This window comes from Parabacteroides sp. APC149_11_2_Y6, assembly GCF_054506995.1.
In genome coordinates, this window is sequence record NZ_CP173709.1 from 4,323,081 (window position 1) to 5,140,000 (window position 816,920).

592 protein-coding genes, 6 tRNA genes, 2 rRNA genes and 1 pseudogene (2 of these 601 cut by a window edge) are annotated in these 816,920 nt (G+C 41.9%); 289 read left to right on the plus strand and 312 right to left on the minus strand.

Annotation, left to right across the window (positions count from 1 at the left end; translation table 11 throughout):
- The 6 genes from ACGE0T_RS17905 to ACGE0T_RS17930 all read left to right on the plus strand — a co-directional run.
- Window positions 1-723 carry the end of a TonB-dependent receptor gene (locus tag ACGE0T_RS17905; RefSeq protein ID WP_459187940.1) on the plus strand. The gene continues 2,565 nt to the left of window position 1, outside the view, so the window shows 723 of its 3,288 coding nt (coding positions 2,566-3,288); its start codon lies off the left edge, out of view; it ends in the stop codon at window positions 721-723.
- 15 nt (window positions 724-738) lie between these two features.
- A complete protein-coding gene (locus ACGE0T_RS17910; protein ID WP_459187941.1) occupies window positions 739-2,247 on the plus strand; it encodes a RagB/SusD family nutrient uptake outer membrane protein in 1,509 nt (502 codons plus the stop codon).
- 74 nt (window positions 2,248-2,321) lie between these two features.
- Window positions 2,322-4,139 (plus strand): DUF4091 domain-containing protein, encoded by a 1,818-nt coding sequence (locus ACGE0T_RS17915; RefSeq protein ID WP_459187942.1) that lies wholly within the window; start codon window positions 2,322-2,324, stop codon window positions 4,137-4,139.
- A gap of 125 nt (window positions 4,140-4,264) precedes the next feature.
- Window positions 4,265-6,316, plus strand: coding sequence for a glycoside hydrolase family 20 zincin-like fold domain-containing protein (locus ACGE0T_RS17920; protein WP_459187943.1), 2,052 nt, complete (start codon window positions 4,265-4,267; stop codon window positions 6,314-6,316).
- Between the two features lie 42 nt (window positions 6,317-6,358).
- Entirely contained in the window at window positions 6,359-9,013 is a 2,655-nt protein-coding gene (locus ACGE0T_RS17925) for a glycoside hydrolase family 2 TIM barrel-domain containing protein (protein ID WP_459187944.1), read from the plus strand.
- A 180-nt stretch (window positions 9,014-9,193) separates the two neighbouring features.
- The gene (locus ACGE0T_RS17930; RefSeq protein ID WP_459187945.1) at window positions 9,194-9,748 is read left to right on the plus strand and encodes an RNA polymerase sigma-70 factor; all 555 of its coding nucleotides are present in this window, start codon (window positions 9,194-9,196) and stop codon (window positions 9,746-9,748) included.
- Window positions 9,749-9,767: 19 nt separating this feature from the next.
- On the opposite strand, the gene ACGE0T_RS17935 is transcribed toward ACGE0T_RS17930, so the two are convergent.
- A complete protein-coding gene (locus tag ACGE0T_RS17935) occupies window positions 9,768-10,100 on the minus strand; it encodes a DMT family transporter (protein WP_459187946.1) in 333 nt (110 codons plus the stop codon).
- Between the two features lie 242 nt (window positions 10,101-10,342).
- Here ACGE0T_RS17935 and ACGE0T_RS17940 point away from each other — a divergent pair, with 242 nt between their 5' ends.
- The 5 genes from ACGE0T_RS17940 to ACGE0T_RS17960 all read left to right on the plus strand — a co-directional run bounded on the left by ACGE0T_RS17940 (window position 10,343) and on the right by ACGE0T_RS17960 (window position 21,478).
- Window positions 10,343-12,343: a glucosidase family protein gene (locus tag ACGE0T_RS17940; RefSeq protein ID WP_459187947.1), complete on the plus strand. Its 2,001-nt coding sequence runs from the start codon at window positions 10,343-10,345 to the stop codon at window positions 12,341-12,343.
- A gap of 31 nt (window positions 12,344-12,374) precedes the next feature.
- Window positions 12,375-13,313 (plus strand): FecR family protein, encoded by a 939-nt coding sequence (locus tag ACGE0T_RS17945; RefSeq protein WP_459187948.1) that lies wholly within the window; start codon window positions 12,375-12,377, stop codon window positions 13,311-13,313.
- Between the two features lie 340 nt (window positions 13,314-13,653).
- Window positions 13,654-16,821, plus strand: coding sequence for a TonB-dependent receptor (locus tag ACGE0T_RS17950; protein ID WP_459187949.1), 3,168 nt, complete (start codon window positions 13,654-13,656; stop codon window positions 16,819-16,821).
- A 22-nt stretch (window positions 16,822-16,843) separates the two neighbouring features.
- The gene (locus tag ACGE0T_RS17955; RefSeq protein WP_459187950.1) at window positions 16,844-18,511 is read left to right on the plus strand and encodes a RagB/SusD family nutrient uptake outer membrane protein; all 1,668 of its coding nucleotides are present in this window, start codon (window positions 16,844-16,846) and stop codon (window positions 18,509-18,511) included.
- A 105-nt stretch (window positions 18,512-18,616) separates the two neighbouring features.
- Window positions 18,617-21,478 carry a sugar-binding domain-containing protein gene (locus tag ACGE0T_RS17960; RefSeq protein ID WP_459187951.1) on the plus strand — a complete coding sequence of 954 codons (2,862 nt, stop codon included), beginning with the start codon at window positions 18,617-18,619 and terminating at the stop codon, window positions 21,476-21,478.
- A gap of 86 nt (window positions 21,479-21,564) precedes the next feature.
- Here ACGE0T_RS17960 and ACGE0T_RS17965 read toward each other — a convergent pair whose 3' ends face one another.
- From ACGE0T_RS17965 to ACGE0T_RS17975, 3 genes are read right to left on the minus strand one after another with little or no spacing between them, the layout of a single operon-like run.
- Window positions 21,565-22,689 carry a metallophosphoesterase gene (locus tag ACGE0T_RS17965; protein WP_459187952.1) on the minus strand — a complete coding sequence of 375 codons (1,125 nt, stop codon included), beginning with the start codon at window positions 22,687-22,689 and terminating at the stop codon, window positions 21,565-21,567.
- 7 nt (window positions 22,690-22,696) lie between these two features.
- Window positions 22,697-23,788 (minus strand): metallophosphoesterase, encoded by a 1,092-nt coding sequence (locus tag ACGE0T_RS17970; RefSeq protein ID WP_459187953.1) that lies wholly within the window; start codon window positions 23,786-23,788, stop codon window positions 22,697-22,699.
- 37 nt (window positions 23,789-23,825) lie between these two features.
- Window positions 23,826-24,461, minus strand: coding sequence for a SagB/ThcOx family dehydrogenase (locus ACGE0T_RS17975; RefSeq protein ID WP_459187954.1), 636 nt, complete (start codon window positions 24,459-24,461; stop codon window positions 23,826-23,828).
- 175 nt (window positions 24,462-24,636) lie between these two features.
- On the opposite strand from ACGE0T_RS17975, the gene ACGE0T_RS17980 reads away from it, so the two are divergent.
- Complete coding sequence (locus ACGE0T_RS17980) at window positions 24,637-27,183, plus strand: TonB-dependent receptor (protein WP_459187955.1); 2,547 nt, start codon at window positions 24,637-24,639, stop codon at window positions 27,181-27,183.
- A 133-nt stretch (window positions 27,184-27,316) separates the two neighbouring features.
- Window positions 27,317-29,362 carry a beta-glucuronidase LacZ4 gene (gene lacZ4, locus ACGE0T_RS17985; protein ID WP_459187956.1) on the plus strand — a complete coding sequence of 682 codons (2,046 nt, stop codon included), beginning with the start codon at window positions 27,317-27,319 and terminating at the stop codon, window positions 29,360-29,362.
- Between the two features lie 97 nt (window positions 29,363-29,459).
- On the opposite strand, the gene ACGE0T_RS17990 is transcribed toward lacZ4, so the two are convergent.
- The 13 genes from ACGE0T_RS17990 to ACGE0T_RS18050 all read right to left on the minus strand — a co-directional run bounded on the left by ACGE0T_RS17990 (window position 29,460) and on the right by ACGE0T_RS18050 (window position 54,003).
- Entirely contained in the window at window positions 29,460-32,021 is a 2,562-nt protein-coding gene (locus tag ACGE0T_RS17990; protein ID WP_459187957.1) for a glycoside hydrolase family 2 protein, read from the minus strand.
- Window positions 32,022-32,036: 15 nt separating this feature from the next.
- Window positions 32,037-34,331 (minus strand): GH92 family glycosyl hydrolase, encoded by a 2,295-nt coding sequence (locus ACGE0T_RS17995; RefSeq protein WP_459187958.1) that lies wholly within the window; start codon window positions 34,329-34,331, stop codon window positions 32,037-32,039.
- A gap of 42 nt (window positions 34,332-34,373) precedes the next feature.
- Window positions 34,374-36,314 (minus strand): sialate O-acetylesterase, encoded by a 1,941-nt coding sequence (locus tag ACGE0T_RS18000; RefSeq protein ID WP_459187959.1) that lies wholly within the window; start codon window positions 36,312-36,314, stop codon window positions 34,374-34,376.
- A 38-nt stretch (window positions 36,315-36,352) separates the two neighbouring features.
- Entirely contained in the window at window positions 36,353-38,677 is a 2,325-nt protein-coding gene (locus ACGE0T_RS18005) for a GH92 family glycosyl hydrolase (RefSeq protein WP_459187960.1), read from the minus strand.
- A gap of 14 nt (window positions 38,678-38,691) precedes the next feature.
- Window positions 38,692-41,193: a glycoside hydrolase family 38 N-terminal domain-containing protein gene (locus ACGE0T_RS18010; protein ID WP_459187961.1), complete on the minus strand. Its 2,502-nt coding sequence runs from the start codon at window positions 41,191-41,193 to the stop codon at window positions 38,692-38,694.
- Between the two features lie 29 nt (window positions 41,194-41,222).
- The gene (locus tag ACGE0T_RS18015; RefSeq protein WP_459187962.1) at window positions 41,223-42,608 is read right to left on the minus strand and encodes an SGNH/GDSL hydrolase family protein; all 1,386 of its coding nucleotides are present in this window, start codon (window positions 42,606-42,608) and stop codon (window positions 41,223-41,225) included.
- Window positions 42,609-42,613: 5 nt separating this feature from the next.
- Window positions 42,614-43,699, minus strand: a complete 1,086-nt coding sequence (locus tag ACGE0T_RS18020) for a glycoside hydrolase family 130 protein (protein ID WP_459190508.1) — start codon at window positions 43,697-43,699, stop codon at window positions 42,614-42,616.
- A gap of 206 nt (window positions 43,700-43,905) precedes the next feature.
- Entirely contained in the window at window positions 43,906-46,065 is a 2,160-nt protein-coding gene (locus tag ACGE0T_RS18025) for a GH92 family glycosyl hydrolase (protein WP_459187963.1), read from the minus strand.
- Window positions 46,066-46,192: 127 nt separating this feature from the next.
- Window positions 46,193-46,966, minus strand: coding sequence for a DUF3823 domain-containing protein (locus ACGE0T_RS18030; RefSeq protein ID WP_459187964.1), 774 nt, complete (start codon window positions 46,964-46,966; stop codon window positions 46,193-46,195).
- Between the two features lie 18 nt (window positions 46,967-46,984).
- A complete protein-coding gene (locus tag ACGE0T_RS18035) occupies window positions 46,985-48,796 on the minus strand; it encodes a RagB/SusD family nutrient uptake outer membrane protein (RefSeq protein ID WP_459187965.1) in 1,812 nt (603 codons plus the stop codon).
- An 11-nt stretch (window positions 48,797-48,807) separates the two neighbouring features.
- Window positions 48,808-52,209, minus strand: coding sequence for a TonB-dependent receptor (locus ACGE0T_RS18040; protein WP_459187966.1), 3,402 nt, complete (start codon window positions 52,207-52,209; stop codon window positions 48,808-48,810).
- Between the two features lie 157 nt (window positions 52,210-52,366).
- Complete coding sequence (locus ACGE0T_RS18045; RefSeq protein WP_459187967.1) at window positions 52,367-53,347, minus strand: FecR family protein; 981 nt, start codon at window positions 53,345-53,347, stop codon at window positions 52,367-52,369.
- Between the two features lie 113 nt (window positions 53,348-53,460).
- The gene (locus ACGE0T_RS18050; protein WP_459187968.1) at window positions 53,461-54,003 is read right to left on the minus strand and encodes an RNA polymerase sigma-70 factor; all 543 of its coding nucleotides are present in this window, start codon (window positions 54,001-54,003) and stop codon (window positions 53,461-53,463) included.
- A 91-nt stretch (window positions 54,004-54,094) separates the two neighbouring features.
- On the opposite strand from ACGE0T_RS18050, the gene ribF reads away from it, so the two are divergent.
- Both ribF and ACGE0T_RS18060 read left to right on the plus strand, forming a co-directional pair.
- Complete coding sequence (gene ribF / locus ACGE0T_RS18055; protein ID WP_459187969.1) at window positions 54,095-55,021, plus strand: riboflavin biosynthesis protein RibF; 927 nt, start codon at window positions 54,095-54,097, stop codon at window positions 55,019-55,021.
- Window positions 55,022-55,042: 21 nt separating this feature from the next.
- Window positions 55,043-56,095, plus strand: a complete 1,053-nt coding sequence (locus ACGE0T_RS18060) for a M20 family metallo-hydrolase (RefSeq protein ID WP_459187970.1) — start codon at window positions 55,043-55,045, stop codon at window positions 56,093-56,095.
- On the opposite strand, the gene ACGE0T_RS18065 is transcribed toward ACGE0T_RS18060, so the two are convergent.
- The 9 genes from ACGE0T_RS18065 to rpoN form a co-directional block, all read right to left on the minus strand.
- Window positions 56,087-57,406, minus strand: coding sequence for a murein hydrolase activator EnvC family protein (locus tag ACGE0T_RS18065; protein WP_459187971.1), 1,320 nt, complete (start codon window positions 57,404-57,406; stop codon window positions 56,087-56,089). The genes ACGE0T_RS18060 and ACGE0T_RS18065 overlap by 9 nt on opposite strands.
- Window positions 57,407-57,409: 3 nt before the next feature.
- Window positions 57,410-58,237 (minus strand): DUF4292 domain-containing protein, encoded by an 828-nt coding sequence (locus ACGE0T_RS18070; RefSeq protein ID WP_459187972.1) that lies wholly within the window; start codon window positions 58,235-58,237, stop codon window positions 57,410-57,412.
- On the minus strand, window positions 58,234-59,991 hold the full coding sequence (locus ACGE0T_RS18075; protein WP_459187973.1) for a tetratricopeptide repeat protein: 1,758 nt from the start codon (window positions 59,989-59,991) through the stop codon (window positions 58,234-58,236). Before ACGE0T_RS18075 ends, ACGE0T_RS18070 begins: the two co-directional genes overlap by 4 nt.
- Before the next feature lie 37 nt (window positions 59,992-60,028).
- The gene (gene dut, locus ACGE0T_RS18080) at window positions 60,029-60,463 is read right to left on the minus strand and encodes a dUTP diphosphatase (protein WP_459187974.1); all 435 of its coding nucleotides are present in this window, start codon (window positions 60,461-60,463) and stop codon (window positions 60,029-60,031) included.
- 119 nt (window positions 60,464-60,582) lie between these two features.
- Entirely contained in the window at window positions 60,583-62,418 is a 1,836-nt protein-coding gene (locus tag ACGE0T_RS18085) for a 4-hydroxy-3-methylbut-2-en-1-yl diphosphate synthase (protein ID WP_459187975.1), read from the minus strand.
- 99 nt (window positions 62,419-62,517) lie between these two features.
- Window positions 62,518-63,024, minus strand: a complete 507-nt coding sequence (gene purE, locus ACGE0T_RS18090) for a 5-(carboxyamino)imidazole ribonucleotide mutase (protein WP_293733066.1) — start codon at window positions 63,022-63,024, stop codon at window positions 62,518-62,520.
- A 29-nt stretch (window positions 63,025-63,053) separates the two neighbouring features.
- Window positions 63,054-63,434 (minus strand): glycine cleavage system protein GcvH, encoded by a 381-nt coding sequence (gene gcvH, locus ACGE0T_RS18095; RefSeq protein WP_459187976.1) that lies wholly within the window; start codon window positions 63,432-63,434, stop codon window positions 63,054-63,056.
- A gap of 16 nt (window positions 63,435-63,450) precedes the next feature.
- Complete coding sequence (locus ACGE0T_RS18100; RefSeq protein ID WP_459187977.1) at window positions 63,451-64,071, minus strand: hypothetical protein; 621 nt, start codon at window positions 64,069-64,071, stop codon at window positions 63,451-63,453.
- A gap of 12 nt (window positions 64,072-64,083) precedes the next feature.
- Window positions 64,084-65,541 (minus strand): RNA polymerase factor sigma-54, encoded by a 1,458-nt coding sequence (rpoN, locus tag ACGE0T_RS18105; RefSeq protein WP_459187978.1) that lies wholly within the window; start codon window positions 65,539-65,541, stop codon window positions 64,084-64,086.
- Window positions 65,542-66,066: 525 nt separating this feature from the next.
- On the opposite strand from rpoN, the gene ACGE0T_RS18110 reads away from it, so the two are divergent.
- Window positions 66,067-68,166 carry a sensor histidine kinase gene (locus ACGE0T_RS18110; protein WP_459187979.1) on the plus strand — a complete coding sequence of 700 codons (2,100 nt, stop codon included), beginning with the start codon at window positions 66,067-66,069 and terminating at the stop codon, window positions 68,164-68,166.
- A gap of 4 nt (window positions 68,167-68,170) precedes the next feature.
- Here the strand turns inward: ACGE0T_RS18110 and ACGE0T_RS18115 are convergent, their stop codons facing one another.
- The 11 genes from ACGE0T_RS18115 to ACGE0T_RS18165 form a co-directional block, all read right to left on the minus strand.
- Complete coding sequence (locus ACGE0T_RS18115; RefSeq protein WP_459187980.1) at window positions 68,171-68,947, minus strand: UDP-2,3-diacylglucosamine diphosphatase; 777 nt, start codon at window positions 68,945-68,947, stop codon at window positions 68,171-68,173.
- A complete protein-coding gene (locus tag ACGE0T_RS18120) occupies window positions 68,944-69,261 on the minus strand; it encodes a metal-sulfur cluster assembly factor (protein ID WP_459187981.1) in 318 nt (105 codons plus the stop codon). Before ACGE0T_RS18120 ends, ACGE0T_RS18115 begins: the two co-directional genes overlap by 4 nt.
- A gap of 57 nt (window positions 69,262-69,318) precedes the next feature.
- A complete protein-coding gene (radC, locus tag ACGE0T_RS18125; protein WP_459187982.1) occupies window positions 69,319-70,002 on the minus strand; it encodes a RadC family protein in 684 nt (227 codons plus the stop codon).
- Window positions 70,003-70,085: 83 nt separating this feature from the next.
- Window positions 70,086-70,649 carry an elongation factor P gene (gene efp, locus ACGE0T_RS18130; RefSeq protein ID WP_459187983.1) on the minus strand — a complete coding sequence of 188 codons (564 nt, stop codon included), beginning with the start codon at window positions 70,647-70,649 and terminating at the stop codon, window positions 70,086-70,088.
- Window positions 70,650-70,818: 169 nt separating this feature from the next.
- Complete coding sequence (locus ACGE0T_RS18135) at window positions 70,819-71,517, minus strand: LrgB family protein (RefSeq protein WP_459187984.1); 699 nt, start codon at window positions 71,515-71,517, stop codon at window positions 70,819-70,821.
- Complete coding sequence (locus tag ACGE0T_RS18140; protein ID WP_459187985.1) at window positions 71,510-71,860, minus strand: CidA/LrgA family protein; 351 nt, start codon at window positions 71,858-71,860, stop codon at window positions 71,510-71,512. Before ACGE0T_RS18140 ends, ACGE0T_RS18135 begins: the two co-directional genes overlap by 8 nt.
- Before the next feature lie 85 nt (window positions 71,861-71,945).
- Complete coding sequence (locus ACGE0T_RS18145; protein WP_459187986.1) at window positions 71,946-72,626, minus strand: DUF2461 domain-containing protein; 681 nt, start codon at window positions 72,624-72,626, stop codon at window positions 71,946-71,948.
- Window positions 72,627-72,660: 34 nt separating this feature from the next.
- Window positions 72,661-74,877, minus strand: coding sequence for a patatin-like phospholipase family protein (locus tag ACGE0T_RS18150; RefSeq protein WP_459187987.1), 2,217 nt, complete (start codon window positions 74,875-74,877; stop codon window positions 72,661-72,663).
- Between the two features lie 86 nt (window positions 74,878-74,963).
- Entirely contained in the window at window positions 74,964-76,439 is a 1,476-nt protein-coding gene (locus ACGE0T_RS18155; protein WP_459187988.1) for a tetratricopeptide repeat protein, read from the minus strand.
- 59 nt (window positions 76,440-76,498) lie between these two features.
- Complete coding sequence (locus tag ACGE0T_RS18160; RefSeq protein WP_459187989.1) at window positions 76,499-78,373, minus strand: TonB family protein; 1,875 nt, start codon at window positions 78,371-78,373, stop codon at window positions 76,499-76,501.
- Window positions 78,374-78,389: 16 nt separating this feature from the next.
- Window positions 78,390-78,752, minus strand: a complete 363-nt coding sequence (locus ACGE0T_RS18165; protein WP_459187990.1) for a BlaI/MecI/CopY family transcriptional regulator — start codon at window positions 78,750-78,752, stop codon at window positions 78,390-78,392.
- 261 nt (window positions 78,753-79,013) lie between these two features.
- On the opposite strand from ACGE0T_RS18165, the gene ACGE0T_RS18170 reads away from it, so the two are divergent.
- From ACGE0T_RS18170 to uxaC, 3 genes are read left to right on the plus strand one after another with little or no spacing between them, the layout of a single operon-like run.
- Window positions 79,014-80,057, plus strand: a complete 1,044-nt coding sequence (locus ACGE0T_RS18170) for a PfkB family carbohydrate kinase (RefSeq protein ID WP_459187991.1) — start codon at window positions 79,014-79,016, stop codon at window positions 80,055-80,057.
- A gap of 14 nt (window positions 80,058-80,071) precedes the next feature.
- Window positions 80,072-80,743, plus strand: a complete 672-nt coding sequence (locus ACGE0T_RS18175; RefSeq protein ID WP_459187992.1) for a bifunctional 4-hydroxy-2-oxoglutarate aldolase/2-dehydro-3-deoxy-phosphogluconate aldolase — start codon at window positions 80,072-80,074, stop codon at window positions 80,741-80,743.
- Between the two features lie 2 nt (window positions 80,744-80,745).
- The gene (gene uxaC, locus ACGE0T_RS18180) at window positions 80,746-82,149 is read left to right on the plus strand and encodes a glucuronate isomerase (RefSeq protein WP_459187993.1); all 1,404 of its coding nucleotides are present in this window, start codon (window positions 80,746-80,748) and stop codon (window positions 82,147-82,149) included.
- A gap of 150 nt (window positions 82,150-82,299) precedes the next feature.
- On the opposite strand, the gene ACGE0T_RS18185 is transcribed toward uxaC, so the two are convergent.
- The 12 genes from ACGE0T_RS18185 to ACGE0T_RS18240 all read right to left on the minus strand — a co-directional run bounded on the left by ACGE0T_RS18185 (window position 82,300) and on the right by ACGE0T_RS18240 (window position 95,121).
- Complete coding sequence (locus tag ACGE0T_RS18185; protein ID WP_459187994.1) at window positions 82,300-83,280, minus strand: tetratricopeptide repeat protein; 981 nt, start codon at window positions 83,278-83,280, stop codon at window positions 82,300-82,302.
- Between the two features lie 29 nt (window positions 83,281-83,309).
- Window positions 83,310-84,113 carry a metal ABC transporter permease gene (locus ACGE0T_RS18190; protein ID WP_459187995.1) on the minus strand — a complete coding sequence of 268 codons (804 nt, stop codon included), beginning with the start codon at window positions 84,111-84,113 and terminating at the stop codon, window positions 83,310-83,312.
- A gap of 10 nt (window positions 84,114-84,123) precedes the next feature.
- Complete coding sequence (locus ACGE0T_RS18195; protein ID WP_459187996.1) at window positions 84,124-84,543, minus strand: phospholipase; 420 nt, start codon at window positions 84,541-84,543, stop codon at window positions 84,124-84,126.
- Window positions 84,544-84,548: 5 nt separating this feature from the next.
- Window positions 84,549-85,769 carry a 3-phosphoshikimate 1-carboxyvinyltransferase gene (locus ACGE0T_RS18200; RefSeq protein ID WP_459187997.1) on the minus strand — a complete coding sequence of 407 codons (1,221 nt, stop codon included), beginning with the start codon at window positions 85,767-85,769 and terminating at the stop codon, window positions 84,549-84,551.
- Window positions 85,770-85,845: 76 nt separating this feature from the next.
- A complete protein-coding gene (locus tag ACGE0T_RS18205; protein WP_459187998.1) occupies window positions 85,846-86,733 on the minus strand; it encodes a hydroxypyruvate isomerase family protein in 888 nt (295 codons plus the stop codon).
- A 53-nt stretch (window positions 86,734-86,786) separates the two neighbouring features.
- Window positions 86,787-87,236 (minus strand): YqaA family protein, encoded by a 450-nt coding sequence (locus ACGE0T_RS18210; RefSeq protein ID WP_459187999.1) that lies wholly within the window; start codon window positions 87,234-87,236, stop codon window positions 86,787-86,789.
- On the minus strand, window positions 87,221-88,231 hold the full coding sequence (locus ACGE0T_RS18215) for a hypothetical protein (protein ID WP_459188000.1): 1,011 nt from the start codon (window positions 88,229-88,231) through the stop codon (window positions 87,221-87,223). Before ACGE0T_RS18215 ends, ACGE0T_RS18210 begins: the two co-directional genes overlap by 16 nt.
- A gap of 146 nt (window positions 88,232-88,377) precedes the next feature.
- Complete coding sequence (gene purD / locus ACGE0T_RS18220) at window positions 88,378-89,649, minus strand: phosphoribosylamine--glycine ligase (protein WP_459188001.1); 1,272 nt, start codon at window positions 89,647-89,649, stop codon at window positions 88,378-88,380.
- A 180-nt stretch (window positions 89,650-89,829) separates the two neighbouring features.
- On the minus strand, window positions 89,830-92,022 hold the full coding sequence (locus ACGE0T_RS18225; RefSeq protein ID WP_459190509.1) for a S9 family peptidase: 2,193 nt from the start codon (window positions 92,020-92,022) through the stop codon (window positions 89,830-89,832).
- Window positions 92,012-93,508 (minus strand): THUMP domain-containing class I SAM-dependent RNA methyltransferase, encoded by a 1,497-nt coding sequence (locus ACGE0T_RS18230; protein ID WP_459188002.1) that lies wholly within the window; start codon window positions 93,506-93,508, stop codon window positions 92,012-92,014. The genes ACGE0T_RS18225 and ACGE0T_RS18230 overlap by 11 nt, the downstream gene beginning before the upstream one ends.
- Before the next feature lie 93 nt (window positions 93,509-93,601).
- Complete coding sequence (locus ACGE0T_RS18235) at window positions 93,602-94,501, minus strand: serine O-acetyltransferase (protein ID WP_459188003.1); 900 nt, start codon at window positions 94,499-94,501, stop codon at window positions 93,602-93,604.
- A 143-nt stretch (window positions 94,502-94,644) separates the two neighbouring features.
- On the minus strand, window positions 94,645-95,121 hold the full coding sequence (locus ACGE0T_RS18240) for a pyridoxamine 5'-phosphate oxidase family protein (RefSeq protein WP_459188004.1): 477 nt from the start codon (window positions 95,119-95,121) through the stop codon (window positions 94,645-94,647).
- 128 nt (window positions 95,122-95,249) lie between these two features.
- Between ACGE0T_RS18240 and ACGE0T_RS18245 the strand changes: the two genes are divergently transcribed.
- The gene (locus tag ACGE0T_RS18245; protein ID WP_459188005.1) at window positions 95,250-95,861 is read left to right on the plus strand and encodes an RNA polymerase sigma factor; all 612 of its coding nucleotides are present in this window, start codon (window positions 95,250-95,252) and stop codon (window positions 95,859-95,861) included.
- Here the strand turns inward: ACGE0T_RS18245 and ACGE0T_RS18250 are convergent.
- The 8 genes from ACGE0T_RS18250 to ACGE0T_RS18285 all read right to left on the minus strand — a co-directional run bounded on the left by ACGE0T_RS18250 (window position 95,833) and on the right by ACGE0T_RS18285 (window position 107,857).
- A complete protein-coding gene (locus tag ACGE0T_RS18250) occupies window positions 95,833-97,428 on the minus strand; it encodes an alpha-L-rhamnosidase-related protein (RefSeq protein ID WP_459190510.1) in 1,596 nt (531 codons plus the stop codon). The genes ACGE0T_RS18245 and ACGE0T_RS18250 overlap by 29 nt on opposite strands.
- A gap of 93 nt (window positions 97,429-97,521) precedes the next feature.
- Entirely contained in the window at window positions 97,522-98,505 is a 984-nt protein-coding gene (locus ACGE0T_RS18255; protein WP_459188006.1) for a nucleoside hydrolase, read from the minus strand.
- 27 nt (window positions 98,506-98,532) lie between these two features.
- Window positions 98,533-99,471: a sugar phosphate isomerase/epimerase family protein gene (locus tag ACGE0T_RS18260; RefSeq protein WP_459188007.1), complete on the minus strand. Its 939-nt coding sequence runs from the start codon at window positions 99,469-99,471 to the stop codon at window positions 98,533-98,535.
- A gap of 19 nt (window positions 99,472-99,490) precedes the next feature.
- Window positions 99,491-100,264: a 3-keto-disaccharide hydrolase gene (locus ACGE0T_RS18265; protein ID WP_459188008.1), complete on the minus strand. Its 774-nt coding sequence runs from the start codon at window positions 100,262-100,264 to the stop codon at window positions 99,491-99,493.
- 23 nt (window positions 100,265-100,287) lie between these two features.
- Window positions 100,288-101,598, minus strand: coding sequence for a Gfo/Idh/MocA family protein (locus ACGE0T_RS18270; protein WP_459188009.1), 1,311 nt, complete (start codon window positions 101,596-101,598; stop codon window positions 100,288-100,290).
- Between the two features lie 66 nt (window positions 101,599-101,664).
- Window positions 101,665-103,395, minus strand: a complete 1,731-nt coding sequence (locus ACGE0T_RS18275; RefSeq protein ID WP_459188010.1) for a RagB/SusD family nutrient uptake outer membrane protein — start codon at window positions 103,393-103,395, stop codon at window positions 101,665-101,667.
- 26 nt (window positions 103,396-103,421) lie between these two features.
- Entirely contained in the window at window positions 103,422-106,655 is a 3,234-nt protein-coding gene (locus ACGE0T_RS18280; protein WP_459188011.1) for a SusC/RagA family TonB-linked outer membrane protein, read from the minus strand.
- 227 nt (window positions 106,656-106,882) lie between these two features.
- Window positions 106,883-107,857: a FecR family protein gene (locus ACGE0T_RS18285; protein WP_459188012.1), complete on the minus strand. Its 975-nt coding sequence runs from the start codon at window positions 107,855-107,857 to the stop codon at window positions 106,883-106,885.
- A 594-nt stretch (window positions 107,858-108,451) separates the two neighbouring features.
- On the opposite strand from ACGE0T_RS18285, the gene ACGE0T_RS18290 reads away from it, so the two are divergent.
- The 8 genes from ACGE0T_RS18290 (at window position 108,452) to ACGE0T_RS18325 (ending at window position 115,540) form a co-directional block, all read left to right on the plus strand.
- Window positions 108,452-109,954, plus strand: coding sequence for an AMP-binding protein (locus ACGE0T_RS18290; RefSeq protein WP_459188013.1), 1,503 nt, complete (start codon window positions 108,452-108,454; stop codon window positions 109,952-109,954).
- Between the two features lie 2 nt (window positions 109,955-109,956).
- Complete coding sequence (locus ACGE0T_RS18295) at window positions 109,957-110,199, plus strand: acyl carrier protein (RefSeq protein WP_459188014.1); 243 nt, start codon at window positions 109,957-109,959, stop codon at window positions 110,197-110,199.
- Between the two features lie 4 nt (window positions 110,200-110,203).
- Window positions 110,204-111,571, plus strand: coding sequence for an MBOAT family O-acyltransferase (locus tag ACGE0T_RS18300; protein WP_459188015.1), 1,368 nt, complete (start codon window positions 110,204-110,206; stop codon window positions 111,569-111,571).
- Window positions 111,572-111,586: 15 nt separating this feature from the next.
- Window positions 111,587-112,594 carry a hypothetical protein gene (locus ACGE0T_RS18305; RefSeq protein WP_459188016.1) on the plus strand — a complete coding sequence of 336 codons (1,008 nt, stop codon included), beginning with the start codon at window positions 111,587-111,589 and terminating at the stop codon, window positions 112,592-112,594.
- An 80-nt stretch (window positions 112,595-112,674) separates the two neighbouring features.
- Window positions 112,675-113,565, plus strand: a complete 891-nt coding sequence (locus tag ACGE0T_RS18310; protein WP_459188017.1) for a metal ABC transporter solute-binding protein, Zn/Mn family — start codon at window positions 112,675-112,677, stop codon at window positions 113,563-113,565.
- The gene (locus tag ACGE0T_RS18315; protein ID WP_459188018.1) at window positions 113,549-114,307 is read left to right on the plus strand and encodes a metal ABC transporter ATP-binding protein; all 759 of its coding nucleotides are present in this window, start codon (window positions 113,549-113,551) and stop codon (window positions 114,305-114,307) included. The genes ACGE0T_RS18310 and ACGE0T_RS18315 overlap by 17 nt, the downstream gene beginning before the upstream one ends.
- A gap of 12 nt (window positions 114,308-114,319) precedes the next feature.
- Window positions 114,320-114,529 carry a hypothetical protein gene (locus tag ACGE0T_RS18320; RefSeq protein WP_459188019.1) on the plus strand — a complete coding sequence of 70 codons (210 nt, stop codon included), beginning with the start codon at window positions 114,320-114,322 and terminating at the stop codon, window positions 114,527-114,529.
- A 3-nt stretch (window positions 114,530-114,532) separates the two neighbouring features.
- Window positions 114,533-115,540, plus strand: coding sequence for an NAD-dependent epimerase/dehydratase family protein (locus ACGE0T_RS18325; RefSeq protein ID WP_459188020.1), 1,008 nt, complete (start codon window positions 114,533-114,535; stop codon window positions 115,538-115,540).
- Between the two features lie 22 nt (window positions 115,541-115,562).
- Here the strand turns inward: ACGE0T_RS18325 and ACGE0T_RS18330 are convergent, their stop codons facing one another.
- From ACGE0T_RS18330 to ACGE0T_RS18345, 4 genes are all read right to left on the minus strand, one after another.
- On the minus strand, window positions 115,563-116,348 hold the full coding sequence (locus tag ACGE0T_RS18330) for a head GIN domain-containing protein (protein WP_459188021.1): 786 nt from the start codon (window positions 116,346-116,348) through the stop codon (window positions 115,563-115,565).
- A gap of 73 nt (window positions 116,349-116,421) precedes the next feature.
- Window positions 116,422-117,240, minus strand: coding sequence for a head GIN domain-containing protein (locus ACGE0T_RS18335; protein WP_459188022.1), 819 nt, complete (start codon window positions 117,238-117,240; stop codon window positions 116,422-116,424).
- 19 nt (window positions 117,241-117,259) lie between these two features.
- Complete coding sequence (locus ACGE0T_RS18340; RefSeq protein ID WP_459188023.1) at window positions 117,260-118,090, minus strand: head GIN domain-containing protein; 831 nt, start codon at window positions 118,088-118,090, stop codon at window positions 117,260-117,262.
- A gap of 162 nt (window positions 118,091-118,252) precedes the next feature.
- On the minus strand, window positions 118,253-119,695 hold the full coding sequence (locus ACGE0T_RS18345; RefSeq protein WP_459188024.1) for an MFS transporter: 1,443 nt from the start codon (window positions 119,693-119,695) through the stop codon (window positions 118,253-118,255).
- Between the two features lie 246 nt (window positions 119,696-119,941).
- Here ACGE0T_RS18345 and ACGE0T_RS18350 point away from each other — a divergent pair, with 246 nt between their 5' ends.
- The 3 genes from ACGE0T_RS18350 to ACGE0T_RS18360 are packed head-to-tail and all read left to right on the plus strand — an operon-like array spanning window position 119,942 to window position 122,716.
- Complete coding sequence (locus ACGE0T_RS18350; RefSeq protein WP_459188025.1) at window positions 119,942-120,307, plus strand: BlaI/MecI/CopY family transcriptional regulator; 366 nt, start codon at window positions 119,942-119,944, stop codon at window positions 120,305-120,307.
- 4 nt (window positions 120,308-120,311) lie between these two features.
- Window positions 120,312-121,481 (plus strand): M56 family metallopeptidase, encoded by a 1,170-nt coding sequence (locus ACGE0T_RS18355; RefSeq protein WP_459188026.1) that lies wholly within the window; start codon window positions 120,312-120,314, stop codon window positions 121,479-121,481.
- On the plus strand, window positions 121,478-122,716 hold the full coding sequence (locus ACGE0T_RS18360) for a DUF4934 domain-containing protein (protein WP_459188027.1): 1,239 nt from the start codon (window positions 121,478-121,480) through the stop codon (window positions 122,714-122,716). Before ACGE0T_RS18355 ends, ACGE0T_RS18360 begins: the two co-directional genes overlap by 4 nt.
- An 18-nt stretch (window positions 122,717-122,734) precedes the next feature.
- Here ACGE0T_RS18360 and ACGE0T_RS18365 read toward each other — a convergent pair whose 3' ends face one another.
- The 8 genes from ACGE0T_RS18365 to ACGE0T_RS18400 all read right to left on the minus strand — a co-directional run bounded on the left by ACGE0T_RS18365 (window position 122,735) and on the right by ACGE0T_RS18400 (window position 135,625).
- A complete protein-coding gene (locus tag ACGE0T_RS18365; protein ID WP_459188028.1) occupies window positions 122,735-124,030 on the minus strand; it encodes a hypothetical protein in 1,296 nt (431 codons plus the stop codon).
- A gap of 101 nt (window positions 124,031-124,131) precedes the next feature.
- Window positions 124,132-126,033 (minus strand): beta-N-acetylhexosaminidase, encoded by a 1,902-nt coding sequence (locus ACGE0T_RS18370; protein WP_459188029.1) that lies wholly within the window; start codon window positions 126,031-126,033, stop codon window positions 124,132-124,134.
- Between the two features lie 233 nt (window positions 126,034-126,266).
- A complete protein-coding gene (gene purL / locus ACGE0T_RS18375; RefSeq protein WP_459188030.1) occupies window positions 126,267-129,959 on the minus strand; it encodes a phosphoribosylformylglycinamidine synthase in 3,693 nt (1,230 codons plus the stop codon).
- Between the two features lie 352 nt (window positions 129,960-130,311).
- A complete protein-coding gene (dprA, locus tag ACGE0T_RS18380) occupies window positions 130,312-131,424 on the minus strand; it encodes a DNA-processing protein DprA (RefSeq protein ID WP_459188031.1) in 1,113 nt (370 codons plus the stop codon).
- On the minus strand, window positions 131,424-131,828 hold the full coding sequence (locus ACGE0T_RS18385) for an acyl-CoA thioesterase (RefSeq protein ID WP_459190511.1): 405 nt from the start codon (window positions 131,826-131,828) through the stop codon (window positions 131,424-131,426). Before ACGE0T_RS18385 ends, dprA begins: the two co-directional genes overlap by 1 nt.
- On the minus strand, window positions 131,828-133,087 hold the full coding sequence (locus ACGE0T_RS18390) for a peptidase U32 family protein (RefSeq protein ID WP_459188032.1): 1,260 nt from the start codon (window positions 133,085-133,087) through the stop codon (window positions 131,828-131,830). The genes ACGE0T_RS18385 and ACGE0T_RS18390 overlap by 1 nt, the downstream gene beginning before the upstream one ends.
- A 333-nt stretch (window positions 133,088-133,420) precedes the next feature.
- Entirely contained in the window at window positions 133,421-134,842 is a 1,422-nt protein-coding gene (locus ACGE0T_RS18395; protein WP_459188033.1) for a M56 family metallopeptidase, read from the minus strand.
- A gap of 426 nt (window positions 134,843-135,268) precedes the next feature.
- Entirely contained in the window at window positions 135,269-135,625 is a 357-nt protein-coding gene (locus ACGE0T_RS18400) for a BlaI/MecI/CopY family transcriptional regulator (RefSeq protein WP_459188034.1), read from the minus strand.
- A 159-nt stretch (window positions 135,626-135,784) separates the two neighbouring features.
- On the opposite strand from ACGE0T_RS18400, the gene dusB reads away from it, so the two are divergent.
- Window positions 135,785-136,777 (plus strand): tRNA dihydrouridine synthase DusB, encoded by a 993-nt coding sequence (gene dusB / locus ACGE0T_RS18405; RefSeq protein ID WP_459188035.1) that lies wholly within the window; start codon window positions 135,785-135,787, stop codon window positions 136,775-136,777.
- A gap of 410 nt (window positions 136,778-137,187) precedes the next feature.
- Here dusB and ACGE0T_RS18410 read toward each other — a convergent pair whose 3' ends face one another.
- From ACGE0T_RS18410 to ACGE0T_RS18420, 3 genes are read right to left on the minus strand one after another with little or no spacing between them, the layout of a single operon-like run.
- A complete protein-coding gene (locus ACGE0T_RS18410) occupies window positions 137,188-137,943 on the minus strand; it encodes a succinate dehydrogenase/fumarate reductase iron-sulfur subunit (protein ID WP_459188036.1) in 756 nt (251 codons plus the stop codon).
- 27 nt (window positions 137,944-137,970) lie between these two features.
- Entirely contained in the window at window positions 137,971-139,914 is a 1,944-nt protein-coding gene (locus tag ACGE0T_RS18415) for a fumarate reductase/succinate dehydrogenase flavoprotein subunit (RefSeq protein ID WP_459188037.1), read from the minus strand.
- A gap of 54 nt (window positions 139,915-139,968) precedes the next feature.
- Entirely contained in the window at window positions 139,969-140,676 is a 708-nt protein-coding gene (locus tag ACGE0T_RS18420; RefSeq protein ID WP_459188038.1) for a succinate dehydrogenase cytochrome b subunit, read from the minus strand.
- A gap of 265 nt (window positions 140,677-140,941) precedes the next feature.
- Between ACGE0T_RS18420 and ACGE0T_RS18425 the strand changes: the two genes are divergently transcribed.
- From ACGE0T_RS18425 to ACGE0T_RS18465, 9 genes are all read left to right on the plus strand, one after another.
- Entirely contained in the window at window positions 140,942-143,455 is a 2,514-nt protein-coding gene (locus tag ACGE0T_RS18425; RefSeq protein ID WP_459188039.1) for a GDSL-type esterase/lipase family protein, read from the plus strand.
- A gap of 23 nt (window positions 143,456-143,478) precedes the next feature.
- A complete protein-coding gene (locus tag ACGE0T_RS18430) occupies window positions 143,479-145,113 on the plus strand; it encodes a tetratricopeptide repeat protein (RefSeq protein ID WP_459188040.1) in 1,635 nt (544 codons plus the stop codon).
- 182 nt (window positions 145,114-145,295) lie between these two features.
- Entirely contained in the window at window positions 145,296-148,454 is a 3,159-nt protein-coding gene (locus tag ACGE0T_RS18435; protein ID WP_459188041.1) for a SusC/RagA family TonB-linked outer membrane protein, read from the plus strand.
- 27 nt (window positions 148,455-148,481) lie between these two features.
- Window positions 148,482-150,026, plus strand: coding sequence for a RagB/SusD family nutrient uptake outer membrane protein (locus ACGE0T_RS18440; protein ID WP_459188042.1), 1,545 nt, complete (start codon window positions 148,482-148,484; stop codon window positions 150,024-150,026).
- A 122-nt stretch (window positions 150,027-150,148) separates the two neighbouring features.
- Window positions 150,149-153,280, plus strand: coding sequence for a beta-galactosidase, LacZ type (gene lacZ / locus ACGE0T_RS18445; protein WP_459188043.1), 3,132 nt, complete (start codon window positions 150,149-150,151; stop codon window positions 153,278-153,280).
- Window position 153,281: 1 nt separating this feature from the next.
- On the plus strand, window positions 153,282-155,201 hold the full coding sequence (locus tag ACGE0T_RS18450) for an MGH1-like glycoside hydrolase domain-containing protein (protein ID WP_459188044.1): 1,920 nt from the start codon (window positions 153,282-153,284) through the stop codon (window positions 155,199-155,201).
- 513 nt (window positions 155,202-155,714) lie between these two features.
- Window positions 155,715-158,660, plus strand: coding sequence for a fimbrial protein (locus ACGE0T_RS18455; protein ID WP_459188045.1), 2,946 nt, complete (start codon window positions 155,715-155,717; stop codon window positions 158,658-158,660).
- Window positions 158,661-158,771: 111 nt separating this feature from the next.
- The gene (locus tag ACGE0T_RS18460) at window positions 158,772-159,515 is read left to right on the plus strand and encodes a DNA-binding domain-containing protein (protein WP_459188046.1); all 744 of its coding nucleotides are present in this window, start codon (window positions 158,772-158,774) and stop codon (window positions 159,513-159,515) included.
- A 228-nt stretch (window positions 159,516-159,743) separates the two neighbouring features.
- Window positions 159,744-162,134, plus strand: a complete 2,391-nt coding sequence (locus tag ACGE0T_RS18465; protein WP_459188047.1) for a TonB-dependent receptor — start codon at window positions 159,744-159,746, stop codon at window positions 162,132-162,134.
- 7 nt (window positions 162,135-162,141) lie between these two features.
- Here the strand turns inward: ACGE0T_RS18465 and ACGE0T_RS18470 are convergent, their stop codons facing one another.
- The 4 genes from ACGE0T_RS18470 to ACGE0T_RS18485 form a co-directional block, all read right to left on the minus strand.
- Entirely contained in the window at window positions 162,142-162,699 is a 558-nt protein-coding gene (locus tag ACGE0T_RS18470; protein WP_459188048.1) for an ORF6N domain-containing protein, read from the minus strand.
- A 31-nt stretch (window positions 162,700-162,730) separates the two neighbouring features.
- On the minus strand, window positions 162,731-163,291 hold the full coding sequence (locus ACGE0T_RS18475) for an ORF6N domain-containing protein (RefSeq protein WP_459188049.1): 561 nt from the start codon (window positions 163,289-163,291) through the stop codon (window positions 162,731-162,733).
- Between the two features lie 119 nt (window positions 163,292-163,410).
- Window positions 163,411-163,983 carry an ORF6N domain-containing protein gene (locus tag ACGE0T_RS18480; RefSeq protein ID WP_459188050.1) on the minus strand — a complete coding sequence of 191 codons (573 nt, stop codon included), beginning with the start codon at window positions 163,981-163,983 and terminating at the stop codon, window positions 163,411-163,413.
- Between the two features lie 165 nt (window positions 163,984-164,148).
- Window positions 164,149-164,222 (minus strand) — tRNA-Pro (locus ACGE0T_RS18485).
- A 270-nt stretch (window positions 164,223-164,492) separates the two neighbouring features.
- On the opposite strand from ACGE0T_RS18485, the gene ACGE0T_RS18490 reads away from it, so the two are divergent.
- From ACGE0T_RS18490 to ACGE0T_RS18500, 3 genes are read left to right on the plus strand one after another with little or no spacing between them, the layout of a single operon-like run.
- Window positions 164,493-164,762 carry an OadG family protein gene (locus tag ACGE0T_RS18490; RefSeq protein WP_459188051.1) on the plus strand — a complete coding sequence of 90 codons (270 nt, stop codon included), beginning with the start codon at window positions 164,493-164,495 and terminating at the stop codon, window positions 164,760-164,762.
- A gap of 22 nt (window positions 164,763-164,784) precedes the next feature.
- Complete coding sequence (locus tag ACGE0T_RS18495; protein ID WP_459188052.1) at window positions 164,785-166,674, plus strand: biotin/lipoyl-containing protein; 1,890 nt, start codon at window positions 164,785-164,787, stop codon at window positions 166,672-166,674.
- Complete coding sequence (locus ACGE0T_RS18500) at window positions 166,674-167,909, plus strand: sodium ion-translocating decarboxylase subunit beta (protein ID WP_459188053.1); 1,236 nt, start codon at window positions 166,674-166,676, stop codon at window positions 167,907-167,909. Before ACGE0T_RS18495 ends, ACGE0T_RS18500 begins: the two co-directional genes overlap by 1 nt.
- A gap of 137 nt (window positions 167,910-168,046) precedes the next feature.
- On the opposite strand, the gene aroB is transcribed toward ACGE0T_RS18500, so the two are convergent.
- The 3 genes from aroB to alaS all read right to left on the minus strand — a co-directional run bounded on the left by aroB (window position 168,047) and on the right by alaS (window position 175,671).
- Window positions 168,047-169,111, minus strand: coding sequence for a 3-dehydroquinate synthase (gene aroB, locus ACGE0T_RS18505; protein WP_459188054.1), 1,065 nt, complete (start codon window positions 169,109-169,111; stop codon window positions 168,047-168,049).
- Between the two features lie 159 nt (window positions 169,112-169,270).
- Complete coding sequence (locus tag ACGE0T_RS18510; protein WP_459188055.1) at window positions 169,271-172,912, minus strand: glycosyl hydrolase 2 galactose-binding domain-containing protein; 3,642 nt, start codon at window positions 172,910-172,912, stop codon at window positions 169,271-169,273.
- 131 nt (window positions 172,913-173,043) lie between these two features.
- Window positions 173,044-175,671 (minus strand): alanine--tRNA ligase, encoded by a 2,628-nt coding sequence (gene alaS / locus ACGE0T_RS18515; protein ID WP_459188056.1) that lies wholly within the window; start codon window positions 175,669-175,671, stop codon window positions 173,044-173,046.
- A 95-nt stretch (window positions 175,672-175,766) separates the two neighbouring features.
- Here alaS and ACGE0T_RS18520 point away from each other — a divergent pair, with 95 nt between their 5' ends.
- The 3 genes from ACGE0T_RS18520 to ACGE0T_RS18530 all read left to right on the plus strand — a co-directional run bounded on the left by ACGE0T_RS18520 (window position 175,767) and on the right by ACGE0T_RS18530 (window position 177,602).
- Complete coding sequence (locus ACGE0T_RS18520) at window positions 175,767-176,750, plus strand: M23 family metallopeptidase (protein ID WP_459188057.1); 984 nt, start codon at window positions 175,767-175,769, stop codon at window positions 176,748-176,750.
- 11 nt (window positions 176,751-176,761) lie between these two features.
- Complete coding sequence (locus ACGE0T_RS18525) at window positions 176,762-177,118, plus strand: MerR family transcriptional regulator (protein WP_459188058.1); 357 nt, start codon at window positions 176,762-176,764, stop codon at window positions 177,116-177,118.
- An 88-nt stretch (window positions 177,119-177,206) separates the two neighbouring features.
- On the plus strand, window positions 177,207-177,602 hold the full coding sequence (locus ACGE0T_RS18530; RefSeq protein WP_459188059.1) for a DUF3127 domain-containing protein: 396 nt from the start codon (window positions 177,207-177,209) through the stop codon (window positions 177,600-177,602).
- Between the two features lie 78 nt (window positions 177,603-177,680).
- Here the strand turns inward: ACGE0T_RS18530 and ACGE0T_RS18535 are convergent, their stop codons facing one another.
- The 5 genes from ACGE0T_RS18535 to ACGE0T_RS18555 form a co-directional block, all read right to left on the minus strand.
- On the minus strand, window positions 177,681-179,978 hold the full coding sequence (locus tag ACGE0T_RS18535) for a RelA/SpoT family protein (protein WP_459188060.1): 2,298 nt from the start codon (window positions 179,976-179,978) through the stop codon (window positions 177,681-177,683).
- Between the two features lie 84 nt (window positions 179,979-180,062).
- Window positions 180,063-181,598 (minus strand): lytic transglycosylase domain-containing protein, encoded by a 1,536-nt coding sequence (locus ACGE0T_RS18540; RefSeq protein WP_459188061.1) that lies wholly within the window; start codon window positions 181,596-181,598, stop codon window positions 180,063-180,065.
- A gap of 6 nt (window positions 181,599-181,604) precedes the next feature.
- On the minus strand, window positions 181,605-182,360 hold the full coding sequence (locus ACGE0T_RS18545) for a DUF5683 domain-containing protein (RefSeq protein WP_459188062.1): 756 nt from the start codon (window positions 182,358-182,360) through the stop codon (window positions 181,605-181,607).
- On the minus strand, window positions 182,357-183,247 hold the full coding sequence (locus tag ACGE0T_RS18550; RefSeq protein ID WP_459188063.1) for a ParB/RepB/Spo0J family partition protein: 891 nt from the start codon (window positions 183,245-183,247) through the stop codon (window positions 182,357-182,359). The genes ACGE0T_RS18545 and ACGE0T_RS18550 overlap by 4 nt, the downstream gene beginning before the upstream one ends.
- Window positions 183,248-183,273: 26 nt before the next feature.
- On the minus strand, window positions 183,274-184,038 hold the full coding sequence (locus ACGE0T_RS18555) for a ParA family protein (RefSeq protein WP_459188064.1): 765 nt from the start codon (window positions 184,036-184,038) through the stop codon (window positions 183,274-183,276).
- Between the two features lie 595 nt (window positions 184,039-184,633).
- Between ACGE0T_RS18555 and surE the strand changes: the two genes are divergently transcribed.
- The 6 genes from surE to ACGE0T_RS18585 all read left to right on the plus strand — a co-directional run bounded on the left by surE (window position 184,634) and on the right by ACGE0T_RS18585 (window position 189,660).
- On the plus strand, window positions 184,634-185,404 hold the full coding sequence (surE, locus tag ACGE0T_RS18560; protein WP_459188065.1) for a 5'/3'-nucleotidase SurE: 771 nt from the start codon (window positions 184,634-184,636) through the stop codon (window positions 185,402-185,404).
- A gap of 10 nt (window positions 185,405-185,414) precedes the next feature.
- On the plus strand, window positions 185,415-186,548 hold the full coding sequence (lpxB, locus tag ACGE0T_RS18565) for a lipid-A-disaccharide synthase (protein WP_459188066.1): 1,134 nt from the start codon (window positions 185,415-185,417) through the stop codon (window positions 186,546-186,548).
- Between the two features lie 97 nt (window positions 186,549-186,645).
- Complete coding sequence (locus ACGE0T_RS18570; protein WP_459188067.1) at window positions 186,646-187,338, plus strand: NigD-like protein; 693 nt, start codon at window positions 186,646-186,648, stop codon at window positions 187,336-187,338.
- A gap of 133 nt (window positions 187,339-187,471) precedes the next feature.
- Window positions 187,472-188,002 (plus strand): RNA polymerase sigma factor, encoded by a 531-nt coding sequence (locus tag ACGE0T_RS18575; RefSeq protein WP_459188068.1) that lies wholly within the window; start codon window positions 187,472-187,474, stop codon window positions 188,000-188,002.
- Window position 188,003: 1 nt separating this feature from the next.
- The gene (locus ACGE0T_RS18580; RefSeq protein ID WP_459188069.1) at window positions 188,004-188,552 is read left to right on the plus strand and encodes a hypothetical protein; all 549 of its coding nucleotides are present in this window, start codon (window positions 188,004-188,006) and stop codon (window positions 188,550-188,552) included.
- 7 nt (window positions 188,553-188,559) lie between these two features.
- Window positions 188,560-189,660: a hypothetical protein gene (locus ACGE0T_RS18585; RefSeq protein ID WP_459188070.1), complete on the plus strand. Its 1,101-nt coding sequence runs from the start codon at window positions 188,560-188,562 to the stop codon at window positions 189,658-189,660.
- A gap of 79 nt (window positions 189,661-189,739) precedes the next feature.
- On the opposite strand, the gene ACGE0T_RS18590 is transcribed toward ACGE0T_RS18585, so the two are convergent.
- Window positions 189,740-190,594, minus strand: a complete 855-nt coding sequence (locus ACGE0T_RS18590; RefSeq protein WP_459188071.1) for a 3-keto-disaccharide hydrolase — start codon at window positions 190,592-190,594, stop codon at window positions 189,740-189,742.
- A gap of 23 nt (window positions 190,595-190,617) precedes the next feature.
- Window positions 190,618-192,093 (minus strand): Gfo/Idh/MocA family oxidoreductase, encoded by a 1,476-nt coding sequence (locus tag ACGE0T_RS18595; protein ID WP_459188072.1) that lies wholly within the window; start codon window positions 192,091-192,093, stop codon window positions 190,618-190,620.
- Between the two features lie 290 nt (window positions 192,094-192,383).
- On the opposite strand from ACGE0T_RS18595, the gene ACGE0T_RS18600 reads away from it, so the two are divergent.
- The 5 genes from ACGE0T_RS18600 to ACGE0T_RS18620 all read left to right on the plus strand — a co-directional run bounded on the left by ACGE0T_RS18600 (window position 192,384) and on the right by ACGE0T_RS18620 (window position 197,704).
- On the plus strand, window positions 192,384-192,611 hold the full coding sequence (locus tag ACGE0T_RS18600; RefSeq protein WP_459188073.1) for a DUF4492 domain-containing protein: 228 nt from the start codon (window positions 192,384-192,386) through the stop codon (window positions 192,609-192,611).
- A 12-nt stretch (window positions 192,612-192,623) separates the two neighbouring features.
- Window positions 192,624-194,171, plus strand: a complete 1,548-nt coding sequence (locus ACGE0T_RS18605; RefSeq protein WP_459188074.1) for a cytochrome ubiquinol oxidase subunit I — start codon at window positions 192,624-192,626, stop codon at window positions 194,169-194,171.
- A gap of 39 nt (window positions 194,172-194,210) precedes the next feature.
- Window positions 194,211-195,365, plus strand: a complete 1,155-nt coding sequence (locus ACGE0T_RS18610) for a cytochrome d ubiquinol oxidase subunit II (protein ID WP_459188075.1) — start codon at window positions 194,211-194,213, stop codon at window positions 195,363-195,365.
- A 351-nt stretch (window positions 195,366-195,716) separates the two neighbouring features.
- Entirely contained in the window at window positions 195,717-196,631 is a 915-nt protein-coding gene (locus ACGE0T_RS18615) for a ribonuclease Z (protein ID WP_459188076.1), read from the plus strand.
- A 293-nt stretch (window positions 196,632-196,924) separates the two neighbouring features.
- Window positions 196,925-197,704: a class I SAM-dependent methyltransferase gene (locus ACGE0T_RS18620; protein ID WP_459188077.1), complete on the plus strand. Its 780-nt coding sequence runs from the start codon at window positions 196,925-196,927 to the stop codon at window positions 197,702-197,704.
- 294 nt (window positions 197,705-197,998) lie between these two features.
- Here the strand turns inward: ACGE0T_RS18620 and ACGE0T_RS18625 are convergent, their stop codons facing one another.
- Window positions 197,999-199,066, minus strand: coding sequence for an NAD(P)H-dependent flavin oxidoreductase (locus ACGE0T_RS18625; RefSeq protein WP_459188078.1), 1,068 nt, complete (start codon window positions 199,064-199,066; stop codon window positions 197,999-198,001).
- A gap of 204 nt (window positions 199,067-199,270) precedes the next feature.
- Window positions 199,271-200,089 carry a phosphate ABC transporter substrate-binding protein gene (locus ACGE0T_RS18630; protein WP_459188079.1) on the minus strand — a complete coding sequence of 273 codons (819 nt, stop codon included), beginning with the start codon at window positions 200,087-200,089 and terminating at the stop codon, window positions 199,271-199,273.
- 262 nt (window positions 200,090-200,351) lie between these two features.
- Here ACGE0T_RS18630 and ACGE0T_RS18635 point away from each other — a divergent pair, with 262 nt between their 5' ends.
- From ACGE0T_RS18635 to rnr, 16 genes are all read left to right on the plus strand, one after another.
- Window positions 200,352-202,322, plus strand: coding sequence for a tetratricopeptide repeat-containing sensor histidine kinase (locus ACGE0T_RS18635; protein WP_459188080.1), 1,971 nt, complete (start codon window positions 200,352-200,354; stop codon window positions 202,320-202,322).
- 14 nt (window positions 202,323-202,336) lie between these two features.
- Window positions 202,337-204,295: a sensor histidine kinase gene (locus ACGE0T_RS18640; RefSeq protein ID WP_459188081.1), complete on the plus strand. Its 1,959-nt coding sequence runs from the start codon at window positions 202,337-202,339 to the stop codon at window positions 204,293-204,295.
- Between the two features lie 212 nt (window positions 204,296-204,507).
- Window positions 204,508-205,650 (plus strand): protein-tyrosine phosphatase family protein, encoded by a 1,143-nt coding sequence (locus ACGE0T_RS18645; protein ID WP_459188082.1) that lies wholly within the window; start codon window positions 204,508-204,510, stop codon window positions 205,648-205,650.
- Between the two features lie 22 nt (window positions 205,651-205,672).
- A complete protein-coding gene (locus tag ACGE0T_RS18650) occupies window positions 205,673-207,538 on the plus strand; it encodes a DNA topoisomerase IV subunit B (RefSeq protein ID WP_459188083.1) in 1,866 nt (621 codons plus the stop codon).
- Window positions 207,525-207,998: a pantetheine-phosphate adenylyltransferase gene (coaD, locus tag ACGE0T_RS18655; RefSeq protein WP_459188084.1), complete on the plus strand. Its 474-nt coding sequence runs from the start codon at window positions 207,525-207,527 to the stop codon at window positions 207,996-207,998. The genes ACGE0T_RS18650 and coaD overlap by 14 nt, the downstream gene beginning before the upstream one ends.
- A 25-nt stretch (window positions 207,999-208,023) precedes the next feature.
- Window positions 208,024-209,616, plus strand: coding sequence for a S41 family peptidase (locus ACGE0T_RS18660; protein ID WP_459188085.1), 1,593 nt, complete (start codon window positions 208,024-208,026; stop codon window positions 209,614-209,616).
- Between the two features lie 13 nt (window positions 209,617-209,629).
- Window positions 209,630-210,160: a chromate transporter gene (locus ACGE0T_RS18665; RefSeq protein WP_459188086.1), complete on the plus strand. Its 531-nt coding sequence runs from the start codon at window positions 209,630-209,632 to the stop codon at window positions 210,158-210,160.
- 2 nt (window positions 210,161-210,162) lie between these two features.
- Entirely contained in the window at window positions 210,163-210,714 is a 552-nt protein-coding gene (locus tag ACGE0T_RS18670; RefSeq protein WP_459188087.1) for a chromate transporter, read from the plus strand.
- A 124-nt stretch (window positions 210,715-210,838) separates the two neighbouring features.
- Window positions 210,839-212,155 (plus strand): TolC family protein, encoded by a 1,317-nt coding sequence (locus ACGE0T_RS18675; protein WP_459188088.1) that lies wholly within the window; start codon window positions 210,839-210,841, stop codon window positions 212,153-212,155.
- 102 nt (window positions 212,156-212,257) lie between these two features.
- A complete protein-coding gene (locus ACGE0T_RS18680; RefSeq protein ID WP_459188089.1) occupies window positions 212,258-213,487 on the plus strand; it encodes an efflux RND transporter periplasmic adaptor subunit in 1,230 nt (409 codons plus the stop codon).
- A 23-nt stretch (window positions 213,488-213,510) separates the two neighbouring features.
- Window positions 213,511-214,251, plus strand: a complete 741-nt coding sequence (locus ACGE0T_RS18685; RefSeq protein WP_459188090.1) for an ABC transporter ATP-binding protein — start codon at window positions 213,511-213,513, stop codon at window positions 214,249-214,251.
- 15 nt (window positions 214,252-214,266) lie between these two features.
- On the plus strand, window positions 214,267-215,487 hold the full coding sequence (locus ACGE0T_RS18690; RefSeq protein ID WP_459188091.1) for an ABC transporter permease: 1,221 nt from the start codon (window positions 214,267-214,269) through the stop codon (window positions 215,485-215,487).
- Between the two features lie 28 nt (window positions 215,488-215,515).
- Window positions 215,516-216,580, plus strand: a complete 1,065-nt coding sequence (locus ACGE0T_RS18695; RefSeq protein ID WP_459190512.1) for a sensor histidine kinase — start codon at window positions 215,516-215,518, stop codon at window positions 216,578-216,580.
- A gap of 216 nt (window positions 216,581-216,796) precedes the next feature.
- Window positions 216,797-217,549, plus strand: a complete 753-nt coding sequence (locus ACGE0T_RS18700) for a LytR/AlgR family response regulator transcription factor (RefSeq protein WP_459188092.1) — start codon at window positions 216,797-216,799, stop codon at window positions 217,547-217,549.
- A 178-nt stretch (window positions 217,550-217,727) separates the two neighbouring features.
- Window positions 217,728-218,636, plus strand: a complete 909-nt coding sequence (locus tag ACGE0T_RS18705) for an SMP-30/gluconolactonase/LRE family protein (RefSeq protein WP_459190513.1) — start codon at window positions 217,728-217,730, stop codon at window positions 218,634-218,636.
- A gap of 161 nt (window positions 218,637-218,797) precedes the next feature.
- On the plus strand, window positions 218,798-220,981 hold the full coding sequence (gene rnr / locus ACGE0T_RS18710; protein ID WP_459188093.1) for a ribonuclease R: 2,184 nt from the start codon (window positions 218,798-218,800) through the stop codon (window positions 220,979-220,981).
- An 83-nt stretch (window positions 220,982-221,064) separates the two neighbouring features.
- Here the strand turns inward: rnr and ACGE0T_RS18715 are convergent, their stop codons facing one another.
- The 6 genes from ACGE0T_RS18715 to ACGE0T_RS18740 all read right to left on the minus strand — a co-directional run bounded on the left by ACGE0T_RS18715 (window position 221,065) and on the right by ACGE0T_RS18740 (window position 227,970).
- Entirely contained in the window at window positions 221,065-221,277 is a 213-nt protein-coding gene (locus ACGE0T_RS18715; RefSeq protein WP_459188094.1) for an immunity 17 family protein, read from the minus strand.
- Window position 221,278: 1 nt separating this feature from the next.
- The gene (gene tsaE, locus ACGE0T_RS18720) at window positions 221,279-221,698 is read right to left on the minus strand and encodes a tRNA (adenosine(37)-N6)-threonylcarbamoyltransferase complex ATPase subunit type 1 TsaE (protein WP_459188095.1); all 420 of its coding nucleotides are present in this window, start codon (window positions 221,696-221,698) and stop codon (window positions 221,279-221,281) included.
- Between the two features lie 44 nt (window positions 221,699-221,742).
- The gene (gene porX, locus ACGE0T_RS18725; RefSeq protein WP_459188096.1) at window positions 221,743-223,281 is read right to left on the minus strand and encodes a T9SS response regulator signal transducer PorX; all 1,539 of its coding nucleotides are present in this window, start codon (window positions 223,279-223,281) and stop codon (window positions 221,743-221,745) included.
- A gap of 82 nt (window positions 223,282-223,363) precedes the next feature.
- Entirely contained in the window at window positions 223,364-224,377 is a 1,014-nt protein-coding gene (locus ACGE0T_RS18730) for a S41 family peptidase (protein ID WP_459188097.1), read from the minus strand.
- 11 nt (window positions 224,378-224,388) lie between these two features.
- Window positions 224,389-225,252 carry a DUF3316 domain-containing protein gene (locus tag ACGE0T_RS18735; protein ID WP_459188098.1) on the minus strand — a complete coding sequence of 288 codons (864 nt, stop codon included), beginning with the start codon at window positions 225,250-225,252 and terminating at the stop codon, window positions 224,389-224,391.
- Between the two features lie 3 nt (window positions 225,253-225,255).
- Window positions 225,256-227,970 (minus strand): DNA gyrase/topoisomerase IV subunit A, encoded by a 2,715-nt coding sequence (locus ACGE0T_RS18740; RefSeq protein WP_459188099.1) that lies wholly within the window; start codon window positions 227,968-227,970, stop codon window positions 225,256-225,258.
- A gap of 165 nt (window positions 227,971-228,135) precedes the next feature.
- Here ACGE0T_RS18740 and ilvA point away from each other — a divergent pair, with 165 nt between their 5' ends.
- Window positions 228,136-229,335, plus strand: a complete 1,200-nt coding sequence (gene ilvA / locus ACGE0T_RS18745; RefSeq protein WP_459188100.1) for a threonine ammonia-lyase — start codon at window positions 228,136-228,138, stop codon at window positions 229,333-229,335.
- Between the two features lie 99 nt (window positions 229,336-229,434).
- On the plus strand, window positions 229,435-229,908 hold the full coding sequence (locus tag ACGE0T_RS18750) for an arsenate reductase ArsC (RefSeq protein WP_459188101.1): 474 nt from the start codon (window positions 229,435-229,437) through the stop codon (window positions 229,906-229,908).
- 92 nt (window positions 229,909-230,000) lie between these two features.
- On the opposite strand, the gene ACGE0T_RS18755 is transcribed toward ACGE0T_RS18750, so the two are convergent.
- On the minus strand, window positions 230,001-231,437 hold the full coding sequence (locus ACGE0T_RS18755) for a Gfo/Idh/MocA family oxidoreductase (protein WP_459188102.1): 1,437 nt from the start codon (window positions 231,435-231,437) through the stop codon (window positions 230,001-230,003).
- A gap of 356 nt (window positions 231,438-231,793) precedes the next feature.
- Between ACGE0T_RS18755 and ACGE0T_RS18760 the strand changes: the two genes are divergently transcribed.
- From ACGE0T_RS18760 to ACGE0T_RS18780, 5 genes are all read left to right on the plus strand, one after another.
- Window positions 231,794-233,338, plus strand: coding sequence for a glycine--tRNA ligase (locus tag ACGE0T_RS18760; protein ID WP_459188103.1), 1,545 nt, complete (start codon window positions 231,794-231,796; stop codon window positions 233,336-233,338).
- A gap of 4 nt (window positions 233,339-233,342) precedes the next feature.
- Window positions 233,343-233,915: an FKBP-type peptidyl-prolyl cis-trans isomerase gene (locus ACGE0T_RS18765; RefSeq protein ID WP_459188104.1), complete on the plus strand. Its 573-nt coding sequence runs from the start codon at window positions 233,343-233,345 to the stop codon at window positions 233,913-233,915.
- 308 nt (window positions 233,916-234,223) lie between these two features.
- Window positions 234,224-234,997: a hypothetical protein gene (locus ACGE0T_RS18770; protein WP_459188105.1), complete on the plus strand. Its 774-nt coding sequence runs from the start codon at window positions 234,224-234,226 to the stop codon at window positions 234,995-234,997.
- 877 nt (window positions 234,998-235,874) lie between these two features.
- Window positions 235,875-236,189, plus strand: coding sequence for an L-rhamnose mutarotase (gene rhaM, locus ACGE0T_RS18775; protein WP_459188106.1), 315 nt, complete (start codon window positions 235,875-235,877; stop codon window positions 236,187-236,189).
- A gap of 261 nt (window positions 236,190-236,450) precedes the next feature.
- Window positions 236,451-237,455 (plus strand): glycoside hydrolase family 43 protein, encoded by a 1,005-nt coding sequence (locus ACGE0T_RS18780; protein WP_459188107.1) that lies wholly within the window; start codon window positions 236,451-236,453, stop codon window positions 237,453-237,455.
- Between the two features lie 149 nt (window positions 237,456-237,604).
- Here ACGE0T_RS18780 and ACGE0T_RS18785 read toward each other — a convergent pair whose 3' ends face one another.
- Window positions 237,605-237,919: a hypothetical protein gene (locus ACGE0T_RS18785; protein WP_459188108.1), complete on the minus strand. Its 315-nt coding sequence runs from the start codon at window positions 237,917-237,919 to the stop codon at window positions 237,605-237,607.
- Window positions 237,920-238,353: 434 nt separating this feature from the next.
- Here ACGE0T_RS18785 and ACGE0T_RS18790 point away from each other — a divergent pair, with 434 nt between their 5' ends.
- Window positions 238,354-241,119, plus strand: a complete 2,766-nt coding sequence (locus ACGE0T_RS18790; protein ID WP_459188109.1) for a family 78 glycoside hydrolase catalytic domain — start codon at window positions 238,354-238,356, stop codon at window positions 241,117-241,119.
- Window positions 241,120-241,245: 126 nt separating this feature from the next.
- Window positions 241,246-244,392 (plus strand): DUF5107 domain-containing protein, encoded by a 3,147-nt coding sequence (locus ACGE0T_RS18795; protein ID WP_459188110.1) that lies wholly within the window; start codon window positions 241,246-241,248, stop codon window positions 244,390-244,392.
- Window positions 244,393-244,810: 418 nt separating this feature from the next.
- On the opposite strand, the gene ACGE0T_RS18800 is transcribed toward ACGE0T_RS18795, so the two are convergent.
- A complete protein-coding gene (locus ACGE0T_RS18800) occupies window positions 244,811-245,818 on the minus strand; it encodes a helix-turn-helix transcriptional regulator (RefSeq protein WP_269115576.1) in 1,008 nt (335 codons plus the stop codon).
- 121 nt (window positions 245,819-245,939) lie between these two features.
- Here ACGE0T_RS18800 and ACGE0T_RS18805 point away from each other — a divergent pair, with 121 nt between their 5' ends.
- The 5 genes from ACGE0T_RS18805 to ACGE0T_RS18825 all read left to right on the plus strand — a co-directional run bounded on the left by ACGE0T_RS18805 (window position 245,940) and on the right by ACGE0T_RS18825 (window position 248,143).
- Window positions 245,940-246,626, plus strand: coding sequence for an MBL fold metallo-hydrolase (locus ACGE0T_RS18805; RefSeq protein WP_459188111.1), 687 nt, complete (start codon window positions 245,940-245,942; stop codon window positions 246,624-246,626).
- Window positions 246,627-246,675: 49 nt separating this feature from the next.
- Entirely contained in the window at window positions 246,676-247,038 is a 363-nt protein-coding gene (locus ACGE0T_RS18810; RefSeq protein WP_459188112.1) for a DUF4377 domain-containing protein, read from the plus strand.
- A 39-nt stretch (window positions 247,039-247,077) separates the two neighbouring features.
- A complete protein-coding gene (locus ACGE0T_RS18815) occupies window positions 247,078-247,320 on the plus strand; it encodes a hypothetical protein (protein ID WP_459188113.1) in 243 nt (80 codons plus the stop codon).
- Window positions 247,304-247,690 carry an RteC domain-containing protein gene (locus ACGE0T_RS18820; RefSeq protein WP_459190514.1) on the plus strand — a complete coding sequence of 129 codons (387 nt, stop codon included), beginning with the start codon at window positions 247,304-247,306 and terminating at the stop codon, window positions 247,688-247,690. Before ACGE0T_RS18815 ends, ACGE0T_RS18820 begins: the two co-directional genes overlap by 17 nt.
- A gap of 129 nt (window positions 247,691-247,819) precedes the next feature.
- Window positions 247,820-248,143 carry a helix-turn-helix domain-containing protein gene (locus tag ACGE0T_RS18825; protein WP_032575403.1) on the plus strand — a complete coding sequence of 108 codons (324 nt, stop codon included), beginning with the start codon at window positions 247,820-247,822 and terminating at the stop codon, window positions 248,141-248,143.
- Window positions 248,144-248,212: 69 nt separating this feature from the next.
- On the opposite strand, the gene mobA is transcribed toward ACGE0T_RS18825, so the two are convergent.
- Window positions 248,213-248,662, minus strand: coding sequence for a conjugal transfer protein MobA (gene mobA / locus ACGE0T_RS18830; protein WP_459188114.1), 450 nt, complete (start codon window positions 248,660-248,662; stop codon window positions 248,213-248,215).
- Between the two features lie 490 nt (window positions 248,663-249,152).
- Here mobA and ACGE0T_RS18835 point away from each other — a divergent pair, with 490 nt between their 5' ends.
- The 5 genes from ACGE0T_RS18835 to ACGE0T_RS18855 all read left to right on the plus strand — a co-directional run bounded on the left by ACGE0T_RS18835 (window position 249,153) and on the right by ACGE0T_RS18855 (window position 251,007).
- Entirely contained in the window at window positions 249,153-249,452 is a 300-nt protein-coding gene (locus ACGE0T_RS18835) for a DUF3408 domain-containing protein (RefSeq protein ID WP_459188115.1), read from the plus strand.
- Complete coding sequence (locus ACGE0T_RS18840; protein ID WP_459188116.1) at window positions 249,449-249,754, plus strand: helix-turn-helix domain-containing protein; 306 nt, start codon at window positions 249,449-249,451, stop codon at window positions 249,752-249,754. Before ACGE0T_RS18835 ends, ACGE0T_RS18840 begins: the two co-directional genes overlap by 4 nt.
- Window positions 249,755-249,764: 10 nt before the next feature.
- Entirely contained in the window at window positions 249,765-250,067 is a 303-nt protein-coding gene (locus ACGE0T_RS18845) for a DUF3876 domain-containing protein (RefSeq protein WP_320889275.1), read from the plus strand.
- Window positions 250,068-250,126: 59 nt separating this feature from the next.
- A complete protein-coding gene (locus ACGE0T_RS18850; RefSeq protein WP_459188117.1) occupies window positions 250,127-250,420 on the plus strand; it encodes a helix-turn-helix domain-containing protein in 294 nt (97 codons plus the stop codon).
- Between the two features lie 287 nt (window positions 250,421-250,707).
- Window positions 250,708-251,007, plus strand: coding sequence for a hypothetical protein (locus tag ACGE0T_RS18855; protein ID WP_044301351.1), 300 nt, complete (start codon window positions 250,708-250,710; stop codon window positions 251,005-251,007).
- A 39-nt stretch (window positions 251,008-251,046) separates the two neighbouring features.
- Here ACGE0T_RS18855 and ACGE0T_RS18860 read toward each other — a convergent pair whose 3' ends face one another.
- The 4 genes from ACGE0T_RS18860 to ACGE0T_RS18875 form a co-directional block, all read right to left on the minus strand.
- The gene (locus ACGE0T_RS18860; RefSeq protein ID WP_459188118.1) at window positions 251,047-252,369 is read right to left on the minus strand and encodes a site-specific integrase; all 1,323 of its coding nucleotides are present in this window, start codon (window positions 252,367-252,369) and stop codon (window positions 251,047-251,049) included.
- A gap of 26 nt (window positions 252,370-252,395) precedes the next feature.
- Window positions 252,396-253,628 carry a site-specific integrase gene (locus ACGE0T_RS18865; RefSeq protein ID WP_459188119.1) on the minus strand — a complete coding sequence of 411 codons (1,233 nt, stop codon included), beginning with the start codon at window positions 253,626-253,628 and terminating at the stop codon, window positions 252,396-252,398.
- 636 nt (window positions 253,629-254,264) lie between these two features.
- Window positions 254,265-254,346 (minus strand) — tRNA-Leu (locus tag ACGE0T_RS18870).
- A gap of 56 nt (window positions 254,347-254,402) precedes the next feature.
- Window positions 254,403-255,902 carry a potassium/proton antiporter gene (locus ACGE0T_RS18875; protein ID WP_459188120.1) on the minus strand — a complete coding sequence of 500 codons (1,500 nt, stop codon included), beginning with the start codon at window positions 255,900-255,902 and terminating at the stop codon, window positions 254,403-254,405.
- 222 nt (window positions 255,903-256,124) lie between these two features.
- Between ACGE0T_RS18875 and ACGE0T_RS18880 the strand changes: the two genes are divergently transcribed.
- Window positions 256,125-258,782, plus strand: coding sequence for a transglutaminase domain-containing protein (locus ACGE0T_RS18880; protein ID WP_459188121.1), 2,658 nt, complete (start codon window positions 256,125-256,127; stop codon window positions 258,780-258,782).
- A gap of 88 nt (window positions 258,783-258,870) precedes the next feature.
- Here ACGE0T_RS18880 and ACGE0T_RS18885 read toward each other — a convergent pair whose 3' ends face one another.
- From ACGE0T_RS18885 to dacB, 12 genes are all read right to left on the minus strand, one after another.
- Entirely contained in the window at window positions 258,871-260,868 is a 1,998-nt protein-coding gene (locus tag ACGE0T_RS18885; protein WP_459188122.1) for a fimbrillin family protein, read from the minus strand.
- Window positions 260,869-260,998: 130 nt separating this feature from the next.
- On the minus strand, window positions 260,999-261,886 hold the full coding sequence (porN, locus tag ACGE0T_RS18890; protein ID WP_459188123.1) for a type IX secretion system ring subunit PorN/GldN: 888 nt from the start codon (window positions 261,884-261,886) through the stop codon (window positions 260,999-261,001).
- Between the two features lie 52 nt (window positions 261,887-261,938).
- Window positions 261,939-262,829, minus strand: a complete 891-nt coding sequence (gene porM, locus ACGE0T_RS18895) for a type IX secretion system motor protein PorM/GldM (protein WP_459188124.1) — start codon at window positions 262,827-262,829, stop codon at window positions 261,939-261,941.
- The gene (gene porL, locus ACGE0T_RS18900) at window positions 262,804-263,268 is read right to left on the minus strand and encodes a type IX secretion system motor protein PorL/GldL (RefSeq protein WP_459188125.1); all 465 of its coding nucleotides are present in this window, start codon (window positions 263,266-263,268) and stop codon (window positions 262,804-262,806) included. The genes porM and porL overlap by 26 nt, the downstream gene beginning before the upstream one ends.
- Before the next feature lie 17 nt (window positions 263,269-263,285).
- Window positions 263,286-264,677 carry a T9SS ring complex lipoprotein PorK/GldK gene (gene porK / locus ACGE0T_RS18905; RefSeq protein ID WP_459188126.1) on the minus strand — a complete coding sequence of 464 codons (1,392 nt, stop codon included), beginning with the start codon at window positions 264,675-264,677 and terminating at the stop codon, window positions 263,286-263,288.
- A gap of 365 nt (window positions 264,678-265,042) precedes the next feature.
- On the minus strand, window positions 265,043-265,264 hold the full coding sequence (locus ACGE0T_RS18910; protein WP_005633363.1) for a DUF2795 domain-containing protein: 222 nt from the start codon (window positions 265,262-265,264) through the stop codon (window positions 265,043-265,045).
- 73 nt (window positions 265,265-265,337) lie between these two features.
- Complete coding sequence (locus ACGE0T_RS18915; protein ID WP_459188127.1) at window positions 265,338-265,901, minus strand: cob(I)yrinic acid a,c-diamide adenosyltransferase; 564 nt, start codon at window positions 265,899-265,901, stop codon at window positions 265,338-265,340.
- A gap of 102 nt (window positions 265,902-266,003) precedes the next feature.
- A complete protein-coding gene (locus tag ACGE0T_RS18920) occupies window positions 266,004-266,801 on the minus strand; it encodes an O-methyltransferase (RefSeq protein WP_459188128.1) in 798 nt (265 codons plus the stop codon).
- A 53-nt stretch (window positions 266,802-266,854) separates the two neighbouring features.
- Window positions 266,855-268,198 (minus strand): TolC family protein, encoded by a 1,344-nt coding sequence (locus ACGE0T_RS18925; RefSeq protein WP_459188129.1) that lies wholly within the window; start codon window positions 268,196-268,198, stop codon window positions 266,855-266,857.
- The gene (locus tag ACGE0T_RS18930; protein WP_459188130.1) at window positions 268,195-271,233 is read right to left on the minus strand and encodes an efflux RND transporter permease subunit; all 3,039 of its coding nucleotides are present in this window, start codon (window positions 271,231-271,233) and stop codon (window positions 268,195-268,197) included. The genes ACGE0T_RS18925 and ACGE0T_RS18930 overlap by 4 nt, the downstream gene beginning before the upstream one ends.
- Window positions 271,234-271,240: 7 nt before the next feature.
- A complete protein-coding gene (locus tag ACGE0T_RS18935) occupies window positions 271,241-272,338 on the minus strand; it encodes an efflux RND transporter periplasmic adaptor subunit (RefSeq protein ID WP_459188131.1) in 1,098 nt (365 codons plus the stop codon).
- 215 nt (window positions 272,339-272,553) lie between these two features.
- Entirely contained in the window at window positions 272,554-274,008 is a 1,455-nt protein-coding gene (dacB, locus tag ACGE0T_RS18940; RefSeq protein ID WP_459188132.1) for a D-alanyl-D-alanine carboxypeptidase/D-alanyl-D-alanine endopeptidase, read from the minus strand.
- A 68-nt stretch (window positions 274,009-274,076) separates the two neighbouring features.
- Between dacB and ACGE0T_RS18945 the strand changes: the two genes are divergently transcribed.
- The 5 genes from ACGE0T_RS18945 (at window position 274,077) to ACGE0T_RS18965 (ending at window position 276,891) form a co-directional block, all read left to right on the plus strand.
- On the plus strand, window positions 274,077-275,213 hold the full coding sequence (locus tag ACGE0T_RS18945) for an AI-2E family transporter (RefSeq protein WP_459188133.1): 1,137 nt from the start codon (window positions 274,077-274,079) through the stop codon (window positions 275,211-275,213).
- 69 nt (window positions 275,214-275,282) lie between these two features.
- Window positions 275,283-275,355: transfer RNA gene (locus ACGE0T_RS18950), tRNA-Lys, on the plus strand.
- A 213-nt stretch (window positions 275,356-275,568) separates the two neighbouring features.
- Window positions 275,569-275,934: an ISAon1 family transposase N-terminal region protein gene (locus ACGE0T_RS18955; protein ID WP_459187769.1), complete on the plus strand. Its 366-nt coding sequence runs from the start codon at window positions 275,569-275,571 to the stop codon at window positions 275,932-275,934.
- A 22-nt stretch (window positions 275,935-275,956) separates the two neighbouring features.
- Window positions 275,957-276,604 carry an ISL3 family transposase gene (locus tag ACGE0T_RS18960; protein ID WP_459187770.1) on the plus strand — a complete coding sequence of 216 codons (648 nt, stop codon included), beginning with the start codon at window positions 275,957-275,959 and terminating at the stop codon, window positions 276,602-276,604.
- The gene (locus tag ACGE0T_RS18965) at window positions 276,487-276,891 is read left to right on the plus strand and encodes an ISL3 family transposase (RefSeq protein WP_459187771.1); all 405 of its coding nucleotides are present in this window, start codon (window positions 276,487-276,489) and stop codon (window positions 276,889-276,891) included. The genes ACGE0T_RS18960 and ACGE0T_RS18965 overlap by 118 nt, the downstream gene beginning before the upstream one ends.
- Here ACGE0T_RS18965 and ACGE0T_RS18970 read toward each other — a convergent pair.
- On the minus strand, window positions 276,875-277,666 hold the full coding sequence (locus ACGE0T_RS18970; protein WP_459190515.1) for a DUF5131 family protein: 792 nt from the start codon (window positions 277,664-277,666) through the stop codon (window positions 276,875-276,877). The two genes, ACGE0T_RS18965 and ACGE0T_RS18970, sit on opposite strands and share 17 nt — an antisense overlap.
- Before the next feature lie 266 nt (window positions 277,667-277,932).
- Here ACGE0T_RS18970 and ACGE0T_RS18975 point away from each other — a divergent pair, with 266 nt between their 5' ends.
- Window positions 277,933-278,880 carry a DMT family transporter gene (locus ACGE0T_RS18975; protein WP_459188134.1) on the plus strand — a complete coding sequence of 316 codons (948 nt, stop codon included), beginning with the start codon at window positions 277,933-277,935 and terminating at the stop codon, window positions 278,878-278,880.
- Window positions 278,881-278,885: 5 nt separating this feature from the next.
- Here ACGE0T_RS18975 and ACGE0T_RS18980 read toward each other — a convergent pair whose 3' ends face one another.
- The 7 genes from ACGE0T_RS18980 to ACGE0T_RS19010 form a co-directional block, all read right to left on the minus strand.
- Complete coding sequence (locus ACGE0T_RS18980; protein ID WP_459188135.1) at window positions 278,886-279,341, minus strand: GNAT family N-acetyltransferase; 456 nt, start codon at window positions 279,339-279,341, stop codon at window positions 278,886-278,888.
- Window positions 279,342-279,440: 99 nt separating this feature from the next.
- Window positions 279,441-280,349, minus strand: coding sequence for a hypothetical protein (locus ACGE0T_RS18985; RefSeq protein ID WP_459188136.1), 909 nt, complete (start codon window positions 280,347-280,349; stop codon window positions 279,441-279,443).
- 15 nt (window positions 280,350-280,364) lie between these two features.
- Complete coding sequence (locus tag ACGE0T_RS18990; protein WP_459188137.1) at window positions 280,365-280,508, minus strand: hypothetical protein; 144 nt, start codon at window positions 280,506-280,508, stop codon at window positions 280,365-280,367.
- A gap of 183 nt (window positions 280,509-280,691) precedes the next feature.
- On the minus strand, window positions 280,692-282,329 hold the full coding sequence (locus ACGE0T_RS18995; RefSeq protein ID WP_459188138.1) for a RagB/SusD family nutrient uptake outer membrane protein: 1,638 nt from the start codon (window positions 282,327-282,329) through the stop codon (window positions 280,692-280,694).
- Between the two features lie 11 nt (window positions 282,330-282,340).
- Window positions 282,341-285,349: a SusC/RagA family TonB-linked outer membrane protein gene (locus ACGE0T_RS19000; RefSeq protein WP_459188139.1), complete on the minus strand. Its 3,009-nt coding sequence runs from the start codon at window positions 285,347-285,349 to the stop codon at window positions 282,341-282,343.
- Window positions 285,350-285,387: 38 nt separating this feature from the next.
- Window positions 285,388-287,598 carry a glycoside hydrolase family 97 protein gene (locus ACGE0T_RS19005; protein ID WP_459188140.1) on the minus strand — a complete coding sequence of 737 codons (2,211 nt, stop codon included), beginning with the start codon at window positions 287,596-287,598 and terminating at the stop codon, window positions 285,388-285,390.
- A gap of 26 nt (window positions 287,599-287,624) precedes the next feature.
- Window positions 287,625-289,469, minus strand: coding sequence for a glycoside hydrolase family 13 protein (locus ACGE0T_RS19010; RefSeq protein WP_459188141.1), 1,845 nt, complete (start codon window positions 289,467-289,469; stop codon window positions 287,625-287,627).
- 253 nt (window positions 289,470-289,722) lie between these two features.
- Between ACGE0T_RS19010 and ACGE0T_RS19015 the strand changes: the two genes are divergently transcribed.
- The gene (locus ACGE0T_RS19015; protein ID WP_459188142.1) at window positions 289,723-291,315 is read left to right on the plus strand and encodes a DUF6377 domain-containing protein; all 1,593 of its coding nucleotides are present in this window, start codon (window positions 289,723-289,725) and stop codon (window positions 291,313-291,315) included.
- 3 nt (window positions 291,316-291,318) lie between these two features.
- On the opposite strand, the gene ACGE0T_RS19020 is transcribed toward ACGE0T_RS19015, so the two are convergent.
- The 10 genes from ACGE0T_RS19020 to ACGE0T_RS19065 form a co-directional block, all read right to left on the minus strand.
- On the minus strand, window positions 291,319-292,953 hold the full coding sequence (locus ACGE0T_RS19020) for a hypothetical protein (RefSeq protein WP_459188143.1): 1,635 nt from the start codon (window positions 292,951-292,953) through the stop codon (window positions 291,319-291,321).
- A 290-nt stretch (window positions 292,954-293,243) separates the two neighbouring features.
- The gene (locus ACGE0T_RS19025) at window positions 293,244-294,611 is read right to left on the minus strand and encodes a TolC family protein (RefSeq protein ID WP_459188144.1); all 1,368 of its coding nucleotides are present in this window, start codon (window positions 294,609-294,611) and stop codon (window positions 293,244-293,246) included.
- A gap of 21 nt (window positions 294,612-294,632) precedes the next feature.
- On the minus strand, window positions 294,633-297,815 hold the full coding sequence (locus ACGE0T_RS19030) for an efflux RND transporter permease subunit (protein ID WP_459188145.1): 3,183 nt from the start codon (window positions 297,813-297,815) through the stop codon (window positions 294,633-294,635).
- Between the two features lie 13 nt (window positions 297,816-297,828).
- Entirely contained in the window at window positions 297,829-298,917 is a 1,089-nt protein-coding gene (locus ACGE0T_RS19035; RefSeq protein WP_459188146.1) for an efflux RND transporter periplasmic adaptor subunit, read from the minus strand.
- 187 nt (window positions 298,918-299,104) lie between these two features.
- A complete protein-coding gene (locus ACGE0T_RS19040) occupies window positions 299,105-299,863 on the minus strand; it encodes a LytR/AlgR family response regulator transcription factor (protein ID WP_459188147.1) in 759 nt (252 codons plus the stop codon).
- Window positions 299,864-299,883: 20 nt separating this feature from the next.
- Window positions 299,884-300,951 carry a sensor histidine kinase gene (locus tag ACGE0T_RS19045; protein ID WP_459188148.1) on the minus strand — a complete coding sequence of 356 codons (1,068 nt, stop codon included), beginning with the start codon at window positions 300,949-300,951 and terminating at the stop codon, window positions 299,884-299,886.
- Between the two features lie 121 nt (window positions 300,952-301,072).
- Window positions 301,073-302,038, minus strand: a complete 966-nt coding sequence (locus tag ACGE0T_RS19050; RefSeq protein ID WP_459188149.1) for a hypothetical protein — start codon at window positions 302,036-302,038, stop codon at window positions 301,073-301,075.
- Between the two features lie 181 nt (window positions 302,039-302,219).
- Window positions 302,220-303,548: a hypothetical protein gene (locus ACGE0T_RS19055; protein WP_459188150.1), complete on the minus strand. Its 1,329-nt coding sequence runs from the start codon at window positions 303,546-303,548 to the stop codon at window positions 302,220-302,222.
- Between the two features lie 156 nt (window positions 303,549-303,704).
- Window positions 303,705-304,262: a hypothetical protein gene (locus ACGE0T_RS19060; protein WP_459188151.1), complete on the minus strand. Its 558-nt coding sequence runs from the start codon at window positions 304,260-304,262 to the stop codon at window positions 303,705-303,707.
- A 10-nt stretch (window positions 304,263-304,272) separates the two neighbouring features.
- The gene (locus tag ACGE0T_RS19065; protein ID WP_459188152.1) at window positions 304,273-306,204 is read right to left on the minus strand and encodes a RagB/SusD family nutrient uptake outer membrane protein; all 1,932 of its coding nucleotides are present in this window, start codon (window positions 306,202-306,204) and stop codon (window positions 304,273-304,275) included.
- A 620-nt stretch (window positions 306,205-306,824) separates the two neighbouring features.
- Here ACGE0T_RS19065 and ACGE0T_RS19070 point away from each other — a divergent pair.
- Genes ACGE0T_RS19070 through ACGE0T_RS19080 form a run of 3 tightly spaced genes read left to right on the plus strand, consistent with a single transcriptional unit; the run spans window position 306,825 to window position 311,230 of the window.
- Window positions 306,825-308,405, plus strand: a complete 1,581-nt coding sequence (locus ACGE0T_RS19070; protein ID WP_459188153.1) for a bifunctional metallophosphatase/5'-nucleotidase — start codon at window positions 306,825-306,827, stop codon at window positions 308,403-308,405.
- 9 nt (window positions 308,406-308,414) lie between these two features.
- Window positions 308,415-310,022 carry a dipeptidase gene (locus ACGE0T_RS19075; RefSeq protein ID WP_459188154.1) on the plus strand — a complete coding sequence of 536 codons (1,608 nt, stop codon included), beginning with the start codon at window positions 308,415-308,417 and terminating at the stop codon, window positions 310,020-310,022.
- 23 nt (window positions 310,023-310,045) lie between these two features.
- Window positions 310,046-311,230: a C1 family peptidase gene (locus ACGE0T_RS19080; RefSeq protein ID WP_459188155.1), complete on the plus strand. Its 1,185-nt coding sequence runs from the start codon at window positions 310,046-310,048 to the stop codon at window positions 311,228-311,230.
- A 212-nt stretch (window positions 311,231-311,442) separates the two neighbouring features.
- On the opposite strand, the gene ACGE0T_RS19085 is transcribed toward ACGE0T_RS19080, so the two are convergent.
- The 9 genes from ACGE0T_RS19085 to ACGE0T_RS19125 form a co-directional block, all read right to left on the minus strand.
- Window positions 311,443-312,255: a KilA-N domain-containing protein gene (locus ACGE0T_RS19085; protein WP_459188156.1), complete on the minus strand. Its 813-nt coding sequence runs from the start codon at window positions 312,253-312,255 to the stop codon at window positions 311,443-311,445.
- A gap of 301 nt (window positions 312,256-312,556) precedes the next feature.
- Window positions 312,557-315,370: a sugar-binding domain-containing protein gene (locus ACGE0T_RS19090; protein WP_459188157.1), complete on the minus strand. Its 2,814-nt coding sequence runs from the start codon at window positions 315,368-315,370 to the stop codon at window positions 312,557-312,559.
- Between the two features lie 61 nt (window positions 315,371-315,431).
- On the minus strand, window positions 315,432-318,239 hold the full coding sequence (locus ACGE0T_RS19095) for a sugar-binding domain-containing protein (protein ID WP_459188158.1): 2,808 nt from the start codon (window positions 318,237-318,239) through the stop codon (window positions 315,432-315,434).
- Window positions 318,240-318,284: 45 nt separating this feature from the next.
- On the minus strand, window positions 318,285-320,297 hold the full coding sequence (locus ACGE0T_RS19100) for a RagB/SusD family nutrient uptake outer membrane protein (protein ID WP_459188159.1): 2,013 nt from the start codon (window positions 320,295-320,297) through the stop codon (window positions 318,285-318,287).
- A gap of 10 nt (window positions 320,298-320,307) precedes the next feature.
- The gene (locus ACGE0T_RS19105; protein WP_459188160.1) at window positions 320,308-323,601 is read right to left on the minus strand and encodes a SusC/RagA family TonB-linked outer membrane protein; all 3,294 of its coding nucleotides are present in this window, start codon (window positions 323,599-323,601) and stop codon (window positions 320,308-320,310) included.
- Window positions 323,602-323,649: 48 nt separating this feature from the next.
- Entirely contained in the window at window positions 323,650-326,451 is a 2,802-nt protein-coding gene (locus tag ACGE0T_RS19110) for a sugar-binding domain-containing protein (RefSeq protein ID WP_459188161.1), read from the minus strand.
- Between the two features lie 4 nt (window positions 326,452-326,455).
- The gene (locus ACGE0T_RS19115) at window positions 326,456-327,577 is read right to left on the minus strand and encodes an aldose epimerase family protein (RefSeq protein WP_459188162.1); all 1,122 of its coding nucleotides are present in this window, start codon (window positions 327,575-327,577) and stop codon (window positions 326,456-326,458) included.
- Window positions 327,578-327,995: 418 nt separating this feature from the next.
- Entirely contained in the window at window positions 327,996-331,283 is a 3,288-nt protein-coding gene (locus ACGE0T_RS19120) for a tetratricopeptide repeat protein (protein ID WP_459188163.1), read from the minus strand.
- A gap of 11 nt (window positions 331,284-331,294) precedes the next feature.
- Complete coding sequence (locus tag ACGE0T_RS19125; protein ID WP_459188164.1) at window positions 331,295-332,668, minus strand: sugar porter family MFS transporter; 1,374 nt, start codon at window positions 332,666-332,668, stop codon at window positions 331,295-331,297.
- A 132-nt stretch (window positions 332,669-332,800) separates the two neighbouring features.
- On the opposite strand from ACGE0T_RS19125, the gene ACGE0T_RS19130 reads away from it, so the two are divergent.
- The 3 genes from ACGE0T_RS19130 to ACGE0T_RS19140 all read left to right on the plus strand — a co-directional run bounded on the left by ACGE0T_RS19130 (window position 332,801) and on the right by ACGE0T_RS19140 (window position 335,689).
- Window positions 332,801-333,688, plus strand: coding sequence for an AraC family transcriptional regulator (locus ACGE0T_RS19130; protein WP_459188165.1), 888 nt, complete (start codon window positions 332,801-332,803; stop codon window positions 333,686-333,688).
- Between the two features lie 82 nt (window positions 333,689-333,770).
- Window positions 333,771-334,925, plus strand: coding sequence for a DUF362 domain-containing protein (locus ACGE0T_RS19135; RefSeq protein ID WP_459188166.1), 1,155 nt, complete (start codon window positions 333,771-333,773; stop codon window positions 334,923-334,925).
- Window positions 334,922-335,689 carry a DUF6599 family protein gene (locus tag ACGE0T_RS19140; protein WP_459188167.1) on the plus strand — a complete coding sequence of 256 codons (768 nt, stop codon included), beginning with the start codon at window positions 334,922-334,924 and terminating at the stop codon, window positions 335,687-335,689. Before ACGE0T_RS19135 ends, ACGE0T_RS19140 begins: the two co-directional genes overlap by 4 nt.
- A 91-nt stretch (window positions 335,690-335,780) precedes the next feature.
- Here ACGE0T_RS19140 and ACGE0T_RS19145 read toward each other — a convergent pair whose 3' ends face one another.
- The 6 genes from ACGE0T_RS19145 to ACGE0T_RS19170 all read right to left on the minus strand — a co-directional run bounded on the left by ACGE0T_RS19145 (window position 335,781) and on the right by ACGE0T_RS19170 (window position 347,478).
- The gene (locus ACGE0T_RS19145; RefSeq protein ID WP_459188168.1) at window positions 335,781-336,536 is read right to left on the minus strand and encodes a LytR/AlgR family response regulator transcription factor; all 756 of its coding nucleotides are present in this window, start codon (window positions 336,534-336,536) and stop codon (window positions 335,781-335,783) included.
- A 9-nt stretch (window positions 336,537-336,545) separates the two neighbouring features.
- Window positions 336,546-339,143, minus strand: a complete 2,598-nt coding sequence (locus ACGE0T_RS19150; RefSeq protein ID WP_459188169.1) for a histidine kinase — start codon at window positions 339,141-339,143, stop codon at window positions 336,546-336,548.
- A gap of 394 nt (window positions 339,144-339,537) precedes the next feature.
- The gene (locus ACGE0T_RS19155; RefSeq protein ID WP_459188170.1) at window positions 339,538-340,305 is read right to left on the minus strand and encodes a DNA-binding domain-containing protein; all 768 of its coding nucleotides are present in this window, start codon (window positions 340,303-340,305) and stop codon (window positions 339,538-339,540) included.
- Between the two features lie 111 nt (window positions 340,306-340,416).
- Window positions 340,417-343,359 (minus strand): fibrobacter succinogenes major paralogous domain-containing protein, encoded by a 2,943-nt coding sequence (locus ACGE0T_RS19160; protein ID WP_459188171.1) that lies wholly within the window; start codon window positions 343,357-343,359, stop codon window positions 340,417-340,419.
- Window positions 343,360-343,969: 610 nt separating this feature from the next.
- On the minus strand, window positions 343,970-346,111 hold the full coding sequence (locus ACGE0T_RS19165; RefSeq protein WP_459188172.1) for a S46 family peptidase: 2,142 nt from the start codon (window positions 346,109-346,111) through the stop codon (window positions 343,970-343,972).
- An 11-nt stretch (window positions 346,112-346,122) separates the two neighbouring features.
- Window positions 346,123-347,478: a TIGR00341 family protein gene (locus tag ACGE0T_RS19170; RefSeq protein ID WP_459188173.1), complete on the minus strand. Its 1,356-nt coding sequence runs from the start codon at window positions 347,476-347,478 to the stop codon at window positions 346,123-346,125.
- A 190-nt stretch (window positions 347,479-347,668) separates the two neighbouring features.
- Between ACGE0T_RS19170 and ACGE0T_RS19175 the strand changes: the two genes are divergently transcribed.
- Entirely contained in the window at window positions 347,669-349,750 is a 2,082-nt protein-coding gene (locus ACGE0T_RS19175; protein ID WP_459188174.1) for a sensor histidine kinase, read from the plus strand.
- Between the two features lie 2 nt (window positions 349,751-349,752).
- Here the strand turns inward: ACGE0T_RS19175 and ACGE0T_RS19180 are convergent, their stop codons facing one another.
- Both ACGE0T_RS19180 and ruvB read right to left on the minus strand, forming a co-directional pair.
- Window positions 349,753-351,255: an oligosaccharide flippase family protein gene (locus tag ACGE0T_RS19180; protein ID WP_459188175.1), complete on the minus strand. Its 1,503-nt coding sequence runs from the start codon at window positions 351,253-351,255 to the stop codon at window positions 349,753-349,755.
- Between the two features lie 5 nt (window positions 351,256-351,260).
- Window positions 351,261-352,286: a Holliday junction branch migration DNA helicase RuvB gene (ruvB, locus tag ACGE0T_RS19185; protein WP_459190516.1), complete on the minus strand. Its 1,026-nt coding sequence runs from the start codon at window positions 352,284-352,286 to the stop codon at window positions 351,261-351,263.
- Between the two features lie 382 nt (window positions 352,287-352,668).
- On the opposite strand from ruvB, the gene ACGE0T_RS19190 reads away from it, so the two are divergent.
- From ACGE0T_RS19190 to ACGE0T_RS19230, 9 genes are all read left to right on the plus strand, one after another.
- Entirely contained in the window at window positions 352,669-353,769 is a 1,101-nt protein-coding gene (locus ACGE0T_RS19190) for a DUF4434 domain-containing protein (RefSeq protein ID WP_459188176.1), read from the plus strand.
- A gap of 6 nt (window positions 353,770-353,775) precedes the next feature.
- Window positions 353,776-355,176, plus strand: a complete 1,401-nt coding sequence (locus ACGE0T_RS19195) for a sugar porter family MFS transporter (RefSeq protein WP_459188177.1) — start codon at window positions 353,776-353,778, stop codon at window positions 355,174-355,176.
- A 432-nt stretch (window positions 355,177-355,608) separates the two neighbouring features.
- On the plus strand, window positions 355,609-357,984 hold the full coding sequence (locus ACGE0T_RS19200; protein ID WP_459188178.1) for a SusC/RagA family TonB-linked outer membrane protein: 2,376 nt from the start codon (window positions 355,609-355,611) through the stop codon (window positions 357,982-357,984).
- Complete coding sequence (locus tag ACGE0T_RS19205; RefSeq protein ID WP_459188179.1) at window positions 357,926-358,798, plus strand: hypothetical protein; 873 nt, start codon at window positions 357,926-357,928, stop codon at window positions 358,796-358,798. The genes ACGE0T_RS19200 and ACGE0T_RS19205 overlap by 59 nt, the downstream gene beginning before the upstream one ends.
- 92 nt (window positions 358,799-358,890) lie before the next feature.
- Window positions 358,891-360,744 carry a RagB/SusD family nutrient uptake outer membrane protein gene (locus ACGE0T_RS19210; protein WP_459190517.1) on the plus strand — a complete coding sequence of 618 codons (1,854 nt, stop codon included), beginning with the start codon at window positions 358,891-358,893 and terminating at the stop codon, window positions 360,742-360,744.
- Window positions 360,745-360,769: 25 nt separating this feature from the next.
- Window positions 360,770-362,026, plus strand: coding sequence for a DUF4959 domain-containing protein (locus tag ACGE0T_RS19215; RefSeq protein ID WP_459188180.1), 1,257 nt, complete (start codon window positions 360,770-360,772; stop codon window positions 362,024-362,026).
- 18 nt (window positions 362,027-362,044) lie between these two features.
- Complete coding sequence (locus ACGE0T_RS19220; RefSeq protein ID WP_459188181.1) at window positions 362,045-363,280, plus strand: DUF4998 domain-containing protein; 1,236 nt, start codon at window positions 362,045-362,047, stop codon at window positions 363,278-363,280.
- Window positions 363,281-363,358: 78 nt separating this feature from the next.
- A complete protein-coding gene (locus ACGE0T_RS19225; protein WP_459188182.1) occupies window positions 363,359-364,834 on the plus strand; it encodes a family 16 glycoside hydrolase in 1,476 nt (491 codons plus the stop codon).
- 2 nt (window positions 364,835-364,836) lie between these two features.
- Window positions 364,837-365,910, plus strand: a complete 1,074-nt coding sequence (locus ACGE0T_RS19230; protein ID WP_459188183.1) for a DUF4855 domain-containing protein — start codon at window positions 364,837-364,839, stop codon at window positions 365,908-365,910.
- 83 nt (window positions 365,911-365,993) lie between these two features.
- Here the strand turns inward: ACGE0T_RS19230 and ACGE0T_RS19235 are convergent, their stop codons facing one another.
- On the minus strand, window positions 365,994-367,205 hold the full coding sequence (locus tag ACGE0T_RS19235) for an ROK family transcriptional regulator (protein ID WP_459188184.1): 1,212 nt from the start codon (window positions 367,203-367,205) through the stop codon (window positions 365,994-365,996).
- A gap of 252 nt (window positions 367,206-367,457) precedes the next feature.
- Between ACGE0T_RS19235 and ACGE0T_RS19240 the strand changes: the two genes are divergently transcribed.
- The 4 genes from ACGE0T_RS19240 to ACGE0T_RS19255 all read left to right on the plus strand — a co-directional run bounded on the left by ACGE0T_RS19240 (window position 367,458) and on the right by ACGE0T_RS19255 (window position 374,717).
- Entirely contained in the window at window positions 367,458-368,738 is a 1,281-nt protein-coding gene (locus tag ACGE0T_RS19240) for an AGE family epimerase/isomerase (protein WP_459188185.1), read from the plus strand.
- Window positions 368,739-368,984: 246 nt separating this feature from the next.
- On the plus strand, window positions 368,985-370,604 hold the full coding sequence (locus tag ACGE0T_RS19245; protein WP_459188186.1) for a BNR-repeat neuraminidase N-terminal domain-containing protein: 1,620 nt from the start codon (window positions 368,985-368,987) through the stop codon (window positions 370,602-370,604).
- A 128-nt stretch (window positions 370,605-370,732) separates the two neighbouring features.
- Entirely contained in the window at window positions 370,733-372,799 is a 2,067-nt protein-coding gene (locus tag ACGE0T_RS19250) for a GDSL-type esterase/lipase family protein (protein WP_459188187.1), read from the plus strand.
- Between the two features lie 175 nt (window positions 372,800-372,974).
- Complete coding sequence (locus tag ACGE0T_RS19255; RefSeq protein ID WP_459188188.1) at window positions 372,975-374,717, plus strand: ArnT family glycosyltransferase; 1,743 nt, start codon at window positions 372,975-372,977, stop codon at window positions 374,715-374,717.
- Window positions 374,718-374,860: 143 nt separating this feature from the next.
- On the opposite strand, the gene ACGE0T_RS19260 is transcribed toward ACGE0T_RS19255, so the two are convergent.
- Genes ACGE0T_RS19260 through ACGE0T_RS19275 form a run of 4 tightly spaced genes read right to left on the minus strand, consistent with a single transcriptional unit; the run spans window position 374,861 to window position 377,880 of the window.
- A complete protein-coding gene (locus tag ACGE0T_RS19260) occupies window positions 374,861-375,463 on the minus strand; it encodes an LOG family protein (protein ID WP_459188189.1) in 603 nt (200 codons plus the stop codon).
- Window positions 375,460-376,206, minus strand: coding sequence for a TIGR02757 family protein (locus tag ACGE0T_RS19265; RefSeq protein WP_459188190.1), 747 nt, complete (start codon window positions 376,204-376,206; stop codon window positions 375,460-375,462). Before ACGE0T_RS19265 ends, ACGE0T_RS19260 begins: the two co-directional genes overlap by 4 nt.
- A gap of 7 nt (window positions 376,207-376,213) precedes the next feature.
- Window positions 376,214-376,921: a DNA alkylation repair protein gene (locus tag ACGE0T_RS19270; RefSeq protein ID WP_459188191.1), complete on the minus strand. Its 708-nt coding sequence runs from the start codon at window positions 376,919-376,921 to the stop codon at window positions 376,214-376,216.
- Window positions 376,918-377,880, minus strand: a complete 963-nt coding sequence (locus tag ACGE0T_RS19275; protein ID WP_459188192.1) for a 2-hydroxyacid dehydrogenase family protein — start codon at window positions 377,878-377,880, stop codon at window positions 376,918-376,920. Before ACGE0T_RS19275 ends, ACGE0T_RS19270 begins: the two co-directional genes overlap by 4 nt.
- Window positions 377,881-377,967: 87 nt before the next feature.
- Between ACGE0T_RS19275 and ACGE0T_RS19280 the strand changes: the two genes are divergently transcribed.
- From ACGE0T_RS19280 to deoC, 8 genes are all read left to right on the plus strand, one after another.
- Entirely contained in the window at window positions 377,968-379,200 is a 1,233-nt protein-coding gene (locus ACGE0T_RS19280) for a nucleoside recognition domain-containing protein (RefSeq protein WP_459188193.1), read from the plus strand.
- A 158-nt stretch (window positions 379,201-379,358) separates the two neighbouring features.
- Entirely contained in the window at window positions 379,359-379,799 is a 441-nt protein-coding gene (gene ybeY / locus ACGE0T_RS19285; protein WP_459188194.1) for an rRNA maturation RNase YbeY, read from the plus strand.
- Window positions 379,800-379,863: 64 nt separating this feature from the next.
- Complete coding sequence (locus ACGE0T_RS19290) at window positions 379,864-381,195, plus strand: zinc-dependent metalloproteinase lipoprotein (protein ID WP_459188195.1); 1,332 nt, start codon at window positions 379,864-379,866, stop codon at window positions 381,193-381,195.
- 91 nt (window positions 381,196-381,286) lie between these two features.
- Window positions 381,287-383,164 carry a tRNA uridine-5-carboxymethylaminomethyl(34) synthesis enzyme MnmG gene (mnmG, locus tag ACGE0T_RS19295; RefSeq protein WP_459188196.1) on the plus strand — a complete coding sequence of 626 codons (1,878 nt, stop codon included), beginning with the start codon at window positions 381,287-381,289 and terminating at the stop codon, window positions 383,162-383,164.
- Between the two features lie 81 nt (window positions 383,165-383,245).
- The gene (gene uvrC, locus ACGE0T_RS19300) at window positions 383,246-385,054 is read left to right on the plus strand and encodes an excinuclease ABC subunit UvrC (protein WP_459188197.1); all 1,809 of its coding nucleotides are present in this window, start codon (window positions 383,246-383,248) and stop codon (window positions 385,052-385,054) included.
- A gap of 4 nt (window positions 385,055-385,058) precedes the next feature.
- Entirely contained in the window at window positions 385,059-385,511 is a 453-nt protein-coding gene (gene dtd / locus ACGE0T_RS19305; RefSeq protein ID WP_459188198.1) for a D-aminoacyl-tRNA deacylase, read from the plus strand.
- 2 nt (window positions 385,512-385,513) lie between these two features.
- A complete protein-coding gene (locus ACGE0T_RS19310) occupies window positions 385,514-385,846 on the plus strand; it encodes a nucleotide pyrophosphohydrolase (RefSeq protein WP_459188199.1) in 333 nt (110 codons plus the stop codon).
- 4 nt (window positions 385,847-385,850) lie between these two features.
- The gene (gene deoC, locus ACGE0T_RS19315) at window positions 385,851-386,780 is read left to right on the plus strand and encodes a deoxyribose-phosphate aldolase (protein WP_459188200.1); all 930 of its coding nucleotides are present in this window, start codon (window positions 385,851-385,853) and stop codon (window positions 386,778-386,780) included.
- A 363-nt stretch (window positions 386,781-387,143) separates the two neighbouring features.
- Here deoC and ACGE0T_RS19320 read toward each other — a convergent pair whose 3' ends face one another.
- The gene (locus ACGE0T_RS19320) at window positions 387,144-388,118 is read right to left on the minus strand and encodes a polyprenyl synthetase family protein (RefSeq protein ID WP_459188201.1); all 975 of its coding nucleotides are present in this window, start codon (window positions 388,116-388,118) and stop codon (window positions 387,144-387,146) included.
- A 100-nt stretch (window positions 388,119-388,218) separates the two neighbouring features.
- On the opposite strand from ACGE0T_RS19320, the gene polA reads away from it, so the two are divergent.
- The 7 genes from polA to ychF all read left to right on the plus strand — a co-directional run bounded on the left by polA (window position 388,219) and on the right by ychF (window position 396,069).
- Complete coding sequence (polA, locus tag ACGE0T_RS19325; protein ID WP_459188202.1) at window positions 388,219-391,008, plus strand: DNA polymerase I; 2,790 nt, start codon at window positions 388,219-388,221, stop codon at window positions 391,006-391,008.
- Window positions 391,009-391,026: 18 nt separating this feature from the next.
- Window positions 391,027-392,202, plus strand: coding sequence for a 6-bladed beta-propeller (locus ACGE0T_RS19330; protein ID WP_459188203.1), 1,176 nt, complete (start codon window positions 391,027-391,029; stop codon window positions 392,200-392,202).
- Window positions 392,203-392,568: 366 nt separating this feature from the next.
- Entirely contained in the window at window positions 392,569-393,240 is a 672-nt protein-coding gene (locus ACGE0T_RS19335; RefSeq protein WP_459188204.1) for a hypothetical protein, read from the plus strand.
- Between the two features lie 237 nt (window positions 393,241-393,477).
- Window positions 393,478-393,771 (plus strand): hypothetical protein, encoded by a 294-nt coding sequence (locus ACGE0T_RS19340; protein ID WP_459188205.1) that lies wholly within the window; start codon window positions 393,478-393,480, stop codon window positions 393,769-393,771.
- Window positions 393,772-393,902: 131 nt separating this feature from the next.
- On the plus strand, window positions 393,903-394,319 hold the full coding sequence (locus tag ACGE0T_RS19345) for a hypothetical protein (protein WP_459188206.1): 417 nt from the start codon (window positions 393,903-393,905) through the stop codon (window positions 394,317-394,319).
- Between the two features lie 118 nt (window positions 394,320-394,437).
- Window positions 394,438-394,761 carry a hypothetical protein gene (locus tag ACGE0T_RS19350; protein ID WP_459188207.1) on the plus strand — a complete coding sequence of 108 codons (324 nt, stop codon included), beginning with the start codon at window positions 394,438-394,440 and terminating at the stop codon, window positions 394,759-394,761.
- A gap of 204 nt (window positions 394,762-394,965) precedes the next feature.
- Window positions 394,966-396,069, plus strand: coding sequence for a redox-regulated ATPase YchF (gene ychF, locus ACGE0T_RS19355; RefSeq protein WP_459188208.1), 1,104 nt, complete (start codon window positions 394,966-394,968; stop codon window positions 396,067-396,069).
- Window positions 396,070-396,213: 144 nt separating this feature from the next.
- On the opposite strand, the gene ACGE0T_RS19360 is transcribed toward ychF, so the two are convergent.
- Window positions 396,214-397,347: an AraC family transcriptional regulator gene (locus ACGE0T_RS19360; protein WP_459188209.1), complete on the minus strand. Its 1,134-nt coding sequence runs from the start codon at window positions 397,345-397,347 to the stop codon at window positions 396,214-396,216.
- Between the two features lie 204 nt (window positions 397,348-397,551).
- On the opposite strand from ACGE0T_RS19360, the gene ACGE0T_RS19365 reads away from it, so the two are divergent.
- Window positions 397,552-398,493, plus strand: coding sequence for a fimbrillin family protein (locus ACGE0T_RS19365; RefSeq protein ID WP_459188210.1), 942 nt, complete (start codon window positions 397,552-397,554; stop codon window positions 398,491-398,493).
- A 268-nt stretch (window positions 398,494-398,761) separates the two neighbouring features.
- Window positions 398,762-399,022, plus strand: a pseudogene (locus ACGE0T_RS19370) (RagB/SusD family nutrient uptake outer membrane protein); the annotation flags it as partial.
- Window positions 399,023-399,131: 109 nt separating this feature from the next.
- On the opposite strand, the gene gadC reads toward ACGE0T_RS19370, so the two are convergent.
- The gene (gene gadC, locus ACGE0T_RS19375) at window positions 399,132-400,622 is read right to left on the minus strand and encodes a putative glutamine/gamma-aminobutyrate antiporter GadC (RefSeq protein WP_459188211.1); all 1,491 of its coding nucleotides are present in this window, start codon (window positions 400,620-400,622) and stop codon (window positions 399,132-399,134) included.
- Window positions 400,623-400,818: 196 nt separating this feature from the next.
- Between gadC and ACGE0T_RS19380 the strand changes: the two genes are divergently transcribed.
- The 3 genes from ACGE0T_RS19380 (at window position 400,819) to ACGE0T_RS19390 (ending at window position 405,931) form a co-directional block, all read left to right on the plus strand.
- Window positions 400,819-401,583 (plus strand): potassium channel family protein, encoded by a 765-nt coding sequence (locus tag ACGE0T_RS19380; RefSeq protein WP_459188212.1) that lies wholly within the window; start codon window positions 400,819-400,821, stop codon window positions 401,581-401,583.
- 143 nt (window positions 401,584-401,726) lie between these two features.
- A complete protein-coding gene (locus ACGE0T_RS19385) occupies window positions 401,727-403,124 on the plus strand; it encodes an alanine/glycine:cation symporter family protein (RefSeq protein WP_459188213.1) in 1,398 nt (465 codons plus the stop codon).
- 32 nt (window positions 403,125-403,156) lie between these two features.
- Window positions 403,157-405,931 carry an FAD-binding and (Fe-S)-binding domain-containing protein gene (locus ACGE0T_RS19390; RefSeq protein ID WP_459188214.1) on the plus strand — a complete coding sequence of 925 codons (2,775 nt, stop codon included), beginning with the start codon at window positions 403,157-403,159 and terminating at the stop codon, window positions 405,929-405,931.
- Between the two features lie 5 nt (window positions 405,932-405,936).
- On the opposite strand, the gene ACGE0T_RS19395 is transcribed toward ACGE0T_RS19390, so the two are convergent.
- The 7 genes from ACGE0T_RS19395 to ACGE0T_RS19425 all read right to left on the minus strand — a co-directional run bounded on the left by ACGE0T_RS19395 (window position 405,937) and on the right by ACGE0T_RS19425 (window position 417,997).
- Window positions 405,937-407,157, minus strand: coding sequence for a M16 family metallopeptidase (locus tag ACGE0T_RS19395; RefSeq protein ID WP_459188215.1), 1,221 nt, complete (start codon window positions 407,155-407,157; stop codon window positions 405,937-405,939).
- A 180-nt stretch (window positions 407,158-407,337) separates the two neighbouring features.
- Window positions 407,338-407,484 carry a hypothetical protein gene (locus ACGE0T_RS19400; RefSeq protein WP_459188216.1) on the minus strand — a complete coding sequence of 49 codons (147 nt, stop codon included), beginning with the start codon at window positions 407,482-407,484 and terminating at the stop codon, window positions 407,338-407,340.
- A gap of 104 nt (window positions 407,485-407,588) precedes the next feature.
- Entirely contained in the window at window positions 407,589-410,534 is a 2,946-nt protein-coding gene (locus ACGE0T_RS19405) for a fimbrial protein (protein WP_459188217.1), read from the minus strand.
- A gap of 593 nt (window positions 410,535-411,127) precedes the next feature.
- The gene (locus ACGE0T_RS19410) at window positions 411,128-412,690 is read right to left on the minus strand and encodes a RagB/SusD family nutrient uptake outer membrane protein (RefSeq protein ID WP_459188218.1); all 1,563 of its coding nucleotides are present in this window, start codon (window positions 412,688-412,690) and stop codon (window positions 411,128-411,130) included.
- A 17-nt stretch (window positions 412,691-412,707) separates the two neighbouring features.
- Window positions 412,708-416,133 carry a TonB-dependent receptor gene (locus tag ACGE0T_RS19415; RefSeq protein ID WP_459188219.1) on the minus strand — a complete coding sequence of 1,142 codons (3,426 nt, stop codon included), beginning with the start codon at window positions 416,131-416,133 and terminating at the stop codon, window positions 412,708-412,710.
- Between the two features lie 242 nt (window positions 416,134-416,375).
- Complete coding sequence (locus ACGE0T_RS19420) at window positions 416,376-417,344, minus strand: FecR family protein (RefSeq protein ID WP_459188220.1); 969 nt, start codon at window positions 417,342-417,344, stop codon at window positions 416,376-416,378.
- A gap of 62 nt (window positions 417,345-417,406) precedes the next feature.
- The gene (locus ACGE0T_RS19425; RefSeq protein ID WP_459188221.1) at window positions 417,407-417,997 is read right to left on the minus strand and encodes an RNA polymerase sigma-70 factor; all 591 of its coding nucleotides are present in this window, start codon (window positions 417,995-417,997) and stop codon (window positions 417,407-417,409) included.
- A gap of 141 nt (window positions 417,998-418,138) precedes the next feature.
- On the opposite strand from ACGE0T_RS19425, the gene ACGE0T_RS19430 reads away from it, so the two are divergent.
- The 4 genes from ACGE0T_RS19430 (at window position 418,139) to ACGE0T_RS19445 (ending at window position 422,640) form a co-directional block, all read left to right on the plus strand.
- A complete protein-coding gene (locus tag ACGE0T_RS19430) occupies window positions 418,139-418,756 on the plus strand; it encodes an SIS domain-containing protein (protein WP_459188222.1) in 618 nt (205 codons plus the stop codon).
- A 9-nt stretch (window positions 418,757-418,765) separates the two neighbouring features.
- On the plus strand, window positions 418,766-419,695 hold the full coding sequence (locus tag ACGE0T_RS19435) for a carbohydrate kinase family protein (protein WP_459188223.1): 930 nt from the start codon (window positions 418,766-418,768) through the stop codon (window positions 419,693-419,695).
- 71 nt (window positions 419,696-419,766) lie between these two features.
- Window positions 419,767-420,825: a tyrosine-protein phosphatase gene (locus ACGE0T_RS19440; protein ID WP_459190518.1), complete on the plus strand. Its 1,059-nt coding sequence runs from the start codon at window positions 419,767-419,769 to the stop codon at window positions 420,823-420,825.
- A gap of 123 nt (window positions 420,826-420,948) precedes the next feature.
- The gene (locus tag ACGE0T_RS19445) at window positions 420,949-422,640 is read left to right on the plus strand and encodes a DEAD/DEAH box helicase (RefSeq protein ID WP_459190519.1); all 1,692 of its coding nucleotides are present in this window, start codon (window positions 420,949-420,951) and stop codon (window positions 422,638-422,640) included.
- Window positions 422,641-423,098: 458 nt separating this feature from the next.
- On the opposite strand, the gene nadB is transcribed toward ACGE0T_RS19445, so the two are convergent.
- Entirely contained in the window at window positions 423,099-424,691 is a 1,593-nt protein-coding gene (gene nadB / locus ACGE0T_RS19450; protein ID WP_459188224.1) for an L-aspartate oxidase, read from the minus strand.
- A 222-nt stretch (window positions 424,692-424,913) separates the two neighbouring features.
- Here nadB and ACGE0T_RS19455 point away from each other — a divergent pair, with 222 nt between their 5' ends.
- From ACGE0T_RS19455 to ACGE0T_RS19520, 14 genes are all read left to right on the plus strand, one after another.
- Complete coding sequence (locus ACGE0T_RS19455) at window positions 424,914-425,615, plus strand: TapB family protein (protein ID WP_459188225.1); 702 nt, start codon at window positions 424,914-424,916, stop codon at window positions 425,613-425,615.
- 161 nt (window positions 425,616-425,776) lie between these two features.
- Window positions 425,777-426,193: a PH domain-containing protein gene (locus ACGE0T_RS19460; protein WP_459188226.1), complete on the plus strand. Its 417-nt coding sequence runs from the start codon at window positions 425,777-425,779 to the stop codon at window positions 426,191-426,193.
- Window positions 426,194-426,232: 39 nt separating this feature from the next.
- Window positions 426,233-427,582, plus strand: coding sequence for a dihydrolipoyl dehydrogenase (gene lpdA, locus ACGE0T_RS19465; RefSeq protein WP_459188227.1), 1,350 nt, complete (start codon window positions 426,233-426,235; stop codon window positions 427,580-427,582).
- A gap of 41 nt (window positions 427,583-427,623) precedes the next feature.
- Complete coding sequence (locus ACGE0T_RS19470; RefSeq protein WP_459188228.1) at window positions 427,624-428,352, plus strand: DUF4271 domain-containing protein; 729 nt, start codon at window positions 427,624-427,626, stop codon at window positions 428,350-428,352.
- Window positions 428,349-429,116: a uroporphyrinogen-III synthase gene (locus ACGE0T_RS19475; protein WP_459190520.1), complete on the plus strand. Its 768-nt coding sequence runs from the start codon at window positions 428,349-428,351 to the stop codon at window positions 429,114-429,116. The genes ACGE0T_RS19470 and ACGE0T_RS19475 overlap by 4 nt, the downstream gene beginning before the upstream one ends.
- Window positions 429,106-429,492, plus strand: a complete 387-nt coding sequence (gene rnpA / locus ACGE0T_RS19480) for a ribonuclease P protein component (protein ID WP_459188229.1) — start codon at window positions 429,106-429,108, stop codon at window positions 429,490-429,492. The genes ACGE0T_RS19475 and rnpA overlap by 11 nt, the downstream gene beginning before the upstream one ends.
- Window positions 429,492-429,713: a membrane protein insertion efficiency factor YidD gene (gene yidD / locus ACGE0T_RS19485; RefSeq protein WP_459190521.1), complete on the plus strand. Its 222-nt coding sequence runs from the start codon at window positions 429,492-429,494 to the stop codon at window positions 429,711-429,713. The genes rnpA and yidD overlap by 1 nt, the downstream gene beginning before the upstream one ends.
- 1 nt (window position 429,714) lies before the next feature.
- Window positions 429,715-430,356 (plus strand): TatD family hydrolase, encoded by a 642-nt coding sequence (locus ACGE0T_RS19490; RefSeq protein WP_459188230.1) that lies wholly within the window; start codon window positions 429,715-429,717, stop codon window positions 430,354-430,356.
- Between the two features lie 124 nt (window positions 430,357-430,480).
- Window positions 430,481-431,773 (plus strand): tyrosine--tRNA ligase, encoded by a 1,293-nt coding sequence (gene tyrS / locus ACGE0T_RS19495; RefSeq protein ID WP_459188231.1) that lies wholly within the window; start codon window positions 430,481-430,483, stop codon window positions 431,771-431,773.
- A gap of 336 nt (window positions 431,774-432,109) precedes the next feature.
- The gene (locus tag ACGE0T_RS19500) at window positions 432,110-432,685 is read left to right on the plus strand and encodes an RNA polymerase sigma-70 factor (protein ID WP_459188232.1); all 576 of its coding nucleotides are present in this window, start codon (window positions 432,110-432,112) and stop codon (window positions 432,683-432,685) included.
- Window positions 432,682-433,659 (plus strand): FecR family protein, encoded by a 978-nt coding sequence (locus tag ACGE0T_RS19505; RefSeq protein ID WP_459188233.1) that lies wholly within the window; start codon window positions 432,682-432,684, stop codon window positions 433,657-433,659. The genes ACGE0T_RS19500 and ACGE0T_RS19505 overlap by 4 nt, the downstream gene beginning before the upstream one ends.
- Before the next feature lie 14 nt (window positions 433,660-433,673).
- Complete coding sequence (locus ACGE0T_RS19510) at window positions 433,674-435,539, plus strand: GH116 family glycosyl hydrolase (protein WP_459188234.1); 1,866 nt, start codon at window positions 433,674-433,676, stop codon at window positions 435,537-435,539.
- A gap of 168 nt (window positions 435,540-435,707) precedes the next feature.
- A complete protein-coding gene (locus ACGE0T_RS19515; protein WP_459188235.1) occupies window positions 435,708-438,896 on the plus strand; it encodes a TonB-dependent receptor in 3,189 nt (1,062 codons plus the stop codon).
- 27 nt (window positions 438,897-438,923) lie between these two features.
- Window positions 438,924-440,444 (plus strand): RagB/SusD family nutrient uptake outer membrane protein, encoded by a 1,521-nt coding sequence (locus tag ACGE0T_RS19520; protein WP_459188236.1) that lies wholly within the window; start codon window positions 438,924-438,926, stop codon window positions 440,442-440,444.
- Between the two features lie 226 nt (window positions 440,445-440,670).
- On the opposite strand, the gene rbr is transcribed toward ACGE0T_RS19520, so the two are convergent.
- Window positions 440,671-441,249, minus strand: coding sequence for a rubrerythrin (gene rbr, locus ACGE0T_RS19525; RefSeq protein WP_459188237.1), 579 nt, complete (start codon window positions 441,247-441,249; stop codon window positions 440,671-440,673).
- Between the two features lie 291 nt (window positions 441,250-441,540).
- On the opposite strand from rbr, the gene ACGE0T_RS19530 reads away from it, so the two are divergent.
- From ACGE0T_RS19530 to ACGE0T_RS19540, 3 genes are all read left to right on the plus strand, one after another.
- On the plus strand, window positions 441,541-443,223 hold the full coding sequence (locus tag ACGE0T_RS19530; protein ID WP_459188238.1) for a SulP family inorganic anion transporter: 1,683 nt from the start codon (window positions 441,541-441,543) through the stop codon (window positions 443,221-443,223).
- 231 nt (window positions 443,224-443,454) lie between these two features.
- The gene (locus ACGE0T_RS19535) at window positions 443,455-444,054 is read left to right on the plus strand and encodes a DUF4136 domain-containing protein (protein WP_459188239.1); all 600 of its coding nucleotides are present in this window, start codon (window positions 443,455-443,457) and stop codon (window positions 444,052-444,054) included.
- Window positions 444,055-444,069: 15 nt separating this feature from the next.
- Window positions 444,070-444,711 carry an outer membrane beta-barrel protein gene (locus ACGE0T_RS19540; RefSeq protein WP_459188240.1) on the plus strand — a complete coding sequence of 214 codons (642 nt, stop codon included), beginning with the start codon at window positions 444,070-444,072 and terminating at the stop codon, window positions 444,709-444,711.
- A gap of 127 nt (window positions 444,712-444,838) precedes the next feature.
- Here the strand turns inward: ACGE0T_RS19540 and ACGE0T_RS19545 are convergent, their stop codons facing one another.
- From ACGE0T_RS19545 to ACGE0T_RS19575, 7 genes are all read right to left on the minus strand, one after another.
- Window positions 444,839-445,618, minus strand: coding sequence for a radical SAM protein (locus tag ACGE0T_RS19545; RefSeq protein WP_459188241.1), 780 nt, complete (start codon window positions 445,616-445,618; stop codon window positions 444,839-444,841).
- Window positions 445,619-445,763: 145 nt separating this feature from the next.
- Entirely contained in the window at window positions 445,764-447,824 is a 2,061-nt protein-coding gene (locus tag ACGE0T_RS19550) for a ComEA family DNA-binding protein (protein ID WP_459188242.1), read from the minus strand.
- 12 nt (window positions 447,825-447,836) lie between these two features.
- On the minus strand, window positions 447,837-448,673 hold the full coding sequence (locus tag ACGE0T_RS19555; protein WP_459188243.1) for a PorV/PorQ family protein: 837 nt from the start codon (window positions 448,671-448,673) through the stop codon (window positions 447,837-447,839).
- A 195-nt stretch (window positions 448,674-448,868) separates the two neighbouring features.
- Window positions 448,869-449,597: a porin family protein gene (locus ACGE0T_RS19560; protein WP_459188244.1), complete on the minus strand. Its 729-nt coding sequence runs from the start codon at window positions 449,595-449,597 to the stop codon at window positions 448,869-448,871.
- Window positions 449,598-449,803: 206 nt separating this feature from the next.
- Window positions 449,804-450,760, minus strand: a complete 957-nt coding sequence (locus ACGE0T_RS19565) for a hypothetical protein (protein WP_459188245.1) — start codon at window positions 450,758-450,760, stop codon at window positions 449,804-449,806.
- Between the two features lie 25 nt (window positions 450,761-450,785).
- The gene (locus ACGE0T_RS19570) at window positions 450,786-451,154 is read right to left on the minus strand and encodes a DUF3244 domain-containing protein (protein WP_459188246.1); all 369 of its coding nucleotides are present in this window, start codon (window positions 451,152-451,154) and stop codon (window positions 450,786-450,788) included.
- A gap of 372 nt (window positions 451,155-451,526) precedes the next feature.
- Window positions 451,527-453,284, minus strand: a complete 1,758-nt coding sequence (locus tag ACGE0T_RS19575; RefSeq protein ID WP_459188247.1) for a tetratricopeptide repeat protein — start codon at window positions 453,282-453,284, stop codon at window positions 451,527-451,529.
- 207 nt (window positions 453,285-453,491) lie between these two features.
- On the opposite strand from ACGE0T_RS19575, the gene ACGE0T_RS19580 reads away from it, so the two are divergent.
- Window positions 453,492-454,097 carry a DUF4294 domain-containing protein gene (locus ACGE0T_RS19580; RefSeq protein ID WP_459188248.1) on the plus strand — a complete coding sequence of 202 codons (606 nt, stop codon included), beginning with the start codon at window positions 453,492-453,494 and terminating at the stop codon, window positions 454,095-454,097.
- Here the strand turns inward: ACGE0T_RS19580 and ACGE0T_RS19585 are convergent.
- On the minus strand, window positions 454,089-454,619 hold the full coding sequence (locus ACGE0T_RS19585) for an RNA methyltransferase (protein WP_459188249.1): 531 nt from the start codon (window positions 454,617-454,619) through the stop codon (window positions 454,089-454,091). The two genes, ACGE0T_RS19580 and ACGE0T_RS19585, sit on opposite strands and share 9 nt — an antisense overlap.
- Window positions 454,620-455,367: 748 nt before the next feature.
- On the opposite strand from ACGE0T_RS19585, the gene nadA reads away from it, so the two are divergent.
- A complete protein-coding gene (gene nadA, locus ACGE0T_RS19590; protein WP_459188250.1) occupies window positions 455,368-456,354 on the plus strand; it encodes a quinolinate synthase NadA in 987 nt (328 codons plus the stop codon).
- Between the two features lie 90 nt (window positions 456,355-456,444).
- On the opposite strand, the gene ACGE0T_RS19595 is transcribed toward nadA, so the two are convergent.
- The 4 genes from ACGE0T_RS19595 to ACGE0T_RS19610 all read right to left on the minus strand — a co-directional run bounded on the left by ACGE0T_RS19595 (window position 456,445) and on the right by ACGE0T_RS19610 (window position 462,136).
- Window positions 456,445-457,023 (minus strand): non-canonical purine NTP diphosphatase, encoded by a 579-nt coding sequence (locus tag ACGE0T_RS19595; RefSeq protein ID WP_459188251.1) that lies wholly within the window; start codon window positions 457,021-457,023, stop codon window positions 456,445-456,447.
- A gap of 140 nt (window positions 457,024-457,163) precedes the next feature.
- A complete protein-coding gene (locus ACGE0T_RS19600; protein WP_459188252.1) occupies window positions 457,164-458,042 on the minus strand; it encodes a YitT family protein in 879 nt (292 codons plus the stop codon).
- 7 nt (window positions 458,043-458,049) lie between these two features.
- Complete coding sequence (gene leuS / locus ACGE0T_RS19605; protein ID WP_459188253.1) at window positions 458,050-460,887, minus strand: leucine--tRNA ligase; 2,838 nt, start codon at window positions 460,885-460,887, stop codon at window positions 458,050-458,052.
- Window positions 460,888-461,584: 697 nt separating this feature from the next.
- Window positions 461,585-462,136: an ORF6N domain-containing protein gene (locus ACGE0T_RS19610; RefSeq protein ID WP_459188254.1), complete on the minus strand. Its 552-nt coding sequence runs from the start codon at window positions 462,134-462,136 to the stop codon at window positions 461,585-461,587.
- 140 nt (window positions 462,137-462,276) lie between these two features.
- Between ACGE0T_RS19610 and ACGE0T_RS19615 the strand changes: the two genes are divergently transcribed.
- A complete protein-coding gene (locus ACGE0T_RS19615; protein WP_459188255.1) occupies window positions 462,277-462,696 on the plus strand; it encodes a hypothetical protein in 420 nt (139 codons plus the stop codon).
- A 31-nt stretch (window positions 462,697-462,727) separates the two neighbouring features.
- Entirely contained in the window at window positions 462,728-467,767 is a 5,040-nt protein-coding gene (locus ACGE0T_RS19620) for a DUF5724 domain-containing protein (protein ID WP_459188256.1), read from the plus strand.
- A gap of 189 nt (window positions 467,768-467,956) precedes the next feature.
- Here the strand turns inward: ACGE0T_RS19620 and ACGE0T_RS19625 are convergent, their stop codons facing one another.
- Complete coding sequence (locus ACGE0T_RS19625; protein WP_459188257.1) at window positions 467,957-469,402, minus strand: arylsulfatase; 1,446 nt, start codon at window positions 469,400-469,402, stop codon at window positions 467,957-467,959.
- 113 nt (window positions 469,403-469,515) lie between these two features.
- On the opposite strand from ACGE0T_RS19625, the gene mutS reads away from it, so the two are divergent.
- Window positions 469,516-472,152 (plus strand): DNA mismatch repair protein MutS, encoded by a 2,637-nt coding sequence (mutS, locus tag ACGE0T_RS19630; protein WP_459188258.1) that lies wholly within the window; start codon window positions 469,516-469,518, stop codon window positions 472,150-472,152.
- A gap of 118 nt (window positions 472,153-472,270) precedes the next feature.
- On the opposite strand, the gene ACGE0T_RS19635 is transcribed toward mutS, so the two are convergent.
- From ACGE0T_RS19635 to ACGE0T_RS19675, 9 genes are all read right to left on the minus strand, one after another.
- Window positions 472,271-475,063 (minus strand): family 78 glycoside hydrolase catalytic domain, encoded by a 2,793-nt coding sequence (locus ACGE0T_RS19635; protein ID WP_459188259.1) that lies wholly within the window; start codon window positions 475,061-475,063, stop codon window positions 472,271-472,273.
- A gap of 178 nt (window positions 475,064-475,241) precedes the next feature.
- Entirely contained in the window at window positions 475,242-476,768 is a 1,527-nt protein-coding gene (locus ACGE0T_RS19640; RefSeq protein ID WP_459188260.1) for a RagB/SusD family nutrient uptake outer membrane protein, read from the minus strand.
- 35 nt (window positions 476,769-476,803) lie between these two features.
- A complete protein-coding gene (locus ACGE0T_RS19645) occupies window positions 476,804-479,917 on the minus strand; it encodes a SusC/RagA family TonB-linked outer membrane protein (protein ID WP_459188261.1) in 3,114 nt (1,037 codons plus the stop codon).
- A gap of 442 nt (window positions 479,918-480,359) precedes the next feature.
- On the minus strand, window positions 480,360-480,821 hold the full coding sequence (locus tag ACGE0T_RS19650; protein ID WP_459188262.1) for a DUF4252 domain-containing protein: 462 nt from the start codon (window positions 480,819-480,821) through the stop codon (window positions 480,360-480,362).
- Between the two features lie 4 nt (window positions 480,822-480,825).
- Window positions 480,826-481,233 carry a hypothetical protein gene (locus ACGE0T_RS19655; protein WP_459188263.1) on the minus strand — a complete coding sequence of 136 codons (408 nt, stop codon included), beginning with the start codon at window positions 481,231-481,233 and terminating at the stop codon, window positions 480,826-480,828.
- A complete protein-coding gene (locus tag ACGE0T_RS19660; protein ID WP_459188264.1) occupies window positions 481,230-481,745 on the minus strand; it encodes an RNA polymerase sigma factor in 516 nt (171 codons plus the stop codon). Before ACGE0T_RS19660 ends, ACGE0T_RS19655 begins: the two co-directional genes overlap by 4 nt.
- On the minus strand, window positions 481,735-482,184 hold the full coding sequence (locus ACGE0T_RS19665) for a DUF4252 domain-containing protein (protein ID WP_459188265.1): 450 nt from the start codon (window positions 482,182-482,184) through the stop codon (window positions 481,735-481,737). The genes ACGE0T_RS19660 and ACGE0T_RS19665 overlap by 11 nt, the downstream gene beginning before the upstream one ends.
- Window positions 482,185-482,306: 122 nt before the next feature.
- Window positions 482,307-483,209, minus strand: a complete 903-nt coding sequence (locus ACGE0T_RS19670; protein WP_459188266.1) for a DMT family transporter — start codon at window positions 483,207-483,209, stop codon at window positions 482,307-482,309.
- A 19-nt stretch (window positions 483,210-483,228) separates the two neighbouring features.
- Complete coding sequence (locus ACGE0T_RS19675; RefSeq protein WP_459188267.1) at window positions 483,229-484,464, minus strand: MFS transporter; 1,236 nt, start codon at window positions 484,462-484,464, stop codon at window positions 483,229-483,231.
- Window positions 484,465-484,725: 261 nt separating this feature from the next.
- On the opposite strand from ACGE0T_RS19675, the gene ACGE0T_RS19680 reads away from it, so the two are divergent.
- From ACGE0T_RS19680 to ACGE0T_RS19705, 6 genes are all read left to right on the plus strand, one after another.
- Window positions 484,726-487,089: an ABC transporter permease gene (locus tag ACGE0T_RS19680; RefSeq protein WP_459188268.1), complete on the plus strand. Its 2,364-nt coding sequence runs from the start codon at window positions 484,726-484,728 to the stop codon at window positions 487,087-487,089.
- A gap of 216 nt (window positions 487,090-487,305) precedes the next feature.
- Window positions 487,306-488,745, plus strand: coding sequence for a glutamate decarboxylase (locus ACGE0T_RS19685; RefSeq protein WP_459188269.1), 1,440 nt, complete (start codon window positions 487,306-487,308; stop codon window positions 488,743-488,745).
- A 4-nt stretch (window positions 488,746-488,749) separates the two neighbouring features.
- Window positions 488,750-489,715, plus strand: coding sequence for a glutaminase A (gene glsA, locus ACGE0T_RS19690; protein WP_459188270.1), 966 nt, complete (start codon window positions 488,750-488,752; stop codon window positions 489,713-489,715).
- Window positions 489,716-489,906: 191 nt separating this feature from the next.
- Window positions 489,907-493,188: a SusC/RagA family TonB-linked outer membrane protein gene (locus ACGE0T_RS19695; protein WP_459188271.1), complete on the plus strand. Its 3,282-nt coding sequence runs from the start codon at window positions 489,907-489,909 to the stop codon at window positions 493,186-493,188.
- 15 nt (window positions 493,189-493,203) lie between these two features.
- A complete protein-coding gene (locus ACGE0T_RS19700; protein WP_459188272.1) occupies window positions 493,204-494,961 on the plus strand; it encodes a RagB/SusD family nutrient uptake outer membrane protein in 1,758 nt (585 codons plus the stop codon).
- A gap of 34 nt (window positions 494,962-494,995) precedes the next feature.
- Window positions 494,996-495,877 (plus strand): endonuclease/exonuclease/phosphatase family protein, encoded by an 882-nt coding sequence (locus tag ACGE0T_RS19705; RefSeq protein ID WP_459188273.1) that lies wholly within the window; start codon window positions 494,996-494,998, stop codon window positions 495,875-495,877.
- A 105-nt stretch (window positions 495,878-495,982) separates the two neighbouring features.
- Here the strand turns inward: ACGE0T_RS19705 and ACGE0T_RS19710 are convergent, their stop codons facing one another.
- The 10 genes from ACGE0T_RS19710 to ACGE0T_RS19755 form a co-directional block, all read right to left on the minus strand.
- Window positions 495,983-498,931: a fimbrial protein gene (locus ACGE0T_RS19710; protein WP_459188274.1), complete on the minus strand. Its 2,949-nt coding sequence runs from the start codon at window positions 498,929-498,931 to the stop codon at window positions 495,983-495,985.
- A 469-nt stretch (window positions 498,932-499,400) separates the two neighbouring features.
- Complete coding sequence (locus ACGE0T_RS19715) at window positions 499,401-500,138, minus strand: ComEA family DNA-binding protein (protein ID WP_459188275.1); 738 nt, start codon at window positions 500,136-500,138, stop codon at window positions 499,401-499,403.
- A 159-nt stretch (window positions 500,139-500,297) separates the two neighbouring features.
- A complete protein-coding gene (locus tag ACGE0T_RS19720; protein ID WP_459188276.1) occupies window positions 500,298-502,535 on the minus strand; it encodes a GH92 family glycosyl hydrolase in 2,238 nt (745 codons plus the stop codon).
- 12 nt (window positions 502,536-502,547) lie between these two features.
- Window positions 502,548-503,750 carry a carbohydrate kinase family protein gene (locus ACGE0T_RS19725; protein ID WP_459188277.1) on the minus strand — a complete coding sequence of 401 codons (1,203 nt, stop codon included), beginning with the start codon at window positions 503,748-503,750 and terminating at the stop codon, window positions 502,548-502,550.
- Complete coding sequence (locus ACGE0T_RS19730; RefSeq protein WP_459188278.1) at window positions 503,750-504,427, minus strand: D-lyxose/D-mannose family sugar isomerase; 678 nt, start codon at window positions 504,425-504,427, stop codon at window positions 503,750-503,752. The genes ACGE0T_RS19725 and ACGE0T_RS19730 overlap by 1 nt, the downstream gene beginning before the upstream one ends.
- Before the next feature lie 26 nt (window positions 504,428-504,453).
- Entirely contained in the window at window positions 504,454-505,314 is an 861-nt protein-coding gene (locus tag ACGE0T_RS19735) for a class II fructose-bisphosphate aldolase (protein ID WP_459188279.1), read from the minus strand.
- Between the two features lie 208 nt (window positions 505,315-505,522).
- A complete protein-coding gene (locus tag ACGE0T_RS19740) occupies window positions 505,523-506,533 on the minus strand; it encodes a LacI family DNA-binding transcriptional regulator (RefSeq protein ID WP_459188280.1) in 1,011 nt (336 codons plus the stop codon).
- Window positions 506,534-506,746: 213 nt separating this feature from the next.
- Window positions 506,747-508,114, minus strand: a complete 1,368-nt coding sequence (locus tag ACGE0T_RS19745) for a sodium-dependent transporter (RefSeq protein ID WP_459188281.1) — start codon at window positions 508,112-508,114, stop codon at window positions 506,747-506,749.
- 30 nt (window positions 508,115-508,144) lie between these two features.
- Complete coding sequence (locus ACGE0T_RS19750) at window positions 508,145-508,804, minus strand: ABC transporter ATP-binding protein (protein WP_459188282.1); 660 nt, start codon at window positions 508,802-508,804, stop codon at window positions 508,145-508,147.
- Window positions 508,801-509,517 carry a tRNA threonylcarbamoyladenosine dehydratase gene (locus tag ACGE0T_RS19755; RefSeq protein WP_459188283.1) on the minus strand — a complete coding sequence of 239 codons (717 nt, stop codon included), beginning with the start codon at window positions 509,515-509,517 and terminating at the stop codon, window positions 508,801-508,803. The genes ACGE0T_RS19750 and ACGE0T_RS19755 overlap by 4 nt, the downstream gene beginning before the upstream one ends.
- Window positions 509,518-509,691: 174 nt before the next feature.
- Here ACGE0T_RS19755 and ACGE0T_RS19760 point away from each other — a divergent pair, with 174 nt between their 5' ends.
- Entirely contained in the window at window positions 509,692-511,662 is a 1,971-nt protein-coding gene (locus ACGE0T_RS19760; RefSeq protein ID WP_459188284.1) for a family 20 glycosylhydrolase, read from the plus strand.
- A 108-nt stretch (window positions 511,663-511,770) separates the two neighbouring features.
- Here the strand turns inward: ACGE0T_RS19760 and ACGE0T_RS19765 are convergent, their stop codons facing one another.
- The 7 genes from ACGE0T_RS19765 to ACGE0T_RS19795 form a co-directional block, all read right to left on the minus strand.
- Window positions 511,771-514,044, minus strand: a complete 2,274-nt coding sequence (locus tag ACGE0T_RS19765) for a glycoside hydrolase family 3 N-terminal domain-containing protein (protein WP_459188285.1) — start codon at window positions 514,042-514,044, stop codon at window positions 511,771-511,773.
- Between the two features lie 236 nt (window positions 514,045-514,280).
- The gene (locus ACGE0T_RS19770; protein WP_459188286.1) at window positions 514,281-515,633 is read right to left on the minus strand and encodes a glucoamylase family protein; all 1,353 of its coding nucleotides are present in this window, start codon (window positions 515,631-515,633) and stop codon (window positions 514,281-514,283) included.
- Between the two features lie 24 nt (window positions 515,634-515,657).
- Window positions 515,658-517,181, minus strand: a complete 1,524-nt coding sequence (locus ACGE0T_RS19775) for a RagB/SusD family nutrient uptake outer membrane protein (RefSeq protein ID WP_459188287.1) — start codon at window positions 517,179-517,181, stop codon at window positions 515,658-515,660.
- 21 nt (window positions 517,182-517,202) lie between these two features.
- A complete protein-coding gene (locus ACGE0T_RS19780; protein WP_459188288.1) occupies window positions 517,203-520,214 on the minus strand; it encodes a SusC/RagA family TonB-linked outer membrane protein in 3,012 nt (1,003 codons plus the stop codon).
- Window positions 520,215-520,452: 238 nt separating this feature from the next.
- Window positions 520,453-523,311 (minus strand): helix-turn-helix and ligand-binding sensor domain-containing protein, encoded by a 2,859-nt coding sequence (locus ACGE0T_RS19785; protein ID WP_459188289.1) that lies wholly within the window; start codon window positions 523,309-523,311, stop codon window positions 520,453-520,455.
- Between the two features lie 118 nt (window positions 523,312-523,429).
- On the minus strand, window positions 523,430-525,475 hold the full coding sequence (locus ACGE0T_RS19790) for a beta-L-arabinofuranosidase domain-containing protein (protein ID WP_459188290.1): 2,046 nt from the start codon (window positions 525,473-525,475) through the stop codon (window positions 523,430-523,432).
- A gap of 24 nt (window positions 525,476-525,499) precedes the next feature.
- Window positions 525,500-527,344 (minus strand): glycoside hydrolase family 127 protein, encoded by a 1,845-nt coding sequence (locus ACGE0T_RS19795; RefSeq protein WP_459188291.1) that lies wholly within the window; start codon window positions 527,342-527,344, stop codon window positions 525,500-525,502.
- A 689-nt stretch (window positions 527,345-528,033) separates the two neighbouring features.
- On the opposite strand from ACGE0T_RS19795, the gene ACGE0T_RS19800 reads away from it, so the two are divergent.
- The 9 genes from ACGE0T_RS19800 (at window position 528,034) to ACGE0T_RS19840 (ending at window position 543,109) form a co-directional block, all read left to right on the plus strand.
- Window positions 528,034-528,168 carry a hypothetical protein gene (locus ACGE0T_RS19800; protein WP_459190522.1) on the plus strand — a complete coding sequence of 45 codons (135 nt, stop codon included), beginning with the start codon at window positions 528,034-528,036 and terminating at the stop codon, window positions 528,166-528,168.
- A gap of 50 nt (window positions 528,169-528,218) precedes the next feature.
- Window positions 528,219-528,788: an RNA polymerase sigma-70 factor gene (locus tag ACGE0T_RS19805; protein WP_459188292.1), complete on the plus strand. Its 570-nt coding sequence runs from the start codon at window positions 528,219-528,221 to the stop codon at window positions 528,786-528,788.
- 149 nt (window positions 528,789-528,937) lie between these two features.
- Window positions 528,938-529,879, plus strand: coding sequence for a FecR family protein (locus tag ACGE0T_RS19810; RefSeq protein ID WP_459188293.1), 942 nt, complete (start codon window positions 528,938-528,940; stop codon window positions 529,877-529,879).
- A gap of 211 nt (window positions 529,880-530,090) precedes the next feature.
- A complete protein-coding gene (locus tag ACGE0T_RS19815; RefSeq protein ID WP_459188294.1) occupies window positions 530,091-533,549 on the plus strand; it encodes a TonB-dependent receptor in 3,459 nt (1,152 codons plus the stop codon).
- Between the two features lie 19 nt (window positions 533,550-533,568).
- On the plus strand, window positions 533,569-535,362 hold the full coding sequence (locus tag ACGE0T_RS19820; RefSeq protein ID WP_459188295.1) for a RagB/SusD family nutrient uptake outer membrane protein: 1,794 nt from the start codon (window positions 533,569-533,571) through the stop codon (window positions 535,360-535,362).
- Between the two features lie 127 nt (window positions 535,363-535,489).
- Window positions 535,490-537,544: a glycoside hydrolase family 20 protein gene (locus ACGE0T_RS19825; protein ID WP_459188296.1), complete on the plus strand. Its 2,055-nt coding sequence runs from the start codon at window positions 535,490-535,492 to the stop codon at window positions 537,542-537,544.
- 19 nt (window positions 537,545-537,563) lie between these two features.
- The gene (locus ACGE0T_RS19830) at window positions 537,564-538,949 is read left to right on the plus strand and encodes a hypothetical protein (protein WP_459188297.1); all 1,386 of its coding nucleotides are present in this window, start codon (window positions 537,564-537,566) and stop codon (window positions 538,947-538,949) included.
- A 16-nt stretch (window positions 538,950-538,965) separates the two neighbouring features.
- Window positions 538,966-540,651, plus strand: coding sequence for a DUF4091 domain-containing protein (locus ACGE0T_RS19835; RefSeq protein ID WP_459188298.1), 1,686 nt, complete (start codon window positions 538,966-538,968; stop codon window positions 540,649-540,651).
- Window positions 540,652-540,796: 145 nt separating this feature from the next.
- Window positions 540,797-543,109 (plus strand): hypothetical protein, encoded by a 2,313-nt coding sequence (locus ACGE0T_RS19840; RefSeq protein ID WP_459188299.1) that lies wholly within the window; start codon window positions 540,797-540,799, stop codon window positions 543,107-543,109.
- A gap of 110 nt (window positions 543,110-543,219) precedes the next feature.
- Here ACGE0T_RS19840 and ACGE0T_RS19845 read toward each other — a convergent pair whose 3' ends face one another.
- The 3 genes from ACGE0T_RS19845 to ACGE0T_RS19855 form a co-directional block, all read right to left on the minus strand.
- Window positions 543,220-544,734 carry a glycoside hydrolase family 76 protein gene (locus ACGE0T_RS19845; protein WP_459188300.1) on the minus strand — a complete coding sequence of 505 codons (1,515 nt, stop codon included), beginning with the start codon at window positions 544,732-544,734 and terminating at the stop codon, window positions 543,220-543,222.
- A 15-nt stretch (window positions 544,735-544,749) separates the two neighbouring features.
- Entirely contained in the window at window positions 544,750-546,063 is a 1,314-nt protein-coding gene (locus ACGE0T_RS19850; RefSeq protein ID WP_459188301.1) for a LamG-like jellyroll fold domain-containing protein, read from the minus strand.
- Between the two features lie 341 nt (window positions 546,064-546,404).
- Window positions 546,405-548,660 carry an inorganic phosphate transporter gene (locus ACGE0T_RS19855; RefSeq protein ID WP_459188302.1) on the minus strand — a complete coding sequence of 752 codons (2,256 nt, stop codon included), beginning with the start codon at window positions 548,658-548,660 and terminating at the stop codon, window positions 546,405-546,407.
- 194 nt (window positions 548,661-548,854) lie between these two features.
- On the opposite strand from ACGE0T_RS19855, the gene ACGE0T_RS19860 reads away from it, so the two are divergent.
- The 5 genes from ACGE0T_RS19860 to ACGE0T_RS19880 all read left to right on the plus strand — a co-directional run bounded on the left by ACGE0T_RS19860 (window position 548,855) and on the right by ACGE0T_RS19880 (window position 556,517).
- Complete coding sequence (locus ACGE0T_RS19860) at window positions 548,855-549,409, plus strand: RNA polymerase sigma factor (RefSeq protein ID WP_459188303.1); 555 nt, start codon at window positions 548,855-548,857, stop codon at window positions 549,407-549,409.
- A gap of 73 nt (window positions 549,410-549,482) precedes the next feature.
- The gene (locus ACGE0T_RS19865) at window positions 549,483-550,454 is read left to right on the plus strand and encodes a FecR family protein (protein WP_459188304.1); all 972 of its coding nucleotides are present in this window, start codon (window positions 549,483-549,485) and stop codon (window positions 550,452-550,454) included.
- A 242-nt stretch (window positions 550,455-550,696) separates the two neighbouring features.
- The gene (locus ACGE0T_RS19870) at window positions 550,697-553,978 is read left to right on the plus strand and encodes a TonB-dependent receptor (protein ID WP_459188305.1); all 3,282 of its coding nucleotides are present in this window, start codon (window positions 550,697-550,699) and stop codon (window positions 553,976-553,978) included.
- A 22-nt stretch (window positions 553,979-554,000) separates the two neighbouring features.
- Window positions 554,001-555,626 (plus strand): RagB/SusD family nutrient uptake outer membrane protein, encoded by a 1,626-nt coding sequence (locus tag ACGE0T_RS19875; RefSeq protein WP_459188306.1) that lies wholly within the window; start codon window positions 554,001-554,003, stop codon window positions 555,624-555,626.
- Window positions 555,627-555,653: 27 nt separating this feature from the next.
- Window positions 555,654-556,517 (plus strand): alpha/beta hydrolase, encoded by an 864-nt coding sequence (locus ACGE0T_RS19880; protein ID WP_459188307.1) that lies wholly within the window; start codon window positions 555,654-555,656, stop codon window positions 556,515-556,517.
- Between the two features lie 223 nt (window positions 556,518-556,740).
- Here the strand turns inward: ACGE0T_RS19880 and ACGE0T_RS19885 are convergent, their stop codons facing one another.
- The 6 genes from ACGE0T_RS19885 to ACGE0T_RS19910 all read right to left on the minus strand — a co-directional run bounded on the left by ACGE0T_RS19885 (window position 556,741) and on the right by ACGE0T_RS19910 (window position 565,959).
- Complete coding sequence (locus tag ACGE0T_RS19885; RefSeq protein WP_459188308.1) at window positions 556,741-557,553, minus strand: PI-PLC domain-containing protein; 813 nt, start codon at window positions 557,551-557,553, stop codon at window positions 556,741-556,743.
- A 28-nt stretch (window positions 557,554-557,581) separates the two neighbouring features.
- A complete protein-coding gene (locus ACGE0T_RS19890; RefSeq protein WP_459188309.1) occupies window positions 557,582-559,207 on the minus strand; it encodes an MGH1-like glycoside hydrolase domain-containing protein in 1,626 nt (541 codons plus the stop codon).
- 25 nt (window positions 559,208-559,232) lie between these two features.
- Complete coding sequence (locus tag ACGE0T_RS19895) at window positions 559,233-560,357, minus strand: alkaline phosphatase (RefSeq protein ID WP_459190523.1); 1,125 nt, start codon at window positions 560,355-560,357, stop codon at window positions 559,233-559,235.
- 58 nt (window positions 560,358-560,415) lie between these two features.
- A complete protein-coding gene (locus ACGE0T_RS19900) occupies window positions 560,416-563,226 on the minus strand; it encodes a GH92 family glycosyl hydrolase (RefSeq protein ID WP_459188310.1) in 2,811 nt (936 codons plus the stop codon).
- A 114-nt stretch (window positions 563,227-563,340) separates the two neighbouring features.
- A complete protein-coding gene (locus ACGE0T_RS19905) occupies window positions 563,341-564,936 on the minus strand; it encodes an alkaline phosphatase family protein (RefSeq protein ID WP_459188311.1) in 1,596 nt (531 codons plus the stop codon).
- 138 nt (window positions 564,937-565,074) lie between these two features.
- Window positions 565,075-565,959, minus strand: coding sequence for a hypothetical protein (locus ACGE0T_RS19910; protein WP_459188312.1), 885 nt, complete (start codon window positions 565,957-565,959; stop codon window positions 565,075-565,077).
- Window positions 565,960-566,154: 195 nt separating this feature from the next.
- Between ACGE0T_RS19910 and ACGE0T_RS19915 the strand changes: the two genes are divergently transcribed.
- The 3 genes from ACGE0T_RS19915 (at window position 566,155) to phnW (ending at window position 569,520) form a co-directional block, all read left to right on the plus strand.
- The gene (locus ACGE0T_RS19915) at window positions 566,155-567,495 is read left to right on the plus strand and encodes a DUF5690 family protein (protein ID WP_459188313.1); all 1,341 of its coding nucleotides are present in this window, start codon (window positions 566,155-566,157) and stop codon (window positions 567,493-567,495) included.
- Between the two features lie 40 nt (window positions 567,496-567,535).
- Window positions 567,536-568,318 carry a phosphonoacetaldehyde hydrolase gene (gene phnX / locus ACGE0T_RS19920; protein WP_459188314.1) on the plus strand — a complete coding sequence of 261 codons (783 nt, stop codon included), beginning with the start codon at window positions 567,536-567,538 and terminating at the stop codon, window positions 568,316-568,318.
- 113 nt (window positions 568,319-568,431) lie between these two features.
- Window positions 568,432-569,520 carry a 2-aminoethylphosphonate--pyruvate transaminase gene (phnW, locus tag ACGE0T_RS19925; RefSeq protein WP_459188315.1) on the plus strand — a complete coding sequence of 363 codons (1,089 nt, stop codon included), beginning with the start codon at window positions 568,432-568,434 and terminating at the stop codon, window positions 569,518-569,520.
- Window positions 569,521-569,524: 4 nt separating this feature from the next.
- Here the strand turns inward: phnW and ACGE0T_RS19930 are convergent, their stop codons facing one another.
- Genes ACGE0T_RS19930 through dapB form a run of 4 tightly spaced genes read right to left on the minus strand, consistent with a single transcriptional unit; the run spans window position 569,525 to window position 573,153 of the window.
- A complete protein-coding gene (locus ACGE0T_RS19930) occupies window positions 569,525-570,151 on the minus strand; it encodes a WbqC family protein (RefSeq protein WP_459188316.1) in 627 nt (208 codons plus the stop codon).
- Between the two features lies 1 nt (window position 570,152).
- Window positions 570,153-571,007 carry a signal peptidase I gene (gene lepB / locus ACGE0T_RS19935; RefSeq protein WP_459188317.1) on the minus strand — a complete coding sequence of 285 codons (855 nt, stop codon included), beginning with the start codon at window positions 571,005-571,007 and terminating at the stop codon, window positions 570,153-570,155.
- Between the two features lie 16 nt (window positions 571,008-571,023).
- A complete protein-coding gene (gene lepB / locus ACGE0T_RS19940) occupies window positions 571,024-572,421 on the minus strand; it encodes a signal peptidase I (RefSeq protein ID WP_459188318.1) in 1,398 nt (465 codons plus the stop codon).
- A 15-nt stretch (window positions 572,422-572,436) separates the two neighbouring features.
- Entirely contained in the window at window positions 572,437-573,153 is a 717-nt protein-coding gene (gene dapB, locus ACGE0T_RS19945) for a 4-hydroxy-tetrahydrodipicolinate reductase (protein ID WP_459188319.1), read from the minus strand.
- 91 nt (window positions 573,154-573,244) lie between these two features.
- Between dapB and ACGE0T_RS19950 the strand changes: the two genes are divergently transcribed.
- The 5 genes from ACGE0T_RS19950 to ACGE0T_RS19970 all read left to right on the plus strand — a co-directional run bounded on the left by ACGE0T_RS19950 (window position 573,245) and on the right by ACGE0T_RS19970 (window position 579,155).
- Window positions 573,245-574,528 carry a DUF2851 family protein gene (locus tag ACGE0T_RS19950; RefSeq protein WP_459188320.1) on the plus strand — a complete coding sequence of 428 codons (1,284 nt, stop codon included), beginning with the start codon at window positions 573,245-573,247 and terminating at the stop codon, window positions 574,526-574,528.
- Between the two features lie 83 nt (window positions 574,529-574,611).
- The gene (locus ACGE0T_RS19955) at window positions 574,612-576,528 is read left to right on the plus strand and encodes an Ig-like domain-containing domain (RefSeq protein WP_459188321.1); all 1,917 of its coding nucleotides are present in this window, start codon (window positions 574,612-574,614) and stop codon (window positions 576,526-576,528) included.
- The gene (locus ACGE0T_RS19960; RefSeq protein ID WP_459188322.1) at window positions 576,467-577,357 is read left to right on the plus strand and encodes a DUF3108 domain-containing protein; all 891 of its coding nucleotides are present in this window, start codon (window positions 576,467-576,469) and stop codon (window positions 577,355-577,357) included. The genes ACGE0T_RS19955 and ACGE0T_RS19960 overlap by 62 nt, the downstream gene beginning before the upstream one ends.
- Before the next feature lie 3 nt (window positions 577,358-577,360).
- Window positions 577,361-578,251: a LytR/AlgR family response regulator transcription factor gene (locus tag ACGE0T_RS19965; protein ID WP_459188323.1), complete on the plus strand. Its 891-nt coding sequence runs from the start codon at window positions 577,361-577,363 to the stop codon at window positions 578,249-578,251.
- A 139-nt stretch (window positions 578,252-578,390) separates the two neighbouring features.
- Complete coding sequence (locus ACGE0T_RS19970; RefSeq protein ID WP_459188324.1) at window positions 578,391-579,155, plus strand: CPBP family intramembrane glutamic endopeptidase; 765 nt, start codon at window positions 578,391-578,393, stop codon at window positions 579,153-579,155.
- Here ACGE0T_RS19970 and ACGE0T_RS19975 read toward each other — a convergent pair.
- Entirely contained in the window at window positions 579,121-580,182 is a 1,062-nt protein-coding gene (locus ACGE0T_RS19975; protein ID WP_459188325.1) for a sensor histidine kinase, read from the minus strand. The genes ACGE0T_RS19970 and ACGE0T_RS19975 overlap by 35 nt on opposite strands.
- 6 nt (window positions 580,183-580,188) lie before the next feature.
- On the minus strand, window positions 580,189-581,532 hold the full coding sequence (locus ACGE0T_RS19980; protein WP_459188326.1) for a sigma-54-dependent transcriptional regulator: 1,344 nt from the start codon (window positions 581,530-581,532) through the stop codon (window positions 580,189-580,191).
- A 339-nt stretch (window positions 581,533-581,871) separates the two neighbouring features.
- Between ACGE0T_RS19980 and ACGE0T_RS19985 the strand changes: the two genes are divergently transcribed.
- The 4 genes from ACGE0T_RS19985 to ACGE0T_RS20000 all read left to right on the plus strand — a co-directional run bounded on the left by ACGE0T_RS19985 (window position 581,872) and on the right by ACGE0T_RS20000 (window position 587,720).
- On the plus strand, window positions 581,872-583,224 hold the full coding sequence (locus ACGE0T_RS19985) for a TolC family protein (RefSeq protein WP_459188327.1): 1,353 nt from the start codon (window positions 581,872-581,874) through the stop codon (window positions 583,222-583,224).
- A 44-nt stretch (window positions 583,225-583,268) separates the two neighbouring features.
- Window positions 583,269-584,516, plus strand: coding sequence for an efflux RND transporter periplasmic adaptor subunit (locus ACGE0T_RS19990; RefSeq protein WP_459190524.1), 1,248 nt, complete (start codon window positions 583,269-583,271; stop codon window positions 584,514-584,516).
- Window positions 584,517-584,646: 130 nt separating this feature from the next.
- Window positions 584,647-585,282 (plus strand): ABC transporter ATP-binding protein, encoded by a 636-nt coding sequence (locus tag ACGE0T_RS19995; RefSeq protein WP_459188328.1) that lies wholly within the window; start codon window positions 584,647-584,649, stop codon window positions 585,280-585,282.
- Between the two features lie 14 nt (window positions 585,283-585,296).
- Complete coding sequence (locus ACGE0T_RS20000; protein ID WP_459188329.1) at window positions 585,297-587,720, plus strand: ABC transporter permease; 2,424 nt, start codon at window positions 585,297-585,299, stop codon at window positions 587,718-587,720.
- A gap of 154 nt (window positions 587,721-587,874) precedes the next feature.
- Here ACGE0T_RS20000 and ACGE0T_RS20005 read toward each other — a convergent pair whose 3' ends face one another.
- Together ACGE0T_RS20005 and cysS are read right to left on the minus strand one after the other, a co-directional pair.
- Window positions 587,875-588,282: a PaaI family thioesterase gene (locus ACGE0T_RS20005; RefSeq protein ID WP_459188330.1), complete on the minus strand. Its 408-nt coding sequence runs from the start codon at window positions 588,280-588,282 to the stop codon at window positions 587,875-587,877.
- 101 nt (window positions 588,283-588,383) lie between these two features.
- Window positions 588,384-589,862 carry a cysteine--tRNA ligase gene (gene cysS / locus ACGE0T_RS20010; protein ID WP_459188331.1) on the minus strand — a complete coding sequence of 493 codons (1,479 nt, stop codon included), beginning with the start codon at window positions 589,860-589,862 and terminating at the stop codon, window positions 588,384-588,386.
- A gap of 422 nt (window positions 589,863-590,284) precedes the next feature.
- On the opposite strand from cysS, the gene ACGE0T_RS20015 reads away from it, so the two are divergent.
- Complete coding sequence (locus ACGE0T_RS20015) at window positions 590,285-592,093, plus strand: right-handed parallel beta-helix repeat-containing protein (RefSeq protein ID WP_459188332.1); 1,809 nt, start codon at window positions 590,285-590,287, stop codon at window positions 592,091-592,093.
- Between the two features lie 13 nt (window positions 592,094-592,106).
- Here ACGE0T_RS20015 and ACGE0T_RS20020 read toward each other — a convergent pair whose 3' ends face one another.
- Complete coding sequence (locus ACGE0T_RS20020; protein ID WP_459190525.1) at window positions 592,107-593,618, minus strand: GH3 auxin-responsive promoter family protein; 1,512 nt, start codon at window positions 593,616-593,618, stop codon at window positions 592,107-592,109.
- 81 nt (window positions 593,619-593,699) lie between these two features.
- On the opposite strand from ACGE0T_RS20020, the gene ACGE0T_RS20025 reads away from it, so the two are divergent.
- Window positions 593,700-594,713, plus strand: a complete 1,014-nt coding sequence (locus tag ACGE0T_RS20025; RefSeq protein WP_459188333.1) for an ATP-dependent 6-phosphofructokinase — start codon at window positions 593,700-593,702, stop codon at window positions 594,711-594,713.
- Between the two features lie 3 nt (window positions 594,714-594,716).
- Here the strand turns inward: ACGE0T_RS20025 and rnc are convergent, their stop codons facing one another.
- From rnc to ACGE0T_RS20040, 3 genes are read right to left on the minus strand one after another with little or no spacing between them, the layout of a single operon-like run.
- Window positions 594,717-595,577: a ribonuclease III gene (rnc, locus tag ACGE0T_RS20030; RefSeq protein WP_459188334.1), complete on the minus strand. Its 861-nt coding sequence runs from the start codon at window positions 595,575-595,577 to the stop codon at window positions 594,717-594,719.
- A 1-nt stretch (window position 595,578) separates the two neighbouring features.
- A complete protein-coding gene (gene fabF / locus ACGE0T_RS20035; protein WP_459188335.1) occupies window positions 595,579-596,835 on the minus strand; it encodes a beta-ketoacyl-ACP synthase II in 1,257 nt (418 codons plus the stop codon).
- Window positions 596,836-596,856: 21 nt separating this feature from the next.
- On the minus strand, window positions 596,857-597,093 hold the full coding sequence (locus tag ACGE0T_RS20040; protein ID WP_122274597.1) for an acyl carrier protein: 237 nt from the start codon (window positions 597,091-597,093) through the stop codon (window positions 596,857-596,859).
- Window positions 597,094-597,247: 154 nt separating this feature from the next.
- Here ACGE0T_RS20040 and purN point away from each other — a divergent pair, with 154 nt between their 5' ends.
- Window positions 597,248-597,811 (plus strand): phosphoribosylglycinamide formyltransferase, encoded by a 564-nt coding sequence (gene purN, locus ACGE0T_RS20045; protein ID WP_459188336.1) that lies wholly within the window; start codon window positions 597,248-597,250, stop codon window positions 597,809-597,811.
- Here purN and ACGE0T_RS20050 read toward each other — a convergent pair.
- From ACGE0T_RS20050 to ACGE0T_RS20120, 15 genes are all read right to left on the minus strand, one after another.
- Complete coding sequence (locus tag ACGE0T_RS20050; protein ID WP_459188337.1) at window positions 597,803-599,002, minus strand: MFS transporter; 1,200 nt, start codon at window positions 599,000-599,002, stop codon at window positions 597,803-597,805. The two genes, purN and ACGE0T_RS20050, sit on opposite strands and share 9 nt — an antisense overlap.
- Window positions 599,003-599,037: 35 nt before the next feature.
- Window positions 599,038-600,144 (minus strand): 4-phosphoerythronate dehydrogenase PdxB, encoded by a 1,107-nt coding sequence (pdxB, locus tag ACGE0T_RS20055; RefSeq protein ID WP_459188338.1) that lies wholly within the window; start codon window positions 600,142-600,144, stop codon window positions 599,038-599,040.
- A gap of 43 nt (window positions 600,145-600,187) precedes the next feature.
- Complete coding sequence (locus ACGE0T_RS20060; RefSeq protein WP_459188339.1) at window positions 600,188-601,072, minus strand: exodeoxyribonuclease X C-terminal domain-containing protein; 885 nt, start codon at window positions 601,070-601,072, stop codon at window positions 600,188-600,190.
- A 288-nt stretch (window positions 601,073-601,360) separates the two neighbouring features.
- Window positions 601,361-601,600 carry a hypothetical protein gene (locus ACGE0T_RS20065; protein ID WP_459188340.1) on the minus strand — a complete coding sequence of 80 codons (240 nt, stop codon included), beginning with the start codon at window positions 601,598-601,600 and terminating at the stop codon, window positions 601,361-601,363.
- A 152-nt stretch (window positions 601,601-601,752) separates the two neighbouring features.
- Window positions 601,753-601,992 carry an ATP-binding cassette domain-containing protein gene (locus ACGE0T_RS20070; RefSeq protein ID WP_459188341.1) on the minus strand — a complete coding sequence of 80 codons (240 nt, stop codon included), beginning with the start codon at window positions 601,990-601,992 and terminating at the stop codon, window positions 601,753-601,755.
- On the minus strand, window positions 601,971-602,312 hold the full coding sequence (locus ACGE0T_RS20075) for a hypothetical protein (RefSeq protein WP_459188342.1): 342 nt from the start codon (window positions 602,310-602,312) through the stop codon (window positions 601,971-601,973). The genes ACGE0T_RS20070 and ACGE0T_RS20075 overlap by 22 nt, the downstream gene beginning before the upstream one ends.
- Before the next feature lie 54 nt (window positions 602,313-602,366).
- On the minus strand, window positions 602,367-603,170 hold the full coding sequence (locus ACGE0T_RS20080; protein ID WP_459188343.1) for a peptidase associated/transthyretin-like domain-containing protein: 804 nt from the start codon (window positions 603,168-603,170) through the stop codon (window positions 602,367-602,369).
- Window positions 603,171-603,970: 800 nt separating this feature from the next.
- Window positions 603,971-604,675: an ATP-binding cassette domain-containing protein gene (locus tag ACGE0T_RS20085; RefSeq protein ID WP_459188344.1), complete on the minus strand. Its 705-nt coding sequence runs from the start codon at window positions 604,673-604,675 to the stop codon at window positions 603,971-603,973.
- Window positions 604,676-605,953: 1,278 nt separating this feature from the next.
- Window positions 605,954-606,247: a helix-turn-helix domain-containing protein gene (locus ACGE0T_RS20090; protein ID WP_459188345.1), complete on the minus strand. Its 294-nt coding sequence runs from the start codon at window positions 606,245-606,247 to the stop codon at window positions 605,954-605,956.
- Between the two features lie 22 nt (window positions 606,248-606,269).
- The gene (locus tag ACGE0T_RS20095) at window positions 606,270-608,435 is read right to left on the minus strand and encodes a peptidase domain-containing ABC transporter (RefSeq protein ID WP_459188346.1); all 2,166 of its coding nucleotides are present in this window, start codon (window positions 608,433-608,435) and stop codon (window positions 606,270-606,272) included.
- Window positions 608,436-608,445: 10 nt separating this feature from the next.
- Complete coding sequence (locus ACGE0T_RS20100; RefSeq protein ID WP_459188347.1) at window positions 608,446-609,615, minus strand: HlyD family efflux transporter periplasmic adaptor subunit; 1,170 nt, start codon at window positions 609,613-609,615, stop codon at window positions 608,446-608,448.
- 290 nt (window positions 609,616-609,905) lie between these two features.
- Window positions 609,906-611,138, minus strand: a complete 1,233-nt coding sequence (locus ACGE0T_RS20105; RefSeq protein ID WP_459188348.1) for a hypothetical protein — start codon at window positions 611,136-611,138, stop codon at window positions 609,906-609,908.
- Between the two features lie 234 nt (window positions 611,139-611,372).
- Window positions 611,373-611,561: a hypothetical protein gene (locus tag ACGE0T_RS20110; protein ID WP_459188349.1), complete on the minus strand. Its 189-nt coding sequence runs from the start codon at window positions 611,559-611,561 to the stop codon at window positions 611,373-611,375.
- A gap of 3 nt (window positions 611,562-611,564) precedes the next feature.
- Complete coding sequence (locus ACGE0T_RS20115; RefSeq protein WP_459188350.1) at window positions 611,565-611,717, minus strand: lactobin A/cerein 7B family class IIb bacteriocin; 153 nt, start codon at window positions 611,715-611,717, stop codon at window positions 611,565-611,567.
- Window positions 611,718-611,830: 113 nt separating this feature from the next.
- On the minus strand, window positions 611,831-611,962 hold the full coding sequence (locus ACGE0T_RS20120) for a bacteriocin (RefSeq protein WP_459188351.1): 132 nt from the start codon (window positions 611,960-611,962) through the stop codon (window positions 611,831-611,833).
- 35 nt (window positions 611,963-611,997) lie between these two features.
- Between ACGE0T_RS20120 and ACGE0T_RS20125 the strand changes: the two genes are divergently transcribed.
- Both ACGE0T_RS20125 and ACGE0T_RS20130 read left to right on the plus strand, forming a co-directional pair.
- Complete coding sequence (locus ACGE0T_RS20125) at window positions 611,998-613,416, plus strand: sensor histidine kinase (protein ID WP_459188352.1); 1,419 nt, start codon at window positions 611,998-612,000, stop codon at window positions 613,414-613,416.
- Window positions 613,413-614,108, plus strand: coding sequence for a response regulator transcription factor (locus ACGE0T_RS20130; protein WP_459188353.1), 696 nt, complete (start codon window positions 613,413-613,415; stop codon window positions 614,106-614,108). Before ACGE0T_RS20125 ends, ACGE0T_RS20130 begins: the two co-directional genes overlap by 4 nt.
- A 174-nt stretch (window positions 614,109-614,282) precedes the next feature.
- Here ACGE0T_RS20130 and ACGE0T_RS20135 read toward each other — a convergent pair whose 3' ends face one another.
- Window positions 614,283-616,478 carry a RagB/SusD family nutrient uptake outer membrane protein gene (locus ACGE0T_RS20135; RefSeq protein WP_459188354.1) on the minus strand — a complete coding sequence of 732 codons (2,196 nt, stop codon included), beginning with the start codon at window positions 616,476-616,478 and terminating at the stop codon, window positions 614,283-614,285.
- A gap of 142 nt (window positions 616,479-616,620) precedes the next feature.
- Window positions 616,621-616,980, minus strand: a complete 360-nt coding sequence (locus tag ACGE0T_RS20140; RefSeq protein WP_459188355.1) for a DUF488 domain-containing protein — start codon at window positions 616,978-616,980, stop codon at window positions 616,621-616,623.
- A gap of 168 nt (window positions 616,981-617,148) precedes the next feature.
- Here ACGE0T_RS20140 and ACGE0T_RS20145 point away from each other — a divergent pair, with 168 nt between their 5' ends.
- Window positions 617,149-618,546 (plus strand): alanine/glycine:cation symporter family protein, encoded by a 1,398-nt coding sequence (locus ACGE0T_RS20145; RefSeq protein ID WP_459188356.1) that lies wholly within the window; start codon window positions 617,149-617,151, stop codon window positions 618,544-618,546.
- A gap of 3 nt (window positions 618,547-618,549) precedes the next feature.
- Here the strand turns inward: ACGE0T_RS20145 and ACGE0T_RS20150 are convergent, their stop codons facing one another.
- Window positions 618,550-619,248 (minus strand): EamA family transporter, encoded by a 699-nt coding sequence (locus tag ACGE0T_RS20150; RefSeq protein WP_459190526.1) that lies wholly within the window; start codon window positions 619,246-619,248, stop codon window positions 618,550-618,552.
- A 642-nt stretch (window positions 619,249-619,890) separates the two neighbouring features.
- Between ACGE0T_RS20150 and ACGE0T_RS20155 the strand changes: the two genes are divergently transcribed.
- From ACGE0T_RS20155 to ACGE0T_RS20185, 7 genes are all read left to right on the plus strand, one after another.
- A complete protein-coding gene (locus ACGE0T_RS20155; protein ID WP_459188357.1) occupies window positions 619,891-620,424 on the plus strand; it encodes a UpxY family transcription antiterminator in 534 nt (177 codons plus the stop codon).
- A gap of 201 nt (window positions 620,425-620,625) precedes the next feature.
- Window positions 620,626-621,657, plus strand: a complete 1,032-nt coding sequence (locus ACGE0T_RS20160; protein WP_459188358.1) for a glycosyltransferase family 4 protein — start codon at window positions 620,626-620,628, stop codon at window positions 621,655-621,657.
- A 61-nt stretch (window positions 621,658-621,718) separates the two neighbouring features.
- A complete protein-coding gene (locus tag ACGE0T_RS20165; RefSeq protein ID WP_459188359.1) occupies window positions 621,719-623,032 on the plus strand; it encodes a hypothetical protein in 1,314 nt (437 codons plus the stop codon).
- A gap of 16 nt (window positions 623,033-623,048) precedes the next feature.
- Window positions 623,049-624,248 carry a glycosyltransferase gene (locus ACGE0T_RS20170; protein ID WP_459188360.1) on the plus strand — a complete coding sequence of 400 codons (1,200 nt, stop codon included), beginning with the start codon at window positions 623,049-623,051 and terminating at the stop codon, window positions 624,246-624,248.
- A gap of 57 nt (window positions 624,249-624,305) precedes the next feature.
- Window positions 624,306-625,112 (plus strand): glycosyltransferase family 2 protein, encoded by an 807-nt coding sequence (locus ACGE0T_RS20175; RefSeq protein ID WP_459188361.1) that lies wholly within the window; start codon window positions 624,306-624,308, stop codon window positions 625,110-625,112.
- A gap of 167 nt (window positions 625,113-625,279) precedes the next feature.
- On the plus strand, window positions 625,280-626,059 hold the full coding sequence (locus ACGE0T_RS20180) for a hypothetical protein (RefSeq protein WP_459188362.1): 780 nt from the start codon (window positions 625,280-625,282) through the stop codon (window positions 626,057-626,059).
- Between the two features lie 286 nt (window positions 626,060-626,345).
- Window positions 626,346-627,005 carry a hypothetical protein gene (locus tag ACGE0T_RS20185; protein ID WP_459188363.1) on the plus strand — a complete coding sequence of 220 codons (660 nt, stop codon included), beginning with the start codon at window positions 626,346-626,348 and terminating at the stop codon, window positions 627,003-627,005.
- Window positions 627,006-627,026: 21 nt separating this feature from the next.
- On the opposite strand, the gene ACGE0T_RS20190 is transcribed toward ACGE0T_RS20185, so the two are convergent.
- Together ACGE0T_RS20190 and ACGE0T_RS20195 are read right to left on the minus strand one after the other, a co-directional pair.
- On the minus strand, window positions 627,027-629,519 hold the full coding sequence (locus tag ACGE0T_RS20190) for a carboxypeptidase-like regulatory domain-containing protein (RefSeq protein WP_459188364.1): 2,493 nt from the start codon (window positions 629,517-629,519) through the stop codon (window positions 627,027-627,029).
- Between the two features lie 158 nt (window positions 629,520-629,677).
- Window positions 629,678-630,535, minus strand: coding sequence for a GLPGLI family protein (locus ACGE0T_RS20195; protein WP_459188365.1), 858 nt, complete (start codon window positions 630,533-630,535; stop codon window positions 629,678-629,680).
- Between the two features lie 184 nt (window positions 630,536-630,719).
- Between ACGE0T_RS20195 and ACGE0T_RS20200 the strand changes: the two genes are divergently transcribed.
- Genes ACGE0T_RS20200 through ACGE0T_RS20220 form a run of 5 tightly spaced genes read left to right on the plus strand, consistent with a single transcriptional unit; the run spans window position 630,720 to window position 635,510 of the window.
- Window positions 630,720-632,126 carry a sensor histidine kinase gene (locus ACGE0T_RS20200; RefSeq protein WP_459188366.1) on the plus strand — a complete coding sequence of 469 codons (1,407 nt, stop codon included), beginning with the start codon at window positions 630,720-630,722 and terminating at the stop codon, window positions 632,124-632,126.
- A gap of 51 nt (window positions 632,127-632,177) precedes the next feature.
- Window positions 632,178-632,861 (plus strand): response regulator transcription factor, encoded by a 684-nt coding sequence (locus tag ACGE0T_RS20205; RefSeq protein ID WP_459188367.1) that lies wholly within the window; start codon window positions 632,178-632,180, stop codon window positions 632,859-632,861.
- Between the two features lie 50 nt (window positions 632,862-632,911).
- Entirely contained in the window at window positions 632,912-633,517 is a 606-nt protein-coding gene (locus ACGE0T_RS20210; RefSeq protein WP_459188368.1) for a DUF4254 domain-containing protein, read from the plus strand.
- Window positions 633,517-634,563, plus strand: coding sequence for a glycosyltransferase family 9 protein (locus tag ACGE0T_RS20215; protein ID WP_459188369.1), 1,047 nt, complete (start codon window positions 633,517-633,519; stop codon window positions 634,561-634,563). The genes ACGE0T_RS20210 and ACGE0T_RS20215 overlap by 1 nt, the downstream gene beginning before the upstream one ends.
- A gap of 14 nt (window positions 634,564-634,577) precedes the next feature.
- The gene (locus ACGE0T_RS20220) at window positions 634,578-635,510 is read left to right on the plus strand and encodes a lipopolysaccharide kinase InaA family protein (RefSeq protein WP_459188370.1); all 933 of its coding nucleotides are present in this window, start codon (window positions 634,578-634,580) and stop codon (window positions 635,508-635,510) included.
- On the opposite strand, the gene ACGE0T_RS20225 is transcribed toward ACGE0T_RS20220, so the two are convergent.
- From ACGE0T_RS20225 to ACGE0T_RS20240, 4 genes are all read right to left on the minus strand, one after another.
- Complete coding sequence (locus tag ACGE0T_RS20225; protein ID WP_459188371.1) at window positions 635,495-636,616, minus strand: glycosyltransferase family 4 protein; 1,122 nt, start codon at window positions 636,614-636,616, stop codon at window positions 635,495-635,497. The two genes, ACGE0T_RS20220 and ACGE0T_RS20225, sit on opposite strands and share 16 nt — an antisense overlap.
- The gene (locus ACGE0T_RS20230) at window positions 636,613-637,410 is read right to left on the minus strand and encodes a DUF5672 family protein (protein WP_459188372.1); all 798 of its coding nucleotides are present in this window, start codon (window positions 637,408-637,410) and stop codon (window positions 636,613-636,615) included. Before ACGE0T_RS20230 ends, ACGE0T_RS20225 begins: the two co-directional genes overlap by 4 nt.
- A 10-nt stretch (window positions 637,411-637,420) precedes the next feature.
- The gene (locus ACGE0T_RS20235; RefSeq protein WP_459188373.1) at window positions 637,421-638,359 is read right to left on the minus strand and encodes a class I SAM-dependent methyltransferase; all 939 of its coding nucleotides are present in this window, start codon (window positions 638,357-638,359) and stop codon (window positions 637,421-637,423) included.
- A gap of 128 nt (window positions 638,360-638,487) precedes the next feature.
- A complete protein-coding gene (locus ACGE0T_RS20240; protein ID WP_459188374.1) occupies window positions 638,488-639,126 on the minus strand; it encodes a ribonuclease H1 domain-containing protein in 639 nt (212 codons plus the stop codon).
- Between the two features lie 239 nt (window positions 639,127-639,365).
- Here ACGE0T_RS20240 and ACGE0T_RS20245 point away from each other — a divergent pair, with 239 nt between their 5' ends.
- Both ACGE0T_RS20245 and ACGE0T_RS20250 read left to right on the plus strand, forming a co-directional pair.
- Window positions 639,366-640,979, plus strand: a complete 1,614-nt coding sequence (locus ACGE0T_RS20245; protein ID WP_459188375.1) for a glycosyltransferase family 39 protein — start codon at window positions 639,366-639,368, stop codon at window positions 640,977-640,979.
- The gene (locus tag ACGE0T_RS20250; protein WP_459188376.1) at window positions 640,980-641,369 is read left to right on the plus strand and encodes a GtrA family protein; all 390 of its coding nucleotides are present in this window, start codon (window positions 640,980-640,982) and stop codon (window positions 641,367-641,369) included.
- On the opposite strand, the gene ACGE0T_RS20255 is transcribed toward ACGE0T_RS20250, so the two are convergent.
- Window positions 641,356-642,399: a hypothetical protein gene (locus ACGE0T_RS20255; RefSeq protein ID WP_459188377.1), complete on the minus strand. Its 1,044-nt coding sequence runs from the start codon at window positions 642,397-642,399 to the stop codon at window positions 641,356-641,358. The genes ACGE0T_RS20250 and ACGE0T_RS20255 overlap by 14 nt on opposite strands.
- Window positions 642,400-642,471: 72 nt before the next feature.
- Between ACGE0T_RS20255 and ACGE0T_RS20260 the strand changes: the two genes are divergently transcribed.
- The 7 genes from ACGE0T_RS20260 (at window position 642,472) to ACGE0T_RS20290 (ending at window position 651,980) form a co-directional block, all read left to right on the plus strand.
- Complete coding sequence (locus ACGE0T_RS20260; protein ID WP_459188378.1) at window positions 642,472-642,996, plus strand: shikimate kinase; 525 nt, start codon at window positions 642,472-642,474, stop codon at window positions 642,994-642,996.
- A 5-nt stretch (window positions 642,997-643,001) separates the two neighbouring features.
- On the plus strand, window positions 643,002-644,216 hold the full coding sequence (locus ACGE0T_RS20265; RefSeq protein ID WP_459188379.1) for an alanine dehydrogenase: 1,215 nt from the start codon (window positions 643,002-643,004) through the stop codon (window positions 644,214-644,216).
- Between the two features lie 89 nt (window positions 644,217-644,305).
- Window positions 644,306-646,159: a 2-oxoacid:acceptor oxidoreductase subunit alpha gene (locus tag ACGE0T_RS20270; protein WP_459188380.1), complete on the plus strand. Its 1,854-nt coding sequence runs from the start codon at window positions 644,306-644,308 to the stop codon at window positions 646,157-646,159.
- Window positions 646,160-646,162: 3 nt separating this feature from the next.
- Window positions 646,163-647,179, plus strand: a complete 1,017-nt coding sequence (locus ACGE0T_RS20275) for a 2-oxoacid:ferredoxin oxidoreductase subunit beta (RefSeq protein WP_459188381.1) — start codon at window positions 646,163-646,165, stop codon at window positions 647,177-647,179.
- 357 nt (window positions 647,180-647,536) lie between these two features.
- Window positions 647,537-649,144 carry a phosphoenolpyruvate carboxykinase (ATP) gene (gene pckA / locus ACGE0T_RS20280; protein ID WP_459188382.1) on the plus strand — a complete coding sequence of 536 codons (1,608 nt, stop codon included), beginning with the start codon at window positions 647,537-647,539 and terminating at the stop codon, window positions 649,142-649,144.
- 152 nt (window positions 649,145-649,296) lie between these two features.
- On the plus strand, window positions 649,297-650,403 hold the full coding sequence (locus ACGE0T_RS20285; protein ID WP_459188383.1) for a redoxin domain-containing protein: 1,107 nt from the start codon (window positions 649,297-649,299) through the stop codon (window positions 650,401-650,403).
- A gap of 38 nt (window positions 650,404-650,441) precedes the next feature.
- The gene (locus ACGE0T_RS20290) at window positions 650,442-651,980 is read left to right on the plus strand and encodes a YifB family Mg chelatase-like AAA ATPase (RefSeq protein WP_459188384.1); all 1,539 of its coding nucleotides are present in this window, start codon (window positions 650,442-650,444) and stop codon (window positions 651,978-651,980) included.
- Between the two features lie 5 nt (window positions 651,981-651,985).
- On the opposite strand, the gene ACGE0T_RS20295 is transcribed toward ACGE0T_RS20290, so the two are convergent.
- On the minus strand, window positions 651,986-652,828 hold the full coding sequence (locus ACGE0T_RS20295; RefSeq protein WP_459188385.1) for a helix-turn-helix domain-containing protein: 843 nt from the start codon (window positions 652,826-652,828) through the stop codon (window positions 651,986-651,988).
- 288 nt (window positions 652,829-653,116) lie between these two features.
- Between ACGE0T_RS20295 and ACGE0T_RS20300 the strand changes: the two genes are divergently transcribed.
- The 15 genes from ACGE0T_RS20300 to ACGE0T_RS20370 all read left to right on the plus strand — a co-directional run bounded on the left by ACGE0T_RS20300 (window position 653,117) and on the right by ACGE0T_RS20370 (window position 673,230).
- The gene (locus tag ACGE0T_RS20300; protein ID WP_459188386.1) at window positions 653,117-655,768 is read left to right on the plus strand and encodes a DUF4493 domain-containing protein; all 2,652 of its coding nucleotides are present in this window, start codon (window positions 653,117-653,119) and stop codon (window positions 655,766-655,768) included.
- Window positions 655,761-656,492, plus strand: coding sequence for a DUF4493 domain-containing protein (locus ACGE0T_RS20305; protein WP_459188387.1), 732 nt, complete (start codon window positions 655,761-655,763; stop codon window positions 656,490-656,492). Before ACGE0T_RS20300 ends, ACGE0T_RS20305 begins: the two co-directional genes overlap by 8 nt.
- On the plus strand, window positions 656,489-657,739 hold the full coding sequence (locus ACGE0T_RS20310; protein WP_459188388.1) for a DUF4493 domain-containing protein: 1,251 nt from the start codon (window positions 656,489-656,491) through the stop codon (window positions 657,737-657,739). The genes ACGE0T_RS20305 and ACGE0T_RS20310 overlap by 4 nt, the downstream gene beginning before the upstream one ends.
- A gap of 5 nt (window positions 657,740-657,744) precedes the next feature.
- A complete protein-coding gene (locus ACGE0T_RS20315; RefSeq protein WP_459188389.1) occupies window positions 657,745-659,841 on the plus strand; it encodes a PCMD domain-containing protein in 2,097 nt (698 codons plus the stop codon).
- A gap of 1 nt (window position 659,842) precedes the next feature.
- Entirely contained in the window at window positions 659,843-660,589 is a 747-nt protein-coding gene (locus ACGE0T_RS20320) for a hypothetical protein (protein WP_459188390.1), read from the plus strand.
- A 6-nt stretch (window positions 660,590-660,595) separates the two neighbouring features.
- On the plus strand, window positions 660,596-662,227 hold the full coding sequence (locus tag ACGE0T_RS20325; RefSeq protein ID WP_459188391.1) for a PCMD domain-containing protein: 1,632 nt from the start codon (window positions 660,596-660,598) through the stop codon (window positions 662,225-662,227).
- A gap of 51 nt (window positions 662,228-662,278) precedes the next feature.
- Window positions 662,279-664,318 (plus strand): methionine--tRNA ligase, encoded by a 2,040-nt coding sequence (metG, locus tag ACGE0T_RS20330; RefSeq protein ID WP_459188392.1) that lies wholly within the window; start codon window positions 662,279-662,281, stop codon window positions 664,316-664,318.
- A gap of 583 nt (window positions 664,319-664,901) precedes the next feature.
- Complete coding sequence (locus ACGE0T_RS20335) at window positions 664,902-666,215, plus strand: UDP-glucose dehydrogenase family protein (protein WP_459188393.1); 1,314 nt, start codon at window positions 664,902-664,904, stop codon at window positions 666,213-666,215.
- A gap of 11 nt (window positions 666,216-666,226) precedes the next feature.
- Window positions 666,227-667,111: an FkbM family methyltransferase gene (locus ACGE0T_RS20340; RefSeq protein WP_459188394.1), complete on the plus strand. Its 885-nt coding sequence runs from the start codon at window positions 666,227-666,229 to the stop codon at window positions 667,109-667,111.
- A gap of 6 nt (window positions 667,112-667,117) precedes the next feature.
- Entirely contained in the window at window positions 667,118-668,557 is a 1,440-nt protein-coding gene (locus ACGE0T_RS20345; RefSeq protein WP_459188395.1) for a lipopolysaccharide biosynthesis protein, read from the plus strand.
- 14 nt (window positions 668,558-668,571) lie between these two features.
- The gene (locus ACGE0T_RS20350) at window positions 668,572-669,465 is read left to right on the plus strand and encodes a glycosyltransferase family 2 protein (protein WP_459188396.1); all 894 of its coding nucleotides are present in this window, start codon (window positions 668,572-668,574) and stop codon (window positions 669,463-669,465) included.
- A 4-nt stretch (window positions 669,466-669,469) separates the two neighbouring features.
- Window positions 669,470-670,369, plus strand: a complete 900-nt coding sequence (locus tag ACGE0T_RS20355) for an alpha-1,2-fucosyltransferase (RefSeq protein WP_459188397.1) — start codon at window positions 669,470-669,472, stop codon at window positions 670,367-670,369.
- Window positions 670,366-671,340, plus strand: coding sequence for a glycosyltransferase family 2 protein (locus tag ACGE0T_RS20360; protein WP_459188398.1), 975 nt, complete (start codon window positions 670,366-670,368; stop codon window positions 671,338-671,340). The genes ACGE0T_RS20355 and ACGE0T_RS20360 overlap by 4 nt, the downstream gene beginning before the upstream one ends.
- A gap of 8 nt (window positions 671,341-671,348) precedes the next feature.
- Entirely contained in the window at window positions 671,349-672,281 is a 933-nt protein-coding gene (locus ACGE0T_RS20365; RefSeq protein WP_459188399.1) for a glycosyltransferase family 10 domain-containing protein, read from the plus strand.
- Window position 672,282: 1 nt separating this feature from the next.
- Window positions 672,283-673,230: an O-fucosyltransferase family protein gene (locus ACGE0T_RS20370; protein WP_459188400.1), complete on the plus strand. Its 948-nt coding sequence runs from the start codon at window positions 672,283-672,285 to the stop codon at window positions 673,228-673,230.
- Between the two features lie 9 nt (window positions 673,231-673,239).
- Here ACGE0T_RS20370 and ACGE0T_RS20375 read toward each other — a convergent pair whose 3' ends face one another.
- The 4 genes from ACGE0T_RS20375 to ACGE0T_RS20390 all read right to left on the minus strand — a co-directional run bounded on the left by ACGE0T_RS20375 (window position 673,240) and on the right by ACGE0T_RS20390 (window position 681,951).
- The gene (locus ACGE0T_RS20375) at window positions 673,240-674,718 is read right to left on the minus strand and encodes a TolB family protein (protein ID WP_459188401.1); all 1,479 of its coding nucleotides are present in this window, start codon (window positions 674,716-674,718) and stop codon (window positions 673,240-673,242) included.
- 6 nt (window positions 674,719-674,724) lie between these two features.
- Window positions 674,725-676,578: a DUF6057 family protein gene (locus ACGE0T_RS20380; RefSeq protein WP_459188402.1), complete on the minus strand. Its 1,854-nt coding sequence runs from the start codon at window positions 676,576-676,578 to the stop codon at window positions 674,725-674,727.
- A 65-nt stretch (window positions 676,579-676,643) separates the two neighbouring features.
- Complete coding sequence (locus ACGE0T_RS20385) at window positions 676,644-678,506, minus strand: RagB/SusD family nutrient uptake outer membrane protein (protein ID WP_459188403.1); 1,863 nt, start codon at window positions 678,504-678,506, stop codon at window positions 676,644-676,646.
- A 64-nt stretch (window positions 678,507-678,570) separates the two neighbouring features.
- On the minus strand, window positions 678,571-681,951 hold the full coding sequence (locus tag ACGE0T_RS20390) for a SusC/RagA family TonB-linked outer membrane protein (RefSeq protein WP_459188404.1): 3,381 nt from the start codon (window positions 681,949-681,951) through the stop codon (window positions 678,571-678,573).
- A 721-nt stretch (window positions 681,952-682,672) separates the two neighbouring features.
- Here ACGE0T_RS20390 and ACGE0T_RS20395 point away from each other — a divergent pair.
- Window positions 682,673-684,037 carry an MFS transporter gene (locus ACGE0T_RS20395; RefSeq protein ID WP_459188405.1) on the plus strand — a complete coding sequence of 455 codons (1,365 nt, stop codon included), beginning with the start codon at window positions 682,673-682,675 and terminating at the stop codon, window positions 684,035-684,037.
- Here the strand turns inward: ACGE0T_RS20395 and ACGE0T_RS20400 are convergent.
- A complete protein-coding gene (locus ACGE0T_RS20400; protein WP_459188406.1) occupies window positions 684,032-685,129 on the minus strand; it encodes a glycosyltransferase in 1,098 nt (365 codons plus the stop codon). The genes ACGE0T_RS20395 and ACGE0T_RS20400 overlap by 6 nt on opposite strands.
- A gap of 104 nt (window positions 685,130-685,233) precedes the next feature.
- Here ACGE0T_RS20400 and ACGE0T_RS20405 point away from each other — a divergent pair, with 104 nt between their 5' ends.
- Entirely contained in the window at window positions 685,234-687,738 is a 2,505-nt protein-coding gene (locus tag ACGE0T_RS20405) for a YfhO family protein (protein WP_459188407.1), read from the plus strand.
- Between the two features lie 488 nt (window positions 687,739-688,226).
- Here ACGE0T_RS20405 and ACGE0T_RS20410 read toward each other — a convergent pair whose 3' ends face one another.
- From ACGE0T_RS20410 to rpsO, 15 genes are all read right to left on the minus strand, one after another.
- Window positions 688,227-688,817, minus strand: coding sequence for a hypothetical protein (locus tag ACGE0T_RS20410; protein ID WP_459188408.1), 591 nt, complete (start codon window positions 688,815-688,817; stop codon window positions 688,227-688,229).
- A 159-nt stretch (window positions 688,818-688,976) separates the two neighbouring features.
- The gene (locus tag ACGE0T_RS20415; protein WP_459188409.1) at window positions 688,977-689,207 is read right to left on the minus strand and encodes a hypothetical protein; all 231 of its coding nucleotides are present in this window, start codon (window positions 689,205-689,207) and stop codon (window positions 688,977-688,979) included.
- Window positions 689,208-689,246: 39 nt separating this feature from the next.
- Entirely contained in the window at window positions 689,247-689,813 is a 567-nt protein-coding gene (locus ACGE0T_RS20420; protein ID WP_459188410.1) for a hypothetical protein, read from the minus strand.
- A 212-nt stretch (window positions 689,814-690,025) separates the two neighbouring features.
- On the minus strand, window positions 690,026-691,489 hold the full coding sequence (locus ACGE0T_RS20425) for a SusD/RagB family nutrient-binding outer membrane lipoprotein (protein WP_459188411.1): 1,464 nt from the start codon (window positions 691,487-691,489) through the stop codon (window positions 690,026-690,028).
- 38 nt (window positions 691,490-691,527) lie between these two features.
- A complete protein-coding gene (locus ACGE0T_RS20430; RefSeq protein WP_459188412.1) occupies window positions 691,528-694,749 on the minus strand; it encodes a SusC/RagA family TonB-linked outer membrane protein in 3,222 nt (1,073 codons plus the stop codon).
- A 767-nt stretch (window positions 694,750-695,516) separates the two neighbouring features.
- Window positions 695,517-696,635: a glycosyltransferase gene (locus ACGE0T_RS20435; RefSeq protein WP_459188413.1), complete on the minus strand. Its 1,119-nt coding sequence runs from the start codon at window positions 696,633-696,635 to the stop codon at window positions 695,517-695,519.
- Complete coding sequence (locus ACGE0T_RS20440) at window positions 696,632-697,189, minus strand: D-glycero-alpha-D-manno-heptose-1,7-bisphosphate 7-phosphatase (RefSeq protein ID WP_459188414.1); 558 nt, start codon at window positions 697,187-697,189, stop codon at window positions 696,632-696,634. Before ACGE0T_RS20440 ends, ACGE0T_RS20435 begins: the two co-directional genes overlap by 4 nt.
- On the minus strand, window positions 697,167-697,871 hold the full coding sequence (locus tag ACGE0T_RS20445) for a nucleotidyltransferase family protein (RefSeq protein ID WP_459188415.1): 705 nt from the start codon (window positions 697,869-697,871) through the stop codon (window positions 697,167-697,169). The genes ACGE0T_RS20440 and ACGE0T_RS20445 overlap by 23 nt, the downstream gene beginning before the upstream one ends.
- 4 nt (window positions 697,872-697,875) lie before the next feature.
- Window positions 697,876-698,460: a D-sedoheptulose-7-phosphate isomerase gene (locus ACGE0T_RS20450; RefSeq protein WP_459188416.1), complete on the minus strand. Its 585-nt coding sequence runs from the start codon at window positions 698,458-698,460 to the stop codon at window positions 697,876-697,878.
- Complete coding sequence (locus ACGE0T_RS20455) at window positions 698,439-699,476, minus strand: GHMP family kinase ATP-binding protein (protein ID WP_459188417.1); 1,038 nt, start codon at window positions 699,474-699,476, stop codon at window positions 698,439-698,441. Before ACGE0T_RS20455 ends, ACGE0T_RS20450 begins: the two co-directional genes overlap by 22 nt.
- Window positions 699,466-700,257: a class I SAM-dependent methyltransferase gene (locus ACGE0T_RS20460; RefSeq protein WP_459188418.1), complete on the minus strand. Its 792-nt coding sequence runs from the start codon at window positions 700,255-700,257 to the stop codon at window positions 699,466-699,468. The genes ACGE0T_RS20455 and ACGE0T_RS20460 overlap by 11 nt, the downstream gene beginning before the upstream one ends.
- 124 nt (window positions 700,258-700,381) lie before the next feature.
- A complete protein-coding gene (gene ahcY / locus ACGE0T_RS20465) occupies window positions 700,382-701,800 on the minus strand; it encodes an adenosylhomocysteinase (protein WP_459188419.1) in 1,419 nt (472 codons plus the stop codon).
- A 208-nt stretch (window positions 701,801-702,008) separates the two neighbouring features.
- The gene (locus tag ACGE0T_RS20470) at window positions 702,009-703,664 is read right to left on the minus strand and encodes an AMP-binding protein (protein WP_459188420.1); all 1,656 of its coding nucleotides are present in this window, start codon (window positions 703,662-703,664) and stop codon (window positions 702,009-702,011) included.
- A 13-nt stretch (window positions 703,665-703,677) separates the two neighbouring features.
- A complete protein-coding gene (locus ACGE0T_RS20475; RefSeq protein ID WP_459188421.1) occupies window positions 703,678-704,262 on the minus strand; it encodes a helix-turn-helix domain-containing protein in 585 nt (194 codons plus the stop codon).
- Window positions 704,263-704,412: 150 nt separating this feature from the next.
- Window positions 704,413-704,682, minus strand: coding sequence for a 30S ribosomal protein S15 (rpsO, locus tag ACGE0T_RS20480; protein ID WP_459188422.1), 270 nt, complete (start codon window positions 704,680-704,682; stop codon window positions 704,413-704,415).
- A 171-nt stretch (window positions 704,683-704,853) separates the two neighbouring features.
- Between rpsO and typA the strand changes: the two genes are divergently transcribed.
- Window positions 704,854-706,650 carry a translational GTPase TypA gene (gene typA / locus ACGE0T_RS20485; protein ID WP_459188423.1) on the plus strand — a complete coding sequence of 599 codons (1,797 nt, stop codon included), beginning with the start codon at window positions 704,854-704,856 and terminating at the stop codon, window positions 706,648-706,650.
- A gap of 120 nt (window positions 706,651-706,770) precedes the next feature.
- Here typA and ACGE0T_RS20490 read toward each other — a convergent pair whose 3' ends face one another.
- The 21 genes from ACGE0T_RS20490 to ACGE0T_RS20590 all read right to left on the minus strand — a co-directional run bounded on the left by ACGE0T_RS20490 (window position 706,771) and on the right by ACGE0T_RS20590 (window position 737,878).
- A complete protein-coding gene (locus tag ACGE0T_RS20490) occupies window positions 706,771-707,433 on the minus strand; it encodes a hypothetical protein (RefSeq protein ID WP_459188424.1) in 663 nt (220 codons plus the stop codon).
- A gap of 288 nt (window positions 707,434-707,721) precedes the next feature.
- Window positions 707,722-709,137 carry an NADH-quinone oxidoreductase subunit N gene (locus ACGE0T_RS20495; RefSeq protein ID WP_459188425.1) on the minus strand — a complete coding sequence of 472 codons (1,416 nt, stop codon included), beginning with the start codon at window positions 709,135-709,137 and terminating at the stop codon, window positions 707,722-707,724.
- A 19-nt stretch (window positions 709,138-709,156) separates the two neighbouring features.
- Window positions 709,157-710,671 carry a complex I subunit 4 family protein gene (locus ACGE0T_RS20500; RefSeq protein WP_459188426.1) on the minus strand — a complete coding sequence of 505 codons (1,515 nt, stop codon included), beginning with the start codon at window positions 710,669-710,671 and terminating at the stop codon, window positions 709,157-709,159.
- Between the two features lie 13 nt (window positions 710,672-710,684).
- On the minus strand, window positions 710,685-712,613 hold the full coding sequence (gene nuoL, locus ACGE0T_RS20505) for an NADH-quinone oxidoreductase subunit L (RefSeq protein ID WP_459188427.1): 1,929 nt from the start codon (window positions 712,611-712,613) through the stop codon (window positions 710,685-710,687).
- A gap of 6 nt (window positions 712,614-712,619) precedes the next feature.
- On the minus strand, window positions 712,620-712,934 hold the full coding sequence (nuoK, locus tag ACGE0T_RS20510; protein ID WP_459188428.1) for an NADH-quinone oxidoreductase subunit NuoK: 315 nt from the start codon (window positions 712,932-712,934) through the stop codon (window positions 712,620-712,622).
- A 6-nt stretch (window positions 712,935-712,940) separates the two neighbouring features.
- Window positions 712,941-713,474 carry an NADH-quinone oxidoreductase subunit J family protein gene (locus ACGE0T_RS20515; RefSeq protein ID WP_459188429.1) on the minus strand — a complete coding sequence of 178 codons (534 nt, stop codon included), beginning with the start codon at window positions 713,472-713,474 and terminating at the stop codon, window positions 712,941-712,943.
- Window positions 713,471-713,950: a 4Fe-4S dicluster domain-containing protein gene (locus ACGE0T_RS20520; RefSeq protein ID WP_459188430.1), complete on the minus strand. Its 480-nt coding sequence runs from the start codon at window positions 713,948-713,950 to the stop codon at window positions 713,471-713,473. Before ACGE0T_RS20520 ends, ACGE0T_RS20515 begins: the two co-directional genes overlap by 4 nt.
- Before the next feature lie 24 nt (window positions 713,951-713,974).
- The gene (gene nuoH, locus ACGE0T_RS20525; RefSeq protein WP_459188431.1) at window positions 713,975-715,060 is read right to left on the minus strand and encodes an NADH-quinone oxidoreductase subunit NuoH; all 1,086 of its coding nucleotides are present in this window, start codon (window positions 715,058-715,060) and stop codon (window positions 713,975-713,977) included.
- A 14-nt stretch (window positions 715,061-715,074) separates the two neighbouring features.
- Window positions 715,075-716,196 (minus strand): NADH-quinone oxidoreductase subunit D, encoded by a 1,122-nt coding sequence (locus ACGE0T_RS20530; protein ID WP_459188432.1) that lies wholly within the window; start codon window positions 716,194-716,196, stop codon window positions 715,075-715,077.
- A 22-nt stretch (window positions 716,197-716,218) separates the two neighbouring features.
- Window positions 716,219-716,668, minus strand: coding sequence for an NADH-quinone oxidoreductase subunit C (locus ACGE0T_RS20535; RefSeq protein WP_459188433.1), 450 nt, complete (start codon window positions 716,666-716,668; stop codon window positions 716,219-716,221).
- On the minus strand, window positions 716,665-717,207 hold the full coding sequence (locus ACGE0T_RS20540) for an NADH-quinone oxidoreductase subunit B (protein WP_459188434.1): 543 nt from the start codon (window positions 717,205-717,207) through the stop codon (window positions 716,665-716,667). Before ACGE0T_RS20540 ends, ACGE0T_RS20535 begins: the two co-directional genes overlap by 4 nt.
- Window positions 717,198-717,548, minus strand: a complete 351-nt coding sequence (locus tag ACGE0T_RS20545) for an NADH-quinone oxidoreductase subunit A (RefSeq protein ID WP_459188435.1) — start codon at window positions 717,546-717,548, stop codon at window positions 717,198-717,200. Before ACGE0T_RS20545 ends, ACGE0T_RS20540 begins: the two co-directional genes overlap by 10 nt.
- Before the next feature lie 201 nt (window positions 717,549-717,749).
- Window positions 717,750-718,178 carry a hypothetical protein gene (locus ACGE0T_RS20550; RefSeq protein ID WP_459188436.1) on the minus strand — a complete coding sequence of 143 codons (429 nt, stop codon included), beginning with the start codon at window positions 718,176-718,178 and terminating at the stop codon, window positions 717,750-717,752.
- 140 nt (window positions 718,179-718,318) lie between these two features.
- Window positions 718,319-720,010, minus strand: coding sequence for a hypothetical protein (locus tag ACGE0T_RS20555; protein WP_459188437.1), 1,692 nt, complete (start codon window positions 720,008-720,010; stop codon window positions 718,319-718,321).
- Window positions 720,011-720,409: 399 nt separating this feature from the next.
- Window positions 720,410-722,128, minus strand: coding sequence for a RagB/SusD family nutrient uptake outer membrane protein (locus tag ACGE0T_RS20560; RefSeq protein ID WP_459188438.1), 1,719 nt, complete (start codon window positions 722,126-722,128; stop codon window positions 720,410-720,412).
- 12 nt (window positions 722,129-722,140) lie between these two features.
- Window positions 722,141-725,137, minus strand: coding sequence for a SusC/RagA family TonB-linked outer membrane protein (locus ACGE0T_RS20565; RefSeq protein WP_459188439.1), 2,997 nt, complete (start codon window positions 725,135-725,137; stop codon window positions 722,141-722,143).
- A 507-nt stretch (window positions 725,138-725,644) separates the two neighbouring features.
- Entirely contained in the window at window positions 725,645-727,363 is a 1,719-nt protein-coding gene (locus tag ACGE0T_RS20570) for a RagB/SusD family nutrient uptake outer membrane protein (RefSeq protein ID WP_459188440.1), read from the minus strand.
- Between the two features lie 19 nt (window positions 727,364-727,382).
- The gene (locus ACGE0T_RS20575; RefSeq protein WP_459188441.1) at window positions 727,383-730,379 is read right to left on the minus strand and encodes a SusC/RagA family TonB-linked outer membrane protein; all 2,997 of its coding nucleotides are present in this window, start codon (window positions 730,377-730,379) and stop codon (window positions 727,383-727,385) included.
- 543 nt (window positions 730,380-730,922) lie between these two features.
- A complete protein-coding gene (locus ACGE0T_RS20580) occupies window positions 730,923-733,322 on the minus strand; it encodes a TonB-dependent receptor plug domain-containing protein (protein ID WP_459188442.1) in 2,400 nt (799 codons plus the stop codon).
- Window positions 733,315-736,323 (minus strand): ATP-binding protein, encoded by a 3,009-nt coding sequence (locus tag ACGE0T_RS20585; RefSeq protein ID WP_459188443.1) that lies wholly within the window; start codon window positions 736,321-736,323, stop codon window positions 733,315-733,317. The genes ACGE0T_RS20580 and ACGE0T_RS20585 overlap by 8 nt, the downstream gene beginning before the upstream one ends.
- A complete protein-coding gene (locus ACGE0T_RS20590; protein WP_459188444.1) occupies window positions 736,307-737,878 on the minus strand; it encodes a WD40 repeat domain-containing protein in 1,572 nt (523 codons plus the stop codon). Before ACGE0T_RS20590 ends, ACGE0T_RS20585 begins: the two co-directional genes overlap by 17 nt.
- A gap of 400 nt (window positions 737,879-738,278) precedes the next feature.
- Here ACGE0T_RS20590 and ACGE0T_RS20595 point away from each other — a divergent pair, with 400 nt between their 5' ends.
- Entirely contained in the window at window positions 738,279-739,919 is a 1,641-nt protein-coding gene (locus ACGE0T_RS20595) for a fumarate hydratase (protein WP_459188445.1), read from the plus strand.
- A gap of 227 nt (window positions 739,920-740,146) precedes the next feature.
- Here the strand turns inward: ACGE0T_RS20595 and pnp are convergent, their stop codons facing one another.
- On the minus strand, window positions 740,147-742,381 hold the full coding sequence (pnp, locus tag ACGE0T_RS20600; protein ID WP_459188446.1) for a polyribonucleotide nucleotidyltransferase: 2,235 nt from the start codon (window positions 742,379-742,381) through the stop codon (window positions 740,147-740,149).
- A 201-nt stretch (window positions 742,382-742,582) separates the two neighbouring features.
- On the opposite strand from pnp, the gene ACGE0T_RS20605 reads away from it, so the two are divergent.
- From ACGE0T_RS20605 to ACGE0T_RS20615, 3 genes are all read left to right on the plus strand, one after another.
- Window positions 742,583-743,740, plus strand: coding sequence for a DUF4369 domain-containing protein (locus ACGE0T_RS20605; RefSeq protein WP_459190527.1), 1,158 nt, complete (start codon window positions 742,583-742,585; stop codon window positions 743,738-743,740).
- A gap of 193 nt (window positions 743,741-743,933) precedes the next feature.
- A complete protein-coding gene (greA, locus tag ACGE0T_RS20610; protein ID WP_459188447.1) occupies window positions 743,934-744,407 on the plus strand; it encodes a transcription elongation factor GreA in 474 nt (157 codons plus the stop codon).
- Between the two features lie 12 nt (window positions 744,408-744,419).
- Window positions 744,420-744,815 (plus strand): HIT family protein, encoded by a 396-nt coding sequence (locus ACGE0T_RS20615; RefSeq protein WP_459188448.1) that lies wholly within the window; start codon window positions 744,420-744,422, stop codon window positions 744,813-744,815.
- A 215-nt stretch (window positions 744,816-745,030) separates the two neighbouring features.
- On the opposite strand, the gene ACGE0T_RS20620 is transcribed toward ACGE0T_RS20615, so the two are convergent.
- The 3 genes from ACGE0T_RS20620 to ACGE0T_RS20630 are packed head-to-tail and all read right to left on the minus strand — an operon-like array spanning window position 745,031 to window position 747,219.
- On the minus strand, window positions 745,031-745,765 hold the full coding sequence (locus ACGE0T_RS20620) for a head GIN domain-containing protein (protein WP_459188449.1): 735 nt from the start codon (window positions 745,763-745,765) through the stop codon (window positions 745,031-745,033).
- A gap of 24 nt (window positions 745,766-745,789) precedes the next feature.
- Complete coding sequence (locus ACGE0T_RS20625) at window positions 745,790-746,881, minus strand: PspC domain-containing protein (protein ID WP_459188450.1); 1,092 nt, start codon at window positions 746,879-746,881, stop codon at window positions 745,790-745,792.
- Window positions 746,882-746,892: 11 nt separating this feature from the next.
- The gene (locus ACGE0T_RS20630) at window positions 746,893-747,219 is read right to left on the minus strand and encodes a PadR family transcriptional regulator (protein WP_459188451.1); all 327 of its coding nucleotides are present in this window, start codon (window positions 747,217-747,219) and stop codon (window positions 746,893-746,895) included.
- Window positions 747,220-747,414: 195 nt separating this feature from the next.
- Between ACGE0T_RS20630 and ACGE0T_RS20635 the strand changes: the two genes are divergently transcribed.
- From ACGE0T_RS20635 to rpsA, 5 genes are all read left to right on the plus strand, one after another.
- Window positions 747,415-749,223, plus strand: coding sequence for an AMP-dependent synthetase/ligase (locus ACGE0T_RS20635; protein ID WP_459188452.1), 1,809 nt, complete (start codon window positions 747,415-747,417; stop codon window positions 749,221-749,223).
- Window positions 749,224-749,292: 69 nt separating this feature from the next.
- A protein-coding gene (gene prfB, locus ACGE0T_RS20640; protein ID WP_459188453.1) for a peptide chain release factor 2 occupies window positions 749,293-750,418 on the plus strand; the annotation gives its coding sequence in 2 pieces (ribosomal slippage) (window positions 749,293-749,355 and window positions 749,357-750,418; 1,125 coding nt in all).
- 78 nt (window positions 750,419-750,496) lie between these two features.
- A tRNA-Ile gene (locus tag ACGE0T_RS20645) sits at window positions 750,497-750,570 on the plus strand.
- A 267-nt stretch (window positions 750,571-750,837) separates the two neighbouring features.
- Window positions 750,838-753,156, plus strand: a complete 2,319-nt coding sequence (locus ACGE0T_RS20650) for a GH92 family glycosyl hydrolase (RefSeq protein ID WP_459188454.1) — start codon at window positions 750,838-750,840, stop codon at window positions 753,154-753,156.
- A 220-nt stretch (window positions 753,157-753,376) separates the two neighbouring features.
- A complete protein-coding gene (rpsA, locus tag ACGE0T_RS20655; RefSeq protein WP_459188455.1) occupies window positions 753,377-755,170 on the plus strand; it encodes a 30S ribosomal protein S1 in 1,794 nt (597 codons plus the stop codon).
- A gap of 782 nt (window positions 755,171-755,952) precedes the next feature.
- On the opposite strand, the gene ACGE0T_RS20660 is transcribed toward rpsA, so the two are convergent.
- A complete protein-coding gene (locus tag ACGE0T_RS20660; RefSeq protein WP_459188456.1) occupies window positions 755,953-756,204 on the minus strand; it encodes a hypothetical protein in 252 nt (83 codons plus the stop codon).
- A 293-nt stretch (window positions 756,205-756,497) separates the two neighbouring features.
- Between ACGE0T_RS20660 and ACGE0T_RS20665 the strand changes: the two genes are divergently transcribed.
- Window positions 756,498-756,887: a response regulator gene (locus ACGE0T_RS20665; RefSeq protein ID WP_459188457.1), complete on the plus strand. Its 390-nt coding sequence runs from the start codon at window positions 756,498-756,500 to the stop codon at window positions 756,885-756,887.
- Window positions 756,888-756,911: 24 nt separating this feature from the next.
- Here the strand turns inward: ACGE0T_RS20665 and ACGE0T_RS20670 are convergent, their stop codons facing one another.
- On the minus strand, window positions 756,912-757,256 hold the full coding sequence (locus ACGE0T_RS20670; protein ID WP_459188458.1) for a hypothetical protein: 345 nt from the start codon (window positions 757,254-757,256) through the stop codon (window positions 756,912-756,914).
- A 3-nt stretch (window positions 757,257-757,259) separates the two neighbouring features.
- Complete coding sequence (locus ACGE0T_RS20675) at window positions 757,260-757,814, minus strand: RNA polymerase sigma factor (protein WP_459188459.1); 555 nt, start codon at window positions 757,812-757,814, stop codon at window positions 757,260-757,262.
- A gap of 150 nt (window positions 757,815-757,964) precedes the next feature.
- Here ACGE0T_RS20675 and ACGE0T_RS20680 point away from each other — a divergent pair, with 150 nt between their 5' ends.
- The gene (locus ACGE0T_RS20680) at window positions 757,965-758,411 is read left to right on the plus strand and encodes a DUF6249 domain-containing protein (protein WP_459188460.1); all 447 of its coding nucleotides are present in this window, start codon (window positions 757,965-757,967) and stop codon (window positions 758,409-758,411) included.
- A gap of 305 nt (window positions 758,412-758,716) precedes the next feature.
- Here ACGE0T_RS20680 and ACGE0T_RS20685 read toward each other — a convergent pair whose 3' ends face one another.
- Window positions 758,717-759,760, minus strand: a complete 1,044-nt coding sequence (locus ACGE0T_RS20685) for a helix-turn-helix transcriptional regulator (RefSeq protein WP_459188461.1) — start codon at window positions 759,758-759,760, stop codon at window positions 758,717-758,719.
- Between the two features lie 155 nt (window positions 759,761-759,915).
- Here ACGE0T_RS20685 and ACGE0T_RS20690 point away from each other — a divergent pair, with 155 nt between their 5' ends.
- The 5 genes from ACGE0T_RS20690 (at window position 759,916) to ACGE0T_RS20710 (ending at window position 766,200) form a co-directional block, all read left to right on the plus strand.
- Window positions 759,916-761,433 carry a TROVE domain-containing protein gene (locus tag ACGE0T_RS20690; RefSeq protein ID WP_459188462.1) on the plus strand — a complete coding sequence of 506 codons (1,518 nt, stop codon included), beginning with the start codon at window positions 759,916-759,918 and terminating at the stop codon, window positions 761,431-761,433.
- 784 nt (window positions 761,434-762,217) lie between these two features.
- Window positions 762,218-763,000 (plus strand): hypothetical protein, encoded by a 783-nt coding sequence (locus tag ACGE0T_RS20695; RefSeq protein ID WP_459188463.1) that lies wholly within the window; start codon window positions 762,218-762,220, stop codon window positions 762,998-763,000.
- Entirely contained in the window at window positions 762,976-764,376 is a 1,401-nt protein-coding gene (locus ACGE0T_RS20700) for an RtcB family protein (protein ID WP_459188464.1), read from the plus strand. The genes ACGE0T_RS20695 and ACGE0T_RS20700 overlap by 25 nt, the downstream gene beginning before the upstream one ends.
- Window positions 764,377-764,380: 4 nt before the next feature.
- Window positions 764,381-765,082, plus strand: a complete 702-nt coding sequence (locus ACGE0T_RS20705; RefSeq protein ID WP_459188465.1) for an RNA ligase family protein — start codon at window positions 764,381-764,383, stop codon at window positions 765,080-765,082.
- A gap of 5 nt (window positions 765,083-765,087) precedes the next feature.
- On the plus strand, window positions 765,088-766,200 hold the full coding sequence (locus ACGE0T_RS20710; RefSeq protein WP_459188466.1) for an AAA family ATPase: 1,113 nt from the start codon (window positions 765,088-765,090) through the stop codon (window positions 766,198-766,200).
- Here the strand turns inward: ACGE0T_RS20710 and ACGE0T_RS20715 are convergent.
- Together ACGE0T_RS20715 and ACGE0T_RS20720 are read right to left on the minus strand one after the other, a co-directional pair.
- On the minus strand, window positions 766,197-766,580 hold the full coding sequence (locus ACGE0T_RS20715; protein WP_459188467.1) for a DUF3037 domain-containing protein: 384 nt from the start codon (window positions 766,578-766,580) through the stop codon (window positions 766,197-766,199). The two genes, ACGE0T_RS20710 and ACGE0T_RS20715, sit on opposite strands and share 4 nt — an antisense overlap.
- Window positions 766,558-767,340: a HipA family kinase gene (locus tag ACGE0T_RS20720; protein ID WP_459190528.1), complete on the minus strand. Its 783-nt coding sequence runs from the start codon at window positions 767,338-767,340 to the stop codon at window positions 766,558-766,560. Before ACGE0T_RS20720 ends, ACGE0T_RS20715 begins: the two co-directional genes overlap by 23 nt.
- Window positions 767,341-767,606: 266 nt before the next feature.
- On the opposite strand from ACGE0T_RS20720, the gene ACGE0T_RS20725 reads away from it, so the two are divergent.
- On the plus strand, window positions 767,607-769,319 hold the full coding sequence (locus ACGE0T_RS20725) for an amidohydrolase (RefSeq protein ID WP_459188468.1): 1,713 nt from the start codon (window positions 767,607-767,609) through the stop codon (window positions 769,317-769,319).
- 235 nt (window positions 769,320-769,554) lie between these two features.
- On the opposite strand, the gene ACGE0T_RS20730 is transcribed toward ACGE0T_RS20725, so the two are convergent.
- From ACGE0T_RS20730 to ACGE0T_RS20755, 6 genes are all read right to left on the minus strand, one after another.
- The gene (locus ACGE0T_RS20730) at window positions 769,555-770,358 is read right to left on the minus strand and encodes a LytTR family DNA-binding domain-containing protein (protein ID WP_459188469.1); all 804 of its coding nucleotides are present in this window, start codon (window positions 770,356-770,358) and stop codon (window positions 769,555-769,557) included.
- Window positions 770,359-770,361: 3 nt separating this feature from the next.
- The gene (locus ACGE0T_RS20735) at window positions 770,362-771,105 is read right to left on the minus strand and encodes a LiaF transmembrane domain-containing protein (protein WP_459188470.1); all 744 of its coding nucleotides are present in this window, start codon (window positions 771,103-771,105) and stop codon (window positions 770,362-770,364) included.
- 122 nt (window positions 771,106-771,227) lie between these two features.
- On the minus strand, window positions 771,228-774,353 hold the full coding sequence (locus ACGE0T_RS20740) for an efflux RND transporter permease subunit (protein WP_459188471.1): 3,126 nt from the start codon (window positions 774,351-774,353) through the stop codon (window positions 771,228-771,230).
- A gap of 14 nt (window positions 774,354-774,367) precedes the next feature.
- Window positions 774,368-775,444 carry an efflux RND transporter periplasmic adaptor subunit gene (locus ACGE0T_RS20745; RefSeq protein ID WP_459188472.1) on the minus strand — a complete coding sequence of 359 codons (1,077 nt, stop codon included), beginning with the start codon at window positions 775,442-775,444 and terminating at the stop codon, window positions 774,368-774,370.
- A 32-nt stretch (window positions 775,445-775,476) separates the two neighbouring features.
- Window positions 775,477-776,739 (minus strand): TolC family protein, encoded by a 1,263-nt coding sequence (locus ACGE0T_RS20750; RefSeq protein ID WP_459188473.1) that lies wholly within the window; start codon window positions 776,737-776,739, stop codon window positions 775,477-775,479.
- Window positions 776,740-776,858: 119 nt separating this feature from the next.
- A complete protein-coding gene (locus ACGE0T_RS20755) occupies window positions 776,859-778,004 on the minus strand; it encodes a DUF6051 family protein (RefSeq protein ID WP_459188474.1) in 1,146 nt (381 codons plus the stop codon).
- Window positions 778,005-778,196: 192 nt separating this feature from the next.
- Here ACGE0T_RS20755 and ACGE0T_RS20760 point away from each other — a divergent pair, with 192 nt between their 5' ends.
- Entirely contained in the window at window positions 778,197-779,039 is an 843-nt protein-coding gene (locus tag ACGE0T_RS20760; RefSeq protein ID WP_459188475.1) for a LytR/AlgR family response regulator transcription factor, read from the plus strand.
- A 6-nt stretch (window positions 779,040-779,045) separates the two neighbouring features.
- Here ACGE0T_RS20760 and ACGE0T_RS20765 read toward each other — a convergent pair whose 3' ends face one another.
- The 3 genes from ACGE0T_RS20765 to ACGE0T_RS20775 form a co-directional block, all read right to left on the minus strand.
- Window positions 779,046-781,100 (minus strand): alpha-L-fucosidase, encoded by a 2,055-nt coding sequence (locus ACGE0T_RS20765; protein ID WP_459188476.1) that lies wholly within the window; start codon window positions 781,098-781,100, stop codon window positions 779,046-779,048.
- 199 nt (window positions 781,101-781,299) lie between these two features.
- Window positions 781,300-782,595 carry a sulfatase-like hydrolase/transferase gene (locus ACGE0T_RS20770; protein ID WP_459188477.1) on the minus strand — a complete coding sequence of 432 codons (1,296 nt, stop codon included), beginning with the start codon at window positions 782,593-782,595 and terminating at the stop codon, window positions 781,300-781,302.
- Window positions 782,596-782,933: 338 nt separating this feature from the next.
- A complete protein-coding gene (locus ACGE0T_RS20775; RefSeq protein WP_459188478.1) occupies window positions 782,934-783,305 on the minus strand; it encodes a hypothetical protein in 372 nt (123 codons plus the stop codon).
- A gap of 1,125 nt (window positions 783,306-784,430) precedes the next feature.
- On the opposite strand from ACGE0T_RS20775, the gene ACGE0T_RS20780 reads away from it, so the two are divergent.
- The 26 genes from ACGE0T_RS20780 to ACGE0T_RS20905 all read left to right on the plus strand — a co-directional run.
- A complete protein-coding gene (locus tag ACGE0T_RS20780) occupies window positions 784,431-785,561 on the plus strand; it encodes a Gfo/Idh/MocA family protein (RefSeq protein ID WP_459188479.1) in 1,131 nt (376 codons plus the stop codon).
- A 146-nt stretch (window positions 785,562-785,707) separates the two neighbouring features.
- The gene (locus tag ACGE0T_RS20785) at window positions 785,708-788,872 is read left to right on the plus strand and encodes a SusC/RagA family TonB-linked outer membrane protein (RefSeq protein WP_459188480.1); all 3,165 of its coding nucleotides are present in this window, start codon (window positions 785,708-785,710) and stop codon (window positions 788,870-788,872) included.
- A gap of 12 nt (window positions 788,873-788,884) precedes the next feature.
- Window positions 788,885-790,762, plus strand: coding sequence for a RagB/SusD family nutrient uptake outer membrane protein (locus ACGE0T_RS20790; RefSeq protein WP_459188481.1), 1,878 nt, complete (start codon window positions 788,885-788,887; stop codon window positions 790,760-790,762).
- 54 nt (window positions 790,763-790,816) lie between these two features.
- A complete protein-coding gene (locus ACGE0T_RS20795; RefSeq protein WP_459188482.1) occupies window positions 790,817-792,211 on the plus strand; it encodes a glycoside-pentoside-hexuronide (GPH):cation symporter in 1,395 nt (464 codons plus the stop codon).
- A 10-nt stretch (window positions 792,212-792,221) separates the two neighbouring features.
- Complete coding sequence (locus ACGE0T_RS20800; protein WP_459188483.1) at window positions 792,222-793,556, plus strand: hypothetical protein; 1,335 nt, start codon at window positions 792,222-792,224, stop codon at window positions 793,554-793,556.
- 21 nt (window positions 793,557-793,577) lie between these two features.
- Entirely contained in the window at window positions 793,578-794,249 is a 672-nt protein-coding gene (locus tag ACGE0T_RS20805) for a DUF4867 family protein (protein WP_459188484.1), read from the plus strand.
- An 18-nt stretch (window positions 794,250-794,267) separates the two neighbouring features.
- The gene (locus tag ACGE0T_RS20810) at window positions 794,268-795,095 is read left to right on the plus strand and encodes a transketolase (RefSeq protein WP_459188485.1); all 828 of its coding nucleotides are present in this window, start codon (window positions 794,268-794,270) and stop codon (window positions 795,093-795,095) included.
- 18 nt (window positions 795,096-795,113) lie between these two features.
- Entirely contained in the window at window positions 795,114-796,064 is a 951-nt protein-coding gene (locus tag ACGE0T_RS20815) for a transketolase family protein (protein WP_459188486.1), read from the plus strand.
- 4 nt (window positions 796,065-796,068) lie between these two features.
- Complete coding sequence (locus ACGE0T_RS20820; protein WP_459188487.1) at window positions 796,069-796,545, plus strand: RpiB/LacA/LacB family sugar-phosphate isomerase; 477 nt, start codon at window positions 796,069-796,071, stop codon at window positions 796,543-796,545.
- A gap of 7 nt (window positions 796,546-796,552) precedes the next feature.
- Entirely contained in the window at window positions 796,553-797,719 is a 1,167-nt protein-coding gene (locus ACGE0T_RS20825; RefSeq protein WP_459188488.1) for an iron-containing alcohol dehydrogenase, read from the plus strand.
- Window positions 797,720-797,736: 17 nt separating this feature from the next.
- Window positions 797,737-798,468 (plus strand): TSUP family transporter, encoded by a 732-nt coding sequence (locus ACGE0T_RS20830; RefSeq protein ID WP_459188489.1) that lies wholly within the window; start codon window positions 797,737-797,739, stop codon window positions 798,466-798,468.
- 32 nt (window positions 798,469-798,500) lie between these two features.
- Window positions 798,501-799,430 carry a hydroxypyruvate isomerase family protein gene (locus tag ACGE0T_RS20835; protein ID WP_459188490.1) on the plus strand — a complete coding sequence of 310 codons (930 nt, stop codon included), beginning with the start codon at window positions 798,501-798,503 and terminating at the stop codon, window positions 799,428-799,430.
- Window positions 799,431-799,456: 26 nt separating this feature from the next.
- Complete coding sequence (locus ACGE0T_RS20840; RefSeq protein WP_459188491.1) at window positions 799,457-800,374, plus strand: sugar phosphate isomerase/epimerase family protein; 918 nt, start codon at window positions 799,457-799,459, stop codon at window positions 800,372-800,374.
- 18 nt (window positions 800,375-800,392) lie between these two features.
- Entirely contained in the window at window positions 800,393-801,769 is a 1,377-nt protein-coding gene (locus ACGE0T_RS20845; RefSeq protein WP_459188492.1) for a Gfo/Idh/MocA family protein, read from the plus strand.
- Between the two features lie 65 nt (window positions 801,770-801,834).
- Entirely contained in the window at window positions 801,835-802,620 is a 786-nt protein-coding gene (locus tag ACGE0T_RS20850; RefSeq protein WP_459190529.1) for a 3-keto-disaccharide hydrolase, read from the plus strand.
- A gap of 117 nt (window positions 802,621-802,737) precedes the next feature.
- Window positions 802,738-805,929 carry a SusC/RagA family TonB-linked outer membrane protein gene (locus ACGE0T_RS20855; RefSeq protein ID WP_459188493.1) on the plus strand — a complete coding sequence of 1,064 codons (3,192 nt, stop codon included), beginning with the start codon at window positions 802,738-802,740 and terminating at the stop codon, window positions 805,927-805,929.
- 11 nt (window positions 805,930-805,940) lie between these two features.
- Window positions 805,941-807,710, plus strand: coding sequence for a RagB/SusD family nutrient uptake outer membrane protein (locus ACGE0T_RS20860; protein WP_459188494.1), 1,770 nt, complete (start codon window positions 805,941-805,943; stop codon window positions 807,708-807,710).
- A 21-nt stretch (window positions 807,711-807,731) separates the two neighbouring features.
- Window positions 807,732-808,400, plus strand: a complete 669-nt coding sequence (locus tag ACGE0T_RS20865) for a DUF3823 domain-containing protein (protein ID WP_459188495.1) — start codon at window positions 807,732-807,734, stop codon at window positions 808,398-808,400.
- A gap of 268 nt (window positions 808,401-808,668) precedes the next feature.
- Window positions 808,669-809,682: a LacI family DNA-binding transcriptional regulator gene (locus ACGE0T_RS20870; protein ID WP_459188496.1), complete on the plus strand. Its 1,014-nt coding sequence runs from the start codon at window positions 808,669-808,671 to the stop codon at window positions 809,680-809,682.
- 69 nt (window positions 809,683-809,751) lie between these two features.
- Window positions 809,752-810,183: a ribose 5-phosphate isomerase B gene (rpiB, locus tag ACGE0T_RS20875; RefSeq protein ID WP_459188497.1), complete on the plus strand. Its 432-nt coding sequence runs from the start codon at window positions 809,752-809,754 to the stop codon at window positions 810,181-810,183.
- Window positions 810,184-810,312: 129 nt separating this feature from the next.
- Complete coding sequence (locus ACGE0T_RS20880) at window positions 810,313-811,197, plus strand: sugar phosphate isomerase/epimerase family protein (RefSeq protein ID WP_459188498.1); 885 nt, start codon at window positions 810,313-810,315, stop codon at window positions 811,195-811,197.
- A 35-nt stretch (window positions 811,198-811,232) separates the two neighbouring features.
- Window positions 811,233-812,213 carry a 6-phosphofructokinase gene (gene pfkA / locus ACGE0T_RS20885; RefSeq protein ID WP_459188499.1) on the plus strand — a complete coding sequence of 327 codons (981 nt, stop codon included), beginning with the start codon at window positions 811,233-811,235 and terminating at the stop codon, window positions 812,211-812,213.
- Between the two features lie 728 nt (window positions 812,214-812,941).
- A 16S ribosomal RNA gene (locus tag ACGE0T_RS20890) occupies window positions 812,942-814,464 on the plus strand.
- 151 nt (window positions 814,465-814,615) lie between these two features.
- A tRNA-Ile gene (locus tag ACGE0T_RS20895) sits at window positions 814,616-814,689 on the plus strand.
- 131 nt (window positions 814,690-814,820) lie between these two features.
- A tRNA-Ala gene (locus tag ACGE0T_RS20900) sits at window positions 814,821-814,894 on the plus strand.
- A gap of 163 nt (window positions 814,895-815,057) precedes the next feature.
- Window positions 815,058-816,920: ribosomal RNA gene (locus ACGE0T_RS20905) — 23S ribosomal RNA — on the plus strand (it continues 1,015 nt past the right edge of the window).
- The 16S and 23S rRNA genes sit together here with 2 tRNA genes alongside, the layout of an rRNA operon.

Sequence of the window (816,920 nt, forward strand, 5' to 3'; positions counted from 1 at the left end):
AACCGGACAAATGTGCCGACCACCAGAACTTTGGCAGGTTATCCGATCGGAGGTTTCTGGCTAATTCCTACGGATGGTCTATTCCAGAATCAGGCAGAGGTCGATGCATATGTAAAAGATGGCGTTCTTATTCAACCAAATGCAAAACCGGGTGATATTCGTTTCAAAGACTCCAATAATGACGGTAAGATTACGGATGATGACCGTGTATATAGCGGTAGCCCATTCCCTAAAGTTACCATGGGGCTGAATTTCAATGCCAGTTATAAAGGTTTTGACCTTTTGTTGGGTATGCAGGGCGTTTTCGGAAATAAAATATACAACGGAACACGTCTTGAATTGGAAGGTGTGAATAAAGGTACGAATTTTTTGGCTACCACTCTTGACTATTGGACGGAAGAGAATCCCGGAGCATCGCATCCTCGTTTAGTTTGGGATGACCCGAATCAAAATTCACGTCCGTCAAGCGATCGTTTCCTTGAGAACGGTTCATTCTTCCGTTTACGCAATGTTCAGTTGGGCTACACATTCCCCAATCGCTGGTTTCAGGATAAAATACAAAAGTTACGCGTATATGTGAATGCGGAAAACTTGTTTACTATTACCCAATATACAGGTTATACTCCTGACATAAATAGTGGTGGTGCAACATCCCGTGGTTTCGATAATTTTGTTTATCCGGAAAACAAAGTATTTATGCTAGGACTTAATCTTACATTCTAAAAATACCGTATAGTTATGAGAACAATAAAATTAATCATATTCGTATTTATAGCCGTTACATTTAACAGTTGTGAAGGCAGACTGGATTTGACGAATCCAAATAAATTGACTGGAGATACTTTCTGGAAAACAGAAGCTGATTTTAAACAGGCGATGACTTCTTGTTATACACCTCTCAAAAACTGGAATGGTGGATATTATGGTACCCGCGGATTGATGACTCGTATTTCGCGTGCTGACGATATAGAATTCCGTAATGATATTGCAGATATTTATTCGATGTATCGGTTTACAAATGACCCGAACAATTCTGTTGCACAGAATATGTTTTATCAATTTTATAATGCGATTTATCGGGCTAATTCGATTTTACAGGAAATAGACGGTAAAGAATTCTCTCAGGATTTTAAAGATCAGATTCGTGGGGAAGCTCTTTTTATTCGTGGAATGTATTATTTTCAGTTGGCAAAAGAGTTCGGAGATGTTCCTATAAGACTAACTGCTTCTCAGGATCCCGAAACTTTCCAGCTGGCAAAATCCAGTCAGGCAGATGTATATGGACAGGCAGAAAAAGATTTTATTGAATCTGCGTCTTTGTTGCCCCTGGTAAATGATAAGGGAAAACCTACACGTGGAACTTCGTATGCGTATTTGGGTAAGTTGTATGTGTATATGGAAAAATGGCAAGAGGCTAAAAAGACATTGGAACCGTTAACAAAAGCACCTTACACTTATAAACTGGTAGATGATTATTCCTGGAACTTTGATGAGGCACATGAAAATAATGCAGAAAGTATCTTTGAGATACTGTATGAACCGGTAGGAGGATCGGATCAATGGGATAATGGTGAAACCGCCAATTCCGCACAATCTACGACTATTGCCGTGGAATATGCATCAGGTAGTGTTGGAGGTTGGTTTGAAGCAAAACCGACTCAGAAAATGATGGATATTTTCATGAAAGAAAAAGCTGCCAATGGGAAATATGATTATCGTTTACTCTCTTCTGTGGCATGGGATTATCCCGGATGTATGTATTATATGAAGCCAATCCAGGAAGTTCTTACTAAAGATGAAATATCATCTTATTGGATTATTAAATCTTCAAATTCCAAGACTCGTACAGAAGAGAAGGAAACAACACCTTCTTATATCAACGAACGTGCCATGCGTTTTGCTGATGTAATTTTACTGTTGGCAGAATGTGAGTTGAATCTGAATAATACATCCGGTGCAATCAGTTATATCGACCAGATTCGTACACGTGGAGGTAACCTGCTTCCTTATTCCGGAAACACAGACCCGGCATCTGTAAAAGAAGAGTTGATACATCAACGTGCAATCGAGTTCTTTAAGGAAGGAGAACGTTTCTATGACCTTCGCCGTTGGGGGTTACTTGAGCAAGAATTGAAAAGTCAGGATCCGATACGCTTTGCAAGTTTCAAGAAACGTCATTATTATTTACCCATTCCAGCTAAAGAAATACAGACAAATTTGTTGTGTACTCAAAATAGCGACTGGTAAGTAATATATAATAGCATAATGAAGTCGTTACCGTTTGGCGACGGCTTTGTTTGTTTTTAAGCATTAAGTAAAATATGAAAAATAACAAGATTATATGGGCAATAGTGAGCTGCTTTTGCGTAACATTTATAGGATATGCCCAATCATCGGAAGGAGTCACTCATTCCGGACAATCGACAGGACAGAAATCTTTTCCTCTGGAAACTTATGCCGAATTACCTAACCCTACAGCAGTTAATCCGGCTTTGTGGGAAAAGGTGAAAGACGTTTGTATAAGTTGGGGGTCTACAGATATTCGTTATAAAAAAGAAGAGCCGGCTCCTATCAGCAAACTAAAAAAAGAAATAGAACTAACAGCTTGGAAAGGAGAACGCATTGCTTCGCAGTTTGTTATCTGGAGTAATCAGGAGATGCCGCATCTTTCTTATTCGGTGAGTAAACTCATCAATAAAACGAAAAAGACCGAAATAGGTAATGAGCAGTTACTTTGCGGCTTTGTTCGTTATGTAATGACCGACGAACTGAATAAAGACAGACAAGGAGGATGCGGTCCCCGCCCTGATGCCGCAGCATTTGATTCTTCTCTGGTGGCTGATCCGATAGACCATTTGACTAAAGAGCTATCTCTTCCGGCCCGGACCACCCAAGGTGTATGGATTCGTGTATGGGTTCCTCAGGATTGCCAGTCCGGCATTTATGAAGGAAGTGTAATTGTGAAGAGCGGTGATAAGACATTGGGTACGCTTGATTTGAAGATTAATGTCAAAAATAGGGTATTACCATCGCCTTCTGATTGGGCTTTCCATTTGGATTTGTGGCAAAACCCATATGCAATAGCCCGTTATTATAACGTAGAACCCTGGAGTGACGCTCATTTCAATTATATGCGTCCTTATATGGAATTGTATCGCCAAGCCGGCGGAAAAGTAATTACCGCTTCTATCATGCATAAGCCATGGAACGGGCAGACTTATAATTATTTTGAATCGATGGTAACATGGATGAAGAAAATCGATGGAACCTGGACCTTCGATTATTCAATTTTCGATCGTTGGGTTGAGTTTATGATGAGTATAGGTATTACACAGGAAATCAATTGTTACTCGATGGTTCCATGGAAACTTTCTTTTCAATACTTTGACCAGGCGACTAACCATATGAAATTCATAAATATGAAACCGGGAGATAAAGAGTATGAAGCCATATGGGTCGCCATGTTGAAATCATTTGCAATACATTTAAAAGAAAAAGGCTGGTTTGATATTACACATATTTCAATGGACGAACGTCCTATGTCTGTTATGCAGGAAACACTGAAGGTCATACATAAAGCAGATCCTGATTTTAAAGTTTCGCTGGCTGGTGCTTTACATGAAGAATTATCGGATGAATTAAACGACTATTGTGTTGCTTTACGCATGAAATACTCAGAGGAGATGAAGCGGAAGCGTCGTGAAGAGGGGAAAGTGACCACTTTTTATACAAGCTGTGAAGAACCTCATCCGAACACGTTTACTTTTAATCCTCCTGCTGAATGTGAGTGGTTTGGTTGGTATGCCGCCAAAGAAAATCTGGACGGTTACTCCCGCTGGGCTTTGAATAGTTGGGTTGTTGAGCCGTTATTAGATAGTCGTTTTTATACTTGGGCAGCCGGTGATACATATCTCATTTATCCGGGAGCACGAACTTCCATGCGCTTTGAACGTTTGATAGCAGGCATTCAGGCTTTTGAAAAAATAAGAATCCTGAAAAAAGAATTTGAATTAAAAGGAAATCGGCGGGCTATATCTAAGATAGAAAATGCCTTGAAGATGTTTGATGAAACAAAATTGGATATAATCCCGGCATCAACCACAGTCGTGAAAGCGAATGAGGTGGTAAATCGTTTTTGATATTTTTATCTCTCTGTCCAAGAGAGATAAAAATATTTTGTTACTTTGTCGATAAACAAAAAACATTATCAATGCTTATCGATGAAAACTTAAATGCAGCGTTCGTCGTTTAATACCTGAAAACAATGAAAATTTCTTTAATTACGTGTCTATTATTGGTTACGGGCAGTTTATTTGCCCGTAGCCTGGATAAAACATTTCAACTGTTGCCCCAGCCTCAGTCGATAGAGGTACTGAATGGCAAAGGGTTAAATTACGGCGATCTGTCGTATGTAGTATCTGCCGGAGAAGCTCCGATTCCTGTTCTGGGGGCTATTACGGACGGTTTGCCTCAGAGTGAGCAGGCTGGTAGAGGTGTTCATTTCCAGTTGTCACAGACAAATGTGCCGGACTCCCCGGAAGGATATGTCCTTGAAATAACAAACAAAGGTGTTACCATTACTTCCCGTAGCGAAGCAGGTCTTTTTTACGGTTGCCAGACTTTGGAGCAGCTACTCGAAGACAGCCGCGACTTTAAGAAGGAAATTCCACCGATGAAGATTACGGATTATCCGGCAATAGCTTACCGTGCCGTCCATCTGGATACCAAACATCATCTGGACCGGATGGATTATTATTATCGTATGGTGGATAAGCTGGCCCGTTATAAAGTAAATGCCATCATTTGGGAACTGGAAGATAAATTGCGTTTTACCCGTCGTCCGGAAATCGGTGCGCCGAACGCAATCAGCAAACAGGAAATGCAGGCTTTATGCCGGTATGCAAAAGAACGGAATGTGGAGATCAGCCCGCTGGTACAAGGCTTGGGACATGCCGGATTTATCCTGAAACACCATTGGGAACTAAGGGAAAATCCTGCCAGCGACTGGGAGTTCTGTCCATCCGACCCTCGTACTTACGAAATGCAGTTTGATTTGTATCTGGATGCTCTCGAAGCGATGCCTTATGGAAAATATCTGCATGTAGGAGGAGATGAGATTACTGCAATCGGTATCGACGACCGTTGCAAGGCGACCGGCAAGTCTGCTTTTGAACTTCAGATGATTTGGTTGAAGAAAGTCTGTCAGTTTGCTGTCGACCACGGCCGCACTCCTATCTTCTGGGATGATATGCCGCTTAAATATGCCGGAATCTGGGAACTTGTACTGAGCGATAAGACGGATGCAGAAGTGGCAAAGGAATGGAATACGGAGAAACTGGATAAGGCAATCGATCTTTTTCCGAAGGAATGTGTGTATATGCGCTGGAAATATGAGGATGCAACATCTCCCGCCCATCAGCGCCTTTTGAAATGGTACAGTGATAAGGGCCTTAAAGTGATGGGGGCAACAGCAGCATCGGCGGGTGATTCTCCTTTCCTTCCACGTAAAAATACCCGGTCGGAATATATAAGAGGCTTCAGCCGATTGGTGGCGGAAAATCATCTGGAAGGTATTTTGGCAACAGCCTGGGATGACGGTTCACCTCATTTGGAAACAGTTTGGCGTGGGTATATCGCACAAGGTGAATTCGGCTGGAATCCTGTGGCACGCGATATCGATGCTTGCAAAAAGGCACATGCCCAGCGTGAATACGGTTTCCGCCCGGAGGATAACCGGATGGCTTTTCTGGATGAACTGGAGAAAGCTGTCTTTTTCTTTGATGGGGCATTGGTTTCATCCGGTCGGCGTAATCCCGCCTGGGGAACATCTTCTTTCACTTTGATCGGTTTGCCGGATAAAAAACACCCGGGCGTTTGGAGTAAAACGTACAAAGAAAAAGTAGATAGAGCCAGGGAAGAGGCCAAACGATATGAAATGATTCACGAGGGTGTCTGTGCGGCAGAAAAGAATGCATTGCGTAACCGCTATACACTGAAAGTCTATGAACAGACGAATAATCTGCAAAACTATCCAGTGCGTCTTATCTTGGCTTTGGACGAGTACGATACGGCAAAGGATGAAGCCGCCCGTAAAACGGCACAGGATAAGATACGCGAGGTATGCGATTATTTTAAAGTGATGCGCCAACATCTGGAAGCTGTTTATTCGGAAACCCGTTTCATGCAACAACCCGAAGGGTTTGTCGCTGATATGAACCACCATAATCATCTGGCTTCGCAGACAGAGAGCAGCGACTGGCTTTATTTGTATGAGATACCGATGGTTAAAGCGGTAAGAGCTTGGTTGGGGGATTAAATAAAAATAAAACAGGAATGAATTATGATAACATATAATATAATGAAGAAAATAATCGTAATTTTTTGGGCTTGCCTGCTCTGTGTTCCTTTATGGGCTGCCCACCAGCCGGAATTCTCTACAGCCGGCTTTTTCCAACTGGAAAATACCGGACGGGAAGTGTATTCGATGAATCCTGCCTGGCGTTTTTACAAAGGAGCTATGAATGGTGCCGAAGCTAAAGATTTCAATGATAAAAGTTGGACGGTCGTTTCTTTGCCGAACGGCATCGAATATTTGCCGACCGAGGCAAGCGGATGTATCAATTATCAGGGTGAAGTCTGGTATCGTAAGCATTTCACTCCCGATGCTGCTTTAAAGGGGAAGAAACTTTTCCTGCATTTCGAAGCGATTATGGGAAAAAGCAAAATATTTGTTAATGGGAAACTGCTGACAGAACATTTCGGTGGATATCTCCCTGTTGTGGTAGACGTGACGGATGCATTGGATTGGAACGGGGAAAATGTTATTGCCGTATGGGCAGACAACAGCGACGACCCTTCCTATCCTCCCGGAAAGGCACAAGATGTGTTGGACTACACCTATTTCGGGGGCATTTACCGCGATTGCTGGTTGATAGCCCATAACAATATATTTATCACCGATCCCAATTATGAAAATGAAGTGGCCGGAGGCGGGCTGTTTGTCGCTTTCGATAAAGTTTCAGACGCTTCAGCCGAAGTACTGTTGAAAATACAGGTACGCAATGCAACAAAGAATTCTTTTTCCGGAGTTGTCGAATATACCTTGTTGCAACCGGATGGAACGCAAGTCGCTTATCTGAATGACAAGATTCAGGTAAAAGCAGGTAAAGCGCTTACCTCATCCGATAAACTGCTGGTGAAAGAACCGAAGTTATGGACTCCGTCTGCTCCCACCTTATATAACCTGTTGGTTCGTATCCTCGATAAAGAGGGGAACGTTGTAGACGGTTACCGCCGCCGTGTAGGTATCCGTAGTATCGAGTTTAAAGGAAAAGACGGTTTCTGGTTAAACGGAAAGCCCTATGGGAAGCCTTTAATTGGGGCGAACCGTCATCAGGATTTTGCCGTAGTAGGCAATGCCGTAGCGAACAGTATCCATTGGAGGGATGCCAAAAAGCTAAAAGAGGCAGGCATGGAAATCATTCGTAATGCCCACTGTCCCCAAGACCCTGCATTTATGGATGCATGTGACGAATTGGGTTTGTTCGTGATTGTCAATACTCCCGGCTGGCAGTTCTGGAACGATGCACCCGAATTTGCACAACGTGTTTACAGCGATATCCGCAACGTAGTGCGTCGTGACCGCAATCACCCCTGTGTATGGTTATGGGAACCGATATTGAATGAAACCTGGTATCCGGCGGATTTTGCCAAAAATGCCTGTGATATTGTGGATGAAGAATATCCCTATCCTTCCTGTTATTGCGGAAGCGACAGTGAAGCGCGCGGACATGAGAATTTTCCGGTTTATTTTGCCCACCCGATGAATATGCAGGATGCATCCAAAGAAATAGACCCGACAAAGACCTATTTTACCCGTGAATGGGGAGATAATGTGGACGATTGGAGTTCGCATAATTCACCCAGCCGCGCGGCACGTAACTGGGGCGAACAGCCAATGCGGGTACAGGCCGAGCATTATGCACATCCTTCTTATCCGGTCACCAGCTATGATGAACTGTACCGCCAGTCGCCACAACATGTAGGCGGTTGCCTTTGGCATTCGTTCGATCATCAGCGGGGCTATCATCCCGATCCTTTCTATGGAGGTTTGATGGACGTTTTCCGGCAGCCTAAATACGCTTACTATCTATTTATGGCACAACGTCCGGCTGTAAAAAACAATCAGCTTGCAGGAAGTGGGCCGATGGTTTACATTGCACATGAAATGACACCGTTTTCAGGAAAAGACGTAACAGTTTACTCTAATTGTGATGAAGTACGCCTCACCTTTACGAAAGGAGGTAAGACGTATACGTATAAAAAGGATAAGAACCGTAGGGGGATGCCTTCTCCGATTATCACATTCCCGGATGTATACGATTTTATGGTGGATAAGGCTTTGTCGAGAGCAAACAAGCAGGATGAGGTCTATTTGCTTGCCGAAGGATTAATAGACGGAAAAGTGGTAGCCACGCATAAGGTCGTACCTGCCCGCCGTCCCGAAAAAATCCTGCTTTGGGTCGATAACGAAGGAACCGACTTAAAAGCCGATGGTTCCGATTTCGTAACGGTCGTAGCTGCTGTAGCGGATAAACAAGGCAATATAAAACGCTTGAACAATTATTATATCCGCTTCTCCATCGAAGGGGAAGGGCGTATATTGGGCGGTCCGGAAATTTTGGCAAATCCGGCTCCTGTAAAATGGGGAACAGCACCGGTTCTGGTTCAGTCTACCTTGAAGCCCGGAAAAATACGGATTACAGCCAGTGTCTTATTCGAAGGTTCGCAGATGCCTATGAGTGCGGAGTTGGAACTTGAATCCAAACCCGCTTCTTTCCCGCTGGTTTATAACCAGGAAGAAGCAGCCCGGATTCCGTTGGGCAATGTCTCTGCCGGGCAGTCGTCCGCTTCAAAGACGGATACCGAACGTGAAGTGGAACGCTTACGTAAAGAATTAAACAGCTTGAAGCTGAAAGAAGTGGAACGCCAGCAATCAGAGTTCGGCGAATAAGGTTAATCCCTGAAAAAAGATTCCTGCCCTTCCCGGAGGTAGCAAAAACCTTTTTTGAAGTTTTTGCTACCTCCGGGAAGGGCGGGAAAGCTTTAAAATTGATTTTTGAACTTTTCGGACAGCCGCGCAAGCATCAAAATCTCTTTTTTTTGTTTTATCTTAGCGCGCAAAAGGAATACCATGGAGAGTATATCGGAGGTCAAGGCATTCAATAAACTTTATTCTGACTATCACGGGTTGTTCGTCCGTTTTGCCGGCACGTACGTTCAAGACGTGATGGCGGCAGAGGATATTGTTGTCGAAGCGATTATGTATTACTGGGAAAGACGCGCCTCCCTTGCTCATGACTCCTGTGCCCAGGCATATATTCTGGAAGTCGTCAAACATAAATGCCTGAACTATCTGCGTCATCTTCGTATCCGTGAAGATGCGGAATTGCAGATGCAAGAACATTTCAACCGCGTAAACAATCTTCGTATAGCGACTTTGGAAGCCTGCGACCCGCAGGAAATATTTAGTTCCGAGGCACAGACCCTGATAGATGAAGCCTTAGAAATGATGCCGGAGAAAACCCGCCAAATATTCCTGATGAGCCGGTATGAGAATAAAACTTACGGCGAAATAGCCGACCATTTCTCCCTTTCCGTTAAAAGTGTTGAATTCCACATCTCCAAAGCATTGAAAATATTGAAGGAAAAACTAAGAGATTATATTGGTGTCGTGCTTTTCTTCTGAAAAACAACCTGTATCAGACTTAATGAGATACTGTTTTAGAGAACACATTAATCACCACTACTCCGATAATAATAAAAGCCAATCCGATAATGGCTGGTAAATCGAGATGCTGCTTAAAGAAAAACAATCCGATAAGAGAAATAAGAATAATTCCGACCCCCGACCAAATCGCATAAGCAATACCTACAGGGATTGTTTTCATTACAAGACTCAGACAAAAGAATGCTGCAATATATCCTAATACCGTAATAATGGAAGGTGTAAGCCGTGTAAATTGTTGGCTCTCTTTTAAAAACGAGGTAGCTACCGTTTCCGCCACGATAGCCAGCAGTAGAAATAAATATTGCTTCATGTCATTTGTTTTTTAGTGGTACAAAGCTATAGCAAGTTTACAACTTAAAACTTCACATATGGTAATTTTCATTTATGGGTAAAAGTAGAATAAGTTGAATAGTATGTTGGTTAGAAACAAAATTACTGAAATATTCGGCTCTTAGAAAAAATAGTACATTTTTCATTAGGGTATTTTTTATCCCAAGTGCTCTTATAATAGATACTTGAAAAACACTGTATAATTTTCAATATAAGAATCAAATGAAGAAACGACAATTTTACCTATTGTTTTTACTTGTAATCGGCTGTTTATCTGTGTCGGCCGCTAATCGTTGGGTGATAAATTCCTCCGGGGGGATAACCTGGCACGTGGATGGAAAAATACCACATGAAGACCACATTGAGATGAGTGGGTTGAAAGTCTCCACTGTTTTGCGTTATGGTGTGGATGCCAATGGCGCATTTACCCTGAACAGAAGCATGGTTTGGCCGATGCTTCGTACAATTCCTAATAATACCCATGCCAGCTTGATGCGCCGTTTTGCCTGGAACATTACAGATATGATAGAAGCAAATGGGCAATCTTTACTGAATGAACAGGTAAAAGACATCACTTTAAATGGAACGATGGTAGTACAAAGTGAATTTATCCTGCCGAGAAAAGGAAAACTGGAGTTGACACGTATTCTATTTCCTTCCGTTTCCCATCCTGCCTTTTGCGAGAAATATGTTCTGAAGAATACGGGAGAAACATCGCTTGCAGTAGAAATCCCTTCTTCCCGTTCCGTAATTGAAACGGATGCAAGTAAAGGTGTGGATGGCAGCTATAAACTGGTATCGTCTATACAGGGGCAAGCTGCGGTACAACTAAGGCCCGGTGAAGAACATGTGTTTTATGCCTCTTTTGCCGGTTATAAACCGGACGAAAAGGAACTGGTACTGGATATAGATAAAGAATTACAGGCACGTCAAAACCTGATAGCCGGTTTCTGGGATAATCTGGTACTGGATACTCCTGACCCGGTTATTAATACCATGTTTGCTTTCGCTAAAATCCGTGGGGCGGAAAGTATTTACGATACCAAAGGCGGTCTGATGCACGGGCCGGGCGGCGAATCCTATTATGCTGCTATCTGGGCAAACGACCAGGCTGAATATATCAATCCGTTCTTTCCTTATTTGGGATATGAAACAGGAAACCGCTCCGCACTCTGCTCTTATGAACATTTTGCCCGTTTTATGAATCCGGAATATAAACCGATACCCAGTTCCATTATCGCGGAAGGTACGGATATCTGGGCGGGAGCTGGCGACCGCGGGGATGCGGCAATGGTTGCCTATGGAGCTTCACGCTACGCCTTATCACGTGGGGATAAAGCCGAAGCCGAAAAGCTATGGCCGTTAATCGAATGGACTTTGGAATATTGCAAACGCAATTTGAATGAAGGTGGCGTAGTAGCTTCCGATGCAGACGAACTGGAAGGACGTTTCCCTGCCGGAAAAGCTAACCTGTGCACTTCTTCTCTTTATTATGATGCTTTGCGCTCTGCTGTTTATCTGGGGAAAAGCCTCGGAAAGCCTTCTTCCCGATTGGCGACCTATACGAAACAGGCGGATGCTTTGAAAAAGAATATCGACCGTTATTTCGGAGGAACCGTGGAAGGTTTCAATACCTATAAATATTATGAAGGAAACGATGTGTTGCGTTCCTGGATTTGCATACCGCTGACAGTTGGTATTTATGACCGGAAAGATGCCACTATCCAGGCATTATTTTCTCCGCGCTTGTGGACAGAAAACGGATTGCTGACCCAGGCGGGTAGCGAAACTTTCTGGGACCGTTCTACACTTTATGCTCTGCGTGGCGTTTATGCCTGCGGCGAAACGGAGAAAGCAACCGATTATCTGAAATTCTATTCCAACCAACGTTTGTTGGGCGAACATGTGCCCTATGCTATCGAAGCATGGCCGGAAGGTAGCCAACGCCATCTTTCAGCCGAAAGCGGATTGTATTGCCGCATCATTACGGAAGGCATGTTCGGAATCCGTCCGACCGGGTTGAATTCATTTACCCTGACACCCCGTTTGCCAAAGGATTGGAATTACATGAATCTGCTAAATGTCCGTGCTTTCGGAAAAACGTTCGATATAGAGGTGAAACGCTTGGACAATAATAAACTGAATGTTGTTGTCAGTGCTGCAGGAAAGACCATACGGAAGCAAACAATAAAAAAAGACGAAAAAATCAGCATAAAACTTTAGGGGGATTTATTCTTCAAGTGCTTTACTATATATGGAGAAAGAAATACTACATCGTTTTTTTGCAGGAACAGCTTCTTTTGAAGAGGAAGAAGCTGTATGCAATTGGGCAGATGCCTCTGAGGAAAACAGGGAAGAGCTAATTAAGGAGCGTAAATATTTTGATGTCCTACTGTTGCACAATAGTGTGGATAAGAAAAAGAAGGCAACTCCGGTGCGCAAGCTTTATCCTACAATCAGAGAGGCATTGAAAATTGCAGCATCGATTGCCGTCCTTGTAGTATCTGCTTTATACATTTATGGTTGGGTTCAGCCGGAAGAAGTTACCGCTTATAATAAGATAGTGGTACCTCCGGGACAACGGGTAAACCTGACTCTTTCGGATGGTACGTCCGTATGGCTGAATGCTCGTACGGAATTACTTTATCCGGCGGCCTTTACGGACAAGCAAAGAAAAGTCACACTGAAAGGAGAAGGTTATTTCGAAGTAGCCAAAGATCATGAAAAGCCTTTTATCGTGCAAACCTCGAAGTGTGATGTAAAAGTATTGGGAACCAAGTTCAATGTAGAGGCTTACGACGATACGGAAACTTTTTCCACCGCCTTAATGGAAGGTTCTGTAAAACTTATGGATAAGAAGAAGCCCGGCGTAGAAGTTTTACTGGCTCCCAAGCAGAAAGCCGAGTTGAAAAACGGAAAGTTTATGGTCGGTACCATTACGGATTACGACACGTACCGTTGGAAAGAAGGGCTGATTTGTTTTGAAAACATATTGTTTGCCGACTTGATGAAGAAGTTTGAAAAGACCTATGATATTCATATTGTTAATACGAACAAAAAGCTGGATAACTATCGGTGCAGCGGTAAGTTCCGCATGGCAGACGGAGTAGACTTCGTACTGCATGTACTGCAACGCAATGCGCACTTTAAATTCAGCCGGAGTGAGGACAATACTATTATTTACATCAAGTAAATGTTTAACCTTAAATTAAAAAATTAAATGCCTATGAGATAACATACACAAACCGGAGAATAAGAAACTAAAAAAGTAAAGGCGATAAATGTCCTACGATTCATCGCCTTTTAATTAACACGAGTCGAACAACTGTATTAATTTCTAATATCACAAAGTTATGAATAAAATATCTTTGTCGGGACTTTGTATAGCCTCAAAATCACGACATAAACATTTATTTAGGATTATGAGAGTAACCTATGTCTTACTATTCGCCTTTCTCTTTTGTATACACGCCGAAAATGCGATATCGCAAAAAATTACCCTGCAGGGTAATAATCTCTCACTGAGAGATTATTTGAATACTATTGAAAGACAAACTGATTACCTGTTTGTATATGATGCCGGTGTAAATGTAAGCCGGAAAGTATCACTGAACTTGACAAACCGGTCCATTAAAGAAGTGCTGGATAACCTGGTATCCCAATTGGGTTTGTCTTATGCGCAGGAAGGTTCTTATATTATCCTGTCATCCGCATTCAAAAAGGAAATAGCCGGGAGACTTGTTGCTCAGCAAAAAAAATCCGTTACCGGTGTGGTGACAGATATGAGCGGTGAACCGATTATTGGAGCCAATGTGGTTGAGAAAGGAACAACCAACGGTATTATTACCGATATGGACGGTAAGTTCTCCCTGGATGTAGCTCCGGGTGCTATCGTACAAATATCTTATATCGGGTATAATACGCAAGAAATAAAAGTCACCAACCAGTCCACACTATCTGTTAAACTGATGGAAGATACGCAAGCCTTGAATGAGGTGGTGGTTGTGGGTTACGGCGTTCAACGCAAGGTAACAACAACGGGAGCTGTAACAAAGTTGGAAGGGGATGAACTGAACAAAATGACCGTAGTTAATGCAACTAAAGCATTACAGGGCTTGAGCCCGGGTATTACTATTGTAGACCGTGGCGGTGCTCCAGGTAGCGACGACCCGGAAATTTATCTACGTGGCGTAGGAACAACCGGGAATGCCAAACCACTTGTGTTGGTGGATGGTATCGAGATGTCATTGAGCCAGGTTCCGGCTTCTGAAATTGAAAATATATCTGTATTGAAAGATGCCGCATCCGCTTCAATTTATGGCTCACGTGCAGCTCATGGCGTTATCCTTGTTACCACCAAACGAGGTAAAGAAGGTAAGGTGAAACTTTCATACAACGGTTCAATCGGGTTCCAGGACAGAGCCGTAAAAGCCGAACAAGTTTCCGCTCGCGAATATATGGGCATGGTAAATGAAGCTTTGATACATGCAGGTGGTTCTGCCAAATATACGGAAGACGACATCCTTGCTACGGAAAATGGTTCCGACCCTTATCATCATTCTTTCACCAACTGGCCGAGTGAAGTATTCAACAGCAACTATATTACCCAGCATACCCTAAACCTGACTGGCGGTAGTGAAGTAGGACGTTATCTGGTTTCTTTTGATTATCTGGACCAGCCAGGTTTGACGGCCAATACGGATTACCAGCGCTACAATTACCGTGTCAATACAGATATGAACATAGGCAAGATGCTGAAAGTAAGCAGCGATATCACATACCGTCATATCAACCGCCTGTGGCCGGAAGGATTGGGAGATGCCCAATACCGCGCTTGGAGTATGCAACCCACTACTCCTATCCGTTATGAAAACGGCGATTATGCACTGGATAAACAGAATGATAATCCGCTGTCGTATGTGGATATGGACGTAGTTGGAGAAGACCGTTATAATTTGGACGCCGTTTATGGGCAGGTAAAAGCGGATTTCGAACCTATTAAGGATTTGATATTTACCGGCATGGTCGCATTGAACGGTTCATGGGACAGAAGAAAAATCCATAAAAAGAACCATAAATACTACAACGAAGCCGGTGAATTATTGACACAGCGCAATAATCCGAACAGCGTAGAAGACCAACGTAACAACGCATACCAGATGACTTTACGCTTACTTGCCAACTACAAAAAACGTTTCGGCGACAAACATGATTTGGCCTTACTCTATGGTATGGAACAAATTTCTTACCGCAACTACTATTCTTTCGCACAACGTAAAGATTTGATTTCCGACGCTCTGCCCGATGTAGGTTTAGGTTCTGCCGGTAGCCAGTTTGCCGACGGATATCCGGACAGATGGGGTATCAACTCCTATTTCGGACGTGTGAACTATGGCTTTATGGACAAATACCTGTTTGAAGCCAATATCCGTGCCGACGGTTCTTCTCGGTTTGCCAAAGGACATAAATGGGGGGTATTTCCATCATTCTCTGCAGCATGGCGTATCTCCGAAGAAGGATTTATGAAAAATCTCGGATTTGTAGATAACCTGAAACTGAGAGCGTCCTGGGGACAAACCGGTAACGAACGTATCGATGCATTCATGTATATGCCGCAGAATAAAGTATCCAATGTCGTAATGAATGGTAGCTTGGTATCTGCAGTTTACCAACAGCAGATGGCGAATCCGGATGTTACCTGGGAAACTGTGGAGCAAACCAACATCGGTTTGGATTTCGGATTCCTGAATAATATGATTTACGGAGAACTGGATTGGTACACAAAAGATACGAAAGATATTTTGCTGGCTCTCGGTATTCCTAAGTTTATCGGTTTGGACGCTCCCGAACAAAATGCAGGAGTCGTACGCAACTCCGGTATAGAAGCCATGATCGGTTTCCGTAAAGAATTCGGGGAAGTGTCCTTCAATACCTCTTTCAACCTTGCTTACAATAAAAATGAATGGATTAACCGCGGAGGGGATGACGATAACATTGACGGTTGGAAAATCCAGCGCGTAGGTTCGCCTTTGAACTCTTTCTATATTTATGAAGCCGATGGTCTGATAGCTAATGACCAGGAACTTGCCGAATACAAAGCAAAATATAAATCCGACCCGCGTGGTATGTCCGACCTGCATGCCGGCGACGTCAAGCTGGTGGATGTAGATGGCAACGGAACAATCGATCCGGACGACCGGCAGGTGTTTACTTCCAATATTCCTAAGTTTACCTATGGGTGGAATGTCAGTGCCGAATATAAAGGCTTCGATTTAAGCCTGTTGTTCCAGGGTTCAAGCGGTGCAAACCGTTTCATGTATGGCGAATGGATTGAAGGACCGAGCTATGAAGCCTTTACCGGTGTTCATTTCCGCGACAGATGGACGGATGAAAACCAGGATGGCAACGCGAAGATGCCTCGTCTGGAAGCTGCCAATAACCGTAATGCTTCGACTTACAACTCATTCTTCCTGCAGAAAGTAAACTATCTCCGTCTGAAGAATGCGCAGTTAGGCTATACGTTCCCATCACATCTGATGGATAAGATACACATCAGCAAACTTCGTCTGTATGTATCCGGTTCGAACCTGTTTACAATCAGCAGTATGGACCAAGGACTGGATCCTGAAGCCGATAGCGGTAGAATCACAGCATTCCCTCCGTTGAGGATTGTTAATTTCGGTGTAAACATTATCTTTTAATCTAAACTAATAAATGAACGTTATGAAAATATATAAGAAATCGTTGTTATACGGAGCATTATCTATGGCTCTTTGTATGGCAGGCGGTTGCAGCAGTAATATAGACCTTGCTCCGGAAGGTATAATCACGGCAGAAGGTTATTTCAAATCAGCGGAAGATTATGAGAAATCCCTGAATGATTTGTATTCAAGACTTAACCAGGACAACCTCGATTTATGGATGGATGCGGTAACAGACAACGGCCTGGTAACCCATAGCTGGAACAGGGGATATGATTTGGGACGCGGCATCGGAAACACGGCCTCTTCTTTCCCGAACGATAAATGGACGAAAGGTTATGTCTCTGTACAACGAGCTAACAATATTATCAACAATATTGATAAGTATGAATGGGCAGGAGGCGAGAACGATACACAGCGTAACCAGATATTGGGAGAAGCCCGTACATTGCGTGCTTACTATTATCTGGAACTGGTTTCTATTTTCGGACATATCATGTTCTATACGGAAAATCCGGCAACAGTAGCCGAAAGCGAAAAAGTAGAGCAGATAACAGACCCGAAAGTCGTATTCGACTTTATTCTGGATGATCTGGATAAGGCAATCAAAGGATTACCGGACAAGGCGGCAAATAAATCTAAAATAGGCAAACCTGCCGCACGCCTGCTTCGTGCACGTGCTGCTGCTTATGCCGCAGGTTATCTGAATGATAAATCTTATTTCAACATTACATTGTCGGAAACGGAACCGCTGGTAGCCTCTGCTCCTGCATTGGCTGATTTTGATAAACTGTTTGTGTCGGGATGTGAAGATTTGGACGAAGTTATTCTGGTTAAACGTTACTCTCTGGATTCTAAGAACGGTTGGGGCGACTGGTACAACCAATCTATTGGCGGATATTGCGTAACCACTCCGGTAAAAGCGCTTGTTGATGCGTTTGAATACATAGGGACTAAGGATGAAAACAGACCGTATCTGAATAAAGACCTGCGTTTCTATCAGACGATCTATGCTCCGGGTATGGAACTGCGTGGAAAATATTACAATACAATTCCTAACAACGTAGTGGAAAAAGACGGAAAGAGCTATTTCGACCCGGCTAAAGATTATGGCTCATTGCAGGATAAAGAGGTCAGCGTAGGCGACGTGCTTGCCGAAGGCGGTGGTGGCGAATGGAATAAGACTCCGACAGGTTTTACCTGGAAGAAATATTATCAGGAAGCCGAAACCTGGACTACTTACAACTCTTTTATTGTATTCCGTTACGCTGAAGCCTATCTGTTAAGAGCCGAAGCATTGGTTGAAACCGGAGGAAGTGCAAACGAAGCCAAGAGCCTGGTAAAAGTTGTTCGCGACAGAGCCAAGAATACAAACGATATCGACAAAGTGATAGCCGAACAGTATAATGGCAGCCTGTTGAACTTAATCCGCAACGAACGCCGGATCGAGTTTGCGCAGGAAGGCATGCGTTTCTACGACATCCGTCGCTGGAATATCCTGCTGGATGTAATGAACAAGCCGATTGAAGGCATCGAGTACCGCGATTTCTCAGGAGCCACACCGAAACGTGTCGTATATACGCCTGCCGAAAGAGACGCATATACAAAGAAAGATTTCTGGTGGCCTATTCCACAAGCTGAAATCGATTTGAATATGGGACGTATCAAACAGAATGACGGTTGGAAATAAACTGTTGTTTCTGAAATAAGAAAAGGAATGTCCTGATAATTTTGATTTATTCGGGCATTCCTTTTATGTTGAAAAAACGTTTGTAGAATTAATATCCATTCACTTATGAAACTTACTTTCTATGTCGTTATACTAACGATATGCTGTGCCTGCACCAAACAACTGCCTGTGGACACGCGGGACCAAATTTCCCTGGCTGGAAAATGGGGAGTGTTGCTGGATACGGCAAGTACCGGATTTTCCAATACTTCGTATCAGTTGGCTGCAACGGATTCCATCCTGCTCCCCGGAACGACCGATATCGGGGAAAAAGGACAGTATAATGCGGACATGAATCAGACAAATGCCCTGTCACGGGAATATATATTCGAAGGAAAGGCATTGTATGTTAAAACAGTCGAGATACCGGAAAACTGGGAAGGTACTTCTATCCGGCTTTTCATGGAACGGACCAAACCGACAACTGTTTGGATTGATGGGAAAAAAGCCGGTTCCTGCGATGATATATCCACAGCTCAACAGTATGACGTAACCAAGATATTGCCTCCAGGTAGACATACTATCGCTATCGAAGTAGATAATAGAAAAGAGGCTGTTCCTGTTCAGGTTTACAGTTCTTCACATGCCTATTCAGCTTCCACACAGACAAACTGGAACGGCATAATCGGTAAATTCTATCTGGAAAGTGCTCCGCTTTGCGGTATAGAAGATGTACAGGTCTATCCCGATATCGTCGGAAAAAAGGCAACAGTAAAGCTTGTCCTGCGTGGACTGCATCCGGCGAAGGGGAAACTTTCTTTTTACGCCGAGGCATGGAATACGGATAAACAACATAAAACGGCTGTCGTTTCAAAAGAATTGGATTTGCAACAGGAAGAACATACGGTTGAAGTGGAACTGGGAAACGATGCCTTGTTGTGGAGCGAGTTTTCTCCTGCTTTATACCGGTTAACAGTCTCTCTGGAAACCGCACAGGGTACAGATACCCGCCAACTCTCTTTCGGACTGCGCTCTTTCCGGACGAAAGGTACGCAGTTCGTAATAAACGATAAGATTACGTTCCTGCGTGGAAAACATGATGCCTGTGTATTTCCGTTAATTGCCCATACGGCAATGGATGTAGATACTTGGCGGCATTATTTTCAGGTAGCCAAGACATATGGCATCAACCACTATCGTTTTCATTCCTGGTGTCCGCCGGAAGCCTGTTTCGAAGCGGCGGATATAGAAGGTATCTATTTGCAACCGGAGTTGCCCATCTGGGGACATGTGAACAGCAAAAATGAACAACTATGTAATTACCTGCTGAAAGAGGGGCACAACTTGCATAAAGCATACAGCAATCATGCTTCTTTCGTCATGTTTGCCCTTGGTAATGAAATGGGAGGAGAAGAAGGGCTTGCCCTGCTGATTCAGTCATTTAAACAGGCGGACAATCGGCACCTGTATGCTTCAGGTTCGAATAATTACTTAGGAATGAAAGGAAAGCAGGCGGACGAACAATATTTTACGACCTGCCGTGTAGGCCGTGAAACGGAAGGAACCTTCGATACCCATGCCCGTGCTTCTTTCTCGTTTGCCGATGCAGAAGATGGAGGCTACCTAAATCATACTTATCCAAATAGCCGGATGGATTTCTCTAGGGCACAGGCACTGTGTGACATTCCTGTAATCGGGCATGAGACAGGGCAGTATCAAGTCTATCCCAACTATGAAGAAATAAAAAAGTACACCGGTGTATTGAAGCCGCGCAATATGGAAGTGTTCCGGAAGCGGTTGGAAGAAGCCGGAATGGGCAACCAGGCGGACGACTTTATGAAAGCTTCCGGTAAATGGTCGGCATTACTCTACCGTGCGGATATTGAAATGAATCTGCGTACGCCGCAGTGGGGCGGTTTCCAATTGTTGGATTTGCAGGATTATCCGGGGCAAGGCTCTGCCTATGTCGGAATATTGGATGCCTTTATGGACAGTAAAGGTTTGATAATGCCGGAAGAATGGCGAAGTTTCTGCAGTGAAGTAGTACCCCTGTTCTGTACGGAGAAGTTCTGTTGGTCGAATGATGAGAAGCTGACCGGAGCAATCCGGGTGGCAAATTATTCTGCTTCGGATTTGAAAGGAATGGAACTCTCGTGGACATTGGCAGACGGTAATCAGTATGTGATAGATAAAGGAGCAATACCTTTGCAAGTGAATCAGGGAGAACTGGGTACTGTCGGGGTAATTTCTCCGGTTATCTCATCCGTATCGAAAGCAGAAAAACTGCTATTGACGCTCGCTATTGCCGGAACTCCGTATAAAAACACGTATCCTTTATGGATTTATCCGGCAGAAAACGAACCCAAAGCAACAGAGGATATCCATATAGCTTACGATATGGATGCCGCAATGTTGGGGCAGTTGAAAAATGGGGGTAAAGTGCTTTGGTTTCCGGCAAAAGAGAAACTGAAAGAACAGACTGTCGGCGGGCTTTTCCAGACGGATTACTGGAACTACCGCATGTTTAAGACAATTTGCGAGAATATCCACCGTCCCGTATCTCCCGGAACATTAGGAATCCTGGTTAATCCGGAGCATCCGGTGTTTGCCGGTTTTCCTACCGAGTTTCATACCAACTGGCAATGGTTCCCTATCGTCAAACAAAGTTATCCGATGATTCTGGATCGCTTGCCTGACTCATACCGCCCGATTGTACAGGTGATAGACAATGTGGAACGTAACCATAAATTAGGATTGCTTTTCGAATTTAAAATAGGCAAAGGAAAGCTATTGGTCTGTATGTCGGATTTGGAAGCTGTAAAGGATAAGCCCGAGGCCCGCCAATTCTACAGCAGCTTGCTTCGATATATGGAAAGTGCAGATTTCAATCCGTCCACTCCGCTTACCCCAAATGAATTAAAAGAGTTGTTTACCTCAAAAGTGCAAACCGGAAAAATTGCCAAGTTAGGCAACATCTCTTACGATTAATTCCGTTTACAGGCGGACGTAAATCCGACATAAAAATCCAAAGCGGATAAGCCGTTTTTCTTCTCTATGAAGAGACTGTTTATCCGCTATTCAAATTTAATATGCAGCACCACCAGTTCGGAAACCGTTCCTACCCTGTACGGCGGTCCGGCAATCCCGATACCCGAGGATACATAGAATTGGCTCGGTCCTTTCCGGTAGTATCCGTAGGCACATTCATAGATATGTGCCATTATCAGCGAATAGGGCCATATCTGACCATTGTGTGTATGTCCGAACAAAGCAAGGTCCACCCCGTTCATATTCATTTCAGCAAACGACCAAGGCTGGTGGTCTAATACGATAATCGGTTTTGTCGTATCTATTCCTGCTATGAGGGCATGCAGGGCTTTCCGTTTATTGTTTACCATATCATCGCGTCCTATGAGATAGAATGTGGAATCCGGCATGACAACCGAGTCGACCAGATGGGTGGCCCCTGTCTTTTTAAACCAACGGAATTTCGCATGGAAATTGGCACGGTATTCGTGATTACCGTTGACAATATATACGCCCAATGGCGCTTTCAATTCCTGGAGGTCTTTTTCTATATGGGTGTTCTCGGCAAAACGTACTTCATAGTCGATAATATCTCCAACCAGAACAACCATATCGGGATGTTGCTCGTTGCTTAACTTCACATATCTCTGTACCAATTCCTTCCCGATAACCTCCCCGATGTGCAGGTCGCTCATCATTACCACAGTCAGACTGTCGCGCGTACTACTCCCTTTCGGTAGCGTGATATTTACATGTGTTACGGTAGGATAAGCTACCACGCGATAAGCATGGAACATCAACCCTGTAACACCGAACGCGATTACAAAAAACAATGTGAGTTTGACCCCTTTCCAATGCGTGGTTACCCATTTTGGAAACCAAGGGAAGAAGCGGTTACTCAGCCGAATCAATTCCAGAAGCAGTAAAGAAAGTGTGATATAAATGGAAGCGATATACCAGGTATTGCAGATGTACTGGATAGGTATCATGATTGCATCCGGCAGGTCTTTTCTGAAAACAAACCCGAAAAAATAAAGTCCCAGTTCGAGGATGAAAAGCAAGATGTAAGGAATACGCCAGCTCTTCTTTTCTGGGATAGCCTGGTATCCCCGCCAGAAAATATAAGGGTTCAGTAAAAGTTGCGCTACAATAGACTGGATAAATACTTTCATGCTGTTTTTATTTATACATGATATTGAACACTACAAGTTCGCTATTGGTTCCGATTCTGAACGGAGGTCCCCAGAGTGATAAGCCGGAAGATACGTAGATATGGCTGTCTCCCCATAATTTATACCCGTAGCTTTGCTGGAAGATGCGGTCGGTAATCAGGCTGAGCGGCCATATTTGTCCCCGGTGCGTATGCCCGCTGAATTGCAAGTCTACTTTTTCCGCTTCCGTTTCATGCAAGTCGTAAGGTTGATGGTCCAAGAGGATGACCGGTTTATTAGAGTCCGTTTCCGCCATCAGTTCATGTAGGGATTTGCGTGTCCTGTTACTTTTATCATCACGTCCTACCAATTGCATACCATTGGGCAAAGTCACTATAGAATCCTGCAAAAGCCGGATAGGCGTTTCTTTAATGAAACGTGCACTTTTCCGGATATCGCTGATGTATTCGTGATTCCCCGGAACCATGTAGATACCGAGAGGCGCTTTCAATTGCGCCAACTCCTCCTGCATCTGTTCTGCATAAAGCGGGACAACGCTGTTGTCTATCAGGTCGCCGCCAATCAGAATCAGATCCGGTTTCTCTGCGTTTATTTTAGCAACATAGGCTTGCAGGTCTTTTTTGTCTGTGCCGTACCCTAAATGGATATCGCTAACGGCAACTACTTTCACTGGCTGTTGATTCTCTGTTGACCGCTTGTTGAAAACTATGTTGATAACTTCAGTTTTCGGGTGTTGATAATTATAATACCCATATCCTAAAACACTGAGTGTAAAAAACAAAGACAGATAGAACCCGTATTTAAACGGAAAGTTGAAAATCTTGAATATATCGAACACAACCAGGCAAAGAGTCATGTACAATGTAAAGACAAGCCATCCCGTTCCCACCTCGTGCATCGTATGGGCCAGGAAACCGGGCATCTTTACGTTTCGCATAAGCATGCTGCTGAAAAAGGATAATGCGCCACTCCAAAAGATAATACTCAATAAAATCTTTACACCGAAGGGCTGTGAACTGAGTGCTTGGGCACCACGAATAAACACATAAATATTCCCGCCTAAATAAAGGCCGATAAGAATTATAAAGATAGTGGGCATACTGTTCAATTTTGCCGCAAAAGTAATGAAACTTTGCTTACTTTTTAGGATAACCTACCGGATTGTTCATAATTGGCAGTTGGCTGTCCGACAAATGAAGGATGGACTTCAATGCCACATGGTCCATTGTGGCACGCGGAACCGTTGATAATCCGACGGCTGCGCAAAACAGATTGATATTTTGGCAAACAATCCCTGCATCTACAGCTCCCATCAGTTTGGTCTGGTCGCTGATATTCCCGAAACGGGATAAATCGGTTACTAAAACAAGGCTGACCGGTGCTGTTTTAACGAAATCCTGTCCGCCTGCCACAGCCCCCCGATAATCTCCTTTAGCTACCGGTTTTAATACATTTATCTTGGGAATATATAAATACGCGCCGTCTTTTGTGAAGACATAGATATCTACATCTTGTTTATTAAGTGCAGATGGAGCCGTACGTTTCCCATCAGGGCGGTTAATGCCGTTGGCTGCCCACAGCAAGTCGGACAAATCCTGTAAACTTAAATCTTTATCGGAATAAACCCGGTCGGAATGACGGTCGGAAAGAGCTTTCATTACACTCGAGCCACGGGTTTTGTCCGGGGTGTTCAACTTTATTTCTTTTAATTCCTGTGCTTGCAGGGTGGTAACAAACAAAACAGATACCAGAAGGGATACTAACTTTTTCATAATGTTTGCCGTGTTTGATGTTTTTGTACAAAAATAGGAGAAAGCTGGCATAATCAAACAGCAAAATACATCTTTTACAATTCTTTAAAGCAGAAAAGTACGAATCATTCGTAGATAAAGCTACATTTGCAACATTTTAATTTGTTTTATCGATAATATCTAAATTCTCAAATTTATGAAAGAAAAACTACTCTACCTGATGCTACTATTGTGCGTATCAGCCCCATTGTTTGCACAAAGTAAGAGCGTAGCACCGGTTACTTTCACCATCAAAGGCCAAGTAGTAGACTCTTTGTCAAATGAATCAGTCCCCTATGCAACCCTTCGTATCGCATTGGCTTCTGCTCCTCAAAAGCCTGTAAAATTATTGGCTTGCGACGACAACGGTAAGTTTACATCAACCATCAACAAACCCGGAAAATATATCATGTCGATAGAATCTCTGGGAAAAACCCCGGCACAAAGAGCTTTTACTTTGTCGGAAAAGAAGACCACTGTCGATTTGGGTAAATTACTCATGCAGGATGATACTCAAAACATAAGTGAAGTTACCGTTACGGCACAAAAGCCTCTGGTAAAGGTTGAAGTCGATAAGCTGACCTACAGTTTGGAAGATGATCCGGAAGCTCAGACCAGCAATGCTCTGGAAATGTTCCGTAAGGTTCCGATGGTTACGGTAGACGGAGAAGACAAGATTCAGTTAAAAGGTTCTTCCAATTATAAAATTTATATGAATGGGAAACCTTCCAATTTGTTAAGCGGCGATAATGCTTCCGATGTATTGAAAAGTATGCCGGCAAGCTCCATTAAGAATATTGAAGTAATTACCGACCCGGGTTCCAAGTATGATGCGGAAGGCGTAGGCGGCATTATCAATATCATCACTACTAAAAATGCCATTCAGGGATTTACGGGAACAGTCCGTGCAAATGCAAGTACATTGGGACGCTTTGGAGCCGGTGGCTATGTTTCCGTGAAAGCCGGAAAGTTCGGTATTACGGCAAACTATGGATACAACTACAATAATTCTCCCTGGAATGATTCCTATTCTTCCCGTGAGACATATAATCCTACAACGCAGGAACATACCTTGTTGAACGAAGAAGGACGCAGCAAAAACAAAGGCCCGTTCCAATATGGTTATCTGGAAGGTAGTTATGAGATAGACTCATTGAATTTAATTAGTGTCGGTGCCAACTTGTTCCGTGGAAATATGACCAGTTTATCTGAACTGTCTGCAACAATGGGAAATGTACCGGGAACAAAAGCTTCTGTAGATGACCTTTACCGCTATAGAAGAAACAGTGAATCCAAAGGGACATTCGGTTCTACGGATGTCAATGTGGACTATCAGCACTCTACTCATAAGAAAGATGAGTTGCTGACGGTATCTTATCGCTACAGCCATTCTCCGAATGATAACGAAAACCATACGGAACTGTTTGACGTCTACCAGTATCCGCTTGCCAACGATTATCCGCAATGGAATATAAATGACGCTTCAACAACCGAACATACCGGTCAGGTGGACTATACGACTCCTACATGGAAAGACCAGACTTTTGAAGCCGGCGTGAAGTACATCAACCGCCAGAGCAAGAGTAATACGTTGGAACAGGTCGACCGTAACGGAGAATGGGTGGATGTTTCGTCGGAAAACAGTGATTTCCGTCATTTGCAACATATTTATTCCGCCTATCTGGGTTATCTGGTTAAGTTCAATAAGTTCGGTGCAAAAGCCGGTGTACGTGCGGAAGGTACAAGCCTGGATGCCAAATTTGCGAGAGCACCGGAAATGGACTTCTGTACAAATTATTTTGATGTGGTTCCGAATGCTACGCTTACTTATCAGATAAGTATGGCTTCCCAGTTGCGTTTAGGTTATAATATGCGTATCCAGCGTCCGGGTATCTGGTTCCTGAATCCGTATATCAACGATACCAACCCGCAGGATATTTCCCAGGGTAATCCGAACCTGGATTCTGAAAAGAGTAATAATGTAAACCTGAACTACAGTATGTTCTCACAGAAGTTCAGTATCAATGCAAGTTTAAGCTATACGTTTGTAAACAACTCCATCGAACGTTATTCTGAGATTGCGGACTTCCCGCTCGACGATCCCCGTGCCCAATACAATGGCGCCCTTTGGTCTACTTATGGCAACATCGGTAAAAAGCAACAGGTGGGTCTCTTCCTGTATGGAAACTGGAATCCTACAGCTTGGTTCCGTATTTATATGAACGGTGGTCTGGACTATACCGACCTGAAGAGTTCAGCAATGAATATGAAGAACGACGGATTCAGCGGACGTGTGTTTGCAGGAACACAGTTCACTTTACCGTTGGATTTCCGTATCAATGTAAACGGCGGTTATTTCAGCCCGTGGATTATGTTGCAGGGAAAACAATCTCCGTTCTACTTTGCCGGATTAAATATCAGCAAGGATTTCCTGAAAAAGAAACTGTCTGTTTCCGTGGGTTGCCAGAACCCGTTCTGGAAGACAATGAAATGGGAAAGCACAACAGAAGGCAATACGAACGGATATGCATTTAAGAACGTAAGCACGAACTACCGTAGTGCCCGTGAATTTCGTTTCAGTATTTCATACCGCTTCGGAAGCATGAAAGGCAGTATCAAGAAAGTTCGCCGTGGCATCACCAACGATGATATGAAAGGCGGTGAAAGCGGTGGCAACAGTAACGAAGGTGTACAAACTATGTAATGGCAATTCGTTAATTCCCGATATAATTTAGAGAACCGGGTTTACGGATAACGCAGGTTGAAATTTGCGTATCTGTAAACCCGGTTCTTTTTTTATTGCTATTTTTGACCTGAAATTTATAACGCATCAATATATGAAAAACACAATCCTCTGGTTGATTGGCTTATTGATAAGTACATCAGCCTTTGCTTCCCGTAAAGAGATTTTGATTAATGAGAACTGGAAATTCCGTTTCTGGCATCAGGTGCAGTTTAACAGTGAGCGCCGGGTGGACTTGCCACATACCTGGAATGCACAGGATGCCCTCTCCGGTAAACAAGACTATTTTCGTGGGGTCGGCAATTATACCAAAGAACTTTTCATTAATCCCGAATGGCAGGGGAAACGCCTTTTTCTTCGTTTTGAAGGTGTGAATACAGTTGCAAATGTCTTTATCAACGAAGTACACATCGGCGAACATCGCGGAGGATACGGGGCTTTTGTCTTTGAGATCACCGATAAGGTGAAATATGGCGAAACTAATAAGCTATTGGTAAAAGTAAATAATGCCCTTCAATTGGATATTATGCCTTTGGTGGGTGATTTCAATTTCTATGGAGGAATTTACCGGGATGTCAAATTGATCGTTACGGAATCCGTTAATATTTCATTGACGGACTATGCCTCTCCCGGTGTATATCTGATCCAGCAAAAGGTGACAAAGGAACAAGCGGATGTAAAAGCGAAAGTCCTTGTGTCCAACGGAAGTGACATTGCGCAATCGGCCCGTGTCCGTGTCCGGATTTGGGAGGAGCAAAAGCTCGCCGGGGAACAAGATTTGCCTATCACGATAGACGCTAAAGATTATGCAACTGCCGGTCTGGAATTTCACATAAAGAATCCTCATCTTTGGAACGGCAGAAAAGACCCGTTTATGTACCGGGCGGAAGTAACTTTGCTTTCCGATGGTAAAGAAACAGACCGTGTGGAACAACCGTTAGGACTGAGATTCTATCATGTGGATGCGGAGAATGGCTTCTTTTTAAATGGGGAACATCTGAAATTAAAAGGCGTATGCCGCCATCAGGAACGTGCCGAAGTCGGCAATGCGCTACGGAAAGAGCACCATGAAGAAGATGCAGCGATTATGGTAGAGATGGGAGCGAATGCCGTACGGTTGGCCCATTATCCACAAGCCTCCTGTTTCTATGACTTGATGGATAAATACGGGCTCGTCACCTGGGCGGAGATTCCATTTATCGGCCCGGGTGGGTATCAGGACAGAGGATATATCAACCAGCCCTCTTTCCGCGCAAATGGAAAAGAGCAACTCAAAGAACTTATCCGACAGCATTACAACCATCCGTCTATCTGCTTCTGGGGACTATTCAACGAACTGAAAACCATCGGAGACAGTCCGGTGGAATATATCAGGGAACTAAACGAACTCGCTCATAAGGAAGACCTTACACGACCGACTACCTCTGCCAGTTTCCTGCCGTATGATAACGAAATAAACGGAATTACCGACGTGATAGCCTGGAACCAATATTTTGGTTGGTACGGAGGTTCGCCTTCCGATATGGGTACATGGCTGGATGCCGCCCATAAAAGCCATCCGGAATATAAAATCGGTATCAGTGAATATGGGGCAGGCGCCAGCATTTACCATCAACAGGATTCGATGAAACGGGGAGAAGCATCCGGCTGGTGGCACCCTGAGAATTACCAGACTTATTACCATATGGGAAACTGGAAAGCCTTGTCGGAACGACCGTTTGTCTGGGGCTCTTTTATCTGGAACCTGTTTGATTTCGGTGCGGCCCACCGTACGGAAGGCGACCGTCCCGGTATTAACGACAAGGGGCTGATAACCCACGACCGGAAGGTGAAAAAGGATGCCTTCTATTTCTATAAAGCCAACTGGAATCAAGAAGATAAGTTTGTGTATATCTCCAACCGGAGAAACAGGGACCGCATAAATCCGGTTACGGACATCATGGTCTTTTCTAATCTGCCGGAAGTGGAATTGTTTGTTAACGGTAAAAGTTTGGGCAAACAAAGACCGGACGGACTGGCGACCTTTATCTGGAAAGGTGCCTGCTTGCAAAAAGGCGTAAATAAGATAGAAGCCTGTTCCGTACAAAAGAAAGAAAAAATTCAGGATAAAGTAGAGTTCTTTCTGAATGCGGCAGAATAATCATAGTTATGTTTTTCCCAAATCATAGTTATGATTTTCCAAAACCATAGTTATGAAATGGGAAAAACGTATTTTTAATGAAGATTCATTTTATCCTTTAATTGGCGGATGGACTGTTATAAGCCTCCACGCGTAAATGATAATTCCCCTTATTCAAAAGGTCCGTATCAAATTCAATTTCGATATCCCTCGTTTCGCCTTTCAGCAGGGTGAAATAATTATCATTCATCATCACAGGAAGAATCCGTTCCTTATCTCCGGAGCGAACAGGGGTAACCCTGACACCGAAAGCTACGGAAGAACCTGTATTTTTTATGGAAGCCCGGATGATGCTCTTTCCGTCTTTTGTCCGAAGGTTCGATTTTACCGCCAGTTTTGCTTTAGGCAGCTTGTTCAGGGCCTGGTAGTTTCCTTTCTCTGTTCCTTTCCAGTAAAAGTTTTCCGACAAAACGGTCCCCTTATTATCCGTCAGTTTCAATCGGATGAAATAGACAGGCGATAAGTCGGACTTTTGCTTTTCGGCAGGTAATAACAGATTGAAAGCGAGCGATGCCGTATTGGAAGGAGAATTGACCTCCGCTGTCCGGTTGTAGGCTTTCATCCTGGAACCATCCAGATTATAAATCTCGGCAATCGCTTTCAATCCTGCATAATTGAAAGAACTGCTATTGATTACTTTTACGGAATTATCCGCCGGGCTCCATTGGATATGCAGAGGTTCGCAGGCCTTCTTCACGCCCCAGTAAGCACCATTCAGATCATAGTAGTAGTCGTAGGTCTGCCAAACGAATGAGGGGTAAGCCGATTGGCTCATCCAGGTTAATATACCGGAGGCATCTTCCCACATATGATGTTGCCAGCCTTCATACATCGCTTTGTTTACTTCCAGGTTAAGAAGCTGTGCTTTCCGGCAGAAATCTTCTATGCCGGTGGCTTCCCCGTAATTTTCGTTTATGGTAGAAAAGTACTTATCGGGACTGGCATTTCCTGCCGAAGGTCCGAAGAAATGTTTGTTCCACATTTCGTTTCTGGGCCACCAATGTTCTTCCGGTATGAATTTCTTGAAACTCTCGAATGTGGTGAATACGGCGGTTCCTATCTCTGTACGGAATCCCCATCCTTTTTGTGCATGGTCGCCGAAGCCTCCGGGATATTTGGTGAAATACCATTCAGGCGACCCATTGGTCCACGGACCGCTTCCGGACAGGTCAAACTCGCGGGAGTTGGCGTGATAATACCGGTCGTTGCCATCATAAACCGCTACGTTTTCCTTTAACCAGCCATTCAGCGGAGGCAAGGGGATGCCTTCGTTATCGCCACACCAAACGGCAATACAAGGATGGTTCCTCAAACGTTTTATTTTTTCTACGGCATTTTTATTGAAAGCGAATACATCATCCGGTAGATTCGGGTGCGAGTTCAACCAGAAATCGTCCCATACCATAATACCGTATTTATCGCATGCTTCATAAAATTCCTCATCGGTAGTAGAGCCGATCCAGTTGCGTATCATGTTATAGTGCATGTCTTTATGAAGTTTGACTTTCAAGTCATATTCTTCCCCACGGCAACGAAGCATATACTCGCTCATTCCCCAGTTACCTCCTTTTACATAGATACGTTTTCCGTTTACGGAAAGATGGAACACACCGCCTTCGCTGTCATAGGAATATTCCCGGATACCGAAATGCAATTCCTGTTTGTCAGACACTTTCCCGTCTACGATATATTGAAGGTTACAGGTATATAAGTTCGGTTCCCCGTATCCGTTCGGCCACCAGAGTTCCGGATTGTTTATATGCAACTGTTTACACCATCTGCTGTCTATATGGAATGTCCGTTGTTTACCGGCATCAATACTGAATTCCTGTGAGAATTCGATATTGCCGGGATGAATAACGCCTTTCAATACACCTTTTTGCTTTTCTCCCGTATGGTTTTTCAGTTCGAATTGCAATGACAGGTCGGCTTCGTCCGGATTAGGTACTTTGGTCCGTATCCACGGGTCGACCAAAGATACGGGACCGGATGTCGATACATACACATCATCCGTAATGCCGCTTAATAATCCCGGTACATAGGGCATCCAGTCCCAACTGGCACTGGATATATAAGTCGGGCTGGCATGATTGGGAATAGGCAAAGCCGGCCAGTAGACCAGGACAGCCAAAACATTATTCCCTTCTTTCTTCAGTAGGTTGGTAATATCGAATTTACCCCTTTCCATGAAACCGTCGAGTTCACCGATACGGGTTCCGTTGAAGAATACTTCGGCTTTTCTGTTTATACCTTCAAAGTTGAGCCAGACTTTTTCGCCGGCAGGCAATGATGAAGTGGCAAATTCGGTCCGGTACCAGAAATTCCGGTCGTATTCGGACTTATCCACAGTATAGGCATTGTCCGCATAATTCGGGTCTTTTTCCAGTCCGGCTTCCACATATGAGCCGAACACCGTACCTGGGACAATGGCTTTTACCCAGGAGGAACAATCATACCCTTCCTGATAGATGGAAAGACTGTCTTTCCCTATTTCTACCTGCGCTTTAATACGCCAATCCGCTATTTTTGCGGCAGTGTTGAGTGAGGCCTTATCGGCTGTTGCCCCGGCTGAAAGCAGCGGGAGCAACATACCAATAAAACAAAAAAGATGTTTTATCATGTAGATGGATTGATTTTATTTTTGTGAAAGAGAGAAAGGACGGTCGCTCTGAGCAGTACCTCTGCTTTTTTCAGGTTGGCCGCTCATTTCCAGTTTGAGGATACCTCCATTGATTATGTCGCTGTACTTGATAAAGTTGCGTGTATGATTTTTGCCGTTCAGGCTGGCATTTCGGATATAGACGTTGTCTTTGCTATTGTTATTGGCTTCTATCACGAACTTTTTACCGTTTTCCAGCGTAATCGTTGCTTTGGGGAATTTAGGGCTGCCTAATACATACTCGTCCGTACCCGGGCAAACGCTGTAAATACCTAATGCACTTAATACATACCAGGAAGACATACCGCCCTGGTCCTCATCTCCGGGATAACCGTTTTCCGTTCCGTTGTACAAACGGTCCATCACCTGGCGAATCCAATACTGCGTTTTCCAGGGTTGTCCGGCATAGCTGTAGAGGTAAATCATATGCTGGATAGGCTGGTTCCCTTGTGCGTACTGCCCCATCTTGGCAAGTTCCATTTCCAGCATTTCATGTATTTTCGTTCCGTAAGTTCCGTATTTTATCGTATTGGGCACAGAGAATACAGAGTCGATCTTGGCAACAAACTTTTCATCGCCTCCCATCAGGTCTATCAATCCTTTTACATCGTGGAAGACAGACCAGGTATAATGCCAGGCATTTCCCTCGCAATACGGACCGCCCCATTCGTACGGGTCGAAGTCCGCCCAGGAACCGTCAATCTTTCGTCCGCGCATAAATCCGACGGAAGGGTCGTACACGTTCTTATAGTTATACATCTGTTTGCCGAATACCTCCTGATAAAATTTGTTTCCGGTCATTTTTGCCAATTGATAACCGCAGAAATCATCATAAGCATATTCCAGTGTTTGTGCCGTAGAGCCCATGGATTCGGGATAAGGGATATAACCGATCTGGTAATATTCTTTCCAGAGAAAACGTCCGTTGGCGCCGCCCCAGGGACCTTTGTTCATCGCTTCATGTGCATAGGCCTTCAATGCGCGTTCAGGGTCGAATGTCCGGATGCCTTTCGCCCAGGCATCGGCAAGTAAAGAAATCGCATGGTTGCCAATCATCCCGCCGGTTTCTCCCGGTGCCGACCAGGAAGGTAGCCAGCCGCATTGTTCCTGTGCATCGAGCAATGCTTGCATATAATGTCCCTGCATGGTAGGATGGAGAATGTTTGTCAGAGGAAATTGCGAACGGAAGGTATCCCAGAAACCATTGTCTGTAAACATATATCCATCATGTACTTTGGAATCGTAAGGACTGAAATAGTAAGGTTCCCCGTTCTCTTTTTCTTCATAGAATTTATGGGAGAACAAGTTGGCACGGAACATGCAGGAATAGAATGTAGTCATATCTTCTTCCGTTCCGCCTTCCACCAATACACGATTCAAGAGCGTATTCCATTCGTTTCCGGCGGCTTTTTTCGTGTCTTCCACCGATTTGTGGTTGCCCAACTCGCGTTGCAACGTAACCAAAGCCTGTTCGGGGCTGATATAGGAGGAGGTTACTTTGGCCTGTACTTTTACGCCTTTTTTGAACTGGACATAAGCGCCTATACCGGCACCGGAAGCTGCTAACTGACCGTTTACCGTTTGGTTGTCTTTATTATTCCAGGTGCCGTATGCCGTAAAAGGCTTATCGAACTGGATGACAAAATAATTCATGAACTCTTTAGGTACGAAAGCCCCGTTGTTCACATAACCGGTAATCCGCCTGTTTTTCGGGTCTATCTTTACTTCGCTCATTTTGGTATACCCGTCCAGCACAAGATAGGCATCGCCTGTGGAAGGATAGGAAAAACGGAAATGGGCGGAACGGGTGGTCGGAGACATTTCCGTGGTTACGCCATTGTCGAATTTAACTTTATAGTAATGCGGACCGGCTATTTCATTGGCATGCGTGAAAGATAAAGCGCGTTCCTCTTCACCGACAACGAGCTTGCCTAAAACCGGCATTAAAGAAAATACACCGTAGTCTCCCATCCACGGGCTGCACTGGTGGGTTTCCTGAAACCCGCGTATGGTAGTGGCAGTGTACTTATATTTCCATCCGTCCCCGTTTTTGCCGGTCTGTGGCGACCAGGCATGCATTGGGTAAGGTACGGCTGTTGTGGGATACGTATTCCCCCAGCTAAGTTCATAAGTAGAGTTTGTCCCTTGCAGTGTATTCACATATTTGACCAGGTCTTTTTGTGCTGCGGCCTGCGAGGCTACGCCCATTCCGGCAATCAGTACGAGTACCGTGAATAGACGTTTGATATTGAATCGGTTCTTTTTATCCATTCGTATGGTTTGAATTTGTTGATTGTTACAAATATGATTTGTTTATTTCTCGGTGAGGCCTTTCCATGTATCCGTACGGAACGGGGAAGCAAGCAAGCCGTCACTGTTTACCAGGTTATTGTCTGCCGGATTGTTAGACCATCCGTAACGGACTGCAACCGGTTCTTTGATTCCGTCGTTGAAGACAATCACTTTTCCATCCTGTATATAAGCCTGTGCCCAGACGAATTTCCGGTCTGCTCCGGCAATGGTAAAGCCATTGACATAGTTGTATCTGTTCTTATCGCTGGTAGATAATCCGTTGCCTGTATTGGAGAAGGACAATATGATTTTATTTCCTTCCTTTTTCATCGACTCGAATGCCGGCCCGGCTCCCAGTATATTCTTTCCGTAAGCAATTTTCAAGGCATTTTGTGCCAGTCGTTTACCCACATCCTGTTTGTTTCTCGGGTGAATATCAAAGGCTTCCCCTATATCCGTAATGACGGCTTGTCCGGTTTTCGGCAAACGTAAAGTCATATTCTGCGCTTCACGTAGTTCCGCCCATTCGCTTTCCTGGGGTTGTGCCTCTATAGCCATAAAGTTTGCCAACTGCACCCAGATAAATGGAAATTCATATCCCCATTGTTTACGCCAGTCGTTAATCATTAACGGGAACAAGGAACGATATTGCCAGGCATGAGCCGTATTGTTTTCACCCTGATACCAGATTGCTCCTTTGATGCCATAACCGACCAGAGGACGTATCATACCATTGTAAAGCAGGGATGAAAAACTGTTAGGACCGGAACCTGTACTCGAAAAGCCATAGGATGAACTCAGTACAGACGGTTTATAACTCCATTCTCCAGCCAAAGGATATTTGCGTCCGGCAACTTCCAGATATACTTCTTCATCTTTTGCGGACATGCCGCCGATGGCTCCTGTATCGGTCATACGCAAGGCTATCGTATTTTTGCCGCTTTTCAGTATGCCGTCTTTAATGCGGTAGTTCCTGTTGGCAAACCAGAAATCGGTTCTTCCCACTTCTACACCGTTCACATAGGTAATATCTCCGTCGTCGATTCCGCCCAACTGGATGCGGCCTTCCAGCCCGGCTGCATCTTCCGGCAATTCAATTTCTGTCCTGAACCAAACGACTCCGTCTTCATTTTTCAAATCGCCGGACCAGATAGACGGGATATGGGTCTTTTTCCATCCCGTAGTTTTCACGGCAGGGGCATACCACTTTTCAATCAGCCCTTTATCTTTTTCCATAGCTTTCTTGAAGCGTTCGATATCCTGCATGGAATAGCCCAGCGCTTTTTCCAGTGTCTTGCCTTTATAAGGTGCGTATACAGGGTTTTCCATGGCAGCTTCCCAGCTTGTCCAGGTTTCTATATCCGTACCTCCCCAGGAAGAATGGATGAGTCCGACAGGAACATCCAACTCACTTTCCAGGGCTTGTCCGAAGAAATAGGCTACAGCCGAAAAAGTAGGGCTTGTCAGCGGGTTGCATTCTTCCCATGAAGCCGCCTGTATGTCGTCGCACTCGTTTGTCTGTATCGTTTTTGGAACGGTAAGCAAGCGGATTTGTTTGTTTTCAGACTGGCGGATGGCTTCTTCCGCATTATGTGCCCCACTCAGGTTAAATTCCATATTGGATTGCCCGCTGCATAACCAGACATCCCCGATCAGGATATTATCTAACGTGATGGTATTGTCGTTTCCTTTGACTGTCATCTCAAAAGGACCTCCGTATTTCATGGAGGGCAGTTCTACCTGCCAGCGACCGTTCTTGTCTGCCTTTACCATTACGTTCGTCCCGTTAAATGAAACGGCAACGGTTTCTTTCTTATCCGCTTTTCCCCAGATACGGATAGGCATATCCCGTTGAAGTACCATATTATCGGAGAAGAAATGCGGCAGGCTGACAGTCGCCTGCATAAAGCTACTGAGCAATAGCCCGGCAACTAATAATGATGGTTTGAAAATCTTTCTCATATTTACTTTATATATATATTATACTCACTTGTCAACTGTCAATTTTCACTTGTCTTTCCCCACTCTTTATTCGGAGTAGCTCCCAGTTCTATTTCCAAAGTGCCGCCAGCCATGATATCCTGGTAATCGATGTAGCACTTTGTATATGTTTTACCATTTAACCGTGCAGACTGGATGTATGTGTTTTCAGGCGAATTATTCTGTGCCAGAATCGTAAAGGTTTTTCCTTTTCCGACCTGTATGCCTATATGCTCGAATAGGGGTGCCGTTATTTCAAAGCGGGTTTCTCCCGGACAGACCGGATGAATGCCGCAAGCTGCCAGTACATACCATGCCGACATCTGTCCTACGTCTTCGTTTCCAACCAATCCTTCAACGGCATTTTTATACGCTCTTTCGCAGATAAAGCGGCTCCATTTCTGGGTTTTCCAAGGTTCCCCCAAACGGTTGTACAGGAACGGGACATGGTGCACCGGTTCGTTTGCATGGTTGTAATAGTTGTTCCACAGGAAATTGGAAGGTGTTTTTTCAAACATATTGTCGAGGTCGGCAACCACTGCTTCTCTTCCTCCTTTTAAAGCCACCATCCCTTCTATATCATGCGGGACGAACCAGCCTTGCTGTAATTCGTTACATTCCATACAGCCGTACCATTCCTGCAAACGTCCTTCTTTCGGCCAGGCAACAAAAGAACCGTCTTCCTGCCGGGGGCGGAAACTTTTCTTTTCAGGGTCGTAAATCTTGCGGTATGCCTGCGAGCGTTTTTGGTATTTCTCCTGGTCTTCCTTCTTTCCGAGTTGGCGTGCCAGTTCCGACATGCACCATTCCGTATAACCGTATTCCAATGTTTTAGATATGCCTGTAGGATCCGGCGTATATCCCAGTTCCCCATTTCCGAATTTTTCTGAAGAATTGATGGCATACCGGTACCCTTTTTCCATATCGTATCCACGAATGCCTTTTGCATAAGCATCAGCCAATACGGAAATCGCCGGATTGCCTAACATACATCCGCTGTAGGCATTCAGAAACTCCCAGCGCTCGTAATATTCGTTTCCACTCTGCTCAGCCAATGTTATTAATGAATTTAACAAATCGTTGATTAATTGCGGATTGATGATTGTTTGCAAAGGCATCTGGCTGCGGAACACATCCCATCCGCTGAAAATAGTCCGTTTGGTGAATGTATCGGAAGCATGTACCTTTCCATCCGCTCCCGGATATTCTCCGTTTACGTCGGAAAAAATACGGGGGTCGATCATCGTATGGTAAAGCGATGTATAGAAAATGGCCTTTTGTTCTTCATTCTTACCTTCCACGGCAATTTTTCCCAATGCCTTATCCCATAGGAGGCGGCTGTTTTCATATACGGAATCAAAGTCCCAATTCGGTATTTCCGCTTTCAGGTTCTTTTCCGCCCCTTCAGGGCTGGTAAAAGAAATCCCGGTTTTCAGTAATACCTGTTCCTCTTTCCCGGTTTCAAACTCAGAATAGAAACCCAGATGTTTCCCTTTAAATTCTTTTATATCCGGTATTACCTGTGCATTCGCTATTAGTTGCTGATACGCGTCGCTTTCTATATTTTCCCTTTTGCGGGGTTGTCCGTCCGGTATATCGGCGCTCCATACTCCGTATTTCTTTAACGGCTTGGAGAATTGGGCATAAAAGAACACGGTATAATCGGCATTCCCGTCTCCATTGCCCCAACCTCCGCCATCCGGCGTGCATATAATCTTTCCTGCGATAGTATGGTCGTCCACTACTTTTACTTCCTGCCAAGTGGAAGTTCCGCCCACACGGCGTGCCAGGTCTATTTGAATGCGCGACTGTTTATTCTCCGGGAAAGTGAAACGAAGCATCCCACTATGTGGGGCGGCTGTTGCTTCCGTACGAATCATGTAATCACTTAGCAGAACCGAATAGTAACCGGCTTTTGCCTGCTCCGATTTTTTATCATAACGGGAACGGTAGCCTGCATCCGGATTATCCGGCTTGCCGGAATTGGTTTTCATTTCCCCGGTAGTCGGCATTACCAGAAAATTCCCTAAATCGCCGTACCAGCCAATTCCGCTCATTTGGGTGAAAGCAAAACCTTCGATACTTTCATGCTCATAACTGTACCCGGGACCGTTATCTCCTCCGGTAATTGTGTTCGGGCTTACCTGAACCATGCCATAGGGAGTTGTTGCTCCCGGAAATGTTTTTCCTAACCCATGATAAGCTCCTGCGGCATCGACATTTGTACTGGCTCCGATAAACGGATTGACGTAATCCGATACATGCAGGGGAGTCTCCGCCCGGTCTGTAACGGAACTGCAACCGGTCAATGCAATGCTGATTAGAATGCCTAATAGTTTATTCATCTGACTGTATGTTTTTAGTATTGTTTAATCCTGAATGTTTTCATTCCGAATTGAGGGATATGGAAAGATAGAACCTGCCTGTCCTTCTCTTTTTTACAAGCGTACTCTTTTATTTTCTCATTCTCCAGATTGATTTCTTCCACGGAAGCCGGAGTAAACGGCAATGCAAAGGTCTTCGTTCCGCTTGTACCTTCGTTATAAAGGCGAACAATTAAATCATTGCCGTCATAATAAGCCGTACTTAAGAGCAAATCCTTATCCGGTGTACTCAATAAAGAGGCGGATGGGTGGTCCGAGGCCTCATACAAAGCGACCAGCGGCTCATCTCTTTTCGCGTTTTCAAAAGATATATGGGCTTTATCCCACATACCGCTGTGAGGCAGAAAGCTGTAATTGATTTCCGTTTGTTCCTTTATGGCATAATCCCGTCCCCACAGTCCGCCGCCTGAATACTGGACGGTCAGTCCCAGCGGATAGTCTTCGCCATGCAGGTAGCTGGTGGTATGGTCTGTAAACAGGCAGAAAGCCCGGTCGTTTTGTTTGTCGTACAAGTCTACCCAATTCAGGATGACATTATTTTTTATGCTGTCCCAACGGTTGAAAAAGGTATTTTGTAACTTACTTTCACAAACATCGAAAGGGGCGTTTTTATAAATCTGCCTGTAGCCCGGAAGGACAGGGAAAAGCAGATGCAGTTTATAACGGTCGTCATAGTAGGTTTTGCGGACTTCCTGCATCTTGCCGGTTTCTTTTCGTTCCCCGATTCTGGAATTACCTTGCCAATCGATAACCAGCCGGCAGTCAATCCGGGGTTCTCCTTTCTTTAGTGTCAGGTATTGTGTAAACGGATGCCGTCCTATCTTTCCTCTGACGGAGACGGTTGTCATTAAAGCGCCGTCCGTTTCTACAGATACATTTGCCGGGGTTGAGGCAGAAGATAAGAAACCGCCTTCCTCATAAAAGTTGCCGCGTAGTTCGTTGAAGGCATAACCTGCCCCGCTATCTATCCATTCTTTCTTCTCTTTTTTATTATAGAGGGATACGATTGTCCCTCCTTTTTCCGGTGCAATCTCTATCCGGTATAAGTCGTTTTCAACAAGCAAATGGTTGTTTGCCAGTCGTTGGGTTTGTGTTTCTTTACTTTTGGATGCTTTCCCTTCTTTCAGGGAGAAGGAGGTATAGCCCATTGCCGGGACATCTGCCGGGAATACAATTTCATCGGCTGATATTCTCTGATAGGGAACGGTTTTGCCTGAACGGTTTTTCACAACGAACGGAGTGGTATTCCACGGAGCATTTATTTTACAATGAACTAATTCCTTGCGGTCTGTTCCGGTTGTATTATATACCCGTATATTGGAGTTATCCGTTTGTTGGGGAACAATCAGGCGGTCGCATATGCTGTTGCTTTCGGTTGTGTACAAGCGTACGTTTTCCGCCCAGGTCTTTCCGGTACTTCCCATATTGTTGTAAGGGACAATCCAACAGTCGTGGTGTTGCGACATCAATAAGTTGCGCCATGCCCTGTCGAACGCTTTATCATCCCAGGCTTTCCGGTCGTAATACTTTTGCAAGGTTGCTATTTTTTCGGTCTGTACCAGTTTTTGTTCGGTAACCCGTATCTCCTGCGATAGTTTTTGCAGCACCTGGCTTCCCCACATTAAAGATACTAATACGTCTTCCTGGCTGACTCTCCAGTCTTTAGCCGCCTGTTTGCCTGCTATCCGGTTTAAATAATCAGTCCATAAAGTATAAGTACCCGAGGCTTTTTCCGGTGCGCCGAGCCACGGTCCGTTTTTCCATCCGGCATCCTGGTAACACATACCTACCGGATTTTTTATGCCGCCTTCTTTGCAGGCATTGAGGTATTTGGAAGAATTGTTCCATGCGGTTGTCTGCCAGGTGGAATTGTCTTCCAGTTTTTCCACACTGTAACGGGGTACAGTCAGCATTTGGGTGCTGTCCGGCCCTATCCAGTTTACCAAATCGTCCCCGTAAGCCACCATATATCCTCCATAGCAGGTGTCCGGGTTTTTCAGTACGGCATACCGGAAACCGAATAAGCGGAGTATTTGTGGCAAAGCACTGGTGAAACAAGGTTCTTCCACGGCATAGGTGTGGAAGGAAAGAGCAGGGAAATGGGCTCTCAATAAGTTCATACCATAAGAAAACTGCCGTATCAGGCTCTCTCCCGAGATATTGTAACAATAAGGTTGCGAATAAGTAGGGTTGGTAAATTCGATAAGCCGTCCGTCTTCTTTTGCCAGAAATTGCTGAAACTCCCTATATGTATCCGGAACCCAGACTTTTACCGAGTCGAATGTCTCCGGTTCCAATTCCAGATTAATCCGCCAGCCTGGATTTTCTTTCAGCTTATCCATCATAAATGCGGTCTGCCATTTCGGGTAATGCCCGAACACGCCTCCGTGGTATCCGTCGGCAAAATAGACAGACTGCGCATGCAACCCTCCCAGTCCTATCAGGGCGATAAGTGATGATACGATTTGTTTTCTCATGATACTAACTATTGGTCTGTTTTTTATTTTTATATCTGCACTAATTCGATTCTCCTTATTTTAGGTTGTGCAATCGAATAAATCATATTGACAAGCAGTTCCATTTCCTTATTCCATGCTTCGCGTATTTCCGGATGCATCGCCTTGGTAAAATTGTCGATATGTCCCTGCAAGAAAATGTTTGCATGCAGGTTGGCACGGATAGAGTCCATTGCCACATGATTATCGGCGAATAAAAGTCCCTTATTTTTTAAAATGGCAAATTCCGTCCAGGCATATTCGCGGAAACGTTTCTCTATTTCCCAACGTTCTTCGTTCAGGTGCATGATTTTTACAGCCTGCTGATATTGGGGGGTGTTTGTCAGTTCTGCCATATTGATGCCTTTTGCCAAGTTTTCTGCCGGGAAAGTAGCGATTTCTTCTCCGTCTATTTTCAGGGTATAATTACCTTTCAGGCCTTTAACCTGCAATACTTCCCGGTTAATATCCCGTATAAGCGGAGCATATTGGGTTGCCATCGCCTGGCTTCTCTTTTTACCCCAGCCACGCGGCACTGTATCCAAAGGATAAGGCAATGCTTTTGCGAGGTAGTTGAATGAAAGGTTCCCGTTCTGTTTTTCCACATTGCTGATGTAACAGTTGTTTTGTGTCTCCACCTTCTTGTCTGTAGCATTTACACAAATTTCGGCAACCGGCTTTCCGGCAAGTCCCTGTGATTTAAGGAAGAAATAAGCCATCAGCATATTTCCATCATTGTCCGGATGGATACGGTCGCCCTGCATTAAGGTGAACTCCGGATTTTTGGCTTGCTGCTCTGCATTAATCTGTAAGATGGGATTGTGGAAATCTACGAAGGCCCAGTCATTTTTCTTTGCCGCATCCACCTGCATGGCAATGATTTTCTGAATTGTCGCATTTTTGTTCGGGAACGGTTTATTGTCCGCATTCTTCCAAGTTTCGTCGTAAGGCGAACCGCCAATCATAACTACTTTTGCTTCCGGATGTCCTTTCATTATTTTCTGCATAGCCTGGAACGTCGTATCCACTCTTTGCAATTGTTTTTCTACGAATTGGGCGGCGTCATCCCGGAAATATTCGTAATAGCCGCTGTCGTTCATGCCGAAAGTCAAAGTCAGTACTGTCGGCTTTTTGGCATATGCATCTTCTTCGAGGCGGTTCAGCATATCCCAGGAAGCATCGCCTCCGATACCGGCGCTATACATTTGCATACGCTGGTCCGGGAAACGGGTCATATAATATAACCAGATATACGAATGATAATGTCCCCCTTCGGTAATACTGTTTCCTACGAAGACTACCCGGTCGCCGGCTTTAAATGGTTCCGGCGCTTTTTGGGCGGACAAAGATTGTACAGCCAGCAAAGCGGAGGCTATGAATGTTGTTATGTGTTTCATCTTTATTAAAATTCTAATTGTTTATCGGAAATTGCTACGGCTACGAACGAGTCTGCACAGCCATAATACAAATACCATTTGTTTTTGTAATACACCAGCCCTTCGATAAAGACCGTTCCAGCCGGATACTGGCCGCTCTTTTCAAAATCGTCCGTAGGTTGCAGGAACGGTTTGTCCAGGCGTGCAATTACTTTCGTCGGGTCTTTCAGGTCGAATAAAGCCTGACCTGCGCAATAGGAGTTGGCAGGATAAGCCGTATCCCCTTCGGAGCCGTCTCTGTTTTTTCCGTTGTATAGTAATAGGATACCTTTCTGGGTAAGAATGGCAGGAGGACCGCATTCCGTCAGGTGGCTGTCAAATTTCCCGGGACGGGGAGAGAACAACTTCAACAGGTTACCGTCTTTATCGACAAGCGGTTCCCAATCTGTCAGATTCTCGGATGTGGCGGCATATACGTTCTGTTCGCCCCAATACATGAAATATTTACCGTTGATTTTTGTGATAACCTGTTTTCCGTCTTTCATTGTTGTCACGATAGAAGCGGATTTGGACGGTTCATCATAGAATTTACCTCCGTATGCCTTGGCAAATGCCGGTCCGTATTTTGTCCAGTTCACTAAATCTTTGGAAGTAGCTACGGCAAGGCGGGGCACTTTCCGGTTCCATTGTGTATAAAGCAATACATAAGTTCCGTCTTCGGTCATCGCAACGCGCGGGTCTTCGGTACCGCCGGGGCATTCGTTTGCTTCCTGTGAGTCTTTTGCCGGATAGAAAGCAGGGGTGGTTTTCCGGATGAAATTAACGCCATCGGTAGAGGTCGCATAGCCTAACCGGGAAGTTCTGGAGCCTATGCCCTGTGCCGAGTTGTCTTCAGCACGGTAAAGAACGACAATTTCGCCGTTGTAAATGGTTGCCGCCGGATTGAATGTGTCACTTTCTTCCCAAGCTACGGAATCCTCCCGCATCGGGCAGTAAAATTTAGTACTCACCAATGGTGAGATAACCGGATTTTTACCGGCAGGACGTCCGAAACCGTCCAGACACCAGTCAGTAGTATCTGCCGCGGCAGTTTCCGGACTTTTCTTTTTCATTTCGCATGATGTGGATGCTATCGCCAGTAACAAACCGGCTGAGAGAATCATAATACCTTTATTCATGGATATCTTTTATTAAATTAGTAGATTTAACGGATACAATTTATTACACAACTGTTTTAGGCTTACAATATTATAAAATATATCTGTTATTGAGCCTTTGTATTTAACATTCTTCGTGCAATCATATCATTTAAGCCGTTTTAATTGCCAAAGGAAGGTGGAGCAACTGAAGTTCCCCATGCCTTGTCCGGTTTGGTAGACAACGAATAGTCCAGTGTCCCGCCGTTCTTGATGTCGTTCCAGTCAATCCAGGTTGAATCCGATTTTTTACCGTTTATTTTCAATCCCTGTATATATTCCTTCTTTTCATCCCCTCCTTTTATTACAAGGTCGCCATTTGCCAGATGCAATACAATTTCCGGGAATACCGGGCTATTGATGGAAAAGCCTCCGACTCCGGGTATTTCCGGGAAAAGACCGATACTGGCAAATACATACCAAGCGCCCATCGAACCTAAATCATCATTTCCGGGCAGTCCGTCCGGGCGGCTGTTATATTGTTCGTTCAGCACTTTGCGGATGATATGCTGTGCTTTGTAAGGAGCACCCACCCAGTTATAAATCCAGGGAATCTGGAAACTGGGTTCGTTTCCCGAAGCAAACCATTCATCTCCATAGCTGGCATCCAGGCGGCGGAATAATTCGTCCAGGCGTTTTTCCCCTTCTTGTTTGCCCCCGATTATTTGAAGCAATCCATCCAGATCGTAGGGAACCATCCAGAAGTAATTTTTGTAGGTGGATTCGCGCCAATCGTCTCCCGGATTCTTCCATGAACCGTCTTCGTTACGGGAACGGAGCCAGTTGGTTTCCTTATCATACAAGTTCTTCCACTTCATGGCACGGTTGGTATAATAGTTGCATACCGGTTCGTCGTTGCAAGCCTGGAGTGCATATCTTCCGATAGCGAAATCGGAGGATGTATATTCCAGCATGGCGGAAGCATCATAATGCCCTTTTTCAAGATATTGTTCCAGACCGGGACGGGTCAGTACCCCTTGCGAGTTAGTTCCCGGCACTTCTGCCCCGTAACGCATCGTCTTCAGGATACTGCGTGTATCATAATTACGGGCGCCGAACGCATATGCATTCGCAATCAGAACAGGGGTAGGGTCTCCCTGCATGATACCTGTTTCTATATTCGCCAGTACCCAACGGGGGAATCCGCCTCCCGAACGAATGGCAAACAACTGGTGCGACATAACAATGTCGGAAGTGACATCCGGAGCCAGCATTGCCATCAACTGAGTTTGTGTACGGTATGTATCCCAGTTACTGAAAGAGGTGTAATAATTGCGTTCGGATTTATACACTTTATTATCGGAACCCATATATTCGCCGTTCACATCGCTACATACATTGGGGTGGATAAGCGAATGGTACAGATGTGTATAGAATTGGGATATACGGTCTTCATTTTTTCCTTTGACTTCAATTTTACCCAGATATCGGTTCCATTTGTCGGCAGCAGATTGCTTTATGGCGGCAAAGTTCCATGCCGGATTCTCCGTTCTCAGGTTTTCCCTTGCATTTTCGACCGAGACATAAGATACTCCGATTTTATATAGTACTTCTTTTTTATTCTTGAGGTCGAAAGTAAAATACACACCGGAGTGTTTGCCTTCCGCAAATTTCTCTTCCGGAAGTAAGCGTTCTTCTTTCCATACGCCTGATGATGCGGAAGGAACATCAAACTCTGCAACGAAATAGACTTTATAGGGAGTAGGGAACCCGCAGAAAGCGCCGCCTTCGGCATACCCTTCGCAGGTATTAGGAGAAGTGATTGATATGGCAGCAACCTCTATCGGCGTTGCTGCTACACCGCCACCAATGATAACCGTTCCTCTGTTTTCGTTCGCCGAAAAAGAATATTTAGCCATCCCGGTTCTTTCCGTAACCGTTAATTCGGCTTGTATGCTGTCGTTGACAAGGGTTGTATAATATCCAGCTGTCCCTTTCTCTTTACTAAGGGATGCCCTCAGGTTTATAATGCTGTCCGGTGATACTTTCAATTCGCCGGATAGCGGAAGAGTCGGGAAGTTACCCATATGGTCGCAGCCTGCCCCGCTCAACTGGTTGATAACAAATCCCAATTGTTTCGTGAAATAGGTCGGCGTAAACTGAACCATCCCGAAAGGGTATGTAGCGCCCGGATATAAATAGCCCGAAGACCAGCCATTTCCCTGGGTACCGATTAATGTGTTTACTTTCCTGCTATAGTCCTGCGCATGCGAAGCGGTTGGCTGGAGCGACACAACCAATGTTGCAACAGACAGGAAAGTGATGTATAACTGTTTTCTCATGTTGTTTTTATAAGAGTAAAATCGTTTTGCTTAGGGATATACCTTCCCCGGTATCCTATGGGAACATAGGATACGGAGAGGGATATATACCTGTAAGTGAATAGACTAAACCTATAAACCTTTTTGTTTATTTTTCTATGGTAACTTTAACGGGAACAACCGTACTGTAGTTTACTTTTCCGTTTGTCGTTACACCGATACGGATGAATATCTGGCTTCCGTTACCGAGAATAATCGCCTTGTTGTCTTCTTTGTTGAAGTTTGCGTTGTCGGTAAGGTCGATGGACTGTGTCAGTTCCGTATCCAGTAACTGGCTGTCTTCGGTATTTTTACGGTCGATGGTATTCATATCCATAAAGTTGCCGGTTACCTTATCTACATACGGGCTGATGTGCCAGGCAAGGAATGTGTTTTCAATTTTGTAATCCGCTTTACTTCTTGAAATTTTATAAGTCACATTCAGTTGCTTGTTCTCGAAAGCCGCCTTCACAACACTGACACGGGCATAAGGTGTGACAAGGATGTCTTTCTCCGTAATGCTTCCCCCTTGAAGAGACACTTCTATCGTGTCGACCGGATAAAAGTTGGTCTGTTCGAATGTGAGCAGGTAATCCGTGCTGAACGCCCAACTGTTTTCGTAGGTTCCGTCTATTTTGGCATAGAAAGAAACCGGAAGTTCCGAGTGGTCGCGGCCTGTAGAATAGAAACGGTCTTTTTCATACAGTCTTAAGCGTACGCCATTGTCTCCCTGTACCGGCATAGGAACGATTTCTGATGTTTCAGCATCAATGAAACGGCCTTTGATTCCGGAGTTGGGCTCATCGTAGTTGTCATCCTGGCAAGAAACCAGGGAAAGGGAGCCAAGCAAAATGGATACGATACTATAGATAATTCTTTTCATTTTCAGAATATTTTAAGATTAGAAACCAGGATTATTAGGACCTAACATCGGATTGCTACTCATGTCGTCGTCCTTGATTTTTACATAATAATTCCTTGTCTGGAACACTTTATTAGGCTTCGGAGCCTTACCGGTGGTGAAGATATATTTGTTTTCACCCCATACGAACCAGGGATACAAGGCATTGGTCGGGAAATCTGCCAATACGGTATGGGCTATTCTCCATCTCTTCAAATCCCAGTGACGGTGATTTTCGTAAGCCAGTTCGACACGGCGTTCGTTGCGAATGCGTTCCAGAGTAACTTCACCACTCAGTTCACGGATGCCGGCACGCCTTCTTACTTCATTCAAAGCTGTTTCGGCTTCGTCTCTTTTGCCTAATTCCATCGCAGCTTCCGCTTTGTTCAGATACATTTCCGCCAGACGGAAGACAGGCCAGGGAGCTTCGGAATAGTTTCCGACAATATTAGTAAGCGATTCGTCCGAGAATTTCTTTGTATAGAAACCGGTTTTGCCAACATCGCCAGTATCCCATACGCCGTCTTTGCCTAAAATTTTTGTCTGGCTGTTTTTGTAATATTCGTCTTTGTTGCCGGAAGTAACGAATTTGTCGCTTCCTGCGATAGACGGGTCGTAAATGCCTCTTCTGATTTCAACGATATCGCCACGGCAGTTATCATACGGCAGATAGAACGTTGCTCTCAGGCGCGGGTCTTTATCCTTAAACAAATCCAGCGGCGAATCATATTTAATGAAGTTGCCGGAACCGTCTTTCAGTTTCAATTGACCGGGAGTACCATCTTTGTATTCATAGGCTTCGATTAAATCCAAAGTAGGATTCTGCCCGCAGCCATATCCGTTTTGTACAAAACTGAACGGCACATTCAGCAAGTCCCAGGAGTGTCCTTTATCCACAGCGAGAAATTCTCTGTAGAATATAAATTCTGAGCATCCTCTCTTTTCAAGGAACATTTTCTGGTAATTTTCAACTTTATCGGAATACTTATTATATAAACTATATTGATTGGAATTAATAACACTATCTGATGCGGCTATGGCTTTTTTCCAGTATGTATCGGCGTCTCCGTTGCTTACGCCGACGATACCATTTAATTGAACTTCTCCGTATTTGGCGATGGAGGCTGCATATAAGGCAGCTCTGGATTGTAAGGCAAAGGCTCCGTAACGGGTAATACGGGTACGGTAATTAGCGTCCCTTGAAACCGGCAGTTCCGGTGTGATTTCATCCACTTCGTTGATAATGAAATCCCAAACAGCCTGTTCTTTGTCGCGGGGAACCTGCAATGCCGGCAGATCTTCCGGACCGGTATAACTTTGTACATCCGTTACGATGGGTACACCGCCGTAGCGTTTTACCAGGTTGAAATAATGGAATGCGCGTAAGAAACGAGCTTCTGCATTATAGGTCTTCTTTAATTTTTCTTCCATTGCAGACTCTTCCAGTTTCTCAAGGAATACATTGCAACCACGGATACTTTTATAAGTATCCGCCCAAAGACCGAACCATTCATCGTTGAAGGTAGCTCTTGCTACGTCGCCGGTTCCCAAGTCTCCAGCCTGATAAGCTCCGGTGCCTTCGTCGGATGCGGTTGTCAGGCTGACATTCCATACATCCCATCCTTCAAAATAGGCAGAGTTTTGTTCCACCTGCAGTTTATCATATAAGTTGGCAAGTGCGCCTGTGACCAATGTTTCATCTTTCCATACATCTTCTTCAGTCAACCTGTCGGTAACAGGAACATCGAAATCGTTGCATGAAGACATGCCGGCAAGGGATGCGATAATAAAACTATATACTAATCTTTTCATATATCTTCTTTTTAAAAACCAATATTAATACCGAATGAATACACTTTTAACTGCGGATAATAGAAACTCATCCATCCTTCCACTGCTTCCGGGTCTGTATATTTTACGTTAGTAAAGGTCAGCGGGTTGTAAGCATTGAAGTATACACGCAGATTATCTATGCCGACTTTGCTCAGCAATGATTTAGGAATAGAGTATCCCAGTTCGATACTTTTCATACGGACATAATAAGCATTGGTAGCCCAGTACGTTGAACTTCTTGAATTGTTATCGTTATTGTCGATACGAAGAGACGGGAATTTGCCCGGGACCCATTCGCTGTACGGGTCGTTGTAGTCTGCCTTATGCCATCTGTCTGTCCAGATTTCAAAACCGTTTCCTTCGCCCGGACCTCTGAACGGACTCTTACAAGCGTTCAGCATCTGGGTATAGTTGGAAGCACCCTGGAACAGAATGTCGAGGTCGAAGTTATTCCATGCAAACGTCAGGTTCAAACCGAAGTTCAGATCGGGGAATGCACCTTTACCGATAATCTTCTGGTCGTTGTCGTCGATGATGCCGTCGCCGTTCAAATCCTCGTATTTGATATCGCCCGGACGTAAAGAGGAATTTGCCTTACCATCCTGGATGGGAGAGCTATAGATTTCATCATAAGACTGGAACTGGCCGATTGCTTCATAGCCCCATGTTTTGTTGGTGTAGCGGTAACTTCCGTTATCGCGCCAGTTCTTATACTGGTTCAACGGAGCAGCCTGTTCCTTATATAAATCTTTTGCTCTGGAATAAGCGACGTTACCTTTAATACGGAAATCAACGTTGCCAATGCGTTGTGTTGTTCCTACGGTTAGTTCGAAACCGCGGTTATCGCTGCTGTTCAGGTTTTCCTGCGGAAGAGGGATACCGGCGGTTGTAGGCAATGATGTTTCGCGGGTTGCATACAAACCTGTCGTTTTACGGTAGAAATAGTCAAATTCAAAACTCAGTTTCCCGTTCCAGAAAGAACCGTCGAAACCGATGTTGGCTGTTTGTACCTTATACCAGAAGATATTCATATTTGCCAGGTTGGCTTCTGAAAGTCCTTGGGTAATGGATGCGCCATTGTTTCCTCCGAAAATATAATTGCCTGACGGATATAACCAACCGCTAACGAAGTTGTTTGCATTCAACGAATTGTTGTTTCCGATTTTACCCCATGAACCACGGATTTTGAAATTGTCCATAGCCGGAATCGCTTCTTTGATAAACGGTTCTTCGGAAAGTCTCCAACCGGCAGATACGGCAGGGAAGAATCCCCAACGGTGATTCGGCGAGTTCTTGAAAGAGCCGTCATAACGGAAACTAAATTCCGCCATATACTTACCGGCAAAGTCATAGTTGAAACGGCCTACATATCCACCGTATTTATCTACGGATGAGTTTCCGGAATTTTGCATATTGTCCTTATCCCCTTTATCCAATTCTGGAATCGCGGAAGTCATGCTGAAATAACGGCGTGCGTCGAACCAGTTTGTTTTAACTTCTTTCCATTCGAAAAGCAGCAAACCTTCTACGTTATGTTTCTTTCCGAACGTATTCTTATAATTCAATGAATACTGTTGAGTGGTTTTGTAGTAAGGCTGGGTTCTCTGGTACAGTTCGCCCTGTGCTACTTTAGTAACCGGATTATATATATCCAGTGTCTGGTCGTATGTATAAGATTTGAAGTCTTTCTTCAATTCTTTTTTCATTTCGCTGGTATAGTCGTAAGCCAGGAATGCTCTTGCGGTGAAACCTTTGATGATTTCGTAGCTTAAAGACATCTGGCCATTAAATTCGAGGTAACGTTTGTCCTTATAACCGGTCGCTTCACGGTCGAGCATGGCTATCGGATTCAATTCGTTGTTGTCGGAATTGTAGTAATAGTCAGGATTGTTGTTGGCATAAACCGGAACGTTCGGGGCATTTGATTTAATAGCGGTAAAGACCTTGATTCCTTCGTCACCCAGATAGTAAGGATATTTGTAATCTTCCAAACGACCGCCCAGGCCCACTTCAGCTTTCAGCTTCGGAGTGATATCCGCTACAATATTCGACCTGAAATTATAACGGTCGAATTCCTGCGAAGATTTCAGGATACCTTCCTGGTTCAGGTAACCGAGAGAGAAGAAATATCTTATTTTTTCGGAACCGCCGTTGATATTCAGATTGTGCTGCTGTTTCGGGGCAACGTTTCTGACCGCTTCTTTATACCAGTCTGTAGTCGGATAGTTTACCGGATCGGAACCTGTACGGTATTTTTCAAGTTCTTCTGCGCTATATTTGGGAGCTTGTCCGGCATTCATCAAGGCTTCATTACGGTAGTAAGCGTATTGGTAAGCATCCATCATCTCCAGGTTCTTAACCGGATTCTGCAAACCGATTGTGTAGCTATAGTTGATTTTAGGTTTGCTGATATTCCCTTTTTTCGTTTCAATGATGATGACACCGTTTGCTCCTTTAAAACCGTAAACGGAAGCAGAGGCATCTTTCAATATATTGATCGATTCGATTTCATTCGGGTCTATTTGCGAGAATGGCCTTTCTACGCCATCCACAATGGTCAAAGCATCACCGAAGCCACGGATATCGAATGTACCTCCGTCGTTACCCGGTTCGCCGTTCGTTTGTTGGAAACGGATACCCGGAACTTTACCTAACATACTGGCACGTATTGAGGGCTGGCTTACTTTGGCAATTTCTTCTCCTTTAATGGAAGCAACGGCTCCTGTCAAAGTAGCTTTCTTTTGTGTACCGTAACCTACCACTACCACTTCGTCGAGTGCCTGGGTATCTTCTTTCAGTTGAATGGTATAGGAAGTATTCCTTCCGACTTTAACCGTCTGAGGCAGATAGCCGATGTAACTTATCAACATTTCCGCACTTTGCGGAGCACTGATTTCAAAGTTTCCGTCTATATCGGTTACAGTTCCGTTGGTCGTACCTTTTATAACGACATTTGCACCGATAACAGGCTCATTGTTCATATCGACAATTTTACCTTTAATTCTGCGGTCTTGCTGTACATTGCTGACCACCGGAGTTGCGTTGGATGTGAGTACGATATGCCGGTCTTTAATTGCATATTTTAGACCTGTTTTAGTGGCAATTGCATCCAATATATCCTGAATATCGGCATTCTTCTTGTTAATAGAAATCTTTTCGTTTTTATTTACTTCTTCGAGGTTATAGAAAAACAGAAACTCCGACTGCTTTTCTATCTGTTTCAATACACTTTCCAGTGTTTCATTTTTAGCAGAGACGTTTAGCCTTGCCGTTTGAGCATAAGTTGCCGCAGCTACTTGTGACAAGCATACTGCGAGCATAAGCACGGTAAGTTTCATAATTTTTATAGTCCTTTTCAGATTTAAAGAAACAACTATACGTTGATCATTCATACATTTGATTGTTTTAAGATTAAACACTATCCCACGGCAATGGGAGTTTAATTGATTCACTTGTTTCAGAAGAGGAAATCCGGCAAGATTTTCTCTTCTTTTTCTCCTTGTTAACTTGTATTCATGTGCTTTTCCGATTTTATAATTAGAACGTTTGTTAGGTTTCCGATATGGTCACGTACTGACTGTTTATCCTGTATCGGATTGGAATAGATAAACGAATAATCTCCATGATATCTTTGATGCTTTGTCCGCGATAGAATGTTCCGGTGAAAGTCTTTTTCTTTAACCTCTCCGAATTGATGGTGAATTGTATGCCGTATACATGGCTCATCCTTTCAAGTATGGCTTCCAGGCTTTGCTCGGGGAAATAATAATAACCGGTAGTCCAGGATGTAAACAGGGAGGCATCTACCTGATGTACATGGGAAGAACGGGTGTTGCGGTTATATACCATTTGTTCGTTCGGCTTCAAAATCGTTTGTTCGCCGGTTCCCGCTGTTGTCAGCAATACGGAACCTTGCTGTAGTGTGGTAACTAATAAGGAGTCTTTCGGATATGCCGATACATTGAACTTTGTGCCGAGTGCTTCTATATCCTGTTCTTTTGTGCGGACAATAAACGGTTTGTTTTTTTCTTTGGCTACATCGAAGTAGGCTTCTCCCTCCAGATATACGATACGGTCTTTCTTCCCATAGTCCGTATTATAGTGAAAAGTCGTTTTTGAGCTCAAACTGATACGTGTTCCGTCCGGAAGTTCTACCACATCGGCCTCCAATCCGTCGCCTCCAATATAACGAGCAGATACCTCACTTCCCTCTTTGGAAAAGAGAAAGAAGCATGCCGAGGTCAGCACGGCAGTGATCAAAATGGCAGCAGCGTAGCTACCGATATGGTACCAGGTGGATAATAGCCGTGTTTTTTTCTTATTGATTTTTTCCTCCAACCGCTTCCAGCTCGCCAGCATATCTTCCTCTTTGGCTGAAGACATCCCTGCGTCGTAAATCGCCTTGACTTCGAAGAAAAGGCGCTTATTCTCTGCACTTTCGTTTACGAAAGCGTAGAAGCGGTCGGTTTCCTCCCGGTCCAGACGGCCTTGCAAGTAGCCGATTATCAAGTTCGATTGTTCTGTTTCCATATACTGTCTGTTATCATTCTTCGGTACGGTTGACTGAGTACCATACGAACTAATAACGAACGAAAAAGAAAAAGTACTCACAGGAAAAGTGACTTTTTTTAAAAAAAAGAAGTTTATAACATAAAAATAATCCAAAAGAGATGGGAGCAGCTTTTGCGGAGGGAAACCAGCGAGCGGTATAGCAAATTTTCTACCGTACGGACGGAAATACCTAAGCGGTCGGCTATCTCTGCCGCCTTCAGTCCTTCCAGATAAGACAGGCGGAAAACCTCCTGGCTGCGCTCCGGCAATTCTTTTACTTTGGACATTAAGATATTCAAGAGGTCTTTGCGCATAAAAAGTTCATCGGAAGATTCAAAAAAATCCAGCTCATCCAGTTTGAGTTGCACAGCCCTATGGTCTATTATCTCCTGCTCCATATTCAAACGGCGCAAATGGTCCAAGCAGGCATTACGAACAGCAACATAAAGAATGCGGCGTATATCCTCCTCAGGAAGAAGAAACACTTGTTTATCCCATAACTTCAGAAAAACATCATGCACAATGTCCTCGGCAAAGAAATCCGAAACGAATTTCCTGGCGAACCTCAACAACATAGGGGCATATTCCAAATAAAGATGTTGATAGTGTTTTGCCGTTTGAACTTGTCCTTCCATAGGTCTCCAAAAGTACGATTTATTTTTGTATTATTATAATACATGGTTTTTATGTACTTTTGCCATTCAATAGCAAATACAGGAAATAACGATGATTATAGTCAGAGACACAAACATGCTGAAAGAGGTAAAGCTGGTTGCTACCATCGGTTTCTTTGATGGAGTGCATTTAGGGCACCGGTACCTGATAGGCGAGTTAAAGCAATTGGCGCAATCGCTGGGACTTCCTTCGGCAGTCATTACTTTCCCCGAACATCCGCGCGCCGTATTGCATTCTGATTATCAGCCGAAACTTCTCAATTCTTTCGAAGAGAAGCTGGAACATCTGGCTTCTACCGGAGTCGATTATTGCATCGTTCTGGATTTCACTTACGAATTGTCCCTCCTGACGGCCAATGAATTTATCACACAAATGCTGGCTGAGAAACTGCATGTGGACACCTTGCTTATCGGATACGACCACCGTTTCGGTCACAACCGGGAAGATGGCTTCGAGCAATACGTCACTTATGGCGAAGCCTGCGGAATGAAGGTGGTAAAGGCATCACGCTATACAGAAGGTGAAGCGGCCGTCAGCTCTTCCGAAATACGAAAAATGCTCTCAGTCTGCCAAGTGGAAGATGCCGCACATTTGCTGACTTATCCTTACCAGATAAAAGGGAGCATCGTAAGCGGTTATAAAGTAGGGCGTAAACTGGGTTTTCCTACGGCAAATATACAAGTGGACGAACCCTTCAAAATTATTCCAGGTATCGGAGTATATGCCGTATGGGTTTATCTGGATGACAAACGTTACAAAGGGATGCTCTATATCGGCGACCGCCCGACCCTGAACAACGGTTCCAATATCACACTCGAAGTTAACATTCTGGATTTTTCCGGAAATATTTACAATAAAGAACTCACCGTCGCTTTTATTCATCATGTACGGGGAGATATCAAATTCAATTCCCTGGACGAACTGATAGTGCAGTTAAAGCATGATAGGGAAACAGTGGATAAATTACTGACATTCTGATATACTAAAAATCCTATTCCTATGTATTACGATGCAATAGACATACTTAAGGGCATGATAGCCTGTCCGTCATTCAGCAGAGAAGAAAACAATGTAGCCGACTTCCTTCAACAGACCTGGCAAGCAGCCGGTCATACGGTACACCGGAAAGGGAATAACTTATGGATTGCATCTCCGCAATTCGATTTAAACAAACCTACTCTTTTACTGAACTCCCATATAGATACTGTAAAGCCAGCCTCCGGTTGGACAAAGGACCCGTTTAATCCGGAAGAGACTGAAGATGACAAACTATACGGATTAGGAAGTAATGACGCCGGAGCAAGTGTAGTTTCGCTTTACGAAGCATTCACGGTACTTTCCGAAAAGGAACAGCCTTATAACCTGATATTCCTCGCTTCCTGCGAAGAAGAAGTATCCGGAAAGAACGGACTGGAAAGTGTATTGCCGGAACTCCCTCCCATTTCTTTTGCTATCGTAGGCGAACCCACAGGAATGCAACCTGCCGTAGCGGAAAAAGGATTGATGGTTTTGGATTGTGTCAGTATAGGTAAAGCCGGTCATGCCGCCCGCAACGAGGGTATCAATGCAATTACCCTTGCAATGAAGGATATAGAATGGTTCAATACATACCAGTTCCTGGAAAAGAGTGACTTTCTCGGACCGGTTAAGATGAGTGTGACCATTATCCATGCAGGCACACAACATAATGTCGTTCCGGACCGCTGCGAATTTACAGTAGATATCCGTACAAACGAATTCTATCCCAATGAAACGCTATTCCAATTAATCAAAGAGAAAGTAAGTTGTGAGGTGAAAGCCCGTAGTTTCCGGCTAAATTCCACACGCACAGACCTGCAACATCCATTCGTGCAACGTGCTATCACTTTAGGTAAAGAACCGTTCGGCTCCCCCACGCTGAGCGACCAGGCATTGATGCCTTTCCCCTCCGTAAAAATTGGACCGGGAAATTCTGCCCGTTCGCATGCTGCCAACGAATATATCGGTATGATGGAAATACGGGAAGCGATTGAGACGTATATACGTTTATTAGATCAGTTACGGTTAGTCTAACCACGGAGCCGGATTCAGCTTCGTCTTCTCTTTCCATAACTGGAAGTGCAGTATAGTCGAATTACCGTCTTCCGTATCGGTAAATACACGACCGATAGCCTGGCGGGTAGATACCTTATCCCCGGCTTTTACATAGACGTCACTCAGATTACTGTATACCGTCAGATAATTACCATGACGGATGATGACGGAATTATTATACCCGGGAACAACAAACACACGGGTGACTTCTCCATTAAATACAGCACGGGCTTCTGTTCCGGGAGAGGTCATAATATCGATGCCGCTATTATTCGTCCGGACATACTTCAATTCCTGATGCTGCTGTTCTCCAAAACCGGATACAATTGTATGCCGACCGGCTACAGGATAAGGCAAACGTCCCCGGTTACCTGCAAAGTCATCGGATAGTTTCTTTTCTTCCCGGGTCATGGCATATCCGCCTTTCGTATCGGCCACACGTTCATCGCGCACCGGTTCTGCTTCTTTCTTTGTCGGCGTCTTTCCAGATGCTTTTTCACGGGCAAGACGTTCCTTTTCCGCACGGGCGGCACGTTCGCGTGCAGCTTTTGCTTCAGCCTCCGCACGAGCTATTTCTGCGGCAATCTGCTTTTCAATCTGGCGGTTCAAATTTTCAGCCTGACGTTTTTTCTTTTTCAGGTCTGCCTGTAAGTCTTTCTGCTTCTTGTTTAATTCCTGGACTTCCTGCTTCTGGTCAGATTCTTCAGCCTGTAATTTACGGCTTTCCGTTTCACGGGTACCTAACAAGGCATTTTTTTCGCTACGGGTTTTCTCCAACTCTTGTTGCTTAACGGTAATCTCCCTTTGCTTATCTATAATCTCTGCAGCCTGCCGTTTCTGCCAATCTGCATATTCGCGTAAATAGCGCATACGGCGGAGAGACTGTGCAAAATTATCGGCGGAAAGTATAAATAATAAACGATCCTGTGAAGAACGCCGTTTATATAAACTCTGCACGGACTTTCCATAATTGGTACGTTTGTTTCCCAACTCTTTTTCCAGCTTGGTTATCTCATTACGGGTAGAGCTGATTTGCTTATCTATCTCCGCAATTTCCTGATTTAAAAGACTGATTACTTTTTTACGGGAAAGAATCTGCTGTGAAATCAGGTTGAGCCGGTTCAATGAGTTACGGGCCGACTGCCGGGTTTCATTCAACATCTGGTTAGTCATTTCGATATCGGCAAGGGCTGCTTTACGCTGCTTTTCAAGCTCACGCACACGCGCTGAATTTTGTCCGGCAGCAGACAAAACAAACAAGGAAAATATAACTAACCAAACACTTTTCATTCTTTACATCTTTATATTACCCAATGATTTGAGTATCTGATCCAATGTGATACGCTGATATTTAGCCGGAACAGAAAATTCCATATTCACCGGCACATTGGTTTGCAAACGGGAAAAATATAAAGAAATTCCTCCTTTCGATTCCCCTTTATCAAGCACCTTTACATCCATCCGCATCGGAAATGGTTGCCCTTCAGTTAAACGAAAATCCGAATAATCCCAGTTTAACGCATATTTATCGGATGGGTCGGTTATATGGGTAGACAATATTTTCTCCTCTCCATCAGCAACAAAAGCATACAGTAAGCCCAAAGCATCTTTTACAAAGATTTCGGCATAAGAACCTTCTTGTTTCAATTCAAAAAGACGGTATTGCTTTGGTTGTATCTTCTGATGTCCGGGCAAAAACAACTGGTTGGTGAACAGCGACTGCAAATTATAGAAATTGAACTCGATAGGAGTCTGTTCTTTCAGATTCGAGTAGTTGTCCGCCATATAACGCTTATTCATACGGTCGAGTATCTTCACGCTATCTACAGTCAGTTCCACACGGAATATCTCGATGCCCAGAAAGGGCTGTACGGACAACTGGAACGCACTATCTTTTATCATCTTTAAATCCACCCGGGAACTCAGGTTACTACCCGGCAGGTTTAAATCCACGCTCAAACGTGCAGTCAAGGTTTCATACTGAAACGCCTGTTCCTGCATCAATGTAAAAAATTCATTATGCGCTTTGGCACTTCCCGACTCTACCGTTGCCACTTTCTTTGACTTACAACCGGAAAGGAGCAGGATAAGTACTAAAAATATAAGTTGTTTGTTATTCATTGTGCAATATTCGTATCTTCTATATACTTTTCTTCCGCTATCTTACGGTTCAGAACTTCACTTTCTTTGCCCGCTTCTTTAGCTTTCTTCCATTGTTCAACAGCTTTTTCCTTCTCACCGCTCATGAAGAGAATATCCCCATAATGGTCGATAAGCTCTGCACTGTTTGTCTTGTCGTTAGCTAATGCATTTTCTATATAAATCTTTGCCAGAGAATAATTTCCCTGTACAAAAAATATCCAGGCATAAGTATCCAGATAAGTAGAGTTATTCGGTTCCAGCTTAACAGCCATCGCACTCATACGCTCTGCTTTTTTCAAATCTTTCTTATCCAAAGAAAGGAAATAAGCATAGTTGTTCAGGACTACAATATTCTTATCATTGTATTTCAATGCTTCATCATAAGACTTGTATGCCTGGTCCATCTTCTTCATCTGATAGTATATGTCTCCTATTTGACCATAGAAATCGGATTTTAAACCTACATTCTCTGCAGGAATGATATTCAGGCCGGCATAATAGGTATTCAGCGCTTCCTGAAATTTCTCCTGCTGATAGTAAGCAATACCTAAGTAAAAGTAATATTCCGGAGCCTCCGGGAAGAGTTCCTGACAACGGGTACAAATACGGATTACTTCAGGTATATCTTCCGATTTCAAAGCAAAACTCAATAACTGTTGCCATGCTGCCGCATTATCAGGTTCCATTTCGGTTATCAACTGGAACTGGAAGCGGGCTTCATCGTTTTTCCCCTGTGCCATCAAAAGGGCACCATACATCTGTTTCAACTCCGTATCTTCCGGATGCTGTTCCAGCAAAGTCCGAAAAAGGTCGTTAGCACTTTCCGTTCCTTTCTGCGTTTGCTGCAATTTCAGGATATAGCGGGATAAGATAGCCACTTTCGTGTCCACATCCAATTGTTCGTTTATCAAAGCATTGCGAATCTGTGTTTCTGCAGCATCCTTATCGCCTACAGCTTCATAATAATTAGCCATGGAAACGATATAGTAAGGATTTGCCGGATCAATGGCATATGCCTGCTTATAATAATCCAAAGCTTTTACCGTGTCGTTCTTTTCCAGATGAAGGTCACCTAACATAATACGGTAGCGGGCCTCCATCGGATATTTATCTGCCAGCTTTTCTATTTCCTTAAATGCTTTATCCGACTGTTCCAACGAATTATAAAGCTTATATTTCTGCATGGAAAGAGCCTCGTTCATTCCGATAGTCTGTTCCAGCGAATCATAGGCATCGATAGCTTTTGCAATTTCACCTTCCTGCGTCAACGCATCCGCCAAATAATAGTTCAATTCGGGCTTGGAAGGATAATCTTTGACAAGTTTCTCATACTCATCAGCAGCCTCGCCATACATTCCCTGGCTACGGCTCATACTGGCCAACGCCATGCGATAGGTGAAATTATCGGAACTGTTGGCTACCGCCCGTTTCAACATTTCAACGGATTTATCCGGACGGTTCAACTGAACATAGAAAGAAGAAAGTTCGTACAATACAGCCGATGCCGTAGAGTCTATACCCAAGCAATAGTTAAACGCATCATAAGCTGCATCAAACTTACCTGATGCTTTCAAGTTCAGTCCTTCATAAAAGAAGTAGTCGAACTTTCTGCGGTCAGCTTCGCTTAACCGGGTTGATGCCGGCGATGCCGTACTTTTGGTATCCGAAGCTATTGCGGGCACAACCTGTACCAGCAACAGTAAAAACAAAATATATTTCAATATTTTAGGCATTGTCTTTTTGATTTGCATTTGAGAGAATAGAGAACGGTTATCCCTTTCCGGTATGCCCGAAACCTCCGGCACCCCGTTCCGTATCATCCAGCACTTCAACCGCTTTCCAAGCCACCTGGCTATGAGTCGTTATTACCATCTGGCAAATACGTTCCCCGTCATTCACAGTAAAAGGTTCGGATGAAAGGTTCACCAGGATAATCCCAATCTCACCCCGATAATCCGCATCGATAGTGCCTGGCGTATTCAATAAGGAAATACCATGTTTCAAGGCCAAACCGCTACGCGGACGCATCTGTGCTTCATACCCTTCCGGTAAAGCGATATATAGCCCGGTCGGTATCAACTTACGTTCCAACGGTTTTAAAACAACAGGTTCCGATAAATTTGCGCGAATATCCATTCCTGCGGAAAGAGGTGTAGCATAAGCTGGTAATGGATGATGAGATTTATTGATGATTTTTACTTCCATATACATATATTATTAACGGACAAAGATATTTAAAAGTTGACAGTTGGCAAGTAACAGTTGACAGTTGTTTAATACCTGTATAAAATATTAACTGTCAATTGTCAACTATCAATTGTCAATTAATCCGTCCAGTCCCCGTTTTCTTTTATCAGCCAGACCAAACGTTCCACGGCTTCATCTTCGGGAATATTTTTCAGTTTACATTCTTTTCCTTTATACAGGCTGATTTGACCGCGTCCGGCTCCGACATATCCATAGTCGGCATCCGCCATCTCGCCCGGTCCGTTTACGATACAGCCCATGATTCCTATCTTCAGCCCTTTCAAATGCGATGTCGCCTCTTTGATACGCGCAATCGTTGTTTGCAAATCGTATAAAGTGCGCCCACAACTCGGGCATGAAATATATTCGGTCTTACTGATTCGGGAACGTGTAGCCTGAAGAATGCCGAACATATAGCTATCCCCCAGCATAGCTTCGCATCCTTCATTATGCAACATAATGCCATCGCTGAAACCGTCCAATAAAAGAGTTCCGAAGTCTGCTCCCGATTTCAATTGCAAGGCTTCAATATCCGTTTCCCGGTAGTCATGATGCAATACGACTGGCACATCACATCCGGCAGTCATCAACCGATGCAAAGCAGCCCGTTGCGATGCCACTCCATTCCGATGATGTGTACTCAGAATAACAACCACCGTTTTATCTTTACTCAAAATATCTATCACCCGTTCCGTCAGGTCCGGATAAGCCAACCGGATAAACTTCAACCGGTTCGGATATTTCGCCATCTCTTCCACTTCAGAAGCGATAAAATACGGATACGCATTCGGCAAATCTTTCCAGAAATGAGCATCCACCAACAAACGGAAATTATCCGGTAGATTTTCCGGATCTTCTTTACCTATATATATATAATCCGGCAAGGACGAATAATCAAATTCAAAATCACCGTTACTACGGTCTGATATAACAACAGGCGGAAAATTACCACCAATGCCTTCTATCACACGGCTCACACGGCGGGTTACGGATATAGGGTCGTATCCGGGAGCAAGCACAGCTTCTATCGGCCGGTGCTGTTCACGTTCCGAAATATAGTCCACTAATTTACGGGCAACAGGTATCTCTGCCTCCGGGTCTTCACTCAGCGAGACACGTATCGTATCCCCTATCCCATCGGAAAGCAGCGCCCCGATACCTACGGCGCTTTTTATACGACCGTCTTCTCCATCACCAGCTTCGGTCACGCCCAAATGCAACGGATAATGCATATCTTCCCTGTCCATAGTCTGTACAAGCAAACGAACAGTTTTTACCATAACAACGGTATTGGAAGCTTTAATTGAAATTACCACATCCGGGAAATTCTCATCCCGGCATATACGCAGAAACTCCATACAAGAGGCAACCATGCCTTCCGGAGTATCTCCGTAACGGCTCATAATACGGTCGGACAATGAGCCATGGTTTACGCCAATACGGATGGCGGTTCCGTGTTCTTTGCAAATGTTAAGGAATGGAACAAAACGGTCGCGTATCTTCTGCAACTCTGCCGCATATTCTTCATCCGTATATTCCAGAAGGCTGAATGTTTTAACCTTATCCACATAATTACCCGGATTGATACGAACTTTTTCCACTTCTTCGGCAGCAGCATCCGCAGCTCTCGGATTAAAATGAATATCTGCGACTAAAGGCGTGGTATATCCGGCGGCATCCAGTTCTTTGCGGATAACACCCAGATTACGGGCCTCACGTTCGCCTTGAGCGGTAAAACGCACATACTCAGATCCGGCTTCAATCATCCGGATTGCCTGGCGTACGGCAGCTTCCGTATCCATAGTGGATACATTTGCCATGGATTGTATACGAATTGGATTGTCTCCCCCTAAAGGAGTGTTGCCGATATTTACAACAGAAGATTTACGGCGGCTGTAATTAAAATAATCCATCTTTAACAGTTGACAAGCAACAGTTGACAGTTGACAAGTGACAGTTGACAGTTATCTAAACTGTATTTCAACTGTCACTTGTCACTTGTCAACTGTCAATTAATTTGTTTTGTATTTAAAAGATACTTTAGCCAGTTCTTCGTTGGCTTTTACGATCTTTTTCTTCAAATCTTCCTTATAAGCAGCCAGTTTGTCCTGAAGTTGTTCGTCGCCTACTGCAAGCATCTGAACAGCCAGGATACCGGCATTCAGGGCACCGTTTATACCGACTGTAGCCACAGGTATTCCCGGAGGCATCTGCACGATTGCCAATAAAGCATCCATACCATCCAAAGTTGAATTAATAGGAACGCCGATTACAGGAACAGTAGTCATGGAAGCAATTACACCACATAAATGAGCAGCCATGCCGGCAGCAGCAATAATTACTTTAATTCCACGTCCTTTCGCCCCCTTGGCAAAAGCTTCCACCTCTGCAGGTGTACGGTGTGCGGACAAAGCATGCATTTCGAACGGGATTTCCATCTCGTCGAGCAATTTAGCTGCTTTTTCCATTACAGGCAGGTCGGAAGTACTGCCCATGATAATACTTACTACAGGTGTCATATTTTCTTTATAATTAATGAACCCGGTATTTATTTTGCAATCAGTTGTTCGTATTCAGCAGCAGACAGCAGTTCATCCAATTCTGCAGGGTCTGAAATTGAAATTTTGATTAACCAGCCGTTTCCGTAAACATCTTCGTTTACCAATTCCGGTTTGTCGTCCAGTTCTGCATTTGCTTCGATAACTTCGCCACTAATCGGCATAAACAAATCAGAAACAGTTTTCACGGCTTCGATAGTTCCGAATACTTCTTCTTTCTCAACAGTTTCACCTTCGGCTGTGATATCTACATATACAATTTCACCCAATTCGCTCTGAGCGTAATCTGTAATACCAACATAACCAACATTACCTTCTACACGGATCCATTCGTGATCTTTTGTGTACTTTAAATCTGCAGGAAAATTCATAATTCTAGTGTTTTTATTAGATGAATAAATAGATATAACTTAATATTGATGCTACAAAGGTACATATAAATCCGAGACAAAAACCAGCATAAACCTGCATTGGCGTATGTCTACCTAAAAAGATACGCGAAGTACCCAACAAACCGGCAGCTATCAGTACAAGAATAAAAACCCAATACGGATTTACCAGATGGATACGCGCTATCCCCATCAAACCACCGAAAAAGCCGCCGATACCTATCATATGGGCACTTATTTTCCAGTAAAAATTAATAACCAATGCAATGATTAATGCGACACTTGCTCCAATCAGCAAAGATAAAAACCAGAACGGCAACATCATCTTATACATATAAAATGCACAGACTATCAACGAGGTTATCAATATCAGGTAAGGAACTATCCGTTCCCGACGGTCGGATAACTCCAAATCAACAGCCGCCCCATTTCGCACCATCATATAGATGAATGCACCCGGAATTACAGCCGTAGACAGAAACGTCCCTCCTACCAGCAGCCATTTCACACTGGGTGGATAAATAGCCAGATAGGTGAATGTAAGGAGCATGGCAACCCCATACGTCACCATCAATAATGGGTGGAATATTCCTGATATAAAATTAAAAAAAAGTTTCATATCTTCTTGTTTTTATATTTCTTTCCGGAGCCTTGCCACCGGAATATCCAACTGCTCACGGTATTTAGCGACCGTACGGCGGGCGATAATATATCCTTTTTCTTTCAGGATAGATGCCAGTTCCTCGTCCGTAAGGGGCTTCCGTTTATCCTCACTATCGATATGCTCTTTCATTATCTTCTTCACCTCGCGTGTAGAAATTTCTTCCCCACTATCGGTTTGCATAGATTCCGAAAAGAAATATTTCAACGGATAAATACCGAAATTAGTTTGTACATATTTACTGTTGCTCACCCGCGAGATGGTAGATATATCATACCCGGTCCGCTCCGCAACATCTTTCAAAATCATCGGACGCAGTGAGGCTTCATCTCCAGTCAGGAAAAAATCATGCTGCAACAGGATAATCGCTTCCATTGTACGTTGTAATGTTTCCTGACGTTGTTTGATCGCATCAATAAACCATTGTGCCGAATCCAGCTTTTGCTTTACAAATTGTACAGCCTCCCGCATTTTAGCAGTCTGATTCGCCTTATTGCCGGCATAATCCTGGAACATCTCCGCATATTCCCTGTTGATACGCATATCCGGAACGCCCCGGCTATTCATACTGAGAATCAGTTCACCGTTAACAGCTTCCACTATAAAGTCCGGAATAACCTGACTCATGGCTGTTTCCATAGAACCACCCCAGCTACTGCAAGGTTTAGGATCGAGTGCCGTTATTTCGCGGATTGCTTTTTTCAGTGTTGCTTCATCTATATTCAGTCCGCGCAATATCTTTTCGTAATGTTTCCGGGTAAATTCCTCAAAATAGTCTGTCAATATACGAACAGACAAATCCGTATCGGGTGTTTTTCCCTTACGGGCAAGTTGCAATAACAAACATTCCTGTAAGTTTCTTGCCCCCACTCCAGCCGGGTCAAAATCCTGAATGATAACAAGAACTTCTTCTATTTCCTTTTCCGACACATCCTGCCCTGCCTGAAAAACGAGGTCATCGGCTATAGCACATAAATCACGGCGCAAATAACCGTCATCATCTATATTTCCAATAATATATTCAGCAATCTGATATTGTTTTTCGGGTAAATCCCGAAGTCCCAGCTGCTGCAACAGAAATTCATTCAATGATTGACCTACGGAAAACGGAATATCTTCTTTTTTTTCGACCCTTTCGCTTATTTCGCGGAGTTTATAATCAGGAATATCGTCTTCACTCATATAATCACCAAGAGAAATATCCATATCAGAGGTTGTTTCTCCCGGCATTTGTTCTTCAACACCATCATCAGTACGCTCAAAGTCATCTGCAAATTCTTTTCCCTCTTCCAATGCAGGATTATCCTCCAACTCGTGCTTTACACGTTCTTCCAACTCAATAGCCGGAAGTTCCAGCAGGCGTATCAGCTGGATTTGCTGAGGAGAGAGTTTTTGCTGTAACTTTTGTTGTAACTGTTGCTTCAACATATACTTAAAATGTAATAATAACCAATCTATAGCCCTCGCAGTAGTGTTCGGACATGCAAATATAACTTTTTACTACGAACAGCCTTAACTTTAGAAACATAATTGTTCTAAAACAACTCCGCTTCTACCGATAAGAAGATGGAATACTATTTATTTTTTGTACGGCAAGAAAGAAAAGTTTCTTCACAAAGAAATCTGTTTTCGAGGTGGTCAAAAATATACTTGAGGACGTCATTCATATTCTCGAGGGCGTCATTCATATTTTTGACCACCTCGAAAACAAAATAGATCGGGATAAACTGCCAGGAAGTATGGCTTCTAATTTATATCTTATTACCATAAAAAGCAACCATCTTATCGACAAACTTCAAAAATGAAACAAACGCCCGGAACAGTCCGGCAAGAACGAATCATTCCCAGGAAGCAAAAAACGGCGAAAAAAGTTGTTTTTTAAGTTCTTCCGCCGTATTTTTACCCTGTTCCAGAGGGGGATAAAAACTAAGTATACAAAACACAATTCTACTTATGAAATTGAAGAAATTATCATACAAACCCGGCAACGCACATACATCGATAGAAAGTCATACAATAAGACATGTCCTGTCAGAAGTACTTGTTTTATTATTTAACGAAGATAAAAATCCAATAGAAAAAGCAATGCGGTTGCTTCTGAATTTTTTCAATGCCGATTGGGGATATGTCGCCATTTTCGAAGAAGATTATTTAACAGCGAATTTCCCATGTGAAGTAATGAGTGAATACATGGAGGTTCCCAAAAACAACGAGACCCAATTAACTTATGAGACTATTCCATGGATCATAGATACAATCCGGACCGGAAAAGACATTGTCCTTTGTAATATTAAAGATTTGCCGGAAGAAGCCCACATAGATAAAGCGCTTCTATTGGAACAGCAACTTAAGTCCATGCTTATCATTCCACTTACATTCCACCACGAGGTTCGCGGTTTTATAGGGTTCGATTCAATCCGGATACAACGTAACTGGACACGAACCGAGGTTTCCGATATGCATCTTGTTGCCAACATTTTCTCCATTCTGATAGAAAGATGGCTCAATGAAAACAAAATGGAAAAATCCAGAAAGCTATTTTCCGAGCTAAGCACGAAATTCCAGCTTTTTTTCAATAACCTGCCTGTTGGCGTTGAATTATATGATTCAGATGGTATCCTCATTGATATAAACGAAGAAGATGAAAAAATATTCGGGACTACACATGAACAACTTATAGGAATAAATTTATTCGACAACCCCTTGATTCCCGACTCCCTTATGCGGGTAATAAATGAAAAAGAGTCGTTTAGCTTTCCTTTAATCTATGATTTTAAAGACATTCACAATTCCGGCTATTACCCTTCCACTCTCATTAATTGCAAAAAGTACCTTCAAATAAAAGGATTCAAGCTAAACGATGAACAATACGGTCCTATGGGATATTTATTCCTTATCGTCGATAATACGGAAAAACAAATCCAAGACGAACAAACCAAAAACAACCTGACTATTTTAAAAGCAGCACTACTGGCTGGAGATTCTATTGTAGGCGAATATGATTTTAAGAAAAAATTATTCTATATAGACTCCACCCTCAACGATCATCCATGCAACAATAATCTCTTCAGATTTCTTAAAGAAAATAGTCCGCTTCCTATCGAACAACTGAAGTCCATTCAAACACTACAAAGTAACGGTTTGGGATTATCAGAGGTAATTACGGGCAAATCAGAAAACTGTACCTTTATAAATAAAACGGCAATCAACGGAGAAATCTTTTGGATACGGGTAAATGCCCAGGCATACAAAGCAAAAGGCTGCATGGTTCCCGATAAAATCATATGCCATCTTACCAATATCACAGAAGAGAAACTATTGGAGGAAAAACTAATCAAAGCTGAATACGAAAGTAAAAAGTCAGAAATAGAAATACAGAAAATCCGTGAAGCGGATAAACTGAAATCCGCGTTCTTAGCTAATATGAGCCATGAAATCCGTACGCCGCTCAATGCAATTATCGGATTTTCCAATATTATTGTAGAAGAATCATCTAATAAAGAGGCGGAAGAATATGCCGATATTATTAATAAAAACAGCGACCTGCTTCTTCGCCTTATTACGGATATTCTGGATTTCTCAAAAATAGAAGCCGGCGTATTGGATTACTCGTTCGGAAAACTATACCTCAGGAAGACTTGCCACGAACAGTATAAAATACATTCTCTCAAAACCCAGAAAAATGTAACTCTTATTTATGATATGGATAATCTACCGGATATCATACTGCAGACAGACCCCAAAAGAGTGACACAGGTAATATCCAATCTTATTTCCAACGCAATAAAATTCACAAACGAAGGCACTATTACTCTCTCTTACGAGGTGCAGGAAAATGCAGTGATAATTAAAATTGCAGATACGGGAATTGGCATCGCTCCGGAGAATATCGATACGATCTTCGACCGCTTTGTTAAATTGAATCACTTCAAACAGGGCACAGGATTAGGCCTTAGTATCTGTAAAACGATTATAGAAACGCTTGGCGGAAGAATAGGAGTCACTTCCCAATTAGGAAAAGGCTCGACCTTCTGGTTCAGCCTTCCCTTATAAATTCTTATTCCATTTCAAACTGTTCCATAACCAGAGTGTCGCCATCCCATACAATATAAGAAAAATGCTGCATCCAGTCGCCTGCAATAATAAGGCGGGAGGTTCGCGACAACATCAAATCCAGCATGATGTGACGATGGCCGAAAATAAAAAAATTTATATCCGGGTGTGTCTTCAAATAGTCTTTGGCAAACCAGACCATATATTCATTCTTTTCCCCCTGGTATTCCGGTGATTCGCATTCCTTATGCTTCTCCAATCCTTTCTTCCTGCTGCTTAAAGACCAACCCAAAGCAAAACCGAAGGTCCAACGGGGATGGATTCCGGCATATAACCATTGGCAAAATTTATTCCGGAAAACAGCCCGGATTAAACGAAAGCTTTTACTGCGGAAATCCACTTCATCGCCATGTCCAAGGAAAAAACGCTTGCCTAATAAATCGACAGTCAGTGTATCCCGATGGATAATGGCTCCGATTTCTTTAGGAAGGTAATCGAACATCCAAATATCGTGGTTGCCGATAAAGATATGTATTTCAATCCCCAGGTCGGAAAGCTCCGCCAATTTCCCCAGAAACCGGACAAATCCTTTAGGTACTACATATTTATATTCATACCAATAATCGAACATATCCCCCAGAAAGTAGATAGCGGCAGCTTCCTCCTTTATACTGTCCAGCCAGCGCACCAATTTCTTTTCAATCGCCAACGGGTCTTTATGAAACCGGGCTCCCAGATGGGCATCCGAGGCAAAAAATATCTTCTTCCGGGGAAAAATCATAAGAATCCTAATTCTAATTTAGCTTCTTCCGACATCATATCCTTATCCCACTCCGGCTCGAACACCAGATTCACTTCTACATTGTTTACGTCCTGTACCGATTCGACCTTCATTCGGACATCTTCCAGAATAAAGTCGGCTGCCGGACAGTTGGGAGCTGTCAGGGTCATTTCTATAGTAACATTCTTTTCGTCGTCTACTTCTATATTATATATCAGCCCAAGGTCGTATATGTTAACCGGTATTTCCGGATCATAAACGGTTTTAAGCATCGCAACAATTGCTTCTTCTGTCTGGAGAAATTCGTTGTTCATATTCTTCTGTATTTATGTGCAAACTTACTAAATAATTGAGAACTGAGAAAATTCAATTCATTCAATTCGCCCTTCATCTGCATAGCTATAGTAAAGTCCGTCGGAAAGAATGATATGGTCTATCAGTTTTACTTCCAATAGTTTTGCCGCACTGGTCAAACGGGAAGTCAGTATATCATCCTGGCGGCTGGGACGAATGTTTCCCGAGGGATGGTTGTGGCAGAGAATGATACCGGCAGCAAGTTCATTAATTGCAGCTTTCAATATCAGACGCAAATCCGCAGATGTTTCAGCCGTACCTCCCTGGCTGATTTTTATCTTCCCAATCACTTTTGAAGAACGGCTTGTCAGTGCCAACCACAATTCCTCATAAGGCAAATCACAGAGTATTGGATGAAACAAACGGTAAGCATCGCGGCTCGTCCGGATTTCCGTACGACGAAGCGGTTCTGATATACTACGTCGTTTCCCCAATTCCAAAGCGGCTGATATGGCCAAGGCTTTCGCCTGTCCTATCCCCTTAAAACCAACTGTCAGATCTTTGACGGACAATTTACCAAGAGCATTCAGATTGTTATCTACAGAACAAAGTATTCGTTGGGAAAGTTGAACTGCCGTTTCCGTACTATTACCGGAATTTATCAATATGGCTATCAATTCGGCATCACTCAGGGAAGAAACTCCCTTTAGAAGCATTTTTTCACGCGGACGGTCTTCTTCCGCCCATTCTTTTATTTTCATAGTTTTTGGTTTTCAGTAAATGATAAAGGGCAGCCTGAACTGCCCTTTATATAGGATATAATATAAATCTCAAATCAGATAAATTAGCGAACACGTCCTACATAAGAACCGTCCTGTGTATTTACTTCAATGATTTCGCCTTCATTGATAAATAAAGGAACACGCACTTCCGCACCTGTTTCCACTGTAGCCGGTTTCAATGTGTTGGTTGCTGTATCACCTTTAACACCCGGTTCCGTATAAGTAACCTTCAACTGTACTTTAACAGGAACATCTGCAAAAAGAACCGTATCTGTAGAAGCATCGGATACAACATCCACAATCTCTTCTTCTTTCAGGAAATCTACTCCATTAATAAGTTCCTTGTCGATGATAACATCTTCCCATGTTTCCTGGTTCAAGAAATGATAATGTTCGCCTTCGCGGTATGAATATTGATAAGGACGGCGTTCAACACGTACGTCTTCCAGCTTTTCATCGATATTAAAACGACGGTCAAGTATACCACCTTTAACTACGTCTTTCAATTTCGTACGCATGAAAGTATTACCCTTACCCGGTTTTACGTGAAGAAATTCGACGCAGAAATAAAGTTTTCCATCCAGACGGATACAAGTTCCGTTTTTAATGTCTTGTGAATTAATCATATTTTATCTATTTATATTTGATTATTAGTAAGCAGTCTACTGCGATTTCCGGCGGCAAAGGTAATGCATTCTTATTAAAGTAACAAACCACATTCCCGTTTTTTCGATTGAAAGAAGTTGCAAATCAGATTAATATGAGAAAGGAAAGTTGCGGTTATAGAAATACGACTTAAAATAAAGACAATATCAAACTGATAATAGGGACAAGAATTGCTGTCATAATTCCCATAAGACCAATAGCAAGCCCGCTCAAAGCACCTTCCACTGCCCCAATCTGTATGGCCACGGATGTACCGACCCCATGTGAAGACGCTCCTAAAGCCAGTCCTTTTGCAATACGGCTTTCTATTCCTAACACTTTCATGACAAGGGGACCTACAATACTACCGAAAATACCGACAACTACAACTACCACAGCAGTAAGAGAAGGTATTCCGCCCGCTTTTTCAGAAATTCCCATTGCTATCGGGGTAGTTACGGATTTAGGCTGTAAAGTGGCAATCAGAGTTTGATCCGCCCCCATCCATTTCCCGATTAGAATAACGCTGACGATTCCGACTATAGCTCCAACAAATACGGCGGTAAGGATAGACACTACATTTCCTTTCAGATATTGTATCTGTTCAAACAATACATATCCCAAAGCAACGACCGACGGCCCCAACAAAAAGTTAATCAGATGGCTACCCTTCTGGAACGATTCATATTGAACACCCAGCAAGTTTAAAATCAGGATAATAACAAGAATGGAAGTAATCAGGGGATGTAGCAAGCTAATGTGCGTTTTCTTATATAAAGCCAATGCCGCCAGATACACACCGATAACCAATGTCAGGGAGAATACTTCAGTCTGAACTAATTCATGCATGCCGATGTCCCTCCTTTCCCATTTTCTGCTGGACAAGAGCTACGCTGGCTATCACCAGAATCGTACTGATAACCGATACCGTCACAATAATTACCCAATAAGTGGATATAAATCCGAGAGAGTTCATCAATCCCACACCGGCCGGCAAAAAGAATAATCCCATATTATCCGTAAGAAGTGTCGATAATTTTTTCACATTTTCAGGTTTTACTAATTTGAAAGCCAGTGACAAAAATAAAAGGACCATTCCTATCACACTACCCGGAATAAATCCATTGATAAAATAACTGATAAACTCTCCCGTAAAATAAAAGAAGAGAATATAAAATACTTGCTTCAACATGTTTCTTTCTGCGTTTAAAGACGCACAAAGATAGTGTATACGCAGAAAACATGCTCTACAACATATTTAAATAATCGAAAAATATCTAGATGCGCCCTAAATACTCATCCACCGTATAATTTAAGAAACGGTTGAACGGCTGCAATTTCTCAAAACAAGCAACCGACTGGTCCAGCCAATCCGGAGCAGAGAAAAATTCGTCCGGTTTATAAGATGCCACGCTAAAGTCTTTATGACGAAGAATTTCCCCATATTTAAAATCAGAAGGATATCCTACCGGCATTCGCTTTAGCACCTCTCCTTCCATCACCGGATACATGGCTTTAAAAGAAGGTTCTTCCAATATACCGACAAACTCTTCTATATGGTCATAAATATCCTGACGGAGTTTTTTCAACAATGCAGGCGGAGGGCACCATACACCACCCGAAAGCAGGCAATTGCCCGGCTCCAAATGGATATAATATCCACCCCGTTCGCTACCCCGTCCTCCGCAAGAAGCGATATAAGCGGCAAAATGCGTTTTATAGGGTGTCTTATTCGGTGAAAAACGGATGTCACGATAAATCCGGAACAAGCAGTCTTTCGCTTCCAGCCCGGCAATCTCCGGGTCAAACAATGCAATACGGTTAATCAACTGCTGAACTTCATCAATAAAAGCATTGCGAAGTACATCGTAACGAGCTTTATTTTCCTGAAACCATTCCCGGTTATTGTGCTGACTCAATTCTTTTAGGAATTGTATGATTTGTGCATTTGTATTCATATCTGTTACTATTTTGTTATCCTGTAAATATTTATCAAAAAACATATCCAAGGTTCATATAGAACTGGAAATTCTTATTCTGATTAGACATGCTGAAAGTAGCGCTCAACGGACCAAGCAAACTATTATAAGCATACCCAAGGCTTCCACCCCAAACACTTTTTCCTCTGAGCAGATTGAAGAAGTCATTATCGTGTACCCCATAATTACCCACCAAAGAGATGTAGTTACGCCCGGCTATGCGCTGACGCAGTTCCAGGCGGGCTATCACCAACGAGTTATCAAATATTTCCACATGGCTTATACCCGCAAAAGGGAGTTGTTGGGAAAGATAACGCCCGAAGTTTTCTCCTCCCACCGCATTCAGGTAAGGATAGGCAAGATTATTTCCTATCAAAACCCTGCCGTATATCGACGGCAATAAACTCAGATGGGAAGTAAGCGGAACAACCGTCATAAAACTGGCCTTGACTGCCGAGAACGGGGAACCGCCATTATAACCCACAAAATTATCCGTGTACATGGAATATTCAGCCCGTACGGAAACTCCTTTAGTCGGGAAATAACGCCTATCCAGTGTTTCAAAATGCACTAATCCGAAATAACTGAAAAAACCTTCAGGCTTTACCTGATATTTCTGGTTATCCCCTCCTACATATAGGAATGTGTTGTAATCAAAATATTCATACCGTAACCCCACTTTAAACCGGAAACTCAACCAGTTCATATCCGAATAGCCAAACTCGGCAAGATGATGCTTATACGCCGTATTGAAAATCTTACTGCCCTTGTTATAAATATTCAAATCCTGATAAGTGAACTGGTAGGCAAGATTAAAATTGCGGAGAGGCGAACGGTCTATCGCATAATCCAGACGGGCAAAAGAAGTCTTTGCTCCGAGCCTTCCCGTAAAACCCAGTTTATAGTGATTCTGTTTATTAAAGTCAAATGTGGCATTCAGTAAAATACCGATAATTTCTTCCGTGTCAAAACGCAATCCAACGTTCACCGAACTTAAAGTCTTGGGTTCCATTGTTAATACCAAATCCTGCTGATTTTCTCCCGTCAACTTGTAATTGACTGTCGAATACGCATTCGTTCCAATCAATATGGACATGGCACTCTCCAACTTTTTAAGTGTAATGGAGCTATTCGGTTTTAATCCGCAAACCCGCAATAACCATTTTTCATCTTTAGGATCGACTCCGACAAAAGAGATATCACGGATATAAAAGCTATCCGACGGTTGTACCGGGCGATTCATTTTCCGTTTTTGCACCATCTCCGGTTGATAATCATCCGGGATTCCTATCTTTTTCTTTAGAGCTATGATTTCGTCCCATTTCCCCCGTGCTTCCCGTTCACCCCTTACCATCAGAGAATCGAGGGCGGAATTATTGAAGTTGGTAAAACTGTACGCTTCCACATCCGGACGGAAAAGTAAATCGGTCCGCTCCTTATTGCGGGCATATTTATCATAGCCATACAATGCTACGATCTGGGTAACGACATCTATAGGAGAATTTAGCTTATCTGCTCCATGTAAATCATTCGAAGTCAAATCTACGCCAATAATGATGTCCGCGCCCATTTCCAGCGCCACATCCACCGGATAGTTATTATTCAGCCCTCCGTCTACCAGCACCATACTATCCAGCCGGACAGGATTCAAGGCTGCGGGAATCGCCATACTGGCACGCATTGCCACAGGAAGGCTTCCTTTATGGAATACATACTCTTTTCCGGTTACCAAATCAACGGAAACACAGGCGTAAGGAATATTAAACGAATTAAAATCGACGGAATCGTGATAACCGATGGTCAGATTAGAAAATAGGTTTTGCAAATTCTGCCCCTTTATCACTCCCTTTATAATGCGGTCTTTTTTGGATATTCCAAACGGTAAGGAAAGAATGTACCGTTCCGAATTTTCTTTTTCCGGGAAAAACTGGGTATTCCGTTTCACACGATCGCTTAATAGAAGTTCCCAGTCCTGCTCATCCACCATCTTTTCGATTTCTGCCGGACTATACCCTATAGCATATAATCCGCCGACAATAGACCCAATACTGGTACCAGTTACAATATCAATCGGAATGCCAGCTTCCTCCAATACTTTCAACACCCCGATATGCGCCATACCTCTTGCACCTCCGCCGCCCAATACAACAGCAACCTTTTTACGTTGTCCGGTCATCACCGACGGATACAACATAATCAACATAAACAAAAAGCACAGAACCCTTTTCATCTTTCATGTATTTGCAGCAAAAATACACGGTTTCAATGAAACTAACAATTAATTACAGCGAAATGAAAAAGGTAAGTATCACCTGTTTATTGCACTTTATCTCCTCCATCGGGCTCCCCTACCTGCTTTTCAATCGTATCCAGTAATTTGTGCTGCATCTCCTCCTCTTTCTCCGGTTCCATAGGTAACTGGTCGACTAAAGTGCGCAAATCGATTACGGAAATTTTACTTTTCTTGCCATCCGGGGCCGTCATTGTCAAATCGTCCTCTCCCCGGAAAAAGGCGTCTTCGCACATATATTCAAGAAATGTGCGGTAAGCGTAGAATTGTTTCGGAAGACGTCTGGTCGTCAGGCATTCTTTCAGAAAAAGGTTCTTAATAAACAAAGCACGCTCCCTCTCCGCATCGTCCGGATAAGCCCGTCCCGAATTAGGATAACGCATATCTATTTTGAACAGCAAATCCAAGCGTTCCTTGTTCTTCTGCCATGCTCTATAAAATAGCAGGTCCGCTTCATGTGTCCTGCCATCCCGGTACAACGTCTCCCCACGTGCGGTTAATAAAAGATTTGCCAATGCTTCATTTGGTTGCATCAGTATTTCTGCACGGTCCAGCAGTTCATATGCCCGTTTCCGGTCGTACGTTTTCCCCAAGGCTGCACCTAACAGCAGATTTGTTTCCACATCTGTCGTATCCTTGCCATAGGCTTCTTCAAGCAAAGGGATGGAGTTCATAGCCAGACCGGACAAATATTTGGAAGCGCCTCCGTACTTTAGAGTCAGGAAGGAAGAATCGCCGGCAGCCAACAAACAGGAATAGACTGAATCTGCTTGCTTATACGAACGGTTCATATAAAAAGCAATTGCTTTGCTTCGCTGGAGTGAGCGGTTATCCGGACTATAATACAATGCCGTATCGCAGATAGCCAGCGCATCCGATATATTAGGTCCTCCCAAACGAAGCAGCGTATTAACCAATGTATTTGCCAGTCCGGCATTCTCCCGGTTTACATCATATGCTTTGAAATAGCAGATTGTTGCAGACGGAAATGCATTCATCTTCATATAGCAATCACCCAGATTGGCATATATCGTGGGATTTACAGTCAGAGTATCCTGATCTCTCAGCACAACATATTGGTCTATTGCTTTTTCATAATCGCCCAATTGATAATACAGGCGTGCCAATTGATAATTTGCATAAAAATTCGTACTGTCCTGACTCAATACTTTCCGAAAACTGTTTTCAGCCACAGAAGCTTTCCCCAGACTCATTGCCGTACGGGCTACAGCATTCAATGCTTCGATATTCAGAGTATCCAAAGATAAACATTGCCGATAACAGTTATAAGCCTCCTTATACTTTAGCAGCCCTTCGTAAGCCTGGCCTATTGCCGACATCTTCGAATAATCGGCAGAATCCGCTGCCGTAAGATTTCTTGCGTTTTCAATAACCGCCGCAAACTGCTTCTTATTGACCAACTCCTGAAAAGACACATTTTGCGCCTGCCCCAAAACGGACAGTACGCAAAATATGAATAATATCGAAAACTTACATTTCATAACAGCAGACGTATTTATATTGTAGTAACCTACAAATTTAAAAGAATCCTGCAATAAGATTACTGTCCGGCCTTTTTTTCTGCAGCTTTATATTTCTTCAAATCAAAAGTTATAGGAACCGTATACTTTACAGCCACATCATGTCCACGCTGCTGTCCGGGTTTCCAATTGGGCATTGCATTCAATATCCGGATCGCTTCCCGGTCTAACGATGGGTCTATACCACGGATCACTTCAATATCAGCAATAGAACCATCTTTCTTTATCACGAAAGAACAAGTTACACGTCCTTGAATACCGTTTTCCTGTGCAATAACCGGATATTTCATGGATTTGGCAAGGTATTGCAACAAAGCCTCCTGACCGCCTGGAAATTCCGGCATTTTTTCCACTACGGTAAATGTCCGGTCATAATTTACAGGCTCTGATTTTGAATTGTTACTTTTTGCTGCCGTTTTTTTATCCCCACCAAAAGTAATCGGGACCGTGTATTTTACAGCCACATCATGCCCGCTTTGCTTTCCCGGTGTCCATTTAGGCATCAGGCCCAACACCCGTATGGCTTCTGCGTCCAGTTCCGGATCAACGCCACGCATTATCTCTATATTGCCAATCGAGCCATCTTTCCCTACCACAAAAGAACAGATTACCCTTCCTTTTATTCCTTTTGCCTTTGCTGCTTCCGGATATTTTACATTATCCTGCAAAAAATTAATTAAGGCATCTTGTCCACCCGGGAATTGCGGCATTACTTCCACCACTCCAAATACCCGTTCTTCCACAGGAAGCTGCACTAACTGGATTTTCATGTTCTCTTTCACATCCCTTACTGCAATTTCCCGCTTCTGCAAACCCATTTCCGAGATTTCAAGGGTCGCATCTACCGGAGCAGTCAACATAAAAATTCCGTCATTATCTGTAATCGTCCCTGTTGTAGTTCCTTTAATTACGACATTCGCGCCCGCTACCGGATGACCCATGTAATCGATTACCAATGCCGAAACCTTCAGATTATCTTTTTGCTGGGGAAGTATATTTTCCGTAATACGTGCCACTGCATCTATATTGCTTAGCAACATCAGGAAAGCAAAAAATGGTACCACTGCGAGATATTTAGCACGTCCTATACCCCGTGAGCGTTTTTTATTCATCATACTAATTCTGTTTTTAATGTGTAATACATTGAAACTGTTATACAAAACGGCATCAGACCTGTCCGTATGCGCCAGTCCCAATAAATGATACTGATAGCTTCTGCTATCGTATCCGGATTCCAAAACCGTGTCGTCCGCAAGATATTCGAGATTGTGCCGGACTTCTCTCTTCAGAAGCCATACAAAAGGATTCACCCAGCAAACAATACAAATCAGCTCACAGATAACCACATCGATAGAATGCCACTGGAGGGCATGAGTTCGTTCATGTGTCAGAATTTCATCAATTTCTTTTTCCGAATGGCTTTCCGGATGAAGAAATATCAGCTTAAAAAAAGAAAAGGGACCCGTCGGTCTATTTAGTATGTGTACCGGTACTCCATGAATATGGATAAGATGCGTGTTGCGGGCAAGCAAAAGGATGCTGCCCAACTGAGTGAGAAAACGAATCAACAATAAAACCACCCCGCTGCAATAAAGCCAGAACAAACCGGAAAGAACCGTACTTTGCCAATCCGTCTCGACTGCCGCTTCGGGGGCGACACTGACCTCCGGCAAAATGGCTGAATATACCTGGATAACTCCAACCATCGGTTCTTGTTCCTTCACCCAATCCTGTATGTTCATCAGGGGATAAAGCAACGACAGACCGAAAAATACCAGCAGGATGGTACGGCGCAATTTAAAGAAGGTATCCTTATAAAAGAATAACCGATAGAAGGCATATAAGAGCACAAAGGCTACATTGACCTTCATAAAATAGGCTAATTCCGGCGTCATGGTATGATACGTTTAATTATTCCCGACCTTTTTCAATCATATGGATAATTTCTTTCAAATCATCCGTTGAGATTTTCTGCTCCTTCGCGAAGAAGGAAACCATTTCCTTGTAGGAGTTTTCAAAATAATTATGAACCACTCCACTCATAAAAGTACGCTTATACTCCGGTTCGTCTATAATCGGGGTATATTCGTATGTATTTCCATAGCGTTTTGCCTTCACGTACTTTTTACGTTCCAGATTCTTCACTACCGAAGCGATGGTTGTATAAGGGGGTTTAGGCTCATCATACAAGGCAAGAATGTCTTTTATAAAACAGGGGGCTGCCTGCCATATGCACCGCATTACTTCTTCTTCTTGAATTGTTAATCTTTCCATATCCTATTATTAAATTACGACTCTATCGCAAAATTACGAAACATTCGTAAATAAGCAAGGAGCAATGAGTTAATTTACATTAACAATATATTTCCTGCTGATACTGCCGGACTAAGGTTCTTAACGCAAGCTAATGCTTTCCTCTTCTCTTACCATTTATAAACCATTCACGACACAATAAGCATGTTTTCGTACACACATAAGAAGTATTTAGAAATAAACTTCTATTTTTGTAGACAGAATACTTTATAAACCATATACATGGAAAAGAAAATTGTAACCTTCGGAGAAATCATGCTCAGACTCGCCACACCTGATTACCTTCGTTTCTGCCAATGCGACAAATTCAGTGCCACATTTGGAGGCGGAGAAGCTAATGTTGCCGTATCCCTGGCTAACTTTGGTATCCGGACGGAGTTCGTAACCAGATTACCCCAAAACGATATTGCCCGTGCTTGTGTGATGGACTTACATAAATATGGTGTTGGGACTTCCCACATTATCTATGGAGGCGAACGCATGGGTATTTATTTTTTGGAAACCGGAGCAGTGGCTCGTCCCGGCAAAGTGGTATACGACCGTGCCCATTCAGCCATTTCCGAAATACAGCCTGGAATGATAAACTGGGAAGAAGTGCTTGAAGATGCTTCTTTTTTCCACTGGACAGGTATCACTCCTGCCATTTCACAAGGCGCAGCAGACGCTTGCATGGAAGCCATCCGGACTGCCAACCGTATAGGAGTTCCCGTTTCCTGCGATTTGAACTTCCGCAAGAACCTGTGGAAATATGGTAAAAAAGCAGCAGAAATCATGCCGGAACTAGTTGCAGGATGCGATATTATCCTCGGGAACGAAGAAGATGCGGAGAAAGTATTCGGTATCAAACCGGAAGGTTTTGATGTGGCACATACAGAAGGGCAAGTAAACGCCGCGGAATTTGAATCCGTATGCAAACAACTGATGGCAAAATTTCCCCGTGCGAAAAAAGTGATTATCACTCTGCGCGGCTCCGTCAATGCCAATCATAATACTTGGGGAGGCGTATTATATGCCGGAGGTAAATTATACCAATCCCGCCGTTACGACATCACCCATATTGTAGACCGCGTAGGTGGTGGCGACTCATTTATGGGGGGACTGCTTTACGGGCTGCTGGCATATCCTGACAATGACCCAAAAGCGCTTGATTTTGCCGTAGCCGCTTCCTGCCTGAAACACACTATTTATGGTGACTTCAACCAGGTGACTGTAGAAGAAGTAGAAAAATTAATGGGAGGCGATGCTTCCGGTCGTGTGTCTCGATAAACAGAAAAAGAAATATGGCAAGATTCAACAAAATACAAACATTATCCGCCATCGCCCGTACCGGCATGGTCCCTGTATATTACCATAAAGAGATTGAAGTGGCAAAACAGGTTGTCAAAGCCTGTTATGAAGGAGGTGTCCGTGCTTTTGAATTTACCAATCGCGGAGACTTCGCCCATGAAGTGTTTGCTGAACTCAGCAAGTTTGCCGCTAAAGAATGCCCCGAACTGATATTGGGCGCAGGTTCTATTATCGATGCCCCCACAGCTGCCTTGTATTTGCAACTGGGAGCCAATTTTATTGTAGGACCGCTATTCAACCCTGATATTGCCAAAGTATGCAACCGCCGGCTGGTTCCTTACACTCCTGGCTGCGGCTCTGTTTCTGAAATAGGTTTTGCACAGGAAGCCGGTTGCGATTTATGTAAAATATTCCCTGCCGGAAACGTCGGGGGACCCTCTTTTGTAAAAAATATCAAAGCCCCAATGCCCTGGGCTATGATTATGGCAACCGGAGCAGTGGAACCCACCGAAGAGAACCTGTCCGCCTGGTTCAAAGCCGGCGTAACCTGTGTAGGTATGGGGTCCAAACTTTTCCCTAAAGAAGCTATTGAGACTAAAAACTGGAAAGTCATTACCCAGCTTTGCAGTGATACACTATCTATTATTAATAAATATAACGGATGACCATGAAAAAATTTCTTGATTCTAATTTTCTGTTGCAGTCGGATACGGCACAGCAGTTGTATCACGACCATGCGGCGAAAATGCCGATTATCGACTACCATTGCCATCTGGATCCACGCCAGATAGCAGAGAACCACCAGTTTGCCGACCTTACGGAAATCTGGTTGGGTGGCGACCATTACAAATGGCGCGCCATGCGTGCCAACGGTGTTTCGGAAGCTTACATCACCGGAAACAAATCTTCTTATGAGAAATTCGAAAAATGGGTGGATACCATCCAACATGCGATGCGGAATCCACTATACCACTGGACCCACCTCGAATTAAGCCGTATTTTCGGTATCGACAAAGTATTAAATCCTTCCACGGCACGCGAAATCTATGAAGAATGTTCTGCCAAACTGCAAACGCCCGAATTTCGTGCACAGGCCATCATGGAACGGATGAAGGTGGAAGTGGTTTGTACAACTGACGATCCTATCGACAGCCTTGAATATCACACTGCTATACGGAACAGCGGATTAAAAATCAAAGTATATCCTACCTGGAGACCGGATAAGGCAATGGCGATCGAGAATCTGCGTCCCTATAATGAGTACCTGATGAAACTCTCTGCCGCTTCGGGTATCACCATCCTGACTTTTGCCGATCTGGTAGAAGCCCTGCAACGCCGCCACGACTTCTTTGCTTCACAAGGATGTACCCTTGCCGACCACGGATTGAGTACCTTCTACGCCGAGCCGTATACCGACGAAGAGATAGAATCCATCTTCCTCAGAATCCGCATGAAAAAGGAACTGACTAAAAAGGAAGTAAATAAATTCCGTTCTGCCATATTATATGAACTGGCAGCCATGAATGCCCGCAGCAATTGGGTACAGCAATTCCATATCGGCGCTACCCGCAATAACAATGCGCGTATGTTCCGGGAACTTGGTCCGGATTCCGGTTTTGATGCCATAGGCGATGCTCCGATGGCAGTCCCAATGAGCCGTTTCCTGAGCCGTCTGGATGAAAACAATCTGCTGGCAAAATCAATCTTTTACAATCTGAATCCTCGTGACAACGACATGATGATGAGCACCATATACAGTTTCAACGACGGTTCCGTGCCGGGCAAGATACAATACGGTGCGGCATGGTGGTTCCTCGACCAGATCAACGGAATGGAAAATCAACTCAATTCCCTATCGAATCTGGGCCTACTGAGCCGTTTCGTAGGAATGCTTACGGATTCCCGCAGTTTCCTGTCGTATCCACGTCATGAATATTTCCGCCGTATTTTATGTAATATACTTGGAAGAGAAGTGGAGAATGGTGAATTACCTGCATCCGAACTGCCTTTTATCGGAAAAATGGTAGAAGACATAAGCTATAATAACGCAAAAGAATATTTCAGGTTCTAATTACTGCAAAAGAGATAAAACTAAGTAGTTTTAAAGCTTCCCCTTTCAAGAGGGGCAGGGGGTGTGTGATATTCCCGACCATCCTTGTACCATCCTTTTCCCTGTTTCACACACCCCCTAATTCCAGTTCCCCTTTAGTGCACGAATCGATTAATCGTAATTTTTCCCAAAGAATACGATATATTTTTCTAATAAATATCTACCGGATTTTAAGAGATGATAATTGTATTCTGATGCCGGAAGCCGACAAACATCCGGCCCTACCATGTTGAACAAATCACCTCCGAAAAAAAGCTCTTTACAATAGTTTTTTGCTTCATTATAATCGGAAAAACCACGTACAACCAATATTTCTTTTGAATCCACCATCTCAAAACCGGCATCCAACTCTTTATCCTCAAAATGTGTAAAGTTATAGGTAGCCAGCGTAAACAACAATCGGTTCTTGTCCATTTTTTCCGGTAAATAAACCAACAGCAAACAAAAAGGGACATCCGTAGTTGCCTTAAACAGCGTATCATTACTGTTTACAGTTACAGAGCAATCAGGAGACATGCGAATATGGGTATCCCAAATTCCTTGTGTAACTCCTCCTGCAAATCCGGCAAGACATGTATCTATCTCCGGAACGGACTGCTTTTCTGCATAGCATCGGGTACGCCACAGGCGGGCTTCTTTTGCAATCCTTGTTTTTTTCGGATAATAGCGAATAATATAAGCAAATGTACGGATAGCTTGCCGGATATCACCCTTATAATACTGAGCCTGCCCCATAAGCATCCAACAGTTCTTCAAGAAAGGATTATACTCCTGTTGCTCGTACCATGCACATTGTTTGGGATTCTTACGCCATCCTGCTTTCCGAGCAGGCTTTACTGTAATAGAATGACTAAGGATGGCATTCCTGCACTTCCCGATTACCGTATCAAATAAAGCACTTGTATTACCGTGCAGACTGTCCTGACGGATACGCACTGCCTCATCAAAAAGCTCCCGGGCATGGTAATACGTATTATAACGGGTATTCAGGGCATGGTAGAAACGGCTTGTAGCAGTATTATCACGCACACTACATGCTCCCAAAAGGGAAATGACAGATAATAACAGAGCAATATAAAAGTTCTTCTTCATTTCAACGCCAGACGGATGATTCTATCCTACTAACGTTTACAGAGTGCTTTTATTGCCTTTACTGCTAAAAAGAAAACAACTAAAACCAGGATAATGAAGGCACCGGACGGTACATTCAGGAAATAAGAGAGGACCAGGCCTGCAACACATCCCAGGAAACCGATGGCTATACTCCCCCAGATAATCTTCTTAAAGTCTGAGGTGAAAAGGTTTACCGTAATCTGAGGCAATGTAAGCAAACTCATCAGTAGCATAATTCCAACCAGGCGGATGGAAAGGACAATCGTTACAGCGATAAAAAACATCATCATATATTCAATAGCCTTTACCGGAAGATGCTGGGTAACAGCAAAATCCCGATCGAAAGCCACATAGACAATACTACGCAAAAATAAGGAAAATATGATGACCAGAACAAGGGCAAGCCCAGCTATCCAAAGAATATCGCCTGTAGAAATAGTCAGGATATTCCCGAACAGGTAAGCAGATAAATTAGGAGCATATCCGGGAGTCAGAAAAATAAAAATGACCCCCAATGCCATACCCAGCGACCAGATACCGGCTATAGCCGAATCTTCACGGATATTCTGCGTTTTGCTTACCCACTCAACCCCAAATGCAGAGAGTACAGAAAACGCCATCGCCATCAATATAGGATTTAATCCGAGAAAGAAACCAAGTCCCAACCCACCGAAAGAAGCATGCGTAATCCCCCCGCTGATAAAAACCAGCCGACGCGACACGATATATGTACCTACAATACCACAAGCAATTGCCGTAAGCAAGCTTCCCAACAGGGCATGTTGGAAAAAACTATATTGTAATAAATCCATCTTCTTATTTTTAATGTATACGGCGTTCGCCAACAATCAGGAACGCTTCATCTTTAAGGGCATCCGGCAGATTTATACCACGAAGCTGTAAACTTCTGAGCCAACCGGCAACCTCCACCTCTTTCAATGTATAAAGGACCTCACTAAACTCGCTTATGGCATCTTCGTCATAAGCATCAGCTTCGACACCTTGAAAACGGTCTAATTCTTCATCTTCGTAATAATCTATTTTCTTACTTACGGCAGCAAGCAAGCTATCCCGCTCGCAGGTTTCATGCTGGCCGCAGCAAACTTCGGGTATTTCCTGGGCTTCGGGTATCTCACTGATCTCTCCCCGTTCCAGCATTTTCTGGAGCTTCCGGTTACGGATATAACCGGCTATAGCTGCAACAATACCCAACAGTACAATTCCTAAAACAATATACCACATAATCCTTAACCTATTATAAAACCTGCCGCCTTCAGATCATCCCAATAACGGGGGTAACTTTTTGTAACAACTTCCGGGTGGGCTATCTCTATTCCTTCCGGGCGAACCAATGCAGCCGGAGCAAAAGCCATTGCCATCCGATGGTCTTCGTATGTTGCTATGACCGGATTGTCCTCCGGTTCACAACGTTCTCCGTTCCATTCAAGAATGCTGTCATTACTGTCTGTTAATATATAGCCCAACTTACTAAGTTCTGTCTTCAAGGCTACTATCCGGTCGGTTTCCTTTATCTTCAAACTTTGCAATCCAGTAAACCTGAAGGGAATATTTAAGAACACGCAAGTCACTACAAAAGTTTGAGCCAAATCCGGTTCGTTTACAAAATTATAAACCAGTTTCTTTGCCAGATTCCCCGTCCGCTTCAATACGACGCCACGATCCGTAAAAGTAGTACCGACACCCAGTTGGGCAAATAATTTTGCTCCGGCAGCATCGCCCTGCAAACTATTTTTAAATAAACCGGATAATTCGATTTCCGCATTTTTGGAAAGCGCCATCATGGAATACCAGTAGGAAGCTGCACTCCAGTCCGATTCCACTGTAAAACGAATCGGATTATATTCTTGAGGCTGAACTTTAATAACTTGTCCGTTCCATTCCGCTTTCACCCCGAACAATTCCATCAATTGCAGGGTAAGATGGATATAAGGTTTGGAAATAATATTTCCTTCCAGAGACAATGTCAAACCGTTTTCCATTAACGGGGCTATCATCAGGAGAGCTGATATATACTGGGAACTTACCCCTCCGGACAAAGAGATTTCACCTCCCTGCAAAGCACTTCCGAAAATACGGAGAGGGGGATATCCTTCCCTATCCATATATTCCACTTTGCCTCCGAGTGCATTCAATGCATCCACCAAGATTTTGATAGGGCGGTTCTTCATCCGTTCGGTCCCGGTTATTGTCCATTCGCCTACGACTTTCGAAAGAAAAGCCGTCAAGAAACGCATCGCCGTACCTGCCGCTTTAATATCAAAATCACGGGCATTCGAATTGAGGGCTTTTACCATCACCTCCGTATCGTCGCAGTCCGATAAATTCTGTATCTCATAAGGACTGTAACTAAGGGCATTCAATATCAATGCCCGGTTAGATATACTTTTGGAAGCCGGAAGCTGGACTGATGCTTTCAGCAAAGCCGGGCCTTTTATCAGGTAGTTCATCTTATTCACATTAAATGGAGTACAAAAATACGGATTTTATTCCGAATTATACTAATCAGCCCGGCTACCTACGGGCTTATACGTCACAAATGCGGATGCATTTTTCAAGTGAAGCGATTTTATCTTCCTGTCTCGGAACAAACTCCTGTCCGACAAAACCTTTATAGCCGGTTTCCACAATAGCTTTCATGATGGCAGGATAATACAGTTCCTGCGTTTCATCGATTTCCGCCCTGCCCGGGTTACCTCCCGTATGGATATGCGAAAAGAAAGGATGATATTTACGAATCGTATCGATAATATTGCCTTCCATAATCTGCATATGGTAAATATCGTAAAGCAGCTTGAAATTAGGAGAACCTATACGGCGGCATAATTCAGCGCCCCAAACAGTATGGTCGCAAAGGTAATCTTTATGCCCGACGCTGTTCAGAAGCTCCATTGTCAGTACGACATTATACTTCTCGGCAATCGGAGTGATACGTTTAAGCCCTTTCTCGCAGTTCTCCCAGCCTTGCAGGTCGGTTACACCGTTGCGGCGACCGGAAAAGCAAATCAGATTGGTCAGACCGGCTTCAGCTACCATCGGTATCACTTTTTCGTAACTTGCCACCAACTCATCATGCAGGCTTACATCATTGAAACCGCGGTCGATGCCTAATCCGGCTCCCTGTGCCATTGCCACTGTCAATCCATGACTTTGGACAACCGGCCAGTCCTGAGGATCGAGTAATTCAACAGACTGAATACCTATGCGTTTGCAAATCTCACAAAATTCGCCTAATTCATAATCTCCAAAGCACCATTTACTAACAGAATGGCGTATATTCCCTTTCAAAGGTTCCGGGGAGGCGGCCACTTTTTTCTTTTTAGCCGGAGCTGCGGCTTCCAAGCCGGATACTGCCATAGCTGCACTTCCAGCCAATACGGTCTTAAGAGCGGTTCTTCTCGAAATGTTTTTCATGTTGTATAGTTTTATAATGATAAATGATTTTTCAATAACAGCGAGGATTGCTTTTAAAGCATCTGTTGCACTTTATATACAAACTCCATCCAAATCCAATACCTCAACGCTTTACCCAGGAACATAGAGATAGCCACAATCCAGACATTCCCCCGAAGAAAACCTAAAGCAACAGCAATAAAATCACCGATACCGGGAAGGAATACAAAAAATGCCATCCACGAGCCTTTATCTTTAATCCAATCCTGCACTTTCTGTAACTTTGCAGCATCCAGTTTCAGATATTTCTCTATCCATTCCACCTTTCCGAGCATTCCCAGCCAGTAACAACTCATCCCACCCAGGAAATTACCAATAGAAGCGGCAATCATACAAGGCCAATAGGATGCCCCAGCCAATAATACACCGGTCAGCACAACTTCGCTGCTAAAAGGCAAAATAGTTGCTGCAAGAAAAGATGCTATAAAAACACCTATATATCCATATTCTATAAGAAATTCCATAAACGTATAAATAATAAAGCAATAAACAGGACTAATGTTGCATAAAACGACCAGAAAACCACTTTTCCCCGTGCTACCGTAAAAAAGTGGGCTACCAATATCGAGACTGGAATACAAGCGGTTTCCAGAAGCTCTTCCGAAACCTGCTCATACAAGAAATAAAGCCCGAACGCCCAGATTGCCATTAATATCAAAAAGAAAAGGTATTGGCGGGAACGCAAAGAATCCTCATATTCATGTGTTAATATATTAATTGAGGCAACTACCGTAAGCAGGAGCATAATTGCAATGCTTATCCAGTTTACCGTAGCAATACCGCCGATAGAAAGTAGACGAACTTTAAACAGCAAAGGAAATACTTGCGTAAAAGGGGTATAATCCTGTTGCCAGACACACCACCCCAACTGAAACCAGTAGACCGTACCCACTCCTAACAAAGAAGCAATAAAAGTACGGGGTGTCAACGAACGAAAATTATACATTCCGACCCACAACAGAGGCAAAAACCAAAGCAGGTGTATCCAGAGAAGGCTTCCTACCCCTACCAGCAACGCCGCATTATAGGCTTCAGCCCTCGTTTCCGGGTCATGATAGGTAAGAAACAACTGGTAAAGTGCCAATATCAGGCAAAAAACGCCTAATGAGGTTGATTTCAGAGGAAAAAAGTCCGGGTTCGTGCTTATAAATAATACATAAAAGAGGAAAGGCAACATCGTTTTCTCCCGGATCAATGCCAGCGCATAATTGGCACGATGCAAGAGGAACGCCCCTCCGAACATCAGTACCATACCGATCATATAAGTAAATGCCTTCCCCGGCAAAATCCGGCAAATGGCATTCCACAAGGGGGTAGACGAAACCTCACCATAAACCGGATACCCTACGGAATAAATATAACTCACCACCCAACACACCATACATGCCAACAATGCGGGCAGGAATGTTGAAAGATTAGAAAACCTGGACTTCCGGCTATAATTACTGTATGAAGCCATAGCAGTTGACAGTTGACAGTTGACAAGTGACAGTTAAAATACAAACTGCCTTTGTCAACGGACAACTGCCCTATTTATTTTATTTCTAATTATTAAATCTATTTCTCTTCAAACTGTCAACTGTCACTTGTCAACTGTTACCTTGTTCAGAGGTCAAATCCGATATCCCGACGGAAATATTTCTTTTCAAAATCAATCGTTTTTGCTCCGGCGAAAGATTGAGCCAATGCTTCTTCTTTAGTTGCACCATAAGAACTGACAGCAATTACACGTCCGCCATTCGTAAGAATTTGTCCGTTAGCGGATTTTGTCCCGGCATGAAACAGGATATTATCGGATGAAACATGCTCCAAACCGGTGATAATTTTTCCTTTTTCATACGCCTCGGGATATCCGCCGCTAACCAACATAACCGTAACAGCAGCACGCGGATCTTCCTTCAATACACGGCTACCGAGGTTTCCTTCGGCAACACCTTCCAATAAATCAACCAGGTCGCTCTGGATACGAAGCATGACCACTTCGGTTTCCGGGTCTCCCATACGGCAGTTATATTCGATAACCATCGGCTCATTCTTCACGTTAATCAATCCGAGGAAGATAAAACCTTTGTAATCTATATTTTCTGCTTTCAGGCCCTCCACAGTCGGGCGAATAATACGTTCGTCCACTTTGGCCATAAACACATCGTCTGCAAACGGAACCGGTGAAACGGCTCCCATACCTCCGGTATTCAAACCTGTATTTCCTTCGCCGATACGTTTGTAGTCTTTAGCAACGGGAAGCACCTTATAATCAGCGCCGTCCGTCATTACGAATACAGAACATTCGATACCATCCAGAAATTCTTCAATAACGACAGTCTTGCTGGCATCACCGAACATTCCTCCTAACATATCGCCTAATTCTTTTTTTGCTTCCTCCAACATATCAAGGATTAAAACGCCTTTACCGGCAGCCAGACCATCCGCCTTCAATACATACGGAGCCTGTAACTCTTCCAGAAAAGCATATCCTTCCTGCAAATTTTCTGCCGAGATGCTTTTATACCGTGCAGTCGGAATAGCATGCCGCATCATAAATGCTTTTGCAAAATCCTTGCTTCCTTCCAACTGGGCGCCTTCTTTAGACGGGCCTATAACAGGTATTCCTGCCAGTGCCACATCATTCTTAAAGAAATCATACACGCCCTTCACCAATGGGTCTTCCGGGCCTACCACAACCATATTAACCTGGTTTGCCAATACAAAATCCTTAATTGCAGCAAAATCATCCGCTTTTATATCGACATTGGTTCCGGCAAAAGCAGTTCCTGCATTTCCGGGCGCAATAAATAACTTGTCCACTTTCGGACTCTGTGCTATTTTCCAGGCTATCGCATGTTCACGGCCGCCTGAGCCTAATAGTAGTATGTTCATCTTTTTTAGGTGACAGTTGACAAGTGACAGTTGACAGTTAAAATACAAACTGTCCCTATCAATCGGCAACTGCCTTTTTTATGGTTATTACTTTTTATCTTTCTTGTCTCCTTATTTCTCTCTCTTGTATTTCACTCTTTCCCCCTGACTGTCAACTATCACTTGTCAACTGCCAACTGCTTAAAGATTATCGTCAAAGTAACGTGTAATCTTTTCAAACAAATGCGGGCGGTCTTTACCGGTTACATTGTGTACATGACGGGGATATACAAAATAATCCGGATAAGTATCGGCATCTACACAAGCTTTCAGGAAGCCCAGACTATGCTGCCATACGACAACCGGGTCTATATCACCATGTATCAGCATCAGACGGCCTTTCAAGTTTCCGGCTTTCAGCTTCAGGTTGGCATTCTTATACCCTTCGGGATTATCCTGCGGACGGTCCATATAGCGTTCGCCATACATAATCTCGTAGTTACTCCAGTCGATAACCGGACCACCGGCTACACCTACCTTGAAGATTTCAGGATATGAGCACATCAGGTTAGTTGTCATAAAACCGCCATAGCTCCAACCATCCACCCCAATACGGTCAGCATCTACATAAGGCAGAGACTTTAAGAACTCGACACCTTTCACCTGGTCTGCCATTTCATTAACCCCCAGGTTACGGTGGATTACACTTTCAAAAGCATGTCCACGGTTTGCAGAACCACGGCTATCCACAGTAAACATTACATAGCCGCGCTGAGCCATATAGATATCCCAACCTCCGGCACCGTTCAGCCAGCCTCCCGTTACCAATTGGGCATGAGGCCCTCCATATACATAAACGACTACCGGATATTTTTTACTTTCATCCAATCCCACCGGTTTAATCAGACGGTAGTTCAGGTCTGTTACACCATCTGCCGCCTTAATAGTTCCGGTTACAATCTCCGGAACAGCATAGCCTTCATACGGATTTTTCGCAGTCAGCAGGGTATTTAATTTCTTTCCTTTATTGGTTTCCAACAAACTGATTTCACGGGGAACAGATGGAGAAGCATACGTATCCAACAAATACTTACCGGAAGTGCTCAGCTTTGCATTATGTATGCCTGCCAGTTCCGGATTTGCTCCTAAACATAAGCTATTTCCTTTTTTCAGATTTATTTTCCAAACATTGATAGCCAAAGGAGTTCCGACAGTAGACGAACTCAGCGGATGTGGCTGGGTAGAAGTTATAAAGAGATTTTCACCTTTGGCATCAAAACCCAAAACATCCATCACCACCCATTCTCCTTTGGTTAGCTGTTTCAACAGCTTTCCTTCGGTATTATAGAGGTATAAATGCTGATAGCCGTCCCGCTCACTCTGCCAGATAAATTTTTCAGGGTCATTCGGAAGGAATACAACCGGATGTTGCGGTTCAACATAATGCTCATCCGTTTCCGTAAACAACTCCGCTTCTTTTTCACCTGTGAGAGCTGAATAACGCACCAGATGCATTTCATTCTGGTCGCGATTCAACTCGGCAATATAGATACTTTTCTCATCCGGGCTCCAAGCGATATTCGTCAGATACTTTTCTTTTGGAAGGCCTGTATTCAACCAAACGGTCTGGCCGGACGACAAATTATAAACTCCTACTGTAACTTCATGGCTCTTCATTCCTGCCATCGGATACTTATGAGGCTCGGCCTTGGCACAACGTACATCGATATTTACAAAAGGATAGTCTGTCACCATGCTTTCATCCATACGGTAAAAAGCCAGAGCCGAACCCTTCGGCGACCAGAATGTACCTTTATGGATACCGAACTCGTTCTGGTGGACGGATTTACCGCAAACAACTCCGCTTGCCGTTTCACGAGTAACCACACCTACGGTATTATCCGGAGAAAGTACCTGCAAGTTATTTCCTTCTGTGAACGCAAGATAACCGTTTGCCGGGCAAAAATCATAATTACCCCATCCGTTTGTCAAATGATAATCGGCTACCACTTTATTTTCCTTATAATTATAATGGATACGGTGCCGTTTCGAATAAAAAGCCAAAACAGGCTGGTCCTTATACGGTACCGAGAAATAAGGCATACTGCCTACTGTTTCCAATCCGGCTGCCTTCAATGCCCCGTTTAATTGTTCACGGGTAAATGCCACAGTTTCTTTTCGGGCAGCTTCGCCACTCATCATACTATCGCCCTTAGCATACAGGTAGGTATCACCACACCACGACAATTGCTTTAAATTACGGGGAACAAAACGGCTGTTATTCTTGCCTCCCGGTATCAAATCATGCAGCGTGAATTGTTTGTCCTGTGCCATGCCCGACAATATATTAGAAAGGGAAAATACACCCAGCAACAATAAAAACTTAATCTTCATAGCCGCCTCTCTCCCTTTTCTTAAACGGCTTTTTAAACGGGTGATCGCTTTTTTTGTCAAACTTCTCAAACTTTTTCTTTTTGTTAAAAGAATCATCATCATCTTCATAACGCATCTTTCCCGCATGTTTACGCAGTTTTCCCGGAGCAAAAGCTGCACGTTCCTCTTCATCGTTGCTATGAGCGGCAGCAAAACGGCGTTCAGGACGGTCGGACTTAAAGCCGGGACGATCCGAGTTGAAGCTCTGACGGTCTGTTTTAAATCCAGGACGTTCTCTCCGGTCATTATCTCTGCGTTCAAAGGATGCAGGTCTTTCCACTTCACCCTCATTCAAAGCCTTCTTATAATCTTTATTCTTTCCTTCGAAGATTTCATAACAACGGTATTCGCATTCCAATGAGCCGTTCATCAGTTTTACCCGGTCGCTGGGCCGCAAACCGATTTTATCGAAACATTCATCCTTATAACTCAAAATCCACACGGTATAACCTACGAATACATGTTTCATCCGTTCGCCAATCATACCATACAGGCCTAACAGGTCGCGCGAAGAAAGACGTTCGCCATAAGGTGGATTCGTTACCATAATACCCGGCTGGGGAGCTTCGGCAAACTGCTGGAACGGCATAGCCTTCAATTCGATATATTTCATCAAACCGGCACCCCGGACATTCTTTTCTGCAATTTCGATTGCTGCCGGATTAATATCGGAACCATAACATTTAAACTTGAATTCCCTCTCCTGGCTCTCATCATTATAGATACGGTCGAACAGTTCCTGGTCGAAATCTATCCATTTTTCAAAAGCGAACTCTTTACGATAAACACCCGGAGCGATATTCAGGGCGATCATTGCCGCTTCAATCAGCAACGTACCGGAACCACACATCGGGTCTACGAAATTAGATTCACCTTTCCAGCCGGTCTTCAATATCATACCGGCAGCCAGCACTTCATTTAGGGGAGCTTCGGTCTGTTCCGCCCGGTAACCGCGTTTATGAAGGCTCTCACCGGAACTGTCGATAGAAAGTGTACAATCATTATGCGAGATATGGATATTGATATACAGGTCCGGATTATTTACACGGACGGAAGGGCGTTTGCCGAATTTTTCCATGAAATAGTCTACAATCGCATCTTTCGTACGGTATGCCACAAATTTGGAGTGGTTGAAATCATCGGAATAGATTACAGAGTCTATTGCGAAAGTTTTATCCTGGGCGATATAGTCTTCCCATGCTACTTTCTTCACCTCCTTATAGACAGTGTCGGCATCCTTTGCTTTGAAGTGATAGATAGGTTTAAGGATACGCAATGCCGTACGGCAATAGAAGTTGGCTTTGTAAAGCACTTCCTTATCTCCTGTAAAAGACACCATTCGGCGACCAATCTGAATATCGTTGGCACCTAAAGGTAATAATTCGCCGGCCAGTATTTCTTCCAACCCGTAAAGGGTTTTGGCCACCATTTCAAATGTCTCGCTCATTTTAATTGACAATAGACAATAGGCAACCGGCAATTCGTGCCTGTAGGTAAAATAGCAGTTGTCCCATTGTTGATTATTAATTGAATGTTAATATTAATATTTCTGATCTTGTTGTGTTCGTATCTCCCCGGCGGGAACATCCTCGGTAATCCAGACGTTACCACAAATCGTGGCGCCTTTACCTACATGAATCCTGCCCAGCAGAGTGGCGTTAGAATAAACCGTAACATAATCGTCCAGTATCGGATGGCGTGCCACCCCCCGTATCGCATTCCCGTTTTCATCCGGCGGAAGTTTCTCTCCGGCAAGGCTGACTCCTTGGAAAATACGGACATGATTGCCTATCACACTTGTTTCCCCAATCACAGTACCCGTACCATGGTCGATAGAGAAATAATATCCGATTTGTGCCCCGGGATGAATGTCGATACCCGTTTCCGAATGTGCCATTTCAGTAATCATACGTGGGATGAAAGGGACACCCAGCAAGTATAGCTGATGTGCAATACGGTAGTTGCAAATAGCCCGGAAACCGGGATAACAGAATATGACTTCATTGATATTACAAGCAGCAGGGTCTCCGTTAAATGCAGCCTCGGCATCTGTTGCCAACAGGCTGCGCATCTCCGGCAGGGTCGCTATAAAGGCTTCCGAAAGAGCTTCCGCCTCTGTATAGATTTTTTCCTCGGGACAGGAAGTACAGGATGTATCGGCAAAACACAAACCTGCATAAATCTGCCGGGAAAGTAAAGTATGGAGTGTTTCTATATTCACTCCTGTATGAAAACGGATTGTTTGCTGGCTGATACGTGCATTCCCATAATAGCCCGGAAACAGGATGGCCCGGCATAAGTCTATGATTTCTTTCAGAACTTCACCGGAAGGCAGTGCTTCTTCGTCCCGATAGGCATGAAACAACTGCTTATACGAACATTCGTCCGATAGCTTTTCAACTGTTTCATTCAGCACCCTGCTATGCTTTTGCAATCCCATTATTTTAAGAATATCATATTTGGCAACAAAAATACAAAATAGTTGATAGTTAACAAGTGACACTTGGCAGTTATATTTTGATTCTAAGCGAATTTTAATTTCACCAAGGTGTTTTCCCACTGTCAACTGTCACTTGTCAACTGTCAGTTTTTTTTATGCGGTGCCCCGAATTCCTTGCAAGTTACCTCATCCAATTCGACCACCCATATCTTTACGTTCTTCACTGCCGGGTCCGAATAACGGAATTCTTTATCGGAATACTGTTTCATGATGATATCCAGCGCTTCCGTTTTTTTGTCGAAATCTTCTTCAAACCGGACTGTTCCCCAACCAATCACGCTCTTCGAACGCATCCGGTAACTGCATGCCACTTCCGGATGCTGGAACACCAGGTCATGGTCTGTACTGAAGGTTATACATACCCGTGGATTCCGTTCCAAAATAGAGATACTTCTCCCTTCCTGAGCGGAATGTAGATATATAACACCCTCCCGGTAGCCAAAGTTCATCGGCAAAACATAAGGAGTTCCGTCGGTATCAGCCAATCCGACATAACAGATTTCACATTTCCGGATGATCTCTTCTATCAGCTCTTTATCTGTATGTACTAAAGTTTTCATTTTTGTATGTTACATTTTATGTGTACAAACTTACATTTTTTTTACATGAACGAAAACAGAAAAGAAAACGGACTTGTAATTTGAGATTATATTTATATATTTGTACATAATTTATTTTTCTTTTAAAAGTGGTAAAATTTACATTTGAAGATCTTGCCCTCGCTACTTCAGAAGATAATAGAAGTGCCTTTAATATGCTCTATCAGGTATATTATAATAAGATATTTCGTTTTGCCTATTATTTTTTGCGAGATAAAGAAGCATGCCATGATGTTGTATTAGACGTGTTTCTATCAATTTGGCAATCTCGTAAGAAACTAAAAGATATCACAAATTTGGAAGCCTATTTTTATATTATAACTAAAAATGAAGCGGCACGTTATCTCAATAAACAACAAGAATACAATCAAATAGTATTAAATGATCTTTCAATTCAATTGAAAGATCAGGTGGAGTCTCCACCTGATCAAAAACTCATCGAAAAAGAAATAGAACAACTACTCACTGAAATTATTAACGAATTACCAGAAAAGTGTCGGATTATTTTCCTTATGGCACGCCAGGAAGGACTAAAACCTAAGGAAATAGGGGAAATTCTTTCATTAAGTGAAAGTACTATCCGCGTCCAAATGAAAATTGCTATAGAAAAAATTGTTGCTAAGATACGTCCGCATTTCCCTGATTTGACACTGACAGCCCTTTTGACACTTCTTATTGAAATATATCAGGATATTTATTAATGAAATAAACAGGAGTACAGCTCCATGCATGGCAATAACTATTCATTGGAAAAAAACCATAAGGAGATAATTCGTCATTGTTCGGATCATAAACTTCCCAAAACGTATCAGCTCCTTTTTCTACCATTCCTCCCCAATAATCTATAAGTAAGGTCTTAGCTTCACTATTCATGCCACATTCCAACAAAGCCTCCATCACATAATGATAAGCGTATGGACAACCTGGATAGCAGGCATCAGGCATAGCCATCACGGTCTGCATAGCCAATCGTCCTTCTTTCTGATTCAACGTTCCCGATAAAATCATCCATACCTGCGAGAGATAAGAGACCTGCTTCTCGACTCCACTAACAATCACACCCTGCTTTTTATCATAAAACTGTTTACGAGCAGCCTTTTTCATCTGGGCTGCCAAAACCGGCCATTCTCTCACCTCTTTTTCCCTCCCCAGCAATCGAGCCAGTTCATAACTACGCGTTAAAGCCCAAATTGTTAATCCCTGCATAGACGCCTGACGGTCATAATGATCTTTCCAATCAAAAACTAACCAATAAAGAGGAGGCTTTTGCATATCATAAATCATTTCAGGTGAAAATTGACGAAGAACCATTTCTATTTGACGAACTACCACAGGCCATAAATCGTCTGCAGTCTCTTTATCACCAGTCACCTTCAGATATTCCAACAATGCTACGTTATAGATCAATGCATAATCGATACAGTGTTGCCCTTCTTGCGGATGAGGATAAGGTTCCTCAAATACTGTTGCATGCAAAAGCCCTTCGTCATTGGCAAGAGCAGCCAGCAAATACAAACAACGCTTGGTCAGAGCATGTTCTTTGTATGAATAAGCATTTGCTAATGCTTCCAAATAGAGGTCACCTATCCATAAACGCCGGTCGCGCTTAGGTCCGTCTTCATAAACCGTTTGCATACATTCCTTAAGTGTGGAGAGCCCTACTTCATTAATCTTTTTAACCAACAAATCTGTTGTTGGAGACAAATCCATCTGAATAGGTTTCACTGTACTCTGCGCTTTAAAAGAAATTTTATCAAAGGCAAAATCAAAAGAAGAAGCTCCCAGTACATCAATCCTTAAATACCGGAATGACACTCTTCGAGGTATTGTTGCTTCAACAGGGACAGTCATCAAGGTCATCACCTCATCTTGTAGCCAAGCACGTGACAGACCTCCGGGATAAGGGTCAAACGGAGTATTCAACTCTCCGGGTACTTCCGCAAAAGTAAACTTCAAACGAACAGGAGCATCTGCTACAGCCTTCCCTAAAAGTTTCAATGAAAAAGTAAAATCGCCAGTCATATGTTCCCCAAAATCAAGAATAATTCCCGATTGATTTTTCAAAGATTCATTGAACAACGGATAGACAGGCCCGCACTCTTCCATCCTCCAACCCTGGTAAGCCTTCTCATCTTTCACTGCATTAACAACTCGCAAAGGATAACATTCCTTGTAAACAAGAGCCGGTTTACACGCTTCGCTTTTTCGTAACCATTCTTCACTTGCTTTATAATATTTACTTTGAGAAAAGCTGTTCAGAGAACACATACTCAAAACAAATACTAAAACGAACAAATATTTTTTCATGAATATTATTTTAAATCAAAACACAAACTAAAATCACTCAAACAAAATCCATTTCTATTTTTCCGGCATATGCATCATTAAATGTTCTATTTCCTTAGTCAGTTGTTCCTTAGGCATCTTAAAAAGAAGGCAGGCATGGCGACCATTCGGGTCTGTTTTCCAGGTATTACTACCGTCATCATTCACCGTTATCGAACCATATTCCACATCAAAATAATCAGAGGCTCCACGAACAGCGACCAATGTAGCTGTTTGATCCCAGCTATCCCGTCCTTCCGGATTATCCTGAGGCAAGCACATTGTATAAGTATCTACAATCGGATTGTTTTGAATGCCACTTTCCACTAACCGCTTTCCCGTGTATATCTGAGAACCTATTTCAAAACCACTAAACAAGATAGGTGTTGGCCATTCCTTTATTATAAACTGAGAGGCTTTCACATCGACATAAACATTGAATTCACGTCCTTCCGGAAAAGCGCCAGCCATAGAAACCAATTGTTTTACTTTTCTTCTAACCAATTCCTTGCCTGATAACGGAGAAATAGAATCCGGTCCGGACAAAAGTAAATTTTGCAAGTTAGAGAAAAAGCCAACAGTCACAATTGTCACGCTCTGATCCGGCTGTCGACTAAGTATACGACGGTAAAGTACCAATGCATCTTCGCTGTCTGCTGTCGATTTCGTATGATGAGGATACCGCTTGGGTAATTCTTCAGTCCATCGTAATCCGCTATGCCATGTCGTACGGTCAGCCGCTTCCCCGCGCACAGCTCCCGTAGGTATATCCGGACGGCCAAAATAGGTGTTAATAACTTCTATACAAGGTACTGCCGTAACACATTTATTAGAAGATACCGTAGCTAAAATATGAACTTCTCCCGAATCAGCCAAAGCGTGCAACAAGGCCAATGCTCCTACATCATCATAATCCGGAGCCATATCCGTATCAAATATCAAATTGACAGGCTCATTTATCTTATTATTACTGCATGCCATGCAGAATAACGAAAGAAATATCAATATATATTTTCCCATATTTTTCTATCATTTCTGTTTATAAACTCATTGCATCGACTGTAAAATTACAGTTCTAACTTTTTCATATCCAATCTGTAATGATTTCCGAACATCTGCATCCGACCAATAAGCAGGATTAAACAGTTCGAGAGACAAAGCCCCTCTAAATCCGGTCTCATATAAAAGAGGCAATAACTTATCGAACGGACAAACACCATCATTTGGATAAACCCGGTCAGCATCCGACAACTTATCCCGGGCAGGTACAGAAGGATAATCATTTATATGGAAGACAGGAAGTTCACTTCCATTAATCAAACGTAAACTGTCAAAAGCATTCCCTCCTCGATACAAATGATAAAAATCCAGCAACATCGAAGCCTTAGGATGCCCGGTTCCTAAAGCGATACAAGCAGCATCTGATATTTGATTCAAAGCTCCTGCCCCCCAAACTTCCAACAACGGACGTACATGGACCGAATCCCCATATTCCAGTAACCTGCGATAATTACAAGAATACATCTCAAAATCATTCCGGTCGATTTTATCTATACCCAGTGCCGTTGCAGCAATACATCGGCTACCTAAAGCGGATGCCATATCCATTTCTCTCATCATCTCATCCAAACCTTTTCCCCCGGCAATCCAGGGGGAAAAGCCAATAATATTCTCAAGTATAAGATGCGAGCTCCTTAACCTGTCAGACAAGGATTGTAAAGTTCCACCCTTCCGTACATAGGTTGCTATATCTTTCGTCCACAATTCAATACCATCAAAGCCAGCTTCCGCACAATACTCTATCTGTTGTTCCACAGGCAGATTATACCCTGATATTGTAGACGTATTCAAACTGATACGAAATGGCTTTTCCCTTTTAGTGATATTGGAATGAGATAAAGAAATTGCTTTTACAGGTTTAGCTCCCAATAGAGCTAAACCTGAAGCAACTAACATTGTCCTTCTTGATATCTTGACATTTTGCATAGAGACCTGTCTTTAAAGATTACAACTCTCTTATCCAGATATTCCTAAAACTAATCGGCGCACTGTCATCTCCATGATCTTGTAAACCTATAGGGCCACTCTCGTGTTTTATTACCTCCGGGAATCCCACATAAGGAGTTGTTCCCTGGATAATTGTATTATTCTGTAACAATACTCCATTCTGCAAAAGAGTTACGCGGGGAGGCGTACGATAAGTACCGTCTTTCTTAAAAGTAGGAGCCGTGTAAATAATATCATAAGTGTTCCACTCTCCCGGTTTACTCATCGCATTCGCTAATGGCGGAGTTTGTTTATAGATACTACCTGTCTGACCATTCACATAAGTTTCATTCTGATAACAGTCTAAAATCTGAATCTCATACATACCCTGCAAGAATACGCCGCTATTCCCCCTAAATTGGCTTTCTCCCTTTATTCCAACCGGAACACGCCACTCCAAATGTAACTGAAAGTCATTAAATTTTTGTTTGGTATAAATATCTCCGGTTCCTTTTTTCACCGTGAATACCCCATCATGGACAGTCCACCCGGCAGTTTCGCCTTTCGAATTTTCCCATTTCGACAAATCTTTTCCATCAAACAGGATAATTGCATCAGAAGGTGCTTTCACAGGCTTTTCCGGAGTCTTTCCCGGTGTCACAACAGGAGGTTGAGGCGACCAGTATTCCGTCATTTCATGCGTCATAGGTGCACGTCCGGGATATTTTTCCTGAGCCAAAACAGATAAAGAAACAAATACAAACAATATTAGAAAATATATTTTAGTCTTCATACAAATTGTTTTACAGGTAAATATTATAATTCTGGGAACTTCCAAGGTTTGCGGTAAGCCGGTTTAACTAACTTATCAGCCTCCGCATTATTAAATGTTCTCTTCACATCATCATAAATAAGAGCAGACTTAACACGTGCTGAAATATTTCCCAGATGAGCATATTTGGCACACAGGCTACCATTGTCTATGGTACAAGCCGTATTCATTTCCCGGCTTTTCATGCAATTAAGAAAATTAGTAACATGATCTTTATGATCCTGGTAGTTGGGCATGCTTTTGATTGCCTCTATCTTATTCTGTTCCGGATAGACTTCCCAACTCTCTCGATTCGCCACTAATGTTCCATTCGTACCTTTAAATTCAACGCCATAGTTTCTTCCATAAGGACCTGTCTCCGTACCGGCAATATTACTCCATTGAATCAAAAAATCGTCAAATTCATAAATAACAGACAATGTATCGAATGTTTCGGCATAATTATCCGGATAGGCAAAATTGCCGCCAGAGCTAATCACACGGTTCGGCATACCTTTCACATTCATGCCCCACAGGGCCATATCCATCAGATGAACACCCCAGTCTGTCATAAGCCCGCCACCATAATCCCAGAACATCCTCCAAAGTCCGTGAAACCGCTTTTCATTGAATGTTCTTTTGGGGGCAGGCCCTAACCATGTTTCAAAATCAACGCCGACAGGTACAGCTCCATCCGGAACCGGGTTGAGTATTGTTGCATAATTAAAATTAGCCCAAACATTTACCCGGGCTATTTTCCCCAGTTTTCCACTATCAATATAACGCTTCATTTCATGCCAATGATTCCCGCTACGTTGCTGTTGGCCTACTTGAACTACACGGTTATATTTCTTAGCAGCTGCGACCATTGCATCACACTCTGCGATTGAATTAGCAATCGGTTTCTCCACATATACATCTTTTCCTGCGGCACATGCATCAACCATTTGCAAACAATGCCAATGGTCCGGAGTCCCAATAATTACAGCATCTATGTCTTTTCTATCCAACAACTTCCGGTAATCACTGTAAAGAGAGGCTTTTTTATCCCTCAACTTTTCCAATTCCAAAGCTTTTTCTCCCAAGATATTCCTATCAATATCACACAAAGCTACACAATCGACCTCGGGATGTAATAAAAAATCCGACAAATCTGCCCATCCCATATTTTTACATCCGATGAGAGCCACATTTATTTTGTCATTTGCTCCAACAGTACGAGCAAATACATTATTCTCATTTAACAGAGATGGCATAACCAACCCGGCAGCAATAGCAGATGCCGAATGACGTATAAAATTTCTTCTTGACAACATGGTATTAAATTTTAATTTTAGAAGAGGAAAGAAATCAAAGGAGTCCTTCCCTCTTCACTTAGAATATTAACGAGTTATATCATCATATCCAGGATTTTGTACTAAGAAAGGATTTGAGCCCAACGTATTTCGCTTGATAGGGAAAATATCCGTATGATTATTTGCATCCGGTTGTTTATCCCACCAGATTCCGGTAGAAAATTTGTTCCATCGGCATAAATCCGTACGGCGACGTCCTTCAGCTAAAAATTCACGTCCCCACTCATCAAGCAATTCATTTTCCGTCAACCGAACATCTCCTTCCGGAACATATAAATATTCCTGGTATTTTTCAACCGGATAATAACGTTTACGAACGTCATTCAGTAATTTACCGGCTCCCTCCGTATCTCCAGAACGGAATTTACATTCCGCCAGCGAATAATAAATTTCAGCCAATCTTATTTCCGAATAATCAGCCTCCAGTTTTCCGGCATCTTCATCACTATAAAATGGATATTTTGCAAAATGCCAACCTGAATTATGATCACCATTCTTCATATCCGAAATCTTATTTTCAGGAACCGAACCTGGTGCCGTATCATGGAAAACACCCACCTGGTCACGAATATACAATGGCATATTATTGGAGGGAGATGTCACTTTTTCCATAACACCATTTTGTTCATATTCCAAATAGCCAAACAAGAACATGCCTTCACGTGTATTATTTCCAAGATTCTTGTACTTCTTCAAACGGAAATCTTCCGGATACTTTTGGAATTTATGTACAGGCATACCTAATGTGAAATTATAAAGATTTCCTTCGATATCACGACTCGGCTGCAAAGCATATTTAGGATTAAATCCTCCTTGTTTCACCGTTCCAAGATAAAAGTGGGCATTTGCCGGTAAACACCACTTATAAACATCCGACTCATAATGCCAATGACTCCGGCCGTAGCTACCCGGAAAACCGAATATAATCTCATCGCACGTCTCATTATTCCAATCAAACGGGGCATCCCATCTGGTATCTATTTCATAAAAGCCATAAGTCCCATCAATAATTTTCTGAGCATATTTAGCACATTTATCATACATATCCTTTCCAATCCATTTTTCTGCATTCAGATACAAACGGACCAACAAAGCTGCTGCTCCAGCCTGGTTCCATTGTCCCTGCTTATCTCCGTTTCCGTTTGCTCCTTCTTTTTTAGGCAATTGTTCAAGACTTTCAATCAGTTCTGTTTCAATAAAATTGAAGATATCTTCCGGTGGTACCTGCCCTTGTGAATTTAAACTGGCATCTTTACTTATCGCCAAAGGGATATTACGATATGCATCCAATAAACGGATATAAAACCAGGCTCTTAATGTCCGGATTTGTGCGGATAAAGCATTAAATTCTTCCTGGCTCATTTTAAATGTTTCAGGATCAAGTTCCTTAAAATCATCTAATACCGAACAAGATTGCATAATACCAGTAAAACAGGCATCCCATTCACTTATATCATCATCAATAGTCCATGTATGATAATGATAACGTTGCCATATCTGGCCATCGACCCACCAGCCGTCACGATTCCATGTTCCCAACTGATCCGTCGTTTCTTCATTAATAGTAAAACGCGGCCCTATACTCCAAAAGGCATGTTCGAAAGGACGGAACACTGCACGGACAACATCATCTTTTGTATTATAATAATTTTCTGTAACTATCTGGTCATACACATTTTCCGTCAAATCCGTACAAGAAAATGAGAGCGTGGACAAAAGGGCACATCCCAAATAGCTTATAATATTTCTGTATTTCATAAGAATCTGATTTTTAAGGTTAAATATTAAAACTCTAATTGTAAACCGAACAGCATTTGAATGGTTGTCGGATAATAATTTCGGGTACCATTATTGGTTCCGGGTGTCAAGCCGTTCAATTGATAACTTGAAGGATCTACCCCGCTAAAACCGGTGATAGTAGCCAGATTTTTTCCCGTTGCATACAATCGTATACTTTCAAGCCATTTATTGTTTATATTAAAACGGTATCCTAATGTTACAACATCCAGTTTTACATAATCACCCTTTTCTATAAAGTAATCAGTCAATACATTTTGTCCAGTTGTGATAGCTGCATTTTTATCATAGGCTTTTTTCAATACATTTCCCGGAGCGTTTTGCAATCCATAATAAAGATCATGTACATTAAACAAATCATAACCAAAGGCTCCACGCAAATAAACAGTCAAATCCCAGTTTTTATAAGTAAAAGTATTACTTAACGAAGCTGTAAATTTTGGCAAACCATTGCCGGTAACCCGTTTATCTTCCTCCTTTGCATCATTAATAGATATTTTCTCTGTATTATCTTTATTCCAGACCAACCAATTTCCATTATCATCAACCCCTGCATATACCCAAGTATAATAATTACCTAAACGCTCACCTTCCCGAATCTGTTGCAATCTTCCCGGATTCCCAGGAGACTCCATATCACAGACATTATAAAAATCCTGTCCGGTAAACTCATTGTTCGAAAAATTCAAGAACTTATTATTGTTTGTAGAGCCGACAAAACCAATATTATAACTAAAATCTTTTGTTCTGACAGCCTGTACATTCAAATCGATCTCGAGACCTTTGTTTACCATGTTCCCCACATTCACAAATGTCTCAGCAAATAAATAAGGAGGAACTGCTACATTATAATTACCCAACAAATCCTGTTGTTTACGGCTATAATAATTCAATGAGCCATACACCCTGTTACTAAACAATGTAAAATCTACTCCGACATTCCAATTCAGCCCTTTCTCCCATTTCAAGTCATAGTTCGGATTCTTTGCAGGCCCCCAGACCGTAAAATATTGGCCATTGTAATAATAGCTGCCGAATCCCTGCATTGTAGCCAACGACTTGTAACTATCAAAATCCTGATTACCTGTCACACCAAAGTCTCCACGTATTTTCAGATCGTTAATCCAAGATACATTTTTCATAAAAGACTCATCGCTTATACGCCAACCGGCAGAAACAGCGGGGAAATGTCCCCATTTATTATTTTTACCAAACTTGGAAGAGCCTTCATAACGATAAGAAACAGCCAACAAATAACGTCCCTTGTAATCATAATTGACACGGCCAAAGAATGCAATTAATTTGGAATCATTCTTATAACTTCCCATTTCATTACGCCCTTCTTCTTTTGCCCATTCACCTTGTGAAAGGTTATTATAGCTAAGGATATCTGAAGGGAAATCTTTATTTGCTGCAGACATTCCTGAATTTTGGAAATACTGGTAAGAATAACCGCCCATGACTTTCAAGCGATGTTCTTTCTTTTCCATTGCATAATTAATAAGCCATTCCAAACTTTCCTGACGAGATTTTCCATAATCCCGGCTGGCTTCTCCCGAACGTCCGCTATTTTGGGCTAATGTACTGGTTGCTGGACGGAACCAGAAATTAAAATTATCATTTTGCTGTTGTGCCAAAGTGACCTGAGTGTTCAAAGAATGAATTGATTCGCCATCTTTTGCCAATAAAGGCAATAAATTCAATTTTACAGTTGCATCCCAATCCAACAATTTAGTCTCACCTCCGCTTTGGTCTAACTTTAACAGTTCGACAGGATTTATATTCGCTGCTTGCCCATTGAAATTACTATATTGTCCCGGAATTTTCGGATCAAAAACAGGTGTTGTAGGATTCGCTTCCAATGCCAACCGAAATACACTCCAATCTGAATTATTCCGATAAACAAAACGGGGACTGACATTTGCCGAAAAGTTTAACAATCCACTTTTCGTTGCATGATTTATTGAAAACCTTGCCCCATATTCTTTACGATTTGAGCGAATATCGATACCATTGGCATCTTTATAGTCGATACTTGCACGATAGTTACTTTTAGTATTACCTCCGGATATGGTCAATGTATGCTGGTGGGCAAAGCCGGTACGGCTAATTTCATCCATCCAATTGGTATTTCCTCCCTGGTCTACTCCCTGATTATTCGGAACGCGATATTTACGGAACTCATCGGCACCTAACGGGTCCAAATCATGTACCATAAAATTTGCACTGACTGTCCCACTGTAAGAGGCATGTAGCTGTCCATCACGAGCCCCTTTTTTGGTAGTAACCAAAACGACACCATTGCTACCTCTTGTTCCATAAATTGCAGAAGCTGCACCGTCTTTCAATATATCCATCGACTCGATATCATTCGGATTAATATTGGTCAAATTTCCGCCGGGAACACCATCTATTACAATGAGCGGCCCTAAACCGGCAGAACGGGACGATATACCACGAATCTGAATACTTGCCTGGTTATTAGGATCTCCCATACCCGTATTAGTAACAGAAACACCGGATACCTTTCCCTGAATCATCATCGAAGGATCCACGCTACTTATATTTAGAAAATCCTTACTTGAAACATGAGAAATAGCCGATGTCAACTCCTTTTTAGCCACGCTCCCATACCCGACAACAACGACTTCTTCCAGATTTTGGGTATCTTGTGATAGTTGAATAACAAAGTTAACATTATTTCCTATCGTTATTTCCCGCGTATTGTAACCTATATATGAAACGACTAAAGGTTCGTTTGTCTTTTCAACTTCCAGATTGAATTTTCCATCTATGTCCGTCGTTGTTCCGATTGTCGTTCCCTTCACAAAAATATTAGCTCCTACCACCGGTTCACCAAACTCATCTTTAATAATTCCGGATATACGGCGTCCTCGTTGGTTCACCTCATTCGTTCCATTTCTTTTATAAATGATAATATGATTATCATCAATTGTATAAGACAAGTTTTGTCCGGCTAATAATTGAGACATTACATTGTCTATGTGCATCCTGTCTGCTTTCACAGATAGCCTTTTCGATAAGTTTACCTCATCATCTCTATACCAGAAAGAAAAATCACTCTGTTTTTTAATTGCATTCATTGCTTCTCTCAAAGTAACGCTTTCCAAATCGAGCGATATTTCGGCTGTTTGCGAATAACTAACTGATGAAAATGCACAAAAAGTGGTTAACAAGCATAGTACTATGGTTATTCTCATAATGTTAATAACTTTTTTGAACTGACAAATGGGTATAGTCAGCCCTCTGTTTGAAAATAAATTCATACCTTTGTAATGATTTTAGGTTTGTAATTGTGTTGCTAAGAATTTCAGACCAAAGTCTCATAAACCGGGAAACGCTGCCAACATTTTCCGGTTTTTCTTTTTTTGTGTTACGTTGTGTTTATCATAAGACTAAAAATTTAAATGATTAACTAAGTTTACTTTTATTTGATATATATCAGATCTCCATCTATCCTATACTTAATTCTTGTATCTATTGCCATCACTCTCAATATTTGCTCTAAATTTTCTCCCCGTACAAACTCTCCGGAAAATACCGTATTCTGTAATTGTTCCGAAGCAATATAAATATGCACATTAAATTTCCTTTCCAATTGCCGTGCTATATTTTGGAATGTCACACTATTAAAATAAAACTTTCCATCCTTCCAACCTGTATAATTATTCAAATCTACATTTCGCTTAGAAAAGAGCCTTTTAACCTTGTCAAAACGAACTTGCTGGCAGGGCTCCAATATAATATACGGATTTCCTTCCGCCAAGCCGATACATACACTACCTTCACTAAGCGTTACTTCTATATCTGTTTCATCGTTATATGCTTTTACATTAAATTTCGTTCCTAAAACTTTCACCTGAATATCATTTGTAGAGACAATAAACGGATGTTTGTCATCATGCATTACTTCAAAAAAACCTTCTCCCCTGATAATTACTTTTCTCTCCTTTCCTACAAAATTCGTGGGATAAGTCAGCGTAGAACCTGCATTTAATATCACCTTACTGCCATCCGGTAAAACAATAGAGCTTTTAATTCCCAATGGATTTTCATAAGTCACAAGCTGACTACTTTGTTTTTTATAGCCTTCATTATAACTGAAATAGCCAACACCACCTAACAGAACTAAGGCAAGAACAATAGCCACTGAAACCTTCAGCCAATGCAGCCGGAAAGAACGTCTATCTATTTCAGAGTTTAGCTGCCTGAATATATTTCCACGTACGCTTTCTGCATATTCGGATACCTCTGAAGATATTTCAATTCGAGCCAAAACCTCATACATTTTTTGATTATCCGGATGTTCAGCCTTCCAGTCTTCAAAAACGGCCTGTTCTTCCTGTCCATTATCATGGAGAAGATTTTCACACAATGAGTCTATTTTATCTTTTTCATTCATAAATTATTCCGTTGTTATAAATAGAAGAGTCCGCCTTTCCATTTTTCGTTTAAAATAAAACTCATTTTTTTGAATGAAAATTCAAAAAGTATACTTTTCCCTGTATAAGCAGGCTATATATAAAAGAGAAAATTAGCGGATTAAGGGTATATTTATTTTTATTTCTCCTTTTGTAGGTTTTTTGCGACAAAACAGGGGGTTATCCCCCATTATGTCAACATCCCCCCTATTATGTAACATTAATTGGTCTTTCTTTTCAGTATGAATTCCCGAAAACTATCAGTCCTATCGTTCGATGTTAAATTTACACCTGCTACTTCCTGGTATAGCCATAGTCAAATGTTAATAAATATTACTATCGCTACTAATTGAATTTACATGCGGTACTAATTTGAATTAGTAGCAATACTAAATTGAATTACCTGCCCTGTATTGTACAGTCTGGTTTCCAGCAAAGTCCAAACCTGTTTCCCCATTGTTTTTCTTATTATTACATGAAAAATATATAACTTTGCGCGCGATTTGAATGACAAATCGAGATTCTTGCTTTTTGATGGTAGAAAATCAAGCAAAACGACATATTTTATATCATATATGGAAATAACAAACAATTCTAACCTGTTAGCGGATATCCTTGCGACAATCAGGCAGGTTCCTCAAAACAATGCATTCGTTATTGAAGATAAAGCTTATACATATAAAGAGTTAGGTTCCTATACCGCTACTGTTTACCAATGTATATCAAATCTCGAAGAGGAAACGATCGGTATAGTTGCCGGAAACAATATAGAAACATATGCTTCCATACTTGCCGTATTGTTCAGTGGCAAGACATATGTTATCCTTCATCCCTCTTACCCGGAAAGTCGTAACCTGAAAATTGCCGGGCTTGCCGGACTGCATACGGTTATTTGTTCCGACAGGGACGGATATGAGTATCTGAGCCAACACGATATACGGCTTATTTCTCCTGACATGGAGTCCGCCCATTCTATTGAAGCTATTACCTATACTGCTTCAGGCGACAAAAATGCTTACATTATCTTTACCTCAGGCAGTACGGGCGAACCGAAAGGAGTGCCTATTTCCCGCAACAATCTGAATGCGTTCTATAAAGCTTATCATAATATAGGCTGGAAACTCGATGCAAGCGACCGGATGCTACAGATGTTCGAACTGACTTTCGACGTTTCTGTCGTTTCCACTTTATATCCGCTGGCAATCGGGGCCTGTATCTATACAGTCGGATATAAAGACGTAAAATACCTGAAAGTATTCGAACTGCTGGAACAGTATGAACTGACCTTCGCCGCTGTTGCCCCTTCGGTATTACAACTGATTTCCCCATACTTCGACGAAATCGATTTACCGTCCCTGAAATATCTTGTGGTAACGGCAGAAGCCTCCCAGACTGAATTGCTGGAAAGATTCAGGAAATCGATACCTAATGCGGAAATATACAATTTATACGGCCCTACGGAAGCTACCATCTATTGCACGTACTACCATGTGCCACGCCGGGAAGCATGCAAGCAGCATAATGGCATGGTTGCCATCGGCAAACCTTTCGAAGGCATCGATGTAATAATTACAGATGAAGACGGCAATAAAATGCCTCACGGCACACTGGGCGAAATGTGGGTATCCGGTCCGCAAGTCATGAACGGTTACTTTAACGATCCTCAGAAATCGGCACAGGCTCTGGTAAAGACTGCCGACGGAACACTGTATTATAAAACAGGCGACCTGTGTATCATGGATGATGATGAAGACATTATCTATTGCGGAAGAAAAGATTACCAGGTCAAGATACAAGGATTCCGTATCGAACTGAGCGAAATCGAGTATACGGCAAAACAATATTTCGAACAGACTCCCAATATTGTAGTTATCCCTGTTCTAAGTGCAGGCATATGCAGTGAATTGCATATGGCGGTGGAAACCCCTTCGTGCGACAAAGAGGCTCTATACAACTATTTAGGACAAAAATTGCCCCATTATATGTTGCCGAAACATATCCACTGCATAGAACAGTTTCCGACAACGGCAAGTAATAAAATAGACAGAAAACAAATTTCCCAATTAATAAATCACTAATTATGACAAAGCAAGAAGTATTACAACAGATTGAAGCTATTTTTCACGAAGTACTGAACAGAACAAATATCACTCTTACAGAAACTACAACTGCCGATGATGTGGAAGGTTGGGATTCTTTGACCAACATGACTATTATTGTCAAAGTGGAAGATAAATTCAACTGCAAATTCAAATTCCGTGAAATAGTAAAATTCAAGAACATCGGCGATTTGTGTGACGCGGTATTAACAAAAATGAAGTAACAACATGCTTTTCTTATCGGTAGGCTTTGTAGCACTATTTGTAATCTGTTTCATCCTATATTATCTGGTTGCGGACAAGTACCGCAACCTGTTGCTGCTGGCAGCAAGCGCTATCTTTGCAGGATATGCCAGTTGGATGTTTTTACTTGTCGCGGCAGTTATTTCCCTGTTCACCTATGCAGCCGGGAGGCTGATTGAACGCACGGACGAGAACCGGGCAGGTTATTTGCTTTTTGCCAGTATCGGAATCCTGGTCATTACCTGGATTTCATTCAGATATGCGACTTCACTGATTTTTCCCCTTGGCATGTCTTTCTATACCTTCCAGGCTATCGGCTATCTGGTCGATGTATATTGGGGAGAAACAAAGGCGGAACGCAATATCGTAGACTTCTCTTTGTTCATGCTGTTCTTCATGAAATTCCTGTCGGGCCCGATTGAACGGGGAGCTGATATGTTTGCTGAACTGAAAAGGCCGAAATACTTCAATTACGACAATGCGGTTTCAGGAATGAAACTGATAATTCTGGGTATGTTCAAAAAACTGCTGATTGCAAACCATATAGCGCCCTATACGGAAGGGATGTTCAGCACGATACACGACCTTTCCGGTCTACAGCTACTCATGACCTGCCTGATTTATCCGATCGAACTCTATGCCGATTTCTCGGGATATACCGATATAGCCATCGGAGGGGCAAGGATGTTCGGCATACGGCTATCTCCTAACTTCAACCGTCCGTTCATAGCTACAAGCACCGCCGACTTTTGGAGGCGTTGGCATATGTCGCTTTCTTTCTGGGTAAGGGATTATGTATACGTGCCTCTGACGGCTGAACTCCGGAGTTTCGGACAATGGGGCGTATTGTTCAGCCTTGTCGTTACATTCGTGGCTCTCGGCATATGGCATGGGGCAGGATGGACGTTTGCAATCTACGGATTAATCCAGGGATTGATTATCTGCTACGAGATGAAGGTCAAATTCTTCCGTAACAACCTGCCTAAATTAGTAGGACGCCCGGTTTCCAATGCCTTGTTTATACTCAGGACCTATCTGTTGTTTGCCCTTTCCCTCATCTTTTTCAGGGTGGAGTCAATCAATGATGCTTTCTATTTCATAAGCCACATTTCATTCCATGCACAAAACTGGAAAGAAATGAATATCGGAATGCCCGACCATAACTGCGTGGTTGCAGGTGTTTCCATTTTGCTTATATGGATTTTCGAATACCTGAATGCACATTACGACCTGGACAAGCTGTTTAAGAAACAGCCCGCCGTTTTAAGATGGGCATGTTATTTTATTCTGATATTTATGATATTCCTGCTGGGTAAATTCGATACCGAGAACTTTATATACATACAATTTTAAACCGCTACGATAGTTATGCTAAGACGTTTTTATTTGAAAATAATGCTCTTATGCCTCCCTTTCCTGTTGATGAGTGCAACCTATTTTGTGTTCGACCCGTTTATGGTCTTGCATAAATACAAAAGATTCGATGTAGTAGGCGCCTATCTGAACGAGTCCCATGTAGGATGGGAAAACTACATGATGTACCGTGATTCCCTGGGATTCGATTCATATGTTATGGGCAACTCGTGCACCGTAGCATTTCCAACTCAGGAATGGGAAAAATACCTGAACGGAGGCAAAGCGGTACGTTTGTATGACAATTCCGAAACAATCGGCGGCGTATTAGGTAAAATGGAAGCGCTGGAAAAAAATAACGCTTCCATTAAGAATGTTTTAATCGTACTTGACCCGAGGTCATTCAGAGAATATATACCCAGTACGGTATTCAAACATATATTACCGCCAAGTGCTACCGGAATGAGTAATATGCAATTCCAGCTTAAGAACTTGCAGGGATATTTATATCCGGATATCATGATTCCGTACCTGCACTACAAAATAACCGGGGAAGTAACTCCGTACATGTTGCGTAAATACATCGTATGCCCTTATATCATACGGGAACCTTTCACCAACAATGGTATTAACCCGCATGAAAAAGAAATAGAGGAACTCGGAGAGAAATATTGGGAACAGGCAGAATGGACAAACCTGAATGAAACATCGGACACAAATGCCTATCCTCCTGAAATTTTCCACGACCAGATACGCTGCCTTGAAAAAATAAAGGAGATTTGCGACAAGAACGGTGCAGACATGAAACTCATCATAAGCCCGCATTACGGGGTACATATACGTATGAACCCAGAAGATGTACAACGAATGGAAAACGCATTGGGTGAAGGAGTCGTTTATGATTTAACCGGCAAAGACGAGTTTATTTCGGACTGGCACGACTATTATGAACCGGACCATTACCGCCCGGTACTCGGTGCACGCATCCTGAAATATATCTATTCTCCAAAACAGGAAAACTAATGTATTAAACATACTAATCGGGCACAACTGACAGGGTTTATTTTTGTTTTACTATCTTTGTATCCCTCAAACGAATAGAAATGAAGTACAACGTTTTATTTACCCTGTTAGTTTCCATTGTTCTGCTGACTGCATGCAGACAAAATCAGGCCGATGGAAATATTGTAACCGTAACCATCGAGCCTCAACGCTTTTTTGCAGAAAAGATAGCCGGAGACAAATTCAAAATCAATTGTGTAGTTCCCTCCGGGCAAAGTCCCGAAACATACGATCCTACCCCCAAACAGATGGTGGAAATTGGCAAAAGCAATGCCTACCTGCGCATCGGATATATAGGATTCGAGCATGTATGGATGCAAAAAATCCAGGAAAATAATCCGGAACTCAAAATATTTGATGTCTCAAAAGGCATGAAGTTCCTGACCGCAGAAGAAGAGGAAGACCATTCCCACGGAGAAGGTGAACACCATTTTCATCCCGAAGGCATCGACCCGCATATCTGGAGTAGCATAGAAGGAGCTAAAGTGATTGCCTGGAACACCCTGAATGCTTTTATCCAACTGGATAAGGAGAATACCGAATTCTACTGGAAGAACTATAACGCACTGGTTGCTGAAATCGAACAAACGGAAGTTACCATTAAACAACTGCTGGACCCGCTGACGGCACGCACTTTCATCATTTACCATCCGGCACTTACCTATTTTGCCGAAGAATTTAACCTCACCCAGTTATGTATCGAGATGGATGGGAAAGAACCATCGCCGGCACAACTTAAACAACTGGTGGAAACAGCTAAAGCAAACCAGACGAAGGTCGTATTTATCCAGCAAGAGTTCGACAAAAAGAATGCAGAACTTATTGCCAAAGAAACCGGTTGCCGGCTTGCAGTTATCAATCCGTTGGATTTCCATTGGAATAAAGAGTTAATCCATATTGCTAAAGAACTTTCAGATGGACAAGCTCATTGAGATACAAAACGTAACAGCCGCATACGGAAACAAGACCGTATTGCATGATATATCACTGAATGTCTATAAAGATGACTTTCTGGGTATTATCGGGCCGAATGGAGGCGGCAAGACAACACTATTAAAAGTAATCCTCGGTTTATTGGCTCCCACATCCGGTTCCATCCGCTTTTATTGGAATGGAGAAAACGTTCCATCCCTTAAAATCGGGTATCTGCCTCAGTTGAACAATATCGACAAGAAATTCCCGATTTCCGTACGCGATGTGATTACCTCCGGATTGGCATCGGAAAAACCCCGTTTCCGTTCTTTCACCTCTCAGCAAAAAGCGCGTGTGGAAGAAGTTATCGGACAGATGGGCTTGGAAGATTTATCCACTCGTGCTATCGGCGAACTTTCCGGCGGACAGCTACAACGGGTATTGCTGGGACGTTCCATTGTTTCCCAGCCCCAAGTGTTGATTCTGGATGAACCGAACTCATACGTAGACAAGCGTTTCGAGTCCCGTTTCTACCAGTTACTGGAAGAAATCAACAAAGAAAGTGCCATTATCCTCGTATCACATGATATAGGAACCGTACTGGCAATGGTTAAAAATATTGCCTGCGTAAACGAAACCCTCCATTACCATCCCGGAGCCAATGTTTCGGAAGAATGGCTGGGAGAAAAATATGCATGCCCGATAGAATTGGTAGGACATGGCGACCTGCCCCACCGGGTGTTGAAAAAACATGAACATTAAATTACTGCTTATATGTTGCCACACATACTCAACTGGATTTCCCTGCCGGAACTGGGATATATCATCGGTATTACCGTCATTATGTTCGGTTGTACCGCTGTTATGCAGAATCCCTTTATCAGTACCGGAAAAAAAGTTCTTTGGGTGATGACGATTCTCCTGCTGAACTGGATAGGATTATTATGGTATTACTACACCTATTATATAAAGGATAAACACTGATATATGAAGATATTGATTACCGGAGCCAGCGGCTTTATCGGAGGCTTCCTCGTAAAGGAAGCATTGGACAGAGGATATGAAGTCTGGGCGGGCATACGCGCATCCAGTAGCCGGGCAAACCTGCAAGACGAACGGATACATTTTATCGACCTGAAATATAATAAACCGGAAGCACTGACCGCCCAACTGGCGGATTTTTCCAAGGAAAACGGTGCATGGGATTATGTGATCCATAATGCAGGACTGACCAAGACACTCGATAAAAAGAATTTCTTCCGTATCAACGCGGAGAACACGCATAACCTGATAGAGGCTCTTGCCGCTTCCGGTTGTAAGCCTAAAAAATTTCTTTTGATGAGTAGCCTGAGCAGTTACGGGCAAGGCGACGAACAAACCTTCCGCCCTATCCGCCTCGATGACCCTCAGACTCCTGATACTGCTTACGGGAAAAGTAAACTGGAAGCGGAAAACCATATCCGTACCCAAACTTATTTCCCCTATGTTATCTTGCGCCCTACCGGTGTATACGGACCGGGAGAAAAAGATTATTTTATGGAGATACAAAGTGTAAAATCCGGTCTCGACTTTGCCGTCGGTTTTACGCCCCAACGGATTACTTTCATTTATGTAAAAGACCTTGCTACCGTTGCTTTTCTTGCGCTTGAAAACGAGCAGATTCGCAACCGCCACTATTTTGTTGCCGATGGCGATGTTTATACGGATGAAGAGTTTGCCCGTCTTATCCAGGAGATTCTAAAAAAGAAACATGTGCTCCATGCACGTATCCCGATGGGGCTGGTACATGTGGCATGTATCTGTTCCGAATGGATCGGCAGGTTACTAAAGAAAAGCATGACACTAAATACGGATAAATACATCATCCTGAAACAACGTAACTGGATCTGCGATGTTACGCCGCTTCAGGATGACTTAAATTTTACTCCTGCCTATCCCCTGCGCAGAGGACTGGAGGAAAGCATAGAATGGTATAAGAAGGAAGGCTGGCTGTAAATCAGTCCGCCTTCCTTCTCTTTTATTTCACCTCTTCAACTGTTCCGCCTAACATTACTTTCTGCTGTACGGCAGTCGGTCCTTTATAACGGATACTACCTTTACCGATTACGGTCGCCTTCAGATTTTCGGTAGCATGTACTTGTGCAGAACCTTTCCCTTTGATATTACAGCTCAGTTCGGGAACTGCTACACCAAACGCCATGATTTCACCATCTGTAGTGATGCCATATTTACCTTCACCGGCTTTTCCTGCTGTCAGCTTGATTGTTCCGGAGCCATTGATACTGCATTCCAACATATCGACATCGATATTATCCACCACCATATTGGCACTGCCGGATACATTCAAATCCAGTTTTCCCAGTTTCACCAGTTGCTTTAGCTGGACAAGACAATTGGAGTTTGCTTTCACAATCAGTTCGTCGCCTGTCAGCTTACTGTTGACCACGAAATTCGCATTACCGGCAGCCTTTACTTCACGCAACCATTTGGAATTGGTCTTCACGATAAACTTCGTGAAATGGTCAACTTTTGCTCCTTTAAAATTTACGGTCAGTTCGCGGTCCTTGATTTCGATATTGACATACGGATGCAGGTTCTCATCGATAGTTACCTCCAGATACGGTTCTGCATCAGACTGTTCATAATAAAAATCCACCACCCCGTTTATCTTGATGGCATTATAATCGCCAATCGTTATTTTCTTGGAACTAAGTTTTCCGTTACCTTTCACATGGTCTGCAGCCTGAACCGAGAAAAACATCCCCATCAGGAAAGCTACTAATAATAATCCTTTCGTCTTCATATCTACTCTATTTTTGTTTTAAAAAGCCATCTTTGTAATTGCGTGAACTACAACAGTCTTACAAAAATAGATATTATTTTACATTATCAACATCTGCAGAGCCGGAAACACTTCTTTTTACTGACGGATTCCCTTTATATTTAATATCAGAGCTACCGGAGGCACTTGCTTCCAACGACTCGGTAACGTACACTTTAATATCGCTACTGCCGCTTGAACCGCAACTCAACTTGCCGACTTTAAAATCATACGCCTTGATATCGCTACTGCCGGATGTAGAAAAACGTCCTTTATCCGCACTGCCTTTCAACTCCACATCGCTGGAACCGGAAGAGCTCACTTTGATATCGCTACATTTTAAATCCTTCAATTCAAGGTCGCTTGCCCCACTCGATGACAAAGAACAATTATCCACACGAACGGCATGTTTTATCTTAACATCAGAAGCACCGGATGCTCCGATATTCAAGGTTGTCCCGGACAAGGATGTCTCCGATTTAAAATCGAAACAACCGGACACCTGCAAATTTTCCAATTTTGAAGAACTGCATTTTACGACCAACTTGGTCGGTGCTATCGTTGTATTGTTCCGCACACGTACCGACAATTTATTACCTCCCGATTTAATGTCCAGATAAGAAAATAAATTTTCATCCAATGTAATTGAAAGTGTAGCACTTCCTGTTGTCTGACTATAAAAACATACCGGACTTTCATTATCATTGCTACCGAACCAACTTCCGTTTTTTATACTGCCGCCTAACGACAGACTTTTATAATCCGTGACATCGATGTTTTTAGTTATCACTTTTCCATTTCCTTTTATCGCGGCAAAACAGGTAACTGTTCCTAAAACAAACAGGGCAACCAGTGTAAATAATCTTGTTTTCATATTGCAGTTTTTTTACTAATTAATATTCCTTCTTTATCGAACCTCCCGCTACTGTATTTTTACTGACTTCCGGGTCTCCTTTATAACGAATTTTTCCTCCGGCAGCCACATTGGCATCCAGAAATTCCGAAGCATACACGCGGATTGTCCCACCACCGGCTACATTACAATCCGCCTTCTTCAGTTTGTAATCGAAACCTTCGATAGTCCCACCGCCGGCTACATTGAAATCGCCGCGTTCGGCTTCTCCTTTCAAGTTGATGCTTCCTCCTCCTGCCACACTACATTCGATATTTGTCATATCCAACCGGTCGAATGTCACATTACCGCCACCTGCTATGGTGAACTTGCCTTTATGCATCTTAACGGCTTTCTCAAAATCAATGCTTCCACCGCCTACCAGGTCGGCATTGATCTTATAACCGTCCAAGACACTTTTCACTGTCATATTACATCCGCCTACCAGATTCAGTTCATTCAAATCTTTAGAACGGGATTTTACTTTGAATTTGGTAGGTGATATACTGGAAGTATATGTATGGACATCTCCATCCCTGACCTCTGTTTCTCTCGGCAAATCTTTAAAACCGAATGTCAAGGTATGTCCTTTTACACGGATATCCAGATAAGGCAATATATTTTCGTCCACCGTTATTTCCAGAAACGGACCGGATGATGATTTCTCATATTCAAATTCCATCGCACCGATGGTAGAGATTGCATCGTAATCACTAATCTCAATCTTCTTCGTTACAAGTTTTCCATTTCCCTCGATTGTTCGTGATTTGGCAAAACCTGGTGCTGCCAGCAGTAGCAAACAGGCAAAAAATAAGGTAAATTTCATTTTCATTTCTGTTTCTTTTTAGTCGTTTGTTTATATAGACGCAAAAAAAACAGGGAGGTTGCAGGAAAATACAATAAAAACAAATAGTAAATTACAGATACTGCTCCAGATTCTTCTTAATTAAGTTTATCATACAGGGTTCCAAAGCCTTGTTCCACTTGCGGAAAATCAATCTACCACTATCACCTTATATTTCGGGACAAGCAGTTTCATTATGCACCATCCTACCAAATAGGCAAGAGAACAGAAAATAAAAACAATGGCATAACCTGCCGATTTGCCCTCAAAATTCATAAAGACCATATTCGTATCGCCGCTATAAGTAAACAACATACCGGCTCCTTTCTGAATAAAAAAAGAACCAACGCCACCAGCCATCCCGCCTATTCCGGTAACAGTCGCAATAGCGCCTTTCGGAAACATATCTCCCACCGTAGAAAATATATTCGCACTCCATGCCTGGTGTGCCGAAGCTCCTATGGAAATCAACAGGATAGGCACCCAACAACTGATATAACCGAAAGGTTGGGCAAACAAGACCACCAAAGGGAAGAAAGCGATAATCAGCATGGCACGCATCCGCCCGGCATACGGATTCATTCCTTTATTGATAAAATAGGTAGGAAACTTACCTCCAAAAACAGAACCTACCACTGTTATTGTATATAATATCGCTATCGGCAAAGCAATTTGTGTCCCTTCCATTTCATATTCAGCCTTTAAATAGGCAGGCGTCCAGAACAGAAAGAACCACCATACCCCGTCCGTCATAAACTTACCTACAGCAAACGCCCAGGTCTGTCGAAAACTCATGCATTGCCAGAAAGACAACTTTGCCCGCTTTTTACCTTCCACTTCTTCTACCGGGGCTTCCGCCTTATCATCCTGACGAATGTAAGCAAATTCAGCTTCATTTACTTTTTTATTTTCTTCTATGGGTTGATAAACAAATAACCAGACCCCCATCCAAACAAAGCCAATCAGACCTACGATAACAAAAGCCATCTCCCACCCCCATAAGTCTGCCATGACAGGTACGGTAAGCGGTGCTACTATTGCTCCTACATTGGCTCCGGAATTGAATATGCCAGTAGCAAAAGCACGGTCTTTTTTCGGGAAATATTCGGCAGTAGCCTTAATTGCTGCCGGAAAATTTCCGGCTTCTCCCAAAGCAAGCACGCAACGGGCGATAATAAAACAGGTAACGCTCACTACGCCGATAGTTGCTGCCAAATCCGTACCGGCCACAACAGCCCGCAAAGCATCTGCATCAGGAAGCCCCACCCATTGCTCCGTCACAAGCCCGCAAACGGCATGGATAGCTGCACCTGCCGACCAAACGCCAATAGACCACGCATACCCCTTTTTCGTTCCCATCCAATCAATAAAACGTCCGGCAAACAACATGGAAATCGCATAGAACAATGAAAAAATTGCGGTTATCGTACCATAGTCATTATCTGTCCAATGAAATTCATCCTGCAACATCGGTTGCAACAAAGATAAAACCTGGCGATCCAGATAATTGATTGTCGTTGCAAAAAAGAGCATGGAACAGATCACCCACCTGAAACGGGTCATCTTCTGATTAGAATTGTGTGGAGTGTTCATGGTATTACCTGTTATTTCATAATAGAAAGCAAATATAAGGTATTTTTCATACAAAAATAAGAATGTGTGCGCTTACACTATACTTTTTTAAATAAAGAAGCAATTCTAACAACCATATCTTGACCGGTTCATTTAATCGGCAAAGGAAGTAGAAACTAAATAAAACGAATCCTTTTAGTTTATTAACTATATTATTTAGTTTCGAAACTAATATTTTTAGTTCTTTTGTGTCAAACAAGAAGAGATATGAAAAGACTAACAGCTAAAGAAGAAGAGATCATGAGCCACTTTTGGAAGAAAGGGCCTTTGTTTGTGAAACAGTTACTTGAATATTATGAAGAACCCAAACCGCATTTCAATACCTTATCTACCATTGTCCGCGGATTGGAAGATAAAGGGTTCCTGTCTCATAACACATACGGTAATACTTATCAATATTATGCAGCTATTACCGAAGAAACTTATAGCAATGGTACACTGAAAAATGTCATTGCCAAATATTTCAATAATTCTTATCTTGGGGTCGTATCTTCCCTGATCAAGGAAGAAGAAATTTCCGTAGACGAGTTGCGGCAACTGCTGGATGAAGTAGAACAAGCAAATAAAAAATAAAGCCATGGGAGCCTTCTTCGTTTATATCCTTAAATCATCTGTATGCCTGGTTCTTTTTTACCTGTTTTACAGATTATTGCTAAGCCGTGAAACCTTCCACCGCTTTAATCGAATTGCTCTGTTGGGAGTTATAGCACTATCTATCCTGGTTCCCTTTATCCGGATAATAACAGAGACTCCGGTTGCCATACAACGTCCCGTACAGGATTTGGATTTTTTTTTACAGATGGCAGGAACCCAATCGGAAACATCTGCTGAAATAAACAAGTCCACAGGACTGTTTTTATTATTCACTATTTATCTGGGAGGCTGTATCTTTTTCCTGGGACGCTTTCTTTATTCTACAATCCAGCTCTACATGCTAATCCGGAAAGGAGAAAGACAAAACCTCCCCAATGGAAGTAAATTAATAACGATGGCAGAAACAATCAGCCCGTTCAGTTGGATGGGATATGTGGTTATTTCCAATAAAGATATGGAAGAAAACGGAAAAGAAATACTGGCGCACGAATTGGCACATATCCGTGCTTGCCACTCCTTCGATATGCTAATTTGCTGTATTTGTACCATTTTCCAATGGTTCAACCCGGCTATCTGGCTACTTAAGCAGGAATTGCAAAATATCCATGAATACGAGGCAGACGAAAATGTCATCGGCCAAGGCATCGACGCAAAAACATACCAACTATTATTAATAAAAAAAGCTGTCGGTTCACAGCGCTTCACTTCTATGGCCAACAGCTTTAATCACAGTAAACTAAAAAAGCGAATTACTATGATGTTAAAACAAAAATCAAATCCATGGGCAAAGTTAAAGTACCTGTATGTACTCCCTCTTACAGCCATAGCTGTTGTAGCATTTGCCCGCCCGGAAATCTCCTACAAACTGGAAGAGGTTTCAAGTGCCAAAATTAATGAAACTGCTCCAGTCAAAGAAGTTGTCGTTCCTAAAAAAATTAAACGGGAAAAGCCCTCACATTCGGACGAGCCACTTATTATTGTCGATGGGAAAGAAATTCCTAATGGTATCATTGCAGACTTGGACCCGAATAAGATCGAGTCCATATCAGTACTGAAAGATGAAAAGGCAATAGAAAAATATGGAGAAAAAGGTAAAAACGGAGTCATTGTGGTAATAACCAAAGATGCATCAAAAAAGAATCTGAAAAAATGAAAACCTACTTATTAATCGCAACAGCCTGCCTCAGCCTCATTGCCTGCAATGAGAATAAAACAGCAAGCAAAGAACTGGATACAATCCCATTGGGAGTGGCTTTTGAAACTCCTACAGACCTGAAAGCATCCGAGTGTTTCAAACAGATACGTTATATTCCACTGGAAACAAATGACAGTTGCCTGATCGGAGCAGCACCTTCCATAAAGATATTACATGACAAACTGGTTGTAACCACCGCCCAAAAACAATGCTTGCTTTTTGACAAGGCAACCGGACATTTCCTCTCTTCCGTAGGGCACATCGGTAATGATCCGGAAGGATACAGCAGTATAAACGGCTACTGGTTGGATTATCCAAACGACCGGATAGTTTTTGCAGGTTGGAACAATGAGCAGGTTGTTTACAACTCCAATAGTTCTTACGCCACAAAATTCAAAGTTCCCATAGAAAATGACGAATTTCCGGCCACCACAGTAAGCAATTATATAGACGGCCAAACGCTTGTCGCACATACCAGCGCAGCAAAAGGGAAACCGGACCAGATAACCGTTTTCCGCGACAGCGCTATTATAAATCAGTTTTTCCCCCCTGGAACAGACTCACTGTCTTATAAAGTGAACCCGGAAGATATCGAGTCTATAAGTATAATATCCAACCATGGATTCGGTCCAGGTATGATGTTTATTTCTTATAAAAATAACGCGGAAGGTGCTTATCCGCTCGGAGACCATTTCTTTTGGCATCAAGGAAAAGATGCCTTCTTTAAAGAACAATTCAATGATACCATTTATCAAGTAACGGAAAAAGCGTTATTGCCGGTCCGTTATTTGGACCTTGCCGCTTACCACTGGGAAGTCGAAAAACGTTTCGATAAAGAAAAGAGCCATGCAATATACCCTACAGAAATATTAGAAGGAGAAAATGGAATTCTTATCCGCTTCATTACGGATTTATATAACAAACGAATGGTTTATAACGCCTTTTTCGACAAAAAAAGCGGCATTGTAAAAGTTTCCGATTATACGAAAGCCATAGAGAATGACCTGAACGGATTCCTCCCGCTACAGCCGGTATCCGTATCCCCCAAAGGAGAATTTGCCCAAATCATTTCGGCTGAAGAGGTTGTCTCCTGGTTTGAAGAACATACAAACTCGGGTGATATTCCGGCAGAAGTCGCAACTTTGAAGAAAGTGGGAGAAGAAGATAATCCGGTAGTGGTTATCATGGAATAAATATAAGCCGTCTGCCTTTCAGAACTTATACTGAAGGCGGACGGTCAATACATTGTCTTTTCTATCTTTTTCATATCCTTTGACGTAAGGAGACTTCTCATTGAAGTTGAATTCATAATATACTTGCGCACGGATATGTTTATTGAAATTATATATAGCACCTATCCCTAAAGTACTTTGAGCCAAGTCGGTCTTGGATGTAAAAGAGTTATCCACACCGATTTCACCGCCTTTCAACTTCGTATTGGGATCGTACGCATCATATTTCAGGACAGCAGAAAAAGGGGAAGTACCTATATCCTGTATCAAATAGAAGAAATAACCGATAAATGGCCGTTTAAACAGAGCGTTCTCCGGCAGGTTTTCGGGGCGGGAACTATAATTCGGACTCTTGCTGCTTCCGGCGATACCGGGTTGTGTACCCAATAAACCTTCGGCACGTAAAGTTGTTTTACCCCAGGAACTTTTAAATGAGAACTGGGCATCCATCCCTATATATTCACGTTTCATATAGGTTCCGGCTTCTCCTTTGTCGATAGCCACAAATTGTTTGCCCTGCAATTCATATGCCGTAGTAGTCGGGTTATAAACGCTTCCATTATAATAAGAGACTCCCAATCCCCATTTACCCCAATTACCAATCGGCTTTTCCGCACCCAGACGACCGATAAAGTCTTTGCGGCTGTCCGTTTCACGATTGATGCTATTTCCGGCAAACAACCCGGCATCCAAACGGAAAAAGTTCAACGGGCTGGTTTCTTTTGTACGAAGTGTCAGCATCGCACCCAAATCACGTTCATCCGGGAAGAAATACTGGATAATGGTAGCACGTTCCGGCGACTCCAAGCTACTGGTTGAATAACCGACTTCATACCCGAAAGGACGATTGAAAATACCTGCCATCAACTGGCTACGCTTGGTCCAGGGATCTTTCAGGCCAATATAAAGGTCACGGAAACTAACCCCTTTATCATTTACTTCTATCTGTACAGCTCCGGTTCCGATGCCATCGTTATATTCAAATTTCACCCGGCCACGACGGATACCAATCCGGTTGAACCCTTTATCCACATGTTCGTTCTTGTCCCCCACTTTGAGGGTGGCATCTTGTTCTCCATACTGGAATTGTCCCTGAATATAACCGGAGACTTTAAATTTACTAAGCTTCTGAACAACTTTATCAAGTGTCGTAACTTCCTTTGCAAGCGAATCTACGCGGGCATTTACATTTTCTTTTTCCGAGGCTTCCTGCGCTTTCAATGAAAAAGAAAGCTGAGCTAATAAAGCAAACGCTACTAATGTCTTAATTCTCATTCCTAACTTTTTGGCTTCAGTGATTATTATTTGCCACTATTTCCGCTTGCAAAGGAACCGGATTTTTATTTCAGGCTTACGACATACATATTACAATCCTGTTACAAATTGCCCACCACGCGGCGCGTATCCTCCGCCCGTTTTTCAAGCTCTTTGATTGTCAATGTAATAACTTTCCCCATCTGCAAGTTTCCCCGGTAAGTTGAGACACGAAGCCAGGTCGCATTACGCGGTACACGCAGCGGAGACTCATATTTTGAAGTAAAACGATCCGGGTCAGTATTATCGAATGTATAATAGATATCCATATCACCGGGTTCCGTTTCCAACTGAATTTCCAAGGAACCATCTTCCACAAAGACAGGAGTGATAATGGCATTATACATACTGCGGGCATAATTAATTCCGGCATTTTCCGCCCTTTGGAAATGTTTTTCCACACGCGGATAAAACTTTTTCCAATCGGCCTTGTCCGGTCCGGTCCACAACACTTCGGCTATCGCCCATCCACGGGGCCACGCCATATATTCGGCATGATGGAATGTTGGGACCGATTCAGCCCATAAGTTTCCTTGTCCGCCTAAAATCATTTCTGCAGGAACACTATCGGGCACCGGATTAAAACTATAGGAATCTTTCAGACGGCACATAGAGTAAGTATCCGGTTCCACCGAAGGCTCTCCCTGCCACAAATCCAGATAGCAATGCTCGCTCGGAGTCATAACGACATGATGTCCTGCCTTAGCCGATTTAATGCCGCCTTCCATGCCCCGCCAACTCATAACCGTAGCATCCGGAGCCAACCCGCCTTCCAGAATTTCATCCCACCCGATCAGTTTTTTCCCTTTTTCTTTCAGGATTGCTTCCAGCCGGTGGATAAAATAGCTTTGCAGTTCATCCTCGTTCTTCAGATTTTCTGCCTTCATACGAGCCTGGCATCTTGGGCATTTATGCCAAAATCCCTTATAGCACTCATCTCCTCCGATATGTACGTATTCATCCGGGAATAAAGCAGCAACTTCTGTCAGCACTTTATCCATAAAGACAAATGTCTCCTCCTTGCCTACGCATAAAGTATTCTCATCTTCCCCATAGAATTTATTCCCTACATTTACAGCATCCGGAGCTTTCATACAAGCCAGTTCCGGATAAGCCACCAATGTGGCAAGGCTATGACCGGGAACGTCTATTTCCGGTATGACCCGTACATAACGTTCGGCAGCATAAGCCAATACTTCCTTTATATCTTCCTGTGTATAAAAACCGCCATAAGTAGCTTCTTCTCCCGGTTGCTGGCGTTCACGTTGCCACCACTGTCCTACCCGGGGAGCTCGCCATGCTCCGACTTCCGTCAGGCGGGGTAGTGATTTTATATCAATACGCCATCCCTGGTCGTCTGTCAGATGCCAATGGAACACATTCATCTTATATTCCGCCAATTCATCTATGAACTTTTTCACCTCATCTTTGGTGAACCAATGCCGGCTGACATCCAGCATCATACCCCGCCAAGGGAATTGAGGGGTGTCTGTAATATCGACGCAAGGTATCGTCCATTTCATTTCTTTCAATTCCTTATCTCCTTTAACCTGAGAAGGTAACAATTGAAGCAGAGTCTGTACCCCATAAAAAATACCTGCCGGCTGATGCGCTGTAAGAAGAATATCCCCATGTTTTACCAACAAATGATAACCTTCAGCCCCCAATGCCTCGTCGTCTATCAGTTTAAATTCAATATTGCCATGCTTCTCTACAGGAATTTCAAAACCCGTAGCCGGTGCTATTTTGTCACTGAAATAGCGGGCAATAGATACTAAACCGGGATTAGAAGTGTCGAGTTCAATAGCGGCACGACGTGTTAACTTAAAATAATCGGTCCCCACCGTAATCTTTTGTGGAGCCGGAATCAATGCCAATTCGTTGTTTATCTTGACTTTTTCGGCGCAGGATGTAAATCCTAATAAAATACTTACCAGAGTAAGTACAAATGGCAACTTTCTCATAAAGCTGTATACTTTTATTTTGAACGCGAAGATAGAGATTCTATTTCACACAGCCAATCCTTCATTAGTCACAAATTACAACCGTTCATTTTTCGATTCTATTTTAAAATCCTTCGAAACAAAAATCTTTCAATATGAAATACAAAAAAACAGGCAAGCATCCATTGTTTATAGGATACTTGCCTGTTTATAATCAGATACCTGCCGGAACAGAATCCGGTTTTTCAAGTATATTATTTTTTAGTCGCTTCAATCCACTTGCGTGCATTTACGAAACCTTCGATCCACGGAGTTACTTCGTCGCTGTTGCGGCGATCTTCGGGATAGTAACCGCATTGCCACGGGAACATCGCACGTTCCAAATGAGGCATCATAGCCAAATGGCGTCCGTCGTGCGAGCAGACACCGGCAACCGACCAAGGCGAACCGTTCGGATTGGCAGGATAGCCTTCGTAGTTGTATTTAAGTGCAATATGGTATTCTTTTTCTTCATACGGGAAAGAGAACTTGCCTTCACCATGCGTAATCCAGATACCCAGCTTCAAGCCGCCCATCGAACCGAACATAACAGAATGGTTCTTCGGTATTTCAACTGTGATGAAATTCGATTCGAGCTTGTGCGAATCGTTGTGCAACATCTTATGTTTCTTTTCATGTTCTGGATAAACCACACCCAGTTCTGCCATCAACTGGCAACCGTTGCAGATACCCAAGCTCAATGTGTCGGGACGTGCATAGAAGTTGTCCAGTGCCTTCTTGGCTTTCTCGTTATACAAGAAACCGCCGGCCCATCCTTTAGCAGAGCCCAAGACGTCGGAGTTGGAGAAACCACCGCAGAACACGATCATGTTTACGTCTTCCAAAGTTTCGCGTCCGGAAGCCAAGTCGGTCATGTGAACATCTTTCACATCGAAACCTGCCAGATACAGTGCATATGACGTTTCACGTTCACACTGGCAACCCTTTTCACGGATTACGGCAGCACGGATTCCGCTCTTTCCTTTACGATCGGCAGTCAGGCCGTAAGAAGACAGCTTACCGGTGAAGTTCTTCGGATATTTGAATTCCAACGGCTGCATCTTGTAATTCTCGAAACGGTTGCCTGCGCATACGCTACCGCTCTGCTTGATATCCAGTTTATAAGAAGATTCGTACCATACGTCACGCATATAATCGATACCGAAATGGTACTGAATACCGTCTTTGGATACTAACAAATGGCGTTCGCCGGTCGGCTTGGCAATAACGGCACAACCCACACCTGCATCTTCCATCAGTTTCTCAAATGCTTTCTTGTCCTTTACCTGTACGATGATACCCGGATTTTCGGAGAACAAAATCTTGATAATGTCCTGTTCAGCCAGCTTATCGAGGTTCACATCCAGACCACCATCCACGTTGGCAAAACACATTTCCAACAGGGTCGTAATCATACCGCCGGCAGAGATATCGTGTCCGGCCAGAATCAGGCCCTTTTCAATCGCATCTTGTACGGCGTTGAACGCATCCTGGAAATATTCCGGGTCCTTTACGGTCGGCACTTCGTTGCCAAGCTTGTTCAATACCTGTGCAAAAGCAGAACCGCCCAGTTTCATCGTGTCAAACGAGAAGTCTATATAATAAAGGTAAGAATTCTTTTCATGAGCCAATACCGGAGAAACAATCTTGCGGATGTCGCTTACTTCAGCACCGGCAGAGATAATAACCGTACCCGGAGCAATCACCTTGTCGTCGCCATACTTCTGCGTCATAGAGAGAGAGTCCTTACCTGTCGGAATATTGATACCCAGCGAGCAAGCAAAATCTGAAGCAGCCTGAACAGCCGTGTAAAGACGAGCGTCTTCACCTTCGTTGCGACATGGCCACATCCAGTTGGCACTCAGTGATACGCCAGACAACTTGTCTGCCAACGGCGCAAAGACGATATTCGTCAGTGATTCGGCAATCGCCATAACAGAACCGGCAGCCGGATCAATCAGCGCCACCTGCGGAGCATGACCGATAGATGTAGCGATACCCGCTTTTCCACGGTAATCCAAAGCTACTGCACCCAAGTCACTCAACGGCAACTGCAATTCGCCCTGACACTGCTGGCGTGCAATCTTACCAGTCACCGAACGGTCCACCTTGTTGGTCAACCAGTCCTTACATGCAACGGCTTCCAACTGAAGCACGTTTTCAAGATAATGATGCAATTCGGATTCTTTATAAACGACCGGAGCATATGTCTCTTCAATCGTATGATCCTTCATGATCGTTCTTGGCGGTTTACCGAACATATATTCCAACTTGATGTCGATCGGTTTCACACCGTCGGCCTGTTCGAAGACGAATTTCATATCATCGGTCGTTTCACCCACCACATACATTGGGGAGCGTTCGCGGTCGGCAATGCGCCGTACACGGGCTACATCTTCTTCTTTCATCAGCAAGCCCATACGTTCCTGGCTTTCGTTACCCACGATTTCCTTCGCGGAAAGCGTCGGGTCGCCGACAGGCAACTGGCTCATGTCAATATGTCCACCGGTCGCTTCCACCAATTCGGAGAGACAGTTCAAGTGACCGCCTGCGCCGTGGTCATGGATGGAGATAACCGGATTGTTATCCGATTCGGCAATCGCACGGATCACGTTGGATACGCGTTTCTGCATTTCCGGATTGGCACGCTGTACGGCGTTCAACTCGATACCGCTGGTGTACTGTCCCGTGTTTACAGAAGAGACAGCACCACCGCCCATACCGATACGGTAGTTGTCACCACCCAGCAGGACTACTTTTTCGCCCGGTGCGGGATCGCCCTTCAACGCATCGCGCATATTAGCATAACCGACACCGCCTGCCAACATGATTACTTTGTCGTAAGCATATTTCTTATTGTTCTCTTCGTGTTCGAAAGTCAAGACCGAACCACAGATCAGCGGTTGTCCGAACTTGTTACCGAAATCAGATGCACCGTTGGAAGCCTTGATCAGGATTTGTTCCGGAGTCTGATACAACCAAGGGCGCGGATCAAGAATCTTTTCCCATTCGCGTGCACCTTCCGTACGTGGATAAGCTGTCATGTAAACGGCTGTACCGGCAATCGGCAGAGAAGCCTTACCACCGCCCAGACGGTCGCGGATTTCACCACCCGATCCGGTAGCCGCACCGTTGAACGGTTCGACCGTTGTCGGGAAGTTGTGGGTTTCAGCTTTCAATGAGATAACCGATTTGATCTCCTTTACTTCGTAGAAGTCCGGTTTGTCGCCACTTGCCGGAGCAAACTGTTCGATTACCGGCCCTTCGTTGAAAGCCACATTATCTTTATAGGCGGAAACCAGCTTGTTCGGGTTTTCCGCCGATGTTTTCTTAATCAGATTAAAGAGAGAACTTTCTTTCTCTTCTCCGTCGATAATAAATGTACCACCGAAGATTTTGTGACGGCAGTGTTCCGAGTTTACCTGTGCAAAGCCGTACACTTCGCTATCGGTCAGCTTACGTCCCAGTTTCTGGCTTACTTCGTTCAGATAAGCGATTTCTTCTTTGCTCAGAGCCAGACCTTCCTGCAGGTTATAAGCCTCCAAGTCTTCGATATAGACAATCGGATCCGGTTGTTTGCTGATTGTAAATATCTCCTGGTTCAACCCGTTGTAGATACGCTGCAACATAGGGTCATGATCGGCATCTTTACCGGAAACCGGGAAGTATTCCTCTATACGGGAAATACCGGTAAGCCCCATATTCTGGGTAATTTCCACGGCATTAGTACTCCACGGGGTAATCATTTCCCGGCGCGGACCAACAAACCAGCCATCCAATGTTTCCTCTTTCAAAGGAGTAGCTTCACTAAATAACCATACAAGCTTTTGAACATCTTCAGGAGAGAAAGCGTGTGCAGCTTCAACAGCCAGCACAGACTTCGTTGGAGATTGAAAGAATAGAATCATATCGTCGATTTATTAATTGTATTCTGTTTGTCAGGGCAGACTGAATAGCCCCTCGCTTACAGAGTGCAAAGATAACAAATTCGTGGCAGATAATCAGTCATTCGACTGTAACTTTTAATATACGAATGCCTTCGTTAACTCCACAGGCTGTAAAGGATTACTTTTAGGGTAAATAATACGCTAATTAAATTCTTTTAGATATTCCATAGGCTTTGATTAACATATATTACCCGTTCATATTTGCATAAATACTGCATCAGCCGTACTTTTGCATCGTGGTTTTTTCATAATAGTATTAGATTTAAGGTTAACAAAGTTGGTTAGGGGTTGTCGTGAGACAGCCTTTAATTTTTTATACCGGTCTATATCGGTTTCCGGGCAACGATTTCACAAGCCCGTTCATCTCCAATTCAAATAAAACAGTAGTCAGTTGCTGGACTGGAATACCGGTTTCCACAGATAACTCATTAATATGTATTTCCGCCCGCCCGCTTATTATTGCAATCAGTTGTGCATGCCGGTCATCCTCAGGAAAAAGCAACTCGGTTTGTACCACCTTTTGACACACAGGTTTTGTTACCGCATCCCAACCCAAAGCAGCCACAAGGTCTGTTGCCGAAGTAATCATTCCAGCCTTGTTTTGGCGGATCAGGTTATTGCATCCCCGGGAATGGGTATCACTGGCTCTACCGGGAAAGCAATAGATATCCCGGTCATACGAAAATGCAATGTCCGCAGTAATCAACGAACCGCCTTTTTCTGCCGATTCTATCACCACAACAGCCTCCGGCAATCCGGCTACAATCCGGTTTCGTTTGATAAAATTAGGTTTATCCGGTTCCGTGCCGCTCGGAAAATCAGTCAACAGCCCTCCCTGTTCAAGCATTTCGACAGCTGTACCACGATGTGCCGGTGGATAAATACGATCTAATCCATGGGCTAATACGGCAACTGTAGGTAACTTATTTTTCAGCGCATTGCGGTGGGCACAAATATCTATCCCATAAGCCAATCCGCTCACAATCAACAAGTCAGGAAAAGAATCGGCAAGTTCTTTTATCAGGATATCCACCTGCTCCCGTCCATATTCCGTAGCATGCCTCGTCCCCACAATACTAAGCATATGCATGGCATTCAGGTCGGCATTCCCTTTAAAATAAAAAAGCACCGGAGCATCGGGGCATTCCCTGAGCCGGGAAGGATAGGTTTCATCTGTCAGGAAATGACAGGTAATCTGATTTTTCTCTATAAACGCAACTTCTTTTTCAGCCCTGAGAAGCACGTCCGGGCTTTTGATTTCGGTAGCCAATACACTGCCGATACCCGGAATACGTTCCAATAAATGCTTCTTCTCTGCAAATACGGCTTCTGCATCTCCCAAAGTCTGCAAAAGTTGACGGGCGAGAATATCTCCCACCCCGTTTATCATAGTAAGGCCGATTTGGTAAATCTGTTTGTCTGTCATTATTTCTCTATCTTTTTAAGCAGCTCATCGAAATATTCCCCCCTTGTTAGTTTTCCATTTTCTACTACTACCGATTCCACTGTCCCTTTGGTTGCCAACACTCCGTCCGACTCGCGGTAAATATCCTGTTCAAACACGAGTTTTACACCTTTTTTATATACGTTCAAACACGAGATGTAGCGGTCGCCGCTTCGAAGGGATTGCTTGAATTGTATGTCTACACGAGCCACAAAGGCATCAATCCCCTGCTCGTGCATCTTTCCGAAGTTTTCACCTAAATATTCCAGGAACTCATGGCGCGTATGCTCCATATAATGCTGATAGTTGGAATTGTTTACCACACCCTGCAAATCGCATTCGTAATCGCGTACTTTATCTGCCAGTTTAAAAATATATTCTTTCATCATTCGAATTGTTTAGTGATTTTATTCGGCTCCATTTTATATAAACGGTCCGACGGACGGACTTTGTCTGTTACCTTAATGGAAAAACGTTCTCCTTTCACGGTCTGTTCTACGGATTCGAGTTCTACCCGTATTTCATCCACCTTTTGCATAACCGCTCCGGTAGTAGGCCCGGTGATCAAGATTTCATCGCCCACTTTCAATGTACCGGATTCCATTTCAAACTCAGCAACGCCTATTTTATCAAAATACTTGATTCCTTTAGCCACATAGACTTTTTTCTTGGTAGCACCGGAACCGTATTTACTGCTCCACTCTCCCAAACGCTGTCCCAAATAATATCCGTTCCAAAAACCACGGTTGAAAACACTACGGAGACGTTCATCCCAAGCGGCAACTTTTTCCTCATCAAATGTGCCACTACAATAAGCGCGTACCGCCTCTTTATAGCATTCCGTCACAATACGTACATATTCAGGTCCGCGTGCACGTCCTTCTATTTTAAATACCCGTACACCCGCATCCATCATTTTATTCATAAAGTGGATCGTCTTCAAATCCTTCGGGGACATGATATACTGGTTTTCCACATCCAGTTCTATCTCACTGTCCTTATCCTTCACCGTATAAGCGCGGCGGCATATCTGCATACAGGCTCCACGGTTTGCCGAAGCATTCATTTCATGCAAGCTAAGATAACATTTACCGGACACAGCCATACACAGGGCTCCGTGGGCAAACATCTCGATACGTATTAATTCACCTTTCGGCCCTTTAATTTGCTGTTCTACAATCTGCCGGTAGATTTCATGCACCTGCTTCAGGTTCAATTCGCGTGCCAGCACAACCACATCGGCAAAACGTGCGTAAAACTTCAACGCTTCCGCATTCGATATATTGAGCTGGGTGGAAAGATGGACTTCCTGCCCGATACTGTCGGCATAATTCATGGCTGCCACATCTGCAGCAATAATAGCGGAAATACCTGCTTCTTTCGCAGCATCGATTATCTCACGCATCAAGAGTAAATCTTCCCCGTAAATTACCGTATTTACAGTCAGATAGCTCTTAATGCCATGTTCCTGGCAAATCGCTACAATTTTACGTAAATCGTCTGTTGTGAAATTATTGGAAGAGCGGGAACGCATATTCAGGCCTTCAATACCGAAATAAATGGAATCGGCACCTCCCTGGATAGCAGCCATCAAGGATTCATAAGAACCCACCGGCGCCATTATTTCAAAATCTTTCTCGTTCAATGTAGTTTGGTTTTAAATTAGAAATCACAAAGATAGCTGATTCTTCTCAAATAGATAAACAGAATATGCGGGAACTTTCGCTTTGTAGCAATGCCTGCATCGATTTAAAAGCTGGTTTACAAAATTTGGTCACGTACTATTTTGGATTTTATCCCGAACTATTTTGTTTTCGAGGTGGTCAAAAATATACATGAGGACGTCATTAATATTTTTGGCGCCCTCGAAAATATTAATGACGCCCTCGTGAACAAAATTGATCAGGATGTTTTTTAAAATAGCCCGGGTCCTATTTTCTTAGGATTGGTATGCTTTTCTAAAATCAAAAAGTATCTATTAATCTACGAATTGTAAGATATTATATTGAACAGGATAAGTAATTTTCTTTTTCAATTCCTGTTTAACCCGCTCCAACAAGTCCCCTGATGCATTCTTATTAATTTTAATACTCACTTTTAGGATATCATCGCTATATATCTTATCAATACGCTGTCCGAGATTCTGCTCCTGTTCGGAATACCGATCATACAAAACAAACTGCCGGTCTGCTTTCCCGTTTTTATAACTGAAAATAATCTGTCCTGCTGGAGGAGGTGGTGGTGGAGGCGGAGGCATAAAACCCCCTTTTTTAAACTTATATGCAACTTCAACGACACTATCTGCAGAAGAAGACGTTGCGTTTCTTTTTTGGATTCCACCCGCATCAATCTGACAAGTATAACCCCTCTCTTCCAGCATTTTTTTAAATTTTTCAACTTTTTCCACTGAAGGTTTATGCCCTTCCCTTAGCAGAAGTACCGGTGTGGATTTGGAAAGTCTGTCAAAACGGGGATCACTTGGGTTCTCTGTAAATTTACTAATGCTGACTCCCAATATAACTTCCTTATTTTGGATAAGATAAACAATATCCTCACTTTTCCGGGCGGGTTTATGTACTTCATCCATGGTTGTATTCGGTACCGACGGATCAATCTTACATTTGATACCCTTTTCTTCCAGAACATTTTTCACTTTCTTCAAATAGGGAACCGGAACATCCTTGAATGCGGGATTAACAGTAACTTCTTCGGTATTTTTAAATTGCCCGTTTTCAATTCGTCTCGTTACATCTTCCAGTGTTTCACATAACATGCAGTCCCAATTATCGCCCCCTACCACTTTGTAAGTAAGGAAAACGACAGTACTCTGTTGCATAGTTTCTTGATTTAGCATACTTTTGCTTACAAGAGGCCGAAAACTCCTGCTTGACATTGTTTCTAACGACAAAGGCATTCTTGGACGGGCAAACGCACTTAAGGCTGCAAGACCTACAGGAAGCAATAATGCGAGTTTTAATCGCGCCCAATTGTTCGATTTCTTTTTTAACATCATAGTAATACGTTTTTTAATTTTACTGTGATTGAAGCTGTTGGCAAGAGTGTAGAGGCTGGAGCCGACAGCTTTTTTCACAAGTAACAGTTGATATTTAGTTGCATCGATGCCATGATTTAGTACGCCATTATCTGCCTGGTATTCGTGTATATCCCGCAATTCCCTTTTTAGCAACCAAACTGCGGGATTGAACCACTGCGTCAAAAGAACGATCTCCAGAAAAACCAAATCCAACGAATGGTGATAGCGGAGGTGCATCCTTTCATGGGTTAGAATTTCATCCGGATAATTCCGATAATCATCTTCCGAAAGAAAGATATAGCGCCCCCAACTAAAAGGGGAAAGAGAAGCCGGGATAAGTACTAATATATATTTTCCATCTTTCATTTTTTCCCCTTTTTGTAATAGGCGGTGTATACGAAAAAAGGACAAAGATGTTATAAACAGACAGAGACAACAACCCACTACGTAACTTATTCCTATAAGCCCTATCCATGAAATCGAAGAAGCGTCCGTATCTTCCGAAAGTATTTTTATGTCATCTACAGACTCCGATATTCCAGGAAATTCCTCTTTTGGATGAAAAACGGTTTCCAATCGGCTAACCGGTTGACTCAGAAAGACTGGTCTCTCCATTTCAATCCGGCAAAACGGCAATAATAAACAAATGCCAGTCCCCAACAACAATACCCAACGGTTGAACTGGAAAAATGTATCGTTGCTAAACAAAGCCTTAAAGCTGATATAGAATACCGCCAGGCAAATACCCGATTTAAGTATATATAGGAAAAAGGGTTCCATTGCTATTCTTTTCTATTTGTTCTTAATTTGACGAATCAACTCCTGCAATTCGTCAATAGTAAGTACCTCTTCTTCTATCAAAGAAGAAACCACACGCGTATATGAATTATCATAATATTTACCGATGACTTGTTTCAATGTGTTTTTCCGATATTCATCTTCCGACACTAAGGCATAATATTGATGTGTGTTTCCATATGCCTTATAACCGATGTAACCTTTTTCTTCAAGCGAGCGGACAATTGTCGACAATGTATTGTAATGCGGCTTGGGTTCTTCCTGCAAATCGAGTAATTCACGGACAAACAAAGGACCCTTTGTCCAAAAATAGCCTAATATCTCTTCTTCTTTTGATGTTAATCTAACCATAATACTCTTTTTATTAGATGAATACACAAATATAACTATATAAGTCAGTAATACAACTATAGTTTATAGTTATTTTACTATATTTTTTAGTAGACTTTCCTCTTTTCCTATTATTGGCAGAAAAGCAGTACCTTTGTATCCATATATTTAATGTATAGTATGAAAATAGGTACAATCGATTTAGGCGAACACCCTGTCTTCCTGGCCCCGATGGAAGATGTTACAGATATTTCCTTCCGTTTGATGTGTAAACGTTTCGGTGCGGATATGGTATATACCGAGTTCGTATCGAGTGATGCCCTGATACGGAGCGTAAACAAAACGCAGCAAAAATTAGTCGTCGCAGAAGAAGAACGCCCTGTTGCCATCCAGATATATGGCAAAGATGTGGCATCGATGGTCGAAGCGGCACGTATCTGCGAAGCGGCGCATCCGGATATTCTGGATATCAATTTCGGCTGCCCGGTAAAAAAGGTAGCAGGAAAAGGAGCCGGGGCAGGAATGCTCCGTAATATTCCATTAATGCTGGATATTACCCGCGAAGTGGTTAAAGCGGTTAATATTCCTGTAACTGTCAAAACCCGCCTCGGCTGGGATGCAGACAATAAAATCATCGTAGACTTGGCAGAGCAATTGCAGGATTGCGGCATTGCCGCCCTGTCCATCCACGGACGTACCCGTGCCCAGATGTACACAGGAGAAGCAGACTGGACACTGATAGGCGAAGTAAAGAATAATCCACGGATGCATATTCCCATTATTGGTAATGGAGATGTCACTTCTGCAGAAATCTGCAAGCAACGTTTCGAACAATACGGAGTAGACGCAGTAATGATCGGACGGGGAAGCATTGGACGTCCCTGGATTTTCCGTGAAGTGAAACATTATCTAAACACTGGCGAGTTCTTACCCAATGAACCCTTTATCTGGTATCTGGATATCTTAAAAAGGCAGGTGATGCAAAGTGTGGAACGGCTGGATGAACGCCGGGGTATCCTTCATATCCGTCGCCACCTGGCTGCCACGCCTTTATTTAAAGGTATTGCAGACTTTAAGCAAACCCGCATAGCGATGTTACGGGCAGAAACCGTAAAAGAGCTATTTGAAATACTGGATGAAATCCCTTCAAAGTTTGATATTGAATTGATATGAAAAATATAAATCTTCTGATATACTATCACTAAGAAAAAGCTCTTGTGTCAAATTTAAAAGGAAAAATGGCAATTTTACATTAAAATGTTACGAAACATATTGCAATACTGTAAAAATGCATTATATTTGCATCGAGTTTTTTTCATAGTATTTTAGATCTAAGGTTAACAAAGTCTTTACAGTAAAGGGGTCGGGAGATTGCTCTACTGTAAAGCACAAAAAAGCCGTATCCTTATAATTATAGGATACGGCTTTTTTGACTTTGGCTTCAAACGACATTCCCGATATACTCTCTCCGGATTATATCAAAAAATAAACTTTTAAGATATACTCTCTGATATATAATCCACAGGAACAAAAAAGGCGTCGCATCATGCAACGCCTTTTTCAATCTATACATATATAATGTATTAGTCTTTCAACTTCGCGCAAATAAATTCGCGGTTCAAACGAGCGATGTTGCTAACAGAAATGTTCTTCGGACATTCCATTTCGCAAGCACGGGTGTTGGTACAGTTACCGAAGCCCAGTTCGTCCATTTTAGCAACCATAGCTTTTGCACGGCGTGCTGCTTCCACTTTACCTTGAGGCAACAATGCCAACTGACTGACTTTTGCAGAAACGAACAGCATAGCCGAACCGTTTTTACAAGCAGCAGCACAAGCACCACAACCGATACAAGCAGCAGCATCCATAGCCAAATCAGCATCAGCCTTAGGAATAGGAATTGCATTTGCATCAGGCACACCACCTGTATTTACAGATGTAAAACCACCTGCCTGGATAATTTTATCATAAGCATAACGGTCTACCATCAAGTCGCGGATTACCGGGAAACCGGCAGAACGCCACGGTTCGATTGTAATGGTTTCGCCATCATTGAAACGACGCATGTAAAGCTGGCAAGTTGTAGCTCCTGTAGCCGGTCCGTGCGGATGTCCGTTTACATAAAGAGAACACATACCGCAGATACCTTCGCGGCAGTCGTGGTCGAATACAACAGGATCTTTACCTTCATTGATAAGCTGTTCATTCAGGATGTCCAACATTTCCAGGAAAGAAGTACCCTGGTTGATGTTTTTCAGCTGGTAAGTTTCGAACTGTCCTTTTTCTTTCGGACCTTTCTGACGCCAAACTTTAAGTGTGATATTTATATCTTTATCCATGATTCTAATTTTTGTAATTGATGATTATTACTTCTTGTAGTTACGAGTCTGAGGTACTACGAATTCATAATTCAACGGTTCCTTCAGCATAACAGGGTCTTTGTCTTCACCCTGATATTCCCAGCAAGATACATACATGAACTTGTCATCGTGACGAAGCGCTTCGCCTTCTTCAGTCTGATGTTCCGTACGGAAGTGACCACCACAAGATTCTGCACGGTCTAATGCGTCATGAGCCATCAATGTACCGATTTCGATAAAGTCAGCCAGACGAAGTGCTTTTTCAAGCTCAACGTTCAAATCTTCTGCATCACCCGGAATACGTACATTTGTCCAGAATTCTTTCTTCAGGTCTTTCAGCATAGCGATAGCTTCTTTCAAACCTTCCGCATCACGAGCCATACCGATATGTTCCCACATAATATGACCCAGTTTCTTATGGATAGAATCTACAGATTCTTTACCCTTGATATTCATCAATTTCTGGATACGAGTCTTGATATTCTTTTCCGCTTCTGCAAATTCCGGCAGTTCAGTGCTGAAACGCGGAACCTGGATCTGGTCAGACAGATAATTCTGGATTGTATAGGGCAATACGAAGTAACCGTCAGCCAATCCCTGCATCAAAGCAGATGCACCCAAACGGTTTGCACCGTGATCGGAGAAGTTGGCTTCACCAATAGCGAACAGACCCGGGATAGAAGTCATCAATTCATAATCTACCCACAGACCACCCATTGAGTAGTGCAGAGCCGGATAGATCATCATTGGAGTTTCATATGGATCGTCGTCAGTAATTTCTTCATACATGTCGAACAAGTTACCATATTTCTGTTTTACGACTTCTTTACCCAAACGGTTGATAGCGTCGGAGAAGTCCAGGAATACAGCCAAACCGGTGTTGTTAACACCGAAACCAGCGTCGCAACGTTCTTTAGCAGCACGTGAAGCCACATCACGCGGCACCAGGTTACCGAATGCCGGATAACGGCGTTCCAAATAGTAGTCGCGATCTGCTTCAGGAATATCTTTACCTTTCTTAGTTCCTGCCTGCAATGCTTTTGCATCTTCCAGTTTTTTCGGTACCCAGATACGGCCATCATTACGCAAGGATTCGGACATCAATGTCAGCTTAGACTGATAGTCGCCGTGTACAGGAACACAAGTCGGGTGAATCTGAACCATACAAGGGTTAGCAAAATAAGCACCTTTCTTGTAGCACTGCCATGCAGCAGAACCGTTAGAAGCCATCGCGTTGGTTGACAGGAAGAATGTGTTTACATAACCACCGGTAGCAACAACAACAGCATGAGCAGAGAAACGTTCGATCTTACCTGTAACCAGATTACGAGCGATAATACCACGAGCACGGCCGTCTACTTTTACAACATCGAGCATTTCGTGGCGGGTATACATCTTTACTTTGTTCAAACCGATCTGACGGCTCAAAGCAGAGTAAGCGCCCAATAGCAACTGCTGTCCGGTCTGGCCGCGGGCGTAGAACGTACGCGATACCTGAGCACCACCGAATGAACGGTTATCCAGCAGACCACCATATTCGCGAGCGAAAGGTACGCCTTGTGCTACGCACTGGTCGATAATATTGTTGGAAACTTCGGCCAGACGATAAACGTTTGCTTCGCGGGCACGATAGTCACCACCTTTAATAGTATCATAGAACAGACGGTAAATAGAGTCACCATCATTCTGATAATTCTTTGCAGCGTTGATACCACCCTGTGCAGCGATAGAGTGTGCACGACGGGGAGAGTCCTGGATACAGAAATTCAATACATTGAATCCCATTTCAGCAAGTGATGCAGCAGCAGAAGCACCAGCCAGACCTGTACCAACAACAATAACGTCCAAACGACGTTTATTAGCAGGGTTCACCAATTTCTGGTGATCTTTATAATTTTTCCACTTCTCAGCCAAAGGGCCCTGAGGAATTTTTGAATTTATTTCGGTCATAATAATTAATTTTCTAAAGTTCTTTCAATTATTGCACTTAATTAACGAGCGCTTTTAAGCAACTGTACAGCTACCACCTACTCCGTTCAGGTAGAAGATTATTGTGATTATAGCGAATACAGCACAGATAACTGTTGCTACGATCTTTGAAATGCATTCCCAACGGTTCAACCAGATCGTGTTATTCCAACCGATCGTCTGGATAGCACTCCAGAAACCGTGAGTCAGGTGGAACCACAAAGCAGCATACCAAATCAGGTAAAGAACAGTAATAACAATGTTACCCTGGAAGTAATAATTGATAAATGCCGCACCGTCCTGAGGAGATACCATAGCAGCGCCTAAAGCAACTTCATGATGACCCAACAATTCTGCAAACATCATCTTATACCAGAACTGGCTAAAATGCAGAATCATGAATAAAATCACGATAAGACCCAATACAAACATGTTTTGTGATGCCCATTCTACACCTTTCGGACGAGCATTAATTGCATAACGGTCGTTACCACGAGCTTTACGGTTTTGCAATGTCAACATGATTGCATACACGAAGTGAACTACTACGCCTGCAGCCAATACCAAAGTAGCGGCAACGGCATACCAATTTGCACCCAACAGCGAACAAACCGTGTTATAAGCCTCTCCGGAGAAAACAGCCGCCACGTTCATCGACAGGTGGAACAATAAAAACAGAACAAGAAAGAGTCCTGATATACTCATTATCAGTTTCTTTCCGATAGAAGAATTAAGTAACCACATAAGATAATAATTTAAGTTATTTAATTGTATTTAGAAATTTCTTCCCATCTGTGCATTAATCACGCAAAGGTATGCTAAATACGTATATCACGCAAACGATTAAAGAAATATTTCAGCAATTATACCCCTTCTGAAAATTCAATATCCGGGGAATAAAAACGATATATTCGGATTTATCCGGCAGAAAGACTTCAGATATCGTTACGAATCCGATACATTCCAATATATTTGCAATTTTAAAGACAGCAAGATTATACTATTTATCATGAAAAAGTACATTTTACTATTATTTACCCTACTTATTATCAGCCTGGACGGTAGGGCACAAAATACAAATCAACCTATACGAATCGCATGTGTGGGTAATAGTATTACTTATGGCGCCGGTATAGAAAACCGGGACCGCGACAGTTACCCTTCGGTACTCGGACAGATGCTCGGTCCGGAATATGACGTTCGCAATTTCGGCTTCAGTGCCCGTACCCTGTTGATGAAAGGGGATTTTCCTTATATGAAAGAGACAATGTTCAAGGATGTACAGGCATATAATCCGAATATTATCATTATAAAATTAGGGACAAACGATACCAAACCACACAACTGGAAATATAAGAACGGACTGACCAAAGATATGCAGACGATGATAAGTACGTTTAAAAGATTACCCGCCCAACCCCAAATTTATCTTTGTTATCCAGCCAAAGCCTATGCCGTGCAATACGGTATAAACGACAGTATTATTATCAATGGGGTAATACCTGTCATCAATAAATTGGCAAAGAAAAACAAATTGAAAATTATCGATATCCATACTGCAACCGATGGTATGAAAGAACATTTTCCCGATTATATTCATCCGGACCCCGTAGGAGCCCACCGGATTGCAGAAACGGTATATAAAGCGATTACAGGAAAGACAAGCGCCCACCAAGCACAAGCATTCCCCGGTTTAAAAAGCCTGTGGAACGGCTGTGCCCGTTATGATTTCACATTTAAAGGCAGACAGGCGATTGTTGTAGCTCCCAAACAAGCAGCTAAAGGAAATCCATGGATATGGCGCCCTGCATTCTTCGATGCATTTCCAAGTGTGGACAAAGCGTTATTGGAAAAAGGATTTCATGTCGTTTATTATGACCTGACCCATTTATATGGAAGTCCCCGCGCCATACAAGCAGGGACAGAATTTTATTTCTACATGAAAGAGCTTTACAAATTGTCCCCGAAAGTTACACTTGAAGGTTTCAGCCGGGGAGGCCTATTCGCATTCAATTGGGCGGCACAGAATATAGACAAAATAGCCTGCATCTATGTCGATGCCCCAGTTTGCAACGTATTCAGTTGGCCGGGAAGAAAAGACGTACAACTTTGGAATGATTTATTAAAAGAATGGAACCTCACAGATAAAGAAATGGAGCATTTCCAGGGAAATCCGATTGATAATTTAGCCCCATTGGCAGCAGCCGGCATTCCCATTATAAGTGTCTGTGGCGATAACGACCAAACGGTTCCCCTCAAAGAAAATATGGAAGTGATACGTTCCCGCTACATCCAGATGGGAGGCCAGATGGAACTGATTATAAAAGCAGGATGCGACCACCACCCACACAGCCTCGATCAGCCGGAACCGGTTGTAAACTTTATTATTCGCCAGCAACCGGAATACAGGAAATACCAATATTATAATGTACGGGGAAATTTACAAAACTCTTATCTCAAATTTGAGAAAGAACGTAAAGGACGAGTGGCTTTTTTAGGTGGCTCTATTACCGAAATGAACGGCTGGCGAAATCTGGTGGAACAGCAATTAAAACAACGTTTTCCTTACACGGACTTCGAATGGGTTGAAGCAGGTATAGGCTCTACCGGAAGTACTCCCGGTGCTTTCCGGTTACAACATGATATTCTGTCGAAAGGTAAAATAGATCTCTTATTCGTTGAAGCTGCCGTTAATGATGATACAAACGGTTTCAGCGCAGAGGAACAGGTGCGTGGTATGGAAGGGGAAGTACGTCATGCGCTTCTATCTAACCCGGAAATGGATATTGTTATGCTTCACTTTATCTATGACCCGTTTATTCCGATGCAGAAAAAACGTCAAATGCCGGATGTTGTCCTCAACCATGAGCGGGTAGCCAACCATTATCTCATTCCTTCGGTTAACCTGATACAGGAAATCGCAGAAAGAATGCAAGAGGGTGAATTTTCCTGGGAACAATTCGGAGGGACCCATCCTCTTCCCTTCGGACACCGATATTACGCTGCTACAATCGACCAACTGTTCGATATTATGTGGAAAGGTATTTCGCCGGATGCAACAATAAAACCTCACGAAATACCTGTACCTCTGGATACCTATAGTTACTATAACGGGGATTTTATGGATATACGGACTGCAAAACTAAATAAAGGATGGAAACTGATTCCTTCCTGGCATCCAAATAACCCAGCCGAAAAACGGAAAGGATTCGTTGATGTTCCAATGCTCGAGGCTTCCCGTCCGGGTGATTTCTTAACACTCAAATTCAAAGGGACAGCCATCGGTATCTTCTGCGTCAGCGGACCTGCAGCCGGCATACTGGAATATAGCGTAGACGGTTCTCCTTTTAAAACAATCGACACATTTACCGCCTGGAGCGAAAATCTTTATATTCCCTGGGTATATATGCTGGAAACAGAACTTAAAGACACCTACCATATGCTCACGCTCCGTATCTCAGAAAAGAAAAACGGGCATTCGAAAGGAACCGAATGCCAGATACGTAATTTTGTCGTTAACTAAACAGGAACCAAACACTGGGACACATGAAAAAGCACTTCAATTTAAACATCAGTCTTACTGCTTTATTCTTTCTGATAATAGCAGCACCCGCCTTTTCCGAAAAGCCGGATACGGTAGAAAAGATACAGGCACTGATACAAAAATCGGAAGAAATGCTAAAAGCAAATCCATCCAAAGCTATTTATTATGCAAATTCTGCAATCTCGGAAGCCCAGGAGTTAAAAGACAAAACGTATTTATCCATGGCGCAAGCCACTTTGGGCGAGGCCTATATGAACCAAGGAGACTTCGATATGGGTTTTGAAGCGATTACCAATGCCATGGAAAATTGCCCGGCAAAAAATGATACCCTTAACGCTTACATCTATGTCCGCCTGTCCAGTTCCTATATTAAACTGAGGGACTTTCAAAAAGCATTCGAATACGTGGATAAAGCGGCAGGGATCTATAAAGCGATGAATGACTCTGCCAATCTTGCCGGATGCTATAATACCCGGGGACTTATCTACATCCTCGTACCAGATAATGTCAAAGCGGAAGAAAACTTTAAAACCTCACTTGCCATCAACCGCAAGTTAGGTAATAACAAACTGGTAGCCACAAATCTGAACAATCTTTGCCTGTATGAAGGCGACTGCCAGGAAAAGATTGATATGCTCCATGAAGCGATAGCAATCAATGACTCACTGAAAGCCATATGGTCTTTAGGTGAAAACTATAATAATTTGGGGACCCAATATTTCTATGCGAAAGAATATGACAAAGCATTGGCGGCCCTTGATTCGGCACGGGGATATGCCCTGAAGATTAATGCCAAAGAACTCATTTCCGATAATCATCGCTATGCCTCATGGGTCTATGCCGCTCAACAAAACTACCCGGAGGCTTACACAAACCTGCTGGAACTGTACAATACAGAGCAAGAGTTACTGGCTAAAGACGAAATGCGCCAGATTGAACTGAATATCATTCAAAAACGTTTACGAGCAAAAGAACAGGCTATGCTGATGCAGGAGCAGGCATTTCAAATCAAGAATTTAAGAATGCAGACACTGATTGCCGTTTTAGCGGCAATTGCCATCCTGCTAATTCTACTTTACGTATTACGCCATTCCCGCCAGCAAAAGAAGATACAAATATTAGAAGCGGCAAAAAAACTGGACAGCCAGGAAAAAGAACTGATTGCTTTAAAATTACAGAAAGCTGAAAGTGATGCACAAGTAACGCAAGCTGAGCTGGATTACAGCCGGCAAGAACTGACCAACTTTGCCTTTTTTGTACGGAGCAGAAACGATTTGCTTGCCAATATCCAGTCGATGATTAAAGACGGATATAAACTATCCGGAAAAGAAATGGACACACACCTCCGGAGCATCAATGCTTACATCTCCCAGTTTAACGCTAAAAACTCGGAAACAGAAATACTGATAGATAAAGTTAATGCCCGTTTTATAGATAAACTATCCCAAATCCACCCGGATCTTTCCAAAAACGAACAACGCCTTGCCTCCCTCTTAAGAATCGGTTTGAGTACAAAAGAAATTGCCTCGATAATCGATTCAAACCCAAAAACTGTTAATATGGCAAGATACCGGCTTCGCAAACATTTAAATTTAGAAACAGATGAAAGTTTGACTGAATATATGAAAAGTATATAAATGTAGAGCCACTCGTTTGATTAAATAACAAAAAAACAACTACTTAATAATTATAATGTAGATAAAATACTAATCATTATTCCCGATTTGTAGAGATTAGATAGGTCGCAAAACCATTGACAAGACTCAAAACAAAGGTTATTCTTGCGAAAAAATTTATTAATCTTTTCAAATCAAAAACCATGGGAATATCATTAAGTAACCACCGGAAAACATCCGGTTCGCTTCTAAAAGTTACCACATTGTTGGTACTTCTTTCCCTTTTCCCTTTCTTCGGCTTTGCCCAGGAAGTAAATGTAAAAGGTGTTGTTTATGATGAAACAGGCTTGCCTGCTATCGGTGTGAATATCCTTAAAAAAGGTACAACGATAGGTACGATTACAGATGTAGACGGTAAATATGAAATCGCTGCACAAAAAGGAGACATCCTCGTATTCTCTTATATCGGATATGCTCCGCAGGAAATCACCTATGCCGGACAACCCAAACTGGATATCAAACTTCAGGAAGACACGGAGAAACTGGACGAAGTTGTCGTTATCGGTTACGGTACAATGAAAAAGAGCGACTTAACCGGAGCCATTTCTTCCGTAGACGTGGAAGAACTGACCAGTCGCGCCACAACCAACCCTGCCGAAGCCCTGCAAGGACGCGTTGCCGGTGTAAACATCCAGAAACAGGGAGGTAATGCCGGAGCAGGCATCACTGTAAAAATCCGTGGTGTAAAATCATTTAGTGATGACCAGCAACCGCTATATATCATCGATGGTTTCCCCGGAGATATCAGCAATGTTAACCCACAGGATATCTCTTCCATGGAAGTATTGAAAGACGGTGCCGCCGCTGCTATTTATGGTTCGAGAGCTGCCAACGGCGTTATCATGATTACCACCAAAAACGGAAAGAAAGGTGATTTGAAAGTCGACCTGAATGCTTACCTGAATTTCTCTTCGGTTGCTAAAAAGCTGGAACTGCTGGATTCGGAAGGTTACGTACAAGTTCATAAACAGATGTATGATAATTACTATGCACAATACAACAAAACTCCGAATTATCCGGGATATATCACTGGTTACCTGGCAAACCCGTCCAAATATGCCAATACAAACTGGCAGGACGAAATCTTCCGCCACGGTCTGACACAAAACTACCAGGTCAGCGTACGCGGAGGTTCGGAAAAAGCCCGCTATTCTGTTTCTTACAACCACTCTGATGATAAAGGAATCTTACTGGGCAACAATTTCCGCCAAGACAATGCCCGTATGAAACTCGCTGTTACCAAAAACATTTTCGACCTGGATGCAAACATGGCATTCATGGCTAAAAATGAGAAACAGCCTCAATATAAACTGAAAGAAGCCTACGGCATCTCTCCCCTTGTTCCGGTGTACGATGAAAATGCCCCTTCCGGTTACGGACTAACCGACCACGACGGTCTGCCAAGCAACCGTAACGTTTTAGCAGATAATGAATTTCGCAAAGCTGAAGGTAAAACATACAACATCGACGCGAATGTTTCTATCACCGCCCATTTAGCTGAATGGCTGACTTTCAAAACCGCTTATTCTTACCGTGGCGAAAACTACCGTTATGCTCAACATATGCCGTCTTATGTAGCAGACATCAAACAAAAACAGGACTATCCTACCCAATACGAAAAGAGTTACTATTGGGAAGAACAAACTATTGACAACGTATTGAACTTCGACAAAACGTTCGGTTCCCACTCGCTGAATGTAATGGCCGGTAGTTCCATCCAGTTGTACGATTATACATGGAACGAAGTACAGGTAGAAGGAAAAAATACCGTGTATGAAGTAAAAGACGGCAAACTGGTAACAAACGAAGTCTCCGCCGGTTTCCTTGACCAGAACTTCGCAACAATCGGTGCAGGCAAAGGCGGCACTTATTCCGGCGACGGTTCCATCTCCAAATACAGACGTGCCTCTTTCTTCGGACGTGTCAATTACTCCTATGCAGGCCGTTATATGATTCAGGCTACCGTACGTGCCGACGGCTCTTCCAAATTCAGCAAAGATAACCGTTGGGGTACATTCCCTTCCGTAGCTGTAGGATGGAGAATTTCCGAAGAAGAATTTTTCCCGAAAGAAAGTGTAATCAGCAACCTGAAACTTCGTGCCAGCTGGGGACGCCTGGGTAATGAAATGGCTCTGAAATACTATGATTTCCTGACACTGATTACTACAGACAACACAATGAACCAGGGTTCCGTACAGGGAAGCGGTTCTTCTCCATGGCCGGGAAGCATTGCAAACGGCTTATCGGAACGTAACCTGAAATGGGAAACAACAGATACCAAGAATATCGGATTGGACTACGGATTATTCAACGGACGTTTATCCGGTGCTATCAACTACTATTATAACAAGACAGAGGATATGCTTATCACAAAGAAACTCCCTCTCTCTGTTGGTCTGCAAAACCCGACTCTGAATGTTGGTAAGATACGTAACGCCGGTTTCGAACTGGAAGTAAACTGGGCTGATAAAAAAGGCGGCTGGGACTACAATGTCGGTTTGAACCTGACAACCACCGACAACAAAGTGCTGGAACTGTCCGACAAAGGACAAGCCCTGTACGGAAGCGGCTTGAAATGGGGAACAGAACACTTCCCGACCCAGACACGCGAAGGATCGCCTATCTCTTCATTCTTCCTGTACCGCACCGATGGCATCTTCCAGAGCGACCAGGAAGCCGCAGCCTACGTTAACAGCAAAGGACAACGTTTGCAACCGAACGCTAAGGCAGGAGATCTCCGTTTTCGGGACGTAAACGGAGATGGTGTCATCGACGATGACGACAAAGAATTTTGCGGTTCCGGTATGCCGAAAGTGGAAGTCAACTTATCAGCCGGAGCCTCTTTCAAAGGTTTCGATGCTTCCGTATTGTTGGGAAGCGGCTGGGGACATAAATTATATAACGGTAACCGCTACTTCTTCGAAGGCATGAGTTCCGGAACAAATATGTTAACTTCTACATTAAACGCATGGACACCGCAAAATACAAACACAGATGTGCCTCGTGCCGTATTGCAGGACCCGAACAACAACTCACGTGAGAGTGACCGCTTCCTCGAAAACGGCAACTTCATCCGTCTTCGCCAGTTGCAAATCGGTTATACGCTGCCTTCTTCCATTATGAAGAAAGCGATGATAGACCGTCTGAGAATCTATGTAAGCGGTGAAAACCTGTTCACCATCACAAAATACAGCGGTATCGACCCGGAATTTTCTACATCAAGCATCCTGAATACAGGTGTCGACAAAGAAATCTATCCGTTCACCCGCTCTTATATCGTAGGTTTACAACTTACATTCTAATTCATTCACCATAAAAAGAAGATAACGATGAAAAAAATCAATTATATAGTTGCCGCCCTCCTGTTTATGGGAGCAACGACCGGTTGCGATGATTTCCTGACAGTGGAATCGCCGGACCAACTGACCACCGATACATTCTGGAGAGATGTTAACGATGCCGAATCCGCCATGGCAGCAGCCTATGCCCCGATGGAAGGTTCGATAGATACCTATAGCTTTGCTGAAATCCACTGGCCGGTGGAAGCATACCGCGAAGACATCGTAGAGTTAGGTTCGGACGCTTTGAACTACCCGAACTGGGTGGAACTCGCCAATTTTACCTATACTAACGGTAACACACAGTTCACTTACTACTGGCAGGAAAACTACCGGGGTATCAACTACTGCAACCAGATTCTGGAAAACGTGCCGAACATTCCTGCCGACAAAATCACAGACGAAGAACGGACATCCCTTTTGGCTGAAGCCCATTTCCTTCGTGGCTATTATCATCTGAAACTCCAGTTAAACTGGGAACAGATCATCATCCGGGATAAATATATCAAAGATACGGAAGGGCTGAACAAAGCACTGTCCACACGTTCGGACTCATGGGATTTTATCGTTGATGAATTTACCCAAGCGACTAAACTGCCGTCGGAACGCGGTTCGGATAAACTGGGACGTGCCACAAGCGGAGCCGCTTATGCTTACCTGGGCTGGGCTCACCTGACGCGGGCTTATGAAGAACCGGCAAAGAAAGACGCTGAACTGGGTGCAGCACTTACGGCTTTCAATGAAGTAAAAGGATACGGACTGGTTGACGATCCCAGCACTTTATTCGACGGGACCAATAAAAACTCGAAAGAAAGCGTATTCGAACTGCAACTGAGTATGTCGGATGCCAGCGGTGCCTGGTATAAAACACAATTACACCGTTGGATCGGCTGTTCAGAACTCTGGGGATGGGATGAAATCCTGCCAAGCGACATGCTGATGGAAGAATACATGAAAGAAGGTAAAATCGCCACAACCGGACGTTACGACAGCCGTTTGTACCAGACCATCTTCTACCAGTGCGACTATTTCAATGACCCGGATGCCGGACGTGTATATGGCGACATCTACGACCATTGGTTCTGCGAGTTTGATGAAGATGATAATCCTATTGAAGGCACAGCCTACAACAAACCTGCTTTCCGCAAACTGATGCCGGGCAATTACGACGGACTGGCGGCCAACTACTTTGCACCGAATATTCCTCTGATGCGTTATTCCAACGTATTGCTTATGAAAGCAGAAGTCCTGAACGAACTGAACCGTACCCCGGAAGCTATCTTGCTGATCGACGAAGTACGCGAACGCGCCGATATGCCTAAAATGACAGGCACATCCAAACAAGCGGTCCAGGCCCAAATCGAACACGAACGTATCCTGGAATTTCCGTTGGAAAACATGCGTTTCTATGATTTACGCCGCTGGGGTAAGACCAAAGAAGCATTACAGGCTGTAGGACGTAATTTCAATCCGGAGAAAAACAACTTCTATCCGGTTCCCCTGCAAGAAATAAATTCTAACGGAGCATTGAATTGATATGAAGGTAAAACCTATCAATCATACCTAATAAATAGACACATTCTTAGTATTTAACGGAGGTGGTTGCAAAAATCTTTTTGTAACCCCTCCTTTTCCTTCTAAAGACTAAAAAAACAGTTATGAGACAATTCTATATTACAGCATATGCCTTATTAACTTGCTTACTCGTCCAGGCACAGCCCAAAGAATGGGAAAACCAACGAGTGAATCAAATCAACCGGGAACCTATCCATGCCCATTTTGTTCCGTATGCTTCGGAAAAAGCAGCATTGGCAAAAGACGCCTCAGCCGAACGGCGCCATTCATTGAACGGGACATGGAAATTCCATTTCGCTAAAAACCCGGATTCTCGTCCGGTAACCTTCTACGAGGAAGGATTCGATGTTTCCGGCTGGAAAAATATTGACGTTCCCGGCAGTTGGGAATTACAAGGGTTCGATGCTCCGATTTATACGGATACACGTTACCCGTTCCCTGCCAATCCGCCTCATGTACCCACCGACTATAATCCGGTAGGCTCGTACGTAACCACCTTCACGGTTCCCGAGAACTTTAAAGGAGAAGATATTTTATTGCATTTCGGAGGCGTGGAATCCGCCTATTACTGCTGGATTAACGGGCAGTTCGTTGGATACAGCGAAGACAGCCGCCTGCCTTCCGAATACCTGATTAACAAATACCTGAAACCGGGAGAAAACAAACTGGCTGTAGAAGTATACCGCTATAGCGACGGCTCTTACCTGGAAGGACAGGACTATTGGAAATACAGCGGCATCGAACGCAATGTCATGCTGATAGCCCGCCCCAAGGTCCGGATAAAAGACTTCGAACTCCTTGCCGACCTCCAGAATGAATATAAGGACGGCGCTTTCCAAGTCAAATTCACCTTGGACAACCGCCAGAACGTAAAAGGTTCCACCATACAATTAAAGGTACTGGACGGCAACAAAGAAATCGCCTCAGCCCGGCTGACCGCACGAAGCAATGCAGACACCCTGCTCACCTTTGCCAAAGACTTCCCGGATGTAAAACGCTGGACAGCGGAAACACCCAACCTCTATACCTTGGTTGTAAATACCTTGAACAAGAAAGGAGCAGTTACCGAATCTTTCGTTCAACGCTTCGGCTTCCGTAAGGTAGAAATGAAACACGGCATGCTGCATGTAAACGGAACCCCCATCCTGATAAAAGGAGTAAACCGCCACGAACACGACATGCACAAAGGACGCTCCATCTCCGTTGAAAGCATGATACAGGATATCCGCCTGATGAAACAATTCAACATCAACGCCGTTCGCTGCTGCCACTACCCGAATTATGAGGAATGGTACGAACTGTGCAACGAATACGGTATCTATCTGGTAGACGAAGCCAATCTGGAATCCCACGGGATGATGGATACGGAAGAAGGGACGCTTGCCAATATGGACGGATGGGACATTCCTTTCATGGAACGCATGGAGCGTATGGTGGAACGCGATAAAAACGTAACAGCCATCATCACCTGGAGCCTGGGTAACGAATCGGGCTACGGCAAACATTTTGAAACCATCTACCACTGGACAAAGAAACGCGATGCAAGCCGCCCGGTACAGTACGAAGGGGGAGGCGTGAAAGGCCTGTCCGATATCTATTGCCCGATGTACGGACGTATCTGGCTGCTCCGCCAATGGGCGAACCAACGGCAACAGCGCCCGCTTATCCTCTGCGAATACGCACATGCCATGGGTAACAGCGTGGGCAACCTGAACGACTACTGGGAACTTATCTACAAATACGATAACCTGCAAGGCGGCTTTATCTGGGACTGGGTAGACCAGACCTTTGCCATTAAAGACAAAAAAGGACACGATATACAGGCGTATGGTGGCGATATGGGATTTGTCGGCATCGTAAACGACTCCAATTTCTGTGCAAACGGACTTGTAGCAGCCGACCGCTCCCTGCATCCGCATATCTGGGAAGTCAAAAAAGTGTACCAGTATATCCATTTCAAGGGAGTTCCCTTCACGGCAAACCGCATCCGGGTAACCAACTATCACGATTTCGTATCCTCCGATTGCTACGATTATGTCTGGGCGGTAAAAGCAGACGGAAAGACTTTGTTCGAAGGGAAACTGGATGTTCCGGTTATCGCCCCCCATCAATCGGCGGAAGTAGTTGTTCCCATGCCTGAAATCCAACCGGAAGCAGGTACGGAATACTTCCTTCATCTTTCGGCACGGACCAAACAAGACACACCTCTGGTTCCCAAAGGGCATCTTGCCGCCTCCGAACAATGGCAATTGCCAATTCAGGCACACGCCGTATCACCGGAAAAGGCTACAGGCACATTGACGATTGAAGAAACGCCCGAAAGCATTCACATAACAGGCCACTCCGTATCCCTGTCTTTCTCTAAAGCCAGTGGCGAAATGGACAGTTACCGCATAGGAGGAAAAGAATACTTGCAGGAAGGACTTCGCCCGAATTTCTGGCGCGGACTGACCGACAACGACGTGGCAAACGGCATGGACGAACGTTGCAACACATGGAAATCGGCAGGGGATAAGTTACAGTTGGCTGGTATTACCATCCAACCATCCGCCGGAAAAGAACAAGTGACCATCCGCTCCGCTTATAAAATGCCGGAACAGGATGCTCAAACCCTGATTACCTACACGGTGTATGCAGACGGTGTAGTCAAGACAGACTTTGCCTTCACTCCGGGCGAAAAGGTACTGCCGGAAATCCCCCGTGTCGGCATGCGTATGATACTGAAAGGGGAATACGACCAAATGACCTGGTTCGGCCGTGGACCGCAGGAAAACTATTGGGACCGCAAATCCGGCGCCGATATAGACCTGTATAAAGCATCTGTCTGGGAACAATATCATCCGTATGTCCGTGCACAGGAAACAGCCAACAAAACCGATGTGCGTTGGGCTGCCTTGCAGAACAAGGACGGCGAAGGGCTTCTAGTTAAAACCGCCAGCCACCCGCTGAACGTAAGTGCCTGGAATTTCCCGATGAAGGACATCGAATATATCCCGTCCATGATTCGGCATATCCACGGCGGAAGCATTGAAAAGAAAGATATGGTCTGGCTAAACATAGACAGCAAACAGATGGGTGTGGGAGGCGACAATACCTGGGGAGCACAGACGCACCCGGAATATACCATCACTCCGGAAGCCCAGAGCTACAGCTTCTACCTGATTCCGGTCGACCGGCAAACAGACCTTGTGAAACAAGCTAAACTAAGCAGATAAAATGAACAAGAAATTTTCTGTTATAACATTCACTCTACTTGCGTTGTTCGGATGGGCAGGATGTACTGTACAGCAGTCCCTGCCCGTCTACACAGCGGAAAAGTACGGGAATATTGTAGACATCCGCTACACCCCCGACACAACATCCCGTTGCCGGGGATGGTTTACCGATGCGGGTTCATGGTTCGGATTCACCCTGCCGCAGGAAAACAAATGGGTGAACGGCTTTTGCGGTCCCTTCCATCTGGATATGAACCGGAGGGAATGGCTGTCGGATGCCTTGGTTAAAGTAGGCTTTGCCGACGAAGATACGACCGTAGCTTACACGCCGGACTCCGTTTCCTACTTCCCCGGACGGTTGTATATGGCATCGTCCTCCGGCAAAGGACGCATCGAACAGGAACTGGTATTTATCGACAAAGGAACCGCCCTGCTCTCCTGCCGTTCAGACCGGGATGCCTTATTCCGGTTCTCCGGGAAAACGCTGCCCGGGGGTACCACCAGCTCGGTTGATAAAAACACGCTGATACTGACTCTTCCCGACGGCGAAGGCGTTGCGCTGACATTCAGCCCGGAAATGGGTATACTTGCTACGGATAACGGATACGAAACCTTATCCCTCAAACCGGGAAAGGCAGCAGTCGTTATATCTTTCTTTGAAAAAGACTCCCTATCCCTTCCCGTACTACAGAAAGCTGCCTCCATCCAGACAAACCCGGAGAAATACAAAGCAGAGACAGCCACACGCTGGGAAGGCTACCTCACCAAAGTGCTCCGCCCGGATATGCCGGAAGCCTACAACCGGATAGCGGTAAAGGCGGTAGTTACTTTGATGGCGAACTGGAAGAGCGCACGCAGAGATTTATTCCACGACGGTGTAGTACCCAGTCATGCTGTAGGCTACTTTATGGGATTCTGGGGCTGGGATTCATGGAAACATGCCGCGGGTATCGCCCGTTTTGCCCCGGAACTTGCCAAAGACCAGGTGCGCACAATGTTCGACTACCAGACACCGGAAGGGATGATTATCGACTGTATCTACAGTGATGCCACCGAAAACAACGCACGCGACAGCAAACCGCCGTTGGCTGCATGGGCCGTGGACGAAATCTATAAAGCGACCGGCGACAGCAGTTTCGTAAAAGAGATGTTCCCCAAGCTGCTCGCTTATTATAAATGGTGGTTCAAGTACCGTGACCATAATCAAAACGGTATCTGCGAATTCGGCTCCTGCGACGGCACGCTGGAAGCTGCCGCCTGGGAGAGCGGAATGGATAATGCCATCCGTTTCGACGACGCAGTGATGGTAAAGAACGGAGAGAATGCCTGGAGCATGAATCAGGAATCGGTAGACCTGAATACTTTCCTTGCCTTGGAACACCGGTTGCTGACAAAACTGGCTCCGGTGGCTGGTGCTACCTTCGACGAACCGAACCGTTCGGCGGATGTTCAAAACTATTTCTTTGTGCCGGAACGCGGATTCTTCTTCGACAAGCGGCTGGACGGTACATTTGTTTTAGAAGAGGGGACAGAAGCGTGTATCCCCCTGTGGGCAGGAATAGCGACCAAGGAGCAGGCAGCCGATTGTATGAAGCTGTTTACCGATACGGCCAAATTCGCCACTTATATCCCCTTCCCCACCATTGCCGCAGACAATCCCAAATTCATGCCGGCCGGTTACTGGCGGGGACCTATCTGGCTGGACCAGGTTTACTTCGGTATCTCCGGTATCCGCAACTATGGATACAAGAAAGAAGCGGACGCTTTCACCGAACAGGTATTCAACCGCCTGCAAGGCCTGAAAGAGGATGCACCTATCCACGAAAATTACGACACGCACAACGGCGGACGCCTGAAAGCTCCCCACTTTAGCTGGAGCTCGGCACATCTGCTGATGCTGTACGAGGAATACGGGAAATAAAACAACTTTCCTGAAATACGAATGGGGCTGGATTCTAAGAATATTCTATAGAATCCAGCCCCATTCGTATTTTTAATGATTAAGTTCTGTGCAGACTGCGTTAAATATTGGGATAAATTAAAAAAATATCGTGCCGTGAAAGTTGTTACGAATCATATACTCTCACGTTTTTGAGGGTTGCTGTGCAAACAATATAGCTTAAATATCAAAGGATTACATCATTAATATGTGATAATATGTTTATATATTTGTTCAGTTTTTAACGCAGTCTGCACAGAACTCATTTAGCTTCTTTTTTAATAAAACATGCAATTAATAGCTATCAGGAATGAATCAGACAAATCGAAGAACCAGGTGCGCGGATGACCCGGATTAGGCGGATTGGGACGGATAAGAGTTTAGTAAAAATCCGCGTTTATCCGCGTCATCCGCGTCATCCGCGTCAGAAAATGAAATCTGCGTCAATCTGCATACATGAATAGGGTAATAGCAAACAATTAATTATATATGAATATGAACACAAAACTACAAGGTCTATGTCCCTCTATCAGACCGGTACAGGCACTCGCGGCAAGCGTATATCTGCTTGCTGCCGTGCTGCTTGCCTCCTGTACATCGGAATCGGACAAGACAAACCGGACATCTACGGATGAAGCGGACAGTACAAACAAACGTGAGGTGCTTATCTCTTTTAAGAACAAGCTCACAGTGAAAACTACTAAAGCGGAGACGAAGGCGGAAACGAAAGCCGATGCTCCCATTGCCACCGAAGCGGAAAACGAAATCGCAACGCTCGATGTCTATGTATTCGGAGCGAAAGTCGAAGGCGATGCTTATACTTTCCGCGAACGGTTCTCCTACCGTCAGGACGGTTCGGCACTACCTACCGGGGCAAAAGAATTAGACCTTACACCGAGTGTTGACAATGCCACGACTACCGCCTTGCTGGAACTGCAAAAAGGCCTGTTTGTCCGTCTCTACTGCATAGCCAACCAAACGGAACTGATGAATCCTACAGACGGCACTCCGGTAGCCGATACCTATTTCACCCCGCTTACTTATGATATGGAAACAGGTGTCCTGACAGATGGAACCCCTTCGGAGAAAGACTTCTGCAAGTTCCATTCCCCATTATTAACCGCTACCTCCGAGGCATTAGGCTTGCCCCTTCCGATGACAGGGGCACAAACAACCCCTATCGACCTGACAGACTTTAGTTCTTCTGCTCGTGTACAGGTAGGCTTTAAGCTGACCCGCACAATGGCCCGTTTCGATGTAAGCAATATAGAGAAGGATTCCAAATTCCATTTGGAGTCTATATCGATGGGGAATGGACGGAAAGGAACTACCTTCTTCCCGGTTAAGGTATATGGCGCTGCTCCGGCAGCTGAGGGGGAGTTAATTACTTACCCGGCATGCGCATTTGAAGGTGAGAAAGCCAACGAAGGCTTGCAGGTATCTGCATTCTACAGTTACCCCAGCCTGTTGGAAGATAAAGGTTACCTGATTCTGAACGGTACCTATCAGGTAAATAAAACAGAGGTAAAAGATGTCTCTTATCAGATACCGTTTATCCAGCAAACGACTGACGGCGGGGAGGTTGCACTGGAAATAAACAATAACCACCGGTACACTATCGGTATCACAAAAGCGGACGAATACCACCTGGACTTTACACTGGATGTAGCAGAATGGGACGAAGGCGGCAGTCTGGACGACTACGACCCGAATGCAGGCACAGACAGTGGCGAAGCCACCATTACCATTGCTGAGGCTTTGAAAGATAAAATAAGTTATAATGCTGATACCCGCACCGTAACCATGAATACGCTGAATGATGGTGATAATTTCACAGTAGAAGTTGAAACCACCCATGAGCCCGAAATAAAGAAAACCTACTCCGGCAGTGCAACCGCCCAGCAATACGACTGGCTGGAAGTAAGTGCCGCCACTCCCGTTACCAAAGCTCCCGTATCCGGTTATCAATATACCATATCTATAAATCCTGATTATAATGGGGATGAATATCCCAAAGCCGTTATCCGTTTTGTAGACAAGGTAAGCGGAAGCGAAACAGTAGTAGCCGTTTCAACACCTTTAGGAAAGCCTGTCCTCTCTTCTTCTGCAACTGTCGTACTTAATGCTGCTGCCAACAACGAGGTTCCGGAACTTATTATAGAAGGACAATGCGCAGGCGGCTCCACCCTCGACGGCCCGGCATGGCTGACCTATGAAACCGCCGACACGGATGAGGAAAACTTCTCTTATAAAGTAAAACTGGTTCCTTCCAAAGAGGGTTTTCCGGAGAGCCTTCCTACAGCCCAGACGCTAACCATCACAAACAAGAGTGCAACCAATATGAAAACAACCGTAACGGTAAGTTTCAGCGAGGCGGACGCTTGGATAGCGGAAGATATAAATGGCTATGAAACAACTCATCATGATGCAGCCATAGGCTACCGGGTAAATAATACAGCCAACAAAACATTGACCGTATCCTTTTATAGCATGTTTGCACCTGTGACATCAGAGATTCTCTATGACACGGATTATTGTAATTCAACCAATGGCGATAATACCTGGTTAAACAATAGCAAACTTGCAAAAACAGAGATTGCCGGCAACCGCCGTAAATACACATACAACATCGTTGTCAATAAATCAACAGGAACGGATGCCGCCTACCAGCTTCATAAAGCAACGATAAAGATTAAACAGAACGGGAATGAACTCAAATCCTATACCATCTGGCGTGGCGCCTCTTATGTCGGTTATCCGATAGAAGACGGTTCAGCCCTTTATTACTCGGCAGTAGAATATGGGGGGCTATATTGGGCGCCTGTCAATTGCGGTGCCAAACAAATATCAAAAGTTCCCACATCAGATGGCGTAGCCGGTAACGGTTACCTGTATCAGTGGGGACGCAATCAGCCTTTTACATATGGTAATTCATCGGATATTTATTCCGGCTCCGACTGGCCTTCAACGCTTGAAGAAAGTAGAGAGCCTCCTTATGCCGGCAAGTTTATAAAACAGAATAACAGTAATGGCCTCGACTGGTTGAAATCCGGCCATCTGGATGGCCTTTGGACATTTACAAAAGGAAGTACCAATACCAATAATCCCTGTCCGAAGGGATGGCGTATCCCGGCTCAGACAGGTGATAATTCCGGAGAATTGGATAAGCTGGTGGGTAAGGGAACTAACAATGGCTCTTCGAATAATCGTATCCTCACAATCCCCGGAAGTAATGGTCTTAATTTAGTTTTGCCTGCTGCGGGCTGTCGTTTCTACAGTAATGGTTCATCCAGCGATCAGGGTTCCTACGGCTACTACTGGTCGTCGTCAGTGCCGTCCGGTAATTCGAGCGCCCGTCTCGTGAACTTCAGCAATGCTACGTTCAACCAGAATACATTCAGCAGGGCGTACGGGTTCTCGGTTAGGTGTCTCCAAGAATAAAGGCAGGCGTATTACCTGCCGCATTCGATTCTTTGATTGATTCTATTTATTTCCAACCTTCATATTCATCCGGCGGCAGGGAACTCCCCTGCTGCCTTAAAACAAATTAATATGGCAAATGCCTTAAAAGGCTGGCTTACCGACAATACGGTAACAGCAGACCCCAATGACAAAATCCTCGTACTCGAAAGTACAGGCAAAGCGGACATGAAGAAAATCCACGAAGAAATGCTTGCCAAAAATACCGGGTTGTCACCGGAAACGCTGTCTCATGCAACCACCCTTTTCTTCCGCACCTGTGCACAGTTGCTGATGAACGGATACACATTAAACACCGATTTGTTCCAGGCATCCCCCCGTTTTACCGGCGTGGTGGAAAGCGGCAGGTGGAACCCCGCAAAGAACAACATTTATGTATCCTTTACCCAAGACAAGGTAATACGCGAGGAAATCGCCAAAACTTCCGTGCATATCCTTGGCGAAAAGAACGACATCATGTATATTCTCGAAGTGGAAGACCGCAAAACCGGATTGAAAGACTGCACCGCCACTGCCGGACGCAACCTCATCGTACGGGGCGCCTCCCTCAAGATAGCCGGGACGGATGCAGCCGTAGGCATCACCCTCCGTAACCTGAAAGATAACACGGTGGTGAAACTGGACGAAGATATGATTGCACACAACAACCCGTCTGAACTGACCCTGTTGATGCCCGCCGATACGGCAGACGGCAACTACGAACTGACCGTCAGCACCCAATACAGCAAAAACTACCTGCTGAAAGCGCCTCGCTCCGCATCCGTAAACATCACCTTCGGGCAGGTGAGCGACGGCGACAAACCCGAAGAATTATAAAATCCCGGGAAGAGCATTCCCTAACGGCAGGGAAGAGGTATCCCAAACGGTGGGGAATGCTCTTCCCCTGCCCTTGGGAATCCCTTTCCCTAATGCTTGTGACACCTCTTCCCGAACATCCGGGCTTTTCTTCATCCGTATTTAACGTTTTTGTTCCCCGTTTTTAATACCGATACCTGAAATTTGTTTTCTACCTTTGCTCCCATTGATAAATAAACTTTACCGGTAATGTATAGAATACTCTTTCTTTTATCCATCCTGTCGCTCTGCTGCCTGTCGGAAACATCCGCCCAACGCCAATATGCCATCAAAGGAACCGTAACAGACGCCACAAGCGGCGAACCGGTCAGCTTTGCCAATGTAGTGATATGGAATACCACCCAAGGGGCGGTTACAGACTCCGTCGGAAACTTTACCATCGAAGGGGTGTCGCCCGGAAGTTACCGCCTCCATGCCTCTTTTATCGGCTACAAGCCAGTGGTGACTGCCGAATTTCAACTTGCCAACAAAGATTTGTTTATGCCTATCGAAATGGAAGCGGCAAGCGAAAGCCTGCAAGAGGTGAATATCGTAGCTACCCCTTTCCGCAAAACAGCGGAAAGCCCCCTCGGCCTGCGTGTGATAGGATTCAAGGAGATTGAAAAGAGTGCCGGAGGAAACCGGGATATATCCAGAGTCCTACAGACATTTCCCGGAGTGGCTTCCACCGCCGCATTCCGCAACGACCTGATGGTAAGAGGAGGCGGCCCTTCCGAAAACCGCTTCTTTCTGGATGGGGTGGAGATTCCGAATATCAACCACTTTTCCACACAGGGGGCTTCGGGCGGACCGGTGGGCATCATCAACCCCGACTTTATCCGGGAGGTGAATTTCTATTCAGCCGCCTATCCTGCCGCAAGGGGGAATGCGCTGAGTTCCGTACTCGATTTCAAACTGAAAGACGGGAATAAGGAGAAATTCTCGGTACGGGGCGTTGTAGGCGCTTCCGATGTGGGAGTTTCCGCCAATGGCCCGATTGGCAAGAAAACGACTTACCAGGTATCTGTCCGCCACTCGTACCTGCAACTTTTATTCAATATGATTGGGTTGCCGTTCCTGCCGACATTTACGGATGCACAGTTCAAGATAAAACATAGCTTCGACCGCAAAAACGAACTGACCGTCCTCGGATTGGGCGCCATCGATAACATGAAACTCAATACGGGCATGGAGGATATGAGCGAGAAGAACCAATATATCCTTGCCTATCTCCCGGTTGTAAAACAGAAGACCTATACGCTGGGTGCGGTCTACAAGCACTATTCGGGCAAGAATATCTATTCGCTTATCGCAAGCCGCAGCCAGTTGAACAACCGGAACATCAAATACCGCGACAACGACGAAAGCAGCGAAGAGAACCTGACGCTGAACTACCGCTCGGACGAGATAGAAAACAAGCTACGCAGCGAGAATACCTTCCGTTTTCCATTCATCCAGTTGAATGTGGGAGGGAACATCGAATATGCGGAATACAAGAACCGGACGTTTCAAAAGGAATTTACCACTGTCCCGAAAGAAATCACCTACCAGACAGACCTCGAGCTTTGGAAATGGGGGCTGTATGCCACTGCTATTTACGAGAGCTATAACGAACGTTTTACCGCCTCGCTCGGTGTGCGGACGGATGCAAACAACTATTCGTCGGATATGAATAATTTGCTGGACCAGCTTTCGCCGCGCCTGTCCCTCTCCTACCGTATCTGGGATAATATCTATGTGAACGGGAATGTCGGCAGGTTTTACGAACTGCCTCCTTACACGACGCTGGGGTTCAAAGACGGGCAGGGCAATTACGTGAACAAGGCGAACGGACTGAGCTATATCCGCAGCGACCAGGCGGGACTGGGCTTGGAATACCGCCCTTCTTCGTATCTGAAATTCACTGCCGAGGGATTCTATAAACATTACGACAATTATCCGATGTCGCTTATCGACAGTATTCCCCTGGCTTCGAAGGGTACGGATTACGGGGTGCTGGGCAACGAGGCGGTAACCTCTACGGCTACGGGAAGAGCCTACGGGGTGGAACTGATGGGACGCTGGTATAATTACAAAGGGCTGACTTTTATCGCTTCCTATACCTATGTCCGGAGTGAATTTAAAGATGGCCGGAACAGCGGGAAGTATATTCCCTCGGCATGGGACAACCGCCACCTGTTTACTTTCAGCGGTACGTATGCACTGCCGAAGCATTGGGATGTCGGTGCTAAGTTCCGCATAGTAGGCGGTGCTCCCTATACGCCTTATGATGTGGAGAAAAGCAGCTATGTGGAAGCCTGGGATGCCAGCGGCAGTCTGTATTATGACTACAGCCGCTTCAACAGCGAACGCTTGAAACCGTTCAGCCAACTGGATATCCGTGTCGACAAAACATTCTACTTCAAAAAGGTCATGCTGGGACTTTATATCGATATCCAAAATATCCTGAACACCAAATACAAGGAACAGGATGTCTATATAAAAACCGGCAGAATCCTCAACCCCGACGCCCCCAAAAAACAACAACGCTACGAACTAAAGCCGGTAGAACGGGAAACCGGGGTTTTACTGCCGAGCATTGGGATTATAATTGAGATTTAAAGGAGAACTATTTCACAAAACCTACCTTTGCCCGTGGCTTATCTTGTATTCTCTTTTGCGTTTGCAATTCCGCCAATGTCTGGTTAATCAACTCAAGTTGCATACGGGTATCGTCGTTGATGTCATTGTAATCGGCAAAGACTTCTTCGATGTATTCTTTGAGTTCTTTCATTTCCTGTCGAAGTTCCGCAGTCTTATCAACCAAAGGAGCCGCTATCAATTGACGGACAGCAACAAAAGCCCGCATGATATTAATATTCACTTGTATTGCTATCTCACTATTCAATACACCAGACAACATTGCCAGTCCTTGTTCTGTGAACGCATAAGGAAGTTTACGAGTTCCGCCCCAACTTGATGTCGCAAATTGCGATTTCAAGATTTTCCACTCATCAACAGTAAGCTGAAACATAAAATCATCAGGAAATCGTTTTATATTCCTTTTTACAGCCTCATTAAGCCTACGTGTTTCAACCTGATACAATTCTGCCAAATCAAAATCTAACATAACTCTTTGTCCTCGTATCTCGTATATCTTACTTTGTATCAATTGCAGTTGTTCCATGCTCTCTTTCTTTTGATTTTATACTAAGGTTTTATTTCACAAAGCCTACCTTTGGTCGTGGCTTATTCTGTATCTTCTTGTGCATTTGTAATTCCGCCAATGTCTGGTTAATCAACTCAAGTTGCATACGGGTATCATCGTTGATATCGTTGTAATCGGCAAAGACTTCTTCGATATACTCCTTGAGTTCTTTTATCTGGCCTTCCAATTGTCCCACCCTGTCCACCGGAGGATTCAATATTAATTGTCTGGCAGCAATAAATGCACGGATGATTTGTATATTTATTTCTATAGCTATGTCACTATTTAAAACAGAGGAAAGCTGAGCAACTCCATGTTCTGTAAAGGCAAAGGGCATGTAACGGGTACCACCCCGTTTGTTTGAGGTCGCAAATTGCGACCTCAAACAATCATACTCTTCTTTTGAAAGTTCAAACATGAAATCGGGTGGAAAACGCCTTATATTACGCTTTACAGCCTCCTTGAGACGTTTTGTTTCCGTTCCGTACATCTCTGCCAAATCAAAGTCAAGCATGACCTTCTGGCCTCGTAGCTCGTAAATCTTACTTTGTATCAATTGTAGCTGCTCCATACTCATTCTATTTTATGCTAAAGCCTTTACTACTTCACTACAATATGTGTACAAGTAATGCAGGTTTTGGTTATATCTAAATTACATCAATATTCTTAACACTATCAAACAGATTTAGCTTACTTCACAAAGCTAATCCTTGGTCGTGACGTATTCAGTTTCTTATTCTTGTTCTGCAACTCTGCCAACGTTTCATTGATTAGCTCCAACTGCATACGGGTATCATCATTAATGTTGTTGTAATCGGCGAATACATCCTCTATGTATTCTTTCAGCTCTTTTATTTGACCTTCCAATTCTCCAACCCTGTCAACCGGAGGATTCAATACGAGATTCCGCATGGCTACAAATGCCCGCATGATCCCCCTATTTATTTCTATTGCTGTCTTTGAATTGAGGACGCTACTAAGCATGGCAACCCCAAGTTCGGTAAACGCGAAAGGAGCGTATTTGATATTATAACCCCGACTTTTGTTCAAGGTCGCAAATTGCGTCCTTGATAGCTCGGATACCTCGTCTTTCGTTAGTTGAAACATAAAATCGTCTCCGTCAAACCTTTCTATATTACGCCTTACAGCCTCCTTGAGACGTTTTGTTTCCGTTCCGTACATCTCTGCCAAATCAAAGTCAAGCATGACCTTCTGGCCTCGTAGCTCGTAAATCTTACTTTGTATCAATTGTAGCTGCTCCATACTCATTCTATTTTATGATAAAGCCTTTACTACTTCACTACAATATGTGTACAAGTAATGCAGGTCTTGGTTATATCTAATTACATTAAGAATCTTAGCACTATCAAGAATCGGACTAAGAATAAAAAAAGAGGTTAGATTTAACTTCTAACCTCTTCAAGATAGTCGGGATGACAGGATTTGAACCTGCGACCACACGCCCCCCAGACGCGTACTCTACCGGGCTGAGCTACATCCCGAAATGCGGTTGCAAAAGTATAGATTAATTTTAAAATAACAAACAAATCTATCGATTTTATTAAAATATGGAAAGTTCTTATTACAAAAAACAAGCAAAAAGGCTGAAGAAATGAACATTTCATCGAAAAAAGCCTTTGTTTTCAATAATCTATAGAATATTTTACCAGTTTTTAAAAGATTGTGTCTTTTATCCCAAATGTTAATTAATTAACTTTGTCACTTCTTAAATCAATTTAGTACCAATAAACTCTCCAAGTATTTTTTAAATTATGGAAAACATAGAAACAGGTTTATTATTGATGGCAGTCGGGATGACTACGGTCTTCGCTATCCTGCTTATCGTTATTTATTTAGGAAAAGGGTTGATCGCCTTAGTTAACAAATATGCTCCGGAAGAAGTAACAAACAAAATAATGACATCCGGTTCACAGGCCACTAAAAGTAATACACTGTCCGGTCAGGAAACTGCGGCTATTGTCTCTGCTGTCAGTTTAGCCACCCGGGGATTGGGAAAAGTGATTAAAATAGAAAAGATATAATACTACTTTATTACCTATTATCATGAAAAGAGAAATCAAATTCAGTTTGGTCTTTCGCGACATGTGGCAATCTGCCGGAAAATATGTACCGAGAGTTGACCAACTTACTAGCGTTGCCCCTGCCATTATAGAAATGGGATGTTTCGCTCGCGTAGAAACCAATGGCGGAGGCTTTGAACAAGTCAATTTATTATTTGGAGAAAATCCTAATAAATCCGTCCGCGAATGGACAAAACCGTTTCACGAAGCCGGCATACAAACACATATGCTGGACCGCGCCTTAAACGGATTACGCATGAGCCCGGTTCCGGCTGACGTGCGTCAATTGTTTTACAAAGTAAAGAAAGCACAAGGGACAGATATCGCCCGTACTTTCTGCGGATTGAATGATATCCGTAACATTGCCCCATCTATCGAATACGCCAAAGCGGCAGGTATGATTTCACAATGCAGTTTGTGTATCACACATTCTCCGGTACATACGGTAGAATATTATACCAAGATGGCTTACGAGTTGATTAAACTGGGAGCAGATGAAATCTGTATCAAGGATATGGCAGGCATCGGACGCCCACATACACTGGGGCAAATCGTAGCCAACATCAAAAAAGAATATCCGGAAATTCCTATCCAGTATCACAGCCATGCCGGTCCTGGCTTTAATGTAGCCTCTATACTGGAAGTTTGCAAAGCGGGCTGCGATTACATCGATGTAGGTATGGAACCGCTGTCGTGGGGTACAGGGCATGCCGATTTATTGACAGTACAAGCCATGCTGAAAGACGCCGGATTCCAAGTTCCGGAAATCAACATGAACGCTTATATGAAAGTCCGTTCTATGATACAGGAGTTTATGGATGACTTCTTGGGATTGTATATCAGCCCGAAGAACCGCTTGATGAACTCTCTGTTAATCGGCCCGGGACTGCCGGGTGGCATGATGGGTAGCTTGATGGCAGACTTGGATAAGAATCTGGAGTCTATCAACAAGAACCATATCAAAAATAAACGTCCGGTAATCTCGCAGGATGAATTATTAATCAAACTGTTTGATGAAGTTGCTTATGTTTGGCCACGCGTAGGTTATCCCCCATTAGTAACACCTTTCAGCCAGTATGTTAAGAACCTGGCATTGATGAATGTCATGCAAATGGAGAAAGGGAAAGAACGCTGGAGCATGATTGCCGATGACATTTGGGATATGCTATTGGGCAAAGCCGGCCGCCTGCCTGGACCATTGGCTCCCGAATTGATAGAGAAAGCAAAAGCCGAAGGACACAAGTTCTTCGAAGGCAATCCGCAAGACAACTATCCGAATGCGTTAGACAAATACCGCAAACTGATGAACGAAAAGCAATGGGAAGTGGGCGAAGATGAAGAAGAATTATTTGAATACGCCATGCACCCAGCTCAATACGAAGCTTATCGTTCCGGCAAAGCAAAAGTGGAATTTAAAGCGGATGTCGCCAAACGCAAAGCAGAGAAAGAAAAGGCAGCCAACCCAGCTCCTGTAGCAACGGCTTCCGTATCACCATTGCCTACTACTCCACAAGTAATGACCGTGGATGTAAACGGACAAGCATACCGGGTAACTGTTGCTTTCGGCGAAAACAATACAACTGCCCCGAACACCCCTGCTGCTTCAACTCCCGTAGCTCCGGCTGCTCCGGCACAAGGCGAAGGGAAAGAAGTATTGTCACCCTTGGAAGGTAAATTCTTCCTGGTAAAGAATGCTTCCGAAACACCAGTCCAAGTGGGAGACACAGTAAAAGAAGGAGACGTATTATGCTATGTGGAAGCCATGAAAACCTACAATGCTGTACGTGCCGAATTCGGCGGAACAATTACAGCAATCGGTTTTGGTTCCGGTGATGCTGTTTCTGAAGATGATGTATTAATGACAATCCGATAATGAACGAGATATTCCATAATTTATACCAGATGACTGCGTTCAGCAATATCATTGCTGAACCGCAGTTCCTGATCATGTATGCCATCGCCTTCATATTACTCTACTTAGGAATCAAGAAACAATATGAACCTTTGCTGTTAGTACCTATCGCATTCGGTGTATTATTGGCAAACTTCCCGGGTGGCGATATGGGCGTTATACAGGCAGACGAGAACGGAATGATCAACGTACACGGAGTAATGAAAAACATCTGGGAAATGCCTTTACATGACATTGCACATGAATTGGGATTGATGAACTTCATCTACTATATGTTGATTAAAACGGGTTTCCTGCCTCCTATTATCTTTATGGGTGTAGGAGCGTTAACAGACTTCGGCCCGATGCTGCGTAACCTGCGTCTTTCTATCTTCGGGGCTGCTGCACAACTTGGTATTTTCACCGTATTATTAGTAGCTATCCTGATGGGATTTACACCTAAAGAAGCAGCTTCTTTAGGGATTATCGGAGGGGCAGACGGACCGACGGCGATTTTCACAACTATTAAACTGGCTCCTCATTTGCTGGGTCCTATCGCAATCGCCGCCTATTCGTACATGGCATTGGTTCCGGTCATCATTCCTTTGGTGGTTAAACTATTGTGCAGCCGGAAAGAGCTATCGATAAATATGAAGGAACAGGAAAAGAAATATCCTTCAACCACAGAAATAAAGAATCTGCGTGTCTTGAAAATTATTTTCCCTATCGTGGTTACAACAGTTGTTGCTTTATTTGTCCCCAGTGCAGTACCTCTGATCGGCATGTTGATGTTCGGTAACCTGGTAAAAGAAATCGGGACCAATACATTCCGTCTGTTTGACGCTGCTTCGAACAGCATTATGAATGCTGCGACTATTTTCTTAGGGTTATCCGTTGGAGCCACTATGACATCCGAGGCTTTCTTGAACCTGACAACCATAGGAATCGTAATCGGTGGCTTTCTGGCATTTGCATTATCTATTGCCGGAGGTATTTTCTTCGTTAAGTTTGCAAATTTATTTACCAAGAAGAAAATAAACCCGCTGATTGGTGCTACCGGATTAAGCGCTGTCCCAATGGCATCCCGTGTAGCTAATGAGATTGCCTTGCAATATGACCCGAAGAACCATGTATTACAATATTGCATGGCCAGCAATATATCCGGAGTTATCGGTTCTGCGGTGGCAGCAGGTGTCTTAATTTCTTTCTTAGGATAAAGAAATACATCCCAATATCGTTTGATTACAGGGACAAATCATCAGAAAAGCCTTTTATGTCGACTTATGCAGTTCACATAAAAGGCTTTATTTTGTAGAATAAACATTCGCAAGAATAAGATAGAAACATAAGCTTCTTATCCTCCGAAGCTCTCCCGGTAAAAATCTAATGCTTCGAGGATTGTTTCTTTGCTCACCTGTTGGTTAATACGAACTTCTCCCACTGAAGCAAGCAGGGTAAAATTGATGATACTGGCTTCATTCTTCTTATCATGTGTCATCAGCTCATAAAGCGTATCGTAATCCTTACAATCGAATGTAAAGGCCGGATAGTATTCCTTAATATAATAAACCACCTGGCTCAGTTTGTCCATTGGGAAACTGCACAATTTATGCGACAGATATAATTCGCTGATAATACCGGCAGCTACCGCATGGCCATGTAGCAACGGGCAGTTCTTCTTAAATGAAAGGCTTTCATAAGCATGACCGATTGTATGACCAAAGTTCAGTGCTTTACGGATACCATGTTCCTTCGGATCTTCTTCCACAATCCGTTCCTTTACGGCAACAGACTGTGCCACCATCTTATTCAGAAATTCATAATCGAACTGAGCATCCAAATCAAACAACAGCACAGAGGCATAAATGTCCATCGAGCTAATCAACGCATGTTTAATCATTTCGGCATAACCGGACAACAGATTGTCACGGTCTAATGTGCGCAGGAACTCACAATCGATAAATACACATTCGGGAGGATAGAAAGAGCCGATTTCATTCTTCAAGCCGTTAAAATTGATTCCGGTCTTCCCTCCTACGGCAGCATCAACCGAGGCCATTAGCGTGGTCGGAATATTAACTGTTTTCAAGCCACGTTTGAACGTAGCGCCGGCAAAGCCGCCCATATCCGTTATCATTCCTCCACCCAGATTTACCAGGAGGGAGTTACGGGAAGCTCCTTCGTTAGAAAGACGGGACCAGATGTGCACCACCTGTTCCAAGCCCTTATGGGTATCTCCGGCTTCAACTGTGATAACCGGTGCATTTTGGAATGCCGGAATGTCTTTAACCAGAGGATAACACTTTTCCCGGGTATTTGTATCGGTAAGAATAAACAGTTTATCGTAATTCAATGCAGAAAGGAATTTCTGTAAATCAGCTTTCAACTCCTTACTAATCACAACTTTTTGAGCAGCCATATACTTTATTATTTTACTTCTTGAATGACAAAGGTATTATTTGTAATCCGATTATCAAAGGACTTTCCCATTACAAAAGGATAGCGGCTGATGGTATTACTCTTCATAAAGGAAGCAAATACCACCAGCCGCTATAGATAAATCTTTTTATTTCCTGGTTTATTTAGACTTGTTCAATACATTGTATCCGGAAACAGTTACATTCGGCTTATTACCTCTCGTATCTTCGTCTTTCCAATGGATATCAACTTCTTTCTTTTCACCCGGAAGCAATGAGAAATAGTTATCGGTATAGAACACCGGCAGGAACTGCAAACCATCTTTCTCGCCTACTACATTTATGCGAACCATTAAAGCCGGAGTAGATGTCGGATTTTCCAGAGTTGCCTTCGCACGCCAGGTACCGTCAGCTTCTTTATTGACAACAATATCAGTGCTTAAATCTACCTTCGGAAGTTCACGTAATGCCTGGTAATTATTTTCTTCCAAACTTCTGTGATAGAAGTTATCGGAAACCACCTTGCCATTTTCCGTCAATACCATTTTGATGAAATGGACTTTCGACAGGTTTTCCGGAAATTCCAGCTTGATACATTTATTGGTTGTATCCTCATTGCTATCAATCTTCACCTCTTTTTCCCAGGCAACAGAAGCATCCATATTCAATATCTGGACTTTAGCGGTCAGGTCTTTACGAGAACCGGCACTGTAGTTCACGACTTCTACCTCATCGGTTGCCGGATTCCATTGGATATGCAATGGCTCGGATGCTTTCTTGATTGCAAAGTAAGCGGCTGTAGGTTCAAAGTAGTAGTCGTAGGTCTGCCATACCATAGAAGGCCAGCAAGGATGGCTCATCCACATCAGCAATCCTTTACGGTTCTTACTTCTGGACTCGAACAAACTACGGTGACCGTCATAATTTACCCACTGTGCCAGTTCAGCAAATTCTTTGGCACTCTGCGGTTCTCCGTATCCTTTTGCTATAATCTCATTAAAAGAAGTACATCCCTGTGCACCTTCACGTGTATAATCGTGCATTCCCCATTCGTTATCCTGCGGCCAGATTCCTTCCGGCGAGAAAGTACGAAGCATACTTTCATAAGTCATTACGTTTGGCATACCTCGTTCACTGTGGAACTTGTCATTACCGGTTTCCAATGTGAAATATTCTTTTGCAGGAAGCATACGGTAAGGGCCGTGTCCGCTTACTACATCATCTGCCGAACTGGAAATATAATGGATACCCGGATGGTCTTCTTTTACAATCCGGCGCAGAGCCTTGTCAATCTGTTCAGGAGGGAAGCCTTCGTTACGTCCGCAATACAGGCCGATAGAAGCATGGCTACGGATTCGTTTCACATAATCTTCCGCATTATCAATAAACATTTCCGGATAATAAGGATCGGGTCCGTCGGCAGGATTTGCCAACCAGAAGTCTTGCCAAACCATAATACCATGACGGTCGCAAGCATCATATAATTCCTCATCACCTATCATACCTACCCAGTTACGCAACATGGTAAAATTCATATCTGCATGGTAAGCTACGGCAATATCATATTCACGTCCGCGATAATTCAGGTTCGATTCGCTAAATCCCCAGTTACCACCGCGGCCGATAAAACGGCGCCCATTGATAAAGAGACTCAGGATATGGTTATCTTCGTTGAAAGTCATCTGACGGATACCGACTTTAAAGTCTTTAGCGTCTGAAACCTCATCATCAATCTTGAAAGTGAAGTTCGCATCGTATAAGTTCGGTTCTCCATAGCCTTTAGGCCACCACAGACGCGGATTCTGTACATTCAACTGGGCAAAATCCTTTGCATCGAAAACAACGGTTTTCTCTTCTCCCGCAGCCAGTTCAACCGGTTGCTGGAAAGTAATATCACCAATCTTGCCTTCCAAAATACCTTTTACTGCATCTGCATCGTGGTTCTTCACTATCACCTCTGCAGTTAGCTTGGCGGAAGTCGTATCCGGCAATGGCAGTACGGATTGGACAAGCGGGTCTGCAACCGTTACTTTGCCCGTTGTCGTTAAAGAAACATCATTCCATATACCGATATTGCGTCCGCGTACAGTCGGAATCCAGTCCCAGCCGATTGTAGCATGGAATGTAGGATTATCAGCTCCCAGGATACCTCCGTTGAAGTCCGTGCTCTGTCTGTTCTTTTCCTTGATAGCACCGATATGGGAGTTTTTAATAATTTCTACGGCAACCACATTCTTACCCGGAACAACCACATCCGTGACATCGAATTTACCACGTTTAAACGCACCTTCAATACGACCGACCTGTTTTCCGTTTACATAAACGTTCGCTTTCCAGTTGATACCGTCGAAGTTCAGGAACAAACGATCCTGCTTAAATCCTTCCGGTACTTCAAATTCGTCACGATACCAGAAATTGGAGTTGAAGAAAGATTCGGATACATGCAACTGATTATCGGCATAATCGGGATTAGCAATAGCCCCTATATTCTTATAACTGCTTAATACAGTACCCGGAACGGTTGCTACAATCCAGTTTTCAGGCTTGAAGCCTGCGGTCGATATTTCCGTACCTGTAGCAGCAACCTCAGAAGCACGCTGAAGTTTCCAGTTACCTCCGGACAAATAGATTTTATCTTTTGATGCAGCAGGCATCGCAACAGGCTGAGGAAGCAAGCCTCCTTTACCCATGACTTCTATTTCGCTCAGGATATAGTTCTTGTCATTACCCGGTTCTTGCATCAGAAGACGCACATAACGTGCCTGTTTTTTTCCATTCAGAGAAATTTCATCTTTCAGTTCATCTCCGCCAGGTAATTCAGCCACGTCGGTCCACTGCAGGGCATCATCTGACACCTGTACCTTACCTTTTACGGCTTTATTTACCCAGTGTAAGATCACTTTATCAAATTCTGAGCGACTGCCTAAATCCACATACAACCATTCTTCGCCGGGTGTAGCACTCATCCATGCACTGTTGAAGAACTGGGAGGGTTTCATTTCCACCAGTCCGCCTTTATTATAGAAGTTTGCCTCTGTAAACACCCAATCGTGCGCACCTGCCATTTTCAACAGGACGCGATAATCGGAATAAGCGGTCCCTTTTTTGAACGGTATTGTTTCATCCAGTTTACGAACCGGCATGGATACTTGTTCTGTTTGTTTATTCGGGTCGGTCACCGGGATACGATAAGACAAAGCTTTGCCCGGCAGTCCGCTACCACTCAGTTTTCCTATTTCCTCCCAGTTCTTTCCATCATTGGAACCCTGACAAATAATTTCGTAGCCTCCTTTTGCCACCTTATCATCATAGATAAGCGTTCCGACCAACGACAGTTTATCGACAGATTCGCTATAATTATTCAGTGTAAACTGAAAATAAGTATCGGCACCTGAAAATGTATTTCTTGAATAAGGACCTTCATCTATCATCCACTCACGTTCGCGTCTGGGAGCGGCGCCTTCCGGAGTTAAAAGATCCAAATACTGCGGTTGCTTATCTGTTACGATACCGTCCGTCACCAACTGGGCAGTCAGATTATAATCATGACTGGACGAACCGAATGCAGAACGCAAAAGGGCGATATTCCGGTAATTTTCTTTGTCCGGAGCCAGGGATGGCGAAAAATCCTCTTTAGGATTTCCGGGATATTGACCAATACCGCGCGTATAATAATCCGAACGTTCAAACGATTCGGCTGTTGTACCCGCACCACTACATCCTCCTAAAAGAGATATGGCAGCTATCGCTCCACAAAAGGTGAACATACGAGTAACTCTTTGCTGTTTTTTGCCTAATTTCATATTATATGAGCTATATAAGTTTCGACAAATGTACATTAAAAACTCTGTTTTTTAGGAATGTATAAATAAAAAAAAGGCTAAGCTGAACGTTCAACTTAGCCTTTCATATAAAATTCTGTCTACTTTTTATCTTATTTCAAGCCGGCATTTTCCAATATCAGCTCGATTGCCTGTAACAAACCACCAGGATTCTTGCCTCCTGCCGTGGCAAAATGAGGCTGTCCGCCGCCGCCGCCCTGAATTAACTTGGAAGCGTCTTTTACCAGTTTACCGGCATTCATACCTTCTGCGACCAACGGTTCGCTTAGCATAACCATCAATGCACATTTCTCACCGTCACGGATACCGGCAACAAAGAAGACCTTTTCGTCGGTAGCACTCTCACCTTTAATCTGGAAAGCAAGGTCTTTAATAGCATCCGTATTCGCTTCACCACGGAATACTATCAGTTTTACGCCATTACGTTCTTCAGCCTTAGCAATCAGTTCTTTCTTCAACAACTGGACTTTTTCCTTTACATAATCGCCAACCTGTTTCTTCAATTCGGCATTTTCTTCAATCGCTTTCTTGATGGTCTGCGACAGGTTCGGCACATTATTGAACATCGCACGCAATTCACGAAGAGCATCCTGCAATTTGTAGGTATAGTCTTCTGCACCTTCGGCCGTAACGGCTTCAATACGACGAACACCGGCAGCAATAGAGCTTTCGCCGATTACACGCAATGAACCGATCATTCCTGTTGCCGGAATATGCGTACCACCACACAATTCAATAGAACTACCGTATTTTACCACACGAACCTCATCGCCATACTTTTCGCCGAACAAAGCCATCGCGCCTAATTCTTTCGCCTTAGCTATCGGCATATTACGATGTTCTTCCAACGGATAGTCGGCACGGATTTTTTCGCTGACCAGCATTTCCACTTTACGGATTTCTTCATCCGTCACTTTCTGGAAATGAGAGAAGTCGAAACGCAAAGTATCCGGAGAGACATAAGAACCTTTCTGTTCGACGTGTGTACCCAAGACCTCGCGCAAAGCTTCGTGCAACAAGTGGGTTGCAGAGTGATTACATTCGCACTGGATACGTTTTTTCTCATTTATCTTTGCTGTAAATGTAGCAGTTACATCTTTAGGCAATTTAGCCACCAAATGAACCGGCAGGTTATTTTCGCGTTTCGTATCGATTACATCGATTTTTTCATCGTCAGCTATCAACCAACCGGTATCGCCTACCTGACCACCCATTTCCGCATAAAAAGGAGTCTGGTCCAAAACGACCTGATACAGTTCCTTATTCTTTTGCTTAATCTGGCGGTAACGAAGAATTTCCGCATCACATTCAAACAAATCGTAACCTACGAATTTGCATTCGCCTTCTTTCAGGATGACCCAGTCGCCTGTTTCGATGGCAGCAGCATTACGCGCACGCTCTTTCTGTTTCTGCATTTCCACATTGAACTCTTCGATATTGACTTCCATGCCATTTTCACGAAGGATCAATTCGGTAAGGTCTAACGGGAATCCGTATGTATCATATAATGTAAAGGCATCCACACCGCTGATAACGGTTTTTCCGGCAGCCTTTGTCTCTTCCATTTTCTTATCCAGCAAACGGATACCTGTTTCCAGTGTACGCAGGAACGATTCTTCTTCTTCCTTAATAACCTTTTCAATCAAAGTCTTTTGAGCAATCAACTCAGGATAAGCATCCCCCATTGTCTCAATCAGGACAGGAAGCAGTTTGTACATAAAAGCTTCTCTGCGATCCAGGAATGTATAACCGTAACGAACGGCACGACGCAAAATACGACGGATTACATAACCGGCTTTTGCGTTGGAAGGTAACTGGCCGTCGGTAATAGCAAAAGCAATCGTACGGATATGGTCGGCTATTACACGCATAGCCACATCCTGCTGCTTTTCTTTTCCGTATTCGGTTCCTGCCATTCCGGCAATGACCTTGATAATCGGCTGGAATACATCCGTATCATAATTGGATATCTTACCCTGCAATGCCATACACAGACGTTCGAAACCCATACCGGTATCGATAACCTTTGCAGGAAGCGGTTCCAGAGAACCGTCAGCCTTACGGTTATATTGCATGAATACCAGATTCCAGATTTCAATTACCTGAGGATGGTCCTTATTCACCATGTCCTGTCCGGGAACAGCAGCCCGTTCTTTTTCAGAACGAAGGTCTATATGGATTTCGGAACAAGGGCCACAAGGACCTGTATCCCCCATTTCCCAGAAGTTATCGTGTTTGTTTCCGTTAATTATATGATCCTTCGGCAAAAATTGTTCCCAATAACCGGCAGCCTCGTCATCACGGGAAAGGCCTTCGGCAGGACTTCCCTCAAAAACAGTAGCATACAGACGGTCCGGATTCAACTTCAATACCTCCACCAGATATTCCCATGCCCATTCGATAGCTTCTTTCTTGAAATAATCACCGAAAGACCAGTTTCCGAGCATTTCAAACATGGTATGATGATACGTATCATGTCCTACTTCCTCCAAGTCATTATGCTTACCGCTCACACGAAGACATTTCTGTGAATCCGCGACGCGGGGATATTTACGGGGTACGTTCCCCAGGATTATATCTTTAAACTGGTTCATACCTGCATTGGTAAACATCAATGTAGGGTCACCCTTCACAACCATCGGAGCAGAAGGCACAATCTGATGCTGCCTGGATGCGAAAAAGTCTTTAAATGATTCGCGGATTTCTTTTGCTGTCAACATAATCTATTTCTATATAGTCTTAATATTCTGAAAAACAATTTGCAAAAGTACAGCAAATTATTATTTTTGCACATATCCAAGCAAGAAAATATTCAATGAAACTATTCAAAAGCCGTAAAACATACTACTTATATAATCCGAACACACTTAGCTATGAGCGCGTTTATCCCTCTGCCAAAGATCGCTTCTTCGGGGTGCTCCGCCATCTGAGTATAGGTATTATTATTGGAGTCGGGGCTTTCTTCCTTTTATCCAAGACCTTTGACTCGCCGGTAGAATCTTTATTGAAAAAAGAAAATAAATTACTGCAAACCCAATATGAGGTGCTTTCTCTTCGTCTGACCAATGCCATGGAAGTTCTGGACGACATCCAACAGCGCGATGAGAATTTGTACCGTGCTATTTTCCAGGCGGAATCTATTCCCGAATCGGTTAGAAAATCCGGTTTCGGAGGCTCCAACCGGTATGAGCACCTGATGAGCCTCTCCAACGCAGACCTGGTAGTTGCCACCACAAAGAAAATGGATATGCTGAGTAAACAGCTCTATATAGAATCCAACTCACTGGATGAACTTATCTCCTTGGGAAAAAGCCAGGAAGAACGCAGCAAATGTATTCCTGCCATCCAGCCTATTTCCAACAAAGACCTAAAACGAACGGCATCCGGTTATGGCGTACGTATCGACCCGATTTACCGTACCCCGCGCTTTCACTCGGGTATGGACTTCTCGGCTAAAGTCGGTACGGAAATCTATGCAACAGGCGACGGCGTAGTTACCTTTGCCGCATGGAAACAAGGTTATGGAAACTGTCTGGTAATCAATCATGGTTACGGCTACGAAACCCTATACGGACATATGAGTAAATTCAAAGCACGTGTCGGACAAAAAGTGAAACGTGGTGAAGTAATCGGTGAAGTAGGAAATACAGGAAAATCCACCGGTCCCCATTTACATTATGAAGTAATCGTACGCGGAAAACATGACAATCCGTCCAAATATTATTATATGGACCTTACTCCGGAAGAATACGACCGTATGATTCAGATTGCGGATAACCATGGTCAGGTTATGGATTAAACAACTCAGCAATGGCATTGAATAAAGATAAAAACCTAAAGCTCTATTTTTCCATCAGCGAAGTAGCGCAGATGTTCGACATCAACGAATCGACCCTGCGTTTTTGGGAGAAGGAATTCGACATTATATGCCCGCGTAAAACGGCAAAGGGAACCCGTTTCTATAAACAGGAAGATATCGACGCCGTCCGTTTGATATTCCATCTGGTAAAGGAACGCGGTATGACATTGGCCGGTGCCCGCCAGAAACTGAAGGATAACAAGGAAACCACCATTCGCCAGGAAGAAATTGTCAACAAATTAAAGCAAATCAAAGAAGAGCTGATATCCCTGAAAGATGCCTTCGATATGCTCGACCCGGCAAAGTAAAAAATCTCATAATTAAAAACGACAGTAAACAATTGGCAAGTTACGGCAGAAAACCGTACCTTCGCACCTAATTAATAAAACGATAAACATGGAAATTACGGGAAGAATTATTGCTGTATTACCTGTCCAGGGAGGTACGAGCAAAAACGGAAACGAGTGGAAAAAACAAGAGTACGTACTCGAAACACATGACCAATACCCTAAGAAAGTATGCTTCCAGATATTCGGTGCCGACCGGATAGACCAGGCAGCCATACAACCCGGAGAGGAACTTACTGTATATTTTGATATAGACAGCCGCGAATACCAGGGACGTTGGTTTACTAACATCAGCGCATGGAAAGTAGAACGCCCGATGGCAGATGCCCCCCAATCAGCACCGGGTGCTGTAACCCCGGAAAACTTTGCTCCGGCATCAGCACCGACAGCACAGGCTGCTCCTGATTTCGGACCTGCCAATCCGATTGACGACCTGCCATTCTAATGGCTTTTAAATAGAATAGGCTGCTAAGGGTTTATGTTTATCTCCTTAGTAGCCTATTTTATGTTTGCAGTTGCTTACTTAGTCAGCCACACGCCCTACCGATTTGATATTTTTTATCTTGGACAGAGCTACACACATCTGCTGGATATCTTCCACATCGTGTACCTTCATCTTAATCTTTCCTTCGAAGAAACTATCTTTTGCATCGATTTGCAGGCGTTGTATGTTCACATTAAAGTCTGTGATAGTCTTTGTTATTGCATTCAATACACCGATAGAATCAAGACCTTTCACTTCAAGCGTCGCTTCAAAAGAAGCATTCTTATGACTACTCCACTCGGTATTCAAGATACGTTCGCCAAAACTGCTTTTCAGACGCATAGCGATAGGGCAGGAACGTTTATGGACTACCACATTACCGTCATCATTGATAAACCCGAGTGCATCATCCCCGGGTATCGGTTTACAACAATCCGCAATTACATAATTACGTTCAAAAACTTCTTCACGCAAGATATAAGGCTTAGACTTGTCATATTTAATTTTTTCCTTCTTTTCCGGTTCTTCTGCTTCTTCTGGTTTCTTGGTGCTCTTCGTTCCTACTCCCAACGCCTGTTTTACATACTTGAACAGTACATTATCAGTTTTCTCTTTCAGCAGTTTCTTTATATTTTCGGGCAGAACAACATCACCCTTCTCTACTGCATAGAAAAACTCTTCGCGTTTGGAGAAACCAAAATAAACGGACAGTTTATCCAAATTAGCCATGGAAGGTTCCATCTCCGAACGCTTGAAAGCAGCTATAACTTTAACCTCCCCTTCCTTAGCGGCTTCTTTCCTGTTTCTTTTCAGGACAGAATCAATTTTTGCACGCGCTTTGGCTGTCGTAACAAAGTTGAGCCATTCCGGCTGAGGCTCCTGCGAGCGGGAAGTTAATATTTCCACCTGATCTCCACTTGCTAACGGGTGACTCAACGGAACGAGCCGGTGATTTACCTTCGCACCTATACACCTGTCGCCTATATTTGTATGCAAGGCATAAGCAAAATCAAGTGCAGTAGCTCCCTGCGGCAATGTTTTTATATCACCTTTCGGAGTAAAAACAAATATCTCGGATGTAAATAAATTCAGTTTAATCGTATCCAAAAAATCCAATGCATTCGGGTCCGGACTTTCCAGGATTTCGGTAATCGTTTGTAACCATTTATCCAGTTCAGTATCCTCTTCGACATTGTTTTCCTTATATTTCCAATGGGCAGCAAAACCTTTTTCCGCAATATCATCCATACGGCGACTACGAATTTGTATTTCCACCCATTGCCCATCCGGTCCCATCACTGTAAGATGCAACGCCTGATACCCATTTGCTTTCGGGCGGCTTACCCAGTCGCGGATACGGTCCGGACGAATACGGTAAACATCCGTAATTGCAGAATAAATATCCCAACATTGATTTTTCTCATCCACACCCGGCAGCGGATCAAAGATAATACGGACAGCATACAAATCATAAATATCTTCAAACGGTACATGCTTTGCTTCCATCTTATTCCAGATTGAATAGACAGATTTCACACGGGCACGCATTTCATAGTTCAACCCCATTGCTTTCAACTTCCCATCGACAGGCTTCGCAAAATGCTTGAATAATTCATTCCGGTCTTTCTCCGTAGCTTGGAGCTTTTCCCGGATCATTTCATATTCCTGGGGATGCTCATATTTAAAGCTCAGGTCTTCCAACTCTGTTTTAATGGAAAAAAGCCCCAAACGATGAGCCATGGGAGCATACAGGTACAAAGTTTCACCTGCAATCTTAAATTGTTTAGCAGGCAACATGGAACCTAATGTACGCATATTATGGAGACGGTCGGCTATCTTGATCAAAATTACCCGGATATCATCGCTCATGGTAAGCAATAATTTGCGGAAGTTCTCCGCCTGTGCAGAAGCCTGTTCTCCAAAGATACCACCGGAAATTTTAGTCAGTCCATCCACAATCTGGGCAATCTTATCGCCAAACATATCGCGCATGTCTTCCACCGTATATTCCGTATCTTCCACTACATCATGCAATAATGCGGAACAAATAGAAGTGGAGCCTAACCCCATCTCCCGGCATACGATACGTGCCACAGCCAATGGGTGCATAATATAAGGCTCACCAGAACGGCGTTTCACCCCGGCATGTGCCTGATTCGCAAAATTGAATGCTTTCGTAATACGCTCTACCTTACGGCGGTGATTAGATTTAAGGTAATCATTCAATAGCTCGTTGAAACTATCCTGAATCATCTGTTCATCCTCGGAAAGAACAGGTTTGGTGGTTTGACCGGAAACTATATTCGTTGTATCTTTCGTTCTATTTATATCGCTCATATCGGAATCCCTTTTGTTTTTAGTAACCGTTTAGGCAAATATAAATAAATATTTGCTTTGATAACTCCGAAAGCGCGATAAAAGTTATACAACAGGAATTTTCAAAACTTGTCCCGGACGGATGTCCGCACTGCTCAGTCCGTTAGCCTTTTGTAAATCATCCGTAGAAACTCCGGGATACTTTCGGGCGATAGAGTAAAGCGAATCACCGGACCGAACTTTATATTCAACATTCCGTGTCGAAGCCTTTGCTATTGTATTGCTTTTAGTCGTAACCGGAGTCGCTTTTTTAGCCGACGCAGTTGTTCCTTTTTTTACAGCTTCTTCCTTTTTTACGTTAGAAGCAAAGGCTACACCACCGTTATCCACATGCAATTTCAGGCGACGTCCTTTTGCCAGACGGTTTGAACCAAGACCATTCCACTTGCGTATGTCTTTCGGAGTCACTCCGTAACGATTGGCAATTGTATAAATATTCTCACCCGCTCCCACAATATGGGTTATCCGTTCCTGTGTTGCTTTATTTTCCGGCAAACAGTTGGCAAGCAAATCTTCCACACGATGTTTGTTTATCGAATCTTCCTTATCTACATATGCATACGTAGTGGCTGCCGGAAGACGTAAAACCGAGGGTTCGGTATTTCCCGGTATAATATCGCGTTTGTATTGCGGATTAAGCGCACGCAACTGTTCTATATCTACATTCAGTACTTCCGAGACCTGTTGCAGGTGCAACATCTCATTCACCATAATCGTATCAGTAGCAAGCGGCAGGCTGGTTTGAAGCGGACATATATTATGGTCGCAATAGTAATTCATTATATAGTTTGCTGCAATAAAGAGAGGAACGTACGAGCGGGTTTCCTTAGGCAAATAAGGGAATATATCCCAAAAATCGGTCTTTCCACCGGCACGGCGTATGGCCTTATTCACATTTCCCGGTCCGCAATTATAAGAAGCCAAAACTAAATTCCAGTCTCCATAAATGGCATACATATCTTCAAAATACTTACAGGCAGCTTCCGTGGCTTTTTTCGGGTCGCGGCGTTCATCCAACAAGCTGTTTATTTCCAGTCCATAAATCTTTCCGGTCGGCAACATAAATTGCCAAAGTCCACAGGCACCTACGCGCGAAAGCGCAGTCGGATTCAATGCACTTTCCACAACTGCCAGGTATTTCAGCTCAAGAGGGAGATTATGTTTATCCAAGACCTCTTCAATAATAGGGAAATAAAAATCTGCCATTCCCAACATATAACGAACCAAGTTACGCTTGCGTGCTGCATACAAATCGATACAATCCCGCACTACCTTATTATAAGGCAGCCCGATAACACGAGGCAAACGTTGTAGGCGTTCGATATAAACAGAATCGGGAAAATAAACATTTTCATCATCATCATGGCAATACTCATCCCGCTTGGAGAAATATTGGACATGCCAGCTATGTAACAGACTATCTACGTTTGCATCCAGACTTTCAGGTATAAGTCCCACTACGTCAGACAGCGAGTCTGTCGATAATGTCGAATACTGTTGTCCGTCGGTTGAGCAGTCTTGCGAATAAGCGGCAGTAAGAAAGCCGAACAAACAGGATAAGATAAGTAGATATTTATTCATGTTTTTCTAAAATTTTAAGCTGCAATTAAATCCGTATGACGCTGAACTGAATTTTGTTTCCGGCGTCACCTCAGGCGACCAATGTAAGCTCAGATCCGACGAAATATCAAAGTCGAAGAGCTGGGCATCCACATAAGCGTCGATAATCGAAAGGGCATAAACTCCGACCGTGATGATAATACTTAAATCACGATAACGGCGATAATAATCCTTCCGGCGTTTCAAATTGTCCTGGAACTGGGTATTCGAGACATATTCCTTTTCACTCCCTACCGGGACGAAAATTTCCCAACTACCCCACGGACCATTATACTCCTTCCCCGCTTTCTTAGCATCCTGTACCTTCTGGTAGTCTGTCATAATATCCAGATAAGCATTGGAATAGTCCGTATAATTCCTGTTATTCCACGTAATTGCATATACGCATCCTACAAAAGCGCCATACACAATCGGCAATTTCCAGTACTTCCGGTTATAAATCTGTCCCAAGCCGGGAACAAGTGCATAAAGCAGCGCTTTATTCGGATTGGGTTTAAAAGGTTTGACCTCCAACTTCGGATTCGGTTGCGGAAGCGAATCAGCGGCCGACATGACTGCTGTAACCGAAGAATCCTGAACAGCAACCTGTCCCTGGACAACGGCTGGAATAATGGAATCCGGCGACATCACCGTATCGCGGTCCAAAGCCTGTTCCACCTGTGCCCGTCCGATCCACGAACAACATAATCCTAATAACAAAAGAAGTACTAATCTGTTTTTCATTTCAGTTTATCCAACATGCCAATCAACCTTTCCAATTCATCTTCCGAAGTAAAAGGAATGGTTATTTTCCCTTTTCCTTTATCATTACAAACAAGTTGCACTTTAGTATTGAAAAAACTGGACAAATGATCTTTCAGCAAATTAAACTCTTCAGGAAGTCTCGGTTTATGTCCCGCCGGCTGTTCTTTCTTTGCCTGGGCAAGAGCAACAGCATTCACTCCGTTGCGGACAATTTCTTCCACATTACGGACGGATAACCCTTCTGCCAGAATTTGCTCATACAAAGCCAACTGGACTTCCGGGTCTTCCACGGGTATCAGGGCACGTGCATGCCCCATGTCTATTTTCTTATCTTTCAGCCCTACTTGTATTTCTGCCGGCAGTTTCAACAAACGGAGATAATTTGCTATCGTAGTCCGTTTCTTTCCTACCCGTTCACTCAATTTTTCCTGTGTAAGGCCATAATTATCTATTAATTTCTGATAAGCAAGGGCTATTTCTATTGCATTCAGGTCTTCACGCTGGATATTTTCTATCAGCGCCATTTCGACCACATTATCGTCGGCGGCGGTCTTGATATAAGCCGGTATGCGATCCAACCCTGCCATCAAAGATGCACGGTAACGCCGTTCACCGGATATAATCATATATTTTTCCGTACCGGTCTCTTTCAGGGTAATCGGCTGGATTACACCCAAAGAACGGATGGAAGTTGCCAGTTCTTCGAGGGCTTCTTCTTCAAATATGGAACGGGGCTGATCCGGGTTCGGCTGAATTCTGCTCAATTCTATCTCACTGATAGATGACGAACCACCTGTTTTCAGGTCATCCATCGTAATCAAAGCATCCAAACCGCGACCAAGAGCCGATCTTTTCATTACTGCCATAATTCAAATTTAGTTGACTGTCAACATTATTTATTCTTATCAATCAATTCCTGCGCAAGCTGCATATGGTTAAGAGCCCCTTTCGACTCCGCATCATACAAAATAACCGGTTTACCATAACTGGAAGCTTCGCTCAGTTTCACATTCCGCTGGATAACGGTCGTGAAGACCAAATCACGGAACGGACGCTTCACTTCTTCGTATATCTGGTTTGCCAGACGCAAGCGCGAATCGTACATTGTAAGTAAAAATCCTTCTATTTCAAGAGCCGGATTCAATTTTGATTTAATAATCTTAATCGTATTCAACAGTTTACTGATACCTTCCAAAGCAAAATATTCGCATTGTACCGGAATAATCACCGAATCGGCAGCAGTTAATGCATTTACAGTAATCAAACCTAAAGACGGAGAGCAATCTATCAGGATATAATCGTACATATCCTTCAGGGGAACCAGAATCTGTTTCAATATTTGTTCCCGGCTATCCATATTCAGCATTTCAATTTCCGCACCGACCAAATCTATATGAGAAGGGATAATTTCCAGTCCTTCCACCTCGGTTGCAGTGATTGCCCGCTTGGCATCATCACCGTTCACAAGGCATTCGTAAATGGAAAGTTCCACGTTCCGTATATCCACTCCTAAGCCGGATGAAGCATTAGCCTGTGGATCCGCATCAACAACCAGCACTTTCTTTTCGAGTGCAGCCAGCGACGCAGCCAGATTTATCGTAGTGGTTGTCTTACCGACACCACCTTTTTGATTTGCTAAAGCGATAATCTTTCCCATACTATGTTTATTTATTCAGGGCAAAACTAAACATTAAAAAACTAACAGAAATGGGTTTAGTCAAAACAATGCTCGTTTTGTTGAAAAGTCACCTTAACTGTTGATAACTCGCAAATATAAACAGAATATCCGATAACTCATTCCTAACAAGGAAGATAGAAACAATTTTTAAAACAAATCATAAAGAATTGACGCTACCGCCATCAAGATTCACATTCTATTATCCCCCTATGGAATCAACATACGCAGAAAAAAAAGAAAGGTCAGAGTTTCAAAATATTTTCAGAAGCTGAAACTAAAAGTTTCATAGTATTGAAACTAAAAGTTCCACCCAATGAAACAAAAAGTTTCAAGCCTTGAAACTTTTTCTACCTTATGTACTATATCTATATTTCCCTGGGGTTAATATTTACAAATGTAACTTCTATCCCTTTTCCGGCTTCACCATCCCTTAAAAAAATCATTATATTTGTATCAGCAATGCAAAATTCACCCGCGACCTCTGGAAGGAGCTTTTTTATAAACAAAATATTTTCTATATCCCAGACAGGAAAACGGATAAATCGCTGCTACAGTAACCAAAAAAAGAAGAAAGATGAAAGACAGACCGCTTATTCTGCTCACTAATGACGATGGCGTAGAGGCTAAAGGTATTAAAGAGCTGACAGAATGCTTAAAGGATTTAGGTGATATCATTGTCTTTGCACCGGACGGACCACGTTCGGGCATGGCAAGTGCTATCACCTCGTTGGTCCCTATCAAATATACATTAGTAAAGAAAGAAAAAGGAGTGACTATATATAAATGTACGGGAACTCCTGTGGATTGTGTAAAACTCGCCATCAATGAAGCGCTGGACCGCAAACCCGACTTGCTGGTTTCAGGAATCAACCATGGGGGCAATATGGCCATCAGCGTCCAATATTCAGGGACAATGGGTGCTGCCGCCGAGGGATGTGTTTTTGGAATTCCTTCTATCGGCGTTTCTTTACTCGATCATCGGGATGATGCTGATTTTACGGAAAGCAGCAGACTGGCACGTATGCTGGCACGAAAAGTATTAAAAGAAGGATTGCCGGACGGGACATACCTCAACCTGAATGTTCCGAATATGCCATCGGTTAAAGGAGTAAAAATGTGCCGTCAGGCAGACGGGCGCTGGATAAATGAGTTCAAACGGTCGGAAAATGCAACAGGTGAACCTGTATTCTGGCTGTCCGGCTCTTTTGAAAATAAGAAACCGATACATGTGGACAACGATACACTGGCGCTGGATAGTGGATACGCATCACTTGTTCCATGCAAGATAGACGTCACGGATTATGACTATCTGGAGAGACTAAAACGATTGGAAGACCTCTGGTAATATAATAAATATGAAATATTTTCTGATAGCAGGAGAAGCCTCCGGTGATTTGCATGCATCTAACCTGATGGCAGCCCTGAAAGAACAGGATGCGGAAGCCGACTTCCATTTTTTCGGGGGAGATTTAATGCAGGCGGTAGGCGGTACATTAATTAAGCATTACAGGGAAATGGCTTATATGGGCTTTATCTCCGTACTGCTTCATCTTCGTACCATACTAAACAATATGAGAATCTGCGAAAAGGAAATAAAAGCTTACCATCCCGATGTTGTTATCCTGATTGATTATCCGGGATTTAACCTGAAGATTGCCAAGTTTGTAAAAACACAACTCGGATTGCCTGTCTACTATTATATTTCGCCGAAAATATGGGCATGGAAACAATACCGTATCAAAGATTTCCGCCGCTATGTGGACCGGATGTTCTGCATCCTGCCTTTTGAAACCGATTTTTTCAAGAAATTAAATTATGCAGTCGACTATGTGGGAAATCCTTCCGTCGACTCCGTTGCACAATTCAAAGAGCAACAAGCTGTACTGCCGGACGTTTTTATAAAAGATGAAAACTTATCAGGAAAGCCTATCCTGGCATTACTGGCCGGAAGCCGCAAACAGGAAATCAAAGACAACCTGCCTGTTATGCTCGAAGTTGCGGCTTCATTTCCGGAATATGAGCCTGTGATAGCAGGTGCTCCCGGACTGGAACCAGAATATTACCGACAATATATCGGAGACAGCCAGGCTAAAATCGTATTCGGCAAAACCTATCTTTTATTGCAGCATAGCAAAGTAGCACTGGTTACTTCAGGAACAGCTACGCTTGAAACATCTTTATTCCGCGTTCCGCAAGCCGTTTGTTATTATGTACCGGCAGGAACGCTTGCCAGCTTTATTTTCAAACACTTCTTCCATACTCCTTATATTTCACTGGTGAACCTGATTGCCGGACGGGAGGTTGTACAGGAACTTTTCGGCGCTCGTTTCTCCCAGCAACAAATACACGACGAATTACACCGGATTGTACATAACGACAAGTATCGTAACAGCATGCTCGAAGGGTATGATGAAGTAATCCGGCTGTTAGGAAAACCCGGTGCCTCCAAACGAACGGCAGAACTTATTTACCACTCCTTAAAACATTAACATATTTTATCAATCGTCTTTGCAGCATTTCATTAAAGTTTATCATCTACTCTTATATAAAGGAAAAAATAGAAACAATAAGTTGATAGATGAAGCTATGAAGACATTGAGAACATTTATAGTAATGTTGGGAGTCATATTAAGCTCCACCGCATTTTATTCTTGCTTGAAAGATGATGGCAATTCTTTGAATGATGCCAATTTAGGAATTGTTACTATCAAACCGTTAAGTTCTGATTCTTACTATTTGCAATTAGATGATACAACAACGCTTTGGCCAATGAACAACTATGTACCGTCTAACTTAAAAGAACGCCGGGCAATTGTATACTTCCAGTTCTTACCCGAAAAAATGGCTGGATATACGCACTCGGTAAATATAATACGTATGGATTCGGTTCTAACCAAACCTATTGCTGAAAATTTAGGCGCTAAGAATGATGAAGTGTATGGAAAAGATCCTGTTACTATGTATCAAAACAGCCTTTGGGTAAAAGGTGGCGTATGGATTGAAGATGGTTACCTGAACATCAACTTCATTTCCGAGTTCGGAGGTTATAAGAAACACTTCCTGAATCTCATCCCGGCAAGTGAAAATAACCAAGACCCTTATTCACTTGAATTCCGCCACAATGCGTATGATGATCCAAAAACAACCCGTCAAGAAGGCCTTGTTGCATTTGACCTGAAAACCCTGCCTGATACAAAAGGCGAAACCGTAAAATTGAAAATTAAATATAAATCGTACGACGGAGACAAGACGATCGAATTAGATTATAAATCGAAATAAAACCTTCCCACATAACTTTTATTTTTATCATTTAGTTCAGGGAGAAAGGCATCGCGATGATGCCTTTCTTTTTTTGTGTATTTTCGTAACCGGGATGCAACGGTTTGCAAGTTATACTCGTTTATATAAACAAATGGATGAAAGAATCGCACATATTGTCGAGGACTGCCGGAAGGGTAACCGTTCTGCACAGCTTGCACTCTATAAACAATTCGCACAATGGATGTATGTCGCCTGCCTGCGTATTGTAGGAAATGCATCCGAAGCAGAGGAAGCCATGCAAGATGCGTTCCTGAAAATATTCACCCGCCTGGACCAATATCACGACGGGCAGAGCTTTGAGGCATGGATGCACCGGATTGCCATTCATACGGCTATCGATTATGTACGCAGGCAAACTCCCGATTGGGAAGAACTGCGGGACAACTATGCTGAACCGGATTCCGACGAACCTGACGAGGATGAAATCAATTATTCGGTTGCACAAATAAAAAAGGCATGCAACCTTTTACCTCCCGGTTACCGGATCATTCTCTCTCTTTACCTTTTCGAAGGATATGACATGGAGGAAATTGCCTCTATTTTAAAAATACAACCACCAAGCGTACGCAGCCAGTACCTACGGGCGAAACGTAAGCTTCTGGAAATTATAGCTGCTAATTAAAATGGACAAACTTAAGAATTTCATAGATTCAAACAGAGAGGCCTTCGACAATGAACTGTTGCCGGAAGGACATCTCGAACGCTTTACACAAAAGCTGCCTGCCCCCCGCAAGAATCATGCAAAACTATACAGTCTGCTTGCTTTTGCAACGGCAGCTTGTATTACTTTGTTCCTGCTACTACGTTTGCCGGGCGGGACACCGGCTCCTGTACCATTAAACACTTCCGTCCAAAATCATAGCTGCAAAATGAAGACAGAGATCGAAGAACTTCGTCTTTATTATAATATGCAAATGAACGAAGTTGTCGCCCAGATGGATACATTGTACAAGCAACAACAAACACCCGGAGCGAAGGGGCTATTGAAAGAGATGAAGCAGGTTTTGAAAGACAACTATATGTTTGAAGAAACCGTATTGCCCGTACTCCCCTGTTCCGACGATGCCTTGTTTGCGATGAACCAACATTACAGTTCCAGTCTGGAAAGTCTGAATATCATGTTGGAACAACTGGAGAGACTGAAAAAAAACAATAAAAAAAATACTAAATAAAAGAAATATGGAAACATTACATCATCAAACAACAAACGGAAATATCCGGACTTTTCTAAAATCCGGTCTGTTTTTAGTGCTCATGCTACTATGTAGCTTCCCCGCCCTGGCAGATAAGCAGGAAAGTATCAAAAAGAAAGAAATCAGTAAGTCTTTCAATGCCGGCAGCAGCGATGTGCTTGAGGTGGATAATCGTTTCGGGAACATCACTGTAACCCATTGGAATAAAAATGAAGTCTCAATACAGGTTCTCATTGAAGTAAAAGCCCGCAATGAAGAGAGGGCACAGGCGAATCTGGACCGTATCCAGATTAATATGGAAAAAAGCGGGAGGACTATCTCTGCCATCACCACACTAAGAAACCAAAATGGTAACGGAGGTAACAACGAATCCTTCTCTATCAATTATTATATCAAAATGCCGGCAAACCTTACAGCAGACCTCACCCAGAAATACGGTAACATAAATATGCCGGAGAATAATAAAGGGAAATGCGACCTGCATGTTAAATACGGTAATATAAATGCAGGCAGTTTCACAGAGAGTCTGAATATCGATGCACAATATGGAAATGTAGATTTAGGTACCGTCAAAACGGCAAATCTTGATGTGGCTTATTGTGGTAATGTTACGCTATCCAATGCAAACACTTTAAATATAGACAGTAAATATTCCAACCTGAACCTGCAGGATGTAGATAAAATCAATATGGAAATCAAGTACGGAAACTTTGGAATTGAGAATCTGGCTAACGGCTCTATTGAAATAAAATACAGCCAGGGCAGTATTCAAACTCTGAAAAAAGAACTCTACATTGATGCACTCAGCTACAGCACACTCAATATTAGAGAAGTAAATTCTGACTTCAGTTCCATCTATGCAGAAGCGCATTACGGAAACCTGAATATCAACATACCATCCCGTGCTTCATTCAAAGTAAAAGCCGACAATATGAAATACGGAAACTACAGCATTAAGGGCTTTAACGTGACAAATTCTTCTGTTGAAGATAAAGTAAACTTCCGCTCCGAAATCAATGGAGGCAAGAAAGGCAGAATTGAATTTGAAGGAAATAACTATAGCAATCTTAAAGTCAGGACTAAATAACAGCTTTTGTTTTTCAATAAAAAACCCCGGTGTCAATCACGACCCCGGGGTTTCTTTTTTTACTTATGCGACTTAATGATCAATCAAGTTCTTTAATTTTGATGTTGCGATACCAAACATCATCACCATGGTCTTGCAGGCCGATGAAACCTTCTTTGTTTTCACCACCGCAATTCAGCAACAGTTCGTAAGCCAACGGCCATTTGTCTTTGCTAAATTTGCTGTTATCCAACATTTCTTTCCACTGCGGAGTCCACATGTGATATTCTACAACAGGTTCGCCATTCTGATAATGAACGACAGTACCTTTGTAACACATGATTTTAGAAGTATTCCATTCTCCGAACGGTTTAGAGTTCTGCGGTTTAGCAGGAATCATGTCATACAGAGATGCAGACATACGGTTACCGTCTTTACCTAACTTAGCATCCGGATGGTTTTCGTTGTCCAGAATCTGGAATTCAGGAGCAGAGATGTAAGAAGGCTGTCCTTCTACTTCCTGGATCATGATAAATACACCAGAGTTAGAACCTTTGGCAACTTTCCATTCCCATTCCAATTCAAAGTTTTTAAACTTATGAGCGAAGATCAGGTCACCACCATCCTTAGCACCAGCTTCACCAGCACCAGAACCTTTGATATGGATTGTACCATCTGCTACTTCCCAAGCTGCAGGAACATCTGCGCGGTCATAACCTCTCCAACCATTGAATGTTTTTCCGTCGAACATAGTAATTTTACCTTCTTTATCTTTCGGAAATGTAGACAAATCAACAGTAGGCAGATCGTTCATCAATTTGTATTCAGGAACGGCAGCTTCTGTTTTTGTGTCATCAGTTGAAGCTTCAGCTTCTTGGGTTTTCTTTCCTCCGCCACAAGACGTCATATAACACATCATAACTGCGGCACTTGCTAATAATACTGACTTTTTCATTTTAATTATTTAGTTTAAAACTGTTATCTCGGCATATCGGGCAAACTCCAGCCTGCACGATAATTATGTTTGATTAATTCTGCAGCATACTGTTTTGCATTAACAGGATCTGTCCAAGTCTTATCAAATGAAGGATGTCCGTCATGAATTTTGAAACCGTCTTTAATAACAGTTGCAACTTTTTCATTGTCATCGATATTTGTAAATTGCATATTAGGACCATCCCAGAACAACGTTTTGTTCAGACCTTGTAAACGAACTGCCAATACACCCATTACAACCATTTCGTTGAACGGACCTGCTTCTGAGAAATCAGATTTTGTTTGTACACGGCTGCTCTTGTTTTCTTTACAAGCACGTACCCAATCCATTTCATGAGAAACAGTAACACGACGTTCTGTCTTCGGAGTATTAGGAACACGACCAGAAAGCAACCATGGGTTCAAACCATAGCAACCACAAATCAATGTATCTTTTGTACCATGGAAGATACACAATCCACCACCTTCACCCATCAATTGTTTACCTTGAGGGAATCCTTCCGGACGGTTAGGCATCATGCCACCATCATACCAGTGAACTTCCACTTCCGGCATAGCAACTTTCGGCATGTTATCACGAGCAGGGAATATAAGTTTTACATGCTGTGCCTGAGGAGCGCAGTCGTTCAGCAACAATGTAGAAGAAGCTTCAACTTTTGTAGGATAACCTAATTTCAAGGCTTTAAATGCAGGATGCATGATGTGGCAAGCCATATCACCCAAAGCGCCTGTACCATAATCCCACCATCCGCGCCAGTTCCAAGGATGATAAACATTACTGAACGGTTTCATACGTGCAGGGCCTGTAAACAAATCCCAGTTCAATGTAGAAGGAACTTTATCTGCTTTTTCCGGAGTATTCAAACCTTGCGGCCAGATAGGACGGTCTGTTGCACATTCTACCTTTGTTACTTCCCCGATTTCACCATTAGCAATCCATTCGCAAACCAAGTTCACACCTTCACCGGAAGAACCCTGGTTACCCATCTGAGTAGCAACACCTGTTGAAGCAGCCAGTTTTGTAAGCAGACGAGATTCGTAAACCGAGTGAGTCAACGGTTTCTGGCAATATACGTGTTTGCCCATCGTCATTGCATCAGCAGTAATCATTGCGTGAGTATGGTCAGCTGTTGCGATGATAACGGCATCAATAGATTTGCCCATTTCATCGTACATTTTACGATAATCCCAATATTTTTTCGCATCAGGAAATTCTTTGAATACGCCTTTTGCATATTTCCAGTCCACATCACAAAGAGCAACAAGGTTTTCTGTCTTTTTCACATTGTTGATATTTGCATGTCCCATACCACCGATACCTACAGCTGCAATATTCAACTTATCAGTTGGAGCTACATATCCATGGCTTTTACCTAAAACTGAACCCGGAACAATAGAAAATGCAGCTGCGGCAGCTGCTCCTCTTTGAAGAAATGATCTTCTTGAAATGTTTGACATAGTAATAATTTTTTATAGATTAGCACTTAATAATGATTTTTCTGTGATTTTTCGTACTTTAAAAACACAAACTGTTGCAAATATAGGCAATGCGAAATGAACAGCAAATCCTCCCCGCTCCTTTCTTTTTTAAAATAGTTTTTTTTAACAGTGATTATAAATAAGTTCTATTTTTATATAAATAATATCTATATCTTTAGGGATGCCTTAAATTGCATATCCAGTTATATTTGTCTGAATATAAAAACTTACTTAATATTTGCTTTGTTATAGAGAACAAAGACGCCTGTATGAAAAACGAGCCTGTATATAAACGGATATTCCATTTTTACCTGGAAGGGTTTCGCGAAATGAAACTTGGTAAAACATTATGGTTAATAATCCTCGTTAAGCTCTTTATCATGTTTTTTATATTAAAAATCTTTTTCTTTCCCAATTTTCTGGGAAAATATGAAAATAACTCCGCCAAAGAAGAACATGTTTCAAACGAATTAATCCAAAGGGCTATAACTCCTTAAATTATATAAGTTATGATTGCGAACATAGACACATCATTGATTGACTGGTCAAGAGCTCAATTTGCTCTTACAGCCATGTATCACTGGATCTTCGTGCCCCTGACACTCGGACTCGGAGTGATACAGGCTATCATGGAAAGCATTTACTACAAAACAGGTGACGAATTCTGGAAAAAGACAGCACAATTCTGGATGAAGTTGTTCGGTATTAACTTTGCTATCGGCGTTGCTACCGGATTAATTCTGGAATTTGAATTTGGCACCAACTGGTCTAATTATAGCTGGTTTGTCGGCGATATTTTCGGTGCTCCACTTGCCATTGAAGGAATTTTGGCATTTTTTATGGAAGCGACATTCATCGCTGTTATGTTTTTTGGATGGGAAAAGGTGAGTAAACGTTTTCACCTTACTTCTACATGGCTGACAATCGTCGGTGCCACATTATCCGCACTTTGGATTCTGATAGCCAATGCCTGGATGCAGCACCCAGTCGGCATGGAATTCAACCCGGATACCGTACGCAATGAGATGTCTGATTTCTGGGCTGTTGCATTATCCCCTGTTGCAATCAATAAATTTTTCCACACAGTACTTTCCGGATGGATTGTGGGAGCCGTGTTTGTGATCGGTATCAGTAGCTGGTATCTATTAAAGAAACGAGATAAAAAATTCGCACTGGAAAGTATCAAAGTAGGAGCCATTTTCGGATTAGTAGCTTCTATCCTCATTGTATGGACCGGTGATGGTTCCGCTTATCAGGTTGCCCAAAAACAACCGATGAAACTGGCAGCAATGGAGGGCCTTTATGAAGGAGGCAATGGTGTAGGGTTAGTAGCAATCGGCATACTGGACCCAAACAGACCGGAAGATCCGGGTCAACAATCGCCCTTCCTTTTCGATGTCAAAATACCGAAATTGCTCTCACTTCTTGCAGAACGCAAAGCTGATGCATATGTCCCGGGTATTATGAATCTGATAAAGGGAGGCTATACTACTCATGATGGTACGCCGGCTCTCTCCGCTGAAGAAAAAATTCAGAAAGGACAAATCGCTATAAAAGCCCTTGCCGACTACCGTAAAGCTTTAAAGGATAAAGACGAAACGATGGCAAAGCAAGCACAAGCCTCATTGAACGAGAACTTTCCTTACTTTGGTTATGGTTATATTAAAGACCCGGCCGATTTAATACCGCATGTGGGACTCACATTCTATTCTTTCCGCATCATGGTAATTTTAGGAGGTTATTTCATTCTGCTTTTTATCATTGCTTACATCTGGAGCAAAAAAGGTAAATTTGAAAATGCACGCTGGTTGCAATGGGTATCATTGTGGACAATTCCTTTAGCCTATATTGCCGGACAGGCAGGATGGATTGTTGCGGAAGTCGGACGCCAGCCTTGGGCTATCCAGGACATATTGCCTACCAGCGCTTCGGTATCAAAACTGGCAACCTCTTCGGTACAAACAACCTTCTTCCTTTTCCTTCTGCTCTTTACAGTTTTGCTGATAGCAGAGATTGGGATTATGGTGAAAGCCATTAAAAAAGGTCCGAACTTTTAATGTTTCCAAGTTTCAATTATCAATCTTCAATTAAGCATTATGGACAGTACATATATATTATTGCAGCATTACTGGTGGTTTCTGGTTTCTTTACTGGGAGCACTATTGGTATTCCTTCTATTTGTACAAGGAGGACAGTCCTTACTTTTTACTATCGGTAAGACAGAGCTTCAGCAAAAGATGCTTTTAAACTCTACCGGAAGAAAATGGGAGTTTACATTCACAACACTGGTCACCTTCGGAGGTGCTTTCTTTGCCTCTTTTCCTCTGTTTTATTCTACCAGTTTCGGAGGTGCCTATTGGGTATGGATGCTTATCCTGGCATGTTTTGTAATACAAGCCGTTTCCTATGAATACCAGGCTAAGAAAGGGAATTTATTAGGAAAGAAAACCTACCAGGTTTTTCTATTATTAAATGGTATATTGGGGCCGATCTTACTGGGTACAGCAGTAGGCACATTTTTCAACGGGGCTGAATTTGTCGTAAACAAAGCTCAACTAACAGATGTGGCAATGCCTGTTATTTCCACTTGGGCTAATCCTTGGCATGGCTTGGAAGCTGCTTTTGTTTTCTGGAATATTTGCCTGGGGCTTGCCGTCTTTTTCCTTGCACGTATTCAGGCACTCCTCTATTTCATTAATAATATAGATGATAATGAAATCCAAAAAAGAAGCCGGAAGCATTTAATTATCGAAACTGTACTATTCCTCATATTCTTCCTTACATTTTTGGTTCATTTACTGGTAGCTAATGGGTTCGCTGTAAATCCAGATACGGGAGAAATATATATGCAAGCGTTCAAGTATTTCATAAACTTAATTGAAATGCCGCTTGTACTTGTTGTATTGCTTCTTGGTGTCATCGGAGTTCTTTATGGTATTATACGCACAGTCCTCTCACAGACATGGAAAAAAGGAATTTGGTTCTGTGGAACAGGCACGGTACTTACAGTTTTGGCACTCTTACTTTGTGCAGGTTGGAATAATACAGCTTATTACCCGTCTATTGCCGATTTACAGAGCTCACTTACCATTCAGAATAGCTGCTCCAGCCCATTCACGCTAAAAGTGATGAGTTATGTATCTATTTTAATTCCTTTTGTCCTTGCCTATATTTTCTATGCTTGGCGCTCACTGGATTTAAGGAAAATAACATCAAAAGAAATGGAAGAGGGCAAAGGGCATGCGTATTAAAAATAAGCTTTGTCATCAACAGACTATTTACGGGGTGGTTCAAACCGCCCCGTTCCATTAAATAGGGCTTGAATTTGTCCCTACAATACGGGAAATAAAAAAAACGGCGAAGCTCGCGCTTGGCCGTTTCTACATTTAACCGTTTTAAACAAAAAGAAAAAGTTAGTTAAGGCTTAGATGAAAATATCTCAAGTCTTTTCTACTGACTATAAGTTTGCTACCACAAGGACAGCAAACAAATATATGGAATACCTATCACCTAAAGTACACGCTCTTCTGTTTTTTTGTTTTTTTTCACAGAACGCCAGAGCTTTTGTATTATCTTTGCATTGATTTACTCCAATAACACTCATGGCAGATTTTAACATAAATATATTAGGATGCGGCTCTGCATTACCTACAACCCGGCACTTGGCGACTTCACAAGTTATAGATCTACGGGACAAACTATATATGATTGATTGTGGTGAGGGTACACAAGTTCAAATGCGTAAAATGCGTATTCGTTTCAGCCGTCTGAATCACATATTTATCTCTCATCTCCATGGGGACCACTGCTTCGGCTTACCCGGGCTTATCTCTACTTTAGGCATGTTGGGACGAACTGGAGAATTAGTTATACATGGACCGAAAGACGTGGAAACCTATCTGCGTCCAGTGATGGACTTATTTTGTCGCGGACTGGAATTCGATGTTCGCTTCAATTCCATAGACCCTTATAAACATGCTTTGGTGATGGAAGACCGGTCACTTTCCGTCTATTCCATACCATTGAAACACCGTATCCCTACTTGCGGATATTTATTTGCAGAAAAACCCAAAGAAGCACATATCATCCGGGAAATGACAGACTTCTACCAGGTGCCTGTCCGTTGTATGAAAGATATCAAACAAGGACAAGACTTTGTCACTCCGGAGGGAAAAATAATCCCCAATGCCCGGCTTACACGTCCTGCCGCTCCCCCAAAACGCTATGCTTACTGTTCCGATACGGCTTACAGTCCTTCCATAATACCTATTATAGAAGGTGTTGACTTACTTTACCATGAAGCAACCTTTGCCGAATGTGATGCTGCACGTGCAAAAGAAACATTCCATTCCACAGCATGGCAAGCTGCACAAATAGCCAAGCAAGCAAAAGTCAAACAGTTTATGATCGGACACTACTCCGCTCGTTATGAAGATTTAACAGAACTAAAACAAGAAGCAGAAGCTATTTTCCCCGGGACCATCCTTGCCAATGAAGGATTAGTTCTCTCTTTATAAAAAATAAAGTAAGTTTCCGAAACTCAGAAACACTCAAAATACATTTTTATCCGCAATAATTTGTAGCCCAACAAAAGACTACTTATCTTTGCTACATGTTAAACAATCTATTTAAATCGGATTTGGTGTTGTAAACAATCTGTACATCCTGTATAGATTGTCCTTTCGTTTGCTCTCGGATAACTCCTTTCGAGAGTAGTTTTCATGTATTATAATTTTAGTTTTTAATTTGTGTACAATGACAAAAGCATTGTTATGCTTTCGCGTGTATGCTATATACATAAAATAAGAGAATGAATAACGAAAATAAAACAATCCACGGATTCGACGTTAATTTAATCTGCGATTTTTTTACCAATACAGAACGGCAAGGACCCGGAAGTCCCGAAGTAACTATCCAAGCTCTCAGCTTCATCGACAATCTGACAAAGCAATCCCGAATCGCTGACATCGGCTGTGGTACAGGCGGACAAACAATGACACTTGCCAAACATATACAAGGTAAAATTACAGGACTTGACTTTTTCCCCGATTTTATCCATATTTTCAACCAGAATGCAGAAAAGTCTGGCTTACAAAATAAAGTAAAAGGTATAGTCGGCTCAATGGATAACCTTCCTTTTGAAGAAGAAGAGTTAGACCTGATTTGGTCGGAAGGAGCTATTTACAATATCGGCTTCGAACGGGGACTGAATGAGTGGCGTAAATTTTTGAAAACAGGAGGATATATTGCTGTTTCCGAAAGTGTTTGGTTCACTGACGAGCGTCCGGCAGAGATTCATGATTTCTGGATGGGTTTGTATCCTGAAATAGATACGATTCCTCACAAAATAGCCCAGATACAGAAAGCGGGGTATATACCTGTTGCCTCCTTTATTTTACCTACGACTTGTTGGACAGAGCATTATTTTGCCCCACTCGGTAAAGCCCGCAAAATATTTCTTAGTAAGTATGCGGGAAATAAAATAGCCGAAGAACTTATGGCGTTTCAACTCCATGAAGAAAGACTATACCGTAAGTATAAAGATTTTTACGGCTATGTATTTTTCATTGCAAAAAAGATAAAGCTATGATTAATTTAAACAAGTATGGTTGGATGATAAGTTAAACCAACTAAAGGAAAAATCAATATCGAAGCTCATAGAGGAAGTGAAGATGCGTAAAGCAAATCGCTAATCACAATTTAGACAGTGCAGTATTCTTTAGGTAGAATATCTGCACTGTTTTACATTATATTCATACCATAATTATAGTATAAACGATACAATATAAGATATGTAATCAAAAAGCGTATAAAAAAAGTGTTGCAAAAGCTTGTATTACAAAGCTCTTACAACACCTTTCTTCTATTAATTACCAAATAAGCCTTACTCTTTCGCCTTCCATTCGGCGATCAGCTCATTAATTGTTTCTTTTACTGACATAATACGCTGCGTACGCCATGCATTACTTCCGGCAAAAGCATAACCGTTTTCAAAGTTACCCTTAAAAGCATTATACAGAGCCGTAACAATACAATAAGGACTGCGAGAAATATCGCAGGTCTTAATACAGTTAAACGGACAAAGCTTCGGTTGTTTCAATCCATCTTTCACTTTTTGAAGAAAATTGCAATGGATAGCACGTCCCGGCATACCTACAGGACTCTTAATAATTTCAATGTCCTTTTCTTCCGCCTCTATATAAGTTTGCTTAAAGGCTTCGGATGCATCGCATTCCGTTGTTGCTACAAAGCGGGTTCCTAGCTGTACGCCTGATGCTCCAAGGTCTATCATGCGCTTAATATCTTCACCCGTATAAATGCCTCCTGCCGCAATTACCGGGATACTCTTATTGTATTTCTTCTCAAAGATAGAAACTTCCTGTACTACCTGAGGAAGCAGTTCTTCCAAAGAATAGTTGGCATCTTCCAACTGGTTTTCCTTATATCCTAAGTGTCCACCAGCTTTCGGACCTTCCAAAACTACCGCATCCGGAAGATAATCATAATTATTCTTCCATTTTTCACAAATAATACGAACTGCACGTGCACTGGATACGATAGGCACCAGCTTTGTTACGCTATCTTTCTTCAGGAAAGACGGCAAATCAAGAGGCAGTCCGGCACCACTGAAAATAATATCTACCTTTTCTGCAATACTGGTCTTCACCAATTCTGCAAAATCGGATAAGGCAACCATAACGTTTACGCCAATGATTCCTTTTGCTTTTTCACGTGCTCTACGGATTTCCTCTGCCAGTCCTAAATTACCGGCTTCAGTGTAGTTGGAAGATAATTTTTTATATATAAGCCCGAGACCGGCCGCGGAGATAACGCCAATCCCACCTTCATTTGCAACGGCCGAGGCTAAGCCGGAAAGAGAGATACCTACGCCCATCCCACCTTGGATAATAGGGATACGGGCTTTCAGGTCCCCAATTGTTAATGTCTTCATTTAAGTATATGTTTGAAAAATAATCGGGACAAAGGTAGTATAATAAACCAATGTATGTGTAAAACGGACCAATATAATTGCACAAATATTTCAACTCTGTGCATATTAGAGCCAAATACCTTTGTTATAGTAAGTAAATACCCTCATAAACAAAACAGGGCGAAGAAAACTTCGTCCTGCTGATACCTAATTATTAGGTCTGATTTATTTAACCGGAATATAACCAACCTTCTTTACAATTCCTTGCCCCTCAGTAGACAAAACATAATCAATAAAAGGTTTTGCCTTTGCCTCATTCTTTGTTTCATAATAATAGAAAAGAGGGCGGACAATCGGATAAGTCTTGTTTTTAGCATTGGCAAACGAAGGTTCTACATAGCTTTTTCCTGCATCGTAGGAAACATGGATAGGCTTGACATCCTTATTCAAGTAAGCCAATCCGACATAACCGATAGCCCCCTTCGTCTGACTGACAGATTGGATAATAGCTCCGGTTGCCGGCATGCTAAGAATGCCATTCATATAATTTTTATTCTTCAATACACTTTCTTTAAAAAATTCATATGTTCCTGAAGAGGTTTCACGCGAATAAGCCACAATCTTCATATCTGCGCCACCTACTTCTTTCCAGTTCTTAATTTTGCCGGTAAAGATTCCTTCCAATTGCTCACGGGTCAAATTTCCAATTTTATTGGAGGGATGGACAACTACTGCCAGTGCATCGTAAGCTACTACCACTTCTTTTGTATTCTTTTTTGCTTCCTGAAGCTTTACTCTTTCATCAAATTTCATCTTTCTTGAAGACATAGCTATATCGGTAGTTCCATCCATCAATGCAGAGATGCCAACCCCTGAACCACCACCAGTCACCGTTACTTTAGCAGATTGGTTTTTATTCATAAAACTCTCCGCCTCCGACTGTGTAAGAGGTAGGCAGGTATCGCTTCCTTTAATTTTCTGTGCAAACAAATTTGTTGTGAACAAGCTGGCAACCAATACTGCCGCAAAAATTGTCTTTTTCATTTTACTTACTGAATTAATTTTCTTAGTGCAAAGAAAATACACCCATATTTCAACTTCATGAAACAAATATTACAATCCTATGAAATAAGATTTACCTTATATTTCAAGCATTATAATAAAAATAGATAAATAAACCATAACATACTTCATATCTTTTATTACATTTGCGCTTTGAATAGAATAAACAACTATTTTGTCAGGTTTTACAACTTGGTCGATTTTTATAGGGTAAAAAAATAAGGTTGGAATTCAAGGGAAAAACATGAATTTACGCGAAAAATTATTTATTTTCGGGTGGTTGTTTTTCGTTCTTAATACGAACATGGCCCGAAGTCAGGTTGATAGTCTGTCTCATATAAGAGACTATCAGCCCGGTGATTCCATTTGCAATTTGTTATCCCTAAAAAACCAATGCGAAAATCTTAAAGACACTCCTAAAGAACTTCAACTTCTCAATTCCTTGCTGGAAAAATCGATACTTCAAAATGATATTGAACTTCAGGCCTATGCACATCGCAATATCATCCGCTATTATTTTAATGCCCAAGATCTGGAAAACATAGAAAAAGCATTCCATCCAGCACGCATATTCTTTAAAGAGCACAAGTTGTACAACTATTTATTTGATACGGAAGCTATGCTTATAGCGACCTATACCAAATGCAATGAATTTGAAATAGCGCGGGTGAAAGGACAAAAGATGCTCTATAATGCAGAAAAGCTAAGAAATAATGATGGCAAGATTTCCGCATGCTATACTTTAGCATATGCAGACTATGCATCCGGCAGATACAAAAAAGCCATATTCCGAAGCCGACAAGGATTAGAGCTTCTTCAAGGACAGAAAGACAGGCATATGGACCACATGGAATTCTATTTCATACTCGCCGAAACCTATTTTTCTTTGAAAGAAAAAGACTCTGTCCAAATATATGTTGATTCTGTCCAGCATCAATTAATCGATTATCAGAAAGTACATCCGGAAAAACCGGAACACTATTTTTATTTTTACTGGCAATGGGTATACACACGCTATGCCACATTAAGTTTACAACAGGATAATCTGCAAAATGCAAAATCATATCTGGAAAAAGCGGAGAAGTACACAAAATATAATATATACAACATTTACATGGATTTGTTATATTTCACCTGGTCTGATTATTACCTTGCTTGCAAAAATTATAATAAAGCAATTGAATATCTGGATAAAGGCATACAATGTCTCTCGGAGGAAGAAAAAGGAGCGGATATTCTTACAAAACGGGCAATAATATACCACGAAAAAGGTGACAGCCTATTAGCCACAGACATTATTGAGAAAAGTATTCTGGTTGCAGACTCTATCAATAAAATCCGTTTTATGAACCAATCTAAACAAATGCATGCTATTTACAACATTTCCCTCCTTGAAGAGGAAGGAAAAGAACAAGCTATTATGGTTCGTACACAAGTGGCATTGATACTTTTACTGTGCATATCTGTTTTGATACTCGGTTTTTGCCTGTACCGTTTCATACGGATGAAACGTCAAATTGCAATTGCGGCCAAGAATGCTCAGAAGGCCAATGATAATACATCTATCTTTCTTACCAATTTAAGCAATGAAATCCGGCTCTTTTTTACTGAAATCGGAAATTTGTCAGAAGCACTCATCACAGAACATGAAACTGGAAAAAGAACGCAATACGCCATGGAACTGGACCGTCGCAATGAAAAAGCCCAGCAAGTAATATTTGATATTCTTGATGTTTCAAAAATCGAATCCGACAGAATGCAGTTTCATTACGAACCGGTAGATATAGGCGGTCTGATAAGTGAAGTATATAGTTCACTTATCCATCTCATTCCCGAAAATGTCAAGGTCCAGGTAAAACCAGGGCCGGAAATTACAATCACTACAGACTCGCTACGATTAAGCCAAGCGATAAAAAACCTGACAAGTCATATTATTACTCACACAAAAGGGGGAAAGGTTGATTTAGGATACGAAGTTGTAAAAGAAGGTATACTATTTTTCATTTCTGCAGAAAAATGGATCATATCCAAACAAGAATATGCACTTCTTTTCGACCGTTTGGAACAGACTTCCGGCAAACTGGAAGAAATGAAACTTGAAATGATAATAAGCAAGGGGCTTATTACTAAAATGGGTGGAAAATTATTTTTCCATACAACTCCAACTCAAGGAGGACGGATTGAGTTTATTTTACCAATATCTTCCCAGATATAAAACGATAGCAACAAATGAAATTATTTCTATACATAATATTGCTTTCATCCACATTTTTCCAGATAAGCCTGTTATCTGCTAAATCTAATCGTACCCCTGAAATCCTCAAAACGTCAAATAAAAAACTGCTGCAACTACATACAAATATCTTAAATGCAAATACCATGTCCAAAGAATATAAAGCGATAGAGGTATTGCATAAAGAAGCGGTAAAAGAAAATGAACCGTTTTTTGAAACACTGTCATATTACTATTTCGTTCGTTACTACCGTCTAAACTATAACATTGAAAAGACAATCTTTTGGTTGAACAAATTGGATTCAATCTCAAGTCTACAAAATTGCAACATCTATGCATACGAAGGCCATAAGTCATTAACTGAACTGTATTGTGTGCATGGGGATTTAGGATTGGCTATGCTCGAAGCCCAGAAAATGAATGATGCGAAAGTATTACTCGATTGCCCGCTTTCCTCTATCATTACGCAAAACACATTAGCTATTGTTTATATATCTACCGGACAATACTCAGAAGCCAAACAAACGCTACAAAATATTTTATCACAATATTCCTCGAAAGAAAAAAATATTTTCCTTCAAACGACTTTACTGTTATCGATTAAAACAGATTTACTCCTTAAAGATTCGAATTCCGTAGAATACGATCTGCAGCTATTACAAGCATCATTGGAAAGTGAGCTTCCAGACCCATTTCTTATTAATTCCATCAGAAAACGCGATATACAGGTCCGGCTCCATACATATATTATAGAAAACAGTATACAAAAGGGCGACTATTCTTCGGCTCTAAAATACCTGAAAGAAATAGAGCACTGGAGTGATTCCACAAATTACATAGAATACCAAATCATGTATCATGACGAACATGCCAAATATAATATAGCAACAAAACAGTTAGGTAAGGCATTGGAAGAATTGGATAAAGAAATTGCTCTTTTAAATTGCGTTTCTGATTTTTCTTTATTCATCCTGGGACAAAAAGCACAAATCCTGAAACAAATAGGACTTTACAATGAAGCCTTCAATTCTTATTTGCAACTGACACAACTACAGGACTCTATTGCAGGAGAACGATATATTCACCAAATCAACCGTTTCAAAGCAGAACAGGAAGCAAAGCAAAAACAGAGTCGGAATAATCAATTAAAAGAAAAGTCACTTTCTTTATATAAATTGGCATTCTGCTTATTTGCATTCTGTATTTTCCTTGTCATCTTAATCTTGATAAACAAAAACTTAAAAAGGAAGCTGCAATCCGCCAAAGACCATTCTGAACATCTGGATCAGCTTAAATCCGCATTTCTGGCAAACATGAATCATGAAATCAGAAATCCTCTCAATGCAATTGCCGGATTTTCTAAATTACTGGCAGAAGAGGAAGACCCTGAAACTTGTGAACAATACATCAATATCATAAAAAACAATAATGGGTTACTGGTTAATCTGCTTAATGATGTATTGGATATTTCACAAATTGAATCCGACACGATTACATTCTCCTATTCGGATGTTCATATTCCAACATTAATGGATGAATTATACCAGTCTACCAAACTTCAAATAGAAGCAGGCGTCGAACTCATTAAAGAAGAAGGAGTCGATCTATATCTATATACAGACAAGAACCGCTTGATTCAAATTCTGTCAAATTTGCTTTCTAATGCAATTAAACATACCAAAGAAGGCCAAATCACATTTGGGTATGACCTACATAAACCGGATAAAATCCGCTTCTATGTAAAAGACACTGGAGAAGGAATTCCTGAAAATCTTCAAAAAGAAATTTTTAAACGTTTCATACAAGCCGTAGAAACCCATACCAAAGGTGTGGGCTTGGGACTTGCTTTATGCAAAGGCTTCATAGAACATTTAGGAGGGGAAATAGGAGTGGATTCTGCTGTAGGGAAAGGTTCAACCTTCTGGTTCACACTACCATACAGCAAACCAGAATAATCGAAACCGGACTTTTGAGCCCGGCGTTACAATACTGAAGTAAAAAAATAAAATCGAGATTAATCTTTAAAGCAAGGTTCTCTCCTGTCCTTCAAAGGGATAGACTCTTTTCTTTTTTTCGTACAAGTCATTACTTCAAAAAGGATAGCTCCTGATTTCCTTTTCATTATAATGAAATATTATGTAACTTTGCAATTCAAACGAAACATCCAATGAGCGTAATAATAAAAGAAGTTACTAGTAGGAAGGAACTCAAACAGTTCGTAAAGTTCAACATTGAATTATATAAAAACAATCCATACCATGTACCAGGTCTGATAGAAGAAGAGATGGTTACATTGGATAAGAAAAAGAATCCGGCATTCGAAGTTTGTGAAGCCATCTATTTTCTTGCCTATAAAGACGGAAAAGTAGTTGGACGTATTGCCGGTATGATTAATCGTCCGAGTAATGAAGTCTGGAAACAGAAACGTGCACGTTTCGGATTTGTTGATTTTATAGATGACAATGAAGTGGTAGATGGTTTATTCGGAGCTGTTGAAAAGTGGGCACGTGAAAAAGGGATGGATGAAATCCACGGACCGATGGGATTCACCGATATGGACCATGAAGGTATGTTAGTTGAAGGTTTCGACCAGTTAGGTACGATGGCTACTATTTACAACTTCCCCTACTATCCACAACAGGTAGAACGTATTGGATATGCCAAAGACCTGGATTGGCATGAATTTAAAATATATGTGCCGGATGGTATTCCTGAAAAACACCAACGCATCGGCGACATCGTAAAAAAGAAATACGGCCTGAAGGTAATGAAATTCAAAAACGCTAAAGAAATCATGCCGTATGCCAGACCTGTATTTCATACATTAAATGCAGGATTTGCTCCATTATACGGATTTGCTCCGCTTACGGAAAAACAGATTGACTATTATATCAATATGTACATTCCGATGCTGAACTTTGATTTGGTTACTCTCATTGTTCGTGAGGAAGATGACGCAGTGGTAGGCTTCGGTATCACTCTACCCAGTTTGTCAAAAGCGTTGCAAAAGGCGAAAGGGCACCTTTTCCCATTTGGATGGATTTATTTGCTAAAGGCATTGAAAAGCAAACCTAAAATTGCAGATTTCTATCTAATGGCCGTTTTACCCGAATATCAAAGCAAAGGGGTCAATGCTCTACTTTTCAACGATTTAATTCCAATATACAAAAAACTCGGCATCCTCTATGCTGAAAGTAATCCGGAGTTGGAAACCAACAATGCCGTACAGGCACAATGGGATTATTTCAAACGGGAACATCACAAAACAAGAAGAGCTTTTGTTAAGAGCTTAACTACAGATAATAAATAATCAATAATAGACCAATATTTTTATGGATGAATTGAATTCAACAATGCAACAACCGACAGCGTATAACGACGATGATATCAAAACGCTGGATTGGATGGAACATATCCGTCGGCGTCCCGGTATGTACATCGGGAAATTGGGAGACGGTAGTTATCCGGACGATGGTATATACGTATTGCTGAAAGAAGTTCTGGATAACTCCATTGATGAATACATGATGGGGTATGGCAAAACCATAGAAGTAGTGGTTGAAGAAGGAACGGTTTCCGTACGCGACTACGGACGAGGAGTCCCACTGGGGAAAGTTGTGGACGTTTCCAGCAAAATGAATACAGGTGCCAAGTATGACAGCAAAGCCTTTAAAAAATCGGTCGGACTGAATGGAGTAGGTATCAAAGCTGTAAACGCACTAAGTAGTTATTTCCTGATCACCAGCCATCGCGATGGCGAATGTAAACGCGTGGAATACAGCAAAGCCATTATCACGGAAGAATCCCCAATAGTTCCTACCGATGAACCCAATGGTACACTTACTTATTTTATTCCCGATAAAGAGATATTCAAAGATTATCTATACAAAGATGAATACATTGAAAGTCTCCTGAAAAATTATGTTTTCCTGAACTCGGGACTTACCATCCTGTATAATGGAAAGAAATTTCATTCCCGGAATGGCCTGGTCGATCTGTTGAATGAAAATATGACGACCGAACCTTTATATCCGATTATCCATCTTAAGGGAGAAGATATTGAAGTTGTTATCACACATAGTAACCAGTATGGCGAAGAATACTATTCATTCGTCAACGGTCAACATACAACACAGGGAGGAACTCACCTTTCCGCATTTCGTGAAGCTCTGGGGCGGGTTATCAAGGAATATTACAATAAAAACTTCGAATATTCCGATATACGTGCCGGAATTGTAGCCGCAATTAGCATAAAGGTTGAAGAACCGGTATTTGAGAGCCAGACAAAAACGAAATTAGGATCAAAAGATATGGGGCCGGATGGTCCTTCCGTTGGTAAATTTATCGGAGACTTTATCAAGAAAGAACTCGATAACTACTTACATAAAAATGCAGATACCTCCGAAGCCCTTTTACGTAAAATTTTGGAGGCAGAAAAAGAACGTAAAGCAATTGCCGGTGTGACCAAGCTTGCGCGCGAACGTGCTAAAAAAGCAAACCTGCATAACAGGAAATTACGCGACTGCCGTATCCACCTGAATGACCCGAAAGGCGAAAGACTGGAAGATAGTTGTATTTTCATTACCGAAGGAGACTCTGCAAGTGGTTCCATCACTAAAAGCCGGGACCCGAATTTTCAGGCGGTATTCAGCCTTCGTGGTAAACCGTTGAACAGTTACGGGCTGACTAAAAAAATTGTTTATGAAAACGAAGAATTCAATCTGCTGCAAGCAGCATTAAATATAGAAGACGGTCTGGAAGGATTACGTTACAATAAAGTAATTATCGCTACCGATGCCGATGTGGATGGTATGCATATCCGTTTGCTTTTGATTACCTTCTTCCTGCAGTTTTTCCCTGACCTGATCAAACGGAATCATGTATATATCCTGCAAACCCCACTTTTCCGTGTACGTAACAAACAAAAAACCTTTTATTGTTACACCGAAGAAGAAAGGCTTGCTGCTATCGAAGCTGTAGGGAAAAATGCTGAAATCACCCGATTCAAAGGGTTAGGAGAAATATCACCGGACGAATTCAAACATTTTATCGGCAAGGACATACGTTTAGACCCGGTAACAATGAAAAAAGAAGACCTGGTAAAAGATATGTTAGAGTTCTACATGGGCAAAAATACCATGGAACGTCAAAACTTTATTATTGATAATCTAGTTGTAGAAGAAGATGTCGTTGACTGAAAATAAGCGGATAGCACTTTTTCCGGGGACATTCGATCCCTTTACCATCGGACACCAGTCGCTGGTTAGCCGTGGATTAAACCTTGTAGATGAAATTATTATCTCGATAGGTATAAATGACAAAAAGCAAACTTATTTCACTTTAGAAAAACGTTTGGATGCTATCCGCCAACTGTATAAAGACGAACCGCGAGTAAAAGTTATGTCGTACGATTCACTCACTGTCGATTTTGCAGAACTGGTTAATGCCAAATTTATTTTACGTGGTATACGCACGGTGAATGACTTCGAATATGAAAAGAGTATAGCTGATGTAAACCGTAAACTGAGTAATATTGAAACTTTCATTCTTTTCACAGAACCCGAACATACCCATATCAGTTCAAGTATTGTACGCGAACTGCTGAGGTATGGGAAAGACATCTCCCTGTTTGTCCCCAAAGGAACAAACTTGTATTGATACACCAATAAATTATTGAGTAAAAATGAAACGAATTATTTTGCCTCTTTTTATGCTGAGCGTTTTCATCTTTTCAGCGATGGGACAAAGAGGAAACAGTCTGGATGCTCGTAAGCTCCAGTTGGCATTGTATGCTATCTCCAACCTATATGTAGACTCTACCAGTGAACCTAAATTAGTAGAAGATGCCATTGTAGGCATGCTTGAAAAGCTGGATCCTCACTCTACCTATACAGATCCGGAAGAAACGAAAGAAATGACAGAGCCGCTACAAGGGAACTTCGATGGAATAGGTATCCAGTTCAATATGCTGACCGATACATTATACGTCATTCAAGTAATACCGGGCGGACCTTCCGAAAAAGTAGGTTTGATAGCAGGCGACCGTATCATTATGGTTGACGATACCCTGATTGCCGGTGTAAAAATGAAAAATACCGATATCATCAAGCGCTTGCGAGGTCCTAAAGGTACGGAAGTCCGCGTAAAAGTATTACGTAATAATACTCCGGAACTGATTGATTTTAAAATTATCCGTGGGAAAATACCGGTATATAGCCTTGATGCCGCTTATATGGCAGATAAGAAAACCGGTTATATAAAATTAAATAGGTTTGCAGCTTCTTCTGCCGATGAATTTCGTGAAGCTTTGGAGAAACTGAAAAAGCAGGGTATGGAAAACCTCATCCTCGACCTACAGGGCAACGGAGGAGGCTATCTGAATATCGCAATAGAAATTGCCGACGAATTTTTAGCTAAAGATAAACTGATTGTATACACCGAAGGAAACAAGCAGCCACGCGAAGAAGCCAAATCTACTGCAAAAGGGAACTTTGAAGAAGGACGTTTAATCGTATTAGTAGACGAAACGTCTGCTTCTGCAAGCGAAATCCTGTCCGGAGCCGTACAGGATTGGGATCGTGGTGTTATTATCGGACGCCGTACCTTTGGTAAAGGACTGGTACAAAAGCCTATTCCTCTACCCGATGGTTCAATGATTCGCCTGACTGTTTCCCGCTATTACACACCGACAGGACGTTCTATCCAAAAACCCTATACAAACGGAGGACAGGAACAATATAATCACGACCTGATAGACCGTTACAACCGTGGCGAACTTATGAGTGCGGACAGCATTCATTTCCCCGACTCTATGAAATACAATACGCTTGTAACAAAACGCGTCGTTTATGGTGGAGGAGGCATCATGCCTGATGTATTTATTCCGGTGGATACTACCCGCTATACGGATTATCACCGTAGAATTGTAGCAACCGGACTGGTAAACAGGGTTGCCATGAACTATCTGGATAAACATCGTAACGAACTAAACAAAAAATATCCGAAATTCATCCAATACAAGCAGAATTTCCAAGTGAACGATGACATAATGAAAGAGCTGCTTGCTTTGGCGGACGAAGAAAAAATCCCGTTCAAAGAGGATGAATATAACCGCTCTAAACCGCTTATCATGCTTCAGATTAAAGCTCTTATCGCCCGCGATCTGTATGAGATGAGCGAATATTTCCAAATAATCAACGACGAGAACGAAAGTTTAAAAGAAGCGCTTCGTATTATTAACAACGAAAAACTTTATCAGAAAGACTTAGGCAAATAAAAACAAAAAGCTTATGTACTGGACACTTTTCCTTACATTCGTTAAGATAGGAACCTTCACTATCGGAGGTGGATATGCGATGCTTCCGCTTATACAGCGGGAGGTCGTGGACAAAGGCTGGCTATCGAAAGAAGATTTCATCGACTTATTTTCCGTAGCACAGTCATTGCCGGGTATTTTTGCTGTTAATATTTCAATTTTCGTAGGCTATAAGCTTAAAAAAGTACCCGGAGGTATTGTTTGTGCCTTGGGAAGCATTCTTCCCTCCTTCTTTATTATGCTGGCAATTGCCTTGTTTTTCACCCATGTAAAAGATAATATTTGGGTAGAAAAAGCGTTTAAAGGGCTTCGCCCGGCAGTAGTGGCTTTAATTGTCGTTCCCTGTATCACTACGGCACGTTCCATAAAAATGAGTTATAAGGAGCTGATTATACCGATTGCCGCAGCCTTACTTATCTGGCAAGGAGGAATATCTCCGGTATGGATTATTCTGGCTGCTATTATCGGAGGACTTATTTATGGACTTAAAATAAAGAAATTCTAATCATGATTTGGCTTCAATTATTATATGTATACCTGAAAATCGGAGTTTTTGGCTTTGGAGGAGGATATGCCATGCTCTCCCTGATACAATCAGACGTGGTAGACCGTTATCAATGGATATCTCTCCAGGAATTTACAGACATTGTTGCAATTTCGCAGATGACACCGGGACCTATCGGTATCAATAGTGCAACTTATATCGGATACACGGCTATCCATAATGCCGGATACTCTCCGGCTATCTCCATATTGGGCTCTGTTCTTACTACAACCGCAGTCTGCCTGCCCTCTTTCCTCCTGGTATTGGCTATTTCTTATGCTTTTGCAAAATTCAGGAATAATAAATATGTAGCTGCCGCTTTTTACGGGCTACGCCCGGCGACAGTCGGTTTGATTGCCGCCGCTGCTCTGTTATTGATGAATAGTGAAAACTTCATCGATTACAAAAGCTTTCTCATTTTCGGAGCGGCATTTATCCTTACATGGAAATTCAAACTACATCCTATCCTGATGATTTTCCTCGCAGGATTCGCCGGAATACTCCTTTACTGGTAAATCCTTCTGTCGGTTAAAATACACCATTCGTCGAGGAAAACCGGCTCTGTTTCTAATCCGGTTGGATACGCTTTAAATGAGTAGTAGTTTTGCTTCTGTAAAAAGATTGCAAAACGAAATTATTATGAAACGTATCTATACAATTATCATTCTGTCGATGCTGCTGCTTCCTCTAACAATGAAGGCACAAGACACCACCGTATGGACACTTCGCTCCTGCCTGGATTATGCACTGGAACATAATATCCAACTCAAAAAAAGCAAAATTACGCGTTTATCCGGTCTGGAAGATACAGAACTGGCAAAAGCCCAGTTATTCCCGTCTCTTTCAGCTTCGGTAACACAAGGGTTTGTGAATTATCCCTCCAAAGAAGCTGTCAGTAACAACAGTTATTCCGGCAATTACAGTGTAAATGCCAACTGGAAATTATTTGATGGAAATAAACGTGTCAATGCTATCAAGCAACAAAAAATCCAGAACGAAGTTGATGAACTGAATGTAGAACAGAATGAAGACGATATCCAGATTGCCATCGTACAAAATTATATGCAGGTGCTATACGCAACCGAGGCTGTCCGCATCAATAAAAACACGGTAGAAGTATCCGAAGCTCAATGTAACCGGGCTGCCGAATTACTAAAAGTCGGTTCCATATCAAAAGTAGACCTCGCACAACTACAGAGCCAGCTCAGCACAGATAAATACCAGTTAGTTGTAGCACAAACCAATCTGGACAACTATAAACTGCAACTTAAACAATTACTCGAACTCGATATTACCGAAGATATAAAAGTTGCCATACCGGAACTGACAGAGAAAGACGTGATGGTTCCCTTACCCGACAAACAGACGATTTACAATACATCTCTGGCTGTTATGCCTCAGATAAGAAGTAGTCAGTTAAACATTGATATCGCCAACCTCGAAACTAAAAAGGCACGTGCGGGTTATTTGCCATCCTTGTCCTTAAATGCCGGCATAGGAACCGGACACCTGTCAGGCACAGACTATGCATTCGGTAGCCAGATTTGGAATAAGTTCAACGAAAGTATCGGCCTTACATTAAGTATTCCAATCTTCAGTAACCGGGAAAATAAAACAGCATTGAACAAAGCCCGTTTGGCCGTAACGACGAGCCAACTCGAATTAATAAACAGCCAGAAAGAACTACTAAAAATAGTAGAGGGAATTTATCTGGATGCTACTTCTTCCCAGACGCAATACACATCTGCGACAGAACGTCTCGATTATGTGAACCAGAGTTATAGCCTTGTACAAGAGCAATTTTTCCTCGGATTAAAAAACACAGTGGAATTACTGACCGAAAAAAACAACTTGCTGACAGCCCAACAGGAAGAGTTACAGTCCAAGTATATGGCGATAATGAGTATACAACTATTAAATATATACCAAAAGAAACCTTTAGAAGGAAACTACTAATGAATTTATATTCACTCTCTTTTTGTTTAGCTCTCTCCGGTTTATTCCGGAGGAGCTTCCAAAAGGTAAAAGTTCTCAACTGGAATAAAAAAGCATAACAATATGAAGAAAAAGCATCTAATCATCGGAATTGTAGCCGTTGTAGTAATTGCAGGAGGTTTCTTCCTCTTATCCGGCAAGTCCTCCAAAGGAAGCATACGGCTTGAGACAGAAAAAGTAAGCCGGCATTCGATTTCCAATACAGTAACGGCAACAGGAACAGTGGAACCTGTTACCGAAGTGGAAGTAGGTACCCAGGTATCCGGTATCATCGACAAATTATATGCAGATTACAATGATGTGGTGAAAGCGGGCCAGCTTATTGCAGAAATGGATAAAGTAAATCTGAAAGCCGAATTAGCTTCCGCACAGGCACAGCTGGCAAGCAGCAAGACCGAATTTGAATATCAGCAAAAGAATTATGCCAGAAACAAAGTGCTTCACGAAAAACAACTGATAAGCGATTACGATTACGAAACGGCTACCTACACTTACGAGAAAGCCAAAGCTGCTTACGACCAGGCACAAGCATCTATGGTAAAAGTAAACCGTAATCTGGAATATGCAACTATTACCAGCCCGATAGACGGAGTTGTCATCAACCGTGCCGTAGAAGAAGGACAGACAGTTGCAGCCGGTTTCGAAACCCCGACACTGTTTACGATTGCCGCCGATCTTACGCAAATGCAGGTGATTGCCGATGTGGATGAAGCAGATATAGGCAATGTTGAGGATGGACAACGTGTCAGCTTCACAGTAGATGCTTATCCCAATGATGTATTTGAAGGAAAAGTAAAACAAATTCGTTTGGGAGACAGCTCTTCTTCCAGTTCAAGTAGTTCAAGCACTTCTTCCAGCTCAACGGTTGTTACCTACGAGGTTGTCATTAGTGCCAACAATCCGGATTTAAAATTGAAACCCCGTTTAACAGCAAACGTTACCATCTATACGCTGGAACGTGAAAACGTACTTGTCGTTCCAACCAAAGCACTGCGTTTCATTGCTGATGAAAGCATGTTGGCGCCAATCGGCTATACGGTAAAAAATGCATCGGAAGAGGCTCCATCCGGAAAACGCCTGATATGGCAACGTATAGGGCAAACACTGGAACCAAAACTCATCACTGTTGGTACAGCCAGCGGAAGTATGACAGAAGTAACGGATGGATTAAATGAAGGAGATGAAATTGTTGTGGACCTTGCATCCGCCCCCACAGAACAAGTAAAAAATAATGCGGAACAAAGTCCTTTCATGCCGACACCTCCGGGTGGAAATAAGAAGAAAAGTAAATAGTAATCCGACTATTACCACTGAATATGAAAGAGATCATTAAATTAGATAATATCAAGCGTGATTTCCAGGTAGGAGAAGAAACGGTACATGCACTACGTGGCGTATCATTCACCATCTATGAGGGGGAATTCGTCACCATCATGGGAACCTCCGGTTCCGGAAAAAGTACGTTGCTGAATACGCTGGGCTGCCTTGATACTCCAACATCCGGAGAATATTACCTGGATGGAGTATCAGTCCGCACCATGGGAAAGAATGCCCGTGCTACTTTGCGCAACCGGAAGATCGGTTTCGTCTTCCAGAGTTACAACCTGCTACCGAAAACAACAGCAGTGGAGAATGTTGAATTACCATTGATGTATAATCCGTCATTTAGCGCTGCAGCCCGCAGGGAAAAAGCGACAAATGCATTGATTGCCGTAGGTCTTGGCGACCGATTGATGCATAAAAGTAACCAAATGTCAGGAGGACAAATGCAACGAGTTGCAATTGCCCGCGCTCTGGTAAACGACCCGGCTGTTATCCTTGCCGATGAGGCAACCGGTAACCTTGATACCCGTACATCTTTTGAGATTCTGGTACTTTTCCAGAGACTCCATGCAGAAGGACGTACCATCATCTTCGTTACCCATAACCCGGAGATTGCCCAATACAGCAGTCGTAATATTACTCTACGCGACGGCCACGTAATAACAGATATGGTAAACAACCAGATACTTAATGCAGCGGAGGCCTTGGCAAAGCTGCCCAAAAATGACGACTAAAGTAAGGAGTATATTATGAATGGAACGAACTTAATCAAAATAGCCCTTCGCGCACTTGCCAATAATAAGCTGCGCGGTTTCCTTACCATGCTTGGTATTATTATCGGAGTTGCCTCTGTAATCACGATGCTTGCCATCGGCCAGGGCTCTAAGAAAAGCATACAGGCACAAATCAGTGAAATGGGCTCGAATATGATTATGATACATCCGGGAGGAGACATGCGGGGTGGTGTACGCCAGGATGCCTCATCCATGGAAACACTGAAATTAGAAGATTATCAAAACATTATGGATGAGACACGCTATATATCAGCAGTTTCTCCATCGGTAAACAGTAGTGGTCAGGCCATCTATGCCAACAACAATACCCCGACAACGGTATACGGAGTAAGTCCTGATTATCTGGATATACGCCGTTACAAAGTTCAGGATGGCGAAATGTTCGACGAACAGGAGATACAAACAGCCGCCAAGGTATGCGTAGTGGGAAAAACTGTTGTCGATAATCTTTTTACAAACGGAGAGAACCCGGTAGGCAAAGTAATACGTTTCCAGAAACTGCCGTTCCGCATCATTGGAGTACTGGAAAGCAAAGGATATAACAGTATGGGAATGGACCAGGACGACCTAATATTAGCTCCATACACAACTATTCAAAAAAAGGTCCTGGCCATTACCCATCTGCAAAGCATTACCTGTTCGGCTCTCAAGGAAGAGTATACAGACCAGGCCATTGACGAGATTACTGAAATACTTCGCCGCAACCACAAGTTGAAAGATAGCGATGATGACGACTTTACCATTCGTAGCCAGCAAGAGCTGAGTACGATGTTAACAAGTACGACAGACATGATGACTGTGTTGTTGGCGGCTGTGGCGGGTATTTCACTCCTCGTTGGAGGTATCGGGATTATGAATATCATGTACGTCAGTGTAACGGAACGTACCCGTGAAATCGGACTACGCATGAGTATCGGAGCAAAAGGAATCGACATCCTTGCCCAGTTCCTGATCGAATCTATTCTTATTAGTGTGACCGGAGGGTTGATTGGTGTTATATTGGGAGTGGGAGCGGCATTAGTTGTCAACATTGTTGCGCATTTCCCCATATTTATCCAACCATGGAGCGTGTTCCTGTCATTCGCAGTATGTACCGTAACCGGAGTATTCTTTGGATGGTACCCCGCCAAAAAAGCTGCGCAACTTGATCCTATAGAAGCCATACGGTATGAATAACCGGTAATTTATTATCTTTGTAAATATGATGAAAAAAGAAACAATACAAACACGGATAGCCCCTCCCTTCAAAGGGATGGGCAGCCTTATTCACATAGTGGCCTGGTGTATCCTGATCGGATTGCCGTTCTTTTTCACAGGACGGGAGTCGCAGGAACTTACTCTGGAGAGCTATTTGCGCTCAGTCATTGTTCCGCTTTCATTCATGCTTGTATTTTATGTAAATTACTTTTTGCTGGTGGAACGTTTCTTGTTTAGCCGCCATGGCTGGAAGTTCTTTCTCAGCAATGTCCTGTTAATTATAGCCGCCATGTTCTTTGTGCATTTCCTAATGCATCTGCTTCCCCCTCCGGTAGGGCATCATCCCAAAGCGGAACGTGAATGGCAGGATATTGCAGGCTTCTTTATTATCAATGCTTTTCTATACATATTGGTAGCAGGACTTAGTGTGGCTATCCGCATGACAGGCAACTGGTATCAGACTGAATCAGTTCGCCAGGAATTAGAAAAGAGCCGCGCAGAAGCAGAACTACAGAATCTGAAAAGCCAACTGAATCCGCATTTCCTGTTCAATACACTCAATAATATTTACAGTCTGATAGCATTCAGTCCGGAACAGGCACAGAGAGCAGTACATGATTTAAGCCGGCTCCTTCGATATGTGCTGTACGACAGCAGCCAACCTTTTGTTCCACTGGAAAAAGAGCTGGACTTTATCCGCAACTATGTAGAATTGATGCGTATCCGCCTGCCTCAACATGTCAAACTGGAAACTAACATCTCAGAGGCAGCTCCGGGAACAGTCGTTGCCCCCCTCCTCTTCATCTCACTCATTGAAAATGCTTTCAAGCACGGAGTAAGCAACTGCAAACCGTCATTTATCACACTGGAAGTACACCAGGCAAACGGACGTATCATCTGCTCTATCGGCAACAGCTATTTTCCCAAAGACAATGAGCAAGACAAAAGTGGTTCCGGCATCGGATTACAGAATCTTGTCCGCCGTCTGGAATTACTGTATCCGTCGCGCCATATCTTCACTTACGGAGAAAAAGATGATGCCTATTCCTGTACATTGGAGATTTTACTTTAAATCTTTTCAAAATTGTACGTAGTTTCAAAAAAATTTCATGCTTTGAAACAAAAAGTTTCATTACGTTGAAACTAAAAGTTCCACCCGATGAAACAAAAAGTTTCAAGGCATGAAACTTCAGCTACTCTTTTACAAACAAATTTCCCTACCTATCAAATGATAAAAAAAGCAGAGATTTTTATGTATCTTTGTTTCTACCCATTAATATTTCGGCATATGGAACTGACATGCTCAATTATAGACGATGAACCTCTGGCTATCAATTTGTTGGAAAGCTATGTAAATAGAACCCCCTTCCTGAAATTGAAAGGCACATACAATAGTGCAGTTAATGCTCTCACCGCTCTTAATAGCGAACCGGTCGATTTACTTTTTCTGGACATACAAATGCCTGAACTAAGTGGAATGGAATTTTCCAAGATGCTGGAAGCTGATACACGGATTATCTTCACTACTGCTTTCAGCCAATATGCCGTTGATAGTTATAAAGTAAACGCTCTGGATTATCTCTTAAAACCCATCAGTTTCTCTGAGTTTCTAAAAGCGGCAAACAAAGCGGTACAGTGGTATGAATTAGCCCGGAATAACAAAGAGCTGCCGGTAAACAATAAAATAATTCCTCCTCATCCATCTAAAGAGATAGAGTCCATATTTATTAAAACCGAATATAAACTCATGCAGGTGGAATTGAAGAAAATCCTTTATATTGAAGGGTTAAAAGACTATGTGAAAATATATGTGGAGGACGAACCCCGCCCTATACTGTCTCTGATGAGTATGAAAACAATGGAAGAAATGCTACCATCCGACCATTTCATCCGTGTGCATCGCTCTTTTATTGTACAACCGGAGAAAATCAAGATAATCGAGCGCAACCGGATTGTATTCGGAAAAGAATATATCCCCATATCTGACAACTACAAACAAAAATTCATGGAGTTTTTAGGCAAACGTTCTCTTTTACCTTAATATTCATTAGCTCCAGTTAACGGAAGCATAAACACGGCTATCTATCAATAAATAATTTTTCATGCATCAATAGATAGTGAATTATTGTTACTATATTTGTATTCACACCGAACATACAAATATGAAAATACACAGCATGAAAAAAACATTTAGCAACTTAGTATTATCAACATTTATTATGGCCTTTATTTCCTGCACTCCCGACGTAAAACATATACCGTCTGAATTATTATACAAAGCCGAGGCCACCACTGGCGAAGGTTCGATCTGGCATCCGGGAAGAAAAACGTTATTCTGGGTAGATATCGAAGGAAAAACTCTCTATGAATACTCTCCGGATAGCCAGAATTGCACTTCCTGGAAATTTGACAAGATGGTCTCTACCGTTGTCCCTGAAACCGATACCACTATGGTTGTTGCCCTTCAAAATGAAATCGTACGGATTAATCTCAATAACGGACAAACTTCGCATATTACACCGATCCCAGACCTTCAAGGTAAAATTCGCTGCAATGATGGAAAATGTGATCCGAGAGGTAACTTATGGATTGGAACTATGGGATTTGGAGCTCCACAAGGAGCCGGAACATTATACTGTGTGGAACCGAACGGAAATGTCACGGCCAAATTAAAGGATGTGACTATTTCAAACGGCATCGTATGGTCTTCCCGAAAAAATTTCATGTATTATGTAGATACCCCCACTAATCGTATTGTCCGTTTCCGTTATGACATAAACAATGGGGATATATTATATGACGGTGTGGCTGTAACCATACCAAAAGGAACCGGTTCGCCCGATGGCATGGCAATAGACGGCAATGATAATCTTTGGGTAGCCCATTGGGGTGGATATGGAGTATATTGTTATAGCCCTTATACCGGTGAACTATTGGCTAAAGTTGAAGTTCCGGCGCCTAATGTAGCCTCTTGTGCCTTCGGAGGAAAAAAACTGGATACACTTTACATTACAACGGCACGTGCCGGATTATCAGATAAACAACTGAAAGAATACCCGTTAAGCGGAAGCCTATTCCACTGTAAACCGAACGTTATCGGAGTTAAAGCCCAACACTTCGGAGAGTAAGATACTCTTTCCAATATTTAATACAAATATAAACAGCATCTCAAATTTTATTGTTTACTTTGTAAAGAGGATATTTAATAGTCTCTCTACCTACTTATTTCCAATACTGAAAGGAAAATGGAACAATCTTGTTTCAATTCAGAATTAATGCATTTAAACATATGACGAAAAATAAAACAGAAAAGAAAAAAAACAAAGAAGGAAAGCCTAAAAAAAGAGCAAAGAGCTCCGGCAAACGCCTGAAAAAAGAGTTCATTGTAAACTCCATTATGGCTGCTTTCAAATCCGCACCCAAACAGTCATTCAATTATAAACAGATAAGCAACCTGATTGGCGCAGAAAATCAGGTACAAAAAGTCCAGGTTTCCCAAATTTTGCAAGAACTTGCCAGTGAAAATTTCATATCCGAAATAGACCGTGGACGTTTTCGCTATAATGACCTGGGAACTATTGCAATCGGAACATTTACCCGCCGTAGTAATGGGAAAAACTCTTTCATCCCGGAAGATGGAGGAGCACCGGTCTTTGTTGCCGAACGCAACTCCGGACACGCGATGGATGGCGATAAAGTGAAAGTCCAGCTTTTTGCCAAACGAAAAGGAGCCGAACCGGAAGCTGAGGTTATAGAAGTACTCGACTCCAAAAGAAGTACAATCATCGGCAAACTGCAAGTTACCAAAGGTTTTGCTTTCCTTATCACTGAAAGTAAAACGCTTGCCAACGATATTTTCATTCCGAAAGAAAAACTGAAAGGCGGCAAGAATGGGGACAAAGCCATTGTACGCATTGTGGAATGGCCGGACGAGGCCAAAAACCCATTAGGAGAAGTCATCGACATCTTAGGGGTTGCCGGCGAAAACAATGCGGAAATGCATGCTATCCTGGCAGAATTTGATTTGCCTTACAAATATCCGGAGAATGTAGAGAAAGCTGCAAATAAAATATCTGATAAGATTGCAGAATCCGAAATCTCCATCCGTGAAGATTTCCGGGATGTTCTCACTTTTACCATCGACCCGAAAGATGCCAAAGACTTTGATGATGCTTTGTCTGCACGTCTACTGGATAATGGAAACTGGGAGGTCGGAGTACATATTGCCGATGTTACTTATTATGTTAGGCCGGAAAGTCTGATCGACCGCGAGGCATACAGCCGTGCAACGTCTGTTTACCTGGTAGACCGTACCATCCCGATGCTGCCGGAACGCTTATGTAATCAGATATGTTCGCTTCGTCCGGATGAAGAGAAGCTTTGTTTTGCCGCTATCTTCGAATTAAACAATGAAGCGACAGTTCTTAAATCACGTATCTGCCGTACCGTTATCAAGAGTAACAGGCGGTTCACCTATGAAGAAGCACAGCAAGTAATAGAAACCGGAGAAGGCGACCACAAGGAAGCCATTCTGGCGCTGAACGAACTGGCCAAAAAATTGCGAGACAAACGTTTCAAACATGGAGCCGTAAGTTTCGAACGCTCAGAAGTAAAATTCGATATTGATGAAAACGGTAAACCAATAGGGACCTACATTAAGGTAGCCAAAGAGGCAAATAAGTTGATTGAAGAATTTATGTTACTGGCAAATCTTACCGTTGCTGAATTTGTTGGTAAAGTTCCCAAGAATAAAACAAAGAAGACTTTCGTATACCGTGTTCACGAGCAACCGGATCCGGAAAAGCTGGAAAACTTCGCTTCTTTCATCAATCGTTTCGGCTATAAACTCAAAACAACGGGTACTAAAACAGAAATGTCCAAAAACATCAACAACCTGTTGGATAATGTAGCAGGAAAACCGGAAGAAAACCTAATCGAAACCCTGGCTATCCGTTCCATGCAAAAAGCTAAATATACAACCGAAAATATCGGGCATTACGGGCTGGCAATGGATTATTATACACATTTCACATCTCCTATCCGCCGCTATCCCGATATGATGGTACATCGCTTGTTGGAACGTTACCTTGCCGGAGGACGGAGCGTGATAAAGAACAAATATGAAGAATATTGCGAACACTGTTCTGAAATGGAACTGGTAGCGGCCAATGCCGAACGCGCTTCCATCAAATATAAACAGGTGGAATACATGAGCGATAAACTGGGCAAAGTATTCGATGGTGTTATCTCCGGTGTTACAGAATGGGGATTATATGTTGAGCTCATTGAAAACAAATGCGAAGGGCTCGTTCCTATCCGGGATTTAGTAGGCGACTACTACGAATATGATGAGAAAAACTATTGCCTGGTAGGACGCAGAAGCAAACAGACATATCGTCTGGGAGATACTTTATCAGTAAAAGTTGCCCAAGCGAATCTGGAAAGAAAGCAATTAGACTTTACGCTTGCTTGAGAAACTGATATATGTTAATGTAAAAGGCGCGGACAATACGAGTTAATATCGTATTATTCGCGCCTTTTTATATGCGGAAAAAATTACCAATATAATAATCCGGCCGTACCACAAGCTATCAGTCCGGCACCTAAAAGGGCATAAAAGACACGGGCTCCTTTACGTCCCAACCATCTTACAAAAGTAGTTGCCCCACTGGTTTCAAAATACCAGTCGAAATCGAACAAGGCTGCCACTATGGAAAAGACCCCCAGAGCAATAAACAATATCAGGATAAAGTACTCGGACGGTCCCATATTAATCGACTTCTACAGTTCGGGAACCATCAGGATTTTCTGTGATTGTTACGTCTACGACATCACCCGGCAACAAATCCTCTATCTTTTCAGGCCATTCGATAAAACAAAGCGCACCGCTATAAAAATAATCCTCTGTTCCTATATCTTCAGCCTCACTCAACTTATTAATACGATAAAAGTCAAAATGATAAATCAATTCACCAGTTTCGTCACTGCGGTATTCATTGATAATGGCAAATGTCGGACTGTTGATTACGTCCTCCACACCCAGTTCTTCACAAATTGCTTTGATAAAAGTAGTCTTTCCAGCCCCCATATTACCATGAAAAGCAAAAACCGTACGGTCGTCCATACCTGCGATAAACTCTTTTGCAGCTTCATGGATCGTATCTAAGCTATTAATTTTGATTGTACCCATATTATATTGATTATAATCTTTTTTGTATGCCCGCAAAGTTAATATTATTTTGGTTTCAGCGTGATAAAAGGAATCAGCATTTCCTCCATAGAAATGCCGCCATGCTGAAAGGTATCCCTATAATAAGACACATAGTGGCGATAATTATTAGGATAAGCAAAAAAGTCGCTGTTCATTGTAAATATATATTTACTACTCAGGTTGGGAGAAGGTAGCCCCACTTTATCAGGATGAGAAATTTCAAATACGTCTTTCGGGTTGTAATCCATGTTCTTGCCAACTTTATAACGTAGATTGGCGTTTGTGTTTTTATCCCCCATTACTTTTAAGGGACTGTCTACACGTATCATTCCATGGTCTGTTGTTATAATTACTTTATATCCGTTAAGTGCAATATACCTGAACAACTCCATTGTTCCCGAATACTGGAACCAAGTACGTGTAAGGCTCCGGAAAGCAGCTTCTGTATTTGACAGTTCACGTACTATCTTATTCTCAACACAGGAATGTGAAAGTTCATCCATAAAATTAAGCACCACAACATTCAGTTGACTCTGAAAAAAAGGAGAAAGCGTATTCAATAATTTATCTCCACAAAATGTATCACATACTTTATTATAAGAGAAGCTATATTGTTTACTAAATCGTTTTATCTGTGTACGAATCAAACATTCTTCATCCGAATTTTTACTTTTATCAAAAGTTTCATCTTTCCAAAATGCCGGAAATACCTTTTCTATTTGCAGAGGCAATAGCCCGGAAAATATTGAATTTCTGGCATATTGGGTTACTGTAGGAAGAATACTATAATAGATATTTTCATCAAAAAAGAAATATTCTTTCAACAAATCTTTTATAATTGTCCACTGGTCCAAACGGAAATTATCGATCAAGATAAAAAACAATTTTTCTTCTTTATCAAGTAGTGGAAAGACTTTCTTTTTAAATAAATCCGGACTCATCAACGGACGGCATTCCGGATTTTGTATCCAGTCGATATAATTTTTCTTTATGAATTTACTGAATGCATAATTGGCCTCCCGCTTTTGCTCATGAAGCAGATCAGTCATTGTCACACTACTATTTTCCAGTCTTAATTCCCAATATACCAACTTTCTATAAATTTGAATCCAATTATCAGGAGTGACCGAATCACCGATCAGCATACTGATACGGCCAAACTCCCTTTGATAATTTATTTCAACTTTCTCTGAAACAATCTCATGGCAATGTACATTCTTCTTGATAGATAATAATATTTGATAAGGATTTACCGGCCTAATCAGAAAATCAGCGACCTCGTTTCCGATAGCTTCTTCCATTATACTTTCTTCTTCGCTTCCGGTAATCATAACAACCGGAATTCTTAAATCCATTTCTTTTATCTGGATTAAGGTATGTCCTGACATATTTTCATCCAGAAAAACAATATCAAACGTATGATTTTTAAAACGATTAACCGCATCACACCCACTGGAAACAGAAGTCACCTCATAACCTTTCTTTTGCAGAAAAAGAATATGAGATTTTAATAAATCAATCTTATCATCAGCCCAAAGTATTTTATTGTTTTTTATAGCCATAAGCGTTTAATCCCGATAAATATAATCGGAATAATTCGTATTATGCTAAAATATGCAATAAAATTATAACATGACGATTTATTTATGGATTATCAGAGGCTAAAATACGTTCTATTGCGGTGTCAATTAAAGGGTCTTTACCATCAATAATATCCTGCTGGGTCATCTCTACTTTAATCTTTGGCTCTATGCCAAATTCCGTATGTTTCTTATTTACATCCAACACCGGACAAGCAGAAAAACGGATACTCCATCCATTTGGAAGTTCCGAACTGAAAGGCAAACCGCTTCCTCCTCCTGTGCGGTCTCCTAAAAGAGTTACCTGAGGTAATAGCCGCATTACATTTGCGAAGTCGTTTGTTGCACTATATGAATGACGGTTTGTTATGACAATAACCGGAAGATACCAGCATAAACGTTCCGAAGGAGAAAGATACACAGGATAAGGCTCTGTAAAATCATTATGCCCGTTACCATTTTTATATTGTGTATATCCTGTCAATATTTTCTCTTTCAGGAACCGCGATGCAATACGATCGGCATAACTCATCGAGCCACCGCCATTCTCACGTACGTCAAATATAAGCCCTTTGCAGTCTTTAAAATATAAAAACATATAATCCAGGTTGCTCTCTCCTACTCCACTGGAGAAGCTACTGTAATAGACATATCCGACCTGGTCGTTTGCCATACGCTTATACTTCAGGCCTCCGGCTATTTTATAATCGGTACCCATATATTTATCGTGAACTTCCTTATTATAATTCCTGGGGAAATTTTCATACCATCCCCAATAACGGGACATATCAAAAGAAGAAATCAAATTGGTATGACCATCCTTCAACTCCGCCAGCATTTCCCCCAAAACATTAAATAAATCATATTGATTCATCGTATCCTTTATCTGGATACTATAACGGTCATAAACATCATTCCAATCGACATCCTTATACTCAAAAAAGCAATAATTTTCATCCATTATCCGCCAAAGAGCCTCGAAATTATCACGAGGTGACGAATTATAATACGTTGCTTTTTCGCAACCGGAAAGCAACAATCCCAGGAATATTAAACAATATGTAAAACGTAACTTCATATGTACAGGTATCAATAAAATGCACTACTATATTTATCCGTATTCTTCAGACGTTTACCGCCGAAAGCAACAAATTCTTTTACAAGACCTATCATAAAGGCATTGGATATCACATGGGTTTTGATGCCATTCACATGTGCACGGTACATACTGTTCATATAACCGGCACGTACGGTAAAATTGGCTACAGGTATATCAAGGGTAAAATAGTTTTTCATAACAAATTTGTTATGGAAAGAGCTGAACCGTATAATGCCATCCGTATCCCCCTGGCTCAGGAAATAATAAGGTTGCCCCTTATTAACCGAGAACAACATTCCGGCAAAAGGCATGTCCATCTGGTAACGCAACGTAAGCGGGAAATTCTTTATCTTAAAATTATAGATCGCCATAGCAGACAAACTCAGGTCCAAGTCTCCTTTTCCGGATACCGGATTATTGCTGTTACGGGTATTATATATAAAGCCTCCGGAAATACCTGCAGAGGCTCCAGCCAACACTTTCAAGCCTTTTACAGGTAATTTGTCAAAGCGATAATGGTAACCGAGGGAATAATTCACAAAACCGGCATATTCATTGGCAGTCTTCGCTCCGTTATGCGTAGAACCGAACTCCACATTCACGATTTGCTGCCGGGAGATTTTATAATCAGCCAGGCGGGTCACTTTCATACGTTCATTCATCACACGCACCATCCAACCGGTATAGTTTATATCTGTACTGGGCGACAGGTATGTATCTCTCAGGTTGTAACCGCCAACCCCAATCATTGTACTTTCATTGGTAGACCATGGTATCTCTTTTTCGTCCGACTGTGCATAAACAGGCAGAGCCAAACTCCAGAAGAGTATCATCAGGCAAAGGGGATTTTTCATAAGCTATTCATCAAAAAGTTTCATTTGTCCAGTTATTTCATCCAGTATATCCGAATCGCTTTTATCTGCCTCCTCGTCCTCATCTTCATCTTCTTTATTTCCTTCCACCGCAGGCTGTGCCGCCGGGGCAAAACGGACCGGCTCAAGTTCATTGATCGTTTCTATATCAAAAGTGGAGAGACGTTTTCCTCTCGCTTTAAATCCTTTCACTCCGATAAACTCTTCCGCATCTATCACCAGCGGTTCACGGAAAGTATCATGGCCGCCGAACACAACTTCCATTCGCGGGAATCTCTCATCCGTCAGAATCATCAAGCGACTTTTAGGATTTTCACCAAGGAAATTCTGCTTCTTATTACCGGCATCCAACTGGAAACGTTTCAGATAGAAATATTTCTGGTCTGCATCATAAAGAACGGCAGTCCAGATCTTATTTGCATTATATTTTTCTATTATCAGGATATTAGCTTCGTAATGATTACTCAAATCGAAATTCGTCGTATAAAAATCACCATTTTGGAGAATTACAAGAATCTGGTCATCACTTTGAAATTCCCCGAGTTCTTCCCCACGTCCGTCATAATTCAGGCGTAATATATCCCGGTCGAACCAAACCATACGTCCTCCCAAAGTAGAACTACCCTTCTGTTTCAGACTGATTTTATGTACCTCCGCCTTCGTAAGGATATTTCCCATAGAGCCACGGCCTTTGATGACAATATCGCTGAAATCCTTTTCAAATACCAGCAATTTCTGACGCGGGCGGGGTTTAAGGATTACTTTCACCGTTTCAGCTTCACCATTCTCATTTGCACTGAAGTATAGAATACGCGATCCTTCCGTCCCTTTCGTTACGGTATATTCCTTGTCACGTGTCACTCCTGTTATGGCAAAACGCTTAATATAATTGAAACCGGCTTTACCATCCCGGTATATCACATTATAAATAGTGCGGTTATCATTTCGTTTAAAGACATTCAGATACAGTATCTCTTTGCCGACAAACATCTTTTCGCAGACCTTCACCACCTTGTAAGTGCCATTACGATAAAAAAGAATCACTTCGTCTATATCGGAACAGTTACATACATATTCGTCTTTCTTCAGTCCGGTTCCGATAAAACCTTCGGCACGGTTGATATAAAGCTTTTCATTAGCCTCTACCACCTTGGTTGCTTCAATGGTATCAAAACTACGTATTTCGGTCACACGCGGATAATTCTTTCCATATTTTTCTTTCAACATCCGGAACCAGTTAATGGTATATTCCACAATATTTGCCAGATGGTTGTTTATGACCTCTATTTCTTCTTTATAATGGGCGATTTGTTCATTGCTCTTATCCGAATTAAATTTAAGGATACGCCCCATCTTGATTTCCATCAATTTAAGGATATCTTCGCGGGTGACCTCACGGATAAACTGCGGTTTGAAAGGTGTTAAACGCAAATCGATGTGGGCAATTGCTTCATCCATATTTTTCGCGTTTTCAAATTCTTTATCTTTATAAATCCGCTCTTCAATAAATATCTTTTCCAGGGAAGCAAAGAACAGCGCTTCTTCAATCTCGCTTTTCTGTATTTCTAATTCGGTACGAAGCAAATGCAATGTATCATCCACAGAATGTTTCAGCACATCACTTACCGTAAGGAAGTGGGGCTTGTTATCCATGATAACACAACAGTTAGGCGATATGCTTATTTCACAATCCGTAAAAGCATATAAAGCATCTATCGTTTTATCGGATGAAACACCCGGAGCCAGGTGTACCAATATCTCTACGTTACGTGCCGTATTATCGTCTACCTTCTTTATCTTGATCTTACCTTTGTCGTTTGCTTTCAGTATCGACTCAATCAATGTAGAAGTAGTCTTTCCATAAGGAATTTCATTTATAACCAGCGTCTTGTTATCCAGCTTGGTTATCTTAGCACGCACTTTTACGGAGCCTCCTCGTTCACCGTCGTTATATTTGCCGACATCTATAAAACCTCCCGTCTGGAAATCCGGATACAAAGTAAATTCTTCACCTTTCAGATAAGAAACGGAAGCGTCCAGCAACTCATTAAAATTATGCGGAAGTATTTTGGAAGCAAGACCAACGGCTATACCTTCAACCCCTTGAGCAAGCAAAAGAGGAAATTTAACCGGCAAGGTAACCGGCTCTCTATTACGTCCGTCATAAGATTGCTGCCAAGTTGTAGTCTTTGGATTGAATACTGTTTCCAATGCAAATTTAGAGAGACGGGCTTCAATATAACGGGGAGCTGCAGCACCGTCTCCGGTAAGGATATTCCCCCAGTTACCCTGGCAATCTATCAATAGGTCCTTTTGACCGAGCTGCACTAACGCATCTCCGATAGAAGCATCCCCATGAGGGTGGAATTGCATGGTATGTCCTACAATATTGGCCACTTTATTGTAACGGCCATCGTCCAGCCGCTTCATCGAGTGGAGGATACGGCGCTGAACGGGCTTCAGTCCGTCATTGATATGCGGTACCGCACGTTCCAGTATTACATAAGAAGCATAATCCAGAAACCAATTCTGGTACATGCCGGAAAGATGGTAAGATACACGGCTTTCTGACTTTCCGGGCACTTTATAATCGGAATGCGTTCCCGCATCTGTTATTTCACTTTCATTATCAGGGGTTGGTTGCTCATCAGCCCCGTTCAATTCGTTCTCATCCTGTTCAGTAATATCTTCCGGTCTCATATGTTGCTTTATCCTGTTCTATTCCATTTATTACCATGCTTCCCGCATATGCTAATAGGGTGTAAATATACAAAAAATGCTGAAATAATAAAAAGCCTGTCTTTTACTATCCTATTTTATAGCAGGTTTTATACCTTTGCACAATTGTTTTAACAAAAAGAAAAAATGCTTACTCTCGATAAGATTTATCAAGCGTCGTTCGCTTTAAAAAAAGTAATCCGTAACACGGACCTGGTTAGTGCTCCTCATATCAATCCTGCATGTGAAATTTACCTGAAACCTGAGAACCTGCAAGAAACAGGCTCTTTCAAAGTCCGTGGTGCCTATTTTAAGATTTCCCAGCTCACAGAAGAAGAAAAATCGCATGGTGTTGTGGCTTGTTCTGCCGGGAACCATGCCCAGGGTGTTGCCCTGGCTGCCACAGCGGCAGGTATCAAATCATTGATTTGCTTGCCGGATAATGCCCCTATCTCAAAAATAGAATCTACCAAATGGTATGGTGCGGATGTTTGTCTTGTCGAAGGAGTATACGACGACGCTTATCAGAAAGCTCTTCAGTTACGGGATGAAAAAGGATATACATTTGTCCATCCGTTCGATGATGAAGATGTCATAGCAGGTCAAGGAACAATCGGGCTCGAATTACTGGAGCAGTTACCGGATGTGGATGCCGTAATTGTACCTATCGGAGGAGGCGGACTTATTTCCGGAGTTGCTTTTACCATAAAAAGCCTGAATCCTAAAGTCAAAGTATATGGAGTACAGGCAAGCGGTGCTCCCAGTATGTTGACTTCCATCGAAAATAACAAAATTGAACGTATGGGATTTGTACGTACAATAGCCGACGGTATCGCTGTAAAAGAACCCGGAATCCATACCTTTGAATATTGCCAAAAATATGTAGACGAAATTGTTACCGTATCGGATGATGAAATATCCACAGCAATTCTTGCCCTGATCGAACGGCATAAAATGATTGCCGAAGGAGCCGGCGCCGTAGCTGTTGCTGCTGCGATGTTCAATAAGGTTCCTATCAAGGGCAAAAAAGTGATCTGTCTGGTTTCCGGCGGAAACATCGATGTGACGATCCTTTCCCGCGTTATCGGCAGAGGCTTGCAAAAGTCCGGACGTTCTTATTCAATGACTATCGAATTAGTCGATAAACCCGGACAGTTACAGCATGTATCCGAAATCATCGCCAGTACCGGGGCAAACGTGGTGTCTGTCTTCCACGAACGGGTAAGCCACACTACGGACATCAATGGCTGTTACCTGCGCCTTGAGATGGAAACCCGCAACCAGAAGCATATCGAAGAAATACAATATGTATTGACTGCCGCAGGATACAAAATTATTCCGGGATAAAAATTCCGGAATTCCCAACCCTGATAGATAAGACCTTTTGCCTCATAAATACTATCAATACGGAATTGCTTATTTTTGACTTCATTAAAAAGCAATTCAATGAAAATATTAATACTTTGTACAGATAATAGTTGCCTCAGCCAAATGGCAGAAGGCTGGCTGCAATCTTTCGATAAAAGCTTGACTGTTTGTTCTGCCGGAACAAAACCGGCCGCTCAAACGAATTTGCTTGCTATCGAAACCATGGCTAAATCAGGAATAGACATCAGCATGAAACGCCCTAAACCTGTAGAACAGTACTTGGACGAACCTTGGGATTATGTTATAACCCTATGTAATACGGCTGATGAAAACTATCCGGAGTTTACAGGAAAAGTACGTCATCGCCTCCACGTGGGAACTTATGATCCTTCACGAGCCAAAGGAACTCCCGAGTTTATTGCCAGTGAATTCAGACGAATCAGCATTCAACTCAAAAAGAAAATGTATGAATTTTATACAGATGAAATATTAAACGGCGACGGAGGTCCAACCTGTACTTGTGGAGCCAACCGGTTTTGCCGGTGTAACTGATACTTACCCCATATAAATACGGATGACGCAAAACATAGTAACATTTTGCGTCATCACCGGTTCAGTAATAAACTGAAATCGCTATACCATCACTATACATTGTAATATTCTTCCCAACCTTTGCGTGGCATCTCGCCAACCAACATCTGATTTGCAAACGAATCATTTGTAATTTGTTTCAAATCACGATCGAAAACCAATTTACGGTTCAGGCGCTGAGCCAATACACCCAAACAGAATACCTGACTTAACGGACCGGCAATAGAGAACGGAGAACGTGTCTTTTCTTTACCCTGGCAAGCCAAAAGGAAGTTTGCATAGTGGTTAGACGGGCTTTTCTCATACTCCGGTAATGTCGGATTCATATCTTTAGCTATCTTATCCGGAATAACAGACAGCGTACTTCCATGGGAACCTCCTTTGAATGTCAGAGTCTTTGTATAGATTTCCTTTCCCGGATTCAGTTTCATCAATTGCAGTTTTCCTCCGGCTACTGTCGGAATATTCGGGTCTACATCCGAAGAACCATAATCTTCAGGCACAGGAGGTATATTATCCAGCCCATCATACCAGGTAACATCTATGCCCGGCATATTCCCTCTTTTGGGAAAACGGAACAGGATTGTCGACGACATCGGATAAAAAAACGGATTATGGTCTTTTAAATACAATGGATTAATTTCCGTAGGCAATCCCATATCCAGGAACTGGTGGGCTGCATCCAGAATATGCGCACCCCAGTCGCCCAAAGCACCCATACCATATTCATACCAGCAACGCCATTGTCCCATATGATAATCATGGTTATATTCGCGGAACGGACGAACGCCCAACCAAGTATCCCAATCCAATGTTTCAGGAACCGGTTCGCCCATCGGCATATGTTTCATGTTCGGATTCCACCCGTGCCAGCGGCGCGGGGAGTTCATATGTGCTGTAATAGCGGTGACATCTTTTATCAGGCCGGCTTCTTTCCATGCCTTAAACTGGAAATAGTTTGCTTCCGAATGCCCCTGATTTCCCATTTGTGTAACGACTCCGAATTTCTTTTCCGCCTTCATCATCAATTCCACTTCCTGGAAAGTACGTGCCATCGGCTTTTCCACATAAACATGCTTGCCATGAGCCATCGCTTCAATCGTTATCGGGAAATGGGCATGGTCGGGAACTCCTACGGTTACGGCATCTATCTTATCTGCCATTTTATCAAACATCTGGCGGAAATCGTTGAATCTGGGAACTTTCGGATACATGGAAATCAATTTCTGTGTATGGGGAGCTCCCATGTCCACATCACAAAGCGCAACAATTTCACATAAGCCTGTATTGATAAGTTCAAGAGCTATCTCGCCTCCACGGTTACCGATACCAATAAGCGCCAATCTCACTTTATCATTGGCACTAACGAAAGGGACACCCGGCATACCGGAAGCCTTCGATGGAATCCAGAAGGAAGGAACAGCTGTAGCTGCCGAAAGAACAAGTGCCCGCTTCAGGAACGAGCGACGCGAAATGTCATCTGATTTCATGGTAGTATATATTAGATTAATTATTTCTGTGTACGCAAACACAACGATTTGACAAAAGTAAATATTATTCTGAAAAATCATCTAATTTACCCAAAAAGAGTTTCTAAAAAATTAGAATACCACTTCAAAAGCAATCCTGAAAGAACATATCCTTATACCCGCATATCTTTTTGTGCAAGGCATTATTATCATATCCTTTTTAAAACAAACATCCGGTATATCACCTTAAATATCTTTATAAGATGCTGTAAATGGTGGACATTACCAAAAAAATCATTTACTTTGCAGGCTTGATAATATGTAAGACCAATTAGGCGGCATATTAGCGTATTTTCTAATTGGAAAAATAATATACTATGGCACAAGAAGATGTATTTAAGAAGTTAGTTTCGCACTGCAAAGAATATGGATTTGTATTTCCTTCATCCGAAATCTATGACGGACTGGGTGCAGTGTACGATTACGGGCAGTATGGTGTAGAGTTGAAGAACAATATAAAGAAATATTGGTGGGACAGCATGACGTTGCTTCACGAAAATGTAGTAGGTATCGACTCCGCAATTTTCATGCACCCGACTATCTGGAAAGCATCCGGTCATGTAGACGCATTCAATGACCCTTTAATCGACAACAAAGATTCCAAGAAACGCTATCGTGCAGACGTGTTGATTGAAGACCATTTAGGTAAAATCGAAGAAAAGATGAATAAAGAAGTGGCTAAAGCTGCTAAAAGATTCGGTGAAGCATTCGATGAAGCCCAATTCCGCGCAACCAACGGACGCGTACTGGAATATCAGGCAAAATGGAACGAGATACACGAACGCTATTCCAAAGACATGAACGATTCCAATTTCGAGGATTTGCGCCAGCTCATCCTGGATTGCGAAATTGTTTGCCCGATTTCAGGGACACGCAACTGGACTGAAGTCCGCCAGTTCAACCTGATGTTCTCTACCGATATGGGTTCTACTGCCGATGGTGCCATGAAAGTATATCTGCGTCCGGAAACAGCACAAGGTATTTTCGTTAACTTCCTGAATGTCCAGAAAACGGGACGTATGAAAATTCCTTTCGGTATCGCACAAATCGGTAAAGCATTCCGTAACGAGATTGTAGCCCGTCAGTTTATTTTCCGTATGCGTGAATTCGAACAGATGGAAATGCAATTTTTCGTTCGTCCGGGTGAAGAAATGGAATGGTTCAAAAAATGGAAATCTACCCGCCTGAACTGGCATAAAGCGATGGGATTGGGAGATGCGAAATACCGTTACCACGACCACGAAAAGTTGGCTCACTATGCAAATGCCGCTACCGATATCGAGTTTGAAATGCCGTTCGGTTTCAAGGAAGTGGAAGGTATCCACAGCCGTACAGATTTCGACCTGAGCCAGCACGAAAAATTCTCAGGTAAGAGAATCCAGTATTTCGACCCCGAACTGAATAAAAGTTATACTCCATATGTTATCGAAACATCTATTGGTGTAGACCGTGTGTTCCTGAGTGTTATGGCAGGTTCTTACTGCGAAGAAACACTTGAAAACGGTGAAACACGTGTAGTATTAAGACTGCCGGCAGCTTTGGCTCCTATCAAACTTGCCGTATTACCTTTGGTTAAGAAAGACGGTCTGCCTGAGAAAGCGGAAGAAATCGTGAATATGCTTCGTTTTGACTTCCGTTGCCAGTATGATGAAAAAGATTCTATCGGCAAACGTTATCGCCGTCAGGATGCAATCGGTACGCCTTACTGTATTACAGTAGACCACGATACATTAAAAGATAATTGTGTAACTATCCGTTTCCGCGACACAATGGAACAGGAGCGTGTCAGCATCGACAAACTACACGAAATTATCTCCGAAAAGGTTAGCATGAAAAATTTATTAAAAAAGATAATTGAATAAGCGCATGAAAAAGTATCTGCATATCGCGTTGATGTTATTATGTGTGGCCGTTGTCTCTTCCTCTTGTAAGAAAGACAAAGATGATTCTGTTGACGCAGAGAAAGCTGCATATAAATTAGAAAATGAAAAAGCTTTTTTAGCAAAAGGAGGTGATCCGGAGTATATTAAATGGAATTCGGAAGCTGGAGATGGATTTGTTTATGCAAAACAAATCAAAAAAGGGGAAGGGGAAAAAATATTTTTCAACAGCCGCATCTCTGTTTATTATAAAGGCCATTTGATTAATAATAAGAAATTCGATCAGAAATTACAAGAAGATGGAATTCCTTTTAAATGTGCTGTAAATCATAATTATGCAAATTATAATAGTAGTACTGGAACAGGCTATTCTTCTGTTATAAATGGCTGGGGGATTGCATTACAACATATGGTTGAAGGAGATAAATATGAAATCTGGATTCCTCAAGAACTTGGTTATGCAGCTAACGATACGGAAAATATACCGGCTTATTCTACCTTGGTTTTTGAAATTGAGGTTGTTTCTGTCGACGAACAAGCAGCTCGCCCTAATTCATAGACTATGCTAAAAGCTTAAAAAGAATATCAGTAGGAGAAAATTATTTAGATTTTCTCCTATTTTTTTACTTATCAATCACATGTACATGTTTACAGGCTTTTAATTTACCGTATTATACTATCTATCATCCATCTGTATCTCTGAATATTAACACATAACTAATAGCATATATCATAATCCAATTATATTAAATAGAATTCTTCTCATAATAGCACACAATTAATTTTAGTTAAATAACAATAACAGACAAACGGGTATCTATAAATAATAATATTTTTGCATTATACTAACTTTTAATTAAAAATATCATGAAAAATTTATTATTATCAATCTGTATCTGTAGTCTTTTCTTTTCCTGTCAAAAAGAGATTATTGAATCAAATAAAAATGAACTAAAGGAAAACTTTAATTTAGAGAAAGAGAATAATCAAGCTTTCACAGATACATCTTTTGTCTCTTTTATTTATAAAGGGGTAAAATATGACTCTAATATTCAATGGGAAGATAATAAAGAAGGAGTCTTTCTAAACGCAGAAACACAAAGCATCGTAAATAAAATAAAAAGCAACCCGAATCTTGTAACATTTGTTCATTTAGACAAATCAATTGAATACTTTGATAATACGAAAGAGTTAGAAGATTATTTACACTCACAGCAGCCTAAAACAAAATCACAACGTCTTTGTACATATGAAGGTGTATTGACATTATATCAGGACCCTAAATGCAGAGGAGCAGAATTATCACTTAAGCTAAATTCCAATTGTGGTAGAATAGATTATCCTCAAATGCCAATAGATCCAATGGTATTAACAAACCCTCAGAATTGGAACAGATCTATATCCTCTTTTGATCTAAATAGTACAATTATAGAAAGTCCTACAGGTTTGGGGCATGGAGATCGATGTGTTGTGGAGTTTTTTTCAGAATATAACTTTGCAGGATATGCAATATGGTTTGCTATAGACCCATATAATCCTCACGGATATATACATTACCTTTCTAGTTACAAAAAGTATCCAGGTTCTAAAGACAATTGGGATGACTTAATATGTTCTTGTCGTTTTTTCTTTGCATATTGAACAAAGATATTAAGTAAATATCAACAACTCAAAAATAAAGGAAAGGGGTTTCTAACAAGTTTAGACAACCTCTTTTGATTTTACAAAATATCATTCTTTTACCCAATCGAATGACACTTTAACAGAATAACACCCTTTCTGCTAACTCAACATACATAAATAAAAGCCATTTCAGGGAGAAACCGACTCTTTTTCGGGCTAAAACGGAGGCTTTTCTACACTATCCGGAACCTATTTCCATGTATACGGAGGGTAATTCCAACTATCTCCGCGGATAATTCCAACTGTTTGCGCACTAAAATATAACGATCCGCGCAGGTAAAACATATATGTTTCGACTTCAAAGCATATATGTTTCGGTTTCAAACCATGGATGCTCTGTTTTTAGACAGTATAAAGCAAAGACACGACTCTGGAATGATTGGGAAACCAAACCCTACACGGATATTAAAGAGTTTATCATATTCAGAAAAACGTAACCATATGATTTAACGCGAATGCCGCGAACAAACGCAGATTAATAAACATAACACCTGTATTAATCCGCGTTTTCCGCGCAATTCGCGTCTAAAAAAAACAATTCCGCGCAGTATCATTTAGTAACAATAAATCCATCTACTCCATCAAACAGATAAAACCCAACTCCGCGAGAGCGGTGTATTTGAAACGCGTCCCGTACTTGCCATCCGTATATGCCACATATAAAGGGGGTAATTTATCATTCTGTCATTTTGATATTTTGGTAAATACACACAAGCAGAAGTATCATTTTTCATACTATTAAAATCATTCTACATACATAGCATACTCTCAGAACCCGCTACTTTTATCACTTGATTTAGGGGAGTAAAACTTTTTTAATTTATTATACAATATCATGGAAAGACTTGCATTCAAAATGTCTCTTAAATCTGGTGCCGAAGCAGAATACGAAAGGCGCCATAAAGAAATATGGCCTGAATTGGCGGCGCTGCTAAGAAAAAACGGTGTCAGCGATTATTCCATTTTCTTAGATAAAACAACATCCACATTATTTGCCGTACAGCAGATAAATGGTTCCGGTTCCTCACAGGATTTGGGAGATAATGAAATTGTACAAAAGTGGTGGGCATACATGGCGGAGCTGATGGAAACAAATGAAGACCAATCACCTGTCTCCGTACCTTTAAAAGAAGTCTTTCATATGGACTAAAGCCATACAAACCCCTATAAACAATTAAAGGCTGTCTCACGACAACCCCTAACCAAACTTTGTTAACCTTAAATCTAATACTATTATGAAAAAACCACGGTACAAAGGTAAGGTTTCTCCTTTAATTGTCAAGGCCTGGAATGTTAATTTGATTTATAGGAAATGCAATAAAAGCTAATAGGCAGAAGACATTGCCATGGAATTATTCTTTATATTTGCATTGTTTCATTTTTTAAACCTCTAATAACTACTATTTTTATCATGAAAATTTTACTCAATTCGTTTACCTGTCTTTTATTTCTTCTATGCTGTGTTTTTCCGATAAAAGCCCAAACTCAACACATCTCGGATATTCACATACGCGACCCTTATATATTGGCGGATACAAAAAATAAAATGTATTATATGTACCGTTCCTCCAGTATACGCAACGACCAGGGAAAAAACCTCGGCGGTGTAGAAGTATTTAAAAGTAAAGACCTCAAAAACTGGGAAGGTCCCGTCCGTACATTTACCGTACCGGAGAATAATTGGATTACCGGAGCCGTATGGGCGCCCGAAGTACATGCCTATAAAGGGAAATATTATCTGTTTGCTACTTTAAACAGCGACATTAAATGGAAAAAAAGCCGGAAAGGATGGCCGGACTATCTATTCAGGGGGACTCAGATATTTTATTCCAATTCCCCGGAAGGCCCGTTCCTGCCATTTGATTTGGTTCCCCAAACACCGATGGACCGGATGGCACTCGACGGTACGCTTTGGGTGGAAGATGGCGTTCCTTACATGATTTACTGCCATGAATGGGTACAGGTAGCCGACGGCACGATGGAACTGGTACAGCTTGCTAAAGACTTATCTGCACCTGTAGGGGAATCGCAAACTTTATTCTGCGCATCTGCAGCAGACTGGTCGACAGGAAGCGTATCTATGGCATCGCTACCGACTTCATATGTTACCGACGGTTGTTTTCTTTACCGTACAAAGACAGGCAAACTTTTGATGATATGGTCCAGCTTTATGAATGGGGAATATGCCATCGGTATCGCAGAATCTACAACAGGAAAAGTTGCCGGTCCGTGGAAACAGCAAACCACTCCCTTATTCAACAAGAACGGCGGACATGGGATGATATTTAAATCATTCGATAATAAACTATACATTACTTTCCATGGTCCAAACAATCCGGGAGGTGCCGAAAGAGCACATATTTATGAACTGGATGACACAGGCGATACACTGGTATTAAAAAAGGAGCTTTTATAATGCAAAGACCATAAATACTAAATAAGGATAACCGTTAGACATTAGATAAACGGCATATAAAAAGGGGAAGTTAAGAAACCTCCCCTTTTAACTACAACAGAGTTTATAACCTCATTGATATGCTTTAATCTATAAAAAATTTAAGCTCATCATTTTACTTCTTCACCTTTATCGTTGAAGATTACTGTGCTTTCAGTGCCCTCTGTTGATACAATAACAAGTTTATATGTTTTAACGCCTTCTTTTTCTGCAACAGCAGCTTCTTTAATGGTCTGACCGGCATATGCCTTCTCAACACCAGCCTTTACTGCATCAGGAACACTTGCTACCTCAATTTTTGTATACTCATCCTGAGTTGACTGAACACAGCATACTTCCATAGAATTAAGACCCTTTTCTGCTGCAAATGCACTGAAACTACCCACACTCATCATTACTGCCATTGCTACTAATACCTTCTTCATGACTTTTTAAGTTTTTAATTAAACAATACTTGAAAACCCTAGGTTGCTAAGTATAATGCAAGTGGCGTGCCAAAAAATAAAAGGTCGATGTAATTCCCTATACCTATAAAAGAAAACCCTATTTTGCTTATATACAATACAGTGGAATATTGTAGAAAAGTTGTGGAGAGATAATGGAAAAGTTCCACATAATAAATCTAAAAAAATCTCTCAGATAAAAAATACAACCCTTATATTTCAGAACATGCCTTATATCTTCAGGAATTAAAACATATATGCTTTAGGTCAGAAATGATAATACTTCTATCATTTTTGAAGATAGAATCCCCCGCAAAGTCCTTACTTTTGTAAAAATTGGAGTTACCGGCTGTTGAAATGTAACAAGAAAGAAACCATCAGCCACCACGAATCAACTACCTGTTAAAAGAATTATTATGAAAAAGTCCTGTTTCCTTATTTTGCTATTTATCGGAATCTCCTTATCCGTTCACGCACAATCCATACATGTAACGGATTTAACCTGCGAATATCTGGAGAACCCTCTCGGTATCGATGCCAATGTCCCTACTCTCGGATGGAAAATGCAATCACAGGAAAGAGGACAATTACAATCTGCTTATGAAATACTGGTTGCAGCAAATGAGAACGACCTGCAAAATGAAAAGAAACTGCTTTGGAAAAGTGGCAAGGTAAACAGCAGAAAAAATGTAAATATCCGGTATGCCGGGAAAAAACTTAAGCCATTCACACGCTACTACTGGAAAGTACGCGTATACAACCAGAAGAACGAAGTATCGGCATGGAGCCTTCCCGCGTTTTGGGAAACGGCCATGCTGCAATCTACCGATTGGAAAGCCCAATGGATAGGCGATGGCTCCGTCCCTCCTGCTAAAGAAGAAGATTTTTATAAAGATGACCCTGCACCATTGTTCCGCAAAACATTTACACCGCAAAAACCAGTAAAGACAGCCCGCCTGTATATTTCCGGTCTGGGATATTACGAAGCCTATATAAATGGGAACCGTGTAGGCGACCGGGTATTGGAACCGGGATGGACGAATTATGGCAAAGAAATCCTGTATAGCACTTATGACGTCACTTCTTTACTTAGTGAAGGAGAGAATGCTATCGGGGTCATGTTGGGAAACGGCTTTTTCAATCCTCTTCCCATGAGAATATTCAGACCGCTCAGAGAATACCTCTATATCGGACGGCCCTGCCTGAAAGCACAACTAAGGATTGTTTATGCCGATGGTTCTGCTGAAACGATTCCCACCGGTCCGGATTGGAAAACAACACAAGGTCCGGTACTCCGAAATAATGTATACTTAGGGGAACACTATGATGCACGTAAAGAAATAAAAGGCTGGGATACCCCTTCTTTTGACGATGCACTTTGGAAAAACGCAGAGGCGCTTACACAAGCACCTACCGGTCCATTAACCGCACAAATGCAACCTCCCATACGGATAACTAAAGTCTTTCACCCGACAAGAATGGCGGAAGTACGTCCGGGAGTATTCGTCTTCGACATGGGGCAAAACTTTGCCGGGGTTGTCCGCCTCAAAGTGAAAGGGCCGAAAGGAAGCACTATCAAGATACGATATGGCGAAGATATTTATTCGGATGGGAGCCTGAATGTGATGACTTCCGTAGCCGGGCAACAAAAAAAGATATGGAATGCAGATTGGGAACAACCCGGTCAGCCACAAACAGCCTGGCAGGAAGACCGCTATACATTGAAAGGAGAAGGTACTGAAATATGGGCTCCCCGCTTTACCTTCCACGGTTTCCGTTATGTGGAAATAACCGGATGGCACGGACGTCCTTCACTTGAGAACATAGAAGGACTTCGCCTGAATGCAGACCTGCAAAAGAACGGTTCTTTCGAATGTTCCAATCCGATGCTGAACAAGCTGAACGAGGTTTTGGACTATACTTTCTTAAGTAATGTTTTCAGTGTACAGTCGGATTGTCCGGCACGGGAGAAATTCGGATATGGCGGCGATATTGTAGGTGTAGCACGTACCTTCTGCTGGTTTTATGATATGGAAAACTTCTACCGGAAAGCTATCCGCGATTTTGCAAACGACCAACGCCCTTCAGGAGGTATGACAGAAACAGCACCGTTCAATGGTATAGCCGACAAAGGTTTAGGGGAAGACTCCGGCCCTATCGGATGGCAATTGGCTTTTGCCTTCATGCAGAAACAATTATATGATTATTATGGCGACCTGGAAACGATCAAAACCTACTATCCGACCTTCGTGAAGCAGGTTGAATTTATCCGTTCGCAAGCAAAAGATAACAGGATAGAAGATTGCATAAACGACCATGAAAGCCTCGAACAACGTATCCCGGCTTTATTCGCAACCGCCCACTATTATCATCACACATTATTAGTGTCAGAATTTGCTTCGTTACTTAATAAACAGGAAGATGCAAAGAAATACAAAGACCTTTCCGAAGAAATAAAAAAGGCATTCATCAACCGGTTCCTGATTTCAGGAGACGGGACTGTGGGAAACGGTACACAGGCAGCCCAAGCATTCGCACTCTATTACGGGCTTCTACCGGATACGGAAAAAGAAGCTGCACTCGATGGTCTCTTAAAAGCCATCGAAAAGCGGGACGGACATATTGCCGCCGGTATATTTGGCGTCCCTGCCATCCTGAACGTGCTACGTGAAAATGGCCGGAATGATATTGCGTACAAAATGGTTACGCAAACTTCTTTCCCCGGATGGGGGCATATGCTCCGGTCCGGAGCTACCACCTTATGGGAAACCTGGCAATACTCTGACAATGTATATTCGCACAATCATCCGATGTTCGGCAGCGTAGGCGAATGGATGTACCAATCTCTGGGAGGAATAAACACCATAGCTCCGGGATTTAGCGAAATAGCAATCAAACCTCAACCGACAGAAGGTTTGGATTGGGTAAACTGCTGTTACCAATCAGTAAATGGAGAAATTACAAGCAACTGGAAAGCAGAGAACGGAACCTTTACGCTGCATGTCCGCATTCCTGTAAACTCAAAGGCTATCGTATATATACCTGCTCCCCGGACTGCATTTGTCAAAGAAGGAGGAAAAGCAATAAATGAGGCTGAAGGCATTAAACCGTTAGGATATGAAAACGGATACCATCGTTTTACCGTGGGTTCTGGTAATTATTCATTCACAACCGGTAAATAACAAATTATAATGCATCAGGCTTAAAAATTTCATGTTCCGGCATAACGGGGAATAATATCTATTGGTAACTTTGAGGCTGAGAGATTATTATTTCCCGTTATGCCGGATATATAAATTATGTAAGCCATGAAACAATGTATTTTTACTCTTTGCGCCATTATTTCCAGCCTTTCTCTTTCCGCACAGCACGCTACCGTTAAGGAAACGGAACAAGTGATGGGTACCTATGCTTTCGATGACCCGGATCCGGTAGCAAAGCCCGAAAACCTGTATTATCCTTATTTTCGCTTCGACGGTTTTACCAATGAGAAAACAGATAAAAAATGGAAAACGGTCGAACTGGAAAATGATTATATACGTGTCACTCTGTTTCCGGAAATTGGCGGGAAAATATGGGGAGCCGTAGACAAAACTTCCGGCAAAGAATTTATTTATACGAATCATGTAGTTAAATTCCGCGATATAGCGATGCGTGGTCCGTGGGTTTCCGGAGGGATAGAATTTAACTTCGGTATTATCGGACATGCACCGACATCTGCAACCCCGGTGGACTATATAACCCGGGAAAAGGAAGACGGTAGTGTAAGTTGTTATATTTCTGCTATCGATTTTATCACTCGTACGACCTGGACAGTTGAAGTAAATGTTCCGAAAGACAAGGCTTACTTCACTACCCATACGACCTGGTATAACAGTTCCTCTCTCGACCAGCCGTATTACCAATGGATGAATGCCGGATATAAAGCCGCCGGAAATACCCGTTTTTGTTATCCGGGGACTAATTATATTGGTCATGGAGGAGATTTACATACATTCCCTGTGGATGATAACGGCAGAGACCTCTCCTGGTATAAGAATAATGCTTTCGAGAGTTCCAAATCATATCATGTATTAGGTTATTATAATGATTTCTATGGGGCCTACTGGCATGATGATGATTTCGGTTCCGTACATCATTCAGCCTATGATGAGAAACTTGGTATGAAGATTTTCCTTTGGAGCCAGGCACGCGACGGAGCTATATGGGAAGATTTGCTTACCGACACAGACGCCCAATATGTGGAATTGCAGTCCGGCAGAATGTATAACCAACCTGCCACCAACAGCGCACGTACTCCCTTCAAACACACAGCTTTCCAACCGGGAGCAACAGACGAATGGACGGAATACTGGTTTCCGGTAAAAGAGACCAAAGGCATTGTACAAGCCTCCCATATCGGCGCCCTGAATGTATTAAAGGATAACAACCGGCTAACAATTTATTTCTCTCCGACACAGGAGCTATCTGCCACGCTTAAAGTCTATTCGGACGAAAAAGAAATTATCTCCGAACTTTTACAGGCAAAAACACTACAAACCTGGTGCAAGTCTTATCCGTTAGAGACGAAGTTGGCCGCCGGAAAGATAAAGGTTGTCATCGGAAATAATGATTTGGTATATTCCGAACAAAATAGCGATAAAGTAATTAACCGTCCCAAAGAGATTCCTGATGACTTCGATTGGAATTCCGTTTACGGACTTTATACCAGCGGAAAACAATGGATGAACCAAAAGATGTATGATAAGGCTGAAACCGATTTACTGGCCGCTCTTTCCAAAGATAAATATTTTGCCCCGGCCCTTATCCGTTTGTCATCTCTCTATTACCGGGAAGGACGTTATGACGAGGCACTGCAACTCTGCCGTTCTGCTTTAAGCTTGAATGCGTATGATGGAGAAGCAAACTATCTATATGGATTATGCAACATGAAAGCAGGGCATTATACGGATGCAAAAGACGGTTTCTCGGTTGCAGCATACAGCCCTGCATTCCGAACGGCTGCATATGCTAAACTTGCAGCGGTTTTCATCCGCGAACAGGATTGGAATAAAGCGGTTTCTTATGCCCAAAAGAGTCTTCAATATAACACGGAAAATCTGGATGCTCTACAGGAACTATTGGTCTGCTACCGGAAAACAGGACAAAAAGATAAAGCGACTCAACTGGTAGAAGAACTATCGGCCAAATATCCTCTAAACCATATTGTCAGCTACGAAAAGCATATGCTGCAACCATCTTCGGAAAGTCTCGACAATTTCAATTCATCCATACGAAACGAACTACCGGAAGAAACTTATATGGAAATAGCAGGATGGTATGAATCCATCGGTTGTGAAAAAGATGCGATCCATATACTGTCCTATATTCCGGTATATCCGATGGCTTGCTACAAACAAAGCTGGTTACTCCATAAAGCCGGAGAAGAAGCAGAAGCCATTCAACTGATAAAAAATGCAGACATACTCCCGGTAAACCAAGTATTCCCTTTCCGACCGGAAAACCGGGAAGCTCTTGCTTGGGTCGCCTCACACAGTAATTCTTGGAAACCGGCATATTATTATGCTCTTATTTGCCATGCGAACCATGATAAAGCAAAAGCCTTGGAAATCGTGGAGAATTGTGGAGAAGCAGACTACATACCATTTTACCTTTATCGCGCATCGCTAAAAAAGGGAGCCGAACAACTGGACGATTTACAAAAAGCCGCACGCTTAGGTAACAACTGGCGAACCGGATTTAGCCTGATTAAATATTATACGGGAATAGAAAACTGGAAAGAAGCGAATATAATAGCTGCACATTATTATAAATTATTTCCTGAAAACTATATGATAGGTCTGCAATATGCAAAGACATTATGCGAAACAGAACAATATGCCCGCGCTATCTCGCTGTTGAAAAAAATACAAGTGCTTCCCAATGAAGGGGCTTATGCAGGCAGGGGTATTTACAGAGATGCAAATCTGTATGAAGCAATGGCGTATATCAAAAAACATAAATACGAAAAAGCACTTACATCCATCGAAGAATCAAAACAATGGATAGAGAATTTGGGAGTGGGCAAGCCTTATGAAGACCAGATAGACTATCGGGTAGAAAACTTCCTGTCCGCGAAAGCTCTTGCCAACCAACCGGTAAAAGCTGCCTTATTCATGGAGCGTGTGGCAAAAATTCCGGTAAAAAACTATTATTTTGAGTCTACTAACTTACTGGTAGCCCTCGCTCTTTCGGAAACCGGACAAAAGGAGGTAGCCGACAAATGGGTATCCCTTTGGAAAACACAATATCCGTCCAGCCCTATCATTGAATGGTGTACGGCTATTTACCAGGGAGATACAGCCCTGGCTGCTAAAATCCTGGATACCCGTACCGAACAAAGCGAAAGTACACCATGGGAAAATATAAACATAGACCGTAACTTCGGTTTATTGACAAAATATTTCAGCGAATAGGATAACAAACAATAGCTAAGTCCGAAAGAGTAAAACCAGTGAACTCTCTCTTTTCTCTTTCGGAAATATAATAAATATTGCAATATAGGCGTTATAATATAAACAATGACCAAAAACACTATATTTGCAATGGGGAAATTTAAGGAACAACAACAGACTAAGAAAGAAGGTAGGGAACGAGACAAATCCCGCCGGGAAAACTTAGGTAAATATTTTTTTGATTTATCAAAACTTACTTTCGCCACAACTATTATCTTTTGATTTATTCTATTGTAATACAGTTTGTTACAAAAACTTTTTTTGAAAAGGGTAACGATTTAGCAACGTATAATCTACCTTTATACTCTTTAATTTGCATCGTTTCAAATAACTCATTACAAAGGTAATACTTAATTTTTAAATATAAATACTTCTCTGTTTAATAATTCATTTTATGCCTTTTGAATATAGACGGTTGCTCTTTAAAATGTTTTTGGAAGAACTTGTTAAAAGCACTTTGAGAATCAAATCCTAACAAAAACGCTATTTCAACAAATGAAACATTTTCCTTTATATATCTTTCTGATAACTCAATACGAACATTATTTAGTATTTCTCGAAATGAAGTGTTTTCGTTTCGTAGTCTTCGCTGTAACGTTCTCTCACCTAAGTTTAATTTTCGAGCAACAGTCTTTATATCAACATCAATTACTGGAAGGCATTGCAAAAGATATTTGTGAATTGTGACAGATAAGTTTGAACCTTGTTTACTCTCCTTTATTTCATTTATTAATTTCTCAACAATACCCAACAGTTGATTATTTGCTGTCAAAATTGGCAAGTCAAGAATAGAGCTATCAAATAATAGTGCAAATTCATTTGTTGCATATTTTATAGGGCATTTAAGATACTCACTCAACCTATCATCATCATCTTGCTCATAAATAGTATGAATTTTAATCGGCTTTATGCGTTTTCCTGTAAGAGAATATAGAATTTGTAACGAAATTCCTAATTGACTTTCATACAATTGCCTTGTAGCTACAGGATATTTCTTTGCAAATCCTTCATCAACACAAATTCTATGAACAAAAATATTTTCATCAATTCTATTTATGTATCTATATAACGGATTTATTGTAGGCGTATGTACATCTGATTTTTCAAAAACCTCTTTTAAAGTAGCACAATTTTCATATAGCTTATACAACATACCTGCAATTGTCACTGGAACTTCAAATCCTTTTTCAAGTCCTAATCTATGATTGCAGCTTTTATTGATAATCAATTCTATATAACAACCTAAAATGTCACTAGAAATTGTAGCAGTAGGTTGATTTAAAATTTCTAAATCAATATTCAACGTTGAAGATATATCAAAATTGGCTAATCCCATATCTTCAAACTGCTTTTTAATAATATTAAAAACGCTACTTGTAATATACATAATGTTCAACTGTCGTATTTGGACAAAAGTATGACTTCTTTTTCAATTGCACAAGTTTTACATTCGCTAATTTTGCACTTGATTTTAGTAAACTTAAATATTCACATAAAGCAACTGTAAGATGAAAATTACCTATAACTCTACGAATTATTATTTAGAGCCATGTAATAATGGTTTTCTTCTCATTGATGCGGGTTGGTATGGTAAAGGCAAAATATTCAAGAAAAAATTAAATTTGCTTGGTATTAAGCCTGAACAAATTAAATATATACTTTTAACACACCATCATCATGACCATGTAGCTATTATTCAAGAATTAAAGATATTAACAAATGCAAAACTAATAGTACATGAAAAACAAATATCATACTTAGAAACGGGCGTAACTAATGATAGACATATCAGACAATATAATTCAATATTATGGCTAATAGACAAACTAATAAAGCCATTTGTAAAATATAAATACCCTCCTATATCCATTGATAATTCTGATATTATTATAGATACTGAGATTAATGACAGTATGTTACGAAGCATTGGAGTTTCTGGTAAAATAATTCTAACTCCCGGACATAGTAGCGACTCTATCTCTGTTTTACTGGATAACGGAACTGTGTATGTTGGCGATTTGGCTATGAACATGAGTAGTATGAAACTAATAGGGAAAATTCCTTTTCCTATTGAAGCAGAGGATTTTGAACAAGTAAAATTAAGTCTAAAAAGACTAATCAACTTTGGTGGTATTAGATTTTATCCATCACATGGAGAGATTATTTCTAAAGAAATAATTGAACGTATAATGTAATAGTCTCTAAATGATAAATGAAATATTTAATTTAAAAGATAATAGTATTATGAAAACAAAAAATGTATTTATACTTGTATTCTTATTTCTATTTGTTTTGGGTTTGTCATCATGTATTAAAGACAACAATGACGAAAAAGAAAAAATAGAAATTGTAACAATGCATATTTCGCCTGAAACAAAACTTATGAAATTTTTAGATGAAGCACTTATAGAATGTATGATTGTAACAGTGCTAAAAGAAGAATTTTATCTTCCTTTAGGATGTATTAGTGGTTTTGAATATGAAAAGGGATATGAATATCGCCTAAAAGTAAAAAAAACAACTCCAGCACATCCCCTTCAAGATGATTTAAGCGATTTTTATTCTTTAATTGAAATTCTTTCCAAAGAAAAAAAAGAAAATTATTAGATGTACTTTTTGCTTATCTACCTTTTAAATGTAAAATAAATGAAAAAATTATTGGAACAGAGATTTTTCCGGCTATTATCGGAATGCTCACAGAAAGAGTTTGCCATAGATGATTTTACGGCTGCATTGCAAGAACTTGCCAAGCATTTGGCAAGCATTGCAATAGATGAACAGGACTACGCTGTATTATTACGCTATTTCTCCTTTGGACTAAACAGGCTCAAATCGTATCGAGTGCTATTTGAGCAGGGGGAAAAATGCCTTGTTGTTGCTTATAGATGAAGCAATAGAACTAATCAAAACAGAAATACGCATAGTGAATTTGCGTATTAAATACCCCGAACAATTCCAGCAACACGCAAATAAGCTATTTCTTTCCCCTCTCCATTTAGCAGACAAGACAAGCCTTATTAACGTCATGGAAATTGTCAGTGGCTTGTTTCTTTCCAAACGTGTAATATATCAGAATGGGAAACCTATTCACCTGACGGACTTAGGCAAAGCCTTTGAATGGCTCTTTAATATCAAATTGGGTGATTATCACCAAAAATACATGGATGTAGTCAAGCGAAAGCCAGCCAAACTAACGGAGTTCCTTAACGAATTGGCAAACCTTATCCGAAAAGAACACGAAAATAAAGGGTATAGATAATCAGGTATTTAGCATCAATATATACGGGGTAGCGTATGCTACCCTGTAATTTGTTTGCTTTCCTTTTCTGAACTTTGCTCCATCAATCGATTGGTAATCATTTATGTATAACCTGAAAAATGAAGCAATATGTATGTAGATAATTACGAGTTCAAAGACTGGATGCAAAAGCTACTTGATAAATTGGATGAAGTAGGCAAAGACGTAAAGAGTTTGCAAACCAATCCCGAAGTAATGCCGGGTGATAAGTTACTGGATAATCAGGATTTATGCCTGCTATTCAAAGTCAGTACCCGAACATTACAGAGATTGAGAAGCAAGAAACTGCTTCCCTTTATGATGATTAGCGGAAAAGCCTATTATCGGGCTTCCGATGTGCGTGAGTTCATAAAGGAACGGTTCGATGTGGGTACGCTCCGAAAGTTCGAGAAAGAACACGGAGCGAATAAGTAAGAGTGAAATTCATCCCGAAGTTGTACACGTGGCAGCTTCGGGATGTTTTTCTTTTGGCAAGTTAGGTATTTACTTCTCCGCTGATATTATTCCCTCCTCCTGATAAGATGCTTCAAACTGCTTGGTGAGTGCAATAATCTGCTGGTTCGTTTTCACCAATTCAATAGTACATTGTTCCAGTTTGTAAAGCAAAGCAAGTGCTTTCTTTTCCGCAAAATTAGAATGAAGTTCTTTCACTACCTGATTATAGTTATTGCCTATATTCCTGAATTGGGCGAATAACTGCGAGAGTTGAATGTAATAATCCACCTTGCTTTTATCAATCTTAAGCACCTTAAACGACTTCCCAAATATACAGTTCTTGATGAAATGTGCTTTCATCCTATAGCCTGACTGGTCGTAAAAAGCTAAGAACTTAGCGTTCTCCACATCATCCAGATTGAGAGAATAACGGTGTGTGCGTGGGTCAAGTTTAGGCTTGCGCCCACCTTTGGCAAATGACTTCTTTTTCTGTTCCATAATTATAATTATTTACTGGTTTTACGACTTCGGAGTAAAACTAACCACCTGCTAAGGTGGCAAGGTTTTGAGGCACAAAAAACGAAGTGCGTGCCTCAAAACACAACTTGCTATGTTCTAATGAACATAAAAATCCTCCTTCCGTCGGATTGCCAAAGCAAGCGGTTCGGCTTCTTCCTATATCTGTTTATCAGTTACAAAATTACAGACAGCAGTTAATCCCTGAAATATAACCTATTACGCCAAATTACGACACAAACAGACAAAGTACCCCCATTTTTAAAAGCATCTGTTTTTACCCTTTTCTTTGCTGAAAATTGATTGAATGGCAGCAATATATAAGACAGTCAAACAAGGTTTGAACATGGCTTTAAACCATATTTGAAAACCGTTTAGAAATATGGCAATACTGCTATAAAATTAGCTTGTTCCCTTTCAATCAGTATCAGAAATCAATCAACCTATTTATAAACCATTAAAAATTAAATGCATGGAAGAAGTAAAACAATCATTACAGGAAACAGCAAGCAAGGAACGGGAAAGCTATAAATCGGTGTTCCTCAAAAAACGGTCGGTTTGCAACCGTCAAAGCGTGTACATAAGCGGAGAGATACAGAAACGTATCATGCAAATTGTAGGGGTGATTACAGGCAAACAGGTAAGTATCGGAAATTTCATTGATAACGTACTGGAAGAACATTTGAATACACACAATGATGTTCTTTCGGCTCTCTACCGGGAAGAAATGCAAAAAGGAATATTCAACCAGCCAAAAGAGAAAAACGTATGAATATCATAACTATTGAGGAACAGACTTTTAAACAGGTGTGCGGTCGGTTTTCCGGCTTCGCCAGTCAGGTGGAACGGATTTGCAAAGAGAATACCCGCCAGCCGGATGAATGGCTGTCAGGTCGTGAAGTGTGTGCCCTGCTGGGTATCAGCATCCGAAGTTTGCAGAACTACCGGGATAGCGGTAAACTGGGCTACTCCCAAATAGGTAACAAGCTGTACTATAAATCTGCCGCTATTGAAAGACTGATTGCAGAATGTACGGAAAACAAGATAACGAATTATCAATCAAACAATAAATAAATATTGTCCTATGGAAAAGAAAGAAGAAAATAATATGGAAGTAAACCAGTCATTCAAATTGTCTGCCATTGTCGGAATATGGGAAAGTTTAAACCTTCATCCTACGGTAATGATATACCAAAGCAAGAAAAAGTATTTCCTTTCGATGCTCCATGTATCGGATAACGGACAGGCGAAACCAGCCGTTTACGAGATACAGAAAGAAGATAACCGTTACTTCATCGTTGAAGCCTTTAAACGGCTTTATATCGGCTATGATGTGGTAAAAGATAGTATTTCCATATTTTACTATGGCGAGTATCTGCGTAACTGACGGGTGTATGTCTGTTAATCATTCAAACGAATTATAAATCAATAGAACAATATAAAAATATGGAACTGATAAACGGCAATAGTGAAATAATTAGGGACTTCTTTCAGTCTATGGATAGAATGTTAGACGGTATCAGCCGGCTGGCAAAGGAAAACAGACCGCATTTGAACGGTGAAAAGTTTCTAAGCAACCGGGATGTAGCCAAATGTCTGAAAGTAAGCATCCGCACGCTGCAAGAATGGAGAGATACAGGCGTTATTCCTTACATTCAGATAAAAGGCAAAATAATCTACCGTCAAAGCGATATAGAAAGGCTTTTGCAGACCTATTACAACAAAGAACGGCAAGAATAACCTACCGTCCTCAAAACAACACATTTTTTCCGAAACTGACTAAGAACATTAACTTTATTAGTGTAGTATTTCGTCTGTGCAAGTCTTTAACTAAAAATACAACCCGGAGCGCAGCGCAGGTGTGGAGATTTTTAGTTAAACCCGTAGGGCTTGGACTTGAACGGACGGAATACGGAGCTTATCTTTGTTAATGTTTTATTCAGCTTTGGAAAAAGTACGAAAGCCGGATAGTAATCGTTTGTATTTTATTATCTTCGTAGAAATTTAACTTTTAAAGTGATACCAATATGGAAGATTTAAGCGAAAATGAAAATACGGTTGCCGTACTGACTATTTATTACAAGGAAAAACAACTGACAAACCTTGTTTTTAAAAGGCGTGAAATGGCTGATAAATTTGTTGATACTTTGCAACAACTATTGAATGAAGAAGGGAAAAAGGATTTTTCTTTCAGTGGTTCGATTACTACGGTTTATGACAGTCAGACACTTAGTGAGGAATTGGGCGGTTTCCTGAACGGTACAATCAAGCCTAAAGGCACATTGTCGGAGATAATGCAACTAATCAAGGTTGCAGGGATGAATTAAAAAGAAGATAGGTTTTGCCTATCTTCTTTAACCTGTATATTATTTCTTTTCGGGAAATATCTGCTTTACTTTCAGCCATTGAGAAAATTTCTTGTGTGCTATGTCCGAAGTAATATCACTTTCAATCACTTGGTATTTACCGTTCACTTCGGTAAACAGTCTTTTCATGTCCTCGTTTACTTTCTGATTGGTGATTTTGGCGTATATCTGCGTTGTTTGGATAGAACGGTGTCCCATGAGTTTACTTAGCGTTTCTATCGGAACTCCCTGAGAGATACACGTTTGGGTCGCATAAGTATGACGTGCCATGTGATAGGTCAAATTCCGGTCTATACCGCATAATCGGGCGATTACTTTCAGGTTTGCTTCTATGCCTGCAAGGTTTGTCATATTGAAAACTTTATCGGTTTTCCTTTCATCTTTATATTTCTCTATAATCATCAAAGGAATACTTAACAATTTGATGCTGCATACCGTCCCCGTCTTTTGGCGTGGTATCTTTATCCATGTGCTGCCGTCCTGTTCCGTTATCAGGTTCTCCACCGCCAAAGCGCACATATCCACATAAGACAGCCCCGTAAAAGACGAAAAGACAAACCAGTCCCTTGTGCGGTAATATCTTTTAGTCGCTATCGGAGTGGTGAGTAACTTTTGAAATTCATCTTCCGTCAAATGCCTGTACTTTTTCAAAGGCTGTTCCGCCACATAGTTTATAAACGGGTTACGTTTTAGTGTTCCCTGATTGATGGCACGTGTAATTATCTTTTTCAATGCAATCATGCGGCTTAAAACGGTGCTTGCCTGCATCCGCTTTTCTACCCTCAAATAGAAATCAAAATCATTTATAAACTTATGTGTAAGGCTGACTAACGGCACATCTTCCGAATTGTATTTCACGCGGATAAAGTTTGAAAGATGTTTGTATGTCAATAGATAAGAATAATAAGTATCATAAACACGGTTCACGCCTACACGTTTTTCAAATTCGGTGTTATGTTCCTGAAATAGCTGTAACAGGTGGGATGCTTTTTCACCTATACCGTTCAGGGCGTTCTTTATCCTTTCGGCTGTTACATACCCCTCTGTTTCCACTATCCGGGAATAGTGGGCTTTTACTTGCTTTTCCAAACGGTCAAGCGTCCGGTTTATATCGGAAAGTTCCTTTCTTTCTTTTTTCGCCCGTCCTTTCTTTGCGTCCCAATCAGGGGAAGAAAGATTAATTTTCGTGCTGAACTGCACGGAATTTGCATCTACCGTTATACGTCCGACTATCGGGCAAGTACCGTCTTTTCTACGTTTGGACGTATTGAGATAAAACAAGATAGCAAAGGTGCTTCTTTTGGCTTTTGTATTCTTTTCCATATTGATAGTTATTTAGAATGATTTGTTTATTGCTCTACGCCAACCAACCGGAATTTATCCTTTATCCGTTCTTCCAGTTTGTCGGTGTCCTCTGATATTTTATTATTGCTGATTTTTGCGTATATCTGCGTGGAACGTAAATCCCTATGTCCTAACATACGGCTTACTGTTTCTATCGGTACGCCTTGAGATAAGCAAATTTCGGATGCGTATGTGTGCCTTCCGGCATGAAAAATTAGTTTACGTTTTATTCCGCATATTTCAGCGATAACTTTCAGGTTCTTGTTCGACCTGCCGCAACTTTGCATTGGTAACAGTTTACCGTCAAGGGCTAAACCTTTGTATTTGTCAAGGATTTGCATGGGTATTTCCATCAGGGGAATTTCACAAGGCGTTCCGGTTTTCTGCCGGGTGGTTTTTATCCATAGCACGCCATCGGAAGCCCTGACAATATTCTTTTCTGTAAGGTTGCAAATATCCCTGTACGCCAATCCGGTGAAAACAGAAAATAGAAACATATCACGGGTTAAGTACCTGCATGGATGGTCTAAGGGCGTGGTTATTATCTTCTGCAATTCGTCACGTGTCAGATATTTCTGCTCGGCTTTGGGTCTTTCAGGTGAATAACCGTCAAACGGGTCACGGGTTATAATCCCCTCACCAGTGGCAAGTTTTATCATTTTACGCAAATGGCGCATGATGCCTAATATCGTGTTGGGTTTTAATTTCAATTCCACACGCAGATAAAAATCGTATTTCTCGATGAAAGAGAAATCAAGCTGTGTAAATGGAATATCCGATAACTTGTATTTTAACGACATAAACCGTTTAAGATGGTTCAGGGAATTTTCATACTGTACCTGTGTGGATAGCTCACGGTTCACGCCTACACGTTTCTTAAAATCTTCATTGTGGCGTGCAAAGTAGCTGATTAGTGTTTTCTGCCCGGATGCGATGCCTTGAAATGCGTTCTTTACCTCACTTGCGGTGATAGTATTTTTTATTTCTTGTAATTTGCGGTAACTGGTGTTTACCGCTACATTGATTTTATCCAGTGTGGCGTTTATTTCGGTAGCGTGTTTACTCTTGCCTGTTACCCTGCCTGAAACAATATCCCAAAGGGATGCTTTGGCGGTAAGTTTTGCGCTGAACTGTGCCACGTCTTTTCCGATGGTAATTTTTCCTATAACGGGACACTCGCCGTTTTTCTTTTCATCGGTCTTTCTTAGGTAGAAATGTACTTTCAATTCTGTTTTCATATCTCTGTTTTTTAAGTTGATAAAATTACTTCCAACAGAGTTATTTGAAATGATGCAAGACACTGACAAACAGACCTCTCAAAGGTCTAATAAGGACAGCGAAAAGAGAGAAACGAGCCGATTTACAGAAGTCCGTCCTAATTCCTTGTTTTTCTGCCTGTTGCCGACCTCTAAAAAGGGTAATGGATAAGCAACGGAACTACTTCCTGAATACGCTCTTTTTTTCTTTTTCAAGGGTGGACAGCTAACGACTACAAGCGACAAACATACATGATTATCTGCGCTTTACGTTTTATTGCTAATGATTACCTTTTCAGTATATACTTTTGCAGCTACTGTTTTAACTGAAATAATAGTTTTAAAAACAGACATGTTTAATCTAAATGACTGGATTGTACTTGTATTTGGTTGTTTCTCTACGGCTTTATTAGTTTATATTGGTAATAATTTTTTTAAGTAATAACATTATGAGTGGAATAGCATTATTTTTTATCGTTGAAACCATCATATTCGGTGCTTTAGCTATTTATCTAAACACCCCAGCGGGAAAGAAATGGTTGAAGAATCTATAAAGTCTGATTTCCGGATACAAAAAAAGCAACTCTTTCTTTACAGAAGAAGTTGCTTTTCTTTTTGTGCGTCTGAAGGGACTCGAACCCCCACGCCTCTCGGCACCAGATCCTAAGTCTGGCGTGGCTACCAATTACACCACAGACGCTTCAATAATGGGTGCAAAGGTAATGCTTTTTTATAAAAAACCAAATATTTGAGAAATTAATTCTTCTTTAGTGTATAATCCTTTACGCCTAATACCTCATAAGCCTGCAATAGGGCGCTATCGTCGTCCGAAATCATCAACAACTTATCATTCTCTTTTAATTCGGTATTCCCCTTAGGAATAAAATAATGACCATCCCGTTTTACCATTACCGCCAGGGTATGGTCAGGCAAAGTCAATTGCATTAATTTATTGCCATGCTCCAATACGGCGGGAGTAATATCTATTTCGCTCATGGCACTCTTTATTTCTTCCGGAAGTTCTATACCAAATTCATCTTTACGCTGCGGTTCGTCAACCAGCCCGAGCCATTTAGCCGCAATAGTAACAGTTGTCCCCTGGAGAACCAAAGAAAGGATTGTTATAAAAAATACGACATTGAAAATCATTCCGGAATGGTCTATACCGGCAATCATCGGATAGGTAGCAAAAATAATCGGTACCGCACCACGCAATCCGACCCACGATATATACAATTTCCCCTTAAACGTAAAGTTTTTATAAGGTATCAAACAAAGGAAGACACTTAACGGACGAGCAACTAAAATCATAAAAATACCGACAGTCAGACCGATAGGTGCTACAGGAAGCAATTCATGAGGATTAACCAACAGCCCCAATGTGAGGAACATCACAATCTGCCATAACCAGGCAAAACCATCAAAGAAAGTTCCCATGCTCTTTTTATGGACAATTCGGGAATTACCGACCACCAGCCCGGCAATATATACTGCCAAATACCCGTTTCCTTTACAAAGGGTTGTGGCAGAAAAAGTAAAGAATGCAGTTGTCAACAAAAGGATCGGATATAATGATTCGTTCGCTATATTAATATGATTAATAACGTAAACCGCCAGTTTACCCAGCAAATAACCCGCCAATGTACCCACTACTAACTGGATAGTCAAAGACAACGCTGCCTCCTGGAAATTCATTCCTCCCATCTGGATATAAGCAATCAATAGTAAGGTAAGCATATATGCCATCGGGTCGTTGCTACCACTTTCCAACTCAAGAGTCGGACGCAAACGCTGTTTTAAATAAACTCCTTTACTTCTTAAGATTGAAAAAACGGATGCAGAATCGGTAGATGACATTACAGCAGCCAATAGCATAGACTCAGCCAAAGTCAGTGTCTCATATCCGGTAGCAAGAAGCGATAAATAATAAATAAAACCACCCGTCACCAACGTCATAATAAGGACCCCGAGCGTCGCCAGTACCACCCCTTGTGAGGCTATCGGCTTTACCTCTGCCAATTTGGTATCCATACCACCTGAAAACAGAATGATACTAAGAGCCAGCATACCGATAAACTGTGCAATATGCGGGTCGCTGAATTGTATGCCTAACCCATCACTACCAAAGAGCATTCCCACTCCAAGGAATAACAGCAAAGCTGGGAGTCCGAAACGGTAACCGGCCTTACCTGCGAAAATACTTAAAAATAAGATAACGGAAGCTATTAGTAATACTTCTTCTGCATTGTGGAACATAGTATATTATTTCTTTTTGGGGTTATTTTACTACAAAATAAACAATTTTCAAGGATTTACAATTCATTAATACCTGACAAAAAGCACTAATAAATAAAATAAAATATTAACTCTGCCATTTTCATCCTCTTCCATACCTTATCCAAACGTATCTATTACCAGTTATATACTTGTCTCATATCATATTATTCACTAATTTTGGCGCATATACATTATCGCTTTATGAACAAAAAACATCTATTTACGCTATTGTGTGCCTTGTTTATCTGGACAGGCTGCAACAATCAAAAACATTTTATCTCTGACGATGCATTCAGAGCAGAAGTTGAAAAGGATTTCCAGGCAAAACAAGCCGCTTTACCAAACGGGAATCTGTTTTCCGTATTCGACCAATCCATGACCTCCGATGAAAAGGAAGCCCTCACATTCCTGTACGCTTACATGCCTATAGGAGATATTACCGATTACAACGGACAATTCTATCTGGACAATATCCGCAGTTCATTCCTTGCACGGGTTGAAATGCCTTGGGGCGACAGTATCCCTGAAGATATTTTCCGCCATTTCGTATTGCCAGTCCGCATAAACAACGAAAACCTGGACGAAAGCCGTATGGTATTCTATAATGAACTGAGAGACCGCGTAAAAGGTTTGTCGTTATATGATGCCGTACTGGAAGTAAATCACTGGTGTCACGAAAAAGTAATCTATACTCCATCCGATGCACGTACAAGTTCGCCTCTGGCTTCCGTCAAGACGGCTTACGGACGTTGTGGCGAAGAGTCAACATTCACAGTAGCGGCACTCCGCTCAGTCGGTATCCCGGCACGCCAGGTATATACGCCGCGTTGGGCACACACGGACGACAACCATGCCTGGGTGGAAGCTTGGGTGAATGGCAAATGGTATTTCTTCGGAGCTTGCGAACCTGAACCTGTTCTTAACCTTGGCTGGTTCAATGGTCCTGCCTACAGAGGCATGCTGATGCACACAAAAGTATTCGGGAAATACAACGGCCCGGAAGAAGTCATGGAAGTAACTGACGGATACACCGAAATCAACGTAATAGACAACTACGCTCCCACGGCAAAAGCAACCATCACGGTTGTTGACGAAAACGGTGCACCGAGCGTAGGAGCAAACGTAGAATTTAAAATATACAATTACGCAGAATTTTACTCTGTAGCGAATAAGAAAACCGATGCAAACGGTAAAACATTCCTTTCCGCCGGAAAAGGAGATATGCTGGTTTGGGCTACCAAAGACGGTAAATTCGGTTACAGTAAAGTGTCTTTCGGCAAAGACGACAATGTAACAATTACCCTCAACAAAAAACCAGGCGACATCGAAACCGTAGCACTCGATATTGTACCTCCGGTAGAAGGCTCTATCCAGGTAGAAGTAACTCCCGAACAGAAGGAAGCCAATGCTAAGCGCTTACTTGAAGAAGATGCTATCCGTAATAAATATGTAGCTACATTCTATACGGAAGATAAGGCGAAAGAGCTTGCCAAAGAACTGGGTATAGACCCTCAGCAAACCGTCAAATTTATGATTGGCAGCCGTGGAAACTATATGGAACTGGAAAAATTCCTACGTGATGCACCAGCAGACAAGCGTGCTACCGCTATGGATTTGCTGAAAGTCATTTCGGCAAAAGACCTACGTGATACACCCGCATCCGTACTGGCAGACCACTTGAACAACACACCCGAAGTTAAAAGCGAGTTCTATACGGAATATATATTAAACCCACGTGTTTCCAACGAATTCCTGACTCCATACAAAAGTTATTTCAAAGCAAATGTAGACACTGAATTGGCTAAACAAGCACAGGAAAACCCGCAGGTATTAGTTGACTGGGTAAAGAAAAACATCACTATCAATAATGAATTAAATCCGCAGCGTATTCCTATCATGCCGATGGGAGTATGGAAATCCCGTGTAGCAGATACCCGTTCACGTAATATTTTCTTTGTAGCCGTTGCACGCAGCCTGGGTATTCCGGCACGTATCGAACCGGTTGCCGGTAAAATTCAATATATAAAAGACGGGAAATGGATAGATGTGGATTTTGAAGCTGTAGAACAGGTTGTTGCCAAACAGGGTAAAGTAGTTGCTTCTTATCAGCCGATAAAAGCATTACAAGACCCGAAATATTATAGCCATTTCACTATTGCCAAAGTATTGCCGACAGGCAAGTTGCAAACACTAAACTTCGAATCCGGTGACGTCGATATGGGCGGTGGAGATACCTGGAGCGCTTTACTGAAAAAACCGCTTACCATGGACGAAGGCAACTATATGCTGGTTACCGGAACCCGCATGGCAAACGGTAGTGTATTGTCTGAAATTACCTTCTTCAATATTGAACCGGGCAAAACAACCGATATCAAACTGGAAATGCGCGAAAGCCAGGACGAAATCCAGGTAATCGGTAATTTCAACTCGGAAAATAAATACAAACGTGCCGACAATGGTGAAGAAACAAGCTTGTTGGCAACTACCGGACGGGGTTACTATATCGTAGCCATTCTGGGTGCCCGTCAGGAACCGACGAACCATGCTATGCGCGACATCGCCGCTGTAAAAAAAGACCTGGAAGAATGGGGACGCGGCATCGTTCTGCTATTCCCGGACCAGAAAGGATTAGACAGCTTTGATGCAAAAGAATTCGGTGAACTCCCGAACACTATCACTTACGGCCTTGATATTGACGGAGCTATCCAGAAAGAAATAGTATCAGCTATGAAATTGCAGAACGCACATTCGTTACCCATCTTTATCATTGCCGATACCTTCAACCGGGTTGTATTTGTATCCCAGGGATACACAATCGGATTGGGAGACCAGTTGATGAAAGTGATACATAAACTGTAAGAGCCGTTCATACTGAACAATAAAAAAAATCCCCGGCAGGGCAAAGCCTGTCGGGGATAATAAAAATATATGAATGTATCAAAGGAAATCATTCATTTACAGGTACTAATTTAGGTATTGCATTATCCTCTCCGGCTGCGAACTTACTTGGACTTGCCTTCGTTGGATTATTGTTATTCCATTCGGCTATTGCATCATTCAAAGAAGATATAATAGCTGTACTATTTAATTCGGCAACAGTACTCGGTCCTTTTTGAAGCCAATTATTACCACCTCCTCCTGAGACCTTCAACGATGGATTATTTACAAAATATAATTCTTTAGTACCGGCCTCGTCATAATCATTCATATGGCCTACTACTCCACCTATTCTATCTATCCCATCTACAATACCTTCATTTATACAAGAAACCATACGCCCGTTACTATCTATCAGTCCAACAACCCCACCACAATCATAAGGATTCCCGGCAAACATATCCGCATCAATATGTCCATGATTGATAGAAGCGATTACTGCAGAGTTGGTCACTCTCCCGGCAATACCACCCAAATTACTGAGATTATTATTTGTACTTGCATTTATAAGCCCATAATTCACTGAAGCGATTATTGCAGATATGTTCACAGCTTCCCCAACAAGACCACCGCAATCCTGACTACCGGCATTTACATTCGCCTCATTTATACAATTAATAATCAATCCATTATCTATATGCCCGGCAATACCTCCAACTTTTGTATTACCATGAACTGAGCCAGAAGACAAAATCAGGTTCTCAATCGTTCCAGATGAAATATATCCGAATAATCCGATACCAGTGCCGGTAGCATCTGTCCCTATTAATGCATTTTCTATTTCATACCCAGCCCCATTATATGTTCCTTTAAATGCATTATTATCAGATACCCCTATAGGAGTCCAATCCGTATAATCAAGATCTATCTTTTTTCCCTGAGTCAGAGTCCAACCAGTAAAACCATTATAATTTGTACCATCGGAATAAGTGCTGTTTCCCACATTAGTAACATCAGCAACCCAAGCCAATTCTGCCAGGTTTGTAATTAGCGCCGTTTTTTTCACCGGATCAATTATGACAGGCTTTATTATCGACTTTTTTAAAGCATCCAGATTCATTGTCTTATTATATCTTTTTCCGGCTTCAAAAGCCTGAGTTACGGTAGTCAGAAAATCCTGGTACATTTCAACTCCATCGTTTTCGACTATCACTCTAACCTGCAAATCCCCTCCCGAAGCAGGAAAAGCCGTCATGGCAACAGTTGTTTCTTTCGAACTCAAATCCGGTCTGTTTTTATTTGGAAATCCAAGGGTTATTTGGTTTCCCGCACCTGCAACATCCCGAAGTTCTCCCGTATATACATTAAAACCTTTTTTATCGGCAAGATTATTACCTGATACGGAAATACTTTTCAGAAAGACATGAGTCAGCGTACTTGGAACTGTTATATTAAATTGCAACAGTGCACAAAGATGTTTCATCGTAAATTCAATCTTATTATCATTATCCGGAACACCCGGTTCTTTGCTTACCATATACATATATGGACTAAGATAAGTATAGTTTTCTCCTATTGTCCCTTCCTGGATGGCTAAATCCAAAGCCAATGAAGTGCCATCCGGCTTGTCTGTCACAAATGAAGAATTAGCCGGATAAAACACATAATAACTCTCATCAACAGCAGGTACAATATTTCCTTCAAAACTTGCTTTTTTAGCTCTTTCGCTAATAGGGGTGGTCAGATTTCCCAAATAGGAATAAATGTTGTCTTCAACTTTTCCAAATGCACCAATCATATCTCCCGAAGTCCAAAATACCTCTGCCCCTTTATCCCCCGGTTCAATATCCGCTTTAGTCACTTCACCTTGTGAAAGATTTGCCGTCACATGTATGCTACTTTGATCATTTCTCTTATTCCCCTTATCATCTTTCTGACAAGATGCTGCCAGTATTATAAGTAATACAGACATTGATAAAAGATACTTTTTTACTCCGGTACCATCTCTTTCCGGCTTTTCATGAATTTCTTCCATAGACATCAGCCTCGCAACTTCTTTTTGTTTCATCCCTATCGTAATTAATTGTTTAAAGAAAAGTTAGTTATAATGGTGCAAAAGTATGCAATAATCTTTACCTTTTTACTCTTTCAGATAAATTGGGATTTCCTGCCAAAATATTGTACAAAAGAGAACCAGCCTATTTACCTTTTTTATAAAAATAAAATAATGTATCAGATTGTACCCATAAAGATTTCTCAAAATCCGTCAAGCGGCATTGAATAGCTTCCTGTTCCCTCCTAAGGGAATCCGGTGTCCGGCAATACGCCTTCAATGGCAGACTTTTTCCTCCCTCCGTTCTTATAATCTCACCTTTGTACATGCGACAACGAAAATAATCATCAATCGTATAAGTAACGGACCGATTAGCTGCCGATGTCTGTACGTAAACGGTATTTATATAAGGGAATAAATCCTTGTAAATTATCCAACACACCGGCATGGAGGATTTCCCTCTTTCATCATAGGATGTAAGGATAGGACAAATGGCAAGAATCTCTACATTAAACATGGAATTATCCGGGTCAAAATACCAGGCTTCTTTCACATAATAAGATTTAATATCGGTAGCGGGAATATCATCGCCGGATAAATGAAAACGTTTGGATATGTTCTGGAAAGAGATTGGAAAATCAGTGCTAAAATCTTCGTACCCTCCCAGATACTCGAAAGCGGAAAGTTTATCCTCCCTGAGAAGCCGGAAAAGGATAGAGAACAAGTTCTCTTTACCATATGCCGTCCTGACAAAGTTATATAAGGGAATATTTTCCTCCTGTGCCAAATCGACCTGTCGGTAAAGTATATATTCCCAGCATGCATGACTGGGGTGCAGAGCCTGTCCATCATAAAAACGCTGCATTCGGACAGAAGCTACCAAATTTGTATCCGTTCTTTCTACATTCGGCCTTTCTCCACGGCTAAACCGGGGACTCTTCCGGATGGCAGGTTGCATAACAACAGCCTCCTGCCCCTCTGTCAAAACGGGAAAGAGAAGAGATATAAGCAAGTATAAAATAAATTGTTTCATCGTTCGTTATCATTAAATAAGACAGACCAATACCTTTTAAGAGCTATTTGTTCTACTTCAGATAAACTTCCATAGGAGCCAAAGTCCGGAGAAGGCTATCCGGCCCCAAAGCTCTGATACGGGTAATAAAAAAACGGGAACCCTTTTCCTGGCGACGGATTTGTTCCTTTTGCCTATGGGTAAAACCGGCATTTTCCGAAACTTCAGGTATTACATTTCCCATCGAATCAAAAAATGCCAGCTCAAACCCAAGGACTTTAAAAGAAATATTTAACACTCCATCATCAACTGCGGCAAACAAACTATCGACTTCAAGCAAACTATGTTTAGTTATCCATCCATTCTTAAATAAACGGGCATTCCCTTCCACATCTTTATAGCTTATATAAGGCTGTGGTTCCGGTAAAGAACGGACATGGAATATCTTTTTTTCTATCATTTTACGACTTCCATCCGGCATCTCGGCAGTTACAGTAACAATTGCATTCACTCCCGCTTTCGGCGGATATGCTTCCCAGATATTTCCTTTACGGGACAGTTTTCCTCCTGTTATTCCTGCATTCACCCGCTTGCCGGAAACCCCAGACACCACAATATGCAAAGGATTGGCAATGCCGGCATACAAGATATTTGTCAGCAAGGGAACCACTGCCGCTTCGGAATGGAGTGGTTCGGATTGTTTTTCCATACTGCGGAATATACTGTCTTTCTTTTCCCGTTTCTGCTCCACGGCTACCGGGCACTCCGGTATCATCAACAATGGAAATCTATTTGTCCCATGATTTCCGGTATCAACCGGAAATAAAGCGTATATCCCCGCATTTCCTGCAGGTTTATCTGAAGTTATATTTAATGCCGTCATCGCAATGAATACAAGATACATCAGATTAATCATCTTCTGGCGGGACGTCATGCAGTCATTCATGTTTTTTCTCCATTTCATATAACAGGCGGATATAGACACGATTCAATTCCACCAGTTCACGGTTTATCCGCTCAATTGTTTCCATCTGCGAACTGATATATTCCAATTGCCCTTTATACTGGGTATTTAGAAGGGACACGTCCCGGTTTACTCTGTCTATCTGCCCTAAACAATCATGAAGCAGATAAGGCAACCTTTCAGGTTCCCCGGTTGCCTGCTTCGAAATTTTTTCTTCCATTACTGGAACCTCAAATGCAGAAACCCAAAATACAAGTGCTTCTATACTCATTGCAACCACCAATATCAGGTTTGCATAGGGCCAATGGAGAATTTTAAACATAGCCCCTATAATAACGACAGAAGCGCCCCAACTGTAACAAAAATTCAATATCCGTTTTCCCTGCTTCCCGGCAAGAAACATTTCCAATCTGTTCTTATAAATCCTGTATTTCCCCATAGTCACTCCGGTTATTATTATTTTCTGTATCTCTTTGTTCCGGCAAATCCAACCTGCGTACGCACACATCGAAAACCGATGTAGGCATGTGCTTCATCCTGATACCCGAAGGTCCGCATATCCGAGCGGACAAAACGGGCTATATCTTTCCATGAACCTCCACGAACCACTTTTCTTTTCAACACGGCAGGGTCTTCTTTTGCTGCACGATATTGTAAATCCGGATTTATGTCATTCATCCGGACAGGCCCGGTCTCCTGATAGGCAGTAGAAGTCCACTCTGCCACATTACCAGCCATATCATATACACCATATTTATTAGGAAGAAAAGAACCCGTACGTGCTGTTATCAAATGTCCGTCTTCCACATAGTTCCCTTTTCCGGGTTTAAAGTTTGCCCGGAAACATCCTTTTTTGCACAGCATATCCTCTCCATCCCACGGATATTTATTCTCATTCCTACCTGCACGTGCCGCATACTCCCACTCCGCTTCGGTCGGTAAACGAAAAGGTTCAGACAACTGGCCGCCCCTCCCATTCCGGGATTGACGAAATTGATGGGTCCGCCATGCACAATAGGCAGTTGCCTGCTCCCAAGAGACGCCGACTACCGGATAATCATCATATCCGGGGTGAGTAAAATACAAACGCATATAAGGTTCATTGCAGGCATTCCTGAAATCATTTATCCAACAGGTTTCATCCGGATAAATATTTACAATATATGTATTCAGAAAATCCCAGGGACCGCTTAACGGACGTGTTATCGTTTCATTCACAATTCTACCATCTTCGGAGATGTATGCCGTATCCTTGGATATCATAACGGCCGTGCCTGAATACGGATTATTCCTGCTTAAAGCCGCCGAAGTATAATCGTACCATTCATATTTAAAATTCATTTGGCGGGCATCCAGTCTCTTCTCCCCTGTAACCGGGTTTCTGGAATAGATACTTTCTATAGCTGCCTGTTCATCTTCGTCCGGATGCCGCCAGGGTATAGCGCGGCTCCAATCTAAAAAGGGAGTTACCGGTTCCCCGTATTTATCTTCTGTAATTTTATACAGCTCATTCCCTCCATAGGCAGGATCGGCAAGCCGCTCACGAATAATGGAATCGCGCACCCAATAAACAAACTTGCGGTATTCGGCATTTGTCACTTCCGTTTCATCCATCCAGAACGACTCGACAGAAACGTTTTTAGCCATCGGGCGATACCCCCATAAAGAATCTTCTTCTGCAGGCCCCATATTAAAAGAACCTCTGCCTATCAGAACCATACCTTCGGGAGCCGCTTCCCGAAGTGCAAGCGGATTATTCCAAACCGCCTCTCCCCCGCCACTCAGCAAAGGATTGCCACAGGATACACACAACAGGATTGCTATCAACGCCATCAATAACTTTTTCATCCGGATTCAATTATTCCTTATTTACTTATCAGAGATAAATCAATTTCTCTTCACGTTAAATATAAACGGGACTTTTCCGGATAAATTGTATAATTAGGGGAAGAAAATAAAAACTACAGTTTCCGCAACAGACACCGGGCGGTAATCATTGCAGTTAGCGAACGGTAACGATCGCAATTACCGAGCGGTAACGTCGGTAGTTATGGGACGGTAACGACTGTCGTTACAAAACGGCAAACGGTGAATCCTCTCGTCCAGCTCATCAGATTTTCGTACGATACGATATAAATGAAATGAGCCCGGTTAAATACCGAGCTCATTACTTAAAGAAATATACGTTTAATTCAAAATGCGTTTACCGCACATTAATATTCTTCCTCGTTAAAGAAAAAGTCTTCCTTACTTGGATAATCCGGCCAGATATCTTCCATACATTCGTAAATCTCGCCTTCGTCTTCCATTTCCTGCAAATTTTCTATTACTTCTAAAGGCGCACCTGAACGTTGTGCATAATCAATCAATTCATCCTTGGTTGCAGGCCAGGGAGCGTCTTCCAGTTTTGAAGCTAACTCTAATGTCCAATACATAGCTGTCTAGTATTAATAACTACCTTGCAGTAGTCAGGTTTCCAATTTTTCCGCAAAAATAAAACAATATTCTTTAGATGCAAGTATAATCCCATATTATTTCTTTACCATTATTGCGGATGCACTCTTTACGTGCCAGAACAAACAGATAATCAGAGAGTCTGTTCATAAAAACAAGTACAGGTTCTTCAACCTCTACAGTCTCAGCCAAACGGTAAATCTGGCGTTCTGCGCGGCGGCATACGGTACGACATACATGTGCCAGTGATGCGGAACGGCTTCCTCCGGGCAAAACAAAATTACGCATCTTAGGTAATTCACCGTCTATACGGTCTATTTCATGTTCGATACGGGTAATCGTTTCGGGCATCACCTTGCTTTCTATCTTCAGTTCGGTACTCTCCTGGTCGGTTGCCAGATAAGAACCGATAGTAAATAATTTATGCTGTATAAAAAGCAGGAAATCCTGGTCGGCTTTATCCTCGAGCGAAGTAATCAGCAAACCGATAAAAGAATTTAATTCATCCACCGTACCATAGCTTTCGATACGTTGATGCGCTTTGGACACACGTTGTCCTCCCACTAGGGAAGTGGTGCCTTTATCACCTGTCCCGGTATATATTATACTCTTTTTCATATCTATAAATCTTTAATTCTACATACATATAATCATCTATGCAATCAAGATGTTGCAAAACAAGGCATAAAATTCATTTCTTTTAGCGAGCCCTGCAAATTATCAGGAAGAAAAATAAACAATATAATCCCGTTTATGCAGCCGCTTATTAAAAAACACGATTCCCATAGAATATAAATCGACAGTCACGGTTACTTCCGGATGATTACATACATTTTCCCAGAACTCACGCATCTTACGGCTGGATTTGATACCTTCGAAGACAAAGACTGTATCTTCATGTATATGTTTCAGGCATTCTTCAAACAGCCAAAGGTTATTTTGTTGTTCATACAGGGTATTGAAGAATACGAAATCAATCCGCTCCATATCCACCAAGGCTTGAGGCAGGAGTTCTTTATACCCCCCTACACGCAAATCGACCGGATTCCGCGCAGCTTTATCAAAGACAAGGCGGGCGATAGACGCAAACTCAGGAACATTCTCCAAGGCTATACATTTTAACCCTGTGGCATAAGAAGTAAGATACAGAGTAGATAACCCCATTGAGGGACCCAATTGAAGAATATTTTTAGATTTGAAATAATTCGATAAACGGAACAGTAAAGCGCCATGTTTCGGTTTGATTGCCTCCCGTTTCACGATTTCCCCGATAGTACGTTTCTTTAATTTACCCCTCTTTTGCCTGTCGGGATAAGTAATTATATCTTCACGGAAAAGTAACTTTCTCCGCATCAACTCGATTTCATTAAAACTATAATAAGAACATCGCTCTTCTATTACTTTGGTTATCAGGTTAAATACAAAAGGAGAATGAACCCCGTACCCTTTCCTGTACCGGATTCCCCTATATAACAATATGCTTTTCCGCAATGTATTAGCCTTTGGTATAATGCGCATATTTATCTGTTTTAGCCAGCAAAAATAATACATATGCACGAAAAAGCGAATTCTCAGAAGCTTGCTTTATCGTCTTCCGGAGCCGTATAGGTTAATATCTGTCCGCTTAATTGGAGCAAAGAAACTTCACACAGCTTGGTTGAATATTCGGCAATAGACTGTCGTTCTTCTGCTTCCAACAAACTATTCTGGGCTTCACGCAGCTCGATACCGGACAATTCTCCCAACTTATACCGGTCGATTGCAATGCGGTAATTTTCCTGAGCAGCAACCAGATTCTCTTTTTCAAGGCTCCACAAATTCAGGTTATTCCGGTAAGCCATCCAAAAGTTACTCAGGTCGGCGCGGAGAGACAATTCCAATTCTTGTGTCTTCAACGTTTGGTTTTCAATCTGAATACGTGAATTTCGCTGTTCACGGCGGCGGTTAAAACCATCGAAAATACTTATTCCGACAGTCAAGCCATAATTCAACCCAAGCCGTCGTTGCAGGTCTGTAGTTCCCACTTCATTCCAGTTTGCCGTATAGCCATAACCGGCATTCAGTTTTACATACGGATAGTTCCGGCTCTTTATTTTCTTCAAATCCAGTTCGGAGATTGTACGGTTCTTTTGGGCTATCAGCAAGGAAGCATTGGATGCCAGCGTATTCTGCCATAGTTCTACCTCATCCAGAAAAGGATTGGGAGTGATGGAAGAATCCTTTATCATGATCTCTTCCTCCACATTATCGAGTGCCATCAGTTCATTCAGGCGGATACGGGAAGTATGGAGTACCTCCTGCTGGTTCAGCACATTGGAACTGTCTGCATTAAAGTCGACCTGAGCCTGCTGCAAATCCAAACGGGACATCGAACCGATAAAATACCGTTCTTCTACGATACGCAAGCGTTCTCTCGACAGATCGAGTGTCGACTTCAGGTTGCGCAAACGGATTTTCTGGCGAATCAGGTTATAATATTCACCGGACAGGGTGGCAACAAAGTCCTCGATAGTCATACGGGTATTCAATTCTCCCATGCGTTTCAACTCCTTCAAACGGGAATATTCCGCCTGGATACCGAATCCATCGAAAACAGTCCAGTTAACGTTCAGTCCGACATTGGCTGTTTCGCTCGTTATCCCGTTCGACTTTTCGGTCGTTCCATCAGTCATCCGGTTATTGTTATTATTGACTGTACCGCTAAAGCCGCCGCTCATATCCACCGTAGGCAGATAACCGGCATTTCCTATCGTTGCATTATTATCGCTTATCTGCTGTTCGTTGCGAATGATACGGATTGAATAATTACGTTCCAACCCCGTTTCTATGCACCGTTTGAGGTTGTACACTTCTTGAGCCTTTGCTGAAAAAACAGCCAAGACTGCGAATACTCCTATAATTAACTCTCGTCTCATGCTTTGCCTTTTTTTACATGTCTGTCTGTTGAAATAAAACTATACATGGCCGGTACGATAAATAAGGTAAGGAATGTAGATACAAGCATACCTCCCACTACCGCAATACCCATTGCAATACGTCCCTGTGCACCTTCACCCGAGGCATATACCAACGGGACCAAACCTAAAATAGTAGAAATACTCGTCATCAGAATCGGGCGCAAACGTTGTATCGATGCAGAGCGGATAGCCTCGGCCATACTTAATCCGGATTCCTGTCGCTGATTGGCAAACTCGACAATCAGGATACCATTTTTCGCCACCAGACCTATCAACATGATTATACCGATCTGGCTGAATATATTCATAGTCACACCCGAATAACTCATAAAGATTAATGCACCTGCAATAGCCAATGGTACGGTAAACATCACCACCAACGGGTCTTTAAAACTCTCGAACTGTGCGGCCAATACCAGATAAATCATAAACAAGGCAAGAATCATGGCAAACATCAAACTATCCGAACTTTCCCGAAATTCCTTTGATTCGCCGGATAGAGCAGTACGGAAGCTGCTATCCAATGTCTCGCTGGCAATACGGTCCATCTCATCCAAACCATCCCCAATCGTATAGCCTTTATTTAAGCCGCTGGACACGGTTGCCGACACAAAACGGTTATACCGGTATAACTGAGGTGGTGCCACATCTTCTTTCAAGGATACAAGATTATCCAACTGAATCATCTCACCGCCATCACTGCGTACATAGATAGATTTCAAATCCAACGGCGTATTACGCTGTTGCCGGTTGATTTCGCCTAATATCTGATACTGCTTTCCATTCATATAGAAATAGCCCATACGCTGACCACTCAGCGCATACTGCAATGTCTGTGCAATCGTGCGAGTACTAACCCCCAGCGAAGAGGCCTTATCACGGTTAATCTCGATACGGGCTTCAGGCTTCGTAAACTTCAGGTTTACATCCGCCATCTGGAACACGGGGCTTTCATTTACTTTCTGCATGAAAGCAGGCAAATGTTCCTGTAGCTTCTCCAGACTGGTTGCCTGCAATACATATTGCACCGGCATACCTCCACGTCGTCCGCCAAAAGTGGATTGTTGCTGTACGAATGCACGGGCTTCCGTCTTTCCACGCACATGCTTCGATAACACATCGGCAATTTCCATCTGCGAACGTTTGCGGTCCTTGATATCCGGAAGCAAAACCGTAATATATCCGTTACTATTATTGGCACGCACTGTTAATGCCTGACGTTCCGGAGCCAATGTATCAGCCATAGTAGCAATCTGGTCTGTAAAGTCGCGGATAAACTCGAAAGTAGCCCCTTCCTGTGCCCGAATATTAATCGAGATAGAGGAACGGTCTTCCAACGGAGATAACTCAGAACGAATCGTATTCCAGAAATAACCGATAGAGCCGAAAAGAATCACAACGATAGGTATGGACCACCACTTATGGTTCAGGAAGGCATTCAATGTCTTCGCATATATATTATTTAATCCCTCGAAGAACGGCTCGGTCTTCGTATATAACCAACCTTTATTTTCCCGTTTTTTCAACAGTTTAGTTGCCAACATCGGTGTGAAAGTCAGAGCGACAAAAGAAGATATCGTCACCGAACCGGCAATCACAATACTAAACTCCTTGAATAAACGCCCCGTCATACCTTCCATAAAAACAATCGGAAGGAATACAGATACCAGTGTTACCGTCGTAGACACTACAGCAAAAAAGATTTCCTTCGAACCTTCGATACCCGCTTCTTTCGGTTCCATCCCCTGCTCGATACGCACATAGATATTCTCTGCCATCACAATCGCATCGTCTACCACAAGACCGACCGAAAGCACTACCGCCAACATCGTCAGCACATTGATTGAGAAACCCGAGACATACATCACAAAGAACGCTCCGACCAGTGAAACGGGGATTACCACCACAGGCACCATCGTCACACGCCAGTCGCGCAAGAACAGGAAGATAATCAATACCACTAAAAGGAAAGCCACATAGATTGTTTCTTCCACCTCCTTGATGGAGGCACGGATAAAACGGGTATTATCATACACCATTTCGACCGTAACATCTTCCGGCAAGTCTTTTTCCAACTGCTCGATACGTTTATAGGCTTCATTGGCAATCTCAATCTGGTTGGCACCCGGCTGCGGGATAATCACATCGATAACCATCGGCTCTCCGTTTTTACGCATCACGCTTCGCAAATCTTCCGGACTTACCTCGGCACGCCCTACATCCTGAAAACGGATAATATTCTCGCCATCCCGTTTAATAATCAAATCATTAAATTCTGTTGCAGTATGCATCAAACCGAGCGTACGGATAGACAGGTCTATGGTATTCCCTTCGATACTGCCGGAAGGTAATTCGACATTTTCTGCATCGACCGCATTTTTCACGTCCAACGGAGTGACTCCGTAACCAGCCATCTTGATGGGGTCCAACCACAAACGCATGGAATAACGTTTCTGCCCCCAGATATCCACACCACTTACATTCGGGATTGTCTGAAGCCGTTCCTTTACCGTCAATTCGGCAATTTCACTCAGTTCCATCAACGAACGCTTACTACTCCGGATACCGATCTGCATAATCGGAGTTGCATCCGCATCCGCTTTCGATACAGTTGGAGGGTCGCAATCACGGGGCAAATAACGTTGGGCACGTGATACTTTGTCACGTACGTCATTTGCTGCCGTTTCCAGATCTACAGACAATTCAAATTCTACCGTAATACGGCAACTTCCCTGGCTACTGACACTACTCAACGAACGGATACCCGGAATACCGTTGATGTTCTGTTCCAACGGCTCCGTAATCTGGTTCATGATAACCTCGGCATTAGCACCCGGATAGGATACATTCACCGATATAATAGGATTGTCCACACTCGGGAACTCACGCACTCCCAGAAATTTATAACCAATCATCCCGAACAACAGGAGGATAAGCATCATAACGGTCGAGAGTACCGGCCTCTTTATACTTATTTCAGAAATATTCGCCATGTTGTCGTTACTTCAGATTATCAATCGCCACTTTCATTCCCGTACGAAGTTGCATCACACCGGAAGTAATCACCGTATCACCGACACTCAGTCCCTTCAAAACCTGAACCTGACTCTCGGTGCGAAGTCCCAGAATAATTTCCGCAGGTTCCGCCACACCACTTTTATACAAATAAACGATGTTCTTTCCCATTTCAGGAATCAGAGCTTCACTGGGGATAGCCAATGCTTCTTTTATCTCACGGCGGGTAATTTCAACAGAGGTATAACGTCCCGGTGCAATCGATTCGTCCCTGTTCGGATAAGTCGCACGCACTTTCAACGAGCGGGTAGCCTCATCTATTTTACTTTCCACTGCATATACAGTTGCCTTATAATCCTGCATCATACCAACGGACGAGTTCATACGGAATACGATCGGCGTACCGTCTGTTATATCTTCCGCATATCGCTCCGGAACGGAAAACTCAATTTTTAAAGGAGATATCTTGGTTAATTTGGAGATTATGGTCGAAGGAGAAGCATATGCTCCCTCGCTGACATTACGAAGACCGATGATACCATCGAAAGGAGCACGAAGTTCCGTCTGGGCAATATTGGCTTTGACCAATTCGATATCCGCCATCAGTTTTTCAAATTCGGTTGCAACCTGTTCGTATGCCTCCTGGCTGACTGCATCTTTTTCCAACAAGGTATGTTGCCTGTATACACGGTCTTTTGCCAAAGGTATCTGGGCTTCCAGTTTTTTCAATTCGGCTTGTAGTGGTTTATCATTAATTTTAGCCAATAAGTCGCCAGCCTTCACGTGCGTTCCTTCCGTAAAATAAATAGCAACAATCTTTCCGGATGCTTCAAAAGAAAGGTCTACTTCTTCATCAGGCATCGTACTTCCGGTTACAATCGCTTTATCTGTAAGTGACTGGTACTTCAGAACCTCCGCATTGATACGAAGTACTTGTTTCTGAATTTGACTTCCCGCTGTCGGAACTACTTCTTCCGCATCTTTAGACGCTTTTAACTTGCTTTTAATCTGTGGATAAACAATCATCCCTGCAATCAGTAATAAAATTGCAGCCGTAACGCCCCACTTCATTCTCTTAGTCATATTATCTCTTCAGGTATTCAACAAAAAACATTATCGACATGTAAATATACATAAGTATGCTGAATTATGACAAAGCTAAATAAAAAAGGTTTAACGGGACTCCTGAAAATACTCATAGTTATGATTTTTCCAATTCATAGTTATGATTTCGGAAAACCATAACTATAATCCTTATAAAAGGGTATTTCCAGCCATATCAAAATAAAGTGGTTTCCTCAGAATAAATTCACCAATAGTTTTTCAAGCATCCGCGTCATGGTTGCCATGTTACAGGAATAATTATTTGAAAAAACAGCAACCGCATATGTCTTCCCATCTATCTCCACATATCCGGCATAAGAACGAACTCGGCTGATACCACCACTTTTCAGACGGGCTTTTCCCTGTAGCTTTGTATCCTTCAAAAAGTTTCGTACAGAACCTTCTATTCCTGCCTGCGGCAAAGATGCGGTAAACGCATCAGAATATTTAGAATGAAGAGCCATATAAGTAAGCAGATCATTTATAAACCGGGCGGAAACCTTATCAAAAGGAGCTAACCCCGAACCGTCATTCATCCATAAAGGGAACACATCCAAGCCCTTACTTTTCCAATATCCTGTAACTGCTTTAATACCTCTGCCAAACGATGAGATTACCTCATTTTTACCTGGCTTATACTGTAATCCTACAGTTTTTACCAATGCGTCTGCAAATAGATTATGGCTGACATGATTCGTTACTTTCGCTATCTCTTTCAATTCAGGAGAATAAGTAGTTACCAACGTATGTCTTTTATTTGTATTCCATCTGCCTGCTTCTTTCTCTATCCGGTAGCAGGTCGGCGCCTTATGAACAGTAATGCCTGCGGCCTTCATCTTTTTGGTAAGATATTGAGCCAAAAACAATGCAGGTTCCGGAATATCCCCCTTTAATACATGATTTTCCCTATTTGCCGGAATAGCTCCATATAAATAACGTTCATTCGCATAAGGAGCACCCACAATATAGGCACTGTCCAAAGCCGCAGGAGCCGATTTCAAATAATTGGAAAAGTGGATAAATGAAACATCCGGTTCCGTCCGCTTAATAGTTACACGAGAACCGGGAACTCCACTTTGCAAATACAATTTATACATATTATCAAAGATGGAAAGTCCATAACTGCCTGGAGCATAATAGTTCCCCATATCTTCCCGCAACCAACGGATAGAAACCCCTTCCGTATCAAATATACTTTCATCGGCAATAACGGCACCCTTTACTTCTTTTATTCCGGCTTTTTGTATTGCTTCTATCCATTTTCTCATAAAAGTATTTTGCTCGGAAGCAAAATAAGAAGAACCCAAACTTGGGTCTCCACTTCCTTTTATATAAAGATTCCCCTTTAATATGCCATTTTCAAGAGTGCCTTCATACTCTATTGAAGTAGGATAACGGTAATCCTCCCCTAATATTTCCAGCGCCGTAGCAGTTGCTACGGTTTTAAGAACAGAGGCTGGCGCTACTTGCAGATCCGGCTCATGGCTATAAATAATTTTCCCACTATTCAATTCTTTGATAACAAGTGAAAAAGAAGCCCCTCTCATAAAAGGAGAACTTAACAACTGCCTGATTGCCTGTGATGTTTGGGCACTTCCAGTTAAGACACAACATATCGAGATGAAAAGAATAAATATTTTTTTACGCATATCTTTAATCTATTCTACTTTATTTTATCTTTGTTCCGAGCAAAGATAAAAAATTAAACAGGAACAATATGTTCGACAGACCTTTTACATTTGATCGAGTTGTACGCATCGTATTTAGTATTGCAATTGTCGGTGGCATCATCTTCTTAATTGCATTGCTGCGAAATGCCTTACTTCCTTTTCTTATCGCCTGGTTATTGGCATATATGATGCAGCCTTTCGTGAAATTCTTCCAGTACAAGCTTAAATTCAGAAGCCGTATACTTTCGATTGTTGCAGTTATTATATCTACAATTTTAGTATGCACCATGCTCTATTTTCTTGTAGTACCTTCTGTCACACAGGAAGTAAACAGGACCATGGAGTTGATACAGGAACCTAATCAAAACTATGAACGCATCCCTATGATTCCCCAGTCCTGGATTCACTTCATTGAAAAAAATATAGATCCGGATGAGTTATATAAATTACTTAGTAAAGAAAATATAGAAAATGCGATAAAACAATTAGCTCCTAAAATGTGGATATTGCTGACAAACACTTTTTCAGTGCTTTTCAGTATTACCATTATTTTCATCATCTTACTCTATTTTATCTTTATCTTATTAGATTATGAACGGATTGCCGACGGATGGATTAAACTGATTCCGGGGCGCTACCGCCCCTTTGTCCAGGGATTGGCCGAAGATGTGGAATACAGTATGAACCGCTATTTCCGCGGGCAGTCTCTGATTGCTCTTTGCGTAGGCGTACTTTTAGCTATCGGCTTCAAAATTATTGATTTCCCTCTGGCTGTTATATTGGGATTATTTATTGGCGTTTTAAACCTGATTCCTTACATGCAGGCTATCGGTATCATTCCTATGATTCTACTTGCTTTATTAAAAGCGGCAGAAACCGGTGAAAATTTCTGGATTATATTCGGACTGGCGGTTTTAGTCCTTTGTATCGTACAAGTCATCCAGGATTTATACCTGACTCCACGTATCATGGGAAAAGCGATGGGACTAAATCCTGCGATTATTTTACTATCCCTGTCTATTTGGGGAACTTTATTAGGTTTTATCGGATTAATTATTGCCTTGCCTTTAACAACACTATTCCTCTCTTATTACAAGCGGTTTATCTTACACGAAGAAGAGGAATATGATATAAAATCAATCCCTTCAACAGAAAAAAACATAGAGAAAAGTAAAAAAAAGTAGCTTCAACTCTTGCATATATAAAAAAAAGCCCTACCTTTGCACCCGCATTACAGAAGTAACGCACCGGATGATTCGCTAGCTCAGCAGGTAGAGCACATCCCTTTTAAGGATGGGGTCCTGGGTTCGAACCCCAGGCGGATCACTGAAACAACAAGAAAAATCAAGCAAATCCCTGATAATCAGACATTATCAGGGATTTCTTTTTTCTGGCAAGTAGCAGAAAATAGCCGTTTCAAGCATATTATCGGTGGATAAATCGTGGGACTAGGGCAGAGCCAGATTAATGGCTCATACCGAAAATCTGAGGGATTAAAATAATAAATCGTATCTTAGCCTGAGTAAAAAAAGAAAAGCAATGAGTTACGATGAATTTCTTCGTTTTATCTTTCCAGATGGAATGTTCGATTATTTTGAGTTGTCAGATTTCCAAGAAAAGCCAGATCAGGTAGAAATATACTTTGAAGAGAAGAATATACATCCCACGGAATATACAACAGACAAATTAGAGAGCAAGGGTTTTTATGAACAAGTCAGGATGCACGATTATCCGATGCGTAGTCGTACTTGTTTATTGTTTATCAAGAAACGTCGCTGGTTCAATCACCGTACAGGTAAATATGTAAGCCGCAATTGGAAATTAGTGGCAGAAGGAACGCAAATAACGACAGAGTTTGCGTCTTTTTTAAAAGCATTGGATCGACTCTCGAGCTCTAAGCATTAGTCTTTTGGCGGATCATTACGGGATGGATGCTAAACAGTTGGAGTCGCAATACAAAAATCATCTGAGTCATTTTAAGAATTGGGAACAGCGTTCCCATGCCCAAGAGTGGATTCTCTTCGAGAAAAACATAGGGCCCTATGTCGGGCTGGACGAAACAGCTCTTTCTTCAGGAGAGTTGTATACAATCCTGATAAACAAAGATGCGAAAGGTAAAAAAGGTACCATCATCGCCATGGTTAAAGGTACATCCGCAGAAAAGGTTTCTCAAGTATTGCTCAAACTTTCCCGTCGCAGGCGTTTTCAGGTTCGTGAAATCACCTTGGACATGGCTCCCAATATGGCTCAGATAACCCGTGTTTGTTTTCCTGCCGCCAAACAGGTTATCGACCGTTTTCATGTTCAGAAGCTCGCTTTTGAAGCTGTACAGGAAATGCGTATAAAGGCACGATGGGAGGCATTGGATAAAGAAATGGTCGAGCTTACCTATGCAAAACATCCGGTCAGCCCTTTGTCCCTGAAACATTTGAGAATGGGGACAGCCGCAAACAACTGTTGGCAAGAAGCCGGTACCTTTTATTCAAGAAAGATGAACTTTGGTCTGAGAGCCAAAGAAAAAGGGCCAGGATTCTTTTCCGGGAATATCCCGATATTAAGAAAGCCTATTACTTAAGCATGAGGCTGGGCTTGATATATCACCAGGTAAAATCGGCAGATATTGCCTTGACACGCCTGGCACATTGGTATGACGAGGTAGACAGATCCGGTTTTCTTTCTTTTGGAACTGTAGCCAGGACTATACAAGCACATTACTTAAATATTGTTGCCTTTTTTAGAAGACGACCAACCAATGCTGCAAGTGAATCCTTCAATGCTAAAATAAAAGCTTTCAGGGCACAACTCAGAGGGGTGAGGGATGTCACTTTTTTCTTATTCAGGCTTGCTAATATTTATGCTTAAAATTTAATCCCCTCAGGATTTCAGTATGAGCCAGATTAATCCCGGCCTTCCGTGCCTGCGAATGCTGGAATTGACGTTTGATATGATAAAGTTTGCCATCTTTGATGAACTTCGCTCCGGTTTGCTTAAACCAGAATGAGATACCTGCCTCTGCACATACATCGTGAAGTTCCATCACCCAGTCGAAGTCACAGGAACGAACATCATACCCGGATTCTCCACCCACGACCACCTGTTCCACCCAATCACCGATACTAAAAGGACTAAGATCAATCCGTTCCAACAACGGTTCACAAATAATGATCTTGTGTTTGATGGGAGAACTGCGATAAATAGGTAGGCGATAATCAGCACGGGACTGGTTTTCGACGGTACAACAGATAGTAACATTGTCATATCCATCACCCCAATCTTCGGGTAAGCATTGGGAGAAACGGTCAATTCGTTTGGTAATCATCATGAAATGGAGGTCGCTGCGTTGCCGTATCATCTCCCAGGCGTCTGAACGCCATTCATCGGCATCTTCAACAAAGAAGTCGGAAGTGAAACAAGTATATACCAGTGTTCCGGATGGAATCTTGTATTCTCCGTTACGTTTCCGGCGAACGGGTACGTCAAAATTCCTTGTTTGCGTCACTATTGAACTATCCACATCCCGTTTGGCATCCCCTCGGTAGACATAACAATATTTGCAACCCTCACTCAACTTATGGCAACCGTGCCACGGGTTCCATAAAACAGACTTCTTGACAATAGCATTAAGTATAGCTCCCATCATACATTATTCGGTTATTTACACTTCGGATTCTACTCTTCACTTGAATAAAATCCAAACCACATTTACAAATGTAATAAATAATCCGGAGGTTCGCTACAACTAAAAATTTGTCTTTTTTACTGTTTATCCGAAATTTGCTTTACAAATATTTTACCAACCAGCCAGCTTTTTAAAACTTTAAATATCTGGCAGAAAGATTATATTGCAAATACAGAAAGAACGTTCTACATTTGCCCGCTAAAATAAAATGAATACAGATATTTATGAATGCAAAAGTAAAAGGATATATATTAGGGGCCATAGCCGCTGCTACTTATGGGATGAACCCCCTTTTTGCCCTTCCTTTATATAAGACCGGAATGGATCCGGACTCTGTTCTCTTTTTCAGATACCTATTTGCTATCCCGATACTGGGAATAATGATAAAGGCAAGAGGGAGAAATTTTAAATTAAAACGAAAAGAAATATTTCCACTAATTATCCTGGGGTTTTTGGTTGCCTTTTCCTCTCTTGCGTTATTTCAAAGTTATAACTATATGGAAGCGGGTATTGCTTCTACGTTATTGTTTGTTTACCCGATTTTGGTAGCTTTGATTATGGCAGTGTTCTTCAAGGAAAAACTAACCTTACAAACCATCTTATGTATTCTTCTGGCATTGGGCGGCATTGCTCTTCTTTACAAAAGCAGTGACGGTGCAACACTTAACCCAACCGGAGTCCTACTGGTTATGGGCTCAGCTCTTTCTTATGCCATTTACATCGTTGGAGTGAACCTGCCTAAACTAAAAGATATTGCTACACTTAAACTGACTTTCTATATACTGATTTTCGGCATGTCGCTCTTTTTAATCCGTGTGGATTTTGGAAGAAGCCTGCATATTGTAGATAACTGGTATTTATGGGGCAACTTAATTGCACTGGCGGTTTTTCCTACTGCCATATCATTCCTCTGTACAACTTTGGCAGTTCAATATGTAGGATCCACGCCAACAGCAATCCTTGGGGCATTGGAACCTTTAACCGCCGTATTCTTCGGTGTAACTATTTTCGGAGAGGCTTTAACTCCAAGATTAAGTTGCGGAATATTTATGATTATTCTGGCTGTGACTCTTATTATTGCAGGCAGTAATGTGACCTCCTACCTGATTCGTTTCAGAAAGCTTTTTCCCAGACTGCCAATCAAAAGAAAGAAGGCAAACAACCAGATATAACCGAATCATTGGTATCGGGCTGATATCTTGGTGTTTTTCATCGGTACGCTTGTCAGCCCATGATAACATTGCGGGCCGCATAGTGGTTCAAATCCTAAGCTCAGATAAAAAGGGACAGCATAGGTTGAAGAATTGACTGTAACTTCCGATACTGTATTATTTGCCACGAAATAATTAAAAAGAGCTTTCCCTACACCTTTTCTGTGATGTTCGGCTTTAATAAAGAATAAAGAAATATGTCTCCCTTCACTCTTTGTTCCGATAATGCCTATAAGCTCTTGATTTTCCTCAAAAGCGCCATAGATGGTAAGTTCTTCCATCAACTGCTCATTATAAATAAAGCTTTTGAATGTTTCAAGACCATCCCCATTGAAATCAGCTTTCCCACATTCCGTAAAAACAGCCATAGAAAGAGCTACAGCATTGCTATATTCCGATTTATTCAGTCTTCTTATTTCCATAAACAGCATATTCAAGTATCCTTTACTGCAAAAGTAAAATAAAAATAACAATATAAAATCAGACTTATAAGACTTCCATTCATTCTAAAAATACAGAATTCAGGGCTTCTTATCCAATTTCCGTTCGAAAAGCCTGTACACACCCAAAATGGCAACCCCAAATGCTATAGCCCCGAATGTAAGAAGCATATTCATCAGGCCGTCTGTTTGGAAAGAGAGTTTCAACAGGATTGTTGAGATAATAAAACCTGAGTTCCGGATAATCTTATGGAATTCTTCAGTCTGGTTAAACGACAATAACAGTAGCATCACTTCAGTCAAAATCAACACCGTAAAGAAAGTATTGAAAAAGGTATCATTCATCGACTTTATAAGATAGACAATATCGTGTATGGAAAAAGTGGCATCTTGCAAAAAGAATAAACTTTTTGCAAAAAGTATAACGAAAAAGACCATCAGGAGTAATGCCAATATCTTTTTTGCAACCACATATTTTTTCCGGGAGTCGTCTATGCACAACTCCTCATCCCCTCTAAAACTTCTATTGCCGGTCAATTTATAAAAACAGAAGATAAGCAGGCAGAAAATAATCAAACAAGCAAATGTAATGAGCAGATTTCCAATTTGAGCAGTAGTAAACACTTCATTACCCGTTGACAGATCTGCCAGATCATGAAATATTTTACGTATCAGAATAAGTATTATTATTTCATATTGCTTCCCTAAATAGAATGTAATCGACTTGGGAAGATAATAAATCAAAGAATATATTTCATACAGCAATATAACAGAGAAAGGGGTGTATATAGCAGTCAGCGGATTCAATAGCGCAATGTCATTGTCTCCATGATTTGGAATAATTCCGTATTTCACTAAACCTATTAATACAAGATGAAAAAGAAATGCGATAATCGCTATGATAAAAACAAGTTCTTCTACTCTTTTCCTTTTCTTTTCAGAAAAAAGGAATGGATATATACGGGTTATTTTCCTGATTGTCATTATCATATATACTTTATTATATTAACTGAAAAATAAATAAAATTGTTCCGGACGGAAAACGGAATATTCAATAACCTCCAATTGAAGTCCCCCCCCCAATGTAAGCCAATATATAATACCTACCATTAATATTTTAGTTGACTCTGTCTGTAGCTTTGTTTTCATATCCGCTCATTTTATTTATATATTTGTCACGTTTTATACCATAGTCTTATGGTGAACTAAGGCAATACTCCTATATTTATTCGATTATTTTTTTCAGAATAAAACAAAGAAAAAGGGAACTGCCTCACTACAGAAACAGTTCCCTCACGAAAATCAAAAACACACAGAAAATCTATGTATCATTTACTTGTTAAGCGTTTCATAACCCGGATTTTGCTTCAAGTTCGGGTTTGCGGTTAAATCACGGTCACTAAACGGATAAATGTTGAAACGTTTGTCCAGATGAGCTTTCCCTTCCAATGTACCACCTTTATATGCCCAAGCATAATCTTCCGTGAATTTGCCAAAACGAACCAGGTCAGAGCGACGTTGTCCTTCCCAATATAATTCACGCCCGCGTTCTGCAAGAATAAAATCAAGTGTCAAGTTTGCGGCTGATATATTTCCACTTTGATCGCCATAGGCACGTTCACGCAACTGGTTTACATAACCGACTGCTGTATTTATATCAGCTCCGGAAGCACCACGTACGGCACATTCTGCATATATCAGATATAAATCCGGTAAACGGAACAATGGGAAATCAGTATCAGGGTCCGGAGTAGGCGTAACGCCTGCTCCACCCCAACCGAGGTTGGTAAATTTATGGCAGAGGTAACCACTGTCCCAATCTTGCATTTTAGAAACAGGAGAACGTTTTCCTTTATTATCAAAAAAGATATAACGTTTGTCTTTTTTACGCTTACTGCCATGTTCATCCGCACCATCATCCGGGCTATCTTTAAATAAGTCAATCATCTGCTGAGTAGGTTTCAAACAAGTCCAGGATGATGTCAGTCCGAACCACGTAGGATTTAAGTCACCACCAAAAGCAGCAGCAGTTACCATAATTGAACTACCAAAACTTTTTGCATTGACATGGTCGAAAGGTATTGCATAAATAATTTCGTTTTTATGAATACCAGTTAAATGGTTCTCACCACAGAACAAATCGGCATAGTGGCTTTCCAGTCCAAATCCGGCATCAATTACCTTCTTGGCATATTTGGCTGCCTCATCATACATGGCACGGCCGATATAAGTTTCGGCATTCAGATACATCTTGGCAAGCAATGTATTAATAACCGGCTTGGTCATACGTCCATAGGTTGCCATTGTTGGAGTTTCCGGCAAATTTCCGTTTTCAGACAAGTCTACCAGCTCTTTTACTATTTTATCAAATAACGCTTCTGTTCCTATTTGTGAAGGCTTCCATGATTTATCATCCGTAGGACTATCATCCCAAACTACCCCCGGATTACGGTATAAGTCTATCAGATAATAATAGTTCATGGCGCGTATACCACGCACTTCATCCCTGAATTGTTTCAGGTTCGGAATGATTTCGTCATCCTTGGCATACACACTCAGAAACTCCTTACAATAGCGAATATTCAACATGGCACGCTGATAAAAGGTGTAGGAATAGGGCAATGTATAATCCCACCCAACTGTACATAATTCTACAATTCCCTCATCCCTCCAGTTCCAGATAGCTTCATCTGTAGGAAGTACCTGTAAGGAAATCAAACCTCGGAGGAAAACAAGTGCTCCCTGGTCCGATCCTTGTAAGTCAGGTTCCACACTTGCATCGGAAGAATTTCCTGATAAACCGAAACCTGAATAAATTTTCGCCAAGAAAGACTGGCAATCGGCTTCATTGTGGATAGAATTACTGGATTTATCCAGTTTTGGTTCCTGGTCTAAATCACCCAGGCAGGAGGTCATTCCCAAGCCACACAACAAAACGGCCCCCGATACTATGTATTTTTTAAAATTCATGGTCTTACTAATTAAAAGTTGATATTAACACCGAACAATACGGAGATAGGACGAGGATATACATTATTATCCACACCACCGTCTACTTCAGGGTCCAGCCCTTTATATTTCGTTATCACAATCGGATTTTGCACGGTAGCATAAAAACGTGCATTCCATTTCATTCCGAAGAATTTATCGAGCTGGTAGCCCAATGTGATATTATCTATCTTCAGGAAAGAAGCATTTTGTATAAAATAATCAGATAAACGTTGGCGGGATTGGAAACCGGTCTGCAGTGCGGAAACAGGCTTATTGCTCAAAGCTGAGTTACCAAACACCTCATTTACGCCTAAAGCAGCATTGGCTGCAATTGCATTATAATTATAATTACCTAAGCTGACACGTCCATTAAAACCTAAATCCCACTGTTTATAAGTAAATTTGGAATTAAAGCCCATCAAGACATCGGCTGTCGGTTTTTTATAATGATACAAATCTTTATCCGTAACTACATCACTTCCGCTATTGCTTTCGTATTTTCCTTCAATCGGAGCCCCGTTTTCATCATATACCTGTTTGTATACATAGAAAGTACCCGGAGCATAACCTACACTATGAATTTTCAGTCGTAAACCTCCATCTCCGCCTGTGGAATCGAAACGTTTACCCGGAGAGTCCGAATTATCATTATAGGTAAGCTCTTTAATCTTCGTATTATTATAGGCAAGGTTAAAACCTAAATCCCATCTAAAATCCCGGGTAACTACCGGACGGGTATTAATGGAAACTTCAAATCCTTTATTTTCCAAAGAACCTATATTGGATACTACATATTCAGCAAAGTCCGTTCCGGCGGGCACATTCACTTCCGCATTAATCAAATCATTGGTCTTGCGGTAATATACATCCACAGCACCACTGATACGGTTGTTGAAAAAGCTGTAATCCACACCGGCATTATAGGTTGTAGTAGTCTCCCATTTCAGATTCGGATTGGATGCTGTCGGTGCCAATACATTCACCCATCTTACATTTCCGGAAGCATCATATATCGGGTACATCGCTCCTCCTTTGCCATTACGGTAGAATGATAAATACGGATAATCCCCTTGGTTAATATCCTGCTGACCGGTCTGTCCCCAACCTAAACGGAGTTTCAGTTCATCCAAACTCTTAAAATCTTTCAGGAAGGATTCTTCATTCATTTTCCATGCAAGAGCTACCGAAGGGAAAAGTCCCCAACGTTTATCTTTGGCAAAACGTGAAGACGCATCATCACGCAAAGTAAATGTAAGCAGATATTTATTCATCAACGAATAATTCAAACGACCATAGAAGGAAATCAGCAAATACTGGGTATCGGTCTGCTTAAACTCATTCATTTCTTTTGTATTCTGCCCGTAAGTTTCCGGACGACGTGACAAATAATAAGTCACATTATCTGATTTGGAACGGTAACTTTGATATGAATAACCTGCCATAATATCAAAATGGCTGGCGATAGATTCAAAATCCTTCGCATACTGCCCATAGAACTCCAATAACTTATTGTTGCGTGTGCTGTTATAGATACGGTTACTACCTGTAGCATCATCATCCGGCAAATAATTGGAAGGAGCATTCGGGTCGATATAAGCAGTTCCCGAACTGGAAGAATAGTCTATTCCTAAGTTCAAATGCAGACGAAGATCCGGCAAACCATGTACCTGATAGTCGAACTGGGCATTTCCTATAAACGATTTCACGGTTGAGCGGTCATCCTTCATTTGCAGCATGGAAACAGGATTGATTCCGGCAGAAGAAGCCTTTGTCCCGTCAGGAGTATAATCGTTGGTCCAGGTATAATAACCTCCGAATTTGCTGTCGTTCATTACCGGTTTTGTCGGATCGAAAGAGACAGCACTGCCGATAGCGCCTGTATCTGCAAAACGGTTTTTAATATACACACCTTTTGCATTCAGGTTTACTTTCAGATGGTCTTCAAAAAAGGTTGGAGTCAATGAAAGGCTTCCGGTATAACGCTGGAAATTAGATGTCTTCAAGATACCGTTCTGGCTGGTATAGCCTACAGATACGCGGTAAGGCATAAAATCCTTCACAGAACCGAATGCACTGAGGGCATGGTCTGTAGAAACAGCCGTACGGAATATCTCATCCTGCCAGTCTGTGCTTACACCCGGATACAAATTCAATGCTTTCCGCATTGCATCTGTTGTGGTCGATGCATTATTAATATAATCTCGATACTCATCTCCACTCATCACGTCCAGTTTATTACGCTTCGTACTTACCGAGACATTACCGGAATAACTAATCTTTACTTTCCCTGATTTCCCCTTTTTCGTAGTAACAAGGATTACACCATTAGAAGCACGCGAACCGTAAATGGCTGTAGCCGAAGCATCTTTCAATACGGTAAACGATTCGATATCGGCCGGATTTATCGTACTTAACGGATTGCTCAACCCATCGACAGCCTGATTGCTCATAGCCACTCCATCGATAACAACCAGCGGGTCATTGCTTGCCGACAACGACGAACCACCACGGATGCGGATGGAAGAGCTTGCGCCCGGTTGACCGGTTGAAGAAGCAACCGATACACCTGCAATCTTACCCATCAACATGTCCTGAGGACTCACTTGTATACCCCGGTTTTTTTCATCCGGTTTAATGGCTGCTACAGAACCTGTCGCATCATTTTTTTTCACTGTACCATAACCAATAACAACCACGTTGTCCAACACTTGGTAATCATCTTTTAATGTGATATTCATGGAAGCTGCTGCAGGCACTTCCTCCACTTTATATCCGATAAACGAAATAGTCAGTATTTCACCTTTAGAGGCTGTCAACACAAACTTGCCATCCAGGTCAGTAACCGTACCATTCGTGGTTCCTTTCACTATGACATTCGCGCCGGTAACCGGCTCTCCTGTCGCATCTTTCACAATACCATTCACCGTGATGCTTTTTTGGGCAAACACGAGAAGTGGCATACATAAAACAGCTAACAATAGCAGCAATCTACTTTTCATGTGTTTAAATTTAAGTATATATATAATAAGGGTTTAATCTACAAGCGAGACAATCCTTTCGTTTCGGCTTTACTTTTTACTTCTTTGATGCTGATTGCAAAACCGCCCCCGCTGGCAGCTTTAACGTTTAGTTTACTTTTATTTGTCAGGAGACCTTTACGGATCGTATAGGCTTGCGGATTATCTTTCCAGTCGGCGTCCTTGGCATCGGCGTATACTGTGGCTATATATTGTTTTCCCGGGTCAAGGAAATCAAAAACTAATCGTGCCGTATGCCCGTTTTCATCGGCAGTACAACCTACAAACCAATCATTACTTCCTTTTGCCTTACGGGCGATTGTGATATAATCACCTGGCTCTGCTTCAAGATAACGGGTTTCATCCCAGTCAATAGCCACATCTTTGATGAACTGGAAGGCATCCATATGCTCTTCATAATGTTCCGGGACATCGGCGGCCATCTGAAGCGGGCTATACATCGTTACATATAAAGCTAACTGACGTGCCAGAGTGGAGCGTACCTGCGAAGTATTTTCCGGGTTCATTTTACTGCAATGTGTTTCAAAAATCCCGGGAGTATAATCCATCGGGCCACCAACCAGGCGGGTAAACGGCAGAATCGTAGTATGGTCTACATTATTACCACCAAAAGATTCATATTCGGTTCCGCGAGCCGATTCATTACCAATCAGATTCGGATATGTGCGGCATAAACCGGTAGGGCGAACAGCTTCGTGGGCATTCACCATAATTTTATATTCGGCAGCTTTCTTTACGGCAAACAAGTAATGATTTACCAGCCACTGGCTATAGTGATATTCTCCGCGGGGAATTATGTTTCCTACATATCCGCTTTTTACAGAATTGTATCCATTATCTACCATAAACTGGTATGCTTTATCCATATGGCGTTCATAATTACGGACAGAAGCTGAAGTTTCATGATGCATCATCATCTTGATTCCTTTGCTGGCAGCATAACGGTGTATTTCTTCCACATCAAAATCAGGATAAGGAGTAACGAAATCGAACACATAATCCTTACTTTTGCCGAACCAATCTTCCCAACCTTCATTCCAACCTTCCACCAGTACGGCATCAAATCCATGTTTCGCTGCAAAATCAATATAGCGTTTTACATTGGCAGTATTAGCAGAATGACGTCCGTTCGGTTTGGTTTTAGAATAGTCGGTTTCACCCAGTTTTACACTGTTTAAATCGTCAGTATATGCCCAACTTCCTTTATTGGTAATCATATCCCACCAGATACCGATATACTTAACAGGTTTAATCCAGGAAACATCTTCCAGTTTACAAGGCTCATTCAGGTTCAAGGTAATACGGGACGCCAGGATATCACGTGCATCGTCGCTTACTATAACCGTTCTCCATGGAGACTGGCAAGGGGTTTGTAAATACCCCTTATCGCCTTTGGCATCAGGGGTCAACCAAGATTCAAAAACCATGTTTTTATCATCCAGATTCAAATGCATACAGGAATAATCGACCAGAGCTGCCTCATGCAAATGGATATAAAGTCCATCTTCCGATTTCATCATTAAAGGAGTCTGTACGCCTGTCATGGAAAATGGTGTTTGAGAAGAGTTGGGGGTAACCGCTTCTTTCATCAATCCCCGGATTTCGCTCAGCCGGGATGTTGTAGTACTATACTCCTGTGTATCATAGTCTCCGGGAAGCCAAAATGCTTTATGGTCGCCCGCCATTGCAAACTGTGTCTTTTCTTCTTTTACTACGAAATAGTTCAAGTTAGGTTGCTGTGGAAATTCATACCTGAAACCCAATCCATCGTTAAACAAGCGGAAACGGACCCGGATCGTACGGTCATTCAATGGCTGATCCAATGTCACAGCCAATTCATTATAATGATTGCGTATCTCTTTTTCTTCTCCCCAAACCGGTTTCCAGGTTTCATCAAAAGTCGATGTTTTCGTATCCTTTATCCGGAAGCCATTATACAAGTTTGTTTTTTTATCCAGTGATGCCACATCTTTCCGTTGTTTAAATTCAAAATCAACTGCGGCATTCGCATCTTCTTTTTTCAATTCAAGTCCCAACCGGCTGGGTTTGATAACCGCTTTTCCTTTATAGGTCAATTCATAAACCGGTGCTCCTTGTTCATTCAAATGAAAGTTCATTTCCAGATTTCCATCCGGTGATAATAACTGCTGTGCATAACTGAAAGCACAACTGCCTAATACGGCCATTAACATGACTAATTTTCTTTTCATGGTGATTTATCGATTGTTATTTGTGATTAAAATTCCAAAATCAATACTTGACGTGGTTGCAAGGACAGTGTATTTTTCAATGGAATAACTTTTCCACTCAATACATCTGTCGATTGTTCTTTAGGGAGCACTTCTTTATAAGAAGCCAGATTCATTTCTTTTGCCTGGTCGGTTCCGTTCAGAATTACAGTTACGGATTTACCTCCATAATGTCTTTCGTAAACATAAATGCCATCCTGCGGTATGAAATGTTTAAAAGAACCTTTACTAATCACCTTGTTGCCGGCACGCCAATGAAGTAATTTCTTCATATAGTCATATGCTTCGTTTTCCAAGGTATTACGACCGGTTACAGTAAAAACATTCCGTTTGTCTCCTGCCCATCCACCCGGGAAATCCTCACGCAATGCACCATCCCCGTTTGCCTTATCACCTGCCATTAAGACTTCGGTTCCCGTATATATCTGAGGAATACCACGAACTGTCAGTAAAAATGCAATGGCTTGCTTATAACGGTCCAAGTTATTTTTAGGAGGTACTTTATAAAATCTGGAAGTGTCATGATTATCCAGAAATACCAGCAAATTCATCGGATTGGTATACACAATATCCTGTGATAAATAACCATATAAGCGAGCCAGCCCTTTATCCCATTGATTTGTTTCCTCGTCAAACGCCCATGACATGGCATCCCAAAGCGGGAAGTCCATAACCGTAGGCAAATAAGAATTACGGGGAGCAGCAATCTTACTGTCTTTCTGCCAGAAAGAGACTCCTACATTATTGCCAAGCCAAGTTTCACCCACAATATTGAAATCCGGATACTCGGCAGCTATCGCTTTACACCAGCGAGCCATCATATCAAAGTCAGCATAAGGATGCGTATCCTGACGGATTCCGTTAATTCCGGCATATTCAATCCACCAAATACTATTTTGAATCAAATAAGTAGCCAAATGCGGATTCCGTTGGTTTAAATCGGGCATAGACTCGGTAAACCAACCATCTATATTTTTTTTCTGATCATAGTCCGAATGATGAATATCGACCTGAGGCATTGTCTGGTAAGATGTCTGTACAAAATGTTCCTGATAATTAAACCAGTCATGAGAAGGCTTATCCTTGAAAAAGAAATGCTCGCTTCCACAGTGATTGAAAATCATATCCATCACTATTTTCAACCCTTTCTGATGAGCTTTATCTACTAACCGGCGAAAATCTTCATTTTCTCCCAGACGGGCATCCATCTGATAATAATCAGTAATAGCATATCCATGATAAGAGCCGTGAGCCATATCATTTTTCTGGATAGGATTCAACCAGATTGCCGTTACTCCCAAATCACAGAAATAATCAAGATGGTTCTCTATTCCTGCCAAGTCTCCTCCATGACGAGCCGACGGATTGTTCCGGTCCACACGATTTTCAAGCATACCGGATACGATATCATTGGCCGGATTACCATTTGAAAAACGATCCGGCATAATCAGGTACAGCACATCCTCCGGTCCAAAACCTTTTACCAGGGAGGCCTGTTCCTTACGTTGTTTTATTTCATAGGGAATTTTTGTTTGTTTGCCTGCTTTTGTCAGGAGGATATCAAACTGTTGAGACTTCACCCCTGCCAGATCCAAATATAATAAGAGGTAATTCGGATTATCCAACCGGACTATTTGTTTAATGCGGATATCGGGAGAAGACAATTGCACATCTTCGGTTGCAATATCATCGCCATATAATAATATTTGCAATTCCGGATTCTTCATGCCAGCCCACCAAAAAGCGGGTTCTACTTTCTTTATTTTCGCCTCAACAATAAATGGAAGACAAAGAACAAGGCAGATTAAAACTACTCTAAAAAGACATTTCATGGTAAATTCAGATTTTAAAATTCTTAACATCGCAAAAATAAAGAACCGGGATACCTCAAATTTGGATAAGAATAAAAATCAAAATATATTAAAGCGCATTAAATCTAATATACAATACTTTACCTGTCTATATAAAGAGAAAAAATCAAAGTCTGTTACAAAGCAATTTTAGTTTATATGTTTATGATAAAAACTCTATAAGCGTAAAATAATATTATTATATTTGTCAAAATATCAATTAAGAAAAAGTACGATGAAAACGCTATGCTATATTTTGCTATCCCTGCTTTTCCCGGTAAACATTCTTTTTGCTATGCCATCTGTCAATCCGGAAAATGCGGCTTTACTACGCGAATTGGACAAAGTTATCAGCCGGAAATCTGTTTATCATGCCCGGAAACAAAAAGAAATCGACAGCCTGGAAAAACGGTTCGTCACTTCACTTTCTTTTGAACAACGGGATGAACTGTATAAATCACTCTATAAAACCTATCTGCATTTCCAGGCTGATTCTGCCTTACAGTATCTTTTCCAAAGAGAAAAATTACTTGAAAGATATCCCTCCACCGAATCTGCAAATGACTTACAAATTTCCAAAGCTGAAGTATTCGGAATTATGGGGCTTTATATTGAAGCATTCAAACAACTGGAAAATATAAATCCCCACGAACTTGATTCCGCCTCTTTACTGTACTATTATTATACAGGACGTACATACTATGGCTGGCTTGCCGATTATACAAACACAAAAGAAAAAAAACAATACGAAGCCATCACCAATACGTATCGGGATTCCATTTTAGGATTGGCAAAAGGTCCCGACTATAACATTGTTCTGGCCGACAAATTAATTGTGAACGGACAACCGGACAGCGCCATCGTCATTTCAGAAAAGGAACTCAAAAACCCTACAAGCTGTGTCAACCGTTCATACCTGTATTATAATATGTCGCTTGCCTATGAACAGAAAGGAGATACCGACAATGAAATCAAATATTTGGCGCTAACAGCCATGAATGATTTAAAAATGCCGGTTCGCGAATATATCTCCCTACAAAAACTGGCACTTCTGATGTATAAATTGGGGGATATAGACCGTGCTTACAAATATTTGAGCTGTGCCCTGGAAGATGCGGTAGCCTGTAATGCAAGGCTCCGTTCTATTGAAGTAACCGAATTTTTCCCTATTATTGATAAGGCATACAAATTAAAACAACAGAAAGAACGCAATATAATTCGTATTTCCCTGTTAATAGTCAGCATACTTACTTTGCTTTTACTCATTTCAATATTTTATCTGCAACGGCAAATGAAAAAGCTTTCTGCCGTACGGAAAAAGTTAAGTTTAACAAATTCCCAATTGCAATACACCAATCAGGAACTAAACCAAACAAGTAAGATAAAAGAAGAATATATTGCTCTCTATCTCAGCCAATGTATTGTTTATCTTGATAAGCTGGAAGCCTACAGGCGTTCACTTGCCAGATTAGCAATGGCTTCCAAAACAGAAGAATTGTTTAAAACAATCAAGTCCGGTCAGTTTATAAGCGAAGAACGGAAAAACTTCTATAATGAATTTGATAAATCATTCATACGCCTTTTTCCCCATTTCATCGAATCTTTTAATAAGCTGATGACCCCGGAAGGACAAATATTGCCCAAATCCGGAGAGATACTGACCACCGAACTGCGTATATTCGCCCTAATCCGTCTGGGTATTAATAATGCAGCCAGCATTGCACATTTTTTGGGGTGCTCACTGGCTACTGTATATTCCTATCGCAGTAAAGTAAAAAGTAAAGCAATCGATAAAGATAACTTTGAAGAATTAGTCGCTTCAATCTAATGTTCAGATTTCAACCGGACGGACAGAAAAACTTTGTTTTTTCAATTCCTGCCGTTGTTGTGGAAATTTTGCAGGACGCAAAATCAATGCATCAGCATAAATAGGAGAATATTCCGTACAACTCCAATAACGCCCTTCGAATTTCCTCTCCATCAAACAGCCATTGATATGGGAACAATAACCGGCAAGAGGGAAAAATACCGGAACTCCATCATCCGAAAACAAAGTATGCCAACGGTCGGAGGCATAACGAAAAGCGTAATTCTGGTAGCAAAACAAACCGGATAATTCCAAAGCAGAAGGAACACGCCATCCTTTTGGACAGGGATCGGAATCGTCATTGCGTACAGGGTGCTCATTGGTATTCCTGTTCCATTCCGAAGCCGGAAGAGCCGGCACATCTTCCCAATTGGTATCCGTATGCCCAAAACGAAAAAGTCCCCCGTCTATTCCTTGCTCTTTTGCGGACAATCCCAAAGGAATGGCATTACAAGTAAGCACATTTTTCCTTTTCAAATTACGGTCTAACCATCGACGTCCGTTTATTACCACATAGCCCCCCTGATAAACAAAAATATCATGCACCTGCCCCATTTCTGTAACCAGACTAATAATCATATGCCTGGCTGCATAAAGACCATTCCACAGTGTCCCCTGGTCATTCGGATGAACGATTACTGTAAACCAAGCATTATAAGGCTCTCCTTCCGGTTCGGTTTTTCCTATCTCAACCCAATCAGCCGGGGTATACATGATTTTCCAGTTAATATTACAACGAACATGAATCGTATATGTTTTCACCGGGTCTTCCCGGGTATAGGAAAGGGGAGTTTCTATAGCTTCCCTGCCACGGCTACACGGATCAAATGCCGGATATTCTATATAATAAGTAAAGACGATTCCCTGATTTATAACGATAGAACGTTCTGTATTAAAAGGATAAGTTCCGCATTCAAGTGTTACAACAGCCGTTCTTACAGATACATTGGCTGGCTTTGGCAAGGTTCTGATACATAAATCATAAGATCCGCGCATACGTACTCCTGCAGCGGGAACAACCTCACACCAGGTTCCTTCATCACTTGTACACAGCGTTTTTATTTTCCATTCATCGCATTTATTGTCCGGCGTAACATGCGGATAAGCAGTAGCACTATTTTCCCCGGATTGTATATACAAATCCTTAGACAAATTCAATTCCGGATAATACCCCAATTCACTTTGAACAATTACAAGTGTTGATTCCAATATATTTTCACTACTTAAAAGACGGATATGGATTTCTGTTCTTCGTACTGCATCAGTAAAATTCGTAGACATACGGACTAATAACTCTCCTGAATTTACTTTTTCAACATTCAGCCAGGAAGAATCGGATACATTAAGTATTTCCCAAGATGAAGAAGAGCAATGTACCTGTATAGACCGCTCTTTAGCCATACAATCAGTCCGTATATGGCTTTCGGGCACATGTAAAAAAGGCTGGACAAATGCAACAGGAACGGATTCAGGAACAGAAAAAGATGTTTTTCCTGCATCAGATGGCTTCGAACGGTAACAACCGACCAATTTCCACACCAAAACAAGGAAAACAATCCCTGCTGATAACAACAAAATAGATAAAGTCAGCTCGTCCATATATCAATATATAAGTTACAAGCCTTCAATAATAAAATAGAAAAAACAAATTCATATAAGTAAATTACCCCTTTTTCCATCTCCCCTACATTTTATTCCAACTATCAATTTTTGTAAAGGACCGGTATTTCAAAGTCCCGTGCTGACAAATATAACATAATTATTGTATTATTTGACAAGCGCAGGACCTTTTATTAACTGTATATCAAATAGATATAAGCTGAAAATATATGAAAATTATATTATTTCCCGGAATAAAAAATTTATTGTTTTATCTAAAAATATTGTTCTCACCTATATTCCGAACCTCCTCCCAGAGCACGGAAAAGAGTTATGACACTTTGTATCTCCTCAAAACAAGACGAGTAATAATTCATTTGGGCACTCAATAACATTTGCCGTGCAGACAAGACCTCCAGATAATTTAAATTCCCGTATTTCATCCGCAAACGGATATTTTCCAATGCAATATCCAGAGCTTCGACCTGCTTACCGCTCAAATCTATCTGAATACGGGAACTTTGCCATTGCGTAACCGCATTATTCACTTCCGCACCAGCATCATATAAGGTCTGCTGGAATGTCAGCAATGCCTCTTCGTGCTGTGCTTTGGCTATTTTCAGATTTGCAATATTGGCACCTCTATTAAACAAAGGCTGTACAATTCCTCCCACAGCCTGGAAAAGCCAGGCTCCCGGATTTGAAATCACGCCGCCATTCGTATTGGTCCATCCGGCAGTACCTCCAAGCGTAATCGTTGGATAAAAAGCGGAATAAGCCTGATTTGTCGTATAAAGAGCCCCTTTCAACGAAGCCTCAGCCATTCGGACATCCGGACGGTATTTCAATAAATCCAGCGGAATCCCTACCAACAATGTATCCGGGAAAGACTGTGTATCCAAGTTGCCCCGCTCTATCATTGAAGGGGCATGTCCTAATAGAGCAGAAAGATTATTCTCCACTTCTTTCACTTGCTGTCCGAGTCTAACTACCTCCGACTGTACCGATAAATAATTCGCTTCCGATTGCCGGATAGCAGTCTCATCCGCCCTTCCGGTCTTTTTCAGGACTTCCAGAACATGAATATAATCTTTCCAGTTCGTTTCGGTTTCGCGAGCCACATCAAGCTGTTTATCAAGAGTCAGCAACAAATAATAACTGTCGGCTATATTCGCTATCAGGCCACACCGTACAGCCTGTCTATAGGCCTCACTCTGCTCCAGGTTTGCACTTGCTTTTCGCTTGGCATTTGTCAGTTTACCGAAAATATCGATTTCCCAACTTGCCGTAGCTGCAAGCTGATAACCCTTCTGCAACGGTTCCCCCTTGTAGCTGTACAATCCTCCTTCCGGTGCCAGATTCACCGAAGGCAGATAAGCCAGACGCGCCGATGTCAGCAAAGCTTTCGATTCATCTATCTTCAGCCGGGCAATCCGCAAGTCTGTATTATTAATAAGCCCGCTATCGATCAGAGCCTGCAGTTTAGGGTCTGTAAACAGATCCTTCCAATCCATTCTGCCGATAGAAAGGGTATCGGTTACTTGCAATTCTTTTCCATACAAATCATCCGTTTTCACATCCGGACGTTTGTAGGTTTTATAAATATTACAACTGCTTAAAGTTGCAATCATTATGAATATCGGAATATATAATTTCATCTAATTATACAGGTTAAACATTTACACATTCTCTGTCATATCTATATCACGAAGCTCTTCCTTTATATTTTGTCCCTTTTTACGCCCCTTGAGACGTTCATTTATATTCATGAATACGACAAACAAGAGCGGAGCGAGCAATACCCCCAATACAATTCCGGAGAAAAGTCCGGCAACCATTGTCAAACCAATCACAAAGTTTCCGACTGCCGACATTCCCGTCACAAACATCATAGGGAGCGCCCCTAAAAAAGCCGTAAGCGAAGTCATCAAAATAGGACGCAACCTGGATTTTGCAGCCAGCACAGCAGCCTGGGCAATGGAATGCCCTTCTTCCCTCAGCTGCATACCAAACTCTACAATCAAAATAGAGTTCTTCGCTATCAGGCCGATAAGAATCAGCATGGCAACCTGTACAAATATATTATTATCTATCCCGGTTATATGTATTCCGGCCAATACCCCCACTAATGTTGTAGGTACGGACAATAATACTGGCAAAGGCATAATGAAACTTTCATACAATCCGGACAAAATCAAATAAATAAGGACTATACTTAATATAAATACCAATGCGGTACTTCCTCCTGTTTTTATCTGTTCGCGAACCATACCCTGCCATTCAAAAGAATAATTGTTGGGTATCTCCTGATCATATACTTCTTCCACAATCGGAATCATATCTCCCGTGCTGACCCCGGTTTTAGGAATGATATTGATATTTATACTATTGAACATATTAAAGCGGGTGATACTAACCGCTCCCTGGCGTTCGTCAAGATGCACAAAATTGGAAATCGGAATGGACTCTCCCTTATTACTGATTACATGGATAAAATTCAACGCTTCAAGATTCCGGCGGCTTTCGATATCTCCTTGTAATACCACTTTCAGATTCTTTCCGAACAAAGAAAAGTCCGAAGTCTGTAAACTGCCCCAATATACCTGCAAAGCAGAAGAAATCGCATCGATACTGACACCGGCTAATTTCGCCTTCTCAAAATCAATCTGCAATTCATATTGAGGATAATCCACATGGAAGGTATGATAAATCTCATCCACCTCCGGACGTTCAGCCAATTTATTAATAAAATCATCTGCGACTTCACTGAACTTTTGCAAATCCCCTTCTGCCGTACGGTCCTGCAAAACCAATTCCACTCCGCCTTTTTCTCCAAAGCCCGGAAGAGCCGGTTTTTTAACCGTAATGAAAGTGGCATCCGTTATCTCTTCTGTCAACCGTTCGTTTATCATATATCCGATTTCCCATATCGAGCCTGCCCCATTCCTTTCTTTATAAGGTTTTAAAGACACAACCACAATTCCGGCAGAGGAACTTGTACTTCCATTCAGCAAATCATACCCGCAAACCGTAGCACTCTCGCTAATAAAATCATACGTTCTTAAAAGACTGTCCGCTTTAGCAACCACTTCTTCCGTTTTAGCCAGGGATGTGGCAGATGGCATTACGATATTAACCATCAGGAAGCTGTCGTCTTCATCAGGAATAAAGCCGGTTGACGTTTTTGAGAAAACCAGTACGATCCCGACAATCATTGCAAAAAAGACAAGCAATGATTTCTTGAAATTCCTGAGAATATAAATAACTACCTTCAGGTATTTATCCCTCACAAATCCGAAATGAATATCAAAAGCAATTCTAAACCGGCGTTCCAAGCGGTCATACCATTTTCCGCTCACATCATCCGGGTTTCTCAGTAATAAAGCCGAAAGAGCCGGACATAAAATCAAGGCACAAATTCCGGAAATTACGATTGCCGTAATAATGGTGAATGCAAACTGTTGGTAAAAGCCTCCGACACTACCCTCGATAAAGGCTACCGGGGCAAATACGGCTACCATGACCAATGTGGTGGAAATAACCGCTCCGGTAATCTCCGTCATCGCTTTCTGTGTAGCCTGTAAAGGGGTATTCGTTCCTTTTTTGGTTAATGCTTGGTTGACCGCCTCGACGACAACGACCGCATCATCCACCACCAGCCCGACACAGAGCACCAAGCCGAACAAGGTCAGCAGGTTTATCGAGAAGCCAGCAAAGTGCATCCCGAGAAAGGCTCCGATAATAGAAACCGGAATAGATACCCCGATAATCAGTGTCGAACGCCAGTCTTGCAAGAAAAAGAATACAATAAAGAATACCAGGATAAGTGCTTCAATTAATGTCGACTTTACCTGATGGATAGAGGCATCCAATGAAGCCTTACTACTAAAAAGAGTGACAAACCGCATGGACGGCGGTAATTTGCTCTGCTCCTCTTTAAACAGTTCCTGAATTTTTATCTGGATATCATTCGCATTCGAACCCGAAGTCTGGTATACCATAAAACAAACCCCGCTATGGTTGTTTACCTTTGCAGAAGAGGTATACAGCAAGGCACCCAATTCTATTTTTGCGATGTCCCTGAGATAGACCAAACCTCCTTTGCCGTCTTCACGGATAATGATGCCTCCGTATTCCTCCGGAGTAGTGTACTTTCCTTTATAAATAACGTTATACTGGAAATTCTCATCACTGTTTTCTCCCAATATACCCGGAGCTATTTCAATATTCTGTTCCCTGATTGCGTTGTCTACTTCTTCCACCGTGATTCCATAGGCGGTCAACCGCTCAGGTTGCAGCCAGACACGCATAGAGTAATCCTTAATACCAAAGAGTTCTACCTTACTTACCCCCTGGATACGCTTCAGTGCAGGGACAACATTGATTGTCAGATAATTTTGCAGGTAAATTTCATCATACTTCTCATCCGTCGATTCCAGGCCAGCCGTCATAATCTGGCTTTTCTGTTCCTTATTCGTAGTAATACCAGCCCTTATCACAGCCTCCGGCAGACGGGAGGTGACGGTTGCCACCCTGTTCTGTACATTCACAGCCGCAATATCAGGATTCGTTCCTACTTCGAAAAATACATTTATATTCAACGACCCGTCATTACCGACAGATGAAGTCATATAGGTCATATTCTCGGCACCGTTGATTGCCTCTTCTAAAATCGGAGCAATGGAACGGGATACAATTTCGGCATTCGCCCCCGGATACATCGTATACACGGAGATACAAGGCTGTGCAATATCTGGATACAACGTTATGGGTAAACGCTGAAGGCTGACAGAACCTAAAATCAGAAATACCAATGCTATCACAATCGCCAGAACCGGGCGGGTAATAAATTTTTTAAACATGTCCGTTCCTTTATTATTTTTCCATAATCGGTTTAATCACCTCGTCCTCAGTAACCCGGTCCAGACCGGACACCAAAACCCTGTCGCCTATATTCAGTCCGTCAGTGACAATATAGTTATCCGCATCATAATCCATTACATCTATTACGGTTGCTTTCAATACATCCGAGGAATCCACTTTATAAACTACATATTTATTTTGTCGTTTGAAGATTGCTTTCTTAGGGACAGTCAGGCGTGTTCCTTTAAGAACCGGGATTTCCACCATACCGGTAGTCCCAGAACGAAGTATCTGGTCTTCATTGGGAAAAACTGCACGTATCCTGAGGTTACCCTGCCTCTTCTCGAACAGGCCATTTACAGCATTGATTTTACCTTTATGAGGGTACGGACGGTTATTGGATGTTTTCAACGCAACAGGAGTTCCTATTTCCAGCAAGCCATTCTCCATAAAATCCATATATTCTCTTTCCGATAAGAAAAAGAATGTATAGACGTTCCGGATATCCGACAACTGTGTGAGAGGCACTGCGCTTTCCGGAGTGATACGTCCGCCAATCCTGTATTCAATTTTTCCGACCACACCGTCTGACACCGCTGTGATAACAGTATATTCCAATTCGGTTTTTGCTTCATCCAAAGCAGAAACCGCCTGTTCATATTCCGCTTTTGAAAGTGCATAATCCGCTTCAATCGTTGTTTTCTGCGTTTCTGAAATCACATTGTTCCGAAAGAGTTCCTGCGCATTCGTAAACTCGATTTCAGCTTTCTGCAATTTTGCAGCGGCAACCTTACTTAAGGCTTCAGCCTGATTATAACGTTGTTTGTAAATACGGTCGTCTATCTTGAAAAGAGGCGTATTTTTAGAGACTTGTTCTCCTTCATCCACATAAATCTTATCCAGATAACCTGTTACCATCGAACGCACTTCGATATCATTTTGTCCCTCAATCGTAACTGGAAAATTTTTATACACTACTACTTCTCTTTCCTGAATGCCATGTACCGGTAGTTCTTGCCTTGCTTCTTCCGTTTGATTTTTATTACTGCTACAACTTATCATACAAAATAGAGCAATGCCCGGTAATACTTTTTGCAACATATTCTTACTGTTTTCGTTTGATACGGGTTATTACTAAAATTTCTTCATATTTCAATCGGGTCAATTATCGTGGTAAAAGTATAACAGATATTACGGGTTAATAGTTGTATTCTATCCGAAGCGTAAAAAAAAGACTCTGAAAGGTATAAGGTGTCTTCCAAAGTCTTTTCCGGATTTCAAGGATACGTCATTTATCCATCCATGCCTTGAATAACGGAGCCTTTTCACGACTCACCAGGACTTCAAGATCCGGATGCTGCTTTATATGCAATTTTAACTTTGAATTAAAATAATTACCAACTCTATCCACACTGTCGATATGAATTATGAACTGGCGGTTTGCCCTGAAAAATAATTCCGGATCGAGTTGTTTTTCCAATTCCTCCAAGGTATAAGGCACAGCCTCGGTAGTTCCATCTTTTAATACCAGCTTCGTAATTTTCAGTTCGGAATAAATATAAAAGATTTCATCCACCTTGATAATTTTATAACCATCCCTATAAGGCAACAGAAAACGGCAACGGTATTTGAACTGCGTACGTTCCATATACTGTATCAAACGGGATAAATCATTATCAGAAGTATTATTCCCTGCAAATTCTTTTACCCGTTTAAGTGCATTTTCCAATTCTTCCTTTACTACCGGCTTTAACAAATAATCAAAACTATTGTATTTAAAAGCCTGAATGGCATATTCATCGTAAGCTGTGGTAAATATAACCGGAACAGAAACATTAACCTCCTTAAATACTTCAAAGCTAAGTCCGTCCGACAATCTTACATCTGCCAATATCAAATTGACATCCGTATTTTCCCTGAAATATTCTATACTGTCCACTACACTTGTCGTATGTCCGACTATTTTATATTCCGGGCTCAATTCTCCAAGTATCCGCATGAGGCGGTTTGCATTACGTTGTTCGTCTTCAATAATCAGTATATTCATAATTAGTCCAAGTTAAAAGTTCAGTGTAAAATGGGCAAACTCACCCTGTAATATTTTTCTGTTTCCTCTATAACCGGTTCCATATCGGATAAAATAGAATAACGTTCCATAATATTCTTATGTCCGAGATGAGTGGAGTGCATTTTCGTGCTCATCTTATTCAACCTGTTTTCCACTACAATCAAATGATGTTCTTTCCTGATAGAAATGACAAGCGGATTTGCCGGAGAAGCCACATTATGTTTGATGGCATTCTCTACCAGCAACTGTAAAACGGCAGGAGGCAGATTCCCATTACAGATCCTTAACTCATCGTCTATCGTCACCCTTACCATATTTTCATACCTTATTTTTAAAAGATATATGTAAGCATCCAAAAAATGCAACTCCTCAACTACACTTATCAAAGTTCGGTCCAGATTCTGGATAATATAGCGATACACTTTAGACAAATTTTCCAGAAAGGACACCGCTATTTTTTTATCTTCTTCAATCAATTCCGAAAGAATGCTGAAATTATTAAACATAAAATGTGGGTCTATCTGTAATTTCAAGGAAACAAGTTGGGCATGCGCTGCGCGTTCTTTCTCTTTCAGTACTTTCCACTCCAACTCTTCCCGCTTCTTTTCCAGATAAACAAGATGCTCTATATAAAAGACACTCGCATAAACGCTTGTCACAAAAGTAGAAATGATGCCAAACAGATATAACCGTTGAAACTTAAACACAAGATTGGGTTCCGCATCCAATAATATACTTATCAGATAGGCGAACAAAAATACGGTTATATTATTCAGGATAAACAACAAAACATTATGTATCAGCAAGCTACGATAAGGCTTATTGATATTGGTAAAGTTCCTGAATATAAACCGGCTGTAACCCAGAGAGAGTTCGGAAAACAAAAAAGAAAACAGTAACGATGATAAAACCTCAAACAAAAAAGATACGGAATGTAGATATTCCGGTGTATAAGCATCAAGTTCCGACCTGTTTGTAAGGAATGTCAGGACATACAAGATAAAACATATTACCGGAGGCAATATTAACCTATATCTTATTTTATCCAGTTTATTTTTTATCTCCATATCGACACATTACTACGCTATACTCTTCTGCCTCTGGTAAAATTAGGATTAATACCCGATACGTTTATTTGTAAATATACCGAAATGGGAGAATCTACTGCTCAAACAACAAAAACAACGACTAATCCGCACTCGTACCCGCTTGCCAGGGTTGGAGAACAAATCCTAATTCAACAGCATTGCTTTCTTTCACAATCGTTGCAAACTGGGAAATCATTGTTCCTATCCGGGCATATTTCTCAGGTAAGAGCACTACTACTTTTGATAGAAGTTCCGTATACGGAAGCATCATCTCCTTATTTACATATACTTTAGGCAGTCCGCTTTGTAAGTCGATAATCAAAGGAAATGCACTCATAAGCATCGCTAATATATCATCCACAGAACCGCCGGTACTCTTTGTTTGCAAAAGGGAATTAATGATAAGGGTTCCGATAGCCTCGACATTCGGAGCTATATAGATTTTATTCCCGGACATATTGTATACAGCCATTACTTTCGAAGAAGTAACAAAAGGAGCCCCGGACATTGTGGGGCTATAAGATACAAGCACATTCCCGTCTTCCTCCAAAGTCATATTCTGCACAATCAACGGAAGCATTCCTCCTACTGTAGTTTTAACCAATCCGGCAAACAAGGCCGGAGGTATCTGTTTTGCTTCCGGATAACCGAATACCACATATTCTTTATCCGTATCCAAAGTGAACAGCATCGAATTTATACCCCATTTACCGACCAAAGGAACGGTTATCTGCATAGCCACATCCAAGGTCAGCTTATCTCCCGATATTGTTCCATCCAAGGTTAGTTTACGGTATGTGTTCACATCGGTTCCCATCAATTTATCTCCGTTGCGGGAGACTGTAACAACAGCTTCCGGTTCCCCGGGAATTACATTTTTCAACGTCAGGGTATTTTCAGTAAGAACCGCTTCATTGCCGATAAGGGGTACACCGCTTACGGTAACAGCAAAATTATTGGCTTTGTAGGTAATTGGATAAGTATATGCCTCATCCTTATTGCATGCGGTCAATACGGACAATCCCATTACAAATATACAGACGTAATAAATCAGTCCTTTTTTCATCTTATACTTATTTTTGTTTTCGTATCACACCAGAGGTTTAATTTCCTCTTTCCTTTATTCTCAGGATTACAAATATATTTTAAAAACAAATAGAACGGATATATGTTTTTAGGTTTTAGTTTGATCTTCTTCCCTAAATATGCGAACTCTTTCTATGGTTATTTAAATTACACCTCTCTTCTTAATCATTAATATCGGGAAGACTGTTCTCTGGAGACCAATTCCACGGCTCCAAAATACCTGTTTGTTTATTAACAAGACGTTCATCCTGTTTCATTTTCCGGATCAGTACTGTTAGATTCGGTAAGTTATAACAATCATTTGCTTCAATGTCTTTCAGCAATTCATGATCGTTAAAGAAAGCACTCCAAAAACAATCTACAATCCCAATGCCATATTTATCCAAATGACCATAACCATCCTGTCCATTATATTTTTCATACAGAGGTTGAAGCGTATTGATTACATAAGCAACCATTTTATGGCGTTCTTCAAGTGTCATACTTTCCATCTGAGGATACATTTCTTGCTTTTCTTCTTCACGTTCAAGAACATATGCAATTTGTTCCACAAATGTACTTGCTTTTACAAAATAGTCACTACGGTTTTCTTTTGAGAACCGCTCTACAAAACGTAATATTCCTTCATAAATTTTCAGTTCCCCATAAACATCACGCCCCATAAATTTATCAAGAACAGGCAGATTGTCATCATTTAGTACCAGTTCATTTATTTTATCATCCTTATCATATCCAAAATAAACCAATAAATCTTTCAATTCCTTTTCTTTTCCATTACTTAATAGCCAAGCCAAACTAGACTTATCGTCATTTAACACATAATTATTCCAATGATAATCAAAAAAACTTTCATAAACACTTACGTTATCTTTATTCGTATTTTTATCCATTTCTATGGATAGAACAGATGGCATTTGTACGGTACAGATATTGAACTTTTTTAAAAGATACTGATGATCTCTATATGGATAGAACTCTTTGCTCAGTATATCCTCTTCACTTTCTATATTCAGCATCGGATTTAAGGCAACGACATAGTCTTTATAACTTTTTAATTTATTCTTATTCAAAGCATTAAGATGATTAAAATCGACTCCAAAAACATATTTAATACGTTCTGCATATTCATCGTCCGGTAAAAACCGATAGTCTTGCTGTTTCAGTTTATAATAGAGTATCATGCCTCCCAAAGAAACATCATTAGAGGTTGCTACTCCAGATAAGTTTACATAGAGGCTACCTTCGTAATCATCACCATCCATTATTTCATCCTGTGCATTTGCCAATTTATCATAACTAGACTTTACCTCCTCCCATTCTTTATCTGTCAACTTCATTCTCGTAAGTTTTAGCGTACCACCACCTGCTACTCCAACTTGTTGTATTTCTTCATTTGAAGAGTTAACATCTGTTTTTGTGTTTGTTGTATTTCCACAGCCCGTAGTAATAAATACTACGAATAATAGTTTAATAAGAGTTTGTCTTTTCATTATCATTATTTTTTAATTCTTATATACCTCAAAAGATTTATCCCCAATGGAATAATTCTTCCGGTCAGATACTGGCTTCACATTAACTACTGTAATAGTAGAATCCACCTATTGAAACACAAAAAATGGAGTCAAACTCTACAATCGCCCAATATATTATTTATCATTTCTTTGAGATAGTCCGGATATTGATATTGCATCAGTATCAATATCAGTAAGAGGGACCTTATAATGTTTATCAAAAATATCAACACAAACCGTATCATTTACTATTTGCCATTCAAATAACAGAATGCGCCTATCAAAATGATCGTATATAATATCCGAGCCATCAGTTTCTTCCTGATAGTCTTTAGTAAGAACCATGCTTCTTCTAAAAAAACTCCGACAATAACCATCAGGATATTTTTTTATTGAATCTAATCGGATGGTCCGATCGTTGAAAGCGATGATACTATCTATAAGTGTCTTCTCACTTTTGTATAAATAATTATAGACTACATAATTTTCCTCTTTTTGCGTAGAACTGGGCCCCATCCATATTTTACGCTTCCAAGCATCTATTGGCATCAAGTAAAATTTCACAGGTACAAAATAGCACCACCCATAAATAATCATACACACAATCGGAATACAAACCAATATAATCTTTATTTTCTTCATCTTTCTATAATGGTTAATGTCTTCCTGTAAAGGTTCATTTTCATTAGCCACAAATATATACCTATTTTTTATATCCCGGGTTCTGCACTAATTTAGGATTCAAGTCTATTTCTCTTTGCGGAATCGGATAAAGTTGTTCATATTCCTGAATCTTCAACTCAGAGACTGCTAAACCCAACCGTTTCAGCAATGTAAAATAGCCATAATCCATTCCTATGATATCTTTCCATAATGAAGCAATTTCCCCCGGAATATTATCTGCTGTTTCCGGAAATGCCTGCATATCAATAGATTGTTTAACCTTATTGATGACCTCTATGGCTTCCGCTTTCTGACCTATACGATATAATGCTTCTGCATAATTTAGCAGGAGACCTGTATATCTATAGATTGGGTGCAATATCCCATCCGGATTTATTTGATTAAAGAAAGGAGCATCTGTCCTTTCCTCTCTTTGAAAACAGAAAATGATTTCAGGATTTGTCCCATCCCGGTAGATGGAAGCATCCTTTCCGCAAAGTACATATTTATTGCCTGTGTCCATTATTTCTTGGAAGCTGGCAACCGCTTTACTATATTCCTTTTTTTCAAGAGCGATAGTCCCTATAAGTGCATTGGCAAAATCTTTAACTGGAAACAACTGGCTTAAATCAACATCCTCTTTTAAATCGCTGATTGAAGAATCCAGGCCCGACAGCAGTTGTCCAAAAATAGTTTCTTCAGGAGTTCTTGGCACCAATAGATTATTATTGTCAAGCATTGTTTTTGTTACAAACGGAACACCTCCCCAATGTTGAACCATATCCAGATAAACAAAAGCACGAAGTGTTTTGGCTGCTGCTACATATGGTTTCACATCAAAAGAGAAGTTTGTTTTTGTCTCTTGTTCTATAATCACATTAAACATGCGGATTGCTTTGTAAGAGGCAAACCAAGCCTCACTAAATTGATAATCATCCGGTTTGAAATTCAATCCGGTATTATTAATTTCCCCACAACGGACAGCATCCATGACTATCATACGTTGAGAATAATCAAAAGCAGAGAAGTAACCGCCAGCTAACATATTTGCAAAATCTGTTTCATGCTGAAAAACTTCTTCCGAAGTTACCTGATCACTCGGCTTCTCTTCCAGTCCGCCATTTTCTATCGTTTCATCTTTTTCGTCCAGCACTCCGTCTCCATTGCCATCGATAAATTTACGAATATTGCTAACTGTAATTTCCGAACCCTGCTCTTTATAATATTTCTGCACGTTTTCCATTACATCCACTGCATCCACATTCTTTCCCGCTTCACGGATATTATCCAGCAAAGCGACATCGGTTATAGTGCCTCCGGCAGCAAAATCATTACTCAGTTTAGAGGCAAATTCTGAAAATTCGGCTTCTTTCTTATCATACAACACGATAGAAGATATCGCAAGAAGAACTGCTGCATTCTCATTACCATCCGTCAAACTGATATTCTCAGGACTTTCTATTTCCTTAGCAATATAAAATACTTTCAACAGTTCCTTCTCAGCCTGTTTCTTTGCTTCAGAAAAACTTTTTCCTTCAGCTACCAAAGCCTTCACCCGTTTATACTCCAGATGAGTCAGGATATTTACATTAACTTTTTCCTTACTTGATAAATCCGTAATTGCATTCAATGTAATCTGTGAGTCGGATTTATCGCCCTCTATCTCATTATAAAAATAGCCGCTGATTTCCAGTTCGACATACTGGCTGGATAAACTCATTTTAGGAAATGAGAAATTACCTTTATCATTGATAGTCTCTGTTTTAAAATTCTTTCCTGTTTGTTCCAGATTTTCATCCAGTTCATAAAGCGTTACTTTAGAATCGGTAAGAAACGGACCCTTCTCAATAGAGCCGTTCACATGGCTCTTTTCTAATTTGGTTCCACCCCCTTTTTCTTCTTCTTTCGAGCACCCCCATAGTAAAGAGATTGTTAGCAACACAATGAATGTGTTCCAAATTGTTTTTTTCATTCTCTCGATTATTTAAGTCGTATTATTTGTTCTCTTTAACCAGATATATTCTGTTTCATCCTCAGAAACACAAAAGTAGTTTAAAATTCTTTACTGCTTGATGAAACAAAAACAAAATTCATGCTTATCTTTGAAACATCATGACTGCCTATTTTCTCAAATAGATACCCAATCTCTTTTTTTTGTATTCCTTACAAAATCTGTTTTCGAGGTGGCCAAAAATATTAATGACGCCCTCGAGAATATTAATGACGTCCTCAAAAATATTCTCGACCACCTCAAAAACAAATTTCCAAAGCTTCTATTCGAAAAAAGTACGGGACCTAATTTTCTTTTCTTCATAGCGAAAAAATATTTTCCTTTCCTGAAAATTTGAACCATTTGTATCCATTGATTTTATTTACGTAAAGCAAATTCACTAATACCCGGAAAACCACAAGAAGAATAACAGGTGGGAATAAAACCAGAAAACTGTCATTCTGAAAGTTTATCTGCAGGTTTTATTGTTAGTAAAGGTAGCTAAGCCTTTATTTTTAACAGACTTCGGATAAATATATGATAAAATATCAAAAACAGTTTGTATATTTAGCCACTAAATAAACAAGCAAAACAATATCCTGGTGTCTAACTGTTCGATTACTCCCAAATCTATCAAGAATTTGAGTAGCGTATATATACTCATTTTCCTGGGACTTCTTTTCTTCTTTACTGGATGCAAATCTGATAAAGGGCTGACTGATAACGGCAATACGATTATCCACATACTCTATACAAACGATTCCCATGGAAGAGTTTTTACAGATGATAAAAACACAGCTATTGCCGGAATGGATTATATCGCAGCAATAAAGAAAAACATGCCCGGAGCTTTGCTTGTCGATATCGGAGATACTTTTCACGGGCTGCCTGTTGCCAACCACTTCAAAGGGGAAAGCATTGTCGAGTTAATGAATAAAGCGAATTACGATATTATGGTCCCCGGAAACCATGATTTCAATTATGGCTTGCCCCAACTGGCAAAACTGGCATCCAAAGCCAAATTCAATATCCTTGCAGCAAATATCTCATGGCAGGCAAATGATAGCTTGCTATTTCCAGCCACAGTTATAAAGCAGATAAACGGAATCCCCGTCGGTTTCTTCGGGCTTACCACGACTGCTACTCCCAGCAGTACCGGAGAGAAAAATGTTGACGGATTAGATTTTAAATCCTATACGGAACCTGCTGGAAAAGCAATTAAAGATTTACGCCGGCAAGGAGCACGCATCATTATCTGCCTGGCTCATGTAGGAAGAAAAGAGACACAACAGTTAGCTAAAGAATTAGGCAATGATATTCAAATCATCATCGATGGACACGACCATATCTCGGCAACGGAACAGGTCGGAAACGTATTGATTACAAGTTCCGGCTGCTACGAAGCAAATATCGGCCTGATAACAATCGAATATGACAGACAAGCCCATAAAATGAACCGTGCGACAAGCTCGCTGATTACAGCAGAACAGGCACACCGGAGTGGAAAACGTGATAAAAAGACAAGCCGTCTGTTAGAAAATTATATGGCAACAGTCAACCGGATATTCGGGGAGGTCATAGGTTATTCACAGGTTTTATTACAAGCAACCAGAGGAACTGAAGAAACTCCGGGTATACGTAACTCCGAACAGCCTATCGGTAACTTACTGGCAGATGCATTACGCAAACAGGCAAAAACGGATTTGGCCATTTTCAACAGTGGAAACATCAAAAGTAGCCTTTCCATCGGAAATATTACCCGGGCAAATATCAATGCAATGTGCCCGCATGAAAATTATCTGGTGATAAAAGAGATAAACGGAAAATTACTTAAAAAGATTCTGGAACAAAGCGTCCGTACAGCACCGGAACCTTCCGGAGGATTCGAACAAATATCCGGGTTCTCTTTCACATACAATCCCTCTAATCCTGAAGACAGTAAAGTTACCCAAATCCGTATAGGAAACCGATCAATTGATATGGATGACGAAACAATACGCTATACACTCGCCGTCAATAACTTCACAGCAGATGGCGGTGATGGTTTTACAATGCTTAAAGAGGCACAAACACTGAAAGAAGGAGAAGCTCTGGAAGCGGTAGTTGCTGACTATATAAAAAGTATCAGCCCGCTTACGACTTCCAATACCGGAACAGATAACAGAATACAAACCATCAAATAGAAGAGAAACATGAACAAACTTTTTATCCTTACAATCATCTTTGCCGCTTACTGCTGTAATCTTGCGGCACAAGAAATCGAATACTCCGAACCAGTCAACAATCCGGAAAGCTGTACCAGTATCATCGTTGGTAAGAAAGCTTCGGCAGACGGTTCCGTTATGACCAGCCACACCTGTGACGGTAACTACCGTACCTGGATGGAAATTGTCCCCGCCGCCCAATACGAGCGGGACACGACAGTTGCTATTTTTAAAGGCCGTATGCATACCGAATACCCTTCCGACCGTACCCGGATGGAACAGACTGGTACTATTCCTGAAGCCCGTTCTACTTACCAGTTCCTTAATACCGCTTATCCCTGCCTGAATGAAAAACAGTTGGGTATTGGCGAAACAACGATTTCCGGACGTCGTGAAATGGTAAACAAGAAAGGTATGTTCATGATTGAAGAACTTGAAAAGATAGCCCTACAACGTTGTTCTACCGCTCGCGAAGCAATTCAACTCATCGGAAGCCTGGTAGCAAAATACGGTTATGGCGACTCCGGCGAATGTCTTACGATTGCCGACCCGAATGAAGTATGGCATTTCGAAGTATTCGGTGAAGGACCGGATAAAATCGGTGGTGTATGGGCTGCTGTTCGTATTCCGGACGACCATGTAGGAGTTTCGGCCAATATTTCACGTATCTCTACGCTGGATCTAAAAGATAAAGATAATTATATGGCTTCCGAAAATGTGTTTTCCGTAGCTAAGAAAATGGGATTCTGGGACGGTAAAGAACCGTTTAAATTCTGGAAAGCATATAGTGGCGGCAATTATTTCGGTGAAAATAAGGCATTCAGCCTACGTGAATATTTTATCCTGAACAGCCTTGCTCCTTCCCTGAAACTGTCTTATGATGCAGAAGAATTGCCTATCAGTGTAAAACCGGACAAACCGGTTGCTGCTGCCGATGTAATGGCTTTGTTGCGCCAGACGTACGACGGAACAGAATGGAGTACGATTAAGAACCTGAAAGTTACTATCAAGAATAAAAATAAAGAAGAAGAAACAATTACCAGCCCGGCCGCCAATCCCTGGATGGGTTCGGATATGATGAATATGCTGAACAGTGTAAAAGAAGGAACCGTAGCACGTAATCGGCTGGTTGCCGTTCCGCAATGCGCTTATTCGCATGTTATCCAGTTAAGAAGCTGGTTGCCGGATGCCGTAGGCGGTATTGCTTGGATTTCATTCGATAATCCGGGAGAAAGCCCGCGTATTCCCATCTTCTCTGGTACAACATCCCTACCCACAAGTTTCGGTATCTGCGGTCAACTCCGCCACCGGGAGGATGCAGCTGTCTGGGCTTTCCGCCGCGCTAATAAACTGGCCACCGTACGCTGGGGACTTACCAAAGACAAAATAAACAACTCTATCCTTCATTTCGAAGACAAAGGGTTCTCTGAACTTCCGTTTATCGAAAGCCGCTACAAAGACTTACAAAGCCAGAAAGGGGAAGAAGCTGCACGCGCTTACCTGACCGGTTATACGACTGACTTTGCCGCTGCCGCCATGTATCGCTGGCAGGATATGGCTGACGAATTCTGGAAAATGTTTGCAAGAGGATTTTAAACCAATCATTAAAGCCAATACAAATGAAATCACTTATCTCTAAATCATTCATTCTTTCTTGTGCACTGGCTTGCTCCGTATCCGGCGCATTCGCACAAGGGTATCAGTTCACAGAAGTTGTAAGCGTTCCTGCAACTCCGGTAAAAAACCAGGCTTCGACCGGCACATGCTGGTGTTTCGCCACCACCTCTTTCATGGAATCCGAACTGCTGCGTATGGGAAAAGGGACTTACGACCTTTCCGAAATGTTTATCGTACGTCAGAAATACATGAACCAGTTGCAGGATAACTACCTCCGTGGAGGAGATGGTAATATCGGGCAGGGCAGTCTTTCCCATACCTTCATGAACGCATACCGCCAGGTGGGTATCGTTCCTGAAGAAGTATATACCGGCATTAATTATAATTCCGACAAGCACAACCACAGCGAATTGGTTAGATACATACATGCTATTGCCGATGTCGCAGTTAAAGCAAGACATCGCAGCCCGGAATATTATAAATTAATCGATAACTTATTCGATACGTATTTGGGTAAATTACCGGAAAAGTTCACTTATAAAGGGAAAGAATATACACCGAAAAGTTTTGCGGCTTCCTTGGGATTGAATATGGATGATTATATCGAATTAACCAGCTTCACCCACCACCCGTATTATCAGAAATTCGATGTGGAAGTGCCTGACAACTGGGAACACTCCCTAATGTATAACCTTCCGTTGGATGAAATGATGGAAACGGTGGATTACGCCCTGAATAACGGCTATTCCGTATGCTGGGACGGTGATGTAAGCGAAAAAGGTTTTTCTTTCAAGAACGGCGTTGCCATCAATCCGGAGGTAAAGAAAGTAGAAGATTTATCAAATACCGACCGTGCCCGTTTTGAAAAACTGGATGAAAAAAGCCGTTTGGAAGAAGTCTTCAAATTCGAACAACCGTATCCTGAAATTAATGTAACCCCGGAAGTTCGCCAGACTGGTTTCGAAGCCTTCGTTACTACCGACGATCACCTGATGCATCTCACCGGCATCACGAAAGACCAAAACGGTACAAAATATTATATCACCAAAAACTCATGGGGTACAGACCGCAATAAATTCGGCGGCTACCTGAACATGTCCGAAAGTTATGTCCGCGCCAAAACTATTTTTATAATGGTTCATAAAGATGCGATACCGAAAGCTATCAAGGCTAAATTAGGTCTATAAAAAATAAGAGGTAGCATGTCTAAAGTCAATAAATCAACTTGATTTTAAACATGCTCCCTCTCTTTTACTGCCGGGACTCAATCTCTATTATTATCTTGTACATATATAACTCGATATAATCAGATAACATCCCTGTCAAACAATACGGTATATTTATCATAGCAAAGCCCTTTTTCTAAATTTTAATTTCCTCATACAAAATGAGATATCATTTACTTCAACATTTTCCGGCTCTCCACATCAGCCAAAACATGCATCTGTTGTATAGCGATTTGGTTCAGCTTTATCAACCTTTCCCGTTGCGGAAGCCCCTCATTAATAAAAACTGCATTAATATTCTCCATATTTGACAGGCTGATTAATTCGTTTATCGTTGCGTAATCGCGGATATTACCTTTGAGATTAGGATTAGCTTCTCGCCATTCCTTTGCTGTCATTCCGAATAATGCCATATTCAACACATCCGCCTCGTTGGCATAAATAATTGAAGTTTGTCTTGCAGTAAGTTCGGCAGGAATTAAATTGTGCTTAATGGCATCTGTATGAATATGGTAATTAATCTTCGCCAGTTCTCGCTTTGCCGACCAACCGAGCGATTTTTGTTCCTCATTTTTCAGTCGCTTGAACTCTGTAACAAGATACAGTTCAAACTCTGCTGAAATCCATGCTGCAAATTTGAAAGCAATATCTGAATGGGCATATGTCCCGCCGCCATAACGTCCGGATTTCGAAGTCATCCCGACAGCATTTGTTTCGCTAATCCATTTTTGGGGAGACATCCAGAAATGAGGCTTTGCCGACTCGTTTTTAAACCCCTCATAAATGTGGGGTTTAAAATTCGGGTTATTCAACATTTCCCACAAACCAATATACTCAATCGTGCTGTAAGTCCTTAGCCACAAACTGATTATTTGTGAAGGATTCTCTATATCCCGAATTTTTGCAATATCGGTCAGCGAGATATAATCCTCCTGATCTTTCTTATAAAAAACTATTTCTGTATTCTTTACCGTTATTTTTTCCATACTCCAGTTTTGATTTTCAACAAAGATATAAATTTCTACTATTCTGACAATAAGGGATTCAGATTACATATTAAGAAGAGACAGACTCCATGTCTTTAACTTATCTTCTATGCTTTTGCGAAACTCCATATATTATTCTATTATCCAAGGATTCATATAAGAAAATAAATTCCTGCAGGAACAGAATTAGGGTAAATAACGAATAAAAACGGAACAAAATTAGGGTAAATCCGATTCTGTTCCGTTTCTTTCAGCGCTAACTAACTCCATGGGAGCGTAATTATGCTCATTGTTACTACTTCTATTTAAACAAGCTCTTTATTGCTTCTGCACTTACCTCCTGAGTAGGATTAAAGGCATCACTTTTCATATAATGCAATAAACTATTGACAAGCTGACGGGCTTCAGGACGTTTATCTGCATCTGTGAGCAAATCTGCACCACACATTAAGAGTTTGCCGTTGCCTACTTTCATCTCTACTATCATACCGAAAGAGCGGGCTGTAAACCAGTCATCAATAATACGTACAACAGGTTGTACATTCATTCCCAATTTTTTCAATGGAATAGCATTACAATGCGACATGGCATCCTGCCACTGGTAATCGCTATGGTAAGCCGTAGGGAACAAAGACAAAGCCGGATGATTCGGATTACACAATATACCAAGGGTATGAGGGGGCTGATTGCTTGTCCACAATGTATTCCAGAAAATAGAAGAGAAACCAACTACAACAGAATCCTTCCCTTCATTCCGTAACGTCCCTAATTCCGGTGTTAAAAGAACCTTTCCTCCCTTGTCGAGCAAATCAAGCACATCTTTATCCAAGCGGGAAACCACTTTTACGTCTGCCGGCTCTTCTTTTTTATCCGGATATACCCAAATATGCCATTTATTGGTATAATTATCAAGCGATACTTCAAGTGTAAAACAGGTGGGTATTTCTACCTCCATTTTCTGGCGGATATCACCGACCTTTGTCAAAGTACCGGTTGGAATTACAGGGGATTCGAAAGAGCCGGAACGATACAATGTACCATCCTGAGCCGTAAGTTTCCAGGAAGTACGGGCATTGGAAAGATTGAACGCTGAATATTGAGCTATTTCAATAGCAGCTTCCAATGTTTCACCACTATTCAATATAAAACGTTCCATCCGTGCCAAAGGTACAATATCATTGCAAAATTCACTAAACTCCCGGGACGTTACATAGCCCTTGGAACGCCAGAAAGGATTAAGGACACCAACAAGAGCTGTTCCCTGTCCGGGGAAATCATGCAAATCGAGCAACTGGAATCCTCCGAAACCTTTCGTCCGCAAGGCGGCTTCTATATCAGCCTTATAACAGAGGGTCTGTAACTTACCGGAAGCCAACAAGAAACTGTCTGCCAGGGATAATAAACCGCTTTCACGCAAACGGTCTTCAAAGATGTCGAAGTTCTTTGCCTTCAGAACACCGGTATACTGACTCCGTTCTTTAAGGTCAGGATAAACGCACCATTGGCCGATTTCATGGCTGATAACCGGATGCGTCTTAGAGATTCTGGAAGTCCAATCATACCCACTGCCCGGTTTTGTGCTATTTATAATACTGTTGATACCTTCTCCCCAACCCTGAAGACGCGGAGCTGGATTAGCATAATAACAATGCCAGTCATTTTCCGGAATAGCAGGCCAGCCGGCTGCTGTTGTACAGAGGAAACGTCTGTCTTTCGCTTTCCAATGATTGACAAAGTCCGTCAGGTATTTCTGATGGCCTTCTCCTCCCGGTTCATTCCCATAAGAGAAGAGGCAGAAAGAAGGATGATTTGCATATTCCTGTACGATACGTTCGCTTTCATCCATGATAAACCGGTCGATCGGCTTACCACTGCCTATTTGCGCCCAAGCACCACATTCCACATACAGATAAAAGCCAAGCCTGTCTGCGACATTAAAAGCAGCTTCAGGCGGACACCAGGAGTGGAAACGCAAATGGTTCAACCCATGTGCCCGGCAAGTTTCCATGATACGCTCCCATTCGGCTTCGTCTGTCGGAGGAAATCCGGTTTCAGGAAAAATACAACATTCCAATGTTCCACGGAAAAATACAGGACGCCCATTTATGGTAATTTGGGTTCCTTTCGTAGACAGCTCACGCATTCCGAACTGTTCAACTTTTTCATCTTTGCCCGATTTTGTATCCAACTGGACATTGAGCGTATACAAGTAAGGAGCAAACTCATCCCACAAACGTGGGTTATCTCCCATTTCATACGAAACTTGAATCGTATTCTTTCCTTTCTTCAGTTCACAGTTCTGCGTAACTGCCGGAAGAGTTTGGGAAATGTCCGACCTAAGATTAGCTTGCAGGTTTACTGTTCCTTTAAGCGTTTTTTTATCCGCATTTTCAATCTGTATTTCTGCCAGGATTTTCTTTTCCTTTACAGCAGGCACGATACGCACGGAAGAAATATACGCTTTCGGCCTGGCTTCCAAGGCTATTCGTCCAACCACTCCATTCCAGTTACTCTGGGTATTATCGGATACACTATGCGCATCCGGTCCGGGATTAATCTCTTTCACCCGGTTATCAACCCGAAGAGTAAAAGTATGTTCGCCGGGGGCTAAAGATGAAAGAATATACCGGTGCGGGGTAGATAATGAATTTTCGGAGCCGATTAGCTTGCCATCTACCCATAAAGTAGTCTCCCAATGACAACGTTCCATAGAAAGCAGGATTTCTTTAGATTTCCAATCTGCCGGGATAACGACTTTCTTTTGATACCAGGCTGCCCCGGTATAATATTTATCAGGAGATAACCAAAACACAACTTTCGTATCTTTAGGATCACGGTATTTTGCATATTCCGGACTCTCATACCACGCACGGTTTCCCATCGAACCGGTCCAGGGAGTATTAACCGTAACAAGATCCCCCTTCCCATTCGTATTCATTGACCCGGGAAGCGTTACTTCATCTTTCAGATCACTGTTGTACCATTTCCCGGAGACACCTTTATCATCGGGATCTTCTTTAAACTGCCAGGTTCCACTTAACGACAGACTTTCATTCTGCGCGAAAAGGCCGGACAGGTTGAACAACAAAAATGCAAGTAATATAACTCTATTCATTACTGTATATTTTAAATTATAGATCACAACGCTTTCCTATGAAAACAGAATCTTCATACGTTTACTTTACGAGCAAGTTCTTTATCAATTCAGGAGTTACCTCCTTCTGCGGATTGAATTGAGAAGATGCCATATATTCCAAGAGACTTTGTTTAAATTGAGCAGCAGATAATCTGTTATCCAGGTCCGTATCCAAGTCGATACTGCAAACCATCAAATTACCTTTACCCATTTTACCTTCAAAGAGTACGCCCAGTTTCCTGTTTTTAAACCAGTCATCAATTACATAAACCAAAGGTCTGAAATCATGAGGGAAATCATCCATTACCATAGCATTACAACTTACGGCAAGTTCCTTCCATTGGAAATCCGAATAGCCGTCATTCGGGAACGAAGCAAAAGCGGCATGAGCAGGGTCACACAAAAATCCCAAAGTATGCGGAGGCACATTGTAAGTCCATGCCGTATTCCAGAAAATAGGGGTAAATGCGACTCTTATATCTCCACCCTTTTTCGGAGCAATCTTTCCATAAGAAAGGAGCAACACATTTTCGCCCTGATTCAGCTTATCCATTGCGGTTTTATCCAATTCATGTGTAATATAAGGCATCTTTTGTATTTCTTTCTTTTCGGAAGGATATACCCAGACATGCCAGCTATTTGCCACCTTTGTATTTTCCACATTCACCTTCAAGGTCAATTGGGTAGGTTCGGAGAAAGTATTCAACGGATATTCGATACTGCCAACCTCTATTACATTACCGATAGGAAGATCCCGTTTGAAAGAACCGGATTTTACGACTTTACCGTCTTTTGTTTCAATATTCCACAAAACATTCGCTCCCTTCAGCGGCTTTTCTCCGAAATGGGCAAACTCGATATCCGCCTTAAACTGCTCGTTATTTTTCCATATAAGTTTGGACATTCTTGCTAAAGGAACCGTTTGATTACAGAACCGGCTGTATTCTTTATCGTCTACATATCCTTTACTTTCCCAGAAAGGATTCAATACACCAACCAGAGCAGTTCCCTGACCCGGGAAATCATGCAAGTCCAAAAGCTGGAATCCGGCAAACCCCGGAGTACGCAAAGCTGCTTCTATATCCATTTTATAGCATAATGTCTGCAAACGGCCGGAAGCATACAAGAATTTATCCGCCATATCTCCCAAACCTTTTTCATTCAAGGTTTCTTTGAAAATCTCAAAATTCTTGGCTTTCAGAACACCTGTATATTTATCTATCTCTTTAAAATCAGGATATACGCACCACTGACCAACTTCATGGCTCACTACCGGCAGGTTCTCCAAAATGCGGTCTCGGAAATCATAGTTTGTACGGGGAACATAAACATTCAGAATATTCTCTATACGGCCGATTCCTCCTATACGGGGTTTATCCGTATTATAGTAATCACCATCCGGTATCAGAGGCCATCCGCCAGAACTTGTATACAGGCGTCTGCCAGCATCATGTTTTTTCCAATAAACGACCAGATCATTTAAATAATTTACCTGATTATTGCCTGACGGTTCATTACCGTATGCCAACATACAGAAAGAAGGATGATTGCCATACTCTTTCAGGATACGAATACTTTCTTCTTTAATCCATTTGTCCTGCTTGTTCCCGTCACCTACGGAAGTCCATCCGCCACACTCTACCTGAAGATATACACCCATACTGTCTGCTACATGGAATGCGGCAGCCGGAGGACACCAGGAATGGAAGCGGACATGATTCAAACCGTAACTTTTACATGTAGCATATATTTTAGCCCAATAGGCATTATCCATTGCCGGATAACCGGTTTTCGGAAAAATACAACATTCCAATGTTCCGCGAAGGAATATAGGACGACCGTTTATATCAAAGCGGGTACCGTTTACTTTAAGTTCGCGGAATCCGAAATTTATATCTTTCTCGCAAACCCCATCCTGAGAAGACAAAGCAGCATGCAAACGGTAAACATTCGGAGTAAATTCAGACCACAACTTAACATCGTCATTCCATTCAATCGTTGTTTCTATAAGATCCCCGGCATCCGGCTCAACATCTATTTCTTTCTTTAGTATCGGACGCCCTTCAAAAAGGACATTCAAAGCCAAACGGGAACCTTCAGGTTTTCCATCCAGATAAACCTTTACGTTAGCCTTCCTTGCCTTTGCATCAGGATATACCTGTATATGATCAATAGCTAAAGTAGGGAGCGCTTTCATATTAATCTCACCTATAACTCCATTCCAATTTGTCTGAGTATGGTCGGAAACACTATGGGCATTCGAACCGACATCTATATGCACACGATTATCGACTCTTAAAGACAATACATGCTTGCCGGGAGTTAAAGTACTTACCACATATCTGTGAGGAACCTGAAGCGCATCCTGATGACCTGTCTCTTTGCCGTCAATATATAAAGACGTTTCCCAATGAGTACGTTCAAATTCAAATAAAATACGCTTGCCACCCCATGATTCCGGTATCTCAATTTCCCTTTGATACCAGGCAACGCCCGTATAATATTTATCAGGGTTCAACCAAAACGGGACTTTCACATTACCCGGTTCACGATATTTAGCATACTCATCTGCAGTATACCACGATTTATCCACCACAGCACCGGTCCATTGGGTATGGATACTGACATCCTCCCCCTTTCCCTGTTCCTGCAAAGACCCCGGCAACCGGACTTTATCTGAAAGTTCTTTCTGCTGCCATTGCTCCTTAACCCCGATATTATCGGGGTCAAGTGCAAAATTCCACTCTCCAGCCAAAGAAAGCTCGGATGGAGAATCAGTACAAGAAACTAATGCCAATAGCGTAGATACTATCAGATAAGATACAGCTTTTATATTCTTCTTTTTCATATAAATTATTTAAGATTCGAATCAATGTACACCATGACCATTTCCTTACATTGTCGGACCCTGGTTCGGTACTAACGGCCAACCCGGATTCTGATAAATAGGTGAATTTGAAACATCTTCACCCGTAGAAGTAATCATAAAATGTTGTATGGCAATCGGTGCAAGATAATGAGCCATGCTCCACTTATATCCATTTAAAACTAATGATTTCGAATTAATTTCATAAGGACGAAGATAAGGACTTATTGACGGTGCCGAAACATTTGCTGCCGGATCATTCAGTCCGTAAACCAATAATGTTCCGCCTCCCGGTTTATCATACCAAGTCTGCATCGGTCCCCATAATTTAAAGCCTTCAATATGATAAGGGGTTGTTATCAGTTGGTCCATAGATCTCCAACGTTTCAAATCCATATAGCGGAAGCCTTCAGCCATCAATTCACTGGAACGCTCCCTACGAATATTATATAAAACCGGATCAATCAACTGGCCTGCAGAATAAGCACTCCAATCAAACTTTGCCTCTTCACTCATATCGGTAGCAGCTATGGTCTTATTATAATCATCATCTACAAACGCACGGTTTCTAAGTTGCTTCCAATAGCCACTTGCCACATTATCAATTGTTCCTGTTTTCTCATAACAAGCTTCCATATAGTTCAAATAGGCTTCCGATGCCCGGAAAGTAATACTGCCGGTATATCCTAAAAAGTTCCCGCAATGTTTTCCATCATAATTCAACCCTTTTCTTAACGCATATCCTGTCCCATACTGCCAGCCTGCACTTCCGTTTGTAATATCCGGAACAGGCTCTACTTTTGTACCATGTGTATTTTCAGGAGAATCATACAGTATATTTGTCTGTCCGGGTTCTTTCAAAAATAACCACAGTCTGCCATCTCTATTTTCCCTGACTTTCGATATTTCGTCATCACCGGCATAAGTAGAAGCTGTATTATAGATAGGTAAGCCGTTTTTCATCAAAAACGTATTTACCATACCCCGTGTAGGACCAACACCATCATTTCCTAACTGAGCCTGCTGTACCACCCCATGTGTTAGAGCTAAGCCTTTACTATATTGTCTCCATAATAGCACTTCACTAAAACCAGACATATCTTCCGCACTAAACATATCGAAATAAGGATTCGTTGGATCGGCCAAAGTTTGCTGCAAGATACCATTATTATCAACCAATGGAATATTATCGGCTACCTGTTTTGCAGATTCCATCGCTAAAGAAAGAAAATAATCTATTTCTTTATCTATATCTCCCAACGGATACTGGTATCCGGCATTATAATCTTTATTTTTTCCAGGCCATCCTTCTCCATTAGGAACAAAAGCCGTGTTTTTAAAATATTTCAACCATGTACCTTCAAATAAAGCAACTCTGGATTTTACCAATAATGCACAGTTCTTAGAAATACGATTTTTCTTATCATCCGGTTTATCTTTTAATAAAAGAGCCGCAGAATCCAAATCTGAAATAATAAACCGTGCCACTTCATTTCTGGGAGAACGCTTGCTTGCCTCTACCAATGGCTCCATTTCATCGGGAAGCGTGGTCTTAACAATGGGGAAGTCTCCAAATTCCTGAAGTTTCTTAAAATACTCATAGGCTCTCAGGAAATAGATTTCTCCTATATATTGTTTGATATTCGTTTCATCACCTTCCATTTCTCCCGCTTGCCATTTCGGCACCACATTTTGGATAAAATAGTTACAGCTATAAATCATATCAAAACTCCAGCTTCCTCCGGTTTGTTCCACTTTCCATTGTCCCGGAACATACCGGTTATCATAGTTCTTATGCGCCTGCTTGTCCGTATGCATATCCATGCCATACGTCCCATACCCTGTTCCGGAATTGGAATGGGAGGGCAAGATGGTAGAATACAAATTATTAGCGTATGAAGCTAATTGAGACTCTTCCGTTAAATAATTTTCAGGCGTAACCATAGTCAGCGGTTCTCTGTCGAGATAATCATTACAGGCAAAGAATGAACCAACCATTAATATACCCAGTATCTTTTCCAATATTCTTGTCGTTTTCATGCTATTCTAATTAAAAAGTAAGACTTAACCCAAATGATATTGTTTTAGAAAGAGGATAAACACTTCCATTCCATCCTCCATCAATAGTTTCAGGATCAAATGTTCCAAACATTTTAGTACCAGTCCATAAATTTTCGCCGGAAACATATACTCTTAATTTGGACACGAGGAATTTCTTCGTAATCAATTCCGGTAATGTGTATCCTAATTGTATATTTTTCAAACGGATATAAGCTGCATTCTGCAAATAACGGGATTGCGTTTGCCGGTTCTTTGAAGAGCTGAAATCCGGCCGTGGGAAATAAGAATCCAGGTTTTGTCCCAGTACATGGTCGGGATCATCTCTAAAATAATCCAGATGAGGAAGCATACAGGTCGATTCCCAAACAGAGGAAGAAGCCCCCCAGAAATAATAACTATTCTGGAAATAATCTCTTTTCATCACACCCTGGAAAAATGCACGGAAATCAAATCCTTTATAATCCAGATTCAAATCCAGACCGAATAAATACCGAGGAGTAGTATTACCTATGACAACCAAATCTCCATGATCGCTTTCAGTATTAGCCCCATTATCAATCTTTCCGTCTCCATTCAAATCTGCATACATGATATCACCGGCTCCCCAACGGCTCCCGACAGCATCCTGTCCTCCATTAGGCAATGAGGCCAGATGGGCATCCATCTCTTCCTGAGTTTTTGCAATTCCAATGGTTTCGTACCCCCATATTTCACCAAGTTTCATACCAGTTCTATATACTGCCTTATCTTTATCTGCATTCACATCTGTATTTAATGAGCCCGTTTCATTCGGATAGCGGGTAATTTCCGTTTGGGAATCGGATAACAGGAATTTAACGCCATAGCCCAAACCACACTTAAGTTGGTCATTCCAGCCGATAGACAATTCCCATCCATAGGTTCTCAAGTCCGTATTATTCGTCTGAGGTACTGCTGTTCCTAAAATAACAGGTAATTCAGGAGCCGGGCCAACCATATCCAGAGTCTTTCTGGAGTAGACATCTACCGAACCATTCAAACGATTATTCAGCGCACCAAAATCCAAACCTACGTTCCATGTTTTTACTCTTTCCCATGTCATTGTAGAACTGACCAAACCCGGGGCTGCCGATGTATTAGGCTTCAATCCATTCATCAACCAATCTCCATTGGAGGCCTTAACCGTCATCGCCTGGTATGTCGGATACCAACTATCCGTATTCTGGTTACCTAATTCACCGTATGAACCTCTAAACTTAAAGGTACTTACATACTCTTCCAGATTAGACCAAAATCCTTCCCGGGCAACATTCCATCCAAGTGAGAATGAAGGGAACCAACTCCAACGATTATCTGCTCTGAAACGGGAAGTTCCATCATAACGCAAATTAACCTCAGCCAAGTATTTTCCTTGATAGTCGTAATTGATACGTCCAAAGAAACCAGCCGTAGCCCAATGGTCAGAAGCACCGTTTACAGTAGGAGACACCTCTTTTCCATAAACATCCAAACCGGTTGTTAAATCGACTTCCGGTAAAGACGGGATGATAATACCTTCACGCTGAAGTGCAAATGTCTTCCTTTTCATCAATTCCGACTGAAATCCGACCATCCCTTTAAAGTTATGTCCGGAATCCAATGATTTCGTGTACTCCGTATATGCACTAAAATTGGTATAATTCTCTTTTGCATGTTCTTCATGTACATGCGAATTATTATTATACGGATAAGGCTTGCCTTCTACATCATGATTATAGGTCTTTTGTATTTCCCAGTGGGTATTGGCACTCTTTATTCTATAATTGAAATCCACAAAAGTTTTCCAACCTTTAATAGGTTCCAATACCAATTGTGCCTGTTGATACAAATAATCCGTTTGATATTTGCCACGACCACCATCCCGTAAATTCAACGCGGGAGACGGAGCAGCATACAAATATCCATTCGGATCGTATAACGGAAGCGTCGGCCATCCCTGGCGACCTAAAGACTGGAAGAAATCATCCCGGAGAAAAGAAGGACGCATCAAATCTTCCCGGATAAAACGATTACTATAATTTAATTGAGCCCAATCGGTAATCTTCACATTGATCTTCGCTGTTGCCGTATATCTGTCATATGTGTCCTGGTCCAGCTTCATCATCCCGTTCTGGTCCAGATAGTTCATAGACAAATAATAATTAACGGCTTCATTTCCTCCGTTCAGACTAAAATTGTGTTCCTGGGAAAAGACCCAATTCCGATACACGGCATCATACCAATCCACGTTATCATTTCCATAAAGATAACCGTCCCCCCACATATTAGGATTACTCGGGTTAACGGGCACAGATGTCGTAAGTTTACCGCTCTGGTAGTCTTTAATTCTCTGCATTTGGTCTTCTCCAAACTGAGGTGCATATCCGCCATTGATGCAACCATCATTAAAATAGGTAGCGAAAGTGTAGGAATCAGCCATTTGAGGTAATAAGACTGGGTCACTCCAGCGGAAACTATTATTATAATTTACCGTCGGTTTTCCAACTCTTCCCTTTTTAGTTGTTACCAAAATTACCCCAAAAGGAGCACGGGAACCATAAATAGAAGATGCAGCCGCATCCTTCAATACCGAGATATTTTCTATATCCTGAGGATTTATAGCATCAATATCTCCCTCCATTCCATCAATCAAAATAAGCGGACTACCACTCGAACCTTTACCGATTGTCGCAGTACCACGGATGTTCATGCTTGCACGTTTTTCCAATCCTCCCATGTTCTGGGAAATTTGCAATCCCGGCACCATACCTTGCAAAGCCTGAGCAGCGGTCATTACAGGACGTGATTCCAATGCTTTTGCATCCGCAACACCTACAGAACCCGTTAAATTGACTTTTTTCTGAGTACCAAAACCTACAACTACAACCTCATCCAGGTTTTGTGTATCCGCGACCAACTCAATGTTCAACTCTCTTTGTCCTGTAATTTTTATCTCTTTTGTAATCATTCCGATAAAAGAAACCACCAATGTCTCACCCTGACTTACATTCAAGGTAAACTTACCATTTACATCGGTAATCGTACCTCGTGTTTTTCCTTTAATCGCAATATTTACACCAGCTAAAGCTTCTCCCGCATCATCGACAACAACACCCGACAGTTCGTAAGATGCTTGTTGATATACTATTGGAGAAGTAACATTATTTCCGTCCAACGCATAAGATGTGGATGGAAATACGATCGCTCCCGTAATACATGAGAGCAGAATAACAGACTCTTTCCAATTTCTAAGGTACAATAATCCCCTTTTCTTTTTCTCTGTCATAATAATAAAGATTTAAATAAATAAAAGATATATCCCTATAGTGTCCAACTAATAAATAGACTCAGGACTCGCCCTATTTCCTCTTTTTAAACTCGGGCTTACCAGAGACTGGATATTTTCAAATGCAACCGACTCCGTTGGAACAAAAGCATCGGATTGCATATAATGTATCAAACTATATAGTAACTGCTTTTTCACCGGGTCTACAGCTTGGCTATCCAATATATCCATACTGCATACCACAAGTTTTCCATTCAGGCAGTTCGTTTCGAAAAGATTAGATAAACGACGGTTGTTAGCGAAGTTATCCACACACTCCACAAGCGGTGTAATATGCCGGTAAAAACTATCGACAACAAGCGTCGTGGATTGTGTAGTCAAGCTCCACCATTGCCAGTCGGTATGCCCTTCCGTCGGGAAATTCTCAAAAGCTTTGTGTTCCGGATTAAGTAACAAGCCCATCGTTCCTGCCTGCTTCGGAAAATGAACCGGGCTCCAGAATACTGGAACGAACTTGCCCGGTAATCCCACACCGGATTCATAAGGAAGATTATACAGTACTTTCTTTCCTGCTTCAAGTGCACTTCGAGCTTCCGCCAATTTATCTGTAACAATGATATTGCCTTTATCAATAATCAATGAAGCCGGGTATACCCATATCTTCCAACTATTTGCATACTCAGTACCTTCAATCCGTGCGACCAAACTTAATTGCTCCGCCTCTTTAACCTCATCCAACGGGCAAACAATATCCCCGACAACATTTCCTCCACCTATCCGTACTCCGTTCAGTGCAAAAGAGCCTTTTTTCAAAATACGGCCGGAATTATCAGCCAAAGACCAGTTCAATGTTTTATCATTCAATACATCTGCACCGTAATTAGCTATTTCGACAGCAGCATTAAACGATTCGCTATTGGTATACACCGCTTTCTCAAAACGGGCTAACGGAACAACCGGGGCTGAAAACTGGCGGAAATCTTTCGCATCCGCTACTCCTTTACTGTCCCAAAAAGCATTCAGCAAGCCTACCAATGCAGTACTTTGCCCCGGGAAATCATGCAAGTCCAATAATTGAAAGCCACTGATTCCCGGAGTTTTCATAGCCCGTTCTATTTCCTCTTTGTACAGGATAGCAGCCAACTTTCCTGATGCCATCAAATAATCTTCCGCTCTATCCAACAGTCCTTTCTTCTCCAACTCCCGCTTTACCCCTTTAAAATTCAGAGGTTCCAGAACTCCCGTATATTTATCTATTTCTTTCAGGTCAGGATAAACGGCATATTGTCCCACTTCGTGGGTAACTACCGGCACGGGCATACCTTCCACTGAAGCAGAATAATCTTTATTGAAGTTAGGACTTTCCACATCGAAAACGCCCTGACCACGCACCCAGCCCTTCCGGGTCCATTGGGTAATAAAAAAATCATCGTTTGGCTCCGGCCAGTCACCATGTCCCCGTTCGAAAGTAAAAGAAGTTGTAGTATATAAATGCCGGGGGTCTGCAGATTTAACCTGGTCCAGTAATCCACCTAAAAATTTAAAATCCGGCTGTAATTCATTACCCAAACTAAGGAAACAGAAAGACGGATGATTACCATATTCCGACAGTATACGACTGGCTTCTTCCCGTACAAAAGCATTTGTTCCGGCATCCTGCCCTACCGTCAACGACCAAAAAGGTAATTCTATCTGTAAATAGAAACCAAGGGAATCGGCAACTTTAAAGGCAGCTTCCGGAGGACACCAGGAATGGAAACGAAGATGGTTCAATCCCCATTCACGAGCAGTTCCAAACACTTTCACCCATCCATCCGCAGTTGTCGGAGGATAACCTGTCAGCGGGAAAATACAGCATTCCAAAGTTCCACGCAGAAAGGTCTTCTTTCCATTTACCAATAATTCTGACTGGTTACGGCTTATCTGCCGCATTCCGAAATCCACGCAGGCATTTGATTTATTCTTATCCGCTTCAATCTGTACATTCATTTCATACAGAAACGGATTAAACTCGCTCCAATACTGAACATCGTTTCCCATCCCGCAGAATAAATCCAATGCCGTTTCGCCTACCGGGATCTCCACATCCTTCTTAACTTCAGAAACAGTTTTGCCGGAAACCTTTTGTTTTATAGCAACATATAATGTTCCTTTTGTGGATATCCCTGTATTAACAAGTTTTCCTTTTACACCTACCTGATTGTTCTTTATGTCCGGATACACCTGCAAATTTTCGATGGAAACGGCATTTTTAGCCCGCAACGAGATTTCTCCCAAAATACCATTCCACATAATTTGCGTCTCATTCGTATAAGCATGAGCTTTATCGTCTATCGTAATATCATACTGCTTCCGGTTATCCACCCGGATAGTCAAACGATGTTTACCCGGAGTCAGGTAGTTTGTCAAATCAAACAAATGAGGACTTATCAAACTTTCCTGCCTACCGGGAACGGCTGCTCCATCCACCCAAACAGAGGTTTGCCAGATAACCCGTTCTAATTTCAATTCAACATTCTTTCCATCCCAATCTGAAGGAATTATAACTTCACGTGTATACCATGCCGGACCCACATAACTATTTTTACGGGTTAAATGGAGCACCTGAGGTTTGCCGATTGAAGGAGGCAACCGGTTCGGGATTCCGTAACCGGCATCATCTGTAGTTCCCGGTAATTGAATCTTATCTTCAAAAGAGTTTGCATACCACCCCTGAGAAATTCCTACATCAGTACTATCCAGTGAGAAGTCCCATTCTCCAGCCAATGATATTGTAGAAGGGGTATCTTTACAAGCTGATAGACTAATTAGGGAAAAAAGTAGAATCATGTAGTAGTTGATGTTTTTCATAATCTTATTGTATGCTAAATTTATATTCTGTGTGATGATAATAGGTCTGTCCCGGTAAAAGGATTACGGACGGAAAACCGGAATGATTGACTGCATCCGGAAATCCCTGCGTTTCTAATGCAATTCCTGCATTTTTAAAATAAGGTTTACCATGCTTTCCTGTATCGCTTCCATCCATAAAATAGCCGGTATAAACCTGCAACGAAGGTTGATTCGTATAAATAGATAATTTCCTTCCACTCAATTCATCGAAGAGCTCTGCAGCCAGAGATAACCCATCTTCACTTTTCCTGTCTAAAGCAAAGGCAAGAGAAAAGCCTTTATTTTCTTTTATTTGAAACAAGTCCGATTGCATTGAAGCGGATAACGGGCGGAATATCTTAAAATCCAATTCTGTTCCTTCAGTAGATATATAGTTACCTGTAGGTATTAATTCTTCATCACATTCGATAATCCGGGGAGCTTCAAGCCTTAATTTATGAGAAAGAATATCTGCCGGCTTACCTGATAAATTGAAAAATGCGTGGTTTGTAAGATTTACAGGTGTCTTTTTATCACAAACCGCCTTGCATTCCATACATAATGCATTATCATTCCGGAGTGTATAACTGACTTCCACATCTACATTTCCCGGATAACCCTCCTCCCCGTCAAGAGCGCGACATGTAAAAACCACCATTTCCTCTCCCGCTTCATTCGATGTAAGCCTTCCGTTCCAATAACGGTTATGGAAGGCAAGATTTCCTCCATGTAAATGATTGGGAGCCGGTTTTCCATATACGTCATTCGCAGCTAATACATACTCCTTTCCATCCAAAGAAAACCGGGCATTGTTTATACGTCCGCAAACCCGTCCGACGATAGCGCCATGATATTGTTCTTTCGCAGAGCTATATTCCTGCAGAGAATTAAATCCTAACAAAACATCATCAAAAATGCCCTGTCTATCGGAAGTGCACATGCTAATCCATCGAGCCCCATAACTGGTAAACCGGGCAATCGTTCCCTGCTGATTATGCAAGGTATATAAATACCCCTGAAATCCTTTTTCTAATATAGTATTCGATAAGACATTCATATAATCCAACTTTTGCGCCTTCCGGTATTCAGATTCGATCTTCTCCAAACAGAAACCTTTATATTCGACTCAATAAAAGTTTTTCATCATCTCCATAGCACAAAGTAATAGTATATCATAGAGCCAACAAATAGATAAAAATATTATATAAATGGATTATTCTTCGATTTCACACTTACACATTTTATTTTATGAGGCACATAGAAAACTATCGACTATAAAGTTTGTATTTTCACAAATATGTGCAATATACTTTAATTACAGTCGAAAGTTTTCCACTTTAACTATCAAAGATTATGTTAAAGCCATTAATTTTATATATTAAACAAATGGATTATTTAGTTAATAACTCCTTCTTTTATATTTATACCGCCATAGCTACTGTACAGCAACCTTTGATATTAAACGCCTGACGATATACAGAGAGAAAATCCATACCTGTATTTGTTCATCAGCACCCAACTCTTTATATCATTGCAGCATGAATCTGCACGCCTTGATGATTATTATCCATTGCGGCAGCTTCTTCGAAATAAAACTTTGCCTTATCCACATGACCCAGTCCCAAATGACCCAGTCCCATCAGATAGTTACAATGGATACGGTTCTTTTTATTCATATCATCTTCCCAAATCTGCAGATCCGGAAGAGAGACGGCAAAATAATCCATCTTGAATACATCGAACAAATGTTTTTCCCCATATGCAATCAAATTATTGAACCGGCTACGCGCCTCCGCTTCACGTCCTAATTTACGAAGTGCCAATCCCTGATAAAATATCTTATCCGGTTTCTGGTCGTTATAATACATAGCGGCTGCGGGTTGGCTGTTGCCTACGCTGGCTGCGACAAACAAAGCTTCCGCTTCTTCTTTGCGCCCTAAGCCATATAAAGCACAGGCCTTATAATAATTGAAATCATTTTCCTGGGCACCGTACAATTTCCCTTCACCCAGATTGTGAGGATACACAAAACATTCGTCAATCCACTGCAATGCTTTTTCAAATTCATTGTCATGCAATAGTTTTTTCACTATTTCCACACGTGCCAGTTGATATTGGGCAGGAACTTTGCCTTCGCCTCCTTCCCACGGATGGAATTTGCGGGCTGTAATCATTTGGACTGCTTCTTCATAACGTCCCAATTGGTTTAACAAAGTCACATATTCCAGATACAAATCATCGCGGGTAAATACCACTTCCCTATTCCTTTCCAAGAAAGCCAAACGGTCGGCATGCGGACGATTCAGGCGTTTATACAACTGGTCTAACTCCATCAGGATACGGGCATCCGTGGTATCCAAGGCAAATGCTTTCTCTAATAACAGAACTGCCTCCTGTTGTTTATCCAGTTTATTGAAATAAGCAAGAGAGAGATTGCGAAGAACGGTAGGGAATGCCCCATCCAGCTTAGCAGATTGCTCCCAACAAGCGATTGCTTCCGCATACTGACGCTTATCATACCAAAGATTTCCCAAATAATAGCAAGCCTTCGGAGCTCTCCCGGCAAAATCAATAACAGACCGAAGAGCCAAAATCGCATCCAAAGCATTCGGGAAACAGCAATCCGGTGATTGTTTTTCGGCAATCCGGATAGCCTCTTGCCCTTCATCGATACGTTCCAGTTTCAATAAGAACCAAGCCTTATAATAGTGTAATAAGGTCTGATTGGAGACAGAAGCATGTATAGCTATATCTGCAACTGCCAGCGCTTCCTCCCAACATCCGGCAGAAGCATAGTCCAATGCCAGTTCTTCGTAATTATGGGCTTCCTGGCGCATTAAAGCTATCAACGCATCCTTATCGGCTTCATTTCCGGAGATAAAATACTTCTCTAATCCGCAACCAAAATTAAAACGGTCGATGGAAAGGGAGTTTTCTATAAAAGCAAGCGCCTCATCCGTACGTTCCAGACGACGCAATATGATTGCCTTTAAATGACGTCCGCGAAGATTGTGCCAATTACGCAACAAGGATTTATCTATTTCATAAAGTGCATCCTCCCAATTTCCTTTGGCAGCAGACAACTGAGCCAGCGAATAATAACCGGCATCCTGCCAGGCCGCATTCCAGCAAGCCTTATAAAAGAAATCGTACGCTTCTTCCGTTTTGTCCTGATACTTTAAGGAAAGTCCCAGATTATACAAGGGTTCGCCATCGTACGGGTTTGGATTCCGTTCTGTCAATGTTTTAACAGCCCGGCGAAGATAAATTTCCGCCTTTCCGAACTGCCCTTTGCGGATAAGCCACAAGCCCATAGCATTATTGTTGCGTACATCATCGGGATCACGCAACAGGGCTTCTTCATAATAATCGGTCGGAGCATAAGTCGCATGGCGATATTGTTCCAGATGAAGACCTGTCAGATAAAGTTGTTCGGTAGTACAAATCGCTTTAGGGTCAAGAGCCGCTTTAGCCGGGTCCGGCACTTCCTTTATTTCATCCGGCTCAGGTTCCCAGGAGAGCATTAATTTTCCGGAGGCTCCGTAGACCGATACACTAACATCTTTCAAATCAGGAACAGGGACGCTTGTTTCAAAAAGATGCTCAGGTGAAATATTTTCTACCGTATCCAACACCGGAATCCCGGCTTTCGTAACTAAAACATGCAATCCATTCTGAACAGATGTAGCAAATAGTTTCAGGCAGGCAGCATCCCCATCCGGCTCGATATTCATTAACAAATCGGAAGAAGCATTCTTTACCACACCCAGTTCCCGGTACGGCATAAAGTATTGGGTAAACGTTTTCTCCTCATACGGTTGCAACCAGGTAAAATCCGGTTGATTGTCCGTATAGACACCTGTCATCAATTCGATATACGGTCCGTCCGCATCCGTCAGGTTACGGTCCCAAGCCTGTCCGAAATCACTGTTACCCCACGTCCATTGTTTTTTACCCGGAGAGATATGATGGTTTGCCACATGTAAAACGCCGGCACGGGTATCGTTTTCATATCCGCCCACAAAATTATACTTGGAACGGATCGCCATATAAGAAGTCGGTACCGGAATATTCTTATAGCGGGAAATATCCACACCTGCCGAGTAATCCATTTTATAATAAGTTCCGGTTGCTATCGGATAGCGGGATACATCCCGTTTGCCATGATCGAACACCGCATTCACATCACCGGGAAATACGGACTGGTAATATTCATTTACAGCAACCGCCGGATTTGCCCACCAAAGAAAAGTCTGCGGTATCGGAGTGGGATTATACACCTTCCCCTGGATTTCCAGCACGGCACGTCCCGGACGCAAAGTAAAGCCCGCCATCCCTTTCTGATGGAACATACGTTCCCTTTCGCTCACCCAAACAACCGCACTGCCGTCGGCGCGTTTCTCTATCGAATAATCCACCGGGAGAAAGGTACTCGGACGATGGTGCTGAGGCCAGTTAAATTCGATTCCTCCCGAAATCCAGGGCCCCGTCAACCCGACCAATGCCGGTTTGATAACATGATTGTAATAGATAAAATGCCGCTTCTTCAGCTTGTCGTATGCCATTTGCACACGCCCGCCCAATTCCGGTAATATCATTACCTTGATGTACTCATTCTCCAGATAAATAGCATGGTAACTTTTATCCTCACATGTATCTTCAATTTTTTCTACTACAGGATATGGATAAACAACTCCACTACTTCCTTGATAAACTCGCTTTTCGAGGAACATAGGATTTTTCTCAGGTTTTCCTATGCCATACGTCGGTAAGAGAATATCTTCTTCCCAAACATTCACCATCTCTGCCATATTCATTCGTGTTATTTCGTTAATTCTTTTTCCAGCTCTTCCAATGTTTTACCTTTTGTTTCAGGTAGTTTGGCACGAATAAACAGAAAGCCTGCCAAACAAATGATTCCATACAACCAGAAAGTGCCCGAAGCTCCAACCGTTTCATTCAGTATAGGGAATGTATAAGTGAGCAGGAAGCAGGCTACCCAAAGGAAAAAGGTAGAAAGTGCCATCGCCATCCCACGTATTCGTACCGGAAATATTTCAGAAAGTACCACCCAAACGACCGGTGCCAGCGACATTGCGTAACATGCTATTGCTAAAACGACCAGCAATAACATCGGCCACCCGCTCATTCCCAGAAAATAACAGGTTCCGAGAGTCGCATAAATCAGAGCTAATCCAGCCGAACCGACAAACATAAGTGTCCGTCTGCCCCATTTATCTACCGTATAGATGGCAACAAATGTGAAAATCACATTGGTAATCCCTGTTACCACAATATTCATCAATACATCGGATACGGCATAACCGGCTTCCGAAAAGATCTCGTGTGCATAATTAAATATGACATTAATGCCGCACCACTGTTGGAAAACAGCCAGGACAATCCCTATAACCAAGACTCCCCGCACATTGGGTTGCAAAAGCGAACGCCAATTCGCACTTTCCTCTTTCCTATCGGTCAACTGACCTAATTCCGCCAAAGTCTGTCGTGCATATTCGTTGCCACCTACACGGGCCAGAATTTTCCCGGCTTCCACCGGTTGTCCCATTGTTGCCAGCCAGCGGGGGCTTTCCGGGATAACAAAAGACAAAATAAAAAACAAACCGGCCGGAACCAGCTCCGCCCAAAACATCCAGCGCCAAGCCCATTCAATACTTTCTGCACTCAGGCTTTCCGTTCCCGAAGAAAAATACCTGCCTATCTGCCAGTTTGCCAACTGCGCCATCAAAATACCCAATACGATGGTCAACTGGTTCAGGGAAACAAATTTCCCTCTGACAGCAGCAGGAGAAACCTCCGCTATATATACCGGTGAAACATTCGAAGCGATTCCAATCCCAAAACCTCCTATAATCCGATAAATCACAAACCAGGTGAAACTATCCACCGCACCGGTACCTATAGCCGATGCCACAAATAGGAAAGAAGCTATAATCAACATTTTCTTACGCCCATAGCGGTCGCTCCAGGAACCGGAGAGCAAAGCCCCGGCCAGACAACCGATCAATGCACTGCTCATCGCCCAGCCACGCAATGCGGCTGAACCTTCCAAACTAAAAAACGGCTCATAGAATATTTTAGCTCCTCCAATCACCACCCAGTCGTAACCGAACAATAATCCTCCCATGGCTGAAACCAGGCAGATTAATAATAAATAGGTCGTTGTTTGTTTCATAACAATCATATGTTTAAGATATGCTGCAAAGTAAATAGCTTCCGGAATAAAAATAAATAGATAAAAGATTTATGAAGATGGACTATATTTCGATTTTAATTGTAAGTTTGTCCTGTTCTTAAATCTACAGATATGATAAAACGAAAAGACGGTTTCAGCGGCGAACGAGCGCTCGTGCTTCCCCAATCAATCGTACAAGAGATGGAAAATGACCCATTCTCATCCATTCTCCACATTACGGACATCGGTTATTATCCGAAAGCATGGCACCATTTCAGGGAGCGGAAAGAACCTATCAGCCAGTTTGTATTCATCTATTGTATGGAGGGCGCCGGCTGGTATAAAGTGGACGGACACGAATATACCGTAACAGCGAACCAGTATTTCATCCTGCCAGCAGGAATCGGACATGCATACGGGGCGGACGAAAATGATCCATGGACTATTTACTGGATTCACTTCAAAGGGAAACTGGCGGCCCACTTCGGAAAGCTCTCCACCCGCCCTATAGAAATCAAGCCCGGCATCAATTCACGCATCAGCAACCGCATCGACTTATTCGAAGAAATATTCCGGACACTGGAGATGGGATACAGCCACGAGAACTTGCTATATGCCTGTTCCATCTTCTACCATTATCTGGGTACACTCCGTTACCTGCAACAATACCGGGATGTGGCACGCAACGAAGAACAAAAGAACGATATTGTAACGGCCGCCATCCATTTCATGCGGGAGAATATCGAGAAAAAGCTGACCTTACAGGAAATAGCGGAACACACCGGATACTCATCCTCCCATTTCTCCGTCCTGTTCAGCAAACGGACCGGATATGCCCCTCTGGCCTATTTCAACCAGCTAAAGATTCAGAAAGCTTGCCAACTGCTGGACTTCACCGATATGAAAATAAACCAGATATGCTATAAGATAGGAATAGAAGACACCTACTATTTCTCACGCCTGTTCAGCAAAATAATGGAAATGTCGCCCCGGGAATACAAAAAGATGAAAAAAGGATGATGGTTCATTCGTCAAATAAGCTATTTTTCATACATTTACGAACTTCTTTCATTCCTTAAAATGATCATAAATACAGAAAACCATGCAAAGACGAAACTTCTTCAAATCCATCGCATTGGGCGGCGTAACGGCTGCATTCTCTCCTATCGTTAAAGCTGCCGCACCGGAGATACCGGCACCTGAAAAGCCTGAAACCAACATCAAGGATGCCCTCGCCATTCCCCGTACAAAAAACTCCATGCCGGGAAAATATCCGGGTAAAGTCATTAAAACCTTCCACCCGGAAAGCATCGTCGACGGCAAGCCTTCCGATGCGGTTGCCTACGAAATGCTGAAAACATCCATGCTCCGGCTTACCGGAAAGAGCAACCTGAAAGACGCCTGGCTGGAATTTGTAACGCCTGAAGATATCATCGGATTGAAAGTAAACCCGATAGCCGGAAAACTGCTTTCTACCTCGCATGCCGTCACGCAAGCCATTATCCGGCAGTTGGAGGAGGCGGGAATCTCCCGTGACCGGCTTGTTATCTGGGACCGCCGTGAAGCCGACCTGAAAGAATCCGGCTTTACTTCCGACCGATACCCCGGCATCCGGATTACCGGTACCGAATACCAGGACGAAAACGGCAGCTACATCAATGCCGAAGGCAAATTCTACAGTGAAGACCGGATAGACAAAAGGCAATCTTATTACGTAGATCTGGAAGGCGAATATGATGCCTATACCATGCCCTATATGATAAACGGCGGCAAACACTCTTATTTCACCAAAATATGCACGGAGGAGGTTACTAAAATCATCAACGTGCCTGTCGTTAAAAATGCAGGTACCACGATTACTGTCTGCATGAAGAACCTCGCTTTCGGCTCTATCTCCAATACGGCACGCCTGCATGGTGCCATGTGGCATAATACATGTGCCGAGGCTTGCGCCTTTCCCCCGCTCCGTGATAAAGTCGTGCTGAATATTGCCGATGGGCTGACAGGTTGTTTTGATGGCGGCCCTTCTGCCAATCCGCAGTTTATCTGCCATTACAACACTCTTATCGTAGGTTCCGACCCGGTTGCGGTAGACCGTATCTGCTACGACCTTGTCATTGCCAAACGTATGGAAGAAGGGATACAGCAGGAAGAAAAAGCCGGTGCACGCGCCTTTATGGAACTTGCCCAGAAACTGGATTTAGGCATTGCGGATAAAGATAAAATCGAACTGACGGAAATAAACTTACAGGCATGAAACATTTCTTATTAGGATTGGCACTCTTAGTATGCGCTCCCGCATTCCTGCTTGCACAGGAGCCGGAAGTAAAACGTGAACGGACATTCACCGGGGCAGGATTATACGGTTTTATGAATGGCGGAGCCGACCAGTTCCTCGAATACGGAGTCAGTAAATTAGTGACCCGCGACATCGTATATCAGGGGGAAGAATATACCATCGATATTTACGACATGCCAACCCCCGAGGATGCGTTCGGTATCTATTCCCTGCATATCTTCAAATGCTCGCGGGCGGATATGCAGGGATGCATCGATTGCCTTTCCCCTTACCAATTGCAGGCTGTGGCCGGCAACCGGTATATCTCCATAGTATTCCCCTCCGGTTCGGATGCCGCCAAAAGTAAAGTGGATGAGCTTATCCGTATCTACGCACCAATGGACGGGAAAGACAATCCCCGAATACCGGAAGCATTAGGATTGACTCCCCCCTATTCCGGCAAACTGAAACTGCTACGTGGACCGATTTCCGTTTCAGGAGTCAGCACCTCCCTTTCCCAACTACTGAAAGATATTGCTTATACAGAGGTATGGTTTATAGCGGAAAAACCTGCCAACAGCTATAAAGCATTGATTTGCGTGAAAGAAGAAAAAGAGGTCGAAAAGCTAAAAGCGAAAATACCGGTATCCGATATTCTCTCATCCGGCGATACATTCCTGTACCTGCAAGGAAAAGAGACGGAGGAAGAAGAAGCGGATGACCACGGGGGATTCGGGTTTTGACAATTTTATCATTTGGAGCTTTCACCTATGCGCCCCTTCTCTGTATCGGCACGTTCCACAATAAACCCGGCAGCCGTATTTCCATGAATGGTCAAAGGCGTGATAAAACCTCCATCACATAATTGCGCCGTTGGCGGGAGATGCTGACAGAAGAGCCGTCTTTCATCCGGATATACCCGCCGTCCGATTTGATGAAGCTTTTTATCTCGTCGAGGTTTATCAGATGGGATTGGTGTACACGCAGGAAGTTATAGGGGGTCAGCAGTTCGTCAAATTCCTTGAGCGTTTTAGATACAATCAGCTTTTCCCCGGATTTCAGGTAGAAGGTCGTGTAGTTGCTTTCCGACTCGCAACGGACAATGGAGCCAATCTCCACAAACTCTATCTTATCGGCAACCGAGAGGGCTATTTTCTTTTGCTTGTCCAGGGTACGGGTATTCTGCAACAAGTTTTGCATCCGTTTATTTTCCTGTTTGCGGAGGATAATCTGCACGGCTTTCTCCACCGCATGAATCAGTTCAGTCGAATCGACCGGTTTCAGCAGGTAATCGAGCGCACTGAAACGGATGGCCTGAATGGCATAGCTGTCGTAGGCCGTCACGAAAATAACTTCAAAGGAGATGTCCCGGAGACTTTCCAGCAGGGAGAATCCGGTATCGCCCCCCAGCCGGATATCCAGGAAAAGGATATCCGGTTTTGTTTCTGGCAGAAGGATACGGGCTTCCGCAACCGAGCTGCAAATAGCTACTACTTTAATCTGCGGACAACAGGTTCCGAGCATGCGGAGCAAGTTCTCGCGGTTTGCCTGTTCGTCTTCTACAATTGCTGCGGTCAGTTTCGTATCCATAGTTTCATCTTATAAAGGGATGGATAAGCGGACGTGGCAACCGGACACAGACTCTTTCTCCTGCCTGTTCTCGATTGTAATGCCGATTTCCGTATTATACAATGTTTTCAATATCTCGAATTGGCTGGTAATCGCACGGATGCCGAAACCTTCGTCTGCCTTGGCATCGAACCCGGGGCCGTCGTCCGTTATATCAATCACCAGCAACTGGTTTTGCAAAGATAAGCGAATTGTGATTTCCCCCTTGCCCTGCGGTGCAATTCCGTGCTTTACGGCATTCTCTACAAACGGTTGTATCAGCATTCCCGGAATCTCCACCACATCCGGTTCGATATTGCTGCCGACCGTCAGCGAGTAAGAGAAGGGGACGCGGAGTTGTTCCAGCTTCAAATACAACTGCAATTGTTCGATTTCATCAGACAGGGTAACCAGTTTCTTTTCCGAGGTGGCCAGCACTTTCCTGAGCAGGCGCGAGAAGTCTATCAGGTATTCGTTAGCTTCCTCGTTTGCCGAGCGGTTAATCAGGTTCTGTATGGAGCTCAGCGCATTGAAGATGAAATGCGGGTTCATCTGCGAACGGATGGCACGGAGTTCGAGTTCGCTGATATGGCGGCGGCGTTGCTCCCGCTTCTGCTTGTTTTTCGTCCGCATGTAGTAGACAATGCCGATAAGGACGCAGACCAGCAGCGACCCCAGCACGCCTTCCTTGAACCCTTTCATAAAATCTCCGGACGAATCGCCTTTCAAATCCTTTTGTACCAGCCCGAGGATTGGTTTTATGTTCAAATCGCCGAACCTCCGGTAAAGGATTGTGCCGTCTTCGCGCATCAGGACGGTAAGGGGACCGGTACCCAGTTTATAATTCAAGTACCGTTTCTGTTCTTCGGGAATCGCTTTATAGGGCTTCACCCGTTCGGTGTTCTGAGGGGAGAAACGCGCATACATTTCGAGCTTCACGGTAGATGCCAGCCCTTCTTTTTTAAGCAGTTGCTGCAAGTCGAGGGCATTCTGGAGGTTCGGAATACTAAGCCCATTGCCGGTCGATAAAAACAGCAGGATGTATTTCCGGTCGCTCCCCTTCACCAGAGGCAGGCTGTCGGCTATCATAAGACCGGATTCGCGGATATTCTTTCCGGACTCGAAAGGAGCCAGCTTGTCGTACAGGTTCCTCAACCTGTTTGTCAGGGATGTATCCGGGCAGGAGGCGATGAAATCGTTATAATCGTCTTCCAGCTCATAGAACATCTTTTCGCCCGTCAGTTCCATCAGGTTTACTGCACTGACCAGATATTTGGGATAACCGGAGAAGATTTGCTTGTTTAGCCCGTAATCTTCCTGCGGGGTCAGCTTTTTCTGCTTGTTCAGGCTCAGGTTATCCGCTTTGAGTTCCTGTTTTTTATAGGCTGCATAGGTATAGAGGAAATAGCCGTAATGCGCAGCACCCATATTTTTCAACTCGTATGCATAGTCGATAAGCGGATTGAGCGATGCAAAGCAAGGAGCTTGCCAGTCAGGCAAACCGCTTTTCAGCCAGATATCCTTGTTGGCGGCTTGCATGTATTGGCGCAGGACGAATGCGGCTTGCAGATACTTTTCATTGATTTCGAACGTCCTTCGCCAATACGGGTCCATCTTCCCGGAATCTTCCTTCAGGGCGGTCCGGAAAAGGGTTTCGCGCTGCTGGAAGGCTTCTTTGAACTGTTCGGGGGAAGAGAGGTCGAACTCGAAGAGGTTGCCGAATTGCGGCAAACCGTAGCGCAAGTTGTTTTGCTCGCTGCCCCGTCCAAGGAAACGGGTAACGTGCGCTTCTTCAAAGGCTTTCTGGTCTTGTGTAATGCAATCGCCCGGGGTAAGCAGCATGGTCGTATATTTGCCCACTTCGTATTCGGTCGGGTAAGGGATAAACAGTTTCTTATGGACGGTTGCGTTCTTGCCGGTTTCGAGGTTGAAGAAGCTACAGGTAAATTCCGTATTCGGAGGCAGTGCGAACGAGGCCTCGATAACCCGTGCTTCCGACGTGAGTTGGATGGTTCCGTCGTTCTTCCATCCGGTCAGCAGGCCTTTTGCTGCCGGGATAAGTAGTTCGGAGAGGTTTACCGAGTCGCGGACGGTTGTTTCGGGATAGGCGGACAGTCCTTCCTGCCTCACTCCGAAGGGGACATAGACTTTCGAATAGGAAAAAGAGGTGTTCGCATTGTCGACGGTAAGCGCGTTCCGGCTTTTCCGGTCGTAGGTGACGCTCAAGACTGGTTTGTCCGGCACACTGCCCTCGATAGCGAAGTCTTGTTGGTAGCGGCTGTCGAAATAGTAAAAGCCCGGCTTTGCGTTATCGTTCCGGCAGTCGTACAGGTTCTTGAGGGTGTAGTCGATGGTCAGGGCATCGTCATTTACATCCGCCACGGTAGCCTGAAAGATAACTCTCCGGATGTTCTCAACTCGCCAGGGCAGTTCCTCCCGCAGCCCCGGAGCGATGTAGGGATAGTAGTGGACGGACTCGATGGCTACCCTGTCGCCCTTTTTCAGGGAGTCTGGCGTATACGGAGCGGATGTTTCCGCGAAACCGCTTTGCACCAGAAAAAGAAGAAATAGTAAGCATACTGTTTTCATACCTGTAAAAATAAGATGAATAATTTAATTACCTTCCGAAAGTATCTTATAAAGGTTGAATGGCTGTATGTAAATGAGCGGATAGCGGTTTTGGATGAGTATTCCTTCTTCCGTCGACGGCAGACGCCGAGGCGCGGCGATGATAAACGCAGGGCGCCGGCGACAGCAGACGCCGAACGCCGTCTACGGTAGACGTGGGGTGGCGGCGATGGTAGACGCAGATATTAGAGGGATGTACCAAATACATATATTAGGGAACGCAGACTACGCAGACAGAGCGCAGATTTACGCAGACCATATTTTTTCAATAAAGAATCTGCGTAAATCTGCGTGTTCTGCGTCATCTGCGTTCAGTAATAGCTTTTTGACAAAATTATTTATATAGCGGGTTGCCTTATAACTCTTCCGGCTTCTCGCCATCGCCTACCATCAATGTGAATGGGTAGACAAGGGTGCGGGGTTCTTTCAGCAGGGTGGTGGAGTTGCTATACCAGGTTTCGAGTTCCAAACTGTAGCGTCCGTTCCCCAGTGAGGCAGGGAGGGTAAACATCAGGCGGCTCGGGTCGTTGATACCGAAGGTGGTAATGGTGGCGACTACTGCCTGTGTGCTTTCCTTTATCAGTTTAAGCGTACCGGTTCCCGTGCCGTCGGCATTGACACATTTGATTTTAGAACCTGTAACGTCCAGCATACCGCCCGGGGTGATGGTGCCGTCGGTCAAGCCCGTGGTCACATCTTTTACAAGGCTGATACGTGCACCTCCCAGGTTCTTCACGTTCCCCGAAAACTCAGGGGTTACCTTTGCCACCTCGGCACGCATGGCTGCCGAAGGAGCCACATTTACTATACATTTGTTGATATCCGGGTTTATCGCTCCCGTAGTGCCGATAAGCAGTCCGGTGATGGATGGCGAATACAATGCCGAGCCGGTTACCACCGTATTGCCCTGACAGACCAGTTGGCGGATTTTCTCGTCTACCAGGTTGCAGATATTCACAATCGTTTCCGGGCGGTATTCCGTACGTTCAGCAGCGATGGCATTAGCCACGCCTTCGATAGTTAACGACTTGAGTGTTTTCACTTTTGCTATGTAATCTTCTTTCACGTCCTTTGTCATTGTGTACTCTTCAAGGTCAAAGAACCATTTGTAGTTTGCTGCCATACGGTAGATTTGTTTAAATGATGAATAAATAAATATGTTATGGGAAAATGGTATTCCCAGATTATATATACTAATGAATTAAAGAAGCGAATAGGCAGGCAGTTCGCCTGCCTATTCCTGCAAGCACCGAACGGAGAAGCCGCACGCCCTGGAGTCCGTGCCCTGGTCCAACGTACCATAATAGTAGAAGTACGCGCTACGGGGCAACATACTACCGGACGGAACCGACGACGACCAGTAATTGCCGCTGGAACCCTGACTGAGGGACGAACCGCCAATGAAGTCCCGAAGACCCGTAGCAGGCAAAACCAAATTAATACCATTACTTCCGGGAATTGTGAGGATACAGTTGTCGGTAGAACCATTGTTACTTCCCTTGCCCACCAATTTACCCCATTCGCCGGAAGTACCGTTACCGCCGGTTGGGATACGCCACCCCTTAGGGCAAGGGTTATTGGGATTGTCACTGCCTTTGGCAAACGTCCAAAGGTCATCCAGATGACCGGAATTTAACCAGTCATCGTCGTTGCTACTGTTTCTTTTGATGAACTTCCCTGCATAAGGAGGCAGCAAACTCTCTTCAGGGCTGGAAGGCCAGCCGGAACCGGTATAAATATCCGTAGCATCATTATTATATGTCAAAGGCATATTACGTCCCCATTGATACAGGTAACCATTACCGGCTACGCCATCTGTCTGAACTGTTTTGGAGATTTGCTTGGCACCGCAATTAACAGGAGCCCAATACAACCCTTCGATTTCCACTGCCGAGTAATAAGGGGCGGAACCGTTTTCTATAGGATAACCCACATAAGAAGCACCACGCCAGATGGTATAGGATTTAACTTCCGTACCCTCTTGCTTGAGCTGTAGCGTTGCTTTATGAAGCTGGTATCCTGCATCGATTCCCTTGGAAGATGTTACCTGGACAGTGTAGGTCTCTTTACGGCGGTTTTCCCCAATTGATTTGCCCGTATAGGTTGTATTGCCCAGCCAGCTATCTCCCCCGTTTAAGCCGGTACAATAAGTCGGGTCATAACTGACTTCCGAAGAGATGCTTTTGGGTTGGGCAAACATACTATAATAAGAGATGGTCAGGGTTTTGCCCGCTGGGGTTACACGGTAGCCCTTTTCGGGGTCGTGCCCGCTATCGTCGGTATATCCTGAAAGGCTTGTCCAGGGTTCCGCTTCAGTAAAACGAACTTTTACTGTTGTTGTCAGACTCTTGGCTCCTTTATTGGTAATTGTCAGCGTCTGTTCCGCAGGCACTGATTCAGGAAAACCGGTCAGGGACGGGATAAGCTGTACTTTATAAGAAAAGGTTTCTTCATCTGTTTCCGTGGTTTCATAGGTCAGCCAGTCGGGACCACTTATCTCGGAACCGCCAAAACATTGCCCGGTAATAGTTATTTCTGGGATTTCGTTGTTTGCCTCTGCATGAAGCGTAACGGCTTCCGGTGATGACAAGGCGGGCTTTTCCAAAGGGATGGAAACCGAAACGGCAGATTCGGTAGCACTTGCACTATCCATAAAGCGCAGAACAGCTTTGGGGTATTCACCCTTATCATAACCCGGCTTCAGGGATACTGTATATTGATAGCCGGATACCGTGGATTTGGTAACAGGGGTTGCGGCGCTTACTTCCAGCCAGTCGCATTGCTGGGCGGCTTGGCTGCCTACATAGCTTTTCTTCAGCTCTGGCTCTTTCGATGCATTTACTTCTACTGTAAAGCTATCGCCATCTGTCAGGGTTTTCATGGTTACCATACGGGCGGCGTCATCATAAGTTATCTTATCTTTTAAGGGGTCGGCTACGGTAACGGTCAGGCTGTAGTCACCTCCGCTTATCTCGGGGTTATAGTCGTCCAAGCTACCGCCTTCGTCCCATTCGGCTACATCCAAAGTGAAGTCCAGGTTGTATTCGTCTGCTTTGGTGATACCGACAGTATACCGGTGGTTGGGGTTGATTTCCAGCTCAACTAAGCCTCCGTCAGCGGTTTGCTGCTTGAAAGGGATTTGATAAGATACCTCTTTTGTCTCTGTTTGGTTTACCCGGTAGCTACCGTTCAGAATCAGGTAGCCCTCATCTTCCAACAGGCTTGGATAACTATAGAAAGCGGATACCTGTAAGCCTGTATTGGCTTTATCGCCCTCAAAAGCACGTGTCGGATAGGTAATAAGTTCGCCGTCTGCTGCCACAGCATTGCCATATACTTTAACCGGGAAGAAAGTAGCCCCTCTCCGTCCGTTCCCCATCGAAATGGATTCCAGATGGAACTTAGAGTCAGCCTCTATATTGCTTATATCGAAGCGAGCCATTGTACGGGTCAGCTTAAAGCCTACCTGCACACGGGCTGAGGAACCGAAGTCTGTCAAATCTATAGGTGTAGTTTGTGCGCCAGTCATTGGGAGGGATACCCCTAATGCCTCTCCGGCATTGGTTAGTAATGGGGAATGGTATTTCTGAAACTGTAGCTCGGTGGGGATACCGTCTGTCAGGAGTCCGGTTTCTATATCGTAAGTAAGTGGAGTGAAATAGGTATCTGCTACCGGGTTGCCATCGACCGGATTCACCAAGTCTGTTTGGTTGGCTATGCAGTAAAGACGGACAAACAAGCCTTTTGGGAGTTCCAACAATGCTGTAGTAGTAGCATTGTCCGCACTTGGTGTAAGGTTGAGTTCTTTCGCTCCTGCCGGAAGTGCCGAGCCGTCCTGCCGGTAGGCAAACCGTTCGCGGAAGGTATACGCATCGCCTTCCGCTTTAGCCCCGAATACATAGACATCGAGTGTTGCGATTTCATTCTCTGCTTCGGTGGCAATGGGAGCATCTGCTTTTGTCTTTGCCTTGGTTGTTTTCACTGTGAGCTTGTTCTTAAAAGAAAGAAGTACCTCACGTTTGTTTGCACTGCCCGTATCTTCTGCGGATGTGCGGTCTGTCTTGTCAGCTTCTGCCGTACAGGAAACAAGCAGCACGGCAGCAAGCAGGTATACGCTTGCCGCAAGTGCCCGTACCGGTCTGATAGAGGGACATAGACCTTGTAGTTTCGTTTTCATCTTCATATATATTGTCGTTTGTGTTTGTTATTACCCTATTTCTTAAACGTATTGAAGAACCAGGTTTACGGATAACGCGGATTAGGCGGATATAAACGGATTTAAAAATTATTCTTATCCGTCCCAATCTGCTCAATCCACGTTATCCGTAAACCTGGTTCTTTGAGGTGTCCGATTCATCCTTGATGACCATTTAATTGAGTGATTTATTATATAAGTACTCTAAAGACTACGTTAAACGGAACAAATATATAAAGATATCACAACATATTAATCGTATAATCCTTTGATTTTTAATGATTAATGCGTATGACAATATGATCAAAAGCCGAGAATATATGATTCTTAACAGCTTTCACGGCACGATATTTTTTATTTTACCCTGATTTAACTTAGTCTTTAGAGAACTTAGTACATCCTTTCAGGAATTCTCCGATGGGAAGGCATTGTATTTTATCTCTTTTGCTTGCAGAAGGGAAGATATGGTCTAAATAGTACAACTAACAAAAAAAGCCGGCACATCCTCCCCTATTATTTAGGAGATGTGCCGGCTTTTAGAAGGGAAATCAATAAGGGGACGTTACCAATGAAGTGAAGTGCCCCTCTATATTTACTTAACCAATTTCAATTCATTAATCAAACGAGGACATTTACCCCATTTATCAATCATATAAAGTACATAACGGATATCTACGCTGATGGTACGCTGCAAATCCGGTTCGAAGGCTATATCACCACTCATCGCTTCCCAGTTTCCGTCGAAAGCAAGACCGATAAGGCGGGCATTCTTATCGAATACCGGACTACCGGAGTTACCGCCGGTAATATCATTGTTGGATAAGAAACAAAGCTGCAAGTCGCCTTTTTCGTTGGCATACTGTCCGAAATCTTTACTACGAAGCAATTCAAGGATTTCGGGTTGTACCCAGAACTCGTCGCTTTCGGGATTTTCTTTCTCGAAGACACCCTTTTGCGTCGTATAATAATCGTACCATGCTGCATCATAAGGACGGTAGCCGCCTACGGAACCATAGCTCAGACGCATGGTGAAGTTTGCATCGGAAGGCAGTGCCTTTTCCGGATACATTTCTTTCAAACCGGCAAAATAGAGACGTTCGCCTTTTTCAATATCATAGTAAGCATCTCCCGTCATTTGTTGCAGTTCGAAGATGGAAATCAGGGCGGACAGGCTTAATTCGGCTGCCGGGTCTTTTTTCAGCTTCGCATACAATTTCGGTTCTTTCAGCATCTTGGCTACGTTGTCGTAGGAAAGGATGCCTGTTTTCTTAAATACGTCGGCAGCATATTTCTCGTAATTACCTTTGTATTTCTTGTCTACTTTTGCGTAGATATCCGGCAAATGTTCGGCAGGAACACGTTCTTTTACGATTTTCATCATGGCTGCCAGCACTTTCTGGTCGAGAGTAGGCTCATAGTCTTTGTAGAAGTCTTTCAGCGGACCTTCCAGAAATTCATCGATTTCTTCAGGTTTGGAGCCTTTCACATCTACGCTCTGTATCATACGTGCCAAGCGAACGATTTCCGCTCCGCTCATAAAGGCTTCGCCCAGATAAGTAGCTATTTTTCTGTATTCGTTGGTCGAGGTATAGCCTTTTTCAAGCAGGCCTAACACTTCACCGTATTTTTCCTGACGCGCCGGGCTTTGTGCCACCCAGGCAGCGAAGTCGGCTTCTTCCTTGCGTTTGCGGTCTACCACATCCAGGTTGGCAAGCCCTTTGTTCATACCGATGGAGTTCTTCCAGTAGTTGGAGCTGCCTGCATATTTAGAGGCATATTTAATACGAACCGCATCGCTGGCAAGCATGGCGTCTTTCCAGATAGCCTGTTTGATACCGCGCACTTCGATACGAGGCTTGTTGCTATCCTCGATACGTTGCTGCACACCCCATGAAGACAAATAGCGGTCTGTGCTTCCCGGGAAACCGATTGTCATAGCGTAATCTTTATCCTTATAGCCCTGCAAAGATACTTCCGCTACATATTTAGGAGTATAGGGCTTGTTATCCTTGCTGTATTCGGCAGGCTGATTGTTTGCATCGGCATACACACGGAATACGGAAAAGTCTCCCGTATGACGCGGCCACATCCAGTTGTCGGTATCACCACCGAACTTACCAACCGAGCTGGGCGGAGCAAATACCATACGGACATCTCTGAATACATCATAAACGATTAGGAAGTATTTGTTATTGTTGTAGAACGGGATGACATCGGCTGCACGGAATTCGTTGTTTCCGATGGAATCGGCAATAACGCGTCCGATAGAGTCGGCTGCCGCCAAACGCTTATGCTCTTCTTTAATGGAACCTATTTCCGAGTTGATACGGTCGCTCACATCTACCGTTTCGCGAAGATAGCGGACTTTCAATCCCGGAACGGGAAGTTCCTCTTCTTTTGTCTGGGAAACGAAACCATTCTTCAAATAGTCGTGTTCCACACTACTCAATTGCTGGATAGAACCGAAGCCACAGTGGTGGTTGGTAAAAATTAAACCTTCATTAGAGACGGTAATACCTGTACATCCGCCGCCGAATATAACCACGGCATTCGCCACACAAGGGTCTGTTTCACTGTAGAGTTGCTCGTAGGAAGGGGTAAATCCCAGTTCTTTCATCCTTTCGAGATTCTGTTTGTTTAATTCCTTCAACACCCACATACCCTCATCGGCATGTACTTGTCCGACAGCTATCAAGCATAGCGCAACTGCCCACAACCTTTTCTTTAAATTCATTCTTTCTCTGATTATTCTATTATTAACTTGATATTCTTCGTTTCTATACGGGCAGCCAACCATTCTTTGATTTTCTTCTGCTCCGCTTCATGCACTCTCGTTTTGCTCTTTAAGTAGACTAACATCACCATGTCCGGTTTAATGCTGTCGGTACTCATTAAATAAGTCCGGGATAAAGAGGCCTCCTGCACGAAGGGGAAAAGGACTTTTATTTCCGGTATCAGTTCTGTGGTCAGGCGGTCATAGCCCTGATAAACATCCAGGTTCCTTTTCAGGGAATCTATCTGGATGGCCTGGTTACGCAAAACTTCCTCGCTGTTTTTATACAGGTCTTTCATCAACAGGCTTTTCAGCTCATTAATATCGGTTTCCTGGCCGAATCCTTGCTGTACGACCAAGGATACATCTTTCAGTCCGTATTTAGGCAACTTGACACGGGCGTTATCAATCATTGTTTCCGGTACATTCTCCCCTATCAGTACAACACGTATTTCCCTTTTATCGCTGGTATCGGTTATCACCTTATTCAATATCTGTGTATTCGGGAAGTTAAGTTCTTCCACCACAAAATGGGAGGCACGCGTATTAAAATAGCTGCTTCGTATCAAGTTATAACTTAAAAAGATACTGGGTACTATCGTGAAGAATACAATTATACCGACATACCGGCTTACAATCTTTTCCCTTTGTTTATCCAGGAATACCTTCTTCGGATATTTCAGCACACGAACCACCAGATAGGTAGCCAGACTGATAAATACGGAATTGATAAAGAACAGGTAAAGCGCTCCGAAGAAATAATACATATTCCCGCTTGCCAAACCGAAACCTGCCGTACAAAGAGGAGGCATCAATGCGGTTGCGATTGCCACACCCGGAATAACGTTTCCCTTGCTCTTTGTCGAACTGGCTACAATTCCCGCCAATCCGCCGAAGAAAGCAATCAGGACATCATATACCGTAGGCTGTGTACGGGCAAGAAGTTCGCTCTGTGCCTCACTAATGGGAGAAATCAAAAAGAAAAGAGTGGAAGTAATAATACTGAAAACCGTTGCAGTTGCGAAATTACGGAAGGAGCGCTTAATCAAATCAAAATCAAATATTCCCAGCCCCAGGCCGAAACCCATAATCGGCCCCATCAAAGGAGAAATAAGCATGGCACCGATAATCACCGCAGTCGAATTGGTATTCAATCCCAGAGAGGCAACAAACGTTGCAAAAATGAGAACCCAAAGGTTCGTACCTTTAAATTCAATCCCTTTCTTTATGGATTCGATCGTTTCAAGTTCATCTTCTTTCTCTTGGCGAACATCAAAATTACGAACGAAGAAATCTTTGATTTGCTTGTGCAGCAACCCGTTTTCCATCTTAACTTCTCTATTTAATAATACCTGTTTCTAAGGCTTTACGCATCCATTGTCTAAACTGCACAAAGATAGAAATAGTATTGCGAAATAAAAAATTAGAATCGCCAATGAAATATTCTCCCGACAACTCCCATGATGATTGAAATTCGCTATCTTTGCTCAAATTCAAACTCAACTGCTGTAAAAAATTATGAATAACAAAAATAGCTGCTTTATCATATTTGCAATTTTCTTACTGCCTTCTTTTGCCGTTATTGCTAATGCAACTACAAAAGATTCGCTCCAAATTGCATTAAAAGCAGCGACCTCCATCTCTGCCAAACTGGAGACATTAACAAACCTGATGGACCTGTCCCGGCAGGAAGAACAAATAGATTACGCCAAACAATTATACCACGAAGCATTAAAGCAAAACAACGATTATTATAAAGAAGCGGCTTTAACCGAAATCCTGCGATATTATGTAAACAAAGATATTAAAGATAGCGCCAACGTTTACCTCAGCAAAGCAGAACAGGACTTAAAAGGCAAAAACAGGGATTTCCTTATCACTTACATGAAAACAATCATGGATACCCGTGTGATGTATTATACACAGGGAGAAGACAGGAAACGTATTATTGAAAACTATCAGATTAAGCTGGAAACCGGAAAGGATTTATCCGCTCTCGAAAAAATGTCTATCAATTACCTGCTCGGTATGGTTTATACCAATTATGTCGAGCCGGGAAAAGAGAAAGAATACTATGAAAAAGCCTGCCGGTTCTTTAATAATCTGATTGACTTATCAGACAATATCCCATTGGAACATTCTTACCTGTTCCGTTTAAACCCGTTCAATATCCTTTCTCTAATGAGTCCCGATGCAAAAACACAGGCTGAATATGCACTCCGGTATTTAAATATGCAAAAAGAATATGCAGCCACAAAAGAAATGAAAAAGCGCCCCTATGTTTCCAAAAGGCATTTGCTGAATGCATATTCCGTATTAGCGCTTTCAGCTCCGGTACTGGGTTCGGACATCGCAACCACCTACTATCGCACATTTATGGACCTGAATAAAAATTATCCGGAAGATGCGGCTTTCTCCAAAGAATACGACCGCTATTTCACTTCACTCAACTATTATAAGTCCATACGTAAATTCAAGGAAGCGGCAGATTATTGCGATTCAGTAATTTATTACTTCCGCAATAATGACCTGAATCATGACCTTACGGATAATATAGTCCTCACCCTGAAAGAGAAAACAGACTTTCTGGATAGTGTCCAAATGTATAAAGAAGCGCTTTATACCCATAAAGAATATGCGGCTTTATTGGATTCTGTCCGTCTCAAAAACATGGACAACCGGGTGGAAGACCTTGAAATAAAAAAGAATGTAGACCAGTTGGTTATCGAGAAAAAGGCTTTGGAACTGGATTTGCATAAAAGCCGTGCACAGCTATACTTTTTCCTGGCGTTGTTTATTCTTGCCGTTTGTGCAGCTATCTATGTATTCTTCCGTCTCGACAAAATCAAGACGCTCTATAAAAAGCTACAGGAGTCGAACCGGCAGGTTTTAATCGCCAGCGAAAAAGCGCAGGAAAGCGAACGGATGAAGAATGCTTTTATCAAAAATATATGCCATGAAGTCCGTACCCCGTTAAATGCAATCAATGGATTTGCCGAATTAATCACGGATGAAGACCTCGATAGCGAAGAAAAGCAGGAATTCAGTAAGATTATAAATACAAACTGTACGCTTATCACTTCCATGATGAATGATATCCTGATAATAGCCCGGCTGGATAGCAGTAGCGAAGAGCTTCCTCTCGAACCGGCTCATATCAGACAACTCTGCCGCCACGAACTGGACCAGTTGATGCTTATACAGAAAAAAGAAGGTATCACCTACAAGCTGGAAGGAGACGAGAACCGGGATTTGATTTACACAAACCCGACTTATTTCAACCAGATTATCTCGCATCTACTGGACAATGCCAATAAATTCACCGAACAAGGAGAGATAACTTTAGCTTATTATCCAGATGAGAATAAAAATTTTATGCATATAACCGTAACAGATACAGGCTGCGGTATCCCGGCAGAAAAAGCGGAATGGGTATTCGACCGTTTTACCAAGAATGATGATTTCAGCCAGGGAACCGGATTGGGGCTTTACCTCTGCCGCATTATTGCAGGACGGTTAAACGGAAACATCTTTGTGGATACAACATACACAACCGGAGCTCGTTTCATACTGATGCTTCCTATTCAGCCACCAGCATAAGTTCAGGATTTCCTGAACTTCTTTCCGATATAAGGCAGTTCGCTCAGCGGCAAATCTTTCCAAATAACAATGCCTACAAATACGACTAAAAGGGCTGTACGGTAAGATAATCTCAGGACTTCGGATTCTATATCCGGCAGTATACCTGCAAAATAGAACAATACGGCCAAAACGCCATAGAACAAGGCAGACTTCATATCATATTGTATCGGGAACTTCTTTTGCCCGATAACATAAGACAATATCATCATTAACAGATTACTTGCAAAAGAAGCCCAAGCACATGCCATATAACCGTAAACCGGAGCCAATAAGACGATAATCAGAATGGTTACCACGCATCCTATTGTGGAGAAATAAGCCCCCCACTGTGTCTGGTCTATCAACTTATACCAGAAAGACAGGTTAAAATAAATCCCGAAAAAGAATTCACCCATCATCACAATCGGCACCACACGGAGTCCCGGATAATATTCTGCTGCCACGAAATATTTAATAATATCGAGATAGAACATGACTCCCAAGAATATCAACAGCGAAAAGATAATAAAGTATTTCATCGCTTCCGAATACGCTCTTGTATTATCCTCACTCTTGTTTTTGGCAAAAATAAACGGTTCGTAAGCGTAACGGAAAGCTTGTATAAACATCACCATCACAACTGCGACCTTGAAACAGGCACCATAAATACCTAACTGGGTGGTTGCATACTCTTTATCATCAAACAAAAACGGGAATACGATTTTATCTGCCGTCTGGTTAAAAATACCGGCAAGTCCCAATATCAAGATGGGAAAAGAGTATTTCAACATTTGCTTGAGAAGTACTAAGCTGACTTTCTCACGAAGTCCCGGAATCATATCAGGAATTAACAGCAGGAAGGTTACCGCCGTTGTAATCACATTGGCAATAAAAATATAACCGACCTGATACCCCGGCACATAAAACCAGCTAACCAAGCCAGGCACGTGTTCGTACAACCAAGGAGATACGACCAAGAAGAATATGACAAGTATAATATTAAGGAATATATTCAGCAGCTTAATCGAAGCAAAGCGAACAGCCCTTCCCTGGTATCTCAGGAAAGCAAAAGGGATACAACAAAATGCGTCCACAGCCACAATCCCTGCCATCATTCCGATATATTCAGGATGAGAGCCATAATCTATCAAAGAACTGATAGGTTTCAAGGCACTAAACACCAGAACCATAAACATGACGGATGTGAAAGCAAGGCTGAACAACGTTGTAGCATATACCCGCATAGGAACAGTTATCTCCTTTTTATTCATAAAACGGAAGAATCCTGTTTCCATTCCGTAAGTCAGAATCACCATCAATAAAGCGGTCCAGGCATATAAATTCGTTACAACACCAAAGTCACTTTCTGTTGCCAGCACACGTGTATACAGCGGTACCAACATCCAGTTCAGGAATTTTCCGATAATGCTGCTGAGACCGTAAATTGCGGTCTCACCTGCGAGCCGCTTCATTCCTCCTGCCATAATTTTCAATCAAATAAAAAACCTTGTTCACTTCCTTTTTGACGCCCGAGGTGTGTATAAGCCAATTCTGTCACTTCGCGTCCGCGGGGGGTACGTTTGATAAAGCCTTCTTTTATAAGGAAAGGCTCATAAACTTCTTCCAGTGTTCCGGGGTCTTCACCCAAAGCCGTAGCAATGGTAGTAAGCCCGACAGGACCACCGTTAAACTTATCTATAATCGTTGTTAGTAATTTATTATCGATCTGATCCAGACCATACCGGTCAATATTCAAAGCCTCCAGTGCATAACAAGCAATTGCTTTATCTATATCGCCGGAACCTTTTACCTGGGCAAAGTCGCGGACACGTCGTAACAAGGCATTGGCAATACGCGGAGTCCCACGGCTACGTGAAGCGATTTCACGAGCGGCGCTCAATTCACATTTCACATTTAAAATATCAGCACTGCGGAGAACGATTTTAGTTAACGTTTCCATCTCATAATATTCCAGATGCAGATTAATGCCGAAACGTGCACGAAGAGGGCTTGTCAATAACCCACTACGGGTTGTTGCTCCCACCAAAGTAAAAGGAGCCAGATCTATCTGGATGGAACGGGCACTCGGCCCTTTATCAATCATGATATCAATCCGGTAATCTTCCATGGCGGAATAGAGATATTCTTCGACAATCGGGCTTAGACGGTGGATTTCATCGATAAACAACACATCATTCTTTTCCAGCGAGGTCAATACACCTGCCAAATCTCCGGGTTTATCGAGGACAGGTCCCGAAGTCACCTTAAATCCCACGCTCAACTCATTTGCTATAATATTCGACAAGGTCGTTTTACCTAACCCGGGAGGCCCGTGCAACAAAACATGGTCCAATGCCTCTTTACGCATTCGGGCTGCCATAACGAACACTTTCAGGTTCTCTACCACCTTTGCCTGTCCGCTAAAATCCCGGAAAGAAAGAGGGCGTAAAGCATTTTCATACTCCCGTTCGCTTTCAGGCATTTTTGCATCTCTTATATCGAAATCGTCTTCCATCATATTTTTTTGCATTGACTTGCAAACTTACATAAAATACCCTGTACTTTATATCTGCTAAATAAAAAAGAAGCCCTTTTCCCTTTCATCTCCTCTCTCCCATCCTAAAAAAGCAGATTTTATCATATGTATATTTCTCTAAACCATAAAAATACAATTTTCTTGCCAGTATTTGTATTTTTTTTGTATATACAACTTAGTTTATAAAATAATTAATTATATTTGCGACATATAATATACAAGAATAATAATTAACTCCTGTAAATATTATAGTATTTAAAAATATTGTTAGCTTTAAAATAAAAATCCAATATCCATAACTATACAGAATACCAATTATTTAGGGTTACCTGTAAGTGCAATGGATACAAAAAAAGAGAATATGACAAAGATCAATCGTCGATTTTTTTTAAAGAAAGCTGCTTTAACAAGCTCCACCGTATTAGCAGCACCATCAATTATCAGTGCATCAAATTCCGGAATACCTGATGATGCATCCGAGACAATGGACAAAAATACAGGAAACTTAATTATACCAAAGAATAACGGATTAAAAATTACCGGAACATTTCTGGATGAAATATCACACGACATACCTCACCAGAATTGGGGAGTAAAGGAATGGGACCAGGATTTCCGCCACATGAAAAATATCGGTATCGACACTGTTATCATGATACGGTCGGGATACCGGAAATTTATCACCTACCCTTCCGAATACTTATTAAAGAAAGGATGCTACATGCCATCCGTTGATTTACTGGACATGTATCTCCGCCTGGCTGATAAATATAATATGAAATTCTACTTCGGCCTGTATGATTCCGGCTATTATTGGGATACAGGAGATATGCGCCATGAAGTGGAAGATAATAAATACGTAATAGATGAAGTCTGGGAAAAATATGGACAGCATCATAAAAGCTTCGGCGGATGGTATATCAGTGGAGAAATCAGCCGGGCAACGAAAGGGGCAATCAGTGCATTCCACTCCATCGGCAAACAATGCAAAGATGTATCCGGAGGATTGCCTACATTTATTTCTCCATGGATTGACGGAAAAAAAGCGGTTGCCGCCAGTGGCTCTACACTGACAAAAGCAGATGCGGTTTCTATCCAGCAACATGAAAAAGAATGGGACGAGATTTTTGACGGTATCCATGATGTAGTAGATGCCTGTGCTTTTCAGGACGGACATATCGATTATGATGAGTTAGATGCTTTTTTCACGGTTAATAAAAAACTGGCTGATAAATACGGAATGAAATGCTGGACAAATGCAGAAACATTCGACCGTGACATGCCCATCAAATTCCTGCCTATTAAATTCGATAAACTCAGAATGAAACTTGAAGCTGCCAAACGGGCCGGCTATGATAAAGCCATCACATTCGAATTTTCTCATTTCATGAGTCCACAATCTGCTTATCTACAGGCAGGAAACTTATATAACAGATATAAAGAATATTTTGATATTAAATAAAGTCCAATGGAATCAAAAACAAATATCAACTATATCGTATTCCTATCTTTTGTCGCGGCATTGGGTGGATTCCTCTTTGGCTACGACACGTCTGTAATTTCCGGAACGATTGCAATGGTATCCGGTCTTTTCTCTTTGGATGTCATGCAAACGGGATGGTATGTAGGATGTGCACTGATCGGTTCCATTATTGGTGTAGCTTTTGCCGGTATCCTCAGCGACAAGTTCGGAAGGAAGAAGACAATGCTAATCTCGGCAGTTCTGTTCACAGCATCAGCTATCGGTTGTGCATTTTCTACCGATTTCAATCAATTGGTAATCTATCGTATTATCGGTGGGATTGGAATAGGCGTCGTATCCATTATTTCACCACTGTATATCTCGGAGGTTTCCATAGCTGAATATCGCGGACGCCTGGTTTCATTATATCAATTGGCAGTAACCGCCGGTTTTCTCGGAGCCTATCTGGTCAACTATCTATTATTAATAAATAAGGAACAGGGAGGCGAATTTGCAAGTTTGCTGATGAACAAAGTATTTATATCGGAAGTATGGCGCGGAATGCTTGGAGTAGAAGCTATACCAGCCCTATTATTTTTTATCATTATCTTTTTTATCCCAGAGAGTCCACGCTGGTTGATTTTAAAAAAGAAAAAGTTGGAAGCCACTAAGATTCTGAACCGGATTTATGAATCACCACAAGAAACAATCAACCAATTAAACAGTACGGAAGCTGTTATTCTATCCGAAACAAAGTCGAATTGGAAGATGTTGTCAAGCCCGAAAGTTCTGAGAATTGTAATAATCGGAGCAGCTATTGCCATCCTCGGACAGTTTATGGGCGTCAATGCCGTACTCTATTATGGACCTTCCATATTCGAAAAAAGCGGATTGTCAGGAGGCGATTCCCTCTTCTATCAGATTTTAATCGGAGTCGTTAATATTCTGACCACCGTATTAGCGCTGTTGATTATAGACAAGGTAGGACGTAAAACTTTGGTTTACTTTGGCGTATCGGGAATGATGCTTTCGCTCGTACTAATCGGTTTCTACTTCATGTACGGTGAAGCACTCGGACTTCCTAATGTAATACTATTAATATTCTTCCTGTTCTATATTTTCTGTTGTGCGGGTTCCATATCAGCAGTGATTTTTGTTTTCCTTTCAGAAATGTATCCGATGAAAATCAGAGGAATGGCGATGTCGATTGCAGGATTCTCACTATGGGTCGGGACTTACCTGATTGGGCAACTTACCCCCTGGATGTTGCAAACACTTACTCCATCAGGCACATTCTTCCTGTTTGCTGTAATGTGTATTCCTTATATGTTAATTGTTTGGAAGTTAATGCCGGAGACTGCCGGAAAATCATTAGAGGAGATCGAACGATACTGGATGGAGAAATAGTCTGACAGATAATAGATTCTCAATTATTATATATATCAATCTAATCAGGTTTTGTATTTCCGGTCTTCGGAAATACAAAGTCCAGAAACTCTACATTCTACTTTACAAGGATATACAGACAAATTTGTTAAACATAAATATTAATGCCTATGAGAAATCCATTCTTTTCAATACAAGTTATTACTTAAAATAACGGAAATACCACATTTACAGTCGAAGGCCTCTGTTGCCCTAGTAGTTTCATACCTTGGAACTTTTTGTTTCACCCTTTGAAACTCCGAGTTTCATCCCATAGAAACTTTTTGAAACACACTGTATCCGTTTGACAGATACGGGAGTCTCCGGATAAAGACCGGTTTATTAGAATGACAAACTAGCATTGAATTATAAAATTACCGTGTAGGATTTATTAAACTTTACTATTATAAGAATATGAAAACACCTAACAAGCTACTTAAAAGGATACGAAACATCTGCTTATTGATACTCATTCCTTGTAGCCTAATTGCTCAAAACATTAAAGAAATAACGGGAGCCGTTTTTGACGAAGATGGAGCCACACCCGTTATTGGGGCCAATATCATGATTAAGGGGACTACGGTAGGTACCGTCACCGATCTCGATGGAGTATTCAAACTGAATGCCAAATCCACGGATATATTAGTAGTCTCTTACATTGGTTATGAAGCACAGGAAGTCCCGGTTAAAAACAGTACCCAATTGAAAATCGTATTAAAGGCTGATGCCGAATTACTGGAAGAAGTCGTTATTACCGCCTGGGGTAAGGAAAAGAAGAAAACGGTTGTAGGTTCGGTTTCAACAATCAGGCCTGAAGAGTTAAAAGGTCCGAGTAGCAACCTGACAACCATGCTCTCCGGCCGTGTTGCGGGCCTTATCAGTTATCAAACTACCGGAGAACCGGGACGAGACAACGCGCAATTTTTTATCCGTGGTGTCGGTTCATTCGGTACAGGAAAAGTAGATCCTTTGATTTTAATTAACGGGATCGAATCGACCACTACAGAATTGGCAAGAATACAGCCCGATGATATCGAAGGATTCTCTATCCTGAAAGATGCAACCGCAACCTCTATGTATGGTAGCCGCGGAGCAAACGGCGTTATTTTGATTTCTACCAAAAGCGGTATCGTTGGGAAAACAAAATTCAATGTACGTTATGAAACATCATTGTCTACAAATGCCAAAGACTTCAATCTTGCGGACAATATCAGTTATATGGAATTAGCCAATGAGGCTTCTTTAACCAGAGGCGGACAGCGCATCTATGACTACGATAAAATAGAGAAAACCAAACAAGGCGCAAATCCTTTATTATACCCCAATAATAACTGGCGTGAAATTATGATACGCGACCATAGTATCAATCACCGGGTCAATATGAATGTGTCTGGTGGTGGAGATATTGCCAAGTATTATTTATCGGCATCTTACCGCCATGATAACGGTATGTTGAAAACCCATGATACGAACGACTTCAACTCAAACGTAACAAGTTCGAGCCTGGAAATAAGGTCTAACATCGATATTTCATTAACCAAGAGTACAAAAGCGTCTGTCAGGATTAATGGACTTTTTGATTCATTGAACGGCCCGTCCGTAGGTTCAGGAAGTGATGTTTTCAAAAGTATGCTGAAAGCCAACCCGGTGATGTTTCCGGCTATTTATCCGCAATCCTACCGCTCCTGGATTAGCCATCCCCTGTTCGGTAATGCTCATATGAGTGGAAATTCCCAGTCAGAAAGTGATCTTTACTATAATCCTTATGCCTCTTCACTCTCCGGATATAGTGAAGAGAATACAGCCAACTTCACTGCTCAATTTGAGTTAAGTCAAGATTTTGATTTCATCCTTCCAGGGTTGAAGGCACGTCTGATGGCATACACCAAACGAAGCACTAAAAGTTCTCTATCCAGGTCTATCGCTCCTTTTTATTATATGGGAGTAGAAGACAGTGAAAATAAAGGGCAAATAAAAGAGGTTGTTCCTTTAAATGAAACAACAGGACGTGATTACCTGAATTACAGTGAAGGAGGAAAAGAAGTCTGGAACGAGGACTGGATCGAAGGCTCACTAGTATATGACCATACATTCAACGATCTCCATAGCGTAGGCGGTACATTAATCTATTACATTCGTGAAAAGAAACTTTCCAATGCAGGCGGTCTGGAACGTTCTCTTCCTCAACGAAATGTCAGTTTATCCGGCCGTCTAACTTATGGGTATGACAACCGTTATTTGGCGGAATTCAACTTTGGTTACAACGCCTCCGAAAGATTTGATAAAAATCACAGATGGGGTTTCTTTCCGTCTGCAGGTATCGCTTGGAATATAGGAAATGAAGCATTTTTAAAAGAAGTCTCCTTCCTTGATAAATTAAAAGTCCGTTATTCTTATGGTCTTGTTGGTAATGATGAACTTACGAACTGGTTTGATTATGGAGAAGAGCGTTTCTTTTACTTAAACATGATGAATATGAATTCTGGCACAATACAATTTGGAACAGACTATGGCAAAACATTCCAGACTGTTGCAATATCTCGCTATGCTAATCCTGATATCACGTGGGAAAAAGCTTATAAATCCAATCTGGCATGGGAAATCGGATTATTCAATGCATTGAATATTGAATTTGATATCTTCAACGATCGTCGTACAAATATTTTATTGAATAGAAATGATATCCCATCATCGATGGGATTACGTACTGCAGTACGTAATCCCATCATCGATGGGATTACGTACTGCAGTACGTGCCAATATCGGAGAGTTGAAGTCCCACGGATATGAACTTTCCGTTGACTTCAATAAATCTTTCACAAAAGATCTCTGGGCAAGTATCAGAGGGACATTTACTTTCGCCCGAAATAAAACTTCAGTATATGAAGAACCTAACTATCCTTCAGAAACAAGCTATAGATCCAAAATCGGATACCCATGGAATACAATATGGGGATTAGTAGCCGAACGACTCTTCATAGATGAGGAAGACGTTCACAATTCCCCAACACAGTTCGGCGACTATATGGCAGGTGATATCAAATACCGAGACATTAATGATGATGGAATTATAAATGACAATGATTTGGTACCTATGGGATATCCTACAGAACCTGAAATCAATTATGGTTTCGGATTCTCCATGGGATATAAAGATTTTGATTTAAGCGCTTTCTTTTCCGGTATCGCACGAACCTCTTTTATGATTGAGTCAGCTAACATCACTCCTTTTATAAAAGCAAATGGTAAGGAAAACGGTTTGTTAGATGTTGTAGCAAAGGACCATTGGTCTGAAGAAAATCGCAATCCTTATGCGTTTTTCCCTCGCCTTTCAACAGAACAAATAACAAACAACAACAGAAATTCAACCTGGTGGCTTCGTGACGGCTCGTTCTTGAAACTCAGCACACTTGAATTCGGATATCAACCTAAGGGCAGGTGGGTCAAACAAAAACTTAAAATAGAAGGTTTCAGACTTTATGCCAGTGGCTCCAACCTATTCAAAATAAGCAAGTTTAAAATGTGGGATCCGGAAATGAAAGGAAATGGAATGGGATACCCCCTTCAAAGGACATTCAACCTCGGACTTCAGCTAAGCTTCTAATTTAAAAATATACTGAAATGAATATCACTAAATTAAATATCACAAAGAACTTAAAAAATTGTTTTAAGATCACATTCATATGCCTATTGACAATGCAATTATCCGGATGTAGTAACTATCTGGATGTCGCACCCGATAATATTGCAAATATTGACAATATATTTGCAAATAAGAAGGAGGCAGAAAGATATCTGGCAACTTTGTATTCTTATGCTCCAATCGTGCACAGAGATAATATGAGATCACTAACATTTTTCGGAGGTGATGATGTATGGACCTATGCATACAACAATCATTATAACAATTGCCCGGGAATCAGGATAGCCAGAGGTGAACAAAATATAAATGCACCTTATGAAAACTATTGGGATGGAGAAACGTTTAAAGCTCTCAGAGATTGTAATACATTTCTCGAAGAAATAAATAAACCGGAAAGAGTTCCGGAGCTGGATGCTATCACCAGAGCGCGTTGGATTGCAGAAGCCAATTTCCTTAAGGCTTACTACCATTTCATCCTATTTAGAATGTATGGACCGATTCCTATTACCGATACAAATCTATCTGTAAGTACAGACATTGAAGGAGTCGCTGTAAAGCGAGATCCGGTGGATGATGTTGTAAATTACATTTCCGGTCTGTTAGACAAAGCGGCAGAAGACTTACCATTAATCATTGAAAATACAGCAGAAGAAGCAGGCCGGGTTACCAAAGGTGCAGCCTATATGTTAAAAGCAAAACTATGGGTAACAGCCGCAAGCCCTTTATTCAATGGGAACAGTGATTACAAAGGATTTGCCGACAAAGATGGAGTCCTGTTATTTCCTCAGGACTATGATGCAACCAAATGGGACAAAGCAGTTGCTGCATGTAAAGATGCTATGGATAATATTCCGGGGATAGAATTATATACTTTTAAAGAAGTTAATGATTTACACGATCCGACACAATACCAGATGAATTTCCGTGGAGCAATAACAGACCGCTTTAATAAAGAATTAATTTGGGGTAGATATACGGATAGCTACCAGAATATAGTTCTGCAAGCGGAGGCTTCCGTCCCTCAAATGATAGAAGGAACTAAAAACAGTTTTCAAAGTTCATGCTTTTCGGTGACACTCAATATGGTAGAACGCTTCTATACTAAAAACGGAGTACCTATTGAAGAAGATAAAACATGGCCGTATAATCAAAGATATACTGTAGCAACAACAGACAATAACCAGGCATATAATCTGATAGAAGGATATCCCACAGCATTATTAAATCAAAATAGGGAAAATCGTTTTTATGCAAGCCTTATGTTTGATGGTTGTGTTGTTTATATGAAAAATACGCCTGTAGAAGAAAATGCACATAAAATCAGGACATTATTTAACGACCAGAATGGGCTTGCCACCTCTATGAACTGGAGAACAGAAACCGGTTACTGGATACGGAAAATTATAAACTGGGAATACAGTCACAGCCAAAATGGCGCAACTACCCGTTTCTATTCTTGGCCGGAAATGCGATTAGCCGACCTGAAACTTCTTTATGCAGAAGCCTTAAATGAAGTAGGACGCGGAGATGAAGCCATAAGTCAACTGGATGATATCAGAGCAAGAGTCGGTTTGAAAGGTATAAAAGAGTCATGGAACAAGTATTCAACAAATCCGAATAAACCGAATACCATAGATGGCTTACGAGAAATTATTCATCAGGAAAGAGAAATAGAACTTGCTTTTGAAGGACATCGTCTTTGGGACTTGAAAAGATGGAAAAAAGCAGCAACATTCCTCAATAAAGATGTAAAAGGATGGAATATATTTGGGAAAACTACGGCTGAATACTATCAAATTAATAAAATATATGAACAAACATTCGTTTCTCCCCGAGACTATTTATGGCCTCTTTCATTAAATGCCACATTGAGAAACTCGAATTTAGTTCAAAATCCAGGATGGTAATTAAACAATTTATGCAATAACAATTATGAAGAAAATAAGCATTCATTTATATACAAATAAAACGCTTAGTTATCTATATATATTAAGTGTTCTCCTTGCTACAACTTTTATAAGTTGTGATGATAAACAGCACGGACCGATCAATGAAGGAGGTGATGTTCCCAGTCAAGTAACAGATGTACAGATCATTCCCACTCCTGGTGGTGCAGATTTGGTTTATTCGCTTCCGGAAGACAGGGAACTCTCTTATATAGAAGCCATTGTCAACACTCCAGAAGGTAATATATTCAATTTCAAATCGTCAGTATATAGAGATACTATTTCTATAACAGGGTTAGCAACAGAAAAGAAACAGGAAGTTTTACTCTATAGTGTAAACAAAAGCGGAATAAAATCCGAACCGCTATCAGTAAACATAGAACCACTGACTCCTCCATATATGAAGGTACTTGAAACATTAACTCTCCAAGATGGATTAGGAGGCGTTGATGTAAGATACGACAATGAAACCGGTGCTGAGTTAGCATTCTTTATCGGGCGTGTAATAGATGGTCAGTTTATCGAAGAAGATTCCTATTATTCTAATAAAAAAGAAGGTCGTGTCCTATTTTGGGGATATGAAGCAGAACCACAAAAATTCGGTATTTTCATTCGAGACCGTTGGGATCATTACTCAGACACGGTCTATGCAGATATTACTCCTATCCTGGAAATCATGTTTGATAAAAGTAAATTCAAAGCTGTGCGTTTACAGCATGATTCGGAACATAAAACTTCGGCGTATGAAAAACCTGAGAATTTATGGGATGGACACTGGTCGGAAGATTTCCAGAACCCATATACTGATGGTGGCACCAACTGGAGTCATGGAGCATTTTATGAAAATACAACTTTAAATGAATCGGGAGCTGTCACAATAGATCTTGGCCAATTGGTTAATATCAGCAGAGTTCGCTTTAACCACTATTGGACGTTTGATAATCATGCTCCGAAAAAATATGAATTATACGGATTATTAGATTATGATGAGAATAATATCCAATATAATATGGGAGCTTGGCATAATTGGACCCTGCTGGCTGAAATTGAAAATGTAAAACCCTCAACTATTGGAGGAACACCAGAAGATGATGCTACAAGTTGGGAAGCTGGAGATATTGCTCTGTTAACTCCACCCTCAGAAGCTGTACGCTATATCCGTATCAAATCAGTAGAAAGTTGGAACGGTAAAATGACTCTCGACTTAGCAGAAATAACTGTATATGGTCAACCTATTCAATAATCCAAACATCTATATTTTATGAAAAATATTATTAAACTATTTTACCTCATTTCTTTACTTCTGAATTGCGCATGTGAAAGAGAAATCGACCCGTTGCAGTTTGCACCGGAAGGGGAATTACGATATCCGGGAAAAGCGAATAACGTAACCTATTTTGCAGGAAAAGAACGCTTGCAAATTCAATTCACATTAGGTCCGGATCCAAATGTAAACAAAGCAATCGTTTACTGGAATCTTCTGAAAGATTCTGTAATAGTAGATATTGACAGAAATTCATTAACAGATAATATCGTCAATACGCAGATTGAAAATTTACCGGAGAATATATACAACTTTGAAATATATACTTATGATAAATTCGATAATAAATCCGTACCTTCTCATTTGGTAGGACGCACATATGGGTCCCGCTATTCAAGTGCGCTGAGTAATCGAACCATAACAGATTATGAAGCTGCAAGTGATCATGGTGATGTAAAAATTATGTGGGGTGATTCTATTTTATATTCAGCCGGTATACGGCTTACATACACTGATTTAGAGAAAAATAGAAAAATCGTCGAGGTTTCTAATGTGGATTCTGAAACAGTTCTGACACAAGTCAATATTGATAACGATATAGAAATTGCGACGTTGTTTGTACCTGAGCCCTATGCAATAGACACATTTGAATCGAAAACCACAATAAAGTTAGATCCGACAAAGCTCATATTGGAAATGCAGAAACCATATGCTTCCGGTTATGTTGATGGTTTTGATAGCACCAATAACAATCAATGGGATAAACTATGGGACGGCAAATGGGGAAAAACATTTAACCAGAATGATCAGGGAACACCTTGGGGTGACGAAGCCGGTTGGGGATCTTTCGAGCCCCAGGGACCATTACCGGCACAACCGGCATGGCTGACAGTCGATTTATCCCGCCCCGTAAAAGTAGCAAGATACCGTTCCGGACTATACTGGCCATATATGCGGGCATGCCCCAAAAAGACAGAACTGTGGGCATATACCGGAACCGGAATACCTACTGCAGCAGAAGGATGGAACAACTGGGTAAAAATCGGTTCAACAGATAACTCAGCCTATACCACGGCCGATATGGCTCGTGAATATCCTTTAGGAGATAATATCTATACCGAATACACATCCGTACCTTCAGCTCGCTTTTACAGGATTAAGGTATCAGAAGTATGGGGAAGTAACGGCAGTTTCAGCATTTCTGAAGTAACCTTCTGGAAATATCCGAATTAATTGTTAAATTCGTAACCTTTCTGATATGGATTATTTAAATAAATCCATACCAGAAAGGCCCTTAATAACATTTATATCATGAAAAGAAAAGTATTTATCAGTGTTTTATGTTCAATTCTTGTTTTAGCAACAACTGCGCAAACAAAGGTCATAGCGCATCGAGGTTTTTGGGAAACGGAAAATTCTGCTCAAAATTCCCTAAGTTCACTTTACAAGGCTCACGAGATTGGATGCTACGGTTCTGAATTCGATGTTTGGAGAACTCAGGATGGCGTATTAGTTGTTCACCACGATGGAGAAATAAATTCAATTCCTATCGAAACTTCCCCATATGAGAAAATAAAAAACTGTAAACTTTCTAACGGAGAAATATTACCTACACTCGACCAGTATTTAGTGCATGCAAAAAACTGTCCAGGGCTCCGGCTAATTCTGGAAATAAAAACCGGGAATTCCAATCCTGAGTCAGTTAAAATATTAGTGGATGATATTATCAATGCCGTTGAAAAACAGGAACTAGCTATCCGGACAGACTATATCGCTTTTAGTAAAGATGTATGTAAAGAATTAGTCAGAAGACGCCCTGCTGCAAATGTATATTATTTGAATGGGGATGCTTCTCCTGCTCAGCTAAAAGAATGGGGGATGACAGGGCCAGACTACTACTTTTCTGCATTCACTAAAAACTTGAACTTAGTGAATGAGGCACATGATAATGGGCTCCAGGTCAACGTGTGGACGGTTGACGATCCTGTTATGATGAAACGTATGATCGGTATGGGAGTAGATTATATCACAACAGATAAACCTTTATTATTGAAACAAATGATTAAGGAATATACGGAAAAATATACCCCTATAAATTATCCCCAAATAGATTTATCTACTTATAAGAAAGACAAAAAAGGATATATAACATTATTTGACGGAACCTCTCTGAATGGATGGAGAAGTTATGCCTCCGAAAACTTATCTGAAAAATGGAAGATAGAAGATGGCACATTGAAGTTCGATAGTAAAAAACAGGGAAAAGGAGGTGATATAATTTTTGCCCATAAATTCAAAAACTATGAACTGGAGCTGGAATGGAAAATAGCAGAAAAAGGGAACTCCGGAATCCTCTATATAGTCCAGGAGATTCCCGGGCAATATGCGGTAGCATCCACTCCGGAATATCAATTGTTGGACAATGAAAATCATCCGGATGCCAAGTTAGGGAAAGACGGCAACAGAAAGGCTGCGTCTTTATATGACCTGATTCCTGCCAATCCCCAGAACGCAAAACCGTTTGGCGAATGGAATAAAGCCAGAATAGTAGTAAACAACGGACAAATAACCCACTATCAAAACGGGAAAAAAGTAGTTGAATATACAATAGGAACTCCTGAATGGGTAAAAATGCTGGAAAACAGTAAATTCAATGTAAAAGAATGGGCCGATGCATACTACCTAATGAGCAACTGCGGAGGAATAGAACGGGAAGGATATATCGGATTTCAGGATCATGGTGATGATGTATGGTTCCGCAACATTAAAATAAAAATACTAAATTAAAAATGAATCGCATATTTATATTCGTATCTATTTTATTGTGCCTGTTTTCTTGCTCTTCAAGTAAGGATACGGCTACATCTCTGGCTCAACCGGAAAGCTATGCCCCTAAAGGTACTATCCGAGACATGGTATTAATCTATGACGGGGGTTCTCACCGGAAAGAGGTCTGGAATGAAAAGCAATTTCAACCCTATGTGTATGCTCCCCGTCAAGACGGCAAAGGAGGCGATTGGTTGTTTGACGGCTTTCTTTTTCTAGAAATTTTTGATGGAAATCGTTGTGGATTTGCCTCAGGCTATCGTTCAACCCCAGCGACAAAAGAGGATTGGATCATGCTAATCGACAAATACCTAACTCCCGGGAAAAGTATTTGTACATTAAATGACTGTATTGAAAATGCAAAATCAATATGCGGAAAACTTCCTAAAAAGAGAAAAATTGTTCTGTCATTACCGGAACCTATTCCAAATCAAAAAAACTGGGGGGAACTGAACGGGAAGAATCTTGATTTTTCAAATGACAAAGACCGTATCGCAGCCTGCAAATGGTATATAGAATTCATTTCTGACCGTTTCGAGAAAGCCCGTCTTAAAAATATCGAACTGGAAGGATTCTATTGGTTAGCAGAAGAAGCAACCCATACCCGGACATTTGTAAAACAGATAGCTGATTATATTCATGAAGCCGATCAATCTTTTTATTGGATTCCATACTTTAAATCCGACGGATATAGTACGTGGAAAGAATTAGGCTTCGACAAAGCCTATTTACAACCTAACCACTTCTTCAATTCAAATATACCTGATTCCCGGATTGATGAAGCTTGTGCACTGGCTCGTCAATATGGTATGTCTATGGAGTTTGAATTCGACGAATCGGCATTGAAAGAAAAAGCATCCCGTATGCAAGCATATATCGATGGTTTTGAACGTAATCAGGTTTTTGAGAAGACCGATATAGCCTATTATCAGGGAGGAAGCGGTCTTTATGCATTAAGAAACGGTTCGGAAAAAGATATTACCCTCTACTACCAATTAGCAAATATCATTATTAAAAGACAGAAAGCTAAGAAATAGTATTTCTTATTGGGGCTTATTAAAATACAGAAGGTCGAAATAAAACTATCTCCATTTCGACCTTCTATAATATATAGACCTATTTAATAATGTATCATTCCCAGTATTTTACTTCTCGATAACAAACATGCACCTAACACGCCAGCCCGTTCTCCCAATTTAGAAACTTTCATTTCAGTATCCTGATTCACCAGATTAAGAGAATATTTACGGATTGCACTTTTAACCGGAAGGCTTAAATACTCTCCCGTTTGTGAGAATGCACCTCCTAATACGACCAGTTCCGGATTAAAAATATTCATAAGACCTGCTATTCCACGTCCCAGATTCAAGCCCATTTGTTCCAATATCTCTATGCAAAGAACATCTTCTTTCTGGATAGCTTCTATCAGATCATCCATGCTTATCTTTTCCTGATTTTCTATTTTTTTTGAGAGAATCGTACTACTTCCTTCCCTGTATTTCTCCATTAGCTTACGATACAAGGCAGAACCGGATGCTTCCGTTTCAAGACATCCTTTCTTTCCGCAATGGCATAATATCTCGTTATCGAAGAAACAGAAATGACCAAGCTCACCGGAGAAGCCGGACTTTCCATAATAGAGTTCGCCATTAATCAAAATAGCCAATCCCAGTCCCCAACTCATATTGACGAACAGAATATTTTTTTCCCCCTTTACAATCCCCTGCATATATTCTCCATATAACATGGCACGGGTATCATTTTCTATATAAATCTTAATCTTTATCCGATCTTCAAGAATCTGGGAAAGAGGTTTCTCTTCAAAATAAAAAATACTGTAACTATATCCCGACATCGGTCTAACACGCCCGGAAATGTTTATTCCGACAGCCAGAACCTTTTCACGGGGAACAGATAAAGTATCTATAAAATTATTAATTAACTGGCATAATGTATCTAAAGCTGCCGGAGTGTTCTCCAATGTATAAGGTATATTTTCCTCTATACTCAACTTTTCTCCTTTAAAATCAACCGCTGCAAAGTTTAATTTATTGGCATAAATGTCTACACCGACAAAATAACCGGAAACAGGATTAAGTCCGTAGATATTAGGCTTACGCCCTCCGCTGGTTTCCTGCTTTCCGAAATCCAGTATGTAGCCATCATCTTGTAACTCACCAACCAACTTTGTTACAGTCGGAATACTCAAATCCATTTCTTTACAAAGCTCAGCTATTGTGGCATCTCCATTGGCTATATAAAAATGTATAATCTTCTTTTTAAGTAATTCACTACGGGAACAATCCGTTTCTGTAAGAAATTTTGTATTCATGGCCCTATTTTTATATTCAAGACATTATTCGCACAAAATAACTAAATTAATTTCAATATACATCTATATAGAGAAAGATTTCCAATAATGCTTCTTTTTATCTAACCAAGCCCTGTAAACAAAGAAAAAAACACAAAATTGCACAATTACAAAACTATTTAATAAAACACAGAGTATATTAATAAAATATTTTATTTATATTTGCATTATATTTAAATCATACAATTCAAAAGTCATTAAATACTACATAAGATGAAAAAAATCGAAGAATTACCCGAAGCATCTTTTGGTCCGTTTCAGAACACGGCAGAAACCACAACAAAAGCAAAAGCAAAAATAAATATATCCCAACCCTCCGAATATCTTAGCTACTGGGAAGAGACCTACAAAAACGACTTTCTAAATGATATTATGCCTTTCTGGCTAAAATATGGCATTGATGAGAAAAATGGAGGTTATTTTACTTGTCTCGACCGGGATGGCTCACTATTAGATACAAATAAATCCGTATGGTTTCAAGGACGATTCGCCTTTATCCTTGCTTATGCCTACAATAACATCGAAAAAAATGAAACATGGCTCAAAGCCTGTAAAAACGGAATCGATTTTATTGAAAAATATTGTTTTGATACAGACGGACGCATGTTTTACGAAGTAACAGCAACAGGAATCCCTGTACGCAAACGCAGATATGTATTCTCCGAAACATTTGCAGCTATTGCTATGGCACAGTATGCTATTGCCTCCGGAGATACCGGTTATGCAGAAAAAGCCATAAAACTCTTCAAGCAAATTTTGCATTATAAAAATACTCCGGGATTATTAGAACCCAAATTCCGTGAAGGCTTTGTAGCCAAAGGGCATTCGTTTTGTATGATTCTAATCGATACAGCAGCCCGTATAAGAGAAGCCATAAAGGACGAGGTCCTGACACGGCAAATAGATGAATCTATAGCCGAACTCCGCCATGATTTTATGAAACCGGAATTCAAAGCCATCCTTGAAACAGTTGGACCAAACGGAGAATTCATCGATTCCATACCCGGACGAACCATTAACCCGGGACATTCCATCGAAACAGCCTGGTTTATCCTGGAAGAAGCACAATACAGAAACTGGGATCCGGAACTTACACAAATGGGACTTACTATTTTAGACTGGGCCTGGGAATGGGGCTGGGATAAAACTTACGGAGGTATTTCTTATTTCCGGGACTGCAAGAATCGCCCGCAACAAGAATATTGGCATGATATGAAGTTCTGGTGGCCACAGTGTGAAGCCATTATCGGAACTTTATATGCCTACAAAGCGACAGGAGATAAAAAGTATCTGGAAATGCATAAACTGATTAATGAATATACTTATAGCCGTTTTCCGGATAAAGAATACGGCGAATGGTACGGATATTTCCATTACGACGGGACCCTTTCACAACCAGCTAAAGGAAATATGTATAAAGGCCCTTTCCATATTCCCCGGATGCTGATGAAATCCCATTTGCTTTGTAAAGAAATTTTAGAACACAAGAAATAAAATCCGATTTCAGACAAAAAATACGAATTCCGGTACTTAGCATGAGTTTAAATCGATAGTATTAACTCATCAGTACCGGAATTCTTTTATTTGTAAAAGGTTATTATTCCATCACCTTTGCTACCCATCATCTTCCATACAAATCAAGCAGCCAATTGAATACCATAGCACACCTGTCTATTGTTCAATTCATGATTATTACTATCTTTGGAGTTCAAATACTACTAACTTAACAAGTTAAACGTCATGAAGAAGATTTTTATCTATTTCTGTCTCCTTTTTTTCGTACAAACCGCCTTTGCTACAGACAGCTTGTATGTAAAGGAACCGGAAATCCCCATCCTCATTGACCGTACGGACAATGTATTGTTCCTAATGCGTATCCCTGCAGAAAAAGGAGATGTATTGAACAAACTGGTTCTCCATTTCGAAAATGATACCAAAACAGAAGATATACAAGCCATTCGCTTATTCTACGGAGGGACGGAGGCTAAATCCAGAACAGGAGAGTATTTTAGCCCGGTAACTTATATTTCCAGCCATAAACCGGGACAAACACGTGCAGCCAATCCTGCCTATTCTGTTAAACAGGATGAAATAGTCGGTCCGGCACGTACAATTATCCTGACATCCAAACAACCAATGGTAAAAGGTACGAACTATTTCTGGGTAAGTATTCAGATGAAGCCGGAAGCATCTTTATTAAATAAGATTTCTGCGACCCTATCCGAAGCCCATATAAACGACCGTACCGCAACTATCGAATGGAAAGGAAAAGCAGATATACGTCGTGTAGGAATTGGTGTACGCCAGGCAGGGGATGACGGTTCGGCAGCTTTCCGTATTCCGGGATTAGTAACATCCAACAAAGGTACTTTACTGGGTGTATATGATGTCCGTTATGAAAACAGTGCCGATTTGCAGGAAAAGGTGGATATAGGTGTCAGCCGTAGTACTGATAAAGGTCAAACCTGGGAACCGATGCGTATCGCCATGACATTCGGACAGACAGACGGATTACCTCATGGTCAAAACGGAGTAGGAGATCCTTCTATCCTTGTAGATAGAAAGACAAATACAATATGGATTGTTGCGGCATGGACTCACGGAATGGGCAATCAGCGTGCATGGTGGAATTCTATGCCGGGGATGGAACCAGATGAGACGGCCCAACTGATGTTGGTCAAAAGTGAAGACGACGGAAAAACATGGAGTAAGCCTGTCAACATCACTTCACAAGTAAAAGATCCGTCCTGGTATTTCTTATTGCAAGGTCCGGGAAAAGGTATTACAATGAACGATGGTACATTAGTATTCCCTATCCAATTTATCGACTCGACCCGAGTTCCCAATGCCGGTATCATGTACAGCAAAGATCGTGGAACTACATGGCATTTACATAATCTGGCACGAACAAATACAACAGAGGCACAAGTTGTAGAAGTAGAGCCCGGCGTCCTGATGCTAAATATGCGCGATAACCGTGGAGGAAGCCGTGCAGTCGCCACAACCAAAGACTTAGGAAAAACATGGACAGAACATCCATCCAGCCGCAGCGCATTGCAAGAACCTGTTTGCATGGCAAGTTTGATAAAAGTAAATGGTAAAGACAATATCACAGGCAAAAAGCTATTACTCTTCTCCAATCCGAATACGACTAAAGGACGTAATCATATTACAATTAAAGCCAGTCTGGATGGAGGTTTGACATGGCCTGCCGAATACCAGGTTATGCTGGACGAAGATGAAGGTTGGGGGTATACTTGTCTTTCTATGATTGACAAAGAAACAGTCGGTATCTTCTATGAATCGAGTGTTGCACACATGACATTCCAGGCTATCAAGCTTACTGATATTATCAAATAAATGATATGAAAAAGATTTTGTTCATATTAACTATACTATGTCTATGGAAGCCGACAGAATAGGCTGCCGGCTTTCCTTCTTTATTACCTTTACTTCAGAAAATAGAATGGAAAAACGAACACTAAATAATGAAACGCTTTATATTTATCATCATTTTTCTTCTTCTTATCCTTAATAATGCTGCCGCAAAAATAAAAGTAGCCTGTATTGGGAATAGCGTAACTTATGGATATGGTCTGGAAAACCGTGAAACAGACAATTATCCGGCGCAACTTCAACAAATGTTGGGAGATCAATATGAAGTAGAAAACTTCGGAAAAAGTGGAGCTACATTGCTAAAAAAAGGACATCGTCCATACTCTGAACAGGAAGAATATAAAGCGGCTCTTCATTTTGCAGGCGATCTTATCGTCATCCACCTCGGATTAAACGATACAGATCCTCGTAACTGGCCCAATTACCGGGACGACTTTGTAAACAACTATCTTGAACTTATAGATTCTTTCCGTCAGACAAATCCAGCATGTAAAATCTGGATTTGCAAAATGACACCCATATTCAACAGCCACCCACGTTTCAAATCCGGGACACGGGACTGGTATTGGCAAATCCAGCAATCCATCGAAGAAATAGCCGCTATAGGACACACGGGACTTATCGATCTGCATGAACCGTTATACAATCGCCCCGATTTATTTCCGGATGCCATACATCCGGTTCGTGAAGGAGCCAATATACTTGCCCGCACAGTCAGTCAGGCCCTAACTGGAAACTACGGTGGCCTCCAAATGCCTGTTATCTACTCGGATAATATGATATTGCAAAGAGATAAACCTATAACCATAAGTGGAACCGCTAATTCCGGAGAAGTAGTGGAAGTCCGGATTGCCAAACAAAGGATACAGGCAAAAACTAATCAATACGGGAAATGGAATGTCACACTTAAACCGCTAACTACGGGAGGTCCTTATACACTAACTGTTTCCACTCAAAAAAAGACTTTACAATATACGAACCTGTTAGCAGGAGAAGTATGGCTTTGCTCCGGACAATCCAACATGGCATTCCGGGTAGACGAAGCAATAGACTGCCAACGGCAAGCATTCTTGGAATTTGCCCAAAAGAAACCACAAATCCGTCTTTTCGATATGAAACCCCGATGGGAGACCTATGCAAAAGAATGGGAAACATCAGTTCTCGACTCCTTGAATCGCCTGGAATATTACAAAGAAACTCGATGGCAGGAATGCAACGAGCAAACAGCCAACCGTTTTTCTGCAGTTGCTTTCGCATTCGGACAAATGTTATCAGACAGTTTACAGGTTCCGATTGGATTAATACTAAATGCAGTGGGAGGTTCACCGGCAGAAGCCTGGATTGACCGTAAAACATTGGAATTTGATTTTCCGGATATACTCACTAATTGGCTTCAAAACGATTTCATTCAAGACTGGGTGAGGGGACGTGCCTCTTTAAATATCAAAAAATCTTCAAATAAATTACAGCGCCACCCTTATGAACCTTGCTATTTGTATGAGGCAGGTATCCGTCCATTAAAGCAATTTCCGATAAAAGGTATTATCTGGTACCAAGGAGAGTCGAATGCACACAATATGGAAGCACACGAAAAGTTATTCCGTCTCTTAACAGATAGCTGGCGAAATAACTGGCAGGAGGAATTACCATTTTATTATGTCCAACTTTCAAGTATCGATCGCCCGAGTTGGACCTGGTTCCGCAACAGCCAACGCAAATTGATGGATATTATCCCAAACAGTGGTATGGCAGTAAGCAGCGACAAAGGAGATTCTTTAGATGTTCATCCCCGATACAAACGGGAAATAGGGGAGCGTCTGGCCCGTTGGGCACTAAACAAAACTTATCGACAGAATATAATTCCATCCGGTCCTTTATTCCGGACAGTAACCTTTAAAAATGGGGCTGCATATGTTACATTCGACTATGGAGCAGGCATGCATACTTCCGACAATAATCCGATCCGTACTTTTGAAATAGCCGAACATGACGGTCAATTCATACCGGCACAAGCTGAAATTATAGATAATCAAACCATAAAGGTATGGAATAAACAGATCAAAAGTCCCAAATTCGTCCGTTACGGCTGGCAACCTTTCACACGCGCCAATTTGGTAAATGCATCAGAATTGCCAACCTCTACCTTCCGAAGTGAATAAAAATAATCAGATACATTCCCTGATATACCCTCGAACCTGCAACAATACGAAGCCAAAAGCTTGCAGCTTTGAGGGTAAGTTTATATAATACAATAAAATGTGTATCTTTACACGCGCTAAACAGGCTATCGAATAGTTGCACATTAACAATGGAAAGAAATTAAAACCAGGCAAAATGAAAACATTAAAAACCGACAAAACCTTTTGGTTGCTTTTAGTCATCTGTATTGTGACTATTATTCCTTTTTTAGGATTAACCAGCTACCATACCAAAGGTGAGCCGCGTGAGTCTATCGTTTCCTATACCATGTTGGAAACAGACAATTGGATTTTACCCAGAAACAATGGTGGAGAAATGGCTTATAAACCCCCTTTCTTTCACTGGAGTATAGCTGCTATCTCTGCATTAAACGGAGATAAAGTAACAGAAATGACATCCCGCCTTCCATCCGCCATCGCTTTGATTCTAATGACATTGGGCGGTTTTCTATTTTTTGCAAAAAGAAAAGGAGCTGAAATTGCCTTACTTACCGCATTCATCACGTTGACAAATTTTGAATTACATCGTGCCGGAGCAAACTGCAGGGTAGACATGGTATTAACAGCCTGTACGGTTGGAGCCTTATACTTTTTTTACAAATGGTATGAGAAAGGCCTGAAAGGGCTTCCCTGGTTGGCCATTCTTTGTATGAGCCTGGGGACTTTTACCAAAGGTCCGGTAGGTTCCGTCATTCCTTGTCTGGTAACAGGCGTATTTCTACTATTACGGGGAACCAATTTCTTTAAAGCATTTTTCCTTTTAGCTTTAACAGGTATCCTTTCGTTTGTGTTACCGGCTTGTTGGTATATGGCTGCTTATCGTCAGGGGGGAGAAGAGTTTCTTGCCTTGATGCTGGAAGAAAATGTCGGGCGTATGACAAACACAATGAGCTATGATTCCTGTGTAAATCCGTGGCCTTATAATTTTGTCACGCTAATAGGGGGATATGTACCTTGGACATTAATGGCAGTCTTTTCTCTTTTCAGTTTAACCTATCGTAAGGTAAAAGTTCAACCGGCAGCCTGGTGGAGCCGCTTTAAAACATGGATTACAGAAATGGATACCGTTAATTTATTTGCATTGACAAGTATTGTGGTCATTTTCGTATTCTATTGTTTTCCACAAAGCAAACGTAGCGTATACCTGATGCCGATTTATCCGTTTATCGCTTATTTCTTTGCACAATATTTATTCTATCTGGTAAAAAAACAAGCGAAATCCATCAAAGTATATGGTGGGGTTCTTGCTGTGCTCAGTTTGCTATTATTCGCATGTTTTATTGCTGTGAAATGTGGACTTATCCCTGAATCAATCTTCCAGGGTAAACGGGCAGATGAAAATATCCGGTTTATGCAAGCGATACAGAACATTAGCGGATTCGGAGCTTTACTCTTGATTGCGATTCCGACAGTATTAGGTGCTTACTGGTGGCAATACAGCCGTAAAAATGCAATAAGCAAACAGATGCTTTATTTCATCGTAGCGCTTACAATGGGTATATATCTGGCACTGGACGGAGCTTATCAACCGGCCGTATTAAATGCTAAATCAGACAAAGACGTGGCAGCTGAAATAGCAGAACTTATACCGGAAAATAAAGGACATATCTACGAATTCATGTCACATAACCTGCATGTGGCAGGCGACTTCCTGCATTATTATTCCATCAACTTCTATTTAGGAAACCGGATTGACGACTTCTATGATAAACGTCCGGCCGAAGGTTATCTGTTGCTGGGTAAACGTGATGCGGAACAATATCTTCCGGAATTTGAAAAAGAAGGATATAGCTTTAAGCTTTTCTACACTTCTCCTAAACGGGTTTCCGGTGATATTGCAGAAATTTATGAATTCACGAAAAAAACACCTATCCGATAAGGATGTAAACTATATGCTGAATAAGCATTCCCTTATGACCTGCCTGGTTTTGTCCCTTCTGCTTATGGAGGATGTAAACCACCTGTAAAAACAAAACCGGTGCAGTTGTCATGGGAGAATGCATGCAAACCTATCTGTCCATCCTAAATCGCCGCAAATTTACGGACGTTCTTATCCCATTTCGGCTCCGAATAAATCAAATCAACAGCTTCCTGTGGAGTTTTGGCAACCGCCCACAGTTTCAAATGCTGGGACCGCATAAAATTTTTATCGACCGCTTTTTGGAACATTGCCAGCAAGGGATCAAAATAACCGTTCGTGTTTAATATAACAATCGGATTCAGGTATAAACCTAATTGTTTCCAGGTGATTGCTTCCAAAAGTTCCTCCAACGTACCACATCCTCCGGGAAGAGCGATTATTGCATCAGATAAATCAGCCATCAACTGTTTCCGTTCATGCATGGTCTCCACCTCGATAAGTTCGGTAAGTCCCGAATGATGCCAATTCTGCTCTACCATAAAACGGGGAATTACTCCAACTGCACTTCCTCCGGCAGCAAGCGTTGCATCCGAAACGGTGCGCATTAATCCGATACTTCCGGCTCCATTGATTACGCGAAGCTTCCGCTCACCAAGCAGACGCCCGAGTTCAGACGCAGCTTCAAAGTAAACCGAATCAATTTTAGTGCTGGAGGCACAATACACACACACGGATTTCAATGTTTTTTTATCATCCCGTATCATCTTCTATCTTTATTTATATCATAGCCAAATAAGGCAAAATCACCTAAACACGGGTCACCGGGAAAAACATGGGAGAGGGCTTCGGTTATCTCAAGTGCCGTAACCAATGTTGCCGTACTCCGGTTGGTCAGTCCAAGTTTCAGGGAAATCTGGTGTACATGCGTATCCAGCGGGATAATCAACTGGTAAGGTTTAACAGCAGTTTTCCATATTCCAAAATCAACAATACCATCAGAACGGACCATCCAACGAAGGAACATTGACAACCTTTTACAAGCGGATTTACTGGACATTAATGGTATGCCATTTATATCTTTAAACAAATTCCGCAACTTTATCACCGGATTTATATAAAGAGACTCGTCTATGGCATCTTCCATCGAATCATATTGTGTATAGATCTCCCGTAATCTTTCACAAAGTGCATACAAATCGGAATAGGTATAAAAACGATAGAAAGTATCTCTTTTACCAATAGGAACATCCTGTTCTAACTCCTTATAACCCTCTGATAAAATCCATTCATATGGACTTTTGCCCATCTGACTGTGCAGCCAATCTGCTTTACGCAATATCAGAGGCCTACTTCCATAAGAAATCCACGAAGTAATAAACGCGGATATTTCAATATCTTGTTTCCGACTATACCGATGAGGAAATTGTATCGGATCATCTTTTATAAAAGATTTGACATTATAGATTTCCGCCCATTCTTTCAGGTTCTTTTTTATTTCATGCTTCATTCGTTATTTATTTCATTTTTAGAAAATATTGCCGTTGATCTTCCGGATAATGCTCGATAGCATAGCGAAGGGATGTACGGGGTAGGCGAGTCGCAAAACGTTCCAGAAAATCAGTTAGAGTATCCCTGTCTCTTTTCCCTACTTCACGCAACATCCACCCGACAGCCTTATGCATCAGATCGTGTTTATGCGTTATAAAATACTCGGCAAGAGTCAGGATATCCGTAAAATCGGAACGCCTGATAAATGCCCAGGTAGAAACCACTGCAATCCGTTGTTCCCAAAGATTATCACTTTCAGCCAGCCGGTAAAGAGGGGAACGGTCTTTGTCCACCAGGTATTCTCCTACAATATCCCGGCATGACAAATCCACCAAATCCCAATTATTGCATCTGTGGGTATTTTTCAAATAAAAACGATAAATATGATCCCGGTCTTCCTGAGTTGTTTTCCGGTCTTTATAGCGAAGTACCAAAATAAGCAAAGCACATAACCTTGCTTCATGCCATGGACTGTTCAGAAGTTTTTGAAGCTCCTCCAAGGGGGCTGTCTTATTTTCTTTGGCAATACTACGCGTTTGCGGAACGACTACCCCTAAGAAAAGGTCTCCTTCTCCATACTGCCCGGGAGCCGTTTTAAAAAAGCGACTCAAATGGACAGCCTTTTCAGCAGAACCAACCGAACGGAGTTCGCTTAGTATAAAATCTGCTGTCATGGGCGTAAAACTCGTGACACAGGACGGTCGCCTTCTAAAAATCCGATTACATTATCACATACCGTACGCGCCATCACGACCCGTACTTCTGTTGTTTGTGTCCCGATATGCGGAGTAAGCACCACATTATCCATAGCCAACAATTCGGGCAGAGGATAATCTCCAAATTCAAACACATCGAGGCCAGCTCCCCATATAGTACCGTCCTGCAGTGCTTTAATCAAGGCCTGTTCGTCAACCAAAGGACCGCGTGCCGTATTAATCAGAATGGCAGTAGGCTTCATCTGTCTCAATTCTTTCTCGCCTATAATATGGTGTGTCTCAGAAGTATATGGAGCATTTAATGAAACAAAGTCCGAATTTGCAAGTAGTTCTTCTTTAGAAACATATGTCACATTTAACTTTGTCTCTTCCTCAATATACAATTGTCTGCGGTTATGGTAAACCACCTCCATGCCACACGCATTTGCCCGTTTAGCCAAAGCTTTTCCGATACGTCCCATCCCCAGGATACCCAACGTTTTTCCAGTAACATTCATACCCAGATTTTCCAAAACTCCGACCTTCATAGCCTTACCTAAAGTACGCAGTTTACGGTCACATTCCGTAATCCGGCGTGCCACATCCAGCATAAGCCCTAAAGCAAGATTGGCAGTAGGGGCAGTAACCGGATCAGGAGTATTCGCTACAGTCAATCCTTTTTCCAGAGCATATGCCACGTCTATATTATTATAGCCAACGGCATAATTTGCTATCAGTTGCAACTTCGGAGCATGATCTATTAATTTCTTATCAACCGGAAAATCAAACATGGAACAAAGCACATCATATTCCGGTATCATTTCAAAAACTTCTTCGTAAGTAAAATCCCTTCCTTCGGGAAAAGTAACGTCATATTTGTCCACCAGTTCGGTAAAACCCTCGCGGAACATGTCGTAAGTCACAAGTATCTTTGCCATAACTATTCTGATTTATAGGTAGCAAAAATACAAATCTCTTATCAATTATTCCTATTTTTGCAATCATATATTAAGAATACACACAGCATGGTTTTAAATTATATCTGGATTGCTTTCTTTCTGATTGCATTTGTCGTAGCATTGGGAAAACTGGTTATCGGAGGAGATACCCAGGTTTTTACAAATATTATCAATGCCTCTTTTGATTCGGCAAAGACCGGTTTCGAAATTTCCCTCGGTCTTACAGGTATCCTTTCCCTCTGGCTGGGAATTATGAAAATCGGGGAGAAGGGAGGAGTCATACAGTCATTTGCCCGCCTGGCCGCTCCTGTATTCAGCAAACTTTTCCCTAGTATACCGGCAAACCATCCGGTAACAGGTTCCATCTTTATGAACTTTTCGGCGAACCTGCTGGGGCTGGACAATGCCGCGACTCCCATGGGATTAAAAGCCATGCAGCAGCTACAGGAACTGAACACTCAGAAAGATTCTGCCAGTAATCCGATGATTATGTTTCTTTGTATTAATGCCTCGGGACTTACATTGATCCCGATTACAATTATGATGTATCGTGCACAGATGGGAGCAGCCAACCCTTCGGATGTATTCCTGCCGATTATGCTGGCGACCTTCACATCCACTTTAGTCGCTATTCTGGCAGTCTGTATCAAACAAAAAATTAATATTCTACAGAAAAATCTGGTTTTATTTTTCGGAGGAATGTTCCTTTTTATCGGCAGTCTGGTATACCTTTTCAAAACGATGGATCAGGAGCAGGTTTCACTTTACTCCACCTTGTTTTCGAATACGTTGTTGTTTACGATTATCTGTGGATTTATAATCAGTGGACTACGCAAGAAAATCAATGTATATGATACATTTATCGAAGGAGCCAAAGAAGGTTTTCATACGGCAGTTACAATCATTCCTTATTTGATCGCCATACTCGTTGCTATCGGAGTTTTCCGTGCTTCCGGTACAATGGATTTTATCATTGGGGGAGTTCGTACAGGGGTGGGAGCAATCGGACTGGATACACAGTTTGTAGAAGGCCTGCCCACAATCCTGATGAAGCCACTCAGTGGAAGCGGTGCCCGGGGGATGATGCTGGATGCAATGAAAACATACGGTGCGGACTCTTTTGTAGGACGTCTTTCTTCCATTGTACAGGGTTCATGTGATACTACTTTTTATGTGGTAGCCCTTTATTACGGAAGCGTGGGAATCCGTAATACCCGTTATACGATTCAATGTTCACTGCTGGCAGATTTAGTTGGAGCTATCGCCGCAATCGGTCTGGCATATGTATTTTTTACATGAAACAAACAGGCATAAAAATACATGCCTTATAAAATAAAATTAGTACCGCAGCTAATTTGAATTAGTACCGCAGGCAATTTCAATTAGTACGGTAGGTAATTTCAATTAGTACGGTAGGTAATATTTTTTAACAATACACCTGTAATAAATATAGAATTATGGCAATAAAATTTTATGCAGAAGATATAGAACTTCCCCCCATAAAAGACGAAGAAGTCAGCAATTGGATTAAAGCAGTAGCTGAAACTTATGGAAAAAAAGCAGGGGATATCAGTTATATCTTTTGCTCTGATAAAAAGATCCTGGAAGTAAACCGCCAGTACCTGCAACATGATTATTATACGGATATCATTACTTTCGACTATACCAGCGGGAATAAAATATCCGGAGATTTGTTCATAAGCCTGGATACGGTGAAAACCAACTCAGAGGCATTCAATACGCCCTATAATGAGGAACTCCACCGTACCATTATCCATGGGATTCTCCATCTTTGCGGCATAAATGATAAAGGGCCGGGAGAGCGGGAAATAATGGAAGCCAATGAAAACAAGGCATTGGAAATACTTCCGGAAAAATGCAGGCAAATTGATTTATAAACAGCCCCTTTCACTAAATTCAAATTGTTTATCTATCTTTGGATTTTCAAAAAAAGCCTCTAATATGAATGGAAAACTATTAATTTTACTGACAACAATCTTATTCTTTGTCTCCGGATGCGGCAAGGATGAGGTTGATCCGGTAAACACAGCCATATTAGAGGTTTCAGATTCTTCATTTGACAGTATAAGCGAAAAAGGCTCCAAGCAAATTGTACATATCACATGCGATACAACATGGACAGCTACCAGTAATACAACTTGGTGTACGCCTAATCCGGCAACCGGCACAAACAATCAGACCATATCTATTACCATCGATGAAAACAAGACATACACGGCGAGAACGGCAACTGTAACCATCACTTCAGAAAAAGCTCAGAAAAAAAGGATAAGAATAGACCAGAATGCCGCGAAAGAGCCGGCTCCGGAACCGGATATGGTGACAGTTTACAAGTTACCCGTAATCTTCCATATTCTCTATAAAGACAAAACAGACAGGGAACAATATATCGACAAAGGACGATTCAAAGAGATACTGGATAAAGTAAACCAAAAATACCGGAACTCGACCCACAGTGCAGATATAAAAATCGAATTTGTATTAGCTACAGAAACTCCGGATGGCAAGTTACTGGAAGAACCGGGAGTAGAACGCATTCAATGGACGAGAACTTATCCCATAGATTGTGACCTTTTTATGAATGACACAAGAGGAACTTACAACGATTTGCTATGGGACCCGAACTTATTCATCAATATCATGGTTTATAAATTCCTTCCGAGCAGTACGCAACAAACAAAAAGTGATGTGACAGGCATCTCTCATTTGCCTTATACCACATCCCGATTCCCGCTGGACGGACTTATGGTCTCTTCTTATTCATATATGACGCTGAGCAACTTGAAATACCCTCACTGTGTATCTATCAACAGCTCTTACATATACAACCAAAGTACAGAGAGTAAACATGATCAGGCAGACATAAATGTAACATTGGCTCATGAACTGGGACATTATCTCGGACTCTTCCATGTTTTTACAGAAGAGGAAGGAGCAATGAAGGACTACTGTAAAGACACGGATTACTGTAAAGATACACCTACCTATAACCGGCCCAAATATATAGAATGGTACATAAACACTGCCAAGCAATCCTCTTACGATTGGACATACTACACACAGCGGACCGACTGTAACAACAAAACCTATACATCCCACAACATCATGGATTATTCATTCGGATACACCGACCAGTTTACAGAAGAGCAGTGCAAACGCATCCGTTACGTATTAAACTTCAGCCCGCTAATGCCAGGAGCCCAGAAGGGGATAACCAAATCAACAACCACATCGGATGAACCATTGGACCTTCCGGTACGTACTATCAAATAACCGGCTCCCATTTGTTTAAAAGTCATAACCAATGATGACTGAATGCAAGAGTGTGATTATCTTTGCAAAAGAAACAAAGAGATAATAGACAATGACTTTCAATTACGATGTAATCGTGGTAGGTGCCGGACATGCCGGCTGTGAAGCAGCAGCCGCTTCTGCCAATCTGGGTTCGAAGACACTCCTCATAACAATGGATATGAACAAGATTGCACAAATGAGTTGCAATCCGGCTGTCGGAGGCATAGCTAAAGGGCAAATTGTTCGCGAAATCGACGCATTAGGGGGTTATATGGGAATTGTGACAGACCATACAGCCATCCAGTTCCGTATGTTAAACCGCAGCAAAGGCCCTGCCATGTGGAGCCCGCGTGCACAAAGCGACCGTGCCCGTTTTATAGATTGCTGGCGAGGAATACTCGAGCATATGCCCAACCTGTATATCTGGCAGGACACAGTGCATGAGTTACTTCTCGATGGAAACGTAGTTTGCGGGGTTAAAACCGGTATGAATGTAGAGTTTCGTGCCAAATGTGTCGTATTGACAAACGGTACATTCCTAAATGGCTTGCTTCACATCGGACGAACGCAAATACGCGGAGGACGTATTTCAGAACCGGCAGCAACAGGATTAACGGAACAATTGGTTTCATTAGGCATACGTTCCGAACGAATGAAAACCGGAACCCCCGTACGCATAGACGGACGTAGCGTTCATTTTGATGAAATGGCAGAACAACCGGGCGAGAACGATTTCCATAAGTTCTCTTATATGGACACCTCGCATCGCGTATTAAAACAATTGAGTTGTTGGTCTGCTTTTACAAACGAAGCCTGCCATGAAATATTGCGTCAGGGTCTCCCCGACTCTCCGCTTTATAACGGACAAATTAAAAGTATCGGGCCACGCTATTGCCCGAGTATAGAAACTAAAATCGTAACGTTCGCCGATAAGCCGCAGCACCAGCTATTCCTCGAACCGGAAGGTGAAACTACAGAAGAATATTATCTGAACGGCTTCTCCTCTTCCCTACCTCTGGATATACAGATTCGTGCTTTACAAGCTATACCGGCATTCCGCGACGTTCAAATATATCGTCCCGGTTATGCCATCGAATATGACTTCTTTGATCCGACCCAGCTAAACCATAACCTGGAGACTAAGCAAATCCATAATCTATTCTTTGCCGGACAGATTAATGGAACAACAGGATATGAAGAAGCAGGCGGACAAGGCATCATTGCCGGAATAAATGCACATATAAACTGTCACGGCGGAGATGCATTCATATTGGGACGCGATGAAGCCTATATCGGAGTTTTAATCGATGATTTGGTAACAAAAGGTGTAGACGAACCTTACCGTATGTTCACATCCCGTGCCGAGTACCGTATTCTACTCCGGCAAGATGATGCGGATATGCGTCTTACTGAAAAGTCTTACCGGTTAGGTTTGGCTAAACAAGATCGCTACGATTTATTGAATGAAAAGAAAGAAAGCCGTGATGCCATTATTTCTTTTGCAGAAAACTATTCCGTAAAGCCGCAATATATAAATAGCGGATTGGAAGCATTAGGGACTACCCCACTCGCTCACGGATGCAAACTGCTCGATTTGATATTCCGTCCTCAAGTCACACTTGAAAATATGTCGGAATTAGTTCCTGCACTTCGGACTGAATTAGATAAAGTACCGGCTTCGCGCAAGGAAGAAATTATCGAAGCAGCAGAAATCCTAATGAAGTATAGCGGATATATCAAACGTGAACAAATCATTGCCGACAAAATAAACCGCTTGGAAAATATCCATATCAAAGGTAAATTCGATTACAACTCAATTCAGTCTTTATCAACCGAAGCACGCCAGAAATTAACCCGGATCGATCCGGAAACGATTGCACAGGCAAGCCGTATTCCGGGTATTTCACCCAGCGATATAAACATCCTGCTGGTGCTTCTTGGGAGATAAAATCCAAAATGTTCCACGTGAAACATTTACTTTAATAGGAATAAGCTAAAATACTGGGAATAGGGAGGAAACATACAAAAGATGGCTACAGAAAAAGACGAATATATAAAAACAATCCTTTCCGTCATACCGAAGAAGCCAGGCTGTTACCAATACTTTGATGAACGGGGGACCATCATCTATGTAGGTAAGGCAAAGAATCTGAAACGGCGTGTTTCCTCCTACTTCAATAAAGAACACGACAACAAAAAAACACGTGTACTGGTAAAACAAATACGCGACATTAAATATATTGTTGTCGATACCGAAGAAGATGCTCTTTTATTAGAGAACAATCTGATTAAACAATACCGCCCACGCTACAACGTATTGTTGAAGGACGACAAGACCTATCCTTCCATCATTGTAAAAAACGAATATTTTCCACGTGTTTTTCAAACGCGCAATATTGTTCGTGACGGTTCGCAATACTATGGGCCCTACCCTTCCCTATATACAGCAAAAGTAATGCTTCAAATGTTGAAAGATTTATATCCGATACGCACCTGCAAATTACCACTTACACCGGAAGCAATTACAGAAGGAAGATACAAAGTTTGCCTGGAATATCACATCAAACGCTGCAAAGGACCTTGCGAAGGATTGCAAACACTGGAAGAATACCAACAAAACATCTCTGAAATAAAGGAAATACTTCGCGGAAATATTTCGCAAATTAGTAAACACCTGTATAAACAGATGCAAACGCTTGCAGGCGAATTACGTTTTGAGGAAGCGCAGAAGATAAAAGAAAAATATGAAGTAATCGAAAACTACCGTTCCAAGTCGACGGTGGTTACGCCCATGCTGCACAATATAGATGTCTTTTCGATTGCAGAGAATGAACATTCGGCCTATATCAATTATATGCATATCGGCAATGGAGCGATTGTACAGGCATATACTTTCGAGTACAAAAAACGCCTGGACGAAACAAAAGAAGAATTATTGAGCCTTGGCATTATAGAAATGAGAAACCGGTTCAAAAGCACAGCGCGGGAAATCATCATTCCTTTTGCTCTGGATATGGAACTGGAAAATGTATCCTTTACAATTCCCCAACGGGGAGACAAACGGAAATTAATCGAATTATCCGAAATGAATGTAAAGCAGTACAAGGTCGATAAATTAAAACAGGCGGAAAAGCTCAATCCGGAACAACGGAGCACGCGCCTTTTAAAAGAAATCCAGGATACGCTGCATCTGCCTAAACTCCCTGTCCATATCGAATGTTTCGACAACTCCAATATACAGGGAAGTGATGCGGTGGCCGCGTGTGTTGTTTTTAAAATGGCGAAACCATCGAAAAAGGATTACCGGAAATACAATATAAAAACAGTAGTAGGACCCGATGACTACGCCTCCATGAAAGAAGTGGTACGTCGGCGATACCAGCGTGCCATCGAAGAAGGCTCTCCCCTGCCCGAACTGTTGATTACAGATGGAGGAAAAGGGCAAATGGAGGTTGTACGCGAAGTCATTCAGGACGAGCTTCACCTGGATATCCCGATTGCCGGTCTGGCGAAAGACGGAAAGCACCGGACTTCGGAACTGCTGTTCGGGTTTCCTCCTGAAACTATCGGAATGCCGATACAAAGTTTCATGTTCAAATTCTTTACGCAGATACAGGATGAAGTTCATCGTTTCGCCATCGCTTTCCACAAAGACAAACGGAGCAAGAACCAAACCAAATCGGAATTAGACGAAATAAAAGGTATCGGAGAAAAGACTAAAACAGTACTTTTACGTCATTTTAAAAGCGTAAAACGGATACGTGAAGCGAACTTCGACGAACTGAAAGAAATTATCGGAGAAGCCAAAACAAAGGCTTTATTAAATGGTTTAAAATAAAAATATGAGAACAGTTACACAACGGGTACAGTATGCCTCCGTGACCATCGACGGGGAAGTGAAATCGAAAATTGGGAACGGACTGCTTGTGTTGGTGGGTATCGAAGACCGGGATACACAAGAAGATATTGAATGGCTATGCAAAAAGATTGCTAATCTACGTATTTTTGACGATGAAAACGGAGTTATGAATCGGTCTGTAATTGATGCGGGCGGCGAGGTTATGGTTGTTAGCCAGTTCACTCTTCACGCTTCCACAAAGAAAGGGAACCGTCCCTCCTACATTCATGCTTCCAAACCGGATTTTGCCATTCCTATGTATGAAGCATTCTGTGCAGAAATGGGTTTACAGATAGGAAAAGAGGTAGCAACCGGAACTTTCGGGGCTGATATGAAAATAGAATTATTGAATGACGGGCCGGTTACCATCCTAATCGACTCGCAAAATAAAGAATAACGATGGCTGATATTACCTTACAACAAGCGCAGGAAAAAGTGGACAATTGGATTAAAACCTATGGTGTCCGCTACTTTAACGAGCTTACCAATATGACTATCCTGACTGAAGAAGTGGGTGAACTGGCACGTATCATGGCACGTACCTACGGTGAACAATCTTTTAAAGAAAGCGATAAAAACCGCGATTTAGGCGATGAAATGGCAGATGTTCTTTGGGTACTGCTCTGTCTGGCAAACCAGACAGGCGTAGACCTTACAACGGCTTTTGAAAAGAACCTGCAAAAGAAAACCGACCGGGATAAAGAACGACATATAAACAATCAAAAATTATAAAACAATGGTACACGAACATGAACATGACTGTAATTGCGGGCATGACCATCATCACGAAGAAGAACATCATACAGATAAATATCATGATGCATTCGGCAAATTTGAACATCCAGGAAGTGCTGAACAAGTAGCAGGAAAAGTACAAGCTCTCCTTGAAAAACATGAGAAGGAAAACTTCACCCCTGAAGTTTTAAAGCAGATTCACGGCTATATCGACCTCACCTCCCTCACCAGCATCGATACGAAAGAGAGTATATGGAAACTGGTGGATAAAGTGAACGATTTTGAAGGTACACGCCCTGATATCCCAAATGTAGCTGCTATCTGCACCTACCCTTTGTTTGTTGAAACAGTGAAGCAGGCACTTACCGCACAGGATGTAAAGATAGCCTCTGTTGCCGCAGGCTTCCCCTCCTCCCAGACCTTTATGGAAGTAAAAATAGCAGAAACAGCAATGGCAGTTATGCAGGGAGCCGATGAAATCGATGTTGTAATGAACCTGGGCTATTTCATGGAGGATAATTTCGAAGAGATAGCCGAAGAACTTCAAGAAATAAAAGAAAGCTGCCGTGAAGCGAAATTGAAAGTAATTCTGGAAACCGGCGCATTGGTAGTACCGGAAAACATCCAGCGTGCCGCTATTCTTGCCCTTTATTCCGGTGCAGATTTCATCAAAACATCTACAGGGAAAGGATACCCGGGAGCAACACCGGAAGCAGTTTACACCCTGTGCCAGGTTATAAAAACATACCATTCCATCGCCGGGCGCAAAGTAGGTATCAAGATTTCAGGAGGAGTACGGACAGCCGAACAAGCTGTTGCCTATTACACAATCGTAAAAAAAGTTTTGGGCAAAGACTGGCTGAATAAAGATTTGTTCCGTATCGGAGCGAGCAGCCTGGTTGAAGACATCGAAAAACGATTGGGCGAGTAACCGGAGACCTAAGTATTTATTCGCACAAACTTATAGATTAATTGCGAAAAAGAAAGAGATAATATACAAGACAATCCCATTTCCACGCAGTTCAGGCCCCCGTCCGGATGGTATCGGGACCCGGGCCTCGATACCATCCAGACGGGGATATCAAACAAAAAAGCATATCATCCTTTTGAAAATAAGCAATATACCTTATAAAAAAGGCTTACTTTATTTTGATAAAATAAATGATAGTATGATAGTTGTAAAAAGGAACTGTCATACTATCATTCGTTTGAAAACTAATCGTTTATCTCTTTAAATGATGGTATGACAGTATAATTGGAAAACTATTTTCAGGAATTAAGTGAGGAAATGCTATTACTTGTTCCGTTTTACTATATAATCGGCAAGCAGCAACAAGGCTTCCTGTGCATCTGAAGGTGGCAATGTCCGAAGCACTTCCATCGCCTTATCATGATACGCTTCCATCCGCATCTCTGCATATTCGATGCCGCCATTTGCTTTGGCAAAGTCTATCAGCAAATCGATGTTCTCAACTGAAAAATCTTTTTCTTTAATAATCCGCAAGCAACGGTCTGCCTCTTCTCTCCTACCCTCACGAAGGGCAAACAACAGTGGCAGCGTTATCTTTCCTTCCCGGATATCATTCCCGGTCGGCTTGCCGATATTTGCTTCTTTAAAATAGTCGAATATATCGTCTTTAATCTGGAAAGCAAAACCTAAATATTCTCCAAATTCACGGCACTTATCAATAAGTTCATCGGAAGCGCCGGATGAAATGGCACCGATTTCCGTACAAGCAGATAGCAACATTGCAGTCTTCTTACGAATTACCTGCATATAACATGCTTCATCCAAAATACTTTCTTCTGCTGTTTCCAGCTGTTTGATTTCACCTTCGGACAAATCCCGTCCGAGATTCGAAACGATGCCGATAATTCGCAAATTACCAGTACGGATAGAGCGGATTAATGCAGTAGACAGTACATAGTCGCCTACCAACACAGATATACGGTTATCGAATATGGCATTTAGAGAGGGAAGACCACGACGTTGTTTCGTCTCATCTATCACATCATCATGGATAAGCGTCGCCGTATGGAGCAGCTCCAACAGAACAGCCGAATTGATCGTATCATTTGTAACCTGGCCACACATTTTAGCCGTAAGAAGAACCAACAAGGGGCGAACATGCTTCCCTGTTGCATTCAGTATTTGATCTATGGCTGCCTGTAACCGGCGAGTCTCACTCCTAAGTGAAGCATCAAACTCATCATTGAAACGTCGAAATTCCTCAGAAACCGCTTCCTCTATTTTTCTTCTATTATCCATAATAAATCCAAAGATGCGCAAAAGTAACAAAAACTATCGAGTAAGCGAGTTTTTTCGTACATTTACCGACAAATGTCACACTAAAAACGTGTTAAAAGCAATGAAGTTATTCCTCATAGATGCGTATGCTTTGATCTACCGGTCTTACTACGCTTTCATCAAAAATCCGCGTATAAATTCAAAAGGAATGAATACATCGGCCATCTTCGGATTCATCAACAGCCTTGAAGATGTATTGAAGCGGGAAGCTCCCACCCACATAGCTGTAGCATTCGACCCGTCGGGCCCTACTTTCCGCCATGAGGCATACGAACAATATAAAGCACAACGTGAAGAGACGCCGGAAGTAATCCGCCAGTCTGTTCCTATTATAAAGGAAATCATTCAGGCTTATAATATCCCGATACTGGAAGTTGCCGGCTTCGAAGCCGACGATGTAATCGGCACCATATCCAAACAGGCCGAAAAGGAAGGATTCGATGTTTATATGATGACTCCCGACAAAGACTACGGCCAGTTGGTATCCGAACACATATTTATGTATCGACCAAAGTTCGGAGGCGATTACGAAGTCATGGGGATTCCGGAGGTATTGAACAAATACGGATTGACCTCGGTCGAGCAGGTTATCGACCTGCTTGGACTTATGGGTGACAGTTCAGACAATATTCCGGGTTGTCCTGGTGTGGGAGAAAAAACCGCTCAGAAATTATTGGATGAATTCGGTTCCATTGAAAATCTTTTAGAAAATACGGACAAGTTAAAAGGCGCGGTCCAAAAGAGGGTAAGCGAAAATGTAGAACAAATCCGTTTCTCTAAATTCCTGGCAACAATCCGCACGGACGTACCGATCCAGTTTGATGCGGCATCATGTATCCGCGAAAAGGTAAATGAAGAGCAACTGGTAAAGATTTACACAGAATTAGAATTTAGAACATTTATTAACAAACTAACTGAAGTAGCGGAAAAATCCAAACAGATTGCATCTCCGGTTGCTACCCCAAAGGGTCCGACTCAAGGCTTTCTCTTTGAAGAATTTGCGCCCGAGAATACGGAAGCTCCCAAATATTCGACTCTCGCGGACTTAAAATCGACGCCACACACCTATCATCTTGTTGATACAGAGGAAAAAAGGGAGGATTTAGCCCGATTTTTAAGTAGTCAGGATTTTTTTGCTTTTGACACGGAAACAGACGCCATCGACCCATTAAGCGCCGGATTGGTCGGAATGTCATTTGCTGTAAAAGAAAATGAGGCATGGTATGTACCAGTGCCAGCAAAACGGGAAGAAGCAGACAAAGTAATCGCCCCCTTCACTCCTGCCCTGCAAAATCCGAAAATTCAAAAAATCGGACAAAATATAAAATTCGACATATTGGTACTCCGCAAATATAACATAAAGGTTGCCGGTCCATTATTCGATACCATGATTGCCCACTACCTGATGAATCCTGAATTACGTCATGGGATGGATTACCTGGCAGAAACCTATCTTAAATATAAAACGGTACATATAGAAGAATTAATCGGGCCGAGAGGGAAAAAGCAACTCACCATGCGCGACGTTCCCGTCCAGCAGATAACGGAATATGCTGCTGAAGATGCCGACGTGACATTGAAACTGAAAAACTATTTCGCTCCTTTATTAAAAGAGGAAGATATAGAATCCCTTTTCTACGATATCGAAATGCCGTTAATCTATGTGCTGGCAGAAATGGAGCTGACCGGAGTCACTCTCGATACAGAAGCGCTCAAACAATCGTCAGAGCAATTAACAGCCGAATTGAAAAAACTGGAAAAAGAAATTTACGAACTTGCCGGCGTTAAGTTCAATATAAATTCGGCCCGCCAGGTCGGTGAAATCCTGTTCGAACGGTTGAAAATAGAAGAAAAAGCAAAAAAGACTAAAACAGGTAGCTACAGTACCAGCGAAGATATATTGGAAAAGATGCGCTCGAAACATCCTGTGGTCGGGAAACTATTGGAATACCGCGGGCTGAAAAAGCTGCTCAGTACTTATATCGATGCTTTGCCGGAACTGATTAGCCCGAGAACAGGCAAGATACATACATCATTCAATCAGACGGTAACCGCTACCGGACGCCTCAGCTCGACCAATCCGAACTTACAGAACATTCCAATCCGGGATGAACTGGGACGAGAAATCCGAAAAGCATTTACAGCCGATAATAGCGCCTGCATATTCTTCTCCGCCGACTATTCGCAGATAGAACTTCGTATCATGGCACATCTGAGCAACGACCAGCATATGATAGAAGCCTTCCGGAGCGGAGCGGATATCCATGCCACTACTGCGGCCAAAATATACGGCATACCAGTAGAAGAAGTAACCTCGGATATGCGACGTAAAGCAAAAACCGCCAACTTCGGTATTATATATGGTATCTCTATATTCGGGCTTGCAGAACGGTTAAATATTCCCCGTGCAGAATCCAAAGAACTTATTGAAGGATACTTCAGAACTTATCCGGATGTGCGTGCCTACATGGACGAAAGCATTCATATTGCAAAAGAAAAAGGATATGTGGAAACAATCTACAAACGTAAACGTTTCCTTCCGGATATCAACTCGCACAATGCCGTTGTACGCGGATATGCCGAACGAAATGCAATCAACGCCCCTATCCAGGGAAGTGCCGCCGATATTATTAAGGTAGCCATGGTACGTATCTTCAACCGCTTCGAATCGGAGGGACTAAGAAGCAAAATGATTCTGCAAGTACATGACGAACTCAACTTCAATGTTTGGAAAGACGAATTTGATAAAGTAAAACAAATCGTACTGGAAGAAATGGAAGGCGCCATCAAGTTGCAAGTACCTCTTATTGCCGACTGCGGAGAAGGTGTAAACTGGCTGGAAGCACATTAAACCAAAGACATAATAAGTATGAGATACGCAGCTTTTCCCCTTCTCCTGCTTGCTATCTTCTCCTGTGGAAGAACAAACGAAACAACGACAAAAACGATAATTGTCGATGTTGAAAAAGATTTTCCACAAAAAGAAATCTATCTACAGGATATAGCAGACATAGAATATATACCTATAGCAACATCGGACTCTGCTCTTGTTAACTCCACTCCATCCACTGTTTCTAATGAAGGGATTGTGACGAGAGGAGGAAAAGTTGGCGAAATTCTCATCTTTGATGCAAAAGGACAGCATTTACAAGGTCGTATTTGTAGAAGAGGACAAGGACCGGAAGAATATAATGCGATTATATTCAAGATCATAGACTGGAAACGAAAAGAAGTATTCATAGCGGATTATACCAGTTTAAAAGTATACGATTTCTCTGGAAATTATCTTCGTACGCTACTTAAAGAAAATATTATGGATATGGACATCCATAACCTGGATGACAACCATCTTTTATGCAGTAAAGACAGACAAGGGGCAAAAGAACCTTACCGTCCTTATTTTACCTTATCTAAAAATGAAGGAAAGGCAGATACACTATCTATAGAAGTCCCTTTTTTTATAGCCAGTAACCGGAAAATACTTTGGGATGACGGGCATACGAGTGACGCTTACGGCCTTTTACCTTTATTATACAGTTGTAAGGATAAAATATGGTTGACAAGTTTTGCTTTGGACACGGTCTTTCAACTCCATCCCAATTTAAAAAAAGAACCGGTAATGATACCGCTTCATGCTCCTACAAAAGATAAAGAAGCCCCGCTTTTACATTTTTTAGGGATGAATGATCTATATGCCTGGATCAGCAGAATCCCCCGAAATGTAAAGGTCAGGATGAGCGATATGAGTGCAGGTATACAAGAAAACAGTAAAGTATATATGTACGACAAAAGCTACCGGGAATGGTTTGAGCCCGTTTACCATAATCGTGCTATCACCAACCGGGATATGGACCCGAAATACATCAACTTATCACCCGTATCTTACGGTTACGGCTTGATTACATTAAATGCAATGGATTTAGTAGAAGCCTATCAGAATGATGAAATAATGGATGACAAGCTCAAAAAGATAGCATCTACCCTAAAAGAAGAAGATAATCCGGTACTAATGCTCCTCAAGTTTAAAAAACGAGATAAAAAATAATTGCCGGAAAGGTATAAACTGGCTGGAAGCACATTAAGAAATTCAAAGCAGAGTTCTTATAATTCATATCTTTATACTATCTTTGTTTTATTCTTTTGCAAAGCGTTGCATACATATAACTGAAAACAGAAGCGTTATCATATTGTCCTTAAGCAAGAAAATCGCCAATTTTTTATCACGCAAGGACAGTAGACAACAAATGCCTCACGTTTTTTGTATATATATATAGTATATATAACATTAAGCGTGGGCTGTTGTCTATCTGCGGGATAGGTGTTTGGCGATACCTCTTGCTTGGGTAGATGACAGTTCCCACGCTTTTATTATATTCTCCATCCACGGGAACAGATGGGCAACAGAGTGGTTATGTATTTCATATTCCCAGAGAATCTTCCTGCATCGGTATTGAAAGCAGCATTCGAGTTTATTTCCGAGGATGCTCCTTCCCTGCGCATTACCACGCCGGATATCGACCTGTCTGACCAAGGTATCTCAATCAGCATACCGGATGAGATAAGTCATATCCGTTCCATCCGTTTTACTACTTCTTTAAATCATTTTATATATTATTATCCGGGGAAAGGATATGAAATAACCAAAGGTATCCATCTCCCTCTTCTGGAAGCACCTTCGGTGGGAGACATTTATGCCGGAGGCATTGTAATTCAATCCGGAACAGAATCTCCTAACATGAATGCGGAACCGGATATTATAAAATACAAAGGCTCGGTTATGTCGCTTCATGAACAAACGTTCAATTATTATGACGGATTAATTCATTGCGAAACGATATCGGATGATATTTTGGGCGTCTGGCATCTACCTGATATGCTAAACCTAACAACTTTATATAACAAACATCAGGATTTGAACCTCTGCCTTGCCAAACAACAAGGGACTATGATATACGATGAAGATTACTGGTGTAAAGACAATGCAATGATAGATTTGGGAGTAACCTTCAATATGGCAACAGGAACTCAGGATATATGTCCCAAAAAAGAAAAACGACAAGTACGTGCCATATTGGATTATTAATACGAACATCCTCCCTTACCTCCGCCAGGACAAGGGCCAATGATTTTTTATTTTTCTGAATGTAGACAGGAGGGCATCAAAAGTAAGGCCTACACTTTTGATTTGCCCTCCGACTCTATAAATATCGGTAAAAAGGTTAAACTTCATCATAATAATTCTACTTTTACAATATTATTCATGATCTTATCCATTCAAAGAAGATGAAAAACATATACTACCTCATTTCAAATAAATAATATGCGGGCAATAGTTTATGGAGGAGGTCTTGACATGCCCAGAATTGCCCGGAAATATAATCTACTGGTATACCAGAACGACTCCATCCGTCTGAATCCCCAACGATATTTCCAAATCATCAAGCGCATGGCGGATATGGCTTATAAATATGGAGATTACCGGGAAAGCATAAAATATGCAACAGAAGGGATTGCAGAAGAGTCAGGAATCACAAACATACGCACCATCCAACGGCTATTTCAGTTAAAAACAGGCATGACTCCAACAGAATATCGTAACGCCATACATCCCTAAACAAGCAGGTTCTGGACGAAATAACACCTCGCAAAGGACTATTTGACATACGTATTGTTTAACTCCTTGAAGTTTTTCGGGAATTAAATAATACTTTTGCACACAAAATAATCACTCTATTTTATAACAGTATGAAAAAGAAGAAAAATTTACATTTAATGTGTCTTGCCATAGCAATGGCCTGTTCATTTATTTTAATAAGTTGTGGAAAAGATGATCCTGTTTCAGAAGGTCCGACTCCCCCTACTGAACCGACTACTCCGACAGAACCAACAGCCACCTATAAAGGAAGAACGTATTCATTCCAGTTTCTCAAAGCAAGTGGTGATTCTGTTAACTTCAGGAAATATTTTGTAGATGCTGTTGAGAAGATTTATCCAGACTTACGTCAAGTAGATGAGTTTACCTATACTATAGGAGCTAAATATCTTGAAACAGATGGAAACTCAAGCAAAGTTTTCGATAATCAAATCGCAGAAATTAGGGAACTTATAATAGCATTTGGTCCTAAAAATACAAATGAGATAGATGTTCCCATATATAAGTAAAATAGCTACTTACAGAACAACTTTTGATTCTGTTTCTGAAGACTGGGATTGGAGCTCATTAAACAAATCTGATTATTTAAAAGGTGGTAGCTCAGATGGTTGGTTAAAAACCCCTAATATGACAAACACCAATTGGACAAGTAATGAGCAGCAGACTGTCAAATCAATTCTATTCGGAGAAGAACGCATAAAAGGTGAGACTTCCAGTGGTGTTTCCGAGCCCTATCAGGCTTCAGCATTAGTAAAGATCAATGAAAACGACTTTACTTCTATTCGTGAAGGAGATGAAATCAAAGTTTCAGCTAAAGATTCCGAAGATATTAAATATATCTTCAAACTGTCTGAATTCGGAAAAAAGCTTAGCCTGATCCAAGAAGACGGACAGGAAGTCAATCCGGCTATAGAATACACCCGTGAGGAAGCACAAGCCCCACAGAATTAAAAGCAAATAATAAACTCTACTTATACCCTACTTACATACCATGCAAGAGCAGTAAGCCCTTTCCGGCTTTACTGCTCTTGTTGTTTAAATGGAGAGCAATCCCCTCCTATTCCATTTTTTGGGCTTACTATCCAAGAATACAGCCAAATTAGTTATCTTTGCAAGCTGAAATAGGTATAAAACAAATCATAACAACAATTTATAATGGCTTTACAATGTGGCATCGTAGGTCTTCCTAATGTCGGAAAATCTACTCTTTTCAATTGCTTATCCAATGCAAAAGCACAATCGGCAAACTTCCCGTTCTGTACAATCGAACCGAACGTAGGTGTAATTACCGTACCGGATGAACGCCTGAACAAATTAGCGGAAATAGAACATCCCCAACGTGTAATTCCCACCACAGTAGAAATTGTGGACATCGCCGGTCTGGTAAAAGGCGCCAGCAAAGGGGAAGGTTTAGGAAATAAATTCCTTGCCAACATCCGCGAAACAGATGCAATCCTCCATGTACTGCGTTGTTTCGATGATGATAATATCGTTCATGTAGACGGCAGCGTAGACCCGGTTCGCGACAAAGAAATCATCGATGCCGAATTACAGATTAAAGACTTGGAAACCATCGACAGCCGTATTGCCAAAGTACAGAAACAAGCCCAGACCGGAGGCGATAAACAAGCAAAAATAGCTTACGAAGTTCTTTGCAAATATAAAGAAGCCATCGAACAGGGGAAGAGCGCCCGTACCGTCACATTCGACACGAAAGACGAAGAAAGGATAGCACACGACCTGTTCCTGTTAACAAATAAACCAGTTATGTACGTCTGCAACGTAGACGAAGCCAGTGCGGTAAACGGCAATAAATACGTAGATGCCGTACGTGAAGCTGTAAAAGACGAAAATGCCGAAATCTTGGTGGTTGCCGCTAAGATTGAAAGTGAAATTGCCGAATTCGAAACATACGAAGAACGCCAGATGTTCCTGGAGGAAATCGGCCTGGAAGAATCCGGCGTAAACCGCTTGATCAAATCGGCTTATAAACTGTTGAACCTACAAACCTTCCTGACAGCCGGTCCCGATGAAGTTCGTGCCTGGACCTTCCTCAGAGGTTGGAAAGCTCCGCAATGTGCCGGCGTTATCCATACAGACTTTGAAAAAGGCTTTATCCGTGCCGAAGTCATCAAATACAACGACTATATCTCTTACGGTTCGGAAGCAGCCGTTAAGGAAGCCGGCAAAATGAGTGTGGAAGGAAAAGAATACGTAGTACAAGACGGCGACATCATGCATTTCCGCTTCAACGTATAAAATATTTCTATAAAGATAATGTAAGGGCAGAATTGAATTCTGTCCTTTTTTATTTCCTACAATTACGGATATTTACTAATAAGATGCCGCTTCTGAATTTGACTGTTCCATTTTACAAAATAACAATTACCATAGCCGGCAACATCAATTCCTTTTATACTCGGAAGGAATGATTCCCGTATATTTCTGGAAAGCACGACGGAAAGTGCTGATAGAATGGAATCCGGATCGCTCCGCTATCTCCTGTAGGCTGGTTTGCGGTTCGGCATCCATCAGCCGTTTGCACTCTTCCACACGGAACTGGTTGACATAATCAGAGAAAGACTGTCCCAAATCCCTGTTAAAAAGCTGGGAAAGATAGGAACGGCTCATAGGAAATACCCGTTGCAGGTCGGTCAGGCGTAAATCATCCCGTAAATAAGGCTTTTCTTTTTCAAACCAAATCCGTACCTCTTCGGCATAACGTTGGGAAAGCAGATGCCGCTGCTCTTCATCATCATCATTATTTTCATCTTCATCATCCTGATGATACGGCATATTCCAACCTTTATGGAAGGACCTGTCTGAAACGACTATTTTAAGGAATAACGCTTTATAGAAGAAGTAATACCAGACAAGTAACAATAAGACTTTATTAACCACATACAATAAAGGAATATCCGTAAACAATAATGCCAGATATAAAACATACATGGAAACCATAATAATCATCACTTTTTTAAGCCAGTCCAAGTCGTATTCATCCGGATCGGAAACAATTTCTTCCAGATACCTCCTGTATTCAGCATTATACTTAATCACCAAAAAGACAGGCAAAGACATATAGCCAAGCATCAAAAGAAATATTACCATACGCAAAAAGACATCCAAGTCAAACGATTCAAAAACAGATTTGACCGAATAAAATGTATGAATTTCACCTCCGGACAACCGATATCCCAAATACATGAATCCAACTGTTAATATAGGCGAGACAAGCAACAAAAAACGTTTGACAGTAAGATAACCCGGTCTCAGCACCTCTATCACATAAGAAGCCAGCATCGAAGTAACCACACATCCCATAATAAGCACATCCGGATGGAAGGCTTCTTTATCGTCCGCCAAAAGCCAGTTTACCGACACTCTCATGAGTGCGAGAAAGGCCCACAGGTACATTCCCCATCCTAATATTCGTTTTGCACGGCGCTTATTTGCCCGCAACAGCAAGGTGGTTCCTCCAAAAATGCATAACGCTATAATCTGGAAACTTAATATTAATTGTATTTTATCCAACATAGATATATTCCCTATTGCTAATTAAACAATTTGGAGCGCAATATAGTTGATTTGCACCATTATTATACAATTTGAAGCATCCAGATAATTTGAACGATTCTTTTTGTACGATTTCACCGCGCTTTTTATACCGAATGCCGCCTCGGAAACGTCCAAACGCCCGACATTTGCAAATGTAAATAGTAATAAAAAGTGACATAATATATGAATAAGTTAGTGCCTTTAATCTTATTAATAATGAGTATTACCAGTTGTTCGGACCTGAATGATGAGCGGGTTATGCAGAGTTTCCATCTAAACAAAGAACCTCTTCAAATCGTAACTAAAACCCTCACTTCTCAATCGCCCAATCTTATCCAGGAATTTTCTGCCGGCTCGGTCATCGGTCTATATGTCGTCTCTGAAAGCACCGGCGACATATACAACGGTGATACTCATTATAAAAATATACGGGCGGAAGCCTGGCAAGAGAACAAAAAACTGAACTGGGAACAGGAAAGGCCTGTATTCCTCGACAGCGAACCTGCCATTGTTTACGCCTACTCCCCTTATCAGAACACGGCGAGCTTTGACCCGGAGAACATCCCTGTAAAAGTATCCTCGGATGCCTCACATAGCATAGATTATATGTATGGTTCGCAAACCAAGGGACAAAAGGCGATCAACAAAATATCCCCGGTAGCACTATTGGACATGAACCATGCCTTGTCTCTATTAAGTTTCCAGATACATTTAGCCCCGGAAACAAAAGGCTGTTATCTCCTCAGTTCCATACAGGTAGGCAATAAAGCAGGCGGAACAGCCCTGTTCTACAGAGGTAGCCTGAACATTAAAACAGGAAAAATAAAAAGAAATGCGGGAAACAACGCTTCCACCCGCTTAGAACTCAGCGAGTTGAAAATGTTGACTCCTGCCCTATCCGACCCTCTGCAAATAAAGGTAATCCCTACCCTTCAGGAAATTTCCAAAGGAGACGTCGAAGTGCTTTTCAGAATAAACAACGAGACTTTCACTTTCAAGATTCCATCACATACCCTATGGAAGAAAGGAGAGAAATACCAGTACTCCCTATCCTTCAACGGTAAGAAATTAAAACTGGAAAACACCAGTATCTCGGAGTGGGCTCCCGTGAAAAAGAAAATCTAAAGGGTATATTCCCTGTCATATAAGGATTCATCCTCTAACTAAATATAATCATGCCGTCTCATCTTTCCGGGTTTTGACTCTTCCCCGGAAAGAGAGACGGTTTACTTGTTTGGTCCGTGACAATCACCTTACCCGGTTCCTAAGTTGTAATAAAAAAGAATTTTAACCTGCTTATTTATATCTTTTTATCTATATTTTCCGCCATGTCTTAAGACGGCAGCCGCTTTACCGACAAAATAGACTACGACAAGCTGTTCTACTACGACGAAATGCAAAACCCGACCCTTTTATGGCGGCACAATATCCGCTGGTGACAGGAGGCAACCAGGGAGTCATCCTCGAAATCCGCCGCGAACGCCGGATAGAGCTTGTTATGGAGAACCTGCGTTATTACGATGTTATGCGCTGGAAAGCCGGCAAACAGTTCGAACGTCCGTTCAAAGGCATCTATTTCCCGGACCCCGGTTTCTATGATTTCGACGGAGACGGGAAACCGGATGTATGCGTATACGAAAAAGGGAAAAAGCCTACAGACCTGAAGCAAAACCCTGGTTGGGAAGACTAAAAAACAAAGGGCGCACATCCATATAACGTGCGCCCCCTGTAAGTAAGGACATTTATGTATACAAAGCATACGCTTATGCTTGCGTATTCTTAACTGTATTTGTTGTATTACCCTGTTCTTCCCAATGGAACGGTTCGAACTGTGTAGTAGGATCCACCCAGGATTTTTTCTTGGAAGCATAGATAATAAACGGTGCGGCAACAACAACGATAGCACCGATAATCAGTACGGCAAACCATACCGTATTGTTACCCGTAGAAATCTGTGCAGGCGGGATAAAGCTTAACGTGAATGCCAGTAAAGCACCACAGAAACCAAGACCACCGATAAACCACATCAACCCGTTGCCATGTTTTCCGATACGGAACGGACGTCCGGCTTTCTTCATTCTGTAACGCAATACGATTGCTCCGGAGAACATCAGCATATACATAATCAGATAGAGAATAACCGTCAACTGCGACAGAATCTGGTAGAAGCTCTGTACGGAAGGCATTACCACGAACAACAAGCTCAGGAAAGTAACGGCACAACCCTGTATAAGCAAGATATTTTTCTGTACACCCAGTTTATTTGTTTTCTGGAAGAAAGGAGGAAGATAACCGGCTCTACCTACGGCAAAGATACCTTTTGACGGACCGGCAACCCACGTCAGCACACCTGCCAACACACCGAATGCCAACGCGATTGCGATAATCGGAGACAGCCAGGAAGCATGGATAAATTTGAAGTAATTGTCAAATCCGACCAGCAAACTCTGTGTCAGGTTAATGTCCTTTTCCGGAATAATAACACCCAGGGAGAATGTACCCAATACGAAAATAATAACTGTTATCAAAGCGCCGATAAATACGGCTTTCGGATAGTTAACCGAAGGATTGTTCACGTCTTTTACGTGGATACCGCCCATTTCCATACCTGCATAGAACAGGAAAATACTGGAAGCAAGCACCAGGTTATCGAACTTCGTGAAGTCGGGGAAGAAGTTACTGTGGAAGTCCATATTGGAATGTCCACCCATCGCCAGATATACAATACCTAAAATAATCAGCAAGGCAGCCGGAATAATCGTACCCACCAAACCACCAATTTTTGCCACTTTACCAACCCAGCTCAAACCTTTCAACGAGATGAAAGTAGCCAGCCAGTAAATAATCAACACGATTGCCAGAGTATAGAACTTGTTTGAAGCGAGAACCATATCTTCCGGATGGTCCATACCGATAAAAGCGATAGACACCGCACCGAATGTTAATACCGTAGGATACCAGATTGTACTTTCAATCCATTGTAGCCAGATTGCCAGGAACCCCCATTTCTTACCGTATGCTTCGCCTACCCAGCGGAACACACCACCTTGTTTGTCCTGGAACATTGCAGCCAGTTCCGCCGCAACCAGTGAGGTCGGGATCAGGAATACGATTGCTGCAAACAAATAGTAAAAGGCTGAACTCAGTCCGTAGACAGCCTCTGCCGGCAGTCCCCTCAGGGATACTACTGCCGTGACGTTCATAATTGCAAGAGTAAAAACTCCAAGTTTTACTGCTTTTCCAACATTTGCCATGCGTTTTACGTTTAAATTTAAATTTGGTTCGTTTAGTTTTGCTTTGATATGTCAGTATAACAACTACTTATTGTCTTAGTTTGTCAACAGGGTGTCAAACAAGGTTAATTAACAAAGTAGTGTTAAAAACAAAAACCCGCTTTCCCTTGTTTCTTCCCGTAAAACGCATTTTATCTAAATTCTTAAACATAAAATAATGAAAACAGCATTCTCCGACTTTTATTATAAGAGGAAAGGGATTTACGGTGTGTTACACGTGATGATCCTGTTGCTTTCCATCTTCCTGATTGTCGATATATCCATCGATACATTCAAGAATATCCCGTTTATCACCCAGACTACCTATCTGAAGACCCAGTTCTGGATATGCATGTTCTTTATTGCCGTTTTCGTATTAGAGTTTTTCTTATCAAAACATAAAATATATTTCCTGCAGACACATTTCATCTTCCTGCTGGTATCCATTCCTTATCTTAACATTATAAATCATTATCACTTCAACTTCTCGCCGGAGGTATATTATTTCCTTCGTTTCATCCCGCTTATACGGAGCGGATACGCCCTTGCCATCGTGGTCGGGTGGCTCACTACGAATAAGGCATCCGGGCTGTTCGTTTCGTACCTTACGATGCTGTTGGCGACGGTCTATTTTTCCAGCCTCATATTCTTTGTGCTCGAACATAAGGTAAACCCCGAAGTTTCCAATTATACGGACGCCCTCTGGTGGGCATTTATGGATGTAACGACCGTTGGTTCGAATGTGTATGCCGTAACCCCTACCGGACGGATACTGTCCGTACTCCTGGCGGCGTTGGGAATGATGATGTTCCCTATCTTTACGGTCTACGTCACCAGCCTTGTCGAAACAGCCAACAAGAAAAAGGTAGCCTTCTTCAACCAGAAGAATACGCCGGCTACACATCCGGAAGACGGTACAAATCCCCCTCAAGATAATCCATAGGGGGATTCGGCAGATAAATCCAAAAATATCTTAATCGTAATACTTTCTTTGATTATTTAAACAGATTATACATTCAACTGCTTCATTATTTGATACTTTTGCCAGTAACTCATTTTTATAACCTTTAATTATCTAAAATACCAATGGAAACTTTGAATCAATGGATTACGATGGCCAATGATATCATTTGGACATACGTGTTAATTATTATCCTCTTAGGATGTGCAGTCTGGTTTACAATCAAAACAAAATTCGTACAATTCCGGATGGTCGGAGAAATGGTTCGCCTGCTTGGCGACTCGGCGGGTAAGAAAAAGGGGGAGAAACACATCTCATCCTTCCAGGCCTTTGCCGTATCACTGGCAAGCCGTATCGGGACCGGAAACCTGGCAGGTGTGGCTACGGCAATCGCTATCGGCGGTCCGGGAGCCATTTTCTGGATGTGGGTAATCGCCCTGCTCGGCGCTTCAAGTGCTTTTGTCGAATCCACCTTGGCACAGTTGTATAAGAAGAAAGGCCATGAAGCCTTCTACGGGGGCCCCGCTTATTATATGAAGAAGGGCTTACGTTCCAGAAAGATGGGAGTCCTGTTTGCCATCCTGATTACATTTACCTACGGGTTTGCATTTAATTCCGTACAAAGCAATACGATTTGTGCAGCTTTAAACAACTCATTCGGACAAGATCACCAACTTATGGGGATTATTCTGGCTGCTTTAGTGGTGCTCGTCATCTTCGGGGGTATCCAGCGTATTGCCAAGGTAACCAGTGTAGTGGTTCCGATTATGGCAACTATTTATATCGTGCTGGCTTTCGGTATCGTACTATTCAATATAACCGAACTACCTGCCGTTATCAAGCTGATTGTAGGCAGCGCTTTCGGCCTGGAGCAGGCTTTTGCCGGTTCGGTAGGTGCCGCATTGGCATTAGGTATCAGACGCGGGCTGTTCAGCAACGAGGCAGGTATGGGTTCGGCACCGAATGCAGCGGCAACCGCCACGGTATCCCATCCCGTGAAACAAGGCTTAATCCAGTCGTTGGGCGTATTTACAGATACCCTCGTTATCTGTAGTTGTACGGCTTTCATGATTCTGTTCAGCGGCGCCCCGATAGACGGCTCTATCAGTGGAATCGAGCTGACCCAAACTGCACTGACAAACGAAATAGGCAGCTTCGGCGGGGGCTTTGTCGCCATAGCCATCCTGCTCTTTGCCTTCGCCTGCATGCTGGGTAATTCATATTACGGTGAAACAAATATAAAATATATCACAAGCAACAAATATGTTTTATACATTTACCGCTTCATGGTAGGTTATATGGTTTTCTTCGGCGCCATAGCCAGCCTCGAACTGGTATGGAACCTGGCGGATATATCCATGGCACTGATGACCGCCTGCAACCTGACTGCCATTACACTGCTCAGCCGGCAGGCATTCCTGCTGCTGAAAGACTACCGGCAACAGAAAAAAGCAGGTATCAAAAGCCCGGTATACACGAAAGACCGCATACCTGAACTAAAAGAGTATGCCGAATGTTGGTAAATAAGAGATAACGACAAATACACAAGCTATTTATGAAAAGGAAAACTTACACAGATGCGTTGACGCGACTGACCAAAGGAACGGATGCCAGCCTCTACAGGCTGGTTCCGGAACGGGTAGAAGTGGTAAATGACGAAGAAAGTATCCGCGAAATCCTATCCGAGTGCAGAGCGGCACACAAACCGCTGACATTTAAGGGCGGAGGGACTTCCCTATCCGGACAGACCATCACCGACTCCGTTCTGGTAGAGATAGGACCCGATTTCGGCAAATCGTCCATTTCCCCCGACGGCAAATTGGCCACATTCCCCTGTAGCATCACAGGAGAACACGCCAACCTCCTGCTGAAACGTTACGGCAGAAAAATAGGCCCGAGCCCCGCCTCCATCAAATCGGCACGCATCGGTGGCATAGTTTCCAACAACGCAAGCGGTTCCAGCTACGGCATCACGTATAATTCCTATCATACCATCCGGAGCATGCGCATCATACTGGCCGACGGATTCTTGCTGAACACCGCCTCTCCCGAAAGCAGAAAAATCTTTACCGAGACCCATTGGACACTGGTGGAAGGTATCAAAGCGCTCCGGAAAAAAGTACTGGACAATCCGGCCATCGCCACCCGCATCCGTCATAAATACGAATTAAAGAACACCTGCGGATACGGTGTGAACTCGCTTATCGATTTCGAAGACCCGGTAGATATAATCATGCATCTGATGATTGGTTCGGAAGGTACCCTCGGGTTTATTTCCGAAGTCACCTTCGAAACCGTACCGGATTTGAAGTACAAGGCTACCGCCATGATTTACTACCCGTCCGTACGGGAAGCCAGCCGGGCCATCCTACCCCTCCGCAAATGCAGTGTTTCCGCTGCCGAGCTAATGGACCGGAACGCCCTTCGCGCCGTAGAAAACGAACCGGGTATGCCGGAAGTCCTGAAAACACTGCCGGACGAAGCCGTAGCTCTCCTGATAGACACCTCGGCCGACGATAAGGAACTCCTCCGGAAACAATGCGATGAAATAGAAACGCACCTTTCAGCCATCCCGACCCTCTATCCGGTATCGTTCACCACAGACCCCAAACTGTATGCCACCTACTGGCGGGTACGCAGCGGGCTGTTCACCTCTGCCGCCGCCGGACGTCCGAAAGGCACGGTTTCCATTATCGAGGACATCGCTTTCCGAGGCGAGATATTAGGGGAGGCACTGACCGATATACGGGACGTGCTGGTACGCTATCAGTATCCGGATGCCGTTATGTGGGGACACCTGCTCGATGGGAATGTCCATTTCACGGTCTTCCCGGATATCAACCATCCGGAAGGGGTCGACAACTATGCCGCATTCATGGAAGAACTGGTAGACACCGTACTGCGCCACGACGGAAGCCTGAAAGCGGAACACGGAACCGGGCGCAACATGGCCCCCTTTGTCTGTCAGGAATGGGGAGAGGAGATTTATGGGCTGATGAAAGACATCAAACAACTGTTCGACCCGTGGCATATCCTGAACCCGGGGGTTATCATCAACAACAACCCGCTAATCTTTATCCGCAACCTGAAAGAAATCCCGATAGCCAACGAGCTTATCGACAAATGTATCGAATGCGGTTTCTGTGAAATACAATGCCCCTCGCGCAACCTCACCCTCACACCCCGCCAGCGTATCGTGGCTTATCGGGCACTCTCCATTATGGCGGCATGGAAAGAAACGGATACGGAGCGTTACGCCGAGATAAAGGAAGGTTTCCAATACAGCGCCAACGAAACCTGTGCAACAGACGGCCTGTGTGGCACCACATGCCCCGTAGGCATCAATACAGGCTTGCTGATAAAAGAACTCCGCTGGCACGAGAACAGTGAACGTGCCGACAAGATAGCGTCTTATATCGTCCGTAACTTCTCCAAAACAACCCACACGGTCCGCCGATTGCTCGGTCTGCCCCACGGCATAGCCAAACTGACGGGATACCCGTTTATGGAGTTTGTCACCCGGAGCCTGTTCAAACTGAGCGGGCACAAATTCCCATTATGGACACGCTACACGCCTTCGGGCAACAGGCAGAAGGAATACCGCTCCGACCGCCCGGAAGCCGGTCAGCCAACCGTGGTTTACTTCCCCTCCTGCATCACCCGTACCATGGGACCTTCGGCAGACTATCGGGAAAAAGCAAGCGTAACGGAAAAGACGATCGAACTGCTCCACCGTGCCGGATATGCCATCCTGTATCCGGACGACCTCTCGCGCCTCTGTTGCGGCATGGCATTCAGCAGCAAAGGTTTCCGCAGTCAGGCGGCAGAGAAGGAAAAGGAACTGGAAGCGGCGCTGCTTGCCGTTTCCGACAACGGGCGAATCCCCGTACTTTGCGACATGAGCCCTTGCCTGCTCCATATGCGCGAGACTTTAAACAAATCCCTGCACCTGTACGAGCCGGTAGAGTTTATCCACGACTTCCTGCTCGACAAGCTGGTATTTACCAAACTGCCGCTTACGGTAGCCGTGCACAGCACATGCAGCACGACCAAGATGGGTATCTCCGAAAAACTCTCTGAAGTGGCATCCCGCTGTGCCGAAAAGGTAGTAACGCCTATGGAAGTGACCTGTTGCGGATGGGCGGGCGACCGGGGTTTCTTCTACCCCGAACTCAACGCCTCGGCGCTTCGCAGGCTCCCTTCCGGGCTCGAAGGCGCCACCGAAGGCTACAGCAACAGCCGTACCTGCGAAATAGGGCTTACCATGAACAGCGGCATCTCGTATAAATCGATTGTATATCTGGTAGATAAAGCTACCCGGCGCGAATAGGGCGATTATTCGTAAATCAAGGTAAACAGGCGTTCCGGTGCAAATACCTCGTTGGCAACCTCGAGGATTTCGCCGGCCGTCAGTTTCTCCACTTTCTTGAATACCTCCGGGAGTGTATCGTAGCGGTTGTAGTGCAGGAAGCTTTTTCCCAATCCGAGGAACAGCCCCTCGTTGTTGTCGCCCGATACGCCCAGTTGACCGATTACCTGCTTTTTAGCCACCGCCAGTTGGCTGGTGGACAGTTTCACGTCGCGAAACCGTGCCAGTTCCTTATGAACCAGCCGTGCCGCCTTTTCGCGGTTCTTCGGGTCGGTCCCGAAGTAGATGCTTGCCAGCCCGGTGTCGGTATAAGAAGTCACATTGGATTCCACGTTGTATACCAGCCCGTTTTTCTCGCGTAGCGACACATTCAGACGATTGTTCATACCCGGTCCGCCCAGGATATTGTTCAGCAGGAAGAGCGGCAGGCGCTTTTCGTCGTGCATGCTGTAGGCCCTCCCCCCTATCAGCACGTGTGCCTGATGGGTATCTTTATGCTCTTTATGGACTTTGGAGGGAATCACCGGCGGGGCAACCCGGTTGCGGGCGGCAAGCGGCAAGGTGATGTCGCCGAGATACTTCTCCGCCATCTTCACCACTTTTTTGAAGCCGATGCGTCCCATCGAGAAGAACACCATGTTTTCGGGTACGTAGAAACGGTTCATAAACGACAGTCCGGTAGCGGAAGTAAAGCTCAGCAGGGATTTTTCGTCGCCCAGGATATTATGTCCCAGTGCATGCCCGTCGAACAGCAGGTTTTCGAACTCGTCGAATATCAGTTCGGAAGGGCTGTCGTCGTACGAATTGATTTCATCCAGTATCACATCCACCTCTTTTTCTATCTCCTGTTCGGGAAAGCGGGAATGGAACATCAGGTCTGCCATCAGTTCGAAGGCACGGTTGTAGTGTTCCTCCATAAAGATGGAATAGACGAAGGTTTCTTCCTTGGTCGTGTAGGCGTTCAGCTCCCCTCCTACATTTTCCATGCGGTTCAGGATATGCCACGACTTCCGTTTTTCGGTTCCTTTGAATAGCATATGCTCCACGAAATGCGCCAGCCCGAACTCGTGGGCTTCCTCATCCCGTGTACCGGCATTTACGGCAAAACCACAATAAGAAACGGGAGAATCGGAAGGCAGGTGCACCAGGCGCAAACCATTCGGCAAGGTATATGAGCAATAATCCATTATCAGCTTTAATTAATTGAGGCACAAAAGTACAACAATATTCGTTCCGTACGGGTTAATTCCCTCAAGATTTAGTTTTGGCTCTGGGCAGAAAATCAGTCTCCCGCTTGAGACACTGTCAACCGGGCGGTTGAGGCATCGTCAAGCGGGAGGTTGACACGGCTCCCGCAATGAGGGACTTTAGAATTCCTCCGGTTTCTCCACGATGCGGCGTGCAATATCGGCGTTGCGGACTGTCCCGGTAGATTTGGGCTTGGCAATAAAATCGCCTTCTTTCTCGGTCAGCGGATTGTCGTACAAGTCCGCGTATAAAAGTAAATCTGCCATAATGTATGGTGTTTATTTGTGCCTGCTGCCGTTTTATGAGGCAGCAGGCGGTTGTTTGTTATATTTGAATAAATTCGAATGTGGTTAGTAACTTACTGACCTTACTATTCTTGAATACATCTAATTGGAAACGCGTATGCCCTTGGTTCTGGCGCCTTGTTGAGCGTTGATGCACTGAAGTACACGCGATTGGCGCGTATATTACCGGAAGGCACCGATGACGACCAGTAATCGTTACCGTTAGTTTTACCTCGAGCGGAGGATGATCCATTAACATTACTACGGTAACCAGCGCTTGGCAGAACTAAATTAATACCATTATTTCCGGGGATTGTGAGGATACAATTATCCGAAGAACCATTGTTAGTACCCTTACCTATTAGTTTATTCCACTCTCCAGAAGTATCATCTGTACAGGTTGGAATACGCCATCCTTTCGGGCAAGGATTATTGGTATTGGTACTGCCTTTTGTAAATGTCCAGAGGTCATTCTGCTGGCCGGATTTCAACCAGTCGTAGCCATTACTGCTATTCTGTTTTATAAACTTGCCTGCATAAGGAGGCTGCATACTCTCTTCAAGCGTTGAAGGCCAGTCGGAACCGGTATAGATATCAGAAGCATCATTACCATATGTAAAAGGCACATTACGTCCCCACTGATACATATAACCGTTACCAGCTACGCCATCCGTAGTAACAGTTTGTGATATTTGTTTGGCACCGCAATTGACAGGCGCCCAATACAACCCCTCAACTTCCACTGCCGAGTAATAAAGGGCTGAACCGTCCACTATCGGATAACCGACATAAGAAGCGCCACGCCAGATGGTATAGGATTTAAATTCATTGTTGTTCTGTTTGAAACTAATTACTGCTTTATGGAGCTGGTAGGCGGCATCTGTACCTGTTGATTTATTGACAACGATGTTGTATGTGTATTTACGGCGGTTGCCAGCAATCTCTGTTTTTGCAAGTTTGCTATTGTCTAACCAGGTATTACCGCCATTGGTTGAATTACAATAATCCAGATCATAAAGAATTTCTGATGTTAGAGGAGCAAACATACCATAAAAAGATACGGTCATAGTTGTCTGTAAAGTGTTATTTACGCGGTAGCCTTTTATTGCATCATAGGCTACATAACCTTTGATATCTTCTGCAAGTGAGGCTTCTTCTCTGAAATTTACCGTAACACTCGTTTTCATATTAGTTGCACTCTTGTTTACGATAGTTAGCGTCTGGTCTGTAGGAAGGCTCTCCGGAAAACCCTCTTTGGAAGGAACCAGTTTTACTTTATAAGAGAAGTTTTCCTCATCCGTGTCGGCGGTTTCATAGGTCAGCCATGCCGGGCCGTCGAGGGTGGAGCCGCCTGCACATTGTCCTTCTATAATAAGTTCCGGAACCTCGTTGTCGGCAGCAGCATTAAGTACGACAGATGTGGGAGAAGAAAGGACAGGTTTTCCTAAAGGCGTTGAAACGGCTACTACTGTTTCGCTTCCGCTTACCTTGTCTACAAAACGGATAACGGCTTTGGGATATTCATCCCCATTATAATCAGGATTTATAGATATGGTATATTGGTAACCGGAAACGGAAGCTTTTGTAACAGGGGCAGCCTCGCTTACTTCCAGCCAGTCGCATTGCTGGGCGGCAACACTGCCGGAATAGGTTTTCCGTACTTCCGGCTCGTGGGTGGTAGCGATTTCTGTGGTGAAGTTATCGCCGTCATTCAGGGTATTCATAGTTACGGTGCGGGTATCAACATTATAACTTATCTTATCTTTCAATGCATCAGCAATGGTAATGGTGGCTTCGCCTCCGTCTGTGCCGGCATTCGGGTCGTAGTCGTCCAGACTGCCGCCTTCGTCCCATTCGGCTACATCCAGCGTAAAGTCCAGATGGTATTCGTCCGCTTTTGTGATACCGATGGTGTACCGGTGGTTATTGTTTATTTCCAGTGCAACCTCCCCTCCATCAGCCGTTTGCTGGATAAACGGTATCTGATAAGAGACATCTTTTACCTCTGTTTTATTTACCTGATAGCTACCGCTTAGAATCAGGTAACCTTTATCTTCCAACGGGCTGGGGTAACTGTAGAATGCAGATACCTGCAAGCCTTCATTGGCTTTCTCCCCTTCAAATGCGCATGCCGGGTAAGTAATTAACTCCCCCTCAGCTGCCGGAGCAGCGCCATATACCTTAACCGGGAAGAAGGTGGTCCCTCTCCGTCCGTTCCCCATCGATATAGACTCCAGATGGAATTTGGAATCCTTCTCTATATTGCTTACATCGAAACGGGCCATTGTGCGGGTCAGCTTAAAACCGACCTGTACACGGGCAGAAGAACTAAAGTCTGTCAGGTCGATAGGGGTTGTTTGTGCACCTGTCATCGGAAGAGGCAAGCCTAATGCCTCAGAGGTTGCGGTTAATAATGGGGAATGGAACTTGCAAAAGTCTTTTTCCGAAGGGGTTCCGTCTGTCAGGACACCTGTTTCCATATCATAAGTAAGCGGGGTGAAATAGGTATCGGCTACCGGAGTGCCGTCTGTAGGATTCATCAGTTCCGTTTGGTTGGCTATACAGTAGAGACGGACAAACAGGCCTTTTTGCAGTTCCAGCAAGGCGGTAGTCGTGGCATTGTCAACACTCGGTGTAAGGTCTAATTCTTTTGCCCCGGTAGGTAGTGCCGAACCGTCCTGACGGTAGGAGAACCGTTCGCGGAAAGTATAAGCATCGCCTTCGGCTTTCGCTCCGAATACATAGACATCGAGCGTTGCGATTTCGTTTTCCGCTTCGGTGGCAATGGGAGCATCGGCTTTCGTTTCCGCCTTCGTCTCTGCTTTAGTTGTTTTCACTGTGAGCTTGTTCTTAAAGGAAATAAGCACCTCACGTTTGTTTGCACTGTCCGCTTCATCCGTAGATGTCCGGTTTGTCTTGTCCGATTCCGATGTACAGGAGGCAAGCAGCACGGCAGCAAGCAGATATACGCTTGCCGCGAGTGCCTGTACCGGTCTGATAGAGGGACATAGACCTTGTAGTTTTGTGTTCATATTCATATATAATTAATTGTTTGTTATTACCCTATTCATGTATGCAGATTGACGCAGATTTCATTTTCTGACGCAGATGACGCAGATAAACGCGGATTTTTACTTAACTCTTATCCGTCCCAATCCGCCTAATCCGGGTCATCCGCGCACCTGGTTCTTCGATTTGTCTGATTCATTCCTGACAACTGTTTATATTGTATGTTTTGAAAGAGATATAGAAGAGTACTATGTAGACTCTGTTAAACTTGACAAATATATAAACATATTATTACATATTAACCACATAATCCTTTGATTTTAAACGCTTAATGTGTATAGAAAAACGACCAAAAGCCGAGAATATATGATTCTTAACAGCTTTCACGGCACGAGTTTTTTTAATTTACCCCGGTTTTTAACGTAGTCTACATAGTACTCTTTTTATCGAAAACACAAATAGCCCGGATATACATTCATTTTGTCGTATACCCGGGCCATATCATAAGTACGGTAAAGCTGTTGCAGATAATTTTACAAAAACAAAAAAGGGCAAACTATCCTGAATATCCCATCCAGATAGTTTGCCACTATATAATCCCCCCTATCAAAATTCTTTAGAAACCGTTGTTCTGAACGAGATTTTTACTCTTTGATATCTCATCAATTGGAATAGGCATTACATGGTTAACCGAGGGATTAAAACTACGGGATTCCCACACTTCTATTTCTTCAACTTTCTCAATTTCTACTTCGCCCTTATCATTCACCTTCAATGTGGTTTTATAGCCATGCAACGGCTTGGCATAAACGGCTTTGGCATCGCCCCAACGTACAAGGTCCAGATGGCGTCCGGTAAACTCCCCGGCAAGTTCGCAGCGACGTTCATGTTTTAAATCTTCTTTGGTTGCATTCTGTTTCGGACTCAGCCCGGCACGCTGGCGGACCCGGTTCAGAGGCTCATCGCCATTCTTTCCCTGCCAGATAAGCGCTTCCGCCTTCCACAAAAGGACTTCGGAGAAACGGACCAACGGGATGCTGAGGCGGGTGGTCATATTGTCGCCGCTCGGGTTGACGGTCTTCCCGATCGCATCGGCAGGCTCAAAAGGTTCCATATATTTCTTGAACTGCATGCCGGAAGCACTTTCCGTGGAATAATACAAACGGTTCTTTCCAAGGAAGGTGAAATAATCGCCCGGCTTCAGGATAGTGGCGGCACGGCGGGTATCGCCGTCTTCAAACTCTTTCAGCAGTTCGAGCGTAGGCATAAAGTAGCCCCAACCGTTATAGAGCCCCCAGCCTTTGTTTTCGAGCATGACGCCCGGCAGCTTGGAACCGTCTTCCTGTGTACTGGTCCACGACCATACATATTCCGGACTGAAGTTATTGGCTATCTTAAACACATCGGCAAAATTGGCCAGAAGGTCGTGATGGGGAATTACCTTGTCGCAATAGTCCACCACTTTCTGGTAATAAGAAGCATCGTATTGTGCGTTGTGCAGGCTGGCTTTGGCAGCATAAGCCCATGCAGCCGTTTTGTGCGGACGCCCGTACTCGGCTTCTCCCCAATCCTTAAAGTAAGGCAGCAGTTCGGCTGCTTTCTCAAAATCAGAGATGCAGAACTTATAGTTATCGCATACCGACTGGGCGCGGGGCTGGTCAATTTCTTCCCAGGGAATCTTTTCGGTAACAATCGGTATCCCCCCGTTCTTTCCGTTGTCGCCATAGTATGGCGACAGCCAGAGGTATGCCCAACCTCTGAGGAAATAGGCCTGTCCCAAGGTTTCGTTCTTCACCTTCTCGGAAATAGTCATTCCCGGAACGTATTTGATAATGTCGTTGCAGCGTTTGATAAGTTGGTACATAATCGGCCAGTTCTCTTTCGCATCGCAGGTATTGTCGAGTATGAAGTTCTTAATATTGGCGCCTCCCGATTGCGGACGCCCGGTTACCATATCGTCGCTGCAATTCTCGTACCACATAAAGCCTCTTCCGGTCATGCTTTCGCCTGCTGTCCAGAAATAAAGCCCGTTGGCGGCAGAGATGGCATCGGCTTCCACCTTCCAGAAGTTTTCCTGCGTGGGTTCCCCGTGCTGGGTATGGCTCAAAAAATTATCGCAGCCCGAAAGGGTTAGTGTAAGAGCTGCCATCGTTATTCCTTTAAACACTCTATTTTTCATGTCTGATGCGTATAAAATTAGAAGTTAACGTTCAAACCTAAGCTGAATACTCTTGCCACCGGATATTTGCCTCCGTCCAGCCCGTTGCCACCCACTTCAGGGTCTATTCCGCTGTATTTGGTTATCGTAAACAGGTTTTCGCCCGTTGCGTAAAAGCGCACATTGGTTCCGCTGCAACCGATGGAGGCCATCAGCGATTTAGGCAATGAGTAGCCGATGGTCAGGTTCTTCATACGGAGGTAACTGCCGTTTTCCAGAAAGAAATCGGACACAGTGGAATAGTTCTTATTCTCATCCTTCATGGCGAGGCGGGGTATGTTGGAGGATGGGTTATAGGAATAGGAGTCCAGCACGTCGGCAGACATATTGAAGCCCTGGTCCGAAGGATAGGTCATTACTTTCATCCCGTTGAATATCTTATTCCCGGCTACGCCCTGGAACTGGAATGCCACGTCGAAATTGTTCCACGATACCGAACCGTTCAGTGCAAATGTGTATTTAGGCATATAGCTGCCCATATAGACGCGGTCTTTGTCGTTGATGATACCATCGTTGTTTGTATCCTTGAACTTGATGTCGCCGGCTTTGGCGTTCGGCTGGATGCGCTGGCCGTCTTTTACATAGGCTTCCGCTTCTTCATTGGAACGGAACAAGCCGTCGGTAGGTATCAGGTAGTAAGAATACCAGGACTGCCCTACTGCCGAACGCAGCGGCATCATCGACCTGATTTCGTTTGTATGCGGGATATAATCGCGGTCGCCGAGGCTCTTCACTTCGTTTTTAAGGGTGCTGAAATTCGCTCCGATGCTATACGACACGGCTCCTGCCCGGTCGTTCCAGTTCACCCCGATTTCCCAACCCGAATTGCGGACTTTGCCTACATTGCCCAACGGGGCCGTTTCGATGCCGCCAACAGATGGCACAGTCATTTCCTCTATCAAGTCTTTGGTATCCTTGATAAAGTAATCGACTGTCAGTGCCAACTTGTCGTCCAGCAGGTTCAAATCGAAACCAAGGTCAGTTTGCTGGGATGTTTCCCATACCAGGTTAAGGTTCTGGAAAGTACGGAGACTCACCCCTTTTATCGCATTCTGACCTATATTGCCGAAATAAGTAAACCAGGGAGATGCACTCAGTTTCACATTATAGGCATACGGGCCTACAGAGGCGATGTTGCCAATCTGCCCCCAGCTTGCCCGCAGTTTGAACAGGCTGACTACAGGGAGTGCATCTTTAAAGAAGGGTTCCGACGAGATTTTCCACGCACCGGATACGGCGGGGAATACGTCCGAACGTTTAAACAGTTTGGAGGTTGCATCGTAACGCAAGCTTCCGGTCAGGAAATAACGGTCGGCAAACGAATAGGATGCACGCCCGAAAGCCGATATCTGCGACTCTTCCGTAAATAGCTCGGATGGCTTTTCCTTCGACCAGTTGGTACCGTTCACGAAGTCCTGCGCCCAATCTTCTTCGTAAAGGAAATTGTACACGGTGGTTTTGTTATCACGGTAGTTATTATATCCCATTGTATACCCTCCCATCACAGACAGCAGGTGTTTGTCTTTAAATTCGCATGAATAGGTGGCGACGGTTTCCCAGAGCCAGTTCTTTTCTATCGTATTCGCAATCGACTTGCTGTTCTGGTCGTTCGGCTTGCCTATTTCGGGCACTTTCATCGAAAACTCCTGAAACTGGTAGTGGCGCGAACCGACAGAGAAATCGGACTTGATAGTCAGCCCCGTAATCGGTTTGATTGTAAAGGTGGAGGTCGAGAAGATACGCTGGTCGGGACGGTACTGGCGAAGGCGTTCCAGTTTTGCCACCGGGTTTTGTACTTCACCGAATGTTCCGGCTACGCCAAGGTCTTTCGCCCACAGAGGAACAGTACCGCCATAGGCGTGCTTACCGCTTGAATTCATTACCGGATTTCCCTCCTTGTCGTATTCATAGACGGTTGCGGAACGGGGCATAAACATTGCCTGGGCGATTACGCCGGTATGGGAAGAGGTATTCACATCCCCCTGCCCGTTGGTATGCACGTAATTGGCACGCTGGGTAAAGGTCAGCCAGTCGTTTATCTTGAACTCGATATTCATACGGGCGCCCAACGTCTCTTTGTAGGTGTTGATAAGGATACCTTCCTGTTTGTCGTATGATACGGAAGCAAAGGCTTTCAGGTTGTCGCTACCCCCGGTAATGGATGCAGCGTAATGCTGGACACTGGAAGTGCGGAATATTTCATCCAGCCAGTCGGTACGGGTTACCTGTCCATAGGGGTATAACTTCGGGTCCAGACCGGAAGGGACAGCCATGCCACTTGCATTGGCGGCATCGGTACGGACTTTTACATAATCTTCGGCGGTAAGCATTTTCGGCAGGTTGGTGGCATTCTGGAAGCCATAATATACATTGGCATCCACTTTGGGCTTGCCGGACTGTGCCTGTTTAGTCGTAACGACGATTACGCCGCCCGAACCTACATGCGCCCCGTAGATAGCGGCAGAAGCCGCATCTTTCAGCACGGAGATAGACTCTACGTCTTCGGTATTAAAAGGTGCTCCGGGCACTCCGTCAACAATGTAAAGGACTTTATCCGACGAGCGGGAACCCTGCCCGCGGATGGTAACGGTAGGATTAGCCAGCGGGTCTCCCCCATTGTTCGAGATGGTAACACCCGGCAGTTTACCCTGAAGCAGTCCTTCCAGTCCTCCCGGACGGCTCTTTATCTCCGAATCCATTTTGATGGAAGAGACAGCCATGGAAAGGTCTTTCTTGCGGGAATCGCCATACCCGAGGACTACTACCTCATCCAGTTTCTGGGTATCTTCCCGAAGTATGATGTTGAATGTGGTTTTGTTTTTCACATGCACCGTATGGCTCAGGTAGCCGATATAGCTAATTTCCAGCACGGCATTGTCAGGAACTTCGAGGGTAAATTCCCCGTCCACACCGGTAATGACCCCGTTTGTAGTGCCTTTCTCTATTACATTAGCACCGATAACCGGTTCGCCGGCTGCATCTTTTACAATACCGGATATAGTTTTGGCATGCTGCTGTTGTCCTGTTTCTGTATTTGTTGATTTCTTCTCGGACTTGGAATAAAATACGACGATGTGGTCTTCTATCTTATATCCTATTTCCGTACCACGGAATACTTTTTCGAGGATAGTTTCAAGAGGGGCGTCTTTTACCTTAATAGATACGTTATTCACCCGCAAGGTTTCCAGCGCTATATCATATGAGAACAGAATATCGGTTTGCTTCTTTAATGAGTTTACCACATTTTTCAATGTCGCATTATTCATCGATAATTCTATATCAAACCGCTGATTTGATAAATGGGGAACAGAAGCGGCTTTACCTTCTGTGATTAGCATGCAACTCAACAAGCTTCCTACGAAAAGCCGCTTGAAAGAGAAAAAAAAGCCTATACTCTTTTCCATATTCCTTATTAATTTCTTAAGATTAACACATATACTAAACTCTCTCTTTGTTTATTGCTTAGTTATGATTGTACCGCCTATATGTGCAACACAAAAAAAGAATCAAACGATCCGTTATAATTCTCCTTATATCCATACGGACCGGGAATCGTTTTTCTTCTAATACTATTCTAATACAATCAGCAAAAAGAAACTACTTAGGAAAAGCTACATTTTTTTTATTTATATAATTTTAGGCTGTCTCACAGTTCGATTACCTCAGCAGGCAATCCGGTTATTTCAGATAATTGTTCCACGGCTTTCCGGGAACCGAGAGCCGACTTAAAAGAGAAGTTATAGCGGTTTGTTTTTAAAGAGAAGGTATCTATTTGAACCTGGATATGATATATTTCTTCGAGCTTCTTTACAATCTCGGACATGGATACATTGGAAAGGGAGACTATTCCATAACGCCAGGAAGTCAAGCTGTTTACATCGACATCTTTGATTTCCAACTGACCCGACTGTACGGAATACAGAGCCTGCTGGCCGGGAGAAAGAGTTACGGTTTCTCCTTCGTTCCCGCATTTCAGTTTAACAGAACCTGTCATTAACAGGGTTTCGCATGCTTCTCCCGGCATACGGGTATTTACACTGAAAGAGGTGCCGGTTACTATTACATCCGCCATATCCGTACGGACAATAAAAGGGTGCTCCTTATTCTCCGAAACATCAAAAAAGGCAACTCCATTCAAACGGACAATCCGTTCCCCGTTGCAAAAATATTCAGGATACTCCAGGGTACTGCTATCTGCCAGCCACACTAAGGTACCATCGGGCAATGTTACATTTAATATGGAATCCGAAGTTGTATAATTGGTATATGTATAGTATTGTTTATTCTCCGACGGGGCAGGGCTATGCAGATACCAATAAGAAGATACCGCAACCAATAAGAAGATGGCGGCGGCACATGCCCATTTCGTATATAAATGTTTTGTTTTCTTAGTCCCTTCTATTGCATTGATACGGGTATTTAGTTTTGCAAGTAAATCGGCTTTCTTCTTTTCATCATCATCCGGTACAAGGAATTTCCCTGTATGCCAGATTGCTTTCAATTTAAAAAAAGTATCCTTGTTGGCATCAGATTCGTTCAGCCAGGCTAATAGTGCCTGTTGTTCCTCTTCTGTTGCCCTATCGGATAAATATCTATAAATAATTTGCTCATTCATGCCTTCCCGCAATTATCTTTTTTATATACACTATACAATCAAATTACAGAATATACTTAACTCTACAATAAAAAAAGCAAAGACAGAACCGGTTTATAGTGTTCCAGCTTTTCCCTCAACAGCTTTAAAGCCGAATAAATATGGCTTTCAACCGTGCGCAACGATATACCGAGTTTACGGCTGATTTCCTTGCTGGGCATATCATGCAGATAACTTAGGGAAAAAACTTCCCGGCAACGGTCCGGAAGAGATTTGATAGCCATATTGATATCCGAACGTATGTCGTTGTCATACAATTTGCGAATGACGTCACAGGCATCCGGATCATAATATTTAAAGCCTATTTCCTCTATCTCCTTCTCGTAGACGGAACGGTATGTTTCCGAATATCCCCGGCGCTTGATAATATTTAATGCAGTATTATAAACAGACCTCAAGAGATACCCCCGGAGCGAAAGTGTATCATCCAGAATCTCCTTGCGTAGCCATACATTCAAAAAAACGTCCTGCACAACATCTTCCGCCTCTTCTTCTTCTTTCAATAATAGCCCCGCATACGAACGCAATACCGGATAATACAGATTGTAAAGTTCATTGAAAGCCTCTCGATCTCCGGTCCTTACTCTTTCAACTAACGACACCATGTCTTCCATTTTTCAGTGGTTTATCGGGTTACGGATTAATGCTCTGTAAAGTTATATAAAAAAAGAGCATAGTGCTGTGAAGGTATAATTAAAATCGGTATTTTTGTATTTTATTAGATTGTCATAATACATAAAACTATTAAAACGACTATGATTAACGAAGCAATCTCGTCTATTTTGCAGCAAGAAGCAGCTGCCGTACTGAATATCCCTATAACCAGTGGTTATGAAGAAGCCGTAAACCTCATCGTAAAACATGTTCATGAACTTGGCGGCAGCCTGATTACCAGCGGGATGGGCAAGGCCGGGCAGATAGCTATGAATATTGCCACGACATTCAGTTCGACAGGTACTCCGGCACATTTCCTGCATCCCAGCGAAGCACAGCATGGCGACTTGGGTATTGTACGCAAAAACGATATTATGCTTCTGATATCCAATTCCGGAAAGACGCGCGAATTAGTAGAGCTGGTAGAGCTTACACGCGGCCTGGCTCCCAATATGCCGTTTATCGTAATTACCAGCAATCCGGAAAGTCCGTTGGCTGCCGAAGCTACCATCTGCTTGCCTACCGGAGCACCAAAAGAGGTTTGCCCATTGGGATTAACACCTACCACCTCGACCACAATTATGACAGTAATCGGCGATATCCTGGTAGTAGGAACAATGAAAAAAATTAATTTCAGCAATACAGATTATGCCAAAAGGCATCACGGCGGGTATCTTGGCTCCAAAAGCCGGGAACAGAGTAAAACGGAGAACAAATAACATATACATATGAGAAAAGTAATTGGTATCGGAGAAACTATCCTTGATATCATTTTCAAAAACGGACAACCCCATACGGCTGTTCCTGGAGGTTCCGTATTCAATGGATTAATCTCTTTAGGGCGGTTAAATGTCCCTGTTTCCTTCATCAGTGAAGTAGGTAATGACCAGGTTGGCGACATCATCCTCCGGTTTATGAAAGAAAATGCCGTTTCCACAGAATATGTAGACCGTTTTCCCAACGGGAAAAGTCCGATCTCCCTTGCTTTTCTGGATGAACAGAGCAATGCCAATTACACTTTTTATAAAGACTATCCCAAACAACGGCTGGAAGTGCCTCTTCCCTCGATTAACGAAGACGATATCTTCATTTTCGGTTCCTATTATTCTCTGAACCCGGCATTACGCGAACGGATGGTTGAGTTTCTTGACTATGCACGCGACCGGAAAGCGATTATCTATTACGACCCGAATTTCCGCAAAGCACATGCACATGAAGCGATTCGCCTGATGCCTACGGTTCTCGAAAATCTGGAATATGCGGATATTGTACGCGGTTCGGAAGAGGATTTTCTAAACCTGTTCGGTAAAACGGATATGAAAGAGGTGTACACGAACCATATCAAGTTTTACTGCGACCGTTTTATAACGACACACGGCAACGACGGGGTGAACCTCTATACGCATGCTTGCCATGAACACTACGACTCCTCTCCCATTACCCCGGTCAGCACCATCGGCGCAGGTGATAATTTCAATGCAGGCGTCATCTACGGATTGTTAAAATATGATGTACGGCATAAAGACCTTTCTTCTATTGAAAATGATACGTGGGCTAATATCATCCGAAGCGGGATAGATCTCGCATCCGAGGTATGCCAAAGCTATAACAATTACATTTCTAAAGAATTTGCCTCGGGTTACAACCAACAATATTAAATATCATTAACCCGCAATAAAGTACAATATGTTTTTCATTACCTTTGTGAAGAATGAATGATGGAGCAATGATGTTAAAACAAATTCTATTTCTGTTGACAGGCTTGGTGACATTAAACGGATGCAGTTCTGGCATAACACCGAATATTTATTCACTTTGCCTCAGAGATGATATTGGAAATTATGTAATTAAATGGGAAATCGATCCGGGAATGGAAGGAACGATGATGCTGTTCGTTTCCGACAATCCGGATAATTTCAATATGTCTTCCCCTTGTGCTTACGCAGATATTGACGAGGGAGTCGTAACCTATATTACTAATGACAATATTTCCCGAAAATATTTCCTATTGTCTTTTAATGAGAAATTCAAACAAATAGTAGGAGCACGTTCTGTGTCCATGGACAGCATACAAAACTTCCGTGATATAGGAGGGTACCAATCTTCGGATAATAAGAGCGTTCGTTGGGGCAAAGTGTTCCGTTCCGGTGAATTATGTGCATTAAGCGACTTGGACACCATACGTCTTAATAATCTGGATATTAAAACGATAATCGATTTAAGAGGAGAAGATGAAATAACCTGTGCTCCCGATAAATATAAAAAAGCAAATATCATATCCATACCTATTTCAAGGCATGGGATGGATGATGTTGTCGAACGGCTTGAAGAAGATCAGATGCGGAAAGGAGATGCTCTTCTCTATATGCAGGATACGTACCTGCATTTTATAAATGAGGACCGCGAACAGTTCTCCAAAGCATTAAAAATATTTCTTGATAAAGATAACTACCCGATTGTTATCAACTGCTCCGTAGGAAAAGACCGGACAGGCTTCCTTACAGCCATGCTGCTTGCGGCACTCGATGTACCGGAAGAAACGATCCGGAAAGATTATATGGCATCCAACGATTATACCAATATTTCCCAGTTAGCTTTTATGATCCGGGATATGAGTACCAACTCGCAGGAAGCAATCACGGCTTTGGTTACAGCCAACGAAAGTTTTCTGGACATTGTATACCGGACAATCGGAAAAGAATATGGTTCAATGGATAAATTCCTGTCAAAAGGGCTGCATCTTTCGGAGAAAGAGAGAGATACATTAAAAGATATCTTATTGAATTAATACGCATCCGGATAAAATACGTATCTTTGTGCACTCTGAATATATACATATATACAATATCACATTTTGAAAACATTTGAAGAATTAGGAGTTGCCGCACCTATATTGAAGGCAATTCAAGAAATGGGCTATGAGTCGCCCATGCCTGTACAGGAGGAAGTGATTCCTTTTTTACTGGGAGAAGACAACGACGTTATTGCATTGGCTCAGACCGGTACCGGCAAAACTGCGGCATTCGGCCTCCCTATCCTGCAAAAGATTGATATAGCGACCTATCAGCCTCAAGCACTTATACTTTGTCCTACACGCGAACTTTGTTTGCAGATAGCCGACGACCTGAATGACTATTCAAAATATATCGATAACCTGAAAGTTCTTCCGGTATACGGTGGTTCCAGCATAGAAAGCCAGATTAAGACGCTTAAACGGGGAGTACACGTAGTTGTTGCCACTCCGGGACGTCTGCTCGACCTGATGAACCGCAAAACGGTAAATCTCGGCCTGATAAAGAACGTTATCATGGATGAGGCGGACGAAATGCTGAACATGGGATTCACTGATAGTATCAATGCTATTCTGGCAGAAGTTCCCGCAAACCGCAATATGTTGCTTTTCTCTGCTACAATGCCCCAGGGTATTGCCAGCATTACCAAGCAGTATATGAAAAATCCGAAAGAAATCGTTATCGGAAACAAGAACGAAGGCAACAAAAATATCCGCGATATTTATTACATGGTACGTGCACAAGACAAATACCTGGCACTTAAACGTATTGCCGACTTCTATCCGAATATTTACGGTATCATTTTCTGCCGTACCCGCAAGGAAACCCAGGAAATTGCAGACAAACTGATTCAGGACGGTTATAATGCAGACTCACTTCATGGCGAACTGAGCCAGGCACAACGTGACTACGTAATGCAAAAATTCCGTATCAAGAACCTGCAATTATTGGTTGCTACGGATGTAGCGGCACGCGGGCTGGATGTTGACGACCTGACACATGTTATCAATTATGGATTGCCGGATGAAGTCGAATCATATACACATCGCCGCGGACGTACGGGACGTGCCGGAAAGACAGGTATCTCCATTGCCATCTGCCATGTTAAGGAAAAAGGTAAAATACGTGAAATAGAACGTATTATCAATAAGAAATTTGAGAAAGGCGAAATGCCGAGCGGACAGGATATTTGCGCAAAACAGCTTTTCAACCTGGTTGACCAAATAGAGAAAGTAAAAGTCAACGAAGAAGAAATCGAGACTTTAATGCCTCAGATTTTCCGCAAACTGGAATGGTTGGACAAGGAAGATATTATCAAACGTGTTGTTTCTCTCGAGTTCAACCGTATGATTGACTATTATAAAGATGCGGACGAAATACAGTCGGTCGACGAACACAGCTCACGCAACAAAGAAATGGGAAAAGAGGGTGGACGCAGAGTCCATACGGCTGAAGAAGGATATGCCCGTTTCTTTATTAATTTCGGTAAAACAGATGGTCTTAAACCGAGCCAATTGATAGAACTGATAAACCGCTGTGTACCGGGAAAAGTCCGGATCGGAAGAATCGACCTGCGGGACAACTTCTCATTCTTTGAAGTGGAAGAAGGAGAATCTCAAAGGGTAATGAAACTTATGAACGGCTTCGAACTGGAAGGACGCCGTATCTCTGTAGAAGTGGCCCAGGGGAAAAAAGGCGATAGTAATGGCAAAAGACGCGGAGGAAACCGTAGAGAATATTCTAACGACCGCTCTTTCAATAAAAAACGTTCCGCTGCACCACGCGATTCCAGAAAGAAAAGACGTTTCTAAAAAACAAAGAATCAAATTCATAAAATTAAAGCGTACTTTTAAAATTTCGTCGGCTTCTTTTCCCCATTTGAAACCGACGAAATTTTCTTTTGAAAACCATCAAAATAAAATACCATATCCATCAAAAATAAAAACGACAGTTATAGGAAATACGTTCGATAACTATCAAAAGATTTTTTGTAAGTGTACTTTTTCGGAAATCGTGCCGTGCATTTTAAAATTCGACGGCATGAAAAAGCCAAAGATAAGTAAACAAATTATTCATTCCTCACTTCTGCATTTTATATCTCGTCAGGCCAACAAACAATCATCGGTTCACGGATCCCTCCTTCAGGTAGTCCATCAAATCCACCACGCATAAAAAGGATTAAGATAAAAATCCTCTTACCTTGACCAGCCTTATTTATTAAAGCACCAATCAAAATAAGAGGATTTCCCTGTTAGCTATTTATACCGGTTTATTCCGGGGCAAATTCATTCTCTTTCTTTGCCGGCGGATAATCCAGCGTATAATGCAAGCCGCGGCTCTCTTTACGTTCGATAGCCTGACGCATAATCAGGTAACCAACATTAATCATATTACGCAATTCACAAATTTCCTTGGAGGCAACCGAGCGCTTAAACAGGCTTTCTGTTTCTTCATAAAGAATATCCAGACGGTCCCAGGCACGTTTCAAACGCAAATCGGAGCGGACAATACCTACATATGTACTCATAATCTCGCCCACTTCCTTTACACTCTGGGTAATCAATACCATTTCTTCCAAAGAACGGGTTCCCGCATCATTCCATTCCGGTACGTTTTCCTGATAACTAAGCGAGTCGATAATGCTCAAACTATGCTTAGCCGCAGCATCCGCATAAACGACAGCTTCTATCAATGAATTGGAAGCCAAGCGGTTTCCACCATGAAGACCCGTACAAGAACATTCACCTACGGCGTATAAACGGTCTATGGAAGAACGGGCATCCAAATCCACCTTGATACCTCCGCAAAGGTAATGGGCGGCAGGAGCAACCGGTATATACTCTTTTGTTATATCTATACCCAGGCTCAGGCATTTCTCATAGATATTGGGGAAATGTTTCTTTGTTTCTTCGGGATTCTTATGTGTCACATCCAGAAATACATGGTCTTCACCGCGGTTATCCATTTCATTCTTAATAGCGCGCGCAACGATATCTCGCGGAGCCAATGAAAGACGCTTATCATATTTCTGCATAAACTCTTTGCCATCCAATGTGCGTAAAATACCTCCGTAACCACGCATCGCTTCCGTTATCAGGAAAGAAGGGCGGTCGCCCGGATGATACAATGCGGTGGGATGGAACTGCACGAACTCCATATCCTTGACTGTTCCCTTGGCACGATATACCATGGCAATACCGTCGCCCGTAGCAACCATCGGATTCGTGGTGGTCTGATAAACAGCCCCGATGCCACCGGTTGCCATCAAGGTTACTTTTGAAAGGAATGTATCTATCTTACCCGTTTTCATATCCATAATATAAGCGCCATAGCACTCTATATTCGGAGTCTGACGGGTAACTTCCATCCCCAAATGATGTTGGGTAAGGATTTCTATCGTAAAGTGATTTTCAAAGACGGTGATATTCGGATGTTGCTGGATAGCATGTATCAAACTGTCTTGTATCTCGGCACCTGTATTATCCTTATGGTGAAGAATACGGAATTCGGAATGGCCTCCTTCACGGTGCAAGTCGAAATTTCCTTTGTCATCTTTATCAAAATCGACTCCCCAGCTTATCAACTCTTTAATTTGTTGAGGGGCATCACGAACCACTTTTTCCACAGCACCACGGTCGCTCAACCGGTCGCCGGCTATCATTGTATCCTCTATATGCTTGTCAAAATTATCGGTAAGCAAATTGGTAACCGAGGCTATCCCTCCCTGAGCAAAGTAAGTATTTGCTTCTTCCAGATTGGTCTTACAAACCAATGCTACTTTTCCTTTATTGGCAACTTTAAGTGCGAAACTCATTCCTGCAATACCGGAACCTATCACTAAGAAATCGAATCTTTGTACCATCTTTCATATTGTTTATGCCGTCAAAGTTAAAAATTAACTGATATAATTGTACTCCAATAAGGCTTGTTTCCACAAAAAACCATAAAATCGGCTGTTTTCAACTGTTATATATCAATATCTTTTTCATATTTTAAACCTATTCCTATAAACATACCCGAAGGTTGTTTGTTTTATTGGGGCATTGGATATCCAGCTAATATTCACACTTAAACGTTTTAAAATATGAAATCTAAAGTATTATTTGCATTCCTGGCACTATTTCTGGCTGCCGGAGCCATGGCGCAAGATTGCACATTCTTCTTCCCGCAAACAAAAGGTTCACAACTTATAAAAAAGGGATACGATGGCAAAGGTAACCTTGTAAGCGTCATGACTTATACAGTAGACGAAGTAAACAATACCGCAAGAGGGATAGAAGTAGAAGCCGACTACATTTTCAAAAACCAGGCAGGAACTGTAATCGACAAAGGGGATCTTGACGCTTATTGCCGAAATGGAGAATTTTTTATCGACATGAAAGAAATCCAGACCAATCCGACCATGGTTTCCGATATGGAATCCAATCTTGCCGTTACAGACGATGTGATCAATTATCCAAGTGTTTCCAACAATCCTGCCGGAAATGACGATGACATGTATTTTGATGATGCACTTATTAAAATTTATTCGAAGAAAGACCGTAAAAACAGGAAAAATATTTCTATTTACGATCGTGAATATGTAAAAAGCGAACAAATCAAAACACCAGCCGGAACATTTGACTGCACAAAAGTGAAATACAAAATCAAATCCCGCTCACCGAAAGAAACAATCGAAGGGTACGGCTATGAATGGTATGCACCCAATGTGGGAGTTGTACGGAACGAACAATATAACAATAACAATGTATTGCAGTATTATAATGTACTCGAAGAGATTAAGTAAGCATTGAATATATTCCCAGAAATCGGAGAGCCGTTTTTTACCGATTTCCCAATAAATACGTTGCAGCAAATCTGTTGCAACGTATTTTCTTTTTAAGTGTTTTGACCGGCATTTATCACAAATAAAACAGGAAATGACTATCTTGCGCAAAAATTCAAAAAATGGATAGAGTTTTCAAATCGAAGGTGGGATGGTGGTACCATTTTGCGATCATTTTAGTTATCGCCGGAACAGTCAAAGTATTTTTAGGTACTAATATAGCAGGTATGATAATCATGTTACTCGTATCCATGCTGACTTTACATGTACTACTGAATACCTGGTATAAGATAACTGCAGATGGCATGTTTATCGCACATTGCAGCATTTTTCCGGAAAAACGTATTCCCATATCCGAAATCACAGAATTAGAGGCTACCGTTCTTCCGGTTTCAAGTTATGCTTTGTCACTCGACCGGATTATTATTTACAAAGGAACACTGCAATGGATGCTGGTTTCACCAGTCAATAAAAAAGAATTTGTCAAATTATTACGTAAACATAATCCGGAAATAAAAATAAAAGACCCGATGATATAATAATTAATCCCAATATAAAACTTATTTAAATCTGAGAACATGAAATACGATGTTGCCATAATCGGTGGAGGACCTGCCGGTTATACCGCTGCCGAACGAGCAGCAGCAGGAGGTTTGTCAACCCTGCTTTTTGAAAAAAACGCATTAGGTGGTGTCTGCCTGAATGAAGGTTGTGTGCCGACAAAAACATTGCTTTACTCTGCAAAAGTGTACGATACGATTAAACATGCACCCAAATATGCAGTGAAAGCAGAGAACCCCACATTCGACTTTCCTAAAATCATCGCCCGTAAAAATAAAGTGGTTAAAAAACTTACGGCAGGCATCCGCATGAAAATGACGGAACATGGTGTAGTTGTTGTCAACGGGGAGGCAGAGATAAAAGGACGTGCAGCCGATGGTACTCTTTCCATTTCTTGCGGAGAAGAAACTTATGAAGCGGCAAACCTGCTGATTTGTACAGGTTCGGAAAGTGTAATTCCTCCTATTCCCGGATTAGCGGAAACAGCCTACTGGACCAGCCGGGAAGCTTTGCTATCCAAAGAACTCCCTGCTTCACTCGTCATTATCGGCGGAGGTGTTATCGGTATGGAATTCGCTTCCTTCTTTAACAGCATGGGTACGGAAGTACATGTTGTAGAAATGCTGGATAAGATACTCGGACCGATGGACCGTGAATTGTCCGAAATGCTCCAGGCGGAATATGCCAAACGAGGGGTTAAATTCTATCTTGGCCACAAAGTAACCGGTGTACATGGCACAGAAGTATCCGTAGAAAAAGACGGGGAAACTTTCATCCTGCATGGTGAAAAGGTATTACTCAGCGTAGGACGGCGCCCTGTTACTAAAGGATTCGGTTTGGAAACCATCGCTCCGGAACCATTCCGCAATGGCATTAAAGTAAACGAATTTATGCAGACCTCCATTCCTAACGTATATGCTTGCGGAGACATTACCGCATTCTCCCTGTTGGCACATACAGCTGTGAGCGAAGCAGAAATAGCAATTAACCATATCCTGGGAAAAACAAGTGCAGGTATGAGTTATAAAGCGATCCCGGGAGTTGTATATACCAATCCTGAAATTGCCGGAGTAGGGAAGACTGAAGAAGAATTGCAAGCAGAAGGTATTCCTTATACTATTAAGAAAATACCAATGGCATTTTCCGGCAGGTTTGTAGCTGAAAATGAAATGGGTAACGGCGTATGCAAATTAATTTTAGCAGAAGATGAAACAATTATCGGAGCCCACTTATTAGGTAACCCGGCATCCGAATTAATTGTTATTGCCGGTCTTGCCATCGAAAAGGGCATGAAAGCCGACGAACTGAAAGCTATTGTATTCCCACATCCTACTGTCGGAGAAATCATAAAAGAAGCGTTGTACTAATTTAAATATGTATCTTTGCACCTGTCTAAATAAACAGGTGCATGGATTTATTCGAAGGATATGTGGGCATTCGTTTGTGGGACGGGCAATTGGTGGATGATGTAATTTTTTCCCTTTTGCTTGTCTTATTAATCGCATTCGCCATCGTCTTCCGTACCCATGTCCAACTATTCATAAAAATGTTGAAAGATGCTGTTTTTGTTAAAGAACGGCAGAATTTATTTGATAAATCATCCGGAAGCGAAAGGTTTATATTTCGCAACTTTATGACGTTCCAGTCTTTATTTTTATGCTCTATAGCCTTATTTACCATTGCGAGATTAGAGGGATTTATCGGATATACCAATGAAAAAGATTTGTTTCTCTCGATAAGTATCATCTTCATTATTCTATTCCTTTTTTACCAATTTAAACAACTTTCCTATTTTCTTCTGGGAACGGTTTTCGCTGAGCCTGAAAAATATAAGCTCTGGAAAACCAGCTACAATGCCATCATAGGAATATGGGGTATCATTTTGTATATTCCTGTTTTATGGCTGGTTTTTGCCGGAACACAGACCTATCTCCCTATACTATTGTTTGGAATCTTCTATATTTTATGTCGTTTTGTAATAATTTATAAGACAATACGTATATTTCACAAGAAAATCACTGGTTTATTATATATAAGTTTGTACCTTTGCACCCAAGAAATTTTACCTCTGGTATTTTTGTACGAAGGTATGGTTTATTTGTATAACTTTATCGAGAGAAGTACTCTATGGCATTGAACATTAAAAAGGTGCTGGTATCACAACCGAAGCCTGCATCCGAAAAATCTCCGTATTTCGATATTGCAGAAAAATATGGAGTGGAGATTGATTTCCGACCGTTTATCAAAGTAGAACCCCTTTCCTCTAAGGAATTCAGACAACAAAGAATTTCAATTTTGGATCATACGGCTGTTATTTTTACGGCACGTACGGCGATTGATCACTTTTTCCATTTGTGCGAAGAACTTCGCATTACTATTCCGGAAACCATGAAATATTTCTGTATGACAGAAGCTATTGCTGTATATTTGCAGAAATATATTGTGTATAGAAAACGTAAAATCTTTTACAGCCAGACCGGAAAAGCAGATGATTTAGTGACAGTCATTGCCAAACATCCGAAAGAGAAATACCTTGTACCTGTATCCGATGTACATAAGGACGATTTGCTTTCCATGCTGGAAGCAAAAAAAATCAATTATGTAAAAGCAATCATGTATCGCACGGTAAGTAACGATTTCGCTAAAGATGAGAAATTCGATTACGATATGCTGGTATTTTTCAGCCCGTCCGGCATTTCATCATTGCTGAAGAATTTCCCTAACTTCAAACAGGAAGAAATCAGAATCGGTTGTTTTGGTCCTACAACAGCGAAAGCTGTTAAAGAAGCCGGGTTGCGCCTGGATATAGAAGCTCCCACACCGGAAGCTCCATCTATGACCGCAGCTCTGGAATTATACCTGAAAAAAGAGATGGGTAGCAATAAAAAGAATGGTAAATAAAAGGTATACCTTTTCAAAACAAGAACGCCTGTCGTGGAAACGTTACATTGACCTGCTATTTGCTAAAGGCCAATCATTTGTAGCGTTTCCACTACGGGTTGTTTATTTTCCGGTAGAAGAAGACTCACTTGCTCCCGTATCCCTGTTAATAAGCGTTCCCAAGAAAAAATTTAAACGTGCCGTAAAACGCAACCTGATAAAGCGACAGGTACGTGAAGCTTACCGGGTACATAAATACGATTTAATAGATCCGTTGACAGAAAAAAAGAAGCAAATGCTGGTTGCATTCCTCTATCTGGATAAGGAAATCCACTCTTTCGCCAGCATAGAGAAAGCAATGGTAAAAGCACTAAATGTTTTACGCGATAAAGAATGATAAAGCGTTTTTTTACTTTTCTTCTATTATTGCCGGTTTATTTCTATAGATATTGTATTTCTCCTATGACTCCGGCTTCATGCAGATATACTCCTACCTGTTCCGAATATGCAGTGCAAGCCTTAAAAAAATATGGTCCGATAAAAGGACTTTATCTGAGTACCAAACGCATTCTTCGTTGCCACCCGTGGGGAGGAAGCGGATACGACCCGGTCCCATAAAATGGCATACTACAATATACATACTCATTATCCAACGACTCACCCTGAAGATATTTCAATCATAAATATACTTATAAGAGAAGGAGAGAGCTACCATCTTGAAGATGGGCAGAACTATTCCGCCGGTATTCATCCCTGGTATATAGATAATATCGGGCAACAGTTGGATGAACTGGAACACCTCTGCACATATCCTAACATAGTAGCCATAGGAGAGGCTGGCTTCGATAAAGTACGGGGAGGAACACCGGATATACAACAGGAAGCATTCCAGATACAAGCCCTTTTAGCAGAAAAAGTAAACAAACCGCTCATTATCCATTGCGTAAAAGCATATGACGAGATTATAAAAAACAAAAAAGCAATCAAGCCACAAGTTCCCTGGATTATTCACGGATTCAGAGGCAATGGAAAACAAGCCGGACAATTGCTACGTCAAGGCTTTTACCTTTCTTTCGGCCAATATTTTAATTCAGAAGCTTTGAAAGTTGCTTATCCGGATTATCTTTTTGCCGAAACAGATGACGCCGATATCGATATCCGTTCCGTTTATCAACAAATAACAAAAAATCTACTATCTCCGATTGAGGAAACCCTATCTTCACTCACTCTAAATATAAAAAGGGTATTTCCCGGTTTATAACTATGATTTTGGAAAATCATAGTTATCATTTACTCAAATCATTACTATGAATACCCAATCTTTCTATTTTCAATTATAAAGTCGTACCTTTGCCCGTATTCAATTAATACTATAAATTAAAACGATGAATTTTGTTGAAGAACTAAGATGGAGGGGCATGATTCATGATATGATGCCCGGGACAGAAGAACAATTGCAAAAAGAAATGACTTCTGCTTACGTAGGTATCGACCCGACAGCCGATTCACTACACATTGGTCACCTTGTATCGGTTATGATGCTGAAGCATTTCCAACGCGCCGGACACCGTCCTATATCCTTGGTCGGCGGGGCCACTGGTATGATCGGAGACCCTTCAATGAAGTCCGCAGAACGTAACTTGCTGGACGAAGCAACGCTTCGCCATAACCAGGAAAGTATTAAAAAGCAGCTTTCCAAATTTCTGGATTTTGATTCGGATGCTCCCAATGCCGCCAAGTTGGTAAACAACTATGACTGGATGAAGGAATATTCTTTCCTGAATTTTATCCGTGATATCGGTAAACACCTCACAGTAAACTATATGATGGCTAAGGATTCCGTAAAAAAACGCCTTAGTTCCGAATCAAGCGTAGGTATGTCCTTCACCGAATTTTCTTATCAATTATTACAAGGATACGATTACCTGTATCTGTATGAACATGAAGGATGCCGTTTGCAAATGGGTGGTTCAGACCAATGGGGTAACATTACAACAGGTACAGAACTAATCCGCCGCAAACTGGGTGGTGAAGCCTATGCACTGACTTGCCCTCTAATTACTAAGGCTGATGGCGGTAAATTCGGTAAAACCGAATCCGGCAACGTATGGTTAGACCGCAGGTATACTTCCCCTTACAAATTCTATCAGTTCTGGTTGAATGTAAGCGATGCTGATGCGGCAAGATACATCAAAATATTTACAGACCTTTGTAAAGAAGAAATCGAAGCATTGATTCAGGAACAGGAAGCTGCGCCTCATCTCCGCCCGTTACAAAAACGTCTGGCTAAAGAAATAACAGTGATGGTTCACTCTATTGAAGATTATGAAGCAGCTGTTGAGGCTTCCAATATTCTTTTCGGCAACTCAACTTCCGATGCATTGAAACATTTGGATGAAGAAACCTTATTGGATGTATTTAAAGGTGTACCCCAATTTGAAATCAGCCGTGACGAACTGGGGGCGGGAGTTAAAGCCATTGACCTGTTCACTGAAAAAGCTGCTATTTTCTCATCCAAAGGAGAAATGCGTAAGTTGGTTCAAAGCGGTGGCATTAGTTTGAATAAAGAGAAACTTACGGACCAGGATATGATAATCGACAGCAAATCACTGTTGGATAACAAATATTTACTGGTACAAAGAGGTAAGAAAAATTACTATCTGTTGATAGCTAAGTAATAAAAGCATTCAAAAAATTTGCAAGGTAAGATTTTATTCTTACCTTTGCATCGCTTTAAATAAAGCGCCGGATTGTCTCATGGTGTAATGGTAGCACTACAGTTTTTGGTTCTGTCTGTCGAGGTTCGAATCCTCGTGAGACAACTCACAATCCAAAGAGATGTCAAAATTGACATCTCTTTTTTTTATTATATAATCACACATTGGTGGATATAAGCAATTAGAGGGTACTATTTCTTAATAAACCATAAATACGAATTTATTCAATCTACTTCTTTAGGCATACTTCACCCTTTTTTTCTCTTCATCATAAAATAGATATTTACACCGCATCCATTGGAAGAAACAATTAATATACAATCTCTATTTAAACAGATTGCGAATGATGACCCAAGGGCATTCCAACTGTTTTTTGATTATACCTATATGAAATTGTATCGATACACAAGCTATTTTCTGGTGGAGAAAGGAGTGTGTAAAGATGTAATTTCTGATGTTTACTTGTATTTGTGGCAAAATCGAAAACAATTACCAGAAATACAAAATTATGAGAACTATCTGTTTATCTGTGCCCGCAATCATGCTCTTAAATATAAGAGTGAGAGTGATAAGTACCAGAAAATACGGTTGGAAGATGCCGATTTAGGAGGGCTGTCCGAGAAATCAACACCGGAACAAGAGATCTTGAACAATGAATTAAAGAAAATCATTGAATTAGCGATAAACTCTTTGCCTGAAAAGTGCCGTTTAATCTTCTTTATGGTGAGAGAAGAAAATATGACCTACAAAGAAGCGGCTCAGATCCTTTCAATATCGGCTCGAACAGTACATGCGCAGATGTGCATAGCGATAAAAAAAATAGGAATAGTTATACAGGAGTATCGCACAGGAAAAAAATTAAATGAAATATGAAGGTTAAGGTTGAAAAAGAATGGCAAAAACTGGCAAGTCTATTAAACCGGGAAAACGATGATCTTCCATCTGATGTGTTAGATGAGCTGGATGAGAAGAAAAAAGTGATTTTCGGGATAATAGATCATATCTCGCTTGACTGTGATTATCGACATGCCTCGGAAATAAAAGAAGGTGTGCGGGAGGAGCTATATCATAAGATGTTTGAGGATAAGGGAAATAAACAGAGCTCCAGAAAAAATATATATCTGTTTTTGTCTATAGCGGCCAGTATCACTTTATTGATAGGCTTCTTTCTCTTTGAATCGGTAAAACCTCGGCCTGAGGTAAAAGAGGAATGGATTGTTTTTAATTCTCAAAATGGCATATCTGAAGTGGTATTGCCGGATAGTTCTGTAGTTACCCTTAATCATGGGAGCAAGCTTTCTTATTCTACGAATTATGATAAAAGTTCCCGTGATGTGAAACTGGAAGGAGAGGCTTGTTTTCAGGTCGCACATAATGAGCACGTCCCATTTATTGTCAAAATAAGGCAAATAGATATCAAGGTATTGGGGACCGTTTTTAATGTATCGGCTTATGGAGAGGAAGAAGAGGTAGTGACAAGCTTGATATCCGGCTCTGTCGAGATAAAGAATAATATGGATAATAAACATTATCACCTTATGCCTAATACCTCTGCTGTATATGATAAGAATACGAAGGATATCCAGTTAGAGCCATTCGAAAAGGAATATGCCATAGGATGGACCGAGGGAAAATTGTTTTTTAAGAAGAAATCGTTCGGTAATATTTGTAAGAGCTTGGAAAGAAAGTTCAATTGTAAAATCACTATTGAGAAGGCTGGTTTGGAACGTAAGATATTTACCGGTAAATTTATTAATAATGAGACGCTTCCGCAAATCTTCAATATAATACGGATTAATGTGCCTTTCCAATATACGATAGTTGATAATCAAGTAACGATTTATTAAAAGAATACGATTCAATGAATAGCATGAAAACACATTCTCTATTTTTTCTTTTATTCTGTTGGGGGATTTGTCATTCCATGGTTGCTCAAAAAAGGCAAGTTGCCGATGGGTATCCGATCGCTAACTTTGCGTTAACCGTTAATGCATCGGTATCCGGAGATTTTTTCGGACAGATTATGCAGAATCCCGGGACGTTAGGAGATTGGTTAACTAACAGAGGTGCCGTAATATTCTCGATCGAGAAGGATGGTAAACGACAATTATTTTCAGAATTTTCTAAAAAGAATATCATAAGGGAATTTCCGTTTGTAAAGAACGACTATAAAGGATCGTCCCTCACAAAAGTGACTTTTACTACAGAGGCTTTTTGCCCATTGGGAGTTAATGATGCCGAAACTTCCGCTCTTCCTGTTTTGATGTTAGAGATTTGCTGTTCTAACCCGACTTCTAAAGAAGAGCATTTTACACTGGTCGCTCAACCGGACGAGAATTTAGCGAAAGATATGAGCGCCTGTGAGCATGATGGATATACGGGCATTAGCAACAAGGATAATTGCCAAATTACGACTGATCAAACCGAAACTCTGTGGGCTGGGCAAACACTTTCTATCCCGGTTTCATTGCAGGCTGGCGAGAAAAAGAAAATCAAAGTCTTATTTACTTTCCGGGATGAGAACTGGATCAGTAGTATTAATTTCCGGACACTTGATGATCTTTCGACCTATGCATACAAGATGTGGCCGGCTTTTAAAGATAAAACAACAGCTTTTGGTTTAGCGATCCCCAAAACAGGTGATAAAGAATTGGATACTTACGTGCGATGGTATATGATTCCTGGTATATCACTTACCAAATGGACAAAAAAAGGGGAACTTGTTACGATGGGGTATTGTGAGTTAAATCAACGCGATAGCTATTGGACCAGTTGGCTGCATTTGGTGTTTTATAAAGATTTGGAGAGAAAGATGATCGAGGAAAGTATCGAGTGGCAACAACCGTCCGGGAAAATTCCGACTACGATCCTTCCTCTAATTGAACGGGAGGATGATTTGGATATCAATGCTTTCTTTATTTTGCGTATTGCCAGATTTTACCGGTATTATCATAATAAACAAGACTTGACCAAATACTGGCCGGCTATGAAAAATGCTATGAATTGGTTGATTTATAGAGATACGGATAAGATCGGACTTCCGGCTCAGGTTTCTTTTTGGGGAGATTGGAAAGATGTGAAAGGGGTCGAGGGAAGAAAATATTCTCCTTTTACCTGTTTGATTTATTTGTCTGCCTTAAAGGAAATGGTTTATTTGGCGGAAGAGTGTGGTGATCAAACGGGAGGTAACTATTACCGAGCTGCCTATCAAAAGGGATATGAGACAGTGAATAAAGATGTAAAAGAAGGCGGCTTGTGGAATGGAAGCTATTATTGCCAGATATGGAAAGATGGCAGTGTAAATGATAAGATCTTACAAGATCAAACGATCGGTATCTTATTTGATGTTGTTCCCCGGGAACGGGCTTTGAAAATCATAGAGACATTAAATACGAAAAGTATGACACCTTATGGAGTTGCCGAGACTTTTCCTTATTATGATGACAGTTTTGGCTATCCTTCGGCTACCTATCACAATGGAGGCGTATGGCCGTGGGTCAGTTTTATGGATTGTTGGGCACGTATTAATATGGGGCGGCAAGAGGAAGCTATAAATATTATCAAGAAGGTAGGACGTGCAGATTTAGTAAATTCTGGGGATTGGTCACCTAATGAACATATAAACAGCCTGACTGGAGAGAATTTAGGTTATCATATCCAAGGCTGGAATACGGGGTTGTTTGGCTTAGTCTATTTCGGTTTGGTTAATATAGGGATTATGCATTAATTTTTTTATTTTCTTTTAGGCGTATCAAATTCTTTTTGTCTCTTTACTATGAAGGAGATAACAATATTCTGAGTGACCTTAAATAGAAAGATCCGGATCTAATATTAAATAAGTCAATGAGAGGAATGGAATTATCGAAAACTTAATTAATAAATTAAATCACTACAAATGAAAAAACATTTCTTCAAAGTATTCATGCTAAGTTTAGGGTTAACTGTGGCAACGTCGATGTTTGCTGCCAGTTATATGGACACGGCTGCAATCAACCTCAATTTGCGAAACGTAACGATTGAACAGGCATTTAGGGCGATTGAGGAGCAAAGTGAATTTTCTTTCTTTTATAATGAAGAGGAAGTAAACTCGGATCAAAGGATTAGCATTCATGTTAAGGATAAGGGAATTACGGAGGTGTTAAACCAATTATTAAATCGTAATGATATCGCTTATAAGATAACGGACCGGCATATTGTCCTCTACCGAAAAACGAATAAGGAAGAAACAAATCAGTCTTCCCAGACTTCACAAAAACGTATTACGGTCAAAGGTGTCGTGACAGATGAAAATGGCTTGCCGATTATCGGGGTAACTATCATTACCGCTTCTAAAAATGGTACGACTACCGATATGGATGGTAATTATACTTTAGAGGCAACGGAAGGTGAATTAATAACATTCTCCTATATCGGATACTCGAAGCAATCGGTGGAGGCTAAATCACTATTGAATATCCAATTGAAGCCAACTTCCATCGGTTTGGATGAGGTAACGGTTGTCGCTATCGGTTATGGTGTTTCCCGTAAGGCGGATTTAACAGGCGCTATCACTTCTGTTTCAGCCAAGGATTTTAAACAAGGCGTGATTTCTTCTGCGGAACAGTTGCTACAAGGTAAAGTCGCAGGTTTAATCGTCTCACAAGGTGGCGGTGACCCGACAAAAAGTTCTTCCATGCGTTTACGCGGAGGTACCTCTTTGTCTGCCAGTAATGCGCCGTTGGTTGTGGTTGATGGTATTCCCGGAGTTGACCTTAGTACGGTTCAACCCAATGAAATCCTGTCTATGGATGTACTGAAAGATGCATCAGCCACAGCTATTTATGGTTCGCGTGGAGCAAATGGTGTGATTATCGTCACGACCAATCGAGAGAAGAAAGGACGCAGTATCGAATACAATGGATATGTAGCGATAGGAAAGAGCGCTAATAACTTGGATGTATTGACAGCTGGAGAATGGCGTCAATACGTAAGTGACCATAATTTGACCGATGCCGTGGATTATGGTGCCGATACTGATTGGCAAAAAGCGATCCAACAAACGGCTATCTCTCATTCTCATACACTTTCGTTCTCCTCCGGTGGAGAAAATAATGGACTACGTGCGTCCGTGAATTATTTAAGGAACGAGGGTATCATTAAGTTTAGCGATTTGGATCGTATGAGCGCAAGTTTGACCGCTTATCAATATGGACTTAATAACCGGTTGAAAGTTGAGTTGAGCTTACAGGCAAATGCAGATAAGCGGCACAATGTGGATAAGGGCATTTATAGTACGATTTATAATATGAACCCGACAGCCCCCATTTATGATGAAAATGGAAATTATTTGGAGCAGATCGGTGGACGATTGACTGAAAATAATCCGGTAGAGACCCATACGGAACGAAATGATGAGACAGCCCGTAAACATTTACTCGGTTACGGTAAGGTGGAACTATCCATTATTGACGGACTGAAAGCGACCACCAATTTGTCTTATGAGTATAACTCAAATCAAGATTATTACTACCGTCCATCTTACGTTTATAAAGTTACGGATGGTGGATACGCTAAGAGATATAACGAGGAATATACGAATAAGCAATTAGAGGTTTTCTTAAACTACGACAAGACATTCAATAAAAAACATCGTGTAGGAGCTATGGCCGGTTATTCTTATCTGGATTATTCGTTCGAGACCCTGAAAGCCGAAAGACGGAAATTCGATACGGATGATTTTTTATGGAACAATATGGGAGCAGGCCAAGATAACCGATTGGAAGACGTGGCATCTTCCAAAAGCCAAGCGAAATTAATCTCATTCTTTGCTCGTGCTAATTATACGTTGAAAGACCGGTATATGCTTACGGCTACGATTCGTCGTGACGGTTCCTCACGCTTCGGTACAAATCATAAATGGGGGACATTCCCATCCGTATCGGCAGCTTGGCGTGTTTCGGAGGAAGCTTTTATGGAGGATTTACAGAGTTGGGTCGCTAATTTGAAGTTACGTGCCGGTTACGGTGTGACTGGTAATCAATCCGGGATCGGAGAATATAAATCAGCTATGCTGATGGGTACGGGAGGCGGTGCCTATTTCGATAGTGAAAGTAATTCTTGGAAACAATCGTATGGGGTTACTCAGAACCCGAATCCGGACCTGAAATGGGAGTCTACCGCCCAAACGAATGTGGGTATCGATATGTTCTTGTTCAATCGCTTAAACTTGACATTCGATTGGTATTTGAAAAAGACGAGTGATTTATTATATACGTATCAAGTTCCCAATCCTCCTTATTTGTATTCTAACATTTTGGCGAATGTCGGTGATTTGACCAATAAGGGTATAGAGTTGACTTTGGGGGCAAACCTTATCAATCACAAGGATTTCACCTGGGATGCCAATTTGACGTTGGCGCATAACAAACAGACAATTGATAAACTGTCCAACCAAGTTTATCAAACCGATCGTATATTAAGTGGCTCGCTGCAAGGTATTTTAGGTATGTCTAATCGTTATTCGCAGGTTATAGAGGAAGGTTATCCGGTAGGAACATTTTATGGTCCTCATTGCGAAGGCATTGTAGATGGTAAATTCGTATTGGCAAATGACGGAGAAGACGAGATCCTGGGTAACGCCCAACCTAAACTAACAATGGGCTTATCATTTAATTTTACGTATAGGGATTTTGATCTGGGTATCTCCGGTTATGGTATGTATGGTCAAAAGGTACTGAACGTAGCGGGAATGGAAAGAGGCTATACGGCCCATATGCCAAATTATAATATCACTTCCTCTTTCGCTAAAAGCGGTATCTCTAATGAGAATATGCCGGTTTACTCTGATTACTGGTTGGAAAATGGTTCGTTCTTCCGTTTGCAAAGCGTAACCTTGGGGTATACGCTTCCTGCTCGTCTCTTGAAGAATTTTGGGGTTAACCGTTTACGTTTCTATGCAACCGGTGAGAATTTGTTTGTATTAACAGGTTACACAGGGATAGATCCGGAAGTTAGTACTGCGGATTTAAAAGAAGTCGGGCTGGATAAAGGTAATATTTATCCGATGCCAAGGACATTTTCTATCGGCCTTAATCTATCATTCTAATCATTTATAAAAAACAACAGGAGAATTATGAAAATACAATCAATATTAGCGGCAGGGTTACTTATGATGTTTGGCTCGTGTACCGATTTGTCCGAGAATCTGTATGATAAGATAAATGCGAATGAATATGGGCAAACCGATTCGGAAATAGCTTCCATCATGGGGCGTGCATATGCTTCCCTTCGAGGAGGCAGTTTTGATGGTGCAAATGGATATGCCTTTTCAGAGTATATCTATTTTATTTCGGCGATTAGCTCGGATGAGGCGGTACTTCCGGCTCGAAATGGGGGAGCAGATTGGTATGATGGCGGAAGATATGTCCAGTTAAAACGCCACGAGTGGGATAACCAGAACGTGACTATCACGGGAGCGTGGAGATATTGTTATAATGGAATCTCAACGGTTAATGCTATTATCTCACAGGTAGAAGGATCTTCTTTAAAGGATGAACAGAAAAATAAGATGTTTGCTGAATTACGGGCTATACGTGCTTATTACTATTACCGTTTGATCGATTGGTTCGGAAATGTACCGTTGATTACGGACTATAAGGATCTGACATTACCGACGAACTCAACGAGAGCCGAGATTTTTGATTTCACGGAGAAAGAATTGTTAGCTATTATTGACCAATTGCCTGAATCCGGCTATGGTAAAATGACTAAGAATGCCGGGTATTGTTTATTGGCTCGTCTGTATTTGAATGCCGAGGTATTTTCTGGAAAATCCCGTTGGGAGGATTGCCTTAAAGCTTGTCAGCAGATATCCGGTTCATTGGAAACGAATTATTTTACTAATTTCCTGACAGAAAATGAAGTTTCTAAGGAAATTTTATTGGCTATACCTTATGATCATAAGATGGGTACGAGTGGCAATTTCCTGAATTGGGCTTTAACGCATAATGAGCAAAGATGGGCAATCTCACCAACCGGAGCTTTTGAGGGAGGTGGTAATAGTATTGTAGCTCAACCCGGATTATACCATAGTTTCGATGAGAAAGACATACGCCGTAATACCATGTTGATTGGTGATCAGATCGATCTGCGTACCGGGGAAGTCATTGATAAGGATCCGAATCAGGAGGGACTTCAACCATTGAGTTTTACGGATGAGATTGGTGATATCATGGACGCAAAAGATTATGAGGGAGTACATTGGTGTAAATATGAGCAAAAAGACGGCGAGGAGTGGGAACGTGATCATGATTTGGTTGTGATGCGTTATGCAGAGGTATTATTGATGCAAGCGGAATGTTATGTGCGCTTGAATCAGCCGGAAAAGGCACGTCCTTTCTTAGAACAAATACGTTCCCGTGCCGGTCTTACCGGAACTCCGGAAACAATAACTTTGCAAACAATTGAGGATGAGTTGAAAAAAGAGTTTGTTTTTGAGGATCACCGTCGTACGGATATGATACGCTTCGGGACTTTCTTCTCCGGAACTTGGTGGGAGAAAAATAAAATAACTCCTGCCTATAAAGGTATATTTCCTATTCCAGCATTAGAAATGCAGAAAAATAATAAATTGCAACAAAATCCGGGATATTGATTCATTTATAGCCTTAAATAAGACTATCTGTAAAAGGCCGTAAGGATAAAGTACTGTACTTTCAGAACTATTCACTAATTAAGAAACAGGTCAAAAAAATTAGGAAGTTCTCATGAGGCAACTCAACAATCCGGAGAGAACCGTTTATTATCAACAAAATAGTAAACGGTTTTTTTGTAATTAATAAAAAAGCCCTCTCCGGGCTTTTTTATTTCAACAGTACTGATTAGTAATTCTGCTTCATAGGTTCGAAGAAAGCCTGTGGATGTTCGCATGCCGGACATTTCTGAGGAGCTTTTTTGCCTTCAAATACATAACCGCAGTTACGACATTGCCAAAGAATCGCTTCATCTTTCTCAAATACCTTTCCAGCTTCCATGTTAGCCAGTAATTTACGGTAACGTCTTTCATGTTCAGCTTCTACAGTAGCGATCATTTTGAAAGCAACGGCAATCTGCTTGAAACCTTCTTCTTCAGCAACCTTAGCAAACTCAGGGTAAAGGTCTGCCCATTCTTCATTTTCGCCATCAGCAGCAGCAGCAAGATTCTGCATTGTATTTCCAATTACACCTGCAGGATAAGAAGCTGTAATTTCAACCATTCCACCTTCCAGGAATTTAAAGAAACGCTTAGCATGTTCTTTTTCCTGTTCGGCTGTTTCCATAAACACACCGGCAATTTGTTCATAACCTTCTTTTTTAGCCTGGCTTGCAAAGAATGTGTAACGGCTTCTTGCCTGGGATTCACCGGCAAATGATTTCAGCAGATTCTGCTCGGTACGTGTACCTTTAATACTTTTTTCCATAATGCTAATTATTGTAGTATATAAAATGTGTTCCTGTTATTACCCTAGTAAGCGAGTCAAAGGTATAAAATTGTTTTTGAGAATGATAATCAGGTATTATAAAATATTTCAATGTTCACATAAAAATGATTTATAAATATTTACCGTTTGGATTGCATCCAAAATCATATAAATCATGTATTATCCAGCCATGCCATAGTCTTAAAAAGAAGAATACAAACATAAGAATAGCAGCTTATTTATATTTGTTGTATCTTTGTGACGTTTTTTTAAATAAATTCCAAACATATAATGAATAACAAGATTGATTTTCAACCCAAATTGTTACAGGCGTTGAAAAACTATTCCAAAGAACGGTTCATGACCGATCTTATGGCAGGTATCATCGTTGGTATTGTTGCCCTTCCACTTGCGATCGCATTTGGTATTGCTTCCGGGGTAAGTCCGGAAAAAGGATTAATTACAGCTATTCTCGGAGGTTTTATTGTTTCGCTGCTGGGTGGCAGCAGTGTACAGATAGGAGGTCCCACAGGAGCCTTCATCGTTATTGTATACGGCATTATCCAAACTTTCGGGATCGAAGGATTAGCCATAGCCACTGTAGTTGCAGGTATTATACTTGTTATTATGGGGATATTAAAACTAGGAACGGTTATCAAATTCATACCTTATCCGATTGTCGTCGGTTTTACCAGTGGTATAGCCCTCACCATTTTTACCACACAAATGAAAGATTTATTCGGACTGACAATGGATAAAGTTCCGGCAGACTTTATATCCAAATGGATTGCTTATTTCCAACATGGCCACACAATTAATATAGGGTCGTTAGCAATAGGTTTGGCAAGCATTGTAATAATTGCAATAGCTCCCAAATTTTCCAAAAAGATACCAGGTTCCTTAATTGCCATTATCCTAATGACAGTTATTGTCTATGTGCTACGCAACTATGCAGGAATAACCGGGATCGAAACAATTGGAGATCGGTTTACAATCAATGCCTCCCTTCCAAATCCGGCTCCTATCACTTTTAATATGGAGACAATCAATTTGCTTCTGCCTTCGGCATTTACCATTGCCATGTTGGGAGCTATCGAATCATTGTTATCCGCTACGGTTGCAGACGGTGTAACAGGAGATAAGCATAATTCAAATACGGAATTAATTGCTCAAGGTGCCGCAAATATTGTCGTTCCTATCTTTGGAGGGATTCCGGTAACCGGGGCCATAGCCCGTACAATGACAAATATAAATAATGGAGGCCAAACACCTGTAGCCGGCATTATCCATGCAATTGTATTACTTTTAATCCTGCTGTTCCTCGGTCCGCTTACTAAACACATTCCTATGGCTTGCCTGGCAGGTGTTTTGATTATCGTATCTTATAATATGAGTGAATGGAGAACTTTCCGCTCATTGATGAAAAATCCGAAAAGCGATGTATCTGTATTATTGGTAACATTTTTCCTGACCGTTATCTTCGACTTAACCATAGCAATAGAAGTAGGATTACTCATAGCCATGTTCCTGTTCATGAAACGTGTGGCAGAAACGACTCATGTTTCCGTTGTAAAAAATAAAATAGACCTTTCCGATGAAGGCGAGATACACCATGACGAAGAAGTCCTTACTCTTCCTAAAGATGTGGAAGTATATGAGATAGACGGTCCTTTCTTCTTCGGTATAGCCAATAAATTCGACGGAGTGATGAAAAGTCTTTCCGATAAACCGAAAGTACGTATCATCCGCATGCGTAAAGTCCCTTTTATGGATTCTACCGGACTTCATAACCTGGAGAGTCTCTATCGTCTTTCAGAAGCAGAAAAAATCCATTTGGTTTTGTCAGGTGTAAATGAGACTGTGAGAAACATATTAGTGAAATCCGGCTTTGAAAAAAAGATTGGAGCTGATAATATTTGCAGTAACATCCATGAAGCAATCGAAATTGCCCGGAAGGTAGTTTCCAAACAATAAAAATTTTACATAAAATATTTTCAGGCACGGATTAGACGAATCTCAGATTATGTCTAATCCGTGCCTGAATCTTTTTTTATTTTGTTTTACTAAAAAGATATTTAACTAACTCAAAAAAACTATCCAAACAAGTAACTGATTAGTATTTTAAAAATTTAAATTGTATGTTTGCGGGTATATCTAACTTGCAGTATATCTATATATTATAATAACTTAAACTGATGTAAACAAATGAAAAAAGTAGCAATGTTTTCACTTATGGCTATTTTGGCTATATCCTGCCAAAAAGAGCCGGACATGTCTAAGCTGGACAACGATTTCATGGTTTATACGAACTATGACAAAGATGTAAACTTTAACAAGTTTAGTACCTATTATCTTCCGGATAGTATTGCCATACCGGGAAGTGACATGAAAGCAAAATACTGGACTGATGAAAATGCAAAAAAAATTATCAGTAATGTAGAAGAAGAAATGAGTAGCCGCGGATACCAAAGAATCAAAGAAAAGGACAAGGCAAATCTCGGTTTACAGCTTTCTTATGCAGAAAAAACAGTACGTGTACAAGGTTATCCTTACTTCGGTTGGGGATATAACTATTGGGGAGCTTTCTGGAACGGCTGGTATTATCCATTCCCTGTTGCTTACAGTTATAATACCGGAACTATGATTATCGACTTGGTTAATCTGACCAGTACAGAAAAAGAACTTCCGGTTATATGGCACGCTAATATGTCCGGATTATTGTACAGTAATTCAAAAATGAACATGCAATTAACTCTGCGTGCCATCGAACAAGCATTTACCCAATCACCAATTATCAAAAAGTAACCAGGAGGAACGATTATGAAAAAGATAAAGACTAAATCATTAAAAAAAATAATATTGTTTGCTGTTCTATTATGTGCTTTTCCTTTATTGGGACATGCACAAGATTTTATAGATAGATGGCATTTTAATATAGACTGGCAGGTAAATATTCCTGTAAACACCAGTTTTGCTGATAAGGCAAGTGGCTGGGGAGCCAATTTTGAAGGTGGGTATGAAGTTCTTCCGAACTGGTCGGTAGGTGCTTTTATTAATTACCACTCAAACCACCGGTATATTCCACGGACGACTTTACATATTTCCGAGACGCAAACATTGAATACCGATTTACAACAATCTACTTTCCAATTACCGTTCGGTCTTTCTACCCGCTATTGGACACCGCTTAAGAGTAATCATTTCAAACCTTATATAGGATTGAAGCTGGGTACCATGTACAGTGAAAGCTCTGCATATACAAGCTTAGTACGTGTATATGACAATCCCTGGGGGTTTTATATATCTCCGGAAATAGGTATCAATATCCGGCCTGTCGCTTTTAAACGGTTAGGATTCCATGCTGCATTCTATTATAACTATGCAACGAATAAAAGCAAGGTACTTTCTTACTCGGTAGACGGATTGAATAACTTAGGATTCCGTTTCGGAGTATGTTTCTAGAAAAATGTAGAACATTTTTCAGGTGACAATTGATAGGTGACAGTTGACAGTTAAGTTTCGCGTCCGGTATGCCAACCGAATGAAAACCGGAATAACTGCCAACTGTCACCTATTTCCAATTTATTCATCAAGCTGATACTGTGACGTCGAACCCTTCTTTTCTGGCTTTATCGGCTATTGCTTCGAGTTCTTCTTTTGTTACTTTACGGAGATTCTTTACAGGAGTTTCCCTGTCTATCGTATAAATCATTACTTGCTTGGGATTTATTTTCTTCAGGGTATCCAACCATCCGGATATTTCTTGTTCAGTGGTATTATCAATGCTTTTACCATCCATTTCACCTTTTAAAAACATTGTCTGTATAATCAGATTACCGTTAAAACGACATAACTGTTCCAACAGTTTGTCATATGTGAAAGAAGGGGAATTAGGTACATTCAATTGCTGTATCCGGCTATCCAGGACAGAATCCAGTTTCAATATATTATCTTCCACTTTATTTAAGGCCTGAAACACATCTTCCCTATGAAGCATTGTTGAATTGGATAATACGGCAATCTTTGCAGAAGGGAAGAAATGGTTACGGGTCGTAATGGTATCTTCTATAATTCCTCCGAATTCCGGATGCATGGTTGGTTCGCCATTACCGGCAAATGTAATTACATCCGGTGTAATACCTTCTGCTTGCATAGTCGATAATTTTCGAATCAAAGCCTCCTTCACCTCTTCACGGGTAGGTAACTTGCTATGGGTACGACGTTCTTCATTCAGACCGCATTCGCAATATATACAGTTAAACGAACATAATTTACCATCTGTAGGCAATAAATTCATACCCAAAGAAACTCCCAGTCTCCGGCTATGTATAGGGCCGAACACTATTTTATCAAAAAGGATTGTAGACATATTATAATTACTTTTTTGTTTTAACAAATTCTGCATATTCTGATGAATGCGAATACAAAACTACAAAAGCTATAAGAATGACAAAGTTTATACAGCAATGCTTTATAACTATTTAGCACATATCATGAATAAATAAACCATACCATCAAAATTTACAACGCAGCAATGCATACAAATCTGTTTTAACAGGTCCGTTTATTTCTTCCTGGTTTGTTCCAATTTTATCCCGGTCCAAATAGTAACTACATGCCCATTTAGTTGAAAAAGTAAACCGTTTCAAAAAATCCCAGCGTAAAGAAATTGCACCACGAAAACCTTTCCCGTAAAAAGAGGAAGAATTGAAAGCATAAAGTATATTCTTTTCATAAGAACTTATGCGACTGTAGTAATCGTCCGTATGAAAAAAAGCCACATATAAATCTGCCTGAAAAGGAATCTTTACCGGCTTCCATCCCATACTTTGTGCCAACATCCAACCGGAACTTCTTTTTTCTGTTTCTTTGTTGAAAACTCCGTCTACAGATGTCCGTAAAGAGACAGAAGGGGATATCGCATATAAAAATTGTAATCTCAACCGCTGTTGAATAGAAGGAAGCAAAAGGAGGGAAGTCGTTTCTTCTTTGAGTCCGTTTTTATCTTTTAGCTTATATCGATATCGAAAATACACCAATACATCCTTAGCCGGATGATAATCTATCTGACACATATATTCTTTTCCACCCGAAGGAGCATCTACTCCATACTTAAACCAGGGAAAACGAAATAGATCTGCATAAGCCGATAATTTCCAGCGAGCAAAAGGTGTCCATTGCATTCCTACATACATACCCTGTTCATTTTGTATCATTGAACTTTGTGAAAAAGCATTGCCAAAGAATGCCTGGTAACGCAAATCATAATACCGGTATAGCATAAGGAAAGAAAAATAAGAAACCGGTGTTAACTGAAATGCATTCAAAGTGGCACAAGCACCATTCGCCGAAACAGCAGTTTCACCATATAATTTCATATTTTTTATTTTCAACAGGTAATCAACACCTATGTTAAAGTTATTTCCACCTCTAAAATAATATAGGTTATAAGGTTTTAAATCCGGTTGAACTTCCATACTTCCGAAAGAATAGGAAAGAGCTGTTATTCCCAAACACAATGAAGGAGTAGCATAACGGATATTTCCTCCATAAGTACACATAGGAGCTTTACGTATTTTTTCCCTATCGCCCGGCAGACGATGCAAACCATTCGTTTTAAAAGAACGTATTTGATTACTATCTACTTTTGCATCCAGTTTCCTGAATGAGCAGAACATACTTATATCGAATTTACCGAATGAAACAGTAGATGCAATTCCCCGGAAAAAATCATTTTCATTTGTTGAAAAGTGCTTTCTAAAACCATTTGAACGCCTTTCTGCTTGTACAACCTGTGCACTGCGTCCGGGTGTAAAGTCATTACTTACTATCAATCCTTGTCCAAAAGAAATCTTATAATCACCCAAGGCAAGACTTTTCAACCATTTAGCGATATCCTTTAATAAGAGGTGAATTGAATAATAATCATATCCCTTATGAGAACCATTCCAAAAAGGTTCGCCTGCATCTTTTTCCGCTACAAACCCAAATTGAAGACGCTCGTCAAAAATATAGGAATAGCGAAGTGAATGGTAAAACGGTTCTCCCAGATAGCTCCGGTTCGGATATTCCGATAAAACACTATCCGGATATGAACAATATCCCTTTTTCTGTTGAAAACATCTATCATATCTGATTTGTAGGTCATTAGAACCATATTTAAACAGGTTTTTCACAGTAAACGGACGTTTTTCAACAGTAAATTCACTGATATAAACAAAGGGTAAGAAAAGGGATATTGTTTCAAAATCGAATGAAACAATATTCTTCAATTCATAAACAGTAACCAGTTTACCATAGCGTAAACGATATTCCAACAACTCCTTAATTTGCAAATCAGATAAGAAAGGAAGCCGTTTTAATTGTTCTTCCGTAACTGTATTCAGTTCAAAAGGATGTTCGGACAAATAAGATAAATCCGCATACAGTGTCTTTATATGTTCTGTATCTTCTGTCTCCTGAGCCATTTCATCCACACATTCCATCCATTTATCAACAGATGGATTTACTTGGCTTTTAAGTTGATAACTATTTATCAACAAAAATACCAACAAGGTTATAAACAACCGTTTCATAACCTTACACCCTTAAAAAGCATACTTTATTCCAACACCGGTACTTATTCCCAACACAGTATGATAAGTCCCGGCAACATCCAGACTAAACCTGGAAAAACAGTATCCTATCCCTAATGAAGGCTGAAGAGGAGATAAGTTCATACCCGCCCGAATCGAAAACCGGTTGAAAGGAATATACTCTGCTCCGATACTACCTGTTAAATAAACCGTTTTATTACTCTCTACAGTACCTGCTATCAACAGGCTGTTAATTACCGACCATTGAAAACCTATCTGGATAGAATAGTCATTAAGAATTTTAATATCAGTATCTTCTGAATGAATAGTAACTGAAGGTAAATTCATTATTAACAATCCAATCAACAGTTTGTCAACAGGAGAATAAAGAATACCAACATCTGTTGAAAGCCCTTGCAGTACCTTTTCTGATAATTCCGTTTGTAACAACGCATATTGGATACTGATTCCTATTTTCCACTTTCTGTTCAATTGCTTTCCCATAGAAAGACGGAACATACTTTCCCGATAGCCATCAAAACCAAAAGAAAAGATATCAACAGCGGCAGGTAATAGTGTGTTAGGATAAATAAATCCGGCATGAATAGTTCCCAATTCTTTCACTGAATAACGGTTAAAATAGTCTATCTGAACCAGTTTACTATCATAAAAACAGACCAACGAAGGATTGGATAATACGGATTGAGTAACTCCGTTTCCTCCCATACCAAGACAACGGATATCTGTTATCCGGAAGTTATCAACAGCATAAACAGGCAGGATACACATACAAAGAATAAGGACGCAAAGAGGGTAACCTCTCAGGCTTCTAATTTTTTCTTTTTTCATAATAAAGGAGTTTGGTATATAATGAATTATCTATTATTTATTGAAAAGTTTGCTCATAGTTTGTTATTTTAGTTAATAAAATTGCAGTAAATCTACGTAATAAATTCGAGTGGCAAAGAATTATACAAAAGAAAAGCCCTCTTTTTCCATTGTCTGAATGGAAAAAGAGGGCTTTTTATGTATGTATCTATATACTTAGAAAGTGTAACCTACCCCTATAGACACAAGGTTTTCTTTTGTGCCTTGATTTCTATGAAGCAAATTCATGTTGTAATTAAGCAGGATAGCAACGCGTTTTATTTCTACACCTGTCTGGAAAGACAAACCAAAATCAAAACGTTTATAGTTATTATATTTGAAAGGATCCCAAGATGTTTCATCAGCCTGAACATTCTCACTTTTATCCCAGGAAATAGCCGATACTTTGTTTTTGCCACCGAGACCTACAGCAAAATAAGGACCTGCAGCTACATGAAAACGAATATCGGGAGTTATATATTTTGCCCACTCCGCCATAACCGGCAACTGAAGATAGTTTCTATGAGTAGTTATGCTGTAAGTAGATCCTCCTGTTGTTCCAATTAAAGGTGATGATAAAATATCTCCTGTTTCTGGAATTAATAACTGAGAAGAACCGTCACTCATATGCAAAGTAGTTCCTGAAGAAGAGCTATTCCGTTGCATAAAATATAACCCGGATTGAATACCGAAACCATCATCCTTTTTATTAAAAGAATATCTTACCCCTATTCCGGCCTGAACACCAAAATTAGCTTTAAATGCGCTCTCTTTTAAAATAGTAGTTCCTACGGTAGGAGTAAATTTAAACTGTGCATTAGCAGCCATCACACAAAATAAAGACACAAATAAAAATAAAACTTTTTTCATACTTCCAATCGTTAAAATAAATGTTTTCTTAATCATAGAATTAATATTAAAATAAATAAGCAGGTTATTTATTATTTGATAATTGTTTTCAGCGTTTATAGTTTTATACAGATTAGTTATTCAACAGGTCGCAAAAGTAAATAAATATTTGGGCAAGCCTTGAAAATAAAAGATAAAAATCCTAACTGCATATAAAAAGGTCTCCTTTCTTATCTAAATGATAGAAAGAAGACCTTTTTTATTTATCTTAAGAAATATTCGTAAGGATAAGATTCGTCGCCTGCAACGGGAGCTTTACAAAAATTGAACGTTACATGAACTCTTAAGTTCCTAACCACATTAGAAGCTGTTAAAGGAATAGGGTTAATCCATGCTTCTGTTTCACCAAAAGTTTTGGTTCCAACTATTCGTGATCCAAAAGGTTGATCATTTATGAGTATACCATCACAAACAATCTGTCCCCAAGTCATTTCATCATCAAAAGGACGTCCCCACCAAAGACCCTTTTTCTGAGCTTGTCCTACCATTCTTATATTTACAAATAAAATACCATTTACATTAGTACTTGTAGATACATAGAATCTAACAAATTCCCGTCTCTTACTACTTACATCAATTATCAGACTTCTTTCTCCTTTAGAAACTTCAGCCTTTGTTGCAGATGAAGAAAATAAATATTCTGTATGCTTAAATCTTGGATATTGAGACCTATCTGAAGAATTTACAATTTCTGCTATTTTATCAGGATTAGCGTCATTTATAATATATACATAATCATCTATTACTTTATAGATAGTATCACCAACATACAGTATACCTTCATCATTAAATAATGTAGCATCTATACGGTTAGACATTTCAAGCAATTCTTCGTCTTCATTATATTCAATATTTTCATTAATTAAAGAAGTATTCATCTTTTTATAAGAATCAAGTAAAGATGTGTAACCATTTGTTTTACTCCATGCTAAAAGTTCTTCTTCATTTTTGCCATTCAAACTCTCAGATAAATCATTATACATTTCCATATTATCAAAATGTAAACAACCATCTACAACATTAAAGTCTTGTCCAATAGTATTAGCTGCAACTGATTTATTATCTTTACCAGCATCAAGATTTAAGTTATCAATATCTTTAGAACAAGACATTAATATGAAAATAGAAACTAACGAAAAAATAAATGTTTTTTTAATCATAAAACTAATTATTAAAATTTATAAATCAATGAATATAGAAATTTCCTTCTAATAGATTTCCAGAATACAAAATAGATAATCTATATTTACCACTTTTCAAATTATCTAATTGGATAATTAATTGATAATCATTATTTATTTCTTTTATATCATCATATATAACATATCCATTCTCATCATACACTGTTATATATATATTTTCATCAAAACGATTATCAAAATAAAAAAATATTTCATTCGTACTTTCCTCAATAAAACATTCTATTGAATAAGGAATATCTATACTTCTTTTTGGATATTCTATTTTTTTTTTAAAACGTATTTTACTTTTAGATGATACTGGATAAGAAATAAATAAAATAACAATAACAAATAATACTTTATATATATTCATAACTTTGTTTACTTATGCGACAAAAGTAGTAGTCCTTTTAAACAAAATAACAAATAGGTCATTTTATGGGATTGACAAATATCACCTGATAATCAGTCAATTAATAATTATATAATTGACAAAGCATATGACACATAAACATATAACATATTGAATATAAATAAATTACAAAGCAAACAGAGAATTTATCTAAAATAGGTATTTGAGACACATGAAAACATTGTTTATCAACTGATGCAGGAATAAATATTCAATAAATATCGTTACTATCTTTCTTACATCCCACGTTTGCGGAAAGCAAAACATATCTATTTTTTTAATATCATACTATAAGTAAGCATTAAGCAAATACCTCTAACGAGTTCATCTTAATCAAAGGCTAACAAGATAAACATATAAATCTTCACTTGTACCTACCAAATCAAACTTTTGACGTGAACGGAAACGCTGTTTATTAACAGATTCGGGATTAATGTTCAATAATATAGATATTTGATGTGTATCTAATTTGAATAAGCATAAATAACAAAAACGCTTCTCCACTTGTGTAAAATCTCTTTCTATCAACTCCTTATATACAATAGGGTATACATCCTTTATCAAGTTTTCTATATTTTTCCATTGGATAGAACTTATTAATGGACCAGAAATATTCGATTGCACTTTTTCTGACCATCTATAGAGTTTAGTACCTATCGGCGATAATAATATTCGTTCTTCTCTACAAGCTATCAATTTATTATTAACAACTTCTACATCCTTCTTCAATTTCATATACCTTTTTTCTTCTTCAGAAATATCAGATTTCAATTGATTAAATTCACTATTTTCTTCCAACTGATTTTTCTGGTGATACAATATATCCTTTTTTTGATTCAACTCTACAGATAAAGCATATATTTTTCTGTTTTGCTCATTTATAGCTACTTGCTGATTCAATATATGCATATTTTTTTTTCTTATTCTAAGAAGATGTATAATAGCTATAGCAAAAACACATAGTAATAATATAGAAGCAATAATATAATATATTTGTCTATTTATCTTTAACTGCATATTTTCATTATGCAACTTCATATAATTATATTTCTTTTCTGTTGCTAATACATTTGTATTATTTTCTATTTTAGAAATAGAGTCTGCTGAATATGAATATTTTTCTAAATATTCTAATGCTTTAGAATAATTTCCTTTTTCCTTTTCTAATAAATAGTAATTTTCTGTTATACCTATAGCTATATATTTATTTTTTGTTTTCATATTTGATTTATCTAAAAACATTTTAGCTTTATCAAAATCTTTTAAGTCTAAATATATTTCAGCTAATCCCATATAGTTAGAAGCAGAGTCTGTTGAATTATTTTCTATTGCTTTTAAATAATAATATTCCGCCTTTTTATATTTATCAATAGTACAATAAGTGGCTCCTAAACCATTATAAGTATAAGAGATTATTTCCTTATCACCTAATAATAAAGCTGCATTTTCTGCTTTGTAAAAAAAAGATAAAGATTTATCTATAGAATCGCATAATACACATTCTCTTGCTGTATTTACTAAACCAAAAATATAACTCCTATCATTATTCGCAAATTTAAAATATTTACTACTATCCTCATATTTATTTACTGCAGACAAAAAATTTCCATTTATTTCATACAAATCTCCCATATAGCTCGATATGTATCCTGCTACATTATAATCCTTTACCTTTATTGCAACATCCAGAGCATTACTATATACCTCCATTGCTTTCTCATATTCTTTATCATTTACATATGCACGACCAAGGTAAAGGCCTATCTTTGCTGACTTACTTAAGTTATTGTATTTTTTATAATATTCCAATGCTCTACTAAGTTGATGAACAAAAGGAACATCACCATCTGTTTTATCCACAGCCGTCCCATAAAGCAAACACCATTTTGCCAGTAAGTCGTCAGCCAATCCTTCCGGATATTTTATAGAATCTAATAAAAGAATCGTACTATCCGGATGTAGCTTTATTAGTTCTTCCGCCTTATCAAGAAGGATACTTTCTTTAGATTCATATTTTCTACAACCGGGTAGTAAAAATAGAAGTATCAGAAAAATAAAAATAGGAGTATCTTTGAATGTTAGAATTGGCATAAGTATAATTTGTCTTGTTTAGAATATTCAGTCTGTAAAAATAAGCTTTATACAAAGTAACACAAAGTATATGAATACTTATTTTTACATTTAACAACCAAAACATAAGTAGCAATGAGATATAATATGTATTGAATTGAATGTTTACTCAGTCAAATTCTGTAAAACTTGATATTGCTATCTCTAAATCAATTATTTTTGTAGGCTATGATTGGAGTGAGATGGTATGTTATATTGATTATGTTCATGGTATGTGCAATGGGAATAAAGGCACAGACACTGAAAGTCAATACCGTTCCGGAAGGTGTACAAAGAGCCTTCTTCGACGGGAAAGATACGATTGCCGTCGTTAATCTGCAGGAAATTTATATTTATCCACAACCTAAGTTCAAAAATAAAAGAGAACAACAAAAATACAATAAGTTAGTCCGTGATGTGAAACGTACACTCCCATATGCCAAGATGGTTTATGAAACGTTGATTGAAACTTACGAATACATGGAAACCTTACCTAACGACAAGGCACGGCAAGCACACCTTAAACTGATGGAAAAAGAACTTTTTAAACAATATAAACCGGAGTTGAAAAAACTTACCTTTTCCCAGGGAAAATTACTTATCAAATTGATAGACAGGGAATGTAACCAATCCAGTTATAACCTGTTGAAAGCTTATTTAGGAAGTTTCAGAGCCGGCTTCTGGAATATATTTGCCGGTATGTTCGGCGCCAGCCTTAAATCGGAATATGATCCGAAAGGCAAAGACGCCCAAACGGAACGGATCGTGGTTCTCGTTGAAAACGGATTAATCTGACAACTGCTTAAAGAAATCCCATATAACGATACCTGTCGTAACAGATACATTCAACGAATGCTTGGTTCCGTATTGTGGGATTTCAATACACATATCACAATTATCAACAACAGATTGTTGAACACCTTTCACTTCATTCCCCATCACAATAGCATATTTTTTACTCTTGTCCAACAGCAACTTATCAAGCATCACACTGCCTTCCGCCTGTTCGATTGCACATACCGTATATCCCGCTTTCTTTAAGTTATCAACAGCTTCCAAAGTATCTTTAAAATAAGCCCAGTCTACAGTATCTTCAGCTCCCAAAGCTGTTTTGTGAATCTCCGTATGAGGCGGACAGGCTGTTATGCCACACAAATAAATAGCTTCCACACGGAACGCATCCGAAGTACGGAACACAGAACCCACATTATTAAGGCTCCTTATATGGTCGAGTACAACGATTAACGGTATTTTTTCACTATCTTTGAATTCTTCAGGAGTCAGGCGGTTCAACTCCGTAATCTTTAACTTACGCATAACTGTCTTTTTTCTTGTGCTGCAAAAGTAGTGAATTAATGTGTATACCCCGTTGAAAAACTATTGATAAGTAGTGAACACTAAATGAAAAATAATTCTTGCTTTATCCAAATACTTGTTTATACATGCCCCTCTTCCAATCCCACAATAAAAGCAACCCGTTATTTATTACGACATATCAACAAGGGTTATACACGTATCAACACCCCTCAAGAGATATAAACTTTTACACATACCAAGTTATCAACTAAAAACTAATAAAGTCTGTAATCTGTAGATTTCTAATAAATAAGCTTGTTATGTATATGTTAGTATCCTTTTGATAAACGGTTCATAGAGCTTAATAACCTTTCAGGCAAATGTTGAAACAGAAATGTATTAACTGTTTCAACAGGATATCATATTCATCATATTTAAATTTAAAATTAAAGATATAAGAATAATATAATATAGGATTGTGAATAACTAAAGAGACCGGAAGAAGCAAGGGGGAGTTCCGGGGATAAAAACGAAGGATCTTTTTTGAGGGACATAGTTAGGTTGCGGAAAATAAGGATTTATGTAAAGCTTATTTCTTAAGCATGTTTTAAACTACTTTCATATATATGATTGAATAAAGTTTTTTACCTTTGCAGATATCAACAGTTTGTTGATAATATAACTAAGTTAAAGATTATCAGTAATAAAAATTGGTAATAACTCTGTTGATACAGTGTAGAAACTAAGAATGAACATATACAAATAAGCTATGCAGACAAACCAATCAATCGGATATATGGATGCGCCGATACCTAAAGACCTCGATTTGAAGAAGGCTATCGATCAGCTACGTAAGGAAAAGAATGCTATTATATTAGCTCATTATTACCAGACAGGAGATATTCAGGATATCGCAGACTTTGTTGGCGATAGCCTGGCTTTGGCTCAGTGGGCTGCTAAAACAACTGCGGACATTATCGTTCTCTGCGGAGTTCATTTCATGGGAGAAACAGCCAAGATACTTTGTCCTGATAAAAAGGTACTGGTTCCCGACCTGAATGCCGGTTGTTCATTGGCCGACAGTTGCCCGGCTCCTGACTTTGCCGAGTTTGTGAAACAGCATCCCGGCCATGTCGTTATCTCATATGTGAATACGACAGCTGCGGTAAAAGCGGTAACCGATGTGGTGGTTACTTCAACCAACGCCCGTCAGATTGTTGAAAGTTTCCCGGAAGATACAAAGATTATATTTGGTCCGGACCGTAACCTCGGTAATTACATTAATAGCATAACCGGACGTAAAATGTTACTTTGGGATGGTGCCTGCCATGTTCATGAGCAGTTCTCTCTGGAAAAGGTTCTGGATTTAAAGAAACAGTATCCGGATGCGGAAATCATTACTCACCCGGAATGTAAACAACCCATTATACAGGTCTCAGACTTCGTAGGTTCGACTGCCGCTCTTTTAAAGCATACCATCAAGTCGGATAAGAAACAGTTTATTGTAGCGACGGAAAGCGGCGTTATTCACGAAATGCGTAAAAAGAGTCCGGACAAGGAATTTATTCCGGCTCCTCCCAACGATAGTACATGTGCCTGCAACGAATGTAATTTTATGCGTTTGAATACAATGGAAAAGTTGTATAACTGCCTGAAATACGAATTGCCTGAAATATTTGTGGATGAAGAAGTACAGAAAAAGGCTATCAAACCTATTCAAAGGATGCTTGATATATCTGAAAAATTAGGTTTATAACCTGTTTATAATTTGATAAAGTGACATGCCAGCCGGATGCTTCAAATATATCCGGACCGGCATGTTTTTTTATAGGTTCATATAGATTGTTCAGAGTGTTGATAAGAAGTTTGTCAGCTTTTTTGTCGCTTCTGCCCGGTGGCTGATTTTATTTTTCAAATCATTACCCATTTCGGCAAATGTCTCCGTATAGTTTTCGGGAACGAATATAGGATCGTATCCGAAACCTTCGGAACCCGTCTTTTCTGCGATAATCGTACCGTTAACGATTCCTTCGAACAAATACTCCGTATTGTCCAGAATAAGTGCGATAACGGTCCGGAAACGGGCTTTCCGGTTTTCTTTACCTTCCATTTCCTTCAGGAGTTTGTTCATATTGGCTTCCGCATCATGTCCGGAACCGGCATAACGGGCGGAATAAACTCCGGGGGCGCCGTTTAATGCTTCCACTTCCAGTCCCGTATCGTCGGCAAAGCAGTCATAACCGAACTTCTCTTTGATATAGCGGGCTTTTTGCAAAGCGTTTCCTTCCAAGGTATCTGCCGTTTCCGGGATATCTTCGTGGCAATTTATATCCGAAAGGCTTACGATATTCACCAGATTGCCGGTGATGTTTCTTACCTCATCCAGCTTATGTGTATTGTTGGTAGCAAATACTAACTTTCTCATTTGAATGGTTTATAGAATGTTTATATCTCTGTGCAAAAGTACGAATAAAAAAATTCAGAACGGGTTTCCTGTATATTACATCCGGTGTAAAAAAGGAATCCGTTCTGAACTTTCATTTATGCAAAGGGGAGGGGGGGCGACTATGTTTTTATCTGGTCGAATCCTTCCCCATAGACTCCTCGTACGATACTTTGTGAAATAAATGCTTGATGGTCTATTTGCTTTACCAGGCGGAAAATAGAAACCGATTCGGACTTCTTAGCCAAAAGTACGACTACTTTGACAGGTTTGCGGGAGTATCCGCCTACACCGTCGAGAATGGTACATCCGCGTCCTAAATCGTGTATGATATGTTCTGCTATTTCATCATATTTCTGGGAGAATATGAAGAATTGGACAGACTGGCGGTTTCCATTCAGCACCATATCCAAAATATAGTTACTTACAAACATTTCAACAAAACCGAATACGATCTTTTCCACATCATGGAACAAAAAGAAAGATGAACCGATGATAAAGAAATCACAGAACAATAAAGCCCTGCCGATAGATATATTCTTGTATTTGTTTACAATCGCTCCGATGACATCCGTACCTCCCGTACTTCCGTTTGCCGAGAATACCAGTCCCAGACCGGCACCGCAAAGGAATGCACCGATAATGATAGACATGAACGGCTGGTCGTGTAAAAGCGGTTTTCCTTCCAGCAGCCACTCAAAAAACGATAAGGAAGCGGAGAGCGAGAACACTCCGAATATCGTTTTTACCAGGAATTTAAATCCCAATACTTTGAGAGCAGCAAGCAATAAAACAACGTTGATCACAAAGTAAGATACCGAAACCGGTATCACTTCATTGCTTGCAAAGAAGATTAAGGCACAGATACCACTGACTCCTCCGGTAATGATTTCATTCGAAAGAATGAATGCGTTGAAGCCAAAACCATACAGGATCGTACCTAAAACGATAACCAGGTAGTCTTGTATGGAAAAGTAGAGTTTGTTGTTTGTAAGTTTCATTTAGATTTTAGATTACTATATTAACTATCTTTCCGGGGACGACAATAATCTTTTTAGGAGTCTTGCCATCCATCCATTTGGCTGAGTTTTCGTGTGAAAGAGCTGCTTTCTCTACTTCTTCACGAGGCATATCAGCCGGAAGTTCCAGGTTGAAACGGGCTTTGCCATTGAAAGAAATAGCATAAACAACAGAGTTTTCTTTCAGATATTCTTCATTATGCTTGGGCCATGCTGCATCGCAAACGGTTGTGGTATGACCGCAGGTATGCCATAACTCTTCGGCAATATGCGGAGCAAACGGAGCCAGCAGGATAATCAGTTGTTCCAGAATGGCACGTTTGTTACATTTCAGGCTACCCAGTTCATTGATACAAATCATGAAAGCACTGATGGAAGTGTTATAAGAGAAATGTTCGATATCGAAAGTAACTTTCTTAATCAGTTTGTGCAGCGCTTTCAGTTCTTCGGCAGTCGGTTCTGCATCGGTAATCTGCAGGCTGTCCGTATTACCGAAGAATAAGCCCCAAAGTTTTTTCAGGAAGCGGTGTACACCGTCGATACCGTTTGTATCCCAAGGTTTGGATTGTTCCAACGGGCCTAAGAACATTTCGTATAGACGAAGCGTGTCGGCACCGTACTTTTCGACAATCATATCCGGGTTCACTACATTGAACATAGATTTGGACATCTTTTCAACAGCCCATCCACAGATATACTTACCATCTTCCAGTTCAAATTCGGCATCTTTGTATTCCGGTCGCCAGTTTTTAAAGGCTTCGGTGTCCAATATATCGTTAGATACGATGTTTACATCTACGTGTATGGGAGTTACTTCATAGTTATCTTTCAGGTTGAGGGATACAAACTTATTGGTACCATTGATACGATATACGAAGTTCGAGCGTCCCTGTATCATACCCTGGTTTATCAGCTTCTTAAACGGTTCGTTCTCGCAGACAACACCCAGGTCAAACAGGAATTTATTCCAGAAACGGCTGTAAATCAAGTGACCGGTAGCATGTTCTGTACCACCTATATACAAGTCTACGTTGCGCCAATATTCATCCACATCCTTAGCAACCAGCGCTTTGTCGTTGTGCGGGTCCATATAACGCAGGTAATAAGCGGATGAACCGGCAAATCCCGGCATTGTACAAAGTTCCAGCGGGAAGATCGTTTTATTATCTATTTTAGATACTTCCACTACTTCCTGGTTTACGGTATCCCAAGCCCATTTTACGGCATGTCCCAGAGGCGGTTCGCCGGTTTCTGTAGGAAGGAATTTATCTACTTCCGGTAATTCCAGAGGCAGTTTATCAACAGGAAGCATTTGAGGCATGCCATCTGCATCATAATATACAGGGAACGGTTCGCCCCAGTAACGCTGGCGGCTGAATATAGCGTCACGCAAACGGTAATTTACTTTAACACGTCCTAATTTGTTTTCTTCTACGAATTTCTTGGTAGCGGCGATTGCTTCTTTTACAGTCAGTCCGTTCAGGGACAGGCTGCAATAAGGAGTAACATCCGGTCTCGGGGAGTTGCAGACGATACCTTCTTTCGCATCGAAACTTTCTTCGCTTACATCGCAACCTTCAATCAACGGGATAATCGGCAGGTTGAAGTGTTTGGCAAAAGCATAGTCGCGGCTATCGTGTGCAGGTACAGCCATGATTGCACCGGTACCATAACCAGCCAATACATAATCGCTGATCCAGATAGGCACTGCATCTCCGGTAAACGGATTAACAGCATATGAACCGCTGAATACACCGGTTACCTGACGGTCTGCTATACGTTCGCGTTCCGTACGTTTCTTTGTACGTTCCAGATAAGCATCCACTTCCTGTTTTTGTTCCGGGGTAGTTACTTTTCCCACCAGTTCGCTTTCCGGTGCCAATACCATAAAGGTAACGCCGAACATTGTATCTGCACGGGTAGTAAAGATGGTAAACTCCAAATCACTGTCTTTTACCTTGAAGTTTACTTCCGTACCTTCGCTGCGTCCAATCCAGTTACGTTGCGTTTCTTTCAGCGAATCGGTCCAGTCGATGGTATCCAGCCCTTCCAGTAAACGTTGTGCATAAGCGGATACACGCAGGCACCACTGACGCATTATTTTTTGTTCCACCGGGTAACCGCCACGTTCTGAAACGCCGTTCACCACTTCATCATTTGCAAGGACAGTACCTAATGCAGCACACCAGTTTACCATTGTTTCGCCACGGTAAGCAATACGGTAGTTCAACAGGATTTCCTGTTTTTCTTTTTTACTTTTTGCTTTCCATTCGTCGGCTGTGAAGCTCAGTTCTTCACTGCATGCAACGTTCAATCCTTCCGTACCGGATGTCTCAAAAGCCTTTACCAGTTCGCTGATAGGACGTGCTTGCTTTTCGTCGTTGCAATAGTAACTGTTGAACATCTGGACAAAGGCCCATTGTGTCCACTTATAATAACCCGGGTCGCAGGTACGGACTTCGCGGCTCCAGTCATAACTGAAACCTATTTTATCCATCTGCTCGCGATAACGGGCAATGTTGTTTTTGGTTGTTATTTCAGGATGCTGTCCGGTTTGGATAGCATATTGTTCCGCAGGAAGCCCGTAAGCATCATATCCCATCGGATGCAATACGTTGAATCCCTGTAAACGTTTGAATCGGGAATAAATATCAGAAGCAATGTATCCGAGCGGATGTCCTACATGTAGTCCTGCTCCCGACGGATAAGGGAACATGTCCAATACGTAATACTTAGGTTTGTTGGAATCCTTTTCCACTTTGTAAACATTGTTGGCAATCCAGTACTCGTGCCATCTTTTTTCAATTTCTCCGAAATTGTACTCCATGATTATTTATCGTTTATTTTTAATGTTATCTATTTAAAGCCACAAAGTTAGTGATTTCTTTCATAACAATAGATTGAAAGCGGTATTTTGCATGAAAGTGTAAGATAAAGGAACCAAATATAAAGGAGTGGCTATCCGATTGAGCAAAATGATAAAATAATATTCTGGATAAATAGTTGAATTAACAATTTGACAATTTGTCAAATGAACTTCCTATGGTTGTTCTATAGCCGGGGATATATCCGGTTCTTTGTTTTTATTGGCTTCTCCGGGAGATAAGGATTATCAATAGGATGGTATCTTTTGCATAAATGGGTTAAACTGTTTGCTTATTTGTATAAGCGTGGCAATACGTTTATTGAAAAACAAAACAAGTATGAAAATGATAAATGAATCTGGTCTGTGTTTTTAATGCAAATAGGAAAGAAACAGGGCGAATAAATCTATTTTCAGGGGAAAAATAGCCTTTGAAAACAAAACATACATGCTTTGACTTCAAAATATATATGTTTTGAAATCAAAATATACTTGTTTTGCATTCCAAAATTACTACCTGTAGTAAAAAAAACTACTACCGGTACTAATTTAAACTGCTATATATAGTAAATAAAAGACTGTTATATGCAATATCAGAGACTGATAGATACTGTTTTTTCCTCTGTAAGTGTTGTTTTGTATAGTAGTACTGTTACGATTTTTATATATAACCAATCTTTTTTCTCGGTTTATCATCTTTTTTGTTTCTATTTGCTAATTCGACCAAAGCAAGGTAAATGTCATCAAAATGTTGTTCATATCCTTCATGGTCTTTGAAAAGGCTTTCGATGTCTTCTTGAAGGAAGCAAATTTGCAGTTTGAGTTCTGCCAGCTCTTTGGCGGTTTGGTTGCTTTCTGATACATACTGGCGTAAAGCTGTAAAAGCACGTACAATTTGAATATTAATATCTATGGCTTTGTCACTGCGTAATACGCTGGCAAGCATTGTGACACCGTGTTCGGTGAATGCATAAGGTAGATATTTAGCATATTTTCCTTTCCCTTCTAAGGTGCAATTTTGGCACCTTAGAAAATAATACTCTTCCTTATTTAATTCAAACATAAAATCTATAGGGAAACGTTGAATATTTCTATTAACAGTTCGCTTTAAATATTTTGTTTCTACCTGGTATAATTCAGCTAAATCAGAATCCAGCATGACCTGTTGTCCTCTAATCTCATAGATTTTGTTTTGTATGATTTGAAGTTCCATAGTTAAGTGCTTTTACGGTTTGAATAATCAAAGGAAGAAATAATAATCCTGTTTAACAAAAAGCCCGCATATTTTTTTAGTAAAACATATTATTTTGTTCCTTTGTAAATCATCATCTTAAATAGAAAATACTGATTTATATGCAGGTATATATTCATGTAAAACAATTGGGAAAACGCAGGAATGTAATAGACAAGAAAGCCACACAACTGGATAAAGTTCCTGATACTACTGCCGCTTTGATAGCTGCTATTGTAACCATGCAGGTAGAAGAATACAACCAACGGTTGGAACAAAGCGAATTATTGAAATACCTCACCAACGAAGAGATACAGGATAAGGCAACTACCGGAAAAATAAGTTTCGGTGTCAATTATAACGGGATGTCTGCTGATACGGAAAAAGCCATTCGCAACGCTCTCCAATCTTTTGAAGACGGTATCTTCCGCATCTTTGTGGATGGGGAAGAACTGGAGTCATTGGAACAGCCCGTTTCATTGCATGAAGGTTCGGAATTAATATTTGTACGTCTTACGATGCTTGCCGGACGTATGTGGTAATCGGATTTTAAAAAAACAGGAGAATATCGATATGGGATTATATTGGAGAAATTCGTCGGAAGCATTTGTTTCCGGTTATGTGGACAAGCTGTTGAAAAATAAAAACAAGTTGAGCGAAAAAGGACAGAGACTGTTCGATGCCCTTATCAGCTCGTTTACGATGAATACCTATGAAGCGGAAAATTACCTGCATGCTTTGATGGATGGCAAACATATCTGCTATATCTGGGATTTGTTTAGCGACGACCGGTTGGAGGTATTGCAGTATATGTTGGGGAATGAATATGCAGAGAAATATATCGCCTGGTTGCATAAACTGCCCGGAATACCTTATACGTATGGTTATTACCGGCGTCCGCTCCGTTCCGCCAATGCCGGATTACATTATATAAAAGCATTGGACAACCTGAAAGATTTTCTTGCCATAGTGGCTTCCGGACTTCCCCTTGAAGTATTGATGCAGGGAGGACGGACAGAAGAAGAAAGTTCCTTCATAACAGATATAAACTATCATCATCTGATGAGTGTGGAGATAGATGCCGGGAATATTGCTATTATAGAGAAGACTAAAGACATTATTTGCAGTGAGAATAATGTAGGACGTATTTCGTATAATCTGTTGCAAGGTATTGTGATGAGCAATAACCGGGAGTTGTACGAACTGGAAGGCAATCTCCTGCTGGCAGCACGTTTGCAGGAAGGTCTTCGTCAATCTATTGCTGAAACAATGGATGGGGGTACGATGGAAGCCTTTACTTATCTGTTCAATATCCTGCGTACAAACGATATGCAACGTTTCTCTTCCATCAAACGTGCCGTAGGAACCTGGACCGGATTGTTGGATGAAAACCATGTAGACCGTATCAACCAGAAGGTAATGGACTTGATCTATATGCTGCTGACAGATCCTTCCTATGTAGATATTTGCCTGAATAGCGACGATAGCATCGAAGTGTATATGGCTCTCTGGGCGAAAGGATACAGGAAGATGGAAGACCTGACAGCTTGTGCGGAACAAATCATGCAAGCAGGTACCAGGCATAAAGTACAAGTCCTGTTCTATTATCTTCTAACTACCCAATGTGAATGGATGCAGGAAGATCTTGCCAGACAGGCATTGGATAAGTTTTCCGACGATCTTTCCATAGTCGCTGCGTTTTTACCCTCTTATCTGCATAGTGTTTCCATTGGCGGTTATTATAGCCGGAAGAAAGAAGACCATTCCTATTTCGAGTCTTTGGCACAAGCCAGGAACCAGTATTATATATTGAAAAACATTAAGGAAAGGCTGACGAAGAAACTGACTATTTCTCCTTTTATATTCCCTTGGCACAGCACAGAACTGGGGCATGAGGATATTTTGAGAAAGATGGCATCTATCGTTTATGTTATCGGAAGCAATGAATTACTGGATGACCTTTGTACTTATTATGAACAGGCAGATAGCGGTATCCGTTCGTTTATTGTAAGCGAATTGCTCAAACAACCTGCTTCGCAGATACAGATAGATACGCTTGTCAAAGCCTTGGGCGACCGTGCCGAGACTCCCCGCAAAGCTGCATTCAACATCTTGAAAGATTTAGAGATAGACGATGACCGATACCTGAGGATAGAGGAACTTCTGAAATATAAATCCGGCATTCTCCGTCAGCAGGTTATTGCTTTGTTGATGAAGCGTGATTCCGAAGCCTTGTCCGGTTCGATAGAACGTTTGTTATCTTCGCCTTTGGCGGATAAACGGCTGGCAGCTCTCGATATGTTGCTCACATTCCGTAAGAAAAAAGAACATGCAGATATATATGACCGTTGTATTCCATGGGTTGCTGCCATTGAAAAACCGACTTCCAAAGAACTGCTGCTGATTGAACAGTTTACGGAAACGGCTGGGCAGGGTACTTCCCATACTTATACAAAAGAAAACGGTTTCGGTCTTTATAATCCGGAAGAAGAGTTCTCATTGCCGGCCTTATCTGTCGATGCTGATTTCGATATGAAAGAAGCATTTTCCCTCTTTCAGGAAGGTTCCATATTAAAGAAACTGTTAGGTAGAAAGCATGAGGGAGCTTATGAGATTATTAAGAAGTTGAGCGATTTGATAGCCTCGAATGCTAACTATGAATATAAAAGCCGTTATGGGGGTGTCTATTTGCTGAACGACCATTTTACCGAATTGGAAAATGCGGAGCAGATAGAAAATGAACTTGATAAATATCCGCTTGCCGGCTTGTGGAGGGATTTCTATACGAAAGAGATAGATAGCTTTGGAATGCTTCTCCAGCTTTCTTTCTTGCTGAATACTAATTGGAATAACATAGGTAATTACCGGTTGCTGAACCATATGATTGACAGTTTCAGTCCTGTAATCAACTCTTTCTATGGTTTCAACCTTTCCGGATTGAAGAACCGGATAGAAAAATTGCCTTATATCGGTACAGTTAACCGGATTATCAATCTCCTTATCTCAGATAACTGGGACGGGGTATATGCCCGGAAAATGGCAAATAACGTATTGGTTGGTTTCAGCCGGGTATTGACGGATAAGAATATGAGCCAACAATATAAGTATAAGGATTATCGGGATAACTTATATACCTATACGGGATTTGCCTTTCAGGATGAGCGTATATCTGCCTGGATGTACGAAACATTCAAATGGACAACGGATGAAGAGTTTGTCCGCTACTTTACCATCCGGTACCATTATTACAAACTTGCCCGGTATTTTCAGGAAAATGAACCTTGTGCGGACACTAACAGCAATCTCATTATTTATGATTTTGCCAAAATGTATGCGATGGGGTTATTGTCCGAATCCGAAGTTATAAAAGAATTGACGGTACGGGTGCATGCGGAAGACAGTCTGCGTCTGGCTTCCTCTTTATTATCCGGCAACCTGACTGTCTGGCAACGGAAACAGTTAAAACCTTATGAAGACTCCGGTATGGAACGGTTTAAGGAGGTCGTGTGGAAAGTTATCGACCGTATTTTGGATATCGAACTAAAGCGGGGCGATACACCTACCGAAGTGTCCCACCTTGCCATGAAGTTGGAATATGTGGAAGGTGCTTCCTGGCTGGTCCGTATCCTGCAAGCCTTTGGAAAAGATACGTTCGGGCGTTCCGACTTTTATTATAATTCCAGTTATACAAAGAAGGAGGTATTAAGTAAGCTCCTTCGTTGCTGTTACCCGGCAAAAACAGATGATGTAACCGTACTTGCCGGGTTGTTGAAGGATTCCGGCATTACGGAAACACGGTTGGTCGAGGCTGCCATGTATGCTCCCCAATGGCTGGAAATGATAGAACAATGTATCCGGTGGAAAGGGCTGACCAGTGCTGCTTTCTATTTTCATGCCCATATAAACGAATGGTGCGACGATAAGAAGAAAGCAATCATAGCCCGGTATACTCCCATTGAACCGGAAGATTTGCGGTTGGGTGCTTTCGATATCGACTGGTTCCGTGAGGCCTACAAAGAGATAGGCGAGAAACGTTTTGAAATTGTTTACAACGCGGCCAAATATATTTCGTCCGGCAACGGACATACCCGTGCCCGCAAATATGCCGATGCTGTAAATGGCAAGATGGTTGCCTCGGAAGTTAAGAAGCAAATAGCGGAAAAACGGAATAAAGATTTGTTGATGGCGTATTGCCTGATTCCTCTTGCTAAAAAGGCGACTCCCGATTTGTTGGAACGGTATCAATATCTGCAACAATTCCTGAAAGAGAGCAAGACATTCGGTTCGCAACGGCAGGAAAGCGAGAAGAAAGCCGTGGAAATCGGTATGCAGAACCTTGCACGGAATGCGGGCTATAGTGATGTGACCCGTCTGGTATGGAGTATGGAAACGGAACTTATCAAAGAGATGGAACCTTATTTTACCCCGGTGGAAATAGAAGGTGTACAGGTTTATGTAAGTATCGATGAGGAAGGTAAATCCGAACTTAAACTTATAAAAGGAACCAAGGAACTGAACAGTGTGCCTACCAAGTTGAAAAAGAATCCGTATATAGAGGAACTGAAAGATGTCCATAAGAAACTCAAGAACCAGTATTCCCGTTCCCGTATCATGCTGGAACAGGTAATGGAAGATGAAACGCCGTTTTATATCAGCGAACTGGAGGTGTTGACACGTAATCCGGTTATCTGGCCTTTATTGCGTAACCTGGTGTTTGTTAGCAAAGATGATATCGGTTTTTATCTGGATAATAATCTGGTATCTCCCGATGGGGAATGTATTCCGCAGAAACCATCTACGCCGGTTCGTATTGCCCATCCGATCGATTTGTATAACCGGGGAGTATGGCATCGTTACCAGCAATGTCTTTTCGAGAAAGAAATCCGCCAGCCTTTTAAACAGGTCTTCCGTGAACTGTATATAAAGACGGATGAGGAACGTCCGATGCTTCATTCCCTTCGTTATGCCGGCAACCAGATACAGCCGCAGAAAACGGTTGCTCTTTTGAAGAGCCGCCGGTGGGTAGCGAACTATGAGGATGGTTTGCAGAAAGTATATTATAAGGAAAATATAGTGGCAACTATCTATGCTATGGCGGATTGGTTCAGCCCGGCGGATATCGAAGCGCCTTCATTGGAATGGGTGGCTTTCCATGACCGGAAAACTTATGAATCCATTGCTATAGAAAAGATACCTGAAGTGATTTTCTCTGAGGTTATGCGTGATGTGGATTTGGTGGTCAGTGTGGCGCATGCGGGTGGAGTAGACCCGGAAGCCAGCCATTCGACGGTAGAAATGCGACGGGCGATTATCGAATTTACTTTGCCGCTTTTCAAACTTACGAATGTCACGTTGGAAGGAAGCCATGCCTTAATAAAAGGTACATTGGGTAATTATACGATTCATCTGGGCAGTGGAGTCATCCATCAACAGGCAGGAGCGGCAATCCATGTATTGCCTGTCCATTCGCAGCATCGCGGACGCCTTTTCCTTCCTTTTGTGGATGAAGACCCGAAGACGGCTGAAATTATTTCTAAAATACTGTTCTTTGCTGAGGATAAGAAGATAAAGGACCCGTTTATTCTGAAACAGATAAAGATAAATTTACTTTGAGATGCAATTTTGACACCTCATATTGGTTATTTAAGTTATTCATTATTTTGTTGTTAAATGTGTCAAAAGTTTATATTAGGGAACGCAGATAACGCAGAACACGCAGACAATATTTTTTCAATAAATAATCTGCGTGTTCTGCGTTATCTGCGTTCAGTAATAGCTTTTTGATACAGCCTCATCTGTTATTTACTTTTCGTTTTTAAGTAATGGCCAGTTGGGGTCCGGTCTGTGTTCACGAACCATAATGTTTTTTAGTTCCGCTACCTTTTCAGGATATTGGTTTAATACATTGTGGCGTTCGGAAGGATCGGAAGCCAGATTATATAATTCATAATAAGGCTTATCGCCACGGATATTCATATGAACCAGTTTCCACGGACCTTGGCGTACAGCCTGGCGGCCATTCAGTTCCTGAAACTCGAAATACAGGAATTCATGTTCTTTTTGTCCTTTGCGGTTTTGTAATAAGGGAAGCATGCTTACGCCATCCATTTCTTTTTGCTTGGCTTTCGGGTGGATAATTTCTTCGAAAGTAGGCAATACATCCCAGAAAGAACACATAAAATCGGTTTCCGTGCTGGGCGCTATATGTCCCGGCCAGGAGATAATCATCGGTACACGGATACCGCCTTCATATAAATCGCGTTTGTAACCACGGTAGATACCATTGCTATTGAAGAAATCAGGGTCGGCACCACCTTCCATATGAGGGCCGTTATCGCTTGCGAAAATAATAATGGTATTGTCGTACAATCCTTTATCTTTCAGTTTCTGCACAATCTGTCCCACATATACATCCAAGCGATATACCATAGCTGCAAAAGTAGCGTGAGGATAGAACTGCGAACAATAACCGCCTTTACGGAAAGCGGGGCTGCCCGGTTCGGTTCCTTTATATGGCTTTTCAGGATACATACCCCGGAATTTCTTGATGATACTGTCTTCCGGAACGATTAGCTCAGCATGCGGGATAATGGTAGGATACCACATAAAGAAAGGTTCGTCCGCATTCATCTTGTCCAGATAATCCAGTGCTTTACCGTGTATGAGGTCTTGGGAATAGGTACCCTGGCCATATTGCACATTCAGGTTATTGTCTTTTAATTCAATCCGTTTGTCATTATCCCATAGATGGTCGGGATAATAACTGTGTGCCAGAAGTTGGCAGTTATATCCGTAAAACGTATCGCATCCCTGATTCTTCGGGTCGCCGGTGGAACCGATAAATCCCAGTCCCCATTTACCGAAAGCGGAGGTTTTATATCCAGCGTCTTTCATTACCTCGAAAATAGTACGTGCATCGGCAGGCAGGGGGAATTGTCCTTCGGGGTCGAGTTCAAGATTTCCGCGGACCGGCGTATGTCCGCTATGGGTACCTGTCAACAGACAGGAGCGGGAAGGGGCGCTGACTGTCGTTCCCGAATAGCACTGGGTAAAACGCATGCCGTTTTGAGCCAGCTTGTCGATGTTGGGGGTTTCAAACTTTTCCTGTCCGTAGCAACTTAAGTCGCCGTATCCCAGGTCATCAGCAAGAATAAATACGATATTCGGTTTCTTCTCCTTATTCTTTTCGGCATGGATAAAAGGGGAAGCCAACAAAATACCTGTGGTGATGAGGATTGTTTGTTTCATGATAGATGTTTTTTGTTAGAATGTTGACAAAGTTATATTTTTTGTGTTGAATTTCTGCTAAACCTTCTCTTTTTGTACCTTTGTACGGTTACAAATAAAAAAAACAGATTACCGTGGCGAAAGTAGTGGAAACCCCTTTGATGAAGCAGTATTTCGATATTAAAGCGAAACATCCTGATGCTATTCTCTTATTCCGTGTTGGCGACTTTTACGAAATGTATGGCGAAGATGCCGTTACCGGAGCGGAAATTTTAGGTATTGTCCAGACCAAAAAGGCAAATGGCAGCGGTTCGTTTATCGAAATGGCAGGATTTCCCCATCATGCCTTGGACAGCTATTTGCCCAAACTGGTACGTGCCGGAAAACGTGTGGCCATCTGCGACCAGTTGGAAGATCCGAAACTGACCAAGAAACTGGTGAAACGTGGTATTACCGAATTGGTTACCCCCGGTGTTTCCATCAACGATAATATACTGAACCACAAAGAAAATAACTTCCTTTCCGCCATCCATTTCAATAAAGATACTTGTGGTATTTCCTTTCTGGATATTTCGACCGGCGAATTTCTTACGGCGGAAGGGACAATCGATTATATAGACAAGCTGTTGAACAACTTCTCCCCGAAAGAAGTACTGGTGGAGCGGAACAACCGTAAGCGTTTTGAAGAGGCTTTCGGTCCGCGTTTCTTCGTCTTCGAGCTGGAGGACTGGATATTTACTCCCGAATCGGCAAACGACCGCTTGCTGAAACATTTTGAAACGAAGAACCTGAAAGGTTTCGGTGTGCAGCATTTGAAACTGGGTATCATTGCTTCCGGTGCCATCCTGTATTATCTGGATCAGACCCAGCATACACATATTTCCCATATCACTTCGCTTTCCCGTATCGAAGAAGACCGTTATGTGCGTCTGGATAAGTTTACCGTGCGCAGTCTCGAACTGGTGGGGACGATGAATGAAGAAGGTTGCAGTTTGCTGGATGTATTGGATAAGACCGTATCTCCGATGGGTTCGCGTATGCTTCGCCGCTGGGTACTGTTTCCCCTGAAGGATGTAAAGCCTATACAGGAAAGGCAGGATGTGGTGGAACATTTCTTCCGTCATCCCGAATTGAAGGATTTGCTGGACATGCAACTGGAACAGATAGGGGATTTGGAACGTATCATATCCAAGGTTGCCGTTGGGCGTGTATCTCCCCGTGAAGTCGTACAACTTAAAGTAGCCCTCCGTGCCATCGAACCGATAAAGGAAGCCTGTATGGCAAGCGACGAACCGAGCCTTTGCCGTATCGGTGAGCAGTTGAATGCCTGTGCATTGATTCGCGACCGGATAGAAAAAGAGATCAACAATGATCCTCCTTCTCTATTGAATAAAGGCGGCGTAATAGCTCCCGGGGTGAATGAAGAATTGGATGATTTGCGTGCCATTGCCTATTCCGGTAAGGATTATTTATTAAAAGTACAGCAGCGCGAAATAGAACTGTCAGGTATTTCCAGCTTGAAAATAGGTTTCAATAATGTGTTCGGTTATTATATCGAAGTACGGAACACGTATAAAGATAAAGTACCTGCCGAATGGATCCGGAAACAAACACTGGTAAATGCCGAACGCTATATCACCGAAGAACTGAAAGAGTATGAGGAAAAAATATTAGGGGCGGAAGAGAAAATCCTTTCCCTGGAAACCCGTTTGTTTAATGAACTGGTTCTTTGCCTCTCCGAATACATACCGCCGATTCAGGTAAATGCAAACTTGATAGGGCGTCTGGACTGCCTGCTTTCTTTTGCGAAAGTGGCCGAATGTAACCGTTATATACGTCCGGAAGTAAATGATTCAGAGGTAATCGATATTAAATCAGGACGGCATCCGGTAATTGAAAAGCAGTTGCCGCTGGGAGAACCCTATATTGCCAACGATGTATATCTGGATGATGAAAAGCAGCAGATTATTATCATTACCGGTCCGAATATGGCGGGTAAGTCTGCTTTGCTCCGGCAAACGGCGCTTATTACATTGATGTCGCAGATTGGCTGTTTCGTACCTGCCGAAAGTGCGCGTATCGGAATCGTGGACAAGATATTCACCCGTGTGGGAGCTTCCGATAATATCTCGGTGGGCGAATCTACGTTTATGGTGGAAATGAACGAGGCTTCCGATATCCTGAATAATATGTCTTCCCGTAGTCTGGTTCTTTTTGATGAGTTGGGACGGGGTACCAGTACGTACGACGGTATTTCGATTGCCTGGGCAATTGTGGAGTATATCCATGAACATCCGAATGCACGGGCTAAAACGCTTTTTGCCACCCATTACCATGAACTGAATGAGATGGAACGTTCTTTCAAGCGGATTAAGAATTATAACGTATCGGTAAAAGAAGTAAACAATAAGGTAATCTTCCTGCGTAAACTGGTCCCGGGCGGCAGCGAGCATAGCTTCGGTATCCATGTGGCTAAGATGGCGGGTATGCCGAAAAGCATTGTAAAACGTTCCAACGAAATCCTGAAACAGCTGGAAACGGAGAACCGTCAGGAGGGAATCTCTTCCAAAGAAACCAAGGGTATCAAGAGCAAACCGGTCAAAGGCATTGCCTCGGCAGCCGAAGGATACCAGCTTAGCTTCTTCCAGTTGGACGACCCTATCCTAAGCCAGGTACGTGATGAGATTAAAAATACGGATGTGAATAACCTGACTCCGTTGGAAGCGCTGAATAAGCTGAGCGAGATAAAGAAGATTATCACTGGAAAATAGTAAAGATATGTTGTAAATGGCAGGGGTCACGATTACCATCAATTAAAACCGACGGTAATCGTGACTCCTTCTATTTTAGCAAACTTGAATAAATGGTATATCCAGTAAAAAGCTATTTTTAGATTTTCTTTACTTTGAAATGGTATGTTCCGGATCCGATTGTGACTATGGTACATTTATCTCCTTCCGTCCGGGAGTTAATACCAGCAACATCTTTCAGCTTTATACCGCTTTCAGTTATATACTCTGTATTTGCGGATGGGAGGTATACGGAAGCCCGGCTGTTTGCCGGAACTTCCACCCGGATTGTAAACTCGTTGTTATTATCTTTCCAATCCGAGACGATTAGTCCGTAAGGTGATTGGTAGGTCGTTCGTGCTTCCCGGATATCTCCTACCGGCTCAGGATGTATCACAATATGTTTGAACCCGAAAGAATCTTCCCGTTGACGGATGCCACCCAGACCACTGAATAGCCATTCCATCAGATGACCCAGCATAAAATGATTGTTTGATACGAAGCCGTATGCCTGCCAGGACTCGGTGAGGGCGGTAGCCCCGTGAGCCAGTTGCCAACCGTATCCCGGCGAGTCGTATTTACAGTTCATGTCGTAAATTACATCCGATGCACCGCCTGCTTCAAGAGCGCGCAAGACATACCGGTAACCTACGTCACCTGCCGTAAGGGCATTGTTCCGTCCGTGAATATCGGCGATCAGGTTGTCGAATACCTGCTGCCTGTTTTCCGGTGTTGTCAGTCCCATGTAGAGGGCGATGGCGTTTGCTGCCTGACTATTACGGTCATACTTACGGGTGACCGAGTTCCAGTAGGTCTGGTTGAAAGCTTGTTTGATCCGTACCGCCAGTTCCCGGTATTTGCGTGCATCGTCCGGTTTGCCTAAAAGACCGGCCATTTTCTCCATCAGGGTAACATCATAATAGTAAATAGCGGTGGCCGTTACGCCATTGGAGGTCAGTTGGGCTTCTCCCGGGGGCTTGGGACCAATATCGAACCAGTCTCCCAAACCGTAGGCGATGATATGGTTATTCGCTTTTGAGGACAGGTAGCTGATGTAACGTTGCATATCCGGATAATAGGTTTCGATCAGGCGTGTGTCGCCATACCACTGATAGATGTACCAGGGGCTGATGATAAATGTGCTTCCCCATTCAGGCGTATCTTTGAATCCTCCTTCAAACTCGACCAGTTCAGGGGCAATGGTCGGAATCATGCCGTTGTCAGCCTGTGTGGAACGCATGTCGTTAAATGTCTTTTCATACAATTGCGCCAAGTTGTAGCGGTATTGTACGGAGTATTGCATCAGGTGTGCTTCTTCCAACCAGCCCAACTTCTCCCGGTGCGGACAGTCGGTCAGTACGCTTGCCATATTGCTGCGGATAGCCCAGTCGATTAGTTCGTATATCTGGTTGAATAACGGTTTCGAACAATGGAAACTGCCGACATTTTCGGCCGAGTTACAAGTATGTAGACCTGTTATTTCTATTATTTCAGGTAATCCGTCCGGATTCGGCTGCCCGGTTGGAATAGCACCTTCTACTTGCACATAACGGAACCCGTAATAGGTAAATTGCGGTTGCCAGTTTTCCATTCCTTTGCCCTTTGGGATGTAACCGAACCAGAAAGGAGTACCGGATGCACTTTGGTTTACGGTACTGTCCGGATTCAGCAGTTCGGCCGGATAAAGTTTAACCGGATGCGTGTTCTTTGCATGTAGGGAAAGCCGTATGATGCCGGAAAAGTTTTGTCCCAAATCGTAGACCCATTGTCCTTGCTTGGTCTTGAAAAGACGAACGGTGGGGATTCGGTCGCGTACGGTCAGCGGTGCGGAGCGTTGGGAGAGGAGCCGGGTTTTCCAGCCTGTGTCCAGCGCCTTATTCCAGGTGTAGTCGTCGAAACCAGGTTGCATCCATCCATCTTGTTCTTTATTGGCATCGTAATCTTCACCTCCGTAAATACTGCTGTAGGTAACAGGGCTTTCGGTTACTTTCCAATCTGTATCGGTTACAACAGTCTGCGTATTGCCGTCCGTATAGTCTATTTGTATTTTCATCAACAGGCGGGGAGCACCGTAAGAAGCAAGCAGTTTGAAATACCGTTCGCGCGGGATATTGAAGAAACCGTTTCCTACCATTACGCCGACAGCATTCTGTCCCTGTTTTAACTGTGCAGTGATATCGAAGGAAACATATAAGGCGCATTTATCATATTTCGTCCATCCCGGGTCAAGGAAATGGTTGTCGACTTTACTTCCATTTAGGAACATATCGAAATGACCGAGGCCGGAAACATAGGCAACTGCTCGTTTTACGGTTTTTTGAACTGCAAACTCTTTCCTGAATTGGGGCAGGTAGTACATACCGGTCTTTTTGCCTTTCAATATTCGATCTACATTTGCCAGGCCGTGTAATCCGGTCGTGACAATCTCGTCTTTCTTATCTTTTTCCAATGCGATCCATTTGGCATTGCTCCAGTCCTTTTCTGAAAGCAGTCCCATCGAGAACTGGTGAATAAGGCTCCATGGCGAGGCATTTCCATCTTTATCCCAGGTTTTTACTTTCCAATAATATACCTGTCCTGCTTCTAATCCTTTTCCCTTGAAAGGAACCAGTACGGAGGCGGAGGATTTGTTTTTTCCGCTATTCCAAATATTTCCGTTGTCTATCTGCAATTTTTCCGGGGAATCGGCTACGAGTATCTGCCAGGCGGATTGCTCGAAGTTCCGTTGCTGAGCTTGAATCTGCCAACTGAAACGAGGTTGTAAAGTCTCTATTCCCAGTGGATTTTCTTCTTGTTCGCACCGCAGGTTGTAGACAGAATGTGTGTCTGCTGCCTGTAAGATAAGTGGAAAAAGCATGCATATGATGCAAATATTGAATAGATTATTTTTCATATTGCAGTCTTTTCTGTGTGTTTAGTGAATTAATTTAAAGTCTTCCATTTGTTCAGCCTGGAGGCATACTTGTTAATTAGTCGTGTTTTTATGGCGGTAATAGTAAAAGGGGGCGGCCCCCCGTAAATTGGGCCGTCCCTTTTGTTAAAAAATAAAAGATGTGAAAACCTTATGAATATTAATAACCAGAATTTTGCTTGAGTTGATCATTTAATTGTAATTCGTTGTAAGGAATCGGATAAAGTAAGTATTCCGGTTTTATCTGATATGTACGGTCCGGAAGTTCCGGATCGATTGTTTTGATGTATTTTCCGTAGGAGGTCATGACTTCAATTGCTTTTCCTGTCCTCAACAAATCGTACCATCGGTGATTTTCAAATGCAAGTTCGTGGCGTCGTTCGTTGGCAACGACTTCGGCGTCGACCGTTGTAACAGTTGGCAAGCCGGCACGGATACGAACTTGATTTACATATGAGACAGCATCGCCGGCGCGACCTTGTTCAACCAGACATTCAGCTAACAGTAACAGGCAGTCCGCATAGCGGTAAACAGGCCAGTTGTCATCCGTATTCTCTATTTTGGAGTGTGCATGGCGGTATTTGTTGATGAACGGATAATTTACCGGGTAATCGTTGATTTTCGGGTCGCCGACTTTCAGTACTTCGGCAACGACTAATGCATTTGCGGCATCCAGCGTACCTACTGCGACTGCGATAGACGGATCTACACGAAGATCACCCGGTTCGTAGGAGGCAATCATTTCAGGTGTAGGGACGTTCCAACCTCCTGTCAGTAAGGTACTGCAATCAGGTACGCCGGTGATGATTTCCGCATTCGTAGTCTTTGGAATGAAATAGTAGAGCCAGTCACTTTGTTGCCCTTGGTCACCCATCTGATACTGAATTTCGAAAATAGATTCTTTTCCGTTCTTTTTGGAAGTATCATATATGTCTGCATAATCCGGAAGTAACTCGTATCCCATATTCATGATATCTTTTAGTTGGGTTTCGGCTGTCGTGTAATCCCTGTCGGGTTTTGTCATCAGGATATATGCATAAAGCATTTTAGCAGCGCCTTTAGTCGCTGCTCCGTTTTGTGGGAATTTGACAGCCGGTAGTTTTTCGATTGCATCTTTCACATCGTCGATCATAGCTGTATATACGTCATTGGCAGGGGAACGGGGTAAGAATGCATTATCAGTTCCTGTTACTTCTTCTAGATGCAAAGGTACGTCTCCGTAGCATTGCACTAATTGAAAATACAGGAATGAGCGGATGAATTTGGCTTCTCCTATCGTTTTATTCTTGAAGTCTTCCGGAAAAGTAGTTTCTTTGATACGGTTTAGAATAGTATTCGCTCTCGAAATACCCGTATAGCAGGCATAATACATTTCGTTTGTCCATTGATTCTGATCATCTACGACAAAATCTGCAATGTTTTCCCGATAGAGAATATGAAGTCCTCGGTCTGCTTTGTAACGGGTATAATGCGTATTATCAGAACGCATTTCTCCCATGAGATATCCTTGTCTTGCCGAAACCCCGCGCAGGGCAGCGTAAGCTCCGTTTACTGCTTGGGTGAACTGCTCCTGGGTTTTAAAGAAAGTTGCATCATTCGGATAATACTGAGGGGTCAGGTTCAGAAAATCTTCCGAACAAGAAGCCAAAGTAAATAATGCAACAACTAAACTAAATATCTTTTTCATGATTTTTCGTTTTAAGTTTATAATTTGTTTTCCTGTCAGAATGAGATATTGCATCCGATGCTGAATGTTCTAGGAACCGGGTAAGTCGTACGGTCGACGCCTAAACCGTTCCATCCCATATCTTCATTCATGGCGATTTCCGGGTTCATACCGGGATATTTCGTGAATGTAGCCAATTGCTGGGCTGTAATATACACCCGGAGCTTGGACAGGTACTGACTCGGTTTGATAGGAATCGTATAGCCCAGTGTGATATTTTTGATCGTTAGATAGGAAGCATCGTATACCCAACTGCTGTTGTTGAAGCGGAATAGTTCTGTTGTACCGGCTTTTGTTCTGGGAACAAACCCATTACCTGGATTTTCCGGTGAACGCCAACGGTTGGCTACTTCTTTCAAGACATTGAAACAGCCATCAATATTTAACGTATGCTCGTAGTTGGAGTTTATGATATCACCTCCTACTTGTCCGCTGATCAGGATGCTCAGATCGAAGTTCTTCCATGAGAATTCATTTGTCATACCATAGATGAAGTCCGGATTCGGATCACCGATTTTCACACGGTCGTTGTTATCGATTATGCCGTCGGGAACACCGTTAGGACCGCTGACATCTTTCATCCGGACTGTACCGATTTCGGACGATGCATGTTTCGGCTGCGAATTAAACTCTTCTTCGGTCATATACACGCCGTCGAACACATACCCCATGAATATACCGATAGGTTCGCCTACGGCCAGACGATTGAAATCTTCCTGGTTGGAATATCCGCCTTTCGGTGTGTCATTCGTTCCCATTTTGGTTATTTCATTTCGGTTGAAAGCTATGTTCAGATTGGTTGTCCATTTGAATTCACCGATAAGATTACGGGATTGAAGTGTTATTTCATGTCCCCATGCCCTGTAATCGCCAATGTTGGAATAGATATTGGAAAAACCGGAAGCTCTTGGAATATCTACCTGATACAAAAGTCCGTTGACTTTCTTTTTGTAGTAATCATACATGAGGTAAATACGGTCGTTCAGGAATCCGAGATCGACGCCTAAGTCCAATTGTTTCGTTTCTTCCCAGGTCAGGGCATTATTACCTAAGTTACCTAATCCTTTTCCAGGAGCCAATGCGCCTCCTAATACATAGTTATAAGTATTGACCCCCGCAATGTAGCGGTAATTACCGATATTGTAGTTTCCTGTCAGACCGTAGCTGGCCCTGATCTTTAAATAGTTCATCACGTTGCTAACAGGTTCCATAAAGGCTTCGTCTGAAACAATCCATCCGGCAGATACGGAAGGGAAGTTCGCATATTTGTTACCGGTTCCGAAACGGGAACATCCGTCACGGCGGAATGTGGCTTGCAACAGATAGCGGTCTTTATAGCTGTAGTTGGCACGCGCAATTACAGAAGCTAATGTCCATTGTTCGATATTGTTGTCGCCATTTTTAGTGGCTCCGGCTCCCATCCAAGCGATATCGTCACTCGGAAAATCCGTTGCCGTCAGTTGGTTATATTCGTTTGAATATTTCTGGGCGCTGTATCCCACTAATGCGTCAATACTGTGATCACCGAATTTCTGGTTATACATCAACATGTTTTCGATGGTCCAGCTATAGTGGAAATTCGTGTTATATTGTCCACTCGCTTTCTGTGGGGGAGCTGTGAACATAGCGCCTCCCGCCGTTGAAGGCGTAAAGTCTCTGTAATTCTTAGCACCTAAATCAAATCCTGCCTGGAATTTATATTTGATGCCGTTCCAGATATCCAATTCGGCAAAAACATTACTTAACAAAGTCAGATCCTGGGTTTTGCTTGTTTTTTCGTTTAAGACCCGTATCCAGTTCGGTTGCGGGAACATCCCTGGAGAATTAAGGGAAAGGATAGGTTCTCCGTTTTTATCATACGGGTTAACAGTCGGGTCTGCCAGAAAAGCCGCGCTTAATATCTGCCAGCCACCGTCCGTATTTTGATTATTTTTGATTTGCAAGGTAGGAGCAATGTTCAATCCTAATTTTAATTTGTCATTAACCTGATAGTCGTTGTTTGCACGTAAAGAGTAACGTTCGAAATTAGAATTGTACATCACACCGTCCTGGCGGAAGTAACCTAATACAATAGCTGTCTTGAATTTATCTTTATTGGCTGTGACACTGACGCTGTAATTTTGTGTGGTGGCATTGTGGGTCAGTAAGTCGTACCAGTTCGTTCCCGCTCCGTATTGTGCCGGATTCTGATATTGCTCCGGGACACCGCCGGTATAGCCTTCATATCTGGCAGCATCTTCGTAATATTCTTTTTTGTATTGAGCGAATTCTTCTCCGTTCATAACGTTTGGAGTTTTCAATCCTTTCAGGGTTTGGATGCCGAATGAAGCATTTACATCGACTTGTGTTTTCCCCTGTTTTCCCCGTTTCGTGGTGATCAGAACGACACCATTAGCTGCTCGTGAACCATACAAAGAAGTAGCAGCAGCATCTTTCAGGATGGAAAATGTTTCGATTTCATCCGGGTTAATACTGCTTAAATCCATATTGATTGGCATTCCATCCACAACAAATAGGGGAGAGCTGCCACCGTTTATCGAAGCGGCGCCACGGATACGGAACCCCATGCCTTTACCGGGTTGTCCTGTTGACTGGTTGATTTGTACACCGGCTATTTGTCCTTGCAGTTTCTGAGCAAACTGTCCGACCGGAATACTTTCCAATTCTTCTGCATCGACTTTTGACACCGACCCTGTTAAATCTCTTTTTTTCTGTGTACCGTAACTGACGACCACAAGCTCGTCCAGTTCGTTTACATTTTCTTTTAGAACGACATTCAAGGTCTTCTGATTGGAAACAGGTATTGTTTTTGTTTCATATCCGATGAAACTGATCGTGAGTATTTGATTTGGGTTGACATCTATGGAAAAATTACCATCCATGTCTGTGATAGTTCCGATAGTCGTTCCTTTCACAGCTATATTAGCTCCAGGTATGGGGTCACCTTTTGCATCAACTACCCGTCCGGTCAGCTTACCGGTTACCTGCTCTATACCGCTGATGGAATACGCCGTGTCTGCATGAATATTTGATATTACATATCCGGGGCTTAAAAAAACTGATAATAATACAGCTTTCGATAATAGGTTGCTGCATCTCGATTTGATCATAATATTAAAATTTAATTTAACAATTGAAATACTTTAATTTTCTCTACAATAAAATTTTTAGGCGCGTTGTTTTACATCTCTCCATAGGCAAATGATTTAAAAATGATAATTGAATTTGTTCTGATAGGACTATTAACTATGGAATGGTAAATGGTACGAAAAGGTGGGTTTAATTGGGTATATAAGTTTGTTTTTAGGTATTATAGTCGGTTTTTGGTCGGGAAAAGTGATATATGTATTTTATGGAAATATCAGTTTAGTTAATTTTAATATCATTTTTGAAAGTATAGGGTTATTTTATATCTCTAATTTTGTTACGGTAACTAAAGGATAAAGAAAAAACCTTAGTCCTATCAGAACTAAGGTTTTCTGTTTTCTAAGCATTTCTCGGAGTGCCAAAAAAGTTTTATCATTTGGAGCAGGTCGTTGCCTGCTTTTTGTCCTATTTTGAAAAACTGCTTGCCACATCCTGTATATCCTGTAAAGTGAATTTACCTGCAAGGCGAATGACCACATAACTGGAATCACTGTCGGCAAGCATAATCATCTCGTTGATTAAATCCCCTTTCTGTTCCACATAAAAGACCGCATTGGTATTGTTGTCTTTCACGCGCATCAGCATTTCATGCGATTTACCGATAATATTAGAAAAATCTTTTTTCATGTTCTCTTTTATTTCCTGCTTATCGGAAGTAAGGATCTGCATGTTCTCTATTTTCCCTTTCAGGTTCGCCAGGTTAAGCCCGCCGCTCTCTATAGAGGGTATCATCTGGAACATTTTCTTGGATATATAGACGGAAGTCACATTGTTCATATCGGCATATTTGTCGAATAATTTATCCTGTGCAAAACATAGGGTAGAGCAAAACAGGCATAGAAGAAGAAAGATATATTTTGTTTTCATTTTATCAATCGTTTAAATGTTTGTTTAAAATATGGTTTACTTTGATTATTTCCTGATTGGCATTGTCAACCTGGCTGATACCCTTGTTGAGGTTTTGTGACATCAGTAGTAACGCCTTTTCGGCAACGAGGGCAGCTTCTTGCGGGTTCGAGTACGTATCGGCAAGCTGTTTACCTGCGGAAGACGAAGTATTGTAGCCGAATATTCCGATGCAAAGCAATAGGGTTGCAGCTATTCCGCTGAACCAGTAGAGAGAACGTTTACGAAGTGATAAACGGCTTCTTTTCCCTTCATTGGCAGCCAATAGGTCGATTTGCTTTTCCAAACGGCTGGAAAGGCCTTCCGGCAAAGCCATCTCTTCCTGAAGCGCTTTATCAATCAATTCATCTATTTGTTTATCGTTTCTATTCATACTACATTCGTTTCATATAATTTCTCAAACTGTTCCCGGATTATTTTGCGTGCCCGGGAGAGAAGCACTCGTATATTAACGGCACTGAGTCCGGTAATTTGTTCTATTTCATCCAGAGAGCAATCGTTTATTCCTCTTAGTTTTAAAACCTGCCGTTGATTTTGTGGCAGTTTGTTTATTAACCGTCGGACTTGCCGTATCTTGTCTTGTGTCTCCAGTTCCTTTTCCGGGGAGGAATCCGTGGAAAGCGTAATGGCTTCCGTTATCTCCTCATCATGCCTGTTGGCATGGGCGGAACGGAGAAAATCGAGGCAGAGATTTTTTACTAATGTAACGCAGAATGCTTCCGGGGATTGGATTCCGGCTAATTCGTCTCTCCGGTTCCATAATTTGCAGTAGGCATCTTGCAGGATGTCTTCCGCATCCGCTTTACTTTCAACCAAAGCGTAGGCTATGCGGAATAGTTTGGGGTGGAGAGGAAGGAACAGCCTTTTAAAGCTATCAGCATCCATTACTATGTTGTTTTACTACTTTCTTTATATCGGATGGTTTGATTTTGCCTTTGATACGGATTAAGGTATTGTCCGAGCCTGTACAGAGAATGACCAGTTCGCGAATCATATCTTTATCGATATGTACCAGGATACGTGTGCGGGTATCATCGTCGTTGGTAGTAATCATTGTCTCGAAACGGGAATCGTTCAGATTATGGACCGCTTCATTCAGCTTGTCTTTTATATCCTTGCTACAGTCGTCGAAGTCCAGCACTTCGATATTATTTACTCCCATAGTGTTTGTGAACAAACTGCCCAGCTTTATGATAAAGGGACCGACGGTTACTTTGGTTACATGTTCCTGTTTGGAAAAGGTCTTGAACAGGCTGTCCATGCTTTGGCTGTATCCGGTCTGGCAGATAAAGAATAGTACCAGGATTGCAATGTATTTTTTCATCTTTCTATTGTATTATTATTTTATGTTCCGTTTTGTCAAATGCTTTCCGGAGCGCGCTTCCGGAAGGTATTTATAAAGTAGACGGAACAAAAAACAAGTTGTTACAAAGAAAAAGAAAAAAATCAGGCTTTCTCTTTCTTTTCGGCTATCTCTACAAAATAAACGCTCGAACAGATGAGCAGGATGGCAATTAACTGGGGCCAGCTAAACCGGTCTTGTCCGATAATAAGGGAGGTAATGGTTGCTACGATCAAAATCAGATACCCGTATAAGGCAACCAGTGTTGTTTTCAGATATTTCAGTCCTACCGGGATAAGCAGATAACTGATAACTGTCGGGAATATAAGTACGAACATCAATACGGCAAACGGTTTCCAGTGAAAAGACATTTCAAACATAGGTGCGTCGAATCCGGTAAAGAAGTTTACAATAATACTGGAGAAAGCGGCACCAGTAAATGTGTAGCGGAGCATCGTCATCTCGCCTACATTTTTCAATACACGGTTGCTGGCTATCAGGTAGACAGCATAGGCAATCGAGCTGAGGAGGCAGAACATATTTCCTGTAAACGCATCGGAAGCCAGGTCATCGCTCTTTTGGGTGAGGATACACAGCAAAGCGCCTCCGAAACCGACTCCTATACCGATAACCTTCATCCAGCTTAATTTTTCCTTAAAGAATAATACGGAAAGGATGAATACCCAAATGGGTTGCAGGCTGGAAAATATGGAACTGGAAATAGGAGTTGTTTTACTCAATCCGATCAGATAAAAGAACATAAATCCGTAAATACAGAGCGCACCTAACATGAAAAGAGTTAGTTTTTCTTTTCTTGTGGATGTCTCCGGTTTCATAAACATCCCTATAATCCAGAAAGCAACAGCACCGAATACGCATCGGAAGGTAACTCCCGTCAACGGGCTTATCCATAAGGGCAGGAGGTACTTCAAACCATTCATGTTCAAACCACTGAATGTTTTGGAAATAATCATGTAAATATTTGCTTCTGCTACTTTATTCTTCATAGGTTGTATTTATTGGGATTTATACTTTTTTGTAACTGTCGTTGAACAGGAAAGAATCCTGTTTCATATAGGCCCATACCGCGGCAATCAAGGCGATAACCATATTCAGTATGAAAGGAAATTGTTGTGATTTCGTATGGAATATGGAACTGAGTGCATCGATAATAAACGGGCACAGCAGGATGGCAAGGTAATTCATTGCCATAACGAATGCCAGTGCCAGTGTAACCTTTGCCGGAAGAGCCGTACGGGTTGTTTTATCGTAAGCGATAGGCTGTATGATACCATATGCAAACCCGGTAAATATACATCCTAAACCAATCAGCCATTCGGAACGGAAAAACACAATAAGTGCCATCCCTGCCGCCATCAGGAGCATACAATAGAACTTTGTTTTTTTCTTCCATACCGCTACTATCCGGTTCAGGAAAAATCCGGGTGTCATGATAGCCAGGAAAAACAGGGAAATCATAATCCCGGAATTTCCACTTGTAAAATGATATTCTTTCATCAGGAAAGGCAGATTAAAGCTGATAATGACAGACAGATAAGTGGCCAGACCGTAAAACAACATGATTTGTATCAGGTGTCTTACCTGTATACCGCTACGTCCGTATGCAGTATCCGAAGGGTCTTGTTCCGGAACGGCTATATCCGCCGGTACGATTTTTGATTTATTTTGTGCGATACTGTTTTTCAGATAAACCGAAAGGACAATGGAAATAAGAGGAAACAGATAGACAACAAACGGCAGGTGCCAGTTGATTTCGGCAAGGAATCCGGTCAGGGTGGTAGCCAATACCAAGGTTACATTTGTAATGGCCGAACTTAAACCGAACTGTTTGGTCCGGTATCCGCCGATAAAGAAACGGGAAATAAGTCCTGTAGATAACGGCACAATCAGTCCGGAACCGACCCCCAACAAAGCACTGACGGCAATCAGTTGCCACATTTTATTGGAAAGCAGGTACAAAATGCCGCTTAAGGAAAAGATAATAAGCCCGGTTTGCAATAGTCGTATATAGTTGACCTTTTCTGTCAGTTTACCTGATAATATAATAAAAGGTATAACCAGCAACGATGGGAGCGAGGAAAGCATCTGTATATCCAGTTCCGTGGAGTGGGGAAAGATTGTGGATAACTTTCCGAGAATGGGGGAAACGGCAAGTCCCGGGAGGGCGTTTAATGCCGAAATCGACCATATGCCTATTAATGTGATAAGGGGAATGGTCCCCTGTCCGGTCTGTATGCGCATAGTAATTCTTTCGTTGGGCGTTATAGTTATGATACTGAAACAAAGCAATATTCCAATTGTTCACTTTAACTGTCAGAAATAAACAGGACGTTTTACTGTCAAATATATTTACACCTTTGTCTAATTTTTTTACAGGAGGAATTGGTTTGTGTTGTTTTATATTGTTGATATACTGATAGATATAAATTTTGGCATATTCTTTGTATATTATTATGCTCAATCAGCAAGCATTTTGTGCTGCTTCTAAACAATATTACAAATATGGGAACATTGGTTCGGAATTTTCTAAATACTTTGCGTCGTTTTAAACTGGCTACATCCTTAAATATAGCCAGCCTGGCTGTTGCTTTTGCTGCATTTCTGGTGATTATGATGCAGATTGATTACGAACGGACATTCGATCGTTGCTATTCTACATCGGATCGGATATACCGTGTGGATCGGATGCGGGAGGCAAACGATTATTTCGGTCCGGTAGTTCCACGGGCTTTCTTCAATGCTGTAGCTGCCTCATCACCCCATGTGGAGGCTTCGTCGTTGTTGAGTTTGTTCAGTTCTCCCGTTTATTTTATGACGGTCGGGGAGGGTGCGGAGCAGAGAGGTTTCCGGGAAGTTATGATGTTTTGTTATCCGGATTTCGTACGTGTTTTTGATTTTCAGAAGGTGGATGGAGACTTGTCTTGTTTGTCCGATCCGGAAAAAGTGATTATCCCGGAAAGTATGGCACGCCGGATGTTCGGTAATGAACAGGCCGTAGGACAGCAGATAAATGTAGAAGACAACCTGCCTTACAAAGGCAATTTATCCAGCTTTACCGTTGGGGCCGTATATAAGGATTTACCGGCAAATACCCAGTTGGAGAATGTAATATATACAGCAATGGATAAGGTAGGTGAAAATGACTGGTATGGCCAGAGTTCATTAGGTTATATTTTGCTGAATAGCCCCGAATCAAAAGAGATAGTAGAAGATAGTTTTAATAAGACATTCGATTTTGGCCAGCATGGTTGTCCGGAAAAAGGTGCACATCTGAAACTTACTCCTCTGGCGGATATTTATTATCTGCCGAACCAGATAACGGATTTTTGCAAGGTCGGTAATCCGGATATTATTAAGATATTGTTATTGATAGCTTTGCTCGTTATGATAGTAGCAGGCATCAATTTTACCAATTTCAGTACCTCTCTGGCTCCGATGCGTATCAAAAGCATCAATACGCAAAAGATATTAGGAAGTTCTACGGCCGGGTTACGTCTGGCATTGGTAGGGGAAGCCATAGGCATTAGTTTACTGGCTTGCCTGTTTTCACTGGCTATTGTAGGTGTATTGAACCATTTGCAGATACTTTCGTTTGTGGAGGCGGATACATCGTTGCTACATCATACAGGATTGATTTTGCTGATGGTTGGAATTTCTGTAGTTGTTGGGTTGATAGCCGGTCTTTATCCTTCCTGGTATATGACCTCTTTCCCTCCTGCACTTGTACTGAAAGGCAGTTTCGGTTTATCGGCTACGGGAAGAAAGTTGCGGACTGTTCTGATAGGGTTTCAATACATCGTATCTATCGGATTGATTATAGGAGCTTCTTTTATCCAGTTGCAAAACAATTATATGCGTTCGCTGAACCTGGGATTCGATAAAGACCAGATAGCCATCGTGGAACTTTCCCGCCAGACATACAAGCAGTCGAAAGATGTGTATGCAAGTAAACTGAAAGCCTATCCGGGTATTGAAGATGTGGCTTTTTCTGCAAATATTGTCGGTGGTTCGGATACGTATTCGATGAATTCACAGCAGTATAAAGGAAAAGAGTTTTATACCTACTATATTCCAGTATCCCGTAATTTCTTGAAAGTAATGGGCTTCCCGATAACCGGAGGGCGCGACTTTAATGAAACGGACGAATTGCGTTCCGACTCTGTCACTACTTATATTTATTCCCGTTCTGTTCAGGAGAAAATGGATATGGCGCCGGGCGAGTATCTGGATGGGGGTAGTTATATTGCCGGTTTTATGGGAGATGTGAAACTGGTATCTCTCCGCCAGAATAATTTTGACATGGCATTCATAATGAATGGCCAGACACTTCCCATTTCTTATATCCGCCTGAAAGCCGGAACGAATGTGGAAGAAGCAGTCGAACATATCCGGCAGACAGTAGCGGATATCGATCCTGCATATCCGTTTGATATTCGTTTTTATGATAAGGTATACGACCAATTGTATCAAAAGGAACAATACCTGAAACGGATGATTACATTATTCAGCCTTTTAGCTATCATTATTTCTATTGTCGGCGTATTTGGTCTGGTGATTTTTGAAACCCAATACCGCCGGAAGGAAATCGGTATCCGGAAAGTACATGGGGCGACAGTAGGGGAAATCCTGGTTATGTTCAATAAGGTGTATCTGAGAATCGTGTTGATATGTTTTGTGATAGCAGCTCCCATAGCTTGGTATGGTGTCTATCTGTGGTTGGAGAACTTTGCTTATCGTACGCCTATCTATTGGTGGACTTTCCTGATAGCCTTGTTTGTCGTGATGGCTATTACCTTCCTGACCGTTACCTTCCAAAACTGGAGGGCGGCCAATGAAAATCCGGTGAACAGTATAAAAAGTGAATAACCGGATTCTGCATATCCTCGGGTATTTTGGCTGCTTTTCTCCTTTTAGGTTAAAATACCCGTAGTTTTTTACACTCTTATATAACATTATTTTAATAAACGCCAAATATTGCAGGTTTAACCAAAATCCGAGAACAATTGTGTCTGGTGGCTGTTTTTGGCATACATCGACGGAAAAATGTCGGTGACGCCATTAATAATTAAAAACAAAAAAGACATGGAAGATTCTAATTTCAGAAAAGGAGATGCCAAGACTGCGATTTTTGGCTCAGAAGAAATGTTACAAACTTCCCCGGTAGACAGAATCCCGGAAGGACCTACAACCCCGGAGATTGCTTATCAGATGGTAAAAGACGAAACCTACGCACAGACACAACCTCGTCTGAACCTGGCAACATTCGTTACTACCTACATGGATGACTATGCAACTAAATTGATGAACGAAGCAATCAACATCAATTACATAGACGAAACAGAGTATCCGCGTATTGCTGTGATGAACGCAAAATGTATCAATATCATGGCTAATTTGTGGAACAGCCCTGAAAAGGCCGACTGGAAAGCCGGTGCATTGGCTATCGGTTCCTCCGAAGCTTGTATGTTGGGCGGGGTAGCTGCCTGGTTGCGTTGGCGCAAGAAAAGACTGGCAGCCGGTAAACCTGTGGATAAACCTAATTTTGTAATATCTACCGGTTTCCAGGTCGTATGGGAAAAGTTTGCACAGTTGTGGCAGATTGAAATGCGCCAGGTTCCTTTGACACTCGAAAAAACAACCTTGGACCCCGAAGCTGCATTGAAGATGTGTGATGAAAATACCATCTGTATCGTACCTATCCAGGGTGTGACATGGACTGGTTTGAATGATGATGTAGAGGCTTTGGATAAAGCATTGGACGCTTACAACGCAAAGACAGGCTATGATATTCCTATCCATGTGGATGCTGCTTCCGGTGGTTTTATCCTTCCTTTCCTTAAACCGGAACTGAAATGGGACTTCCGTTTGAAATGGGTATTGTCTATCAGTACATCCGGTCATAAGTTCGGACTTGTTTATCCGGGTCTGGGATGGGTTGTATGGAAAGATAAATCCTATCTGCCCGATTCAATGTCATTCAGTGTAAATTATCTGGGTGCGAATATTACACAGGTTGGTTTGAACTTTTCACGTCCTGCTGCACAAATCCTCGGACAATATTACCAGTTTATCCGTCTCGGATTCCAGGGATACAAAGCTATCCAGTACAACAGCATGGAAGTAACCAAATACCTGCATACCGAAATCGGCAAGATGGCTCCGTTCGTAAATTACAGCAACGAAGTGGTCAACCCATTGTTTATCTGGTACCTGAAACCGGATTATGCTAAAAAGGCAAAATGGACTCTGTATGACTTGCAGGATAAACTAAAACAAAACGGATGGATGGTTCCTGCTTATACACTTCCTAATGACCTTGAGAATTATGTAGTCATGCGTATTGTAGCACGTCAGGGCTTCAGCCGTGATATGGCAGACATGTTGCTGAACGATATCCGTGGTGCAATTACAGAACTGGAAAAACTGGAATATCCGACTCCTACCCGTATCGCACAAGACAAGAATCTGGAAGTAAAGGGTTCTGTATTCACTCACACAGGTATGCCTCATAAAACGAAATAAGCATATGGAGAAGCATGTTTCCATTTCACAGATAAAAGAGATTGCCCAGGAAGCCTATGAACAGGTGAAAGGGAATACGGGAGGCAAAAACGCCGACTACATTCCTTACCTGGCAAATATAGACAAGAACCTGTTCGGTATCAGTATCTGCCTGATGAATGGCGAAACCATCACCTTAGGCGATTACGACTACCGTTTCGGTATCGAATCCGTATCCAAAGTACATACGGCAGTGCTTGCCCTCCGCCAATACGGAGCCGAAAAACTGCTGGAAATGATTGGAGCCGATGCTACCGGTCTGCCGTTCAACTCAATCATGGCGATTCTGCTTGAAAAAGACCATCCGTCCACTCCGTTGGTAAATGCCGGTGCAATTACGGCTTGCAGCATGGTTCAACCGCTTGGCGACTCCGCTAAAAAATGGGAGGCTATCGTTTCGAATATCACAGACCTGTGCGGAAGCGCTCCTCAGTTGATAGACGAACTGTATAAATCCGAATCGGCTACCAACTTCAACAACCGTTCCATTGCCTGGTTATTGAAAAACTATAACCGTATCTACGATGGCCCGGATATGTCGCTCGATTTGTATACCCGCCAGTGTTCATTGGGCGTGACTGCCCGTCAGCTTTCTATCGCTGCGGCAACCATCGGCAATAAAGGGTTGAATCCGGTAACGAAAAAGCAGGTATTCGACGGAAGCCTGTCGCCGAAAATCGTGTCACTGATTGCAACCGTCGGTTTTTATGAACATACGGGGGATTGGTTGTACACATCCGGCATCCCTGCAAAGACCGGTGTCGGCGGTGGCGTAATGGGAGTTATGCCGGGAGTATTCGGTATAGCCGCCTTTGCTCCTCCTATCGATGAAGCTGGTAATTCGGTTAAGGCCCAGTTAGCGATAAAGTATATAATGAACAAGCTGGATGTGTCCATTTTTGGCAGCAACCGGCTTACAATCACCGCCTAAAACGGTTTATTCTTTTAGTTGGCGTGCCTTCCGCCCCTGTGTATGCAGGGTGCTGGAAGGCACGTTTGCGTTTATACGGTTTCGTAATGTAATTGTCATTTCATGTAAATAGCTTTTTAATCTCACGGTTGTTTCTTTGCGGCAGTTTTAATAGGTGAAAAAATATTTGTTTTAACACAAAAAGATTTAACATGAGAGTAAGGAGAGATGTAGCCCGTTTGGCGGGTCTACTTTGTTTAGCCGGTACGTTGCAGGGAGTCCCTGCCGTTTATTCCGTCGGGATTAGCGGAATAAAGATGAATGTTACCCAACAGGGAACTTTTTATCTGACCGGCACGGTTATCGATGGAAATGGAGAGCCTGTTATTGGAGCTAATGTAGTGGAGAAGGGGACTACAAACGGAACAGTAACCGATATTGACGGTAAATTCTCGCTGGAAGTACATCAAGGGGCAGTCCTGACCGTTTCTTTTATCGGATATATCCAGAAAGAAATTCAATTGAAAGGAGAAAAAAGCCTGCAAATAACATTATTGGAAGACACACAAAAACTGGATGAGGTAGTAGTTGTAGGATACGGTACACAGAAAAAGCTGAATCTGACCGGTGCGGTAGAGCAGGTGACCAGTGAAGTGTTCGATAACCGTTCCGTCCCGAACGTAACCCAGGCATTACAGGGTTCGATTCCTAACCTGAATATCCAGTTGACAGACGGCAAGCCTACCCGTACCGCTACTTACAATGTGCGTGGTACTACCTCTATCGGTCAGGGCGGTAGTGCATTGGTTCTGATTGACGGTGTGGAAGGCGACCCGTCCATGTTGAATCCGAATGATATAGCCAGCGTATCCGTTTTGAAAGATGCTGCTTCTGCTGCTATTTACGGTGCACGCGGTACTTTCGGTGTTGTTTTGATTACTACGAAAGAACCTTCGAAAGATAAAACATCCATTACTTATACCGGTAATTTCTCGATGCAAAAACCGGTAACTGTCCCTGACTTTGTAACGGACGGGTATGAATATGCCAGCCATTTTTATGAAGCCTACCATGCTTGGAATAACTATTCTGCCGACCCGAAAAATATCAATAAGACACAAGAGTTCTCTTTAGGATGGCTTGAGGAATTTAAACGGCGTAAAGAGCAGGGTATCACAGAAGAAGTGACGGTAGATGCAAACGGTAAATATGTTTACTACGGGAATGAAGATTACTACGATGCCCTCTACAAGAAAACTACATTTGCCCAGGACCATAATTTGTCCGTAACCGGTAATAACGGTAAATTAAATTACTATGTCTCCGGTCGTTTCTACGGTTACGACGGTCTGTTCCGCTACAATACCGACGATTATAAAATGATGAACCTCCGCGCGAAAGGTTCCGTGCAGGTATTCGACTGGCTGAAAATCGAGAACAATATGGACTTCTCCAATATGGATTACCACAACCCGATAAATGTGGGTGAAGGAGGTTCCATCTGGCGTAATATTTCCGATGAGGGGCATCCGACCTCACCGATATTCAATCCTGACGGCAGTCTTTCTTTCTCTGCCGCTTATTCCGTAGGAGATTTTATCTATGGAAAGAATGGTATCGATACGAATAACAAAGTATTGAAGAATACTACCGGATTTACAGCTTCTTTCCTCGAAAATAAACTGCATGTGAGAGGCGATTTTACTTTCCGTAATACAGACAATGCACAGACCCAGCGCCGTGTTCCGGTTCCTTACAGCACAAGTGAGGGCGTTACAAGCGAACTGAGTACCAAGTACAACGACTTGAAGGAAAGTAGCATGCGGACAGAATATATGGCTACCAATATTTATGCCGACTATGAAGACACATTTGCCGATGCCCACTACTTCAAAGGTATGTTGGGATACAACTATGAGCAATCCAAATACAAAAGCGTTTATGTGCAACGGAACGGTTTATTGCTCGAAGATTCAGAAAATATAAACCTGGCATTGGGGGATGCTATCACGACTTCCGGAGGATATAATAAATGGCGGGTAGCCGGTGGATTCTTCCGTCTGAATTATGCTTTCAAAGACCGTTATTTATTGGAAGTAAATGGCCGTTACGACGGTTCGTCCAAATTCCCTACCGAACAGCAGTGGGCTTTCTTCCCGTCTGTTTCCGGAGGATGGCGTGTTTCCGAGGAACCGTTCTGGAAAGTAAACCCGGATATTTTCTCTGATGTGAAAGTACGTGCTTCTTACGGTTCTTTGGGGAATGGTAATGTAGACCCGTATAGCTTCATGGAGCTATTGAAGATAGAAACATCCGGCCGCGTGATCAATGGGTTGAAAAACAAATATACCAGTGCACCGGGTGCCATGCCCGAGGGATTGACCTGGGAAACGGCAACGACTACGGATATAGGGCTGGATTTTGGCATGCTGAACAGCCGTTTGCGCTTTTCCGGAGACTACTATATCCGGAAAACAACAGATATGTATACTGTCGGCCGTACGTTGCCGGATGTATTCGGAGCATCTTCACCGAAAGGGAATTATGCGGATATGACTACTAAAGGATGGGAAATCACATTGACATGGCGCGACCAGTTCAATCTGGCAGAGAAACTGTTCAACTATGAAGTCCGTGCCACTTTATCCGATTATATCTCTACGATAGACCGCTATAATAACGAAACCAACGACCTGAATGATTACTATGCAGGTAAGCGGGTGGGGGAAATCTGGGGATATGTAACCGAAGGTCTTTTCAAAGACCAGGCAGATATCGACAGCCATGCCGACCAGACATTGATCCAATCCTCCTCCAAACGTATTACTTATCCGGGTGATGTGAAAATTAAGGACCTGAATGGCGACAAAGTAATTGATTATGGCAACAATACTTTGGACGACCACGGTGATAAGACGGTTATCGGTAATAGCCTTCCCCGTTATTCCTATAGTATTAACCTGAGTGGCGACTGGAACAACTTCTTTGTTTCCGCTTTCTTTCAGGGAGTAGGAAAACAAGATTGGTATCCGAGTTCGGAATGTATCTTCTGGGGACAATATAACCGTCCGTACAACAATCTGCCGTCCTGGCATATGAATAACTATTGGACAGAAGAAAATCCGGATGCCTATTTGCCCCGTTATGCCGGATATAACTCTTCTTTGAAATCCACTCCCCAGACCCGCTATTTGCAGAATGTGGCGTATATCCGTCTGAAGAACCTGCAAGTCGGTTATACATTGCCGCGCCAATTGACGGCAAAAGCCGGAATGCAGAATGTCCGCGTTTATATCTCCGCTGAAAACTTGTGGTGCTGGTCTCCGCTTTATAAGCATACACGCGATTTGGATGTGACGAATATCTATGGTTCCGACGCCGATTTGACCGATGCTGATATGTCTTCCGGTCTGGATGGCAATCGGGGTAGTGGCGACGGAAACAGCTATCCGCAAATGAAGAGTGTTAGTTTAGGTTTATCTGTAACATTTTAATGAACAACAAAGAACATGAAACGATTTATATATTCTTTTTTATCTGCCTGCCTGCTCCTGTCGGCCTGTTCCATGGATGAGATGCCTCAGGCTTCCGTAGACAAAGAAACGATTTTCGGTAATGAGAAAGGGCTGGAAACCTATGCCTATTCTTTCTATAATATGCTTCCCTCCGTAAGCAACGGATTCCGTCAGGATGCCATGTGCGACTACGGGGCGGTAACCAGCTTCGATAATTTTATCCGCGAAAATGCATACTCGGCCGAGTTGAGCAGCGGATGGGACTGGAGCGACCTGCGCAATATCAATTACTTTATTGAGAATTGTACCAGTGAGGCGATAGAGCCGGAAGTACGGAACCATTATATCGGGCTGGCACGCTTTTTCCGGGCTTATTTCTACTATAACAAGGTGGTTCGGTTTGGTGATGTGCCCTGGATTGACCGTACGTTGACAATCGATGACGAGTTGTTGATGGCTCCCAGAGATTCGAGGGAAACGGTCATGAAGCATGTTTTGGAAGACTTGGATTTTGCCTGTCAGCATATTACCCTGACTAAGGATGAAAGCGGTTCGCGGGTTACGAAATGGGTCGCTTATGCTTTGAAATCCCGTATTTGCCTGTTTGAAGCCTCTTTCCGTAAATACCATACAGAGCTTGGTTTGACTGACTCGGCGGACGAATGGTATAAAGAAGCTGCCAATGCTGCCGGAACAATTATGAAGGAGAGCGGTTATACTATATACAAGGGGGCTGGTACGGATATTTCGTTCCGTGAACTGTTTATCAGCGACAATCCTGTTACAAGCGAAGTGATGCTGGCAAGCTGCTGTAATGCAGGTTTGGCTGTGTTGGGTGAAGCAAACTGGTGGTGGACCTCCGGTACGTATGGCGCCCGTTTCAGCATGATTCGCACTTTCGTCAATACATTCCTGAATATAGACGGGACTCCGTTTACCGGTCGTGCCGGATATGAAACAATGGAGTTTTACGAAGAATGCCAGAACCGTGACAAACGTCTGGCACAGACGATACGTACCCCGGGATATATGCGCGACGGTGCTCCTGCTGCTCCGAATTTCAATGGTTATTCCTATACAGGCTACCAACCAATCAAATATACGTTGGATGATTCCAAATACGATGCGGGCGCATTAAATACGAATGCGATTCCTTTGTTCCGCTATGCCGAAGTGTTGCTGAATTATGCCGAGGCGAAAGCCGAGTTGGGGACATTGACGGATACGGATTGGGAACAGACTATCGGCGCTTTGCGTGCACGTGCCGGAATTACCGGGGGATTGACCTCGAAGCCGGGAACTGTGGATACTTATTTCCAACAGAATTATTTCCCGAATATTTCCGACCCGGTTATTCTGGAAGTACGCAGGGAACGTTCTATCGAACTTGCCCTGGAAGGTTTCCGTTTCACCGATTTGAAACGTTGGAAACGGGGCGAACTGATGACAATGCGCTGGACCGGCATTTATGTCCCTGCCCTGAATGTGCAGATGGACCTCGACCACGACGGTACTCCCGACGTTATTTTCTATAAAGGCGAAAAACCTGTGAACCTGCCTGCTTCCTGTACTCCGGTTTCAGTAGGCGATGATTCGCAGCAGGGGCTTACAGGAGCAACCTCCGGTAACCTGACATGGTCTGACAATGACCCGCGTAAATGGTATTCCGATGGACGCCAGTATTATTATCCGATTCCCCAATCGGCAAGGATAAAGAATCCGAATTTGAAACAGAACCCGAATTGGGACTGATTTGTATAACATAAAATTAAAATAAAGTATATAGATGAAGAAATTAATCACATTATGTGTATCCGTATTGCTGCTGGCTGCCGTGTTGCAGTCGTGGGCAATGAAAGAAAGCAGTAATGCGGAGAAGGATTGCTGTACGACGATGAATGTCGCCTCTTTTAATCTCCGTATGGATACGCCGAATGATGGAGTGAATGCCTGGCCCAACAGGAAAGAGATGGTGAAAGGCCTGATCCGTTTCCATGATTTTGATATATTCGGAACACAGGAAGGATTTAAACATATGCTCGATGGGATATGCGAGTTGGACGGATATGCGTATATCGGTGTAGGGCGTGACGATGGGGAAGAGGCTGGCGAACATTCCGCCATCTTTTATAAGACAAACCGTTTTGAGGTACTGGATAAAGGGAATTTCTGGTTTTCGGAAACTCCCGGAGTTCCGGGGAAAGGATGGGATGTAACCTGTTGTAATCGTATCTGTTCGTGGGGTAAATTCCGCGACAAAGAGAGTGGAAAGGTGTTCTACTTCTTCAACTCCCATTATGACCATCAGGGGAAGGTGGCACGTCGTGAATCCTCCAAACTGTTACTGGATAAAATTCGTAAAATAGCAGGAGACAAAGCAACTGTATTCGCTACCGGTGACTTTAATGCCGTTCCTGCCGACGAACCTATCCGCATTCTGGCATCCGATGGTCTTCTATTGGATTCATATGAAATCAGCAAACAGCCGCCTTATGGTACGGAAGGTACGCACAATAGCTTCAAGACCGATGCCGAAATGAAAGGGCGCATCGATTATATCTGGGTAACGAAAGATGTATCGGTAAATAAATACGGGGTATTGAATGATATGCAATACGGACGTTTTCCTTCCGACCATTTCCCGGTAATGGTGCAGGTGAGCTTTTAGTGGTTTGTGAGTATAAAATAGTCTGTTTATAAAATATCCCTTCTCCTGTTTTTATAAGGGGAAGGGATATTTTAATTGTTCTCTGTGCTAAGACTTTAAAGTAGATTATTTGTTCTGAATACAGCGTACCAGGTTCGCATCAGATCCACCTATGGAGTTCAATCTATAAACGGTTGGCCTGAAAGTTGCATACCAATAAGCATCTGCCGACCAGAAAAAAGAATTGGAAGGATTATCGTTGTTGATGAAGAGAGCCCCATTATTCTTTGCTGTTTCATTTGCATAGCCAATATCGCTAGCACTTTCAGCCGAGGAATGAAGTATATCGATGTAATCGTTTTTTGATGCAATTTTCCATCCAGACGGACATACGTTTTTATCATTAAAAGTACAAGGATCTTTTGCTACTATCGGTGCTACCCAATATTGTTTGCTTTTTCCTTTTGCTACTTTCGGAACAGCTGTACTGCCCGGATATATAGGTGTTGTCTGTTGCACATAGAATTGCTTGTCTCCGCCAGGAGTATAGTCATTCGTTATTGTATTTATTGTAGCTGGGGTCGGTGTGTAAAAATAGGAATCATTACTCTTTCTGTAGAATTGAAGGGTAGAAGTAGCTACGCCTGTATTTGGGTCTATATTTTCTGTGATACAGGATTGTTGCATCCAACTTGCCATGGCTATTTTATTTTTTATAGATTTCGGGGATTTTACCGTAATCTTAAAATAAGCGCTTGATATAGGGAAGAAGGTTACGTAAGGTTTTGTGCTGTTGATATTATCTACTGTTGCGTGTGATACATTTGATGCGGTAAAGTTGGACAATATAATACTCTTGTTAATAGAATAGACTGTAAATGTTTTGGATAAGGTATTGTCAAATTTCTCTTTAATCGTAATAGTGGCACTACCTCCTGTAGCTGCTGCGTCTTTAACATAGAAAGTGAATGTTTCAGAATCATTGGAAGTAGTCGTTTTGTCCAGAGTTAACCAGACGGGAACACCTTCTATATCGCAACCCTTGAGAGCGAAAACCGATAGTGTGACCTGGTCGGAGGCACTGTTATAAAGGCGCATACGGTTGTTCGCGGCATCATAGTTTCCCCCGTTTGGAACGGTGGAGGCAGATTGGTGCAAACTCATGGCTGTTTCTACTTTTACGGTAATCGATAGCTTTTTGTCTTTGTTTTTAGCGTTCTTGATATCGAAGGTATATCCGTCAGTCAGTTGTTTCGTGGCCGGGAAAGAAGCATCGTCTGAGTTCAACGTGAATTTGATAGTACCGGTTGTTACGGCCAATTCATCTTTATCTCTTTCCAACCAGCCGGGTATATCGCCTCCTGCAGCATCAGCCAGAGTGCAGCCTCCGGTAGAAATGATGTTTAATGTAACGGACGTTTTACCCGATGTTTCGTCTTTATATAGAGTGATTGTTCCGGTATTCTCATCGAAACTACATTTGGGAGAAGCTGTTGCCAGTTTAGCTACCGGTGTGGCTACAGGACGTATAATCAGCAGGTTTTCGTCTCCTGTCGCTTTGTCGATAAAGCGAAGGTATGCAATCGGGAAGTCATTCCCTTTATATTCTGCATTGCGAGATATCGTGTAGGTAAAATCCTTCGATGCTGCACGGGTGATGGGTGTAGGGGTTACAACCAGCCAGGGCGCAGTTGTTATTTTCTTTTCATAAGTGAGCGAATAGTCTATGCCGGAGTTGGAAGAGGCTTTGACAGAGAATGCCGCCCCGTCTGTTATTGCCATATTGACAATGCGTGTATCCGGGTCATAATCGCCATTGGCTGCATCAATAGTCACCTCAAAGGGAATGGAGCTGATTCCCGGATTGTATTCATCGATGTCCCCACTGTCTGTCCAATCGGCTACATCCAGTGTAAAGTCCAGGTGGTATTCGTCCGCTTTTGTGATACCGATGGTGTACCGGTGGTTATTGTTTATTTCCAGCGCAACCTCTCCACCGTCAGCCGTTTGCTGGATAAACGGTATCTGATAAGAGACATCTTTTGCCTCTGTTTTATTTACCTGATAGCTACCGCTTAGAATCAGGTAGCCTTTATCTTCCAACGGGCTGGGATAACTGTAGAATGCAGACACCTGCAAACCTTCATTGGCTTTCTCCCCTTCAAATGCGCATGCCGGGTAAGTAATTAACTCCCCGTCTGCTGCTGAGGCAGCGCCATACACCTTTGCCGGGAAGAAGGTAGTCCCTCTCCGTCCATTCCCCATCGATATAGACTCCAGATGGAATTTGGAATCCTTCTCTTTATTGCTTACATCAAAACGGGCCATTGTGCGGGTCAGCTTAAAGCCCACCTGTACACGAGCCGAAGAACTAAAGTCTGTCAGGTCGATAGGGGTTGTTTGTGCACCTGTCATCGGAAGGGGTAAACCTAATGCCTCAGAGGTTGCGGTTAATAATGGGGAATGGAACTTGCAGAAGTCTTTTTCCGAAGGGGTTCCGTCTGTCAGGACACCTGTTTCCATATCATAAGTAAGCGGGGTGAAATAGGTATCGGCTACCGGAGTGCCGTCTGTAGGATTCATCAGTTCCGTTTGGTTGGCGATGCAGTAGAGACGGACAAACAGGCCTTTTTGCAGTTCCAGCAAGGCGGTAGTCGTGGCATTGTCAACGCACGGTGTAAGGTCTAATTCTTTTGCCCCGGTAGGTAGTGCCGAACCGTCCTGCCGGTAGGAGAACCGTTCGCGGAAAGTATAAGCATCGCCTTCGGCTTTCGCTCCGAATACATAGACATCGAGCGTTGCGATTTCGTTTTCCGCTTCGGTGGCAATGGGAGCATCGGCTTTCGTTTCCGCCTTTGTTTTTGCTTTAGTAGTTTTCACTGTGAGCTTGTTCTTAAAGGAAATAAGCACCTCACGTTTGTTTGTACTGTCCACTTCATCCGTAGATGTCCGGTCTGTCTTGTCCGATTCCGATGTACAGGAGGCAAGCAGCACGGCAGCAAGCAGATATACGCTTGCTGCGAGTGCCTGTACCGGTCTGATAGAGGGACATAGACCATGTAGTTTTGTTTTCATATCTGAGTGTATTTAATAATTAGTCAATTCTTATACGATGGTCATATACGTTCGCATACGGATGTCGTATGTACTCGCATATGGATATTGTATATGCTCGCATACGGTAACCGTATATGGACGCATACGACCGTCGTATAAACGATATAGAGTTTTTTCAGTTTGCGGTGATAGTTTCTGTTTGATGCCAATTTATCCGCTATGCTTTTTACCCTGATTTCTGTTGTTATCATAGTAATAAGTTTATTGAGTTCTAATGAAACTACGTTAATCAAGTAGACAAATGTAGGAATAAACAATGAATGTATTAATATCGTAAATGCTTAAAATTCAAAGAATAAGACATCAGATGGCATATAAATACCCTGAATGTTCTAGAGAAACAACAGCTTTCGCAAATCTGTAATTTTCATGAAAAAAGTGGCTTTTTCACCTAAGTTTCATTAGAACTATGTTTTTATAGCCTTATCTACTCAAAAGAAAGGTAGAATTTCAGCCTTTTCCGGTCCGTATCCGTAAACTCATCCAGTAGTTGCAGGCTCTCCCATCCGGTAAGTTGGCGTTTTTGTTTTTTCAATTGCTCTATTTTATATGCCTGCTTATAATTGATATAAGGATGGCGGCGAAGGGAGTCTGCCGGTAAGAAGTTGACCGGGAGTTTCCGTATATAGGTTGTGTCTGTGAAAAACCAGGGTTCGAGTGCCGGATAGCGTTCTTCATCAATTCCGTATACTTCTTTCAATTGGCTTACCGTATAGAAGCCTCCCAGTAAATCCCTGTATTTGATTATCCGGCGGGCAAAGGTACTGCCTATGCCCGGAACCTTTTTAAGTGTAGTGGTATCGGCTGTATTCAGCTCGACTATTGTACCCGGAGGGAATTTTTCAGAACGGGTGAATTTACGGTTAGAAATAGCAGGTAGCTTGGGGAAATTACGACTGTCGGATGGAGAGGCTTGTTTGCCTTTTGGCTTATGGGCAGTAGTTGTATGATTCTTTGTTCGGATCGTATCGGCAACCAGAGCTATTGTCTCTTTATTGGTTATTGTCGTATTTGCTGTTTGGACAATCTGTTTTTCTTGTCCGGCAGTCTCTTTTTTGAGAGCGGAAACTAACAGGAGTATCCAGGAAATAGCAATTAATCCGAGTAATACGGATAAGGCACGCCGTTCGCCTTTGGAGAAGTAAAGTAAATCACGCCAGTTCATAGTAAGCAGGTTTTGTTGTTTGTTCCACAAAGGTAATGATTTTGAAGAAACATAGCCTTGTAATATGCCATTGAATGAAGGTGGGGGAGTTCCGACAGTATAAAATACATCGAAACTCCCCCGATTGATTCTTTCAGATTGATTTATTCCCGGTTGTGATTAACGGACAGACTGCATATCTGCGGCTGAGGAGGGAGGCGTCTCCAATCCCCAGCTTTTATTCGGTCGGTCGCCCATAATTAATTCCAGCGTACCTCCGTTTATCAGGTCTTCATGGGTGAACCAGGTGCGGTTCAATGGCTGGCCGTTCAAGCGTGCCGATTGGATATATTTATTACTCCAGGAGGCATTTTCCGCTTTCACGGTAAAGGTCTTCCCGTTATCCAGTTGAATCGTCGATTTGGTGAAGATGGGGCTACCAATGGTATAGATGGGAATACCCGGTGTCACCGGATAGAATCCCAACTGTGAGAAAACGACAAAAGCAGTCATGCCGCCGCCGTCTTCATCCCCCGGAATACCCATCAGGTCGTTGCGGTACCAACTTTCCAGCAGCATACGGATACGTTTCTGGGTTTTCCAGGGCTGGCCCGCATAATTGTATAAATAGGGGATATGGAAACTCGGTTCGTTACCCATGACGAACTGCCCGACGTTGCCTGTACCATCCGGCTGGACTGCGTAATATTGCCATTTGGATAGTTTCAGGTCTTCCACAAACAGTTGGTCCAGTTTATCGATAAAAGGTTGGTTACCACCGAACAGGTTAATCAGGTCTGCAATGTTATGATGCACATCCCAGATATAGGTCCAGGCATTGTTTTCATCATAATAAGCCCTTGAACCGATACCTCCGGAGAAAATATAATCGAACGGTTCGATAAACTTGCCGTCTTTGTCTTTCGGATGGAAGAATCCGGTTTCCTTGTTAAACAGGTTCCGGTAGTTGAAAGCACGTTTCAGGAAGAACCGGTAGTCCTTTTCTTTTCCGAGATGTTTTGCCATTTGTGCAATGCACCAGTCATCATACGAGGCTGCCAATGTAACAGCCGCCGCATTCCTTTTTTCGAAGCTGTTGACTAACGGATTCGTCTCTTTTTCATCCGGATGAAGAGCAGGGAACCATCCATGTTCGTGATAAAAATCATCCAGTTCGGTTTTGGGGGCACGGCACCAGGGTATCATGGTTTCGGTCAGAACCGTACTTTTCATCCCTTCGAATGCCTTTTTCACATCGAAACGGATGCCTTTGCATAAGGCGTCTGCAAACATTACGGCAGCATGGTTCCCGTTCATACAGTGTGCATCCCCGAATACGCACGGGAAAGTCGGCATCCACTTTTGTTCGGTATGTTCGCACATGCGTATATACGAGTTTAGTTTTTCCTCTTCGGCTTTCGGGTTCAGGATAATCTGTAGCGGGTGCAGAGCCAGATACGTATCCCAAATCCAGTCGTCCGTCCAGAAAGGTATGCCTTCGTCGCTATGGACTTTGCCGTCGAATCCGTTATAATACTTTCCGTCTTCCGATAGTTTAATCATGCGTTCGTGTGCCCGGTAGAGTGAGGTATAAAAGACCGTTTTCTGGTCTTCCGTGGCCCCTTCCACTTGTATCTTGCCTAAAGTTTTGTTCCATTCGGCACGTGCCGCTTTGGCTAACGCTTCGCAATCGAACCCGGAGATTTCTTTTTCCATATTTTTCCGTGCCTGGGCTTCGCTGATGTAAGAGATTCCGTAGCGGAGGCGTACTTCATCTACTTTGTTGTCGAACCGGGCGTAACAGGCTGTTTTGTTTTCCATGTTACGGTTGCCTGTTTCTATCGGCGTCTGCTCAAATTCGAGGTAGAAGTAGTGCTTTATCCCATGATAAATTTCATAGCCCGACAGGATGTTTCCTTTGGTTTGCAATACGCCTTCACCGGCTGTTCGCAGCATAACATACCTGCCGCCTTCTTTTTCGAAGGTAAAGGTAAACAGGGCGGATTGTGTAGCCGGAGCGAAACGTGCCAGGATAGCCTGGTCGTCCAGAAATACCGAATATTGGTAAGGGGTGGAGACTTCCTGGTCGTACCGGTAGTTTATTGTCGGTACCAGGCCTTCTTTATCGCCGCAATAAGGCATCAGGTATAACACATCTCCCTGACGGTGGGAAGGAACGTTCAGCGGTAATCCCGGCATGCGGTCGGTAACAAATTCGTTATGGGCCGGAATCATACGCAGCATACTGTTCGGTAAGTGGGTGACCGGGAAAGTCGGGACCAGCAGGATACTGATATTCCCAATCCGGTTGTTAACGTAATCGACCGGCTCCTTATCGGATACGTTCGTGGCGGAAGCCTGTTGCCAATTGCCACAGAGTAAGCCTATCAACAGAAAGGATAAAATGGTGTTCTTCATATGCTAAATGTATTAATTGTCTGTTTTAATCTGAATTAAATATTCCTTGTAGAAAGGCTCTATGAGTTCCCTTTTTTGTCCGGGGCAGGTTTCATGGAAGGTTCCGCCATGATAGAAGCAGGCATATCCACCGGATACGGTACCCCAGGCAATGGCATCCTCTATATCTAAGGAATTGTTGGGGGTATTTGCCATTTGGCTGGCAACCGATGCAATCACTCCTCCTGCAAAATTATCTCCGCAGCCTGTTGTGTCGCCAGCCTGTTCGGGATGTTGCAGAATGGTAGTCCTTATCTTTTCCGAAACCGGACGGGAACCTTCCGAACTGCCAAATAGCCCGCTGTTGCAAAAGAAGCTGGTCGGTTTGGCTCCGTGTGTAACAATAACTGCCCCGGTACCCATTGCCTTGAAAAACGACATCGCTTCCTGAACGGTTGTTTTTCCACTTAGCCGGAGCGCTTCTTCCCTGTCGGTGATTAATATATCTATATACCGGTAGGTTTCCGAAGAACTCCCCAAAGGCCAGGGAGCTTCCGGTTTGCTTTTCTCATTCAGGAAGTCGTAAACCGTATTGACTATGGTCACGGCTCCTTTCTCTTTCGATTTTCGGAGCAGTTCCGATAAGGCTTCATGGATATGGGGAACCAATGCGGTTGCACCGAAGACTACGATATCACTTTTAAAGAAGTTTTCATCCAGTTCATCCGGATAGAAATCCCATGCTGCACCTATGTTGTTGATAAAGATACGTTCGCCATGTCCCTGGTCATATTCCGGATCTGAAAACACATCGGAGAAAGGGGTGTTTTGACCGGAGGTCTTGTACTTCCCTGTCTTCAATGGGGTTTGTTTTAATTTGCTGTCGATAAAAGCGGCTGCATCATCTTGTCCTTTGCTTCCGTAAAAGCAGACTTCCACCGGAAGGCCTTCCAGCAGTTGGGCGGCATGGATTAAGGAAACGATAGACGGCCCCCCGATATTGGTAGTTACCGGAGGCTTCCCGTTGGTAATCAGTTTCCTTACTTTCAAATAATCTTCTCCAGAGAATTTTTCAAATTCATCCCGGAAGACCAGTTTTCCCGGTGATAACCCACCGTCACCGGATTGGACAGACAAATAGCGTCGGAACGTTTCACTGCTGAAGTTCACCGGTGTATAAAGATAATCCACCAGGGCACAGCCGATACCGGATATTTTTAGTTTTCTCTTTTCCATCAGCCCAGGAAATTTGTATAATCCGATACTAACAGATGCAGGGGTTCCACATCTTCTTCAATGGTAGGAAAACGCCCTACTGCTTCATGGAAGCGATTGTCTGCGGTGTCATCGTTTACCATGCTGACTTCGCCTACCAGAACGGTTCCTTTGCCCGGTTCACCATAGAACCGGTGATAAATCCGCTGTTCGAAGCATACGCTTTCCCCGGGCTTTAGTATGATTTTTCCTCCTGCGGGAACGGTTCGTTTGATTCCGTCTGTTTTCAGATGTACCAGCGTGCCGGACAGTTCTTCATCCGGGGTTGCATTGTAAACTTCAATCACCAGGTTTCCTCCGCCTCTGTTGATAATATCTTCCATTTTAGACCAGTGGAAGTGCATGGGAGTTTCCTGTTCTTCTTGTACGATCATAACCTTTTCGGCGTATGGCTTTTTATCTACATTGAATTTTCCGTTCCGTAGCGTAAACAGGAATAAGCCTCGTTTATAGAAGTCGCCCGAGCCAAAGTCGGTAATATCCCAGCCAAGCATATTATTTATTACTTCTGCCGCATTTTCTTTGTTTTCCTTCCAATCGTCCGGACTCCAATAGGCCCAGGGTGGCAAGTGGAATTTATGTGTTTCCAGAAACTCTTTTGCGTTTGCTATAATCCGGTTGATTTCACTGCGTTTCATATATTGTAGGTTTTTAATGGTACTAATTAGATTTTTCCTTCACTTTCGAATAAGCGGATATGGCTTGCCACAACTTCTTTGGAGGCTTCTACTATTTTATATTTCATTTCTATGTAGTTGGGCGTACGGCTTGTAGCCAGATAGGTTTGTATTTTCTCTGTTACTCCTATCTGGATGGCTGTTGCAACATTGATTTTGCTTACACCGTTGTGGACACATGCCTTGAAATCCTCTTCACTGGTTCCACTTCCTCCGTGCAGAACCAAAGGCATATTATTTCTTTCTTTTATCTCTTTCAGCCGCTGGATATTAAGCGTAGGGGTGGCGATGTACTTTCCGTGCAGGTTGCCGATGGCTATAGCCAGTGCATCGATACCCGTTTGCCGGATGAAGTAGGCGGATTCTTCCACATCGGTGAATATATTCGCCGTATCAGCATTTCCGGTGCCTTCGCCTTCACCCGCTCCGGTGTCTCCCACTTTACCCAATTCGGCCTCTACATCCACTCCGAAAGCTTTTGCCATCCGGGTTACTTCCCTGGTCACGCGGATGTTCTCTTCCAATGGTAATGAGGAACCATCTATCATAACGGAATTGAATCCCAACCGGATTGCTTTGGCACAGGTCTCGAAACTCTGTCCGTGATCCAGATGTACGGCTACCGGAACCGATGCTTTATGCGCTGCATCCAAGAAAACAGGAGCCATCATGTCAATCGGGGAATAGGGGAACTGGACTTCCGCCAATTGCAGGATAATAGGAGAGCGGAGTTCTTCGGCGGCTTGTATAGCCCCTAATACGTTTTCTAAACTCAGGCAGTTGAATGCGCCTACTGCATACCTGTTCCTGTATGCATGGGACAAAATGTTTTTAAATGGTACTAACATACGATGCTTCTTTTATATTTAATAATTTAAGGTCTTATAAGTAGCTATTTGTCAATATATTTTATTTGTTTATCCTTATCTGTTCCAACCGGCAGGTTGTGATTCGAATCCAACTGGCATAAAATGCAAAACCGGTTAACTAAATAAAGACAATTCTCTGCAATAATTAAAAACGGATTGTTTCCGGTAGCTGAAAAACAATCAGTGATTACCCGGGTCTGTTATCAACAAATCCAAGTTGTGCCTCTAATGTATATTGCTGAATAGCTTTTGAGCCATTGATTTGTTCCATCAGGATATCGACAGCCTTTTCACCTATTTCGCGGATAGGCTGTTCGATATAGTGGATGGGTATATTGGCGATTGAGAATGTTTCGATTTTGTCGAAACAAACCACCTGTATATCTTCCGGTATCTTTATTCTCTCTTCATACATATATTTCACTCCGGTAATGAATACCCTGCGGGAGCAGAAAAATATGGCATCGACCTTTTGGGGTGCTTTATGCAGGTCAATTATGGTTTGCTTTATTTCTTCTTCCTGATTCTCATAAGCAATAGGCTTGACTAACGATTCATCGAATAGTCCATACTGCTTTAACATATCGATACAGCCGCGTTGCCTTTCTATTAAAGCATTCAGATTAATGTCATAACAGACAACTGCAATTCGCCGGCAACCTTTTTGAATCAGTAGCTTTGTTATCTCGGACGAACTTCTGTAATTATCTATAATGATATAATTAGCCAGGAAATCAGGATAACACCGGTCTATCTGCACCAAAGGGACGTGCCTGTCTATTACTCTTTGGGCAATCTTTTGTCCGCCATCGACAGGAACCATGATAATGCCGTCAATTTGCCGGTTCAGTAATATGCTTACGGCGTCTTCAAAATCTTGAAGGTTCTCATTTGAATTTGTGGAGATTACCGTATAACCGTATTTTTTAGCCTGTTCTTGTATGTGGAATGTCAGGCGTCCGAAGAACTCGTTCGATATATCCGTTACTATAACGCCGATAGACATCGTCATGCCGGTACTCAGGCTACGGGCGATTTCGTTTGGCTGGTAGTTCATCTTTTCCGCCATCTCCTTCACCTTCCTGCATGTTTCCTCACTTATGCGGCCTCCTTTTGCTTTGCCGCTAAGTACTAAAGAGACGGTTCCTTTTGAAACGCCTAACTGATTGGCTATGTCTTGCAGAGATGTCTTCTTCATGGTTGTATGTATTTTCCGGATAGAATTTGCTAAACCGGTTAACAATCCTCAGCTGCAAATATATAAACTTATTGGAAATAAAAAATAATATCCGGTTTAATTCATGCATATTGGATTTTGAATATCAACAGGAGCGAGAATCGATTCCATACAATAAGGGTTGCCTGCCAATAAACAGGCAACCCTTATCTGGATTATGCTGGATAAATATTTTTAGAATAATTCGATAATCTTAGGAATGATGCCTAACTCGTTCAGAAAAACGATACCGATGGCAAACGGGGCGATGAATTTCATAAAGAAAGCATATACGCTGAAAAGGCGGAAGGTAATGGTACCTTCGTTTGTCAGTTCTGCTTTTAATATTTTCTTGTCTACCCGCAATCCCACAAAGAGACAGGTCATCATACCACCCAAAGGAAGCATGATTTTGGCTGTCAGGTAATCCAGGGCGTCAAAAAAGACAAGTCCTCCTATGGTAAAATCTTTCAATACTCCGAATGAAAGAGAACTCAATACTCCAAGGATTAATACTCCTACGGAAACAAACCAGGCAGCTTCTTTACGGGTTATATGAAATTCTTCATGTATATAAGCTGTAACCACTTCATGTAAAGAGATGGTGGAAGTCAGTGCCGCCATCGCCAATAAAATATAGAAGATAAAAGACCATAGTCCGCTTAACGGCAACTGCTGGAATACATTCGGCAAAGTAATGAATACCAGTTCCGGACCGGCTGTAGGCGCTATACCAAAACTGAATACGGCAGGGAAAATCATTATACCTGCCAGAATAGCCACAAATGTATTGATAACGGTTACCTGCCAGGCTGTAGACAACATATTGGTGTCTTTCCCGAAGTAAGAGGAATAGGTAATCAAACACCCCATCCCTAAACTTAACGAGAAAAATGCCTGTCCTACCGCACTTAGTACTACCGAAGAAGTCAGTTTGCTGAAATCCGGTTTGAAAAGATAAGTGAGCCCGGCGCTTGCATCCGGCAAGGTTACCGAACGGATACACATCACGACCAGGATACCGAACAGTAAAGGCATCATAATTTTAGAAGCCCGTTCGATTCCCTTTTGTACACCCGATGCGATTACCAGATGAGTCAATCCGATAAATACGGCTGTCCAGAGAATAGGGCGGAAGGCTCCGGATGAGAAATCCCGGAAATCAGCCGTATAGTCTATCGGTTCGCTGCCATAAAGCGTCCCGTTTACTGTTTGCATGATATATTCGAGCGTCCATCCCGAAACGACCGTATAGAAACCGAGTATAAGGAAAGCGGCAAGGATTCCGTTATATCCGATATAGCACCATTTTGTACCCGGTGCCATCTTTTTGAATGAACCGACTGTGTTACTCCGGGAATACCGTCCGATAAAGAACTCGGTAATCATCACCGGGATTCCCAGGAAAATCATGAAAAGGATATAAATCAGCAGGAAGGCAGCCCCTCCGTTCGCTCCCAGCATATAAGGGAAACGCCAAATGCTACCCAGTCCTACAGCGCATCCTACCGTGGCAAGGATGACTCCCATTTTATTACTGAATGTGGCTCTGTTGTCTGTCATAGGAAGTTTTTTTCATTAATCTGTTTTTACTTATTGATTGTCTACCACGAGTCCGTCTTTGATATGAATCACCCTGTCGGTATCTGCCGCCAGTTGCTCATCATGTGTTACAATAACGAATGTCTGTTGCATTTGGTTACGCAGGTCAAAGAAAAGGGCATGTAATTCTTCTTTGTTTTTTGTATCCAGACTACCAGACGGCTCGTCGGCAAGAATAACCGAGGGCTTGTTTATCAGGGCGCGCGCTACAGCAACCCGCTGCTTTTCCCCTCCTGACAGTTCGTTCGGTTTATGCGACATACGGTCGGTTAGTTTCAGAAAATCCAATATCTCTTTTGCACGTTTCTCGGCCGTGCCTGCTTTTTCTTTTGCAATTAATGCCGGAATCATCACATTTTCCAGAGCCGTAAATTCCGGAAGTAATTGATGGAACTGGAATACAAAACCAATATGTTTGTTACGGAAAGCCGCCAGTTTTTCTTCTGAGAGTTTTCCGGTTTCCGTACCGTTTATATAAAGTTTTCCGCCATCCGGCGAGTCGAGTGTTCCTATAATCTGGAGCAAAGTAGTCTTGCCGGCACCGCTCGGACCGACAATCGATACGATTTCTCCTTCATTTATGGTCAGATTGATACCTTTCAGTACTTGTAAGGTACCAAAACTCTTGGTAATACCTTCTGTTTTTATCATGTCAGTTGATTAATAACGTATGATGCCAGATAACATCCGAAAATGGCAGGCATATAAGACACCGTTCCGGCTGTGCTTCTTTTGCATTGCTCATTGTCTATCTCGATAATAGCGTCAGGATTTGCCATTTCCGTAGAGAAAACAGCCGGTATGCCTTTCGATATTCCCATACCGCGCAAACGTTTGCGTACGGCTTTTGCCAGTGCACAACTGCTTGTCTTGGAAATATCTGCAATCCGGACCTGCGAAGGGTCTGTTTTGGCCCCGGCTCCCATAGACGAGACAATCGGAATTTTCCGGTTATAAGCGTGAAATAAAAGATATACTTTAGGGCTGAGCGAGTCGATAGCGTCTACTATGAAATCATAGGTTGCTTCCGATAATATTTCTTCTGTCCGTTCGTCACGGAGAAACTCGTTCAATACGGTCAGCTCCAGTTCCGGATTTATATCCAGTAAACGGCGTGCTACCACTTCGGCTTTCGGCATTCCCAATGTAGAATGCAATGCAGGAAGCTGGCGGTTTATATTGCTTTCGTTCACTATATCGGCATCGACAATTGTCATCCGACCGATTCCGGCACGGCATATCTGTTCGGCTGCATAGGCACCTACTCCGCCTAACCCGACCACAAGCACGTGGCTATGGGCAAGCCTTTCCATCCGGTCGGCTCCCAGTAAAAGTTCGGTTCGTGTATTCCAGTTGCAGCTCATTATATAAATTTGTAATTTTGGGTACAAAAGTAATAAATCCTCGCCAAAGACCGCCTGAATCTATGCATCTTTTAACCAAACCGCCTGATAAGGTTGCAGTTCCTACTGGAATGTTGTAATATTGTGACTTCATTTATGAAACATTCATTTTTAATTTAATCTTAAACGTATAAAATGAAGAAACAATTTTACTTCATGCTTCTGGCTGTGTTAACGTTTCTGCCTGTAACACAGGTGAGTGCCCAAAACAACAAAAAACCTTTTGTCATTCCGGAGTTACAGGAATGGATTGGTGGAAAAGGGATGTTTACCCCTACATCGACATCCCGGGTGGTCTATACCGGAAAAGATCCCGAAGTCGTACGAATAGCCCGGCAATTTGCCGACGATTACGAAACGATGTTCGGGCGTAAACTGATGGTTGTGCAAGGACGTGCGGTTGCCGGTGATTTCGTATTTTCTTTTTCTCCGGACAGCCGGCTGGGGGCAGAAGGGTACACCGTGCGGATAACCGACCGTGTTTCTGTTTCCGCTCCGAAGAGCAGGGGATTGTTTTGGGCTACCCGTACTTTACTGCAAATGGCTGAACAGCAGACTGAATATGCCCTGCCGAAAGGAACGGTACGCGATTATCCCGACTATGCAATCCGCGGCTTTATGCTGGATTGCGGCCGGAAGTTTATTCCGATGTCTTTCCTCAGGGATTATGTGAAACTGATGGCTTATTATAAGATGAATACCTTCCAGGTTCATTTGAACGATAATGCTTTTGTACAGTATTATGAACACGACTGGAATAAAACCTATTCCGGTTTCCGTTTGGAATCCGAATATTTTCCCGGTCTGACTTCCCGCGACGGTTATTATATAAAGAAAGAGTTTATTGCCTTGCAACAGCTTGCCGATAGCCTGGGTGTCGAGATTATTCCGGAAATAGATGTTCCGGCGCATTCGCTGGCGCTTACCCAGTACCGTCCGGAGATTGGCAGCAAAGAATATGGTATGGACCATCTGGATTTGAAGAAGCCCGAAACCATCCAGTTTGTAGATAGTCTGTTCCGTGAATATCTGGAAGGCTCCAATCCTGTATTTGCCGGTAAACGCGTACATATCGGAACCGACGAGTATTCCAATAAAGACCCGGAAGTTGTAGAAAAGTTCCGTGCTTTTACCGACCATTATATCCGTTTTGTGGAAGGCTTCGGCAAACAGGCCTGTGTCTGGGGCGCTTTGACGCATGCGAAAGGCACAACTCCGGTTAAGTCTAAAAACGTACTGATGAATGCCTGGTACAACGGCTATGCCGATCCGAAAGAAATGATAAAGCAAGGATACGATTTAATCAGTGTGCCTGACGGTGAACTATATATTGTTCCGGCTGCCGGTTATTATCATGATTATCTGAATACGGAACGTTTGTATAAGGAGTGGACACCTGCCCATATCGGAAAAGAAGTATTCCCGGAAAAACATAAACAAATCCTTGGCGGGATGTTTGCTGTTTGGAACGACCATGCCGGTAACGGCATCAGTACGAAGGATATTCATTACCGTACTTTCCCTGCCATGCAGACATTGGCCGTTAAGATGTGGACGGGTAAGGATTGCAAGGTGTCGTATGATGAATTTAATGCAAACCGTTTGGCTTTAAGCGAAGCTCCGGGAGTGAATGTTGCCGGACGTATCGGCAATAAGCCGCGTGCCGTTTATAATCTTGCCGCTTTACAACCCGGAATGTCTACCGGTTTACGTGAGATTGGCTATCACTATACGGTTTCTTTCGATGTACAGGCTGTTGGCGAGGAAAGAGGAACCGAGCTGTTCCGCTCGCCCGATGCGGTATTTTACCTGTCTGACCCTGTAAGCGGTAAACTGGGCTTTACCCGGGATGGCTATCTGAATACGTTTAATTACCAGTTCTATCCGGGAGAAAGAACCTCCGTCTCTATTTCCGGAGATGAAAAATCTACCCGCCTGTATGTGGATGGCCAATTGAAAGAAGAACTGAATATCCAAAAACGTTTCTTTAACGGTGGCAAAGACTCCATGAATTATGTCCGTACATTGGTATTCCCGCTTGAAAAGGCCGGTAATTTTAAAAGTACGATTACGAATGTGGAAGTGTTGAACTACTGCAAGCAGTAGTTTAATTGACAGTTGACAAGTGACAGTTGACAGTTAGGCTTCGCGTCCGGAATACCAATCGGCTGAAAGCCGGAAATAACTGTCAACTGTCACTTGTCACTTGTCAACTCAATAACCGAATTCTGCTTGATTACGCTCATCCGCCGAATCCAGTCCTACCCATAAGTGGTAGTCGCCAGGTTCGGCTTTTTTCTTCATATCGTTGCCGTAGAAGGCGATTAATGCTTCGTCGATGGTAAATGAAACGGTCTGTTTTTCTCCCGGTTCCAATGCCAGTTTGTGGAAACCTTTCAGTTCTTTTACAGGACGTGTTACGCTGCCTACCAGGTCTCGGATATAAAGCTGTACCACTGTTTCGCCTTTGACATAACCGGTATTGGTAACATCGGCTGTAACCGTGATTTTGCCGCCTTTATTCAGCTTGTTCGTATCCAGTTTCACGTTGGAAACGCCGAAAGCCGTATAACTCAAACCGTATCCGAAAGGATAGAGCGGTGTGTTCGGTGAGTCCAGGTAGCTGGATTTGTAGTCCGTATTCGGTGCATCGGCAGGCAAAGGTCTGCCTGTATTTTTATGATTGTAATAGATAGGTAGCTGGCCTACATTGCGAGGGAACGACATCGTCAGGCGGGCGGATGGGTTATAATCGCCACTGATTACATCAGCCATACCATGGCCTGCCATTGTTCCCAAATACCATGCTTCGAGGATAGCATCTACATTTTCATCTTCCCAGGAAAGGTCGAGCGGGCGTCCGTTTACCAGGACAAGGCCGACCGGTTTGCCTGTTTTCTTCAGTTCTTTCAACAAGTCCTGTTGTACGCCGGGAAGCTGGATATTTGTACGGCATGCCGCTTCTCCGCTCCAGTTGAAATCTTCACCCATTGCAGCGATAACGAGGTCTGCACGGCGGGCGGTTGCCACCGCTTCGGCAAAGCCGGATGTATTGTTGCTTGTCAGGTCGCAGCCTTGTGCATAGATGAATTTTACGTTTGTGCCTGCATATTTTTCGGTCAGTCCTTCAAACAGGGAAACGCTCTGGTTGCGGTCTCCTTTTCCTGCCCATTCTCCATTCTGGTTGATTTTATCTTTCACCATCGGGCCGATTAAGGCAATGGTTACATTTTTATTTTTGGAGACAGGAAAGAGCTGGTTGTCGTTTTTCAGCAGTACGATGGCGCGGGCTGCCGATTCGCGTGCTTCCTGAAGAAATTCCGGTTTCATGATGGTATTCTTTTCACGCTCCTTATCCAGATAACGGTAGGGGTCGTCGAAAAGTCCGAGCAGGAATTTCATTTCCAGGATGCTGCTGACCGCTTTATTGATGGTTTCTTCGGAAACCTTGCCTTCTTTTACGGATTCCAACAGGTATTTGCTGAATACGGCTCCGGTCATGTCCATATCGATACCGGCATTTACCGCCAGTTCGCCGGCTTGTTTCTCATCTTTGGCAACGCCATGTGCCACCATTTCGTTGATACCGGTATAGTCGGTTACAACGAATCCGCGGAAGCCCCACTGGTTACGAAGCAGGTCGGTCATCAGCCATTTGTTGCCTGTGCAGGGAACGCCGTCTATTTCATTGAATGCAGCCATAAATGTTGCGACATTGGCATTCTTTGAAGCTTCGTAAGGCGGCATATAGTAATTCATCAATGTATTCTGCGAAAGTTCGGCAGGATTATAATCGCGTCCCGATTCCGCCGCTCCGTAGGCAGCAAAGTGCTTGCAGCATGCCAACACCGTGTTCAGTTCATTCAACGATTTCCAGTCCGTACCTCCCTGAAACCCTTCAATGCGCACTTTGGCTATCAGGCTTCCCAGATAAGGGTCTTCGCCGGCTCCTTCCATCACACGTCCCCAGCGGGCATCACGGGTAATATCCACCATCGGGGCAAATGTCCATTGGATCCCTTCGGAACTGGCTTCTGCGGCAGCTATGGCTGCACTTTTCTGCATACGTTCCAGGTCCCAGGAGCAGGATTCAGCCAATGGCATCGGGAAAATCGTCCGGAAACCATGGACCACATCGTAACCGAAGAGCACAGGTATTTTCAGCCGGCTTTCCGCCAGTGCCATTTCTTGCAATTTGCGCACGCCATCTACGGTATAGGCATTGAATATACTGCCGACCAACCCTTTTTTCAGGTAAGGCTCAAAATCGTCTGTCATAACAGGGCCCGTAATATCCCAGTTACAGGAATATTGTGCCATCTGTCCTACTTTTTCTTCCAGTGTCATTAACCTGAGTACGGAGTCTACCCGTCTTTCAATGTTTTTGTCTCCACTGAAACTTTTCCATCCCGGCACAACCCGCTGTTCGCATCCTGCAAGGGATACCAATAGCGCCGTACCTGCAATTAAAGATTTAATTCTATCCATTATTAATAGGTTTAATTGTACTCCTGTTTTCAATCTCCTCTTTCCCATTGGCAGAGAGGTTGTTAATGGCTTTCCAGTTTCAAACTGTTCATCTCTGCTTTGGAACTTTCAGTTTCATCGGGTGAAACTTTTAGTTTCCACGGGTGGAACTTTTAGTTTCAAGCTTTGAAACTTTTTGTTTCAAAAATTGAAACTGACTTGAAACTAACTGTAATTCTTTTTTCCCTCCGTATGAATCAGTTTATACTGAAGCCTAACTTCTTTAATCCTGCCTGTATTTCCGGACAACTCATAAACAAGTCCCATAAAAGACCGGTGCGATAGTTCTCGATCATCGGCGCAATCGTACACTGGTCTATAGCCAGATAGCGTTGTGGGAACCAATTGTCCTGTATGCTGAATGCATCGTAGAAACCATATTTACCCCATAAGCTGTCTCCTAAGTTATAATAAAAATGTTTCATGGCTCCCATCGATTCTTCGGGTGTATAAGGATAACTACTGAGTGAAGCGGTCGGGGTGATTACTCCCAAATCGTTGCCGGGCATATGGGCGTTGTATCCGTTTACCGAGTAGCTGGCGGTTAGTCCCCAGCAGTCGGGTCCGTATCCTTTGTATCCCTTCGGGTTTTCTACACAATAGCTATAGTCTATCAAGACCTGGTTCCGGTTCAGGTCCCAGTAGTTGGCATAGGCATCCGACAACCCTCTTGGATTGAGTCCTATGTAGGAATAGTGCGCCCAGAATAAGGGACCTCCGTACTGTTCCGCCCCGTTGAATTTAAGGATAAGCGGATAGCCGTAGGCTTCCGCATCGCTTTTGATTCCACCTTTGCGCGCCCAGCCGTTATGATAGGCGGATGCCGGTATCGGGTGGGTAGGGGAAGAAGCGGCAAGGATGTAGGTAATCAGGCATTCGTTATAGCCTTCCAGCGGGAAGTTCATTTCCCAGCCGTAGTTCGGGCTCCAGTGCCAGTACAGGACATCCTGTCCGTTCAGGTACCAGCTCCATTCCATTTCGTGCCAGAGCGTATCGATTTTAGCGGCTAATGCCTGCTCTTCTTCGTTTCCATTGGCAAAATACTGGCGGGCACAAAGTAAGCCTTGCATCAGGAAGGCGCTTTCCACCAGGTCGCCCCCGTCATCCTTTTTCCCGAAAGGTTTTACTTTTCCGGTCGGGCCATGCAGCCAATGCGGCCATACACCGTGGAAACGGTCTGCTTTTGTCAGGAAATCGGCAATCTTATGGAATCTTTTTACACCTTCTTCGCGGGGGATAAAACCCCGTTCAATGCCGACCAGAAGTCCGGCAATACCAAAACCGCTGCCTCCTGTGGTAATTACATCCGCATCATTTTCCGGATATATCCCGTCCATATGGATACGTTCACAGGCAAGACCGGAATTAGGTTCGGCCCCTTCCCACATATAGTTGAGGTGCGCATTCTGTATATAGGTCAGGAAAGCATCGTCCGACTCGAATTGAGTGGGACGACCGGCTTCCCCGGTATTATTTTTTTTGCCTGTGCATGCTGCCATCGAAAAGATTAGCAGCAGTGCCAGGATTCTTATCGGCATGGAACTGTTCATGAGATGATTTATTGTTTGGTAAATTTATTGATAATCCGGGTTCTGCACTAATATACCGTCGGATTTATCTATTTCATCCTGCGGCAGAGGCAAATAACGGTGTTTGTGCTGGTAGTTGGTTTTACCTGCGGCATGCAATACCTGTGCTGCCGTACCCCAGCGAACCAAGTCGTAAAAGCGGTCCGGTTCCAGTCCCAGTTCCACACGGCGTTCGGCATGGATAGCTTCGCGCAATTCGGTCGGGTTGGTAGTTGTTATTTTAGGCAGGATGGTATTATCATTCCAACGTGCGCGTGCTCTTACCATTTCCAGATATTCCAGTGCAGTACTTACATTTCCCAGTTCGTTCGCTGCTTCCGCTGCCATCAGCAGTACATCGGAGTAGCGGATCAGGCGGATATTTACCCAGAAACCGTACCTGTTGAATTCTAATCGTTTTGCCGGATTGGTATATGCTTTTTTATTGAAGTAGGCACCCATAGCCGATGAAACCGGAGATTCTCCGTAAGGCTTATTTTTATTCTCATCAGTGATAGGGTCATTGGGAGAGCGGCGGAAATAGAGCAATGTCGCATCTTTTCTCGGGTCGCCTTTCTCGTAGGCTTTTCCTATCAAAGAGGTTCCCATATGCCAACCCCATCCCAAATCCCATTGGCCGGAGCCGCGTACGCCCTGTACCTGGCAAAACTGGCTGCCTATCTCTTCGCTTCCGGGTTTAGCCGGTGTGGCGGTACACTGTAGTTCGAAAACGGATTCGCCGCAGTTTTCGCCTTCATCTGTAAATACCTGGTCGTAAGGAATATTCAGGTTATATAAGCCGGAACTGATTACATCATTTGCCGCAGCATACATATTGTTCCAGTCGTTGCGCATCATATAAGTACGAGCTTGCAAAGAGCGTGCCGCACCCCAGGTAAGACGTCCGGTATAAGGGGCGCCCCATTTCTGCGGCAATAATTTTACGGCTTCTTTCAGGTCGGCATCAATCTGTGCGTAGATTTTGTCGACAGTTGTTTTCGGGATGTTAGCCTCCGAAGCATCATTGATATGGAAAGTTACCAAGGGTACTTCACCGAAGGCACGTACCAGATTGAAATAGGTATAAGCACGGAAGAAATAAGCTTCTCCTTTGTTCCGCTGTGAGCCTTCATCGGTAAGGTTTCCTTTTTCAACGGTTTCGATAACGGAGTTGCATTGGTAAATAATGGTGTAGTTCTGTGTCCAGTATGCTTTTACACTACCGTTGTTGGTCGTGTAGAAGAAATCGTCGAACATGGCAGCCTGGTCGGCCCCGTCGCTGGCGTCACTTCCTTTTTCAGAGTCTTCCGAGCGTACGTTGTGGATAAGGAAAGCCGGGATGCCTGCTGTAATGTTATAATTACGCATCAAGGTATAAATATTAAACACCTGGCCGTCGAGGCTACCTCCAGGTTTTTCGTCTTCTGTAAATTCTCCGAGCGGACTGCGGTCCAGGAAATCGTTACAGCCTGTAAAAGTGAAGGCTGAAGAAGCGATCAATAATGAGACTATATATTTATTAAGTTTCATAACTTATTAGTTTAAATGGGATTAAAATGTAAGGTTCAAACCGAATGTATAAATAGCAGGTATCGGATAACTTCCGTTGTCCACACCGAAAGCAGTAGCTTTACCTCCTAATTCGGGAGAGTAGCCTGTGTTGTTTTTCCAGGTTTTCAGGTTCTGCACGTTCACATATACTTTCAGTGCCTGCATGTAGATTTTCTTCAACAGGTTTTTATCGAAGTTGTAAGCCAACTGCACGTTGCGGATACGGAAGAAACTGCCATCCTCGATATAATAATCCGAGTTCATATTGTTGATAGTATGCGCCGTATTCAGTATCGGTTCGCTATTGGAAGTACCTTCTCCGTGCCAGCGGTTCAGACGGTGTGCCATATAGTTGAACTGTGCCCAGTTGTAGTTGTCCCAGGTACGGTAAATCTGGTTGCCGCCCTGTCCCATCATGTCTATGCCCAAATCGAAGTTTTTGTAGGATACACCGATGTTGATACCGTAAGTTACCTTCGGTGTCGGGTTACCGATCATTGTACGGTCTTTCGGGGTTATTTTACCGTCTCCGTCCAGGTCTTCGAATTTCAAATCACCGGGAGTTACGTTTGCCAGTGTGTTTTTCGGAGAGTTCTTGATTTCCTCTTCATTCTGGTAAACACCTGCCACTTTATATCCGTAGAAGTATCCGATCGGATAGCCTGCCGTAGTATAACTCATGCTCTTTTCGCCATCAATAATCGAGTAGCCTTCCTGCACGAGGTTAAGCACTTTATTATTGATAGTGGTAAGGTTCGCTCCGATGCTGTAACCCCAGTCCCCGATGCGGTCGTTCCATGAAAGAGATAACTCGACCCCTCTGTTGCGGATTTGTCCGAGGTTACCCAATCCAGGTACAGTACCGGAAAGTCCCGGAACGGTTGCCAGCAGGTCTTTGGTATTCTTATTGTAATACACCCCGCTGAACTGTAAACGGTTGGCAAACATATTTGCATCGAAACCGGCTTCCCAGGCTTCCACTTTTTCCCAACGGAGGTTTGCATTCGGAAGATATTTCAACTGGTATCCCGGAATAATCACATTCCCGAACACGGCAGATGAGCTGTTGGTCAATACCGGTTGTGCCGGATAAGCCGATTCCATGTTCTGGTTTCCTAATGAACCCCATGAACCTTTCAGTTTCAGCATATCGAAGAACTTCTGGTTCAGCATAAACGGCTCTTCGGAGATTAACCAACCTGCACCGATAGAATAGAAATTCTGCCACTGGTTGCCTGTATAATAGAAAGCGGACGAACCGTCACGGCGGAAAGAAGCATTCAACAGATATTTGCTCTTGTAGTTATAGAGTACACGGGCCAGCATAGAAACCGTAGTACGTTCCCATTGTGAGCTACCGTTGGTTGCCGTTGCGGCATCACCGATACTTATGTACCATTTGTCCGGATTGTCGGCAATAACCAAGCCGTCACCTTGCTGGCGGGCTGCATTCAGGTTGCTGAAGGAATTGTAATACGTAGTGAAACCTGCTGTTGCAGTAATGCCGTGGTCGTTGAATTTATTTACATACGTCAATAAATAATCGCTTTGTACTTTCATTTCATTCTGTTTCAACTGGCTGATAGCCGTCTTTTTAGTACCCAGCGTCTCTACTTTGCCTTCTACCTCGGCGTTGTAAACCTTAACGATTGGAGTATAGGTACGGCTGCTGTTTGAACCGTAATCCAACGAGAACATCGCTTTGAATGTGAAATTCTTCAGGAAGTTCAATTCACCGTAGATATTACCTGAACCTCTGTAGTTTTCCGCACGGGTGGTGTTCGCTTTCAAATCTACGTCGATCATCGGGTTATTCATCTGGGATTTCTGGAAGCTGGGAAGTACACAGTACAAACCGTATTCTTCATTGAATACCGGCGCTACCGGAGTAGTGCGGAGGGCACCTAATACTTCTTTTGCATCCGTAGGCAATGTACGGGCTCCGTTAAACTGGAAACCGAATTTCAGGTTTTTGGTTACTTTATAATCGCTACCCAGGCTTAATGTGATTTTGCTGAACTTTTCATGTTTGATATTCCCCTGTTCGCTGGAATATCCCACACCCATATAGAAGTTGTTTTTTTCGGATGCGCCTGTGATACTGATGTTATTGTTCGTAACGAATCCGGTCTGGAATATTTCGTCCTGCCAGTTCGTATCTGCATTCCATGCAGAGAAGTCGAATGCAGGATTGCCCTGGTTCTTCAACTGTTCGTTATATAATTCTTTGAACTGGTCTGCATTTACCATGTCGATTTTATCGACTACCTTTTTCCAACCGAAAGAAGTGTTGATATTCACCAGCGTCTGTCCTTCTTTTGCCCGTTTGGTCGTAACGATGATTACACCGTTGGCACCACGTACACCGAAGATAGCCAGAGAAGACGGGTCTTTCAGGATCTCCATCGATTCGATATCCGAAGGGTTCAGGAAGTTGATATTATCGTTGAAAAGACCATCCACAATATATAAAGGAGTATATCCGTTGATGGAGTTTGTACCGCGGATACGGATTTCCGGGTCGCTACCGGCACGTCCGCTGTTTAACACCTGTACACCGGCAATTTTACCCTGTAGGGAAGAAAGCGGGTTCATGGCAGGTTTGTTGGCAAAGTCTTCACCTTTGATATTTACCGTAGAACCGGTCAGGTCGCGTTTTTTTGCCGTACCGTAACCGATAACGACTACCTCGTCCAGCTTTTTGGTATCTTCAGCTAAGGCTACGTCTATTTTGGTTTTTCCATTTACGGGAATTTCCTGGGTCACCATTCCCAGATAACTGAATACTAAAGTGGCGTTAGACGGTACATCCGTTAATGTATAATCTCCGTCAATAGAGCTCATAGTTCCGTTTGTTGTTCCTTTTACAACAATATTTACACCGATAGCCGGTTCACCGGTCGCCTCCTCTGTTACGATACCCGAAACGGTCAGGGGTTTCTGGGCAAACACAGATGTTGTAGTTAAGAGCAGGCATAAACAAAGCAATAATCGAGCTTTCATGCATTTCATTTTTAAGTTTAACAATCTCTGATTTTTCTTTTCGGCAAAGGAAGTGCCTGCCTTAAAAATGATGAAATTTTAGTGTACTGTAAAGTTACTTCATAGCTAAAAAGTAGATTGTTTCAGTACGTTTTTACTACTGCATGAGAAGATAAGGGCTTATTATTCATACGGTTTGGATTGTTAACCGGGAAAATGGATTTCCTGTGTTATTAAACATATTAAAACAAAAGAATGTGTCCGGTATTTAACTAAACTGAATCATGAAATCGACAAGGCTCTGCCCTTCCGGCAGGTTCAGCTTTTTCCGCAGACGGTAACGTGCCGCTTCAATACCGCGTACAGAGAGGTTTTGCATGCTTGCCATGTCTTTAGTCGGCATGTTCAGACGAAGCAGGGCGCACATACGCAGGTCGCCCGGAGTTAAGTCCGGATATCGTTCTTTCAGCTTGACGAAGAAGTTCTCGTGGATACGGTCGAAATTTGCCTGGAACACCGCCCATTCGTCATCTTTGGAGATGCTATCGTCTATTTTCCTCACTAATTTATCGAAGAAACGTTTGGTATAGTTGCCGGATAGTTGTTGTTCCTGTATCTCTTTTTTTAATCCTTCCAGGAAATCGTTGTGGGAGATAACAGACAATGTGGCGCTTGCCAGTTCCTTGCTTTTATAGCTGAGTTCATCCTCCAGTTTCTCATTTTTCAGCTTGGTAATCAACTGTTCCTGGGCTTTCAGTTGCTCAGCCTGCCGGCGGCGTTGCTGTTCCGCCTGTTTGTCTTTGCGGGCTATTTCCCAGTTGATATACATCTTTACCAGCAGGAAGATAATACCTGCCAGCAGGAAGAAATAAATAATGAATGCAACAGCAGACCGGTAGAAAGGATGCTTGACGGTAAAAGGGTAAGAACAGGTAGACAGATCAGCCCCTGCATTATCCTTGATTACGGCATGCATGATATATTTCCCGTACGGAAGGTTTGAATAGCTTTTACTGAAGTTCGGAGAACCTTCCGTCCATTCGTCGTCAAATCCTTCCAGCTTGTATAAAATATGGGAAAACCGCTCCCGGTAATCCGGGTAGGAGAATTTGAAGGAGATATTATTGTATTGATAATCGAACCGGACCGGTGTATCCGATACGCTACAGGGCAACAAATGGCTACCGCTATTATGGCGGTTGTGTATCTCTACGGATGAAAGGGTTAGCGCTATCGTTTTCTTATCCGGCAGGGCATGTTTCGGATTGTATTTGGCAAAACCTCCGTTCAGGCAGAAATAGGAGATGCCGTCTGTATCTACATAAATGTTTCCGCGATCTTCGATTGTAGGGTCGTCGAACATACTGAAGGGGATGCGTAGCCTGGTATGGAATGCTCCATGGTCGTAGCTTAACAGCACATATTCGGTATTTCGTATGAACCAGAATAAATCGTTGTTGCAGGGTACGATACGGTACGTATCCGATAATTCGGGGAAATCGCGGTTTAATAAGTCATAGGGTACAATACGGGAAGAGATGTCTTCATAGGTATAAAACTTATCCCCGTCCGAAAACACGATACGTCCCCGTAGTTTCATCACATTGATCGTTCCTTCCTTTTTTGCCGGATTCAGCCGTCCGATATATTCTATTTCTTTCAGTTTTTGCAGGTTTTCGTCCAGCCGGATGCGGTACATGCCTTTGTACATATGGCTTGCCCAGATTGTCCCGGAAGGGTCTACTTCGAAAGTTCGGAGCAGGTTGTTGAACCCTTCCACATTATGGCTGAACTTCCAGCCTTCCGCCGGATGCCATTTAAAAATACTCAGATAGTTGTAGGATACCTGCAACAGGACTTCTTCTCCATGCAAGGTACATTTACGAAGAGCTGTGCCTCCTCCGCTCGGGTCGGGAGCCGGAATGGCCTTTTTGTCTTCAATCAGCAGCGTTCCCCGGTTGTGGCCGACTATCAACTGATTGTCTATGTCGGTGATAAACCAGCTTTGTTCTTCGGTCCCCGGAATCAGGTATGGGTGTTTACCTGCATTGGATAAAACATAGACACCCTGATTTGTCGCCAGGTAAATATTGTCGTTGTAGATTGCCATGTCGTGAACCATGCCGACCTGTACCTCATTCGATTCATAGAAATAGATAGGGGAGTTTACCTGTATATGGGAGATGCCGTTATCCATCGTTACCCAGAGATTGTCCGACGAATCGACAAAGATACCCAGTACTGTATTGTTTATTAGCTGGTTTGCCTTATTGATATGCCATAAGATATGCCCTGTCCTGTCGATGGCAACCAGACCTTCGGATATGGTGCCTACGATATAGGAAGAATCTTTCAGGGAGACGGCACGGTTGGCAATTCCGGATTTCAGGATTGAGTTTGCCGGAGTGTCCCATGTGGAAAGTTTTCCGTCGTCATACATGTAAAATCCGTGTTTGGATGTCACCAATAAAAGCTTGTCGCCATAGGGGAGGGCAGCAACAACATGATCGTTGTTCAATTGCGAATGGGATGCCAGTTCCGTAAAGCTGTCTTCTCCGGTGGCCTTACAAAAGCCTTCACCGATGAATTGTACATATAAGTCTCCGTTTACCAGAAAGAAGTACAACGGTTTTTGCGTTCCTGTCCCTTTCCGTATCTCTTTACCATCATAAATAAAATAGGAGGAGAAAGACTGGAAGTATAGCTTGCCTTTGTATTTTTGGATAGTCCATATCTCGTCGTTGAAAAACTTATAGCCGGTAACCTGCTCTTTCAGCGAATGGTAGATCAGTTGGTTTTTATTATCCTGTTCAAAATAGCCGAACTCTTCGAAGGAGCCTACATAAATACGCCTGTCATCGTCGATAAAAACGGAACGGACAGCCAGGTTGTTAGGTAATTTATACAGATTCCAGCGCACACCGTCGAATTGCAGGAGTCCCCGGTTGTTTCCGAAATACATCTTGCCGTCGTTTGCCTGTGCTGCCGCCCAGTTCTGGTTGCCCGCCTCATACTGGTTGACGGTATAATTGGTAACCTGGGGGATATAGGGTACTGTGACTGCTTCTATGGTCAGACAGGAAAGTAAAGAGATAGTGAATGCTATAATAAGTCGGAATATTCCCATAAAACTGATAACGTTATCGCACGGTTTTCACAAAGATAGGATTAAAAAAAAAGTTGCGGTAAAGTTTTATATTCTTTAACCGCAACCCTTCGTTTTTATTTATGTGTCTTTGAATCCGTTACCGTACGGGGAATTCGGTGATACGCAGTGTCGTACAGCCATAGGGAATTAGCTCGATCGGTTCTTCCGGTCCGTAGTCGTCTCCCTGCTGGGTGAAGTAGGGGATAGGTCCTGTGGAACCTCTGTATACTGTCCATCCCTTCACCCGGCAACCTTTAGTCTTGATGGTAACAGGCGCATTTTCCACATTCCAGGGATAAGGAGCGATGGAGGCCGCCTTTTCCACAATGAAATTGTCTTTGAGGGCCTCGGGACGCAGGTTGTTGTGTCTTAAGGCATAATTCCACGGAGAATCGGAAGTTACTTCATAATACCACTCCCCATAGTCTTTCCGTTTCTCCGGTTCGAATGTTTTCTTTTCCCATTTTTCGTTCATCTTCAATGCATACAATAACGGTCCGCGTTCGATAACGGCAGAGTTTGCATACCATCTGCTGGAGGCTACCTGCATCGGTAATTCGAGCGTAACCATATCTTTATTGCTCCATTCCCTGTTGATACGGGCAATTTCTCCGGGGTAGGCATCCACCTGGATTTCTTCGCCGTTCACACGGATAACCGGGTTCGTACACCATGCCGGAATACGTACATGGAACGGGAAGAAGGCCTTTTTCACTTTCTTGTCGGCAAATGAGATATGGAAACGGATACTTTCATCAAACGGATAAGCCGTTTCTTCCTGAATCTTAACCTGAATGCCGTTGGCTACTTTAGCCGTTACGTTGGATGGTGCATAAACAAGTGCTGCAATGCCATTGTCGGCTGTTGCATACCAGAGGTTCTGGACAAACTTCGGCCAGCCCTGGTGAAGGTTGGAAGTACAGCAGGGATAACCGGTCAGCACACCGAATAGATTGTCCGTATCATCGTGCGGCGTAACGAAATTGCGCCAGTTACGTGTAACAGCAACCTGGTTCAACTGCTGGTAGTACTGGCGTGCCGAGTAATCGTCTGTAACCTGAGTCGGCAGTGCGTTGTAGGCCACCCGTTCCAGATGGTCCGCCCATTGTACGTCGCCGGTTATTTCCAGCATCTTTTCCAGCGAGTACATCATTTCCACGGCTGTACAAAGTTCCGAACCCTGAATCGGGTCGCCGAACTGCAACAACTCGTCGCCCGCCCATAAACCGGTAGGATAGCCGATGGTATGGCGCATGGTCTGTACGGCTTTCTTTACTGCAGCAATCTGTTTTGCATCCTTGCTCTGCTGGTAATAGATAACCGGCTCCTTGAATCCTTGTGCCAGGTTTACGCAGTGCAGGCTGTATTGGCGCGACAAATGGTTCTGGTGCAGGAATACATCCGTCCAGTTGAAGGTCTGTTTGTGGATAAGTTCTCCCAGTTCCAACAGGAATTTATCTCCGGTGATATTATACAGCCAGTAAACAACCTGCAGATTGTCTCCTCCGCGTTGTTCGCCCCAGAAAGTCCATTTGCCTAACGGGTTTTTAGGCAGTTCAGCCAACTGGTATTTAAAATAGTTGGTAAGGAAACCGATTACGCGCTGGTCGCTGGTAGCCGAATAATATTGTTGCATGATTTTCAGCATCACCATTTTGGGCCACCAGTCTTGGGAGTTGTCCCTTTGCAGTCCCGGTTCATAGCTCCGGTCGGTATCCGGTCCGAAATATCCGTTCGGTTTCTGGGAGGCAAGCGTCCATTCTATCCAGGGTTTTACTTTTTCGATAAGTGTCTCGTTATTCAAGATATAAGCCAGCGGCAGAAGCCCGTCTATCCAGTATGGACCTCGTTCCCATACGTCGCCATCGCCTCCGAGCCATCCGTTGCGCGAACCCATTACATGTTCGTATACTTTATCCAGATTGCCGGTCATACCGTCCTGCATGCGTATAAGTTGTTCATGCAGCCATCCTTCGGGGCGGATTGTTCCGATCGGTAATTCGATGTATGGTTTTTGTACCAGCGGATACCGGTTGTTTCCGTAATTCCCGGAGACATTCGTTTGTTGTGTCGGCAGGTCCGCAGCCGATGCAATGGAGGTTGCCGCAAAGGCTGTCAGGAAAATTTTAATCAGTGTCTTCATGTTGTAAAAATTTGTATCTGTTGCTTATTGGATGTAATCAATCCATACTTTCATTTTTCCGGCTTCCCGGTTATCCCATGCATAATAAGGAATCAGGGAAATGGTTTTGTCACCATTTGTTGCCTGGATGATTTCCACTCCGTTCAATAAAGAAGTTTCGAAATTACAGTTGAAAGCGGTCTGTGGAGTAATTGCCAATTTATCGAAGTTTTTCGTATTGTCTGTCTCTTCCATGCAGTAAACCAGTGGTCCCCGTTGAATGGCACGTTTACCTGTGTTCTGTTTCACTCTTGAATCCGCTTCCACTATTTCGACAGGCATTTCCAAATGCAGGGATATTTCGTCACCGTCTTTCCATTCTTTTTGAACGACAGCATATCCTTTTTCTACCGGAGCCGTTTGCTGCTGTCCGTTTACTGCCAATGTATATTGCTTACACCAACCGGGTATACGAAGACGGATTTCCTTATTGAGTGGGGTGGTTGAGGATACTGTCAGTTTAACTTCCCCGTTCCAGGGGTAATCAGTCTCCTGTTTCAATGTAATGTGATTTTTGCCTGCCTGTATTTCTGTACTGTTTCCAATGTACAGGTTAACCCAAATAGCCTCTTTGGAAGTTCCGTAGATGTAATTACCAATAGAGGGGAGAAAACGGGAAATCTGGCTCGGGCAGCAAGCACAGCCATACCATGCCTGCCGGTGGTGGTTGCCTTTTGATTCTAATGGGTTCACATAGAAAAAGCGGTCGCCAGTCAGGGAAATACCAGCCAATGCCCCGTTGTACATGGAACGTTCCAATACATCCACATATTTAGAATCTCCCGTCAACAGGTTCATACGCTGATTCCAGAGTACCATACCCACTGAAGCACAAGTTTCGCAATAGGCATCAAGATTCGGCAAATCATAATCTTCGGTGAAACCTTCGTTATGGCGGGAAGAACCTATACCTCCGGTGATATACATATTGCGTAGTACTACATCGTCCCATAAGCGGTTCAGGGCAGCTATGTATCCGGAGTCACGTTTGATGGCTGCCACATCCGCCATACCGCAATACAGATACATGCAACGTACAGCATGTCCTGCAATATCCGTCATTTCGCGTACCGGTTTGTCATCCTGGTAATAAATAGGATCCCATTTGCCTTCATCCCCTTTGCTTCCGTAGCCATGCCCGCGTTCTTCAAGCAGCCAGTTTGCGAAGTTGAGATAATTCTCCTGTCCGGTTACCTGGTATAGTTTAACCAATGCCAGTTCTATTTCTTCGTGTCCCGGAACCCAATGGCGTTTACCCGGTCCGAAGGTATTCATCATGTGGGCTGCCATGCGGGTACAAACATCCAGTAATTTACGTTTGCCGGTTGCTTTGTAGTAGGCCACTCCGGCTTCAATCATATGGCCGGCACAATACATTTCGTGCTTGTCCATGTTGCTCCATCGCTTGTCTAAACCGGTGAGGGTATAAAAGGTGTTGATGTATCCATCCGGTTGTTGGGCAGCGGCAAATTTATCAATCCATTGGTCTGCTTTCTTTTCCAGCTCCGGGTCGGGATTGTTTATCAGGCTGTAAGCCATCCCTTCCAGTGCTTTATACACATCGGAGTCATCAAAAAAGATACCGGAATGTTCCCCTGTGCCGTTTGCTGCATTTTCGAAATTCCGGATACGCTCGGTTTGGTTTTCAATCTGGTCGATACAAACAGGAAGGGTAGCCGTTATGTGCTTTTTCAGCCGTGGCGACCAGAAATTATCTAGTATCCTGACTTGGGAAAAATCTACCTGCTCAATCATTTTGAGGGAAGTTTCTTTAGGTTGGCATCCCCATAAGGAAAGGCATCCTAAGGAGAGAATTAAGAACTGTTTCATATTTAGAATTTAAAGTTAGATATTACTTGTTGGTCTATTGAGATTACAAAATAAATATATTTCAGGCATTTAGAAGAACTGTTTTTACATAATTTATGGGTTTGTTTCTTTTTTATCCCTTTTGGTATGGATAATTTGCAGAGATAGCATGGCTTTCGACGGAACCATATCGGGACCTATGCAATTCCGGTAAAGGAAATCATCCGGATATTGCAGATAGGCTTTCAGCCATGTTGTCTATATGAAATAGTACCCAAATAGTGGCGACTTCACTTTCGGACATCTTATAAAGCTTATTGCGATGAATTTTACTATCGGATACGGGCTTTTTTTCATAGTGGCATCAAATACTAATGAAAATTCATCAATAACAAAAAAAAATCTGTAATTTTGGAACTAAGTAGAATAGCGTTATAGATTGTAAATGTTATAATTAAGCACTGTAATTTTTAAAAATAATCCATATCTGATTGATTTTAAGAGATATAAAAATTATTAATCTGTTTTTCATGGATAAGAAACAGGAATTGAAATTGAGAAAGTAGGAGTTGATTGATTCTGTGTCGTCTTTCTGTAAGCTGAAATAAAATGATGAATACGAGCAACTTGGCATAAAGATGATTCGTAAATTTGGTAGAAAAAGAAACTGTCCGTTTGAACGTGGAAATTTAGAGATCTAGGCGGCTTCTATCATCTATACAGTAGGAAATATGAATTTCTTGTTTGATAAATCATTTGAACCATATATTCATTCGTTACCCCCAGAGAATACCTGCAAATGGTTAAGGAGACAAGAAGCAGAGGAGAAAATATCGTATTTATAACTAACAAGTAATGTAATCTACATAAGTCTTATATCGAACTTAGGTTAAGTATGAAACGCACATCTGAAATAATTTCTTTTAATCAGTTATTTACAGAATATAAAAATCGTTTTGTCTATTTTGCCAATACATATGTGAGCGACAATATGATCGCAGAAGATATTGTGATCGAAAGCCTAATGTACTATTGGGAAAATAGGGATAAACTTACATCCGGTTCGAATGTTCCGGCTTATATCCTGACTGTCATCAAACATAAATGTCTGAATTATCTGCAACGCCTGCGCACATTGGAAGAAATAGTCGAATATTTAAAGGACTGTGATACCTGGGAACTGAATTTGCGTATCGCTACGCTGGAAGCCTGTAATCCCCAAAAACTGTTTTCCGACGAATTGCAAGTCCTTGTGGACAAAACCTTAAAAACATTACCCGAACAGACACGTGATATATTTCTCCGTAGCCGCTACCATAACCAAAGCCACAAAAAGATAGCGGAAGCCTTGGGCTTCTCTACAAAAACGGTGGAATTTCATATCACCAAAGCATTGAAAGTCTTGCGTATAGCCTTGAAGGATTATTCTCCTTTACTAGCCCTTTTTAGTAAATTTTTCTGCTGATAGTTTGTCTGATATTGACAAATCATCTTCTTCTCTTTGTATTTATGATGATACTTTTATCCATCTTCTTGGAACTCTTTTTCGAAAAAGTGTTACTTCTCATTAGGGATATCTCCCGCTTATTTGCTTTATAAGTAGAAACAGGAAAAATGGAAAAGGAAACATTATACAAATTCTTTGACGGAAAAGCTTCTCGCGAAGAAAAAGAGATTATCCGTGTCTGGTTGGAATCTTCTTCCGAAAATGAGAAAGAGCTTTTCAGAGAACGTGAGTTTTTCGATGCTATCATCTTGTCGGACAGTAGACAGGTAACCATCCGGGAAAAGAAGTCCCGTTCTTATTTCCGGAAAGCTATGTCGGAAATTTTGAAAATAGCAGCCGTATTTGTCATCACTATCGCTTGTGGAACATACTTCTATAAATCGGAAATCCGGAAAATCGGAAAAGCAATGAATACAATTACCGTTCCTGCCGGCCAACGTGTGAACCTGACTTTACCGGACGGTACAAATGTCTGGCTGAATGCCCGTTCGAAAATGTACTATCCGGCAGCTTTTACTGGTGATAGACGGGAAATAACTTTGGACGGGGAAGCTTATTTCGAGGTAGCCCGTGATGAAGACAGGCCATTTGTTGTCCAAACGAATAAATATAATGTTGAGGTATTGGGGACAAAATTCAATGTGGAAGCATATAGCGACTCGGAAGATTTTTGCACATCATTGATGGAAGGTTCTGTAAAGGTATCAGACAAGAATAATCCACCGTGGAATCTTGTCTTGATGCCCAACCATCAGGCATCCCTGGACAACGGCCATTTGCATTTAAAACCAATCACAGATTTCGATCATTTCCGATGGAAAGAAGGATTGATCTGTTTCCGGAATATTAATTTCAAAGAATTGATGCAATGTTTTGAGAAATGTTATGGAATACGAATCGTCATCGAAAACAAACAACTTGGTAATTATATCTGTAATGGCAAGTTTCGTATTTCAGATGGTATAGATAATGCGTTACGAATTTTGCAGAAAGATGCGAAATATTCTTTTGAACGGAACAAAGACGAGTCCGTTATTCATATTAAGTAATATTAAAACTTAAATCAATAGCCTATGATATAACAACTTAATTAGCCTTTTATTTAAAAAGTCGGTGAATGTTGGAGGCACTCACCGACACCTAATAACATAATTACTTATAACTGTATTAACATTATTAGCAAACAAAGATATGAATAAAAAATCTTTGCCGGATATCGTTTTGACAAAAAGGTTCCGACGTAAACGCTTTTTCATAGTTATGAAAATAACCACTTTATTATTATTCATGTTTATTTTCTGCCTTCATGCCGAAAATACTAATTCGCAGAATGTCAGTGTGACAACTCGGAAGAACAATGTCAGGCTGGAGAACATTTTGAACGAGATCGAGGAGCAAACTAACTATTTGTTTATCTATAATGGATTCGTTGATGTCAATCAGAAAATAACGGTTGATTTTGAGAAAGCTTCTTTACAAAATGTATTGGATAAATTATTCTCGAATCTGAACATTAATTATGAGATAGACGGATATTATGTGATCCTCTCTTCTAAAAAAATGAAAGATGAGAAAACTGCTCTTGTAGCTCAGCAACAGAATAAAAAAGAGATACAGGGTATTGTTACCGATCCTCAAGGAGAACCGATCATTGGAGCCAATATCATAGAAAAAGGAACGACCAATGGCATTATTACCGGAGTCGACGGGCGATTTTCTCTGATTACTGAGCCAAATGCTATTTTACAGGTTTCTTTTATCGGATTTAAGATGAAGGAAATTGAGGTTAAAGGGCGCACGATGTTGAAAATTGAGTTGCAAGATAATTTGGAACTATTGGATGAAGTGGTTGTCGTGGGTTATGCTGTCCAGAAGAAAGCGAATTTGTCCGGTTCTGTAGCGACTGCCGATACGAAGAAGTTGGACGACCGTCCGCTAACCAGTATAGGTGCCGCCCTGCAAGGAGCCGTGGCTAACCTGAATGTCGATCCTACATCCGGCGATCCGAACGATTTGCCTTCATTTAATATTCGGGGTTTTACGTCTATCAATGGTGGTTCCCCGTTGGTTGTGATTGATGGAGTGACATCTGATATGACAGTGTTGAACCATTTGAATCCTGTGGATATCGCGAATATCTCAGTATTAAAGGATGCTTCCTCTGCAGCTATTTATGGTTCGCGCGCCGCTTATGGTGTGATTTTGGTGACTACCAAAAAAGGACAAAGCGGGAAAGTGTCAGTGAACTATAATGGTAATTTTGATTGGAGAGGATTGACTGTTAAGCCGGAATATGTGGATGATGCCGAAATTTATTTCCATGATAGAAACCAAGCTTCAACAGGAAATCCTAATTCCGGTTCATGGCCGTCAGAGATGTTTGACGCGATCAAAGCATGGAAAGCTGCCTCTGGAAATAACCCGAACTATTTTTATCATTCGGCTTACGATGAATACTTTTATTTTGATTTTTTCAATCCGGCCGAGACGTATATTAAAAGCGGAGCTTTTTCGACCAACCATAATATCAATGTTTCGGGGAAGAGTGAAAAGGTAAATTACTATGCTTCAGGAAACTATTCCCAACAGGATGGTCTGTTAAAATACGGACGCAATGATTACAAACAGTATAATGTCCGTACGAAGTTGGATATTCAGATCACTCCTTGGTGGAATTTGGGTTCCAATACGAGTATGGTTTCGACCACTTATAAAACGAATACTTACTATTTAAATAAGCATGATGATAGCCGCGATAATCTTTGGTCATATGGTACCGTAATTGAAGGTCTATTGACAGCCGTACCTTTCGGCCCTTACTACTTGTGTGATAATGGATATACGTATGATTGGGCTACACAAATCGGCCAGATGGAGCAAGGAGGAAATGCCCAGAAAGAAGATGTCACCTTTAACCAGCTGTTGACAACACGTATCGATTTGATAAAAGATGTTTTATTTGTGAATGGTCAGTTTAACTATTCTCTTCAAAAAGTGAATACTGATTTAAAAACATTGCCTTTTATCGGATCTGGCGGTGAGGATTCGGAGACATGGACGAATAATGAGGTTTCTTCTGCCGAGGCTCGTAATGGACGTATTCAACATACGAATTATGATGTATACGGCACTTTCCACAAAAAAATTTCCAAAAAACATGATTTGACGGCAATTTTAGGTTTTAACCAGGAGCATTATCGTTACAACCTGCAAAATGTAAGTCGCGACCAGTTGATTTCAACTTCAGTGCCTTCTTATAATTTGGCGTATGGTACGACCACAGCTACCGAATCTACCGAAGAATGGGCATTACGTGGTTTTTATGGACGTTTAGGTTATATTTTCAACGATCGATACATCGGTGAGTTTAACTTCCGTCGAGATCTGACTTCACGTTTCCCGCATAATAGTCGTTCCGTATTCAGCCCTTCCGGTTCTATTGCTTGGGTGGCTTCACAAGAAAATTTCTTCAAACCTTTGAGAGAAGTCATCGATTTGTTCAAGATACGTGCTTCTTATGGTAGATTGGGTAATCAGGACGTAAGTGCTTATGCGTATATTCCGACTATGAGCGCTTCCCAATATTCGTACGCTATCGGCGGTTCTAAACCGATGTATGTTTCTACACCTGGATTAGTTGCCGGAAATTTAACTTGGGAAAAAGTAACCACTATCGATCTGGGTATCGATTTGGTGATGTTGAATAATCGTTTGTCATTTACAGGAGATATCTACCGGCGTGATACAAAAGATATGTTGACTACACAAGGGCGCGATTTACCTTCAGTATTGGGAACTGCTGTTCCTCAAGAAAATGCAGCTGATTTGAAGACTGTGGGATGGGATCTTACCGTAGGTTGGAGAGATCATTTTAACTTGGCGGGCAAGCCATTCAACTATAATATTGATTTTACCTTGTCTGATAGCTATGCGGAGATTACCAAGGTCGTGAATACTACCGGTTCTTTGGATTCTTATTACGTAGGTCAAAGATTGGGGGAGATCTGGGGATTGAAGACGCTCGGTATTTTCGCTACGGACGAGGAAGCCAAAAACTGGGTCGACCAATCAGAAGTACTTTATCAGGCGGGTAAATATCCGTCGAGAGCCGGTACCATTAAATTTGAAAACCGGAACAACGACAATAAAATTTCAAGAGGTCAGTGGACTTTGGAAGATTCGGGAGATTATTATAAAATAGGAAATTCATCTATTCGTTACCGTTTCGGGCTGACTTTAGGGGCTCAGTGGAATGGATTCGATCTTTCTGCTTTCTTTCAGGGAGTAATGAAGCATCAGTATTACCCAGGCTGGTACGACCGTTTCTTCTGGGGTATGTATAGTATTGATTGGAATTGTGAACCATTGTCCAATTATACAGATCGTTGGACAGAAGAAAATCAGGATGTCAATAAATTCTTCCCCAGATTGGAACAGGGAAATGCACATTCAAGCAAACAAGAATTAGGTATTCCTCAGACACGTTATTTACAGAACGCGGCTTATGTACGGCTGAAAAACTTGACGGTTGGTTATACATTACCTAAGTGTTTACTTGAAAAAACACCTATCGAACGTATCAGATTTTATTACTCCGGAGAAAATTTATTCTTAATCTCAGGATTGTATGATGGGTACAAAGTCGATCCTGAAAACTTAGGTTTTCAATATTATCCGTTACAGAGACATCATTCAATCGGTGTGAATATAACTTTCTAATCACTAAAATTTCAAGAAAATGAGGAAAGAACTTATATATATAGTCATTCTTACAGGCTTATTGATAATAAGCTGTAACGATAGTTTCCTTGATCGTACTCCGGAAACATCTATTACTGAAACGAATTTCTTTAAGTCAGACGATGATTTAGAGTTGTATTCGAACCAATTTTACGGATATTTTTATAATTCTGCGTCATGTGGGGTGAGAATGATCGATGACCCTTCTGATAATGTTGTCTCTACCAATACAACAAATGGGATATACCAATATATGTCTGGTTCCGTAACCCCCGAGAATGTTGGGAAATGGGAATGGGGAGATATCAGGACGGTGAATTTCATGATTGCGAGAGCTGGAAACGCAACCGGTGAAAATGTCAATCATTATATAGGATTGGCTCGTTTGACACGTGCTTTGCTTTATTATAACAAAGTATTATCTTATTCCGAAGTTCCTTGGTATAGTCGTGATTTGCAGACGACAGATGATGAATTATTATATAAAAAACAAGATTCGCGTGCACTTGTTTGTGATTCTATCGTGGCAGATTTAAATTATGCTATCGACAATATGAAAACAACTTCTGAGATGAAAGGAGATCATACCTATTTGTCAAAGGATGTGGCTTTGGCTGTGAAGGCACGTATCTGCTTGCAGGAAGCTTCCTGGCGGAAATATCATCCTGAACTTGGCTTAAATGATGCGGATAAATTCTATGAAATATCGGTTTCGGCATGCGAACAATTGATGCAGATGGGATATTCATTGCATTCGAACTATGAAGGACTGTTCCGAAATATTTCATTGGCCGGCAGTCCGGAAGTGATTTTTTATCAGGATTATGACCGTAGCTTGAATCTGTTATGGGGGTATAACGATCAGTTTGGAGGTGGAAACAGCGGATTATCCAAAGATTTCTTCGATACTTACTTATATATTAATGAAATGGGTGAAGCTGTCCCATTCACATCCATTCCCGGATTTAACAAAATGTCTGTTGAGGATGGTTTTAAGAACCGTGATCATCGTTTGAAATCGACTTTCCAGTATCCCGGATGGCATCGCCCGGCAAGTGATGCCCAACCGTATGTCCAGTATCTTAATACAGTTCTGGGCTATCAATCCATCAAGTGGGAACCCATGTATGACAATGAAAATACAACCGGTTATGGTCCTGGCAATCTCTGCTTTGGCGATGTCTCAAAATATCGCTTGGGGGAAATCTTGCTGATTTATGCTGAAGCAAAAGCGGAATTGGGAAAACTGACCCAGACGGACCTGGATATGACGATTAATAAGTTGAGAGATCGCATAGAAATGCCGCATGCAATGTTGGATAATTGGCTGGGAAACATTGATCCGGTGTTAAACGCGAAGTATCCGAACGTCAATTCAAGTCAGAGAGGAGCAGTTCTCGAGATTCGTCGTGAACGTCGTGTAGAGTTAGCTGTCGAAGGATTTAGGACTAGCGATTTATACAGATGGGCTATGGGGAAAACTTTTGAGAATCAAGGTAAAGGTCTTTATGTAGGAACAATTCTTCCTGCAGAAATCGATTTGACCGGTGACGGTAAGTCCGATGTGGCTGTTGTCTCATCGCAAGCAGAAAAAGAGAGCTATCAGGCGAAAGGGTTGACCGCTTATATTGTCGGAATAGATAATTTCCTGATTACTGCCGATGGTTATCTGGAACCCGCCGATGAAAAAGGTCGTTACACATTTAAAGAACCGGCTTACTATTATACTCCTATCAGTATTCAGGATATTCAACTGAATCCGAATTTGGTACAAAATCCTTACTGGAAATAAGATATGGGGAAGTATTAAAAAGAAGGGGATATATCTTGACAGTAATCCCCTTCTTCTATAGGGATAGGGAAAGTTTCCTTTGTTTTTCTAAAAAGAAATAAGAGTTTTATAGTTTAAATTTTCAGGTATGAAGAAGTTGGGTCTGCTAAAAATATGTGTTCTGTTATTATTGGGTTTCTGTAGTCAAAATAAAATAAATAGTCAGGGTGTGATACCCAAACCTCAAAGTATGGTAATGGAGTCCGGGAGTTTTAAATTGGACACACAAACAAAAATCTATACCAATCTGAAAGGAAAAGAAAAGTCTTTGTTTTATCAATATCTTCAATCGCTTCCTTGCCAGTTTGTCGAAGGAAAAGCCAAAGAAGAAGTCAATATTATTCGGCTCATAGTCGAACCTTTGAAAAATACGACTAACGAAGAAGCCTATTTATTGCACGTTACCCCTGAAAAAGTGGAGATAAAAGCCAATTCGGGAGCCGGACTTTTTTATGGTTTGCAAACTTTGTTTCAGTTGGGTGGTGGGATCGACATAGAACTTATTGTGCCTTGTGTCAAGATAGCCGATGAGCCGCGCTTTGTTCATCGCGGATATATGCTGGATGTGTCCCGTCATTTTTTTTCGAAAGAATTTGTCTTAAAACTATTAGATATATTGGCTTATTATAAGATCAATGTTTTCCATTTTCATATTGCCGATACAGGCGGTTGGCGTATCGATATTAAAAAATATCCGAAATTGACAGAGATGACAGCTTATCGTCCTTTTTCTGATTTGGGAGATTGGTGGGGGGTTAAGAATGCCTTTTGTACAAAAGAAACAGAAGGTGCTTATGGTGGTTTCTATACACAGGATGAAATTCTCGAAATCGTTGCTTATGCTACGTCTCGCCACATTGATGTGATTCCAGAGATTGATATGCCGGGTCATAGCAGGGGTGTGTTATGGGCTTATCCGGAATATGCTTGTGTAGGAAAAGATGCGAGTAACAGTAACGAATTGTGCATCGGGAATGAAAAGATATTTGAATTTTGCGAGAATGTGTTGACCGAAATCATGAGGCTTTTTCCATCTAAATATATTCATATTGGCGGTGATGAGGCTAACCGGGAAATTTGGAATGAATGTCCGTTATGTAAGAAAAGAATGGCAGAAGAACATATTTTGGATGTGGCTCAATGGCAAGGTTATTTTACTAATCGAATTGAAAAGTTCCTGCTTGCACATGGCAAGACTATTATCGGTTGGGATGAGATTCTTGATGGTGATATTTCCAAGAATGCGGTGATTATGTCGTGGCGTGAAGAGACGGATAGCGGAAGTGATGCGCTGAAAAAAGGGTTTAAAATTATACAAGCTCCAACAAGTCATTGTTATCTGGATTACTATCAGGATAATCCTTATTTTGAGCCGAAAGGTCTTTTAGGTTATACCCCTTTAAGTCAGACTTATAGTTTTGAACCTGCCGTTGATGGGGATTATGATTCGTCTTTGGTATTGGGTGTACAAGGTAACCTGTGGACAGAGTATGTCTCTTCCACTGAACATGTTGAGTATATGACTTTTCCCCGAGTGATGGCGATAGCCGAGGTAGGTTGGACAAATCCGGAATTAAAATCCTATCCGGACTTTAAAGAACGGGCATTGAACGCGTTGGATTATTTGAAAAGTAAAAAGGATATTCATCCGTTTAATTTAAGAACAGAGATCGGTCCGCGTCCGGAATCTTTAAATCCGGTGAATAATTTGGCTAAAGGAAAGATAGTGACTTATCTGGCTCCCTATAATCTGGAATTTGCCGGTTTGAAAGAGTTGACTTTGACAGATGGTTGGTTAGGCAACTGGAATGCCAACGGGAATCGTTGGCAAGGCTTCAAGAATAATATGGATGTGGTTATCGACATGGAACAGTCGACGGAGCTTCATGCAATCCGGGGGGCATTCATTCAAGTCCTGACAGGTGGTCAATATCTACCGGATAAGGTGGAAATATTTCTTTCGGATGATAATAAAAATTACAGGCGGATTTACAATCAAGAAATCAAGACCGATTATGCTGTGGCATACGATATTTATAGCTTCGGGTGGGTAGGTTTGGAAAAGGCCAGATACATTCGTTTCCATGCTACCAAACCTATATCATGGGGGGATATTCTTTGTGATGAAATCGTAGTAAAGTAAAAAACTTAGGGAAAGAAAAATGAAGAAATATTATTTACGACTTATTATTATCATTGGTATGGTCGGAAATTATTTGATTATCCAAGCTCAGCAAAGGGTTTTGGATGTGTCTGATAATTTGTATGCGATAGGGGTCACGCCTGAGAGCTTTGGATGTAAAGGAGATAGCTTGACTGATGATACCGAAAATCTGCAAAAGGCCATTGACTTTTGTAAGGTTAACTGTCGTTTGTTGCGTTCCTCTAAAGGAAAGATATACGCTATTAGTCAACCATTGGACCTGAGAAATCCCGGAGAGATGCAAATCGATTTTGGCGGAGCAGAGATCAAGGCGATCAGAAAGATGGATTATATGATGAATTATGACAATGGTGACGACTATAGTACAAGCCATAATAATATTATCAATAACCTGTTGCTCGATTGTAACCACCTGAGTGGCGGTATTCATTGTACGGCAGCTATCAAGACATCGTTTAATTTTATCATGATCCGTAATTGCGCGGGAAAAGCTTTTGAAGCTTTAAACGGTTATGAGATATTTCTGACCAATTCGCATTTCCATTGTGATAGTGATAAAAATACTTATGGCATCTATATGAAGACCGGTGACAGCCATTTTGATAATATAGTTATCATTGATGCGCATACGGCCGTTTATCAGGATTGCTCACCTGTGAATTTTTACGATAAAATTCATGCTTGGTTATTCAGCCATGTAGAAGGTAGTATCTTCTTTAGTGTGGCAGGTCTGGCCATGTTAAATCAATGTTATTGTGATACGGCAGAGAAAGGCTATTACATACATCGTTTTGCTACTCTTAAGATTACGAACTGTCAATATTACAACAATCCGGACTGTTATGATAGTCCTAACCATCCGGTCATATTTGCTTTCGCTGATGAAAATCTGGCTAAAATAGCCAATATCGGCTGTATCGGTTCCTGTTTTAATTCGGGAGGTTTGAAGGTGGATCTATGTAATTATCAGAGGCAACGCATTCAGTTTGACCAGTGTTTCATCGATCCTTCCATTGGCGGAAATGCAGGTCGATTTACGGTAATACCGTCTGAAGGTATGACATTTAATCTTGCGGGAGGAGAGGTGGATGATGATAATCTTGATTTCCTTTGTCCAGACAAAGATAAGAAGAACCATTTATATGTGGATGCGAATGTACTTTATTACAACAAAAAGGAAATGATCAAAGTGGGAACTATCCAAAAAGAGTATATTCCGACGAATGACGCCTACGGTTTGTGTGTGGTTGTTTGGGAAGACGGACAATTTACACAAGGAACGGTTAAACTATGTAAAACGGATGGAAATGTTTTTGTCAACCCCGGCTATACCAATGGAAAGACAATCAAACAGATCGTCATCGATTTGAATTATAGGCATTAAATAAAAAATAAATAATATGATAGTTAAAACTGAATGGATATGGGGATTTTTAATCTGTTTGGCTATCTCCTCTTGTTCGCGAAGAAGTAACGAGGTATCATTCATGGCGGTAGATCCTTATACGAAAGTGTTTCCTGAAAATACCGCTTTTTGTCCTGTTACGGATACTGTTGAGATAGCTGCCGGTGAACATGCCATATACCAATTCGCAGTTCATTCTCCTTTTGAAATGCGAGAGGTTAATCTTTCTTCCAACCGTTTGAAAAATGAAGTTGGAGATGAGATCTGTAATATATCCGTGAAATTTGTGGGATACGTAGGGGTAGGGACACCGGCGGATCAGCGTCCACACGATGCGTTGAACTCCACGACTGGTTTGTATCCGGATCCTCTGTTGGGAGAGACGTGTTTGGATATACCCTGTGGACAGACAACACCTGTTTGGGTAACGGTGACAACGAATAAAGATACCAAGCCGGGATTGTATAAATCTGTGATACAGATGAGAGGAAAGGTACATGGAAAGAGTTTTGTCCGCGAGCAGCCCATTCTGCTTCGGGTTTATCCGGTAATCCTGGATGAACCTTCTTTTTGGAGTCAAAATTGGTATGCTGATGATAAATTGAAGGTTTTTTGTAATAACCGGGAGGAAAAATGCTACTCGGATGCTTATTGGCAAATGTTGAAATCATTAGCTGTAAAAATGAAAGAGGTTTATCAAAATGTCGCTATTGTAAATGCCCTGGATCATGTAGTTTTCGCACAAGAAGGAAAAAAATATTCGTTTGATTTTACTCGCTATGATCAGGTATTGGATATTTTCATAAAAGCCGGGATTGATAAAATGATTGTTGGTAACCATTTCTGCGACCGGGCTTCCAACATTTGGACAAGTGATTATGCCCTCTATGTGCCGGAAATGCAGGAAGGAAAGATGGTGAAGAACCTGTATTCTTTGCAGGACGAAAAAACACAAAATTTTTACAAACAATTCATACCAGCCCTTATGACCCATTTAAAAGAAAAAGGATTGAAAGGCAAATACTATCAACATATAGCCGATGAACCGATTGATGAAAATAGCCAAAGTTATATTGCCATCGCGAAGTTTATCAAAAGCCTGGCTCCGGGATTAAAAGTGATAGACGCTTGTCAATCGGCAAAATTGTCTGAAGTAATAGATATTTGGATTCCTATTATCACCGCTTATCAGAACAATTATGAGTTTTTTAGGGAGAGACAAAAGAAAGGAAATGAAGTTTGGTTTTATACCTGCTGTTTCCCTCGTGGCGAATACGCAAATCGCATGATTGAATGGCCATTGGTGAAAACACGGTTAATCTATTGGATCGCCTTTAATTATGGCGCGACAGGTTATTTACATTGGGGGTTTAACTATTGGACTGACGATCCTTATAAGGAAACCACTTTAGTAGATAGTTATGGCACGACTTTGCCGGCAGGAGATTGTTTTATTGTCTATCCCGATTATAATGGCGGTTTGAATGGTTCTATCCGATTAGAAGCTATCCGTCAAGGAATCGAGGATTACACCTTATTGAAAATGTTGGAGAAAAAAAATGCAAATCTTGTCCACGATCTGTCTAAAACCGTCATTAAAGACTGGAACATCTATAATACGGATGTCAATTATCTAAAGCGAGTCAGGCACACTGTCCTGGAAGAATTATCAAAAAAATAATATCCTCTAATATATGAAAAAGAAAGTCTATTTCCTTTTGTTAGCCTCGTTTTTGATTTCTTTGAACCAAGGAACAAAGATATTTGCGCAATCGACAATTTCGTCAGATCTATCCTTTGGTTTCAGAAAAAATATATTTTCCGATTTGAACTCGAAATCGTGGCTTGATTTATTGGAGACTAAAGAGTTCCAATACAGACCACCTTATACGATTAATTTGTTGATTCAGCCCGTACATTCTCCAAGCTGGATTTACGTGAATCCTTCTATGGCGGTTTCTCGCAGGTATGTTTCCACCGGATTGACGAACAACGTAGAGAAAACGCTTGCCGCCCAGCATCAAGAAGATATGGTTATGCAATTCGCGTTTGACGACCCCGCATTTATGCCCGATTTCCATCAGACAAAATTAAGCCTGACGGACAACCGCTACCCGATTGCCTCGGCTGACTATTTTGCGAATGATATTTATTATCGTATCGAATATATGGTTACTTCGCTGGATGACACTCAAAATGTATTGTGTGTAAATGTTTCGGTAAAGAATGAGAGTGCATCGGAAAAGCATGCCAACGTGAGGGTTAAGTTGGGTTATTATCCTGAAAATGAAATATTCGAATATCATTATATACCTTTTTACTGGGACCATACGAAGTGGAAACCCTACAATCAGATTTCCATGCAAGGGAATGATATTTATAAAAAAGGAAAGAAGATCGGACAGGTAATACCAGGCACAATGAAAGTGGAATGGGAAACCTCAAAGACATATACGGACAAAAATTACGAAGATATTCTTTATCCTCAGGTCTGGTTCGGATCAGGCTATGTTTTGCCTCCTTACCGGCTAAAAGATATGCAAGATGTCATTCATGCCCATCATCCCATAAAACCGAACGAGACGGTTTGTTTTTCACTGAAACTGCTGGTTGACGATAAGTATGCGACTACAGAGCACTTTGAACAACTGACCGGGTTGTCGCCTGATCAGGTTCGGTCGAAAGCGTTGGAGGATTTTAAGAAAGAGTTATCAGGTAATGTCACCCGATTGGATTTCGGGAAAAATCATTGGCCGGATATTTTTTCGGAAATGCAATTGGGCATCAAACAATTGCTTATCAAGTATCCGGAAGAAACCGCTTATCAACCGGCTCAGGGAGGTTCATCCGAACGTTTTTATGTTTGGGTTTTTGAAGCAGTTCATATGTTACGTTCCATGTTGCGTGTCGGTCAGTTCGAGGATGTACGAAAAGGGCTGGATTTCATTTTCTCATTACAGGATGCAGGTTGTCCGCCTGTGGGTAAATTTACCACTACCGAAGGTTCTGTCGGTACGACGGGCCCTCGCTGGGCCAACACAACCGGCATGGCTTTGGTACTGGCTTGTGAGTATTATTTGTATTCTCATGATGAAGTATTCTTGCGTCAATATCTGCCGAAGATATTGAAAGCAGCCCGCTGGATCGAGGGAGAAGTGAAGGCCACCAGGCAGTTGAGGCCTGATGGTACACGTCCTTTAACTTACGGGCTGATGCCCTTTGCCGTAGGGTGTGACGCCGATAATGGTTTCTGCGTTTCGGATACGGATCTGTATACCTTCTGGGGACTCAATAAGACTGTCGAACTGTTGGAAAGTATCCGGCATACCGAAGCAAAAGAGTTGAGAATTCAGCTGGATCAGTATCACACAGATTTATTGTATGCCATTGACCGTTTGAAAGAACCGAATGGTTATATTCACCGGATTATAGTGGAAGAAGGAATCAAACAAGATATTCAGCCCAAATTTGAGATTGGCGACAGTATGACACCCATTGCCTTAGTGGGTATTATGAATCCTATGGATGAAACGTTCTTGAATTTTATGCATTTCTTCGAGAACAATTATTCCGACGAACACTTTATGGGAGGAATGGACCGTGAGATCATGTACATGAATCAGTGTGAGCATTATTGGCAACAGATCTATTTGAAGTTAGGAGAATGGAAGAAAGCGTTCGTTGTTACCCAAACGTGTTTGAGATACGGGATGTCGCAAGATACTTACCAGACTTCCGAGCGCATCTCCAAACGAAATCCGGCATTTGCTCCGTGGCAGCCTAACGGAAGTGCCAATGGCCGGATCATTGATATGATTCTCAACTCATTCTATTTTGAGAATGACGTGGATACGATCACCTTGTTAGGTGCGATACCTTTTGAATGGATAGAAGAAACGGGAACCGCTTCCGTCAAGCAATTATTTACCTTGACCGGAAAGGTGGATATGATGATTGATCGCATAGATAACCATTCCTACTCTGTCCGGTTGGTATCCGACCATAATCTTCCTGGGAATATCCGGATTCCCGAATATTTTAAAGCTTCTCCTGTTACCTCCCGGGTGAAAAAAGTAGCGGACGATCGGTTTCAAGTAAAAGAGAAAGTGAAGGATATTCGTTTTGTGATTCGTAAATAACTGCACTCCAAAAGTTTTTTTGTCCAACTTTTTGTTGTCAGACAGTCCCTTGGAAAAGAAGACGGAGAAATGGCATTTACTGTTTCTCCGTCTAAATATTCATATGTCTTTTATAACCCGTTGCGTTCCAGTATCGCCAGCCGTGCCAGCATTTCGACACAGGCGCCTTCGTGCAGGATGTCCCATTTGGATTGTTTGGTACCTCCGCGGAAGTCTTCGTTCATCAGGTTGGTATCCCTGTTTCTGCAATCGGACAACCACGCATGGTAGAGTGTCTTTTCGTATGCAGAAACATAGGTGCGGTCTCCGTCAGTTTTGTACAGTTCTATAAAGCCCCTTAACAGAATGGCCTGGAACCATACATGCCCCGGGTCCAGGATATTGAAAGTTTCGTTCAGGAAGTAGGAATGGAAAGGGACGAACCATTTCTTGTAGGCTGACTTGGCTATATCCTGTGCGTCGGTCAGGTATTGCTGTTCACCCGTTATCTTGTACAACAGGCAGGCTACCTGCATCGGCTGACCGGCATTATAGCTGTATTTGGCTTTCGACGGAACCATATCGGGACCGATGCAATCCCAGTAAAGGTAATCATCCGGGTCTTGCAGGTAGGTTTGCAGCCATATATATAACTCTTTGGCTACATCCAGGTACGTTGCTTCATTCGTTAGCAGATACAGTTTGCAGCCGAGTACGGCGGCAGGAGCGGTGGAGCAGGTATGTTTCGTGTTCGTAGGTCCGTTCATCTCTTTCCAGTGGATACCGCCCCCGCAGGTATCGTCTTTGCCGTGCATCAGGTATTTCCACACCAGAATTGCTTTTTCGAGGAAACGGGCGTCGTGGGTTTGTTCATAAAGGTCTGCCATGTCCAGTCCGATCCAGGCATTGTCGTCGTAAAGGCGGTCGTTGCTATTGGCTGGATATACGGCATAGGCTTCTATATTATTATCCGTAGTGATGAAGCGGTTGATGCTGTTGAACATCCGGTCGGTCAGCCCGGTATATTTCTGTTCGTATTTACCCATGCCCAAAGAAGCAGCCCGGATAGCGGTATATCCCGATAGGCCGCCTCCCTGTCCCCATACCGTAGCGTCGCCATCCCAATAAGGACCTGTGGCATTCGGGTAGGAAGCGTTCCAGCAGTCCCGTGCCGACTTGCCGAAGAACAGCATCTTTACAGAGCTCATCAGCGAGTCCGCCCGTTCCATGAATACAGATTTTGTATCCGGTGCATCCCCTTTGCGTGGTGCTGCATTTACGGATTTTGCCGGATACCGTTTGCCGGTCTTGTCGATGGTAACGGCTGTTATTTCGTAGACGGCAAATTGCGGAACAAGTATCTTTATCTCGCTGTCGGAAGCCGGTGTCACATCCACCAATACCGGGGCAGGGGTGATGCTTTGGGCTTTTGTTTGTTGGGAATACGACAATTCCACTTTTATCACATCCTTGTTTTCAGGGTTCTTCCATTTCACAAGGATTTCATTGACGGTTTCCGTGGCTAAGGCTTCGAGGGAAGAAACGGAGCTCAGGCTTTCATCCGGAATCTCATTCTTATTGCTGCATGAGGTATGGGCGAACAGGAACGCGCCGAGTATAAAAAGGGTATATGTTATTGATTTCATAGATTCTGTGTGGATTTATGGGTTAGGTCTTTCTACAAATACATCTTTCGGGACGATAACGGGCGAGTATCCGCCACCTGCAACCGGGGCAATGATGAGGTTCGTTTCATACTTGCCCCCATTGATGTCCTGGATATAGTTGGTTTCCACTCCTGCCGAGAAAATCCAGCGGGCCAGCAACCCTTCCGGCTGTGCGTCTTTCAGGTCGTGCATGTTTTCCCGTATCTCTGTTGCCGTGCGTGCGGTAGTCCATACCCTTGCTTCGGCTGCAATTCCTCTCATGGCACGGAAATCCTGTCCGCAGGCGCGTCCTATTTCGAAGCGGTCGCCATCGTTGCTGGATGCCAAATCGACGGAAGTGTGTGTCTGTTCTTCCTTGTTTATTTTCAGTTCGTCCTGTACGCCGTTTATATACAGTTTATATTTCCCGGCGGTAGTTTCCTGCGAGCAATCTACCACCAGCGCCAGGTGCATCCATTCGTTCAGGTTGAAACTGCCGGTACTTTCCAGCATCACCTTGTCGCCTAATCCGGCTATTTCGATAGGATGCGTTTCTTTGTAATCGTCATATTTGCCGCGCATGATCAGTTTGCCTTCCAGTCCCATAAAGGTTTGCAATCCGCGGTACCCGTCTATCTTGCAATAGATTTCGAAAGTGACCTGTTTGCAGTTTCTGATGAAATTGTCGTACACGCCGATTTCCTTGAAGTTGGCATAGCAGAAATATGCGGTACCCAGATTCATGGCATACAGCGGACCGTCTACCGTTACGGTAACCGGTTCGGAAATTTCCCCCTTATCGTCTTTTACCGTAAAGGTCGTTGTTCCGTTCCGTTTGCCGGTGATGGTCACCCGGTTGTTTTCAACTGTAGCCCTGATGATGGCGGGATTGGCAACCTCCGTCCGGTATTTGCCGTTTCCGGAAAGGATATTCAGGGTATCGCCGGCTTGCATGGCCGCTAATCGGATGTCGTGTTTATCCAGTTTCAGTTCCGTACCGGTTTTTACGGAGATATGGATATTCGCCCTGCGCTCGTATTGGTCGGAGACTACCAGCAATGCTTCCGCTTCATTTTCACGGGTAGGGGCGGTGATGGTAATCACTTGGTCTTTTACTTCGGCTTTTACCACATTTTCGTTGGATGAGATAACGGTATAGGTTCCGTTGCCGCTGATGATGTTTACTGATTTTGAACTGCCGTGGCGGATAACGAGTTCCGTTTGGTCTACAGTCAGTTCCTTGAGGTCTGTAGGTGAATTGTCGGTGTCCTTGCATGCTGCCAGCAGGAGGAGCAACGACAGTAAGACCGTGGTCGGTTTGATTTTCATTGTATGTTAATTAATAGTTAGAATTATCAACACGTGGTTAAAGATACAGGGTGGTTGTTTGATGTTACAAAGATAATTTTTTATCGGTATAATTTTCTGAAAAAAGGGGGTAAATCGGGATGAGTGGTTTTGTGGCGGCAAGAGCTACTGCCTTGCGTCGGCGGTAGACGCCGAGGCGCATCGATGATGAACGCCGGGCGCCGTTGACAGCAGACGCCGAACGCCGTCTACGATAGACGCCGGGTGGTGTCGATGGCAGACGCAGAAATTAGGAACAAAGAAAAAAGCCATCTAAATGTTTTTTAGACGGCCTCTTCCGGATAACCTAATATAATACCTAATTATTCTTTCTGGAATTTACGGCTTACCTTCAGCAGGTTTGCAGTGAAGGAAACCACGTTCTGTGCTTCCTGTACCATATTCAGGTAAACCATGCTTACTTTCGTACTGCCGCTCTGTCCCTGGATGCGTTTCAGCTCTTCTTTTTTAAGCATTGTCAGCTTGTTGGTCAGTTCCACAGACTCTGCTATCATATCGTCCATGCGGTGATAGTCGTTCTTTTCAATCATGGCGGAACCACGGTTCAGGAAGGATACGATTTGTTCCGTCATCTTTCCGAAATCCTTCTTCTGGACATCACTCAGCGGGCTGAAATTATTATCGACATGCTCTTTGTTGGGCTCTGTCATACGGCGGATACTGAACACGATTTCACTGGCGAAATCATTCCCCTGGTAATAATATAAGCCTTTGTCGATTGCAATATTATGTTCCAACTGTGTAACCCCTAAGGTGCCGACCCGTTTTACCTGTTTCAGATAGGTCTTTTCCTCTTCGATGGCAATCAGGGCACGGCGCAATTCTTTCAGGTTCTCATCCATAAAGCCGTGTACCGAATGGTTGAATGTGTCGGCGGCAAAATGAAGCACCTTGCACAATTCTTCGCGGCTATGTTCGCGGAACAAAGAAAGCGCTTCCCGTTTATCCGTCGTTTCACGCAGCTTGCTGACAGTAGTGCTTACGGCTTCCCTCATGGCTTCTTTCTTCTGTTTTCTCTTGTACATAAGCTGGTTATGTATCAACATATAAGCAGCCAGACATACTACACCGACCATTGCGGCAATGCCTCCTACGTAAATCAATAAAGCAGCGAGGAAACAAACGGTAAATGCAGCACCGGCCGTAATAAACCATCCGCCGATTACGGAAAGCACACCGGTAATACGGTATACCGCACTTTCGCGTCCCCAGGCACGGTCGGCAAGCGAGCTACCCATTGCTACCATGAAAGCTACATATGTAGTGGAAAGAGGCAGTTTCAGTGAAGTGCCGACTGCAATTAAAAGTCCTGAAAGAACCACATTAACAGAAGCACGCACCAGGTCGAAACTTGCTTTATTCTCTAATATCACTTCGTCGTTATTGAAACGGCTGTCTATCCAGTCTTTCATGCGGGGAGGTACGACGCTCAATATCGAACTACCCATATTATTGCAGGTACGAACCAGCACGCGGGCAACCGGCGAGGTACCGAAGTTCTCGTTTCCTTCCGACTGGCGGGCAAGGTCGACCGAGGTTTTAACCACATTCTGTGCTTTCTTTGATGTTGCCAGCGCAATCACCATTACCAGGCCTGAACCGACAAGGAAATACCAAGGAGTCTTAGCCGGTCCGAGCAGCGAGTTCATCAGGAAAGTATCCGGTGTGGTAGTTCCTCCCTGTGCCATCAGGTCCACATAAGAAGAATACCCTACCAGAGGCACACCGATAAAGTTTACCAAGTCGTTGCCGGCAAAGGCAAGTGCCAGGGCGAACGTACCCATCAGAATTACAATCTTGAATACATTCACTTTCAACCAATGCAGGCATTGCATCAGGATCGTGAAGAATATTAATGAGCCCCATATGATCAGGTCGGTATCGTTATAGATAAGGTCTTTCAAAGCTCCTTCCATAAACGGGCTGCCCTTCAATCCCTTTATCAACATGAAATAAATGATTGCCGTAGCTGCCAGGCCACCGAAAAGACCTATGAAATATTTGGAATGCTTTTTATAATTGAAAGTAAAGATGATACGGGATATGTACTGGACTATGGCGCCGAAGAAGAACGCAATCGCCACGGAAAGGAAAATGGCAAGAATCACGGTAAAGGCTTTATCCGTATTGACCAGGTCGCCCAACTGCAAGGCTCCGTTGGAGTTGATTATTTTCATCATCGACAAAGCGACGGTTCCCCCCAGCAATTCGAAAACTAATGATACGGTCGTGGAGGTAGGCATCCCCAAGGAGTTGAACACATCCAGCAGTACCACATCCGTCAGCATCACAGCCAATAGGATACACATGATTTCGGAGAAGAAGAAGTGTTGCGGCTGGAAAATACCATTACGCGCTACATCCATCATCCCATTGGAAAGGGATGCCCCGACAAAGATTCCGACTGCTGCTATCACCATGATCACTCTGAAAGATGCGGTTTTTGAGCCTATCGCCGAATTAAGGAAGTTCGCTGCATCATTGCTGACACCCACCGATAAATCGAAGACAGCCAGTATGAACAGGAAGATAATAAGAATGAGATAAAACGTTTCCATAAATTAGTGTTGCTTATTCGGTTACAAAAGTCTGAAATAAATATTACACACAAATTACACGGATGTTACAAACCTGTTACAAAACCCATTTTTCCCACTTTATCGATTTAATATGAAAAATGTAACTTTCCACTAAGGGTTTTTTATTCTACAGGCGACAGAATAAATAGAACTTATTTTAAATTTACCGGTAGTTGCGAGGAGAACGAGAAAATATCACACATTGGGTCGAGGAAATGGCATTGTCAAATTCCCAGGCTGCCCTTAAATCGCTTTATATAGCCTATTTCCATAGGCTCATGCGGTTTGTGGGCATATATGTATCTTCTCCAGCCGAAGCGGAAGAAGTCGTGTCCGATACTTTTCTGGCTTTATGGGATAACCGCTGCGCTTTGGCTGGTATGACCAATATCGACGCCTACATCTATACCGTAGCCCGCAATAAAGCTGTTAGCTGTTACCGTAAACAAACGATGGAGAATGTTTCTTTGGATGAATCGTCGATTGACTTTTTCGCCCATACGGAGACTACTCCCGAGGAAGAACTTATCAGCCGCGAAGAGATCGGCCGGCTGAATGCGGCGATTAATTCGCTCCCGCCCAAATGCCGCATTGCTTTCAAACTGGTAAGGGAAGACAAACTGAAATACAAAGATGTCGCTTCGATTCTCGATATTTCGGTGAAGACACTGGAAGCGCATCTTGCCAGTGCCGTAAAGAAACTCAGGGAAACACTGTCGCGAAAATAAATCTGTATCTTTTTCTGATTTTCACTAAGGGTTTTTCGATTCACTCACGACTATACATATAGAAACGAACAAAATGGATACCAGGATAGATTATATTATTGCACGTATTTTAAGTGGGGAATCTTCGGCAGAAGATATTTTCCATTTAAGCGAATGGCTGAATGAGAATGAGAAGCATAAAGAGGAGTTCTGCCGGTTAAAGAACTATTGGGATGCCGAAGTCACATTCAACCATTCCATCGTCCCCTCCCTCTCCGCCGAAAAGCTACAATGTGAAATCAATATGCGTACCGTCCGGCAGAAGAAGAAACGCTTATGGAGACAACTCTTCTCCTTTGCTGCAGCAGCCATCCTTTTATTACTTCTGGCTGTTTCCTATTTTCATTATACGGATAAGCCGGCTTCTACCTATTATACGTATCTGACGGACGAGCAGAAATCGACGATCCTACTCGATGACGGGACGCGCGTCACCTTAAATAAAAACAGCCGTTTGACCTATTCGGATAATTTCGGAAAAGAGAAACGAAGAGTCCGATTGCAGGGAGAAGCCTATTTTGAAGTGGCCAAAGACAGCCTTAAACCATTTCGTGTCGAGATGGACGGGGCTTCAATCACGGTGTTGGGTACGCATTTCAGTGTAAAGGCGGTCAAAGAAACAGACGAGATTACCGCAACCCTGGTGGAAGGGTCCATCCGGTTCGACGGGGCCAAACAGCATATTACCATGCTCCCTAACCAACAACTGACATTCAAGCGTTCAACAAACCTGATAGATATTAAACAGATAGATACGGAAATCTCTACTGCATGGAAAGACGGGCTCTTAAAATACAAATCCGTGCCGTTTACCCGGTTGATGCGTGAACTGGAGCAGGCATACCAGGTAACGATCCGGATTGAGAACAAAAAACTGATGAACGAATCTGTTACCGTATCCGGCACATTCAGCAAAGAACAGAGTATAGAGCAGATATTAAAAGTGGTAGCCCGGAGCCTCCCTATCCGGTGGAGCAACAGCAACGGAGTATATACCATCAAATAGAAACAAATTGTCAAACTTAATCAGAGTCGCCCATGAAACAAATAACAAGCTATTAATAAAAAACCGGCAATACTCAACGTACTACCGGTTTATTCAAAAATCTATTTTCCGCTTCATCCGTTCCGTGACCAAACATTGCGGATAAAGCGAATTACGAATCTTTAAATCAGTACAAAAATATGAAAAATATTTTGCATTACAGGTTCTTCTCACCCGAGGACCTGAAAAAAACGCTATCGATTATGAAAATCACAGTCCTTATGCTCTTTGTCGCTTTTTTTCAGACTATGGCGGTCGAGTCATACTCGCAAACAACCAAAGTATCTGTAAAGGCGGAGCAAATTACGCTCGTCGAACTTTTCTCGCAGATCGAGAAACAAAGCGAGTTCCTGTTTTTCTATGTAGACAACGATGTAAAGAACATTGCTGTGAACGTACAAATGAAAAACAAACAAATCCAGGAAGTATTGGACCTGGCATTGCAGAATACGGGGCTTACCTATTCCATCAATGACCGGTACATCAATATTATTCATAAGAACAATACCTCGCGGGAGCTACAAAAAGGCAAGACAGTTTCCGGTATCGTTACAGACCGTTCGGGGATGCCTATTATTGGTGCCAACGTATTTGAAAAAGGAACAAGCAATGGTGTCATCACGGATATGGATGGTAAATATACGCTCTCGGTCGGCGACAATGCAGTTCTGGTTATCTCTTATATCGGATACGTAAACCAGGAGATTAAGCCCAATGGTCAGACCTTTCTCTCTACAGAACTCATGGAAGATACACAGAAGCTGGACGAAGTGATTGTTGTAGGTTTCGGTACACAAAAGAAAGTGAACCTGACAGGGGCGGTTGCCAATGTGGACAGTAAATTGATTCAGGACCGCCCGATTACTTCCGTTTCAGCCGGCTTGCAGGGATTACTGCCGGGCGTTACCGTTTCCCAACGCAGCGGACAGCCGGGTATGGACAACGGAACAATCCGTATCCGTGGTGTCGGCACTTTCAACAATGCAGACCCGATGGTGATTGTAGATGGGGTAGAGTCGAGCATGAACAATATCGACCCGAACGACATCGAGAATATTTCCGTATTGAAGGATGCAGCCAGTGCCGCCATTTATGGTTCAAAAGCAGCCAACGGGGTAATCCTGATTACCACCAAACGTGGAAAGATGGGAAAAGCTTCCATCTCCTATGCAGCAAACTTCGGTTGGCAATCTCCCACTGAGTTACCCGAATATTGTAACTCGGCCGATTATGCCATACTAACAAACGAAGCCCGGAAATATGCAGGGAAAACCCCTATGTATACCGACGCTGAAATCCAGAAATTCAGAGACGGTTCCGACCCGTATGCCTATCCGAATACCAACTGGCAGGACTTGCTTTATGTGGGTTCAGGTTTCCAGCAAAGCCACAACATCAACATAACCGGAGGCGACGAACGGGTTCGCTATATGACCTCCGTGGGATATCAGGGGCAGGAAGGTATCATCAGGAACGCCAATAAAAAACAATATAATGCCCGTATCAACATCGATGCAAATCCGGTTAAGAATCTGGAAACCAGTTTCAGTTTCTCCTATAATAACATAGCAATCAAGGAACCGACCAATCCGTATGTAGGCGGAATGGCACAGGTGTTCCGTCAGGTAAACATGATTTCACCGATGGTTCCTTATAAAAAGGAGGACGGGACTTACGGAACAATCGGTGACGGTAATCCGATTGCCTGGCAGGACTTAAACGCAACGACCGACAAAAAGAGAAACCAGATGCTGGTTATCGGTTCGGCAAAATACAACATCATCGACGGGCTGTCCATCAAAGGGCAAGCCTCTTATAATCTCTATACCGAAGACAGCAACGAATTTATCAAGGATATTCAATACAATCCGAACAAATACCACGGACCAAACAAAATGTACCAGAATGATACGTTTGAAAACACAGTGATGGGCGATGTCCTGTTGGAATACAAAAAAGGTTTCGGGAACCACCATCTGAATGTTTTGGCAGGCTTTCATTCCGAACTCTACAACTACAAGCTGACTACGGCTTATCGCCAGAACTTTCCAAGCAATGAACTGGGTGATATTAATGCAGGAGCAGAAGCCGGAGCGAAAGCAGAAGGCTACAGCCGCCAACTGGCAATGATTTCCTGGCTGGGACGTGTTAATTATGATTTCGCCGGTAAATACCTGGTAGAAGCCAATGTCCGTTACGACGGTTCATCCCGCTTTGCCGCAGCCAATCGCTGGGGTGTGTTCCCTTCTTTCTCCGCCGGATGGAGAATATCGGAAGAAGCTTTCTTTGAGAATGCACGTGACAAATTCGATAACCTGAAAATACGTGCATCCTGGGGTAAATTAGGTAACCAGACCACATCTGTCGGTTCTGAGCTGGTAGATATTGAATACTATCCAACTATCCCTACCATCAATTTAGGAGGTAACTACCCAATGAACGGGACAATCGCTACTGGCGGCTACACCAAATACGCAAAGAACCAGCACCTGAGATGGGAGGAAACTACTTCATGGGGCTTTGGGCTGGATGTTTCCTTAATCCATAAAATCAACCTTACGTTGGACTACTATCAGAAAAGGACATCCGGTATCTTGATGGAAGTTCCAACCCCCAGCACATTCGGGTTGGAACGTTTTATCGATAACGTAGGGAAAATCAAGAATCAGGGAGTCGAACTTGCCGTTCAATACAACGACCAGTTTGGAAAAGTAGGCTTTTCGTTCGGGGGAAACGTTTCGTATAACCGTAACAAAATCCTCGACCTGGGTGGCGTAGACCAGATTATCGACGATAAATATATCAAACGTGTAGGTTGTGCACTGAACAGCTTCTTCGGATACGAAACTGCCGGGTTATACCAATCGGAAGAGGATATCAGGAATTGGGCGACCTATAAAATCACCGGCCAGCAAGTAATGCCGGGCGACATCAAATATGTAAATATGACCGATGATAACGTGATAGATGAAAAAGACCGCGTAGTGCTCGACTCCAGTGACCCTCGCATTAACTTCGGCTTCAATATCGGAGTGCAATATGCTGGTTTCGACTTGTTGGCATTCTTTCAAGGTGCGGCTTTGGTTAAAGGATATATGGACATTGAGGCTATCGGCTCAATCAACGGAGACGACGGCAAGCCGGCTTCTTTATGGATGGACCGTTGGAATACTTCTAATACAGACGGTCAATATCCGCGCGTTTGCGAGACCTTGTCAGGTCCCAGTATGCCGTCTACCGTTTCTTCTTTCTGGTTGCAGAATGCGAATTATCTCCGCTTGAAAAATTTACAGTTCGGTTATACGTTTCCGCAGAAATGGCTAAGACCGCTGATGATTTCCAAGCTGCGGATTTATTACAGTGCGCAGAACATCCTGACCTTTACCAAATTCCTGAAAGGCTGGGACCCGGAAGCTCCGGCAGGCAGAGGCGACTATTACCCACAGACACAAGTTCATGCCATTGGTCTGAACCTTACATTCTAATAACCGATTAACAGATGTCATTATGAAAAAGATAGTATACATATTTTCAGCCATACTCTTATCCCTGACAAGTTGTTCAGACTTTTTGGAAAGAGGTCCCAAAGATGAACTGTCCCCTTCTTCCTTCTGGAGTAAAGAGGCGGATGCGACTTTAGCGGTAGTGGGATGCTACAGTTTCATGGAAGTAAATTCCACCCCTATTTATTTTGATGCCATTTCAGACAATGCGTTCAGTTTCCACCGGTTTGCCGGTTGGCAGGTGATTGGCAACGGTTCCATGTCGCCGGGTGAAACGCAGATGAAGAACTTTATGGATTTCAAAGGTATCCATGCCTGCAACGAATATCTGGAAAAGGAGAAAGAGATTGAGTTTACTACCCCCGGGCTTCGTGAGCGTTACCAGGCGGAAGTCCGTTTTATCCGGGCATACAGTTACTTCACCAAAACACAGGCATATGGCGATGTTCCTTTCTTCACTGAAAATTACGCAACGCCGGAAGAAGCCAAAGTGGGACGTACAGCCCGCGAAACGGTAGAGCAATTTATCATTTCCGAACTGAACGAAATAGCACCGCAACTTCCGGAAAAAGAGGAACTGAGTGATGCCGGGCGAATTTCTCAGGGAGCTGCTTATGCTTTGTTGATGCGCCTTCACCTGTATCGGGGTGAACATGAAAAAGCCCTGGAGGCAGCTAAATTAGTGAAAGGCTATTCACTTTTCAAACAGGATGGAAAGAGTGGTTACGAAAACTACGAAGGACTTTTCCTGATGGCTAACCAGGAATGCAGTGAATATATCCTGAACCTGGAGAATACGGAAAATACTCATCCGATGAACTTCATCACCTTTGTGCCGAATAGCCACGGCGGTTGGTCCGGAGTGGTTCCTTTGCAAAGCCTTGTCGATGCCTACGAAACAACCGACGGGTTAACGATAGAAGAAGCGAAGGCGGCAGGCAAATATGATCCGGCAAATCCGTATGTAAACCGTGACCCGCGTTTGCGTGCAACAATTATCTATCCGGGGCAGAACTGGGAAGGCGACATCTTCCGCTCTGTAGAAAGCACCAGTCCCGATTATCCGGGTTCGGCAAACAATGCGACCCACTCGGGCTACAACTTCAAGAAGTTTTACAACAGCCTGTCGCAGTTTCCGCTGACCTATGAGAATACCGCCAAAAGCATACCCTTGTTCCGGTATGCCGAGGTATTGCTTACTATTGCTGAATGTAAAATAGAACTGAACCGGATTGATGAGGAAGTGTACAGCATCCTGAACGATATACGTACCCGTTCCGGCATGCCGGAAGTAGACCGAACCAAATACAACAGCCCTGCTTCCCTGCGTGAGCTGGTACGCCGTGAACGGCGGGTGGAACTGGCAGGGGAAGGATTGCGCCGTGCAGACATTATCCGTTGGGGCATTGTCAATCAGGTAATGAATCAGGATGCTTTGGGTTGCAACCAGGGAACAATCCTCAGTGAAGTATCAGACCCCGTTTTCGGGGACTTGAAAGTGAAGCTGGACAAAGAACCTTTCTTTGTGGAGAAACGAAGCTATAAAGAGCATAACCGGCTTTTGCCTATTCCTCTGACGGAAATAGATAAGAACCCGAACCTGGCACCGAACAATCCGGGATATGAATAAGGTATTAATTGATTAAAGCAGCACATCATGAAAAGATTCATTACCTGTATCTTCCTGTTTACATTAGCGATATTTACGCTGTCGGCACAAAGTAAAGTGCTCGAATCCGTCAGCTTTAAAAGCCATATTCTGGGCAAAGATGTATCTTATTCCATATACCTGCCCGACGATTATAATGCCTCCAACCGCTATTACCCGGTATTGTACCTGCTGCATGGCTGGACGGACAACGAGACCTCGTGGGTACAAATGGGCGATATGAAACGGATTGCCGACCGGACCATTCGGAAAGAAAAGGCGGTACAAATGATTATCGTTATGCCCGATGCCGGGGAAACCTGGTATGTCAATTCCTTTGACGGAAAAGAGCGGTACGAAGATATGTTCTTTGAAGAACTGATTCCCGAAATAGAAAAGAGTTACCGGGCGCGTCCCGGCAAGCAATACCGTGCTATTTCGGGATTGTCGATGGGTGGTTACGGTTCATTCTTATACAGCTTGCATCACCCGGACTGTTTCACGGTATGTGCCCCGCTTAGTGCTGCCGTCTATACGGACGAGATGATGGAAAAGAGTAAGAATAACGACCGGGGGAAGCTTTTCGACAAGTTATACGGAAAAGGTTGCCTGACCAGCCATTGGTATAAGAACAGCGTTATTTATATGCTGGAAAATATGAAAGAGGAAGATATTCCCAATATCTACTATTATATGGATTGTGGGGATGAAGACACTTTGCTGCATGGGAACAATATAGTCCACGAAATCATGCAGAAAAAGAATATCAAACACGAACTGCGCGTTCGCGATGGGGGACACACATGGACATATTGGAGGACAGCTTTGCCTAACGTAATGGAATTTGTCAGTAAGCATTTTAATCGAAGCTGACACTTCTTTTACGTACTTATGATATAGCCCGGGTATACGACAAAACGAATGTATATCCGGGCTATTTGTATTTTCCCTAAAAGTAATCCATGCCTAATTTCTGCGTCTACCATAGACGGCGCTCTGCGTCTGCTGTCGACGGTGTCCGGCGTTTATCATCGACGCGCCTCGACGTCTACTGTCGACGCAAGGCGGTAGCTGCTGCCGTTACAAAACCATAAGCTTATTCTTCCACCAATAGTTTATGGAGCGCCTCTAAATCGTCTGCGCCAATCAGGTCTACCCCCTCTTCCATAAAGAAACGTTGGAACTGGGGTGTATCCGGCGCTCCCCACCAACGGAACAGCTTTCCTTCCTTGTGTGTCTGGCTGATAATCTCACGCATTTTCCGGAGTTGGTCGGCAGGCATTTCCCCTTCTCCCATCCAGGAGAAATACGCTTTGTAGTTATCGCTTACTACCGGTGCCAGGCTGGCAGGTATGCCCTGGTTCAAATCGGCAATCTGCCCGTCCAGAAAAGCAGAGCGGGTTGTTTCCATAGGCAAGGTCTTTTTCGGACGGTCGCCGGAAATGAACAGCAGGATAGTCCCTTCCTTATATACCCTGTCTTCCACGGAACAGAACAGGTCTTTGTACGGCTCCATCTGCTTTTTCAGCAAGACATACGCCTCTTCCCCTTTTTCTTTGAAGTCCACCATCAGGAAGAACGGGTGGTCGCTTTGGGGATATACTTTTCCTCCGTTCGCCTGTATGCGGGCTACCAGAGGTTTCAGGTATAATGCTTCGAATGTGATGGACGGGTTCGTTTCAGGGCGGTCGTGGGAAACATACAATTCCCCGTCTATCGGCCATAAATCGGCTTCCACACAATTAAACTGTAGCGACAATGCATCCTGCAACGGGTGCGCACGCCAGTAGTCATTGTGGGAGAACGCATTGTAGTGAATCTCTTCGGAAGTCCCTTTCTCCTCTTTTTTCCATTTGCAGGAAGTGACAGATAAAAGGGATAAGGCCAAAAGTAAAATAAGCGGTTTCATTGTTTTCTTCTTTTATCGATTGAGTGTATTATATCAGTTTGGAACCTGCTTCCACGGTCGCCTTTTTTTGTTTGTCGCCCCATAGCACAGTCAGTTCCAGGGGCACATTCGTCTTGATTTCCACCTTCGGTTCCTGGTCGGCGGACGAACGGGCTTTTACCTTTATGGAAACCAGGCCGTCCAATCCGAAAGGATAGCTGTCGATACCATAGGCTTCCAGCAGGTTGACATCCAGCGTCAGTTCTTTCTCGTAGACGTTCGAACGGATGCCGAATACCTGTTCGATTAATCCGGCGATAGGCGCCAGCCCTCCCCATCCTACGAAATCGGGACGAGCCATAAAGCCCGGTTCTTCATGCTCCGGCGCGTAGTATTCCCAGAAAGTTCCGGTATTCTTATAGACTTTCAGTACGTTATCGTAATGGTTGCGGGCGATTTCGTACGACTGTTTGCGATAGCCCTGCTGATACAGGCCAGTGATTACCATATAATTGGCTCCGGGCCATACGCCTCCCTGCCAGTAGCGTCCGTTGTCCTTGTATTTCGGATGGTCGGCGGCTAAAGAGGGCACACGGTGGAGGCGGTTGAAAGTTTCCTTATTGTTTAGTTCCTCAACGAGCGCATCCAGCCTGTCTTTGGGCAATACGTCCGTCAGCAAAGCCCAATAGGCATAAATTCCTTTGGTGGAGGAAAGGCTTCCGTCGGCATATTGGTCAAACAGGAAATGTTCTTTTTCATCCCAGAGGTTCTCGTTGATATACTTTTTCAACATCTTCTGTTCGTCTTCGAACTCCTCAATCTCTTGCCAGCGTTCGAGGTAGAAGCCCATTTCCAGCAGATGGCCGGCTGTGAAGTATTGTTGCAGGCAGACATCCAGCCAAATCATATGGCCGTGGCTGTAAATCGGGTTGTATTTTTCCGGTACGCGGGGCATATTGTCCATACCGGTTCCCCATCCGCTGCTCCAATACGTGCCGTTGCGCCAGGTATGGTTCAGTTTCAGCCATTTGTAGTAAGCGCACAAAGCCGGGAAGATGCGGTGCAGGCGGTCCATGTCACCGAACTGTTTATAGTAGACGATTTCGCTCCAGGGGATGATGTTCGGTCCTGTGCTTGTCGGGTCGTACCGTTCGAAACAGTCGGCTCCGTCGGACTTGATTTCACGGCAGATGAAACCGTCGGGATGCTGCTTGGCATAGAAGTTATCCAGTGTTTTCTGGAAGGGGAAGAAATGGGTGCCGTAACGGGCAAACATCATCATAAATGCAGAATCCCACATGAAGATATTGCCGTTGTACGCTACATCCAGATAGCTCGATACGAATCCGGAACCGGGTTCGGGGGCTTTGATATGCTGGATGGCGAGGTCCCAGGCTTTCCAGTACATTTCAATCTCTTTGTCGTGACCGCTCCATGTCGGGGAAGGTAGTACCCGTTTGGCATCGGCAAAGGTACCGGGCTGGGTGGCTTCGGCTTTTGCCGTGCGGAATTCGTTTTCCGTGACAAAGGGTTCTTTTAGATACGTATTTTTATAAGGAAGACGGTATTTGGGAAGGTCTTCCTTGGTATCTTGCGCCAGTAGGTTCCCGACCGGCAGGCTTGCCGCGCCTGTAGCAAGAAGGGATTGCTTCAAAAAGTTTCGTCGTGTTGTCATATTTGTTTCAGATAATGATAAGCCATTATAAATTCAGTAATTTCTTAATCTTCCAGAAGATATCCGTGTTTTCGAAGATACCGGTGAAGTTCTCGTGTCCGGGACCGAATGCATAAACGGGAACCATTACCCCGCTATGTCCACCGGTCGAGAATTTGCAGACGATACGTCCTTCTTGCAAGTCCCCGTCTACCAGCGTGAGGCCTCCTGTTTCATGGTCGGCGGTGACAATCACCAGGGTTTCCCCGTCTTTTGCCGCCCATTCAAATACTTTGCCGACAGTGCGGTCAAAGTCGTGGGTTTCCTGCATCAGTAGGTCCAGGTCGTTGAAGTGCCCGTAGTCGTCCAACTGCGAGCCTTCTATCATCAGGAAGAAGCCGTTCTTATTCTGGTCCAGCAAGTTGATGGCTTTCATGGAGGCGCGTGCCAGCAGGTCGCCACGTTCGGCAGGAACCGGGGTGTCGATGGAGTCTGTTATGCAGAATACTTTCCCTTTTTTGATTTTAGCCAGTTCTTTCCAGCTACGCGGTGTCTGGTAGCCTTTATCCCGCAGTTCTTTGAACAGGTCGCGTCCGTCGGCACGGTTCTCGAACAGTTTGGAACCTCCTCCGAATACATAGTCTACACCGCAGTTTACATAATCCGCTACAATCTCGGCTTCCGCATCCCGGTCTGTATTATGGCAGCAGAAATCGGCGGGTGTTGCGTCCCACAGGCGACAGGTGACGGCTATGCCGCTGGATAATTTTTTCTTGTTTGCCAATGTCGTGAGCGACTCCAGCGGTTTGCCATCCGGGTCTACACCCACCATGTGGTAGTTTGTCTTGTATCCGGTAGCCAGTGCCGTTCCTCCGGCGCCGGAATCCGTAATCAGTTTATTGGCGCAATAGGTTTTGGACAAACCGGTGCTTTGGCTATTGTCCAGCCAGAGGTGTCCGCGGTTTGCCGTCCATGCCGAATACATATGCATCAGGCTCATACCGTCTCCGATCATCAGGATTACATTCTTGATTTTCGAGCCTGCCGGCGGAACGATTTTATCTACCTGATAGGGCGTTTCCAGTACATAGGTCTGTTCTTTGTCCCGGCGGCTTTGTGCCTGGGCATCAGGAGTCGTAGCAGATAGTAAAAGCAGTACGACGCAGGTCATTGCAATAAGATTTCTTTTCATGTCTGTTTATATCGGATTAGATTTATGAATAGGCCTTTTAATGAAACAGGTTTTCCCGGGGGATAGGGACGAACTCCGTGTCTCCCGGTTTCTTCCAGCCCCAACTCAGGTGTTCGCCTTCGTAATCTTCAAAATATTCGAGGCGGAAAGCATGATAGCCTTTTTGTAGCGGGATGCGTCCGGAGGAAACAATTGCCGCATGGGAGGTATCGTTGTTTACCACTTCTTCGCCGTCTATGAATAAGACACTGCCGTCGTCCGAACGGGTGAAGAACTCATAGACTCCGTTTTCCGGTACCAGCAGATAACCGGTGAAGATATACCCGAAATGGTCCGCCTGTTTGGCTTCGGTAATAGACGGTTCGGGCATGATGCCCTGTTCTGCTATTTTAGCCTGTTTCAGGTCGGCAGTAAGCTGGAAGTAGCCTTCAAAATATTGGTAGGCAACCCCGCTGGCATGAGGTGCGACTGCTTTTCCCGGGCGCAGTTTTGCTTTGGTTGCCTGAATGACATAGGTACGGCTGGGTGTGTAGCCTTTCTTATAGGCTTTTGCTTTTACCGCGGCAGATTCTATCAATGTAACCGGTGAAGTATATACGGGGGAATCCTCGGAAGGCTCTGTGCCGTCCAGTGTGTAGTGGATGATGGCTTCCGGGGTTGCACATACTAATGCAACGGTTGCTTTGCCTTCAAACAGGTACAGGTCTGCCGCAATGCTGGGCACGGAAACGACCGGAGTTGTTGTATAGGAATAGGGGGCGGCTTCTTTTCCGGTACCCCATATCGTATCCGGCTCGGCGGACAGGGTGAAGGCAAGCGTTCCGCCTTCCATCAACTGGTCGTAGGTAATGAAGCATTCCGGAATTTCCTGCTTATTCAGGGAAACCTTTGTAATGTATTTGTTCTTTGCCGGGTTATTGGCGGTAATCTCCAAAGTTTTGCCATTAGCCAATTGCATGGTCGCTTTCTCAAACAGAGGAGCTGTCAGTACAAACTGGTTGCTTCCCGGGCAAACCGGGTAGAAGCCCAGACTGCTCAGGATATACCATGCCGACATCTGTCCGCAGTCTTCGTTTCCGATGATTCCTTCAGGGGTGGGCTGGTACATCTCGTCCAGCAGGCGGCGTGTCCAGTATTGCGTTTTCCAAGGCTCGCCCACATAGCTGTAAAGGTATGCCATATGGTGGCTCGGTTCGTTTCCATGTGCATACTGGCCGATTAGTCCGGTTACATCGGACAGTTCGCCTTCAACCTCCGATGTTACGGTAAACAGGCTGTCCAGATTGGCGATAAAACGGTCGCGTCCTCCCATTAACTGTTCCAGTCCGTATATGTCATGCGGAACGAAGAAACGGTATTGCCAGGCTGTAGCTTCCGTGTAGGAGCGTCCGATGGCAAACGGATTGAAGGGGGCTTCCCAGTTTCCGTCCTGACGTTTCCCGCGGAAAAAGCCGGTAGTGCCGTCGAATACGTTTATAAAGTTCTGAGAACGCTGGATAAAGGTTTCGTAGTCCGCCGTTTTGTTCATGGCTTTTGCCATTTGTGCGATGCACCAGTCGTCGTAAGCAAATTCGAGCAGGCAGGATACGGACTCTTTCTTTTGGTTGGCTGGGATAAAACCTTGTGCGATGTATTCGGCGGCTCCTTTTTTATTCTTTGCTGCCGATATTTTCATCGCTTCAAAAGCCTTTTCCGCATCGAACCCGCGGATTCCTTTCAGATAGGCGTCTGCAATGATGGAGGTGGCATGGTAGCCTATCATCGTGCCGGTTTCTCCGGTGGATAAGGGCCATAGGGGCAGTTCACCGTGTATGTCGTACAGGTATAGCAGCGAGTTTACCATCTCATTAACCAGTGCGGTATCCAGCAAGGTCATCATCGGATGCCATGCTCGGAAAGTATCCCAGGTTGAAAAGGTGGAGAAGAGACGGGATGTCGTATCTGCGTCACTGATTGTGTTGGGAACAACCTGGCTGTGATAAAGGGCCGTATAGAAGTTAATCCGTTCGGCTTTCGTTCCGCCTTCTATCCGGATGCGGTCGAGATGTTTTTCCCAGTCGGAGCGGGCGTTGTCTTTGAAATGGTCGAAGTCGAACGAGTCGGCGGTTTCGGCAATGAGGTTCCGGCGTGCGCTCTCTTCGTTATTGATGGAAAGCCCCGCTTTTACAACCAAAGGGGTTCCCTCGGGCATATCGAAATAGAGGGTCATTGCCGGGTAGTGCTTAATTTTCGTGTTTTTTATAGGCGATGAGAACCGGGCGACAAAATAGACGGTCTGGTCCATGACCCATCCGTCCGTACTGCGCATACCGGTTATTTCATCCGGCCCGGTTTGCTTTAGTTCATATTTATTGATAGACTCGTTGTCCAACAGGTGGGAAAGGTCTATCTCCAGAACCGGTTCTGTACCGGGCGACCAAGTATATCTGTGAATACCGGTGTGGGTGGTGGCTGTCAGTTCGGCTTTTACCCCGGCGTTTTTCAGCAGGACTGAGTAGTATCCCGGTGAGGCGGTTTCATCCTCGTGCGAGAATCCGGTTTCCAAGGTGGAAAACGGGCGAAACAGAATATCTCCCAAATCGATGCAACCGGTTCCGCTCAGATGCGTATGTGAGAATCCCATCATTGTAGAATCGGTGTAGTGATAGCCGGAGCAGGCATCCCAGTTTCCCCGGCGTGTGTCGGGACTTAATTGTACTCCACCGAAAGGTACTGTTGCCCCCGGATACGTATGTCCGTGAAACCCTGTACCGATAAAGGGGTCGACTAAATCAACCGGAGATTTTGGAGCCGTGCTGCAAGCCGAAAGTAATGCAACACTCCAAAGTATAAATGCCTTTTTTATCATTTTGAATGCAGATTTTTTAGTGGTTTCTCCCTTTACTTTTATACAATTGAAAGGGAGAAACCACTTAGTGGGAGAACTTTTTATGTATTTTCCGGAAATACTTTTGAAAGCCGTTTATTTGATAAACTTGACGAACGGGAGTATCTGCAAAGGCATATGGTCCGTTTTATAATATACCTCCAGTTTTTGTCCCATATAATCGTCGAAGTATTCGACTTTTACATCGTGTGTTCCTTTTTCCAGATTAATGTTGCCGTATTTCATGTCGGCAGAATGTGAACCGTCGTTGTCTATTACTTCCTTACCGTCGATATAGAGTTTGGCTCCGTCGTCGGAAATGATACCGAATGTGTATTTGCTGGCTTCCGTGATAGTTAGTTTTGTTGTGAACAGGACGGCGAAATGGTCTTTCTCCTCTACATCCAATTCGTCGAGTGAAAGTTCGTATACATAGCCTTCGCGGGTGGGTCTGCCTAAAGCATTGAAGTCGGGCAGGCTCTTTTTCATCATGTTTTCATAATATTTGTAGGCTACCTTAGGCGTTTCGTTTTCCGGCAACACGCGAATCATGGCATTTCCTATCTTGCCCGGCTGGCCGTTGCGGTAAACGATTGCCTGTATGATAGCGGGTTTATCCAGAGTAAACGGCCCTTCATATTTTGTGGACTGGTTGGTAGGGATGCTTCCGTCCAATGTATAATAGATTTCGGCTCCTACCACATCTCCTGTTATCGTCACTTCCGTGTTTTCTTTGAAGAAGCCTTCGGACGGATAGATAAACGGCATCGGCACGTAGATTTTGTCTGTTTTAGGCTCAAAGGCTTCCGAAATGAATTTCCCGACGCATTCCTGTGGCAACTGTACGCCTAACAGACCGCCGACCGTAGCGGCAATGTCGCAAATGAAATTGGTGCGTTCCATTACTTTGCCTTTTGTCACTTGTCCGCCGTACATGATAATCGGTATTTCCAGTTCGGCTTCAGAATCCCCTCCGTGAGATTTACCCAGTCCGCCGTGGTCGGCTGTTACGATAATAACGGTTTCATCCAGTAGACCGGCTTCCTTAATCCGTTTTACAAAGTCGCCGACCATTGCATCAAAATGGGTGATTGTTTCCAGGTATTCGCGGGATTCGTGTCCGGTTTCATGTCCCATATGGTCTGTCTGGTTAATCGACACGAACAGGAATTCTGGTTTGTCCTGTAGAAAAGCATCGAAAGCCTGTTGTAAAGTCTGGTCGTAGTCCAAGCCGGTTACCGCTTTGTCTGCCACACTGGTATCATACATTCTGTCTTGTCCTGTCCATTCGTAGAACATATAAACTTTGGCATCGGGCCGCTGCTGTTTGATATCATCGAAGATGGTAGGGAAAAGCCCTTTTTTATTCTTTACAGCCGGTTCGATGGTTTTATTATCCGGTTCCCAATCGTTTTCCGTTACTCCATGCATCTCGATATTGGCACCGCTAACCATCGACATCCAGTTCTGGCTGCTTGAGGTAGGACGCAGGCAACGGGCCTTGATGGAAACAGCTCCGTTTTCTATCATTTCATTGAAGTTCGGGGTCTGTGCGCGCTGTACGCCACGGGCACTCATTGCATCGAAGCCTAACAGGATTACATGTTTGGCTCGCGGGGTTTTGTTTTGAGGATTGCTACAGGATAGCATCAGCAAACAAACCAGAAAAGAAAAAGCGTTTATTAACTTCATGGTATATAAATAATTAAGATATATCGAAAGATTCCCACTATTATCCGCAACCTTTTGGCACAGGCCGGATTTATCTCCACTTTGCGAAAGTAAGAATTTGTTGCCAAACTATCACCATTACAATAGAAAATGACAGGATTATAGTTCCAGCATCTTCTTTTCTTTTATCAGGTCTGTTTCGTTCATTTGCAGGGAAGGGACTGTGCACATTTTGATATAATCGCCAGTCTGGCAAGTATAGTCATAGTATGCCTGTTGCTCGGGGCTAAAATCTTCTTTTCGGATTAAGCCGGCGGGCATGGACGTAAAAACATCCATATCGGTGCTGTCTGATGATTTGATAAGTAGAATCCGGCGTGCTACCGGATTACGGTTATAATCCAGGCCGATATATAAACCGCGTAATTGTTTCGGGCTATGGAAGAAAGGGATTTGCAGATAAATTGTTACCAGGGTAAATTGTGGGGTGGGATTTTCGCTGAACATACAATAAAAATTCTGGGGGTCGCCAATCACACCCATTCCCCATTGTGCTTCTCCATAAGCGTTGAGGCGTCCGATTTTAATGTATCCCTGGCATTCGGGAGCTGTAATGATAAACGGTTCCATTTTCAGGCAATCGGAAGAGGAGGAGAGGCTGTAGCTGGTGTATATGCCACAAAGGTTTCCGGCTTTTTGGGGCGAGAGCATCATTTCTTCCTGAAGGTGTTCGATAAAAGGATTACTGTTTGCCGGATTCTGTTCCGGTGTAATTTCTATTTCATTCAAACGTACTAATAATTCGGGGAGGCTGTTGAGCAGCCTGCGTTTGGACAGGTTATTTACTAAGGTTAGAGCATTATCTAAAGCATCCTCTTGGGGTTTTCTTTTAATCTCTTCGAAATAAGCCGGAAGGACGGTGGTATACAATGAGGATAATATGCTTGGGGCCATGCCTGCACAGTTTGCTATTTCTTTCATTTTCACCCCGTTTTTACGCAGGTATTCGATACGGTTGAAAAGTTCCAGTAAGTTGTTTGTCATTTCTGTAATTTACTTGATTGTATTGCAAAATAAATACGGTGATATTGCATTCGCACTACATGAATGTTACATAAATATTTCTTTATAAATTATTGATTTATAATGTGGTATAAATCATGAATATTCATGTATTCAGTAATATTGTTGTAATATCGCACCTCTACTTTTGCTGTCGGAAACGAAAATAACAGCAATATGAAAAGTAAACAACAAACAATGAGTCCATCCCGGAAACGGTTTTCCGATCTGCTTTTTATCCTTTGGGCAGGTGGTGCAGCCCTGTTATCTTATTCTTTGGTGTATGCACTGCGCAAACCTTATACGGCTGCTGCATTTGAGGATTTGGAGTTGTTTAATATGGATTATAAAGTAGTAGTTACCATTTCCCAGATATTAGGATACGTAATTTCTAAGTTTATGGGGATTAAACTGATATCCGAACTGAAGCGGGAAGAACGTTTGAAGTTTATCCTGATGTCGATTGTGATGGCGGAACTTTCATTGGTATTTTTCGGTTTGCTGTCCGCTCCTTATAATATAGCAGCCATGTTCCTGAACGGTCTTTCGCTGGGATGTATGTGGGGAGTTATTTTCAGTTTTATTGAAGGACGGCGGATGACGGATATTTTAGCCAGTTTGTTAGGTGTGAGTATGGTGATCAGTTCCGGTACGGCAAAATCGTTGGGGCTTTATGTAATGAATACGTTGCATGTAAACGAGTTTTGGATGCCCGCATTAATCGGAGCCGTGGCACTTCCGCTTCTGGCTTTGCTGGGATATATACTGAATCGTTTACCGGAACCGACAGTCGAGGATATAGAAATGAAGTCGGAGCGTGAGACGCTAAATGGCAAACAACGCTGGGAGCTTTTCAAAAGTTATATGCCCTTCCTAACCCTGTTGTTTGTAGCCAATATAGCGATTGTTATCCTGCGTGATATAAAAGAAGATTTTTTGGTGAATATCATTGATGTATCCGATTACTCTCCTTGGATGTTTGCCCGTATAGATGGCATTGTGACTTTGATTATCCTCGTAATCTTCGGCTTGATGGTATTGGTGAAAGATAACCTGAAAGCACTTTCCATACTTTTCGGTTTGATTATTGCAGGAATGATTGTGATGTCGGTGGTTTCTTTCGGTCAGGAACAGTTTCAGTTATCTCCTGTGGTCTGGTTGTTTATCCAGAGTTTATGTCTGTATATTGCTTATTTGACCTTCCAGACAATTTTCTTTGACCGTTTTATCGCTTGCTTCCGGATACGGGGAAATGTAGGGTTCTTCATCGTAACGACAGACTTTCTGGGGTATACCGGAACGGTTCTGGTTCTTGCACTGAAAGAGTTTTTACATCCGGCTATCGACTGGGCTGTATTTTATAACCAGCTTGCCGGTTATGTCGGTATCTTTTGCTGCATCACATTCATCTGTTCCTTCGTATATTTGCATCAGCGCTATCGTCGGGAAAACGGGGCGCCGGTGAAAGACAAGACTGCCTTCCAATCGACTCCGCAGAATGCCGTTACAATGGCTTGAATAGAGAAATAATAATTAAGAATATATCATCTGTTTATTTATGAAAAAGATTTCATGTGTGATTATGGACTGGGCGGGAACGGCTGTCGATTTCGGTTGCTTCGCCCCTTTGAATGCGTTCCTGAAAGTGTTTTCCGAAGAGAAAGGCATTGATATTACTTATCGGCAGGCACGCGAGCCGATGGGTTTGCTGAAGATAGACCATATCAAGGCGATTCTCAGTATGCCGGAAGTGAATGCAAAGTTTCAGGCTCGTTATAACCGCGCTTGGAATATGGACGATGTGAATGAGATGTACAAGAGTTTCGAGAAGCACCTGTTTGCTTCACTGAGCAATTTTACTACTCCGATTCCCGGTGTGCTGGAGACTATGAAATTACTGCGTGAACAGGGAATAAAGATCGGTTCAACTACAGGCTATACACAGGCTATGATGGATGTTGTCCGCCCCGGTGCAGCTGCAAAAGGATATGTTGTGGATAACCTGGTTACTCCGGATGATGTTCCGGCCGGGCGTCCTGCTCCTTATATGATTTACCAAAACATGATAGACCTTGCTGTTCCTTCTGTGGATAATGTGGTGAAAGTCGGTGACACGATAGCCGATATCAAGGAAGGCGTGAATGCGAAGGTGTGGAGTATCGGTCTTATTACCGGAAGTAATGAAATGGGGCTGAGTGAGGATGAATACAAGCATCGTTCAGCAGAAGAGTTAATCCCGTTGAAGAAAGAGGTACGCCAACGTATGTTGGATGCCGGGGCACATTTTGTATTGGATAATATTACGGAACTGCCTGCCTGTATTGAGAAAATTAATCGTTGAAGCTTCGATTGTACCTTTTTAATTCATAGTTATGGTTTTTCCGATTCATAACTATGAATTAGGAAAATCATAAGTATGAATCAGAATAGTCATAATAAAAATAGATACATAAAATGAGAAATTATTTGTTGCTTACTCCCGGTCCTTTAAGTACATCCGAAACAGTCCGTGAAGCGATGTTGCAGGACTGGTGTACATGGGATAAAGATTATAATGAAGGAATCGTAACCCCTATCCGTAAGGGCTTGTTGGCTATTGCCGGGGTGGATGGGAATGAATATACAAATGTGCTTTTGCAGGGAAGCGGAACATATTGTGTAGAAGCTACAATCGGTGCGGCTGTAGGTCCGAATGATAAATTGCTTATCCTGGCAAATGGAGCTTATGGTGAACGTATGGCTGAGATTGCCCGCTATTACCATATCGACCATGTGTTGGTATCTCTTCATGAAACGGAACTGATTACCGGAGAGGTAGCACGTAAGGCATTGGAAGAAAACCCGGGTATCACTCATCTTTCCATGGTACACAGCGAAACGACAACCGGATTGCTGAATCCGATAGAAGAAGTGGGTGAGGTGATACGTAACCGTAACATTACATTTATAGTGGATGCGATGAGCAGTTTTGGCGGAGTACCTATCGATATGCAGAAAACAGGAATAGATTTCCTGGTTAGCAGTGCCAATAAATGTATTCAGGGAGTCCCCGGTTTTGGTTTCGTAATCGCCCGTAAGGATAAACTGGCGGCAACGAAAGGGAATGCCCGCTCTTTGTCTCTGGATATGTATGCTCAGTGGGAAACCATGGAAAAAGGAGGAGGAAAATGGCGTTTCACTTCTCCTACACATGTTGTCCATGCTTTCTGGCAGGCAATGCAGGAATTAAATGAAGAAGGCGGTATTGCCGCACGCTATGAACGGTATAAAAAGAACCATCGTACACTGGTTGACGGTATGCGTGCATTAGGCTATAAGACGTTGTTGCCGGATGCTTCACAAGGACCGATTATTACTTCTTTCTATTATCCTTCGGCCGATTTCTCTTTTGTGTCTTTCTATGAAAAGCTGAAAGCAAAAGGGTTCGTTATTTATCCGGGTAAAATATCGGATGCCGATACATTCCGTATCGGAAATATCGGGGATGTTTATCCAGAAGATATGGAAGCCTTGCTGTTGGCAATCAAAGAGGTAATAGCCTGATAATTTATTTGTTGACGATAGAATCCCGGAGGATAATCAGTCCTTCCGGGCCCATATTGAATAATAAATCGACGATACTCAGATTGGGGAGGAACCCGAATTTTTCCTTGAATACCTGGTAATAGGGTTTGGGGCGGAATGCGGGATCTTCCCCTTCATGTTTGGGACGTATGGTTTCACGAAAATCGTTGGAAACTTCCGGCTGATATTCGTCCGTATAAAGAATGTGTGGATTGATATCCAGCAACCGGCAGATAAGATTGCGCAATTCTTCATTATAGTCGAACAGGAACTCATATTTTTTCTCATAAAACGGAGCGAAATCTTCTTCGTAATATTCAAAAAACGGACTGAGGTTGTAAGCGGAAACCAATGCGTTCCAATGCAGGTGGCGCCAGTTCCCGTGGTCGGAGATGCGGATATCTTTCGTCTGGCATTTGAGGGTGTCCGGCTTGACAATGGGGACGGAAAGTGCCAGCGGACCGTTTGCCGCGGCAATGATACAGCGGTTGCGATAGGTTTGTTTCAGGTAATTCTCCGCTGTTTCGATATGAATTACCGGATATTGGCAGAGTTTGCAGTATTGCTGGACAGGTCCCAGATAAGCTGTGGAAAGATATACGGATTGCATATTATTTGACTGGTTTAAAAAAGTGTTGTTTGTCTGCGCTGTACCAGCAGAACCACGCGTTGCCTATGATATGGCTGGAAGGGACGAATCCCAGGTGGCGGGAGTCTACCGACTCGTTCGTATTGTCTGCCAGCATCCAGTAATAATCTTGTTTAAAGAAAAAGAAGAGGGTTTCCTTTCCATCCAGATACAGTTTCCCATCGCGGATAACCGCTCGGTTCCCGGCTTCTTTCAGAATAGCTTCTTTACAGGCATTCAACGTTGTCTCGTTCAGGCGGTAAGCTCTGTCTTTACGGGGAACGACCAGCGTGTAAGTGCTTGTTTTGCTTCGTAAAAAGCGTCCGTTGGCATCCTCGTCCAGTTCTTCCCTGATTTGATATTCTTCAAATGTAGTAAGTGATAGCGTGAAGCCGTAAGGTTCGATAACCCGGTCCCGTATGGGGATGTTTAGTTTTTTTGCGGCATTCAGAAAATCGGTGACTCCGTTTTGTGCAACGAAATAGGTGCTTAATGCGCGGGGGGAAGGGGGAAGTTGTACTCCGTTTATTTTGTAGCCTTCGTTGCTGATTTCAATCGTATCGCCGGGCATTCCGATACACCGGGCAAGAAACAGGGGAGCGGATAAAGTGTCTTTCCGAAGCGGGCTGGTGAAAAGTACCACGCGGTTCCTTCCGGGATTTTCCCGTTCCTGCAGTTTGTTTACCAGGATATAATCTCCCTTATGTAATGCTTCTTCCATGGCATCCGTAGATACCCGGTACGATTCGATAAGGAAATAACGTATGCACATAACAACCCCTATGGCAACTGTAATTGTTGCCAACCATTTAAGGAATGATGCAAGGGATTGTTTCATACGTTATTTATCGCACTTAATCAGCGTGTACCCAGCGGAACATACGGTTCCAGCGGATACCGCCGTCAAACAGGCTGCGGTCTTTGTCCAGTGATAACCAAATCATAATAGGCTTGCCTACAATGTGGTCTTCCGGAACAAATCCCCAGGAACGGCTGTCTGCACTGTTATGGCGGTTGTCGCCCATCATCCAGTAATAATCGTATTTGAATGTATACGAAGTTTCAGGCTTGCCGTTGATGAAAACCTGTCCGTCTTTTACTTCCAGTTGATTATTCTCATAATTTCTGATGCAACGTTCATATAATGCCAGGTTGCGTTCGTTCAGCGGAATAGTCGCTCCTTTCTTCGGAATCCAAAGCGGTCCGTAGTTGTCGCGGCTCCATCCCGTATTATATCCCAACGGGTAAGTTGAGCCGGCCCATGAGTCCGGTTCGATGATTATTTTTGTTATAATCGGCAGTTTCTTTGCGATTTCAACCGCTTTTTGCGTGAGCGGGAAATGATAGACCGGGTTGTATTGTCCGCTTTCGTTCGGTGTGAAACCCAATAGAGACAGTGTTTCTTTGTTGGATGTACCGTTAGAAATCAGTATCCGGTCGTCCTTGCTTATGTCCAGCAGGCGGAATTGCTCTTCGCTTATGGCGGAACCGTCTGTTTCAACGAAATAATTGAACTGCATGTCTTCCGGATTTTTTGCAGCTACTCCGTCGATATATACTTGGTTGTTGCGTACTTCAATCGTGTCACCGGGCATACCGATACAGCGTTTCACGTAGTTTTCGCGTTTATCTACCGGACGATAGATAACCTCTCCGAATGTCGCCTTATCGGTCAGGACATTTTCGCGTCCGTATTGTTCAACCAGATTGTAGTAATCCGGATTCTGAACTTTTAATGCGACCGTATCCCCTGCTGGGAAGTTGAATACCACGATGTCGTTCCGCTTTACATCACCGAAACCTTTAACCCGTTTGTAGTCCCATAACGGCCAGTCCAGATAGGATTTGCTGTTGAAGAAGGGCAAAGTGTTCTGTACCAAAGGGAAAGCCACTGGAGTATTCGGAACACGGGGACCGTAGCTCAGCTTGCTGACAAACAGATAATCGCCTACCAGTAGTGATTTTTCCAGCGAAGAACTGGGTATCTGGTAATTCTGGAAGATGAAAATATTAATGAAATAAACGGCTATCAATGCAAAGACGATGTCGTCCACCCATTCCAAGATATTCCGTACTTTCGGATTCTTTGAGCGTTTCCATGCTCCCCAGGGGATGTATTGCGTAAGGAAAATATCTATAATTACGATTAATCCGAGCAATAACCAGGCATTCCGCATCCACAGCACAAACAGGGCATACAGGATAGCGGCAATACTGAATTTAATCCATTGTTTTTTGGAAAACTTCTTCATGTATTATATTGGATTTTAGAATTTAAGCATATCTTCCATGCCGAGGAACCCTTTCTTACCCGCTGTAAACTCAGCAGCTACTACAGCTCCTAAAGCAAAACCGGCACGGCTTTTTGCATCATGCTTGATAGTTATATAATCGACATCCGATTCGTAAGTGATTTCATGGATACCCGGAACCTCTCCTTCACGGATGGCGTGGATAGGCAAGTCGGTGGGCTGTTCTGCGGTTTCCAGTGTCCAGCGGTCTTTCCGGTCCATGTTTTCGATGATTCCTTCTGCCAGCGTGATAGCTGTGCCGCTGGGTGCATCCAGTTTGTGGATATGATGGGTTTCCGTCATCTTTACATCATAAGCCGGGAAATTATTCATAATCTTTGCCAGATATTTGTTGAGGGCGAAAAATATGTTTACCCCGATGCTGAAATTGGAGGCATAGAAAAAGGTTTTACCTTCTTTTTCGCATTTTTCTTTGATTTCATCGATACGGTCCAGCCAACCGGTTGTACCTGATACGACAGGAACTCCGGCAGCAAAGCAATTCATATAATTATTAAATGCCGAAGCCGGAATGGTGAATTCGATGGCAACATCTGCGCTTTTAAAATTATCCGAATGGATTTCTTCAGGATTGTTTATATCTACGATCGATACAATTTCATGACCTCTGCTAACAGCAATTTGTTCGATGGTCTTTCCCATCTTTCCATAACCTATAAGTGCAATTTTCATCTTTCTTTTTCTCGTTTCATTATTAGAATAGAATGCAAATATAAAGAATAATGATTAGATTTGGCTCATAAATCTTAACTCATGGAAAAGTATGGAACGTTTATTACATTATGTTTGGAAATACAAACTATTCGAAGCTACTCAACTGATTACCACAGACGGACGTCCTGTCCGAGTGATTGATACCGGAATACAGAATACAGATGCGGGTCCTGACTTTTTCAATGCGAAAGTCAAGGTAGGAGATACCCTTTGGGCGGGCGGTGTGGAGATTCACGACAAAGCCTCGGACTGGCTGCTCCATCATCACGATGAGGATAAGGCGTATGATGCTGTTGTCCTGCATGTTGTCGGGGTAAACGATATGAATATCAACCGGACTACCGGCGAACAGATACCCCAGGTAATACTGACGGTTCCGGAGGCTGTTTCCCGGAATATAGATTGGTTGCTTTTCAGGGAGAAGCCTGTTCCTTGTGCGGATGCAATCCATTCTGTTGACCCGCTTCATCTGTCTTCCTGGCTGGCCTTTCTTGTCAGTGAGCGGATGGAACGCAAAACGCTCGATATATTTGCCTTATTGGAGCGGTATAACAGTGACTGGAATGAAGTATTCTATATCACTTTAACCCGTAATTTTGGGTTTGGAGTGAATAATGATGCCTTTGAACGCCTGGCGAAAAGCCTGCCTTTGCGTTGTATACAGAAACAACGGGGAAGTGCTTCCCAGATTGAAGCCATGTTGTTTGGACAGGCGGGAATGCTGGAAGGTGAGCTGCCTGATTATTATTCCCGTTTTTTGCAACAGGAATATGGTTTTCTGAGACACAAATTCAATCTGTCACCATTGGATAGTTCTGTCTTTAAGAACCTTCGTATCCGTCCGGTGAATTTCCCTTATCTGAAACTTGCCCAGCTTGCTGCTATCTGGATACAACACGATACGCTTTTCTCCTGTATTCTTGAAGCCGGATGTATCGGTGATATCAAGAAATGCTTTCGTGTACATCCTTCCGATTATTGGAAGACGCATTACCATTTCTATCATGTGTCTCCTTCAAAAGAAAAACCGGTGGGGGAAAACTCCCTGAATATCCTTCTTATCAATACGGTAGTCCCGATGCTGTTTGCTTATGGGAACCGGTGTAAACGCCCCGAGTATTGCGAACGTGCCATCCGTATACTGGAAGCTCTTCCGCCTGAAAATAACTCGATTGTATCCATATTTCGGAATGCAGGCATAACCGTTTGCCATGCAGGCGACAGCCAGGCACTTATCCAGTTAAAACGGGAATATTGCGAGAAGAAAAAGTGTATGTACTGCAGAATCGGTTTCAGGATATTAAAAGGGGATATGAATGGTTGTAAATATTAGCATATATAGATTAAATACATACTATACCCCTCAAAGTCACCGGATTTTTCCCTATTTTTGCCAAACTTATTAAATTAAGAAGAATGAAGAATACATATATACGTAATTCGCTCCGCATTATCTACGGAATACTTTTACTTGTTGTTATCTATTCCTGTGCCAATATAGGAACCCCTAACGGAGGTCCTTATGATGAAAACCCTCCTAAATTTGTAAGCAGTAAACCCGTACCCAACGAGACTAATTTTAAAGGAAAAAATATTGAAATCCTTTTTGATGAATTAATCCAGCTCGATAAGCCTTCGGAAAATGTGATTATCACTCCCCCTCAGAGGGAACTTCCGGTTATCCGAACAGCCGGACGCAAAGTGGTGGTGGAATTGAAGGATACATTGCGGGACAGTACTACGTATACGCTGGACTTTACAAATTCGATTTCGGACACGCACGAAAATAATATCTTTGAGAATTTCACTTTTGCATTTTCTACCGGTGGGATAATCGATACGCTTGAAGTGGCAGGTATTGTGCTGAATGCCGAAAACCTGGAACCGATGCCGGGCATTACAATAGGTTTGCATAGTAATCTTGAAGATTCCGCTTTTGTGAAACTTCCGTTCGACCGGACTTCCCGTACGAATGATAAAGGACGGTTCACAATCCGTAATATCAAACCGGGAACGTATCGTATTTATGCTCTGAATGATGTGAACCGTGATTATAAATTCGACCAGCCGGGAGAGGACATTGCATTTATCGATTCTTTAATTATACCGACCAGTGAACTGACAACCCGCCAGGACACGACCTGGAAAGACAGTCTGACGGTAGATACAATCCGAACGGTTGAATATACCCGCTATTTTCCGGATGATGTGGTTCTGCGTCTGTTCAAAGAAGACTTTGCCCGTCAGTATATGACAAGACCGGAACGTCCCGATGAAAAGATATTTACTTTACGTTTTAATGGCAGGATGGATACATTGCCTGCTATTGTCCCTCTGAATTTTACTCCGGCGGACAGTAGTTGGTTCCTTGCCCAAAAAATGGATGAAGGAAAAGAACTTACTTTCTGGCTGACAGACTCGACCGTATGGAAAAAAGATACGTTACAGTTGGAGATTACTTATCCTAAGAGCGACTCCCTGAATATTTTACGTCCCCAGACCGATACGCTCGAGTTGTTTATGCGCAAACGTCCGGTAGCAAAGAAGAAAAAGAAGAAAGATGATGAACCGGAACCTACTGTTTTCCTGGGTATGCAGGTGAATGCTCCGGGAGCAATGGATATGACGGATACGGTGTCTGTAGTTTTCACAGAGCCGGTAGTGAATCTCAACAAAGACTTATTTAAGGTCAATCAGATGGTTGATTCGACCTGGACGGATGTGGATTTTGACTTTTTCCAGGATTCCACGAACCTGTTGAAGTATTATATCCTGCGTCCGTGGAAGTATGCGGAGCAATATCGCCTGCAAGTTGACTCGACAGCCATAACCAGTATTTATGGTAAATGGAACGATAAGTATTCGGGCGAGTTTAAACTGAAGACTAAGGAGGATTACGGACATCTGTATATTAATATAGTGGGGGTTGATACGGCAGCATTTGTCGAATTGTTGAATATGAGCGATGCCCCTATAAGGAAAGCAAAGGTAAAAGATGGCGGTGTGCTTTTCATGGACTTGAAACCGGATAAGTATTATGCCCGTATTGTGATAGATACAAATAACAATGGGAAATGGGATACCGGTAATTATGAGTCGAAACTACAGCCGGAAGAGGTATTTTATTCGCCTAAGCGATATGAGGTGATGCAGAACTGGGATGTGGAAGAGACCTGGGATGTCTATGCAACCCCTGTTTACCAGCAGAAGGCGCTTGAAATCACCAAGAATAAGCCCAAGGAAATAACCAAAAAGAAGAGAAACTACAAAGATGAAGGACAACAGCAAACTAAAACTCAAAATACGACGGGATCTACCGGTTTGCCGTTCTAAGTATTTGAGGATATATGGGGTATTACTTCTATTACTTTTTTCGGGAATTGTTGATGCGCAAACAATTCCTGCTGAAGAGCGGTTTGGCGTGGGAGAAGAAGTCCAGTATGATTTGTATTTTAAATGGGGGCTTTTGATGCCTCGTGCCGGACTTGCCAAACTGTCTGTAGATAAGGCTACGTATAAAGAAAATCCGGTTTACCATTACCGGTTGCTTTTCAATACAGTCGGTCTGTTTGAAAAAGTCTTTCCGATGCGGGATACGATGAACTGTTACTTTTCAAAGGAGATGTTGTTGCTTAAATCCGAAAAACGTTCGGATGAAGGACATTATTATCTGGTGGACGACCTGCATTTTTCTTATAAAGAAGACAGCATTTTTGCTCATTCCCGGCGGTATAATCTGGAAGAAATAAAAATCGATACCACCTTGTACACTTCCGGAAAATATATGTTTGACATGTTGGCTGCAACCATGTATCTCCGTTCTCTGAACTGGGATACGATAAAGAATGGGGACGAATTTCCTTTTATCGTTGCATTGGGAAGAGATTTGGTAAATATCAGTTACAGGTATACCGGACAACAGGTTGTGGAAAGGGGAAATGTGAAATATAAGACCCGTCATTTTTACATAGATATTTTTGATGAGGCTTTTACCCAAAGTAAAGCCGCTGCCGAAATATGGATTGGAGACGATGAGAACCGTATCCCTGTCCGTATCCGTGCCAAACTGAAGCTGGGAGCGGCAGAGGTTTACTACCGGGAATCCAAAGGGCTTCGTTATCCTTTGAACTCACGTATTGTTGTTCCCATGCGGGAGTATTAGCGTATGAAAGAGGGGAAACTATCCGGCTACTTAGGACAACCGGCTATAATAGACGACAGGCCTTGGTTTACGGTTGCTTTGTATGGAGTTCTTGTCGCTTTGATATTAGCTGTATTTGAACCTTTCCAATACAGGCTGAATACTATTCCTCAATTATGGGTACTACTGGCTTTTGTCTTGATTGCTATAGGGAATGCAATAGGTGTATTTATCCTTTTACCCCGCTTATTCACTAAGTACTATGCTCCGGAGTCCTGGACGGTAGGGAAAAGTATCCTCAACTATACATTGTTTCTACTCAGTGGTGGATTATGCACCTTTGTTTATGATTATTTTTTTCTTGTTGGGCATGCTCCGGATGAATATGGGAATGCGATGTTTTTCCGTATTTTTTTCATTGATATGGTAGCGGCCGTTACTATAGCGCTTATTCCGATGTGCTTCGGTATTTTTATGGCAAAGAACAGAACGTTAAAACACAATCTTGAAGCTGCCGGACAATTAAATAAACTTCTCTCCGAACGTATCGGGACACAAATAAAAACTACGGAAAAAATAACTTTAAGCGGAAATACCAGAGAAGAGGTTGCTGTAAATCCGAGGGAGGTACTTTTTCTGGAATCGTCAGGTAATTATGTTTCTGTTTATTATCAGGAGGAAGGAACTGTAAAACATAAATTATTCCGTTCGACAATCAAACAGGTTGAAGAAGTATTGGATACTTACGGATACTTTATCCGTTGTCATCGTGCATATATAGTCAATACGGACAAGATTGTGAATGTAAACGGAAATGCACAAGGATACCGTTTGTCTCTTCATGGAACGGAGCTGGAAGTTCCGGTTTCCCGCACTTATATAAAAGATTTGAATACTGTTTTAAATAAAGGCTGATGTGTTATTTATCCCTGAAATGCGGGATAGAATGCATGGATTTGTGTTTGGTCACTAAATAGAGCAGTCTGTCCCGGTTGCTTGTAAATCCTGTGATTCCCTGTTTATTTTGCCGGAAAAATGAAACAGTATCCATGTTATGAAAAAGTCTATTATTCTATTAATTGCATTCGCTTTGTTTTTTGTTTGTTGGCGAAAAGGCCTGTTGATACATTTGGTAAGTGGCTGGTTGCCTGATTCCACATCCCTGTATTATCTGGTATCTTATAGTTTATGTGGCATCCTTCCTTTGATTGCACTCTTTATGATTCACCACAAAAGGGATATACTGTATAGTTTAGGTTTGTCAAAAAGGATATTGACGGGGTGGGGTATGTCTTTGTGTGCAACACTTCCTATGTTTATAGGATTTGCTCTACTGGGTTCTTTTTATAAAGACATATCGATTGATAATTTATGCTATTCTATTTTTATAGCCAGTTTCTTTGAAGAACTGATTTACAGGGGATTTGTTTTCGGACAACTTTTCCGTTATGCAAAATGGGGATTCATATCGGCAGTATTGATATCGGCTTTGCCTTTCGGTTTGTTGCATATCTATCAGGGGCATGATTTACTTTCTTCTCTGGCAGCATTTGGAATAACGGCTTTAGGGGGTGTGTTTTTTGCCTGGCTTTATGTGGAATGGAATTATAATTTATGGTGTAGCATAGGTATGCATACGCTGATGAATATGTCCTGGATTTTGTTTAAGGTGAGCCCTGGAGCAGCCGGAGATATTGGGGGTAACCTGATTCGGATATTGACGATTGTTGTGGCTATAATGTTGACAGTTATTTATAAAAAGAAAAATCACTTTGGATGGCAGGTTACGGGTAAGACTTTGTGGGTAAAACAATCCTGAAACAAGTCTCTGTATAGGGAATGGACTGGACGGACAGGTTACCCCCATGCATCTGGATAATCTGGCGCGACAGGCTGAGGCCGATTCCTGTCCCGGAGGATTTGGTAGTGAAGAAGGGAACGAATATATCTTCTTGCATTTCGGTAGGGATGCCTGGCCCGTTGTCTGTCACTTCTATTATTAGCAGTTGTTTATTCCGGTTCACACGGATGTTTATTTGTTTGTCTTCCTGCCCTTCCAGTGCTTGCATGGCATTTTTCAACAGGTTTATCAAGGTTTGAGAAAGAAGTTTTTCATCTGCTGTTATTTCGATTTCAGGCTCGTATAGTTCCAATCCGAAAGAAATATGCTGTTGTTGCATATCCGGGGTATGCAATAGCTGTATATTTTGCAGCAAGCGGGTCAGCGAGAATTTTTTAGGGACGGGAGGTTGTAATCCTGACAAGCGGCGGTAAGAATCCGTGAAATGTATCAGGCTCTGTCCTTGGTTTTTGATGGTGTCCAGCCCACGAATCGTTTTACGAACGGTTGCTTCGGTAATCTCTTTAGCCTCTTTTGAAGTATCTTTCGATTGAAAGTAGGATAGCAGAGTGCCTGAAAGAGAAACGATAGGGGCTATCGAGTTCATGATTTCATGTGTCAGGACATGCATGAGTTTATCATATGCCTCATATTCTTTCCGGTAGAGTTCGCGGTCGAACTCTTTCCGTTTGTTTTCCTTCATCAATTTATGGATGCGGTTGAATGCTATATGCAAGCGGCGTTGTTCTTCGCTTCCCGTATCTTCAGGAAAATAAAGCATGGATTCATTGTCCTGGATGGCATCCAAGAATAATTGTATCCGCCGGTTGGATGCGTTCAGGTAAGCGACCAATGCACCGATTAACCAGAGTGCTATTAATATGGCAATACATCCCAGGATAATCGCCCGTCCGGTTATGATTCCGGCAATACCCAGTCCGGCAACAATAATGATAATCGCTACCTGTATGAATATCCGTATATATAACCGTGTACTGAATAGCATATGTCCTTACATGTTGAAACGTTTCAACTTATTATATAAAGTCTGGCGGCTGACCCCTAATTGTTCTGCCGCGGCTGTAAGATTTCCGTCATTTTGTGTAATGGCAGCCTCGATAGCCTGCCGCTCTATATTTTCCAGATTGGCATTTTCGTTGAATGCTGTAGTTTTACCGGGACGGATAAATAGGTCGGCGGCACGGATGATATTCTTTTCAGAGAGGATAACCGCCTTTTCTATGGTATGTTGCAGCTCACGGATATTTCCGGGCCAATCATAGTTTTGTAGTTTCCCGGCAGCCTGTGGATGGAGTGCCAATCCCGGACGTTTGTATTGGTCCGTATATTTCTTCATAAAATAGTCGGTGAAAAGTAGAATGTCTTCCCGTCGTTTTCGTAAAGGCGGAATTTCGATATGTATGGTATTTATACGATAATAAAGGTCTTCCCGAAAAAGGGATTGGGTAATCATTTCCGGAAGATTGCGGTTGGTAGCTGCTATCAACCGGATATCTATGGGTATTTTCCGGTTACTGCCGAGACGGGTAATTTCGCGGTTTTGCAGGGCGGCAAGTAGTTTTGCCTGTAGAGCCAGTGGCAGGTTTCCTATTTCATCCAGAAAAAGAGTTCCCCCATTGGCAGCCTCAAATTTGCCGGGGCGGCTTTCGTAAGCGTCGGTAAAAGCTCCCCGCTCGTGTCCGAACAGTTCACTTTCAAAAAGGGATTCGCTAACGGCTCCCATGTCTACATTTACCATCTTGTTACGGCTGCGAAGAGATAAGCGGTGAATTTCCCGTGCCAGCATCTCTTTGCCTGTTCCGTTTTCTCCGGTAATCAGTACATTGGCATCGGTTTTAGCTACTTTGGTAACGACTTTTATCAGTTTCATCATTACAGGCGAATGCCCGATAATCATTGCCGGTTCGGAAGTACGGGTATCGGTCTTCTTTTTATGTCCGGTTGTATCGGATGCTACTGCTTGTAAAGCGGCCTGTATTTTTTCCAGTAGCGTATCATTATCCCAGGGTTTCAGTACGAAATCTACCGCTCCGCTTTTTAATGCCTTGACGGCAAGCTCCACATCCCCATAAGCAGTCAGCATAATAACCGGAAGTCCGGGAGTGATTTCTTGTATTCTCCGTAACCAGAATAAGCCTTCATTGCCTGTATTCACTCCTGCGGAAAAGTTCATATCGAGGATAACGAGGTTCACAACCTGCGTGTCCAGTACGGAGAGGATATGATTAGGATTGGATGCGGTTTCCACCTGCTCAAAGATATCTTCCAGAAGAAGTTCGAGTGAGGTCAATACACTTTTATTATCATCTACTATGAGGACAGTTCCGGCTTGCATACAATCATTTTTTTGTAAAGGTATCGGCTTTCCTAATAGCTTGCAAGAGAGCGTCAAAATATTTGACACTTTACATTTATAAATTATACCCCGGGTCTTTTACCATTTTTATTAGACTTAAATCCGGTAGTTGTTTAAGCTGCTAAACAGGGGTTTCTTTATGAAAAGGGGAACTTAATATAGGAAGAGTGAAAAAAATAATGAAGGAGAGTGTCAGTGTAAAAAAACTTGACGTTTTACCGTCAAAATATTTTACAGTGAAAATTGAAAAGCGAAATGCCTATGCTGATAATCAGTCTGTTAAAAATGTGGCACGCCGTTTGCCTTACTGTTTGCATAATGGAACTAAAACAAATAACACAACAGCCTTTTAGAAAACTGCTTTTGCTTATTTTCCTTTTTTATATGGGTGAAGCCAAAGGACAGGAACCATGGACGGTAGAAGATTGTATGCACTATGCCGTGGAGCAGAACCTGCGTCTTAAGAACAGCCGGCTGGATACTCGTATTGCCCGGGAGGATTTTACTGCTGCGGTGGGTGACTTCTTACCCTCAGTAGAAGCAGTCGGTGCTTTGGGACGCCGGATGGGGCGTTCGATAGACCCGGAAACCAATTTATATACCTCATCAGCCTTTTTGGAAAGTACACTCGGGCTGAATATCTCCTTGCCTGTATTTTATGGATTTACCCGTGTGAACCGGTTACAGTTCCGGAAATTGAATAAGCAAATCTATGGCTTATCGGAGAAAGTGGAAGAGAACCGGGTGGCTTTTGAGGTGATGGATGCTTTTTATACCCTAAGTTTTCAGGAGAAAATATATGAGTTGGCCATCGAACAGCGCAAGCTGAGCGAGCGGTATAAGGAACAAATGCTTGAGTTTGTGGATTTGGGCATGCGTTCTCCTTCTGATTTGCAGGAAGTGAATGCCCGCCTGCAATCCGATATATACCAGGAAACAGTAAAAGCAAACAGTACCCGGCTGTCTCTATTGGCCCTGAAAGAATTGTTGAATATGACAGCAGATGATACGTTGGTTATTACTAATGAAGAGCAACCGGAACAAAATCCGATATTGCCGCTTTCATCCAATGAACTTTATGCCATTTCCGAATCTGTCTTGCCGGAATTTCAGGCAATGGAATTAAAAGAAAAGGCATCCCGTAAATCTTTGGCAATTGCATCCGGTACTTTTTCCCCTTCTGTCCGTGCAGAATTTAGCCTTAACTCCGGCTACTACGGGACAATGAAGGACGATAACGGAGGGATTCTTCCTTTTAACAGGCAAATGGAAAATAACCTGAAAAAATATATCGGGTTAAGTGTGTCATTTCCCCTGTTTAGCGGTTTCTCTCGTTGGACACAGGTGCGGAAAGAACGCTTTCGTCTCCGGCAGGTACGGAATGAGAACGAACAACAACGTTTGGCGTTGTATAAGGAAATAGATGAGGCATATATATCCCTTCAGGCAGCAGCGGATGAAAACCGGCAAGCTCTGGAACAATTGCGTGCTGCAACGATAACGCTGAAAGAGAATGAAGAAAAATGGGAAGAAGGAATGATCTCCGTATTTGAACTGATGGAGAAACGTAATCTGTATATCAGTGCAAAAGCAGAATTGATACGTACCCGGTTACAGTATGATTTGAAACAGCGGACCGTACGGTTCTACCAGACAGGTACATTCTTGTAACAACCAGAAAAATAAAACAATATATCCATATGATAAACAACAATATGGACACCCGTATCGAACGGAAGTCCCGCTTTAAGAAAAAACATATATATACCCTGGGAGGAGGCATTTTTGTGATCCTCTGTCTTTTATGGTTTATCTTTCGGGATACCTCTTCTTCCATGAAAGTGGAGAAGGAGCGTATAACGATTGCTACCGTGCAGAAGGGAGAGTTCAACGACTATATCCGTGTGATCGGCCAGGTACTTCCCGACCGCATCATCTACCTCGATGCCGTCGAGGGTGGTCGTGTGGAAGAGCGCCTGATTGAGGAAGGGGCACAAGTGAAAGCCGGTGATGTTATTCTTCGCCTCAGCAACCCGCTTTTGAATATCGGTATCTTGCAGAGCGAAGCCGACCTTGCTTATCAGGAGAACGAGCTTCGTAATACCCGTATCAGCATGGAACAGGAACATCTCCGGTTGAAGCAAGACCGTATCGCCCTGAGCAAGGAACTGATACAGAAAGAACGCCGATTCAAGCAATATGAGCGTCTGTATAAGAAGAACCTTTTGGCTCGTGAAGACTATCTACAGGCACAGGAAGATTATGAAGCGGCCCATGGCCAGCTTGCCGTTGTGGACGAGCGCATCAAGCAGGACGATCTTTTCCGTACCAGCCAGCTCCAGAGTCTGGATGAGAATATCCGTAACATGAAGAAGAGCCTTATTCTGGTACGCGAACGTCTGGAGAACTTAAAAGTAAAAGCGCCTGTTGCCGGGCAGTTAGGGAATCTTGAAGCCCAAATCGGGCAGTCCATCGCCCAGGGAGAACGTATCGGTCAGGTAATCACTCCCGAACTGAAAGTGGAAGCAAAGATTGACGAACATTACGTGGAACGTGTCATGCCCGGTCTTCCCGCCAGCTTCGAACGTGAGGGGAAAAGTTATGATATGGAAGTCACGAAAGTCTATCCCGAAGTACGGGAAGGACAGTTCCGTACCGACTTGCATTTTGTTTCCGGCAGGCCGGAGAATATTCGTGCCGGACAGACCTACCACCTGAACCTGCAATTGGGCGCTCCCGTGCAAGCGGTGATTATTCCACGCGGAAGTTTTTATCAGGCGAGCGGTGGCGAATATGTTTATGTGGTGAATGAAGAAGAAAAAACTGCCCGCCGCCGTCCTGTTCGTCTGGGGCGGCAGAATCCTCAGTATTATGAGGTGGTGGAAGGCGTACAACCGGGAGAAAAGGTGATTATTTCCGGATACGACTTGTTTGGTGAGAATGAACGGTTAATTATCAAATGATGCATTATTCCCATCAAATAGTAAAGGATAAATGAATAATAAGTAGTTTTAAATTCAATATAAGTATAGTATGATTAAAACAGAGAATCTCTCTATGGTCTTCACAACGGAAGATGTGTAGACAAAAGCATTGAATGAAGTGAACCTCGAAATCGGGCAAGGTGAGTTTGTCGCTATTATGGGACCTTCGGGTTGTGGGAAGTCTACTTTACTGAATATCCTGGGAACACTCGATTCCCCTACATCCGGAAAATACTTTTTTGGAGAGAAAGAGATAAACAAGATGAGCGAAAGCCAGCTTACTTCTTTCCGTAAAGGGAATATCGGCTTTGTGTTTCAGAGCTTCAACTTGATAGATGAGCTGACGGTGTATGAAAATGTGGAGCTTCCGTTAGTCTATCTGAATAGTAAGGCATCGGAAAGAAAGAAGAAGGTAATGGAGGTCTTGGAGCGGATGAATATCGCCCATCGTGCCGGGCATTTCCCACAACAATTATCCGGTGGACAACAGCAACGTGTGGCGATAGCCCGTGCAGTGGTAACAGATTGTCCGTTGATACTTGCGGATGAACCTACCGGAAACCTGGATTCGACAAACGGAGTCGAGGTAATGGAGCTATTACGGGAACTGAACAAGCAAGGGACTACGATTGTCATTGTTACACATTCCGAACGGGATGCCTCTTACGCTCACCGGGTTATTCATTTGCTGGACGGGCAGATTGTATCGGATGGGCAAACGGTAGATACGACTAAGCATATATAATAAAATATGACGTTATGATTATATCAAATTATTGGAATAGTGCCTGGCGCAGCCTTACGAAGAAAAAGGGCTTTAGTGCTATCAATATAACCGGGTTGGCTATTGGTATGGCAGCCGCTTTGCTGATACTTACCTATGTGGCTTTTGAATATAGCTACGACAATATGCACCGCAATCAAGACCGTATTTTCCGTGTGGAAGCCCGTTTTTATGAGAATGGGGAACTGACGGACGATTGGGCGAGCAGTTCGGCGGGGTATGTTCCGGCTATGAAGCGGAATATGGCCGGTATAGAAGATGTCACCCGTGTAGGCAGTCAGTATTATCCGGAACAGATAGTCAAATACAACGAGTTGCTTTACCGCGAGACCGGCATCGGATATGCGGAAGCGAACTTTTTTAACTTCTTTGATTTCAAATTATTGAAAGGGGATAAGAATACCTGTCTGGAAGGGCCGAATAAAGTCGTGATTACCGAACGCATTGCCCGGAAATATTTTAAGGGAGAGAATCCGATGGGTAAAATCCTGATATTCCGTAGTAATATAGGGGAGGAGGCTTGCGAGGTAAGCGGTATTATGGAAGACATGCCAGTCAATTCGCATACCCGTTACAGTATGTTGATTTCTTATAAGACGTTACCTAAATGGATGGACGAATACTGGTATCGTCATGAAGTTTATTCGTATGTCCTGCTGAAATCTGCAAATCTGAAGAAACAGGTGGAAGATGCTTTTCCTGAAATGGCGGAGAAGTATAAAACGGATGAGGCTTTAAAAAATAAGACTTGGGCGGTACAACTTGTCAACCTGCGGGATATTCATTTAAACCGGCAAAAGTCTTATGAGCCGGAGATAAAAGGAAACAGTTCCTCCTTATTGGTATTGATTTGTACGGCTCTTGCTATTTTGTGCATAGCTTGGATTAATTATATCAATATGACGGTGGCCCGGTCGATGGAGCGTGCCAGGGAAATCGGCATACGCCGTGCATCCGGAGCCAGCCGCAGGCAGATTGTTTCCCAATTCTTGTTTGAAGCGCTGGTGACGAATGGGATAGCTTTTATCCTCGCCCTCGGCATTATGGAGGCTTTAATGCCCGCTTTCAATAACCTGACGGGACGCGATTTGAGTTTCTCTGTCTGGATAACGACTCCATTGGGCTGGCTGTTGCTGCTTGTGTTTGCCATTGGCGTATTCCTTTCCGGCTTTTATCCGGCGATGGTTTTGTCCGGCATCCGTCCGCTAAAGATGCTGAAGGGGAAGTTTACACATACCCGGGGTGCAACGATTACCCGCAAGGTATTGGTGGTATTGCAATATACGGCCTCGTTGACATTACTTTGCGGTACCTTGATTGTATATGCCCAATTGCAGTATATGCGGAACGCTTCTCTTGGGGTGCGGACAGACCAGACGTTGGTATTGAAATTTCCGGCGAAATGTGAAGGGCTGGAAACCAAATTGGAAGCGATGAAGAAGGAAATCGCTTTGTTGCCTTCAGTAAAAGCTGTAACGGTTTCCGGAGCAGTTCCGGGTACGGAAGTGACGGATTTCCTTTCGATTGTCCGCGAGAATGATGTGACCAAGCAAACCCGTCTGCTGGAAATGCTTAATTGTGATCCTTATTTCCTGGATGCGTATGATTTGAAGTTTGTGGCAGGCCGTGGCTTCTCGGAAGATTTCGGTGGGGATGTTTATAATATTGTTTTAAATGAGGCGGCAGTCCGTACATTGGGTTTCGAATCGCCGGAGAAGGCATTGGGTGAACGGTTGTCTGTGGAAACGGTAGACCAGCCTATGCAGATTATCGGGGTTGTGAAAAACTATCATCAGCAATCCCTGAATAAAGATTATACCCCCATTCTGTTTGCTTTGCATGATAAGCTAAGCTGGATGAAACAACGTTATATCTCCGTGGTGATGGAGGATGCTAATCCGCGCGAATTAACGAAACAGGTGGAGACGGTCTGGAACCGTTATTTCCCGGATTCCAGCTACGATTATTTCTTTCTCGACCAGTTTTTCGACCAACAATACCGGCAGGATGAAGTTTTCGGTTTGATTGTCGCCCTGTTCGCCGCCCTTGCTATTTTTATTTCCTGTATGGGGCTTTGGGTGCTTGTGATGTTCTCCTGTTCTACCCGCATTCGTGAGATGGGTATCCGTAAGGTATTAGGAGCCTCCAAAATGCAATTGTTCTGTGAATTGGGGCGCGAATTTTTTGTATTGATAGGCATCGCCATTGTAATCGCCCTGCCCCTTTCGTGGTGGATTATGAACGGATGGCTCAGTTACTATTCTTTCCGTACCGACTGGAAAATATGGTTCTTTGTTGTTCCGGTAGTTTTATTGTGTGTGATTTCTTTACTGACTATCGCTTGGCAAACCGCCAAGACTATTTTCAGTAAACCGGCACGGTCGCTACGGTACGAATAATTAAGGAGATATGTCAAAACGATTTTGATACTTTCTTTTAGGCACGGATTCCACGGATTTCACGGTTCTTGTAAACTGAGACCGTGAATTCCGTGGAATCCGTGCCTAAAATTTTGTCATAATGTAAGCCGTTATATACTTTCGCCGTACTCTCTTATTCTATAGGAGCAAATGGTAATTCGGTATCTTTTCGGTAGCCTGTTCCGTTGAATGTCGCGATAAGTTCCCCTGCTTCGTTTGTTATTTGTACTTCACAGTTGGCAAGGCGTTTATGGCTGAAAGCTTCGCGGGCTTCGGCATACAGGTAGCCTTTGCTCTCTGCTTTAAAGAAATTGATGTTGGAAGTGATGGATAAAGTCAGCCGTGCGTGGCTGTTGGTTGCAGCAGCAAAAGCAAGGTCTGCCAATGTGAAGATTGCACCGCCCTGGCAAACACCGCCCCCGTTCAGGTGCTCTGGTTTGATTTCCATACGGGCTTTTGCATACCCGTTGCCGGTTTCCAGCAATTCTACGCCTGCCAATAACGCGAATTTGTCGCCTTGAAGAAATTCATGAATAGTCATCGTGGTTATTTGTTATAAAATAAACCATAGTTATGATTTTCCCAATTCATACTTATGATTTCGGAAAATGATAACTATGGTTTGCTTTTTGGGATATGAACTTATTTACTTAATTTCCATTCGGCCCCATCCTTCGTATCCTTGATTTCGAAACCGAGAGCTGTCAGTTCGTTGCGGATTTTATCGGAGGTAGCCCAGTCCTTGTTAGCTTTTGCCTGCTGGCGGATAGTCAACAATAAATCCATCGCTTTACCGAAGGTTTCGTAATTGTTTCCACCTGCGGATGCTGCTTCGTCTTTCATTCCGAGGATATCGAAGATGAATGTATGGAATACCTCTTGCAGTTCTTTCAGGTCTTCGGCAGAGAGAGTGCCTTTTCCGTCCTTTACCGTATTGATTGCACGTGCCGCATCAAACAGATGGGCAATAACAATCGGCGAATTCAGGTCGTCGTTCATGGCATCGTAGCATTTGCGGCGCAGGTCTTTAACCTCGACTGTCGAAGCATCGGATGCTTTCAGCTTCATCAGATGGGAATAAGCATCCAATAAACGTTCCAGTCCTTTTTCTGCGGCCTGCAATGCCTCATTACTGAAATCGACCGTACTGCGGTAATGCGCCTGAAGAATAAAGAAACGGATGGTCATCGGCGAATATGCCTGATGCAACAGTTTGTTGCTGCCGGAGAAGAACTCTTCGAGTGTGATGAAATTCCCCAAAGATTTACCCATCTTTTGCCCGTTAATGGTAATCATATTGTTGTGCATCCAGTAATGAACCATATCGTCGCCCTGTGAAGCCACTGCCTGTGCAATCTCGCATTCATGGTGCGGGAAAATCAGGTCCATGCCGCCGCCGTGTATATCGAAATGTTCACCCAGGTATTTCTTGCCCATAGCCGTACATTCGCAATGCCAGCCGGGGAAACCGTCGCTCCAGGGTGAAGGCCAGCGCATGATATGTTCCGGTTGTGCGCATTTCCAAAGAGCGAAATCTATCGGGTTGCGCTTTTCATCCTGTCCGTCCAGACTACGGGTCGTATTCAGCATATCGTCGATATTACGTCCTGAAAGTACCCCGTAATTATGATCTTTGTTGTATTTCTCTACATCGAAATATACGGAGCCTTCGCTTTCGTAAGCGTAGCCGTTGTCCAGTATTTTTTTTACCAGTTCGATTTGTTCGATGATATGACCGGAAGCGTGCGGTTCGATGCTGGGAGGAAGTACGTTCAGTGCTTCCATCGCATGATGGTAACGGTTCAGGTAATATTGTACCACTTCCATCGGTTCCAACTGTTCCAGACGTGCTTTTTTTGCGATTTTGTCTTCGCCGGCATCGGCATCGTGTTCCAGGTGTCCAACATCGGTTATGTTGCGTACATAGCGTACTTTATATCCTATATGCGTGAGATAACGGAACAGCAGGTCGAATGTGATTGCCGGACGCGCATGTCCCAAATGAGCGTCGCCATAAACGGTAGGACCACATACATACATACCCACATGCGGTTCGTGCAGCGGGATGAACTGTTCCTTTTTTCTTGTGAGTGTGTTGTAAATACTTAATGGATGTTCCATATCTATCTAATTTTAAGAGGGACAAATATAGGAATAATCTTAGCCTTTGCCAACGGGAGGGGGAGGTATTAATGTAAGTTTCATCTATAACTATTTGCGGGAGGTGTGTCGGTGCCTAATCTGACGTGCCTTCAGAGCCTCGTCTGACACGGCTTCAGATTAGGCACTGACACACCTTCAGATTAGGCTCTGACATGGCTCCCGCCAAATAACTTGAAAATATGGGGAAAACAGCCTGGCCTGATTTAATATACATACGAATCGACAAATTATATATAATGTATGATTTTATCAATAGTTTTATACCCTTTAGGGTGTAAAATCAATTACCCAATTATTATTTATACCTTATCGGGTGTAAGTATTAGTTTTGTTTTGTTATTTTGCAATCCGATTTGTATCAATCAATTAAACGTATACGTATGAAATTAAATCTATTCATTTTTTGTGTGTTAACCGTCTTATTCCCATCTTGTGTGAAACAGTCGTATAATCTGGCGGATTATGGTTTGAAGCCGGATACGAATGAAAACGCTTCCCCTTTATTTGCAAAGGCTCTTCAGGAGATTGCCTCAGCAGGAAATACGGATTCCATTGTGATAGTGTTGCAGGAGGGACGTTATGATTTTTATTCGGAAGGGGCTACGGAACGGGAATATTTCATATCCAACCATGACCAGGATAATCCCAAATCCGTGGGACTTGCTTTTGAAAATATGAAGCATATCGTGTTCGACGGGCAAGGTTCCGAACTGGTTTTCCACGGGAGGATGCTTCCTGTTTCATTGATTCATTCGGAAAACTGTACGTTGAAAAATTTCAACATTGATTTTGAGAACCCGCATATCAGCCAGGTGAAAATATTGGAAAACGATACCGTGGCAGGCATGATTACCTATGAGGTAGCTCCCTGGGTGGAATATGAAATCAGGGACAGTGCTTTTGTTGCAAAAGGCGAAGGCTGGGAGCATACTCCTGCTTGGGGGATTGCCTTCGAAGGCGATACAAAACGCCTTGTCTACACAACCAGCGATATTGCCGTGGGAACCCGGAAAGTTACGGAGATAGCTCCCCGCAAGATAAAAGCTCCGTGGGTGAACAAGAAATTAATACCGGGGACAGTGGTTGTGATGCGTGGTTATGGACGTCCCACTCCCGGTGTATTCCTTTCCAACGATACAAACACGAAACTGGAAAATATACAGGTGCACTATGCTGAAGGTATGGGCTTGCTGGCGCAGATGAGCGAGAATATAACATTGGACGGCTTCTCGGTTTGCCTTCGTGGAAAGGATGATCCCCGTTATTTTACAACGCAGGCGGATGCCACTCATTTCTCCGGCTGCAAGGGAAAAATCGTGTCTGTAGGCGGAATGTATGAAGGTATGATGGATGATGCCATCAACGTACATGGAACCTATCTGAAAGTACAGAAGCGGGAGGACGACAAAACATTGGTAGGTGAATATATGCATCCGCAGGCGTACGGTTTCGACTGGGGCTTTGTGGGAGATACCGTTCAGTTTATCGACGCTAAGACGATGGAGATTATCGGGCAACCGAACCGGATTACTGCTATCCAAGCGGTAGACAAACCGGATAATAAGGGGGCTAAGCAGTTCCGGATTTCTTTTGAACAGGCACTTGAACCGGCTATCGCTGAAACCGGCTCATTCGGTATCGAGAACCTGACATGGACTCCGGAAGTTTATTTTGCCGACAATGTAATCCGCAACAACCGGGCACGTGGGTCGCTATTCAGTACACCGAAACAAACAATCGTGGAGAATAACATATTCTATCATACATCCGGTACGGCTATCCTGTTGTGTGGCGATTGTAACGGCTGGTTCGAGACAGGAGCTTGTCATAATGTGGTAATCCGTAAGAATAGGTTTATCAATTCGCTGACGAATATGTTCCAGTTTACAAATGCCATTATTTCCATTTATCCTGAAATTCCCGACTTAAAGTCGCAGCAGAAATACTTCCACAGCGGAATCGTGATTGAAGATAACGAGTTCGATACTTTTGATGTGCCAATTGTATATGCCAAATCGGTGGATGGGCTGGTATTCCGTAATAATATTGTGCGCCAAAACCATGATTATCCGGCATTCCACTGGAACAAGCATCGTTTCTTCTTCCAGCGGGTGATTCATGTGGATATTGAAAATAACCGGTTTGACGGAGGATTCGACCCTGCTAAAGATATACGGATGGAAAACTGAGACAGTATGCCGGTCAGCTGTTGAGAGCCAGCAGCTCTTCAATCATTGTACGGTCGTTGGTCAGGCGGGGGATTTTATGCTGCCCGCCTAATTTTCCTTTATTTTTCAGCCATTTATAGAACACGCCTTCTTTGCCGGTAATGATTTCCAACGGTTGAAGTGAAATCTCCTTGTAGCGTTTCGCTTCATAGTCGGAATTAAGTTCCTGTAGGGTCTTATCCAACAGTGCGGCAAAGTTCTCTACAGACGGCGGCATCTTTTCAAATTCGATGAACCATTGGTGCCTTCCTTTGGCTTTGTCGAGCATGAAGAAAGGGGCTGCCGTATATTCTTTTACCTTGGCTCCGGTGACGGCGCTGATTTTGCTGATTGCTTTGTCTGCATTGTCTACCATCAGTTCTTCCCCAAAGGCATTGATAAAGTGTTTTGTCCGTCCTGAGATAACGAATTTATGCGGGAAAAGGGAGGTGAAACGTACGGTATCTCCAATCTGATAACGCCATAATCCGCCGGAAGTGGTAATTACCATAGCGTAGTTTTTACCGGTTGTTACAGCTTCAAGCGGAAGAACGGTCGGATTTTTTCTCCCAACTTCATTCATCGGGATAAATTCGTAGAAGACTCCGTAATCCTGCATCAACAGCAAGCTGTGGTCCGATGGATCGTCCTGTATGCCGAAAAAACCTTCTGAAGCATTGTATGTTTCCATATAATGCATTTTGGAGGAGGGTATTAATGACTTATATTGCTCACGATACGGCTCGAAACTGATACCACCGTGGAAAAAAACTTCCAGGTTGGGCCATACATCCGTCAGATATTCGCGTCCGGTCTTTTTCAGTATGGCTTTGATAAGCACCAGCATCCACGAAGGGACACCGGAAAGGCTGTTTACATCTACTTTGTAAGTGCTTTCTACAATTGCTTTTATTTTGCTTTCCCACTCGTCCATCAGGATGATGCGTTTGCTGGGAACGCGAACCAGATTAACCAGCGGGTTGAGGTTCTGTAACAAAACCGCCGAGAGGTCGCCGCAATGTGAGTTCTGATTCAGGGGAGAGGGGCTGTGGCTGCCACCGAGTATTAACCCTTTCCGGGCGAAGAAGTGGCTTTCCGGATTGTTGCGAAGGTAAAGGGCTACTGTGTCGAAGCCGCCCTGGTAGTGGCAATGTTTCAGGTTTTCAGGGGTGACGGGAATAAATTTGCTCTTATCGTTCGTGGTCCCGCTACTTTTAGCGTACCACTTTACCACCGAAGGCCAGAGGACATTCCTTTCTCCGTTTATCATGCGGGTAACGTATGGCTTCATATCATCGTAGATTTGCAGAGGCACCCGCTCACGGAATTCTTCATATCCGCGGATACTTTTAAAATCGTATTTTTTTCCCCATTCCGTGTTTTGTGCAGTTGAAAGAAGGGATTGCAATTGCTTTCGCTGGATACTGTCCGTATCCTGCGCAAACCGTTGGATTTCCTTTTGCCTGGGGCGGAAAAATAATGATATGGCTTTTGTTAAAATATCCATGCTCCATTTAATTGAATCAGGTGCAAATGTAGGCATTCTCTTTTTATTTATATCTTTGCCATATACATAATTAACAAAACGATGAAAATAGGTATCCTCTCTTCAGGCGGCGATTGTCCCGGTATCAATGCGACAATTCGTGGCGTGGGTAAAACTGCAATTATGCATTATGGTATGGAAGTGGTTGGCATCCACAGTGGTTTTGTGGGGCTTCTGAACAAAGATATTCAAGAGTTTGATGAACGAAGCCTTTCCGGTATCCTGAATTTGGGGGGAACTATTCTTGGGACTTCGCGCGAAAAGCCTTTCCGTAAACTACTTGCTTCCGGCGAGAGTGAGAAACCGCAGATTATAATGCAGAATTATAAAGATTTAGGATTAGACTGTCTGGTTTGTATAGGTGGAAACGGTACCCAGAAGACGGCTGGTATGCTTTCTGCTCTGGGATTGAATGTGGTAGGGGTACCTAAAACGATTGATAATGATGTATGGGGAACGGATATCACTTTCGGCTTCAATACGGCTGTAAATATTGCAACCGATGCAATCGACCGCTTGCATTCTACCGCCAGTTCCCATAAGCGTGTCATGGTGGTCGAAGTGATGGGGCACCATGCCGGCTGGATTGCCTTGTATGCCGGTATGGCCGGTGGGGCTGATGTTATACTGCTTCCCGAACTGGGCTACGACATGGATAAGATAAACGAATCGATTCTGGAACGCGCCCGCCGGGGTAAACCCTATTCCATTGTAGTGGTGGCGGAAGGAATTAAAACTCCGGATAAAAAACGCCCGTCGGACTATATTACCCGGGTGATAGAAGAGACAACCGGTATAGAATGCCGCGATACGGTATTAGGCTATATCCAGCGTGGTGGAAACCCTTCTCCTTTCGACCGTAATCTGGCAACCCGCTTGGGCGGACATGCTACGGAACTGATTGCCAAGGGGGAATTTGGGCGTATGGTCTGTATGAATGGAGACAAAGTGGACTCCATAGCCTTATCCGAAGTTGCCGGAAAACTGAAATTAGTTACTCCGGAACATGATTTGATTTTACAGGGAAAACGAATGGGTATTTCGTTCGGGATTTAAGAATCAACCTTCTGTTTCTGTAGCCGGCTGACCGTTTGTTTCTGCTTCTTCCGGCAGTTCTTCAAATTCGTGGTCGGCTGTATTTTCGCCTGTCTGCTTTTTCTTCAATTCCGAGATGTATTGTTGGAATTCCCGGTCCGTACGCAATTTCTTGATTGCCATTTTAGCAGCGCATTGTTGCGATTCTTTCTTGGAATATCCGATGCCTACGCCTATTTGCATGTCGGAGAGGGTTACGCCTGTCTGGAATACAGGATTACCGTCGTTATCTACAAATGATTCGATAAGGTCGAATGTGATTTCCAGCTTGTTTTTCTGGCTCCATTCTATCAGGCTGGATTTGAAGTTTACTTCTTTGCGGGCAATCGTATCCAGGTTGATGTATTTTTTGATAAGGACATCCTGTATGAACTGGTAACATTGCCGGTATCCCTGATCCAGATAAATGGCTCCGATTAAAGCCTCCAGGGCATTTCCGTACATGTGGTTGTTGTGGGTATTCAGTTTTGCGGAATAGACAACCATTTTGTCTAATCCCAGTTCCACCGCTATACGGTTTAATGTTTCACGTTGTACGATTTTGGAACGGGTATTGGTAAGGAATCCTTCCCGTTTGTTTTGGAAATGTTTATATACAATATCGGCTACGATTGCATCCAATACAGCATCGCCCAAGAACTCCAGACGCTCATTGTTCAGCCATTTTCCGTCACCGCTCTCCACTGAGGATGATTTGTGAAGGAATGCCTGTTCATATAAGTGGATGTTGTCAGGGTAAAAACGTAATATCTTATATAAAGAAATATAAGGCTCCTTATTTTTATTTTTCAGGAGCCTTATACTTTTGTATAATCGTGTAAGCACTTTATTTCACGAATTTTTTTACAATCACACTCGCATTGTGTCCTCCGAAACCGAAGGTGTTGGACAATGCAATGTTAATATCTCTCTTCTGTGCTTTATTAAATGTAAGATTCAGACGAGGATCAAATTCAGGGTCTTCGTCTCCTTCTGCGTGATTAATCGTAGGAGGCACGATTCCGGTCTGAATAGCCATGATACAGGCTGCAGCTTCCAAAGCTCCGGCAGCACCCAGCAGGTGACCGCTCATTGATTTGGTTGAACTGATATTCAGGTCGAATGCATGATCGCCGAATACATCCATGATTGCTTTGATTTCCGATGGATCGCCTACAGGAGTAGATGTACCGTGTACATTGATATAATCTACTTCTTCCGGTTGGATACCTGCATCTTCCAAAGCATTTCTCATCACCAGTTTAGCACCGAGGCCTTCCGGATGGGTAGCAGTAAGATGATAAGCATCAGCCGACATTCCCGTACCGATTACTTCGCAATATATTTTAGCACCGCGTGCCAAAGCATGTTCCATTTCTTCCAAAACAAGACAAGCTGAACCTTCTCCCATAACAAATCCGTCCCGGCTTGCGCTGAATGGGCGAGAAGCTGTTTCCGGCGAATCATTCCGGGTAGAAAGAGCGTTCATCGCATTGAAACCGCCAACACCACCTACTGTGATGGCTGCTTCGGCTCCGCCTGTTACAATCGCATTTGCTTTTCCTAAACGGATATAGTTGAAAGCATCGGATATCGCATTGGTAGAAGAAGCACACGCCGATACCGTAGCAAAATTCGGTCCTCTGAATCCGTACATCATCGAGATGTGTCCGGCAGCAATGTCGGCAATCATCTTCGGGATAAAGAACGGATTGAAGCGTGGGCCACGCTCTTCGTCGTATCCTCTTAACTCGTCTTCGAAAGTTTTAATACCTCCAATGCCCGCAGCAAAAATAACACCGATACGATCCAAATTCTCTTTCTCGATGTCGAGAGCCGAGTCGGCTACAGCTTCTTTAGCGGCAACCAATGCATATTGGGTATAAATATCGTATTTGCGTGCTTCCTTGCGGTCAAAATGTTGTGAAGGATCAAAGTTTTTTACTTCGCAGGCAAACTGTGTCTTGAATTTTGATGCATCAAAATGAGTAATAGGTCCAGCTCCACTTTTCCCATTGATAAGACCCTCCCAAGTTTCTGCGAGGGTGTTACCAAGAGGTGTAATGGCTCCCAGACCTGTTACTACAACTCTTTTTAATTCCATACCTTTGAATAAAGGGGTTGATTACTTAGCGTTAGCTTCGATATAAGCGATAGCGTCACCTACAGTTGTAATCTTTTCTGCCTGATCGTCAGGAATAGAGATACCGAATTCTTTTTCGAATTCCATAATCAATTCAACTGTGTCAAGAGAGTCAGCTCCTAAGTCGTTAGTAAAGCTTGCTTCGTTAGTAACTTCTGTTTTTTCAACACTCAGTTTGTCAACGATGATATCCTTTACTCTTTCAGCTACTTCAGACATAACTTTTTCAATTTAGATTAATAAATACGAATATACTTTTTAAATTTGCAGTGCAAAGAAAAGAATTTTTTATGTTACAAAACAAATTTAATGAGCTAAAAATGCGGAAAACTGCACATTTTTTCTTTTCTTGTGCATTAAAACAATCAAAAATATGAAAAACATAGCGATTTTTGCTTCCGGATCGGGTACAAATGCCGAAAATATAGCCAGATATTTTTCTAATAGTGAAACTATTAAAGTGGCTGTAGTTTTATCAAATAATAAGAATGCCGGAGTGCATGCCCGGATGGAAAAATTAAATATTCCTTCAGTTTCTTTTACGCGTGAAGAATTTATAGAAGGAACGGCTGTGCTTGCAAAACTTGCGGAATATGATACGGATCTGATTGTATTAGCAGGTTTTATGAATAAAATATCCGATACTTTATTAAAAGCTTATCCCAATAAAATTATCAATATCCACCCCGCATTATTGCCTAAACACGGTGGAAAAGGCATGTATGGAATGCATGTACACGAAGCAGTGGTGGCAGCCGGAGAGAAAGAGTCCGGAATAACCATTCATTATATTAATGAGAATTATGATGAAGGGGCTGTCATTTTTCAGGCAACATGCCCTGTATTACCCACCGATACGCCGGAAGGAGTGGCAACCAAAGTTCATGCCCTCGAATATGCTCATTATCCTCATGTGATAGAGGAGGTTTTAGCGTAATTTGTTCCGGTTGAAATGCGGGCCTGCTTTTATTAAAAAGAACAAGGTAGATATGACTGTCAGGCAGGCTCCGAATAAGTAGGCATGGTTGAATCCCCCAAATTCCTGTGCGATGCTTCCGCCCATCATCAAGCCGATTCCGATGCCGACGTCCCAACTGGTAAGGTAAGTGGAGGTTGCCGTTCCACGTTGGTTATTAGAAGCCAGGTTGACAAATAATGTATTGAATGCCGGAAACATGGTTCCGAAGGCAACGCCTTGCGAGAGTGCTATACCTATATATAAATAAGAGGTAAACGTACTGTCCCAGCGCATTAATCTTTCCAATGAAGCCAGAGCGAAAAAACTGATACAGGCCAGGTACATTCCTAACGAGATAACTAGTGTAATCCGTCCCTTATCCACTTGCCGTCCCGAAAACAAACGGGAAACAGCGAGCCCGATGGCCATAAACGTAAAATATAACCCGGAATTAACGGATATGCCTATTTCTTCCGCATACATGGCTACATAGGTGGTTGTCATTCCGTATGGAATGGAAAGCATAAGGAGCGAAATACCTGCCCAGGTCCCTTTTACCAAAAAGAATCGGTCCAATGAAACAGGCTCTTTTTTTATGGGTTGTTTATAGGGTGTTTTTACCAGATAAGCCATCATAAGGCCAAGAAAACAGGAGATAAGAGAGCAGGAAAATATTGTTTCGTATGAGAAACTGGCATGCATAAATAACCCGGTCATCGGTCCGAAACTCATCGCGAGGTTGTTCGCTAACCCATAATATCCGATTCCTTCCCCACGTCTGGAAGATGGCAATATATCTATCACAATCGTATTGCCGGACACCGTAACCATTCCGAAGGCGAACCCGTGAAGAATGCGTAATATAATGAAGATACTCAGCAGGCTGGCCACTATATATCCTGCGAATATAACCATGAAGACTGCATAGGCCAGAAGGTATAACGGCCGGCGTGAAAAAGTATCCAGCAGGTAACCCGAGAACGGGCGGATACAAAGACAGGCAAGTGTATAACATGACAATATGAATCCAATCATGGATTTATCTGCCATAAACTGTTCTTTCAGGTAAAAAGGCAGGATTGGCAAAATCAGATAGAATGCAAAAAACAACAAAAAGTTTGCTGCCAGTATATAACAGAAACTGGGTGATACAAGTTTGTCTTTAGTCATTGCCGGTAAATCGTTTGTAATAAAATTGTCTGGTTTTATAAAGAGAATCCTAAATTTTGCAATAAGTTGATTTCTTCAGGCGTTGCGTTTTTAATGGTATACGCCTGAAACTCCCTCGGATGATGGTAGTAAGTTCGGAACCACTCGAATTTGTCCGTTTCTTCCCGTAAAGATTTATCTATAATCAAAGGGTTGAAACTTGTTAATATTGCCTGTTCTATCCTGTGGTCTGTGAAGGTATTAAGGTTTATAACCGGATTTTCCGGTGCCGGCGGAATAACCTCTCCTATTTTCTCTATTTTTATCCCGAAAAATGTTTCGATGTTTTGTAAACAGGTACGGGTTCCATTCGCTTTGCCATCTGCTGAAAATCCTGCTATATGCGGAGTTGCGATTGCTGTATTATCCAGCAGCTCGCGGCTGATAGCAGGCTCGTTTTCCCAGCAATCGATAATCAGTTCGCTGATTTTCCCTTCTTTTTTTGCTTTAAGCAGGGCGGCAGTGTCGTGCACGGCTCCACGGGACGCATTGATGAAACAGGGTTGTTTTTCGAGTTTGTTGAAAAAGTCTTCTCCTGCCAGATGATAGGTGGCAAAACGCCCTTCTTTTGTCAAAGGCGTGTGAAAAGTTACGATATCTGCTTCCCTGGCTATCGTATCCAGAGATACAAATCCCTTTTCCCCTTCTTGTTCCTCACGTGGCGGGTCATTTCTTAATACACGCAGGCCGTATGCTGTACAGAGTTTTTCAACTTCTTTTCCAACATGTCCGACCCCGACGATTCCAATTGTCTTACCTTGTAGTGGTTCGTTCCTGCGAAGAGATAAAGTAACCAAAGATGCCAATACGTATTGTGCTACTGAAACGGCATTGCATCCCGGTGCATTTTTCCACGTAATGCCTGCCTGGTCACAATATTCAATATCGATATGGTCGAAACCGATCGTTGCAGTTGTTATTAGCCGGACACTGCTTCCTTCCAATAATTCGCGCGTACATTTATCAATACTTCTGACGATAAGTGCATCTGCATCTTTTATATTTTGCGGAGTAAACTCTTTTGATGTGAAATACCTGACATCGGCTATCGGTTCTGCAATCCCTTTCAGATAGGGTACTGTATTGTCGGCGACTATTTTCATACTGCAACATGTGTTTTAGGATGACAAAGATAGTGGATATTGATCAGGTTGCCGTACTTTTTATGCTTCCTTTATCATTCTTGAATTTTATATAGCCCAATCGTGTATATTGTGCTCCGTAACTTTCATAAGAGCCGGTAACTCGTGCGGATGCAATATAAAGAATCTCTCCTGGTTGATAAGCATGTACTAATGCCGGCAATTGTCCGGAAGTAGAACTGGGCAAGGTAGATGAAAAAGTAATTTGAACCAGGTTTCCACTTAAATCGACAGCCGTAACCCGTTGGCGAACATAAAATTGCGGGGTAGTCCCTACTAACCGGGTTTTATAGGGGTCATCTTCCAACCGTACTTTAATTACTTTAAGGGTGATATTGTCTAATTTCTCCCCCTTCTTCCCTAAGTAGCGGCTGACCGGGCGTGCTTGCTTTCTCTTGCTAAGCAAACGGTCTGAATGGATTGTATTGTAGGCTTGTGCCATTTTTACAAAACGTTCCTGTTTGGGTATCCTTGCCGTAAAGTTGAAGGCTATCCAATTGATATATCCGGGGTCTATCCTCAGTACCTCATAAAGGAAATGCCCCTGATACTTACCAAAAGAAATCAGGTCTTCCCCATTATGCGCCATTCTTTTCTCATTATATTCGGTAATTAGCACACAGCGGTTTACATACCAAAGTTGTGTAGTTACAATCCGGATGGAGGTAATGATGTCCGGATGAATGTCTTCAATAAACAGGATAGGCCGCCGTTCCAGTAAAGGGGTGAAAAACCAAAGGCTACAATAGGAATTTCCGTCTCTGGGTAAGACGATTAGGTAACATCCGGCTTCTTTATAAGAGATCCGGTTTTTATTATAAGCATTCAACTTCTCATACAGAAGATTCTGTTCCACTTCCGATAAGTGAGGTAATCTTGGATTTGCCATATTCTTTCCTCCCTTTTTGTCAAATATAGAAAAAAAGAAGGACTTTTCAAAATCCGGCGAAAGATGTTCCTTTACTTTTGGCTTATTTATGCCGTTGAATTAAAAAATCGACCCGATCTTTTCCCAAAAACAACCCGAAGAAAAATTCTTTTGACGATTGTTGAAAGTATTTTTTTAATATGTTATTTTTTCTTTTGATAGATGTGTTATTTGTTTTCTATAGTAATCAAAAGTAAATTTCATAAGATTAAAATCCGGGAAAGATGCCGTCGAAATTTAAAAAGCAGGCTATGATTCTTTCTCTTTCTTAGCACTATACCAAAGACAGAAGATGCTGAGAAGAAGAAGCATCCCGATTATGATATTCTTTATCATATAGGAAGGTGACAGAAACTCCCCGGAAGGAATAGATGCTACCATGAAAATTGCCAGTATGGGCAGGAGTATTGCGGCTTTCTTTGCCTTTGCCTTGGTCTTTTTTGTCCGCTCTTCTTTTTCTTCGGAAGTATTCATTTCAGTCTTTTTCATGATAACTTAGGTTTTTGTTTGTGATGAGATAAATATAGGTATTTTTTACAAAGATACCATTAGCTTAATAATTTGAGCTGTACCCGAACGGTTTAAGTTCGGTTGAATCTTTTATTTCTTTCAGGTAACCTTGGTCTAATAATAAGATTCATCTAAGCGATCTGACCGGACAGGAATGCTTTGTGTGTTTGAACTTTGTCATTGATACGAATAAAACTTTTTTCACTAGTCATTGTCCCAAAAATGATTTTTAGCAATGTGGATTTTCCGCAACCATTCCTGCCGAATATAGCGATTCGTTCTCCTGGCTTACAACATAGATAGATATCTGTTAGTAAGTCGATGTTGCCAAAAGACTTTACAATACTGTCTACTTCAAGGCATTTGCACATAAGCGGATGATTAAGAATATGGATAAAATAAGAATCTCCCAACAGCAAAAAGAAGAGAGCCAAAGTGTCGTTTTTCGTATTCCCTGGTTATAGTAAAAGTAATAAACTTCTTTATAACTCAATTCTTTATATGCCAGATCGAAGAAAAGCCCAAAGGGAAAACATACTATATAATTTGAAGGGTGATAGGTTTCCGGGTCAATCTGTTGCAGGAAATGCAGTAACAAGCTACCGGCTATCTGAATAATCAAAGTAAGAAGTATCGTACTTTTGAAAAAACAAAGGTGCAACTGTATGGCTTTTATATATTTACTTGTCATCTTTTACAATTAAGATAGATTGAAGATAGGTTGTTTTTTGGTTTTTAGTGTGATTTATTCGATATTTCTTGAATAGATTTTTAGTCCCATGCAAAAAGGAATTTTCTCAAATCTATTCAGTACTATTTTTTTATACAGACTATGTGCTGAATATAAGGGGAATAATAGTTCCCCTGTTCCATAGATTTCTATCATTTCTATAGTGATGCCTATTTTTCCTGTCGGTATATAAGTTATGTTTTCCGGATAGATCGTTGTAATTGCTTTATTTGTGTTCTTAGTAATGGTCTTATGTATTGGGAGAATAAAGATAGGGGTAGCATTTAGTTTATCATCTATCTGATACATATTGATTCTAATTTTTACACTGTCATGAGTGCATTTCAATAGGGGTATTTGGATTTCTTCTAAGAGGGCTTCTTTCATATTGAATAAGATACCCATTTCTTCACCTAAACTATCTATTTGAATACTGCCTTTGGGTATGCGGATTCCTTTATTTTTTAACCATTTTCCTTTTTTTGGAATGATTTGTATTTCAGGGATGTCTATTATACTATCTTCTAAAATTATAAGGTTATCTTTTCCTGTAATAAGTTCATGGATTTCCTTGAGGCATTTTTTATAGGAGAGATGGGTAAATGTTAGTTGAGTGTTTTTTAATGAGTCTGGAATATGTAGTTGGAAATATCCTTCCTTGTCAGAGATACAACCTACATTGTTATTCTCTATCCCAATACTTGTGTATGGAATTGCAACCTCTTGTACATTTTTTGTATATCCTTTTACGTAAAAAGTTTGGCAATTACAATGAACTGCCAATATAAGAAAAACAATGATCGGGAATATGTATCTCATTGCCAGTGTTTTCTATGATGGTAAGATTAATTTCATTTATGAATTGGAATCCTTGATTTGTACTCTTTTGGATACAAGTAAATAAATCAGGAAAGTTCCTAATCCACTAACGAATGAAATAATAAAAGATACAATAGTTTTTTCTCCAAAAAAACAGAAAGACATGAGACTGAATAGTATGGATAATACAAATCTTGTATAATTATTTTTACTAATCCCCAATAGGAGAAAAAACATTAATATAGGAAAAAGTATCTGGCTTATCAAGCTATAATCATGATTGTTGTATTCGTTTACTAAGGTGATTACTAAGAAGAAAGTTAAACACCATTGGGTAAAACCGAATTTTTTGTTTGCAATACCAGGTTTTCTGTTTAAATCATTATTTTTCATAAAAATGTAATTTTGAAGGTTTACTTGTATGAATCGCACTAATATAAGAATTTGTATATTATTTTAACGTTATTATGTGGTTAAATTAATGTTAAGCATGTTTTATGCTATAATTGGCATTGCTCTTGGAACAAGTTAGTTACTTTGTGTCATGTTGTTGATAAAAGTTTTACTAGACATGAACTGTGTTAGAGTTAAATAGCCGAAAGCAATGGAGTCTTCCTGTAGAGATAGTAGTATATCCGTGAAACTGTAATAACCCAAATATGAATAATATTATCACATTGTAAATCCTGTAAATAATTCATACTTAAAGCTTCTTTTGTTATATGGAAATAGCATTACACTGGGATAAAATAATAAAAATATGGGTTTAGTGTTGAAATCTAATATCAATCTGAGTAACATTATAAAAAATACTCCTGATAGTATATGTCTTTTAATTTTTGGACTTTAGACATAGCTTCCTTTTTTATAGAATATTCAATTTGTTTGAAATCTTCTTTATTAGGATAGAACTCAATATTCTTATCTTTAAGTAGTGAAAGCGTGTCTGAGTAAGAAAAAAGATGTTCTATATTATGAGATGCGACGAATATGGTATGCCCTTGTTCTTTAAGGCTTAACAGCAATGCTGTAATGAATGTGGATGATTTGAAATCCAGCCCATTGAAAGGTTCATCTAAAATTAAGAGGTCGTTATGTTGTAAAAGGATACCTAATAAGTATAACTTTTTTAGCATTCCGGTTGAATAAGTGGTTGCATATCTATCTAAAGGTAGGTTGAAAAGTTGATTTAACCGTATTTTTTCTTCTTTGTTGAGAGGAACCTTCTTAGCTGTTACATAAAAATTTAGAAATTCTTCTCCTGTAATCATCGGATACATATAAAGTTCTGCCGGAAGATATCCGAATGTATAGCTGTCGGGTATCATTTGCTTTCCATTAAATGGTATCAGGTTTGCCATACAATGGAATAAAGTTGTCTTTCCAGCTCCATTTTCTCCCAAGACGCCGTGTATCATGCCTAAAGAATAGGTTTGATGTATATTTTCAAGAACTATATTGTTATTGTATTTCTGTTGCTCAATTTGTAGATGTAGGTTCGGCATATACGATAGATTTTAAATTCAGGTATGCTATAAAATATAAAATACTTAGTAAAAAGAGACTACAGATTATTCCTGCTAATGGTATTTCCGAAATGATAACTCCTGATACGATCAAAGCCATACCAAAAATAACAATTGCTTGTAATCTGTTTGGGTAGCAACAGTAATAACTATATAACAGGAATAGAGAACTTACAGTAACTCCAATTATGCAATAAAGAATAAGTAAGCTGAAAAATTTGAATATTAAAATTAGAGTCACAGGGATTATTAGAGAGATTAGTATATTGTATATTAATTCAGTCGTTTTTCTGATAAGTATGAATGATATGTTTTTATAGATTATCAGAAAATATCTTGAATCAGTATATGTGTTATAAGCAAGGAAACAAGGCAGGCAGGTAATCCAAATCAGTGAAAAGCAAATTAAATTTTCATTCTGGCTATATAAGCCGGCTAATGTGAATAAAAGTCCGGCAAGGTAAAGCCATAAACCTTCAGCTCTCCAAGTTGAAATCCATTGATAGGCGGAGAGGGAATAGGGGGTGAGTATGATGAATTTACGTTCATATTTAATCTGATTAAAGAAATAGAGGGAGATGCTTCCTGTAAGAAGTACAGAGATTCCAATTGTGATATTTAAAATGATGAAAGGGATACTAACTAAAAAACACCGGATGAAAAATAAAGGTCTGATCGGTATGTTTAAAATTTTTATGAGTATTTTTTCTTTTGCATTTAATTTGCAGAACCAGTTTCCTACGACTAAGAATGCTACTAAGCAATACAGATAATGTGTGAGGGATAATACTAAATCAGATGTAGCAAGTATATATCCGCATAGGAGTAGAATACCTAAAAATAGAAATCGGATGAATAAAGGAAATTCATTATATAATCTATAGTAAGATAATATTTTTAGTTTGATATAGATTTGTAGATTTTTCATTATATAATCTATTAGATTGTAGAATGAGAAGATATCCATGAAAATCAGATATCTTCTCATTTTTCTTTAATTTACTTCTTGTGCAAGAAGTAATAATAGTCCAGTGATTACACATACGGCTAATATGCCTCCACCATCAATTGTAGTCATTTCTTTTTGACTTAATTCTGATAATTTTAGATTATTCATATTTATTACAATAAAATCTACTCTTTCAAAGCTTTTCGATACCCGCTTCCCAATTTTTCAGGAAATTGAAGAACCTGTAAATAAATTGTTAACTTGCAAGTCTTTACAAAGATCATGTTTTTCAGTGCAATATAAATGCACTATTTTTGAAAATGTTTGTTGTTGTTCTGAACAATATAATTATTTTCATCACATTTGAGATCTAATGCTTTTATAATAAAGTTAAATTCAAAATCATTAGCATAATAAAAAGTAGATTTTCTACGATTATACTCTATTTCAGCGCCAACGTCTTTTAGTTCATCCAATAGATAATACAGTAGGCGGCGGCTGATATGTAGTCGTTTTGCGAACTCATCAGGTGTACCTGTTGCCTCTTTTTGAATAAGAGCATGTATTTGGCAGGCACGATCTATCGTTTTAAATAGTTGCATAATAAATAGTTTACAAGTTAAATCAATCTATCTCATCCACTTGTTCTCTCCACAGGCGTTTGTAGATGCCATCTGCTATCGAGCAAAGTTCTTTATGGGTGCCTGTTTCTACTACTTGTCCTTTATCGATTACGACAATTCTGTCCGCTCTTTTGACTGTGCTTAGACGGTGGGCAATAATCAGGATTGTTTTTCCTTTGCCGGCGAGTGCATCTAATGTTTGTTTTACATACTTTTCGGAGATGGAATCTAAAGAGGAAGTTGCTTCATCGAAAATTAATATGTCCGGTTCTTTGTATAAGGCACGCGCTATGGCAAGCCGCTGGCGTTCTCCGCCCGAAAGTGAAGCACCATGTTCGCCGATATGGGTCATATACCCTTTAGGTAGTTGCTCGATAAATTCTTTTAAGCCTAATTGCTCGATTAAATCCATAATATGCTTCATGTCCGGTTGCAAATCTCCGATGGCTATATTTTCAACAATTGTTCCGGCAAATAACTCAATCTGTTGTGGGACGGTAGCGACCCTGCGACGCAGGCTTTGGTTGCTGATTTGTGCAAGATCATAACTTCCAATCCGTATTTGTCCGGATTGAATGGGATAAATATGCTGAAGCAAAGAGATAAGCGTCGTTTTGCCGGAACCACTTTCACCGATAATCGCAGTTGTTTTTCCTTTTTCTATAATCAGATTCAATGATTCGAATACCTGCTTGCGGGAACCATATCGAAAAGAAACATTTTCGAACGTGATATCGCCTATCATTTCTGTTTCAAGAGTGATTTTCTGTTCGTCATTCTGTTCCTGTTCGAGGTCCATAATCTGGAACAGGCGGTCTGCTGCTATCATGGCTTCCTGAATTGTCTGGTTGGAAGTGATTAGGGAACCGATAGGGGATAATACATACCCGATTAAAGAATAGAAAACCATTAATGTGCCGGGTGTCAGTTCCTGGTCGATAACCTGCAAACTGCCAATCCAGAGTACGGCTACGGTAATACCGGTTGAAATGAATTGGATACCTCCCTGTGCGATAATAGCTCCATAAATACTATGGTACGTATTTTTGAGCAAATGCACGAAGCGGCTTTCGGTTTTCAGGTTGGCAAAGTCTTCTATGCCGAAGCGTTTTATGGTGGAAATAGAATGAATCGATTCCACCAACTGGGCTTCCAGGTCGGCACTTCTTTCCATGATATTTCGCTGGTATTTGCGGTTCAGTTTATTGAACAACCAGTAAATGACAAAGAATAACGGTGCCGAAAGCAGTGTAACCAAAGCCAGTTTCCAGGAATAAACAAACATCAGGCAAACGGAGAAGAAAAGAATCATACAGTTTACAACAAGGTCTAATGATACGTTATTGATAAAGTTGCGTATTTTGACTGCATCGTTTACTCTGGAGATAATTTCTCCGACCCGCATGGTATCAAAGAATTGTTGTGGCAACGTGAGCAGGTGTTTATAGTAACCTAATATTAATGCGGCATCTATCCTCTGTCCCGTTTTCAGGGCTAAGATACTTTTCATGGAACCGATAAACGTACGTAAGACTAAAATCAGCAGCATGATGATTCCCATCAGGTTGAGCAGGTTGATATTTTTATCGATTAACACATAATCCGTAATTTTTCCAATGTATACGGATGTGGATAATCCCAATATACTATAAATCAACGCTCCGAAAACAGCTTGGAACATCACGCTTTTGTGGGGAGCCAGCAACGACAGGAATTTGCGTGTCATGCTAACCTTCATATTCCCTTGCTTGAATGTCTCTTCCGGTTCCATCAGGACAAGTATGCCCGTCCATTCTTTTTGGAATGCTTCGTTCGTCTTTTTGTGCATCTGTCCGTTTCCCGGATCCATATAGGTGATGTGGGTCTTTGTGACTTTGTAGATAACGACAAAATGTTGGAGCACTTCTTTTACGATGATATGGGCAATGGTCGGTTTGGGTACTACGGATAAGGCTTCAAACTGTGCCCTGACCCCTTTGGCGGAGAATCCTAATTTGTTGGCAGCTTCAATTAAGCCAAGAATGTTTGTCCCTTTCTGGTCGGTGAAAGCATATTGACGGATACGTGCTACAGGATATTGTAGTCCGTAATGAGCGCAAATGGAAGCGAGACATGCTGCACCGCAATCTGTTATATCATGCTGTTTGATGCGAATTCCTTTTTTCATACTTTGATTTCTAATTTTTAGCAATTATCCGGTCTGTTTTATATTGTGTAGGATTAGCCCAGTCGTCCATCTTTTGGTAAAGCAGGTCAAACAGGGAACGTTCGGTAATCATGAAATGTGCATTTACGGTCATCCCTTTTTTTAGGTATCCCTTTTTACCTGTACTTTTCAGGGTAAGATAATTCTTTTCCATCCGGCATTTTATTTTGTAAAAAGAGTTACCCTGGCTGTCTGTCAGAAAGTCGGATGAGATTTCTTTTACCTTTCCGGGGAGTGTACCCCATTCATTGTAATTAAACGATTCGACCTGTATATTGACCGGCATATCGATATGCAGGAAACCGATGTCCCGTGGCGTTACATAAATTTCGAAGCAGAGGGTGGAATCGGGACTGATTACAGCTAAGGATTGTCCTGTCTGGATATTGCTCCCTTTATAAATACCCGAAAACTGATCGGCGGTTCCGCTAACCGGACTGCGTACGATATACAGGTCTTTATTCTTTATTTCCTGTTTTTGGTTTGTTTTCATTTCATTATATAAATTCCGGTATGAATTCTGGTCTGTCCTCCACGTACTGATTTGACTCTCTTTGAGTGATGCCAGTTCATTTTGGTGGCTTTGGTACTGGAAATAATATTTATCGTATTCTTCTTCCGAAATTACTTTTTTCTCAAATAAAGTCTTATTCCTCAGGTATTCTTTTTTTGCCTGGGCAAGCGTTGTTTCCAACTCGTTTTTCCGGCGGATAAAATAATTGTATTCTTGTTGGCGTACGGGTGAACTGAAAGTGGCAGGGACTTCTCCTTTTGCCAAATAAGCCAGATCGGCAAGATGGGCTTCGTAATCATTCAACCGGTTTGACTGGTAATTTATTTTGTTGTCTGCATTGTTTGTGCGGAAACGGAGCAGGATATCACCCCGGTTCACTTTTTCTCCTTCCCGTACGAAAACTGAATCGATATATTCCGTAACAGCCGATTTGATCTCTGTTTTTTCCGTAACAGGCCTTACGATGCCACTTCCCTGAATGGATATATCCACATATATAAATGGCAGTGCAATCAGGGATATGGTGATTGCTCCTAAAACAACCCAATAGATTATCTGGGATTTTGTAGTGTGGTGGTAGATGTATGTCTCAATACTGTTTTCTATCCATTCATTCGGCAGTAACATTGCTTATCTTGTTTGATTCGTTTATTCTTCTGACACAAATATATGGATAGAGAAAAGTCAAGAAGGTTATGGGTATGTTATCATTAGGTTAATGGCTTTGCCCTGATTGTTGTCATAATCAGCACTTTTATTGCCTGATATCTCCATTCCCGTCCCTTCATACCCGGGTGTGAACAAGGCTGAGATGTGGGTCTGGATGGTAGTGGGGCCCGGGTCTTGGCAGGAAAAGGTGGTTGTTTTGGGAAGAAAAACAATAGGTTTTCTTTCCTTTTCATTGAAGTCTATCTGTTCTAAGTAGTTATTTTGTATTCAATTATTTTATTATCTCTTTTTACTTTTATCAAAATAGAGCTTTTGCTACAGAGATAATTATTTATCTGACCTGAAAGGACATATTCTTCATCTAAGTGAATGCTATTTTGGTCAATATCTATTACTTTGTCTTTTACTTTTAGTCCTGTTTGCTCTGCTTTTCCGCCTATTTCAATGGAGGTTACCTGTAAAGTCCCATTTAATAGACCAATCTCGAAACCAAAATTTGAACGACTATAGTTGTTCGTGTCTATTAGGTTTATTTTTCGGGGCTGTATGTATAGGTTTGAAGATCTGGGACCTTCTTTTGATTTTTGATAACCGAGAATGAAATTGAATTGTTCTATAAATCTGACTCCTATTAGATTCCTGTTTGTCAAAGGATAGTAACAAAGTTCGCAATCAGGTATTTGAAAACCATCCCATTCAATAGTTATCCCGGGAAAAACGTATGTTGTATCGATTCTTTCTGAAGTACGTGCATTTAAGTATTTTATGCATGGTGATTTATCTTTCAAAAGCTGAAATATTTTTTTGTCAATACTTATTTCTCCTTGATAACCCAAATCGAAGCTAAATTTATAACTGTCTGATAAAAGTGGAGAATTTAGAATTATTTTATTCTCTATCAGTCCATCTTTTATTAAATGAAAGCCTTGTGTCTTTAATTGAATCTGGTGATTATTTTTATTGAAAAATAACGTTAGCTTGTTTTCATCCAAAGAAAATTTCCAAGTAAAGTGTTGTAATATGTCTCTCCCTATAACCTTTTTATATAAGAGATTGTGTATTGCGTTCGTTTTTGTGATGCCTTTAAATAGAGGTTTTTGAAGTTTCTCTTTCTCTATTGTCAGGCTCTTTAATTCATATAAGGATAACTTTTCCATTTGGCCATAAGTATTTTTTACAAAAACAGGATAAGTTCCCCAATACCGGGCTTTCATCTTTTGTAAGGTTTCGATTCTTGCTAAGCTTGTAGCTCTGGTGTCCAGGATGAAACTTTCTTTTGGTAAATTATCCAGTTTCGACATAATACAAAAGTATCCGTTAGGATCTCTTAATAAAGGTAATTCAATATTGAAAGTGTCGGATAAATTGTTTCCTACCCCATCCAGTTTAACATTGAGCCTATAGATCCAAGAGATGGCATAAATAAAATACATCAGTCCTAATACAAGGATTGTTGAAATGGAGATGATGAATATTTTCATTACTATAGCATCTTTAGATGCGATTGGATAAATTAAAAGCGTTATGATATTATTTTTGTAATCAGGCAAACATATTATATAGTTGTATAAATAAAGATAGTAAAACATAGATAGTTAGAACAACTATTATTCTCTTCTGATTTTTTATCTTTTGTTTTAATTCTTCTTCTGTATTCATAGGAGTTTTGTATATATAAGGGATAAATTAAAAGTAATTTATCCCTTGGTTATTAATTATTTGTAAGCATAAGAACCATTGGAAGCTGATTCGATGCTTCCATCCCACATATCTTGTAGAAAATTCATAAGAACTCCTCCAAATGTACCTAACCCTGAGCCAACACTTTTTGTAAATTTATCTCCACCATTTATTTCTGATAGTTCGATAGTGGACAAGTCCTGTAGTAATCTTTCTTTTTCCATAATTTATCTTCTTGTGCTATTGTAACCCTCATTGAAACCTTCTGCAAAATCATCCCAATTGTTATATAGATAAATAGCAGCAGATGCGACTGCTATTACAAATTGAACATAACCTCCGTTCATTTCCATACATTCTTTTTCTGTTAACTCTTTCATAATTTTGTGATTTAAATTAGACATAAATGAAAAATCTTTATTTTGATGTTGTAAAGATATCTTGATAGGTTGTTTGTTTAAGTTATCTTGACGTTATCATTTTGTTATATTTTCTAATCAACATTTATATATTGATAAGTAACAATGCCGTCAATACAAACAAGAACGCATACAACTTGTCCTCCATTTGTGTGTTGTAGTTCGTTTTCTGATAATTCTTGAAATAAAATTCTCTTTGATTCCATAATATATATTTTTTAATGATAAATACGAAGTGCAAATGTATAAGACTAAGACTATTTGGTATATTATCAGAATGTTATATAATATAATGAGAATGTTATTATCTTTGTCAGATTCAACAGATTATTATAAAATGAATAAGATATATGTACGATTAATAACAGGGGGAGCGCTTATCTCTATATTATTGTTGCAGATAGTATGGTTGTATCATACATATACATTACTTCAGAGAGAAATACAAGTTAAGTCATATAGTGTTTTGCAAACTTCAGTTGAACTTGAGGCTATCCATAGAGTTCAAAATGTTTTTAGACGGGACAACCCGCCGCAACAGATAATGGGGGGACCTGCTGAACAACATGGGGAAATTGGAAATCAGTCTGTTTATATTCAGGAAGAGTTAATAAAGTGGGGAGAAACATTATCTTTATCTATGTTGGATAGTATTTATATTTCTCAATTGAAATCTGTAAATATTCTAACAGATGTGGTGTTGAATCATATTTTTGTAAAAGATGGGTCCGTTATTGAATCAACAGCTTCTTCTCCAAATTTTCATTGGGGAATAATTAAAACACAGATTATTCCTATCCGGCTTGATGGCTCCGAAGGTATACAAGCTATTTTGTTAAATCCTTATTGGACTATTTTTAGACGTTTGGGGTTATTGTTGATAGCTACAGCCTTGATGATGTTGTTTGTTACTGCTTGTATTATTTACCAGATACGTATTATTGCCAGGCAGAACCGGATTGCAAAAATGCGGGAAGATTTCTCATCTGCAATGATTCATGATATGAAGACACCACTAAGTTCTATTCTGATGGGGATACGTATCTTGCAGAGTGGTAGGTTGGAGGATAAACCTCAGAAAAAAGAAACGCATTTCAGAATTATAGAAGAAGCAGTAGGGCATTTATTGAATTTGACAAATAAGGTGCTTACCATTTCTAAAATGGAAACGGATAAGTTGGATTTAAATAAGGAACAATTTGACATTACTCCGTTATTGTTGGATTTAAAAGAAAAATTTATTGCTAAAACAAAGAAAGCTGTTATATTTGCGATAAACGTTCAAAATAAAAATATCTGGGGGGATAAAGAATATTTGAAAGAAGCGGTTAGCAATTTAATAGATAACGCGATTAAATATTCGGGAGAAACAGTACATATCGATATTTTGGTTCGCTCTGAGGGAGCATATACTTTAATACGTGTGAAAGATGATGGTTTTGGTATTTCGCATGAAAATCAAAAAAAGATATTTGAGAAATTTGAACGTGCCTCTGCTACAGGAAGAAGTAGTAAAGGTGGAGCTACGGGATTTGGGCTGGGACTGAATTTTGTACAGGGGATAATAGAGACCCATCAGGGTAAAGTTCAATTGGATAGCATTGAAGGTGAGTTCAGTGAATTTACACTATATATACCTAACTTAATCGAAAAATTATGACTAAATTATTATTAGTAGAAGATGACGCCAATCTTTGTTATATGATTCAGAGTGGTCTGGAAGATGTGATAGGAGACTACGAAGTGACAGTCGCTGCTAATGGTCTGGAAGGGCTGGCTGCTTACCGGGTTAATAAGCCGGATGTGATTGTTACGGATGTGGAAATGCCGGAAATGAACGGCTTTGAAATGGTAGAAAAAATTCGTGAAACAGATGGTGATATTCCTATTTTATTCGCTTCGGCTGTACAAACCCCTAAAAGTGTGACTTCCGCTTATCTGTTGGGGGGAAATAATTATATAAAGAAACCTTTTAGCCCGGAAGAACTGAATGCGCATATAAAAGCAATTCTGAAATTGAAAGAGGGCAGCCGTTTCAGGAATGAAACAAATTGCTATAAGTTAGGACGGTTTGAATTGGACGCTGCACATGCTATCCTGGAGAATGAGAATGGAGAGCGCGTAGTTTTAACGGCACGGGAGGCGGGTATCCTTCAGCTATTATGTGAGAATAAAGGTCAGGTCGTAAAGCGGGAATCCATATTAAGCCGTTATTGGAATACGGAAGAGGATTATTTTGCATCCAGAAGCTTGGACGTTTTCATTTCTAAATTACGAAAGCATCTGGCTGCCGAACCGTCTGTAAAAATAAAGACGGTAAAAGGGGTCGGGCTGATGCTTGTAATTGAATAGGTTGTCTACATCACAGAAATGATATTTATCTGTAAAGATATTTTAAGGTCAGAAAATATTAACTCTAATAATATCTCTAACAGTCAAAATAGTTCTTATAAAAGAGTATGCGGAGATATAATCCTAATTTATCAGATATTTATACCTCCGACAGACTCATTTTTAGACTTTAAATTAATATTCCGGATTTTGGGTAATATTAGGAGATGCATCCATCTCATTACGAGGAATGGGGAATAGTAGTTGATAATCTTTAATATTTAATTCTGTTTGTGCCAATCCGTTTCGTTTTAAAAATGCAAAATAGGTTCCTGTTCCTTTTAGCTCACTTGCCCATGTTGTTTTTAATGAAGTCCAAAAATCGGCAGTAGTAGTTAATCCACGTTTTGATGTCACATCTTGCAAATAATGGGTGGCAGTAGTAGTATCTCCTAACTTATATTCACATTCAGCTAATGAGAGTAATACCTCTGTATAAGTAACAAATGATAAAAAGTTATCTAACTTGATAGGTTGATAATCAATGAAATTAGAACTGGATAAGACCGGGTTTTCATATCCCCATATCATTTCGGAACTATTTTTTTTCAATGCTTGCTCTCTTGATGTCGCTATCTGATAATGATTATCGTCAACAATGGCTTCAAATAGCTCTTTTGCTTTAGAGTATTGTTTTTGATAAAGATACATTTTTGCTAATATAGCACGTGGGAAATCTTTAGAAGATCGGAAATAGTCATCGATGGAATCAAAAGTATTTTTCTTGTTTTCAAATTTATCGATTTCTCCGGATAATTGATCTTCGATAAGGTTAAAAAGATCATTACTTTTCATTTGAGTTATATTTCCAAAATCAAAATCATTGTTGATATTTTCTGCATATGGAATATTTTCCCATAAAACGGCTAATTCATAATATAACAAGGCTGTCATAAATGAAAGGTTAGGAATTATTTGGGGTAGCTTTGTTAAGCTCATTTTGGATATATTTCGTATTTGTGTAAGTGATCTGTAAGCAGTATTCCATGCTATTGATATTTGGCTATTATTACTGTCTAATTGATGTGTTTCAAACGGATCTTTCCCGTTTTCACATGTATAAGTATTGGTATAAAGAGCCTCCATTATATGGAAATAGTATAGAGACTTAGCTATGTCGTTATTTAAATTATCTACAGTGGAAGTACCATTATTAGATAAAACCGGCTTGTTTTTATCGCCTTCTTGCATAATGATCAATCGAGAAGAATTCTTTCCATCATAGCTATATACTATTACCTTAGCAGGATAAGTAAGATATGTTTGTGCTGGATTAATGGTTAAAACTATATGGTTGTTTTCTATAGTTTTGGTATAATCTATACTGTCTATATTAAAGATATCAGGCTCGGGGAAGGTTGATACTCCGGGTGCTGATCCTTTGTACGTAAAGGTGAAGGGTATATTTGTATTGACTTGTATATTGAATGTCCCACCTTCCTGTGGAACAAAAAGAGTATCTTTTTCAAAAGCTAATTGGATATCACTACCGTCTCCCAATTCATTACCGGCAATGCCGTCTTCATTCCAATCAATAAAATATTGGAGAGGAGGGACGGTGATTTCTTTATTCATAGAGTGATAGCGATTGATGATATTTTCGCTGATTTTATTCAAATTCAATTTTATACAATTTTCGATGTAATTTTGTTTCATCTCATCTGTTAATTTACCTTGTGCAGTAAATTCCTGGTTGAGTTTTGATAGATATTCAGTTAATTCTGCTTCGGAACGTTTGTATAAAAGAGCAGAAGAAACTGTGATAAGTGCACCGGCTTCTTGACTTCCTGATGTAATGGAAAACTCGGAGGCGTCAGTTTCTGTATAACGTTGAAGTCCGAAATTTGTTAGCAATTCTTTTTGTGCTTGCGTGTTTGCCTCTTTAAAACTGATACCTGTTTCAACAAGTTTTTTTACACGGTTTGCTTTTAAATGGGTCAGTAAGTTAAGATTGACTGTTGTTTTATCAGATAAATCGACAATCGCTTCCAAGTGTATGGTGCTATTAGATAATTTCCCTGTTACTTCGTTAAAAAAGTAACCGTCTGTACTTAACAGTGCGTAGGGAGAAATAAACTTTTGGGTTGGAAAATCAAATGAGCCTTCATTATCCTGGATGGTAGTAGTGTAAATACTTCCCAAAAGCGAAAGTTTTTCGTCCAAAGGCTGAATATTAATACTTGAACCTTGTATAAATGGCCCTTTTTCTACTTTTCCAGTCACTGTATATTCTACATCATTTTTTGATGGTAGTGGCGTATCCTCTGTTTTAGTACAAGAAGAAAATAAAATAGCTATAAACAACAACGAAAGGAGAATTTGATTTTTCATAAAGTTTAATAATTTCTTACAAAGAAAGAAATTATTTGCTTAAGGTAAAAATAAATCAAGTGAGGATTTCTTTTTCGAAAAGGGCGAATCTTATTTTATCTATTAATGTAGAGTTTGTACATTATAGAAAGCTGGTTGTAATTTATTTTACATGTTGTTGCAGAAACTTCTGTAAAACCTGTGCATGGTTTCGTACAGGCTCTTTAGAAGCATATAGCAGGGTTACCGTATCGTAGGATTTTATCAGGTCAAGGAATATATGTGCAGCGTCGGAATTTTCCAGTTCTTTTGTATAGAGTGTAGCGAACTCGTCCCAATGCGCTTTCTGGTCTTCATGAAACCAATTTCTTAACTGGGGTGAAGGAGTAATATCTTTTTCCCAGACATCATATTTTAAATGTTCTTTTTTCATGCCGCGGGGCCATAAACGGTCTACTAATACACGGTATCCGTCATTCTTTTCAGGGTCTTCGTATACCCGTTTGATTTTAATCTGAGTCATAATAGTTTCCCTTCTTGTTTTTGATGTTATACAATCCGTTTAATATACAGACAAATAAGTTGTTCGTAAGGTTGTAGTGGTTATGATTATTTATACAAGGTTTATTCTTTCGGATATTTATCCTTATGATGGAAAATACATATCTTTGTAACAAAACGAACAAAACTAATGGATATATTAAACAATTGGATTAGCTCTGTAAATGACATTCTCTGGTCGTATATATTGATAATTATGCTTTTAGGCTGTGCGGTGTGGTTTACATTGAAAACACGTTTTGTACAGTTCCGCATGATTCGGGAAATGGTTCGATTGCTTGGAGATTCTACAGGGAACAATGAAGGGGGAAAACATATCTCTTCCTTTCAGGCATTTGCTGTCTCTCTTGCCAGTCGTGTCGGCACGGGAAACCTTGCAGGTGTGGCGACCGCTATTGCTATAGGAGGACCGGGGGCTGTGTTCTGGATGTGGATTATTGCCTTGCTGGGAGCATCGAGCGCATTCGTTGAATCCACTTTGGCACAGTTATATAAAAGGAAAGGGAAAGATTCTTTTATAGGCGGTCCCGCCTACTATATGGAACGGGGGTTGGGGCTCCGGTGGATGGGGGTATTATTTGCCGTACTCATTTCCGTCACTTTCGGCTTTGCTTTTAATTCCGTACAAAGTAATACGATTTGTGCCGCATGGGAAGAAGCTTTCGGTATAGACCATACTATCTTTGGGGTTCTGTTAACCGGATTTACTATTTTGGTTATTTTTGGGGGCATTCAGCGAATTGCCAAGGTGAGTAGTATCATTGTGCCGGTTATGGCACTTGGTTATGTGGCACTGGCTTTAGGTGTCGTTTTGTTTAATATACGCGAATTGCCGGCAGTGTTCGATTTGATTGTCGAGAATGCTTTCGGTTGGCAACAGGCTATAGGCGGTGGTTTGGGAGCTGCATTGATGCAAGGCATTAAACGAGGATTGTTCAGCAATGAGGCCGGTATGGGGTCGGCACCGAACGTGGCTGCGACAGCCCATGTATCACATCCGGTTAAACAAGGGCTGATTCAAACTTTGGGAGTCTTTACAGATACTTTAATTATTTGTACCTGTACGGCTTTTATCATTCTTTTTAGCGGGGTGCCTCTTGACGGCTCTGTAAGCGGAGTCCAACTAACGCAGCAAGCCTTGGTAAATGAGGTGGGTAGTACCGGAAGTGTTTTTGTTGCTGTGGCTATTTTGCTTTTTGCTTTCAGCAGTATCATTGGCAATTATTATTATGGAGAGGCGAATATCCGGTTTGTGACACAGAACAAGGGGATTTTGTTTATTTACCGCCTGTTAGTTGGAGGCATGGTTATGTTTGGCGCATTGGCAAGCCTTGACCTTGCCTGGGGGCTGGCAGATATTACAATGGGACTGATGACGATTTGTAACCTGATAGCAATTTCCCTATTAAGCCGGCAGGCATTTTTATTGCTGAATGATTATCTTTCTCAGAAACGGAAAGGTATAAAGAGTCCTGTCTTTGATAAAAATAGTCTTCCGGAACTGAAAGATAAGATAGAATGTTGGTAGGAATCAATTTAGCAGTATGATGATGGCAGAACCTGCCACCATGATTACCGATCCCAGCAGCTTTTTGCGTATATCCTGTTCCTTGAATATCCGGTAGCCGAGAAATATACTGACAATTGTAGATAATTGGAACAGGGCGAGCGCATAACCTACATTCATGTGGTCGAAAACAAAGTTGGTCGTATATTGCATAATACCGATACAAACCACTAACCAGCCGTATAAAGGTAAATCTTTCGCTTTTATTCTTTTGAATTCTTTTTTCACTTGTATTCTGAAAAGGAGTAGAAGGAAGAAAGAGAAGAATACTCCGAACCAACACCAAACAATGAAAGAGATAGTCGTAGAGGAATATAGGATAACTTTTTTAATGAAAATCGCCTCTATGGCTGTCAGTACCATTGCAAGTAGACGGTATCTGATTTCTTTGTTTTTTAGTAAAGCAAAGGAGAAACGTTCTTCCATGGTATCCAGTACAAAATAGCTTCCGCAAATAATTAGTATGATACCTGCAATTCCCCATATATTCGGTATTTCGTGTAACAGGAATATACCTACAATAATTCCAATAACCGATTTGTAAGAGTTGACAGGTCCTAATATGGATAAATCCCCTCCCTGCAATGCTTTTACCAGGAATCCGTTGCCTGTTGCTCCAAAGACACCGGCAATCACACAATAATACCAGAAAGAAGAGGGCAGGCTACTTCAGTCAATCCGGATACCTGGTATAATACAGAGCAGGCTCAACAGGAAAAACGTTATAAAATTGACCACCATAGGATGGTTATATCTTCCCGTAAGTTTCTTTTGGAATACATTTCCAATGGGATTGGAAAAAATACGTAGTGCGATTGCGATGGTCGTGAATAGCATATACTGTTGACTGGAAAAGTTTCTGTTACAAAGTTAATTGAATAATGTGATAAATACAGGCTAAACTATCTGAAAAAGAAACTACAGGGATAAAACAAGTTCGTTTTGTATTTTATAAAAAAAAGCATTAACATTTGTTTGTCTGATTTAACGGTTTCTTGTCTGCTTTATTTAAGCATTGATTTTCTATCTGTGCTTGAAAAATAATAAGTTTTATAAATCCGAACAACCAATAAGGGCTGTTGTGAAGCGTTGCCGTTTATCTTATATTTGTTTCGTTTTAGTACTGAGTATAAATATTCTGCGAGTTTTACTCTTGTGCAGAATATTATACAAAAAGGCTAAATCTTTAAAAGTATAGGGTTGATTCACGGATGTATTCTCTGTGGGTATAGAGAGAATATGTCCTGTTTTTTATTAAGTATTGGGTGTAATTTACGAAAAGAGAGAGCTTAAATTTGAAAGGAAATGAACGAAAATACCAAACAAATTTGGTATGCTGTACGAACGCTTAACTGTAAAGAAAAAAGATTGGGAGAATATCTTGCCAGGAATAATTTAAAATACTTTATTCCGATGCACTATAAAGAAAGAACCGACAGGACTGGTAAAAAGTCCTGTAAATTGGTTCCTGCTGTCCATAATCTAGTATTTCTAATGAAAACAATGGATGATAAAACATTGAAAGTACTGGTAGATAATAGTCCGGTCCCATTTCTGTTATTGCGTCATCATGATACCAAGCAACTTTGTGAAATCAAAGAGCATGAGATGATGGAACTCCGTGCCATTTGTGATCCCGAATATAAAGGAACAATTTATGTTGATATTTCCGAAGTGGAAACGACTTCCGGAACGCTTGTCCGTGTCAAGCATGGAGCATTTAAAGGGCTGACAGGCAAACTTACGCGATATAAGGGTAAATATTACATAGTTGTTACTATTATTTCATTAGGTGTAATGATTCATATACCAAGATGGTATTGTGAGAAACTTGAATAATATACTTTCCTAACAATAAGCATTTTCTATCCCTGCCTATACTTCCAGCCTTTGCCTTATTGAAAATAAAATTTCCTTCCGAATATGCATCGGCAGTACGGATTACTATAATCTGGCCAGTCTGAATGTCCAGAAGAGAAATGTATTAATCGATATGTTATATTGTAAAATAGTTAGAAATAAGTAGGATTAAAAAATATAATGCAAAATATTTTGATTCTTTATTCAGAGTATATGCCTTATACTCATATTGTAGTTCAGGAGCTTGTGAAACTGAAATATTGTGTGCATGTTGTCCGAAGGACAGAGGGGAATGAGACTCCTTATGTTGTTAAGGATATGCAAGGCATCTGCTTTTATTCCCGTTCCGAATACAATTCAGTAGATAAGCTGTTACAGCTATATCGTGAAATAGAGCCCGTATTTATACTGACATCCGGTTGGATGGATGCATTATATAATAAAACGTGTAAGCAACTGAAATCAAATACGGATATTCCCATTATAGCGGGAAGTGATACTCAATTCAAAGGAAAGTCCCAATGGGTAAATATATTATTGTCTCCTTTCAGGCATAAAAAATGGTTTACTCATCTTTTTGTTGCCGGAATATGGCAATATGGATATGCCAGGCGGCTGGGCTTTAAAAAAGAGTCTATTTTAATTTCTAATTTATCAGCGGATGTTGGGCTTTTTCAACAGGTAGATATTGCAGTAAAAGAGAAAAACTATCCAAAAAATTTATTATTTATCGGACGATATAACCCTGTTAAAGGCTTGATTCCTCTTATGAAAGCCTGGGAGGCAATTGAAGATAAGCGGGGATGGAAACTCACTTTAGTCGGAAATGGTCCTTTGAGGGAGGAACTATCCCGGTATGATGTAGAACTTCTTGATTTTAAAGGGCAGGAAGAACTAAAGGATATTGCTCAAAATGCAGGTTGTTTAATCCTTCCTTCATTATTTGAACCCTGGGCTCTGGTCTTACATGAAGCTTCTGCAGCAGGGCTTCCTATCATTGCTTCGGATATTTGTGGTGCAGTTCCTTATTTTGTTATCAATGGCTATAACGGCTGTACGTTTAGTCATAAACAGAAGGATGATTTGAAGAATAAAATAGAAAAGGTGATAAATATGAAAGAACAGGAACTTGTAGAGTGGAGCTTAAATAGCCGGAAGCTATCTTCCCGTATAACTCCCGAGATAGTGGCAAAAACATTAGTGAGTATTTGATAGTAGCTTTATCTCATTTAATTAACCAATGTAAAATAAATTTATATCTATACATGCTATTATGTTGAAATTTATATCTTACATCATATTGTTAGGTATCTCATTTTATCTTTTTCTTAATGCCGGAGAAGGCAATGACCTTTTTATTGAATTAGAGTTTCTGGTTATTTCTTTATTTTCTATTTTTAGGCTTTACAAAGATGAAAACTTACCTTATTCATTGCAAAAAGTTTTCTATCTTTTTTCTTTCTTTTTTTTCGGTATAGCTCCGTGGCTACAATTTAGAAAGGATGTGAAAATCTGGACATTAGAACCTTTAATCCCGGATGATTATTTGGTTGCTAATTTCTATATATTGGTTTTTATTTTTTTATTTGCTTTGATATACGATTTATGTCGAGGAAGAAATTTATATTACCGGGAGTTTGTATATCGAGAGAAATATACTTTTTCCATTAAGGGAGAGGTGGTTTTATTCCTTGTGTCTCTGTCTGTTTTATATGTATATTCCTATATAAATAAGTTTAATATTTTTTCTTTATTTCTACGGGGAGGAGAACTAATAGAGGATTCTCAACTTTCTAATATGACTTTATGGCTGATAGTAGAGGTTGTATTAAGGCCGATCCCTATTTTTATTGCATTATTTTATCATTTATCTAAAAATAAGAATCTTGGGGTAGAAGTTTTTTTGTTTTTGATAGGGATAATTATGGCTTTTCCCACAGCTATTGCCCGTTATCAGGTTGCCGTTTTATATATCCCTATTGTAATATTATTGATACCTCTCTTATCGAAGAAAAATATTTTTGTTACATCCATGATTGTAGGGATGCTAACCTTTTTTCCCTTTTTGAACCAATTCCGCAATTATAAGATTGGAAAGAGTCTGTCTTTAAGCCCTGATTTCTCTATGTTCCTGGAGGGGCATTTTGATGCCTATCAGAATTTCCTGTTGGTATTGAAGCATGATATTGTAACATATGGGAAACAACTATTAGGGGTTTTTGTATTTTTTGTCCCTCGTTCTTTATGGGAGGAAAAGCCTACAGGGAGTGGCTTTTTTTTGAGTGAACAATTAAATCTTTCATTTTCAAATATATCGATGACATTTCCTGCGGAGGGCTATATAAATGCAGGTTTTATTGGATTCATTCTTTTTACTGTTGTTTTAGCCGTTTTCTGCTCAAGAGTGGATACTGTTTTTTGGAGTAAAGGAGAAAGGACTATAATGGGTACAATACAGTATTTGGTCTTGCTAGGTATGACATTTTTTATATTACGAGGTGATTTACAAAGTTCATTTGCTTATTTAATAGGAATCCTTTTCTCCATTTATGTAGTAAAATTTCTGGTAGAAAAATTAAGTCTTTAATATATCTTTTTAACCTATGCCGACTATTCTTCAAATCAATACTGTTATTAATACCACCTCAATTGGTAGAATTGCCGAGGAAATAGGGCAATTAGTCATATCTAAAGGCTGGCGGAGTTTGATAGCCTATGGTAGAAGACCCAGAAAAAGCCAATCTGAATCAATCAGAGTAGGAACAAGTTGGGATAATTTATTGCATGGATTAACAACCCGTTTTTTTGATCGACATGGTTTAGCTTCCCGCCAGGCAACAAGAAAGTTGATTAAGCAAATTGAACTTATAAAACCGGATTTGATTCATTTGCATAATATTCATGGGTATTATTTAAACTATCCTCTGCTGTTTGAATATCTTACGCGGGCAAATATACCGGTTGTTTGGACTTTACATGATTGTTGGGCTGTGACTGGCCACTGTTCTTATTTTTCTTTTATCAATTGTAACCGCTGGAAACAGCAATGTTATGATTGTCCACAGAAAAAAAGCTATCCTTCCAGCTTTTTATTCGATTGTTCGAAAGAAAACTATATCAAAAAGCGGAATGCTTTTACTTTACCGGATAATCTGACGATAGTGTGTGTGTCTGATTGGTTGCAGGGGGTGATAAAGGAATCTTACTTGAGTAAATATCCAATCCTTCGTATTCATAATGGAATTGATTTAGACCTATTTATCCCCGGAAAGATAAGAAAGAAAAAACTGAAAATAACATTGTTGGGGGTTGCTAATGTCTGGGATAGCAGAAAAGGACTGATTGATTTTTTTCGTTTAAGGAGGCGGTTACCCAGAGATGATTACGATATTGTTTTAGTTGGATTATCGAAATCCCAGTTACGACATTTGCCGGAAGGCATTAAAGGCATTTGCCGGACAGAAAATATACAACAACTGGTCGAATTGTACCGGGAAGCGACAATTTTTATAAATCTAACCAGAGAGGATTGTTTTCCTACAACTAATCTGGAAGCCTTAGCTTGTGGAATACCTGTTATAACTTATAAGACAGGAGGAAGTATTGAAGCTGTTGATTCGGAAACAGGAATAATTGTTGACCAAGGCGACTTAAATGGAATAATAGAAGCAATCAGAGAATTATCTCAAAGAGACCAGGTCCGGTTATCCCGGGATTGTAGACAACGTGCAATTAATTATTATAATAAGAAAGAACGATTTCAGGAATATTTTGATTTGTATAACATGTTGATAAAGGAATAAAAGGAGAGAACTTTACTAACGAAGATAATTAACCCGAAGTTAAAACCAATTGAAAAAATGAAGATTAGTATTATTACTGTAACCTACAACAGTGCACATACTATTAGAGATACAATAGAAAGTGTACTGAATCAAACATATAAAAATATAGAATATATTATTGTAGATGGGAAAAGCAATGATGAAACTCTGGAAGTAGTGCAAGAATATGAATCCCGGTTTGGCGGACGTATGATTTGTTTGAGCGATCCGGATGAAGGCATTTATGATGCGATGAATAAAGGAATATTGCGTTCTACCGGTGAAGTAATAGGTATTTTGAATTCTGATGATTTTTTCACATCAGATAAAGTGATAGAAAAGGTGGTACATAAGCTCTCCACTTGCCAGGCTGATGCGGTATATGGGGATATTCATTTTGTTGAACCTTCAAATTTGAAGAAGTGTGTGCGTTATTATTCTTCTAAGATATTCAAACCGGAATTAATGCGTTTGGGATTTATGCCTGCACATCCGTCCTGCTATATTAAGAGGCATTGTTTTGCAAGTACCGGATTATATAATACTCAATACAAAATAGGGGCTGACTTTGAGTTCCTTTTAAGATTGATCGTATTGAAAAAGTATAAATTCGTATATATGCCGATAGACTTTGTTACGATGCGTATCGGTGGACTCAGTACAAGGGGCATGAATAGTCTGGCTTTAATTATGAAAGAACATCAAAAAGCTCTTAAAGAAAATGGGTTATATTCAAACCGGTTCTTTTTAAGCCTGAGATACTTTTATAAAGTATTTGAATTATTATCTTTTTTCTGGGATAAGAAACCTTTTCGTGAAACAAGATATAGTGTAGTAAAATGATAGATTTTTTTGATAAACTGTATGCCGGAATCCGGATACGTAATCCGTATCTTCGTAAACTTCGTTATTATGCTTTTTTGCAAAGGTGTGTATTAGGGATTTCTGATAGGTTATTGCCTGTTTTTTTACGGCAAACACAGGACAATCCTGCATACTGTTTGCCCCCTGTGAAAAAAAATGAAGGGAGAATTATCGTTTCATTTACATCTTTTCCTAAACGTATCGGGAAAGTCTGGATGGTAGTAGAGTCAATATTACGACAACGGAAAAAGCCGGATATGATTATTCTTTGGCTTTCCCGAAAGCAATTCCCGTCTATTGATACTCTCCCTGATTCTTTACTTGAGCAAAGAAAAAGAGGGCTTAAAATTGAACTGAGGGACGGGGAGGATATCCGTTCGCATAAAAAGTTTTATTATGCGATGCAGGAGTATCCGGATGACATGATTATCACTATTGATGATGATGTATATTATCGTTCGGACACGATAGAACTATTGTATCAGTCTCATTTGAAATATCCACAGGATGTTTGTGCCAATCTAACCCGGGTACTAAAATTCCAGAGTGATAAACTTGCTTTGTATGATGAATGGCCTTGGGGACATGAAACGGATAATCATTTAATGTCTTCGCAGATTGGGCAAGGCGGGGTCCTTTATCCGCCTAATGTTTTATATGAAGATGTGTTGAATTTAGAGCTTTTGTTAAAGTTGGCACCTTTAGCAGACGACATGTGGCTGTTTGCTATGGGGCGGTTACGAAATACGCATGTAATATATACAGGTACCCGATGGACTAATTTAGCAATACCTTTTACTGCCAACGAGACCCTTGCCGATATAAATGACGGATTGCATTATAATGACAAACAAATTGATGCTATACGAACTTACTATATGGATAAATTGGGCATAGATCCGTTTGCTGAATTTGCCAACGATTGATATGTTGATAGACTATTTTGACAACTTGTATTCACTGATTAAAAATCGTAGTGGGCTATTAGAGAAAGTCCGGTATTATTCCCTATTGCGTAATATCGTCAGAATAATAGCGAATCTGATTTTACCTGTATATTTTCGTTGTACACAAAATGATCCTGCTTATAGCTTGCTTGAGACAACTCGAACGCGGGGACGGATAATTATTTCGTTTACTTCATTTCCTAAACGTATTCATAAAGTATGGTTGGTTGTAGAGTCGATATTAAGACAGCAAATGAGGCCGGATATGATCATTCTCTGGCTTTCCAAAGAGCAATTTGCGTCTATTGAGATTCTTCCTGCTTCTTTATTACGTTTACAAGACAGAGGGTTACAGATACGATTGTGCAGTGGCGACATCCGTTCGCATAAAAAGTATTATTATGCGATGCAAGAATATCCGGACGATATTATTATTACAATCGATGATGATATTATGTATAGTTCGGAAATAATCACTTTGTTGTATCAAACCCATCTGCAAAATCCATCTTGTATTTGCGCCAATTATGCTGTCATTCCACGTTATTATAAAAATAAGTTACTTTCTTATGAAACCTGGCCCGGATGTTATAAGGTAGATGCTTCGGAGCATTACTTTGTATCTCAGGTTGGATTTGGAGGAGTCCTTTATCCTCCAGGCTCCTTACATCCGGATGTCCTGAAAATAGAACAAGCTCTTCATTTAACTCCTCTTGCTGATGATATCTGGTTATATACTATGGCACGTTTGCAATATACTCCGGTCGTTTATACACAAAAGAGATGGATATTTTTACCGATTGTTTATTTGAATAATGTCCGCCTCACAGATATAAATGATGGTGAAGGGTTTAATGATAAACAAATAGCTGCAGTAAGAACATATTATTTGAAAGAAATAAGAAGAGATCCCTTTGCCCGGTGAGAGTACTCCACATGTATCTTGTTAGAATTTATATTTCACCTTTAACAGAAATTCTCTCGGGCGGATATTCACCCATGAGGTATAGCTTTCTGTGGCTGCATATTGCGTATACCGGTATTCCTTTTTGTTGAACAAATTGGTTACATCGGCCGTTAGTTGCCATTTACCTGTTTTCCAGTGGAGGGTAATATCTGCGAAGAATGCATCCACTGCTTTATCTCGGCTGATATCATTGTGATAATGGTCGACAGAAAGGCGGAATTCCACCGGCGAAAGTTCGTAAGACGCTTGTAACCTCTGTACGATGTTTAGCAGAGGACTGAGGCGGGTTTCACTTCCGATGCGGGAACCGCCGTAATAAATGGTAGACTGGTAACCGATTTCTAATAACCGTGTCGGAGTCCAGATGATTTTCGGTTCGTATTGCATATAATCCGAGCGGAAGGGCAGGCGTTTGCCATTGCTGAGTTGTTCGGCTTCGTTTCGTCCAAACAGGTAGGAGAGAGAGAATTTTAAACCCCAGTCATAAAACCCTTTTGATAGGGTTCCGTTGATAGACCAGGTATAGGAATCATTCTCTTCCGGATGGGAGATAAGTGATACGATATCCCCCTCAATCTGCTGTTCGTAAATCCGGTTTGACCAATTGCGGGAATGGTTCAGGGAAAGTGTAGAAAAGAATTCGCGCACCGTACTTTTATATTCACCATACAAAGCGTACGACTGCTTACGCTTCACCGGCAATATGCCGTTGCTTACTATCCGGTTTCGAAAACTGGAACGGTAAGGGGAGGCATACAAATCTGTAATGTCTCCATATGATTCCTTATATCCGGCACGGGCGGAAAAACGCCAGGCGTAATTCACTTTATAATTAATATATAAAGTGGGATTAAGTGCCGGATGTGAGAAATCTGCTTCCGGGATAGTAGTCCACCGGAACGGAAGGTTCAGTGATATATTCCATTTAGGCAGATTCCACTGATAGTTGGGAGTGGCCAATACACTCATTCCGTTATGCAGGTTGTTTATATCTCCGGTAATTCCTGCCGTATACCGTTGCGTAAGTGTTCCTTTCTTCCGGAGAAAAGACAAAGAATGGTCTGCATACAACTGGCGGAAGTTCATCTTGTTTGTATGGTTATCTATATTAATTTGAGCCGGTAGGCTATGGTAGCGGATAAGCGAGCGAACTTCCAGTGTATATTTATTGCGGGTCCAGAGGCATTGCAGATAATTCTTAATTCCTAAGTCCGGTGTTTGTATCCGTTGGGTGATTTCCCGGCCACTTAAAATATAGGATAAACCGTTTTCCCAGTTTCCAGACAAATCGAAATGGTTTGTCAGGAATTGTTCTTCAGTGTTATTTTCAAGGTTCGCTGTAAAATCGGCATGGTCGCTCCGGATATGAGTATTGTTTTGTTCCTCCAGTGTAAGCGTATCTTTTGCCTGATAATAACGGGTGATGTTTCCTCTTTTCTGATTTTGTAAATCATGCATATAATTTACATTCAACCGGAGCTGTGTTGTTTCATTCAGTTTATATAAACGATTGGCAGACAACATATGTGTCTCGTTGAATAAAGACCGCTCCTTTTTCAGAGGAGTATTCAGGGATGTTTGTTCAAGGAAAGAAGGAAGTTGAGGACCGTTCTTTTTTTCTATTTCCGGTGTTTGAAAAAGCGTCTGTTCTTCCGTTATATCCTTTCCTGTATTGTTCCCTTTGTAAAAATAGGCCGATTGGCTTTTATGGCTTAGTTGCATGGCATTCAGAGTACCAGACCAGAGAAGAGGGGAGGCTCCTATTCCTCCTTCAACGCTAACCAGCCAGCGATTACGGAACTGGGGCTTTAGTTTTAGGTTGAGGGCAATGTCTTCTGTAGATACTTTTTTATTGAGAACACGTATCGGCTGATGGTTTTCTAAAACCTGTACAGTCTCTACCGCATTTGCTTGCAGGTTATTGCTGATTTGCCCGTATCTCCCATCCGTCAGGTCCATACCTTCTACATAAAAACGGCTGATATTTTTTCCATTGTATGAAATTTGACCGGCATCATCGACCTGGATACCCGGTAACCGCTTCAATACATCTTTTACAGATTCGTCTTTCGGGGATATGAAACGGGAAATGTCATAATTGATCGTATCCTGTCTTCCGTATACCCTGCCGGGACGAATCTCCACTTCTCTCAGACTAAAAATTTCAGGGAATAACCGGAAGTGCAATTCTTTTTCGGAAGATACCGGCTGCTCCATTATGTGGTAGCCCAGTAAGGAAACGCGGACAACCATCGAATCATCGATGCTTTTAGCAGGAAGAACAAAATACCCTTCGCTGTTTGTCAGCGTATAATTAAGTGGCAATCCGTTGCCGGTTTTTAATAATTGTACGGTGGCGGCATCGACAGGTATGTTTTTTTCTGCATCTGTAACCACCCCTTTTATCCGTATCTGTGCTTGGATATGAAAGGCGATAAAACAGAAAAGATAAGAGAGTATCAGTCGCTTCATACTATGATTGTGTAAATGGTGTGTTATCCTTTTGCGAGTTTCATACTGTGGAACTTTTAGTTTCATGCTGTAGAACTTTTAGTTTCAATTGCATGAAACTTTTTGTTTCAAGTCGTGAAACAATTTTGGAACTATGACCTTTTTATAAAAAGGCAGGCCTATTCCCGTTCAATCGGGTTGTAAGGCACATTTTTCGGGCGGTAAGGCAGTCCGTCTTCTCCGGTTACTGTTACTTTCATGCCAGGGGATGTTTCCGTTATATAGCCAATCGGATCGGCAACATAACGTGTATATATTTTTTGTAACTCTTTCCGTGTGACAGGTTCGTATCCGGAACCTGTGAATTGTATCATTTCTTCTTTGTGGCTTTTTTCTATGCCGGAGCAGGTGAAGGTATAATGGCTTTGACTGTCGAGAGCTTTCAATATCAGTCCGGGTAGCCCTTGTAGTTTCCAGGGACCTTCGCTTCTGGGAATATCGGTCGTGTACCATGCTTCATAATCTCTTCCCCGGAAATGGCAGGTGGCTTTCCTGCAAAAATAGGAAAGGATAGTGGTTGTATCGGGTAATAAGGTCCATTCGGGAAGCTCTGTCGGCTCTTCGCAACGAAAGCGGCTTACTGCCAGTTGGTCGAGCAGAGTTGTTTTTCCGACAGGATAGTTTTTATATATCCGGTAATTGATATTGCCTCCTCCTTGTTTTAAATGTTCGGCGATGACTTCTTGTGAGGCTCCTGCTGCTTTGTCTGCCTCCACCAGCGAGTCCATATGGAAAAGGGAGTAGCTGTAATAGACGGAGCTTTTAGTACCGACTTTCAGCATCATCGTTTCTTTTATCTGATTTTCAGGAGCTAAAGTGTCGCTGACAAAAGATGTCTGATACTGTACCGTAAACAATAGTTTATCTACCGGTTTGGCTTTGAATACCTCATCGAGATTATACACGCGGATGTTTATTTGTGCAACTGCTGAAAGTGTGCACAAGAAAATAGATGTTGTTAATATAAGCCGTTTCATCTCAGTTATGTTTTATAATTCTTTGTGGCAAATATACCGGGCAGGAAGGATGCAGGAGAAAAAAGTTATTACTGAAATATTACGCTGGCTAAATATTACTGTTTTATTATTCCCGCAGAAAAATATCCTCTTTGTTTCGTTTTCATTTGTTCTCCTTTTTAACTTTGTCTGAAAAAAGGAACGGATGGAAAAACGAATACAGTTAATCTACTTATTGTCATTACTGGCAGCACTGGTGGCGATAGGGGTACAGGGGTATTGGTTGTATAGCCAGTTCCGGTATGAAATGCAGCGGTATGGTGAAAGTGTCGCTGAAAAAGTAAAGGAGATAGGAAATGATGAATTCGGGATACGACGGCGGGTAGCGCTGGGTACAAAAGTGACCTATATTCTTGACCGGAATGTAGAACACAGGACGGTTTCTGAAAAAGAAACTTCTTCCCGCAGTTCTGCCGGATTTCAATTTATGCTGAAAGATACGGCAACCATGCAGACATCCAATCTGAATCTGAAATTTGATCCCTTTATGTCGGAAGATAGTTTGTTGTCGGGAGTGGAACGTTCGGTGGTAAATCATTTTGTCCCTTTTTCCGGCGAACGGTTGGATAGCTTGTTGAAAGTCCGTTTGCCCGGATATAGATTCAGCAGTTTGCCTCTTGCTGAAAAAGATACACTAAATCCTGTTTCTTCCTGGCAATTACAGAAGGATGGACTTTTGTCTTCTTCCCTGATTGTGAAATATATGTATGCACCTTTTGATAAAAAAGGAATCTTATTGACTGTATCCCTTCCTTTTCATCCGCTTCTTGTTCGTATGGGAGGTCAGTTGGGATTGAGTCTTTTCTTGATACTATTGCTTGTTTTCTGTTTATGGTTCCAGATACGGACGATCTTGGAACAGAAACGAATAGGAGAGATGCGTGAAGGCTTTGTCCATACGATGATACATGAACTTCGCCGTCCGGTGCAAGCTTTGAAGATGTGTGTAACGTTTTTGAACGATAAGGATATGCGTATGGATGAGAAGGCTTGCTCGGAAGTTTCCCGGGATGCCCTGTTTGAATTGGATAATCTTTCTGCTTATTTGGGAAAATTGAAAGATATGGTATGTGCGGATGGTGGTAATACCCCGTTGAACGTTTCTTCATTTAATTTGCAGGAATTGGTAGAGAAGGTATTGCATTTTATTCAGATACCGTCGGGGAAGCAGGTTTCTTTTTCTATAGCATTTCCTCCGGATTTACCTTTTGTTACGGCGGACCCTGTACATATGGCGAATGTCCTTTGTAACCTGGTGGAAAATGCAATAAAATATTCCGGTCCGGAAGTGGATATTCGTATTGTTGTGTTACGGAAAGAGAAAGGAATCGAATTGTCAGTTGAAGATAATGGCTTCGGTATCTCTCTGAATGAACAGCAAAAAGTTTTTGAGAAGTTTTATCGTTCTACTAATTTGTCGGGGAGACAAATACCGGGACTCGGGCTAGGCTTGAGTTATGTCCGGCAAATTGTTGAAGCGCATCGCGGCAAAGTCTCTTTACTGAGTGGAATCGGGCAGGGAACAAAAGTTATAGTCGCTATTCCTCAATAAAAAACTGAAAGTCTTTTGGGGGTATGATATAAAAATAGAATTAGGTAATATATGGCAGTTCCATTAAAAATATTGTTTGCAGATGATGATCTGAAGTATTCTCTTCTTCTGAAAATATATCTGGAGAAGGAAGGGTATGAGGTAACCTATACAGGAAATGGCACGATGGCTTTGGAACAATTTCCGATAGTCAAGCCGGACCTTGTTTTGCTGGATATTAATATGCCCGGGTTGAATGGATTCGAGGTTGCGGAAAAGATACGGGAACGTGACCGTCGTGTCCTGATTTTTTTCTTGTCGGACCGCTCTGATAAGAACGACCGTTTGAAAGGCTTTAGCCTGAAAGGGAATGATTATCTGGCAAAGCCTTTTTATCCGGAAGAACTGTTGGCACGTATCCGGGATCGTTTTGAACAGCTGTTTCCGGTAGAAACGGAAGAGGAGATGTATTCTTTCGGAAATACGGTGTTCAACTATGCAACCAATGAAATACGTACAGGCAACAGTAAAACCTTGGTTACTTCCCGTCAGGCAGATATCCTTCGTATCCTGGTAAGTAATTTGAATACGGCAGTTCCCCGCGAGGTAATCCTGAATGCCGTATGGGGGTATGCATCATATGCAAACTCACTTGCCCTGAATGTGCAGATAACTTATTTGCGGCGTGCTTTAAAGAATGATTTGTCTGTGGAGATTGCATCCCTTACAAAAAAAGGATATATGCTGAAAGGATAAAAAATCTTGTTATCTTTGTACAATAGTATTACAAAGAAAAACAGAAGCATATGAATTTCAGTGAAAAATGTATCCATGTATTTGAACAGGCTACAAATGCTTATCATGTAACCGACCATGTGGATGCTACCATACACAACCCGTATGAGGTAAAGAGCATCGAGTTTTATCTTTACCTGAAGAATTGGATTGATGCAGTGCAATGGCATCTGGAAGATATTATCCGTAATCCTGCCATTGACCCTGTTGAGGCTGTGGCTATTAAGCGGCGTATAGACAAATCCAATCAGGACCGTACGGATTTGGTGGAATTGATAGATAGTTTTTTTCTGGATAAGTACAAGGAAGCAAAAGTCTTGCCGGATGCAACAATCAACACAGAAAGTCCTGCTTGGGCGGTAGATCGCCTTTCTATTCTGATTCTGAAAATATATCATATGCAGCAGGAAGTGAACCGTCCGGATGCCGATGCGGAACATAAGGCTCGCTGTGAAGAGAAACTGGCTGTTTTGCTGGAACAAAGAAAAGATCTTTCTACGGCTCTCAATCAGTTATTGGCAGATATTGAAGCCGGTCGTAAATATATGAAGGTATATAAGCAAATGAAGATGTATAATGACCCGGCTTTGAATCCGGTGTTGTACGGGAAAAAATAATGGCAAATATATTAGTAATACGTCTCTCTGCTATAGGGGATGTAGCAATGACTGTTCCGGTTATTTATTCGGCAGCCAAAGCGAATCCCCAAGATAATTTTACTGTGCTTACCCAGGTATTTCTAATTCCGGTTTTTATGAACCGCCCGAAAAATGTGGAGGTTATCGGAATTAATACTAAAGGAGCGGAGAAGGGTCTTATGGGCTTGCTTAAATTCGCATCTGCATTGGTGAAGTATGATTTTGATGTCGTATTGGATTTGCATGATGTAATTCGCAGCATGATTCTCCGCAGTTTTTTCAAGTTAAGCGGAAAGAAAGTCTATGTTGTGGATAAAGCCCGGAAAGAGCGGAAGCAACTTACTTCCCGGGATAAAAGGGATGTTTTCCCCTTACGTCCGGTAATAGAACGATATGCGGATGTTTTTCGTGTCGCAGGGCTGAATTATACAGAGACATTTACTTCTTTATATGAAAATCATCCGGCTGATATTTCTTTCCTGGAAGAAGAAATAGGAAAGAAAGCCGGGAAATGGATTGGTATTGCTCCTTTTGCCAAACATCGGGGAAAAATTTATTCTACGGATGAAATGGAAGAAGTTGTAGCACAGCTTTCGGAACATGAAGATTATACAATTTTCCTTTTTGGAGGAAAAGGGTATGAAGAGGCTGTGATGGGAGAATGGGCTTTCCAATATCCCCGGGTGAAAAGTGTGGTAGGGTGTTATTCTTTGGATAAAGAACTGGCACTTATCAGTAAACTGGATGTGCTTATTTGTATGGATTCTGCAAATATGCACTTTGCTTCGTTGGTGGGAACGAAGGTTGTTTCTATCTGGGGGGCTACTCATCCTTATGCCGGTTTTTATGGTTACCGCCAAGACCCGGCAAATATTATTCAGGCGGGACTTTCTTGTCGCCCTTGTTCCGTATTCGGAGAGAAACCCTGTTTCCGTGGAGATTGGGCTTGTATGAAATTAATAACTCCCGATATGATTATCAATAAGGTGAATATCCTGCTGAAGGAGGTTGCACCGCATTCATAATATATACGTCAAACATGAAGATCGTTATAAACCCTAAATATGAATTTCTTAAGGATTTTATAACCAGCTTACCGGAACATTTTTCGGAAGAAGGAACTATTATCTATAATGAGCGGAATGTTTTGAAAAGTTATCAGGTACAAGGTGTAAACCTGGTGATAAAAAGTTTCAGGGTTCCTATTTTTATTAACCGGATTGCCTATACCTTTTTCCGTAAGTCTAAAGCTTCCCGTTCTTATGAATATGGGATGGAGATACTGGAGCGAGGAGGCAATACTCCGGAGCCAATTGCTTATATTGAAGAATATAAATTGGGTTTGCTGAACCGAAGCTATTATTGTTGTATCAATGAGGCAGAAGCGATGACTGTCCGTAGTTTTATGGACGGTTCTAATTTACAGGCCGATGATTTATTGCGCAGTTTTGTGCATTTTACAGCAGACCTTCATCGCGCAGGCATTCTACATATCGATTATTCACCCGGAAATATATTGGTAAAAAAGACAGTGGATGGTGGATATGCTTTTACCGTTATAGATATAAACCGTTTACGTTTCCAGAAGGTATCAACGGAAAATGCATTACGTAATTTTGACCGGTTGGCTCTTTCCCCCGAAGTTTCAACCCGTCTTGCCGGAATGTATGCAGAATGTTGTTCTTTGGACAAAGAGGAAACTATCCGTAAAATAAATGAATATAGTGACCGTTTTTTCTTTAAACGGACAATAAAAGAAGCGATTAAATCCGTTAAGCGGAAAAAAGGAAAGTTCCGTTCATTATTCGGACCTGTACAGTACTATTTGCTTCTTCTCCGCATTCGCTTATTGTTGGGAGGCCGTTCGCAAGGAGCCCTTTATAATAAAGAGCGCGACCTGTATCTCGATTACATTTATCCGGTGGATGAACGGAGAGTGTTAGATCGCAAATTTCATTATAGTTTGCCGTAAACTTCCATTAGATCGTCTGCTATTTGTTTATCGGTAAAACGTTTTACATACTCTTTGCCTGCCGCTTTCATTCTATCAGAAACAGAAGGAGTGGAAAGTACCCAGTCTATCTTCTCGCTTAAATCGTTCGTATCATTTGGATTGACGTAAAGGGAATCCGGTCCTCCGGCTTCTTCCAGGCAGGAACCGGTTGCTGCGATAACGGGAATGTTGGAATGCAGGGCTTCTATAATCGGAATCCCAAATCCTTCAAAGAAAGAGGGATAAATAAACAGGCTGGCAAGTTGATAGAAAATGGGTAAGTCTTCGTAAGGGATATTGTTCAGCAAAGTGACTTGCTTTTCCATTTTGTTCTCCTTGATATAGTTTTCCACTATTTCGGTATAAGGAGTCCTTTTACCGATAGCTATCAGACGGATATCTTTATTCAGTTTATGCAGGGCTTTCACAATGAGCAATAGATTTTTTCTCTCTTCGATACTGCCCACATATAAAATATAATGTGTTGGAAGATTGTATTTATCTGTAACCCGTTGTCGTTCTTCCGAAGAGGCTTGTTTCAGGAATAGTGGGGCACATCCCTGATATACGACATCTATTTTATTTTCGGGAATATGGTAATATTTAATAATGTCTTGCCGTGTCATCTCGCTAACGGCAATCACACGGTCTCCCAATTCACAGGCTTTTCTGAATTTGTAGTTGTAGATTGTACGGTCTATCGGTTTATAAAATTCAGGAAAACGGACAAAAATGAGATCGTGAATTGTTACAAGGGATGGGATTCCTGCTTTCTTCAAGCCAAACGGAAGTTCATTGCTTAGTCCGTGATAAATGTCCGGTTTTTGCTTTTTCAAATCGTTAGCAATGCCGAAAGAACGCCATATGGGCTTGAGGAACGAGTTTATACCTTCGGGATAATGATAGGTTATGTTATTCCCTTTCGGAAGCTTGTTCTTCAGACTTTCTTTCCCTTCTCCTGGAGTATATAAATGATACTCGTTCATTGGGTAGTAGTGAGATAAGATATCTATGATATATCTTCCATAATTACCCAATCCGGTGGAATTATGGGTAATTCGTTTTGCGTCGAAAGCAATTTTCATAACTTCTCAATTTTAGCAAGTTGTGGAATAAACGGTCTCCAGAAATTTAACCGATCCCCTTTATACCAAGCATGTGCTCCGAAGGGTAATTGTTCATGGTTTTTTTGATAAAGAAGTTGGGGGTGATTCTCAAATGCAAAACTCAAAGCCTCTTTGTAATCAGGAACATATAGTTGTCTTTTTTTTCTGTTGGCATGAATACCCCAATAGACGTCTTCTCCGTAATGAGAAGATGTTTGTTTGAGAAATTGGGATATGTCTTTTTGATTGGAAAGGGTAACCTGGTAACAAATATTTGTATTCCTCAGAGAAAAACCACCGTTTCCTGTTTGAAAATAGTTGCTCCGGGCGTTATGGACTGAAAACAAACGCGAAAAGAACTGGCTGATGGCAAGTTCTTTTCTATTTAGTATCCGGTTGTATTTGGCGGAAGGGATCCAGGGGGCGCCTATGTAATCGTATCCTTTGTCACACCATTCCCTGAGTTTGTCGGAAAAGACATAAGCATCGGTTTGGTAGATGAGCAAATAGCGATACTGGAGGAAACGTTCGTAAAATTCGGAACTCAACATTAGGTGGTTGTAACCATCCAATCCTCTGAAATAGTCATCTTTAAAGCGAATAACGGTATGAATGCCGTATGTTTGTTCCAATTCTTTTGTGTGCAGGGATTTAGGAGCAATGAAAACGATTGGATAATGCCCTAATACGGATATGCATTGTTGCAAAGCAATTTGTTCGAATTCGTTTAGTGCAACTCTATAAATTGGGATGATGATGACTACTGTATCCATTTGTGTCGATTTAAATTTTCTTTTTTAGAATAAAACAGGCTTGATCTCCATCATGCAACGAGTTTAATTCTTTTGCTTTTTTCTTAAAAGCACATTTTTCTTTTAAAGAGAGCTTGGGCATTTGAGAGGCCGGTATGTTTCTTGCATATTGTTCCGATATGGCAATTTGATGGTATTTGGAGTCATAGTGGATGGACTCGATGGCCAGTTCGTGTTTTTCTGCCAATAAAGCAATACTATTTACCGTATGTAGGAATAAATGGCGAGGAGCGTCTACCTGAAACCAGTCCATCCGATACTTTCTCCAGGCGTATCCGTCGGCAACGGGAATACGGATTAGAATGCGTCCATTGTTCGTAACGATTTTGTTTAGTTGGGAGAAGACTTGATGCGGATCGGGCATATGCTCAAAAGCATGATGAAACATAACCAGGTCATATTGCCTGTCAAGGCTGAAAATATCTTTTTTGTAGATGTTTATGCCATTCTTGTATGAGAAGTTTTCATTAATGAAAGGATCTATTCCTGTTAAATTTTTGAATCCATAAATATGCAACAACTTTAATAAAGTGCCTTTTCCACAGCCGATATCCAGTATTGGGGCATTTTTATAGCAGTCTTTTAACCAGAGCTTGTGGTATTGGTGATATTTTCGGTATTTGGAAGATAAATAATGGACGGGTAGTATTTTATCCAGTCGAAGTCCGATAGAGATTCTGATAAGACTGTTGGTCACAGTATCTAATCCCGATGTTTTCTTTTGTTGATATGAGTAATAGTTGTCTGGATAGTATTTGTCCAGATTGTCTGGTATATCGGCTATTTGTAGACAACCGCATACGGGACATTTGAAATAGGTGAACTCGTCTCTTGTCCCAAACATCATTTCTCGGGCGGTGAAAGAGGTGTTATTTTGAGTATTGTTACAAATACTGCATTGATATTTCATCTTTAATATAAAAAAGTAAATGAAAAATATTTATAAGTACAAAAGTAGTATAATAAATCGGCTTTCGGGGGAGAACTTTAAATATTCGCATAGAAGTATAATGTTTATTTATAAATATATGGTAAAATTTACTTTCTTCCGAAATCTGCCGGTATTTCTCCCCAGACAGATGTTTCCCATTTTAATATTGTAGTTGTGTAGGTGTTGGTATTCAACCATTTTTCGGCACGTTCGATCAGATCGAATATCACTTCGTTTTCAGGGACACGTTCCAGAAGGGTTTTGCATTTTTTCTTTTTTACCCAACTGATAGCATTTCGGCTGTCGGAGTAAACAGGCAGATCGCTTCCCTTTTGTTTTAAAAGAGCTAATCCATGTACGAGTGCTAAAAATTCACCTACATTGTTTGTCCCTTTTTTTAGGGGGCCGATATGGAATATTTCTTGTCCGGTTGCCGTATATACTCCCCTGTATTCCATGTCCCCTGGATTTCCGCTGCAGGCAGCATCAACAGCGATGCTTTCATTAATAGGTTTTCCTATAGGGGGAGCAGGGGATAACAAATTGGAAGCCGCTTTACCGGACGACGCATTTTTTAGGTATTGGGCATATCCTTTTTCAAATGCTTCTACCGCATCGTCACGAGTCTCAAAGGATTTGTATTTAGCGCTTTCCTGTCCGTCTACCTGCATTTTACATTCAGCCCAGTTGTCGTAAATACCAGGGTTAAGCCCTTTCCATACTACATAATATTTATTTTTTGCCATCCGGTTATTTATAATGAAAATAGAAAGCAAAGATAATGACAACTTAGTTATTACTAAGAACATCTGCCGGGATAAATTCGTGGAATCGTTTTTTTTACAATGAAAAAAATTACCTTTGTGGGTAAAATATACAAGAGAGGGATATTGTGGCAATAGCAAAAACTATCAGGGATACATCAGGAATAAACAAGGCAGACAGATTGTTTTGGATACTTTTATTTATATGGATATTTTGTGATATGTTGCAAGCTATTCATATGGAAGTCATGTCTGATGAGGCATATTATGCTCTGTATGGGCAATATCTGGCATGGGGCTATTATGACCATCCTCCGATGGTAGCATTAATAAATTTCCTTAGTAAATGTTTGTTTTCAGGTAACTTATCGGTTCGTTTTATCAATGTGTTGATGCATGCCGGTACTGTTTGGATAATATGGAAGATGCTTCCCGGAAAGAAAAGCGTATTGCATGTCCTTTCATTTTTTGCAATAGCCACATCGTTTATTATGTTCTCGGCTTATGGGTTTATAACAACACCGGATGGTCCCCTTTTGTTCTTTGCCGCTGCATTTTTATTTTTTTACAAGAGGTTTCTGGAAAAGGAAAGCTGGCAGAATACATTGTTCCTTACTTTGAGTATGGTAGGTATGTTTTATAGTAAATACCATGCTGTACTGGTGATTGGATTCGTGGTGTTGTCTAATCTTCGTCTGTTGTTGAAACCTAAATTCTGGTTTTGTGTATTTGCAACGATACTTTTGTTTCTGCCTCATATCTATTGGCAGGTTTCGAATAATTTTCCCAGTTTCAGATATCATTTAGTGGGGAGAAGTGAAGGTTTCGTATTTATCAATCTTTTAAAATATTTTCCCGAGCAGTTTGTGGTATTTAATCCGGTTGCTTTGACGGGAGTTCTTTATGTTCTGATAAAGAAAAAACAGGAGGGGCTTTTTGACCGTGCATTGTATTTTTTAATTGTAGGTTTTTTGTTTTTTTTCCAGGTTATGACGCTTAAAGGCAGGGTAGAACCTCATTGGACGGTTGTTGCCACACTGCCTATGATAATCGTCTTATATAAAGCATCTTTACAGGATGCGAGATTTGGGAAAATATTCCTGAAAAGTATTTTGTGGACGCTTCCTTTAATTTTGGTAGCTCGTGTTTTACTGGTAGCAAATATTTTACCCGAATCATTTGCCTTAAATGGAAAAGAAAAAAGGTATCTGGCAATAGAAAAAGTGGCAGGTTCTTTACCTGTAGTTTTTGACGGCTCATTCCAGGACCCGTCTTTATATCGTTTTTTTACAGGACGTGAGGCTTTTACAGTGAGTTCTCCTTCGACAAGGACGACTCAATTTGATATTTGGGGATTCGATAAATTGTATCAGGATTCTGCAGCTTTTATTTTTTCGGAGATAGAGAGTGCAAAAAAATATAATATAGACGGTAAGGAGTTTTCCGGTTTTAAAGTTCAACATTTACAAACGACAAATCAGGTACGTATTCGCTATTCCGGGGTACCGGATAAAGTGCGTGTGGGAGATACGTTGCGGATTCATTATACCATGATGAATCCATATTTGAATAATATAAATATGGAGCATTTAGAACTGCCGGTGGAGTTTTGCAGTGTGTACAACGGACCGGATTATGTAATAACAACAAGTCCTTGTTTTAGTACTCCTGAGCTTCGGATATTGAAGGCCGGTGAAACTATTGAAGGAGATTTGTTGACGGTAGTTCCGGCTGTAGTCCCTGATTCCGAATATCTTTTCGGATTATCACTGAAAACTTCTATATGTATCCCTTATAATAGTCCTTATCAGAAAATAGAAATAATTGAAAAATAGATGAATACATTCCTCCCTCTTTTTGTTAAACTGGTGAAATTTTGTGTTGTAGGATTTACCGGAATGATTATTGATTTTTCAACAACCTGGTTGCTGAAAGAAAAATGTGCAGTTAATAAATATATCGCAAACTCTTCCGGTTTTTTGCTGGCTGCAATCAACAATTATGTGTGGAACAGGTGGTGGACATTTGAGTCCGATTCTGAAGAAGTGATGTCGCAGTTCCTGTTGTTTGTCGGCATTTCCGTAATCGGATTGGGGCTGAATAATATGTTTATCTATTTATTCAACGACAAACTCAGATGGAACTTCTACTTTTCAAAAGTAATCGCAATTGGTCTTGTTACTGTTTGGAATTTCTTTATGAATTTGTTCTTCACATTTGATTGACTTTCTTTTTCTTAAAGATGTTCTGGTCTATTTTTACACAGAATTTGACATACTGTTGCCAACTCCATGTACTACCGTCATAATGATGGATAGAAGCTACTTTCAGGTTGAAGTTCTTTTTCTTCAAAGGCATCCAGTATATTTCGGCACGGTTGTAGATATTGTTGGTAGTCGAGTAGAAAGAGTCGCCCCAGTAGAGGCTACTGCCGTACATTCCGTAATAAGGCATCATGTTATCTCCTAAAAATAAAGTATTCAGTATCCCGAAATTAAATTTTTCAACGCGGATATTGATTTCTGCCCCCTTGGGCTTTACATAATATCCGACATTACTCCGATCATTCTGGAAACTTTGAAGATATCCGGCACTTACAGTGAGGGAGTCCAGCCAGAGTTTATGGCTTAGGTCTACGCCTATAGCCGGATTTATCCATACATTATCTGTAACCCCGTCTGCCGCTGTTGTACCGGCGTGGTGGTGCATGGAGAATTCATATGTAGCAAATAATATGTTTTTGGTGATGCGTCCAGAGGAGTATACTGTAAATTTTTCACGTCTGGTATCTGATTGGCGTCCATCCCAATCGCAATAAATTTCAGCATAATTTTTTCCATTGATATATTGTAGAAGTAACCCACCGATTGTTTTCTTATAAAAACGGATAGAGTCACTGAAAAATGCACGGGATTCAGTTCCGATCACCTGACTGAACGGAACCAGGCCTGCTGATATGTTAAACTTGTTGTTTTTGTAATTATAGTAAAAAGCGGGATCTACGGTTATATCTTTTGTTTCACTTCCAAATTCAGATGTAACGTGAGCGCCTACCATCAAAGAGTGGTTATTGTTCCAGCGTAAGCCTACTTCCGGAGAAAGAATTGCTCCGAAAATTGTTTGGGAAAAGTTAAAATCGCTACTGTATTCCCGATTGTCAAATACAGATTCCATGCCAACATTCCAAAGAATTTCCTGTGCGTGGATATTTACGGTACAGAGGAAAGTAAGAATTCCTATAATTTTTAATTTCATAAATGTTTGATTAAAAAAGTTGCGCAAAGGTAGGAAAAAAGTATACATTTGTAGCAAACAATCATCTTGAATATGAAACGTGTATTTCTGATTGGTTATATGGGTGCCGGGAAAACCACTGTGGGAAAAGTCTTATCGGAACGTTTAGGTCTGTCGTTTATAGATCTGGATCATTATATAGAAGGTCGTTATCATAAAACGGTGGGGCAACTTTTTGCCGAAAGAGGGGAAGACGAGTTTCGTGATATAGAGCGGAGAATGCTTCGTGAAGTGGCCATGTTTGAGGATATTCTGGTTTCGACTGGAGGAGGAACCCCTTGTTTTTTCGATAACATGGATTTTATGAATGAATCCGGTAAGACTGTTTATCTGAAAGTGTCGGTTGACGAATTAGCTAAGCGCCTGGAAATCTGTAAAACAACGCGTCCTGTATTAAAAGGACGTTCCGGGGATGAATTGAAACAATTTATTGATGATAGTTTGCAAAAGAGAGAACCCTTCTATACAAAAGCTTCCCTTGTGTTTGATGCAGAAAATATGATGACAGAGCGGGATGTATATACTATTACCGAATCACTTATTTTAATATTGAGTTAGTTGTTATGATACCTACAGGAGGAGGCAGACAGGTTCAGGGAGCTTATATCCCAAAAGAATTGTTGGAAGAAATCAGTAGAGTGAATAATCGTTTACTGATCGGAATTCCTTGTGAACGGAATGAGGGAGAGCGCCGGTTGGCTCTAACTCCGGAAGCTGTTGATATGCTTACGGAGCGCGGACATCATGTCCTTGTGGAAACAGGGGCCGGGTTAGGTATTAATTATTCTGATAATCACTATTCTGAGGCCGGTGCGGAAATTGTAGATACTCCGGCTGAAGTATATCAGGCAGATATTATATTGAAAATATTGCCCCCCTTGGCGGCAGAAATTGTTTTGATGAAGCCACGTGCTACTTTATTTTCCACTATTCAATTTAATATGTTTTCTCAGGAAGCGTTTGAATTGATGGCTGCTAAGCGTATTACTGCAATTGCTTATGAGCTTTTATGCGATGAACTGAAACGTTGTCCGGTTTTAAGTGCAATATCCGAAATAGAAGGGGCAGCTTCCATCACAATTGCTTCTGAAATGTTGAGTAATACACAAGGAGGAAAAGGCATATTATTAGGAGGAATACCTGGCGTATCACCAACAGAAGTAGTTATTATTGGTGCTGGTAATGCCGGAACAGTAGCTGCACGTGCAGCGATGGCTTTAGGCGCTTCGGTTAAGGTCTTTGATGATGACATAAATAAATTGCGCATGATCCAGCAGACGTTAGGACAGGGGTTGTTTACTTCAACTTTTCATCCGAATGTATTACAGAATGCTTTCCGGAGTGCAGATGTTGTAATCGGTGCTATGCGCTATATAAATACAAGCCATCGCTATATTATTGCAGGAGATATGATTCGGATAATGAAAAGGGGCTCTTTGATTATAGATTTGCGAATTAATCAGGGAGGTTGCTTTGAAACAACTTGTTGTCTTTGTCCGTCGGATCCTTCTATATTCGAACAATATGGGGTTCTTCATTATTGTAAGCAAAATATCAGTAATTATGTGGCTCGTACCACATCGATGGCTCTGAGTAATATTTTTGTCCCGATGTTATTTGAGTTGGGTGATATGGGAGCGGTACAAGGGATGATAAAAAATAACGGTGGTTTTAAAAATGGTGTTTATATGTATTGTGGAAAACCGGTGAACGGTTATGTTTCCAATCGGTTCAATTTATCATCTAATAATCTGGATTTATACTTGTCCGCGTTTTAATGAATAAAAGTTTTGAACTCGTAAAGTTTATTCTTTACTTTGCGAACAATCTTAAATACAAATAAGCGATTAAGCTAATAACGTATATTATGGCAGAACAGACAAAAGTAACAACTTTGGAAGAGGTTGTAGTTCGTTTCTCCGGAGACTCTGGAGACGGCATGCAGTTGACCGGAACAATCTTTTCAAATTTGTCGGCAGTGTTCGGAAATGAAATTTCCACTTTCCCCGACTATCCGGCAGAAATTCGTGCTCCACAAGGAACACTGAGTGGTGTATCAGGATTCCAGGTTCATCTTGGATCTCGTAAAATTTTTACTCCTGGTGATAAGGCTGATGTGCTGGTTGCAATGAATCCGGCTGCATTGAAAGTGAATGTAAAACATCTAAAGCCTCATGCTATAGTTGTTATCGATACGGATTCTTTCTTGAAAAATGATTTGGATAAAGCGCAGTTTACTACCGATGATCCATTTAAAGAATTGGGTTTGGGAGGTGTACAAGTAGTTGCTGCTCCGATTTCGACGATGGTTAAAGATGGACTTGTAGAATTTGGTTTGGATAATAAGTCGGCACTTCGTTGCAAGAATATGTTTGCTTTAGGTTTGGTTTGCTGGTTATTCGAGCGCCCGCTGGAAGAAGCGATGAATATGCTTCAGAACAAGTTTGCCAAGAAGCCGGTTATTGCCAAAGCGAACATTAAAGCTTTAACTGATGGTTATAATTATGGACATAATATCCATGCTTCTGTTTCTACTTATCGCATTGAGAGCAAAAAGGCTGAGCCGGGTTTCTATACTGATGTTAATGGAAATAAAGCAACTTCATATGGTTTGATTGCTGCTGCAGAGAAGTCTGGTTTGCAGTTGTTCTTGGGTAGTTATCCTATTACTCCTGCTACTGATATTTTACATGAATTGTCGAAGCGTAAAGATCTGGGAGTAATTACTGTACAGGCAGAGGATGAAATTGCCGGTATTTGTACTTCTATCGGTGCAAGTTTTGCGGGTTGTCTGGCTGCCACGTCGACTTCCGGACCAGGCTTGGCATTGAAAAGTGAGGCGATCGGATTGGCAGTCATTGCTGAAATACCATTGGTTATTATTGATGTGCAGCGTGGCGGTCCTTCTACCGGCATGCCGACAAAGAGTGAGCAGACCGATTTAATGCAGGCTGTTTTCGGGCGTAACGGTGAAAGCCCTTTGGTTGTGGTTGCCGCTTCAACTCCGGGAGATTGTTTTGATGCAGCTTATTGGTCTGGTAAATTAGCCGTAGAACATATGACTCCGGTTATCCTGTTGACAGATGCTTTTATTGCAAATGGTTCTACTGCATGGAAATTGCCTGATTTAGATAAATATCCGGAAATTAAACCGAATTATGTATCTAATTATCAGGATGAGAAAGTGTGGAAAGCCTATCGTCGGGATAAGGATAGCTTGGTCCGTTACTGGGCAATCCCGGGCACAGAAGGTTTTGCTCACCGTTTGGGAGGTTTGGAAAAAGATTATGAGACGAGTGCCATATCTACAGATCCTGCGAACCACCAGAAGATGGTTGCAACCCGTCAGGCCAAGATTGATAAGATTGCCGATTATATTCCGGAACAGGAGATTATCGGTGATGAAGATGCTGACTTATTGATTGTAGGATGGGGTGGAACATATGGGCATCTTTATGAAGCGATGGAATCTATGCGTCGGAATGGTAAGAAAGTGGCTTTAGCTCACTTTAAATTTATTAGTCCGCTACCTAAGAATACAGAAGAAATTTTGCATAAATATAAAAAGGTTGTTGTTGCCGAACAGAACAATGGACAGTTTGCCAACTATTTGCGTGGTAAAGTATGCGGATTCAATCCATATCGTTTCAACCGTGTGAAGGGGCAACCTTTTGTTGTAGCAAGGTTAGTTGAGGAATTCACTAAAATATTGGAGGCTTAAAAGATGACAACTGAAGAAATAAAATATCAACCGAAAGATTATAAGAGCGATCAGTATGTACGCTGGTGTCCGGGTTGTGGCGACCATGCCGTATTGAATTGTTTACATAAGGCAATGGCTGAAGTAGGAGTAGCTCCTCATAATATGGCTGTTATCTCAGGTATTGGGTGTTCTTCCCGTCTGCCTTATTATATGAACACATATGGTTTTCATACAATTCATGGCCGTGGTGCAGCTATTGCAACAGGTGTTAAGACTGCACGTCCTGATTTGAGTGTGTGGTTGATTACCGGCGATGGTGACTGTCTGGCTATTGGTGGCAATCATTTTATTCATGCCGTGCGCCGTAATATAGATTTGAATATTGTTTTGTTCAATAATAAGATATATGGTTTGACTAAAGGGCAATATTCTCCGACTTCTGAGCGTGGTTTTGTGTCTAAGAGTTCTCCATATGGTACAGTGGAAGATCCGTTTATTCCTGCAGAGCTGGCTCTGGGTGCCCGTGGTAATTTCTTTGCTCGTGCAATTGACGTGGATTTGAAGAATACAACAGAAATATTGGCGGCTTCTGCTCGTCATAAAGGAGCTTCTGTAACAGAGGTCCTGGTTAACTGCGTAATCTTTAATGATGGTATCCACAAAGGAGTAACCGATAAAGAAGTCCGTGCAGAACGTACTATTTTCCTGCGTCATGGAGAGAAAATGGTATATGGTGCAAATAGTGATAAAGGTATCGTGTTGGACGGTTTGAAGCTAAAGTCTGTAACAATTGGTCAGGATGGTTACACTTTAGATGATGTTCTGGTTCATGATGCATATGAAAAAGACAATACATTGCATATGATGTTGGCCATGATGAACGGAGACATGCCTATTGCTTTAGGTGTTATTCGTGATGTTGAAAGCCCGGTTTATGACGAGGCTGTTCACCAACAGATAGCAGAAGTACAAGCCAAGAATCCTACTCGTAAACTGAAAGACTTCTTAATGCAAGGTGAAGTCTGGGAAGTGAAATAAGTTGGAATAAATAACATATTGAAAGTTGCAATGCCGCAGATTTATGCCAGGCATTGCAACTTTTTTTGTTCATAAACATCTTGATTCTCCTGTTGGAATGTTGATAAGGCATAGGCAGGCTTTATTTGTAAACTTCACTTGGCAATTTGATAATGAATAGTGTTAATAGCATGGAAAAGTGTAATTATTACTGAAAAATTTCCTTAATAGGGTGTGCGCTATGAAAAATTATATTACTTTTGTACCGCGCTAAGCAAGGTGAAGGAACAGCAAGAAGATGAATGATGAGATTACCTTGTGGTTTTAATAGGAGAGAGATAAAAGTTATATAAAGTCAATCATTTAAATTAATTCAAGATGGCTAATTTAGATTTAAGCAAGTACGGAATTACAGGTGTTACAGAAATCGTACACAATCCGTCTTATGATGTTTTGTTTGCTGAAGAAACAAAGCCGGGTTTGGAAGGCTTTGAAAAAGGTCAGGTGACTGAACTGGGCGCAGTGAACGTAATGACAGGTGTTTATACTGGTCGTTCTCCTAAAGACAAGTTCTTTGTAATGGATGATACTACAAAGAATACTGTATGGTGGACTTCCGAAGAATATAAAAACGATAATAAGCCGGTCGACGCTAAGTGTTGGACTGCTGTTAAAGATTTGGCTGTTAAAGAACTTTCTAACAAAAGATTATTCGTTGTTGACGCTTTCTGTGGTGCAAACCCTGCATCTCGTCTGAAACTGCGTTTTATCATGGAAGTTGCTTGGCAGGCTCATTTCGTAACAAACATGTTCATCCGTCCGTCAGCTGAAGAATTGGCTAATTTCGGTGAACCTGATTTCGTTATCATGAATGCTTCTAAAGCTAAAGTTGAAAACTACAAAGAACTGGGCTTGAACTCAGAAACTGCAGTTGTATTCAATTTGACAGAAAAGATTCAGGTTATTCTGAATACTTGGTATGGTGGTGAAATGAAAAAAGGTATGTTCTCTTATATGAACTATCTGTTGCCTTTGCAGGGAATGGCTTCTATGCACTGTTCTGCTAACACAGATAAAGAAGGTAAGAGCTCTGCTATTTTCTTCGGTTTGTCTGGTACAGGTAAGACTACATTGTCAACTGACCCGAAACGTCTGTTGATCGGTGACGACGAACACGGATGGGATAACGACGGTGTATTCAACTTCGAAGGAGGTTGCTATGCAAAAGTTATTAATTTGGATAAAGATAGCGAACCGGATATCTACAATGCAATCAAACGTGACGCTCTTCTTGAAAACGTTACTGTTGCAGCAGATGGTAAGATCGACTTCGCAGATAAGAGCGTAACAGAAAACACTCGTGTTTCTTATCCTATCTATCATATTGAAAACATCGTTAAGCCGATTTCTAAAGGCCCGCACGCTAAACAAGTTATTTTCTTGTCTGCTGATGCATTCGGTGTATTGCCTCCGGTTTCTATCCTGACTCCGGAACAGACTAAGTATTACTTCCTGTCTGGTTTTACTGCTAAATTGGCTGGTACAGAACGTGGTATTACTGAGCCGACTCCTACATTCTCTGCTTGCTTCGGCGCTGCATTCTTGTCATTGCATCCTACAAAATACGGTGAAGAATTGGTTAAGAAGATGGAAATGACAGGTGCTAAGGCTTATCTGGTTAACACAGGTTGGAATGGTACTGGCAAACGTATCTCTATTAAAGATACAAGAGGTATTATCGATGCTATCCTTGACGGTTCTATCGACAAGGCTCCGACTAAAGTTATCCCGTATTTCGATTTCACAGTTCCGACAGCATTGCCTGGTGTTGATCCGAAGATCCTTGATCCTCGTGACACTTATGCTGAGGCTGCTCAGTGGGATGAAAAAGCTAAAGATTTGGCTGCACGCTTCCAGAAGAATTTTGCTAAGTTCACAGGAAACGAAGCTGGTAAAGCTTTGGTTGCTGCTGGTCCTCAGTTGTAATTTGAAAATTAAAGTATATAGTAAAAAGCGCAGAATTTCGGTTCTGCGCTTTTTTTATTTTATACATAAATTTTAGCATAAATGTTAGGATGATTTAAAATCTATTATTAACTTTACCCCGAATTTACAGTTAATGTGGGATAAAAGGTACAATGGTTAAACGTTTATTATTGATTATTGGTATAATAGTCTCTCTGTCGTCGTGCGGTGGAGATGTGGCTTATCAGATTGAAGGGAAACTGAAAAATCTGGAAGATCAGACAGTTTATGCCGTTTTTGAAAATGATGACGTTAAAGTTGTTGATACGATTACCTGTGAAAAACCTGGACAGTTTTTGATTAAGCGGAGAGATGGCGACTTTAAAGAACTGACGCTGTTTATTGAAAATAAGTCGGAATGGTTTACTGTCTATTTGGAAAAAGGAGAGAAAGTATCAATAGCAGGGGATGCAACCTACCCTTCTTTGTTGCAGATAAAAGGAGGTCGTATTAACGATCAACTTACTTCTATGAAGAAGGAGATAACTCCTTTATTGAAAGAACATACAGATCTGATACGTATTTTAAATAAAGACAGTAAAGATAGCCTGGACCATTCTATTGAAGATACGGATGTTGCAGCACGGCTTGCCAATATAAATCATCAATTAGAAGAGCATACTATGTCTTATATAAAAGACTATCCGAATGAGGAGGCCTCAGTTGTATTAATTAGTAAATTCTTTACAAATCCGGATGATACCCGTGAATTGGATGAGCTTTTGGCTATTCTTAGTCCGGATTTAAAAGATTTTTATTTGGTTAAGAAGTTGGAAGAGTATAGTGCAAGGGCGAAACGCACCGAGTTGGGGGCGGAAGCTCCGAATTTTAATGTTAAGAATGTGTTTGGAACTCCAGTAAGCCTTGACTCCTTCCCTGAAAAGTATTTGTTATTGACTTTTACTGCTCCTTGGTGTGATATATGCCAGACTGAAAACTTGCAATTGAATGAAATAGCGACTAAATATCCAAAAGATAAATTGGCGATGTTGCTTGTGAGTCTGGATGATAATCCGAAAGATGTGCGGACTTTACTTGCTAAAGATAGCATTGCATGGAATTTAGTTACAGATTCGGCAGGTCAGGCTGCAATGTTGCTAAGTCTGTATAATGTGAGTGCTTTGCCTCGTTGTTATGTAATAGATCAAGGAGGTAAGATTGTTCTGAAAACAGATAATGGAGTGGAAGTGAAACAAACTTTGGAAAATCTGATGGAATAATAAATAGATTTCTGTAAACCAAATAAACCAAAACCGACATGTTAGTTAAATCTTATGCTGCTGCTGTGCAGGGCATCTCTGCTACAATCATAACTATAGAGGTAAATTGTACAAAAGGGATTCAATTTTTTCTGGTTGGCTTACCTGATGTTGCTGTGCGCGAAAGTCACGAGCGGATCATTTCAGCTCTTCAGGTAAGTGGTTATAAATTCCCTCGTAACCGGATTGTTATTAATATGGCTCCGGCTGATATCCGTAAAGAGGGTTCTTCTTATGATCTTCCTCTTGCTATAGGTATCCTCGCTGCGGCAGAGGAATTGGATGCCTCACAACTTGACAGCTTCCTTTTGATGGGAGAGTTATCTCTGGATGGTAGTCTTCTACCTATTAAAGGAGCATTGCCAATAGCAATTAAAGCTCGTGAAGAAGGATTTAAAGGATTAATTATCCCCAAGCAAAATGCCCGTGAGGCTGCTGTTGTAAATGATTTGGATGTGTATGGAGTTGAAACAATTAAAGAAGTCATTGAATTTATAGCAGGTAAGAGGCAGTTACAACCAGTGATAGTAAATACGCGTGAAGAATTTTATACCCGTCAATGCCTGTTTGATTCGGATTTTTCGGATGTAAAAGGTCAGGAAAATGTAAAGCGGGCGATGGAAGTTGCTGCAGCAGGAGGACATAATTTGATTTTGATAGGGCCTCCGGGGAGTGGAAAATCAATGCTTGCCAAGCGGCTTCCTTCCATATTGCCTCCCTTTACCTTGCAGGAATCATTGGAAACGACCAAGATACATTCAGTAGCAGGTAAGATTGGAGTGGAAACTTCATTGATAATCCAGCGGCCTTTCCGTTCCCCTCATCATACGATTTCAAATGCGGCTATGGTTGGTGGGGGAGCTTTTCCTCAGCCCGGAGAGATTAGTTTGTCTCATAATGGAGTACTTTTCTTGGATGAGCTGCCGGAATTTAACCGTAGTGTCCTTGAAGTGATGCGACAACCTTTGGAAGACAGGAAAATTACTGTATCCAGAGCCCGTTTTTCAGTAGAGTATCCAGCTAGTTTTATGTTGGTTGCTTCGATGAATCCTTGCCCTTGCGGATATTATAATCATCCGGATCGTCCTTGTCTTTGTTCTCCGGGAGCAGTACAGAAATATATGAACCGAGTATCTGGGCCTTTGCTGGATCGAATTGATATTCAGGTTGAAGTAGTACCTGTCCCTTTTGAAAAAATTTCAGAGCAACGTTTATCGGAACCAAGTGTTGCAATACGGGAACGGGTTGTAGGTGCTCGCTCTATTCAGGAGGAGCGTTTTTCTTCATATGAAGGTGTTTATTGTAATGCACAGATGACTTCCCGTCTACTTCATCAATATGCCGTTCCGGATGCAGCAGGACTGGCATTATTGAAAACGGCGATGTTACGATTAAATTTATCAGCTCGGGCTTATGACCGTATTCTTAAGGTATCCCGTACAATCGCAGACCTTGATGCTTCTTCCAATATTGAGGCCCGACATCTTGCAGAAGCTATTAACTATCGTAATTTGGATAGGGAAAACTGGGGATTGTAGCTTATTTAGCTCTTTCTGTATTCAAGAGGCCCCATCCCCACATGCCGTTTGAAATATTTACCGAAAAAAGACATGTTCGTAAAGTTTAATGAATAAGCAATATCATGTATTGATAAGTCAGTGGATTTTAATTGGGATTTCGCATCCATAATTACCATTTCTGAAATGATTTCGATACAGGTTTTACCTGTTACTTGCTTTACGGTAGTACAAAGATGTGCATGGGTGATATTTAATTTACGTGCATACCAGGCAACATTCCGCTCTTTGCTGTAGTTCTGCATCACTAATTGCCCGAATTCCTTAGCAATTTGTTCACTTTTGGAAAGTGGAGCCTTTACGTAAGCTTTATCTCTGTACATAGCGCCAACTCCGAGGTGCATGCCGGAAAAAAGATGGGAGGTGATTTCACGGCTCAGTTTTACTTTACAAAAATCATATGTTTTTATAAGTAGAGAGAAATAGTCCTCCAATAGCAAAGCCGCATTTTCTTTTAAAGAGATAACGGGTCTCTCTTTTATGAGATAAATCATATCCATGGCTGTCTTTAACATGTTTACATGTTCTAGAAATTCGGAAGAATATCCCATAAAGTATATTTTTAGGTCTCCTTCAACTTTATGTATCTGAAAAATACTTCCTGGTAAGATTGTAACAAAATCAAAAGCTTTAACATTGATTCTGTTTAAATTTATTGATGCTTCTATTTCTCCCTGCATGCACAATACAAATATTTCCGCCTTTAAGCGACATGGATAATTGGTATACAAACTGAGTATCTCTCTGCTAATATCCGTTCCGATAATCATGTCATCAGGAAGATCTATTTTGGGTATGTCATTTTCCATATAGAAGAGTATTTTAATGTTTACAAAGATAAGTGGATTTTGATAAAGATAACCGGAATGTTCTAAAAAATGGAACACTTTTTTAGAAAGTATGTTTCTTTGTTGCAAGAAATCAGGTATTTGTATTGTGTGTGTGCGATGAGATTTTAAAAAAAGAATATATAATAATATAAATAGACCTTGTGCGAATTTTTGGATTCTTATTTCTTTGCACTTAATTTTAATAGCTAAAGGGGGATAAATCTAATGAGCCGATGTTTTTGGTAGAATAGGTTTATATGCATAAAAATGAAAGAGAGTAAATTGATACAACGTTATTTAGGATATATAACGTACTTTTTTTGTATTCTGATTTCTGCTATAATCTTTTTTTCGTGTAATTCAGATAGATTTGGTGAAGTAGAAAATGCTGGTATATTACAATTGTCTTTGATGACTGATACTACGGTTGTAAATAATGGAGCTGTAGTGACTCGTTCTACATCTTTTGATTGGACTCCTTTTCTGGATACCGAAAAATATAAGATTGAAATTCTTAAAGGGGAAGAGAATACTGTTGTTAGAACATTTGAGCAGTATAAAGATATGCCGGATATTATAGAACTGGAACGGGGTAATTATAAGATTCGGGCATCTTTTGGAAAACAAGTTCCAGCAGCGTTTGAGTCTCCTCATTTTCAGGGAGTTTCAGAGTTTATCATTAAACAGGATATGACAACTAAATTGGATGTTACCTGTGCATTAACAAATGCACGGGCAACCGTTTATTATACTGATAGTTGTAAAATGGTATATCCTAAATATGCAGTTGCATTTGAAACAACTCATACAACCGAACCGTTTGAGTTTATTCAAGATGAAACCCGTTCCGGTTGGTTCCAGGTAAATGAAAATGGTGAGGATTTGAAAGGCGTATTAACTGTTACTCCTGATGAAGGAGAAATGAAACAATTTTCAGTTACAGTTCCTTCTGTAAAGCCGAAGGATGATATTCGTTTGACTTTTAATTCGACTCCTGATACACGCCCGGATAGAGGTTTGACTGTTAGAATAACAATTAATGATAAGACAATAGAAAAGCCTCTTTATATATATGTTCCGGATTATATGTTGCCTGTAGATGGTCCATTGGTGGAACCTGTTGGGTTTGCCAATGAAGATCCTATTGTGTTGGGAATTGAAGATGTTATAGGAGATGCAAATGTTAAGATGTCTGTTCCTGGGACAATTGAGAACTGTAGGTTATTGATGTGGGAAGATCAGGCAGAAGCTATAGAATATGATTTAGCTCATTTGGACGATACTGGTAAAGCAGATTTACTGGCTAAAGGTTTTGTTCTGTCGGATATTTGGCATAAAAAGCAGGCTACTATAGATTTTAGATCTGTGATTGAAAGACTACCACGTATTCCGGAGGGGGAGACAAATGTAAAGTTGTATAACTATCAACTTATAGTGACAGATTCACTTGTAAATGCACATACAAGTAAACCTTTGACCTTAGTTGTAAAAATGGTACCGGATGTGGCTCCTAAAATCACTTTGTCGGATGGTTTTATCAGTTCTCAGGCTATTCGCGTAACAGAGGGTGGTATTATTTATAATGATGGTGTTAAAATTAATCCTGAATATAAAGCCACAATAAAGTCTACAGGAGAATTATCGGCATGCTTATTAAAAATTACGGATGCAACAGGAATGGTAAATAGTTATAATTTGACTAATGGAGAATTTGTCCCCGGGATCAAATATAATTTGAAAGAATCTGTTCCTTATGTGAATTTTAAAGAGGCTATTTCTTCTTTGGTTTTAGATGATGATAATATTAAACGATATGAATATGAACTGACTGTTCAGACTGAATTTGAAGGTTCAACTTATGAAGATGTAAAAACTCTTATTGTGGATTTGATTCCTCCGAAGTTTGAAATGTCGATGAATGGAGATAAAGAGGAAAATGGTGATGCTTTTGCAAAACGGGCTGTATTGAGAGCAACAGCGACAACATGTGATGCTTCTAAATTATCCTTTCAACTCTATAAGAATGGACAATGGACAGATATAAATGATCAAATTGATGGAACATTGGTTGTGAAAGGAGATGTTGCATCTGCTGTTTTAACAGGTCTTGAGGCTGAAACGCAATATCGGGCAAGAGCTAAGTATGGCAATCATGTTTCGGAGGAAATGACATTTACCACAGAAAAAGAAGAGTATTTGCCTGAAAATATATCAGGTCTTGAAGATTGGTATAGTGAAGATGGGAATGGTGGAAAATGGAAAAAATGGTACTCATATAAAAAAGGTGAAATAAACTCTGCTTGGAATACATTGAATCCCAAAACGACATCTCCTAATAGTAAATATGCATATGTGTCAAGTTCTGGGACATTACAAGCTTCAGGTATAGATGCTGTTTCAGGATATTCAGCATTATTACAGACTATTGCTTGGGGAAGTGGAATGACTGCTGCAGGTGGGGCTTCTGCAGCAGCAGTCAATGCACGAAATGTCGATCCAGGATATTTGTATTTGGGAAAATATAATGAAAATCCTCAATACACACTGGGGGATGGATATAGTTTTGATGTGAAACCTTTTGGACTTTCATTTTCTTATAAATATTATCCATATAAGAGTGATGACAAATTTACAGTAGAGATTGTAGTTGCAGATGAAGAGAGAATATTAGGACGAAATTTAAAGCAAATAGGTGGTAAACAAGATGAATTTAAAACAGATGAAGTACAATTGGTTTATAATTGGATAGAGCCTCTTTCTAAGCCAACTCATATATATATATTGATAAAATCGGGTGAAGTGACAGGTGATAAAAGTAGTAATGTGGATTTAGTCTTTGATGCTAGTTTATTCTCTTCTGGCTCTGTTCATATAGGAAGTAAATTATATATTGATAATATACAATTAATGTATGAATAATAATAATATCATATACATTTTAATGTATTTAATGCTAATGTCCTCTTGTCATAAAGAAGAAATCATTGATGAGCAGTATGGTTTTCTATCTTTTCAAATGGACACCAAAAGCGAAACAGACATCCCTGTCATAATGAAATCAGCATCTACGGTAGATGTTGACACATTCCATATTGTTATAAAAGATGGCAGCGGACAGGCTATTAAACAGAATTTTGACACTTTTGAGGAGTTAAAGAAAGAAGGAATGCCCCTTTCGCTTCCAATAGGTTTTTATATAGCAGAGGCTTTTTCCGGTGATCTGCCGGAAGCTGCTTTTGAAACACCTTGCTTTAGAGGGAAAAAAGAATTTGTGATTGAGGAAAATACAGTGACAGAAGTAAAATTGCAATGCTCTCATCAGAGCATTAAGGTTTCTTTAAAATATACGGATGAATTTTTGAATCTGATTAATCCGGATTTTAAAGTTTCTGTTACAAATAGTAAAGCAGAACTCCTATATACAAAGAATGAAACGCGTTCTGGTTTTTTTGCGGTAAGTCAATTGTTTACAGTTCATGTAACAGGCACAGCAAAAGAATTTGGCACACGTGTTGATTTTGCAGGAGATTTGAAACATATAGAAAATGGAGTAGAACAGGAATTAAAGGCTGGTGATCATTTGATTGTGACATTAGATGCTTATAAAGAGACTCCTGTAGTAAAATCAGTACAAGTATTATGAGAATAATGTATAAAATTGCTTTGTTAATCTCATTGGTATCAAGCGTTATCTCTTGTGAGATGAAAAAAGAATTGACAGGAGGTTTGAAACCTGTTGATCCAAGTGAACTCCCTGCAGATCCGGCAATAACAGGGGCTTTGGATTTGAAACTAAACCTTCAGCCTGAAAGCGATACTCCGGAATCAAAAGCAAAGGCAGAAGTGGCTGCAACGGTAGATATAAATGATTTTAACGTACAAATTATGGATTCTGCCGGAAAGGTGGTTCAACATTTTGATTCTTATGGAGAATATTTGAATGCAGAAGAGTTGTTGTTGGATAAAGGAAAATATACAATCCGTGCTTCTTGGGGAAAATTGTATGAGGCCGCTTTTGACGCTCCTTATTTTGTTGGCGACACTGTTTGTGAGATAGAGCCTGGTATAATTAGTTCTATAAAAGCAGATTGTTCTTTAAAAAATTCCAAAGTCAATGTAGAGTATAATGAGGATTTCCTGAAAATATTTAAAGACGATTATTCTGTTGTTGTTACGAATGGTACAGGAATTCTTTCAATGGGGAAAGATGAACAGAGAGTTGCTTATTTTCGTTCCGGGGGAAATATTAATTTGGCAATAAATGCTACAACAAAGGAAGGATTGGATGTCATATCTAAACATAAGATAGTTAATACAGAGCCTAATACGTTGTATAATATATCTTTAGGACTTGATGTTTCTGTAGACTCTATTATCGATCAACTCGCAAAACCCGGAATTAAGGTTGATATAGCGATGCATACTCGTGATACTATCATAAATATAGAAGCCCCGGCTTTACCTCCTGATCCGGATGACGGAACGGATGAACCGGGAGATGAGTCAATTTCGATAGTCGGTACAGGCCTTGATTCTCCGGTGGAAATGACAGAAGAGGAAGCTCTTGCGGGAACTGTTCCTGTTAAAGTCACAATTAAAGCTCCTTCAGGATTGAAGAATATTGTTGTAAAAATAATAGCTCCTGAATTGGAAAAAATATTGGGAGAAGAGAATCCTTTTGATCTGATTAATTTAACACCAACGATGACATCTATATTGGATGGGGTTGGATTAGTTCGACCAGAAGAAGGAGATAAAGAGTATACGTTGGATGTAACGGGATTCATGAAGTTAATGGGCGGTGCAGGTGAGTATAAGTTTCAGGTAACAGTTACTGATACATCTTTAAGTAGTTTAGAGAAAACATTGACTGTAATTATTAATAAGTAGAGAAGATGAAACGACATACAAGCTGGCTGTTGTTCTTTTTACTCCTTTTCATATCCTGTGAGGAGAAAAATAATTTGGTAGAAGAAGGATTCCTTTATATCAGTACTTCTAAAGATATGAATGTTGTAACCAGGTCTGCTGTTGATGATGAAGCTATTAGTGTGGCTGTTTGTAAGGCGGCAACAGGAGATACAATAAAGTTTTTCGAAGATTATGCAAAAGAGTTGGGTTCTGGAAAGGTTCAGTTGCCTGTGGGCTTGTATTATGTGAAAGCAGGGACAGTATATGCAGGTAAAGCAGCTTTTGATAAACCTTTCTATTTTGGAATTGATACAATAGAAGTAGTGAAGGCTACGTTAAGGGAATCAGAAGTTATTTGCTCGTTGGCTAATGTAAAAGTAACGGTAAATTACTCGGATTTATTAAAGCAATATTTTATTGGATATAAGACAACTGTAAGTAATACAAGTGGAGAACTGAGTTTTGAGGAAGAAGAAACTCGTGCCGGATATTTTACTCCCGGTAAATTAAATATAGTATTGGATTTAGTAAATAATAATGGTACTGCTTATAAGATAGTAAAAGAGATTTCCGGAACAAAAGCACGGGAGCATTATCGTTTAAATTTCTCTATTGGAGAGACACCGGATAGCCCTGAAGCCGGAGGTGACTTTGATGTTACAGTCAACGAAAAGACTAATGATATTGAATGTACGTTGAATGTTCCTGTCTTTACGGATGACCATGGGAGGAATATGCCTAAAATAGTTACAATGCCGGAGAAAGAATTGAGCATAAAAGAAACAAATCCGGCAGGAGCATTATTAACCTCCGAAATAACATCTAAGAACGGCCTGCAGGTTCTTGCTTTAAAATTTGCTTCTAAATATTTTAATGAAGAAAAAGGGATACCCGCTTACGTTGACTTAATGACTGTGAATGAAGAGATAAGGGCAAAACTGATAGAATTAGGTATTGCTTTTCCTCAATTGTCGGAAATCACAACGGATGCAACATTAGACTTTTCAGCAATGTTGACGAAGCTACCTCTTTTGGATGGAAAGAAAACATCTCATTCAGTTACAATTGTAGCCCGGGATAATTTGGGACAGCAAGTGGAAGAATCTGTAAATATAGAGGTCAGGCCGAATGTATCAGTAACCACAAATATAAGTGCCTGGTCAAGATTTGCTTTCTTGAAAATAACAGCAGGTTCACCTGATAATATTATTGTAAAGTATAAACAGAAAGATGTGGCTTCTGAAGAGGAGCAAATAATTCAAGTAGATCCGGCAACCGTTGTTGTGAATTCGGATGGTGATTATGTCGCAGAATGTATACTTTCTAATTTAGAGGTGAATACTTCTTATGATTGTAATGTTGTCGCAGATATTGAAACCCCTGTAAGTTTTGATTTTACAACTCAGGAAGAGCCTGTTATTCCGAACATGGATTTTGAAGAATGGAATGATATTTACCCAAATAAAGAGGGTAAGAATATGTATTGGGCTACAGGCAATGATGGTGTGAAAATGGCTGGAAAAAGTCCTAACACGACACAAGTTGAAGATTGCCAAAATGGGTTACATGCTGTAAGGATGGAGTCTTTAGGTGATGTTATGCTAGCCGGTACTGCTGCAGGAAATTTATTTATAGGTTCTTTTAATGTAAATATGTCAAATCCTGCATCAAGTCCTTCTTTTGGTAGAGACTATTCTGGTAGGCCAACCCGGTTAATAGGATATTATAAATATAATCCAGCGGATGCAACATATGGTTCATATACTGATGAAGAAGATAAAGATATGACTAAAGATATTGCTGATATTTATATCTGGTTAAAAGATGCTTCTGGTAAACAGATTGCTTACGGACGTTTTAATTCCAGCCAGAAAGTTGATGAGTATACAAAATTTGAGATAGATATAAAATACACAGAAAAGAATGTGATTCCTAAAACAATAGCGATTGTTATGTCATCAAGTAAATATGGTGGAATATTTACAGGTTCAAAGGTTACAGGCAAAATGGGTATTGGAAGTGTGCTATATGTCGACAACTTATCGTTATCTTTTGATTATAATGAAAAATCTTTTAAATAATATGATAAAAAATATCTTGTATATTCTTTGCCTGGTTATTTTTCCTCTATCTGTTTTCGGAAAAGAAGCCAAAGATACTAAATACGATCGTGGGATCGTGATGAAAACTTTTATTCCGAAAGGGCAATGGATGGTAGGTACTACCTTTTCATATTCGGAGCATGTAGATGATAATTTTGAATTTTTGTCTGTTTTGAAAGATATAGACAGTGAAGGATATACATTCAAAATAACCCCTTTAGTCAGTTATGCTATTCGGAATAACATCTCGATTGGAGGGCGTTTAGCATATTCCCGTTCTTATACGAAGTTGGATAATATCAGCTTATCATTAGGCGATGATTTGAGTTTTGACATAGAGGATTATCATGATGTATCCCATACTATTTCCGGTGCTGTCTTTTTGCGGACATATTTGAATCTTGGGGATAGTAAACGTTTTGGTTTATTTAATGAAGCACGGGTTACCTATGGTTATTCCACCAGTAAGTCTACCAGTGGTACAGGTGTTGATTTGAGTGGTGTACATCAATTGAAGCACTCTTTGAATATTGGTGTGGCTCCCGGGTTGACAGTATTCATTAATGATTATGCAGCAGTTGAAGCATCAGTAAATGTAGCTGGTTTGGATTTTAAATGGTATGACCAGACAAAAGACCAGGTTTATAAAGGTTCTCGTCGTGCCAGTTCTGCAAATTTTAAAATAAATCTTTTGTCGATAGATTTAGGAATTGTCTTTTACCTGTAAAAAGAAATGAGAAAGAAAATCATATATCCGGGGTTGTGGTTCTGTTTATTTTTTCTCTTGTCAAGTTGTATAGAGAATGATATACCGTGTCCTACAATTAAAGGTGAGATATTGAAATTTGAGGTCGATGGAATGGTTTCTTCTAAAATAGATGTAGAAACTAATACAGTGAAAGTTAAAATTGCTGATACGATTGATTTGAAAGATGTACGCATAAAAACATTGGAAATTACATCGGGCATGAGCTTGATTCCGGATTCAAGTAAATGTATTGATTTTATTCATTTCCCGGATACGGGATTTTCTTCTGTAGATAGTATACCTCAGTTGGTCAATACTCGTATGAATTTTAGGGAACCGGTATATTTTCTCTTAAAACTTTATCAGGATTATTGGTGGACTGTTTCTGTAGAGCACGATATAAACCGGATTATTAAAGTAAAGAACCAGGAGGGTACTCCACTTGTTGATGCAGTGACAAAACATGTTATTATTTATGTAGATGAAGCAAAACAGCCAACCTTTGATAATATAGAGATAGAGAGCTTGCAATTAGGAAGTTCTGTGGCCGTAACTGTTCCTGAACCGACAGAAGTTCATGATTTTAGGCGTCCTCGGGTTTTTGAAGTCACCACCTTCGGAGTAACGGAGAAATGGACTGTTAGTGTTTTACACCAGAATGAGGACGAGAAAACGGCAGAAGTATCGGTGTGGGCTAAACGTGTTTATCTGAGAGGAAACACGAAAAATAATTCAGTTGTAATTCGTTATAAAGAAAAAGAAGCGGAAGAGTGGGATTCTGTTTTATCTCATGAAATCTCGTTTGAAGAGGATACTTATTTGGCGATGATGACACATTTGCAACCTCAGACTACTTATCAATATGAGGTAATTGTCGATGGAAAATCTGAAGGAATAAAAGAAATTACTACTGAAACAGTCTTGCAAGTACCAAACCTGAATTTTGATAATTGGATAGCGGCTAATGGAACATATTATCCAAATAAAGACTTGGATGACAATTATTTCTGGGATTCAGGGAATGGAGGGGCAAAAACAGCTGGTAAGACTCCAACGGAAGAAGAAAAGCGAAATGTAATTAAAGGTTCTGCCGCATATCTTCATTCAGAATATGCGATGGTAGCGTTTGCCGCCGGTAATATTTATACGGGACAATTTATTAAAGCGATTATGGATATTAAAAATCCGGGAGCTGAGTTGGATTTTGGAAGACCGTATTCAGGCCGTCCTTCCGGAATGAAAGGATATTATAGTTATCGTCCCGGGACAATTGATTATGCAGGTCCTGCATATAGCGAGATGATGGGGCAAAAGGATTCTTGCCATATTTATATCGCATTATTTGACTGGACGCAACCTTTCAGGGTGAATACTCAAAAAGGACAGTTTGTTGATTTGAGCTGGAAGAACGAGTCTATGATTGCTTTTGGAGAATTTAAAGCCGGTACGGAGAATAAGGAATATAGTACCTTCAATATTAATCTTCAATACCGGGATTATTTTACGAAACCTACTTATGTTTTGATTGTGGCTTCTGCAAGTAAATATGGCGATTACTTTACCGGAAGTACCAGTAGTGCATTGTATTTGGATGAGTTTGAGCTGGTATTTGAGTAATACATTTCAAATTATTCCTTACCTTTGTGCCTCAAAAATAGAACAAAAGGTATGGAAAAGCGATTTAAAAGAACGCTGATAACAACAGCGTTGCCGTATGCTAACGGACCGGTGCATATTGGTCATTTGGCAGGGGTATATGTGCCTGCTGATATTTATGCGCGTTATCTTCGGTTGAAAGGGGAAGAAGTACTGATGATTGGCGGCTCGGATGAGCATGGGGTACCTATTACTCTGAGAGCAAAGAAAGAAGGGATAACTCCACAGGATGTAGTGGACCGGTATCATGGCATTATCAAGAAATCTTTTGAAGATTTCGGGATAACTTTCGATATCTATTCCCGCACAACTTCAGCTACGCACCATCAGATGGCTTCGGATTTCTTCCGTACCTTATATGATAAAGGCGAATTTATTGAAAAAACAAGCGAACAATATTACGACGAGGAAGCCAAACAATTCCTTGCCGACCGTTATATAACCGGAACATGCCCTCATTGCGGTAACGAGAAAGCCTATGGCGACCAGTGTGAAGCCTGCGGTACCTCGCTTAGTCCGACAGACCTGATCGACCCGAAGTCGGCAATCAGTGGAAGCAAGCCCGTGATGAAGGAAACCAAACACTGGTATCTGCCTCTTGACAAATGGGAACCTTTCTTGCGCGAATGGATTCTGGAAGGTCATAAAGAATGGAAACCGAATGTATACGGACAGTGTAAAAGCTGGCTGGATATGGGACTTCAGCCACGTGCTGTAAGTCGCGACTTGGACTGGGGGATACCTGTGCCGGTGGAAGGCGCCGAAGGCAAAGTGCTCTATGTCTGGTTTGATGCTCCTATCGGATATATCTCCAATACAAAAGAATTGCTTCCCGATTCTTGGGAAACGTGGTGGAAAGATCCGGAAACAAAGATGGTTCATTTTATCGGTAAAGATAATATCGTATTCCACTGCATCGTATTTCCATCGATGCTGAAGGCGGAAGGTTCCTATAACCTTCCGGAAAATGTACCTGCAAATGAGTTCCTTAACCTGGAAGGCGATAAAATCTCCACATCCCGTAACTGGGCTGTCTGGTTGAATGAATATCTGGTAGATATGCCGGGTAAGCAGGATGTATTGCGTTATGTCCTGACTGCTAATGCTCCGGAAACAAAAGATAACGACTTTACCTGGAAAGATTTCCAGGCACGCAACAATAACGAACTGGTTGCTATTCTGGGTAACTTCGTGAACCGTGCCCTTGTTCTTACCGAAAAATATTTTGATGGCAAAGTACCTGCGGCTGGAGAGTTGACCGACTATGACCGTCAGACTATGACCGATTTTGCAAATGTGAAGGAAGATGTGGAACGCCTGCTCGATGCATACCATTTTCGTGATGCACAAAAAGAAGCGATGAATCTGGCACGTATCGGTAATAAATACCTTGCTGACACGGAGCCTTGGAAACTGGCTAAAACGGATATGTCGCGCGTGGCAACTATCATGAATATCGCTTTGCAGATTACGGCAAACCTGGCTATTGCTTTTGAACCGTTCCTGCCTTTCAGCATGGAACGTTTGAACAAGATGCTGAATGTACAGCCGCTGGGTTGGGATCGTTTAGGCTCTACCGATTTGTTGGAAGCCGGCCATCAGTTAGGTAAATCCGAACTTTTGTTTGAAAAAATGGAAGATAGCGTAATAGAGGCACAAGTACAGAAACTTCTCGATACCAAGAAAGCAAATGAAGAAGCAAATTACAAGGCAAAACCAATCCGTGAAAACATTGAGTTCGATGACTTTATGAAATTGGATATCCGTGTAGGAACCATTCTTGAATGTACAAAAGTTCCAAAAGCGGATAAACTGCTTCAATTCCGTATTGACGACGGCCTGGAAAAACGTACGATTGTTTCGGGAATTGCCCAGCATTATGCCCCGGAAGAACTGGTAGGCAAACAGGTTTGTTTTGTAGCAAATCTGGCTCCCCGTAAATTAAAAGGCATCGTATCCGAAGGTATGATTCTTTCTGCTGAGGATTTTGACGGAAAACTGTCTGTCATCACTCCGCAAAAAGAAGTAAAACCGGGAAGCGAAGTAAAATAAGGTTACTTATATATAGGCTAAGATAGCCAGAGAATGACCCCCAAAAGTTATGCAAATGAATATTGCATAGCTTTTTGGGGTCGCTTCGTATACAATCAGGTGGAAAGAGCAGTCTTATTCTTCATAGTTATGGTTTTCTGAATTCATAGTTATGATTTTCAAAAACCATAACTATGAATTAGGAAAAAGTGTCCTATCTATAGAGCTTGTTTAGATTTGTGTCTTTAAATTTTTTTTACGGCATATATAATAATATATATTCAAGTCCGTTTATAAAAACAGAAAGAGGGAAATAGAGGGTAGGCATTAATAAAAGCACACAAGAAACTCTACTTGTAAAATTGCAATTTACAGTGGACCTTAACTATGGAAAGGGAGGAAGACAGGCAGGTTCTGTTCTTCCTCCCTGTTTTTATTTGCTATAGAACTGGTTTATTGTGGTTTTTCAGGTTCAACTCCTTTAGATATATATAAACGTGTTATCTTTGTCATATGTTTGTTATTCCCATATTGGGAGTGACGAACCTTTATGTATCTGGATGGCAATTAAAAACAGGAGGACCTTTCAAAGGGAAATATAATTATGAGAGTAGCGATAGTAGGGACTGGCTATGTAGGGCTTGTGACAGGAACCTGTTTTGCAGAAATGGGAACAGATGTTTTTTGCGTGGATGTAAACACGGAAAAAATAGAGAATCTGAAACAAGGTATTATTCCAATCTATGAGCCCGGACTTGAAGAAATGGTACGGCGTAACCAGCAAGCAGGTCGTTTGCATTTTACCACACATTTGACGGAATGTCTGGATAAGGTTCAGGTCCTGTTTTGTGCTGTTGGTACTCCTCCCGGCGAAGACGGCAGTGCTGATCTTACATATGTGCTGGATGTAGCGCGTATGGTCGGACAGCATATGAAACAACACCTTCTTATTGTAAATAAAAGTACGGTGCCGGTAGGTACGGCTCGAAAGGTTCGCCAGGTTATTCAGGAAGAGTTGGATAAACGGAATCTGAAGATTGAGTTTGATGTGGCATCCAATCCGGAGTTTTTGAAAGAAGGAGCAGCTATCAAGGACTTTATGAGTCCGGACCGGGTGGTTGTCGGGGTGGAATCCGATAGGGCGAAAGAATTGATGACGCGTTTGTACCGGCCTTTCCTGTTAAATAATTTCCGTGTTATTTTTATGGATGTGCCTTCTGCCGAAATGACTAAATATGCGGCTAATGCAATGCTTGCCACCCGTATCAGTTTTATGAATGATATTGCCAACCTGTGTGAGATTGTTGGCGCCGATGTCAATATGGTTCGTAAGGGAATCGGTTCGGATGCCCGTATAGGTAATCGTTTCCTGTATGCCGGTTGCGGATATGGAGGTTCTTGTTTCCCGAAAGATATAAAAGCGCTTATCAAGACTGCAAAACAATATGCATATGATATGCGTATCCTGGAAGCTGTTGAGGATGTAAACGAGAAACAGAAATCAATCCTGTTTCATAAGTTGAATAATTATTTCAAAGGGGATTTACAACACAGGCGGGTTGCAATCTGGGGACTAGCCTTTAAACCGGAGACGGACGATATGCGTGAAGCCCCTTCATTGGTACTTATAAACAGGTTGTTGGCTGTCGGTTGTGACGTCTATGTATACGACCCGGTGGCAATGGACGAAACGCGTCGTCTTTTGGGGGATAGCGTTCATTATGCTAAAGATATATATGACACGGTTGTGGATGCCGATGCTTTGCTTCTGGTTACGGAATGGAAAGAATTTCGCCTGCCTTCCTGGTCGGCAATAAAGAAACTGATGGCTACCCCGGTAATCCTTGACGGACGTAATATTTATGATGCTGCCGAGCTGGAAGAGAATGGTTTTATTTATCATTGCATCGGCAGATAAAAAAATAAACTATGATAACCCGATTATACAGAACACTTGTCTCTGAGCAAGTCCGGCAATCCGTTTACAATGCTTTTCTGGGTGATTTCCTGTCTGCATACCGGAGAACCCGGGATTGGTTAAGATGTAAAGGCTATTATTTATATTATTCTGTTATCAAACCGGAGACAGAAAAGGAGCAGGCATTCTGGATATTAGGAAAAACAGGCCCGACGCCGTTCCCTTATTTGTGGAAGAAAGAATATGATCGTTTGCAAATTGATGTGGCTGTAGATGCGGAAAACGGATTGCCATATGTGTATCATAAAGGGAAGAGGCTTTATTTCAGGCGTGATATGTTTCATCGCGTATCCGGTTCTTATAAAGAGCTATTAATGGAGCAAGACAGCCGTTGTGCCCATCGCTATGTGGAATCTTATCAGGAATTAAAGGGAAAGACCTTGCTGGACATAGGCTGTGCGGAAGCTATTTTTACCCTCGATACTATCGAAGAGATTGACCATGCTTATCTGTTCGAATGCAATGAGGGATGGATTGAAGCTTTACAAGCTACATTTGCCCCTTGGAAAGAGAAAGTGACGATTGTCCGTAAATACGTTAGCGATATGAATGATGAAAATAACGTAACATTGGACGACTATTTTAAAGATAAACCTTCAGACAATTTATTTTTGAAGATGGATATAGAAGGTTATGAACGTAAGGCTTTGCGGGGAGCTTCCTGTTTATTAAGTAAGGCAAAGAATATATCCGGTTCGGTATGTGTCTATCACTTATCTGATGATGTACCTGTTATACAAGGCATATTACGAGAACATAAATTAGAAACGACCCTATGCCCTGGATATTTGTATGTTGAAAAAGAAATGCGTCCTGCCGTCATGCGGTTTAAATAATGCTTTATGGCAGAACAGACTCTAAAAGAGAAAACGGCAAAAGGGCTTTTCTGGGGTGGTATCAGCAATGGTGTTCAACAAGTGCTGGGTGTCCTGATAGGAATAATTCTTCTGAAAAACCTGACGGAAGATGATTACGGGCTGGTAGGTATGCTTGCCATTTTTATCGCGATTGCAAGTACTATACAGGAGAGTGGTTTTATTGCCGCACTGACGAACCGCCCGGTATTTAAGGATAATGATTACAATGCTGTTTTCTGGTTTAACCTGATTGTGGGTAGTAGTATCTATGTTATTTTATACTTCTGTGCCCCTCTGATTGCCGAATTTTATAGGGAACCTGCCCTGATACCCCTTTCCCGGGTATTATTTCTTTCCATTGTCGTAGGAAGTTTGGGGATAGCCCATAATGCCGTCTTATTTAAAAAGTTGATGGTAAAGGAAAGGGCAAAGGTCGATATCTTTGCTACAGCTATATCCGGTGTTATCGGTATCTATATGGTATTAAACGGTTATGGTTATTGGGCTTTGGCGATACAGACTTTGGCTGCTTCGACTTTGGGAACTCTTCTCCGTTGGTATTTCTCCCCTTGGCGACCTAGCTTTTCGATAGATTTTACTCCTGTAAAGGAGATGTTCGGATTTAGTTTTAAGATGCTGGTATCTTCTATTGTGAGTCAGGTTCAGATAAATATATTCTCTGTATTGCTCGGTAAGTTCTATACGAAAGCGTATGTGGGCTTCTATTCGCAGGGGACGAAATGGGCAGGAATGGGAACCCAGGTTATTAATGGAATGATTTACAGTGTGGCACAACCGGTGTTTGTGCAAGTCCAATCTGAAAAAGAGCGTCAATCCCATATGTTGAGGAAGATGGTACGTTTTATCTCTTTTATTTCTTTTCCGGCATTGTTGGGGCTGGCTTTTATCAGCAGGGATTTTATTACAATTATAAACAGTAACTTTTTACCTGCTGTCCCGATATTGCAGATGTATTGCATGTGGGGATGTGTCTATCTGTTTTCCTCCCTTTATATCCAGATAATTATTGCGCATGGGCGTTCAAACTTCTATTTCTGGTGTACTCTGGTCAGTTCGATTATACAGATAGCGGTTACATTTTTTGCCTGCCCCTACGGTTTGTACTGGATAGCGATGGCAAACCTGATTGTCTCTTTTCTGATTCTTTTGATTTGGCATATTTCGGTAAGCAAACTGATTCCGCTGTCATTCTTTAATTTCCTGAAAGATACGGTGCCTTATTTGCTTATTGTCTTTGTTAGCATAGTAATAGCCTGGTTGATAACAAAGCAGATAGAAAATCTTTATATAAAGCTGATAGCGAAAGTATTGTTGGTTGCCGTATTTTATGTGGCGGCAATGTGGTTTTCGTCTGCTGTCATATTCCGGGAAGTGTTGTCTTTTCTTCTGAAAAAGAAACAATAGCCAGTCGTATATAAATGGAACAAGAAATAATAGTCAGTATTTGTATCCCGGCATATAAGCGTGCCGATTTTTTAGAGAGGTGTCTGGATTCGATTCTTCAACAGTCCTTTCAGCAGTATGAAATTGTCATCACTGACGATTCTCCTACAGATGAACTGAAGCCGTTGAGTGAAAAGGACGAGCGGATTGTTTATGTTAAGAATGAACAGCCGTTGGGTAGTCCTGCCAATTGGAATAAAGCGATATCTCTTGCAAGAGGGAAATATATTAAGATTATGCATCATGATGACTGGTTTTCATCTTCGGATGCGTTATCCCGCTTTGTGCAGGCATTGGAAGAAAATCCATCCTCCCTGTTTGCCTTTTCTGCATCCAGGCAAGTAGGAAAAGACAAAGTAATAAACCGGCCGATATTGACAAAAAAGGTATCAAAGTTGTCCTATATTCCGGAAATATTGTATGATAAGAATTGCATAGGAGCTCCCAGTGTGACTATTTTCAGGAACAATCAGGGGCTTTACTTCGATGAACGTCTGATATGGTTGGTGGATACCGAGTTTTATATCCGGATGCTGAGGATGAATAAGCATTTCACGGTGATTAACGAACCCTTGATAGATGTAGGACTTAGTGAGTTCCAGATAACGAATGATTGTATTGAAAATAGCAAGTTGGTTATTGGAGAATACTTGTATATGTTTAAGAAATTATCCTTGGAGAGGAATGTGAGGGATTACATCGTCTTGCTGGATAAATTTGCCTTATATAATATTTTCACCAACGAAGATATTATGCAGGCAGGTATTGATGCTACTTTGAGCAGTATGGAAACAGGCATTATTTGTTTGTTAAAACTCAAACAAAATATAATCCGGTATTTAAAACAGTTGAAGAGGGCATTGGTATAAACGTATGGAAATTATAGTTCTTTCAGGAGGTTTGGGTAACCAAATGTTTGAATACGCATTTTACGTAAGCAAGCAGGCGGCGGTAAATAAGAAATTGTATTTAAGTGATTATTCTATCCGCAGGGAAGCAACACACAACGGGTTGGAATTAGAACGTCTGTTCGGTATCTCTTTGGGGGAGAGAAACAGATATTATGAATTTCTTGTCCGGGTGGTTCGTAAGTTGTTGCTTTTCAAAGATAGGGGAATGATAAAATATGTAGCCCGGACCTTTTTGTCCTTATTGCGTCTGCTGGGTGTAAAGATAGTACAAGAGCAGCAGTCAGGGATGTTTGATAAGGCTTATCTGGAAGAACAATCCGGTTTGACCCTGACATTTGGTTTCTGGCAAAGTGAGAAATACTTTTATAACGTAAAAGATTTGATATTACGGCAATATCAGGTTAACTTGGAGATATCCAAGTTAACTGCCGATTTATCGGTGCAGATACAAAAAACAGATAGTGTTTCCATCCATATTCGAAGAGGTGATTATTTGTCTGACAAGTATAAACACCTTTATGGAAATATTTGTACGATAGATTATTATAAACAAGCAATAGCCATGCTCGGAAATAAAGTTCCGGAAGCGACTTTTTTTGTTTTTTCCGATGATATGAAATGGGTAAAAGAACATCTCGATATACCTTCTCCTGTTTATGTCGATTGGAATAAGGGAATCGATTCGTGGCAGGATATGTATTTGATGTCTTGTTGTAAGCATAATATTATAGCAAACAGTTCGTTTAGTTGGTGGGGTGCCTGGTTGAACCCCAATAAAAAGAAGGTGGTAATTGCCCCTTCGCTCTTTTTGAATACGGAAACTACTCCCGATTTAATACCAGATAGCTGGATAAAAATATGAAAGTATCTATTGTCGTACCTGTATACAACGTTTCCGACTATATAGAGGAATGTTTACTTTCTGCGTTAAACCAGACGTATGAAGAGTTGGAAATCCTGTTGGTTGACGATGCCTCTCCGGATGACAGCATGACAAAGGCCCGGAAGATTGTAGATGCACATCCTTGTAAAGATAAAGTTCACTTTTTATCACACGATGAGAACCGTGGCCTGTCTGCTGCAAGAAATACCGGTATACGTAATTCCATCGGAGAGTTTCTGTTTTTTCTGGATAGCGACGATATGTTGCCTTCCGATGCCATCGAGATATTAGTGAAAGCTATGAATGGGATATATGCCGACTTTGTGATTGGTGAATACGAGTTGTTGGGCTCGGATGACCGGCTGAAATATCCGGAAACGGTATTAATGGATGGAACATGCCTGGCAGATCAGGATATTGCAGATAAACTTTTTGCCAGGTTATGGCATGGGATGGCATGGAATAAACTGGTAAGGAGAAGGATGTTTACCGAACAGTCCTGTTGGTTTTATGAAGGAATCCTGCATGAAGACATCCTATGGTCTTTCTGTTTGGCAGCCAGGGCTTCAGAACTGCTTGTCGCTAAAAAGATTACATATAAATACCGGGTACGTCCGGGTTCTATCACCCAGAAAATGAGTGACAGGAATTTTGACAGCTTGGAAATTGTTTTCCGTGAAATTGTGAAAGAGATGAAAAACAGGAATATGCCGTTGACTCCTCTCTTGTTCGATTATTTGGCGAACCAGCGGATTTATTTTTTTAAGGAATTGCTTCGTAATCATGTGAAGACTTCTGTTATCCGGGAAAGAATACAAAGAGTAAATCAGATATTTAAAGGTTACAACAGTTTTTCTTGGCGTAAGTATCCGTTTATGTCTAATTTGAAACTATTAGCGTATAAATTGCCCGTTCGTTTGGCTTGTTTGTATGTGAAGGCAACACTTTGAGCATGCGTATGAAAAAGATAAAGATAAATTTCGTAGATTTCTGGCGAGACTTTGATCCTCAGGATAATTTGATTGTTAATACATTATCCGGTTACTATGATGTTGTTATCGATACTAATCCGGACTATCTTTTTTATTCTACTTTCGGATTCAGCCATTTGGACTATAAAGATTGCATAAAGATTTATTTCACCGGTGAGAATGATGTTCCAGATTTTAATTTCTGTGATTATGGCATGGGTTTTCAGCATATTACTTTTGAAGACCGTTATCTCCGGTTTCCCTTGTATTTATTTTATAAGGGATACGAGCGGTTAGGAAAGAAGCAGGTGGATAAATCGTTGGTAAATCGTAAATTCTGTAATTTTGTATATTCCAACAGCATGTATTCTACACCGCTTCGCGAACAATTTTTCCACCGGTTGTCCGAATACAAGAAGGTGGATTCGGGAGGACGTTTGCTGAATAATGTAGGTGGACCTGTTTCTGATAAAATGACGTTTATCCGGGATTATAAGTTTACAATTGCTTTTGAGAACAGTGCTTTGTCCGGATACACTACGGAAAAGTTGATGGAGCCGATGGTGGTAAACTCACTCCCAATATATTGGGGAAATCCGAATGTACATTCGGATTTTAATCCGGAATCGATAATAAATATTCAGTTATTCAATAATATGGATGAGGCTGTGGAGGAAATCATCCGTCTGGATAATGATGATGAGGCTTATTTACAGAAATTATCCCTCCCTTGGCAGACTAAAGAACAACAGGAAAAGGACTGGATGCAAGAACTGGTTGCTTTCTTGTGCAATATATTCGACCAACCGCTTGGACAGGCAGTAAGGCGTACGATGTTCGGTTATGCCGTAATGAAAAAATATAAGGAAGCCCGGTTTGCCAAGTTGTCGGCTCTTCCTGTTTTGAGAAAGTTGAAATAGTATGGCGGAAAAGACATTGTTAGATTTATACCACCGGGTAAATGACCGGAGTACTCCCCGTTTTGTTTATCATCTGGGAGGTGATTCTGGTTTTTTTTCGGAATACAATAATATGATTCTTGCTATTCTGTATTGCCTGGATAAGAAGATACGGTTTTCCATCTATTCCAAGGATGCTAATTTTAAATATAAAGAGGGCTGGAATGATTATTTTTCCTCTTTTTGTGAGGAGGGTGGTAATTTCCTGCATGCTTATTTTAACCGGCGTCCGAATCCTCGTTTTAAATATTCCCTGTTGAGGAAAGCCGATGCCTTGTTGACTAATACTTTCCGGTCTGTTAATCCCCGTAAGCTCACTACATTTGATTTATGGGATGCTATTCGTTCACAAAACCTTCTTTCGGAATATAATTTCCCCGAACTGGGATTGAAAGGTGATTTGCGGGCTATCTGCCGTAGATTGATAGAAATGACATGGGTGTATAATGAAGAGACAGAAAAAGAAGTGCAACGGTACAAACGGTCTGCAAATCTTCCGAACCAATATATCGGTTTTCATATACGGGGAGGTGATAAATTTAGCGAAGCTGAAATCCTCGGTTGCAGGCAATATATAGGCAAAGCGGAACAACTGTCGGATATCCGTTCCGCTTTTGTCCTTACAGACGATTATGCGGTGATTGAGGAATTAGAGAAAAATTATCCTTCCTGGTCGTTCCGGACATTTTGTGGAAAAGAGGAAAGGGGGTATTTCCATAATACATTCAAGCATGAAGCGGCGGAAGTAAAGAAAAACCGTTATATCAAACTGTTTGCTTCGATGGATGTATTGGCGGAAGCGGAACTGTTTATCGGGACATTCAGTTCTAATCCTGGCATGTATCTGGGTATGCGGATGTCTCCCGAAAAGGCTTATTCTATTGATATCCCGGATTGGAGAATCTGGTAGTTCCGTGCTTTATTTTACATTTATTCCTTTTGATTCTCTCATCGTTTTCATGATAGCATGTGTGTCTGCCTGTACCTTTTCTTGTATAAACTCAGGAAGATTATACGTCCATAACAAATCCTTGTAATATTTTACGGGATTTTTTTGTGGCAATAGGAAAGGTTTATGTGCTATGCCTTTATCATCAATATAGGTAAAAAACGGACGGGAATATAATCCGTCCAGCCGGCGGCTGCTGAATACCAGCCAATGACTGTTATGGCTCCATGAATGGTAGCTGTCGCCCCCGGCACTGTTCGCCTCGACCAGGGGATATGTTTTTCCATCCGACAGGCGGGTCATGTATAAGTCAGCGTCTCTGTGCCACACCCCAAAACCTCCATATTCCTGCAATGTAAAAGCCAGATATTTGTTGTTGGGCGAAACTTTTGGGAATGAGGCGCTTTTCCGGTGGAGGCGGCCGTTGTAGAGCGTGTCCACCTGTGGCCTGAAAGTACGTGTTTCCGGATCGAAGCCAATACGGCATATGCTATAGGTCATTTGCCTGAAATTTTGTTCTAACGAGTTTACCGCTTCAGTGGAACTGAAATACAGGCTTTTCCCGTCGGGAGAAAAGTTCGGGAAGATTTGCCAGGCATCTTTGGAATTTAATCCATCACAGGTAAACAATTCGTTTTTCTTACTATCGTAAATCACGATATCGGAGTTGTGATCCAGTACTTCCAGCGTGTTGGGATTATTGATGAAAAAATGCTGGAATGTATTGCATACGGTTGCTGCCAGATAGTTTCCGTCCGGATGCCAGGACATATACACAAAGTTGGAAACGGTTTCCGGTGTCTTTGTATTTAACTTGGTTATTTTTTTCCCGTCTATGAGTACGGAACCTGCGTGGAGCCCACGCATGTGGAAGATCATTTTGTTTGGATTTTGTGAAGAGAAGGTGTGGCAGTTCACGCAATTATAATCGGTCAGACTATTTTCGTAAATGACACTTTGATCATAATTTTCCAAATCGCGTTGGTATATCCCCATCCGGTTCCACATGTCGTTACTCATGGCTAATAGCCGGTAAGCTATGTATTTGTCGATGGAGTCTTTCACTATTTCCAGATGGAAAGGTATATAGGCGCTCCACTCTCCGTCTATTCGTTTGGCGATAGTCATCTCTATTCGTCCTCCCGCATTCTCTTGCAGCAACATTTTCCATTTCTTCTGCGGGATATCAAAAAGTCCGTTGTCACTATGTACTTGAAATAGGCTTTCTTTCCCTTTTGCAATCAGGCAATATTCGCTGCTATCGGCTACGGAGAAGTTCAGAGGAGCGATGTTGACCGGTATTGTTACCTCTTTATAATCCGGATAGATGGTCGCTTCCAGGTTCAGTTGTCTGGCGATTTGAATGTCTCTTTGGCTGCATGAAACCATCAGGATGATAGCCATCAGGAAAGCCGGTAGGCTTGCATTTGTGTATAGATGTTTACTCATGCCTGTCTATTTTGTAAGTAGAAAATAATACCAGAAAGTGGAACGGTAGTCTGCAATTCCCGATGTGATGTCTTGCCGGGAATGTCTTAGCTGCATTACGCGCTCCTTAAATAGAGCAAATTCGTTCAAGGTCTTTTCGCTTACTCCATATTGGCGGCAATAATCGGGAGCATGCTCGGCGTAGGAAATCACGGCTTGTTGTAATAGGTCGGGCAGTACAGGTAAAACTTTCGTTCCGCTGAATCTCTCGACAAATGCTTTTATGGCAGGCATATTCTTTGACAGCAACAACGCGCTAATCATATAATCCCGTGCGGCCTGATTATCAGGATTCATCTGTAATATGATCGTCAGGTTTTCAGGTAAACTTAATATATTAGCGAAAAGGTCTTTGTTATCGGATAAATCTTTCCTTCTCGATCCTAATTCCGGATCATTCTCCACAGCTTGGTCATTATAGAGAAACTTTCGTTGTGATGAGGCCCACTCATCATAGCCCCATGTCTTTTCCAGCAGGGAGATAAACTTCTCGGCTGCGGGGTAATATCCGTAGATTAAATGCGACTTGATTAACAACTTTGTCATTTCCGGGTTTCCGAACGTGATTCCGACGGAAGAACCGAATGCCAGGTCGTATGCTAAGGAGGTGATACCCAAATGGTAATATATTTGGCTGAATAAAAGGCTTTCCTCGATGTGGAATTGGTAATTTGACAGCAAGGAAGCCATACCGTTTTGCGGATGCTTGAATAAGTCGGTCAACAAGGTTTTCTTATGTGATAAAGCCAGGTTCAGGCAATTCAGGTGTAAATAATTATTGAGATTTAGCTCTTTAGAAGAAACAATGGCATCCCATTGTTCCGTATTTATATAATGGAACATTTGTATCAACGTATAAAAATCTTTTTCCCGGCGGGAATCTGCTGTTCGTTTATAATAGGTGCCGGATAAGAATAATAGAGCAATGGTTACAATGACTTTTACATATACGTTCATCTTGTCTGCATAACGTGAGAAGAAGAATAGAGGCATGATGAGCAATGCCACTTGCCACGACAGGCTGTAAAACGGTTGCAGGTCCACGAAATATTCAACATAATCTTTCATCCAGAATACATAGTCATAGCCTGGTTTCTTTCCTGCCAGGACCGTAAGGGTTCCTATGATGAAGAGTAGGAGTAAGGGGATAAAACCGGTAAACCAGCGTTCGTTTCTCCGTAATAAATCAAAAACCAGGATACTAAGGACAAATAACATGGCTATCGACCCCATTCCCCAAAATAATCCGACTGTCAGTACACAACTGAGCAAAGTCCGGTATCCCCAGCTCAGTTTGAGTGTGCCGATACTGTAAATGAAGAGGGACAATGACCAGAAGAACATCGCTACCAATCCTTCATAGTGATAACTATGGCTTATAAGATAAAGATACTGGAACAGAAAAGGTAGGAATGCCAACGGGAAAAGATACCAAGCTGCATGTACTTTGCGTAAGGTCAACCAATACAACCATCCGGCGATTCCGCCCAACAATGCTGTTGCCAGTGATCCTATGAACGGGACTTTGAAGAACTGTATTAAAAACTGGGAGATAACAGTAGCTACCCCTCCGATCGTCTTGAGGATATTCGCAATATATACAGTATCGAATAGGAAAATCTGTTGTTGTTCCCGGTAAAAAAAAGTCGCTTCCTGAGTGATTTGTAAATGCCACCACAGGATACCGGTACATAAAAGGAACAAAAGAAAGGGGAGGGTAAATCCTTGTTTATAGTTCATATTCAATTCATCCGTTTCTTTTTGATTTGAACGGGTATGCCAAAAGCCGAAATTAAAGATACAGGCTATGTAGACGGTCATCTACGTCCGGTAATACATTTTGGCATACCCTTTTTCAAAATAACTATTTGATCTGTGTATTCGAATTACTTCCAATTCTCATTCTGAATCAGAAGGCCGTTCATTTTTTGTATCTCGTTATGCGGGATAGGCATGGTAACCCATTTGGTGTTGTAAGCACTATTCGTATACTTGCCTAAGTATTTTGCCTCATACTTCGTGTAACTGTTCAACGTTTCGGCAGCAATACCCCAACGAACCAAATCGTACCAACGGTGTCCTTCCATTGCGAGTTCAATTCTACGTTCCCATCGAAGAGCCTCGAGCGCTTTCTCTTTTGACGCGAATTGAGCATCCGGGTACAAGCCGATACGATAGTTAGCCGCCGCGTTTGTATAATTCTTGCTGTTTATTTTGTCGTCCAATACATAAGTAGAGTTTGTTTCTAACATTGTAGCAGGATCCACGGCTTTTATATAACTGTTGGCGGCACGGGTACGTACCTGGTTGATATATTTGCCGGCTTCTTGTGTTTGCCCTAATTCGATCAGTGTCTCGGCATACCACAGCAATACGTCTGCGTAACGGACCAAGTGGAAGTTTTTCGCTGTCGAGTTTGTTTGAGTGGTGATAGACAAGCTACCCTTATCAGCTTTTCTCGGTATATTTTTCTTGTTCAGATACAAACCTCCATTAGAAACGTCACGAACCCAACCGTCTAATTTGCTTGGAATAGTCCAGTCCAGGAACGGCGTTTCAAAACGACCGGTAGAAACATCCAAACGAGGGTCTGTATAGATTGCCAGGTCTGTATGGGGAACATTATTTTTATCCAGGGAGGATAATGCCGGGGTATTGCGATAGGAATTATCCATCTTCGGCAGGCCGTTTTCGTCAACGATGTGAGCATTGACCATATCGTATGAGGGCTGATAGAATCCCCAGCCTCCGGTACCCAACGCTCCACTGAAACCGATATGCCATGCGCCGTTTATGTTGGAGGTTTGTTCCACCGTACCCGTTACGGCAGCTTGGACATCAAATACGGATTCTCCGGTCCAGTCGCTTTTGCCTGCGGTATAAAGTTCTTCATAAGTGTCGGCCAGCCGGAACTTGGTTCCATTATTATCCTTACCGTTTGCCATTACATCTTCCAGGATTGTTTTTACCTCGGTCCAGCGATTGGCTTGTCCGTTCTTGCCGTCGTATGGAGAGGATTGGTACATCTTTACCTTAGCCAGGAAAGTACCGGCAGCCCATTTATTTGCACGCCCTTTTTCTACGGGCCATATGTCTGGCAAGTTATCATAAGCGTATTGGAAATCTGCAATGATTTTATCCCAGATGTAGATGTAATTCCCACTTTCGTCCACGTTGGATACTTGTGGGTTCACATCTTCTTGCATGGCTACTTCATCCACATAAGGAACAGCGGCACCAAATAATTTTACGACCTCGAAATGCCAGAACGCACGCATGAAACGGGCCTGGGCAATCGTTTCTGTATAAAAATCCTTACTTTGACCGGCTGTAGAAGAGAGTTCCTCTTTACATTGGTCTGCAATTTTAATCACATTGTTTGCGAAAAACACGCCATTGTAGCTGTGCGCCCATTTGGTGTTGAAGTAAGCATTATCAGTAGTAAACGTATAGGTTTCCAGACTGGTGAAATCGGGTTGGTCTTGGTATGTGGACCCTTTATTGGCATCGCCTCCCATTACGTCACCATACACATAATTGGTCAATGTGGAGCGGAAATATCCGTCATCGGCATCTGTTGAATTTAATCTTGCATACATGCCGGTCAACAGCTGGGTGACTCCTTCTTTAGAGATGAAATCCGGCTCGCTCTTATTTGTAATCGGCTTCACTTCCAAGAAATCAGAGCACGAAGTCATGCTTCCTGCTACGGCGGCGGCAATCGCCGTATATATAAATAATTTCTTCATCTTGTTTGATTTTTATTGTTGTCAATTGTTTCTTGGGAAAAATAGTCCTTTTCCCTGCTTTGTTTTAGAATATTACGTTAACACCTAAGATGAACTGCCGGGGCATACCGTAAGATCCAAAGTCGGTACCCATGGTACGGTCGTTAGAGCGGCCGTCTGTATCGGTACGTACTTGCGGATCCAAACCGGAGTAGCCGGATAGAGTAAATACGTTGGATACCTGGCCATAGATACGGATTTTCTCAAATTTGATTTTTTCCAGGATGCTCTTCGGAAGCGTGTAACCCAATGTCAATGTTTGCATACGCAGATAGGAACCATCTTCGATATAACTGGAGTTAGACTCGTTGGCTGCAATCGTGCTCTCGCCTGTGTTGGTTGCCCACATCGGATAGATACCGTCCGGATTCGTTACCGGGTTCCAGGAATTGTCGCGACGGTCTTTTGAGTAAGTAGACTGTAAAGACCCGTAATGAGTGTAGTATTTATACATGGCGAACAAATCATTGCCAATGGAGAAGTACAAATAGGTGCTTAAATCGAAACCTTTCCAACCCAGGCTCAAATTGAGTCCTCCCGTCAGGTCCGGGTGCGGGTTACCGATAAAGGTACGGTCGCTTGCGTCGATCTTACCGTCGTTGTTTACGTCTTTTACTTTATACTGCCCCACGTAATTCGCAGCATTTAGTGTGGATGGATCGGAAACACCATAGGGCAATACAGCATTACCGGCATCATTCTTGTAGTTTTTCACTTCTTCTTCACTCTTGTAAATACCATCCAGCTGATAGCCGTGGAACATACCTATCGCATGGCCTTTCATCAATACATTCATGTTAGAGATACGGGTTCCTGTGAAAATCCCGGCTTCCGTACCGATTTCGGTCAATGTATTCTTGTAATGAGAAAGGTTCAAGCCGATGGAGTAGCTGAAGTCTCTGATTTTGTCGCGCCAATTCAAGTTCAGGTCCACTCCTGTATTCCTCATATCACCGATATTTACTTTCGGCTTATCGGCTGCACCGGCTAAAGCGGACCAGTTCGCATCGATCAACATGTCGGAAGTATTCTTGATGTAATAGTCGAAGTTCGCGGATAAGCGTTGGTTCAAGGCTGTTATGTCAAAGCCGACGTTGAACATTTTAGAGGTTTCCCATTTTGCCTTGACATCGCCTAAGTTGGTTACTCCGAAACCTTGATATACCTCCGTGTCGGAACCGCTAATACTGTATAGATAGCGATCTCCTGTTCCATATTGGAACGCCCAGTTATACGAGTCGATATTCGAATTACCCGTTGTACCGTAACCTGCGCGTATCTTTAAATCATCCAGCCAGGTTCGCGTTTTTTCCATGAATTTCTCGTCAGACATACGCCAGCCTACAGATAAAGACGGGAACGTACCCCAACGGTTTTGTTTGGAGAAACGGGAAGACGCGTCCCTGCGGACCGTTACGGTTGCCAGGTATTTGCCTTTATAGGCATAGTCGGCACGCAGGAACATACCGAACATCGTGCTTACTGCATTCTGGTTGCCGCTGTTTCGTAAGTCGGCACTGGCACCATTATTGATAACCCATGTGTTTGGGTCGTCCTCGAACGGATAATTGATACGGCCAGCTTGGATCCAACGTCCCAGGCCCTCGCGGATAGCTTCCGTACCGACTACGACCCCGATTGTATGATTCTCGTTGATGGTTTTGTTATAGGTTATGGTATTGGTCCATTGATAGCCTAACCAGTAGTTGGCATTTTCATAGAACTCATTGTTGTTACGGCCTTCTTTGTTGGTCATGATGGTACGCTTGTTCATCCAGAAATCCCAAGCGCCATTGATACGGGCACTGAATTGTGTACGTATCTTCAAGTCTTCACCGAGGCTTTTTAATGGCATTATCTCTGCATGGACAGCCGATTGTACGCGCATGAAACGGCGACGGTTATCTTTACCATAGTCTACAGCCATAACGGCACTTTCGGCACGTCCACCCTCAGCGTTTTGTGAGCCGGCATAGTCGCCGCCTATTGTGTAGATCGGTACCCATGGCTGAATTGAGAATGTCTTGCCGAACGTGTTGTCATCGCCCTGCCGACCGCGTTCACCGGAGTTCTCTATCACAGCAATGTTGGTGTTTTGCCCGATATTGAACCAATCGTTTACGAAAAAGTTTGTGTTGGCGCGTAAAGAATAGCGGCGGAACCAGGATTCCTTGATTGTTCCTTCCCGGTTCATGTAGCCTAAACCGATAGAATAAGTTGCTTTTTGACCACCGCCGGTTACGGAAATCTGGTGGTCCTGTACCTTTCCGGTCTGTACCACCTCGTCATACCAGTTGGTTCCTTTGCGTGCTTCTTCCTCAGAATAGCCGTCCTCCAGCATCTGATAGTAAGCGGAACGGGACCATGTATTGGTACCGTCATCTTTATAGGAAGCCTTCCAGGCCTCGAGGCTGCCGAACTGGCCGATTACCTGTTCTTTACTCAGGCCGGACGGCTTGATTGCGTAGGGCATTTTCAGATGACCTGTACCATCCGCTCCGATCGAACCGAACTGGGCATGAGTTACGGTTTGACCACCGCGATATTGGAATAAGTTACGTTGTCCTTCTTCTTGAAATTCCATCGATTCCCAGGCATCCAGCAAGCCATACCCATTGTTGGCCATCTTTGCCACACCGAAGTAGCCGTTGTAAGACACCTGTACACGATCGTTTTTCTTACCTTGTTTTGTTGTAATGATAATAACGCCGTTAGCGCCTTTGGCTCCATAGATGGCGGCCGCAGCAGCATCTTTCAATATCTGCATGGATTCGATATCATTCGGGTTTACGGCATCAATATCCACTCCGGATACTCCGTCCACGATAATCAGCGGGTCGGAGCCGTTTACCGAGCCTACACCGCGGATACGGATGGTAGTCTCACCCAACGGGCCACCACCGGCGGATACGAATACACCTGCGGCTTTTCCTTGTAATGCCTCTGCGAAATTAGATACCGGGGTTTCTTTCAGATCGTCAACCGCTACGACAGCCACAGAGCCGGTGATGTCTTTCTTGGCCTGTGTACTATAGCCGGTGACAACTATTTCATCCAAGGCCTGCGTATCTTCCATCAGTTTGATCTTGATGAATGTTTGATTGCCTTTTAATGGTATTTCTTGAGTGATATACCCGATATAAGATATGGTAAGAATAGCGTTTGCGGGCACACCATCAATGACGACTCGTCCGTCCATATCGGATATATTACCGATTGTGGTTCCTTTCACCACGACATTAGCGCCGATGATAGGCTGGCCTTTGCTATCGACTACGATTCCTGTGATTTTTTTGTTATCCTGAGTCACATCCCGTAGGGGAGAGGATGGGGCTATTGCTGCCGCATGAACGGTTAAGTTTAAAGAAAGCAGACAATAGATAACTGTTTTAATAAGTGTTCTCATGAATAGGTACTTAGATTTTTTTTTCATTTCAAATACGTATTTATAGTTTGTTTATTGAACTTTGAAAACTATATTTAGAATATTTTCTATTAGAATTCGTCAGGATATTTTTCTTTCTATCTCATAGGCATTTTAATTTAAGTTTTTAGAATTAAGTTAATTTATGATTTTAATGCTTGTGTCCCTTGTCCTTCCAGAACTAAGTCAATAGGATTGATTTTAAATTAGAATAAATAATAATAGGATGATTTTAATCGTAGTATAAATGTGAAAATTTGATATCTATCATAGATAACAGGAAGATAAGATGTTAATTATTGGGTTAATATTATATAATATAGAAATATTTTATTTCAAGATAAAATATTTTATTACTTTTATAACGTTTTTTGTTCTTTGTGCCTCGATTTCTAACCTTAGTTCTGGAAGAACCTATTTTCCATATAATGACCTTAGAGAGAAACGGGTTGTAAAATCCACCAAGACCTGTTCTGGTTTTGATGAAATCGGGATTTTTTATTTATATTTTTCTTCTAAAACCGGAGGGGAAGAGAAAGATAGGCTTTGTTTCTTCCTTTTTGATAAATAAGGCTTGCAGTAGAATGGAGAGGCATGGAAGGTCGAAAAAGACCTTTATTTTATCTGGATTTTCTGTGGCCGTTTGAATTTTTCGACCGAATCGTTTTAACTTTGGGGTACTAAACCACTAACTCAATTTACCATGAAAAAAATTCCGGATTTGGGATTCTGGCAGCTATGGAATATTAGTTTCGGATTCTTTGGCGTGCAGATAGCTTATGCTTTGCAAAGTGCCAATATCAGCCGTATCTTCTCTACATTGGGGGCGGACCCGCATGAATTAAGTTACTTCTGGATTCTTCCGCCATTGGCCGGAATTATAGTCCAGCCCATTATAGGCGTGCTGAGCGACCGTACCTGGACACGGTTCGGGCGGCGTATACCTTATTTGTTTGTCGGTGCATTGGGGGCGGTCTGTGTAATGTGTTTACTGCCTAATGCCGGTAGTTTTGGAATGACTGTCGGTACAGCCATGTTGTTCGGCCTGTTTTCTTTAATGTTCCTCGATACATCCATTAATGTGGCAATGCAACCTTTTAAGATGATGGTTGGCGATATGGTGAATGAAAAGCAGAAGGGGCTGGCTTATTCTATCCAGAGTTTTCTTTGTAATGCCGGAAGCCTTGCCGGCTATTTATTCCCGTTTATTTTTGCTGCTATCGGCATTAGTAATACCGCTTCGAAGGGAGTAATTCCCGATTCGGTAATTTATTCGTTTTATATCGGCGCCCTGATTCTGATTCTATGCGTTATTTATACTTCTATAAAGGTAAAAGAATATCCTCCCAAGGAATATGCCGCTTATCATGGCATTACCAGTGAAAACAAAAAAGAAAAAGTCAATATATTCAAACTTCTGGTGAAGGCGCCAAAAGTATTTTGGACGGTAGGGCTGGTGCAGTTTTTTTGTTGGGCAGCCTTTATGTTTATGTGGACTTATACTAACGGTACTGTTGCATTGAACGTGTTCGACACGCCAACTATGGAGAAAATAGTCGGTGGTGTATCTAAAACGGTACTGGATACCCAATCGCTCCAATACCAGAGTGCTGCCGACTGGGTGGGAATTTTATTTGCAGTACAGGCAATCGGTTCGGTTATCTGGGCAGCTCTTATTCCAGTGATTAAGAACCGGAAGTTTGCTTATGCGTTTAGTTTGTTATTGGGAGGTGCCGGATTTATTTCTGTTTTTTTCATTCATGATCCGTATGTATTGTTTGCTTCATTCTTATTGATTGGTTGTGCATGGGCGGCAATGCTGGCATTGCCTTTTACCATCCTTACCAATGCGCTTACTTTCGGGCATATGGGAACATATCTCGGGTTATTCAACGGGACGATTTGTATTCCCCAGATAGTGGCAGCTTCGTTCGGCGGTATGATTCTGAGCCGGTTTACAACACCCGGTGCAGTAGCTCCGGAAGTCGATATGTTGGTATTAGCCGGAGTTTGCCTGATTATAGGCGCTTGTTGCGTAGGAATTATTAAAGAGGAACAGTCGTTATAGTTGGAATACTTCCTTGAACCGTTTGATTTTTTCTTCCTCGGAATAATTGTTTACAAATGTTTCTCTTGCATATCTGTTGAACTTTGGAACCGGGTGGGTCGATACCCGGTTCAATGTTGCAATAAATTCTTCTTTCGTATTGCAACATGCTCCCACTTTATCAAATGCGACTTCATATCCTTCGAACGCTTCGGTGGTTCCGATGATATTCTTCCCGTACATAAGTGCTTCGCAGGTTTTTACCTTCATGCCGCTGCCTTCGAAGATAGGAAGTAGCATGAAGTCTGCCTTTTCAATATAGGGTTTCAGGTCGGGAACATCACTGAATACTTCAATATTGTTATACTTTTCAACCATAGGCAGGATGGCTTTCATCCCTTTTCCTACAATCAGGAGACGCATGTCGACATGGGGTAGCACCTCATGTATAAACCATAAAATTCCCCGTACATTCATTGGAAAATAAGTGCCGAGGAAAAGACATACGGGAAGTGTATCTGTATTGCCTTCCGGATATGTTTCCTGCTTATATGTATCTTTGAAAACAACCGGGGATAAAATATCCGGTATCCGGTGGTAACGTTGTACTATTTCCTGCTCGTCACGCTTGTTCAGAGCAATTATAATATCGGAATAATCACAAGCCTGCTGGTCGTTTTTGGCTACACAATCTACTACAATGGAACACCAGGGCTTATTCTTCCCTATCTTCGCTTCAAAATAAACAGGTTCTACATTGTGGAAAAAGGTAATGATTTTTCCTTTGTATTCTTTATTCCGGAGGGCTTTAGCCAAGATGCCGAAAATGCTTCTGTCTATAAATACATAGGGGAAGCTTGCCGCTAATGATACAATCTTATCGACTTTCTTTGGGGAAAGTCCGTAATAGTAACCTCTCAGGAAATTGATTAATATGGAGATACCGCTCAGCAGGACTTTTATTTTATTTTGCTTTTCGTGTATATGGTATACCGTAACATTTTCTTCCCCGAATATCCGGCATAAGGCGAGATAGTTGGCATTGGCTACCTGTTCGCCCCCTGCGTCAATATTCCCGGATTTACGATATCTGATGAAAAGTACTTGTTTCATTCCTTTTAATTTTTCGTAGACAAATATATGTATTTATTTTATAGAGCCTTACTGTGCATTAAAATAAATCCCCTACTTTTGCACAGGATAAAATTTTTTAGAATATGCAAGATTTGTGGAAGAAATACGGTAGACATCTGATAGCTGTCTTATTGTTTATAGGATTAGTTGTTGTTTATTTTGCTCCGTCTGTGATAGACGGGAAAGTGTTGAGGCAGGGCGATTCTATGAAAGTTGTCGGGATGGCAAAAGAATTAACGGACTATTATAATAAGGATCATGTAGTTTCCGAATGGCTGGGCAGCATGTTTTCCGGTATGCCTTCTTATCAGGTGGCAATGCCCGGTATGAAACCTAATCCGGTAAGTTACCTGGGTAATATAATCAAAAGTATAGATCCGATGGGTGCCGGAATGGTGCTTACCGGATTGATTGCATTTTATATCCTGATGTGTATCATGGGGGTAAACCGCTGGTTGGCGATTGCCGGTGCGATTGCCTATGCGTTAGCTTCTTACAATATTATTATTATCGAGGCGGGACATGTCTCGAAAGCATATGCCATAGCTTATATGCCGCTTACTGTAGGAGGCATGTTCCTGCTGTTTAAGCAGAAATATCTCTGGGGAGTCATACTTTTCACAATCGGTACGGCGCTTTCTGTTCTGGAAGGGCATCTTCAGATTACTTATTATCTCGCATTTTTCTGTGTTTTCATCTATCTGGGTTTTGCTTGGAAAAAGATGAAAGATAAACTTTATCCAGAGTTGCTGAAAGTAACAGGCATGTTGTTGGCAGGTATCTTGTTGGCTATGACTCCGAATATCGGGAACCTGTATATGAATTATGAAATGAGTAAGACAAGTACCCGTGGTACTTCGGAGCTGACTCAACCTGCCGGTGAAACACTCGGAACCCAAAAGAAATCTTCCGGCCTGGATAAAGAATATGCCTTCCAATGGAGTTATGGAGTAAAAGAATTGCTTACGGTTCTGATACCGGATGTTTATGGCGGTAGCTCGGGAGGAACATTGGACGATTCGTCCAAGCTGTACCAGGAATACCGTAAAAATGGGGCGCAGGTAGGCAATACCTTGCAGGCGCCAACCTATTGGGGAGACAAGATATTTACTTCCGGTCCGGTCTATTTCGGGGCGATTGTTTGTTTCCTGTTTGTACTGGGAATGTTTGTGGTGAGAAATCAGATGAAATGGTGGCTGTTTGCCGGTGCACTGTTCTTTGCGTTCTTGTCGTTGGGACGTAATTTCGATTTGTTCAATGATTTTATGTTCCATCATCTGCCTATGTATAATAAATTCCGTACGCCGGAAATGGCATTGGTAATACCCGGCTTAGTCTTCCCGTTGATTGCTATCTGGGGGCTTAAAGAAATCCTGTCGGAAAAAGTTGATGATAAATTGTTGAAAAAAGGAGGCCTTTGGGCTTTAGGGATAACCGGTGGTTTGTGTGTAGTTGTCTGGTTAATGCCGACACTATTGCTTAATTTCCAGTCTGCTTATGATGCCCAGTTCCAGAATCAGGTTCCGGATTGGTTTTATCCGGCATTGTTGATGGACCGTGCTTCGCTTGCTTCTGCCGATGCATTCCGTTCGCTGGTATTTATTTTGTTGAGTGCCGGTTTGTTGTTCTATTTCTGGACAGCAAAAAATAAACAGACGGCTGCTACTTATGTAAGTATAGGTATGATCGTATTGATGCTGGCGGACTTCTGGAGTGTTGATAAACGCTATTTGAATGCGTCTAATTTTACAAACGAGCAATTGCAGGCAAACTTCAAAGAATCAGTTGCCGACCAGGATATATTGCAAGATAAAGATCCTTCTTATCGTGTATTGAATTTGAATAATCCTTGGCAGGAGACGTTTACTTCTTATTACCATAAATCGATTGGCGGTTATCATGCGGCAAAACTTCAACGTTACCAGGAACTGATTGATCGTCGTCTGGATCCCGAATACCGTGCGATTATAGGTGCTTTCCAAAAAGCCCAGTCTTTGGAAGACATCTTTCCGGCTTTGGCTTCGGCCACTTCTCTGAATATGTTGAATATGCGTTATATTATTTATAATGCTGGACAGCCTGCATTGAAGAATCCGTATGCGTATGGAAATGCCTGGTTTGTGGATGCTATCAGGATGGTGGAGAATGCAGATGAAGAAATGGCTGCTTTAAATACTTTGAATCCGTTGGAGACGGCCGTAGTGGACAAACGTTTCATAAAGGATATAGAAGGTTTCGTCCCTCAAAAAGATAGTACAGCAACAATTGTGCTGGAAAAATATACGCCGAAAGAATTAACCTATAAGAGCAAAGCGGCAAATGAGCAATTAGCCGTCTTCTCGGAAATTTATTATCAGCCGGGATGGAAAGCTTATGTCGATGGAAAGGAAGTACCTCATTTCCGTGCGGACTGGACGCTGAGGGCTATGCATGTTCCAGCCGGTGAGCATCAGATTGTCTTTAAGTTTATACCGGATGGCTATTTGGCTGCAAGTGGTGTTGCCTATTATGGCGGTTTATTGATTTTGTTGTTGTTTATTGGGGCTATAGTTTATTCGGTAGTTCGTCTGGCTAAACGGAAAGAGTAAGAAAAGTGTGCTCCACTGCTCTATAAAGTGTTTTTTAGAAGTGAATGAAGTGAAAATCAGGTATGCGAATTCATAAATGAGTTTGCAATATCAACTATCATACTGACATTTTTTGTGTAAGTGATTTATTATCATTTTGTTGAGACTATGATAGTTGTGCTTTGGAACTATCATAGTACTATCATACCATCATTTATTGTTTTGTAAGACACTGATTTTTTGTCGATATAACCTGTTTATTATCAAAAATATATATGTTTATTGGTGTTTATACCCCCATCTGGACAGTATCGAGATCCGGGTCTCAGTACCGTTCCGATGGGGGTATAAACTTAGTGAAAAAGAGCATCTTTGGCATAATATGTGCTTGTTTGGGGATAAAAATATGCTTGTTTCTATCTCTTTACACTATAGTTTGTGCAGATATGAATGAGTTGTATAATATAATAACGATGGTGGTGATAAGTAATTCTCTCATAATTTATTAGTTAATATTGATATTTCTGTATAATTGGTTTATTGGAATATTTATTTTCGTATTTATCTTTAAAGTTGATAATGCCAAAACTTGCTTGTTTGAATGACTTCTTGTTATGTATTTTGACATAAGACTTAATGTCTATTTGTCTGAGCATTTGAGTGAATTTATACAATTGTTTATCTATTTTCTTTAGTTTATCTGCATGCTTTTGGGGAAAATAGTATTGATAATATATCAAATTGTATTGATTATCAAAATAAGCAACGAAATTTAAATGATCCAATAGGCATATATCTTTTAGATTTAATCCTTCAAAAGATTGTTGTATCAACGAATCTAATACTATTTTCATTTCTTTGGGATTTATAAACCAGTATCGATTGTCATGGGATGAGTCGATCTCCTTTAATACAAGGTCTTTCGGTTTTAAATACAAGATTGTATCTGATTTTGATTTTTCAATTATAAAATAAGATGATGTTTGTTCTCTATTTTTGTTTTGAAATTTCCTTCCTAATTCTCCAATATTAAATGATCCACGTTTGAATAACGATTCATTTCGTATTTCGATATAAGGTTTAAGATTGAGCGATTTCATCTTTTGTGCAAATTTATGTAATCGTTTTTCCCATTTTAATATATCTTTAGTATATTTCGAACCTATAACAGTGTATCTATAGTATATCATTTTCCCATCTTTATCAAAGATGAAAGAAAATGTTGTATGATGGAATGCTTTTAAATCTTCTGTATTAAGTTAAATACCATCAAATGCTTCATTTAAAAATAATGAGCAACTATCCATTAATGGTTTTAGATTCCCTTTTAGAGTGACACTGTTATCTGATGGACCTGTTATCTCTGGTAAATGAAGGTCTTTGGGTACTATTTCTGAGGAATCTTCCTTAATTAAGAAGTACTGCGACTTTTGTGCATATGTTTGTATGCTGAATAGACTTATAAAAGTGATAATAAATAATGTTTTCATGATTTTGTTATTTGTAGGTTAATAATTATTGATGATTTGTTATTCCTTTTTATTTTTGAATTTCCTTCCTAAATCTCCAGTACTTAATTCTACACGTTTGAATAAAGGTTTATTCTGTATTTCGATATAAGGTTTGAGATTTAACGAGTTCATTTTTTGTGTAAATTTATGTAATTGCTTTTCCCATTTTAATATGTTTTTAGCATATTTTGGACCTATAATAATGAATCTATAGTATATTATGTCTATATTTTTATCAAAAAATAAAGAAAATGTTGTATGGTGGAATGCCTTTAAATCTTCTGCATTAAGTTCAATGCCTTCGAATGCTTCATTTAAATATAATGAGCAGCTATCCATTAGCGGTTTTAAATCTTTTTTTACGGTAAACCTGTTGTCTAATGGACCGATTATTTCTGGTAGATATAGTTTTTGTGGTAATATGTGAACAGAATGAGTATTTTTCTCTATTAAAAAATACTGGGACTTTTGTGCGTGTGTTACTATATTGAATAGACTTACAAAAATGATAATAAATAATATTTTCATGATAAGTTTATTTTTAGTAACGTAAGAATCCACACATTTATTGATGGCTATCTCCATATATCTATTTTTGTAGGTGATATAATTGTATTATAAGCATTTATTATAGTAGAAGTCTTGGCAGACTTGGGGGCGTTGCTGTTTTTGAAAAGGAAAAAAATCTGGACGAGTATTCTCTACTGGTCCAGATTAAGTGTGTCTAAAAATGTGTTTAAAAAATGTGTTTAAAATGTCATGTTTTGGTTATATATCTCATAAATTAATGACATTCTTTAGTTATTGGGAGCTACATCCCACCATACGCGAGTTTCGATATTGTCTGGTCCTTGCTCTGCTACAGCTGCATTATAATTATCCATGTTGGTATTATAATCCGGCGCGCTGTAAGTCATGCGGTAGGGTATATGGTCTACCAATGCGTTCGGACCTACTTTTAACTTCGGAACATTCAAACGTCTCCAGTCAGACCATGCTTCGAAACCGTTCTGCATGAAGTTTGCCAACCAACGTTGCATAGCAATTTTTTCAATTTTCTGGGCAACAGTACCTTCAAATTTGATATCAGCTTGATCACAATAAGCTTCAACTGCTTCTTCCGGATTTTTCAGTTCGTCGATATCATCATATTGGGCGAAAGAAGCTGTAATGCCGGCTTTATATAACTCAGCAGGATCGGCATTGATCCAGCCACGTACAGCGGCTTCTGCTTCGATAAGCAGGATATGCGACGGAGAGATTACAACAACCGGTGAATTTTGCTGGTAATAACGTTCAGCAAAAGCGGCACAATCTTTATAATTTGTAACGTCTGCCTGAATAAGCCCGAAAGGAACGCCTTTATACTCTCCCAGAGAGTTTGGAACGGCATAAGCGTGAATACGCGGGTCTTTGTAGGCCAATAGCTGATCGAGGATTGTTTTTGAAGGAGCATAATCTTTACGTCCGGAAACAACCATGTTGTCATACATCGGGTTTTGATTGGCTGTTTCTTGCAGATATTTGTAAACCAGCATTTCGTCATTGTCTGTCATGCCGCCGTCTGCATATGCCTTTGCAAAACGTTCTTTACCTACTCCGGGTGCAACATCGCTCAGTTTGATTGCCATCATCATACGGATAGAGGCATTTAACTTTTTCCAGTTAGAGATATTGCCGGCATATAAAATATCGAAATTCTTATCCAATGAACTGGATGCATCGAACTGTGCATATGCTTCAGTTAATTCTTTATCCAGGTCTGTATAGATAGATTCCTGTGAATCGTATTTAGGTGTAAAGTTGGCATCATCACCCTTCAATGCTTCCGAATAGGCAATCATTCCCTGAGCATCGGTCAAACTCATATAAAAGAGCGCACGCAATGTTCTACAAGCGGCAATCTGATTAGCTGCCGACCCGAGCTGAACAACATACGACTCATTTTTTGTTTCTTCGTCTGTGTTCAGTTTAATGATACCTTCCAGGTTACGCAGTGTCTCAGTATAGTAACTTGTAGTTGCAAACTGCGGCTGTGAAAAGTTTGTAAACTGGATTGATTTACCTTCTGAAACATATTGAGGATAAATTTGTGTCCATGGGTTAAATGTGCTGACCATAGACAGAGTGGGGACCTTTTTGCACGCATAAGAAAACAGAAAGCGTGTATCAGGCTTGGATGGGTTATTCGGATCCACATTCGTATCACCAAAATCTCCACAGCCGGTAACAGTTATCATTCCGGCTAAAGCTAATATCATTAATTTAATTTTATTCATATCTGTAATTCTCCTTAATTTTAAAATGTAAGACTTACTGTGCATCCGAATGAGCGGGTAGAAGCTGCCTGGCCGGTTTCGATATAGTTCCAATATGCGGCACCTGCTTCAGATGGGTCAACATTAGGAATTCCGGAATAAATCAACCAGGGGTTCTGTGCAACAAATGAAACGCTTGCTTTCTTGATGCCTGTACGTGTTCTCTGTAAGAAAGGAGCCGGTACATCATAAGTAATAGACAACTCACGCATTTTCAAATAACTTGCATCATATACGGATCCTTCCAAAATTGTGGAACGGAGAGATTGGTAATAGTATTGTGCGTCTACATATGAACTTACCGGAGTATATGTTCCGTCTCCATTGTCTACAACACCCTCAACTCTTACACCACCACCATCGGCAACGGAATTACGAATAGGATTGCCTTTATCATTTAGGCCGGCAGTCTCTTCTAATAAACCGGAACCATTACCGTTTAAGTTAGTGAAGGAAACCAGACTACCTCCAATCTGGAAGTCAAATGAAGCTGCCAGGCGGAAATCTTTGAAGCGAAGAGAGGTAGAGAAACCTCCGGTGAAGTCTGGTTGTACATTGCCTAATACATCCAAAGAGTTTGTTTTCGGTACCGGATAATATTCTCCTATTGACGGATTGCCAGATTTTTTCATAATGATATTTCCGTTCGGGTCTTTAGTCCAGGAAGAACCACGGATTACACCGATCGGTTCGCCGACTTCTGCATAAGAATAAACATAAGAGGCTCCTAAACCATAGTAAGTAATACGATACTCATCTACACCTTCGGCAAGTTCTTCCAATGTATTGCTATTCTTTGAAATATTAGCATTGATTTCCCATGTCCAGTCTTTTGTCTGTATAGGTGCACCTCCCAAAGAGATTTCGATACCACGGTTGCGGATTAAACCAGCATTCAATTTGCGGGAAGTATAACCACTGGCAGGAGTCGTGTTTACATTAATAATCTGGTTTTTGGAATCACGGTTATAGAAGTTGAAGTCTCCCCAGAAACGGTTCTTGAACATACGGAATTCCGTACCTACTTCATAGGACGTAGAGATAGTCGGTTTGATATAAGGATCTTTCAGGTTCGGATCGTACCACATATTAGAGAAAGAACCGTATTTTATCAGATTACCACTACCGTCTTTTACTTTATAAGTAGGATATACGTTATAAGCAGACATCGTAGAACCAACTTGTGCCATAGATGCACGCAGTTTCCAGAAGTCCAGCCATTCAGCGTTTTTAATCCAGTTACTTGCGATTGCAGCAACAGAAACACCTCCGTATAAATAACTGTTTTTGTCCGGGTGCAAGGTAGATGTCCAGTCATTACGTAATGAGAAATCCAGATAGTAGGTGTTATCCCATCCGATTGTTCCTGTACCGAAAATACTGCGGTCTTTCTGGTATGTCTTTATAGTTGTTCCTTCCGGTTTACCAACTGAACCTGCTGTACTGAAGAATTCATCCTGGAACAAACCGTCTGTTGTTTTTGCTAACGTACGTTTATAGGAATAATTTCTGGCTTCAAGGAATAAAGCAGCATCGATTGAAAGACGATTGTCGATGAAATGGTCATTCCATGTCAAACGTCCTTGTGTCTGGATATCGATGATAGAGTTCTGTTCTTCTTCCAGTCTTGGTGTTTCACCCAAGATGTTGAAAGGTACAGATAAATCGTAGAAATAATTACGGATGTTTCCGTTTACACGGATACCTGCTTTTAAGTTTCCGATAATGTCTAAAGATGCATCTGCATTGAAAACATTCCACTGGTATATTTCATCTCTGTTGATTGTTTCAAACAAAGCATATGGGTTTTCATGATATGCCGGAGTCAGGTTGGTCGGTCCGTTGATATTCCAAGTATAGAATGTACCGTCAGGACGGCGGAAATCTTTTAACTGGCTTAGATCGACATTGGTATGTCCCCATTGGATGTATGAATAAAGTGCATTACCGGTTCCACCATAACCTTCCTGTGCTGCGTTATGATTCTTACGATAGGTATATTTATAATCCAAATTGACAGTTAAGCGGTCTACCGGTTTGAACTGTGTTTTCACAGATAAGAAACGACGGATAGCGTCACTGTTCGGGGTAATACCTGTACGGGCAGAGTTTGTAAAAGAAATGCGAGACATATAATCTTTGCCGGAACGGGCAAATGAAAGGTTTGTTGTGTTGGACACACCTGTGTTGAACAAATCTTTCAGATTCATACGGTTTTCCCATTTTTCAGTCTGACCGAATAAAGGATGAGTAGGATCCCATGAATACCAGGGAGCATATTCGCGTCCGTCAAATTTGGGTCCCCAACTGGCGTCATCACCAAAATCATAGTAAGCTTTTCCATTCATTTGTTGCAAATAAGCCGGATGTATGCTCGGGTCATAATTGAATACATCCAATTCTCCATCGGCACCATAATATCCACCACCGTATTGGTCTTGAAGTTTTGCATGGATATACGGAGTTTCAAATGAAAGCGTGTGGCTTACGTTAAATTCCATCTTATCACCAGTAAGCCCTTTGGTTGTGATAATAATCGCTCCATTACCTCCACGGGCACCATACAATGCAGTTGCGGCCGGGCCTTTCAATACGTTTACAGATTCAACATCGTCCATATTGATGGAGTTGGCATTTGCAATGACACCGTCTACTACATAAATAGGTTCGCTACCACCTGCATCTGTTAATCCGCTGGTACCACGTAATACAATTTTACCGGCATCGAATTTTGCGCCGGAACCTCCTAAGAAACGTACACCGGAAACTTTACCAACCAATGCATTGTTTAAGTCAGTTTGGCGGGTTTGAACCAGTTCGTCTGCTTTTAGTTGTTGGGTGGCATAACCCAAAGATTTCTGTTGGCGGGTAAGTCCTTGTGCTGTAACTACAACTTCTTCCAAATCCTGAGTGTCGGATTGAAGAACGACATTAATTTTAGGTTTTACTGCCACATCTTGTGTGTTCATACCTACAAAAGAAATCTGGAGAATTTTGGCTCCATCCGGCACTTCCAGAGTAAATTTACCATCGGTATCTGTTACTGTTCCGACCGTTGTACCTTTTACAACGATGGATGCTCCGATAACTGGTAATCCGTCGTCTGCGGAAGTAACCGTACCCTCTACTTTCTTAGTTTGGGCAACAATCATACTAATCCCCACAAAGAAGAAAAGCAAGATAAAAGTTAACTTTTTCATCATAATACACATTCTTATAGATTCGACTAAATTGAAATAATGCAACGTCTCATATGCCATAGTCTTAGTAGAACTAAGTAAAAAAAAGAGGGATATTTGTGAAATATTGTCATAGTCGAGATCTTAAAAGAAATTATAGATTTTGGGTGTTTAACTCAATATTTGAAAATATTGTATTTAATGGAATGGTGGGAATTTCCTTAAAAGTGCATGTACACTAAATCTAATGTAGATAAATGACTCGATAAGTCTGTAAAATGAATCAGAATGATTTTTTAGGCAGTGGCAATATGATTATTCTTAACCCCATGAAATAATTACTTTAGCTCTTATAGATGCTTTTTTTATCCTTTTCAAATATATTTTTGAGCAAAAAGCAAAAAAAATACTGTCTTTAACTTTTATATTTGGATAAATTATATAATTTTACGCGATGAATTATTTAACAATCGATAAACACTGTTAGGTTTTCGTAAGGTATAAGCAGTCTTAGATAGTCGATTTATGCGTGAAAAAACAAAAATAGTAATGAGTTCTACTAAAACTATGGTGATTTTATCGTATTTACAGTCTCTTTTTTCTACCCGCTAACTATGAATAAATGAGGTATGGACCAAACAAAAATGATAAGTTTTTAACTCTACTGGATTAGAATCAAATATTATTGTACAAAACGTATTCATTGCCTGTGTGTATTATGAGAATTATATACACAGGTAACGAATATGTTTTGTGCAGATAGTGAGGCTATATGCGTATGTGACTGATATTTAGAGTTGTTTAGAGAAAGAGATAAGCGCTTCTGAAAAATTCTCCCAGGTTAATAGGGCCTTCTCCTTTTGAATATTGGAGACGAAGACCTGACGATTCTTGTTATAAAAAGCTTGGATAGTTTTAGCTATGTCACCTGCATTTATTTCCGGTACCATGAGTCCGGCTCCCGGTTTTTCAATGTTTTCACTTAGCCCACCAGTGTTAGTCGCAATCAGAGGCAGTTCGAAATGGAAAGCAATAGAAGTAATGCCGCTTTGGGTTGCCGAGCGATAGGGCAAAACGCAGACATCTGCCGCAGAGAAAAATAAAGGAACTTCATTGTCGCTGATATAGCGGTTGAATACTTTGATACGTTCCGGATTGCGGATATTTTTTATTTGTTCGGTATACTTATCGAAGCTGCCATAGCTTTCTCCGGCAATGATTAGTTGGTAACTGTCATCCAACTGGTTTACTGCTTCGATCAATAAATCCAAACCTTTATAGTCGCGTATCAGCCCGAAGAACAAAAGGGTCTTTTTATCCGTATCTATGCCTAATGTTTTTCTGGCTTCGGAAACCTCTACTTTATCACCGAAGTGATTATATAAAGGATGGGGTTTTAACAGATGCGGTGCGTCCGGACGCAGTGCCAGTAAATCCTTTTGTACAGACTCACTCATTGCAATAAAACCGCTATTTTGTTTCAGAAACCATGTAGTCAGCGGTTTATCGAAGAACTTCTGTTCGTGGGGGATTACGTTATCCAGTACAGTAATTACTTTACATCCTTGTTTTTTAAGTTTGTGTGCTACTGTACCCAAGGAAGGAGCGAAATAAGACATCCAGTATTTCATAACCAGCACATCCGGCTTTTCTTTGGCTATGCGGTTGGCAGCGCTGAGATAAGTCAAAGGGTTGGCAGTGTCCAATACAGGGATGCTGTTTATGATAACCGCATTGTCTTCTGCTGTTACATATTGAGTCTTTCCCGGGAAGAGGAAATCCGGATATTGTCTTTTGAAGGTGAAAGGAAGTACTTCATGTTCTTTTCCGAGTGCTTCATATAAATTAGCGTTGAATTGGGCAATTCCTCCGCGAAAAGGATAAAAAGTAGAAAGATATGCAATTTTCATAAATGTAATTCCTTATTAATTTCAGTTGCAAAGGTAAGCAAATCCGGATAATGTCTGTAAATTCTTAGCCCGGCAAGTTCTTCTTCCTTATATTTATTGCCAATTAAGACAGCCGGAATATGTGCGTTGTTGGCAAATTCAATATCGGACAGGCTGTCTCCTGCAAGTAAACTTTGGGAGAAGTCAATATCGGGGAAATCCTGAAGTGCCTGCATAGCCATGCCCGGATTCGGTTTTCTGTTTGGATTATGGGAGTCTGTTTCTGTACAAACATATATTTTATCTATTCTTCCCCCATTGTTTTGTATGGTTTCAAGCATTTGGCGATGGATAGTTCCCAAATTTTCTTCTGTCATCAGCCCGCGTCCTACGCCCCGTTGATTAGTCACAATCAGAATATGGGAGAAAAGTGGTGCAAGCAATTTCAGAGCCTCAGTTACCCCTTCGATAAAGATAAACTCTTCCGGTGATTTCACATAATCATTCGGGCGTTGCCGGTTGATAACCCCGTCGCGGTCCAGAAACAGTGTATTATAATGTTTTATATTTCCCATCCCTGAAATCGATTTGAGCCTGTGAATAATCAGCAGGTATGCCAATATCAATAAAATACCTATCGGATATGTATCCTGATAATCCACCGGATGGCACTATTGTTTCAAAAAAGTCTTTTTCTAAAGAGAATTTTTCCGGATATTCCCGTAGCTCTTTCCTGTTTATCAGGTACACCCCTCCGTTTATTAATCCGGATTCACAGAATTGCTTTTCTCTAAAAGCTTTGATTTTATGGGTTTGACAATCTGTTTCAACCAGTCCGTAGCGGTCGAAATTTGTCATTTTTTTCAAGGCAAGAGTCGCTTTTGCCTGTGTATCCCGGTGTATTGCAAGCATTTCAGGATAATCAATTCCCAGGAATGTATCCCCGTTTAAAATGAAGACTTCTTCTTGGTTCGCTTGGGATAAAGCGAACTTTACAGCTCCGCCGGTTCCTAAAGGCTGTTTCTCTATGACAGAACTGATTTGCAGGGATGTTTGAAATCCTTTTATCCATTCTCCTATTACTTCGTGTTTGTATCCGAGTGATAATATGACATGGGTGAAGCCGTTTTGCTCCAATGTTTCCAATAAATAATGGAGGAATGGTCTGCCGGCTACCGGGGCCATACATTTAGGGACATCCGAGACGACGCTTTGTAAACGCGTTCCCATTCCTCCTGCCAATATGATACATTCCATTTTCTTATTTATCAAAGATTGCTGCCTCAACCAGTTCACAAATAATGTGTCCGATAGTGATATGCCCTTCTTGTATGCGTGGTGTGTCGCTTGAAGGAATATTAATCAGGATGCCTGCTTTGGATTTTAATTCTCCTCCGCTTCTGCCGGTAAAGGCAATCGTTGTAATTCCTTTTTCTTTACATACCTCAAAGGCTTTGACAATATTGGTTGAGTTTCCTGAAGTAGAAAGACCTACTAATACATCTCCCGGTTTACCAAGCCCGGACATCAGGCGGGCATAAATAATATCGAATGAATAGTCGTTACCTACGGCAGTCAGATATGAAGTGTTGCAATGTAAGGCTTCGGATGGCAGCACTCTCCGGTCGATATAAAATTTACCGGAAAATTCAGCAGCAAGGTGCTGGGCATCGGCAGCACTACCTCCGTTTCCGCAAAAATAAACTTTACCACCGTATTTGAAACAGGTAATAATCGTTTCTACAGCGTCATTAATTGCAGTGTGCAACTGCGGATCGGCCATGATTTGCCGGATTATTTCCTGATGCTGTAACAGCCTGTCTTTTATGATTCCTTTATAGTCCATGTTATAAGTCCTCTTTTGCAAAATTCGAAATACTTTACATTACCGATATTGAGGTTTGTCAACGCCTCGGAAACCTTGTAACAGGTATTACCGGGACAATAGAAGAACATAAAACCTCCTCCTCCCGCTCCGGAGATTTTACCGCCTAAAGCACCATTGGCTATAGCCGTTTCATAAATATGGTCGATAAACTCGTTGGATATATGACGGGCCATTTTCTTTTTGTTGTTCCAGCTCGAGTTCAGGGCTTTTCCTAATTCCCATAACTCGTCACGCAATAAGCAGTTTTTCATACGGAATGCCTCTCTCTTAACATTGTGCATGGCTTCCAGCGAGTCCAGGTTTTGTCTCTTTACATTCTCTGCCTGTTCTTCAATGATTTTAGAGGAACAGCGTTGTTTGTTTGTATAAAACAGGACGGTATTCATCGCCCATTCCTGTAAAATATCATCATTAATTCGCAGAGGATTTACAATTACGCGGTCGTTTTCCAGGAACTCCATAAAATTGACACCTCCGAAAGTGGCTGCATACTGGTCTTGTTTCCCTCCAGCCATTTGCAGGTCTATACGTTCTATTTCATAGGCATAATGAGCTATATCATAGCGTCCGAGAGGCAGTTTAAGCCATTCGGTAAATGCACCGAGGATGGAAACGACTAATGTGGATGAAGTTCCCAGCCCGGAACCGGAAGGAACATCCATACTGGTTATCAGTTCAAAAGAAAGAGGTTCGCCGTTATTGTGCCGGGCAACGATGGAATTATAAATACCATGTTGCAATACCAAAGGCCCTTCGAGGGGAAGCTGGCTTATTGCATCAAATTCTTCTACTATATTATCGTTTATATGTACAAATCTGATTTTGCCGTTGTCCAAAGGGCGGATAGTAGCATGGGCATATAAATTAATGGTGACATTCAGTATGGCACCTCCATAGATGTCGGAATAAGGAGAAACATCGGTTCCTCCTCCTGCAATACCCAGCCGGAATGGCGCTTTACTCCTATAAATCATTTTGTTCTGTTTTCAGGTCTAATAAATAATATCCGCATGTCGTATAGAAATTACGAATATAGGGAATATTTAATAGTTTCCATAATTCGCGGGGACGGAGCCCGAACTTTATTTCATAATTAGGATTGATGAAATAGAGTACCTCTTCTTTTATATTGTATTGTTCTTTGTTTACAATGGATAAATAGCGTTCGAGGGAAATCCCGGTATCCTTAATTTCCAATAGTTCATTCGGATTTATACCTCCCCATTCCAGCAATTTTTTATATAAACTGCGGGGAAGCAAATGCATCCACGGAAGATGGGATAAATACTTATTGCTGCAAATCTGTTGGTGTCCTCCGAATGGGTTTTGCCAGGGAGGAAATGCTACAAAAATAACACCCCGGGGATTTAGAAAACGTTTAATAAAAGGAAGAAATCTTTCCTGGTTGGGGATATGTTCGATGACATCGCGAATAATGATAATATCGAAAGTTTCATCCAGGTCGGTTACCTGGTAAATATCCCGGCAAATCAGTGAAAGGTTCGAATAATTAGGGTGGTTGGCATAAAAATCTTTGGCTTTCTCTATTTGTACACCATTGAGGTCGATACCGGTTACCTTGCAACCTAAATCCAGAAATGGTTGAATATTCCCCCCTTCGCCACACCCAATCTCAAGCACTGTGGTTTCGGCTGTTATTGGATGATGCTTTTCTATAAAAGGGATAACGTATTTTTGAGTGGTATAGGCTTGCTCCCTAAAGTATAAAACCCTGTCGGAATGTCTTTTCTGCATCGCGAAATCGGTTAGCAGTTGACAAGTAGCAAATGACAGTTGACAATTCTTCAGCTTTCAACCGATTTTGTATATCGGACGCGAAGCCTGACTGTCACCTGTCAATTGTCACCTGTCACCTGAATTAGTATCTGTAGTGGTCCGCTTTATAGGGCCCTTCTACAGGAACACCTATATAATCGGCCTGTTTCTGTGTCAGTGTGCTCAGTTTTACGCCGATACGTTCAAGATGGAGACGTGCAACTTCTTCGTCCAGACGTTTAGGCAGGCGATATACACCTATTTCATAAGGCATTGTCCATAAATCCATCTGTGCCAATACTTGGTTCGTGAAAGAATTACTCATTACGAAAGAAGGGTGGCCGGTTGCACAACCCAGGTTAACCAAACGACCTTCTGCCAGCAAGAAGATAGAGTTCCCTGTCGGGAATGTATATTTATCAACCTGCGGTTTGATATTGGTATGTTTGATGTTCGGGAAGTTAACCAACTTCTCTACCTGAATTTCGTTATCGAAGTGACCGATGTTGCAAACAATCGCCTGGTCTTTCATCTGTGACATATGCTCGATTGTGATAATGTCGCAGTTTCCGGTTGTCGTGACGAAGATGTTACCTTCTTTCACAGCTTCTTCCATCGTTGTAACTTCAAAACCCTCCATAGCAGCCTGTAAAGCACAAATCGGGTCAATTTCAGTTACCAACACACGGGCTCCGTATGAACGCATGGAATGTGAACATCCTTTTCCTACATCACCGTATCCTGCAACGACAACAACTTTTCCTGCAATCATAACATCTGTAGCACGTTTGATACCGTCTGCCAACGATTCGCGGCAACCGTACAGGTTGTCAAACTTGGATTTTGTAACAGAGTCGTTTACATTGATGGCGGGAACCAGCAGTTCGCCTCTTTCCATCATCTGGTATAAACGGTGTACGCCTGTTGTTGTTTCTTCGGAAACACCTTTCATTTCAGCAACCGTACGATGCCAGCGTGCATTATCTTCCTCAAGAATGCGGTGAAGCGTATCCAGAATTACTTGCTCTTCATGATTGCTGCCTTTACGGTTAATGGTTTCTGCATCATTCTCTGCGCGGTATCCCATATGTATCAACAGAGAGGCGTCGCCACCATCGTCTACAATCATATGCGGTCCTTTGCCACCGGGGAAACGGAGTGCCATTTCAGTACACCACCAGTATTCTTCCAGTGTTTCACCTTTCCAGGCAAAAACAGGAACTCCACTTGCCGCAATAGCTGCCGCAGCATGGTCCTGTGTGGAGAAGATGTTGCAGCTTGCCCAACGGACATCTGCTCCCAACGCAACTAATGTTTCGATTAACACTGCCGTCTGGATAGTCATGTGCAGTGAGCCGGTGATGCGCGCGCCTTTCAGCGGTTTCTGGTCTGCATACTTCTGGCGAAGAGCCATAAGACCCGGCATTTCGTGTTCGGCGATTTCAATCTCTTTGCGACCGAAATCCACCAGATTCATATCTGCCACTTTGTATGGCAAATCTGTTGGAAATAAAGATACCATTATTAAATTGTATTATTAATTTAAATATTCGGCAACAAAGGTAAGAAAAAGAGCGGAGTAAATGCGGTTTTTTCAGTTGATAATTGACAAGTGGCAGGAGTAGGTAGTAGTTGACAGTTGACAAGTGACAGTTGACAGTTCGCTTCCGGTATATAAACTGGTTGAAGCGGGAATAACTGTCAACTGTCACTTGTCAACTGTCAACTCTTTAAGCTGGTTCGATTCCTTTTTCCTGCAGTAATTGCAGTCCTAAATCTTTCAGCTTGAATTTTTGGATTTTACCGCTTCCTGTCATCGGGAAGGTATCTACGAAGAATATGTATTTGGGTATTTTGTGGCGGGCTATTTTACCACGACAGAAATCTTTTACTATTTCTTCTGTCAGGGATGCATCTTCATGGAGGATGATAAAGGCGCCGACTTCTTCCCCGTATTTCTTGGAAGGAACAGCTGCTACCTGCACATCTTTCACTCCTTCCAGATGGTAAAGGAATTCTTCTATTTCACGCGGGTAGATATTCTCTCCTCCGCGGATAATCATATCCTTAATGCGTCCGGTGATACGGTAGTTGCCGTTTTCATCTTTCACGCCGAGGTCGCCGCTGTGAAGAAAGCCGCTTTTATCGATTACTTCATTGGTCGCAGCCGGATTATTGTAGTAACCTTTCATTGTATTGTAACCACGGTTACACATTTCTCCTTGTACGCCAACCGGGCACTCTTCGCCTGTTTCGGGGTCGATAACACGTACTTCTGTAAATTCGAAATCACGTCCGACAGTATTATATCGTATATCCGCATCATCATCAATACGGGAATGAGTCATACCAGGTGATGCTTCGGTTAACCCGTATACACTGGTTACACGCATGAACATCTTTTCTTCTACCTGGCGCATCAGTTCTACCGGGCAAAGCGAGCCGGCCATGATTCCGGTCCGGAGTGAAGTCAGGTCGAACATGGGGAACATCGGATGGTTCAACTCGGCAATAAACATGGTGGGTACTCCGTAAAGTGCCGTGCATCGTTCTTTATGTATGGATGCCAGTACAACCAGCGGGTCAAACTTCTCGACCATAACCTGTGTACAACCGTGTGTCAGAACGTTCATGGATGCCAGTACAACACCGAAACAGTGGAAAAGAGGGACACAACAGCAAAGTTTGTCGGCGGCTGTGAATTTCATATGTTCACCGGTCAGCAAGCCGTTGTTTGCGATATTGTAATGTGTCAACATGACCCCTTTAGGGAAACCGGTCGTACCGGAAGTATATTGCATATTGACAACATCGTGGCAGTCGACAAGTTTTTTGGCAGCATCCAGTTTGTCGTCACTGATATTTTCTCCCAGCAAAAGTAATTCCGGCGTGTTATACATTCCACGGTATTTTTCCTGTCCGATGTATACTACATTCTTTAAAACCGGAAAACGTTTACTTTTCAGGTATCCGCGTTGTGATTCTTTTAACTCGGGGAGCATGGTGTATACCATATCTATATAGCTTCCGTCGAATACGCCGTCGGTAATGCATAACGTATGTATATCTGCATTTTCAACCAGAAACTCCAGTTCGTTCTGTTTGTAGTTGGTATTTATAGTGACTAAAACGGCTCCGATTTTGGCACCGGCATACAGGAATGTCAGCCAGTCGGGCACATTCGTGGCCCAGATACCCACATGAGTTCCGTGCTTAATGCCGATAGAAAGCATTCCTTTCGCCATCCTGTCTACTCGTTCATTGAACTCTTTCCATGTGAAACGCAGGTCACGGTCGGAATATACCAGGTATTCTTTATCCGGGGTAGTTTCGGCCCAGTGTTCCATCCACTGTCCGAGTGTCTTATTCTGTAATTGTACTTCCATAACAGCACGGATATTAATAAGGAGTATATACTACACCTAAAATTTTGGCTGTATTGTCGGCTGCGGCATGTACATGATGGGCAACAATCGAGTCATAGTAAATGCTGTCGCCTTCTTCCAGTACATAGGTATTTTTGCCGTAATTGATTTCAAGTACACCTTCCAATACATAGATAAATTCTTCACCTTCGTGGGTGGACAATACGAAATCGACACCTTCTTCAGAAGGGGCAACATCTATCAGGAACGGTTCCATGTGGCGTCCGGATTTGTCTTGAGACAAAGAATGGTATTCCATATGTTTGCGTGCCTTAACGGAATTGTTCGTAAATCCTATGCTGTTTGTTTCGTTGCTGTCTTTTTTTCGGCAGATAACAGGGCCCAGTTCAGACTGGTCGTCCAGGAACGTACCCAAGCGTACCCCTAATACTCTGGCTATTTTAATTAACGGAGCTAATGAAGGAAAGTCTATATTGCTTTCTATACGTTCTATTTGTTCAATGCTTAATCCCGACCGTTCGGCAACTTCTTCTATTGCTAATTGTTTCGATTCGCGGATGCTTTTAATTTTTGCACCAATAATCTTGTTGTTCCCCATAAGTATGATTTATTTTATTGATTGCTATTAAATTGTAACTAATGGCGGCAAATGTACATTAATTTTTCATTTTTAGAAGGATATTTGTAAAAGAAAAAAGGATAACCCCGTAAGAGGTTATCCTTTTTATAATATCTCCAAAGAGAATAATTACTTTCTGATACCAAGTTCTTTGATGATAGCACGATATCTTGTAATATCTGTTTTGATCAGATAATCCAATAAACGACGACGTTTACCTACCAACATTTTCAGTGCGCGTTCTGTGCTGTAATCTTTATGATTCGCTTTCAGGTGCTCAGTCAGGTGAGCGATGCGTACTGTAAATAATGCAATCTGGCTTTCTGCAGAACCTGTGTCTGTAGCTGATTTGCCATACTTTTCAAAAAGTTCTTGTTTTTTTGCTGAATCTAAATACATGATTCTTTTGTACTTTAATAAATTAATACTATGTTATCTAAGCGGGGACAAAGGTAGGCATTACTTTTTGATTAGCAAGGGATTTTCTTTTACTTTTTTTATTTTGACGTATGAATATCACATAGATATCGTAAAAAAGTCGTATTTTTGCAGCCAATAAATTAGTCTTCGATGCAAAAAATCAGAAACATCGCGATTATCGCGCACGTAGACCACGGCAAAACAACGCTCGTGGATAAGATGTTATTAGCCGGTAAGCTTTTCCGTGAAGGACAGGCAGAGCCGGATCAGTTCCTGGACAACAATGATTTGGAACGTGAACGAGGAATTACAATTCTCGCCAAAAACGTATCTATTAATTACAAGGATTGCAAAATCAATATTATTGATACTCCGGGACACGCCGATTTCGGAGGTGAAGTTGAACGTGTATTGAATATGGCGGACGGTTGCCTTCTGTTGGTAGATGCCTTCGAAGGTCCGATGCCTCAGACCCGTTTCGTTCTTCAGAAAGCTATTCAGATGGGTTTGAAACCAATCGTGGTTATTAATAAGGTTGACAAACCGAACTGCCGTCCTTCGGAAGTGCAGGAAATGGTGTTCGACCTGATGTTCAGCCTGGATGCTACGGAAGAGCAGTTAGACTTTCCTACTATCTACGGTTCGGCAAAACAAGGTTGGATGTCTACGGACTGGAAGGAACCGAAAGAGGATATCTATGCGTTGCTTGACGCTATTATCGAATATATTCCGGAGCCCCGGATACTGGAAGGGACTCCGCAGATGTTGATTACTTCCTTGGATTATTCCAAATATGTAGGACGTATCGCTGTAGGACGTGTTCATCGTGGCGAGTTGAAAGAAGGCCAGGATATCATGCTTTGCAAGCGCGACGGTTCGATGGTTAAATCCAGAATCAAAGAAGTTGACGTATTTGAAGGATTAGGACGTACAAAAGTTTCGTCGGTTAAATCCGGTGATATTTGTGCAATTGTAGGTATCGATGGTTTTGAAATCGGGGAAACAATTGCCGATATAAATGAACCGGAACCGCTGCCTACCATTGATATCGACGAGCCGACAATGTCTATGCTCTTCACTATCAACAATTCTCCGTTCTTCGGAAAAGATGGTAAATTCGTTACTTCACGTCATATTTACGACCGTTTACAGAAAGAGTTGGATAAGAATCTGGCTTTGCGTGTTGTTCCGACTGAATCAGCCGATTCATGGTTGGTATACGGACGCGGTGTGCTTCACTTGTCTGTCTTGATTGAAACAATGCGTCGTGAAGGCTATGAATTGCAGGTAGGCCAGCCACAGGTAATCATCAAAGAAATCAATGGTGAGAAATGCGAGCCGGTTGAACAGCTTACAGTAAACCTGCCGGAAGATTGTTCCAGCCGCATCATCGATATGGTGACAAAACGTAAGGGTGAAATGACCATGATGGAAAGCAAGAATGGTCGTATGCATCTGGAATTTACAATTCCTTCCCGTGGTATTATCGGTTTGAACAATGCAGTGTTGACTGCTTCAGCCGGTGAAGCGATTATGGCACACCGTTTCCTTGAATACCAACCTTGGAAAGGTGAAATCGAACGTCGTGTGAACGGTTCTATTATCGCTATGGAAACAGGTTCTGCTTTTGCTTATGCCTTGAATAACCTTCAATCACGCGGACGTTTCTTTATTGCACCGGGTGAAGAAGTGTATGCCGGACAGGTGGTAGGTGAACATTCGAAAGATAATGATTTGGTTGTGAATGTTACCAAATCAAAGAAACTGACCAATATGCGTGCTTCCGGCTCTGATGATAAAGTATCATTGGCTCCTCCTATTGTATTCAGCCTGGAAGATGCGTTGGAATATATTAAGGGTGATGAATATGTGGAAATCACTCCTAATAATATGCGTATGCGTAAAGTCATTCTGGATGAAATAGAGCGTAAACGTCAGGGAAGATAAGTTCTCCGCAAAAAAATCATAACTATGGTTTTTCAAATTCATAACTATGATTTGGAAAAATGATAACTATGATATACTAAAAAAGGTTGGTTGATAAATTTCAGCCAACCTTTTTTATGTTTATGGTTTCAGGGTATTGGCATAACGAATCAATTTTGTCATTTGTTCGACATCATTGAGTTTTACTTTTTTCTCTTCGATATATTTTTGCAATTCGTCCGTATGTTTCGGATAGAGTTTCAGGAATTGTTTTTCTGTCCTGAAAGATTTCCTTTTACCGTCTTTTTCAATCAGGTAGGCTTTGTCTATGCCGATAAGGATATACTTTCCGGTCGACAGGGTATGGCTTTCCCCATTGTTCCTGATACTTGAAAAGGCATCGATGGAGCCGGTCTCCGAGCGTCCTCCGTAGCCGGAATTTTTTCCTTCTTTCTTGAATCTGCCTAAATGCTTGACTGCAATCATCGGGTCAAATTGGATTACTTCATAAGCGCTGCCGTCATTTTGCATAAGGAATGATTTGCCGGCGACTTTTACGGCACTGATTTGGTTTATTTCTCCGAACTCTTTTATGGCGTTATCGTCATTTGCATCTATGAAGAGGAAGCAATTCCCTTGTAAGTGATAATTTAAGCGGGCATTATAAACTCGTCCGTCTTTATAATATACGGAACCATCCTGAAAATTGTTGAATAGGAATTGTGTACTGTCTATGTCTCCCTGAGCTGATAGGTTTGTCAGGACTGCCAGAAATGCGAAGAGAATTAAAATTTGCTTTTTCATAATACACCTGTTGATTAATGTACACCGAAAAATAGATAAAGTTTCGGACATGGCAAAACAGGGAATAGGATTTTTCTAAGAGATTGCTTTAAAAGCATATAACAGGCAAATCCGATTCATGTGAACAGTATCGGATTTGCCTGTCGGGGCTTTATAAATTACCCGCCCGTATTTTTATAATTAGTACCGCAGGCAATTTCAATTAGTACCGCATGTAATTCGAATTAGTAGCATAGGTAATATTTTTTAACAGTTGGATGGCTGAAAACTCCCCGTTTCCCTACTTCCTCAAATCATCTGCCGTGCCGCCCAGTCGATATACTGGAATACGGAAGAAATAAACCCGATACTCAATATGGCGATACAACAGAAGGCGAGCGTAGCCGATACCACCCGGTTTTTGCCGATACAGAGTTGCTCTTCCGGTTCATCAATGAAGATACATTTCACAATACGCAGATAGTTGTAGAGTGAAAGAACCAGGTTTAATCCGGCAAATCCAACCAATACGTACATTTCGTCTCCCATGGAAGATACCAGCAGGAACAATTTCCCGAAGAAGCCGGAAGTGGGGGGAACACCTGCTAATGAGAAGAGGCTGACTCCCATCATCAGGGCAAGAAACGGATTGGTCCGGTAGAAACCTTTGAATGAACGAAGGTTTTCTTTCTTTGTCGAGTCGGAAACAACACTGAGTACTCCGAAGAAACAGATATTGCTCAGCATGTAAATCAACATAAAGTACAGTGTGGAATCCAGTCCCATAATGCTGTTGCCTGTAATACCGACCAGCACAAATCCGACTTGCGAGATGGAGGAGAATGCCAGTAACCGTTTGAGGTTCTGTTGGCGCATGGCAAACAGATTACCAACTGTCATACTCAGGATAGAGATGACGGTAATGACTTCTTTCCATTCAACATGCATATTCTGGAATACGGTCATCAGGACGGAAACGAATACGAAAATGATAGATCCTTTGGAAATTACCGACAAATAGCTGGTAACCGGGATCGGAGAGCCTTCGTATACATCGGCTGTCCACAAGTGGAACGGGACTGCCGACATTTTAAAGAAGAAACCTCCCATCATAAATGCAAACGCTACAATTGTCAATAGGTTGGGTTCCAGATTCAGATGCAGGAAACTGAAACTCAGATTGCCGTATGCACCATATAACATAGAGATACCGAACAGCATGATACCGGAGGAGAAAGCGGATGACAGGATAAATTTAATACCTGCTTCCGAGGAACGCCGTTCTTCCTTATTGAAATTGGACAATGCGGTGATGGGTATGGTGGAAATTTCGATTCCCAGATAGAGCATCAGGATGTGTCCGCTCGACAACATCAGGAATGCACCTAATAAACTACATAATATCAGGATGTAAAATTCAACGCATAAGTCTGCATGTTTGTGAAGCCATCTGCCGGAAAGCAGGGATATCAGTAAAACCCCCAGATTCAGCATTGTTTTTTCCATTTCGATGAGGTCGTTAGAAAAGAAGAAGCCTTTGAATAAAACGCCCATGTCGACAGGAAGGAAGCTTATGGCAAAGTTGATAAACAACAATGTATTTACTGTAATCAGGAAAGATTTGAGATGTTTGTCCGCATCCGCCAGTTTCATCACCAGCAGGATAAATATAAGGAGACAAACAACTAATTCAAATCGTAATATAGAAAAGAGTTCGAGGCTCATAATCATGTATTTTTATCTGTTAATATTGGAATGCTTGTGTCAATAACCGGCGGGCTATTGCCAGGCTGTCGTTTTCTATCAGGCGCACTACCCAGAACGGACAGGTACCAATTAGGAAAATAGCGGCGGCCAACAGGATGGAAGCAACTCGCTCGGAAGGAGTGGCATCAGCCATTTTTTTGACGGCTTCATTACGTACACTTCCCCATATTACGGAACCTATAGCCCGAAGGATATAAACTGCCGTGACTACGATAGAGGCACAAGCAATTACCGTAGCAATCCGGTAGAATAGTCCGGTACGTTCCCATGAGCCGACGAATACGGTCATTTCGGAAACAAAGCCACTCATTCCCGGCAGTCCCAGTGAACAAAGCCCTACAATCAGAAACATAGACCCGATGAAGGGAGTTTGATGCAGTATGCCGCCCAACTCATTGATTTGGCGGGTATGTGTACGTTGGTAAATCATGCCGATGATACCGAAGAACAAGGCTGTCATTACCCCGTGTGAAACCATTTGCATGACAGCTCCCATGATTGCGGTACGGGTAAGCATTGCGATACCTAACACTACAAAACCGCAATGGCTGACAGACGAGAAGGCATTCATATATTTCAGGTCTTTCTGTGTCAGGGTGACCATTGCTCCATATAAGATGGCAATGGATGCCAGGATAATGAAAATCCATGAAAGCTGGTCGGCCGCCTCCGGAAAGAGGAAGGTGGAAACGCGTAAACATCCGTAACCTCCTAATTTCATTGAGACGCCTGCCAAAAACATGGATGCGGCAGTCGGGGCGGAAGAGTGCCCGTCCGGAGCCCAGGAATGGAAAGGGAACAGGGCGGTAAAGACTCCGAAACCGATAAAGGTCAGCATATATAACCATTGCTGGTATTGAAGCGGGATATGAACCAGTGCCAGTTCCTGTATGTTCCATGTGTAATTACCGGAGATTTTTCCGCTAAAGAAATATAACGCTACAATACCGATAAATACCAGTGCCGAACCTCCCATCAGCATCAGGGCAAGTTTCATGGCATTTCGTTCCCGCGCACCGGAACCGTACATGCCAATCAACAGGTATTTGGGAACCACTGCAATTTCGAGGAAGAAGAAAAGCATAAATAAGTCAGTAGCGATAAAGAAACCGTAGGCCCCGAATCCTAACAGTGTCATCAGAATATAAAATTCCTTGGATTGCTGCTGTATATTCCCGGAAACCAGGATACCTGCAAATACAACCATCGAAGTAAGCAGGACCATAATCAACGAAATTCCGTCCAGCCCGTAGCTGAAGTGGATATCCAACGGTTCGAACCAGGCAAAAGATTGGGTAAAGAGTAATGTATCTTCGCTAAGCTCCCCTTTTGCTTGTATAAAACTATAGGCAAGGAAACAGGTGTATAGGAATTGCAAGGCAGCTCCCGTAATTGCCATGTTCCGTATGGCTGCATTCTTTTTGGCCGGCAACAGCAGCAGAAGCAGAAGCGTGATACCCGGAATCAATAAAAGTATAGTTAGTAAATTCATATTGAGTCATCTATTAAGTTATAATCAACAGGATTGCCATCACCAGAATGCCGCCAAGGAAGAAGAAGCCGTAAGTCTGTATACGTCCGGACTGCATCTTCTTAATTTGGTTACTGAACGAGAGTGTGCCGGATGCCAGTTCGGTAAGCCCGCCCTGTATGAAGCGTGTGTCGATAAAGGTACAGAACCCGCCTATCCAGCGGTCCATAACCTTTTTGGCAAAAAACAGGTAGGCGTTGTCTATGTAAAACTTATGGAGTGCGCCACGGTAAAGGGCCCCCATTCGCCTTGCCCAGATAGCCGGTTTCTCGTTTTTCTTTAGGTAAAAGAGGGTGGCAATCAGAATGCCCGTCAGCCCTACTGCTACAGGAAATAGTGAACTTAAAATATCCATATGGACTTCAAGTGGTTGCCCGGTAGCTGTTACGTATTTCCCGAAAGGAATATATCCGGCAAATACGGTTCCTACTGTCAGTACTAACAAGGGTATTTTCATCAACCAGCTTTCGTGGGAATGTGTATCTGCTTCGACAGCCTTTTTATTATAGAATACCAGGTAGTAGATGCGGAACATATAGAATGCGGTTAATCCGCTGGTCAGCACGGCTACGATATACAGTATCGGATGTGATTCCCATACGGATGCCAGAATCATTTCCTTACTGAAAAAGCCGGACAGGAATGGGAATCCGGAAATGGATAAGGCGGCAAGCAGGAATACTATATTTGTAACGGGCAGCCGTTTCCGGAGCCCTCCCATATCTATCAGGTTTCCCGAATGTACCAGGTGGATAACGACTCCGGCACAAAGGAACAGGGAGGCTTTAAAGAATGCATGGGTGAAAAGATGGAACATGGATGCCGTATATCCTTCGTCGTGCCCGTTTCCCCAACCGGCTACTCCCAAAGCCAGCAGCATATAAGCGATTTGGGAGATGGTGGAAAATGCGAGTACCTTTTTCAATTCGGTTTGTGTACAGGCTATAACTGCGGCAAACAGCGCGGTAAAGGCGCTCAATACGGCAATAACTTCCAAGGCGTCCGGAGCTGAAATCGCATATATCGGGAAGAGCCGTGCTACAAGGAACACGCCTGCGACAACCATGGTTGCGGCATGGATTAATGCTGAAACCGGAGTAGGGCCTTCCATGGCATCCGGTAACCATACATGCAGCGGGAAGATGGCGGATTTTCCTGCACCTCCCATAAAGACAAGCAATAAAGCCCAGGTCAACAGGGACACACCGAGGAAGGAGGTTTGGGTAAACGCCGCCAGTTCCGGAGATATAGGGTTGGTTAGTGTGCCGGTTATCGTTTCGATATCGAATGAATTGCTACCGATGCCGAGCATCAGGATGCCAATCAGGAAGCCTAAATCGGCAAACCGGGTTACAATGAATGCTTTTTTAGCGGCGGCAATGGCAGCCGGTTGTGTAAAGTAAAAGCCTATCAGCAGGAAAGAAGAGACTCCGACCAGTTCCCAGAAGAAGTAAATCTGGAAAATATTGAAGGCTACGACTAATCCAAGCATTGAGAAAGTAAACAGTTGCAGGTAAGCAAAATAACTGCTGAGCCGCCCTTCTCCTTTCATATAGCTTATACTGTATAAATGTACAAGAAAAGAGACGGTAGGGATAACAATCAGCATCATGGCTGAAATAGGATTCAGCACGATGCCTGCATCGATGGACAAGCTATCGTTGAACTGGAGCCAGTTGAATGACAACAATCGTATGGGGAAATAGCTGTCTCCTTTTTGACCGAAATCAAAAAAGTATCCGAGGGCTACCATCCAGGCAAACAGTGTCGTCAATCCCAGCAATGAGGTTGCCAGAATACCGGATGTGCGTTCAGGAAGTTTCCGCCCGTAAAGCGCAAGCGTGATAAACCCGGCAAGTGGAAGCAGAAGAACAAGTCCTGCCTGTAATTCATAATTATTCATAGGATATCAGAATTTCATTGTTGTTGTATCGTCTATATCGATCGTCTTGAACTTCCGGTATAGGTTGATGATGATTGCAATCGCAAGCGAGACTTCTGCAGCTGCAACAATAATGATGAACAGCGTGAAGAACACGCCTTCCAGAGCCTCGGGATAGAGGTATTTGTTGAAGGCGATAAAATTGATGTTGACACTGTTCAAAATCAATTCCGTCGACATCAGCACAGTTATCAGGTTCCTGCGTGAGAAGAAACCGTATACGCCCAGGAAAAACAGGGCGGAACTGAGAATCAGTATATGTGAAAGAGGTATCTGTTCCATACATTTCTATTTTTCCGGTTGTTGATTGGATTTCTTTTTATTATTCTGGGCAATGACGATGCTCCCGACCAAAGCTGCCAGCAATAATACGCTGACCATTTCGAAGGGGAAGATGTACCCGTAGTCGTTCAGATTAAACAACTGGTGCCCGATTTCGTGGATATCCAGCCCTTCCTTGGAAATAACTTCTGTCCGGAAAGGATGCTGGAGGAGTACCCAGAGTACCAGTGCAAAGCCGGAAGCCGGGATAAACAGAGCCCAGAACATACGCCTCGGTATCGGTATCGGCAATTTGGAGCCGGTATTGTGTGTCAGGAAGATAGAGAAGATGATAAGGACCACGATACCTCCCACATAAATCATAATCTGCAAGGCGGCAACGAAGTTTACATCCATCATTACATAAATACCGGCTACTCCGATAAGGCAGAACAGCAGATATACGGCAGACCGGAAGATATGCCGGCTGAATACGCAAAGAGTACCCATAAGTAGCACCAGTGCTGCAATTATATAGAATAAAATGGCTTCTGCATTCATTTCTGTTCCTCCCGTTGTTTGATTTCAGGTGCGTTCAGGATGCGCACCAGTTTTTGTTTGTCATATTCACTGTTCTCGAAATGGTTCGTCATTTCCAATGCCCCGAAATTACAGGCATCCACACACTGTCCACAGAAGGTACAGCGACCGAGGTCGTAGATGTACTGGTCCAGTTCCCGCTTGGATTTTCCTTCGGGAGTAGTTATTTTCCGTGTGGTAATGGTGATTGTCCCGTTGGGGCAGGCTGTCTGGCAGAGGGTACAGGCGGTACATTTCAGCCCTTCTTCTCCGCGGATAAGTTCCAGATTCGCCTGGAAGCGTTCGGGAATGTACAGGGTCGTTCCTCTGTTTTCGGGATATTGCAGGGTCAATATCCTTTTGGGATGTGTCATACTGCTTAGTGTACGAAACATACCCTTTCCGAGGGAAACGAACGATGCCCCTATCGAGTAGATATATCCAAATGCTTTATTCATAATCTTTATTTAATTGAAATCTGTTTACAAATACCAGCCGAATACGGCAACGCAAGCGGCAAGTATTACATTTACGATGCTGATGGGTAGCAGGTATTTCCATTCCAAACGTAATAACTGGTCGATACGCAGGCGTGGAAATGTCCAGCGGAACCACATGATCAGGAAGATTACAAAGAAAATCTTACCGAAGAACCAGAGTATGCCGGGTATGAAATCCATCACCTGGTTGAAGCCGTCCAATCCCTGGATATGCAGGGGCTGCCAGCCTCCCAAAAAAACAGTGGCTGCCATCATCGAAGCTATCAGCATATTGGAATATTCCGCAAGGAAAAACATGGCGAACTGCATACCGGAATATTCGGTATGGAAGCCGGCTGTTAATTCCTGCTCCGCTTCGGCAAGGTCGAAGGGGGCGCGGTTCAGTTCTGCTGTAGAGGCGATAATAAAAATGACAAAGGCTAAAATAGCGGGTACATGCCCTTTAAACAACCACCAGCCGTCTGCTTGCGACATGATAATATCGTTGACGGACAGGGCGCCGCTCATAGCGATAATGGTGACCAGCGCCATCCCCATCGAAAGTTCATAACTTACGATTTGTGCTCCGCTACGCATCGCTCCCAGTAAAGAATATTTATTATGGCTTGCCCATCCTGCCATCATAACGCCCATTACGCTGATGGATGAGACGGCGGTAACGTATAATACGCCGATGTTGATGTCCCAAAGTTGTAATCCCGGGGCATAGGAGAAAGGCATAATTGACAGGAAGCTGGTTGCCAGAACAACGAACGGGGCGAGCGAGAACAATAGTTTGTCTGCCTGAAAGGGTGTTACGCATTCTTTCAGCAACAGTTTCAGTACGTCGGCAATCGCTTGTCCGGAACCACACCAGCCTACGCGCATCGGCCCGAGGCGCAATTGCATGAATCCGGCTATTTTCCGTTCGGCATAAATCATAAGGATTACCATGACAACGATCATAACGATAATGGCGAGCACCGACGCTACCAGTTCCAGTGTTAATACCCAACCTGGCGACAGATAGGCGGATAATGTCTGGTGTATCCATTGTGTCAGACCTGTGAAGTCTATTTGTGATTTCATCTTTTCAATACTTTTTATCGGTCAATATCCGGAATAATTAAATCGAGTGTCGACATGATAGCGACCAAATCGCCTATCTTAGCTCCTTTCACCAGAGGTTTCATTGCTGCCAGGTTGCTGAAATTAGGGGTACGGAATTTGACGCGCCAGGGTTTTCCCGTTCCATCAGCTACGATATATACCCCCAGTTCGCCACGGGCGGTTTCCACGCGGCTGTAATATTCGCCGGCAGGTAGTTTGATAACGCCTTTGGGTTTATTTCTGTAGGGACCTTCCGGTATATGGTCTATCAACTGGTCAATGATGGCAATGGATTGTTTCATTTCTTCCATACGTACCATGTACCGGCTCATGCAATCGCAGCCGTCGAGTAGGATTTCTTTAAATTCGACTTGCCCATATACATCGTAAGGAGCATGTTTGCGTACGTCGCAGGAGATACCGGAACCACGTGCAACAGGTCCTGTGCAACCCAGAGAGATTGCCATTTCCGGTGTGAGGTAGCCTACATTTTCTACGCGTTTTCTGAAAATGATGTTGCCTGTCATCAGTTCGCTGTATTCATGTTCATGCTTTTTTAAAGAGGCGATGACTTCTTTGACTTTCCGTACAAAATCCGGATGGAGGTCGTGCATGACTCCGCCGGGTGTGATATAATTCATTGTCAACCGGTTGCCACCTGTTTCTTCAAATATTTCCAGAATCATTTCCCGTTCGCGGAAAGCATAGAAGAAGGGGGATACGGCACCGAGGTCGAGTCCCATACTTCCCCACCATAACAAATGGGAGGCAAGGCGCTGCAACTCTGCCATGATAACACGGATGACTTGTGCGCGTTCCGGCACTTCTATTTGTGCTCCTTTTTCTATACATAGGGCACATGCCTGGTTGTTCATATGTGCTGACAGGTAGTCCATACGGCTGGTCAGGTAAATGAACTGTTTGTATCCCAGCGACTCGCACATCTTTTCGATACCCCGGTGGATATAACCCAGATAGGGTTCCATATTTAGTATGGTTTCTCCGTCCAGTTGTGTGCGCAGGCGAAGGACACCATGGGTGGATGGATGCTGGGGACCGATGTTGACAATAAATCCGTCGGTTTCATCGGGTGTTACTTGTATATAATTGTTCATAATTTATTAACTCTTCCTGTTGTTATAATTCCTCTGTGTTTATGAAATCTTTCCGCAGAGGGTATCCGTTGAATGAGTCGTCGAGCATAATTCGTCTTAGGAAAGGATGTCCCGCGAAACGTATGCCGAAGAGGTCGTAGATTTCATCTTCAAATAGTTCTGCAGCATGCCACAAACCGTAGAGAGAGTGGAGTTCGGGTGTCCCGTCCCGCTCTACATGTGTTTTCAGAATCATTTCATGACCGTGTGATAATGAACGTAAATGGCAAACTAATTCGAAATGTTCAGTCCGGTCTACAGCTGTTTCGCAAACTAACATCTTAAAATCAAATACTTTTTCTTCTTTTAATGTGCGGGCACATGCTATCAGCTCGTCTTTCTCTATGTGTAGGGCCGGCATGCCGAAACTTTCTTCGATCTGTTTGTCTTTGAACCAGTCGGCAAGGGCTTCAGTTAATGTATGGTTGCTCATTGTTTTTCCTCCTTTGGTTTTTCAATAACGTATGCTCTTTCTTCTTTTATTTTTTGTTGCAATGCCATCATTCCTTGAAGCAATGCTTCCGGTCGGGGAGGGCATCCGGGAATATATACGTCTACAGGGATAATTTTGTCTACACCGGCTACGACAGAATAGCTGTCTTTGGCAAACGGACCTCCGGTTATAGTGCAGGCTCCCATGGCGATTACATATTTGGGTTCGGGTATCTGGTCGTATAAACGACGCAATACCGGTGCCATTTTTTTTGTGATTGTACCGGCTACGATGATGAGATCCGCCTGGCGTGGAGAAGCACGGGCCACTTCAAATCCGAAACGGGACCAGTCGTACTTGGCAGATGCCGCACTCATCATTTCGATGGCACAGCAACTGGTTCCGAAACTTAAGGGCCAAAGCGAATTGCTCCGTGCCCATCCGGCTATTTTGTCGATCGTTGTAACCAGCACGTTACGCCCCAGGTTTTCCTTGAATTCTTCAGGTAACTCGGGCAAAAAATCTTTCTTCATTTCCATTGTAATGCTTTCTTTTTATAAGCGTAAAGCAATCCCATGAATAGGAATAACATAAAAAAGACAATCTCTATAAGGGCGGGTATCCCTATCTCTTTCAGGGTTACTGCCCAGGGATACAGGAATACCATTTCCACATCGAAGATGAGGAAGGTGAGAGAAAAGAGGTAGTAGCCTACATTGAATTGTGCCCAGGTAGTACCCTCACTGGGCATACCGCACTCGTAAGCTTGTCCTTTAATCGGGTTGCTTCGTTTAATGGAAACGAGTTTTCCCACGCCTATTGCCAGGCCGGCAAAGCCGATACCTGCGAGCAACATGGCTAAAATTGATATTGCTCCCATAATTTATGAATTGTAAAATTGGTATGAATAGAATGTAACAGGGCTATTGGTTTGGTAAGGATACATAAATATATCTGCTGCTATCCAGATATGGTTCAGGCATGGAATTTATAAATTATGGATTTCGATTGTCCACAATAATTATTTAGCTTGCCTGAAGAGGTGAAGCTCCGTTTGTATGTTCCTCAATAACCGAAGGGGTTAAATAACGATTTTCTGCAACTGGTATATTTGATGTGCAGAACGGTAAAACAGGGTAGATTGTATGATTATCTGGGACGTAGATACTGTCTCGGATATTTTTTGTCCGGAGTTATAGCCTTTCAGTACAAAGTCGGCTAAAATTTTATGAAATGACCGTATTTGTCCGATAGATGAGTTCGGTTGTTCATTTCCTTGTGATATACGATAGAGATTTCTGACGTATTCAGTATTGTCTGCAAAAAAAGAGAATTGCTCTTTGGATTGTTGTATAAAATTACATTCAAGTTCTTTTTCTTCAGAAGAGATAGAAGCCTGCTCCTGTAAGGTGGAAATGTTTTGTATTTCTGTTTTTACAGTGTTCACTCCATCTTGTGCTCCTGCGAGAAGCAAACAGATAAACATGAATACTGCTAATACTTTTTTCATACAAAACCTCTTTTTCTTAGAATTTTTTGCAAAGGTGGAAAACGTTAGGAAGATTACAAAATAAATAGTATTAAAGATTATGTAAAAAAATAGGCATCCCTTTTCAGGAATGCCTATTTTAATATGATAGGGTCTGTTAATTACTTAACCAAAGCAGCGAAATCTGCATTAGTAGCATATTTAGCAAATTCCAAATCGATAGCAGCTTCTTTAGCCATGTTCTTGTCAGCAGCGATAGCAGCTTTCAGGTTGTTAACAACACCGTTAGCATCGTTTGTACGAGCTGCAACGATAGCTTTCAAATAAGAAGTTGTAGCGTCAGGTTTAGCAACTGCGTTCAAAGTCTGAGAAGCTTTGCTGTAGTCTTTAGTCAGGATCTGAGCTAAAGCAGCGTTGTTAGACTTAACAGAACCGAAAGAGTTTGCAGCCTTAGCCCATTCGCCTTGTTCCAGATACAGAACACCCAGAGCTTCGCTTAATTCTGCTACGCCAGAAGCGCTACCGAACAACTGCTGAGCCTTAGCTTGGTCACCCTTAGTCAAAGCGATCAAACCTAAGTTCATGTTAGCTTCGTTGTTAGGTTTAACTGAGTTAGACTTGTTGAACATTTGTTCAGCCTTAGCCATGTCACCAGCACGGAATGCCATCATACCAACGTTGTTCCAAGTACGATAATCGTTCGGATACAATTGAGAAGCTTTTGCATAGATAGCAGCTTTTTCAGCATCGTTGTTAGTTAATGTAGCAGCGTAAAGAATTTCTTCTACGTTCAGTTCAGAAGGATTGCTCTTAGCTAATGCGCTGATTTCGTCGTCAGACTTACCGATGATTTCGATGTTAGCAGTCAAACGAGAACGACGTAACTGCGGCAGGATTTCTTCAGCCAATACACTGAAAACAGAAGAAATATTTTTGATTTCTTTTTCACGTTGTTCCGGATCTTTGTACATAGAAAGAACACGTAATACTAAGTCTTTATCCTGGATGTTAGATTTTGAAACCAATTCCTGGAAGCCTTCCCAGTCCTGAGCTGTGTAACGAGCATCAACCGGAGCTTCAACTTTCATTTTCTTCAATTCTTTAGCCAGATACTTGTTAGTATTGCCTTCACGTTTTTCAGCCAAACCAGTGTTCAATTTAACACCACCATCAGGAGATGCGTAAGCAGAAATTTCGATTGCTACGTTCTGGTTAGGAGCTTCTTCTGCGTTCTTAACAAGGTCTTTCCAATCTTTGATTTCTTCTTTGCTCAATTCTTTAGAACGAAGTTCAGCCTGTTGAATAAGGAACATGATGTTTGCATCGTGAGCTTCCTTAATGATACGCTGGAACTTATCTGCTGCGATAGCTGCGTTTGCAGTAGCTGCATCAGCCAGTTCAGAAGTAGAGATAACACCGTCGCCGATTTTTACATCCGGTAATTTAACTGTTTTGTTTTTGATTTTTGCATCAAAAGTCAGGTACAGTTCGGATTTCTTCATTTCAGGTTTGTAAGTGAAAGAAGATTTCATTGTTACATTAGCGCCTTCTTTCTGTGGGATAACCTGATTGTTTCCTTTTACTTTTTCACCTTGGTAAGTGTAGGATGTACCCCAAGCTTCTCCACCTGCATAACGCAAAACCGGAGTTACAGTTACAACAGCTTTCTTGTTGAACCATTTTGCAGGGAATGTTGCATTGATTGTTACAGGAACCTTGCCACCGATGGCCTCAAGCGGCTGCGGTTCAGCTTTAATGTACTCTTCAGCTAACGGTTTCAACTTGTTAGAACAAGAAGAAAGAGTTAAAATCGCTGCCATCATGAAAAATGACAATAATGACTTTTTGTTCATAATTTGATGTAAGTTTAAAATGTTACTATGTTTATATATTCACTTCCAATATATTCCTTATCCATCAACGTGCAAAACTAAATCATTTTTTTATTATGGATGACAAAGATAAGATAAAATCTCCTGAATTAATACTTATTAGCAAAAAACTTTTCTAATTTATACTTGTTTAGACTTTGAAAATAGTAGGTTCTGGTCTTTTGCTCCCTGTAATTCCCGTTAAAGAACTTTGTTCATCTTGTTTTCCTTGTTTTGTCGTGATTTGTTGCAGGCATGGTCTATTGTGTTTTTTTTTCAAAAAGCGGGGTGGCTTTCTATAAAAAATACAGGTAAACCTCTTTGCTATTGTTAATAAAATAGGCCGATGGTTTACCTGTATTTATGTTTCTTAAGATTGAATTACCAACCTTTCGTTGTTTGTTTTAACAAAGGATTAGCATCCAGTTGTCTTTTAGGGATGGGGAAAATAGAGTATTCTTTATCGTTCGGATCAGCATTTTTGTCCCACCATGTGTCGCCAAAACGTCCCCAACGAACCAGGTCCATGCGGCGACGTCGTTCGCCAATGAACTCGCGTCCCCATTCATCGATAAATTCCTGGTCTGTAAGTAAAGCCGGATTCTGTGCATAGCTATACTTGTTCCATTGATCAGCCGGATAATTTCTTACACGTACATAATCCAGTAATTCTGCAGCTTTTGTTTTATCGCCGGCACGATAATAGATTTCGGCCAGCATATAATAGATTTCAGCCAGACGTATTTCCGGGGCAGATTGGCACATATACAGTCCGTCACCTTCCTGCAGATACGGGAATTTATTGAAACGTACACCTGAATTTTCTTCTCCTGTTGTTACCCGTGAACCTTTTTCTTTAGCAATATCTATGCCTTCAGAGAAACGTCCAACCTGATCAACATAGACTAAAGGTTCACCCTTATATTCTTCCGTACCGTTTACAGGTTCATTCGTATAACCGTATCCTTTTGAATAGTCAAATTTAAATTGTTTGCCAATCATAAAGAAGCCTTCATAACCACCCGTTGCACTTGTTATTTTGAACGGCTGCTTGCGATAGTCGCAATCCGCATATTTTTCATAAGGAGTACCCAGTTTGCTTGGGAACGCATAAATGTTGTTATCTAAATCGCGTGAAGGTTGCAGATGAATACCGTTATTGCCACCATCCGGATTGCCTAAAGCCTGGCCGGAAGTATAATGCAAGAAGGAATCATGGAAACCTCCGAATTGGTAGACATTCCGTTTGTGAGGGAACTCAAACAGGTTTTCCGGAGATTTGTATCCTTTGATACCTGAACGGAACGGGTCTTTATAATCCTGCTGATTGATGCTGTATTGTCCGTATTTGCCGGCAATAATGTCTTCACACATTGTTTTACAGTCTGCTGAGCGGTCTATGTTAATCCAAACTTTAGAATTAAAATAGATACGGGCCAGTAGTGCCGCGGTTGGAGCTTGGGTAAATCTGCCGATGATGTGTTCCTGCTTTAGAGTGGGTAATACTTCTTTCAATTCTTTCTCGATAAAAGCAAAAACTTCTTCCGGCGTAGATTGTGCTATTAATTCATCAGGAGCGTTATTCTCCGTAAAAATAGGAACATTACGATAAAAGTCAATCAGAAAGATATAGAACCAGGCACGTAAAGCACGTAACTCTCCCATATAGTTGGCTTTTTCCGCATCAGTAATTTTCATAGCTTGGAAATCCAGATTTTTGAAATCGCGGAATAGCGAGTTAATCTGTTGGATACCCTGATAAGGTCCTACCCAACCGCCATTAATCTGGTCCATATCGTAATTCCATTTATGTTCGTGCAGGCGGACCCACTTTCCGTCGTCATAGCTGTGGCGACCTTTCTGTGTCCATACAAAGTGGTCGGCTGTCAGTTCCTGCAATTGCCAGCGGTCTCCGTCCCAGCCGCACCATTGAGCATGCTCATAGGGCCGGAGTACGGTTGCTTCCACACTTGCTTTATCTGTAAAATAGTTATCATTAGTCAGGATACTATAGGGCTTTTCTGTCAGGTCAGTACACGATGTAAAAGTTGCTGCTGCAATCATTACGCCTGCTGTATAGATTGATTTTATATGTTTCATAGGAATTATTTTTTAATAGCTGATTTGAACACCGAATGTTAGATTTCTGGAGGTAGGATATAAGTCCATATTACCACGTCCTGCCCATAGGCCGGTAACGTCTACGCTTGACGGGTCCATACCACCTGAATATTTTGTAATGGTAAATACATTTTTAATAGTACCGTAAACACGCAGGCTGGAAATCCATTTCGTTTTCAATTTAGGCGTCCATCCAATGGTTATATTGTCAAGTTTCAGGAAGTTTCCGTTATCAAGGAAATAATCACACATGATTTTTTCTCCCTTGATATGTGCATTTTCATTGTAGGCGGACCTTAGTTTATTGATACCGGTCACACCTTGCAAACCATAATACATTTGATATTGGTTCAAAATTTCATAGTCGAAACGTCCACGGAAATACAGAGACAGGTCAAATCCTTTATATGTGAAATTATTACCCCAGGCAAGCTCCCACTTGGGAGTACCATTCCCGATATAGGTCCTGTCCGATTCGCTGGCGTCACGACCTCGTATTGCTTCACCTCCTTTTTCCCCATTTTTGTAAACAAGAATATTTCCATCATTATCTACTCCGGCATACCGATAGCCATAGAATGAGCCTATTTCAATACCATCCTGTAAACGTTGGCACGGACCGGGGTTACCTGGTGAAGGCAGGCCTTCGCCTTCCATATAGCCTAATTCATATTTTTCATTGGAGAATGAAGTCAGTTTTGATTTGGTATATGCCAGAGTTACATTCGTTGAATAGGTAAAGTCTTTCGCTCTTACAGCATCCCAGTTCATTTGTAACTCGAACCCTTTTGAGTTGGTAGTACCTACATTCGTCATGATTTTTTCATGCAAATACGGAGGAACCGGGACCTGGTATTCACCGATTACATCTTTCCCTTTACGGATGAATAAATCTAAACTACCGGTCAGAGTAGATTGGAATAAGGTGTAATCGATACCTAAGTTGTAAGAAATCTGACGTTCCCATGACAGATTCGTATTCGGGTTGTTGCCCGGACCATACACCTGAACCCATTTCCCTTCGCTGTTCGGCATCCATCCGTATCCGGAATATTTGGCAAGAGAAATATATTTATCAAATCCTGAACGTCCTGTTTCGCCATAAGAAAAACGAAGTTTCAAGTCGTTAACCGTATAAGAATCTTCAAAATAAGGTAAACGGGAAATACGCCATGCGGCAGAAGCTGCCGGGAAAGCTCCCCATTTGTGGTTTGTCCCGAACTTGGTATTTCCTTCATAACGGAGAGAACCTGTAAAGAGGAATGTGTTGTCGAAATCATAGTTTACACGTCCCAGGAAAGCGATTGTTTTTTCCTGATTCTTTTCAGAACCCATACCTAAACGTCCTTCTGCTTTGTTATAATCTCCTGCATCCAAATTATTGTATAAGAAAACATCTGTCGGAAAATTCATATTTTCTGCATGGAATGTTTCCCAGTTGAATTCCTGATAGGAATAACCGGCCATTACTTTGATATGATGTTTGTCGATGTCCAAAGAGTAGTTGCCTAACCATTCCAAAGTATAATCCACCCATTTCTGGTCTTCCAGGCGTGCACGTCCGTTACGGCTGTTATTGATGGATTCGCGATGGTCTTTGAAATAATACTCACGTTGTTTTTTATTTGTACCCTGACGTCCTAATTTGAGTTCGGTATTCAGGTTTTTCAGAATATTCAGTTTGATGTTGAAATCGGTCGTGATATATTCCTGAGTTGCTCCATTTATACGGCGAGTCAAGTTGTAAATCGGATTGTAGCTATCGTGGTTATTACGGAAAGCATCCATTTCTTCAATGGAATAAGTAGGATTTAGTTCTACAGCTTGTTTGAAACTTTTGTAGTCTGTATAATCTTCATCCGCATAGCGATAAGAAATATTACCTCCAACTTCCAGTAATCCTTCCAGGGTTGTCTGTTTGAAGTTTGCACGCAAGCCGTATTCTTTACGGTCGCTTGCAATATCCAAACCTTCTTTGCCTCTGTAGTTTGCGGATATACGGAAAATAGTTGTTTCGCTACCTCCGGAAAGCGCGATATTATGGTTATGGCCTACGTTCTTTTTGTTAATCAGTTCGTCATACCATTTTGTACGATGTCCGTAATCTTTCCCTATTTTATGTTCTACAAATTCATCGGGAGACAGAATATCCGGACGTGCAGCTACGAAATCATGTTCAATATACCCGTCATATGTGATAGATACTCTACCGGATTTACCTTGTTTAGTCTGCACCAGGATAACCCCATTTGCTCCGCGTGAACCGTAGATAGCCGCAGCAGAACCGTCTTTCAAAACGGTGATGGATTCAATATCCTGTTGGGCCAGATTACGAAGGTCGCCACCCGGCATACCATCGATAACAACCAGCGGGCCATTACCGGCTTTCAGTGAAGACGCACCACGAACTTGTACACTCGGGCTGGCATTCGGGTCGGCAGCAGCAGTGCTTGATACACTTACCCCTGCCACTTTACCGTCAATCATTTGTAGTGGGCTGTTAGATGCTCCCTGAAGGAAATCTTTACTTTTTACACTTGTTACGGCGGTAGTCAAGTCCTTTTTTACTGTACTGCCATAACCTACAACGACTACTTCATCCAGTGTTTCAGAATCTTCTGATAATGTTATGTCAAAATGAAGTTTGTTTTTTACCGGTATTTCCTGGGTTTTATAGCCGATATATGAGATTTGGAGAATCGCATGTTCGGGTACTTGTTCTAATGAGAAATTACCATCTATATCTGTGATATTTCCATTAGTGGTTCCTTTTATAACAACATTTGCTCCGATAACAGGTTCTCCTTTGCTATCCACAACGACTCCGGTAATTTTTTTCTGTTGTTGTGTGATGGCTGTTTCTTGTGACTTATCTGATGTTTTCGATGTCATTTCTGTTGCATTTGCAGAAAATGCGGAGAATAGTAAACAACAGATGGAAACTTTTGCTATTTCTTTAAAAGAAAATAGTTTAGGTTCTTGTTTCATAGTTTAAAATACTTGTATTATTAAATTGTTTTTCTTTTATAATCGGGTTGGTAATATTTATATGGGCTATAGCTGTTGAATTTTACAGCATTGTTGTTTTTTTATGGTATTATTATCGTTTTTATATCGTTTAAAAATTGAATAAATTAAGGGTGAAAACGATGCAAAAATAATAAAAAAATGTCTCAGGCAATAAAATAATTACAAATTGTGTAATATTTAACAATTTGATAATTAGTGATTTGTGGCTATTTTGGGAGTATGTGTATTGATATTCAATCTTTGCACGGTTTTGTTGTTGCCGGTTGTTTTTTATGCAAGTTGCTATAGATTGTTTATTAATAAAAAAACAGGCAAACATAAACATGTTTTTAGAACAAGTATGTCTGCCTGTAATGATGTTAATGATACATTGATAAACCGATTCTTAGTCCTGTATCATTATTAAGTGCGAAAAACTAAAGGTAAAAAGAACCGGTCACTGGTCTGTATTCTTAACGGAAATTATTACCATCCTTTCGTTGTTTGTTTTAACAACGGGTTAGCATCTAATTGTCGTTTCGGAATTGGGAATATAGTATATTCTTTATCATTCGGGTCAACGCCTTTGTCCCACCATGCATCACCGAAGCGTCCCCAACGGATCAGGTCCATGCGGCGACGTCGTTCGCCAATGAACTCGCGTCCCCATTCATCGATAAATTCCTGATCTGTAAGTAGAGTCGGATTCTGTACATAGCTATACTTGTTCCATTGATCTGCCGGATAATTTCTTACACGTACATGATCCAGTAATTCAGCGGCTTTTCCTTTATTACCTGCACGATAATAGATTTCAGCCAGCATATAATAGATTTCAGCTAAACGTATTTCCGGAGCAGATTGACACATATACAGTCCGTCACCTTCCTGCAGGTATGGGAATTTATTGAAACGTACACCGGAATTTTCCTCTCCGGTTGTTACCCGTGAACCTTTTTCCTTTGCAACATCTATGCCTTCAGAAAAACGTCCAACCTGATCAACATAGACTAAAGGTTCACCTTTATATTCTTCCGTACCGTTTACAGGTTCATTCGTATAACCATATCCTTTTGAGTAGTCAAATTTAAATTGCTTGCCAATCATGAAGAAACCTTCATAACCACCATTGGCAGTTGTTATTTTGAATGGCTGCTTGCGATAGTCGCAATCCGCATATTTTTCATAAGGAGTACCCAGTTTGCTTGGGAAATCATAAATTTTGTTGTCAAAGTCGCGCGAAGGTTGAAGATGAATACCGTTATTACCACCATCCGGATTGCCTAAAGCCTGGCCGGAAGTATAATGCAAGAATGAATCATGGAAACCGCCAAACTGGTAAACATTGCGTTTGTGAGGGAACTCAAACAGGTTTTCCGGTGATTCGTATCCTTTGATGCCTGAACGGAACGGGTCTTTATAATCTTGCTGATTGATGCTGTATTGTCCATATTTTCCGGCAATAATGTCTTCACACATTTTTTTACAATCATCGGTACGGTCTACGTGAATCCAGACATTTGAGTTGAAATAGATACGGGCCAGCAATGCTGCTGTAGGAGCCTGTGTAAACCGCCCGATAATGTGTTCTTTCTTTAAAGTCGGTAATATTTCCGTCAGCTCTTTTTCAATAAAAGCAAAAACTTCTTCGGGAGTGGATTGTGGAATCAGCCCGTCCGGATCATTCTCTTCTGTGAAAATAGGAACATTACGATAAAAGTCGATCAGGAAGATATAGAACCAGGCACGCAAAGCGCGTAATTCCCCGATGTAGTTCGCTTTTTCTGTATCAGTAATTCCTATGGCCTCGAAGTCTAGATTCTGGAAGTCGCGGAATAGTGAATTAATTTGCTGAATGCCCTGGTAAGGACCGACCCATCCGCCATTGATTTGGTTCATATCATAATTCCATTTGTGTTCGTGCAGGCGAACCCATTGTCCGTCATCATATCCGTGGCGTCCTTTCTGTGTCCAGACAAAATGGTCGCCTGTCAGCTCCTGCAATTGCCAGCGGTCTCCGTCCCAGCCGCACCATTGGGCGTGTTCATACGGTCGGAGCACAGTTGCTTCGACACTTGCTTTATCCGTAAAATAGTTATCACTTGTCAGGATGCTATAGGGCTTTTCTGTTAAGTCCGTACAGGATGTAAAGGTTGCAGCTGCTATTATTAAACCAGCTGTATAGATGGATTTTATATATTTCATATGAATCATATAGTTTAAATTAATAGCTGATTTGAATACCAAATGTCAGATTTCTGGCAGTGGGGTATAAGTCCATGCTTCCGCGTCCTGCCCATAAGCCGGTAACGTCTACGCTCGACGGATCCATGCCTCCTGAATATTTTGTAATGGTAAATACATTTTTCATGGTGCCGTAAATACGCAGGCTGGAAATCCATTTTGTATTTATTTTAGGAGTCCATCCGATGGTAATGTTGTCGAGTTTCAGATAATTACCATTTTCAAGGAAATAATCACACATGATTTTTTCTCCTTTGATATGTGCATTTTCATTGTAAGCGGATTTCAGTTTATTAATACCGGTTACACCTTGCAAGCCATAATACATCTGATATTGGTTCAAAATCTCGTAGTCGAAACGTCCGCGGAAATATAAAGATAGGTCGAATCCTTTATAAGTAAAGGTATTTCCCCAGGCAAGTTCCCATTTGGGACTACCGTTTCCGATATAGGTTCTGTCTAATTCTCCGGCATCACGTCCGCGTACGGTTTCACCGCCTTTTTCGCCATTTTTGTAGACAAGAATATTGCCGTCATTGTCCACTCCGGCATAACGGTAACCATAGAATGAACCGATTTCTATACCATCCTGCAAGCGCTGGCACGGACCGGGGTTACCCGGTGAAGGCAGACCGTCGCCCTCCATGTATCCTAATTCATATTTCTCGTTGGAGAAAGAGTCCAGTTTGGATTTTGTGAAAGCCAAAGTCATATTGGTCGAATAAGTAAAATCTTTTGCTCTTACAGCATCCCAATTAACTTGTAGTTCAAAACCTTTCGAATTGGTAGTACCTACATTTGTCATGATTTTCTCATGTAAGTATGGAGGCACCGGAACCTGGTATTCGCCGATTACATCTTTACCTTTACGGATAAATAAATCCAAACTACCGGATAACCGGGATTGGAATAAAGTATAATCTATACCTAAGTTGTAAGAAATCTGGCGTTCCCAGGATAAGTCTCTGTTCGGATTATTCCCCGGGCCATATACCTGAACCCATTTTCCTTCACTGTTCGGCATCCAACCGTATCCGGAATATTTGGCAAGCGAAATGTATTTATCAAATCCTGAACGTCCTGTTTCGCCATAAGAAAAACGAAGTTTCAAGTCGTTAACCGTATAAGAATCTTCAAAATAGGGTAGACGTGAGATACGCCATGCAGCCGAAGCTGCCGGAAATGCTCCCCATTTGTGGTCTGTGCCGAATTTGGTATTTCCTTCATAACGGATAGAACCTGTAAAAAGGAATGTGTTGTCAAAATCATAGTTTACACGTCCCAGGAAAGCGATTGTTTTTTCCTGATTCTTTTCAGATCCCATACCTAAGCGGCCATCTGCTTTGTTATAATCACCTGCGTCCAGATTATTGTATAGGAATGCGTCTGTCGGGAAATTCATGTTTTCTGCATTGAATTTTTCCCAGTTGAATTCCTGATAGGAATAGCCTGCCATTATTTTGAGGTGGTGTTTGTCAATATCCAGCGAGTAGTTCCCTAACCATTCCAGAGTATAATCCACCCATTTCTGGTCTTCCAGGCGTGCACGTCCATTGCGGTTATTATTAATGGATTCACGATGGTCTTTGAAATAATATTCGCGTTGCTTTTTGTTTGTACCCTGTCTTCCTAATTTCACTTCGGTGTTCAGGTTTTTCAGGATATTCAGTTTAATGTTGAAATCGGTAGTGATGTATTCCTGAGTAGCTCCGTTTTCGCGGCGAGTCAGATTATAAATCGGATTGTAACTGTCGAAGTTATTGCGGAAAGCATCCATTTCCTCAATGGAATAAGTAGGATTCAGTTCTACAGCTTGTTTGAAACTTCCGTAGTCTGTATAATCTTCATCTGCATAGCGATAAGAGATATTACCTCCGACTTCCAGTAATCCTTCCAAAGTAGTTTGTTTGAAGTTCGCACGTAAGCCGTATTCTTTGCGGTCTGTAGCAATATCCAAACCTTCTTTGCCTCTGTAGTTTGCGGATATGCGGAAAATGGTCGTTTCGCTACCTCCGGAAAGCGCGATATTATGGTTATGGCCTACGTTCTTTTTGTTAATCAGTTCGTCATACCATTTTGTACGATGTCCGTAATCTTTTCCTATATTATATTCAACGAATTCATCGGGAGATAGGATATCCGGACGTGCAGCAACAAAATCATGTTCAATATATCCGTCATATGTAATAGAGACTTTTCCTGCTTTACCCTGTTTGGTCTGTACCAGGATAACTCCATTGGCACCACGCGAACCGTAGATAGCTGCTGCAGAACCGTCTTTCAATACAGTGATAGATTCAATATCCTGTTGTGCCAGGTTACGCAAGTCACCACCCGGCATACCGTCGATAACGACCAAGGGACCATTGCCGGCTTTCAGGGAAGATGCACCACGTACCTGTACGCTTGGGCTGGCGTTGGGGTCTGCCGCTGCTGTGTTGGATACTGTAACACCAGCAACCTTACCGTCGATCATTTGCAAAGGACTATTTGCTGCTCCCTGAAGGAAATCTTTGCTTTTTACGCTTGTTACGGCTGTGGTCAGGTCTTTCTTAACCGTGCTGCCATAACCTACAACAACTACTTCATCCAAAGCCTCAGAGTCTTCAGATAAAGTAATATTAAAATGAGATTTGTTCTTTACCGGAACATCCTGGGATTTGTAACCAATATACGATATTTGCAGAATAGCATTCTCTGATACCTGTTCGATGGTAAATTTACCATCTACGTCTGTAATATTTCCGTTGGTGGTTCCTTTCACAACAACGTTTGCTCCGATAACCGGTTCTCCTTTGCTATCCACAACAACTCCGGTAATTCTTTTATTCTGTTGATTAACAGAAGCTACAGGCGATACATCTGATGTTGGTTGTGCTATTTCTGTAGCATTTGCAGAGAAGGCAGAAAAGAGCAAACAAAATGTAGAAATTTTTGTAAATTCTTTAAAAGAAAATAGTCTGTATTCTTTCTTCATAATCTTTTTTGATACTTGTTTTTTAATTGGAATTAATAAATCGAAAATAACACTTGAGGTTTTTCATGTGTTTTAAATAGGTCCGTCTCAAATTCCCATAGGCATCACAATTTTTAGGTTATTAGAATTAAGTTTGTTTGTAGTTTTTACTTATAATAACCATCGTTCTACTTGGACTATGAATCCGGATAAATTAAAAATATGTATGCATTTTGTAGAAGGAAATGTTTGATATATAGTTCGTTAATATCGGTATGGTTCGGAGGGGATATAGCTAAGGAATGTATTTACAATGACATGTCGGTTGTTAAATATTACACAAAAAGATATTATTTTATTGTTGTATACATATTTTTGTTATTTTTGTAGCGTTTTTTCTTCTCTATAACTGTTTGTCTATCTTAGTCCAAGTAGAACTATGGCAACATAATAATCCTGTCAAATTTTTGGTCGTTTATATTTATTTCTGGTAGTATTGAACTCTATTATTTGAACTTAATTCTTTTCCTTTTTTAAGAGGTTAGCGTTCTTTTTTCCTATTACTTATTGTATAGTGTAGGCTATTTTAGCTATAAAACTTCTTCCTTGCTGTGGAATATCATGCTTTAAAGAGGAGCCTCCTTGTCGGTAATATGTATTAAGGAGGTTATAGCATTGGACACTCAATTCTAATTTTTTCCAGTGGTAACTGCCTCCGATATTCAGGATAGCACGGGCTTTCTCTTTATTATCTGGTAAAGAAATCATAGTATCTATATCTTTAGATCCCAAAATAGGTGATAGTTGTGAGGAATAAACAGATAAATTTCCGCGTAGCCAAAATGATTGTTCATGGGGCAAAGAAAAAATCTTTGCTGCTGCGATTAGGTTTCCTGAAAATGAAGGAATATCATAAATTTGGTGTTTATCAGAAGAATAATGTTCTGCGCTCAAGACATGTTGATAAGACATATTGCATGTAACCATTAAATTTTTGCCTGTATAAGAAAGTATATTTTCCAGACCGATTAAATTTAGTTTTCCATTGTAATAAAGATAACTTCCTTGATGAATGATGTCTTTTAGTTGGTTATAATACAGATTACAGTCGTAAGTAAGATGAAGATGCTTAAACAGGGCTGTTGCTGATAACTGGATAGCATCCATACTTTCCGGATTTAATTTATCGGTTAGATACATACCGGATGCACGATAGTAGTACGGTGCATCAACGAAAGAACGGGAATATCCTAATTTCATATTCCATATTTTATTGATGGAATAAATAAAGGAGAGGCGCGGAGAAAATGCCTGAAGTATCTGGTGGTCGTATCTGTGTTTATAATCATAGCGTAATCCCCCGTTGAAAATAAATTTGGGATTAAAGTGATGCTTTAATTGGCTGAATATGGAAAAACTAAATTCGCTACCTAAAGCAAGGGTCTGACTGTCAGTATCATCAGAGTCATTTGTTTTAATCTGATTAAATAATCCTCCTGTTAAGTTTATATATTCTTGCATTTTATAATTTTCCAGTTGAACGCCTACTAAAATATTTCCATGAGCTTTTTTGCCGGGGCGGTAACTGTAGCTTCCTTTAATGCACCCCCCATAACTCAAGTCTCTCCAATTTTCGATTTCAAATACTCCCGATGTCAGGAAGACCAGACTATCGTTTGATGCTTCAATGGCAGCAAGGCCATCTATGGTGAATGAAGGCAATGAATCTCCTATAACATTATAATTAGAGCATTCATCAGCATCAATAAATAAAGAAACGTCCCAGGTAAAATTATTCCGGCTATCGGAATAAGAAATTTCTCCTCTGGTGGATAAACGGCCTTGTCCGGGCTTTGCCCCGTTAAAAGTGCTATATTTATCATATGAATAAATTGAAGGAATAGTAACGGCATAAGCATAGGAGGGAACCCTTTTGCTATATTGTTGGTTGAACATTGCTTTTATTTTATTCCATTGGAAGATAACTCCAAAGTCGTAAGCCGGTTTATGGTTGAAACCATCAATCTGCATAGATCCGTCAATAGGAAAAAAGCCCAAGAAATTATCATCTGTGCTTGGTATAGTCCGTGTTTCTCCTTTGGAAGAATAAATGGACCCCCAAATCAGAATATCCGTATCCAGGTTTCTGCGTCCGAACAACAGGTCTCCTTTGAAAGTGGAATTACTCCCCATTCCATAGGAGGCATAGGCGCCATTAATATCACTTCCCGACTTGGTGATAATATTGACGACTGCTGTTAGGGCAACATTTCCATATAAGGAAGAAGCAGGTCCCCGGAGTACTTCTATCCGTTTTATCTTATCCAGGCTGTTTCTGAAATCAGGAGCCTCAGCATTTGTTATGCGGCTGTTCATCCGGTGTCCGTTTAGCATAATCAGTATCTTTTCCTGAGTAGGAGAATAAATGCCATGCATACTGATATTAGCTTGTTTTCCTTCAATGGAGGTTATTCCCGGGACATAGGCCGTTAATACATCCCGTAAATCCCGTGCGCCGATTGCTTTTATCATCTCTTCCGTTATCAGGACGACAGGAACGGGAGTTTCTTCGAGAGTTTCCGCTTGTTGGGAGGCTGTAACCAAAGTCGTTTTTCCATCCCGCTTGTTGCGGATTAGCTCTGCAAAGCGTTCCGGGTCTTGGAGAGAAATACTATAATAAGGGTCTTCTTTCAAAAGAAGGTCTGCATATCTGTTGGCATTTTCCGCATCATCTTGTGCCAGATAACATAATGTAAGGAGCTTATATGCACTTACTTTCATCGTGCCGCTATATGAAGAAACATAGGGTGTCAGCATATCGATTGCCTTGTCGATATGTCCTACCTGATATTCCTTGCTTGCTTGGAGGAGCTGTTCCCTTTTATTTGCGTCTGCCTCTTGGGCGAGAATGGGAAGAGAAAGAAAAAGCAGAAAAGATATTATGTATAAGAGCGTTTTATTCATTGCTTTTAGATTTAATGGGTTGATGTATGGGTACTGATAAGATAAACTCGGTATACTCGTCTTTTTCGGACTGTACTCTAATTGTACCATTATGGCTTAAAAGGATTTCCCGGCTCAGGTAAAGTCCCACACCTGCTGCTTCGGATGTGGTTTTCGTGGTAAAGAATGGGTCGAATATTTTATTAAGAATGCTTTCTTCTATGCCGATACCGTTGTCATATAAATAAATGAATAGTTGTCCTTCCTCAACATGTATCCGGATACGTATTTCCGGTTGGATATTTGTTTTTGCAATTTTCTTTTGAAGTGCATGGATACTGTTTTGCATGATGTTCATTAAAACCTTGCCAATTTGTAATTGGTCGGCCTCGATTTCCAACATTTCCGGCAGTGGTTCAAATGTAATCCGGATGCCCGATTTTTCTAATTCTTTCTGGTTGTATTTCTTTAATAAATCCAGATTGCCATGTATCAGTTTATTTATATCGACCGGAGAGAAATGGCTACTATGGTCGGATAGCATTTCTTCCATAGCTTTCAGGATACGGGAGGTACTGTTTCCATGTTCTTCTATTTTGGAAAGGTGTACATTAAGCATCTTCATAATATCCTGCATATCCTCATAGTTCTCTTCCGTAATTTTATTTTCTTCGTCTTCAATATCATCTTTCATGTCTTTCAGGAGTACGGTCGACAAATGGGAGAAATTAATAATGTAGTTTAATGGGTTCAATATGCGGTCTATTAATCCTTGGGTAAGCTTGCCCACAGTTGCCGCTTTTTCCTGTTGTATCAGTTGGTCCTGTGCCTGGTTCAGTTCTGTCAGGGCGGTTTCCAGCTTTTGGGATTTTTCTGCAATTTCATCCCGCTGCTCCCGTATTTGTAGCGTACGTTCCTCCACCAGGTTCTCAAGATGTAGTTTTTCCTGTAATAATTTGCGGGTTCTCCATTTGAAGAACAAGAGGATAAGCAGTAGCAAAACTCCGGTATAAGCCAACAGGCTGTACCATTTCAGGTAAAAAGGTTTCAAGATGGTAAATGAAAAACTTTTTACTTCACTCATTCGCCCGAAAGCATCCATCATCCGGACATGGAAAGTATATGAGCCGAAAGAAAGGTTTGTATATTCTTTTACGGAAGATCCCAACCAAGGCCCCCAGTCGCTGTCCAATCCTTCCAGGTAGCAGGAATATAAAACATCATTAACTCTATCATTTGCTACTGATGAAAAAATAAATTTAAAGTTTTTGGTCTGACTACTGAAATGGGGGGCCGGCAGAGTGCCAACCTGTTCAATACTTGTATTGTTCCCACCGAAATAAACAGAGTCATTCCCTAAAAGGATGGAACGGATAGATATATCCGGTTGCCGGTCGAAAGCTGCATCCGGTTGCCTTTTATCAAATTTGATTAATCCGAAATCGCCACCAAGCCATATAACTCCGTCTTCTTCCGGATAAAGGGCACGTATCGTGTAATCTTTGGTGGCATGTAGTACCCGGCTTTTTTCTTTGTCTATTTTCCCGTTGGTAAATGTGATAATGCTTTTCCCATCACCACCTGTAATCCACGATTGTCGTCCGGCAGAAGTTTCTGCATATAATCCCGGCCACCATGTATTGGCTGTTATTAAAGAATCTAATGGAGAAGCCTGTTTTATAAATCGTTGCCGGTTCTCGTCCCAATACTGGAAGCCGGATTGCGAAAATACATAGATGGTCTGGTTTATAGCATACATTTTGTTTCCGCCCGAAGTTTTTAATCCTTGCATGGAGTCCTGTAAAAGAGGAGAAGAAAAGTCGGTATTGAACCTGTAGATTTCACCATATAAAGTTTCTGCCCAAAACCGGTTATTGGCAAACTCTAGTTTCATTACTTTTTCAATATTTGCTATTTTCTTTTTCTTTTTTCCTTTGAGGAGATATATTCCGTCGATTTCTCCGGTATAAATAGTTTGCGGGTCGGAAGGATTGAACAACAGGCTGAATGTATTGTCTTCATTTATAGCTTCTGCTTTGTGTTCGTTAATCCGGAATAACCCATTGCTGGTGGCTGCATATAGTGTGCCGGAAGGACTTTCCTTCAGTTGCCAGCACGCCTGGGTAATAGATGGTAGTGGTTCAAAACGGGAATGCTCTCTATTATAAATGAACAGCCCATGTAATGTCCCCGCATAAAATTTATGTTTGTAGCGGTACAGGGTGGTTACTTCGCCTCTTAAGCCTACTTCCGGGGTGAAATGGGTATAAAAAGACGGGGTGTTGATTCGGAAAATTCCATTATCTGTGGCTCCCCACAATGATCCCCGGTTATCTGTAGCTATCTGGTTTATTGTATTGCTGCATAAGCCGTTTTCCTCAGTCATCGAGAAAAGTTTTTTACCCTTCTTATCGAGAAAGGAAAGTCCGGAAGTCCCGTTTATAATGACCTGAAGTTGTTTGGATAGTTGTAAAGGCTTGGTACTTATTGTTTCTATGTTTTTAACCGAAAGGTTTTCCATGGAAGAAATAGAATCATTCCGGATACTGATTTTATATCGTTGTGTATAGAATAGAAGGGAATCCCCTTTCTCCATAATACGTAGCACCTCACCGATCCGGATGTTATTTTTGCCTTTTGTATCATCAGATATAAAGGTTTTCAGAACAGGGGTTCCGTTGATAGATGCTGCTATCTTGCCAATATAATTATGTCCTCCGGCCCAGATATAGTTGTTATTGTCTGCATACAGACGGGTTATGCGGGAGATTCCGGGGGTTAATATTTTATTCCATTCGGCACCATTAAAATAAATAATTCCTTCAAAGTTGGCAAAATAGGCTATACCCGAAGAATCGCAGACTACATCAAAGTTCCGGTTATGTGCCGAATAATCCTGAGACGTAAAATTCTGGAAAAAAGGAAGCCCTGTCTGGGCGAACACCGGAAGGAGTGTTCCTGCCCAGGCAATCTGCAGCAGGAAGATAAGCCTGTAGTTCCATATGTTATTTGTCCATTTCATATTCGCTGACTTCGTTTAGGTAATATTCCAATTCTTCCTGGGTAAGATTTGAGATGAGCGTTTCTTTGATATGTTTAGCCATCTGTTTGGGGGAGATAGAGACTGTGCTCAGGTTTCCTCTTTCATCGCCTATAAAAATATGTTTGCCATCCCGGTCGATGGTGAATGCATGTATCCATTCGGAGAATTGGTATACAATGGCAGATTCTATTTTGTTTTCGCCATAGATGTTATTCCAAAGGCGTACAGAACCATCGTAGCTACTGCTCAGGAGTTTATTGTTAAGGTGCTTTATCCGGGTGACCGGTGAAATATGCCCTATCAGTTCTTTGAAAACAGTTTCTTGGGGAGATTTACGGTAGAGGATAAGCCCACTCTTATATCCGATAGCCTGAATCCCCTCTCGAAGGTTTGACAAGACGCAGGTAACAGCTTGTTTCTCCTTGTTCCAAACAAGCGAGGTTTTCCCCTGGTTATCCAACAGGTAAATCCCCCCATTGTTGTCGCCCAGTATCATCCCATCTGCTGTCATATCAAAAAAAGTGATTGGACATGGATGGATATAGAAGGATTGGAAATTCCATTTGCCCGAATCGGCTACCTGTATTTCTCCCTCTTTAGTAGCTATATACAGTTTATTATTGTTCAACAGCATGCCTGCCGGGGCTGTTAAATCAAGGGGGATCTCTTCCTGTTTTTTATTTTTATCGATATGAAGCAGTGTGCCCGTATAAGATAGTGCGTAGATATTTTCATTGTTGATTACTACTTTGCGGAAATCGAATGCCGGATTACTGAATATTGTTTTCTGTTGTATCTTGTTGTTTTTATCTTCTTCCCAAAGAAATAATTCCCCATATTGGCTGGCTGTAAGGAGATATTTCCCCTGTTTATCGGGAAAAGGAACCATGTCGCGTATTGCACCTTTGTGGTTTCCCAAATGCTTGGATAACTGGCAGGTTTGCGATAAGGCATTGAAAATAACCGGCTGGTATACATCCCCTTTGTATTGGGAAGTAATTCGCCAGGCGGAATAACTCAATACGGCTGCCTTTTCTTTATTTCCTGTGGTATATTGGGTGGAAGCCAGCGAGCCAAGCGAACGCCCTACTGCACGGTAAGCTAATGTGTCTGCTTCCTTTTGAATGGCTATCGCTTCTTCCCTGTGGGTCTCTGCCAGTTTCTTTTGCTTTTCCATTTGGTCGTAAGCTTCAAGAGCGGCTTGTTGGGCGGAAAGTGCTTTTTCACGTTCCAGTTCGGCATGTGCACGCATCAGTTCTGCTATTTCAGTCTGATGGATAGCTTCTTGTTTCTGTTTGTCGGATATTTCTTTTTGTTGGTAAGCGATTTCTTCCAATTGTGTACTGATACGCCGGGTGATAATAGCTTCTTTCTGTGCTTCTGTTGCCTGGCTGAGTTGCCTGGTTAGCTTTTTTTGTTCTTCTTTTTGCCGTTGGTTTTCTTTCCAAAGCCATAGGATGGATGTACCTGAGCCTCCCAGTAAAAGTAAAAGCAAAAGTATCCATCCGATATATCGTTTAAGAAGGACAAGCATAGGCTTAGTTCTTTATTTGTTTGTTATTTCGTTTCGTAGAGTAGTTTCCTATGCAAAAATACATTTAATTTAAATATAATGTTTATAGTGAGGTTATTTTAATAAATAGAAGCAGTTTCAAAATATTTTCATGGTTTGAAACAAAAAGTTTCAAAGTAATGAAACAAAAAGTTCCACCCGATGAAACAAAAAGTTTCAAAGCTTGAAACTCCCGCTTTTATTAGGAGGAATTTTTCCGGTTGTATCACTGGCTTTCTGATAAGGCTATGATTTTGCCGCTTAACCGGTATGGGAAGGATAAAAAAGCTAAACTTCTGCCGTTTCTCGTGATTTTTAACTAAGTTTGCAATCCATTGGATTGAAATCTTAGAACCAATAATTACATATAAATTCTAAACATATGGCAACACCTCCTTTCAAGTATCAGCCGATGTTTCCGTTAGGACCGGACACGACTGAGTATTATTTGCTTACTAAAGATTATGTTTCCGTTTCGGAATTTGAAGGTCATCCTATTCTGAAAATCGAAAAGGAAGGTCTTACAGCTATGGCTAATGCGGCTTTCCGCGATGTGTCTTTTATGCTTCGCCGTTCGCACAACGAGCAGGTTGCTAAAATTCTGAGCGACCCGGAAGCAAGTGATAACGACAAATATGTGGCTCTTACTTTCCTGCGTAATGCGGAAGTGGCTGCAAAAGGTGTACTTCCTTTCTGTCAGGATACCGGTACGGCTATTATTCACGGTGAAAAGGGACAGCAGGTATGGACCGGATACTGTGATGAAGAAGCCCTGTCTGAAGGTGTATATAAAACGTATACGGAAGAAAACCTGCGTTATTCACAGAATGCTCCTCTTAATATGTATGAGGAAGTGAATACGAAGTGCAACCTGCCAGCACAGATTGATATCGAAGCTACCGAAGGTATGGAATATGAATTCCTGTGTGTTACTAAAGGCGGGGGTTCTGCAAATAAAACTTATCTGTATCAGGAAACAAAAGCAATCCTGAATCCGGGTACACTGGTGCCTTTCCTGATTGAAAAGATTAAGACATTAGGTACGGCAGCGTGCCCTCCTTATCATATTGCAATTGTAATCGGCGGTACTTCTGCCGAAAAGAATTTGCTGACAGTTAAATTGGCTTCTACTCATTATTATGATAACCTGCCGACTACAGGCAATGAATACGGACGTGCTTTCCGTGATATAGAACTTGAGAAAGAAGTATTGTCTGAAGTTCATAAGATCGGTTTAGGTGCACAGTTCGGTGGCAAATATCTGGCTCACGATATTCGTATCGTCCGCCTGCCTCGTCACGGTGCTTCTTGTCCGGTAGGTTTGGGCGTTAGCTGTTCTGCCGATCGTAATGTTAAATGTAAGATAAACAAGGAAGGTATCTGGATTGAAAAACTGGATAGTAATCCTGGAGAATTGATTCCTGCAGAATTGCGTCAGGCAGGCGAAGGTGATGCTGTAAAGATTAACCTGAACCAACCGATGGCTGACATTTTGAAAGAATTGGATAAGTATCCTGTTGCAACTCGTTTGTCACTGAATGGAACTATCATAGTTGGCCGTGATATCGCTCACGCTAAACTGAAAGAACGCATAGACCGTGGCGAAGACCTGCCTCAGTATATCAAAGACCATCCTATTTACTATGCAGGACCTGCAAAGACTCCTAAGGGAATGGCTTGTGGTTCTATGGGACCGACTACTGCCGGCCGTATGGACTCTTATGTTGATTTGTTCCAGAGCCATGGCGGCAGTTTGATTATGCTTGCAAAAGGTAACCGTAGCCAGCAGGTAACGGATGCTTGCCATAAACATGGCGGTTTCTACCTGGGTAGTATCGGTGGACCGGCTGCAATCCTTGCACAGAACAATATCAAGAGTATTGAATGTGTGGAATATCCGGAATTGGGTATGGAAGCTATCTGGAAAATTGAAGTGGAGAACTTCCCTGCATTTATTTTGGTAGATAATAAGGGGAATGACTTCTTCAAGCAGATTAAACCGAGAACTTGTTGCGGTAAATAGGAACTATACTTTATTATATAAGGCGGCATTTGGTACGAAAGTATCGGATGCCGCTTTTTTATTGACGGTAGATAAGTGGCAGTTGGCTGTTGTTTACTCTCGGGATGATGACTATTTATCGGGACTATGATTTCTTCTTATTAAGGAATAAGGAATAGGGTATAAAAAAGCCGGACTCAAATAATTATGAGTCCGGCCTATATGTATCGTATTATTATAAATCCGATTTATTCACGGTCGTGACGGGGACCACGATCTCCACGATCCTGGCGAGGGCCACGGCCATTTCCGTTACCATTAGGTCTCGGAGCTCTTTCCGGTCTTGGAGGACGTTCTTCGTAACCTTCCGGTTTCGGTAATAAAACTTTGTGTGAAAGTTTGAACTTGCCTGTTTTGGAATCGATGTCGACCAGTTTTACAGAGATTGTATCGCCTTCTTTCAAACCTGCCTGTTCAACAGTTTCAAGGCGTTTCCAATCTATTTCGGAGATGTGCAGCAAGCCGTCTTTTCCCGGCATGAATTCGACAAAGGCACCGTAAGGCATAATAGATGAAATCTTACCTTCGTATACTTCGCCGATTTCAGGAATAGCTACGATTTCTTTGATAGAACGAATGGCAGCATCAATAGTTGCTTTATTAGTTCCTGAGATTTCAATTCTGCCTGCACCGTCAATTTCTTCAATAGTGATAACAGCACCGGTCTTTTCCTGGATACCCTGGATAATCTTTCCGCCCGGGCCGATTACTGCGCCAATGAATTCTTTTCCGATAGTCATAGCTTCAATTCTCGGAGCATGAGGTTTCAGGTCGGAACGGGTTTCAGGTTGTGCTTCCGTAATCTTTCCTAAAATGTGCATACGGCCTTCTTTTGCCTGGGCCAATGCATTTTCAAGGATTTCATATGATAGGCCGTCAACTTTGATATCCATCTGAGTTGCGGTGATACCGTCTTTAGTTCCGGTTACCTTGAAGTCCATATCGCCTAAGTGGTCTTCGTCACCTAAGATATCTGAAAGGATAGCGTAATTCTGTCCTTTATTTTCTGAGATTAATCCCATTGCGATACCGGATACCGGTTTCTTCATCGGAACACCTGCGTCTCTTAATGCCAGTGTACCTGCACAAACTGTTGCCATAGAAGAAGAACCGTTAGATTCCAAAATGTCGGAGATAACACGCACCACATAAGGATAATCTTCCGGAATCATCCGTTTCAATGCACGGTGTGCAAGGTTACCGTGACCGATTTCACGACGACCTACGCCACGGGATGCTTTTGCTTCACCGGTAGAGAAAGGAGGGAAGTTATAATGCAGAAGAAAACGTTCTTTTCCGTGGTTCAAAACATCATCTATCATCTTCTCGTCGGCTTTTGTACCTAACGTAACTGTAGATAGCGACTGTGTTTCACCACGTGTGAAAACTGCAGAACCGTGAGGCCCGGGCAGGCAATCTGTTTCAATCCAGATAGGACGGATTTCTGTAGTCTTACGACCATCCAGGCGTTTACCTTCATCCAGGATAGCACGACGCATTGCTTCTTTTTCCACATCATGGTAGTAACGGGCTATCATCTCTGCTTTTTCGTCAGTCAGTTCTTCTTCGGAGAACTGAGCCTTGTATTCTTCAACAACAGCTTCGAATGCTTCGGCACGCTGGTGTTTGTCTGTGCCGGATGTTGCTACGGCATATGCTTTTGCAAAACATTTTTCGTGTACATCTTTGCGTAATTCGTCATCGTTTACTTCGTGGCAATATTCGCGTTTTACCAGTTTGCCGCAAGCCTCGGATAATTCGAGCTGTGCCTGGCACTGTACTTTGATTGCTTCATGGGCAACTTTGATTGCTTCAAGCATTTCGGATTCCTGAACTTCGTTCATTTCACCTTCAACCATCATGATGTTATCAAGCGTTGCACCTACCATAATATCTATATCTGCTTTTTCCAATTCAGAGAAAGTAGGATTTACAACGAACTTTCCATCAACGCGGGCAACACGGACTTCAGAAATCGGACCGTTGAAAGGTATATCGGAAACTGCCAGTGCAGAAGAGGCTGCTAATCCGGCAAGTGCATCCGGCATGTCTTCGCCATCTGCAGAGAACAGGATGATATTTACATAAACTTCTGCATGGTAATTGTCCGGGAAAAGTGGACGAAGTGCGCGGTCAACCAAACGGGAAGTAAGGATTTCGTAGTCGGAAGCTTTTCCTTCTCTTTTTGTAAAACCACCGGGGAAACGGCCAAATGCCGAAAATTTTTCTTTGTACTCGACTTGCAACGGCATGAAATCAGTACCGGGAACTGCATCTTTGGCGGCGCAAACAGTTGCCAGCAATACGGTGTTACCCATACGTACGGTAACAGATCCGTCTGCTTGTTTGGCCAATTTCCCGGTTTCGATGGTGATGGTTCTTCCATCAGCCAATTCGATCGTCTTGTTAATTGGATTAAGCATAATCTTCTTCTTATTTTTCTATCTGTAAAAATTGGTGCAAATGTAATGAAAGTTTACCTGTAAATGCATGAAAATGAAAATAAAATACGTAATAGGAACTCTTTTTTTATGAAAAATGGGTAAGATTTGATGAATAATAGTGCTACAATTGTAAATTAATGTATATTTGCAGCGGATTATTAAATAAGAAGTAAAGAAATGATGAAACAAAAATCCACACGTTTACTGACAGTGTTAGGCTTATGTATATTTCTGTTGTCAGCTTGCCATAACTCATCGGAATTCAAGGTAGAAGGAGTTATTGCAGGGGCTGAAGGACAGACTATGTATATCGAAAATGTAGGCCTGTCAACTGTAACGAAGCTTGATTCTGTAAAATTATCTGCCGGTGGCAAATTTAAGTTTACTGAAAAGCGTCCGGAGTATCCGGATTTCTACCGTTTACGTCTTAATAATCAGTTTATTAATTTTTCTGTGGATTCTACGGAAACCGTTACGTTTATGGCTGATGCAGGAACGTTTGCTACTTCTTATACGGTGGAAGGTTCGGAGAACAGTAAAGCGATTAAAGCGATAACTTTAGCTCAGTTGGATGCCAATCAGGTAATCAGCCGTTTGAGAAAAGATTATGAAGATAAAATGATTTCGGATACAACCTATCGCAATAAAGTGTTGGAAGCCGCCAATGCTTATAAAGAGGTTGCTCGTAAATATATATATTCGGCTCCGATGTCCACTCCGGCTTATTTTGCATTATTCCAGCAGATAGACGGACTATTGTTCTTTGATTTGTATGATAAGAATGATGTGCGGGCTTATGGTGCTGTGGCGACCAGTTTTGACCATTATTATCCGGAGAGCCCCCGTACAAAGCATTTGTATAATCTGACTCTCCAATCGATGAAAGTTCTTCGTGCACAGCGTCCGGTAGACCTGTCGAAGGTGGAGCAGAAAGAAGTGAGTTTTCTTGATATAGAGCTTCCGGATGTATATGGAAAGGTTGTTAAGTTATCGGATATAGCTAAAGACAAAGTGGTGCTGATTAACTTTACCGCTTACCAAAGCGAATGGTCGCCTGCATTGAATATGACATTGGGTGGTTTATATACCAGCTATCATAAAGATGGGTTGGAGATATACCAGATATCACTGGATTCTGATTTCCATTTCTGGCGGAATGGTGCTGCAAATCTTCCTTGGGTTTGTGTGCGTGATCCGGAATCCGTTTATTCGCAGGTGGCAGGTCTGTACAATGTGAAACGTTTGCCGGCTCTCTTTATTCTGGATCGTAAAGGCAATCTGGTTAAGCGGGTGGAAGATGTGGATAAATTGGAAGCTGATGTGAAAGCTGTGCTTTAGCGAATGAAAGCTAACATTCAGATTTATATGTTGTAAAGCACTTTGAGCCTGTTTGCAAGTATTGAAATAATTACTATCTTTGCATAGTCTTAAAATAGAAGAAAAAGGAGTTCCGACCAGATTGTTGGCCGGGATTCTTTTTTTTATTGCTCAGTAAATAAATAATAATTTAAATAAAGAAGGAGGATTTAATATGGCAGCTGTTAGTTATATGACCGAAAGCGGTTATAATAAAATTCTGGCAGAGATAAACGATTTAGAGAATAACAAGCGTCCGGAAGTGATCAGGCAGATTGCTGAAGCCCGCGATAAAGGAGATTTGTCTGAAAATGCGGAATATGATGCGGCTAAAGAGGCCCAGGGTCTTCTGGAAAGTAAAATCGCTCAATTGAAAGGGTTGATTGCAAATGCCCGTTTGATTGACGAGTCGCGCGTGTCTACCGATGTTGTCCAGATCTTGAATAAGGTAAGGATTAAAAATACAAAGAATAACATGGAAATGACTTATACACTGGTATCGGATACGGAAGCAAACCTGAAAGAAAACAAGATAGCGATTAGTACTCCTATTGCTAAAGGCTTGCTTGGTAAAAAGGTGGGAGAGATCGCTGAAATTAAAGTCCCTTCCGGTGTTATGAGTTTTGAAATCATGGAAATATCGCTTTAAAATAAAATAGTTATGGCATCTATATTCAGTAGAATTGTGGCAGGAGAAATACCCAGCCATAAAATTGCGGAAGACGATGAATTTTTTGCCTTCCTGGATATTAATCCGGTTGCGGTGGGACATACATTGGTAATTCCCAAAAAAGAAGTAGATTATATATTTGATATAGACGATACAATGCTTGGTCGTATGATGGCGTTTGCCAAACGTGTGGCTCGAGCACAAGAAACCGCTATTGAATGTAAACGTGTAGGTATCGCAGTTATGGGGTTGGAAGTGCCTCATGCGCATATTCATTTGATTCCTATTACAAAGGAATCTGATATGTATTTCGGAGGAAAAAAACTGGAGATGACTCATGAAGCGCTTGAAGATGTGGCTGTACGCGTTAGAAACGCTTTTAAGTAAATATTGAAAAAATATTTTTTTTCAAGAAACTTTACGTATATTTGCAACTGTTTCTTTCTATTTAGAGATTGATACTCGTTGCAGAAAGTTACATTGTAAAAATGATTCATTAGTGGTTTTTACTCATAAATTTGTTAGCCTTAGAAGAAAGGCCCTCCCGGGACGGGACGGCCTTCTTTATTTATACACACAATGAAATAGAAATCACGGATAATTTATTCTACTTTGGAAATGGAACCGCTTCCGGCTATCTTTTGTTTTATAACATCTGCATTCCCTTTATAACGGACATTGCCGCTTCCGGCTATTTTAACGGAAATTTCTTTGTTTACTGTAATTTCGATGTTGTTACTACCCGCCATTTTTGCATTTAATGATTCCGTTTGCAGGTCGAATGCTTTTAATTTGCAACTACCCGCCATTTCGGCATTTGTATGATTGCTTTTTCCATATAGGATGATATCGCCGCTACCTGCTATTTTGCAGTTTAACTTATCAACAAAAAGCGAATCGACTGTTATGGTTCCGCTGCCTGCTAATTCAAGTTCCATTTCATTCCCTTGTAAGAAACCTGTTAGATGGCTATTCCCGCTACCCGCCATTTTGAGCTCTTTCAATGCGGATGAATTTGTTGTTATAACGAAACGGGTAGGAGCTATCTGTTCCTGTTTGTTTTTAGGACGGATAATTAACTCTCCGTCTATGACTTCAGTGCGCAATGCCTCCAGAATATTCTGGTCGCATTCTATTTTCAAGGATGGGGCATCGTTCGATTGTGTATAATTCAGATCGATATTGCTTCCTTGTATTTGTATTTCATTGTAGCTGCTGATAGAAATATCGCGGCTGACAACGTTTCCGTCTCCCCTTAATGTCCGTATGTTGCATGATGTTGTTGCTACAATCAATAGAAACAAGAACGGGGTGAACCATAATTTTGATTTTTTCATGATGTCTGCTGTTATTTGTGTTGTTTAAATGGTAAATAAATTCTCCCAGGGACTCCAGCCGTTGATTCCTGTTTGGTAAAAATATACGGTACATAAAATCAGCGAAATTATCCATAACACCAGTAATGTCCATCTGGCGGATGTCGGCATAGATTTCAGTTTGAATAATTGTCCGCATACAGCGTACAACAAAGAGAATACCGGGATGCCAATCAGTAGGATAGTTCCGATACAGCCCATAATTGTTAACCATACAGGAGCTCCGGAGTACAGGTTCATTCCGAATGGGGATAAATGATAGAGTACGCCTGTTCCTCCGACTAACAGAGCAAAAGCAACTGCTACTAAAACGAAAACGATTAGCAGCAAAACCGGCATTAATATGATAGCAAACAGTATTGCAAGGAATTTCAAGATAAAGCCGATTGCCATTACGAATAAATCGGCCAATTTTTGCAGAAAACTGCGTGGTTGCTCCGAATGAATGAATTCGTTTGTTTTGCTGGATACCTTTTCGAAACCGTCGGTAACCGTCTTTCCTATATTTTCAAGAGTGACGCTTTTACCTCTCATAATTAATTTGTCGGCGGCTGTACGTGCCAGTGGCATCACTAACCATAAGATGACATAAATGGTTACAGTAGGAAAAACAGGAGCGACGGGTATTAGTAATAATAGAATCATTGCTAAGCGAATTGCTGTTACGTCCCATCCCATATAAGCAGCAATACCTCCGGCAACACCTCCTAAGATACGGTTATCCGGATCTCTCATCAGTCGCTTCTTGCCGGTTTGCCCTTCATTCTCCTGAAAGGTGGTATGTGTTTTCGGTTCTTCCTTGTCTTCTTCTTCGTGATCGAAAATTTCTTCCGGTTTCCCCATTCGCTTAATCACATTCTCTACATGTTCGATGGTGATGACTTCGTATCCCAACCGTGTCCGTTCGTTGAATAACTCCGAGATACGCATTTCAAAATCGTTCATGATTTCCTCCGAGCCTTCTTCTTTGCGGAAGTGGATGCGGAGGTTGGAAAGATATTTATCTAATAACTGATATGCATCTTCATCAATGTGGAAAACGGTCCCTCCCAAATTAACTGTCAATGTCTTTTTCATTGTCTTTTGTTTTAATTGTTTCTGATGTGGTTTATTGTATCATTCAGTTCCTGCCAGGATGTTTCCAGTTCTCCGAGAAACTCTTCTCCTTTGGGGGTAAGCTGGTAATATTTTCTGGGCGGACCTTGTGTAGATTCTATCCATTGATAACTTAACAATTCGCTGTTTTTCAAGCGGGTTAAGAGAGGATATAGGGTACCTTCCACTACAATCAGTTTGGCTTCTTGTAACTTCTGGATGATGTCAGAGGTATACGCCGGCTCTTTGCGCAGGAGCAATAGAATGCAATATTCCAGTGTCCCTTTTCTCATTTGTGATTTTACGTTCTCTGCATTCATTATTATTATTGCAATTTGAATTATGTTACAAATATATGTATTGCCTATGTACTATGCAATACATACTACTATATTTATCTTATTTTAACGTGTAAATTGCACAAATTGCGTGATTATGTGTAAAAAATGAGCTAATATCATGTCTGTTAGAGCAGAAAAGAGTACATTTGCCGTATCAATTCAAAAGAAAGAATCATGATTTATTACCACTATGCCGAGTTAATTCATCGTCAGGCGGAGAAATATGGATCACGTACGGCGTTAAAGCAACGTGACAATGAAAGCGGAAAATGGTCCAAAATCTCCTGGAGAGAATTTTCCGACAAAGTTATGCTGACTGCCAAGGCGATGGCAGAGTTTGGAATAGAAGTTCAAGAGAATATCGGTATTTATTCTCAGAACATGCCACAGTGTTTGTACACGGATTTCGGAGCGTATGGAAACCGTGCCGTTTCAATTCCAATGTATGCAACCAGTTCTCCCGGGCAAATAGAATATATTATTAATGATGCCGGCATCCGTACCTTGTTTGTGGGCGAACAATTGCAATATAATAATGCATTTAAGGTACAGAAGACTTCAAAGGTCCTTAGCCGTATTGTTGTGTTTGATTCTGCCGTAAAGCTGAACCCGGAAGATAAGACATCGATTTATTTTGATGATTTTCTGCGTTTGGGAGATAATAACCAGGCAGAGACAATTGTAAAAGTAAGAATGAAAGAAGCCGTTCCGGAGGATCTGGCTACTATTATATATACATCCGGTACCACAGGGGAGTCGAAAGGGGTGATGCTGCATCATTCCAATTATCTGGAAGCTATGCGTATCCATGACGTGCGTTTGCCGATGGTGACGGATAAGGATTTGTCAATGAGCTTTCTTCCTCTCACCCATATTTTTGAGAAAGCATGGACATATTACTGCTTGCATAAAGGAGTGAAGGTAGCAATCAACCAGGACCCGAAAAAGATACAGCAAACATTGCCGGAAGTACATCCTACATTAATGTGTAATGTTCCTCGTTTTTGGGAAAAAGTGTATGCAGGAGTACATGAAAAAATTAATTCATCTTCTCCTACGATGAGAAAAATCTTTTTGGATGCTATAGAAACAGGAAGACGTTATAATCTGGAATATAAAAATAAGGGCTTGACCCCTCCATGCGGGTTGAGCATGAAGTTTAAGTTCTATAATAATACGGTGTTTACTTTGTTGAAAAAAGTATTGGGTATAGAACGCGGACGCTTTTTTCCTGTGGCAGGAGCTCCGTTGTCAGATACGGTTAACGAGTTTTTACAGTCTGTCAATATCCCTATTATATATGGATATGGCTTGAGCGAAACAACTGCAACTGTTTGTTTTTATCCTGAAATAGGTTTTCAGTTTGGTTCTATCGGAACCATTATGCCAGGAGTGGAAGTAAGGATAGATGAAAGCAATAGTGAGATATTGGTGAAAGGTAAGACTGTAACGAGTGGTTATTATAATAAACCTGCCGAGAATAAAAGGGCATTTACTGAAGATGGCTTTTTCAGGACAGGGGATGCAGGCCGCTTGGAAGGTGATACTTTGTTCTTTACGGAACGTATAAAGGATTTGTATAAGACATCAAACGGAAAATATATTGCACCTCAGGCTATCGAGATGTTGATGAGTGGTGATTCTTATATTGAGCAAATTGCAGTGATAGGCGACCAGCGTAAGTTTGTCAGCGCATTGATTGTCCCGGCTTATCCTTTGCTTGAACAATATGCGAAGGAGCGAGGTATATCTTTCGAAAGCCGTGAAGAACTGGTAAAGAACAGAGATATTATCCGTTTTATAGAGGCTCGTGTGGAAGAACATCAGAAAAATCTGGCATCTTTTGAGAAAATCAAGCGTTTTGTTTTGCTTGCAGAGCCCTTTAGTATGGAAACAGGTGAGCTGACGGATACATTGAAGTTGCGCCGCCCTGTAGTACTCCGTAGATATGCGGACCTGATAGAAGAAATGTATGTAGAGTAAGCCGGCTGTTGTCTGCTGTCAACTATTTCTCTATCTTTGCCGCAAGTTTAATAAAATAAGATTTATATTATGATAACATCAGACCAACTACAGAACGTGTTGGAGCGCGAGCAAGCGCTGAGGGGGTATCTTTGACATAGATGGTAAGACCATCCAGTTGGAAGAAGAAGAATTACGTACACATGACCCCGGTTTCTGGGAGGATGCCAAACGGGCAGAGGTCCAGATGAAAAAGGTGAAAGAACTGAAGAAGTGGATAGAACTTTACAATGAGGTTCATGATGCGGCCGAGGAGTTGCAGTTGGCCTATGAATATGTAAAGGAGGAAATTATCACCGAAGAGGAGGTTGATGTTGCATATAATAAAGCCCTTCAATTGACTGAAAACCTGGAGTTCCGCAATATGCTCCGTCAGGAAGCGGACCAGATGGGTTGCGTTCTCAAAATCAATTCGGGCGCTGGAGGTACTGAAAGTCAGGACTGGGCTTCCATGTTACTGAGAATGTATACCCGTTATGCGGAAGCGAATGGGTACAAGATTTCAGTAGCGAACTATCAGGAAGGTGATGAAGCCGGAATTAAAACGGCAACGCTAAATATAGAAGGCGATTATGCATATGGTTATTTAAAGAGTGAGAATGGCGTGCATCGTTTGGTACGTGTCTCCCCTTATAATGCCCAAGGTAAACGTATGACATCTTTTGCTTCTGTGTTTGTGACTCCTTTGGTGGATGATACGATTGAAGTAAAAATAGACCAGGCTGCCATATCATGGGATACTTTCCGTTCGGGTGGTGCCGGTGGTCAGAATGTGAACAAGGTTGAATCCGGCGTTCGTTTGCGTTATCAATATAAAGACCCGTATACCGGAGAAGAGGAAGAAATCCTAATTGAAAATACGGAAACGCGCGACCAGCCCAAGAACCGTGAGAATGCCTTGCGGCAATTACGTTCCATCCTTTATGATAAGGAACTGAAACATCGTATGGAAGAGCAGGCTAAAATCGAGGCAGGCAAGAAGAAAATCGAATGGGGGTCTCAGATTCGTAGTTATGTATTTGACGACCGCCGGGTAAAAGACCATCGTACCAATTATCAGACATCGGATGTTAATGGGGTGATGGACGGTAAAATAGATGACTTTATTAAGGCTTATTTAATGGAATTTTCTGCAGAAGATGCAGCCGAAAAATAAGTTTTTTCATCTTAATGCTTGCATATTTCGATAATAAGTCGTAATATTGCACCCGATTTCAGAGCAAGCCTCTGAATAGGTCCCATAGCTCAGTTGGTTAGAGCACCTGACTCATAATCAGGGAGTCCTTGGTTCAAGCCCAAGTGGGACCACAAAAGGAAATCAAGCAGTTACAAGTAAAATTGTAGCTGCTTTTTTGTTGTGCCCAATTTTTCAGAAAAATCCGCAAAATATTTTATTTAGTTCTGTTTTTTTTATTCTCTTTTCAATATATTTGTATCGGACTGTTAAAGGAGTTCGATGAGTCCCAAAGGAATTCATGTTGTTACTGGTTTATTGCTCGTAATGGAGCCGCAGTTGTGTATAGAAAATTAATTAAATAGAAGTTCGTGTTTTTTAATTCATAAAATCTAATTGATATGAAAGACAAATCTAAATTATTTACATGTGCTTTATTGTGTATGCTGCTTGCAGGCTGTAAAGCAGAGAAAGAGAAACCATTGGTTGATTATGTCTATCAGTACATCGGGACAGTCAATCCTAAAACTTCCGGAGCCAGTCCGGTAACTAAAGTACCGAATGGAAATCTATCCGTTTTCCCTCAATTTAATCCGAGATTTATTGATAAATATTTTTCGGATAAGATATTCGGATTCCCGCTGGGAGTAGCAGATTTAATGGTTAATACGGGAAGTGTGAAGATTGGAGCGGAAGAGAATGCGTCGGCTTTCGATCATGACCTTGAAACGGCAACGCCTTATTACTATCAGGTACTTCTTGAAGATCCGGATATTAATACGGAGTTCACTTTGACAAAGAATACCGTCTTGTTCCGTTTTACATTGCCTCAAAATGAAACCTCAAACATCCTTTTGGCTTTAAAAAACAAAGCGAGTGTTTCTGTAAAAGAGAATAATGTCATAGAAGGCGAAGCGTTATTGAGAGACAGAAATTCCAATTCAACCAAGCGCTATTTTTATGCCAAGTTAAATAAGCCGTTGGCTTCTTGCGGTACATGGGAAGGACAGACTATTTCTCCTGAAACTAAAACAAAGGCAGGGGAAGATATAGGCTTGTATTTAAGTTATGCGACAAAAGCGCAGAAAGAAACCGTAGAGATGAATATCGGTATATCTTCTAACAGTGTGGAAGAAGCTCGCGGATTTGTTGAAAATGAAATCGGTAATCTATCTTTTGACCAGGTAAAAGATAAGGGACGTGATTTATGGAATGAAGAACTTTCTCTTATTAAAGTAAAAGGAGGAACTGAAAAACAACGTTCATTATTCTATACCACATTGCATCGTGCCCGTGCTTTAAGAATGGGTAATGTTTGGGATACATACAGATGTGCCTATCCTCTTCAGGTGTTAATAAGTCCTGAACTTACAGATGCTGTGATAAACGGATGGTTGGAGGCCTATGATAAAACCGGTTGGTTGCCAAGTTCAGGAGCAATGATTGGCCATCACTCCACTCCTGTTATTGTAGACGCTTATATGAAAGGCGTGCGTGGCTATGATGTGGAAAAGGCATATCAGGCAATGCGTAAGAATGCAATGGAAGCAACGATGATACCTTGGAAAGACGGGGCTCTTCCCGGAAAGGCCAATGGTATTACAAAGTTGGAACAACATTATTTTGACAAAGGCTATTATCCTGCATTGAATGTGCGTAAAGATATAAATCCGGCAACGTATATGCAGGACAAATTCTATAACAGAGGGGGTAACAATGGCAAAATAAATTATAATAAAATGCCGTATCAACGTCCCTGGTTAGATGAAGTCGGTGTGGAAGAAGATGTTCCGGAAGTTGATAAATGGCACAGAAGGCAGTCGGTTGCTGTGACATTGGAACATTGTTATGATGACTGGTGTCTGGCCCAAATGGCGAAAGCATTAGGTAAAACGGATGATTATGAACTTTTCATGAAACGGGCTCATAATTATCAGAATGTTTATAACCCCAAATTCGGTTTGATGGCTCCAAAGTCGGAAGATGGTACTTGGGTTGAACCGTATGACCCGATGTTCTCGGGAGGTTTTGCCGGTGAAGCTTATTTTGCAGAAGGCAATTCATGGATGTACACCTGGCATGTGCAGCACGACGTACAAGGATTGATCAATCTTATGGGTGGACGGGATATTTTCAACAGAAGATTAGATTCCCTGTTTACAATCGATTATAGCCGGATTGTCGATAAATTGCAGTTCCAGGCACAATATCCTGATATGTCGGGGCTTGTAGGTATGTATTCGCATGGAAACGAACCGGATTTCCATATTACTTATCTTTATAATTATTCCGGACAACCTTGGAAGACCCAATACAGGGTAAGACAACAAATGGAGATGTGGTATGATACGACTCCGTTCGGCTTGAGCGGCGACGAAGATGGCGGTGCAATGTCCAGCTGGTATGTATGGAGTGCAATGGGTCTGTATCCGCAATGTCCGGGACAACCTACTATTAATATCGGAAGCCCGATTTTTGAAGAATCTGTAATCAATGTAGGCAATGGAAAAACATTCACTGTTGAAGCTAAAAACGTATCAGCCCAGAATAAATATATTCAATCTGCGACACTGAATGGTCAGCCATGGAATAAGCCATGGATACACCATGATGATATGAAAAAAGGCGGCAAACTTGTACTGCAAATGGGACCTCGTCCGAATAAGAGTTGGGGTAGTGCACCACAGGATGCGCCTCCTTCAATGTCCGGAGCATTATAAGTATAAATCCGATTAAGTATTGCCCAGGTATACAGCCTCCTAAGTATATCTGGGCAAACTTTTTATAAAACCAATGGGTTTTGTAGTTTTCTGAAGAATCTTTGAGTAAAAACACTTGTGTATCAGAAAAAAACATTACCTTTGCCCCGATTTTTGAGAGATGACAACATAATGTCTAACTTACTAATTAAAACAAACTTAAGTATTAACAATTTAGAGAATGGAAAATTTAAAGAACATTCAACCCATCGATAACTTCGATTGGGATGCTCTGGAAAAGGGCGAAACTTATGGTTCTGTAAGCAAGGATGATCTTGTACAGACGTATGACAACACTTTGAACACAGTTAAGGACAAAGAAGTTGTTATGGGAACTGTAACTGCAATGAACAAACGTGAAGTTGTGGTTAATATCGGTTTCAAATCAGACGGTGTTGTTCCGATGTCTGAATTCCGTTACAATCCGGATCTGAAAATTGGTGACGAAGTAGAAGTTTACATCGAAAACCAGGAAGACAAAAAAGGACAGTTGATCCTGTCTCACAAGAAAGCACGCGCTACACGCTCTTGGGATCGTGTTAACGAAGCTCTTGAAAAAGACGAAATCATCAAAGGTTACATTAAATGTCGTACGAAGGGCGGTATGATCGTTGACGTATTCGGTATCGAAGCATTCTTGCCGGGTTCTCAGATCGATGTTAAGCCAATCCGCGATTACGATGTATTTGTAGGTAAGACAATGGAATTCAAGATTGTTAAAATCAATCAGGAATTTAAGAATGTTGTTGTATCTCACAAAGCTCTTATCGAAGCTGAACTTGAACAGCAGAAGAAAGATATCATCTCTAAACTTGAAAAAGGCCAGGTACTGGAAGGTACGGTTAAGAATATCACTTCTTACGGTGTATTCATTGACTTGGGCGGTGTAGACGGTTTGATCCACATCACAGACCTTTCTTGGGGCCGTGTATCTCATCCGGAAGAAATCGTTCAGTTGGATCAGAAGATCAACGTTGTTATCCTCGACTTCGACGACGAAAAGAAACGTATCGCTCTTGGCTTGAAGCAGCTGACTCCGCATCCTTGGGATGCTTTGGACACTGACTTGAAAGTGGGTGACAAAGTAAAAGGTAAAGTTGTCGTTATGGCTGACTACGGTGCATTCATCGAAATCGCTCCGGGCGTAGAAGGTTTGATTCACGTTTCTGAAATGTCTTGGACACAGCACTTGCGTTCTGCTCAGGACTTCATGAAAGTTGGTGACGAAATCGAAGCAGTTATCCTGACTTTGGATCGCGACGAACGTAAGATGTCTTTGGGTATCAAACAGCTGAAAGCTGACCCATGGGAAAACATCGAAGAACGTTTCCCTGTAGGTTCTCGCCATATGGCTAAAGTTCGTAACTTCACTAACTTCGGTGTATTCGTAGAAATCGAAGAAGGTGTAGACGGTTTGATCCATATTTCTGACTTGTCTTGGACAAAGAAAATCAAACACCCGTCAGAATTTACCCAGATTGGTGCTGAAATCGAAGTTCAGGTACTGGAAATCGACAAAGAAAACCGCCGTTTGAGCTTAGGCCACAAACAGTTGGAAGAAAATCCTTGGGATGTATTCGAAACAATCTTCACAGTAGGTTCTATCCACGAAGGTACAATCATCGAAGTATTGGATAAGGGTGCAGTAATCTCTTTGCCTTACGGCGTAGAAGGTTTCGCAACTCCGAAACATCTTGTAAAAGAAGACGGTTCTCAGGCTGCTGTAGACGAAAAATTGCAGTTCAAGGTAATCGAATTTAACAAGGAAGCTAAGAGAATCATCCTTTCTCACAGCCGTATTTTCGAAGACGAACAAAAAGGTGCCAAGAAAGAAGTTAGCGACAAAAAGCCGGCTGCAAAACGCGGTGGAAAGAAAGAAGAAGAATCTGCAATGGTAACCGGTCCGGTTGAAAAGACTACACTGGGTGACATTGAAGAGCTTGCTGCTTTGAAAGAAAAATTAGCAGGTAAGTAATTACTCTCTTCAAATATAATAAAAAAGACTGCCTGATTCAGGCGGTCTTTTTTTGTTCAAAAAGTTAGCTTTTGATTCGATTGTATAGCGCTTTGATAGAATAAAGCCTTTTGTGCTGACTCGACATCTGTGAATAAAATGCATTTCAGGAGAAAACGGACGCTTTTTGTAGCTAAAACGGAGGTTTTTCTACACTATCCGGAACCTATTTCCATGTATTCGGCGGGTAATTCCAACTATCTCCGCGGATAATTCCAACTGTTTGCGCACTAAAATATAACGATCCGCGCAGATAAAACATACATGTTTTGACTTCAAAGCATATATGTTTCGATTTCAAAGCATGTATGCTTTGTTTTTAGACAGTATAAGGCAGAGATGCGGCTCTGGAATGATTGGAAAACCGACCCCGGCACGGATATTAAATAGTTTATTATATTTAGAAAAATGTAACTATATGATTTGTCTAAGATTTTGCAAATAAACGCGGATTAAGAAATATAAGACCTGTATTAATCTGCGTTTATTCGCGGAATCCGCGTCAAAAAAATAATTCCTGTGTTCTATCATTTAGTAGCCATACATCCATCTGCGTCAACAAACAGATAAAGCTAAACTTCGCGAGAGCGGCATATTTGAGGCTTTTCTCGTACCTGTATTCATATAAGCCGGCAATGGATAAGGTGTTTTGTCTTTTTGTCATTTTGATAAAAACAAACAAGGTCATCTCAGTTTAAAATGAGACAACCTTGTTTCTTCCTCTCTTATAAAAGTTACTTTTTCTACTCTGGTGCGGCTTCTTCCGCCTGTTCTCCATAGAACTGGCAGCTTTCGCCAATACCAAGCATGCTGTTTATTTCATGCCGTTTATCTAAATCAGTAAAATAAGTTTCTACTACCTTATATATATCGAAACCGTCTGTTGAGCCTGCCGCGAGGTTTAATGCTTCTACCAATTTGCCGACAGCTCTATGAATCTCATTTTTCTCAATCAGATGAAGTTCGTTGTTGTGAATTAATTGACACTTTCCCATGATGTTTGACTTTAAAGTTATACATGCTCATTCATTTATAAAAAATAAAGCAGTGTATTTTGCTCTGCTTCTTCTTTTTTAGTGCACTAAATATACAAACATATTATGAGCTTTCACATTTTTCCGTACTTATTATTTTAAATAATTATTAATTGAGGGTAATTGCCTTTTCTCTTACCGGGGAAAATCAAAAATATATGATTTTCCGAGCTTACAGAGTGAGAATAAGTTTGTTTCTGTTTGGTTATGTGAAAATTAATATGGAAATTTGTTGACATATAATATGGAATGCTATGGACAAGTATGATTTTGGTAAAGAATTTACTATTTTGGTTGCAGAAGATGAAGAGAGTAACTTTTTATTGTTGAAGACAATATTAAAAAAGTATACCAATGTCCTTCATGCAAGAACCGGTAAAGAGTTATTGCAGATGTACCAAGATGAGCATTCGGATTTAATTTTGATGGATATTAAAATGCCGGAGATGAATGGACTCGAAGCATTGAAGGAAATCCGTAAGATTGATTCGTCCATCCCGGTGATAATGCAATCGGCCTATGCTTTTGAGAATGATATGGAAGCCGCACGTGAAGCCGGCAGTAACGGATTTATAACCAAACCAATCAGTGTTGCCATCTTAAAGGATACGATTAAGAAATTCATTCCCCAGATAGAATTTTAAAACACCAATTGTTCCCGGTTCCGGTTATTTGTTTTTGTGAAATAACCGGCGCAGGCGATAATCCAGATACAACAGAAGTAAAGCTATACTTCCAATGAAAAGATAAAAATGGAAGGTAGAAGGATGTATCGGTTCAAGGGTTATTTTAGGTAAGTCCATGTAAAGGAAAGCTGCAATCCCCAAAGCCACCATAAAGAGGGAAGCCAGTATTACTGCAATCAGTCCCATACGTTCGTTCCGTTTCTTTATCTTTATGGCTTCTTTTGTTATTTGTTCCATTACATTCATACGGAAGGATGCTGGAAGCGGTTCTTCCTGCATATTTTTAAACAAATCTTTTAAGATGTCTTTTTCCTGTTTTGTATTCATTGTCTAATCCTCCATTCCTTTTAATATAACAAATAACTTTTTCCGAATACGATGCAGTTTCACTTTTGTATTCGATGGGGTGAGCCCGGTAATGTCGGCAACTTCCTCTATTGTTTTCTCTTTCATGTAAAAGAGCAGGATGATTGCCCGTTCGTCCGGCGGCAGTTTTGCCAGAGCCGCATCCAACATCTCCATTTGTCCGGTGGTATCATTTCTTCCTAAGGCGTCTGCAACTTCTTCTTCGGATACATTATTAATAATAGATTCTTCTATTGCCAGGAATTCATTTTTCTTTTTCCGGGTTGCCGAGATTGCCGTGTTGTATGCAATCCGGTACATCCAGGTGGAAAAGCTGCTATCCCCTTTAAATGAAGACAAATTACGGAATACCTTTACAAATACATCCTGTGCAAGTTCTTCCGCATCTTCCCGGTTTCTGACGACCTTTAAAATAAGCGAATATACCTGGCGGCTGTATTTATCCAGAAGACAAGCAAAACATGCCGTATCTCCTGATTGTATCCTTTCTATATAATATGTATCGGTATACAATTCCATTTATATTATAATGGACGCAAATAAAGTTGCCAGGTTACAACTTGCATATACAAAAATAATAATATTTTTTACTGGACCTATCTGTAACCTTTCAGAAATCTTTACGTCAAAAGGGCAAAGAGTTTAATTAATCATTAAAATAGTACAGTTATGATGGATTTTATTATGGTTCCGCTGGTAGTCGGAATTTGCATTGCAGGAGTGTATGGTTTGTTTGAGTTGTTCGTTCGTAGAAAAGAACGTTTGGCTATTATCGAGAAGATAGGGGAGAAACTGGATGCCTCGGCATTTGAAGGAAAATTGAAATTGCCCAAATACGGTGCATTCAGTAATATTTCATTTTCTTCTTTAAAAGCAGGATGCCTGCTGGCAGGTATCGGACTTGGTTTGTTGATTGGTTTTATTGTTACCACATCAATCGGAATGAGCAGTAATATGTCTTATATGGGAGATGGCTGGCAGGGTTGGTATCGTCATGAATTGGCAGGAACAGTCTATGGTGCATCTGTTTTATTGTTCGGAGGTATCGGGTTGATTGTTGCTTTTATTGTTGAAATGAAGCTGCATAAGAATGAAAAAGATTCCGAGACTAAATAAGGGAGTTTGAGTTATAATTTGTGTGTACCCCGGTATGATCTTTTTTAAAAGAAGATTGTGCCGGGGTTTTTTCTGTAAACAGAAATGTCTATAAACAATTAAAGGTTGTCTCCCGACAACCCCTAACCAAACTTTGTTAACCTTAAATCTAATACTATTATGAAAAAACCACAATGCAAAGATATAGTTGCATGATAGTTTTGTCAAGTGTTCTGCGTACAATATATGTTAAGGGGAAGCGGATGTTTGGATAAAAAATGTTGGGTAGTTTGAATGGATATGAAGCGCGTGCAAAATCTGTTAAATTAACGGTTACTTTTATCTTCTTCGTGGGGTGGATTGTATAAATCCAGAGTTGCTCTCAGTTTCTTTTGTATTAAATGAGCGAGGGATGCCGGTGCCAGTATTTTTATCCCTTCGGCAAATCCGAACAGGTCGCGTACCAGTTCTTTATTGATAATAACTTCTATTTCGAAAATCATGTTACCCCCTTTTTCTTCAATCAGACGCTGGCTTTTGTGAATAGGTTTGGTCAGGACATAAAAAGCATCAGGCTTTTGTACCTGAAAACGGACTTTCTCGGGTTTGGAACCGATGCTTTTGGTGACTCCTACGATATCATCAAAGAAAGTCAGAGGGTCGAAAATGTCATTCTCGTGATAGAGCTCGTTTTCTGCTATGGATAAGTTGTGGATGCGGTCGAGCGCAAGGTTTAATAGAACCTTTTTGTTCTTCTTTTTCACTCCGAGTACAAACCAACGGTTCCTGTATTCTTTTAACAAGTAGGGATAGAAAATAAAAGAAGAAGCGGAGCGCGCAGTAAAAGAGCGGTATTTCATATCTAATGCCTGTTTGTTGACAACTGCATTATAAATAGTGTCCAGATAATTTAAGCCTTTCAGATGCTCATTCTTTTCAAAATCGATTACAGGGATTGTTTGTTGGCGGACAGAAGTTACATGGTCTTCCAGGCGGTTCACGATTTCCCCCATTTCGGAGAAATAGGAAAAGCCCTTAAACTGGCGCAGTACTTCCACTGCTTCCGACATGACTTTTAAATCCTGCTCGGAAAGGGGCGTGTTGGTAATGCTGTAATCCGGATCTTCGTATGTATAGTATTTATTGTCGTACACTACAATCGGAGCATTGTAGCCTAATTTCTCACTGCGCATCATTTGGATATCCATCTGGATAGTTCTCCGGCTGATGCCTTTGTCTATGCCTTCATATTCATAAAGGGCATCAGAGCAGGCATCGATTAAATCTTCCAGCGTCCATTGCCTGTACCGGTTTCTCAGGCAGGTATCGATGGTTTTATAACGGATTAATGCGTTTCTGTTTGCAGGCATAGTATTTGAAAAGATTTTCGGACAAATATATCTCTTATTTATCGGCTTTAAGGCAAAAAAATAATAGAAATCCTACAAATATTTTTTGTTGCGCAAAAATATTGCGTACCCATGCCTGCATCTTTGCAATGTCAAACAAATAAAAGTAAATCGTTATGAAGTTCAATTTATTAAGCAAAAAGGCAGACAAGGTGATGAACTATGAAGGAGCGCAAGCCTGGAAATTGTCACCCGAATGGCAACTGTACACAGCTACTGTTACCTCTTCATTGAGCGAGCATTTTTATCAAAGCGCAGCCGACAGATTAGAAGCCGTACGTGATTTGATTGCACATAACGATCCTCGGTTTGTTGCACGTTTGGCAATCTATGCCCGTACAAAAATGAATATGCGTTCTATGCCGTTAGTCTTGGCAGTGGAGTTGGCACGGGTTCATAGCGGCGACTCTGTTGTAAGCCGGATGGTTTCGCAGGTGGTTCGGCGTGCCGACGAGATAACCGAATTGCTGGCATATTATCAGCAGGCAAACGCCCGTGAGGATGTAAAGAAACTGAACAAGCTGTCCCGGCAGATACAGGCCGGATTGAAAGAAGCGTTTAACCGTTTCGACGAATACCAGTTTGCCAAATACAACCGGGATACCGAAGTAAAGTTGAAGGATGCCTTGTTCCTTGTTCACCCGAAAGCCAAAGATGAAGCACAGCAGTTACTGTTTAATAAAATAGTAGATGATACTTTGTCCGTACCTTATACCTGGGAGACTGAACTGTCTGCCTTGGGGCAGGTGAAGTTCCCTTCTATGGAAGAACGTAAGTGTGCATTCTCTTTAAAATGGGAAGAACTGATAGATAGTGGGAAGGTCGGTTATATGGCTTTATTGCGTAACCTTCGCAATCTGTTGGAAGCGGAAGTTTCCGAGGCCTATATCAAAAAGGTATGCAGTACATTGGCTTCGCCGGAAAATGTGCGTCGTTCCAAACAGTTGCCTTTCCGTTTCCTAGCCGCTTACCGGGAAATATCCAAGTCTACATCCGTATATGCAACCTGTGTATTGGATGCGTTGGAAGAGGCTGTAGCAGTTTCGGCTGAACATATCAAAGGATTCAGTTCGGAAACCAGTGTAGTATTAGCTTGCGACGTATCGGGTTCGATGCAACATTCGGTATCACCGAAGAGCCGTATATATCTATACGATATAGGTTTAATGCTTGCTATGTTGCTGAAGTCACGTTGCGAACATGTAATAACCGGCATGTTCGGAGATACATGGAAAGTGATAAATGTGCCTTCCCGGGGAGTGCTGGCAAATGTCGATGCGTTCTATCAAAGGGAAGGGGAAGTCGGCTATGCAACCAACGGACATTTGGTGATAAAAGATTTGTTGAACCGTCGTGAGCGGATAGATAAAGTGATGTTGTTTACGGACTCCCAGTTATGGGATACGAAAGGAGGTCATAACACAATGGCTTTTATGTGGAATGAATATAAAAAGATTTCTCCGGACAGTAAGCTATACCTGTTTGACCTTGCCGGATACGGAATGACTCCTTTAAGTATACTTCGTGAGGATGTCTATCTGATAGCCGGTTGGTCTGATAAGATATTCGATATCCTGGATGCGATAGAACAGGGAGGAGATGCTTTATCTGAGATAAACAACATTCCATTTTAGCCTCGTGCTCTTTGAATAAAGAATAAACAAGTGCCGTAGATAAGGGTTACTTCGTTGGTAACGTCTGTGTCGGGGGGTCGACTCCCCCCGCTCTGCCTTGTGCAGAACGTAGCTCAGTTGGGTAGAGCAAGAAAAAAGTCCCTTATCGCTTGTTGCCTTGTTTACAAAAATAAGTGGGTACCGTAAGGAAGAGTTACTTCGGTAAATTTGTCTTTAAAAACAAAGAACAGGTTCAAATCCTGGCATCTTCCGGGATGCAACAATAGTCTTTTCCTGGCTGTTGTCCCACTTCCAAAAATAAAGACAAGCAGAATGCCGTAGAAAAGGGATACATCGCAGCTCTATGAGGGGAGGAATAGTGAAGTCGTGAAAAAGAGGCAAGACTATCCGGTTCGATTCCGGCAATGCGCAGCCCCGCTCCCTGATCGCTTATTGCTTCTGTTTGTCCTTTATTTGTATAAAAATGATACAAATATTTGTTAATTCAAAAAACAGCCTTATCTTTGCCACCGAATTTTAAGTATCACCCTAAAAATTAAGAAAGGGTACACATATGCTGGAACGTAAATAAAAATCGGAAATTGGGGCTAAGTTGGTTCTTCGGGAGGAAGAATCTTTGTAACGACAGTCTTTATGAATCTAATACATACTACACTTGTAGCAGTTAATTAGTCCCCGCAATCAATTTATACATTTATTTATCATGGCTGATGAATCAGGCATACAGGAATGGGTATATCCATACCTCTCTGTTTGACTGTGTCGGCTTAAAAAACAATTGTTTATGGGCAATTACGGAAATGAGCAAGCACTCATTGAAATAAATAACCTGCCCTCTGAACGTTGGAAAATCAGGCGTATCCGTATGGCACGCGATAAAGAGTTGCGCCGTTTGGATAAGGAATGCCGTCATGTCTCCGAACTGATACGAAATCTGGGATATGAGGAATTGAACCCGCCCATCCAACGGGGATACAAACGTCTGTTTGTATTGACAGAGGAAACCAAACGCAGCAGTAAAGCCGATTTTTATCAAGGTATATTGGATAAGATAAATACCGTATGGTATAGTCCGGTTAAAACATTTAATAAAGATAGAAAAAGAAAAATAGCGAAATGGAGGTATCGCCGGCGGGCGGAACAACTGTTACAGGAACCGGACGAATGGGCTTTTGGTAAATCCGGGAAATTCACAGAAGAAGAGGCGCAACTGTTTCATCGTATTGACTATTATTCTTATCCGGCTAAACGGTGGATGGTGAAATATGTATTCTGTGAACCCTGGCGCTTTGTCTTACGTGTAAGGCCTAATATGATTACCAAGGTCAAACGGAAAGATTTGGTTCTTGAGCAATATCAGGATGAGCTCGAGTCTCAGCGAGACAGGAATTGGGGCAGGTTGGTGAAAATATGGGGAGGAAATACAAATTCCTGGAATACATACCAGAAACAATACATCCCCAAAGAAAAGTATAAATATAATCCGGTTAAGAATAAAAACCTCTGGGAAATCATGGAGGAGTATAAAGAAGAAAAAGAATTATGGGAATACGAACAAAAGATTTAAGTAAAATAGGATATACAAACAATGTGGCACGTAGCCTTGCTATCAATATCACCGGCAAGTTTTGCAAACATGAAACGAAAGAGCAGATACTTGCCACATTGGTAGAGATACAGGAATCACCGGAGAAGTTCAGGGATAGTGAGATTTGGTTTCCATTAGTGGAACATTTTGCTCCGACTTTATCAGATACACTTCCTTTTACCGTGTATAATCTCAGAGATGAGGCGCTTCCCTATAAAACATACGGGAATAAATTTATCGATAGCCTGGCTAAACAACAAATGGATTTGGCAATGCGTCTTCCGGTTGCAATAGCCGGAGCGTTGATGCCGGATGCCCATGCCGGATACGGGCTTCCTATCGGAGGGGTACTGGCTGTTGAGAATGCGGTAATTCCTTATGCCGTAGGAGTGGATATCGGTTGCAGGATGAGCCTTTCTGTATTTGATGCAAAAGCTGATTTCCTGAAGCGTTATTCGCATCAAATCAAGACGGCATTGGGAGATTACACGCATTTCGGAATGGAAGGAGGATTGCCTTTCCTTCAAGAGCATGAAGTGTTGGACCGGGATGAGTTTGCTCTTACGCCTCTATTGCGGAAATTACGTGAAAAGGCAATCCGGCAATTAGGAACTTCCGGGGGAGGCAATCATTTTGTCGAGTTTGGAGAAATTCAGTTGAATGAGAACAATGTACTGCATTTGCCGGCTGGAACTTATACCGCTTTATTGTCACACTCCGGTTCCCGTGGATTGGGTGCTGAAATTGCGAAAGAATACAGCACTGTCGCTCGCGGACAATGTAAATTGCCTCGCGAAGCTCAACATTTTGCCTGGTTGGATTTGGATACGGAAGCGGGGCGGGAATATTGGATGAGTATGAACTTGGCTGGCGATTATGCCCGTGCTTGCCATGAACAGATTCATTCTAATTTGTCAAAAGTATTGGGAATGAAAGTGATAGCGAATGTGAGCAACCATCATAATTTTGCTTGGAAAGAAGAGATTTCTTCAGGTAGGAATGCCATTGTACATCGTAAAGGGGCTACCCCGGCAGCGAAAGGACAAGCCGGTTTTATACCGGGAAGCATGGCGACAGCCGGATATCTGGTGTGTGGAACGGGAGAGGTTGAGGCCCTTAATTCTGCATCTCATGGGGCGGGCAGGGCAATGTCGAGGCAAAGTGCCAAGGAACAATTCACCCGGTCTGAAATGAAAAAAATACTGACTCGTGCAGGTGTATCTCTGATAGGAGGGAGCATAGAGGAAATACCTCTGGCTTATAAGGATATAGAGAAAGTGATGCCGGCTCAGGATACATTAGTAGAAATTCACGGCAGGTTTATGCCGCGTATAGTAAGAATGAATAAAGAATAGAATTATGTTATCGGAAAAGTATGGTCGTACCTATCATTTTCCCTTTTCGCCGGGGACAACAAGCGACGACCGCATCAATCATATGTATTGGGAGGACATTCAGAGAATAGAGACTTTGGTCCACACCGAAAAGTTGGATGGCGAAAATAATTGTTTGAACCGGTACGGTGTATTTGCCCGCTCCCATGCAGCCCCAACTACATCTCCCTGGACCTGCCAGTTGCGGGAACGGTGGGAACTGTTGAAACGGGATTTGGGGGATATCGAATTATTCGGAGAGAACCTGTATGCCGTACATTCTATCGAGTATAAACGGCTGGAATCTTATTTCTTTATCTTTGCCGTAAGGCAACAGGATACTTGGTTATCCTGGGAAGAAGTAAAGTTCTATGCCGGCTTATGTGATTTTCCGGTTGTGCCTGAACTGGCTGTTCAGCCGGTAAAAGCGCTGACACAGGAAACGTTGCAACGGCAAATTATCCTTTGGGCACAGGAACCCAGTATTTTCGGTTCAATCGATACCCAGTTGGTACAGGATTGCAGCCGGGAAGGGGTAGTGAGCCGTAATATAAATGAATATCCTGTATCGGAATTTGCCCGGAATGTTTTTAAGTATGTCCGTAAAGGACATGTAAAGACTGGGGAGCATTGGACCCGTCATTGGAAACGGGCCCGCCTGGTCTGGGAGTATACGAATAAAGAATAGAAAAAATGAACTGGAAATTTACAAATTATAGAGACTGGCAATTCCTATCGGAGCGTTTCCAATGGATACGGGATATGGAAAATACATCCCAGCACACTGTTCATCATGGTGAAGGGAATGTTGCAATCCATACACAGATGGTTTTAAATGAGTTGATTGCTTCGCAGGGATTTGGTATGCTTACAGAGCTGGAGCAGGAGGTGCTTTGGACTGCAGCTTTATTGCATGATGTGGAAAAACGTTCCTGTTCTGTCAATGAAGGCGAAGGGCGTATCTCTGCATATGGACATGCCAGAAAAGGAGAATATACGGCTCGTACGATTCTGTACCGGGATATTCCTGCTCCGTTTGCACTGCGTGAACAAATCGCTTCGTTAGTCCGTTTTCACGGATTGCCTCTTTGGTTCATGGAAAAGGAAAATCCGGAGAAAAAGGTGGCTGAAGTCTCGTTGCGGCTGGATACCTGTTTATTAAAGCTGTTAGCTATGGCAGATATTCGTGGACGTATTTGCCGGGATAGTGAACAATTATTGGAAACAGTGGAGTTGTTTGAGCTATTTTGCCAGGAGAAAAACTGTTGGAGGCAGGCAAGGGCTTTTGCTACCCCGAATGCCCGTTATCATTATTTTAATCAGGCAGACAGTTATATAGACTATGTCCCGCATGATGGTTTTGATTGTGAAGTGACTTTGTTGTCCGGGCTGCCGGGAATGGGAAAGGATTATTATATCCGGACAGTCGGAAAGGATTTGCCGGTTGTTAGTCTGGATGCTATCCGCAGGAAAAATAAGTTAAGTCCGACAGATAAAGCGACAAATGGCTGGGTGGTGCAAACGGCTAAGGAAGAAGCCCGTTGCTATCTGCGTAAAAAACAAGATTTTATTTGGAATGCGACCAACATCACAGCCATGATGCGCCGTCAGTTGGTAGACTTGTTTACAAGCTATAAGGCTAAAGTGAGAATAGTCTATATAGAAAAGCCTTATATGATCTGGCGCAAACAAAATCAGGACAGGGAATATGTACTACCGGAGCATGTACTGGATAAAATGCTTCAGAAACTGGAAATTCCCCAGTTAACGGAAGCTCACGAAGTGGTTTATCTGGTAGAAGATTAGAGAACCAACTCCCTGAACAACTCCTCCAGTGTCTTGTCCAAATCGCCGGAAAAACCGGGATGGGGGCGGGAGGTCTGGATAGAAGCGCTCCTGACGGCAGTCAACCATCGGAAACGTTCCGGTATATCCATGCCGGCAATCGGTCCTCCTTCTTTTATCCCGGAGCAAATCTTATGGAAGACTTCCAGGTTGGCATACAAGGATTCACGATCCAATTCGGACGAGAACAGGTTTAACTTGTTCTCGTCTACTTTATATAAAGCTTTCAGGTATTTCGCCTTTTTTGAAAACAAAATAATCCCTACATTAAAAAATTCTTCCCGTTCCACCTTCGGAACGATACGTATAATGGCATATTCATATAAGTGATTTCCTTGCATACCGGGCTTCTTTGATAAATGTTTCGGAATGGGCCAACCGCTTCAGCAAGAAACGGACGTAAATCTCTCTTATCTCATCGGGTGTTCCGGGGCTGTTAGGCCAGTGGAGCCAGTCATTGGGAATCAAACCGACAATCGCACGTATTTTTTCTTCCGTCAGTACGGTATGGAATGTGGCATCCACTTCTTCCAGCATGGATGCTTCCGGCAATAGTACATGTTCTTTTATCTGTGGAAAAGGGCCGGTAGCATGTTTTTCCCAGTTTACCCACGAATAATGGAAAAAGAGGGAAGCTCCAAGGTCTATCAACCATAATTCTTTATGCCACATCAGCATATTGGTATTATGGAATGTACGGTCTACATTGGTTAGGAATGCGTCCAGCCAAACGATACCGGAAGCCGTTTCAGGGTCTACTTTCGTAACTACCGGGTCGAATGTGAGTGCTCCGGACAAAAAATGTAATCCTAAATTTAACCCCCGGCTACTTTGCAAAAGGTCCTGGATTTCTTCGTCTCCTTCCGTACGCCCGAATGCCTCATCCAGTTCCAGAAAGATAAGTTCCGGAATACGGAATCCCAATGCACGTGCAATTTCTCCGCCTATCAGTTCGGCTATCAAGGCTTTTGTCCCGTGTCCGGCGCCACGGAATTTCACAACATATTTGAAACCGTCATCCGCTTCAGCCAATGCCGGTAGTGAACCGCCTTCCCGTAAAGGCATGATATAGCGTATCACATTTGCAGTCCGTAATTTCATTATTTCCATATTATAATTGAGGATAAAGATACAAGTCCTTTTTAAAAACAAAATAAAATACCGTATGTTTTATTATTGAACGGTGCTGAAACGTTTTGTGAACGACATGCAAAACGCGTAAAGAAGTATGAAAAATAATGATTGTCTGTCTATTAGTATAATAAAACCTGTTAATATCTTTTCCTGAAAGAATGTGGATAATTCTTTTTCCCTATATTTACCAAAGTGATATATATTTTTAGTTTTAACCCTTAGCAAAAAGAAGAATGAAGAGAAGACGTTTTTTATCCAGCCTGTTGGTTGCCGGAGTGTCTATGGCAACAGTCGGATGTGCAAGTCTGGACGAACCGCTCCATGTGTATTACAATGCTAAAATTTACACTGCTGATAAAGCGAATCCCGAAGCTACGGCAATTGTTGTGAGTGGCGGTGAAATCGTTTATGTCGGTGATGATAATGGCGCTAAAGATTTTGTCGGAGACAACAAAGCTGTATTCTATGACATGCATAGCCGGCGTATGCTTCCCGGTTTCATGGATACACATTGCCATTACATTTTTGTAAGTGTTGTTATGACGGATACGCCCAGTCTTGAAATAGCGGAAGATTGGAGTCATGAAGAAATCTTGGAAGCAGTCCATGAATTTTCCCGTGAAAACGAGAAGTCGAAAGTTCCTATTATTATAGGTTTGGGATATGGTGTCGGTGCTAAGCCTTTAGCTTCCGAACTTGATAAAGTAAGTGATCGTCCTGTTGCATTAACAGATAGCGGGGGACATAGCATGTGGCTGAATACGGCAGCGATGAAAGCCGCAGGTATCGATGCAAACACCCCTGATCCGATACCCGGATCCAGCTTTTTTGCTCGCGATGAACATGGAAATCCAACGGGCCAGGTTGTGGAAGTAAATGCGATTGTCAGTGTATATAAAAAGTTGAAACTCGGTTCGGTAAAAGCCATGAAGAAAAATTTACCTGAATTTCATAAAGTCATAAATTCCAATGGGTATACAGCAGTATATGATGCCGGTTTCCTGGTTATGGATGAAAAAGAAATACTTCCTGTTCTTAATAAAACGAAGTTGCCTTTGCGCTATTTTACTTCTTTCTATTATGACGGGACGGCGAAACCTGAAGACTTCATAGAGATGATGAAGGATGTAAGGGATGAACAGACTTCTGATAATGTACGGCCAACCACATTGAAAATGTTCAAAGATGGTACTGTAGAAGTCTATAGTGCCTATATGTTTGATGATTATCTGCCACCGGGACATGGACATGGTGAAGAAGTATTGCGTAATTCGAATATGCTGGATATGGCACGGGTTGCTACTGATGAGGATTTTAATGTGCATGTACATGCGATAGGCGATCGTGCGATTTCGGATGTATTAGATATCTATAAAGAATTAGGCGACATTTCCGGAACCAAAACAATGGCGCATGTCCAGATACTCCCGCCGGATGGCCTTAAGCGTTTTTCAGAGCAAAACGATGTATTCTATCAGACCACTCCGTTGTGGCTTGCCTATGATCCTTTTACTCCGCAAGTCCTTGGGGATGATCGTTATTCACGCATGATGCCTCTGAAATCGGTAGCAGAAGGAGGTACAACGCTGACATTTGGTAGCGATGCTCCGGTGAGTCGCGGTTTGGTCGGAATGAATCCGTTTAATAACATTTATTATGCAGTTTGCAGGACTATCGAAAGCGACGATCTGATCATTCCGCCTCAATCGGAAGGAATAGATGTCAGAACCGCTATCGATGCCTATACGATAAATGGAGCAAGACAGGTAGATGCCGAAGATGAATTCGGAAGTATAACCGTGGGGAAAAGTGCAGACTTTATTATCCTCGACCGTGATATTCTAACAATCCCTCCGAGACATATTAAAGATATAAAAGTGCTGAAAACATTTTTCCGTGGAAACTGTGTGTATGATCAGAAGAAGAGTGAGCAGCAAAATGCATGAACCGTCTATAAACAATTAAAGGTTGTCATCACGACAACCCCTAACCAACTTTGTTAACCTTAAATCTAATACTATTATGAAAAAACCACATTGCAAATGTACTACTGTATCCGATATATGTCAAGTGTTTGGCGGATAATAGATGTTAAACGGATTGGCCTGTTTGAATAAAAAGTGTTAGATGAATTAAAACTATATTCAATACAGACAAAAACAGCTAAAATTAACACTTTTCTTAGAGCAACAGCCGTTCTTTTAATAGCTTGTATCCGGAGTTGCTTGCCCTTAGGCAAATGCCGTTTTTAAGACGTACCTGATAGGTTTCTTTCCCGAATAATTCCACCCGGACAATCTGTTCCGAATTCACAATACAGGAACGGTGAATACGTATGAATATATTTAGAGGAAGATGCGTTTCAAAATATTTCATCGTTTGTTCTTTCGTATATTGTCCTGTCGGAGTAAACAGAGTTACATAATCACCACATGCCTGTATGTAAAACAGCTCATCCAAATGAATGATGTGAATACGTGTCCCGTCTTTTACCGAGATGCGGTCCGGCAGTTCCTCTGTTTGGGCTACAGCAGGAGCTTGTTCTTCTGTGTCTATTTCTTCCGTTCTATCCGGCTCTTCTTCTATCCGGCTATGCATTTGGTATATCCGGTACCATTGCAATAAAATAAACCAGCAGGATAATCCGAACAGTAAACGGAGAGGTATACTCGGCAAGAAATACATGCCCGGGTTTTCCATATAGAATGTCCATATGATAAAACTGTCGGCAATACAAATAACCTGGACTGCCAGTGCCAGTACGAACTGGGCCTGGGATGCCCGGAGGACATCAGTTACATACCATAGCAGGAAACCTGCCGCGGAGAGGATTCCGGTGGTAATCAGGCTGTCGATAAGGGCTATCTCCCAATCCATCCCGCAATACAGCACTTCCAGACAGGATAAAATCCCCCACGCCGTAAGAACCAGTATAATCCCAACGATCCGGTAAGGAATAAATTCTATAAACGGATGTTTCTGCATGGGTTAATTTTTTAATTCGATGCCGCCGAAGTTAACTTTCCCCTGTATAATCAATACATGCTCCTGATCGACCGGAGCCACGGAATTGTAGCGTTTGTCATCGCATCCTCCTATGATAGCCTGAACCTGGGTTTGGACATTCCAGTCGGAGGGGACATATATTTCGATACCGCCGAATGTACAATCTATTTCGATAAATGTTTCCGGTTTATCCAGTTTGGTACGTCGTAAATCGAGAATAGTCCCTCCGAAAGTACATTTCATACTTGCGCCGTTGAATACAGGGTCGAGTACGATTTGCTGGATAGAACCGAATGTATTGTCGGATACGATAAATCCGTCTTCGGAAGTATAGGAGGTTTGTGTATGATCTGTTCTTTCTCCCCATCTCCTGTGTGAAGGATGAGAGTTTCTTTTGAAAAGTATACTGATACCGATTAGTATAAAAATGGCCGGCCAGTACGTTGCCATCCAGTCTGTTTCGATAGCCGAAATTTCCGGTAGCAGAAAATAGGCTCCGACAGCAACCAGTATGCACCCTCCCCAGAAATGCCGCTTGATAAACTGGACCAGCCCGATTACTATCAGCAGCATCTGCCAGGAAATAATAATACCGAACCAATAGGAGTCGATAATGCCGAGGTTACGCCCGATAAACATCAGACCTACTACAATAAACACGAGGGCTGTTACAAACGTACTCAGTTTGTGATGCCAGGAATGGATGCCTTGTTGATTTGCTTTCATTGTCGTTTCGTTTTTAATTTTGATGCAAAGCTATGGCAACAGCACTTTCCGTACAATAATAAAACGCCTGTTTACCGGTAAAACCCGACGAACGCCGGATTATTCCCGGTAAAAATATCAAATCAAAGTCTTCTTTGCAACAATTCTCCCGAACGAGTGAAAACAGTTTTTCTGTAAATGGCTTCTATGATAAGGGGAAAAACAAATAAGGTAAAGAATGTAGCTCCTATTAACCCGCCGATAATGACTATCGCAAGCGGGCGTTGACTTTCCGAGCCGATGCCATGGCTCAGGGCGGCAGGCATAAGTCCGAGTGTTGCCATAAGTGCAGTCATCAGTACCGAACGGACACGGCTTTTTACACTTTCGCGTACTGCTTCGTCGAGTCCCAGTTGTTCCCGGATATTCTTTTTTATATCCGTAATCATAATGACTCCGTTTTGGATACAGATACCGAACAAAGCTATAAATCCGATACCTGCCGATATGCTGAAATTAAACCGGGTGATAAGCAAAGCCAAAATACCTCCGGCTGCTGCATAGGGCACATTCAGCAGTACGATTCCTGCATCTCTCGGGTTATTGAAGAGTATAAATAAAATAAGGAAAATGATAATCAGGCTGACAGGAAGTACTTGTGCCAAACGTTTCGTTGCCCGTTGCTGGTTTTCAAAATCTCCTGCCCATTTCAGCCGGTAGCCTTCCGGAAGCTTAACCTGTTTGTTCACTTTTGCCTGTGCTTCGGCTACGGCACTCCCCATGTCGCGTCCCCGGACAGAGAATTTTACAGCACAATATCGTACATTATTGTCCCGGTAAATAATAAGCGGGCCGGTCAGTGTGTAGATATGTGCCAGTTCTTTGATTGGAATCATGGCTCCGTTGCTGGCAGGTACCAGTATTTTTCCGATGCTCTCCTCATTATTCCGGAAAGTCGGGTTATACCGTACCATAATGTCGAATTTCTTTTCATCTTCGTATAGCTTGGAGGCGCTTTTACCTCCGATAGCCATTTCGATGATGGATTGTACATCTTCTTTAGAAACTCCATACCGGGCAAGGGCGGCTTCGTTTATTTCGATACGCAGTTCCGGTTGCCCGATATTCCGGACAACTCCCAGGTCTTCAATACCTTTTACCGTTTTCAGTATTTTATAAATTTCCTCGGCTTTCTTCTCGGACAAGTAAAGGTCTTTCCCGTATATCTTGACAGCGATAGAACCTTTTACCCCGCTTGCCGCTTCTTCCACATTATCGGAAATCGGTTGGGAAAAATTGAAATCCACACCGGGGAATACCGACAGTCTTTTCTCCATCTCTTCAACCAGCATGGTTTTGGTAATATTCCGTTTCCATGTTTTTTCGGGATAGATATCCACCAGCATTTCAATATTGTAGAATCCGGTGGGGTCGGTTCCGTCGTTCGGGCGGCCTGTTTGCGATACGACTTGTTTGACTTCCGGATATTCGGCCAGCAATCGGCGCATTTGGTTGGAAAGTGGAACGGCTTCTTGCAAAGAGATGCTTTGGGGCAATGTGGCACGGATATAAATAGAACCTTCGTTTAGCTGCGGCAGGAACTCGGAACCCAGGAAATGGAAACAACCCAATCCTCCGATAGCGACTAAGGTACTGATAATAATAGTTGCCGCTTTATGCCGTTGGCAACGGGCAAAAAGGGAACCGGAAGTCCGGTTTACCCAAGCAACGAATATATTCTTACGCTCTTTTACATTCTTTTTTAGCAGGATGGACGAAAGTACCGGAACCAGTGTCAGTGTAAATATCAAAGCACCCAGCAGGGCAAACCCTAATGTATAGGCAAGGGGACTGAACATCTTTCCTTCTACTTTCTGAAAAGAAAAGATAGGAACCAGTGCCGTAATAATGATCAGTTTGGAGAAAAATACAGCTTTGGCACGGTCTTTTGCCACTTGACGTATCAATCCCATTTTACTCATCCGGTTGAATGCAGGCATACCGACTTCACGGGCTTTCTTGTCGAGTGCCACATATAATCCCTCAACCATGACGACCGCCCCATCGATAATAATACCGAAGTCGATAGCTCCCAGCGAGAGCAGGTTGGCACTCATCCCTTTTATTTGCAGGCAGATGAAAGCAAAAAGAAGTGCCAGCGGAATGATAACGGCCACCGTTACCGTAGTGCGCCAGTCCGCCATGAAAAGCATTACGATACAGGTCACCAGAATAATCCCTTCTATCAGGTTATGTGTTACGGTGTGTACCGCCAGATTCACCAGGTTTTGCCGGTCGTAAAAAGGGACAATCTGTACATCCGAAGGCAAGTCGTCTGCTTGTATTTCATTCAGCTTGTCTTTCAATGCGGCAATTACCACTGCCGGGTCTTCTCCTTTACGCATTTCAACGATACATTCCACAACATCATCTTCTTCCATGCGTCCGACCTGCCCCAGACGGGGAAGCGCGGATTCGTGCACATCAGCCAGGTGCTTTACTAAGATAGGTTTGCCTTCAATGTTTTTTACTACGATATTTTCTATATCCTTAATGTCGTTGACAAGTCCCATGCCACGGACTACATATGCCTGCGAACTTTTATTAATGACATCTCCTCCTACATTGATATTACTTTTGGATATGGCTTCATATAGTTCGAGTGTAGAGATGCCGTAGTCGGTCAGGTGTTGGGGATTGACACTGACTTCAAACGTTTTGACTTCTCCACCGAAACTGACCAGGTCGGCAACGCCGGGTACGGAACGGAGTTTCCGCTCTATCACGAAGTCTTGCAATGTCTTCAATTCGCGTACACTCCGTTTGTCGCTCCGGAGGGTGTAGCGGTAAATTTCGGCAGTCGCTCCGTATAATGGCTGGACATTTGGGGTAATGCCTTCTGGCAGGTCTGCATCCGTCAGCAGGTTATATACTTGCTGGCGGGCATAAAAGTCGTCCGCATCGTCGTCAAACATTACATTAATGACGGAAAGCCCGAAAAGTGTCGTACTGCGTATATCCGTCTTTTTCTGGCAGGCATTTAATGAGAGTTCGATGGGTATCGTAATAAACTTTTCTACTTCTTCTGCGCTGCGTCCCGGCCATTGGGTGATAATGGTAACTTTGGTATTGGTCACCTCCGGGAATGCGTCTACCGGAGTATGGATAAATGAAAAGATACCAACCACCGTCACCAAAAACGTCAAGAAAAAGATAATGAATTTGTTTCTCAGCGAGAAAGTAATGATATTATCGATAAACTTGTGCATAATAATCTTTTGTTTTATAGTGCATTGTACACTAATATTGCATTTTTGTCGACTACGTTTTCTCCTTCTTTCAGTCCGTCGGCTACATAATCGTACGTATCGGTTTGTTTGTACAGGGTAACCTGCCGTTTTTCAATCGAATTGTCTGTATTGACTACTACTACGTAATTCCTGCCATTTTCAAAAATCACGGAGTGCGCAGGTATGCGCAGTACCGGTTTTCCGCTTCCGGCAGATTCAACGTACACATTGGCATACATGCCGGGTTTCAGCAGGTAACCTTCGTTCTTCAGCCGGACACGCGCACTCATTGTCTTGCTGTTATCGTCGAGGGTATTAGATATTTTGTCGATGCTCCCTTCGAAAATACGTGAACCGTAGGCGATGGTGGTGATTTTTACTTTGTCGCCCGGATGTATTTTGGTGATGTCGCTTTCGTAAACATCGGCAATCACCCAGATGTCATCCAGTCCGGAAATAACGAATAACGGGTTTGTCAGATCATCCCTGAGTTGCATATTCTCGCTTATGTTTTTTTCGAGAACAAACCCGGAAACCGGTGCCGGTATTTCATATGTAGAGTTTCCTGTGATATGGTAAAGGGAGAAGAACTCGCTGAGTCGTTTTTGTTCGGCTTTAGCGATGGCAAGCTCTTGGCGTGCCATCTGCAATTCCCTCTCGGAGCTCATACCGCTACTGGCAAGGTCGTTTACCGCATCCAGGTTTCGTTTGGCATAAGCCGCTTTCTGGTCTGCTTCATTTTTTTGTTTTTCCAGTTCGGCTACATTGGCACTTTTGATAACAGCCAGTACCTGCCCTTTTTTTACAGGGTCGCCTATTCCGCAACTTACGTTTGTGATGGTTCCTCCAAAAATCGGGTATACCTGTGCCGATTTATCCGGGTCGAAATCCACTTGCCCGTTCAGGATTGTTTCTTCCGGCGGGATGCAGGAAACGGCAGGCTCGATACTTATCATTTTGGCGAGGTGGTCATCCAGCATCATACCTTCTTGTTTTTCATCGGTGGCCTGTTGTTTGCAGCCGTAGAAGAAGATGCTTACCAGCAACCATCCAATTAATTTCTTTTTCATGCTATTGCGTTGTTGTATGGTAAATAATAAGATTATAGTTTGATAGCATCGAAACCGGCTTCCCGGTTTAGGTCTATCATGCCCAGCCAGCTTTTGCGTGCCAGTTCATTTATATTCATAATTGTTTCTTTATAGGTCTGGTAATAGTCTACGTATTCCAGTAACGAGATATTACGCTTGATAAAATTGTCGTTTACACCTTCCATGATTTTTTGCCAGTCTCCGGATATTTCCATATCGGATGTTTTATAGAGCTTCCAGGCATTCAGCATCTTGTAATAGGTGGAGGTGAGCGAGGATACTGCATTCAGCTCCTGGTTCCGATAGTTGGTCTGTGCCCCTTCGTAAGCCGCTTTTGCCGCTCGTATATTTCCCTGGTTACGGTTAAATACAGGCAGGGTGAAAGAGAACCTTAATCCGAAATAATCGTCGCAAATCGGACCATGCTTATCATAAAATCCGTGTACGCTGACTTTGGGAAAGGCATCCGATTTCTGTACTTTGATATCGGCATAGGCAACCCCGCATGCCGATGAGGCAAGTTTCAGGTCCGGGCGTTCCTCTATCCGGACAATCAAATCCTGTAAATCGATTTTATCGAGAGGGGAGGCGGCAAGCGAAGTTTCATCCACTTCCGGTAGCAGTTCTATGTCTTGCCGGATACCCAGTAATACTTTCAGGGCTGCCTGGTACTCCAAAGCTTCATCCTGCCGTTGGTTCGATTCCTGTTGCAGGGAGAGGAGCAAAGCGGAGATTCTGGACTTTTCGGCTAAAGACACATTGCCTTTTTCCACCTGTACCTTCAGTATCTCTACAATCTTTTGCAGTTGTTCGATAGCGGTATGGTAGATCTTGACTTCGTTTAGCGAATAGTACAGGTTGAAGAATTGCCGGTCCACTTCGTTTTTAAGGACATGCATTGTCAATTCCAACTGACGTACGGCTACTTCCTTGTTCATCCGCTCCAACCGGATACGGCTGTCGCGCTGGTGGGCGATATAGATAAGCTGCTCGATTTCGACCGTGCTTTCTCCTTCTTTGCTGAAATCGAAATATTTCCCGTTGGTACGGTTATAGATATTATGCTCTATCGTTATGGAGGGATTTTCAAATAACCTCGACTGGACGACTTTGGCTTCGGCGGCATCTACGTTGAACCGGTTAGCTACCAGTTCCAGATTATTGTCCTGAAACAATTTTTCGGCATCTCCGACTGTGAGCCGGAGTTGTTGCGACTGTCCTTTGGCTGAAGAACAGGCAATTACCATTAATAAAAAAAGAACTCTTTTACGCATTCCTGTTAATCTTGTTTTCCGGGGGCAAAACTACCGGTTTACAAGGCTGGCAGGTATTAGAAAAGAGTTACAAGGGTATTAGAATTCCGTTAGAGTTTTGTAAATGCCTGGCAGGTCCGTTATAAAAATGCGGCGGCACTGCTGAATATGCGCTGGAAAGCCTGGCTCAGCAAGGTGGGTTCTGTTTTGCTGCGAAGCGGGAAGGGTACCTGATGGCTGTAATGGAACGGAAAGTCCAGTTCTTCCAGTATTTTTTCCGATGCTTTGCCTAATGCTTTTATAATACCGCTGGTCGGCATGACGATATCTTTTTTCAGGGAGATGGCATGTATCCGGTGGCAGGCACGCAAAAAGAACGATTCGCGGTATTCCTGCATCACATCGGTACGAATCATGGCTTTGAATGCCTGTTCCATAAAGTCATTCTTAAAGGATGTCGGTAAAGTGCGTTGTTCTAAAAAGTCATTCCGGTAATACTGCTGCAAGCTGTCGAATGCAGCCTGGTCCATAATATCGCGTGCATTCCCGTTCATCTCACTGAAGATGGAACCTCCGCAAAACATGAAAAGGCGTGTATCGCTGAACATTTTTTCCGGATTGGCAAGCAACAGTACCTGTGATAATAATGCACCGATGGAATAGGCAAACAGGTTGATGGAGGTGTCTTCTTTAAACAGGGGATGCCGTCCGTCTTTTATTTCATGCACCAGTTGCCAGAGGTTATACACCGATTCGCGGCCGGATGCATAAAAACGTAGCGGATTCTGGGATAACCGGCTGCTTAGTGCAACGTTGGCGAAGGAAGCATTGCCCAGGTCTTCTATTTCTTTTTTGCGGACGTTTACCCAGGACAGCGTTTCCCTTGGGTTGCACCATTGGCTGGGCGTGCGGTTCATATGGAAAGCGATGGGAAAAAGTATAACCGGCTTTCCCGTATGCTTGGCAAGGTATTCCGCCCATGTCAGGTATTTTTCCCAGGAGCGTTCGTTCAGACCGTGTAATAGAATAATTGCCTTGTCTCTTTTTACTTTTCCTGCCGGAGTGAAAATCGTATAGGAGAAGTCTTTGTTCTCCTGTATGTAATTATCTGTAACCGGACAAAATTCGGTAGAGGAAAGTGTCCGCTGGAACTCGTTAATTTCACTTGCCCCGGTCGTCTGGGTAAAGCGATAGGGCTGGATTTCCAGATGGCTTTCCTCCAGGCTGGCCTTTTTATCATAGGAAAAAAGACTGTTTAGTTGTTGTGTTCGAATAGAAATATCCATAGATGCGTTTTAATTTTGACGTAAACTAACAATACAAAAACAATCTCTCAAAATAAATGGTTTAGCCATCCTTTTCTGGGGGTATAAAGTGCTATATAGGGGCGAAATGTTGCTATGCGGGGCGAATGCCGGATGGATGTAAAGGGAAATATACGTACATTTGTTTCTGAAATTCTTGAAAAAAGTGTAGGTATGCGAAATCATAAAATACCGGAATATTTCTATGAACGGTCGAACCTGGTCCGCCTTGTTTTACTGACGGCATTTTTTGCATTGGTATTCATCAATATTTATAAACCGTTCAGTTCATCAAATTGGTATCCGGTTTCCGAATTTAAGTTCTTTGTTTTCTCGAGCCTGATTATCCTTACCGGGGTACTGGTTGTTGTCATTAGCCGTATTGTAATGTATTATTGGGGCAGGAAACATGGAGTGACGCGTATGGGCTATGCGGTCTGGATTTTGCTGGAAATACTGTTCATGTCTTTGTTCTATACGATATATACACTCGTCCTCAATCCGGAACGGGAATATCTGGGAGTGTTTAAAGAGTCGGCGATAAATACCAGCCTGGTACTACTGCTTCCTTATTCGGCATTGCATTTGTATTTCTCCTATAAGGAAAAGGAAAGGCAATTATTGATATTGGCGGAAGAAAAGGAAGATGCGGCAAAGATGCAGAATGTGTTTTCTTTTTACGATGAGAAGAATGAATTGCGCCTGTCGGTGAAACGGAGTAATTTACTGTATATCGAATCGGCAGATAATTATGTTTGCATCTGGTATATGAATAAAGGGACATTGACAAAGTTTATGCTTCGTAATTCATTGAAAACGATAGAAGAGAGCCTTGCCAATACGAATGTGTTGCGTTGCCATCGTTCTTATATGGTAAATTTCGACCAGGTGAAGGTGATACGTCGTGAAAAGGATGGGGTATATATGGAAATGGGAATAGACGGTGTTCCCGATATTCCCATTTCCAAAACATATAGTGAAAAGGTCACGCATTGGTTTATGACCTATTCTTCCTGATTCTCCTTATTCCGTAATAACAGAAAACTCTGCGATACCGGCTTGTGGCGCATTATCCAGGATACTGGTTGCTACGAACCGGATTGTATTTCCGCGGGTGGCAGGGAAACGTATTTCCTGTTCCACCGGATTGTGTTTGATATTTGAAAACTCGCCTTCTGCCACTTTCTTATTATTTACATATAGCTGATAGTGGGAGATATGACCGCCTGCATCGCGTCCCTGGTTGGGAGTATACCGGAAACCGGAAATCATATGCTCTTTATTCAACCGGATGGTAATATCCCTGTTCCCTTTTGGCAGGTAGTAGGTGCTGTAGCCGTTTCCATCGAATATAACGGACGTTTTATCATCTTTCGGGCTGACCACAGTATAATCGGTTGAAGGAATATCCAGTTCCCGCATGGATACAGGGCTTGTCTTGTCGAATGTTTTGTCATAAGCAATCGCTTTGATGATTCCTTTTTGTGCAAAATCGAAGGGATCCGTATATACGGGCGAATCCTTGGTAGGTTCACTGCCGTCTGTCGTATAATGGATTTCGGCATTGCTGTCTCCGGTACTGATTGTTACTTTGTTGGAAAGGTTACGGGAAATAACCGGTTCTGTTATCAGGGCAGGTGCCAGGAATGCTTCTACATTATTGATACATAAAGGACCGCGCGAATCAGTAAAATTGATTCGTATTTTCTCTGCTGATACGGTATGGAAGCGAACAATACGTTTATAACCTACGGTAGTCGTGGAATCTGTTGCTTTTACCGGATACCATTTGCTTTCTTTTTCATATTCGATATTAAATGATTTTACGCGTTGCCCCAATGGAATGTATTCCTGGATAAGTAAACGGTTTACATCCGACTGGGTGGGTAGTGTAAATGTTAATGTGCCGGTTGTTACACCGTCTTCCGTCGCCCAATACGTGTCCCAGTTTCCATCGTTTGCTTTGCTGGCACTGTATTTTCTTCCTCTTACTGAGCTGGCTTCGGCATATGCTCCTTTTAACAAATCGGTTTTCATATCGTTCTGAATCGTTTGGAACCATTCAACGGCACGGATAGAATCGCCTGGAGCTATTTTCCCGTTTAAGGCTACAGGGAAGTTCAGCAAGAAATTCGAGTTGTGACCGACACTCCGGTAATAAAGGTCGACCAGACGTGCCAACGATTTTACCTGATGGTCTTCACGTGCGTGATAGAACCATCCCGGGCGGATAGACACATCGCATTCGCCTCCCAGCCATTCGTCTCCGTCTTCCATTCCCCACTGGCTTTGGCGGTAATTGGTTTCCTTTTCCGGCGAATAAAGACTCCACTGGGTGTCTCCTGCCCAGCCTTCTTCATTGCCAATCCAGCGAATATCGGGTACGGTTCCTCCGAATATCATGGCGTTCGGATGATATTTTTTTATCGTATCGCGGGCTACCTCGTATTTGTAATATGTTTTTGCATCAATAGAGCGGGTTTCATTGGCTCCTCCGTACCATCCGTTCCCTCCGTTGGCTCCATCAAACCAATATTCGAACAGCGGGCCGTATTGAGTGACCAGTTCATGCATCTGGGCATGGAATTTTGTTACATATTCCGGTGTACCGTAATTCGCGCTGTTGCGGTCCCAGGGAGATAAGTAAAGACCGAATTTCAACCCGTGTTTCCGGCAGGCATCCGATAATTCGCGGACCATATCTCCTTTACCTTCTTCCCACGGGGAATTTTTTACACTGTATTCGGTAGTTGCTGTGGGCCATAGGCAAAAACCGTCATGATGTTTTGCTGTCAGGATAACTCCTTTTAATCCTGCAGCCTTGATGGTACGTACCCACTGGTCGCAGTCTAAATCTGTGGGGTTGAATGTTGAGGCAGGCGTATTGCCATATCCCCATTCCAAATCATTGAATGTATTTAGGCCGAAATGAACGAAGGCGTAAGTTTCCATTTTGTGCCATTCCACTTGTTCGGGTGTGGGAACCGGCAATACAGGTGCAGGAGCTGGCGCTTCTTTACATGAAAGCATCATGCTTAATCCAAACCCGAAGAGTAAGAGCGAATTTGTGTTTTGCATTGTTTGTTAGAATTTATGTTTGACATTGCCAAAGATAATCATTTTTCCGGTTAGTCCGATTGCATGAAAAACATATCCTTGTACTCCTTCCAAAAACACACATTTTACAAATCATAGTTATGGTTTTTCCAATTCATAGTTATGATTTCGGAAAACCATAACTATGAATCCCCGGATCGGTCGTATTTTTGTGGCAACCTTATTTCAAATCAGGGTTTATTAATTTTCCCGCATGCTTGCGGAATGAATCGTTGAACCAGTCGATAGCCTGTTTTTTCAGTTTTTCCGTTATTTTTGGGTTTTGCTCGGCGACGTTTGTTGTCTCGTTTATGTCTTCGGCAATGTTGTAAAGTTCAACCATACTTCCATCGTAGTTTACGAGAAGTTTCCAGTCACCTTCACGAACTCCAATATTCGGGCTACGTGTCTGATAGGCATTGCGGGGAAGTGGTTTGCCAACGAAATGTCTTCCAAATTCCCAGTAAATAGGAGTTTTTCTTTTACCGTCATATTGGCCGAGGAAAGTTTTGCTCATATCCTGCCCGTCAAGTTCATACCCGTTGGTCAAAGGCTTTACGTCTGTCAATGCACATATTGTAGGGAAAATATCTGTACTGCAAAGAGCAGTTGCATTGTTGATCTGGCCCGCTTTTATTTTTGCTGGCCAACGGACCATGAACGGCATACGTATCCCTCCTTCGTATAAAGTGCCTTTTTGCCCCCGCATACCTGCCGTACGTTCATTTTTGTAGCTTGGGTGAGGGCCATTGTCGCTTGTAAAGAGAATAATGGTATTGTCAGCTATACCGAGTTCCTCTAATCCGTTCAGTAATCTTCCGATTTGCTTGTCCAGCTCTGCAAGTACCGGGACAAAGTTTACCTGTTTTTCCCAGAAGCCGTTTTTCCCTGTCTGTTCGAATGTTTCTTGTGAAGGAACATAGGGGGTGTGCATGTCATCGGGCCAGAGGTTTACATAGCAGGGCTGTCCTTTATGACGTTTAAGAAAATCTAATGTTTTGTCTACAAAATATTCGGTTCTTTTCCAGCGTTTGATACTGTCCTGATCGCTCCATATCCAGTTTGAAGCTGTGATAAGTGGATCTGGGTCCGGACTCTCCCATGTAGAACTGTATTCGTCAAATCCATATTCTGTAATTTGTGGTTCGTTCACAACATCGCGGCCTCCCCCCATGTGCCATTTCCCAAAATGTCCAGTGGCGTATCCTCCGGCTTTCATTGAGCGTGCCAGAGTAGGTGCATCCGTAAGCAGGAAATCATTTGATTGGTTGTTGTAATTGGCTTTTCTGTCGTTGAGGAATGTGGTGATACCCCATTTGGTAGGGAACATTCCGGTAGTTACTCCTACTCTTGATGGGGAACTGATAGGACATGCAGTATAATATTGATTGAACTGTATACCCTCTTGGCCTATGCGATCCATGTTCGGTGTAGGAGCATAATGTCCTCCGAATGCTGTTATATCTGAATATCCCATATCATCTATATATATATAAGGATGACATTGGGTTTCATTTCTTGTGCCCCAGGATTATTCCCATTACATGCTACAGCTACCAATGCGGTCATCGGTATGGCTGCTAATCTTAAATTTTTATTCATATTGTTATTCGTTTTAAATTAATTCATTCTGTTTTTTTGAATTTGAGTTTTACGTCATTGATCCATATCGAAGAACCAGGTTCGGACTCGCCAAAATAGAACACGAGTTGCCAGCGTCCTTTTCGGGGTAGTTTGATATGATTAAAATTATACTTTCCGCCGTTTTTTGACAATTCTTACCGGAAGTGGGTCTTTCGGTATCGATGGTCTGTTTTATATTTTTGGTTTGTGCATCTTTAGGGTTCCATTCTCCAAAATTATCCTTGAAATAGATAAAGAGGCTGGAGGGAGGTTAAGATGATTTCCTATTACGTCTCCAAATTCGAAAAATCTGAAATTCTTAAGATCTTTATATGCTTTCATAGGAAAATTTAGCAAGGGAGGAAGTTTTCCAGTTGGCTCAGAACCTTTATATTTAAGAGTTGTAGGAGATCTTGCCTGTTTATGTATATAGTAATTTTGAGGTTGTTGTTGAGATATTCGAATACATATCCTCGAAGCTGAGATTTTAGCTGAAAATATCCTGAGAGTAGAGACAAATAGCAATATAATTGCGAATCCTTTAAAAATAGATGTTCTAATCATTGTAAATATATTTATATTAATCTATAATTTTTTTTAAATCAATAAGTTATTGATTGTCTTTATAGTAACTTACATTATATATAATGTGCGGTAGGCAACGTGCCTGTTATGGTGTAGGTATGTTTTGTACTTTACTGAATTAAGTTCTGTCGTGGGACAGTAACCAATCAGAAGCTTATCAGAGTAATCTGTATGAAGTTAGTTACTCATTCCTGCTCTACTGGTAAATTTATCATTGAAGTATATGGATTCATACTTACATCCGCAATCTCGGTGTGAGATCGTCAACAATTATTACAAATGATATTGAGATGGATATTTTTCCATACTTGTTTTTATCTGTAAATTTGCTTACGACAAAAACTTGACTACTATGAGAGGTGCCAATACAAAAAGAGTTTTATCTCTTCAATGTTTTTGATGCGGTATTCCGCTGTGTATATGTTTTTTTGAATCCGTGACAAATATAAGTATAAATTTTACTTATTGTATATTGGTTATTGAAAAAAGTGAGTATAGTATTTTTATTGTGTAAATAGTTGGAATTTTGATTGGTGCTTTTTATTTACAAACATATTCTTTCTACATGATATTCTAGTGATGTTGATATATAGGTTTTTAGTGATAATCAGATTGTATATTTGTTAAGTGATGGGACTATACAAGTTTAAGTTTGATCTCTCTACGTAATAATTTCTTTTAGCGTTGCATAAAAATATAAATTATATTTTTATGCAAATGTGGTCGTTTAACAAAAATTATACAATAAAATAGCGCTTACTGTTGTTTTTTTAAAAAAGACATTCTATTTTTGGGTCATTGAAAAATCGGTTTTTCATGTAGTGTGTATGGAAAATTGAATCAATAGGAAAATAACAGTGCTTTACTTAATTTTTTTGTATAATCCTATCTGATAAATCTTCTTTTTCTAATAGGTAATATAAATTTTAAGCTGATTTGATAAAATATAAGATGAAATACTACTGTTGTTAACCAAATTTGAAAAATCGATTTTGTTAAATGAAACATTAATATAAACCATTAAATTAAAAAAGTATTATGAATGACACGAACAATTTGTCAAGACGTCGTTTCCTCGAGTTAAGTAGTCTAGCAGGCCTGGGTATGGCCTTTTCTAGTAGTAACCCGGTAATGGCATCCGTACCAACTATTGAGGCTGTTTCCGGGCAAAAATTTAAAATGGGTGTAATTGGATGTGGTAATCGTAGTAAAACAATTATTGGAGCTTTAAATAAGGTGCCGGAAATTGAAATTACAGCTTTATGTGACATTGTCCCTCACAAAATGGAACAACGCGCCCAGTTGATAAAAAGTAATGTAAAACCCAAGTTTATAAATAGTTTGGAAGAATTATTGCAACTTGATTTGGATGCAGTAGCTGTTATTACTCCTAATAATACACATAAAGATATTGTAATTGCGTGTTTAGAAGCCGGTAAAAACGTGTTTTGTGAAAAACCGATGGCTTTGACTGTTGCAGATTGTAATGAAATGATCGGAGCTGTCGAACGTACAGGCAAAGCATTACAGATCGGAACTCAGCGTCGTCATTCCAGCGAATATAAAAAGTTGGTAGAAGTGGTTCGGAATAAGCCAGTAGGGAAGATACTGCAGTCCAGTCTTTTTGATTATCGTGGAGACTGGCGTGTGCCGGCGGCTGACGAATATCCGTCAGGTACTCCTTATTGGAGGATGGATCAAGCTTTAAGTGGTGGTGTGGTTTATGAAATGGGAGCACATATTATTGATGTGAACAATTGGGTATTTGATAGTGAACCGATATCTGTTTGCAGTCTTCAAGGAGTAAATAATTATTCATTGCGTAAAAGAGACTCGAGTGATCATGCGGGCGTATTAGTTGAATATGCAAATGGCGCTTTGATGAATTATGGGGGAAATGTTTATAATTATGGGTCTAAGGCTTTTGATACGTTTTTTGGTGTAAATGGCACGATACAGATGGGAGCTGGTGAGATTGCGATCAAATATGGTAGTCCGAACGGATTTCCAAAGCCTGCCAATATGCCGAAACCGGAAGTAATTAAAACGACAGGTGTAGATCCTGCCGAGGGTGATGGAGTTACTATGCAATTAAAACATTTTGCTAAAGTTCTGGCAGGAAAAGAAAAAGCATATCCTGATGGATATATCGGACGTCAGACTATCCAGATATTGGAAGGTTCCGTTCGTGCAGCCCAAGAAAGAAGAGTGATAGATGTAAAGGACTTGGGATAGAAATAAATTGATTATCAGGGAAATATTTCGTTTATAAGTTCTTCTGTGTACCGGATATTTCCCTGTATATAGATTTTCTAATGGATGACTGAATATATTCAGTATTAAGGGTTATTGTTAATTATTACTTTTTATATCATGCTTTTATGAGAAAACACATTATTAAGCGTTTTTATACGTTTTTGATTTTGATGTCATCCTCGCTTGTTTCATATGCAAATATTTCCGATTTAGTTTCTGAAAGGGGAGTGATAGCGGATATGCAACCAATATCCCAGCAGAGTAGCCGGAAAATAACTGTAAGCGGACAGGTAATTGATGCAGGCACAAAAGAGCCTCTTATCGGGGCCACTGTAATGGTAAAAGGAAGTACAATCGGTACAGCTACTGATAGCGATGGAAAATTCTCTTTTCAATTAGAAAATGAAAAGGGCACACTTGTTGTTTCTTATATAGGGTTTACTGCAATTGAAGTTCCGGTTGATAATCGCAAAGTTATTCAAATAGAATTACATCCCGATTCTGATTTATCATTGGATGAAGTGGTGGTAGTCGGGTATGGTACGCAGAAGAAAGCAAATGTCGTAGGGTCTGTGACTACTTTAAAAGGAGCGGATATACAGTCTATTCCGGCAACATCCGTAACAAATGCATTAGCCGGACGTCTTCCGGGCGTTGTTGCTATACAGAAAAATGGAGAGCCTGGAAATTTGGGTTCCAGGTTGATGGTACGTGGACGTTCTACACTTGGTAATGATACCGGGCCATTGGTCGTTATTGATGGAGTACAAGGGCGTTCTATGGATGAGATTGATCCGAATGATGTTGCTTCGTTATCTGTATTGAAAGATGCTTCAGCTGCCATATATGGTGCACAGGCTGCTAATGGTGTTATTTTGATAACTACAAAAAGCGGAGAAGCCGGAAAACCAAGGCTGAATTATAATTTTTATCAAGGCTTTATGACTCCTACCCAAGTTCCGGAATTATGTAATGCGGCTGAATATGCAACCATGTTATCGGAGTATCAAACTTATAAAGGGGCGGCCCGTACGTATACGGATGAAGATATCGAATTATTCAGGAATGGTGCTGATCCTTGGGAACATCCGAATACGGACTGGTATGGTGAACTGATAAAAAAATGGACTACGACTATGCGTCATAATTTGACTATTGACGGGGGATTTAAAGGCATGACCTATTATGTATCTCTTGGATACAAGAAGGATGACGCCATTTATAAACAATCGTCTACGAAATATGATCAATATAATATCCGAGCAAAATTAAATTTCCCCATTACAAATTGGCTTAAGGTTGATCTTAATACTTCTTATATAGAAACACATCGTGTATTTCCATACAGGAGCGCTGGTGATATTATTGGTTCTGCTATCCGTGTTGTTCCGACAAGTCCGGCATTTTGGCCAAACGGATTACCTGGCCCTGATGTGGAGAATGGTAACAATCCTGTTGTAACATCTTCACTTGATGGTGGAAAGAATGACCAGAAGACTTATCGTTCTCAAAATACATTTAATGTGACTATAACACCGCCTTTTATTGAAGGTTTGGCGTTAAACGGCAGTTTTGATTACGATATTAATAACTTTTACCGAAAAAGATTCTATCATCCCTGGACACTCTATTATCCAAATTGGTCGGAAGCGACAAGAGATCCATCAACAGGTTTTATTATAGATATGCCGGTAGTTCCTACTTTAAGAGGCCTATCAGATCCTCGTAATACAGAGGATTATGAGCGTGTAATCAACAAGACTTGGAATGTGAATATAAATTATGCAAGAACATTTGGGGCACACAATGTGACTGCTTATTTGGGGTTTGAACAGTACACCAGCGATACGAATAATTTCTTGGGATATCGTGAAGGATATATATCTAATCTTGTCCAGATTATGGATGCAGGATCAAACCTGAATAAAAATACATCCGGAGGCATGACAATTTATGCAAGACGTTCTTTGATAGGAAGGTTTACTTATTCATTTAAAGACAAATATTTGGTAGAGGTATTGTATAGACGTGATGGTTCCTTGAAGTTCCCGCCGGAAAGTCGATGGGGTAATTTCCCCGGTTTTTTGTTAGGTTGGCGTGCATCGGAAGAAAGTTTCTGGAAACAACATCTTTCTTTTATTAACTATTTTAAATTAAGAGCATCTTATGGGGTGATGGGTATGGATCCGGGAGCATCTTTCCAGTATATCAACAAATATACCTTGGCAGATGTGAAAGGAATGGTGTTTGGTACAAAGTCCGATATAGAAACAACATTAGGACCTCCTACTATTGCCAATCCGTATATTACTTGGGAGACTCAGACAACTCAAAATTATGGTTTTGAATCCCAGTTTTTTAATGGTCTTTTCAGCTTGGATTTTGATTATTTTTATAATAAGCGTGAAGATATTCTGGCTGCAAGAAATGCTTCAGTCCCTGTATTTACAGGTCTTAAGTTACCTAATGAAAATATTGCACGTGTAGATAACAAAGGATTTGAGTTGGAAGCCGGATTTCATAAAACATTTAATAAGGATTGGCGTCTGGATATCAGTGGCAATTTTAATTTTAACCGGAATAAAGTGGTGTTTAAAGACGAACCGGAGGTAGTTGTCCCCTGGCAGGAAACGACCGGACATCCTTATGGAACAAAGCTAATGTATAAAGCGATAGGTATCTTTAGAGATAAAGAGCATGTGGATTCCTACCCTCATTGGTCTGGAGCTATGCCGGGTGATATCATATTTGAGGATGTAAGTGGTGATGGGAAAATAACTTCGGATGACCGGATCCTGATAGATAAAACAGATGCACCAGAAATTACTTATGGCCTTAATTTCGATCTTCGTTGGAAAAGTTTTACTCTCTCGGTTCTTTTCCAGGGACAAGGTACTTTCTATAAACAGAATATATCGGATGACCGCCGTGGAGAAGCAGGAAATTATTTTAAATGGCAATATGAAGACAGATGGTCTGTTGATAATATAGAGGGAAAGAACCCACGTCCTTTTAACCGGACAGACCAATACTGGACTTATGGTTCTAATATGAATACGTTCTGGCTGGATAATACAGCCTATCTGAGATTGAAGAATTTGGTATTAGGATATGATATTCCGGTTAAAATATTCAAGTCGATAGGTATTACAAGAGCAAATGTTTTTGTATCCGGCAATAATTTGGCACTCCTATATAGCGCAACTAAGAAATTTGATCCTGAAGTGGATGGTACGGGCGTTTATCCGGCCATGAGAACATTTGCAATCGGGGCGAATATATCCTTTTAAAAATGAATAGTTATGAAAACCATTAGATATTTATTAGCGATAATTATATTATTCGGGACTTCCTGTACCGATGTTCTTGATCAACAAGCAGTGGATTCTTTTAATGAGGATATCGTATTTTCTGATATTAATCTTGTTAAAGCTTATCTGGGAACCTGTTATAGCCAGATGGGGGGACCGAATGATGATGGTGTGCTCGGTATGCATAGGGATATGCTTACTTCAGGAACCGATCAATCTTTAAATCCTTTCCGTGCGCAAAACTATGTCCATCTTAACGGCAGGTTGAGTCCTGACCAATTGGGTTATTTTAATAATGATGCACATGGAGCATGGCTTTTATGGAGAAACCTGTATAAAAATATTCAAAACTTGAATATAATCTTGGCTCATATCGATGAAGTTCCTCTTAACACGACAAAGGATGAAGCCTTGTGTAAACAGATAAAAGGAGAAACGTATTTTATCAGGGCATTGATGTATACGCATCTTTTAATGATGAATGGTGGGGTGGTCCTGATTGATAAACCTTTTGATTTGAATGATGATTTTGGAAGTTTTAAGCGTTCTTCCATTTCGGATACGAAAGACTTTATTCTCCGTGATGTAGAAAAAGCGATTGAGTTTCTTCCTGAAAAAATGGAGCAGGGACGTGGTACAAGGGGGGCTGCTGCTGCGATTAAGTCGAGAATGTTGTTATTCTGTGCCAGTGAATTGACTAATGGTGGGTTTGAGCCGGATAACGAATTAGTCTCTTTCCCGGCCGGTAGTAGGAGAGCTTTGCTGGAAGCAGCCCGTGATGCGGCCAAAGATATTATGGATGGAAAATACGGTCATTATGCACTTGTAGGTAATACATCAGCACCGGCACTCCCTCTGACAGAGGTTCAGATACAAGAGTATGCTTCAACTTATTTTAATATATTTAACCAAAAAGGTGCTTGGAATAGCGAAACGATCTGGGGCATACAGTACCCTTTGAAAGACGGAAAGATAAACCAGGTAAATCTATGGAACGGACCGAATGGTTATCATAATTATGGAAATAATGAACCGGTTGAATGGTCTGTCCGTGAATTTGAAATGGCTGATGGTTCCAAGTTTGTATGGGACGCTCAATCCCCAGAGAATGAGACGATCCGGAAAGCGACAAAGGAAGAGTTGGCAAATAATCCTCTTTTAAATCCATATAATGGGAGAGAACCTCGTTTTTATGCAACTATCCTGTATCATGGGGCACCCTGGCAACAACGTCCTGAAGATGTTGCAAAATTAGAACCGAATAATTGTGTTCAGACGGGTCATATCTATAATCTTGATGGTTCTATTGCAAAATTTGGTGTTGATACACGACAAAGTTCCATTGATAATTGGAATGGAACAAAGACAGGATATTATATGAAGAAATTTATGGATCCGGAAACAGTCGGACAATACTATAATAATACAAATACCTGGGTAGAGTATCGTTATGCAGAAGTGCTTCTCAATTATGCTGAGGCTTGCATAGAACTGGGGGATAATGTTAATATCCAGAATGGTTTGTCGGCATTGAACCAGGTTAGACATCGGGCGGGTTTACCCAGTCGTGTTACCGAGAATCAATCTGAGGCCCGAACATATCTCCGCCATGAAAGAGCTATTGAATTTTTTGGTGAGGGACAACGTTTCTTTGATATCCGGCGCTGGATGATTTGTGATAAAGTAATACGGAATATTTATGCAATGAAAGTCAAAGAGTTCGTAAATGGTGATATGGAATGGTTTTTAGACTATAAAGCCAAAGAGGATACTCGAGAATGGAAAAATAATGCTTTCTATTGGCTTCCTATTACACGTGAAGAAATAAATAGAGCTCCTCAGCTACAGCAAAATCCCGGATATAATTAAAATGAAATAATTGTGACAAGTTGAAAGTTCAAACAGTTTAAATAATTGTATATTATGAAAGAAGGACAAAAAATAGCTTCCCGTTTGTCATTTAGAGAAAAGTTCTCATATGGCCTTGGAGATGTGGGTAATAATTTTCTGTTTGACATGGGGCAGATTTACCTGCTCAAGTTTTACACCGATTCTTTAGGGCTTCCGCCATCTGTGGCAGGAATGCTTTTCCTGGTGACCAAACTATTGGATGGTTTTACAGATATTGGGGTCGGAACATGGATTGACAGTAGAAAGAAATATGGAAAGCTCGGGAAGTTTCGTCCTTTTATGCTTTATGCCACAGTTCCTTTGGCATTGTGTACAGCTGTAAGTTTTTATGTACCGGATTTCGAACTTAATGGCCGGATTATTTGGGCGTATTTATCTTATGCATTATTTGGGTTGGCATATACCATATTTAATATTCCTTATGGTTCCATGATACCGGCAATGACTAAGGAACCGGTAGAAAGATCCAGTATGGCATCTTTTCGTTGGGCCGGTGCCACTATGGGCTTATTAATTACTTCTGTTGCATTTATTCCGTTGGTTACAATTGCATCAGATTTGTTTGGCCCGAGGTATAGTTATTTTGCAGCGGCAAGTGTATTTGCAGTGCTGGGCTGTACTCTTCAGTTAACGTGCACTTTGAATGTAAAAGAACGGTACGTTGAACAAAAACCGAAAGAAGTAAAAGGAAGTCTTATAAAGAGTTATCTTGGTATAGCAAAGAATGCCCCGTTATTGATACTTTGTCTTGTCAATTTGTTAACATTTTCAGCTTTCAATGTGAAACTTGCTGTCCAGGTTTATTTTTGTGAATATGTTTTACATGATATTTCGGTTGTTCCTTATTTAGGCTTTTTTTCAATTGGTTGTGTTTTCATAGGTATAGCGTGCGTACAACCTTTAGTACGTCGTATGGGAAAGAAAGCTACCTATGTATTAGGAGCAATAATTTGGGGTGGTGCCGATATTGTGGCATTATTTTTAGCAAACAATACAATCTCATTTATAATTTTTGCATGTATTGCTTTTTACGGAACAGCATTTATCAATACGTTAAATTGGGCTTTGATTTCAGATGCTGTTGAGTATGGAGAGTGGAAAACGGGTTTACGTTCGGAAGGTGTGATTTATTCATTTTTTACATTTTTCCGTAAGCTATCTCAGGCTTTGGCAGGGTTCATCCCTGGAGTTATTTTGGCGGCAGTAGGTTATGTTGCCAATCAACAACAGACACCCCAGGCGATCGAAGGTATTCGTGGATTAATGTTCCTTTATCCAGGGGCATTAGCAATTGCAACTTTTCTGATTATGTATTACGGGTATAAACTTACTGATAAACGGTACGAGGAGATCGTACGGGAAATGGATGAACGGAAAAAACAAGGTTCAACAAGTATAAATCAATAATAAAATGGATATGAAACTAAATGTTGCATTTTTCTCTAATGGACGATTAACATTTTCTGTTCCAGATGCAGAAGCAAATAGAATAGCTTCTGTTAGGATGTTGGAGAACGTTTTTGGTCGGATTTTGACTTCGGAGGAGTTGTTGACTGCTCCGGAAATGGTGGGGAAGTTTGCCGATACACTTACTCAGCCTGATTTGATTATATATCAGTGTACAACATTTATAGGAGCAGATTTTATGACCGAGATAACTCGCCGGTTTAAATGCCCGATTGCGATATGGTCTGTAAGAGAACCTTCAATTGACGGGGGGCGTTTGAAGCTAAACTCATTAACCGGAGCTTTTTCTGCAGGAAATTGTTTGTTTACCCAAGGTATACCATTCCGGTTCGTGTTTGGTAATCCCGAGGATACTACAGTTGTAGAGCAATTTAAGAAAATTGAGGCATCATTGATGCTTATAAAGAAACTGCAATCTTTAGTGATAGGTGTTGTAGGTATCCAGCCTCCTGGTTTTTCGTTCGGAGCTATAGACCAATCTTTGTTGTCGGAAGTTTTTGGTATTCGGTTGGTACAGACTGAAGCTGCGGAAATAATGAAAGAGGCGGCTGCGTTGTCCTCTGAAGAATATCTTCCGGTATTATCGGAATTAAAAAATCGTTCGAATGGCTTGGATAAAATTCCAAGTGAAAATCAGGAAAAGTATGCCCGGTTACGTAAAGCATATCAAAATTTCATTGACCGGAATGGAATACAAGCTATTGCATCCCGTTGCTGGCCAGATTTCTTCACAGGTTTCGGAGCTCCTGTTTGTGCGGTTCTGTCTATGTTGAATGATAATGGTATTCCGGCATCTTGTGAAACTGATTTGGGTGGGGTGATAACCATGTTTATCGCTTCTGCATTTTCTAAAGGATCTGTTTATTTCGGAGATCCGGTGGCTGTAGATGAGAGCTGTGACGGTATTGTGTTCTGGCATTGCGGAGCAGGTGCAACTTGTCTGTCACGTAAGAAAGAAGGAGCTGGTATCGGGGTACATCCGAATCGAAAAATAGGACCAACTATGGAGTTTGGTTTGCAAGCAGGAGAGGTGACAGTAGTCCGTTTGGGTAAGGGGAAAAACGGTTTCCGTTTCTTTGCTATGCATGGAGAAGCTTTGGACGAACCGCAAAAATTTTTCGGAACATCTGTTGTTGTCCGTCCTGCGAAAGGAAATGCTTCAGGGAAGGTTCGAGAAATTGCGGAAGATGGATGGGAACCTCATTTTGTTGTGGCTTATGGTGATATAATGGAAGAATTGAAAATGTTTTGTCAGTATCTGTCTATTGAATTAATTGAGTATTAGTGACTTAAAAAGAATGATGAAATGAAGCTGGAAGAATTACAAAAGTTAAATCCTCATATTTCAATAAAAAAGATATGTGACGATGCTTTTACTCCTTATGGAAAATTGATTGCAGAATATGACTTTTCCGATTTGATTTCTTTTATGGAGAGGAATACGGAAATACCAGCTGAAGGGAATTGCTATATCGCTTCTGTCCCTAAATTGGAGGAGATGCCGGTAAAAGGAGAGTTGGAAAATGAATTTTATGGAGAAATGCCTATTCAAATCGGTTATTGCAATGGTCAAAATTCGACATTGAACGGTTTGGAATACCATAAAGGAAGTGAAGTGGATATAGCAGTTACGGATTTAGTACTTATGCTTGGAAAACTTCAAAGAGTCCAGGATAAGGAGTATGATGTGAAGGATGTAGAGGTCTTTTATGTTCCAAAAGGGACAGCTTTGCAATTATATGAAACGACTTTGCATTTTAGCCCTTGTAAAGTCTCCGGTTCAGGCTTTAAATGTGTGGTTGTACTGCCGAAAGGTACGAATACGGAACTGAAAACTTTTGAAGCGGCAGCTTCAAAAGACGTTCTTCTATTTGCAAAGAATAAATGGTTGATAGCTCATCCGCAGCGTATTCCTTTAATTCAAAAGGGTGCTTATCCGGGTATCAAAGGTGAGAATATAGAAATTAAAATAGTATAGAATTCAAAAAAATCCGTTATGGAAAAAGAAGAAATGAAAAAACTGGAAGAAAAAGCCAGGGAGATTAGAAAAATAACAATCGATACGATTGGGTATTTGGGAGTTGGTCATATCGGTGGAGCATTATCGATAGTGGATGTTTTGACTATCCTGTATTATAAGTATATGGATGTTTCCTGTGATAATCCTCGAAAAGAGAACCGGGATAAATTAGTTTTATCCAAAGGACATGCGGGGCCGGCTTTGTACAGTGTATTGGCTAATAAAGGCTTTTTCCCAGAGGAATGGCTGCATACGTTAAATGTGGGAGGTACTCGTTTACCCAGTCATTGTGATATGAACCGTACTCCAGGGATTGACATGACTACCGGTTCGCTGGGACAGGGCATATCAACGGCAATAGGACTTGCCCTTGCAAATCGTTTGAATAAGATAGATAACAAAGTCTATTTGATAATTGGAGATGGGGAATCGAATGAAGGACAGATTTGGGAAGGTGCTATGGCTGCATCTCACTATAAACTGAATAATCTGATTGCTTTTACCGATAATAATAGAATGCAGATCGATGGTTATGTCAGCGATGTCATGGATATCGAAGATATAGGGGCAAAATGGAATGCTTTCGGTTGGTTCGTACAGCGAGTGAACGGACATGATTTTGAAGACATGGCAATGGCTATAGACCGAGCTAAAAAAGAAACTATCCGTCCTTCTATGATTATTTTGGATACGATAAAAGGAAAAGGTGCCTTTTTCGCAGAAAAGAAATTAGAAAGTCATAATATGAATTTCGATTATGATACTGCGCGAAAAGCATGTGAGCTATTAGATCAAAATAAATAAATCAAAAAAGAAAATGATATGAGCCAGAAAGAGATGAGAGCTGTTTATGCACAGACATTGATAGAGCTTGCTGAGAAAGATGATCGGATAGTTATCCTTGAAGCTGATTTGATGAAAGCATCAGGAACTACCTGCTTTAAAAATATGTATCCCGATAGAACTTTTGATATGGGTGTAGCTGAGGCGAATATGGTAGGTGCTGCAGCCGGTTTGTCTGCTGGAGACAAAATACCTTTTGCCACAACATTTGGTTGTTTTGCTTCCCGGAGAGCGTATGATCAATTTTTTATATCGGCTAATTATGCTCACCTGAATGTAAAGCTGGTTGGTACGGATCCGGGCGTATCTGCAGCTTTCAACGGAGGTACCCATATGTCTTTTGAAGATATGGGTATTATGCGGGATGTTCCAAAGCTTATTGTTTTTGAACCCAGCGATCCGGTATCATTAAAACAGTTGGTAAAAGAGAGTGCCTATTATGAAGGATGCACGTACATGCGCTTGCATAGGAAACCATTACCGGAACTGTATGACGAAAATGAAACTTTCGAATTAGGAAAAGGAAAAGTATTAAAAGACGGATCGGATGTAACATTGATTGCATGTGGCGGTATTATGGTTGGTGAAGCGTTGAAAGCTTGGCAACAATTGAAAGAGAAAGGAGTTTCCGCAGCAGTTATTGACATGCATACAATTAAACCGATAGACAAAGACCTGGTACTGAAGTATGCAAAGCAAACAGGTGCGATTGTTACTTGCGAGAACCATCAGATCATGAACGGGTTGGGATCGGCAGTATCGGAAGTCTTATCTGAGAACTATCCGATTCTTATGAAAAGGATAGGAATCGAAGATGAGTTCGGGGAAGTCGGTACGCAGAGTTATTTGCAGGAACGATTTGGATTAACAGCCGAACATATTGTGGAAGTGACCTTGAATTTATTAAAACAATCATCATATAAAAAATAGAAAAATGGAAAAGATTATAATCGGATGTACACGTGCGGGATTGACTCTGAAAAAAGATTTGATTGCTTATCTTGAAAATAAAGGATATCAGTTGGAAGATGTTGGAATGAAAGAAGATGGCGAGTTTGTCCCTTATCATAAAGCTGCTGCTGCTGTGGCCAAAGGTGTTTCTTCCGGTGCATATGATAAAGGTATCATTATTTGCGGTACTGGAGCCGGAAGTGTAATTACTGCTGCAAAATTCAAAGGGGTTTATCCTGTACATGTGACTAATACATTCATGGCAGCACAGGCAAAAGCTGTAAATAATTGTAATGTGCTTGTTTTTGGTGAATGGCTGACACCGGGCAAACATGCATGTCTGATGCTTGATGCCTGGCTGGAAACCAACTTTACGGATGGAGTTGCAGACGACTGGAAAATTTTCTTAGCCAATTGTGTCAAAGAAATCGGCGAGTTGGAAGATACAAATCTAAAATGAAAACAAAATGTTTGAACAGATTATAACAGGAACAAAAATAATAGGAACAGATCATCTGGCAGCAGATGATCTGGATAGATTGATTTTCTATTGTAAAGGGGGCGCTGCTAACGTATGTGTTATAATGGATAATAATTCATTAAAATTACGGGATGAGATGTTGGCAGATTTACAGAAAATACGCAAAGTAGAAGTATTGAATCAAGTCTTTCCAAATCCGAAAGTCGAAGATATCATGTCGATGGTAAATGCTCTTGAAGGCAAGGATATCAATATTGTTATAGGTATTGGCGGAGGTAGTTCTTTGGATTCTGCTAAAGGGGTAGCTGCAATTTTAAGTAATGGAGGGGATTTGGACGATTACTTGGGAGCTTCAGCCACAAGAAAAATTGAAAAACGTGATGTTCAATTAGTTTTGATACCGACTACAGCCGGAACCGGTTCTGAAGTAACCAAAGTGGGAGTCTATACTTCCCGTAGTGGCCGGAAATATACATTGGGCTCTCCATTAATGCAGGCTGATATAGCACTTCTGGTGACAGATTATGTGAAAGATCTTCCTCCGGCTATCACAGCTTCAACTGCTTTTGACGCTTTATCTCATGCCTTGGAAACATTATGGAATAAGAATGCGACTCCTTTGACGGACAGAATGGCGATTGAGAGTGCCGTACATATTTTGCAATGGATGGAAATCGCTTATGATAGTTCCATCTCGGGAGGAACAGCAGGTAGGAAGGAGATGCTCGAGGGTGCTTGTATGGCAGGTACGGCCTTTAATATAACAGGAACAGCAGCAGTTCATGCCCTTTCATTTATTTTCTCGGAAGAATGGCATGTACCTCATGGAGTAGCTTGTGCTTTTACACTGGAAGATGTTTTTCAATTGAATCTTCGGGATGAGAAAACAAGAATGCGTCTGGTACAGATAGCTCGTAAGTTGTTTGATGGGGATACGGAAGAAGCGTTACTGTCTTCTTTGTTAGACCGTATTATAACCTTGAAGAAAAAATTTGGATTACCGTTGTCTTTGAAGGATTTGAACATAGAACTTTCGGATGAACAGGTAAATGAATTGTTTGATAAATCATTGGATGATCCGAAAATGAAAAATAACAGTGTCAAGGTAGACTCTCGTATAATTTTCGAATTGATTAAAGGTAAAATGAAATAAAACGTCTGATCGTGTCAATGTTTGAGATTTTATTTTTGGTAGGGCTCATCATCTTTGTCACCCATACACTGGAAGCGATAACAGGTTTTGGTTGTACGGTTTTGGCTTTTCCATTTGTGATTTTCCTGATGGATGATTTGGAGCAGGCTAAAATAGTGTTATCTATTTTGGCTTGGGCATTGGCAGCCTATTTTGTAGTAACGAAGTTTAGTTCTATTAATTGGAAACAATTTGGAATAATCCTGTTACTGGCAGGTTTGGGGTTGCCTTTGGGAATTCTGATGTTTAAAAATTTGGATGCAGCTCTTCTGAAAAAAATACTGGGCGTTTTTATTATCATATCTGCTGCTGTACAATTGTTCAAATGCTATGTACCGGATAAGGGTAATTGGAAGCTTCCCTCGTTTGTAGGTTATTTATTTCTTTTTGTCGGAGGTATTGTACATGGAGCGTTTGCCGTGGGGGGACCTTTGATAGTATTGTATTCGGCGGGTAAATTGCCTGATAAATCACAATTCAGGGCAACGATGTGCCTTTTATGGACAACTCTAAATACAGTATTGATTCTACAATATATGAATGAAGGGAGCCTGACTTTGAAAATCGGACAGGACTTATTGTTCTTGTTACCCTTTTTGATTGCAGGTATTGTAGTTGGCGAATTAATTCATAAGAAGGTTAGCGAGATCCTTTTTCGAAAGCTTATTTTTTCATCCTTGTTTTTGGTTGGTGTGGCAATGGTTGTTTAGGGAGAATGGTATAATAAATAAAGAACAAACTTATGGAACGAAGGAATTTTATCAAGAAGGCCGCTTGCGGTATAGCCTTTACCGGTGTAAGTAGAAACGTTTTTTCTACCACCTCGGAATCTTCAAGGCCCATAATTTCCAATAAAGCGAAGTTTACAATGAAGTATGCTCCGACATTGGGAATGTTTAATGCACATGCCGGTAAAGACCCTATTGATAATCTTAAGTTTATAGCAGATCAGGGTTTCCGGGCTGCTTACGATCTAGGATTGGTAGGCCGTCCGCCAGCCGAGCAGGAAAAGATAGCGAATGAGGCACAGCGTCTAGGGTTGGAATTGGGCCAGTTTTCCCTGAAAACAGCAGGAGGCATACATTTTGTATTGAATGATTCTTCCAGCCGAGAATGGATGAAAAAAAAGATGGAGGCAGGTCTGGAAGTCCAAAAACGGACTGGAATAAATAAGGGGCTTGTTGTTTTGGGGAACATTGACCCGAAGTTGCATTTAGAATATCAGACGGCAAATGTTATTGATAATTTACGGATGTGTTGTGATATAGTTGGAAACGCAGGACTGGAATTAGTTTTAGAGCCGTTAAATACCTTGATTAATCATCCTGGAGTATTTCTTACACGAACGTCTCAGGCAAAAATGATTTGTGTAGCGGTTAACCATCCCTGTTGTAAGTTGGTAGATGACTTGTATCATCAGCAGGTTACGGAAGGAAATTTAATACCTAATCTGGAAATGTGTTGGGATCATATTGGTTCAATCCATATAGGAGATAATCCGGGCCGTAACGAACCGACAACCGGTGAGATAAACTATACGAATATATTCCAGTATCTTCATAATAGGGGGTATAACGATATTTTATCTTGTGAACATGGGAAAAGTAAGCCGGGTAAAGAAGGTGAGCTGGCTGTTATTAAAGCTTATCGGGAAGTTGACCCGGATGCATAATTATCTAATTTATAAAATTGTAAAATATGGATAGAAGAAATTTTATAAAAAGAGCGGCAATGTCTTCATTGTTGTTGGCAGGAACGGGATTCGTCTCATCTTCTTGCTCAAGGGTAACACCTAATATTCGATGGTCGATGGGCTGGATATTGTGGCGTGATTATAAAAGTGAGAAAATCTCTTTATCTAAAGCTATTGAGGATATTTCAAACCTGGGATTGGATGGGATCGAGTTTACCCCCCGTAAAGATGAATTAAGTAAGCATGGTTTCACTCGTGAAAGTTTCCGTGATTTGTTAGCGGAAAAAAAATTGTCGGTGACCGGTAATTATTTCGGACGCAAATTTTACGATCCGGCGCAGAAAGATACCATAATTTCAGATTTTAAGCAGACAATGGAGAATCTGAGTTTTTATAATTCCAAGACGGTGGTTATCGGTCCTCCCGGACGTGCACAGGGGGATATAAATGAAATGATAAAGGGGACTGCTCCTGTTCTAAATGAACTGGGCAAGATAGCCAAAGACGCCGGATTGCAAATCTGCTTGCATCCACATGTTAATACGATAGTGGAAACACCGGACGAAATAGATTTGATTATGGAGCTTACAGATCCTGATTATGTTTTGATGGCTCCTGATACAGGACATATTCAACTAGGGGGAGGAAATGTTGTCGACATTGTCCGGAAGTATAAAAACAGACTTGGCTATTTTCATCTGAAGGATACAACAGGGGTGTTTAAACGTCCCTCTTTTGGTCCTAATCTCAGGGAATTGGGAAAAGGAGAAGTAGATTTTCCGGGAGTAATGGAGATTTTGAAGGAGGTTAAATATCAAGGCTGGTTGAATGTAGAACAAGACCATACGTTTTTGACTCCGACAGAATCTGCAACGGAAAGTATGAAATACATCAGTACGAAACTGAAACCTATCTATACCTGATAAAAAATAAGAAATAATATGAAAAAAGATAATTTGTTGAGCAGGAGAGCTTTTTTGTCGGGAATGGCTTTGACCGGAACTGCAGGTTTACTGGGAACGGGAAGCAGTCTATTGACGTCCTGTAGTAATACTGCGACTGAAAAGCCGGTTCCTTTAAAGGCAGGAAAGGAATGGTATATTCCTGAATCTTTACCGGATAAGGCTGTGGACGGTATTCCTTTGAAGGCCGGATTGATTGGTTGTGGACGACGGGGGGCTGGCGCCTTGGTTGACTTGCTGAAGGCGGCATCCGGTATCACAGTTGTTGCTCTGGGGGATGTCTTTCAGGATCAGATTGACGAGGTTCGTAAAATGCTGAAAAAAAAGTTTAATCAGGATGTAGTTGACGATCATTGCTTTACAGGCTTTGACAGTTATCAGAAAGTGATCGATTCAGGAGTCGATATTGTTCTGCTGACGACACCACCGGCGTTCAGACCTCTTCATTTCAAAGCTGCTGTGGAAGCAGGCAAGCATGCTTTTCTAGAAAAACCTGTAGCCGTGGATCCGGTGGGAGCCCGTTCGGTTATGGCTACTTCTAAAGTTGCTGTTTCGAAAGGACTGTCTGTTATTGCCGGTACGCAACGGCACCATAATCGAAAATATATAGAAGGATACAAACAAGTCCGGAGCGGATTGATTGGGGAAATCATATCAGCTAATGTTTGCTGGAATACCGGATCTCATTGGCTTCGGATGAAAGATCCCAAATGGACAGAAATGGAATGGATGATCCGGGATTGGGGAAACTGGACCTGGCTATCCGGGGATCATATAGTGGAGCAACATGTTCATAATTTGGATGTTTTTAACTGGTTTTCCGGGATAAAACCGATGAAAGCTGTAGGTATGGGCGCCCGTCAACGCCGTCAGACAGGAGACCAATATGATATGTTTAGTATTGATTATGTATATGAAGGGGGTATTCATGTCCATAGTATGTGTCGCCAGATAGACGGTTGCCGAAATAATATTTTCGAAATAATCCAGGGAAGTAAAGGTTCGTGGTCGAATAATGGTACCATTCGGGATTTGGAAGGGAATATTTTATGGCAATATGATGTGGAGAAAGAGAAAAAGGAATACCAACAGACAAATCCTTATGTTCTTGAACATGTCAATTGGATTAACCATATCCGGAATAAACAGCCTTTCAGCCAAGCGGAAGAGTCTGCTATTTCAGCGTTGACTGCTATTATGGGGCGTATATCAGCCTATACAGGGCAGGAAATATCTTGGGAGCAAATGATGGCTTCGGATATGGATTTAGTACCGGGAGAATTGTCCCTTCGGAATGTGGATTTGAGTACTTACCCGATACCGGTACCAGGTAAAAATAGAGATGTAAAAAACTAGTATTATTTATGTAACAAGGAGTTATGAGAAAAATTTTAGGATTACTTTTTTTAAGCAGTGTGTTTATGGCTTATGGGCAGGAGGATAAATATCCAGTGCCTCCCCCTATGACACATGAGATGACAGAGTTTTGGACTCCACAGCCACAAGTTGTTTCACCATGCCGGATTTTATCCAATGGATGTTTGTCTGCACCTTCTGATGCAATCATTTTGTTTGACGGCACAGATTTATCTCAGTGGGAAAAGGCGCCAGATAAGAATGTGCTGGTTAAAGGTAAAGATATGACGAAGTTTAAAAGTTCGGCAAAAAACAATTCGACCTGGACTGTTAAAAACGGAGTGTTGACAGTAAATAAGGAAGCTGGGGATATTCAGACAAAAAGAACCTTTAGTGATTTCCAGTTGCATGTAGAGTGGCGTATCCCTTCAGAGATAAAAGGGGAAGGCCAATTACGTGGAAACAGTGGGATATTTTTGCAGGGGATTTACGAAATCCAGATACTGGATTCCTATAAGAATGTGACATATGCTAATGGACAAAGCGGAAGTATTTACAAACAAACGGCTCCTTTGGTTAATGCCATGTGTCAGCCGGGCGAATGGAATACATATGATATTATTTATACAGCTCCTGTTTTTAAATCGGATGGCACTTACCGCTCACGTCCGAAAGTAACGATTCTGCATAATGGGGTTCTAATACAAAATAATACAGATATTCAGGGGACAACCCCCTATATCGGATTACCTCAAGTAGTGAAACATGGTGCAGGACCTATCCGTTTGCAGGCACATGGAGATGCCAGTGCACCCATTAGTTTTCGTAATATATGGATTCGAGAACTTTAAAATAAAGTTCCTGGATAGCTTGGGATTATTATTGTAAAGATGAGTGATGCCAGAGCGTTTTGTAGTTCTGGTCCATAATTTACATAATTGTCAACCTATAAATTTAAAAATTACAATATGACATTTAAGATTGAAAAAACACGTGCTAAAGAAATACAAATCAGAAAAGCCCATGCATGGCTTGATTTCAGATTTGTTATCATGTTCTTGTTGTCAGGGGCATTTCCCGGTTCTCTTTTTGCAGGAGACCTGCCGGGAACTAATACTATTAATTCTGTATCTGGACGGATGATTCAACAACAGGCTGGGAAAATTGTAGGGACGGTTATTGATGAATCGGATTCACCGCTTGTTGGTGTTAATATCATGCTGAAAGGGAAAGATACAGGGGTAATAACCGATATGAATGGGGGATTTTCTATAGATGCTGCTCCGGGAGATGTCCTGTTAGTTTCTTATATCGGTTACGTGAGTAGAGAAATTAAAATAAAGGCAGGTAGTCCTTTGAAAATCGTATTGTCTGAAGATTTGCAGAAATTGGAAGAAGTGGTGGTTGTGGGGTATGGTACCCAAAAGAAAGCAACTATGACTGGTGCTGTCTCTGCTGTAAATGCGGATCAGATTGTAAATACGAAAAACCAATTCATATCTAATACTTTAGCTGGCAAAATTCCAGGATTACGTGTTTGGGAAAAAACAGGAGAACCGGGGGCTATAAGTATGCAGGATTTTCAAATTCGCGGGATGGGAGCGCCTTTGATTGTAGTTGATGGAGTTCCTCGCCCGGATATGAATGCCTTGGATCCAAATGAAATAGAATCTGTATCCGTATTAAAGGATGCTTCTGCTGCTATTTATGGAGTAAGAGCTGCTAATGGAGTTATTTTGATTACGACAAAAAAAGGAACTGCAGGAAAAACACAACTGAATTACAACGGTTTCTTTGGATATCAGAAAGCGATAGGATTACCGGATGTACTTGATGCTGTCGGATATATGACTTTAATGAATGAACGGGAGTTAAATAATAACCGTCCGATCCTTTTTACAAAAGAGCAAATTGATGAATATCGTAATGGAACTAAACAAAGTACAGACTGGGCTCATATGGGACAACGTGAATTTGCACCACAACAGCAGCATAATATAAGTGTAAATGGTGGAACTGAAAAAGTAACTTATTTTGTTAATTTCAGTTATCTCGATCAGGATGGTTTCTTTGAAAGTAATTCTCTGAATTATCAGCGATACAATATTCGTTCAAATATCAGTGCTCAATTGACAAAACGTATAAAAGCCGAAGCATTTATCGGTGCTTGGATGGATGACAAACAGAATATGAGTCAAAATTCGAGTCAGCTATATAAAGGTGTTTGGAGTACGGAACCAATCATCCCTGCTTATGCAAATGATAATCCTGAATATTTGAATAAGGTAGCAGACGGTTTACATCCACTGGCTATAACCGATAGAGATATAAGTGGATATAATGATCGGGAAAGAAAGAATTTTTCCGGAACATTCAATCTGGAGTATAAAATCCCATATATTGACGGATTGGTGGCGAAAGGTTCGTACAGTTATGACTACCAGGTCCAGGATAATAAGATTTTTAATAAAGCCTTTAATTTGTGGGAGTATAATAAAGATACCGATACCTATAAATCATCGGCATATATGTCCCCTTCCAAAATTAAACGTGAGTATATAAAGAAAGAGCATACGCTACTCCAATTGAGTTTGGCTTACAAAAAAAAGTTTTTGGAACATCATAATATTAATGCTTTACTCTTGTATGAAGAAGGAACCCAGCAGGCAGACAATTTTGCCGGACAGCGTGAAACAAATATGGATGTCATAGATGAAATGTTTGCCGGATATACTGAAAACCAGCAAGCAACGCAAAATTCTGGTAATATCTATAAACAGACGAATAAAGGTTTTGTTGGAAGGATAAACTATGACTATAAGTCTAAATATTTGTTTGAAGTTAGTGCACGTTATGATGGTTCTTCTAAGTTTGCTCCGGGACATAGATGGGGACTTTTCCCCTCGATATCAGGAGGATGGAGAATTTCAGAAGAAGATTTTTTTAAAAAGAAATTATCGTTTATAAATAATTTAAAGTTGCGTTTATCTTATGGAGTTATGGGATCTGATGCTTCTTCATCTTATCAATTTTTAAGTGGCTATACATATCCTTCCGGTGGCTATATGTTTGATTCTTATATAGGTGCGATAACTTCTTCCAATATTCCTAATGTAGAAATTACCTGGTATAAATCCAAAACGACAAATGTGGGATTGGACTTTACCATGTGGAATGGTCTGTTAAGTGGTTCATTTGACTATTTTGCACGAAAGCAAACAGGTCTTTTGGCAAATAGAGCTAATGCTTTACCTTCAACAATTGGGGCAAATATGTCACAGGAAAATCTGAATTCGAATAGAAGAAGTGGATTTGAAATAGAATTGTCTCACAGCCATAAGATTAATAAGTTTAGTTATAGGGTTTCAGGTAACTTTAGTTACACCAGAAGGAAAAACTTGTATAGGGAACGTGCGGAAAGTACCAGTTATTATAATGATTGGAGAAATAATGATTCAAATCGTTATTGGGATTTTATATGGGGTTATGATGTGAATGGACAGTTAGGTAGTTTTGATGAAATTTATAATGCACCCATTATGGATTCCAAGGGTAATTCATCGTTTTTCCCTGGAACTTATAATTATGAAGATTGGAATGGAGATGGTATAATAGATGCAAATGATGAGCATCCTGTAGTAGCTACCGGCGAACGTATAAATTATGGTTTTACATTAGAAGCTGCCTATGGAGGATTTGATATTTCTGCGGTATTTCAAGGAACTGGCGTAACTGTCCGCGATTTCCCTCAACAGCATTTCCAGCCGTTGATGTGGGGGCGAAACGGATTATCCCGCTTTTTGGACCGCTGGCATCGGGCAGATGAGTTTGATCCGAACAGTGAATGGATACCTGGAAAATATCCTTCTACGTTCCGTGATACACCGGCATGGAACTCTTTGCTAAGGGCTTCAAAAATGAGTAAATTGAATAGTTCTTATTTACGTTTAAAATCGTTGGAAATCGGATATTCTTTGCCTAAACCTTTATTGCAAAAAGTTGGTATTCAGGCGGCAAGAGTATATGTGAATGGTTATAACCTGCTAACATTTTCACCTGTGAATGGAATTACGGATCCCGAACGTCCGGATGATAGTGACAGTGGTTATACTTATCCAGCTAGTGCAACGTATAATATCGGTATAAATCTTACATTTTAAAACTAAAGGTTATGAAGTTATATAATTTAGCAATATTGATGTTTTTGTCTGTATTTGTAGGTTGTAATGATCTGGATGTTCCGCCTATCAATATAGTAACTGATAATGATATTTTTCAGGATAAACCAGGAGTGGATGCTTATATGTCATTGCTGTATAAGGATTTACCTTGGGAGGATTTTGTAAGATATCAAAAAGACGGTTCTGACTTTTGGTCTGGTGAGGCATTAACTTGCACAGGTGATTTTAAAGGTAATTATAGTGGTACTCAATTTCGCTGGTGGGGATATACTAGTATTAGAAATGTAAATTATCTGATTCAGGAACTTCCTAAATACAAAGACAACTTTTCTGAGAAGGATTATAATGCTTATTTAGGTGAAGCTTATCTAATACGTGCTTATTATTATTTTGGTTTGGTAAAGCTTTATGGTGGAGTTCCAATTATCAAAGAACCTCAGGATCCTGCAAAGATGACAATAGAAGAACTAAGTGTTCCGCGTGCGAAAGAACAGGCAGTGTATGATTTTATTGCAGAAGATATTGATGAATCTCTGAAATATCTATCTTGGGAATCTCCAGTAAAGGGCCGGATGAATAAAGGGGTTGCTTATGCTTTGAAAACAAGGGCAATGTTGTTTGCCGGGTCAATTGCTAAATATGGAACTGTTGATCCCTCCATGGATGGAATCTTAGGTATTCCTTCAAGTGAAGCAAACAGATATTTTAATTTGGTCATAGAGGCTGCTAAAGAACTGGAAAAAAGCGGAAGATACGAATTATATAAACAGAAGTATCCGGACAAATTTGCAAACTATTATGCTATTTTTTATGATGAAACGAATGCGAATAAAGAAGTGATTTTTGCTGAATATTTCCATTATCCGGAGAAAACACATCGATATGACCGTTATTTTATCCCTTGGCAGATGCGTAGTCCTGCCAATTCATCTTCTCGCATGAATCCTACATTGGATTTAATAGAAACGTATGATGATGTAGATGGTAATCCTTTTGTTTTGGAAACGGGCCCTGCAAATAATCCTATTCGTTATGAGGATCGTATGGATTTATTTGCAAAAGCGGAACCTCGTTTAAGGGCTACGGTAATATTTCCGGGTGATGTGTTTAAAAATGAGGTTATAGATGTCCAAAATGGTATTTATCCTACGTTTTCTCCAAATGCAAAACCTAAAATATCTTCGGACTTTAATGCGATGTACGAAGGAAGGCCTATTATAGGAAAGAGTGGTCCTGGAACTGCCGAAACAACAACTTCCGGATTTTATTTTCGTAAATATTGTGATGAAACTTTGCCTAGTGCCAATTGTGATAAGATGGAAGCCCATCCATGGGTTGATTTGCGTTATGCGGAAGTCCTTTTAAACCGTGCGGAAGCTTTGGTTGAATTGGGAGGCTCTTCTAATGTGGAAGAAGCACGTGGAATTATTAATGAAATCAGGGATAGAGCAGGGACGAAAGCTATTCCTGTAGATAAATTTAATTTAGAAAAGGTGCGGAAAGAAAGACGTTGTGAATTGGCTTTTGAGAGACAGACTTTTTGGGATTTGATCAGATGGCGTGTTGCAGATAAGGAAATTGCGAATCGGCAGTGGAGAACTCTGGAGGTATATTATGTGCATGATGAAGGAAAATACATTTTCTTAAAAAAACAGCGTACAGAAAGAACGTATATATTCCATCCTCATACTTATTATGCATCAATTAATCCGGATCATATAAAGACTAATAAGAGCTTGGTTCAAAATCCTGGTTATTAATTAAATATAAATTTGACAGATATGAATAAACTATTCAATATTGTTGGTGTAATATTAATGCTTTTTTTAGGTGCGTGTGGTATGGATGATTTTGCCGAACCAGACGAAACACTTAGAGGAGCGGTGATTGACAAGTTCACAAATGAACCTATTCAGACGGAACAACCGAATGGATATAGAATAAAGCTGGAGGATATAGGGTGGTCTGATACTCCTGTTCCCTTATATTTCTGGGGAAAGGCAGATGGAACGTTTCAGAATACGAAAGTTATGGCCAGTCAATATATTGTTACTCCAGTAGAAGGGGCTTTTTTACCTGTTGACAGTGTAATATTGGATATAAAAGGGACTGTTGAGCAGAATTTTATAGTAACTCCTTACGTCTCTATAGATCTAGTGGAGGTTAAAACGGAAAATAAGACGATAAAAGTTACTTATAAAGTTATCAATCGTGGAAATACGGATTTACAGGAGGCTGTCGTTTATGTCGGTTTGAATAATCCTAATATTGGAGTGAATTTTTCGACAAAATCTGTAAAAAGAACATTGAAAAAAACAGATTCAGGGGTTCAATTTACAAATGAAATTAAAGATTTGTCTTCTGGAACTTATTACGTTAGGGTTGCAGCAAGAGCTAAGAATCCGAGTAATCGCTATAATATGACTAAAGTAATGAAAGTTGAATTGTAGAAAAAGGAGCTATCTAGTCAGTCTCATCCTTCTTATTTTTTAGAGGATGAGCTGACTTTAGATAACTATATTTCAGGTTATGTGAAAATGAGGTTTGGCGAGTTTATTTAATTGGATATTGATTAATCGATCGTAGAGAAATAGAATAGAATGTTTATTAAACTATTCTATTGGGAAAGTCATGTATATATTTTTTTATATAATTGAGTAATTCATTTATTCGACGTTATCTGTAAAAATTATTAATTTTGTAAAAACCAAATAATGTATGAATGATAGAAAGATTGCAAAAGTATCTATGCAGCATATTGCAGATGCAGCCGGGGTTGCTCGGTCCACTGTATCTTTTGTTCTGAATGGAAAGCAAAAGGAAGGTCGTATAAGTGATGAACTGGCAAAGAAAGTATTAGAGACTGCAAAGAAAATGAATTATCAATTCAATGAAGTTGCTCGTAGTCTCCGTACAGGATGTACTCGTACGATTGCACTTGTGGTCGCAAATATTGCAGATGTGTTTTTCGGGACGTTAGCCTATCATCTTCAGGAATATACTGAGAAAAAAGGTTATGCTTTGATTGTGGTTAATACCGGTGAAAAGAAAGAGCGTTTGGAACCTATATTCAGAATGTTGACAAATAGGTCTGTTGACGGCATTATTATGGTTCCGGTTTCTAATATAGAAGAAGAAACTATTGAAAGCCTGAATCCAAACATTCCGATGATTTATATAGACCGGTATTTTAAAAGTTTTCATACGAGTCGGGTTATCATTGATAATTATGAAATATCCAAAACTGCAACACAGCTTTTAATAGGGAAAGGCTGTAAAAAAATAGCGATGATTACTTATAAGGAAAGTCTCATGCACATGCAAGAAAGAAAGCGGGGCTTTGTTGATGCCTTGTCTATTCTTGGTTATTACGATGAAACACTCATTTTTGAAGTGGATTATTTTAACTCGAAGAATGAAATTTCTGTATTTTTTAAAGAAAAATTGAAGGATAAACGACTTATTGACGGTGTCTTTTTAGCAACAGGAGGCATTTCATCTATAGCAGTTCGCTGTTTAATTAATATGGGGATTAAAGTCCAGAAAGATGTTCAGGTGATTGGTTTCGGTAGAATGGAAATGGCTACAGAAATACCTATTCCATATGTTAAACAGCCAATGGAGGAGATTTGTAAAAATTCGTTTGATATCCTTTTGGAACAAATCAATTCAAAGGAAAGCAAATTAATTGATTGTAAACTTCCAGCCTCAATAGTAATAGACGAGTTATAATCTGTTTTGGATGAAGAATTAGGTTTCTTAGACAGAATGAAATGAACATTGAATTTTTTAATAACAAATATGAAAACAATAGGTTTGTGTTGTGACCATGCAGGGTACGAACTTAAAGAGTATGTAAAACAATTACTTGATTCTAAAGGAGTCGTTTATAAAGATTTCGGAACAAATTCTACGGATAGTTGTGATTATCCTGATTTTGCCCATCCTCTCGCTGTTGCTGTTGAAGCTGGAGAAGTATATCCTGGAATAGCTATCTGCGGAACGGGCAATGGAATAGCTATAACATTAAACAAGCATCAGGGCGTACGGGCTGCTTTGTGTTGGAAAGAAGAAATAGCACGTTTGGCTCGTGAGCATAACGATGCGAATATTCTTGTTATGCCAGGAAGGTTTATCAGCCTGGAAGAAGCAACCCGTTCGGTGGAAACATTCCTGAATACTCCTTTTGAAGGTGGGCGGCATCAACGGAGAATTGATAAGATTCCAGTATAAGATTTTATCCTGTAGAAAATTTTACACCATACAGTTTGGCAGTGAGTATGAATGAGGTCTTATTGGGTGTAATTTGTCTTATTTTAGATATATATAATCAACTTGTTTAAGAAAATTCTAATTGAAATTATGAAACGAATACTATTTAAGCTATTATTTACTGCGCTTATTTTTGCGCTTGGAACCAGTTATACTGATATGGCATCAGCCAAAGGACTCAAAGAGCCCAAAGGGAAGATCAAAGAATTCGGTGTAATCCCCAAGCGTATTGGAGGAAAATGGTTAAAGTCGAATCCCACAGAATGCCTTGAGTATATGGCAAAAATGGGATATACACAAATGGATAACCCTATCCCTGTGGAATGGGGTATGACACGTGAAGAGCTGAAACCCTTTCTCAAATCATTAGGTATTAAGCCCGTTATCACTTCTGTAAGTCCTCAGGCTATTATTAATGAAAAAGATCGTACGGAACTTATGCAGGCCATTGAGAATGCTAAATTTTGGGGTGTCAAATATCTTGTATGCTACAGCAGTACTGGCGGTTCGCGTAACACGATAGAGGCTTGGAGAGACTGGGCGTATATTCTCAATAAGGCAGGTAAGATCTGTAAGGAAAATGGTTTGATGTTACTTTATCATAATCACGCAAAAGAGTTTGAGCTTATAAATGGTAAGAGCCCCAGTGAAGTTATGCTAGAAGTGATGGACCCTAAACTGGTAAACTATTATCTTGATGTTGCATGGGCCATAAGAGGTGGTGCCGACCCGGTTAAATTTATTAATGATAATCCTGGACGTGTGTTGTCGCTTCACTTGAAAGACCTTAAACCCAACGGCAAGACATTTGAAGATTTGGGGTTGGGAACAATCGATTATAAAGCTGTATTTTCCGCAGCCCACAAAGCCAAGGTTAAATACTATATTGTTGAAATGGATACTCCTCCTGTCGACAGTAAAACTTCAATTGAAAAATGTGCGGAATATCTGAAAACTGTAAGGTTTGAAAAATAGACGATATCTGTTTCAAAAATAAAATTTAGACCGTTATGCCTGCAGTTAAATGTATTGGTATATTGACATCCGGAGGTGATGCTCCGGGAATGAACGCAGCTATTCGCGCGGTGACGCGTTCTGCTATTTATAACGGGATGTCCGTAAAAGGGATTTACCGTGGTTATAAAGGTTTAATCACTAATGAGATCGAGGAATTTAAGACTCAGAATGTAAGTAATATAATCCAGCGTGGCGGAACAATTCTGAAAACGGCACGTTCCATGGAATTTAAAACTCCGGAAGGCCGCAAACAGGCACACGATAGATTGGTAGAGCATGGTATCGATGCATTGGTTGCCATAGGTGGTGACGGGACATTGACCGGTGCGCGTATTTTTGCCCAGGAGTTTAATATCCCTATTGTAGGACTTCCCGGAACAATCGACAACGACCTGTTTGGCACGGATGTTACGATTGGTTATGATACGGCCTTGAACACCATTATGGAATGTGTGGATAAAATCCGTGATACGGCGACTTCACACGACCGTCTTTTCTTTATAGAAGTAATGGGACGTGATGCCGGTTTCCTTGCCTTGAACGGAGCGATCGCTTCCGGTGCTGAAGCAGCTATTATTCCTGAAATCTCGATGGAAAAAGACCAGTTGGCAGAAATGATAGAGAATGGTTTCCGCAAATCCAAAAACAGCAGTATCGTGTTGGTAGCCGAAAGCGAAGTTACCGGTGGTGCTATGGGGGTTGCCGAACGTGTGAAAAAAGAATATCCTCAGTTCGATGTCCGTGTATCCATTCTTGGTCACTTGCAGCGTGGTGGTTCTCCTACGGCGCAGGATCGTATTCTTGCTACCCGTATGGGAGTTGCAGCAATCGATGCTCTGTTAGATGACCAGCGTAATGTAATGATGGGTATTCAGGATGATAAAATCGTTTATGTGCCTTTTTCGAAAGCAATAAAGAACGATAAACCGATAAACCATGATTTGTTGGATACATTAAGAGTGTCTTCTATTTAATAGAAAATAGGCTAATATTGGTTGATTCATCTCTTTTTGTTCTGGTAGAATTTTATCTTTATATTTAAGGTGCAACCGTGGCTGCTATGTGTCTTATCTGGTATTCCATTCAATCTTCCCATCAGGCAAGTTTGTTTCTTTTAATCTTTGATTACCCCTATATGTTGGGCAGTTGTGCAGTACCTGTTGCGTATCCCTGAAGCTGAACTATTGCAGGATTTTCTGTAAGTGGTAGGGCAAATAAGGTTTCCTGTAGAGGAAAAAGGGAAGAGGTAGTAAAAATCTGTCGCGTGTACGTGTACCATTAATAACCGTTCGTTATGTTAAAAAAAAGATGAAAAAAAGGCATGAAAATATTTGGAGCGTAATAGGTAGAACACTACTTTTGCACCCGCATTCGAGAGAGAACGGCGTAATAGGACATGATGGAGGAGAGGTAAGATAAATCAAGAGTAGGGGATGAGGTTAGCCAGTCTAAGCAATATGTCCAACCACTTCTGAGAGTCGGAGAAAAAACTTCAAATATTTTTGCCGAAAAATTTGGCAGATAAAAAAAACTCCTTACCTTTGCAGCCGCAATCGCAAAACAAACGAAAGCAAAAGTTCTTTGAAAGATTTACATATCAACTAAAGTAGTACAAGAAAACGTAGAAATACGAACATACCGTCAAGGAAAAGAGACTACGATAAAAAGGATAGTTATATTCTGGGCAAGACAAACAAAATTAACAACGAAGAGTTTGATCCTGGCTCAGGATGAACGCTAGCGACAGGCTTAACACATGCAAGTCGAGGGGCAGCACAGGTAGCAATACCGGGTGGCGACCGGCGCACGGGTGAGTAACGCGTATGCAACTTACCTATCAGAGGGGGATAGCCCGGCGAAAGTCGGATTAATACCCCATAAAACAGGGGTCCCGCATGGGAATATTTGTTAAAGATTCATCGCTGATAGATAGGCATGCGTTCCATTAGGCAGTTGGCGGGGTAACGGCCCACCAAACCGACGATGGATAGGGGTTCTGAGAGGAAGGTCCCCCACATTGGTACTGAGACACGGACCAAACTCCTACGGGAGGCAGCAGTGAGGAATATTGGTCAATGGGCGCGAGCCTGAACCAGCCAAGTCGCGTGAAGGATGAAGGTTCTATGGATTGTAAACTTCTTTTATATGGGAATAAAATGCGGGACGTGTCCCGTTTTGTATGTACCGTATGAATAAGCATCGGCTAACTCCGTGCCAGCAGCCGCGGTAATACGGAGGATGCGAGCGTTATCCGGATTTATTGGGTTTAAAGGGTGCGTAGGTCGTAATTTAAGTCAGCGGTGAAAGTTTGTGGCTCAACCATAAAATTGCCGTTGAAACTGGATTACTTGAGTGTGTTTGAGGTAGGCGGAATGCGTGGTGTAGCGGTGAAATGCATAGATATCACGCAGAACTCCGATTGCGAAGGCAGCTTACTAAACCATAACTGACACTGAAGCACGAAAGCGTGGGGATCAAACAGGATTAGATACCCTGGTAGTCCACGCAGTAAACGATGATTACTAGGAGTTTGCGATACAATGTAAGCTCTACAGCGAAAGCGTTAAGTAATCCACCTGGGGAGTACGCCGGCAACGGTGAAACTCAAAGGAATTGACGGGGGCCGCACAAGCGGAGGAACATGTGGTTTAATTCGATGATACGCGAGGAACCTTACCCGGGTTTGAACGCATTTGGACCGGGGTGGAAACACCCTTCTAGCAATAGCCATTTGCGAGGTGCTGCATGGTTGTCGTCAGCTCGTGCCGTGAGGTGTCGGCTTAAGTGCCATAACGAGCGCAACCCTTATCACTAGTTACTAACAGGTCAAGCTGAGGACTCTGGTGAGACTGCCAGCGTAAGCTGTGAGGAAGGTGGGGATGACGTCAAATCAGCACGGCCCTTACATCCGGGGCGACACACGTGTTACAATGGTGGGGACAAAGGGCAGCTACCTGGCGACAGGATGCCAATCTCCAAACCCCATCTCAGTTCGGATCGAAGTCTGCAACCCGACTTCGTGAAGCTGGATTCGCTAGTAATCGCGCATCAGCCATGGCGCGGTGAATACGTTCCCGGGCCTTGTACACACCGCCCGTCAAGCCATGGGAGCCGGGGGTACCTGAAGTCCGTAACCGCAAGGATCGGCCTAGGGTAAAACTGGTGACTGGGGCTAAGTCGTAACAAGGTAGCCGTACCGGAAGGTGCGGCTGGAACACCTCCTTTCTGGAGCACAGAGATATGACTATGGTGGTCTCATAAACAAGACAGTATGTTCTTGTACTACGGTTGAATATGTATTCATATATAGATCTCGACAAAAGAAGAGAGAGAAAACAAGAAGCTGGGATGACAATCCCGGGCTAGAAAAGTTGACAGTCCTATAGCTCAGTTGGTTAGAGCGCTACACTGATAATGTAGAGGTCGGCAGTTCAACTCTGCCTGGGACTACTTCTTAAAAGTTGACAGTTGACAATTGAAAGTTGACAGTTAACGATAAAGAAAAACTCAAATCCGGTTTACAGTCAGAGTGTGGGACAAAAAACAGTCCATTGTCACATTTCAACTGTCACCTGAACCTTGGGGGATTAGCTCAGCTGGCTAGAGCATCTGCCTTGCACGCAGAGGGTCAACGGTTCGAATCCGTTATTCTCCACAAAAAAAGGGATATTGGACAACATAGTTGCTTAATTGTCAACTGTCACTTGTCAACTGTCACCTGAAAAAGATCTTTGACGTATTGGACAACTTCAAAAAAAAGTAACAAAACAGAGCAAGCTGAAGATATATCAATCCGGCACTAATCGGTGCCGTGTATAAAGAAAGTAAGCAAGGGCAGACGGTGGATGCCTTGGCTCTCGGAGGCGAAGAAGGACGTGATAAGCTGCGATAAGCTTCGGGTAGGTGCAAATAACCCTTGATCCGAGGATTTCCGAATGGGGCAACCCGGTTGGTAGAAGGCCAACCATTCCGTAAGGAAGGCAAACGTGGGGAACTGAAACATCTAAGTACCCATAGGAGAAGAAAACAACAGTGATTCCGCAAGTAGTGGCGAGCGAACGCGGAACAGCCCAAACCGTTGTTGTTTAGGCAACAACGGGGTAGTAGGACCACGACGTGGCAAAAACTCAGGGAAGTGGAACGTTCTGGAAAGGACGGCAATAAACGGTGACAGCCCGGTACACGACTCCCTGATGCAGCCTAGTGGTATCCTGAGTAGCGCGGGACACGAGAAATCCTGTGTGAAACAGCGGGGCCCATCCCGTAAGGCTAAATACTCCCGAGAGACCGATAGCGAACCAGTACCGTGAGGGAAAGGTGAAAAGAACCTCGAACAGAGGAGTGAAATAGACCCTGAACCCGTCTGCCTACAAGCGGTCGGAGCCATTTTAAGTGGTGACGGCGTGCCTTTTGCATAATGAACCTACGAGTTACTTTCTCCGGCAAGGTTAAGTATTTCAGGTACGGAGCCGAAGCGAAAGCGAGTCTTAACAGGGCGGCATAGTCGGAGGGAGTAGACGCGAAACCAAGTGATCTACCCTTGGTCAGGTTGAAGGTTGGGTAACACCAACTGGAGGACCGAACCGGTAAGCGTTGAAAAGCTTTCGGATGAACTGAGGGTAGGGGTGAAAGGCTAATCAAACTTGGAGATAGCTCGTACTCCCCGAAATGCATTTAGGTGCAGCCTTTATTTAGTATAGCATGAGGTAGAGCGACTGATTGGATGCGAGGGCTTCACCGCCTATCAAGTCCAGATAAACTCCGAATGCGTGCTATATATTGATAAGGAGTGAGGGCGCGGGTGCTAAGGTCCGCGTCCGAGAGGAGAAGAATCCAGACCATCAGCTAAGGTCCCCAAATAACGGTTAAGTTGAACTAACGAAGTCAGACTGCAGAGACAGCTAGGATGTTGGCTTGGAAGCAGCCATTCATTTAAAGAGTGCGTAACAGCTCACTAGTCGAGGAGTCCGGCGTGGATAATACTCGGGCATAAACCGTTTACCGAAGCTATGGATGTGGTAACACATGGTAGGGGAGCATTCCAGTGGCGTCGAAGGTGAGGGATAACCCTTGCTGGAGTAACTGGAAAAGCAAATGTAGGTATAAGTAACGATAAAGGGGGTGAGAAACCCCCTCGCCGAAAGACTAAGGTTTCCTGATCAACGTTAATCGGATCAGGGTAAGTCGGGGCCTAAGGATAAGCCGAACGGCGATTCCGATGGAAGAAAGGGTTAATATTCCCTTACTAGTACAGTGAGCGATGTGGAGACGGAGAAGTGACAATCCTGCCATCTGACGGAATAGGTGGTTAAAGGGTGTAGACGTCGATGGGTGTAGGCAAATCCGCACCCAGAGTCGAACCTGACAGTATGCCGAGTGCTTGCACAAGGCAATATGGATGTAAACAGGCTCCCTAGAAAATCCGCTAAGCATATCATTGTAGTACCCGTACCACAAACGGACACACGTAGTTGGGTTGAAAATACTGAGGCGCTCGAGTGATTCACGGTTAAGGAACTAGGCAAATTGACCCTGTAACTTCGGGATAAAGGGTCCCACTGTAACAGGTGGGCGCAGAGAATAGGTCCAGGCAACTGTTTAACAAAAACACATGGCTGTGCGAAATAGAAATATGAAGTATACAGCCTGACACCTGCCCGGTGCTGGAAGGTTAAGAGGAG

Excerpts from the sequence above, each read along its gene's own strand:
- ACGE0T_RS18210 (WP_459187999.1), bottom strand. The coding sequence starts at position 87,236 with ATGGAATTTCTTATAGAATATGGATATATAGGTGTTTTTATAGCATCT.
- ACGE0T_RS19340 (WP_459188205.1), top strand. The coding sequence starts at position 393,478 with ATGCGGGCAATAGTTTATGGAGGAGGTCTTGACATGCCCAGAATTGCC.
- ACGE0T_RS20460 (WP_459188418.1), bottom strand. The coding sequence starts at position 700,257 with ATGCAGAAAAGACATTCCGACAGGGTTTTATACTTTAGGGAGCAAGCC.
- ACGE0T_RS20395 (WP_459188405.1), top strand. The coding sequence starts at position 682,673 with ATGAAAAAAATTCCGGATTTGGGATTCTGGCAGCTATGGAATATTAGT.
- typA (WP_459188423.1), top strand. The coding sequence starts at position 704,854 with ATGCAAAAAATCAGAAACATCGCGATTATCGCGCACGTAGACCACGGC.
- ACGE0T_RS19490 (WP_459188230.1), top strand. The coding sequence starts at position 429,715 with ATGGCATACTACAATATACATACTCATTATCCAACGACTCACCCTGAA.
- ACGE0T_RS18510 (WP_459188055.1), bottom strand. The coding sequence starts at position 172,912 with ATGAAATTAGGCAAAAAACAGCAAAGAGTTACTCGTATGTTCACCTTT.
- nadA (WP_459188250.1), top strand. The coding sequence starts at position 455,368 with ATGCAGACAAACCAATCAATCGGATATATGGATGCGCCGATACCTAAA.
- ACGE0T_RS19130 (WP_459188165.1), top strand. The coding sequence starts at position 332,801 with ATGATAAAACGAAAAGACGGTTTCAGCGGCGAACGAGCGCTCGTGCTT.
- ACGE0T_RS18325 (WP_459188020.1), top strand. The coding sequence starts at position 114,533 with ATGAAGATATTGATTACCGGAGCCAGCGGCTTTATCGGAGGCTTCCTC.
- glsA (WP_459188270.1), top strand. The coding sequence starts at position 488,750 with ATGGAGAAGCATGTTTCCATTTCACAGATAAAAGAGATTGCCCAGGAA.
- ACGE0T_RS20685 (WP_459188461.1), bottom strand. The coding sequence starts at position 759,760 with ATGCCTGCAAACAGAAACGCATTAATCCGTTATAAAACCATCGATACC.
- ACGE0T_RS20390 (WP_459188404.1), bottom strand. The coding sequence starts at position 681,951 with ATGAGAACACTTATTAAAACAGTTATCTATTGTCTGCTTTCTTTAAAC.
- ACGE0T_RS19910 (WP_459188312.1), bottom strand. The coding sequence starts at position 565,959 with ATGACAAACAACTTACTGGAACTTTTCAACCGTATCGAATACCTGCGT.
- ACGE0T_RS19240 (WP_459188185.1), top strand. The coding sequence starts at position 367,458 with ATGAAAAAAATCGAAGAATTACCCGAAGCATCTTTTGGTCCGTTTCAG.
- ACGE0T_RS20210 (WP_459188368.1), top strand. The coding sequence starts at position 632,912 with ATGAATTTCAGTGAAAAATGTATCCATGTATTTGAACAGGCTACAAAT.
- ACGE0T_RS17970 (WP_459187953.1), bottom strand. The coding sequence starts at position 23,788 with ATGCCCACTATCTTTATAATTCTTATCGGCCTTTATTTAGGCGGGAAT.
- ACGE0T_RS20675 (WP_459188459.1), bottom strand. The coding sequence starts at position 757,814 with ATGGAATTGTATACCGATACATATTATATAGAAAGGATACAATCAGGA.
- ACGE0T_RS18060 (WP_459187970.1), top strand. The coding sequence starts at position 55,043 with ATGTATTACGATGCAATAGACATACTTAAGGGCATGATAGCCTGTCCG.
- ACGE0T_RS20455 (WP_459188417.1), bottom strand. The coding sequence starts at position 699,476 with ATGATTTATAGGAGTAAAGCGCCATTCCGGCTGGGTATTGCAGGAGGA.
- ACGE0T_RS17960 (WP_459187951.1), top strand. The coding sequence starts at position 18,617 with ATGAAACTTACTTTCTATGTCGTTATACTAACGATATGCTGTGCCTGC.
- ACGE0T_RS18690 (WP_459188091.1), top strand. The coding sequence starts at position 214,267 with ATGAATGGAACGAACTTAATCAAAATAGCCCTTCGCGCACTTGCCAAT.
- ACGE0T_RS19560 (WP_459188244.1), bottom strand. The coding sequence starts at position 449,597 with ATGATTAAGAAAACATTTATTTTAACGATTGGAAGTATGAAAAAAGTT.
- ACGE0T_RS18155 (WP_459187988.1), bottom strand. The coding sequence starts at position 76,439 with ATGAAATGTAAGTTTTCGATATTATTCATATTTTGCGTACTGTCCGTT.
- ACGE0T_RS18695 (WP_459190512.1), top strand. The coding sequence starts at position 215,516 with ATGAAAAAAGAAACAATACAAACACGGATAGCCCCTCCCTTCAAAGGG.
- ACGE0T_RS18320 (WP_459188019.1), top strand. The coding sequence starts at position 114,320 with ATGTTGCCACACATACTCAACTGGATTTCCCTGCCGGAACTGGGATAT.
- ACGE0T_RS18795 (WP_459188110.1), top strand. The coding sequence starts at position 241,246 with ATGAAACAATGTATTTTTACTCTTTGCGCCATTATTTCCAGCCTTTCT.
- ACGE0T_RS20615 (WP_459188448.1), top strand. The coding sequence starts at position 744,420 with ATGGCATCTATATTCAGTAGAATTGTGGCAGGAGAAATACCCAGCCAT.
- ACGE0T_RS18085 (WP_459187975.1), bottom strand. The coding sequence starts at position 62,418 with ATGGATTATTTTAATTACAGCCGCCGTAAATCTTCTGTTGTAAATATC.
- ACGE0T_RS18110 (WP_459187979.1), top strand. The coding sequence starts at position 66,067 with ATGAAATTGAAGAAATTATCATACAAACCCGGCAACGCACATACATCG.
- ACGE0T_RS20670 (WP_459188458.1), bottom strand. The coding sequence starts at position 757,256 with ATGAATACAAAACAGGAAAAAGACATCTTAAAAGATTTGTTTAAAAAT.
- ACGE0T_RS20350 (WP_459188396.1), top strand. The coding sequence starts at position 668,572 with ATGGAACAAGAAATAATAGTCAGTATTTGTATCCCGGCATATAAGCGT.
- ACGE0T_RS20025 (WP_459188333.1), top strand. The coding sequence starts at position 593,700 with ATGAAAATAGGTATCCTCTCTTCAGGCGGCGATTGTCCCGGTATCAAT.
- ACGE0T_RS18585 (WP_459188070.1), top strand. The coding sequence starts at position 188,560 with ATGGAAACATTACATCATCAAACAACAAACGGAAATATCCGGACTTTT.
- ACGE0T_RS20840 (WP_459188491.1), top strand. The coding sequence starts at position 799,457 with ATGGATAGAAGAAATTTTATAAAAAGAGCGGCAATGTCTTCATTGTTG.
- ACGE0T_RS19420 (WP_459188220.1), bottom strand. The coding sequence starts at position 417,344 with ATGAATGAGCAAATTATTTATAGATATTTATCCGATAGGGCAACAGAA.
- ACGE0T_RS20070 (WP_459188341.1), bottom strand. The coding sequence starts at position 601,992 with ATGTGCAAATGCCTTGAAGTAGACAGTATTGTAAAGTCTTTTGGCAAC.
- ACGE0T_RS19010 (WP_459188141.1), bottom strand. The coding sequence starts at position 289,469 with ATGAAATGTCTTTTTAGAGTAGTTTTAATCTGCCTTGTTCTTTGTCTT.
- ACGE0T_RS18955 (WP_459187769.1), top strand. The coding sequence starts at position 275,569 with ATGAGTTACGATGAATTTCTTCGTTTTATCTTTCCAGATGGAATGTTC.
- ACGE0T_RS19520 (WP_459188236.1), top strand. The coding sequence starts at position 438,924 with ATGAAAATACAATCAATATTAGCGGCAGGGTTACTTATGATGTTTGGC.
- ACGE0T_RS18430 (WP_459188040.1), top strand. The coding sequence starts at position 143,479 with ATGAAAAAGCACTTCAATTTAAACATCAGTCTTACTGCTTTATTCTTT.
- ACGE0T_RS19095 (WP_459188158.1), bottom strand. The coding sequence starts at position 318,239 with ATGAAAAAGAAGAATATAAAAGCTGTATCTTATCTGATAGTATCTACG.
- ACGE0T_RS18635 (WP_459188080.1), top strand. The coding sequence starts at position 200,352 with ATGAATTTACGCGAAAAATTATTTATTTTCGGGTGGTTGTTTTTCGTT.
- ACGE0T_RS20075 (WP_459188342.1), bottom strand. The coding sequence starts at position 602,312 with ATGACAAGTAAATATATAAAAGCCATACAGTTGCACCTTTGTTTTTTC.
- ACGE0T_RS18665 (WP_459188086.1), top strand. The coding sequence starts at position 209,630 with ATGTACTGGACACTTTTCCTTACATTCGTTAAGATAGGAACCTTCACT.
- ACGE0T_RS20305 (WP_459188387.1), top strand. The coding sequence starts at position 655,761 with ATGAATAATAATAATATCATATACATTTTAATGTATTTAATGCTAATG.
- ACGE0T_RS19190 (WP_459188176.1), top strand. The coding sequence starts at position 352,669 with ATGACAAAGATCAATCGTCGATTTTTTTTAAAGAAAGCTGCTTTAACA.
- ACGE0T_RS18270 (WP_459188009.1), bottom strand. The coding sequence starts at position 101,598 with ATGTTGTCAAGAAGAAATTTTATACGTCATTCGGCATCTGCTATTGCT.
- ACGE0T_RS20160 (WP_459188358.1), top strand. The coding sequence starts at position 620,626 with ATGCAAAATATTTTGATTCTTTATTCAGAGTATATGCCTTATACTCAT.
- ACGE0T_RS20590 (WP_459188444.1), bottom strand. The coding sequence starts at position 737,878 with ATGCTTGTCCTTCTTAAACGATATATCGGATGGATACTTTTGCTTTTA.
- ACGE0T_RS19665 (WP_459188265.1), bottom strand. The coding sequence starts at position 482,184 with ATGAAAAAATACATTGCAATCCTGGTACTATTCTTTATCTGCCAGACC.
- ACGE0T_RS19785 (WP_459188289.1), bottom strand. The coding sequence starts at position 523,311 with ATGGGAATATTCCGACTTATTATAGCATTCACTATCTCTTTACTTTCC.
- ACGE0T_RS18070 (WP_459187972.1), bottom strand. The coding sequence starts at position 58,237 with ATGAATAACAAACAACTTATATTTTTAGTACTTATCCTGCTCCTTTCC.
- porX (WP_459188096.1), bottom strand. The coding sequence starts at position 223,281 with ATGGCTATAAAAAACAATAAAATACTTTGGGCTGATGATAAGATTGAT.
- ACGE0T_RS20555 (WP_459188437.1), bottom strand. The coding sequence starts at position 720,010 with ATGAACAAAAAGTCATTATTGTCATTTTTCATGATGGCAGCGATTTTA.
- ACGE0T_RS20295 (WP_459188385.1), bottom strand. The coding sequence starts at position 652,828 with ATGGAAAATGACATACCCAAAATAGATCTTCCTGATGACATGATTATC.
- ACGE0T_RS19725 (WP_459188277.1), bottom strand. The coding sequence starts at position 503,750 with ATGGAAAAGAGAAAACTAAAAATATCCGGTATCGGCTGTGCCCTGGTG.
- purE (WP_293733066.1), bottom strand. The coding sequence starts at position 63,024 with ATGACACCTGTAGTAAGTATTATCATGGGCAGTACTTCCGACCTGCCT.
- ACGE0T_RS18205 (WP_459187998.1), bottom strand. The coding sequence starts at position 86,733 with ATGAAAAACATTTCGAGAAGAACCGCTCTTAAGACCGTATTGGCTGGA.
- ACGE0T_RS20725 (WP_459188468.1), top strand. The coding sequence starts at position 767,607 with ATGAAGAGAAGACGTTTTTTATCCAGCCTGTTGGTTGCCGGAGTGTCT.
- ACGE0T_RS20240 (WP_459188374.1), bottom strand. The coding sequence starts at position 639,126 with ATGGCAAAAAATAAATATTATGTAGTATGGAAAGGGCTTAACCCTGGT.
- ACGE0T_RS20495 (WP_459188425.1), bottom strand. The coding sequence starts at position 709,137 with ATGAGCCTCGAACTCTTTTCTATATTACGATTTGAATTAGTTGTTTGT.
- ACGE0T_RS19120 (WP_459188163.1), bottom strand. The coding sequence starts at position 331,283 with ATGGCAGAGATGGTGAATGTTTGGGAAGAAGATATTCTCTTACCGACG.
- ACGE0T_RS19205 (WP_459188179.1), top strand. The coding sequence starts at position 357,926 with ATGGGATTACGTACTGCAGTACGTGCCAATATCGGAGAGTTGAAGTCC.
- ACGE0T_RS19290 (WP_459188195.1), top strand. The coding sequence starts at position 379,864 with ATGAATGGAAAACTATTAATTTTACTGACAACAATCTTATTCTTTGTC.
- ACGE0T_RS18610 (WP_459188075.1), top strand. The coding sequence starts at position 194,211 with ATGGACAGTACATATATATTATTGCAGCATTACTGGTGGTTTCTGGTT.
- ACGE0T_RS20370 (WP_459188400.1), top strand. The coding sequence starts at position 672,283 with ATGGCGGAAAAGACATTGTTAGATTTATACCACCGGGTAAATGACCGG.
- ACGE0T_RS20790 (WP_459188481.1), top strand. The coding sequence starts at position 788,885 with ATGAAAACCATTAGATATTTATTAGCGATAATTATATTATTCGGGACT.
- lpdA (WP_459188227.1), top strand. The coding sequence starts at position 426,233 with ATGAAATACGATGTTGCCATAATCGGTGGAGGACCTGCCGGTTATACC.
- nuoL (WP_459188427.1), bottom strand. The coding sequence starts at position 712,613 with ATGAATAATTATGAATTACAGGCAGGACTTGTTCTTCTGCTTCCACTT.
- ACGE0T_RS18150 (WP_459187987.1), bottom strand. The coding sequence starts at position 74,877 with ATGAAAAGGGTTCTGTGCTTTTTGTTTATGTTGATTATGTTGTATCCG.
- ACGE0T_RS18040 (WP_459187966.1), bottom strand. The coding sequence starts at position 52,209 with ATGAATGATCAACGTATAGTTGTTTCTTTAAATCTGAAAAGGACTATA.
- ACGE0T_RS20695 (WP_459188463.1), top strand. The coding sequence starts at position 762,218 with ATGGGCAATTACGGAAATGAGCAAGCACTCATTGAAATAAATAACCTG.
- ACGE0T_RS18500 (WP_459188053.1), top strand. The coding sequence starts at position 166,674 with ATGAACGAGATATTCCATAATTTATACCAGATGACTGCGTTCAGCAAT.
- ACGE0T_RS18645 (WP_459188082.1), top strand. The coding sequence starts at position 204,508 with ATGAGCGTAATAATAAAAGAAGTTACTAGTAGGAAGGAACTCAAACAG.
- ACGE0T_RS19680 (WP_459188268.1), top strand. The coding sequence starts at position 484,726 with ATGGGAACATTGGTTCGGAATTTTCTAAATACTTTGCGTCGTTTTAAA.
- ACGE0T_RS19620 (WP_459188256.1), top strand. The coding sequence starts at position 462,728 with ATGGGATTATATTGGAGAAATTCGTCGGAAGCATTTGTTTCCGGTTAT.
- ACGE0T_RS20185 (WP_459188363.1), top strand. The coding sequence starts at position 626,346 with ATGATCATTCTCTGGCTTTCCAAAGAGCAATTTGCGTCTATTGAGATT.
- pckA (WP_459188382.1), top strand. The coding sequence starts at position 647,537 with ATGGCTAATTTAGATTTAAGCAAGTACGGAATTACAGGTGTTACAGAA.
- dprA (WP_459188031.1), bottom strand. The coding sequence starts at position 131,424 with ATGACAGACAAACAGATTTACCAAATCGGCCTTACTATGATAAACGGG.
- ACGE0T_RS18240 (WP_459188004.1), bottom strand. The coding sequence starts at position 95,121 with ATGAAAACTTTAGTACATACAGATAAAGAGCTGATAGAAGAGATCATC.
- ACGE0T_RS18175 (WP_459187992.1), top strand. The coding sequence starts at position 80,072 with ATGGCAAGATTCAACAAAATACAAACATTATCCGCCATCGCCCGTACC.
- ACGE0T_RS19155 (WP_459188170.1), bottom strand. The coding sequence starts at position 340,305 with ATGGCAGCAAACTACAAATGGTTCTTTGACCTTGAAGAGTACACAATG.
- ACGE0T_RS18195 (WP_459187996.1), bottom strand. The coding sequence starts at position 84,543 with ATGTGGTATATTGTTTTAGGAATTGTACTGTTGGGTATTGTTGCAGCT.
- ACGE0T_RS19540 (WP_459188240.1), top strand. The coding sequence starts at position 444,070 with ATGAAAAAGATAAAGACTAAATCATTAAAAAAAATAATATTGTTTGCT.
- ACGE0T_RS18280 (WP_459188011.1), bottom strand. The coding sequence starts at position 106,655 with ATGAGAATAACCATAGTACTATGCTTGTTAACCACTTTTTGTGCATTT.
- ACGE0T_RS19415 (WP_459188219.1), bottom strand. The coding sequence starts at position 416,133 with ATGGAAAAGAGTATAGGCTTTTTTTTCTCTTTCAAGCGGCTTTTCGTA.
- ACGE0T_RS19765 (WP_459188285.1), bottom strand. The coding sequence starts at position 514,044 with ATGGATAGAATTAAATCTTTAATTGCAGGTACGGCGCTATTGGTATCC.
- ACGE0T_RS20130 (WP_459188353.1), top strand. The coding sequence starts at position 613,413 with ATGACTAAATTATTATTAGTAGAAGATGACGCCAATCTTTGTTATATG.
- ACGE0T_RS18025 (WP_459187963.1), bottom strand. The coding sequence starts at position 46,065 with ATGAGAAAACAGTTATACATCACTTTCCTGTCTGTTGCAACATTGGTT.
- ACGE0T_RS20320 (WP_459188390.1), top strand. The coding sequence starts at position 659,843 with ATGATAAAAAATATCTTGTATATTCTTTGCCTGGTTATTTTTCCTCTA.
- ACGE0T_RS19715 (WP_459188275.1), bottom strand. The coding sequence starts at position 500,138 with ATGAACTGGCGTGATTTACTTTACTTCTCCAAAGGCGAACGGCGTGCC.
- ACGE0T_RS18920 (WP_459188128.1), bottom strand. The coding sequence starts at position 266,801 with ATGCGCATTATACCAAAGGCTAATACATTGCGGAAAAGCATATTGTTA.
- ACGE0T_RS20260 (WP_459188378.1), top strand. The coding sequence starts at position 642,472 with ATGAAACGTGTATTTCTGATTGGTTATATGGGTGCCGGGAAAACCACT.
- ACGE0T_RS19645 (WP_459188261.1), bottom strand. The coding sequence starts at position 479,917 with ATGATCAAATCGAGATGCAGCAACCTATTATCGAAAGCTGTATTATTA.
- ACGE0T_RS19030 (WP_459188145.1), bottom strand. The coding sequence starts at position 297,815 with ATGTTTAAAAAATTTATTACCCGCCCGGTTCTGGCGATTGTGATAGCA.
- ACGE0T_RS20375 (WP_459188401.1), bottom strand. The coding sequence starts at position 674,718 with ATGAGTAAACATCTATACACAAATGCAAGCCTACCGGCTTTCCTGATG.
- ACGE0T_RS19530 (WP_459188238.1), top strand. The coding sequence starts at position 441,541 with ATGAATAACAAGATTGATTTTCAACCCAAATTGTTACAGGCGTTGAAA.
- ACGE0T_RS20270 (WP_459188380.1), top strand. The coding sequence starts at position 644,306 with ATGGCAGAACAGACAAAAGTAACAACTTTGGAAGAGGTTGTAGTTCGT.
- ACGE0T_RS18020 (WP_459190508.1), bottom strand. The coding sequence starts at position 43,699 with ATGAAAAAGAAAAGTCCGGAAACTGCCGCGGCAGATACTACTGACTGG.
- ACGE0T_RS20770 (WP_459188477.1), bottom strand. The coding sequence starts at position 782,595 with ATGGGATATTCAGATATAACAGCATTCGGAGGACATTATGCTCCTACA.
- ACGE0T_RS20800 (WP_459188483.1), top strand. The coding sequence starts at position 792,222 with ATGAAACTAAATGTTGCATTTTTCTCTAATGGACGATTAACATTTTCT.
- porN (WP_459188123.1), bottom strand. The coding sequence starts at position 261,886 with ATGAAACAATTTATTTTATACTTGCTTATATCTCTTCTCTTTCCCGTT.
- ACGE0T_RS20805 (WP_459188484.1), top strand. The coding sequence starts at position 793,578 with ATGAAGCTGGAAGAATTACAAAAGTTAAATCCTCATATTTCAATAAAA.
- ACGE0T_RS18190 (WP_459187995.1), bottom strand. The coding sequence starts at position 84,113 with ATGGATTTATTACAATATAGTTTTTTCCAACATGCCCTGTTGGGAAGC.
- ACGE0T_RS19900 (WP_459188310.1), bottom strand. The coding sequence starts at position 563,226 with ATGATAAAAAAGGCATTTATACTTTGGAGTGTTGCATTACTTTCGGCT.
- ACGE0T_RS18650 (WP_459188083.1), top strand. The coding sequence starts at position 205,673 with ATGGATGAATTGAATTCAACAATGCAACAACCGACAGCGTATAACGAC.
- ACGE0T_RS20690 (WP_459188462.1), top strand. The coding sequence starts at position 759,916 with ATGAAGTTCAATTTATTAAGCAAAAAGGCAGACAAGGTGATGAACTAT.
- tsaE (WP_459188095.1), bottom strand. The coding sequence starts at position 221,698 with ATGGGTACAATCAAAATTAATAGCTTAGATACGATCCATGAAGCTGCA.
- ACGE0T_RS20310 (WP_459188388.1), top strand. The coding sequence starts at position 656,489 with ATGAGAATAATGTATAAAATTGCTTTGTTAATCTCATTGGTATCAAGC.
- porK (WP_459188126.1), bottom strand. The coding sequence starts at position 264,677 with ATGAAAAAGTTATTGATGGCGTTGATAGCAATCCTGTTGTGTGTATCC.
- ACGE0T_RS19870 (WP_459188305.1), top strand. The coding sequence starts at position 550,697 with ATGAAAATCACAGTCCTTATGCTCTTTGTCGCTTTTTTTCAGACTATG.
- ACGE0T_RS20405 (WP_459188407.1), top strand. The coding sequence starts at position 685,234 with ATGCAAGATTTGTGGAAGAAATACGGTAGACATCTGATAGCTGTCTTA.
- dut (WP_459187974.1), bottom strand. The coding sequence starts at position 60,463 with ATGGAAGTAAAAATCATCAATAAATCTCATCATCCATTACCAGCTTAT.
- ACGE0T_RS19255 (WP_459188188.1), top strand. The coding sequence starts at position 372,975 with ATGAAAACATTAAAAACCGACAAAACCTTTTGGTTGCTTTTAGTCATC.
- ACGE0T_RS19100 (WP_459188159.1), bottom strand. The coding sequence starts at position 320,297 with ATGAAAACGACAAGAATATTGGAAAAGATACTGGGTATATTAATGGTT.
- dapB (WP_459188319.1), bottom strand. The coding sequence starts at position 573,153 with ATGAAAATTGCACTTATAGGTTATGGAAAGATGGGAAAGACCATCGAA.
- ACGE0T_RS20235 (WP_459188373.1), bottom strand. The coding sequence starts at position 638,359 with ATGAAATATCAATGCAGTATTTGTAACAATACTCAAAATAACACCTCT.
- ACGE0T_RS20720 (WP_459190528.1), bottom strand. The coding sequence starts at position 767,340 with ATGAAATTACGGACTGCAAATGTGATACGCTATATCATGCCTTTACGG.
- ACGE0T_RS17965 (WP_459187952.1), bottom strand. The coding sequence starts at position 22,689 with ATGAAAGTATTTATCCAGTCTATTGTAGCGCAACTTTTACTGAACCCT.
- ACGE0T_RS20490 (WP_459188424.1), bottom strand. The coding sequence starts at position 707,433 with ATGAAAAAGCAAATTTTAATTCTCTTCGCATTTCTGGCAGTCCTGACA.
- ACGE0T_RS20400 (WP_459188406.1), bottom strand. The coding sequence starts at position 685,129 with ATGAAACAAGTACTTTTCATCAGATATCGTAAATCCGGGAATATTGAC.
- ACGE0T_RS18465 (WP_459188047.1), top strand. The coding sequence starts at position 159,744 with ATGTATAGAATACTCTTTCTTTTATCCATCCTGTCGCTCTGCTGCCTG.
- ACGE0T_RS19880 (WP_459188307.1), top strand. The coding sequence starts at position 555,654 with ATGAAAAGATTCATTACCTGTATCTTCCTGTTTACATTAGCGATATTT.
- ACGE0T_RS18995 (WP_459188138.1), bottom strand. The coding sequence starts at position 282,329 with ATGAATTTTAAAAAATACATAGTATCGGGGGCCGTTTTGTTGTGTGGC.
- ACGE0T_RS20265 (WP_459188379.1), top strand. The coding sequence starts at position 643,002 with ATGATACCTACAGGAGGAGGCAGACAGGTTCAGGGAGCTTATATCCCA.
- dtd (WP_459188198.1), top strand. The coding sequence starts at position 385,059 with ATGAGAACAGTTACACAACGGGTACAGTATGCCTCCGTGACCATCGAC.
- ACGE0T_RS20155 (WP_459188357.1), top strand. The coding sequence starts at position 619,891 with ATGAACGAAAATACCAAACAAATTTGGTATGCTGTACGAACGCTTAAC.
- ACGE0T_RS18990 (WP_459188137.1), bottom strand. The coding sequence starts at position 280,508 with ATGAAAACAAAGCTACAGACAGAGTCAACTAAAATATTAATGGTAGGT.
- ACGE0T_RS19565 (WP_459188245.1), bottom strand. The coding sequence starts at position 450,760 with ATGATTAAAAAAACATTTATTTTTTCGTTAGTTTCTATTTTCATATTA.
- ACGE0T_RS19380 (WP_459188212.1), top strand. The coding sequence starts at position 400,819 with ATGAAAACAGCATTCTCCGACTTTTATTATAAGAGGAAAGGGATTTAC.
- ACGE0T_RS20880 (WP_459188498.1), top strand. The coding sequence starts at position 810,313 with ATGAAACGAATACTATTTAAGCTATTATTTACTGCGCTTATTTTTGCG.
- ACGE0T_RS20855 (WP_459188493.1), top strand. The coding sequence starts at position 802,738 with ATGACATTTAAGATTGAAAAAACACGTGCTAAAGAAATACAAATCAGA.
- ACGE0T_RS17935 (WP_459187946.1), bottom strand. The coding sequence starts at position 10,100 with ATGAAGCAATATTTATTTCTACTGCTGGCTATCGTGGCGGAAACGGTA.
- ACGE0T_RS20340 (WP_459188394.1), top strand. The coding sequence starts at position 666,227 with ATGATAACCCGATTATACAGAACACTTGTCTCTGAGCAAGTCCGGCAA.
- ACGE0T_RS19140 (WP_459188167.1), top strand. The coding sequence starts at position 334,922 with ATGAAACATTTCTTATTAGGATTGGCACTCTTAGTATGCGCTCCCGCA.
- ACGE0T_RS20195 (WP_459188365.1), bottom strand. The coding sequence starts at position 630,535 with ATGAAACGGCTTATATTAACAACATCTATTTTCTTGTGCACACTTTCA.
- ACGE0T_RS19705 (WP_459188273.1), top strand. The coding sequence starts at position 494,996 with ATGAAGAAATTAATCACATTATGTGTATCCGTATTGCTGCTGGCTGCC.
- radC (WP_459187982.1), bottom strand. The coding sequence starts at position 70,002 with ATGAAAATAAAAGAATGGGCGGAAGAAGACCGTCCGCGTGAAAAAATG.
- ACGE0T_RS19090 (WP_459188157.1), bottom strand. The coding sequence starts at position 315,370 with ATGAATAGAGTTATATTACTTGCATTTTTGTTGTTCAACCTGTCCGGC.
- ACGE0T_RS18235 (WP_459188003.1), bottom strand. The coding sequence starts at position 94,501 with ATGGGATTGCAAAAGCATAGCAGGGTGCTGAATGAAACAGTTGAAAAG.
- ACGE0T_RS18855 (WP_044301351.1), top strand. The coding sequence starts at position 250,708 with ATGGAAGATTTAAGCGAAAATGAAAATACGGTTGCCGTACTGACTATT.
- ACGE0T_RS19615 (WP_459188255.1), top strand. The coding sequence starts at position 462,277 with ATGCAGGTATATATTCATGTAAAACAATTGGGAAAACGCAGGAATGTA.
- ACGE0T_RS19610 (WP_459188254.1), bottom strand. The coding sequence starts at position 462,136 with ATGGAACTTCAAATCATACAAAACAAAATCTATGAGATTAGAGGACAA.
- ACGE0T_RS20825 (WP_459188488.1), top strand. The coding sequence starts at position 796,553 with ATGTTTGAACAGATTATAACAGGAACAAAAATAATAGGAACAGATCAT.
- ACGE0T_RS19755 (WP_459188283.1), bottom strand. The coding sequence starts at position 509,517 with ATGAGCTGCAACTGGAATACACGAACCGAACTTTTACTGGGAGCCGAC.
- ACGE0T_RS20190 (WP_459188364.1), bottom strand. The coding sequence starts at position 629,519 with ATGAAGCGACTGATACTCTCTTATCTTTTCTGTTTTATCGCCTTTCAT.
- ACGE0T_RS20170 (WP_459188360.1), top strand. The coding sequence starts at position 623,049 with ATGCCGACTATTCTTCAAATCAATACTGTTATTAATACCACCTCAATT.
- ACGE0T_RS20165 (WP_459188359.1), top strand. The coding sequence starts at position 621,719 with ATGTTGAAATTTATATCTTACATCATATTGTTAGGTATCTCATTTTAT.
- ACGE0T_RS19595 (WP_459188251.1), bottom strand. The coding sequence starts at position 457,023 with ATGAGAAAGTTAGTATTTGCTACCAACAATACACATAAGCTGGATGAG.
- ACGE0T_RS19245 (WP_459188186.1), top strand. The coding sequence starts at position 368,985 with ATGAAGAAGATTTTTATCTATTTCTGTCTCCTTTTTTTCGTACAAACC.
- rpiB (WP_459188497.1), top strand. The coding sequence starts at position 809,752 with ATGAAAACAATAGGTTTGTGTTGTGACCATGCAGGGTACGAACTTAAA.
- ACGE0T_RS19930 (WP_459188316.1), bottom strand. The coding sequence starts at position 570,151 with ATGCAATCCGTATATCTTTCCACAGCTTATCTGGGACCTGTCCAGCAA.
- porM (WP_459188124.1), bottom strand. The coding sequence starts at position 262,829 with ATGAAATGGAGAAAAAACATGAATGACTGCATGACGTCCCGCCAGAAG.
- ACGE0T_RS18590 (WP_459188071.1), bottom strand. The coding sequence starts at position 190,594 with ATGAAAAAGTCAGTATTATTAGCAAGTGCCGCAGTTATGATGTGTTAT.
- ACGE0T_RS20835 (WP_459188490.1), top strand. The coding sequence starts at position 798,501 with ATGGAACGAAGGAATTTTATCAAGAAGGCCGCTTGCGGTATAGCCTTT.
- ACGE0T_RS18975 (WP_459188134.1), top strand. The coding sequence starts at position 277,933 with ATGAATGCAAAAGTAAAAGGATATATATTAGGGGCCATAGCCGCTGCT.
- ACGE0T_RS18735 (WP_459188098.1), bottom strand. The coding sequence starts at position 225,252 with ATGAAAAATCCCCTTTGCCTGATGATACTCTTCTGGAGTTTGGCTCTG.
- ACGE0T_RS18835 (WP_459188115.1), top strand. The coding sequence starts at position 249,153 with ATGGAAGAAGTAAAACAATCATTACAGGAAACAGCAAGCAAGGAACGG.
- uxaC (WP_459187993.1), top strand. The coding sequence starts at position 80,746 with ATGAAAAAATTTCTTGATTCTAATTTTCTGTTGCAGTCGGATACGGCA.
- ACGE0T_RS20500 (WP_459188426.1), bottom strand. The coding sequence starts at position 710,671 with ATGAATTTACTAACTATACTTTTATTGATTCCGGGTATCACGCTTCTG.
- ACGE0T_RS19695 (WP_459188271.1), top strand. The coding sequence starts at position 489,907 with ATGAGAGTAAGGAGAGATGTAGCCCGTTTGGCGGGTCTACTTTGTTTA.
- ACGE0T_RS18660 (WP_459188085.1), top strand. The coding sequence starts at position 208,024 with ATGAAACGAATTATTTTGCCTCTTTTTATGCTGAGCGTTTTCATCTTT.
- ACGE0T_RS20410 (WP_459188408.1), bottom strand. The coding sequence starts at position 688,817 with ATGAAATCGCTCAATCTTAAACCTTATATCGAAATACGAAATGAATCG.
- rpoN (WP_459187978.1), bottom strand. The coding sequence starts at position 65,541 with ATGTTGAAGCAACAGTTACAACAAAAGTTACAGCAAAAACTCTCTCCT.
- ACGE0T_RS18800 (WP_269115576.1), bottom strand. The coding sequence starts at position 245,818 with ATGTATATTACAAGTAGCGTTTTTAATATTATTAAAAAGCAGTTTGAA.
- purN (WP_459188336.1), top strand. The coding sequence starts at position 597,248 with ATGAAAAACATAGCGATTTTTGCTTCCGGATCGGGTACAAATGCCGAA.
- ACGE0T_RS19150 (WP_459188169.1), bottom strand. The coding sequence starts at position 339,143 with ATGAAAACAGTATGCTTACTATTTCTTCTTTTTCTGGTGCAAAGCGGT.
- ACGE0T_RS18145 (WP_459187986.1), bottom strand. The coding sequence starts at position 72,626 with ATGAATACAAATGCACAAATCATACAATTCCTAAAAGAATTGAGTCAG.
- surE (WP_459188065.1), top strand. The coding sequence starts at position 184,634 with ATGAAAGACAGACCGCTTATTCTGCTCACTAATGACGATGGCGTAGAG.
- ACGE0T_RS19335 (WP_459188204.1), top strand. The coding sequence starts at position 392,569 with ATGTATTTCATATTCCCAGAGAATCTTCCTGCATCGGTATTGAAAGCA.
- ACGE0T_RS20080 (WP_459188343.1), bottom strand. The coding sequence starts at position 603,170 with ATGAGATACATATTCCCGATCATTGTTTTTCTTATATTGGCAGTTCAT.
- ACGE0T_RS18305 (WP_459188016.1), top strand. The coding sequence starts at position 111,587 with ATGCTAAGACGTTTTTATTTGAAAATAATGCTCTTATGCCTCCCTTTC.
- ACGE0T_RS18030 (WP_459187964.1), bottom strand. The coding sequence starts at position 46,966 with ATGAAAAGAATTATCTATAGTATCGTATCCATTTTGCTTGGCTCCCTT.
- ACGE0T_RS18930 (WP_459188130.1), bottom strand. The coding sequence starts at position 271,233 with ATGGCGAATATTTCTGAAATAAGTATAAAGAGGCCGGTACTCTCGACC.
- ACGE0T_RS18700 (WP_459188092.1), top strand. The coding sequence starts at position 216,797 with ATGGAACTGACATGCTCAATTATAGACGATGAACCTCTGGCTATCAAT.
- ribF (WP_459187969.1), top strand. The coding sequence starts at position 54,095 with ATGATTATAGTCAGAGACACAAACATGCTGAAAGAGGTAAAGCTGGTT.
- ACGE0T_RS20245 (WP_459188375.1), top strand. The coding sequence starts at position 639,366 with ATGTTGCAAGCTATTCATATGGAAGTCATGTCTGATGAGGCATATTAT.
- ACGE0T_RS18410 (WP_459188036.1), bottom strand. The coding sequence starts at position 137,943 with ATGGATAAAGATATAAATATCACACTTAAAGTTTGGCGTCAGAAAGGT.
- ACGE0T_RS19980 (WP_459188326.1), bottom strand. The coding sequence starts at position 581,532 with ATGCAAGCCGGAACTGTCCTCATAGTAGATGATAATAAAAGTGTATTG.
- ACGE0T_RS20765 (WP_459188476.1), bottom strand. The coding sequence starts at position 781,100 with ATGCAAAACACAAATTCGCTCTTACTCTTCGGGTTTGGATTAAGCATG.
- ACGE0T_RS19275 (WP_459188192.1), bottom strand. The coding sequence starts at position 377,880 with ATGGCAAAGATACTTGTGACTTACGACATGTTCCGCGAGGGTTTTACC.
- ACGE0T_RS19865 (WP_459188304.1), top strand. The coding sequence starts at position 549,483 with ATGGATACCAGGATAGATTATATTATTGCACGTATTTTAAGTGGGGAA.
- ACGE0T_RS17975 (WP_459187954.1), bottom strand. The coding sequence starts at position 24,461 with ATGAAAAAGTTAGTATCCCTTCTGGTATCTGTTTTGTTTGTTACCACC.
- ACGE0T_RS18980 (WP_459188135.1), bottom strand. The coding sequence starts at position 279,341 with ATGGAAATAAGAAGACTGAATAAATCGGAATATAGCAATGCTGTAGCT.
- ACGE0T_RS19745 (WP_459188281.1), bottom strand. The coding sequence starts at position 508,114 with ATGACAGACAACAGAGCCACATTCAGTAATAAAATGGGAGTCATCCTT.
- ACGE0T_RS20850 (WP_459190529.1), top strand. The coding sequence starts at position 801,835 with ATGGCTTATGGGCAGGAGGATAAATATCCAGTGCCTCCCCCTATGACA.
- ACGE0T_RS19550 (WP_459188242.1), bottom strand. The coding sequence starts at position 447,824 with ATGAAACGGTTGTTTATAACCTTGTTGGTATTTTTGTTGATAAATAGT.
- ACGE0T_RS18230 (WP_459188002.1), bottom strand. The coding sequence starts at position 93,508 with ATGAGCGAGACATTTGAAATGGTGGCCAAAACCCTTTACGGGTTGGAA.
- ACGE0T_RS18910 (WP_005633363.1), bottom strand. The coding sequence starts at position 265,264 with ATGTATTGGACATTAGAGTTAGCTTCAAAACTGGAAGACGCTCCCTGG.
- ACGE0T_RS20325 (WP_459188391.1), top strand. The coding sequence starts at position 660,596 with ATGAGAAAGAAAATCATATATCCGGGGTTGTGGTTCTGTTTATTTTTT.
- ACGE0T_RS19220 (WP_459188181.1), top strand. The coding sequence starts at position 362,045 with ATGAAAAATATTATTAAACTATTTTACCTCATTTCTTTACTTCTGAAT.
- ACGE0T_RS19270 (WP_459188191.1), bottom strand. The coding sequence starts at position 376,921 with ATGACAGCAGATTTTATACTAAGCGAACTCCGTTCGGTTGGTTCTGCT.
- ybeY (WP_459188194.1), top strand. The coding sequence starts at position 379,359 with ATGGCAATAAAATTTTATGCAGAAGATATAGAACTTCCCCCCATAAAA.
- rpsO (WP_459188422.1), bottom strand. The coding sequence starts at position 704,682 with ATGTATTTAGATTCAGCAAAAAAACAAGAACTTTTTGAAAAGTATGGC.
- ACGE0T_RS19635 (WP_459188259.1), bottom strand. The coding sequence starts at position 475,063 with ATGAAAAATAATCTATTCAATATTTGCATCATATGCATGCTTTTTCCA.
- ACGE0T_RS19145 (WP_459188168.1), bottom strand. The coding sequence starts at position 336,536 with ATGGATACGAAACTGACCGCAGCAATTGTAGAAGACGAACAGGCAAAC.
- ACGE0T_RS19775 (WP_459188287.1), bottom strand. The coding sequence starts at position 517,181 with ATGAAACTTAATAAATATATAGTCTCATTATTGATCGCTTCTTCAGCC.
- ACGE0T_RS18675 (WP_459188088.1), top strand. The coding sequence starts at position 210,839 with ATGAAACGTATCTATACAATTATCATTCTGTCGATGCTGCTGCTTCCT.
- ACGE0T_RS20730 (WP_459188469.1), bottom strand. The coding sequence starts at position 770,358 with ATGCAGAAACATCCGTTTATAGAATTTATTCCTTACCGGATCGTTGGG.
- ACGE0T_RS19740 (WP_459188280.1), bottom strand. The coding sequence starts at position 506,533 with ATGAAGAAGACATCTCTGCAAGACATAGCCAATCAGTTAGGCGTTTCA.
- ACGE0T_RS18685 (WP_459188090.1), top strand. The coding sequence starts at position 213,511 with ATGAAAGAGATCATTAAATTAGATAATATCAAGCGTGATTTCCAGGTA.
- ACGE0T_RS20285 (WP_459188383.1), top strand. The coding sequence starts at position 649,297 with ATGGTTAAACGTTTATTATTGATTATTGGTATAATAGTCTCTCTGTCG.
- ACGE0T_RS20300 (WP_459188386.1), top strand. The coding sequence starts at position 653,117 with ATGAAAGAGAGTAAATTGATACAACGTTATTTAGGATATATAACGTAC.
- ACGE0T_RS19905 (WP_459188311.1), bottom strand. The coding sequence starts at position 564,936 with ATGAAGTTAATAAACGCTTTTTCTTTTCTGGTTTGTTTGCTGATGCTA.
- ACGE0T_RS19890 (WP_459188309.1), bottom strand. The coding sequence starts at position 559,207 with ATGACAACACGACGAAACTTTTTGAAGCAATCCCTTCTTGCTACAGGC.
- ACGE0T_RS18945 (WP_459188133.1), top strand. The coding sequence starts at position 274,077 with ATGTTCGACAGACCTTTTACATTTGATCGAGTTGTACGCATCGTATTT.
- ACGE0T_RS18715 (WP_459188094.1), bottom strand. The coding sequence starts at position 221,277 with ATGGGACCGTCCGAGTACTTTATCCTGATATTGTTTATTGCTCTGGGG.
- pnp (WP_459188446.1), bottom strand. The coding sequence starts at position 742,381 with ATGCTTAATCCAATTAACAAGACGATCGAATTGGCTGATGGAAGAACC.
- ACGE0T_RS19990 (WP_459190524.1), top strand. The coding sequence starts at position 583,269 with ATGGACACCCGTATCGAACGGAAGTCCCGCTTTAAGAAAAAACATATA.
- ACGE0T_RS18100 (WP_459187977.1), bottom strand. The coding sequence starts at position 64,071 with ATGAAACTTTTTTTTAATTTTATATCAGGAATATTCCACCCATTATTG.
- ACGE0T_RS20605 (WP_459190527.1), top strand. The coding sequence starts at position 742,583 with ATGAAACAAAAATCCACACGTTTACTGACAGTGTTAGGCTTATGTATA.
- ACGE0T_RS20565 (WP_459188439.1), bottom strand. The coding sequence starts at position 725,137 with ATGAAACAAGAACCTAAACTATTTTCTTTTAAAGAAATAGCAAAAGTT.
- ACGE0T_RS18395 (WP_459188033.1), bottom strand. The coding sequence starts at position 134,842 with ATGAAAGATGGAAAATATATATTAGTACTTATCCCGGCTTCTCTTTCC.
- ACGE0T_RS19410 (WP_459188218.1), bottom strand. The coding sequence starts at position 412,690 with ATGAAAAATAGAGTGTTTAAAGGAATAACGATGGCAGCTCTTACACTA.
- ACGE0T_RS20290 (WP_459188384.1), top strand. The coding sequence starts at position 650,442 with ATGTTAGTTAAATCTTATGCTGCTGCTGTGCAGGGCATCTCTGCTACA.
- ACGE0T_RS19735 (WP_459188279.1), bottom strand. The coding sequence starts at position 505,314 with ATGTTAGTACCATTTAAAAACATTTTGTCCCATGCATACAGGAACAGG.
- ACGE0T_RS19675 (WP_459188267.1), bottom strand. The coding sequence starts at position 484,464 with ATGCGCATACAGACCGGACAGGGGACCATTCCCCTTATCACATTAATA.
- purD (WP_459188001.1), bottom strand. The coding sequence starts at position 89,649 with ATGAACATACTACTATTAGGCTCAGGCGGCCGTGAACATGCGATAGCC.
- ACGE0T_RS19160 (WP_459188171.1), bottom strand. The coding sequence starts at position 343,359 with ATGAAAACGAAACTACAAGGTCTATGTCCCTCTATCAGACCGGTACGG.
- ACGE0T_RS18805 (WP_459188111.1), top strand. The coding sequence starts at position 245,940 with ATGAAAATTACCTATAACTCTACGAATTATTATTTAGAGCCATGTAAT.
- ACGE0T_RS18790 (WP_459188109.1), top strand. The coding sequence starts at position 238,354 with ATGAAAAAGTCCTGTTTCCTTATTTTGCTATTTATCGGAATCTCCTTA.
- ACGE0T_RS20125 (WP_459188352.1), top strand. The coding sequence starts at position 611,998 with ATGTATAAGACTAAGACTATTTGGTATATTATCAGAATGTTATATAAT.
- ACGE0T_RS19225 (WP_459188182.1), top strand. The coding sequence starts at position 363,359 with ATGAAAAGAAAAGTATTTATCAGTGTTTTATGTTCAATTCTTGTTTTA.
- ACGE0T_RS19440 (WP_459190518.1), top strand. The coding sequence starts at position 419,767 with ATGTTAAAACAAATTCTATTTCTGTTGACAGGCTTGGTGACATTAAAC.
- ACGE0T_RS18555 (WP_459188064.1), bottom strand. The coding sequence starts at position 184,038 with ATGGGAAAGATTATCGCTTTAGCAAATCAAAAAGGTGGTGTCGGTAAG.
- ACGE0T_RS18885 (WP_459188122.1), bottom strand. The coding sequence starts at position 260,868 with ATGAAACAAAAAGAAGTTGCGAGGCTGATGTCTATGGAAGAAATTCAT.
- aroB (WP_459188054.1), bottom strand. The coding sequence starts at position 169,111 with ATGGCTGCTCAAAAAGTTGTGATTAGTAAGGAGTTGAAAGCTGATTTA.
- ACGE0T_RS17940 (WP_459187947.1), top strand. The coding sequence starts at position 10,343 with ATGAAGAAACGACAATTTTACCTATTGTTTTTACTTGTAATCGGCTGT.
- lacZ (WP_459188043.1), top strand. The coding sequence starts at position 150,149 with ATGAGACAATTCTATATTACAGCATATGCCTTATTAACTTGCTTACTC.
- ACGE0T_RS19385 (WP_459188213.1), top strand. The coding sequence starts at position 401,727 with ATGGAAACTTTGAATCAATGGATTACGATGGCCAATGATATCATTTGG.
- ACGE0T_RS20705 (WP_459188465.1), top strand. The coding sequence starts at position 764,381 with ATGTTATCGGAAAAGTATGGTCGTACCTATCATTTTCCCTTTTCGCCG.
- ACGE0T_RS19575 (WP_459188247.1), bottom strand. The coding sequence starts at position 453,284 with ATGCCAATTCTAACATTCAAAGATACTCCTATTTTTATTTTTCTGATA.
- ACGE0T_RS18290 (WP_459188013.1), top strand. The coding sequence starts at position 108,452 with ATGGAAATAACAAACAATTCTAACCTGTTAGCGGATATCCTTGCGACA.
- rhaM (WP_459188106.1), top strand. The coding sequence starts at position 235,875 with ATGGAAAGACTTGCATTCAAAATGTCTCTTAAATCTGGTGCCGAAGCA.
- ACGE0T_RS19125 (WP_459188164.1), bottom strand. The coding sequence starts at position 332,668 with ATGAAACAAACAACGACCTATTTATTATTAATCTGCCTGGTTTCAGCC.
- ACGE0T_RS18860 (WP_459188118.1), bottom strand. The coding sequence starts at position 252,369 with ATGGAAAAGAATACAAAAGCCAAAAGAAGCACCTTTGCTATCTTGTTT.
- ACGE0T_RS18275 (WP_459188010.1), bottom strand. The coding sequence starts at position 103,395 with ATGAAATACAGAAATATTATAAGCTATTTGGGATGTGCCCTTTTGTCC.
- ACGE0T_RS18605 (WP_459188074.1), top strand. The coding sequence starts at position 192,624 with ATGATTGCGAACATAGACACATCATTGATTGACTGGTCAAGAGCTCAA.
- ACGE0T_RS17910 (WP_459187941.1), top strand. The coding sequence starts at position 739 with ATGAGAACAATAAAATTAATCATATTCGTATTTATAGCCGTTACATTT.
- ACGE0T_RS20345 (WP_459188395.1), top strand. The coding sequence starts at position 667,118 with ATGGCAGAACAGACTCTAAAAGAGAAAACGGCAAAAGGGCTTTTCTGG.
- ychF (WP_459188208.1), top strand. The coding sequence starts at position 394,966 with ATGGCTTTACAATGTGGCATCGTAGGTCTTCCTAATGTCGGAAAATCT.
- ACGE0T_RS20545 (WP_459188435.1), bottom strand. The coding sequence starts at position 717,548 with ATGGGAGCAATATCAATTTTAGCCATGTTGCTCGCAGGTATCGGCTTT.
- ACGE0T_RS18300 (WP_459188015.1), top strand. The coding sequence starts at position 110,204 with ATGCTTTTCTTATCGGTAGGCTTTGTAGCACTATTTGTAATCTGTTTC.
- ACGE0T_RS19350 (WP_459188207.1), top strand. The coding sequence starts at position 394,438 with ATGACAAACACCAATTGGACAAGTAATGAGCAGCAGACTGTCAAATCA.
- ACGE0T_RS19470 (WP_459188228.1), top strand. The coding sequence starts at position 427,624 with ATGGATTTATTCGAAGGATATGTGGGCATTCGTTTGTGGGACGGGCAA.
- ACGE0T_RS18340 (WP_459188023.1), bottom strand. The coding sequence starts at position 118,090 with ATGAAAATGAAATTTACCTTATTTTTTGCCTGTTTGCTACTGCTGGCA.
- ACGE0T_RS19515 (WP_459188235.1), top strand. The coding sequence starts at position 435,708 with ATGAAAAAACATTTCTTCAAAGTATTCATGCTAAGTTTAGGGTTAACT.
- ACGE0T_RS20020 (WP_459190525.1), bottom strand. The coding sequence starts at position 593,618 with ATGGATATTTTAACAAAAGCCATATCATTATTTTTCCGCCCCAGGCAA.
- ACGE0T_RS18875 (WP_459188120.1), bottom strand. The coding sequence starts at position 255,902 with ATGTTCCACAATGCAGAAGAAGTATTACTAATAGCTTCCGTTATCTTA.
- ACGE0T_RS20175 (WP_459188361.1), top strand. The coding sequence starts at position 624,306 with ATGAAGATTAGTATTATTACTGTAACCTACAACAGTGCACATACTATT.
- ACGE0T_RS18490 (WP_459188051.1), top strand. The coding sequence starts at position 164,493 with ATGGAAAACATAGAAACAGGTTTATTATTGATGGCAGTCGGGATGACT.
- ACGE0T_RS20060 (WP_459188339.1), bottom strand. The coding sequence starts at position 601,072 with ATGGCAAATCCAAGATTACCTCACTTATCGGAAGTGGAACAGAATCTT.
- ACGE0T_RS19230 (WP_459188183.1), top strand. The coding sequence starts at position 364,837 with ATGAATCGCATATTTATATTCGTATCTATTTTATTGTGCCTGTTTTCT.
- ACGE0T_RS20755 (WP_459188474.1), bottom strand. The coding sequence starts at position 778,004 with ATGGATATTTCTATTCGAACACAACAACTAAACAGTCTTTTTTCCTAT.
- nuoK (WP_459188428.1), bottom strand. The coding sequence starts at position 712,934 with ATGGAACAGATACCTCTTTCACATATACTGATTCTCAGTTCCGCCCTG.
- lacZ4 (WP_459187956.1), top strand. The coding sequence starts at position 27,317 with ATGAAAAACACAATCCTCTGGTTGATTGGCTTATTGATAAGTACATCA.
- ACGE0T_RS20780 (WP_459188479.1), top strand. The coding sequence starts at position 784,431 with ATGGCCTTTTCTAGTAGTAACCCGGTAATGGCATCCGTACCAACTATT.
- ACGE0T_RS18825 (WP_032575403.1), top strand. The coding sequence starts at position 247,820 with ATGTATGTAGATAATTACGAGTTCAAAGACTGGATGCAAAAGCTACTT.
- ACGE0T_RS18540 (WP_459188061.1), bottom strand. The coding sequence starts at position 181,598 with ATGAATAAATATCTACTTATCTTATCCTGTTTGTTCGGCTTTCTTACT.
- ACGE0T_RS20005 (WP_459188330.1), bottom strand. The coding sequence starts at position 588,282 with ATGACTATTCATGAATTTCTTCAAGGCGACAAATTCGCGTTATTGGCA.
- ACGE0T_RS18535 (WP_459188060.1), bottom strand. The coding sequence starts at position 179,978 with ATGAGCGATATAAATAGAACGAAAGATACAACGAATATAGTTTCCGGT.
- ACGE0T_RS18215 (WP_459188000.1), bottom strand. The coding sequence starts at position 88,231 with ATGGCTTCATACAGTAATTATAGCCGGAAGTCCAGGTTTTCTAATCTT.
- ACGE0T_RS20635 (WP_459188452.1), top strand. The coding sequence starts at position 747,415 with ATGATTTATTACCACTATGCCGAGTTAATTCATCGTCAGGCGGAGAAA.
- ACGE0T_RS19875 (WP_459188306.1), top strand. The coding sequence starts at position 554,001 with ATGAAAAAGATAGTATACATATTTTCAGCCATACTCTTATCCCTGACA.
- ACGE0T_RS19050 (WP_459188149.1), bottom strand. The coding sequence starts at position 302,038 with ATGAAAAAAGGACTGATTTATTACGTCTGTATATTTGTAATGGGATTG.
- uvrC (WP_459188197.1), top strand. The coding sequence starts at position 383,246 with ATGGCTACAGAAAAAGACGAATATATAAAAACAATCCTTTCCGTCATA.
- ACGE0T_RS20550 (WP_459188436.1), bottom strand. The coding sequence starts at position 718,178 with ATGAAAAAAGTATTAGCAGTATTCATGTTTATCTGTTTGCTTCTCGCA.
- ACGE0T_RS18015 (WP_459187962.1), bottom strand. The coding sequence starts at position 42,608 with ATGAAACACATAACAACATTCATAGCCTCCGCTTTGCTGGCTGTACAA.
- ACGE0T_RS20785 (WP_459188480.1), top strand. The coding sequence starts at position 785,708 with ATGAGAAAACACATTATTAAGCGTTTTTATACGTTTTTGATTTTGATG.
- ACGE0T_RS20830 (WP_459188489.1), top strand. The coding sequence starts at position 797,737 with ATGTTTGAGATTTTATTTTTGGTAGGGCTCATCATCTTTGTCACCCAT.
- ACGE0T_RS20595 (WP_459188445.1), top strand. The coding sequence starts at position 738,279 with ATGGCAACACCTCCTTTCAAGTATCAGCCGATGTTTCCGTTAGGACCG.
- ACGE0T_RS20625 (WP_459188450.1), bottom strand. The coding sequence starts at position 746,881 with ATGAAAAAGACATTGACAGTTAATTTGGGAGGGACCGTTTTCCACATT.
- lepB (WP_459188318.1), bottom strand. The coding sequence starts at position 572,421 with ATGAAGAAGTTTTCCAAAAAACAATGGATTAAATTCAGTATTGCCGCT.
- ACGE0T_RS19170 (WP_459188173.1), bottom strand. The coding sequence starts at position 347,478 with ATGGAAAACGGGTTGCTGCACAAGCAAATCAAAGATTTCTTCGTTCGT.
- ACGE0T_RS19005 (WP_459188140.1), bottom strand. The coding sequence starts at position 287,598 with ATGAAAAGAAAATTAGTCATGTTAATGGCCGTATTAGGCAGTTGTGCT.
- ACGE0T_RS19810 (WP_459188293.1), top strand. The coding sequence starts at position 528,938 with ATGGAAAAGGAAACATTATACAAATTCTTTGACGGAAAAGCTTCTCGC.
- ACGE0T_RS20435 (WP_459188413.1), bottom strand. The coding sequence starts at position 696,635 with ATGAAAATTGCATATCTTTCTACTTTTTATCCTTTTCGCGGAGGAATT.
- ACGE0T_RS18265 (WP_459188008.1), bottom strand. The coding sequence starts at position 100,264 with ATGAAGACTAAAATATATTTTCTAATATTGTTTGTATTTGTTTCTTTA.
- ACGE0T_RS19165 (WP_459188172.1), bottom strand. The coding sequence starts at position 346,111 with ATGAATTTAAAGAAAAGGTTGTGGGCAGTTGCGCTATGCTTGATAGCT.
- ACGE0T_RS17955 (WP_459187950.1), top strand. The coding sequence starts at position 16,844 with ATGAAAATATATAAGAAATCGTTGTTATACGGAGCATTATCTATGGCT.
- ACGE0T_RS19790 (WP_459188290.1), bottom strand. The coding sequence starts at position 525,475 with ATGAAGACACTGATTAAAATTTTCCTGACAGCCTTTGCGGCAACCTCC.
- ACGE0T_RS19850 (WP_459188301.1), bottom strand. The coding sequence starts at position 546,063 with ATGAAAATCAAACCGACCACGGTCTTACTGTCGTTGCTCCTCCTGCTG.
- ahcY (WP_459188419.1), bottom strand. The coding sequence starts at position 701,800 with ATGGTATCTTTATTTCCAACAGATTTGCCATACAAAGTGGCAGATATG.
- ACGE0T_RS19055 (WP_459188150.1), bottom strand. The coding sequence starts at position 303,548 with ATGAAAAGACAAACTCTTATTAAACTATTATTCGTAGTATTTATTACT.
- ACGE0T_RS20040 (WP_122274597.1), bottom strand. The coding sequence starts at position 597,093 with ATGTCTGAAGTAGCTGAAAGAGTAAAGGATATCATCGTTGACAAACTG.
- ACGE0T_RS19175 (WP_459188174.1), top strand. The coding sequence starts at position 347,669 with ATGAATAACAAAAATAGCTGCTTTATCATATTTGCAATTTTCTTACTG.
- ACGE0T_RS18525 (WP_459188058.1), top strand. The coding sequence starts at position 176,762 with ATGGCATTGAATAAAGATAAAAACCTAAAGCTCTATTTTTCCATCAGC.
- ACGE0T_RS18425 (WP_459188039.1), top strand. The coding sequence starts at position 140,942 with ATGAAAAAGTACATTTTACTATTATTTACCCTACTTATTATCAGCCTG.
- ACGE0T_RS19950 (WP_459188320.1), top strand. The coding sequence starts at position 573,245 with ATGGAACGTTTATTACATTATGTTTGGAAATACAAACTATTCGAAGCT.
- ACGE0T_RS19585 (WP_459188249.1), bottom strand. The coding sequence starts at position 454,619 with ATGCGTAAGTTAAAGATTACGGAGTTGAACCGCCTGACTCCTGAAGAA.
- ACGE0T_RS18005 (WP_459187960.1), bottom strand. The coding sequence starts at position 38,677 with ATGAATAAACTATTAGGCATTCTAATCAGCATTGCATTGACCGGTTGC.
- ACGE0T_RS18455 (WP_459188045.1), top strand. The coding sequence starts at position 155,715 with ATGAACACAAAACTACAAGGTCTATGTCCCTCTATCAGACCGGTACAG.
- ACGE0T_RS19960 (WP_459188322.1), top strand. The coding sequence starts at position 576,467 with ATGAAGGACAACAGCAAACTAAAACTCAAAATACGACGGGATCTACCG.
- ACGE0T_RS18310 (WP_459188017.1), top strand. The coding sequence starts at position 112,675 with ATGAAGTACAACGTTTTATTTACCCTGTTAGTTTCCATTGTTCTGCTG.
- ACGE0T_RS18415 (WP_459188037.1), bottom strand. The coding sequence starts at position 139,914 with ATGACCGAAATAAATTCAAAAATTCCTCAGGGCCCTTTGGCTGAGAAG.
- ACGE0T_RS17990 (WP_459187957.1), bottom strand. The coding sequence starts at position 32,021 with ATGATAAAACATCTTTTTTGTTTTATTGGTATGTTGCTCCCGCTGCTT.
- ACGE0T_RS20140 (WP_459188355.1), bottom strand. The coding sequence starts at position 616,980 with ATGACTCAGATTAAAATCAAACGGGTATACGAAGACCCTGAAAAGAAT.
- ACGE0T_RS20745 (WP_459188472.1), bottom strand. The coding sequence starts at position 775,444 with ATGAAAAAGAAATTAATTGGATGGTTGCTGGTAAGCATCTTCTTCTAC.
- ACGE0T_RS18385 (WP_459190511.1), bottom strand. The coding sequence starts at position 131,828 with ATGAAAGAATATATTTTTAAACTGGCAGATAAAGTACGCGATTACGAA.
- ACGE0T_RS18520 (WP_459188057.1), top strand. The coding sequence starts at position 175,767 with ATGAAACTATTCAAAAGCCGTAAAACATACTACTTATATAATCCGAAC.
- ACGE0T_RS18770 (WP_459188105.1), top strand. The coding sequence starts at position 234,224 with ATGAAAAATTTATTATTATCAATCTGTATCTGTAGTCTTTTCTTTTCC.
- ACGE0T_RS20530 (WP_459188432.1), bottom strand. The coding sequence starts at position 716,196 with ATGAACAATTATATACAAGTAACACCCGATGAAACCGACGGATTTATT.
- ACGE0T_RS20470 (WP_459188420.1), bottom strand. The coding sequence starts at position 703,664 with ATGGAAGTACAATTACAGAATAAGACACTCGGACAGTGGATGGAACAC.
- ACGE0T_RS18570 (WP_459188067.1), top strand. The coding sequence starts at position 186,646 with ATGAAGACATTGAGAACATTTATAGTAATGTTGGGAGTCATATTAAGC.
- ACGE0T_RS20420 (WP_459188410.1), bottom strand. The coding sequence starts at position 689,813 with ATGGAGATAGCCATCAATAAATGTGTGGATTCTTACGTTACTAAAAAT.
- ACGE0T_RS20715 (WP_459188467.1), bottom strand. The coding sequence starts at position 766,580 with ATGCAAGGAAATCACTTATATGAATATGCCATTATACGTATCGTTCCG.
- ACGE0T_RS19435 (WP_459188223.1), top strand. The coding sequence starts at position 418,766 with ATGAGAAAAGTAATTGGTATCGGAGAAACTATCCTTGATATCATTTTC.
- ACGE0T_RS18435 (WP_459188041.1), top strand. The coding sequence starts at position 145,296 with ATGGGAATATCATTAAGTAACCACCGGAAAACATCCGGTTCGCTTCTA.
- ACGE0T_RS20135 (WP_459188354.1), bottom strand. The coding sequence starts at position 616,478 with ATGAAAAATCAAATTCTCCTTTCGTTGTTGTTTATAGCTATTTTATTT.
- ACGE0T_RS19080 (WP_459188155.1), top strand. The coding sequence starts at position 310,046 with ATGAAATCACTTATCTCTAAATCATTCATTCTTTCTTGTGCACTGGCT.
- ACGE0T_RS18355 (WP_459188026.1), top strand. The coding sequence starts at position 120,312 with ATGGGAGCCTTCTTCGTTTATATCCTTAAATCATCTGTATGCCTGGTT.
- ACGE0T_RS19770 (WP_459188286.1), bottom strand. The coding sequence starts at position 515,633 with ATGAACAGTTCCATGCCGATAAGAATCCTGGCACTGCTGCTAATCTTT.
- ACGE0T_RS19975 (WP_459188325.1), bottom strand. The coding sequence starts at position 580,182 with ATGCTATTCAGTACACGGTTATATATACGGATATTCATACAGGTAGCG.
- greA (WP_459188447.1), top strand. The coding sequence starts at position 743,934 with ATGGCAGCTGTTAGTTATATGACCGAAAGCGGTTATAATAAAATTCTG.
- ACGE0T_RS20570 (WP_459188440.1), bottom strand. The coding sequence starts at position 727,363 with ATGAAATATATAAAATCCATCTATACAGCTGGTTTAATAATAGCAGCT.
- ACGE0T_RS17930 (WP_459187945.1), top strand. The coding sequence starts at position 9,194 with ATGGAGAGTATATCGGAGGTCAAGGCATTCAATAAACTTTATTCTGAC.
- ACGE0T_RS19180 (WP_459188175.1), bottom strand. The coding sequence starts at position 351,255 with ATGGCAGGAGGAATGAAGCGGCTCGCAGGTGAGACCGCAATTTACGGT.
- ACGE0T_RS19845 (WP_459188300.1), bottom strand. The coding sequence starts at position 544,734 with ATGAAATCAATAACATATACCCTTTTTATACTCGGCGCGTTCCTGTTC.
- ACGE0T_RS20580 (WP_459188442.1), bottom strand. The coding sequence starts at position 733,322 with ATGAATAAAACGCTCTTATACATAATATCTTTTCTGCTTTTTCTTTCT.
- ACGE0T_RS20735 (WP_459188470.1), bottom strand. The coding sequence starts at position 771,105 with ATGAAAGCAAATCAACAAGGCATCCATTCCTGGCATCACAAACTGAGT.
- ACGE0T_RS19670 (WP_459188266.1), bottom strand. The coding sequence starts at position 483,209 with ATGAAGAATAAAGTAGCAGAAGCAAATATTTACATGATTATTTCCAAA.
- cysS (WP_459188331.1), bottom strand. The coding sequence starts at position 589,862 with ATGGAACATCCATTAAGTATTTACAACACACTCACAAGAAAAAAGGAA.
- ACGE0T_RS20810 (WP_459188485.1), top strand. The coding sequence starts at position 794,268 with ATGGAAAAAGAAGAAATGAAAAAACTGGAAGAAAAAGCCAGGGAGATT.
- ACGE0T_RS20200 (WP_459188366.1), top strand. The coding sequence starts at position 630,720 with ATGGAAAAACGAATACAGTTAATCTACTTATTGTCATTACTGGCAGCA.
- ACGE0T_RS18075 (WP_459187973.1), bottom strand. The coding sequence starts at position 59,991 with ATGCCTAAAATATTGAAATATATTTTGTTTTTACTGTTGCTGGTACAG.
- pdxB (WP_459188338.1), bottom strand. The coding sequence starts at position 600,144 with ATGAAAATAGTCGCCGACAATACAGTACCCTATCTGAAAGGGATTGCA.
- ACGE0T_RS18295 (WP_459188014.1), top strand. The coding sequence starts at position 109,957 with ATGACAAAGCAAGAAGTATTACAACAGATTGAAGCTATTTTTCACGAA.
- ACGE0T_RS19455 (WP_459188225.1), top strand. The coding sequence starts at position 424,914 with ATGAAATCTAAAGTATTATTTGCATTCCTGGCACTATTTCTGGCTGCC.
- ACGE0T_RS19425 (WP_459188221.1), bottom strand. The coding sequence starts at position 417,997 with ATGGAAGACATGGTGTCGTTAGTTGAAAGAGTAAGGACCGGAGATCGA.
- ACGE0T_RS18850 (WP_459188117.1), top strand. The coding sequence starts at position 250,127 with ATGGAACTGATAAACGGCAATAGTGAAATAATTAGGGACTTCTTTCAG.
- ACGE0T_RS18705 (WP_459190513.1), top strand. The coding sequence starts at position 217,728 with ATGGCCTTTATTTCCTGCACTCCCGACGTAAAACATATACCGTCTGAA.
- tyrS (WP_459188231.1), top strand. The coding sequence starts at position 430,481 with ATGAATTTTGTTGAAGAACTAAGATGGAGGGGCATGATTCATGATATG.
- ACGE0T_RS19210 (WP_459190517.1), top strand. The coding sequence starts at position 358,891 with ATGCAATTATCCGGATGTAGTAACTATCTGGATGTCGCACCCGATAAT.
- ACGE0T_RS20575 (WP_459188441.1), bottom strand. The coding sequence starts at position 730,379 with ATGAAGAAAGAATACAGACTATTTTCTTTTAAAGAATTTACAAAAATT.
- ACGE0T_RS18370 (WP_459188029.1), bottom strand. The coding sequence starts at position 126,033 with ATGAGAAAGTTGCCATTTGTACTTACTCTGGTAAGTATTTTATTAGGA.
- ACGE0T_RS18600 (WP_459188073.1), top strand. The coding sequence starts at position 192,384 with ATGAAAAACGAGCCTGTATATAAACGGATATTCCATTTTTACCTGGAA.
- ACGE0T_RS19685 (WP_459188269.1), top strand. The coding sequence starts at position 487,306 with ATGGAAGATTCTAATTTCAGAAAAGGAGATGCCAAGACTGCGATTTTT.
- ACGE0T_RS19580 (WP_459188248.1), top strand. The coding sequence starts at position 453,492 with ATGATTGGAGTGAGATGGTATGTTATATTGATTATGTTCATGGTATGT.
- ACGE0T_RS19265 (WP_459188190.1), bottom strand. The coding sequence starts at position 376,206 with ATGAAGCATGAAATAAAAAAGAACCTGAAAGAATGGGCGGAAATCTAT.
- ACGE0T_RS19330 (WP_459188203.1), top strand. The coding sequence starts at position 391,027 with ATGAGATACGCAGCTTTTCCCCTTCTCCTGCTTGCTATCTTCTCCTGT.
- ACGE0T_RS18765 (WP_459188104.1), top strand. The coding sequence starts at position 233,343 with ATGAAAAAGTATCTGCATATCGCGTTGATGTTATTATGTGTGGCCGTT.
- coaD (WP_459188084.1), top strand. The coding sequence starts at position 207,525 with ATGTCGTTGACTGAAAATAAGCGGATAGCACTTTTTCCGGGGACATTC.
- ACGE0T_RS18750 (WP_459188101.1), top strand. The coding sequence starts at position 229,435 with ATGAAAATATTAATACTTTGTACAGATAATAGTTGCCTCAGCCAAATG.
- ACGE0T_RS20820 (WP_459188487.1), top strand. The coding sequence starts at position 796,069 with ATGGAAAAGATTATAATCGGATGTACACGTGCGGGATTGACTCTGAAA.
- ACGE0T_RS18640 (WP_459188081.1), top strand. The coding sequence starts at position 202,337 with ATGAAATTATTTCTATACATAATATTGCTTTCATCCACATTTTTCCAG.
- ACGE0T_RS19430 (WP_459188222.1), top strand. The coding sequence starts at position 418,139 with ATGATTAACGAAGCAATCTCGTCTATTTTGCAGCAAGAAGCAGCTGCC.
- ACGE0T_RS19625 (WP_459188257.1), bottom strand. The coding sequence starts at position 469,402 with ATGAAACAAACAATCCTCATCACCACAGGTATTTTGTTGGCTTCCCCT.
- ACGE0T_RS18680 (WP_459188089.1), top strand. The coding sequence starts at position 212,258 with ATGAAGAAAAAGCATCTAATCATCGGAATTGTAGCCGTTGTAGTAATT.
- ilvA (WP_459188100.1), top strand. The coding sequence starts at position 228,136 with ATGCTTACTCTCGATAAGATTTATCAAGCGTCGTTCGCTTTAAAAAAA.
- ACGE0T_RS18925 (WP_459188129.1), bottom strand. The coding sequence starts at position 268,198 with ATGAGACGAGAGTTAATTATAGGAGTATTCGCAGTCTTGGCTGTTTTT.
- ACGE0T_RS18460 (WP_459188046.1), top strand. The coding sequence starts at position 158,772 with ATGGCAAATGCCTTAAAAGGCTGGCTTACCGACAATACGGTAACAGCA.
- ACGE0T_RS18865 (WP_459188119.1), bottom strand. The coding sequence starts at position 253,628 with ATGAAAACAGAATTGAAAGTACATTTCTACCTAAGAAAGACCGATGAA.
- ACGE0T_RS19825 (WP_459188296.1), top strand. The coding sequence starts at position 535,490 with ATGAAGAAGTTGGGTCTGCTAAAAATATGTGTTCTGTTATTATTGGGT.
- nuoH (WP_459188431.1), bottom strand. The coding sequence starts at position 715,060 with ATGAAATCACAAATAGACTTCACAGGTCTGACACAATGGATACACCAG.
- ACGE0T_RS20650 (WP_459188454.1), top strand. The coding sequence starts at position 750,838 with ATGAAAGACAAATCTAAATTATTTACATGTGCTTTATTGTGTATGCTG.
- ACGE0T_RS20795 (WP_459188482.1), top strand. The coding sequence starts at position 790,817 with ATGAAAGAAGGACAAAAAATAGCTTCCCGTTTGTCATTTAGAGAAAAG.
- ACGE0T_RS19035 (WP_459188146.1), bottom strand. The coding sequence starts at position 298,917 with ATGTTGCAAAAAGTATTACCGGGCATTGCTCTATTTTGTATGATAAGT.
- ACGE0T_RS20750 (WP_459188473.1), bottom strand. The coding sequence starts at position 776,739 with ATGCGTAAAAGAGTTCTTTTTTTATTAATGGTAATTGCCTGTTCTTCA.
- ACGE0T_RS18335 (WP_459188022.1), bottom strand. The coding sequence starts at position 117,240 with ATGAAAACAAGATTATTTACACTGGTTGCCCTGTTTGTTTTAGGAACA.
- ACGE0T_RS18135 (WP_459187984.1), bottom strand. The coding sequence starts at position 71,517 with ATGCATGAATTAGTTCAGACTGAAGTATTCTCCCTGACATTGGTTATC.
- ACGE0T_RS17995 (WP_459187958.1), bottom strand. The coding sequence starts at position 34,331 with ATGGATAAAAAGAACCGATTCAATATCAAACGTCTATTCACGGTACTC.
- ACGE0T_RS18365 (WP_459188028.1), bottom strand. The coding sequence starts at position 124,030 with ATGAGAATTAAGACATTAGTAGCGTTTGCTTTATTAGCTCAGCTTTCT.
- ACGE0T_RS18985 (WP_459188136.1), bottom strand. The coding sequence starts at position 280,349 with ATGATAATGACAATCAGGAAAATAACCCGTATATATCCATTCCTTTTT.
- ACGE0T_RS18630 (WP_459188079.1), bottom strand. The coding sequence starts at position 200,089 with ATGAAAAAGACAATTTTTGCGGCAGTATTGGTTGCCAGCTTGTTCACA.
- ACGE0T_RS18550 (WP_459188063.1), bottom strand. The coding sequence starts at position 183,247 with ATGGCAGTAATGAAAAGATCGGCTCTTGGTCGCGGTTTGGATGCTTTG.
- rnr (WP_459188093.1), top strand. The coding sequence starts at position 218,798 with ATGACGAAAAATAAAACAGAAAAGAAAAAAAACAAAGAAGGAAAGCCT.
- ACGE0T_RS20515 (WP_459188429.1), bottom strand. The coding sequence starts at position 713,474 with ATGAATGCAGAAGCCATTTTATTCTATATAATTGCAGCACTGGTGCTA.
- ACGE0T_RS18760 (WP_459188103.1), top strand. The coding sequence starts at position 231,794 with ATGGCACAAGAAGATGTATTTAAGAAGTTAGTTTCGCACTGCAAAGAA.
- ACGE0T_RS20255 (WP_459188377.1), bottom strand. The coding sequence starts at position 642,399 with ATGAAATTAAAAATTATAGGAATTCTTACTTTCCTCTGTACCGTAAAT.
- ACGE0T_RS18915 (WP_459188127.1), bottom strand. The coding sequence starts at position 265,901 with ATGAAAAAGAGTATAATATATACCGGGACAGGTGATAAAGGCACCACT.
- ACGE0T_RS18615 (WP_459188076.1), top strand. The coding sequence starts at position 195,717 with ATGGCAGATTTTAACATAAATATATTAGGATGCGGCTCTGCATTACCT.
- pfkA (WP_459188499.1), top strand. The coding sequence starts at position 811,233 with ATGCCTGCAGTTAAATGTATTGGTATATTGACATCCGGAGGTGATGCT.
- ACGE0T_RS20145 (WP_459188356.1), top strand. The coding sequence starts at position 617,149 with ATGGATATATTAAACAATTGGATTAGCTCTGTAAATGACATTCTCTGG.
- ACGE0T_RS19510 (WP_459188234.1), top strand. The coding sequence starts at position 433,674 with ATGAATAGCATGAAAACACATTCTCTATTTTTTCTTTTATTCTGTTGG.
- ACGE0T_RS19795 (WP_459188291.1), bottom strand. The coding sequence starts at position 527,344 with ATGAAACAGTTCTTAATTCTCTCCTTAGGATGCCTTTCCTTATGGGGA.
- ACGE0T_RS19250 (WP_459188187.1), top strand. The coding sequence starts at position 370,733 with ATGAAACGCTTTATATTTATCATCATTTTTCTTCTTCTTATCCTTAAT.
- ACGE0T_RS20215 (WP_459188369.1), top strand. The coding sequence starts at position 633,517 with ATGGCAAATATATTAGTAATACGTCTCTCTGCTATAGGGGATGTAGCA.
- ACGE0T_RS20450 (WP_459188416.1), bottom strand. The coding sequence starts at position 698,460 with ATGGACTATAAAGGAATCATAAAAGACAGGCTGTTACAGCATCAGGAA.
- ACGE0T_RS19505 (WP_459188233.1), top strand. The coding sequence starts at position 432,682 with ATGAAGGTTAAGGTTGAAAAAGAATGGCAAAAACTGGCAAGTCTATTA.
- ACGE0T_RS20845 (WP_459188492.1), top strand. The coding sequence starts at position 800,393 with ATGAAAAAAGATAATTTGTTGAGCAGGAGAGCTTTTTTGTCGGGAATG.
- alaS (WP_459188056.1), bottom strand. The coding sequence starts at position 175,671 with ATGTTGACAGCAAAAGAAATCCGCGAATCATTTAAAGACTTTTTCGCA.
- ACGE0T_RS19700 (WP_459188272.1), top strand. The coding sequence starts at position 493,204 with ATGAAACGATTTATATATTCTTTTTTATCTGCCTGCCTGCTCCTGTCG.
- ACGE0T_RS20740 (WP_459188471.1), bottom strand. The coding sequence starts at position 774,353 with ATGCACAAGTTTATCGATAATATCATTACTTTCTCGCTGAGAAACAAA.
- ACGE0T_RS19015 (WP_459188142.1), top strand. The coding sequence starts at position 289,723 with ATGAAAACGCTATGCTATATTTTGCTATCCCTGCTTTTCCCGGTAAAC.
- ACGE0T_RS20085 (WP_459188344.1), bottom strand. The coding sequence starts at position 604,675 with ATGCCGAACCTACATCTACAAATTGAGCAACAGAAATACAATAACAAT.
- ACGE0T_RS20110 (WP_459188349.1), bottom strand. The coding sequence starts at position 611,561 with ATGGAAAAAGAAAGATTACTACAGGACTTGTCCACTATCGAACTATCA.
- ACGE0T_RS20355 (WP_459188397.1), top strand. The coding sequence starts at position 669,470 with ATGGAAATTATAGTTCTTTCAGGAGGTTTGGGTAACCAAATGTTTGAA.
- ACGE0T_RS19215 (WP_459188180.1), top strand. The coding sequence starts at position 360,770 with ATGAAGAAAATAAGCATTCATTTATATACAAATAAAACGCTTAGTTAT.
- ACGE0T_RS18170 (WP_459187991.1), top strand. The coding sequence starts at position 79,014 with ATGGAAAAGAAAATTGTAACCTTCGGAGAAATCATGCTCAGACTCGCC.
- ACGE0T_RS20440 (WP_459188414.1), bottom strand. The coding sequence starts at position 697,189 with ATGGGAAATATAAAACATTATAATACACTGTTTCTGGACCGCGACGGG.
- ACGE0T_RS20520 (WP_459188430.1), bottom strand. The coding sequence starts at position 713,950 with ATGAATAAAGCATTTGGATATATCTACTCGATAGGGGCATCGTTCGTT.
- ACGE0T_RS20250 (WP_459188376.1), top strand. The coding sequence starts at position 640,980 with ATGAATACATTCCTCCCTCTTTTTGTTAAACTGGTGAAATTTTGTGTT.
- ACGE0T_RS18450 (WP_459188044.1), top strand. The coding sequence starts at position 153,282 with ATGAACAAGAAATTTTCTGTTATAACATTCACTCTACTTGCGTTGTTC.
- phnW (WP_459188315.1), top strand. The coding sequence starts at position 568,432 with ATGAGAAATTATTTGTTGCTTACTCCCGGTCCTTTAAGTACATCCGAA.
- ACGE0T_RS19985 (WP_459188327.1), top strand. The coding sequence starts at position 581,872 with ATGGAACTAAAACAAATAACACAACAGCCTTTTAGAAAACTGCTTTTG.
- ACGE0T_RS19600 (WP_459188252.1), bottom strand. The coding sequence starts at position 458,042 with ATGAAACTTACAAACAACAAACTCTACTTTTCCATACAAGACTACCTG.
- ACGE0T_RS18935 (WP_459188131.1), bottom strand. The coding sequence starts at position 272,338 with ATGACTAAGAGAATGAAGTGGGGCGTTACGGCTGCAATTTTATTACTG.
- ACGE0T_RS20445 (WP_459188415.1), bottom strand. The coding sequence starts at position 697,871 with ATGGAATGTATCATATTGGCAGGAGGAATGGGAACGCGTTTACAAAGC.
- ACGE0T_RS20205 (WP_459188367.1), top strand. The coding sequence starts at position 632,178 with ATGGCAGTTCCATTAAAAATATTGTTTGCAGATGATGATCTGAAGTAT.
- ACGE0T_RS19075 (WP_459188154.1), top strand. The coding sequence starts at position 308,415 with ATGAACAAACTTTTTATCCTTACAATCATCTTTGCCGCTTACTGCTGT.
- ACGE0T_RS19365 (WP_459188210.1), top strand. The coding sequence starts at position 397,552 with ATGAATAAGTTAGTGCCTTTAATCTTATTAATAATGAGTATTACCAGT.
- ACGE0T_RS18440 (WP_459188042.1), top strand. The coding sequence starts at position 148,482 with ATGAAAAAAATCAATTATATAGTTGCCGCCCTCCTGTTTATGGGAGCA.
- leuS (WP_459188253.1), bottom strand. The coding sequence starts at position 460,887 with ATGGAGTACAATTTCGGAGAAATTGAAAAAAGATGGCACGAGTACTGG.
- ACGE0T_RS20095 (WP_459188346.1), bottom strand. The coding sequence starts at position 608,435 with ATGAAAAAAGGAATTCGCATCAAACAGCATGATATAACAGATTGCGGT.
- ACGE0T_RS20430 (WP_459188412.1), bottom strand. The coding sequence starts at position 694,749 with ATGATGAAAAAGTTAACTTTTATCTTGCTTTTCTTCTTTGTGGGGATT.
- ACGE0T_RS19545 (WP_459188241.1), bottom strand. The coding sequence starts at position 445,618 with ATGTCTACAATCCTTTTTGATAAAATAGTGTTCGGCCCTATACATAGC.
- ACGE0T_RS20680 (WP_459188460.1), top strand. The coding sequence starts at position 757,965 with ATGATGGATTTTATTATGGTTCCGCTGGTAGTCGGAATTTGCATTGCA.
- ACGE0T_RS17915 (WP_459187942.1), top strand. The coding sequence starts at position 2,322 with ATGAAAAATAACAAGATTATATGGGCAATAGTGAGCTGCTTTTGCGTA.
- ACGE0T_RS18970 (WP_459190515.1), bottom strand. The coding sequence starts at position 277,666 with ATGGGAGCTATACTTAATGCTATTGTCAAGAAGTCTGTTTTATGGAAC.
- ACGE0T_RS18050 (WP_459187968.1), bottom strand. The coding sequence starts at position 54,003 with ATGGAAGGACAAGTTCAAACGGCAAAACACTATCAACATCTTTATTTG.
- ACGE0T_RS19660 (WP_459188264.1), bottom strand. The coding sequence starts at position 481,745 with ATGGATGCTGATAGCTTTAAAAGGCTGTTCCTTCCTCTCCACCCCAAA.
- ACGE0T_RS20860 (WP_459188494.1), top strand. The coding sequence starts at position 805,941 with ATGAAGTTATATAATTTAGCAATATTGATGTTTTTGTCTGTATTTGTA.
- rbr (WP_459188237.1), bottom strand. The coding sequence starts at position 441,249 with ATGGAAAAAAGTATTAAAGGTACACGTACCGAGCAGAATCTGCTGAAA.
- ACGE0T_RS18495 (WP_459188052.1), top strand. The coding sequence starts at position 164,785 with ATGAAAAGAGAAATCAAATTCAGTTTGGTCTTTCGCGACATGTGGCAA.
- ACGE0T_RS20475 (WP_459188421.1), bottom strand. The coding sequence starts at position 704,262 with ATGGGGAACAACAAGATTATTGGTGCAAAAATTAAAAGCATCCGCGAA.
- ACGE0T_RS18045 (WP_459187967.1), bottom strand. The coding sequence starts at position 53,347 with ATGGAAACAGAACAATCGAACTTGATAATCGGCTACTTGCAAGGCCGT.
- ACGE0T_RS19200 (WP_459188178.1), top strand. The coding sequence starts at position 355,609 with ATGAAAACACCTAACAAGCTACTTAAAAGGATACGAAACATCTGCTTA.
- ACGE0T_RS19750 (WP_459188282.1), bottom strand. The coding sequence starts at position 508,804 with ATGATAAAAACAGAAGGTATTACCAAGAGTTTTGGTACCTTACAAGTA.
- ACGE0T_RS18475 (WP_459188049.1), bottom strand. The coding sequence starts at position 163,291 with ATGGAGCAGCTACAATTGATACAAAGTAAGATTTACGAGCTACGAGGC.
- ACGE0T_RS19085 (WP_459188156.1), bottom strand. The coding sequence starts at position 312,255 with ATGGAAAAAATAACGGTAAAGAATACAGAAATAGTTTTTTATAAGAAA.
- ACGE0T_RS20660 (WP_459188456.1), bottom strand. The coding sequence starts at position 756,204 with ATGGGAAAGTGTCAATTAATTCACAACAACGAACTTCATCTGATTGAG.
- ACGE0T_RS19345 (WP_459188206.1), top strand. The coding sequence starts at position 393,903 with ATGAAAAAGAAGAAAAATTTACATTTAATGTGTCTTGCCATAGCAATG.
- ACGE0T_RS18470 (WP_459188048.1), bottom strand. The coding sequence starts at position 162,699 with ATGGAACAACTGCAATTGATACAAAGTAAGATATACGAGATACGAGGA.
- ACGE0T_RS19195 (WP_459188177.1), top strand. The coding sequence starts at position 353,776 with ATGGAATCAAAAACAAATATCAACTATATCGTATTCCTATCTTTTGTC.
- ACGE0T_RS20090 (WP_459188345.1), bottom strand. The coding sequence starts at position 606,247 with ATGCAACTATTTAAAACGATAGATCGTGCCTGCCAAATACATGCTCTT.
- ACGE0T_RS20335 (WP_459188393.1), top strand. The coding sequence starts at position 664,902 with ATGAGAGTAGCGATAGTAGGGACTGGCTATGTAGGGCTTGTGACAGGA.
- ACGE0T_RS20870 (WP_459188496.1), top strand. The coding sequence starts at position 808,669 with ATGAATGATAGAAAGATTGCAAAAGTATCTATGCAGCATATTGCAGAT.
- ACGE0T_RS19830 (WP_459188297.1), top strand. The coding sequence starts at position 537,564 with ATGAAGAAATATTATTTACGACTTATTATTATCATTGGTATGGTCGGA.
- ACGE0T_RS20365 (WP_459188399.1), top strand. The coding sequence starts at position 671,349 with ATGAAAAAGATAAAGATAAATTTCGTAGATTTCTGGCGAGACTTTGAT.
- ACGE0T_RS20815 (WP_459188486.1), top strand. The coding sequence starts at position 795,114 with ATGAGCCAGAAAGAGATGAGAGCTGTTTATGCACAGACATTGATAGAG.
- ACGE0T_RS20275 (WP_459188381.1), top strand. The coding sequence starts at position 646,163 with ATGACAACTGAAGAAATAAAATATCAACCGAAAGATTATAAGAGCGAT.
- ACGE0T_RS19045 (WP_459188148.1), bottom strand. The coding sequence starts at position 300,951 with ATGGAGATAAAAAATAAACTGGATAAAATAAGATATAGGTTAATATTG.
- ACGE0T_RS18840 (WP_459188116.1), top strand. The coding sequence starts at position 249,449 with ATGAATATCATAACTATTGAGGAACAGACTTTTAAACAGGTGTGCGGT.
- ACGE0T_RS20700 (WP_459188464.1), top strand. The coding sequence starts at position 762,976 with ATGGGAATACGAACAAAAGATTTAAGTAAAATAGGATATACAAACAAT.
- ACGE0T_RS20120 (WP_459188351.1), bottom strand. The coding sequence starts at position 611,962 with ATGGAATCAAAGAGAATTTTATTTCAAGAATTATCAGAAAACGAACTA.
- ACGE0T_RS18575 (WP_459188068.1), top strand. The coding sequence starts at position 187,472 with ATGGATGAAAGAATCGCACATATTGTCGAGGACTGCCGGAAGGGTAAC.
- ACGE0T_RS18065 (WP_459187971.1), bottom strand. The coding sequence starts at position 57,406 with ATGAAAAGTGTTTGGTTAGTTATATTTTCCTTGTTTGTTTTGTCTGCT.
- ACGE0T_RS20225 (WP_459188371.1), bottom strand. The coding sequence starts at position 636,616 with ATGAAAATTGCTTTCGACGCAAAACGAATTACCCATAATTCCACCGGA.
- ACGE0T_RS18255 (WP_459188006.1), bottom strand. The coding sequence starts at position 98,505 with ATGGGAAAATATATATTGATATTTCTTTCGTTATTCTGCATGGCATGC.
- ACGE0T_RS18625 (WP_459188078.1), bottom strand. The coding sequence starts at position 199,066 with ATGAAGACATTAACAATTGGGGACCTGAAAGCCCGTATCCCTATTATC.
- ACGE0T_RS18960 (WP_459187770.1), top strand. The coding sequence starts at position 275,957 with ATGGATGCTAAACAGTTGGAGTCGCAATACAAAAATCATCTGAGTCAT.
- ACGE0T_RS18530 (WP_459188059.1), top strand. The coding sequence starts at position 177,207 with ATGGAAATTACGGGAAGAATTATTGCTGTATTACCTGTCCAGGGAGGT.
- ACGE0T_RS18580 (WP_459188069.1), top strand. The coding sequence starts at position 188,004 with ATGGACAAACTTAAGAATTTCATAGATTCAAACAGAGAGGCCTTCGAC.
- ACGE0T_RS17945 (WP_459187948.1), top strand. The coding sequence starts at position 12,375 with ATGGAGAAAGAAATACTACATCGTTTTTTTGCAGGAACAGCTTCTTTT.
- ACGE0T_RS19395 (WP_459188215.1), bottom strand. The coding sequence starts at position 407,157 with ATGGATTATTGCTCATATACCTTGCCGAATGGTTTGCGCCTGGTGCAC.
- porL (WP_459188125.1), bottom strand. The coding sequence starts at position 263,268 with ATGGGGAAATACAGGATTTATAAGAACAGATTGGAAATGTTTCTTGCC.
- ACGE0T_RS19320 (WP_459188201.1), bottom strand. The coding sequence starts at position 388,118 with ATGGATAATAGAAGAAAAATAGAGGAAGCGGTTTCTGAGGAATTTCGA.
- ruvB (WP_459190516.1), bottom strand. The coding sequence starts at position 352,286 with ATGGAAGACGATTTCGATATAAGAGATGCAAAAATGCCTGAAAGCGAA.
- ACGE0T_RS20380 (WP_459188402.1), bottom strand. The coding sequence starts at position 676,578 with ATGACCGTCTACATAGCCTGTATCTTTAATTTCGGCTTTTGGCATACC.
- ACGE0T_RS19570 (WP_459188246.1), bottom strand. The coding sequence starts at position 451,154 with ATGAATATATATAAAGTATTATTTGTTATTGTTATTTTATTTATTTCT.
- mobA (WP_459188114.1), bottom strand. The coding sequence starts at position 248,662 with ATGGAACAGAAAAAGAAGTCATTTGCCAAAGGTGGGCGCAAGCCTAAA.
- ACGE0T_RS20105 (WP_459188348.1), bottom strand. The coding sequence starts at position 611,138 with ATGAAAATATTCATCATCTCCATTTCAACAATCCTTGTATTAGGACTG.
- ACGE0T_RS19020 (WP_459188143.1), bottom strand. The coding sequence starts at position 292,953 with ATGGACGAGCTGACTTTATCTATTTTGTTGTTATCAGCAGGGATTGTT.
- rnpA (WP_459188229.1), top strand. The coding sequence starts at position 429,106 with ATGGTAAATAAAAGGTATACCTTTTCAAAACAAGAACGCCTGTCGTGG.
- ACGE0T_RS20360 (WP_459188398.1), top strand. The coding sequence starts at position 670,366 with ATGAAAGTATCTATTGTCGTACCTGTATACAACGTTTCCGACTATATA.
- ACGE0T_RS19955 (WP_459188321.1), top strand. The coding sequence starts at position 574,612 with ATGAAGAATACATATATACGTAATTCGCTCCGCATTATCTACGGAATA.
- ACGE0T_RS18740 (WP_459188099.1), bottom strand. The coding sequence starts at position 227,970 with ATGAGACCGGAAGATATTACTGAACAGGATGAGAACGAATTGAACGGG.
- ACGE0T_RS18160 (WP_459187989.1), bottom strand. The coding sequence starts at position 78,373 with ATGACGCCGGAATTAGCCTATTTTATGAAGGTCAATGTAGCCTTTGTG.
- ACGE0T_RS20050 (WP_459188337.1), bottom strand. The coding sequence starts at position 599,002 with ATGACTAAAGACAAACTTGTATCACCCAGTTTCTGTTATATACTGGCA.
- metG (WP_459188392.1), top strand. The coding sequence starts at position 662,279 with ATGGAAAAGCGATTTAAAAGAACGCTGATAACAACAGCGTTGCCGTAT.
- ACGE0T_RS19445 (WP_459190519.1), top strand. The coding sequence starts at position 420,949 with ATGGGCTATGAGTCGCCCATGCCTGTACAGGAGGAAGTGATTCCTTTT.
- ACGE0T_RS19235 (WP_459188184.1), bottom strand. The coding sequence starts at position 367,205 with ATGAATACAAAATTTCTTACAGAAACGGATTGTTCCCGTAGTGAATTA.
- ACGE0T_RS18545 (WP_459188062.1), bottom strand. The coding sequence starts at position 182,360 with ATGAAAAACAGATTAGTACTTCTTTTGTTATTAGGATTATGTTGTTCG.
- ACGE0T_RS18420 (WP_459188038.1), bottom strand. The coding sequence starts at position 140,676 with ATGTGGTTACTTAATTCTTCTATCGGAAAGAAACTGATAATGAGTATA.
- deoC (WP_459188200.1), top strand. The coding sequence starts at position 385,851 with ATGGTACACGAACATGAACATGACTGTAATTGCGGGCATGACCATCAT.
- ACGE0T_RS18810 (WP_459188112.1), top strand. The coding sequence starts at position 246,676 with ATGAAAACAAAAAATGTATTTATACTTGTATTCTTATTTCTATTTGTT.
- ACGE0T_RS18200 (WP_459187997.1), bottom strand. The coding sequence starts at position 85,769 with ATGAACTACCTGATAAAAGGCCCGGCTTTGCTGAAAGCATCAGTCCAG.
- ACGE0T_RS20015 (WP_459188332.1), top strand. The coding sequence starts at position 590,285 with ATGAAATTAAATCTATTCATTTTTTGTGTGTTAACCGTCTTATTCCCA.
- ACGE0T_RS19650 (WP_459188262.1), bottom strand. The coding sequence starts at position 480,821 with ATGAAAACAAAATATATCTTTCTTCTTCTATGCCTGTTTTGCTCTACC.
- ACGE0T_RS20535 (WP_459188433.1), bottom strand. The coding sequence starts at position 716,668 with ATGAGCAACCATACATTAACTGAAGCCCTTGCCGACTGGTTCAAAGAC.
- ACGE0T_RS20115 (WP_459188350.1), bottom strand. The coding sequence starts at position 611,717 with ATGAAAGAGTTAACAGAAAAAGAATGTATGGAAATGAACGGAGGTTAT.
- gcvH (WP_459187976.1), bottom strand. The coding sequence starts at position 63,434 with ATGAATTTTCCTGCAGATTTAAAGTACACAAAAGATCACGAATGGATC.
- ACGE0T_RS19965 (WP_459188323.1), top strand. The coding sequence starts at position 577,361 with ATGAAAGAGGGGAAACTATCCGGCTACTTAGGACAACCGGCTATAATA.
- ACGE0T_RS19805 (WP_459188292.1), top strand. The coding sequence starts at position 528,219 with ATGAAACGCACATCTGAAATAATTTCTTTTAATCAGTTATTTACAGAA.
- ACGE0T_RS19820 (WP_459188295.1), top strand. The coding sequence starts at position 533,569 with ATGAGGAAAGAACTTATATATATAGTCATTCTTACAGGCTTATTGATA.
- ACGE0T_RS20385 (WP_459188403.1), bottom strand. The coding sequence starts at position 678,506 with ATGAAGAAATTATTTATATATACGGCGATTGCCGCCGCCGTAGCAGGA.
- ACGE0T_RS18595 (WP_459188072.1), bottom strand. The coding sequence starts at position 192,093 with ATGTCAAACATTTCAAGAAGATCATTTCTTCAAAGAGGAGCAGCTGCC.
- ACGE0T_RS19405 (WP_459188217.1), bottom strand. The coding sequence starts at position 410,534 with ATGAACACAAAACTACAAGGTCTATGTCCCTCTATCAGACCGGTACAG.
- ACGE0T_RS18185 (WP_459187994.1), bottom strand. The coding sequence starts at position 83,280 with ATGAAGAAGAACTTTTATATTGCTCTGTTATTATCTGTCATTTCCCTT.
- ACGE0T_RS19720 (WP_459188276.1), bottom strand. The coding sequence starts at position 502,535 with ATGAAGAACACCATTTTATCCTTTCTGTTGATAGGCTTACTCTGTGGC.
- ACGE0T_RS20000 (WP_459188329.1), top strand. The coding sequence starts at position 585,297 with ATGATTATATCAAATTATTGGAATAGTGCCTGGCGCAGCCTTACGAAG.
- fabF (WP_459188335.1), bottom strand. The coding sequence starts at position 596,835 with ATGGAATTAAAAAGAGTTGTAGTAACAGGTCTGGGAGCCATTACACCT.
- ACGE0T_RS19780 (WP_459188288.1), bottom strand. The coding sequence starts at position 520,214 with ATGAAATGCATGAAAGCTCGATTATTGCTTTGTTTATGCCTGCTCTTA.
- ACGE0T_RS18165 (WP_459187990.1), bottom strand. The coding sequence starts at position 78,752 with ATGGAAAGATTAACAATTCAAGAAGAAGAAGTAATGCGGTGCATATGG.
- ACGE0T_RS18010 (WP_459187961.1), bottom strand. The coding sequence starts at position 41,193 with ATGAGAAAACAAATCGTATCATCACTTATCGCCCTGATAGGACTGGGA.
- ACGE0T_RS19760 (WP_459188284.1), top strand. The coding sequence starts at position 509,692 with ATGAAGAAACAATTTTACTTCATGCTTCTGGCTGTGTTAACGTTTCTG.
- ACGE0T_RS19460 (WP_459188226.1), top strand. The coding sequence starts at position 425,777 with ATGGATAGAGTTTTCAAATCGAAGGTGGGATGGTGGTACCATTTTGCG.
- ACGE0T_RS18285 (WP_459188012.1), bottom strand. The coding sequence starts at position 107,857 with ATGAATGAAAAAGATAAAATAGACTCATTGTGTGAAAATCTTCTCCAT.
- ACGE0T_RS19710 (WP_459188274.1), bottom strand. The coding sequence starts at position 498,931 with ATGAAAACAAAACTACATGGTCTATGTCCCTCTATCAGACCGGTACAG.
- lpxB (WP_459188066.1), top strand. The coding sequence starts at position 185,415 with ATGAAATATTTTCTGATAGCAGGAGAAGCCTCCGGTGATTTGCATGCA.
- ACGE0T_RS18120 (WP_459187981.1), bottom strand. The coding sequence starts at position 69,261 with ATGAACAACGAATTTCTCCAGACAGAAGAAGCAATTGTTGCGATGCTT.
- ACGE0T_RS19390 (WP_459188214.1), top strand. The coding sequence starts at position 403,157 with ATGAAAAGGAAAACTTACACAGATGCGTTGACGCGACTGACCAAAGGA.
- phnX (WP_459188314.1), top strand. The coding sequence starts at position 567,536 with ATGAAAAAGATTTCATGTGTGATTATGGACTGGGCGGGAACGGCTGTC.
- ACGE0T_RS20620 (WP_459188449.1), bottom strand. The coding sequence starts at position 745,765 with ATGAAAAAATCAAAATTATGGTTCACCCCGTTCTTGTTTCTATTGATT.
- ACGE0T_RS17920 (WP_459187943.1), top strand. The coding sequence starts at position 4,265 with ATGAAAATTTCTTTAATTACGTGTCTATTATTGGTTACGGGCAGTTTA.
- ACGE0T_RS20775 (WP_459188478.1), bottom strand. The coding sequence starts at position 783,305 with ATGATTAGAACATCTATTTTTAAAGGATTCGCAATTATATTGCTATTT.
- ACGE0T_RS19065 (WP_459188152.1), bottom strand. The coding sequence starts at position 306,204 with ATGAAAAAAACAATTTGGAACACATTCATTGTGTTGCTAACAATCTCT.
- ACGE0T_RS19110 (WP_459188161.1), bottom strand. The coding sequence starts at position 326,451 with ATGAAAAACATCAACTACTACATGATTCTACTTTTTTCCCTAATTAGT.
- ACGE0T_RS19835 (WP_459188298.1), top strand. The coding sequence starts at position 538,966 with ATGATAGTTAAAACTGAATGGATATGGGGATTTTTAATCTGTTTGGCT.
- ACGE0T_RS19040 (WP_459188147.1), bottom strand. The coding sequence starts at position 299,863 with ATGAATATACTGATTATTGAAGACGAACAACGTAATGCAAACCGCCTC.
- ACGE0T_RS20220 (WP_459188370.1), top strand. The coding sequence starts at position 634,578 with ATGAAGATCGTTATAAACCCTAAATATGAATTTCTTAAGGATTTTATA.
- ACGE0T_RS18360 (WP_459188027.1), top strand. The coding sequence starts at position 121,478 with ATGAAAACCTACTTATTAATCGCAACAGCCTGCCTCAGCCTCATTGCC.
- ACGE0T_RS20630 (WP_459188451.1), bottom strand. The coding sequence starts at position 747,219 with ATGAATGCAGAGAACGTAAAATCACAAATGAGAAAAGGGACACTGGAA.
- ACGE0T_RS19970 (WP_459188324.1), top strand. The coding sequence starts at position 578,391 with ATGAAAAAGTCTATTATTCTATTAATTGCATTCGCTTTGTTTTTTGTT.
- ACGE0T_RS19855 (WP_459188302.1), bottom strand. The coding sequence starts at position 548,660 with ATGGAAACGTTTTATCTCATTCTTATTATCTTCCTGTTCATACTGGCT.
- gadC (WP_459188211.1), bottom strand. The coding sequence starts at position 400,622 with ATGGCAAATGTTGGAAAAGCAGTAAAACTTGGAGTTTTTACTCTTGCA.
- ACGE0T_RS18345 (WP_459188024.1), bottom strand. The coding sequence starts at position 119,695 with ATGAACACTCCACACAATTCTAATCAGAAGATGACCCGTTTCAGGTGG.
- ACGE0T_RS18670 (WP_459188087.1), top strand. The coding sequence starts at position 210,163 with ATGATTTGGCTTCAATTATTATATGTATACCTGAAAATCGGAGTTTTT.
- ACGE0T_RS20315 (WP_459188389.1), top strand. The coding sequence starts at position 657,745 with ATGAAACGACATACAAGCTGGCTGTTGTTCTTTTTACTCCTTTTCATA.
- ACGE0T_RS18350 (WP_459188025.1), top strand. The coding sequence starts at position 119,942 with ATGAAAAGACTAACAGCTAAAGAAGAAGAGATCATGAGCCACTTTTGG.
- ACGE0T_RS18330 (WP_459188021.1), bottom strand. The coding sequence starts at position 116,348 with ATGAAGACGAAAGGATTATTATTAGTAGCTTTCCTGATGGGGATGTTT.
- ACGE0T_RS18115 (WP_459187980.1), bottom strand. The coding sequence starts at position 68,947 with ATGATTTTTCCCCGGAAGAAGATATTTTTTGCCTCGGATGCCCATCTG.
- ACGE0T_RS19260 (WP_459188189.1), bottom strand. The coding sequence starts at position 375,463 with ATGATACGGGATGATAAAAAAACATTGAAATCCGTGTGTGTGTATTGT.
- ACGE0T_RS18620 (WP_459188077.1), top strand. The coding sequence starts at position 196,925 with ATGAATAACGAAAATAAAACAATCCACGGATTCGACGTTAATTTAATC.
- nadB (WP_459188224.1), bottom strand. The coding sequence starts at position 424,691 with ATGGTACAAAGATTCGATTTCTTAGTGATAGGTTCCGGTATTGCAGGA.
- ACGE0T_RS18780 (WP_459188107.1), top strand. The coding sequence starts at position 236,451 with ATGAAAATTTTACTCAATTCGTTTACCTGTCTTTTATTTCTTCTATGC.
- ACGE0T_RS18755 (WP_459188102.1), bottom strand. The coding sequence starts at position 231,437 with ATGAAATCAGATGACATTTCGCGTCGCTCGTTCCTGAAGCGGGCACTT.
- ACGE0T_RS18730 (WP_459188097.1), bottom strand. The coding sequence starts at position 224,377 with ATGAAGTTACGTTTTACATATTGTTTAATATTCCTGGGATTGTTGCTT.
- ACGE0T_RS18880 (WP_459188121.1), top strand. The coding sequence starts at position 256,125 with ATGAACAAAAAACATCTATTTACGCTATTGTGTGCCTTGTTTATCTGG.
- ACGE0T_RS19885 (WP_459188308.1), bottom strand. The coding sequence starts at position 557,553 with ATGAAACCGCTTATTTTACTTTTGGCCTTATCCCTTTTATCTGTCACT.
- ACGE0T_RS17925 (WP_459187944.1), top strand. The coding sequence starts at position 6,359 with ATGAAGAAAATAATCGTAATTTTTTGGGCTTGCCTGCTCTGTGTTCCT.
- ACGE0T_RS18250 (WP_459190510.1), bottom strand. The coding sequence starts at position 97,428 with ATGTGTTCTCTGAACAGCTTTTCTCAAAGTAAATATTATAAAGCAAGT.
- ACGE0T_RS20665 (WP_459188457.1), top strand. The coding sequence starts at position 756,498 with ATGGACAAGTATGATTTTGGTAAAGAATTTACTATTTTGGTTGCAGAA.
- ACGE0T_RS19135 (WP_459188166.1), top strand. The coding sequence starts at position 333,771 with ATGCAAAGACGAAACTTCTTCAAATCCATCGCATTGGGCGGCGTAACG.
- efp (WP_459187983.1), bottom strand. The coding sequence starts at position 70,649 with ATGATTAATTCACAAGACATTAAAAACGGAACTTGTATCCGTCTGGAT.
- ACGE0T_RS19655 (WP_459188263.1), bottom strand. The coding sequence starts at position 481,233 with ATGAATAGAAACGATAAACAAATAGATGAATTGATTGATAAAGCGCTT.
- ACGE0T_RS19025 (WP_459188144.1), bottom strand. The coding sequence starts at position 294,611 with ATGAAATTATATATTCCGATATTCATAATGATTGCAACTTTAAGCAGT.
- ACGE0T_RS19535 (WP_459188239.1), top strand. The coding sequence starts at position 443,455 with ATGAAAAAAGTAGCAATGTTTTCACTTATGGCTATTTTGGCTATATCC.
- ACGE0T_RS18815 (WP_459188113.1), top strand. The coding sequence starts at position 247,078 with ATGAAAAAATTATTGGAACAGAGATTTTTCCGGCTATTATCGGAATGC.
- ACGE0T_RS19360 (WP_459188209.1), bottom strand. The coding sequence starts at position 397,347 with ATGTTGGATAAAATACAATTAATATTAAGTTTCCAGATTATAGCGTTA.
- ACGE0T_RS19640 (WP_459188260.1), bottom strand. The coding sequence starts at position 476,768 with ATGAAAAAGATATTTAGTTTAGTTGTTGCATTATTTACTTTGGCTTCT.
- ACGE0T_RS18480 (WP_459188050.1), bottom strand. The coding sequence starts at position 163,983 with ATGGAGCAGCTACAATTGATACAAAGTAAGATTTACGAGCTACGAGGC.
- ACGE0T_RS18845 (WP_320889275.1), top strand. The coding sequence starts at position 249,765 with ATGGAAAAGAAAGAAGAAAATAATATGGAAGTAAACCAGTCATTCAAA.
- dacB (WP_459188132.1), bottom strand. The coding sequence starts at position 274,008 with ATGCGTAAAAAAATATTTATTCTTTTCATCTCGATATGTTGTGTCTTA.
- ACGE0T_RS19815 (WP_459188294.1), top strand. The coding sequence starts at position 530,091 with ATGAAAATAACCACTTTATTATTATTCATGTTTATTTTCTGCCTTCAT.
- ACGE0T_RS20710 (WP_459188466.1), top strand. The coding sequence starts at position 765,088 with ATGAACTGGAAATTTACAAATTATAGAGACTGGCAATTCCTATCGGAG.
- ACGE0T_RS18140 (WP_459187985.1), bottom strand. The coding sequence starts at position 71,860 with ATGTTGAAGCAAGTATTTTATATTCTCTTCTTTTATTTTACGGGAGAG.
- ACGE0T_RS20065 (WP_459188340.1), bottom strand. The coding sequence starts at position 601,600 with ATGAAAAAGACTGAAATGAATACTTCCGAAGAAAAAGAAGAGCGGACA.
- ACGE0T_RS20415 (WP_459188409.1), bottom strand. The coding sequence starts at position 689,207 with ATGAAAACATTATTTATTATCACTTTTATAAGTCTATTCAGCATACAA.
- ACGE0T_RS20425 (WP_459188411.1), bottom strand. The coding sequence starts at position 691,489 with ATGATATTAGCTTTAGCCGGAATGATAACTGTTACCGGCTGTGGAGAT.
- ACGE0T_RS18400 (WP_459188034.1), bottom strand. The coding sequence starts at position 135,625 with ATGGTTAGATTAACATCAAAAGAAGAAGAGATATTAGGCTATTTTTGG.
- purL (WP_459188030.1), bottom strand. The coding sequence starts at position 129,959 with ATGATTCTATTCTTTCAATCTCCAACGAAGTCTGTGCTGGCTGTTGAA.
- ACGE0T_RS17980 (WP_459187955.1), top strand. The coding sequence starts at position 24,637 with ATGAAAGAAAAACTACTCTACCTGATGCTACTATTGTGCGTATCAGCC.
- ACGE0T_RS20230 (WP_459188372.1), bottom strand. The coding sequence starts at position 637,410 with ATGGATACAGTAGTCATCATCATCCCAATTTATAGAGTTGCACTAAAC.
- ACGE0T_RS20865 (WP_459188495.1), top strand. The coding sequence starts at position 807,732 with ATGAATAAACTATTCAATATTGTTGGTGTAATATTAATGCTTTTTTTA.
- ACGE0T_RS19400 (WP_459188216.1), bottom strand. The coding sequence starts at position 407,484 with ATGGCAGATTTACTTTTATACGCGGACTTGTACGACAATCCGCTGACC.
- ACGE0T_RS20760 (WP_459188475.1), top strand. The coding sequence starts at position 778,197 with ATGCGAAATCATAAAATACCGGAATATTTCTATGAACGGTCGAACCTG.
- mnmG (WP_459188196.1), top strand. The coding sequence starts at position 381,287 with ATGACTTTCAATTACGATGTAATCGTGGTAGGTGCCGGACATGCCGGC.
- ACGE0T_RS20585 (WP_459188443.1), bottom strand. The coding sequence starts at position 736,323 with ATGAAATGGACAAATAACATATGGAACTACAGGCTTATCTTCCTGCTG.
- lepB (WP_459188317.1), bottom strand. The coding sequence starts at position 571,007 with ATGAAACAATCCCTTGCATCATTCCTTAAATGGTTGGCAACAATTACA.
- ACGE0T_RS19555 (WP_459188243.1), bottom strand. The coding sequence starts at position 448,673 with ATGAAAAAAGAAAAAATTAGAAGCCTGAGAGGTTACCCTCTTTGCGTC.
- polA (WP_459188202.1), top strand. The coding sequence starts at position 388,219 with ATGAAGTTATTCCTCATAGATGCGTATGCTTTGATCTACCGGTCTTAC.
- ACGE0T_RS19895 (WP_459190523.1), bottom strand. The coding sequence starts at position 560,357 with ATGACCTGCGTCGTACTGCTTTTACTATCTGCTACGACTCCTGATGCC.
- ACGE0T_RS20540 (WP_459188434.1), bottom strand. The coding sequence starts at position 717,207 with ATGGAAATGAAGAAAGATTTTTTGCCCGAGTTACCTGAAGAATTCAAG.
- ACGE0T_RS19915 (WP_459188313.1), top strand. The coding sequence starts at position 566,155 with ATGAAAAGTAAACAACAAACAATGAGTCCATCCCGGAAACGGTTTTCC.
- ACGE0T_RS19280 (WP_459188193.1), top strand. The coding sequence starts at position 377,968 with ATGGTTTTAAATTATATCTGGATTGCTTTCTTTCTGATTGCATTTGTC.
- ACGE0T_RS19310 (WP_459188199.1), top strand. The coding sequence starts at position 385,514 with ATGGCTGATATTACCTTACAACAAGCGCAGGAAAAAGTGGACAATTGG.
- ACGE0T_RS18260 (WP_459188007.1), bottom strand. The coding sequence starts at position 99,471 with ATGCAAAATGTCAAGATATCAAGAAGGACAATGTTAGTTGCTTCAGGT.
- ACGE0T_RS19000 (WP_459188139.1), bottom strand. The coding sequence starts at position 285,349 with ATGAAAAGTAGATTGCTGCTATTGTTAGCTGTTTTATGTATGCCACTT.
- ACGE0T_RS19105 (WP_459188160.1), bottom strand. The coding sequence starts at position 323,601 with ATGACAGAGAAAAAGAAAAGGGGATTATTGTACCTTAGAAATTGGAAA.
- ACGE0T_RS19730 (WP_459188278.1), bottom strand. The coding sequence starts at position 504,427 with ATGAAACGCAGTGAAATCAACCGGATTATAGCAAACGCAAAAGAGTTT.
- ACGE0T_RS20100 (WP_459188347.1), bottom strand. The coding sequence starts at position 609,615 with ATGTTACTGCCGAATGAATGGATAGAAAACAGTATTGAGACATACATC.
- ACGE0T_RS18000 (WP_459187959.1), bottom strand. The coding sequence starts at position 36,314 with ATGAGAAAGATTTTCAAACCATCATTATTAGTTGCCGGGCTATTGCTC.
- dusB (WP_459188035.1), top strand. The coding sequence starts at position 135,785 with ATGAAAATAGGTACAATCGATTTAGGCGAACACCCTGTCTTCCTGGCC.
- ACGE0T_RS18225 (WP_459190509.1), bottom strand. The coding sequence starts at position 92,022 with ATGAAGATTAAGTTTTTATTGTTGCTGGGTGTATTTTCCCTTTCTAAT.
- ACGE0T_RS18035 (WP_459187965.1), bottom strand. The coding sequence starts at position 48,796 with ATGAAAAGATTAGTATATAGTTTTATTATCGCATCCCTTGCCGGCATG.
- ACGE0T_RS20560 (WP_459188438.1), bottom strand. The coding sequence starts at position 722,128 with ATGAAACATATAAAATCAATCTATACAGCAGGCGTAATGATTGCAGCA.
- ACGE0T_RS18785 (WP_459188108.1), bottom strand. The coding sequence starts at position 237,919 with ATGAAGAAGGTATTAGTAGCAATGGCAGTAATGATGAGTGTGGGTAGT.
- rpsA (WP_459188455.1), top strand. The coding sequence starts at position 753,377 with ATGGAAAATTTAAAGAACATTCAACCCATCGATAACTTCGATTGGGAT.
- ACGE0T_RS18315 (WP_459188018.1), top strand. The coding sequence starts at position 113,549 with ATGGACAAGCTCATTGAGATACAAAACGTAACAGCCGCATACGGAAAC.